We start from the raw sequence: 902,498 nt of genomic DNA on the forward strand, positions 1-902,498 counted from the left end.
ATATGCATGCTGCAGCGACGAAGCGCAGCAGTCGCCGGGAGTAGCCACTTCGACACGGAGGTACTACCTTTAGTTACATGATCCAAACTTATGCTGCGCTTTTAACAAAGCTTATGGAAGAGGAAAAAAGGCGACTCGACGAGGACGACATTAAGCATGGCGTCACAATCGGTAAAATGTACGAGGGTCACTTCAAGAAAGTAGTCCTCAAGCGAGCACTACCTGAGGGGGTCAATCTAAATATCACGGGCGGCTTCATTTCTATCCCTGGCCCCAAGGGGTTGAAATACTCGAGACAGATCGACTGCATGCTGGTGCGTACTACCGAGAGAGAGATCCCATACACGGATGACTACGTCTGCGATATTGAAAACGTAGTCGCTGTCTTTGAAATCAAAAAAACTCTTCACGGTAAAGACCTTAAAAGTGCTTTTGAACACTCGAAGTCGATTCGCGACCTTGAACTCGAGCACCTTCAATCCCGAAAAACCTACCCTATGATGGCTTTGGATACGGAAAGAGTCCTAAGCGCCCTGGCTCACACCATTAATATAAGATTCGACACCATCGAAACGGCGGAAGAAATTCTTGATGGAACAGAGCTTGAAATTCTCCACAACCTCCTCCTGGAATCATGGGGCATCCTGAGGGTAGTTTTCGGCTATAACGGTTACGAATCCGAGCAGAGCTTTCGTGAGAAACTCGCTGAACAAATTAGCGACGTGGTCGTCGCTGGCCAAGCGTCCAACGGATCTGGAACCAACTTGTATAGTCCTGGATCATTCCCTCAACTCATCGTGAGTGGCCGGTACTCATTGTGTAAGATGAACGGTTTGCCCTACATGGCGGAGGAGATTGATGAATGCTGGCCATTCTATGCCTCAACGAACTTCAATCCGCTAAATATTCTACTCGAGTATCTGTGGATGCGTCTAGCTCGCGAATTTGACATCAACTACACGGAGGAGCCCGAACCCGCGAAGGAATCTAACGAGATCCCCGAACCGACACAGGACCCCGAACCCGTCGAGGCCATGCGCGTGTTCCTGCTCGCATGGGTTGAGCGCAAGGTTGGAACCAAGGTTTCGTGGGGCTTTGAGCATGTGCCCTGGACAACGGCGCCAAAACCCACCGTGCAAACGAAGTGACTTTGCGCCTTAAGAAAGGGCCAGGCGCAAAAGGTAAATGTGGACGGAGTTGATGTTTTGACGTCTTCCCTACAAATGGAAGACCCGATTATCAACGACCTCCGTCAGAGTTCCCCGCTGGCCGATTTTCGAGTACGTTTTTTTACGGGAAGGTCGTATCCGCAAGACGGTATGCCTCTCGCATTCGATGGGCTGCAACACACGAGGACGAGACACCATCTCTCCCGGCCGTCACAGCTTAGCCGATGTCTTGGTTGGATCCGCTGCACGAGATAGGTGACTCTGCGCGACACCACCCAAGTAGACCGAAGCTTCGACAACCGAAGCCGATACACATTTCATATGCACTGTTATCGGCATCTGAGTGGTGCAAGCGTGAAGAGAATCATCAGGACCTGGTCCCGGCGGAACCGATTCCTGCAGACCCCCAGCGATGACGGGCCCTGGACGCGCCTGAGTTTGCAGGGTCATCAACCTGTGGGCGGGCGGATCCGAGGAGCGCGGCGCTCACAGCCGTGCACCTGTGGGTGAACGTCCAGACCTCCGAGACGCAGCAGGAGCTATGACACGCTAACTATTACGAGGTGCCAAAGGCCCGTAGTACCCCGCGATCCAACCTGGAAACCGACGCTCGACCAAAACCGCGCGGGGTCGAATTACCAGAGGGTTCTATTTCCTGTCGACCTGAGTCCAGGAGTTTCCGCCGTGATCGCCAGACAGACCAACTGAAGCCCGAACAGAGCGCCGTCGGCGTGCCGCGGTACTCTCCCGCACCACGAGCCGCGTCGGCACGAGGTCCAGCCCCGGTTCCGTCGAGTTCTCCCGCATCTGCTTCAGCACCTTGTCCACGCAGCGCCGGCCCACCTCGGCGAAATCCTGGTGCACGGTGGTCAGGGGCGGGCTGAAGGAGGTGCTGTCCGGGATGTCGTCGAAGCCCACGATCGAGACGTCCTCCGGTACCCGGATGCCCTTCTCGTGGAAGGCTCGCAGCACTCCCAGCGCCATCTGGTCGTTCGCCACGAACACCGCGGTGCAGTCGGACGCGGCCAAGGTCAGGCCCGCGAGGTAGCCCGAGTCCGCCGACCAGTCCCCCCGCAGCAACGCAGGTTCAGCGCACCCCCGGGATGAGAGCACCGACCGCCACGCGTTCACGCGCCGCTCCGACGCGAAGGACGCCGATGGCCCGGCCACGTGCCACACCGTCGAGTGCCCCAGGTCCAGCAGGTGCTCCACGGCCTTCCGGGCGCCGTCGGCCTGGTCCGTGTCGATCACGCTGAAGCCGTCACTGGCATCGGAGTCCACCACCACGGCGTGGACGCCCGGCGGCAGGGACACCGTGGCGGCGTCGAGCAGGTGGACCTCCATGATCACGATGATGCCGTCGACCGCCAGCTCGTTCAGCCGCGAGAACGCACCCCGCACGCCGGCCTGCGTGGGCGCGGCCACGGGGATCAGCGTGATGGCGTAGTCCTCCTCCGCGGCCCGGGCCGCGATGGCCTCGAGCGTGCGGACATTCCCGGTGGTCGAGAGCGTGAACAGGATGACGCCGATGGTCCGGAAGCTTCCCCGCTTCAGGGCCCGCGCCGCACTGTTGGGCCGGTAGCCGAGCTCGTTCATGGCCGCGATGACCTGCTGCCGCGTCGCGTCGATGACCCCCGCGCTGCCGTTGGATACCCGCGACACGGTCTGCGCCGAGACACCGGCCAGCCGGGCGACGTCGGACATGGACACACGCCGGTCATCCCGGATGGAGTGTTGACGCGGCGTGGTGGACATGTGACCATCGTAACAACAATGTTTGCGTAAACATCGAGAAGAGCGCACGCTGGTGTTTACGTAAACATCGATCGAGGACAAGGACGAACATGACGACGGCGTCACCCCCACCCGCCGCGCTCGGCACGCAGCCGAAGCCCGCGAAACGAGCGCAGAAGCGCGGCCAGAAGAGCTCCTGGTCCGGCTGGCTGTTCATCGGCCCGTTCATGGCGGTCTTCGCGCTCGTGTTCCTCGCACCCATCGCCTACTCGATCTACCTGAGCTTCTTCCGCAACCAGCTGGTGGGCGGCAACGGCTTCGTGGGCCTCGCCAACTACGCCCAGGTGCTGCAGGACTCCCAGTTCTGGTCCTCGCTCATCCGGGTGGTCCTGTTCCTTGCGGTGCAGGTCCCGGTGATGCTCCTGATCGCCATGCTGGTGGCCCTGGCCCTGGACAGCGGCCGCCTCTATGGCAAATCCTTCTTCCGCATCTCGATCTTCCTGCCCTACGCGGTCCCCGCCGTCGTCGCCAGCCTCATGTGGGGCTTCATGTACGGCACGCGGTTCGGCCTGGTGGGCAACATCAACGAGGCGCTCGGCACCAACATCCCCAACCCGCTGAACCCGGACCTGATCCTCGCCTCGATCGGCAACATCGTCACGTGGGAGTTCATCGGCTACAACATGCTGATCTTCTACTCGGCGCTCAGCGTCATCCCGAAGTCCCTCTACGAGGCCGCGGAGATCGACGGCGCCAGCCAGTTCCGCCTCGTCACCGCCATCAAGCTGCCCGCCATCCGCGGTGCCATGGTGGTGGCCGCCATCTTCTCGGTGATCGGCAGCTTCCAGCTCTTCAACGAGCCCGCGATCCTGCAGAGCCTCGCGCCGAACTCCATCTCCACGTACTTCACCCCCAACCTGTACGCCTACTCGCTGAGCTTCTCCGGCCAGCAGTACAACTACTCCGCCACCGTGGCGATCGTCATGGGCATCATCACCATGGTCATCGCCTACGCCGTGCAGCTGCGCGGCATGCGGAAGGAGGGCTGACCATGAGCGTCGCCGTCGAACCCACCCGCCCCCGCAGCGACAAGCTGACCACCAGGCCCGGCTACGTGCGCATGAAGAGCTCGCGCCGCAGCGTGGACACTCCGAGGCGCAGCGTCCTGCTGACCGTCCTCACCGGGATCGTCCTCGTCTACAGCCTCGTCCCGCTCGTCTGGCTCGTCATCAACTCCTCGAAGACGCAGGAGAGCCTTTTCAGCTCCTTCGGCCTCTGGTTCAGCGGGGACTTCGCCCTGTTCAGCAACATCGGCGACACCGTCACGTACGACGACGGCATCTTCGGCCGCTGGTTCCTCAACACCGTGCTGTACGTGGTGGCGGGCGCCGGCGGAGCCACCTTCCTCGCCGTCCTCGGCGGGTACGCCCTCGCGAAGTTCACGTTCCCCGGCAAGAAGGCCGTGTTCGCCGTCGTCCTCGGCGCGGTGGCCGTCCCCGGCACCGCCCTGGCGGTCCCCACCTTCCTGATGTTCAGCCAGATGGGCCTGACGAACACGCCGTGGGCGGTGATCATCCCCTCGCTGATCTCCCCGTTCGGGCTGTACCTGATGTGGACGTTCGCCTCCGAGGCCATCCCCACCGAGCTGCTGGAATCGGCGCGCATGGACGGCGCCGGCGAGTTTCGCACGTTCTTCCAGATCTCCCTGCCGCTGCTGGGCCCGGGCATCGTCACGGTGCTGCTGTTCACCATGGTGGCCACCTGGAACAACTACTTCCTGCCGCTGATCATGCTCAAGGACCCGGACTGGTACCCGCTGACCCTGGGCCTGAACGCCTGGAACAACCAGGCGTCCACCGCCGGCGGCGAGGCGATCTTCAACCTCGTGATCACCGGCTCCCTCCTCACCATCATTCCGCTGATCGCGGCGTTCCTGCTGCTGCAGCGCTTCTGGCAGTCCGGCCTGAGCGCCGGCGCGGTCAAAGAGTAGAACCCCTCCCGAACACCCCCTTCCGAAAACGATGAAGTGAAAAGGAACCCCATGAAGAGCAGAATCTCCCCGGCCGTGCTCCGCGGCTCGGCCCTGGCCCTCGCGGCCGCCCTGACCCTCTCCGCCTGCGGTGGCGGCGGCGGCAACGACGCCGGTGGCGCAGCACCCGAAGAGGTCAGCGCGGACGACGTCCAGGCAGCCCTCGAGACCGGTGGCGACCTCACCGTCTGGGCCTGGGAGCCCACCCTCGAGAAGGTCGTGGAGGACTTCGAGGCGGAGTACCCGAACGTCAACATCGACCTCGTGAACGCCGGCACCGGCAACGACCAGTACACGGCGCTGCAGAACGCGATCGCCGCCGGCTCGGGCGTGCCCGACGTCGCGCAGGTCGAGTACTACGCACTCCCCCAGTTCGCCCTGGCCGAGTCCGTGAAGGACCTCACCGGCTACGGCGCCGGCGATCTCCAGGACACCTTCAGCCCCGGCCCGTGGAGCTCCGTCCAGGCCAACGAGGGCATCTACGGCCTGCCCATGGATTCCGGGCCCATGGCCCTCTTCTACAACACGGACGTGTTCGAGAAGTACGGCGTCGAGGTCCCCACCACGTGGGAGGAGTACGTCGAGGCCGCCCGCACGCTGCACGAGGCGGACCCCAACGTGTACATCGCCAATGACACGGGAGACGCCGGCTTCGCCACCAGCCTCATCTGGCAGGCCGGCGGCCAGCCCTACCAGGTGGACGGCACGGACGTCACCGTCAACTTCTCCGACGAGGGCTCCACCAAGTTCGCGGAGACCTGGCAGCAGCTCCTCGACGAGGACCTCCTGGCCCCCATCAGCTCCTGGAGCGACGAGTGGTACCAGGGCCTCGGCAACGGCACCATCGCCACCCTCTCCACCGGCGCCTGGATGCCCGGCAACTTCACCTCCGGCATCCCCCAGGCCGCAGGCCAGTGGCGAGCCGCGCCGCTCCCCCAGTGGGAAGAGGGCCAGACCGCGAGCGCGGAGAACGGCGGCTCCTCGCTGACCATCCCCGCGGCCAGTGAGCAGGGCGCCCTCGCGTACGCCTTCCTCGACTACGCCAACGTGGGCGACGGCGTCCAGACCCGGATCGACGGCGGCGCCTTCCCGGCGACGTCCGCGCAGCTCCAGTCCGAGGAGTTCCTCAACACCGAGTTCGAGTACTTCGGCGGCCAGAAGGCCAACGAGATCTTCGCCGAATCCGCGCAGAACGTCCCCGAGGGCTGGTCCTACCTGCCCTTCCAGGTCTACGCGAACAGCATCTTCAACGACACCGCCGGACAGGCGTACGTCTCGGACACACCGCTGTCCGAGGGCCTGAAGAACTGGCAGGACGCCAGCGTCAAGTACGGCAACGAGCAGGGCTTCACCGTCTCGGAGTAGTCCCCGCCCCATCGGACCCGGGCCGGGCGGGAGCTCGCGCGCACCCGCCCGGTCCGTTCCACCCCTGTTCCATCCCCGCTGGACCCACCGTCGTCGTCCCCCGCCCCTCCGTCAGGGGATGGGCACGACGACGGCGGGAGCACCACCCGCGCGCCACACGTCTCGAGAAACACCCAAGGAGCTTCACCGTGTCGACACCCACCACCCACCGCTGGCTGCGCTGGCCGTCCGAGCCTGCCCGCCCCCGCATGGCGTACGGCGCCGACTACAACCCGGAGCAGTGGCCGCGCGAGACATGGGATGAGGACGTCCGCCTCATGCGCGAGGCCGGCGTCAACGTGGTGTCGCTGGCGATCTTCTCCTGGGCCCGACTCCAGCCCGAGCGCGACGAATGGAACTTCGCCTGGCTGGACGAGGTCATCGACCTCCTGCACGCGAACGGGATCGCCGTCGACCTCGCCACCGCGACCGCCTCCCCGCCGCCGTGGCTCGCCACCGAGCACCCCGAGATCCTCCCGGTCACGGTCGACGGCAGCACCCTCTGGCCCGGCGCACGCCAGCACTGGCGCCCCACCAGCCCCGTGTTCCGCGAGCACGCCCTGAAGCTCGTCACGGCGATGGCCGAGCGCTACGGCGACCACCCCGCCGTCTGCGCGTGGCACGTCTCCAACGAGCTCGGCTGCCACAACATCTACGACTACTCCGACGACGCCGCCGGCGCCTTCCGCACCTGGCTCACCGACCGCTACGGCAGCATCGACGCCCTCAATGACGCCTGGGGCACCGACTTCTGGTCCCAGCGCTACACGCGGTTCGAGCAGGTCCTGCCCCCGCGCCAGGCCGCCTCGCACCCGAACCCCACGCAGCAGCTCGACTTCAAGCGCTTCTCCTCCGACGCCCTCAAGCAGTACCTGCGCGCCGAACGCGACATCCTGAACCGCATCACCCCCGACATCCCCGTCACCACCAACTTCATGGTCATGGGCGAGACCAAGGGCATGGACTACGCCGACTGGGCCGCCGAGGTGGACTTCGTCGCGAACGACCACTACTTCGTGCCCGGCCCCCAGGCCGTGGACGAGCTCTCCTTCTCCGCGAACCTCACCGGCAACTTCGCCGGCGGGAAGCCCTGGTTCCTCATGGAGCACTCCACCAGCGCGGTGAACTGGCAGCCCGTCAACACCCCGAAGAAGTCCGGTGCCCTCCGCCGCGATTCGCTCACCCACGTGGCCCACGGCGCGGACGCCGTCTGCTACTTCCAGTGGCGGCAGTCCAAGGCCGGCGCCGAGAAGTTCCACTCCGCGATGGTCCCCCACGCCGGCGAGGACAGCCCCATCTTCCGCGACGTCGTCGCCCTCGGCCGCGAACTCGGCGCACTGTCCGGCGTCGTCGGCTCCCGCCGCAGCCAGGCGCCCGCGGCCATCCTCTTCGACTGGGACTCCTGGTGGGCCTCCGAGCAGGACTCCCACCCCTCCGATCGCCTGCGCTACCGGCAGGAGGCCCTGGACTGGTACTCGGCGTTCCTCGCCCTCGGCATCCGCGCCGACGTCATCCCCGCCGCGACGGACCTCACCGGCTACGGGCTCGTCGTCGCCCCCGTCCTCCACGTGGTCCCGGCCGCCTTGAAGACGCGCCTCGAGGACTACGTGGCCGGCGGCGGGCACCTCGTCGCGAGCTACTTCAGCGGCATCACCGACGAGAACGACCACATCTGGCTCGGCGGCTACCCCGGAGCCCTCGCGGACCTGCTCGGCATCCGTATCGACGAGTTCGGCCCCCTGCTCGACGGCGAGTCCGTCGCCCTGGACAACGGCACCACCGCGACCCTGTGGGCGGACCGCGTACTCCCCCGCTTCGACGGCGTCCAGGTCCTCTCCCGCTACACGACCGGCGACCACGCGGGAGACGCCGCCGTGACGCGGCGCGCCTCCGGCCGGGGCAGCGCGGCGTACGTCGGCGCACGCCTCGGCGCCGAGGGCCTCGAAACCGTCCTCGCGGACCTCGCGGCCCGCGCCGGCGTGACCAGCGAGCTCCCCGCGGAACTCCGCGGCGCCGTCGAGCAGGTCATCCGCACCGGCGACGACGCCGACCACGTCTTCCTCATCAACCGCACCGACGCACCCGTGGACATCACGGGCGTCGACGGCGACACCCTCACCGGCGAGGAGTCCAAGCTGGCTCCCCGCTCCGTCGCCGTCCTCACGAGGAAGGCCCGCACCACCGTCTCGTAAGACCTGCACCACCCCTCGCTGGAAGGAACCACGTTCAATGACGAATCGATCCAGGCGCGCCGCCACACGAGCGGCCGCGACAGGGGTTGCCGCCGTCCTGGCGGCAGCCTCCCTCATGGGAGGTGCGGCGCAGGCCGCACCTCCGGCCCCACCCGCACCGCCCGCGGCACCCGAGGGCGCACTGACCCTCACCCCGGACCCCTCCTACCAGGGGGAGGAGTTCGAGGGCTGGGGGACCAGCCTCGTCTGGTTCGCCAACGCCACCGGCGACTACCCGGACGAGATCCGGAACCGCCTCGCCGACCTGGTCTTCGGGCCCGACGGCCTGAACCTGAACATCGCCCGCTACAACATCGGCGGTGGCAACGCCCCGGACGTGAAGGACTACCTGCGGCCCGGCGGCGCCGTCGAGGGCTGGTGGAACGCCCCCGAGGGCACCACGCGCGAGGACACCGCCTGGTGGTCCCCCGAGGACCCCGCGGACTGGAACCTCGAGGCGGACGCCACGCAGCGCTGGTGGATCGACCGCATCAAGCAGGACATCACCCACTGGGAGACGTTCAGCAACTCGCCGCCGTGGTTCCAGACCGTCAGCGGCTACACGTCCGGCGGGTTCAACTCCACCGCCGACCAGCTGAAGCCCGGGAGCATCTCCGACTTCAACGCCTACCTGGTGCGCGTCACCGAGGAGCTGGAGAAGGCCCACGGCATCGAGGTGGACACCCTCGACCCGTTCAACGAGCCGAACACCAACTACTGGAGCACGCAGCTCGACGCCACCGGCGAACCGACCGGCGGCCGCCAGGAGGGCGCCCACATGGGCCCGCAGCTGCAGCAGCAGGTCCTCCGCGACCTCGCCGCCCAGCTGCAGGACGCCGACACGGACGCCACCATCTCCGCGATGGACGAGACCAACCCCGGCACCTTCGCCACGAACTGGAACTCCTACCCCGAGGACGTCCGCGCCCTCGTGGACCAGCTGAACGTGCACACCTACGGCACCGGGCAGCGCACCACCGTCCGGGACATCGCGAAGGCCGAGGACAAGCCCCTGTGGATGAGCGAGGTCGAGGGCTCCTGGGGTGACGGCCAGAGCTTCACCAGCATGGAGCCGGGCCTCGGCATGGCCAAGCGCATCACCGACGACCTCCGCGAGCTGGAGCCCAGCGCCTGGGTGTTCTGGCAGCCCGTCGAGGACTACGACAACATGGCACCCGGCGGCGAGTCCGCCGCCGGCGCCAACTGGGGCAGCATCCAGATGCCCTTCGACTGCACCGACGTGGACACCCTCGAGACGTGCCCCATCTACACGAACACCAAGTTCAACACCGTGCGGAACTACACGCACTTCATCCAGCCCGGGGACCGCCTGGTGCAGGTGGACGACGAGGACACCACCGCCGCGATCACCGACTCCGGTGCCGCCGTCGTGCACATCAACGAGGACGCCGAGGACAAGCCCGTGGTCCTGGACTTCTCGAAGTTCGGTTCCGTCGCCAGGGGTGCCACGGTGACCCCCGTGGTCAGCGATGCGGACGGCGCCCTCGTCGAGGGTGAGCCGGTCGCGATCGAGGGCGGCAGCGCCCTCGTCACCGCACCGGCCGAGTCCGTCACCACCTTCGTGGTCGACGGCGTCTCGGGCATCGCCGGGGACGCGGCCACCCTCCAGGACGGCCACGTGTACCGGCTGCAGGGCGTGCAGAGCGGCAAGTCCATCGAGACCGCCGGCGGCACCGCCGTCATCAGCGCCACCGACCCCGCCGACGCGCAGCAGCTGTTCCGCTTCACCAGCCTCGGCGAGGACAACACGAACCGCGAGCGCTATGCGATCACCACGCTCGACGGCGCCGCGCAGCTCGCCGACGAGGGCGGCGCCGCCGTCGTCGCTCCCGCCGGTGGCAACCCCCGGGCCGAGTGGATCGCCTCCACGACCGGGGACGGCACCTACACGTTCGTCAACGCCGAGACCGACCTCCTGCTCGAGGTCGGTGGCGGATCGACGGCCGAGGGCGCGGCGGTCACGCTGTACCTCGCGAACTCGGGCGCGAACCAGCGCTGGACACTGGTCGACGAGACCGTGCTCGGCGTCGAACCGGCCACCGCCTTCACCGTCCCCGGCACCGCACCCGTGCTGCCGGAGACCGTGACGCCGGTGTACCGCGACGGCGCCCGCGGGGCCATCCCCGTCGAGTGGAAGATCCCGAACGGGAACCGCTGGAAGAAGGCCGGGACCGTCAAGGTCAAGGGCACCGCGACGGACGTCACCGGCGCGCAGTTCCCCGCCGAACTGACCGTCACGGTCGACACCCTCGTCTCCACGCAGCCGGCACGCGCCAAGGCCGTCGTCGGAGCCGTTCCCGTCCTGCCTCCGACCGTCACGGCCGTGGGCAGCCTCGGCGGCACCGTGGACCGCGACGTCACCTGGGACACCGCCGTCAGCTACCCCGCCCCCGGCGTGTACGAGCTCGCCGGCCGGGCGGACGACGGCGCGGGCGGCACGCTCCCGGCGACCGTCCGCATCCAGGTCACCGAAGGCACGCTCGACAACGTGGCCGACGACGGCGGCACCACCGCCACGGCCACGTTCACCGAGCCGGGCTACGGCACGGCCGGGCTGTTCAACGGCGATCTCCGCGACAAGGCCTGGTCCAACTGGAAGTCCAGCGCGAAGAACACCTCGGACACCCTGACGGTCACCCTGCCGTCGGCCCGGCCGCTGGGCGGCGTCGTGGTGAACTTCTTCCGCGACGGCACCACGGACAGCTACGCGCAGACCCTCCAGCTGCAGGTGCAGGGCGCCGACGGCGTCTGGACCTCGGCCGGCGCGCCGGTGGCCGTCCCCACGGGCGCTCCGGCTCCCGCGGTGACCCTGCCGCTCACCGGAGTGACGGCGCAGTCCGTGCGGGTGGTCATGACGGCCCGCCCGAACACGCACATGGTGGTCAGCGAGATCCAGGTGCTCGGGGCCGTTCCGGCGGTGTCCTCGGACGCCACGCTCTCCTCGATCAGCGTCGGCGCTACGCCGATCGTCGGCTTCGACCCGGCGGTCACCACCTACGCGGTGCCGGTCAAGGGCAAGCTGCCCGCCGTGTCCGCCGCAGCGGCTGATCCCTACGCCACGGTCTCCGTGACGCAGCCGAAGGGCAGTGACCGGACTGCCGTCATCACGGTGACGAGCGAGGACGGCACGGCGACGGGCACCTACCGGGTGACGCTGACCCGCTAGGCACCCTCCCTCCACCCGACCGACGGGGCGTCCGCACGAGCGGGCGCCCCGTCGTCGTCCCGAGGATCTCGCAGCAGTCTCAGGGTGCCGACGGGCCGAGGGACCCGCGGTGATCCTGACGCTGTCCGGGTGGTGGTGCTCCGCTGTGCTGACACGCGCGGCCCCCCGGGTCTGCCGCAGGAATTCGGTCCGGCATTATCCGATCAAGGGGAGACCGCCTGATTGCCTACCATTGACGGGACGAAAAGGACACGGTTCCCAATCGTTATCGAACGGGCCGCGATGTCCTCCCTGGGTATGACTCCGTGGACGATTCCAGGCAATAGCATCCTCACTATTGCCCTATGGAGGAAGAGGACCCGTGCGACTGTCATCCCGCGTCATCACTGCCCTGACCACGACGATGTGTGCTTCGGCCCTGCTCGCGGGTTGCGCGTCGCCGGAGGAAGCTCCCGCCGCCGAAAAGGAATCCCCGCTGTCCGCTTTCTTCGCCTCCGCCTATGGCGGGGACCTGAGCCAGGAGGAGCAGGAGAAGAAATTCGCGGAGGACGAGCGAGAGCGTGAGGAACTCGTGGCGCAATGCATGTCGGAGGAAGGATTCGAATATTCACCGAATGTGCAGTCCGCCTCGATGTCCATGCCGGTGAGCGGTGATGAATGGGATCCGGATTCCCGCGAATGGGTGGCTCAGTACGGGTACGGGATGATCAACTACCCCGGGCGCGACGACATGGAGTCCGGCGGGGAGGGCGAATACGTCGACGCCAATGCCGACTACGTCGCGAGCCTCTCGGAGTCGGAGCAGCAGGCGTTCAACGAGGCCCTGCACGGGCCGATGCCGGATCCGGAGGACATGCCCGCCGAGGGTGAGCCGATGGAGTGGGACTGGACCACGGCCGGCTGCTACGGGTGGGCGGAGAACGAGCGGGGTACCGCAGTGGACCCGATGTCCACGGACGAGCACAAGCCCCTCATGGACGCGATGAACACGTTCTACGAGACGATGATGACTTCGCCCGAACTCACCGAGATCGACGCGGCGTGGTCCTCCTGCATGGCGGACGCGGGCCACCCCGGGTTCTCCGCGCAGATGGACGCCCAGACCAGCATCAACGAGGACATGAACAAGCTCTACGAGAGCACCGGTGAGATCGGCACGACGGATGACACGGCGATGACGGGTGGGATGGGCATGCCGAACCAGGCGGAGATGGACGCCCTCGGCGAGAAGGAGATCGAGCTCGCCCTCGCGGACCTCGACTGCCGGGAGGAGACCGACTACCGGCAGAAGCAGCAGGAAGTGCAGTTCGCCCAGGAGCAGCAGTTCGTGGACGACCACAAGACCGAACTCGAGGCCTTCCGCGCCGATCTCGAGCAGGGAAGCTGAGTGGCACGGTTCCGGCGAGCCCGAACCGCGGAAGCCACGGCGGAGACCCGGAGCCTCGACGAAATCCTGACTCCTGCCCCTGACGGGGAGGACGGCCCGCGCGGCGCATCCGGGGCCGGCCTAATCGCCGTCTTCCGCCGCAACCGCACCCTCTGGATCGTGGCCGTCGCCGCCGTCCTCAGCCTGGTCGCCGGGCTGCTGCTCGGCCGGTTCCTCGTCTCCCCCGCCGACGCCGCGTCGACGGCGGAGCCGCCGGCACCCGGCCTCGTGACCGTCCCCGTCGAGTTCGGGCGCCTCAGCAACGACGTGACCATCCGGGGCGAGGTGGCGTACGCCGATCCGGTGGAGGTCCGCGTCGACACGTCGTCCATCTCGGGTGCGGCGGTCGTCACGGGTCAGGTACCGGAGGAGGGGGCGGAACTGAAGGCGCTCTCGATCGCCCTCGAGGTGGCCGGACGTCCGGTGATCGTCCTGCCCGGTGAGCTCCCGGCGTACCGGACCCTGCAGATCGGGGTGTCCGGTCCCGACGTCGTGCAGTTCAAGACCGCGCTCCGGACGATCGGCATCGACGCCGGCGATCCTGCGGACCCGGTCTTCGGCGTCGAGGCGGCCAACGCCGTCGCGACCCTCTACACGGACGCCGGCTACAGCGCCCCCGCCTCGGAGGAGGGCAGCGAGGAGAGCCTCCGGGCCGCCCAGGAGGCCGTCCGTTCCGCGGAGCAGGGTCTCGTCACGGCCCAGAACGACCTCGCGGCCACGCCGGTCGGGGCCACTGCCGTCGAGATCCTCGAAGCCGACAACGCCGTGGCGCCCCTCGTCGACTTCCTGTCGGAGGCGGCCCTCAACCGCGATCGCGTGCACGTCGAGGTGGAGTGGCTAACTGCGACGGCAGCAGGTCGGGTCCGACCGCACCGACGCACCGCAGCGGGCCGCCGTCGACGCAGCGACCGCGCAGCTGATCGCGGCGCAGGAGGAATTGGCGCGCGCCGACGTGGCCGCCCTGCCCGCGCTGCCCGCGGGCGAGGTGCTCTACCTCACCGAACTGCCGCGCCGCGTCGATGCCGTGGCCGCACAGCGCGGCAGCGTCCTCGACGGCCCGGCGATGACCGTCTCGGGTGCGACCGTCGGCCTGTCCGGGTCCGCCGCCGAGGGCGACGCCCGGCTCCTGAAGGTCGAGGACACGGCGTCCTTCGAGCTGCCGGACGGCACGCCCCATCCGGCCACCATCACGGCGGTGACGCCGGGCGAGGGCGATTCCCAGCGGTGGACCATCGAGCTGACGCCCGATCCGCTCAGCCCGGAACAGATCAGGGAATTGCAGGGCTCGAACGTCCGGGTCTCCATCGCGGTCGGCGCCACCGACGGCGAGGTCCTCTCGGTCCCGTACGCCGCGCTGACGGCCGGCCCCGGCGGCGAGACGCGGGTGGAGGTCACCGAGGGCGACCCGCGGGCGGGTGAGGAGACGACGACGCGCCTGGTGGTGGTCCGCAGCGGACTGGCGACGCCGGGCGCCGTGGAGGTCACGCCCCTCGAGGGCGAACTGGAGCAGGGCGATCTCGTGGTGGTGGGGCGATGAGCACGCCGCTCGTCGAGCTGCGGGACGTCACCCGGTCCTTTCCGGGCCCGCCGGAGGTGCAGGCCCTGAAGGGCATCAACCTGACCGTGCACGACGGCGACTACGTCTCGATCGTCGGTCCCAGCGGGTCCGGCAAGTCCACCATGCTGAACATCCTGGGCCTGCTCGACCGGCCCAGCGTCGGCGAGTACCGGCTGGCCGGCCACCTCACGGGCGCCCTCGACGAGGACACGCGCGCCGCTGTCCGGGCCCAGCGCATCGGGTTCGTGTTCCAGGCCTTCCACCTCATGCCACGGCGCTCGGTGCTGGAGAACGTCATGATGCCCATGCTGTACAGCGGGACCCCGCGGGACGAACGGGAGGACCGGGCGAGGCAGGCCCTCGAACGCGTGGGGCTCGGGCACCGCCTCGCGTTCCTGCCCGGCACGCTCTCCGGCGGTGAACGCCAGCGCGTGGCCGTGGCCCGCGCCGTCGTCACCAGGCCCAGCCTGCTCCTCGCGGACGAGCCCACCGGAAACCTCGACGGGGGGACGTCCACCGACGTCATGGAACTCTTCGAGGAGCTCGTCTCCGACGGCCTGGCGCTCGTCATCATCACCCACGACGCCGCGGTGGCCCGCCGCGCACCCCGCAGTGTCGGCATCGCCGACGGACGGGTGACGAGCGCCCCGTGACACGACACCTCGCCCCCGACCTCCCGCCCGCCGCGCCGGACGACGCCACAGATGACACGACAGATGGCACGACCGATGACACGACGGATGACATGACCGATGGCACGACCGACGAGTCCACCGACGGCCTGCCGGACCTGCTCCATCCCGTGCCCGCCGCGGACCGATTCGGCGTCACCGATCTCCTCATCGAAGCGACGTCGGATCTCGGGACCCGCCCCGGCCGCCTCCTGATGACCCTCGCGGGGACCGTCCTCGGCATCGGCGCCCTCGTCGCCACGATCGGCTTCGCCCAGACGACGGCGGGGCAGCTCAGCAAGCAGTTCGACGCCTTCGCCGCCACGCAGATCGTCGCCTCACCCGCCCAGGCGCAGACCGCCGACGGCGAGAGCGTGGACACCAGCTCGCTGCCCTGGGACGCGGTGCAGCGCATGGAGCGCCTCGCCGGGATCGAGCAGGCCGCGCTCATCAGCGAGGTGAGCCTGCCCGAGGGCACCGTCACGGCGGTTCCCGTCAACGATCCCTCGGCCCCCGGGACAGTGCCACCGCGGATCTTCGCGGCGTCCGCAGGCCTCGTCGACGCGCTGGAGGGCACCGTCCGCTACGGCCGCCTGTTCGACGACGGCCACGACCAGCGCCAGGACCGGGTGGCAGTCCTCGGCGAGCGGCTCGCCGGACGCCTCGGCATCACCCGCGTGGACTCCCAACCCTCCATCTTCGTCAACGGCATCCCCTACGCGGTGGTCGGCGTCTTCGGCGACGTGCAGCAACGCGCCGAACTCCTCGACAGCGTGGTCATCCCGACCGGCGCGGCCCGGAAGGACTTCGGCCTGACCGCCCCCGGCGAGGTGCAGGCCAGGATCGTCATCGGCGCAGGCCCGCAGGTCGCGGAGCAGGCGGCCCTCGCCCTCTCCCCCGATGCTCCCGAGGCCGTCACCGTCGCAGCGCCGCAGGGACGCTCGGATCTCGCCAAGTCCGTCCAGGCGGACGTGAACCTCATCTTCGTCGTCCTGTCCGTCGTCGTGCTGCTCGCCGGCGGAGTGGGGATCGCGAACGTCACCATGCTCTCGGTGATGGAACGTACGGGCGAGATCGGCCTGCGACGTGCCATCGGGGCGACGCGGCGGCAGATCGCCGCGCAGTTCGTCACGGAGTCCGTGATCATCGGTCTGCTCGGCGGGCTGCTCGGTGCCACCACAGGGGTGTTCGCCGTGATCGCCATCTCGGCGGCCCAGCAGTGGACGCCCGTGACGCATCCGCTGGTCGCCGTCGGCGGTGCCCTCCTCGGCGCGATCGTCGGTCTCGCGGCAGGGAGCCTGCCCGCCCGGAAGGCGACGCGCATCGAGCCCGTCGTGGCCCTCCGCGGCACGTGAGGCCGCGCTCCCTTCGCCGGACGGCCTCCGCCGCCTAGGGTGGCCGTATGGACCTGACCGGACAGTTCGAGGCGGAGCGGCCGCGCCTCGTGCGGATCGCCGCCGGCGTGCTCGACGACCGCGCGGAGGGCGAGGACATGGTGCAGCAGGCCTGGCTCCGCCTGCACGGCACCACGGCCGTCATCGGGAACCTGCCGGCCTGGCTCACGGTCGTCACCACGCGCCTGTGCCTCGACCGGCTCCGCGCCCGGGTCCCCGAACCGGTCGAGCCCGGGGTCGACGTCGGGCCCTCCTCCCCCGATCCCGCGGACGGCGTGGTCCGGGCGGCGGCGGTCGGGGTCGCGCTGCGGATCGTCCTCGACCGGCTCACGCCGACCGAGCGGGTCGCCTTCGTCCTGCACGACACCTTCGGCGTGGAGTTCCGCACCGTGGCGGCCGTCCTCGATGTGTCCGCCGATGCCGCACGGAAACTCGCGTCACGCGCCCGCTCGAAGGTCGCGGTGGCCGTACCGGCGGAAGCGCCCGCCGACTGGGAGGTGGTCGATGCCTTCCTCGAGGCCTCCCGCGGCGGCAGCTTCGCACGCCTGCTGCACCTGCTGGCGCCCGACGCCGTCGTCCGCGCCGATACCGCCGCGATCGCGGCGGGGACTCCGGAGCTGCTCTCCGGACGCGAGGCCGTCGCCTCGATGTTCGACGGCGCCGCGAAAGCCGCCCTGCCCGTCGTCGTCGACGGCCGTCCCGGCGCCGCCTGGTACCACCGGGGCGAGGCCCGCGTGCTCTTCGACTTCACCGTGGCCGACGGCCTGGTGCACGCCATCACCTTCCGGGCGGAGCCGCAGGTCCTCGCCTCCCTCGTGCGTCGGACGGGTGCGGAGAAGAAATGACGCGGCCGGTGTCACATCCGGCTGCTCGCCGTCGTCGTACAGGTAGGGCGCCGCTCCGGGTCGCCCGCATCCACAGGAGGAACACGCCATGAAGACCATGACCTGCAAGCAGCTCGGCGGCCCCTGCGATCTCGCCCTCACGGGTGACTCCGCGGACATCATCATCCAGGCCCAGGACCAGCACCTGAAGGACGCCGTCACCGCCGGTGACACCGCGCACCAGCCGGCGCGCGCCGCCATGAAGGGCCGCTGGAAGAACCCGATCAAGGGGCTTGGCTGGTACAACGGCACCAAGAAGACGTTCGCGGCGCTCCCGGAGGACTGAAGGGGGCGCCTTCGGGGTCCGCGCCTTCGGGGTCCGCACCTTCGGGGGCCGCACCTTCGAGGGTCAGGTACCCGAGAGCACGATCAGCACGGCGAGGCCGTTGTTCACGGCGTGCAGGAGGATCGGCGCCCAGAGGTTCCCGTGGAACCGTCGCAGAAGGGCCAGCGCGACGCCGAGCGCGAAGAGATAGGCGAACCCGACCACCACGAGGTGCACGGCGGCGAAGAGGGCGGCGGACAGCAGTACGGCGAGCGCGGGGCGGAAGCGGCGGCCGAACCCGTCGAGGAACGCGCCGCGGAAGAGGACCTCCTCCCAGAGCGGCGTGAGGACCGCGACGACGAGCACCACGAACAGGACGACCGGGACGGGGAGTCCGGCCAGGTCCGCCAGCGGATCGTTGGTCGTGGGGGCTGCGCCGATGTCGAACCCCGTCAGACCGAGGACGGCGAGGAACACGCCCTGCAGCACGAGGGCGCCCGAGATGGCCGCGGGGATCTGCCAGAGGAGGTGGGCCATCCGTGGGCCCGGGCGGCGGAAGCCCAGCTGGGCCGCCGTGAGGTGGTTGCGGCGGACGAGATGGACGGACAGCGCTGCGAGCGCCGCCGCGGTGACGGTTCCCAGCAGCACGGGCACGAGGAGTTCCAGCGTGAAGTCGACGAGGCCTGTCAGCCCGAGGACCAGGATGACCCCGCACGCCGCCGCCACGTACAGCACCACGAACATCAGGGCCCAGCCCGCCTGCCGCAGTGTCACCACCGGTCCGGCGGCATCGGCGCCATACCCGCGATGGGTCTGGCGGACCTGGGCTGCCGGGCCGACGCCGCCCGGGAACGGGCTCACGGCGTGCTGCCCTCGGTCGCCCCACGGGACGCATCGCCGTCGGGCACCTCGGCGGTACATCCCCTCGCCACCGCGCCGGCCCCCGCGGCGAGGAGGACCCAGCCGGCGGCGATCACCGTGCGGTATGCCGGGGACGTGCCCAGCCAGTCGAGCAGCAGCGACCGCCCGCCGAAGACCAGTGCCGCCGCCACGAAGCATCCTCCCGCGACGACGAACCAGACGTACTTCTTCCCGGACATCATGGACCCCCCAGCATGGTGAGCTCCCAGCCTACGGGGCGCGGCGGGATCGACCGACACCGACGGAGCCGCGGGCTGCCGCCGTCGTGATGATTCCGCCGGTGCCGCCGATCAGGGTGGTTCTGGCAACCCCCACCACAGAAAAGCAAGGGTGGTTGTGAGGTCGACTTCTCGGGACGAGTGTGGGAATCGAGTGGCATTCTGCCGCTCCCTGAGGAGGTCCCATGTTCTTCCACGTCCAGCAGCTCATCAACGAGATCATCCCCGACGAGCCGGATCCCGCCGCAGCCAACGCCCTGCAGGAGGGCCTCGGCGGACAGTTCGGCGAGATGCGCACCATGATGCAGTACCTGTTCCAGAGCATGAACTTCCGCGGCGCGGCCGCCAAGCCCTACCGTGACCTGATCCAGGGCATCGGCACGGAGGAGATCAGCCATGTCGAACTGATCGGCACGACCATCTCCCGGCTCCTCGACGGCTCACCCCGCTACCAGGGCACGCTCGACGACCCGCTGGACACCCCCGGCGCCGGTGGCGCGATCCCGCTGAACCTCGCCCTGTCCCAGGGCAACATCCACCACTACCTCGTGGGAGCTCAGGGTGCCATGCCGGTGGACTCGGCCGGTAATCCCTGGAGCGGAAGCTACGTCTACAACTCGGGCAACCTGCCGCTGGACCTCCTGTACAACCTGATGCTCGAGGCGACCGGCCGGCTCCAGAAGTGCCGGATGTACGAGATGACGGACAACAAGACCGCCCGCTCCACCATCGCCTACCTGATCGTCCGCGACCAGGCACACGAGAACGGCTACGCCAAGGCCCTCGAGACGCTCGGCGTGAAGTGGCAAGCGCTGCTGCCCATCCCCAAGACCAACGCCGAGCAGTTCCCGGAGGTCAAGAAGCTCCTCGACCTCGGGCTGCAGAGCAAGCAGTACACCTTCGACCTCAAGGGGCAGTCGGAGGCCGGGAAGATCTACCAGGGGCTGTCCCCGTCGAACGACGGCACCCAGCTGGACGCCAGCGAGCAGGCCCCGCAGGGTGTGCCGTCGGAGATCGCGCCCGAGCGCCTGGAGGAGTTCGCCCCCGGGCTGGACCCCGCGCTGCTCGAGCTCATCCAGGCGACGGCGGACCTGGAGATGGCGGACATCGATGCGATGTTCGGACCGGTCGAGAAGTAGTCCTGCCCGAACGACGGAAGGGGCGCCCGCTGCTGCGGGCGCCCCTTCTGCGTCTACCCCGTCCAGCCGTGCCGCTACGTCGGCCCGGCCGGAGCGGGTCAGCTGTTCTCGGTGCGCACCGGGCTGTCGGTCTCCTCGAGGGGTGAGCCCTCCTCGGCCTCGTCGGCCAGTTCCTTATGTCCCTCCAGGGACTCGGACAGCTGCTGGTCGGCGCTCGGATCGTGCTGGGGCTTCTCGTCGTGAGTACTCATGGGACGTCCTTCCGGTGGGATGGTGCCTGGTCGGTCCGACGCGGCAGCGGTGCTCGTCCGACGTCGTCCCGTCAGCCTACGCCTATCATCAGCAGGCTTGGTATCCCCCGCAGGCGGCGCGACGGCGGCGCCCCCGCCCCGCATCCGGCGGGTCAGCGCTCCGTGGTCGTGTGGTGCCGGCCGAGCGGGAGCATGAGCGGCTTGTTCGACATAGGATCCACGACCACGCGGCTGTCCAGCCCGAACACCGCCCGGATGGTGTCCTCGGTCAGCACCTCGGCCGGGGTGCCGAGCGCATGGACCCGTCCGTCGGTGAGGGCGATGAGGTGGTCCGCGTAGCGCGCGGCGAGATTCAGGTCGTGGAGCACGATCACGATGGTGGTCCCGCGGGACCGGTTGAGGTCCGTGAGGAGATCGAGCACCTCGAGTTGGTGGCTGACGTCGAGGAACGTGGTGGGTTCGTCCAGCAGCAGGATGTCCGTCTGCTGCGCCAGGGCCATCGCGATCCACACGCGCTGCCGCTGCCCGCCGGAGAGCTCGTCCACCGGCCGGTCCGCGAGCGCAGCCGTCTCGGTGGCGGTGAGGGCGTCCGCCACGGCCTGGTCGTCGGCCGGCGTCCACCGGGAGAACAGGCCCTGGTGCGGATGCCGCCCGCGGCCCACGAGGTCCGCGACCGTGATGCCCTCGGGTGCGGTGGGCGATTGCGGCAGGAGCCCCAGTGTCCGTGCCAGCTCCTTGGCCGGTGTCTGGTGCACCGCCCGCCCATCGAGGACCACCTGCCCGCCGCGGGGTGCGAGGAGCCGGGACATGGCGCGGAGCAGGGTGGACTTCCCGCAGGCGTTGGCCCCGACGATCACCGAGATGCCACCCATGGGCACCTGCAGATCGAGGCCCTCCACGACGGTCCGGTCCCCGTATCCGACCGTCAGGTCCAGGGCGTTCAGCGTATGGGCAGTGGTCACAGCGAGCCTCCCGAGCGGTTGGTCCGCACGATCAGATAGACGAGGTAGGGCGCGCCCAGCACACCGGTGATGACGCCGACCGGGTAGCGGACGTCGAAGGCGTACTGGCCGAGGAAGTCGGCCGTCACCACCAGCAGGCTGCCCACCAGGGCGGAGGGGATGAGCAGCGACGCGCCGGGGCCGACGATCCGCGCGGCGATGGGCCCCGAGAGGAAGGCGACGAACGCGATCGGCCCGGCAGCCGCCGTCGCGAACGCGATGAGGCCGACGGCGGCGATGATCACGATGATGCGCGTGCGCTCGACGCGGACCCCGAGGGCCGCCGCGGCGTCGTCGCCCAGCTGGGACGTGGACAGGTTCCGGGACTGGGTCAGGAGGACGGGCGCGAGCACCGCGAGGGCGATGGCCACGGGCACCACCTCGGACCAGCGGGCCCCGTTCAGGCTGCCGGTCAGCCAGCGCGAGGCCTCCTGCAGGTCCCACTGCGCGGCCTTGCTCAGGACGTACGCCGTGAGGCTGTCCAGCATGGCGGCGATCCCGATGCCGATCAGGATCAGGCGCGTCCCGACGACGCCGCCCTTGAAGGACAGCCCGTAGACCAGGAGGGCGATCCCGAGACCGGCGATGATCGCGAAGATCGAGACCTGCGTGGCGCCGAGTCCGAGCGTGATGATGGCGAAGGCCGCCGCGGCGCTCGCACCCGCGCTGATCCCGATGATGTCCGGGCTCGCGAGCGGGTTCCGCAGCATGGTCTGGAACGTCACGCCGCCGATCCCGAAGCAGAGGCCCGCGATGACCGCGAGGGTGGCGCGCGGGAGCCGGAGGCGCCCCACGGTGAAGCTCGCGCCGTCGATGTCCTGCCCCAGGACCACCCCGAGGACCTCGCGGGGGGAGTAGGTGGTCTGCCCGACACACAGGGAGACGATGAAGGCGACGACGATCAGGGCGGCGAGGACACCGACCACGAGGCGTCGCCGAGCCGTGCGGCGCCGTCGCCCCTGCGCGATCTCACCGGCGGTGATGCCGACGCGCGGTGGTGCCTGCAGCGCTGTCACAGTTCACGCACCTTCTGCCGTCGGACGATGTAGATGAAGAAGGGGGCACCCACGAGCGCGGTGATGATGCCGACGTCGATCTCCTCGGGGCGCGCCACGATCCGCCCGAGGACGTCGGTGGACGTGAGGAGGATGGCCCCGAGGACGGCGGAGAGGGGCAGCAGCCAGCGGTGGTCCACGCCGATCAGCAGGCGGCAGGCGTGCGGGACCACGAGGCCCACGAAGCCGATGGGCCCGGTCACGGCGGTCACCGCCCCACACAGGAGGACGGCGCCGAAGGCGGCGAGCCCCCGCGCCACGGCCACGCGTTCGCCGAGCCCGGCCGCCAGCTCGTCGCCGAGGGCCAGGGAGTTGAGCGAGCGGGCGGAGAGGAGGCTGAGGAGGAGGCCGACGGCGAGGAACGGGAGCACCTGGGAGATGCTCGAGAAGGTGCCTCCGCCCACACCACCGATCAGCCAGGACCGCACGCTACCCGAGATGTCACCGCGCGGGAGCACGACGGCGCTGATGAGCGAGGTCAGCGCGGCAGAGGTGGCGGCACCGGCCAGCGCGAGCTTCAGGGGCGTCGCTCCGCCGCGACCGAGCGAGCCCACCACGTAGACGAACACGGCGGTGACGGAGGCGCCGGCGATGGCCACCCAGATGTAGCCCGTCGCCGAGCTCAGGCCGACGGTCGCGATCGCGGTGACGACGGCGAGGGAGGCTCCGGTGTTGACCCCGAGGATCCCGGGGTCGGCGAGCGGGTTGCGGGTGACGCCCTGCATGACCGCCCCGGAGAGGCCGAGTGCCGCACCGGCGAGCACCGCGAGCAGGGTCCGCGGGATCCGCTTGGCCACCGCCGCCTCGTTGAAGCCGTCCGTCGATCCGCCCAGGGCCGCGATCACGTCGGCGAGCGACACGTCGCGTGAGCCGATGCCCACGGACGCGAAGGCCACCGCCCCCAGCACGGCGAGGGCGATGACGAGCCAGAACGGCCGGAGCCGTCGCAGTCCCCGCGCGGTGGCGGGCGCTGCGACGGCCGGCGGGGCGGACGGGGGCACTAGGCGTTGTCTGCGGCGTCCGAGAGGAGCGTGAGGTAGTCCTCGAGCACCCACGAGATGGACAGCGGCGTGGGGTTGGCCGCGGTGCCCACGGGCGTGGTGCCGGGAAGGTTCACGACAGCTTTGTTGGCGACCGCGGGGATCTGCGAGAGCAGCGGATCGGCCTCGAGCGTGGAGACCAGTTCGTCGTCGCCGTACGTGACGATGATGTCGACGTCGTCCAGCACGTCGGCCTGCTCGGTGCTGATGGTCCCGGAGAAGAGGTCGGTCTCCGCGGATGCGGTGGCGACGCTCGCCGGTGTGGCGAGGCCGAGGTCCTCGAAGAACATGGCCCGGGTGTCGTGCGTGGTGTAGTAGCTGACCTCGCTGAGGTCCGTGGGGTCCACGTGCGTCATGAACATGGTCTTCTTGCCGGCGATGCCGGGGAATTCCGCGGTGGCGTCGCTGATCTGCTGGTCGAGGTCCGCGATCAGCTCCTTGCCCTCCTCGGCCATGCCCATGCCGGCGCTGTTGAGCTCGATCATCTCGCGCCACGGGGTGCCCCAGGCGGTCTCGGGGAAGGCGACGACGGGGGCGATCTCGCTGAGGGTGTCGTAGTCCTCCTGCGTAAGGCCCGAGTACGCCGCGAGGATGACGTCCGGCGCGGTATCCGCGACGGCCTCGAAGTCGATGCCGTCGGTCTCGTCGAACAGCACGGGCGTCTCGCCGCCCAGCTCATCGAGCTTCTCGGTCACCCAGGGGAGGACGCCGTCGCCGTCGTCGTCACCGAAGGTGGCGGCCGCCATGCCGACGGGGACGACGCCGAGCGCGAGGGGCACCTCCTGGTTGGCCCAGGCCACGGTCGCCACGCGCTCCGGCTTCTCCTCGATGGTGGTGGTCCCGAAGCCGTGCTCGATGGTGATGGGCTCGAAGCCGGCGCTGGAGGGTGCCTCGGCGGCGGACTCGGCGGCCGGCGTGGAGCAGGCAGCGAGCGCGACGGTCATGGCTGCGGCGGCAGCGAGGGCGAGGAGTTTCGGGGCGCGGAGCATGGGGGCCTTCCAGGGGTGACGACAATGACGGGTACCGGCGTGCTACCGGTCGGATCGACCCTCGGAGCATCAGGTAAGGATTACCTTAGCAGGGATTAGCGCACGCGAGTGTGACGTTATTCCGACGCCGCATTCGGCCGTACCGCCCGGCCCGCCGACAGCCATGCGGACACTCCCTGACCGCGAGGACGTGCGCCCGGTGCAGTCGGGGAGCACAATCCGGGCATGACTCTGCGCTGGTACTCCACCGTCATCGAATCCACCGATCACCGTGCGCTGGCGCGCTGGTGGGCCGAGGCACTCGGGTGGGAGGTCATGTTCGACACCGACGAGGAAGCTGTCCTCGTACCGCCCTGGGCTCGCGATCTCGGCTCGAAGCTGGCCTTCGAGCAGGTGCCGCCCGGACTCGTGTTCGTGCCCGTGGAGCACGCCAAGGAGGGGAAGAACCGCCTGCACCTCGATTTCGCGCCACACACGAGCCAGGATCGGGACGCCGAGATCGAGCGCCTCGTGCGCCTCGGGGCGACGCGCACCGACGTGGGCCAGGGCCCGGACGTCAGCTGGGAAGTCCTCGCCGACCCGGACGGCAACGAGTTCTGTGTGCTGTCCTCGCGGGAGTACTGATCCCCGGCCCGAGTCCGATCCGGCGGGAGGCGCGACCCGCCGGACATGACGAAGGACCGCCGGACGGCAGCTCCGACGGTCCTTCATCGCATCCTTCGGGTGGAGCCGCTCGGCCCCGCCCGTCCTCCGTCAGAGTTCGATGCGCTCCGTCTCGATGACTTCCTTACGGACCTGGCCGCCCACCGTCTCGTCGTGGGTGTGCGCCTCACGGCTGACACGCACCCGCTCGATGGGCACCACGTCCATCTCGACGCGGGGCTTCTCCTCGTACAGGACCAGTTCGACGACGTCCCCGCTGAAGGCCGTCTCCACCGCCGAGTACAGGCGCTCGCGCTCGGCCTTGCTGAAGGTGCCCGAGCCGTCGTCGTAGAGGGGCTTGCCGTCGCTGACCGGGACGCGCTCGACGACGAGCTCCTCGCGCCGGATCTGGACGGTCATGGTGACGTCCTCGGTGACCACGCGCTTGACCAGGCGCACCCGTTCCGTCTCCCGGAGTTCGGTGCCGACCCTCAGCTGCTCCTCGGAGCGCGTCATGGCCAGATCGCCGTCGTCGTCCGTCCCACCCGGGCCGGCACCGCGTCGCAGTCCCTGGTCGCGGCGCGGCTGCTCGGCACGCCCCGCGAAGGCGTCGGAGCGTGAGGACCGGTTGCCGCCGGTGGCGGGAGTCTCGTCGAGCGTCTCGTCCTTCGGCGCCATCAGGCCGTAGTAGCGCAGCAGGTGCTGCTCCTCCTCCGGGCTGAGGTGCCCGTCCTGGGACATCTTCGGTGACGAATGGACGGTGCCGTGCGGGTACGGCAGGCGGACGTCGTTCCCGTCGAGGACCGCATCGCGCAGCGGTGCGAAGGACTCCGGCTCGCCCGACGCGTGGGTGGTGATCGTGACCCAGCTGGGTTCGCCGGTGGCATCGTCGACGTAGAGGTGCCCCATCGGCCCGAGGACCGCCCCGTCCTCGCTCAGCACGTTGCCGCCGGCGTTCATCGAGTCCTTCATCTGGTCGAGCGTGATCATGGTGGCCCTTTCGACGTGGATCGTTCCTCCTCACCGTAGGGGCCGATCGACCTGATAGCAAGCATGCTTAGTACCGAACGTGGTTGCCGTCGGCACCGAAGCTCGGCGATCCGCTGATCCAGCCCTCCTCGCCTCCGCACGCGGCGCATCCACCACTCCGCCGCGCACCGGACGGAGCGCTACGGACGGGTGGTCATCCTGGCGCTCGGTGCATCGCTCGTCGCGATCGCTGTCGGTGCGGCCCAGGAACCGGTCAGCGTCCCGATCCTCCTCGGCGCGGTCGTCGGCGTCGCACTCTCGGTGTGTTTGTGGTGGCTGCACTTCGACGACACGTCCATCGCCGTCGAACACCGCGTGCGGCTTTCTGGCACCGGGTCGGTGACGGCGCGATCAGCCGGTGCGATCAGCCGGTGAAGGCCCTGATGACCAGGAAGACCACGGGCAGGTAGAGGACGCCCGCCACGGTCTGCAGGGTGATGATCGAGGCCATGAGCCGGGAATCACCGCCGAGCGCCCTCGCCATGACGTAGGCCGAGGACGCGGTGGGCAGGGAGAGGAAGAGGATCACCGTTGCCGCCGGTTCGCCGGTGAGGCCCACCAGCAGGCAACCCGCGAGACCGAGTCCGGGCATCACCACGAACTTGACGGCGGTCGCGAGGCCCACGGCGCCGAGGTTGCGTCCCATGCTGCGCAGTTCCAGGGCAGCCCCGACGCACAGCAGGCCGAGCGGCAGGGACGCGGCACCGAGCGTCCGCGCCAGGCCCTCGACGCCCGGGGGCAGCCCGATCCCCGTGACATTCAGGCCGATGCCGATCACGCAGCCGAGGATCAGCGGGTTCGTGGCGATGCTGCGAACCGTCCCGCCGACCGTGAGCCGCTCCGCCCCGTACCGCGCGAAGCCGAGCGTGCAGACGACGTTGACGAGCGGCACGAGGATGGTGTTCGCGATCGCGGCGAGCGCCACGCCGTCGGGCCCGAACAGGGCGAGGGCGATGGAGAGGCCGAGGTAGTTGTTGAAGCGGATGCTCCCCTGCAGCACGGAGGTGAACGCGGGCCCGTCCAGGTCCAGCCACCGCTGCGCCACGACGAGTCCCAGGGCTGTCAGGACCACCGGGCCGGCGAGTACCGGTGCCATGAGGGCGATCGGCAACCCGCCGAGGTCCGCGGTCGCCGTGCCGTTGATGAACAGAGCGGGAAGCAGGACGAAATAGCACAGCCGCTCCGCGGGGGGCCAGAACGACGGCGCGAGGAACGCCCGTGCACGGATGCCGTAGCCGAGCGCGATCAGCCCGATCACCGGGCCGAGCGCCACGATGGTCTGCAGGATCACCGGGCGGCACCCCTGCCGGGGGTCAGGATCGGCGCGATCACCAGCCCCGGGCCTGCAGCCACTCGCTCGCCAGCCGGCTCCACTGGCCGGCGGCACCCTGCCCGTTCGCGAGGCCCAGACCGTGCTCACCCTCCTCGAAGACATGCAGGGCGTGCGGGACCCGGTGTGCGGCGAGCGCCTGCGCGAGCCGGTATGCGTGCTCGACCGGGACGGCCTCATCCGCCGCCGTGTGCCAGATGAAGAACGGCGGCGCCTCGGCGGTGACGAGACGGTCCAGGGAGGTCGAGGCGCGGAGCGCGTTCCCGGCGTCGGGCCCGAGGAGTTCGTCCTGCGAACCGCGATGTGTCGCAAGTTCCATGGACACGACCGGGTAGCCGAGCACCGCGGCGTCCACGCGCTCGGCCGGCTCGCCGGAGGGGGCCAAGGCTGCCTGCCCAGCAAGGTGTCCGCCGGCGGAGAAGCCCAGGAGGGCCACCCGGGCAGCGCCGGCCGCACGGACGCGCCGGACCTCGGAGCGGACGGCGTCGAGCGGTCCTGGGTGCCGGGTCTGCACGGGGTAGTCGAAGACGCTCGCGGACAGGCCGAACGAGCGCAGGCGCTCCGCGACCACCTCCGCCTCGTTGTCGGACAGCATGGTGTAGCCGCCGCCGGGCAGCACGATCACGTGGGAGGAATCCATCCCATCACCGTACTGGGCGGTCGCCCGCGTCACGATCGCGCGACGGTTCGACACGGCCCTGTCCCCGCACACCGACGGGTGGAGGATCTGGACCGTGGGAGATACCGGCAGCGACGGCGGGAGACGCGGCACGCGGGTGCACCTCGGCCTCGGCGCGGCCGTCGTGGCGGCGCTGCTGTGCAGTGCAGCCTGCGGGAATGGCCCGGGCGGCTTCCTCCGGCAGCCCGCCTGCCTGCCCCCGCCGTACGTCGTCGCCCCCGATCAGATACGTGCCGGCGGGACGGTGGGGATCGAAGCGGACTGCGATCCGAGGTACGGCGGTGCGGCGCAGGTCGAGGTGTTCGTCACCACGATCGACGGCGGGCGCATCCTCCGGGAGCTCGCACCCATGACCGACGCGGGCGGTTTCTCCACCGAGGTCGTGGTGCCCCCGGGGACGCCACCCGGGGAGTACCTCGTGTCCGCGTACCCGTACGGCATCGACTGGTGCGACGACACCGGGGTCAACAACCGCCTGTCCCGCGGTGCGGGGGACGGCCTGGTCCGGGTGTCCTGCGCCGCGGCGGGCCTGCCGCTCGTCGTCCTGCCCTGACCTGCAGCGGCGCCCGGCCGGACCTGTGGACGAAGAAAGCCCCCGGCCATCGGGCCAGGGGCTTTGCGTACGTCCGGAGGGGTGTCAGCCTTCGCACTCGGTGCAGTACTTCTCGCCGTTCTTCTCACGGGCGAGCTGGCTGCGGTGGTGCACCAGGAAGCAGGACATGCAGGTGAATTCGTCCTCCTGCTGCGGGATGACCTGGATGAGGAGTTCCTCGTGGGAGAGGTCGGCCCCGGGGAGGTCGATGCCTTCAGCGGTCTCGCCGTCCTCGACGTCGATCAGTGCGGTCTGCGTGGTCGCACTCCGCTGTGCCTGGATCGCTTCGAGGGACTCGTTGGCCGGCTGGTCTTCCGGGCGAACGCGTGGCTCGTCGTAGTCGGTTGCCATGGGGGTAGATCTCCTTCTATGGGCGGGAATGACGCCCAGATGCCACTCTCAACCTCGGGGGAGGTGGAAGTATTCCATATACCGGGAGCAATATACCTGCTGGCGCTGAGGTTTTTCTCCACCCGTCACCAGCGCATCGAACCGCACTTCATTGTGACGCGATGGCTCCGGCGTGATAGGTGTCGCCAGGCCCCCGCTCCGTGTCCAGCATCACGTTCGCCCGGTCCGTCGCGGCGGGGCGGAGGGACCCCGCGACCATCCCCGCGCCGTCGTCGTAGGGTGTATCCGAGACCCGCCGAACGCTGAAGGAGCTTCCCATGGCACTGGCACTCGACCTCAGCCGCAGGACCGCCCTGGTCACCGGATCGACGCAGGGCATCGGGCTGGCCATCGCCCTGAGACTCGCTTCCGCCGGTGCCCGCGTGGGCGTCAACGGCCGCAGCAACCGCAGCGTCGCCCGCGCCATGGAAACCATCCACGGGGACGTACCCGATGCCGACCTCATTGCCGTCCCCGCCGACGTCACCACGGACGACGGCGTCGCGAAGGCCCTCGGCGTCCTGCCCGCCGTCGACGTCCTGGTCAACAACCTCGGCATCTTCGGCGCACAGCCGGCCCTGGAGATCGACGACGACGAGTGGCGCCGCTACTTCGAGGTCAACGTGCTCACCGCGATCCGCCTCACGCGCGCCTACCTCCCGGGGATGATCGGTGCGGGCTGGGGCCGCGTGCAGTACATCGCGAGTGACTCCGCCGTCGCCATCCCGGCCGAGATGATCCACTACGGCGTCTCCAAGACCGCGCTGCTCGCTGTCTCCCGCGGCTTCGCGAAGGAGGCCGCGGGGACGGGCGTGACCGTGAACTCGATCATCGCCGGGCCCACCCACACCGGCGGCGTCGAGGACTTCGTCTACCAGCTGGTGGACAAGGACCTTCCGTGGGAGGACGCCCAGAAGCAGTTCATGAAGGACCACCGGCCGCAGTCCCTGCTGCAGCGCCTGATCGAACCCGAGGAGATCGCGAACATGGTCGCCTACCTCGCGTCGCCGCTCGCCTCGGCGACCACAGGGGCGGCGGTGCGGGTGGACGGCGGATACGTGGACTCCATCCTCCCGTGACGCGCAGCGCGGTCCTGACGCCGCACGGCGCCCTGGAGCCCGGCCCCATGGCCGCGATCCTCGCCAACCACGCCGTCCCGGAATGCGAGGTGACGGACCGGGACGGCCGGCGGCACACCCGGCTGCTCACGACGCCGGGCGGCCCGCGCCGGGTGACCGTCACCGTCCGGCCGGGCGACGTCGAACTCACCGCCGACACGGACGACGACGGCGAGTTCGCGCACCTCGTCACGACGACCCGCGCCTGGCTGGACCTCGACACGGACACGGAGGCGATCGCCCGCGCGTTCGACGCCGACCCACTCCTCGGCCCCCTGGTCCGCGAGCGCCCGGGTCTGCGCGCCGTCGGCTACCCCGAGCCGTTCGAGGCCGCGATCATGACGGTGCTCGGCCAGCAGGTGTCGGTGGCGGCCGGCGGGACGTTCGGTGGCAGGCTGGCCGCCGCCTACGGGACGCCGTCGCCGTCGGGCCTCACCGTGTTCCCCACGCCGGAAGCGATCGCGGCGGCGCCGCCCGAGGAGCTGCGTGCCGCCGTCGGGGTGACCCGCAGCCGGGCGGCCACGGTGCAGAACGTGGCGCGCGCCGTCGTCGGCGGGTTGTCCCTCGATCCCCTGGCAGAGCCTGTGCGCCTGAGGCGGGAACTCCTGGCCATCCCGGGCATCGGCCCGTGGTCGGCGGACTACCTCTCCGTCCGTGTGCTCCGCGACGCCGACGCCTTCACCCCGGGGGACCTGGTGGCACGCCGAGCCATGGGCAACCCGAGCATCCGGGACGCCGAGCGGAGATCCGAGGCATGGCGGCCCTACCGCGCCTACGCGCTGTTCCACCTCTGGACGTCCGCGACCTATCGCGGCGGCTGACCCGTCCTAGGCGGACGGGGCGGGCGTCCTGCGGACGCTCCGCAGGGCGATCTCCAGCTCGAAGCGGATCTTCGGGTCCCGAAGGTCGTCGCCGAAGAGTTCCCGCAGCTGCAGCACGCGGTACCCGACGGTCTGCCCGTGGATCCCCAGCTCCTCGGCGATCGGCGACCGCTGGCCCCAGTGCCGGAGCCACGCCAGGAGGGTGTCCTCGAGCTTCTGCCGCTGGTTCTCCGGCAGCTCCGCGAGCGGTGCGAGTCGACGGCGCGAGAGTTCACCGACCGCCGACGGTTCCGCCGCGAGCACCACCTCGGTCAGGTGCTCGTCCGCCCACACGGGCGGCTCGTCGTCGCCCTCGCGGGGCGGGAGCATGGACGCGGCGAGGATGGCCAGACGCAGGGACTCCGCGACCTGGTGCAGCTCCCCTGCGGGGCCGACGGCCGCGCTCCGTCCGGTCAGCGTCCGGTGGAGCTCAGCGCGGGACACCGCACCGCGCTCGGGCACCAGGGCGACGGCGTCGGAATCGCGCTCGATGACGATCGCCCCGGGCGCGAGCCGCTGCCGGAGTCCCTGGGCTCGGTCCAGCGGGAGGGTGACGACGACGACCTGCGCCGGCACGGTCCAGTCCGCCAGCTGCGCGGCCTGCCGCAGCGCCGTCTCGTCGGCCTTGCCGAGGAGCAGCAGCTCCAGGAGTTCGGCGCGCCGCCGGTCCACGGCGCCGGCCCGTTCCGACTGCTCGAACGCGTAGGCCTCCGCACTCACGGCCGAGAGCTCGTCGATGTACGCCATGATCGACTCCCCGAGATCCACAACCACAGCCGAGCCGAGTCCCGCGTCCATCGAGCGGCGGGACATCTCCCGGAACGTCACCCGCGCCCCCATCCTGTAGGCGCCGAGCAACGAATCCATGCTGCGCCCCTGACGGAATTCGCCGCGGCCCAGTCCCGCCACCAACTGGCGGCTCTGGTCGGAGAGGGCGGGCAGCCTCGTGCCCGGCAAGTCGAGAAACCGCTCCAGGGCGGCAGCCACTCCCATCCGCAGTCCGCGGCCGAAGCTCCCCTCGATGGGCCGGGCATAGGCGGGGACCAGCTGGGGGACCGCCTCGATGATGGCTTCCACCAAGTCCGCGTTGAGCGGCCGCAGCAGGTCGCTCACATCGGGCGGGAGAGCCAGCCACGGCGGTTCCGGTGGAGCGACGGCTACCTCGTCGGAACCCATATGGACGACCCCCATCTATTTCTCCGTGACAGTTCTTCTCCCCCAACTGTATGCCCGGGATGAAGATCTTTAGCGGCAGAGGCTATATCGTTAGGACAATGATCCGGTTCACGAAGCTGGCGCGTGCAGCATCCGCGCTGACCACCCCGCTCGCACCGGAAGACTTCCTCGCGCTGTTCAACCCGGTGTACTCCTCACGCCAGCTGCGCGGCGTCGTCACCCGTGTGGTCCACGAGACCGAGGACTCGGCCACCATCTACTTCCGCGCCGGCCACGGCTGGCATGCCCACAAGGCCGGCCAGTGGGCCCGCATCGGCGTGGAGCTCAACGGGGTACGCCAGTGGCGCTCCTACTCCCTCAGCAACGCCGCCGGCCATGATCCCGCCATCACCGTGAAGGACGCCGGATCCGTCTCGCACGTCCTGGTCCGCGACACCAAGCCCGGCGACGTCCTGTTCCTCGCACCTCCGCAGGGCGACTTCGTGCTCCCCGAGCACCCGCGGTCGCTGCTCATGCTCACCGCGGGCAGTGGCATCACCCCGGTGATGTCGATGATCCGCACGCTGATCCCGCGCCGCCCCGACGCCGACGTGGTCCTCATCAACTCCAACAGCACCCCCGAGAAGAGCCTGTTCCGGGAGGAACTGGACGAGCTCGCCGACCAGTTCTCCAACCTGACGGTCCGGCACTGGTTCACGAGTGCCCGCGGCCGCCTCGAGTTCACCGCGAAGACCATCGCCGACCTGTGCCCCGACTGGCGCGGCCGCGCGGCCTACGCCTGTGGCCCGGAAGGCTTCCTGAACGACGCCGAGGACCTGTGGCAGCGCGAGGCGGCGCTGGAGACGGCGCGCACCGTCCCGAACGTCGCCGCGGGCGCATCCGGCGGCGCCACGCTGACCATCGAGCGGTTCAGCACGGACCTGACGGCCGGCGCCGGGCACGACGGCGGCCTCGTCACCTTCGAGCAGTCGGACCGCGAGGTCCAGGCCGACGGCGACACCCCCCTGCTGGACATCGGCGAGGACGCCGGAGTCCTGATGCCGAGCGGCTGCCGCATGGGTATCTGCCACAGCTGCCTCATCCCGCTCCGCTCCGGCCAGGTCCGTGACCTGCGGACCGGTGAACTGCACAACGAGCCCGGCCAGCTCATCCAGACCTGTGTCTCGGCAGCCGCCGGGCCCGTGAACCTCGACCTGTAGATCCCCCCACCAGAGGAGTCCCCCATGACCACCACGCTGACCCGCCCCGGCGCCCTCGCGGCGTCGGGCCACCCCCTGGTCCGTCCCGATGCAGCCAAGCACCTGACGGACGAGCAGGTCGAGGAACTGGGCCGCGAGCTCGACGCCGTCCGCGACGAGATCCTCGCCAAGCGCGGCGCCACCGACGCCGCGTACATCCGCCGCATCATCCGGATCCAGCGCTCACTGGAGTTCGCCGGACGCGGCACCCTGCTGTTCAGCAAGTACAAGCCCGCCTGGTTCGCCGGGACCGCGATGCTGAGCGTCGCGAAGATCCTGGAGAACATGGAGATCGGGCACAACGTGCTGCACGGCCAGTGGGACTGGATGCGGGATCCCGACATCCACTCCACCACCTGGGAGTGGGACTTCGTGACGCCGGCGCGCTCCTGGCAGCACACCCACAACGATCTCCACCACCGCTGGACCAACGTCATCGGCAAGGACCGGGACATCGGATACAACCTGCTGCGCATGGACCCCGACCAGCCGTGGCGCCCCTTCAACCTGGGCAACCCACTGTACAACGCGATCCTCGCGCCGGTCTTCGAGTGGGGTATCGCCCTGTACGACCTCGAGATCCCGGAGTACAAGGAGGGCCTGAAGACCAAGGAGGCCATGAACCGCGACCTCAAGGCCGTGGGGGTCAAGGTGCTCAAGCAGTTCTCCAAGGACTATGCCGCGACGCCCGCCGTCGCGATGCTCACCGGCTCCGGCAAGCAGGCCCTCTACGGGACGCTGGCAGCCAACGCCATCCGCAACTTCTGGGCGCACGCCATCATCTTCTGCGGCCACTTCCCCGATGGGACGGACACGTTCACGGAGGAGGAGGTGGACGGAGAGACGCGCGGCGACTGGTACGTCCGCCAGATGATCGGCTCGGCCAACATCTCCGGCTCCAAGTTCATGCACCTGATGTCAGGAAACCTGTCCCACCAGATCGAGCACCACTGCTTCCCCGACCTGCCCTCCAACCGGTACGCCGAGGTCGCCGTGAAGGTCCGCGAGATCTGCATGCGCTACAAGCTGCCCTACACCACGGGCCCCCTGCCCAAGCAGGTCGGCTCCACCTGGGCCAAGATCTTCAAGCTGGCCCTGCCCCCGCGCAAGCAGAAGGCCGCCACGGCCTAGCCCGCGCGGCGGTTCCCCCGCTCCACCTCGTCGAAACGACAGAAATGACCGCCGAAGAGCCTCTCCGGCGGTCATTTCTGTCCTCTCGGGCGCCTTGTCGGAGGAACGGCCCGGCTCAGACCGGAGCGTCCTCCGCGAGCAGCGCATCGACCTGTCCGAGCGCCTCGCGCACGCCCTCCTCCATGCCCATCGCAGCCATCTGCTCGAGCTGCTCCAGCGACTGGAAGGCCGTCGTCATCGTCATGCGCGTGCGTCCGCCGAGATCCTCGAGCGTGACGGTCGCCGTCGTCTCCCCCATGTCCGGCACGGGATCACCGTTCTCGTCCGCGAAGCCGTCCACGAAGGTCAGCAGGCGGTGGGGCTCGACGGCGGTGATCCGCCACCAGCCTCGCGCCTTCTCGCCGTCGGGCCCGGTCATGAAGTAGGCGGCGCGCCCGCCCTCCTCGAACTCGTACGTCTCGAAGGTCGCCGGCCAGGTGGGCGGTCCCCACCAGCGCTGCAGCTGGGTCCGGTCCGCCCAGATCCGCCACACGCGTTCAGTGCCGGCGTCGAACTCCGCGACGAGCCGGAAGTGGAGAGCGTCGGTGTCCTTCTCGGTGCTGATGACTGCCATGATGCTGCCTTCCTAGTCCTGATCCGATGCATCCTCGGCGAGGAGGTCGCCGATCCTGTCGATCCGCTGCCGCCAGATGTGCTCGTACTCGTCGAGGAGGCGGCGGGCCCGCTGCACTGCGTCCACCCGTCCCCGCACGATCTGCTCCCGTCCGCGCTTTTCCTTCGTGACGAGCGAAGCCCGCTCCAGGACGGCCACGTGTTTCTGCACTGCGGCGAAACTCATGGCGTACTGCTCCGCCAGGCCGGAGACCGTGTACTCGGCGACCAGGACGCGGGACACGATGTCCCTCCGGGTCGCGTCGGCGAGCGCCTGGAACAGGCGGTCCACCTCGTCCTCACCCACCTGAACTACAACCATACGGTTGTACGTTACGCGGGGTGCGGACGACGGTCAAGGGTGACAGCCGGCCCTGGTCCAGCCACCCCGCCGAACGGACAAACATGACGCGTCACAGGGCCTCCGGGCGGTCTTTTGTGTCCTCTCGGCGTCCGCGCGGATACCCACCAGGACGTGACACCCGTTATGGCACGCGTCCGGGGAGCCTGCCAGACTGGCCCCATGACCCGCGGAATATATGTGAGCGCCATGACCAACGGCTCCGGCAAGTCCCTGATCTCCCTGGGCCTCGCCGACATGCTGCACCGCCACGCCGACCGCGTGGGCTTCTTCCGGCCCATCGTCGAGGGCAGCGACCCCTCGGCGGATCCGATGGTGCGCCTCATGCAGCGCGCCTTCGACCTCCCCGAGAGCCGTGCCCGGGGCGGCCTGACCCGCGCCGAGGCACGGGCACTCCTGGTCACGGGCGATCGCGCCGAGATCGACGCACGGTGCGTCGCCATCTACAGCGAGATCGCCGCGGAGTGCGACGTCGTCATCGTCGAGGGCACCGATCTCTCCGGCAACGACGCCGCCGTCGAGTTCGACCTCAACGCCCGCCTCGCGAACAACCTCGGTGCCATGGTGCTCGCCGTCGTGAGCGCGAAGGACATGTCCGTGGAGGAGGCGGCGGACACGGTCGACGTCGCGCGCCGCGAACTCGATGCCGCGAAGGTGTCCCTCCTGGCCATGATGGTCAACCGGGCGGCGGACGACGCCGTCACCGCCATCAGCGAGCAGGTGCGGCCTGGGCGGTCCGGGCGGCCCGTCTACGTCATCCCTGAACTGACCGAGATCTCCCAGCCCACGGTGTCCGAGGTGTCGGCAGAGCTCGGTGCGCGGCAGATCGCCGGCAACTCGAACCTGGAGCGCGACGTCACGAGCGTGCGTGTCGCCGCCATGAATGTCGGCAACTTCCTGCACCTGCTGACGGACGGCGCGCTGGTGATCGTGCCCGGCGACCGCGCGGACGTGCTCGTGGCGACCCTGGCGTCGTCGTTCTCGCCCGAGTTCCCGGTGCCGTCGGGCATGTTCCTCACCGGCGGCCTCGCCCCGGATCCCAACATCCTCGCCCTTCTCGCGCAGGCGCCGTTCCCCGTCTTCGCGCTCGACGACGACACCTACACCGCGGCGCGGCGGGTCAGCGAGGTGCGCGGGGAGATCGCCAGCGGACTGCGGCGGAAGGCCGCCGCTGCGCTCGGCGCCTGGTCACGGCAGGTCGACGAGAATGAGCTGCTCGAGCGCCTCGAACTGCCGCGGCCCGTGAGCATGACCCCGCTGCGCTTCCTGCACGAGCTGATCCAGCGTGCGCGGGCCGAGCGGAAGCACATCGTGCTGCCCGAGGGCGAGGACGTCCGCGTGCTGAAGGCGGCGGAGATCCTGCGCCGCCGGGACGTCTGCGATCTGACGGTCCTCGGGCCGGAGGCTCGCATCCGCGAGCTCGCATCCGGCCAGGGTATCGACCTCACGGGCATCACGCTGATCGACCCCGCCTCCTCGGACCTCCTGGAGGAGTTCGCCGCCGAGTACGCCCGCCTCCGCGCCCACAAGAACGTCTCGCTCGACCAGGCCCGTGAAAGGATGCTCGAAGGCGCATACTTCGGGACCATGATGGTGCAGCTCGGGAAGCTCGACGGCATGGTGTCCGGGGCGGCGCATACGACGGCGAACACCATCCGCCCCGCGCTCGAGTTCGTGAAGACGAAGGACGGCGTGAAGATCGTGTCCTCGGTGTTCCTCATGCTCCTGCAGGACCGCGTGCTCGTCTACGGCGACTGCGCCGTGAACCCGGATCCGAACGACGAGCAGCTCGCGGACATCGCCGTGGCCTCGGCGGAGACCGCCGAGCAGTTCGGCGTGCAGCCGCGGGTCGCCATGCTGTCCTACTCCACGGGGGAGTCGGGGTCCGGCGGCGCGGTGGACGAGGTCCGGCGCGCCACCGAGCTGGTGCGGAAGCTCCGCCCGGACCTCGCCGTGGAGGGCCCCATCCAGTACGACGCGGCAGTCGACGCCTCGGTCGCGGCCTCCAAGCTGCCCGGATCGTCCGTTGCGGGCCAGGCGACGGTGTTCATCTTCCCCGACCTCAACACCGGCAACAACACCTATAAGGCCGTGCAGCAGTCGGCCGGCGCGGTCGCCGTCGGACCCGTCCTCCAGGGCCTCCGGAAGCCTGTCAACGACCTCTCACGCGGCTGCACCGTGGAGGACATCGTCAATACGGTGGCCATCACCGCCGTCCAGGCGCAGCAGCCCACCTCCTAGCCGTTCCCATCGATCCCGCTCCAGGACAGGACCCCATGATCATCCTCGTCATCAACTCCGGCTCCTCCTCGCTCAAATACCAGGTGCGCGAGGGCGACGACGTCCTGGCGGAAGGCCTGGTCGAGCGCATCGGCGAGGCGGAGGTCCCCGACCACGCCGCCGCCCTCGACCGTGTGGACCGCGAGGTGGCGGAGGCACTCGGCGAGCGCACGATCGACGCCGTCGGGCACCGCGTGGTGCACGGCGGCGAGCGGTTCAGCGAGCCGGTCCTGATCGACAACGAGATCACCCGCGCGATCGAGCGCCTCAACCCGCTCGCCCCCCTGCACAATCCCGCGGCCGTCACGGGGATCCGGGCCATCACCGAGAAGTGGCCGGACCTGCCGCAGGTGGCCGTGTTCGACACCGCTTTCCACCGCACCCTGCCCGAGCACGCCTGGCGGTACGCCGTGCCGGACGAGCTGTACCGAAAGCACGGCATCCGCCGCTACGGGTTCCACGGCACCTCGCACGCCTACGTGGCGCGTGGTGCGGCCGAGCTCCTCGGGACGGACGCGTTCACGGGAGTCATCGCGCATCTCGGCAACGGCGCCTCGGTCACGGCCGTGCGTGACGGCGAGAGCATCGACACCTCCATGGGCTTCACGCCCCTCGAAGGGCTCGTGATGGGGACGCGGTCCGGGGACATCGACCCGTCCATCCTGCTGTTCCTGCTGCGCGAGGGATACAGCGAGAAGGACCTCGACACGCTGCTCAACCGGAACAGCGGATTGAAGGGCCTCACCGGTACGAACGACATGCGCTCCGTCGCGGAATCCGCGGACTCCGGCGACGAGCGCGCGAAGCTCGCGGTCGAGGTGGCGTCCTACCGGCTGGCGAAGTACGTGGGCGGTTACCACGTCGCCGTCGGCGGTGCCGACGCCCTCGTGTTCACCGCGGGCATCGGGGAGAACGCGGCCGACTTCCGCGCCGCCGTCGTCGCCAAACTCGGGGCCCTCGGCCTCGAGCTCGACGAGAGCCTCAACTCCGAGCGCAGCAAGCAGGCGCGCGTGATCAGCACGCCGTCGTCCGCGTTCCCCGTCCTGGTGGTGCCCACGGACGAGGAGGCGGCCATCGCACAGGCCACGGCCGCCGTCGTCGCCGGGTCCTGACCGCAGGGCCCACCCTTCCGACGCGGCGTCGCCTCCGTAGCCGGGTCCTGAGCCCACCCTTCCGACGCGGCGCCGCCTCCCCGGCCGCGTTCTGACCGCAGGCCCACCCTTCCGAGGCGGAGTCACCTCCCCGTCGTCGTCGGTGCACCCGAGGCACGCACCCGAGGCAGGCTGCTGCAGCAGCGCTCCGGCAGACTGAGGCCATGACGATCATCCACATGGCCCTCCTGTTCGTCCTCGCCGCGGGCGCCGAGATCGGCGGGGCCTGGCTCATCTGGCAGGCGGTCCGGGAGGGCAGGCCGTGGTGGTGGGCCGGGCTCGGCATCATGGCGCTCGGCGCCTACGGCTTCGTCGCGACCCTCCAGCCCGACCCGAACTTCGGGCGGATCCTCGCGGCGTACGGCGGTGTCTTCGTGGCAGGATCGCTGGCGTGGGGCATGCTCATCGACGGCTTCCGCCCCGACCGCTGGGACATCCTGGGGTCGGCGGTCTGCCTGGTCGGCGTCGCGCTGATCATGGTCGGTCCACGCTCGACGAGCTGACCCTGCACGGCGGTCCGCCCTGCGCCGGCGGACGTGCAGATGCTCCCACTGACCGAACCGGATCAGTGGGCACAAGCGCTCGTTCCCACTGACCGGGCGCGGTCAGTGGGCAGAACGCCCCGGACAGGGCGCGCGCCCCCACTGGGTGCTCACCCCGCGCCGAGCAGCCTCGCCACACCGGCCGCCACCGCCCCGAGAGCCACGACCACCAGGAACGGCGCCCGCAGCCACAGGGCGACGGCGGCCACCAGCAGCGCGACCACCCGCGCGTCGACGGCGAGCTCCTGGCCGGACGCGAAGGTGTTCACGGCCGTCAGCGCCGCGAGCAGCCCGATCGTCAGCGATCCGGCCACCCGGAGCATTCTCGGATTGTCGAGCAGCTTCGCCGGGACCAGGAACCCGAGGAACTTCGTGGCGATGGAGATGGCGCACGCCAGCAGGATCCAGGCCCAGAGGCTCATGCGTCCGTCCGTCCGCCGGGCGGCTGTGACGCCCCGGTCTGCCGAGCGATGCCGGACCGCCGTAGGACCCCGAACTGCCGTGGGACGCCGGGCTGCTGTGTCGTCCCGACCTGCCGACGGCCCCGGGTCTGCCGAGCGACGCCGGATTCCCCGGTCTCCCGAACGATTCGGGGCCCTTCGGCGCTTTCGGACCGCCCGGCGTCGGGCTCCCCGGCAACACCATCGGGGTACGGATCGACGTCGGGCTCCAGGCCTTCCGTCGCCGGGCCCAACCCCGAGAGCCCGAGCACGGCGGCGACCACCGCGGCGATGAGGATCGGGACACCGGGCGGCACGAGCGGCACCGCGATCAGGGTGACCACGGCGCAGACGACGGCGATCGCCGCGGGCTCCCGCGCGCGGATCCGCGGCCAGAGCAGGCCGAGGAAGGCGGCCACGGCGGCTCCGTCGAGCCCCCACCGGGCCGGATCGCCGAGGGCGTTGCCGGCGAGCGCCCCGACGAGCGTGAAGAGGTTCCACAGGACGAAGACGCCGATCCCCGCGGCCCAGAACCCGCGGCGCTGCTCCTGCGGATCCGTCTGGCCCGTCGCCGTCGCCACGGATTCGTCGATCGTGAGGTGCGCCATCGGCAGCTTCCGCCAGCGGGGAGGCCTGAGCAGGACATTGACCTGCATCCCGTACACGCCGTTCCTGATGCCGAGCAGGGCGGCTGCGGACATCGCCGAGAGCCCGCTGCCACCGCCCGCGACGACACCGATGAATGCGAACTGCGATCCGCCGCTGAACAGCAGCAGGCTCAGGGCCATGATCTGCAGGAGGTCGAGTCCCGCGGCGACGGACAGGGCACCGAAGGACAAGCCGTAGAGGCCGGTGGCGATGGCCACGGAGAGGGCGATCCTAACCGCCGGTGACTGGAAAAGCTGCACCTGATAAGGCTAGGCGAGCCGCCGCCCCGGCTTCCCATTCGGGTCCACATGGTGAAGAGTGGGAAACGAAGCATACTTACTACCCGGAGGAGTGCGACATGAAAGCCGTGACATGGCAGGGCAAGCGCAACATCAGCGTGGAGAACGTGCCCGATCCCACGATCCAGGAACCGACCGACGCGATCGTCCGGATCACCTCGACAGCGATCTGCGGCTCCGATCTGCACCTCTACGAGGTCCTCGGCCCGTACATGCACAAGGGAGACATCCTGGGGCACGAGCCCATGGGGATCGTCGTGGAAGTCGGCGCGGACGTGACCAACCTGAAGGTCGGCGACCGCGTCGTCATCCCCTTCAACATCTCCTGTGGCTACTGCTTCATGTGCACCCGAGGCCTGCAGTCCCAGTGCGAGACCACCCAGGTGCACGAGCAGGGATCCGGCGCTGCCCTTTTTGGGTTCTCCGAGCTGTACGGCTCCGTCCCCGGAGGACAGGCGGAGTTCCTGCGGGTGCCGTTCGCCGACTACGGACCGGTGAAAGTCGGGCACGACCTGCCGGACGAGCGCTACCTCTACCTCTCGGACATCCTCCCCACCGCCTGGCAGGGCGTGCAGTATGCGGACGTCCCGAAGGACGGAGTGCTCACCGTGTACGGCCTGGGCCCCGTCGGCCAGTTCGCCGCCCGCATCGGCAAGTATCTCGGACACCGCGTCATCGCGGTCGAGCCCATCGCCGAACGACGCGAGATGGCCACGCGCCACGGCATCGAGACCATCGACTTCACGAAGGACACCGCCGAGGAGCTCCGCAGCATGACGAACGGCCGCGGCCCCGACGCGATCGTTGACGCCGTCGGCATGGAGGCACACGGCTCGCCGGTCGGTGCGTTCGCGCAGAATGCCGTGGGGATCCTGCCGGACAGGCTGGCGCAGAAGGTCATGGAGACCGGTGGCAGCGATCGCGTCTCGGTCCTGCACTCGGCCATCGACGCCGTCCGCCGGGGCGGCACGCTGTCCCTCAGTGGCGTCTACGGCGGGTCCGCGACCCCCATGCCGCTGCTGACCATGTTCGACAAGCAGGTCCAGTTCCGCATGGGCCAGTGCAACGTGCGGCGCTGGACGGACCAGCTCCTGCCGATCGTGGAGGAAGCATCGGATCCGCTGGGCGTCACCGATCTCATGACGCACGAGGTCTCGATCGACGAAGCGCCCGCCGCCTACAAGAATTTCCAGAAGAAGACGGACGGCACCATCAAGGTGGTGCTCAAGCCCCAGGGCGTCACGGTCTGACGCCACGGCGTCGGACCAGCGCACGACGACGCCGGCCCGGATCGCACCGGGCCGGCGAACATCGGGCCAGAGCCACACCGAGCCGGCGCACGTCAGGCCGGAATCGCGCAGGGCCAAGGACGGCCCGAGGGACCCGGATCACCCGCGCGGCGAGAGCCGGAGATCAGTCGGTCTCCGGCTCTTCGCGCGCGAGCGACTCGTGCGGATTCGTCTCGCCGCGAGCCATCTGCAGCGCGTCGGCCGCACGCACGAGGGCCAGGTGGGAGAAGGCCTGCGGGTAGTTGCCCGCCATCCGGCCGTTCTCGGCGTCGTACTCCTCCGAGAGCAGGCCCAGCTCGTTCGAGTAACCCACCAGCTGGTCCATGAGGCGTGTGGCGTCATCCAACCGGCCGCTGTGCGCGTACTGCTCGACGAGCCAGAACGAGCAGGCGAGGAACGGGTGCTCCCCCGGCTCGAGACCGTCGTCGGACTCGCCCGTGCGGTACCGCAGCAGGAGCCCGTGGGGATCCAGGAGGTGCTGTTCGATCCGCTCGACCGTGCCCAGCATCATCGGGTCGTCGTAGTCGAGGAACCCCACCTGAGGGAGCTGCAGGAGGGAGGCGTCCACCTCGCCGCCGTCGTAGACCTGCGTGAAGGAGTTCAGCCCGTGGTCGAAGCCGCGCTCGAGGATCTCGGTGCGCAGCCCGTCCCGCAGGCCGATCCAGTGGTCGAGTGGCCCGCTGAGCCCGTGGTCCCGGACCGCGCGGACGGCGCAGTCGAAGGCCGCCCACATCATGACCCGCGAGTGGGTGAAGTGCTGCAGCTCTCCGCGCATCTCCCAGATCCCGTGATCGCGATCGTCCAGGTGGTTCTCCGCGAAGGTGAGCAGCGCACGCTGCAGGGGCCACGAGAAGCTGTCCTCGGTGACGCCGTGACCGCGCAGCTTCTCGAGCGCCACCATCACCTCGCCGACGACGTCGGCCTGGTACTGGCCCACGGCTCCGTTGCCCACCCGCACGGGCGTCGATCCGGCGTAGCCGGGCAGGTGCCCCAGCTCGCGTTCGGGCAGCCTGCGCTCACCGGCGAGCCCGTACATGATCTGGAGGTCCTCGGGATCACCCGCGACCGCCCGCAGCAGCCAGTTGCGCCACTCGAGGGCCTCGTCGGCGAACCCGTGCGTCATCATGGCCTCGAGCGTCAGCGCCGCGTCACGCAGCCAGCAGAAGCGGTAGTCCCAGTTGCGCGCGCCGCCGAACTGCTCCGGCAGCGAGGTGGTGGGAGCGGCGACGATCCCGCCGGTGTCCTCGTGCGTGAGCGCCCGCAGCACCAGCAGCGAACGCCGCACGGCGTCGGTGTAGCGTCCGTCGTCGACGCAGCTGGCGGCCCAGGCGCGCCAGTAGGTGATGGTGGTGTCCAGCGCGTCGTCGATGTCCAGAGCCGACGGCGTCTCCCGGTGGGACGGGTACCAGACGAGCTCGAGGTCGACGACGGCACCCGTGGCCACCGGGAACGTCCCCTCATGGCGGTGGTCGGCCGCCCTGAGGCGCGGTCCGCGGAGCAGGAGGGCATCGGGCCCGGCGATGGCCAGCAGGACCGGGACGCCGTCCTCGATCCCCTGGCTGACCCATGGCAGGATCTCCCCGTAGCCGAAGCGGATCTGCACCTCCTGCCGCATGGTGACGGTGCCCACGAGCCCCTGGATGCGCCGCACCACATTGGCCCGCCGATCCGTGACCGGCATGAACTCGGTCACCAGCACCTCACCCTCGTCGGTCTTCCAGTGGGTCTGCAGGACGAAGGTCGAATGGATATAGGTGCGGCTGACGACGGTGGCGGTGGGCGACTCCGGCGCGAGGAGCCAGCGCCCGTGATCGGGCGTACCGAGCATGGCGGCGAACACCGATTCGGAGTCGAAGCGCGGCATGCAGAGCCAGTCCACGCTGCCGTCACGGGAGATCAGCGCACCCGTGTGCAGGTCGGAGACGAGCGCGTAGTCCTTGATCGGTGATTGCATCCTCCCACTCAACCACAGGCGTGCAGCCGGGCCGAGGGGTCAGGGCGTCGCGCTCTCCAGTGCGAGCCGTATCCGCGCCGGCACGTCGGTGGTCAGCTCCTGCACGCCGAGGCCGGCGAGGTACAAGGCGTCCTCCTCGGTGTTGACGGTCCACACCCGGACCCTCGTGCCTTCGTCGATCCACCGACGAACCCGCTCGGGGTGGGCCCGGACATACTGGACGCCCGGGCCCGCCATGCCGACCTCCTGCCGGTCGATCAGCTCCTCGCCCTCCTTCAGCGCCCTCCGCATCACGTTGATGAGCGCGCCCTCGGCGACCGAACCGAACCGCAGGGCGTCCCGCACCTCCTGCGGCTCCACATCGGCGACCAGCTGGCACAGCAGGTGGTGCGGCGCAGTCTCGGCGAGTTGATGCATCGAATCCGGGTTGAAGCTCATGAAGCTCACCTCGAGGAGGCCCAGGGTGGACAATTCCGGGTCCCAGCCCTCGTCCATGAGGAACGCGATCAGGGACTCCTCGAGCCGCAGGCCGAACGGGCTCGGATGCTTCAATTCGATCGCCAGCTTCAGGGGCCGCCCCGTCGAGCGCAGGAGAGCCAGCAGGTCGGCGAGGCTGAGCACCTGGTCCCCGATCTCGCCGAAGCCGGCGGGGAGGTCCACGCCCTTCCAGGACGAGGCGTCCAGCGCCCTCAGCTCCGCCAGCGTGTGGTCCGCGACGTCGCCGGTGCCGTTCGTGGTCCGCTCCAACGTGGTGTCGTGGAAGCACACGAGCTGACCGTCGCGGGTCAGGTGCACGTCGCACTCGACGCCGTCGGCTCCGTCCTCGAGGGCCTGCAGGTACGCCGCCCGGGTGTGCTCCGCGTAGGTGCCGCTGCTGCCACGGTGGGCGAAGATGACGGGAGTCACGGGGCAACCTCTCGGTGTGGTCGGGGGTCCGGCTCCCACCGTACGTGACCGCTTCGCCGGTTGCCCATCGCCACCGCCCACCGAGGAGAGCCGGACCGCGTCGATAGACTCGGGAGGGTGAATGACCTGATGACCTCCTCGGACGCGGAGCGGGCGGCCGCCCTCCGCCGCATGAAGACCGTGGCGACCGGACTGCTGGCCGTCATGGCCGTCATCTTCGTGGTGGCCTTCGCGCTCCAGGACTCCTACCCCTGGCTGCAGTACGTCCGCGCGGCTGCCGAAGGCGGCATGGTGGGCGCCCTGGCCGACTGGTTCGCGGTGACTGCGCTGTTCAAGCATCCGATGGGCCTGAGGATCCCCCACACGGCGATCATCCCCCGGAAGAAGGACCAGATCGGCGAATCACTGGGCCAGTTCGTGGAGGAGAACTTCCTCTCCGAGGACGTGGTGCGCGCCAAGCTCGACTCCGCCCGCATCGCCCAGAAGGCGGGCGCGTGGCTGGAGAAGCCGGAGAGTGCCGACCGTGTGGCGGTGGAGGGCGCGGCGCTGATCCGCGGCATGTTCACGGTACTGAACGACGACGTCGTCCAGGGTGTCATCGAGTCCATGGTCCGGAAGCACCTGCTCGATCCGCCGTGGGGACCACCCGTGGGCAGCATCGCGGAGAGGATCTTCGCCGAGGGCCACCACCACCAGCTCGTGGACCTGCTGGTGGACCGCGCTGCGGACTGGGTAGACGCGAACTATTCGGTGGTCACGAGGGTTGTCGCGCAGCGGTCCCCCACCTGGGTCCCACGCCTCGTCGACGGGGTGGTCGGCGACCGCGTCCACGCGGAACTCTCCAAGTTCATCCGCGCGGTGCAGGACGACCCACAGCACGACGTCCGCATCTCCATCGACACGTACCTGCGTGATCTGGCCCAGGATCTGCAGCACAAGCCCGAGACCATCGCGAAGGCGGAGGAGATCAAGGGCCAGCTCCTCGACGATCCTCACGTCCGCGACCTGACGGCCCGCACGTGGTCCACCATCAAGAACGCCCTGCTCGATGCCGTCAACGACCCCGAGAGCGAACTGACGACGAAGTTCACGGCGGCCGTGCGGGACTTCGGCTCACGCCTGGCGAACGACGCCGACCTCGCGGCCAAGGTGAACCGCTGGATCGCCGACGCCGCGTCCTACGCGGTCCGCACCTACCGCAGTGAGATCGCTGGGGTCATCTCGGAGACCGTGGGCCGCTGGGACGCCGAGGAGACCTCCCGCAAGATCGAACTGCAGGTCGGCAAGGACCTGCAGTTCATCCGCATCAACGGCACGGTGGTCGGTTCGCTGGCGGGACTGTTGATCTTCACCCTCGCCCACGCGATCTTCGGTTAGGCCCGTTTCGTCGGCCCGCCCGTCAGGCCTGCTTCTTCCCGGCATCCTGCCGAGTCAGCTCGAGCACGTCGGCGAGTTCTCCGGGGATGGTCTGGGGCAGGGGCCCGAACGCCTCACGCGTGGTCTTGATGACCCCCTTGCCCATCAGGTGGTTGCCCGTTCCGCCGATCACCGCGCCCGCACCGAACGGCAGGGCGCGACCGAGCATGAAGCCACCCTGCTTCGCCAGGAACTTCTTGAGGAAGCGCCGCTGGATCGACCGCGTCACGGTCCTGACCATCGAGGCCGGGGCGGCCTTGTTGACGAGCTGGCCCCAGTACTGCGGAGCGCCCTGGCCCGCCGAAGCACCCAGGATGGAGCGGATCAGCGCCGTGCCCTCCTCCCCCATGAGGATCGCCATGACCATCGCGCGTGAACGCTCGGGGTCCTCGGTGCTGACGCCGTGCAGTTCCGCGATGGACTCCGCGAAGAGCGCCGTCGCCTCGAGGAACCCGACGGTCGCCGCGGCGGAGAGTCCGAGGGAGGCCAGCGTCCCGACCGCCGGCACCGCTGCTGTGGCGCCGACGGCCGCTCCCGCCACCGTCGTCGCGCGCAGGTAGTCACGCTCGAGCAGCCGGGCGAGCTCCGCCGGCGAAGCCTCGGGGTGGCGCTTCCTCAGCCGCTCGAGGTTGGACAGGACGAACGGGCGCTGGACGTCGAGGGCGCGCTCCACGGCGCGAAGGATGGCCGGCTTCGGGTTGCCGTCCTTGTCGAACAGCGTTCCGTTGGCGGCCTTGACTGCCGGGTTCTCCTTGGTGCGGCCAAACATGGTGGTCCCTCCGATGGTTCGTGTGCCCCTGGTTCGAGTGTAGGTGCGGCATCGCCCTGCCCGCCCGGGGTTCTGGCTGCGGCGCAGGAGCGGATCCGGATGCCCGCTTGTAACAGCGAAGGGCGCCACCGGTCCGGTGACGCCCTTCGTCAGCTGTTCCCCCACGGTTCAGCCGGTGGTGCAGATCAGACGCGCGAGCCCTTGCGACCGGTGATGAGGCCGTAGATGAAGAGCACGATCAGCGCGCCGAGGACGGCGAAGAGGATCGACGGCAGGGAGAACGTGCTGCCCATGTTGATGCCGAGGATGCTGCCGCCGATGAACCCGCCGAGGAAGGCTCCGACGACACCCAGGATCATGGTGACGATGATGCCCCCGCCCTGCTTGCCGGGCATGATCAGCTTGGCGAGGGCGCCGGCGAGAAGGCCGAGGATAAGGAATGCGATGAAACTCATGTGGTGCTCCTTGAGTGATGAGGCATCCTGTCCGGGGACGGGATGCTGTCGAGTTATACGGTGCATCGAAGTGCAACTGGCTGCAACTGTACTTCATCAGCATGCTTAGGGTGCAATCGTAGCACCACGCTAATCCTGCTTAGCAAGAGGCCGGGGGGAACATTCTCCGAATCGATACGGGGCGGGCCGCTGCGGCGCGGTGCCACCAGCCACCCCGGTTTTCCGGCGATCCACCCGTATGATGAGCGCAGGCGGGCCGCCCCCGGGAGTAAGCGGCACAGTCAGTGAAACCGCTGGGGAATTCTCTCGAATCTGCCATTAGCGCCACACCGGAGGAGTTTTTTCATGCGAATCGGTTCGTCAATCTTTCTTATTGCACTCGGTGCAATTCTTGCTTTCGCCGTGCAGGTCCAGGTCAGCTTCGTGGACCTGGCACTCGTCGGCTACATCCTGATGGCGGTGGGCGTGATCGGTCTCATCGCCTCCCTCGTCCTGGCGGCCCCCCGCCGTCAGGCACGTGTCTCCGAGTCCCGCTCGGTCGTGGATCCGAACACGGGCGAGACCATCACGCGCAGGGAGTCCCGCGACACCGGCCTCTGATCCGGGAGCACGCACTCACGAGGAGCAACGGAAGGCCGGGACATCGTCCCGGCCTTCCGTTTTCTGCGTTTACCCCCGAGTGAGGACAAAAAGTGCTTGACGTCACAGGAAATCCGGGTCTAGAGTCACTCAAACAAAGATAAAGCCACACGGTCGGGGTTGCCCGACCCACGACGACGGGGTCCTCATGTTCGCGGAAGAGCGGTACCGGCAGATCAGCACCATGGTCCTCGCCGATGGCCGCGTCACGGTGTCCGCGCTCTCCTCCCGCTTCGGGATCACCAAGGAGACCGTGCGGCGGGACCTCGCCCTGCTCGAGAACGACGGCGTCCTGCGCCGAGTACACGGCGGGGCGATCGCGGGCAGCGGTGCCACCACCAACGAGCCGAGCCTCAGCAGCCGGTCCGCCCAGCGCTCCCCCGAGAAGAAGCGCATCGCCGGGGCCGCCCTCACCCTCGCACCGCTCGCCGGTGCCGTCGTCGTCGACGCCGGCAGTACCACCGGCGCCCTGGCCGAGCTCCTCGTCACCGAGGCGCGGACGGGCCTGGCGGTCATCACGCACTCCGTCCCCGTCGCCGCCATGATCTCGGGCGCGGGGCTGAGCGTCGAGCTGGTGGGAGGGCGCGTCCGTGCCCTCACCAGCGCGGCCGTCGGCAGCAGCACGGTGGCGCACTTCGAACGCCTGCGGGCGGACGTCGCGTTCATCGGGACGAACGGCCTCGCCGCCGGCTTCGGACTGAGCACGCCGGACGTCGACGAGGCCGCCGTCAAGACCGCCATCCTCCGTTCCGCCCGGCGTGTGGTGCTGCTGGCGGATTCGTCGAAGTTCGACGAGGAGACCCTGATCAGTTTCGCCACCCTGGAGGACATCGATGTACTCATCACCGACCGCGCGCCCCGGGGCGCCCTCGCCGAGGCCCTCGCCGCTGCCGATGTGGAGGTGACGGTCGCGTGATCCTCACCCTCACCGCGAACCCCAGTATCGACCGCACCGTCGAGCTCACGGAGCCCCTGGCGCGCGGCGCCGTGCAGCGGGCCGCCCGCGTGGTCCAGGAAGCCGGCGGCAAGGGCGTGAACGTCAGCCGGGCCCTCGCGATGTCCGGGACGCGGACCCTCGCGGTCCTGCCCGGGGACGACGACGACCCTGTGCTCGCCGGCCTGACCGCCGTCGGGGTCCCGTTCCGTAACCTGCCCGTCGGAGCGGGCCTGCGCACCAATACCGCGATCACCGAGCCGGACGGCACGACGACGAAGATCAACGAGCCCGGCCCCGAACTCTCGTCCGGGCTGATCGACCGTCTCGTCGCCGTCGTCGTCGAGGAGAGCGACGGCGCCGACTGGCTCGTCCTGGCCGGGTCCCTGCCGCCGGGCGTCCCCGCGACCTTCTACACGACGGTGACCGCAGCGGTCCGCGGGGCCTACGGGCTGTCCGCTCCCCTCATCGCCATCGACTCCTCCGGCGAGCCGCTCATCGAGGCGGCGGCCGGGGTCCCGGCACCCGATCTGCTGAAGCCGAATGCCGAGGAGCTCAGCGAGCTCACCGGCATCGGCACGGGTGACCAGCTCGAGCACGATCACGAACTGGCCGCGAAGGCCTGCGCGGTGCTCATCACCGCGGGGGTGGGTGCGGTTCTGGCGACCCTTGGTTCCAAGGGCGCCCTGCTCGTGACGAACGCGGGGGCCTGGCACGCCGTACACCCGCCGGTTACGGCGCGTTCCACGGTCGGCGCGGGAGATTCCGCACTGGCCGGTTACCTGCTGGCGCACAGCGCAGGCGAACTCCCCGAGAACTGCCTGCGCCAGGCTGTCGCTCACGGATCGGCGGCTGCCGCCCTTCCTGGTTCCACCGTCCCATCGCTCGACCTGACGACGCCCGGCGCCGTCACCGTCACCCCCCTCAAGGTCACCCTTCCCGTGATCGAACCAAGCGCTACCGGGTCCATCGACGGACCCACAGCACAGGAGGAATTCTGATGTCCGAACTCATCACCCCGGAGCTCGTCTCCCTGGACGAGGACCTGGGGGCCGAGCGTCGCTCGGTGATCCGGTACCTCGCGGAGCAGGTCGCCGCGCAGGGGCGCTCCACGGAGGTCGACGCCCTGTACGCCGACGCCCTCGCCCGGGAGGAGAAGACCTCCACCGGTGTCCCCGGCGGCATCGCCATCCCGCACTGCCGCTCGAAGGCCGTCTCGGAGGCGACGCTGGCCATGGCCCGCCTGTCCCCGGCCGTCGACTTCGGCGCCAAGGACGGCCCCGCCGACCTCGTGTTCTTCATCGCGGCTCCGGACGGCGCGGACCAGGAGCACCTGAAGCTCCTCTCGAAGCTCGCCCGATCCCTGATCAGGAAGGACTTCACCGCCTCGCTGCGGGCCGCGCAGACCCCGGCGGATGTCGTCGCGCTGGTCAACGGCGCGCTCGGGATCGGTGAGCCGGCCACGACCGGCGACGGCGCCCATGCGGCCGGCACCGCCCGCGGCGACCGCTCGAGCGAGGCAGCCGCGACCCTCGGAACGTCGCCGGCGGGCACCGACACCACGGGTCCCGCCGTCGAGCACGGACGGTCCACGGACACGAAGGTCCGGCGCCTCGTCGCGGTCACCGCGTGCCCCACGGGGATCGCCCACACCTACATGGCTGCGGACTCGCTCGTCGCCGCCGCCAAGGAGCGCGGGATCGACCTCCAGGTCGAGACGCAGGGCTCCTCGGGAGCGACTCCGCTGGACCCTGCGGTGATCGCGGCGGCCGACGCCGTGATCTTCGCCGTCGACGTCGACGTCCGCGACAAGCAGCGCTTCGCCGGCCTCCCCGTGATCAGCGCCCCCGTGAAGCGAGGGATCGACGAGCCCGGCGAGATGGTCGAGGAAGCCCTCGCGGCCGCCTCGAACCCGAACGCCCGCAGGGTCGCCGGAACCGCCGGCGGCGAGCAGACCGACGACGACGGCGGCCGGGACGGCATCGGCAGCACGCTGAAGCGCGCCCTGCTCACGGGTGTCAGCTACATGATCCCGTTCGTGGCGGGCGGTGGCCTGCTGATTGCGCTCGGCTTCCTGCTGGGTGGGTACCTCATCACCGACACCGCGGACACGATCGTGCTGGAGAACACCTTCGGCAACCTGCCCGAGGGCGGCCTGGCGACGTACCTCGGCGCGGTCGCCTTCAAGATCGGCCAGCTCTCCCTCGGGTTCCTCGTCCCGGCACTCGCCGGCTACATCGCCTACGCCCTGGCGGACCGGCCCGGCATCGCGCCCGGCTTCGTCGCAGGCGCCGTCGCAGGCTTCATGGGAGCGGGCTTCCTCGGCGGGATCGTCGGTGGCCTGCTCGCCGGGTACGTCGCTTTGATGATCGGGCGCCTCGCGGTGCCGCGCTGGCTGCGGAGCCTCATGCCGGTCGTCATCATCCCGCTGCTGGCATCCATCGTGGCCTCCGGCCTCATGTTCCTCGTGCTCGGCGGGCCCATCGCGGCCATCACCGACGGCCTCAACAACTGGCTCTCCGGCCTCACCGGCACGGCCGCCGTCGGCCTGGGCCTCATCCTGGGCCTCATGATGGCCGTCGATCTCGGTGGACCGGTCAACAAGGTGGCCTACTCCTTCGCCGTCGCCGGCCTGGGCGCCGGGTCCATCGACAACCAGGCACCCTGGCAGATCATGGCTGCCGTCATGGCTGCCGGCATGGTTCCCCCGCTGGCCATGGCCCTGGCCACGGTGATCGACCGCCGCCGGTTCACGGTCGCCGAACGCGAGAACGGGAAGGCTGCCTGGCTCCTGGGCGCCGCCTTCATCTCCGAGGGGGCCATCCCGTTCGCCGCCGCCGATCCGCTCCGCGTCATCCCCGCCTCGCTGCTCGGTTCCGCCGTCACCGGAGCGATCGTCATGGGGACGGGCGTCACATCCCAGGCACCGCACGGTGGGATCTTCGTCTTCTTCGCCATCGGGAACGTCGCCATGTTCGTGGTCGCGATCATCGTCGGGACCATCATCTCCGCCCTTGCGGTGATCGGCCTCAAGCGCTACGCCACCAGCAAGAAGGACGCCCCGGTCGCCGAGCCGGTTGCAGCCTGACCGCTGGTCCGGTTGGCTGTACCTGAACCCACCTACACAGAGGAGCACAACATGGCAGAACGCAAGGCAACAGTGGCGAGCCGGGTCGGCCTGCACGCCCGACCCGCGTCCATCTTCGCGGAGGCCGCAGGCGAGCTTCCCCTCGAGGTCACCATCGCCATGGACGGCGAGCCCGCGGAGGAGGCGATGGACGCCTCGAGCATCCTCTCGCTCATGAGCCTCGGTGCGTCGCACGGCGACGTGATCGTCCTCCGCGCCGAGGGCGACGGCGCCGAGGACGCACTCGAGAGCCTCGCCAGGATCATCGAGACGGACCACGACGCCGAGTAGCACCCCACACGTAAGGGCACCATCCGCCGCTGATACCTGGCGGATGGTGCCCTTCGCTGTGCCCCAGCACGGGTGGTCGGGTAGGTGGGTCCACCCGTTCTCATGGACTCACCCACCCGCCTCGCAACGATCCGCTGACCCCCCACGGACAGCGGCAGTTACATAATCATTATTTTTACACACGATCATGAAAACGTGAATGCACCGAGGACACGATTGCGTCACGCTTCGCGCGGCGCCTAGGCGAGCTTGTTCGCTCGACGGCGGGTCCGTCCGTTCACGATGTGGCTGGCCCAGATCAGGCACAGCCCGACGACGGTCAGGAGGATGGCCGAGAACGGCAGGATGATGTCCCAGACCGACAGGTCGAGTGGTGTGAGGCGGAGGGCGACGAAGACGACGACGAGGGAGAAACCGCAGGCGAGGAAGCCACAGGCCACGCGATGGATCGTCCTCGCGTGACGGTCGAGCGCCGAGGTCGCGGCCGGCACGACCAGGCACGCGGCCACATATCCGGGATACAGCCGACCCACGGCCGCATACTGCTGCACCGAGTCCTGGTTCTCGAAAGCGTGCAGGCCCGTGGAGCTGCCGGCCAGCTCGCTCGCCACGAAGAAGTAGAGCGTGGCAAGGACGGTCAGCGCGAGGATCGCCAGGCCGAACCGCCCGACGACGAGCCTTCGGGCAAGGGGCGAGTCGAAGGCTGCCGCCATCCGCAGAGCGAGCAGCAGGAAGACCGCATACAGGGCCAGGCGGAGGAGAAGGTTCGCGAGGTTGATCCCGCCGAGCAGGCCGTCCACTGCGCCGTAGATCGGGGCGATGGAGAGCCCGACGCACACAGAGAGCAGCACGAGCGCGCTGAAGATCACCCGCCCTGCTCCTCTCCTCGCGGCGGGAACACGCACGGCAGCCCCGACGATGCACAGTCCGAGCACGATCCATTGAAGTGTCACGACTGTCATCCGAGGTTCTCCCACAGGGCGCGGTCCTTGCCGTCGTCGAGCTCGGCCCTGCGGATCTGCTTGCCGAGCACGTCGAGGCGGTCACGGGCGAGGAACACGAGGTCGAGATCGGGCATGGCGCAGAGGGCTCTCGCCCTGCCGTCCGGGGGCCAGCCGCCCTCCTCCTGCGTCAGGAGGCCCGTGACCACCAGGCCGCTGGTCAGCGAGACCCCGGAGATCCGGGCGGCTTCGAGCGCGATCTCGGGCGCCAGACGCCCCGCCGTGAGCTGCGCGGACAGATTCTGCCGGGCCACTCCCGTGCGGGCGGCCAGCTGTTGCCGTAGATCCCCCGGGTCGATGGCCTCGATCCAGGCACGGACGGAATTCCTGTGCGGGAAGGGGGCGAGGTTCAGCTGCAGGTCGCTCCCCGCGCATTCCTGGTCCTCGCTGCGCGCGACCAGCAGCCGGAGGATGTCGATGTGCGAGACCTGGCTCACGAGTTCGGCGTCCGTCGGGGTGCGGACCCCGGCCGGGACGTCGGTGAACCCCTCGAAGACGGCCAGCGAGTCGACGGGCGGAAGCCCGTAGCCCCGGGCGATCGAGACGATGGTGGGGACGGAGACCTTGCCCCGCACGAGCTGCTGCGCGAGGGTGGAACGCTTTATCCCGGCCACCCTGCACACGTCCGAGACGGTGTCCTGCGGTGCGATACGGGAACGCCACAGCTGGAATGCCTTGGCTGTGACGGCCATCATCACCTTTCGATTGGACTTTGCGCTCTCCTGTCGAAGTATACTGAGATCGCTGGCTCCGATTTCTGCGATTCCCCCATACGCAGAACTCGGAGCCAGCTCCACTTTAACTCAGCGGGAGCCACCCGGCAGCGTGCCCGGAGAGGGCCTCACCAGCGGACTTTCTTCTCCTTCTTGCCCTGCTTGCTGCTCTCGTTGGCGGCCTTCTGGTGGCCCGCACCCGTTGCCGCGGTGGGGTTGGCGCCGTGGTTCTTCCGAGCGAGCGCGAGCTTGGCCCGCGGATCGTCCTGGACGCTGCGACGCTGGGCGCCTCCGGCCTCGGCGGGCGGTGAATCCTCCGCTTCCGGCGGCGGGACGGCGGCGGAAGCGGCCGCGGACGCGTCGTTCTGGGGCGTGGTGGTCATGGTGTTCCTTTCTGGGGTGGCGCCACGAGATGCGTCGGAACACGTCATCGCCACCGCAGGGAGTACCCGCGGGAACGCTGGGAGTCGGACGGATTTCAGGGGCGCCTGTGGAGGGGTGTCATCGACACATGACGCGGATCGCGGCCGGAGCCGGATCGCCTACTGAAAAAGAATCGTCCTCATGCCTCCGACGGTACACCCCGCCCGCGCGGCGGGACAAGGCCTAGCGCAGCCTGCCACCGCTGAGCGTGACATCGACGAAGACCAGCCGATGATCACTCGTCGGGAAGGGGAAGATCCCCGTCAGCTCCGCACCGGGACTGCCTGCCCGGGGCCAGAACACCCCTGCGGCAGCCACCTTGAGCGTGCGCGACGGCAGCACGTAGTCGGCCCTGATGTTGCCGGCATCCCTGTCCTCGAAGTCCGCCGTGTCGAACCGCGGATCACTCCTGTGCTTGGCGTTGGCACCGCCCTGCAGGGCGGACGCCTCGACAGCTCCGTTCGACGACGGCAGCGGATCCTGGACGAGCTTGTTGCCCAGCAACTGGCCGATCGACCCTGCCCGTGAATCCCCGTCCAGGGGATCGCTGTTCTGATCACCCATGACGACGAACCGCTCGCCTCGGTTCAGGCCGCCGGTACCGCCGTCGTCGTCGTAGATGTAGGACGCGCCGGGACCGCCGGTCACGTAGTCGGACCAGAAGCGGATCTCGTCGCTGTTGCGCCTGCCGTTCCGATCCTCCTGCCCGTCGAACACCGGTGGCGTCGGATGGCTGGCGAGGACGTGCACGGTCCTGCCGCCGACCTCGACGGGGACGTCCCAGTGCGACTTGCTGGACAGCGGGAGCGCTGCCAGTTCATCCGTCGAGTACCAGTCGTCGGCCGCCTCCGTTGCCGGGTTGTCGGGCAGCAACGCTCCGGGCATGTCCTTCCACAGGAAGTCCTGGAAGGTCCTGACGGCCTCGGTGCGGATGGGATACCTCGAGTACACCACCATGCCGTACTGGCCCTCGAAGGCGCCGAAGCCCAGTGCGTCGTCGGCGCCTCCGACGCGCCCGTCGTTGTTGAGGTCGAACCCGCTGGGCACGCCGGTGTTCGAGGGCGCCGTGTACACGTAGGGGTAGTCGATCGGGGCCTTGCCGTTCTGGCCGACCCGGAGATAGTTCTGACTGAAGAGATCAGCGGCGCGGCCGCCCGCGACGTAGTCGAATTCGTTCAGGAGCACGACGTCCGGCCGGTTGATCTGGATGACCTCCGCGATCGCCCTCGCCTGCGTATTGGCCGGGGTACTCAGATCGCGGACGAGGTCGCCCGGCGCCGCTCGGTTCAGGCTGGCGTTGTAGGTCGCGAACCGCACATCCTGTTTCCCGGCGCGGGTCCCGGCGATCACGGACCGTGAATCGTCGTACGCGACGGCGGAACCGGCGGGAGCTCCGACGACGACGAGCGCGGCGGCGAGCACGGCTGCCGAGCATGCGGTCGGGATACGCACAGGTCCCTCCTCAGGTCATGGAGCGGCGCCGCTGAAGGCGTGCGCCACCGTCGTCGAACGCTCCGGTAGATCGAGCCTAACCGGGTCCGGGGGGCCGCAACGGGCCGGCGGATAACGATTCAAACTCATCCACGTCGGAAGGATGCCCCGACGAGGGCAGCCGTCTGGAGATCACCCGGAGGGTGCCCGTGGCACGATCCGCCCTCCACTCGCCCGGTGGTTCCCGGCCACGTCGCGATCCCCGGCCTTCCCCGTCAAGCCCCGGTTCCGCCACCGGGTGCCTCCGCACGCGGGCGGTTCCATGGCAAGCTGGGCCGGATTCATCTCGTGGTGCCGTGGGCACCGGAAGGAGCGGCTCCCGTGCCACTGTGGCTGCAGGCATTCGGGTGGGGTGCGATCGCAGGAGGGGCGCTGGTCCTCGGAGCGGCGATCGCGTGGAGGTGGACCGTGCCACCCCGGATCGTCTCCTTCGTGATGGCGTTCGGGGCGGGAGTGCTCATCTCCGCCCTCGCCTTCGAACTCGTCGGAGAGGCCCAGAAGGCGGGCGGGCTCGTGCCGACGGCTGGAGGCTTCCTCGTCGGAGCCGTGACCTATGTGGGAGCCAACGCGATCCTCGCCCGCAAGGGGGCGCAGCACCGCAAGCGGTCGGGCGGGCAGCAGCCGTCGGAGTCCGACGCCGCCGGGAGCGGCAACGCCATTGCACTCGGCGCCCTGCTCGACGGCATCCCGGAGTCGGTGGTCCTGGGGCTCGGCCTCGTGGCGGGAGGCACGGTGAATCCGGCGGTCCTCGTCGCGATCTTCATCTCCAACGTGCCCGAAGGACTCTCGAGCACCGCCGGCATGAAGAACGCGGGCCGCAGCAGCCGCTACGTGTTCGCGCTGTGGGGCGGCATCGCCCTCGCCTCGGGACTGGCGGCCCTCATCGGGTACTCGTTGCTGGCGGATGCCTCCGGCGTCACCGTCGCGTTCATCACGGCGATCGCCGCCGGCGCCATCCTCGCGATGGTCGCGGACACCATGATTCCCGAGGCCTTCGAGCGCCAGCACATGTTCACGGGACTGATCGCCGCCCTCGGTTTCCTCGCGGCGTTCGTGGTGCACACGGTCTCCGCATGAGCAGCACCTCGCACCGACGACGAAGGACCCCGGAACTGGTCCGGGGTCCTTCCCTCACGCGGTAGGCCCTGTGGGGCTCGAACCCACGACCCACGGATTAAAAGTCCGTTGCTCTAGCCAACTGAGCTAAGGGCCCGCCCATCACCACCCCGGGGACCCGCAGGTCCGCCGTGCGGCGATGACCCGCCCACTTTATCGCAATCACCCACGCCCCGAGGACGGGTCCGAGGCCCTGCCGACCGGCCGCGACGACCGCAGGAGTATCCTCGTTCCATGGACGGCGACTACACGAACAAGAGCCCGCGGCCGCACAAGCCGAAGCCTTTCGCCCCGGCCGATTTCGAGGTCTTCGCGGGGGGCGTCGATCCGTCGCGGGTCTCCGAGGCCGCCCACATGGCGGCCCACGCCCTGGTGCACCACGGGCGGGACACGGACGATCCCGACGTGACCCGCCGCCTCGTCGAACTCGCCGACCGGCAGGGCCTTGAGGCCATCGCCGAGATGTGGGCCGAGAGTCCTGCGAGATCCCTGCCAGGGGCCCTGTGGCGGCTCTATGCCCTGCGTGCCGCGACCCAGCAGAACCCCGAGCGGATCGCCGCCTACTTCGCCTCCGGCAAGGAGATCGCCCAGGTCTCGAAGGTCGTGGCGGGCGTGGCCGAACCGCCCGGCGCCGCAGAGATGACCACCATGGCGGACACCATCCTCTCGGGCGCCTTCGACGGGGACTTCGACGTCGCCCTCGAACGGTTCGCCGCGTTCTGCCGCGTCGTCGCCCTCGGCCAGGCCAACCACGCGGACGACCGGGAGGTGGCCAGCGGGTCCCACGCCTCGAAGCTCACGCGCAATTCCCACCAGCTGATCAAGACCGCTGAGGACCTCGAGCACGCCGCCGCCTCCTGGCGGCGCGGCGACCTCGACTGAGCGGCCCGTCACAGGCGATGTTGACAGCCGCTCCGGGGAGGGCAAGACTTAACCCGGCGTCGGACCGTGGAACCCCCGGGCTTCAACACTCAGCCGCTTCGAGCGGCCTTCCGCCGAGAGGCGCTCCCGGTTCGACGCCACTACTCTGCCCAGAGGCATGCGCGTCGGTGGCAGCACCGCCGACGCCCGCCCACCCTCCGAGGAAGACTCCGTGAAACTACGCCTCTTCCCGCAGGAGAACGCCGGGCTCGAGCTCCTCGCCCGCATGGCGAACCAGCTGGTGCTCGGCGTCGGCACCATGTCCGCCATCCTCGGAGCGTCCGTCCAGGAGTACGACCGCCTGTCCGAGGAGCTGCACCAGCACGAGTCGGCCTCGACGGACCTCCACTTCGCGCTCCTCACCTCCATGCGGACGTCCTTCATCAACCCGCTGCCCCGTGAGGACCTCTACGTGCTCTCGCGCCTGCTCAACGAGGCCATCGAGAAGCTCGACGGAGCGGGTGAGCTGATCGCGCTGTACAAGCTGAGCAAGGTGAGCCAGCGGGCGGCCGACCAGCTGGAGGTCATCAACCGGCAGGCCGAGCTCACCGCCGTCGCGATGCAGCGCCTCACCTCGATGGAGGACCTCGAGGAGTACTGGATCGAGATCCTGCGCCTCGCACGGCGGGCAGAGCGCACGCACCGCAGCTGGTGCGCCGAGCTCCTCGACGACCACAAGCCGCTCGTCTACGCACGCCACCGGGACGTGGCGAACCAGCTGGTCGAGGTCACCAAGGACATCCGTCGGGTCGCCACGCAGGTGGGCAGCATCCTCGTCAAGGAATCGTAGGTGGAGGCCCTCCTCCTCGGAGCGGTGATCGTCACCGCGGGCGGCTTCGCCTTCCTCAACGGTTTCCACGACGTCTCGAACTCGGTGGCGACGGCGGTGCGGACGAGGGCGCTGACACCCACCGTCGCCGTCCTCCTCGCGGCACTCTTCAACCTGGTGGGTGCGTTGCTCAGCACCTCCCTCGCCCTGTTCTTCACCGACGCCGGGATCGGCCTGCCCGAGGGCTCCACCGGCCTCGGGATCCTGATGGCGGCCCTTCTCGCGGCCTGCCTGTGGGGCATCCTCACCTGGTACCGCGGCAAGCCGTCGTCGTCCACCCATGCCCTGCTCGGCGGCGTCATCGGCGCGGGTGGTGCGTCGCAGCTGACCAGCGGGCCGGCGATGAGCGGCGCCGGGGAGACACTGCTCCTCCAGATCGTCCTGCCCCTCCTCCTGTCACCCGTCATCGCCTACCTCCTGGCCTACCTGGCCGTGTTCCCGGCCACCTGGCTGCTTCGGCACGGCTCGCCCGCGCGGGTGAACCGCGGGAACCGGATGGCGCAGTCCGTGCTGGCGGGAACCTTCGCGCTCGGGCACGGGCTGCAGGACGGCCAGCGGACGATGGCGGTGATCCTCCTCGCACTGGTGGGTTCCGGCTACGCCACGGGCACGGACATCCCCGTATGGGTGCAGGTGTTCGCCGCGGTCCTGCTGACGGCCGGATCGCTGTTCGGCGGCTGGCGCATCACGCACACCCTCGGGAACCGCCTGGTGCACATGGATCCCCTGCGGGGCATGACGGCCCAGGGCGTCAGCTCCGCCATGCTATTCATCGGCGCCATCTCGCTGCACCTCCCCCTCTCCAGCACCCACACCATGACCTCGGCGATCGTGGGGGCGGGGGCGAACCAGCGCTTCGCGTCCGTGCAGCGTCCGCGCGTGATCCGCATCCTGCTCGTCTGGCTCGCGACGGCACCGGCCACGGCGCTGGTGGGTGCGGTCTTCTTCCTGGCGCTCAGCCCGCTCCTGTAGGACCCCTGCCGGACGAGCGACGGCGGCCCCGCCCTGGGAGCCGCCGTCGTGCGTGGACCGCCGTCGACCTATCCGAAGCGACCGGAGACGTAGTCCTCCGTGGCCTTGATGGTCGGCTTGTTGAAGATCGTCGTCGTGTCGTCGTACTCGATGAGCTTGCCCGGCTTGCCGGTACCGGCGATGTTGAAGAAGGCGGTCTTGTCCGAGACACGGGCCGCCTGCTGCATGTTGTGCGTCACGATCACCACGGTGTAGTCGGCCTTGAGCTCGTTGATGAGATCCTCGATGGCCAGGGTGGAGATGGGATCCAGCGCCGAGCACGGCTCGTCCATCAGGATCACCTGCGGTGACACGGCGATGGCCCGGGCGATGCAGAGGCGCTGCTGCTGGCCGCCGGAGAGCCCTGACCCCGGGCGTCCGAGGCGGTCCTTGACCTCGTTCCAGAGGTTGGCGCCCTGCAGCGACTTCTCCACGAGGTCGTCCGCATCGGATTTGCTGATGCGCTTGTTGTTGAGCTTCACCCCGGCCAGCACGTTGTCACGGATGGACATGGTGGGGAACGGGTTGGGGCGCTGGAAGACCATCCCGATCTGCCCGCGCACGGTCACGGGGTCGACGGCGGAGTCGTAAAGGTTGTCGCCGTCGAGCAGCACCTCGCCCTCGACGCGGGCGCCGGGGATGACCTCGTGCATGCGGTTCAGGGTGCGCAGGAACGTCGACTTGCCGCAGCCCGACGGTCCGATGAAGGCCGTGACGGAGCGGGCTTCGATGTTGATGTTGACGTCCTCCACGGCAAGGAACTTGCTGTAGTAGACATTGAGGTCCTTGACGTCGATTCGCTTGGACATGGCTTCCTTATCGGTCGGTACCGCGAGTGCTCAACGGCTGGTCTTGGGGGCGAAGATCTGGGCGACGAAGCGGGCCACGAGGTTCAGCAGCATCACCATGAGGATGAGCAGGAGCGCAGCCGCCCAGGCGCGCTGGGTACTCGGGTCGGGCGACGTCGGGGACGTCGGGGTGAGGATCTGGTAGTAGATGAAGGTGGGCAGCGTGCTCATCCAGCCGCTGAACACGTTCCAGTTGATGGAGCTCGCGAATCCGGCCGTCACGAGGATGGGCGCCGTCTCGCCGATCACGCGGGCGATGGAGAGCGTGACGCCGGACGCGATGCCCGAGATCGCCGTCGGGATGACCACCTTCGTGATGGTGCGCCACTTCCGCACCCCCAGCGCGTAGGCCGCTTCGCGGAGCTCGTTCGGCACGATCTTCAGCATCTCCTCGGTGGAGCGCACGACCACCGGGATCATCAGCACCGAGAGCGCGACGGCGGCGACGAAACCGGTCCGGGTCCCGGGGCCGAAGAGCAGGGTGAAGAGCGCTGCCGCGAACAGTCCGGCCACGATCGAGGGGATACCCGTCATGACGTCCACGAAGAACGTGATCGCCTTCGTGAGGTTCTTGCCGGCCCCGTACTCGACCAGGTAGACGGCGGTGAGGAGGCCGATCGGCACGGAGATCAGGGTGGCCCAGAGGGTGATCTGCAGGGTTCCGAGCACCGCGTGGTATGCACCGCCGAGAACGGGGGTCCCGCCCTCGACCGCCTGGTTGTCCACGGCCCCCGTGACCCCGTTCATCGAGGTGAAGAGGAAGTTGTAGCTCAGGCCCGGGACACCCCGCTCCAGGACCGTCCAGAGGACGGAGACGAGAGGGATCAGCGCGATGAGGAAGGCGCCGTACACGAGGAACGTGACGAGCTTGTCCTTCGCCTTCCGCTCACCCTCGGCGACGGCCGTGACGATGGTCGCCGCGAGGACGAACACGATCGCCGTGATGATGGCCCACCCCACGACGCTGAAACCGACGAGGGAGGAGATCGCTGCACCCAGGATCAGGGATGCGGCCACGACCACCCAGATGGCATAGGACGGGAGGCGTCCTCGGGTGAGCTGGGACTGGCGACGCTGGAGCGTCTGGTTCGCTGCCATTAGTTAGCTCCCGAGAATTCTTTGTGCCGGGTGATGATGAAGCGGGCGATCATGTTCACGATCAGTGTGATGACGAAGAGGACGAGTCCGGCAGCGATCAGCTCGTTGAGTCGGAGGCCGAAGGCTTCAGGGAAGTTCAGGGCGATCTCCGCCGCGATCGTCTGGTTGCCCGTCTTGATGAGGCTCGCGCCGAGGGCGCCCGGGGAGAGCACCAGCGCGACAGCCATCGTCTCGCCGAGCGCCCGGCCCAGACCCAGCATCGTCGCGCTGATGATGCCCGGACGGGCGAACGGCAGCACGGCCATCCGCACCATCTCCCAGCGGGTCGCGCCCATCGCGAGGGCTGCTTCCTCGTGGAGGTTGGGGGTCTGCAGGAAGATCTCCCGGCTCAGCGAGGTGATGATCGGGATGACCATCACCGCGAGCACCACGCCGGCGGTGAACATGGTCTTGCCGGTCTGGCTGGCCGGACCGGCGAAGAGGGGGATCCAGCCCAGGTTCTCGGCGAGCCAGGCATAGCCCTTCGCGAGCTGCGGGGCCAGGATGATGTACCCCCACGCACCGTAGATGACGGACGGGATCGCTGCGAGCAGGTCGATGACGTACCCGAAGGCCCGAGCAAGGCGGCGTGGCGCGTAGTGGGAGATGAAGAGGGCGACGGCGATACCGACCGGTGTCGCGATGATCAGGGCGATCGCGGCCGCGACGATGGTGCCGATGACGATCGGCAGGATGTAGGCCGCGAATCCCTCACCTCCCGTGACCTCGGCGGGATCCGCGGAGAGGATCGGCGCGGCCTGCACCATCAGGAAGACGGCGACACTGAACAGGACTGCCAGGATCAGCACGCCCGCGGCGAGCGAGATGCCGGAGAAGATCTTGTCGCCGGCACGGCCTCGATCTGTCGATGCCTTCAGCGAATTGAGTGACACGTTCTTGCCTTCCAGGCGGTCTGTTCAGGTGTGGAGCCGGTTTCCGGCGCCGGGCAAGGGGGAAGGGCACTGCGGATCCCGGCCGTAAACGGCGGATGGTCCCGTCCGGTCTCCATTAGACCAGACGGGACCGAGGGGGCCTCCGCTAGGAAGCGACCTTGATGGAGTCGATCGCCATCTGGGCCTTCTCACTCAGTGTGGCCGAGAGGGGGGCGTTCCCGGCCGAGGCCTCGGCCTCGGCCTGCCCGTCCTCGCTGATGACGTAGGAGCCGAAGGCCTTCACGAGGTCGACGGTCTCCTGGCTGTCGTAGGTGGTGCAGTAGACGTGGTAGCTGACGAGGACGACGGGGTACGCACCGGATTCGGTGGTGTCGCGCTCCAACTCGAGCGACATGTCCAGCTCGGGCCGGCCCTCGACCGGCGTGGCGACCTCGACGGCCTTCGCGGCCGCGTCCGAGCTGATCTCGGTGTACTCCTCGCCGACCTTGACCTTGGCCTTGCCCAGGTCGCCGACCGCTGAGGCATCGGCATAGGTGATGGCGCCGTCGGTCGAGGTGACCGTCTGGACGACACCGGAGGTTCCCTTGGCATTCTCGGACTGCAGGTCGGCGGGCCAGGCGCCGTCCACCTCGTACGTCCACACCTCGGGTGCGGCAGCCGACAGGTAGTCGACGAAGTTCTCGGTGGTGCCCGACTCGTCCGAGCGGTGCACGACTGTGATGGGGGTGTCGGGCAGCTCGACCCCCTCGTTCTGGTCGGCGATCGCCGGATCGTTCCAGGTGGTGATCGCCTTCGTGAAGATCTTGGCGATGGTGGGGGCGTCCAGGTTCAGCTCGGTGACGTCACCGAGGTTGAAGGCGATCGCGATCGGGGAGATGTACGCGGGGATGTTGAGCGCACCATCGGGACCACAGACCTCCACGGCCTGGGTCATCTCGTCGTCCTTGAGGTAGGCATCCGAACCGGCGAACTGCGCTCCCCCGCTGAGGAAGGCCTTGCGTCCGGCCCCTGATCCGTCCGGCGAGTACTGGACCATGGCGTCCTGGTTCATGGCCTCGAAGCCGGCCTTCCAGGCCTCCATCGCCGAGTTCTGCGAGGAGGCGCCGATCCCGGTGAGGGTTCCTGACACGGCGACGCCGGTGGCGGACGGGGCGGCCCCCTCGGCTGCGGGGGTGTCACCGGTGGCGTTGTCGGAACCGCATGCGGTCAGCGCCAGCGCGGCCACGGAGATTACTGCCGCAGCGCGGCCAAAGCGAAGAGCCTTCACTAGATCTTTACCCCTTCCAGGGATGTGTTCATCGGTGCGCGAGTGGCACTCGGTCGACCTGTACGTGTTCTCGTACCGTCCGAAGCTAGGCTCTGCAGGTGAAGAGACTGGCCGAGCGACCTTAACGGAAGGTGAACAGCGCCGGTCCATTGGCCGGTAGGGCCGATCCGCCCCGGTGCATGGGGCGGAGGTCTCCTGCGGCCCGACCTCCTACACTGGGCCTATGCCGCCGCGCCAGGGAATCACCAGGGCCCTCGCCTTCCTGCGCAAGCGCTCGCGGACCGGCTTCAGGCGCAGCTCGAACTCGATCGTCACCGCCCTGCAGATGACGGTGTGCGCGGTGGGCGCCTACGCCTTCGCCGAGGAGGTCCTCGGCCACAACGGGCCGCTGTTCGCGGCGACCTCGTCGATGATCTCGCTGGGCTTCTCGCGGGACCCCCGGATCCGGCGGGTGCTCGAAGTGGCGATCGGCTGCACGCTCGGCATCTCGGTGGGTGACCTGCTGCTCACGTTCTTCGGCAACGGCATCTGGCAGGCCGCCGTCGTCCTCTTCATCTCGATCCTGCTGGCGCGGTTCCTCGACAGCGGCACCATCTTCACCACGCAGCTCGGACTGCAGTCCCTCCTGGTCGTACTGCTCCCGGCGCCGGAGGGTGGCCCGTTCACGCGCAGCGTGGACGCCGTCGTCGGGGGCCTGTTCGCGCTCGTGGTGACCATGCTCCTGCCGCGCGACCCGCGGGGGGAGCCGAAGACGAACGTCCGGGGCCTGCTCGAGGAGCTGTCCGGCGTCCTGCGCGAGAGCGCCACGGCGCTGCGGCAGAGCGACTCCACCCTCGCCTGGCACGCACTCGTGCGCGCACGGAACTGCCAGTCGCAGCTCGACGGCCTCACCGGGAGCGTGCGGGCAGCGCAGGAGGTCGCGCGGATCTCACCCGCCTACCGGCGCCACCGGGACGAGCTCGGCTCGCTGCGGAGCTCGGTCGGGTCGATCGACCTCGCGATCCGCAATAGTCGGGTCTTCGCCCGCCGCCTCACCTCGGCCATCAACCACGCGGCTCTCACCGACGACGCGATCGAGAGCCTGGGCCAGGCACTGGCGGACACGGCCGACGCCGTCGACGTCCTCAGCCGGTCCCTCTCGGCACGCGACTCCGCAGAACGCCGCCTCAACCAGCGCCAGGCCCGCGACGAACTCGCCGCCGTCGCGACGGATCTGCACCCGGAGACGCTCGGCATCCAGCGGCTCGAGGGCGAGGGACTGGTCCTGCTCCTGCGGCCCCTCGTCGTCGACCTGCTCGAGGCGACCGGGCTCTCGCACGAGGATGCCGCGGACTACCTGCCTCGCCTCTGACCACGTCCGGCCACGGACGACCCTCGGTGTCGGTGACCGCAGGTAGCCTCGTTCCATGGCCACCAAGACCTCCACCGCCGCGCGTACGGGCCGCGGCAACACCCCGAACTTCCGCTGTGCTGAGTGCGGCTGGACCACGGCGAAGTGGGTGGGCCGCTGCGGCGAGTGCCAGGCCTGGGGCACCGTCGAGGAGACCGGGCAGGTGGTCGCGCGCACGACGGCGGCGGCCGCTGTGACCACGCCTGCCCGCCGCATCGCGGACGTCGACGCCACGCTCTCCGGATTCCAGCCGACGAAGATCGACGAGCTGGACCGTGTGCTCGGCGGCGGCCTCGTCCCCGGCGCGGTGATCCTGCTCGCCGGGGAGCCGGGCGTGGGGAAGTCCACCCTCCTGCTCGACGTCGCCGCTCGGGTGGCCCGCCTCGGCAAGGACGTCCTCTACGTCACCGGGGAGGAGTCCGCCGCCCAGGTCAAGCTCCGCGCCGATCGCATCGACGCCGTCGCGGACTCCCTCTATCTCAGCGCCGAGACTGACCTCGGCCAGGCACTCGGCCAGGTGGAGAAGCTCGATCCCGCGCTGCTCGTCGTCGACTCCGTGCAGACCCTCAGCAGTGCGGCCGTGGACGGCAGCGCGGGCGGCGTGACCCAGGTCCGCGAGGTGGCCGCCTCCCTCATCGGCGCCGCCAAGTCCCGCGGGATGACGACCCTGCTGGTCGGCCACGTCACGAAGGACGGGTCGATCGCCGGCCCCCGCCTGCTGGAGCACCTCGTCGATGTCGTCTGCCAGTTCGAGGGCGAACGCCACTCCCGCCTGCGCCTCCTGCGCGCGGTGAAGAACAGGTACGGCCCCACGGACGAGGTGGGGTGCTTCGACCTGACCGACGGGGGCATCGAGGGGCTCGCCGATCCCAGTGGACTGTTCGTCTCGCGGACGAAGGACCCGGTGTCCGGCACCTGCATCACCGTGACCCTCGAGGGACGGCGCCCGCTGCTGGCGGAGGTGCAGGCGCTGCTCGCCGAATCCCCCAACTCCCAGCCGCGGCGCGCCACGAGCGGCCTCGACAGCTCACGCGTCGCGATGCTGCTCGCCGTCCTCCAGAGCCGCGCCTCGGTGAGCCTGCACAAGGACGACAGCTACGTGGCGACGGTGGGCGGTGTACGCCTGACCGAGCCGGCCACGGATCTCGCGGTAGCCCTCGCCATCGCCTCCGCGAAGACGGATCACCCCCTCCCGGCGCGGCTCATCGCCTTCGGTGAGGTGGGACTCGCGGGCGAGGTCCGTCCCGTCCCCGGCATCGGGCGGCGGATCCAGGAAGCGGAGCGCCTCGGCTTCACCCACGCCATCGTGCCCGCCTCGCCGGGAGGCACCGGTCCGGTGCCGAAGGGATTCTCGGTCCGTGAGGTCTCCACGCTTGCGGATGCGCTCGCCCTGCTGTTCTGAGGCCGGCGGCCCAGCGGCCGGCACAGCAGTGTTACCGATCTGCGACGGCAGGCCGTACCGCGGGTTTCGCGCGCGCCAGTAGTATTACTCTCGGCTGCGCGGGCACACCCGCGGGCCCTGCCCGCCGTCGGAGGTTCGACGGCCTATCCCGTCCGCGCCGGGCTATCGACAGCGCGGCGGCGAAAGGATAGGCCCATGGTTCGCAGTCCGGAGGACTCGCTGAAAGCCACCCTCGCCAGAGTAGCCCCCGGGACGCATCTCCGCGACGGTCTTGAGCGAATCCTGCGGGGGCGGACAGGAGCACTGATCGTCCTCGGTTTCGACCGCACGGTGGATTCGATCTGCTCGGGCGGATTCGACATCGGTATCGAGTTCTCGCCCACCCGCCTGCGGGAACTCGCGAAGATGGACGGGGCGATCGTGTGCGACAAGGACGCAAGCCGCATCCTCCGGGCCGCGGTCCAGCTCGTCCCGGACCACACCATCGAGACGCAGGAGTCCGGCACACGCCACCGCACGGCGGAGCGGGTGGCGAAGCAGACCGGGCTGCCCGTCATCAGCGTGAGCCAGTCGATGCAGATCATCGCCCTCTACATCGACGGCCTCCGCCATGTCCTCGAGGGCTCCGAGCCGGTGCTCGCCCGCGCGAACCAGGCCCTGGCCACGCTCGAGCGGTACCGTGCACGCCTCGACCAGGTGACCAACTCGCTCTCGGCCCTGGAGATCGAGGCCATGGTCACGGTGCGCGACGTCGCGGTCACCCTCCAGCGCCAGGAGATGGTCCGGAGGATCTCGGAGGAGATCTCGCAGTACGTCCTGGAACTCGGCGTCGACGGCCGGCTGCTCTCGTTGCAGGTCGAGGAGCTGACCACGGGGCTGGGACCGGGCAGCGAGATGGTGCTGCGCGACTACATGGACCTCGGCAACAGCACTGCGCCGCTCGACGAGCGCGTGGCGACCCTCCAGGGATTCAGCTCGACGGACCTGATCGACCTCGGGACGATCGCGAGCGTGCTCGGCTTCAACCCGTCGGTCGACTCGCTCGAAGCGGTGATCCAGCCGAAGGGCTATCGGCTGCTCTCGGGCATCAAGGCGGTCCCGCCGGCAGTCGCCAACCGCCTCGTGGACCATTTCGACGGTCTGCAGAATCTCATGGCCGCGAACATCGAGGATCTCATGGCGGTCGACGGCATCGGCGAGCAGCGTGCACGGACCGTGCGCGAGGGACTCTCCCGCATCGCCGAGACGAGTCTCCTCGACCGGTTCATGTAGGAGATCGCGCCACCCACCAGCCCTCCCGGCTGATCGTCCGCCGCGCGGACGGGCGGTGGGACGACAGCCCTACTGCAGGGTGAACTCCACGGACTGACTGCTCCTGGCGCCGAGCCGCGTGATCAGGGTGTAGTCGCCCGCACCCGGCTCCTCGTCCACGACGGTGCACCCAGGGACCGTCCGGTTCCTCGCCCACTCGAAGGTCGCCCGCTCCTCGCCGCCCGGCGCGATGGTGCGCTCGAGATCCTGGGAGCCCTGCTGGCAGTCCGTGGTCGAGAAGATCCGCTCGCCACCGGAGGTGATCTCGAAGGCCATCTGCGACGTTCCGACGTTGACGGTGCACGGTTCCTCCCCCTCGTTGCGCACCACCAGAGCGAGGACGGGACTCTCGCCGGAGCCGTAGGATTCCCGGTCCGTCTCAGCAGACACCACGACCCGCGCGGCGTCACACGCGTCCGACGGCGTCGGTTCCGGAGACGCGGCGGTCGGGTCTGCCGAGGGAGTGGCGGTCGGCGTCGCGGTCGGCCCTGCTGTGGGTGGGGCGGAGGGAGCCGCAGCGCTGGGCGCGGGAGTCGCCGCCCCGGGCGTCATGGCTGCGGCGGTCGGCGCCTCCGGGCTCGTCGATGCTCCTGCGGCCGCATCGTCCGTGCGTCCCAGCGTCCCGGCAAGTGCCATGCCGCCGATCGCGAGCACGGCGACCACGAGGACGGCCAGGATCAGGAAGGCCAGCCGCCGCCGCCGGTACACGGCCGGGCTCGCCCGACGACCGCCCCGCCGCGCACTGCCCTGATCGTCCGTATGTGCCATCCGTCAAGGCTAGGGAGGCGGGCGCCGATTCCAGGGGGCACCACGCCGGTGGATAGAGTATCCACGACGATGACCTCGAGGAGCACCACGATGAATCCGGGCAGCGGAAGCGCCGCGGCACCCCCCACCGCTGCCGGCGATGCACAGAGCACGCCCCCGAGCCTCGGCGCGCTCCACGCGCGGGTCACCGAGTGGTTCTCGGACGAGGCCCGCGACCTGCCCTGGCGCGATCCCGCCTGCACCCCCTGGGGCATCTTCGTGAGCGAGATCATGCTGCAGCAGACGCCCGTGGTCCGCGTCCTCCCGGTGTGGCACGACTGGCTCCAGCGGTGGCCTGCCCCTGCCGACCTGGCAGCCGAACCATCCGGCGCGGCCGTGCGCCACTGGGGCCGGCTCGGCTACCCGCGCCGCGCGATACGGCTGCATGCAGCCGCGTCCGCCATGGTCGCCGATCACGACGGCAGGGTCCCGACGACGCACGACGAACTACTGGCTCTTCCCGGGGTCGGCGCCTACACCGCCGCCGCCGTGGCGGCTTTCGCCTTCGGACGGCGCGAGACGGTGGTGGACACGAACATCCGGCGCGTCCACGCCCGCCTCGTCGGTGGAAAGGCCCTCCCGGCCCCCGCACTCACAGCAGCAGAGATGAAGCGGGCGGTGGCCCTCATGCCCGGGGACGCGCGATCGTCGGTCGCGTGGAATGCGGCCGTCATGGAACTGGGGGCGGTCGTCTGCACGGCGCGGGCTCCGCGCTGTGTCGCGTGCCCCGTCCTGGACGCCTGCGCCTGGGTGGCGGCAGGACGCCCGGCACCGGACTACGTCCCGAAAGGACAGGCCTGGGCGGGAACCGACCGCCAGGTCCGCGGTGCGATCGTCGCCGTCCTCCGGCACGCCGAGGGCGACGTGCCGCGCTCGGTTCTCCTGGACGCGCCGGTGGACCTGCTGCGGGGAGGCTCGTCGACCGTGGCGCCGACGCCCGGTCCCCTGGCCGCGCTGTACGGCCTGCAAGCTCCGTCGGAGCAGCTCGAGCGCGCCCTCACCGGCCTCCTCGCCGACGGGCTGGTGGAGGAGTCCGGGGGGCTCGTCCGCCTGCCCGGATGACCCGCCGATCGGGCGCGCGAGGCGGCCGGACACCGCACCACCGGCTGCACCGGTAACGACCGGTCTCCTGGACCAGCCCGGACACACCACCGGCAGCCCGGTACCGACCGGTCTCCGCGCTACCTCCGATCAGGACGGTTCGCCGAAGCCGGACTCCACCGCCTGCGCCACGAAGTCGACGGCGGCCTGCGCGTCCGGCCCCGAGGCCTCGACGTCGACCGTCCGTCCCTGGCCGAGCCCGAGGCTCATGAGCAGCATGACGGACGTGCCGTCGACGCCGTTCACCGTCACCTCCGCGTCGAGCTCGAGCAAACCGGTGGCGAGTGTTGCAGCCGGCCGGGCGTGCAGTCCCATCTGGTTCGGCAGGACGAAGGACCCGGTGGCCACCGGGCCCGCCGCGGACCCGGCGGCTCCCGGCCCCTCCGGCCGGGCTTCCTCCCGGCCCGGCGCCGCTGCAGCGTGCGAGACGAAGGGTTCGAGCTCCTCGGGTCGGATGGAGACGACGGCGTTCTCGGCCGCCCGCAGCACCTCGTCGAGGGACGAGCCACCCTGCGCCTGGACCGCGGCGGCGACGGCACCCTCCACGAGGGCCGCCTCCGCCAGCCGCACCCCGTCACGGGCTTCAGGCTCCAGGAACTCGAGCACCATCTCTGCGGTCATCACCGCGGAACCCAGGTCCGTCAGGATCACGACCCCGTCACCGCCCGAGGCCTTGTCGATCCCCTCCTGCACACGCTCGAAGCTCGTGCCGATCCGGGACCGTCCTTCGCCGTCGTCCGCTCCCCCGGCGGCGACGAGGACGACGTCGGGAGCCATCTGCGCCGCGAGTTCGACGACGCCCTCGGCGATCTTCCGGCTGTGCGAGACGATGACCAGCCCGACGCTCATGCGACCTCTCCACCGGCGGCCTCGGCGGCGGCCTGCAGGATGAGGGCCGTCGAGACCGCCCCCGGATCCTGGTGGCCCGCGCTCCGCTCGCCGAGGTAGCTGGCCCTGCCCTTCCGGGCGATCAGCGGTTCCGTGGCCACGGCGCCGGCGTGCGCGGCGTTGGCCGCGGCGGCGAGCACCTCGGGGGCCGTGGCTCCGGCCTGCGCCGCCGTCTCCGCCGCCTCGGACGCCGGCGTCCACGCATCGACCATGGTCTTGTCCCCCACCTCCGCCTTCCCGCGCGCGACGATGCCGTCCCGAGCGGCCGCGATCATCCCGGCCACTCCTGCCGGATCGACGGTGCCGGTGTCACCCAGCGACGTCGCCGCGCGGAGGAACGCCGTCCCGTACAACGGGCCGGCCGCTCCTCCGACGGTGGACATGAGCGTCATCGCCACGAGCTTGAGGACGGCGGCGGGTGTCTCCGGTGCGTCGCCGTCGAGCTTGAGCAGCACGGCGCCGAACCCCCGGTCGAGGTTCTCGCCGTGGTCGGCATCACCGATGGCGCGGTCGAGGTCGATCAGGAGGGCTCGGTTCTCGGCGACGACCTGCGCCGTGCCGCGCATCCATCGGACGGCCCAGGCGGCGTCGAGTGGTCCGGTGGCGTCGGCCACGCTCATGCTCCCCAGCGCAGCGCGGCAGTATGCACCGGTGCGTCCCACAGGTCGAGCATCTCGTCGTCGGCGCGGAGGATCGTGAGGGAGGCGCCCTGCATCTCGAGGGCCGTGATGTAGTTGCCCACCAGCGAACGGTCGATGCTCACGCCCAGGTCCCCGAGGAGTTGCGCCACCTTGCGGAACACGATGTACAGCTCGCTCGCGGGTGTCCCGCCCATCCCGTTGACCATGATGATGGTGCGGTCGCCGGAGGTCAGGGACAGATCCGCGACGATGGGGTCGAGCAGACGCTGCGTGATGCCGTCCGCGTCCTCCATGGCGATGCGGTGCCGGCCCGGCTCGCCGTGGATGCCGATGCCGATCTCGATCTCGTCCTCTGCGAGCTCGAAGCTGGGCACGCCCGCATGCGGTACGGTGCAGGCCGCGAGGGCCACGCCCATGGAGCGCACGCCGTCGATCACGCGCTGCGCGATCGACGTCACGGCGTCGAGGTCGTCGCCCCGCTCCGCCGCTGCTCCTGCGATGCGCTCCACGAGGACGGTACCGCCCACGCCGCGGCGCCCGGCCGTGTAGAGCGAGTCCTCGACGGCGACGTCGTCGTTCACGAGGACCGAGCGGACGGAGATGCCGTCCGCCTCCGCCATCTCGGCCGCGGTCTCGAAGTTGAGGACGTCCCCGGTGTAGTTCTTGACGATGTGCAGCACCCCGGCGCCGCCGTCGACGGCCGCGGTGGCGGGGATGATTTGGTCGGGGGTCGGCGAGGTGAAGACCGCCCCCGGCACCGCGGCATCGAGCATCCCGCGGCCCACGAACCCTGCATGCAGCGGCTCGTGTCCGCTTCCACCACCGGAGACGAGGCCGACCTTCCCCTGGACGGGCGCATCCTTGCGGGTGATGAACAGCGGCTCCGGATGGACGGTCACGAGGTCGGCGTGGGCGATACCGAATCCCTCGACCGACTCATTGACCACGGCTCTGGGGTCATTGATGAGCTTCTTCACGACGGCGGCTCCTAGCCTGCGAACGGACGGATGACAGCCTGCAGCCCGCCTCACGTGGACCACCCCGGCCATGGGTGACACGTTACCGCCCGTTCCCCGGCCTGCCTATAGCCCGGCCGCTCCGTGCGATCGACGCCCGACGCCGGAGGGAGGGGCCCTGGATCAGGCCCCTCCCTCCGGTTCTCAGGCCACCCGATGAAGGATGAGCCCCGGTTCGATCAGTCGCGCTTGAACGCGTCCTTGACGTTCTCGCCGGCGTCCTTCAGGCTCGAACTCGCCTGGTCCTTGTGGCCCTCGGCTTCAGTGTCCTTGTCGCCGGTCGCCTTGCCGAGACCTTCCTTGAGCTTGCCGCCCAAGTCCTGGCCCTTGTTCCCGATCTTGTCATCCAGTCCCATGATGCGGACCTCCTTCAGTCGGTGTGCAGCCACCGGTTCCGGTGGCGTCCCGGCATCCCCCTGAGGGAATGCTAAGTAGTCTTACCTTATCGTCGTGGCGCCGCTGATGCCAGCCCCGGCGGTGAAGCAGGTCAGAGCTGCCTGATCATGCGGGTGTTCCCGAGCGTGTTCGGCTTCACCCGGGCGAGATCGAGGAACTCGGCGACCCCCTCGTCGTGCGAGCGGAGCAGCTCGGAGTAGATCCGCGGATCGACGGCCGACTGGTCCGCCATCACCTCGAAGCCGTGCCGGCGGAAGAAGTCGACCTCGAAGGTCAGGCAGAAGACGCGGCTGACCCCGAACCCTCGTGCCTCCTCCAGCAACTCCTCGACGAGGGCATGCCCCACACCACGTCCGCGGGCGGCGGGGGCCGTCGCCAGGGTACGCACCTCCGCGAGGTCCTCCCACATGATGTGCAGCGCGCCGCAGCCCAGCACCTCGCCGTCGTCGGACTCGGCGATGCGGAACTCGGGGAGGCCCTCGTAGTAGGCCACGGTCTCCTTCGCCATGAGGATGCGCTCCTCGGCGAGTGGCTCGACGAGGGCCTTGATGGCGGGGACGTCCGATGTGCGGGCGCGGCGGAGGCTGAAGGTCGGGCTCATCCTGCCCACTCTAGCGATCGCCCACGACTGCGGCCCGCCTACAGGCCGAGTTCGCGGGGCAGTTCCCGCTCCTCCCCGAGGACGTTCGACGCCAGGAACGCCTCCACCACCGAGTACCAGATCTTCGCGTGCTGCGGCTTCAGGATCCAGTGGTTCTCGTCCGGGAAGTAGAGGAACCGGTGGGGCGTGACGCCGTGCCCGTCCGCAGGGAGCTTCGAGGCGGACAGGAGGTCGTACCAGAGGCGCAGTCCCTCGCCGATCGGCACGCGGTAGTCCTTGTCCCCGTGGATGACCAGCATGGGTGTGTCGATGTTCCCGACGTGCGCGTGGGGGGAGTTCTCGAGCATCGCCTCCGGGGTCATCTCACGCGCCCAGTAGTACGCTGCATCCGTGGTGCCGCCGAACTGGTCCAGCGCCCAGAGACTCGCGTGCGTGACGATCGCCGCGAAGCGGTCCGTGTGGCCCGCGACCCAGTTCGCCATGTACCCGCCGAAGCTCCCGCCCATCGCTGCGACGCGCGTCCCGTCGATGTCGTCGCGGGCCACGAGGTCGTCCGTTGCGGCCATCAGGTCGGTGTAGGGAGCTGCGCCCCAGGAACCCCAGCCGCGGTCGACCATGTGCTGGCCGTACCCGGTGGAGAGCGCGGGATCCGGCAGTAGGACCGCGTAGCCGCGGGCTGCCATGACCCAGGGGGACCAGCGCCAGGTCCAGGCGTTCCACGAGCCGATCGGGCCGCCGTGGATCCACAAAAGCGCCGGCACGGGGGCATCCGCGGACGCCCCTTCCGGGAGCACGAGCCAGGACTTCACGGCCTGCCCGTCCTCACCGACCGACTCCACCCGCTCGAGCGTGCCGGGCAGCTCCGGACGTTCGGCAGGGTTCTGCAAGCGGTCGGTGGCCCCCGTGGCGAGGTCGATGCGCACCACTTCTGCCGGGAAGAGGTAGGAACTGCGGACGGCGTAGGCCGTCCCGCCGTCCGGGGAGACCTGGACGTCGGAGTAGGCAGCAGTGTCCTCCGTCACCCGCCGCACCGCACCGGTCGCCACGTCGACGACGACGACGGGTGCCCCGCCGTCGTCGTCCGCCGTGGCCACGAGCGACGAGCCGTCCGGCAGCCAGGCCTCCGGCGACGGCCAGCGGTCCCAGTCCGCCGCCAGCTGCCGGGGCTCTCCCCCGTCGAGCGGGAGCAGCAGGAGGCTCGACTGCGGCGCCAGCTCGGCCGTGGTCCGGCGGTCACGTGTGACGGCGAGATATCTGCCGTCGGGGCTGACCGGGCCGGGAGTGTAGTCGTTCTCCCGATCGTCGAGCAGGACGCTGAGTTCCCTGGTGGCGAGGTCCACGCGCACGATGACCGAGCGCTGCGAGCCGAGCTCCTCGGGCACGGTCAGCGAACTGAACAGCACGCGTCCGTCCGGGCTGAGCACGGCATGGGCGTTCCGCAGCCCGCCCCGCGCGGAGGGAAGGATGTCGTCGAGGGTCGGTCGCCCGTCGCCGTCGACATCGGTCACCTCGAGGTACCGCGGCTCGTCGGGGCCGAGGTCCGCGTCCCAGTAACGCACCGGGTAGCCCGCGTGCAGGATGGCTGCGACGCCGGAGTCCTTCCGCGCCTTCCGCCGCTCGGCGTCGTCCTCCTCGCCGGTCGAACCGGCGAGCGCGTCGGCCGTCACGACGACGACGTCGGCCTCGGCGGCGGTCAGCACGCCGGACACCCCACCCTCACGCGTCACGAGGAGCGATGCCTCGCCTCCGGTCGCGGGCAGCCGCCAGAGCGACGGACGCTTGTCGCCGTCGGCATCCTCGGGATCGGGGCGGGCGGAGGTGAAGAGGAGGTCGCCGCCGGCGAGGAACGCCGCACCGGACTCCCCGGCGGAACTGCGGGTCAGCCGACGCGCGGGCTGCGCGCCCGAGGGGTCGATCTCCCAGAGCGCGCTCTGGTAGGCGGTCTTCTTCGGATCGAGGGTGGCGACGGACGTGACGAGTCGCGTGCCCTCCCTGTTGAGCACGAGTCCGCTGAGGCGCGGAAGGGCGACGAAATCGTCGAGGGAGGAGAAGGGCGTGGTCATGCCTCATCTCTACCACCGGTGTGTGCGCCGTCACAGGGAGTTCACTCAGGGATGAATTCCGTTGCCGCGGGCACCGATCGACTCGGCAGGAAACGACGGAGCCCGCCCCGGTGATCCGGGACGGGCTCCGTCGTCGTGCTGGCAGGGACCTCGCCTACTCCGGGACGCTCGCCTCGAGCGCAGCCGGTGAGTCCTCGATCTCCTTGGGTGCACCGTGGGGGGTGAAGGTGAAGATCGCGTCCACACCCTCGCCCTCGACGTCGACGGCCACGCGCTCGCCCGACTTGATCTCCCCGAAGAGGATCTTCTCGGACAGCTGGTCCTCGATCTCGCGCTGGATGGTGCGGCGCAGCGGCCTGGCACCCATCGCGGGATCGTAACCGCGGGTCGCGAGGAGCACCTTCGCCGCAGGCGTGAGCTCGATCGTCATGCCCTTGTCGGCCATGCGGCCACTCAGGCGCTCGAGGAACAGGTCCACGATCTCGACGATCTCGTCCTGCGTGAGCTGCGGGAACACCACGGTGTCGTCGACACGGTTGAGGAACTCGGGCCGGAAGTGCTGCTTGAGCTCCTCCTGCACCTTAGCCTTCATCCGGTTGTAGCTCGTCGTGGTGTCGGAGCCGGACTGGAAGCCCGTCATGACGCCCTTCGAGATGTCCCGGGTCCCGAGGTTGGTGGTCATGATGATCACCGTGTTCTTGAAATCCACCATGCGGCCCTGGCTGTCGGTCAGGCGACCGTCCTCCAGGATCTGGAGGAGCGAGTTGAAGAGGTCGGCGTGGGCCTTCTCCACCTCGTCGAAGAGCACCACGGAGAACGGCTTGCGGCGGACCTTCTCGGTCAGCTGGCCGCCCTCCTCGTAGCCCACGTACCCGGGAGGGGCACCGAAGAGCCGCGAGACGGTGTGCTTCTCCGAGTACTCGGACATGTCCAGGGTGATGAGGGCGTCCTCCTCACCGAACAGGAACTCGGCAAGAGCCTTGGCCAGCTCCGTCTTACCGACACCCGTGGGGCCGGCGAAGATGAAGGAGCCGCCCGGACGCTTCGGGTCCTTGAGGCCGGCGCGCGTGCGGCGGATGGCCTGGGAGATGGCCTTGATGGCCTCGTTCTGCCCGATGACCCGCTTGTGCAGCTCGGCCTCCATGTTGAGCAGTCGCGAGGATTCGGCCTCGGTCAGCTTGAACACGGGGATTCCCGTGGAGTTGGCCAGCACCTCGGCGATGAGCTCCTCGTCCACCTCGGCGATGTCGTCCAGTCCGCCGGACTTCCAGCGGCGCTCCTTATCGCTCCGCTCGTCATGGAGCTTCTGCTCCTTGTCGCGCAGTGCGGCGGCACCCTCGAAGTCCTGGGAGTCGATGGCCGACTCCTTCTCGCGCTTGACGTCCGCGATGCGCTCGTCGATCTCCTTGAGCTCCGGCGGGGCCGTCATCCGACGGATGCGCAGCCGCGCGCCCGCCTCGTCGATGAGGTCGATCGCCTTGTCCGGCAGGAACCGGTCGGAGATGTAGCGCTCGGCGAGCGTCGCAGCACTCGTCAGGGCACCGTCGGTGATCGAGACGCGGTGGTGCGCCTCGTAGCGGTCCCGCAGGCCCTTGAGGATCTCGATCGCGTGGGCCACGGAGGGCTCGGCGACCTGGATCGGCTGGAAGCGGCGCTCCAGCGCTGCATCCTTTTCGATGTGCTTGCGATACTCGTCCAGCGTGGTGGCGCCGATCGTCTGGAGTTCGCCACGCGCGAGCATGGGCTTCAGGATCGACGCGGCATCGATGGCACCCTCGGCGGCACCCGCGCCGACGAGCGTGTGGATCTCGTCGATGAACAGGATGATGTCGCCGCGCGTGCGGATCTCCTTGAGGACCTTCTTCAGTCGCTCCTCGAAGTCACCGCGGTAGCGTGAGCCGGCGACCAGGGACCCGAGGTCCAGGGTGTACAGCTGCTTGTCCTTGATGGTCTCCGGGACGTCCCCGCGCACGATCGCCTGAGCGAGACCCTCGACGACGGCGGTCTTGCCGACGCCGGGCTCGCCGATGAGCACCGGGTTGTTCTTGGTGCGGCGGGAGAGGACCTGCATGACGCGTTCCATCTCCTGCTCGCGCCCGATCACGGGATCGAGCTTGGACTCCCGAGCAGCCTGGGTCAGGTTGCGCCCGAACTGGTCCAGCACCACCGAACCGGCCGGGGTGCCCTCCTGCTGGGGGCCGCCGGCAGCTGCCGGCTCCTTGCCCTGGTAGCCCGAGAGCAGCTGGATGACCTGCTGGCGGACGCGGTTGAGATCGGCCCCGAGCTTGACGAGGACCTGCGCGGCGACGCCCTCACCCTCGCGGATGAGACCGAGCAGGATGTGCTCGGTGCCGATGTAGTTGTGGCCGAGCTGAAGGGCCTCCCGGAGGGAGAGCTCCAGCACCTTCTTGGCCCGGGGGGTGAAGGGGATGTGACCGGACGGGGCCTGCTGGCCCTGGCCGATGATCTCCTGCACCTGTTCCCGTACGGCACCGAGGGAGATGCTGAGTGACTCGAGGGCCTTGGCGGCAACACCCTCACCCTCGTGGATCAGGCCAAGCAGGATGTGCTCGGTGCCGATGTAATTGTGGTTGAGCATGCGGGCCTCTTCTTGGGCCAGCACAACAACTCGACGGGCACGATCTGTAAATCTCTCGAACATCAGACACACTCCTAGCTAACGCGTATTTCGATGCTACGGGTACGGGGTGTGCTTTGGGCGCGTGTTCGCCACAGGCGAGATAAGCCGGGAGGGGCTTCCGCTCCGGCGCCCGGAGGGGATGGTCAGCGCTGAGCTGCGCGGTACGCCTCCACGATCTCGCTGTTCACGCGACCGCGGGAGGAGACGTTGTACCCGTTCTCCTTGGCCCACTCGCGGATCTGCGCGGCTTCCTGGTTGCGCGAGGCGGACGGAGCGCTTGCGGAACCCGACCGCTGCTTCGTCTGGTTGCTGCGGCGGGCGGCCCCGACGTAGGCGGCGAGGGCCTCGCGGAGTTCGGACGCGTGCGCCTCGGAGAGGTCGATCTCGTACTGGACGCCATCGAGACCGAAGCGCACCGTCTCGTCGGCTTCTCCGCCGTCGATGTCGTCGATGAGGATGATCTTTACCTTCTGCGCCACAATGTCTCCTAATGGTTACTCGATAGAGATGCCCCCGAGAAAGAGTATGGGCTACTCATCTATTCAGGTCAAAGAAAGAGATTACGCGTGGGGGTCGATTTCCTGGTCGTCATTCTTTTTCTCCCGTGATTCCGCGACCCGGGCGTCCTCGGCGTCCTGCATTTCCTCCGCGATTTCCTCCGCGCGGGCCATGGCCTCACGCTCGGAGCGGTCGACATTGAATATGGCCTTGATCACGAAGTAGAAAAGAACTGCCAAGCAGACTGACGGTAGGAGGACGGCGATATATTCCACGGCTACTGACCGGCCTCGGGCTTGAGAATGGGGAACAGGATCGACTCGCGAATTCCGACGTCGGTGAAAAGCATGACGAGGCGGTCGATACCGAGACCGATACCTCCCATGGGCGGTGCACCGTACTCCAGTGCGCGCAGGAAGTCCTCGTCGAGCTGCATGGCCTCGTCGTCGCCCGCGGCGGCCTGGCGCGACTGCTCGGTCAGGCGCCGGCGCTGGACGACCGGGTCGATGAGCTCGGAGAAGGCCGTACCCCGCTCCATCCCGCCGATGATGAGGTCCCACGCCTCGATGAGCCGGGAGTCCTCGCGGTGCGGGCGCGCCAGGGGCTGCGCCGAGGGCGGGTAGTCGTAGACGAAGGTGGGCTGGATCAGGGTCGGCTCCACGATCTCGGAGAACAGCTCCAGCACCACCTTCTCGGCGCCCCAGGCAGGATCGAGCGACACCTCGTGACGCTCGGCGACGGACCGCAGCTCCTCGATCCCCGTGTCGGGGGTGACGTCCTGGCCCACCGCGGCGGACAGGCCCGGGTAGACGCCGAGCCATGCCCACTCGCCGTCGAGCTCCACCGTCCCCTTCGACGTCTCGAGGGTCCGGGAGCCCAGCAGGTCGGCGCACGCGAGGATCATCTCCTTCATGCGGTCCGCCATGACGAACTGGTCGGCGTAGGCCTCGTAGCACTCGAGCATCGTGAACTCAGGGCTGTGCGTGGAGTCGACCCCCTCGTTGCGGAAGATCCGGCCGATCTCGTAGACGCGGTCGATCCCGCCCACCACGGCGCGCTTGAGGTACAGCTCGAGGGCGATCCGCAGCGTCATCTTCTGGTCGAAGGCATTGAGATGCGTCTCGAAGGGCCGGGCGGTCGCCCCTCCGTGGACGAGCTGCAGGATCGGCGTCTCCACCTCGACGTAGTCGTGGGCATGGAGGGTGTCGCGAAGGGTCCGGGTGATGGCCGCGCGGGTGCGCACCATGCTGCGCGCTTCCTCACGCACCATGAGGTCGACGTACCGCTGGCGGACGCGCGTCTCCTCGTTGAGTCCTGCGTGCAGGGTGGGGAGCGGGCGCAGCGCCTTGGACGCCATGGTCCAGGCCTTCGCCATGACCGAGAGCTCACCACGCCGGGAGCTGATGACCTCGCCGTGCACCTGCACGTGGTCGCCCAGGTCCACGAGGGACTTCCACCGGGCGAGGCTGTCCTCGCCGATCTCGGCGAGGCTCAGCATGAGCTGGAGCCTCGTGCCGTTGCCCTCCTGCAGGGTCGCGAAGCACAGCTTGCCGGAGTTCCTGATGAAGACCACGCGCCCGACGACGGCGACCTCCTGCCCGCTGGACTCGCCCGTCTCGAGATCCGCGAACCGCTCGCGGATCTCGGTCAGCGAATGCGTCCGCTCGGGCTTGACGGGGTAGGGCTCCATCCCGGCGTCGAGCAGCGCGGCCCGCTTCTGCAGGCGGAAGCGCATCTGCTCGTTGAGGTCGTCGGCGGGAGCGGTGTCGTCGTGGGTCACGGAAGACAAGTTTACGGCTCCGTGCCGGGGCACGGGCGCCGGGGACGGACGGTGTGGGTCAGCCCACAGCGGGCAGGAGCATGTTGTCGATGAGGCGGACGGCACCGACGCGGGCGGCGACGACGACGAGCACGGGCGCAGTGGTCGGGGCGCCCTCCGCGACGGGGGCGAACGACGCCGGATCGATGGCCTCGAGGTAGTCCAGGTCCACCCAGGGCTCCGCGGACACCGCGGCGCGCGCGGCGTCGAGGTCCGGCGCGCGCCCGCTCCGGACGTCCTCGGCGAGGCCGTGCAGGACCCTCGACAGCACGAGCGCGGCCCGCCGTTCCTCTGCATCGAGGAACCTGTTGCGGCTCGAGAGGGCGAGGCCGTCGTCGTCGCGCACGATCGCGACGCCCTCGATGGCGACCGGGATGTTCAGGTCGAGCACCATGCGGCGGATGATCGCCAGCTGCTGCGCGTCCTTCTCGCCGAAGTACGCGCGGTACTCCGCCGCGGTTCCCGGCAGGCCGAGGTTCAGGAGCTTGGACACGACGGTGAGCATGCCGTCGAAATGGCCGGGACGGGAGGCACCCTCGAGGACCTCCCCCATGCGTCCGGCACTGAGCCGTACCAGCGGTTCGCCGCCCGGGTACATGTCCGCGACCGAGGGGGCGAAGACGATATCGACGCCGACCCCGCCGAGGAGGCGGAGGTCGTCGTCCAGGGTGCGGGGATACCGCTCGAGATCGGCGGGGTCGCCGAACTGCAGGGGGTTCACGAACACGGAGGCGACCACGACGTCGTTCGCCTCCCGCGCGGCGCGCGCGAGGGACGCGTGTCCGGCGTGCAGCCCGCCCATCGTGGGCACGAGGCCGAGCGACGGCCGTGTCCCCGCCGGGCGCTGCGCGCGCACCTGCTCCAGGAGGCCGGCCGTGGCGGCTTGGAGGTCTGCGGGAGTAGAGACGAGGAGCGGCGCGGTGTCGGAGCCGGCAGAGCTGTCGACGGTCATGGAGGGTCCTTCCGGGGGTGGGAGCGCGGGCGGTGCGGCAGGCTGCGTCGGCGTTGCGCTGGGTTCTGGTCGAACTGATCGGATCCGTCGGGTCCGGCAGATCCGTCGGATCCGGGTCGGCGTCGGATCAGGTGGGGGCGATCGGACGGGGGCGCAGCGGGATCGGTGCCGTCAGGTCAGCCCGGTCAATCGCCGGTGTCCGATCCCGGGCCCGGAGGATCGCCCGTCCCGGGGTCGTCGGCGAGGGCGGCGAGGATCGATTCCCCCTGCGCCGGGGTCAGGACGCCGCGTTCGAGGGCACGCAGTGCCGTGGCGCGGGCCATACCGAGGTAGGCCTGGCGCGTGTCCGGGGCGTCGTGCGCCTCGAGGGCCGCCCGGTGGATCCGGACAGTGCCCGCGTCACCGCGCGCCACCGGACCGGTGAGCGCGCCCTCGCCCGCGGAGAGGGCGTTCTCGAGCGAGGCCTTCATGAGCGGACCGAGCATGCGGTCGGGGTGCTGCACCCCGAGGTCGGCCAGGAGCTGTGCGGACTGGGCGGCGATGGTGACGAGGTGGTTCGAGGCATGCGCGAGGGCCGCGTGGTACAGCGCCCGTGATTCCTCCTCGATGACCACCGGCTCAGCCCCCATCTCGACGACGAGCGCCTGGGCGATGGGAAGGACGGCCGACGGCGCCGTGATGCCGAACGTGGTGTCCGGCAGGCGCCCGAGGTCGAGGCTGAGCCCGGTGAAGGTCATGGCCGGGTGGAGGGCGAGCGGGATGGCCCCGGCGGCACGTGCCGGGGCAAGCACCGCGGTGCCGTACCGGCCGGAGGTGTGCACCACCAGCTGCCCCGCCTGCCACACGCCGAGCTGCGCGAGGCCCTCGACCAGCGTGGCCAGGGCGTCGTCGGGCACGGCCAAGAGCACCAGTTCCGCACGCTCGATGATGTCCGGCACCTCCAGCACGGGCACGCCCGGCAGCAGGTTCTCGGCGCGTTCCCGGCTGGCCTCGGACACGGCGGACACCCCGACGACGGCGTGACCGGCCGAGCGCAGTGCAGCACCGAGGACGGCACCCACCTTGCCGGCGCCGACGATGCCGACCCCGAGCCTGCCCGGGCGGCGGGACGCATCAGCGCCGGCCATCGGGCGCCTCCTCAAGCGACGGGGACGCCTGCGGGGCCGCCGGTTCGTACCGGGGAACCTCGGGCATGACGGCGGCCTGCTCCGGCGCAGCGGGCCGGTCGACCGCGCCATCGGTGGCTCCGGACGGGCCCACCGGCCCACCCGGTGATCCACCGGACGTCGACGGGCCACCGTCCACCACCGCGGACCGCGTCGCTGCGTCATCCACCGGCCGATCCCCGTCGGCGTCGTGGACGCCGACGGGCTGTCCGGGCAGAGGGACGGCTGCGGTCCGCCCGGAGTCCCCCGGTGCCGCGTCCGGGACGCCCGGCCCGGTCGTCGCACGGACCTCGACGTGGTGGTCCGGCCCGTCGACGGTCTGCGCCACGGGCAGGCTGACGGGCTTCATCCACTGCTCCGGACCGCTGCGGCGTCGTGCCTCGGCGGCCCGCACCGACTGACCGTGGAACAGGTCCCAGGCCGCATCGGCGTCGGCGAGGAGGACGCGTGGGCTGACAGGACCCGGTGTCGTCTGGAACTGCAGGTTCGCCACCCGGACGCGGCGGTCCACGGGCCCCTGGTCGATCGACAGCGACTGGGTCCGCTCGTGCGGCACCACGACGAGCTGGCGCCACAGCACACCGGAGCGCAGCAGCAGCGCCGTGCCGGTCACGGTGAACCCGTTGCGCCGCCACGCGAGCGGGGCCAGCCATCGCGCCCGGCGCGGCGTCGTGACGTACCCCTCCCCGCCGTCGCGCCCGGTCATGCCGGCACCGAACACCTCGACGGGCCGCGGGGTGCCGGGATCCGGGAGGACCAGGGCGAGGATCTGCAGGACCTCGTCGCGCGTGCCGACGGGCAGGAGGGTGGCCCGGGCCTGGCCTTCGTTGGACGCCGACGCCCCGTAGCCCGCGACATTCACCGTGACGCGGTACCAGCCCTTCAGTCGCCAGAGCGGGGACTGCACGATCCCGAGGGCCTGCACGCGACCGGGGGGAACCGTCTGGGAGCGCGTGTCGAGCAGGCCGTAGCGCATGCGGATGCCGTCCGGTGACGTGGCGGCACGGAAGTTGTAGCCGGTGCTCAGGGCGGACCAGTACGCACCCACCACGCCGATCAGCAGCGGGATGAAGGAGGTGGCGATGAAGGGCGTGTCCAGGGTGATGCCGAGGGTGATGATGACCGCCGCCGCCACCACGAGCGCGACCGTGGTGCCGGAGAGCAGCGCGGCTCCGACGACGCGGCCGGGAGGGATCACCACCACCTCCCGCTCGGGGGCCTCGGGGACCTCCTCCGGGTGGTCGGGGTCCGGCTCCACACCCGCTGCCCGGGCGAGGATCGTGGCGCGGAGCTTCTTCGCGTCGTCGAGCTTGAGGAAGGCGAGCCGGACGGCCGATTCCCCCGCGTCCGCCACCTCGAACTTCAGTTCGGCCAGCCCGAAGATCCTGGCGAGGAACGGCTGCACGATGTCGATGGCCTGGACCCGGTCCAGCCGCGCCTGCCGCTGTTGCCGGAAGACGACACCGGAGTGCACCCGGACGTGCTCGGCGGTCACCTGGTAGCGGGTGAAGTACCAGGACACGAGGAAGACGGCCGCGATGACGACGACGACGCCGAGCACCACACCGCCCGCGAGCAGCAGGCCGACCCCCTCGGGCAGCGGACCCCGACCCCTCGAGTCGGCATCGAAGAGGCCCTCGAACCAGTCCCTGCCCGCGAAGTAGAGGATGGCCACGAGCGCGATCCAGCCGCGCACGAGCGGGGAGATGACATGGACGCGGCGCCACTCGTCCGCCGACTGCGGTGCGACGGCCTCTCCGTCGGTCACAGTCCGGCCAGCCTGGCTTCTCCCCGCGCGGACAGCTGCTCGCGCAGCCGGGCGCCCTCCCCGGTCGGCAGACCGGGGATGAAGGCGTTCGTCGCGGGGGACGCCGTGTGGAGCTTCAGCGTGCAGATGCCGAAGGCACGCTCGATCGGACCGACGGCGACGTCGACGTACTGCATGCGGCCGTAGGGAACCACCATGGTGCGCTGGAAGAACACGCCCTGGCGGACCAGGAGGTCGTCGTCGCGCTCCGCGTACCCGATGGCCCGCACCTGGCGGGGCAGGAGGATCCCGCGCCAGACGGCGCTGACCAGCACCACGGCCGGGAGGCCCCAGGCGAGCCACACGGGCGGGAAGGAGTCCCAGACACCGGTCAGGCGCAGCACGAGCGGCACGGACGCGAGCAGGATCCACACGAGAGACCCGATGAGCCAGCCGAGCAGGCGGACCCTGAGGTACTTCGGGGACACCCTCGTCCACTCGAGACCGGACGGATCGATCGGTTCCCTACGCATATTCCCCCTCGGTGTGGCCCGGAGCCCCGGTGCCGTCGTCGTCCGGCGGCAGCCTGCAGAAGTTCTCGACGACCAGTCCCACCATAATCATGACGGTCCCGCCCGCCATCAGCGCCACAGACCCCCAGACCGGCAGGCTGGTGGAGCGGACGGACGCCAGGGCCACCTGGTCCACGAGGATGCCCGCGTGCCAGCCGAGGTTGAGGGCCCCCGCATAGGCGCAGGCCTGCGCGAGCACCAGGGTACGCAGGGCGAGAAGGGGGTCGAGGGGACGGTCCCGCCTGCCGTTCCGCCAACGGAGCACGCGGCGCCCGAAGACCAGGGTGATGGCGATGATCGCCGCCGTGGTGACGAGGGACGTCAGCGGCAGGGCCGGCGTCCCGTACCCGTTGCGGGTGGCGAACCAGTTGACCAGCCAGCCGGCAAGCCCGGCCACCAGGCCCACGAGGGCCAGCCACCGGAACCGAAGGGTGCTCACAACGTCCTAGACTCCCTCGAAGGGCACCAGGCCCGCAAGGTCCTCCGCCTCCGCGGCCAGCTCGGCGACCGGCCGGCCGGCCAGCCGGGCCCCGGCATCCATCCACGCCCACGGCTGCAGCACGAAGGCACGCGACGCCGCCCGCGGATGCGGGATGGTCAGTGCCTCGTCGTCGGAGACCAGCGAGCCGTAGGTGATGATGTCGATGTCCAGGGTGCGGGGACCCCACCGGACGAGGCGCTTGCGGTGGTACTTCTCCTCCACCGCCTGGCAGTGCGCGAGGAGCTCGTACGGGTCACGATCCGTCTCGACCTCGATCACCATGTTGAGGTAGTCCGGCTGCTCCGGTCCGCCCACCGGCTTCGTGCGCACCACGGGTGAGACGGCGTGCAGCCGGACGTTGTCCGGTTCGACGAGGTCCGCGACGGCACGCACCAGGGTGTCGCTGCTCGCGCCGAGGTTGCTGCCGAGCGCGAGCACGGAGCGCACGGTACCGCTCACGGCCGGCTCCTGCGCAGCGTGACCGCCACGTCGCCGAAGGGCACCTCGATGGGCGCTTTCGGCTTGTGCACCGTCACGTCGACGGCGGCCACCGGGAAGGCGGCGAGGACCGCCGAGGCGATGGTCTCGGCCAGCGCCTCGATCAGGTCGAACGGCTCACCGCCGATGATCCCGTGCACCAGGCCGGCGAGCTCGCCGTAGTGGGCGGTCCGCGCCAGTTCGTCGCTCGTCCCGGCCGGCTGCAGGTCGAGGTGAAGGACGATGTCGACCACGAACGGCTGGCCCTCGCGGCGCTCGTGGTCGAAGACGCCGTGGTAGCCGTTCGCGGAGATGCCGCGCAGCACCACCGAGTCGAGGGCACCGGAGGGGGAACCTGCCAGCCCGGGGACGTGGCCGGAGGTGGCCCTCAGGGACTGCCCGGGTGACACTCCCCCGGCGTCGGCGACCGCGTACCGGGACGCGCCGTCGGACGTGGCGCCGTGGACCTCACTCACGGGCGCGGACCGATGGCGGCTGCGACCTTCACGGCGTCGAGCGTGGTGACGGGATCGTGGACACGGACTCCCCAGGCGCCCGACGAGGCGGCCAGGGTGGCGACGGCGAGCGAGGCGTGGTCACGCTCGCCCGGCGTCGCGGCCTTGCCCGCCGAGGTGAGCAGGGTACCGAGGAACCGCTTGCGCGAGGCCCCGACCAGGACGCGGTGGCCCAGTGAGGTGAAGGCATCGAGATGGCGCAGGAGCAGCCAGTTGTGTTCGTCCGTCTTCGCGAAGCCGAGACCGGGATCGAGGATGATGCGCTCGGCGGCCACGCCCGCCGCCACGAACCGGTCACGGAGCTCGGCGAGTTCCCCGGTGACCTCCGCGACGACGTCGTGGTACTCGGCGAGTGAGGTCATGGTGGTCGCCGATCCGCGCCTGTGGGTCAGGATGTACGGCACGCCCCGCTCGGCCACGAGGGCCGGCATGGCCGGATCGAACTCGACGCCCGAGATGTCGTTGACGATCGACGCGCCCGCCTCGAGGGCCTGGCGGGCCGTCTCGGCGTGCATGGTGTCGATGCTCACCAGGGCACCGGCCTTGACGAGCGCCCGGACGACGGGCAGCACCCGCTGCAGTTCCTCCTCGACCGGCACGGCCCGGGCCCCGGGACGCGTCGACTCACCTCCGACGTCGATGATGTCCGCCCCGCCGTAGTGCATGCGGAGGCCGTGGCCGATGGCGTCGTCGGTGCCTGCGAACCTGCCGCCGTCGCTGAACGAGTCCGGCGTGACGTTGAGGATACCCATGACCACCGCGCGGTCCGTGGGCAGGTCACCGAAGGTCCTGGCGGAACGGACCGGTCGGATGACGGGCAGCGGCGAGGTCGCCGGCCCTGTTCCGGGCGCTGCGGCGAGTGAATCCATGAAAGCGGGGCTCCTACCTTCCGAGAATGAGGCTCATGGCCTCGGCGCGCGTTGCCGTCTCGCGGATCTGGCCGCGCACGGCGGACGTGACGGTCTTGGCTCCGGGCTTCCGGACCCCGCGCATCGACATGCACATGTGCTCGCACTCGATGACGACGATCGCGCCTTTGGGCTTCAGGTGTTCCATCATCGCATCCACGATCTGCGTGGTCAGCCGCTCCTGCACCTGGGGACGCCGGGCGTACACCTCCACGAGGCGGGCGAGCTTGCTCAGGCCGGTCACGCGTCCGTCAGCGGAGGGGATGTAACCGATGTGCGCCGTGCCATGGAACGGCACGAGGTGGTGCTCGCACGTCGAGTAGAAGGGGATGTCCTTCACCAGCACGAGCTCCTGGTGGTTGATGTCGAAGGAGGTGGAGAGGACTTCGGCCGCATCCTGGTGGAGTCCCGCGAACATCTCGGCGTACGCCTTCGCGACCCGCTTCGGGGTCTCCAGCAGGCCGTCCCGGTCTGGATCCTCGCCGATGGCGGCCAGGATCTCGCGGACGGCCCTGGCGATCCGCTCCTGGTCCACGGGCGACCCGGTGGCCATCAGCGCGGCGTCCACCACTTCGTCGTCGAAATCTGTCATCGGGTCGTCTCCCCTTCTTCGGGCACTGCCCACCGGCCCCATGACCGCTGGTCTGTCGCTACAGGACTACGCGTCCCGCCTGTCGCCGGGGCCGTCGCCCGTCTCGGGCGACGGGAGGTCGGATCCGGCGACGTCGAACCCGCTGGGGATGTCGGCGTCGGCGATCTGGTCCTGGGGGGCGACGGATTCCGGCGCGGGCTGACCGCTCTCCAGCGCTTCCGCGCGCTCCTTCTTCGAGACGACCGGCGGCAGGGAGTGCACGGGCCGGGTCTGCTTGGACAGCCACACCTCGCGCAGGCCGCGCTTCCGGACCGAGGTGAAGACCTCGGCGATCTCGGCCTGATTGAGGGTCTCGCGCTCGAGCAGCTCAAGGGCGAGCTGATCGAGGACGTCGCGGTTCTCCGTGAGGATCTGGTACGCCTCGTCGTGCGCGTTGTCGATGAGACGGCGCACCTCCTCGTCCACGACGAGCGCGATCTGGTCCGAGTAGTCGCGGTCGCTGCCCATGTCGCGTCCCAGGAACGGTTCGCCCGCACCCTGGCCGAGCTTCACGGCGCCGATGCGCTCACTCATGCCGTACTGGGTCACCATCTTGCGGGCCGTGCCGGTGGCCTTCTCGATGTCGTTCGACGCACCCGTCGAGGGATCGTGGAAGACGATCTCCTCGGCCACGCGACCACCCATGGCATAGGCCAGCTGGTCGAGCAGCTCGTTCCTCGTCACCGAGTACTTGTCATCGCTCGGCATGACCATCGTGTAGCCCAGGGCACGGCCGCGCGGGAGGATGGTCACCTTCGTCACCGGATCCGTGTTGCGCAGCGCGGCAGCCACGAGTGCGTGCCCGCCCTCGTGGTAGGCGGTGATCTTCCGCTCGAGCTCCTTCATCACGCGGCTGCGCTTCTGGGGCCCCGCGATGACGCGGTCGATCGCCTCGTCGAGGGCGCGATCGTCGATGAGCTGCGCGTTGGAACGCGCCGTGAGCAGCGCGGCCTCGTTGAGGACGTTCGCGAGGTCGGCACCGGTGAAGCCCGGCGTCTTCTTCGCCACGCCCTTGAGGTCGACGCCGCCTGCCATCGGCTTGCCCTTCGAATGGACCGACAGGATGTGCTCGCGGCCCTTCATGTCCGGGGCCTCGACGCCGATCTGGCGGTCGAACCGGCCCGGGCGCAGGAGCGCGGGGTCCAGGACGTCCGGGCGGTTGGTGGCGGCGATCAGGATCACGTTCGTGGTGGCGTCGAAGCCGTCCATCTCGACCAGGAGCTGGTTGAGCGTCTGCTCGCGCTCGTCGTTGCCACCGCCGACACCCGCACCGCGATGACGGCCGACGGCGTCGATCTCGTCGACGAAGATGATGGCGGGCGAGTTGTTCTTGGCCTGCTCGAAGAGATCGCGGACGCGGGACGCGCCCACGCCGACGAACATCTCCACGAAGTCCGAGCCGGAGATCGAGTAGAAGGGGACGCCGGCCTCACCGGCGACCGCCCGGGCCAGGAGGGTCTTGCCCGTCCCGGGAGGCCCGTAGAGGAGCACGCCCTTCGGGATCTTGGCGCCGAGGGCCTGGAACTTCGCGGGTTCCTGCAGGAACTCCTTGATCTCCAGCAGTTCCTCGACAGCCTCGTCCGCGCCGGCGACGTCGTTGAACGTCACCTGCGGCATGTCCTTGGAGATGAGCTTCGCCTTGGACTTGCCGAACTGCATCACCTTGGATCCCCCGCCCTGCATACGACTGAGGAGGAACCAGAAGATGACGCCGAGGATCAGGATGGGGAAGATCAGGCCGGCGAGGCTGAGGAGCCAGTTGCTCTCGGCGGGCTGGTCGGTGAAGCCGTCCGCGCTGGAATCGTTGATGGCCTCGACCACGCTCTCGGCCCGCGCCGTGCTGTAGAAGAACTGGACGTTCTCGCCCTTGTCCTCGTACGGCTCACTGAGCGTGAGGTCGACCCGCTGCTCGCCGTCGTAGATCTTGGCCTGCTCGACGGTCTGGCCGCGGAGCAGTTCCAGGCCCACGTTGGTGTCCACGCGGTTGGCACCCGTGCCGAACAGGGACGGAAGCACCAGCAGGAGCGCCACGACCGCCAGGACGATCCAGAAGATGGGCCCCTTGAAGATGTTCTTGAATTTCATTCGTCTCAGGGCAGCAAGCCCTGTCCCTCCTGCTGATGCACGTCAGAATGTACGGGCGCACTGCCGAGTGGGTGCGCTTTAAGCACCTCAACATATACACCGTCCAAGATTCTCCACGCGCGGATCGTGCCGATAGTTCCCTCTCGGCGTACCGGTCACGGGCCCTCCGGTGAAGGCCTATTCGTAGACGTGGGGCGCCAGGGTCCCGATGAAATCGAGGTTGCGGTACTTCTCCGCGAAGTCCAGTCCGTAGCCCACCACGAATTCGTTGGGGATGTCGTAGCCGACGTATTTCACGTCGATCTCGACCTTCGCGGCGGCCGGCTTGCGCAGCAGCGTGCAGATCTCGACGGACGCCGGCCCGCGGGACAGCAGGTTGGCCTTCAGCCAGGAGAGGGTCAGGCCGGAGTCGATGATGTCCTCGGCGATCAGGACGTGCTTGCCCATGAGGTCCGTCTCGAGGTCCTTGAGGATGCGGACCACGCCGGAGGACTGGGTACCGGACCCGTAGGAGGAGACGGCCATCCAGTCCATGGTGATGTGCGAGTGCAGTGCGCGGGCCAGATCCGCCATGACCATCACCGCACCCTTGAGGACGCCCACGAGGAGGATGTCCCGTCCCGCGTAGTCCGCATCGATCTGCTGCGCCAGTTCGTTGATCCGCTGCTGGATCTCCTCCTTGGTGTAGAGGACGTGCTTGAGATCTGACTGGACGTCGTTGGAATCCACCGGTTACTCCTGGGTTGGACGGCGCGACTGCTGCACACCGGGGCCGTTGTTGCTGCCATTGCTGCTGAGGACAAGATTGCCATAGCTTGCATCCCCGCGAAGAACCGCCCGCCCGCGGACCTGCCGGTGGACGCTCACCTTCCCGCCCAGCTGCACCGGACCGGCGGACCCCCTGCGGTCGAGGAGCGACTCGGCGGCGCGGAGTCGCTCGGAGCTGGGCTGGAACGCCCCGAGGTCGAGTGCCGCAAGGGCGAGCACGCGCTGCCGCAGCGCCGCGGGCAGGGCCCTGAGAGCGTCCTCCGGGAGGAGGATCTCGCCGTCGTCGCCCTCGGTCCTCAGCCCGGCGTAGGCCTCCGAACTGAGCTGCTCCAGCAGGTCGGCGTCCTGACCGAGGATCCTGGCGGTCCGGGCGAGAGCCTGCGCGATCCCGGGCCCCAGCTGGTCCTCGAGGAACGGCAGGACCTCCCGCCGCACCCGGGACCGGGCGAAGGCCCGGTCCTCGTTGGTGGGGTCATGCCAGGGCTCCAGCCCGTAGAAGGCGCAGATGGCCTCGGTATCGGCCCGGCGCAGTTCGAGGAACGGCCGCAGGTAGAGTCCCCGCCGACCGGGCATGCCGGCGAGCGACCGGGTGCCCGAGCCGCGCGCGAGGCCGAGCATGACCTGTTCGGCCTGGTCGTCGAGCGTATGGCCGAGCAGGACGGCGGCGGCTCCGTGCGCTGCCGCGGCGTCGTCCAACGCCGAGTAGCGGGCGGTGCGGGCCGCGGCTTCGGGGCCCATGCCCGTCCGGTCCACCGCGACGGTCCGCACCTCCACGGGGTCCAGCCCGAGTCCTCGGGCGGCCTCGGCGGCTCGGGCAGCGACGTCGGCGCTCCCGGGCTGCAGCCCGTGGTCGACGACGACTGCGCCGACACGGCACCGTCCGGTGTACGCCGCATGCGCCGCCACTGCCGCGAGAGCGAGGGAATCGGGACCGCCGCTGCACGCGACGAGGACGAGGGGCAGGGTCGGTGACCCCGTCGGAGCCTCGACCGCGATCCCCTCGAGGCCGGCCGCCAGCAGGTTGCGGGCGGTACCGACCGCCGGCAGGAGGCGCGGGCGCCTAGCCATGGCGGCGCAGGCTCATCCTGTCGATCCACTCGTCCGGTGCGTGGATCTCGCGCTCGGTGGGGAGATGGTCGGCCGCTTCCCACACGGCGTTGAAGCCGTCCATCCCCGTCTGGCCGACCACCCTCCGCACGAACTTCGAGCCGTCGCTGTACTGGCGCATCTTCGCGTCCAGGCCCATGAGCTGGCGGATGACCTTCTCGAGGGGGCCCCGGGACTTCCCGCGGGCATTGAACCGGCGGCGGATGGTCTTCACGGACGGGACGATCCGGCCGTCCACCCCGTCCATCACCACGTTCGCGTGTCCCTCGAGCAGGCTCATGACGGCGGTGAGGTGGGACAGGCGCGCCTTGTCGTCCGGGTCCTGCAGGATCGACAGCACACCGACGTCCTGCGTCGGCACACCGACGTCCTGCGTCGGTGTGCCCGCGGTGCCGCCGGCGATCCTCGACCGCGTGCCGGCGAGGTTCTTCACCGCCGCACCGAGCCGTTCCGACAGGGAGTCCGCCTTGTCCATCAGCCCGGACGTGAGCTCGCCGATGTGTCCGGTCATGTGGTCCTTGAGCCACGGGGCTGCCGCGAACTGCACGCGGTGCGTCTGCTCGTGGAGGCACACCCACAGGCGGAAGTCCGACGGGTCCACATTCAGTTCCCGCTCCACGGCGATGATGTTCGGGGCCACGAGCATGAGCCGGCCGCCCTGGCCGTTCCGCGAGGGGACGAAGGGATCGTACTGCCCGAGCACCTTGCTCGAGAGGAAGGCGAGGATGGCACCGAGCTGCGCACCGGTGACGCTCCCACCGAGGGTCAGCGAGGCGGACTTCAGCAGATCCGGACGTGTGGCAGCGAGCTGGTCGAGCGCCGGGTCCATCAGGGTGCGGAAGCTCTGCGCATTGGCCTTGGCCCAGGACGCCCGATCGACGATCAGCAGCTCCGAGTCACGGAGGTCACGCGCGGCGTCGAGCCGCGAGATGGCGTGGACATGGCTGACCGATGCATCCGCGAGCTCTCGCATGTTCTGGACGGCCCGGGCGATGTCGGCGGGATCCATGGTGGGGCCCGCAGGGGTCAGGGAGGCTGCGGTCGACGCCGCGATATCCCAGTTGACCAGCTGCGGGCGGGGCGTTGCGGACTCGTTCCTGGGCATGGGCCTATTCGATCACACCCTGCTGACGGCGAGCCGAGGCACTCGTGGAGCAGGCGTGGGTTCGTCTGTCGGCGAACGGGTCAGCGGCATCCGCAGGCAGCCAGCAGCGCGGCCGCGTGGTCGGCCGAGGACCTCGCCTCGACCGTGTTGCCGTCCAGCCCGGTTGCGAGGAAGGAGAACACCAGGAGCCGCCCATCGACGGTCACCACGTGCCCGGAGAGCGCCGTGACCGCGTTCAGCGTGCCCGTCTTCGCGCGCACGGTCCCGGCGCCGGGCCGTGCATCAGGATCCTCCGGGGTGAACCGCGGGGCCAGCGTGCCGGTCAGCCCGGCGATGGGCAGCGATGCGGCCACGGCGGCGATCCCGGGATCGGCCGACGTGGTGGTGGCGCGGACGAGTGCGGCCACCTGCGCCGGCGAGACGGCGTTCCGGGCGGAAAGTCCTGCCGCATCACCGAAGGCGAGGCCTTCCCCGGCCACGCCCGCACGCGTCGCAGCCGCGGCGAGGGCCTCGGTCGCGCCGCCGAAGGAGGCGGGACGTCCGCTCTCCCGTGCCGCGATCCGGGCGAGTGCCTCGGCGAGGTAGTTGTCCGAGACCTCCAGCATGCGGGCCACCTGCGCCGCGCGCGGAGCCGATTCCACGGCCGCCAGCGCGACGGCGTCCTCCGGGCTGGTCCGCCGCTGCACGTCGGGCTGGACGGTGATGCTCCGGTCCGCGGCGGCGGCGACGAGCGCCGTGGTGAAGACGTTCGCTGCGTCGAGTCCGGCATCCTGCGAGCGCGGGCCCCCGGTGCGCCCCTCCTCGAGCCAGGACGAATTGACGGCCAGCGCGTGCACGGGAGCGACCTCACCGGCCTCGATGTCACCCTGCGCCCAGGTGGGATTCACGCTGGCACCGGCGAAGAGGCTGTCATCGAGGAACACGGTGTACGGCCCCGATCCAGCGGGCAGCGCCGCGGCCGTCTCTGCGGCGAGTGTGCCGAGCCCGGCGTGCCCGACGACGGCGTCGGGTACCGAGGGCCCCGACGCGAGGAGGACATCGCCGCCGCCGTGGAGGAACAGCGCTCCGCCGGCCGACGGCGAGGACAGCACCGAGGTCTGCAGCCGTGCATCCGGGCGTCCGAAGGTCAGGGCGGCGACCGCCGTGAACAGCTTGACGGTGGACGCCGGCGGCTGCGGGCGGTCGGCGTCCCTCGCGTAGAGCACGGTGCCGTCCGTCGAGTCCACCACCGTGCCGGCGAACGAGCCCGGCCCCGACAGGGCCAGCGCGGCGTCGAGCGCGGGTCCCAGTGCGGCGGGATCCGGGGACGGCGCGGCGGGTGAGAGCGGGGTGACGACGTCGGGCACGGCGGCGGAGGTGGGCGGGACCTGCAGCGCGGGGGTGACGGGCGGGTCCGCGGGTGGCGGCGGATCGACCGCGGCGAGGACGGCGGGAGCGACGTGCGAGGCGACGGGGACCGCGATCGCCGCCATGACCAGGAGCAGGAGCAGTCCGGTCAGCAGGCGGAAGGATCGCGTCATGGTGTCCTTTCGCAGGCTGCGCGGCACGCGCCGTGGCGGTGCGTCACGGCGGAAAAATGCCTCGGTAGCGGTGAGCGACCGATATGTTAGGGCTGACGATCAACAGTAGACCGGCCGGCAGCCGCTCCCCGTGAGGGCGCGGCAGCGGCCGGCAGTCACCATCGACCCAGCACAGGAGTTGCCATGAAGCTCGACGTCACCATCGAGATCCCGAAGGGCTCGCGCGTCAAGTACGAGATCGACCACGAGACGCACCGCCTGCGCCTGGACCGCGTGCTGTTCACGGCCATGCAGTACCCCACGCACTACGGCTACTTCGAGAACACCCTGGGCGAGGACGGCGATCCGCTCGACGCCCTGGTGATGCTGCAGGACTTCGACCTGATCCCGGGTGTCCTCGTCGAGTCGCGCCCCATCGGCGTGTTCAACATGGTCGACGACGGCGGCGGGGACGCGAAGGTCCTCTGCGTCCCGGTGGACCCGCGGTTCGACGACATCAAGGAGCTGTCCGACGTCTCGGACTTCCTGCTCGACGAGATCAAGCACTTCTTCACCAAGTACAAGGACCTGGAGCCCGGCAAGTGGGTCGAGGCCGCCGATTGGGCCGGCCGGGAGGCGGCCGAGGCCGAGATCGAGGCATCCCTGCGGCGCTTCCAGGAGGCCGGCGACGCGAGCGCCCAGGACGAGCCGCAGGGCCGCGCCGTCGATGTCGAAGCGAAGAACGCGACCGAGACGCCTGAGGGACGCTAGGCCCCTGCCCCACCCTCCGGGCCCGTGCCCCGTACCGACGAAGCCCCCGCCAGCGCATCCCGCCGGCGGGGGCTTCTTCTATTCCCGCACCGGCATACAACCGCGTTCGGTTGTCCGCGCACCTGAGCCGCCATACTGGTGCCATGCACTACGTCCTCACGATCAACCAGCGCGACTCGCGGGATGTCGGCGACATGGTGGGCGACCTCCTGCGGGCCCTGCGCCACCTGCCCACGCTCGTCCCCTTCCAGCGCTCCGTCGGGGACGAGGTGCAGGGTGTCGTCGAGGACGCGACGACGGCGGTCGACGCGGCGCTCCGGGCCCTCCGCTACCGGCGGTGGCACGTCGGCCTCGGGGTCGGCGGCCTCGCGCCTCCGCTGCCCGAGCGCATCGTCGACGGTCAGGGCTACGGGCTGGTGTACGCGCGACGCGCGGTCAACCGGGCGATGAAGACCGGCGAGCGGATCCCCCTGGCCGTGGAGGGACCCGACGCCGGGATCGCCGCGGAGGCCGAGGCCGTGCTGCGCCTCCTCGGGCAGATCGTCCACACGCGCACCGACGCGGAATGGGCAGTCCTCGATCTCCTGACACCCGGAGCCCGTGGACAGCAGAAGTACGTCGCGCAGGAGCTCGGCATCACCGCGCAGGCCGTCAGCCGCGCCGTGGTCCGTTCGCACTGGATGGAGGAGTGGGCCACCCGGCCCGCCGCCGCGCGCCTGCTCGACCTCGTGTACGGTCCTGCATCCCTGCCCGAGGCGAGTCTGGCCTACTGAAGCCCTCGGGCTCTATTCCCCGGTCCGCCGCCCCGACCGGCGACGGCGGCCGCCGGCCCTGGGCAGCGCACGGTTCGGCGACGACGGGCCGGCAGGCACAGGACCGTCGAGCGGCCGTCGTCCCCCCGTGCGTCCACGACAGGTCAGACGAGCGAGCGGAGGACCTTCGCGGCGCCGTCGTCGTACACGCTGCCCGTCACCTCGGAGGCGGCCGACCTCACTTCGTCGGGTGCCTGGCCCATCGCGACGCCGCGCCCCGCCCACTGCAGCATCTCGATGTCGTTCCGGCCGTCGCCGACGGCGACCGTCATGGCGGGATCCGTGCCGAGGCGGCGGCGCAGCACCTCGAGCGCGGTGGCTTTCGTGACGCCCGAGGCGGCGATGTCCAGCCAGGCGGTCCAGCCGACCGAGTAGGTGACGCCATGGAGGCCGATGGATGCGACGGCGGCCCCGAACTCCTCGGCCGAGCTGTCCGTGCTGAAGACCACCACGCGGACCGCCCGGCTCCCGAGCATCTCCTCGAAGCCCACGCTCTCGGCCTCGGAGCCGAAGCTCGCGTCCTGGAAGCTCTCGGTGGAGAGGAACCGTCCGCGGTCGTCCTCCAGCGCATACTTCGCGGAGGGCAGCCGTTCCCGCAGTGCCGTGAGCGCGGGCCTCGGGTCGAAGGTCACGCGGTCGAGGACCTCGAAGCCCTGGTCCAGGGTCGCGTCGACCCTCAGGGTCACGCCTCCGTTGGAACAGACGGCGTAGCCACGCGTGATCCCCAGGAGCCGGATGACCGGCAGGGTAGCCCCGAGGGACCTGCCGGTGGCGATGATGACCTCGTGCCCGGCGTCGATGACGGCCCGGGTGGCGTCCCGCACCTCCTCCGTCATGGCTCCCTCGTGGTCCACGAGGGTGCCGTCGACGTCCAGGGCGATCAGGTGGTGTGTGCGGTTCTCCTGCCGGTCATCGATGCCGGCACCGGTCAAAGTGCTCATGCTTCAGTGAACCAGACCGCACCGACACCGGGGTAGGAGAATCCTCACAGGACCGGGAGGGTTTCCAAACCGTTCATGTAGGGACGCAGCGCCGCCGGGACCGTGACCGAGCCGTCGGGGTTCTGGTGGTGCTCGAGGATGGCGACGATCCAGCGCGTCGTCGCGAGCGTGCCGTTGAGGGTCGCGACGGCGCGGGTCCCCTTCTGGCCCTCCCCCTCCGGGCGCTCCCGGATGTTCAGGCGGCGGGCCTGGAAGGTGGTGCAGTTCGAGGTGGAGGTCAGTTCCCGGTAGTCGCCCTGCGTGGGGACCCACGCCTCGCAGTCGAACTTGCGGGCGGCGGACATGCCGAGGTCACCCGCAGCGGTGTCGATGACGCGGTAGGGCAGTTCCACCTTGGCGAGCATCTGCTCCTCCCAGGCCAGCATCCGCTCGTGCTCCGCCGCGGCTTCCTCGACGGTCGTGTACGTGAACATCTCCACCTTGTTGAACTGGTGCACGCGGATGATCCCGCGGGTGTCCTTGCCGTGCGAGCCGGCCTCGCGCCGGTAGCAGGAGGACCAACCGGCGTACCGGACGGGCCCCGCACCGAGATCGATGATCTCGTCGGAGTGATACCCGGCGAGCGCCACCTCCGAGGTCCCGACGAGGTAGAGGTCGTCCTCCTCCAGCCGGTAGATCTCGGCGTCGTGCGCTATGTCGAAGCCCGTCCCCTGCATGGTCTCGGGACGGACGAGCGTGGGCGTGATCATCGGCGTGAACCCGGCGTCCATGGCCTGGTCCAGGGCCATGCGCAGCAGCGCGATCTCGAGCCGGGCACCGACACCCTTCAGGAAGTAGAAGCGTGACCCGGAGACCTTGGCGCCGCGCTCCATGTCGATGGCACCGATCAGCTCGCCGATCTCGAGGTGGTCCCGGGGCTCGAACCCGTCGGCCGCGAAATCCCTCGGGGTGCCGACCGTCCTGAGCACCACGTAGTCGTCCTCGCCGCCCTCGGGGACGCCGTCCTGCACGAGGTTCGGCAGCTTCCGCAGCAGCGCCTCCTGCTCGGCCTTGGCTTCCTCGGAGGTCGCGGAGGCGGCCTTCACGGCCGTGGCGAGCTGCTTGACCTCCGCGAGGAGGGCCTGCTTCTCCTCACCCTTGGCCTGGGCGACGCGCTTGCCGAAGGCGTTCTGCTCGGCGCGGAGCGTCTCGTAGGCGGTGACCGACTCACGGCGCCGCGCATCCGCCGCGAGGACCGCGTCGACCAGCGACTCGTCCGCCCTGCGTGCGCGCTGCGATGCTCGGAACTGCTCGGGATTCAGGCGGAGGTCGTTGACGTCGATCACAGCGTCAAGACTACCCAAACCCCCGCCGGCCACGGATCGCCCGGCCTCGCCGCTATTGTGGATGACCATGCGCCGCAAACTCCTCGCCGGGACCGCCGCGGCTTCCGCCGCCGTCGCCTCCGTGCAGACCTACTGGTCCGTGCGTCGGCTGCAGCAGACCCGGACCCCCACGGCCTCGGTGCACGAGCCGGTGCCAGCGCCCGTGGGTCCGCAGCGCGTGGCCCTCGTCCTCAACCCGACCAAGCTGCAGGCCGGGGTGACCCGCGAACTCGTGGAACAGGCCTGCTCCGATGCGGGCTGGGAGCGGCCGCTGATCCTCGAGACCACCGTCGAGGACCCGGGCACGGGGCAGGCGCAGCGGGCCCTCGACGCGGGCGCCGACCTCGTCATCGCCGCGGGCGGCGACGGCACCGTGCGCGCCGTCGCACAGGCCCTCGCCCACCGGCCCGCGGCGCTGGGGCTGCTGCCCCTCGGTACCGGCAACCTGCTGGTGCGGAACCTCGGGCTGCCGTACCACGACATCGCCGGGTGCCTGCGGATCGCGCTGCACGGCTACGAGCGGCGCATCGACGCCGCACGGATCATCCTGCGCAACGACCGCACGCACACGAGTTCCGAGCACCCGTTCCTCGTCATGGGCGGGGTGGGATTCGACGCCAGCGTGGTGGCGGACGCGAAGCAGGACCTGAAGGACAAGCTGGGCTGGCTCGCCTACAGCGAGGCGGGCGTACGCCACCTCCCCGGGCGCCGCCGTCGGATCTCCATCAGCCTCGACGGCCAGCCGCCGCAGAGCCGCAAGGTGCGCAGCCTGCTCGTGGCGAACTGCGGGAAGCTGCCGGCGGGCGTGGACTTCGTGCCGGATGCCATGATCGACGACGGCTACCTCGACGTGGTGGTCCTCAGCCCGCGCAGCCTGATCGGCTGGACGCTGATGGCCGCGAAGATCCTGCTGCGACACCGCGGGGCGACGCCGGTGATCAGCTACTACCGCGCCCGTGAGGTGACCGTGTGGTCCGCGGAACCGATCGCGACCCAGCTGGACGGCGATGCCTCCGGCTCGACGACGTCGGTGACGGCACGGGTGGACCCGGACGCGCTGATGGTCCGGGTGCCTGCTCCGGCTCCCGGACCATCGGGGTCCTCCGTGCTGCCGCTCACCGACTTCCAGAAAGGGTGGCGGCGGCTGCTGCGCCGCTCCTAGCGCTCGCGGTCCGTGTACTCGCCCTGGCCCTCGGGCGCGTCGACGAGGGGCTTGTCCTTGTCGGTGTACTCGCCCTCCTCCGCGGCGTCCTGGGACGACGTGTATCCGCCGGAGGCTCCTGCCGGCTCGGTGCTCGTGTAGTGGCCCTCCTGCTCGGCGGCCGCGACGGCCTCCGAGGGATCGCGGTCGGCGCGATCGGCCTGCTCGTTGATCAGGGCCTGCTCCTCGGCGAAGCGCAGGTCGTTACCCTGGTCCCCGATGTCACCCTGCCAGTTGGGATCCGACGTCGAGCCGTCACCCTCGTTGGGGTTCACGATGTGTCCACCATGGGCGTTCTCGGTCATGATGCTGCCTTTCGTCGAAGGATGCGCTCCTCGTTGGGCGCCCGGTGCCAGCGTACTGACCGACGGGATGGTTTGAAACGGGCGCTGGTGCGCTCAGTCGCGCAGCAGCTCCTGCACGGCCTTCTCCGAGGCCGAGTAGGTACCGATGGGGATGACCTCACCGCTCATGAAGCGGTCCACGAGCCGCGGGTCCACGTAGGAGGTGCGGGCAACCGTCGGCGTGTTGCCGAGGTGCTCCGCCACGGCCTTCATGGTGGCGCTCACCGCCTTCTGGCGGGCCGTCCTGGTGGTCGCCCCGAGGTCCTCCTTCGCGAGTGCCATCGCGGCGACGACCGTGGCCTGCCAGGTCCGGAAGTCCTTCGCGGTGAAGGGGCCGCCCGTGACCTGGCGGAGGAACTCGTTGAGCTGGGAGCCGTCCACGTGGTGCCACACGCCGTTCTCCGACTGGTAGGCCAGGACCGTGTCGGCCTCCTCACGCTCCACCATGGGCCGCAGCGCCTCGGCCAGGTCCTCGTCCTCGAGGCGCGTGTCCCAGTGCTGGCCGCTCTTGCCGGGGAAGTCGAAGACGATCAGGCCGCCGTCGATGGTGCAGTGCTCGACCAGCAGCGTGGTCACCCCGAAGGATCCGTTGGTCTCCGCGTACTGCGCGGATCCGATCCTGAGCGCACCGGAGTCGACGATCCGCAGGGCTGCGGCAAAGGCCCGCTCCCGGCTGACGCCGTCGCTCCGCAGGTGCTGCGTGATGGCGCGACGGGCGCTCGGCAGCTTCGCGCCGAAATCGAGTGCGCGGTCGAACTTCTCGCGGTCCTTCTGCTCCCGCCAGGCCGGGTGGTACATGTACTGGCGCCGTCCGGCATCGTCCGTGCCGATCGCCTGGACGTGCCCGTTCGGGTACGGCGCGATCCACACGTCCTTCCAGGCCGGCGGGATCACGAGCTCCTTGATCCGCTCGAGCTCGGCGCGGTTCTGCAGCAGCTCGCCGCTGGGCGCACGGTAGCTGAAACCCTTGCCGTGCCGGCGGCGGGAGATACCGGGCCTGCGCGTGTTGCTGCGGCGCAATCGAGCCATCAGGAGAACCAGCCTTCGAGTGGGGGACCGTCGATGGTAAGCCTACTGTGTAATGGGCCGCAGGAACGCGCCTACCTCGGTCGGCCCCCGAGGATCCCCCCGAGCCAGTGGTCCGCCGACGCGAAGGCGTCATCCGAGGTGTGGCGCTCGACGGCGGGGGTCCGGTGATCGGCCCGCGCGTAGGACCCGAGGAAGCGGAGGCCCGGGCTGATCCGGTGCAGGCCCTTGAGCGCGTCCGCCACCCGCGCGTCCTCCACATGGCCGTCCGCGTCCACGCTGAAGAAGTAATCGCCGAGGAACTGCCCGGTGGGCCGCGATTCGATCCGGCTGAGATTGACCCCGCGCGCGGCGAACTGGTCGAGGATCTGCATCAGCGCCCCGGGGTGGTCCTCGGGAAGCGGTATCACCAGCGTGGTCTTGTCCGCCCCGGTCCGGGGCGGGAGCGCGTCCGGTCGGCCGACGAGCACGAACCGCGTGACGGCGTCGGCCACGTCCCCGATGTCCTCCGCGAGCACGGCCAGCCCGAGCCGCTGGGCCACGAGGGGCGAACAGATGGCACCGTCATAGGAGTCGTCACCGTCGACGAGCCCGTAGGCGGCAGCGGCGGTCGACGACGACGGGAAGTATTCCGCATCGGCGATGGTGGCGTCCACCCAGGCACGGCACTGCGCCCAGGCGTGCCCGTGGGTCGCGATCCGCCGGACGGCCCCGAGTGCGGTTCCGGCCCGCGCGGCGAGCACGAAGGTGATGGGCACGAGTTCCTCACGCAGGATCCGCAGGGGATCGCCGACCGCGATGGCGTCCAGCGTCGCGCTGACACCTCCCTCGACCGAGTTCTCGATGGGCACCATCGCGGCGTCCACCGCCTTCGACCGGACGGCGTCGAGCGCCGCCGCAACGGTGGACGCCGGTACGCGGCGTGAATCTCCGGCTCCCGGCACCTGCAGGAGTGCGGCCTCGGTGAATGTACCCTCAGGCCCCAGGTAGGTGTACGAGGACGGCTGCGTCACAGGACCGCGGGCTCGCTGCCCGTCTCGGAGACCATCGGCTTGCCGGCGTCGGCCCAGGCACCCATGCCGCCGCTCACGTTGATCGCCGTGTAGCCGTTGCCCTCGAGCCACTCCGCAGCGCGCTGCGAGCGCCCGCCGGCACGGCAGATGACATGCAGGCCCTCGTCGGGATCCAGCTCGCCGAACCGCGCGGGCAGCTGATCGAGCGGGATGTGGACGGCGCCGTCCACGTGGCCCGCCTCCCACTCATAGTCCTCACGGACATCGAGGATGCGCGCGTCGCTGGGCACTGCCGTCACCGGTACGTTCTGGAGATCGCTCATGCGCCTACCTTTCCACGCACCGGCAGGGGACGCCATTGCTACGGACCCCTGCGGGCCGGCTCCTATAGTGGGAGGATCCCCGCCTTCCCTGGAGTGCCCATGAGCGAACTGCACGACCTGCCCGCCCTCACGCTCCGTGACGCGCTCGCCCGCGGCGCCGTCAGTGCCCGGGAGGTGACCGAGCATTTCCTCCGGCGCATCGACGCCCTGAATCCGGACCTCGGCTCGTTCGTCACGGTCACGCACGACGACGCGCTGCGCGCCGCCGACCACGCCGACCGGCTGCACGCCTCGGGCGTCGCTCTCGGGCCGCTGCACGGCGTGCCGATCGCCCACAAGGACCTCACCGACGTCGCCGGTGTCCGGACCACGCTGGGCACGGCCGCCCTCGATCACGCCGTCGCCGAGAAGGATGCGCCGCTGGCGTCCGTCCTCCGGCGGGCCGGCGCCATCAGCCTCGGCAAGACGCAGGTCCCGGAATTCGGTCTGAGCTGCTACAGCGAGAACCGCATCGCCCCGCCGGCCCGCAATCCCCTGGACCCCCGGCTCAGCCCCGCAGGATCGAGCGGCGGGAGTGCGGCCGCCGTCGCTGCGCGCATGGTCCCCTTCGCGCCCGGGACCGACGGCGGCGGTTCCGTCCGCATCCCCGCGGCGGCCACCGGTCTCGTCGGGCTCAAGCCGAACCGTGGCCGGGTGCCCTCGGGATCGGCGCAGGCGGACCTCGGACAGCTGGTGGTCGCCGGTCCCCTCGCCCATACGGCCGCGGATGCCGGGCTGCTCCTCGATGTCCTGGTCCAGGAACCGAACTACCGGCCCACCAGCGCCGCCTCCCGCTATCCCGGCTCCTTCCTCGACGCGGCGCTGCGGGCGGAAGGGCGCTTCAGGATCGGCGTCAGCACCGCCTCCCCCTTCGCCGGAGCCGGCGACGTCCTGGGCGACCTCGGGCTGGACAGTGCCGCGACCGACGCGCTCCACGCCGGTATCGGGATGCTGCAGCGGGCCGGACACGAAGTCGTCGAGACCGCCCTGACCTACGACCGCCGCTACCACGACGCCTTCCAGCTGGTGTGGACCGCGGGACTGGCCACCGCCCCCCTCCCCGCGGACCGCGAGGACCGGCTGACGGACATCACCCGCGTGCTCCGCCGCCGCGCGCTGGGCCGCAGCGCCGCGGACCTGGCGGCCGCCGTCGACGTGCTGCGGCAGTTCGAGCACGAGACGATCCGCCAGTACTCCGACCACGACATGATCCTGACTCCCGCCGTGGCGATGACACCGCGCCCGATCGGGTGGTACACCGACGCCGACGGCGACACCGACTACCTCCGCCAGTGCCGCTACTCCCCCTACACCTCCATGGTGAACGTCTGCGGCCTGCCTGCCGTGACGGTCCCCACGCTCCGCCTGCCGGACGGCCTGTCCATGAGCGTGCAGCTCATCGGGCGGCCCGGTGAGGAGGCGCAGCTGCTCGCCGCAACGGCACAGATCGAGGCCGTGCGGTATGCCGATGGTGATTTCCCAGCTCTCATGGCCAGTGGCACCATGGAGTAGATGAGCACTTCCCAGCGCACCGCCCGCACCGGCGGGTCGACCTTCCTCGGACACCCGCGCATGCTGGCGAACCTGTTCAGCGTGGAGCTGTGGGAGCGGTTCTCCTTCTACGGCATGCAGGCGCTGCTGCTCTACTACATGACCTACACGCTCGCCGAGGGCGGCCTCGGCTTCGACGAGGTGACCGCTGCAGGACTCGTCGGGGCCTACGGCGGCGGGGTCTACCTCTCCACCATCCTGGGCGCCTGGCTCGCCGACCGCGTCTTCGGCTCCGAGCGCGTGCTCTTCGTCTCGGCGATCATCATCATGGGCGGGCACATCGCCCTCGCGCTGCTCCCCGGTGTCGTGGGCCTCGTCGTCGGGCTGGTCCTGGTGGGCGTGGGCTCGGGCGGCCTGAAGGCGAACGCGTCGTCACTCGTCGGCACGCTGTACGCGCCCGGCGACGACCGCCGCGACGCGGGCTTCTCCATCTTCTACATGGGCATCAACATCGGTGCCCTCGTGGGACCGCTGCTCACCAATCTGGCGTGGGACGCCTACGGGTTCCATGTGGGCTTCGGCCTTGCGGCGGTCGGCATGGCCGCGGGCCTCGTGCAGTACGCGCTCGCCCGGAAGAACCTGCCGGCCACCGCGCACGAGGTCGAGAATCCCCTCCCGCGTGCCGAGTACCGCCGCTGGATCATCATCGCCGCCGCCGTCCTCGTGCTCCTGGGCGTGGTCGTGAGCACAGGCCTCCTGAACGCGGAGAACCTCGCCGACGTGATGGCCTTCGCCGCCATCGTCGCGACCGTCGCCTATTTCGCGGTGATCCTGCTCAGCCGCAAGGTCACCGCCGTGGAGCGGCGCCGCGTCTACTCCTTCATGCCGCTCTTCGTCGCGAGCGCTGCCTTCTGGTCGCTGTTCCAGCAGCAGTTCACCGTCGTCGCCCTGTACTCCGAGAGCCGCCTGGACCGGGATCTCTTCGGCTGGGAGATGCCGCCGGGCATGGTGCAGTCGATCAACCCCGTCTTCATCATCGTCTTCGCCGGTGTGTTCGCGGCCCTGTGGACGCGCCTCGGGAGCCGCCAGCCGTCGTCGCCCGTGAAGTTCTCCTTCGGACTCATGGTGATGGGCCTGGCGTTCCTCGCCTTCATCCCCTTCGCGGGTGGTGGACCGAACAGCACGCCGCTGCTCGGGCTCGCCGCGATCCTCCTGCTGTTCACCTGGGCGGAGCTGTTCATCTCCCCGATCGGTCTGTCCGTGACCACCAAGCTCGCGCCCGAGGCGTTCCGCACGCAGATGCTGGCCCTCTTCTTCCTGTCCATCTCCCTCGGGACCACGGTGTCCGGCATCCTCGCCGGGTTCTACTCCGAGGAGACCGAGGTGCCCTACTTCGCCTTCAGCGGCATCACGGCGATCGTGCTCGGCGGCGCCCTCCTCGCAGGAGCACCCGCCATCCGGAAGGCCATGAGCGGCGTCCGCTAGGCTCCGGCGGGCCCTGTTGCGCGGCCGCCCCTGATCCCACAGACTTCTACCCACCGGTAACATCCGTACCGGGAGCACCGGAACGGACACCGTACGTGCGGCGTGCGGCCGGCCCGGCAGTCGTCGAAGGATCAAAGGAGATCGCGTGTCGAACCTCGCCAACAATCTTGTCGCCACCGCAACGAGGAGCCCCGCGGCGGTGGCCATCAAGCTCGACGACGTCGAAGTCACCTTCGGAGCCCTCGAAGTACTCAGCCAGAAGGTCGCGACCCTCCTCGCCGGCCATGGTGTCCGGCGCGGTGACCGCGTCGTCCTGATCATGCCGAACATCCCTCAGATGGCCTTCGTCTACTACGGCATCCTGCGCGTCGGGGCCGTCGTCGTGCCGCTGAACCCGCTGCTCAAGGGACGCGAGGTCGCCTACCACCTGACGGACTCGGGGGCCCGGCTGGTCTTCGCCTGGGAGGGCATCATCGCGGAGGCGCAGTCCGGGGCGGAGGCATCGGGAACGGAGCGCGGCGACGAGGTCACGGTGGTCACCGTGGTCACCGTGGACAGCGGCGCCTTCATGCAGAGCGTCTCCGCGGCCGAGCCAACCCCCGGCGTCGTCGACCTCGACGGCGAGGACACCGCCGTCGTCCTCTACACCTCGGGGACCACGGGACGGCCGAAGGGCGCGACGCTCTCGCACACCAACCTCTCGCGGAACACCGAGATCTCCCGCGACCTGATGGGCACGGCCGAGGGCGAGGTGCTGTTCGGCGGCCTGCCGTTCTTCCACATCTTCGGCCAGACCTGCGCCCTGAACGCCGCCGTGCTGACCGGCGCGACGGTCACGCTGCTGCCGCGCTTCGAACCCGGCAAGGCGCTGGAGATCATCGCCCGGGACCGCGTCACCATCTTCGAGGGCGTGCCCACCATGTACATCGCGATGCTGCGGCATCCGGCGGTCCAGGACACCGACCTCTCCTCCGTGCGGGTCGCCGTCTCCGGCGGCTCGGCCCTGCCCGTCGAGGTGCTGCACGAGTTCGAGCGCGTGTTCAAGGCCGATCTCCTCGAGGGGTACGGGCTGTCCGAGACGTCGCCGATCGTCAGCTTCAACCGCGTGGGTGCGTTGCGCAAGCCCGGCTCCATCGGCACCCCGGTCGAGGGTGTGGACGTACGCATCATCGATCCCGACGGCGCCGAGCTGCCGCAGGGCGAGGTGGGCGAGATCGCCGTGCGCGGCCACTGCGTCATGAAGGGCTACTGGAAGAATCCGGACGCGACCTCCGCGGCCATCCCCGACGGCTGGTTCCGCACCGGAGACCTCGCCCGCGTCGACGAGGACGGCCTGCTGTTCATCGTCGACCGCAAGAAGGACGTGATCCTCCGCGGCGGGTACAACGTCTATCCGCGCGAGATCGAGGAAGTGCTCTACGAGCACCCCGCCGTCGCCGAGGCCGCCGTGATCGGCGTGCCCGACCCGCTGCACGGCGAGGAGATCGTCGCCGTGATCGGCCTCAAGGCCGGGTACGCCCCGGCCGACGACGCCGCGAAGGAGACCCTCGCCGCGGAGATCGTCGAGTTCACGAGGGAGCGCGTCGCGGCCTACAAGTACCCGCGCCGGGTGGTGCTCGTGGACGCCCTGCCGAAGGGCCCCACCGGCAAGATCCTGAAGCGGGAGATCTCGGTCTAGCTCCGCGCCGCGGCGGTCCGCGCCGCACCGAACACGCCGTACACGTGCGCGGCGGCCCCCTCCATGAGTGCCCCGGCGTCCTGCATCAGCTCCTCGAGCCGCACCGGACCCGTCGCCAGGGAGAAGGCCGCCGCCAGCCCGGCGTCCTGGACCTCCGCGGGCGTGAGCTGAACCCGTCCCGCGATCGCGACGACGGCGCAGCCGGACGGGGCGTTCGCGACGACGGCCTGGACCACCTTGCCGCCGAGGGACTGCGCATCGAAGGAACCCTCCCCGGTCAGCACGAGGTCGGCGTCGGCGAGAGCGGCCCCGAGGCCGACGGCGTCCGCGACCAGCGCGGACCCCGGGACGATCTCCGCGCCGAGCAGCGCCACGAGCACGGCGGGCAGTCCCCCGGCCGCCCCGGCGCCGGGCAGCTCCAGCACGTCGACGCCCGTCAGATCGCGCAGGATGCGTGCAAGGTGCGCCAGGCCGTGGTCGAGCACGGCGACGTCGTCCGGCGACGCGCCCTTCTGCGGACCGAAGACCGCTGCGGCACCGCGGGGCCCGCACAGGGGGTTGTCGACGTCGACGGCGATGCGCCACCGTGCAGCGCGGGCCCGCGGATGGAGTCCGTCCAGCTCGATCGAGGCGAGGGTCGCCAGTGCGCCGCCGCCGGGCGGGAGCGGGTCGCCGTCCGCGTCGAGGAAACGTGCGCCGAGGGCGGAGAGGAGTCCCGTGCCGCCGTCGGTGGTCGCGGAGCCGCCGATGCACAGCAGGATCTCCTCCGCCCCGTCGCAGAGTAGTGCCGCCGCGATCTCGCCCACCCCGAAGCTCGTGGCCGTCAGGGCATCCAGCGGCAGGTCCGCGACCAGGGGCAGGCCGTTGGCCTCGGCGGCCTCGAGGACACCGCGCACCGCATCATCCGCTGCGTCGTCCGCGGCACCGGCAGCGCCATCCGCGGCAGTGGAGCCGCTTCCCCCGGTGGTGATGCCGTACCGGGCGGCGCGGGCCCGGCCGGCGGCGTCATGGCAGGCGACCGTCCGGGGCTCGACGCCCCAGGCCGCGAGCAGCGCGTCCAGTGTCCCCTCCCCACCGTCGGCGAGGGGGGCGAGGACGACGTCGGGCGCCGGGTGTCCGAGACGGGCCGCGGCGGAGGTGACGCCCCGCGACATGGCGAGGGCAGCCTCCGCTGCGGGGAGGCTGCCCTTGAGGGAGTCGGGAGCGAGGACGATCCTGAGCGGGCGGGGCTGCGCGGGCGTGATCACCCGTCCACCCTAACCGCGGGCCCTGCGACGCGTCGGACCATGTCGGCCGCCGTCCGGCGCGGTCACACGGCTCCGGGCGTCGCCGCCCCCATCGGCGTCAGCCGGTGGGACCGCTGCCGTTGTCCGCCTCGAAGTCCGGGGCCACCTCGTCCTCCGTGCCTGGTCCGCCGTAACCACCGGCGAGCTGCTCGTCGAGGTTGCCGGCCTTCTCGGCGCCCTGCTCCTCGGGATCGCCGGTGGGGGTGTCGCTGGGACCGTCGCTCATGGTGCTTCCTTCCGTTCGCGTCTCCACCCTGGCCGGGTGCTGATCCTCAGCTTACTGACGATCAGCGACACCGGGTGTAATCGGCCGCGTTCTTTGACATGCTGGGGCCATGGCTAACCGAGCGGGCACAGTGGCCCTCCCCTCCGACCTCGTCGACGTGACCAAACTGCTCGACGCGTACTTCGACGTCGAACCCGATCTCGGGGACCCCGCGCAGCGCGTGGCCTTCGGGACCTCCGGGCACCGCGGGTCCTCCCTCAAGTCCTCCTTCAACGAGGGGCACATCGCGGCGATCACGCAGGCGATCGTCGAGTACCGCGCGGGGCAGGGGATCACCGGGCCCCTGTTCATGGGCAAGGACACCCATGCGCTGTCCGAGCCCGCGCAGAACACGGCCCTCGAGGTCCTCGCGGCCAACCACGTGGCCGTCCTCGTCGACGCCCGCGGCGCCTACACCCCCACCCCGGCCGTCTCGCACGCCATCCTCAGGTACAACGCGACGCGCACGGAGCAGGCCGACGGGATCGTCATCACCCCCTCGCACAATCCCCCGGCCGACGGCGGTTTCAAGTACAACCCACCGCACGGAGGCCCCGCCGACTCCGATGCCACCACGTGGATCGCGAACCGCGCCAACGACCTCCTCGAGGGCGGCCTCCGCGATGTGCGGCGCATGCCCATCGCCCAGGCGCGGACCGCCGAGGGCATCAGCACCTACGACTTCCTGCAGCACTACGTCGACGACCTCCCCTCGGTCCTGGATCTCGACGCCATCCGCTCCGCGAACGTGCACATCGGCGCCGATCCCATGGGCGGCGCCGCCGTGGACTACTGGGGCGCGATCGGCGAGCGCCACAACCTGAACCTCACCGTGGTCAACCCGACGGTCGACCCCCAGTGGGCGTTCATGACGCTCGACTGGGACGAGAAGATCCGGATGGACTGCTCCTCCCCGTACGCCATGGCCTCGCTCATCAAGCAGGCGGACACGTTCGACATCGCGACGGGGAACGACGCCGATGCCGACCGCCACGGCATCGTCACCCCCGACGCCGGACTCATGAACCCCAACCACTACCTCGCCGTCGCCATCCAGTACCTGTACGCGAACCGGCCCAACTGGCGTCCCGACGCCGTGATCGGCAAGACCCTCGTCTCGTCCTCGATCATCGACCGTGTCGCCGCCGATCTCGGCCGCGTGCTGCAGGAGGTCCCGGTGGGCTTCAAGTGGTTCGTCCCCGGCCTGCTCAGCGGAGAACTGGCGTTCGGCGGCGAGGAGTCCGCCGGAGCGTCCTTCCTGCGCCTCGACGGGTCACCGTGGAGCACGGACAAGGACGGCATCCTGCTGGCGCTGCTCGCCTCGGAGATCACTGCCGTGACGGGGAAGACGCCGTCACAGCACTACGGCGCGCTGACCGAACGCTTCGGCGCGCCGGTCTACGCGCGCATCGACGCCGCAGCGACGCGCGAGCAGAAGGCCGCCCTCGGCAAGCTCTCGCCGTCGGACGTCACTGCGACGACCCTCGCGGGCGAGGAGATCACCGCCCGCCTGACGGAGGCGCCCGGCAACGGTGCCCCCGTGGGCGGCCTGAAGGTGACCACGGAGAACGCCTGGTTCGCGGCCCGCCCGTCCGGGACGGAGGACGTCTACAAGATCTACGCCGAGTCCTTCCGCGGCGAGGAGCACCTCAAGCAGGTCCAGGCCGAGGCGAAGGCCCTCGTGGACGGCGTCATCAGCTGACCCGGCGGGCCCTGCGCCGGCCCTAGAGGAGCCGGCGCAGCAGGGCCCGCTTGACCGGCCCGAAGGGTGGGTAGGCGAGGCGCAGGGTGTCCAGTCCCGACGGCTTCGAGAACACGGGCTGCAGGTGGCTGAAGGTCACGAAGGACTGCCGGCCGTGGTAGCTGCCCGTGCCGCTGGCTCCGACGCCACCGAAGGGCAGGCCGGGGACCGCGAGCTGGATGGTGCAGACATTGTGCCCCAGCCCGCCTGCCTGGACCTGCTGGGTGAACGCCGCCAGGTGATCGTCGCGATCGCTGAAGAGGTAGGCGGCCAGCGGGTGGGGTCGTGCACCGATGAAGCGGATCGCGGCCTGGAGGTCCTCCACCTCGAGGATGGGCAGCAGCGGGCCGAAGATCTCCTCCTGCATGAGCGGTGACGCCGGATCAACGTCCCGCAGCACCGTGGGCTCGATGTACCGATCGGCGCGGTCGTGGCGGCCGCCGGAGACGACCCTCCCGCCGTCGAGGAGCCCGACGATCCTGTCGAAGTGGTGCTCGTTGATGATGCGGCCGTAGTCCCCCGACATCCGCGGATCCTTGCCGTAGAAGTCCCGGATCGCATCGCCCAGGGCGTCGGCCAGGGCCGGGGCCGCGGCCGGCGTGGTCAGGATGTAGTCGGGAGCCACGCACGTCTGCGCCGCATTCATGAATTTGCCGTAGGCGATACGCCTCGCCGCAGCGCGCAGGTCGCCGCCGACGACGACGGCCGGGGACTTCCCGCCGAGCTCGAGCGTGACGGGCGTGAGGTGTTCCGCAGCGGCCTTCATCACGATCTTCCCCACCCGCTCGCCCCCCGTGTAGAACACGTGGTCGAAGGGCTGCGCGAGGAGATCGGTACTGGCCTCCACCCCGCCCTCCACCACGGACACCGCTTCGGCATCGAGGTACAGCGGCACGAGGCGGGAGAGCACGGCGGAGGTCGCGGTGGCCAGTTCACTGGGTTTCAGCACCGCCGTGTTGCCCGCCGCGAGCGCACCGACCAGGGGGGCCAGGACCAGCTGCAGCGGATAGTTCCACGGCCCGATGATCAGCACGACCCCGAGCGGGCGCGCCTGCGTCCACGCGCGCCCGGGGCGCAGGCCGCCCGGCACGGGGATCTTCTCCGGCGCCATCCACCGGTCGAGGTGCTTGAGGGCGAAGTCCAGTTCGGCCCGCACGACGGCGATCTCCGAGAGGAACGCCTCCGTGCGGCTCTTGCCGAGGTCCGCCTCGAGGGCGGCCGTGAAGTCCTCCTCGCGGTCGACGAGAAGGCGGCGGAGGGCCTCGAGCTGCCCGCGCCGCCAGGTCGCGGGCCGTGTGGCACCGGTGTCGAAGTACCGGCGTCGGCCGTCGAGGAGTGCAGTGGCGTTCATGGCGTGTCCTTCGTCTCGGAGGCGGGGCCGTCCTGGCGCCCGGTGAAGTGGTCCATGGAGCTGTAGATCCTGAGGACGCGGCCCGCGACGACGTCCCAGACGGGTTGCGGCAGCACAGCGCGGAGCGTGCCCGCGAGCTGCACGGTCCAGGGCAGCTGGACCCGGGCGCGTCCGCCGAGCATGCCGTTCCAGGCCCGGTCCACCACGTACTCCGGCTCCATGAGCGGGGTCATGAACGGGCCTCGGGCACCCTCGAACATGCCGGTCCTGATGTAGCTGGGAATCAGGGTGGTGACGGCGATGGGATGACGCGCGGCCCGCAGCTCGAGGCGCAGTGAATCGCTCCAGCCGATCACGGCCCACTTGGACGCCGCGTAGACGCTCATCCGCGGGACGGACAGGGTGCCGGACGCCGATGCAACGTTCAGGATCCTGCCTGCACGTCCCTGCCCGATCATCGCCGGCAGGAAGGCCCGTGCGACGTGCATGGGACCGGCGGCGTTGACGCGCAGGGTCAGGTCGATGTCCGCGAGGTGGTCGTGCTCCCAGAAGTACGCGCCGCGCACGATCCCGGCGTTGTTGACCAGGACGTCGGGGACACCGACGTCGTTCAGGACCGCGGCGGCAGCTGCCCGGATCGACTCCACGGATCCGACGTCCACCATGTAGCTGTGGACGGTGGCGCCGTGCGGGGCGAGGTGCGCCACCACGTCCTCGAGCGCCCGTGCATCGATGTCCCACAGCACGACGGCGCCCGCCCCGTCCCGCGCGGCCCGCTCGGCGTACAGCCTGCCCATGCCCATGCCTGCACCCGTGACCAGCACGGTGCGTCCGCGGACCGTGAATGCCATGTCTGCCCCTTTGCTCGCTGACAAGCAACGTAACACCCCCGTCACGCGCTGCCGATAGGATTTGCCGGAACCCCCGACCCACCCGGAAGGCACCCCCATGAGCACACGAGGTATCGGTTGGACCCTGCACGGGGACGGCAGGAACGTCACCCCCGGCGGCTTCGTCGCTCCCGACGAGCGCCTCTCCTGGCCCCGGACCGTCGGCATCGGCGCGCAGCACGTGGTCGCGATGTTCGGCGCGACGTTCCTGGTGCCGCTGATTACGGGTTTCCCGCCGTCCACCACCCTGCTGTTCTCGGGCATCGGCACCCTCCTGTTCCTCGTCATCACCGCGAACCGCATACCGAGCTACCTCGGCTCGAGCTTCGCGTTCATCGCGCCCATCGCCGCGGCGCAGTCGCAGCACGGGCCCGCCGGGGCGCTGGGCGGGATCATCATGGCCGGTGCCGCACTGGCGATCATCGGGTTCATCGTGCACACTGCGGGGGCGCGCTGGATCCAGGTGGCCATGCCGCCGATCGTCACGGGCGCCATCGTGGCCCTGATCGGATTGAACCTTGCGCCGACGGCGAAGGCCAGCTTCGAGCAGGCGCCCGTCACGGCGCTCGTCACCGTGATCGCCATCCTCCTCGTGACGGTCCTCTTCAAAGGCATCCTGGGGCGGCTCTCCATCCTGGTCGGCGTCCTCGCCGGGTACGCCGTCGCCCTCCTCCGGGGTGAGGTGGACCTCGCGGCGATCAACGACGCCGCGTGGGTCGGTCTCCCCGACTTCGCGGCGCCCGAGTTCCACCTGTCCGTCGTCGGACTGTTCATCCCCGTGGTGCTCGTGCTCGTCGCGGAGAACATCGGTCACGTGAAGTCCGTGGCCGCCATGACGGACCGGGACCTCGACCCGATGACCGGCCGGGCCCTCATGGCGGACGGCCTCGCCACGATGATCGCCGGAGCAGGTGGCGGCTCCGGCACCACCACGTACGCCGAGAACATCGGCGTGATGGCGGCATCACGCGTCTACTCGACGGCGGCCTACTGGGTGGCGGGGGTCGTCGCGATCCTCCTCAGCCTGTTCCCCAAGTTCGGGGCGCTCATCGCCACCGTGCCGCCCGGAGTCCTCGGCGGCGCCGGTGTGGTGCTGTACGGGATGATCGGCATCCTCGGGGTCCGCATCTGGGTGCAGAACCGCGTGGACTTCTCCAATCCGATCAACCTCTCCACGGCGGGGGTCGCCCTCGTGATCGGGATCGCCGACTTCACCTGGGTCATGGGGGACCTCACCTTCGCGGGCATCGCCCTGGGAACCGCTGCGGCGCTCGTCATCTTCCACGGCATGACGGCGGTCGCCCGGGTGCGCGGCAGCGAGCACGTCGCCGGGCCGGAGGAGCTCGAATCGCGCGACCACGGCAGCAGGCCCTCCAAGCTCGGCTGAACCCGCACCGGATGGCAGAATCACAGGCATGAACAATCCGCGTGCCGTCTGGGCCTCGCCGGAATGGCGGCAGCAGGCGGACCAGTGGATCGACCTCGTCCTCGGGTCCTTCGGCGTCACGCGCCTCGGGCCCACGGAGCAGCCGCGCATCCGGTTCTGGTCCACCCAGCTGACCGTACCCACCGACCACGGCAGGCTGTGGTTCAAGGAGAACAACCTCGGCCAGTTCGCGGAGGCCTCCATCATGTCGCTCCTCGGCGAACTGGCCCCGGACCACGTGGCGGCGCCCCTCGCCATCGAACCGTCACGCGGTTGGCTGTTGACGGCCGACCACGGGGCCACGCTGGACAGCGTCGGGTCCGACGACGCGTCCGTGTGGGCACGGATCACCGGTGACTTCGCGGGCCTCCAGCAGGCTGTCGCCCCGCACGGGGAGCGGCTGTCCCAGGCGGGCCTCGTCGTCATGAACCCGGACGTCGCCTCGAACTTCGTGGAGAACCAGCTCCTCCTCCACACCGGCCTGCCGCCCGAGCACCCCCTGTACCTCGGACCGGAGGAGGCCGACGACGTCGTGCGCCGGCTGCCCGCCATCGAGGAGGCGGTCGAGGTACTGCGCGGCGTCGGCGTCCCGCTCTCCCTCGACCACAACGACCTGCACGCGAGGAACTGCTTCCTGCCCGGATCCAGTACCGACCCCCTGCGGTTCTTCGACTTCGCGGACGCCTACTGGGCGCATCCCTTCAGTGCCCTGCTGGTCCCCGTCACGCAGATGCGGGAGCAGTGGAGCACGACGGCGGACGACCCCCGGATCCTCGCCGTCATCGATGCGTACCTCGACCACTGGACGTCCTACGCCCCCCTGTCCGAGCTGCGCACCGCCGTCGAACCCGCGCTCAGACTGGGCCGCGTGCATCGCTACGGTTCCTGGCTCCGCCTGCTCGTGTACGCCGACGACGACTCGATGCGCGCCTATGCCCCCGCCGCGCTCCATTACCTGCGGACGCTGACGGACCCGGTCCTCACGACCTGATCAGCGGACAGGAGGAGGGGGCCGCTCCCTCCCGTCCTCGGCATAGGATCCTTGACTGCCAGCACCAGCTCGTGGCACTGTTCTACAACGATGTAGACAACGATGTAAACGGGCCGCGGACCGTCGGGCCCGTCCTCTCCCCGTCGAAAGGACCACGTGATGATGGCGTCACGTCCCGCACTCTGGTCGCGCCCCGCCAGTATCGTCGCCGTTCTGGCGCTCGCCCTGGCCGGCGCCGCGATGCCCGCCTCCGCAGGCCCCGAAGATCCTCCCGCCCCCGCCTCGCTCACCCGGCAGTCGGCCGCGGGCAGCCTCGATGACCTCGTGGGCGGCAAGTCCGTGGTCGGTGAGACCTCCCCCATCCACGACCCCGCCCTGATCATCGACGAGGACGGCACCTGGTACGTCTACTCCACCGGCCTGCTGGCCCGCGAGAACGGCGGCACCATCCAGATGTGGTCCTCGAAGGATGAGGGCACCACCTGGGAGTACCGCGGCACGGTGTGGGACGAGATCCCGGCCTGGATCGACGAGCGCTACGCAGGCGGTGTGCTCCCGGAGAACCTGTGGGCTCCGGAGATCTACGAGAACGACGGCACCTTCTACCTGTACTACTCGGCGTCACAGTTCGGCGGGAACAACTCCCTCACCGCCCTGGCGACGAACACCACCCTCGACCCAGAGGACCCGGACTACGAGTGGGTGGATCAGGGCCTCGTGGTCGATTCGCCGGTGGAGGGACTCGATCCCGCCAACCCGGACAAGACCTTCAACGCCATCGACGCGGGGATCGTCGAGGACGCCGACGGCAAGCCCTTCATGTCCATCGGCTCCTTCTGGTACGGCATCTTCCTGGTCCCGCTCGAGTGGCCGAGCGGCAAGCCCGTGGAGGACTGGCAGTCGCAGACGGTCAACCTCGCGGATCGCTTCATCCCCGGCAACCCGATCGAAGCGCCGTACATCACGCACCGCGACGGCTACTACTACCTCTTCACCTCCTTCGACTTCTGCTGCCGTGGGGCCGACTCCACCTACAAGATCGCCGTGGGCCGCTCGGAGTCCATCACGGGGCCCTACCTGGACAGGGAGGGCCGGGACATGGCCGGCGGGGGTGGCACCATCCTGATGGAATCGCACGGCGCCATGAACGGACTCGGCGGCCAGTCCGTGTTCGAGGACTACCTCGCCTTCCACTACTACGACCGGAACAACGCGGCGGCACCCTACATCCCGACGCTCGGGCTGCAGAAGATGGGCTGGGAGGACGGCTGGCCCACGGTGGATCAGACCGTCGAGGTGCCGGAGCTCGCGTCCCTGCCGGTCGACGTCACCGTGCGCGACGGCCACAAGGCCCGGCTCACGGCGAGCGCCGTGGGCACGCCCGAACCGGTGGCCGTCTGGGAGAGCTCCGACGACGACGGCGTGACGTGGCAGCCGGCGGACGTCACGCAGAGCGCGGAACGCGACGACGACGGCACCTTCACCTCGACGGCCGAGGTGAAGAAGGCGCGCACCGCCGACGACGGACGCCTGTTCCGGGCGACCTTCTCGAACGCCCATGGAACGGCCACCACCGAGCCCGTGGAACTGAGCGTCGACGCAAAGCCCGGCAAGGGCCGAACCTAGACTCCTGCGGCGCCCGCGCGACGGGCGCCGCAGGCACCAGGCTCGGTGCATCGACGGTGGGCGCGATACCCCGCTGATGCACCGATACCGAGGGAGCCCGGTTGCGGGAGTGGCCGCGACCGGGCTCCCGCATGTCGCCCCCTTACCTCCCGGAGGGTCAGCGCGTCCTGCGCTCCCGCACCCGCCGGACGTGCGCTGCGACGGAAGGTGCAGCAGCCACGGTGGCTCTCGGGTCGGGCTGCTACGGGAGCCCGGCGTCGGGCGCTGTCGCGGCCTGCGGCCACGAGGAGCGGGCATCCAGGCAGGCGGCGAGGACGTCGGCGGCATCGGACACCAGCCCGTCGACGCCGAGGTCCAGCAGCCGGTCCATGTCCTCCCGACCGTTGATCGTCCAGACATGCACCTGCAGGCCGGCGGCGTGGCACGCCGCGACGAACCGGCGGGTCACCACGCGGATGCCCCGGTAGGTCTCCGGGACCTGGAGCGCCTGCACCCCGGCACGGCGCGCGACCATCCCGACGAGCCCGACCGGCGCCAGCAGCTTCACCAGCACATTCACGAGCATGCCCGCGGAGGACGCCGTCGGCCTGGCGAGGAGCCGCAGCACACGCCGGCGGCGGCGGTCGGAGAAGGACGCCACGAGGATGCGGTCGTGCGCGTCCAGGCGATCGACGAGCTCGGCGAGGGGGCGGATGCAGTCGTCGCTCTTGACGTCGATGTTCAGGCGGAGCTGCGGCCAGCGCGCGAGGACCTCCTCGAGCGCGGGGATGCCCCCGTGTCCCTGGACCTGGAGCTGCCGGAGCTCCTCGGCCGTGCGGTCCGCGATCGGCCCGTGGGCGCCGGTCACCCGGTCCAGGTGCTCGTCGTGGAAGACCATGACCACGCCGTCCCGCGACGCCCGGACGTCGATCTCGAGGTGGGCGAATCCCAGGGCGACGGACCGCTCGAAGGCAGCGAGCGTGTTCTCGCCGCCGTCGGGCGCGAAGCCGCGGTGCGAGAGGGCGATCGGCCGGGGCCGTCCGGAGGGTCCGGGCGGAGTGTCGAGGTAGGGGTAACGGCGGGTCTCAGGCCGTCCGGAGTGCCGCAAGCCTCTCCTCCAGCACCTGGGCCACGCCGTCCTCGTCGAACGGTGGTGCCACCAGGTTGGCCGCCGCCAGCGCATCCGGGTGCCCGGAGGCCATGGCATAGCCGGACCCTGCCCAGTCGAGCATCTGGATGTCGTTGGGCATGTCCCCGAACGCGACGACGTCCGCCGCGTCGATGCCGCGCTCGGCCGCGTACCGGGCGAGCGTGACGGACTTGTTGATCTCGGGTACGGCCATCTCGAGCAGGGCGACGGTGGGCGCGGAGTGCGTCGTCGAGACCAGGTGGGCGACGGCCGGCCGGACTGCGGCGAGGAAGGCGTCCGGTGAGATGTCCTTCTCGCGGGCCAGGAACTTCACGATCTGCTCGCCCGGCAGCGACTCCTCGAAGGGCTGGGCGGTGATACCGCCGAGGAGCTCCGAGGTGGCCTCGTCCGCGAAGCCCGTCTCCACCTTGAAGCCGGCGACGGTCTCCGCGGCGAAGGTCGCGGCGGGGAAGAGCCCGCGGATGATGTCCCGCGCGGCGTAGATGTCCTCCGGGTCCAGCAGGGTCGCCTCGAGGACGCACTCGCCCTCGAGATCGTAGGTGAGCGCGCCGTTCGAGCAGATCACGGTCCCCGTGTGACCGAGCTGGTCCTTGAGGGGCTGCAGCCACCGGGGCGGCCGCCCCGTCACGAAGACGACGTCGACGCCGGACTCCGCGCAGGCCCGGAACGCCCGGATGGTGCGTTCGCTCATTCTGCCGTCGTTCCCCACGACGGTACCGTCCATATCGCTCGCCACGAGGCGCATCGGTGACTCCTTCGGTTCTGCTCCCACCCTACCGGCGCGGAAGGGGCCCATCCCCGGCCGTTCGACGCGGGTGGCGCCCGACGGGCGGGACGGCCGCTCCCGGCGTCGTCCCCGCTCCTCGGGAAGGACGGCTGCTACTGCTCGAACGTGCCGACCAGCCGGGCACGACCGATGGCGTGCGAGAACAGGGTGAAGCCGAGGTACGCCGGCGTCGCGTCGGCGGCGATCTCGAGCGTCTCGACGTCCACCGCGTGCACCACCACGTGGTAGTGGTGCGGACCGTGCCCGGCAGGAGGTGCGGCACCCACGAAGCCGGCGAACCCGCCGTCGTTCCGCAACTGCACGGCGCCCTCGGGCAGCAGGCCGGACCCGTCCGTGCCGGCACCGGCCGGGAGGAAGGTAGTGCTCAGGGGCAGGTTGGCCACTGCCCAGTGCCAGAAACCGCTGGCGGTCGGGGCGTCGGGATCGTAGACGGTGACGGCGAAGCTCTTCGTGCCGTCGGGGAAGCCGCTCCAGCTGAGCTGCGGGGACCGGTCCTCGCCGCCTGCGCCCATCATGCCGGATGCCTGCGCCGCGTCGAGGGGCGCGTCGTGCGTGATGTCCTCGCTCGTGAGCTCGAACTCGGGGATCTGCGGAAGGTCTGCGTACGGGTCGCGGGTCATCGCTGTGCTCCTCTGGTGATCGGTCGGGTAGGGGCCGCCTCCGGCTCAGGGCTGCGCCATCTCGTGCCGCGACGGCGGGTTGGCGCCCGCTCGCGACACGGTGATCGCAGCGGCCCGCGCCGCGTACTGCAGCATGCCGGTGAGCTGCCCGAGGTTCATTCGTCGCAGCTCGTCCCGGCGATGGGCGCCGTCGAGCTCGAGGTCCACGAGCGCCCCGAGCAGCGCCGCCATGAAGGAATCCCCCGCGCCCACGCTGTCCACCACGCTCGTCGACGGCGCCGGCACCGAGACCTCGCCGGCGCGGCACACGCCCCACGGTCCCTTCGAGCCCCGGGTCACGACGACGACGGCGGCGCCGGTCTCCAGCCAGGCCCGGGCCGATGCCTCGGGCGTCCGGCCGGGATAGAGCCAGGCGAGGTCCTCGTCGGACGCCTTCACGACGTCGGCGAGCGCCACGAAGGTCTCGGCCTGCTCGCGCGCGACGACGGCGTCGCGGATGATGGTCGGCCTGCAGTTGGGGTCGTAGGTGACCGTGACCAGCGGGTGCGCCGCGGTGACCAGTGCCAGGACGTCCGTGGCCCCGGGCGCGAGCATCGTGGCGATGGAGCCGGTGTGCAGCAGGCTCGTCCCGTCGAGCAGGCTGTCCTTCCGGTCCGCGAGTCCCGGCAGGTCCCAGATGAGCTGGAAGTCGTAGGATGCACCGCCCGCCGGATCGAGCCGGGCGGTGGCGACGCTGGTGGGGTGGGCATCCGGGCCGACAGGGAAGGGCACCGAGTTGTCGCGGAGGTGCTGCTGGATCATCCGCCCGTACTCGTCGTCGCCGAATCGCCCCACGAACTGGGCGGGGTGACCGAGCCGGGCGAGGCCCACGGCCACGTTCATCGGACTGCCGCCGACGTGCGCGCGCATGGAGGCGGTGTCGCTGACGACTTCGTCGATGAGGGTTTCCCCGATCACGGTGAGCACGGGTTCAACGTACCAGCCACGGCATGCCCACTGCCCGGAGTTCCTGAATCACCCGTGGAACCTCCCGGACCCGGCCCCTGATCCTTGGCACCCTGGAACATCGCCGTGGTCACGGGGATGAGGCCGGTGATCGGCGCACCGCTGCCCTTCATCGCCTACGGCGGCTCCTCGATGGGGCTAGTCCGTCCTGGCCCGCAGGACCCGCTGGGTCGCCGGGACCGGCTTCCCGCGGAACCGCCGCACGCTGTAGGCGATGAGCGCGAGGGCGATCACGGAGGACACGACGAGGCTGATGCCCGTCCCCGATCCACCGAACAGCCACCACTTGTCCTCGAAGAACCACCATCCCGGGACGGGGACCTGAAGGATCCACACGATGCCGAGGCTCATGATCACGAGGGCACTGGCGCAGCTGGCCGCGATGCGGGGGATGGTCTTCACGCCCAGCGCTGCGGCGTGGAACGCGTTGGCCTTCAGCGGCTTCAGGTAGCGGCGAGCCCAGTGGTACTGCTGCGACAGGACGGCGAGGCCCGCGGCGAGGAGCAGCAGACCCGGCCCGGGCAGGACGAGCGCGGCGATCCCGAGTACCACGAGGGTCCAGCCGACCACCTCGATCACGGTGCGGCGGACCCAGCCCGGGACCCGCTCTTTCGCTGCCATGGACACAGGATGACACAGGTAGCTGGGCACTGACGACGGACAGCAGGCTGCCTAACCGGCACCACCCCCGCCAGGCGAACAGCACGGGAACAATCGGCGAGATACATGCGTTTGCATGGACATACCGGCGCATGTCGACCGGCCCGAACCTAGGAGGACAGTGTGACTGCTCGAACCGAAGGCCTTCACCACGTCACCGCGATCGCCGGTGACCCGCAGAAGAACATCGACTTCTACATCAGGGGGCTGGGGCTGCGGCTGGTCAAGAAGACCGTCAACTTCGACGATCCCGGCACCTACCACCTCTACTACGGCGACGAGTCCGGCAGGCCCGGTTCGCTCCTCACGTTCTTCCCCTGGCAGGGGATCCGCAGCGGACGCGTGGGCAGCGGGCAGTCGACCACCACGGCGTTCTCCGTGCCGCAGGGCACACTCGGCTGGTGGCAGGAGCACTTCAAGGCCATCGACGTCGAGTCGACCATCTCGCGGGCCTCGTCCGAGGAGGAGCGCCTCTCCCTGCGTGACCCGGACGGCCTCCAGATCGACCTCGTCGCCTCCTCCCTCGCGGATCCGCGCGATCCCTGGGACTCGAAGTCCGTCCCGGCCGAGTACGCCGTGCGCGGCCAGCACTCGTCGGTCCTGACCGTGCAGGACCCGACGGGCACGCTCGAGACGCTCACGCATGACCTCGGGATGAGGATCCTGTCCGAGAAGGACGGCCGCTACCGCCTCAGCACCCACGACGGCGAACCCGGGACCGTCGTCGACGTCGTCACCGATACCCGCGGCGAGCGCGGCCTCGTGGCCGGCGGCACCGTCCACCACATCGCCTTCCGTGTTCCCGACCAGGCGACGCAGGAGATGTGGCGCCAGGAGCTGGCCGAGCGCGGCTACGGCGTGACGGCCATCCTCGACCGCCAGTACTTCACCTCGATCTACTTCCGCGAACCCGGGGGGACGCTGCTGGAGATCGCCACCGACACACCGGGGTTCGACATCGACGAACCGCTACTGGAACTGGGACGCTCCCTCAAGCTCCCGCCGTGGCTCGAGCCCAACCGCGAGGCCATCTCGCACGCCGTCGCGAAGATCGACGTGCCCGGCGAGAACAACCCCGCCGTCCAGGCCTTCTTCAAGTAGGGGGATCCATGACCACGACCCACGCCTGGCCGCACCTGTTCCACGAGGGAGCGGCAGACACCCCGGTGCTGCTGCTCCTGCACGGAACGGGCGGCACGGAACACGATCTCCTGCCCCTCGCCGAGCGCCTCGCGCCCGGCGCGGGATACCTCGCCCCGCGCGGACCCGTCCGGGAACACGGCATGAACCGGTGGTTCCGCCGCTTCGGCGAAGGGGTCTTCGACGTCGACGACGTCGTGCTGCGCGCCGGCGAGCTCGCAGCGTTCATCGGCTGGGCCCGCGAGCACTACGCGCTCGGGGACCGCCGGCTCATCGCCGTCGGCTTCTCGAACGGCGCGAACATCGCGCTCGCCACGGCCCTGCTCCACCCGGGAATGGTGGCCGACGCCGTCGCGTTCTCAGGGATGTACCCGCTGGAGGGACGCAGCATCGACACGGACCTGTCCGGGTCGTCGATCGCCCTCTTCAACGGCTCGGCAGACGCCATGGCGCCCCTGGACAGTGCGGTCCGCGTGGGATCGATCCTCGAGAGCCGCGGCGCCGAAGTACGCCGGAACGTCCGCGAAGGCGGGCACGGCATCCACCCCACCGAGGTCGACGGCGCAGCCGCCTGGATCACCTCGCTCACCCGGAAGGTCACCCATGACTGAAGCACCCAGCGCCCTGTCCGCCAAGGCCACGGCACTCGCCAGCCTGCACTCCGCCCCCGAGATCCTGCAGGTGGTCAACGTGTGGGACGTGATCAGCGCGAAGACCATCGCGGACATCCCGGGAACCACGGCCCTGGCGACGGCCAGCCACTCCATCGCGGCCTCGCTCGGCTACGAGGACGGCGAGAACATCCCCGTGGAGGAGATGATCGCCGCCGTCGGCCGGATCGCCGCCGCCACCGACCTGCCGGTCTCGGCGGACCTGGAATCGGGGTACGGCGATCCCGGGGACACCGTCCGCCGGGCGATCGCCGTCGGGATCGTGGGCGCGAACATCGAGGACCAGATGCGTCCCCTCGCCGACGCCGTCGCGCAGATGGAAGCCGTCATCGCAGCCGGCCGCGCCGAGGGCATCGACTTCGTGCTGAACGCCCGCACCGATGCCTTCGTGAAGGCCGGCGACCGCGACCCCGCCGAGGTCCTGGCCGACGCGGTCGAGCGCGGCAAGGCCTACCTCGCGGTCGGTGCCACGAACGTCTTCGTGCCCGGGCTCCTGGACGAGCACGCCGTGACGACGCTCGTGGAGGCCTTCGGACCCCAGCGGCTCAGCGTCATCAACGTGCCGGGCAGCCTCGCGCCGTCACGCCTGCAGGAGCTCGGTGTCGCCCGGATCTCCTACGGTCCGTGGACGCAGCGCGTCGCGCTGACCGCCCTCGCGAACTCCGCGCGCGAGCTGCTCGCCGACGGTCAGCTGCCCGAGGGCACGCTGCCGCTCAACTAGGGCGCAGGTCCCACAGGACCCCGGTCCGCCTCCACCGGCGGGCCGGGGTCCTTCCGTCCCTCAGGTCCGCGGCAGCTGCGCGACGACGGCGTCCCACGCCTTCGAGCCCGGCGTGATGATCGCGAAGTGATCCCCCGGCACCATGACGAGGTCCGCGGTGCCGCCCGCCGCCGTCGCCGCCCGGACATAGGCCTCCGACTGACTGGACGGTACCGTGGTGTCCTTCCTGCCGTGGACGGCGACCACGGGCACGGGAAGCGGGACCGCCGACATCGGATCGGCGAGGCGGTAGCGCTCCGTGTCTTCCGGCTGGCCGAGCAGGTTCTCGACGGCGCCGTCGCTGAGCCCGAGGTCCCGGGCTGCGGCGAGGTCGAGCACCCCGGCCTGGCTGACGACGGCGGTGAGCGAGACCGTCGGTGTCCCCGCGCCGGGCGCACCCGCGGGAAGTCCCGCACGCCCGGCCGCCCACACCGCGAGGTGGCCGCCGGCGGAGTGGCCGAGGGCCGTCGTGGAGCCCAGGTCCAGGCCGTGCTCCGAAGCGGCGACCGCGAGATGGTCGATCCCCGCCGCGACGTCGTCGAACGTCTCCGGCCAGCCACCGCCGTTGCCCGCGCGGCGGTACTCCAGGTTCCAGCAGGCGTAGCCGCGGGTCACCAGGTCCTGGGCCAGCGGCTCGCCCAGCTCGGCGCCGTAGGTGGAACGCCAGTATCCTCCGTGGATGATGACGATCACCCCGGTCACCGTGGCACCGTCAGCCGGGAGATAGAGGTCGGCGAACTGGCTCGGATCACTCCCGTACGCGAAGCGCTGCGCAGTGACCGGTGGGATCTTCGGCCCGTTCCTGATGCCGCAGGCGGCGAGGACGCCCGCGGCGGCGGCCGCGAGGAGGGCGAGGACGGAGCGACGCCCCACAGGATCAACCGGATGCACAGGCGACAGCGTAACGGTCGGCCGGGTTGGCTACGATGAAGGCTCTCCTCGGAAAGGCATGGTGCATGGGCGCATGGGATGATCTCGACGAGCGGCTGCGGCCCGGGGTCGAGGCGCATACGCGCGAGTTCGAACGCGTGCGGCCAGCCCTGGACCGGGTCACCACCGCCATGCGGGACAGCATCGCGGCCATCTTCGAGGGCACCGACCTCAAGCCGCTGTTCGTCACGGCGCGCACCAAGACGGTCGAGTCCTTCCGCGACAAGGCCTCGCGCACCCTGCCCTCCACCGAGGTCGGCGCACCGCCGACCCTGGTGTTCCCGGATCCGATGCGCAACCTCACGGACCTCGTGGGCGTGCGGATCATCACCACGCTCCCGCACGAGGTGGACCTCGCCGCGAACCTGCTCAAGCGCCAGCGCAACGAGTTCGACTGCCGCGGTGACCGGGAGAAGGACATCGGCTCCATCGAGTCCGGCACCTACGGGTACTCGAGCCGCCACCTCATCATGCGCACCATCCACAATGACGTGGTGCGGGCCTTCCAGCAGGCCGTGGACCCCGAGACGAAGGCCGCCGGCAGCTACCTCTTCGAGGTGCAGGTCCGCACGGTCCTGGCCCACGCCTGGTCCGAGATCGAGCACGACATCCGCTTCAAGGCCTCCAACCCGAAGGCGTGGAGCCCCTACTTCGACCGGCAGTTCACCGGCACGGCGGCCATGCTCGAGACCGTCGAGTCCGCGTTCGCGGAACTGCACGAGCGCTACGAGACGGTGACCGGGTTCTGGGACGAGGACGGTGAGGGCAGCGCACCCCTGACCCCGAACCGGATCCGCGACATCTGGCAGACCCTGCTCCCCCACGTGGACCGGAAATCGGACGACAACTGGGGGTGGGCGGCAGAACTCCTGGCCGCGCACGGGCTGCGCACCACGCTGGAACTCGTCGCGCTGCTGCAGGCGGACACCATCACGACGGTGCGGAAAGCCCTCGACCACCGCTACTCCCCGGGCCCGGACCGCCTCCTGGACGACATGCTCCTGTGGCACTACGGCGAGCGCCACATCGAGCTCACCGCGGAGCCGAAGGATGCCGAGAGCACCTCCCGCCGCGACAGCCTGCAGCGCAGGCACCGCCAGATGGAGATCTACCGGGCCCAGCACCCGGGCGGTTAGGACCCTGCCGTCGCAGGGGGTCGGATGACGGTCAGCCGCCCCCTGCCCTGTACTTCCCGGCCCGCCGGCCCAGCCGGTCCTCCGTGGGCAGGCCCCTGACCCGCGCGAGCTCGTACTCGATCGCCCTGGCCATCCGCTCGCAGAACGCCCGGCCCTCCTCGGCCGCGTCCGGCCGCTCGTCCACCACGTGATCGACGACGCCCCGCTCCACGAGGACCGCGACCTTCACGCCCTGCGCCTCCGCCATCTCGGGAGCACGGTCCACCGTGCGGTGGACGATGGCGCTGGCCCCCTCGGGCGGCAGCGGCGAGAGCCAGGCGTGCTGGGCGGCGATGGTGCTGTCCGCGGGCAGCAGCGCGAGCGCCCCGCCACCGGCTCCCTGGCCGAGGAGCACCGAGACCGAGGGTGAGGCGAGGCCGATGAGGTCGTGGAGGGACCGCGCGATCTCCCCGGCGAGTCCGCCCTCCTCCGCCTCCCTCGAGAGATCGGCGCCGGCGGTGTCGATGACCGTGAGCAGGGGCAGCCCGAGTTCCTCGGCGAGCTTCATGCCGCGGCGCGCTTCCCGGAGCGACGCCGGACCCATGGCCGACTCGCCCTCCCGGCGCGGCCGCTGGTGCCCGAGGACGATGCAGGGCTGCTCGCCGAAGCGTGCCAGCGCCAGCAGCAGGCCCGGATCCTTCTCGCCCTGACCCGTGCCGTTGAGCGGGAGGACGTCCCGCGCTCCGTAGGCGAGCAGGCGGCGGAGATCCGGGCGCCGCCGGTTCCGCGAGATGAGGATGGACTCCCAGGCGGACTGCGCACCGGGGCGGACGGACGCCGTCGACGGCACGGCGGGAACCGCCGACGAGTCCGCGAGCAGCACGGTCAGGGCCGAATCCACGATGCCCGCGAGTTGTCCGGGCGGCACGACGGCGTCGATCAGTCCCTTGTCGAACAGGTTCTCCGCGGTCTGCACGTCCGGCGGGAACGGGGCGCCGTACAGTGCCTCGTACACGCGCGGTCCGAGGAAGCCGAGGAGCGCCCCGGGCTCGGCGACGGTGACGTGACCGAGCGATCCCCAGGACGCCATCACGCCGCCCGTCGTCGGATGCCGGAGGTAGACGAGGTAGGGCAGGCCCGCCTGGCGGTGGGCACGGACCGCACCGGTGATGTCCACCATCGAGAGGAACGCAGGGGTCCCCTCCTGCATGCGCGTCCCGCCCGAAGCGGGACCCGCGAGCAGCGGCAGGCCCTCCGCCGTCGCCCGCTGCACGGCAGCCGTGATGCGGTGTGCGGCCGCGCTCCCGATCGACCCGGCGAGGAAGGTGAACTCGGAGACGATGACGGCGACGCGCCGGCCGTGGATCAGCCCCTCCCCCGTGAGGACCGACTCGTCCGCGCCGCTCTTCTCGCGCGCCCGCCGCAGCTCCTCCGCGTAGCCCGCTCCCGCTCCCGGTGGGGGTCCCGTCACCGGCGCGTCCCAGGAGGTGAAGGATCCGGCGTCGAGCACCGCATCGATCAGTTCCCGCGCCGTGAGATGCGGTCGTCGGGTCTTTGCGCTCACGCCCGTGCGTCCTCCGCGACGGGGCGTGCGAGCCAGGCGCGGATCGCCTCGCCGTCGCCGTCGAGCAGTGGCGGTGCCGCGTGCTCCGTGAGCGTGGTCTCGACCGGTCCGTCGAAGAACCGCAGTGGCGCCCCGGGCAGGTCGATGTCCCCGAGCACGGGGTGCTGCACGGTGGTGAGGAGGCCCTGCGAGTGGACCTGCTCCCACGCGTACACCTCGTCGAGCGTGCGGACCTTCCCTGCGGGGATCCCCGCCGCGTTCAGCTTCTCGAGCAGCGGCTCCGCCTCGTAGGCGGAGAAGGCGTCCTCGATGACGCCGATCAGGAGGTCCCGGTGGCCCACGCGGTCCGCATTCGTCGCGAAGTCCGGCCTGGTGGCGTCGATGCCGAAGGCCGTGGTGAACGCCGCCCACAGCTTCTCGCTCCCCACGCTGATCTGCACCTTGCCGCCGCGGCAGCTGAAGAGTCCGTAGGGGGCGATCGACGGATGATGGTTGCCCTGTGCCTGCGGGACCTCGCCGGCCACGGTGGTCCGCGTGCCCTGGAAGGCGTGGACGCCGATGATCGAGGCGAGCAGTGACGTGCGCACCACCTGGCCACGGCCCGTCCGCTCGCGTTCGAGGAGGGCGGCGACCGCCCCGTACGCCCCGTACATGCCGGAGAGCAGGTCGGCGATGGGCACGCCGACCCGCTGCGGGTTCTCCGGGTCCGCCCCCGTGAGGGACATGAGCCCGGCCTCGCCCTGGACGATCTGGTCGTAGCCGCTGCGCTTCGCCTCCGGCCCGTCATGACCGAATCCGGTGATCGAGAGGATCACGAGGCCCGGGTTGAGCTCGAGCATCGCGTCCGTCGAGAACCCCAGACGGTCGAGCACTCCCGTCCGGAAGTTCTCGATCACCACATCGGCGCGCCGCAGCAGTTCCGTCAGGACCCCGCGTCCGTCGTCGCTCTTGAGGTCCAGCGCGATGGACTCCTTGTTGCGGTTGCAGGACAGGAAGTAGGTGGACTGGCGGTCGTCCTCGGGACCGACGAAGGGCGGACCCCAGCCCCGGGTGTCGTCGCCGGTTCCCGGCGTCTCGACCTTGATGACGCGTGCCCCGAGGTCGCCGAGCATCATGCCCGCGTGCGGTCCGGCGAGGGCCCGGCTGAGATCGACGACGAGGCGGCCGGCCAGCGGCCCGCCCCGTCCGGCGGCGTCGTGGGTGGTTGGGTCGGCGCTCATGGGAACCTCCGGGTCGGGGACGGGACGTGGACGGCGATGATCAGAGCCAGCCGGGCACCACGAGGACGAGCCAGGCGATGATCGGTCCGGCGACGACGACGATCGCGCCGTACCCGAGGATCTGCTTGTAGAAGCGGTCCTTGTCCGTCCCCTCCGGTGCGTTGGCCAGGACCAGCGCGCCGTTGGTGGAGAACGGCGAGACGTCGACGATCGTGGAGGACACCGCGAGGGCGCAGACGACGCCGACCGCACTCACGGCACCGGTCTCGAGGAATGGGATGGCCAGCGGGATCAGGGCGGCGAGGATCGCGGTCGACGACGCGAAGGCGGAGACCACGGCCCCGATGTAGCAGATGAGGAGTGCGGCGAGCAGCGGCGCTCCGAGGCCCGCGACACCGTCGGACACGTACTCGATCGTCCCGGCCTCGGTCAGGACGCCGACGAAGGTGAGCATCCCGCAGATGAGCAGCACGGTGGACCAGGCGATCTTGTTGACCGCTCCGCTCTGGGCCTTCGGCGAGATGAGGGCGAGGACCACGGCGATCGTGATGGCCACGAAGCCGACGTCGACCTTGAATCCGAGGGCGATCACGGCGAGGGCGATCAGGCCGAGGATGGTCATCGGCTGGGAGATGCGGTCCTCGCGCGACTTGGTGGCGACGACGCCGTCGCCCGCGGGATCACGAGGGCCGTACGTGCCGCTGCCCGTGCCCTTGTAGGCGACGTCCGCCCGGCGCATCCCGGGGCTCGCGCTGAAACGGGCCTCGGCGGCCTCCTCGACGAACTGGCCCATACGGGAGGTCAGGAGGCTGCGGCCGCCGAGGACGATGAACAGGACCACGGCGATCAGGAGGTTGAAGATGAAGCTGGAGAGGAAGACGGCCAGCGGGCTGGACTCGAATCCGGACTCGCCGACGATGTCGTTGACGATCACGCCGTATACCGCGATGGGCGAGAATCCGCCGGCCTGCGCGCCGTGCACGACCATCATGCCCATGAGCAGCGGGGAGATCTTGTGGCGGGCGGCGAAGCCCAGCGCCACGGGGGCCATGATGGCGACGGCGGCCGGGCCGAGCGCCCCCACCGCCGTGATCACGGCGGTGATGAGGAACATGACCCAGGGGATGAGCGCCACGCGGTTGCGGACCAGTTTGACGGCGGCGTTGACGAGCAGGTCGATGGTGCCGTTGTTCTGCGCGATCGCGAACAGGTAGGTGACCCCGACCAGGGTGAGGAACAGGCCGCCGGGGAACTCGGCGATGATGTCGTCGGTCTCCATGCCGAGGACGACGGCTCCCAGCAGGAAGGCTCCGACGAAGGCGAGGGCCCCCATGTTGATCGGGAGCAGGGTGGCTATCAGGAACATCGCCGCGAGGATGATGATCGATAGGAGCGGAGCGGACATCGTGATCCTCCAGCGTGCGACGGACGGGCGGGGTGTGACCTGTGGCACAGGATCACTGGCCTAGCCTGTAGGAGAGTGGGTGTCCCTGTCAATCACTGGCCGGTAGCATGAGCGCACCACTACCCCGGGGAGAGTCAGAATGAGCGACGCCGCCAGCCCGCAACCACTGGGGCGCCTGGCACGGCCGCGGCTGTACGAGCAACTCGTCGAACAGCTCCTGGGCTACATCGAATCGGCCAGACTCCAGCCCGGGGACCTGCTGCCGGCGGAACGGGACCTGGCCGAGCGGCTCGGCGTCTCCCGCGCCACCCTCGCGCAGGCGCTCGTGGCGCTCGAGGTGCTCGGCGTGATCGACGTCCAGCACGGCACCGGGGCGGTCCTGCGGCATCGTGCGAGCGTGGCCAGCGTCATCAAGGGCCTCCGGGAGCACCGGAGCAGGCTCCCCGACATCGTCGAGGCGCGCAGCACCCTCGAGGTGAAGCTCGCGGCCCTCGCCGCGGAACGGCGCACGGAGACGGACCTCGCCGCGATCGACGCCGCCCTGGCGGCCATGCAGGCGGAGATCGACGACGGCGACCGCGGCGCGCACGGGGACGAGCTCTTCCACCAGGCCGTCACGGCCGCGGCGCACTCCCCGGTCATGGCGCAACTCATGGCGTTCATCGGGGAGATGGTCCTGGAGACCCGCCTCGAGTCCCTCGCACAGCCGGGCCGGCCCGAGCAGTCGCTCGCCTCGCACCGGGGTATCGCCGATGCCATCCGGGCGCAGGACGCAGCCGCCGCAGCCGCGGCGATGCAGCGGCACATCGAGCTCGTCTCGGATGTCGCGCTGTTGAAATAGCGGAGACCTCGGGCTGGAAGCGGCCGCGGTCCGCACCGATGCCTCCAGCCGACATCCTGCCCCGGCGGATCGGTGGGCCGCTCGGGCCGGCGGACGCCGCTCGCTCGGGGCGATCGATGCCGACCCGCTCGCGACGGCGGCCGGCCCCCGGAAGGGGACCGGCCGCCGTCGTCCGTGCGGAGGGACGATCAGGCCTCGGAGACCTGCGCCGCGAGATTCGCGAGCGTACCCTCGAGGGCGTCCTGCGACACCGCGGGGAAGCCGATGGTCTTCAGCAGCTCCTTGTCGGTGACCGCGGACCAGTCGTAGGTGACCGAGACGTCCGTCGACCCGGGGCCGGTCGCCTCGAAGCGCCAGACCCACTCCCATCCCGGGGGCTCCTCACCCGCCGGCGCCGTCTTCCAGGCGAGGAGCTTGTTCTCGTCGTAGCCGATCACGTGGTTGTCCGTCTGGTAGTCGCCCCCCATCTTGTCCCACGTCTGGTTCATGGTGAACACCTGCCCGGAGCCGGTGATGCGGTCGGACTTGCTGTCCGACTGCACCATGCCGGACCCGTCGAGGGCCGCGTGATGCGCGGGGTCGGACAGGAAATGGAAGATGGTGCCGGCGGGTGCGTCGATGGTCCGGGTTGCGGAAATGCTCGTGTCGGTCATTCAGCGTGCTCCTTATCGTTGTGGGCGACGGGTTTTACTTCGCGTCGTCCGGCGAAGATTCGTCGAGCGTCCAGCCGGTGATGGACTCCAGGTCCTTCCCGGCGTCGCGCGTGTACTGCCAGGCACGCTGCCGCTGGTCCTGCAGGTCTTGGCGGAACCGCGCTTCGGTCGCTCCGAGGGTCGGCACGCGGTCGATCACGTCCATGGCCAGCTGGAACCGGTCGATCTGGTTCAGCATCGCCATGTCGAACGGCGTCGTCGTCGTGCCTTCCTCCTTATAGCCCCGAACGTGCAGGTTCGGGTGGTTGTTCCGCCGGTACGTGAGCCGGTGGATGAGCCAGGGATAGCCGTGGTAGGCGAAGATGACCGGTTTCGACGTGGTGAACAGGGTGTCGAACTCGCGTGCGGACAGGCCGTGCGGGTGCTCGGTGGAGTCCTGCAGGCGCATGAGGTCGACGACGTTGACCACGCGGATCTTCAGCCCGGGTATCCCTGCCGTCAGCAGGCCTGCCGCGGCGATCACCTCGAGGGTCGGGACGTCCCCGGCACAGCCGAGCACGACGTCGGGCTCCACCCCGGACTCCTCCGAGCCCGCGAAGTCCAGCACGCCGATGCCCCGCGTCACGTGCAGGCGCGCCTCCTCCGGCCCGAACCAGGTCGGCGTGGGCTGTTTTCCCGTCACGATCACGTTGATGGTGTCCCGGGCCTGCAGGCAGTGATCCGTGACCGCGAGCATGGTGTTCGCGTCCGGTGGCAGGTAGACGCGGATGACATCCGCCTTCTTGTTCACCACGTGGTCGATGAAACCCGGATCCTGGTGGGAGAACCCGTTGTGGTCCTGCTGCCAGACATGGCTCGAGAGCATGTACGTGAAGGACGCGATGGGCTGCCGCCAGGGGAGCTTCCTGTGGATCTCCAGCCATTTCGCGTACTGGTTGAACATCGAGTCGACGATGTGCACGAAGGCCTCGTAGCAGCTGAAGACGCCGTGCCGCCCGGTGAGGAGGTATCCCTCCAGCCAGCCCTGGCAGAGGTGCTCGCTGAGGACCTCCATGACACGACCGGAGCGGGCCAGATGCTCGTCGACGTCCTCGATCCGCGGCTGCCACACCTTGTCCGTCACCTCGTAGACCGCCGACAACCGGTTCGATGCCGTCTCGTCCGGCCCGAACAGGCGGAAGTTGTGCGGATTGCGCTCGATGATGTCGCGGAGGTAACCCCCCGCCGTGATCATGGGGCTCACCTTCTCGGAACCGGGGTGCGCGACCTCCACGGCGTGCTCCGCGTAGGCGGGCAGCACGAGGTCGCGGAGCAGGCGTCCACCGTTCGCGTAGGGTGTCGCGCTCATCCGCAGGTCACCGTCGGGAGCCAGGCGGGCGATCTCGGGCCGGAGCCCGCCCTCGTCCGTGAACAGGGATCCCGGATCGTAGGACCGCAGCCATTCCTCGAGCTGGTGCAGATGCTCCTCGTTGTCGTGGATCTCCGACAGGGGCACCTGGTGCGCCCGCCACGTCCCCTCGACGGGCTTGCCGTCCACCTCCGCCGGGCCGGTCCAGCCCTTCGGCGAACGCAGCACGATCATGGGCCAGCGCGCCGCCCCGGCGCCGCCTCCCGCGGGCGAGGTCCGTGCCCGCGCCTGGATGTCGTGGATCTCGTCGATGCACGTGTCGAGGACCGCCGCGAAGTCGCGGTGGGCCGCCTCGGTGGCCCGCGGATCAGAGACCGTGACGAAGTGCGGGTCGTACCCGTAGCCGTACATCAGCTGCCGCAGCTGCTCCTCCGGCATGCGGGCCAGGACCGTGGGGTTGGCGATCTTGTACCCGTTGAGGTGCAGGATCGGCAGGACGGCCCCGTCGACGGCCGGGTCCACGAAGCTGGTCGAGTGCCAGCTCGTCGCGAGGGGTCCCGTCTCGGCCTCGCCGTCGCCCACCACCGCCGCCGCGATCAGCGAGGGGTTGTCGAACACGGCCCCGTAGGCGTGTGCCAGGCTGTACCCGAGTTCGCCGCCCTCGTGGATGGAGCCGGGGGTCTCGGGCGCCGCGTGCGAGGGGATGCCGCCGGGATAGCTGAACTGCTTGAAGAGCGCGTTCAGGCCCGCGCCGTCGCTGCCGATGTTGCTGTAGATCTCGGAGTAGGTCCCCTCGAGCCACGCGTTCGCGACATTGGCGGGTCCGCCGTGGCCCGGGCCGGTGACGAACAGCATCTCCTGCCGCCGCTCCGCGATGACCCGGTTGAGGTGCGCGTAGACGAAGTTCAGTCCGGGGGTGGTGCCCCAGTGGCCCAGCAGTCGCGCCTTGACGTCCTCACCCACGAGCGGGCGCGTGAGCAGGGCGTTGTCCCGGAGGTAGATCTGACCCACCGAGACGTAGTTGGCGGCCCGCCACCAGGCGTCCAGTCCGTCGATATCAAGATGTGCCATGTATGCCTCCCTGGTTGTCCATGTCCTGGCCGTTCATGTCCCGGTCCCTCACAGTTCGACGACGACGTCGGACGGCGTCTTGTCCGGTCGCCAGCCACGCCACACGGGGTGCCGCAGGCGCCCCGTGCCCGTGTGCTCGCTGTACTGCACCTCGCCGACCAGCGACGGCCGGACCCAGTGGGCGTCGGACGCATCCGCACCGGGGACGTCACCCAGCGGTGCGGTCTTCCGCGCGAGCTTCTTCAGGCGTGCACCGACCTCCGCGAGGTCCCGCTCGGTCAGGCCGGAACCGACCCGGCCGACATAGCGCAGGTCCACGCCGTCGGGCACGGCGACGAGGAGCGAGCCGACCTTCGACGCGCGATTGCCCTTGCCCGGCCGCCAGCCCACCACGACGACCTCCTGCGTGTGCAGGTGCTTGATCTTGACCCACGACGACGATCGTGCCCCGGGCTGGTAGTCGCTCGTGAGGCGCTTGGCCATGATGCCCTCGAGGCCGAGCCGGCGGCTCGCCCCGACCGCCTCCTCGAGGGTGGCGTCGATCGCGGGCGGCACCTGCACGTGGCCGTCGTCCGCCGCGTCGACGGCCTTCTCGAGTAGTTCGCGCCGCTGGCAGTACTGCAGTCCGGTGAGGTCGTTGCCGTCGAGCCGGAGCAGGTCGAAGAGCATGAACCGCACGGGGGTCCGGGTGCGCACCGCGTCGATCTCGGCCCGGCGCGTGAGCTTCATGCGCGTCTGCAGCAACCCGAAATCGGGCCTGCCCCTGGCGTCCAGCACGACGATCTCGCCGTCGAGCACCGCATCCCCGGCGCTCAGGAGCTCCGGGAGGTCAGCGAGTTCCGGGTAGGTGGCCGTCGTGTCGATGCCGTTGCGGCTCGTGAGCGTGACGGTCCCGCCGCTGACCGTGGCGATGCACCGGACGCCGTCCCACTTCATCTCGTACGCCCACTGGTCCGGCTCGGGGATCGAGTGCTCCGACCCGAGGGTGGCGAGCATCGGCCGGACCAGGGCGGACCCGGTGGCCCCGGTGGACCCGGCGGACCCCGCAGGCTTCGCGGGACCGCCGGCATCGCCACTGCCCGCCGGTCCGCGCTCCGCGGCTGCATGGACGTCCTCGGGCTGCTCCTTCATGAGGTGCATGAGCCAGGTGCTCTTGCCGTTCGCCCCGCCGCCGGTGTTGATCAGGGCGTACCGGCGGATGGCGGTGCCTCCGCGCGCCAGGCCGCCGTCCGGCCTGCCGTACAGGGTGCAGATGACCTCCTTGCCGTCGCGCCATTTCTCCAGGTCATAGGTGCCCGCATCCCAGATGGTGACTTCTCCGCCACCGTATTCCCCCTTCGGAATAGTCCCCTCGAAGGAGCCGTAGTCCAGCGGATGGTCCTCCGTCTGGACGGCGAGGTGGTTCCTGCTGGGCGTCAGGGGCGGTCCCTTCGGGACGGCCCAGGAGACCAGGACGCCGTCGCGCTCGAGCCGGACGTCGTAGTGCAGGCGCCGCGCATGGTGCTCCTGGATGACGAAGCTGTTCCCGCCCGCCGGCGCAACGGTGTCCGGCACGGGCTCGGGCGTCTTCGTGGCGTCCCGCATGGCGCGGTAGGTGGACAGGCGGTCGGACGGCGGCGCGGCGGCACCACCGCCGGGCGCCGGCAGTGCGGTGGTGGCCGGGGCGAGGACATCGCCCAGCCGCGTGACGCGCTCCATGACCTCGCGGTAGTCCAGCTGGTCCAGGCCCGCTCCCTCGATCTCGTCCCAGGTGCGGGGTGCTGCGACCGTCGGCTCGAACCGTCCCCGCAGGGAGTAGGGGCTCACGGTGGTCTTGTTCGCGTTGTTCTGGCTCCAGTCCACGAGGACCTTGCCCGCGCGCAGCGCCTTCTTCATGTCGCTGACCGCGAGGTCCGGATGGTCGGCCTCCAGTGCACGCGCCAGTTCGTGGGCGACGGCGGACACCTGCTCGGAGGTCTGCCGTCCGTCGAGCGCACTGTAGAGGTGGATGCCCTTGGAGCCGCTCGTGACCGGGAAGGGCTCGAGCCCCATGTCCTGCAGGATGGTGCGGGCCATGAGCGCCACCTCGGCGCACTCGGCGAGTCCGGCACCGGGGCCGGGGTCGAGGTCCAGGACCAGGCGGTCGGCGTTGCCCTTCCCGCCGTCGGGCCCGAAACGCCACTGCGGGACATGGATCTCGATCGCCGCGATCTGTCCCAGCCAGGTCAGCGTCGCGAGGTCGTCCACCATCGGATAGACGTTGACGTGATCCTTGTGCTGGATGGCGTTCCGCGGCACCCAGGCGGGCGCGTTGTCGTCGATGTTCTTCTGGAAGAAGACCTGGCCGGGTTCCTCGGGAGTGCCCACACCGTGCACCCAGCGCTTGCGGGTGACCGGTCGATGGCCGGCGTGATGGATGACCTGCGGGGCGACCGCCGCGTAGTACGCGAGGACGTCCGCCTTCGTGGTGCCCGTTGCCGGGTAGAGCACCTTGTCGAGGTTGGAGAGCCGGAGGGTGCGCCCTTCCACGGTGACGGTCTGCTGCCGTGCGGAGCGTGGAGGAGCCATTCACCCAGTCTTGACCGGATGCCCGTGGTATTCCACTACCAATCAGCAGCACGGGGCAGGCAGGACCCCGCACGCCTGTCCGTCACGCGAACTGCTCGCGGTACCGCTCCACGTAGACGTCCCACAGCGCCGGGTTCTGTCCGAGGTTGCGCTTGTTCAGGAAATCGTCGAGCCCGGCGATGGTCAGGTGCCAGCCGGCGGCCATGGTCGCGGCATGGCGGGGGCTGCCCGGAGTCAGCAGGAGCACGAGCTGCGCCCCGTTGTCGCCGGTGCGGGCGAGCTCCCAGCGCAGCGTGTCCCGCTCCCACGTGTAGGCGAGGACGGAGGGCCGTTCGGCTTCCAGCACCGTCCCGCGCAGCGGCTTCTGGTCCGCGTACCGGAAGAGGATCTCCTCGTCCTTCTTCGGCTCGAACTCCATCTCGCAGGGGAACCAGTACTTCAACTTGCCCTCGTCCGTCAGGTGCTTCCACAGGACGGTCGGCGGGAACGCGAACTGGAACTCCAGCCGCAGCACCGTCCCGCCGTCGTCCGTGGTGGTCTTGCTGACGATGGGCTCTACGGTCTCGGTCACCCCACAAGTCTAGAGGGGGGCGGGCCGCACGGTCTGGTCCGGTAAGCCTGCTTGGTGTTCACTTGGACCATGAGAGCCATCTGGAAGGGTGCGGTCGCGTTCGGCCTCGTCAACGTGCCGGTGAAGGTGTACAGCGCCACCGAGGACCACGACATCTCCCTGCACCAGGTGCATGACAAGGACGGCGGGCGGATCCGCTACCAGCGGCGCTGCGAGGTCTGCGGCGAGGTGGTCGACTTCAAGCACATCGACAAGGCGTACGACGACGGCGAGCACACCGTCGTGCTGACCGACGAGGACCTCGCGTCCCTGCCGGTGGAGCGCAGCCGTGAGATCGAGGTCGTGGAGTTCGTACCGAGCGACCAGGTCGATCCGATCATGCTGGACCGCGCCTACTACCTCGAGCCCGACAGCACCTCCACCAAGGCCTACGTCCTGCTGCGCCGCACCCTCCAGGAGACGGACCGGACGGCGATCGTGCAGTTCTCGCTCCGGCAGAAGAGCCGCCTCGCGGCCCTGCGCGTGCGCGGCGACGTCCTGATGCTGCAGACCCTGCTGTGGGACGACGAGGTGCGTGAGGCGTCCTTCCCGGCCCTCGAGGAGAAGGTCCGCATCTCGGCCAAGGAGAAGGAGATGTCCGCAGCACTCGTCGACTCCTTCTCCACCGACTTCGATCCGGAGAACTTCACCGACGACTACCAGGTCCAGTTGCGCACCCTGATCGACGCGAAGATCGAGAAGGGTGACACCCTCGACACCGAGGAGACCTTCGGCAGGAGCGAGGAGGAGGACGACGGCGACAACGTCCTCGACCTCATGGAAGCCCTCCGCCGCAGCGTCGAGAAGAACCGCGAGAAGAAGGCCGACGCCAAGAAGGCGTCCGCCACGAGGAAGAAGGGCGCGTGATGGGATTCTTCACCGACAGCCTCGGACGCCAGACCATCGCCCAGAAGCCGAACGCGCCGATCCTCGGCTGGGCCCTGCTGGGAGCGGCGTCGTTCATGGCACTCGAGGAGCAGAACCGCGAGCGCCTGCGCACGGCGAGCGCCGTCTGCCTCGCGGTGTGGGCGGTCCTCGAGGTCGTGTCCGGGCAGAGTGGCTTCCGTCGCAGCGCAGGTGCCCTGACGCTGTCCTGGCTGTGGCGGAAGCCCTGAGGCCGCTCAGGGACTGCTAGCGCCCCTCGTAGACATCCGGCACGCCGTCCTGATCGGCGTCGATCCTGTCCTGCTCCTCGATCTCGCGGTATCTGGCGTTCCGTCGTCGCAGCAGGACGGCCGCCGTGAGCGCCGCGACGAGGGATCCGGCCAGGATGGCGACCTTCGCGTGGTCGTCCTCCGGCGTGCCCTGCCCGAACCCCAGTTCGCTGATGAGCAGCGAGACGGTGAAGCCGACGCCCGCGAGGAGCGCGACGCCGATGATGTCCACCCACGCCAGGTCCGGGTCGAGGCTGGCCTTCGTGGTCTTCGTGACGGCGACGGTGGCGAGCAGGATGCCCACCGGCTTGCCGATCACCAGGGCCACCATGATGCCGACGGCGATGGGATCCGTGATCGCGCTGACCAGACCCTCCATGCCCCCGATGGCCACTCCTGCACTGAAGAACGCGAAGACCGGCACGGCGAACCCCGCTGACAGGGGCCGGATGCGGTGCTCGAGGGTGTCCGCGAGACCGTCCGGTGCGACGTCGTGCGCCTGGAGCGGCCCGTCGTCGTCGTGCCCGGCCAGCGGGCGCACCTCGACGGCGTCCCCGCCGTGCGCTCCGGCCGTGCCGACCCCGGCCCCCTTCGGCAGGACGGGGATGGCGAACCCGAGGAGCACACCGGCCACGGTGGCGTGCACGCCGGACTCGTGCACGAGCGCCCACACCACGAAGCCGAGGGGCAGGAGGATGAGCCAGGGCGCCCAGGCCCTGCGCTGGAAGAACGTCGGAAAGCGCTGCGCGAGGAAGGCGTAGAGGGCCAGCGGGACGATGGCGATGAGCAACGGAGGAGCCTGGATGTCCTCCGAGTAGAAGAACGCGATGATGCTGATCGCCATGAGGTCGTCCACGACGGCGAGCGTGAGGAGGAAGATCCGCAGCGAGCTCGGCAGGAACGAGCCGACGACGGCGAGCACCGCGACGGCGAACGCGATGTCCGTCGCGGTGGGGATGGCCCAGCCGCGCAGGGCTTCGGGGCCGGCGGTGGCGGTGATGGCCACGTAGACGAGTGCGGGGACGATGACGCCGCCCGCGGCGGCCGCGACCGGGACGATCGCGCGGTCGAACTTCCGGAGGTCGCCGGCGACGAACTCGCGCTTCAGTTCGAGCCCTGCCAGGAAGAAGAAGATCGCGAGCAGGCCGTCCGCCGCCCAGGTGCCGACGCTGAGCCGGAGGTGCCAGGGTTCGTAGCCGAAGCTGTAGTCGCGCACCGAGAAGTAGGTGTCCGCGGCAGGCGAATTGGCGAGGATCAGTGCCAGGACGGTGGCCAGGAGCAGGAGTGCCCCGCCGACCGTCTCCTTGCGCAGGATCGTCGAGATGCGCAGGTGTTCCGGGTAGCTGCTGCGGGAGAAGACGTGGCTGCCGGGCGGCGCCGGATGCTGCGGGGAAGCTGGCTGGTCGTTCACCGGGGGTCCTTCGATCGGGCACGCTCCTGGGAGCGCCGACCAGACTTCCCGGCTCACCAGAGCTACCAGCCTATCGGGTTGTTCGTCCGACCGCCCACCCGGTCACCGCCGGAGGCCGGATGCCCGGGGCCCCGATGCCGCGCCTCAGAGGAGCGCGCTGAAGAGTTCCGCCTTGCGCGTGGGCCCCGCCACGATGATCTCGTCGTCGTCGTACAGGGTGGTCTGCGCCGTCGTGTGGTCCCACGCCCCGCCCTTGCGCTTCACGGCGACGACCGTGATGCCGTACTTCGCCCGCAGTCCCGTGGTCCCGAGCTCACGGTCCCAGTACTCCCGCGGCGGACGGGTCTTGACCATCGCGAAGTTGTCCTCGAACTCCACGTAGTCGAGCATCGTGCCGCGCACCAGGTGTGCAACGCGCTTCCCCATGTCGTGCTCGGGCCGGATGACCCGCTCCACCCCGAGCTGCGAGAGGATCTGCGCGTGCGGTTCGCTGATGGCCTTCGCCCACAGGGTGGGGCGGTCGAAGCGCAGGAGGATCGACGTCGTCAGGATGCTCGCCTCGAGGTCGCTGCCGATCCCGACGACCACGCGGTCGAACTCCGGCAGGGAGAGCTGGCGCAACGCCTCCTCCTTGGTGGTGTCCGCCCGCACCACGTGCGTCAGGAGACCGTTGAAGGACTGCACCACGTCCTCGTCGACGTCGATTCCGAGGACCTCGGTGCCGGCTGCCTCGAGCTCGAGCGCCAGTGCACCCCCGAAGCGACCGAGCCCGATCACGGCGACGGATTCTGCCGCGGCGATCGCCTCGATGGGCCGGGAGGAGAAGATGCGTTGCCTAGCCAATGAGCGGCCTTTCCTTGGGGTATTCGAAGTAGAGCGGCTTGGAGCGGAGCGCGAGCGCCGACGCGAGGGTGACCGGCCCGAGGCGGCCGGCGAACATCACGAGGATCAGCACCACCTGCCCGGCCGGCGGGATGGCCGCGGTGATGCCGGTCGACAGGCCCACCGTCGCGAAGGCCGAGACGACCTCGAAGAGGACCCTGTCCAACCCGAAATCGGTGGTGAGCATGAGGAACATGGTTGCGGTGATGACCAGCCCGACGGCGAGCAGGACGATCGAGATGGCCTGGCGGTGGGTGGACCGTGGCAGGCGCTTGCCGAACACGTTGACGGCCGTCCCCCCGCTGATCTCGGTGTAGAGGATGAAGAACAGCACGCCGAAGGTGGTGATCTTCAGGCCACCGGCCGTACCCGCCGGTCCTCCGCCGATGAACATCAGCACGTCCATCGCGAGCAGCGTGACCGGGTTCAGCTGCGCGAAGTCCACGCTGTTGAAGCCCGCGGTGCGCGTCATGGTGGACTGGAAGAAGCCTGCGAGGAGACGTTCCTCGGGTCGGAGGGCGCCGAGGGTATCCGGATTCGACCACTCGACGGCGGTGATGAAGACGGTGCCGACCACCAGCAGGATCACCGTGCCGCCCAGGACGAGCTTGGTGGTGGTGTGCCACCTCCGCGGGTACCTGATGTGACGGCGCAGCTCGAAGAGCACCGGGAACCCGAGTCCGCCGATGATGACGGCAGCGCAGACGGGCAGGCAGATCCAGGGGTCCCCGGCATAGCCGACGAGGTTGTCGCTGAAGAGGGCGAACCCGGCGTTGTTGAAGGCCGAGACCGAGTGGAAGACCCCCAGCCACGCCGCCTCGGCCGGGCCGTATCCGTAGCGGAGCGCGAACCGCACGGCGAGCACCACGGCGGTGACGAACTCGACCAGCAGGGTGATGCGCAGGACGCCGAGGAGCACGTTCCGGACGTCGCCGAAGCCGACGCTCCGGGTCTCCGCAGCCGCAGACACCCGGGACCGGAGACCCATGCGGCGGGCCAGGAGGACGCCGAGGAGCGAGGCGAAGGACATGATGCCGAAACCGCCCAGCTGGATGAGGGCGAGGATGATGACGTGTCCGGCGCCGGTCCAGTACACGGGCGTGTCCACGACGATCAGGCCGGTCACGCACACCGCCGACGTCGCGGTGAACAGGGCCTCGAGGAACGTGGCACCGCCGGCGCCCCCCTTCGACGTAGGCAGCATCAGCAGCAGGGTGCCGACGAGGACGGCGCCGGCGAACCCGAGCACGATCACCTGGGCCGGATGACGGGGGGCGAGCTGCGCGGCCCGGGCAGCGGCACCCCGAAGGAAGGGGCGGGCACCCGAGGCGACCACTGCGGCGGCGTCCCTGAGGATCTCTCTGCTCGACCTCACGGGATACTCGGGCCTTCCGGGTTCATGGGACTGCCGCGGACGTTCCGCACCAGTCGCCCAGTCAACCCGACGCGGGTCCCTCCGGCCCGCCTCTTTACGCGTTCTTGATACCGCCTACTCGAGCGGGAAGTTCTCCCGGCGCAGCAGGGTGGCGAGGTGTTGGGCGTTGCGCACCACGCCCGCCGTCGTGATGGCGACGGCATCGGGCACCTGTGCGAGGTCCTTGAAGTCGACGGCCTGCATCGCCTCGCCCACCCAGTACGTCGAACCCTGCGACGGGAGCGAGAACCCGATGTCGTTGAGGCCCTGCATCATGTCGGCGATCGTCTTGTGGGCGCCGTCCTCGTTGCCCACGACCGCGACGACGGCCACCTTCCCGGCCATGACGGGCCGGCCCTCCTCGTCCGTCTCGGCGATGTCCGCATCGAGCCGCTCCATGACGCGCTGCGCGAGGCTGGAGGGGTGCCCCACCCAGATGGGCGTGGACAGCACGAGGATGTCCGCGGCGAGGATCTTCTCCCGCAGCACCGGCCACTCGTCGCCGTCGCCCATGTCCTTCAGGACTCCCGGCGCCACGTGGTGGTCGACCACCCTGGCGCTCGAGGTCCCGATGCCGCGGGCCGCGAACTGGTCCAGGATGTGCTGGGCCATGAGGTCGGAGCTCGACGGCTCGGGAGACGGGGTGAGGCTGCAGACGAGGGCGAATGCGGTGAGGTCGCTCATGGTTCTCCTTCGAAGGATGCGGACCGGGTCCGAGCCGCTGCGTCGGCCACGGGCGGGGAGGCCGGTGTCAGGTGCGGAGGGCCGACAGCAGATCGGCGAGCTGCGTCACCTCGTGATCCGGGGGCACCATGGCGGAGGGGTAGGGCGCGGCATCGCGGTTCAGCCAGGCGGTCCGGAGGCCGGCGCGCGAGGCGCCGTCGATGTCCCAGGGGTGCGCGGCGACGAGGACGACCTCGTCCGCGCGCCGTCCCAGGGCGGCGAGGGCATGGGTGTAGGCCCCCGCGGCAGGCTTCCAGCCCGGCCCGTCCTCGACGGACAGGACCGCCGAGAAGGCGTCCCGGACACCGGCGCGCCCGAGCAGGTTCGACGCCGTCGCCGCCGCACCGTTGGTCAGGGTGGCGAGCTCGAGACCGGCCTCCTCGAGACCGCGGATGCCCTCGACGACGTCGGGGTGGACGGGCAGCTGCTGCATCGCGGTCAGGATGTGGGCCACGGCGTCGTCGACGTCCCGGTTGAGCACCTGATCCGCGAGCACCACCCGCAGGGCGCCCTCCGCGACAGCACGGAAGGCGGGGTTCTCCCCCGCCGCCGTGAGCGCGAACCCGTCACGGAGGACGGTGGCGAACCACAGCCCCGCCAGCTGCGGCGGCGCTCCGATCTCCTCGACGTGCTGGGTCATCCGGCCCATGTCGGAGAGGGTCCCGTTGACGTCGAACAGCACGAGGGGCAGGGCCATTACTGGCGGTACCCCTCCACCTGGCTGACGGGCCGGGCATCGGCGTCGGCGGGGTTCTCCCCGGCGTCGGCCTTGGCGCGCCGCTGCCGGAGGAGGTCCCAGCACTGGTCCAGGTCCTCCTCGACCTTCTTCAGCCGCGTCGCGTGGTCCTGGTGCGCTGCGCCGTCACCGGCGTCCTGGGGCTGGTCGCGGAGCTCGTGCTCCTCCTGCACGAGTGCCTGGATGCGCTGGAGGATGTCCTGGTCGTCCATGGTGAAGTCCTTTCGTGGTCGGAGCGCCGGCACGGCCGGCCTTTTGTTCAGGCTACTGACGGCCCGGAACGATGACCAGCATCCGCCGGGCCGCCGCGGCCGGGCCGGGCGGAATTTGGCGCCACGCCGCGATGCCCTAAGCTGTTGGAGAACCAATTGCCTGTGTAGCTCAGTCTGGTAGAGCATCCGCTTCACACGCGGAAGGCCCGGGGATCGAGGCCCCGCGCAGGCACGAGGACATCCAGCAGAAGGCCCGTACCGATCCGTCGGTGCGGGTCTTCCGCGTATCCACCCCCGTTCGTCCCCGGCGAACACCTCGCTGTCCCCACCCCAGGACCCCCGGGCAACCGTTCCGGGTGTCCTGCCGCGCCCCGGAGATTCTCCTTGCGGGCTCTCCGCAGCCGTGCGGAGGATGGAGCATGAACTTCACACCCAGCTCAGCAATCGTCACCGGCTCCGACTCGGGGATCGGCCGCGCCACCGCCGTCGCCCTCGCGACGGCGGGATGCAACGTCGGCGTCACCTGGCACTCCGACCAGGAAGGCGCCGAGGAGACCGCGCGGCTCGTCCGGGCGCAGGGCGTCACGGCCGCCGTCGCGCAGCTGGACACCACCGATGCACCTGCCTGCGGGGACGTCGTCGACCAGCTGGCGCGAGAGCTCGGCGGCCTCGACGTCTTCGTCAATAATGCCGGCGTCAACGGCGGCACCCTGTTCATGGAGACCGACTGGGACACCTGGCGCGGCACCCTCGGCGCGAACCTGGACGGAGCCTTCGTCTGCATCCAGCGGGCCGCCCGGCACATGATCGACGGCGGGCGGGGCGGGCGCATCATCGCCGTCACGAGCGTGCACCAGGAGCAGCCCCGCGTCGGATCAGCCGCGTACGACGCCTCCAAGCACGGCCTCGGTGGCCTCATCCGGACCATCGCCCTCGAACTCGCCGACCGCGGCATCACCGCCAACGCCGTGCTGCCGGGCGAGATCAACACCCCCATGAACGATTCCGAGGACCAGGACCCCCGCACCATGGATCGCCCGGGTATCCCGCTCGGCCGGCCCGGAGCGCCCGAGGAGATCGCCGACGTCGTCGCCTTCCTCGCATCGGGCGCCTCCAGCTACGTCAACGGCGCCTCGTTCGTCGTGGACGGCGGGATGCTCCTCATGGGACCGCAGGCCGGTTCACACCTCACCAGCGGGGAGTGGCGCACGCTCTGACCACGCAGGGGCAGGTGGAGGAAGAACTTTCAGGGTGCGTTCATGCCGCGTTCAGCGGCCCTGGCTACCGTGGGGATCCCGCCACCCGAAAGGCCACGCCATGGACACCTCGCCCATCCCCGCCACCGAGCCCGAGGCCCAGGACTGGTCCGGCTTCAGGCGAGGTGAACGCATCACCCTGCACCACCCGGCGGGCACCCAGCTCCGCGGCGTCCTGGACATGCGGACCGACGACGCCTCCATCGTCTGGATCCACCTCAATGACGGCGCCGGAAGACGACTCGTTCACCGGGCCGACGGCTACCGGCTGCACCGGGGCTGACGCCCCGGAAGGGCCGCGGTCGACCTCCCCGTCCATCTGCCGTCCACCTGCCGTCCACCTTGGGGCAACCTTCCCGCCACCTGTAACGTAGCTCCGGTGAGAAGCCGCGCCATGTCCCTGCCCATCGCCGCCGTCGCCGTCGCCGTCGTCGTCGGATCGGCCGCCTGCGGTTCCGACTACCCGCTGGGTGCGGAGCAGGAGGCAGCGGCGCAGCGTGGGGATGCGAGCCTGCAGGGCGCCGTGACCGCCTCCGGGTCCTCCGCGCAGGGACCGGCGATGGACGCCTGGCGCTCGGGCTTCGCCACGCTCTACCCGAAGGCACAGGTGCAGTACTCCCCGGACGGCTCGGGTGCGGGCCGCGGTGCACTGCTCGCGGGGGCCGTCGGCTTCGCCGGCTCCGACGCCTACCTGAGCGACGAGGAGCTCGCGGACTCCGTGGAGGCGTGCGGTCCGGAAGGAGCCTTCAACATCCCCGCCTACGTCTCCCCGATCAGCATCGGCTTCAACCTGCCCGGCATCACCCAGCTGGACCTCGACGCCGACACGGTGGCACGGATCTTCCGGGGGGAGATCACCACCTGGGACGATCCGGCGATCGCCGCGCAGAACGACGTCGCCCTTCCGTCCCTGCCGATCTCCGCCGTCAGCAGGTCCGACGACTCCGGGACCACCGAGAACTTCACGGACTACCTGCACGCCGTGGTGCCCGGGATCTGGACCGACGAGCCGGACGGCGCCTGGCCCTCGGGACTCGAAAACGAGAACGCCAAGGGCAACGCCGGCGTGGTCAGCACCGTCGCCGGGACCGTCGGTGCAGTGACCTACGCCGACGACTCCTCCGTCGGTGCTCCGCTCGGCCGAGTGGCGCTGAAGGTCGGCGACGACTACGTCCCCGTGAGTGCGGAAGGCGCGGCCGCCGCCGTCGACCTCGCCGCACGCGTCCCGGGCCGGGCCGACCACGATGTCGCCCTCGACCTCGACCGCACCACCACCGCCGCGGGTGTCTACCCGCTCGTCCTGGTCTCGTACCACGTGTACTGCAGCCGCTATGAGAACCAGGCCACCGCCGATGTCGTGCGCGCCTTCGGGACGTACGCCGTCAGTCCGGAGGGCCAGGCCGAGGCCGCCGAGGCCGCGAAGAGCTCCCCGCTCTCGGCCGAGCTGTCGCGGCAGGCCACCGAGGCCATCGCCACGATCGAGGTCGGGGAGATCCCCTAGCCGCACGAAAGGGCGGACCCCCGGGGGGATCCGCCCTTTCGCCGTGCAGCACCGCAGTTCCTGCGGCCGTCCTCCCGGATCAGCCGACGCGCGGGCCGCCCGAATCCGGGTCGTTCGTGGACGTGTCCGGCAGCGTGCTGTTCGCCGGGATCGCGTCCGTGGTCCCGCCGGTGGGCGGAGCCTCGACGTCCCCGCGCCATGCGCCGGTCTCGCCGCCGCTCTTCTCGATGAACTCCTTGAAGCGCTTGAGATCACCCTTCACCTGCGCGGTGTCGGCGTTGACCACCGCACCGATCTTCTCGGTGAAGGTCTCCGGGTGCCAGTCGATCTGCACCATGAGGCGTGTGGTGTTCTCGTCGAGGCGGTGGAAGGTCACCACACCCGCATGGGACTCGCCGTCGGTGCTCTTCCACGCCACGCGCTCGTCCGGGTGCTGCTCGGTGATCTCCGCGTCGAACTCGCGCTTGACGCCGCCGATGCTCGTCACCCAGTGGGTGTGGGTGTCCGAGGTCTGCGTGATGGAATCGACGCCCCCCATGAACTGCGGGAAGCTCTCGAACTGCGTCCACTGGTTGTAGGCCGTGCTGACCGGTACTGCTACGTCGATAGATTCCTGCACTGAAGCCAAAGCGTTCCTCCTTCGTAGACTCCGGGGGCCGTGCATAACCCGTTTCCGGGTACAGCGCACGGCCGAACCGTAAGTTCCCTTAGCGTAGGCAGATCGGTTGGATTTGGCCAACGCGCGGGGCTAGTGTGAAAGGAGTCCACCCGGCAGGAATCGGCACGTCCGATGCGCCTGCGGGAGGCGGATATTTCTCTAGCACTGGAGGATTCATGAAGGCTTCACCCACCCTCACAGACAACATGCAGGCTGTCCTGGTCGACCTCATCGAGCTCCACCTGCAGGGCAAGCAGGCCCACTGGAACGTGGTCGGCAAGAACTTCCGCGACCTCCACCTGCAGCTGGACGAGATCATCGACGACGCCCGCGCCTTCGCCGACGAGATGGCGGAGCGCATGCGTGCGCTGCACGCCGTTCCCGACGGACGCAGCGTCGCCGTCGCCGAGGGTACCAAGATCGATCCCTTCCCGGCCGGCCTCGTCTCCACGAAGGACACCGTGGGTCTCGTGGTGCGCATGCTGAACGCCTCCGTGAAGACGATGCGCGACGTGCACGACCAGATCGACGAGGAGGATCCCACCACCGCGGACCTGCTGCACGGCTTCATCGCCAAGCTCGAGCAGTATGCGTGGATGGTCGACGCCGAGAACATGGAACCCACCGCCGAGGTCGTCACGCCGGTCGGTACGGATCACGCCACGGTCTGACCCGCAGGACCCGGTCCCGTCAGGAGGGGAGGCACCCATCGGTGCCTCCCCTCCCCTGTCGGGGCGCGGGGGCCTGCCTCTTGTACTATGTAGGCTGACTAATGGTCTAGCAGAAGGCCGATCACACATGCCCTGGGGCTGTGTCTCGGTTCCAGAGGACGTCCGGACGCCCTCGACGGGTGCGATGCACATGCCGCCCGGTGGCTGGACGAAACGGGATCAGAATCCATGGCCGACCAGGTCGCCGGGCAGAACCTCACCGATCACCTCCGGGACCTCCTCCTCGTCAGCGACGACGTCGAGGAGTTCCTGAGCGAGTTCACGCGGTTCGCGGCATCCCGACTGTTCGAAGGAGCCGCCGAGACCCCGTGCGGCATCACGCTGCTGCGCAACAAGCATGCCGGCACCGTCGCGAGCAGCAACGCGCAGGCCCGGGAACTCGACGAACTCCAGGCCTCGTTCAGTGAAGGGCCCTGCCTCACGGCCTGCGACGAGCAGCGGACCGTCCTGGTCGCCGATACCAGCACCGACGAACGGTGGAGCGACTATCTCGCGCAGGCCGCAGGGCGGGGCGTCGGTTCGATCCTGGCCGTGCCCTTCACCCTCCGATCCGGTGCTCGTGCCGCGCTGAACGTGTACGCGGCGGACCGGGGCGGCTTCGCAGCCGAGGACGTCGCGACGGCCGAGGCCTTCGTCGCCCAGACCTCGAAGGCGCTGACACTCGCGGTGCGGCTCGCGCAGCACGCCGATTCCGTGTCCGACCTGAAGTCCGCGATGAAGTCCCGCACGGCGATCGACATCGCGATCGGCATCATCATGGCCCAGAACCGGTGCAGCCAGGCGGAGGCCTTCGCCATCCTGACGACGGTGTCCAGCAGCCGCAACCAGAAGGTCCGGGACATCGCCGCCTCGGTGGTCGCCTCGATCGGGCAGGTGGAACCGGAGACCCACTTCGACCCTTGAGTGTCCGCCGTCCGAGGCCCGTCCGGCGTCCTTTTGTCCGGACCTCGTGCCCGCATCGGCCTCGATCGGAATCGACCCCGATCGACGCCCTACTCGATGGCGCTGCGCACTTCGGCCAGGAGCGACGCCATTCCCGTCTCAGCCGCGGTCGGATGACCGCTGCTGATCGCCTCGGCCACCTGCTCGTGGGTCCGGAGGGCATGTTCCTTAGGATGGTGCGGCATGAGTCCCTGATGCGTCCGGCCGGAGAGCACCTCCGCGATCACCCCCTGGAGGGCGAGGAACATCTCGTTGCCACTGGATTCCAGGATGAGCGTGTGGAACTCGATGTCCACGGCCAGGAACTCCTCGAGGTCGCCGTTCTCGCCGAGGCGGCGCAGGTCGCGTCCGAGGTCCAGGAGTCGCAGCCGCTGGTCGGACGAAGCATGCTCTGCCGCGAGCGCTGCCGCCACGGGTTCGACGGCGCGGCGAAGATGCGTCAGCGAGCGGAACTGGCCGGCGCGGCCCGGCCCGTTCAGGCGCCACCGGATCACCCTGGCGTCGTAGACGTTCCAGCTCGCCGGAGCCTGGACCACGAGTCCGAGCCGTCGCTTCGGCACGATCAGGTGCATCGATTCCAGGACCCGCATGCAGTCGCGCACGACGGTGCGGGAGACGCCGAACCGCTGCTGGAGACCCTCGATGGTCAGTCGGGCGCCCTCGGCCAGCACGCCGTCGGTGATGTCCTGTCCGAGCGCGTCGATGATGTGGGTGGTGAGGACGGTCGCCGCACCCGCGTTCCTCCCGGCCGGAACCGGCTGCGCCGTCATGGTCCTCCTCGATGTGCTCCGGCGGCTCCGCCGGTCGTCCCACTCTAGAGCGCACGACGGAACAAAAGTAGTACCTTTGCTCGCCCAAAGGTGTTACCTTTGCTGTGCACCACGCGGAGCCGTGACCTGCCGCACACGGCTCGCCAGGGTTCGCCGCGGCGGAGCCGCACAGCACCGCACCGCACCGCACCGCACCGCACCGCACCGCACCGCACCGCATCGCATCGCATCGCATCGACGAGGGAGTCAGTATGGACGCGCACCCACACCACGTGGTCGTGATGGGGATCTCCGGATCCGGCAAGACGACCATCGCCACCCGGATGGCCGAACAGCTCGGCTGGGTCTTCGCCGAGGCGGATGATTTCCACCCACCAGCGAACATCACGAAGATGACGTCGGGCATCGCGCTCACCGACGAGGACCGCTGGCCGTGGCTCGAGTCGATGCGGGCATGGCTGACGGAGCAGGCACACGCGGGGCTGAGCACCGTCGTGACCTGTTCGGCCCTCCGACGGTCCTACCGTGACGTCCTCACCGGGGCGGACGGCGACGTCCGCTTCGTGCACCTCCTCGGCGACACCGACCTGATCCTGGATCGGATGAAGACGCGGAGCGGCCATTTCATGCCCGAGTCGCTCCTGCCCTCGCAGATCAGCACCCTCGAGCCCTTGGAGCCCGACGAGCAGGGCGTGCGCATCGAGAACACCGGCACGCCCGCCGAGGTCGTCGCCGAGGTCATCACCCGGCTCGACCTGCACAGCACCTAGTCCCCCACCCACCCCGTTCAACGGAGAACCACCATGCCCATCGAAGGCTGGACCCAGAGCCTCACCGCCGGTCCACTCCTCCTGATCGCCGCAGCCGCGATCGTCGTCCTGCTGTTCCTGATCATCAAGCTCCGGATCCACGCGTTCGTCTCGCTGATCATCATCAGCCTCGTGACGGCCTTCGCGACCGGGATCCCCACCTCGCAGATCGTCACCGTCCTCGTGGGGAGCTTCGGCTCGACCCTGGGCGCCGTCGCGCTCCTCGTGGGACTCGGCGCCATGCTCGGCCGCCTCGTCGAGACCAGTGGCGGGGCGAAGGTCCTCGCGGACTACCTGATCCGCGTCTTCGGCGAGAATCGTGCGCCCTTCGCGCTCGGCGTCGCCTCCCTGATCTTCGGCTTCCCCATCTTCTTCGACGCCGGGCTCGTGGTCATGCTGCCCATCGTCTTCTCCGTCGCACGCCGGCTCGGCGGGGGTGTCCTGCGGTACGGCCTGCCCGCAGCGGGTGCCTTCTCCGTGATGCACATCTTCGTGCCGCCGCACCCGGGACCGGTCGCGGCGTCCGAGTTCTTCGGAGCGAACGTGGGCATCGTGATCATGGTGGGCCTCGTCGCGGCCATCCCGACCTGGTACGTCACCTCCTACCTCTACGGGATCTGGGCCGGGAAGAAGTACGTGCTCCCCGTGCCCGAGCTCCTCGGCACCGCGGACGAGCACGCCGAGGCGAACCCCCCGAAGTTCGGCACCGTCGTGGGGATCCTCCTGCTCCCACTCGTCCTGATCTTCCTCAACACGGGACTCAATACGGCGGCCCGCTCCGGCGCCTTCGACGAGAGCCTCACCGACCAGGCCTGGTTCCAGGTCCTCCGTACCATCGGGGAGACCCCCGTGGCCCTGCTCATCTCGCTGCTGGTCGCCTCCTACGTCCTCGGGCGCAGGCGCGGGATCGACAAGACGGTGCTCGAGAGCACGCTCGAGGCCGCACTCGGTCCCGTCTGCTCCGTCATCCTCATCACCGGGGCCGGCGGCATGTTCGGTGGAGTACTCCGGACGAGCGGTATCGGTGACGCCCTCGCCGACGTCCTCGGGGACCTCGGCATCCCGTTGATCGTCGCCGGGTTCCTCATCGCCGCCATCCTCCGCATCGCCCAGGGCTCCGCGACCGTGGCCCTGACCACGGCGGCAGGACTGATCTCGCCCGCGATCCTCGCCGGCGACTACAACGCGCTGCAACTCGCAGCCCTCGTGGTCGCCGTGGCCGGCGGGTCGGTCGTGGCGAGCCACGTCAACGACTCCGGTTTCTGGCTCGTGGGCCGATTCCTCAACATGGACGTCAAGACCACCCTGAAGACCTGGACGGTGATGGAGACGACCATCGGCGTCATGGGCTTCGCCATCGCTGCAGCGGTCTTCTCCCTCGCCTCCCTCGGCTGACGCGCGAACGACGTCGACAGGGGCCCGTCCGCGACCTGCGGCGGGCCCCTGTCACGTCGTCGTGCCGTCCGCGTAGCAGGTGATACCGCGGATCGGGGGACGGATCGACGCCTTGTGCGCGTGGACGGACGGATGCCACCGTCGATGACGGGTCATCAGGACCCGTACGGTCTGGGCGGGAGCGATCCCGACGGCGGACCGGTGGCCGATGCGTGACGAGCGGACGAGGAGTGGATGACCCATGGATGCACCGGGGGCAGGAGCCGCGATGCAGCGGTTCGAGGACAGGGTGGTCATCGTGACCGGGGCCGGATCCGGCATCGGCGAGGCGACGGCACGGCGGTTCGTCGCCGAGGGCGCCCGGGTGGTGCTCACCGATTCGGTCGCCGAGAAGATCGACGCCGTCGTGGCCTCGCTGCCCGAGGGCCGGGCGGTGTCACTTCCCGCGGACTCCTCGGACTACGACCAGGTCGCGGCCATGGTGCAGGCCACCGTGGATCGCTTCGGACAGCTCGACGTCCTCGTCAACAACGCAGGGACCATCACGCAGGGCACGGTGCAGGACACGAGCGTCGAGGACTGGGACCGCGTGCTCGGTACCGACCTCTCCGGCGTGTTCTACGGGACGAAGGCGGCCCTGGCCCACCTGCTCGACAGCAGGGGCTGCATCGTGAACGTCTCCTCCGTGTCCGGACTCGCCGCCGACTGGCGCATGAGCGCCTACAACGCCGCCAAGGGAGGCGTCAGCAATTTCACGCGCGCCGTGGCCCTCGACCACGGGCGCGACGGCGTCCGCGTCAATGCCGTGGCCCCCGGCTTCGTCTGGACGGAGCTCACCAGCGAGGACGGCGAGCCGCACGAGCTCGACGACGAATTCGCCCGACGCATCGCCCTCGGGCGCGGAGGGCTCCCTGACGAGGTGGCAGCAGCCATCACCTTCCTCGCGAGTGACGACGCCCGGTTCATCACCGGCGTCGTCCTCCCGGTGGACGGCGGCACCATGGCCAGCAACGGACAGCCCGCGCAGGCCTGACCGGGAGCGGGGCGGACCCGCCTGCTAGCGGCGCTTCCCCCGGGAGCCCGATGGCCGGGACTGCTTGTTCTGCGGTGTCCTGCCGCCCCTCTGCACGGACCCGCCCTTCCGCGCCGTTCCCCCTCCGGTGGTCTTCGAGGCGGTGCCGGCGTTCTTCGCCGACTTCTCAGCGGCCTTCTTGGACGCCGACTTCTTCGGCGCCTCCCGCTGGGATGGCTGGCGGGAACTGCGGGCCGTCCTGCCGCGGACGATCCCGATGAACTCCTCGACATCGTCGGACTCGTCCTCCACACGCCACGCGATCCCGATCGTGGTGGTCGCGACGCCCTCCACCGGGCGGTGCACGGCGTCCTTCCGCGCGTGGAGGCGGGCGAGGGACATCGGGAGGATCACGACGCCGGCGCCCGAGGCCGCGACCTCCACCGCCGTCCTCGGACCGCCGCACTCCGCGACGTCGAGCAGGGTCTCCCCGTCGAGCTCCCCGGCGGGGATGTCCTCGTAGAGGGACAGCTCGTTCTCCCGGGACATCACGGCAACGGGCTGTTCCTCGTACAGGGGGATCAGGTGGATCCCCTCCCTGTCCACGGGCAGGCGGACGAACACGACGTCGTCGGCCCCCTCCAGCAGTGCCACCAGGGCGTCGGCGTCGTGCTGATGCAGGTCAAGGGGGACGGCCGGGTGCCGCTCACGCCAGCGGGCCACCCACTTGCCCGGCGTGACGCCCGGCACGAAGCCCACGGAGAGGTTTCGGGGCTGATCGGTGGACACCTGATCACAGTAGCGCGTGGCGGGAGCGGCCGATCATGGCTGCCTGCCGCACGACCGTTAAGCTGGATCCATGACTCCCGCGAAGACGCCCCAGACCCTGAAGCCCGCCACCGCGGCCAAGAAACTGGGAATCTACCTGCCCGCCGCGCCCCAGGACTTCCATGAGACCGAGCTGACGCGCGCGGAGTTCAACGAGCTCCAGCAGACACCCCCTGAATGGCTGGCCGAACTGCGCCGCACCGGGCCGCATCCGCGCCCCGTCGTCGCCCAGAAGCTCGGCATCTCGATCGGGGGACTCGCCCGGGGCGGCATCACCGACCCCCTGACGAGCGAGGAGATCACCACCCTGCTGCTGGAGCCGCCGGCCTGGCTGGTCTCGGAGCGGTCCACGCAGGCGGCGGTGCGTGCGGAGGCGGCACGGGTCAAGGAGCGCGACGCCGCGCGCACGGCCTCCGACGCCTGACCCTCCTGCGGGGAGCACCGCGGCCCCTGCCTGACCCGGGCGTGTCCCAGGAGTGAGGATCGAACGCCGCCCGGCTGCCCTGCCTGCATGGCTGCCGGCCATCGGGTGCAGGTCGGCTGACGCCCATTGACTCCTGCTCGCCCGTTCATCTGCGTGCCCTCGTACCTGCCCGGTCGCCTGTCCGCCTGGCCTCGTGCCGCTTGCCTGCCTGCCCTTCGTACCTGCCCGCGTGCCGCTTGCCTGTCTACGTGCCCGGGCGCCTGTCCGCCTGACCTCGTACCGCTTGCCTGTCTGCGTGCCCGACCGCTTGCCCTCTGCCTCCGGAAGCGGAAGCCCCATGAGCGCGTCCTGCTCGTCCTGCTGTCCTGCGGCTCCGGACGGTCGCCATGGCCTTCCCGGGTGCCGCCGACGCAGGATCGTCAGAGGCCCTTCCTACCATCGAGTTCTCCGCCGAACCGCTGCGGACCTCCCTGCCGAGGAGGCCCGACCCGTTCCCGAGGAGAGTCGCGCCTACCATAGGAGAGGCACATTCCCATGGAGGCGCGCCGATTGACTTAATCGAACACGTATTCGAATATTAACGGGTGACGCCTCCACCTGCCGGCCATGCCCTCGAATGGGATGAGCCCTCACCCGACCTCGGGGGACCGTCACGTCCGGAACCCACCGGCCGTCAGGGTGGGTCCGCGGCCGAGATCGCCCTCGGGCTCCAGTCCCGCATCAACAGCATGCAGGCCGTCACGCTCGATTCCCGGCGGCTGCCCACGGTTCCTGCCCTCGCCCGGATCCTGCCGGGCGGAGGTCTCCAGTCCGGCGGCTCCTACGCCGTCCGCAACTCCACCTCCCTCGCCATGGCCCTGCTCGCCGGCCCGTCCGCGACGGGCGCCTGGTGCAGCGTCATCGGCCTGCCTGACTTCAGCGTCGAGGCGGCCCAGGGCTTCGGCATCAACCTCGAACGCCTCATCCTGGTGCCGGACCCGGGATCACAGTGGCTCACCGTCACGGCTGCCCTCGTCGACGTCGTCTCGATCGTCCTGACCAGGGCGCCGGAACACCTCGCCCCCACCGAATGGGCCAGGCTGAAGGCACGGCTCCGCCAGCGAGGCGCAGCACTGATCACCCTGGGGTCCTGGAAGCAGAGCGATTCGACACTCGGCGTGGCGGAGAGTGCCTGGGAGGGCCTGGGCTCGGGGACGGGACACCTGAGGTCGCGGCGCATGAAGATCACCGCGACACAGCCCTCGGGCCGGCTGCGCCACGCCTATGTGGGGCTGGCCGACCTGCAGGGCACTCCGACGGGCGGATCCGCGCCCTCGGCCGCGTACACACCGGGAGCACCGGGAGCACCGGACTCCGGCACTCACACCCTCTTCGAACCCCAGCTGGTGAGGTCCTCGTGACATCGGCCCTCCCAGCCCTGCCCGCCGGTTCGGCCCACGCCACCCGGACCCTGATGTTCTGGTGCCCCGACTGGCCTATCACCGCGGCCCTGCGTGAACACGCCCTGCCCGCCGAGACGCCCCTCGCCCTCGTGGACCGTGGTGAGGTGTTCGCATGTTCCCCTGCCGCGCGGCAGGACGGCGTGAAACGGGGACTGCGCATCAGGGAGGCCCAGGCCCGCAGCACGAACCTCGTCCCCCTGCCCTACGACCCCTCGCTCGATGAACGCACCTTCGAACCCGTGACCACGGCGGTGGAAACGATCATGCCCGGCGTCCAGGTCGTCCGCCCGGGACTCTGCGCCGTCAGGGCCAAGGGCCCGTCGCGGTACTACGGCAGCGAGTCCGAGGCTGCACGCGTGGTCTTCCGGACCCTCGCCGCCATGGGACTCACCGACGTGCGGATCGGGATCGCCGATGGGCCGTTCGCTGCCGAACAGGCGGCCAAGGCCACCGATCAGCTGGACGACGACGTCGAGCAGCTCCTCGTCATTCCAGCGGGCCGCTCGGCCTGGTTCCTCGGCAGCTACCCGCTGGAGATCCTCGAACAGCCCAAGCTCACCGTGCTGCTCAAACGCCTCGGCATCCGTTCGCTCGGTGACTTCGCGGCCCTCAGGGCCTCCGACGTCCGCAACCGCTTCGGCATCGAGGGAGCCCTCGCGCACCGCCAGGCCAGTGGGCTCGACCACCGCAGTGTCGTGGCCCGCACACCACCTCCCCACCTGGACACCGTCGCTGATTTCGAGCCGCCCCTCGCCCGGATCGACCAGCTCGCCTTCGCCTTCCGGTCACGGGCGGGCGAGTTCGTCGACACTCTCCGCGAGGCCGGGCTCGTCTGCACCGCGCTGCACGTCTCGCTGCACACCGAATCCGGTGAGGCTTCCGAGCGCCGCTGGCAGCACCCGCGCTGGTTCGATGCCGACGACGTCGTGGACCGCGTGCGCTGGCAGCTCCAGGGGACCAATGCCTCCGACCACGGCCTCACCTCCGGCATCACCCGCGTGCAGGTCGTCCCCGAGATCGTGGAGAACCTCAGCGACCACGCCGACGGGCTCTGGGGTACGGGCCCGGACGAGGGGATCCATCACGGCCTGGCCCGGGTGCAGAGCATGCTGGGCCATGGTGCCGTGCTCACCGCGATCGTCGCCGGCGGGCGTCTCCTGGCCGACCGCCGGGTCTTCGTCCCCTGGGGGGATGCACCCGCCGGTCAGCAGCAGGCGGCCGCAGTCCCCCTGAAGGATCGGAATCAGCCCTGGCCCGGCCGTCTTCCAGGGCCCGCCCCCGCCACCGTGCACGCCGAGCCGGTTCCCGCGGTCGTCGTCGACTCCCGCGGCAACACCGTGGACGTAGACGCCCGCGGACTCCTGAGCGCCGACCCCGCCTTCTTCAGCACAGGTCCGGACGGCGGCCGGCACGCGGTGCACTCCTGGGCCGGACCGTGGCCCATCAACGAACGCTGGTGGGACCGGAAAGGCCGGGTGCTCGACCGGTTCCAGTTGGTCGACCAGTCAGGATCTGCCTGGCTGCTGCTCCTCGAGGACCATGCCTGGTGGGTCGAGGCCGGCTACGACTGACGGCCCGCCCTGCCTCGGACACCAGCGGGAGCATGGCGGGGCACCACAACGAAGAACACCACGCAGCACGCACAGCACGCACAGCCGGGACAGGGGGACGCCATGGGCTGGAACAACCCACCCATCCCGTGGTCGGACTTCGAGCGGAACCTGTCCGACACGCGTCCGGGAGCTCCACCCCTCGGGGCCGACGGCGGTGACAGCCCCGCCTGGTCCCGCAAACGCCAGCCCTACACCGCACCGGTGGAGGCCTCCGCTCCCGAGGGTCCCGTGGTGCCTTACGCGGAACTGCACGTCCACTCCAACTTCAGCTTCCTCGACGGTGCGTCCAGCCCGGAACACCTCGCGGAGGAGGCGCAGCGGCTCGGCCTGTCCGGCATGGCGCTGACCGACCACGACGGCCTGTACGGCGCTGTCCACTTCGCCGAGGCCGCCGAGAAGTATCCCGGGTTCTCCACCATGTACGGGACGGAACTCTCCCTCGAACTGTCCAGGCCGCAGAACGGGGAGGCCGATCCCGAAGGACGCCACCTGCTGGTCCTGGCCCGGGGATCCGCGGGCTACCACCGCCTGTCCACGGCCATCACGGAGGCACAACTCGCCACCGATGCGGAGAAGGGCAAGCCCCGCTACGACCTGGAGAGCCTTGCGGGCCATGCCGCCGGCCAATGGATGATCCTCACGGGGTGCAGGAAGGGGACCGTGCGTTCAGCCCTCGTCGCGGCGGGGGAATCCGCAGCAGAAGCGGAGCTCCGGCTGCTCGTGGACCTGTTCGGGAAGGAGTCCGTCGCCGTGGAACTGACCGATCAGGGCAATCCGCTGGACACGGCCCACAATGACGTGCTGGCCTCGATGGCCGCCCGGCTGTCACTGCCCACCGTGGCCACCAACAACGTGCACTACGCCACGCCGAAGCAGCACCGTCTTGCCTCGGCCCTCGCCGCGGTCCGCGCACGGCGGAGCCTGGACCAGATGGACGGCTGGCTTCCCGCAGCAGGGGCCGCCCACCTGCGCAGCGGGGTCGAGATGGCGCGCCGCTTCAGGGCCTATCCCGGCGCGGTGGAGCGCACCGTGGAGATCGCCGCCGATCTCTCCTTCACGCTCCGCAGCGTGAAACCCGGTCTGCCGAACATCGACCTGCCGGAGGGCCATACCCAGATGAGCTACCTGCGCGAGCTCGTCTGGCAGGGGGCGGACAAGCTCTACGGGAACCGTGCGGATGTCCGGGAACGGATCGAGCGCGAGCTCGAGGTGATCGAGGACAAGAACTTCCCCGGGTACTTCCTGATCGTCCACGACCTCGTGCACTACGCGCGTCGCAACGGGATCCTCTGCCAGGGACGGGGGTCGGCCGCCAATTCGGCGGTCTGCTACCTGCTCGAGATCACGGCTGTCGATTCCATCAAGTACCAGCTCCCGTTCGAACGGTTCCTCTCCAGCATGCGGGACGAGGAACCGGACATCGACGTCGACTTCGATTCGGACCGCCGCGAGGAGGTCATCCAGTACGTCTACCGGAAGTACGGACGGTTCAACGCCGCACAGGTGGCCAACGTCATCACCTACCGTCCCAAGTTCGCGGTCCGCGACATGGCCAAGGCCCTGGGGCACAGCCCGGGCCAGCAGGACGCATGGTCCAAGCAGATCGAGCGTTGGGGCGGGCTCGTTTCGAGCGACGACCACGACATCCCGGAGTCGGTGGTGGGCCTGGCCCAGGAGGTCCTCAGATTCCCGCGCCACATGGGCATCCACTCGGGCGGGATGGTCCTGACCGATCGACCGGTGGGAGAAGTATGCCCTATCGAGCATGGGCGCATGGAGGGCCGGACCGTCCTGCAGTGGGACAAGGACGACTGCGCCTGGATGGGACTCGTGAAGTTCGACCTGCTGGGCCTCGGGATCCTCGCTGCGATCCAGTACAACTTCGACCTCGTGGAGCAGCACTTCGGTGAGACGTGGGAGCTGCACACCATCCCCAAGGAGGAGCAGGGCGTGTACGACATGCTGTGCTTCGCGGATTCCGTCGGGGTGTTCCAGGTGGAGAGCCGCGCCCAGATGGGGATGCTCCCGCGCCTGCTGCCACGCCAGTTCTACGACCTCGTGATCGAGGTGGCACTCGTACGGCCCGGACCCATTCAGGGCGGTGCCGTGCACCCCTACATCAAGCGGAAGATGGGCGAGGAGGAGGTCCGGTACATCCATCCCGACCTCAAGCCCGTGCTCGAACGGACGCTCGGGGTGCCCCTCTTCCAGGAGCAACTCATGCAGATGGCCATGGTGGTGGGTGGCTGCTCCGGAGCGGACGCCGATCTCCTGCGCCGGGCCATGGGGTCCAAGCGCGGCGAGGAGCGGATCGATTCCCTGAAGGCCAAGCTGTACGAGGGCATGGAGTCCAACGGCATCACCGGCCCCGTCGCCGATGCCATCTACAACAAGATCCACGCCTTCGCGAACTTCGGCTTCGCGGAGAGCCACTCGATCAGCTTCGCCCTGCTGGTCTACGTCAGCGCCTGGCTCCGGCTCCACTACCCGGGGGCTTTCCTCGCAGCGCTCCTGCGTGCACAGCCCATGGGGTTCTACTCACCCCAGACCCTCGTGGCGGATGCGCGGAGGCACGGTGCCGTCGTCCTGCGCCCGGACATCCTGCACTCGGGCGTCCACGCCGACCTCGAGCCGCTGGAAGGGTACGAGCCGCCGGAGGACCCCCGGGAGCGGACCACCGGCATGGACTGCTGCACGGAGGACGAGCAGCCCCCGGTCGGGTACTTCGACCGTGACACGCCCTTCGACTCGACCCCGCACCGCCGTGACGGCAACTACGCGGTCCGCCTGGGGCTCGCGAGCGTGGAGACGCTCGGGCTGAAGCTGGCAGAGAAGATCGTCGCCGAACGGGAGCTCAACGGGCCCTACGAGGACATGCCGGATCTCGCGCGGCGGACCGGGGCGGATGCGGGCCAGCTCGAGGCCCTTGCTGCCTCGGGCGCCTTCGATTCGATGGGTCTGACCCGCCGGGAGGCGCTCTGGAACGCCGGACCCGCCTCCACGGAACGTGAGGGCCAGATCAAGGGGACGGCGGTCTACATCCAGCCCCCGCTGATGCCCGAGCTCTCGGACATCGACAAGGTCGGGTCGGATCTCTGGTCCACGGGCATCACTCCTGACGACCACCCCGTACGCCATGCCAGGGAACGGCTGAAGCGCCGGGGTGCCCTGACCGCCGTCGAACTGAAGACCTCCGAGTCGGGACGGCGGGTCGAGGTGGCGGGTGTCGTCACGCACCGGCAGCGCCCCGCGACGGCGAGCGGCATCACCTTCATGAATCTCGAGGACGAGACCGGCCTGGTCAACGTCATCTGCTCGGTCGGTGTCTGGCAGCGGCACCGCAGGGTGGCCCGTGAGGCGAGCAGCGTGATCGTGCGCGGCGTGCTCGAGCGGTCCTCGGAGGGGATCGTCAACATCGTGGCGGACCGCATCGAGGTGCTGCAGCTGAAGGCGACCACGAAGTCCCGCGACTTCCGCTGACCGGTGCAGGTCGGCGGAAGCCGCGGGGCAGGACCGCTACTCGGTGTCGCGCGTGGTCTGCTCGGCGAGCGTGTCCCAGAACGAGGTGTCCGCCGTATCGATCGAGCCGTCAGCGATGGCCCGCGCCGTGGCATCGAGCGTGGTCACCGTCTGCTTGATGAGGTAGCCGTTGCTCTTCTGCCCGAGGACCGCGGACTCGTTCGTGTTGTCGGACATGCCGCGCATCTCGAACAGCAGCGTCGAGATGCCGTACTCGACGGCGATGCCGTTGCGGCTGATCGTCTCGGCCGAACCGCCCACGTAGCGGCCGAGGTGGCCCCAGCCCGTCGAATCCACGGCATCGAACACGACGGCGCCCAGACGCTTCGACCCCTCGACCACGTCGGGATCGGCATTCGGCGTCGTGGGGAAGAGGATCGACCCCGAGACCAGCTCGCCGTCGCGCTCGCTCTGCGTGCCCTGGTGGTGCAGGTCGATCATGTAGTCGATGCCGTAGACGCCCAGCACGTTCTCGTGCAGCGCCTGCGTCTCCGGCTGGATCTTCGCCACGTGGTCGCGGTTGAGGTCCGTCCCGGTCGCGTTGGCGCGGGTCAGGGTCCTGCCACCGTCGGCGATGTACCCGTCGAGGGGGAAGTCGACGTCTCCCATCGCCCCGTCCGGGTTGAGCATCGGGACGACGAGGATGTTGACGCCGTCGAGCACGCCCTTCGTCTTGCCGGTCCCGAGGTGCTTGATGTATTCGAGCGCCCCCTCCGTGGTCAGCTGCTCGTTCCCGTGCTGCTGGGTCAGGTAGAGGATGGTGGGATTGTCCGGGTCGGAGATGTACTTCGCGAGATAGAGATCGCGTCCCTTGACCGACTGCCCGATCACCTTCAGCTCCATGGCCGGCTGGCGTGCATCCTGTTTCTTCAGTTCCGCGACCATCTCGTCGTACGTGCGCAGGATCGACGTGTTGATCGTCTCGTTGCCACCGTAGTTCGGGCCTTCACCGACGGCTACCGCCGGAGCGGCGGCAGCTCCGGACGCAAGCAACGCTGCGAGCGACAGGGCGGCGACTGTTCTGGATGTCTTCATGATCGAGCTCCTCCTGAGTGGGTGCGATGCACTCAGTGAACAACCGACCGTTGCTTGTGTCAATCAACTTGGCGCCGACTTCGGCCACTGGCCCGAACGCAGGAAGGGCCCCCGCTGAGCGGAGGCCCTTCCCGATGTACCACTTCACTGTGCGCGAGGGGGGATTTGAACCCCCACACCCTTTCGGATACTGGCACCTGAAGCCAGCGCGTCTGCCGTTCCGCCACTCGCGCAATTCGAGATTCCAACTCCGTGCGCCAGGCGCAGGTGTTTGAACAGCAGAGACAAGCATAGCCGAGCGCCACCGCAATCACCTAAACCGCACGGAGCAGGGAGCACGACGGCGACACCGGGCCCGAGCGCGCGCCGGGCGATCGTTAGGACAAAGTGATCCGGGCACCGCCACCCTGGAGCCCATTCCCGGAGGCTCCCAGTAGTATCGGAGGGAACATGCCCGGCTGGACACTGCCGTCAGAAGGACCGGGTGAAGCCCCCAGCAGACCGCTGGCAGGGCCGAGGCCACAGGGCGGCACAGGGGAGGAGGCGGACGATGGGCATTCTGGACAACGTGGAGCGCGGGCTCGAAAAGCTGGTCCGCGGTGCCTTCGCCACGGGTTCCAAGTCCCAGGTCCAGCCCCTCGAGATCGCGAGTGCGCTCCGCAAGGAACTGGACACCCGCTCCCTCGTTCTCGCGCAGGGCCGAACACTGGCTCCCAACGTCTTCACCGCGCGCCTCTCCGACTCCGACTTCGAACGAGCACAGCAGTGGGGCTCGGCCCTGGCCGAGGAACTGTGCGACGTCGTGATCGCGCACGTCAACGGTCAGCAGTACACGCTGCAGGGTCCGGTCCGCGTCTCGTTCGAGCACGACCAGGATCTGAAGGCAGGCGTCTTCGAGATCGATTCCTCCATCGAGAAGGAGGCGGCTGCGCGGCGGCCGGTCGCCCCGTCCGCTCCGGCCGCGCCGCGGCGCCAGCCCACCCGCTACCAGGCCGTCCTCGACGTCGACGGCCGGCGCTACTCCCTCAACTCCCCGTCGGTCGTGCTCGGACGTTCGTCAGAGGCGGACATCCTCGTCGACGACACCGGTGTGTCCCGGCGCCACCTCGAGATCCGCAGCCAGGGAGGCCGCACCTACGCCGTCGACCTCGGATCCACGAACGGGAGCTACGTCAACGGCCAGCGCGTCGACGGCCAGGCCGAACTGACGGATGGCTCCATGATCACCATGGGGCGGTCGCGTCTGACCTTCCGGCTCGTCCAGGCACAGAGCGAGGGCGGCCAGCGATGAGCGAAGCCGGCGAGCTCACCGTCACGCTCCTGCGCTTCGGGTTCCTCATCCTCCTCTGGATCCTGGTCCTCAGTACGGTCGGCGCCCTGCGGCGGGATCTCGTGGTGGGCCGACGCAACAAGGTCGGTACGCCCACCGCCCGGGAGATCCGCAAGAACCCGGAGCTCGTCGAGGAACCTCCACCCGCGCGGGCCGCCGCCCATCGACTGGTCGTCACCGAGGGACCGCTCACGGGAACCACCCTCGACCTCGCCGCAAGCCCCATCCTGCTCGGTCGGGCGCAGGAGGCGACGCTCGTCCTCGAGGACGACTACGCATCCGGCCGCCATGCACGACTGTTCCCGCAGGGCAGCCGCTGGTTCATCGAAGACCTCGGATCCACCAACGGGACGTACCTCGGCGGTGCCCAGCTCACGCGTGCGCTGCCCGTCGAACCGGGCGTCCCCATCCGGATCGGCAAGACGGTCATCGAATTGAGGCCGTAGGAGTGCGGCTTGCCCTGAGGTTCGCTGCCCGCTCCGACGTGGGCATGGTGCGGGCGAAGAACGATGATTCGGCCTACGCGGGCCGCTACCTCGCCGTCGTCGCCGACGGCATGGGCGGGCATGCAGGTGGCAACGTCGCGTCCGCGTCCACCGTCCTGGATCTCGTCCACCTCGATCACGGCAGCCACGACGGCGACGCCGGGACGCACCTCGCGGACGAGATCCAGACCGCGAACTCGCTGCTCTCCGAACTCGTGGCGACCAATCCACAGCTGGCCGGCATGGGCACCACGGTGACGGCCGTCCTCCTCGAGGACCGCACGCTGAACCTGGCGCACATCGGTGACTCCCGCGCCTACCGCCTGAAGAACGGCGTCTTCGAGCAGATCACCACGGACCATACCTTCGTCCAGCGGCTGATCGACGAGGGCCGCCTCAGGCCCGAGGAAGCCGATGTCCATCCGCACAAGAACGTGCTGATGCGGGTCCTCGGTGACGTCGATGCGAGCCCGGAACTGGACCTCCACTCGTTCGACGCCGAGCCCGGCGAGCGGTGGCTGCTCTGCTCGGACGGGCTGAACGCCGTCCTCTCGGATCGCGTCGTCGAGCAGGTGATGCGGGAGACCACCGACCTCCGCGACTGCGTCGACACGCTGGTCGAACTCACCCTCGCGGGTGGCTCCCCGGACAACATCACCATTGCCGTCATCGAGGTGGCAGAGGCGGACGGCGACGTCGCGCCGCCCACCTCCATCCCGCCCGCACGCCAGGCAGCGGGCGAGCGGGACGGCTCCTCCGCTGCTGCCTCGCGCGCGATCGACGCGCAGGGAGACCTGCCGGGAACGGCCATCCGGGCCGACGTCATCCGCCAGGACCTCCTCACGAGGCCGCACGTCCTCGTCGGGTCAGCGGCCCTGGCGACCGAGACCGGCCAGATCCCGATCGTGACGCAGCGGTCCACCGAACGCCGGGCCGCGATGATGCTGACCCACGGTGCCGGAGGTGCCGCCGTGGAGGAGGACGAGGACGAGCAGCCGGTACGGAAGCGGCGCTGGCTCGTCCCGGCCTTCCTGTCCCTGATGACCCTGATCCTCGTCGCGGTCCTCGGCCTCGGCTACACCTGGACGCAGACGCGGTACTACGTCGCCGAGGCGGACAACCGCGTGGCCATCTTCACCGGCGTCCCCCAGCGGATCGGTCCCATCAGCCTCAGCACGCTCTACGAGACGACGGACATCCCGGTCTCGAACCTCCCCGAGTACCAGCGGTCCCAGGTCGCCAACACCCTTCCGGCCGCGGGCCTCGAGGAGGCCCAGCGGATCATCGGCGATCTCCGCGGAGAACTTCGCGCCGTGTCCTGCGATCCCGCCGGCACAGGTACGGCATCGCCCTCGACCCCGGCCCCCTCCCCGTCGGGATCGGCGCCCGTCCCCTCCCCGTCGGGATCGGCAGCCACGACGCCGTCCGAACCTGCTGGTCCGCGGCCCACGGCGACGGCCTCGCCGTCCTCCGGGCCGCGTTCCCAGGGTGCGTCGCCGGTTCCCTCCGCCACCGCAACCGCGGGCGGCAGCGCGGGCGCGTCCCCGAGTACGTCCCCGAGCACTGCCGCGACCCCTTCCCCCGGCGCCTCCGCGGGCGCGGCTCCGGCCCCCGTCGACTGCGGAGGTGCAGCCAATGAGTGATGTCCTGACCGTCCCGAGGTCCCGGCGGACCGTCGAGCTCTTCCTGCTGCTCCTGGCCCTCGCGGTCGCCGTCGGCGCGAACTACCTCGCGGGTATCGGGCGCGAGGAACCGCTCGGTGACTATTTCTGGTCGCAGGCCATCACGCTGGGCGTCATGAGCCTGTTCATCCACCTGATCCTGCGAGTCAAGGCGAAGTATGCCGATCCGGTGATCCTTCCCATCGTCGTCGCCCTCAACGGGGTGGGCCTGGCGATGATCCATCGCCTCGATCTCTCGGCCGCGCAGGTGAACCCCGACTTCGTCCAGGTTGCACCGCAGCAGGTGCTCTGGACCGCCGTGGCGATGGGCTCGGCAGCGATCCTGCTGATCGTCCTGCGCGACCACAGGATCCTGCGCAGGTTCACCTACATCTCCCTGATCGTCAGTGCCATCCTGCTGCTGCTGCCGCTGACCCCGCTCGGCCTCGAGATCAACGGTGCGCGGATCTGGATCTCCGTCGGATTTGGGACGTTCCAGCCGGGTGAGATCGCGAAGATCACCCTCGCCATCTTCTTCGCCGGGTACCTCTCGACCAATCGTGATCTGATCCTGCTGGCCGGCAAGAAGATCGGGCCCCTCCAGCTGCCCCGCTTCCGCGACCTGGCCCCCATGGCGGCCGCCTGGCTCGTGAGCATCGGCGTGCTGATCTTCCAGCGCGACCTCGGTTCCTCGATCCTCTTCTTCGGACTCTTCATGGTGATGATCTACGTCGCCACGAGCCGCGTCAGCTGGGTACTCATCGGCCTGGCGATGATCGGCGTCGGAGTCTTCGTCGCCCTCGAACTCTTCAGCCATGTGGCCCTCCGCTTCGACTCCTGGATCAACGCCTTCGCACCCGAGGTCTACGACCGGGCTCCCGGCGGCAGCGCCCAGGTGGTGCAGGGCTTGTTCGGCCTCGCGAACGGCGGACTGATCGGCACCGGACTGGGGGCAGGACGCCCGGACCTGGTGACATATGCCAACAGCGACATGATCATCGCGGCTCTCGGCGAGGAGCTCGGGCTGATCGGCGTGGTCGCGATCGTCATGCTCTACGTGGTGCTCGTCTCACGTGGCATCCGCGCCGCCCTCGGCACCAAGGACGGATTCGGCAAACTGCTTGCCTGCGGCCTGTCCTTCACGATCGCCCTGCAGTGCTTCGTCGTGATCGGCGGCATCACGCGACTGATCCCCCTCACCGGGCTCACGACGCCCTTCATGTCCGCGGGTGGTTCCTCGCTGCTGGCGAACTGGCTGATCGTGGCGCTGATCCTGCTCATCTCCGAGACAGCACGCCGGCCCGCACCCAGCGCTCCGATGAAGGACTCGTTCCCCGAGGCGCTCGGTGTCAGCGGCAAGCCCAAGAAGTCGGCGAAGGAGACCACCCGATGAACCAGGCCATCCGCAGTGCATGGGTCGTGGCGATCGGCATGTTCGCCCTCGTGCTCGGGTCCCTGACCTTCGTGCAGTTCTTCCAGGCCGAGGATCTGACGGAAAATCCGTGGAACAGCCGCCAGCTCTACCAGGAGTTCGGCCGCCAGCGCGGCGCCCTCCTGGTGGACGGTCGGGCGATCGCGGAGTCCGTCCCGTCCAACGACCAGTTCAATTATCAGCGCGTGTACAACGAACCGGATCTGTACGCACACCTCACGGGCTACTACTCGCTCTCGCTCGGGTCGTCGCAGCTCGAACTGGCGGAGACCGAGATCCTCTCCGGGACGGACAACTCCCTCTTCTACGACCGCGTGGTGCGCCTGTTCTCCGGTGTGGATGCCCAGGGCGCGAACGTGGAGCTGACGATCGACCCCGAGCTCCAGCGGCTCGCCTTCGATCTCATCCCCGAGGGCCAACGTGGGTCGATCGTGGTCCTCGAACCGTCGACCGGCAACATCCTCGCCATGGCCTCCAAGCCGACGTACGACCCGAACCTGCTCGCCGGTCACGACACGGGCGTCATCGCGGAGAACGCCGCGGCACTGTCCGAACAGCCCGGACTGTCCTTCTACACCAATCCTGCAACGCAGTCCCTCGTGTCTCCCGGTTCGGTGTTCAAGCTGATCGACGCCGCAGCTGCCCTGGAATCGGGCCGCTACGACGCGGAGTCCCAGATCCCGAATCCGCCCGCCCTCGAGTTCCCGGGCATCGAGTACTCCCTGCCGAACTTCGTCGCTGGTGGTTGTGCGAGCAGGCCGACGGCGGACCTGGAGTTCGCACTCGAGCAGTCCTGCAACACGGCGTTCGCGCAGATCGCCCTGGATCTCGGCGAGGAGGCCATCCAGGAACAGGCTGCTCGGTTCGGCTTCGGCGAGACGTTCGCCATCCCGACCGACGTGGTGGCGAGCAGCTTCCCGTCGGACCTCTCCGAACCGGAACTCGCGCAGTCCGCCGTCGGACAGTTCGACACGCGTGTGACGCCCCTGCAGATGGCCATGGTCGCGGCAGCCATCGCGAACGACGGCCAACTCATGAAGCCGCAGCTCGTGAAGTCCATCCGCGCGGCGGACCTCGAGCTCATCGAGTCCCCGCAACCGGAGCTCATGCAGCAGTCGGTCAGCCAGGAGACGGCGGACCAGCTCACCGACTGGATGGTCAACGTCGTGGACAACGGCACCGCGACCGGGGCCCAGGTCCCCGGTGTCGCCGTCGCCGGCAAGACAGGAACGGCAGAGTTCTCCGACGTCGGGGACAACGCATGGTTCACAGGCTTCGCTCCCGCGGACGATCCGCAGGTGGCCATATCGATCGTGATGGAGAACGTGGACATCCCCACTGGTCAGCAATTGACCTCACCCAGTGCCAAGAGACTCATAGAGGCGGTGTTGAACAGATGAGGCCCACCACAGGAATCACCCTGGGCGGCAGGTTCGAGCTGACCGATCGCATCGCCATCGGCGGCATGGGCGAGGTCTGGAAGGCGCGCGACCAGATCCTCGGCCGCGTCGTCGCCATCAAGATCCTCAAGGAGGAGTACTCCGGGGATCCCGCCTTCCTCAACCGCTTCCGCGCCGAAGCACGCCATACGGCGCTGCTGAACCACGAGGGGATCGCGAACGTCTTCGACTACGGCGAGGAGGGCGGGTCGGCCTACCTCGTCATGGAGCTCGTCCCCGGGCAGCCACTGTCCGCGGTCATCGAGAAGGAGCAGGTGCTCTCACCGGACCGGACACTCTCCATCGTGGGGCAGACCGCCCTGGCCCTCGCCGTCGCCCACCGCCAGGGCCTCGTCCACCGCGATGTGAAGCCCGGGAACATCCTCGTCATGCCCGACGGCCGGGTGAAGATCACCGACTTCGGCATCGCCCGCCTGGCGGACCAGGTCCCTCTGACCGCGACCGGCCAGGTCATGGGCACGGCGCAGTACCTCGCTCCCGAGCAGGCCACGGGACAGCCGGCCACGGGGTCGTCCGACATCTACGCGCTCGGCGTCATCGGCTACGAGCTGCTGGCCGGGCGCCGGCCGTTCTCCGGCGAGTCGCAGATCGCGATCGCCCTCGCGCAGGTCAACGACGCCCCGCCGCCCCTGCCCGAATCGATCCCGCGGCCCGTACGTGCCCTGATCGGTTCGATGCTCGCCAAGGATCCCGCCGACCGGCCGCGTGATGCCGAATCGCTGGCGCGCGCCGTGGACGCCATCCGGTCCGGTGACGTCCGGGCCGCCGAGACGGCCGTACCCGGCATGCTCGCCTTCGCGGCCGGCACGGACACCCCGACCGCCGCGGTACCGCGGCAGGACACCCGGGCGACGACGGCGGTCCCGCCGCCCACGACCTCGGCCCTGCCCACCGTCGCCGCCCCCGCCGCTGCCGGCACAGCCGCAGCGCTCGCGGCGTCGAAGGACTGGTCGGAGGAGGACCCGGACGTCGTCGACCCCGTCCCGGCCTACCGCGAGGAGGAGAACCGGCGCAGCCCCTGGCTGATCCCGCTCATCGTCCTGCTGCTGCTCGCCCTTGCAGCGATCGCGTTCCTCGTCCTGCAGCCCATCCTGGCCGGGGACGATGCCGAGAACGTCCCCGCCGAGACCACCAGTACGTCGGCGAGCGCCACGCCCGCGCGGACGCCGAGCAGGTCCCCGTCGGCGACACCGAGCACCACCTCTGCGTCCCCTTCTCCCAGTACGGCCGAGGCCGACGAAGCGGTGACCATCTCGCCGAGCGAGTTCCTCGGACGATCCCAGCAGGACGCCACACAGCGCCTCATCGCTCTCGGATTCGGCGTCAATGTCGAGGAGGAATTCGCCGACCAGGACCCCGGTACCGTCATCGCCATCAACCCCAGTGGTCTCCAGCGACCCGGGACGGACATCACCCTGACCGTCTCCCGAGGTCCTGAGCCGGTCGAACAGGTGACTGTCCCCGGTGGCCTGCAGGGTCGTCCTTCCGCGGAGGTCGAGAGCATCCTCGTCGAGCTCGGGCTGAGGCCCGTCAACGTCGGCAGCGAGGAATCGCAGCAGCCGGCGGGTACCGTGCTCCGCCTGGATCCGGGCGCGGGAGCCGCCCTCGATCCGGGTACGCAGGTCGACTACGTGGTCTCGGACGGCCCCCCGGCCGCGCCGGAACCCGCTCCGACGACACCGGCGCCGGCCACCTCGACGCCGGCTCCGACGGAGACGGCGGCCTCGGGATCATGACCTGTTCCGCGGACCGTCGCCGGGAGGACGGCGGCTCATGACCGATCACCGGATCCTGAACGGGCGCTACGAGGTGCTCGAGCTGATCGGCCGCGGCGGCATGGCCGACGTCCACCTCGGCCGCGACCTGCGGCTCGGGCGGTCCGTCGCGATCAAGGTGCTCCGCAAGGACCTCGCGCGGGATCCGCTGTTCCAGTCGCGGTTCCGTCGGGAGGCGCAGGCGGTCGCCGGGTTGAACAACCCGAGCATCGTCGGGGTGTACGACACCGGCGAGGAGGAGATCCCGGACCGACCGCAGCACGAGGTCCGAGTGCCGTTCATCGTCATGGAGTACGTGCAGGGCCGGACCCTCCGTGACCATGTGAAGGCCGGCGACCTCACGCCCGAGGACAGCATCACGTATCTCGCCGGTGTGCTCGGCGCACTGCAGTACAGCCATAGGGCCGGCATCGTGCATCGCGACATCAAGCCGGCCAACGTCATGATCACGCCCGATGGCGACGTGAAGGTCATGGACTTCGGGATCGCCCGTGCGATGGCTGATTCCCAGGCCACCATGACGCAGACCCAGGCGGTCCTCGGGACCGCCCAGTACCTCTCACCCGAACAGGCTCGCGGGGAGATCGTCGACACGCGGAGCGACCTGTACTCGGCGGGGTGCCTGCTCTTCGAGATGCTCACGGGACGGCCACCGTTCGTCGGTGACAGTCCGGTCTCCGTGGCGTACCAGCACGTCCGTGAGGAGGCACCCGCGGCGAGCAGTTTCAACCCCGCTCTCACGCCTGCCCTCGACTCCGTCCTGGCGAAGGCACTGCAGAAGAACCGGGAGGACCGGTTCCAGGATGCCGCCGCCTTCCGCAGGGCCTTGCTGGATGCCGGCCGGGGGATCGTCCTCGCGGCGACCGGCACCCTGCGGACCGAAGCCCTCGACGTCACCCGACGAACGGCGACCGCCGCCGGTCCCGGCGCAGCGTCGCTCGCGGGCGCATCGGCGGCCACCCCCGACCCGCGGACCCGGACCCTGCACCGCATTCCCGCCGAGCGCGGCCTTCCCGACCGCACCGCGACCGTGGAGGACTCCGAGGACGATCACTTCGACGTCCTGGACCGGGGGAACGACCCCGACCGCCACGGGGACCGCCGACGTCGGTCCTCCCGGGCCGCGTGGTTCACCGTATTCTTCGTCGCCGTGCTGCTGGTGCTCGCCGGCGGTTACGCCCTGCTCACCACGATCTCGGAGAATCGCACAGAACCGACTGCCACCACCGTCGTCGTGCCCGATCTCGTCGGGATGACGGAGGAGGACGCGACGGACGCCATCGTCGATGCCGGGCTGGTGCCCTCCTCGGACGAGCAGTACAACGCCACGGTGGAGGCCGGCACCGTGATCTCGTCCGATCCGTCCGGGGGCGCCTCCGTGGATCCGGAGTCACGCGTGAACATCACGGTCTCCCAGGGACCCGCGAACATCGCGGTACCCGACTCGCTCGCCGGACTGACCGAAGCCTCCGCCCGTGACCAGCTCGAGGAGCTCGGCCTGCGGGGTGGCACTGTGACGGAGGAGACGAGCGCGGAGGTCGCGCAGGGCCGGGTCCTCACCACAAGTCCGCAGGCCGGACAGATGGTACCGGCAGGTAGTGCCGTGGACCTGGTGCTCTCCAACGGCAAGGTGGTGGTGCCGCTCCTCACCGACCTGACCGTGCAGCAGGCGGAGGCCCTTCTGGCGGATCCGGCTGTCCAGCTGCCGTTCACCGTCCGTGAGGCCGAGAACAGCGTGGTGGCGCCGGGCATCGTCACGGAGCAGTCCGCCGAGGCCCGGTCGCAGGTGGACCAGGGGACGGAGATCATCCTGACCGTCGCCACGGCGCCCCCCGCCCCGACGGCGGAACCGACGGAACCGACGGAACCGCGTCCCACTCCGACGGATCAGCCCAGCGGGCAACCCACGGAGGGGCCGGACGACGGCGGATCCGAGACCCGCCCCACGGAGGACGGCACCTAGACCGCTGCGCCCCTAACGGGCGATGAGTGGACTGAGCCCTGCGGCCCGGGTGGCCGCGCCCTCGAGACCGAGGGACTCCAGCCAGGTTCCCAGCATCTGGTAGCCCCCCTCCGTGAGGACGGACTCGGGGTGGAACTGCACACCCGTCAGGGGCGCTGTCCGGTGCTCGAGGCCCATGATGATGCCGCTGGCGGTCCGGGCCGTAACGGCGAGGTCCGCCGGGACGTCGTCACTGACGGCGGCGAGGGAGTGGTACCTCGTAGCCGTGACCGGCGACGGCAGGCCGCGGAACACGCTCGTACCGTCGTGCTCGACCAGCGACGTCTTCCCGTGCATGAGCTCGGGCGCATGGGTGACCCGGCCTCCGTACGCCTCCGCGAGTGCCTGATGGCCCAGGCAGACGCCGAGCATCGGCTTCGCCTGCTCGCCGCACCAGCGGATGAGGTCAACGCAGACGCCCGCCTCGGACGGCGTGCCGGGGCCCGGCGAGATGAGCACGCCATCACGTGAGACCGCCATGTCCTCGGCTTCCGCCAGGGTGACGTCGTCGTTCCTGACCACGGTGGTCTCGGCGCCCAGTTCCTGCAGGTAGCCGACCAGCGTGTAGACGAAGCTGTCGTAGTTGTCGACGACGAGGATGCGGGTGGTGTCAGCCATGAGTTACGGGGAACCAATCGTTGAATCCGTGAGCGGGTTGAACTGCGAGAACCAGGGGAAGACGAAGACCATGAGTGCGGCGACAGCCGCCACCACGAGGATCACCGACAGCAGGATGCGCATCCACAGCGGGCCGGGGAGTGCCCGGAAGATCAGTCCGTACATGAGCCCTATCCACGTCCTGCGGTGCGGGTGACCTGCTCCGCGATCTCGGGCGGGGGACCTGCCTCCGTCGGACGCCAGGACTCCATCACCGAGTAGGCAATGATACGCTCCTGCGCCCCGAAACGCGGATTGCAGCTGGTCAGCGTGAGGATCCGGTCCACCGGCTCGGCGCCCGGCTCCGTCGGTACGGGGGCGATCACGTCGACCTGGTCCGGGAGGACGATCTCGGTGTTGCGGAACACGTAGGTGTAGTACCCGGCACGGGTCTGCAGGTAGATGCGGTCCCCGGGGACGAGGGTGTGGATCTGGTCGAGCACCTGACCGTGCGTCTGACGATGCCCGGCAAGGGCGATGTTACCCACCTGGCCGGGAGCGGCGGTTCCCGGGTAGTGGCCCAATCCCAGGTTGTCGAGCACATCCGTCCCCACGCCCGCGGTGATGGGGCGTGAATAGTCCTCCCCGAAGCGGGGGATGTAGGCCACGCCGAACGTCCCCGTGAGGGCGTCCGGTTCGAGCACGGCGGGCTCCCCGAAGTCCTCACCGGTCGGAGGCACGGAGCCGGTCGACGGGGCAGGTCCGCTCGATGCCGGCGGGACCGGGACCTCCGAGAAGAACTCCTCGAGCGCCTGGTCCTGTTTGATGTCCGCGTCGATGTTCGTCCACCACACCTCCCAGGCGACGAACAGCAGCAGCACCAGCCCGGCCGTGATGAGCAGCTCACCGACGATCTGAACGACCAGCTGCACGGGCGAACGACGACGGCGCACGGATCCGCGATCGGTACGGGCCACGGGAGCGGCGTCGAGCGTAGACCTGGCCACTGCCGCTCCTGCCGCTCGGGATGCACTGATCGGCCACGGTTCTTGGCTAGAATCGTCGGAGAACCGGGCCGCCGGGTGTCGCTTCTCCCTCAGGGTATCCTGCGGGGCCCGGCACCTTCGGGCGGCCAGCGAGACCATCGGTGCAGCTGATCCGCGGCTGCGCCCCGTCGAGGAGAAGCCGTGCCCGAGTCGAAGCCCCGCAAGAGAGCCAGCACCACGGCGCCTGCCGCGAAGTCCTCGCAGCCCAAGCCGAATCCGGCCTGGTACAAGTACGTCATGTTCGGCCTGATGATCGTCGGCCTGCTCTGGATCATCACGTTCTACATCTCCGAGTCCACCCTGCCCGTGGAGGCCTGGGGTTCGTTGAACATCCTGGTCGGGTTCGGCATCGCGATCATCGGGTTCCTGATGACCACCAGGTGGCGCTGATACCCAGGAGGAGCAATGGCCCGCGATCATCGGGCAGAGCAGCATCGCCGCGGACCCGGGTTCGCGGCGATGCTGCGTCAGGGGGCGATCGCGATCGCCGCTGTTCCCTGGCCCTCCCCCGTCGACGAGGGGCAGATCCTGTCTGCTCCACCCACAGCTGACCTGCCGTCCGAGATCTCCGGCGGCTGTACACACGGTGTGCATGACGTTATCCACAGGTGTGCACAGAATTGTTGATGATTCATGGAAGAGCCCGGAAATCCGGGCCACGCTTATCCACAGCTGTGGAATTACATGTGTGTAAGTTATCCCCGCTGTGGACAAGTCCTGTGGACAACGAGGAAGGGCCGATGCTGCAGCATCGGCCCTTCCTCGTCCTGCTGTCCTCACACGGGAAGAAGCGTGACCCCTACAAAGGTCAGGACGCCCAGGAGTACCACGACACCCGCCAGGCCTGCCCATTGGAGCCCCGCCTGCCGGGCGCCCTTCGGGGCATAGGCGATGACAGCGGCACAGGCAGCGCCCGTGAGGAGCCCGCCCAGGTGTGCCTGCCAGGCGATGCCGGGCACCACGAAACCCAGGACGCCGTTGAGGGCGACCAGGACGACGATCTGGCGTACGTCACCGCCGCGCTTGCGCTGGACGATGAACAGGGCCCCGAAGAGACCGAAGACGGCCCCGGAGGCCCCGACCACCGACTGCTGGACATTGCTGAGCAGCAGGACCCCGACGGAACCGCCGACGGCCGAGACGAGGTAGAGCGCAAGGAACCTCGCCCGCCCCATCGATGGCTCGAGCACCTTCCCGAGGATGTACAGCGCGTACATGTTGAAGGCGATGTGCAGGAGGGAGGACGGCGAGTGGAGGAATGCCGTGGTCACCATGCGCCAGGGTTCCGCGGGAATGATCCCGCCGGCCCCCGCGGTGTAGATCGGCGCGTAGGAGAAGACCCGGGTGACGCCAGGAACGACGAGCTGGAAGAGGAAGACCACCAGGCAGACACCGATCAGGGTATAGGTCACGATGGGTGAGCCCCCGCGCGCGATGCCTCCGAAAGCATTCCTGCGGACAGGAGCATTGGCTGCCTGTTCGCGGATGCAGTCGACGCACTGGAAGCCTACGGGTGCAGGCCTCTGGCAATCGGCGCACGCCGGTCGTCCGCACCGCTGGCACCGCACGTAGCTGATGCGATCAGGATGGCGGGGACACACCGGCGCCTGCTGGCTGCCGGCGTCGGGCGCGGGGACTCCGTAGGACATCCGGTTAGAGCTGTTCCACGGTGATGCTCTCGATGACGACGTCGTCGAGGGGCTTGTCCCTCATGTCGGTCGGGATCGAGTTCAGCTTGTCGACGACCTTGCGGGATTCCTCGTCCGTGACGTCACCGAAGATGGTGTGCTTGCCCTGGAGCCAGGTGGTGGGGACCGAGGTGATGAAGAACTGGGATCCGTTGGTTCCACGACCGCCCTGCAGGCCGGCATTGGCCATGGCCAGCTTGTACGGCTCGGTGAAGGAGAGGTCGGGGTTGATCTCGTCGTCGAACTTGTAGCCCGGCCCACCGATCCCCTGGCCGAGGGGATCCCCACCCTGGATCATGAAGTCCTTGATGATGCGGTGGAAGATGGTGCCGCTGTACAGGGGCGAGTTCGACTCCTCACCCGTCTGGGGGTGGGTCCAGGCGATCTCGCCCGTGGCGAGACCGACGAAGTTCTTCACCGTCTTCGGAGCATGGTTGCCGAAGAGGTTCACCTCGATGTCGCCCTGGTTGGTGTGGATGGTCGCTTTTGCGGTCGGAATTGCAGTCATCTCGTCATTCTTCCACGCGGGTACTGACAATAAGCTGGGGGAGACGCATTCCGCGCACAGTGAAACGCGCGGTCAAACCGGCCCGTGCCGAGCCCGTGGATGGCATCCGCCGCGCCACGCAACGTAGGCTGAGGAAAACGAGTAACCATCCCCTGGAGGTTTTTGTGAAGAAGAACGAACGCGTCACCCACGAGCTCGAGGAGAATGTCGCTGCGGGAGTAGCGGCCGCCCGCGACTGGGCCACTCCCCACGTCGCCCACGCCTACGACTGGGCGAAGCCCCGCTGGGAGAAGGGTGTGGAGACCGCTGGTCCCGCTCTTCAGGACACCTACCGTAAGGCCGCGGAGGGGATCTCGGGCGGCATCGCCGTGGTGACCCCGAAGATCCAGGACGGACTCGACAAGGTCGGACCACGCATCACGCAGGTCATCGACGACACCACGCCGAAGATTCAGGGAACGCTGGACAAGGCAGCCCCTGCACTCACCTCGGCGAAGGAGAAGGTCGTCGACGGCTACCTGCCGGCCCTCTCCCACCGTCTCGGTGAGGCTGCGGATACAGCCTCCCGGTCCCTCGCGGCCGCTTCCGTGCCCCCCGTCGTGGAAAAGGCCGTCACCAAGGTGACCGGCGACAAGAAGGCGGTGAAGAAGGCCCAGAAGCGACTCGCGGCCGCCACTCTCCAGGCATCGAAGGAGCTCAGGAAGAACCAGTCCCGCAGGTCGGGTAAGGGCTGGCTCATCTTCGGCATCCTCGCAGCCGCCGTCGTGGCCGGAGTAGCCGCGTGGCGCGCGTCCAAGCCGGTCGAGGATCCATGGAAGACACCTGCTCCGATCAAGGCAACTCCCGCTCCCGTCTCCAGCCAGAAGTCGCAGGAGGCCAAGGAGGTCGTCGCGACCATCAAGGAAGCCGCTGACCGTGCCGCGAGCTCGGACGCGACGGCGAAGGCGACGACCGGCACGGCAGCAGCCGCCGAGAAGGTCGCCGACAAGGCGAAGGACGTCACCGAGTCTGCCAAGCATGCGGCGAAGTCGACGGATGAGCCCAAGGCCTGATCCAGACCCCACCACGCAGAAGCCCCCGGTCAGACCCGGGGGCTTTTTCGTGCCCTTCCGTTACATTCCTTCTTGGACATAAATAGGTCGGACACTAATCACCGCCGAGTGCGGGAGGCTGCGTCTCGATGGTCGATCCGGAGACCGGACGACGCCCCCGGCGTCGTTGCTGACCTCTGATGACCACCGCCAACCCCACGAGGATCAGGACGAGCCCGCCATACGTCCCTGCGGGTAGTTTCTCGTCCAGGAATACAGCGGCGAGGAAGGCGGCACCGGGAATCTCGAGCAGGATGATCATGGAGACGACCAGGGGACTCATCACGGCCAGCAAGTGGTTGAAGACCGAGTGACCCATGATCTGCGCCATGAGGGTCACCCCCAGGATTCCCGCCCACGCACCTGGACTGAACCCTGTGACCGGCTGCGCCGTGACTGCGCACAGGACCAGGAGGATCACGGCGCAGGCACCGTAGCAGAGGCTGGTGTAGGTTCCCGTGGACATGGTCTTCCGGGCTGCTGCGCCGGCCATCTGGTAGACGGCTGCGAGTGCTCCTCCTGCCAGCGCCAGGAGGTCACCCAGCAGGGCGTCCCGAGACAGGGAGAGATCGAAGCCGGTGATGATCACGACGCCGAGGAATGCGACGCCCAGCCCGGCGACGACGGCGCCCTGCGGCCGGGAGCCGAGCAGGGCGTTGAACAGGGCTATCCACGCGACCTGCAGGCACACGAGGGCGGTGGCGGCCGCTACCGAGGTGAGCTTGAGGGCGGAGATGAAGCAGACGAAGTGGAGAGCGAGGGCGACAGCTGCGATCGTGAGCCGACGCACGTCGGGACCCCGCAGTGCGGCGAACTCCGCCCGCTTCGAGACGGCAGCAGGGCCACCCATGAGGACCGCGCCGATCAGGTTCCGCCAGAACGCGATGGCGAGGACGGGCGCCGCCGTAGCGGCCATGATCGGGCCGGATGCGGACACACCGATCACGCCCAGGATCGAGAGGAAGATGATCACCCGGCAACACTATGGCACCGGACGTGCTCCGATGACCGCATGCTCCGTCGCTCCTGACCCCTCCACGCAGAAAGTCCCGGTCATGGACCGGGACTTTCCTTCGGTGGAGGCACGGGGACTCGAACCCCGAACCCCCTGCTTGCAAAGCAGGTGCGCTACCAATTGCGCCATGCCCCCGAATCGGAGTGTGGACCTCTACGGTCGCGCCCTCCGGCGGTTCTACATCACATCGTCCGTCGCGTTGCTCCAGACACTCTTGCTCTTCTCCGAATCCTGCCAGCGCTTGTACACGAGAAGACCGGCTGCAGCTGCTGCTGCGATCAGCACCTTCTTCACGACAATCTCCTTGCAGTTCCCTGCGAGTGGTGGATCCGTGGGCGTACCAGGACTTGAACCTGGGACCTCTTCGTTATCAGCGAAGCGCTCTAACCGCCTGAGCTATACGCCCCGATACCTCTTCGGGCCGAGATACGACTTTACAGTAGTGTCTCGGCATTCTTCAAATCGCACCCGGGGGTCCGAAGAGGCCGGTACTTCAGTCGTCGGTCAGGGTCACACCGATGCCACCGACCAGCGTCGAGGAGATGTTGTAGAGCACGGCCGAGAGCATGGCGAGTGCCGTCAGGAGCACCACGTTCACCACCGCGATGATGGTCGCGAAGGACAGCACCTGGGGTAGCGAAGCGAACTGCCGCAGATCGAACCCACCGCTCTCCGAGCCGGCGATCTCACGCAGCAACTCGTTCACGCCGTCGAAGATCCCGGTCAGGTCGAGGACGGTCCAGATCACGAAGGACGCCACGACGGTGACGATACCGAGCGCGACCGAGAGCAGGAAGGACATCTTGAGGACGGACCAGGGATCCACCTTGCTGACGAGGAGCCGAGCCTTGCGGGCCTTGGCCTTCGGGGCCGGCCTGACCAACCCGGGACGCTGCGGCGGCCTGCTCTGCTGGCTGCCTGCGGAGGCTGGACGCTGTGTCGGACGCGCCGGGGCGTTCACCCGTGGCGGCGCCCCGGACGTGCGGACTTGTCCGCTCGACGAGCGCGGGTTGGTGTTGGCCGAGCTCACTCGCTACCTCCGTGTTCGGGCGACTCAGCGTCAGGCTCAGCCGTTTCCTCTGTCGACAACCGTACTTCATCGGCTGTGAACTGCGCAGGTTCCTCCTGGGGCGTCACCGTATCGATCACGTCGACATCGGGACTCGCCTCGGACGGATAGTCGACCAACCCTTCCTCCACCGCGACGCTCCGCTCACTGTTCCTCGCGACGGCGATGATGCGGTCGGTCTTGTCCGGCTTCGCAAAGATGACCCCCATGGTGTCGCGGCCCTTCGCGGGAACACCCGCCACGGCCGAACGCACCACCTTGCCGCCACCCATGACCACGAGGACCTCGTCCTCCTCCTGGACGACGAGGGCACCGACGAGGTCACCGCGCTCCTCGGCCAGCTTGGCGACCTTGATCCCGAGGCCTCCGCGGCCCTGCACGCGGTAGTCCTCGACCTTCGTCCGCTTGGCGAATCCTCCCTCGGTCACGATGAACACGAAGGAGTCGTCGCTCACGACGTTGGCTGCGAGCAGGTCGTCGTCATCGCGGAACTTCATGCCGGTCACTCCGGAGGTGGCACGTCCCATGGGCCGCAGGGCGTCGTCGTCCGCCGTGAACCGCAGCGACTGACCCTTGCGGGAAACCAGCATGATGTCATCGTCCCCGGAGACGAGCTGCGCCGAGACGAGTTCGTCGTTGTCCCGGAGGTTGATGGCGATCACGCCGGCCGTCCGGTTGGTGTCGTAGTCCTCGAGCCGCGTCTTCTTGACGAGTCCGCGCTTGGTGGCCAGCACCAGGTAGGGCGACTGCTGGTAGTCCCGGAGGTCCAGCACCTGCGCGATCGTCTCGTCGGGCTGGAAGGCCAGGAGGTTCGCCACGTGCTGACCCTTGGCATCCCGCGCGGCCTCGACCAGTTCGTACGCCTTGGCGCGGTAGACGCGGCCGAGGTTGGTGAAGAACAGGAGCCAGTGGTGCGTCGTGGTGACGAAGAAGTGCTCGACGACGTCGTCACCTCGCAGCTGGGCTCCCCTGATCCCCTTGCCGCCGCGCGCCTGCTGACGGTAGTTGTCGCTGCGCGTGCGCTTGACGTATCCACCGCGGGTGATGGTGACGACCATCTCCTCCTCGGGGATCAGGTCCTCCATGCTCATGTCACCGTCATAGCCCATGAGGATCTCCGTGCGGCGGTCGTCACCGAACTTGGCGACGATCTCCGACAGCTCGGTGCTGACGATCCCGCGCTGGACGTCCTCGGAGGCGAGGATCCGGTTGAACTCGGTGATCATCTGTTCGAGTTCCGCATGGCGGTCCTGGATCTTCTGCCGTTCCAGGGCCGCGAGGCGGCGGAGCTGCATGTTCAGGATCGCCGTGGCCTGGAGCTCGTCGATCGAGAGCAGACCCATGAGTCCGTCCCTGGCCTCCTCGGTGGTCGACGACGCACGGATCAAGGCGATGACCTCGTCCAGCGCATCGAGTGCCTTGAGCAGCCCGCGGAGGATGTGCGCCTCCTCCTCGGCCTTGCGCAGCCTGTACCGCGTGCGACGGACGATGACCTCGAGCTGGTGCGTCACCCAGTGCCGGATGAAGGCGTCGAGGCTCAGCGTGCGCGGCACATCATCGACGATGGCCAGCATGTTGGCGCTGAAGTTGTCCTGCAGCTGCGTGTGCTTGTAGAGGTTGTTCAGGACCACCTTCGCCACGGCGTCGCGCTTGAGCACGATCACGAGGCGCTGCCCCGTACGGCCCGACGTCTCGTCCCGCAGGTCCGCGATCCCGCTGACCTTGCCGTCCTTGACCAGCTCGGCGATCTTGATGGCGAGATTGTCCGGGTTGGCCTGGTAGGGAAGTTCCGTGACGACGAGGCAGGTGCGGTTCTGGATCTCCTCGACATTGACGACGGCGCGCATCGTGATGGAGCCGCGGCCGGTCCGGTAGGCGTCCTCGATGCCCTTGTGACCGAGGATCTGCGCACCGGTCGGGAAATCGGGGCCCTTGATCCGGGCGATCAGCGCTTCGAGCAGTTCCTCCTTCGATGCCTCGGGGTTCTCCAGATACCACTGCACGCCATCCGCGACCTCGCGCAGGTTGTGCGGCGGGATGTTGGTGGCCATGCCGACGGCGATCCCCGAAGACCCGTTGACGAGCAGGTTCGGGAACCGTGACGGGAGGATCGTCGGTTCCTGGTTCTTGCCGTCGTAGTTGTCCTGGAAGTCGACGGTCTCCTCGTCGATGTCGCGGACCATCTCCATGGCGAGCGGCGCCATCTTCGTCTCGGTGTACCGCGGCGCGGCGGCGCCGTCGTTGCCCGGCGAACCGAAGTTGCCCTGCCCGAGCGCCAACGGATACCGCATGGTCCAGTCCTGGATGAGCCGGACGAGGGCGTCGTAGATCGCGGAGTCGCCATGGGGGTGGTACTGCCCCATGACCTCACCGACCACGCGGGCACACTTGTTGAACGAACGGTCCGGCCGGTAGCCACCGTCGAACATCGCGTAGAGCACGCGACGGTGGACGGGCTTGAGTCCGTCCCGGACGTCGGGCAGGGCCCGGCCGACGATGACGGCCATGGCGTAGTCCAGGTAGGACCGCTGCATCTCCGTCTGCAGGTCGACCTGCTCCACGCGGTCCGTCAGGACCTCACCCTCGATGGGCTCGTCCGGTCCGTTGCCGGTGATGTCGTCACTCATGAATCAGTTCCGTTCGTCATGTTTTACCCGCAGTACTGGCGAATCCGAGCGAGGGTGGCCCGGCGTTCCGTGGAGGCGCTGTGATCTTCGCGAGGAACGAGCGAAGGTCGTTGCGCCGGCAGAACGCCGGTGCGACCCGTCAGATATCGAGGAAACGCACGTCCTTGGCGTTCTGCTGGATGAAGTTGCGTCGCGATTCGACGTCCTCGCCCATGAGCACCGAGAACACCTGGTCGGCTGCGGCGGCGTCGTCCATGGTCACCTGCAGCAGCGTCCGGTGATCAGGATCCATGGTGGTGTCCCACAGTTCTGTGTAGTCCATCTCGCCGAGACCCTTGTACCGCTGGATCCCGTTGTCCTTCGGGAGACGCTGGTTCCGCGCCAGGCCCATCTTGATGACCTCGTCGCGCTCCCGGTCGCTGAAGACGTAGTCGTGCTTCGCGTTGGACCATTTGATCCGGTACAGGGGCGGCTGCGCGAGGTAGACGAACCCGTTCTCGATCAGCGGGCGCATGTAGCGGAAGAGCAGGGTGAGGAGCAGGGTGGTGATGTGCTGCCCGTCGACATCGGCATCGGCCATGAGCACGATCTTGTGGTATCTGGCCTTCGCGACATCGAAGTCCTCACCGATACCGGCGCCGAACGCGGTGATCATCGCCTGGACCTCACTGTTGCCGAGCGCCCTGTCGAGGCGCGCACGCTCGACGTTGAGGATCTTCCCGCGCAACGGCAGGATGGCCTGGGTCTCGGGATTGCGCCCCCGGACCGCGGAACCGCCTGCCGAGTCACCCTCCACGATGTAGATCTCGGACCGCGACGGGTCCTTGGACTGGCAGTCCTTGAGCTTGCCCGGCATACCGCCGGACTCGAGGAGCCCCTTCCGCCGTGTGGACTCCCGTGCCTTCCGGGCAGCGAGCCGTGCCTGGGAAGCCTGGATCGACTTGCGGATGACGTCACGGGCCGGGCCGGGGTTGCGCTCCAGCCAGTCCCCGAGCTGATCCGTGACCACGCGCTGGACGAACCCCTTCACCTCGGAGTTCCCGAGCTTGGTCTTGGTCTGGCCCTCGAACTGGGGCTCGGAGAGCTTGACGGAGATGACAGCCGTCAGGCCCTCGCGGATGTCGTCACCCGTGAGGTTGTCGTCCTTCTCCTTGATGATGTTCTTCTCGCGCGCGTACCGGTTGATCAGGGTGGTCATGGCAGCACGGAAGCCCTCTTCGTGCGTCCCGCCCTCGTGCGTGTTGATCGTGTTGGCGTACGTGTGGACGCTCTCGGAATACGCCGAGGTCCACTGGAGAGCGATCTCCACGGACATGGTGCGGTCAGCGGTCTCCGTGTCGAACGCGATCACATCGGGATGGACCACCTCGACGCGCTTCGACGAGTTCAGGTGCTGCACGTAGTCGAGCAGGCCGTTCTCGTACAGGTACTGGACCTCGCGGTGCTTCGGCGTGGCGTCCTCGCCGGTCTCGGCGGTGACCTCGTCCTCGACCTCGTCGGCGTGCTCGTCCGTGAGGGTGATACGGAGGCCCTTGTTGAGGAAGGCCATCTGCTGGAAGCGCGCCCGGAGGGTTTCGAAGTCGAACTCGGTCGTCTCGAAGATCGAAGCATCCGGGTAGAACGTCTGCGTGGTCCCCGTCTCGTTCGTCTCCTCGCCCTTGCGCAGCTCGCCGACGGGCTTCCCACCGTCCGCGAAGGTCTGGCGCCAGACGTGTCCCTGGCGCCGAACCTCGGTCTCGACGCGCTTCGACAGCGCATTGACCACGGAGATGCCGACGCCGTGCAGACCACCGGAGACGGCGTAGCCGCCGCCGCCGAACTTCCCGCCGGCGTGCAGGATGGTCATGACGACCTCGACGGTCGGACGACCCTCCGTAGGGTGCATGTCCACGGGGATCCCGCGGCCGTTGTCCACGACCTTCACGCCGCCGTCGGCCTGCAGGGTGACCTCGATGTGGTCGCAGTACCCGGCCAGTGCCTCATCGACGGAGTTGTCCACCACTTCGTACACGAGGTGGTGGAGCCCCCGCGGACCCGTCGAGCCGATGTACATCCCAGGCCGCTTCCGCACGGCTTCCAGGCCCTCGAGGACCGTGATCTCGCTCGCGCCGTACGCGTGCTCCGTCGCTGCCTCCAGGATCGGGGACTCACCCTCGCCGATCACCACATCACTTGCGTTCAACTCGTTCTCGTGTGCCACAGGCGCAAACGGCTCCTCAACTGGGTGGACAACAACAATCTCACCCCATTCTACCCTGAGGAGGGCTACAATCGCGCACGAACAGGCCCTCATCGGCCACTGAACGGGCGTCAGAGCGAACAGCGGGTCGTCCCGTGAGGACCGATACCGGTGAGGCACCCCCGATTGCCCTACAGCCCGCTCAGAGGACGCAGAACTCGCCGCGTGTCATCCGTAGGTGTCGCGCGGGCCGCGGCCCTTCACGGTCCGCCCGCCCTTGCGCCAGCTGGGCGCTGCCGGCCCGACGACGGAGAGGCGCGTGACGACCCCGGGCCCCAGCTCCGCCTCGAACCGCTGCAGGACCTGCGGCGTGATGAGGCGCAACTGTGTGGCCCAGGCCGTCGAATCGCATCTCACGAGGACCGTGTCCGCGTCGAAACTCTCCGGCACGCAGTGGGCCGCGATGTCCGCACCGACGATCTCGTCCCAGCGTGAGAGGACCGATCCGACGGCGACCGGAGACCTCCACCCCCGCTCGGCGAGCATGCGGGAGAAGACGTTCCCCAGTCCCTCCGGATCACGCCCTCCGTAGACCGGGTCCGGGGACCAGCGCCTCCGGGCCGTCTTCGCCGGTTTCCGTGTGGAGGCCTCGCGAGGAGTACCACGCGAAGCGGAGGCGTTCCGCAGGCGATTGAGCAGTGCCTGGGGGGCATCCTGTTCAGGGAATCCAACGCCCGGACCGACATCGGCCGAAGCGCCGCGATCACCGAGAGACATACCTGTATCGGAATATGCCGACGGCAATATGTTCTCGGGATCGTCAGCGGGCTCCGGGTCACGCACGGCGGGCGTCCCCTGCATCGATCCCGCCGGACACGACGCGGATCTGTCGACCGACCAGTGCATCGGGGATGTCGTCGCCCACGGCGGCGGTCACCAGCACCTGTTCGGCGGGCGCCACGATCGATGCGAGCCTGTGGCGCCGCTCGGCGTCCAGCTCCGCGAAGACGTCGTCGAGGATCAGGACGGGACCACCCCCGGGTGTCCGGTCCTCCTGCAACAACAGGTAGTAGGAGGCAAGCCTCAGGGCGAGTGCCATGGACCAGGTCTCGCCATGGGAGGCGTATCCCTTCGCGGGCACGGCTCCGAGCACCAAACCGAGATCATCGCGATGCGGTCCCACGAGGGAGAGTCCGCGCTCCAGTTCCTTCTTCCGGTGCCGCAGCAGGGTATCCACGAACAGCTGGGTCAGTGCGGGGGCGTCCAGCCCCCGCAGGGTGTTCTCCGTCCCGTCACCGGGTACGGCGATCGGGACGTCGTCGTCGGCGCCGGAGTCGCCCATCGGCGAGACGGAGACGCTCGAGGCATAGGCGAGCTCCGCGGTCTTCGATCCGTCCGTCAACTCCGCATAGGCCCGCTGGACGAGCGGTCGGAGTTGCCCGACGAGCACCAGCCGAGCGGACAGCAGGCGTGCCCCCGCCTCGGCGAGGTGCTGGTCCCAGACGTCGAGGGTCGACTCGTGGGCGGCCGAGAACCGCCCGGCGGTCCGGCCCGATTTCAGGAGGGCGTTCCGCTGTTTCAGGACACGCTCGTAATCGGCGCGGAGGGCCGACTGATGGGGAAGCAGGGAGACCATGACGTCGTCGAGATACCGTCGTCGGCCGGAAGGGTCTCCCTTCACCAGTGCGAGGTCCTCCGGTGCGAAGAGCACGGTCTTCAGGATCCCGGCGGCATCACGTGCCCTTACCGGGTTGGAACGGTTGATCCGGGCACGGTTCGCGGTCTCGGCATTGATCTCCACCTCGACGGTGGTCCGCTGGTCCCCACGGACCAGCCGTCCGCGGATGATCGCCCTGTCCTCGCCGAAGGAGATCAGGGGCCGGTCGGTACTGACCCGATGGGAGGAGAGCGAGGCCAGATACCCTACGGCCTCGACGATGTTGGTCTTGCCGACACCGTTCGGTCCCACGAAGACCGTCGTCCCGGGGCCTATCTCCGCGTCGAGCTGGGGGTAGCTGCGGAACCCGGTGAGCGAGAGGTGCTCAACGTACACCGGGCACCACTCACTCCGCTGTCGGCTGGGCGGGCTTCACGGCGTGGCCGCCGAACTGGTTGCGGAGTGCTGCGACCATTTTCATGGCCGGTGCATCGTCCTGTCGTGAGGCGAAGCGGGCGAACAGGGCGGCCGTGATGGCGGGTGCGGGGACGGAGTTGGCGATGGCTTCCTCGACCGTCCAGCGGCCCTCGCCCGAATCCTCGACGTAGCCGGCGATCCTGGACAGTCCCGGGTCCTCCTGCAGCGCCTTGACGAGGAGGTCCAGGAGCCAGGACCGTACGACGGTCCCTTTCTGCCATGCGGCGAAGGTGCCGTGGACGTCCTTGACGATGTCCTTGGCCTCGAGCAGCTCGTAGCCCTCGGCGTACGACTGCATGAGTCCGTACTCGATCCCGTTGTGGACCATCTTGGCGTAGTGACCGGCACCGACGTCCCCCACGTGGACGAAGCTCTCGGAACGCTCACCCTCGGGACGCAGCGCATCAAAGATCGGCATGGCGAGCTCGATGTCCTCCTGGGTGCCGCCGGCCATGAGTCCGTAGCCGTTCTCCAGGCCCCACACCCCGCCGGATACGCCGCAGTCCAGGAACCTGACGCCTTTCTGCGCGAGCAGGGTCGCGTGGATCTGATCGTCCGTGAATTTCGAGTTGCCGCCGTCGATCACCAGGTCGCCCGGGCTCAGGAGTTCGGAGAGGTCCTTCACCACCGCGTCGGTGATCTGCCCCGCGGGAACCATCACCCAGATGATCCGCGGGATGGGGAGCGCCGCGACGAGCTCTTCGAGGCTCGGCACGTCGGTGCGGTCCGGACTCCGGTCGAATCCGGTGACCTCGATGCCTTTCTCCCGCAACCGACCTCTCATGTTGAAACCCATTTTTCCGAGTCCGATGAGGCCGATATGCATGAGATTCTCCTTCTGACGGTGAGTTCGGCCGAGGGTGGGGCCGATCGCTGTGCCTGGGGGCGGCCTACTGGTTGGGAAGCCGCACGGGCATCAGCAGGTACCTGTAGTCTTCCCTGTCCTCACCCGTGACGTCATCCTGGGCGGACATGACCGCAGGCTTCGGAGGTGAGGTAAAGGAGAAACGCACATACGGGCTGCTGAAGGCACCCAGACCCTCACTCAGGTAATGCGGGTTGAAGGCGACGGTGATGTCATCGCCGTCCAACGTCGCTTCGATGGCCTCGGATGCCTGTGCGTCCTCGCCGGTGCCGGCGTCGAGCGTGACCTGACCATCGGTGAACGCGAGACGGACCGGGGTGTTCCGCTCGGCGACGAGGGAGACACGACGTACAGCCTCGACCAGCGTGCTGGTCTGGACCGTCGCGTGGATCGGGGTCTTCTCCGGGAAGAGCGAACGGATCTTCGGGTAGTCGCCATCCACGAGCAGCGAGGTGGTCCGTCGACCGCCTGATTCGAAGCCGATCAGTTCCGAGTCCGCAGAGAAGGCGATGTTGAGGTCTCCGGCCCCACCGAGTGTCTTCGCTACTTCGTTGAGTGTCTTCGCCTTGACGAGCGCGCTGGTCGAGATTCCGGGAGTGGTCGGTCTCCAGGACACTTCACGGAGCGCCAGGCGGTATCTGTCCGTTGCGAGCAGGGTGATGAGATCGTCCTCGATCTCCATGCGGACGCCGGTCAGGATGGGCAGGGTGTCATCACGGCTGGCGGCGATGATCACCTGGGAGACGGCCTGGGCGAACGCGTCGCCGTCGACGACACCACTGACGTCGGGGAGTTTCGGTAGCTCCGGGTACTCACCCTCCGGCATGGTGGCGAGGTTGAAGCGGCTGTTCCTACAGGTGAGGGTGACTTTGGAGCCGTCGGTGGCGACCTCCACGGGAGCGGACGGAAGGCTACGGCAGATGTCGGCGAGGAGTCGGCCTGAGACGAGGATCGTGCCTTCTTCCATGACATCGGCCGCGATCTCGAGACGCGCGGAGATCTCGTAGTCGAAGCTCGCAAGACTGAGTGTTCCTGCCTCGGCCTTGATCAGCAGTCCTGCGAGAACGGGCACCGGCGGCCGTGGAGACAGCGAGCGTGCGGTCCAGGAGACAGCCTCTGCCAGTACATCCCGCTCAACTCTGAATTTCACGGAGCAGTGCCGCCTTTCAAAAAAACAGCCACCGGCGGAGCCGGCGGGTGATGGGTCCAACGTCGTCCACGGAGGTGCCCGGGCACGGGGAACTACAACCCTACTGGGTGAAAGCTTAGCCGGACATCGGGTCCGCGAAGCGGGGTGGAGGTCCAGGGGATCGGTGCGGAGCGGGACGTGGAATGTTATCTGAAGAACTTTTGAAGTTTAAGGTTCGTAGTGTTAATAACTGCTGTGGATTCTGTGGATAACCCACTGCGGCCGCGGGGTTGCACCGAAGTGACCTGTGGACAAGGTGTGGGTCGGCGGAACGGCCGGCAGGAGTCCCCTGTGGGCAAGATCCTTGTGATTCCGGCGATCCACAGGGCGAGGGGGGTTTGTCCTCAGGATGACCGTGCTGAGGGAGGGGTTTATCCACAGCTGTGTCCACACCTGTTAATTACCGACGGGATGCGGCCGAACTCGTCCGCGGTGCTCAGGCTTCGCGTTGTTTGTGCTTGATCCGGTTGGTCAGTTCCGTCACCTGATTGAAGATCGCACGGCGTTCGGCCATGAGTTCACGGATCTTCCGGTCCGCATGGATGACCGTGGTGTGGTCACGACCGCCGAGTTCGGCACCGATCTTCGGAAGCGACATGTCCGTCAACTCCCGACACAGGTACATCGCGATCTGCCGCGCCGTGACGAGGGTGCGCGTCCGCGACTTGCTGCACAGTTCCTCCAGGCTGATCTGGAAGTAATCAGCCGTCTGCGCCATGATCACCGTCGACGTGATCTCCCGGGCGCCGTCGTCGGAGATGAGGTCCTTGAGGACGATCTCCGCCAGGTTGACGTCGACCTGCTGCCGGTTCAGGCTGGCGAACGCCGTCACCCGGATCAGGGCCCCCTCGAGTTCCCGGATGTTCGTGGCGATCTTCGAGGCGATGTACTCGAGGACGTCGTCGGGTGCGCTCAGGCTGTCGCTGATCGCCTTCTTCCGCAGGATCGCGATCCTGGTCTCCAGCTCGGGTGGCTGGATGTCGGTCAGCAGGCCCCATTCGAAGCGGGACCGCATGCGCTCCTCGAACCCGATCAGCTGCTTGGGCGGCAGGTCCGACGTGATGACGACCTGCTTGTTGTGGTTGTGCAGCGCGTTGAAGGTGTGGAAGAACTCCTCCATCGTCCGGTCCTTGCCGGAGAGGAACTGGATGTCGTCGATGAGGAGGATGTCCACGTTGCGATAGGTCTGCTTGAAGCTCGACCCCTCGTCGTCCCGGATCGAGTTGATGAAGTCGTTGGTGAACTCCTCCGAATTCACGTACCTGACCCTGATCCCCGTGTACAGGTGGCGGGCGTAGTGCCCGATGGCATGCAGGAGGTGTGTCTTCCCGAGGCCCGAGTCGCCATAGATGAACAGGGGGTTATAGGCCTTTGCCGGTGCTTCGGCGACGGCCACGGCGGCAGCGTGGGCGAAGCGGTTGGAGGATCCGATGACGAAGGTGTCGAAAATGTATTTCGGGTTCAGCCGGCCGAACTCGTGCGAGTTGCTCGGTGGCGTCGGTGACGGCTTCGTCTCGCCCTTGGGTTCCGGGGAGGATTCCTCCGGTTCGGGATCCGGTTCCTCCTCCCTGACGGGGGTCAATTCCGGATCGATGACGAAGGCGCACTGGATGTCCTCACGGAAGACGTCGTGCAGGGCCTCGTCGAGCGCACTCTTCAACTGCGTCTGCAGGACTTCACGGGTGAGTTCGTTCGGAACAGCGATGAGCATGGTGGTGCCGATGAGCCCCTGGGCCTGGGCGAGCACCATGAAGCCCCGCTGCCGGGGAGTGACACGATCGTCCTGCTCGAGGGTCCGGATGACTTTGCGCCAGGAACTCCCGACGTCGTTTACCTCATCTGTACCCACGGAAAACCCCTCTTGGCTCTGCAGTCCACCCTCGAAAAGGTCCGTCATCCACAGACTTGTACACAAGGCGTGGATAAACGGACCATGGCAAGACTAGAGGATGGAAAGTACAGAAGATAGCGGACCTGCGGGGCCTGGACGGGGGCGCGGAGACCTTCACGGGAGCCTCGGGAGTGGCCGTGTACTGTTGGTCGGGTACCGGTTGTCCACAGGTTGTAGAGAAGTATGGTCCACAGCCGACCGACCGCGAGTTTGACGCCCCTGAGCCGCGTCCCCTAACGTGATGTAGTCCAACATGTCTGCATTTCGCATGCCATCACAGATGTTCCCGGGTACGAAGTGGCCTCGGGATGTGACAGCTCTCCCGCGAATGTCGGATGTACACCTTCATCGCGTCAGTCTGTTCTTCCCCCTTGTTGCAATGGGCCGGACGCATCTCAAGATCGTTCTGGAGTAACTACAGTGAGCAAGCGGACCTTTCAGCCGAATAACCGCCGTCGTGCCAAGAAGCACGGTTTCCGTCTTCGCATGCGCACCCGCGCAGGCCGCGCCATCCTGTCGGCGCGCCGCGGCAAGGGCCGTACCGAACTCTCGGCCTAAGCGGTTCCCTCCCCGCCATGCAGCCCTCGGGTGATCGCGCCGGCGCAGGCTCTCCTCTCCCCTCCGTGGATTGGTCCGACCTGTGCTCCCGGTGATCCATCGGGTGCGAGCAGCGGCGGATTTCGCACGTACCGTACGTTCCGGTGTCCGTTCAGGGCGCCGGAACGTCGTGCTATACGGGGCCATGACGTCGTCGGATGCCCCCTCCCGGGTCGGTTTCATCGTCGGCAAGAACGTGGGGAACGCCGTCGCGCGGAATCTCGTTAAGCGAAGGCTGCGCCATGTCATGGCGGAGTGGATCCGGACACACCCGCAGGGTTTCGACGTCGTCGTCCGCGCACTTCCCGCATCGGCCGGCGCCGAGTGGCAGGACGTGCACCGGGACGTGACGGGAGGGCTCGCAGCGGTGGTTCGGAAGCTGGAGCGGTCGCAGGTCCCGGAGAAGGAAGGCAGAGTATCGTGAAGAAGGTCGCCGTCGCTGTGCTGGCCTTCCTCATCGGTCTGCCGCGTCTCGCTGCGATCTGGCTCCTGATCGCGTACCGGAAGGTCGTCTCTCCGCTGTACGGCCAGGTGTGCCGTTTCTACCCGAGCTGCTCCGCCTATGCGCTGGAGGCGGTCACGGTCCACGGCTTCCTGAGGGGAACGTGGCTCGCCGCACGGCGGGTGGTCCGCTGCCACCCATGGAACGACGGCGGCGTGGATCACGTACCCGAGGGTTCCAGGATCTTTCCGGACGGGAAGGTCCCTTCGATTGTTGTGTTGAACCACCCGGTCATCCCGGCCGATGACGAAAGCCGCCCGGCGGCTCGAGGAGCAAACTGATTATGGGTTTTTTTGAGACGATCCTGGCGCCGTTCAGGTGGCTCGTGTCGTGGATCATGTTCATGTTCCACGAGGGCTTCTCGTTCCTCGGGATGGACCCGGCATCCGGGTGGACCTGGGTGCTTTCCATCGTCGGACTCGTCGTCGTCATCCGTGCCGCCCTGATCCCGGTCTTCGTCAAGCAGATCAAGGCGCAGCGCGGGATGCAGGCCCTGCAGCCGGATCTCCGCAAGCTGCAGCAGAAGTACAAGGGCAAGACCGACCAGCTCTCGCGCCAGGCCATGACGCAGGAGCAGATGGCGCTCTACAAGAGGCACGGGACGAACCCGTTCGCTGCCTGCCTGCCGATCCTCATCCAGATGCCGTTCTTCTTCGCGCTCTTCACGGTCCTCAACGGGATCTCCCGCGCGAGCGAGGAGGGCATCGAGATCGGCGCCCTCTCGCCGGAGTCCGTCCGCCAGTTCGACGATGCCACCATCTTCGGGGCTCCCCTCTCGTCCACCTTCCTCGGCAGCTTCGGAGCCGACGGGAACATCAGCGTGATCATCCTCTCCGTCATCATGATCATCGCGATGACGGCCTCGCAGTTCATCACGCAGAAGCAGATCATGGCGAAGAACATGTCCGAGGAGGCCATGCAGAGCCCCTTCATGCGTCAGCAGAAGATCATGCTCTACATCCTCCCGCTGGTCTTCGGCATCGGCGGGATCAACTTCCCGATCGGTGTCCTCGTGTACTGGACCACCACCAACGTGTGGACCATGGCGCAGCAGTTCTACGTGATCCGGAGGATGCCGACGCCGGGATCGCCCGCTGCGAAGGCACTGGCCGATCGCCGCGCCAAGAAGGGTCTGCCCATGGTCCCGCTCCTCGGCGAGCGGAAGGCCGAGCCTGCCATCGAGGCGGTTCCCGAGGCCCGGGTGCAGCGCGTCCAGCCCCAGCGCAAGAAGAGGAAGAAGCGATGAGCGTAGACAACGAAGAGCAGGCTCCCGAGCTCGACCCGAACGGGACGGACCAGAGCGGTCCCGGAGAGGCGGACGGCCTGGAGGTCGACGCCCCTGAGGCGGATGCTGCCGAGGAGACCGACGGTCCGGCGGGATCGAGGTCGTCGAGACTCGATGAGGAGGGCGATGTAGCAGCGGACTATCTCGAGGAACTCCTCGACATCGCCGATATCGACGGGGACATCGACATCGAGGTGAGGAGTGGCCGCACCTACATCTCCATCGTGTCCGAGGGCTCCGCCGACACCGGGCTCGGGGCCCTCGTCGGTGCTGACGGAGAGGTTCTCGAGGCGCTGCAGGAGCTCACCCGACTCAGCGTGCTGACCGCGACCGACGCCCGGTCGCGACTGGTTTTGGACGTCGACGGCTACCGAGACAGGCGTGGGCGGGAGCTGACGGCTGTGGCGCAGGAAGCCGTCGACCGGGTGAAGGAGAGCGGCGAGGATGTCGCCCTTGCTCCGATGTCCGCCTACGAACGGAAGATCGTGCACGACGTCGTCGCTGATCTCGGCTTCGTCAGTGAGTCCGAGGGCGAAGGTCAGGCGCGACACATCGTCGTGTCGCCGAGCGATGACTGACAGCCCGGATCAGGCGCCGGGAGCGATTCCTGAGCCGAGCCGGCACGAGCTCGCTGCCGCCGAGAGCATCTTCGGGGGCCGGATCGAGACCGCCCGCGCCTTCGTCGCCCATCTTGCGTCGTCGGGTATCGAACGGGGTCTCCTGGGGCCACGGGAGGTTCCCCGACTGTGGGGACGCCATGTCCTCAACTGTGCGGTGGTCGCCGATCTGATGGCGGTGGATACGACGGTCGTGGACGTCGGCAGTGGTGCCGGTCTTCCCGGTCTCGCGATCGCCATCGCCAGACCGGATCTCGAGTTGCACCTGGTGGAACCCCTGGAGCGGCGGGTCATCTGGTTGAACGAGGTCGTCCGCGATCTCGGCCTCGACAACGTGACGGTGCACCGTGCGAGGGCAGAGCAGCTGGTCGGTGATGTCGCCGGTGACTACGTGACGGCCCGCGCGGTGTCCGCCCTCACGACGCTGGCAGGATGGACCATCCCCCTGGCTCGTCCCGGCGCAGAGGTACTCGCGATCAAAGGGCGAGGGGCGTCGGACGAGATCGAGAAAGCGAAGAAGGTCATCCGCACATTGGGCGGCGGAACGCCGGAGATCATCGTGATCGGCGATGCAGTGCTGGAGGAACCCACAACGGTGGTGCGGATCCCCGTGCTGATCCGCTGATCCTGATTCCCCTGCCCGCGTTGGCTCCTTGCCGTTCCGGTCGGATGGCGGCTGAGTCCCGCAGCGTTCCGGCTACCCTTGTAGATAACGACGTCTGGCATGTGAGAGTGAGCAACCGAGTGACCATCAAGGACGCCCCCGTGAAGAAGGTCGAGGGCCATCGCGCCCTCGGCAACCCTCCCTCGGTCGGCTTGCGTGAAATACAACCGGGAAAGTTTGCAGATCCAGCAAATACAGGTGTAGTTCCACGTGAAACCCTGTCAGCGCGTGGCAAGACAGCCAATGCGGTCGACACGTCGACGAAGAAGACGGCCAGGGGCGGAAGCGTGATGGAGACGATGGACGACTCCTCGCCTCTCGGCCGGGAGCTGGCGAACGAGGCGAAGCGTCGGGAGAAGCTGCTGGGCAAGGAACTTCCCAAGCCGCGGAGTACCCGCATCATGACCATCAGCAACCAGAAGGGTGGGGTCGGCAAGACGACGACGACGGTCAACATCGCCGCCGCGCTGGCCACCGCGGGGTTGCAGGTTCTCGTGATCGACATCGACCCTCAGGGCAACGCCTCCACTGCACTCAACATCGACCACCACGCTGAAGTGGATTCCATCTACGACGTTCTCATCGACGACGTCCCGCTCGGTGACGTGGTGGCGCCCTGCCCCGATGTTCCCAACCTCATCTGTGCGCCGGCGACGATCCACCTTGCTGGGGCCGAGATCGAACTGGTGTCCCTGGTTGCGAGGGAGCAACGCCTCCGCCGTGCCATCGACCTCTACGCGAAGGAACGGGAGGAGAAGGGTCAGCCGCGGCTGGATTTCGTGTTCATCGACTGTCCCCCCAGTCTCGGCCTCCTCACCGTCAATGCCTTCGTCGCGGCGAAGGAGGTGCTCATCCCCATCCAGTGCGAGTACTACGCGCTCGAAGGGCTGAGCCAGCTCCTGAAGAACATCGAGATGATCCAGAAGCACCTCAACGCGGATCTCGCCGTCTCGACCATCCTCCTGACCATGTACGACGGGAGAACGAACCTCGCGGCCCAGGTGGCGGCTGAGGTGAGGGAGCATTTCCCCGAGCAGGTGCTGAAGGCTGTGGTACCCCGCTCGGTGCGGATCTCCGAAGCCCCCAGCTACCAGCAGACCGTCATGACCTACGATCCGTCCTCGAGTGGGGCGCTGTCCTATCAGGAAGCTGCCGCGGAAATAGCCTCGCGTTCATAGGAGTTGTGGGTCCGGGTGATCCGAACCCCTGAACAGTACTGGTGGGCATGGGTCCACACCCGGAAGGAATGACATGGTTGAGAAACGGCGCGGATTGGGTCGAGGACTGGGTGCTCTGATTCCGAGTGCACCCGCTGAGGAGGAGCCAGAGGTTCTGCCTGCAGTGGAGCCGGTCGGCGCGTCCCGTGACGTCCCTCAGACGGACAGCAGTGATCGCAAGCAGGGTAGCCGGCCTGTCGATCTGTTCTTCGAACGCGTGACCGAGGAAGACGTGGCAGAGCAGCCACGTTCGTATTCCTCCGCGCTGCGCAGCGGGATCAACAAGAATGTCCAAGATGCGCAAACGAAGCGCGTTGGTAAGACGTCCCGTAAAGCTGCGTCCGGTGAAGCGAAGAGGTCATCTACGTCAGAGGCGGGAGACAACGCCGCATCGGCCGCGGCCCCCGGGCAATCAATGTCAACGCCGGCTGAGCCCCGGGAACAGGGCGATGTCTCGGAGCGGGATGCCCCCGATGAAACGGACACGACGATATCCCAGGTCACGGGACATGCGCACGACGACCAGCGGTCGGCGCAGGCGGCCACACCAAGCGCTGGCCGGGAAGAGGGATCGGTTCCCGGCGGTCGCGCCGAAGCTGCCACCCCTGTTCCACGTGAAACGACCGGTAGCGGTCGGTCCGCCGTTTCCGTCAGCGCCGATGTCGTGGCTGGGGCTGATGCGGGTGCGGGTCTGGTCGAGGTACCCGGCGCGACCTTCGCGGACCTGCCGCTGGACGCGATCCACCCGAACCGCAAGCAGCCCCGCGTCGAGTTCAACGAGGACGAGCTCTCGGAACTGGTTCACTCGATCCGCGAAATCGGCGTTCTGCAACCGATCGTCGTCAGGCCGTCGCAGGAGCCAGGAGAACCCCGGTACGAACTGGTGATGGGTGAGCGTCGGTGGCGAGCTTCGCGTGAAGCCGGTATGGAGACGATCCCCGCCATCATCCGTGTCACTCTCGACGACGACCTCCTGCGGGATGCTCTTCTGGAGAACCTTCACCGGAGCGCGTTGAATCCACTGGAAGAGGCAGCGGCGTACCAGCAGCTTCTCGATGATTTCGGGTGCTCGCATGACGAACTCGCAGGACGTCTGGGACGGTCCCGTCCTCAGATCTCCAACACACTGCGGCTGATGAAGCTCCCCCCGCTCGTGCAACGTCGGGTGGCCGCCGGAGTTCTTTCAGCAGGCCACGCCCGTGCACTGCTCGGCCTTGCAGATCCTGCCGATATGGAGAAGCTGGCTCAGAGAATCGTAGCCGAAGGGTTGTCTGTTCGGTCCACCGAGGAGATCGTTGCCCTCAGTGGCGGTTTGAGGCGCGCTTCGAAGCCTTTCATGCCGAAGGATGGCGCTCGTCACGAACGGCTCGACTACTTGGCAACCTCCCTCGCTGATCGGTTGGACACCAGTGTGAAGATCACGTTGGGCGCCAAGAAGGGCCGCGTCAGCATCGAGTTCGCGAGTGTAGATGACCTGAACAGGATTATCGGTGTTCTAGCCCCGGCTCCTGAGTAGGAATGGTCGCCCGCCCTGAGTCGCGAGTTCGATGATCTGCGCGGCGCAATCATGGGCGCTCGAGGTACTCGATAGCGGTGCGTGGTGTTTCACGTGAAACGCCGTCGCCGGAGGACCGTTACCGATCATCGGGGGGGCGGATCTTTGGGTGGGCGGTGGTTCTTTCGCTGGAGAATCCGCACCGGGCTTCAGCCCGTGCGTTGTGGATTCGTTCTCCTTGATACGGCGTGTGCAGGAGTGAGCTGACCAGGTGCTGCTCGGCATCCGCCGTTGTCTGGGCTCCTCACAAGCTGCTTGCACCGTGGCGGCAGCTGAGATTCCGCGCAGTATGAAGTAGAAGAACAGTGATGAGGAGGAAGAGGCTCCAGACCTCGTGCTCCCGGTCGGCAAACGGCTCGCCCCGCTGTTCAGGCTCTGGTACAGCGTGATTGTCGCCACAAAACTGGTCACCTGTACAGCCGAAGACACGCATTATGCAGGTCTGCCAGGTACTACCCGACGGAGTTGGCCGGGTGTTTTCCTCGTTTCACGTGGAACATAAGGAGCTTTGTCGTGCGATCGTGGGAATGCTCCTTCTAACGACCGGGCTTTTCCAGCCCTATCAGACCGAAGGTCTCATATACCTTTCGTCACCAAGAGGATTTCGTGCTGACAGCCCTGGTCAGGGAGCGTCAGGGTCGTGTGGGGTGCCGCTCAGAAGGCCACCACGGCGGGCTGAGGCAGGGACCATCTCCGTCTGTCGGCCATACACTGCGCCATGCCTGCGGCGGAAGAGCCCGCTGGAAGGGCTCACGGTCGACCCCCGCTGGCATCTTGAAGACCTGGAGGGCAGCCGAGCCCCATATGGCGCGATCGTCCTGCTATGAGGCCACATCACTGCTGTGTTTCACGTGAAACGAGGAGCATGAGTAGTCACAACGAGCTCATTTGGCTCCGAGTCAGCTCACTATCGGGTCTTCGGGGCGGTCGCCTCCCCTGAACGAATACCATTCTCTCTGGTCCTTGTTGCGAGATCGATGCTGAAGTGCATCAGGCCCGGGAGCAACACGTGTCCTATCGATCCCTCTCACCGATCTGTGGTCAGCGATCCGCATACCGTCGGATGCTGGCGCAGTCGGGCAGCTCCGGCCGCCGAAGCCCGATCCAGGTCCGATTCTGAGGCCTATTCTTCACCTAAGCTGGCGCCGGCGCTTCGGAAGCTGCGCTCCAGCCATTTCAGGATGACACAGTCGATTGAAGTGGGCCAAAGGTCCGCAGCTCTTCGTCCTCTGTGAGCGGATCAACGGCCCGGAGTCGGCTTGATCAGGATGGGTGCTTTTGCGCGGGAGGCGCGACCGCGGCAGCTGCGTCCTCAGTGGTCTCACACGTGACACGGAGGCGCTTCTGCTGACGTCCTTGGGGACTTCGGCTCCTCGAATTGTCTCCTATGGACTCCCGGTTTCACGTGAAACGACGGCCGAAAGCCGAGAGTCGAACTGTCGACGAACAGCGCCGGTAGAACTCATCGGACTGATGGTGTGGCCACACACCGTTGCAGCGGGCTTGGTGAGTGGTGCAGCAGTCGTTCTTCAGCGCTAATTCAGCAGACTACGCTCACTCTCCCTCAATCGATCCGCCGAGCGGTCGGTCGCGCCGCAGTGCGATCCGTGCGAAGGATGCCAATGATGGGGCACGGTGCGCATGGATGGCACGTGCAAACCCGAGAGTTCGAGCGTTCGTGGATCCGGGAGTCCGGGAGTCCCCGAGTTGGCGAGTTGGCGAAACGGAGCGTCAGCGAGATGGCGAGAGGGTGACAGGTCGAGAGTCTGAGACGGCGATAGGGTGACAGCGCGGGAGAACCAGGGGGTGAGATAGCGAGCCGGCGAGAGGGTGACGGGGCGAGAAAACGAGGGGGCGAGAAGCCGAGATGGTCAGACCGCGACACCGTGAGATCGAGAAACCGAGGTTCGCAGGGCTTCGCTGCCGGTCAACCGGTCGAGAGCGGCACCGCTTCGGCGGAGGACGGCGCCTCGTGGTCAACAAGACCACGGGAGCTGTCGTCAGGGAAGACACGACGCAGATCGGCTGCCCTCGGGCGTTTCTGTTCCACGTGAAACGTACACGCTGATCGGTGGTTCCGAGCTAGATTCGACTGCGCGGAGTCGCGGTATGCAGTGGTGGGAGTAGTCCGGATTTCTTGTGGAGCTGTGCGACGCTACCAGTGCACTTCCCTGTAGTGAGAGTGCGGTCGGGGACGAGAACGTCCTGTCTACAGCTGGAATAGCGTGGACTCTCCCCTGTGAAGGCCGTCCTCATACCCGGGTAAAAACATAAAGAGTTGTCAAGTGCCCAACTACCTCCTCATGTTCTCTTCCCGAGTGACTGTCCTATGCGTTCCACGTGAAACATTGACAGCTGTGTTCAGTTCGAGGCGATCAGGAGGTGGGAAAGAAGTGCGATGTCCGGCCCTTACGTTGTGAAGCCTGCCAGGGCAGAAGAATCTTGAAGCATTACCGCCGACGAACCTCTGTCCAGGTCGTGACAGGGACCCGTATCGACGTGGCTCAGCGATCGCCGTAGTGGGCCCATGAGGCTGCAATCGGCGTAGGGCACTGTCGTGTGCGAGACAGTGATACCGCCCGTTGCTCCCGGGTTGGCATCGGGTCATGAGCCGAGTTCCTCCGTATGCAGGTCTTCAACGTGCTGGAAGTTTCGAGCGGGAGGATCAGGCACGCTCCGATCAGACAGTCCGACGAAGGATCATGGCCGGGGTATTACGAGGGTGAAACGGACTATGAAACGCTGCGCTGGGCGAGTCGAAAGTCGCCACGAGTCGGCATGGATGCCTAGCCCTCCTGATCGCCACCCCTCCCCGATTTCCCCACTCCTCGCGTGCTCGGGGACGGTTTCCAGTCACCACGTGCGGCGTTGCGTGATCGACGTGGACGATCGAGGGTCGGGGCAGGTGACGGCGTACCAGGGCGGTCCTGCTAGATGAGGGTGGACGGTATGTCTCGAGAGCCATCCGTGACGCCTCTTGTGTCCCGCAGCATGAAAAAGGGACCCGCCTGTCGGCGGGTCCCTCGGTACTCCAGGCGATCAGTTGATGAAGGCCGCGAACTCCTGCTCGAGGACCTGCTTCGGCTTGGCGCCGATGGAAGTCGCCGCGACCTCGCCCCCCTTGAAGACGTACACGGCGGGGATCGAGGTGATTCCGTACTTCGCAGCGATGGCGGGGTTGTCGTCGACATTCACCTTGACGACATCGATCTTCTCAGCGTGCTCGGCGGCGATGTCGTCGAGGATGGGCGACAGCATGCGGCAGGGGCCGCACCATTCTGCCCAGAAATCCACGATGACGGGCTTGCTCGCCTGCAGGACGTCGGCGTCGAATGACGCGTCAGTCACATCCTTTGCGTTGCTCATTGCATTACTCCTTGTGATTGATCGATCAGAGGGAAGCGTTCTCGGACACGGCTTCTGCGGGCGGCGTGGGTACGCGCGCCGCTGTCTGGGATGCGCTCACGGTGTCTGCCAGATAGTGCTCGACGTCGAGAGCGGCCACGCATCCGCTGCCGGATGCGGTGATTGCCTGGCGATACGTCGGGTCGATGACATCGCCGGCGGCGAAGACGCCGGGGACCGAGGTCTTCGACGTCCGGCCCTGGACCGCGATGGTGCCCTCGACCGTCAACTCGAGCTGGTCTTTCACCAGATCGACACGAGGATCGTTACCAATAGCAACGAAGACACCGGTCACGTCGATATCGCTCGTCGTACCATCGACGACGTTCGCCAGTTTCAGTCCGGTGACCTTGTCGGATCCATGGATGCCGACGACCTCGGAGTTCCACAGGAAGGAGATCTTCTCGTGGGCGAAGGCGCGGTCCTGCATGATCTTCGACGCGCGGAGGGTGTCGCGGCGGTGGACCACCGTCACGGACCGCGCGAACTTGGTGAGGAAGAGCGCCTCCTCCATGGCTGAATCACCGCCGCCGACGACGGCGATGTCCTGGTCACGGAAGAAGAAGCCGTCGCATGTGGCACACCAGCTGACACCGTGACCGGACAGGCGCTTCTCGTCGTCCAGGCCGATCTCGCGGTATTCGGATCCGGTGGAGATGATCACCGAGCGGGCCAGGAACTCCTCGCCGGTGGCGATGGTGAGCTTCTTGACGTCTCCGGAGAGTTCGGCCTTCACGACGTCCTCGTAGAGGATCTCGGTGCCGAATCGGCGGGCCTGCTTCTCGAACTGCTCCATGAGGTCCGGGCCCATGACACCCTCCGGGAACCCGGGGAAGTTCTCCACATCGGTGGTGTTCATCAGTTCACCGCCGGCCTTGACGGAGCTGGCGATCATCACGGGCTTCAGGTTCGCACGCGCCGTGTAGACGGCCGCCGTGTATCCGGACGGTCCTGACCCGACGATGATGACGTCGTGGATCTTCTGCTCGCCTTCGGTGCTGTGGGCGGTGGGCGTGTCCAACTGGACCTCGGTTTGGGTTGTCACGTTCTCGAAAGACCTTTCTGTCTTCTCCATCGCTGATATGGCCGGTCCGGTCACATCTGCGGACACTTCCCTCAACGGAACCACACATACGCTTATTCCGTCGACGACGCCGGCCGATGCTCGACGTCGGTTCCCTGTCGGGAGCGGTTGGTTCGGTGCTCGCCGCGGTCAGCTGACCCGGATCTCGGCGATCCTGAGGCCGAACGGATACTGGGCCTGGATGTTCGACAGGCGCGGCAGCTGGGTGAAGTTCACGATGACGAATTGTCCGGTGGGTGGTCCGTCTGCTCCGGAGGGGATGGGCAGCGATACGGTAGGGGACGTGAATCCGCCCTGGGCGATCTGCTCCGCTCCCTCGAGCGTCGGCTGATCATTGACGAGCACGGAGAAACTCCCGCCCGCTCCGTTGAGCTGCTCGATGGTCACCTGGGAGATGGTCGACTCCTCCTCGAGCTGGACGACCAGTGCCAGATTGGTCGCCAGTCCGCCGAAGCTGTCACTCGCGTACACCTGATTGCCCCAGAAGGTCGCCGGGTTGCCGTCGATGATCGACGGCAGGGTGACATCATTGGCCGCGTCGAGTCCCGGGTTGTCGGGCACCACACGGGTGATGCCGGTGATGACGGGAGTGACGGGAGCTTGGGTGGGTTCGGCGGTGGCAGTCTCTGCCGGGGCCGGCGCTGTGGCGTCCTCCGTAGCGGGAGCGGCGCTGGAGCGCTCCGTCGCGGGGTCGGCGACGGGGTCGCCGTTGAAGATGGATCCGAGCTGCGTCGCCGCGAGGACCACCGCCACGACGAGGACCACGGTCAGCACGACGCCCACGAGGACCCGGGTGAACCTGCGGCCGTTGCTGTCCTCGTCGTCGTACTCGTCCCGACCGGTGTCGTCGTACCCGTCGCTCCCGTCGCTGTCATCACTGGCATCCCTGTCGCCCGAGAGCGGGAAGAGGGAAGCCGCGCGGGCTGATGACGACGGCGACGAGGAGGCCGCGGCCGTTCCGGCTGCCAGGCCTGCCGCTCCCGCTCCGGCACCTGCTCCTCCGACGCCCGATGGGTGGTCTGCGTCCTCGGAGCACCGGTGCGGCTCGTCGACGGAGGATCCTCCCGGGCGGCGGTTCGGCGGCGGCGGAACGCGGTGGGAGGACGGTCGGTGGTCGGGTGCCGGCTCCGCGTCGACGGGCGGAAGGTCCGAGGTGTCGTCCTGCCGGGATTCCTCCGCGCCGTGGCGTCCGAAGCGTTCGCGGAGACCCGAGAGACGTGGTTTTCGCTGGTGCCGGGAGTCGTGATCGTCCTCGTGGTCGTCGTCGTAGGACTCGGGTTCGGTGGATCGCGGGCCACCGAAGATCTCCGAGCCGAGGGTGTCCGTGAAAAACGGCTCCACGAAGGGCTGGTCCTCCCGCGGGGGATCCTGCTGGACGATCAGGTCCAGCATGTCCGCTGCCGGGGTGCGGTTGGTAACGAGGTAGGTGCCGGCGTCCGTGATGCCGAGATCGAGGACCTGGATGGCACTGTTCCTGTCCCCGGTGGCCAGGTCGCGAGCGCTGGCCGCCACCTGCGAGGCGTTGCCGGAGGAGGCGACGAGAATACTGACGGGCCGGTTGAGGACCTGATCGACGCCGTCGAGCACGAGATCCTTCTCAGCAGATGCCAGGACGTAGGCGGTCACCTTGTACCGGCCGCCCAGCACTGAACCGACGTCTACTGCTTCTGGCACGTGTTCCTCCCGCGAGCATGGCTGATTTTTACCCATGCTACCGGTCACCCCGGCGTTTTCCGGGCGGCTGGGTCAGGCGCCGCTCCGGCGGAAACGCGCGAGGAGAGGGCCTGCGAATTCGTCGAGTTCGCGGACCCGGAGCAGTTTCAGCATGCCCAGGTACACCACTCCCATCAGCACACCGCCGATCGCGAGCACCAGCAGGGCGTTCAGCTTCGACTGCCAGAGGAAGCCGTCGGCGTCGTAGCCGCCGAACGCCCAGCACAGCGCCGTACCGGCGACTGCGGCGACGATCCCGGCGACGGCCAGGCGGACATGGACGTCGAAGACGTGCCCGGCACCGTAGCGGCCGATGGACCGCGTGAGGAAGGTATGACTCACGGCGACCGCGATGACGTTGCCCAGCGAGTAGGCGACGGCCAGCATGGGGACGATCAGCCGGGGGTCGAACATGCCGGCGACGAGGGCCAGCACCACCCCGACGACAGAGAGGACGAGCTGGATCTTCAGGGGAGTCTTCACGTCCTCGCCGGCGTAGAAGACCCGGGTGAGGAAGAAATTGGCGCTGAGGAACGGTGCCCCGATCGCAAGGATCGCGATGATGACACCGTTCAGGGCGGCGCTCTCGGCGGACTCGCTGAAGAGGACGCCGAGGGGTCCCGCGAAGGCCAGCAGTGCGGCCGACCCGAACACCGTCGCGACGCCGATGATCCGCAGCCCCTGGGACAGGGTCGCGCGGACCGCGGGGAGGTTGCCGTCCGCGTGTGCGGAGGACAGCTGGTTGAACATGACCGTGGCCAGGGACAGGGCGATGACCGCGTGCGGCAGCTGGTACACCATGGAGCCGAACTCGAGGTTGGTCAGACCGGCGATCTCGACGGGTGGATCCTGCGCGAGCAGGGCAGGGCGGGCATCGGTGGCGATCGTGGCGACGCGCTGGTTGACGAGGTAGAGGCCGTTGCCGATCAGCATCGTGACGATCGTGACGGAAGCGAGCCTGCCGGTGCGGCCGAGCCCCGTTCCGCGCAGGCCGAACTTCGGACGCAGCCCGAGACCGAGCCGCTTGAGGGGGATGAACAGCACGAGGGCCTGGATGACGATACCGAGGGTGGTGCCGCCGGCGAGCAGCAGGGTCTGCGTCGACGTCCAGGTGTCGGGACTGTGCCGCTCTGCCTGCTCGCTCCCCATCAGGAGGATGAAGACCACCAGGAAGGCGATCGACACGATGTTGTTGACCACCGGCGCCCACATGTACGGACCGAAGGATCCGTTCGCGTTGAGGATCTGCCCCGTCACCGCGTACATGCCGTAGAAGAAGATCTGCGGCAGGCACCAGAACGCGAAGGTGGTGGCGAGGGCGAGCTTCTCACCCGTGAAGCTCGTGGTGACCCCGACGATGACGGGGGCCGCGAGGGTCGCGACGACGGCGAGGACCAGGAGCGCCATGGCCGCGAGGGTCAGGAGCCGGCTGACGTAGTCCGCGCCGCGGTCTGGTTGGCGGCTGGCCCTGATGATCTGCGGGACCAGGACGGCGTTGAACACGCCGCCGGCGAGCATGAGGTAGAGGAAGTTCGGGAGGTTGTTGGCCGAGGTGAACAGGTCCGAGACCTGGCCCGAGGCGCCGATGGCCGTCGCGAGCAGTGCCACCCGGACGAGACCGAGGATCCGGGAGACGAGCGTCCCGGCGGCCATGATGGCGCTCGACCGGGCGGTCGAGCCGCTGCGGGGGGCGGACGGATCGTCGCGGACAGGCTCTCCGGCGTCCTGGAGGGGGATCGAGGCGGTATTCGTGTCAGACATCGCTTCCCATCGTCTCACCCCAGGGCACGACGACGGCGCGGCGGGTCGCCAGGGAGCGGCAGTATGGCCGCGGCCGACTCAGAGGTGTTCGGGAAGGACTTCGCGGGCGAGGTCGGCGATGCGGCGCTCGTTGGGGAAGGACAGCCGGCGGCCCAGCTCCTGCAGCGGTACCCAGGCGACGTCGACGGCCTCGTGGTCCGGATCGTTCTCGATCGTCAGGTACCCGCCGGTCGCGATGAGGAGGTAGTGGTGCACGGTCTTGTGCACACGGTGGCCGCTGACGGTGAACCAGTAGTCGATGCTCCCGAGCGCCGAGACGATCCTGCCCTCGATGCCGGTCTCCTCGGCGATCTCGCGGACCGCCGCTTCCTCGTTGTTCTCCACACCTTCCGGGTGGCCCTTCGGCAGGCACCATTCGAGCCGTCCACCGCGGTTGAGCCGGGCGATGATGGCGACGTCGAGGGTCTCCCTGGAGGCGTCGATGACGATCCCGCCGGCCGAGACCTCCTCCACCGTGGGGAGCTGGTGCTGCACGGCAGGCATACCCGTGGTTCCCATTGACACTGTCAACGGGGTGCGCTTCGGAGCACTCGGAACGGGCCGGTCCATACCGACCACTCTAACGATCTTTAAGCGGAGGCGATGACGGCGCAGCCCGGTGCGGAGCCGCCGGCGAGCCCGGGCCGCAGCTGTCGCGGACCCGCCCACGGTGTGGGAAACCGCGCCCCATCTGGCACCCTTAAGGGACTATGGCGCACCTGCTGGACACCTCGACACTCACCGCACCGCTTCCTCCCGTTGTCCTCGAGATCGGCGAGCTCTTCGACGCTGCGGGTCACGAACTCTCCCTCGTGGGCGGGCCCGTGCGGGACCTCTTCCTCGGCCGCGTGTCACCGGACCTCGACTTCACCACGGACGCCGACCCCGACCGCACCATCGCCCTCATCAGGCGTTGGGCGGACGCCTACTGGGAGATCGGCCGCGCCTTCGGCACCATCGGTCTCCGCAAGGACGGCTTCCAGATCGAGATCACCACCTATCGCGCCGAGGCCTATGATCCGGCGTCGCGCAATCCCACCGTCGCCTTCGGCACGAGCCTGGACGAGGACCTCGTGCGGCGTGACTTCACGATCAACGCGATGGCCCTCCGCCTGCCGTCCCTGGAGCTCGTGGACCTCTTCGGCGGCGTCCGTGATCTCCATGCCGGGATCCTCCGGACACCCGGCGCGCCCTCGTCGTCGTTCTCCGACGACCCGCTGCGCATGATGCGCGCCGCGCGTTTCGTGTCTCAGCTGGGCGTCACCGTTGCACCCGACGTGGCCGAGGCGATGACCGCCATGGCGGAGCGCATCTCCATCATCTCGGCGGAGCGGGTCCGCGACGAGCTGGTGAAGCTGATCCGGGGGGCGGCACCGGACGAGGGGATCGACGTCATGGTGGGCACCGGCCTGGCGGACCATGTCCTCCCGGAGGTCTCGGCCCTGCGCCTCGAGACGGACGAGCACCACCGCCACAAGGACGTGTACCAGCACTCCCTCACGGTGCTGCGGCAGGCCTGCGAGCTGGAGACGGACGACGACGGACCGGTTCCCGCACCCGACGTCGTCCTGCGCCTCGCCGCGCTCCTGCACGACATCGGCAAGCCCGCCACCCGCAAGTTCGAGCCGGGCGGTGCGGTCAGCTTCCGTCATCACGACGCCGTGGGAGCGAAGCTGACGGGCAAGAGGCTCCGCGCGCTGCGGTTCGACAACGACACCATCAAGGCCGTGTCCCGGCTGGTCGAGCTGCACATGCGGTTCTACGGCTACGGAGAGGCCGGCTGGAGCGATTCCGCGGTGCGGCGCTACGTGAGCGACGCCGGCCCCCTGCTGGAGCGCCTCCACCGCCTGACGCGCTCCGACGTCACGACACGGAACCGGCGGAAGGCCGAGCGCCTGGCCTTCGCCTACGACGACCTCGAGACCCGGATCGCCGCGCTGGCCGAGCAGGAGGAGCTGGACGCCATCCGCCCCGACCTCGACGGCGGGCAGATCATGGATCTGCTCGGTATCCGGCCCGGACCCGTGGTGGGCCGCGCCTACCGGTTCCTGCTCGAGGAACGCATGGAGCACGGCCCCCACGACCCGGCCGCCGCCGAGACCAAGCTCCGCCGGTGGTGGAGCGAACAGCCCGAATCCCAGGAGAGCACACCATGAAGCCCATGACAGGCGCAGCAGCACCGGATCTCACCCCAGCTGGGACGCCCCTGCCGAAGCTGTGGCTCCTCCGGCACGGCGAGACGGAATGGTCCCGGGACGGCCGCTACACCGGCCTGACGGATCTCCCGCTCACCGAGCACGGTGAGGAGCAGGCCCTGGCCGCGCGTGGACATCTCGAGGGAGTCGACTTCGACCTCGTGGTCACGTCACCGCTCCAGCGCGCCACCCGCACGGCGGAGCTCGCCGGCTTCCCCGATGCCGAGATCCTTCCGTTCGCCCATGAGTGGGACTACGGCGACAACGAGGGCCGTAACAGCGCGACGGTCCGCGAGGAGAATCCGGGCTACCTGATCTGGGACGACGGCGTGCCGAACGGCGAGACGCTCGACCAGGTGTCCGAGCGCGCTGACCGCGTGATCGCCAGGATCCAGGCCGGTTGCGGTACTCCCGCCGACCGTGAGCCCGGAGCGAAGCCGATCGAGAACGCCCTGCTCGTGGCCCATGGGCACTTCCTGCGGATCGTCGCTGCACGGTGGCTGCAATTCGGAGCGATCGAGGGACGCCGCCTCGTCCTCGGCACCGCCGCCGTCTGCGCGCTCGGCTGGGACAAGCGCACGCCGGCGATCGTGCACTGGAACCTCTGACCCGCTGAACCTCCGCCTCCACCACCGCCACGGATCGGGAGGCGCTCGCCTCTGCCACCGCCGTCAGATCGACGGGTCGCCGACGCCGCCGCCACGGATCGGGAGCCGTCGCCGTCGTGCACCGACGGGTGCTCAGCCCGCCGGGGTGCGCCGCACGAACCGGCGCAGCACCGCCTCCACCGGGCCGGTACCGAACCGCGCCAGGATGAGGTGGCTCGCGCCCAGCTGGAGTGCGTAGAGCCCGACGACGACCGCCGGCACCGCCGGAACGGGGATCCGGTCCGCCAGGCCGAAACCGTAGCCCGTGAAGACGAGGCACAGCATCACCGACTGCCCGAGGTAGTTGCTCAGCGACATGCGGCCCGCATCGGCCATCGCCCTGCCGAGCGCACGCCCCGGCCGGCTGCGGAGCAGGAGGAGGAAGGCAGCCGCGTATCCGATCGTCACCAGCGGCGAGGCCGCGACCGACAGGCCCGTGGCGAGCAGCGACAGCCCCTCGCCGCCCTGCCGGCCCAGATGGGCCTGCAGGGCAGAGACGGCCAGGCCCGGCGGCAGAGCCACCACGGCCACGCGCACGAGGACGCGGCGCGACGGTGGGTGCGGACGCAGGACGCCCCGCTCCGCGAGGGCGGCTCCCGCATGGAATGCGGCGAGGGCGAGGGGCCCCTGGAACAGGACGACGGACGGCAGGAGTGCACCGTACATGCCGGCGTTGGCGACGAAGGCCTCGCCGGGCGTGTCCGACGCGGTCCCCGGTCCGATGACGGCCGCCCCGCTTCCCGCAGGTCCGGCGGCCAGGACGAGGAGTGCCGATCCGATGATGAGCAGCGAGACCCCCGCGGTGATGGCGGCGGCAGTTCCCCACCTCGCTCTCGTCGTCATGGTGCGGGTGGCGAGCAGGAGCGTCCCCGCAAGCGCGTAGGTCACCAGGATGTCCCCGTAGAACAGGGTCAGACCGTGCAGGAACCCGAGGACGCCCAGGGCGGCGAGTCTCCGGCCGACCACCCGGACGGTGTGTGGCGCTGTCGAGTCCCGCTGCACCACGAAGCCGTAGCCGAAGAGCAGCGAGAACAGCAGGTAGAACTTGCCCTCGACGAACGTCGCGACGAGGAACCGCACCGCCTGGTCCGGGACCGGGACCTCCGCCGGACCGCCCCGCGGGCCGGACGGGTCCGCGAAGAACCAGACGTTCACCATCAGGATCCCGAGGAGTGCCAGCCCGCGGAGCGCGTCGATCTCCGGGACGCGGACCGACGTCGTCATACGGTCTGACACACAATTCCGCCCTTTCCAGAATTCCTACAACTAATTCCGCTGACGGGCTATGCCGGAGCGTGATTCATACGGTAGCTTTGCAGATGTGCCATTGGGGCTTCCCAACTCGATAGTCGAGTGTCGCCCCGACCGCCCGGACCCACGTGCAATCGAAGAAATGGAGGTGGAGATTGTGAATACCATGCTCGGCAGGACCTACACGCCGCGAACCGATCCCGCCTTCGTTGTCCGTTCGCACTAGGAAGCCCGCGTACCGGCAGTAGCCGGCCGACTCCCGCCTCGACCCGCACCCGTGCGCGGCTTCCTCGTATCTTCTTCCTGAATTCCCTTTGTCGCGGCTTTTTCTGCCCGAATTCATTCCTCGAAAGTCTGTCATGCCCAATTCACGGCCCGTCCCTGCCCAATTCGACGAACAATCAGCTTCCGGACCGCTCGAGTCGGCGGCCGCGGAGGCACGCGCCCTCGCACCTCCACCACGGCAGCCTGCTCCCGCCCGGGGTGACTTCATCATGAGTGGATCACTCACGCCGCTCGTCGATGTTGCCCGGGATCCGCTCCCGGAGGACCTGCCCGGCGGACCAGCCCAGCCCATGCCCGGGTTCCACCGTCGCCAGGAGGTGCAGCGCCTGCTCGCGAGGTGGCGGAACGGTCTCACGCTCTGGGGGCGCATCCTGGGCAGCCAGTCCCGCGGTCCCTGGGACGATTCGCTGCGCTTCGAACAGCCGAGCCACATGCTCTACATCAAATGACGTCCGTCCGCGGGGATGGCCGGGTTCAGCGGTCACCGCAGCGATCCTGTCCGGTCCACCCCGTCACGGGGCGGGCGTCGGACGCCCTCACCACGAGCGAGGCCCGCGCTTTCCGGCGCGGGCTTCCGCAGTGGTCTGGCGCAACGGTCGCGCTGCCGTCCGGCCCCGGAATTCGGCGCGCGAACAGGGCGTTATAGGGTCTGAGGGTCACTCGACCGGCTCCTCCCTCACCGCCGGTCGGAAGGGAGGAAGCGTGTCCGCCGTCCGGCGCGTAGCCATGCTCTCCCTGCACACCTCCCCGCTCGAGCAACCCGGCAGGGGCGATGCCGGCGGGATGAACGTCTACGTCAGGAGTACGGCGCGGGAACTCGCGCGGGTGGGGATCGACGTGGAGATCTTCACGCGGGAAGCCGGCGAGGGACGGCCCAGCCGTGAGGTGCTCGGCGACGGCGTCGTGGTCCACCACCTCGAGGCAGGGCCCCGTCGCCGCATCCCGAAGGAGGCGCTGCCCGGCCTGACCGACACGTTCGCCGGCGCCATCACGGACGTCGCCGACCTCCTGGCCGACGGTCACTTCGACGTCCTCCATTCGCACTACTGGGTGTCCGGGGTGGTCGGCCTGACCCTGAGCCGTGAGATGCGCCTTCCGCTGGTGCACTCCATGCACACCATGGCCAAGGTGAAGGATCTCCGCATGAAGGCGCTCGGAGCGCCCGAGCCCGCGGCCAGGACCGCGGGTGAACAGGACATCGTGGACGGCGCCGCCCGCCTGATCGCCAACACCAGCACGGAGGCGGCAGAGCTCGTCTCGCTCTACGGGGCCTCACCGGACAGGATCGACGTCGTCGCTCCCGGCGTCGACCTCTCGACGTTCCATCCCGGGGACCGCACCGCCGCCCGTGCGGCACTGGCCTTTCCTCCGGAGCAGTTCCACGTGGTGTTCGCGGGCCGGATCCAGAAGCTCAAGGGCCCCCAGGTGCTCGTGGCCGCCGCCGCCGAACTCCGCCGCCGCCGTCCGGACATCCGACTGGTGGTGAGCATCCTCGGGTCCGGCAGTGGATCGGAGGCGCTCGCCCTCCAGCCGCTCATCGACGACGCCGGCCTGACCGAGGACATCCGCCTCTACCCTCCGGTCACCGCCGCACACCTCGCGCAGTGGTTCCGCGCGGCGGACGCCGTCGTCATGCCGTCCTTCAGCGAGTCCTTCGGTCTCGTGGCGCTCGAGGCCCAGGCCTGCGGTACGCCCGTCATCGCGGCGAACGTCGGCGGGCTCCCGCAGGCGATCAGCGACGGCCGGAGCGGCCTCCTCGTGGACGGACACTCGGCTCATGGGTGGGCGGATGCCCTGGAACGCCTGCACGACGACGACGGCCTGCGGGAGCGGCTCGGCCGCGGTGCTGCCACCCACGCGCTGGCTTTCGGGTGGCAGCGCACCGCCCTGCTGACCGCACAGAGCTATCGCACCGCCGTCGATCGGTTCCCTGCCGCCACCACACGCTGAACCCGGCAGTCCCACCCTGTACCGGCAGCCCATCCGTCCGGGCCCGCCGACCTAGGATGGGAAGCGTGAATCCCGCCGAGCTCGCCGCCTACCTCGACTCCGTCCGCATCACCGGTGACGTGGCCACACCCCGGCAGGACAACCTGCGGCACATGCGCCTGTTCCTCGAGGGCAACGAGAACCTCGAGTTCGGCGTCGCCCTCACCCGGGAGTGGAACTACGACGAGGTCTTCGACCTCATGCACCAGCGCGTGGGCACGAGCGCGGACCGCAACCTCGTCGAGGGACAGGACACCATCGACGGCTTGCTGTGCGTGGCGGCGCTCGACCGCTTCGCCGATCGGCTGGGTGCAGCCGCCCACCGGAAGGAACGTATCCTCTTCGCCACCGGTCACCCGGCCGGCCTGCTGCCCGTCCACGCGGCCTTCGCGCACGCCGCCGCGGCCGTCGGCGCCACCGTGGTGCGGGTACCCGAGGGCAGGCGCTTCCGGGCCGGTGACATCCGGCAGATCTTCGGCGTGCTCGTCTGGCACCAGCACGGCGGCCTCATGCACACCCACCTGCCGGAGCCGATGCGGCTCAGCCTCGAGACGCTGGCCCTGGATCCCGCAGGCCTGCCCGACCTCGTGGTTGCCGACCACGGCTGGGCCGGACAGGCGGCGAGTGCGGGGCTGCCGACGATCGGCTTCGCCGACTGCAACGACCCCGGGCTCTTCGTCTCGGAGGCGCAGGGCCAGCTCGAGGTGGCCGTGCCGCTCGACGACAACGTCTGCCCCGGCCTCTACGATCCACTGATCACCTACGTCCTGGAACGCGCAGGGCTCCCGGCGGCCTGACGCAGGAGCCGCTGATAGGTTGGCTGCATGAGCGATCTTGAGATTGCCCGCGCCGCTGCGGTCAAGCCCATCGAGGACATAGCCGATGCCGCGGGGATCCCCCGGGAGGCACTCGAGTTCCACGGACGGTTCAAGGCCAAGATCGACCCGCGCCTCCTGCCCGGCGACGGCCGGGCGCCGGGCAGGGTGGTACTCGTCAGCGCGATGAGCCCGACGCCGGCCGGCGAGGGGAAGTCCACCTGCACGGTGGGGCTGGCCGATTCCCTCGCACGGGCAGGGCAGCGCGTCATGATCGCGCTGCGTGAGCCGTCCCTGGGTCCGGTGCTCGGCATGAAGGGCGGTGCGACCGGCGGGGGCTACTCGCAGGTGCTGCCGATGGACGAGATCAACCTCCACTTCACCGGTGACTTCCATGCCATCACCTCGGCGAACAACGCGCTCGCGGCGCTGATCGACAACCACATCCACCAGGGCAACGAACTCGGCATCGACCCTCGCCGGATCACCTTCAAGCGCGTCCTCGACGTCAATGACCGCGCGCTCCGCGAGGTCGTCGTCGGCCTCGGCGGCCCGGCGCAGGGCACCCCGCGGCAGGACGGATTCGACATCACCGTGGCGTCGGAGATCATGGCGGTCTTCTGCCTCGCACGGGACCTCGACGACCTGAAGGCACGCCTGGCCGCGATCACGTTCGGGTACACGTTCGATCGCGCGCCGCTCACCGTCGGGGACCTGGGGGTCGAAGGAGCACTGGCGCTGCTGCTCAGGGACGCGATCAAGCCGAACCTCGTGCAGACCATCGCGGGGACGCCGGCCCTCGTCCACGGCGGACCCTTCGCCAACATCGCCCACGGCTGCAACTCGGTGATCGCCACCCGGACGGCTCGCAGCCTCGCGGACATCGTCGTCACGGAAGCCGGGTTCGGTGCCGATCTCGGTGCCGAGAAGTTCATGGACATCAAGGCGCGCGTCGCCGACGTGGCGCCGGACGCCGTCGTCGTCGTCGCGACCATCCGGGCGCTCAAGATGCACGGCGGGGTCCCGGCATCGGACCTCGCCACTCCCGACGTCGACGCCCTGTGCGAGGGCACCGCCAACCTGCTCCGCCATGTGCGCAACGTCGAGAAGTTCGGTGTGGCTCCGGTGGTGGCCATCAACAGGTTCGGGACCGACACGGACGAGGAACTCGACTGGCTCATGGAGTGGTGCGCGGGCGAGGGGATCGACGCGGCGGTGGCCGACGTCTGGGGTCAGGGCGGTGGTGGTCCGGGAGGCGACGACCTCGCGGCGACGGTGCTCGCGGCGCTCGAACGCCCCGTGACGTTCTCCCATCTGTACGACCTCGACCTTCCGGTCGAGGACAAGATCAGGACGATCGTCCAGGAGATCTACGGGGCAGACGGCGTGGATTTCTCCGTTCCCGCCCTGCGGCGCCTGAAGGAGATCGAGGCGAACGGCTGGTCGGGGCTTCCCGTCTGCATGGCCAAGACGCAGTACTCGTTCTCCGACGACGCCACCCTGCTCGGGGCGCCGAAGGGATTCACCGTGCACGTCCGGGACCTCATCCCGAAGACGGGTGCAGGATTCATCGTGGCGCTCACGGGTTCCGTGATGACGATGCCCGGGCTGCCCAGGGAGCCCGCGGCGCTCCGGATGGACGTCGACGCCGACGGGAACGCGGTCGGGTTGTTCTGAGGACCGCCGGCCAACCGGTGCCGGCCACGCTCCTGAACCGCGGAGCGGCGCGGACTCCCGCCATCACGCGGATGCACCACGGACGGGGCCGGCACACCGGAGGCCGGGACGACGTCGCCGTCCCGGCCTCCGGTGTGCTGCTGGTCCTGGCGGTTTCCGGCCGGGCCTAGCGGTCGATGTCGCCGCGGATGAAGGCCTCGACCTTCTCGTGGGCGATGTCGTCGGCGTACTGCTCCGGCGGCGACTTCATGAAGTAGCTCGAGGCGGAGAGGATGGGGCCGCCGATACCGCGGTCCAGGGCGATCTTCGCCGCGCGGATCGCGTCGATGATCACGCCGGCCGAGTTCGGGGAATCCCAGACCTCGAGCTTGTACTCGAGCGATACCGGGGCGTCGCCGAAGTTGCGTCCCTCGAGGCGCACGAAGGCCCACTTGCGGTCGTCGAGCCAGGCCACGTAGTCCGACGGACCGATGTGCACGTCGTTGGCGCGCAGTTCGGCCTTGACGTTGGAGGTCACGGCCTGGGTCTTGGAGATCTTCTTCGACTCGAGGCGGTCCCGCTCCAGCATGTTCTTGAAGTCCATGTTGCCGCCGACGTTCAGCTGGTAGGTGCGGTCCAGCGTCACGCCGCGGTCCTCGAAGAGCTTCGCCATCACGCGGTGGGTGATGGTGGCGCCGATCTGGCTCTTGATGTCGTCGCCCACGATCGGGACGCCCGCCGCAGTGAACTTGTCCGCCCACTCCTTGGTGCCGGCGATGAAGACGGGGAGGGCGTTGACGAAGGCGACGCCGGCGTCGATCGCGCACTGGGCGTAGTACTTCGCCGCGTGCTCGGAGCCGACCGGCAGGTAGCAGACCAGGACGTCGGCCTTCGAGGCCTTCAGCTGGGCGACGATGTCCACGGGCTCCTCGTCGGACTCGACGATCGTCTCGCGGTAGTACTTGCCGAGGCCGTCCAGGGTGTGACCGCGCTGGACGATCACGCCGGTGGGCGGCACGTCCGCGATCTTGATGGTGTTGTTCTCGCTCGCTCCGATGGCCTCGGCGAGGTCGTGGCCCACCTTCTTGCCGTCGACGTCGAACGCCGCCACGAACTGCACGTCCCCCACGTGGTACTTGCCGAACTCGACATGCATGAGGCCGGGGATGGCCCCCGACGCATCCGCGTCCCGGTAGTAGTGCACTCCCTGCACCAGCGACGCGGCACAGTTGCCGACTCCAATGATTGCCACGCGAATGGGGTTCTGTCCCACAGTTCTCCTCGAAAGCCCGTTGAATATGCCCCGGCCGTCATCACCCTGGGCGCGGTCGGCAGGAAATGCCAGTCTACGTTCAGTTCATAACGCCGATGTATGCCGTGCCATTCCTCGCCATCCGGCGGTCGTGCTGTAGCGCCTCCTGGCGGACCGTGGATCCTGCCCGTCGAGGGGCGCCACCGGTCGTCGCCACGGGACGGCTAGGCTCGACGCATGAGCTCCGGGACAGGCAGGCGAGGGCCATATCGCATCAGTGTCCCGAGCAGGTCCGACCACCTCCTGATACCGCTGACCGAAGGAGCCGGCGGTCCGCTCGGGCGCCACGCCGACCCGGGACGCGTGGCTCCGCGGTGGTTCACCGTCCCCCGCGTGCTGATCCTCCTGACAGTCTGCTCCGCCGTCCTGGCGGTCGTCGTGAAGAATCCCTGCCGGGTGGCCGGCTGGTCCTCCCCCGAGTACTTCTACCGCGCCTGCTATTCGGACTGGACGGAGCTGTACCGGAGCCGGGGACTCGGCGAGGGCGTGCTGCCGTTCGTCACACCCGGAGCGCTCTTCGAATACCCCGTGCTCCTCGGCCTGCTGGCCTCGGGGACCGCCGTCCTGGTCGACGCCCTCGCGACCGGCACCGACCTCACTGCGAAGACCCTGCTGTACTTCGACGTGAACATGGTCCTGCTGGCAGCCGTGTGGATCCTGACCGTCCTGGCGACCCTCCGCCTGGCGTCCCGCCGACCCTGGGATGCGGCCATCGTCGCCGTCGCCCCCGTCATCATCCTTTCCGGCAGCATCAACTGGGACCTGTGGGCCGTGGTGCTCGCGACGGCGGGGATGCTCGCCTTCGCCCGTGAGCGCCCGCTCCTCGCGGGCACTCTCTGGGGGCTGGGCGCAGCGGTCAAGCTCTACCCCGTCCTGATCCTCGGGGCGGTCCTCGTCCTCTCCATCCGCTCCGGGCGGTACCGGCCGTTCCTCCTGGCGGCCGCGGCCACGACGCTCGCGTGGCTCGTGGTCAATGTCCCGTTCCTCCTGCGGGACCGCGCGGCGTGGGCCTACTTCCTCACCTTCTCGGAGGACCGCGACGCAGGATTCTCCTCGGGGTGGTACGTGTACAACGCACTGGCCCGGGAGTCGGGAGCGCCCACCCTCACACCCGCCGCCATCAACATCGCGGCCGTGGTCCTCTTCGCCCTGGCCTGCCTGGGCGTCGCCGTCCTCACGCTGCGCGCAGCCCGCCGCCCGCGCCTCGCACAGCTGGCCCTCCTCATCGTCGGGGCATTCGTCCTGTGCAACAAGGTCTACTCGCCCCAGTACGCTCTGTGGCTCGTACCCCTCCTGGCGCTGGCCGTCCCCCGGTGGCGGGTGGTGCTCGTGTGGCAGCTCGTCGAGGTGCTGCACTGGTGGGCCGTGTGGCTGTACCTCGGCGGCATGACCAGTGGAGGCGCGGCGGAACACAATCTGGGGCTGGGTGCGTACGCCTGTGCGGTGATCGCCCATATTCTTGCTACGGCATACGTTCTCCTGGTCGTCGTCCGGGAGGTGGCCAGGCCCTCCGAGGACGTGGTCCGGCGGATCGGCATCGATGATCCGCAGGGCGGGCCGTTCGATCACGCCGAGGACCGCTTCACACTGCACCACGGGTGGCGCCGGCGGACGACGGGGCCGGGATGATCCGGTCGAGGGCCCGGACGCCGTGCCGTCCGCTCTGCTCCGATAGGCTGGCCGGACCGCGCGGACACCTCCCGGCATCGGCGCGACGGGGTGTCGACCGGCCGGCCGGCCGGCGGACACCCCTGACGAGACGACTCCCATCGGAAGACCATCAGTGACTGCACCATCCCTGACCGCTCGCCCCCTCGACCGGGCTGCGTTCGACGCGATCGCCGCCGCTCATCCGGACGTGCCGATCCCGCTCGAGCAGACTCCGGACTGGGTGGAATTCGAGCGCGCGCTCGGACGCGCGGCACTCGGTATCTGGGCCTACGAGGACCCAGCGGGCGCTCTCGTGGCGCTCGCGGGCTATGTGCACGTGGTGCGGCGCTCCCGGGAGTCCGTCGTCTCCGTCAACGGCCCTGTCTGGTTCGCTGACAGGACCCCTGCCGCCGAGAAGCTCCTGATGGAGACGGTGCGGGAGCAGTTCCGCGATCATCCGGGGATCGATCCGCTGTACGTCCGGATGCAGGTGGCGACCCTGCAGTCCCCGGCGACCGGTCCGATCGAACACGGCTGGTACGAACGGGAGATCGTCGTCGACCTGACGCCGTCCGAAGCCGACCTCCTCCGCAGCTTCCGCCCCAACGCGCGGAACAGTATCCGCCGGGCGCAGCGGAACGGCGTGTCCGTCCGTCATATTCCTCGTGAGGAATGGAAGACCGTCTTCGCACGGGAACTGTTCCCGATCATGCAGGAGACCGCGGAACGCGACGGATTCCAGTCCTTCGACTCGTCCTACTACGAGACACTGCTCTCCGTCCTCGGCGACCACCTGCGGCTGATGGTGGCCTACCGGGACGATGCCGCCCTCAGTTGGCTGATCACCACCGAGTACCGCGGCTACGCCGTCTACTACTTCGCCGGCAGCACCCACGCGGCCCGCACCACCTTCGCGCCCTACCTGCTCCTGTGGGAAGCCTTCCGGACGCTTAAGGCGGGGGGCAACACCGCCTGCGGCCTCACCGGGATCGAGAGCGAGAACTTCCCGTCGCTGGCGAACGTCACCACCTTCAAGCGCAACTTCTCCAAGAACGTCGTCGTCGTGCCCACCACCTACGACATCCCGCTGCGGCCAGGACGCTACGCTGCCGTCTCCGTGCTGCTGCGCGGCCGACGGGCGGCACCGGCTGTCGCCCGTCGGGTGGCGGCGCGGGTGTCCGGACGGGTGCGGACCCGGCGCAGCGGAGCGACCACCGAGAGCACATGAGCCCGGCGGACCGGCCGGGCGGCGCCAGGAGAGGAAGTCCCCATGGTTGATGTCGAGATCGTCGGCGCAGGTCCCAACGGGCTGGCAGCCGCCGTCGTCATGGCCCGCGCCGGACTGTCAGTCCGGGTGCACGAGGCCGCCGCGACCATCGGCGGCGGCTCCCGATCGCTCGACCTGATGGAACGGGACCACCTCCACGACGTCTGCTCCGCCGTGCACCCGATGGCGCTCGCGTCGCCGTTCTTCCGGGCCTTCGAACTCAGCCGCCGCATCGGCTTCGCCATCCCCGACGTGTCCTTCGCCCATCCGCTCGACGGCGGCCGGGCCGGGGTGGCGCACCGCAGCATGGAGCGCACGGTTGCCGGGCTGGGTGTCGACGGCGAAGCCTACCGGCGCCTCGTGCAGCCGCTCAGCGATCGCGAGCAGGCGATCCTCGCCTTCACCCTCAACCATGTGGTGCGGATCCCGAAGAAGCCGGGGGCAGCCCTTCGGTTCGCCCTCTCGGTCCTCGACCAGGGCCTGCCCACCTGGAACCGCCGTTTCCGGACGGACGAGGCGAAGGCGCTGGTGACCGGGGTGATGGCCCATCCCGTCGGCACGCTCCCGTCCCTGACCGGGGCCGGAGCGGGTCTGGTGCTGAACCTCCTGGCGCACACGGTCGGCTGGCCGATCCCCGTCGGTGGGTCCCAGGCCATCGCTGACGCCCTGGCCCTCGACGTGACGCGCCACGGCGGGGAGCTGGTCACGGGAAGCAGGATCGGCACCCTCGCCGAGGTGTCCGGGGCCCGGGCGGTCCTGCTCGACGTCGCCCCCACGACGTTCCAGGCGATGGCCCGCGGCCGCCTGACCGGTCCCTACCGGAGGGCCCTCGAGGCGTTCACCTACGGGAACGCAGCCTGCAAGGTGGACTTCATCCTGTCCGGACCCGTGCCGTGGACGCATCCGGACCTGCGACGGGCCGGGACCGCCCATCTCGGTGGCACGCGCGAGGAGATCGTCGCGGGGGAGAAGCAGGTCAACCAGGGCGTGCACCCGGACAGTCCCTACGTGCTCCTCTCCCAGCCGTCGTCCTTCGACCCGACCCGCGCGCCCGGGGGCCGGCACACCCTGTGGACGTACTGCCATGTCCCGCACGGCTCCACCCGTGACATGGCCGAGGCCGTCACCGCGCAGATCGAACGTTTCGCGCCCGGATTCCGGGACGTCATCGTCCGCACCCACACGACGACGGCGAGCGATCTCGAGGCCTACAACGCGAACTACGTGGGAGGCGACTTCAGCAGCGGAGCGGTGAACCTGCGGCAGATCGTGGCCCGTCCGGTGCCCTCCATCCGACCCTGGGCCACGCCGCTGAAGGGTGTCTACCTGTGCTCCCAATCCACGCCGCCCGGTCCCGGCGTCCACGGGATGGCCGGTTTCAACGCCGCGAAACTCGCGCTCCGGCGCGAATTCGGCCTTCCGGTGCCGGACCTCGGTCTCTGACCCGCTCCACCCCTGACGTGACGACCGGTCGGTTCGTGTCACGGCCCGGCGGCCTTCGCCGATGCCGAGGCGCGCCGCTCGCGACCCGCAGTTCGTCGGGTACCGTGCGGCCGGGCCGAGGGGTGAGGTGGGCCCGCCCCGGCCCCTTTGTTAGGTTATGCTTGCCTTGCCCTGCTGACGGGCCCTTCCCGGCAAGAAAGCCAGCCCATGTTCGCGAATTACCTGATCGGCCTGCGCGAGGGCCTCGAGGCCGCCCTCGTGGTGGTGATCCTCGTCGCCTACCTCGTCAAGATCGGGCGCAGGGACTTGCTGCCCGGCATCTGGCTCGGGGTCTCGCTCGCCGCGGCGCTGTCCCTCGGATTCGGTGCGCTCCTGACCTACGGCACGTACGGCCTGACCTTCGAGGCGCAGGAGGCCATCGGGGGTTCCCTCTCGATCGTCGCCGTCGGCCTCGTCACGTGGATGGTCTTCTGGATGGCGAGGACGGCCAGGAACCTGCGCGGTGAACTGCACGGCCAGGTGGACCGCCACCTCGCAGGTGGCGGCAGGGGCCTCGTCGTCGTCGCGTTCCTCGCCGTCGGGCGGGAGGGGCTCGAGACCGCGCTCTTCATCTGGTCGGCCGTCCAGGCGACCGGCCAGACCACCCAGCCCATCCTCGGCGCCGCGCTGGGACTGGCCTCCGCCGTCGTCCTGGGGTGGATGTTCTACCGCGGCATGCTCCGCATCAACCTGTCGAAGTTCTTCACCTGGACGGGCGGCATGCTCATCGTCGTGGCCGCCGGAGTCCTGTCCTACGGCATCCACGACCTCCAGGAAGCCGGCATGCTGCCCGGCCTGTACTCCCTCATGTTCGACGTCAGCGCCGCGGTCCCGCCGTCGAGCTGGTACGGGACGCTGCTCAAGGGCACCGTCAACTTCTCACCCGCGACCACCTGGCTCGAGGGGATCGCCTGGCTGCTCTACGTCATCCCCACCATGACCCTCTTCATCCGGCAGAGCATGCGCAGGTCCGCCGCGCCCGCCGCCGTCCGGCACCCACTTCCCCAAGGAGTCCAGTGACCACCGCCCGCCTCTCCCTGCCGGCTGCCCTCGCAGCGGGCTGCGGCATCCTCCTCGCGACCGCCTGCACGCCCAACGCGTCCGCCGAGTCACCCGACGGTGCATCCGACGGCCTGACGGTCACGAGTACCACTGACGAGTGCGCCGTCTCGGCGTCGACGGCGGAGAGCGGTCCGCTCACCTTCGCCATCACCAACGCCGGGGACCAGGTGACGGAGTTCTACCTGCTCGCCGAGGACGGCCTGCGCATCGTGTCGGAGGTCGAGAACATCGGACCGGGCATCAGCCGCGACCTCGTGGTCAACGCACAGCCGGGCTCCTACTACACGGTCTGCAAGCCGGGAATGGTGGGCGACGGCGTGGGCCGGGCCGGATTCACGGTCACGGACTCGGGCACGGCGGTCGAGCCCTCCGGTGACGAGCAGGCGCAGATCGACGCCGCGGTCACCAACTACAGGGCGTACGTGAAGGACCAGGTGGACCAGCTCCTCACCGGTACCGATGACTTCGCCGCCGCGTACACGGCGGGTGACGACGACGAGGCGCGGCGCCTCTACCCGACCACCCGCATGCACTTCGAGCGGGTGGAGCCGGTCGCCGAGAGCTTCGGCGACCTCGATCCCCGGCTGGACAACCGCGAGGCGGATCTCGCCGAGGGCGAGGAGTGGACCGGATGGCACCGCATCGAGAAGGACCTCTGGCCGCCCGCCGATGCCGGGTACACGCCGCTCACGCAGACCGAGCGCGAGGCCGTCGCTGCCCAGCTCGTCGCGGACACGACGACGCTGCACGCCGGTATCCAGGACATCGATCTCTCGCTGGACCAGCTGGCCAACGGGGCGATCGCCCTCATGGACGAGGTGGCCAACGGGAAGGTCACCGGTGAGGAGGAGATCTGGTCGGGCACCGACCTGTGGGACTTCCAGGGCAATGTCGAGGGTGCGCGCGTGCTCGTCGACGGACTGCGCGACCTCCTGGAGGCCAAGGACCCGGATCTCGTGACCACCCTCGATGCCGACTTCGACGCCCTGGCCGCGGAGCTGGCTGAGCACCGCACGAGCGCGCCCGACGCCGCACAGCGCGACATCGCCTACGCCTCCTACGGAGAGCTCTCCCCGGACGACGTGAAGGCGCTGTCCGATCGCGTCAACGCGCTCAGCGAACCGCTCTCGCGCATCACCGCGACCCTGCTGGGATAGCGGCCATGGCACGCACCTTCCGCATCTCCCGCCGTCGGGCGCTGTCGCTCGCCGGCGTGACCGCGGCCGCCGGCGTGGGCGCGGGCGTGGCCGCCGGACGGGCGACCCCCGAGGCGACGGCGAGCCCCCCCGACCCCGATGTCCTGTCCTACCCCTTCCACGGGGAGCACCAGGCCGGGATCACCACGCCTGCGCAGGACCGGCTCCATTTCGCGGCGTTCGACGTCGACGACATCTCCCGCGAGGAGCTGATCGGACTGCTCGAGGACTGGACCTCGGCCGCTGCGCGGATGAGCCAGGGCGGGAGCGCGGGTGACTTCGCGCCGGACGCCGGTCCGTACGAGGCGCCGCCGGAGGACACGGGCGAGGCGATGGACCTCGGCCCCACCGGTCTGACCATCACGTTCGGCTTCGGCCCCACGCTGTTCACGACGGCGGACGGCACCGACCGCTTCGGGATCGCCGACCGCCGTCCACGGGTGCTCACCGAGCTGCCGACCTTCGCCGGGGACATGCTGCAGGAGCGCATCAGCGGCGGCGATCTCTGCATCCAGGCCTGCGCGGACGATCCGCAGGTGGCCGTGCACGCCGTCCGCAACCTCTCCCGCATCGCCTTCGGCCGCGCCTCCCTGCGGTACTCCCAGCTCGGCTTCGGCCGCACGTCCAGCACGAGCACTGCACAGGTGACCCCCCGCAATCTCTTCGGATTCAAGGACGGCACCGCCAATGTGAAGGCGGAGGACCCGGCAGCCGTCGACGAGCACGTCTGGGTGGCGGAGGGGGACGACCAGGCCTGGATGGCCGGTGGCTCCTACCTCGTCTCCCGCAAGGTCCGCATGAACGTGGAGCCGTGGGACCGGACGCGCCTGTCCGAGCAGGAGCGCTCCATCGGGCGGACCAAGGGGTCGGGTGCACCCCTGTCCGGCGGTGACGAGTTCACGGCGCCGGACTTCACCATGCCGGGAAGCGGCGGCCAGCCGATCATCGCCGAGCACTCGCACGTGCGCCTCGCCCACCCGGACAGCAATGGCGGCGCCCGCATGCTCCGGCGGGGCTACAACTACGTGGACGGGAACGACGACCTCGGTCGCCTCGACGCCGGCCTGTTCTTCATCTGCTTCCAGCGCGATCCCGAGCGGTCGTTCATCCCGGTGCAGACGAGCCTCGCGGGATCGGACATCCTCAACGAGTACATCCGCCACATCGGCTCGGGGATCTTCGCGGTTCCGGGTGGAGCCGCCGAGGGCAGCTATGTGGGGGCGCGGCTCTTCGAGGCCTGAGCGCCCCGTCGGGTATCCCGACGGCCGGCACCGTCGGCCGACATCGTCGTCGTGCAGCCGGTTGGGCGCGTCACCGGGCGGAGCCGATGATCCTCCGGGCGGCGTCGACCGCAGCGGCCCGGTGGGCTGCCAGGGGTGTCCGGCGCGCGTTCGCGTGCGCCGCCAGCGGAGCCTGCACCCATGCCTGTGCGACGCCGAAAAGTAGGGGCAGGAGTTCCTCCACCGCCCAGGACGCGTCGATGTGGCCCAGCTCCTGCGCCTGCCGCAGCGCCTGCAGTTTGACGTCGGGATCGCTGCCGCCCGGGAGGTCGTAGTCCACGCCCTCGAGCCGGGCCCACGTGAGCATACGGAGAATGTCCGGCTGGTCGTGCGCGTGGTCGAACACTGCGCCGACGAAGGCCGGCACGTCCCGGGGGTCGAGCACGACGGCGTGGTGGAACATCGCCGCGTTGGTGTCGAGGACGGCCTGGAACAGCGCCGCCTTGTCGGTGAAGTGCGCGTAGAGGCGCTCCTTGCTGGCACTCGCCGACTTCGCGATCCGGTCGATCCTCGCTCCCGCCAGACCGTAGGCGGCGAACTCCCCCCGGGCGGCCAGGAGGATGCGGGACCGTACGTCCGTCGTCGAGTGCATCCTTCGAGTATAACCAAACGAACCAGTTCGTTTGACTTGCTCCGGAACTGTCCCTACCCTCGAGACGACACCACTTCTGAGGAGCTCCATGACCACCCCACCCTCGGGCCCCACGGCCCAGGCAGCACCGGACGTCGATCCCGTCCGAGCGCCGGCCAATCGCTGGCTCGTGCTCGCGATCGTCGCCCTGGCCCAGCTCACCGTCGTCCTCGACGGCACGATCGTCAACATCGCCCTGCCCCAGGCCCAGCTCGAACTCGGGATGTCGGACGGTGACCGCAGCTGGGTGGTCACGCTCTACGCCCTCACCTTCGGCGCACTCCTGCTTCTCGGCGGCCGGATCGCCGACTTCTGGGGGAGGAAGCGCTCGTTCCTCGTCGGCATGGGCGGCTTCGCCCTCGCCTCGGCCCTCGGCGGGATCGCCACCTCGGGTGAGACGCTCCTCCTGGCGCGTGGCCTCCAGGGTGCCTTCGCCGCGCTGCTGGCCCCGGCTGCGCTCGCCATCCTCTCCGTGACCTTCCCCGGCGGGCGTGATCGCGTGCGGGCCTTCGCGGTGTACGGGACGATCGCCGGCGGCGGTGCCGCGGTCGGACTCCTGCTCGGCGGGGTCCTGACCGAGTACTTCAGCTGGCACTGGTGCCTGCTCGTGAACGTCCCCATCGCCGTCGTCGCCATCGCGGTCGGCATCCCGGTGCTCCGTGAGAGCCGGGCCGAGGGCAGCACCCGCTACGACGTGCCGGGCGCCGTGCTCGTGAGCCTCGGGCTCGCCTCCGTGGTCTACGGCTTCTCGCGTGCCGAGGCCGGCTGGGTCCGCCTGGACACCCTCGGCTTCCTCGCCCTCGGCGTGGTCCTGCTGGCGCTGTTCCTCCTCGTGGAAGCGCGCTCGGCCCACCCGCTGCTCCCGCTGCGCATCATCACGGACAGCGCACGTGCGGGAGCGTACCTCTCCTCCATCGCCGTGGGTGCGGCCCTGCTGGGCGCCCTGCTCTACCTCACGCTCTACTTCCAGATCGTGCTCGGGATGAGTCCCCTGGTGTCCGGACTGGCCTCACTGCCGATGACGGCGGCCATCATCGTCTGCGCGGGCGTGGTGTCACGGCTCCTGCCGAAGGTGGGCCCCCGGATCCTCATGACCGTCGGCCCGCTGATCGCTGCCGCCGGGCTGCTGCTGCTCAGCCGCATCACCGTGGGCGGCTCCTACGCGCTCGAGGTGTTGCCCGCGCAGCTCCTCCTGGGCATCGGGCTCGCCTTCATCTTCGTGCCGCTGCAGAACGTGGCCCTGCTCGGGATCGCTCCGAGGGACTCCGGCGTGGCCAGTGCAGCCGTCACGGCGACGCAGCAGATCGGTGGCTCGATCGGCACCGCCGTGTTCACCGCCCTGTACACGGTGGGTGCGGGCGCCGGTACGGCCGAAGGCGCCGCGGGCGGACTGCAGTCCCTCGTGGACGGGTACTCTGTGGTCTTCCTGGCCGCGGCCGTGGCGCTCGCGCTGGCCTCGCCCGTCTCGTGGTTCATGATCAGGGTCGCGAGGAACGAGTTCTCCACCTCGAGCGAGCCCGCCCACCTCGGGTAGGGCGGCGGGCCGGGGTCAGGCGCTCGCCGGATGCGCCTGGCCGTCGGCGGCACTCTGGAGCCAGGCCACCGCCAGGTGCCGCGAGGTGAAGAACTTCGTGGGACACGGCGGTGAGTTCACGCCCAGGAAGAAGTTGGCGAGCATGCGGTCCACCGGCGAGGAGTCGAGCAGGGCGATGCGCGACGCCGAGCAGGGGATCGCGAAGACCGCGCGCACCGCGCGTCACCGTCCTCGTCGTCTCCATGTCGACGAGCATCGGGTGGCCCTCGGCTCCGACCAGGGCGTTGACCGCGGCCATCGCGAAGCCGGCGTCCTCGGTGGTGATGGTGCAGTCACGGTCCCACTCGAGATGGAGGATGCCGTTCGGGAGCAGCTCGAGGGTCGCCTTGTCCCCGTCGATGCGTTCTGCGGGCATGGCCCACCTCCTGGTGATGCCGCTGACGCTCCCGGGCCGAGCGGCCCCGGGTACCCCCGTGAGACCAAGGATCAGCGGGACCCCAGCATAGCGAGATAACCCGGGATGCTGGTCGTCGTCGTGCCGCTCATCGGGATTGCCTCGATGAGTGCGGGGCCATCCGCCAGTACCGTCGAGATGCTGTCCTGCAGCGCTGCCCGCCGCTCGGCCGGCCCGAAGTGCCCGGGCACGGGGATGCTGCCGATGGCCCGCCGGAGCGGGGCCGGGATGCTGCCGATGGCCCGCCGGAGCGGGGCCGGGATGCTGCCGATGGCCCGCCGGAGCGGGGCCGGGATGCTGCCCGGCCTCGCCCCGAGGCTCTGCATGTAGGACAGGGGAGTGCCCCGGTAGTCGGTCTCGGTCAGCAGGACACGTCCGCGTGCTCCGACGACGTCGCGGAGGTTCCGGCCCAGCTGTTCGCGCTGCTTCGGCCGCAGGACGTGGAACACGCCGCGGACGAACACGTGGGAGTCGCCGAACTCGGCCTGCAGGAGGCGGCCCGCGCCGGGCACGGTGAGGTCGAGGGTCCGGTAGTCGACGCCCCGCACGCCCTCCGATTCCTCCCCGGCCCGCTGCACGGCACTCGCCGAGACATCGACGCCGAGCACCTGCGGGAAGCGCCGGGACAGCCAGCGCGACCACCGGCCGTTGCCCCAGCCGACGTCGATCACGGGCATCGACCGGTCCATGAACTCGTCCATGACAGCGGCGTACTGCTCCGCCTCCGGCCCGATCTCCGCGTCCCAGAGGACCTCGCCCGCGGGGCCCGTGGTGCGGACCCTGCTCCAGTAGCCCTCCCAGGCCACGGCGGCATTCCGGGGCGTCCGCACCGCGAGGCGCGCGACCTCGGGCACCATTCTGAGCTGGTCGACGAGTCTGAGCATAGGAAGAGGGTACCGATGCCGGGCCTTCCCGCCGTCGGAGCCAAGTATTGTCGCAGGAAAGGACTCCCTGCGCCGCCTGGCGGGAGCTCGCGGGCGATCCGACCTATGCTGTGGACTCAGGATCACTGCGAGAACGGGGACTGCATGCGGAGCGACGGTGCCCGCGCGGCCGGGAGGGGCCGCCTTGGGAGTCCTACGCACCCACGAGTGCTGATGTCCGTGACGGTCCTCCTTCTCATCGCCTACACGGTAGGCCTCCTGGTCGGCGACCCCGGTACCTTCGACCCCCTGATGGACGGGTGGCTGTGCATCGCCACTGAGCTGGCGGCCGTGGCTCTCTGCATCAGCGCCTCCGTGCGGTCGAGGTTCGCCGAGCCGCAGGTGCTGCTCGGAACCGGCGCGATCGTCACCTACAGCGCGGGTGACGCGTACTACGCGGCCTCGCTCGACGGCGCAGCGGCCCTGACCTATGCGTCCGTGGCCGACGTGGCCTACCTCGCCTTCTACCCCCTGATGCTCGGTGCCCTCGGCGTGGTGATGGTCCGGAAGATCAAGGGACTGGCGTGGCCGCTGCTGCTGGACAGCATCGTCGGTGCCCTCGGCGCGGCGTCGCTCATGGCCCTGATCCTCGCACCCGTGCTGAGCCCCGGGACCAACGGGGGGACGCCCTTCGAAGTGATCGTCGCCGTCGTGTACCCGCTTCTCGACCTCCTCCTCATCACGGCCGTCGGGGGCGTCCTCGCCTCCCGCGGGCTGGACATCGGACCACGCTGGCCGCTGCTGGTCGCCGGACTGACCATCTTCTCCGCCGCGGACGTCGCGTATGCGCTCGGCATGGAGGACTATGCCGTCGGCTCGATCATCGACGTCGGCTGGGTCGCGGGGATCGTGGCGATCGCCGCCTGGGTGGACGGCGCAGCGGACCCGGCCCGGGTGGCCCAGCGCACCACGCACGGAGTCCCGGAGCTCGCGGCTCCCGTCGTGTCGACGGCGACGGCACTCGCGGTCCTCGTGGTGGGCAGCCAGCTCAGCATCCCCGTGCTGGCCGTGGTGTTCGCGGCCTCCACCCTGGCGCTCGCCGCGGTGCCGCTGGCGTTCCGCAACCGCATGCTCGTCACCCTCGCGCGCACCGACGAGCTGACGGGCCTGCCCAACCGCCGGGCCCTGATCGCCGACGTCCCCGTCCGGCTGCTGGCCGGGCGGACCGATGCACTCTTCCTCCTGGACCTCGACCGCTTCAAGCACGTCAACGATGCCCTGGGGCACGACGTCGGCGACGCCCTCCTCGTGCAGGTGGGCAAGCGCTTCGCCGCCCAGCTGCAGCCCGGGGACATGCTGGCGAGGCTGGGCGGGGACGAGTTCGCCGTCTTCCTCGAGGGCGTCACGGAGGAGGAGGCCGTCGCGACGGCGCAGCGCCTCGCGGCGGAACTCGCCGATCCGGTGGAGCTCGGCGCGGCGTCCCTGCAGGTGAGTGCCAGCGTGGGGATCGCGCTGACCCCCGACCACGGTACCGATATGAGCCTGCTCATGCGCAAGGCGGACATCGCCATGTTCCGCGCGAAGTCGGAGCACAGCGGACACCATGTGTATGACGCCTCGGACGACGACGACGGCGCCCTGCGGCTGCGGACCGTCCAGGAACTGCGGGTGGCCCTCGCCGAGGACCAGTTCGAGCTGCACTACCAGCCGAAGGTGCGTCTCTCCGACGGTGAGGTCACGGGCGTGGAGGCCCTGGTGCGCTGGAACCATCCGACGCGCGGGATGCTCCTCCCCGTCGCCTTCCTGCCGCTCGCGGAGGAGGCGGGCCTGATGCCGGCGCTGTCGACCATCGTGCTGCAGCGGGCCGTCCGCCGGATGGCGCGGTGGCGTGCCGAGGGGCTGGACATCTCGGTGGCGGTGAACATGTCGGGATCCTGCATCCTCGCGTGCCTCCCGCACCAGATCACCCGCCTGCTCGAGGCCCACGGGGTACCGTCGTCGTGCATCATGCTGGAGATCACCGAGGACGTCCTGATGTCCTCGCCCACCGGCACCTCGGCCATCCTGGCCGAACTCCGGTCCGCCGGCGTCCAGATCGCCATCGACGACTTCGGGACCGGATACAGTTCCCTGGCCTACCTCCGTGACCTGCCCGTCGACGAGCTGAAACTGGACCGGTCCTTCGTCACGGCGATGAAGGACGACCCGCGGGCGGTCGGGCTCGTCGGGTCGATCATCGACCTGGCCCACAGCCTGGGACTCCGGGTGGTCGCCGAGGGCGTGGAGGACGAGCGGTCGCGGGACAAACTGCGGGCGCGGGACTGCGACTTCGCGCAGGGTTTCCTGATCGCCGAGCCGTTGCCCGCCGGTACGGTCTCACCGTGGCTGTCGGATCGCCGGGTCGGAGCGGGGAGGGCCTGATGGCCGCTTGGCGACGCGTGGTGGGCGGATCAGCCAGAATTTCACCGGAACGGCCCCGATGCACTCGGTGGTCGTCCGAAGATCTGGCAGTGTGTGAGTCATGACATCCGACCCCGATGCGCGCCTCGCTCTCATCATCGAAGACGACGCCGATGTGCGGCAACTGCTCGTCATGACGCTGGGCATGAACGGCTTCACCACCATCGAGGCGGAGAACGGACGCCAGGGCGTGGCACTGGTCAGGGAACGGCAGCCCGATCTCGTGACGCTCGACCTGAACCTCCCGGACATCGACGGCGTGGAGGTGTGCCGGCAGATCAGGCCGCTGACCGACGCCTACGTCATCATGATCACCGCGCGCCAGGACGAGATCGACCGCCTCATCGGACTCGAGATCGGGGCCGACGACTTCGTCGTCAAGCCCTTCAGTCCGCGGGAGGTGGGCGCCCGGGTGAACGCGATGTTCCGGCGACCGAGGAACACCGTCCGCAGCGTGGTCCAGCCGCTGATGGGCGCTGCGGCGGCGCCGGTGGCCCAGTCGGCGCCCACCGTGCAGGCCTCCGAAGCCGTGCCGGTGGCGCCCGTGGCGGACGAGGACATCGAGGGCCTGCTGCGGCACGGTCCCCTCAGCATCGACACCGAGGGCCGGATCGCCATGCTGGACGGTACCGAGTTGCCCCTGACACGCATCGAGTTCGACCTCCTGGCCACGCTCGTCTCGGGTCCGCGGCGAGTATGGCAACGCGAGACGCTGCTCTCCCGTATCTGGGGGGATGGCTGGGTCAACGACCAGCACCTCGTCGAGGTGCACATCCGGAACCTGCGCAAGAAGCTCGGCGAGGACACGAAGGCACCGCGGTTCATCCGTACGGTGCGCGGGGTCGGGTACCGCATGATGCCGCCGGCCACTGCCTGACGCGCCGACCGGCTGACCACCGTTTGCCTGACGGGCCGACTGGCCGGCTCATCGACCGGCTGACGCCCGTGCACGCCGCCGAGTGCTCAGTGGGGGTGGACGTCCTGGTGGCGGATGGCGTCCAGTGCGGTCGAGACGTCCGCGCCGTGCTGCCGGAGCCTCGCGACGAGGGCCCGATGTGTGATGGGCCGACCGATCAGCTCCAGTGCGGCCGAGGACTCCTCCTCCAGCCGGCGCGCGCCCACCATGGAGGCACTGACGGTGAGGCTGAGGAGCGCGACGACGGCGGCGTCGGCATCCCTGGCCGTGAGCGCGGCTTCGACGGCCCCGATCCGCTGCGGGAGCATCTCGACGAACGTCCCGGCGAAGAGCAGGGCGCCGGCGTGGCTGGACAGTTCCACGCCGAGGTTGTCGAGGATCCCGCGATCGAGCACCGGATGGTCGGTACGAGGGGAGCTCCCGGGGACATGCCCCGATCCTCCGACCGACCCGGCGGGCGTGGCGGAGCCCGGGGCAGGCTCGGAGGCGTCGTCGTCGTCCTCCTCCCGGCGTGACCAGATCATGAGGAGCAGCGCCCCGACCAGCACGGCCGGGACACCGTAGACGAGGATGTGGCTGACGGCCGGGGTCCGGAGGGCCCGAATCACGTTGCCCACCTCGGGGATGACCGCTGCGGCCTGGTACACGTTCTCACCCTCGAGGGTTGCGAGCCACGGATCCACGGCATCGTTCGCGTCGCCCTGGGTGCGCACGGCCGTGGTCCCATCCGCGCCGCGGACGACCTCGGTGACCCGGTGGGTCTCGACCCGGTGGTCCTCGACGGGGATGTGGTAGCTGATCACGTCTCCCACCTCGATCCCGCCGACGGGCTGGAGGGTGGTGACGACCACGTCGCCCGGCATGATGCCGGGGGCCATGCTGCCCGTGAGCATCGTGGCGGTCTGGTAGCCGAGGAAGCGGGGGCCGATGGCGAAGAAGAGGACCGCGATGACCGCGACGATCATGAGCAGCGTGCCGAGGAGGCTTGCGAGACGCGCTACGACGGAGCGGCGCGGGTCCGCTCGGACGGGTGGTGCACCGGAGTCGCCGGACCGGACGCTTGCGACGGGAGCGGGCGACGTCCGTACTGCGGCGCGAGGACCCGATGAGAAGGACGGGAAATCGATGGTGGTCACGCCTGCTCCTTGGTGCTGCCGCTGGTCTCCGGGTCCGCTGATCGGTCCGGGGTGAAGCTACCCGCCGGTTCCGGTGGACGGACCGGAGCCGGCGGGAAGAACGCGGAGCGGTGTGCTCCTGACAACAACTCTCGTGGACCCCGATCAAAGAGGGCGTGGCCGAAGGGCGAAAGAAAACCGAAGAAAGGGCGAAGCGGTTCCCGCTCAGTCGGTTCCGGCCGCAGGGCGCGTGCCGAGCAGCAGATTGGCGCCCCACCCGATCCCGGTGAGGAGTACCACGGCGGCGGCCACGGTGGCGAAGTGGACGGGGGTGTGGAGGATGCCGAGGCTCACGATCAGCGTGGTGGCTCCTGCCGGCGGATGGGGCAGGGCGATCCGCGTCAGGACGAAGGTGGTCACGGCCACCGAGAGGGCGCGTGCGGCCAGGTGGGCTCCGGTGAGTCCGCCGACCGGGGCGGCCTGCAGGCCGTCCACGCCGAACCCGTAGAAGCAGGCGACGCCGGCGGCGAGCCCGACTCCGTGGCCGACGAGCGTGTTGACGGGCCGCGAGGCCGGCTGGTCGGGCGACTCGAAGAAGAGCATGACCGTGGGACCGAGGCTCGGGAAGAGCCAGGGCAGATGGGTCACCAGCCCCACGAGCCCGACCGCGCCGACGGTCAGGAGGCTCAGTCCGCCCGCGTACAGCCCGCCCGCGTACAGCCCGCCGCCCAACCGGCCGCGCGCCGACCGGAGGCGCTCGACGAGCGGGATCCGTCCGGTCATGACGCGACCAGCAGGACCTGCGGTGCCGCCTGTTTCATGCGCGTCTGCAGCCATCGGCTCTGCAGGTCCGCGTCCGGCGCGCAGCGGACCACGATGTCGAGGAGCTCGCGGTCACGGCTGCCTGCCGCGGCCTGACCCACCATGGTCCACATGACATCGAGGTGATGGACGAGCACGGAGAGGTCCTGCAGGTCGAGGAGCAGGCCGAGGGCGCCGGTCCGGACCTCCTCGACGCCGTCGGCCGTGACCCGGTGCTCCTCCTCGCCCTCCACCTCGGATCCGAAGCGCACGATGACAGGCTCGAGGGCCTCGACGTGCCGGTCGCACTGCCCGGCGAGGGTCCCGAGGATGACGTGGAAGTCGGGTTCGTCACCGTGGCCGTCCGCGACGACGCGGAAGGACCGGGCGAGGATGCGCTCGGCCTCGTGGAGGAGTCCGAGGTAGACGGGGAGCTTCATGGCCGCTCCTCGCTCGAAGCGACCCGGGGTGGTGCCGTGTCGGGGAACCTCTCGGTGGCCTCGCCCTCCGGGCCTCCGACCGTCGCCGGCACCGTTCCGGGCCCCCCGCCCGAACCGGTGGTACGGCCCGCGGCACGGTGGCCCGCCCGGGCGGGCCTCGAGGCCGCCGTGGTCGGGGCGGGGGACGGGCCCGCGCCGTCGCGGACCTTCTCGATGCGCACCGCGGCGTTCTTGAACACCGGTTGCTTGGACACCGGGTCCCACTCCGTCATCGTGAGTTCGTTGGCCGCGTGGTGCGCCGACGCGGAGCCCTCTGATCCGCCGTCGTCCCAGTAGCCGTAGTGGAACGGGGCGAACACCGTGCCCTCCCGCAGGTCACCGACCCGCACCGGTACCTCGAGATGTCCCCGACGTGAGAGGACCGCCACCATGTCGCCCTCCACGATGCCCAGCTGCTCCGCGTCCGCGGGCGACACCTCGACCCAGGCGCCCGGCGCGGCGCGGTTCAGGGCGCGGCTGCGCCCGGTCTTGGTCCGTGTGTGGAACTGGTAGACCGTCCGCCCCGTGGTGTAGCGCAGCGGGTACTCCTCGCTCGGTTCCTCGTGCGGTGGCCGGTAGTCCTCGCTCTTCAGCCACGCCTTGCCGGGCTGCACGGTGGCCCGGTAGAGGACCGGGCCCGTCGCGGCGCCGGTGAGGAGGTCGTGGCCGTAGGACTCGCAGTAGTCCGGATCCGTGGGGAAGACGCCATCCCCGTAGAGGCGCACGGTGCCGTCCGGATTCTCGTCGTTGCAGGGCCACGGGATCCCGCTTCCGCCGCGCAGCCGCTCGTAGCTGATGCCCGTGTAGTCGCAGGGACGCCCGCGGGTGCATTCCTGCCAGGCGCGGAAGCCGTCCTCGGGTCCGGTCCAGTCCAGCAGGGGCGCTCCGCTCCGGGTGCGGAAGTCCATGCGCCGCGAGTAGTCGAGGAAGACATCGAGATCGCTCCTCGCCTCGCCCGGCGGCTCCACCGCCTTATCGGACAGGTGCACCGTGTGGTTGACGTTGGTGAAGGTCCCGGTCTTCTCACCCCAGGCGGCGCAGGGCAGGACGACGTCGGCGTACCGGGCCGCCTCCGTCAGGTACAGGTCCTGGACCACGAGGAACAGGCCCTCCGTGTCGAGGATGCGCCGGATCCGTTCGAGTTGCGGCATCGAGACCGCCGGGTTCGTGGCCGAGATCCACAGGAACTCGATGGACCCGAGCTCCACGTAGCGGAAGATCTGCATGACGTGGGTGGGCGGCGCCCAGTGCGGGATGGTGTCCGGATCGACATCCCACAGGTCGGCGAGCTCCTGCACGTGCTGCGGATTCTCCCAGTTCCGGAATCCTGGCAGATCGCCGTCGGCCCCGCACTCGCGGTTGTTCTGCGCCGTCGGCTGACCGTTCATCTGCAGGATGCCGCTGCCCTCCTTGCCGAGCATGCCGCGGAGCAGGTGCAGGTTGTTCACCTGGCAGGACGACGCCGTCGCCTGCGCGGACTGGTAGAACCCCTGCAGCACCGTGGAGAGGATCCGCTCGCTCGTGCCGAAGATCTCCGCCGCCCGGCGGACGTCGTCGGCGCCGACGCCGCACGTCTCGGCGACCGCCTCGGGCGTCCATCGCTCCACGGTGGCCCGGAGCCGGTCGACGTCCAGCGTGTGCGCCGCGATGTAGGCGTCGTCGATCCAGCCGTTCACGAAGAGTTCCCGGATCAGCCCGTTCATGAGGGCGAGGTTGGTGCCGGGCCGGACGGCGAGGTGCACCTCCGCCGCGCGGGCCACCGGCGTCTCGCGCGGGTCCACGCAGACGAGGCGTGGCGGATTGGGTCCGGCGAGGCGGTCGAGGACCCGCATCCACAGCACGGTCTGCGTCTCGGCCATGTTGTGGCCGAAGAGGAACATGGCGTCGCACTCGTCGATGTCCACGTAGCTGCCCGGCTGGCCGTCCGAGCCGAAGCTCTCCTTCATGGCGGTGGCCGCCGTGGCCGTGCACAGGCGGGTGTTCCCGTCCATGTGCGGTGTTCCCACGCCGGCCTTGCCGATGATGCCGAGGGCGTAGTACTCCTCGAGGAACAGCTGGCCGGTCGTGTAGAAGCCGTGGCTCAGCGGGCCCTTGGTGTGGAGCAGGTGACGGCTCCGCTCCACGATCCGGTTCATCGCGGTGTCCCAGTCGGTCTCGACGAGTTCGCCGTCGACGCGGATGAGGGGGCGGGTCAGTCGATCCCCGGTGTCCACGCCCTGCCAGCTGCCGAACAGGCCCTTCGGGCCGAGCCGTCCGTGGTTGACGATGTCCGCCTGCCGTCCGCGGATCCCGACCATGCGCCCGTCCTTGACGGCGATGTCGCAGCCACAGCCGTTGCTGCACAGGACGCAGGCGGACTGCACCCAGCGGTCGACGTCGCCCTCGGCGACCCCGGGTGCCAGCGTCTGGTCCACGCGGACCGGCCAGCGCTCACCCCGGGCGTACGGCGTCCTCGTCCCCCAGATATCAGCGATGCGATCGACCATGGCGGGACCTCCGGTGGGTGGGTGCTGGCGTACGGCGCCACGCTACCCACTCACCGGATCCCTGGGCGGGAAAAATTTCCGCCGTCAGGCCCTTGCTAGGCGAGCATCTCCCGGACCATCGGGATGACCTTCGTCCCGTAGAGCTCGATGCTGTGCATGAGCTTCTCGTGGGGCAGGGGCCCGGCGCTGTACTTGAGGTCGAAGCGGTCGATGCCGAGAGCCTGCGCCGTCGCGGCGATCTTCCGCGCCACGGTCTCCGGGGAGCCGACGTACAGCGATCCGACGTCCGCTTCCTGGTCGAACTCGGCCCGGGTGGTCGGACCCCAGCCGCGCTCGCGCCCGATGCGGTCGCGCATGATCCGGTTGTCCGGCCACAGCTCCTCGCGGGCCTGCTCGTCCGAGTCCGCGATGTACCCGGGGGAGTGCACGCCGATGGGCAGGGTGGGCTGCCCGAGCTGCGTCAGCGCCCGATGGTACAGGTCGACATAGGGGGCGAACCGGGCGGGTTCCCCGCCGATGATCGCGAGCATGAGCGGCATGCCGTAGCGCGCGGCCCGTACGACGGACTCGGGACTCCCACCGACACCGATCCACGTCTTCAGCCGGCCGCCCTCGGTCTTGGGATAGACCTCGTGGTCCTCGAGTCCCGGACGGGTGCTCCCGGACCAGGTCACGGGCCCTTCCTTGATGAGCTCGGAGAACAGGTCCAGCTTCTCCTCGAACAGGCGCTCGTAGTCGGAGAGCTCGTAGCCGAAGAGGGGGAACGACTCCGTAAAGGATCCGCGCCCGAGGATGACCTCGGCGCGACCGTTCGAGGCGGCGTCGAGCGTGGCGAAACGCTGGTACACACGGACGGGATCGTCGGAGCTGAGGACGGTGACGGCGGAGCCGAGCCGGATGCGCTGCGTCTGCCCGGCGATGGCCGCGAGCACCGTCTCGGGGGCGGAGACCGCGAAGTCGTCGCGGTGGTGTTCCCCGACGCCGAAGAAGTCGATCCCGACCTGGTCCGCGAGGACGGCCTCGGCGATGACGTTCCGGATCACCTGGGGGTAGGGGACGGGGGTGCCGTCCTCGCCGCGCGTGACGTCCCCGAAGGTGTCGAGTCCGAGTTCCAGTTCGCGTGCCATGGTGTCGCTCCTGTGCTTGCCGTCCGGCCCGCCCTGGACCTGCTGGTAGAACCGGCGCCCTCGGCCCGTTATTCCATGCATACGTATGTACCTGCCCCAAGGCTTCCTGAGAGATCACGGCATCACTCTGTCCACCGTCGTGTCCCCCCGTGCCCGCAGGACGGGCTCGTCGGCCCTCGTCCCGGGCCTGGTGCCACCGATGCGGAGGTGGAGGGTCGGGAGGGGCCATCACTGTAGTACATGCTTCTGTGTACTATGGGGACCATGGAGACGCTGACCCCCCAGTCCGTGCTGGCCCGGTTCGGGTATGCCCTCTCTGATCCCGTGCGCGCCCAGGTGCTGTTGGCGCTGCGGGCAGCACCGTCGTACCCGGGTGATCTGGCCGCGATGGCCGGGGTGAGCAAGCAGCGGTTGTCGAACCATCTCAGCTGCCTGCGGGGGTGCGGGCTCGTCGTCGCCGTCCCCGAGGGGCGCCGCGTCCGGTACGAGCTGGCCGACCAGAAGCTCGGCGACGCACTGACGGCCCTCCTGCACGTGGTCGCGGTCAGTGACCCCGACTGCCGCTGCACCCCCGAGGGGCAACACGTCGAAGGGAAGGCCTGCTGCTGATGAGCACCCACACGTCACCGGGCGCGCACCGGCCGGGGCCGGCTGCTCCGACCGCGGAGCGTCGCGCGGTCCTCTCCCGGCGGATCCGTCTGTTCGTCGCCACGACCATCACCTACAACGTGATCGAGGCGGTCATCGCGATCAGCGCCGGGACGATCGCGTCCTCGAGCGCGCTGATCGGCTTCGGGCTGGACTCGATCGTCGAGGTCCTCTCCGCGGCCGCTGTGGCCTGGCAGTTCGCCGGCCGCGACCCGGAGGCCCGGGAGAAGACCGCGCTGCGCCTGATCGCGTTCTCCTTCTTCGGCCTCGCCGCGTTCGTGAGCTTCGATGCGATCCGCAGCCTGCTCGGCGGGGCGGAGGCCGAGCACTCCCTCGTAGGGATCGCCCTCGCCGCGGTCAGTCTCGCCGTGATGCCCTTCCTGTCCTGGGCGCAGCGCCGCGCCGGCCGCGAACTCGGGTCCCGCTCGGCCGTCGCGGATTCCAAGCAGACCCTGCTGTGCACCTATCTGTCCGGCGTCCTGCTGGTCGGCCTGCTGCTCAACAGCACCCTCGGGTGGTCCTGGGCCGACCCGATCGCTGCCCTGGTCATCGCCGCCGTCGCCATCAAGGAAGGCCGTGAGGCCTGGAAGGGCGACTCCTGCTGCGCCCCGACCGTCGGAAACCTCGACGCCCACGACAGCGTTGATGCCATGGGGGGCACCTCCCCCGATGCCGCGGGTGTCCCGGAGAACTCCGGCTCGGCGGCGGGCGCGTCCTGCGCCTGCTGCGCGCGCGGATAGAAGACCGGCCGAACACCCGCTCCACCCGCTTCACCCGGTCCCGGCGGGACCGAGCACGACGACGCACCCAGCCGACGAGGAGACTTCCCTGTGCCGACCCAAGCGCCACCGACCAGCACGAAGACCGGCCTGAGCCTGCAGAACCGCATAGTGATCGGACTGCTCGCCGCCGCGGCGCTCGTCGTGGCTCTGGTGGTCATCCTCGGCAACCTCGGCGACGAGCCCTCCCGGACCGCCGACGCCACCGGTGCCGATGCCCAGGTGGTGCGCGCGGACAGTCACCGGCTGTCCCAGGCCACGGACGAGAAGGCCGTGCTGGTCGAGTTCCTCGATTTCGAGTGCGAATCCTGCCTCGCCGCGTACCCGCTCGTCGAAGACCTCTCCGAGGAGTACAGGGAGAACCTGACGGTCGTGTCCCGGTACTTCCCGCTGCCCGGTCACCCGAACTCCGAGACCGCAGCCGTCGCCGTCGAAGCCGCTGCGCAGCAGGGCAGGTTCAAGGAGATGCACGCCCGGATGTACGAGACGCAGACCGAATGGTCACACACCGACCAGGACAGGTCGCCCGTCTTCAGGGGCTACGCCGAGGAGCTCGGCCTCGACCTGGCCGCCTACGACGCCGCCGTGGCGGATCCCGCGACCATGGAGCGCATCACCCGGGACAAGAACGACGGACTGGCGCTCGACGTCCAGGGGACCCCCACCTTCTTCCTGGAGGGCCGGAAGATCCAGCCCGCCAGCGAGGAGGAGTTCCGCCGGCTCATCGACACCGCCATCGGCCGGTAGGGGCCCGCGATGCGACCACACTCCCAGGTGCACTCCACGAAGCGGACGACATCGGGGGCGGATCCTGAGATCGGCGTCCCGGCCTTCGCGCGTCCCCGCGCCTTCGGGCTGCTCCTGCTGGCGACGGGCATCACCGGCTGGATCGCGGCCGGCATCCTGATCCTCGAGAAGCTCGAGCTCTACCGGGACCCGGACCACGTCACCAGCTGCGACATCAATCCATGGGTGTCCTGCGGCCAGGTCATGGAGACCTGGCAGTCTGAGCTCTTCGGCTTCCCCAACCCCTTCATCGGCCTCGTCGGCTTCAGCATCATCATCACCACCGGCATGGCACTGCTCGCCGGCGCCCGGCTGGCCCGCTGGTACTGGATCGGCCTGCAGGTGGGTGTCACCCTCGGGGCCGTCTTCGCGGTGTGGCTGTGGAGCCAGGCCCTGTTCGACATCTACATCCTGTGCCTCTACTGCATGATCGTCTGGGCGGCGATGATCCCCCTGGTCATCCTCACCACCCTCAGGAACCTGGCCCAGGGGGTCATCCCTGCGCCCGCCGGCCTCACCCGTTGGCTCACGGACTGGGTCGGGCCGATCATCGCCCTGACCTACATCGCCGTCGCCGCCTCCGTGTTCTTCCGCTTCCTCCACGTCTTCACCTGACGGGCCTCCCGGCTACCCGGCGGCCCGACGCTCCAGCCTGACCGATCCCGTCCCGGCGTCCACGGGGGCCGAGGTGTGCTCGTGCACGATCCGCCACCGGTCGGCCGAACGCCGGAGTACCCAGGTCAGGCGATTGTCCATCCCGCGCCCCTCCGCGCCGTCCGACTCCGTCTCGCGGTAGGAGATGTTCGCGACGATCGTCGCGAGGTCCTCGACCACGACCGAGCGCACGTCGTCGAACACCACGCCGACGTTCTCCTCGCCGATCGAGCCGAACCACTGCCCGATCGCGACGCGCCATGCGGCCTTCCCCTCGTAGGACCACTCGGACCAGAGATCGAAGACCCGCACGTCGTCGTCGTACAGGGACAGCAGTGCCTCCGCGTCCTTCTGCAGGACGGCCGATGCGTACTGCTCGAACAGGTCTCCGGGGATGTCGCGGTGCGTCATGATGCTCCTTGGGTCTGGCGGTCCGCGTCCCGGACCACAGCCTGTAGACGCGGCGCCGGTCCGGGATTCATCGGTGTGTCCCGATGGTGACGGACGCGGCGCGGACGGGCAAGGGCCGTGGCCACACCGGCGAGCAGGACGACGGCCCCGAGCACCTCGACGGCTGACGGCACCTCGGCGAGCACGAGCCAGGCCGCTCCCATCCCGACCACCGGGACCAGCAGCGTGAAGGGCACCACGGACGCGGGCTCGTAGACGGCGAGGAGATGGTTCCAGATGCCGTATCCGACCAGTGAGGCGAGGGCCGCGGTGTAGAGGGCGCTCGCGATGGTCACGGGCTGCAGATGCACGAGCGCGTCGCCGACGGCGGCCGGCCCGTCGACCACGAGCGAGAGGCCCAGCAGCGGCAGGGGGACCACGGCGCCGGACCAGACGACGAGGCCCAGTCCCGACGCGGCGCGGGCTCTGCGGGCGATCACGTTCCCCACGGCCCACGACAGTGCGGCGGCGAGGACGACGACGAGCGGCAGCAGCGGGGCCACCGCGCTCCGGCCGACGGCGACGACGAGCAGCCCGAGGGCGCCCAGGGCCAGCCCGGCGAGCTGGATCGGTCGCGGACGGTCACCGAGGAAGAGCGCCGCGAGGAGGACGGTCAGCAGGACCTGCGCCTGGAGGACGAGCGAGGCGAGCCCGGCCGGCATGCCGAGGGAGATCGCGAGGTAGAGCAGGCCGAACTGGCCGGCGCTCATGAAGAGCCCGACCCCGATGATCGCCGTCCAGCTGATGTCGGGCTTCCGGATGAAGAAGATCCACGGCAGCACCACCAGGGCGAAGCGCAGGGCGACGAACAGCAGGGGTGGGACCTCCGCTCCGTCGGCCGGGTGCAGCCCCAGATCGATGGCGACGAAGTTGAGGCCCCACAGCACGGCCACGAGCAGGGCGAGAAGACAGTGGCGACGGGTCATGGTGTCAGTCAACCGCGACGGAGCGTGAAGGACCAGCGCACAGAAGTGCGCTTGATCGTGTACGTTTCCTTCATGATTGATCCTTCGGCCCTGCAGGCCCTCGCTGCCGTCCGACAGACGGGCTCCGTCATCGGGGCAGCGACGGCTCTCGACTTCAGCCCGTCGGCGATCTCCCAACAGATCAAGAAGCTCGAGCGGCAGACCGGCGTGCCCCTGCTCGAGCGGCACGGCCGCGGCGTCCTCCTCACCGAGCGGGGCAACGTGCTCGCGGACTACGGCCGGCGCATGCTCGCGGACCTCGAGGCGCTGCAGTCCTCCCTCCTGTCGGAGCCCGGTGAACCCCGGGGGCGCCTGCAGCTCGTGGCCTTCTCGACGGCGTGCCGCGGGCTGGTCGGTCCGGTGCTGGGGCGGATCGCCACGGAGGGGACGGACCTGGACCTGAGGGTGAGCTCGGACGATCCCCGCGAGGCCGTGGCGCGGGTCGCGGAGGGGAAGGCCGATCTCGGGATCGTCCACAACTGGAACTCGGTGCCCCTGGGCGTGCCGGAGAACCTCGAGCTGGAGTGGCTGTGCGAGGACGTGGCCGATCTCCTGGTCCGCGACGACCACGCGCTCGCGGGCCGCGTCTCGGTGGAACCCGCGGATTTCGTGGACCAGACCTGGGTCAGCACCCCGCACGGAGCCATCTGCAACGAGGCCCTCCTGAAGCTCCATGCGGACCTCGGGCGCCTGCCGGACATCCGCCTGTACGACGACGACTTCGCGACGCACATCGCGCTCGTCGAGCAGGGCGTCGCCGTGGCGCTCGTGCCGCGCCTGGGACGGCCCGTGCTGCCGGAGCGGGTCGTCGTCGTGCCCGTGGTGCGGCCTACGCCGGCGCGCCAGGTCGGCGTGGTGCATCGGCGCACCATGGCGGAGAGCCCCGGTATCCGCCACGTCGTCGCGCTGCTGCGGGAGGCCGCCGCGCAGACGCACGGCGAGCCCGGCTGACCCCGAGCCGAGGGACACCGCACCATTGCACCCAGGGGACCGGCGCGCGGCTACCGTTCCCGGGCCTGAGCGGCCTGAGCGGCCTCCGCGGCGCGATCCGCCCGCGCGATGCTCGCCGGGTCCGCGAGGTCGACGCCGGCCCTCGCCGCAGCGGCCCGCGCCGACCGGCTCTTCAGGTCCGGCAGGACGAACTCCTCGGGCCGGATGCGCCGGTCCGTCGCGGAGTACGCTGCCTGCTGCTCCGTGAGGGCAGGGGCGGCGGCCTCGGCGGACTGCAGCGTCTCCTGTGTGACGGCGACGCGGGCGCCCGTGAGCGCAGCACCCATGAGGGGAACGTACCCGGACGCGTGGCCCGTCCGGTTCGGATGGTAGGAGTCGGAGATCGGGCTGGAGAGCCCGTTCAGCCACTCGACGTCGTCGCACACGGCATGACCGGTGAACGCCGGTGCCGGGTCGCGGAAGGCGAAGCCCGCGGTGGCGGCCGCGGCCGCCGTCGTCCGGTTGAGGAGGTCCGCCGTGGCGTTCAGCCGCGACTCCTCGGCGGGTGAGAACCATGTGGCGGCGTTGCAGTCCTCGCCGTTGAAGATGCGCGGGTACCCGGCGATGGTCACGGCCGCCCGGGGTGCCCGCGCGCGGATCTGCCCGTACAGGGAAGCGAGGCTTCCCGGTAGCTGATCGGTGATGATCGCCTGGGCCCTGTCGACGGCCGCGGTGCAGTTGCTCATCCACGCCGGCTTGGCGCACTCGGTCAGGACGGAGACGAAGGCCGCATCATTGCCGCCGACGCTCAGTGAGACGTAGGCGGTGGTCGGCGTCAGCGCGCCCAGCTGCGTCGCGGCGACGTCGGGGATGGTGGCCCCGGAGCACGCCCGGAGATTCAGCGCGTACCCCCTGGCGCTCGCGATGAGCGACGGATAGGCGTACACGGAGCGCTGGCAGGCCGTCCCGTCCGCCAGGTAGGCGCGCGTGCCGGTGCCCGAGGAGTAGGAGTCCCCGGGCGCCACGTAGGAGGCCCCTGCCGCGGAGGCGGGAGGCGCCGGGAGGACGACGGCGGCCAGCAGGGCGAGCGCGGCGAGGGCCGGGCGGAAGCGGGGGATCGTCATCGATACTCCAGGTCGGGCAGTGGTGAGCAGTCATCCGGACCCACGCTAAGCCTGCATCGCGCCGATCGGACGGTTCTGCAGGAGCATTCATGGCACACCCTTCCGGCATGGGAGGGGACACGGTACTGTTCGGCCCGTCGACGTCGGGCTTTGCCTCCCTTCCGCCCTGCGCGGTAGGCTGTGGGACGGCTCACACGCCGCCCGAACACCCAACTGAATACGCCATCGATCTGCAGCGGGAGAGTCCTCCCGTCCACCACACCGGCAGGCGCCGTAGGAGCAACTCCTCCCCAGGAATCTCTCAGGCCAATGCACCGCTGCGGCTAGGCAACTCTGGAAAGCAGCCCCGACATCCACTCGGCGCTCACCGACGGTGCAAGCAGGCAACGCGTCCTGCGGAAACTCTCAGGTCCCCTACAGAGCGGGGAGGAACCCGACCAGGCCTGCGCCCGCGCACCTCCCCGACGTACGGAGTTCCCATGAACGCCTCGCTGAACCCGACACCCGCCGCCCAGCCCGCAGCGACCTTCGCCGACCGCCACATCGGCCCCCGGTCCGCCGACGCCGGACAGATGCTGGAGGTCCTCGGCTACCCGAGCCTGGAGAAGCTGGTCGACATGGCCGTTCCCGCCAGCATCCGGCTGGACCGGGCGCTGAACCTGCCCGCGGCCCTCAGCGAGACCGAGGTCCTGGCACAGCTCCGCCGCATCGCCGGCCGGAACCGGACCGCCGTCCAGATGATCGGCCAGGGGTACTACGACACCGTCACCCCGCCCGTCATCCGCCGGAACGTCCTGGAATCGCCCGCCTGGTACACCGCCTACACGCCCTACCAGCCGGAGATCTCCCAGGGCCGCCTCGAGGCGCTGCTGAACTTCCAGACCATGGTGCAGGACCTCACGGCCCTCGACATCGCCAACGCCTCCCTGCTGGACGAGGCCTCCGCCGTGGCCGAGGCCGTCCTCCTCATGCGCCGCTCCGGCAAGAACAAGGGCCGCACGGTCGTCGACGCCGACGTCCTCCCGCAGACCGTCGCGGTGGTCCGCGGCCGCGCCGAGGCCCTCGGCTTCGACGTCGAGGTCACCGACCTCTCGGCGGGACTGCCCGACGGCGACATCAACGGCGTCGTCCTCCAGCAACCCGGTGCCTCGGGAGCGCTACGGGACCACGCCGGCGTCATCGCCGCCGCGAAGGAGCGCGGGGCCCTCGTGACGGTCGCCGCGGACCTCCTGTCCCTCACGCTCATCACCGCCCCGGGCGAGCAGGGCGCGGACATCGCCGTCGGCTCCGCCCAGCGCTTCGGTGTCCCGCTCTTCTTCGGCGGGCCGCACGCCGCGTACATGGCCGTCCGCAAGGGCCTCGAGCGCATGCTGCCCGGCCGCCTCGTCGGTGTCTCGAAGGACGCCGACGGCGCCCCCGCCTACCGCCTGGCCCTCCAGACCCGCGAGCAGCACATCCGCCGCGAGAAGGCCACGAGCAACATCTGCACCGCGCAGGCCCTCCTCGCCATCGTCGCGTCCATGTACGCGGTCTACCACGGCCCCGAGGGCCTGACGGCGATCGCACGCACCACCCACCAGCGGACCGTCGAGCTCGCTGCGGCCCTCGAGGGGTCGGCCGCCGCCGTCGTGCACGGCGCCTTCTTCGACACCCTGCTCGTGCGCGTACCCGGGAAGGCAGCCGAGTACGCCGACGCCGCCGAGGCCGCCGGCTACAACCTCCGCCGCATCGATGCCGACCACCTCGGCATCTCCTGCGACGAGACGACGACGCCGGAGCACGTCGCGGCCGTCGCCGCAGTCTTCGGCGCCACCGTCGACGCCGCTGCGGACCGGGGGGAACGCATCCCGTCGGAGCTGCACCGGACGTCCTCCTTCATGACGCACCCTGTCTTCTCGCGGCACCGCTCGGAGACCGCGATGCTGCGCTACCTGCGGAAGCTCTCCGACAAGGACCTCGCCCTGGACCGCACCATGATCCCGCTGGGCTCGTGCACCATGAAGCTCAACGCGACGGTGGAGATGGAGTCCATCTCCTGGCCCGAGTTCGCGTCCATCCACCCCTACGCGCCCGAGAGCCAGACCGAGGGCTGGCGTGAGCTCATCACGGACCTCGAGGAGCGCCTCGCCGAGATCACCGGCTACGACCGCGTGTCCCTGCAGCCCAACGCAGGATCGCAGGGCGAACTCGCCGGTCTCCTCGCGATCCGCGGCTACCATCGCTCGCGCGGCGACGACAACCGCACCATCTGCCTCATCCCGTCCTCCGCGCACGGAACCAACGCGGCATCCGCGGTCCTCGCCGGGATGAAGGTGGTCGTCGTGGGCACGGCGGCCAACGGCAACATCGACCACGACGACCTGCTCGCGAAGATCGAGCAGCACGCCGGGAACCTCTCGGCCATCATGATCACCTACCCCTCCACGCACGGCGTGTTCGAGGAGGACGTGCGCTGGGTGTGCGAGAAGGTGCACGAGGCCGGTGGCCAGGTGTACATCGACGGCGCCAACCTGAACGCCCTGGTCGGACTCGCGCAGCCCGGCGAGTTCGGCGGCGACGTCTCCCACCTGAACCTGCACAAGACCTTCTGCATCCCCCACGGCGGCGGTGGGCCCGGCGTCGGCCCCGTGGCCGTGGCCGCGCACCTTGCGCCGTTCCTGCCCGGGGACGCGAACCGCGACGTCACGACGGACGACGCCCCCGGCAGCGAGGGCGGCACCCCCGTCTCCGGCTCGATGTACGGCTCGGCCGGCGTCCTGCCCATCTCCTGGGCCTACGTGGCCCTGATGGGCTCCGAGGGCCTGACGAGCGCGACGGCGCATGCGCTCCTCGCCGCCAACTACGTGGCCGCCCGCCTGACCGAGCACTTCCCCGTGCTGTACACGGGCGTGCAGGGCCTCGTGGCGCACGAGTGCATCCTGGACCTCCGCCCGCTGACCGCGACGACCGGCGTGACGGCCGAGGACGTGGCCAAGCGCCTCATCGACTACGGGTTCCACGCCCCCACGCTGTCCTTCCCCGTGGCGGGCACCCTCATGGTGGAGCCGACCGAGTCCGAGGACCTCGCGGAGCTGGACCGCTTCGTGGACGCCATGATCGCGATCAAGGGCGAGATCGACCGCGTGGCCTCCGGCGAGTTCAGCATCGAGGAGAGCCCGCTGCGGCAGGCGCCCCACACCGCCCAGCTGCTCATCGGTGACGGCTGGACGCAGGCCTACCCCCGCGAGCTCGCCGCATACCCGCTCCGGGCGCTGCGCCACGACAAGTACTTCCCTCCCGTGCGCAGGATCGACGGCGCCCACGGCGACCGCAACCTGGTCTGCTCCTGCCCGCCCATCGAAGCCTTCGAAGACTAGGAACCCGAACCTCCATGAGCGAGCAGAGCAAGCACACCGCCCTCTACACCCAGCACGAGGCCCACGGGGCGTCCTTCACCGACTTCGGCGGATGGCAGATGCCCCTGAAGTACCGCAGCGAACTCGAGGAGCACCACACCGTCCGGAAGGCCGCCGGTCTCTTCGACCTGTCCCACATGGGGGAGGTCCTCGTCACCGGGCCGCAGGCCGCGGAGTTCCTCAATTACGCGCTGGTCAGCAACCTGGCGGTGATGGCGGTCGGCAAGGCGAAGTACTCGCTCATCTGCACCGCGGAGGGTGGCGTGATCGACGATCTGATCACCTACCGGCTCGCCGAGGACTCCTTCCTCGTGGTGCCCAACGCCTCCAACGCACCCGTGGTCGCCGAGGCCCTGCGGATCCGTGCGAACAGCTTCGACGTTGCCGTGGAGGACCAGTCGGAGGCGACCTCGCTCATCGCGGTCCAGGGACCGACGGCCGAGGCGGTGCTGCTCGATCTCGCCCGTCCCGAGGACGGTGCCCTGATCCGCGAGCTGAAGTACTACGCGTCGGTCGAGCTGGAACTCGCCGGGCTGCCCGTCCTGCTGGCGCGCACCGGCTACACGGGCGAGGACGGTTTCGAGATCTTCATCGGCAGCAACGTCGCCGTGCGGCTCTGGGACGCCGCACTCCGGGTGGGTGACGCCCACGGGCTCCTGCCCTGCGGGCTCGCCGCCCGTGACTCACTGCGGCTCGAGGCGGGTATGCCCCTCTACGGGCACGAGCTCGGCCTGGACACCAACCCCTTCGAAGCGGGGCTCGGACCCGTGGTGAGCACCAAGAAGGCCGACGACTTCGTGGGCCGTGCGGTGCTGGAGCCGCTGAAGGCCGTGGAGCCGGCACGCCGCCTGGTGGGCCTCCGGGCGGTCGGCCGCCGGTCCGCGCGGGCGGGGTACGACGTCGTCGTCGACGGTGTGCCGGTCGGTACTGTCACGTCCGGCCTGCCGAGTCCCACTCTCGGCTATCCCGTCGCGCTCGCCTATGTCGACGCGGCCCACGCGGCCATCGGCACCGAGGTGCAGGTCGACCTGCGCGGACGTCCGGAACCGTTCACCGTCATCCCGACCCCGTTCTACAAGCGGGAGAAGCCGGCCGGACCAGCGCAGTGACGATCAGCGCCTTCGACCTCTTCAAGATCGGGATCGGACCCTCCAGCTCCCACACGGGCGGACCGATGACCGCCGCCTACCTCTTCACCGACCTGCTCCGCACCAGGGGGCTCCTCGCGGATGTGCACCGGGTGCAGGTGGACCTGTTCGGCTCGCTGGGCGTCACCGGCCACGGCCACGGAACCGTCAAGGCCGTGCTCCTCGGCCTCGAGGGTGACCAGCCGCACCTCGTCGACCCGACATCGGCCGACGCCCGCGTGGCCTACATCGGTGAGTGCAGGTCCCTGCATCTGGCCGGGGAGCGGCGCATCTCCTTCGATCCGGAGACCGACGTGCTACTGCACCGGCGGCAGCGGCTCGATTACCACACCAATGGCATGCGCTTCTCGGCATACAACGCGGCCGGTGATCGTATGCAGACGAGGGAATACTTTTCGGTGGGCGGCGGCTTCGTGCTCGACGAGGACCAGATCGGCTCGGAGACCGCCGTGCTGAAGCCCGTTCCCGTCTCGCATCCGTTCGATACCGCGGACCAGCTCCTCGGCGTCTGCGGTGCCACCGGGTGGTCCTTCTCCGACGTCGTCCTCGCCAACGAGCTCTTCTGGCGCTCGGAGGAGGACGTCCGCTCCGGGCTGCTGGAGATCTGGTCCGTCATGCAGGACACCATCCGTCGGGGGACCACCACGGGCGGCATCCTCCCCGGCGGTCTGAGCGTGCGGCGACGGGCTGAGCGGCAGCGCCAGCTGCTCGAGAAGGCGGACGATCCGAACGACCGCCTCGGGACGATGGAGTGGGTGACGCTGTTCGCCCTCGCCGTGAACGAGGAGAACGCCGCGGGCGGCCGTGTGGTCACCGCCCCGACCAACGGTGCGGCAGGCATCATCCCCGCCGTCCTCAAGTACTACGTGGACTTCGTGCCGGGAGCGGACGACGACGGCGTGGTCCGGTTCCTGCTCGCGGCCACGGCGATCGGCTCCCTGTTCAAGAAGAACGCGTCCATCTCCGGCGCCGAGGTCGGGTGCCAGGGCGAGGTCGGCTCTGCCTGCGCCATGGCGGCGGGTGCCCTCGCCGAAGTGCTGGGCGGCACGCCCGAGCAGGTGGAGAACGCCGCGGAGATCGGGATCGAGCACAACCTCGGGCTCACCTGCGATCCGGTGGGCGGTCTCGTGCAGATCCCGTGCATCGAGCGGAACGCCGTCGGGGCGATGAAGGCCATCACCGCTGCCCGCATGGCGGTGCGCGGCGACGGGCAGCACCACGTCTCGCTGGACGTCGCGATCAAGACCATGCGGGACACCGGCGCGGACATGATGGACAAGTACAAGGAGACCGCGCGCGGCGGCCTGGCCCTGAACGTCGTGGAATGCTGAGGACGGTCGGCACGCTGTGACGGTCCTGCCCGACCTGCCCGTCCGCGTCGAGGTGATCCCCGGGGAGAACCTGGTGGAGAAGCTCCGCGCGTACCTTCCCGCTCCCGCGACCGTCACTGTCACCTGCCTGCCCCAGCACGGTCCGCGGGCAGCAGTGGACCTGGCGGTCGGGCTCGCCGCTGCCGGGTACACGGCCGTCCCGCACCTGGCCGCGCGGTCGGTGGCGGATCGGACGGAGCTCGGCGATCACGTGGGCCGGTGCCTCGACGCCGGGATCACGGACGTGTTCGTCATCGGCGGCGACGCGCCGGTGGCCGCAGGCCCCTACGTCTGGAGCGGCGCCCTCATGGAGGAGGTCGCGGGGCTCTCGGGCGGTGCCCTGCGCATGGGGATCGCCGTCTACCCCGAAGGGCACCCGGCGACGGCGGAGGACGCCCTCCTGACCACGCTGCGGTCCAAGCAGGATCTCGCTTCCTGGTGCGTCACGCAGCTCTGCTTCGACCCGGACACGGTGCGGACCTTCCCCGCCAAGCTCCGCGCGGAAGGCATCACGCTGCCCGTGTGGGCCGGCATCCCCGGTCCCGTGCGCATGAGCCGCCTGCTGCGCCTCGCGGGATCGATCGGCGTCGGGCAGTCGCTGGGCTTCCTCAAACGCTCGGCCGGCGGCTCGAACTCCGGCTCGGTGCTGCGGCAGCTGGTCACCTCGGCCTCCTACGATCCGGCGCCGCTGGTGGAGGACCTCGACGGCGCCGGCTATGCGGGACTGCACCTCTACAGCTTCAACGACCTCGCGGAACTGGCCGACTCGGGTCTCGTGGGACCCGTCGCACCGGGTTCCTGAAGGCGACCACCCCGCCGAACAGCTCGATGCCGTCGGCACGGAGGCGACGCGCAAGAGGTGCCCCTCGGGTCCGCCCTCTGCCCGCTCCGGGTGGCGGGTCCGCCGTCGTGCGGGCTGGAGGGCGCGCGTTCGACACAGCGAGGAGACGAGGCATCAGGGACGGCGACCGTCCTGCCGGCGGATCCGGGCAGCGTCAGCCGGCGGCGGTCGCGCTCCCTGCAAACCCGGACGACAGGTCCTGGAGCCCTGTCACCCGCAGGAGGTCCAGCTTCGCCTCGTCCTCGCTGCCGGGCACCGCGGTGTAGACGACGATCCGCAGGTCCCCGCCCGGTACCGTCAGCACATCACAGTCCACGGTGATGGGTCCCACGGACGTGCGGGTCACGGTCTTGCGGCTGGCGCGGTGCTCGGCCACCCGGGCCTCCGCCCACCGCCGCTCGAACTCGGGCGACGTGGCCCGCAGCCGGGACACGAGGCGCTGCAGCCCCCGGTCCTGCGGATATCGGCCCATGGCGGCGCGCAGGTCGGCCGTGAGGTCGGCGGAGAACTCCTCCTCGTGCTGCTCGTCGAACTCGACGCCGTCGTGGCCCGTGGTGAAGTACCGCCACACCAGGTTGCGCTCCATCCCGACGAGCCGGGAGGGATCGCCGGCGAGCGCCGCCCAGAGCGGATTCCACAGGAGGATGTCGTGCGTCGCCGTGAACACCGCCATGGGCACGTCGCCCAGCCGGTCGATGATGCGGTGGACCCCGGGCGTGATGTGGTGCGGTACGACGGCGGGTGACGGTGGTGCCGCGCCGGCGGAACGGTACAGGTGGTCACGCTCGCCGGAGTCGAGGCGCAACGCGATGGCCAGCGCGTTCAGGAGCTGGGGGGACGGATGGGTGGCGCGCCCCTGCTCCAGCCGCACCACGTAATCCACGCTCACGTTCGCCAGGGCGGCGAGCTCCTCCCGCCGCAGCCCCGGGCTGCGACGGCCGGACCCCCCGGGCAGTCCGACCTCGGCCGGGGTCAGCCGGTTGCGCCACGAGCGGAGGACACTGGCGAATTCACTCATGCACCCATCCTCCCGTGCCACGGCGCGGAGAGGGTGGTACTGCCGGTCCTACCGTCGAGCGGTACCTTTGCCACCGGCCGGTGCCGGGAGAGCCTTGAGGACATGACAACCACACTGATCACCGGGGCCAACAGAAGCCTCGGACTCGAGACCGCCCGCCGCCTCGTCGAGGCCGGCCACACCGTCTACGCCGGGATGCGGGACACCGCGACCGGTGCGGCGGCCCGCGCCATCGGCGCCCATCCTGTCCAGCTCGACGTCGACGACCAGCAGAGCGTCGATGCCGCCATCGCGTCCCTGCCCCGCCTCGACGTGCTGGTGAACAATGCCGGGGTGCTCGGGACCTCCTTCGGGGTCGACGACCTCTCCGCGGAAGCCCTTCGCGCGGTGCTGGACACCAACGTGGTGGGACTCGTCCGCGTGACCCAGGCCGCCCTGCCGCTGCTCCGTGCGTCGGACGCCCCCGTCATCGTCAACGTGGCCTCGGGCGTGGGCTGGCCGCGCCTGCTCAGTACCGAGGGCACCGATGAATCCGGCGTCCTCGCCATCCCCTACGCGGCGTCGAAGGCCGCGGTGATCGCCCTGACCGTGCAGTACGCGAAGAACCTGCCCGGCTTCCGCGTCAACGTGAGCGATCCCGGCTACACGGACACCGACTTCAACCACCACAGCGGCCACCAGACCGTGACGGAGGGTACGGACGCCACGGTGATGCTCGCAAGCCTCGAGGCCTCGGGCCCGACGGGGCAGTTCCACGACCGGCGCGGGCGCATCGACTACTGACCGCAGGCAACCGCCCTTCGCGGTGGGCGGCCAGTCCGGACGGCCCGGGATGACCGCTCGCCGCGGGCGGCCCTCAGTCGGCGCGCGCCTCCCCGGCGACGTCGAGGATCCAGGTCACGCCGAAGGAATCCGTCACCATCCCGAAGCCGGGGCTCCAGGCCGACGCCGCGAGGTCCTCGACGATCGTCCCCCCGGCCGACAGCCCCTCCCAGTAGCGCCGGACCTCCTCCAGCGAGTCCCCTCGCACCGAGACGAAGAAGGGCTGCTCCGTGAGGGTCATGCCGTTCGAGCGGGTGGTCGAGCCGGCCGTCGTCGCCGAGGCCCCCGACGCCCCTGGGACGTCATAGGCCATCAGGCGGAAGCCGCCGGGTGCCTGTACCTGCCCGAACACCACGCGTCCGGCATCGGGTGCATCGGCGGGCATCCCGAGGTCACCGTAGGTGGTGATGGTGCTCTCGCCACCGAAGACCGAGAGGTAGAACTCCAGGGCCTCGCGGGCCGTGCCATGGAGATTGAGGTGGGTGGTGACGGTGATGCTCATCGAGGAACTCCCTGTGTCGAGGATGCCGGGCCTTTCCCCGTGACACCACCGTCGCAGCAGTGCAGGACGGTTTCGGTCCTGCACTCGGCCTACCATCGGAGCATGGCCACGACCAGTTCCCGCCTCCTCACCCTCCTCTCCCTGCTCCAGACCCGGCGGGACTGGCCCGGAGCGCTCCTCGCCGAACGGACCGGCGTCAGCCACCGCACGGTGCGGCGGGACGTCGACCGGCTGAGGGAGCTCGGCTACAGCATCAGGGCGACCATGGGGCCGGACGGCGGGTACAGGCTCGACGCCGGCAGCACCCTTCCGCCCCTGCTGTTCGACGACGACCAGGCCCTGGCGCTCGCCGTGGCACTCCGGAGTGCGGTGTCATCGCAGCCGGGCGTCGGCGAGGCCGCACTGCGGGCCCTCGCCACCGTCCGGCAGGTCCTGCCTGCACGCCTGCGCCCGCGGCTCGACGCCCTCGAGTTCACCGCGCTGCCGCCCAGCGGCAGGGACGTCCCCGATCCTCCGACTCCGCAGGTGCTCCTCGCACTCTCCGCCGCGGTCCGTGCGCAGCAGGTCCTCCGCTTCGACTATGCAGGTGCCGCCTCGGCGGCTCCGCAGGGGAGCGACGGCCCGCGCCGGGTCGAACCGCACCACCTCGTGACGCACGGCGGACGCTGGTATCTGGTCGCCTGGGACCTCGAGCGCGAGGACTGGCGCATCTTCAGGGCGGACCGGACCACACCGAAGCTGCCGACCGGGCCCCGATTCACACCGAGAGAGCTGCCGGACGGGGGAGTCGCCGGGTTCGTGTCCCGACGCTTCACGGGGGCGGCGGACGGTGGCGGCTGGCCGTGCGTCGGTACGGTGGTCCTCGGTCGGCCGGCCGGGGAGGTGCTGCCCTTCGCGGGAGACGGCGTCGTCGAGGACCTGGGGCCGGCATCCTGCCGCCTGCGCGCTGGTTCGTGGTCCTGGGTGGCGCTCGCAGCGTCCCTCAACCGCTTCGACACGGACGTGCGGGTGGTCGGGCCACCCGAGCTCGTCGCGGCCTTCCGGGTGCTCGCGGACCGGAACCGGGCGACGTCTGCCTGAGCCGTCCGCCGTCCCGCCACCGTCCACCATCGCTGGGCGGCCACCGTCCTGTCGGCGTCGTGTCCATCCGCTCGCTGGGCGGCCGCGTCCTGCCGGACCGGCCCTGCCGCTGTTCCGTCGGACCGTAGTGCGCGTCCTGTCCGGCCGGCCCTGTCGCTGTTCCCGTCGCTGGTCCCGTCGGGCTGGAGGGTGCCTAGTCCGAGAAGTGGGTCTCGGCGGGCGAGCTGGAGATACCGCTGACCATCCGCTCCGCGATGTCCCGCACCTTCACGTTCTGTGCGTTCGAGGCCCGCTTGAGCATGTCGTAGGCCTCGCTCTGCGTGCAGCGGTTCTGCCCCATGATGATGCCGATCGCGATGTCGATGGTGGTCCTCGACTCCATGGCGGCCTTCAGGTCCGACGACGTGTTGGCGTGCTTCGAGACCCGGAGCACCATCTGCAGCGCCTTGGCTGCCTGGGCCGCGAAACCCTCGGCGAGCTCCTGCGTCGTGCTGGTGAAGGTGCTGGGGGCCGCCGCGTAGAAGTTCAGCGCCGCTCCGCTGTCGGCACCGAGGACCAGGGGCACGCCCATCATGGAGTAGTACTCGCGGTTCGCCACCGCTTCGAAGTAGTCCGGCCACCGGCCGTCGGTGCGGACGTCGTCGACCACCACGGTGCTGCCGGAGCTGATCGCGTGCAGGCAGGGACCATCTCCGAAGCCGTACTGGATCTCGTCGAGCACCCTCGCCTCGTCGCTGCTGCACGCGACGGTGGTGGCGAGTCTCCGGTGCTGGTACGTGACCCCGCACTGCACTTCCACCGTTCCGCCGAGGATCCGCGAGGAGAGGCCTGCGAGGTCCTCGAGGAACTGGTCGACGCTCTCATTGCCGAGCATGAGGTCCTGCAATTCGGAGGCGGCTGCTGCCGCCGTCCCGTGCTGATCGTCGTTCACCGGGTCAGTTTACGATAGATCGCTAGTCTGTCTAGCTATCTCGGAGGCCTCCGCGGGCCACGTCGACGAACCCGCGGCCCGCGGTCACGTGGAAGCGGCCCTGCTCCCGCATGAGCGACGGCAGAACGGCCGCCCCGAGGGGCGGCCGTTCTCCGTTCTCTTGAGAAATCTGCGGGACCCGCGGGTCAGACGACGGCTGCTGCCGGCTTCTGCCGCTGCGGGGCGAGTTCACCAATGATGCCACGAAGGAGGCTGCGGAGCTCGAAGGATTCCAGGCCCTCCCCGACCATCAGGGTGCGTTCGATGTCCTCGGCCTTCGCCAGGGCATCGATGCCCTCAGGAGTGATGGTGATGCGCTGGCTGCGGCGATCGATGCTGTCGCGGATGCGGGAGATGAAGCCCTGCCGCTCGAGCTTCTCGATGGTCTTGCCGATCGTCTGGGCCTGCACGTGGACGGCGAGGGCGAGCTTGGCCCCCGTCATGGTGCCCTGGCGGGACAGGACGCCGAGGGTCGTGTAGCCCGCATGGGTGATCCCGATGTCGAGCAGCCTCTCGTTCCACGCGTGGTCGACGAGACGTGCTGCCGTGGTGAGCAGGCGGCTGGTTGACCACTCTTCCAGTTCAGACATGCGATGTTCCTCCAGAAGCTTTGGAACACCCGGCCGGTACTGCTGACCAGCGCCGGCCGGGTGTCGTGTCGTTGCAGGCGGTCGGTGAAGCAGGACGGGACCAACTGCAATACGTCTACTATGCGCTTCGATCTTCAAGTTTTCCCCTCGTGCCGCCCGAAGCTTCCGGCAAGATCGGCTCGGCCACTGGCAGTCGACGGCGCGCGAACGCCACGATCTCCGCGGCCACCCGGTCCGCCGCGGAGTGCTGGACCACATGCGGCTCCCCGGCGATCTCGACGCAGAAGCCGTCCTGCGCACGGTCCGCGAGTTCGTGGCACCACCGCCGTCGGGCTACCGGGTCGCGGCTCCCCCTCAGGACCAGCACGGGGCATTCCAGCCGCTCCACGGCGCGCTCCAGCGGGTATTCGAGCATCGGTCCGAGCTGGCGCACGTACCAGCGCAGGCCCGTCCTCAGGTAGTCGGCGAAGACCATCAGGTTGGCGCCCGCGCTCTCCCGAAGGGTGTCACGGCCGAGTGACGCCGCCTGCTGCAGGACGGTACGTCGGCGCCGGTCGACGACCGGCCCCATGAGGACGACGCCCCGCACGGACGTGGGTGCACGCAGGCCGGCGGCTGTGACGAACTGCACGCCCATCGAGTGCCCCACCAGGATGCAGGGCGGGATGCCGAGCAGGTCCAGCGCCTCGACGATCAGGGCCGCATGGTCCTCGATGCCGAGCCGGGTACGGGGTCGCGGGTCCCGGCCGTAGCCGGGCAGGTCGACCGCGTGCACGTCGGCGTCCGAAGCGAGTTCCGCGCGCAGGCGGTCCAGGTAGCGGTGTGTCATGCCGAGCCCGTGCACCAGGACATAGGGGGATCGGGACCGGGCCGGACCGGCGGGGCCCGGCGTCGTCCGCACGGTGATCGTGTATCCGCGGATCTGCACCGTACGGAGAAGGGTCGAGGGCATCCGAAGATTCTATGGCGGCACGGCCGCCGTCACTGCACCGCGCCTGGCAAATAGCCGGCCGGATCGCCGGTCCCGTCCTCCGCGGAGCCGATCTGTGGAATTCTTGGATCATGTCCGTTCTCCCGTCGCAGCGTAGCGCGCTCATCGTCGAGGACGATCCGGACATCCGGGAGCTGCTGGCGGTCACGCTGCGGATGAACGGTTTTACCGTCATCGAGGCCGCGTCCGGGCACGCTGGCCTGGCGGCGCTGAAGGAACACCGGCCCGATCTCATCACCCTCGACCTCAACCTGCCGGACCTCGACGGCGTCGAGGTGTGCCGCCAGTGTCGCGCCGTGAGTGATGCCTACATCGTGATGGTGACCGCGCGGCAGGACGAGATCGATCGACTGATCGGCCTCGAGACCGGCGCGGACGACTTCATCGGGAAACCCTTCAGCCCCCGGGAGCTCTCGGCGCGCGTCTCCGCGATGTTCCGACGTCCCCGGACGGGTCCGTCCGCCGTGACCGGGACGGCGCCACCGGCACAGGAACCGGACGGCAACGAGATGCTCCGCCACAACGACCTGCTGATGGACGTGGAAGGCCGCGTGGTCACGCTCGACGGCCAGGAGCTCGCCCTGACACGCATCGAGTTCGACCTCCTCGAGACCCTCATGACCGGCGCCCAGCGTGTGTGGACCAGGGAGGCGCTCCTCAACCGGGTGTGGGGGGACGGCTGGAGCCAGGACCACCACCTCGTCGAGGTGCACATCCGCAACCTGCGGAAGAAGCTCGGCGAGGACATGAGCAACCCCCGCTTCATCCGCACGGTGCGGGGCGTCGGCTACCGGATGATGCCGAGCGAACCCCAGCGCTGACGGGTCCGGTCCCGGTCCGGCCGTCCTGCCGCCCCGTCCATGGGTGGAACACTGGAAGGGTGGCTCACCTCGACATCTCCGGTATCGACTACTTCCTCTCCGACGGCAGGCAGCTGCTCAACGGCGTGGCCTTCAAGGTCGGCGACGGACACAAGACCGCCCTGATCGGCCCCAACGGCACCGGAAAGACCACCCTCCTGCGCATCGTCGCCGGCGACCTCATCCCGGACGAGGGCTCCGTGAGCCGCTCCGGGTCCATGGGCATCATGCGGCAGTTCGTCGGGCAGGTGCGCGACGACACCACGGTCCGCGACCTCCTCGTCTCGGCCGCGCCGCCTGTCCTCGCGGCGGCGGCGCAGCGGATCGACGACGCCGAGCTCGCCATGATGGAGGCCGAGGACGAACCCACGCAGATGGCGTACGCCCAGGCGATCGCCGACTGGGGGGACGCCGGCGGCTACGAGCTCGAGACGACGTGGGACGAGGTCACGATGGCGGCCCTCGGGGTGCCGTTCGATCGTGCACAGTACCGGGCGGCGTCGTCCCTCTCCGGCGGGGAGCAGAAGCGGCTCGTGCTCGAGGCCCTGTTCTCCGGCCCGGACGACCTGCTGCTCCTCGACGAGCCGGACAACTATCTCGACGTGCCCGGCAAGCGCTGGCTCGAGGCGAAGCTCCGCGACTCGAAGAAGTCGGTGCTGTTCGTCAGCCACGACCGCGAACTGCTCGCCAACGCGGCCACGCGGATTGTCACGCTGGAACCCGGGGCGCTCGGCGCGTCCTCCTGGACACACGGAGGCGGCTTCGAGACCTACCTGAAGGCACGCGAGGACCGGAACGCGCGGTTCGAGGAGCTGCGCAAGCGTTGGGACGAGGAGCACGTCAAGCTCAAGGAACTCGTCAACATGTACAAGAACAAGGCGGCGTTCCGCTCCGACATGGCCAACCGCTACCACGCAGCGCAGACCCGGCTCGCGAAGTTCCTCGAGGCCGGGCCGCCCGAGGCCATCCCGCTCGAGCAGAACGTCTCCATGCGCCTGGCCGGTGGTCGTACGGCGAAGCGCGCCGTCGTCGCGCAGAAGCTCGAACTGACGGGCCTCATGAAGCCGTTCAGCACCGAGGTCTGGTTCGGCGACCGTGTGGGCGTCCTCGGCTCCAACGGTTCCGGGAAGTCGCATTTCCTCCGCCTGCTGGCCGGTGGCGGCTCGGATCCGGACAAGGAGCACCTGCCGGTGTCCGACGTCGATATCAGGGCCGTGCCGCACGAGGGCTCGGTGAAGCTCGGGGCGCGGATCCGACCGGGTTTCTTCGCGCAGACGCACTCGCGCCCCGACCTCCTCGGCCGGACACTGGTGGACATCCTCCATCGCGGCGACGAGCACCGTTCGGGGCTCGGACGGGAGGCGGCCTCGGCCGTCCTCGACCGCTACGGACTGGCTCCGCAGGCCGAGCAGCCCTACGACTCCCTGTCCGGCGGACAGCAGGCCCGCCTGCAGATCCTGCTGCTCGAACTCTCCGGGGCCACCCTGCTGCTGCTCGACGAGCCCACCGACAACCTGGACCTGCACTCGGCCGAGGCACTGGAGCGTGCCATCGATTCCTTCGAGGGCACGGTGATGGCCGTGACGCACGACCGCTGGTTCGCGCGGAGCTTCGACCGCTTCCTCGTCTTCGGTTCCGACGGCAAGGTCTACGAGACCAAGGAGCCGGTGTGGGACGAGAGCCGGGTGGTCCGGGCCCGGTGAGGCCCCGGTTTCCACAGGCACGCCCCCTGCCATGAGCCGGCACCGGGTCATCCGGTCCCACCCGTCCACACGCTCTCCACAGGGTTATCCACATTCGGTGGATAACCCTGTGCGAATCCGCCGGACGCCGGGCTTTCCGATGGCTTTCCGGGCCCGGCGGCGCTCCCTTGTACAGTGAACGACGGCGCCGAAGGGCGTCGCAGCGGACACGGGGGCGAGCGACGATGGACACGGGGACGACGACGCCTGCACCCGACGCTTCCACCCCGGGTACCGCGGTGGAGGTACCCACCCGCGCCCGGCGCCTGCGTCCTGCCCTGATCGCGGGGGCGGCCCTCCTGCTCGTGGTCGTCGCCGCGGTGACCGGCGTCGCCCTCGTCAACCACACCGTCCTCGGGCCCGCCCGGGCCGTCGAGGCCTACCTGGATGCGCTCGTCGCGGGTGACGCCGAGAGATCCCGCACCCTGATCGGTGACGGTGACGGTGACGGTGACGGTGACGGTGACGGTGACGGTGACGGTGACGGTGACGGTGACGGTGCCTCGGCGATCCTCCTGTCCGACGCCGTCTACCGCTCGGCCGAGGACCGGCTGACGGGGTACGAGGTACAGGACGTCACGGTGCTCGGGGACACGGCGACGGTGGCGGTGGACCTGATGCAGGACGGCGCCGCGACGCGGTACGCCTTCGAGCTGACGCGCACCGGAAGGACAGCCCTCGTGCTCGACCAGTGGAGGCTCGACGGGCCGGAACCCCTCCGGGACATCCGCGTCCTGGTGGACGAGAGGCTCGGACTGCTCACCGTCAACGGCGTCGACCTGGCGCTTCCCCCCGGCGGCGCTGCTCGATACCCCGGTCTGCGGTCGGTGATGCTGCCGGCCCTGCCCGGCCGCTATGTCGTCTCGCCGCCCGCGCCCTCCGCCTATCTGTCCTACGGCAGCGAGCAGCAGGTCGTGGTTCCGGTGGATCCTCGGTTCGCGCCCGGCGGGGTGCTGCTCGAGCCGGCTCCAACACCCGCCGCGGAGGCGGAGGCGGCGGACCGGGTCGAAGCGCTCCTGAACGCCTGCATCGCGAGTTCGGACGCCGCTCCCGCAGGATGCCCCAACCGGTCCTTCCTGTTCGGCGACCCCGAGGACGTCCGGGTTCCGCGCTGGACCCTCGACCGTGCGCCGACCTACTCCCTCGAGAAGGGCTACGACCCCGGGGTGTACCGGCTGACGGGCCACGACGCGCAGGCCACGTTCTCGTACGAGCGCAACATCGAGTTCGACCGCGGGGAACCGGCACGATGGACCCGCGAGGAGGATCCGCAGCCGCTGCTGATCACCGCCACCGTGACGGTATCCGCCGATGGGCTCGACGTGGACCTCGATCCGGACGCCGGGACCGGCGGCTGACGGATCCTCCGGCCTCCGTCACGCCGCCTGTGTCCCGTTTGTTGCTCGTGATCGTCCCGCCTACGGTTGATCAGGTGAAGCCCGCCGTCCGATCCGCCATGTTCGCCACCTACGCCATCTTCGGGCTGAACGGACTCGTCTTCGCGAGCTGGGCCGCCCGTATCCCCGCAGCCTCCACCACCCTCGGCCTCGCCTCGGGCCAGATGGGTGCCCTGCTGCTCGTGGGCGCCGTCGGCTCCGTCCTGTCCCTGCCGCTCGCGGGGATCATCGCTGCACGCTTCGGTACCGCCAACACCGTCCGCATCGGGGGAACCGCCGCCGCGCTGGCCGCCGGCGCCGTCGCGCTGGGTCTGTTCATCGTGTCCGTCCCGGTGGTCGCCGTCGGCCTGTTCCTGTTCGGGTGCGGGATCGCCCTGTGGGACGTGGGGCAGAACATCGAGGGGGCCGCCGTCGAACGCCTCGTGGGCCGTACCATCATGCCGCGCTTCCACGCGGCGTTCAGCGGTGGCGCCTTCGTCGGAGCGCTCGTCGGCGCGGGCCTCTCCGCGCTCCAGGTGACACTGTCCGCCCATCTCGTGGCGGTCGCGGTCCTCAGCCTTACGGTCTCCCTGTGGACGCCTCGCTCCTTCCTGCCGGAGGAGGCACCGGACGCCTCGGCCACGGCGCCCGACGGCGGACGTCCGCGCGGTTTCGGGGCGTGGGGGGAACCCCGCACCCTGCTCATCGGCCTCGTGGTCCTCGGCGCCGCCCTCACCGAGGGCGCGGCGAACGACTGGGTCGCCAAGGCCAGCGTCGACGGCCTCGGCACGTCGGAGAGCACCGGAGCCATCATGTTCGCGGTCTTCGTCGCGGCCATGACGGCGCTGAGGTTCGTGGGCGGTCCCCTGATCGACCGTTTCGGGCGGGTGCGTGTCCTCCAGGCGAGCCTCGGCTCCTCCCTCGCCGGGCTCGCACTGTTCGTCCTCGCACCGAACGTCCCCCTCGCCGCGGCCGGCGCGATCCTGTGGGGTGCGGGCGCCGCGCTGGGGTTCCCGATGGGCATGTCCGCTGCCGCCGACGAGCCGGAGCGTGCCGCTGCGCGCGTGTCCGTCGTCTCGACGATCGGGTACACGGCCTTCCTCGCCGGACCGCCGCTCATCGGATTCCTCGGAGACGTCGTCGGGATCCGGAACGCCCTGCTGGCGGTGGGCGTGGCGGTCCTCGCATCCTTCCTCGTCGCCCCTGCGGCGCGGGAGCGCGGCACCGACGTCGGAGATCCCGAGGACGAGGATGCATTGCGGACAGCTTCTGACCAGCACCCCTAGGAACAGTGCGGGCATCGCCCTACCCTTCATGCATGGCAATCATCGAGGCAGAAGGTCTGAAGAAGACCTATTCGTCGAAGAGCGGGCCCGTCCATGCTCTCGACGGTATGAATCTCTCCGTCCCCCAGGGGACGGTCAAGGCCCTGCTGGGCCCCAATGGTGCAGGTAAGACCACCGTCGTCAAGATCCTGACCACCCTCATCCAGCCGACGGCGGGGACAGCGCACATCGACGGCATCGACGTCCTGCGCGAGCCGAAGGCCGCACGGCGCATCATCGGCGTCTCCGGCCAGTACTCCGCGGTCGACGAGAACCTCACCGGTTTCGAGAACCTCGAGATGGTGGGGCGGCTCTACCACCTCGGCGCACGTGAATCGAAGCGCAGGGCACAGGAGCTGATCGAGCAGTTCGAGCTCACCGAGGCGGGCAACCGGCCGGTCAAGGGGTTCTCCGGTGGCATGCGTCGCAGGATCGACCTGGCCGGTGCGCTCGTCATCAACCCGAAGATCCTGTTCCTGGACGAGCCCACCACCGGGCTCGATCCCCGGAGTCGCCTCTCCCTGTGGGGGATCATCAAGGACCTCGTGCGCGACGGCACCACGCTGCTGCTCACCACGCAGTACCTCGAGGAAGCGGACCAGCTCTCGGACGACATCGCCGTGATCGACGGCGGAAAGGCGATCGCGGAGGGCACGGCGGACCAGCTGAAGGCGCAGATCGGCGGCCACCGCGCCGTGGTCTCCCTGGTCCACTCCTCCGACGCCGCCTCCGCCCGTGAGATCCTCGGGCGGCACGGTGACGGCGAGCCGCTCGTCGGGGACGACGGACGGAGCATCGAGGTGGCCGTGAGCGACGGCCCGCGGGCGCTGCAGTACATCCTGTCGGACCTCGGCGAGAGCGGTATCGAACTGCACGACGCCGGCATGCGGCGGCCCAGCCTCGACGACGTCTTCCTGACGCTGACCGGTCGGCGCGCCGAGGCCTCGGACACCAAGGACGCATCGACCCAGAAGGAGGCGGCAGCATGAGTGTCCTGGCACCCGAGGGCCGGCAGCCCGAGCACCAGCAGGCTTCACCCTCCGGTTCCGGCGTGGAACCGCCCTCGGAACTCGCCATGTGGTTCTCCGACGGCTGGACGGTCACGAAGCGCAATCTCACCAAGCTCAAGCGGTCCCCGGACATGCTGGTCTTCGCGATCCTGCAGCCCATCATGTTCGTGCTGCTGTTCAGCCAGATCTACGGCGGGTCCATCGAGGTGGAGGGCAGCGACTACACGCAGTACCTCATGGCCGGCATCTTCGCGCAGACGGTGATCTTCGGCTCCACGTTCTCCGGATCGGCGATGGCGCAGGACCTCAAGGACGGCATCATCGACCGTTTCCGCACGCTGCCGATGAGCTCGTCGGCGGTGCTGATCGGCCGCACGAACAGCGACCTCGTGCTCAACGCGCTCTCGGTGATCATCATGATGGGCACGGGCCTGCTGGTCGGCTGGCGGGTGAACACCTCGCTGAGCAGTGCACTGGCCGGGATCGGGCTCCTCCTCCTGTTCTCCTATGCCTTCAGCTGGGTGATGGCGCTGCTCGGCATGTCGGTGAAATCGCCGGAGGTCATCAACAACGCGTCCTTCATGATCCTGTTCCCGCTGACCTTCATCTCGAACGCGTTCGTCCTGTCCTCCACCCTGCCCGGTCCCCTGGAAGCCTTCGCCAACTGGAATCCCGTCTCCGCGCTCGTCCAGGCGGTGCGCGAGCTGTTCGGGAACACGGGGACGGTGCCGGTGCCGGATGCGTGGCCCATGCAGAACGCCGTGGTCACGGTCATGGTCGGGATCGTCCTGATGCTCGTGATCTTCGTCCCCCTGTGCATCCGGAAGTTCGCCTCGATCAGCTCGCGCTGACACGTCGCCGTCGTCCGAAAGGGGTACGGCGCACTCCTCGGTGATCATCCCTGGGGCCGGTGATTCGTCACCGGCCCCAGGCCTACTGTTGGTTGTACCGGGCCCGCGTCTGCGGCTCCCGTGTCGTCACCAGTCGAAGGAAGAACCATGATCGAGGCACAGGCCCTGTCGAAGCGGTACGGAGCGAAGGCTGCCGTGGATTCCGTCTCCTTCACCGTGCATCCGGGAAAGGTCACGGGCTTCCTCGGCCCCAACGGTGCCGGCAAGTCCACCACCATGCGCATGATCATGGGCCTGGACAACCCCAGCGGTGGCCGGGTGACGGTGAACGGCCGGCCCTATGCCCAGCACAGGGCGCCGCTGCGCGAGGTCGGCGCCCTCCTCGACGCGAAAGCCGTCCACACCAAGCGTTCCGCGTACAACCACCTCCGGGCGATGGCGGCCACCCATGGCATCCCCGACAGCAGGGTCAGGGAGGTCATCGAGCTCACCGGGCTCGGATCCGTCGCCAAGAAGCGTGTGGGCGGGTTCTCCCTGGGCATGGGGCAGCGCCTCGGTATCGCGGCTGCGCTCCTCGGCGATCCGCACACGGTGATCCTCGACGAGCCCGTCAACGGCCTCGACCCCGAGGGCGTGCAGTGGGTCCGCCACCTGGCGAACGGCCTGGCGTCGGAGGGCCGCACGGTCTTCCTCTCCTCGCACCTGATGTCGGAGATGGCGCTGACAGCGGACCACCTGATCGTGATCGGGCGGGGCCGCATCATCGCGGACGCCCCGATCCAGTCGATCATCGACGGGCAGGGCAAGGCCCGGGTCCGTGTCCGGGTCGATCGCCCGCAGGACCTCCTCGGCAGCCTCGCCGGCGAAGGAGTGACCTCGCAGGTCCTCGAACCGGAGCTGGTCGAGATCACCGGCGTCGAGCCCCGCCGCATCGCGGAGGTCGCGCTCCGGGAACGCGTCCTCGTCTACGAACTGACGCCCCTGCAGGTGTCCCTCGAGGACGCGTACATGCAACTGACCCAGACCGAGGTCGAATACCAGTCACACGACCTGCCCCTCACGCCGGCGACGCCGGACATGCAGCAGGTCCCCGCGCACATGGAAGGCCGCTGATCATGGCAACATCGACCCCACAGGCTCCCGCCCGGCAGCGGCCGCGCCAGGAACAGCTCCCCGGCGTCACCTTCGGCCGTGTCCTCAAGTCCGAGTGGATCAAGGTCACCACGGTGCCCTCGACGGTGATCCTGATCGTGACGACGATCGTCGTCATGGTGGGCATCGCAGCACTCCTCGCCTGGCAGACGACCTTCCTGTTCGACGCCCAGAGCAACCCCGACATGGCTGCGCAGATGCAGGCGCAGGGGGCGCCGGATGCCGCGGAGATCTCCCGTGACATCCCCGGGTCGGGACTGATCTTCGGTCAGCTGCTCATGGCATCGTTGGCGGTCGTGCTGATCGCCTCCGAATGGGGGACCGGCATGATCCGGTCCACCATGGTGGCCGTGCCCAACCGCACGTCCGCCCTGCTCGCCAAGCAGCTGATCATGGCTGCGGTCTCGTTCCTGGTGGGTGCAGGTTCCGCCCTGATCGGGTACGTCGTCGCGCAGCCCATCCTGGACACCGCAGAACTCGGCTTCAGCCTCGACGCCGACGGTGCGCTGCTGCACATCATCAACACAGGGTCTGTCCTCGCGCTCGTATCGGTCTTCGCCATGTCCGTCGGCACACTGATCCGCAACACCGCGGGCGGTGTGGTCACGTCGATCGGCGTGCTGCTCGTCCTGCCCATCCTCGTCGCCATCTTCGGTGGCGGGACCGAGTGGGTGGCTGACGCGGCACGGTTCCTCCCCAGCTCGGGTGGCGAGCAGATGGTCGCCACGACCATCCAGGACGGCGATCTGAACCAGTGGCAGGGCTCCCTGGTCCTCGGCGGCTGGGCGCTCGTCCTCCTGGCGGCGTCCCTCCTGGTGACCAAGAAGCGGGACATCTAGGACGATGACCGTCCCACCTCATGACGCCCGGTCATGAGCACTAGCCCCTCGGTGAGGGAGACCGCGGAACGAACGGCCGCGGTCTCCTTCACCGAGCTCAATGCCCGCCGGCTGGGTCCCGTCCGGCGGTTCTTCCGCAGGCATCCGCGGGCCATGGACGCCGTCGTGGTCCTGGTGTTCGTGGCGATCACCCTGCCCAGTGCGCTCTTCCTGATCGTCGACCAGGCGTCATGGCTCGGGATGCCCGGGCTGGTCCTCGCCGCGACGGCGCTCGCCTTCCGGCGGGACCGACCCCTGGTCGTCCTCGCCTTCGTCTCCGTGCTCGACGTCCCCATCGGCATCCTGACCATGGGTGAGGGCAGCAGCGGTATCGCCGCGATGTTCGCGCTCTACACCGTCGCTGTCGCCCACCCGCTCCGTACCACCCTCGTCGCCGCGGTCTCGGCGACGATCCTCTCGGTCGGCTCGCTCTTCCTCATCCCCGCCGAGGCGTTCGCCGAAGCGCCGGGCGCGGTCTGGGTCATCAGCGGTTTCGTGGTGATCTTCCTCGGGATTGCCGTCGGGGTCGGCGTCACCGTCCGACGTGACCGCGAGCACGAGAGCGAGCTGCGCGAATGGGCTGCCCGCAACGCGGAGCTCGCCTCGGCGGGGGAGCGGAACAGGATCGCGCGGGAGATGCACGACGTCGTCGCCCACTCCCTGACCGTCATGGTGGCGCTCTCCGACGGAGCAGCCGTCGTCATGAAACGGGATCCGGACCGTGCCACGGCCGTGCTCAAGGAGCTGTCCGGCACGGGCCGGACGGCCATCGCCGACATGCGCCGCGTCCTCGGGGTCCTCCGGGCCGAAGCCGCGAGCGAATCCCTGCAGCCGCTGCCGGCGTCGAGTTCGCTCGCCCACCTGCTCGACGGCTTCCGGGCGGCCGGGCTGCCGCTGCGGGTGACCGCGAGCGGTCCGAGACTGCCGGACGACCCTGCCTTCCAGCTCACGGTCTACCGGATCCTGCAGGAATCCCTGACCAACGTCCTGCGGTACGGCAAGGGCGTTACGCTGGTGGACATCTCGATCGCCCGGACGGGCCACCTGGTGTCACTGCGGGTCGCCGACGACGGCCGGGGCGCGATGGACCCCGCAGTGTCGCTCGGCTCCGGCCAGGGCATCGCGGGCATGCGTGAGCGGGCAGCCATCTACGGCGGATCGGTCGACGTCGGTGCGAGATCCTCGGGCGGCTGGGTCGTCGAGGTGCAACTGACGGTTCCCGACGCCGACGGCGGTCCGGGGCATCAACGGGGGAAAGAGAAGGATGACGACGCAGCACAGTACGGAGGGCACGCCCATCAGGGTTCTGCTCGCTGACGACCAGCCACTCCTGCGCATGGGCTTCAGGCTCATCCTCGAGGGGGAGCCGGATCTCGAGATCGTGGGTGAGGCCTCCACGGGTGGTGAGGCCGTCCGGATGACCACGGAACTCACCCCCGATGTCGTGCTGATGGATGTGCGGATGCCCCTCGGGGACGGCATCGAGGCGACCCGGCAGATCACGGCCTCGGGCTCGGGCGCGCGCATCATCATCCTGACGACGTTCGACCTCGACGAGTACGCGTTCGCCGGCCTGCAGGCCGGTGCTTCGGCGTTCCTGCTGAAGGACGTGGCGCCGGAGGAACTCGTGCACGCCGTGCGGGTGGTCGCGAGCGGTGACGCCGTCGTCGCCCCCCGCGTCACGCAGCGCCTCCTCGAGACCTATGTGCGGTCCCTGCCGCCCGCACACCCCACGAGGACGCCGGACCGGCGCCTGACCGAACTGACGCCACGCGAGCGTGAAGTGCTGGAGGCGATCGCGGAAGGGCTCTCCAACGCGGAACTCGCGGGCCGGTTCTTCCTCTCGGAGGCCACCATCAAGACGCACGTGCGGAGGATCCTCACGAAGCTCGATCTGCGGGACCGCGTGCAGGCCGTGGTGTACGCCTACGAGAACGGGATCGTGGTGCCCGGACCGGCCTGACCTCCACCGCTCGGATCAGGGGCAGGTGAGGACGCGCTCGAGGTTCTGACCGGTCCAGGTGCCGACGTTCGCGCGGACGCGCAACGTGTAGGTGCCCACGGTCGTGGACGTGCGGGTGATGGTCGTGGACCGCGGGCTCGCCGGCACCGCATTGGTGGTGACCTGGCCGGTCGGGGCGGTCAGGGTGACGGTGTAGCCCGTGGCGCGGTCCACGGCACCGAAGTCGGTGAGGGTGACCGTCATGGAGAGCTTCGTCGAGGTGCAGCTGAAGGTTCCGGTGACGCCGGCGGGGGCCGGGATCGCGTAGGTGCCCACACTCAGGTCGGCGCGTGCCGCGTCCGAGAAGGCAGCCTGCGCGATCGTGGGTACCCAGGTGAGGATGACGACGGCGACGACCAGCTGCACGAGCAGGCGGATCCGGCGCACGGCGGTCCGGGTGGTGCTCATGGTGGTCCTTCCTCTGCGTCATGGGTGATGTGCCGCGTCGGCGTCCGTCGGTGCGTGATCCGCCGAGCGGCCGCGGGCCGCTCGGCGGGAGTACGGGGATCCCGGCGTCCTGGCGTGGGGACCAGGGCGCCGGGACGAAGGGTCAGCGGCTGGTTGCCGCGCGCTGGGTGGCGGTGAAGGCGAAGTTGACGGTGCTCGTGAGGCCCTGGAACGTGTTGTCCGCAGCGGTGGGCAGGGTGGCCGTGACGCGCAGGTTGTCGGCCTTGGTGCTGACGATCGACTGCAGGTTCGAGAGGACGACGTCGGTGCCGATGATCTGGCGGGTCGCCAGGACGGAGGTGACGGTACCGGCGCAGGTGTACGTGTAGGCGGGGGCGGTACCGGCCTCGGTCCAGGGGACGCTGCAGGCGTCGACGGCCACCTGGAGGCCGTTGACGGCGTCGGTGGTGAGCTTGGTCGCGGTGCCCACCGCCGTGGTGCTGAGCGTGACTCCGCCGAAGTTCTGGTTGCCGGCGTTGGTGAGGGTCGCGGCGCGCTGGATGGTGTCCCCAGGGACGACGCCGGTGGCGGCGACGGTCAGGCGGTTCGCGGCGGTGCCCGCTGCTCCGAGCTGGACGTCGACGGTGCCGGCGGTGACGGTCTCGCTCGCGGAGGTCGTCGAGGTGAAGGAACCATAGGTACCGAGGCCGGCCACCGACGCTGCCACGCCGAGCAGTGCGACGGAGGCGAGGACCTTGCCGGACGTGGACTTCATGCTGATGCGGGCGGAGCGAGCGGTGCGTGCCATGGTGAGACCTTTTTCCTTGAGTGTGTCGGGTGTGGGTGTCTCCGGTCCCCCCAGTGGGTCCCGGTTCCTCTGGTGGAAACTCTGATCGAGCAGGCTGAAGTGTGCCGTGTGGTCAGGGCGAACCTCGGGCGAAGGAAAACCGAAGCCGGTCGCAAAACCGAACACCAGGTCAAGGCAGGCTGAAGCGCGCGCCTCCACGGCATCTGGTTGAATCGGGGGATGAGCCCTGCACCCGCACACATCTCCGATCTCGGCGCCTACGTGTCCGCTTCGCCGTCGAGCTTCCACGCGGTCTTCGAGGCCGGCAGGCGGCTCGCGGCGGCAGGATTCCGGCGCCTCGAGGAGCAGGACGCCTGGGAGGGCGGGGCGGGCAGCTACTTCGTCCTCCGTGACGGAGCGCTCATCGCCTGGACGGTCCCGACGACGGCGGGACCCACGACGGGCTTCCACATCCTCGGAGCGCACACCGATTCGCCGTCGTTCAAGCTGAAGCCGAAGCCCACCACGGGGAAGTACGGGTGGCTGCAGGCCGGCGTCGAGGTGTACGGCGGTCCGCTCCTGAACTCCTGGCTCGACCGGGAGCTGGCGCTCGCAGGCCGGCTGACCCTGCATGACGGCACCGAGCACCTGGTGGCGACGGGGCCGCTGCTGCGCTTCCCGCAACTCGCGATCCACCTGGACCGCGCCGTCAATGATGGTCTGGCGCTCGACAAGCAGCGCCACATGAACCCGGTCTGGGGGCTCGGCGACCCCGCGGACGCCGATCTGCTGGGCCTGCTCGCCGCCCGGGCCGAGGTCGACCCGCGGGACGTCGGCGGGTTCGACGTCGTCGCCGCGGATACGCAGGAGCCCCGTGTGTTCGGCGCCCAGGACGAGTTCTTCGCGTCCGGACGGCTCGACAACCTGTCCTCCGTGCACGCCGGACTCACCGCCATCATCGATGCGGCCGGGCGCCCCCTGGCGGACGGTCCCATCGCGGTGCTCGCCGCGTTCGACCACGAGGAGGTGGGCAGCGGTTCCCGCTCAGGCGCCAGTGGTCCCTTCCTCGAGGACATGCTCCTGCGCATCTCGCTGGGCCTGGGTGCCGGCGCGGAGGAACGGCTGCGCGCGCTGGCGTCGTCGTTCTGCGTGTCCGCGGATGCCGGCCACGCCGTGCACCCGAACTACGCCGAACGGCATGATCCCGCCAACCTGCCAGTCCTGAACGGCGGCCCGCTGCTCAAGATCAACGCGAACCAGCGCTACACCACCGACGCTCCCGGAGCCGCGTTCTGGGCCGCCCTGTGCCGGGACAGCGGCGTGCCGTACCAGGAGTTCGTCTCGAACAACGTCATGCCGTGCGGCTCGACGATCGGTCCCCTGACGGCGACGAGGCTCGGCATCAGGACGGTCGACGTCGGGACCCCGCTGCTGTCCATGCATTCGGCGCGCGAACTGTGCGGCGTGGCTGACCCCGGCCACCTCGCGACGGCGACCACCGCCTTCTTCCGTGGCGGACGCTAGCGGTTGTCCACAGGAGTTCGTCGCTCTGCATTCGTCCGGTATTATTGATCCGTCTGTGCCACAGCCAGGCGGCGGTACATATCGTCGACGGCGGCCGGACCAACGCTAAAGAACCTCCTGTTGCGGAAAGACCGCGACCGTTCAGCCCAGAGGAGGTGGGTTCACACATGCGTGCATATGAATTGATGGTCATCATCGACCCCGACGTCGAGGAACGCTCCATCGACCCGACACTCGAGAAGTTCCTCAATGTCGTCCGCAACGGCGGCGGCACTGTGGACAAGGTGGACATCTGGGGACGTCGGCGCCTCGCCTACGAGATCCAGAAGAAGACCGAGGGCATCTACGCCGTCGTCAACTTCACCGCGACTCCGGCCGTGGCTGCCGAACTCGACCGCCAGCTGAGCCTCAACGAGACGATCATGCGTACCAAGATCATCCGTCCCGAGGAGCAGAAGGTCTCCGCCGAGTAGTTTCGGCGTATTCCTCACCCATCCATCCCGCTCCGGCGGGTAGTGACTCAAGGAGGCACCATGGCAGGCGAGACAGTCATCACGGTGATCGGCAACCTCACGAACGACCCCGAGCTGCGGTTCACGCCGTCGGGTTCGGCGGTTGCCAACTTCACCATCGCGTCCACTCCGCGTACGTTCGACCGCCAGTCCAACGACTGGAAGGACGGCGAAACGCTGTTCCTCCGCGCGTCGGTCTGGCGCGAGGCTGCGGAGAACGTCGCCGAGACCCTGACCAAGGGCACCCGCGTGGTCGCCCAGGGCCGACTCAAGTCACGTTCGTACGACACCAAAGAGGGCGAGAAGCGCACCGTCATGGAGCTCGAGGTGGACGAGATCGGTCCATCCCTGCGCTATGCCTCCGCGAAAGTCTCCCGGACCCAGCGCTCAGGCGGCGGGAACGGTGGCGGCGGTGGTTTCGGCGGCAACTCAGGCGGGGGCAACTCCGGGTCGAACCCGCAAGCGGGCTCGGGCTGGGGCGGCGGCCAGCAGGCCCAGCAGCCCGCGGATGATCCGTGGGGCGCACCCGCCGGCGGCAACAACTCCCAGGGTTGGGGCAACGGCGCCGACTCCGAGCCGCCCTTCTAGGCTCTCCAGGCAGGGATCCGGTCCCGGGTCCCTGCCGAAGTCACGATCCGTGACTCGCACCTCCCATCCCGCAGAATCGTTCTGCGGGCTCCATCAGAAAAAGGAGCACCACGATGGCTAAGGCTGAACTCCGTAAGCCCAAACCAAAGTCCAACCCCCTGAAGGCCGCTGACGTCACCGTCATCGACTACAAGGACGTAGCCCTGCTGCGTAAGTTCATTTCCGATCGCGGAAAGATCCGTGCCCGTCGCGTCACCGGTGTCACGGTGCAGGAGCAGCGCAAGATCGCTCAGGCCATCAAGAACGCCCGCGAAGTCGCCCTCCTGCCGTACTCCGGCGCCGGCCGCGGCTAGGAAAGGGACACATCATGTCGAAGCTCATTCTCACCCAGGAAGTCACCGGTCTCGGTGCAGCAGGCGATGTCGTCGAGGTGAAGAACGGTTACGCACGTAACTACCTTCTGCCCCGCGGTTTCGCCTTGATGTGGAGCAAGGGTGGCGAGAAGCAGGTCGAGTCCATCAAGGCTGCCCGCTCCGCCCGCGAGCACGCATCGCTCGAGGACGCCCAGCGCCAGGCCGCCGCGCTGTCGGCGAAGCCCGTCACCCTGACCGTCAAGGCGGGTGGCTCCGGCCGCCTGTTCGGCACGGTCAAGGCGGACGACGTCGCCAAGGCCGTCGAGGCCGCTGGTCTCGGCAAGATCGACAAGCGCAAGGTCGAACTGCCCGCCCACATCAAGTCGGTCGGGTCCTACCAGGCCAACGTCCGTCTCCACGAGGACGTCGCAGCAGTCATCGACCTGGACGTCGTCGCAAGCTAGTCGTCCTGTTCGTCCGGGAAGCCTCCGCCGTCGGCGGGGGCTTCCCGTGCTTAAGGGCGGGTGCAGCGAGGGGTGCGAGGTCGGCAAGGATTCTGCCGGGTGCTCGTCGCCCCGGTTCGTCAGCAACGCTCCGCCATCGGCGGGAGTGGGTCCTCGTCGGCGCCATCGGGCCATCCCCGGAAGCTGCATGCCGACCGCCGCGGCCGGATCCTCGCGCTGTCGAACGTACTCCCCTCGTGATCCCTCCGGCACACTGCGCCCTCCACTATGCCTCGATCGGCATACTCCCACGTGCGGGTCGGCGCGGCGCGCATCACGCTTCGGCAATGCGGCACGGGACGGCGTGCAAGGACCGCTAGGGGGCCTAGCGAACTACTTCCGGTGATGTTGTCAACAGCGGCCCTGTGGATGAATGCGGGCAGAAAATTCTTTTCGTACACAGGGCGGGGACAACGTTTCCGCAGGTCAAAGGGCTCTCAAGCCGGAATCCCGTTCTTTGTCCACAGGGTTCTCCCCATCCTGTGCACAAGACACGCCGTGTAATCCACAGGTTATTCACACTTACCCACACCCCCTGTTGGTGGAGCGCTTTGTGCCTTGCGAGGCGACGGCTACGGTAGCGGGAGATTCCCACTAGTGAGGGTGTCGGGTGATAGGTATGTCCTGTCGGACCCGGCCCGGGTGTCCGGTCGACGTCGTGACGTCGGCCGCTTCGACAGTAGGAGAAAGGCCCTTCAGTGTCCCTGGCACATGCAGATTCATCATCGGACACACGGTCACCGGAATTCTCCCGCACGCCGCCCCAGGACCTCGTCGCCGAGCAGTCCGTCCTCGGCGGCATGATGCTGTCGAAGGACGCCATCGCGGACTGCGTGGAAGTGCTCCGGGGCATCGACTTCTACCGCCCGGCCCACGAGAGCATCTACGAGGCGATCATCGACCTCTACGGACGCGGTGAGCCGGCCGACGCCGTCACCGTGTCGGATGAGCTCACCAAACGGGGTGAGATCTCCCGCATCGGTGGTCCCGCCTACCTGCACACGCTGATCCAGTCCGTCCCCACGGCCGCGAATGCCGGGTTCTATGCCGAGATCGTGCGCGAGAGGGCGGTCCTGCGCCGCCTGGTCGACGCCGGCACGAAGATCGTGCAGCTCGGCTACTCCAACGATGGCGAGGTGGACGACCTCGTCAACGCCGCGCAGGCGGAGGTGTACGCCGTGGCCGAGCGGCGGACGGCCGAGGACTATGTCGCGCTGAAGGACATCATCGAGGGGACCGTCGACGAGATCGAGTCCGCGGGACACAAGGGCGAGGGGATGACGGGCGTCCCCACCGGCTTCTACGAGCTCGACGAGCTCACGCAGGGCCTCCACGGTGGACAGATGATCGTCGTGGCCGCACGGCCGGCCATGGGCAAGTCGACCTTCGCGCTGGATTGGGCTCGGTCGGCGGCGATCAAGCACAACATGACCACGGTCTTCTTCTCGCTCGAGATGGGGCGCAACGAGATCGCCATGCGACTGCTCTCCGCCGAGGCGACGATCGGCCTGCAGGACCTGCGCAAGGGGACCATCAAGGACGAGCAGTGGGGGAAGATCGCGACGACCATGGGACGCATGAACGATGCGCCCCTCTTCATAGACGACAGCCCGAACATGTCGCTGATGGAGATCCGGGCCAAGTGCCGGCGCCTGAAGCAGCGCCACGACCTCAAGCTCGTGGTCCTCGACTACCTGCAGCTCATGTCCTCCGGCAAGCGTGTCGAATCCCGCCAGCAGGAGGTGTCGGAGTTCTCACGGGCACTGAAGCTGCTGGCCAAGGAGCTCAACGTGCCGGTGGTCGCTCTGTCACAGCTGAATCGTGGCTCGGAGCAGCGGACGGACAAGAGGCCCCAGGTCTCCGATCTCCGTGAGTCGGGGTCGATCGAGCAGGACGCGGACATGGTCATCCTCCTGCATAGGGACGATGTCTACGACAAGGAGTCCGCACGGGCGGGAGAGGCTGACGTGATCGTGGCGAAGCACCGCAACGGTCCGACGAAGACCTTGGTCGTGGGTTTCCAGGGCCACTATTCGCGCTTCAACAACATGGCGGCGGACGGCGGCGGCTACTAGTCCTTCTTCGGCCCGAGTTCGTTGATGACGGTCGCCAGGCGATCACGCAGATCCTGCGATGCCAGGCCGTCCTCGGCCATCAGCTCGTGTTCGATGTTCTTGGCACGCTCGAGGGCCTTCTGGCCGGCGGAGGTGATGGTGATTCGCTGGCTGCGGCGGTCCGCGGTGTTCCGGAGCCTCGTCACGAGTCCCCGCTTCTCGAGGCGGTCCAGGGTGCGGCCGACCGTCTGGGCCTGCACGTGCACCAGCTGGGCGAGGCGCACACCGGTGAGGGTCCCTTCGCGCTCGAGGACGCCGAGGGTCGTCAACCCGGCGTGGGTGATGCCGATGCTCAGGAGCTTCTCGTTCCATGAGTGCTCGACGATGCGGGCCGCGGTCGTTAGCAGGCGGCTGGTCGACCAATCGTTCAACTCCGGCACGATAGCGTGTCCTTCCCCTCGGTCCTACGCGGTGGATTCGCTGTTCCCTACTACTTACTCTAGACAACTTCGCCCGAAATAGACAGCAGGCTTAGCATCAGTTCTGCACAGCGGGCAGAAATCACCCGACGCCCCTGGGGCGCTACGGCTGGTCAACCAGAACGAGCAGAGGGCCCGGGGCACGGCCCCGGGCCCTCTGCTCAGTCGGTGATGCTGTTTATCGGTTGTCGCCGCGACGGGTGTCGTCCGCGCCGTCGACCTCGATCTCTTCCTTGCGGACCTCGCCGCTGACCGTCTCGTTGGACGTGACCGTCTCCTTGTCGAGGCGCACGCGCTCCACGGGAACGGCTTCCTTCTCCACGACGGGACGCTCGGCGTGGAGGGTCACTTCGTGCTCCTCCTCGCTGATGGCGGGGCCGTCGTAGGCGTCGCCACGGTTGGCGTCCGTGATGGGCTCGCGCTCCACCCGGACCTCCTCGTGGCTGACCGGAACGGTCTGCGTGACATTCTCGGTCACCACGTACTTGCGCAGGCGAGCGCGGCCGGCTTCGCGCTGCTCGGTGCCGACGTGCAGCTGCTCCTCGGAGCGCGTCATCGCATCATCGGTCGTGGGGCCCGAGGTGTCGTGGCCGACCGTGCCGTGCGTGTTGCCCGCGTCGCGGTCCGACGTACCGAAGCCGCTGTCGTGTGAGGTGTCCGTATCGGTGAGGCCCGACGTGCGGCCCGAGGTGGTGTCGATATCGACATCGCGGTCACTGTGACCCGTGGTGCCCGTCGTTCCGCTCGTCGTACCCGTGGCGTTGGGCGTATCGGTGTAGCCGCCCGTTCCGCCGCCGATCTCATAGTGGCGGTACAGGCGGTCCTCCTCCTCGGGGCTGAGGTTGCCGTCGGACTCCACGCGGGGGGCGTCCTTCACCTGGTGCTTGGAGTAGGGAACGCGCACGTCGTGGCCCTCGACATCCGCACCCTGAAGGGGGACGAAGGACTCCGACGTCCCGAAGAGGCCCGTCTTCGCCGTGACCCAGCTGGGCTCGCCGGTCTGGTCGTCGAGGTAGACCTGACCGATCGAGCCGATCTTCTCCCCATCGGATCCGAGGACGTTGCCGCCGTTGCCGAGCAGGGTATCGATGTGGTCCTGAGTAATCATGTCCTTCTCCTTCTGAGTCATCTCACTGGTTCGGGATTCGGCTTCGCCTTGACCGGAGTCCACGGCTAACCACCGACCCCTAGAGTAAGCACACTTAGTACCTGATGGGAAGCCTGCTTAGCGTTTTTCCCGAAATGCCTCGACGGGCTGAGCGCCCGAGGTTCGGGCAATCCCGCCTCGAGCTGCTCCCTGTCCGTATGATGGCCGTAGGTCCAGCCACCGGCCTGACATCCTCCGACCCGGCGCCCGCAGGCGTCCGTGTCGCCGGAGACGATTCCACGCAAGCGGTGGGGGATCGTCTCCGGCGTCGCCCGACGGGTTCCCGACCGGTCGCCTGCTGCACGCCAGGGTCTTCGAGCCCCGGAAGGGTTCCCATGCACGCTGCACGCCCCGCTGCCATCCACGACGTCATGATCGCCGCGGCAGATCTCGAGAACGCCGAATTCACACGGGACGCCCTGGCCCTCGTCTGCGGCGACGCGATCCGTCAGGCCCTCGCCACCGGCCTGACCCACCACGAGCTCGCGGAAGCCGCCGGCCTCTCCGAGGTGGACGTGCGCCGCCTCGCGGAGCAGCCGACGCTCCCGGTCGCGCCGCCGGCGGGGGTGGCCTACCTCGCGGGCTATCCGCTCCCCGACCTAGCCGCGGCCCGGAGCCCGTCCCTCCTGCCCGAGGAGCCCTTGGCTGATGCGACAGCCTCTGTCCCGCCCGCTCCCCGTGACCAGCGGAAGGAGCCGGATGCCGCCCGGTGAACGAGCGGTGGACGCCATGCCAGGTCGCGCGGCACTGCTGATCATCGACATGCAGAACGCCTTCTTCGAGGACGAGGTCCTCCAGCGCTCGCGCTCCTCCCTGGTGACCGCCTGCAACGAGCTCATCGCCGCCGCCGCCCGAGGCGGTTCGATCGTCCTCGTGGCGCGCACGGAGCACGAGACGGACCGCTCGACCTGGACGCTGTCGATGCTCGATGATGAGCAGGGCTTCATCTTCCGCGGGACGGCGCAGGCCGAGCCGGTGACGGGGCTGCACGTGGAGGGGCTGGAATCGGTCACCAAGACCCGCGACAGTGCTTTCTTCGGCACCGACCTCGCAGGGCGCCTACGCCTCCTCGGAGTGCAGGACCTCGTGCTCGCGGGCGTCTCGACGCACAACTGCGTGGCGCACACGGGGGCTGACGCCTTCGCCGCCGACTTCCGGGTCACGTACGTGATCGACGCGATCGGCAGTACGAATGAGCGGTATGCGGAAGCCATGCTGGAAATCCTGTCCGACGAATACCGCCAGCCGATCGTGGACCTCGCCACCGCCGTGGACCTGTTGGGTTGAGTCGGTTCCTGTGTGGACCACGGGACCGATCAGCAGGCCGATCACCGGTCGTCGTTCGACGATAGGGGTGACGAAGGGGGCGGACACGAAGGAGGCCGCCGGATGTGTCCGGTGGCCTCCTTCACTGTTCAGGGTCCGATCAGTGCTGCTGGACGTTCGACTTCGCGTCCTGCGCGCTGCCCTTGACGTCACTGGCAGCCTGCTGGCCCTCGCCCTTGACCTCGCCGACGGCGTGCTGTCCCTCGTCCTTCACGGTCTGCACGGAGTCCGCCGCAGACTCCTTCACGGACTGCATGGCGTCCTGGGCAGGTTCCCTGACCTCGGAGGCGACCTGCTTGGCGGCGTCCGTGACCTTCTCCTTGAGGGGGGCAGCCTGCTCCTTGAGCTGCGAGGCGGCGTGCTGCTCCTTCTCGCTGGCAGGAATGAGGCTCGCGACGAGGAGGCCCGCGCCGAAGGCGATCAGCCCGGCGGCGAGCGGGTTACCGGCGGCCTTGTTGCTCAGCTGGTGCGGGGCGCCCTGGGCGGCCTGGCCCGCGCTGTGCAGCTTGTCCTTCGCGGTACCGGTGGTGGACTGCGCATGACCCATGCCATCCCCTGCCCGGTCCTTGGCGTGTCCGGCCTTGTCGGCGACCGCGCCCTTCACGTCATCGGCCTTGCCGAGCACTGAATCCTTGACGTCCTCGGCCTTGCCCATGACGGTCTCCTTCACATTGCTGAAACTGTGCTTGACCTTCTCGGTCTGGCGGTGCGCGATATTCGCGGGATTCACCTTGTCGGCCACGGCGTCGACGTCGGTGCCGAGCTCCTGACGCGTGCGTTCGATGTCGGCGCGGATCTCATCTGGTGTCTGGCTCATCGTGTCTGCTCACCTGGTTTCAGTGTCTGCGGAATCTCTTTGACGGTCTCCGCTGTTTGCGGGAGGCCCTTGACCTGCTTCATTTCCTTCTTGCCCATGACGGCGAGGACTGCGGCGAGGATGCCCCAGAGGACGGCCACGATCAGGGCGGCCCACCCCAGGGGCATGAGGGCCCCGAGGCCCCACATCAGGGCGATGGAGAGGAAGAGGAGAACGAAGTGTCCGCCGAGGGCGGCGCCGGCGAACATGCCGGCTCCCTTCCCTGCGTTCTTGGCCGACTCTGTGGCCTCGGCCTTCGCCAGGGCCACTTCCTGGCGCATGAGCTTGGAGAGGTCCTTCGTCACCTCCCCGAGGAGCTCGCCGACGGACGCGTTGGCCGAGCGCTGCTCGGCCTCCGTCGGCAGGGGTGCGGCAGCCTGGTGGGCGCCGCCCGTGTATGCCTCACTCATCAGCGCAGGCCCCCGTCATTCGCGCGGGTGCCGACCGGGGGGGTGCCCGGCGGGATGGTGGGGTAGTCGTCGGTGGGGTCGACGAAGGCGGGATTGGATCCGGCGACGTGCTGCCCGTGGGTCGCCTCGTCGAAGCCACCCGTGGCGGGCGTACCGCTGTAGAGGTCGGAGTCCGCCTCGGTGTACCCGGTGTACCCGGTGTACCCGGTGTACCCGGCGGTCGTGGTGCCGCTGGTGCCCGTGGGTGCGGAGCCCTGCGGCCCGGAGGTGCTGCTGTCGGCGGAGCCCGGGTTGCCGGTCAGGCCCCGGGTCAGGCGCCCGACGACGAGGCCGGTGCCTGCGGCGATGGCCAGGAACGTTCCCGGGTTCCGACGCGCGAAGCTCTTGACGTCCTCGAGGAGCTCGGATGCATCGCGGCCTTCGAGCCAGCCGGCGACGGAGTCCGTTCGCTGCGAGGCCTGCTGGACGAGGTTGGACACCATGTGGTTGTCCGACTTGTCGGCCATCGACTTCAGCTCGTCGGAGATTCCGCGGATCCCTTCGGTGATTTTCTGCTGCTGCGAGCCTGCCTGGCTCTTGACCTCGGAGGTCACGGTGCCGAGGAGGTTCTTGGCCTGGGTGCCGGCCTCCGCAGCGACGCTCTTGGCCTCGGACGCGGCGGTCCCGGCGACGTTCTTCGCCTCGGACGTCGCCGTGCCGGCGACATTCTTCGCTGCTTCCTTGCCGTCCTGGCCGACCTGCTTGGCCTGGTCCTTGGCGGTGGAGGCCTTGCTGTCGGTGTGGCCGTCGGTGCCGAGCTGGTGCGTGCCCAGGTCGGCGGTGGACGACTCGTTGCCGGTCGTGGAGGGAACCAGGGGATCCTGCGGCCAATTCTGCGTAGTCATGGTCATTCCTAACGTTGATCTTGCCGTTCGAAGCGGACGCTCCACCGTGTTCTCGATGTGCTGGCCCGGCATCTCGTGCTGGACGTATCACTGAAGCTAAGCATGCTTACGTTTGTGATTGCAAGCCCTTTCGCCACTTCCCGCAACCCCAAAATAAGTAGCCTTAGCATCTTCCGAAAATCTTATGGTCGCCGTTAGCGTCGAATCAAGAGGACCTCCTCCGGCCGCTTCCAGAAGGAGCGGAACCCCTGGGGAGGCCCCGAGGTGGGGAGGTATTCACCCGTGTTCTTCCACAAGCAAGAACTTCAGTACAAGTCGACGCCCGACAAGCCGGACGCCATCTACGCCCGGAAGCTGCAGGAGGTGCTCGGCGGCCAGTACGGCGAGATCACCGTGGCCCTCCAGTACAGCTTCCAGGCCTGGAACGCACACATCCCCGGCAAGTACCGGGACCTGCTCTTCGGGATCGGTGCAGAGGAGATGGGTCACGTCGAGATGCTCGCGACCATGATCGCGCAACTGCTCGAGAAGGCTCCGCTCGGCATCACGGAGGACGCTGTCCAGGCCGATCCGGCCATCGCCGCAGTGATCGGGGGGACCGACCTGCAGCACGCGATCGTTGCGGGCGCGGGCGCACGACCCGTCGACAGCATGGGGAACCCCTGGCAGGGCAGCTATGTCACGGCGAGCGGTAATCTGCTGGCAGATTTCACGGCCAACGCCAACGCCGAGATGCAGGGCCGCCTCCAGGTCGCCCGGCTCTACCACATGACCGACGATCACGGGATCCGGGACATGCTGTCCTTCCTGCTGGCCCGCGACACCATGCACCAGAACCAGTGGACCGCAGCCGCGCGTGAGCTGCAGGAAGCCAAGCTGGAGGAGCTTCCCGTGCCGAGCAACTTCCCCCTCAAGAAGGAAGCGCGCGAGGTGTCCTACCAGTACCTCAACTTCTCGGACGGCAAGTCGGCCTCGGAGGGCAGTTGGGCGTCCGGTCCCTCACCCGATGGCAAGGGCGAGTTCACCTACCACGAAGGCCCGACGACCAGTGCTCCCATGCCGCCGGCCACCCACCCGGACTCCCGGTTCTACGGGACCACCGAGATCCCGAACACCGTCGAGAAGATGGCGGGAACAGTGCAGGACAAACTGAACCGCGAGTAGGCGCTGGGCCCGCCCACCGAGTTCATCGACCAGAAGGAGATTCTCATGACAAACACGAACAACCGCACGGTGGAGGGTGGGCGGACCACCCTGCAGCGTGCCGCGCAGGCGGTAGGCGTCGTCTTCCTGCTCGTCGGCATCCTGGGGTTCATCCCCGGCATCACGTCGGACTACGACACCATGATGTTCGCCGGCCACCAGTCGGAGGCCATGCTCCTCGGGATCTTCCAGGTCTCGATCCTCCACAACATCGTGCACCTGCTGTTCGGTGTGGCAGGCCTCGCCATGGCCAGGACGGTCTCCGGTGCGCGGTCGTACCTGCTCGGTGGCGGGATCATCTACGCGATCCTGTGGATCTACGGACTGGTCATCGGACAGGAGTCGGCCGCGAACTTCGTCCCGCTGAACTCGGCGGACAACTGGCTGCACCTCCTCCTCGCGGTCGGCATGATCGGCCTCGCCCTGGCGCTCGGCCGCCGCGCCCGCACCACCACCCCGCGCCGGGCCTGATCGGTCTCCGGGCCGCTGTGCCTCGCCGGCAGGATGCCGGCACGACGACGCCGGGTCGGCGGTCCCCCTCGGGGGACACCGGCCCGGCGTCGTCATGTCCTGGTAGGAGCTTTCCTGCGCGCGTCCTCCTGTCCGGTGGAAGCGACGGACCCGGAAGGCGGGCGTCCCGTCCGAGGAGAACGCCACGGAATACGTCGACGAGCACGTCGCGGCCGACGCCGTCCACGAGCAGATCGCGGGCCGGGACATGGCAGGCGGCCTGGTCGAGGAAGACCCCCGCCTCCTGCCGGACGTGCTGTTCGGCGCGGCTGCGGGGCTGGCCATCGACACACTGATGACGAGGTACATCATGGACGCCTGGGAGGGTGGCCGCTCCTCGCTGCGCCGCTCGGAAGCGATGACCTCGTGAGTCCGGAGGTGGTTCCCGGACCCGATGGGCGGGGCGAGGCCGAGGGGCCCGAACGCTCACTGAACTCCGGCGCCGCGTCACCGGTCTCCGTTGTCGCCTGCCCCGACGGGCCGCTCCTGATCGGGGGGGGCGGACTGGTGGGAGCGGACGGCAAGGAGTTGCCCCGCACGCGCCGGACGGTCGCCCTCTGCCGGTGTGGTGCTTCGGTGCTGAAACCCTACTGCGACGGGTCGCACAAGCTGACAGGTTTCCGTTCGGAGCCGTGACCGTGCGATCCCCCGTCCAGACAGGATATGCGTCGCCTTCTGCCGCGGGGCTGAAATCGCGATGCGGGTCCCGCTGCGCGCGGTCGGTAGGCTCGATGCACATCATCGATCGAGGAAGAAGGCGATACCCATCCGTCGTCGATCCATCCGGGGGAGTACCGCCCTGATCGTCGGGTTGCTGCTCGCCCTGACAGGCTGCACCGCGTCACGGCCCCCGTCCGCCGCGGAAACCTCGGCATGGTCCGCCCAGCCGGAGTCGGCCGTGGTCCTCGCGGATCGCGGCGCGGACGTCAGGGAGGTGCTGGCCGGACCGCCTGCCGACGCGTCCCTCGCGACGAGCCGCTCCCTCTTCGAGCGGTCCCCCGTCGCGGTGGTGGTCGCGGCCGCCGGCGACGCGACGGCACCTGCGCTCGGCGTGGCGGCGACCGCCGCTGTGGGCCTCGGCGTGCCCCTCCTGACCGTCGATCCGCAGGTGCCGGTACCCGGGCCCGTGATCGAGGAGCTGGACCGCCTCGGCGTCGGGACGATCATCGCCTACGGTGATCCCACGGCCGACTGGGCGGGCCTCGGCGCGGACCGGGAGCTCCTCACCGGTCCGGTGTCGGCGCACGGGTTCTCTTCCGGTTTGGGTCTCCGGGCTTCCGAGGAGACGGTGCCGGCAGCGGATCTGGTGGCCGCCATCGGTTCCCTCGATCCGGCCCGGCTCACGCTCGTGACCGTCGACGGGCAACCGGACCCCGTGAGCGGTAGTACGCCGGCCCCGTCGACCGCACCGGAGGGCGGAGCCGGACTCGAGGGGATCGCGACCACGGACGCACTGCCGCCGATCACGGCTCCGGAGGGACGTACGGACGCCCTCGTCCTGGTCACCGAGGCCTCGCCCGCCGCAGCTGTCGCCACGGCGCGGGCGGCACAGGCGGACGTGGCGATCCTCGCAGACGGAGACCCGAGGTCGACGCCGGCGGGCGTCTCGGCCGTGCACGCGCACGCGGACGGGCCCGTCTACGGAATCGGCGCCGACTTCGGTGGCGCAGCGGACTTCGCAGCCCACGTCGAGGTCGCGGCCACGGGCGTGGAACTCCCCGGCGGTGGGCAGACCGTGTTCCCCGGCCGGCGCATGGTGGCCCTGTACGGGCATCCGAGCGGTCCCTACCTGGGGGCACTCGGGGAACAGGGCATCGACGCGACGATGGACCGCGTGAAGCAGCTCGCCGCGCAGTACCAGCCGTTCAGCGACGAGCCGGTGATCCCCGCGCTGGACCTGATCGCCACGGTGGCCAGTGGCGAGCCCGGGCCCGACGGTGACTACTCCGGTGAGACACCGGTCGAGGTCCTGCTGCCCTGGGTGGATGCCGCGGAGAAGGCGGGAGTGTACGTGGTGCTCGACTTCCAGTCGGGCCGCACCGATTTCCTCTCCCAGGTGACGCGGTACGAGGAGCTGCTGGCGCGCCCGACCGTCGGGCTGGCCCTCGATCCCGAGTGGCGGCTCGCGCCGGGTCAGCGGCCGCTCGAGCAGATCGGGACCGTCGGTGCCGGCGAGATCAATGCCTCGTCCCGGTGGCTGGCGGACCTGACGCGGGACAGGGCCCTCCCACAGAAACTGTTCATGGTGCACCAGTTCAGGCTGGACATGATCAGCGACCGCGACACGCTGGACACCTCACGCAGCGAGCTCGCCGTCACCCTGCACGCGGACGGGCACGGGACACCGGGGGAGAAGCTGGAGACCTGGGCGGTCCTGCAGGACGCCATGCCCGCAGGGGTGTGGCCGTCCTGGAAGAACTTCTACGACGAGGACCGGCCGATGCTGACCCCCGAGCAGACCTACTCGCTCGTCGCTCCCCGGCCCTGGCTGGTGACCTATCAGTAGCGGACGGGAACACGTGGATTGTTGAACAATTCACGTGGCTGATGCATGCTGGGAGGAACACTGAGATGGAGGTCACACATGACGATCGACCTGAACAGCGACGTCGGCGAGTCCTTCGGCGCCTGGACGTTCGGTGACGACGCGCGGATCATCGAGTCCGTATCGAGCGTGAACGTCGCCTGCGGCTTCCACGCGGGGGACCCCACCGGCATCCGGGCCACCTGCGCCGCCGCGGCTGCCGCCGGCGTCAGTGTCGGCGCCCACCCCGCATATCGCGATCTCGCGGGCTTCGGCCGTCGTTTCATCGACGTCGAGCCCGCCGAACTGACGAACGACGTCGTCTACCAGATCGGTGCGCTCCAGGCGCTCGCCCGGGCCGCCGGAACCACGGTGCGGTACGTCAAGCCGCACGGTGCCCTGTACAACACGATCGCGGTGCACGAGCGGCAGGCCCGGGCGGTGGTCCAGGCCGTCCGGGAGGTCGACGCAACCCTTCCGGTGCTCGTGCTGCCGAACACCGTCATCGAGTCGGAGGCCCGCAGCGCAGGCCTGCGCACGGTGGTCGAGGCATTCGCGGACCGGGCCTACACGCCCGACGGCGCCCTGGTCTCCCGGCGTGAACCCGGCGCCGTGCTGCACAGCGAGACCGACGTCGTCGAGCACGTCCTGCGGATGGCGACGGAGGGCGAGGTGCTGGCCGTCGACGGCTCGCGGATCCGCATCGAGGCCGAGAGCATCTGCGTCCACGGGGACACACCCGGCGCCGTCGCCATGGCTGCGGCGGTTCGCCGGGCCCTCACCGCCGCGGGTGTGGGGATCGGTGCCTTCGCCTGAGCGGCCCGGCCCGGCGGGTAGGACCGGGATGACACTCCGAGCCGTCGGGGACCGCGGACTGCTCGTCGAACTGCCGGGCCTGCCAGAGGTGCTCAGCATCCAGTCCCAGCTGCAGGCCAGGCCGGCCGACGGACAGGTGGACGTCGTCGCGGCGGCCTGCACCGTGCTCGTGACCGTGCGCGACGCGGTGCACCTCGAGGCGCTCGCGGAGCGCCTGCGCAGCACCGATCCGACGCTTCCCGTGGAGGTCGAGGACACGCTCGTCACCATCGAGGTGCAGTACGACGGCGAGGACCTCGCGGAGGTGGCGCGGCGGACAGGTCTCAGCGAGGACGCCGTCGTCACCGCCCATTCCTCCCGTCCCTGGACCGCCTCCTTCGGCGGGTTCGCGCCGGGCTTCGCCTACCTCACTGGCGGTGATCCCCGCCTCGAGGTGCCACGGCGCGACTCACCCCGCACCGCCGTACCCGCCGGGTCCGTGGCCCTCGCTGGAGCCTTCTCGGCGGTGTATCCGCGGGAGTCGCCCGGCGGATGGCAGCTGATCGGGCACACCGACGCCGTCCTGTGGGACACGCACCGCGAGCAGCCGGCGCTCATCCGACCCGGGAACCGCGTCCGGTTCGTCCCGGTACGGCACCGCGTCCAGGTCGGCGCGCCGGAGGAAGCGGCCGGACCCGCGGAGCCGGCCGAACGCGGCGCACCCGGGGTCGAGGCCACCGGCGGGGAAGCGCCCGTACGCCCGGCAGAACGCGGTGCGGCGCCCGCGATGGAGCCGCCGCACCTCATGGTGGTGCACCCCGGCCTCTCCAGCACGCTGCAGGATCTCGGCCGGCCCGGGCTCATGTCCCTCGGGGTCGCGGAGGCGGGCGCGCTGGACCGGTCCGCTGCCCGCCAGGCCAACCGACTCGTGGGCAACGCAGCGGGTTCAGCGGTCATCGAGAGCCTCAACGGCGGGCTCGCCCTGGAGGCCGGGACGGACCAGGTGCTCGCCGTGACGGGTGCCGACGTCGGCCTGACCATCGCGATGCCCGACGGCCGCGAGCGGGAACCGCTCGTCTGCGCGCCGTTCCTCCTGCGCGCCGGCGAGGTGCTGCGGCAGTCGGCCCCGGCGACGGGCCTCCGGTGCTACACGGCAGTGCGCGGCGGGTTCGCTGCGGGGGAGGTCCTCGGCAGTCGCTCCACCGATTCGATGTCCGGGCTGGGGCCCCGACCGCTCGTCACGGGCACGCCGCTCACCGTGGCACTGCAGGCGCCCGCGTCCCCGGTCGGCGAGCCCGAATCCCTCCGGCGCGCCGCCTCGCCGGAGGTCCTCCGCATCCGGACGGGCCCCCGGGACGACTGGTTCGGTGCCGAGGGTCTCGAGCGCCTCTGCTCCTCCGACTGGACGGTCAGCGCCCAGTCGAACCGGATCGGGCTCCGCCTCGACGGGCCCGCCCTGCAACGCACCCGGGAGGGGGAGCTGCCGAGCGAGGGCACGGTGGGCGGCGCCCTCCAGGTGCCGCCGTCGGGCCTCCCGGTGCTGTTCCTCGCCGACCATCCGGTGACCGGCGGGTACCCTGTCATCGCCGTCGTGGTCTCCGCCGACCTGGACCGTGCGGCCCAGCTGCCGCCCGGCTCCACCGTGCGATTCCTCGTCGCAGACCCCTGATCGGACCGGATACCGGGCGGGCGGGCCCGGTTAGGGTGGGATCATGACGTTCGACGACGCCCTGGCGGCCATGCGCCGGCTCTCCAGCGGAGCGCGCCACGCCCATACGGGGCAGTGGGTCGCGGGTGCGCTGAGGACCCGCATCGCCGAGGGTGACCTGCCGCCCGGGACGAAGCTCCTCGAGGAGGCGCTCGGGTCCGCGCTCGGGGTCTCGCGGAACACGTTGCGGGAGGCCTTCGGCATCCTCGCCGCGGAGAACATCGTCACGCGGGTCCCCAACCGGGGGGTCTTCGTCGCCCGCCCCACGGCCGAGGACATCGCGGAGATCTATCGCGTCCGCCGGTACCTGGAGCCAGCGGCGCTGCGCTGGGGCGGTGCCGGCTCAAGGGTGGCGACGGCCGAGCTCGACGCCGTCATCGCCCGGGCTCGCTCAGCGCGGGACGCAGGCGACGTCGCCGCCATGGCCGGTGCCAACCAGGAGTTCCACAAGGCGGTGGTGGCGCGGGCGGGCAGTGCGCGGTTCGACGCCATCATGTCCGAGGTACTGGCCGAGATGCGCCTGGTGTTCCACGGCATGGGTGACGATCCTGCGTTCCACGCGCCCTATGTGGAGGCCAACGGGGACATCGCAGCACTGCTGCGGGCGGACCGGGCGGACGAGGCAGCGGAGGGCATGCGCGCCTATCTGGACCAGGCGGAGTCCCAACTCCTCGCGGCGGTGCGCCGGAGCTGACGGGTCCTTCGGCGCTGCGCTCAGCCCGAACGGCGGGGGGACCCCGGGCCCCGGACTGACAGAGGTCGTTGCCGGACGCCCACGCGCGGATGCTCGACGTCCCGTCGGTGGGCCTCGTCGTCATATCGGGACGGGCCGCGTGGCCGTGGGATTCCCGGCACAGGGATGTTCGCGGCCGGAAACGCGGTTGAAACCGCCGTTCCGTAGCGTGAGGGAGAACACCCCGTTCACAGGAGGCTGCCGTGCAGACGCTGAGGGTTCGACAGGTCCCCTGGACCAACCCCGTGGGTAGGGGGCTGCGGGAAGCGCTCCGTGCTGAGTCCGGGAGCGGGCACGTGCACCCCGTCCCTGTCGCGCCCGACGACGGCTCGGACATTGCGGTGTTCCTCATCGCGTACGAGCTGGCGTCGGGACAGCCCGTCGGGTGCGGTGGACTCCGCCTGATCGGCGCCGCTGCCGAGGTCACCGACGTCTATGTCGTGCCCTACGCCCGGTGGTCGGGGATCGCGCGCGCCATCACGGAGGAGCTGACCTCCTGGGCGCGCGTGCACGGCATCGCCTCCGTCGGGCCGGACGGGGCACTGGCCGGACTCGATGCCCTGCGGCTCTGACCGCGATGCGTCAGGGGACGAGATAGTCGCTGTCGCGCGCGTCGGTGACCAGCATGTGGCCGGGTGCGTGGCCGATGGCCAGGCCCGGCCGGGACTCCATCACCGCGGCCTGGGGCGTGACGCCGCAGGCCCAGAACACCGGGACGGTGCCGCGGGGCAGGTCCACGGGATCGCCGAAATCGGGTGAGCCGAGGTCGGCGATACCGAGGGCTGCCGGGTCTCCCACGTGGACGGGAGCGCCGTGCACGGCCGGGTAGCGCGAGGTGATCCGGACGGCGTCGGCGATCCGGTCCGGGCTGACCGGCCGCATGGAGACGACGAGCGGTCCGGCGAGACTCCCGGCCGGCCAGCACCGGCGATCGGTCCGGAACATGGGCACGTTCACGCCCTGGTCGATGTGCGCGATCGGGATGCCGCCGGCCTGCAGGGCCGACTCGAAGGTGAAGCTGCACCCGATGATGAAGGTCACGAGGTCTTCCTGCCAGACCTCCAGCAGGTCGGTGGGCCGTTCCACGGGGACTCCGTCGCGGTAGACCACGTACCGCGCGGCATCGGTGCGGATGTCGCCGTCGGGCAGGAGGCGCCCGGTGACCTGTCCAGCGTCGAGGACGTCGAGGACGGGGCAGGCCTTCGGGTTGCGCTGCGCGAAGAGCAGGACGTCGTAGGCGAGGTCCGCGGGGACGATCAGCAGGTTGGCCTGCGTGTAGCCGTCCGCCCAGCCCGCGCTGGGCGCCACCGTGCCGCCGCGGAACAGGGCGCGCGCCTCGCCGGCGGTGAGCCGCGACGCATCGGAGGGGGCCGGTACCCCTGCGACGGTCATGCCCACAGCTTCGCGAGACCGCTGAGCGACTGGTAGCCGAGGAAGAGGGTCAGGATCCAGGCGAGGACCCCGACCACCAGGAGCCACCTCGGGTACACGTACCCGGCGAGGAGGTCCCTGCGGCGCCAGGCCACCCACAGGATCACGGCGAAGCCGACGGGCAGGATCAGCCCGTTCACGGCGCCCGCGGCGATGAGCAGCGTCGTCGGCGCCTGTCCCACGAGCAGGTAGATCACGGCGGAGACGGCGATGAAGACGCAGGTGTAGAGGTTCCGGCGGCGGGGCGCGGTGGCGGAGGAGGTGATGAAGGAGATCGACGTGTAGGCCGCTCCGATGACGGACGTGATGGAAGCGGCCCACAGGATGATGCCGAACAGCCGGAGTCCCACCTCGCCCGCCGCGATCTGGAACGCCTCCGCGGCCTGGTTCTGGCCGGCGAGCTCCGCACCGCCCGCGACGACGCCGAGGATGGCCAGGAACAGGAGTACGCGGATGACGCCCGTCACGATGATGCCGAGCACGGAGCTCTGGGTGATCTGGCGGACGTTCGCCGGCCCGACGACGCCGGAGTCGAGCATGCGGTGTGCTCCCGCATATGTGATGTAGCCGCCGATCGTCCCGCCGATCAGGGTGGTGATCACGAGGAAGTCGATCTGGTCCGGGATGACGGCGTTCCTGATCGCGAGCCCCACGGGTGGCTGCGACACGACGGCCACGTACCCGGTCAGCAGGATCATCAGGGCACCGAGGACGACGACGATCCGGTCCAGTGCCGCGCCTGCGCGCTTGATGAGGAACACCGCGATGGCGATCACCGCGCTGACCACTCCGCCGATCTTCGCATCCACCCCGAGCATCGCGTTCAGGCCGAGCCCGGCGCCGGCGGTGTTGCCGATGTTGAACACCATGCCGCCGAGGAAGATCAGGGCCGCGAGGAACCAGCCCACGCCCGGCAGCACCAGGTTCCCGAGCTCCTGGGCCCGGCGACCCGTCACGCCGATGACGCGCCACACGTTCAGCTGCACGGCGATGTCCACCAGGATGGAGACGAGGATCGCGAAGGCGAAGGCGGCCCCGAGAGCCACGGTGAACGTGCTGGTCTGCGTGATGAAGCCGGGCCCCACCGCGCTGGTGGCCATGAGGAACATGGCTCCCAGCAGTGCGCCCCGTTCGGGGCGCACTGCCACCGGTGTCCTTTTCTTCGCTGCCCTGTCGGCCATGGGGTTCCCGTCATCGGTTCAGCAGGCGGCGTGACGGGCGTCACGCCTCGAACGGGAGTCTACAGATTGTTCAACAATCCGCGCAAGGGTTACGGACGGGGTGCTCCGAGGTCCACCGGATCCTCGTCCGTCAGATAGGCGAATTCGGAATGGGCCGCGATGTCGATGCCACGGATCTCGTCCTCCTGCTCGATCCGGAGCCCGATGGTCCGCTGCAGGACCTGCGCGATCACCCAGGTGACCACGAAGGAGTAGGCGAGGACGGCCACGGTCGCGAGGGACTGGATCCCCAGCAGCTCGAAGCCCCCTCCGTAGAAGAGCCCCGCCACGCCGTTCGGCGCGTCCTCGGTGGCGAACAACCCGATGAGCAGGGTGCCGAGGATGCCACCGACCAGGTGCACCGCCACGACGTCGAGCGAGTCGTCGAAGCCGAGGCGGAACTTGAGCTCCACGGCGAGCGAGCAGACGGCACCGGCGATGGCGCCGATGGCGAGGGCGCCCATGGGACTCACCGCACCGCAGGCGGGGGTGATCGCCACCAGGGCGGCGATCAGGCCCGACGCCGCACCGAGGCTGGTGGCGGCACCGTTCCGGATCCGCTCCACGAGGGCCCAGGCCAGAAGGCCGGCGGAGGCCGCCACGGCCGTGTTGAGGAACACCACCGAGGCGGACTGGCCGGCGGAGAGCGCCGATCCGGCGTTGAAGCCGAACCAGCCGATCCACAGCAGGCCTGCGCCGACGAGGACCAGGGGACGGCTGTGGGGCTTGGCATGGTCGACCGTCGGCCAGCCGTGGCTGCGGCCGAGCACGAGCGACAGGGCCAGGGCCGCGATCCCGGCGTTCATGTGAACGGCGAGGCCTCCGGCGAAGTCGATCGCCCCGAGGTCGTTCGCGATCCAGCCGCCCACCACGGAGCCGTCCTCCGAACTGAAGGCGAAGACCCAGTGCGCGATCGGGAAGTAGACGAGGGTGGCCCAGACCCCCGCGAAAATCATCCAGGCACCGAACTTCATGCGCCCGGCCGCGGCCCCGGCCACCAGTGCCGTGGTGACGCAGGCGAAGAACAGCTGGAAGGCGGCGAAGAGGATCGGCGGGATGGAGGCCGCGGGGTCCTCCGCGAGCAGCTGGCCCATGCCGGCGTACTCGGCGACGTCACCGATCAGGCCGAGCCCGCCCACCGAGTCGCCGAACGCCATCGAGTAGCCGAAGAGCGCCCACAGCACCGCCACGAGGCTCGCCCCGCCGAAGCACATCATCATCATGTTCAGGATGCGCCGGGAACCGACCATCCCTCCGTAGAACAGGGCCAGGGCCGGGATCATCAGACAGACGAGCGCAGAACTGGCGAGAATCCAAGCGACGTTTCCAGAATCCATGGGAGTCCATTTCCGTGACAGCGCTCCTGCGTGCCGGAGGGGACAGGGCCGGTTCCCGCACAGGGGGTGGGGTACGAAACCGGGAGGGCACGCCGCGCTGAGCCATGGTAGACAGCGCCACGTTTCCGCCCCCGGCGGCCGCCGTTAACTCTGTGTTACGCCGCGCCCGGTCCCTAGCCGCCGGCCACGGACTGGATGATCATGACGGTCACCCCGGGAGGCACGGGCGTCGCGAGGCCGTCGAGGCGGCGCACGTCCTCACCATCCACGTAGATGTTGACGTACCGCCGCAGCGCCCCCGTCTCCTCGCGGATCCGCTGCTCGAGCAGGGGGCGCCCTTCGCCGAGCCGGTCCAGCAGGGCCGCGACGTCGCCGTCCTCGGGCACGGTCAGACCGACCTCGGTGCGTCCCTCCACGTACGGTCGCAGCAGCGTGGGGATCAGGACGGTGACGTCACCGGCTGCGGCCCCTGGCAGGGTCTCCATCGGGTGCACCCGCTCAGGCGGGGACGACGGCGGCCCGGACCGAGAGGACGTCCGGCAGGTGGCTGGCCACTTCCCGGAACGTGCGGCCCTCGTCGGCGCTCGCGTAGACGCTCCCGCCACGCGTCCCGAAATACACGCCCGCCACGGCATCGTCGTCCACGCAGGCGGCGTCGCGCAGCACCGCGTTGTACTCGCCGCGCGGCAGTCCGGCGTCGGACGCCTGCCACGTTGCGCCGCCGTCGTCCGTCCGGTGCACGGCGAGGTGCCCGTCGGGCGGGATGCGCTCGCCGTCGGCCTTGAGCGGGATCACCCAGGCCGTGCCGCTGCGGTGCGGGTGCGAGAGCATCACGAAACCGAAGTCCGCCGGCAGGCCGTCAGCGATGGACTGCCAGGAGTCGCCCCGGTCCGTCGTCGCGTAGACGCCGTGGTGGTTCTGGGCGAAGAGGCGGTCGGGGTCGACGGCGTCGCGTGCCAGTTTGTGGACGCACTGACCGAACTCCGGATCCGGGTCCGGCATGAAGTAGGCGCTGATGCCCTTGTTCCTCGGCCGCCAGGAGGCTCCGCCGTCGTCGGAGCGGTACACGCCTCCGGTGCTCATGGCGACATGGAGGGTCTCGTCCGTCGGGCTCGGCAGGACGGTGTGCGCCGCCGCGCCGCCGAAGCCCGCGCCCCACTCGCTGCGATGAGGGTGGTCCCAGAGACCCCGGTTCAGCTCGAAGGTCTCGCCGTGGTCCGTGGACTTCCACACCGAGATGGGCTGGCAGCCCGCCCAGACCACACCGGGGCGGTTCTCGGCGTCGGGCTGGATCTGCCAGACACGTTCGAGGGCGGCCCCGTCCTCGGGCGCGAAGCGGATGCTCCCCTCCTGCGGCTCGGTCCAGGTGGTCCCCAGATCGTCCGAGTGCGCGATGCAGGGGCCGAAGTGCCAGGACATGCGTCCTGCGAACAGACGCGTCGTGCCGCCCCTGGTGTCGATGCCGACGCTCGGGATCTCCTCCATCAGGAAGAGGGGGTCGGAGAGCGTCCAGGTCTCACGATCCGTGCTCGTCGCGAGCCACAACCCCTTCTTCGTCCCGATGGCGAGAAGAACGGTCTTCCGTGCTGCTGACATGGCTGCCCCCGTTGGCGTCCTGGCGGCTGTCGGGCCGTCTCCTGGTGCGGATCACTTGGGACGATGCCACCCGCCACTCGTTTTGTACAGGGCCGACTACCCGCTTCTGTCCGGAATGGCGACAGGGCCCGCTGCGTCGTGCCAGAGTGGGTTCATCCGGACGCTGGGGCGCGGACCTATCCACCCCTGGAGGCACCGCGTGAGTCAGATCGTCCTCGGAAGTCCAGCACCGCTGCGATCCTGCCCGGCTGCCTCGACCGTCTTCCCGGCCCTGCCCGCTCCGCCCTGCCGGTTCTGCTCCGGTTCGTTCTGCGTGCGGGTCGAACCGCGTCTCCTCTCCCTCTGGTGGGCGACCGGCTCCGTGCTCGGCCTCGCGGACCTGGCCGGCGCCGCCGAGGTCATCCGCGACGTGTCCGACGGCTACCGCCTCCCGCTCGTGGTGCACCTGCAGGGCATGGTCGGCATCGCCGCGGCGGCACGGACCCTCATCCTCGAGAGTTCCCTCTCCTCGCGCATCGCCTACGTCGGCACCGGGCCCGTGGACCAGGTCATCGCGGCGTTCCTCGACCAGGGGCTGTCCGAGACGCGGTACTTCGAATGCCCGCGGGCGGCGCAGGAATGGGCACTGGGCGGGCGGGACGGCTAGCCGAACATCGGCGTGAGGAAGCGGCGCTCGTAGCGGCGGATGCAGCCGCTGTCCCGCGCGAGGCGGTACGCCTCGATGCACTCCTGATCCGTCCGGGACTCCCTGCGGTAGCGCTCGTAGTCCGCGAGCGAGGGGAAGGTGAAGAGTGCGTAGGCGATGTCGCTGTCGCCCTCGCCCGGCAGGAAGTACCCGTGATGGTTGCCGCCGAGCTTCCCCACGAGCCGGATCCAGCGCCGCCCGTACTCCTCGAAGTCGGCGATCCTGTCCGGATCGATCTCATAGCGCAGGTGCACGGTGATCATCCGCCTACCTGCTCTCGTCCGCGGTTCCGGCACGATCCGCGTCCGCCGGGACGGCGGCCCGCCGTTCGTCGATGACCGGTGGGAGCCCGAAGGCGTCGAACAGTTCGGGGTACAGGAAGTTGTGGTGCCCGATGATCCGGCCCCCGGCGGTCTCGATGACCTGGATGGCCCAGGGCTTCCAGAGGCCCGGCTCCACGAGGTGGTAGTTGGCGAAGCCGCCGGCACCGTTGACGCCGAGCGGGAGGAGGCGGCCGCCCTCGCAGACGCTGCCTTTGCCGACGAACCAGGCGATGACGTCGTCCGGACCGCTGAGCCACAGGTCGAACGGCGGCATCGACAGCACGACGTCGTCGCGCAGCAGTGAGACGAGCAGGTCCATGTCGTAGGACTCGAAGGCGCGCAGGTACTTGGCGAGGAGGTCCCTGTGCGCGGGGTCCTCGAGCGGCATGCTGGTGCTCTGCTCGTGCCCGGCCATGGTCTTGCGCGCCCGCTGCAGCGCGCTGTTGATCGACGCCGTAGTCGCATCGAGCAGGTCGGCCACCTCAGCGGCGGACCAGCGGAGCACCTCGCAGAGGATCAGGGCACTGCGCTGCAGGGGTGGCAGGTGCTGCAGGGCGGCGATGAAGGCGAGCCTGATCGTGTCACGTGCCTCGGCGACGACGGCGGGGTCCCCCGATGTGTCGATCACCCGATCGTCCCGGATGGGCTGCACGAAGGTCCCCTCGGTGAGGGGAGCGCCCAGCACGGCGTCCGCCGTCCGCGTGGAGGGGCCCAGGTCCATCGGCCGCGCGCGTCGCTGGGGACTGCGCAGCATGTCGACGCAGACGTTGTGCGCTATGCGGAACAGCCACGTCCGCAGGGAGGACTGGCCGGCGAAGGTGTCCCTGCGGGACCACGCCTTGATCATCGTCTCCTGCACGGCGTCCTCGGCCTCCGAGGCTGCCCCGAGCATGCGGTAGCAGTAGCCGGTGAGCTCCCGGCGTGAGGCCTCCAGGAGGTGGTCGAAGGAGGCGTCGGGCCGGACGGGGCCGGACGTGGCGTCCGGATGCGACGCGGCGGTGGCGGGCTGCATGCCTCGAGCGTAGCGAGGGCGGGGGACCTTCGGGGGAAACAGGGCCGGAAAAGTGGGCGAGGGTCGATGATTCCGGGCCCTCGGTGACGTCTACTGGGGGACAACAGCATTCGACACAGACCGGAGCACCCCATGCGCAGACTCACAGCAGGCCTCTTCTCCTCGGTGGACGGGGTGGTGGAGGACCCCCATCTCTGGCAGCTCGACAGTTTCGACGACGAACTCGGAGCCGGGATGGGAGCCATGATCAGCAGGGTGGACACCGTGCTCCTCGGCCGCCGCGGGTACGAGGAGTGGGCGCAGTACTGGCCCGCGGCGGAAGCCGCGGACCCCTTCGGCGCCTTCATCAATCCCGTCGAGAAGTTCGTCGCGTCCCGCTCCCTGTCCGGTCTGCTCGGCTGGACGAATGCGTCCCTCATGGACCGGCCGCTCGAGGACTTCGTCCGCGCGCTGAAGCAGACGGAGGGCGGGGACATCGCCGTGTGCGCCAGCATCTCCCTGGTCCGCCGGCTCATGTTCGCCGGGCTGCTCGACTCCCTGACCCTGATGATCCACCCGGTGGTGGCGGGCGCGGGCCGCCACCTGTTCGAGGCGGCGGACCCCGTCACGAGACTGGAGCTGCAGGAGGTCACGACGACGAGCCGTGGCAACGTCCTCGCGTCCTACGGTCTTCGTGCCGGATCGGTCGGGGAGTAGATATGTCCTTTCAGGCATATCTCGATGCGATCGAGTCGAAGACAGGGCTCACCCCACGCGAGCTCGTGGCGCAGGCGAAGGAACGGGGGTTCGACGGGCCGGGCGTGAAGGCGGGCGAGATCGTCGCCTGGCTCAAGGAGGACCACGAGCTCGGGCGCGGTCACGCCATGGCCCTCGTCCAGGTGATCAGGAACGGCGCCACGATCAGCGATACGCATGTCGGTACCGGCGGGGTGCACCGTGACGCCTCCACCGAGCTGTGGCTCGACGGGGCGGCGACGCGGCCCACTCCGTGACGGACGGTCATGGGCCGCACCTAGACTGCTGCCCATGACCGTCCTCATCGATCCTCCGTCTTGGCCGGCGCACGGCACGGTCTTCTCCCACCTGGTGTCGACGTCGTCCCTGCGGGAGCTGCACGCCTTCGCCGAGGCCGCGGGCATACCGCGCCGCGCCTTCGATGAGGACCACTACGACGTGCCGGTGCGGCGGTACCGCGAGCTGGTCGAGCGCGGAGCGGAGGAGGTCGGTGGCGCCGAGTTGGTGCGCGCCCTGATCGCGAGCGGTCTGCGGATCCCTGCCCGACGGCGGGGCCCGAAGCTCCGCGCGGCTCTAGGTTCCCGCTGGTCCTCGGTGCTCCCGTCCGATCCTGACCTGGGCGCGGAACTCCTCGACCGCTGGGGGGAGCAGCACCGGCGCTATCACACCCGGACGCACCTCCTCGCCGTCCTGGAGGCTCTCGACCTCCTGCTGGAGGGCACCGATGACGCCCTGCGCCGACCGGTGGTCCTCGCGGCCTGGTTCCACGACGCCGTGTACGAGGCAGTGGCGGGCGGCGACGAGCGGGCATCGGCGGACCTCGCCGTCGAACGCCTGACCGGGCGGCTCCCGCCGGCCGAGGTGCGCGAGGTGGAGCGGCTCGTGCTCCTGACGGCGGGCCACGATCCGGCGGAGGACGACCGCGCCGGACACCTGCTGTGCGATGCGGACCTGGCGGTCCTGGGCGGCTCCGAGGCGGAGTACGCGCGGTACACCGCGGCGGTCCGCGAGGAGTACGCCCATGTCACCGATGCGGCCTTCATGGAGGGGCGCCGGGCGGTGCTGACGCGGCTGATCGCCCTCGATCCGCTGTTCCGCACGACGGCGGGCCGGGAACGCTGGGGTGAGCGCGCTCTCGACAACCTGCGACGCGAACTCCGGACGCCCGGCTGACCGCGAGCGGGCGGGCGGCGGAGCGTGGAGCAGCGGTCGACCGCGCGTTCTCCTAGAGTGGAGGCATGCCCCGATCACCCGAGACCTCGTCCGACTCCGACAGACCCGGCACCCGGCAGGTGCCGGGTCAACCCGCCGACCTGAGTCAGCGATGAACGGGGAGCTGATCCTCAACATCGCGCTGGTCATCGTCTTCGTCCTGATCGGCGGGGTGTTCGCCGCCACGGAGATGGCCCTGGTGACCCTGCGCGACAGCCAGGTGAACGCCATCGCCCAGCGCGGCAGGCGGGGCGAGAAGGTCGCCGCGCTCGCGCGCAACCCGAACACGTTCCTGTCCGCTGTGCAGATCGGTGTGACCGTGGCCGGCTTCGCCTCCGCAGCCTACGGAGCATCGTCGATCGCCCCGTCCGTCGCTCCGCTGCTGGTCACCTTCGGGCTGGGGGAGCAGGCCGCGCTGACGCTCGCCACGATCCTGCTCACGCTGGTGGTCGCCTACCTGTCGCTTGTCCTCGGTGAGCTGGCGCCCAAACGGCTCGCGATTCAGCGCAACGCGCAGTTCGCCTACGCCGTTGCGCCCGTTCTCAACAACTTCGCCCGGGTGATGCGGCCCGTGATCTGGCTGCTGTCCGTGTCCACCAATGCGGTGGTGCGCCTCCTCGGCGGGGACCCGACCCGCACGAGCGAGAGCATGACGGAAGAGGAACTCCGCGACATCGTCACGAGCCATGAGGGACTGCCCGAGGACGAACGCCGTATCCTCGACGACGTCCTGTCCCTCCGCGACCGGCAGATCAGCGAGGTCATGCGACCGCGCCCCGAGGTCGTCGCCATCACCGGCGCGGAATCCGTCGGCGATGCGGTGGCGCAGATCGCGGGCCTGCCGTTCTCCCGGTACCCCGTCGTGGACCAGTCGATCGACGACATCACGGCGTTCGTTCATGTGCGCGATCTCTACGAGGCCGCGGCGCTGGATCCGGGCACACCGGTCACGGAGGTCATCCGCTCCATCCCCTACCTCCCGGCGACGGCCCGCGTCCTGCCGACGCTGACCATGCTGCGCGCCCGCAACACGCACATCGCCGTGGTCATCGACGAGTACGGCGGCACGGACGGCATCGTCACCCTCGAGGACCTCGTGGAGGAGGTCGTCGGCGAGATCTTCGACGAGTACGACACCGATGCCGCGCCGGCGAAGATGGCGGAAGGCGGAGGGGTGGTCGATGGCCGGCTCAACCTGCAGGACTTCGAGGAGGCCACCGGCATCGAGCTTCCCCGCGGCACCTGGGACACCGTCGCCGGGTTCGTCCTCGAACGCCTGGGCCGGCTCGCCCGCCAGGGTGACGTCGTCGAGGTGGAGGGCGCGACCCTCCAGGTCACGGGGATGGATCGTCGACGCATCGCCGAGATCCTCGTCATCCCCGCGGACGAACCCTCCGATGAGGACCCTGCGGCCTGATCACGCCCCGCGGACAGCTCGGGACCGGCCGCGGACCCGTGCGGGCCTGTCGGCGAGGCGAGGGGTCATGACGTCGTGAGGACGGTCTTCAGCCAGCCTTCCTCGCGGCGGTCGAAGGTCAGGTAGGCGTCGACGACGTCCGAGATCGGCTCGTGCTGGGTGATGAACCGGGTGGGGTCGAACACGCCGGAGGCCACGAGGTCCAGAAGGGGTGGCGTGACCGAGCGATGGTCGCAGTTGCCCATCCGGACGGTCAGGTTCTTATTCATGGCCTGTCCGATCGGGTAGGACATCATCTGCGGGCTGTACACGCCGATGATGCCGATCCGGCCGTACTTCCGCACCGTCTCGACGCTCCACCGGGATACCTGGGAGGGCGCGTTCCCCGGGACCCAGTTCTCGCCCTGCACGTTGGTCGAGGGGGCCACCTGCGCGACCTCACGCGCGAACTCGCCGGCCTGCTGTTCGCCGTCGGCGGCCGCCGGTCCGGAGGAAGGGCGCTGCGCGTCGACGCCGACGGCGTCGATCACGGCGTCCACCCCGATACCGAGGGTCGCGTCCATCAGGGCCTGCACCGGGTCCTCGCGGTTGAAGTCGACGACGTCGGCATTCTGGTCGAGGGCCTGTACGAGGCGGGTCTCGACGCCGTCGATCGCGAAGACGCGCGAGGCTCCCTGGCGGAAGGCGGAGGCGATCGCGAACTGCCCGACGACGCCCGCTCCGTACACGGCGACGGTGTCACCGCGCCGGACCCCGGCAAGTTCCGCTCCGAACCAGGCGGTGGGGAAGATGTCCGACAGCAGGATCGCCTGCTCGTCGCTGACTGTGTCGGGGAGCGCGGTCAGCGTGTTGGAGGCGTAGGGGATGCGGGCGTACTCGGCCTGCAGTCCGTTCACAGGACCGGTGGTCTGCGGGCCACCGAAGAAGCAGGTCCCGGCCTGGGGGCCGTTGGGATTGGCGGTGTCGCACTGCGCGGTGTGCCCGGCGCGGCACTGCCAGCACACGCCACAGGACATGGTCGAGGACACGACGACGCGGTCACCGGGGGCGAAGCGGCGCACGGCGGCACCGACCGCCGTGACCTCGCCGACCGCCTCGTGGCCGAGGATGGTGCCTTCCTTCATGCCGGACATGGTGCCCCGGATGAAGTGGAGATCGGTCCCGCAGATCGCGCTGCGCGTGATGCGCACGATCGCGTCGTTCGGGTCGAGGATGGCGGGATCGTCGACGGTGTCGAGGCGGATGTCACCTTCACCGTGCCAGACGAGAGCTTTCATGGTCCGTACTCCTTCTGCCGAACTGCGGGGGCGTGGCCGTCGATGGCCCTCACGCTAGGGACGGGCTGCGAGGTTCCACAAGCGCTGTCCCCGCAGTCGGGTCACCTTGACAGCCTCCGGAGTCGCGGGGGCTCGATCACCGATCCCGCCACGGGCCCGCATGGGGGTCAGCCGCGCGTCGGCTGGTAACGGGGCCGGTCGAAGGGATCGAGATCGACGGTGAGGCTCATGGTGTGGGGAACAGGGTCGGCGCACAGCAGGTCGTGCATCACGGCCAGCCACTGGAACGCGGCCGCCCTGTCCTCGAAGTACTCGGCAGGGTAGGCGGCGTGCGCGTACCCGGCGGCCGTCATGCGGTCCACGGGCGTGCTGCCGAGCATCGACGCGGCCAGGACGTGCCGTGCGGAAGCAAGGACGCGGCGGGCCCCGGGGAGGATCTCGACGACGTCGTTTAGGTCGACGAACACCACGTACGGTCGGTGGTCGGTGAGCTCGAATCCCCGGCGCAGCATCATGAGCGCATCGACCTCCGTCACGGAGACCGGTTCCCGGGCGCGGACGGTCACCGCGCACCGCTCCAACCGGCTGATCTCGTACGTGGTCTCGAAGGTGTAGGCGGGTCTCATGCATCTCCGGCAGCAGTGATGGGCGGGACGCCGTGGCGCGGACCCGGCGCGAACGCCGTGAGACCAGCCGAACCGAGGCACGTCTCCACAGGATAGGCCGTTCGGCCCACCAGCGCACAGCGCCGTGCGGCCGGGGGACGTCGGCCGTAGGACCCGGTGCCGGGCGCGCGGTCGTGGGCGCCGTGCGGGTTCTCGGGGCGGTCCTCCGGGTGGACCACGGTGGGTTCGCCGCCCCCCAGACGGCGCAGGGCGGAGGGGCGGAGGGACCGCGGTGCGCGCGGTGCCGCCGGACGCGTGGTCACGGTTCGGCGCTGATGCGGGGCGGGCCATGGCCGGGAGGGTGCGGGCCGTCGATCATGGGTGCATGACACGGTTGGTGCACGTCGGAATCCTGGTCCTCGCAGCGGTGCTGCTCAGCGGGTGTGGGACGGATGGCAGCGCCGGTGCAGTCGTCGGTGGTCCGGCCACGTCGCCGGGCGCCACCGCCGGTCCACCGGATACCGCCGACCCCGCGACGCCCCCGGTCCCCGCACCCGGAGACTTCGCACCTCCGCCCGCCGAAGGGCCCGTGGCCGGCCAGGGCACCGTCCTCCAGATCGGGGACGCGCCGCCGCAGCTCTGCCTCGCTGGTGTCGCCGAGTCCTACCCGCCGCAGTGCTCGGGTCCCGAAGTGGCGGGCTGGGACTGGGGGCTCGCGCAGCAGGCCGAGAGGGCGTCGGGCGTGACCTGGGGCGCCTACGCGGTCACGGGGACGTGGGACGGGAGTGCCTTCACCCGCACGGGGATCCCCGTCCCGCTCTCGCTCTACGATGCCCTGCCGTTCGAGGATCCCCTCGCCGGACGCCAGGGCACCACCGACCAGCAGGAGCTCGACCGCATCCTCACCGAGGTCTACGCCGGCCACGAGGGCTACGCCGTGACCGCCGGCGTGGACCGCGGCTTCGTCAGCCTCACGGTGGTGTACGACGACGGCTCCTTCCAGACGCGGATGGACGCCGAGTACGGGCCCGACGTCGTCGTCGTGCAGTCGGCGCTCCGGCCCGCCACCTGAGCACGTTCGTCGCTCGTGGCGGGGACTCGGCTCCATCGGGGAGTCCCACCGGGCGGTCCACGGTGCCCTCGGAAGCACGCCGGCGGACCCGATTCCCGCGCCTCGGGCCGATGGATGACAGTCCAGTGGTCGTCGCAGCGCTGCATGCAGCATCCGGGCCCGAGCGCCAGTGCTGAATCGAGCGCTCCGTCCGGCGCTCTCGGGTGCCAGAATGATGGCAGTGCGACGGCCCGGTACCCGGGTGGCCGCCCGTGGTCACGAAGCCGGCTGCGGGAGGTGCGCGCTCGGCTGCCCGATGGCGGCGGCCCCATCCGGCTTCCGCAGAGGATCGCCGGAGGACACCGCCGCATGCAAGGACACCACACGCGTCTCGCTATGCAGCACGCGGGCCTCTCCCTCGCGACGGTCTGGGAGCATTTCCTCAACATGGGCGGATGCATCGACCATCTCGAGGTGGACGGCTATCTCCACGGCGTGATCACCCTGCCCGCCGACGACGGCGACTGCGTAACCCAGGCCGTCAACGAATTGCTCGACGACCAGGCGCGTGTGGGCCTGCTGTCCTGCTGCCGCGCCCCGTACAGCCGGGCGGGAGCGAGCGGACCAGCCGGACCGCGCACGCTGTTCCGGGCCTGCCCGGCCGCCGGACCGCATCCGGCCGCGGACGGGATGGCGGAGGCCGCGCCCACCGGGGCTGCAGCGCGTCGAGCGCCACGGCCATCTTCGCTGCAACCCGTCCGTCGAGCCGTGCGCCGGGAACGGTGACCGGGTACCTGTCCCGCAGGGACTGACCTCGCTCGGAGACCAGGACCGTCTGTCCTGCCTCGCCGACGAGTCGCGGCCGCGCCCTGATGGAGAAGTGGGCCGCGAGGCGTGACTCGTCCCCGTGGGGGAGGCACGGCTCACTCGTTCGGACGAGTCTCCAGAACCGAACGCATCTTCCGGAGGCCGTCCCGGATGCGTGTCTTCGCCGTCGGGACGGGGATGCCGAGGCGTACAGCGACCTCAGCGTAGGTGAGGTGCGAGAAGTAGGCCAGGGTGATGGCCTCGCGCTGCACTGCGGACAGGACGGCCATCCCGGCGTGCACGCGCGACGCCTCGTCCCGCCCGACGACGGCCTCCGACACCTCGTCGAAGGCGCTCGACTGGTTCCGGCGTCCCCACTTCTCGTCCCGCGCGCCCCGGGAGACCTCCGAGCGCAGGCGGTCGATCGCGCGGCGGTGCGTCAGGGTCTTCAGCCACGTCAGCGGGTGGCCGAGCTCGGGCCGGTAGCGATCGCCCTGCTCCCAGACGAGCAGGAAGACCTCCTGCGTGACCTCCGCGCTGATGTCCGGGTCGAGGAGGATCCGGCGGGCCTGCCCGAAGACCCGGCGCGAGCACGCGGTGTACAGGTCGCGGAAAGCCGCCTCGTCCTTCGATCCGGCGGACGTCAGCAACTCCACGAGGTCGGGCCCGGGTGGGTCCTGCCCGTCGTCGTCGGATGGGGCGGGATGGACCCGGGGAGCGGCGGTCGCGGGGGGAGGGGAGGCGACCGCCTGGGGGAAGGAGGCGATGGTGGAGCTTTCTGGCTGAGACCGGGGCAGAACCATCCCCACCGCGGGTGCGGGAATCGTCGGGGCGGCGTGCCACCAGCGGCAGTCCGGCCCTCCTGAGGACACAGGGCGCGGCCCTGTGTCCTGAATCTAACCCGTACCACCCCTCCGGTCCAGCCTCCCGCGGCATCGCCGGTCCGGACGGCGGACGGATGCGCAGGGGATTGCGGCCCTGGGGTCTAATGGATGGAGCCCGAGGGGTCTCCCGATCGTGCGGGAACCACGGGAACGACGACGACAGGACGGCAGGGCGGATGACCGACGGACGGCCCCAGCGGGCGCTCATGATCGCCGCCGTCGGCAGTGCGGGCCTGGCTCCGGAGGATGTGTGGCGGACGGGTCTGCTGCTCGGAGGGACCCTGTCCCTGCCGGACGTCAGGGAGTACCTCCGCCAGCGCCTCGATCTCCGGGCCCCCGAGAGTGACGTCCTCGCCGCAGCCGTGAACATCCTGCTGCGCGGGGCAGGGATGGAAGTGGCGATACCTCCCATGGCCGAGGACGCACCGGAGGGACCGGGCGGCATCGGCGACCTCGGTGCGGATGCGGCCTTCCTGCTCACCGACGAGGAGCAGGAGCAGGAGCGGCTGGAGGCGGTCCGCCGGACGAGCCTGCTGGACACGGAGCCGGAGGAACGCTTCGACGCCATCACCCGGAGGGCGCAGGAGCGCTTCAGGAGCAGTTCGGTGATCGTGACGCTCCTCGACGAGCACCGGCAGTTCCTGAAGTCCGCGATCGGGCCCGTCGAGCAGAACATGCCCCGGACACGGTCCTTCTGCGACACCACCATCCGCGAGTCCGTCCCCGTGATCGTGGAGGACGCCTTCGACGATCCCCGCTTCCGGTGGAACCCCCTCGTGCTCGGCGATCCCTTCATCAGGTTCTACGCGGGGCACCCGCTCAGGAGTCCCGACGGATGGGCGGTCGGGACCCTCTGCGTGATCGACCAGGAGCCACGCATCTTCGATGCCGAAGACGAGGCGGACTTCCACGCCATGGCCCTCGAGGTGCAGGCCCAGCTGAACGCGTGACACCGGGCGTGCCGGAGCCTCGGCCGCCCCGCGTGCTACCCGTCCCTGCCCTGGCTCCGCCCCGTCTCCGTCCCCTCAGCGCGCCTCCGGATGCGCTCGCGGTACTCCGGGCTGGACACGGCATGGTGAACTAGTAAGTGGGCTTACTGGTTGGTCAAGGAGCGGCTGACACAGCAAACCCCCTGATGGTGCCCGCGCCCGGCTACGGCTGCTCGGGCACCATCTTGCTGTGCGCAGCACTGGGAGCGGACCCCGACCTGCCGTACTCACGGCGCACGCGGGGTGCCTGGCCGATGGCGACGAGGGCTCCGACGTCGTCGTCCCTCCGCGTCCACGCGCGCAAACCCCCGGCCGCGAGGAGGTCGAGACAGGCCGCTTCCTGGTCCTCGCCGATCTCCACGAGCAGATGGCCCCCGGGCGCCAGCCACTCCCGGGCCTCCTGCACCACGCGCCGCTGGACCTCCAGGCCGTCGGCGCCGCCGTCGAGGGTGGCCCGCGGCTCGTGGAGCCTGGCTTCCGGCGGCAGGTTCCCCACCTGGGCGCTCGGCACGTACGGGGTGTTGCAGAGCAGGGTGTCGACGGTGCCGCGGAGCGCAGCGGGCAGCGGCGCGAAGAGATCGCCCTCGTAGCAGCGGGCGCCGTGTCGGCTGAGGTTCCGGTGCGCGAGCGCGACGGCGGCGCCGGAGATGTCGGTCGCGTGGAGGCGGAGACCCGGGACCAGGTGTGCGAGGCCCGCAGCGAGCGCTCCGCACCCGCAGCAGAGATCCAGCACCGTGGCACCCGGCGCCGTAACGTCGGCCGCGGCCGTGACCAGGAGGGCGGACCGCTGCCGCGGCACGAAGACACCTGGTCCGACGAGGAGTCGGAGTCCGCAGAAGTCCACCCAGCCGAGGATGTGCTCGAGCGGCAGGCCCACCACCCGCTGCTCCAGCATCTCCAGCAGGCGTTCGTCGCCGGCCCCGCTCGCCGCGAGGAGTCGCGCCTCGTCCTCGGCGAAGACGCATCCGGCGGCGCGCAGTCGTGCGGTCATCGAGGCCTCGGTGGGCCGGGCGGAGTCGACGGGGTGCTGACGGTGCGGCATGGGACGGCCCTTCGGCGGGGGAGGCCTGGCACCACGAGGATAGCGGTGATCAGGTGTCGGTGGATCCGTGCGCCATGGCCACCGGCTTCGATTCCACGCTCCCCCGCTCCCGGAGATAGACCGAGGCGCCGATCATCAGCGCGATCACCATGAATTCGCTCTGCCAGTTCTGGAAGGACTCGAACCAGAACCGGGACGTGCCCAGGTACTCCAGGACCGTGGCACCCGGGAGGCCGTGAGCCGCCTGCTCCTCGCTGTAGGCTGCACTGCCACCCACCGCATGCAGGAGGAAGGACGCGGCGAAGAGGACGAAGAACATGATCGACAGCGAATGTTCGTACAGTCGCAGGATCACGCCCCCGCGGCGCACCGGCCACGGAGCGTCGCTGGTGCCGGACGCGTCGCGGGGATCGTCGTCCTGCGGTTCGTGCCGGCCGGGCAGCTTCGATTCCGAGGATCCCCGCTGGAACAGGTACGCCGTCAGCACCACGTACATGCCCATCTGGAGGAACTCGGATTCCCAGTTCTCGAACGTCGCCTCGACGAACTCGCCGGTTCCGAGGAAGCCGAGGACACCCACCGTCGTTCCCCCGTGGGCTTGCTGGTCCGCGTTGTAGCTCAATGCTCCGCTCAGCACCATGCCGGCGAAGGAGATGACGAAGAGGGCCCCGTTCACGAGCAGCAAGCCGTGGTCCCGGATCCAGTGCCTCATGTGCCTCCACCTTCCTGTATCGATCCGGATCGATCCGGCCGGATGTCCCCTCCTACGCTAGGAACCGGCGGCGGGAGCCCGCAACGGTGACGAAGCACGCGCAACGGGTTGCGCGTCGGCGGCGTCCATGTCCAGCGGGCCGCGGCGGCGGGCACGCGGCTCCGGGATAGCCTGAGGGGATGCAACGCGTGGCGGTGATCTCGGACCTGCACGGCAACGCCACCGCCTTCGAGGCGGTCCTGGCGGATCTCCGACGCCGGGGGGTCTCCACGATCCTCAACCTGGGCGACGTCGCCGGCAAGGGCCCACGCGGGTCGGAGTGCGTCCGGCTCAGCCGCCTGCACTGCGCCGTGACGGTGCGCGGCAACTGGGACGACTTCCTGCCGAACGAGACGCCCGAGCGGCGCGACGATGCCGGCTGGTGGTGGCACAGCGAGCTCAGCCCGGAGGACCGCGAGTGGCTGCGGTCCCTCCCGCTCTCGCACGACATCACCCTCAGCGGCCGCCGCATCCGGCTGTTCCATGCGTCCGCGAGGAGCGTGTACCACCGGGTGCACGCGCAGCACACGGACGAGGAGTTCGCGGGCATGTTCGCGGCGACGGAGCTCACGGGTGACGGGCCGCTGCCCGACGTCGTCTGTTACGGAGACATCCACGACGCCTTCATCTCCACCCATCGCAGCAGGACGCTCGTCAACGTGGGCAGTGTGGGTAACCCGCTCGACGAGACGCAGGCGTCCTACGTGATCCTCGAGGGTGAGCCCGACGGCGACCGCTCGGCCCCGTTCGGCATCCAGTTCGTGCGGGTCGCGTTCGACATCGACGCGGAGATCGCCCTCGCCACCGCGCTGGGGATGCCCGCGCTCGAGGCATACGCGATCGAATTGCGGACGGCGATCTACCGCGGACACCACGAGGCGGCGGGCCTGCTCGGGCAGGACGACGGCCAAGCGTCGGTCAGGAGCCGGCTGCTTGACCCCTGACCGACACCCCATGCCCGTGCAAGCACATCGATGTATTCATCGTCGGTCCGCGGACAGGTCCGGGCCGTCGTTGCGTGTCCTCAGTGTGCGCGCGGCTGCTCAAGGTGCGCAGTGACGCCGGTCAAGATCCGCTCAGCTTGACAGGACGACGTGGCAGGACGACACCGCGGGTCGGTAGGTCACGGCGTGGTGAGGCCGAAGGGACGGCCTGCGGCCGGTGGTCCCCTAGACCCGCTCCGCGAACCGCGGAGATTCTCCCATCGAACGAGCGTGGCCGCCCGGACGATCACCGTCGGCGGACGTCTCCACCCGGCGGCAGAATTGGGTAATATCTCCTAGGTCGTTTAGCAGCAGGCGGCTCCTCACCTTCTCCTTGCCCAGCATCTCGCGTGGTCGGCCAGGGGCGGATGCAAAGGTTCATCTGTTGTCCGAACATCCTTTTGACAAGGGCCCGGCTGTCTCGGGCCTCCTCCAGGACCTCGTCCTCGACAGCGACGACGTCGAGGAGTTCCTGACGAAGCTGGTCACCATCGCCGGGCACAGCCTGTCGCACGAGGATGACGAGGTGCTGTGCGGCGTGACGCTGCTGAGGGCCCGCACGAAGACGACCGTCGCGAGCAACAGTCCCGAAGCGCAGAAGATGGACGAGGTGCAGTACGAGTTCAACGACGGCCCATGCCTGAGGGCCGCCCGCCTGGGAGTCGCCCACTATGTCAGCGACTTCGATGCGGAGGAGCGTTTCCACGAGTACAGCCGGGCGATCGCGGGACACGGCATCAAGTCCGCGCTGGGTGTGCCCATCCGCCTCGAAGGCGACGCGACGGCTGCACTCAACTTCTATTCACCCCTCGTGGACGCGTTCAGCCCCGAGGCGGTCGAGGCGGCGGAGGGATTCGCCGCGGAGGTCTCGGCCTCGCTCCGCCTCGCCGTCCGGATCGCGAAGCTCACGGAGTCGAGTGCCGACATGCGGGCTGCGATGGAGAGCCGCACCACGATCGACCTCGCGGTCGGGGTGATCATGGGGCAGAACCGGTGCTCCCAGGATGCAGCCATGGCCATCCTCAAGACGGCCTCCAGCACCCGCAACGTGAAGCTGCGGGAGGTCGCCGCGTCTGTGCTGCAGTCGCTGGGCCAGGGTCCGGCCAGCACGCACTTCGAGTAGCAACACCTCCGGCGATCATGGAGCACTCGAACCAGCACGGCCGGCACCGGCACCTGGCAGAGGGGATGCGGCGGTCCGGGTTGTCCGTCACCCAGGCCTGGATCGGCTACTTCGCGCAGGGCGGCACCCTGTCGGAGGCCCGGGTGGCTGCCTATCTCGAGGGGCTCGGCGGTCTGCCCGCGGTCGATTCCGATCTCCTCGCTGAGGTCGTGCAGGAAGCGGCGGGGGAGAGGATGCCGGCTGGGGGCGCGGTCGTCGTCAGTCGTCCGGGCGGGAGCCCGCACGATCCGCAGGAGGGCCTGCGGCCGCTGGGCGCCGCAGGGGCAGCGCTGCTCGACGAGGCGTCCGCCGAGCGCGAGCGCCTGCATTCCCTCGATCAGTTGAACCTCCTGGACACGCCCCCGGAGGAGCGGTTCGACAGGATCACCCGGCGGGCGGCCGAGCGATTCCGATGCGAACTGGCGACGCTCGCCCTGATCGCCGAGCACCGGCAGTTCATCAAGTCCGCCGTGGGCGACGCCGACCAGGATCTCGAGCGGACGCAGGCTTTCTGCAACGAGACCATCCGCGCGGCGAGTCCCCTCGTCCTGACGGACACGCTGCAGGACGAACGCTTCCGCGGGCACACCTTCGTGTCCGGTGCACCGTACATCCGCTTCTACGCCGGGTGTCCGCTGCGCGGGCCGGGCGGATGGCTGGTCGGGTCGCTCTGCGTGATGTCCACCTCGCCACGCGCGTTCAGCGACGAGGACCTCGAGGACCTCGAGGAACTGGCGCAGGACATGCAGCGGGAGGTGTACCCGGGCTGGAAGGCCTGGCGCCTGCTCTGACCGGCGGACCCAGCGCTTCTGTGTCCGCGTGTGACGCATCCGGGAGAGTCGGTCGGGCGCCACACCTATCCTCTGAGCTACGGCCCGCCCGGGCCGGCAGCACATCGAGTGACACGTCGAGGAGTACGCCATGGCGCAGACCAGCATCGAGTCCGAGGTAGCCCGCTTCAACGAGGGCTTCGAGGCGCAGATCGGCCCGGACCTGGCGGGCACCTTCGCGCAGGAGCAGGCCGACCTCCGTTCGGTGGGCACCCCGAGCGGGGTCGTACGGGCGGGCGACGCACTGCCCGAGGCCGCGCTGCTCACCGCCCACGGCGACGCGGTCCGGCTGTCCACGGTGCTGGGTGGAGGTCCCGCGGTCCTCGTGTTCTACCGTGGCGCGTGGTGCCCCTACTGCAACATCACGCTGCGGACCTACCAGCGCGAGCTCCTGCCGCACCTCGCCGGGCAGGGGATCGCGCTCGTCGCCATCAGCCCGCAGCACCCCGAGCGGAGCGGTGCGACGGCCGAGGGCGCCGAGCTGGGCTTCGACGTCCTGTCCGATCCTTCGAACACGCTCGCGGGAGCGCTCGGCATCGTCACCCAACCGAGCACGGCTGCACGGCGTGCGCATACGCAGCTGGGTTTCGAGGTGTCGGACAGCAATGCGGACGGCACGGCGGCAATCCCCTTCCCGACGGTCCTCGTCGTCGACGCCGGCGGGACGGTCCGCTTCGTCGACGTCCAGACGGACTACACACGGCGCACGGAGGTCCCGGCGATCCTGGCGGCCGTCGCGCACCTCTGAGCCTCAGCGCCTCCCCGGTGCGAGGGCCGTCATGCGGCGGGAGGCCTGTGCGCGCCGGGCGCGGGACGGGTGGTGAACCGCTTGCGGTACGCGGTCGGCGTGGTGCCGAGCGACCCCGCGAAGTTCTGCCGGAGCGTGACCGCGTTGCCGAAGCCGCAGTCGGACGCGATGCGGTCGATGGGCAGGTCCGTCGTCTCGAGCAGCCGCCGGGCCGCGTCGAGACGCCGGGAGCGCACCCAGGCCGACGGCGTCGTCCCGGTCGTCGCGCGGAAGGCGCGGACGAACGTCCTGCGGCTCAGGTGTGCCTGCGCGGCGAGCCTGTCGATCCCCAGCGGCTCGCCGAGGCGCCCGAGCGCCCATTCCAGCAGGTGTGCGATGCGGTCGTCACCGGAACCCTCGGGCACCGGGTGCTCGATGTACTGGGCCTGCCCGCCGTCCCGGTGCGGGGCGACGACGAGGCTGCGTGCCACCCGGTTCGCCGCATCCGCGCCCAGCCGCGCGCGCACCACATGGAGGCAGGCATCGAGCCCGGAGGCCGTTCCCGCACTGGTCAGGACGTCTCCGTGGTCGATGTACAGCACGGACTGGTCGATCGGGATGTCGGGATGCCGCGCCGCGAGGGTGTCGAAGGCCTGCCAGTGCGTCACCGCCTTCCTCCCGGCGAGCAGCCCCGCGTCCGCGACGGCGATCGCGCCGAGGCACAGGCCGAGGACGGTCACCCTCCGCGCGTGCGCGTCACGAAGTGCACCGAGGAGGGCGTCACCGAGTTCCCGCCCGTCGTCGAACCATGAGGGGATCACCAGGATGTCTGCCGAGGAGGCAGCGTCGGGTCCCTCGACCCCCGTGAGCCGGTAGCCCTCCGCCGTACGGACCGAGCCGGGGCGCTCGCCGAAGAGCACCGTCGTCCAGTCCGCGAGGTCCTGGCGTCGCACCTCGTCGAAGACCATCTGCGGGACGGCGAGATGAAACAGGGTCGCGTCATCGAACGCGTAGACCGCGATACGCATCGGACACCTTTCGTTGGCCCGAATCCATCGTATACCGGCCTTCGGGCCACTGGTGGGTCGGCACGGGGATCGGGAGGATGGACGTGATGCCGCATCGAGCGGTCCCCTACCTCCCAGGAGCAGCCACATCATGAACACCCCTCGCCGTGTCCTCGTCCTCGTCGACGTCCAGCAGCAGTACTTCGACGGACTCCTGGAGATCCAGTTCCCGCCCCACGGGCAGTCGCTGGGCCGGATCACGGCCGCCATCGACGCCGCGACCGCCGCGGGCCTCCCGATCGCTGCCTTCCAGCACTCGTCCGGTGAGGGCGCGCCCGTCTTCGCGCCCGGCACCCCGGAGTTCGAGCTCCACCCGGAGATCGAGAGCCGACGTACCGACGCCTGGAAGCTCATCACGAAGCAGTACGGCTCCGTCTACGCGGGTACAGACCTCGCCGCATGGCTGCGGGAGCGCGACGTCGACACGATCACGCTCGTGGGCTACATGACCAACAACTGCATCCTCGCCTCGGCCGTGGAGGCGGAGGCCATCGGGTTCTCCACGGAGGTCCTCTCCGACGCCACCGGCGCCATCAACCTCGCCAACAGTGCCGGCTTCGCCGATGCCAGGACGGTCCACACCACGCTGATGGCCCTGCTGAACTCGAACTGGGCCGCCGTCGCGGAGACGGATCAGTGGATCGCGGCCCTCGAGGCGGGCGAGGCCCTGGAGGGCAGCGACCTCGGAAGTTCGGCGGCGACGGGGTCCGAGCGCGCCGTCACGGTCTGACGGCGGCCCCGGACGCCGTCGGCGGAGGAGTCCCGGTCCCGTCGTCGGTCGCGCGCGGCAGGCCTTGCGTCAGCGGGCGGCCGTAGACCCGGCGGTCAGCGGTCGGCGGCGGGCCGGTCCTCGAGTCCGACATCGACGGTCCGGGTCTGGGACCCTCGACGGAGCTCGACCGAGACGGTCTGCCCCGGGTCACGCTGCCGCAGTGCCGCGAGCAGGTCTTCCGGGGCCGCGAGATCCTCGTCCTCGATGCGCGTGATGATGTCACCGGGCCGGATCCCGGCGTCGTCGGCGGGTCCGCCCTCGGACACCGAGAGGACGGCGACGCCCGCCGTGTCCTGGAGGTTCAGCTGCTCCGCGATCTGCGGCGTGATGGCGCCGGGCGCCAGCCCCATGAACGCGTGCTCGGCGGTACCGTCCTCCCGCAGTTCCTCCGCCACCTCCACCGCCGTGGGGGCCGGGATGGCGAACCCGAGCGCGACGGCTCCCTGCGCGGGCGGGATGTAGGCCTCGCTGATGCCGATGATCTCCCCGCGGCCATTGACCACCGCGCCGCCGGAGTTGCCCGGGCTGATGGCGGCGTCGGTCTGGATGAGGTCCACGAGCGATTGGCTCGATGCCGCCGAGCCCGGGATCTCCCGGTGCAGGCCGGAGATGATGCCGGACGTCGCGGTGTTCTCGAACCCGAGCGGGGAACCCAGGACGACGGCGAGTTCGCCGATGCGCGGCAGCCCGGACTGGAAGGTGGCTGCCGGGAGGTCGGTCCGGTCCGCGCGGACCAGTGCGAGGTCGGAGACGGCGTCGGATGCCTCGACGGTGCCGGAGACGCGCTGGCCGTCGGCGAAGGCCACCTCGACGTCCTCGTTGCCGCGGATGACGTGCTCGTTCGTGAGGATCAGGCCGTCCTCCGTGTAGATGACCCCGCTGCCCAGACCCTCCTCGGTGAAGATGGTGACCACCGACGGCTCGACGGCCTCGACGATCTCGGGAATGCTCATGGTCGCGTCCGCGTCCTGCGCGGAGCCCGTCCCGCCGCCGGACGACCCGGGAGGGGCGGTGGCGGACGCCGAACCCTCCTGCGCCTGGGCGGGAGCGCTCGCCGTGGGCACGGAGACCCCGGTGGCGGTGCACCCCGGCACGGCGAGCAGCAGGGCGAGAGCGACCGTGGTCGCCCGGAGGGGACGGCGGGTGGTGGACGTCATGGGCGGGCGCTCCTCGTGGCCAGGCGGATCGTCGGTGTCACCGGCGGACTCGCCGGCACGCTTTCCCTTCGACGATACGATCGGGCCCGGCCGCGCAACAAGCGGCGACGCGGAGGGTCACGGATGTGGACAGACGTGGACAGGCGGCGGAGGACAGGGCGTGGCGCCGGGCCGATCGGAGGAGAAGGGCGCATCATCGTCGGAGGATCCAGCGGGCCGCGCTCAGGTCCACCGACTCGACGATGGAGATCCGATGCCGCACTTCGCCGTTCTCATCTACGCCGACGAATCCCTCCATGCCCTGGATGCTGCCGACGCCGAGCTGGCGGAGAACGACCGGCACGCAGGCGACCTGCAGGATTCGGGGTCGCTGACCCTGGCCTATGCGCTCACGCCCCGGGCGGCGGCCGTCTCCATCCGCCGGGACGGCACCACCGAGGGACCGTTCCTGCAGGCCGATCAGTTCGTCGCGGGCTTCTACGTGCTCGACGCCCCCGACCTCGACGCCGCGGTGGCGCTCGCCCGCCTCAATCCCGCCGTCCGCACGGCCACCGGAGGTGTCGAGGTCCGGCCTGTGCACAGCGGCGGCGTCACCGGCGACTCCGCGTAGCCGGAACGTCCCGGTCTCTTCGTCGCGACCTGCCCGGTGAGAGAGCCCCGGTCCTCAGCCCCGGTCCTCAGGCCCGTCCGTCGGGGTCGCGGCGGCGTAGCGGATTCTCCCGCCAGGACGCCTCCTCCGACGGGTCCGGCCCGTAGCCGGGGCGCAGGAGTGGCTCGTCCGGATCGTCCTCCGGGTTCACCTTACGGGCGCCGCCGACGCGGTGGGTGAGCCAGTAACCCCAGCCGATGCACGCGGCGGCGGCGAGGATGATGAGGAGGCCGATCGCCAGGAGAAGAGGTGCCTCGGCGGGTATCGGGGTGTCCGTGGACTCGGCCCGTGCGAAGTCGGAGACGGCCTGCGGGACGAAGAGGGTACTGACGAACAGCAGGACGAGTCCTGCCAGGTACTGCTTGATGCCGAGCTTCATGACTCCCCTGGGCGTCGTCGCGACCGGGACGGACCCGTCACGGTTCCTTCCCAGCTTAGGCCGTGCCGCCCACACGCCTACGCTGGTCGGGTGCACGAGACCCTGCCCAGCAACCGCCGGCTCAGCCGCAGTATCCTCCGCCTCGCGGTACCCGCCCTCGGGGCCCTCATCGCGGAGCCGCTGTTCCTGCTCGCCGACTCGGCGATCGTCGGCCACCTCGGCGTGGACGAGCTCGCCGGCGTCGGGCTCGCCTCCACCGTGCTGCAGACCGCCGTCGGGCTGATGGTGTTCCTCGCCTACTCGACCACGCCCGCCGTCGCCCGCCTCCTCGGCGCCGGTCGGCTGCCCGAGGCGCTGGCAGCGGGGCGAGACGGCGTGGGGCTCGCGGTGCTCCTCGGTGTGGTGCTGTCCGCAGCCGGCTGGGCCACGGCGCCGCAGCTCGCGTCCCTGCTGGGCGCCGAGGGTGCCGTCCACGTCTTCGCCGTCGACTACCTCCGCTGGTCCATGCCGGGCCTCACCGCCATGCTCGTGGTGCTCGCCGCGACCGGCGTGCTGCGCGGGCTGCAGGACACGCGGACCCCGCTCGTGGTGGCCGGCGCGGGGTTCGGCGCCAACATCGTGCTCAACTACCTGCTGGTGTACGGCGCCGGGATGTCGGTGGCGGGTTCGGCGCTCGGGACGAGCCTGGCCCAGTGGGGCATGGCCGCGGTGTACCTGGTGATGATCGTCCGGTCCACGCGGCGGGAGCAGGTGACGCTCCGCCCCACGCTGCGCGGCATCCGTGGAACCGCGAGCGTGGGCTCCTGGCTCATGCTCCGCACGCTCTCTTTGCGCGCGGCCATCCTGGCCACGGTCTTCGTCGCGACCGCGCAGGGTCCGTTGAGTCTCGCGTCCCACCAGCTGGTCATGACGGTCTTCACGTTCCTGGCCTTCGCCCTCGACGCCCTGGCCATCGCCGCACAGGCGCTGATCGGCAAGGAACTCGGATCCGGGAATGCACCCCTCGCCCGTGCCCTGACGCGGCGCATGCTCGTCTGGGGCGTGGGCTTCGGCGTCGTCACCGGTGCGCTGCTCGCCGCCGTCGCGCCTTTCGTCGGCTGGATCTTCACCACCGATCCCGCCGTGCAGGCCGCCTTCGCGGCCGGGCTCTGGGTCCTCGCCGCGTCGCAGCCCGTCTGCGGCTTCGTGTTCGTGCTCGACGGCGTCCTCATCGGTGCGGGGGATGCCCGCTACCTCGCGCTCGCGGGCGTCGTGAACCTCGTGGTTTACGTGCCGCTGCTGGTCCTCGTGGCCCGGGCCGACCTCACCGGTGGAACCGGGATCGTCTGGTTGTGGCTCGCCTTCGGCGTCGGCTACATGCTGGCGCGGGCCGCGACCCTCGGCTGGCGCGTACGGGACGACCGCTGGATGGTCACGGGTGCCACACGCGGCGGGACCGCGTAGCGCTCAGGAGGCCAGGGGCTCCCGAGCCCGATCGCCTCGGGGCGCCACCGTGCAGGGACCGGCCGCACTGATCTCCGCCCACACGGCGTCGAGGGACAGCCCGACGACGACGGCGACGGCTGCGATCGTGGGGAAGGCCGGCGTCGCGACGCGGCCCGATTCGATCTTCCGGAGCGTCTCCGGCGAGACGCCCGCGTCGTGGGCTGTCTCCAGCACGGACCGCTCCCCGCGGGCAGCACGCAGGAGGGCGCCGAGGCGCTGGCCGCGTTCGACGTCGGCGGGCGTGAGTGGCAATCTGACCATGCCCCCGATGATAGCCCGGGATAGTATTACCGGGATAGTTATTGGAAGCAGTCGGAAGGCACCCCATGATCGAGATCCTGACACCCGCCGAACTGGACCGGGCGCGCGTGACGGGCAGGCTCGTCGCCGACATCCTGCAGTCGCTGCGGCAGCGCGCCGTGGTCGGGACGAACCTGTTGCAGATCGACCGGTGGGCGCAGGAGATGATCGTGGCCGCCGGCGCCCAGTCCTGCTACGTCGACTACGCCCCGTCCTTCGGGCGGGGACCGTTCGGCCACTACATCTGCACCGCGGTGAACGACGCCGTGCTGCACGGACTGCCGCACGACTACGCGCTGGCGGACGGTGATCTGCTGACGCTGGACCTCGCCGTCCTCAAGGGCGGGATCGCAGCGGACTCGGCCATCAGCTTCACCGTCGGGCAGGCGCCGTCCCCGAAGGATGCCGAGATGATCGCGACGACCGAGCGTGCCCTCCGCGCGGGCATCGCCGCGGCGCGTCCCGGCGCCCGCATCGGGGACCTCTCACACGCCATCGGGTCGGTCCTGAGCGCTGCCGGCTATCCGATCAACACCGATTTCGGCGGGCACGGCATCGGCTCCACGATGCACCAGGATCCGCACATCACGAACACGGGGCGCCCGGGACGCGGCTACACGCTGCGGCCGGGCCTGCTGCTCGCCCTGGAACCATGGATCATGGCGGACACCGCGACGCTCGTGACCGATCCGGACGGCTGGACCCTCCGCAGTGCAACGGGTAGCCGGACGGCGCACAGTGAGCATACGATCGCGATCACGGAGACCGGCGCGGAGATCCTGACGTTGCCCACCTCCGCGGCACAGTAGGCCCGGCCGGGGGTGCGCCACCCGGGCGGGCGAGAGCGTGGAGGGAAGGAACCGATGACGGTCGACGAGGTACTCGCCGAACTCGCCGCACTCGAGGATCCGCGCATGCGTGCGGTCAACGAGAGGCACGGCGACGACCACGGGGTGAACCTCGGCGCGCTCCGGGCACTGGCCAGACGGTTGAAGACCCAGCAGGACCTGGCGCCCAGCCTGTGGGCGGCGGACGACACCGCCGCGCAACTCCTCGCCCTGCTGATCTGCCGGCCGAGGGACTTCGGGGCTGAGGACCTGGACGCGATGCTACGGGAGGCGCGCTCGCCCAAGGTGCACGACTGGCTCGTGAACTACGTGGTGAAGAAGGGCCGTCACGCGGAGGAGCTGAGGGTCCGTTGGCTGGCGGACGCGGACCCGGTGGTGGCCTCGGCGGGCTGGGCGCTCACGTCGGACCGTGTGGCTAAAGACCCCGAGGGGCTGATCCTGGACGCGTTGCTCGACACCGTCGAGGCGGAGATGAAGACGGCGCCGGAGCGACTGCAGTGGGCCATGAACCACACCCTGGCCTTCATCGGCATCGAGGACGCCGACCGTCGGGCTCGTGCACTGGACATCGGCGAGCGGTTGGAGGTCCTCAAGGACTACCCGACGCCGCCGAACTGCACGTCCCCGTTCGCGCCCGTGTGGATCCGGGAGATGGTGGGACGCAGGGAGTCCTGACGTCAGGACTCGAGCAACCGGCCCCGTTCTGCAGCGTGGGCTGCGGAACGGGGCCGGGAGTTCACTCCTCAGGTGCCCTCGAAGGCGAGGGCACGCCCTGCTAGTCGTTCGTCGTCAGTGAGCGACGAGCCCAGACACCGGCTGCGGCCAGAAGGCCGAAGCCCGCCGCGAGCATTCCGCCGAGCGGCAACCCGCTGTCAGGAGTGCTTTCCACCGTGGCGGTCTGCACATTCATGCCGCGGTTGCTGCCGGTGTTGGCCGCGCCCTTGCCTCCGCCGGTACCGCCGGTCACGACGCCGCCGGTCCCTCCTCCACTGACACCATCAACGATGATGCCCACATTGCCGTCGCCGTCGATGTCGATGTCGATGATGACGGTCGTATCTCCGGAGCAGGCGATGACCGCTGCGTCGAAGAGATCCTCGATGGCTTCGAAGTCCGTGGTGATGGCGTCGGCGTCGATGCGGATCTCGTTCGCGGCGGCGATCGCCAGCTCCAGCCGGACGTTCGCAGCGATGATCGCTTCGAGGTTCGCTGCTGCTGCCAGCGCAGCCCGTGCTTCCTCGACGCCGTCCTCGGCGGCGGCGAGCGCAGCGAGGGCTGCGTCGACGTCGGCCTGCGCTGCGTCGACGTCGACCTGGCCCTCGGCTGCTGCTGTGACGGCTGCGGCGAGGGTTGCCCGAAGGGCATCGAGGTCGATGCCTGCCTCGAGCTCCGCCTGATCGGCGAGAGCCGCGTCGATGTCCTCCTGCAGCGCGTCGAGGTCGATCGTGGCTTCCGCGTCCGCCTGTGCCTCGAGCGCCGCGTTGAGGACGTCCTCCAACCTCTCGAGCTCGAGCTCGGCCGCGTCCCGGGCATCGGTGGCGGCATCGAGGATGACGCCGAGGCTGACGGCGAGCGCCTCGTTCGTCGACGCCGCCCCTTCGGCCTCGTCCAGTGTGAGTTGCAGCCCCACGATGATCGCCGCGCCGGCCGCCTGGTCGGCCTCGGCGTCGGCGAGGAGGACCCGCAGTTCGGCGATGATGGCAGCATTTGCCGTCGCGTCCGATTCGGCGTCCGCGAGGGCATCCTCCAGGTCGGCGAGGACGAGCAGACCGGCGGCCTGGTTGCTTTCGGCCTGCTCGAGGAGGACGCCGAGGTCGAGGATCACCTGGGCGTTGGCGGCCGCGGCGGTCTGGGCTTCCACCAGGGCTGCCTCGGCGTCGATGACTGCTTGCTGCCCCTCGGCAAGGGCGCCGATCGCCAGGTTCAGGTCGACCTGCAGGGAAGCAGCGAGTGCTTCTCCCGCATTGTCGGCGTTGACCGCAACCGTCAGTGCAGCCTGAAGGCCGGCGAGGGCAGTCTGGGCTGCTGCCAGCTCGACAGTGAGAGCCGCCAGATTGGCTTCCGCGGCAACGACTGCCGGCGACGGAATCGACGCCGCGGCGAGATTCGCCTGCGCGGTGACCAGGAGCCCCTGCGCCGTGGCGTTGTTCGTGTTCGCGACCTGCAATGCTGCAGACGCTGCTGCGATGGCGGTTGCATCCTGGGGGTCGGTGGCGATCGCTGCCGCAAGGTTCGCCTGCGCGGTGACGACGATCGCCTGCGTAGCGGCGGCGTTCGTCGCTGCAGTATTCACTTCCGCCTGGGCGGCGGCGATGATGCCGGCCTGCACCGCGACGGCATCGTCACGGACCGTCGTGGCGAGACTGACGTCCGCCTGCAGATCAACGACGGCGGCGCCACCTGCGTTGAAGGTGACAGCTGCTGTATCGACTGCCGTCTGCAGGGCCGGCAAGGCCTCCACGGCGACGCCCAGGGAAAGGGTCAGGGCGTCGATGTCGCCCTGCAGGACAGGGAGGGCTGCGTTCGCATCGGCGAGGTCATCGGCAGCCGTGTCGACGGCGGCCTCGAGGTCGAGCTGCGCTGCGACGGCGGACGCGACGTTCGCTTCGGCAGCATCTGCGGCTGCGTCCAGTTCGAGCTGCGCTGCGGCCGCAAGAGCGAGGTCGCCCTCGGCGTCCGTCACAGCGGCCTCGAGAGCGGTCTGAACCGTCAGTGCTCCGTTCAGTTCCAGTTCCGCTGCGTCCGCGGCCTCATTGAGCGGAATCTGCGCTTCGAGGGCCAGGTCCAGCTCGTCCTGTGCTGCATCGACGGCCAGGTCGAGGCCGACCTGAGCAGCCACGGCTGCGTCGAGGGCGTCCTGGGCTTCGTCGACGTCGGCGTTCAGATCGACCAGCACGAGGATCGCGGCATCCACGGCATCCTGCGCGGCGTCGACGTCGGCCTGCAGCTGCACGAGGAGTGCCTCTGCGTCCGCAAGGGCCTGGGTTGCGGCGTCCACCTCTGCCTGGGCGTCGGCCAGGGCCTGGAGCGCGACATCCAGTTCGAGCTGGGCGTCGACAACGGCCTGGTCCAGGGGCTCCTGCGTTGCCTCGGCTTCGTCGAGGACGATCTGGGCGGCCTCGACATCTGCTTGTGCGTCGGCCAGCACGATCAGGGCCGCGTCCAGTGCCTCCTGGGCAGCTTCCGTGTCTCCGGGTACGGCTGCGACAAGGGCGTCGCGCTCGGCCAGCGCGACGAGGACGGCCTCGAGGGCTGCTCCCAGTTCTATCGACAGATCGTCATCTGCGGCGGCGTTGTCCAGTGCCGCGCGGAACAGGTCCTGGGCCGCGAGGCACTCTGCGGAGTTCGGTGCGGCCGAAGCCGGGGCGGCGGTGAAGAAAAGACCGCCGGCTACGAGAGCGGCGGTCGAGCCAGCGGCAAGAAGTCGGGTGTTCTGAGACATTGCGATGTTTCCCCTTTAGACGTGCATTCCTGAGTGAAGCGAGCGTGTAGAACACCGGTGAACCTGAGAATTTCCTGAGACCGCGTCCTACCTCTCATGGCACACCACGCGCTCCATGAAGCACCATGGCCGGTCGACCAGACTTTTCTGGCTCGAAGGCCAAGAAGGGACCAAGTATTTGGTGGCACATAGCCAAGTAGTCAGACAGACTAGACGCGTGGCCAGCGGCGGCCATTTGGGGGTGGGTGGGGATTATGCGTGCGTCGGTCCGGTCTCAGCGGCGAGTAGGGGTTCATCTGGCGTCGAGGGACGTCCTGACCATTGCAGGTCTGAGGCAATTGCTGAAGCCCTGCTCGTTCATCAGCGTCACCGGAGTCAGTGAGGACGAGCAGGTCACGCTGTCTGCCCTCGACGCCGAGCAGCCGGACATCCTCCTGCTCAACGCCGGCAGCGAATCGGAGGTGCAGTCGATCGTGCCGGCCGCTCGAGGGCGCCATGAATCGCTGAAGATCGTCGTGCTCGCGGACGAACGGCTTGCCGACACACTCCACCTGACGGTGCGACCGCGACTCGAGGGCGTCCTGATCCGGGGCGGTGACTATCTGCAGGACATCGGACCCATCCTTCGGGTCGTTCGTCATGGTGGACATGTCACGTCGTGCGGCGTCGAGGTAGCACGGACCGATGGCCATCCTGCGATCAGCGCGGACGTGCTCACCCGGCTTGGCGCCCTGTCGATCAGGGAGTCCGTCATCCTCCGGGAACTCGCGCGTGGGCGCACGAATTCGGACATTGCACAGCACCTTCATGTCAGTGTTGCCACGGTCAAAGCCGATCTCAACCGGATCATGAAGACCATGAAGGCCTTCAGCCGCGTCGATCTGGCGGTGCTCGCCGTGCAGAGCGGATTGATCGACGTCTGATTCCGGGCCGGGAGCCACGTCGCCTTCGGTGGAGGTGAGGTGTCGAGGCATCACCTGTCGGGCGATACAGCGCCGATCACAGGGTGGTGAGCGACGGATCGCGTTCACGCCGGGGATGGGCGATCGTGGAAGGTCACCCTTGAAGCATGCGGATCCCGCCTCGACAGGGCTCCGACACCGGCGGTGAGGGGCGCCGCCGGCAGGACTAAACTGGACTGGCCGGAGACCGCCCGGCCACCGTTCTCCTCCCGAGAGGCCCCTGATGGCTGCTGCACCGACCGCCTCCGGTCTCGGCCCCGACACAGCTGCGCCGACCGCGTGGAAGCCGTTCCTCGCGCGCGCCGTGGTCGGCGCCGTGTTCGGGCTCGTCACCATCTTCTGGCGCGAGCCGTCCACACTCGTCATGGCCATTGCCGGAGGCCTCTACCTCCTGCTCGGCGGCGCCGTATACCTGTGGACGCACCGCCAGGCGCACTGGGGCTCAACGTCCCTCCTGACGGACATCGGCGGGGGGCTGCTGCTGGGCGCCGGGATCGCGAGCATCGCGTTCGTCGATGATCGCACCTTCGCCTTCGCCGGGGCGGTCGCCCTCGTGGTCGCAGGGCTCGCGGAACTGATCCGCGGTCTCGGCCTCGGAAGCCATGCCGCAGCCCGGGACCTCGTGATCGTCGGCATCGTGTCCGTCGCCACCGGTGCCCTCCTGCCGTTCGTCGAGCGACTGGGCGCCCATGCCCTCCTCGGCGTGACCGGGGGAGGGGCGCTGCTCTCCGCCGTCGTCCTCGCGATCGCGGCCCTCAGCTACCGGCACGATTCAGCGCTGAGCGCACCGGGCACTTCGGGCGCCCACGGCGGAGCGGACCCCGTAAACTAGAAGCTCTACGGCTCGTAGAAGACAACGCATCACCGGAAGGAGTGCCCGTGGCCAAGCGCCGACCGGGGAAACCCACGCAGGGGCGGTTCCGCCACGGCATCAAGGCTCCGCTCGTGTTCTCCGCCGTGCTGGCCGTGGTGGCCGGGACGGCGACGTCGATCTTCGCTACCGGCGGCGGGACCAGGGTGCTGCGGGTGGATCTCGGTTTCACCGCGGCCGGTATCGCGTTCATCGCCTCGCTGGTCATCTGCGCCATGCTCATGATGGCCGAGACGCCGAACGCCGAGCACCTCAGCAAGGGCTCGGGCGTCAACCGTTCCTCCGCGAAGCCGGACCCGAAGCCGGGCGCGGCCCGTCCCGCCACCGCCCCGGAGCCGGACGGCGAACCCCGGTACGGCGAACGGCTCCCCCGACAGGACACCTAGCTCCGGCCAGTGCCGGCACCGCCCCTTGACGGCGCTGCTAACCTCCCCCCATGGGGGATGACACAGCGCGGTTCGTCACGGACTTCGGCACCATGGTGCGCCTGGTCCAGGAGGCCCAGCCGCAGTCGGCGCGCGGGAGGGAACTGCTGGACACGCTGACGGCCCATCTCGGCACGGACGCCGGTGGCGTGGCCGTGGTCCTCGAGGACGTCAGTGCGCACCGGTTCGTGGATGCGGACATCGTCCTCACCGGCCTCGTGGGCGGGGACGCGCGCCTCGTGGGCATCGGGGGCGGGGACCAGCGCAACCACATGTCGCTCAGCGACATGCTCCAGCAGTCCCAGATGTACCCGAACTTCCCCCTCGCCCAGCCGGACTACGCGAACCTCCCGATCGGCCCGGACGAGCAGCGCCAGACCGTGGCCTTCGGACTCCGGCTCTTCGAGCGTGGGGGCGTCGCCGTCGCCCTCCTCCAGCGCAGGGCGGAGCCGCGCTTCGGCCGCCAGACGGCCACGCTCGAGGTGCTCTGCGCGGAGCCGGGTGTGACGGCCGCGCTCCTCGCGGAGTTCCGCCGGCGCATGCAGACCGAGAGCGTCCTGAAGGGCCAGGTCCTCTCGCTCGCAGGGGACGACTTCGGCCAGCAGACCGCCGGCGTCACCTTCCACCACCGGCCCCGGATCACCGCAGCGGACGTCATCCTGCCCGAAGGCCTGCTGGCCAGGGTCACGGAACATGCGCTGGGCATCGCCGCCCATCGGGAGGCGCTCGTGGCCGCGGGCCAGCATCTCAAGCGGGGGATCCTGCTCTACGGACCGCCCGGGACGGGCAAGACCCACACGGTCCGCTTCCTGCTCGGCGCGAGCGAGGGGACGACGGCGATCCTCCTGTCCGGTGGCACGCTCGCCCACGTGGGCGAGGCCGCGAGGATGGCGCGCGCGCTGCAGCCTTCGATCGTGGTGCTCGAGGACTGCGACCTCATCGCCGAGGACCGCAGTTTCGGCCACGGGCCGCAGCCCCTGCTCTTCGAGGTCCTCGATGCCATGGACGGGCTCGACGCCGACGCCGACGTCACCTTCGTCCTCACCACCAACCGTGTGGACATGCTCGAGCGGGCGCTCGCCCAGCGGCCGGGCCGCGTGGACCTCGCGGTCGAGGTACCCCTGCCTGCCGAGACCGAACGGGCGGCGCTGCTGCGCCTGTACGCGGCCGGACTGCCGCTGACGGGGGCGGGGATCGGGGTGGCAGCCGGCCGGACCGAGGGTACGACGGCGTCCTTCACCCGCGAGCTCGTCCGCAGGACTGTCCTCGCGGCTGCCCTGCAGGGAGGTCCCGTCACGGACGGGCACCTCCTCGCCGCGGTCGAGGAACTCATGTCGGACGGAGCCGCCCTGACGAGGAGCCTGCTCGGCAGCGGCGGGCCCGGCGGGGAGGGTGACCCCGGACCCGGAGGATCGTATCCCGATCCATCGTTCCCCGCGGCACCGTTCCCCGCGGGACCGGGTCATCTCAGGTCTGCCGGCAGCTACACGCCGATGCCGGCCACGACCGGGCAGGTCTTCACGGGCCGGCCGGGGTTCGCCGACGGCGGGTACTCCGAGGACGGCTTCCCGGGTGAGGGCGTCGACGCCGTGGTGCCGCCGTCGGAATCGAGGGAGGACGCGCCGCCTGACGCGGGGCCGCGCACGACCGGCTGACCCGCTCCCGCACGCGGTCGACGGTGCTCGGGCTCATGCCTCGGGCGGGGACGGGCCACCGCCCGTCTCCGCCCGAGGCAGGACGCCCAGGAAGGACGTCGTCGATCATGGAACCGCTGGGCGGGCTCAGCGACCGGTCCTGCGCTTGCTGTACACGTCGAACGCCACCGCGAGCAGGAGGACGAGGCCCTTGATGACCTGCTGCCAGGCTGCGTCCACCGAGAGGATCGACAGTCCCTGGTTGAGGACGCCCATCACCAGGCCACCGATCACGGCACCGATCACCGTCCCGACTCCACCCTGGACAGCGGCGCCGCCGATGAAGACCGCCGCGATCGCGTCGAGCTCGAAGCTGCCGCCCGCGGAGGCGACGGCGCTGCCTGCGCGGGCGGTGCTGACCACCCCGGCGAGACCGGCGAGGAAACCCATGTTCACGAAGATGAAGAAGTTGACCCACTTCGTCTTCACGCCGGACATCATGGCCGCGTAGAGGTTCCCTCCCATGGCATAGACGTGTCGTCCGAACACCGTGCGCGAGAGCAGGAACGAATAGAGGAGGACGAGCGTGGCCAGGATGATGAGGATGATCGGTGTGCCCCGGTTGTACGCCAGCAGGTAGCAGAGGTACATGATGGCGACCACGGCGATGGCGGTCTTCAGGACGAAGGACAGCGTCCGCTCCCGGGGGAGGTTGAGGCGGCGGAGGTCAGCGCGGCCCTTGAGCTGCTGGACGACCAGGGCGAGCGAGGCGAGGGCCCCGATGCCGAGGGTGATGAGATCCGGACTGCCGGTGGACGGGAGCGTGCCGGAGCCGATGGAGTTGAAGGCCCGGGGCAGGCCGCTGATGGTGCCGCCCGTGAGGAGCACGAGGGCGACGCCGCGGAACACGAGCATGCCGGCGAGCGTCACGATGAAGGCGGGTATCCCCACGAAGGCGACCCAGAACCCCTGCCACGCACCGATGAGTGCTCCGACGAGCAGTGACAGGGCGACCGCCGCGCCCCAGGGCAGGCCCCAGCTGTTCATCGAGAGCGCTGCCACTGCACCGACGGTCGCCACGATCGACCCTACGGACAGGTCGATATGGCCGGCGATGATGACGATCACCATCCCGATCGCGAGGATGAGCACGTAGGCGTTCTGCTGGATGAGGTTGCTGACGTTCCCGGGGTACAGGAGACGGCCACCGGTGAGGACCTGGAACAGCACGATGATGACGGCGAGCGCGGCGAGGATGCCGTACTGGCGCATGTCGACCCGTCGCCGTTTCTTCCTCACCGGATCCGGGCGCGGTGGGACGGGAGCAGTGGCCTGCTCGGGAGTGGCGGTGGTCATGAGGCCTGTGCTCCTTCGTTCCTGGCGGCGGTCATGTAGCGCATGAGCTCCTCCTGGGTGGCATGGGCGCGATCCAGCTCGCCGGTGAGCTTGCCTTCCGCGATGGTGTAGATGCGGTCCGAGAGGCCGATCAGCTCGGGCAGCTCACTGGAGATGACGATGACCGCCTTCCCCTGGGCCGCCATCTCGTTGATGATCCCGTAGATCTCGTACTTGGCGCCGACGTCGATCCCGCGCGTGGGCTCATCCAGGATGAGAACGTCCGGTCCTGAATAGATCCACTTGCTGAGCACGACCTTCTGCTGGTTCCCGCCTGACAGGTTCCCGACGACGGAGGAGACGCTCGGCGTCTTGATGTTCATCTGCTTGCGGTACTCGTCCGCGACGGCGTACTCCCTGTTCCGGTCGATGATCCCCAGCCGGGCGAGCTTGCCGAGGGCTGCCGCCGAGACGTTGACCGTGATGCTGCCAATCAGGTTCAGGCCGTAGCGCTTGCGGTCCTCCGTGACATAGGCGATCCCGTTCCGGATCGCCTCCCCCACGGTCCGTGTCTGGATCTCCCTGCCGTCCTTGTAGACCCGTCCGGAGATGCCGGTCCCGTAGGACCGGCCGAAGATGCTCATGGCCAGTTCCGTGCGACCCGCACCCATCAGGCCTGCGAAACCGACGATCTCGCCGGCCCGGACGTGGAAGGACGCCCGGTCCACGACGACGCGTTCCACGTCGATGGGGTGATGCACCGACCAGTCCTCGACCCGGAACTTCTCCTCGCCGATCTCCGGTGTCCTCGGGGGGAACTGGTGGTCGAGGGGGCGCCCCACCATCGCCCGGATGATCCGGGTTTCGATGTCATCGCTGTCCTTCACCGGGAAGGACTCGATCGTCTGTCCGTCACGGATGACGGTGACGGTGTCGGCGATCGCCCGGATCTCCTTGAGCTTGTGGGAGATGATGATCGAGGTGATGCCCTGGTTCCGCAGCTGGTCGATGAGGCCCAGCAGGTGGGCGGAGTCGTCGTCGTTGAGCGCCGCCGTCGGCTCGTCCAGGATGAGGATCCGCACTTCCTTCGACAGGGCCTTCGCGATCTCCACGAGCTGCTGCTTGCCCACGCCCAGTTCGAGCACCCTCGTGGCGGCGTTCTCCTGCAGGCCCACGCGTGCGAGCAGCTCGGTGGCCTGCAGGTTCGTCCTGTTCCAGTCGATCACCCCGCCCCGCTGGACCTCGTTGCCGAGGAAGATGTTCTCCGCGATCGACAGGTACGGACTGAGCGCCAGCTCCTGATGGATGATGACGACGCCGTCACGCTCGCTGTCGTTGATGGAGCCGTACGCCACCGGCTCGCCGTCGATCGTGATCGTGCCATCGAAGCTGCCGTGCGCGTACACGCCGCTGAGCACCTTCATCAGGGTGGATTTCCCGGCGCCGTTCTCACCGCAGATGGCATGCACCTCGCCGCGCTCCACGCTCACCGAGACGCCGTCGAGGGCCCGGATGCCGTTGAACTCCTTCACGATGCCGTTCATCTCGAGGATGACGTTGCTCATGCTGTTCTCGCTTCGCTGTAGGGCAGCACGGGGCGCGGCTCGTCGCCGCGCCCCGTGCTGCCACCCGGTGGTCAGAGACCGATGTCTGCTGCCTTCACGAAGCCGGACTCCACGAGCGTCGGTTCGACGTCGTCCTTCGCCACGACCACGGGATCGAGGAGGTAGGAGGGGACCACCTTGGTGCCGTTGTCGTACGTCTCGGTGTCGTTGACCTCGACCTCCTCGCCGGCGACGATCGCCTGGATCATCGACTCGACCTGGCCGCCGAGCTCGCGGGTGTCCTTCCACACGGTCATCGACTGCTGGTCGGCCAGGATCGCCTTGACGTTGGCGACGTCGGCGTCCTGCCCCGTGATGAGCGGCCAGTCCGTACCCGGCTTGTAGCCGGCGGCGTCCAGGGACGCCTCGATGCCGAGCGCCAGGCTGTCGTTGGGCGAGAGCACGACGTCGACCTTGTCACCGCCGGTATAGAACGACTGCAGGCGGTTGTCCATCTCGGCCTGGGCGTCGTCGGAGCCCCAGCCGAGGATGCCGATGGCCTTCCAGCCGTCATTGTCCGCCGGCGACTTCCCGGAGGGGACGACCAACTGGCCGGACTCGACGTAAGGCAGGAGGACGTCCCAGGCGCCGGCGAAGAAGAAGGCCGCGTTGTTGTCGTCCGGGCTGCCGGCGAAGGGCTCGAGGTTGAAGGGGCCCTTGCCGTCGGCCAGGCCGAGCTGCTCCTCGATGAACTGGCCCTGGAGCTGGCCCACCTTGTAGTTGTCGAACGTGGCGTAGTAGTCCACGGCCTCGGTGCCGTTGATCAGTCGGTCGTAGGCGATGACCTTGACGTCCTGGGACGCAGCGTCCTCGAGGGCGGGTCCGAGGGTCTGTCCGTCGATGGCCGCGACGACGAGGATCTTCGCCCCGCCGGCCACCTGGTTCTGGATCTGGCTGATCTGCTGGTCCGTCTTGTTGTCCGCGTACTGGAGATCCACGGTGCAGTCCGCGGCCTCGAGCTTCTCCTTGAGTCCCTCACCGTCGTTGATCCAGCGCTCGAGGCTGCGGGTGGGCATGGAGATACCGACATTGCAGGTGGCGGCGGAATCGCCGTCGGCGGCCGGCGTGGATCCGGCGGGCGCGCAGGCCGACAGGCCTGCTGCTACGCCGACGGCCAGCAGGGCGGCGGAAACTTTCTTGATCGTGGTCATGGTCGAGCCTTCGAAAGGGATCCGGGCGTCGGCGGACCGGGTGCGGCCTTGACGGCGGCAGGCGGTCCGCTGTCCGGGCGGATCGAGCTGGTACAACGCTGTAGCGCCCCGTCGATGGGATGTCGACAATATGTAGGCGAAGACAACATATCCAGTGATGCGCGTTACATCAAGGCCGATGGCGATCGTTATGCAACTGAGATGGGGCCGGGGCTCAGGCGGAGCGCGCCCGCCGGGCCCGGTACGCCTTCACGTGGGTGCGGTTCGCGCAGTTGCCGGTGTCGCAGAACCGCTTCGAACGGTTGCGGCTGAGATCGAGCACCACGCCGTCGCAGTCCTCCGCCGCGCAGGATCGCAGGCGGTCGAGTTCGTGTCCGCGGATGACGTCGGCGAGGGCCATGGCCGCCTCGGTCGCCATGCGCTCCTCCAGCGGGGCTTCCGGTGCGGTGGCGTGCAGGTGCCAGTCCCACTCGTCGTGCCGCACGAGCTGGGGGAGCGCTTTCGCACGGCGGAGGATCGCGTTCACCAGGGCGACGGCGTCGTCCTCCTCCGCGAACCAGATCACCTCCAACTCGGCGCGCAGGGTCCGCACCGAGGCGAGTTCGGCATCGGTATGGGTGCGCGAGCCGGTGAACCGCTGCTCCGCCAGGAACCGGTCGAGGCCCTCGAGGGTGGCGAGGGGATCCGCGTCATCCTTCCCGGTGTTGATGAGCGCGGCGGCCGAGGAGAGCGCCACCTCCGTGTCATAGGTGAAAGACATGTTGACTCCTGACAGCGTGCACCTCTAATGTCACGACCATAACCACTTGTCAGTCCTGACACCAATCATCGACCCGAAGGGAGCGGACGTGACCCTGCGACCCGCCGCCGGCCTCTGGATAGCCCTCGTCTCGGCTGCGACGTTCGGCGTCTCCGGGCCCTTCGCCAAGTCCCTCCTCGAGATCGGCTGGAGCCCCGGCGCTGCGGTCGGCCTCCGCATCGGCGGGGCCGCCGTCGTGCTCCTCGTCCCGGCACTGATCGCCTTGCACGGCCGCTGGTCGACGGTGCGCGGCAACGCCCTCACCATCGCGATCTACGGCGCGACGGCGATCGCCCTCTGCCAGCTCTTCTACTTCAACGCCGTGCAGCGCATGTCCGTCGGGGTGTCGCTGCTCCTGGAGTACCTCGCGCCCGTGCTCCTCGTCGGGTTCCTCTGGCTGACCTCGCGGAAGGCGCCTCGGCCACTCACTATCATCGGGTCCGTCACGGCGATCCTGGGACTGCTCCTCGTGCTGGACCTCGCCGGGGACACGCGCCTCGATCCGGTCGGGATCCTCTTCGGGCTCGCGGCCGCCGTCTGCCTCGTGGTGTTCTTCCTGATGTCGGCCCGGGTGGACGAGTCCCTGCCGCCGATCGTCATGGCCGGGGGCGGGATGGTCGTCGCCTCCGGCGTGATCCTGGTGCTCGGGCTGACGAACATCATGCCCTTCCGGTTCGTCTTCTCCGATGTCCAGCTGGCCGGGCAGACCTACAGCTGGCTGGTCCCGGTGGCGGTCCTCGTGCTCGTCGCGACGGTCGCGGCCTATGTGACGGGCATCCTCGCCGCGCGGCGCCTCGGGTCGAAGGTGGCGAGCTTCGTGGCCCTGACCGAGGTGATGTTCGCCGTCGTCGCGGCATGGCTCATCCTCGGTGAGCTCCCCGCTGCCGTGCAGCTGCTCGGCGGACTGCTGATCGTCGTTGGTGTCGTGTGCGTGCGCCTCGACGAACTCCGGTCCGCAGCCGTGGACGAGACAGTCGACGGGACAGTGGACGAGACGAGCGGCCGACCCGGCGTTCCCAACCCGGTGGAGTCACTGCCGCGCGTCTGACGGATGCAAAGCGACCCGGCCGCCTGCCGGTATGGTCCCCGTCCGTGACGAGCCGGCAGATGCTGCGCCCTGCACAAGAGCCGATACCCCACGCCTGCCCGCCCCCGCTCGGGGCCTGCCGCCCGGAGCAGCCACCGGGAGGCCGCGCCGCGGGCTACCGCCCGAAGCGGCGGAGCCTGAGCGAGTTGAGGACCACGAGGACGGAACTGGCAGCCATCGCGCCCCCGGCGAGCATGGGATTCAGCAGGCCGAACGCCGCCACGGGGATGCCGACCGCGTTGTAGAAGAACGCCCAGAAGAGGTTCCCCTTGATGGTGCCGAGCGTGCGCCGTGAGAGTTCGATGGCCTGAGCCACCTGCTCGAGGCTGTTCCCCATCACCGTGAGGTCGGCGGCTTCGATGGCCACGTCGGTGCCGGAGCCCATCGCGATACCCAGGTCGGCCTGCGCCAGGGCCGCGGCGTCGTTCACGCCGTCACCGGCCATCGCGACCGTGGCCCCTGCCGCCTGAAGATCCCGAACCACGTCCACTTTGCCCTCCGGCGTGACGCCGGCGTGGACGTCGGCGGCGTCGATTCCCACGGCCGCTGCGACCTGGAGCGCGACGGCGCGGTTGTCACCCGTCAGCAGGACCGGGCGCAGCCCGAGGTCACGCAGCCGCCGGATCGCGGCAGCGGAGCCGTCCTTCACCGTGTCGGACAGGGCGATGAATCCGGCCACGGCGTCGTCGACGGCGACCCACACCGCCGTCGTGCCCGTCCCTTCAGCCGCGGCGAACGCTGCGAGGTGGTCGGCGGTCGGGCGGATGCCGTTGCGCTCCAGCCACGAGGCGCGCCCGGCGGTGACGGTCACGCCGTCGACCGTCCCGCGCACGCCGCCACCGGGTGCGCTCGCGAAGGCCGTGGCCTCGGGGAGCCGGCTTGCCCGGGCTGCGTGCCGGGCTATCGCCTGGGCGATCGGATGCTCGCTCTGCGCCTCGACCGCTCCGGCGAGCCCGAGCAGGGCGGCCGCGGGCAGGTCCGCCAGCACGACGACGTCGTCCACGGCCATGGTTCCCGTGGTGACGGTACCGGTCTTGTCGAGCACGATGGTGTCCACGGTGCGGGTGTCCTCGAGGACCTGGGGGCCGCGGATGAGGATACCGAGCTGGGCGCCGCGCCCCGTGCCGGTGAGGAGCGCCGTCGGGGTCGCGAGTCCGAGGGCGCACGGGCAGGCGATGACGAGCACGGTCACGGACGCGGTGAAGGCCGCATCCAGGTCCCCGGTGAGCACGAGCCACAGAACGAAGGTGAGGACGGCGATCACGAGCACCACGGGCACGAAGACGGCGCTGATGCGGTCCGCGAGGCGGGCGATCCGCGCCTTGCCGCTCTGCGCCTGACTGACCAGGCGGCCCATGTGGGACAGCACCGTGTCCGAGCCGACGCGCGTGGCGCGGACCACGAGCCTGCCGGACGTGTTGATCGTCGCGCCCGTGACCGCATCACCGGGAGCCACCTCCACCGGGATGCTCTCGCCCGTCAGGAGTGCGGTGTCCACGGCACCGTGGCCCTCGGCCACCACGCCGTCGGTCGCGATCTTCTCGCCCGGGCGGACCACGAACTCGTCCCCGGGAATCAGCGCGTGGACGGGAAGCGTGACCTCGGTGCGCTCGCCGTCCACCGTGCGGAGCACGTGTGCTTCCTTGGCGCCGAGGCTCAGCAGTGACTTCAGGGCGTTCCCGGCCCGCTGCTTGGCGGACGCCTCGAGGAAGCGGCCGAGCAGCAGGAAGGTCACGACGACGGCGGCCACCTCGAAGTAGAGCGAGTGTTCCGTCATGTCCATACCGGCCATGCCGGCGTGCTGCGTCAGCGTCGGGTCGGCGAGGAGCTGCCAGGCGGAGAAGAGGAATGCGGCGGTGACGCCGATGGACACGAGCGTGTCCATCGTGGAGGCGAAGTGGCGCGCGTTCACGGCGGCCGCACGGTGGAACGGCCACGCCGACCACGTCACGACGGGCAGGGAGAGGGCGAACACCACCCAGCCCCAGTTCGCGAACTGCAGTGCGGGCACCATCGAGATCAGCAGGACGGGCACGGAGAGCACGGCCGCGAGGGTCAGGCGGGCGCCCAGCAGCGACGGCGTGTGGTCGTGGTCGTGACCGCCCTCGCCGTCGTGCTCGGGCCGCACCACGTGGGCGCCGTACCCGGTGGCGACCACCGTGTCGATCAGGTCCTGGTCGCTGACGCTCGGGGGGACCCGGACGACGGCGGATTCGAGCGGCAGGTTGACGCTCGCCTCGACGCCGTCGAGCTTGCCCAGCTTGCGCTCGACGCGGCCCACGCAGGAGGCGCAGGTCATGCCCTGGATGGAGAGTTCGACGACGCGCTGTTCCCCGGCGATGCCCGCCCCTCCCGATCCCGGGTTCCGGAGCGGGGCCTGCTGCGCGGCCATCTCAGGCCTCCGACGGCACCACGGTGTAGCCGGCTTCGGCGACGGCGGCGTCGATCGAGTCGGCACCGAGTGGTGCTGAGGAGGAGATGGTGGCGGTGGACGTACCGCCGTTGACGAGGTCCACGTCGACGGTCTCGACGCCGGGGAGCCCCCCGAGTTCGCTCTTCACGGCACTGACGCAGTGGCCGCAGGTCATCCCGGTGATGCCGATGGTGGTCGTTGTCATGGTGTTCTCCTTGAGTCGGGTGGGGTGCCGGGTTCTTCCGGCGGGTGGGGTGTCAGCGGAGGAGACGGCCGATGGCGGCCGTCGCTTCCTGGACCTTGTCCTGGACGGCGGTGTCGTCACCGGAGGACTGCGCCTCCTGTGCCGCGCCGACGACACAGTGCGAGATGTGTTCCTCGAGCAGGCCCATGGAGACCGCATGCAGCGCCTTGTTGACCGCGGCGACCTGCGTCAGGATGTCGATGCAGTACTTGTCCTCGTCGACCATCCGAGCGATACCGCGCACCTGGCCCTCGATCCGGCGCAGGCGTTTGAGGTAGGCCTCCTTGTCGGCGGTGTAGCCGTGGGGTGCGGTGTTCTCAGCACGGGTCTCCGTGGTCATCGTGGTCCTCGCATGCTCTCGACTATACCCTCGGGGGGTATAACCGGACCAGTGGCGATTTCATTCCGCTGCTTCGACGGCCGTTCTGCGGCAACGTCCAGCAGCATGCCGTACGGTGGTCAACCGGCACCCCACCGATCCAAGGACACCATGAACATCTCGCTGTCGGGCTGGCAGAAACGCGTTCTCCTCGCCCTGTCCGCGCTCGCCGTCGTCGCGCTCTTCGCCCTCGCCTTCTCGGCAGGTCGCCTGTCCGCCGCGCCCACCCATCCGGGCACCACCAGTGCCGATGCCGGTTTCGCCCGCGACATGCAGGTCCATCACCACCAGGCGGTCGAGATGTCCATGATCGTCCGGGACGAGATGGACGACGAGACGCTGCGGGCGGTCGCCTACGACATCGCCACCACGCAGCAGCAGCAGGCGGGCCAGATGTACGCGTGGCTGGAGGAGTGGGGCCTGTCGCAGAGCAGCACCCAACCCCGGATGGAGTGGATGGCCGGCGCCTCCGGCGATCACGGCGGGATGCAGATGGGGCAGTCGGACGGGTCCGGCTCGATGCTCGAAGCGGACGGCCGGATGCCCGGCATGGCGACCGAGCAGCAACTCGACGAGCTGAGGTCCGCTTCCGGGGACGACGCCGCGCGGCTCTACCTGCAGCTCATGATCACCCACCACGTCGCAGGCGTCGACATGGCGAAGGCAGGGGCAGAGCTGGGGACCACCGACCAGGTCCGCGACCTCGCATCGAAGATCCAGTCGGGGCAGCAGTCGGAGATCACGCTGATGGAGTCCCTGCTCGACAAGCTCTGACCGAACCGTCGACCCGACCCGCGCGCCCGCCGGTTCGGGGACTGGCAGCACCCGCCGGTACATTGGGTTCCGGCGCCACCCGATCCGCGGCCGTTGCCGCAGACCCCCAGCACTGAAGGACGACCGTTGAACAAGAAGCGATCACAGGAGAACCAGGACCGCCAGGCGCGCCTGGCCGCCATCCAGGCCGAGCAGCGGGCCGGTGAGCGCAAGCGCAACGCCCTCATCTTCGGCGGGATCGGTGCCGTGATCCTGGCCGTCATCATCGCCGTGACCCTGGTGATCGTGAACCAGGTCCAGGTCAACCAGGAGCGCGAGGCGGCGGCGTCCCAGCCCATCGAAGGCATCCAGGAGTACCCGGACGTGACCTTCAACCACGTCGAGGGTGAGGTCGAGTACGACCAGGCCCCACCCGTCGGTGGGGACCACAATCCCATCTGGACGAACTGCGGTGTGTACACCGAGCCCGTGCCGAACGTGAACTCCGTCCACTCGATGGAGCACGGCGCTGTCTGGATCACGTACGACCCGGAGATCGGGCAGGCCGAGATCGACAAGCTCACGGAGCTCGTGGGGACCCGGTCCTACGTGCTGCTCAGCCCGTACCCCGACCTGGACACCCCGATCGCGGCCAGCGCCTGGGGCCTCCAGCTCAAGGTCGACTCCGCGGACGATGCCCGTCTCGCCACCTTCCTCGACAAGTACATCCAGGGTGAGCAGACCCGCGAGCCCGGCGCCGCCTGCTCGGGGGGCCTCACGCCGGCGGGTCGCGCCTCCTAGTCGGACCGGTCCCGGGTCCGTCCGCAGTGGGCGCGCCGTCGTCGTACCGCGCACGTGCCCGCCCCGTCCAGGGCGGGCGCGCCGTCGGCGTCGTACAGCGTGCCCACGTGTCCGGGGCGGAAATCCCAGCCTTCCGTCGGAGCGACCCGGCCCGGTAGCGTGACCTCAGCGGACCGCGCGGACGTGGCCCGAAGGTGAGGGAAGGCGCTGTGATGACTGACGACAGGATCCTTGGTGAGGTCAGCCTGCCGCGGATGCTGCAGGACATGGTGCTCGAGAGCCCCGACATCCACCAGTTCCTCGATGGCCTGGCCGGGCTCGCCGCCGACAGGCTCTCCTCCGAGGGTACCGAGATGCTGTGTGGGATCACTTTGCTGAGGCCTCGGTCCAAGGGCACGGTGGCGAGCAGCAGCGAGCAGGCCCGGCTGATGGACGAGATCCAGTACCAGTTCGACGACGGCCCTTGCATCCGCGCCGCCCGGGAGGGTCAGGTCTACGTGGTCACGGACTTCCGCGAGGAATCACGCTTCGGCGAGTACCCGAAGGCGGTCGCCGGACACGGGTTGAGATCCGCCCTCGGTGTGCCGATCCCCCTCGACGGCTTCGCGGCGGCCGGCCTCAACCTGTACTCCCCGCAGCCCGGAGCCTTCGATGACGCGATGATCACCGCGGTGAGCGATCTGGCGCGGGAGGCATCGCAGTCGCTGCGCCTGGCCGTGCGCGTGGCCCACCTCTCCGACACCGGGAAGCAGCTCCGGGACGCCATGAGCTCCCGGACCACCATCGACGTGGCGGCCGGCGTCATCATGGGCCAGAACCGCTGCAGCCACGACACCGCGATGACCATCCTCAAGGCGGCCTCGAGCGGGCGCAATGTGAAACTGGCGGAGATCGCGGCCGCCGTGGTCGCATCGATCGGCCAGCAACTCCCCGAGACACACTTCGACGCCTGAGGGCGGGCGAACCCGCCGCTCGGGAGGTCGACCGGGCGTGGGCGTCGTGCGCTGCATCGGCTGGGTGGAATCCGAGCCGTGAGGGTCAGGCGTTCGTGTCGCGGAGCCATGCCTCGACGGAGCGCGGATGACGCCCGAGGAGTGTCTGCGCACTGCGGCTCGCGTCGATGACGTCATCCTGCTGGGTGGACCGCGCACGGTACGAGTCGATGACGGGGGTCATGGCGTCGCCCCCGAAGATCGGGATCAGTGAGTCGCCGAAGGCCTCCGGCGTCTGTGACTCGAAACGGACGGGGTGTGCCAGGTAGGCGGCGAAGCCCGCGGCGAGGTCATCACCGAGAAGCCCGGGACGTGCCCCGACGGCTATGGTGCCGGTGATGTCCACCCGGTCGAACAGCTGCGCGGCGACGTCGGCGACGTCGAGATGCGAGCTCCAGGAGACGCGATAATCGGCCCGGATCGGATAGGGCAGGACGCCGTGCTCACGGGCGGCGGCGATCACCGGTGGCAGCAGCAGGTTCTCGAGGTAGAGGCGCGGGGCGATGATCGCGGTCGACACGCCGGTATCGAGCAGGCCGCGCATCAGGACACCGTGCGGGCTGTCCTCGCCCTCCCCGAGGTCGTACCCGCTGGTGGAGAAGACGACACGGGCCGGCCGGGCTTCGTCCACGGCGGCGATGATCGTCCGGGCCAGTTCGAGCTGCTGCCCGGGCGAGCCGAGGGGCAGGTGGACGAAGACCCCGTCGACGCCGGTGTACGCGTCGGCGAGTGCTGCGGCATTGGAGAGGTCGATGGCGACGGCGGGGCCCTGCTGGTAGGTCTGGGGGTTGCGGACGGCGGCGGTCACGGAGTGGCCTGCCTGAAGGAGTGCGGTAGCGACGGGAGCGCCCTGGGCGCCGGTCGCTCCGTGGATGATGAAGGTCATGCGCCCATTAGTGCATATGATGCATTGGTTACGTCAACTGCACTGGAAGGAGACCATCCATGTCGTTCACGCCGGAGGTGTGGCCCGAGTGCGGGATAGCCCGGTTCCTGACACTGCTTGATGGCCCATGGGCAACTCTCGTCGTGCGGGAACTCTTGAACGGACCGTTGCGCTTCACGGATCTGAAGAACGCGTTACCGGGTATCAGTGCGCACACGCTGACCAACCGGCTGCGCCGGTTCGAGACGTACGGGATCGTCACCCGCACGGTCTACCCCGAGATCCCACCACGGGTCGAGTACGAGCTCACCCCGATCGGCTACGACCTGCGGGCAGTCCTCGAAGCGATGAATGCGTGGGCCGGCTCCGTCCCCGACGTCCGGACGGACGACGCCGTCGTCCTGCCGTCGTCCTGCACGACCCCTGCCCTGTCCTAGCCGATCGCACCCCCGCCCCCCGCCCCCGCCTCGGGGCGGGGGCGGGGAGCGTCGGGTGACCGATCCCGTGGAGGCGCCGGCCGGCCTGCGGAGGCACCGATACCCGGGCGACGACCCGTCAGGGGTGTTCCGGTGGTGCTGGGGGAGCTCCCGTGTGCAGCTGGTGAAGATGGTCGTTGTAGGCGCGGAGGGCGGCGTCACCGTTCCTGTCCGCGGCGCGGTCCTCGCGGAGTGCGCGGCGTTGGTCGTCCTTCCTCCACGCGACGGCGACCGCCAGTGCGAGGAGCAGCGTGGGCAGCTCGCCGACACCCCAGGCAATGGCTCCTCCTCGTTGCTGGTCGGCGAGGAGCGCTTCCTGATTCGTCAGTTGCAGATCCGCCCACCACCCGGGTGCGAGGATCTCCGTGCCGTTGAGCAGGGACAGCCCGAAGAAGGCATGGAACGCCATGGTGGCCAGCAGGATGATGAGGCGGAACGGGAACGGTGCACGCGCCGGGCCGGGGTCTGTCCCGATGAGTACCCAGGCGAAGAGGTATCCGGTGAGGATGAAGTGGATGCACATCAGCACGTGCCCGAGGTGGGTGGACAGGGACAACTCGAAGGCCGGCGAATAGTAGAACCCGATGAGGCTCCCGATGAACAGCAAGCCTGCCACGGGAGGTCTGGTGAGGAAGTGGCTGTAGCGGGAGGTGAAGATCCACAGCGTCCATTCACGCAGGCCCCTGCTGCCGTCCGTGCGTGCAGGGGTGGCACGGAGCAGGAGGAGGATCGGCGCACCGATGACGAGGAGGATCGGCGCATACATCATGAGGCCCATGTGCTGGATCATGTGCCCGGAGAAGCTCGTCTTCCCGTACACGGCCGGGCCGCCGCTGGTGAGCCAGATGAGGAGGGCGCATCCCGCGAGGAACGCGGCGGTCCGAGGCAGCGACCACAGATCTCCCCTGCGGCGCAGGATGATCACGGCACGGATGTAGGCGATGGCGGCCGCGACGATGAAGAGGTTGACCACCCAGTCCGGGTGCCAGGCTCCGAGGAAATGGGGAATGGTCAGCGGCTCGGGCCAGAGATAGCCCAGGAGGGACCGCCGCAGGTCGACGTCGGCGATCGATCCCTGGGGTACAGGTGGGGGACTGGCGGCGAGGCCCACGGAGATCCCGATGGTCAGGATCATCAGCGCGGCCTCGGATGCCCCGAACAGAGTCAGGGCGCGGCGATCCTCCGGGTTCTCGTCGAGGCGGGGGAGGATGCGACGGCGCTGGTACCAGCCGGCGAGTCCGAGTACCCCCAGGGCCAGGATCTTGACGACGATCAGCTGCCCGTAAGGTGTGGTGAGGTTCTCCCAGGGGCCGATGCGCAAGCGGGCGTTGATGATCCCTGAGTACGCGACCGCGGTGAAGGAAAGGAGGGCCAGGGTCGAGTACCGGCGCAGGACCCGACCTGTGTCCGTGCCGAGCCGGAAGCCGAGCAGCAGGATCGCGGCCAGACCGCCCACCCACACGCAGACCCCGACCAGGTGCAGGGCGAGGGAGTTGACCGCGTTGCCGTGATCGTCGGAGCCCGCCGCGTGTCCGGCCCACGCCAGCGGGAGAACCCCCATCATGGCTACGGCCAGCATGATGCCGGCCCCGGTGCTCGAGCGCACCATGGGCAGGAACGTCACGAGCAGGAAGACGGCCAGCAGGGCGACCAGGAGGATCTCGCCGAGATCGAGTTCGGTGATGAAGAACATGAAGAGCGGGAAGAATTCCTCGGTGTTGATCGGTTGGCCTGCCGTGTCCGCCGCGATGAACACCAGGGATGCGACCGACGAGACGAACCAGACACCTGAGGAGAGCCACGCCCAGTTCAGGGCCTTCCACTGGGCGAACCCGATGATGGCCCTGTTCGCTTCGGCGCCGGGCAGGGCGACCGAGCACAGCAGGAGCAAGCCGATGGTGAACGCTGCGCTGAAGTCCTGGAGCACGCGGGCCAGGGGGCGGGCGTGGACGACGAAATCACCGGGATCGAGGATCGTCGTCCGATAGGTGGTCAGGGCTTCCGTGACGTACATGGCCAGGATCGTCGCCCCCAGTCCCAGGGGAACCGCGATACCCAGGACGACCTGCAGGACCGCCCGTTCCGGTGCTGGGCGCCGGCCCTTCGTCCCGGTCCCCCCTGCGGTCACGACGACGGTCCGCTCGACCTGCACCTGTCCTTTAGCCGGCTCCGCCTGCTCTGCCGCGGGCCCTTGTTCCTGCTGCTGGGATCCCGGCTCAGTCATTGCGGGCCGCGATGGCGGTGGTGACTGCTGATTCGAAGTCGGCGGGGGAGGCCAGTTCCTTGCCGTCCACGTACACCGTGGGGGTGCCGGTGATCCCATCGGCTGATGCGCTCTTGCTGACGAAGCTCACCCACGGACGGAAGGTGTCCTCCTCCAGGCAGGCTGTGATGTCCTCGGCCCCCGTATCCTCCGCGTGGGAGGCGAGGTCGCTGTTGTCCAGTTCTCCGTTCGGGAAGTTCGCGAACAGGGCTGCCAGGAACGGCAGGTACGCCTGGGGAGAGGTTTCGGCTGTGCAGGAGAGCGCGTTGGCTGCCCTGGAGGAGTAGGCGGTGGTCGAATTCCGGTCGAGGAAGGCGACGGTGCGGTACTCCATGGTGATGTCGCCGTTCTGCAGCCACGACCGGATCTGCTCCGCGTAGGCGCTCTCGAAGTCCGCGCAGTGCACGCAGTTGACGTCGACCCAGGCGATGACGGGGACCGGTCCCTGTCCTCCGGGGTCCGTGACCCCGCCCGGCGTGATGGTCGCCGCGCTGGTCCCGTCAGGCAGGGCGACGGTCTCGGCGTCGACGTCGCGGTCCTCCCCGGGTATGAGCTGGGTGGGAGACGTGAGGGTGATGCCCCCGTACTGATTGCCGTAGGCCGGTGCGGGACCGGCGGTCGGGATGCCCGCCCGGCTCGTGGCGACGATGACGACGGCGACGACTGCCAGAAGGGCTGCGAGGCCTCCGACGATGCCCCAGCGCAGGAGCAGGCGGGAGCGTTTCGCCCCCCGTTCGTGGTCGAGGCGTACGCGCTGAGCGGTCTGCCGTGCCGATGATGATGCTGCTGATGAACGATTCATGGTGGTCCTTGGTGACGGGGTCGGCGCGGGTGGGCCCGGCGCTGACCATCAGGCGATGAAGAGGGGTGCCCCGGATGAGGCTGCCGTTCCGGCCGCCGGGAAGGGTGACGAGAACCGGGGAGCCACGGGGCGTGGTCCACTCGGGCAGCGGCTCGAGCTCATCGGGGTGTTGTCGGACGGGAACCGGCCATCGACGTCGATCCGGGACAGGACCCGCGGTGCACGATGAACGGGCCGTCGGCCAGGTCGTCGAGTGGTTGCGTCAGCGTGGCGCCGGTAAGGCCTGGTTCTCCTGCACGTCGGTGCACCGATGACTGGTCCACGACTTTGGCTGCTGTACCGACGTCCACGAAGTCTGCGCTGAAGACCGGTTCGATGGTTTGCGGAGCGCCGCCCAGGATGCCCCCGCCCACTCGGTACGTGGGAGAGGAGGACGTTCCGATCGAGGCCCAGGGGCATCGATCGGCCGCGTGGTCAGGGGACGGCGATCCCGAGCAGGGGAGGGCCCCTCAGCCGGCGACGCGTGTCGCAGTGCAGGAGGTCGTAGAGAAAGGGCGAGCCGTCACCGAACGCCATCAGGCGCCGGGCGTCGGCGATGGGAACGCGGCGGGCGACGACCATGATCGCGTCGATGGTCGCGCAGAGGATGGCGAGCAACGCCCACCACAGGTGATCTGCATGGCGGATCAGAGCGACGCCGACGACGCCCGCGAGGAGGTGCGAGAGCAGCATCAGGGCGCTCATCCCGCTCGCCTCCGGGGTGTGCGCCAGACCCGGCGAAGCCATGAGTGTGCTTGCGCCGTGCAGATGATGCGGCGCAGCGACGGCGCCATCCGGATTCCCGCCGGATGTGGCGAACATGCCGAAGAGCCCGTGGAAGACCAGCTGGCTGGCTGCTACCCCCAAGACGACGCGCGGGAGGGTCAACCGGCGTCCGGCGAGGATCACACAGACGAGCCCCCCTGCCACGAGGGACACCACGACGGCGACCAGGGGAACGGTGCCTCCGGCGGCGGCATGGGAGGCGGCAGCGAGGAAGGTGGCCATGGCAGCACTGAGCCAACCCCGCACGAGACGCGAGGTAGGTGTCATGTTCTGATGGCCGTTCATCGGTCCTCCTCCTGCGATCATCGTAACCTTCTCTACAAGTCGTAGAAACTGGCGTGTCGGCCGGCCTGTTCTCCTTCTCAGGGAGCTTCGTCCTCCGCGAGGGTCGCCGACGGCGGTCGGATGCACGGTTGCACCTCGGTCGCGACGGGGGGCCACTCATGCCAGAAGCCCCGACCCGGTCCCAGGTCGAGGCTTCTGGCGTTCTTCCATCCACTGAGGCCTGCCTTTGGGCTCGCCGAGTACAGGTGGGGTGAAGGACCTCTCGTCCCGAGGTGTCTAGCCCAGCCCGAGGTGGACGAAGACGAACCAGACGAGGACGGGAACGATGGCGATCATGGCGATGGCCCAGAGGAGTAGTGCTCGGAAGAAGAGCCGCTCGTCCTTGGGTTGGGCGCTTGCCATGAGGAGTGCCCCGCTGGTCGACATGGGGCTGACATCCACGACCGACGAGCTGATGGCGATCGCCGTGACGACGCCGATGGGTGTCAGGAGAGGGTCTATGGCGATGGGGGTCACGATGGGGCTGATGACTCCGAGTGTGCCGGTGGTGGAGGCGAAGGCGGAGACGATGGCAACGACGTAGCTCGTGATGAGTGCTGCAGCCGAGCTGTTGCCGAGGCTGGCGATCCCGGACTGGAGTTCCTCGAGGGCGCCCATCTCCTCCAGCATCCCGACGTAGGTGACGATGCCGGTGACGAGGACGATCGCGGACCAGGGCATGTTCTCGACCGCTGGTTTCTGTACTCCTGGGTCGATGCAGATCAAGGCCAGGGCCACGATGAGCGAGGCTACGCCGACGTCGAGGCCCGCGACAGTGGTGAGGACCAGGAGTGCGACGATCCCGAGCAGGGTCAGGACGCGCATAGGGGTGACGGCGACCTTGATCGGCCCGGTGGCGACAGGTTCTTCCGGCACGGCCAGCGCTGTATCACGTCGTACTCGTGTACCAGCGGACTCGAACTCGGTGTCGGCGCCCACTGATGGGCCACCCGACCCGGCCGAGTCCGCTGCTGCTGCGTCGACGTCGGTGCGGAGGGTTTCGTGGTCGTTCTTCCTCAGCTCGCGGCGTCGCATGATTGCTTGCACAAGGATGTAGGCAAGAGCGGCGAGTACGGCGTTGAAGACGAAGCAGTAGAGGTAGAGCTTGAGGGAATCAGCGGAGGCGCCGGCATCGTCGAGCATCACGTTCGCCAGAACACCGAAGGGATTCACGGGTGAGAAAGCGCCGGCATTGGCGCCCTGAACGACGACGAGCCCCATGGCGAGGGTGCTGATACCGAAGCGCGTGCCGAGGGCGAGAGCCACGGGGGCCACGATGGCGATGGCTGCCGGCGTGAAGGCTCCTGCCGACGCGAGGAGGGCGGTCAGAAGGAACATCAGAATCGGCACGAGAACTCTACGATCGCCGGCGAGGCGTTCAGCCCAATACGCCAGCAGATCGATGGTGCCGTTGATCCGAACGATGGCGAAGAGCAGGGTCGCCCCTACCAGGATGAAGAACAGTCCGGAGGGGAATTGAGCGATGACGTCGGCGATGGGTAGCCCGGCGAGGAGGGTTCCGACCCCGAATGCGGCAACGGTCGCGATGAGGCCCGCATTGATCCGTGTGAAGGACCCGACGGCGAAGGCGACGATGAGGACTGCGAAAGCGATGAGGGACATCGACATGGGAACGCCTAGACCGTCGAAGAGGCAATGATGAGGCTTCCCGCGAGCAGGCGGCCAGCGCCGGCGATGGCCGGTTCATGTCCCAGAGCCTTGAGGATCTCGTACGTGGTCGCCGTCGCTGCGGTGATCACCGGCAAACCGAGCTCGTCCTCGACAGCCTGGACGGCGGGAAGGGAGGGCATCTGGACACAGGCGGACAGGACGATCGCGTCGGCGCCCTCGCGCTTGAGCTGACGCGCGATGTCAGGCAGGTTCTCGGGGTCGAGAGCGCCTACGGCGAGGTTGTCGTCGACCTCGAGGCTCGTAGCGTCGAGGACGGTGATCCCCGAGCCCTGGATGTAGTCGACGACCATCCCGGTGAGGGGCTTCATGTAGGGCGTGATCATGGCAACCTTCGTGGCGCCGATCTCCTGCAGAGTCCGAACGAGGGCGCCGGCACTGCTGGTCACCGGAGCCGGGTGGCCGTTTCCCGCCGCTGCATCGCCGATCACCCGCTCGGATTCCAGGTGCGCCTCGGGACCCTGCGCCATGACTGCCACCAGACAGGCGTAGGCGATGACGTCGACGTCGGCGTCCGACACCGCTTCGGCGCACCCAGCAGCCTTACCGACCATGGCGAGCAGTTCTTCGCGGTTGACGTTCTTCATCCCGGCCCGAGCCGAATGGAAGGTGTACCTGTGGCCCGTGGCCTCCGATTGACGACGGAACAGTTCTGGGAGTTCCGTCTCCATCGTGGTGTTCGAACTCGGCACGATCAGGCCTACGCGGGATGACCCCGGACGCTTCGGCTCGGTTTCGGTCTCCGCTGTGACGTGCGAAATGCTCATGATCTACTCCACCTCGTTGTGATGTGTGCAACCCACGATGTGGGCGTACAACCCATACTGTGGGTCTCAACATGCTGTGTCAACCATCACGCATCAGCCGGACGGAAGGGCGCGCTCCGGCGGAAGGTACAGTTAGGCGCGCCGATTCAGCAGATCCAAAGGAGTGTGGTGGTGATTCAGAAACCGCAGGGAGCGTCGCCGCTTCTCGTCCTCGGCAAGGTCACGACCATCCTTGACTGTTTCTCGATCGAGCGACCCGAACCGACACTCCAGGAGATCATTCGAGCGACGAGACTTCCTTCGAGTACGTGCCAGCGTCTGGTGCAGAGCATGGTGCATGAGGGTTTCCTCGACCGTGAAGGAGACCGCTACCGCATCGGCATCGGCCTCGTGCGCTGGGCGACGCCGGGTACGGTCGGTCTGGACATCGTGCGCTTGATCAAGCCGGTTCTCCAGGAACTCCGTGATCAGACCGGGGAAACTGCTTCCCTGTACATCCGCGACGGCGCGTACCGAACGATCGTTGCAGTGGCCGAGACGAGGCACGTCGTGATGCGGCCCTTTATGGTCGGTATGGTGATGCCCCTCCACGCGGGGGCTCCGGGAAAGATCTTTCTTGCCTACGATGACGAAGCGTGGGACGAGCTGGGTGACGGGAGCGCCCATCAACTGGAACGCTTCACTGCATCCACTCCTGAAAGCCTCGACCGGCTGAGGGCGCAGGCCGACGAGGGCCGCGCTCAGGGCTATTTTGCTGCTTTCGGCGAACGCCACGAAGACGTCGGGTCGATCAGCGCTCCCGTGTTCGACCACTCCGGACGCTTGGTAGCAGCGCTCGGTCTCGGTTTCCCGACACAACGGATCGGCGATGAGGATGTCCCCCGCCTGGGACCCGTTGTGGCTCAGGCTGCGGCGAGCGCGAGCAGTCGACTCGGACACTCCCCTCCTGCAACCTGACACCGACCAGTCAGAGGAGCCAGTGCTCCGTGACAGCGCACTCGGAAATGCGCTGGGTGCCACTGGTCCGGACCCTACGACACCGTGGGCCGACGGCGCCGCTGCTGCTTCCGGCCGGGTGGACCAGGCGACCCGGGGGGCTCTCGATCAAGGTCACCTCTCGGAGCTGCCCATCCAGCAGGGGTCATCGGCCGATAGATCGCCGCACGCTGGCGCCGACATCATCGGGAAGCTGCTGGCTCCTTCGTGAAGCACGAACTCCGCATCATGTGGTGTCGCTGGGCCGGGGACGGCTCGAGCGCGGGCGAGCGGCTGTCGTGGTGGACCGTCCTGCCGGCAGGGGTCTCAGGATGACGATGAGCAGGGTCGCGATCACGCCCAGGGGGAGGGAGATCACGAACCAGGCCGGGCGGGAGCGGTTGTTGCGTCCGGCCAGGTAGGCGTTCAGTGCGGCCCAGACGATGGTCGAGATGACATGGATGGTCCAGTAGTTGTCCATGCGCCCTTCCTTTCCGAGCCGTTCTACGGAGCAGTGTGGCGGCTTGGGCCGGGAGTAGTTGTGCGGATGACCCTGGCGCGATGCACGACCAGGGCACACATCAGTGTCGATGATCGCTCTGGACGTTGTCGATGAACGGCAAGGTCGACGTGCAGGGCTTGTGCCCGGTCGGGAAGGCTGGGCAGCATCGGTGAGATCGGGGGCAGGACATCAGCGGCCGGCGCGAGGAGTGGTCGAGCCAACGTGGGGACCGTGGTCTGGTTCATGATCGCCGGCGTCTGGCTGTGGGCGGCGATCGCCGGTGACGGAATCGCCGGGCGCTGTTCTTCCTCACCATCAGTGCCGTCTGCTTGCGCCTGGCAGCAGCTGCACGGTGCGACGCGATGACCCTCGACCGGATCCGGGGAGCGCGCCACGACGAGAACCGCCCGCACTAGCATCTCCCTCGCGGATCACCCCGGGTCGAATGAAGGTGGTGGTCGATCGCTTCGAGATCCGCGACAGCTGCACACAGAAGGACCTGACGGGTCCCGGGAGAAGTGCGGACGGATGTCTGTCGGGATACCGGTGCAGCCGCTCCCAAGATCGTCAGGAGGTTGTCCACGAGAGTATCCCGGACGAGTTCGAGATCGGCCTGCGAGGTCATGGTCGTGTTTCCTTCGAACGTCAATCGCTGTCGACCGTCAGATCCGGCGGTGGGGACGGCCGGGGCACTGGGGGGTCGACCGCCGTCGCCTCCGGCGTCCCGGACGCTGAGGGCGGAAGCCGGCTTGCCGTCGGTGGTCAGTCCGGGAGATAGGGCCGGTAGGGGTCCAGCGTTCCGTCGACGACGGGCACCAGCAGGTCCACGGATCCGTCGGCAGTGGTTGCCATCAGCGTCGTCCGGGCGCCTGGCGCATCACCGGAGGTCCGGAGCAGCGTCTCCGTCGTGTCGAGCGCGATACTTCCCTGCCCAGCGACGGTGAGACGTGTTTCCTCGTCATCGTCGCTGATCGTCAACTCGATCGGCCGGCTGGTGGTGTTCTCGAAGGTTCCGAGGATCCTCGCAGGCGCGCCCTCGGCGTCGGTCACGAGAAGGACGCTGCGCAGGTCGAGCGCTCCGATGCTCTTGTCGTCTCCGACAGCGGTGGAGTTCCAGTTGTCCTCGCCCCCGGTCGCACAGGACGAGACAGTGATGGCGATTGCCATGCCACCTGCCAGTACGAGGGCTCGGGGAGACCGAGCATGCCGTCGTACGCTGCGGCTTCGTCGTCGGCGTTGCTGTTGTCGTCGCTCGTGCGCGGGAAGTCGCATGGTCCAGTCCTCTGCGGTGTCGGTGATCGGGCAATCCCTTCGACCGTAGGCCGCATCGTCGAGTGGTGACACCGCCTGGACAGCACTGCAACCAACCCTTCACCACTTTCCGGGCGAACACTCAGCCGGCGAGGAGCAGCTGCCCAGTTCCGTTCAGCGGGACTCGCGGTCGTCGACCTCGTCGGCGTAGGCGGACCTGGTCTTCGGTGGTTCGGACCGACCGCCGGCGTGGCGGAGGGTGCCCCAGCTCAGTCTTCGGCGGTGCTACCGCCATCGAGCGGCTCGGACGAAGGGTCGTGGAAGCGCGTCCTGGTGAGAGCGGGACGCGGCCGGATCACGCCCTTCAGGAGCGCAGCAGTCGCGAGGCTCGCTCTGTTGCGGACCTTCCACTCACGCATCACGCGGCCGAGATGCCATTTCACCGCCTGCGTACTGTAGTCCGTTTTCTGTGCGATCTCCTCGTTCGATCGGCCCTGGGCAGCCAGGAGCACCATGTCGAGATCCGGTTGTTCGAGCTGACCAGGAACCGGTATCACAGCAAGGACCTCATCAGCTCCGATAGCGACCGGACTGCTCCGAGCCGCAGGCACGCTCACTCTCTTCGGAGCGCTCTCGGGGCTGTTCCCGTCACGACAGCTCCCGGTGTCCGATGGTCGTTCCACACCCTTGGCCCAGCTCGCGGCCCAGCATGCTGCCAATTCCGTCGCCACGAGGGACGCTCGCCCCAGAAGGGTAGCCATCCGAGCGGCCGGGATCAGCGAATGACGGCTCTGGAGGAAGGCGGTGAACACGCGCAGTGCAGGAATCCCGCCGTGGAGAACGGTGCGGAGCGGGACGTCGGCCGTCAGCATGGTCCTCGCCGATTGCCGGACTGCCTCGACGCTGGTGGAAGCCAGCGGGTCTCCCGTGTCGAGACATCGAAGCACATCCGGCAGGATCGCGGGAACGATCTCCCGATACCGCTCGGACAGCCATACGCCCTCCGCTGTCGCGGCGAAGACGTCGGTGCGGGTGAGGGCCTCGACGAGTTCCTCACAGTGATCACTGAGCTGATCCATCGCGTTGCTGCCTACCTCTACGTAGCTGGTGCCCCATCCCGAGTCTAGGGTCACCGATGCACGATTAGCCGAACGTCCAACGATTCACCGCCGGCCTTCACTCCGACCGCGGATCGGAGCAGGGTGGAACCACTGCCGACGAAGGCAGCCACGAAGAATCGGCCAAGGGGAGTTGTAGATCATGACCACTCGAATGACGAAGATCGGCGCACGAACCGGCATCATCGCCACCGCCGCAGCACTGAGCCTGGCGACGATCGCCCCGGCGTCCCCCGCATCAGCTGAGGAACCGCCCACCATCCAGCAGCTCCAGGAAGACTGCGACGGCTCAGGCTGGAATCATGGTGGGACCGGATGGACGATGTTCCTCGACGGGTGCACCTTCGAGGAGGAGAGCAGCAACACCTACAAGGACTGGAAAGCCGTGGGTGAGACCGTCACGAACTGCACTTCCGACCGCGGCGTGATCGATCAGGCTCTGACCGGCAGTGAATCGTGGTCCTCCGGGGGGTCGATCGGTGGATCTGCCAGTGCGGTCAAGAGTTTCTTCACCGGCGGTCTGTCCGGCGAATACAACTGGAACCACACGATCACGGAGACCAATGCCTCGACGATCCACGTCGAACCCGGCCGTAAGGCGACATTGACCGCGGGCGCCGAGATCCACGAGAAGAAGGGCCGCATCCGCGTCAACTATTCCTCACAGCTCGCCGGCCACTACGTCTGGTACATCAATGACGTCACCATCAGCACACCCACCGGCTACACCGAGACGGGTCAGGAGAACAAGGGCTGCGACGAAACCCTGCTCAATGGTCGATAGACCCCTGCACCCGCCACATCGCAAGCACCGGATGAAGGAGGACAACCATGTTCAGAAGATCCTCAGCAATCATCGTGGCCCTCGGCATCGGAGTCGGAACGGTTGGAGCAGTCGCTGCAGCACCACCGGCAGAGGCTGCGGGCATCGGACACTGCACCTCACTCGGGCTTCATGACGAGGCCTGGGGAGCGCCGAACAAGTACGTCACGGGCAGTTGCACTCCACCAAATCCCGGACCTGGGGCTCAGCTCAAGCTCATCGTCGACTGTCATATCGGCGACTCACGGAACGTCTACGTCACCCTCAACAGCGGCATGTCCTTCACAGCAGCCCACGGGTGCTTCGGCGGCGCCAGCAGCGTGACCTACAGCCCCACCTGACCCGGCCGCGCCGGAGTCACACTCCACGGCTCGCCTCACCGACGAAGGGATCACCATGGCCACCGGAAAGAGAATCGCCGCAACCGCTGGAGCTGCTGCTCTCGCCGCAACAGCACTCCTAGGATCAGCCCCGGCCGCGCAGGCCGGCGTCGGAGGATGCTCCTCCCTCGCCGCTGACGGCCAGTTCATCGTCGGGTCCTGCACTGCCGACAACCCGGGTCCCGGCGCCACGATCACTGTCGTCTACTCCTGCTTCGGCCTCCGCCCCGGATCGCAACTCGAACGCGAGATCACCGTCGGCTACGGCGCATCCTTCAAGGAGAAGACGGGATGCATCACCTGGGTCACCGACGTGCACCGAGTGCACCGCTGAGGACCTGCACGGACAGAAAGGAAGGCGGTGCCGTCCGTGCCTCCAGGGACGGGCGTCACCGGCCTTCGCACGTTGTCCTCGGCGTGTCACGGCGACGTCCGCACAGACCACCGCACGCTCACACACCGCCCGGCGTCCGGAACAGATCAGGTACCCACGGTGAGCCCGGCCGAGGATGGCTTGGTCGAGGCCCTCTCGACAAGGTGCGTCGGCAGGATCATGGCCGCTGGGTCATCCCCTCGGATCACACCCAGCAGGATTCTCACCATCTCGTGGCTGATTCTGAGGAACGGCTGTCGCATCGTCGTCAACTGCGGCTCAGTCGACGCTGCCACCGGCGAGTCGTCGAAACCCGCTACCGCGACGTCCTCGGGAACTCGCTTGCCAGCAGCTCGCAGGACATCGAGCGCACCCGCGGCCATCAGGTCATTTGCGGCGAACACGGCGTCGAGGTCCGGTGCCTGATCGAGGAGTTGCCGCATGGCCCGGCGCCCGCTGTCTCTGCTGTAGTCACCCGCCGCCGTAAGATTCTCGTCGAAGTCCGAGCCCATCTGCTCGCGGTAGCCGCGTAGTCTGCCGACCCCTCCGGAGGTGTCCATCGGGCCGGTGATCGTCGCGATGCCTGTGCGCCCGAGGCCACGGAGATAGGCGACCATGTCGCGGGCACCGGTCGCGTCGTCGGCGGCCACGTAGCCGATCTTGCCCTCGAATCCGAGCGGGATGCCGCACGCAATCATCGGTACGCCTGACCGGTGGATCTCACCCACGATCGACTGACCGCGCGCGTGGGAGGACACCAGGAGCACTCCGTCGACGTGGCCGGCGGTGATGAAGTCGCGAGCCCGTCGTTGTTCGTCCTTGGTGCCCGCCATGATGAGGACGAGGGAGACATCGTGTTCACCGAGGGCTTCGGACGCACCACGCATGAGTATCGAGAAGTTGGGGTCCTCGAACAACCGTTCCTGGGTTTCGCTCAGAAGGAATGCCACGGTGTTGGCTTTGCTGGTGGCGAGGCTGCGGGCGTGCGGGTTGATCCGGTACCCGGTCTTCTTGATGGCGATCTCGACGGCTGTGAGTGCGTCCGGGCTGACCCAGTGACCACCATTGAGAACCCGTGACACCGTTCCACGGGAGACTCCCGCAGCTTTCGCGACGTCGTCGATGGTGGGCCTCTTCGAGCCCCGGATGCTGGTCACCGACATAGCGTATCCCTGAAGCTTCCTAGGCCTTGACGGCGCCGGCTGCGAGGTCGACGCGCCAGAAACGCTGCAGCAGGAGGAACATCAGAATCAGCGGCAGGACGGACAGCAGCGCCCCCGTCACCACGAGTGTGTACAGCGCGGGCGCCGATGCCCCCTGGTTCAGGAGCCCGTTCAGGCCCACCGTGATGGGGAACAGCTTGTCGTCGCCGAGCATGATGTACGGGAGCATGAAGTTGTTCCAGATGGCGACGAACTGGAACAGGAAGATGGTCACGAGACCGGGGAGCATCATCGGCATCGCGATGCGCGTGAAGATCCCCATTTCGCTGGACCCGTCGGTCCGTGCGGCCTCGATGACATCCGTGGGCACAGCCGCAGCCGCGTAGATGCGGGCCAGATAGATGCCGTACGGGCTGATGATCTGGGGAAGGAAGACTGCCCAGTACGTGTTGGTCAGTCCGAGCTGCGCCATGAGGAAGTACTGGGGGATCGCGAGGATGACGCCGGGTACCAAGACCCCCATCAGCAGGATGTTGAACACTGCTCCCTTGCCCGGGAAGGCGAATTTGGCGAGGACGTAGCCGGACAGGGCGGAGACGAACGTCGATGCGATCGCGCCCGCACCGGCATAGAGCGCCGTATTCGCCATCCACCGCCAGAAGAGTCCGTCGCGGTAGCTACTCAGTTCGGTGATGTTCGTGAGCAGATGGGTGCTGGGCGCGAAGGTGAACGTGGAGAAGAGCTCCGAACCGTTCTTGGTGGAGGCCATGACGACCCACAGCACCGGCAGGAGGCAGTAGAGCGCTCCGAGGAGCAGCAGCACCGTCGCGACGGGACTGGCTTTCTCGTGGCCGTGGACACTGTCGCGGCGTGGTCGCAGTGAGGGGGTGAGTGTGGACGGTGCAGCCATGTCAGTCTTCCTGTCCGAAGGCGCGCTTTTGGACCACGCGGAGGAATACGAAGGAGATGAGGAGGGTAGCTGCGGCTATGACGATCGAGCTTGCCGCCGCGGAGTAGATGTCGTCCCGGGTGAATGCGTCCCGGTACACCTTCATCAACGGTGTCCAGCTGGTGGAGAGGGTGTTCGTCAGCGGTCGGAGCGTCGTGGGCTCGGCGAAGACCTGGAGGGTCGCAACGATGGAGAACAGGCCCGTCATGATCAGCGAGGGCATCACGATGGGAATCTTGATCCGGAGTGCGATCTGCATCTCCGAGGCGCCGTCGAGCCGTGCCGCCTCGTAGATGTCGTTCGGCACGGCCTTGAGGGAGGTGTAGATGACAATCATGTTGAAGCCCACGCCTCCCCAGAGGGCGATGTTGGCGATGCCGAACATGATGAGCCCGGAGGAGAGAATCTGCGGCATGTCGAATCCGAGCCGCTCCGTCACGTAGTAGAACGGGCTGACCGAGGGCAGGTACAGGAAGCCCCACAGCAGGGAACTGATGACCGCGGGGACGGCATAGGGCAGGAAGATCGATACGCGGGTGAAGGTGGTGGCTCTGGACCGGCGTGAGTCGAGAAGCAGGGCGAACAGCAGCGCCAGTCCCAGCATGCTCGGGATCAGGATGACGCCGTAGGTAAGTACTCGGCCGACGCTGGCACCGAATTCTGGGTCGCTCAGCGCTGCAGCGTAGTTGTCGAAGCCGGCGAATACCTGCTTGCGCGCGCCCGAGCCGAGACCGAGGCCCGAGACTTCGATGCGCTGGAAGCTCAGGTACAGCGTGTAGAAGATGGGGGCTGCCATGAACACCGCGAACAGGAGGATGCCAGGAGCAAGCATCAGGTACGGTGTCAGCACGCGCGATCGAAAGCGGTTCGAGCGACGGCGCTCGGGTACCGCCGCCACGGTCTTGGCCGGGTTTCCGGGCCGGAGTGGATCACCTGTGACCGTGTTCCCTGCGGAGCCGGCACCGGTGGATCCTGTTGTTGCTGGTTGAGCACTCACGATGTTCCCCTTCGAACGGTGGTGCCGCCGCCTGCGGTGGGGCGGACGGCGGCACCGGTGGTACGGGTGCTTCTACTTGACGTTGAAACCGTTGTCCTCGAGGTCGGTCACGGTGATCTCCTGCATCGCCTTGAGGGCGTCGACGAAGGCGGCCTCCGTCTTCGCATCGGCGGCCTTGGCGAATTCGTCGTTGTAGGCGCTGAAGGCAACGTTGACGTTCGGTCCGTAGGTGAACGGGTTGACCGTCTGGGCCACGTCGGCTGCGACGTCGTAGAAGTCGGGCTGATTGCTGAAGAAATCCGGAGCCGTAGTGAGCGCCGACTCGGCTTCCTCCGTAGCGGCGGGGTAGACGTTGGAGACGTCGGCGAGAGCCTGGACTGCCTCGGGGTCGGTGTTCAGCCATGTCGCGAATTCCGTTGCCGCTTCGGCGTGCTCACTCTGCGAGGTGACTGCCGTGGAGGATCCGCCCCAGTTGCCGGTGGCTTCCTCGCCTTCCCACTGCGGCATCGGTGCGACCTTCCACAGTCCGGCGGTGTCTGCTGCGTTGCCGGAGAGGACTCCGGGAGCCCAGATCGCACTGAGCCAGCCGACCTGGCTGCCGTCGTTGAGACCTGCGTTCCACTCCGGTGTGTACATCGGCTTGTTGTCGATAGCACCCTCCTCGACGAGTCCGCCCCAGTAGGAGGCGACCTTCTCGGTGGCTTCGCTGTCGATGTCGACGCCCCAGGAGTCGCCGTCGATGCTCCACCAGGAGGTGCCGGCCTGCTGGGCCATACCCGCGAACCAGCCGGCATCGTTCGCCGAGAACGTGCCGAGGTAGCGCTTGGGGTCCGAGGCATGGACTGCGCGGGCGACGTCAGCGTATTCCTCCCAGGTGGTAGGAACCTCCAGTCCGAGTTCCTTGAAGATGTCCTCGCGGTAGTAGAACATCATGGGCCCGGAGTCCTGCGGTACGGCGTAGAGCGCGTCACCGCCGAGGGTCACCGAATCCCAGACGCCCTCGGGGAACTTCTCCTGCAGGCCGCCCGCACCCTCGGAGATGTCGGCAAGAGCATCCGAGGCCACGAGGGTGGGGATCTTCTGGTATTCCGCCTGAATGAGATCCGGGGCGCCGCTGCCGGCATTGATCGCGGTGAGGAGCTTGGTGATCGCCGGGTCACCACCGTCCTGCTTGCTGACGGTGACCTTGATCTCCGGGTTCTCCTCGTTCCAGAGATCGACGACTTTCTCGATGTTCGGGGCCCAGGCCCAGAAGCTGAGTTCCACGGGCCCGTCGGCAGCGGGTTGGTCCGCGGCCGGGCTCGAGCATCCTGCTGTCAGCAGGGCAGTTGCAGCGACGGTGGCCATAGCACCGACGCGAAGAAATGAACGCATTTCGTCCTCCTTGTCGAAAGCAATCCAGTACGCCTGATGACAGATGGGGCGCCAGACTGTGAGCGGTTCCAGTAGCGCACAGGGTCTGGGAGCGTGTCAAGAACTGAACTGCTGCACTATCGCAATGTGAGAAAGCCGTGCTAGAACTGGGAGCGCACACAGTCGAAGGGGATTTTTCATGTCGCTTGACCAGTCCGAGGCCACCGGCGCCGCTGTCACCACCACAGCCGTACCGGCCACCAGCACGGCTCCCGCCACCCGGTCCTGGCCCGGCGGCACGCAGAAGCTTCGGTACGGCGGTGACTACAACCCGGAGCAGTGGCCGCGTGACACATGGCTCGAGGACATCGCGCTGATGCAGCAGACCGGTATCAACCTGGTCAGCATCGGCATCTTCTCCTGGGCCCTGCTGGAACCGCGCGACGGCGAATTCGACTTCACCTTCCTCGACGACATCATGGACCTGCTCGCCTCGGCAGGCATCGACGTCGACCTCGGTACCCCGACCGCGGCCCCGCCCGCCTGGTTCTGGAAGAAGTACCCGCAGGCGCGCCCCGTGACCCGAGAAGGGGTGCAGCTCGGCCACGGGTCGAGGGGCATGGCCTCACCCAGCTCCCCCGACTACCGCCGCCACGCGGCACGTATCACCGGCGAATTGGCCCGACGGTACGCCGGCCACCCGGCGCTGCGCCTGTGGCACGTGCACAACGAGTACGGGGCACCCATCAGCGAGTGCTACTCCGACGCATCCGTCGTGGCCTTCCGTGAATGGCTCGGACACCGCTACGGCTCGCTGGATGCGGTGAATGACGCATGGGGCACCACCTTCTGGGGCCAACGGTACGGCTCCTGGGAGGAGATCGACGCGCCCCGGCTGAGCGCAACCGTAGTCAACCCGGCCCAGCGCCTGGACTTCAAGCGCTTCACCTCCGACTCCCTGCTGGAGTGCTACGTGCTCGAGCGTGACACGATCCGGGAGTACACCCCGGACCTGCCCGTCACGACGAACTTCATGGCCACCAGTTGCCCCTCGCTGGACTACTGGTCCTGGGCACGGGAGGTCGATGTCGTCGCCAATGACCACTACCTCACCGCCGAACGGACGGACAATCACGTACTTCTCGCGCTGGATGCGGATTTCACGCGCTCACTGGCCGGAGGGAAGCCCTGGATGCTCATGGAGCACTCCACGTCAGCGGTGAACTGGCAGCCACGTAACATCGCCAAGCGGCCAGGGGAGATGACGCGCAACAGCCTCGGTCACGTCGCCCGTGGCGCCGATGCCGTCATGTTCTTCCAGTTCCGGGCGTCGCGCTCCGGTGCCGAGAAGTTCCACTCGGCGATGGTCCCGCATCAGGGCACCGACTCCAGGATCTTCCGGGAGGTGACCGAGCTCGGGCACCTCCTCGGCCGTTCAAGTGCCGTCCGTGGCTCCACGGTCGATGCACGAGTGGCGATCCTGTGGGACCAGCAGTCCTTCTGGGCGCAGGACCTCGAGTGGCGCCCCTCCGAGGATCTGGATCACCGCGAACGCATCGAGGCCTGGTATACCGCGCTGTGGCAGCGCAACGTGACGGTCGACTTCGCCCACCCCGAGCAGGACCTCGGGCACTACGACCTCGTGCTCGCTCCGGCCCTCTACGCGGTTTCTGCCGCCGCCCGCGAGAACCTCGAAGCCTACGTCGCCGAGGGCGGCAACTTCGTCGTCTCGTTCTTCTCGGGCATCGTCGATGACCACGACGCCGTACCCGCAGGTGGGCATCCAGGCCAACTACGGGCCGTACTCGGCCTGACGGTCGCCGAATGGCTGCCCCTGCGTCGCCACGAGACCGTGACCCTCGACGACGGCTCGAGCGCGGACATCTGGGCAGAGGACATCGAGCTGCACGGCGCCCGAACCCGCACCAGCTACACCTCGGGGCCCGCGGAAGGTCAAGCCGCCATCACCGTGAACACCTTCGGCAAGGGCACCGCCTGGTACGTCTCTACCCGCCCCACGTCCGGCACCCTCGACGCACTGCTCGGTGAGGCCCTCGCTGCAACCGGTATCCCCGACGGACCATCGACGCCCGGGGTCGAGACGGTCACCCGCACAGGCGACGGAGTCACGTTCACCTTCGTGCTCAACCACACCGACGTCGACGCCCCACTGCCTGTCGGCGGCAGTGATCTCGTCAGCGGCAGGACCGTCAGCGCGGGGGAACTCCTCGCGGCGGGCGCGTGCGCCGTCATCGAGAAGCAGGAGAAGTAACCGCACCACCAGCGCTCCCCTCTTCAGGGGAACCACGTCAAGGAGGACGCATGAGTCAGCACACCCGTCAGCACACCCGTCAGCGCACGTCGAAGCACATCGGCCGGCAGTCGACCGCGGTCGTCGCCGCAACACTGCTCGCAGGCCTCGCCCTGCCCGCCGCCGCGGCCACAGCCGCCCGCCGGGCCGGTCGCCGGCAATGGAAGCATCACCAACTTCGGGTTCGAGGCCGGGCTGAGTGGCTGGAAGACCACGGGCAACCCCGCCTCCACCACCATCGAGCGGGACGCCGAGGGTGCACACCTCGTCCAGCGGTTGTCCGGAGACGGCGCCGTCACCGCCCGCCAGAAGACCGGCACCCTCGCTGAGGGCTGGTGGACGGTCTCAGCGCGGGTGAAGTCCGAGGGTACCGTGAAGGCCTCGCGGATCGGTTTGCGGAACTGCGGGACCGACGGCGAGACAGTCATCCCATCCACCGCCCAGGACGGTGCCTGGCTCACCATCGCCGCGGACGCCTACGTCACCAAGGGCTCGTGCGAGGTGATCATCGAAACGCGGGGCGCTGCCGGGGACTGGGTGGTCGTGGACGACGTCACCGTGACGCCGGGGTCCGTGTCCCGGACCGTCCGTGGCGCCGACCTGTCGAACCTGGTCAAGAACGAGGACAACGGCGCCCTGTACTACGACGCCGCAGGCCAGCCTGTGGATGCCGTCCAGGCGTTCGCCGACTCCGGGGCAACCATGGTCCGGCTCAAGGTCTGGGTGGACCCCGCTGACGGGTACAACACCACCGAGAAGGTCGTGGCAACCGCCCGGCGCGCGAAGGCCGCCGGAATGGACGTGCTCGTGGACTTCCACTACAGCGACCGGTGGACCGACCCGGGTGCCCAGGGCATGCCGGCAGCATGGTCCGGTCTCACTCCGGAGGCCGTGGCAGATGCGGTGTACCAGCACACGCACGAGGTACTGACCGCGCTGAAGGACGCCGGCGTGACAGCGGACGCCGTCCAGGTCGGCAATGAAATCAACCCGGGCATGCTCTGGCCGCTCGGCCAGACCTGGGATGTCATCCCCGGCGATGGCGTCGAGGGGGCACAGTGGGACAATCTCGCGCTGTTCCTCTCAGCCGGCTCCCGCGCCGTGAAGGACGTCAGTGCCGACACCGACGTCATCCTGCACCTGACCAACATCAACAACGGCATCGGCGGCCTCACGTGGTGGTTCGACGAGATCACCGCCCGCGGAGTGCAGTTCGACACCATCGGCCTGTCCTACTACGGCTACTGGCACGGTTCCATGGCTGACCTTCAGAACGCGATCACGACGCTGTCCGCCCGATACGACCGCGACGTCCTCGTCGTGGAGAACTCCTACCCCTTCACCCTTGCCGATCATCCCGTCGATCCCTGGGAGAACGTGATAGATCTCGAATCCGAACTGGTTCCGGGATATCCGGCGACCCCCGAAGGACAAGCAGCGAACTTTCGCGCGGTGCAGGACGTCGTCGCCTCGGCACCCGGTGGTCGCGGTATCGGGGTGGTCAGCTGGGAACCGGCCTGGACGGCCGTTGAAGGCAACGGCTGGGACCCCGCCGACCCGGCAAGCGGGAATGCCTGGGAGAACCAGGCGATGTTCGACTTCCGGGGTCACGCGCTTCCTGCCCTCGCCGAATACGCAGCCGACCCGCAGCCCCGCCGTACTAGGTAGCCACCAAGCGGCCGGTTCCGGTGCCCCCACTCGCTCAGGGGGGGGGGGCACCGGAGCCCTGCTGAGTCCACACCCCGCGGGCTGCGCGAACGGGCGCTGACGCAGTGGTGAATGACGCCGAGGGCCTGTTCCGGAAGGCCGCCGTCGGTCCGGCCGACCTTCCGCCCGGACCTTCGATCACCCCGCGCAGCTACAGGTCGGCGGACGCGCCGATCGGCTCGAGGACGACATCAGGGTAGTCCTTCGTGAAGTGGCCCACCTTCCACTTGTCCCCGAACACGGCGACCTTCTCGCCGTCGGACCGGGACAGGATCTCGCCGCCGCGGAAGGTCTCGGGGACGCCCTGGCTCTCGGGGGTCACGCGCATGGCGAGGGTGTAGGAAAGGTTGTCGAGCGAGGTGGGGGCGTTGAACTCGGTACCGAGGCGCTGGGCAGCGACCTCGAACTGCAGCGCCCCGACAGCGGCGAGCACCGGTGCCTGGTCACCGCGGAGGTCGGAGCGCAGCACCTGGACCACGCCCTCGTGCTCGAGCTGCTCGATCCCGCGACGGAACTGCTTGTACCGCCCCGGATCCTTGGCGCGCGCCACGGCGAACAGCTCGGGGGAGAAGCGGGGGATGTCCGGGAACTGCACGGGCTCCTCGGCGAAGAGGCTGTCACCGACGCGGAGGCTCGTCGCATTCACCAGCCCGACGACGTCGCCTGGCCAGGCCGTGTCCACGACCTCGCGGCTGCGGCCGAGGACGCGGTGCGCGTACTTGGTGGCGAAGGGTTTGCCGGTGCGCTGGTTGGTGATGACCATGCCGCGCTCGAAGGTGCCCGAGCAGATGCGCAGGTAGGCGATGTGGTCGCGGTGGGCGCTGTCCTGGCCGGCCTGCACCTTGAAGACGAAGCCGGACATCGGTGCGTCGATGGGGCGCGGCTCGTCGTCGCGGGAGGGGCGGGGCGTCGGGGAGGGCGCGACGTCCACGAGGATGTCGAGCAGCTGCGACACCCCGAAGTTCTTGGCCGCCGCGGCGAAGAGGACAGGCGTCTGGCGGGCCGCCTCGAACTCCTCGCGGTCGAACGAGCCGTTGGAGGACTCGACGAGTCCGGATTCCTCCCGCGCTTCGAGCCAGGGTCCGGCGTCACGCGGATCGAGGGCGTCGATGTCGATGTCCGTCTCCTCGGCCGCCTGCGCACCGGCCTCGACCGCCTCGAGGGCGATGGCCCGCTCGGCGCGGAGATCCAGCAGTCCCTGGAAGTGGCCCGCGATGCCGGCCGGCCACGTGAGCGGCACGGGTGTCATCCCGGTGCGCTCGCCGACGTCGTCGATCAGGCCCAGGGCGTCCAGGCCCGGCCGGTCCCACTTGTTGATGACCGTGATGATCGGGATGTTCCGTGCCTTGCAGACAGCCAGCAGCTTCACGGTCTGCGGCTCGAAGCCCTTCGCGGCGTCGATCAGCATGACGGCGGAGTCCACGGCGGCGAGGACCCGGTAGGTGTCCTCCGAGAAGTCCGCGTGCCCAGGGGTGTCCACCACGTTGAGGATGGTGTCGCGGTAGGTCAGCTGGAGGGCGGCGGAGCTGATGGAGATCCCGCGCTCCTGTTCGATGCCCATCCAGTCGGACACCGTGGCATGGCGGCTGGACTTCCCGTGCGTCACGCCGGCGTCCTGGATGGCGCGGGCCAGCAGGGCGAGGGCCTCGGTCAGCGTCGACTTGCCGGCGTCGGGGTGCGAGATGACGGCGAAGGTACGACGGCGTCCGGCCTCACGGCGGACGGCATCGGCGTCGAGGACGGGGGATTCGGTAAGCAGGGCCACGCTTCCATTGTCCCCGATCGCGCGGTGCGGCCCGTCGGGGTGCTGCCGGTGTTCGCTGTGCGCGTGGGTACCGGGGACTACCCTTGGAGGCAGATCATGGCGTGCGGCTACCGAGAGGACGTGATCGCATGACCGATCAGGTATCGGAACGACGTCCGGCCAGGGGGTCGGTCCATGCCAATCTGCTCGCGCAGTACGGACTCGGCGTGGCCCTCGGCGAGGTATTGCCGGTCGGGTCCATGCCCCAGCCCGCCGCACCTTCGGGCGCACCCGCCGCCCTTCAGAACCTCGTGTCTCTCGCGGTCCAGCTCTGCAATGCCCAGTACGGCGCGATCAATATCATCACGGAGGACGAGTTCCACCAGATCGCCGCCCTCGGCCTCGAGCCGCTCATGTGCGCACGGGAGGACTCGCTGTGCGGGCAGGTGTTCAGGTACGGGCACACCGTGGTCGTCGCGGACTGCACCGAGGATGCCCGCTTCCGCGCCAACCCCTTCGTCGACGGACGCTTCGGGGCCGTGCGTTTCTATGCGACGACGCCGCTGCTCACCACGGAGGGTGTCCCGCTGGGAACGCTCTGCATCTTCGACGAACATCCGGGCGAACTCACGGAGCAGCAGGCCGCAGGACTCGAGACGCTCGCGGCCCAGGTGGTCGACGTCCTCGACCTGCAGCTCCGGACGCGCCAGCTCGACGCCACCGTCTCGGAACTCCGCCGCAGCAACGAGCTGCTGGGCGAGTTCGCCGGGCGCATCAGCCATGACCTGCGCGGCCCGCTGACCAACGTCGTGGGGCTGGCCGAGCTCGCCGAGGACGAGCCGGCACTGCAGGAGGGGACCGCCGGCACCTACTTCAAGCGCATCGGCGCGAGCGCGCTCCGCATGTCCGCGATGGTGGAGAACCTCCTCGGCTACTCCCGGGTGGGGGGCGCCACGCGGAGGGACCCCGTGTCCCTCGCCGAGGTCGTGTCCGCGGCCGTCGACGACCTCGGGCACCATGTCGACGGCGTGCGCGTCACCGTGGACGACTTCACCGGCCATGCGGACCGCCAGCAGCTCCGGGTGCTGATCCAGAACCTGGTGGCGAATGCCGTCGCGTACGCGCGGCCCGGATTGCCGCCGAGCGTGCACATCACCGGCTCCGGCAGCCCCGCGTTCTGGCGTCTCGACGTCGCCGACAACGGGAAGGGCATCCCGGAGGAGGACTACGACCGCGTGCTCGAGCCCCTCGTCCGGCTGGAGCGCGAGGGTGATCCGGCGGGTACGGGGATCGGCCTGGCGACCTGCGTGCGGATCGCGCAGGCCCACGACGGACACCTGGCGTTCGACCGGACGCCCGGCGGCGGGCTCACGGTGCGGGTCTGGTTCGGCTCCGGGCCGGGCTGAGCAGCCCGGTCAGCCTGCGGCGTCGACCTGCAGGTGCTTCGCCAGGACATCGCGCACGGATGTCCAGTCCTGCTGCCCGTAGCGGTGGTTCGCCACATGCTGCAGTTCCGCCTCGCCGCTGAACATGCTGACGAAGTACTGCATGCCCTGCCACGCCGGGAAGGTCGCCTCCTCGTCCCTGGACAGGCGGCGACCGATCCGTGCGGCACCGGAGAGCATCGCCGTGGTGCCGGCCCACTGCGTGCCGAACGGCGTGCCGGTGAGCTCGCCCATCATCCGGGCGATGCTGCGCGCCGTGACCCGGTCCCCCGCGACCTCGACGACGCGGGGTGCGGCGTCGTCGAGCGCCACGTGCGCAACGGTGCGGGCGACGTCGTCCTTGGTCGTGAAATCGAGCACCTGGTCCGGCGAGGACCAGTAGAGCACCTTCTTCCGCGCGAAGAGGATCATCGGCGCCTGGCCGGTGAGCATGTCCGCGAAGGCACCGTTCAGCACAGCGGTGGCGCGCACCGGTGCGGCGTCCAGGTCGGCGGCGAACTCGCGGCGCAGTTCGAAGTTCCGGTTGGTGCCCGGGCTGACGCGACGGTAGTCGGCCGAGTAGTCGGACGGGATGAAGCGTGGGACTCCGGCCTCGACGGCCGCGGCGAGCAGCGCCCGCTGGGCATCGAGGATCACGGCCCGTGCGCCGCTCACCGCGGAGACGACGACATCGGCACCCGAGAGCGCGGCGACCAGGGCCGCGTGGTCCGCGTAGGCGGCCACCCTGATCTCGACGCGGTCCTGCTCGCCGTACAGGGACTGTGCGGTGCCGCTGCCCGGGCGGGTCAGCACGTGGACGACGGCGTCGGGCCGGGCGGTGAGCAGTTCGCGGACGATCCGGCGGCCGAGGTCGCCGGTGGCGCCGGCGACGAGGAGGGTGGTCATGGTGAGGTGCTCTTCTCTGTGGGGGCGGTTGCTCGGGCACCGGCGGGACGCCCGCGGGCCGAGAGGTGGGGTGCGGCGGCGGGTTGGCCTGCGCCTGGGACGGGCCCGAGGCAGGACTCGACGGCACCGGCATCGAGGGCGACGCGGGCCAGGAGGCGGCGCAGCTGCGTCTGTTCCTCGCTGCCGAGGGCTCGCAGGAGGGTTCCCTCCACGGCGCGGAGCGCAGCTCGGGCCGAGGTGAGGACCGCCCGGCCCTGATCCGTGGGGAGGACCCGGCGGATGCGGCGGTCCCGCGGGTCGGGTCGGCGCTCGACCAGCGACGCCTCCTCCAGCGCGTCGATGACATAGGTCATCGCGGTCTTGTCGATGCCGAGGCGCTGCGCGAGGACGAGCTGCGAGGCCGGGTCCTCGGTGGTGATGGCCACGAGGACCTGGTACCCGCGCGGCCCGCCGGGCACGTCGGCGACCGCACCCGTGGCGATGCGCGAGAAGCCCTGCGACATCGCCTGCACCGACCAGCCCAGCTCGGTCTCGATGCCCCCCGCATCCCAGTCGATGTCGCCGCCGCGCGGCGGGGCGGAGGGCTCGGGAGGCGAATCAGGGAAGGGTGAAGCGGTCATACCGTCAATCGTAGCAATGAAAGATGATCTTCACGCGAGACGATCTGTGGATAGGATGATCTGACACCCGCCGGTCGGAGACCCGACCACCATCAGAAGGACCTCATGCCCGACGCACAGCCCTCCTCGACGACGGAACACCCGACCGCAGCCCTCAGGCGCGATGACCATCCCGCCGTCACGCCGTTCATCCTCGACATCCCGGAGGCGGACCTCGACGATCTCCGGCGGCGCATCCTGGCCACGCGCTGGCCGGACCGCGAGACGGTGCCGGACACGACGCAGGGGCCACGGCTGGAGAAGCTCCAGGCCCTGGCGGACCACTGGGCATCCGCCTACGACTGGCGCCGGACCGAGGGGGAGCTCAATGCCTGGGGCCAGTTCACCACCAGCATCGACGGCCTCGACATCCACTTCGTGCACGTCCGCTCCGGCATCCCCGGCGCCCGCGCCCTTCTGCTGACCCACGGCTGGCCCGGGTCCGTCCTGGAGTTCCGGCACGCCGTCGGGCCCCTGACGGATCCCGAAGCCCATGGCGGCGACGCAGCGGACGCCTTCGACGTCATCATCCCGAGCCTGCCCGGCTTCGGCTTCTCGGGCCGGCCCACCGGAGCCGGCTGGGACGCACGGCGAACGGCAAGGGCCTGGGCCGTGCTGATGGAGCGGCTCGGCTACGCCCGCTGGTTCGCGCAGGGCGGTGACCTCGGGGCGTCCGTCACGACCGAACTCGCCGCTCTGGAGCAGTCCGAGGGCATCGGCCTGGCCGGCATCCACCTGAACATGGCGCTCTTCATGCCGTCCGAGGAGGAGATGCGGGCGGCGTCGGAAGAGGAGCAGGCGATGTTGCAGGAGGGCGGGTACTACTGGCAGACCCTCTCCGCCTACTCGCAGCAGATGGCTACACGGCCCCAGACGATCGGCTATCCGCTCGCCGACTCGCCCGTCGGCCTGGCGGCCTGGATCTATGCGATGTTCCAGGACGTGGGCGGTGCGCACGGACGGCACGGGGATGCGGAGGCGATCTTCACCCTCGACGAGATGCTCGACGACATCATGCTCTACTGGCTCCCGAACACCGCGGCGTCGGCAGCGCGCTTCTACTGGGAGTCCGGCAGGAACGGCTGGGCGACTCCTGGGACGCTCGAGGACCCGCTGACCCTGCCCGTGGGACTGAGCATCATGCCGGGCGAGTACGTCCGCCGGTCCCGGCGCTGGGCCGAGCGGCGGTACACGAACCTCGTGCACTTCTCCGAGGTGGCGGACGGCGGCCACTTCGCCGTGCTCGAGCAGCCGGAGCTGCTCGTCGACGACATCCGCGCGACGTTCCGTTCGCTGCGCTGATCGACCGGTGCCGCCGGGCTGCGATGCTGCGGCGCCGGGCGCCCCGGGAGGAAGTGCCGGACCCGGTGACGCGCGGCGCGCGGGCTGTGGCGCGGCCGTGGCGGGATCTCCCACCGGTCACGGCGCGGAAGGCCTGATCGGCGCTCCGCCCCGCGACCGGAGGGTGCCGCCGGGTCGGGCGTCCGTGGTCTGGCCGCGAGCCCCGCGACGGGGGCCGGCCGCGCAGAGCGGTGGTCCGCTCAGTCGGCCGCGAGCCCCGCGACGGGTGACAGCCGCGCAGAGCGGTGGTCCGCTCAGTCGGCCGCGAGCCCCGCGACGGGTGACAGCCGCGCAGCGCGGCGGGCCGGCAGCACCGAGGCCAGGAGCCCGGCCGCGACGGCGACGGCCAGGACCGCGCCGATCTGTCCGATCGGCACCGCGGGAGCGACCGCCGTGATGCCGCCGAGGGCCGACTGCGTGCCCAACCACCCGTACAGGATGCCGAGGCCGGATCCCAGCAGCGCGGCGACGCCCGCGATGAGGACGGCCTCGACCGCGAGCATGCCGCGCAGCTGCCCGCGCGTTAGCCCGAGTGCGCGCAGCAGCGAGTTCTCGCGGCGCCGCTCCAGGACGGACAGGGACAGCGTGTTGGCGACGCCGATGAGCGCGATCAGCACGGCGACGGCCAGCAGGGCCGTCACGATCAGCAGCATGACGTCGATGATCTGGTTGTACGCCAGGCGCTCGATCACCGCCCCGGACACGTTGTACTCCGAGACCCCCGTCGCGGTCACGATCTCCGACTGCAGGTCGGCCGCGGCCGTACCGTCGAGCCCGTCGACGAGCCTGAGCCAGAACGTGGCGCCGATGTACTCGGCGAGAGTCCCGTCCCGCAGGGCCTCCGGTGGCGCGGACGCCGGGTCGAGGCTCGGCCCGAGGAGCGTGGCGAGGGCGTCCGGTGGGGTCCCTCCAAGCTGCTCGGCCGTCGCCGTCGTGATGAGCGGGAGGAAGAACGCGGCATCCGTCGACGTGACCGGCAGCGTCGCGGGGCCGTTCCCGCCGTCGAGCGTGACCTCGTCCTGCTCCCAGGACTGCGGAGCGAGCACCTCGCCGTCCATCAGCTCCAGGCCATCGGCGCGCAGCACGCCCGCCACGTCGGCCGGATCGGCGGAGTAGACGAGCAGTTCGCCGTCCTCGGCGCTGGTGAGCATGACGGGAGTGACCTCGACGGCATCGAGCACGCCGTCGACCGCGAGAAGGGTCCGTGCGTCGACGGTGATCCGCCCGGCTTCCGCAGGGGTCGCCGTCGCGCTTCCCGGCCCGGTGACCTGGAGGTCCACGGCATAGTTCGCCTCGAGTTCGCGGTCGAAGGACGTGCGTGCCGTCTGGGCGCCGACCATCATCATCGTCACGAGCGTGACGCCGACCATCAGTGCCGCGGAGGACGCCGTGGTCCGCGCGGGGTTGCGCACGGCGTTGACCGAGGCGAGAGACCCCGGGACCCCGAGTGGACGGGCGAGGCGGCCGATCGCCGCGACGCTCGCCGGGACGAAGAACGGCGCGAGGAGGATGACGCCGAGGAAGGAGAGGGCGCCACCGACGAGTGCCGGCACGAGGGCCACGGCCACTGCGCCGAAGGCGAGGAGCGCGCCGCCGAGGAGCAGTGCCACGAGACCGAGGGCGAGCCGGGTCCGGCCGCTCCTGCTGCCGGCCGCCGGCGGTTCGGCGGGACGCAGTGCGGCGAGGGGGGCCACCCTCGTCGCGGCCCGGGCGGGGACGAGCGCGGCGAGGACCGTCATCAGGACTCCGACGCCGATGCCGATGACGACGGCGGAGGGCGGTACCGCCAGCACCGCGAAGGATCCGAAGGAGGTCCGCCCAGCGAGGCCGACGAGGGCGGCCATGACCCCGACGGCCAGCAGCACGCCGAGCACGGACGCCACCAGGCCCACGACGGCTGCCTCGACCAGCACCGAGGTGCGTACCTGCCGCCGTTCGGCCCCGATGCAGCGCAGGAGGGCCAGCTCCCGTGTGCGCTGGGCGACGAGGACGGAGAAGGTGTTCGAGATGACGAGGGCCGCGACGATCACGGCCACCGCCGCGAAGGCGAGGAGGATGCCGGTGAGGATGTCTCCTCCGCTCGAGAGCTCGGCGACGTCCGCCGTCGTCTGTTCGAGGGCCGTGCGGACCGTGAACGTCCCCGGGTCCGATCCCGCGGGCCCCTCGTCCGCGGCGGCCGCGGCCTCGTCCAGCACGGACAGGGCCGCAGCCGTCACCGCCTGCTCGTCCGCGCCGGGCAGGAGGGCGAGCTGCACGTTGCGGACGGACGCGGTTCCGCCGTTGCTCCCGCGCACCACCTCCGGTGAGGCGAGGACCTGGACGACGCCGGACAGGCTGGGATCGGGGCTCGGGGCGTAGAGGCCCGTGACCCTGAGCGGCCCGGCCGCCGGCGACCCCTGCGCGTCGGGGACACCGTCGAGCGCCACGGTGTCCCCCGGGGTGATGCCGAGCCGCTCGGCGGAGACCGCGTCGAGCAGGACCTCCTCCGGAGCCTGAGGAGAGGACCCGCTGGAGACCGTCGAGTTCTCGAGGGCCGCCGGAGCGGTCGTGGTGAGCGCGGCCAGCGACGTCTGGGCGCCCGTGGCCAGCTGGGCGTAGGTGCGTTCCTGGCCGTACGCCGCCTCGACGCCGTCGAGTCCGGCGAGGGGCGCCACGGCATCGGCGGGGACGGGGGTGCCGTCCAGCCCCGTGACCACGAGGTCCGCCCTGGCGTAGGAGGCGCCGATGCTCTCCCGGAGGCTGGCGTTGGTAGTCGCGTTCACCATGAGGGTCGCGGAGAGGAAGGCGACGCCGAGCACCACGGCGAGGCCGACGGCCACGAAGCGGCGCGCGTGCATGCGGACCTGCGCGAGGGCTACCTGCAGCACGTCAGGCACCCAGCTTCGCGAGTGCGCCGAGAATGGCGTCCGGGGTCGACTGCTGCAGTTCGCCCACGAGCGCGCCGTCCTTCATGAGGACCACGCGATCGGCGTAGGACGCCGCCATGGGGTCGTGCGTGACCATGATGATGCTCTGTCCCATCTCGCGGCAGCTGCGCCGGAGCAGGGACAGGACCTCGGCGCCGGTCGCGGAATCGAGGTTCCCGGTCGGTTCGTCGCCGAAGATCACGTCGGGCCGCGTGAGCAGCGCGCGGGCGACGGCGACGCGCTGCTGCTGGCCGCCGGACAGTTCGTGGGGGCGGTGGGACAGGCGGTCGGTGAGGCCGAGCGTCGAGGCGATCTGCTGTAGCCAGGTGGAGTCGACGCGACCGCCGGCGAGGGCCACCGGCAGGGTGATGTTCTGTTCCGCGGTGAGCGTGGGGACGAGGTTGAAGGCCTGGAAGACGAACCCGACGCGGTCCCGGCGCAGGCGCGTGAGATCGGCGTCGGGAAGGTCCGTGATGTCCGTCCCGCCGATCCACAGCCGCCCGGCGTCCACCGAGTCCAGGCCGGCGAGGCAGTGCATGAGCGTCGACTTCCCCGAGCCGGACGGGCCCATGATCGCGGTGAAGCGCCCCCGCTCGAAGTCGAGGGAGACATCGCGGAGCGCGTGCACCGCCGTCTCGCCGCGGCCGTAGCTCTTGGACACGCCGCGTGCGGCGACGGCGCTGCCGCTCGGGACGTTGACGGTGTCGGGGGCGCCGACGGCGCCGGGCGGATTCACAGGAGTATTCGTGGACGTGGTCATCCTCCTACGCTAGGGAGCTTCCGGGCCGCGCGAATCAGCACAGGGGCCGGGGTTCGCCGGCCGCGGCTCATACTGCGGGATGAGGCACGGCCGCCCCACGACTGCCCGGCTCGGCAGTGCGCGGTCCCCCTGCTACGGTGGCGCCGCCGAGCCGAGTGCCCCGCTCAGTGCTCCGTCGTCGTCCGCCCTGTCGCTACCGGTGCGCCGCCACGCAGGCTCCAGGCCGCGAGGACCGATGCGCCGATCATCAGCAGGGCTGCGATCCCCGAGGTGACCGTCACCCCGCTGTCGAAGGCGTGGAACGCCGAGTCACGCAGCAGCGACGCGTTGCCCGTGCCGAGCTGCGACGCGACCTCGACGGCGCCACCGAGCGTCTCGGTCGCCGAGTCCGCCTGGGCCGAGGTGAGGCCCGCGGGCAGCAGCAGGTTCCGTTGGTAGGAAGCGAGCAGGATGCTGCCGAGCACGGCAGTCCCGAGCACCGAGCCGACCTCGTACGCGGTCTCCGACACGGCCGACGCCGCCCCCGCCTTCGCCGCAGGGACGGTCGAGAGAATGAGGTCGTTCGAGACGGTCTCGGAGGCGCCCACGCCGATGCCGAGGACCACGAAGGCGATCATGAGGAAGCCGGCAGAACCGCCTTCGCCGAGCAGGGCCAGCATGGCGTAGGCGAGCGCGGAGAACAGGAGGGAGACCGAGACGACGACGTGCGGCGGCAGGCGCCGAGCCACGGGTACGACGGCGAGGCCCGCGACGATGGTCACGAGAAGCCCCGGCAGCAGGACGAGGCCGGCGTCGAGCGGGGTGTACCCGAGCACGAGCTGCAGGTGCTGCGAGACGAAGAACAGGAACCCGACGAGCGAGAAGATCGCCAGGAGGTTGACCAGCACCGCGCCGGAGAACGCACGGATGGTGAACAGCCTCACGTCCAGCATCGGATCCCGTCGCTGGAGCTGGCGCACCACGAACGCGGTGCCGGCTGCGATCCCGACGAACGCCGCCGTGACGGATACCAGCAACGGACCGCCCTTGGCGAGGTTCTTGATGGCGTAGACCACGGGGAGCATGGTGGCGATCGAGAGCACGATCCCGGCGTAGTCCACGCGTCCCGGGTTCGCATCCCTCGATTCGGGCACGACGGCGGGCGTCAGGGCGAGCATCAGCAGCAGGACGGGCACGGCGAGCAGGAAGACGGAGCCCCACCAGAAATGCTCGAGGAGCAGTCCGCCCAGCAGCGGTCCGAGGGCCGCCCCGGCGGAGAAGCCCGCAGCCCACACCGCGATGGCGATGCGCCGCTGGTTGCGGTCGGTGAAGATGTTGCGGATCAGCGACAGCGTGGAGGGCATGAGCATCGCGCCGAAGACACCGAGCCCCACACGGGAGGCCAGCAGGAACTCCGCCGTGGGTGCGAAGGCTGCTGCCACCGAGAACAGGGCGAAGCCCGCGGCTCCGATCATCAGGAGCCGGCGACGGCCGAAGCGGTCGCCGAAACTGCCCATCGCCACGAGGAGTCCCGCCAGGACCAGCGGATAGCTGTCGACGATCCACAGCAGCATCGTCCCGCTGGTCGCGAAGTGACGCGAGATCTCGGGCAGGGCGAAGCTCAGGACGGTGTTGTCGACGGAGACCAGCAGCACCGGCAGCATCAGCACGGCCAGGGCGAACCAGGCGCGACGGTCGGCGGTGGGGGCCAGGGAAGGGGAAGGGGTGTGAACGGCACGCGGGTTCACCCCGGTCGGACGTGCGGAGGAGGACGGAGTGGTGGTCATCGGTCCAAGCTATACCGTCCAGCCGGTACAGTACAACAAACGTGACGGGTACCATGAGGGAGTGTCCAGTTCCCGCGAGCGCATCCTCGACAGCTTCGAGGACGCGCTGATCCGCGACGGTGAGAGGGCTGCCACCATGGAGGCCGTAGCCGCCGCTGCGGAGGTGTCGAAGGGCGGACTCCTCTATCACTTCCCGTCGAAGGAAGCGCTCGTCGAGGGCCTCGCGCACCGACTCCGGGCTCTCGCCGATCGTGACCGCGACGCCATGACCGCAGCCCCGGACGGCGCCGCGCGGTACTACGTGCGAACCTCCGTGTTCGAGGACAGCGCCTTGGATCGTGCCCTCGTCTCCATGGCCCGACTGGCCCAGCAGGGCCACCCGACGGCCAAGGTGTCCCTCGCCGAGATCCAGGAGCGGTGGCTCGACGCCCTCGAGGCCCAGCTCGGCGACCGCACCACGGCCCGGGCGGTCAAACTGCTCGGCGACGGCCTCTACTACGACGCGGCGTTCTTCGCGTCGGCAGGATCAGGTCGCACGAGCGAGCGGGAGATCCGGGATCTCCTCGACGTCGTCGACCTCATCGTGTCGAGGCGCAGCGCGGGCGCAGCCACGGGCTGACGCCTCGCCCGTGACTCCGGCTACTGTCCGCAGCCGCGGTGCCTCACTACAGTTGGCCCTGCATGCACGTCCCGGGCAGGTCCCGCAGGCCGCGCCCGCACATGATCCGCCGGCAGGTCCGGCGGACGCCCTCCACCGGCACGTCCAGCAGGCACATCACGCACGCACACCGAGCACAAGGGGACGCATCACATGATCAAGGGATTCCGGGATTTCATCCTGCGGGGCAACGTCATCGAGCTGGCGATCGCCGTGGTGATCGGGAGCGCCTTCACCGCCCTGGTCGGGGCGTTCACGGCGAACATCATCAACCCGGTCATCGCCTCGGCGGGCGGGGTCGACGCCGCCGGCTGGGGCTTCCCGATCCGACCGGGCAACGACGCCACCTTCGTGGACGTCGGCGCCGTCGTCACCGCGATCATCACGTTCCTGATCACCGCGGCCGTCGTCTACTTCCTCTTCGTGGTGCCGATGAACCGTGCGAACGCCCGGTTGCGCTCCCTCTCGGCCCCGCAGGAACCGGAGGAGGAGCCCACTCCCGTGGACATCGCTCTCCTGACCGAGATGCGGGACCTCCTCAAGGAGATGTCGGCGAGGGACGCGCGGCCATGAGTGGCGACACGGAGGGGGGTGCCGCCCGCGGAAGCGTGCCGCTGCGGGCAACCGTCCGGATCGGCGTCGTCGCGGTGGTCGTGCTGGCCGTCGTCTCGACCTTCCTCGACACGGCGTCCAGGACGACGATCAACCCGTTCAACTTCTTCGGCTTCTTCACGATGCAGAGCAACATCATGGCGGCGGTGATCCTCCTGCTGGCCGCAGTCCTGCAGCTGCGGATGACTCCGGGTCCGGAGTGGCTCGTCCCCGTCCGGGCGGCCATCACCACGTACATGTTCGTCGTGGGTGTGGTGTACAACCTGTTGCTCGCGGGCCTGGCCGGCGGCGTGGAACTCGCCTGGGCCAACTGGGTGCTGCACGTGGCGTTCCCGATCTACGCGGTACTCGACTGGTTGTGCACCACCGATCGCCGGCCGCTCTCCTATCGGGTCATCCGGCTGATCCTCGTGTATCCGCTCGTCTGGGCCGTCGTGGTGCTGATCCGTGGGGCCACGGACGGATGGGTGCCCTACCCGTTCCTCGATCCGGCCACGGGGTACGCCTCCGTGCTGCTGTATGTCGTGGCGATCGCCCTGACGTTCGCGGCGTTCGGCGCCCTCGTCATCCTCGTCAGCCGGAGCCTTCCACCCCTCGGCTCGCTGCTCGACGGTCGGGCCGGAAGGGCGGCCGGCAAGCCCTGAGTGTCGTATCCCCGGCTCAGCGCCGGGTGGTCGCCAGGTCCGAGGTGGACGGTCCCTCGAGCAGTGTGCCGTCCGCGGTGAAGCGCGAGCCGTGCAGCGGGCAGTCCCAGGATCGTTCGGCGTCGTTCCAGGACAGGATCCCTTTCAGATGCGGGCAGACGGCCGAGACGCGGTGCTGCACGCCGTCGACGGTGCAGATGCCGATCGGTCGCGCGCCCTCGCGGATCACCCTTCCCTCTCCCTCGCCCGGGGTGGAGGTGCCGCTCTTCGCGAGGCCGGACAGCCATCCGGTGACCAGTTCCAGACCGACCACGGCGTTCGCCTGCGCGGTCTGGAGGGCATCCGCCGGGCTGACCTTCGTCCGGTAGAGCGTCGCCGCCCAGGGCATGTTGCCGCCCAGGATCTCCCCGGCGAGGGCGAGGGAGGCGGCGACCGCGTTGGTCATGCCCCACTTGTTGTAGCCCGTCGCGGCATAGATGTGTCCGCCGCCCGCCGGGACCCTCCCGACATACGGGACGGATGCCGAGGGCGTGTAGTCCTGCGCCGACCAGGCGTACGCGCGCCTGGCCGTGGGGAAGTACTCCTTGGCCCAGCGCGTGAGACCGTCCACCTTGGCTTGGGTGTTCGAACTGTGGCCCACCTTGTGGCCGTTCCCGCCGACGATCAGATATTTCGTCCCGTCCACCAGGGCGGTCCGCAGCGACCGGGTCGGGGAGTCGGCGCTCAGGTACATGTCCTCGGGGACGTCGTCCTCGACCGTCAGCGCAACACAGTAGGAACGCATGGGCTGCAGGACGGCGAAGTACCCGCCGCGGTCCAGGATGGGGATCCCGGTGGCCAGCACCACGTTCGACGCCGTGACCGGGCCCGCGCTCGTGGACAGTTCCACGTCCGGCGAGTCGCTCTTCACGACCCCCCGGACCCGGACGCCCTCCACCAGTACGCCGCCGTGCCGCCTGAACTCGGCGGCCAGGCCGGCGAGGACCTCCAGGGGGTGGAACTGCGCCTGGTCCTTGAGCCGGAGGGTCTTCCGCACGGGGAAGGGGAGGGTGGCGGAGTTGCCGAGCCCGGTCGCGAGGCCGGCGGTCGTGCACGCCTCGTGTTCGGCGACGAGTCTCCGTGCTCCGGTGTCCGTAGTGGCGTAGTCGACGGCGTCGCGGGTCTCGTAGGCGATGCCGTGCTCGTCGCAGAACCGCAGGAGCCAGCTCTGGCCCTCGCGGTTACCGGTGACGTAGGCGCGCGCCAGCTCGGCGTCGTGGTGCTGCAGGATGGTCGACATGCTGGTGCCCTGCAGCAGCGAGAGCTTGGCCGTGGTGTTGCCCGTGGTGACTGCCCCGGTGGTCCGTGCCTCGAGGACGGCGACGCGATGCCCTGCGCGGGCCAGCAGCAGCGCCGTCGTGAGGCCGGTGAGGCCCGCGCCCACCACCACCGCATCGAACGCGCTTCCCTCCTGCAGCGCATCCGACGGGATGGGCGGCGCGGTGTCGAGCCAGAGCGATCTCATGGGCTTCCCTTCGGGAGTCGGCCGGTGCCTCCACCGAACCACTCAGCATGCTTACAGTCAAGCATCGGAAAGCCTGTCGGAGGAGGGCACTAGCATGGCGTCCCATGACCGCCCGCACCAGGAAGGCAGGCCCTGTGCACGTCCGTCTCGTCCTCCCCCACCAGCTCTTCGAGGAACACCTCGATGCACCCGAGGGCACCCTCTTCGTGTTCCTCGAGGATGACCTCCTGTTCCGCAGCCTCCGGTTCCACCAGCAGAAACTCGTCCTGCACCGCGCGGGGATGACCATCTTCGCGCGGCGCGCGGAAGCCGCCGGGTACGAGGTGCACTATGTGGACACCTCGGCGGACACCCCGAGCCAGGAGCGTCTCGCCGCCGCCCTGGCCGGGTGCGGAGCGACCGTCGTGACCTACTACGACGTCGTCGACGACTGGCTCGACCGGCGGCTGACGCAGACGCTCGCCGACGCCGGCGTCGAGGTCCACGTGCTCGAGACGCCGCAGTTCATCACCGACCGCGAGGTCCTCGGCACCTATTTCTCCTCGCACACCTGGCGGATGCAGACGTTCTACGAGTGGCAGCGCAAGCGGCTCGGCATCATGGTGGGCCCCGACGGGTCCCCGGAGGGCGGGCGGTGGAGTTACGACACGGAGAACCGCAAGAAGCTGCCGAAGAAGATCGAACTGCCGGACCTGCCGGAATTCGACCGCCCGCCGGAGGTCCGGGACGCCATCGCCTGGGTCGCCGCAGAGTTCCCCGACAATCCCGGGAACGCGGAGTCCTTCAACTGGCCCGTGACCCATCGGCAGGCCTTCGACGCCCTCGAGTCCTTCCTCGCGGAGCGGTTCGAGCTGTTCGGTCCGTACGAGGACTCGATCGCCGTCGGGCAGACCTACCTGTTCCACTCCGCCCTGAGTTCCAGCATGAACACCGGACTCCTCAACCCCGTGGAGGTCGTGGACCTCGCGCTCGATTTCGCCGGGCGCCACGGCACGCCCATCGCGAGCGTGGAGGGTTTCGTCCGGCAGGTCATCGGCTGGCGGGAGTACATCCGGGCCTCCTACGTGCTGCGGGGCAGGGAGATGCGCACCGGGAACACCCTCGGGTTCACCGCGGATCTGGACGAGCGCTGGTGGACCGGTGACACCGGGCTCGAACCGGTCGACTCCGTCATCACGCGCATCCTCGACACGGCCTACGCGCACCACATCGAGCGCCTCATGATCCTCGGCAACGCGGCGCTGCTGATGCGCGCCAAGCCCGACGCCGTCTACGAGTGGTTCATGGAGATGTTCATCGATGCGTACGACTGGGTGATGGTGCCCAACGTCTACGCCATGAGCCAGTACGCTGCCGGCACCATGATCACCACGAAGCCCTACGTCAGCGGCAGCAACTACATCCGGAAGATGAGCGACTTCGGCGAGGGCCCCTGGCGGTTCAGCTGGGATGCCCTGTACTGGGAGTTCGTGGCCGACCATCGGGAGCTCTTCGCCCGCAACCCGCGCTCGCGGATGAGCGTGAACCTGCTGGACAAGATGGACACCGAACGGCGCGTGTCCCTGCGCGGCGAGGCCGCCCGCTGGATCCCCGGCAGAGGATCGGGACCGACCGCGGAGGACGGCGTCGGCGGGGCGGGGAACGACGCCGGGACGCAGCCGGCCCGGACCCCCACGAAGGCGCGCGCACCCCTCGAGGCGGAACCGTCGTCCGGGGAGCGGTCCGCTGTCGAGCGTCGGATGGCGCAGGCGACGTCGATGACGGAGGCCACGCTGCCCGGCCTATAGTCTTCGAGCATGGAACAGAGAATTCTCGGAAGAACCGGCCGTCCCGTCTCCGTCATCGGCCTCGGCACCTGGCAGCTCGGCGCGGACTGGGGCGAGGTGGAGGACAAGGACGCCGTCGCGGTGCTCGATGCCGCGGTCGAGGCCGGCGTGACCTTCTTCGACACGGCGGACGTCTACGGCGACGGCAGGAGCGAGTCGACGATCGGCGGCTTCCTCAGGGACAACCCGGACCTCGACATCCTCGTCGGCACCAAGATGGGCCGCCGGGTGGACCAGACGCCGGAGAACTACACGCTCTCGAACTTCCGCCAGTGGATCGACCGGTCGAGGACCAACCTCGGCGTCGATGCCCTCGATCTCGTGCAACTGCACTGCCCGCCCACCGCCGTCTACAGTTCCGATGAGGTCTACGACGCGCTGGACACCCTCGTGGCCGACGGCGTCATCAGGAACTACGGCGTGAGCGTCGAGCGGGCCGACGAGGCCCTGGCCGCCATCGCCCGGGGGAACACCGCGAGCGTGCAGATCATCCTCAACGCCTTCCGGCTGAAGCCCCTCGACGAGGTGCTGCACGCGGCGAAGGCGGCCGGGGTCGGCATCATCGCCCGCGTGCCGCTCGCCTCGGGTCTGCTGTCCGGGAAGTACACGAAGGACACCGCCTTCGCCGAGAACGACCACCGCAACTACAACCGGAACGGCGCCGCCTTCGACGTCGGGGAGACCTTCTCGGGCGTCGACTACGAGACCGGCCTGCAGGCCGCCCGCGAGTTCGCGGAGCTGGTCCCGGAGGGCGTCACGACGGCGCAGGCCGCGCTCGCGTGGATCATCGCGCAGGACGGCGTCAGCACGGTCATCCCGGGCGCCCGCACCCCGGAGCAGGCGCGCGCCAACGCGGCGGCCGCCGGGTCCGCCGGTGTCGCCGCCGGCATGGACGACGCCGTCGCTGCCATCTACGACCGCCATTTCAGGGCCACGGTCCACCCGAAGTGGTAGCCGCCGGACCAGGATCCGCCGGCCCCTGCGCGGGCGGGTTCCGGTCGGCCTGACCCTCCGCTAGGGTGGGGAGCACCAGGTCAGACGGAGTTAGAGGACGTCTGTCATTGTTGGATCACCGACGAAGGAATCGACATGACTGAAAACACCTCAAGCGCTGGCACCGGCGAGTCCCACACCATCCGCGACTGGACGGATCTCGCGGAGGAGATGTGGTCCTACCTGACCGGACGGGGCGCAGCCATCAACTACACCCTCCAGGACATGACCATCGAGGTCCCGCGGGACATCGGCCCCGATGCCCCGCGTGCGACCTGGAAGTTCAACGGCACCCTGCGGATCACCACGAGTGACAGCGCCGCCAGCGGTTCCGACCCCCACGCGAGCTGATCCGCCGGACCACGATGGCCTCGACACTCAGGCTCGACATTGACATCGATTTCTCGCTGGGCGAGCCCGCGGTCGACGGCAAGCCGGAAGCGCGCCTCTCCGGCACCGTGAAGGCCGCCGGGAGCACCGTGAACGTCTTCGTGGACGACCCGGCCTCCTTTCGCGGCAACAACCTGCCGGGGCTCGGTCAGGTGCGTTCCATCGCGAAGGAACTCGCGGATCGCGGCCTCGCCATCTCGGTCAGCGGGCCAAAGGGCCTGCTGGTGAGTCTCGGCGCGGTGCAGTCCTCGATGGCGCAGCGCCTCATCACGCGCTCGCCGCACATCCGCCTCGGTTCGCCCGGTACGCTCGCTCCGCTGCTCGGCATCGGCCGGCGTGCCCTGGAGAAGGGTGACACGCCGTCGATCCTCCCTCCGGGCACGCCGTTCCCCCTCGTGCCGACCGTGAACCGGAGGATCAAGCGGACCATCACGACGACGCACTACCTGCACGGGAGCGGGCGTCCACGGCTCATCTTCGTGCAGAACTCCGAGACGTGGGACGGGCAGGTGCCGCGGGAGGTCGAACTCCTCGGTGACCGCACCACGATCGGCAGCGGCGAGGACGCGACGCTCCGCCTCACGGGCCTCGACGAGCTGCACGCGGAGGTCATCCACACCGAGGACGACGAGTACGTCCTGGTGCCGCACGGAGTCATCACGGGGAGCGTCAACGGCAAGGAGCAGTCCATCCTCCGAACGGGTGCCCGCATCCAGCTCGGGGAGTGGGCGCTCGCGTTCTTCCGCGAGGAGTACGCCGACCACGGAAGGCCCTTCGGCGGACGCAACGGTGGCGAGCTCTCGTATCAGCGTCCGCAGCGCAACCCGCGCACGGGTGCCACCGAGGTGGACGGCTCGGCCGGGGTCGGCGACTTCCGCCGGCCGCGCTGACCCGGCGTGCGCCGAACCACCGGCGCGTGTCGGGTCGGGGAGTTCGGCGATGACGTCGGGCAGGGGGGCCGGGCAGGAATGAGCCCGGCCGTGACGGGACCGGCGGGAGGGGGTGCGCGGCATGGCCGATAGCATCGAACTCCTGCTGGACCCGCCCTCCGACCTCCGCGTCCTCGAGGATTGGGCCGCGCTCGAGGACGCGGGCCTGCCGAACCAGTCTCGGCACCAGTCCTTCAGCAATGCCCCGCACATCACGCTCGCCGCGGCCGCGCGCATCGACGACCGGTACGACGCCGACCTCGCCGCCGCGTCCGGCGGCCCCGCCCCCGACCTGGTGACCGCCGGTTTCCTGGTGTTCCCCACGCGCCGGAAGTTCGTCCTGGCGCGGCAGATCGTCGCGGGCACGGCACTGACCGGCCTGCACCGACGCATCTGGTGCGCGCTCGACGGCGTCCAGGAGACCGTGCCGACCACCGTCAGCGGAGCCTGGACGCCCCACATCACGCTCGGTCACGGCCTGACCGCCGAGCAGCTGGGCACAGCGCTCGAGCTGCTCAGGGACAGCCCTCCGGTCCGGCTTGCAGCCGGGATCGTGCGGCGGTGGGATGCCAAGGAGAAGTGCCTGATCCTGCTCGGCGGCGGAGGAGCTCCTCAGGCGTCAGGGTGACTCGGCGCGCAGTGAGGCGGGCCGGACGAGAACCCCCTGGGGCTCCCGGATCCACCACAGGCCCGTCTCCCGCTTCTCGCGTCGGCTGGCGAAACGGTAGAGGCAGGTCTGCGCCCGCACGTACCGCGGACGGGCGCCGTCGAACGGGTCCTCCGCGAGGAGTCCCAGGGTCTGCGGATCGGCCTGCAGGAGCTTGACCAGGAACGGCGTGAACCATCCGCGCTCGGACCCGAGCGCGAGGAACCACATCATCCAGTCCAGGCGCAGGTGGTACGGCGCGAACTGCCGTGGCCTGCGCGCCGGGTCGCCAGGTTTGCCCTTGAACCCGTACTCCCGCCAGTGCGCGTCCGGACCGGCGTCGTCGAGCGTGCCCTCCACGACCACCTCGTAGCGCACCTTCGTGACGCTGCCGAACGCCCCGTACGCGTTGCCGAGGTGCCACCTGTTGAAGCTGGCATTCATCAACTGGTGCCGGGCGAAGAGGTTCACGAGGGCCGGGCGGCTCAGGTAGGCGAGCACGAGCACGGCGAGCACGACGACGATCGTGAACCACAGCGGGGTCGGCTGGTAGGAGCCGCCGGGATCGACGGCGGAGACCACCGCGGCGTAGAACGAGTCGGGTACGGCCGCGAAGGCCAGGATGATGGTGAGTGTGTTGAGCCAGGCGAAGTTGCCCGAGACCACGAGCCAGCCCTGCGTCAGGATCATCGCCAGGGCGGCGATCCCCGCGAGGGGCTGGGGAGCGAACAGCAGCCACGGCACCGCGAGCTGCGTGACGTGGTTGCCGGCCACCTCGACGCGGTGCAGGGGCTTCGGCAGGAGGTGGAAGAACCGGCTGGCCGGGTTCGGCATCGGCTGCGTCTCGTGGTGGTAGTCCAGGGCGGTGAGGTCACGCCATGAGCGGTCGCCGCGCATCTTGATCATGCCCGCGCCGAACTCGAGACGGAAGACGAGCCAGCGGATCATGATCAGGACGAGGAACGGCGGTGCCACCTCGTCCGACCCGAGGAACGCGACGATGAACCCGGCCTCCAGCAACAGGCTCTCCCACCCGAACCCGTAGAACACCTGCCCCACGTTCACGATCGACGTGTAGAGCCCCCAGAGCACCAGGAAGGCGACGAGGGGCAGCCAGGGCGGGCCTGCCTGCGGCAGCCCGAGGACCAGGAGCGCCGAGAGGACGATGCCGGTCCAGGCCACGGCACGGAGCCGGCGGTCGGTGTATCCGCGGCGGAAGACCGTGGGACCCGTGCGGTCGCCCGCCCGTCGGAGGTACTCGGGCACGGGCAGCAGCCCCCGCTCCCCGAGGAGGGCGGGGAACTGGTTCAGGGCCGAGGCGAAGGCGATCAGGTAGACCGCCGCCACCCCGCGCTGCACGATCTGCCGGCCCACCTCGTAGTCCTCCGCGGTAAGGACCCCGGTCATCCACTCCATGCCGTCAAGGGTCCGGTCCGCCCGACGCCGGGGTCAACAGGACATCGGCGCTCCGAGCAGCGGGCGTGTCTGCTAGCGCGGCGTCACGGGGTAGGCGGCGCCCGACCCCCTGCGGGGGATCTCGACGAGGGCCTGCACGGGCGCGTGGTCGCTGGCCCAGCGGCCGTCGAGGGTGGAGGTGTTGACGGCGGCCTGCCGCACGAGGACGTCCGGCGTCGTGAGGATCCAGTCGATGCGGCGCCCGCCGTCGACCGGCCGTTCATAGCGCGGGAAGGTGCCGAGGTCCGGCGTGAGGTGTTCGTCCGCGCGGACCCAGGCGTCGCCGAGCACGCCCGAGTCCAGGAAGCTCCGATAGGCGGACGAGGTGCCGGCGTCGGAGTTGAAGTCACCCATGACGATGGTGGGCAGCCGGGGGCGGAAGAACGTGACGAGGTCGAGCACGGCGGCGGCGCTCCGGATCCGCGCGAGATCCGACTCGTGGTCGAAGTGCGTGTTGACGAGCAGGATCTCGCGGTCGGTCGAGGTGTCCCGGAAGCGGCCCCACGTGGCGATCCGCGGCACGCCGTTGCCCCACGTCGAGGAGCCGATCAGCTTCGGGGTGTCGGAGAGCCAGAACTGGTCCCACTCGATGAGCTGCAGGCGGCGCGCGTCGTAGAAGATCGCGGAGTACTCACCCCGGCTCCCACCGTCACGCCCGGCCCCGATCATGCGGTACCGCGGGGGGAGAGCGGCCTCGACGACCACGAGCTGGTGGTGGAGTGCCTCCTGTACGCCGAGGACCGTGGGCACCTCGCGCCGCAGCACGTCCTGCAGCGGCGGGATGCGGTCCGGCCAGTAGTCGATGTCCCCGGGCCGGGCGGCAGGACGGTCGTAGCGGATGTTGAAGGTCATGACGTGCAGGGAGCTCCTGCCGGCCCTGATGAGCGGCGGGGCAGGTGGTGTTCGTGGCATGGAGCCTTTCCGGTGCGGCACGGGGATCGTGACTGCTGCCCGGCGGAGCGCCGGTACGCGGTCAGCCGAGATGGTCCACGAGCCGAGCCGCGATACCGGTGTAGCCGGCGGGCGTCAGCGCGAGCAGCCTCTGCTCGGCCTCCGCACTCAGCCCGAGCCCGCTCGCGAACTCGCGCATCCGGGCCGCGTCAACCCGCCGGCCGCGGGTCAGGTCCTTGAGGCGTTCATAGGGGTCGTCCAGTCCCGGCACGCCCGCGATCGCCTCGGCTCGCATGACCATCTGCACCGCCTCGCCGAGCACCTCCCAATTGCCGTCGAGGTCTGCTGCCAGCACGTCCTCCGCGACATCGAGCCTCGCGAGCCCCTTGGCCACGTTGGAGACGGCGAGGAGGGAGTGGCCGAGGGCGACACCGATGTTGCGCTGGCTGGAGGAATCGGTGAGGTCGCGTTGCCAGCGGGAGGTGACGAGCGTCGAGGACAGCACGTCCAGCAGGCCGGAGGAGATCTCCAGGTTCGCCTCGGCGTTCTCGAAGCGGATCGGGTTCACCTTGTGCGGCATCGTCGAGGACCCGGTGGCGCCGGCCACCGGGACCTGCGCGAAATAGCCGATGGAGATGTAGCTCCACACGTCCGTGCAGAAGTTGTGGAGGATCCGGTTGAAGCGGGCCACGTCGGAGTAGAGCTCGGCCTGCCAGTCATGGGATTCGATCTGCGTGGTCAGCGGGTTCCAGGTCAGGCCGAGGCCCTCGACGAAGGTCCGGGCCACGCCCTCCCAGTCGGCGTCCGGGACGGAGGCGTAGTGGGCCGCATAGGTTCCGGTGGCGCCGTTGATCTTGCCGAGGAACCCCGTGGCCGTGATGCGGTCCAGCTGGCGCGTCAGGCGGTGGGCGACGACGGCCATCTCCTTGCCGAGCGTGGTCGGTGTCGCCGGCTGGCCGTGGGTCCGGGAGAGCATCGGGGTCTCGCGGGACGAGCGTGCCAGATTGGCGATCGAGGCGACGAGTGAGCGCGCTGCCGGCAGCCAGACCTCGGTGACGGCGCCCTTGATCCCGAGCGCGTAGGAGAGGTTGTTGATGTCCTCGGAGGTGCAGCCGAAGTGGACGAGCGGTTTCAGGTGTCCGATGCCGATCCCGTCCAGGCGCCGTCCGATGAAGTACTCCACCGCCTTGACGTCGTGCACCGTGACGGCTTCGATCTCCGCGAGCTCCGCGACCGAGGCGGCGTCGAACGAGGTGACCACGGCGCGGAGCCGTTCCTCCTGGTCCGCGGTGAGTGGCTCGGTACCGGGCAGGACGGAGTGACGCGTGAGGTGGATGAGCCACTCCACCTCGACGTGCACGCGATCGCGGTTGAGGGCCGCCTCCGACAGGAAGTCGACGAGGGGCGCCACGGCGTCACGGTACCGGCCGTCGAGGGGGCCGAGGGTCAGCGACGTTCCCTCCCCTCGGGACAGAGCAGCGAATTCAACCCGGGAGAGTGCGGAGTCAGCCATGGCTCCATCCTTCCATGGAGCGGGGCCGGCTCCTCACGGCCTGTCCACATACCCGGCCGCCCTCCGGTGGCCTGTCTGCCGGGCTCCTAGCGTGGACGTACAGGGCGGGAGAGGGGGACGAATCATGGACAGTGGCGGGGAGGGCGGCACGCGCGGTCCGGGGAGCGGCGCGGGCGACGACGCGCTGGCGATCCAGGCAGCCCTGACCCGTCATGCGGAGAGCCTGACCGATGTGCGGCGCCACGCGCTGTCCGTCTCCCTCCTCTCCTGGGACTCGCCCGCGGGCGGCGCCTTCCGCACGTACCTGGTAGAGCGGTGCAGCGAGCTCTCGGGCACCATCGAGCTGCTCCACTCCGCAGCCCGTCTCCTGGGCGAGTACGGCCGCCTCCTCCGCGCGGCGGAGGAGCTGCAGCGCGGGGCAGGGCTGTGACGCGGCTGCTCGGGCCCGCGGATCCCGGCGACGGCTCGCTGCTGATCCGCGGAGGTGTGGGCGGGATCCGCTTCCAGTGGGAGGAACTGGACCACGCCGCGAGCGTCCTGTCCCTGCTCGCATCGGACACCGCCGCGGTCGCCACGGCGCTCGCCCAGCTCGATGCGGAGGTCGCCGAGCTGCCGTGGCGTCAGGTGCAGCTCCTGCCGCCGGGCGTGGGCGCCGGAGCGATCTACGAGGAGGCACGCGGGCAGGTCGGCGCCTCCCTGTACTCGACCATGGGGGGCGCGGCGTCCCTCGCCGGGACGGCCGGGAGGTTGAGATCTGCCGTGGACGCCTATGCCTGGGCGGATGATGCGGCCCGTGCAGCGACCGAGTCGGCGCGCCGCGCATCGGTGGTGACGGCGCGGGCCCTCGCCCGTGAGGCCATCCATCGCGGCGCGCTGGACGTCGGGCCCATCGACCTGCTGGAGGCACCCGGCGGGGTCTCCGGGACGGCCTCGGACATCGTCGCCTTCGACGGGTCGATCGAGGGCGTCGTCGCCCGGATCTCCGCCGTGGAGGCGGAGGGGCCCGGCGTGTTCGAGGTGCTGCGGCTGGGTACGCAGATGCAGCCGGTCCATCTGGTGGTGCTGCCCGGAACGCAGTCCGGGCTGGTCGGCGACGCGCGCGGCAGCAATCCCTTCGACGCCGGGGGCGTCGCCGAGGCGCTCGCGGTGGACAGCCGCCACACGGAGGCCGCAGTGCGCGAAGCGCTGCGTCGGGCGGGGGCGCAGGCGGGGGACGCACTCATCCTGGCGGGGTACAGCCAGGGCGGGATCCATGCCGTCAACCTCGCGCGCGAGGCCGGTCTCGGTGCGTCGTACGACGTCCAGCTGGTCGTGACGGTCGGCTCGCCCACGGGCTGGCACACGACGGCCGACACCGAGTACCTGCACCTCGAGCATGCGGTGGACCCGGTCCCCCTCCTCGACGCGATCCCCAACCCCGATGATCCCCACCGGACCACCGTCACCCTGACCCACCAGGTACCGCCGCTGGGACGGGAGGCGGACGGGTCCGTCGAACCCTGGGGGCTGGGTCCGGCGCACAAGCTCGGGAACTACGCAGCTGGGGCACGCCTGGTCGACGCCAGCACGGCACCGTCGCTGGGTCCCGCCACGTCACTCCTCGCTTCGGCCGCTACGCGCGGCTCGGCCCGACGGTCCTCCTTCACCGCGGTCCGGAGACCGGATCCGTTGCCGGCGGCGCAGACGGCGGCGGGAGGGCGTGCCGCGGACGGCGGGTCTAGGCTATGGCCATGACTTCGATCGACGACTCCCCGGCACCGTCCACCTCCGGGCGGGACACCGCGGGCAGCACGAACCAGGGCCTGCGCCCACGCGGCGTCTTCGGGAAGCTCCCGCGATATGCCGCGGGCAAGCCGCCCGTGGTGGTGGAGGGCCTGGAGAGCTTCAAGCTGTCCTCGAACGAGAACCCCCTTCCGCCCCTCCCGGCCGTGCTGGAGGCGATCGCCTCCGAGACCTCGGTCAACCGGTACCCCGACCCGATGACCACGGCCCTCCGGACCGAGCTCGCGGGTTACCTCGGCGTCCCTGCGACCGACATCGTCACCGGGGCCGGCAGCCTCGGCGCGCTGAACCAGATCCTGGCGACCTTCGCGGGCCAGAACGATTTCGACGCCCCCGACGAGGTCGTGTACGCGTGGCGTTCCTTCGAGGCCTATCCCATCAGCGTCGGGCTCGCCGGCGCCGCGGGAGTGCAGGTGCCGGTCCGCCCGGACGGCACCCACGATCTGGACGCGATGGCGGCCGCGATCACCGACCGTACCCGCGTGGTCATGCTCTGCACGCCCAACAACCCGACCGGGCCGGTGCTCACCCGAGACGACGTCATCGGCTTCCTCGAGAAGGTACCCGCCCACATCGTCGTCGTCATCGACGAGGCGTACCAGGAGTTCGTCCGGAGGTCCGATGCCGTCGACGGCATCGAGCTCTATCGCGAGTACGAGAACGTGATCGTGCTCCGGACCTTCTCCAAGGCGCACGGGCTGGCCGGGCTGCGCGTCGGATACTCCGTGTCCCAGCCGGCCCTGACCGACCACCTCCGCGTCAGCGCCGTTCCCTTCGCGGTCTCCCAGATCGCCGAACACGCGGCCGTGACGTCCCTGCGCCACATCGACGAGGTCGAGGTGCGCGTGCAGAGCATCGTCGACGAGCGCATCCGGGTGGTCGCGGGCCTTCGGGACCTGGGGTGGACCATCCCGGAGGCCGAGGGGAACTTCGTCTGGCTCGCTCTGGGCGAGCACACCCAGGACTTCGCCGTCCGGGCCGGCGAGCATGCCCTGTCCGTCCGTGCCTTCGGGTCCGAGGGGGTTCGGGTCTCGATCGGCGAGGAGGCCGCGAACACCCGTTTCCTCGCGCTGTGCAGAGACTTCCCGCACCGTCCAGCGGAAGGCTGACGCCGTCTTAAATAGGCCCGTCGGCCCGCGCTGACTAGTCTTGGTCAGGATGTCACCGGAAGATATGTTCTCCGGTGTATGACTGATGGCATACATTCCCCACATGGAATGTGCAGGTCGGATGAGGAGCTAGGGATGAACGGCGGTCGATTGCCGACAGCGGAGTTCGAGGTCGAGGAGGTCGAGCGCGCGGCGCGCACGGCGGAACTCGGGCAGGACCGTCAGGCCGAGCCGGACATGCTCCGGATCCTCGATCCGGAGGGCCGGCTGGCCGACGGGATGACGGCCGGGATCGCCGGTGAGCTCGTCGACTTCGCCCCCTACCTCTCGACGTCGGACGCACCGCACCTGCTCTCGCTCTACCGGGACATGTACCTGGTCCGCCGCTTCGACCAGGAGTCCACCGCCCTGCAGCGGCAGGGGCAGCTGGCCCTCTGGGTCCCCCTCACCGGTCAGGAGGCCGCCCAGATCGGGTCGGGCCGCGCCATGGAGGCCCAGGACTACGCCTTCCCGACCTATCGCGAGCACGGCGTCGCGCTGACCCGCGGCGTCGAGCTGTCCGAGATCCTGCGTCTCTTCCGCGGCGTGACCAACGGCGGCTGGGATCCCCGGGAGCGGAACTTCCACCTCTACACGCTGGTGCTCGCCGCGCAGTCCCTGCACGCCGTGGGCTACGCGATGGGGATCCAGCGGGACCAGCTCGCCGATCCTTCCCTGCCGCAGGCGGCATCCGTCGCCTACTTCGGCGACGGAGCCAGCTCCGAGGGCGACATCCACGAGTCCATGGTGTTCGCGGCGTCCTTCGATGCACCCGTCGTGTTCTTCTGCCAGAACAACCAGTGGGCCATCTCCGTGCCCTCGACGGTGCAGACGCGCGTGCCGCTGGCGAAGCGGGCCGAGGGGTACGGTTTCCCGGGCGTCCGCGTGGACGGCAACGACGTCCTCGCGGTCGAGGCCGTCACCCGCTGGGCCCTCGAGCACGCGCGGACCGGCAGGGGGCCGGTACTGATCGAGGCGTACACCTACCGCATGAGTGCGCACACCACCGCGGATGACCCGACCAAGTACCGGCTGTCCGGTGACGAGCAGGAGTGGCGGACCCGGGACCCGTTGGCCCGCCTCGAGACCTATCTGCGCTCGGCCGGACTCGCCGACGACGCCTTCTTCGAGGGGCTGGCGGACGAGGCCCGGGTCATGGCCTCGGACCTCCGGGCGGCCGTGCTGTCGATGACCGCGCCGGATCTGGAGAGCCGCTTCGCGGCCGTGTACGCCGAGCCGCACCCACTCGTGCAGGAGGAACTGCGGTTCTTCCAGCAGTACGAGTCCGGTTTCGCCGACGAAGGGAAGCACGCCTGATGGCGACCATGACCATCGCCAGGGCGATCAACGAGGGGCTTCGCGCGTCCCTCGCGAACGATCCGAAGACCCTGCTCATGGGGGAGGACATCGGTGAGCTCGGAGGCGTGTACCGGGTCACGGACGGACTGAAGAAGGACTTCGGCGCGATGCGCGTGGTCGACTCCCCGCTCGCCGAGTCAGGGATCATCGGCACCGCGATCGGCCTCGCCCTCCGCGGCTACCGGCCCATCTGCGAGATCCAGTTCGACGGTTTCGTGTTCCCGGGGTTCAACCAGATCACCACCCAGCTCGCCAAGCTGCGCACCCGCAGCGACGGGATGCTGAGTGCCCCCGTGGTCATCCGCATCCCTTACGGCGGTGGCATCGGCAGCGTGGAGCACCATTCGGAGTCGCCGGAGGCGCTGTTCGCCCACACTGCCGGCCTGCGGATCATCACGCCCTCGAATCCCCAGGACGCCTACTGGATGATCCAGCAGGCCGTCAGCTGCGAGGACCCGGTGATCGTCTTCGAGCCCAAACGGCGGTACTGGCTCAAGGGCGAGGTGGACACGGGGGCACCCGTCGGTGATCCGTTCACCGCGCACGTCCTGCGCCGTGGCACCGATGCGACGGTGGTCGCCTACGGTCCGCTGGTGCCCGTGGCGCTGGCGGCGGCCGCCGCTGCCGAGGAGGACGGGCGGAGCGTCGAGGTCATCGACCTCAGGTCCATCTCGCCGATCGATTTCGACACCGTCACCGAGTCCGTGACCCGCACCGGGCGGCTGATCGTTGCGCACGAGGCCCCGACCTTCGGCGGGATCGGCGGCGAGATCGCCGCGCGCATCTCCGAGCGTGCGTTCCTGTCCCTCGAGGCGCCCGTCATCCGTGTGGGCGGGTTCCACATGCCCTATCCGGTCGCCCGTGTGGAGGAGCAGTACCTGCCCGACATCGACCGCATCCTCGAGGCACTCGACCGTGCCTTCGCATACTGAAGGACCACCATGACGCTGAAGACGTTCAACCTGCCCGACGTCGGTGAAGGCCTCACCGAGGCGGAGATCGTGCAGTGGAGGGTGGCGCCGGGCGCAGCCGTGTCCGTCAACGACATCATCTGCGAGATCGAGACCGCGAAGTCCCTCGTCGAGCTCTCCTCGCCCTACGAGGGCACGGTCTCCGAGTTGCTGGTGCCGGAGGGCGAGACGATCGAGGTCGGGACGCCGATCATCTCCGTGGAGGACGGCACCGGACCGTCCGGCAGAGGCAGCAGTGGCGGCAGTGGCGGCTCCGCCGTGACTGCGCCGACGTCCGGGGCGGCGCCTCGGCCCGACGGTTCGGACGGCCGCGACGCGCAGGTACCTACAGACGAGCCCGCCGGGAGCGAGGCACGCCCGGCCACCTCGACCGAGGGCCAGGTCCCCGTGCCGGAGATGCCGGGAGAACTGGCAGGCCCGCAGGCAGGAGCCCTTCGCGGCGATGGCTCCGCAACGGTCACCGGAGGTCACTCCGCTGCCGGCGGTGAGGCCGCGTCCGGCGCAGGCCCCGCAGCAACGCGAGGGGACACGGCACCAGGATCGGGTTCCGCGGATCCGGTGCCCGGCCCCCTCGTCGGGACGGGCCCGAAGGCCGACGCCGTCAAACGCCGCCCCCGTAAGTCACCGTCCGGCCCGGCCCGGGCCGTGTCCGCCGCATCGGCGGCCGGCCATCCGGGCAGGAGCGATGACCGGGCGGCGGGAAGCTCCCAGCAGCCCGCCGACGGGCAGTCCACCGTGACGGTCGCGCCCGCACCGCCGGCCTCAGCCGGCCCGGGGGCGACAGATCGACAGCAGGCGCCCAGCGCGACGCCGGTGCCGTCCGGCAGCGGCAGCGCGCAGGGCCGGGTGAACCCGCTCAACCAGCTCATCAATCGCGTCCTGGCGAAGCCACCGGTCCGGAAGGCGGCGCGGGACCTCGGCATCAACCTCGCCGACGTCCCGGCCACCGGATCCGCCGGCGAGGTCACGAAGCAGGACCTCATGAGCTACCAGTCGCAGCGTGACGCGGAGCAGGACGGCGCCGACTCCTTCTGGTCGGAGCGCAAGCTCCTCGGGGGCGACCGCATCGAGCGCATCCCGGTCAAGGGCGTCCGCAAGGCCACCGCGAGGGCGATGGTCCAGAGCGCCTTCACCGCGCCGCACGTCAGCATCTTCGTGGACGTCGACGCATCGCGCACCATGGAGTTCGTGAAGCGGCTCAAGGCCAGCCGGGACTTCGAGGGCATCAAGGTCTCGCCCCTGCTGATCCTCGCGAAGGCGGTCATCTGGGCTGCTGCACGGAACCCCTCCGTCAACGCGACCTGGTCCGATGACGAGATCCTCGTCAAGCACTTCATGAACCTCGGGATCGCCGCCGCCACGCCACGGGGCCTCATGGTGCCGAACATCAAGGATGCGCAGGATCTCTCCCTGAAGGAACTCGCACTGGCCCTCAACGAGCTGGCGACGACGGCGCGGGCGGGCAGGACGCAGCCTGCCCAGATGCAGGGCGGCACGCTGACCGTCACGAACATCGGCGCCCTCGGCATCGACACGGGAACGCCCATCATCAATCCGGGGGAAGTGGCGATCGTGGCCTTCGGCACCATCAAGCAGAAACCCTGGGTGCTCGACGGCGAGGTGATCCCCCGGTGGATCACGACCCTCGGGGGGTCCTTCGACCACCGCGTGGTGGACGGGGATCTCAGTGCCCGCTTCATGGCGGACGTCGCCTCGATCCTCGAGGAACCTGCGCTGCTCCTCGACTAGGGTTGGCGCATGAACCAGGAGTTGCCGGGGCAGGATCCCGGCCGTCGACCGCGCGCCCGGTACCCGTTGAGCAGGCTGCTGCTGGTCGTGGTCGTCGGCTTCATCGCCTCGAGCCTCCTGCAACTCGCCTTTCCGGGGCTGGACACGATCGCCCGCCTGTCCATCCTGGTGATCGTCGCCGCGCTGATCTCGATCACGGTGACGTTCCGCCAGCAGAGGCGCCCACCGCGCTGACCTCTAGGGCGCCCGGAGACCGGTGATGGCACCGCGGAGGATCGGCGCGAGACGCCGGACGCCCTCGACGATGTCCTCGGGGGACACGGCGCTGAACGCCAGGCGCAGCTTGTTCGACGGCTCGTCCGACGGCGTGAAGGCGGCACCCGGGATGAAGACGACGCCGGCGTCGATGGCGGTGTAGAGCAGGGGATAGGTGTCGATCCCCTCGGGCAGGGTGACCCAGACGAAGAAGCCGCCGTCGGGCGTGGTCCAGTGCACGCCGTCCGGCAGCTCGGCGGCGAGGGCGCCGAGCATGGCCTCGCACCGTTCGCGGTAGAGGCCGCGCATGGACTGCAGGTGGCCGCGCCAGTCGTACTCCGTGAGATAGGCGGTGACGAGCATCTGCGTGAGCGGCGACGGACAGAGCACCACCGCCTCGCAGGCCAGGTAGAACCGGCGGTAGAGGTGCCTGGGCACCAGCGCCCAGCCCAGGCGCACACCGGGCGCGAAGATCTTGGAGAACGAGCCGAGGTAGATGACGTCCTCGGGGTTGGCCGCGCGCAGGGGTTCGAGGGGCTCGCCGTCGAAGCGGAGCATGCCGTAGGGGTTGTCCTCGAGGACCAGGATCGTGTGCGCGCGGCAGATGTCGACGACGCGCTGGCGGCGGTCGGCGGCCAGGGTGATGCCGCTCGGGTTGTTGAAGCTGGGGATCGTGTAGAGCAGCTTGATGGTCCGCCCCTCCGCCTCGAGCTCGCCGATGATGCGCTCGAGTTCGTCCGGGATCAGTCCGTCCTCGTCCATCGGGACGGTGACGACGTCCACCTCGTAGGCCTCGAAGGTGTTGAGGGCGCCGACGTACGTGGGGTCCTCGCAGAGGATCACGTCTCCGGGATCGCAGAAGACCTTGGCTGCGACGTCCTGGGCAGATTGCGATCCGGTGGTGATGACGATGTCGTCGGCACTGGCGCCCACGATCCCCTCGGCGGCCATGACGTCGCAGACGAGAGAGCGCAGTTCCGCCATGCCCTGCCCGCCGCCGTACTGCAGCGCCTCCAGGCCGTGCTCGGCGATGATCTTCTGGGCCGTACGGCCGAGGTCCTCGAGGGGGAGGGACCTCAGGTAGGGGCTGCCGCCGGCCAGGGAGACGAGGCCGGGGCGGATCGAGATGTCGAAGACGTCGCGGACGGCCGACTGCTTGATGTTCGCCGCGCGCACGGAGAAGAGCGGATCGTGCCGTGCTGCGGAGTCGACGGCGCGTTCGAGGGCTGCTTCCGTCTCGGCGGGCAGGAGGTCGGCGGAGGCTTCGCTGGAGGACGTCACGCCCAGAGTCTAGGCGCGTGTTGACCATCAGGCAACAGGTGTTGACCAGCGGAACGTAGGCTGTCAGATCCAGCCGGCGTCGCGGGCCTTCAGGGCGGCCTGGAAACGGCTGTCCGCGCGCAGGGTCTCGAGCATCCAGGCGATGTGCCGCCTGCACGTCCGGACGTTGATGTCCAGCCGCCGTGCGATCGACTCGTCGGAGAGTCCGCTGGCGAGTCCCTGGATGATCGAGCGCTGCAGGCTGCTGAGCGGGGACTCCACCTCCTCGGGTGCCAGGAACGCCTGGCTGATCTCCCAGGCGATCTCGAACAGCTGCGTGAAGATGTTGATGAGGCTGTGGTCCCGGATCACCAGCGCCGCCTTGTCGTCGCGCGTCAGCTGACGGCCCACCAGCGCCAGCTTCTCGTCGAAGATCAGCATGCGCAGCGGGATGAACGGGAGGACTCCGAACTCGCCCCCGCCGGCGGCGATGGCCTCGACGGCCTTCCGTGTCGGGACGTGGTCCCTCGTGCTCGTGTCGTACAGGGTGCGGCGGCGTACGCCCTTCTCCAGGAGTTCGAGGTCCTTCCGCACGCTCTCCTCGTGGACGTCCGCCGTCGAGCCCTGTCCCGGCTGCGCGATGTAGACCTTCTCCGTGACATCCCGGCCGTAGTCGATGAGCACGCGGTGGATGAGGTGCGGGTCCTCGAGTGTCTCCACCGAGGTGCTCGCGAGGACGTGCTTGCGCGCATCGAGGAAGGTGGGGAGGAGGCTCGAGAGTTCGCGCCGCTGGCTGCTGATGCGTGCCTTCAGGTCCTGCAGGGTGCGCTCGTCGGCGTCGACCAGATCGGCGAGGGCGACATCGGGGGACACCGCGACGAGGCCGTCGTCGCTGCCAGCCTGAGGGCTGAGCAGCCGGCGCCGGGACAGCTCGCCGATGGCCTCGTCGATCCGGCGCAGTGTCAGGCCCAGCTGCTCCGACACCTCGGCACGGGTCCAGCCGGGATGACCCACCGCATAGCGATAGACCTCCAGCGCCGTGGCATCCAGCATGAACCCTCCCTGTCGTCCCCGGTCATGAGCATTCAGCACGGTGCGAAAAACATGACATGTCCAGTTAATGACACATCTGTCGGGCTGGCAATCCACCGGCCCCGTCCGAGCCGCGGATCCGCGTCGTTCCGCGGATCCGCCGTCCCCGCGATCCCTGTGAGCACGCCTGGGCGTGGTGTCCGCATCCGCTCGGCGTCCGGTTGGCGTCATGTCCGCAAACGGCCACCCGTACTGCTGGACACTACCCTCTGCGCACCGACATTCTGATGGAGCCGGTTCACCGGGGTCCTGACCGGGATGCCGATGGATACGGGCACTGCGCATCCGCAGTGCGGACCAGTTCGACCTCCCGGGGAACGGGCAAGGAAGGATCGCCATGAAGAAGGTACTCGGCGCAACTGCAGGCCTGATGATCCTGGTCGGAGCCGTTGTGCCGGCAGGTCAGACCATCAGCGCGGCAAGCTGGGACTGGCCCAAGGCCTCGGTCTCGGCCAGCAGCTGGGACTGGCCCAAGTAGGAACACGGCGGCGCCGGACTAGAGCCCGGGCGCCGCTCCCATAGCCCGCCCCAGCGGGGGTGATCACAGACCCTGAAGGAGAGAGCCATGAGTCAGCTGACAGCCGTGCGAACCGCCTCACGGACGGTCGTCAGCACTCAGTGGTGGCATCTCTCCCTCTCGACGGGTGGCTTCGATGTAGCGGACGGCATCATCGAAGAGCTGGTCACCCCGCTGGTGGCGCAGGCGCATGCGCTCGGCGCCAAACGCTGGTACTTCACGCGGTGCGAGGACGCATCCACCGGAGTGGTCAGCCAGATCAGGCTCAGCATCCACGCGCACCCCCGGGTCCTCGAGAGGCTCCGCACCTTCCAGCGGGCGCTCCAGGCCCGCAGTGCGCAGGCCCTGCCGCTGCTGGCGGTCCGGCAGCACTACACGGCTCCCGCGAGCAACACCTACTACTCGGGCGGCCAGGAGATGGCCGACCCCCAGCTCGAGGCGAACCTCGTGAAGTACGGCGGTGTGGAGGGACTCCACCTGGCCGAGGAGGTCTTCGAACTCAGCTCCGAGCTGGCGATCTGGGGCAACCAGCGGTTCCCCCGCATGCAGGGCCGTTCGGCGCTCGGCGCCCTGGTCCTGTTCGACGCCGCCCAGAGCATGATGCGAGGGCCGCGCTCGGCCGGCTGGCAGGATCGCCGCCGCCTGACCTGGGACTTCTACTGGGACAGCCACCTGCGGACCTGCACCGCCGACGTCGGGCCGCGCGCTCCGGCAGTCCGCGACGCCATGGCGACGCAGGTCTCCTCGAAGGCGACCGGCTTCCATGCCCTGATGGCGGCGACGGCATCCGAGTCCGCGGTGCACAACTGGCGACGGCGCTGGTACCGGGCGCTCGACACCTACCTCTACCGCGCCGACAAGGTGCGGGTCAGCCGCAGCGCCCAGCACCTCACGGTCTACCAGGCGCACATGACGCTCAACCGCCTCGGATTCGTCCCCCGCGAGGAGGCCGCCCTCGGTCTCTACGCGCGGAGCTGGAAGCCGCAGGTGGACCTCATTGCACCGCGACAGCCCTGACGGTCACGGCCGCCCAGGACCCATCGAGCGAAGGACTGCACCATGAATGCCAGGAACACCATCGTGCTCGCCATGGACCAGGACGATCTCTCCGAGGCGCTCGGCTGCTCCTCCGAGGCGGTCCAGTCCATGCAGAACGACGGCGTGCTCGAATCGCAGGGTCAGCTGTGGGAGATCGGACCTGCGCGGGACTACCTCAGGGACGCGGCCTGGGCGGACAGCCTCTGGCACTGACACCCGGTCACCGGAACGCTCCGGTGCACGCACGACGACGCCGGCGCATCCCTGCGCCGGCGTCGTCGTGTTCCGATCCGGGTATGCCCGGCCGAGGGTAGGAGCCTCAGGCTGCGACGGGTGACGCAGCTCCCGCCAGGGCCGAGAGGACGTCCGACACCTGGCCGGCGACCTCGGCGTCGTCCTTCGGGTGGACCTCTGCGAAGCGGGTGATCGATCCGCCGATGGACAGCTTGGTGTCGTCCACGACCGACGCTCCGGCGACGCCGAGGGCGCGGCGGGCCTCGTCGTGGGCCCAGACTCCGCCGTACTGGCCGAAGGCGGACCCGATGACGGCGGCCGGCTTGCTCGAGATGGCGCCGGCGCCGTAGGGGCGGGACAGCCAGTCGATCGCGTTCTTCAGGACGGCGGGCATGGTGCCGTTGTACTCGGGCGAGACGAGGAGGAGGGCATCCGCGTCGGCGGCCGCGGCGCGGAGGTCGTCGGCCGACTTCGGGCGGTCGGCGTCGTTGTCGATGTCCTCGTTGTAGAACGGGACTTCACTCAGGCGATCGAACGTCACCACGGTCACGGCGTCGGGCGCGTGCTCCTTCGCGGCCTCTGCGAGCTGGCGGTTGATGGAGCCTTCGCGGAGGCTGCCGACGAGTGTCAGGATCGTGGTGGTCATGAAATCTCCGTTGCTAGTGACCTCGCGGCCGGGGCTGGTGCGGACGTATCGAACCGCGTCTGCTCAGGGTCAAGCGGACCACGGTCCGTTTTATTCCGGGTCTATGCTTGCCCCATGCAGGGGGAGGGCTTGCTCCGGGTCACCGGCGACGACGGAGAACGCATGGATGCGGCGCGGAACCGCCGGCTCCTGCTCGACGCCGCGGCCGAGATCGTGGCGACCTGCGGTGCGGAACGGCTGACCACCGATGCGGTGGCGCGCAGGGCGGGGGTGGGCAAGGGAACCGTCTTCCGCCGGTTCGGAAGCCGGGCGGGTCTCATGCACGCACTCGCCGACGAGGCCGGACGGGAATTCCAGCAGGCCTTCATGAGCGGTCCGCCGCCGCTCGGCCCGGGCGCCCCGCCGCTGGAGCGGCTCATCGCCTTCGGAGAGGCGAGCATCGCCAGGATGCGCCTGGACGGACAGATCCTCCGGGCCACGGAACAGCAGGGCGGACCCGATCTCGAGCACCCGACGCAGCGGTTGGTCCGCCTGCACCTCGCGATGCTGCTGCGGGGGATCGGGGTATCCGATCCCGAGGTGGGCGCCTACCACCTGGCCGCCGTCCTCAACGCCGGTCTGCTGCTCCACCTGCAGGACGATCGGGGGATGTCCGGAGAGCGGCTGACCGCCTCGTGGGCCGCCCTCGTCACTGCTCTCGCCGCCTGACGGCGCGCCGCCGGCTCCGCCGCTCAGGGCCCCGGTAGGCGGTCCGATGTCGGTCCGGGGTGATCGCCGACCCCTTGTACACTGTGGAAAAAGCGCCGGCAGCCTGCCGGCGGGCGAGTCGAGGTTGGAGTCGGTATGGAGGAGCTACCCGAGGCGCAGGCCGATGCCCGGGCGACATCCGCCGGCGACGACCCGTCCTCGCGCATCCTCCACATGGTCGCCGACGAGGTGGAGGTCCTGCCGCCCGCGGAGGCCGCCGCGCGACTCCAGGACCTGCTCGTCGACCATCCGGACGTCCGGTCCTTCCTCCAGGAGCTCGCGGACTTCACGGCCGAGACGCTGGGGACGCAGGGGGACACCTACTGCGGGATCACCCTGCAGCGGTCTCCGAGCGAGCAGCTCACCGTCGCGAGCAGTGGCGAGAAGGCCCGTGCGATGGACGAGGTGCAGTACGACCACAACGACGGCCCGTGCCTGCACGCCCTCCGCGTCCACGACGAGGTCTTCATCGCCGATGTCGTCTCCGAGGACCGCTGGCCGGACTTCATGCGGCACATCGCCCGCAACGACGTCGGCGCCATGTTCTGCCTCCCCCTGGACCTCGAGGGGTCCGCCCGCGCGGCCCTGAACCTGTACGCAGAGGACAGCTCGGTCTTCAGCGACGAGTACCGCCGGGTGGCACGGGCCTTCACCGTCCAGGCGTCGCAGGCACTCAAGCTTGCGGTGAGGGTGGCGCAGCACACGGCGACCGCGGAGGACCTGCACGCAGTCCTCCAGACCCGTACCGAGATCGATCTCGCCGTCGGCATCATCATGGGGCAGGACAACTGCTCGCAGAAGGACGCGTTCGACAAGCTCCGCCGGGCGTCGAACTCCCGCAACGTCAAGCTGCGCGTCCTGGCGGCGGGGATGGTCGCCGGCCTCAACGGCTCCGTGCCCCGCGCGCACTTCGACCCGTCCTGATCCTTCCGCGCGCCCGTGTCAGCATCTCCCGACCGTCCGATCAGCACGGTCCTGGTCGGCTTCGGCCACGGCGGCCGCGTCTTCCACGCCCCGCTGCTCCGGCATGACCCGCGCTTCGATGTCGCCGCCGTGGTCACGCGCAGCGAGGCCCGGCAGGACGCGGCACGGACGGAACATCCGGATGCCGTCGTCGTCGGCACCCTCGGCGACGCACTCCGCGCGGTGCCGGCCCTCGAACTCGCGGTGATCACGACGCCCAACGCGACGCACGGTCCGCTGGCCACCGCGGCCCTGGCGGCCGGCCTGCACGTGGTGGTCGACAAGCCGCTCGTCGTCGACGCCGAGGAGGGCGAACGGCTGCGCCACGCCGCCCTGCAGGCCGGCCGGCTCCTCGTCCCCTTCCACAACCGCCGCTGGGACGGTGACGTCCTGGCCGTGCGGGCAGCGGTGGACGCCGGCAGGCTCGGGTCCGTGCGGAGCGTCGAGTCCGCTATCGAGTCCTGGAAGCCGACCGTCGGCAAGGCCTGGAAGCGCGAGGCGGCGCCCGCTGCGGGCGGCGGCGTCCTCCACGACCTCGGGACCCACCTGATCGACCAGGCGCTGGTGCTCTTCGGCCCGGGGGAGGCCGTCTTCGCGCAGCTGCACCGGAACCGGGAGGACACCTCCGCGGAGGACACGGCGTTCGTCGTCATCGAGCACGCGTCGGGCGTGACGAGCCATGTGCGCGCCGGCACGCTCGAGCCGCTGGCCCGCCCACGGTTCCGCGTGACCGGCAGCGCCGGTTCGCTCGTCATCACCGGGACGGACCCGCAGGAGGCGCTGCTGGACCGGGGTGTCCCTCCGGCCGGAGTCGCCGCAGCCGCTGCCGGCCTGCCGGGCGCGAGCCGCGGTGTGCTCGGCGCGGGCGGGACCGCGGAGCCCTTCCCCGTGGGGCCGGGCGACTACCCGGCGTTCTACGCCGGCCTCGCCGCGGCGATCGACGGGGAGGGACCCCCTCCCGTATCGGTGGAGGAGGCCCTCGCCGTCGTCCGGCTCATCGAGCGGGTCCACGCGGCGTTCCCCGTCCGGCGCGGCCCGCGCTGAGCGCGCGGCCGGAGGACAGGGGTCACCCGACCAGCGCGGCCCAGTCCTCGGCGAGCTCGAGGCCGTGCGCCGCCGACACGGAGTGGTGTGCCACCCGGCCCGCGGCGACGTTGAGTCCGCGGGCCAGCGCCGGATCGGCGGCGAAGGCTCCCTGCACGCCCTTGTCCGCGAGGGCGACGGCGTAGCGGAGGGTCACATTCGTCAGCGCGTAGGTCGAGGTGTTCGGGACGGCGCCGGGCATGTTGCCCACGCAGTAGAAGAGGGACCCGTGGACCCGGAAGGTCGGATCCTCGTGGGTGGTGACGCGCGAATCCTCGAAGCACCCGCCCTGGTCCACGGCGATGTCGACGAGGACGCTGCCGGGCTTCATCCGCGCGACGAGGGCATTCGTGACGAGCTTCGGGGCGCGCGCGCCCGGGATGAGGACGGAGCCGATCACGAGGTCCGCCTCGAGGACGGAGGTCTCGATCTCCAGCGAGTTGGAGGCGACGGTCTTGACGCGGCCCGCGTAGAGCGCGTCGATCTCGCGCAGCCGGGCGATGTCGATGTCGAGGATGGTGACCTCCGCACCCGTCCCGACCGCCATCGCCGTCGCATTGGTCCCCGCGACGCCCGCGCCGAGAACCACCACCTTGGCGGGGCGCACTCCCGCCACCCCGCCGAGCAGCAGGCCCGGGCCGCCGGCGGGCGCCGTCATCACCTGCGCGCCGACCTGGACGGACAGGCGGCCGGCGACCTCGGACATGGGAGCGAGGAGGGGGAGCGAGCGGCCGTCCTGCACCGTCTCGTAGGCGATGGCGGTGACGCCGGCGTCGAGCAGGGCACGGGTCAGCTCCGGCTCGGCAGCCAGGTGGAGGTACGTGAACAGGATGAGCCCTTCGCGGAAGCGGTGGTACTCCGCCGCGACCGGTTCCTTCACCTTCATGACCATGTCCGCGCGGGCCCACACGTCGTCGGCCTCGTCCACGAGTTCGGCTCCCGCCGCCTCGTACTCTGCATCGGTGATGCTGGATCCGGTCCCGGCACCGCGCTCGACCAGGACGGTGTGTCCGTGGGCGCGGAACTCATGGACGCCGGACGCGGTGATCGCCACCCGGAACTCGTTGTTCTTCACTTCTTTGGGGACGCCGATGATCATGGGATTCTCCAGGCTGCGATCGGGGCGGACGGGGTGACTCCACGATAGGCCCGTGCCGGGCGGCCCGATCGGGGGTCCCGGATCAACGTCACCGTGGAGCATCGCCGGCCGGCCCGCCCGGAGGGGCGGAACGGCGCCCCGCCGCGGAACCGTGGCTCTGTGACGCGCACCACTAGCACGGCGACGTCGATGCCGCCATCGACAGATGTCGAGTCCGGGCGCGGCAGATGTCGCCCGCGACGACCGGTCGCCCTACTGTTGGTCTGTGCAGAACCAGGCCATCGAGGACGTCGTCGAGTCCATCGCGCAGCGCCTCGGACGCGGGCTCTCGCTCGAGGATCCCGACGGCGTGCTCCTCGCCTACAGCAGCCACCAGACCTCGGCCGACCGCGTCCGCGTCAACTTCCTCCTCAGCAAGCGGGTCCCCGCCGACGTCAGCGAGTGGCAGCAGCGGCACGGCATCACCCAGGCCGTGCGCGCCGTCGCCGTTCCGGCGAACGAGGATCTCGGGATGCTCGGACGTGTCTGCGTCCCCCTCCTCGTCCGGGGCTTCCGGGTCGGCTACCTGTGGGTGCAGCAGCAGTCGAGCGATGACCCCGCCGCCGGGATCCTGGCCGCGCTCCCGGCCGTCCGGCCGACCATCGACCGGCTGGCCGAACTGCTCCTCGAGACCGACACGGCATCCTCCGAGCGCCGGACCCGGCGTGAAGGGACGTTCCTGGCGGCCTGCCGCGGCGTCGCCACCGCCGTCGAGGAGCTGCGGGGCTGGCGGGAGCTCGGTGGCCACGGCCCCTGGCGCATCGCCATGGTGTACGAGGTCCCCCATCCGACCGCACCGAGGGAGGGGGGCGACCCGAACGAGGCTGCGCTGCTGCAGCGCACCCTCGCGCTGCAGGCGACGGTCGGCGTCGCACCCGTCCTGTTCAGCGCCGGGTCCTCGGACGTCTCGGTCCTCCTGTGCGCCGCGGACGTGGGCCGCACGGCGCTGGCGCAGGTGCTGGACAGGTACACCCGCGAGGTGGAGAAGCGCGCAGGCCGGTCGGCCGGCCGCTTCATCCTCGGGTTGAGCGAGACCGCGGCCGATCCACGGGACCTGATGGAGGCCATGCTGCAGGCGCAGCATGCCGTCCAGGCCGCCGCAGTGGATCCGCAGCTCGGCGAGACCTGCGCCTATGCGGACATCGGGGCTTACCAGTTCCTCGGCGCCGCCGGCTGGCAGGCTCCCGCGCAGGGCAGCGTCCACTTCGCGGAGCTGAGCGAGGCCGACCGTGTGGAGGAACTCCTTCCGGTCCTCGAACTGCTCTACGACAAGAACGGGTCGGTGCAGGACGTCGCGGCCCAGCTCCATCTCCACCGCAGCAGTGTCTACAACAGGCTGGCGCGCATTCGTTCCATCATCGGCGTCGATCCGCTGGCGGGGCTGGTGCGCCTCGAACTGCACCTGGCCCTCAAGGCCCAGCGCTGGCGGTCACGGCCCCGTTTCGAGCGCGACTGACCGCGTCCCACCGTGCTGAGCCGGGCCGTCAGCCGGACCCGGCCGCGTCCGCCCCGTGCGGTGCCCCGGCCGGATCCCTGCGCTCGAGCTGGCCACGGAGCCACTCCTCGACGTCCGCCCTGCGGAGGCGCCGGTGCGAGCCCCGGTACTCGACCGGGAGGGTTCCCGCATCCGTGAGCTTCCGGAGGTAGCTGTGCGAGATCCCGGCGAGCTCCGCCGCCTGCGACGTGGTGAGCAACTCGGCGACGGACGTCACCTGCACGGCATCGCCGTCGGACAGGCGGGCGAGGAGGTCGACGACGGCGGCCTGGGCCTCCGCGGGAAGGCGGTGCGCCGTGCCGTCCACGAAGACGGTGACGTCGCGGCTGGAGTCGAGGGCCCGGCGGAGCGGACCCGCCAGTTCCGGCGGGAGGGCTGGTGACGATCTCGGGGCCCTGGAAGTCATGGAGCCCATTGTGCCAGCCGGCGTCGCGGCATCCGGACCCCGCCCCGGCGCCGAGAAATCCCTGCTTCCGCACGGCGGAGCGGGAGTCTATATTCTAGGTATAAGTACCCTTACTACTTGTTTCCAGTGCCGGAGGCAAGACGAAAAAGGTGAATCTCATGACAACCATCGATCACGGGCGGAGCCTGCGCACCAGCGGCCCCACCTCTCATCTCCTCGACACGGGCGAATCACCCTCCTGCCCCCGGTGCCACACCGACGACTACCTGATCTTCGAGGAGTTCGTCCCGGCTCGGCAGGCCGACCACTCCACGGACCTGCTTCCGGCGAGTGCCAGCTACAGCTGCTCAGAGTGCGGTACTTTCAACGCCCATACGGTGCCGACGTCGTGGCGCCCGCCCCAGTGGTTCTGGTACAGCTGACGCTTCCGCAGTGCACGGCTGTCCGGTCGGGCTGACCGGCCCGAGCGGAGACCCACGGCTCCTGTCCACTATCTGCGCGCCGTGGCCGACACGCCTTATTTGACCCTGCCGCTGCGTCAACTCCTACCGTTGTACCCACCGGTGCCCCTGAGCGCCGGAGGTACGAGGAAGGAGCGGCATGGACTACCCCATCACGGTCGTCGCGCGGCTGGCGGGCACCACCAGCAGGACGCTGCGCCACTACGGCGTGGTGGGCCTGCTCGAGGCGACACGCATCGGGGCGAACGGGTACCGGTACTACGACTCCGCTGCCCTGCTGCGGCTCCAGCGCATCCTGCTGCTGCGCACCCTGGGGCTGTCCCTGCCGGCGATCCGCGCCATCGTCGACGACGAACCGGGCGGCAGCCCGGCATCGGCCCTGCGCGCACACCTCGATCATCTCCGCAGCGAGCAGCGCCGGCTCGACCAGCAGATCAACGCGGTCCTCACCACGGTGGAGGCCCTCGAACGAGGAGAAGAACCGATGCCCGAGACCATGTTCGACGGATTCGACCACACCCGCCACGAACGGGAGGTGACGGAGCGATGGGGCGAGGACGCCTACGCGCAGGGCGACTCCTGGTGGCGGGGCAGGAGCGAGGAGGAACGGCGCGCCTTCCAGGACGAGGTGGCGGACCTCAACGCCGCCTGGACGGCCGCCGCGTCGACGGGGGTGTCGGCCGGCAGCGCGGAGGCCGGCCGGCTGGCCGGCCTGCACATCGCCTGGCTCTCGACCGTGCCGGGCGTCCCCCGCGATGACGAGGGCCGGTTGTCCTCCGACTATCTCCTCGGGCTCGGCGAGATGTACGTCGCCGACCCGCGCTTCGCCGCGAACTACGGCGGACCGGGCGGCGCCGAGTTCGTCCGGGCGTCGCTGGAGGCATGGCTGGCACGCCGGCCCTGAGACCGGCCCGCACGGTCCGCACCCGCCCGGCCGGATCGCCCGATCGGCCCGTGCGGTCCGTGCCCGGCCGGCCCTGCACGGCCTGCATTCTCTGTGGATCCAGGGGTGGCTACTAGGGTCCGACGGCCCGGTCCCGTCCCGTGCGCTTGGCACGGTAGAGGTTGAGGTCCGCTTCCCGGAGGAGGGCGGACGACGTCGTGCCCGGTACGCACCCCGCGAAGCCGAGGCTCGCGGTGAGGTGGAGCCCGCGGTGGATGTGGGGCCATCGTAGATGGCGGACAGCGGACAGGACGGCGTCCGCCACATCCTGCGGGTCCGCGTGCTGCTTGAGGACCAGCAGGAACTCCTCGCCGCCGATGCGCGCGACGTCCCGGACGCCGTGGCATTCCTGCAGGCACTCGGCGACCGACACGAGGACGTCGTCCCCGGCAGCGTGGCCGAAGCGGTCGTTGACCTGTTTGAAGTGGTCGAGGTCCACGATGGCCAGGGACCCGGTCCAGGCGCCGCCGGTCTGCCATGACCGCACGACGTCGGACAGGGAGTCCTCGACCCAGCGCCGGTTGCGCACCTTGGTGAGGGGATCGACGGCGACGGCGGCTTCTGCCTGTTCCGCCCTGACGATCGCCTCGGTGAGGTTCTGGGCCGCGAACAGGTGGTCCACCTGGGAGCGCCGGGCCTCGAGCCAGCGGGTCCGGGAGGCGCTGTGGAACGCGCGGTGGAGTTCGTAGGCGAGTGTGAAGTCACCCTGGGTCGCCGCGACGGCGGCGCGTTCCTCGAGGACGGACGCCGCGATCTCCTCGAGCTCGTGCAGGGTCGTGAGGGCCTCTGCCTCGTCGAGGGCGCGGACAGCGAGGTCCAGCTCGCCGAGCCCGTGGTGGATCTGCGCGAGGAGGAGCCTCCGGCTCGCGCGGAGCTCAGGCTGCGATCCCGGGGTGACGTCCATGCCGTACCGCTCGAGCACCACCGACGCGTCCTCCGGCCGGCCGGCCGCGAGGTGCCCGCGGATGAGGACATCGCTGAACTCGCTCTCGAGGTGCGGTGCGGCGGCGACCACCTCGTCGAGGATCTCGGTCCACAGGGATGCCTCCTCCGGCAGCGCCTCGTCCATGGCGGCGTGGAACGCGTTGGAGGCGAGCTGGGCCTTCAGCTCGTGGTCGGCCAGCCGCTCCGCGAGCACCAGGGCTCGCCGGGTCACGTCGAAGCCGTGCTGCGGCAGGCCCGCGGCGAACAGGCCGACCGCCTGCCGGGTGAGCAGCTTCGCGCGGAGGCGTGGCAGCTCGGTTCCGTCGAGCAGCGTCACGGCGATCGTGGCGTGCTCCGCGCCGGCGCCCGAGAGGCCCGCCATGAGGTCCGTCATCGCGAGGAGGGCATGACAGCGGCTGGCGAGCCGGGTGTCGCCCTGCTCGGTCGCCCAGCCGAGGATGCGCGCACCGCGAGCCCGGGCGTCGCGCGCGCCCTCGGTCCGGGTCAGGGCGTCGAGTGCGGTGACCTCGGCCCACAGGGCGACGTCGGTGCGGCCGAACTCCTCCGCGGCCGCCTTGATCACGGCCGCGTCGATCATCGCCTGCGGCAGGTCGGTGCTGATCTCCACCGCCTCCAGCCCCACGATGAGGTCCCGCTCCTGCGCGAGGCGCAGCGAGCCGCTCTCCGTCACGACGTCCTCATTCAGCATGTGCACTCCCAGTGGTCGAGACAGCGCTGTCCGACGTACTGCTGGGGTGAGACCGGGGTGTGCGCTGGCGTGCCGATGCAACCGGCACCACCAGTGTGCCGCCTCGGAGCGACAGCCTCAAGGGGGTGCCGCTCCTCCTATGCTGGAGGGGAGACGTCCGGAGCGTCCCCGCCGACCGGCGGAAGGGACGGCTGGGGCAGATGCGGGAGGGCACGGTGGCGACGACGGACAGCAGCGCGGGCCTGCGGGGCCGTGCGAGCCGCGCGGCCGACGCCGTCGAGCACGTCTCCGACACGCGTGTCCTCGACGTGGCGGCGCGGCTCGGATTCGGAGCGCTCGCGGTCGTGCACATCCTGATCGGCCTGATCGCCCTGCGGATCGCCTTCGGGGGGAACGGGGAGGCCGAACCGACGGGTGCGCTGGAGGAGGTCGCGGAAGGGCCCGCAGGGACGGCGCTGATGTGGATCTGTGCCGTCGGCTGCGCGGGCCTGGCGCTCTGGCAGTTCAGCGAAGCAACCCTCCGCGCACGCCACCTCCCGCGGAAGCAGCGCATCGGCAAGCTCATCTCGTCCGGGTCGCTCGTCATCATCTACGGGTCGATGGCGGCGACCTTCGCGCGGTTCGCCCTCGGCGACGGGCCGGACTCCTCCGAGTCCACGGTCGACTTCACCAGGGCCCTGCTGGCCTCGGCGTTCGGTGTGCTGCTCGTGTTCCTGACCGCGGGCATCATCCTCGGCATCGGCGTCCACTTCGTGGTGAAGGGGGTGCGCAGGAACTTCCGCCCGGAACTCAGGTCCTTCGAGGACACGGCCCACGGCCGCATCATCGAGGTGGTCGGGGTTGTGGGGCACGTCGCCAAGGGCCTCGCGCTCCTCCTGGTGGGCGGCCTGTTCGTGATCGCCGGCCTGGTCCGCGATGCCCAGGAGTCGACGGGGCTGGACGGCAGCCTCAAGGCCCTGCAGCACCACCCGCTCGGTACGTACGTCCTGACCGCCGTCGCCCTGGGCCTCATCTGCTACGGCGCGTTCGCCGTGATCCGCTCCGTCTTCGGGCGCATGTGACGGGCGTGGTGCGGCAATGGTGAGGTCGGCAGGGCCGGCACACGAGCCCAGGTCCTGCCGCTCCTGCGGACGCCGCATCGAGTGGCGGAAGAAGTGGGAGCGGAACTGGGAGGACGTCGCGTACTGCAGCGACGCGTGCCGGTCCCGTAAGGTCCGCGCCATCGACACGGCGCTGGAGGAGTGGCTGCTCGGGCGGCTCGGCGCCGGAGCACGCGGCTCGGGGGTCGACCCGGCCGACGCCGCAGCGGCCCTCGGCGGACATGGTGTGTCGCTGCACGAGCCGGCACGGAACGCCGCCCGCAGGCTCGCCGCCCGCGGACTCGCGGAGATGGTGCAGCGCGGCGTCGTCGTCGATCCCTCGACGGCGAAGGGCCCCGTCACACTGCGCCGACCCCGCTGATCGCGCCGCACTGCGGGCAGGTGTCCCGCCATCGTCGGCGCTCCACGCCAAGACCTGCCGTCGCCCGGACCATCCATCGTCCGGACCGGCCGCACAGACGTCGTCAGGGCGTTCGCCCGCGGACGTCAGGCCTGCTGGGGCACGGTCGTCCGTGCCCCGCTGCGTGCAGGCTCGTACCGGACCGTGTCCGCCGCGGCGTACGCCGCTCGCCGGATGCTCCCGAGACCGGGGCCGCTCTCCAGGATGCCGGCCGCCCGCGCCTGGACCAGGATGTTCCCGAGGGCTGTCGCCTCCACGGGACCGGCGAGGACCGGCAGGCCCGTGCGGTCCGCCGTCAGTTGGCAGAGGAGGGCGTTCTGCGATCCGCCGCCGACCACGTGGATGACGTCGATGGTGTGTCCCGAGAGGCGTGCCGCGTCCCGGAGGGTGCGCGCGTAGGCGTCGGCGAGGCTGTCCATGATGCACCGCACCACCGACTCCCGGGTCGGGAGATCGCCGGCCGCACGGCGGATGCGGCCGGGCATCCCGTCCGGCGCGAGGAAATCCGTGGACTCGGCGTCGATCATGGGCCCGCCCGCCGGGAGCGTCGCGGCAGCCGAGAGCAGGGTCGGCAGATCGGGGGACGGCCCTTCGACGGCCCACTCCCGCAGGCACTCCTGGAGGAGCCACAGCCCGCCCGTGTTGCGGAGGTAGCGGATGGTCCCGTCCACACCCCGCTCGTTGGTGAAGTTCGCGGCGCGGCTCGCGGCCGTGAGGATCGGCGCGTCGAGTTCGACGCCCACGAGCGACCAGGTGCCGGAGGAGATGTAGGCGAAGCCCGGCCCGGTGGCAGGGACGGCGGCGACCGCGGAGGCGGTGTCATGGGAGCCGACGGCGACGACGGCCGTCTCCTCGGGCAGTCCGGTGGCGAGAGCGACCTCGGGCAGCAGTTGCCCGATGACGGCTCCGGGTTCCACGAGCGGGGGGAACAGGTCACCGGGGAGACCGAGCTCGTCGAGGAGATCCTCGGCCCAGGTACCCGTCCGCGCATCGAGCAGGCCCGTGGTGGACGCGTTGGTCGCCTCGGTGCGGCGCTCGCCGGTGAGCCGGTAGGCGAGCAGGTCCGGGATCAGGAGGGCCTGCACGCCGTCGAGCGACCGCTCGGCGGCGAGCTGGTAGACCGTGGTGAAGGGCAGGAACTGCAGCCCGGTCCGGTCGTAGAGGGTCTCCGGTGGAAGCGTGCGGTGGACGACGTCGACGGTCGCCCGGGTCCGCGTGTCGCGGTAGCTGAAGGGCAGGTGCCGCAGGATCCCGCCGTCGTCGACCAAGCCGTAGTCCACGGCCCAGGTGTCGATGCCGATGCCGGCGATCCGCAGACCCGACTCCGCTGCGGCGGAGGCCGCCAGGCGCAGCCCCACCACCACCTCGGCGAAGAGGGCATCGATGTCCCACCGCAGCGCGCCGCCGAGGAACTGCGCGCCGTTGGGGAAGCGGTGGACCGTCGTGAGGCGGGGGCTGCCCCCGGAGACGCTGCCGAGGATCACGCGGCCGGAGGAGGCCCCGATGTCGACCGCAGCGAACACGGGTGCTGGAGGGGCGCCCATGTCAGCGCAGGAAGGCGGCGGCGACGCCCGCGTCCACGGGGATGTGCAACCCGGTGGTGTGCGAGAGCTCGTCGGAGGTCAGGACGGCGACGGCGTTCGCGACGTTCTCGGGCAGCACCTCGCGCTTGAGAAGGGTGCGCTGGGCGTAGTACTCGCCGAGCTTCTCCTCGTCCACGCCGTACACCGCGGCGCGCTTGGCGCCCCAGCCGCCGGCGAAGATCCCGGAGCCACGGACCACCCCGTCGGGGTTGATGCCGTTGACGCGCACGCCGTACTCGCCGAGTTCGGCGGCGAGGAGGCGTACCTGGTGCGCCTGGTCTGCCTTCGTGGCGCTGTAGGCGATGTTGTTGGGGCCCGCGAACACGGAGTTCTTGGAGGAGATGTAGATGATGTCCCCGCCCATGTCCTGCTCGATCAGCACCTTCGCGGCCGCCTGCGACATGAGGAACGAGCCCTTCGCCATGACGTCGTGCTGCAGGTCCCAGTCCTTCTCGGTGGTCTCCAGGAGCGGCTTGGAGATGGAGAGCCCGGCGTTGTTGACCACGAGGTCCAGCCCGCCGAAGGCCAGCACGGCGGCCTGCACGGCACGGAGCACCTGGGCGGGGTCGGTGACGTCGGCCTGGACGCCGATGGCGACGTCCGGCCCACCGAGATCCTGGGCGACACTGCTCGCGCTGTCGATGTTCAGGTCCGCGATGACCACGCACGCGCCCTCGGCCGCCAGACGGGTGGCGATGGCCCTGCCGATGCCCGACGCCGCTCCCGTCACCAGGGCGATGCGCCCGGCGTGGGACTTCGGCTTCGGCATCCGCGCGAGCTTGGCCTCCTCGAGCGACCAGTACTCGATCCGGAACTTCTCGCTCTCCTCGATGGGCGCGTAGGTGGAGACGGCCTCGGCACCACGCATCACGTTGATGGCGTTGAGGTAGAACTCCCCTGCGACGCGGGCGGTCTGCTTGTTGGCGCCGAAGGAGAACATGCCGACGCCGGGGACGAGCACGATCGCCGGATCGGCCCCGCGCATGGGGGGTGAGTCCGGCGTCGCGTGCCGGTCGTAGTACGCGGCGTAGTCGGTCCGGTACTCGGTGTGCAGTTCACGCAGGCGCAGCAGGCAGCTCTCGACGTCGGCGTCGGCCGGGAGGTCGAGGACGAGCGGCTTGACCTTGGTGCGCAGGAAGTGGTCGGGGCAACTGGTGCCGAGTGCGCCGAGGCGCGGGTGCCCGCTGGAGGCGAGGAATTCCAGCACCCGCGGATCATCCGTGAAGTGGCCGACCTGCGCCCTGTCGGTGGAGGCGAGGCCGCGGATGGTCGGGGCGAGGGCGGCGGCCCTGGCCCGGCGCTCGTCCTCCGGCAGCGGGCCGTAACCCTCCAGGGCAGGCCCGAAGGGCTCGGGGGTCCCGTGCTCGGCGATGTACCGCTCGGCGGTCTCGATGATCCACAGGGAGTTCGCCTCGGCCTCGGCGGAGGTGTCTCCCCAGGCCGTGATGCCGTGGCCCCCGAGGATGGTGCCGATCGCCTCGGGGTGGGCGTCCTTGATGGCGGCGATGTCGAGCCCGAGCTGGAAGCCGGGACGGCGCCAGGGGACCCAGAGGACCTTCGGTCCGAAGATCGCGGTGGTCAGGGCCTCGCCGTCCGCCGACGTCGCGATCGCGATCCCCGCATCGGGGTGCAGGTGGTCCACGTGCGCCGCATCCACGAGGCCGTGCATGGCGGTGTCGATGGACGGCGCCGCACCGCCCTTGCCGTGGAGGGTGTAGTCGAAGGCCGCCACCATCTCGTCCTCGCGCTCGACGCCGGGATAGACCCCCTGCAGCGCGCGCATCCGATCGAGGCGGAGGACGGCGAGGCCGGCCGCCTTCAGCGTCCCCAGGTCACCGCCGGAGCCCTTGACCCAGAGCAGCTCGACGTCCTCGCCCGTCACGGGGTCGGTGCCCACACCTTTCGCCGAGGTGTTGCCGCCGGCGTAGTTCGTGGTGCGCTTGTCCGAGCCCAGGCGGTTGGAGCGCTCGATGAGCTCCTGCACGGTCCGATTGACCGTCGGGTTCGTGGTGGCGTCGGTCGCGGGCCCTGTCGTCGTCGTCACTGTCATGCTCCCCATCCGGCCTGCTGGCCGCCCTGTCGCTCGCTGTTGATCCGGTCCTGGTAGCCGCTGGCGCGGTAGGCCTCCATCGGATCGGCCGGAAGGCCCTTCGACGCACGCCACTGCGCGAGTCCGGGCCGGACGTCGGTGTAGAAGGCATCCATCAGGATGGCGTTGGCACCCAGCACGTCGCCGGATTCCTGCGCGGCGGTCAGCGCGGCGCGGTCGATCAGCAGGGCCCGCGCCGTCATCTCCTGCACGTTGAGCACGGAGCGGATCTGGCCGGGGATCTTCTCCTCCAGGTTGTGGCACTGGTCGAGCATGAGGGCGATCCCGCTCTCGGGCGAGAGGCCGCCGCCGCGGACCACCTCGGCCATGATGCGGAACAGCTGGAACGGGTCCGCGGCTCCCACGATCAGGTCGTCGTCCGCATAGAAGCGCGAGTTGAAGTCGAAGGAGCCGAGCTTCCCGAGCCGGATGAGCTGGGCGACGATGAACTCGATGTTGGTCCCGGGAGCGTGGTGGCCGGTATCGAGGCAGACGAGGGCCTTCTCTCCGAGCTGCAGGCAGTGGGCGTAGGAGGTGCCCCAGTCGGGGACGTCCGTGTGGTAGAACGCCGGCTCGAAGAACTTGTACTCGAGGACCAGGCGCTGGTCCTCGCCGAGCCGGTCGTAGACCTTCCGCAGCGAGTCCTGCAGCCAGTCCTGCCGGGAGCGCATGTCGGCCTGGCCGGGGTAGTTGGAGCCGTCCGCGAGCCAGATCTTCAGGTCGCGGGAGCCGGTGACGTCCATGACCTCGATGCACTCGTACATGTGGTCGATCGCCTTGTTCCGCACCGCCGCGTCGCTGTGCGTGAGGCTGCCGAACTTGTAGTCGTCGTCCTGGAAGGTGTTGCTGTTGATGGTGCCGATGCGCATGCCGTGATCGGCCGCGTAGGAGGCGAGGACGCCGTAGTCGTCCACCCTGTCCCAGGGGATGTGCAGGGCGACGCTGGGCGCCAGGCCCGTGAGCCGGTGGACCGTGCCCGCGTCGGCGATCTTCTCCTGCACCGTGCGCGGCGTCCCGGGGGTCGCGAAGACCCTGAAACGCGTCCCTGAGTTTCCGTAGGCCCAGGACGGGACCTCGATCGCGAGCTGGTCCAGCTCCGCGGTGATGTCGTCGATGACAGTCATGTACTCTCTCCAGCGTGTGGCGGCCGGCTGCTCCATCACAGACCGGACAGCGATTTCTCGGGGATCTTCCACGCCCGGGGACGGCTCGGGAGGAGAAGCAGAAGTGCCGTGCCGTTGAATCGTTTCATTAGCACGTTTCAAAGCTATCCTTGCTGCAGACCGAGTGTCAACAGTCCCGCCGGCCGACCGTCCCGCGGGGTCCGAGCGCCGAGGAACCCGAGGTATCGATGGAGAGCCGACCCGTCAGCATCAAGGACGTCGCCGACCGCGCGGGGGTGGCCGTGGGGACGGTGTCCAACGTGCTGAATCATCCCGCACGGGTCTCGTCCGCCACGCGCGAGCGCGTCCAGGCCGCGATCGACCACCTCGGTTTCGTGCGCAACGACGCCGCCCGGCAACTCCGTGCGGGCCAGAGCCGCACCATCGGGTTGATCGTGCTCGACGTCGGCAACCCGTTCTTCTCCTCGCTCGCGCGTGCCGCGGAGGACTGCGCCGCGGAGAACGGGAGCACGGTGGTGCTGGGGGACAGTGGGCAGGACACCGAGCGCGAGGCCCGCTACATCGACGTCTTCGAGCAGCAGCGCGTGCAGGGCATGCTCATCTCGCCCGTGGGGGACGTCGGACCGCGCGTCGAGGCCCTCCGGAAACGCGGCATGCCCGTGGTGCTGGTGGACCGCGTCGATGCGCAGCGACGCTGCAGCTCGGTGTCGGTGGACGACGTCGCAGGCGGCTACATGGCCGTGCGCCACCTCCTCGAAGCGGGGCGCCGCCGCATCGTGTTCGTGGGGACGAAGGCCTCCTTCCGACAGGTGGACGATCGCCTGGCCGGCGCCCGCCAGGCAGTGGGCGAGCAGGAGGGCGCGGTCCTCGAGGTCGTGGAGGCGGACGCCATGACGGTCCTCGCCGGGCGGGACGTGGGCGGCGTGATCGCCCGTCGGCCGGCGGGCCGTCTGCCGGACGGGATCTTCTGCGCCAACGACCTCCTGGCCATCGGGGTCATGCAGGCCGTGCTCCTGATCCGTGGCCTCCGCATCCCCGAGGACCTGGCACTGATCGGGTACGACGACATCGACTTCTCCGCCTCCGCCGTCGTGCCCCTCTCGAGCGTCCGCAAGCCGACCGAACTCATGGGGCGCACGGCGGTGGAGCTCCTCCTCGAGGAGATCGAGGGCCCGTCCTCGCGGCGCCGACAGGTGATCTTCGATCCCGAACTGGTGGAGCGCGGCAGCACGACGGCGGCGGTTCGGGCCGCGGGCTGAGCGTCCGGCGGCGGTTTGCGGGCCCGAGCCGAAGCTCGATCCGGGGCTGTTGACGGTGATCTGGGTCACGCCTACTATTCGAGGTGGACCGTTGCTCTGAAACGATTCATTCTTCCTCGAGGAGTTGCATTGACGCACTTTGATGGTCGTGGCAGTGACGCCGCGGACCGGGCCGCACCAGCCGGCGGCCGACGGGAGAGCGTGCTGACCCTGCGGGGGGCACTCAAGACCTTCGGGCCGGTCGTCGCCCTCGCCGACGGCACCATCGACCTCGCACCGGGTGAGATCCACGCCCTCGTCGGCGAGAACGGCGCCGGCAAGTCCACGCTCGTCAAGATCCTCGCCGGCGTGCACCAGCCGGACGCAGGGGAGTTCACCGTCGCCGGGCAGGAGGTCAGCTTCCGGACCGTCGCCGACAGCAAGGCGGCCGGCATCTCGGTCATCTATCAGGAGCCCACCCTCTTCCCGGACCTCACGGTGGCGGAGAACATCTTCATCGGCCGCCAGCCCAAGGGCCGCTTCGGACTCATCAGTCGCGGTGAGATGCGCCGCCAGGCCAGGGAGCTCTTCGGGCAGCTGGGTGTCCCCATCGATCCGGACCGTGTGGCGGAGGGTCTCTCGATCGCCGACCAGCAGATCATCGAGATCGCCAAAGCGATCTCCCTGGACGCGCGCATCCTCGTCATGGACGAGCCGACGGCCGCACTCAGCGGTATCGAGGTGGAGCGCCTCTTCGCCGTCGCCCGACGCCTCCGCGACGCCGGCAGTGGCATCCTGTTCATCTCCCACCGGTTCGACGAGGTCTTCGGCCTCTGCGACCGCATCACGGTCATGCGGGACGGCGCCTACATCGCCACGCACGAGACCGGCGCGACGACGGTCGAGGCGGTGGTCCGCGAGATGGTGGGCCGCGACATCGACGCCCTGTTCCCCAAGACCGAGACGGAAGCGGGGGACGTCGTCCTGCGGGTGAGCGGCCTGACGCGGCCCGGGGTGTTCCACGACATCGACTTCGAGGTGCGTGCCGGCGAGATCGTGGCGCTGTCCGGACTGGTCGGTGCAGGCCGCACGGAGGTGGCTCGTGCGGTCTTCGGCATCGACCGCTACGAGTCCGGCAGCGTGGAGATGCTCGGCCGGACGCTCCGGGGCAAGGACCCAAGGGCGGCGATCGACGCCGGGATCGGCTTCGTGCCGGAGGACCGGCGCAAGCAGGGCCTGGTCATGGAGCTCTCGGTCGAACGCAACGCCGCCCTGACGCTCCGGCACTCGCTCGCCCGCTTCGGGCTGATCAGCGGGAAGGCGGAACGCGAGGCCGCCGCGACCTGGGGGAAGCGCCTCCAGGTCAAGTCCGGTTCACCCGAGCACGCCGTCTCGACACTGTCCGGCGGGAACCAGCAGAAGGTGGTCCTCGCCAAATGGCTCGCCACGGACCCGAAGCTGCTGATCATCGACGAGCCGACCCGCGGGATCGACGTGGGGACCAAGAGCGAGGTGCACCGCCTCATCTCCGAACTCGCGGGCAGGGGCATCGCGATCCTCATGATCTCCTCGGAACTGCCCGAGGTGCTCGGCATGGCCGACCGCGTGCTGGTCATGCGGGAAGGCAGGATCACCGGCCGGCTGGACCGCTCCGAGGCCACCTCCGAAACCGTCATGCACGCCGCGACCGCAGCCCTGGAGTCCTCCCGATGAGCCTCGACAGCAGACACGCGGCGCCCGCGCAGCCGGCCGCGCACCCGACGTCCTCCCCCCTCGGCTCGTTCCTCAGGCTCCGCGAGCTGCCCGTCATCCTGGCGCTCGTGCTCCTCGTCGCCGTCACGGCGGCCATCAACCCGCTGTTCCTCAGCGAGCAGGGGGTCAAGGACCTGCTGCTCAACGCGACGATCCTCATGATCCTCGCGGTCGGCCAGACCCTCGTCATCATCACCCGGAACATCGACCTGTCGGTCGGGTCCATCCTCGGCCTGGTCGCCTTCGGGACGGGCAGCGTCTTCGTGGCCGCGCCCGGCCTGCCGATCATCCTGGTCTTCCTCATCGGGATCGCCTTCGGGGCGGTCCTGGGAGCGGTGAACGGACTCCTGATCACCATCGCGAAGGTGCCGGCCCTGGTGATCACGCTCGGGACCCTCTACATCTTCCGAGGCATCAACAACGCCTGGGCCGGGGGCACCCAGTACTTCGCCGGCGATCGGCCCGAGGCCTTCGGCAACCTGTCCGTCGACACCGTTCTCGGGTTCCCCGTGATCACGCTGATCGCCGTCGTCGTGGTCGCGATCGTGGCGGTCTACATGCTCGGCACACGGCCCGGCCGTGACCTGTACGCCATCGGCTCGGAACCGGAGGCCGCGAAGCTCTTCGGCATCCCCGTGACCCGCCGCGTCCTGCTGGCCTTCGTGGTCAACGGCGCGCTGGCCGGACTGGCCGGCGTCCTCTACGCGAGCCGCTTCAACTCCGTGGGCGCGACGACGGGATCCGGACTCGAGCTCGACGTCGTCGCCGCGGCGGTGGTCGGAGGGGTGGCGATCTTCGGTGGCAGCGGCACGGTCGTCGGTGCGGCGATCGGTGCACTGCTCCTGACCACGATCACCAGCGCCCTGACCGCCCTCCGCGTCGACAAGTTCTGGCAGCAGGCGATCGTCGGCATCCTCATCCTCGCCGCCGTCGTGATCGACCGCATCGCCGGAGTGCGTGCCGCCCGCAAGCTCAGGATCGCCGAGGCCCGCAATGTCTGACCGCCTCGCCGGCCGGCCCGGCCCGCAGGCGGCAGCCGTCCCGGGCGGCGTGGGGGCGCAGGCCCCGGCGGAGGACGGGCTCCGGGACGCAGGGCAGGACACAGGGCAGCACACAGGGCAGCACACAGGGCAGCACACAGGGCAAGACTCAGCGGAAGGCAGGCGCATGGCCGCCCCAGACACCAGGACGTCCGAGCCGGTCGCTGCGGGCGGTGCCGTGCAGCACACGGCCGGCACCGCGAAGGTCCTCGCCGTCCCCAAGGGCCGGACGGGCGCCGCACGGCTGCTGCTCGGCCGTGACGCGGTGATGATCTACGTGCTCCTCGTCGTCGTGATCTACGCGTGCCTCGTCATCCCCCGGTTCGCCTCGCCCGTGACCGTCGGGTTCCTCCTCCTGGACGTGATCCCCACGCTGCTGATCGCGCTGCCGATGACGCTGGTCATTATCTCCGGGGAGATCGATCTCTCGGTGGCGAGCATCGCGGGGCTGACCAGTGCGCTGATGGGTGTCCTGTGGCAGGCGGGCGTACCGATCGCCCTGGTCCTGGTGATCTGCCTCCTCGCCGGTCTCGCTGCCGGGGCCTTCAACGGGGTGCTGATCGCCTACCTGGGATTGCCCTCCCTCGCCGTGACCATCGGTACGCTCGCCCTGTTCCGCGGGCTCGCGCTCGTGGTGATCGGCGACAACGCGGTGGCGAACTTCCCTCCCGCGCTCACGGCGTTCTTCACCTCGAAGATCGGCGGTACGGGCATCCCCACGGTCATGATCGGCGTCGTCCTGCTGATCCTCGCCTTCGCCGTCGTCCTGCACTTCACGCCGTTCGGCCGCGGGCTCTTCGCCCTCGGCTACAGCAAGGAGGCCGCGACCTTCGTCGGTATCGACGTGGCCCGCTCGAAGTTCCTGCTGTACCTCGCGACCGGGACGGTGTCCGCCCTGGCGGGCATCTACTGGACGCTGCGCTACTCGAGTGCCCGCAGCGACAACGCCAGCGGCCTGGAGCTGGCGGTCATCGCGGCGGTGCTGCTCGGCGGCGTGTCCATCTTCGGCGGCAAGGGCTCCATCCCGGGGGTCCTCGCCGGGGTTCTGCTGATCGGCACCATCAACTACGCACTGAAACTGGATCGCGTCTCCGAGGTGGTCCTCATCATCGTGACCGGTTCCCTCCTCATCCTCTCGGTCGTGGCCCCCACCATCACCGACGCCCTCCGGCGGGCCCGCCATGCGCGGCGTGTCCGCTCCGCACCACTTTCCTAGGCCGTCCCCCTAGGTTCGCACCCGGCGACTGGTCCCCAGCGCCCATCGAAAGGAAGAAACAATGAGGTTCATCCATTCAGGAACCACCCGACGCCGGGCGGCTTTCGCTGCCCTGGCGACGAGCACCGCGCTGGTCCTCAGCGCCTGCGGCGGTGGAGCAGCGTCCGAGGGCGGCGGTTCCGAGGGCGGCAGCGGGTCCGACGGCGAGCAGACCGTCACCTTCATCCCCAAGCAGCTCAACAACCCCTACACCGACGTGGTGCTCGGGGGCGGGGAGGACGGCGCATCGGAGGCCGGGTTCGCCTCCTCGGAGGTCGTGGGGCCGCTGGATGCCAGCGCGTCCAGCCAGGTCTCCTTCATCAACGCGGAGACGCAGCGCGGCACCAACGTGATCGTGATCGCCGCGAACGACCCCGACGCCGTCGGCCCCGCCCTCGAGGAGGCCCGCACCGCCGGAGCCAAGATCGTGGCGTTCGACTCCGACACCAACCCCGACTACCGCGACGTCTTCGTCAGCCAGGTCGACGCGAAGGACGTGGCACTCATCCAGCTCGAGCTCATCTCCGAGCAGATCGGCGGCGAGGGCGAGATCGCCATCCTCTCGGCCACGGCGAACGCCACCAACCAGAACGAGTGGATCAAGTACATGGAGGAGGAGTTGGCCGCCAACCCCGACTACGCGGGTATCGAGCTCGTGGCGAAGGTCTACGGCGACGACGACGACACGAAGTCCTTCCAGGAGGCGCAGGGCCTGCTGCAGGCATACCCGGACCTCAAGGGCATCATCTCGCCCACCACGGTCGGGATCGCCGCCACCGGCCGCTACCTCTCCACGTCGGAGTACAAGGGCAAGGTCGCGCTGACAGGGCTGGGGCTGCCGAACGAGATGCGCCCCTTCGTCAAGGACGGCACCGTGACGGAGTTCGCGCTCTGGGATCCGGCACAGCTCGGCTACGTCGCCGCCTTCGCGGGCAAGGCACTGGCCGACGGCGACATCACCGGCGAGCCCGGCGACACCTTCGAGGCCGGCGAGCTCGGCGAGCGTGAGATCGGCGAGGGCGGGATCGTCCTGGTCGGCCCGCCCACGCAGTTCAACGCGGAGAACATCGACGACTACGACTTCTAGCCGCACGAGCGGGGCGGGGCGCCCACCACGGCGTCCCGCCCTTCCGCACCCCTTCCTTCCGCACCCCTTCGTCGTTCCGCACCCCCTGTCCTTCCGCACCCCCTGTCCTTCCGCGCCCCCGCCCGCCGTTCCGCTTCCCGTCGAGGAGCCACCATGACCACCGATTCCACGGGTGCGCCCTCCGCATCGCCCGCCCTGTCAGGACTGCTCGAACCGGTCCGACGCCGGCCGACCCGCCTGGGCCTGGTGTCCGGAGGGCTCGGCGCCTACTGGCCCCAATTCCCGGACCTGCTCCCGCAGCTCAGGGAGTCGGCGCGGTACGTGACGGAGCGCTTCACCGCCCTCGATGCCGAGGTCACCGACGTCGGCTTCGTGTCCGATCCCCGTGAGGCCGCCGTGGCGGCCGAAGAGCTGCGCCGCGCGGACTGCGACCTGATCGTCATCTTCCTCACCACCTACCTGACGTCCTCGATGGTGCTGCCGATCGCCCAGCGCGCGAAGACGCCCGTCCTGGTGATCGACCTGCAGCCCACCGAGGCCATGGACCACGCGAACGTCGACACGGGGACATGGCTCGCGTACTGCGGCCAGTGCCCCGTGCCGGAGGTGGCGAACGTGTTCAAGCGTGCCGGTATCCCCTTCCGTTCCGTGTCCGGCTACCTCACGCAGGAGTCCGCCTGGGCGCGGATCGACCAGTGGGTCCACGCCGCCGGGGTCCGCGGCCGGCTGCGCCACGCCCGCCACGGACTCATGGGCCACGTCTATCCGGGCATGCTCGATGTCTCGACGGACCTGACCTCGGTGTCGACGACCTTCGGCTCCCACGTGGAGGTCCTCGAGTTCGACGACCTCCGTGAGCTCGTCGCCGAGGTGACCGACGAGCAGGTGCGTGAGCGCCTGGCGCTGGCGCGCAGCCTCTTCACCGTCGACGAGTCCGTGGACGACGGTGATTTCGCCTGGGGCGCGCAGGTGTCGGTGGGACTCGATCGGCTGGTCGCCGAGTTCGACCTCGATTCGCTCGCCTACTACCACCGGGGCCTCGCCGGCGAGCAGCACGAGCGGCTCGGAGCGGGGATGATCCTCGGGGCTTCGATCCTCACGGCCCGTGGCGTCCCCATGGCGGGCGAGTACGAACTGCGGACCTCGATCGCGATGCTCGCCGCCCAGGCCATGGGCGCGGGCGGATCCTTCACGGAGATCCAGGCCCTCAACTTCTTCGACGGCGTGGTGGAGATGGGCCATGACGGGCCGGCCCATCTCGCCGTCAGCGCCGCGGACCCGCTCCTGCGCGGGCTCGGCGTCTTCCACGGCAAGCGCGGGTGGGGCGTCTCGGTCGAGTTCGACGTGCGCCACGGGCCGGTCACCACCTTCGGGATCGGCCAGGATCCGGACGGCTCCTACGTCTTCGTCACGTCCGAGGGCACCGTGGTACCCGGGCCTCTCCTGGCGATCGGCAATACGACGTCGCGCGTGGACTTCGGCGGTGACCCCGGACTGTGGGTCGACGCGTGGAGCCAGACCGGCATCGGCCACCACTGGGCACTGTGCGTGGGGCACCGTGCGGCCGATGTGAAGGCGGCCGCGTCCCTCCTCGGTGTCGAGCACCGCCACGTCACCCTCTGACAGCCCACCCCCAGATCGACCACAGACCGACCACGGACCGACCACAGATCATCGAGACATCAAGGAGAACCCATGGAACGAGTCTGCTTCCAGTTGCAGATCCGCCCCGAGAGCATCCCCGAGTACCGGGAGCGGCATGCAGCCATCTGGCCGGAGATGGCGCGGGCGCTGAAGGACACGGGGTGGGACAACTACTCCCTGTTCCTGCGGCCGGACGGGATGCTGATCGGCTACATGGAGTGCGAGGACTTCGCCGCGTCCCAGGCCGCCATGGCTGCCACGGAGGTCAACGGGCGGTGGCAGGCGGAGATGGCGCCGTTCTTCGTCGCGCTGGAGGGGCGCCCGGACGAGGGGTTCCTGCGCCTCGAGGAAGTCTTCCACCTCGAGGACCAGCTGTAGGGCAGTGGCGGGGTTGTCCCGGCCCGGAGCCGGACGTCCAGCACGGCCTCGCGTCTCACGGTCCATCGAGGCCGGTCCTGCCGGGACCGTCGCGTTTGCCGCCAGGCACTGATCCGTTCCGTCCGCAGGGACAGGGAGTGCCGATTCAGGGGTCGACGGAGATCCGGGGGATCGAGGCCGTGACCAGGGAGCCGTCGGCACGCCTGCTCCCCTCGATGTCGCTCGTGGTCGGCGTCCCGGTGAGGCGTGGGCCCTGGTCCTCGAGCGCCACGGTGACCGGACCGGACGCCGTCACCGTCACCGACCGGCCGTGGACCCAGACGGAAGCGGTGTCACCGGTCTCGACCGTGAACGTGATGGCCTGCTGCGTCACCTCGACGCGCAGTCGCGTCCCCCGCAGGGTGACCCGGAAGGTCACGCGCGTCCACGCGACCGGCAGCCTCGGCTCGAAGGTGATGCGGCCCCCGTGGTCGCGCATGCCCCCGAAGCCGTACACCAGGGCGCTCCACACGCCGCCGGTCGAGGCCACGTGGATGCCGTCGGACGTGTTCCGGTGCAGGTCGGCGAGGTCCACGAAGAGCGAGGACATGAAGTACCTCAGCGCGAGGTCGTGGTAGCCGACCTCGGCGGCGATGATCGACTGCACCACGGCGGAGAGCGTGGAGTCCCCTGTGGTGAGCGCCTCGTAGTACTCGAAGTCGGATCGCTTCTGCTGCATCGTGAACTCGTGTCCCTGCAGGAGCAGCGCGAGGACGACGTCGGCCTGCTTGAGGACCTGGAAGCGGTAGATCACCAGAGGGTGGTAGTGGAGCAGGAGGGGGCGCTTGTCCGGGGGAGTGTTCTCGAGGTCCCAGAGCTCCTTCTCGAGGAACGCGGCGTCCTGGGGGTGGATGCCGGCGCGTTCGTCGAACGGGATGTGCATGCTCTCGGCGGCATGTGTCCATTCCCAGAGTTCGTCCTCCTGGAGGTCCAGCCGCGCGACCATCCGGGCGTGCGCGGCGGGGTCCACGTCGGCGAGTGATTCGACGGCGCGCACCGCGGAGCGGAGGTTGGCCCGCGCCATGACGTTCGTGTAGAGGTTGTCGTTGACCACCGTCGTGTACTCGTCGGGTCCGGTGACGCCGTGGATGTGGAAGTTGTCATCCCCGTTGCTCCGCCAGAACCCGAGATCGGCCCACATCCTCGCTGTCTCGACGAGGACGTCGACGGCGCCGCGGTGGAGGAAGTCGTCGTCGCCCGTCGCCGCCACGTACTGCATCATGGCGTGGGAGATGTCGGCGTCGATGTGGTACTGCGCGGTGCTCGCTGCGTAGTAGGCGGAGGACTCCTGGCCGTTGATGGTGCGCCAGGGGAAGAGGGCGCCGCGCTGGTTCAGTTCGCCGGCGCGCGCACGGGCGGAGTCGAGCATCGACTGCCGGAAGCGCAGTGCGTTCCGCGCGACGGTGGGCGCGGTGTAGCTCAGGAACGGCAGGACGTACACCTCGGTGTCCCAGAAGTAGTGTCCGCCGTAGCCGGAGCCCGAGACGCCCTTCGCCGCGATACCGCCGCCGTCGGTCCTGGCGGTGGATTGCGCGAGCTGGAAGATGTTCCAGCGGACCGCCTGCTGAACGGTGGGCTGGCCCTCGATCTCGACGTCGGAGCGGGTCCAGAAGTCGGCGAGCCAGTCCTTCTGCTTGCCGAAATGCTCCTCCACCGTCGTCTCGCGGGCGCGGTCGAGGGTGCGCCCGCAGCGGTCGGCGAGCTCTCGGGCGGGCACGCTGCGGGACGTGTGGTAGCTGATGGTCTTCAGGAGGCGGACGGGATGGCCGGGCCTCGCGCGGACGCGGTAGACGTGCTTCGCGAGGTCGTCCTCGATGTGCGAGCTCTGGTCCCATTCGTTGTCCGTGAGCAGTTCGTGCTCCATGGCGCAGGCGATGGTCATGCGCGAGTTGGTGGTGCTGTAGCCGAGCAGGTAGCGCGGGCCGTCGGAGCGCTTCAGCCGCGGCTGCAGCACGCGGTCGCGGAACGATTCCGCCTTACGGGGGTCGAAGGACTCCCCGTCGACCGGGGCGCTGACATAGTACTCGTCCAGGCCGTCCTGCCGGTTGAGGATCTGGCTGGAGATGAGGATGGAGGCGTCGGCGTCGAGCATCTCCACCTCGTAGTCGATGAGGGCGAGGTGCCGGTCGGTGAAGGAGACCAGGCGGCGCGAGCGGATGAGGACACGCTTGCCCGACGGCGTCCGCCACTCGATCTCGCGGGTGAGGACGCCGTCGAGGAAGGAGAGACGCCTGGTGTGCCGGAGGATGTCGGCGCGCGTGAGGACGAAGGGCTCATCGTCGACGTACAGCCGGATGATCTTGGCATCCGGCACGTTGACGATCGTCTGGCCCACGCGGGCGAATCCGAAGGCCTCCTCGGCGTGCTGGATGGGCCAGGTCTCGTGGAATCCGTTGATGAAGGTGCCGGCGTCGTAGCCGTCCCTCCCCTCATCGAGGTTGCCGCGCATCCCGAGATAGCCGTTGCCGACGGTGAAGAGGGTCTCGTTGCGGCCCGCATGGGCGCCGTCGAACTCGGTCTCGACGAGGGCCCACTCGTCCACCGGGAAGTGGTTGCGGTCCACGGGGTCTGCTGGGGGGAAGATCATGGGGTTCCTGTACTGGGTGAGCGGAAGCGGGCAGGCAGCGGCGGCGTCAGCCGGCGGCGAGGAAGGGGATCAGTTCGGCGAGATCGTCCACGACGACGTCCGCCCCGTCGCCCAGGAGCGTCGCAGCACCCACGCCGCGATCGACGCCGATCACGAGCCCGAAATCACCGGCACGACCGGCGGCCACCCCGGAGGGGGCGTCCTCGACGACGGCGCAGGCCGAGGCCGGAAGGCCGAGCAGTTCCGCCGCGTGGAGATACGTGTCGGGGGCCGGCTTGCCCGCGATGCCGAGATCCGCCGCCAGCAGGCCGTCGACCACGGTGCCGAAACGTGCGGTGAGGCCGGCAGCCGCGAGCACCGCGGTGCCGTTCCGTGAACTGGTGACGACGGCCGTCCGGAGGCCGGCCGTCCGCGCGGCGTCGAGCAGTGCGAGGGAGCCGGGGTAGGCCGCGACGCCCTGTTCCTCGAGGGTCTCGTTGAAGGTCCGGTTCTTCCGGTTGCCGAGGCCGCACACCGTGTCCAGCGTCGGCGCGTCCTCGGGTGAACCCTCGGGCAGGGTGATGCCGCGGGAGGCGAGCAGGGCCCTGACGCCGTCGTACCGCGGGCGTCCGTCGATGTGCGTGAAGTAGTCCTCGTCCGTGTAGGGGCGGTCGATTCCCCGGCCCGCAAGGTATTCGGAGAAGAGGCGGGCCCAGGCACGCATGTGCACCTCGGCGGTCGGGGTCAGTACGCCGTCGAGGTCGAAGAGGAGGGCCTGCAGGGAGGCCAGCCGGGCCATGGCGGGGGAAGGGTGCACGGAGTGGCTTTCGGGAGGGTCGGTACACCATCCCGCCTGCGCGGAGTCGATGGTGTCGGGCGGAGTCGGCGACGACCCTCGGTGGTGCTTCGGGTACGTCGTCGGGTGCGAGGACACGCGACTTTCCGCCCATGTAAAGCGCAACCCTGCGCCGCCATCCTACCCCGGGAGGTGGAGGGTGCGCAGGATGACGGGGCGCCCACCGGTCGTCCGCTGCCGGCACGGTCCCCCGTGCCGGCAGCGGACGGTCCTGCCCGGTCAGGGGGTGACGACCAGCTTGCCGACGGTGTGACCTCCTGCTGCCTGCCGGTGCGCGTCGGCGATGTCGACGAGGGCGTAGCGTCGTTCCACCCGGAGGGCGAACCCGGGAAGGGCTACCGCCTCGGCGAAGCCGTCCTCGGGCCTCGTGGTGCGCGTGGCGCCGGTGGACACCCGGGCGCCGTGGCCCGGCGCCGAGAAGTCGGCGATCGAGATGACGTCGGTCGGGTGCGGGACGAGGCCGACGAGTTCGGGGATCACCCCGGCGCCGGAGAGGTCGAACGCCCCGTCGACGCCGTGCGGCGCCACCTCGGCCACGCGGTCCACGAGTCCGGCGCCGTAGGCGAGGGGGATGGCACCGAGGCCTGCCAGATACCCGTGGCGGGGTGCACTCGCGGTACCGATGACGGTCAGTCCACGCGCGACGGCGAACTGGACGACCGCCGAGCCCACCCCTCCGGAAGCGCCACTGACGAGGAGGGTCCCCTCCCGCAGGCCCAACTCCGTGAGCAGGCGTCCGGCTGTCTCGGTCGCGACTCCCCAGCCGCCGGCCTCGACCGGGTCGACGCCCCGGGGCACGGTGGCCCACGCGGTCAGGATCGCCTGTTCGGCCATGGTGGCTCGGCCGGTGCCGAAGACGACGTCGCCGACGGCCACGCCGGCGACGCCGGGTCCGAGCGCGGTCACGGTGCCGGCGGCGTCGACCCCGGTGCCGAGCGGGAACGCGGCCGGTCGTCCCTGGGGCATGGAACCTGCCCGGATCTTCGTGTCGAGTTGGTTGACTCCTGCGCCGGCGACCCGGACGAGGATCTCACCGGGTCCCGGAACCGGGACATCGACGTCGGCGATCCGGAGGACCTCCGGCCCGCCGAAGGACGTGAACTGCACTGCTCGCATGATGTGCTCCTGCTGGATGGGGCGACGGGGTGGGGCGTCGGGGTGGGTCTGGTCAGGGTGCAGCGGGGGCGTGACCTGCATCGAGCCAGGCACCGAGCGTCCGGAGGCCGGGATGGAGCTGCCGCACCTGGTCGAGATCCGCCTGGTAGGCGGGGGTCTCCGCGAACCACCGGAACATCGCCTGCAGATCGTCCTGTCCGTCCATCACGCCCAGGGGCAGCGCCTCGTACCGGGCGGGAAGCCCGGCCCTTCCACCGTGGATCGAGGCGATCTGCCCGCCGGTGAGCTCGTCCCCGGCGATCTCGATGGTGGCGGGGAGCGACGCCTGGTCGAGCAGTGCCTGCGCCGCGATGATCCCGACATCGCGGACCGCGATCAGCTGCAGGGGTACATCCGCGGGGATGGGAAGCCGCAGGACGAGGGTGCCGTCCTCGACGGTCGGTGCCATGAATGTGAAGTTCTCCATGAAGAAGACGGGGCGCACGATGGTGGTGTTCAGGCCGAGGCTCGTCAGGTGTTCCTCGACGAGGTACTTGGAGTCGAAGTGGGGCACCCCCGACGACCGGTCTGCGCCGCCGACGGAGTTGAAGACCACGTGCGGAACTCCGGCGGCTGCTGCGGCGTCGGCCAGGGCGATTCCCTGCAGCGTCTCGCCGGCGGTGTCGCCGTCCTGCATGCCGCCCGGGGGGATGGTCATGAACCAGAACGCGTCGACCCCCTCCAGAGCCGCCACCAGGGACGAGGGCTCCTCGACGTCGATCCGGACGAGCTCCGCACCCCGCTCCGCGAGTGCCGCGGCCTTGGCGGAGGCCGTCGAGCGGACCAGCGCCCGGACACGGACCCCGGCCTCGAGCAAAGCGTCGGCGACAGCCCCGCCCTGGCTTCCCGTGGCGGCGAAAACGGCGATGGTCCTGATTCGTTCCTCAGTCATGATTGACTCCTTCATAGTGGGTACCAGACCTAGCATTAGCCGGCTAACTATTATTCCCGAGGAGCAGCATGACGCGTTCGACCAGCACCTCCGTGGACGGCGGCGGTCTCGAGGACGCCTCCATCAGCTCCCTGATACCGACGGTGTCGAAGGCGCATCGGAACCTCGCGGGTTCCCTCCTCGCGGAGGTCGGGCTCGCGGCCGGCCAGCAGTTCGTCCTCATGCTGCTGTGGAAGGCGTCACCCACCTCGCAGGCGGACCTCACGAAGCAGCTGATGATCGAACCGCCCACCGCGGCGAAGATGCTGGCTCGGTTGGAGAAGGCCGGGTTCATCGAGCGCCGGCGCTCGGCAGCGGACGGACGGGTGGTGCTGGTGTCGCTCACCGAGTCCGGTCGCGCCCTGGAGGCGCCGGTCACCTCGATCTGGACGAGGCTGGAGGAGCAGACGACGAGTGACCTGACCCCGGCCGAGCAGGCGCAGCTCCGACATCTCCTCTCCCGGGTCACGCGCTCCCTGACAGCCGATGGTGATCCGGGGCCCCCGGAAGCAGCTGCACGGCAGGCAGCGCGTTGAGGTCGTCCGTCCCGGCCTCCGGGCCGGGACGGACGACGCTGCGGCCCTCAGGCCAGGTGACTCGTCTGGTCGGCGATCGGAACGGAGCCCGCAACCGCGACATCGCCGGTGTGGGAGGTCGTGACCGTCTCGACGAGGACGACGTGCACTTCCTCCTCGGCGACGGGATTGTGCCGGACGCCGCGCGGTACGACGTAGAACTGCCCGGGTGCCAGTTCCACGGTCGCTTGTCCGTCGATCTCGATCCGCAGGTGCCCCGAGACCACGAGGAACATCTCGTCCTCGTGCTCGTGGGCGTGCCAGACGAGTTCCCCGAGGAGCTTGGCCACCTTGATGTACTGATCATTCACCTGCCCCACGACGCGCGGGGTCCAGTGCCTGGTCACCTGTCGGAGTTCGGCGGCGATGTCTGTTCCGGAGAAGTCGGTCATGGCACCAGTGTCCACCAGGGTGCGGATGACGGACGGTGAACCGTGGATGATGCCGCGGGCGATGATCGATGCCCGTCGCACCGAAGCTGCCCGATCGGGGCTTCGGCCTGCCCCAGGGCGGGTGCTGTCCGGGCACGAGATGCCCGCTCCAGGAAGTGCCCGGACATACACCGAGGTCGACGACGTGATCCTCGTATCAGCAATGGAGAGGTTGCCCCGGCGAGGTGCAGGACATCATTCGTCCATCAGAGAGGACGCGGTGCGTAGACGTCGGCGAGCCGATCCATCAGGGCATCCATCCGGGGGTCGACTATTCGGCGTCCCGGGTCCGCGTCATGCCAGGCGATCATCTCTCGAGCGCCCTGGCTGAACGGAATCCTGGCCGCGAATCCGGGGACGAACGAGCGGATTTTCGAGTTGTCGAAAATCATCGTGTGCGATTTGTCGCCCAGTAGACCTGCGCCCCACTCAGGGTCGGCTTCGGCAATGGATTCCGAGGCCACGTGGACCAGGACGGGGTCGGGGACGCCGGCAGCTTCCGCGATCTGGGCATAGATCTGGTTCCACGAAGGGGCCTCCTGGCTGGTGATGTGCACAGCTTCACCGATCGCGTAGGTATTTCCGAGCAGACCGACGAAGCCCCTCGCAAAATCGCGGCTGTGGGTGATCGTCCACAAGGAGGTTCCGTCTCCGGGCACGATGACGGGCCGCCCGGCGCGCATGCGGTCGACAACGGTCCATCCTCCGTCGAACGGGACCAGTGTCTCATCGTAGGTATGAGAGGGTCGCACCATCGTGACGGGAAATCCTTCCGCGCGATAAGCTGCGGTGAGCAGGTCCTCACAGGCAATCTTGTTGCGCGAATACTCCCAGAAGGGATTCCTCAAAGGAGTCGATTCCAGTACGGGCATGTGCGTCGGCGGTGTCTGATAGGCAGAGGCCGAGCTGATGAAGACGTACTGTCGGGTACGTCCGGCGAAGATCTCGATGTCCTGCTTCACCTGCTCGGGAGTGAAATTGACCCAGCTGACCACACAGTCGAAGATGTGACCGGCTGTGGCATCGAGGACCGCCTGCTTGTCCCGGGAGTCGGCGATCACCGTGGTGACGCCCTCGGGAACCGGACGCAGGGTGTTCCTTCCTCGGTTGAGGAGATAGACGTCCATCCCTGCGTCGACTGCCTGTCTCGTGCAGGAGGTGCTGATCACTCCACTCCCGCCGATGAACAATACTTTCAAGCCCTGCATGGTTGTCTCCTGATAATTCATGGAACCCGCCTGTTGTACGGTCCCTGACGATACGCCGCTGAGGGACCGGAATGAGTAAGAGCTGAGCTGCGGTCGACGGAGGCACAGGCTGTCCTGTGCCTCCGTCGACCTCGTTGTTCCCGTCACCATCGACGAAGGGTTCGCTGTCGGGTCATTGAGACGATCCGCTGTCGATCTCGGGTCGTATCAACCCCGTCTCGTCAGCCCGCAATCGGCGCGGCCGTACTGTCACGGACGACGAGCCGCGTTGCGAGGTCCATCCGCGGGATGGTTCTGAGGGTGCTTTCACTCATGCGGATCACGAGCCGCGCGGCTTCCTCAGCCATCGCAGTCAGAGGCTGATGCACGGTCGTGAGCGCAGGGCTGGACCACTGAGCAAGCTGGAGATCGTCGTACCCGACGATCGACAGATCAACGGGCACACGCAGGCCGAGGGTCCTCGCAGCCTCGATGACGCCGAGCGCCTGGAGGTCGCTCCCCGCAAAGATGGCTGTGGGGCGGTCGGGCATCGTCAGGAGTTCACGAGCGATACTGCGGCCACCATCGACCCGGAAGTTACCGAATCGCACGAAGCGGTCATCTATCTCGATGCCGGCGGTGTTCATGGCGGACCGGTATCCGTCGAGGCGGGCAAAGGAGCACATCATGTCGTCGCGACCGGTGATCGCGGCGATCCGGGTGTGGCCCAGTTCGATGAGATGGCGGGTGGCGACGAGGCCGCCGGACCAGTTCGCCGACCCGATCGCGGGGACGTCCGAGGCCGGATCTCCGGCCGGATCGATGATCACGAACGGGATGGCACGCGATTGGAGAGTTGCCTTGGCTTCAGCTGCGAGATCGGCGAAGACGAGCACCACCCCGACGGGGCGCCTGCGGAGCACCCCGGTGAGCCAGGCCGGCGACGGGGAGTGGCGGTCGCCCGACTCCGTGAGGACGACGCTCAAATCGTTGGTACGAGCGACATTTTCGACTCCTCGAATGATCTCCATGGCCCACGCCGTTTCGAGTTCGGGAAAGACGAGCTCGATCAAGGTGTCCCTGTTGGGCAAGCCGGGGCGTCGTTGGTACCCGTGCTTACCGAGAAGATCCTCGACTTTCGTCCTCGTCCGCGCGGACACGTCCGAACGGCCGTTGAGGACCTTGGAGACCGTGGAGAGCGAAACACCGGCCTCCGCAGCCAATTCGTTGAGCTTGACCTTGCGGCCTGAGTCGATCATCGGGATCCAATCCAACCTCTTGCGGCAAACACTTGCGTCACACCCAGCCATCACTGTTACGCTCACCACACACTAGGTGTCTTCGACGAAAATGTCGAAACTTTCGAGAGGTGTTCAAAGATGAACAAGCACAACATGAGGAAGCTGCTGACCGTCGGGGCGGTATCAGCTCTCGCCCTCGGCGGGCTATCGGCGTGTGGATCCGGCGATGGAGCAGCGGAAGACGGTGGCGATGTCACCATGACCTTCTGGCACAACTCGACCACCGGCGCCGGCAAGGCGTACTGGGAGGAAACCGCCGCAGCATTCGAGGAGGCGAACCCGGGTGTCACGATCGAGATCCAGTCGATCCAGAACGAAGAGATGGACGGGAAGCTCCAGACGGCGCTGAACTCCGGCGATGCACCCGACATCTTCATGGCGCGCGGCGGCGGCAAGCTCGCAGATGTCGTCGCGGCCGGGCAGGCCATGGACATCACGGACTCCATCGACGACGCCACCAAAGCCGCTGTGCCCGAGAGCGTGCTGAACGCCTTCGCGGTCGACGGCAAGATCTACGGCATGCCGACAGCCCTGCTGCCCGGTGGCATCTACTACAGCCAGGACCTCCTCACCGAAGCGGGCGTCGAAGGAACACCGACCACCATCGACGAGCTCGGTTCAGCCGTCGACGGTCTCAAGGGCGCGGGCATCGATCCCATCGCGGTCGGCGCGAAGGATGCCTGGCCTGCTGCTCACTGGTACTACTTCTTCGCCGTTCGAGCCTGCTCGCAGGACGCCATCAACACAGCCGCCGACACCATGGAGTTCGATGACCCGTGCTGGCTGGAGGCCGGTGACAACCTGCAGGCATTTGTCGACACGGAGCCGTTCAACAACGGATTCCTCACCACCTCGGCGCAGCAGGGCGCGGGCAGCTCTGCCGGACTCCTCGCCAACAAGAAGGCAGCCATGGAGCTCATGGGAGCGTGGAACCCCGGTGTCATCGCTTCGCTGACTCCTGACGAGAAGCCTCTGCCGGACCTGGGGTGGTTCCCGTTCCCGGAGGTCGACGGCGGCGACGGTGAGCCTGGCGCCATGATGGGCGGTGTCGACGGATTCACCTGCTCCGCGCAGGCACCCCAGGAAGAGTGCACCGCTTTCCTGAACTTCTTCATGCAGCAGGAGCAGCAGGAAGGCTACGCAGCGGCGTTCCAGACGATCCCCGCCAACCAGGACGCCCAGGCGGCTGTCACTGATCCGGCGCTCCAGTCGATCCTCGAGGCGTACAACGAAGCACCGTACGTCACCGTGTGGCTCGACACCCTCTTCGGACAGAACGTCGGAAATGCGCTGAACACGGGCGCCGTCGACATGTTCGCCGGTCAGGGCACCGCCGAGGACATCGTCTCCGGTATGAGCGACGCAGCGGCCAAGGGCTAGCAGCGGATCATGAGTGAACCTGCAGGGGGCGCTCCGTCGATGACGGACCAGCGACCGCCGCGGGACACGGTTGAGGCAGGGGATGGCGCTCATGCGGCGTCCCCTGCCGCACCGCGACCCAGGCGGCGTGCGGCGGATTGGCGCAAGCGCCTCGAGATCATCCTTCTGGCCGGGCCGGCGATCGTCGTCTTCGTCAGCTTCGTCATCTTCCCGGTCGTCCTCGCCGGCTACTACGGTTTCTTCCGCTGGAAGGGCTTCGGGCCGGCCACCGACTTCGTCGGTTTCGAGAACTACCTGATCATTCTCCAGGACAGCGCGTTCCACGATGTGCTGCGCCATAACGGGTTCATCCTGGTACTCTCTTTGGTCATCCAGGGCCCCATTGCGATCGTCCTCGCGCTCTTGCTGAACCAGAAGATCCGCGGCCGCTCGATCATCCGCGTACTCATCTTCGTCCCGTACATCATCTCCGAGGTCATCGTCGGCATCGGCTGGGGTCTCATGTTGCAGACGTCCGGTTCGGTCAACGGGGTGCTCGAGAGCATCGGGTTGGGTGCTTTCCAGAAGGACTGGCTCTCCGATCCGAGTATCGCCATCTGGTCACTGATGGTGATCATCTCGTGGAAGTACATCGGCTTCGCGGTCATCCTCTTCCTCGCCGGATTGCAGAGCATCCCGGACGAGCTCTTCGAGGCAGCCGCGATCGACGGGGCCAGCTACTGGCAGATCCAGCGCACCATCACGCTGCCGCTCCTCGGGCCGACGCTGAGGATCTGGGCATTCCTGTCCATCATCGGCTCGCTCCAGTTGTTCGACCTGGTCTTCATCATCTGGGGCCAGTACGTCGCCTCCACTGCTGGGACCTCGACCATGGCCACCTACATGGTCGCCAACGGACGCACGTCCGGCAACTTCGGCTACGGCAGTGCTGTCGCCGTCGTCATGTTCCTGATCTCCCTCGTCATCGCACTGATCTACCAGCGGTTCGTCCTTTCACGCGACACTGCCGGTGCCCTCACAGAAGGAAAGAAGTGATGGCTGTTCTCGAAGCTCCACCACGCCTGCACAAGAAGCGTCCGCCGAGTGACCGCCAGGAGTGGGGGAGCCCGGCGACCTATTTCATCGCCTTCGTCTTCATCGCACTCTGTCTCGGACCTGTCGTCTACATCATCCTCGGTGGGTTCCGTGACAACTCGCAGATCACCAATTCGCCCGCCGGGTTCCCGGATCCGTGGAATTTCGACAACTATGCGGAGGTGCTCGCGAGCCGGACCTTCTGGCAGCAGGTCGGCAACTCGGCGATTGCCGGGCTCGCTACGACCATCGGTGTGGTGGTGCTCGGCCTGATGGCGAGCTTCGTCCTCGCGCGGTACAGGTTCGCCGGCCGCGGGGCCATGTACTCACTGTTCGCTGCCGGGCTCATGTTCCCGATGACCGTGGCGATCACGCCGCTCTACATCCTCGTCAGGGAACTGGGCCTGATGAACAGCCTCGCCGGCGTGATACTCCCGCAGATCGCCTTCGGCTTGCCGGTGACGATCATCATCCTGGTGCCGTTCCTCAAGGCCATCCCCGATGAGATCGAAGAGGCGGCGTCGATCGACGGGACCAGCCGGCTGGGCTTCTTCTTCCGGATGGTCGTTCCCCTGTCGTTGCCGGGCGTGGTGACGACGGGCATCCTTGCGTTCGTAGCGAGCTGGAACAGCTATCTCCTGCCGCTGTTCATCCTCGGTGACCAGGCGACGTACACCCTGCCGCTCGGCGTCCAGGCGTTCGCGTCGCAGTATTCGGTGGACACGGCGAAGGTTCTCGCCTTCACCTCCCTGTCCATGATTCCGGCACTCATATTCTTCACGCTGTTCGAGCGTCGCATCGTCGGCGGACTTACCGGCGCCGTCAAAGGTTAGGACCCCCTTGAGCACCACGACATCCACGACGACCATGCCGGCATGGCACGACGTGACCGCATCTGCTTCCGACCGCGCCGAAGCACTCCTGACCGAGCTCACGCTCGAGGAGAAGATCGCCCAGTTGTTCGGCGTCTGGGTCGGAGCGTCCACCGAGGGCGGAGACGTTGCACCCCATCAGAACGACATGGACGACGTCATCGACCTCGATGCCCTCCTGCCGAACGGGCTCGGCCAGTTGACTCGGCCATTCGGCTCGGCTCCGGTCGACCCGGCACTCGGAGCGCTGTCCCTCCTCCGCAGCCAGCGTCGGATCGCAGCATCCAACCGGTTCGGCATCCCGGCTGTCGCGCACGAAGAATGCCTCGCCGGCTTCGCCACCTGGGGGGCGACCGCCTATCCGGTGCCCCTCGCCTGGGGGGCCTCGTTCAACCCGGGGCTCATCGAGCGGATGTCGCGCCGCATCGGTTCCGACATGCGCTCGGTCGGCATCCACCAGGGCCTCGCCCCGGTGCTCGACGTCGTGCGGGATGCCCGTTGGGGTCGCGTGGAGGAGACGATCGGGGAGGACCCGTACCTCATCGGCACCATGGGAACGGCGTACGTCCGTGGCCTGGAGTCCGCAGGGATCGTCGCAACGCTCAAGCACTTCGTCGGATACTCGGCGTCGAAGGCCGGCCGCAACCTCGCGCCGGTGTCGGTCGGGCCGCGTGAACTCGCCGATGTCCTGCTCGTCCCGTTCGAGATGGTCATGAGGGAGGGCAAGCCGCGTTCGGTCATGCACTCCTATACCGACATGGACGGTGTGCCATCGGCGGCGGACGAGTCGCTGCTCACCGGAGTCCTGCGCGACGCCTGGGGTTTCGACGGCACGGTCGTGGCCGACTACTTCGGGATCGCCTTCCTGAAAATGCTGCACGGCGTCGCAGGGTCGTGGGGCGAGGCCGCCGCTCTCGCGCTCACTGCGGGCGTTGACGTCGAACTGCCGACCGTGAAGACCTTCGGCGCACCGCTGGCTGAAGCGGTCCGGTCGGGCGAGCTGCCCGAGTCGGTCGTCGATCGCGCGCTCCGGCGCGTGCTGCGCCAGAAGGTCGAACTGGGGCTGCTCGATCCGGACTGGGATGCGACCCCCGAAGCGTTGCGGGACGTCGACGTGGACGACGCGGAAGGCATCCGCGGCACCATCGACCTCGACAACGCCGGCAATCGGGAGATCGCCCGCGAGATCGCCGAGCAATCCATCGTGCTGGTGAGCAATGACGGGACCCTTCCGCTCGCCGCTCCCCGCCGGATCGCCGTCGTCGGGCCGACGACCGACGACCCCTTCGCCGTGCTCGGCTGCTACTCGTTCCCCGCGCATGTCGGCGTGCAGCATCCCGACACGCCCCTCGGCATCGAACTGCCGACACTGTTGGCCAGCCTCCGCATCGAGTTTCCCGACGCTGACATCGAGTACGTGCCAGGCACGACGATCGACGGAGGAGAGACCGCCGGGATCGCAGCAGCCGTGGAGGCTGCAACGCGGGCCGACGTCGTCGTCGTCGCCCTCGGTGACCGGGCCGGGCTTTTCGGCCGCGGTACGAGCGGTGAGGGGTGCGATGTCGAGTCGCTCCGTCTCCCCGGAGCCCAGCAGGACCTTCTCGACGCCGTGCTGGCGACATCGACTCCTGCAGTCGTCACGCTGCTCGCCGGACGACCGTACGCGCTCGGATCCGCTGTCACGGGCGCCGGTGCGATCGTGCAGGCGTTCTTCGCAGGAGAAGAAGGAACCGGAGCACTCGCCGGCATCCTCTCCGGCCGGGTCAATCCGAGCGGACGCCTGCCCGTCAGCATCCCGGCCTCGGAGGGAACGCAACCGTCCACCTATCTGGCCGCTCCCCTTGCGCGCTCCAACGACGTGTCCAGCATCGACCCGACCGCAGCCTTCGCGTTCGGGCACGGGATGGGCTACACGACCTTCGACTGGAGTGCCGGCCAGCACGGACCGAACACGGTCGGAGTCGACGGCACGGCGACCCTCGGCCTCCGTCTCAGCAATACCGGGGACCGCTCCGGGACGGAGACAGTCCAGGTCTACGTCCACGACCCGGTCGCGTCAGTGGTGCGCCCGGTGCAGCGTCTCGTCGGATTCCAGCGCGTCGACCTGGACCCGGGCGAATCCGTCGAACTCTCGGTACACGTCCCCGCAGATGTCACCAGCTTCACCGGCAGGAACGGCCAGCGGGTCGTCGAACCGGGGGAGATCGTCCTTGCTCTCGGGGCATCGAGCACCGATCTGCGGATCACGCACTCGGTGCAGCTCGCCGGTGAAGCCCGCGTCGTCGGCTTCGACCGGGCCTTCCACCCGAGCTTCACCGAGATTGCACGCAGCGCCTCATGAGTGTCGATCACCGCCGGGGAACCATGCAGATCAGGGTGCTGGACGCCGTCGGCGACCCTGTGCGCAACGCACATGTCACCGTGGAACAGCAGAGTCACGAGTTCGCCTTCGGCAACATCGGTTTCGACTTCATCCCGCTGGCCAATGGTGAGACCGCGCAGGACACCGCGGCGGAGCCCGTTCCCGGCGGGGCGCAGCTCGACGGCCTGCCGGAGCTCGGGACGATGTGGCTGGACCTCTTCAACACGGCGACCCTTCCGTTCTACTGGCGGGGATTCGAGCCGACCCGCGGCAGGCCCGACACTCAAAGACTGCTGCGGGCCGCCTCGTGGTTCGCTGGGCACGGCGTGACGGTGAAGGGGCACCCGCTGACCTGGCACACACTCGCGCCCGAGTGGCTCACCGGTCTACCGGTCGCGGAGATCGAGCGGTTGCAACGCGAGAGGATCCGACGCGAGGTCACCAACTTCTCAGGGGTGATCGACACGTGGGACGCCATCAACGAGGTCGTGATCATGCCCGTCTTCACCGCAGAGGACAACGGCATCACCCGGCTCGCGCAGAGCATCGGCCGCGTGCCCATGATTCAGCTCGCGTTCGAGGAAGCTCGCGCCGCCAACCCGTCGGCAACTCTCGTCCTGAATGACTTCGACCTGTCGACGGACTACGAAGCCCTGATCGAGGGCGTGCTCGAAGCAGGGATCGCCGTAGACGCGATCGGCCTGCAGACGCACATGCATCAGGGGTACTGGGGAGAAGAGACCATGCTCGCGATGGTCGACCGGTTCGCCCGCTTCGGGCTGCCCCTCCATCTGACGGAGACCACGTTGCTGTCGGGGGACCTCATGCCACCGGAGATCGTCGACCTCAACGACTATCAGATCCCCTCCTGGCCATCGACACCCGATGGAGAGGCCAGGCAAGCCGATGAGATCGTCCGCCACTATCGTTCGCTCGTGGGTCACCCAGCGGTGCACGCCATCACGTACTGGGGGTTCACCGACGACGGAGCATGGCTCGGCGCACCGGGCGGAATGGTCCGGGCCGACGGCACGCCGAAACCCTCGTTCCATGCACTGCGGTCGCTGATCAAGGACGAATGGTGGCTGCCTCGAACATCGATGCGCACGAATCATGACGGACAGGTGTCGATCGCAGGGTTCTTCGGTGATTACGTGATCACGCGCGACGGGCGGAGCGCCCCCGTCTCGCTCTCCCGGGGGCGTGAGACGGACGCGATCCGATTGTGCTGACTCCGATCGTCGCGCCAACCGGACCGCAACCACCTGCACCCGGCAACTCGTCACACGGCCCGGAACGCGGCCGACCTCGTCATTCCTCGGACCGGTGGTGGGTCCGGGCGATCCTCACACCGCCCCTACGTCCTGCGAGGTGTTGTGCATGAAGGCGATGACGGCGATGGAGGAACGCCTCGCTCAGGATGAGCGATGCCGAGCAGTTCCTTGCTCCACACCAGGGCCAAGGCCCCGGGCATGGCGCCGCTCGGGGGGCCCGGGCTCTGAGGGAAGAGTTTCCTCAGACGTAATGATGGACAGGATCATGTTGTGACCGATGCCCGTATCAGTATTGAACGTTCAGCGATCGTTGCACCCCTGAACCGCAGGATCTTCGGGTCGTTCGTCGAGCACCTCGGCCGGTGTGTGTACGGCGGGATTCACGAGCCTGATCATCCCACCGCCAATGAGGACGGGTTCCGGCTCGACGTGGTCGAGCTCGTCAAGGAGCTCGGATCGACCACCATCCGATACCCGGGTGGCAACTTCGTGTCGGGTTATCGCTGGGAAGACGGTGTGGGACCACGCGATCAACGCCCGGTACGCCGCGACCTTGCCTGGCATGCTCTGGAGTCGAACCACGTAGGAATCGACGAGTTCGCTCGCTGGTGCAAACTCACCGGCTCGGAGTTGATGATGGCGGTGAATCTCGGGACTCGTGGGATCGACAGTGCCCTTGACCTCCTGGAGTACGCCAACCATCCAGCAGGAACGGCACTGAGCGACCAACGCATCGCCAACGGCGCTGTGGAGCCCTACGACATACGCATGTGGTGTCTGGGAAACGAGATGGACGGACCGTGGCAGACCGGATACATGAGCGCCGACGCTTACGGCCAGATCGCTGCCCGGACCGCACAGGCCATGAAAGCGGCGGACAAGACCCTGGAACTCGTGGCCTGTGGATCCTCCGGGTCCTCGATGCAAACCTTTGGCGACTGGGAGCGCATCGTGCTCGAACACGCCTATGAACATGTGGACTACATCTCCTGTCACGCGTACTACCAGGAGCGCGGTGGTGACCTCGATTCCTACCTCGCCTCGTCCTTGGACATGGAGTACTTCATCCGAGCCGTCGTCGCCGCCGCTGACCACGTCAAACACAAGGTGCGCAGCGACAAGACCATCAACCTGTCCTTCGACGAGTGGAATATCTGGTACCTCGACGAGCATCAAGCGTCCGGACAGGTCGATGACCAGTGGACCTATGCGCCCCGCCAGCTCGAGGACGTGTACTCCGTCGCTGACGCCGTCGTGCTCGGCAACCTCCTGATCACCCTGCTCAAGAACCACGACAGAGTCACCTCTGCATCGCTGGCACAACTCGTCAACGTCATCGCGCCGATCAGGACCGAGCCAGGTGGTGCTGCATGGCGTCAGAGTACGTTCTTCCCTTTCTCGGTCACGGCACGCCTGGCCCGAGGCCAGATCCTTCGCCCGATCATCGAGGTGGCCACCTACGAGACTTCCGTCTACGGCCCTGCCCCTCTCGTCGACGCCGTTGCAACAATCGATGGGGAGGCCGGCTCGTCTGCAGTGTTCCTCGTGAACCGCAGTCGAACCGAATCGATCGACGTCTCGATCGACGTCTCCGATCTGGGAGCCACCACGATCACCGAGGCACTCACCCTGCACGATGACGACGTCTACGCGAAGAACACGTTCGAGGACCAGAACCGGGTCGGCCTCACACCACTCGGGAGCGTCGCTCTCAGCGAAGGGACGCTCACCCTGATCCTTCCGCCTGTGTCCTGGTCAGCCATCAGCCTCAGGTAGCTCTCCGGTCCTGGCGCTCACCACGTCAGGGATGCCGTGTGACAAAGGCCTGAGTCCCGGATTCGAGGCTGGATGCACCGGCACACATATTCGTACGAAGGATCTACCCCTCATGACTCACGTCAGTGCCGACCGACCCGCGCAAGGGTATCTGCCCCGAGAGGAGGCCTGCATGGTCACCACCGTCACGATACGACTCGACGATGAACTGCGAGATCGAATTGCAGAAGCAGCGCGGCTGCACGATGTGACGCTCAGTCGTTACATTCGGGACCGACTCGCCGAGAATATGCAGTTCGAAGTACGAGAGGGCGCAGTGCGTGAGGGGTCGGACCTGGACGTCGACAACCCTGATCTATCACCCTTCGAGCGCAGGATGCTCGTTCAGGCGCACCGGTTGATTCTGGCAGCGAAGGGAGACCTCGGAGAGGCCTACTACAACAAGGACGATGAGGTCCAAGCGATCCAGATTCTGGAGAGCGGATTCGTCGGGGACTATCCGGCGGAGTTCGCCGGGATAGTCACTCCGATGTCTCACCCGGAATGTGAGCTCGTCTGGGACATCTTCGACATGTTCCGGGTCATCGGAGCCAGTGCCAGAGCCCTCGACGGGGGGTGGCAGCACCTCGGGGTGGACGAGCGCTACGGCACGTTCCGTGGTTTCGACGGAAACCATCCACTCGAGAGTCGCATGCTCGGCTACGCCAGATACCTCGTGAAGCACGACCGATGGACCGAACAAGCTGCTGTGGTCCTGGCGGAGGGCGGCGTCTCGCCTACCGAGATGCTGCCGACCTACAGATCCATGCTGCGGGCCTTCAAACCTCTCTGGAGCCAGGTAGTGAGAGACGGCACGCGCTGGCACTTGTCAGAAGAGCAGATCAGGCAGGTCCTGGAGACCGTACCGGATGAGCGGGGTTGATGGATGGATGGCGACATCGCGGACGTGAGCATCCCGAGCGCGGATCCGGAGGAGCGGCCGGGGTGATTCCTTCGTCTCGGTCAGGGCCTTCCACGTTTGCCACCGTCGATCTGCTGATGACCGACCAGTGAAAGCTTCTGACTGCTACCTGTGATGCGGATAGCTGCAGGTGGGCCGTTTCCCGTCGTCGAAGATCTTGCTGTGATCGGGAAACCGGGCAGCTCGTTCGCTGCCTATGGTGAGGGCGAAATTCTTGCTCGATTCTCTTGATGAAAGGAACTACCAGCCTCATGATGTCCACAGACAAGCCCGCCCTGCGGGTCGGTATGGTCGGCTATGCCTTCATGGGAGGGATGCACTCCCATGCCTGGCGCACCGCGCCCCGCTTTTTCGATCTGCCTCTTCACCCCGAGCTCGCCGTCCTCGCAGGTCGGGACGGACGTGCCGTGAAGGCCGCGGCCGGGAAGATGGGATGGGCGGACACCGAGGTGGATTGGCGGGCCCTGGTGGATCGTGATGACGTCGACCTGATCGATATCTGCACCCCCGGGGATACGCATGCGGAGATCGCGATCGCGGCGTTGGAAGCCGGCAAGCACGTGCTCTGCGAGAAGCCGCTGGCGAACTCGGTCGAGGAGGCGGAGCGCATGGCGGCGGCAGCGCAGGCCGCCGCGGCGAAGGGTGTCTTCGCGATGTGCGGGTTCTCCTATCGCCGCACTCCGGCTCTCGCCCTCGCCCGGCGGCTCGTCGGGCAGGGGAGGATCGGGACCATCCGGCACATCCGCGCCCAGTACCTCCAGGACTGGCTGTCGGATGAGACTGCGCCGATGACCTGGCGCCTGGACAGGAGCAGGTCTGGTTCGGGCGCGCTGGGGGACATCGGAGCGCACAGCATCGACGCCGCGCAGTACGTCTCAGGCCTGCGAGTCACGGGGGTCTCCGGTCTCCTCAACACGTTCGTGAACGAGCGCCCCCTCGGCGGGACCCTCGTGGGCCTGGGCGGTCAGGGCGCCAGTGACGGGGACACCGGAACAGTCACGGTCGACGACGCCGCCGTCTTCAGCGCACGCTTCGACTCAGGGGCTATCGGGGTGTTCGAGGCCACGCGCTTCGCGCTCGGCAGGAAGAACTCGATGAGGCTCGAAGTCAACGGCAGCCTCGGTTCGCTCGCCTTCGACTTCGAGAACATGAACTCACTGGAGTTCTACGACGGCACTCAGCCCGCCGAGACCTCGGGCTTCAGCACCATCAATGTCACCGAACCCGTGCACCCCTACACCGGGAACTGGTGGCCGGCCGGGCATGGCCTCGGCTACGAGCACGGGTTCACGCACCAGGTCGTGGACCTGGTGCAGGCGATCGCCGACGGCGTGGTGCCTTCGCCGTCCTTCGACGAGGCCCTTGGGGTCCAGAAGGTCCTGCACGCCATCGAGCGAAGCGCAGCGAACGACTCGGGGTGGCAGCATGTCTGAGGCTGCCCCGGCCGGTATCGGACCGCGCCCCGTCACCCTCCTGTGGAACCCGATCTTCCGCATGCTCAACTCGATCGGCTACGAAGGCCACACCAGCATCGAGTGGGAGGACGCCGGGATGGACCGGCTCATCGGCGCACCACGAGCGTTGGCGCTCGTCCGAGAGCCGGCACGCCCGGCCCCGTCTGCTGCCGCTTTCCCGGTGCGGAACGCGAGCACCCCTGACGTATCCGAGCACGCCTCCACGAAAGAAGGATCATGACCATGAAGAAAGCACTCGTCGTCCGCGGGGGGTGGGACGGTCACCAGCCCGTTGAGGCTACGGACCGTTTCATCCCGTTCCTCCGCGAGAACGGGTACACCGTCCGGGTCGAGGGATCGCCGAAGATCTACGCGGATGCGGATTACCTGTCGACCGTGGACCTGATCCTCCAGTGCACCACGATGAACACCATCGAGAAGGACGAGTTCATCGGGCTGCGGGCCGCCATCGAAGCGGGGACCGGGCTCGCGGGATGGCACGGCGGCATCGCCGATTCCTACCGCAACGAGTCGGACTACCTCCATCTCATCGGGGGGCAGTTCGCGTGCCATCCGGGCAAGCATCCGGACGAGAGGATCGGCGAGCAGTCCGACAACTACGTGCCCTATCGGGTCACCGTGCTGCCGGCTGCGGCGGACCATCCGATCATGCAGGGGATCGGGGACTTCGACCTCGTCACGGAGCAGTACTGGGTCCTGGCGGACGACTACATCGACGTGCTCGCGACCACGACCCAGGCGGTCCGTGACTGGGACCCGTGGAACCGTCCCGTGACGTCTCCGGCCGTCTGGACCCGGCAGTGGGGCGAGGGACGCATCTTCGTCTCGACGCCCGGTCACCGCGTCGAGATCCTCGATGATCCGAACGTCCGAACCATCATCGAAAGGGGTTTGCTGTGGGCGAGCCGTTGAACGTCGGAATCATCGGCTGCGGAGCGATCGTGGCCCAGTACCTGAAGACCCTGCCGTCGCTGGAATCGGTGAATCTGAGGGCGGTGGCGGATCTTGACTTCAGCCGCGCGGAAGCCGTCGCCGCATCGCAGGAGGGCGTGCGGGCGCTGACGGTGGACGAGCTCCTGGCCGACCCCGGGATCGACACGGTCCTGAACCTCACGATCCCTGCCGCCCACGCAGAAGTGGCTTCCCGGGCCATCGCTGCCGGCAAGAACGTCTACGGCGAAAAGCCCCTCGCTGCGAGCACGGATGAAGCACGGGAGGTGCTCGCCCTGGCCACCGAAGCCGGAGTGCGCATCGGGTGTGCGCCCGACACCGTGCTCGGGACAGGCATACAGACAGCCCGCGATGCCATCGACAGCGGCATGATCGGCCGCCCGATCTCGGCCTCGGCCACGATGATGGCACCGGGCCACGAACGGTGGCACCCCAACCCCGACTTCTACTACGTCCCCGGTGGCGGTCCCCTGCTGGACATGGGCCCGTACTACGTCACCGCGCTCGTCACCCTGCTGGGGCCGGTCACGTCCGTCATCGGTGCGGCCAGCCACACGCGGAAGGAGCGGACCATCGAATCCGGTCCGCGCGCGGGGCAGACCGTACCCGTCTCCATCGACACGCACGTTACCGGCGTCCTCGTCCACGAGTCCGGAGCTCTGTCCACCTTGGTCATGAGTTTCGATGCGGTACGAACACGGGCTTCCAATATCGAGATTCACGGGGAGCTGGCCAGCCTCACCGTTCCTGATCCGAATTATTTCGACGGCGAGGTGTCCATCTGCAACCTCGGGAACGGGGATCAGGACGGGTGGACGGTGCTTCCCGTCAGCGCGGGATACACCGGTGCGGGCAGGGGGTACGGGCTCGCCGACATGGCATCAACGCCGAACGGCGAGCAGCACAGGGCGAACGGCAACCTCGCCTACCACGTACTCGACGTCATGGAATCGCTGCTGACTTCTACCTCCAGCGGGAGGGCCGAGACGATACGGAGCACGGTGGTCAGACCCCCCCTGGTGCCGCTGACCTTCCTGTGAGGGACGGTTGCCCCTGGGTCGACGACGGGAGAGGCTGTCTCCTGGAATCTCTCTGACCGCAGTTCCGCAGAACGTCCTCCGCCTCGGGCAGCACCGAATCTGCTCACTGACTCGAGGTTTCCTCGGAAGGCCACTGATTGCCCTGCGTCCCATCCGGTCCGCGATAGCTGGATGGGTGCTCGACCGGTCGTGCGAAGCACACGCCGGTCGAGGAGAAGGGCCTGGTTGCAGTGAGTGGCTGCAACCAGGCTCCTCTCACCGCGACTCGTGACGTGTGTCATCTCGATGGGCCGGGGCGACCCACGTGCCAGTGCAGGCTGGTCAACTCGTCGGACCGTGAACGCCTCGGCCCGGCCATCGATCGAGCCGCGAGGGCGGAGCGGTCGCGAGGACCGCGACCGCGTGGGCGGGACCCCCGCCTGCCTCCGGTGCCCGCCCCGACATATGATCTGACCATGCCGAACACCTGCTCCGACCGGGGCGTCCACGCCCAGCCGTCCGTCCCCGCGGGGGGTGGGTCCCTGTGAGCGGCGGCCTCGTCGCGCTGCTCGACGACGTCGCGGCCCTCGCTCGCATCGCCGCCGCCTCGGTGGACGACGTCGCCGCCGGTGCCGGACGGGCCAGCATGAAGGCCGCGGGCGTGGTGATCGACGACGCCGCCGTGACGCCGCAGTACGTCTCCGGCGCCGATCCCTCCCGCGAACTGCCGATGATCAAGCGGATCTTCTGGGGTTCGCTCCGCAACAAGCTGCTGATCATCCTGCCGGCACTGCTGCTGATCAGCGCCTTCATCCCCGGGGTCATCCCGTTCGTCCTGATGCTCGGCGGGACCTACCTCTGCTACGAGGGCGCCGAGAAGGTGTGGCACAAGCTCCGGGGCCACCACGAGGCCAAGGACACCCCCGCCGTCGACCGCGGACCGGAAGCCGAGGCGAAGATCACCAAGGGGGCCATCACCACCGACTTCATCCTCTCCTGCGAGATCATGGTCATCTCGCTCAACGAGGTGGCAGCCGAGTCCATCTGGGCCAAGGGGATCATCCTGGTCGTCGTCGCCCTCATCATCACGGTCGCCGTCTACGGGGCGGTCGCGCTGATCGTCAAGATGGACGACATCGGGCTGCATCTGACGACGAAGGATTCACCCGCCTCGAAGCGCCTCGGTGCGCTCCTCGTCAGGGGGATGCCCGCCGTGCTCGCCGGGATCACCCTCGTCGGAACCATCGCCATGCTGTGGGTCGGCGGGCACATCATGCTGCAGGGCGCCTACGACCTCGGGTGGCACCTGCCCTACGACCTCGTGCACACCGTGGAGGAGCCGTTCGTCGGCATCCCCGTCGTCGGCGGCTTACTCGCCTGGCTCGTGAACACGCTGTGCTCCGCGATCGTCGGTGCCATCTGGGGCTCCGTGGTCATGGCCGTGGTGCACCCACTCCTGAAGGTCCTGCCCTTCGGCCGGAAGGGGGACCACCAGGAGGGTGACCTCCGCGCGGCCGTCGCGGGTCACCGCCCGAAGGGGCACGACGGCGCCTGACCGGCCCGCCGGGCCCGGCCGTCGCGGGGCATGACCCGAGGAGCGAGGGCCGGCACGCCCGGAGGTCAGTAGCTCGTGGTTGGTCCGGTCTTGTCCGCAGACCGGACGAAGGCCGCGGCCAGATCCTCCGATCCCCGGGCGAGCAGGGCGACGTCGGCCCCGACGAGGATGAAGCGCGCCCCCGCGTCGAGGTAGTGGTGCGCGGTCGCCGGGCTGAAGGCGTTGACGCCGGCAGGGACATCCGCGCGTCCTGCCGCAGCGAGGCAGTGCTCGACGGCGGCACGGACCTCGGGGTGTTCCTGCTGACCGAGCAGCCCCATCGAGGCGGCGAGATCGGACGGTCCCACGAAGATCGCATCCACGCCGTCCACCGCGAGGATGTCCTCCACCGCGTCGACGGCGGCGGCGGACTCGATCTGGACGGTCACGCTGACCGTGGCGGACGCGGTGGCAAGGTAGTCCGGCACCCTGTTCCAGCGCGCGGCGCGTGCCAGCGCGGATCCGACGCCCCGCACGCCCTCGGGCGGATACCGGGTGGCCGCGACGGCGGCCTCGGCGTCCGCCACGGAGTGCACCATGGGGATCAGCAGGTTCTGCACGCCGAGGTCGAGGTACTGCTTGATCAGCACGGGATCGTTCACGGGCGGTCGCACGAGCACCTGCACGGGATAGCCGTGGACGGCCTGCAGCTGGGCGAGGATCGATTCGAGCCCGTTCGGGCTGTGCTCGGCGTCGACCAGCAGCCAGTCGAGGCCGGAGCCGGCGCAGATCTCCGCGACCAGCGGGCTGCCGGAGCAGACCCACATCCCGGCGAGCGGACGCTCCGAGGTGGCGAGGGCGTAGGGGAAGGTGGGGCTCAGTGGAAGTGGCACGTCACGGCTCCCAAAGGTCCGTAGTCGGCGTGGATCGTGTCGCCCCTGTCCACCGCGACCGGGCGCGTGAAGGACCCGGCGAGGATGATGTCCCCGGCCTTCAGCCCGTCGCCGTGGGCGGCGATCTTGTTCGCGAGCCAGTGCACGCCGGCAGCGGGATGGTCCAGGACCCCGGCCGCGACACCGGTCTCCTCCACCACCTGGTTCCGGTACAGGAGGGCGGCGACCCATCGGAGGTCGACGGCGTCGGGCCGCACCGGCCGGCCGCCGACCACCATGGCGCCCATCGCCGCGTTGTCGGAGATGGTGTCCACGATCGTGCGGCCCGCCATCTCGATGCGCGAGTCGAGGATCTCCAGGGCGGGCACCACGTAGTCGGTGGCGTTCAGCACGTCGAAGAGGGTGCAGCCGGGCCCGGTGAGATCGTCCTTCAGGACGAACGCGAGCTCCACCTCGACGCGCGGCCCGGTGTAGCGCTCCCACTCGACCGAGCAGCCCGTCTCGAGGACCATGTCGTCGAAGATGGAGCCGTAGTCGGGTTCGGTGATGCCGGTGGCGGCCTGCATGGCGCGCGAGGTCAGGCCGATCTTGCGCCCCACCAGCGTGCGTCCGGCTGCCTCGTTCCGCTGCCGCCACAGGCGCTGGACGGCGTAGGAGTCCTCGACCGTCATGTCCGGGTAGCGCGCGGTCAGGAGGGGGACCGGGGTCCGCGTGCGGCCCGCTTCGAGGAGTTCGTCCGCGATGGCCCGGATCGTCGTCGTGTCCAGCATGGCTACAGCTGCGCCCCGAGCTTGAAGCCCTTCTCGGTGCCCGCGTCGCGGGTGTAGGAGAAGCCGTCGGCGCCGACGGTCACCGCCATCTCGCTCCTGTCCTCGCGGGCCGCGACGGGCTGCGGGTTGCCGTCGAGGTCGAGCACCAGGGACGCCTCGGTGTACCAGGACGGCACGACGGCGTTGCCCCACCAGTCGCGGCGCTGGTTGTCGTGCACGTCCCAGGTGACGGTCGGGTTGTCCGGATCACCCGTGTAGTAGTCCTGCGTGTAGATCTCGATGCGGTGGTCGTCCGGGTCGAGGATGTACAGGTAGAAGGCGTTCGAGACGCCGTGGCGCCCGGGGCCGCGCTCGATGCGGTCGGAGATGCGGAGGGCGCCCATCTTGTCGCAGATCTGGATGATGTTGTGCTTCTCGTGCGTGGCGAAGGCGACGTGGTGCATGCGTGGTCCGTCGCCTCCGGTCAGCGCCGTGTCATGGACCGTCTGCTTGCGGTGCATCCATACCGCGTAGGTGACGCCGTCGGCGTCCTGGATGTCCTCCGAGACGCGGAAGCCGAGGTCCTCGAGGTACGCCCTGCCGCGGGGGACGTCGGGGGTGACCTGGTTGAAGTGGTCCAGCCGGACCAGTTCACCCGCGGAGTACAGGTCGTAGCGCTGCGTCAGCCGTTCCACGTGCTCCACCTCGTAGAAGAACTCGTAGGGGAAGCCGAGGGGGTCCTCGACCCGGACCGAGTCGCCGATGCCCTTCGTGAAGCCGCCGGCACGACGCTCGGTGCGGCAGCCCAGCTCGCGGTAGTACGCCTCCGCGGCATCCACCTCCTCGGGGGACCTCACCCGGTAGGCGAAGGCGGCCACGGCTGCGACCGGTCCCTTGCGGAGCACGAGGTTGTGGTGGATGAACTCCTCGAGCGAGCGCAGGTAGATGGCCTCGTCGTCCTCCTCGGTGACGTGGAGGCCGAGCACGTCGACGTAGAAGGCGCGCGAACGGGCCAGGTCGGTGACCACGATCTCCATGTAGGCGCAGCGCACGATGTCCGGGGCGGGCAGGGCGGGGGTGGGGACGAAATCAGTCATGGTCTTCTCTTCTTCGAGGGAGGGTGGTCGGGAGGGCGGGTCAGCCCTCGTTGGCGGCGGAGGCCGCGATGCTGCCGAACTTCGGTGTGTGGACCGGGCCGAGGGTGATGTGGACGGCCTGCTGATCCGTGTAGAAATCGATGGAGCGGTAACCGCCCTCATGGCCGAGGCCGGAGGATTTCACGCCACCGAAGGGGGTGCGCAGGTCGCGGACGTTGTGGCTGTTGAGCCACACCATGCCCGCCTCGACGTTCTGCGAGAAGGTGTGGGCGCGCGCCAGGTCCCGCGTCCAGACGTAGGCGGCGAGCCCGTACCGGGTGTTGTTCGCGAGCTCGAGCGCCTCGGCGTCGGTGTCGAACGGCGTGATGGCGACGACGGGACCGAAGATCTCCTCCTGGAAGATCCGCGCGTCGGGCGAGACGTCGGCGAACACCGTGGGGGCGATGTAGTTGCCCTCCGGGAGGTGGTCCGGGCGTCCGCCACCGGCGAGGAGGCGGCCTTCGGTCTTCCCGAGCTCCACGTAGGAAGCCACCTTGTCGAAGTGCACCGGGTGGACGAGGGCGCCGACCTCGGTCTTCGGGTCGTGGGGATCACCGACGACGATGGCCTTCGCCCGCGCGGCGTACGCCTCGCAGAACGCGTCGTACACCGGGCGTTCGACGAGGATGCGCGAGCCCGCCGTGCAGCGTTCGCCGTTGAGGGAGAACACGCCGAAGAGCGCGGAGTCGATGGCGGCGTCGAGATCGGCGTCCGCGAAGACGATGCAGGGGGACTTGCCGCCGAGCTCCATGGAGAGGCCCTTGAGGTTCTCGGCGGCGTTCCGGAAGATGGTCTGCCCGGTGGTGGTCTCGCCCGTGAAGGAGATGAGCGGGACGCCGGGGTGCTTCACCAGCGCGTCCCCCGCTTCCTCGCCGAGGCCGTTCACGAGGTTGAAGACCCCCGCCGGCAGGCCCGCGTCCTCGAAGATCCGCGCCCAGAGGGACGCGGAGAGGGGCGTGAACTCTGCGGGCTTGAGGACCACGGTGTTGCCCGTGGCCAGGGCGGGAGCGAGCTTCCACGACTCCAGCATGAAGGGCGTGTTCCAGGGCGTGATGAGCCCGGCGACGCCGATGGGCTTCCGGTTCACGTAGTTGATCTGCGATCCGGGCACCTTCATGGCGTCGTCGAACTGGGCCACGATGAGATCGGCGAAGAAGCGGAAGTTCTCGGCGGCGCGCAGCGCCTGGCCCTTGGCCTGGGTGATCGGCAGGCCCGTGTCGAAGGTCTCGAGCTCGGCGAGCCGTGACTCCTGGGCCTCCACGGCGTCCGCGATGCGGTTGAGGACGCGGGCGCGCTCGCGCGGCTTCATGCGGGGCCAGGGGCCGTGCAGGAACGCCTCCCGCGCAGCGGCGACAGCGGCGTCCACGTCCTCCGCCTGGCCGGCCGCGGCCGTGGCGTAGGCCCGGTTCGAGACCGGATCCAGCACCTCGAAGGTCTTCCCGCCGATGGAGTCGACGGTCCGTCCACCGATGTAGTGCTGCAGGTGGGTGGGCAGGTCCTCGGGCACGAAGTGCCGGGAGCCGGCGGCAGGGGTGTCTGCAGGGGGCGTCATGGTGCGGGTCCTAACTGTTGTCCGCGCCGGTCCGGGCGAGGTAGGCGTCGAGGGTGGCACTGCGGTGGAGGCGGGCGGCGCGTTCGATCACGTCTGCGCCGGCCCCGGAGCCGATGAGGTCAAGGAGGGCGTCGTGCTCCGTGACGGACTCGCTCGCGCGGCCGGGCACGAAGCGGAAGGTCGAGGAGCGCATGGAGGCGAGGCGGGTCCAGCCCCGGTGCACCAGGTCCAGCAGGTGCGGATTGGGGCAGTGCTCGAACAGGACGCTGTGGAAGTCCTGGTTCAGCCGGGTGAACCTGACGGGGTCGAAGTCCTGCAGGCAGGCCCGCATCTCGCTGTTGACGGCCCGTGCGCGATCAAGGCCCGCGGGACCGATCAGCGGTGCGGACAGCGCCGTGGCGGCGCCCTCCACGATGCTCAGCGTCTGCATCGTGTAGAGGTATTCGGTGGGATCGATCCCGGCGACGGTGGCGCCGATGTTGCGCTGGAACGTCACGAGCCCCTCGGCCTCGAGGCGGCGGATGGCTTCCCGGACGGGCACCACGCTCACCCCGAGGTCGTGGGCGAGGCGCGCCAGCACCAGCCGGTGTCCGGGGGAGTACGTGCCGTCCGAGATGCGGGCCTTGACCGCGGAGTACGCCTGCTCGGACTTGCTCGCCATGAGCGCCGGTTCAGTCATGCGGGGCCCCGGCGTCCTGCTGCTCGTAGCGCGCCCGCCAGGCGGCGTTCATCGGGTAGAGGCCGTCCACGCCGTGGCCCTCGCGCACCATGGCCGCGATGAACTCCTCCTCCCGCTCCTGCGCGAGGGCGTCGTCGACCACCTCCTCCGCGAGGGACGGCGGGATGACGAGGATGCCGTCGGAGTCGGCGACGATGATGTCGCCGGGCTGCACCGTGGTGCCACCGCAGGCGATGGTCACGTCGGTGTCCCAGGGGATGTGGCGCCGCCCGAGGACAGCAGGGTGGGGGTTGGCGTAGTAGGTGGGGATGTCGAGGGCCGCTACGGTCGCGAAGTCCCGGACGCCGCCGTCGGTGATGATGGCCGCGGCTCCACGGACCTGTGCGCGGAGGGCGAGGATGTCGCCGATGGTTCCGGTTCCCTTCTCCCCGCGCGCCTCCATGACGAGGATCTCGCCCGCGCCGACCGAGTCGACGGCCCGCTTCTGCGCGTTGAATCCGCCGCCATGGGCGGCGAACAGGTCCTCGCGGTTGGGGACGTAGCGCAGGGTGCGGGCGAGGCCGACGACGCGACGGTCCGGGCGGGTGGCCTGCAGCCCGTCGATGCTCACGTTGTCCAGGCCGCGCCTGCGCAGCTGGGAGGACAGGGTGGCGGTGGCGACACGCTCGAGCTTCGTCCGCAGTGCTGCGGGGAGTGCGCTGGCTGCGGGAGCGAGGCCGGCGGCTTCCGCGGAACCGTAGGCCTCCTCGCGCTGGACGTCGTCGGCCTTCGGCTGCGCGCCGTAGGCGGCGAGCGGCGTGGTTCCCGCGGTGATGTGGGTGGTCAGGCGCCCGGTCGCCGCCGTCCCGTCGACGGTGGAGACCTCGACCTCGACGACGTCGCCCGGCACGGCGACGGAGGCACCGGCGGGAGTGCCGGTGAGGATGATGTCACCCCTCTCGAGCGTCAGCAGCTGGGAGAGATCGGCGATGAGCCGGGCGAAGGGGAAGAGCAGGTCCGCGGTGGTGTCGTCCTGCACCACGGTGCCGTTGTGCCAGGTCCTGATGCGCAGTGCCGCCGGGTCCACGTCGCCCGCCCGAAGCAGGCCGGGCCCCACCGGGGTGAAGCCGTCGCCACCCTTGGACCGGAGGTTCGAGCCCTTGTCCGCGTAGCGCAGGTCGTACACGCCCAGGTCGTTGCCCGCCGTCACCCACTCCACATGGCTCCACGCGTCGGCAGGGCCGACGCGGCGCGCCGCGGTCCCGATCACGAGGGCGATCTCGCCCTCGAACGCGAGCAGCTCGCACCCGGCGGGGCGTTCCACCCCGGCGCCCGTCATGGCCAGGGAGGAGGAGGGCTTGAGGAAGTAGGAGGGCTGCTCCGGCGTGCGGCCGCGCTGGGCGGCCCGGCTGGGGTAGTTGATGTGCACGGCGATCACCTTGCCGGCTGCGCGCATCAGGTCCTCGGATACCAGGTCCATGCCCTACTCCCTCGTCGACGATCGGATATGAAATCGTATACGAACGTTAGGGCTGTGACCGGGGGCACGTCAAGCCCGGATCGACGGGCCGGCGCTCAGGTCGTCGACATGCCCTTGACGTCCGCCAGGGTCGCGACCAGCAGGTCCTGGAACTCCGCGTCGCGGAATCGACGCCACGATCACGGGGGTGATTGTGCGCGCTGTCACACAGGGCTACCATCGCTGGACGAAAGAAGAACATGCCGTTCGATTATCGAACAGAGTCGTCACGATGAAGTGAGGAACCCTTGCAATTCCATCATCACGGGTACGTCTCCGGCGATCCCCGCGTGCACCCTGCGGCAGGTGCCGGCATCGATCGTCCCGAGGATCTGCCGGACGAGGTCGACGTCCTCATCATCGGAACCGGTCCCGCGGGCATGATCACGGCGGCGCAGCTCTCCCAGTTCCCCGGGATCACCACGCGCATCGTCGAGCGCCGTCCGGCTCGGCTCGCCATCGGCCAGGCGGACGGCATCCAGGCCCGTAGCGTGGAGACCTTCCAGGCGTTCGGGTTCGCGCAGCGCATCACGGACGAGGCCTACCGGATCGTGGAGATGGCCTTCTGGAAGCCCGACCCCGAGGACTCCACGCGCATCATCCGCACGGCCCGTCCCGAGGACGATCCGGCCGGTATCAGCGAATTCCCCCATCTGATCGTGAACCAGGCGCGTGTGCTCGACTACTTCGCCGAGTTCATGAGGAACGCGCCCACCCGCCTGGAGCCGGACTACGGTTTCGAGTTCGTGGGCCTCGACGTCGACGACGATCGGGAGTACCCGGTGGAGGTCACCCTCCTCCGAACGGCCGGTGCGGGCGAGGGCTCCACCCGCAGGGTACGGGCCAAGTACGTGGTGGGGTCCGACGGCGCCCGCAGCAGGGTCCGCGCAGCGATCGGCTGCACCCTCGCCGGGGACAGGGCGAACCATGCGTGGGGTGTCATGGACGCCGTCGCCGTCACCGACTTCCCCGACATCCGCCGCAAGTGCGCCATCCAGTCCGGCGAGGGTGGCAGCATCCTGCTGATCCCGCGCGAGGGAGGCCACCTCTTCCGGATGTACGTGGATCTCGGCGAGACCGGACCGGAGGACGACGGCGCCGTCCGTCGCACGACGATCGACCAGATCATCGGCAAGGCCAATGCCATCCTGAGCCCCTACACGCTCGATGTCCGGGACGTGCCCTGGCACAGCGTCTACGAAGTGGGTCATCGCCTCACCGACAGGTTCGACGATGTCCTCCCGGAGGACCGCGGGAGGCGCACTCCGCGGGTCTTCATCACCGGAGATGCCTGCCACACCCACAGCGCCAAGGCCGGCCAGGGCATGAACGTCTCGATGCAGGACGGGTTCAACATCGGCTGGAAGCTGGGCCACGTGCTGGAGGGCCGGAGTCCCGAGGAGCTGCTCGCGACCTACTCCGCCGAGCGCCAGGTCGTCGCGCAGAACCTCATCGACTTCGACAAGCAATGGTCCACCCTCATGGCGAAGCGGCCCGAGGACTTCGCGAGCCCATCGGAACTGGAGGACTTCTACGTCCGCACCGCCGAGTTCCCGGCGGGCTTCATGACGCAGTACCAGCCGTCCCTGCTCGTCGCCGGGGACCAGCACCAGGGCCTCGCCGAGGGCTTCCCGATCGGCAAGCGCTTCAAGTCCGCCCCGGTGGTCCGCGTCTGCGACGGCGTCCCGACCCACCTCGGCCATCACGCCACGGCGGACGGCCGGTGGCGCATCTACGTCTTCGCCGACCCTGCCGAGGCCGGTGCCGCGTCAGGCGTGTCCGCCCTCGCGGACTGGCTCGGTTCCGCGGCAGATTCCCCGCTCGCCGCAACACCCGAAGGCCTCGACGGTGATGCCTGGTTCGATGTGAAGGTCGTCTACCAGCAGGCCCACACGCAGGTGGACATCGGCCGGGTCCCGGTGATGTTCAAGCCCTCCGTCGGGCCGTTCGGCCTGACCGACTACGAGAAGGTGTACGCCACCGACCCCGGTGCCGACATCTTCGAGGAGCGCGGGCTGCACCGGGGCGGCGTCGTCGTGGTCGTCCGCCCGGACCAGTACGTGGCGAACGTCCTGCCCCTGGCCGATACCGGCGGGCTCGCCGCGTTCTTCGCCCCGCTGCTGGCGGCCGCCCCGAGGGTGCAGCGCGGCCGGGCGTTCGCCTGACATGAGCACCGCGGACACCGCGCGGGCGGCCACCTCCGCCCCCGCCTCGCAGACCCTCTCCCGCGGCATCCGCGCGCTGGAGATCCTGGCCGACGCGCCGGACGGCAGGACCACCGCACAGGTCTCCGCGGAGCTGGGGGTGCACCGTTCCATCGCCTACCGGATCCTCCGCACGCTGGAGGAGCATTCCCTCGTCATCCGGGACGCGGGCGGGCGGTTCCTGGCCGGTCCCGGTCTCGCGAACCTCGCCCGGGGGGTGGCGCCGCGGCTGCAGACGGCCGCGCTGCCGGAGCTCACCACCCTGGCGGCGGACCTGCGGATGACGGCGTTCGTCGCCGTGTGGGACCGCAGCCACTGCGTCACGCTGGTCGCCGTCGAACCGCCCCACGGGGAGGGGACGATCGTGCAGCGGCCCGGCTCGCGCCATCGGTTCGACGCCGGTGCGCCGGGCATCGCCATCCAGTCGGCCCTGACCGAGGCGGAGTGGGACCACCTCGCCCCCGGTCAGCCGTACCGCGAGGAGTCGCGCGCGGCGGCGGTCACGGGGTTCGCGGTGAGCCATGACGAAGTCATCCCCGGGGTCAGTTCCATCGCTGCCCCCATCCTGGTCCGGGGGCAGTTGCCCGCCGCGATCGCCGTCGTCTACGTCCGTAGCGACTCGTCCGTCGAGGATCTCGGAGCGCGGGTGGCACAGGCTGCCCGTGCCGTCGGGGCGCTCCTCTGATCCGGGGTCCCACCGCATCCGCGTAACGCGCGTCACAGTCACGTCACTCAGAACCCAGCATTACCGAATGAACGATCGTTCGGTAATGTGTGGGGCACCGACCACCGGCCGAGCTCCCGCTCCCGGGCCGGCGCCGCACGAACACCCGCACCACACACCGGAAGACGAAGGAGTTTTTCATGGCACTGGCACCAGAGCGGCCGCAGTCGGGCACCGACGCCCGCATGAGCTCGCAGGACCGCAGGGTCCTCGCCGGCACGATGGTCGGCACCACGATCGAGTGGTACGACTTCTTCATCTTCGCGCAGGCCGCGGGCATCGTCTTCGCGACCCTCTACTTCGGCCCGCTCGAAGGCGAGAGCCCCGGACTCGCGCAGCTCGTCGCCTGGGCCACCATCGGCATCAGCTTCTTCTTCCGTCCGCTCGGTGCTGTCGTCGCCGGTCGGCTCGGGGACAAGATCGGCCGCAAGGCGATGCTGGTGTTCACCCTCGTCATGATGGGCGGTGCCACCGCCCTCATCGGGTTGCTGCCCACGTACGCGCAGATCGGCATCTGGGCTCCGATCCTGCTGATGCTCCTGCGCATCCTGCAGGGCTTCTCGGCCGGTGGCGAATGGGGTGGCGCGGCCCTCATGGCGGTGGAGCACGCACCCGTGCACAAGCGTGGCTTCTGGGGCGCGTACCCGCAGATCGGCGTTCCCGTCGGGATGATCCTGGCGACCTTCGTGCTGTTCATGCTCCGTACCTCCCTGTCCCCCGAGGACTTCCTCGCGTGGGGCTGGCGCATCCCGTTCCTGCTGTCCGTTGTCCTGATCGTGGTGGGGTACTTCATCCGGTCCGCCGTCGCCGAGAGCCCCGTCTTCAAGCGCATGATCGAACGCAAGCGCGAGACGGCGACACCCCTGCGGAATCTGCTGCAGACCAACAAGAAGCAGGTCGTCCTCGCCGCGGTGATCTTCATCGGCAACAACGCCGCCGGCTACCTCGTCATCGCGTTCCTGTCCTCCTACGCCCAGCGCGTCCTCGGGATGCCCGCCGCGCCGGTCCTCCTCGCGACGCTCCTGGCAGCCTTCGGCTGGCTCATCTTCACCCTGTACGGCGGCATCCTGTCCGACCGCATCGGACGCGTCCGCACCTTCCAGATCGGCTACGGGCTCATCTTCGTCTGGATGATCCCGCTGTTCCTGCTCATCGACACCCGCAACATCTGGGCCTACGGGATCGGCATCTTCGTCCTCACCATCGGCCTCGGCCTGTCCTACGGGCCCATGTCCGCGATGTACGCCGAGATGTTCCCCGCCAACGTCCGGTACTCGGGCATCGGGATCGGCTACGCCCTCGGGGCGATCCTCGGTGGGGCGTTCGCGCCGCTGATCGCGGAAGCGCTCCTGCGGGAGACCCAGTGGTCGGGTTCCATCAGCCTGTACATCATGGCGCTCTGCATCATCTCCTTCGTCGGCGTGACGCTCGTGAAGGAGACGAAGGGCGCCCCGCTCGAGGCCGGCGAGGAACAGATCGCCGACCGCGCCGCCGACCGCGGCTAGCCGGCCGTCCCCGACAGGCCGGCGCCCGCGTCCACCACCACCACACTGCTGAGGAGCACCATGCACACCACCACCCTGCAGGCCTCGGCGGCCGACCCCTCGACGCTCGACGTCGAGGAGACATGGACGCGCGACCAGGTGGAGTCGGTGCAGCTCGAGCGGCTGCAGTGGACCCTGCGTCACGCCTACGAGAACGTCCCGCTCTACCGGCGCAAGTTCGACGACGCCGGAGTGCATCCCGACGACCTGCGGTCCCTCGCCGATCTGGCCCTGTTCCCCTTCACCACGAAGGAGGACCTCCGGAGCGTCTATCCGTTCGGCATGTTCGCCGTTCCGCAGGCACAGGTGGCGCGGGTGCATGCGTCATCGGGCACGACGGGGCAGCCCACCGTCGTCGGCTACACCGCCGGTGACCTGGACCGGTGGGCATCCCTGGTGGCGCGGTCGCTCCGGGCCTCGGGCGTGAAGGCCGGCTGGAAGGTGCACAACGCGTACGGCTACGGACTGTTCACCGGGGGGCTCGGCGCCCACGCGGGTGCCGAGCGCCTCGGCTGCACGGTCATCCCGATCTCCGGCGGGCAGACCGAACGCCAGGTGCAGCTCATCAGGGACTTCGAGCCGGACGCCATCCTGGCGACTCCCACCTATCTGCTGACCATCCTCGACGCCATGGCGGCGGCCGGGACGGATCCGCGGTCGACCTCCCTGAAGACCGCCGTGCTCGGGGCGGAACCCTGGACCGAGGGCATGCGCCAGGAACTCGAGGGCCGCATGGGCTTCGACGCGTGCGACATCTACGGGTTGTCCGAGGTCATGGGCCCGGGGGTGGCGGGGGAGTGCGTGGAGTCCAAGGACGGCTCGCACGTCTGGGAGGACCACTTCCGGCCGGAGATCATCGATCCCTTCACGGAGAAGGTGCTCGACGACGGCTCGTCCGGCGAGCTCGTGTTCACCTCGCTCACCAAGGAGGCCCTGCCGATCATCCGCTACCGGACGCACGACCTCACGCGGCTGCTGCCGGGTACGGCCCGCCCGGGGATGCGGCGGATGGAGCGCATCACGGGCCGGAGCGACGACATGGTGATCGTGCGCGGGGTCAATCTGTTCCCCACGCAGGTCGAGGAACTCGCCCTTGCCATCCCGGCGCTCAGCCCGCACTTCCAGCTGGAACTCACCCGGCCCGAGGGCCAGCGGATGGACCAGCTCACCATCAACATCGAGGTGCGCGAGGGCGTCTCGGCGAGCGACGGCGCCGCCGCCGCACAGGAACTGCAGCACCGCATCAAGACCCACATCGGTTCCACGTGTTCGGTCCGGATCGTCGAGCAGGGCTCGCTGGTCCGCTCGAGCGGCAAACTTCGGCGCATCTACGACCTGCGTCCGCGAGGCTGACTGGCGGTCCGGCGGGCCTCACCTCGAGCTGCCGATCGGGCAGCTCAGGGCGATCGGCGGAAGGGTGCCGGTCGGCTGCAGGTCGACCCGCCGGACGTCGCAGGTGCCGCAGCGCACATAGTGCACCCGTCCCTCCGACGTCGGGTGCACCGACTCGGTCGCCCAGGCGTGCTCGTGGTGCAGGTGCACCGGGTCGGGGCGGGTGGTGTCCTGGCGCGGGGTGGGTCTCATGTCCTCAGGGTGGTGTAATGCCCTTATGCATCTCAACCCTTACGGTGAATACGCGGTCCTCCTCGCGGCATCACTCGCGGACGACTGGCCGTCGGATCGGGCGGGCATCATCTCCAGGACGCGCGAGTTCGGCATGACCATGGCCTTCCCCTCCGCACGCGACGACCACCCGTCGGTGCGCGGCGTGATCGACGAGTGGCTGGCCGTCGTCGATGCCGATTCGGACGATACCCGGGCTGCGCTGCTGAACCACGTGATGGCCGCAGTGGCCGCATATCCGCGCCTGACCGACCACGACGGCGAGGGCTGGCACCTGCACTACCGGGACGAGGGCCAGGCCCTGCCGAGCGTGCTGCGGGCCGTGATCGGGGTCGGTACATCGCTGCACCTCGTCACCCGGGGCATGCACCGGCTGGGTCGCTGCGCGGGGGACCCGTGCTCGCGCGTCGTCGTCGACACGACGCGGAACGGCCGGCAACGGTACTGCTCCGTCCGGTGCGCCAACCGGGCAGCAGTGCGTCGGCACCGGAACCGCGTCCCGGGTCGATGACCGCCGGAGCCCGGACCCCGCCCTGACGTGGTCCTGGCCGGAGCGGTGACCACCCTGGCCCTGGTGCCCCCACTCGTCCGCCCGCTCCCTCCGAGGGCCGGGTGGGAGTCCTGCCGTCGGGCGTCGAGGGGCCTCAGTCGAGGCAGAACTCGTTGCCCTCCACGTCCTGCATGACGAGGCACGCCTCGTCCTCGTCGTCCGCCGGCAGGAGGTGCAGCCGGCGCGCGCCCAGCGGAACCAGCCGGGCTGCCTCGGCCTCCAGTGCGGCGACACGTTCGTCGCCGCGCAGCCCTGTCCCGACGCGCACGTCCAGATGCATCCGGTTCTTCACCGACTTCGGCTCGGGTACCCGCTGGAAGAAGAGGCGGGGTCCGATCCCGTCCGGGTCCTGGCAGGCCGACATCGAGCCCCGTCGATCCTCGGGCAGGGAGGCATCGAAGGCCTCCCAGGAAACGAAGCCCGGCGGCACGGGCGGGTCCACATACCCGAGGGCGGCCTTCCAGAACGCCGAGACGGCGCGCGGATCGGCGCAGTCGAAGGTCACCTGTACCTGCTTCACGTCAGCCATCGCACCAGCGTAGGAGCGCGGTGGAGGTGTGTCGACAGGGGTGGGTGGCCCGGCCGGCATCGCGTGCCGCACCGGCACCGCATCGTGGCCCTGGCCGTCACCCTCCGCTACTGCGGAGGTCGAAGGCCCCGTTCGCGCATCCGCGCGATCGACCGGATCGCGTCATCGACGAAGCGCTCGGTCAGGGCGGTGTAGCGGTCGATGTCGGAAGCAGACCAGTCCTCGAGCACTTCACCGATCATCCTGTCGCCGAGGGCGTAGACGCCGCGGGCGGCCTTCACGCCTGCCGGCGTCAGGGTGATCAGGGTGGCTCGGCGATCATCCAGGTCCGTCGACCGCTGGACCAGGCCGTCGGCCTCGAGGCGACCGACGATCTTGCTCACGTACGACGCCCCGACGCCGAGTTCGTCCGCGAGGGCCGTGGGACGCAGGGAGCCCCATGCCAACAGGAGTCGAAGGGTCTGATGGGAGGGTTGATCCAGGGACTCGCCGCTCTTCGCGAGGATCTGGCCCTGCACGGCCGGGGAGTCCCACAGGAGGATCAGCGCGCTGAGGTTGGCAAGCGAGCAGCGCAGGCTGTCCGGGCCCGATCCCGGTCGCCACCTCCCGACGGCATGAACCGTCGGTCCGAACCCCGCGGGCGCGTCTCGCGCCCGCCCCACGAGAAGAGAGCATCACCATGGCTGAGATCACCCTGCCCACCACCGTCGGCGACTTCGTCGCTGCGACGAACGCCCACGATGCCGACGCGCTCTTCGCCGTCTTCGCCGCCGGCGCGACCGTCACGGACGACGGGACCACCTACGACACCGAACCCGCACTGCGCGAGTGGATCAGGGTGCACCAGGTCGATCCGAAGATCGTCATCACCCCGATCTCCTGGCAGGGGACGCGCCTCGTTGCGTCGGTCGACGGTGAGTTCCCCGGCGGCCCCCTCAGGTTCGCCTTCACCTTCACCGAGCAGGACGGCGCCCTCACCGGGCTGTCGATCGAGCCCGCATGATCGACCTGCCGCGCAGGCGTCGACGGATCCAGCCACCCCCAGCCGGAACAGGAGGCCCGCTCAGCGCTACTTCGCGCCGGTCGCGACGGCGACGATCTCCTGCATGTACGGAGCCACGACCTGCTGGGAGATCTTGCAGTCGAGCAGCAGCACGCCGTCGTCGTCGGAGCCGAGCCAGCCCGCCACGCCGTCGAGATCCTGGAGGGTCCTGATCGTCCGGCCCGTGGCGCCGAGGGCGGTGGCCAGGGCGGCGAAGTCCACCTCGTCGATCATCATGGGGCCGGAGTGGATGCCGCGCACTGCGTACTGGTGGATCTCCGCGCCGTAGGCGGCGTCGTTGAACACGACGATCACCGCGCGCCGGGCGGTCCGGATGAACGAGTCGAGGTCGGCGAGGGCCATCAGGCCGCCGCCGTCACCCGTGCAGAGCACGAGGGTGGACGCAGGCAGGGCACGCGCGGCACCGACGGCGCTCGGGAAGCCGAGACCGATGGTCTGGTAGGCCGTCCCGACCATGATCAGCCGGTCGGGCGCCGGGACGCGCAGGTAGCCGGGCGCCCAGCCGATGAAGTGGCCGCCGTCCTGGACGATCGTGCGGTCCGCCGGCAGCATTCCGTCGAGCGCGCGGCACAGGCTGCGCGGATCGAGCCGCCCGTCGGCGGCGAGGGCGTCACCGTCCTCGCGGGCGTCGTGGGCCAGCAGGGCGCGGGCTGCGGCGACGTCGCTCCAGCGCGCAGCGGCGTGTCCCGCCGCAGGCGTCCCGATCAGCACGTCCGTCAGCGCCTCCGCGATCGCGCGGGCATCGCCGCGCAGATGGTCCGTGACGACGGCCGAGGTGGGGGCGTCGGCGACGTCCACCTGGATCACGCGGGCGGAGCCGCCGAACGCGTGCCCGAAGCGGGTGGTGAACTGGTTGAGCCGTGCACCGAGGACGAGCACGACATCGGCCTCGGCGATCAGCTGCGCCGAGGGTTCCGAGGCCCATCCGCCGGCGATTCCCAGTGCCGCCGGATGGTCGCCGAAGAAGCCGGCGCCGAGGCCGGACGTGGCCATGAGGGCCCCGAGGTGCTCGGCGAGCTTCGTCGCTGCGCCCTGCGCCCCACTGATCCAGGCTCCGCGGCCGGCGAGGACGAGCGGCCGCTCCGCTGCGGCCAGGACCGCAGCCACACGTTCGAGGTCACCCTCGGCGGGCAACCGCGGCACCTCCGGCCCGACGGGGACGGGCTGGTCCTCGTCCGCGGCCTCGACGCCGGCGAGGTCGTAGGGGATGGCCAGCACCACGGGCGTCCGGTGGCGCAGCGCGTGCCCGACCGCCGCCGTCGTCTCCGTCAGCACGTGGTCCGCGGACACCGTGAAGGTCGTGGCACCGAGCCCCGCCGCGATCCGCACCTGGTCGACGTCCCAGGGACGCCGGCCGCTGGTGGGGGCATCACCGACCACCAGCACGAGGGGGATGTCCGCCTGCACCGCTTCGGCCAAGGGTGTCAGCGCATTCGTGAAGCCGGCGCCGTAGGTGGTGGTGGCGATGGCCAACCGGCCGGCGGCGCGGAAATACGCGTCCGCGGCGGCGACCGCGCCCGCTTCGTGCCGGACGGCGGTGTAGTGGAAGGCGCCGGGTGCCGCCATGACGGCGTCGAGGAAGTGGGCATTGCCGTTGCCCATGACACCGAAGACCTCGGAGGCAGCGGGCTGGAGGGCGGACACGATGCGGGCGGAGACGGTGGCCATCGGACATCTCTCAAGACGAACGTCCGGGCGGTGGCGAGGTGCACACGGTCACCCGGGACGTTGGTGGGTGGGATCCGTATGTGCCTCGGGCCGACAGCCCTTATTGCCTCTTTTTCAGGCACGACGCGCGGTGGGCGTCCGACGTCGCCACTATAGCCGACCCCGTGCACCCGTTGGTCGCCCCCTGTCCGGACCCGTGCGCCTTTTGGTCGTAGTGTTCACGGACCGCGGTGCGTCTCCGGTGGATAATGCGCAGCACTCCTCAGTACTGTTTGACCATGGCCACCTACCTCAGAAACAGCCGCGCCGCCGCGCTTCCCGCCAAGCTCTCCCGATCGTGGCTGCTGGCGTCCGCTGCTTCCGAGGACAACTTCATCCCGGCGCTGACGTCGGAGGCGGACTCCGTGGTGTTCGACATGGAGGACGCCGTCCCCACCGCGGGCAAGGCCGAGGCACGCGATCGCGTGGTCGAGGCCCTGTCCACCGGGATGACCGCCTGGGTGAGGGTCAACGGCATCGAGACCGACTACTGGGCGGACGACCTCGCGGCCCTGTCCAGGGCACCGGGCCTCCGCGGCGTCATGCTGGCCATGACGGAGAAGCCCGAGCAGGTCACGCACACGGCCATGCGGCTGCAGGCGGGGACCCCGGTCCTGGCCCTGGTCGAATCCGCGCTCGGCATCGAGAACGCGACGGCGATCGCGAGTGCCCCCGGCACCTTCCGCCTCGCGTTCGGCGTCGGCGACTTCCGCCGCGACACCGGGGCGTCCGACGACCCGATGGCGCTGGCCTACGCACGGTCCAAGCTCGTGGTGGCGTCCCGCGTGGGGCGGCTGCCCGGTCCGATCGACGGGCCGACCGTCGGTGCCCTCGGCGACGACCTGCTGGAGGCATGCAAGGTGACCGCTTCCATGGGGATGACCGGCAAGCTCTGCCTCCTGACGGATGCGACCGACACCATCAACCGGGGCCTGTCCCCGAGCGAGTCCGAGATCAGCTGGGCCTCCGAGCTGCTGCGTGAGCACGCGGCCGGAGCGGTGGTGGGCGATGGCTCCTACCTGCCGCGGCTGGCACGCGCCCAGAAGATCTCCTCGCTGGCGGACTCCTACGGCCTGTGGAACGCCTGACCGTCAGCGTGCGAGTGCGTGTTTTTCCGACCCGCTGATCCGCGAGGTGCCGCCACAGTTGGTGCACACCTGCAGCCGCGTCCGCTTCAGCGTGAGGAGCGGCACGAAGAACACCGACAGCCTGGTCTTCCGCTGGACCACCTGCTGCGGGGCGAACTGCCCGCAGTAACGGCAGGACGCCGATCGGGTGAACCGTAGCTGCTCGCGCGTGGTGAGGCCGAAGAGGAAGAACATCCCTCCACCGTAGCGAGTCCGTCCCGCCGGTGAGCATCCACCGGGGGGATGAACGGTCCGCGTCCCGTCACCTCGGGGCTCCGCGGTCCCAGCCCGAGATCGTATCTCCCCGTGGGCACCTCGCCGATGACCACATCGTCGATCGGTTCGACCTCCGCGGTCATCGTGCCCCCGAAGTACAGCTGCGAGACGGCGATCCCGGATCCCACGAGGCTGTGCTGCCGGAAGGTCATGCTCGTACCGGTGAACGCGGTCCTGAAGCCGAAGACGTTCTCGATCGCCTCCATGGCCTCGTCGCGTTCGGAGGTCTCGACGTCGACCCGGAGCACACTCATCCTCCAACAGTGCCCCTGTCCCCGTGCCTCCGTCCACCTCCCGCGCCGATCGTGCATCCGGCCGGGCTGGGGCGGGTGAGGGCGGAGCTGCTCACTGTCGGGGTGTCAGGGGCGGCGGAAGCGGTTGACCATGGGGCAGTCGAAGGGGTCGCGGGCGGCGAGGCCTACCCGGTTGAGGTAGGAGACGACGGCGCCGTAGGAGGCCGCGACGCCTACTTCGGTGTAGGGGACGCGGAGGCGTTCGCAGTGTTCGCGGACGATCACGGCCGCTCGGCGCAGGTGTGGGCGTGGCATGTCCGGGAAGAGGTGGTGTTCGATCTGGAAGTTGAGGCCGCCGTAGGCGTTGTTCACGAAGGACCCGCCGCGGATGTTGCGGGAGGTCAGGACCTGCTTCTGGAAGAAGTCGAGCGTGCTGTCCTTGGGGACCACGGGCATGCCTTTGTGGTTCGGGGCGAAGCTCGCTCCCATGTAGACGCCGAAGACGGCCAGTTGGACGCCGAGGAACGCGAAGGCCATTCCGACGGGCAGGAACCAGAAGAGGATGCCGAGGTACGCCCCGAAGCGGGCGCCGAGGAGTGCGAGTTCGACCCAGCGGCCCTTGATGGTGCGGCGGGCGAAGAGGGTGCTGATGGAGCGGGCGTGGAGGTTGATGCCCTCCATGGTGAGCAGCGGGAAGAAGAGGTAGCCCTGCCGGCGGGTGATCCACGCCTGGAGGCCTGTGGCCTTGGCGGCGTCCTCCTCGAGGAACGAGATGGTGTCGACCTCGATGTCGGGGTCCTTGCCCTTGGTGTTGGGGTCGTTGTGGTGGCGGGTGTGCTTGTCCATCCACCAGGCGTAGCTGATACCGACGACGCCGGCGGCGAGGATGCGGCCCGACCAGTCGTTGGCGCCGCGGGTCCTGAAGATTTGGCGGTGGGATGCCTCGTGGGCGAGGAAGGCCATCTGCGTCAGGACGACGCCGAGCACCGCGGCGATGAGCAGCTGGAACCAGGTGTCACCCAGGAGCGCGAACCCCGTCCACGCCGCGCCCATGGCCAGGGCCAGGAGGGCGAACACCGCGACGTAGAAGCGGCGTCGGCGGTTCAGCAGGCCTTCCTTCCGTACCTGCTTGAGCAGGACCGAGTAGGAGGCGACGACATCGTTCGGCTTCGAGATACGGACGGTGCGCGGTGCGGCGGCAATGCTCAATGGGATTCCCTGGGGCCGGTGGAAGGCTTCCCAGCCCGGGGTGGGGTGCTAACCCGCAGATTCACTCACTGTATGTCAGGAGCCTGAGGAGTGGCTGAGCGTATGTCACGGGCAGGTCACGGTGTTGCTTTCTCGGCGTCGTAGTGCCCGGGCCAGTCCTGCACCGGGATGCGCGTGATCTCCCGGACCGTCCCGGCCGTGCCCCACTCGTCCTTCCCGAGACGGGAGAGGGGCTTCAACGCCTGGACCGAGGGCAGGTCGCCGTCGAGCATGTGCTCCGACACGACCGCGTGCAGCACCTCACCGAAGACGAGCGTGCAGTCACCCATGTCCTGGATCAGGTGCAGCCGGCACTCAAGGGCCACCGGGGATTCGAGGACGCGGGGTGGGCCCACGGTCGCACTCGGCTCACGGGTGAGCCCCGCCGCATCGAATTCGCTGACATCCGGGGGGAAGTTCGTCCCGGTCGCGTTGACGGCCTCGAAGAGACCCTCCGGTGTGAAGGCGACCACGAACTCGCCGGTCGCCTCGATGTTGCGGACCGAGTCCTTGCGGCCCACGGAGGTGAACTGCACGATCGGCGGGTTGACCGAGGCGATGGTGAAGAACGAGTGGGGTGCGAGGTTGTCCACCCCGTCCGCAGAGGTCGAGGAGATCCACGCGATGGGCCTCGGCACCACGACGGAGGTCAGGAATCTGTAGAAGGCACGGCTGGAGTCCGGGTCGGGGATCACGTCTTTGCGCATGCCGGAAGCCTAGCCCGGCGTGCCGGGTACCCCGGGCGGATCGACCGGTCGCCGCCTGGTCAGGTGTTCGGGGTCGGTGTGCGCGCCGCTGGTGCAGCCTCCGGAGCTCTCAGGGTGTCGTGCTCCCGGACGGGGCGTGGGTCCCCTCGGCGTCGGCCGCCACCGTTCCGTCCGCACCGGCGGCTGCACCCTCCCGGTAGGACGCGGAGATCCGGCGGTACACGGGTGTGAGGAAGGCGAGGAGCGCCGCGAGGATGATGACGATCCCGGCCACGAGGAACACCAGGGCGATCCCGCGGGACGTCCCGTTGCCCAGGAGGGGGGCGAGCTGCGCCGCACCACCGTCCGAGCGGGCGTAGGGGATGATCCAGAACTGCGCGAGCGGGGCGATGAGGAACGCGGTGACCGGAGCTGCTGCGGATTCGAACGCCATGGCGAACCCGAAGACCCGGCCCTGCCGTTCGAGGGGCACCACCCGCTGGATGACCGTCTGCTCGGCCGCCTCGATGAACGGCACCAGCACGAGGTAGAGCCAGATCCCGAGGACATACAGCCAGGCCCATTCACGGATGGTGAACAGGGCGCCGATGACGCCCATGAGGACGACGGCGACGAGCATGGTGCGCAGGGGGTTCCGCCCCAGTCCGAACTTCGCGATCAGGGCTCCGCCCACGATGAACCCGGAGGCTCCAACGGCGAAGAACGTGCCCCAGAGCTCCACGGAGAACAGCTCGAGCCCGTACGGATCCATCAGCGCCATGTAGACGCCCCCGACGAAGTTGTTGAACGTGGAGAACAGGATCAGGGCGAAGAGGCCCGTGATGGCGAGGACCGCCGCGTAGGATCCGCGGAGGTCGAAGGCGCCGTGGGCGTCGGTGGCGGCGGCACGCACCTCCTCCGGCATGCGCAGGGTGAGCAGGTGCGCGAAGGCCAGGGCGGTGAGTGCGAGTGCGACGACGATGGTCCAACCCATGCCGAGCAATCCCACGGACAGTCCGGACAGCACCGAGGTGATGATGAACATCAGGCCCTGGACCATGCCGACGAGCCCGTTCGCGTTGGCCCTCCGGTCCGGCTCGATGAGGATGGTCACCGTTGTCGACAGCGCGATGTTGCGCATGTTCTCGACGACGGCGCCGATCAGCACGATCAGGGTGAAGACCCAGAACCACGGCCGTGCCAGGTCGAGGAGGATCGGTTCGGGCGTGACCAGGAACATGGCCCCGGCGAGGGCGAACATCCCGAGCGTGAAGGCGCCGGCGAAGCGCATCACGGACACTTTGCGGTAGCGGTCCACGAAGGTGCCGAAGCTGATGCTCGAGAGCGCCACCAGGAGCATGTAGGCCCCGCCGATCACCCCGGTGGCGATCACGTTGCGTGTCTCCAGATAGGCCCAGAAGGTCAAGGCGAACCAGAGGTAGCTCGTGGTGATGTTGGCGATGCCGGTGTTGACCAGGATGCCGGTGAAGGTCCGTGAGCGTTCGGCCGGGGACCGCACGGAGAGGTCGACTCCTCCGGGTGCGTCTGTGCCGGCCCCCGAAGGAGCCGGGGGCTGCTCGGTCATGGCGCCCAGTGTACGTCCGGCGTGACGGGCCCAGAAGGGGCCGGCCTGCACGCGACGGAGCATGCGGTCGGTCGTTGTCCGCATCCCGCCGAGGACCCTCCGGCTAGACTGGCCGCACTATGGATCTCATGCGCAGGCTCCGCACCCCGATCATCTGGCTCGTCATCGCAGCCCTGGTGCTGAGCATCGGCGCGGGCCTCTTCTCCGTCGTCTTCTGACCGCAGCCCTCCCGTAGCAACTCCCACGGTCGAGGTCCACCCGCCCCCCACCCCGCCGGCCGGGTTGTCCGCCGCCACCCTGTGGCCCTAATGTGATAAGCAGGCTTAGCTTCCGGCGGCCAGTCCATCCCGCGCCCGCTGCGCGGGACACGCATTCTGTACAGGGAGAACACACATGACCTCCGACAGCACGACAGGATCGACCGACCAGTACACCTTCCAGAACCCCGTCACGCGGTTCGAGAGCATCTCGCCGCCCGCGGAGCACACGGCTGAGCCGGGCCTCGAGTCGGACCTCGAGATCAAGGCCGACCGCGGGGAGACCTCCTACCGCGGCACCGGACGACTCGTGGGCCGCAAGGCGCTCATCACCGGCTCCGACTCCGGTATCGGTGCGGCCGTCGCCATCGCCTACGCGCGCGAGGGGGCCGACGTCGCCCTGTCCTACCTGCCCGAGGAGGAGGAGGACGCCCAGGTGGTCAAGGGCATCATCGAGGCCGAGGGCCGCACCGCCGTCTGCATCCCCGGCGACCTGAAGGACCCCGCATACTGCACCTCGCTGGTGCAGCAGGCCGTCGACGGACTGGGTGGCCTCGACATCCTCGTGAACAACGCGGGCAAGCAGGTAGCCGTGGAGTCCCTCGAGGAGCTGAGCGACGAGCAGCTCGACCACACGTACAAGACGAACATCTACTCGTTCTTCCGCGTCACACGGGAAGCGCTCAAGCACCTGAAGCCCGGATCGGCGATCATCAACTCGACCTCCATCCAGGCCTACGAGCCCTCACCGACACTCGTGGACTACGCGAGCACGAAGGCCGCGATCAACAACTTCACGAAGGGGCTCGCGCAGCAGCTGGCGCCGAAGGGCATCCGCGTCAACGCCGTCGCCCCGGGTCCCATCTGGACACCGCTGCAGCCCTCGGGCGGCCAGCCCGCGGAGGCGTTGCCCGAGTTCGGGAAGTCGACCCCGCTGGGCCGCGCGGGCCAGCCGACCGAACTGGCTCCGGCCTACGTGTTCCTGGCTTCCTCCGAGGCGAGCTACGTCCTCGGTGAGACCCTGAACGTCAACGGTGGGATGCCCTCGCCCTGAGTTCCGCGGCGCCGCACGGAACAGCCCCGGACTCCAGAGGGTCCGGGGCTGTTCCGTGCTCTGCCGGAGGCCGGTGGCGGTTGCCCGCGTCCTCGACGCTCCTACGCCGCGTCCTCCAGTGCATCGAAGTCGGCGCGGTCGATCTTCCGGTGGTAGCGCATCCCTGCAAGGCCGCCGAGGATCGCACCCACCAGTGCGATGGCCGCGACGACGAGCAGGCCGATCAGGCCCGGACCCGTCAGGTCCTGCGCAGAGGGGACGCCGAGTCCCTGGAAGCGCTCGGTCACGTTGGCCTGGTTGCCGATGATGAAGCCGACCACGGCGAGGACGATCGCGATGATGACGGCCCACAGCCAGACGGCGAGGCCCTGCTTGACTCCGCTGAAGCGGGCCATCCGCCCCGCCACGTATCCTCCGGCGTAGTAGGAGACCAGGAGGATGACGCCGAGCACCACGGCGGCCGTGATGCCCGTGCTCTGGGCTTCGGTGGACCCGCTCGCGAGATCCGACGTCGAGAGGTTCGCGCCGTAGCCGAACGCGCCGGCGATCGCCCCCACGAGGGCGGAGAGCAGCACGAACATGCCCGTCGCCGTGAGCCACCCGAAGAAGGCGGAGCCGAACTTCATGCCGCCGAAGTGCTCCTTCTCGCGCTGGTGGACCAGTTTGCGGTCCTCGAGGCTCGGCAGCCCGGACCCGGACCCCGCAACGGCGCCGGCGGTGGCGGTGCGCGGGAAGTGGCGGTCCTTCCCGCGGTCCTCGTCGTGCGCCTTGGACGCGGTGACGGGTGCCACCTGCGGATGGACCTGCGTCGGCGGCTGGGCGTCCCGCGAGGACGCCGGTTCCCGCGATGCCGCGACCGGCGTCGGGCGGGTGTGCTCGCGGGTGGACGTGTCCTTCGACGACCGGTCCTCCGGGGACGGGTCGGAGTACATGCCCGGCACGTAGTCGCCGCTCGTGTCCTCCTCGGCGGAGTAGCCACCGGGCACGTAGTCGCCGGTGCCGCCGTCGTTGCCGGAGCGGGTGGCTCCGCTCGCCCGGTCGCTGCCGGTCCCGCTACGTGATCCAGCGCCGGCCCCACTGCCGGTGTCGGTCCGCCCGGCGCTGCTCGCCCCCGCACCGGACCTGCCGGTGTCCATCAGCTCGGTGGGGGACTCGACGTGCCGGGGGCCGTCGTCGTCCGCGGCCCGGCGCTCGCCGTCGGTGTTCCCTGTTCCTGGTGTACTCACTGGTCCTCCTGATCTCAGGGCCCTCGGGCTCGCTAAGTTGGCTTAGTATCCGTCACAGTATTCCACGCGACGCCGCGCAGGAGCCGTTCCGCGGCGTCGCGTCGCGCAGCCGGATGCGAGACTTGAACCATGGATCTCCAGGTGTTCATGACGGTCGTGTGCGGCGCGCTCATCGCGGTGGGTGTCGCGGGAGTGGTGGTGCCGGTCCTGCCGGGGAGCGTCCTCATCATCGTCTCGCTGCTGGCCTGGGCGCTGACGGTGGCGAGTACCGAGGGCTGGGTGGTCTTCGCGATCGGCACCGTCCTGGCCGGAGCCGGTCTCGCAGCCGGGATCGTGCTCACCGGCAGGACCCTCAAGCAGCGGAAGATCCCGGGCAGGTCCGTGACCATCGGCGTCCTGCTGGGCATCGTGGGCATGTTCGTCATCCCCGTCGTGGGCCTGTTCGTCGGCTTCGCCGTCGGACTCTTCGCCAGCGAGTACGCGCGGCAGCGTGACTCCCGCGCCGCCCTGACCTCGAGCCTGCACGCCCTGAAGGCCACGGGCCTCGGCATCCTCGCCGAACTGGCCCTCGCCTGCCTGGCCGGCACCACGTGGGTCATCGGGGTCTGGGTCTACTTCGCCACCGCCTGAGACCGGTCCGCACCCGGCCGCTCCGCGGTGCATCCGTGCCGCACCGGCCCTCGGCTCGCCGGCGCGGCCCTGACCGCGGCGCTCGCGGTCAGGACTTCCCCGAGATGGCCAGCGCGGCGACGATCAGCGCCAGGTGGCTGAGCCCCTGCGGCACGTTGCCCATGAAGGACAGGTCATCGGGATCGATCATCTCGGCCATGATCCCGACGTCGTTGGCGAGCGGGAGGAGCTCCTCCATCAGATCCACCGCTTCGTCGCGCCGGCCGACGGCGACGAGCGCCGACACCATCCAGTACGCGCAGGCGACGAACGTGGCCTCCTCGTCCTGCATGCCGCTGTACCGGTAGAGGAGGGGGCCCGCCCCGAGCTCGGCGCGCAGGGCGTCGATGGTGGAGGACATGCGCGACCCCGTGTCGAAGCCGCTCATGGCGTGCAGGAGGATCGAGGCATCGAGGTCGGTGGAACCCGGGTACCAGACGTAGCTCTGCCGCTCCTCGGACCAGCCGTGCTCCTGCACCCAGTCCCGGATGCGGTCCCGCTCGGCCTCCCACCGCTCCACCGGTCCCTGCAACTGCCCGTGCTCGACGAGGAGGACCGCGCAGCGCAGGGCGTTCCAGCATCCGAGCTTCGAGGTGACGTAGTGCCGTTCCTCGGGCAGCTCCCACATCCCTGCGTCCCGGCGCTGCCAGATGTCGCAGGTCAGATCCGCGAGGTCCGCGAGCTGCCGCATGGTCGCGGGGTCGAGCACGTGACCCGCCTGCACGTACTGCCAGACGACGTCGAAGACGTCGCCGAAGACACCGAGCTGCAACTGGCCCGCGGCGGGGTTGCCGTCCACGACCGGTCCGATGTGCCGCCAGCCGGTGAGGTCCGGGCGTTCCGTCCCCTCCGGGACCTCACCGTTCAGGCGCGTGAACACCTCGAGGTCGGATCCCTGGGAGCGGAGGTTCTTGAGCATCCAGGACACCGCGGCGTGGACCTCCTCGCGGAGTCCCGCGCGCGTGAGCGCATGGAGCGTGTAGGCCGTGTCCCGCACCCAGGCGTAGCGGTAGTCCCAGTTCTTTCCGCCGGCGGCACTCTCCGGGAGCGAGGTGGTCGCCGCCGCGGCGATCGATCCGGACGGGCTGTGCAGCAGCAGCTTCAGCGTGAGGGCGCTGCGCAGCACCGCGTGGCGGTAGTCGCCGTCGTACGCGAAGCTGTCGGACCACGCCTGCCAGTTGCGGATGGTGCGGTCCACGCCGTCGTCGATGGTCTGCGGGTCCGGGAGGGGCAACGGCTCACCGTGCGTGGACACGACGGCGACGAGGTGGCGCGATCCCACCGAGGTGGTGAAAGCGCCGTCGATCGACCGGGCGGAGGCAGTCTTCACGCCGTGGTCGATGCCGCGAATGCCCAGTGCGACGGCATCGACGCGGAGGATGGGGCCCCCGGGACCGCTGTCCACCCACGGCGAGGCCGTGCCGAAGCAGGTCCCCGGCGCCACGGACCAGGCCATCTCCACGGAGCCGGTGAGGCCGTCGACGCGGCGGGCGAGTTCTCCCCAGGGGAGACGACCCGCCACGCCGGTGTTCAGCGAGTCCGTGACGCGGACGGTCCCGGTGTCCGTGGTGTACGTGGTCTCCAGGACATTCGACCCGTCGGCGTACCGGCGCTCCACCGAGAATCCGCCCCTGGGGGCGAGGGCCATGAAGCCCTCGTCGGCGTCGAGCAGTCGGGCGAAGGACGGCGTCGAATCGAGGTCCGGTGTGGGGTACCAGTCGATGGAGCCGTCCAGCGCCACGAGGGCGACGGTGCGGCCGTCCCCGATGGCCGCGTAGGAGCGGATATCGGCGAAACCGTCCGCGTCACGGAATGCGATGGCCGTTCCTCCCTGCCGTTGTTCGTGCCTGCCGGCTGACGGGCTACTTTCCCTTGAAGCGCGTCTTGTCGGCGCGCGGGGCCTGCCCGTTGGTGCGCTTGGCCAGGACGCGGGAGGCGATGACGGGCACCAGGGCCCACAGGATCTTCTTCAGCATGATGATGTCCTCTGCTCGGGAGCCGGCGGCGGTGATCGCCGGACTGTTTCATCAGTCTACGTACTGTTCCCCTGCGGTCCGTCCCTCGGTGACGAAGTCCCGCAGCGCGTGCAGCTGTGCCTGTCGTGCCACCGGGTTGAGGTACATCATGTGGCCGGCCTCGTGGTAGTGGTGCGTGAAGCGAGCACGGGCGGCGTCGTCGAGGTTCATGTGGGCCCAGACGTACTCGGCGGCGAAGTGCGGCGTCGCACCGTCGTGGTAGCCGTAGTCCACGTGCACGCGCAGCGCGGGATTGTGCACGAGCAGGCGCTCGAGAACACCCGAGACGTCCACCGGGGCGCCCTCGAACGTGCGGTAGCTCCACGGCTGCACCCGGGCGGTGAGGATCTCGTACGGGAGATCGTTCTCGTAGCCCAGTTCGGCGCGCACGTAGTGGTTCATGGCCGCCGAGTACGGGCCCGTGATCGCACGGATGCTCGGGTCCTCGAAGGAGTCGGACGCCTGGAGGTTGGCCGGACGGGCGGCGAACCGTCCGTCGATACGACCGACGGCGAGTCCTTCCGAGCGCAGGATCTCCGCCGCGAACTCGTGGTACGCCCAGCGGAAGTTCGAGCGGCGGATGAATCCGGCGTCGAGCGTCGTGATGGCCTGCAGCCGCGTCACCGTCTCCTCGTACTCCTCGGGCGTGAGCCGGCTGCCCTGCGTGAGGGCGAAACCGAAGTCCCGGGCCGCGTACTCCTCCGCCTCGCGGACGACGTCGGCGAGCTCACGGTCGCCGTGGCGGCCGTGGTAGTGCGCGATCGCGGCGTACGTGGGCAGATGCAGGGCGTAGGGGAGGTCACTGCCGGGGAAGAAGCGCAGGGTCGACATGTTCAGCACCGTCGAGATGAGGCCCAGGCCGTTGACGGCCATGCCGTACGCGTCGAAGAGCCGGCCGGCGACGGCGACGGCGCGCAACGTCCCGTAGGACTCCCCGACGAGGTACTTCGGCGACAGCCAGCGGTTGTTGCGCGTGGTCCAGAGACGGATCACCTCGGCCACCAGGTCGCGGTCCTGGATGAAGGCGTGGAACTCGTCGGCCTCCTCGCCCTCGACGACCCGCGAGAACCCGGTGTTCACCGGATCGATCATCACGAGGTCGCTGGATTCGAGCAGGCTGTCCGGGTTGTCGACGAGCCCGAAGGGGGCCGGCGTCATGGACCCGACGTCGCCGGAGTCCACCAGGCGCGGGCCGAGGAGGCCCAGGTGGAGCCAGACGGAGGCCGACCCGGGCCCGCCGTTGAAGGCGAAGGTGACCGGGCGCCCGGGTTCGGCGTCCTGCTTGGTGTACGCGGCGACGAAGATCTCGGCCTTCGGCTTGAAGCCGTCGGCCTTCCCGTTCTTCGTCTCCTCGCGCCGCAGCACCAGGCGGCCCGTGGTCGTGGTGTACCTCAGGCCGGACGGTGCCGTGTGCTCCCGGACGGCGAAGTCGTCCGAGACGTCCTTCGTGTCCGCGACGCCCGCGCCCTTCCGCGCATCGGTCGCCGTCGTTCCTGGTGTGTCCTGCGTCTCGTCAGCCATGGCAGAAGACTACCGGTAGTTCCCAGAGGCAACAGCTCAAGTGTCGGCCGGAGTCGCCTCGCGCCGCGCGGCAGGTCCGGTGGCCCCGCCCTGCTCCGGTGAGGAGGATGCGGATCCCTCCGTCGCGGGTGCTCCGACGGCCCCTGCGTCGCGCTCCCAGACCCGGTTCTGCTGGGGCTTGGAGAAGAAGAGTGCGGCCGCGAAGCCGATGAGCACGACGACGGCGGGGAGATAGAGGGACTGGCCCATGGACAGGGCATAGCCCGCCTTCGCCTCGTCGGGAAGGGCGCCGCCGGGGGTCGCGGTCATTCCTCCACCGCCCATGTTCGCCATGAGCCGTGACTGCATGATCGCTGCGATGGCGGCGCTGCCGAGGACCGCACCCATCTGGCGGGTGGTGTTGTAGACCCCCGACCCGGCACCGGCCAGTGACGGAGCCAGGTTGCGGGTGGCGGTGAGCGACACGGGAGCCCAGATGCCCGCACTCGAGAGGCCGAGCAGGGAGATGGGCAGGAGCAGCTGCCAGAGGGCGACGTCCGGAGTGAGGATCGAGCCGAGCCAGAAGAGGGCGGCGGACATCCCCGCGAATCCGGCCACGGCCATGAACTTCGGGTTGTTGCGCTGCACGAACTTCCCGACGAACGGAGCGAGGACACCCGAGATCACGGCCATCGGCGTGAGCAGGAGGGCGGCCTGCGTGGGCGAGAGGCCGCGGACGGTCTGCGCATAGAGCATGAGCGGCAGGGTCATGGTGGTGATGGAAAAACCCATCGCGGTGATCGAGGTGTTGGCCAGCGAGAAGTTGCGGTCGCCGAAGAGGCGGAGCGGCACGAGGGGTTCACCACGGTTGATGCGCTGCCAGACCACGAAGGCGACGAGCAGCACGATTCCCGTGATGATGAGCGACCACACCGACAGGGGGCCGGCGATGGTGCCCCAGTCGTAGCTCTCCCCCTCCTGGATGCCGAACACCAGGCAGAAGAGGCCCGCCGCGCTGAGGAAGACCCCGAGCATGTCGAAGCGGTGCGAGGTGGTGGGGAGTGTGGGTACGAGACGTGAGGCGAGGATGAACCCGACGACACCGACCGGCACGTTGATGAAGAAGATCCATTCCCAGCCCGCGGAGTCGACCAGGACGCCGCCGAGGACGGGGCCGACGAGCGTGGCGATGCCGGCGACCGAACCCCACAGGCCCATGGCAGCGCCGCGGCGCTCGGGCGGGAAGATCCGCGTGATCACGGACATCGTCTGCGGCGTCATGAGCGCGGCCCCGAGGCCCTGCAGCACGCGGGCGATGATCAGTGCCTCGACGGTGCCGGACAGGCCGCACCAGGCGCTGGAGAGCGTGAAGACGACAAGCCCCACGAGGTAGATGCGCTTCGGTCCGAAGCGGTCCCCGAGCCTGCCGGTCACGAGGAGCGGCACGGCGTACGCCAGCAGGTAGGCACTGGTCACCCAGATGACGCTGTCGATACCCGCGTCCAGCCCGGCCATGATGGCCGGCGTCGCCACGGAGACGATCGTCGAGTCGACGAGGATCATGAAGAACCCGATGACGAGCGACCACAGGGCGGGCCACGGCCGGACGTCGTCGTTCTGGGGCTGGGCAGGGGCTTCCTGCCGGGAATTGCTGGACATGGGGAGAAGACTACTCCCGGCCGCTGACACCCCGGTGCGCACCGGGGCGGCGGACGGCGCTTTGGGATCAAGCCGCCCTTCTGGGTACAGTATGGGTGTTCGGCAGAGGTGTCCGGGGCTTTAGCTCAGTTGGTAGAGCGTTTCGTTCGCAATGAAAAGGTCGGGGGTTCGATTCCCCCAAGCTCCACAGTTCCCGTCCACGGACGAAGCGAGGCCCCTGGTCACCAGGGGCCTCGCTTCGTCCGTGGTGCAGCGGTGTGGTCAGGTCACCGGGGCTGGTACTGGCCCGGCTGGTAGGAACCGGCCACGCCGTACCCCTGCTGGGGCGCCTGTCCGAGCGGGTAGCGCGCTGCGTCGGGGCCGAGGTAGCGGGCGCCGCCGTAGGACAGGACGAAGTACATGATCAGGCTGAAGAAGAAGATGAGCACTGCTGTCCCGGCGCCCTTGCCGAACACCTTGGCGAGGTTGATGGCGAGCAGGACGAGCAGGACGATGTTCGCGACCGGGATGAAGGACAGGATCACGAGCCACGGGGACAGGCCCGAGATCTTCAGGAGCACGATGATGTTGTAGAGGGGGACGAAGGCGGCCCACGCGGGCTGTCCGGCCTTCTTGAAGATCCCCATGAGCGCGAAGCCGGTGATGGCGAGAGCGATCACGGCGCCGAGGAGGCCACCGACGGCAGCGCCGGCGGCCGCTGCGGGGTTGGTCGTGGTGGTCGTGGAGGTCATCGCCGGGAGCATGCCTGCGGCAAGGGCGGAAGTCAGTGTCATATCGCGAACAGTACCGTCGTTTTAATGAATTCGGGACGAACTGTGGATGGCCGTTCCGTGGCGCGCCGCGGCAGAGGTTCGGACCTCACTCCTCGGCGGACCTGCGGGTCCAGGGCCGCGCGGCCACGATGCGGGCCAGGGGCGCGAGCCAGGACATCACGACGAGCAGTGTGAAGGTGCTGCTGAGGGAGGAGCCGAGGCTCGTCGACGGCAGCAGCTGGTGCACCCCGACGAGGATCACCGCCACGAGCATGAGCTTCTTCACGCCGTTCAGGACGTGGAGCGGAACGGGCCGGGGCCAGGGCGTGAAATCGACCGGGTCCTGGGTCTCCCGGGCATCCTGCGGGCTCATCGCGACCCCCTTCCTCTGCATCTTGGCTGCATCGTGTGCACTCATTATCCCCACGGAGGCCCGGCAGGGCACGCTGCCGGGCGGTCGACGACGGGGAGCCGTCAGCCGAGGACCGCCCAACCGCGTGCAGGCACGAGCACTCCGGCGCCGTCGACGGCCGCTTCCCCTGCGAGGACGCCCGCGGCGCCGCCCACGTCGACCCGTGCGGGCCCGTGCGAGAGATTGAGGGCCACCACCAGTTCCTCGGGCCCCTCGGCCGTGACGCGGTAGGCCAGCACCTCGTTGGAGAGCTGCAGCACCTGCGTCGTCGCCCGGTGCAGCCACGCGTGCCGGCGACGCAGGCCGATGAGCTGCTGATGGACGGCGAACACGCCTTGGCCGACCGATGAGAGGTCCGCGGGTGCGGGCGGGAACAACGGCCTGACGTCGTCGTCGCCGCCGGCCCTGTCCTCCTTCACGCCGCGATACCCCTGCTCGTCGCCGTAGTAGACGGAAGGGGTCCCGCCGAGCGTCATGAGGAGGACGACGGCGTGCGCCACGAGGGCCGGATCGGTGAGCCTGCTGGCGATGCGCGTGACGTCGTGGTTGCCGACGAACGTGAGCGGCACATAGGACGCCAGCAGGGTATTGTGCCGTTCGAGCGCCGCGGACAGTTCGAAGAAGTTGGCGTCGTTGAGCGAGCTCCAGATGGCCTTCCACAGTTCGTACTGGGTCGCGGCGTCGAGACCGCCCGCGCCGACCTCGGCCGCGTAGTCGCCGTGGATGTACTCGCCGACCAGGTAGGCGTCGGGATGGGCGGACCGGACCCGGGCCGTGACGTCGGCCCAGAACGGCGCCGGGACGGCATAGGCGGCATCGAGTCGCCAGCCGTCCGCTCCGCGGTCCAGCCAGTACCCCATGACCTCGACCACGAGATCAGCGACGGCGGGCTCGCGGTGATCGAGGGCGACGAGGTGGTGGTGGCCCTCGAAGTCTCGATAGCCGGGTTCTGTCCCCGGGCCTGCGCCGTCGGGCCAGTCCAGGACGAACCAGCGGGCACTTCCCGCTCCCGGTCCTTCGGCGAGGACCTCCTGGAACGGCTGGAAGGACCGGCCCACGTGGTTGAACACCCCGTCCAGCAGGATCCTCAGCCCGCGCCGGTGGGCCTCGGCGACCAGGGTGTCGAAGTCATCGAGTGTGCCGAGGCGGGCGTCGATCCGGAAGTAGTCGGTGGTGTCGTAGCCGTGCGTCTCGGAGGCGAACACCGGTCCGAGGGCCAGCCCCGACGCGCCCAGCTCCACCGCGTAGTCCAACCACGGAAGCAGGTCCAGGAGCCGATGCTCCGCGGCGGGCCGGTCGGTGGCGGTCTTCTCCGCCCCGACGAAGCCGAGGGGGTACACCTGCCACCAGATGACGTGCTCTACCCAGGGGGCGCTCTTCACGGGCAACGGCCTTCCAGCTGGTGGTCGCCGACCGAGGGTCGGCGTACCGCTCCGACGGACCGGCCCGATCAGCCTACGTGGCCGAGAAGGTGTCCGCCGGATGCGAGTTGGTGGACGTCGGCGGGCTGCAGGTGGGCGGCCTCGGCGATGTCGACGATCGCAGCTCCGCCGTCAGCGGCCACGAGCACTGCCGTCTCGAGCTCGTCGGTGATCTGGTCCAGGTGCCACCGGACGTCCTCGAGATCGGCGGCTGCGGCTGCGACCCGGCGGAGTGCCGGGGAGAGGGGGAGGGCGAGATCCTTCGGCTCCTCGTGGGAGAGCTGGAAGCCGCAGGCGCAGGCCCAGACGAGTTCGACGTCGAACCCTCCGGCCGGCTGCTCGATCATGCCGTAGGAGGTGCCGCGCCAGGAGGTCTCGCGCAGGGTCATCGGCCCGCCACAGTGGAGGGGCGCTCCGACGGCGGTGTCACCGGCACCCAGGGAGCCACGGATGGTTTCACTGATGGTCTGCGTCATTGCCCGCCCTCTCGCTCAGGAATACGAACCGTACTGTCAACTAGTTCGGCTAACTAGTTATATGCCGACTGACAGACATCTGTCCACCCGGATCGTCGAGAGCCTCAGTCGTCGAGGATCCGCCTGCGCGTCTCCCGATGCTCGTGCTCGCTGATCACACCGCGACGATGAAGGTCGTCGATCTCGCGGAGGCGGTCCTCCTTCGTCCGAAAGTGGTGCGCGGCGTCCGGGCGGGATCCGGGGGTGCGCCCTGTGCCCGCTGTCCACTGTGCGGTCCAGGCCCCCTCCGGGCCGCCGAGCCCAGGAGGATCACCCCGGCGATCACCGCCACCACCAGCAGGAATCCGAGGATCACGATGATGTGCCATCCCTCGAGGCGCACGGCTCAGCCCTGCTCGGCAGCGGCGAGGGTGGAGTCGACGAGGCCCTGCAGTTCTTCCTGCGTACCCTCGGGAAGCGTGTCCTTGGCGGTGCGGACGGCCGTCACGGCGAGGTCACCGCGGGTGCCGACGATGGTCATGGTCTGCTGCGTCGCCCCGTCCGGGGTGGTCTGTACCGCCAGCGTCCCGGCCGTGCGGTCGGCGTCCGTCGTGGCCTCCACCGCCTCGACGGTCTGGTCGATCGACACTCCCGAGGCCTCGACGCTCATCGAGGAGCAGGATTCGAGCGCTTCCGCGGTCTCGGCGGCCTCCTCCTCGCCGGCGGAGGCGATCTCGGCCGCGGAGGCCGCCGAGAGGATGGTCTGTACGGCGTCTCCGTCCGCGCTGGAGACGCCCGTCGCGACGCCTGCGCCCTCGGGCGCCTCCAGGCTGTTCGACACGAAGACCGCGCACTCCTCGGGGCTGACCGTCACGCCGGCCAGGAACTGGCGCGCCTGCTCCATGCTCTGCTCGATCTGGGCCGTGGGGAGCATCTGCAGGGTACTGCCGTCCGCCTGCGTGACCGATGCGAGGATGGCCGAGAGGTCGTCCGACGAGTAGGTCCCGCTCCCTTCCGCCGCATCTGGAGACGCGCCGTCGGACGTGCCGTCGGATGCGCTCCCGGACGCGTCGGTGGAGACTCCCGTGGACGGCTCCGCCGACGAGGCGGATGCCGGCGCGGATGCAGGCGCCTCGCCCGCATCCGTCGATGTCGAGCAGGCCGTCAGGACGACCAGGGCGGCAAGGGACAGTCCCGTGATCGGGGCGAAGCGTGGCATGCGTGATCCTCCGGTGGTTCGCCGGGCCCTCGGCCCGCTCCGGCAAGGCTACACAACGCGCCCGGACGCAGGGCCGCTGGAGGAGGCTCCTGCGCGTCGGCGTCCCGCACGTCCGGTCCGCCGGTACACCTGCAGGCAGAAGACGACGAGCAGCAGTACGTGCACGGCGTCACCGCCGTAGTACATGAGCTGCGCGGCCGCCGCTGTCCCGTCCGGCATCCCGGCAGTACCGGACAGTGAGTACAGATGCTTCGCGATCATCCCGTGCGCTGCGATGGAGACGAGGATCGCTCCTGCACGCAGCGTGACGGACGCCCGGTGGGGCTGGGGATCCACCCCGACGACGGCGTAGGCGAAGAGTGCCCCAGAGGCCACGAAGTGGACGTGGAGGGCCGGGCCGGCCACGGGGTCATGCAGCAGGGCGAGGGCCGAACCGTCCCGGTACAGCAGGGCCATCGGCGTGATCGAGAGCACCAGTGCGGTGACCGGATGGGTGAGGATGCGGATCGGCGGACTGCCGGCCAGGCCTGCGAGCCGCCGCCCGGCATGGACCGGGACGGCTCGAAGGACCAGGGTCATGGGCGCACCGAGGACGAGCAGGAGCGGCGCGAGCATCCCCAGCACGAGGTGGACCGCCATGTGGGCCGTGAAGCTGTTCCCGGCAGCCGACGCGACAGGACCCACGGACACCACGAGGCCGAGCAGGGCGCCCGAGAGCCACGAGGCCGTGCGCGCCGCCGGCCAGGAGGTGCGGCCGCGCAGCACCGCGGCGCGGTCGGCGACGAGATAGCCCGCAGCCAGTCCCGACCAGGCGAGGACGACGGCGGTCCGCACCGCGAAGGTGACGGCATCACCGTCGCCGGCCGCCATCCCGCCACCACCTGTAGGGTGCTGCATGGCGTCGCCCAGCACGGCGTCGCCCAGCACAGCGGAGAACCTCACCCCCGCCGGCGCTCCGCCCGGCCGACGGCGAGCAGCACGAGGACCCCGGCGACCAGGAAGGTCAGCGCCGCGCCGTTCCACGCGAGGTCGTAGGGCAGGAGGTCCACGCCGTACCGGACCTCGTGCAGGCCGAGCAGCTTGTGCTGCACCAGGCCGTCGAACAGCTGGAAGGCGCCGACGCCGACCAGGATCCCGCCCGCCCAGCGTCGGGCGTCCAGTGCACCCCGTCTCCTCAGGTCCGCGAACAGGAAGAGCGAGGCGACCGTGGCGAACCAGCTGAACGCGTGGAACAGGCCGTCGGACACGAGGCCCGCCGCCTGGGTGGAGCGGTCGTAGAAGTGGTGCCAGTGGAGGAGCTGGTGGAACACGGCCTCATCGAGGAAGGCGATGATGCCGCAGCCGAACAGGATGCCCACCAGGACGTTCCGCCGACGCAGGTCGGGCGCGCGGGCACCACTTCCCGGCGGGGCGGGAGGGCGCGTGGTCGAAGCGATGGTGTTCCCCGTCGTCGAAGGGTGCGGTCGTTGTCAGCGTGCCAGTGCCGCGCGGGGAGCGTCCAGCACTTTCGGGTCCGCGCCGCCCTGAACCCGGAAGACTCCCGCCGTGCTCCGACGGCCATGGTCCGGCGCGGATGGCGATGCGCCGGACTGCAGTGGGCCTGTGGAGAAGAACCCGTGCGTTCGGCGAGTACTTGAAGGCAGGACGGAAGCTGGTCCGCCAGGAGGACGCGGAGCTGCGCCCCTGCGTCCGTCGGCTCAGCCCGCGTCGAGCCGGCCCCGGAGGATCGAATCGCCCGAGTGTGCCGGATCGCCGTCGTCGGGCTCGCTCGAGATGTCGACGACGGGCAGCGACGAGAGGTCCACGTCGTCCGGCACCCGGAACGCGCCGTCCACCCCTTCCATGGCGCCGAGGCTGACCATAGTGCTCGCGTCCGGGGCGAGGAGCCACACCTCGCGGTGCCCGCGGGACGCGGTGGCGGCCGAGTGGACCACGAGCATGCGCCCACCATCGGACATGAGGTCAACGCGGGCACTCCCGGCATCGGCGTAGGATCCCATCGCCGTGAGTCCGGCCGTGGCCATGGTGCGGGGAGCCGCGGTGTCCCCCCGCGCGTCGCCGGCCTCCGGTGACGGACCAGGGGCCTCGGCGACGGCGGTCCACAGGAGGGCGGCGGCCGCAGCCGCCGTCAGGGCGCCGACGACTGAGCGACGACGGCCGCTCATCCTGCGGGACCTGCCGGGCCGAGCGGGATGGCTGGTGCGGGCGGGTTCATGCGGCGACATGGCGCCGACCTCGGCGTGCGCCCCGCCGGGCGTGCCCAGGGGGTCGGGCCGGAGATCCTCGCCCAGCTCCAGCTGCCGATGGATCGCCTCCCAGACCGACGGTGGTGGGAGGTCCGTGGCCGGAGCGCCGGCCGCGTCCATCCAGAGGAGGCGCTTGCGGACGCGGGCCATCGCCTCGGTGCACGCGGGGCAGGACTGGACGTGCTCGCGCCGGCCGTCACCGACGTCCTCCCCGAGGGCGATGAGGGTCATCGTGGCACGGTCAATATGGCCCACGATCCCCCTCCTGTCCTTCTGCGGTCGAGGAGCGGGGCGGGAACACCCCGATCCGGTCGGTCCTGCGGACCTCCGCAGTGCCGGTGTCGCCCCGGAGGCGGCCCGGGAACCGGTCGAAGGAGCAGTAGCTCACAGATGATTCGTCCGGTAGGGGCCGGAGGATGGTCGCGGGGCATGACGGGAATCACGCGGATCCCGGGATCGCCCGCGGGACCAGTGTTCGCCCGTCAGTCAGGAGGCCTTCTCGCCGTACCACCAGTGGGCGTCCTGCACCGGGCGGGCGGCCCGGGTGAGAGGCACCACGACGCCGGTCCGCTGCGGATGCGTGAGGACCATGCGGAGCACCGTGAGGAGGGCGGCGGGCAGCGAGACGAGGACGGCGACGGCGATCGCGTACATCGCGAGGGCCGCGTGCAGCGGCGAATGGTAGAGACCCTCCATCAGCGCTGCGCTGCCGAGCCACAGCCACAACCAGAACAGGCCGATCACGTAGAGCAGCGATCGCGCGCGCCTGTAACGCAACGGATAATGCATCCGCCTACGCTCCATATTCGTCTCCCCAGACTTATGTACCGGGACCCGCCCCAGGCAGGTCCACAGATGAATGATAGACCTCGATTCAGTCTTTGCCGACGTCCGGTACGAGAATGAGACGTGACGAAAACCGGGGGCTCCGACGAGAGCCCGGACATCAGGGTCCAGAGGGTCCAGGGCGACGGCGTCTGGGCCCGGGTGAGCTCGGCGGGCGAGCCGGGCGAGAGGCCCTTCGTGTTGGTCTCCGGCATCGGCGTCTCCTCGCACTACTTCGAGCAGCTCGCCCCGCACCTGATGCAGTTCGGGCCGGTCTACGCGCTGGACCTTCCCGGCTTCGGTGGTGTGCCGCACGCTCGGCACGCACTGTCCATCAGTGAGTTCGCGGACCTCGTCGGGACGGCCATCGACGAGCTCGGCCTGGAGGACCCGGTGGTGGTGGGGCACTCCATGGGGACGCAGATCTGCGCCGATCTGGCGGCCAGGCGGCCGGGCCTGTCCACCCTCGTGCTCATCAGCCCGGTAATCGACGCATCGAGGAGATCCACTCCGGCGCAGGCGGTGCGGTTCCTCCGGGCTGCCCTCCACGAGCCCTCCCGCGTGAAGCTGCTCGCAGTCGTCGCCTACCTCACCTGTGGTTTCGGCTGGTTCTTCAAGATCCTGCCGCGCATGATGTCCTACCCGATCGAGCGGACCGCAGCCCGCGTGGGGGCATCGACACTGATCATCCGCGGCGAGCACGACGCCGTGTGCCCGCGTTCTTGGGTCACGCGCCTCAGCGAGGCGTTCCCCAGGGTGGCGTCGGTCGTGGAGATCGAGGGCGCGGCGCACTCCGTCATGCACGCGCACGCGCAGGAGGTGGCCGATCTCTGCGTCCGCCATGCCGCCGGGAAGCTCGGCGAGCCCTCGGTCGGTGAGACGGCAGGTACCGACAACGCGGCATCGAGGCGCCACCGGGATCAGCTGCAGGAGCGGAGTTCGGCCGACGGCATCACGGTGGTCCCGGAGCTGCCGGACCAGGAGGTCTCCCTCGACCCCGTCGACGCGGTCCGGGCGATCGCCGACGAGGTGCAGGGTGTGGCCGTCGAGCTGAAGGGCAACCGGACCGACGACGACCACCTCGTGGAGCAGGGCAGGGAGCAGCAGGCCGAGGCCAGGTCGAGGGGCCGCGGCTGAGGCCGACCCTCGGCGGACTAGCGGGTCAGGGCCGCGTCCGGGAGATCGGCCTCCGTGGTCGCGTCGCCCAGGAGCCGGACGTGGTCGGGGTTGAGGTCCTCGATCCTGTCGACGCCGAGCAACTGCATGGTGCGGGCCGTCTGGGTGCCCAGGATCTCGATGGTGCGGTCGACGCCCTTGCGGCCCCCTGCCATGAGGCCGTAGAGGTAGGCGCGGCCGATCAGGGTGAAGTCGGCACCGAGGGCCACGGCGGCGACGATGTCGCCGCCGCTCATGATGCCGGTGTCGAGAATGATGTCCGTCTTGCCCTTGAGTTCGGCGGCGACTCGGGGCAGCAGGTGCAGGGGGATCGGGGCGCGGTCGAGCTGCCGTCCGCCGTGGTTGGAGAGGATGATGCCGTCCGCGCCGTGGTCCACGGCCTTCTTCGCGTCGTCGAGCGTCTGGATGCCCTTGACCACGAGGTTCCCCTTCCAGACGCTGCGCAGCCAGTCGAGGTCCTCGAACGTGAGGGTGGGGTCGAACATCGAGTTGATGAGGTCCGCGACGGTGCCCGAGTAGCGGGAGAGCGAGGCGAAGGACAGGGGTTCGTGCGTCAGGAAGTTGAACCACCAGGCGGGGCGGTAGGAGGCGTCGAGGACGGTCTTCAGTGTCAGGGCCGGAGGGATGGTCATGCCGTTGCGGACGTCGCGGAGGCGGGCCCCGGCGACGGCCGTGTCCACGGTGACCATGAGGGTGTCGTTGCCGGCCGCTGCCGCGCGCGCGATCAGTTCCATGGAGCGGTCACGATCCGTCCACAGGTACAGCTGGAACCAGTTGCGCCCGTTCGGCGCGGCCGCGGCGACGTCCTCGATCGAGGCGGTCCCCATGGTCGAGAGCGTGTAGGGGATGCCCGCTGCCTCGGCGGCCCGGGACCCGGCGTACTCACCCTCCGACTGCATCATGCGTGTGAAACCGGTCGGTGCGATGCCGAAGGGGAGGGCCGAGGTGCCGCCGAGGATCGGCGTGGCCGTGCTCACCGTCCGGACGTCCCGAAGGATGCCCGGCCGGAACTCGAGATCGAGGAAGGCGTCCCGGGCGCGGCCGAGGGAGATCTCCGCCTCGGCGGCGCCGTCGGTGTAGTCGAAGGGTGCGGTGGGTGTGCGGCGCTTGGCCATGTCGCGGAGGTCCCAGATGGTGTTGGCCTGCTTCAGACGCGCTGCGGACCCGAATTCCGGCTTCTTGAACTGGATGAGGGGAGCGAGGTCGGCGACCTTCGGCACGCGGCGCCGGAGGGCCGGCGGGACAGCGGTGCGGGCGGAGGGATTCATGGAGGGTGTCACGGGGGGTGCCTTTGCTCGAGGGAGGGATCGCGGCGGTGTGCCGGGCGGCTGAGGTCTGACCACAGATCCTACGGCGTGTGGTCCGACCACACAAGATAGGCTGGCCCCATGCGTACCCATCAGGTCGTCTCGGCATGGCTCGAGCAGGAACTCGCGGCCGGCAGGCTCGCCATCGGTTCTCGGCTGCCGGGCGAGCGCAGCATGGCGGAGCAGCTCGGCATCAGCAGGGCGTCGGTGCGCGAGGGTACCCGCGTGCTGGAGGCACTCGGCGTCGTACGGGCCGGCGTGGGATCCGGCCCGCAGGCCGGGACGATCATCACGGGCAACCCGGCGGTCGCCCTCGACTCCGCGCTCCGGCTCCACGTCGCCAGCGCGCACCTGCCGGTCAAGGACATCGTGGAGACACGCCTCCTCCTCGAGGCGTGGGCCGCGGAGCATGCGTGGCGCGGCTCGCCGGCGCTCGAGCGGGCCGCGCGGCTCCTGGACGAGATGGACGAGCCGGACGGGGACGACGCCGGGCCGGGGTCCTTCCTGGAGCGCGACGCACTGTTCCATGTGGCACTGGCCGAAGCGGCCGGAAATGTGCTCGTCGGGGCCATGATGGGTTCCCTGCGTGGATCGATCGCAGCCTACACGCAGCGCCTCACCGCCGACCTCCCGGACTGGGGGTCTACCTCCGACCGGCTGAGGCACGAGCACCGGGCGATCCTGGCGGCGATCGTCGCGGGCGAGGGACGCAGGGCTGCCGGCCTGGTGCGGGATCACATCGAGCGGTTCTACCGGGAATCCGGTGTCCACGACCAGCATCCCGAGGGTTGACAGCCTGCTGACCTTCCCACAATGAGGAAGCTCACCTAGACTGCTCCTACTGGTCGAGCAGAAGGCCGTGGACCCACCGGACGTGGAGCTGACCATGGAACGCTTGCCGCAGACACTCGACCATCCCACCGCTCAGGAGAAGGCTTCCACGCCGTCGCGGGAACTCCCGCTGCACACCGTCGAAGCTCCGCCGGCGACTCCCGGATCCGCGTTCCCCGAGGACCTCGCGACAGTCACGACACGGGAGCTGCGGCTCCTCTGCAACCGCACCTTCCAGCACCTTGACACGGATCACCCGGCACTCGAGGCGAGGGAGCAGTACGACGCCCTCATCGGGGAGCTCGAGCGCCGTGAACGCCAGGCTGCGCAGCGTGGGTCGGCGGACTCCGCCCGGGAGACGTTCCGGGACAACGCCCTGTTCTCGCGCTTCGAGCTGTTCCGCAACGGCGTCATGGCCGGCTACGTGCAGTACGACATGCGCGGTGGACATGTGCTCCTGCTCCACTCGGTGATCGACCCGCGGTTCCAGCGGATCGGTGTCGAGTCGGTCCTGATGCAGGCCGTCCTGCTCAACGCGCACCGCAGGCGCCTCGCCGTCAGGCCCTACTGCCCCGAGGCGCAGGACTTCCTGGCCGCCCACCCCCGGTTCCTCTCGCTCATCCCCGCCCGGCAGCGCCGCCGCTTCACCCTGCTGATGGCGTCGCGTGCCGAAGCGGCACCGCGGGACGACGCATGAGGTCGGTCGACGTCCTGGTCGAGGCCTTCGGCCGCCTGCCCGACCTGGTGCACGCGGCTGTCGAGGGCCTCGACGCCGAACAGCTGTCCGTCCGCCCGGGGGGATCCGGCAACTCCGTCGCCTGGCTCGTCTGGCACCTCGCCCGCGTGGAAGACAGTCACCTCGCCGAGGCTTTCGGGCATGACGACGTCTGGCTCTCGGACGGGTTCGCCGATCGGTGGGACCTCGCGATCGACCGCTCGGACACCGGGTTCGGACACACCTTCGAACAGGTGGACGCCGTCCGGGTCCGTTCTGGCCGGCAACTGCTCGACTACTTCGACGCCGTGCACCGCGTGACCGAACGCCTGGTGGGCGGGCTGGTCGAGGCGGACCTCGAGCGGGTGGTGGACGAGGACTGGGATCCACCGGTGACGCTCCTGGTCAGGCTCGTCAGCGTGGTCGACGACGCCGTCCAGCACGCCGGCCAGGCCGCGTACGCGCGCGGCATCATCCTCTCAACGGGCTGACCCGGTTCAGGAGAGACCCGTCTCGCGCAGGGTGATGTTGAGCCGGCCCTCGAACCCGATGCCCGCAGGAGCCGTGCCCGGGAGGGTGCGGACCACCCCGTGGTACGCGAAGCGCGAGGGACCGCCGAAGACGAAGAGGTCCCCCGAGGCCAGCTCCACGTCCTGCCATGGCCGGTTGCGGTTCTCGGTGTTGCCGAACCGGAAGACGCACGAGGTCCCCAGGCTGAGCGAGACGACGGGTGCGTCGGTCCGCTCCTCACGGTCCTGGTGCATGCCCATCCTCGCGGCGTCGTCGTAGTAGTTGACGAGTGCGGCGTCGGGCTCGTACCGCGCGGCCTCGTCCGCGCCGTAGGCGGCGGCCACGGCATCACGGCCGAGCGTGCGCAGCACCTCCGGGAAGGGAGCGACGGCGGCACCTCCGACGTCGTCGGCCGTGTGGCTGTACCGGTAGGGCAGCCAGTGCCAGCCGAGGCTGACGCTTCGCACGGACATGACGCCGCCGTTCGGCATGCGTGGGGAGCGCATCGGCACCGGTCCCCCCGCCCATGCACGGCACAGGGTCACGAATTCGCGCTGCCGGGCGGGATCGAGCCAGTCCGGCACCAGGACTGCCCCGGGAGTGAGCTCGCGGCGCGGCCGGGGGATCAGGGCGTCGGGCAGATGGGTCACCCTTCCATTGTCCGCCGACCGGAGGGTCGACGTCCCGTCCGCACATTGCCGCGCACGCACACCGCGGGGACGGGCCAGCCGTCGCATGGACGCCCGACCTGCGGGAAGGCTACGGGATTCGTTGACCTTTTCTTCGGTCTCAGTGCCGGGCTGGGTCGAGGGTGGCAGGGAAGACTCGAGACCGAAGCGCGGAGCCCGGCTGGGCGGCGGCGCACTACCCATGCCAGGGACGTCGGACGACGGACCCGTGGTGCCGGTCTCGAAAGGAACACCCACATGACCATGACGCGCAGTGCACCCCGGAACAACGCGGAGCCCGAGCCGGACGACGCGCAGCCGGCGCCCTATGCGACGAAGGGCAGGCTCGACCGCATCGTCGGCCTCGTGATCGTCGGGCTCGTCACCCTGGCCGCGGCGCTGCTGTGGCTGGCCGTCGCCGCGAACGGACCGGACACCTCCATCTCCGAGTCGCACGACGCCGTGGTGGGCATCTGGAGCGTCCTCTACAACTCGGACGCCCCCGAGATGAACGTCATCCTCTCCGCGATCGCCCTCGCCCTCCTCGCGGGAGCCGGCCTGGCCCTGGTGGAACGGCGCATCGCGACGAAGGCGCGCCGCTCCATGAACCCGGGACACCAGCCCCTCGCGCCCAAGGTCGTCATGTCGGCCAACCGTGGTGCCTTCTCCGGCGAGGTGACGGTGACGGTGCTCATCCCCGCACACAACGAGGAGGCCTCGCTCCCACAGACCATCGCCTCGCTCAAGAGCCAGTCGCACCGTCCGGAGCGCATCATCGTCGTCGCCGACAACTGCACGGACGCGACCGTGCGCCTGGCCCGCGAGGCCGGCGTCGAGGTGATCGAATCCGTCGACAACTCGCACAAGAAGGCCGGCGCCCTCAACCAGGCGCTGAAGACGGTCCTGCCGCAGCAGGGGGACAACGACGTCGTCATGATCATGGACGCCGACACGCAGCTCGACGACGGCTTCCTCGCCAACGCCCTGGTGCGCTTCGTCGACGATCGCGCGCTCATGGCGGTCGGCGGGCTCTTCTACGGTGAGGACGGCCACGGGTTGATCGGCCAGTTCCAGCGCAACGAGTACATCCGCTACTCGCGCCAGATGCGCCGTCGCCGCGGGCGCGTGTTCGTGCTGACGGGGACGGCGTCGCTGTTCCGCCCGTTGGCGCTCCGCACCATCGCCGCGAGCCGGGGCAGGACCCTCCCGGGCACGCCCGGGGATGTGTACGACACCGCCGCACTGACCGAGGACAACGAGCTCACCATCGCCATCAAGTCACTCGGTGGCCTCATGATCTCCCCGCAGGACTGCACGGTCGTCACCGAACTGATGCCCTCCTGGCGCACCCTGTGGAACCAGCGGCTGCGCTGGCAGCGGGGGGCGCTCGAGAACATCGGCGCCTACGGGGTGACGGCCCCGACCATGCGCTACTGGGCCCAGCAGCTCGGCATCGGGTACGGCGTGATCGCGCTCACCGCCTACCTGGCCCTCATCCTCATCACCGTCGTGTCCCTCGAGACCTGGATCTGGTTCCCCTTCTGGCTGGGCCTCGGCCTGCTGTTCACCCTCGAACGGATCATCACGGTGTGGAAGGGCGGCTGGAAGGCGCGGCTGCTGGCGGCCACACTCTTCCCCGAGCTGTTCTTCGACATGTTCCTCAACCTCGTCTACGTCAAGGGGGTCGTCGACCTCTCCTTCGGCCGCAAGGCCAGCTGGACGCACCTCACCCACGCCGCCCCGGCGCCCGCACTCGAATCCCAGGAGGCCTAGGCCATGTTCAGTACCTCAGTAGGTCCGATCGTCCCCACCGGCATCCTCCTCCCGGAGACCGTGCTGCACTCCGGCCTCTTCGCCGTCCTCGCCGCGTTCGTGGCGATCAACACGGTCATCTACGCCTCGCTGGCGCTGGCGAACGTGCTGCCGAAGATCTACCCCTCGGACTGGGTGACGAACCGCAACCGCCGCACCGAGACCAGGAGCATCTACCCCGAGACCCGGGACTGATCCGCCGCACCCTGTGAGCAGTCGTCCGGTCAGTCGTCCGGTCGGTCGGCCGGTCAGTCGTGCGGTCGGTCGTCCGGGCACTTCTCGCCGGCTTCGACCGGCGCGGCGAGGACGTTGCCCCCGACCGGTGCCGGGCACGTGCCGAAGGGGGTGAAAGCGCTCGGATAGTTGATGGTCCGGTTGAAGTCGAGCACCACCGTCCCGTCCGGGCGCGGCCGGCGCGTGACCACCTTGCGCCAGGGTGCCGTGGAGACGCCGTTGGTCCGGTCGTGAAAGGTGATGGCGAGGGACCCTGCCTCCTCCTGGGAGGCGCGGAGTCGGAACTCGCCGTCCTCGCCGGGGAGCCGGAACACCACCTCGCCGACGGAGCGGTGCGTTCCGGGGACGTCCGGATGGGCCGTCGGGATCGTCTCCTCCCGGGGCGCAGCGAACGCTTCGAAGCGCCCCTCGACCACGAGGTCCGGCCGGTAACCGAAGACGGGGACGCCCGTGAAGTGCGCCAGGGCGGGTGCCTCGACGTCCCGGGTCCGGACGGCGTAGCGCCCGGCACGGCGTGCGAGCTCCACGACCACGCGGCGCCCGTCCGGGCCGCCGAAGGCCACCCAGCTGAGGGACTCCTCGTCGTCGAGCGTCGCCATGATGGTGCCGGTGACGAGCCGGCCGCTCGTCAGGTCCGTCAGGCCGTCCGCGCCCTCGGCGGTGACAGCGGCGTGGGTCGTGGCACCCGACCAGTCGCCGGGTACGCCCTCGAGGACGCCGGGTGAGTCCGCCAGCCACTGGAAGGACGTGAGCGTCAGCCAGCCGTGCGGCTCGGCGAGGGCGGCGTCCCGGGCCGTCCGGAAGTCCGACCAGCGTTGCTCTGCCGTCCGGGTCGTGGTGCTCATCCTGGCCTCCTGGTGCGTCTGATCCTGCACCGCCTAGAACCTGCGGCGCGCGGCCGGCATTCCCGCCGACGCTGCCGGCCGGCGGCCTCCACTGCGCGCCGAGGACCCGGCGCCGCACCCGGACCCGTCACCTCGCGGAGAAGCCGCCCGGGCCGGGCTGGAGGTCCGCCTCCGACGGATCAGGTGCTGTAGCCGGCCGATGCGCCGATTCCGGCGAGGACGACGACGAAGAACACGATGACACCGACGATGGCCAGCACGTTGAGGATGGTCACGATCCAGCCGAGGATCTTGCCGGCGGTCGCGGGGACTCCCAGGCGCTCGGCCTTGGACGCCTGCCAGATGGCGAGCGGCCCGAGGACGAAGCCGGCCATGAAGAAACCCACGATCCCGAGGATGAGGGACAGCTGGGCGGCGCTCGCACCCTCCACCGCTTGGGGGGACGGCTGGTAGTAGCCGGGCTGGTAGCCGCCGGCGGCGAACGACGGCTGGTAGGGCTGCTGGTAGGGCGGGACGGACGGGTAGGGCTCGGTGCCCTGCCGCTGGTCGCCGCGGCCGGCGTCGTCGTACGGATTCTCGTGGTGTCCTGCCCGGGGGCGCTCACCGGGATAGGGGACGTGGGACATGGCGCTTCTCCTGATCGAACGGCGGGACGCGGAACAGCGGGCCCTGGGTAGACCATCATCGCGTGCGGAGCGCCGCTCCGCACGCGCAGCCGGGAACCGGGTCAGGCGTCGACCGCCCCCCGCGCACGGAGGCGGGAGTGGCGGTACCCGTAGGCGAAGTACACACCGAAGCCGAGGACCAGCCACGCGGCGAAGAACAGCCAGGTGACGGTGGCGAGGTTGAACATGAGGTACAGGCACAGGGCGGCCGAGGCGATCGGGATGACCGAACCGAAGGGGACCCGGAAGGCGGGGGTCAGATCGGGACGCTTCCGGCGCAGCACGATGATGCCGAGGCTCACCGTGATGAAGGCGGACAGGGTGCCGATGTTGATCATCTCGGCCAGCACCTCCACCTGCGTGAAACCGGCGAGGAGGGCGACGACGATGCCGCACAGGATCTGCGTCCGGGCGGGGGTCGCGTGCTTGTCCGACGTCCGGCTGAGGCCCCGGGGCAGCAGCCCGTCGCGACTGAGGGCGAAGATGACGCGGGCCAGGCCCATGAGCAGCACCATGATCACGGTGGTCAGGCCGATGAGGCTGCCGAGGGAGATGACACCCGCGGCCCAGTCCGCTCCCACGAGCTGGAAGGCGGTGGCGAGCGAGGGCGCTCCGGAGGCGCCGAGCTCCGTGTAGGGCACCATGCCCGTGACCACGAGGGTGACGAGGATGTAGAGGACGCTGACGACGGCGAGACCGGCGAAGATACCGCGGGGGAGCGTGCGGCTCGGGTTCTTGACCTCCTCCGCGGAGGTGGCGACGACATCGAACCCGATGAAGGCGAAGAAGACCAGGGCCGCGCCGGAGATGATGCCGGTGAAGCCGAAGGCCGCCGGCGAGGCGCCGCTGAGGAAGGAGAGGAAGGGCTGATCCGCCCAGCCCGTGCCGCCCTCGGCGGCGGGCTCGGACGCGGGAACGAAGGGCGTGTAGTTCTCGGGGCTCACGTAGAAGAAACCGACCACGATCACGAACAGGACGATACCGATCTTGATGACGGTGAAGACGCTGTTGACGCGGGCGGAGAGCTTGGTCCCGTAGATCAGCACGGCGGTGAAGATCGCGACGATCAGCAGCGGTCCCCAAGTGAGATTCAGGCCCAGCAGGCTGATGTCGGAGGGGATGTCCAGGTCCAGCACGCTGAAGAGGTCCGAGAGGTAGACGCCCCAGAACTTCGCGATGACGGCAGCTGCCATGAGCAGTTCGAGGATGAGGTTCCAGCCGATGATCCAGGCCAGCAGCTCGCCCATGGTCGCGTACGTGAAGACGTAGGCGCTTCCCGCGACCGGCAGCGCCGTCGCGAACTCGGCGTAGCACATGATCGCCAGCGCACAGGTGATCGCTGCGAGGACGAAGGAGATGGTGACGGCGGGGCCGGCGTTAAACGCTGCGGCCTGTGCCCCGACCGAGAAGATCCCGGCGCCCACGGCGACGGCCACGCCCATGATCATCAGATCCCAGGTGGTCAGCGAGCGTTTCAGGCCGTGGCCCTTCTCATCGGAGTCCTTGATCGACTGCTCGATCGACTTCGTCCGGAACAGGTCCATGGGTGCTGGTCCTTCGCAGGGTAGGGCGTGGAGGAGGAACCGGCCGCAGGGCGGAGGTCCCCGTCGAGGATAGGAGGATCGGCCCGTCCGCCGCACATCGTGACATGCGGCGGACGGGGACGACGGCGGGCCGGACCCTAGGAGTCGCGCCGGAGGAGGGCGTGGCGGGGGCTGTCCGGATTCATCAGCGAGTTGCGGCGGCCATAGAAGAAGTACACGGCCAGGCCGATCACCAGCCAGACACCGAAGCGCACCCACGTCTCCCAGTGCAGCTGGAGCATGAGGAAGAGCGACGCCAGGACACCGAACGCCGGGACGATCGGCATGAGGGGCAGCTTGAAGGTGCGGGGCACCTCGGGCCGCGTGCGGCGCAGAACGATCACGGCGACGCACACGACCACGAAGGCGGCGAGGATGCCGATGTTGGTGAGGTCCGCGACGGCCCGGATGGGGAAGACGCCGGCGAGCAGCGCCGAGGCGATGCCGGCGATCCAGGTCACGCGCTGCGGGGTCCCGTTGCGGTCCGTCGTCGAGAACCAGGCCGGCAGCAAGCCGTCACGGCTCATGGAGAACCAGACGCGGGTGACGCCGAGCAGGAAGGTCAGCATGACGGTGAGGATCGAGAGCACGGCGAAGGCGGAGATGATCGTCGCGACGACGGGCAGGCCCACGGATTGGAAGGCGGAGGCGAACCCGGCCGTGGGGCTGATGTCCTCGTAGTTCTGCATGCCGGTGAGCACCAGGGTCGCGAGGACGTACAGCACCATCGCGATCAGCAGTGACAGGAGGATGGCCTTGGGCATGTGCTTCTTGCCGTCGGTCGCCTCCTCGGCAGCCGTGCTCATGGCGTCGTAGCCGAAGACGGCGAAGAAGACGGTGGCTGCGCCGGTGAACACGGCGCCGAAGCCCGAGGGCAGGAACGGGGAGTAGTTCTCGGCGTCCACGTAGAAGAACCCGAGTCCCACGATCCCGAGGATGAGGAGGATCTTCAGGCCCACGGCGACGAGCTCGAACCGGCCGAACGTCTTGGTGCCGCGACTGAGGATGAACGTGATGAGCAGGCAGACCGCGATCGCGGGGAGGTTGATCAGACCGCCCTCGATGGTGTCGGGCGTGCCCTGCATCCAGGTGGGGACGGTGATGCCGATGCCGGACATGAACTCCGTGAAGTAGCCGGAGATGCCGATCGCGACGACCGCCACGATCGCGATGTACTCGAGGAGGAGGTCCCAGCCGATGAACCAGCCGATGATCTCACCGAGGGCCACGTAGCCGTACGTGTAGGCGGAGCCCGCCCGGGGGATCATCCCGGCGAACTCGGCGTAGGACAGCGCGGCGGCGGCGCTCGCCAGGCCGGCGACCAGGAAGGAGATGAGGACGGCCGGCCCGACGGCGGTGCCGTCCTCGCCCCCGTTGGCGACGAGTCCGGCGAGGGTGAAGATCCCGACGCCGATGATGCCGCCGACGCCGATCGCCGTCAGCTGCCACAGCCCCAGGCTCTTGAAGAGGCCGGTACGGCCGGTCTCGTCCTCGACGTTGTCGATGGGTTTCCGCCGCAGTACCGACTGCGATCCCCGTGCGCCTGCATGCTCCGACATCATCGTCCGTTCGTAGGTGGGTGGTGCTTCGTGCACCCAGCAAGTATGGGGCGGTCGGTGCGTCGGGGGAAGTCAGGAGAATCGACGATGATCCGTCGGTTCTCCTTACCTGTTGATCGCGGCGCGGCGCAGGCCGTCGAGCAGGATCTCCAGGTAACGGTCGAAGCCCGTCGGCAGGCTGCCGTTCGATCCGCTGTCGGACGCCTCGCGCTCCTCCGGGGCGTCCATCGGCCCTGGCGCACCGGTCCGCGTCGGCGCGTCGGCCTGCTCGCGCGTCAGGGAACCGAGCATGCGGATCAGGACCAGGAGATCCGCTCCGGTCAGGTCGGGGCGGGCCGCGCCGTCGTTCCGCATCCGACGCGCGAGCTCGTCCGCGGTGGGGGAGAGCCGCTCGCGCAGCAGTGCGACTCCGGCGGAGACGAATCCGTGGTCGTCGAGCAGGTCGCGCAGGCTCCGGTCGTCGATCTGCATGCGGGCCACCGAACCCACGAAGGCCGGCACCGCCGCCCAGGGGTCCTCGAGGGCGAGGGCTTCCGTCGCGGCGCGGTCGACGTCCGCCCTGCGCTCCTCGAGGAGCGCCTCGATCAGCGTGCGGCGGTCCGGGAAGCGCCGGTACACGGTGCCGACACCGACGCCGGCTTCCCGGGCGATGTCCTCGAAGCTGCACTCTGTGCCGTGCTCGGCGAACATGCGTCGGGCGGCGCGGAGGACCACCTCGCGGTTCCGGCGGGCATCGCGCCGGAGTGGCCGTACGACGGCGTCCGCCCCGGACGCCGTCGCCCGGCCCGCAGGGGGACCTGACCGTGCACCGGTCTCAGGCGGCGTCACGGAGTGCCGCACGGTGCAGCCGGAAGGTCAGGAAGAGCCGGTGGGCGGTGATCACGACCGCGAGCCAGGCGATCCCGAGCGTCCACGCGACGAGCACGTCCGTCAGCCAGTGGTGGCCGAGGAACACGCGGCTGAGGCCCATGGTGACCGCGAAGAGGACGGCGAGCGTGACGGTCAGGGCCCGGGTGCGCTTGCGGTGCTGCCGGAGCACGAGGAGGTAGGCGACGATCCCGGCGATCACGAGCGCGTTGAGCGAGTGCCCGCTGGGGAACGAGGGCGAGGACTCGTAGGGCGGGACGGCGAGATCCATGGGCGGGCGGAGGCGCCCGATGGCGTCCTTGCCCGCGACGGTCATCAGCAGCGAGCCGAAGGCGGCGGCCGGGATCAGGATCACGGGAGTCCATGAGCGGCGGCTGACAGCGAGCAGCACCATCACGGCGAGGGCGAGGATCGGCATGCCGACGGGGCCACCGATGTCGGTGTATCCCGTGATGAAGGCGTCGAGCCGGTCCTGGCGGAGCGAGACGGCGAGGTCCAGGGCGGGCCCGTCGAGTGCCGCGACGCCGTCCGACTCGACGACCGACTCGTACACCTCCGCCGACGCCGCCGTCAGCAGCGCCGCGATCCCGCCGCCGACGGCGATGAGCAGGAGCAGCGCCGCGTGCGGGCCCAGCCTGGATGCGAGGGGACGGATGCACCGCACGAGGAGACGGCCGACGGGGGTGGACCATCGGGTGAGGTCGCGGGGGCCGACGTACTGGTCCTGATGGGCTGGCATCCCCTGACTCTATGCGCCCTGCCCTGCAGGGGCACCGGGCTGCGGGAACTGCGGCCGCGGTGTGTGCATCCGGCGCCCGTCCTGCTAGGGCACCCTCCACCGGCCGTCGGCGCGGCACCGGAACGTCTCGGCCCGGGTCTAGGCTGGCGGCATGAGCGATCCAGGTCCCATCCGCGATATCGTCCGTGGCGTTCCCGTGTTCCCCGACGAGATGCCGCCCTTCGACCCGGCCTCGGCGCCCGCCTCGCCGCTCGACCTCTTCCTGGACTGGCTGCGCACGGCGGTGGCGGACGATGTCGCAGCGCCCCACGCGGTCCATCTCGCCACCGTCGACGCCGACGGCGCGCCGGACGCCCGCGTGGTGATCCTCAAGGACCTGACGGAGGACGGATTCCAGGTCGCCTCGAGTAGGGACAGCCCCAAGGGCCGCCAGCTCACGGCCACCCCGAAGGCTGCCCTCACGTTCTTCTGGCCCGCGGCAGGCCGCCAGGTGCGGATCCGGGGCGGAGTGTCCACGGGCACCACGGAGGAGAACGACGCGGACTTCCAGCGCCGCCATCCGGTGGCCCGTGCGCTGGTGCTGGCCGGCAGCCAGAGCTCGCCCCTGCAGGACAGGGCAGGGCTGGACGCCGCCGTCGAGAGCCAGGTGGAGCGCATCGAGGCGACCGAAGGACTCGCGTCCACCACCTGGACGGTGTTCACGGTGGCACCTGACGCCGTCGAGTTCTGGCAGGCCGACCAGGAGCGCCGCCATACCCGCCTGCTCTACACCCGTTTCGGGGAGGGCTGGCGGCGCGAGTTGCTCTGGCCGTAGCGCCTAGTGTGCGGCTGACGGTCCTGTGGTGGAGGTCCGCGTCGTCGCAGGGGCACTGCCCGCACGCAGCCGGTGGACGAACTCGAGCTTGGCGATGACCGCCGGCGGCAGCACGAACGGGTAGAGATCGTTCGCGCCCATGCTGCGGTTCACCTGGTTGAGGGCCACCGACAGCGGGATCCAGGTCTCGCGCACCACCTCGCCGAAATCGGCCGTCGTGTCCGGTCCGGGTCCGCCCGCCACGCCGTACTGCAGGGCTGTATCGACGGTGTCACAGATGTGCAGGTAGTGGGCGAAGGTCTCGGCGAAGTCCTCGTACGGGTGCATGGTCGCGTACTGCGAGATGTGGTTCTTCTCCCAGCCCTCCGGCGGGCCCTGGTCGTAGTGCCGCTTCAACGCATCCTGGTAGCTGTCGCGGTCGTCGCCGAAGATGTCGCGCGCACGCTCGGTCATCTCGGGGTCCGAGAATACGAGGGTCCCCTCGACGTAGTGACCGGTCTCGTGCCGGAAGTGCCCGAGCATGGTGCGGTACGGCTCGTCCAGCTTCGCGCGCATCTTCTCCCGGTGGGAATCGACCGTCTCTGCGAGGTCGATGGTGATGAGACCGTTCTGGTGGCCGATCACCACCTTCTCCTCGACACTGGAGAGGAGGTCGAAGGCCAGTCCCCGCTCCGGGTTGCTGATCCTGTCCTCGATCGGCAGGCCGAGGGTGTCGAGTTCGTAGATGAGGTGCCGCTTTGACCGCTCCGCGTCCAGGAACTGCGCCAGCCCGGTGGTGTCGTGGTCGTCCGGGCGGGTGCGCGTGAGGGTGCAGCTGAAGCACTCGTCCCCTTCCTCGCGCACCAGCCAGGTGCAGCCGGACAGCGTCAGGTTGACGCACCGCACGAGGGACTGGCCCGCGCGATCGACATATCGGCCGTCGTCGTCGAGGGCGGTGATGCTCCGTTCGCCGCGGTGGAAGCCGAGCTGCGTGCCGCAGGCGAGGCAGCGGGAGTTCTCGAAGAACAGGGGGGAGGCGCACACGGCGCAGGTGAAGCGTTGCATGGGGTCCTGGGGGGAGGGGGGCGGAAGAACGGTCAGCCGAAGAAGACGAGCCGGATCAGGGCGGCAGTGCCGATGACGAGGATGGTGGCGCGCAGGGCGAGCGGGGAGAGCCGCCGTCCCACCCTCGCTCCGAGGAGGCCGCCGAGCGTGGCGCCGACGGCGATGATGAGGACGACGGCCCAGTCGATCGAATCCCAGGCGAACAGCATGAAGGTGATGGCGGCGACCGCGTTGACCGCCGTCGTGAGCACGTTCTTGATCGCGTTGATGCGCTGCAGGCTCTCGATGGTCACCATGCTCATCAGGCCGACGATCAGGATGCCCTGCGCCGCTCCGAAGTAGCCGCCGTAGACGCCCAGGACGGCGATGCCGGCGAGCAGGAGCAGCGAACGACGCCGGGAGGGGCGGGTGTCCGGCGCGGCCTCGCCGGCCTTCGCCGCCGCGGCCCGCTGCACGCGTGGTGCCAGGGCGACCATGGCGAGTCCGGCGATGATGAGGATCGGGACGATCGCCTGGAAGGCCTCGGGCGGAAGGACCAGCAACAGGAGGGCGCCGCCCAGTCCGCCCAGCACGGACAGCGGGAGCAACCGCAGGAGCAACCCCCTGTTGGCGCTGATCTCGCGTCGGTACCCCCAGGACCCCGACAGGCCTCCCCCCACGAGCCCGATGTTGTTCGAGATGTTCGCGACGATCGGCGGGTAGCCGAAGAGCAGGAGGGTGGGGAAGGTCACCAGGGTGCCCGAACCGACCACGACGTTGATCATGCCCGCCCAGAAACCGGCGACAAGGATCACGGCGATCTCGAGCACGCGCCCACCATCCTCCCGGCATCGGTCCGTGGGTTCCGGTCGGGCCCGGCGTCGGCCGCGGTGCGCCGGTCAGGGCGCTCGGGCTGCCGGGCAGGGAAGCACCTCGACAAGGATATGCCGAGGTGGCGGGCCGCCGTGACGCCCGTGTGCCTCGGGCATCCTCGCGGTCGGGGCTCCCGAGGATGCAGGTGGACTGGTTCCCGTCCGAGAGGGTCGCCGTGCTCCGTGCCGTCCACCGTGGCCGGTGACGCCGATCAGTGGCCGAACTCGTCCGAATCGACGATCTCCGCCTCCTGGCTCTCCAGGAGGTAGAGGCTCGCCACTTCCTCGCCCGAGAGCTCGACGTCGAAGACGTCGAGGTTCTGCGCGAGGCGCTCGGGATGCGAGGACTTCGGGATGGCGACGAGGCCCTGCTGCACGTGCCAGCGCAGCACCACCTGGGCGGGAGTCATTCCATGGGCCTCCGCGATGGCCCGGACCGCCGGCTCGTCGAGCAGTCCGCTGCCCTGCCCGAGCGGGCTCCAGGACTCCGTCACGATGCCGTGCTCGTCGTGGAAGGCGCGGTCCACGATCCGCGGACGCTGCGGGTCGAGCTGGATCTGGTTGACGTCGGGCACGATCCCGGCATCGATGACGTCCTGCAGGTGTGACGGCTTGTAGTTGGAGGTGCCGATCGCCCGGACCAGGCCCTCGTCCATGAGTGCGGCGATGCCCTGGACGGCCTCGACGTGGCGGCCCTGCCCAGGGTTCGGCCAGTGCACGAGCAGGAGGTCCACGTAATCGACGCCGAGCAGGTCCGCGCTCGTCTCGAAGGCCCGACGGACGCCGTCGACGCTGTGGTGCTCGCGGTTGAATTTCGTCGTGATGAACAGCTCCTCGCGGGGGACCCCCGAGCGGCGGACACCCTCACCCACGCCCTTCTCGTTGCGATAGTTCTCGGCGGTGTCGATCAGCCGGTATCCCGCGCTGATCGCCCGCTCGACGGTCGTGGCCGCCTCGTCGTCGTTCAGGGGCCACGTGCCGAGGCCGAGGAGGGGCAGGCGTGCGCCGCTGCGCAGCTGGACGGTGGGAGCGAGTGCCATGGGATCTCCTGATCGGGGGTGGGGGGCAGGTCAACCCTGTCCCGGGGGCGAGCACGCCGTCAACCGTGCCGCGGCAGTATCTCCATGATGGAGATATCATGGGTGCATCGATGGCGCGCAGCGCCGGAAAGGGGCCCCATGCCCTCGCGCATCCCCGCCGTCTGCACCGCCGTCGCCCTGATCCTGACCCCGGCGTGGCTCATCGCCACGAATCCTGCCGTCCCGCGGTCGCATCCGCTCCTGCCGTCACTCCTGGCCGTCGCCCTGCTCTCGGGACTCCTCGTCGCGGCGCTGCTGCTCCGGTCCCGGCGGCGGGACGTGCGGGTCGGTCGGCGCAGGGCGGTTCTCCAGGGCCTCGCGGCCCTCCTGGTGATCGGCGTGATGGCGGCCCTGGCATGGCTCGCACCGTTCCCGTTCCGCGATGATGCCGGACGGCTCGGGGAAGGGGTGGCGCTGGTGGACGTGGGCCTCGTGGAGGACGCGACGTCGATCACCCTCGTGCCGACCGGGGACGCACCGGAGGTCGTGACGCGTGGTCTGGTGTTCTACCCGGGGGCACGGGTCGAGGCCCTCGCCTACGTCCCGCTGCTCGCGGAGGTGGCGAGGGAGGGGACGCTCGTCGTCGTGCTCAAGGAACCACTCGGTATCTCGCTGGTCGATTCCGCACAGGCGGGTCCGGTGATGGAGGCGCACCCCGAGGTGGTGACCTGGGCCGTGGGTGGACACTCGCTCGGAGGCGTCTCGGCCTCGATCTTCGCAGCCGGCGACGCGGATGTCAGTGGCCTGCTGCTGTGGGCCTCCTACCCCCTCGACGATCTCTCGGGGAGCGGCCTCGAGGTGCTGTCCGTCAGCGGGTCCGAGGACGGCCTGACCACGCGTGCCGACATCACCGCGTCGCGGGAACTGCTGCCCGCCGGCGCCCGCTTCACCGAGGTTCCCGGGGGTGTCCACGCCTTCTTCGGCGACTACGGGCAGCAACCCGGCGACGGCGCCGCGACGGCCGGGAGGGACACCGTGCAGTCGGACATCATCGAGGCGACGGAAGCGTTCATGGGTTCGTTGTGAGGGTCTGCCGTGACCGGACGCACCCCACCCCTTGCGCTGCGCCCCGGGATCCTCGACCGGGACCGGGACCGGGGATCAGGCGATCATCCTCCGCGTGGCGACACCCGACCCGAGGACCGGCGACACCCGGCGGGTACTGCACGTCTCGCTGTAGGTCGCGCCCGGGGATCGGACGGCGAGGCCTGCCGCGGTCAGGTCGTCGAGCAGTTCGTTGACGGCCTGCGCAAGACAGTCCCGCTCCTCGCGGGGCAGCGGGGCGAGGCCGTGGAGGTAGGCGTCGATCTCGATGCGGTCGAAGGAGCCACCGGAGTTCACGTAGTGCCGGTGGACCTCGTCCAGCGTCAGCAGTGACGTCGTCATGGCCGAGTGGGCGGTCTCGAACTGCACGGGGGGCTCCTTCGGCCATGACTGCACGGGTGCGGCGGGACCCGTCTGCTCCGGTCACCGTAGCGCCCCGCGCTTCAAGCCCTCCCCTGTGAGACCTCAAGATTGGTTCAAGGGCGACCGGCCGGCCCCGGCGGCGCGGTCGAAAGTAGTAAGGGTACTTAATTTCACATCGGGAAAGAATCGGCCTATAGTCTCAGCAGGGCCTAGCAGCGGGCCATCGAACCACCATCGTGGAGCTGACCATGGAAACTTCCCCGTTCGTCGAATACCGTCCGCAGTCGATGCAGCCAACCGAGCAGGATCAGTTCGGGTGGGGTGCGGCACCGGCGATCACGACCGTCCCGCCCGCCCGGGCCGATGACGCGGACTTCCCGGACGACCTGACCGTCGTGTCGACCCGCCAGCTGCGGGTTCTCTGCAACCAGACGTACCGCCTCCTGGACCGGGACTTCCCTCCGATGGACGCCCTGCACCAGTACGAGGTGCTGGTCGAGGAGATCGAGCGGCGAGAGGTCCAGGCCGAGTCACGCGCAGAGCCCGCGCGCACCCGCAGCGGGTTCCGCGACAACTCCCTGTTCTCCCGCTTCGAGCTCTTCAGCGACGGCACCATGGTGGGTCACGTGAAGTACGAAATGAAGGGGTCGCACGCGGTGCTCATCCAGGCCGTCGTCGATCCGCGTTTCGACGCCGTGGACGTGGAGCCCGCACTCATCCGGCAGGTGTTCCTGAGCGCTCACCGGCGACGCATCGCCGTCGTGCCCTATTGCCCCCGAGTGCGCGAGTTCCTCGTGGAGTTCCCCCAGTACAGGCTGCTCCTTCCGGCCGATCAGCGCCGGCGGCTCGAAGCGTCGCTGCGCTCCCGTGGCGAGGACTAGGGCAGGCAGGACGACGCGGGGACCACGTACAGGTTGCGTTTCCGGAGGAGGCTGCGCAGGTGCGGCCGGAGCAGTCATCGCTCCGCCACCGGCCCGACGGCGCCGAAGGGCGCCGAGACGGGGCGATCCTGTCGACCATGGTCGTCGAGCCGTCCTCCGACGGGAGCTCGTGCACGTGCCGGAAGGCTCGCGATGGCGGGCCCGCTGCGGGATCGTGGCTCAGACGCGGACGAGCATCTTTCCCGTGTTGGCGCCGCTCATCATGGCGAGGAACGCCTCGGCGGCGTTCTCGATGCCGTCCACCACCGTCTCGTCGAAGACCACACTGCCGTCCGCCAGCCAGCCCGTCATCTTCTCCGCGAACTCCGGCTGCAGGTCCTGGTGCCGGCCGACGATGAAGCCCTCGAGCTTCAGTGAGCGCGTCACGAGGTTGGCCATGTTGTCCGGCCCCGGCGAGCGCTCGGTGCTGTTGTACTGGGAGATGGCGCCGCACAGGGCCGCGCGGCCGCCGGTCGTGAGGCGATCGAGTGCCGCCTCGAGGTGGTCCCCGCCGACGTTGTCGAAGTAGACGTCGATGCCGTCGGGCGTGAGCGGGAGCAGCTGCTCCCGCACCGGGGCGTCCTTGTAGTTGAAGGCGTCGTCGTAGCCGTACCTGTCCGTGAGCAGCGCGACCTTCTCCGCCGACCCCGCCGAGCCGATGACGCGGGAGGCGCCGAGCTTGCGGGCCACCTGCCCGGCGATGGATCCGACGGCGCCTGCGGCACCCGAGATGAACACGACGTCGCCTTCCCTCAGCCCTGCGACGCGCTTGAGTCCGGCGTAGGCCGTGAGTCCCGTCATGCCGGCCGCACCCAGGAACACGGAGAGGGGCAGGCCGGTCTCGGGCAGCGGCGAGAACTGCGTGGCCGGAGCCTGGGCGACATCCCGCCAGCCGAGCCCGTGAAGCACGCCGGTCCCGACCGGAAGGGTGTCGGACCTCGACTCGACGACACGTCCCACGGCTCCGCCGCTCATCGTCTCGCCGAGGCCGAACGGCGGGACGTAGGACTTCGCATCGTTCATGCGGCCACGCATATAGGGGTCGACGGAGACGAAGTCGTTCCGGACGCGCACCTCCCCGGGAGCCAGGTCGGGAAGTTCGACCGATGCGGTCGAGAAGTTCTCCGGGCCGGGAGTGCCGACGGGGCGGGAGGCGAGCTGGATCTGGGTGCTGACGGTCATGACTGGTCCTTCGGATCGGCGATGTCTCTACCTGCTTGAACAGTTATCCGGAGGATTTATTCCACTTAGAGGGCGCGAGCCAGCCGGGCCCGGAGCTCTCCTGCCGCCGGCTTCGCCTCCAGTGCCGATCCTGCCGTGCGGCCCCACAGCCACAGGAGCATCCCCTCGGCGTCGGCCCTGACCGCTTCCTGCCCGTCGGCCGCGGCATCCCGATCCACCACGGCCCGCGCGGGGGCGAGGTGCACGTCCCAGGAGTGCCCGCCTGACTCGAGCCGCACCGTCGAGCCGGACGCCGTCGGGTCGGGACGGCCACGCCCCAGCATCACGGTGAGTACCTCGTCGATCCCGTCCATCGCCAGGTCCACGTCCATGGGCGTGGTGTCGGCTCCTGCGGCCTCCTCGAGGTCGAAGCGGTGGATGGCCGTCTCGTGCGTCAGGCGCCGGATCCAGAACCCCACGGTCTGGTCCTCCGCTACCCATGTCTCGGCTCGATCGCCGGCCTCGTGTCCGTCGAACTGTTCGACGAGCCGGTCGTAGCAGTGGGCGAGCAGGGCTGCCGGAGGGAGGCTGCCCACGCTCACCGGAGGCCAGCCGTGACTCGGCCGTTCACCCGTCCGGATGGTCTCGGCCTTGTGCAGGAAGACGATCGCGGTATGCCTCGCGAGGTCCTCGCCGGTCCAGCCCGGGCATGCCGGGACCGGCCGATCCAGGGTGGTGTGGACGAGGTCGGCGAGCATGCGGTACTCGCGGTCCAGCAGCTCCCGATACCGGCCGAAGGACAGGGCATGGGGAGAAGGGGGCGTCATCAACCGAGTCTAGGCTCGCCGCCGGAGCAGGGCTATGTTACCGACGAGTAATATGACCGGCATGCACCTGATCCTCCGCACGCTTCTGCTGCTGGTGATGTCCCGCCGGCGATCGCCCCTCGGGATCTGGCAGCCCGGCACCATCGGGCTCCGGGTCCTTCCCACGGACATCGACATCGCGATGCACATGAACAACGGCATGTACTTCTCCGTGTTCGATCTGGGGAGGTTCGACCTCATGGTGCGCAGCGGGGTCTGGCGCCGGATGCGCCGGCGCGGCTGGACTCCTGTCGCGGCGGGCGAGACCATCAGTTTCCGCAAGTCGCTGCAGCTGGGCCAGCGGTACACGATCGAGACGAGGATCATCGGCCTGGACGAGCGCGCCATCTACTTCGAGCAGCGCGCGGTGGCCGACGGCGAGATCTACGCGCGGGCCGTCATCGCCACGCGCCTCGTCTCGCCGGCCGGACCGGTGCCGAACGAGGAGATCATCGCGGCGTTCGGTGCGCCGCCGGTGGAGCTCGTGCTGCCGGAGTGGATCCATGCCTGGCGCCTCAGCAACGCCCTGCCGAGCACCCGGAAGCCCGCACCGCACGCGTGGTGACAGGACGGCGTCGTGCCCCGGCCAGCCCTACGATCCGGTGCGGGCCCCGGTGCGCCCGCGCACGAGCTTCTGGACCGCGTACAGGGCAAGGCCCACCGCGAGGAGGACGGCGGTGCGGAGCCAGATCTCCCCGGTCTGCTGCGTGAGGAGCAGGACGCAGGACGCGATGGCCAGGTACGGGAAGATCGCCGGGATGCGGAAGTGCTGGTGCTCCACCCGGTCCTTCCGGAGCACGATCACGGCGATGTTCGTGCTGAGGAAGACGAAGAGCAGCAGGAGGACGACGGTCGAGGCGAGGGACTCGAGTCCGCCGGTGAGGCTCAGGGCCATGGCGACGAGGGTCGTGGCCACGATGGCGACCCAGGGTGTGCGGCGACGGGGGAGGACCCGGCTGAAGACGGAGGGGAAGAGGCCCTGCTCCGCCATCCCGTACGTGAGGCGGCTGGACATGATCATGGTCAGCAGCGCGCCGTTCGCGACGGCGATCAGGGCCACGAGGCTGAACAGCCAGGTCGGGATGCCCGCGCCGGTCGCGGCGACGACGTCGAGCAGGGGTGAACTCGATCCGGCGAGCTCCTCCGGGGCGAGTGCTGCCGAGGAGGCGAGTCCGATCAGGAGATAGACGACACCGGCCGTGAGCAGGGCGCCGAAGATGGCCTTCGGATAGACGCGGCTGACGTCCCGCACCTCCTCGGCGACGTTCGCGGACACCTCGAACCCCACGAAGGAGTAGTAGGCGATCAGCGACGCCGCGAGGACGGCGGACGCCGCGCTGACTCCGGGCGGGAAGTCGTTGACCCGCGAGAGGTCGCCGTTGCCTCCGGCGAGGAAGATGCCGACCACGACGATGACCAGGACGAGCCCGGAGACCTCGATCACGGTCATCACGACGTTGCTGCGGACCGATTCCTTGATGCCGCGCATGTTCAGCAGTGCCAGCAGGACGAGGAACACGAGGGCCGCGGGAACGGCGGGCACGTCGATGAAGGTGGTGAGGTACCCACCGGCGAAGGCCTGCGCCAGGCCCGCCGCGCTGGTCACGCCGGCCGCCAGCATGCAGAACCCCACCAGGAACGAGATGAACGGCTTCCTGAAGGCACGCTCGGCGAAGACCGCGGCCCCGCCCGCCTTCGGATACTTCGTCACCAGTTCCGCATAGGAGCCGGCGGTCAGCAGGGCGAGCGCGAGCGCCACCATGAGGGGCATCCAGATGGCACCGCCCACTTCCGCGGAGATCACCCCCACCAGCGCGTACACCCCGGCGCCGAGGACGTCGCCGAGGATGAACAGGTACAGCAGGGGGCCCGAGATACCGCGCTTGAGCCGGGTGTCGGTGGTCTGTTCCGTGATGGCCATGAGCGCCAGTGTAGGAGAAGTGCTAAGGGTGCTGGGTATCTTTCGGTGGAGGGCGCCGCTCGGCGCGCCAGACCTACCGCCGGTCGTCGCGCATTCGCCAGTTCGGTGTGACGCACAGCATAATTGCCTTCATCAACGATGGCCGGGGGGCGGCCACTCATTCTGACAGAGAGGTTATCGATGAGTTGGCTCGACCGCGACCACACCATCGCGCCACCGGGATTCAACCGATGGCTCATTCCACCGGCGGCTCTCGCCGTCCACCTGTGCATCGGCCAGGCCTATGCGACGAGCGTCTACAAGACCGCTCTGGTCAACCACTTCGACGCGACCCTGACGCAGATCGGCATCATCTTCTCGATCGCGATCGTGATGCTCGGCCTGTCCGCCGCCGTCCTCGGTACCTGGGTGGACCGCAACGGCCCCCGCAAGGCCATGTTCACCTCGGCGCTGTTCTGGACCTCCGGCTTCCTCGTCGGAGCGCTCGGCATCTTCACGAACCAGTTGTGGCTCGTCTACCTCGGCTACGGCGTGATCGGGGGCATCGGCCTCGGCATCGGGTACATCTCACCGGTCTCCACCCTGATCAAGTGGTTCCCCGACCGGCCGGGACTCGCCACCGGCATGGCCATCATGGGCTTCGGCGGCGGCGCGCTCATCGCGAGCCCGCTCTCCACTCAGCTGCTGCGCATGTACGACCCGAACTCCGGTGCCGAGGGCTGGGTCGCCAGCGGTGACGCCGTCGGCAAGCTCTTCCTGACCCTCGCCGTCGTCTACCTCGTCTACATGATGTTCGGAGCCTTCACCATCAAGGTGCCGGCGGACGGCTGGAAGCCCGACGGCTTCGACCCCTCCCAGCTCAAGTCCAAGCCACTCGTCACCACGGACAACGTCTCCGCGGCCAACGCCATCAAGACGCGCCAGTTCTGGCTCGTCTGGATCGTGCTGTTCTGCAACGTGACGGCCGGTATCGGCATCCTCGAGCAGGCGTCGCCGATGATCCAGGACTTCTTCCGCGCGGCGGACGGCACGACGGCGGTCACCGTCGCCGTCGCCGGCGGATTCGTGGGCCTGCTCTCGATCGGCAACATGGGTGGCCGCTTCGTGTGGTCGTCGACGTCCGACATCATCGGCCGCAAGCGCATCTACATGGTGTACCTCGGCGTGGGCGCCGTCCTCTACCTGGTGCTGGCGCTCGCGGGCAGCTCGACCACGCTCCTCTTCGTGGCCCTCGCCTTCGTCATCATCTCCTTCTACGGCGGCGGGTTCGCCACGGTCCCGGCCTACCTCCGCGACCTGTTCGGCACCTATCAGGTCGGCGCCATCCACGGCCGCCTGCTGACGGCATGGTCCGCCGCGGGCATCGCCGGACCGCTGATCGTCAACGCGTTCCTCGATGCTCAGGGCACGCCGGGTGAGCTCACCGCCGGCGCCTACCAGCCGGCGCTGCTCACCATGGTGGGGCTGCTGATCATCGGCTTCATCGCCAACCTGCTCATCAAGCCCGTCGACCCCCGCTTCCACGAACCGGTCAAGGGTTCACAGCGCGAATCTGTAAGGGAGGCCTGACATGACCGGAGCACGCATCGCCGTCGTCTGGGCGCTCGTCGGACTGCCGCTCGCCTACGGGATCTTTCAGACCCTGACGCGCGTCGCCGCCCTCTTCGGCGGCTGACGCCGACCACGCGGACGCCCGCCCTGAACGCCGACGGCAGTGCCGTCGGCGTTCATCGGCGGGCGTTCCGGCGTGCGCACGACGACGGTGGCCCCCGCACTGCACCGCCCTGCTCGCCGAGCAAGGCACCCGGAAGGAACCATGCGAAGCACCAGCAGCGCCCAGTCCGATGCCCTCGACCGCGGGGAGCTCCCGCAGCTCGACCGGGTGCGCGACGACGTCTGGGCCCTCGCCCAGCCCATGCCCGGCGGGCACCTCGCGTACTCCTTCACCTACCTGCTGACCGCGGGCGACGGCGGTATCCACGTCGTCGATCCCGGGTGGGACTCCGACGGGAACTGGGAGCGCCTGCTCGCCGCGCTCGCCGTCGTCGCGCCCGGTTCGACCGGCGCCGGAGCGGTCTCGGGCATCACGGGTACCCACCTCCACCCCGACCACGTGGGTCTGGCGGCGCGGCTGCGGCGAGCGTCCGGCGCCCCGCTGGGGATGCACAAGGACGAGCGGGCGGCCCTGGAGCAGCACAGCACGCGGCTGCTGGACCTCGACGCGGCCCTCGGACGGCTCGGGGGATGGGGTGTGCCCGAGGAGCGGCGGACCGAGCTGGCGCAGTACGTGGACCGGTCTCCGGAGGGCCTCGTCCTCGCCGTCGACCACGAGCTGCACGGCGGCGACCGGCTGCCCGTCGCGGGATTCGGCCTCGTCGTGATGCCCACCCCCGGTCACACGGCCGGGCACGTCTGCCTGCGTGACGACGCCCGCCGGCTGGTGTTCACGGGCGACCACGTGCTGCCGACGGTGTTCCCCGGGCTGGGGCTCGGCGGGCCGACGGCGACGAACCCGCTGGCCGACTACGTCGCGTCCGTCGGGGCGCTGGCGCCGTGGAGCGACTACGAGGCGCTGCCGGGCCACGGTTTCCGCTTCACCGGGCTCGGGGAGCGGGCGGCGGCGTGCGCCGGGCACCAGCTGGCCCGGGCTCGGCAGGTCGCCGCGATCCTCGGTGAGGAGGGGCCGGAGCCCACGGTGTGGGAGCTCGCGTCGCGCCTCGCCTGGACCGCCGGCTGGGACGGGCTGCACGGCTTCCAGCTCCTCTCGGCCCTCAACCAGACGGAGATGCACCGCGGTTTCGTCCGTGGCGGCGGCCTGATCGGTACGTGAGACGTCGGACACAGTCGGACTTATCCGGCGAAACCCGTCCTGCTTGCTCCGGGCATCTATACGATGCGTCCATGGAGACAGCGATGGGGCACGACGACGTGGAGTTCGAACGTGCCATCGAGGTGCTCGAGGAGCAGACCAGCGTGCTGTGGAGGCGGGAGCGCACCACCTCCCATGCCCTGGCGAAGAACGTGCACCCGGCGATGGAGCCCGCAGCCTACGGAATCCTGACGCTCCTGCAGCGCGAGGGGTCCCTGCGTGCCACGGACATAGCCCAGAGCATCGGCGTCGGGAAGCCCTCGGTGAGCCGCCAGCTCGGGGCCCTCGAAGGGCTGGGCCTCGTGACCCGCCGCCTCGACCCGCTGGACGCCCGCTCGCAGCGGGTCCTCCTGACGCCACTCGGCGAGCAGCAGCTCGCGGCCGCCCAGAGCGGACGCCGCACGGCGTTCACCGCCCTCATGCGGAGCTGGGATCCGGAGGACGTGGAGGTCCTGGGCTCGCTCATCGCCCGCCTCAACCTGACCTACACGAAGGACACCTGGTAGGGGTCAGCCCTCGGTCCACCCCTCACCCTCGCGGAAGGAGCCGGTCCGCCGGCCGCTCCCGGCCTCCAGCGAGTCGTCCGGGTCTTCGAAGAGCTCGCCGGACTCCGCCCTGCTGTGCGCGAGCAGCTGCTCGGCCTCCGCCCGGGCGTCCGCGAGGGAATCCGCCGAGATGCGGCTCCGCGCCGGCAGCGCGTCGAGGTGGATGACACGCTCTCCGGTGCCGCCGTCGGGGGTCGGACCATCCACGGGCACCTCCGCGCCGTCGTGTTCGGCAGGGACGAGGTATTCGAGGAAGTACGCCATGCTCCACGGTCGCACCCGGAGCCGCGGGCTGCTCGACCGGGGTGGCGTGCACGAGCAGCTTGCCCTGGGTCACCCGGCCTGTTATCCGGCAGAGGCCCCGCGCCGGGCGTCCCTCCCGTCACATCCCGTCCGGGACGCCGGGAACATGCGAAGCCTGCTGATCCACGCCTAGATTGGGAGCATGGCCGACACGACACTGCACGAAGACTCCGAACCCACGACCCCGACGCCGCTCGAGCAGCTGGCCGAGGCCCACAGGGTCGGCACCACCTTCAAGGGCTGGGACGGCGGATCAGCGCAGGTGTCCGAGGCGACCCTGAAGACCGTGCTGGGGGCCCTCGGCGTGGCTGCCTCGTCGGAGACCGAGATCAGCCGGTCCCTGGCGGAGGTGGACGCCGGCCCGTGGCGTTCCGTGCTGCCCGCCGTCGTCGTCGTACGCAGCAGTGACACCGATCCGCTGCACCTCCACGTGCCCGCCGGGTCCGATGTCGAGTTCTGGGCCGTCGACGAGGACGGCGTCCACTACACGGGGACCGTGGGCGAGGCCACGGTCACGCGCGCCGTCGACGGGCAGGACCTCGAACGGCGCGAGGGCACCCTCCCGCACGCGCTGCCGCTCGGCTGGCACACCGTGCACGCGAGGGTCGACGGCGTCGAGTCCTCCTGCACGCTCGTGGTGACGCCGGACCGGCTGAGCACGACGGCGTCCCTGCTGGACCGCCGCACCTGGGGGATCATGGCGCAGCTCTACTCCGTCCGGTCCGCGGATTCGTGGGGCATCGGAGACCTCGCGGACCTGGCCGGGATAGCCCGCGCGGCAGCGGAGCACGGCGGCGGCTTCGTGCTGGTGAACCCCCTGCACGCGGCCGAGCCGAAGCCCCCCGTCGAGCCGTCGCCCTACCTGCCGACCACCCGGCGCTACTTCCACCCCCTCTACCTCCGGATCGAGGACATCCCGGAGTACGCGAGGCTCGACGACGCCGCCCGCCGGCGCATCGAGGTACTCGCGGCGGGATTCGACGCGGTCAACCGCACCGCGGACCTGCTGGACCGCGACACGACCTATACGGCGAAGCTTGAAGCGCTCGAGCTCGTGTACGCCGTGGAGCGCCCCGAACAGCGCCAGCACGACTTCGATGCCTACCGCGCGCACCAGGGCCAGGGGCTGGCCGACTTCGCGCTGTGGTCCGCCCTCGCGGAGTCGCTGGAGCCCGGAGCGCAGGAATGGGACGACGTCGGACGGCCCGGGTCGGCGGGCGCGGTAGCGTTCGCCGAGCAGCACGCGGATCGCATCGGCTTCCACGCCTGGCTGCAGTGGCTCCTCGACGAGCAGCTGCAGGAGGCGCAGCTCGAGGCGACCGGGGCGGGCATGTCGATCGGCGTGGTGCACGATCTCGCCGTCGGCGTCCACCCGAGCGGGGCCGACGCGTGGGCGTTGCAGGACGTGCTGGCGGCGGGCATCAGCGTGGGTGCCCCGCCGGACATGTTCAACCAGCACGGGCAGGACTGGAGCCAGCCGCCGTGGCACCCCGAGCGCCTCGCCGAAGCCGGGTACGCACCCTTCCGCGACATGCTCCGGAACATCCTGCGGCACGCCGGGGGGATCCGCGTGGACCACATCCTGGGACTCTTCAGGCTGTGGTGGATCCCGCAGGGCCAGGCGCCGGGCGAGGGGGCGTACGTGTACTACGACCACCGGGCGCTGATCGGCATCCTCGCCCTGGAGGCGGAGCGGGCCGGGGCGATCGTGGTCGGCGAGGACCTCGGGGTCTTCGAACCGGGGGTCCAGGAATACCTCGCCGAGCGGGGGATCCTGGGGACCTCGATCCTCTGGTTCGAGCAGGACGACGACGGTCCGCTTCCGCCGGAGTCCTACCGGGAGGGGTGCCTCACCACGGTGACCGTGCACGATCTCCCGCCGACCGCGGGCTACCTCGCGGGCGAGCACGTCAAGCTCCGAGACCGGCTGGGCCTGCTCAGCCGTCCCGTCGAGGAGGAGCAGGCCGAGGACCGCGCGGTGCAGGAGAAGTTCCTCTCCCTGCTGCGATCGCGCGGTCTGCTGGCTGCCGGGGACGTGTCGGTGCAGCAGACCGTCGAGGCACTGCACGCCCTCATCGCGGAGACGCCCTCCGTCCTGCTGGGCGTTGCCCTCGCGGATGCCGTGGGGGAGCAGCGCACCCAGAACCAGCCCGGGACCAATGACGAGTATCCGAACTGGCGCATCCCGCTGGCCGATGCGGAGGGGCGGGCGGTGCTGGTCGAAGACCTTGCCGGCAGCGAGCGGTTCGCGTCGCTGGTGCGCGCCCTCGGTCCCGCCGGTCCGAGCGAGTCGCCTGGCTGACCCGGCGGACGGCGTCGCGTGGCTGACCCGGCGGACGGCAACGAGTATTTCGTCCTGCCCGGTGGGTGCAGGCGTGATCGGATGAAGGCATGGACAGGCAGGATGCGAACGACGCCGTGATCGTCGGCGGCGGAGTGGCGGGCCTGAGTGCGGCGCTCGTCCTCGGGCGGGCACGACGCCGGGTGGCGGTGATCGACGATGGCTCGCCGCGCAATGCGCCGGCCCGGGCGGCCTTCGGGTTCACCACCAGGGACGGCATCCGTCCCGGCGACCTCGTGGATCTCGCCCGGCAGGACCTCGACCCCTACGGGGTCGCGTTCATCGACGGCAGGGCCGAGGATGCCCAGGCGGACGGGGCGGACTGGATCATCCGGACGGCGGACGGCGCCTCGGTGCGCGGCAGGCACGTCGTCGTCGCCACGGGGCTCCGCGACGAGCTGCCCGGGATCGGCGGGGCGCGGGAGGCCTGGGGGTGCGGCCTGCTGCAGTGCCCGTACTGCCATGGCTGGGAGGTCCGCGACCAGGCGCTGGGAGTGCTCGGGTCCTCCTCCGAATCCGTGCAGCAGGCCCTGCTCGTCCGCCAGTGGTCGGAGGACGTCACCTTCTTCCCGCACGTGCTCGGCGCGTTGTCCGACGATGACGAGCGCCGCCTCCGGTGCCGCGGTATCCGGATCGTCGGAGGGACCGTGCGCGGGCTCGTGCTGCAGGGCGGCGACGACGGCGGACCCCGGGCCGTCCGGGGCGTCGCGCTCGACGGCGGTGCGACCGTCCCGTGCTCCGCGGTCTTCTGCGAACCAGGGTCGGACGCCTTCCTGCCGCTGCTCGAGGCGCTCGGATGCGCCATGCGGGACGACGGCTGCGTGACCACGGACGGGGTCGGACGGACTTCGGTCGAGCGGGTCTGGGCAGTGGGGAACGCCGCCGACCCGGCTGCGCAGCTGCTGCCGGCAGCGGGCGACGCCTATCGCGTCGCGGTGGCCATCAATGCCGTCATGGTGCGGGACGAGGCCGAGGCGTCCCTCGCGTCGGAGGAAGCCGTCCGCGGATAGGGCCCCGGCATGGGGCAGGGCCCCGGCTCGACGCCGGGGCCCTGTTCGCCGCCGAGGCCGAGTCAGCTCCTGCCGAGGTCGGGACGGGTGGACTCGTCCTGCTCCTGGAAGGGGGTGTCCTCGACGGTGCGCGGATCACCGCCGCTCGGGCCCGTGGTGCCGCCGGCGCTGCCGGATCCACCACCCATGGCGCTCGCGGTGGGCGGGAGGTCCAGGGGAAGGTCCCCACTCGCGCCGACGTCCTTGCCCGGATCCTGCGGTGCCTCCGCACCGTCAGGACCTCCCGACCCGTCCTTCTTCAGGACTCCCTTGAGGGTGTCCTGGACCTTCGGCGTCGTGCTCTTCAGGGTGGCCGTCGTGGAGCTGACGGTGTCCTGGACCTTCGGACTGTTCCAGAGCTGCTGCGCCTTGCCCTTGATCTGCTCGTAGCTCTCCCGCCCGGCCCGCGTCCCGAGGACGTATCCGGCAGCCATTCCCGCTGCGAAAACGAGTTTGTTCTTCACGCTGTTCTCCTGTCGTCGGTCTGCAGTGCAATCGAATCTAGACCACGGCACCGGTGCGCCGCGAGCAGAGTTTCGCCGGCAGCGGTGCTGTAGACGGCCGGGGTTCCGATGGCGGGGGCCATGCGTGAGAATGGTGTGGAAAGCGCTATCCAACCGAAGGGTCACCAGTGCACTCGGAGCTCGACGTCATCCGTCCCACCACCGATGTGCCGTCGGCGTCCCGGCATCGGGCCTTACCCGTCCTGGCGGCACTCGCCATGCTGCAGGTGATCTGGCCGCTCACCATGGATCTCTACCTGCCCTCCTTCCCGGCGATCCGCCGCGACTTCGGCGTGGACGAGGCGGCGGTCCAGCTCACGCTCACCGGCGCCTTCATCGGGATGGGCGTCGGTCAGCTCACGTCCGGGCCGGTGTCCGATGCGATCGGGCGAGCCCGCCCCCTCGCCGTGATGACGGTGCTCTACTGCGTCGCCACGGCATCCTGCGCCCTGGCGCCCAGCCTGGGCTGGCTCATCGCGAGCAGGGCGGTCCAGGGCATGGGCTCCGCGGCGTGCGCCGTCATCGCCCTCGCGATCGTCCGCGACCTCTACAGTGGCAGCCGGCTCCTCGTGTTCCTGGCCCGTCTGTCCATCGTCTCGGGGGTGTTCGTCGTGGCGTCGCCGGCGCTCGGCGCGCAGCTGCTCGGCGTCGTGGGGTGGCGCGGCCTGTTCTGGGCCCTGTTGGCCTACGGGGTGGTCCTGCTCTGCGTGGCCGGTGGGATCCTCCTCCGCAACGAGACCCATACCGAGGAGCGCCGGCGCCTGCGGGAGGGCACGAGGCTGCGGGACGACTACGCTGCGCTGGCCACCGACGGGCGTTTCCGGTCCGTCGCGGTGGCCGGGGGGTTGCTCTTCGCCGCGATGATGGCCTTCATGGCCGGCAGCGCCTTCCTGGTGCAGGAGGTGTTCGGCCTGAGCCCCACGGAGTATGCACTCGTCTTCGCCGCTCAGGGGGCGCTCCTGGTGGTCGGCGCGCAGGTGGGCGCGCTGATCGCGCGCCGGGCCTCGCCCCTGATCACGGTGCGCGTCGGAGCGATCGCCCTGGTGCTGGCGGCCTCAATCCTCGTCCTGAGCGTGGTGCTGCTGCCGGGCCTCGGACTCTGGGGCCTGGTGGGACCGGTCATGGGTTTCACTGCCGCGTTCGGCCTGATCAGTCCGGCCCTGCAGGCCACCGCGCTGGAGCGCCACGGGTCGCGTGCAGGGACGGCAGCCTCCCTGCTCGGCGCCGCGAACATGGTGGGCGCTGCCGTGATCGCTCCGCTGACCGGTGCCTTCGGGCTGACGTCGCCGGTGCCGACGGCGGTCGTGATGCTCTGCTGCGCCGGAGTGGCCTGCCTGGTCCTGATGGTCTCGGGGCGGTCGTCGCGCCCATGGTCGGAGGCAGTCCCGGCGTCCTGAGTAAACCGGTACCTCAGGACACCGGCCCGGTCAGGAGGAGCGGCGGGCCGGCTCGACGACGTCGGGCAGGACGGGCGAGGACTCGGGGCGCCGGTCGCGCCGGTCCAGTTCCTCGGTCAGTTCCTCGTGGCGGATCTCGGTCTCGAGGGAGGGTTCGCCGTCGTGCGCGTACTCGTAGTCGAGTTCGCGGTGGATCTTGCTGTTCAGCACCTCGACCGTGGGGAGATCGAGCGCGGTGAGGTCTTCCGGGAAGTCCTCGGCGGGCGAGAGTCTTGTGCTCATGGGGGCCTGTTCGGTGGTTCGGAGCGGACACGGGCGACCGGGCCCGCTTCTGGACCACGCATGCCGGGAAGCCCGGCAAAGGTCGATGATATCGGTCGCCCGGCGAGAACGGAAGCCATCCGGCGGGGGATCGACGACGTGTGGACGGGAGCGAGCGGGGAGTCCGCCCGGCGTTCTCGACGCGGACGACGACGCGGACGATGACATGGACGATGACGTGGACGACGACGCGGACGACCGGACGGCGGCCGGGACGCACGCCTGTCGGTGGCGGGCGGTACCGTAGCCCGGATCCATCCGCTCCCACCGCGCACAGCCCCGACGAGCAACGGCAGGGAGGCCCCATGCCCGAGGGAGACAGCGTCTTCCGGCTCGCCGCGAGGCTGCGCAGGTCCCTCGACGGCCGCACGCTCGAGCGCGGCGACCTGCGCGTACCGGCGCATGCCACCGACGCGCTGGACGGCATGCGGCTGATGGAGCACGCCACCCACGGCAAGCACCTGCTGACCCGCTTCGACGGCGGCGTGACGCTCCACACCCACCTGCGCATGCAGGGCTCGTGGACGGTGACGGCGCCGGGCAGGTCGCTTCCCCGCGCGCTCCTGCCCGACGCCCGCGTCATCCTGACGGTGAGGGACGGGCCGACGGCCTACGGCCTGGCCCTGCCCGTCGTCGGCCTCGTGGCCACGCGCGCTGAACACGACGTCGTCGGGCATCTCGGGCCGGACCCGCTCCGTCCGGACTGGTCGGTCGAGGAGGCGGTGCGGAGGTTGCGACGCGACCCGGGCGAGCGGGTGGCGGCAGCCCTGCTCGACCAGCGCAACGTGGCGGGCTTCGGCAACCTGTGGGCCAACGAGCTCTGCTTCCTGCGCGGCGTGCACCCCGACACGGTGATGGCCGACGTCGACGTCCCGGCCCTCGTGGCGTTGGGCGCACGGTGCCTGCGCTTCTCGGCGACCCAGCCCGGCGCCCACCAGGTCACCACCGGCAGGACGCGGAAGGGGGAGCAACACTGGGTCGCGGGACGAGCCGGGAAGCCGTGCCTGCGCTGCGGCACCACCATCCGTGTGCGGGCGGAGGTGCCCGGTGATCCGGGCCGTCGCCGGACCTGGTGGTGCCCGCGGTGTCAGCCCCTTCGCTGACGCGCGATGTGGGGGCCCGCGCCGTGAAGGAGGAGAGGACCTCAGCGCCTCGCGTCCAGGGCGGCAGCAAAGGCGTCGACCGACGCCGTGGAGCTGTCGATCCGCCAGTCCGCCTCCTTGGCGATGTGGAACCAGACCAGGCCGACCACGTCCGGCTGGGCAGAGAGGTATCCGAAGAGGTCCGTGATCCAGCGGGCCTTGGAGCCGCCGAGTTCGGAGGAGGACGTCTCGGCGATCACGATGGGCGTACCGGGTGCGAGGCGCCGCAGCTGCGCGAGGCCGTCCCCGAACAGCGCCGCAGGATCCTGCCAGCCGCTCCAGGACTGCGACGTACCCCAGTTGTAGCCGTCGAGGGCGACGACGTCGGCATAGCCCTGCCCCGGGTACAGGCCGTCCAGCGGGGTGGAGCCCCAGTAGGGCACGTTCGGGTTCCAGACCCAGCTGACATTCGTGGCTCCGGTGGACCGGACGACGTCGTGCACGTGGCGGTAGGCGGCCACGTAGTCTCCCGCACCGTTCCCGTTGACGCCCTCGGACCACGGGTACCAGTCGCCGTTCATCTCGTGCCCGAACCGCAGGTAGACGGGCCGGCCCCACTGACCGAGGGCGCTGCCCCACTCACGCAGGTAGGCGTCGAAGTCGCCCGCGGCGATGCGGTCGAGCGAGTAGGCGGGCTGCTCCGTGCCGCCGCCCCAGGTCCACGGCTCCCATGTCAGCAGCGTCTCGGCACCCCGCGCCCTGACGGCCTCCAGCTCCGCGATGGGCGCGGGCTGGTTGAAGTCCTTGTAGGAGAGGACGATCGACGGAGCCTCGCCCGCCAGGGCTGCCACCTCGTCGAGCTCGCCCCCTGCGGCGGGACCGCCACCGGTGCCGACGCCGAAGCGGATGCCCTTGGAGGAGTCGGTCCCGGGCGCCGCCGCGAGGACCGTGTACCCGGTGGAGGCAGCGGCGCTGCCGACCGCTGCGCTGATGGTCACCGTCCCCGAACCGCCGGGCACGATCGACACCTGGAGGGTGCCGGTCGACGTCGTCGTGACCGCGACGCGGCTGGTGCCCGCGACGACGGTCCCCTTCGTGCGCTTGGGGAAGCCAGCACCCGTCACGGTGACGCCTGCGCCGGCTGTCCCGGCGGAGCTGCTCAGCGTGATCGTCGCCGCGGCGCCGGCCGGAGGAGGCGTGAGACCCACCATCAGCACGGCCACCGCAGTGAGGAGCAGCAGGATCCGGGCGGCGGCGGGGAGCGTGCCGGGCGGGAGGGGCTGGGCGGGGACGATGATCATGCGGGGTACCTCGCTGGTTCGGTAGCCCGGCTGACCGCGTGGGTCCCGTGGCTTTGCGTCCCCGGCTCGCACCGGGTTTGCCTTTGTCGCCCGGCGGCCACCCGCCGGTCGTCCGTCCTCGTGGACTGCTTCCATTCTCCCGCGCCCTACACGCCCCGGGGTGCGATTACCCCGAATTCTGCCGAAGGATTGGTGCAGGTCCGGCGCAGCGACTCCTCCGGTGCCCAGCACCTGCACCGCGCGGGGAAGCCCGGCACTGCTGTGCTTTTGGTGTGTCCTGGCCCACAATGGTCCTGTCGCGGTTGGAGGCACCCGCGACGGGTTGTGCTGGAGGGAACCATGAAGCAGATACCGGCGTTCGCGCGCACCATTGCGTCTCAGGTGGACGGCTACAGGCCGGAATTCGAGGCACGGGTGGGGCCGGAACTCGCCGCGGTCTTCGCCCGCGAGCAGGAGGACCTCCGCCGCGCGGGACTGCCGGAGGGTATCGCCCGCGTCGGTGACCGGCTCCCGGATGCGGTCCTGCACGACGCCGCCGGCCGGATCGTGAGCCTGTCCACGGTGCTCGATGCCGCCGCCGCGATCATCGTCTTCTACCGCGGGTCCTGGTGTCCGTACTGCAGTATCGCGCTCAAGACCTACCAGCGGGAGCTCCGCCCCGTGGTCGAGGCCTTCGGGACCAGGCTGATCGCGGTCAGCCCGCAGGCGCCGGATGTGGCCGCGCGGGGAGGGCGACAGGCCGGACTGCACTTCGAGCTGTACTCCGACGAGGGCAATGCGCTCGCGGCGCACCTCGGCATCGTGACGACTCCCAGCCCGGAGTCGCTGCGGGCCCGGGAGGCCCTCGGCATCGACGTGGCGGGGAGCAACATGGACAGCACTGCCGCCATCCCGTTCCCCACGGTGGTCGTGGCCGATGCGACCGGCACCATCCGGCTGATCGACGTGCGGGTGGACTACACCACGCGGACGGAGACCTACGAGATCATCGACGCCCTCGTGGCGCTGTAGGTCCCCGCCGGCGGCCCGTCCTACCGAGGCTGCCACCAGGGCCGATGCCGGTGCCTCTCCGGCCGGTCGGTCGGGCCGGGTCGAGCGAGGGTCCGCCCGGTCAGGCGAAGGAGACGGAGCGGAGGGACCGGGGTGACATGCGGTCCTGCAGGACGAGGGTCGCCGCGCCGAGTGCCGCGGCGTCGTTGCCGTTGACCGACAGGCGCACCTCGACCGGATGGATGGCGCGCGCCATCGCCCGCCGGGAGAGCAGCCCGCTGATGATGTCCACATAGAAGGCGCCGGCCGTCGAGAACGCGCTCCCGGCGAGGACGATGAGCTGGAGATCGAGGAGGTTGACCATGGAGATCACGGCACTCGCCACGTACTCGGCAGAGTTCCGGATGAGCTGCAGGGCCACGGCGTCCCCGTCCGCCGCGGCGGTGCCGAGTGCGGCGAAGTCCTCGGAGATGACGCCTGTCAGGGGGATGCCCAGCTCGCCGCGCGCTGCCGCTTCTGCAGCCTGTGCGACGACGACGCGCGGACTCGCGTACAGCTCCAGGCACCCGATGTTGCCGCAGGGGCAGGGCAGTCCGCGGGCGTCGACGGTGACGTGGCCGATCTCGCCGACGTTCGAGCTGACGCCCTGGTAGATGGTGCCGTCCATGACGATGCCCGAGCCGATACCGGAGCCCATGTAGACCGAGGCGTAGTTGGCATAGCCCTCGGTGGCTCCGAGCCAGTACTCGCCGATGGCGGCGGCGGTGGCATCGTTGTCGAATTCGCAGTGGAAGCCGGTGGTGGAGGTGAGGGCGCGCCGGATGGGGAAGTCGCTCCACGTCTCGAGCGAGGGCGCGTTCCGGACCGTGCCCGCTGCCCGGTCGAGCGGCCCCGGTGTGGCGATGCCCATGCCGACGATGCTCGTCCGGTCGACACCGGACTCGAGGATGAGGGCGTCGATGTCGCGGGTCATCCTGCTGACCACGGTCAGGGGCGAGGTTCCGCCCGGGCCGTCCACGCGTCGCCGCCCCACCACGTGGCCCCGCAGGTCCGAGATGATGTACGTGATGTAGTCCTGGCCGATGTGCAGTCCGACCGCCAGGCGCGACGCCGGATTGAGTTCCAGGAACATGCGTGGCTTGCCGCCTGTCGACTCGCCGCGGCCGGATTCGACGATGATGTCCTCGGTGAGGAGGGTGCGCACCAGGGTCGAGATGGTGGCCTGGGTCAGCCCGGTCTTCTCGGCGAGTTCGACCCGGCTGATGGGCCCGCTGGAGCGGATCAGGTCGATGATCTTGCCCCGGGAAGACTCGCGGCGGCGGGTCTTTTCGATCACGGTCAATGGTAGCTCAGCGGCCAAGGAAGTTGAAGGAGCAACCTTTTGCGGGCCGGCCCCTGGAGGCATCGTCACGCTGCCCCCACGGTCCTCGACCAGGCTGCGGCGATCTCTCGGTGTCCGCTCTCGGTGGGGTGCACGCCGTCAGCGGCGAGGGCAGGGGCGCCGAGTGTCCGGGCCAACCGGTGGAGGATCGCGTCGATGGGTACGAGGACTGCGCCGAACTCCTCGGCGAGCAGGTGTACGACCTCGATCCGCGGATCGAGGTCGTCCCGCCACCGCTCCTGGTCCTCGGTGACGGGAAGTACGAAGGGTTCCAGGAGGACGATCCGCGTGGTCGAGGGAAGAGCCGAGAGCAGGAGCCGGTACCGCTCGGCGAAGGCGCCGTGATCCGAGCGCTCGCCGGTGTCCTGCAGGCGCCAGGTGTCGTTGATGCCGATCAGCACCGAGACGTGGTCCGGGTGCCGTGCGACGACGTCGACCTCCCATCGGTCGCCGAGGTCGGCGAGGCGGTCGCCGCCGACGCCCGCGTTGGCGACCCGGACACCCCGTGGGACGAGCGTCGACGCCAGCTCGCGGACGTAGCCGGAACCGAGCCCCGCCGGGTCCTCGCGCCGGCCGCAGTCGGTCACGCTGTCCCCGGCGAAGACCAGGGACCCATGGACGTCCATCGGCACTCCTTTCATTGCTCACTATCTTTAGTGCCCTAAGTTAGACCATCCGGTCAACTTCCCGGACACGGGACCCGCGACTCCGCGCCTGCAGGCCGCGATGGAAGGATGGGAGGGACACGAATGACGCCTCACGAGGATGACCAGCGACCATGCACCTGACCCTAGATCCGGTCCCCTTCGACGCCCCCGAAGCGCACGCGCTCCGCACTGCCCAGCAGGCGGAGCTGCACGTCAGGTACGGAAGCGAGGATCACGAACCAGGCGAGCAGCCGACGGCCGCCAACGTGCCCTTCTTCCTCGTCGCCCGGACCGAGGACGGAAGGGCCGTGGGGTGCGGCGGGCTGCGACCGCTCGCAGGCGGCGGCCTGGAGGTGAAGCGGATGTACGTCCTGCCGGAGCTTCGCGGCAATGGCGTCGCGACGGCGATACTGCGGCGGATCGAGGACGAGGCACGGGCCCGGGGCGTCGCGGAACTGCTGCTGGAGACCGGGATGGGGCAGCCCGATGCGATGCGCTTCTACGAGCGCGAGGGGTACCACCGCATCCCGGCCTTCGGCGCCTACGTCGGTGAGGACCACTCCGTCTGCTACGCGAGGGTACTGGGTGCTCCTGCCGCGACGTCGGGGTCAGCCGTCGGCCCCGCAGCTGCCGGCGCGGGAGCCGCCGGCGCTCAACCCGGCGTCGAACCCGGCGCGGGAGCCGCCGGCGCTCAACCCGGCGTCGAACCCGGCGCGGGAGCCGCCGGCGCTGAATGCGTCCTGCCGAACCGGTGAACGGGACCTAGGACGTGATGTCACCCGTCACGGCGCCCAGCGAGTCCAGCAGCGCGTCGGCGTCGGTGAAGAGCAGGTAATCCGCGGATCCCGATCCCATGCCGATCCGTCGACCCCTGATGCGCTCGTCCGCGTAGACCGGCAGGACCGTCGAACTGCCCAGCGGCGTGATGGTGCCCGGGGCGTAGCCCGTGACCTCGAAGGCGGCGTCCGGGCGAACGAGGGAAGCCTTGTTGACGGACAGCAGGGCGCGGAGCTTGGCCCAGTCCAGGCGCCGGGTCCCGGGGATCAGCACGAAGACCGTGATGCCCCCGCTGATCTTCGCCACCATCGTCTTCACGCCGTCGTCCTCGGACAGGCCCTGTGCGGCGGCCACCTCGTCGAACGTGCCGTCCTCGTGCCGTGCCACGAGGACGATGTCGAGGCCCCGGGCCTCCGCGTCACGCTCGGCGGGGGAGGGGTGGGTGCCGTCGGTGTCCATGGTGCCCATCGTAGGGCCGCGCGGCCTCGCTGCGGCCGGGCGTGATGGTGCTTCCCTGCGATGACGACGGCAGGGTGGCGGGCGGCGCCGACCAGGCCGGTGGGGGCGAGGGTCCTGGCGGACCGGGATCCGGTGCAGGACGACGGCTGCGCTTCATGGAGGAGTGTGGCGGCTCTGCTGGGGCAGCACGGAGGGGCCACGCTTCGGGACGCACGTCGGACACTTACTTGACTTAGATAATAAAGTCGCCTAAGAAAGTACCCAACGGTTTACCTCGGGTGGTCGAACCGGCCGGCGGCACCGTAGCCGCCCACGATTGAAAGGTACGAAGATGTCCTCATCACTTTCGGGAACCAGGCGCCTGGGTCTGGCAGCAGCCACGATGCTCAGCGTCGCAACCCTCGCCCTCAGCGGCTGTGCGGGCGGCGGGGGAGCATCGAATGACGCCGGCGGCTCGGAGAACACCTCCGTCACCGTCTTCAACGGCGCGACCGGGACCATCTCCGAGAACTTCAACCCGTTCTCCTCCACGGCGCTCCAGCCGACCCTCGGCGTGATCTTCGAGCCGCTCTTCTGGTACAACGCGGCATCCGACGAGCCGCCCACCCCGCTCCTCGCGGAATCGTTCGAATGGAACGAGGACGGCACGCAGCTCACCATCACGACGCGCGAGGGCGTCCAGTGGTCCGACGGCGAACCCTTCACCGCGAACGACGTCGCCTTCACCTTCAACCTCGTCAACGAGACGCCGGAGCTCAACACCACGGGCCTGGCCGCCACGGCGGAAGCCACCGATGACACGACGGTCGTCCTGACGTTCACCGAGAACTCCTTCATGCAGGAGCCCAGCGTGCTCGGCAACCGCGGGATCGTCCCCGAGCACATCTGGAAGGATGTCGCGGATCCGATCACCGAGATCAACTCCGACCCCGTCGGCACCGGACCGTTCAAGGTCAAGGACTTCACGGCGCAGAGCTACCTCCTGGAAAAGAACGATCTCTACTGGGAGGAGGGCAAGCCCGCCATCAACGAGGTGCGCTACATCTCGCTCGACACCGCGGACGCCGCGACGGGCGCGCTGCTCGCCGGGGAGGTGGACTGGATGAGCTCCTTCCTGCCGGGCCTCGAGCAGATCCTCGCGGACAACGAGAACCTGTCCTACGTCAACACCCCCGCGCTGACCGCCTCCATCTTCACCTGCTCCAACGAGGCCCTGGGCTGTGAGGGACCGCAGACGGACCCCGCCGTGCGCCAGGCCATCTATCAGGGCATCGACCGCGAGCAGCTGAACGCCCTCGCCGGCGGAGGCTTCGCCGGTACGGCATCCCCCACCCTGGTGCTCCCCGAGCGGGATGCCGACTGGATCGCCGATCCTGCCAACACCGAGACGCCGGCCAACGCCGATGTCGAGGGAGCCAGGAAGGTGCTCGAGGACGCCGGATGGGTCGAGGGCTCGGACGGCATCCGCGAGAAGGACGGCGAGCGGCTCTCCCTCGGCATCCAGACGGTCACCGGCTACAGCGACTTCATCTCGCTGAACGACGCCATGTCGCAGCAACTGCGCGACGTGGGGATCGAGCTGAACCCGACGTCCATCACCTACAACGAGTGGGTCAACAACCTCAACATCGGCGAGTACCAGCTCACGCTGGAGTCGATCGGCCTGCAGCCCTCCAACAATCCGTACTACTCCTACGAGAAGTGGTACAACTCGGCGAACACGACGCCGGTGGGTGAGTCGGCGCTGAACAACAACACCTCCCGCTACAGCAACCCGACGGTCGACGAGGCGCTCGCCGTCGCGCGCTCCACCAACGACGAGGCGGTGCAGAAGGAGCAGTACGGGATCATCCAGGAGGAGATCGTCCGGGACATGCCGTACATCCCCATCTACGTGAACTCGCTGCTCACCGAGTTCAACACCGAGCGCGCCACCGGCTGGCCCACCAACGAGGACCCCTACGCCCTCGCCGCCACCTGGAAGGCCTGGGACAACGGGATCGTCCTGAAGAACATCACCCCCGCCCAGTAGGCTCCCCTCCGCACCACGGGCAGGACGGCGCGTCCCACCGACGCGCCGTCCCGCCCCCGGGCGCGGACCTCGACCCGTCGTGGAAAGTCGATCGCCATGAAATACATCCTGCAGAAGCTCGGGTTCTACCTCGTCGCCTTCTGGGCCGCACTGACGGTCAACTTCTTCCTCCCGCGGCTCCTTCCGGGAAATCCGGTGGACATCATGCTCGCGAAGCTCGCGCAGCGCGGACCGGTCACTCCCGAAGCGCGCGAGGCCGTCGAACTCCTCCTCGGCACCAACACCCAGGCGCCGCTGATCGTGCAGTACTGGCAGTACCTCGGCAAGCTCTTCACCCTCGACCTCGGGACGTCGGTGGCCTTCTTCCCGGCGTCCGTCACGGACATCATCGCGCAGACGCTGCCCTGGACCATCGGGCTCATCGGCGTCGCCACGGTCATCTCGTTCGTCCTCGGGGTGGGCCTCGGGATGCTTGCCGGGTGGAAGCGCGGCTCGTGGCTCGACAACCTGATCCCCGTGACCACCATGCTGCAGTCGGTGCCCTACTTCTGGCTCGCGCTGATCCTCCTGTTCGTGCTCGGCGGCATGTGGGACCTGTTCCCGCTGAACGGCGGCTACAACGTCTACGAGGTCAGCCCCGGCTGGAACTGGGCCTTCATCAGCAGTGTCGTCTACTACGGGACGCTGCCCGCCCTGACCATCGTGATCTCCTCGGTGGGTGGCTGGATGCTCGGCATGCGCAACATGATGGTCTCCACCCTCTCCGACGACTACATCCTGACGGCCGAGGCCAAGGGCCTGCGTCCCCTGAGGATCATGACCACCTACGCGGCACGCAACGCCGTGCTGCCGTCGGTCGCGGGATTCGCGATCTCGCTCGGCTTCGTGGTGGCCGGGTCGATCGTCACCGAGGCCGTCTTCTCCTACCCCGGCATCGGCTCCGCCCTGCTGAACGCCGTCGGCAGCAACGACTACTCGCTCATGCAGGGCCTGTTCCTGGTCATCACGCTGTCCGTCCTCGGCGCGAACCTGCTCGTGGACCTCCTCTACTCGTTCATCGATCCCCGCACCCGGGCCCGAAGCTAGGATCCGCCATGACCGCCACCACGCAGGACCCGGGGATCGCCGCCACCAGCGCGCGCTCCACCCGGTCGAGACGATCAATGCCACCGATGACGCCGAAGCTGGCCATCGGGCTCCTCATCGCCGGCAGCATCATCCTCTTCGGGATCATCGCACCCTTCTTCGTGGGTGATCCCTCGGAGGTCGACAACGTGGGCCTCGCCGGCCCCGCCGACGGCTTCATCCTCGGCACCACCCAGACCGGGCAGGACGTCTTCGCGCAGCTCGCGTACGCGACGCGCGGATCGCTCACCGTCGGCTTGATCGTCGGCATCCTGACCCTCTTCCTGTCCGCGTTCTTCGGGATCATCGGCGCCTACTTCGGGGGCTGGCTCGACGAGTCCTTCTCCCTGTTCACCAATGTCATGCTCGTGATCCCGGGGCTCCCGCTGGTCATCATCATCTCCAGCTACGTCCCGGAGAAGAGCATCCTCCTGGTCTCCGTGGTCCTCGCCATCACCGGCTGGGCCGGGTCGGCGCGCGTGCTGCGCGGCTTCACCCTGAGCGTGCGGAACCGCGACTACGTCGCCGCGGCCCGGGTGTCGGGCGAGAAGCCCTGGCGCATCCTCGGCGTCGAGATCCTCCCCAACCTGATCCCGCTCCTCGCCTCGCAGGTGGTGTTCGCCGTCATCTTCGCCATCCTGGGCGAGGCCGGACTGTCCTTCCTCGGCCTCGGCGCCGCGGACTCCTTCACCTGGGGCACCATGCTGTACTTCGCGCAGAACGGCCTCGCGCTGAGGCTGGGCGCCTGGTGGTGGTTCGTCCCGCCGGGACTGCTGATCGCCCTCTTCGGCGCGGCCCTCGCCCTCATCAACTTCTCGATCGACGAGATCATCAATCCGAAGCTGCGCTCGCAGACACGGGCCACCCGGCGCGGCTGGAAGCTATCGAAGGCAGAACTGCGCGCCGCCACCAAGGAGGACGTCCTGTGAGCAGCACCGACCAGGGAGCCCATTCCGTCAGCATCACCGACGTCGGCGCACGCGGATCCGCGGACGAGGCGCGGCCCGGACGCGAGCGCCGCACCGAGCGGGCCGCCGAGGCCCGCGAGCACCCGGTCCTGACCATCGAGGACTTCAGCGTCGAGTACAAGGGCGACCGCGTGGTCCGAGCGGTGAAGAACGTGACGCTCTCGCTCGGCCGGGGCGAGATCCTCGGTCTCGCGGGGGAGAGCGGCTGCGGGAAGTCCACGCTCGCCTACGGCATCAACCGCCTCCTGAAGCCCCCCGCCGTCATCACCGGCGGCACCGCCCATTTCCATTCGCGCGAGGGCTACGTGATCGACCTCAATGAACTCAGCGGGGAGGAGCTGCGGGCCTTCCGCTGGGACAAGATCGCGATGGTCTTCCAGGGGGCCATGAACTCGCTCAACCCCGTGATCACGGTCCAGCGGCAGATGGAGGACATCTTCTCCACGCACCGCCCCGACCTGTCCAGGAAGGAGCGCCGGACCCGGTGCGGCGACCTCCTGGAACGCGTCGGGGTGGATCGGGCCCGCCTGCGCTCCTACCCGCACGAGCTCTCCGGCGGCATGCGCCAGCGCGTCATGATCGCCATGGCCATGGCGCTGGACCCGCAGGTCATGATCATGGACGAGCCGACCACCGCCCTCGACGTCGTGGTCCAGCGCGAGATCCTGCGCGAGATCACGCGCCTGCGCGCCGATCTCGGCTTCGCCGTCATCTTCATCACGCACGACCTCCCGCTCCTGCTGGAGATCAGTGACCGCATCGCGGTCATGCGCGAGGGCGAGATCGTGGAACTCGGGGACGCCGTCGAGCTCTACACGAACCCGCAGCACGACTACACCAAGAAGCTGCTCGCCTCCTTCCCCAGCCTGACCGGCGAACGCGGCGACTTCATCCGCGGAGGAACGCGGCACCAGGACGGAGGACAGGCATGAGCGCACTCGAGGTCAGGGATCTGGTCAAGGAGTACCGGCTGCGGAACGGGCTGAGGTCCACCACCCTGAAGGCCGTGAACAATGTCAGCTTCTCGATCGACAGCGGCCGCACCGTGGCCCTCGTGGGACAGAGCGGCAGCGGCAAGTCCACGCTCGCCAAGCTGCTCATGCAGCTCGAACGGCCCACCTCCGGCAGCATCCTGCTCGACGGCGAGCCCGTGAGCAGGCGGGGTGCAGGGCTCCGGCAGTACCGCAGCGACGTGCAGATGGTGTTCCAGGACCCGTTCGCCTCGCTGAATCCCTACCACACCATCGCCCACCACATCGGCCGGCCCTTGATCCTGCACGGCAAGGCGACGGGCCGCGACGAGGTCATGGCCGGTGTCATGTCGCTGCTCGAGAGGGTACGGCTGGACCCCGACATGGCCCAGCGCAAGCCGCACGAGCTCTCCGGCGGCCAGCGCCAGCGCATCGCGATCGCCCGCGCCCTCGCGCCCGAGCCGAAGATCCTCGTCGCCGACGAGCCGGTGTCCATGCTCGATGTCTCGATCCGCCTCGGAGTGCTCAACCTCCTGGCCGACCTGCAGCGCGAGGAGAACCTCGGCGTCTTCTACATCACGCACGACCTCGCCACCGCACGCCACTTCTCGGACGACATCCTCGTGATGTTCAAGGGCGAGATCGTGGAGCGCGGCCCGGCCGACGACGTCATCCTCAACCCCCAGCACGAGTACACGCAGCTCCTCGCGGAGGCCGCGCCCAACCCGGAGAAGCGCCTCAGCGCCTGACCCCGGTCCCCGAACCACAGGCGGCGCAAGCCGCCGCAGACCTACTGGAGTACGCGCATGAACACCTTCACCCCCGCACCGCAGGCCCTCGACCTCGGCGGCAGCTGGAACCTCACCTGGACCGCCGGACCGGTGGATGCGCCGTCGTACGCGACGTCCGGCGCGCCCATCCGGGCCTCCGTGCCCGGCCAGGTGCACACGGACCTCATGGCCGCGGGCCTGCTCGACGACCCCGATGTGGGGCTTCGCGAGGCGGACCAGATGTGGATCGGGCACTCGCAGTGGACGTACGCCCGCCACTTCGCATGGGACGGCACGATCGCGGGGGAGCGGATCGAGCTCGTGGCCGAAGGGCTGGACACCTTCGCCACGGTCACGCTGAACGGCCACGAGGTGGCCATGACGGCGGACCAGCACATCGGGTACCGCTGGGACGTGGCGCACCTGCTCCTTCCTGGCGAGAACCTGCTCGAGATCCGCTTCGGGTCAGCCTGGGACGCCGCGCACGAGTGCGAGGTCCAGGTCGGTGAGCTGCCCCGGCCGTACGACGAGCCGTACCCCTTCGTCCGCAAGAGTGCCTGCAACTTCGGGTGGGACTGGGGACCGCACTACGTCACCGCCGGCATCTGGCAGCCCATCCGCCTCGAGGCATGGTCCGGCGTGCGGATCGATTCGATCCGCCCCGATGTCACGCTCGACGGCGGTTCGGCCCGCGTCGGCATCACCGTGGGCCTCGACCGGCAGGGGACGACGTCGGACGTGTCCGTCACGGCCGTCCTGACCGCGCCCGACGGCTCGGAGGTGGCCCGCAGCAGCGTGGCGGCCGGGGCCGACCGGGCGGTGCTCGCGCTCGAGGTCGCCGATCCCGCGCTGTGGTGGCCGACGGGCCTCGGGGACCAGCCCCTCTACGGCCTGTCCGTGACGGCCGGGACCGAGGGCCACGTGCTCGCGGAGGGCACGCGCCGTATCGGCCTGCGCACCGTCGTTGTCGAGGAGGAGCCGGACGCCGTCGGCACCACCTGGGCCCTCGTGGTGAACGGCAGGCGCGTCCGCGTGCGCGGCTACAACTGGATCCCGGACGATCCCTTCATCGCCGAGGTGACGGAGGAGCGGCTCGGCCGGCGCCTGGACCAGGCCGTGGACGGCGGAGCCAACCTCCTGCGCATCTGGGGCGGCGGATACTTCTCCACCGAGGAGTTCATGGCCGGCTGCGACGAGCGCGGCCTGATGGTGTGGCACGACTTCCTCTTCGCCTGCGCCGCCTACGACGAGTCCGACGCCATGATCGAGGCCGTCACCACCGAGGCCGAGCAGGCCGTGGCCCGCCTGTCCGCGCACCCGAGCCTCGTCATCTGGTGCGGCGGCAACGAGTGCGTCTGGGGCATGTACGACTGGGGCTGGCCCGAGATCCTGCAGGGCCGCCCGTACGGCGCCGCCTTCTACACCGAGGTCCTCCCGGGCGTCATCGGGCGTCTCGATCCCTCGCGCCCCTACGTCCCCAACAGCCCGTGGGCGGGGTCGATGGAGAAGCACCCCAACAGCCGTGACGAGGGACCCGTCCACATCTGGGAGGTGTGGAACACCGTCGACTTCGTGCACTACCGCGACGTCGATCCGCCCTTCGTCTCCGAGATGGGCTGGTGTGCGCCCCCGGCCTGGTCCACCCTGCGCCGTGTCGTGACGGAGGGGGACCTCGTGCCCGACAACCCGCAGGTGGCGCACCACATGCGTGCCGCGGACGGCATGGAGAAACTCGCCCGCGGCCTCGAACCCTACTTCGGTGCCCCCGAGGCTGCGGAGGACTGGCACTACCTGACCCAGATGGTGCAGGCACGCTCGCAGGCGGTCGGCGCCGAATGGCTGCGGACCCGCGAACGGTGCGCCGGTGTGGTCATCTGGCAGCTCAACGACTGTTGGCCCGTGCTCAGCTGGTCGGCGGTGGACGGTGACGGCATCGAGAAGCCCGTCTGGTACGCGCTCCGCCGGTCCTTCGCCGAACGGATGCTCGCGATCGTCCCCGTCACCGCGGGCGGAACCGACGACCCCACCGGTCCGGACGGACTCGAGATCGTCCTCGTCAACGACGGGCTCGACGCGGCGTCGGCCGACGTCGTCGTCCGCCGCCTGACGCTCGACGGCGCCGAGGTGGGACGGGCGGAGCTCACCCTCACGGCAGCTCCGGATGGGACGGCGCGCACGGCGCTCCCCGCCGCACTCACCGAGGCGAGCGACCGCGAATTCCTCGTGGCGGACGCCGACGGGCTGCGCTCCACCTGGTTCTTCGTCCCCGATGCGGCGCTCGCGCCGTCCGGACCGAGCTTCACGGCGCGCGCCTCGGCCGATGGCGGGTTCCTCCGCATCACCGTCGAGGCGGGGTCACTGCTACGGGACCTGTGCGTCTTCGCGGACCGCCTCGCCGACCTGCTGGACGTCCCGGCGCCGGATCTCACCGTCGACGACATGATGGTCACCCTCCTGCCCGGCGAGACCGTGACCTTCACCGTCAGCCGGCGGGACGGCGCACCCCTCAGCGTGCCCGCAGACCTGTCGGTGGCGGAGCGGTCACCGGTGATCCGCTGCATCGGTGACAGCGCTGCCCTCGCGGGCACGCCACGGCCGGACGCCGCGGAAGGGACCGTGGCGTCATGATCGCCGGTATCGAGACGGGTGGCACCAAGGTCATCTGTGCCGTCGCGGATCCCCGGGACCCCGAGAGCCCGGTCGACCAGGCGCGCATCGACACCACCTCACCCGCGGAGACCCTCGCGGCGGTCCGCGCCTTCCTCGCTCCGTACGCCGTCGACGGGCGGTTCGACGCCGTCGGGCTGGCCTCTTTCGGGCCGGTCGAGGTCGACGCCGCGTCCCCCCGCTACGGCCGGATCACCTCCACACCCAAGCCGGGCTGGCGCGACACCGACCTCATCGCCGGTCTCGGCCTCGTGGACGGGACGCCCGTCCGCCTCGTCACGGACGTCACAGGGGCTGCGCTCGGTGAGCACCGGTTCGGTGCGGGCCGGGGCGTCGCGGACCTCGCCTACGTGACGGTGGGAACGGGGATCGGTGCCGGCATCGTGGTGAACGGGGCGCCCTTCACGCTCCGCAGCCACCCGGAACTGGGACACCTGGTCATCCGACGGCACCCGGAGGACTCCTTCCCGGGCGTGTGCCCCTTCCACGGGGACTGCCTGGAGGGACTCGCCTCGGGTCCCTCCGTCGCTGCCCGGTGGGGACGCCCGGGCCACGAGCTCGGATCGCTGCGCCACCGCGCGGTGGAGTTCTCGGCCTACTACGTGGCCCAGCTGCTGGCCACGATCACCTATGCGGCGGCGCCGCAGCGGATCGTCGTCGGGGGCGGGGTGCTGAAGACGCCGGGGCTGCTCGACGCCGTACGGGAGCAACTGGCCCTGCTGGTGGGCGGCGCGCTCGCCGATCACCCGCTGACCGACACCCGCAGCGGCTACGTGGTCAGGCCCGCCCTCGGGGACGAGTCCGGGGTGCGTGGCGCGCTGTCCCTCGCCGGTGAGGCGTTGCCGCTGGGCGCGGCCCTCGCGACGGCGGGCTGAGCCGAGGCGGAACTCCGGCCGCTCCAGCCAAGGGATCGACCGATCGCACGGTCGCATCGTCGGGGGCCGGGTCGGCTATTCCTCGGGCTCGTAGCCGATGAGCCAGTGCAGGCCGTGGCGGTCGGTCACCTGGCCGTCCGTGGCTCCCCACGGCTTCCTCGCCAGGGGATCGGTCACGGAACCGCCGTCGGCGAGGGCGTCGAACCACCTGTGCAGGACCGCGGGTCCGGCAGTGCGGAGGAGCGACAGCAGGACGCCCTCGAGCCGGACGGTGGTCCCGCCGTCGGGAGCGTCCGATCCGCCTAGGGCGACCACGCCGTCGAGCACCCCGTGCGCCACGGCGTCCGGCGGTCCGTCGGTCCTGCCGAACTCCTCGTACGTGTGCAGGGTCAGATCACCCCCGAAGGTGTCCCGGTAGAAGCCGAGGGCCTCACGTGCCGTGCCCGGGAAGCTGAGGTAGACGAGGGGTGCAGCCATGGGATGTGCTCCTGACGCTCGATCATGGTCGGTGCGGTGCGGTGCGGTGCGGTGCGCTGGTGCGTCCTGCGGGTTCCTGCCGGGTCCGCTTCCTGATGGACGGCTCGGGCGGTGGGAAATCATCGGTGGCCGGCTGCACCTCCGGGTGCGGGCCGGTGGCGGCCGCGGTCAGCTCCCGGTGCTGGACCTGGCCACGAGGTCGCTCGCCGGCATCGCACGCGTCTGCAGCGTGCCCGCGTCGAGGAGCGAGAGCAGGAGCTCCGCCGCCACCCGCCCCTGCATGACCGGGTTCCTGGACAGGGCGGTGACCGACGGAGAGGCGAGCTGGCAGTGCAGTGAGTCGTCCCAGCTCACGATCGCCACGTCCTCGGGGCACCGCAGGCCCAGCTCGCGGAGTGCCAGGAGCGCGCCCATGGACATGAGGTCGTTGCCGAGGATCACGGCGGTGACGCCGTCCTCCGCGGTGTCGCCGAGGAGGGACACGACGGCGTCGTGACCGGCGGCGAGGGCGTAGTTCCCCTCGCGTGTGACCACGGCCATGCCGTGCGCGGCAGCACTGCGCCGGACGCAGGCGATGCGCTGCTCCTCGTGCAGGAACCGGTGGGGGCCCGAGACGTGCGCGATCCGCCGGTGGCCGCGGAGGTGGAGGTGGTCGACGATCGTCGCGGAATCCACGGCGTGGTCCGTCGTCGTGCCCGAGAACAGGGCCGGCCCGTGCCGCTCCGGGGCGCCGTGCAGGACGAACGGGAGGCCCAGCCGGTCGAGCAGCGCGGGCCGCGGATCCTCGTGCAGGTGGTCGAACATGAGGACGCCGTCGACCTTGCGTTCACCCGCCCACCGCTCGTACGTGGCCCGTTCCTGCGCCGGGTCCGTGCCGACCATGCGCAGCATCAGTGCCATGTCGCCCTCGGCGAGGGCCGTCTCGATGCCCGCGAGCAGGCCCATGTAGTAGGGCTCGGTGCCGATGAGGTCCGGATCCGCCGAGAGGACCATCCCCACCGCACCCGACCGGGAACGGGAGAGCGCGCGGGCCGACGAGCTGGGGTACCACTCGAGCTCCTCGGCGAGGTCCAGCACGCGGCGCCGCGTCACCTCGCTGACCCCTGGCTGGCCGTTGAGCGCGTAGGACACCGATGCCTTCGAGATGCCCAGCCTCTTCGCCAGGCCGGCGATGGTTTCCTTGGCCATGGCTTCCACAATAGCGTCAGGTTTTCCTTGACCGGCCCCGTCCTATCCCCTAGGTTCGTGTCATACCTGAACCGGTTCAGTAGTCCTACTTTCTCAGCGAGGAGAATCCCCGTGACGTACTCACTCCAGCTCTACACACTGCGGACAGCCATGGGGGAGGACCTGCCGGGCACCATCAAGCGCGTCGCGGATCTCGGCTACACCGCCGTCGAGCCCTACAACTTCGTCGCCACGGCGGAGCAGCTCGCCGAAGCGCTCTCGTCGAACGGGCTGAGCGCACCCTCAGGCCATGCGCCCCTGCTGCGCGCCGACCAGGACGAGATCTTCGAGGCCGCCCGCACGCTCGGCATCGGCACGGTGATCGACCCCCACGTGGAGCGCTCGCACTGGACCACCGAGGAGGACATCAAGGCGACGGCGGAGGCACTCAACGCGGCAGCGAAGAAGGGCGCCGAGTACGGCATCCGGGTCGGGTACCACAACCACGAGTTCGAACTCGAGGAACGCATCGACGGCACCTCGGCCCTCGAGGTGCTCACCCGGTACCTCGACCCCGAGGTCGTCCTCGAGGTGGACACCTACTGGGCCGCGGTCGGCGGCGAGGACCCCGCAGAACTGCTGCGCCGCCTGGGTGGCCGCGTGCGCTTCGTCCACATCAAGGACGGTCCGCTCACCAAGAACGACAAGGAGCAGGTGGCGGTCGGCCACGGCTCCATGCGCGTCTGGGACGTGCTCGACGCCGTCCCCGGCCTCGAGGCCGCCGTCGTGGAACTCGACGATTTCGACGGGGACGTCTTCACCGCCGTCGCCGACAGCCTGACCTATCTCGACGAGGGGAAGAAATGAGCGCGGACACCCCCGGTACCGCTGCAGCGGGCCACCGCACCGGCCCGGTCGGCGTCGCCGTCATCGGCGCCGGCGTCATCAGCAAGGAGTACCTGACCAACCTCACGAGCTTCCCGGACGTGACGGTGCACATCGTCGCCGACATGTTCGAGGAGGTTGCCGCAGCCCGCGCCGCCGAGTTCGGAGTGCCCGCCTCGGGCGGCGTGCAGGACGCGCTCAACCACCCCGACGTCGAGATCGTGGTGAACCTGACCATCCCCGCCGCGCACGTCGAGGTGGCCACCGCCGCGGTCGCGGCCGGCAAGCACGTGTGGAGCGAGAAGCCCTTCTCGCTGGACCGCGAGAGCGGCATCGGGCTCCTGAAGACCGCCGACGCCGCGGGCCTGCGGCTGGGCTGCGCCCCGGACACCTTCCTCGGCGCCGGCCTGCAGACCGCCTTGCGCCTCGTCGCCCGCGGTGACATCGGGGTACCCCTGACGGCCCTCACCCTCATGCAGTCCCCGGGCCCCGAGTCCTGGCACCCGAACCCCGCCTTCCTCTTCCAGGAGGGTGCAGGGCCGCTGTTCGACATCGGTCCGTACTACCTGACCACGCTGGTGCAGACCTTCGGAGCCATCACCAAGGTGGCCGGGTTCGGCTCCACCTCGCGGTCGACCCGGACCATCGGTTCCGGTCCGAAGGCCGGCGAGGTCTTCGACGTCACCGTGCCCTCGCACGTCAGCGCCATCGCCCAGTTCGCGAACGGCGAGTCCTCGCAGAGCATCTTCAGCTTCGACTCGCCGCTCAAGCGTGCGGGCTTCGTGGAGGTCACGGGCACAGACGGCACCCTCGCGTTCCCCGACCCGAACAACTTCACCGGTGACCTCACCCTGACCCGCCGCGGCTCCGACGAGGCCGAGGTGATCCCCGCCGTGGGCGCGACGTCCACGCGCGGCAGCGGGGTGCTCGAGATGGCGCGGGCCATCCGCGAGGGGCGTCCGCACCGCGCACAGGGCGAGATGGCCTACCACGTGCTCGATGCGATGGTCTCCATCTCCGAGAGCGTGGCCACCGGCGAGTTCGTCACGCTCTCCAGCACGGCGACCGCAGCCGAACCACTGCCGGAGGACTGGGACCCGTACGCCGCGACCCTCTCCTGATCCCGGGGCGGCGCCGCGGATGAGCCGCGGTGCCGCTTCGGCCAGGACCGACGGCGCCCGCCCGCCCCCGGTGGCCCGACGGAGCCACCTGACGAAGACCGCGGACGCGCGAGCCGCCCGCAGCCGCCCTGCTCTCCACCAGATCGAGAACGGACTGTCCGATGACGTACCTGCCCGCCGACGACCGCTACGACTCCATGCCCTACCGCCGTGTTGGACGGAGCGGCTTGCAGCTGCCCGCCGTCTCCCTCGGCCTGTGGCACAACTTCGGGGACGACAAGCCCTTCGAGGTGCAGCGTGACATCCTCCGCCGGGCCTTCGACCTCGGCGTCACCCACTTCGACCTCGCCAACAACTACGGACCGCCGGCCGGTAGTGCCGAGGCGAATTTCGGCCGGCACCTGAAGGACGACTTCCGGCCCTTCCGAAACGAACTCGTGATCTCGACGAAGGCCGGCTACGGCATGTGGCCTGGCCCGTACGGTGAGTGGGGCTCGCGGAAGTATCTCCTCTCAAGTCTCGACCAGTCGCTCGGGCGCATGGGCCTCGAGTACGTCGACATCTTCTACAGCCACCGCCCGGATCCCGACACCCCGCTCGAGGAGACGATGGGCGCCCTCGACACCGCGGTCCGCTCCGGCCGCGCGCTCTACGCGGGGATCTCCTCCTACTCGCCCGAGCGCACCCTGCAGGCGGCGGCCATCCTGCGGGACCTCGGGACGCCGCTGCTCATCCACCAGCCCTCCTACTCCATGCTCAACCGCTGGACGGAGGACGGCACGCCCAACCTGTACGAGGCCCTCGAGCAGGTGGGCGCCGGGTCCATCGCCTTCTCGCCGCTGGCGCAGGGCCTCCTGACCAGCAAGTACCTCGACGGCATCCCCGAGGACTCACGCGCCGCGGCGAACAAGTCCCTGGACGCCGGGCAGCTCAGCGCGGAGAACCTGCGGCGGATCAGGGGCCTGGACGCGATCGCGACGGGCCGCGGCCAGAGCCTCGCGCAGATGGCCATCGCCTGGGTGCTCCGCGACAGGTCCGAGGGTACGCCGGTCACCTCTGCGCTGATCGGTGCGTCGAGCGTCGGACAGCTCGAGGACAGCCTCGCCGCCGTGCGGAACCTGGCGTTCACGGCCGATGAGCTGGACGCGATCGACGAATTCGCCGTCGAGTCCGACATCAACCTCTGGGCCAGCGCCCTCGAGGCCTAGCGCGGCGACGATGACGATGCCGCTGAGGAACGTTCCGAGGGCAGTGCGATCCCGTGCTGCACAGACCAGGGCGACGCGCGGGAGGACCACCGTGGAACGGCAGAGCGGCAGCAGGAGCGACGACCACGGGCTCCGGCCGGAGACCCCGCGGTGGCGCCGGCTGCTCCCGGGGCAGCGTGCCCGCCTCATGGTCTTCGACGTCGTCACCCGCTCCTCGACCTGCGTCTTCGAGACCGACGACTTCGTCATCGAGGCGCCGAACTGGACGCCGGACGGCGCCTGGCTCGTCTTCAACTGCGACGGCCTGCTCTACCGCACCCCGCCGGAGGAGGACGGGCAGCCGCGCGTGATCTTCACGGGAGCGGTGACGGACGCCAACAACGACCACGTGGTGTCCGCCGACGGACGGTACCTCTATCTCTCCTCCCAGGACGGGCATCTCTACGAGGTGCCCCTCGGCGGCGGTGAGGCGCGGCGCGTGACGCGGCCCGACGACGGCCTGGAGGCCCGCTACCTGCACGGCATCTCGCCCGACGGGACCACCCTGGCGCACATCGGCTGCAGGCGCCGCGACGGCGTCCAGGCCTTCGACATCTTCACCGCGGACGTCAGGGACGGCTCCACCCGCCGGCTCACGGACTCCGACCGGCCGCACGACGGCGCCGAGTACAGCCCGGACGGCGCGTGGCTGTATTTCAACTCCGAGCGCGCCTCCGATCGAGCGGGCCACTCGCAGCTGTTCAGGATGCGCACGGACGGCAGCGGCGTGGAACAGCTGACGTCGGACGACCGCGTGAACTGGTTTCCTCATCCGGCCCCCGACGGCAGCCGCCTGGTGTACCTGAGCTACCCACCCGGCGTGCTGGGCCACCCCGCCGACGAGCCGGTGGTGCTGCGCGTGGCGGAGCCCGACGGGCGGAACGCGTGGGACGCCGTCGAACTGATCGGGGGCCAGGGGTCGCTCAACGTCAACAGCTGGGCCCCGGACGGGCGGCGCTTCGCGTACGTCGAGTACCCGACGGCGCCGGCGGCGGGCTGAGGCATTCGGGTAGGACCCGGGTGGGCGGCCAGGGTGCGGATGCCGGGGCGGGGCCCGCTCCAGGAAGGCCGGCCGCGGACTGGCGTAGGCTGGAAGTCAGCGGACACGTTCGCGCCACCTCTGGCGCCGTTCGCGAGGAGGCGGAATTTGGTACAGCGCATGGCAGACCCCACGTACAGGGACCAGCAGTGGGAACAACGCTACGATCCACAGATCGAGGACGTGAACCGGCTGTGTGACACCCTGGCCGAGTCCAAGCCGGGATCGGCGGTGCCCTACATCGATCCGATCCATGACGTCGACGGGTGCAAGATCGTCAGTCTCTTCTCCAACCCCGGGGCCTCCCTGCCCTCGGGGTTCGTCTCCTTCGAGAACGACGACCCCAGCTCCATCCGGATGGCCGGGATCTACGAGGCCGTGGGACTGCGTCCCGACGCCTTCATGCCCTGGAACGCCCACCCGTGGTACCTGCCCGAGGGCAAGGAGCGGGCGCTGACGATGGACCAGATCTCCGACGGCGTGAAGCCGTTGCTCACCTTCCTGCAGCAGGTGCCCCGTGCCTCCGCCCTGGTGGCGCACGGTGCTGACGCGCACAAGGCTGCGCGGCGCCTGATGAAGCTCGAGAACCGCGCGATCGCCAAGCGCGGGTTCAAGATCTACGAAGTGCGGTCCCCGGGGGAGCGTGCCTTCAAGGGCACCCCGGCGAACCAGGAGCTGTGGCTCAAGGACATCCAGTCGGCCTACACAGACGCGATGGGCAGGGCCGGCATCCGGGCCCGCCAGTCCATCCAGTAGTCCCCGTCGTCCTACCCGCGACGCCGATCGTCCCGCGTGGGGCGGTCGGCGTCGTCGTTCCGTGGGCGAGAGCAGTCCGGGCCGATCAGTGCCGGACGAGGAGTCCTGGCCGATCAGTGCCGGACGAGGGCTCAGGCGGGGCCGTTGACCGCGCGCACGCGGGGCTCGGCAGGTGCTGCCTCGACCTCGGAGCGGTTGAGGGACAACCCACGCAGCGTGGCAGCGACGTCCTCCAGGGATTGCTGCACCCACGCGAAGGCGTCGTCGTCCGTCACCTGGTCCTCCGGGTCCTGCGTGCAGGACCGGTGAGCGAGCGCGAGCCGCGCCACAGCACTTTCCAGGGATTCGAGGAGCGCTTCCGTCTCGACGGCGATCTGCGCCGCCAGCGCGCCGACGTCCTGCGCATCACGTCCGCCGGGCACCATGAGGAGCGTGGTTCGGGGGAGCCCCGAGGCGTCCGTGGACGTGAAGGCTGGAGGGCGCTGTGCGCTCATGGAACTGAGACCTCGTTCGAGTCAAAAAGGGCGCCCTGCATATCCCCACGGGCGGAAAGACGGTGACCATCGCAAGTCTGCCACCGGTGGGGTGCGTCCCCTAGGGATTCCGACGCAGGAAATCCGCAAGTTACCGCCCGGTTCATCGAGATGTCATCAGGGCGAGGGATGCATCGCAGGCGTGCACGCTCGCTCCGGGCATCCGTATCCCTGGAGCCCTCACGCCGGATGGTTGTCCCCGGACCTAGTGCTCGCGGCCCTGCTCCTCGCGCTTCGGAGTCAGGTAGGTGGAGCCGTCCGCGTTCCGCACCACGGTCCACTGCTGCAGTTCCTCCTGCCGCCGGCGCTGCGCCTCGTCGTCGAGATACACGATCGGCCCCGCGGTGGAGCCCCGCTGGGCCGGCCCGAAGAACATGCGCAGCTTGCCGGTTGCAGCCATGAACCGTGCTGACAAGGGTTCCTTGGTGCTCATGATCGGGGCCTCTCGTGGGTCATCGATGCGTCCGGGTGGAGGTTCGTGCGGGCCTGGCCGGCGGGGGGGCTCGGCAGTTCGGTCCCCGTGGCCCTGATGATCGCGTGCATCGCCTCGTTGAGTGCGTCCACCTGGTCCCGGGTGAGCCCGAGGCGCTTCATCATGGTGCCGGGGACGTCGACCGCGCGGGACCGCAGGTCCCGTCCGGCAGTCGTCAGCTCGACGGCGAGTGCCCGCTCGTTTCCCGGGACGCGCGTCCGGGTGAGGAGTCCGAGGGCCTCCAGCCGCTTGAGCATCGGGGAGAGGGTCGCCGATTCCATGGCGAGCGCCCGGCCGATGTTCCTGACCGTGCGGGGGCTCTCCTCCCAGAGCGAGAGCATCACCAGATACTGGGGGTGGGTGAGGCCGAGGTCGTCGAGGACCGGACGATAGGCGCCGACCACGCTCCTGGAAGCGACCGACAGGGCGAAGCAGAGTTGTCGTTCGAGCAACAGGTCGTCATCCATCCGCGTCGTCATCCTCCTCCTGTATTTCGTACCCTAATAATTAGTGTACTACTGATGAGTTCCAGGATGCCCACGGAGTCCTCGTCCTGGTCCTCATTCCGGCAGCGAGCCCGGGAAGCGCCAGAGCCAGTCTCCGACCCGCCCCCAGGGCTGGCCGATGCCGGCTGACGCGGAGGGGAGGCCGGGAGGGGGCTCCGGTCGGTAGGGGGCTCTTGGCAGCGGAGGTTCCTCATCGATGAGTTCGTTGAGTGCCCGAGTGAGGAGGTTGCACTCTGTCACCGGCAGGGGCATGAGACCGCCGAGGTACGCCTCGAGCTCGAACAGGTCGGCGTGACCGCCGGTCTCGACGTAGCGGCGCCCGACGTCCGCGAGCACGAAAGCCGCGGCGGTCATCGCCGCCTCGATCAGGCAGCGCTGCCGCTCCTCTTCTGCTGCATAGTCCGACATGATCGTCCCGTTCTGGAACCCCGTCCCCACCACCATTCTTCCGAGAACCGCAGACGCGTCGCGGACGAACACCGGTGCCTGAATCATCGACATGAGGACCACCTGCCGTTACAAGCCGGACCCGGCAGATCACACCCGGCAGTCGTCCCTCGGTGCGAGCTGGTCCGGTCGACGCGGGATCAGGGGCCGATGATGGCACCATGGATCCGCGACACGGCTCCTCGGGTTCCACCGCGTATCGCGGTGACGAGGGAAGCGGCAGCAGGAGCGGGACAGCCGGCCCGCAGGATCTGTCCCGGACGATTCGGTGTCCGCTGTGATGGTGACTCGTCCTAAGGTGGAGGATCAGTCCGCCCGGGATGCCGATGTCCGGGCGAAGAACGTTCGCCGAGTACGGAGCTTCGTCACTCATGATCAGTAGCTGCAGGCAGCAGTGGACAGCGGTCCAAGCCCTTCAGGCCGGGGGGCTCGATCCTTCCGATGCCTGGGTGTCGTATGTCGGCTTCGGTGGGGAGGCCGACGAGGTCGACGTGTCCGGCTACCTTTCCGGGCTGATAGGCCTGCCCCGTGCCGATCGCGATCTCCTCTCGTACGCCATCAACGAGATGCTCGCGGAGAAGGGACTCGTCATCACCGGCGCCCAGTACAGCCAGGACGGCGCAACCGGGAAGACCTGGGTCGCGGATGGCCTGTACCGGCTGCTCGTCGCCTCCAACGAGGTCAGCACCGGCCATCCATTCCGCCCACGGTCCGGGCGCCCTGCAGAGGGTGACGCGGGACGGCCGGAGGATCGGGCCGGGTTCCTGGCCCACGAGGCCAGACGATGCGATGCCCTGTCCCGGAGCGGGCTCCTCGATTCCGGCGCGGAGGAGCGCTTCGACAGGATCACCGCGAAGGCCCGCCGGCGTTTCGGAACGTCCTCGGCGTCCATCGCACTGATCACCGATGACCGGCAGGTCATCAAATCCGTGGTGGGACCGATCGGGCAGGACCTGCCCCGCGACGTCGCTCTCTGTTCCCGCACCGTCGAAGCGGACCGCACCCTGGTCATCACCGATGCTCGCAGCGACCCCGACTACAGCGACCACCCCCTCGTCGCCGGGAGTCCCGGGATCCGGTTCTACGCGGGACACCCCCTGACCAGTGCCGACGGGTGGCGCATCGGCTCCCTCTGCGTCATCGACGATCGGCCGCGGGCCTTCACACCAGCCGACGCACGCGACCTGCGGCTCCTCGCAGCCCAGGTGCAGCTCGAGATGTGGACCGGAGAACCACCGGGGTAGACGCGTTCCATCATCCGTGCGGTGGGCCCCTTCCCCGGGCAACCGGACACCGGTTCCGACCCCGTTCCGGGTGGACTGCGCCTCACTCCGCCGGGTCAGCGGGGAAGGGCCGCGATCCACTCGGAGAAGTCGGTGAGCTCGGTGCCGGTGACGACGGCGGCGGGGCCTGCGTCCATCGGATCGCTGAGGAGGGCCAGGGATTCGGCCGGCAGGTCCTTCGTGGACTCCCAGACGATCGACGTGGGCGATCCCGAGTCCGGCCAGCACAGGAAGACGAGAGGATCAGCGGTGGTGGACTCCACGATGCCGACACGGTGATGGAGCAGGTCCGCGAGTTCGCTCGTGAACATGGGCGCTGACACGTCTCCCGCAGTGAGGAGGACGCCTGATTCCAGGGTTCCCTTGCGTCCGCGGGGGAGCGGGTACGACTCAGCCCGTAGGCTGGCGCCCTGCCAGGGTGCGACGTCGCCTGGCACCGCGGGAGCCGTGGTCTGCTGCCGGGGGGTGCTCTGCTGCAGGAAAGCGACCAGGTCGGTGTAGCCGATGCTGATCCTGGTCGCCGTGAAGAGCATCCTGCCGCCCACGTCCCTGACGTCGACCCCGCCGAGGGCGTTGGGCGCCGGACGGACCGAACCGATGTCGGTCAGGGCGACGACCCGCGTCGCTCGGAACCACGGGCGGACCGTCAGGTGGTCGTCGAACGCCTCGACCCTGAACCGGTGGATGCCCATGGCGAGAACCACGAAGACCGCCCCGGCCACCGTGATCCCGGCCGCACCGACCAGGGGACCCGGACCCTCCAACTCCTCGGTCCTGGCGACCGAGACGATCGTGAAGAATCCCCCGACAACCAGGAGGACGATGCCGAGCACCCGGAACAGGGCAGCCTGCCAGCGCCGATTCCTCACGACGAACAGCGCCCCCGTGTCTGCATCCGTGCGAGCCGTTCCGCGACCGCTCCGGTCACCCCGGCGGACGGCCCCGCCGACGATCACGGGGATCACGCTCGACAGCAGGACCGTGACGACCACGGGAATCATGATGGGAGACATCCACCGAATGTAGCCCGTACCGCACGTGCAGTGTCCTCGCCGCACAGAACACCGCAGCACGGGACAGCCCACACGCCCACTCCGGCAGGCGACGGCAGTGCTGTCGCAGGAGACAGTACCGGCAGTCAGGCCGAGCGTGAGGTGTTCCGCCGTGGTGCGTCACTCCGAGCACCGCGGCTGGCCGACGCCACGCGCGCGTGGCCGTCCGCCCTGGTATCGGCCGGATACCCAGGTGCGGCGCCGACCCGGGAAAAGGGCTGCAGGTGCTGAGGATCGGGGCGTCGAAGATGACGCCTGCGGTGCAGGAGCGGGCTGATCACCGCCACGCCTGCGTAGAGGGCGATCGCGAGCACCGTGATGGTCGCTCCCGGGGAGAGCGCATGGAAATACGTGATGGAGAGGCCGACGACGCAGACGGTTCCGCCCAGCACCATGGCCAGTCCCATGGTGGCGCGGAAGGAGGGTGCGATGAGCTGCGCCACGGCGACCGGCACGATCATCAGTGCCGACACCAGCAGTACGCCGACCACACGCATGGAGATCGCCACGGTCAGCGCGGCGGTGACGGCGACCAGGATGTTCAGGGCCCGCACCGGCAGCCCGCTGGCGCGGGCGAACTCCTCGTCGTAGCAGAGGGCGAACAGTGCCGGCCGCAGGCCGAGGCCGACGCCGAGGATGAGGACGGCCAGTCCGGCGCTGAGCCACACGTCGAGGGAGTCGACGGTGGAGATGGATCCGAAGAGGTACCCGGTGAGATTCGCCGCTGTTCCGCCCGCGAGCCCGATGAGGAGCACGCCGCCGGCTATACCACCGTAGAACAGCATCGCCAGGGCGACATCGGCGCTGGTGCGGCCGCGTTCGCGGACGAACTCGATGAGGAGCGCCCCGATGATGGCGGCGGCGACCGCACCGGGCACGGCCAGGGCGTCGGCGGATGCGGTGCCGGCGGCAGCGCCGGCGAGCCATCCCATCGCGACACCTGTCAGGGCGACATGGCCGATGCCGTCGCCGAGCAGTGCAAGGCGGCGTTGGACGAGGTACGTGCCGATGACCGGAGCGCTGACACCGACGAGGCCGGCGATGAGCAGGGCCCGCTGCATCAGCTCACTGGACAGCATGGACAGCAGGGTGTCGAGGAAGGTCATGATGATCCTCCCCCGCCGGTCGTGAGGTCGAGCGCGTGATGGTCCGGGTGGGGTGCGCGGCCCGTCCCTCGGACTTGCGCGTCCTCCCAGGCGTCGGAGGGCAGTGTGCTCCGGGCCCTCGACGGAGGGCCCTCGATGCCTGCGGCGTCGTCGTGCCTCACCCGGCCGTGGTCGAGGACGACGGTGCGGTGGATCAGCGGGGCGAGGGCGCCGGGATCGTGCAGCACGACCAGGATGGTGGTTCCCCGCGCCTGGAGACCGCGCAGTGTGACCGCGAGTGCCGCCTGCGAGTCCTGGTCGATGCCGGACAGCGGCTCGTCGATGATCAGCAGGTCCGGCCGGCGGATCAGGGCGCGGGCGATCAGCGCGCGCTGCTGCTGTCCGCCGGAGAAGAGGTGCACGTTGTCGCGGGCGCGTTCGCGCAGACCGACCTGCCCGAGGGCGTCCTGCGCGCGCTCGCGAGCGTGCGGCCCGGGAGTCAGGCGCCGATGGTCCAGCAGGCCGGCGGCGACGACTTCCTCGGCGGTGACGCTCATGCCCGGCTGGGCGTTCACGCGCTGCGGGACGTACCCCACGCGTGACCAGGGCACGGTGCGGCGCATCGCGAGGTCCGCGCCGTACACGGCGATCCGCCCGCGGGTGGCCGGCACCAGTCCCAGAAGGGCCCTGACCAGGGTCGTCTTCCCCGAGCCGTTCGCCCCGAGCAGGGCGAGGGTCTGGCCGTCCGCGACCTCCAGGTCGATGCCCTCGAGGACGGAGTGCGCGCCGAGCTGCACGTGGAGTCCGTCGATCTGCACCGCAGGATGCCGGCCGGCACGGTCACGCACAGCCGAGGGCTTCCCGCAGGGCGCTGAGGTTGCCGCGCATCACGTCGAGGTAGTCGCCGCTGGTGTCCGCGTGCGATTCGATCGGATCGAGCAGCGCCGTCGTCACGCCGAGGTCCGCGGCCAGCGTCTCGGCGACCTTCGGGTTGACGAGCGATTCCGTGAAGATAGTCGTGACGTCCTGGCCCTCGATGACGCGGCGGATCTTCGCGATCCGGGCCGGCGCCGGTTCGGCTTCGGGGTCGATGCCCGAGACCCCGGTCTGCTCGAGACCGTAGCGGTCCGTCAGGTAGCCGTACGCCTCATGGGAGACGACGATTGTGCGGCGCTCGCACGTGGCGAGACCCGTGGTGAAGTCCTCGTCGAGGGTGGACAGCTCCTGGTTGAGCTGGTCGGCGTTCGCCGCATACTCGGCGGCGTTCTGCGGGTCCAGTTCGCCGAGACGTTCGGCGACCACGTCCGTGACGTCGCCGAGGCGTTCCGGGTCGAGCCAGAAATGGGGGTCCCCCGCGCCGTCGTCCTCGGCGATGCCGCCGCCGGCGGTCGAGAGCTGAGCGGCATCCGCCACGTCGATGGCATGCTCCGGTGCGGTCTGCTCGACCGCTTCGTCCACAGCGGCCTGGAAGCCGGAGGCGTAGACCACCGCGGAGGCGTCGGCCAGCTCGGCGACCTTCGCCGGTGAGAGTTCGAGGTTGTGGGGCTCTGCGCCGGGCGGGGTGATGGTGCCGATCTCGACGGTGTCCCCGCCCACGCGCTCGACGACGAACTGGAGGGGGTAGAACGAGGTGAGCACCGTCATCGACGTACTGGTCGCGCCGGCGGGATCGGCGGGATCGGCGGGATCGGCGGGGTCGGCCGGCGGGGCGCAGGCGGACAGGGCGAGGGCTGCCATGACCGGCAGAACGAGGATTGGACGCGACAGGACGTTCACTGGGTTCCTTGAGGGGGTTCGGGGAGGGTCGGGGCCTGATCGATGACGGGCAGCCGCGACGACCCGATGGGCCGTCGCGACTGTTCGGTGCCGGTGGCCTCAGCCTTCGCCGTCGGCGTGGTCGTGTCCGTGGCTTCCCTCTCCGGTCACGACGGCGAGCTCCACCGGGGTCTCGGGAAGGTCGAAGCTGTCCAGCAGGGTTCCCTCGGCGACGTCGATGACATGCAGCTTCTTGGCGGACGGCTCCGTGACGTAGGCAAAACCGTCGGCTCCGACCTTGACGGTCGGGGCGGGGGACTGCCATTCCTCGGGCTCCTCCCAGGGTGCGACGACCTTCACTTCGTGGAGGACGGCGCCGCTCTCCTCGTCGAGGATGTTCAGTTCCCCGTCATAGGTCAGGACGAGGGCCTCACCGTCGGCGCCCCGGGCGAGTGAACGGAACCAGTACGCCGATCCGAGGTCGACGGTGGTCATGACGGAGGCGTGGGTGTCGATCAGCCCGACGCGGGTGGGGCGTTCCTGCTCCGCGTCAGGGTCCGTCTTGTAGTCGGCCAGGACGATCGGGGATTCGTGGCTGCCGAACTGGTTGCCGGAGCGCTGGTAGGGCTCGTCGACGGGGATCTTGTGGAACTCGCCGTCCCGATAGACCACCGGACCGTTCTCGCAGCCCAGGGAGACGACGTCGCCGCCCGCGGTCGGCATGGCAGCGGCTTCGCCGTGTACCCCCGGGCAGTCCGTCGTCTCTGCGAGGACCTCACCCTCGGGAGAGACGACCTGCACGGTGGAGCGGGAATCCGCTGTCCCCTGCGTCATCAGCAGATCACCCGACGTCAGGGGGACGGCCACCCCGTGGTGGGGGTCATCGGTGGAGAAGCCCTCGACCTCGTCCGGGTCGATCCGGCCGTCCTCGAATGCCGAGGTGTCCATGATGCTGATCGCTCCGCTGCCGTCGGCGAAGAGCGCGGTCTTCCCCTCGTGCGCAACGACGTGTCCGGCCTCGGCGGCCTCCACCGTGGAGCCCGTGAGCGCAGGGGCCTGCTCGTAGTAGTGGTCGTGGTCCCCGTGCCCCTCGACGATCAGGCCGCTGTCGAACACCCGAAATTCCTTACCGGCACTGACGAGGACGTGCCGTCCGTCGCCGGCCTCGTTGAGGCGCAGGAAGCCCTCGGACTCGGTGTTCGTCAGCACGTCACCGGTCTCGGTATCGACAGCCATGATGCCGCCGTCGTACGTCAGGACCGCCCGGGGTGCGAGACCGTCGACCTCCTGCCGATCCGTGGCATCGGCGCCAGGTGTGCCGGCTTCCGAGGGGCTGTCGGCGGTCGTGGCGGGACTCGCCGGGGCATCGGCCCCGGAGCCCGTCGAGGCCGGCGTGGAACACGAGGTGAGCACCAGGGCTGCGAGGACGGCGGTGGACAGGGGGAGGGTTCGACGATGTAGCGACATACCCCTAGGTTAGACGTAAATGAAGATCATTCTCAACGAGGGCGGGGAAAAGAGGAATTCGCCATGGAAGTGTCGGTGGCGGAATCTACCGTGGAGGCAGTCGACGCCGCGCGAAGGGATCCATGCTCCAGGCCGAGAAGCTCCTCCAGATCAGTCGCATCTATGTCGAACCTGCAGCAGCAGCGCTGCCGCGAGGCCAGGAGATCCTCGCACGCTGGCCGGAGGCCGACGTCGTCGAGGTCGCCAGTCACTGGCGCATCCCGGAGCTCAGCGGCGACGAGGCGAACGTACGCCGCTGGGTCCGCATCAAGACCGAGGCCCTGATCATCGGGGTGAAGAAGTCGCTCACGGCGAAGCCCAACGGCAGGTCCGCGGATTTCATCGCGCCCTCCACGGCCAACGGCTGTGCCATGGCCTGCGCCTATTGCTATGTCCCCCGGCACAAGGGGTACAGCAATCCCATCACGGTCTTCGCGAACATCGACCAGATCAGCGGCTACCTCGAGCGGCATGTGGCGCGCCAGGGGATGAAGCTGGAACCGAACCAGTGCGACGACCGGGCCTGGGTCTACGACATCGGGGAGAACAGCGACTGCTCCGTCGATGCCCTCGTCAGCGACAACGTGCAGGACCTCGTGTCGCTCTACCGGGAGCTGCCCACCGCCAAGCTCTCCTTCGCCACCAAGTACGTGAACCGCGATCTGCTCGGGTGGGATCCGCAGGGACGCACCAGGATCCGGTTCTCCCTCATGCCGGAGAAGCTCGCCCGGATGGTCGACGTGCGCACCACACCCGTGACCGAGCGCATCGCGGCCATCAACGACTTCGTGGAGGCGGGGTACGAGGTCCACGTCAACTTCTCACCGGTCATCATCACGCCCGGGTGGAAGGAGGACTGGCGGGAACTCTTCGCGCAGCTCGACGCAGCGCTGTCACCCGCCGCGAAGCAGCAGCTCGCGGCCGAGGTCATCTTCCTGACGCACAACCAGCAGCTGCACGAGGTCAATCTCGGTTGGCACCCCCAGGCGGAGGAGATCCTGTGGCGCCCGGACCTGCAGGAGACCAAGCAGTCCCAGAACGGCTTCGCGAACGTGCGCTACATCGCCTACGAGAAGCGTGGCTACCTGGATGCCTTCCTCGGCCTCGCCGCCGAAGCGCTGCCGTACTGCCGCATCCGTTATGCCTTCTGAAGCCACTGCTTCCGCCGCCCGGCGATCCTGCCGTCGCAGGGGCGCCGGGACGGGGGCGCAGGTGCTCCGTTGTAGATTGGCCGGGTGGTCTCAACCCTCGCGCGCGTGCTCACCGCACTGCTCCTCCTGTCCCTCTGCGCCTGCAACATCAACCCCACGGCCAGGCCGTGCCCGCCCATCGAGGGACGTGACCTCGCACCGGAGGTGGGCACCCTCATGGGCGTGAACCTCGAGTGGGGCAAGGAGACACTCGCCGAGTACGCCGGGAAGCTGGGGAGCCGGCCCGCCGTCGCCGTGTCCTTCGCCGACTTCCCCTTCGCCGCCGAGGATCGGGCCCTCATCGCCGCGGCGGCAGAACAGCTGCGTCAGGAGGGCGGCACACTCCTGCTGACCCTCGAGCCGCAGCAGGGTCTCGCGGCCGTGACGGCGGAGCGTGCCGACGAGCTCGCCGCGATGCTGGCGGGCTTCAACACCAGCGGTGTGCCGGTGATCGTGCGTTTCGCCCACGAGATGAACGGCTCGTGGTACCCGTGGGGGCAGCAGCCCGCCGAGTACATCGACGCGTTCCGCCGGGTGTCGGACGCCGTCCACGGCCGGGCTCCGGGCTCGGCGATGATGTGGGCTCCGAACTATGCCGGCGGCTACCCGTTCGCGGGCGGCGCCCACGAGGCGCGTCCCGGCACGGCCGGCTTCGCCGCTCTCGACACCACGGGCGACGGCGTGATCACGAGTGACGACGACCCCTACGCGCCCTACTATCCAGGCGACGACGCCGTCGACTGGGTGGGCATGTCCCTGTACCACTGGGGGAGCACCTACCCCTGGGGCGAGAGCGAGATGCCCGAGGAGGGCAAGTTCGTGGAGCAGCTCACCGGCGCCTACGACGGGAAGAACGGGGACGATTCGATGCTCCCCGACTTCTACGCCGACTACGGGGTGCGGCACGGCAAGCCCGTCGCCATCCCCGAGACCGCGGCCCCCGTCACGGACGGGATCGGCGACCTGCGGACCCTCAACATCAAGCGCGCCTGGTGGGAGCAGGTCTTCGACCCGGCGGTGCAGGAGCGGTTCCCGCACCTGAAGATGGTGAACTGGTTCGAATGGAACAAGGTGGAGCCCGAGGTGGGCTCCGCGGTGGACTGGACCGTCGTCGAGGACGCCGCGGTCCGTGCCGAATTCACCGCGGCGATGCCCGAGTGGTACCGCTTCGCGGAAGAGCCCGACGACTGCGGGGAGCAGATCTCATGACCGGTGGATCAAAGGACGACGCCGCGCGATCAGGCGGAGCGGCACAGCGCGGTGGCGGGCCGCAGGACGACTGGCAGCTCGCGCCCGCGCTGCCCCGGCCGGTCATCATGGACCAGTTCTGGGCGGACGCCGTATTCCTGCACTGGCGCGTCGCCGCGGCCGAGGTGGCGCGGTACATGCCGCCCGGCGTGGTGCCGGACGAGGTGGACGGCTCCTCGTGGGTGGGACTCATCGGTTTCCGGATGATCGGTGCGGGGCTGGGCCGGGGCCTGCCGGTCCCGTACGTCGGTTCGTTCACCGAGGTCAACGTCCGGCTCTACTCGCGCGGCCCGGACGGCACGCGCGGGGTGGTGTTCGTGACCCTCGACGCGTCGCGGCTGGCCGTGGTCCTCGCCGCCCGGGCCGGCGGCATCCCGTACGTCTGGTCGAGATGCTCGCCCGTCCGGCGCGGGAGCGGCGACGGGCGGGAGTACGGGTACGACGTCGCCCGCTTCCGACGGCAGGCCGAGTCCCGCTTCGCCGTCCGGCCGGACGTGGCACGGACGGCGGTGGACCGCCTGTCCCTCGAGCTGACGGCGCGCTTCGGCCTGCACAGCACCCTGGCCGGCCGCACGCTGTACATCCCCAACACGCACACGCCCTGGCCGCTCCACCCCGCGACGCTCACGGAGCTCGACGACGGATTGCTGGGAGCCGCGGGGATCCGCGTCCAGGGTCCGCCGGATTCGGTGCTCTTCTCGCCCGGCGTGCAGACGCAGTTCGGCAGGCCGCGCGTCGTGCCCGCCGCCTGACCTCACCCTCGGTCGCCGTCGATCTGATGCCTCCTCCTGCCCGGGTGGCCGTGGAAAGGGCAGCCGCCCAGGGCGTGGAGGACGAGGACGGTCATCGACCGGACGCGAACCTGCATGCGATCACGGCACCGCCCACGCCCGGATTCCCCGATGTTGTCCCGCGCCCGCAGGAGGAGGAAGGACGGCGACCGGACGCGGGTAGCCGGCGGGGGGAGGCGTCAGCCGCCCTCGAGCGTGACGCCCGACGGGCGGATGCTCAGCGTCTCGATGGTCGATTCGGGTGTGGCGTCGACGGCGAGCCGCACCGCTTTCGCGACCTGGCCGGGCTGGATCCAGGCCTCGGGACGGTAGTCCTTGCCCTCCCAGGCATGCAGCTCCTCCTGCATGTCCGTGGCGACGCGGCCGGGATGGATGGAACTCACCCGCACGCCGTGCGCCCGCTCCTCGTCGCGCAGCGCGTCGGTGAGGGCACGCAGCGCGAACTTCGTGCCGCTGTACACCGAGGAACCTGCGCCGGAGGAATAGCCCGACCCGCTGTTGATCGCGATCACCTGGCCGCGCGCGCTGCGCAGCGCCGGCAGGAGCGCGCGCGTCAGCGATGCCACCGCGAACACGTTCACCTCGAAGCTCTCGCGCCAGGCGTCGTCGGACAGGTCGGCGACGGAACCCATCCTGAGCACGCCCGCGGAGTGCACGAGGACGTCCAGCCGGGGGATGCCCGCCACGGCGGCGGCCACCTGACCGGCGTCGCGCAGCTCTGCCGCGAACGGTTCGGCGGACGGGAACGACGACGAGAGCTCGGCGAGCGCGGAGAGGTCGCGGCCGCCGAGCAGGAGGTGGTGCGTGGAGCCGAGCTCGTCGGCGATGGCGCGGCCGATGCCGCGGGAGGCGCCGGTGATGAGGGCGACGGGGTGGGGGGACATGCTGCCACCCTAGCAACGCCGGCAGGACACGCGGACTGCCGACCGGTGCAGAGCGCGGACGGCCAGTACGGGAACGCCCTTCCCTCCGAGGGAGGGGAGGGCGTTCCCGGGTGCCGCGTGTCGGCTGGTCAGAGGGCCGCGGAGAGCGCCTGGATCTCCTCGTCGGAGAGCTGGAGCTCGGCGGCCTTCGCCGAGTCGATGATGCTTTCCGGCCGCGAGGCGCCCGGGATGGGGATGACGGTCGGCGAGAGGGCCAGCTCCCAGGCCAGGCAGACCTGCTGGGGGCTTACCCCGTGCTTGTCCGCGGCCTCCTGGAACGGCGCGAAGGTCTCACCGAGCCCACCGGCCTTCTGGATGCCACCGAGGGGGCTCCACGGGAGGAAGGCGATCCCGTTCTCGCCGCAGTAGCGCAGCTCGTCCTCGCTGGAGCGGAAGGCGGGGGAGAACTGGTTCTGCACGGAGACGAGGCAGCCGTCGAGGATCTGGTTCGCCTTCCGGATCTGGTCCACCGTGGCATTGGAGATGCCGGCCATGCGGATCACGCCGTCGTCCAGCAGGTCCTTCAGGGCACCGATGGAATCCTCGTAGGGCACCTCGGTGTCCGGGCGGTGGAACTGGTAGAGGTCGATCGCGTCGCCGCCGAGCCTCGCCAGGGACGCCTTCGCGGCCTCCTTGAGGTAGTCCGGATGGCCGTTCTGCGTCCACGAGCCATCACCGGGCCGCAGGTGCCCGCCCTTAGTCGCGACCAGCACGTCCGTTGCGCCCGACCCGAAGCTCGAGAGCGCCTTCGCGATGAGGGACTCGTTGTGGCCCACCTCGTCCGCGTCGCGGTGGTAGGCATCCGCGGTGTCGATCAGGGTCACGCCGGCCTCGAGGGCGGCGTGGATGGTGCGGATGGAACGGTCCTCGTCGGGACGACCCTCGATGGACATGGGCATGCCGCCCAGGCCGACTGCGCTGACGCTGGTACCGCCGAGTGTGCGTTGCTGCATTGTCGTTCTCCTTTGGATAGACGTGCTGCCCTCATGGTAAGCACGCTTCAGGAGTTGGTGCCAATGACAACAAAGCCTCAGTCGACGGTGAAGATCCGCCGCACCACCCGGCCCTCGGCGAGGGCGTCGAGGCTCTCGTTGAGGTCGGCCAGGGGCCGGGTGTCGGTGTGCAGGAGTTCGACGGGGAGCTTCCCGCTCCGCCAGAGGTCGAGGTAGGCGGGGATGTCCCGCTCGGGCACGGCGTCCCCCATGTAGGAGCCGAGCAGCCGCCGGCCCATACCGGCGAACTGAAGGGCCTGGGTCGAGATCGCCTGATCGGGGTGGGGCAGTCCGACGGAGACGAGCGCACCGCCGCGGGCGAGCAGCTGGAGCCCCGACTCCAGCACGCGGGCGCTGCCCACGGCCTCGATGACGACGTCGGCCCCGCCGTCCGTCGCCTGCCGCACGAGGTCCGCGGCGTCCTCCGGACCACCAGTGTGGTGCGCGCCGCACCGGAGACCGAGCTCCTGCTTGGACGGCAGGGGATCGATCGCGATCACGGTGGTGCCCGCGATCTGCGCGGCGGCCATGACCGCCATCAGGCCCACGGCGCCCAGGCCGAAGACGACCACGGACTGTCCCGCTGCCACCTCCGCCGTGTTGAGGACGGCGCCGATGCCCGTGAGCGCCGCGCAGCCGAACATCGCGGCGATGTCGAACGGCACGTCGTCGTCGATCACCACCAGCGATTCCCGGGCCACGACGGCGTAGTCGGCGAAGGCGGAGACGCCGAGGTGGTGGTTGATGCGCTCTCCGTCGGCGGTGGCCAGGACGGCCGGACCGTGCAGCAGGTCACCACTGCCGTTGGCCTCGGCGCCGCGGTAGCAGAGCGCCGGCCGCCCGGCGGAACAGGCGCGGCAGGAGCCGCAGGCGGGTACGAAGACGAGGACCACGTGGTCCCCGGGCCGGACGTCGTCGACGCCGTCGCCCACGCTCTCCACGATGCCGGTCGCCTCGTGACCGAGGGCCATCGGCAGGGGGCGGACCCTGGACCCGTTGATCACCGAGAGGTCCGAGTGGCAGAGGCTGGCCCGGGCGATCCGCACGCGGACCTCACCCGCACGGGGTGCGGGCACGGGAACCAGGTCCAGTGCGAGGGGCTTGCTCCGTGCATACGGGGCAGGCAGTTCGGCGGTACGCAGTACCGCGGCGCGCATCATCGGGCTCATGGCATCCCCTCGTCATAAAGGTACGGACTGCGCCAGTCTAGGGGGAGGCCAGTACCGTTACGATCACGACCGGGGGCGGACCGTACCGGCTCGCCGCCGGCATCTTCTGAGGAGCCTGCATCATGGAAGTACCGTTCTACGTCTGGACCGCCACGGTGATCGGCATCGTGGGACTGCTGCTCTTCGACTTCTTCTTCCACGTCCGTAAGGCGCACACGCCGACCCTCCGCGAGTCCGCCATCTGGTCCTCCATCTATGTGGGGATCGCTCTGGTCTTCGGCATCGGCGTCCTCCTGTTCGGCGGACCGACCATGGGCACCGAGTACTTCGCCGGCTACGTCACGGAGAAGGCGCTCTCCGTGGACAATCTGTTCGTCTTCCTCATCATCATGTCCAGCTTCAAGGTGCCACGGGCGGACCAGCAGAAGGTGCTGCTCTTCGGCATCGTCTTCTCGCTGATCGCCCGGACCGGGTTCATCTTCCTCGGCGCCGCCCTCATCAACAGCTTCGCCTGGGTGTTCTACATCTTCGGGCTGATCCTGCTCATCACCGCCGGCAACCTGCTGAAGCCGGCCGGGCACGACGACGACGGCGACAGCCTGGTGATCCGGCTCGCCAAGCGCTTCCTCCCGGCGTCGGAGCACTACGACGGCGACAAGCTGTTCACCATGGAGAACGGCAAGCGCGTCCTCACGCCGATGCTCCTCGTGATGGTGGCCATCGGCGCGACCGACATCCTGTTCGCCCTCGACTCCATCCCAGCGATCTTCGGCCTCACCCAGAACACGTTCATCGTGTTCACGGCCACGGCCTTCTCCCTCATGGGGCTGCGGCAGCTGTTCTTCCTCATCGACGGGCTGCTCGACCGCCTCATCTACCTCTCCTACGGACTGGCCGTCATCCTCGGCTTCATCGGCGTGAAGCTCATCCTGCACGCGCTGCACGAGAACAACCTCCCCTTCATCAACAACGGCGAGCACGTGGAGGTCGTGGAGATCAGCACGGGCCTGTCGCTGAGCGTGATCCTCGGGGTCCTCGTCGTGACCGTGCTGGCCTCGGTGCTGAGCCCCAAGGGCCGGGCGAAGAACGCGATCTCCGGAGCCAAACGGCACGCTGCCGAGTACCTGGACCTCACCTACGAGACGGATATCAGCGAGCGCGAGAAGATCTACGCGCGGCTGTGCGCCGAGGAGCGGGACCTCAGGACCTTGCCCGAGAAGTTCAAGCGGCTCATCCGGAACGAGACCGAGTTCATGGAGATGATCCGGAAGGCGCACGCCGAGCACGACGCCGCGCTGGAGCGCGAACCGGGACGGTAGGGCTAGCGTCGCTCGCGCGAGATGATCCGGCCGATCACGCCGCTGTCGAGGATCTCGCCGAGCAGCTCGAGGGGCGCGCCGGGCGGCAGGGGGACGCCCGGGCGGCCCCTGAGGGGGCGGACGTCGAGGCCCGTCAGGAAGAGCGAGCCGAAGGTGTCGGGCGAGTGCGGACCCACGAGGTCGTCCACGGGGACGCGGAAGGGCCCTTCGTCGAGTCGGCCTGCGTCCTCGCCCTCCGTGCCCGGTCCGACGCCGGGCAGGATGCAGCCCGGCAGGGTGTCCTCGAACAGGCCGTCGTCGAGCATCGCATCATGGAGGACGACGTCGGCAACCGTGCGGTCCGTGACGGCTGTCCAGGAGTAGGGGGCGCGGCAGAGGGCCGCCTCGTCGGCGGGGCAGGCGTCGTCGATGAGTTCGTTGACGGCCTGCGACACGAGATCCGCGTCGTCGTCGTCGAGGGTGTACACGCCGTACAGGTAGGCGTCGAACTCGAAGTAGTCGGTCCAGCCGCCCATGTTGCAGTAGTGCATCCAGGTCTCGTAGGTCGAGAGCCCGGCGAACTCCATGGCCGTCAGGGTGTCGTCATTCTGCATCGTGGTCAGCTCCTCGTCGCGGCCCCCAGCTGAGCCTCGACCGATCCTCGCAACCGCACGTCAACTGAAGCGGTCGCTGACGCTCAGTTTTGGCGCAAGCTCGCGGCAGTACCTCAAGGCAGCCCGTCGAAACCCCCGCAAGACTCCGGAGGGGGACACATCCGCCGGCCCTGCCGCGTCGAATCATGCTCACCGGGGCCGTGGCGTGTGTCACTCCGGCCGACCGCGCGTCCACCGGGACGCCGACGAGAACGGGACCGAACGTGAAAGCAGTCACGCAGCAGTGGTTGACCCGGCAGGTGCTGGCGGACGTCGGCGCGGACCCCTTCGAGGCGTGGGTCGTGTACGTCGGTCTCGGTGGGTCCGCCGACGGCGTCGTGGTGGACGGGTACCTCAACGGCCTGCTGACCGCCCGGCCCGAGGACCGCGACCTCATCGCCCGCGCCGTCAACGTCCTCGCCGAGGAGACGCCCGGTACCGGGACCCGGGCGCCGTCGGGGAGGCAGCCGGCATGGGCTGACCGGGAGGAGCCCTTCGCCTCCTGGAGCACCTGCGGCATCTCGCCCGCGGACCTGATCGCACCCCTGGTCAGCGCGCGCCGCGCCGAACTCCTGCGCCTCGAATCGCTCGAGCGGACCGGTCTCCTCCGCTGCGTCGGCGAGGACCAGGTGGACGCCATCACGGCGGAGGCGGCGCGCCGCTTCCCCGGCTGCTCGTCCTCGCTGGCCCTGATCACCCGGGACCGGCAGGTCATCACCTCGATCTCCGGGACCATCGGGACGGACGGCCCGCGGGAGACGTCCTTCTGCCACCGCACGGTCGGGGATGCCCAGCCCTTCGTCGTCACCGATGCCGCCCTGGATCCGCGGGTCTCGTCGAACCCCCTCGTGACCGGAGGACCACGCATCCGCTTCTATGCCGGATACCCGGTGCTCGGCCCGGGGGGCTGGCGGATCGGGTCGCTGTGCGTGGTGTCGGACACACCGCGTGGCTTCTCTCCGGCGGATGCGCGGACGCTGGAGCTCCTCGCGGCCTCGGTGCAGGGACTGATCGGCGTCTAGCCGCCCCGCGGTCGCGCCACGCGTCGGGCGGACGGTGTCAGTGGGACAGCTTCAGCCCGACGACGCCGCCCACGATCATCAGGACGAACACGATCTTCAGGAGGGACGCGGGCTCGGCGCCCGTGGCCATGGCATAGACGACGGTCAGCGACGCCCCGATCCCCACCCAGACCGCGTAGGCGGTACCGATGGGCAGCGAGCGCATCGCGTAGGCCAGGCCCGCCATGCTCGCGACGATCGCGACGGCGAAGACGAGGCTCGGCACGAGTCTGCTGAAGCCCTCCGACCTGCCGAGGGCTGTTGCCCAGACGGCTTCGAGGATTCCGGAGATGATGAGGACGAGCCAGGCCATGATGAACTCCCACGCGCCGTCTTGTCGCACTCCGGGTACGGCGCCCTCGTCCGGGGGGCCGGTCGTCCCTGCCCCGGTCCCCATGGTGTCACGATCGTGTCGTGCGCGGCGAAGGCGCCGTCTCAGCCGACCGTGACCCTGCCCGCGTCGACCTGCCAGCGGCCGTCGAGCCGGACGTTCTCGAGCAGGCGCCGATCGTGCGTGACGAGCAGGAGGGCGCCGGTGTAGGACTCGAGGGCGTCCTCCAGCTGTTCGATCGCGGGGAGGTCGAGATGGTTGGTCGGTTCGTCGAGGACGAGGAGGTTCACGCCGCGGGCCTGCAGGAGCGCCAGCCCGGCACGGGTCCGTTCCCCCGGGGAGAGGGATCCGACGGCGGCGCGCACCTGGTCCGCCTTCAGGCCGAACTTCGCGAGCAGCGTCCGCACCTCGCCCTGCGTCATCTCCGGGACGAGCGCTTCGAAGGCCTCGCCGAGCGGCAGGGTCTCGTCGAGCTGCCCGCGGGCCTGGTCGATCTCCCCGATGGCGACGCTCGAGCCGAGGGCCGAGCCGCCGTCGTCCGGCTCCTGGTGGCCGAGGAGGAGGCGCAGGAGGGTGGACTTCCCGGCGCCGTTCGGCCCGGTGATCCCGATGCGCTCGCCGGCGTTCACCTGGAGTGACACCGGGCCGAGCGTGAAGGACCCCAGCGTCGCCGAGGCGTTGTTCAGGGTTGCCACGACCGAGCTGGAGCGCGCTGCGGACCCGATGGTGAACTGCAGCTGCCACTCCTTGCGCGGCTCCTCGACCTCCTCCATCCGGGCGATCCGCGACTCCATCTGCCGGACCTTCTGCGCCTGCTTCTCGGAGGACTCGACGCTCGCCTTCCGGCGGATCTTGTCATTGTCCGGGCTCTTCTTCATCGCGTTGCGGACTCCCTGCGAGCTCCATTCCCGCTGCGTCCGCGCACGTCCCACGAGGTCCTGTTTCTTGTCCGCGTACTCCTCGTAGGCCTCGCGGGCATGGCGCCGAGCGACGGCGCGTTCCTCGAGGAAGGCGTCGTACCCGCCGTCGTACACGGCCACCCTGTTCTGCGCCAGGTCCAGTTCGACGACGGTGGTCACGCAGCGGGCGAGGAACTCGCGGTCGTGGGACACGAGGACCACGCCGCCGCGCAGGTTCTGGATGAAGGACTCGAGGCGCTCGAGGCCCGCGAGGTCGAGGTCGTTGGTGGGCTCGTCGAGCAGCACGATGTCGAAGCGGCTCAGGAGCAGGGCCGCGAGGGCCACGCGGGCCAGTTGTCCGCCGGAGAGCGCCGTCGTGGGGGTGGCAGGGTCGATCGCTCCGGCGACATCGGCCAGCACGGACGGCATGCGGTCCTCGAGGTCCACGGCGCCGGAGGACATCCAGTGGTCGAGGGCGGCCGCATAGGCGTCGTCCGCTCCCCTGGCCCCGCTCCCGAGGGCGGCCGCGGCATCCTCCATGGCGAGGGTCGCCGCCGTCGTCCCCGTACGGCGGCCGATGTACCCGGCCACGGTCTCGCCGTCGAGCCGCTCGTGCTCCTGCGGGAGCCAGCCGACGAAGGCATCGGGAGGCGTGGTGCGGACCGTTCCGGCGATCGGGGTGTCGGCGCCGGCGAGCAGCCGCAGGAGGGTCGTCTTCCCGGCGCCATTGGCCCCCACCACGCCCACCACGTCCCCGGGCGCGACGGTGAGGTCGAGCTTCGAGAAGAGGGTGCGGTGGGCGTGGCCCCCGGACAGGTCCTTCGCCACGAGGGTTGCAGTCATGGTCCCAGTCTAGGAGGGGAACATGGCCGGGACCGGTCCTCCGACCCCATCCGGCGTAGTCTTCGGGCACCGCTCCGCGCCCGAAGACCGGGACGCAGGCCGGGCTGCGTCGGCACCGGCGACATCGCGGTGGGCGGAGCCACGATGCCTCGGGCGTCGTCCACGCGAGCTACCGGGTCCTGCGCTGATGTCGTCCACGGCCGTCAGGCGGTGACCCGCCAGATGCTGTAGTCATCGAGGTGGAGGATGGCCCGGTGCCCGGCCAGGGTGTCGCGGACCCACACCACGCCGAGCCCGGGTGCCGAGTCCTCGACGCAGCCGCGGTAGTGGACCTCGCCCCTCCGGCGCGCTTCGACCACGGTGCCCGCGGTCACCGAACCCAGGTCGAGGATCCGGGACGTAGCGGTTGCGGTGGCGGGGGTGGCGACGACGGACATCGGGTGCTCCTCAGGATTCGGGATGTGCGGTCCGCCGGCTCGTGCTGCGGCCGGCGACCCCTTCATGATTCGGGAGCGGTGTTGCCGGGATATTTCGGGCAGATTATGTTTCGGGACGCCGGCCCGGGATGTTACTCCGGAGGTCCCGCGGGGTCTGCACAGCAGGCTGATCGTTGCCTAAGCTACTCGAATGAGCCACCCCACCGACCCGGACCGGGCCTACCTCCGAGCCATCGACGAACGCACGCGGACCCTCCTCGCGGAGGCCACGCCGGACCCCTCGCCGTTCGACGGGGCGCCGGCCGCCCTGGCCGACGACGTCGAGCGCGGGGTCGAGGGCGTGGCAGGGCGCCTGCGGCACGTGGTCCAGCACCTGCACGCCCACCCCGAGACGGCGTTCAGGGAGCACGCCGGCGCGGCGCTGCTGCACCAGGAGCTCACCCGGCACGGCCTCGACGCCCGCCTCGGCGTGCACGGGGTCGAGACCTCGGTGCGGGCGGAGATCGGCAGCGCGGACCGGGGGCCCACCATCGCGGTCCTCGCCGAGTACGACGCCCTCCCGGAGATCGGCCACGCCTGCGGCCACAACGTGATCGCCGCGGCCGGACTCGGCGCGTTCCTCGCCCTGGCATCGGTGGCGGACCGGTTGCCCGGCCGCGTCGTGTTCCTCGGCACCCCGGCCGAGGAGGGACATTCCGGCAAGGAGGTCATGGCGCGCCACGGAGCCTTCGACGACGTCGACGCCGCGATCATGGTGCACCCCTACGGCTACGACCTCGCCGACCAGGTGTGGCTCGGACGCCGCCTGCTCACCATCACCTTCACGGGGGTGGAGGCCCACGCATCCGCGCAGCCCTTCATGGGGCGCAACGCGCTCGACGCCGCGAACCTCGCGTACCAGGGCATCGGCCTGCTGCGGCAGCAGCTGCCGCCGTCGGACCGGGTGCACACCAACCTCACCAAGGGCGGGCAGAGCCCGAACATCATCCCCGGCCGTGCGGTGCTGAAGCTCTACGCGCGGTCCCAGCAGCCGGCCACGCTGAGGGACCTCAGCGCGCGCCTCGAGGACGTGGCCCGCGGCGCCGCGCTGATGACCGGCACGGGCGTGGAGCTGCAGTGGGACGAGCATCCGCCGTCGCTCCCCATCCGCACCAACACCGCGCTGACCGGTCGCTGGGTGGCCGCCCAGCAGCGGCGGGGGCGGGCACCGCTCCCGCTCGGTGTCGTCTCGGAGACCCTTGCCGCTTCCACAGACTTCGGGAACGTGAGCTACCGCGTCCCGGGGATCCATCCCCTCATCCGCATCGCCGAACCGGCCACGGCGCTGCACACGCGCGCCTTCGCCGAGGCGGCCCGCAGCGCGGCGGCGGAGCAGGGGGCGCTGGACGGCGCCGTCGGGCTCGCCCTGACGGCCCTCGACTACCTGACCGATCCGCTGCTCCGTGCCGCGGTCCACGAGGAGTTCGAGAACCAGGGCGGCGCGATCGACGTGCCGTCCTACTTCGCCTGACCAGCACCGACCAGCAGCATCGCCCATCCGCAGCACCCACCGCCAAGGAGAACGCATGTCATCCACTGCAGCAGCCCGTCCCGGGCTGGGCGACCGCTTCCTGACCGGCGTCGAGCGGGTCGGCAACAAGCTGCCCGATCCGTTCATGCTGTTCCTCATCCTGTTCGCGATCACGGCCGTGGTCACCACGGGCATGGCCCTCGCGAACGTGACCGTCCAGGTGCCCGGCGCCGAGGAGGCCACGGTCATCAGGGGGCTCTTCACGGGCGAGGGACTGACCTGGCTGACGGAGAACATCGGGGCCAACTACCTGGGCTTCCCTCCGCTCGCCACGGTGCTGCCCATCCTGCTCGCCGTGGGCGTCGCGGAGAAGTCCGGGCTCCTCGGCGCGCTCATCCGGCGGGTCTTCGGGTCCGCTCCCCGCTGGGCGCTGCCCTACGCCGTCGGTTTCGTGGGCGTGGTGGGCTCGGTCATGTCCGACTCCGCCTTCGTTATCATCCCGCCCCTGGCCGCCCTCGTGTTCAAGGCTGCGGGGCGCCACCCGGTGGCGGGACTGCTCGGCGGCTTCGCGGCCGCGGGCGCGGGCTACTCCACCAACCTGCTGGTCACGAGCCTCGACGCACTGTTCGCCGGGATCACGACGGCCGTCACCGAGAACCTGCCGAACGCGGGCGCCCCGGTCACGCCGCTGTCCAACTACTACTTCAACATCGCCTCTTCGCTGGTGCTGATCCTCATCGCCGGGTTCATCATCGACAGGGTGCTCGAGCCGCGCCTGGCCCGGCAGGACGTCCCCGTGGACGAGGTCGTCGAGGACGGGGAGCCCGCCTCCGCGCCCGTGGCGCTCACGGCCGGGCTCGAGCCGGTCGAGGCACGCGCCCTGCGCTGGTCCGTGATCGTGGGCGCCGTCGTCGCGCTCGTGATCCTCGTGGCCGTGATCATCCCCGACTCGCCGTGGCGCAACGAGACCGGCGGGTTCCTGCCGCGCTCGCCGCTGCTCAGCTCGATCGTCTTCATCGTGTTCCTGCTCTTCACCATCCCGGGCCTGGTGTACGGACGCGTCGTCGGGACCATCACCACGGGCCGCGACGTCCCGCGGGTCATGGGCGAAGCCATCAAGGACATGGCGGGCTTCCTGGTGCTGGCGTTCATCCTCGGTCAGTTCATCGCCCTCTTCAACTGGTCCGGCATCGGGTCCTGGATCGCGGTCGCGGGCGCGACGGGCTTGGAGACCATCGGCCTGACGGGGTATCCGGCGGTCCTCGCGTTCATCCTGCTCGCCTCCGTCCTGAACCTGTTCATCATCTCGGGCTCGTCCATGTGGACCCTGATGGCCTCGGTGTTCGTGCCGCTGTTCGCGCTCCTCGGCTACGAGCCGGCCTTCATCCAGGGGGCGTTCCGCGTGGGTGACTCGGCCACGCAGGTCATCACGCCGCTGAACCCCTACATGATCGTGCTGCTCACCATGCTGCGGAAGTACGAGCCGAACGCCGGGCTCGGCACCTTGATGGCCAGGATGCTGCCCTTCGTGGTGCCGTTCTGGCTGGCCTGGGTGGCCATCCTCACCGTGTTCTTCTATCTCGACCTGCACATGGGCCCGGGGAACGACATCTTCATCGACTAGCCGGGGAGAGGCCGCCCTGGCCGGGCCCGGGTCCGGGTCCGGCCAGGGCGGAATAGGTGCCCGGGAGCACGGGTTATGCGGGGCGAGCCTGTCCCACGACGAAAGGACGATCCGTGACCACGGTCTACGCCCTGCACGAGAACCCCGAGTGGTTCCCGCCCTTCGCGCGCGCCTTCGAAGCCGAGGGGGTGGAGGTGGTCGAGTGGCTGCTCACGGACGGTGTGCTGGATCTGGACGCGGTCCCCCCGGAGGGCATCTTCTGGTCCCGGATCAGCGCTTCCGCACACACCCGCGACCACGGTCTGTCGAAGGACTACGCGCGCTCCGTGCTGTCGTGGCTGGAGGCGCACGGCCGCCGGACGGTCAACGGGCGCCGCGTCCTCGAGCTCGAGATGAGCAAGGTCGACCAGCTCACCGCGCTGAGGGCCGCCGGTATCGACACGCCGCGCACCGTGGCCGCCGTCGGTCGTGAGCGCATCGTGGAGGCGGCGCAGGGCTTCGACCCGCCGTTCATCGTCAAGCACAACCAGGGCGGGAAGGGTCTCGGGGTCCGGAAGTTCGAGTCCCATGACGAGCTCGCCGCCTACGTGGCGTCGGGCGAGTTCGAGGAGCCTGCCGATGGCATCACGCTCGTGCAGGAGTTCATCCAGGCCGCGGAGCCCTTCATCACCCGTGCGGAGATCGTCGGCGGCCGCTTCGTCTACGCCATCAAGGCCGACACGGCCCGCGGTGGCTTCCAGCTCTGCCCGGCAGACGCCTGCGCCCTCGACCCGGAGACCGGCAAGCCGATCATGCCGCCCGGGGCGACCATCGCCCCCGAGCCGGACCAGCAGCTCTTCAGTCTCCGCGAGGACTTCGACCATCCGGTGATCGCGCAGTTCGAGGAGTTCGCGCGGCGCAACCACCTGGAGGTGTGCGGCATCGAGTTCATCGAGACCGCCGACGGCCGGGTGCTGACCTACGACGTGAACACGAACACCAACTACAACGCAGCGGTCGAGGCGGTCGCTCCCGCCTCGGCTCCTCGCGAGCTGGTGCGGTACCTCAAGACCCTGGGCTGAGCAGTGGTCCCGCCGGTGGCGGCGTGGTTCCCGGTACCGCAGGTTCATCCGGCGGCCCACCGGCGTCGGTCTTCCGATCACCTGTGCTTCCTAGCGTGGGGAGTCACCGCATCCCACGAGGAAGCCGAAGGCCCATGCCGATCGCCCGTACCCTGCCCGTCCTGCTCGCCGCCACCGCCCTGGCCCTGCCCGCCGCACTCGCTACGCTGCCGGCGTCCGCCGCGCCCGCCCGCGACGACGTCGTCCTCGGGGACCCGCAGGCCGCCGCCCACGCGCACAACGACTACGAGCACGACCGTCCGCTGTACGACGCACTCGAGCACGGCTTCACCAGTGTCGAAGCCGATGTGCACCTCGTCGACGGGGAGCTGCTCGTGGCCCACGATGCCGAGGACGTGACCCCGGGTGTCACTCTGGAGAGCCTGTACCTCGACCCGCTGGACGAGCTCGTCCGCGGCAGGGCCGGCAGCGTCTACCCGGGGTGGGACGGCGAGTTCCAGCTCCTCGTGGACATCAAGGGCGACGCCGGGCAGACGTGGGCGGCCATCGAGGCGGAACTCGAGGAGCACCGCAGCATGCTCACGCGCTACGGCAACGGCACGGTCGAGCGGGGCGCGGTGAGTGTCGTCATCAGCGGTAACCGGCCGCTCGCGACCATGGCCGCGGACCGCCAGCGCCTCAGCTCCTACGACGGCCGGGCGACGGACCTCGGGGGTGCGCTCCCGTCGTCGCTCATGCCGCTGATCAGCAACAACTGGACCCAGCTGTTCACCTGGCGTGGGGTGGGCGAGATGCCCGTCGCCGAGCGTGCCGAGCTCGAGGCCTACGTCGCAGCAGCGCACCAGCAGGGTTCGCGCGTCCGCTTCTGGGCGACCCCCGACCTCCCCGGCGCCGCCCGCGACGCGATCTGGGCCGAGCTGGCCGACGCCGGCGTGGACCACATCACCACCGACGACCTCCCGGCTCTCGAGGCGTTCCTCGCCGCGCGCGGCTGACGCAGGGACCACCGACCCACGACGGCGCCCGCGCGGACCAGCGGAGGCGCCGTCGTCATGCCCGCGCGGGTTCCGGTGCCGGACGACTGTGGCGGACGACTGTGCCGGACGACTGTGCAGCCGTTCGTGCAGCCGTTCGTGCAGGCGCTTGTCCAGGCGGACCGAGGCACCGTCGGGGTCGCGGGCGAATGCGGCGGGAATGCCGTGCAGACCTCCGTGGTTCGCTCTGACCATGAAGGCAATCGTCTACACCTCCCCAGGCCCCTCGTCCGTCCTCTCCGTCGTGGAGCGTGAGATCGCCGAGCCGGGCCCCGGGGAGGTACGGGTCCGTGTGGTCACGTCGGGCGTCAACCCGACCGACTGGAAGGCTCGTGCCGGCGGGACCATCGCGTTCCCCGAGATGGTGCCGAACCAGGACGGCGCCGGTGTGGTCGACGCCGTGGGCGACGGCGCCGACGGGCACACGATCGGTGACCGCGTGTGGCTGTACCTGGCGGCTCACGGCCGACCGACCGGCACGGCCCAGGAGTTCTCCGTCGTGCCCGCCGAGCGTGCGGTCGTCCTGCCGGACGGCGTCGACCTCGGTCTCGCGGCGAGTCTGGGTGTACCCGCCATGACCGCGCACCGTGCGCTGACCGTCCACGAGCACGGCCCGTCCCGTCTCGCGCCCGGCGCACTCGAGGGGCGCGTGGTCCTCGTGCAGGGTGGCGCCGGGGCCGTGGGCCACGCGGCGATCCAGCTCGGCGTCTGGGCCGGGGCGACCGTCATCGCAACGGTCAGCAGCGACGCGAAGGCCGAGCTGGCCCGGGCCGCAGGGGCGCACCACGTGCTGCGCTACCCCGACGAGGCGCTCGCAGATCGCATCCGTGAGGTCGCGCCCGACGGCGTGGACCACGTCGTCGAGGTGTCCCCGGCGCAGAACGCGGCCCTCGACGTCGCGGTGATCGCCAACCACGGCAGCATCGCCTACTACGCGAACAACGGCGGGGACCACTTCTCCGCGCCGATCATCGAGAGCTTCGCGAAGAACGTCCGGTGGCAGGGTCTCCTGCTCTACACCGTGGGGCAGCATGCGCTCGACGCGGCGGCGGAGGACATCACCGCGGCCCTGCGGAGCGGTGCGCTGCCCGTCGGGGAGGATGCAGGGCTCCCCCTGACCTGGTTCCCGCTCGAGGAGACCGCCGCGGCCCACGACGCCGTGGAGGACGGGACCGTCGGCAAGGTCCTCGTCCGCGTGGCCGACGAAATCTCCTGAGACCCCAGGTGTCCGACGACTGCCCCTGCGGGTCCGCCGTGCCGTACGAGGAGTGCTGCGCACCGCTCCACCGGGGTGGTGCTGCCGGGACGGCGCTCGCCCTGATGCGGTCGAGGTACTCCGCGTTCGCCCTCGGGCTCGAGCAGTACCTGCTCGACTCCTGGCACGCGTCGACGCGGCCGCCCGGCATCGACCTCGACGGGGACACGGAATGGCGGCGCCTGCAGATCGTCGACACGACCCACGGCGGCCCGTCGGACGATGCGGGGTTCGTGGAGTACCGGGCGTCGTTCCGCAGCGGCGGGCAGCCGGGGCTGCTGGAGGAGCGCAGCAGGTTCATCCGGGTGGACGGGCGCTGGCTGTACGTCGACGGGGACGCGCAGTGGCGGTAGGGGATCGGACCAGGGAGTACGCCCGTCCTGTCCGACCCCTGGAGGTGCGAGATCGTCTCCACCGTCGATGATCTTCGAGTCGGCGTCTGACGAGGCGCGGCACCGCGTCCGCGCTCCATCGCCGGCACCGTGTCCGCGCTCCATCGCCGGCACCGTGTCCGGCAGGAGGGCCGGGAGCGGCTCGAACGATGGCCATGGCCTGCGTGAGCAGCCGACGGCGCCCCTGCTCTCCGCGGGGGCGCCGTCGTCGCTCTCCTGATGAACCGAACTGGTGCTACGGCGTGACGGGGATGGTGCCCGCGTAGTCCGTGCTGTAGCCCGTGACCGGAGCGTGCGGGATCTCCTCCCACACCTCAGGATCGGTCTGCTGCACCTCGCCGTTCGCCAGCCCGGTGAGCAGCGTGCGCATGGCGAGGATGTTCTGCTGGATGCTCTTGCCGCGGGCCTTCTGGCCGAGCGAGCCGTCACTGGTGTTGCCGGAAGTCTCGAAGAACACCACAGGGTTGGAGTGACCCTCGGCGTTCAGGCCCTGGTAGTCCAGGCCCAGCATCATCGCCGAGACGACGCCGCCCTTGATGTCGATCTCGAGGCTGCCGCCCACCTGGTACCGGTCCATGGTGATGTAGCCGGCGCCCTTCAGTTCCTCGTAGACGTAGCCGTGCATCTGGCGGGTGAGGATGTCGTACGCGCCGCCCTCGAGCGTCGGCAACGTGGGTCCACCCGGCGCGAGCGAGATCCCGAGGGAGAGCGTGACGTCGTCGCCCGTGCCGTACTGCTGCTTGAGGCCCTGGTGGTGGATGTCGATGCCGTAGTCCGGGTCCACCATGGTCCAGTACTCGTAGAAGGCCAGCGACTCGCGGGCCTGGAACTTGTCCGCCACCCAGTCCCGGTTGAGGTCGACGATGAGGTCCCGACCGTTCGCGTCCTTTCGCGGGGCATTCGCGGCGGTGTCCCAGAGGACGGTCTGCCGGATGTTCAGCTCACTTCCGTCCGGGTTGTACATCGGGATGAAATGGATGGTGAAGGCGTCGCGGATCTCCTCGTACTGCGGGGATCCGTTGGTCCCGAGGTCCTTCAGCAGGCTGAGGATGGCCTCGGCGCCGTACGGTTCGTTGCCGTGGATGCGACCCTGCACCCAGACGTCCCGAGGCCCGTCGCCCACGGTCGCCACGTACAGGTCCCTGCCCTGTTCGCTGGTGTTCACCGTGGTGCCCGCTTCGGCGAGGGTGAAGACGTCGACGCCGTAGCGGGAGGTCTTCTCGATCTTCTCGAGCTCCTTGATGGTGTCGGCGTAGGTGAGGATGCTCGCGGTGCTGGTGCTGCCCTCGGGGGAGGGGAAGTTCCCCTTCGCCTGTGCCGGCCCGGAGGTCAGCAGCGGCAGGCTGACGAGGGCGGCGAGACCCAGTGCCAGAGCGCGGCTCCTGGATGTCCTGGGCTTGCCTGATGCGGTGGTGTCGCTCCTGATCACGAAATTCCTCCATTGGCGCGTGAGTGGATGCCGGTCGGGAAACACCGCACGCACCCCCTGTGCGGTTGGTCCTCCCCAATGACTGGTGCGCCCTACGGTACCGTTCCGGAGCGACGGTGCACAGGGTGCTGAGTATGCTCGAAGGAACCCGGTGGTCGAGGGGCCGGTGCGGTCCCGCCCGTTCCCGCCGGAGCCGGCGTCGAAACGGAAGGAACCGGTCATGTCGCGTTTCACGAAGGACGGCAAGGTCAAGCCCGAGACCCTGCCCAGCACACTCCAGCGGTCCGGGGTCAAGGCCCAGGACACGTTCGCCGCCACCCTCGATGCGGCGGAGGACCAGTACGGGGACGGTGAGCGCGCCCGCCGAACGGCATTCGCCTCCCTCAAGCACGGGTTCGAGAAGGTCGGGGACCACTGGGAGCAGAAGGACTCGAAGGGGCCGTCCGACGACCAGGCGGCCGGCGGTGGCGCTGACGCGCGGCCGACCGCGGGGGGAGTGGATGCGAACTCCTCGAAGAAGCACCTCTACGACCTCGCGAAGAAACTCGACGTCCCCGGCCGGTCGAGCATGACCAAGGCCGAACTCGTCGAGGCCCTGCAGCGCGCCAACGACCGTGAGACGCGCAAGGCCCGCGAGAGGTAGCCGCAGCCTATTACGCAACGAAAGCATTTCGTAATAGAGAAGACCTGAGGTTAGCCTTACTTCTATCCCGTCCCCACGGCCTCCAGCGAGGCCATAGAAGCCAAGGAGCCTCATGGCCCCCTCACGCCTGCGCGGCCTGATCGCCGCTGCCGCCGTCGCCGCCCTCTCCCTCTCCGCCTGCTCCACCGGCCCCGCCGACGGCGGTTCCACGGCCACCGGTGCCAGCAGCGCCCCGGCCGACGCGGGAGCCTTCCCCGTCACCATCGAGCACGCCTTCGGTGAGACCACGCTGAGCGAGAAGCCCGAGCGTGTGGCGACGGTCTCGTGGGTGAACGCGGACGTGTCCCTCGCCCTCGGTGTCGTGCCCGTCGGGATGCCGGCCGACTCCTACGGCGGCAACGAGAACCAGTCGACGCCGTGGAAGGACACGAAGCTGGAGGAGCTCGGCGCCGCGATCGGCACCGAGAGCGCCCCGGTCCAGTACTCCGAGACGGACGGGATCGCCTTCGACGACATCGCTGCGACCGATCCCGACGTCATCCTCGCTGCGTACTCGGGCCTGTCGCAGGAGGATTACGACACCCTGAGCAAGATCGCCCCGGTCGTCGCGTATCCCGAGGTCGCCTACGGCACCGCATGGCAGGACTCGACGCGGATCATCGGCGATGCCCTGGGCCTGTCCGACGACGCGGAGCAGCTCGTCACCGAGACGGAGCAGGCCATCGCCGACGCCGCCGCCGACTACCCGCAGCTCGAGGGCAAGACCTTCATCTACGGCACGCTGGCTCCGGCGACCGCCGATGCCGTGAGTGTCTACACGGCCAACGACAACCGGCCCCGCTTCCTGACCGAGCTCGGCATGGTCCAGGCGGACGTCGTCACGGAGAACACGAAGGGGTCCGAGGAGTTCTTCATCCCCTGGTCCGCCGAGCGGGCCAACGAACTGGACTCCGACATCTTCGTCACGTGGGTCCCGGACGAGGCCACCAAGGACGCCATCGCCACTGATCCGCTGCTCGGCCAGATCCCCGCGGTGCAGAACGGCGCGCTCGTGGCCGACAGCGACAACACGCTGACGCTGTCCGTCTCCGCGGCGAACCCGCTCAGCCTCGTGTGGGCACTGGACCGCTTCCTGCCGATGCTCGGCGAAGCCGCGGACAAGGCCTGACGGACTGTCCTGATTGCCCTCCGGCCGCATCTGGGCTGGAATGGGAAGCGAACCGATCCTCGTCCTCGAAGGGAAGCCGATGTCTCAGGCAGAAATCAACAAGCTCCAGGCCGCAGTGGCCTGGGACAGCAAGGGCAAGAAACTCGGCGATGTGAACGACGTGCATCTCGAGAAGGAATCAGGCATCCCCGCCTGGATCACCGTGTCGCTGGGCCTGCTGAACTCCCGCAAGCACTTCGTGCCGCTCGCGAACTCGCGCTTCGAGGGTGCTGATCTCCACCTCGCCTGGACGAAGAGCGAGATCACCGACGCCCCGAAGTCCGCGAACAGCATCGAGCTCTCACCTGCCGAGGAGACTGCGCTGATCGACTACTACCGTCTCCGTGACGAGGCGTCCGCGTCCTAGCACGCTTCCCGCCCACGCAGAAGCCCCCGTCCGCTTGTCGGTGGACGGGGGCTTCTGCGTGCTCGACAGGAGTGCCGGCTAGAACATCTGGAAGATGCCGACGATGTTCCCGACGATGAACACGAGCACCAGGAGCACGACCAGCCCGATCACGCCGAGCCAGACCCCCTGAAGGCCTTTCGAGGGCGTCTCCTCATCCGCATGGCCCTGCTGCCAGGTGGTGCTCGCCTCGGCGGGTGGCGTCTCTCCCGGCGGGACGCCACCTCCCGGCTCGAGGCCGGTGATGTTGTTGTCCAGCGGATCGGGGTTCCCTGCGTTCGAGGGATCGGGGCGCTTCTCGCTCATGCTGTCCTCCACGTGGTTGGCAGTACGGTTTCCACCCACCCTACGCCCGAAACGCTAAGTGTGCTTATCGATGATCGCGGTCCGACCCATGGGCGGGTCGGGCCTCCGCACGGGTCGCTGGACGAGGCGCCCGCTCGGCTACTGGCCGACGCCGGCCGTGCTGCCTCCGGTCGGGTCGAACCGCTGGCCCGCGGCGGAGTGGGCTGCGGCGTCGGAGGCGTCCTGCTCGTCCTCGTCGGAGCCCCCTGCCGCTCGGCCCGTCTCGCCCGTCTCGCCCGTGCTGTGGGACGGAGCAGCCGCCAGGGACCCCTGCTCGCGCGGCGTCCAGGACATCGTGATGTTCACGCCCTCCTCGGTGTCCTCGACGAAGAGGTGGAGGTCCTCGCCGACCAAAGCCTCGTGGTGGACCGGATCGCCCGCCTCCCGGGCCATCTCCGTGAGCCGGCAGATCGCCACCGCCATGGCCCGTCCCCAGTCGTGGGGATGCTTGCTCGTCGATTCCGCGGTCGCCGCGAATTTCCTGTCGGTCGTCGCCATCGTCTTCCCTGCTGTCAGTGAGGAACTAAGTACCCTTGGCTTCCAGGTGAGGCAACTTTAGCAGTGCGTCATACGGGCCGGCACGTGATATCCCGTTAAGGATGACCGGGACGACGAGAGCACCGCAGGCCGCCGAAGAACGCAGCGCACGGACGGCCGTGACGCTGTTCCCGCTCCTGATCCTCGCCGGCGGACTGGTGGCAGTGCTCACGCCGGACACCTTCACGGGGCTCGGCCCCCTGGTGAATCCGCTACTCGGCGTCATCATGTTCGGTATGGGTCTGACGCTCAGGCCGGTCGACTTCGCCCTCATCGCCAGACGTCCCCTCCCCGTGGTGATCGGCGTCGTGGCCCAATTCGTCATCATGCCGTCGATCGGCTGGCTGGTGTCGATGGCTCTCGGGCTGCCGCCGGCGTTGGCCGCGGGTGTCATCCTCGTGGGCTGCTGCCCGGGCGGGACCGCCTCCAATGTCGTCTCCTACCTCGCCCGCGGCGATGTGGCGTTGTCGGTGGCCATGACCTCGGTCTCGACGATCCTCGCGCCGCTGCTCACCCCGCTGCTCACCCTCTGGCTCGCGGGCCGGTACATGCCCGTCGATGCAGCAGGAATCGGCCTCTCCATCCTCCAGATCGTCCTGGTACCGGTGATCGTCGGACTCGCCGTCCGCTTCTTCCTGCCCCGGGTCGTCGAGCGGCTTCTTCCCGCCCTGCCGTGGATCTCCGTGGCGGCCATCACCCTGGTGGTGATCGCCGTGGTGTCCGGCAGCGCGTCGATCATCTTCTCCGCCGGGCTCCTGGTCCTCGCGGCCGTCATCCTGCACAACGGGCTCGGCCTCGCGCTCGGCTACGGGGCCGCACGGCTGTTCGGGCTCCCCACGCCTGCGAGGAGGACCACGGCCATCGAGGTCGGGATGCAGAACTCCGGGCTCGCCGCAGGGCTCGCCCGGACCTACCTGACCCCGGAGGCTGCCCTGCCGGCGGCGATCTTCTCGATCTGGCACAACGTCTCCGGAGCCGCGCTGGCCGCCTACTGGCGTCGGCGTGACGCGCGCGCAGCCCTCGTCGCTGCCGATCCCGCCTGACGTCCGCCGCCCCCGTCGACCAGGAGGGCGTGGTCAGTCCGGGCTGCCGCCCACACTGACCAGCCGCCAACCGTCGCTGGCGGCGTCGAATGCGATGCCGAACTCCAGGACGGGCGAGGCCGGTCCGGTCTGGGCGGAGAAGTGCCATCCCGTCGTCGAAGCCGCTGCTGCGGCCACCGTCGCCGGCCGGCCGATCACCTGCCAGATCCCGCCGTGCCACCGCAGGGCCAGTGGCCGGCCCTGAGGGGTGAAGCGCACGGCTGCCGGCTCGTCGAGCCGCCTGTGCCCGTGGTGCACACCGATCACCTGTGCTGTCATCTGCTGTCCTCCGTTGGTGCGTCCGCTTTCCTGTGAATAATAGAACACGTCTTCTATTCCTCGGCAAGGAGTGACGCGCCCACGGGTCCTCGCCGGGGCTGTGTGATCACCGGTCGGCGGAAGTGGGGGTGGCACCGGCTAGTGTTCCTCACGCCACGGTCTAGCAGCAGGCTTCGGTTCCTGACCATCATCGGATTCCCCATGACAGAGCCCTCAACTGTTCCCGATGTCACCAGCACCACCGGTGGCACATCGCTCCACTCCGTCTCCGGTCTCACCCACACCGACACCATCCCGGCGCCCGACCGCGGGATCTCCACCGACGTGCCTCTCACCAAGCGGGAGCGCGAAGCACAGTGGATGGGCGCGGCCCTGGAGACACCCGACCTCTCCGCGGTGCCCCTGGCCGACCTCCGCATCCTGGCCAACAGGATGTTCCGCATGCTCGATTCCGACCATCCGCCACTGCAGGCGGGCGAACGCTACGCGGCGGCGGTGGAGGAGATCGAGGAGCGCTCGCGCAGGATCGCAGCCCGTGGCGAGGCAGGCGGGATCCGCGAGGTGTTCAAGGACTCGGGATTCAACTCCCGCTTCGAGCTCTACTTCGACGGCTCCCTCGCCGCCTACATCCGCTACTCGATGCTCGGCGGCCAGCTCACGCTGCGCGCACTGGTCGAGAAGCCCGGCTTCGAGGGCCGGGGCCTCGGGCCGGTACTCATGCGCCACGCGATGCTCAACGCGCACAAGCGTCGGCTGAGCGTCGTGGCGGGGTGCCCTTCCGCGCAGGCGTTCGTCGAGCAGAATCCGCAGTACCGGACCCTTGCCCGGATGCCGCGCTAGCGCTCACGGACTCGTCCGGGGAACCATCCCTCGCCGGCTGCAGACCGGCCGGCCGCTGACCATGGGGGTCCGCGAGACCGGAAGCCGTCAGCCGCGGAGTGCAGCCCGTGCGGCGTGGCCGATCACCGCGCTGTACGTCGGGTAGGCGAACTTCACGCGGGCGAGCGTCGCGAGATCGGTTCCACCTGCCATGGCGGAGGCGACGGCCGTGATGACCTCGACGGCGTTCTCGCCGACCGCGTGCGCGCCCAGGATCAGTTCGCGCCGACGATCGACCACCAGTTTCAGGAAGCCCTGCTCCCGGTCGTCGATAATGGGACGCTCCACCACGGCGTAGGGCACCGTCACGGCGTGGCACTCGGCATCACGCTCGCGGGCCTTGGCCTCCGTGAGGCCTACACCCGCGTAGTCCGGATCGGTGAAGCCGCCTTCGGGCAGGAGGTGGTGGGGTGTGGTCCGCGTGGCACCGAGGACGGCGTTCTCCGCGGCCGTCTCGCCCTCGAAGACCGCGGCCTGCACGAGCATGCTGCTGCCGTTCGCGTCGCCCGCGACGAAGATGTGGGGCACGTTGGACCGCAGGTAGCCATCCACCGGGACGAAGGAGCGCGCGGTCTGCACGCCCGCCGCCTCCAGTCCGAGTCCCGGCAGGTTGGCCGGCCAGCCGGCGGCCATGATGACGGCGTCGACGTCGCGTGACTGCTGTCCGCCGTCGCGCTTCCAGGTCAGGGTGAGGTGCGCGCCGTTCCGGCTGATGCTGTCGATACCGTCGATGCCCGTCTCCACCTGCACCCCTTTGCCGGTGAAGCTGGCGGTGACCGCCGCAGCGACGTGCTCGTCCTCCGTCATGAGGATGCGCGGAGTGAGGTCGAGCAGGAGGACGTCGGATCCCATGGCGTCGAAGATGGTGGTCATCTGCGCGCCGGTGTGGCCGCCGCCGATGATGGCCACCGAGCCGGGGAGGCTCTCCAGGTCCAGGACCTCGTGCGGCAGGACGGCGAGTTCGGCGCCCTCGATGGGCAGCCGGCGCCCGCTGCCGCCGATGCACAGGATGATCGAGGCCGCCGTGACCTCTCGGCCGTCGACGAGGACGGCGTGCTCGCCGGTGAGTTCGGCGTCGCCCTCGATGAGCTCGATGTTGAGGCGCTCCATCGTGGGGCCGTACCCCTTGGCCTCGAGGACCCGGGCGACCGTGGCCCGCACGCGCTGCACGGTCTTGTCCCAGTCCACCGAGGGTTCGTCCACGACGATCCCGTAGTCGTAGGCCGTCCGCACCTCGCGGAACAGGCGGGCGGTCTTCGCCAGGACGCGGGTGGGGACGCATCCCGAGTTCACGCACGTACCGCCGAGGGCGGACCGTTCGACGACGGCGGTGCGCGCCCCGAGTTCGGCGGCGCGGGTGGCAGCGGCCATACCGGCGGGTCCACCACCGATCACGAGGACATCGAACGTGTACTCCATGGAACAGCTCCTTCGGTCCGTGCACGGGTCGCTGCCCCCATCCTCCACCGGATTCCGGCCGGGTCACAACGCGCCGCCGGATCCCGCGGGGAGTGTCGCCCACGGGCGGCTGCCCCTAGGATCGAAGCCTAGGATCGACGAAGGACGTGCATGACGGGGGACGCTGGGGAGCAGTCTCGATTCACCCTGACCGACGAGGGCGCCGTGCTGCGCCTGGCCTGGGCCGCAGGGGTCACCATCGAGGCCGACGACGTCCATGCGACCATGGCCGCGGTGACGGCGGCCTCGCCACAGGGCAGGAGGCCGCTGCTGGTCCTGATCGGCCTCGTCGAGGCCATCACGCTGGAGGCACGGCACCTCCTGATCGAGGACACGTGCTCGCTGCGCACGGGCGTGGTCGGCGTGGACGAGGTGGGCAAGGTCCTCACGGCGTTCAACTACCGGTCCGTCACCCCCAGCAGGTACTTCACGAACGAGCCGGACGCGCTGGCCTGGCTGACCGGCCATGCCGACGTCGGCGAACCCACCAGCCGTCCGGCGGAGGAGCCGGAGCCCTACCTCGCCCGGCTCGACGAGGGCGTGATCGTGGTGGAGTGGGACCGCGGCACCAGCGTGAGGACGTCCACGGCGGAGTCTCTGGTCACGGCTGTCGCGGCGCTCGCGCCCGAGGGGTGCACACCGATGCTCGCGCTGAACAACAACATGGTCTCGCTGACGCCCGGCGCCCTGGAGGTGTTCGCCCACCGGCTCGGCGTGGCAGCGCTCGCGATCGTCGGCGTCGAAGGAGACCGTGTGATCGCCGCCTACTACAAGCAGCTGCACAATCCGCCGTATCCCACGCGTTTCTTCCCGACGGCCGCAGAGGCGCGTGCGTGGTTGGCCCGCGGAGCGAGCCCTGCGCGGGGGGATTGACCACGATCCGTGCCGGTCGGGGACCGTGCCGGCCCGATCTCCTACCCGGGTCCTGTCCGTGCAGGTACCAGCAGGGCCTCCCACACCGGTCCGATCCCGCCTACCGTGGAGGGGTGAGCACCCAGAGCGACATCCAGGACTTCCTGACGTCGAGGCGCGCTCGCATCACACCGGGCCAGGCCGGCCTGGCCGCGTTCGGTACCAACCGCCGTGTGCCCGGCCTCCGCCGCGAGGAGGTGGCGATGCTCGCCGGCGTCAGCGTCGACTACTACGTCCGCCTCGAGCGCGGCAACCTGTCCGGAGTGTCCGACGGCGTCCTCGAGTCCCTCTGTGCCGCACTGCAGCTCGACGACACGGAACGTACCCACCTCTACCATCTCGCCCGTTCCGGCACCACGGAGGTGCGCGCACGCCGGCAGCCGGCGTCGCGCCGGGTCCGCCCGAGCGTGCAGCGGTTGCTGGACACGATGGTGGGCGCTCCGGCGGTGGTGCAGAACGGCAGGCTGGACCTCCTCGCCGCGAATCACCTGGGCCGCGCGCTCTACGCGCCGCTGTCCGACGGCGCCCGGGGCCCCGCCAACTACGCCCGCGCCACCTTCCTCGACCCGCGGTCCAGGGACTTCCTCGGCAACTGGGAGCGGGCGGCCGACGACTGCGTCGCCCTGCTCCGGCTCGAAGCCGGACGCAACCCGCAGGACCGCGAACTGACGACCCTGATCGGCGAGCTGGCCACGCGCAGCGACACCTTCCGCGTACGCTGGGCCGCGCACAACGTCCATCTCCACACCACGGGGTCGAAGACCTTCCGGCACCCGGTGGTGGGTGAGCTCACCCTCACCTTCGAGGGCCTGCAGCTCGCCGCGGACCCGCACCTCACCCTCTTCGCCTACACGGCCGAACCCGGCTCTCCGTCGTCGGACGCCCTGGCGCTCCTCGCCAGCTGGAGCGCGCACGAGCGTCCCGGCACCGTCCCGGTCGGTGACAGCTCCGGCGGCCCGGCGGAGGTGCTGCCCGGCGACGGCGCACGCACCGACGGGTCGCGGTCCGTGCCTGGCGCCGTCCGGCTTCCTCCGGGCCGTTCCGTCGAGGACGACGGCTAGACCGAGCGGTTCCCTTCCCGTGTCCCGGGTCGGGCAGCCCGCACCCCCGAGATCCACGGCAGGCGGTCCCGCCTGCCGTTCCGACATCCTCCAGGAGGAACCCATGACCACAGTCCACGCCTACGCAGCGCCGTCCGCCACGGATCCGCTCGTCCCCACCACCATCGAACGCCGCGAGGTCGGCGCACGCGACGTCCTCATCAAGATCGCCTACGCCGGGATCTGCCACTCGGACATCCATACCGTGCGGGGGGAGTGGGGGCCGCAGCAGTACCCGTTGACCGTCGGCCACGAGATCGTCGGTGTGGTCGAGGAGGTCGGCTCCGAGGTCACGCGCCACCAGGTCGGCGACCGCGTCGGTGTCGGCTGCATGGTGAACTCCTGCGGCGAGTGCGCCAATTGCGCCGAGGGTGAGGAGCAGTACTGCCTCAAGGGAAACGTCGGCACCTACGGCGCGAAGGACCGCGACGGCACCATCACGCAGGGCGGCTACTCCACGCACGTCGTGGTCGTCGAGAACTTCGTCCTCTCGGTCCCCGAGAGCATCCCCTACGAGGCTGCGGCTCCGCTCCTGTGCGCCGGCATCACCACCTACTCGCCGCTGAACCACTGGAACGCCGGTCCCGGCAAGAAGGTTGCCGTCGTCGGACTCGGTGGCCTCGGCCACATGGCCGTGAAGATCGCCCACGCCATGGGCGCCGAGGTGACCGTCCTGTCGCAGAGCCTCAGCAAGCAGGAGGACGGCAAGCGCTTCGGAGCCACCGACTACTTCGCGACGAGCGACCCGGAGACCTTCGAGAAGCTGGCCATGAGCTTCGACCTCATCATCAACACGGTGAGCGCGAAGATCGACCTCGACGCCTACCTCTCACTCCTGCGGCTCAACGGCACCATGGTCAACGTCGGGGCTCCGGCTGATGCGCTGCCCCTGCACGTGTTCACGCTGTTCAACCAGCGTCGCTCCTTCGCCGGTTCCGGGATCGGCGGCATCCGCGAGACCCAGGAGATGCTGGACTTCTGCGCGGAGCACGGCATCGCCCCCGAGGTCGAGGTGATCTCGGCCGAGGCCATCAACGAGGCCTACGAGCGCGTCCTGTCCTCGGACGTCCGCTACCGCTTCGTCATCGACACGGCGACGCTGGGCCAGGCGGGCTAGGGACCCGGATCGGGGCAGGCGCCGGCCGCCCTGCCGGACAGCGCGAGCCATCGACCGATGGCTCGCGCTGTCCGCGTTCGGTCCGCTGTGGACGGCGCCGGTCCCCACCCGTCCCGGAGCTGTCCCCGAGCTGTCCCGGACCACCCTGCGGCCCCTCGCCGTACGCCGTGCGGCCCTCGCGCCGCAGAGGACCCCACGGCGGACACCGGCCGGGACGGCCAACCAGTAAGCTGAGGTCCACGGCGGCCCTGCTCAGAGGGCGGACGGCAATTCTTCGGACGGGTAGTGGGATGGGCGAGGGGCGGATGCACGGGGTCGCGGGACGGCTGGCAGCGCTGTCGCCGACGACCCTGCATCTCCTGTTCGGTCTGGTGCTGGCCGCAGCCGCAGCCTTCGGCCGCAGCACGAACCTCGAGTCCTCGGGCCTCGCCCTGGTCTGGCCCGCGGCCGGTATCGCGTTCCTGTGGAGCCTCTGGGGATCGCGGTCCAGGGTGGACCTCACCGTCTCCCTGGTCGCCGCCTTCCCGATCCTCGCCTCGGTCAATCTCCTCACAGGTCTCAGCCCGTCCCTCGGCTTCGCCGTGGCCCTCGGCAGCATCGCCCAGACGGCCGCCGCCGTGGTCCTGTTCCGCCGATTCATCCCCGGACTCGAGATCCGGACGGTGGGGGACTACCTCCGCCTCGGATCCATCGCGATCGCGGCCTGCTCCGTCGGCGCCCTCGCGATCGTCGTGGGCAGCGCGATCGACGGATCCGCCGATCCCCTGTCCGCTTTCGTCCCGTGGCTGGTCCGCCACGGCGTCTCGCTCACCGGGATCGGATCGCTCGGCGTCGTGATCGCCTCGAGCATCAGGGCCAGGGCTGCGGGCCAGACACCTCCCTCGCTCCCGTCCGCCCGCCGTGCCGAGTACGCGATGCTCGCCGTCGTCTCCGTGGTCCTCTACGTCGCGACCTTCGGGGCCGGTACGGCGCTGCCCATCGCCTACACCACCATCCCGGCGCACATGTGGGCCGGACTCCGCCTCCGTTCGGGCTGGGCGATGCTCCATGGCCTGGTCAGCGGTGCCTTCCTCGTCTTCTTCACCCTCGAGCGCCGGGGGCCCTTCCAGGACCTGGACCCCGGCATCGCCGCGTACGTCGCGCAGTCCTTCATGTTCATCGCCTTCTCCCTCTCCGCCGTGCTGGCACTGAGCATGGATGAGCGGCGCCGCCTCATCTCCCGTCTCTACCGGGCCAACGCCGAGGCGAAGGCCGCCGCCGATCTGCGCGACCTCGTGATCGGCCGGATGAACGACGGCGTCCTGGTGGCCGGCGCGGACAAGCGCCTGATCTTCCAGAACGCGACGAGCGAGCGGTGGCTCGGCGGCGGAACCGCGCGTCCGGGCGAGGTGTGGCGGCGCGACTACACGGTCACGACGCCGGACGGGCAGCAGCTCCACGACGACGCCAACCCGCTGACCCTGGCACTCCAGGGCGTCGTGACCGAGCGGATGGACCTCGACCTCACGCACTGCTCGGGTGAGGTCATGCACCTGTCCGTCGACGCGATGCCGCTGCCGGGCGAGGGCGGCGCCGTCGTCGTGCTGCGCAACGTCACGCACGAGCGCCTGTACGAGCGGGATCTGGGGCGGTTCGCGTCCGTGGTGGCGCACGATCTCCTCACGCCGCTGACCGTGTTCGACGGCTGGCTGGAACTCCTCGAGGATCCGGACCTTCCCGCGGACGAACGCCGGGCCAGCATCGAGCGGCTGCAGCAGGCGAGCCTGCGCATGCGGACGCTCATCCGGAACCTGCTCGCCTACAGCCTCGCGAAGGAGGAGCGGCTCACCGCCTCACGGATCGACGTGGGCCGGATGGTGGAGGGGATCATCGACCTCCGGACGGCGCTGCCGGGCACACAGCTCCCCGAGGTGTCCTTCCACGTCGACGCACCGCACGCGGTCTACGCCGACGAGCGGCTGTTCCTCCAGCTCATGGAGAACCTGGTGGGCAACGCGATGAAGTACGGCCGGACCGACGGGACGGGCGAGGTGACGGTGACCACGACGTCCGAAGCGACGTCCGGCCGCACCCTCGTGCGCGTGCGGGACAACGGCATCGGTGTCCCGGACGCCGACCTCGACCGCGTGTTCGAGGAGTTCCACCGGTCCGAGAACGGGCTCAGCCAGGCGTCGGGGACGGGGCTGGGGCTCGCGATCTGCCGACGTATCGCGGAGAGCCACGGCGGATCGATCGTCGTCCGGAACGTCGAGGAGGGCGGCGCGGAGTTCACCGTCAGCCTGCCGGGTACGGCCGCGCAGCTACCCGAGGGCATCCCCTTCGTCGAGGCGGAGGGCTCGCCGCGGGTCTCCGCTTCCTGACCGGACCAGGGGCCCGGAGGCTCCTGCCCGGAGTCGCCCCGCGCCGGGACCTCAGGCCGCGGACCGCGGGTACAGCTTGGGGGACGCACCGCGGCCCCACCCTCCCCGCAGCCCGGCCAGCACCTCAGCCATGGCCTCGCGAGAGGAGCGCCGCGCTTCCCAGCCGAGCACGGAGCGTGCCCGCGAGGTGTCCATGACGGGGCACTGGGAGGCCATGTCGATCCACCCCGGGTCGGTGCGCTGGACACCCAGCCCCCACGACGCCCCGACGATCCACCGGAGCACCCGTACGGGGAACCCGGTCACGCGGCGTGCGCCGAGGAGGTCGGCGACCCGCTCCGGCGTCAACTCGGGCTCCGCTGCGATGTTGAAGGCACCTGACGCCCGCCGGGCCACGACGCGCCAGTAGGCGTCGGCGACGTCGTCGGCATGGACCGCCTGGAACACGAAGGCCCGGGGAATCGGCAGGAGGGGGAGGGGGATCCGGCCGAGGACGATCTTCGGCACGAGCGGACCGAGGAAGTAGCGGCCGATCTCGCTGCCCGCCGCCCCCTGGAAGATGAGCCCCGGCCGCAGCCGGGCCACAGGGATCTCCGGGTACTCCGCCTCGAAGGAATCGAGCAGCCGTTCCTGCTCGGCCTTGTAGCGGCTGTAGTGGGACGTCCCGATACCATCCGTGGGCCATGACTCGTCCCTGCGGGTCTCCTTGTCCGACGGCGAATACGCCCCGACGGAGGACGCGCACACCACGTGCCGGACTCCTGCGGCGCCCGCCGCGGCCAGTACGTTCGCCGTGCCGGTGACGTTGGTGCGGTGCATGAACGCCTCGTCGCGGTTGGGCTGGATGGCCCAGGCCAGATGCACGACGGCGTCGACCCCGTCGAGCGCCCGCGTCAGGGCCTCCCGGCCCTCGTCCGTGCCGATGTCGATGGCGTGCCAGTCGATGCCGTCGTACGGTGCCCCGCCGGTATCGGGGATGGTCCGGGCAACGGCCGTGAGCGAGATGCCGCCCGTGTCCTCGGCGGTGTCGTACCCTGAACGCTGAATGGCCTCGCGGTCCCGGGCGGCGCCCTGCAGCCGGGTGAGCAGGGCCGTGCCGACGTTTCCGGTGGCGCCGATGACTGCTATGCGCATGGGTGGCTCCTGTGCCTCGAGGTGTCACGGGCGCGGGGTGCGCCCCTGGGGACTGGACTACTAAGTAAGCTTATGGTGCAGTTGAAGCAGACGTACAGCCGTAAGCACGCCCCGCTCCGATTCCGGGGCCGAGACCTGGAGGATTCCGTGAGCAGCAACAGCAGGGTGAGCAGCGCGTCGCGCAGTGACGCGGCCGAGAAGGCGCGGACCGCGCCGGATCCCAACGATCCCCGCAAGCCGGACGATCCGAAGGACGTCAGGAAGCCGGCGTGGAAGTACGTGTTCAAGCGGTCCCTGAACGAGTTCGGCAAGGACCAGTGCACCGATCTGGCAGCGGCGCTCACCTACTACGCCGTCCTCGCCATCTTCCCCGGCATCCTGGCGCTCCTGTCCCTCCTCGGTCTGTTCGGGCAGGCCCAGAGCACCACGAACCAGGTGCTGGAGATCGTCGGTCAGTTCGCGCCCCGCGATACGCTCGAGACGATCCGGCCGACGATCGAGGGCCTCGCCTCCAACCAGGCCGCCGGTCTCACGTTCGTCATCGGACTCGCGGGTGCCATCTGGTCGGCATCGGGCTACGTCAATGCCTTCTCCCGCGCCATGAACCGGGTCTACGAGGTCGAGGAAGGTCGCGGGTTCCTCAAACTGCGCCCGCAGATGCTCCTCGTGACGATCGTCGTCCTCGTCCTGATCGTGATCATGGGCCTCATGCTCGTCCTGTCCGGTCCCGTGGCGGAGGCCGTCGGCAACACGATCGGTCTCGGCAGTACCGCCGTGACCATCTGGAATATCGCCAAATGGCCCGTCATGGTGCTCTTCGCGGTGCTCATGATCGCGGTGCTGTACTACGGGTCCCCGAACATCAAGCAGCCCAAGTTCCGCTGGATGAGCCTCGGCGGCCTGATCGCCCTGCTGGTGCTCGCCATCACCACCGCGGCGTTCTCCCTCTACGTGGCGAACTTCGGCAGCTATGACAAGACCTACGGCGCCATCGCCGGGGTCATCGTGCTGCTGCTGTGGATCTGGCTGGCCAACCTGTCCCTGCTGTTCGGTGTCGAGTTCGATGCCGAGATGGAGCGCGGACGCCAGTTGCAGGGCGGTATCGAGGCCGAGGAGACCATCCAGCTTCCCCCGCGGGATTCCAAGGCTGCGGAGAAGAAGCAGGAGAAGCACCTCAAGCTCGTCCGTGAGGGACGCGAACTGCGTGAGAAGTACGGACGGGATCACAGCAGGCAGTAGCGGCTCCCGCCCCGCTTCGGCATCCGTTCCACCAGGAGGCCCGGTCGTCACCGCGACCGGGCCTCCTGTCCGTCAGCACACCTAGACTGGCGGCATGACCGACACGCAGCAGTCCGAGCAGCAGTCCGAGCAGCAGTCCGAGCACAGCACCAAGGGGTCCTACGTCACCGGTGGCAAGGAGTTCACGCGGGACACGCAGTACATCGAGACGAGGATCACGAGGGACGGCGCCGACGGCTACCCCGTCGAAGCGGGTCGCTACCGCCTCATCGCCGCACGGGCCTGCCCCTGGGCCAACCGCACGATCATCGTCCGCCGTCTCCTCGGACTGGAGGACGCGATCTCCCTCGGCACCCCGGGACCCACCCATGACAGCAGGTCCTGGACCTTCGACCTGGACCCGGACGGCAAGGATCCCGTCCTCGGCATCGAGCGCCTGCAGGAAGCATTCTTCAAGCGGGACCCCGACTACTCGCGCGGCATCACCGTGCCGGCCGTCGTGGACACGACCACCGGCGCCGTGGTCACCAACAACTTCCCGCAGATCACCCTCGACTTCTCCGGCGAGTGGAAGGACTTCCACCGTGAGGGCGCTCCCGACCTCTACCCGGAAGCACTCCGGGAAGAGATCGACACGGTCAACAAGCGGGTCTTCACGGAGGTGAACAACGGCGTCTACCGATGTGGGTTCGCCGGGTCGCAGGAGGCCTACGACGCCGCCTACGACCGCCTCTTCACCGCACTGGACTGGCTGGAGGAACGTCTCACGAACCAGCGCTTCCTCGTCGGGGACACCATCACGGAGGCCGACGTCCGTCTGTTCACCACCCTCGTGCGGTTCGATCCGGTCTACCACGGCCACTTCAAGTGCAACCGGAACAAGCTGACGGAGATGCCGGCCCTCTGGGGCTATGCCCGCGACCTCTTCCAGACGCCCGGCTTCGGCGACACGATCGACTTCGAGCAGATCAAGCAGCACTACTACATCGTCCACGAGGACATCAACCCCACGGGGATCGTGCCGAAGGGCCCCGACCTCGACGGGTGGACCACGCCGCACGGGCGCGAATCCCTCGGTGGCAGGCCCTTCGGGGACGGCACCCCGCCGGCTGCGGTGTAGCTCGCGGAGGGGTTGCGGACAAGGTGCCCCCGCAGCCCCTCGCGCCCCGGATTAGGGAACAAACTCGTTTCTTAATTGTCCGGAGCCTAGGCTAGCCTTACTTCAGACCGATCGTCCGTCCGAGGGAGGCACCATGGCAGTCCAGGCCTCCGCCGTGCGCCCCGCTCCCTCCACCGGCCCCCGGCCGGCCACGGCCCTCCGCCGTCGGTCCTCGACGCCGCGGAACCTCGTCCGGATGGGTGTCGCGGCGCTCGTTCTGCTCGCCGTCAGCATCGCCTCGCTCACCATCGGGGCGCGATCGGTCGGCATCGGCACCATGATCGACGCCGTCACGGCCTTCGATCCCTCGAACGGCGAGCACGCCGTCGTCCTCTCCCGCGTCCCGCGCACCATCGTCGGGCTCCTCGTCGGAGCAGCGCTCGCCACGGCGGGCGCGGCGCTGCAGGGCGTCGCCCGCAATCCGCTGGCCGACCCGGGCATCCTCGGGATCAATGCCGGGGCCTCGCTCGCCGTCGTCATCGGGATCTACGTGTTCGGGCTCAGCAGCGCCTCCGGCTACATCTGGTTCGCCTTCGCCGGGGCGGGTGCGGCGGCCCTCACCGTCTACGCCGTGGCCAGTCTCGGCCGTGAGGGCGCGACGCCGGTCAAGCTCGCCCTCGCCGGCGCGGCCCTCGCAGCCGGCCTCGGCAGCCTCACCAATGCCGTCCTCGTGTCCAGCCAGGAGACCCTCGACGCCTTCCGCTTCTGGCAGGTGGGCACCCTCTCTGGCAGGGGGTGGGACGTCATCGGCGCGGTCACGCCCTTCCTCCTCGGCGGGCTCGTGCTGACCCTCGCCACGGGCAAGGCGCTCAACAGCCTGGCGCTCGGCGACGACGTGGCCCGCGGCCTCGGCCAGAACGTCGGCCTCGCGCGCGGGATCACGGCGCTCGGCGTCGTCATCCTCTGCGGCGCGGCGACGGCGGCAGCCGGGCCCATCGCCTTCGTGGGGCTCGTCATCCCGCACATGGTGCGGCTCGTGGCGGGCCCCGACTACCGCTGGATCCTCCCCTTCTCCGCCCTGCTCGGGCCGGTTCTGCTGCTCGGCGCGGACATCATCGGACGCGTGATCCTCCCGCCGGGCGAGGTCCAGGTGGGCATCATGACCGCCGTCGTCGGCGCACCCGTCTTCGTCTGGCTCGTGCGGCGCCGCCGGATGGCCCAGCTGTGAGCGCCCTCCAGCAGGCTCCCGCGCCCGCCGGGCAGGGTCCCGCCGGGGTCCGCAGCTCCTCGCCGGTTGGCGCCCGGGTGCAGCGCCGGCGGAGCACGGCCCGCCGCGTGGCAGCGGCAGCGTTCGCCGTCACCGTCCTGTTCGCCGTGAACGTGCTGCTCGGGACCTACACCGTGACCATCCCCGACTTCCTCCGCATCCTCGGCGGGGCGGACATCCCCGGAGCCAGCTTCATCGTGCTGGAGAACAAGCTTCCCCGCGCGGTCATCGGCCTCCTCATCGGCGTCGCGTTCGGCGTCTCGGGCGCCGTGTTCCAGACCATGCTGCGGAATCCGCTCGCAAGCCCCGACATCATCGGGATCAGCTACGGTGCGAGCGCCTCGGCCGTGGCGGCGATCGTCCTCTTCGGTGCTGCAGGTGCCGCGGTCTCGCTCTCGGCGCTGGTCGGGGCGATGGTGGTGGCCGCGGCGATCTACCTCATCTCCCGACGTGGCGGCGTGGCGGGGTACCGGCTCATCCTGGTGGGCATCGGGTTCGCCGCCGTCATGCACGCGCTCGTCAGTTTCCTCATCACCCGCACGGATCTCCGTACCGCCTCCGAGGCCGTGCTCTGGCTCAACGGATCGCTGAACTCGAGCACCTGGGACCGCGTCGCGGTGCTCGTCGCCTCCCTCCTGGTCCTGCTGCCGGCCGCAGTCGTCCTGTCGCGCAGCCTGCAGGGTCTCGAACTGGGCGACGACGCCGCGGCGGGCCTCGGTGTCCGCGTCGAGGCATCGAGGCTCGGACTGATGTCCACCGCCGTCGCCCTCGCCGCGGTCGCGACCGCGGCTGCCGGCCCGGTGGCGTCCATCGCGTTCCTATCCGGCCCGATCGCGCGCCGGCTGCTCGGCAACCGACCATCGCTCGCGATGGCGGGACTCGTGGGCGCGGTGATCGTCCTCGCCGCGGACTTCGTCGCGGCGAACCTGATCGACGGCACCTCGCTTCCCGTCGGTGTCGTCACCGGCGTGCTGGGAGCGCCGTTCCTGCTGTGGCTGCTCGCCACGGCCAACCGCAGAGGCCAGGGAGGCTGAGATGATCCTTCGCCACGAACCGGCGGCGCATCCGCCGCGCACCACCTCCGCGGCTCCCGGTACCGCGCCGGACACGCTGTCCGCCGAGGCGCTCACGCTCGCGTACGACGAGCGCACCGTCGTCGACAAGCTCTCGCTGGAGCTGCCCGCGGGCAAGGTCACGGTCATCGTCGGGGCCAACGCCTGCGGGAAGTCCACCCTGCTCCGGGGCCTCGCCCGGCTGCTCAAGCCCGTCACGGGCAGTGTCATCCTCAACGGCACGGACATCCACGCCCGGTCCACCAAGGCCGTGGCCCGCGTCCTCGGTCTGCTCCCGCAGACACCGGTGGCACCGGACGGCATCAGCGTCGCCGACCTGGTGGGGCGCGGCCGCTACCCGCACCAGGGCTGGTTCCGCCAGTGGACCCCCGAGGACGACGACGCGGTCACCGCCGCGCTCGAGGCCACCGACACGCTGGCCCTCGCGGACCGGAACGTCGACGAGTTGAGCGGCGGCCAGCGCCAGCGGGTCTGGATCGCGATGGCGCTCGCGCAGCAGACCGGTATCCTGCTGCTCGACGAGCCCACCACCTTCCTCGACGTGACGCACCAGGTCGAGGTCCTGGATCTCATCACCGACCTCAACCGCCGATCAGGCACCACCGTGGTGATGGTGCTGCACGACCTCAACCTCGCAGCCCGGTATGCGGACCACCTCGTGGCCATGCGCGACGGCCGGATCGTGGCGCAGGGGCCGCCGTCGGACGTCGTGACCGAGCAGACGGTCTCCGGGGTGTTCAACCTCGAATGCCGCGTCATCGAGGACCCGGTGTCCCACACCCCGATGGTCGTCCCCATCGGCCGGCACCACGGGGCGGCGCCGGCCCTCCACCTTCCGTCCTCCCCGGGCGGCCGCGAGCCGTCACGGGGGTACCGACCCAATCCGCAGGACACCGTTCCTGCACGAGTGGAGGCAGCATCATGACCGACGTGACCGAGCGGACCGCGAGGCGGACCGCTTCCGACACCGAACCGATGGTCCTGGCCTTCGACGTCGTCGTCACCGCCGTGCAGGACCTGACGGCGTCCTTCCGCCGGATCACCTTCGGCGGTGCGTGCCTGACCTCCTTCGGGGTCGCGGGGGACACCCTCGACCTCCGCATCAAGATCGTCATCCCGTCCGAGGGCCGCGACTGCCCGGACATCGCCGGCATGATGGCCGGTGGGTCGGCGTCGAGCTGGTACCAGACCTGGCTCGGCCTGGACGCCGGGGAGCGGGGTTCCATGCGGACCTACACCGTGCGCGCAGCACGCTGCGGCGGCGAGCGGCCGGAGATCGACGTCGACTTCGTCCTGCACCTCGACGCCGACGGGCGTGGCGGGCCCGCCGCCGAATGGGCGGCCGCGGCACAGCCGGGCGACCGCGTCTGCGTCATCGGCCCGAATTCGTCCGCGGCGCAGTGCGCGACGGCGGGGGCCTACGGTGGGATCGAGTGGAGTCCGGGCCTCGCGCAGCACGTCCTGCTGGCGGGGGACGAAACCGCCGTCCCGGCGATCAGCGCGATCCTCGAGTCGCTGCCGGAGGACATCACCGGCCACGCCTTCCTCGAGGTCCCCGACGCGCGGGACATCCAGGACATCCGCACCCGCTCCTCGGTCTCCATCACCTGGCTCACCCGTGACGGGTCGTCCCACGGCGAAGCGCTCGATGCAGCGGTCCGTGACGCCGTCAGGGTCCCCGGCTGGGTCTCGCTCTCCGGATCGGGTGCAGTGAGCGGTGGCAGCGAGCCCGAGGAGGTGGACATCGATCGGACGATCCTGTGGGAGACACCGCAGCTCCTGGAAGCGGCCATCGTGAAGTCGACGGTCAATCCCGAGAGGTTCCCCGGCACGCAGCCGTTCTATGCCTGGATCGCCGGCGAGGCTGCTGTCGTCCGTGGCCTGCGCCGCTACCTCGTGCGGGACGTCGGCGTGGACCGGAAGCAGGTCGCGTTCATGGGCTACTGGCGCAAGGGTCGCGCGGAGCTGTCCTGACCCGGATCGGAGCCTCCGACCGCAGGTTTCGCCGGGCTTTTCCGCAGGAATCCGGAGCCGAACCGGAGTATCACAGATGATCCACAGGCGGGGTAACGGAATTGTAACTTCGCCCGTGGTGCCCTAGGGTTTGAGCAGCCACAGCAGCTTTCTCCCCCAGGTCCGCACGCCCGACCCTGTCAGCGGACCGCTGAACACCCTGTGACAGGGGCGGAGGAGCCACGGACCGGCGGCAGATGCCGCACCATCCGTGTCCCCCTCGCGGTCCAGTCGGCGCACGCCCTCCGCGGCTTTTCGCGGTGCTGCCGTGCCGACGAGCCGGATCGAGTCCTGCTCCGATCCGCCAACCGACGTCGCGGGCGTCCTGAAAGAGGTCAGTCGTTGAGCCAGACGGTCATGCCCGGTCGCCGCCGTGCGTCCGAGGGGCGCGCGCACCAGCAGGACACCCATCGGCGTCGCGCCGACCAGCACCCCGCCGATCCTTCCCAGACCGCCCGACGGATGACCCCCGTCCTCCCCACCCCTGCGGCCCGGGCGTCCGAGGTGCCCGCCCCCGCGCGGATCCCCGCTCAGACGTCCGAACGTCCTCCCACGACCCTCCCGTCCCGTCGGGCCCTCCGCGCGGCCCGGTCCGCGGACACGGCCGCGCCGCCGATCCTGCCCTCCCGTCGATACCTGCGTGAGGCCGCATCGGCCCCGGCGGGCGGACGTGCCACGGCGCCGCGGACCGCCGGAGGGCACCGCGCGGGCGGCCGCACCACGCGGCTGGAGCGGCTGCGGGGCAACGCGGCCACGGCCGGGATCGTCCTTGCCTCGGCAGGCCTGGTGATGGGTGCTGTCGCGCCGGCCGCCCAGGGCACCGCCCCCCAGGTCGCCACGGACGCCCCTGCGATCCCGGCGCCCCGGGTCTCCCCGGCCGTCACCGCTCCCGCCGATGCGGCGGTGACCTTCGGCCTCGTCGCAGCAGGTCCGGCAGCGGACGGCATCGCTCCGAGCATCGTCACGGCGCGCGCCCTCTCGGCGTCGCTCACACCGGCAGCGAAGGAGCGCAAGGCCTTCAGCGTTCCCGTGGACAACCCTGTCGTCGCCTCGACCTTCGGCTACCGCATCAACCCGCTGGGCGGATCGGGCGAGGAACTCCACACCGGCCAGGACTATGCGAGCGCCTGCGGGGCGGCCGTCAAGGCCGCCGACGCCGGCACGGTCGTGGACTCCGGCTGGCACGCGTACGGCGGCGGGCAGCGCATCGTGATCGACCACGGCGACGGCCTCAGCACCACCTACAACCACCTGAGCGTCCTCGACGTTGCCGCGGGCGCACGGGTGCAACGCGGCGACCTCCTCGGCGCCGTGGGCAGCACCGGGAATTCGACCGGTTGCCACCTGCACTTCGAGGTCATGGTCGACGACGAGAAGGTCGACCCCCAGCCCTGGCTCTGATGCCGGAGCCCGTCCGGAGCCCGGAGCCGGCCCCAAAGCCCGGAGCCCGCCCGGAGCCCGGAGCCGAGGCGCGATGCGGCCCGGAACGGGCTAGGGAAGCGGTTCGCTGACGACCGCAGGGTCCTTGTACCCCAGGGGCATCCGGAGCCTGAGCGAATCGGGCTTCACCTCGAAGGCCATGTGCGTGGCCTGGCCGAGGGGATCGCCGTCGAGCTGCACTTCGAGGGGTTCGCGCAGGGTCACCTCCGCGGTACGGCACTGGAAGTACTCGAGGGAGGGGTCCTTGCCCTTGCCCCGGGCGAAGAGTTTGCCCGCCACCGCGAGCCAGCCGAGCGCGCCCTTCGGTGCCACGGTCATGAGGTCCATGAGTCCGTCGTCGATCTTCGCGCCGGGGAAGATCTCGAGTCCGCCCATGATCTTCCCGCAGTTCCCGCCCATGACGCTGCGCAGCCTGCGCTCGAAGGGCTTGCCGCCGTCCACCGAGAGGGTGGTGCGCGTGGGCTTGCCCGGCAGGTTCCGCAGACCGGCATCGACGTAGGCGAGCCAGCCCACCTTGTCCTTCAGGTCGTCCCGGGTGTCGGACATGATCGCGGCGTCGTACCCGATCCCCGCCATGACGAGGAACACGTGTGCGTCCTGCGCCCGGTCGACGGTCACGTGCACGACGTCGATGGTCCGCTCGGTCCCGCGGAACGCGGCCTCGACGGCGGCATCGGGATTATCGACGGCGATGTCCAGGTTCCGGGCCAGGAGGTTGCCGGTGCCGAGCGGGACCAGTGCCATCATGGTCCCCGTCTCCGCGAGCTCCTCCGCGACGCAGCGTACGGTGCCGTCGCCGCCGGCGGCGATCACCAGGTCAACACCGGCGTCGAGCGCCTCGCGTGCCTGGCCGTGGCCCGGATCGTCCGCCGTGGTCTCGATCACGAGCGGCTCGTCCCAGCCGTCCTCCTCGGCGATACGCCGGACGGCGCCCACGACGTCGACGTCGGTGGCCTTGATCGGGTTGATGATCAGGGCCGCGCGCCGGCGGAAGGAGCTGCCGGCAGGCGTGGCGTCCGTACGAGCCTCGGGTGGTGCTTCGGTCGGCATGGTGTCCTTCGGCAGGGTGTCAACGGATGGCTCCGTCGAGCTTATCGCGGGGCACCCCGACGTCGAAGGTAATCTTTGGTCGTGACCAACACCTCGCGCTACGTGGCCCTCGGAGACTCCTTCACGGAAGGCGTGGGTGACTGGGACCCCGAATCGCCCAACGGCGTCCGCGGCTGGGCGGACCGCGTCGCCGAGCAGCTGGTCCTGGCGGACCCGTCCTGGGAGTACGCCAACCTCGCCATCCGCGGCAAGAAGATGCGGCAGATCCTCGACGAGCAGATCGACGCGGCACTGGCCCTCGAGCCGACGCTCGTCACGGTGTACGCCGGCGCCAACGACATCCTCCGCCCGCGCATCGACATCGACCTTTTGATGTCGCGGTACGACGACGGCATCGCCCGCCTGCGCGCCTCGGGAGCCGACGTCGTGCTCTTCACGGGCTTCGACGCCTCCGGATCCGCCGTGTTCGGCAGGACCCGCGGACGCACCGCCGTCTACAACGAGTGGGTGCGGGAGATCGCGGACGGGCGTGGTGCGACCATCGTGGACTACTGGCGGCTACGGGAGTTCCAGGACTGGGGCTACTGGGACGTGGATCGCATGCACATGTCGGCTGCGGGCCACACCCTCATGGCGGTGCGGGTGCTCGAGGCCATGAAGGCCTCCCACCGGATCGACCTCCCGGAGCTCGAGGCCCGGCCCGCACTCAAGCGCGCGGAGCAGCTCCGAGCGGACGCCCAGTGGGCCAGGGAGTACCTGAGCCCGTGGGTGGGGCGCCGGCTCCGTGGGGTGTCCTCGGGGGACGACCTGCAGCCCAAGTACCCGGTGCCAGGGCATCCGCTCCGGGCCTCCGTGACCGCTTGAGGGCCTCCTGCGCCGGGCACCGTCGCCGCTGGGAGCCGGTTCCCGCGGTGTCGCACCGCGCGGGACCGATGGCCTGCCGTCCGCCCAAAGGACCACGCGGGCACCGCCCCCGCAACCCGGACGGGGCGGTCGCGGAGCCCGGTGGACACCGCCGGCCATGTGCCAGAATGAGCGCATGGCGGCGCATTGGCTCACACCGGACGAGCGGCGGGCGTGGCTGGCATTGTACGCGCTGACGTCGCTCCTGCCGTCGACGCTCGACGCACACCTCTTCCGGGAAGCGCGCATCACCCTGTTCGACTACCACGTCCTCGCCATGCTCTCCGAGTCCGACAGCACCAGCCTCCCCATGAGCGACCTCGCGGCGCGATCGACGGCGTCGCTCTCGCGGCTCAGCCACGTGGTCAAGAAGCTCGAGTCCCGCGGCTGGGTCGCCCGGGTGCCGTCGTCCTCCGACGGCCGGGTGACGACGGCGTCGCTGACCCCGGACGGCCTCCGGATGCTGGAGGACCTCGCCGTCTCCCACGTCGCCCAGGTGCGGAGCACCGTGTTCGACGCCCTCGACGCGCAGGACGTCGCCGATCTCGAGCGGGTGGGCCGGAAGATCCTCCGGCGCCTGGACGGAACGCACTGGATCCTGGCGGAGATCGGGCCGGGCACGGATGGGGTCGAGCCGGATGCTCCCGCGGTGGAGGTCCGGGGCCACCACGCGGTACCCGACGCAGCCGCTGCGGCGTCGCTCCACCAGCAGGTTCACAGCAGCGGTCACTAGGCTGGCGGAGGCCGTTCACGGCCCTGACGAGGACAGGACGGCAGATGGAACAGCATGGACAGTACCGGCACCAACCCCGGATCCTCGCGATCGTGCTGGCCGGGGGTGCGGGCGGCCGGCTGGGTGTGCTGACGGACCACCGGGCCAAGCCCGCCATGCCGCTCGGAGGGAGCTTCCGGCTCATCGACATCCCGCTGTCAAACCTTCACCACAGCGGGATCTCCGACGTGTGGATCATGGAGCAGTACCAGCCGAAGACCATCAACGACCACCTCCGGAACGGCAGGCCCTGGGACCTCGACCGGACGAGGGGCGGCCTGCTCGTCCTGCCCCCGTTCAGCGGACGCGAGGGGGAGGGGTTCGCCGAGGGGAACGCGGACGGGCTGCTCCGCCAGTCCGCCTTCATCCGGGACTTCGCGCCGGACCTCGTCCTCGTCCTCAGCTCCGACCACCTGTACCGCCTCGACTACCGCGACGTCGTCGACACCCACCTGCGCGCGGGAGCGGCGCTCACCATGGTCACGGTCGACTTCGACGGCGACGCCTCACCGCACGGCGTCGTGACGGTCGACGACGACGGCCGCGTCACCGGGTTCGCGTACAAGCCGGAGGAACCGCAGTCGCGGATCGTCGCCGCGGAGGTCTTCCTTTACTCGGCGGAGGCACTGCTCGAGGCGCTGGACCGACTCGACGGACAGCAGGAGAACCTCGGCGACTACGGGCACCACCTCGTTCCCCACCTGGTCGAGCAGCACGCCGTCGTCGAGCACCGACTCGAGGGCTACTGGCGAGACCTGGGCACGCCGGCCAACTACCTCCGCGCGCATCTCGACCTCCTCGCCGGCAGGGGACCGGACCTCGCCGATCCCGCCTGGCCCATCCTCACCGAGCCGCCCCACGTGGCACCGGCTTTCGTCGGTGAGGGCGCCGTGATCGCAGGGTCGCTGATCACTCCCGGCGCCCGGGTCCACGGGACCGTCCGGAGGAGCGTGATCGGTGCCGGGGCGGTCATCGAGCCCGGAGCCGTCGTCGAGGACTCGGTGGTGCTCAACCGGGTGCGGATCGGGACCGGGGTGTCGGTGCGCTGGGCGATCGTCGACTCGGACGCCGTCGTGTCCGCGGACCGCATCGGCGGCGGCCCGGACGAGCCCGTGGTCGTCGGGCGGGACGGCGAGCCGGGCGACTGACCCGTTTTGGTCAGGCCAGAACCTGTCGGTAGTATGGTAAGGCGTTTGGCTGTGGTGGAGGCCGCCCTGTTCCCAGGACAGGTCGGAATGCGCCCGGCTACCCGTGACTACTAGAATTCAGGGCTGGACCGGCCGCAAGGCCGCCCCGCCTGATCTTCACCGTCTTCCCCGCGGCGAGGCACTCTGGCAGGTTCTCACCCTGCCGGGTACACCTCCGGAAAGCTGCAGTAATAACGGTGTCATTACTGGTGGCGGGACGCTCGACAAGTGATTCCGTCACGTTCATCTAATCTGGAGGAGAGTTATGGCAGCCCACTGCCAAGTGACCGGAGCCGAGCCCGGCTTTGGACACAGCATTTCGCACTCGCACCGCCGCAACAAGCGTCGGTTCGACCCCAACATTCAGAAGAAGCGCTACTACGTGCCTTCCCTTCGCCGTAACGTCACGCTGCAGGTCTCGGCCCGCGGCATCAAGACGATCGACGTGCGCGGTATCGATGCGGTCGTCGCATCGATCCTCGCGAGGGGAGTGAAGCTCTAGTGGCGAAGGACAAGGACGTACGTCCGATCATCAAGCTGAAGTCGACCGCCGGCACGGGCTACACGTACGTGACGCGGAAGAACCGTCGTAACGATCCGGACCGCATGGTCCTCATGAAGTACGACCCCAAGATCCGCAAGCACGTCGAATTCCGAGAGGAGCGCTAAACATGGCCAAGAAGTCAAAGATTGCTCGCAACGAGCAGCGCAAGGTCATCGTCGAGCGCTACGCGGCCAAGCGCCTCGAGCTCAAGAAGACCCTCGTCGACGAGAACGCCACGGATGAAGCACGCGAAGCGGCACGCCTCGGCCTGCAGAAGCTCCCCCGCAACGCTTCGCCGGTGCGCCTGCGCAACCGCGACCAGATCGACGGGCGCCCCCGCGGAACGCTCCAGAAGTTCGGCATCTCGCGTGTCCGCTTCCGCGACATGGCCCACCGGGGCGAGCTGCCCGGTGTGACCAAGTCCAGCTGGTAGCAGTTCCCGGGACCCTGCGTCCCAGCAGCACCACCCGCCGCCTCCGGCGGTGACACCACGGAAGCCGGCAACCCCAGGGTTGCCGGCTTCTGTCGTGTCGGCCCCCGAGAAGCGGCGCGCTAGGCCTACGACGGCCGGAAAGAGCCCCGGAAATGCCGTGATTATGCCGAAAAGCCCCGGAAACACGCGGGGCGCGGCGCCCAAGCTGATAGGTTTTCGGACAGAGGCTTTTCGAATACCGCGAAAAGCTCGTTCCGAAGAGTGACGTCCAGGAGGACCTGAAGTGGCTAAAAACCGTAGTGAACTTGTTGCCGAGGTAGCAGCGAAGGCCGACACGAGCCAGGCCGCCGTCAACGGCGTCCTTGACGCCCTGTTCGACGTCTTCGCCGAGTCCGTCGCCAAGGACGAGAAGATCACCATCCCGGGTTGGCTCGCCGTCGAGCGCACCAGCCGCGCAGCGCGCACCGGCCGTAACCCCCAGACCGGCGAGACCATCCAGATCGCCGCGGGCCACAGCGTCAAGCTGACCGCAGGCTCGAAGCTGAAGGCTTCCGCCAAGTAGTCCGCGTCACCCGCTGACTGAACGACCGAGGGGCCGCTGCCATGACGGCAGCGGCCCCTCGTCGTCGGCACCCGTCCGCCCTCGGCGGCATCCCGCGGAAGATTCGCCCTATTTCTACTCCGGGTAGAGAATGGTGTATGTGTCGACAACTGCGAAGCAACCGCGCGAGACCCTCGCCGCAGCCTCCCCGGAGCGCGCTATCGGAACGGGCTGGCTGGTCCTCGCCGGCGTCGTCGTGCTCGTCTCGCTCGTGGTCGCGCTGTTCTACTCCGGTGCCGCCGCCGCCCGGCAACTCGGTGATCCGGGAGCGCTGACCCGCTGGGGCCTGCCCGTCGCCAAGGTCCTCAACAACACCGCCGCCGCGGCGACCATCGGTGCCCTCGTCTTCGCGGTGATCATGCTCCCGCGCAAGGTCGGGACGTCCGGGCGGAGGCCCAAGGACACCGCGGCCGAGCACCCGGCCTTCACCCGCGTCCTCATGCTGGCCGCCGTGTCCGCGGTCCTCTGGACCATCGGGGCGCTCGGCGTCATGGTGTTCACCTACTCCGACGCCGCCGGCCTGCCCCTGAGCACCGACCCGGCGTACACCCAGGGCCTCGCCGCGTTCCTGACGGACTTCTCCACCGGGCGCGCGTGGCTCGTGACCTCGATCGTCTCGGCGGTCCTCGCCACGCTCCTGTTCGGTGTCCGTTCGCAGACCGGTCTCGCCCTCACCCTGGTGCTCGCCCTGCTCAACCTGCTGCCCATGGCCCTGATCGGGCACTCGGCGAGCGGCGACGACCACAACGCCGCGGTCAACTCGATCGCCCTCCACCTCGTGGGTGTCTGCCTGTGGGTGGGCGGGATCATCTCCCTCGCCGTGGTGAGCGGCAAGCTCGGCGACCAGGCCCTCCCGGTCCTCAAGCGTTTCTCGGCCCTCGCCGGCTTCGCGTTCATCCTGGTCGTGGCCTCGGGCGTGGTGAACGCCAGCCTCCGCATCACCGACCTCGCGCAGCTCAGCTCCGAATGGGGCCTGCTCGTCACCTTCAAGACCATCGCCACGCTGCTGCTCGGCGGCATCGGCTGGATGCACCGGCAGTGGATCATCCCGCAGCTCGGCGCGTCGGGCGGCACCGCGCAGTCGCGGCTCTCCGCGCGCCGGGTCCTGTGGCAGCTCATCGCCGTCGAGCTCGTCATCATGGGTGCGGTCTCCGGCGTGGCGGGGGCACTCGGGCGCACGGCGCCGCCCCGTTCCGAGGTGCTGCCCACCGAGGCCGGCCCCGCCCGCATCCTGACCGGGTACGACCTCCCGCCGGAGCCGACCCTGAGCCGCTGGCTCACCGAGTGGCGGCCGGACTGGCTGTGGATCACCGTGGCCTTGACCTTCGGCGTCGCCTACGTGCTCGGGATGGTCAAGCTGCACCGCCGCGGGGACTCGTGGTCCGTGGCCAAGCTCATCAGCTGCCTCCTCGGCCTCGCCCTCCTGACCTACTTCACCTCGGGCGCGCCCGCCGTCTACGGGATGGTGCTGTTCAGCGCGCACATGGTGGACCACATGGCGCTCACCATGGTGGTGCCGCTCTTCCTGGTCCTCGGCGCACCCGTGACCCTGGCCCTGAAGGCCCTGACCGCGCGCCGCGACGGCTCGCGCGGGCTGCGGGAATGGATCCTGGTGATCGTGCACTCGTGGCCGTCACGGATCATCACGCACCCGCTGTTCGCTGCCGGCAACTTCGTCGCGTCGATCATCATCTTCTACTACTCGCCCCTCTTCGGGTTCGCCCTGCGCGAGCACGTCGGACACGAGCTGATGATCACGCACTTCCTCATCACCGGCTACATCTTCGTGCTGTCGATGATCGGTTCGGATCCCGTGCCGTTCCGCGCGCCCTACCCGATGCGCATCCTGCTCCTCTTCGCGACCATGGCCTTCCATGCCTTCTTCGGCGTCACCCTGATGGGCTCGACCTCGCTGCTCGAGGCCTCCTGGTTCGGCAACATGGGACGCGACTGGGGCGCATCGGCCCTGGCGGACCAGCAGGTGGGCGGAGCGGTCACCTGGGGCGTCGGCGAGATCCCGACGCTCCTGCTCGCCATCGGCGTCGCCGTCGTGTGGTCGCGCTCCGACGCGCGGGAGACCAAACGCAAGGATCGTGCCGCGGACCGGAATAACGACGCCGACCTGACGGCTTACAACAGCATGTTCGCCGACCTCGCCGCACGCGATGCCGGGAACCGCCGCCCCGCCCAGCAGCCGACCGCGCGCGCCACAGCCGGAGACACCGCAGGAGACAACGAATGACCGAGACCACCGTCCGCACCGGCTACCGGGTGCGCGGCTCCGCGCTGACCGGCCGCAACTGGCTGAACACCGGCGGCAGGCAGCTGCAGCTCGAGGACCTGCGCGGCAAGATCGTGATCCTCGACTTCTGGACCTTCTGCTGCATCAACTGCCTCCACGTCCTCGACGAGCTGCGGCCCCTCGAGGAGCAGTACTCGGACGTCCTCGTGACGGTCGGCGTGCACTCGCCGAAGTTCGAGCACGAGGCCGATCCGGTGGCCCTCGCCGCCGCCGTCGAGCGCTACGACATCCACCACCCCGTCCTCGACGACCCGGAGCTCACCACTTGGCAGGCCTACACGGCCCGGGCCTGGCCCACTCTCGTGGTCATCGACCCCGAGGGCTACATCGTGGCGCACCTCTCCGGGGAGGGGCACGCCGCCGGGCTCACATCGCTCGTGGAGGAACTCGTCGCCGAGCACGAGGCGAAGGGCACGCTGCACCGCGGCGACGGCCCGTACGTGCCGGCGGAGAGCACCGCGGGTGACCTCAAGTTCCCGGGCAAGCTCCTCGCGCTGCCGGCCACCGGCACCTTCCTCGTCGGCGACACCGGCCACCACCGCCTCGTCGAACTCGAGGCGGATCTCGTCACGGTGCGCCGCACCATCGGTTCGGGCAGCAAGGGTTTCCACGATGGCAGCGCCTCCGACGCCCAGTTCAACGAGCCCCAGGGCCTCGCGCTCCTGCCAACCGCGCTCGCGGCGGAGGTCGGGTACGACGTCGTCGTCGCCGACTCCGTGAACCACCGCCTGCGCGGTGTCACCCTGGCCACGGGCGAGGTGCGCACCCTCGTGGGGAACGGCACGCAGCGCCTGCTCGATGCCGGTAACCACACCAAGACGGGCCGGCAGGAGAACGCACACGAGGTCGGCGCGGAGAGCGAGACGCCGCGCCTCACCGAGACCCAGCTCGGCACGGATGCCCTGAAGGTCTCGCTGTCCTCGCCGTGGGACGTGCTGTACTCGTCGGTGCTGGACCGCGTGGTCGTCGCGATGGCGGGGACGCACCAGATCTTCGCCTACGATCCCCGCAGCAACGCCGTCGAGGTCCTGGCCGGCACGGGACTCGAGGGCCTGCTCGACGGCGATGCCTCCGCGGCGTGGTTCGCGCAGTCCTCCGGGCTCGCCGAGGACGCCAACGGCACCATCTGGATCGCGGACTCCGAGACGTCCGCCGTCCGGCAGCTGTCCTTCGTCGAGGTCAACGGCCGCCGGCGCGTCCAGGTCCAGACCGCGATAGGGACGGGACTGTTCGACTTCGGCTTCCGCGACGGCGATGCCGACCAGGCGCGCCTCCAGCACCCGCTCGGCGTCACCGCCCTGCCCGACGGGTCCGTCGCGATCGCCGACACCTACAACGGCGCGGTCCGCAGGTACGATCCGGTGACCCGCCAGGTCTCCACGCTGCTCCGTGGGCTGTCCGAGCCCTCCGATGTGCTGGTCGACCTCACGCCCGTCGCCGAGGGCGGCGACCCGCTGCTCATCGTCGTGGAGACGAACCGGCACCAACTCGTCCGCGTACCGTTACCCAAGGAGGCGCTCGCCGTCGACGAGGGCGCGTCGCAGACCCAGCGTCCGACGTCGCCCATGTCCGCCGGACCCGTGGCGCTGACGGTGCGCTTCACGGCGCCGAAGGGCCAGAAGCTCGACGACCGCTGGGGTGACCCGACGCAGCTGAAGATCAGCGCCTCGCCCGAGTCCCTGCTGGTCTCGGGCGGCGGAACGTCCACCGGACTGACGCGGGAGCTCGTGCTGGCCGCGGATGCCGGGGAGGGCGTACTGCACATCACGGCGCGGGCGGCGTCCTGCGACGGCGAGCCGGGCGGGGAGATCCCCGACCATGCGGCGTGCCACCTGTACCAGCAGGACTGGGGCATCCCGGTGACGGTCACGGCCGACGGCGACACCGAGCTGACCCTCGACCTCCGCGGACTCGACTGACCCCAGCGCTCCTCAGCCGGACCAAGGGCACCTGCTACGGCGGGTGCCCTTCGTGCAAGCCTGGGTGCTAGGTGCTAGGTGCTAGGTGCTAGGTGCTAGGTGCTGGGTGCTGGGCAACAATTGGGCGGCTGGCACCCAGTGGTGCGTCCAGGCCGGGGCGCGAATCTGTCCGCCCAGCCGTCCGCGTGCCCGGCTTCGGGGGCGTTGCGACCTCCTTCGTCCCACTGACCGCCGTCAGTCAGTGGGAATATGCGCTCATTCCCACTGACCGGGTCCGGTGAGTGGGACGAAGCGCACCCTGCAGGGGTGGTACACGACGCTACTGGCTCCGCGGTTCCCCTCTCGGAAGCGGCAGCCCCTGCGATTCCGGATGCAGACGTCATCGTTCTCTTGCAGGTGATCCGCCCCGCGATCCTGGGCGCAGGCTTCATCCTTCACGTGCACTGCTTCCCCGGCCATCCCGGACGGGGTGAGCCTTCCCTCCCACTGACTGCCGTCGGTCGGTGGGAATATGCGCACATTCCCACGAGCCGGGTCCGATGAGTGGGATGGAGCTCTGTGAGCTCGACGGAATATCGACCGCGCAGCGTGACTTGTCGCAGGGGAAGGGCAGACGCGCCCGCCTGGGTTGTCGCAATCAAGGAGGGGCGCTTGCCCGCACAGGACAACGTCCGCGTATGACAGCCCGCACTGGACAACGTCCGCGCAGGACAGCCCGAACAGGACAGCCCGAACAGGACAGACCGAACAGGACAGACCGAACAGGACAGACCGAACAGGACAGTCCGCACTGGACAACGTCCGCGCATGACAGCCCGCATGGGACAGCCAGAACAGGACGCCCCGCACCGGACAAGGGCTGCACGGGACGATGCCGCACAGGATGAAGCCGCGCCGCTGGACGGCGCAGGAGGAGAGCACGCATGACCATCGACACCGGAACGAACCAGCACGACGGACAGCGCACCGCACTCGTGGTGGGAGCCACGGGTATCGCGGGCTCCGCGCTCGTCGAGAAGCTCGCCGGGGACGGCTGGCCGGTCCTGGCCCTCTCCCGCAGGCCCGGCCAGGAGCGCGACGGCGTCCGCTGGCTGTCGGCGGACCTCACCTCGGCCGATTCCCTCGTCGAGGTGCTCGCGCCGGAGAGTCCCACACACGTCTTCTTCACCGCCTGGTCCCGACGCGACACGGAGGAGGAGAACATCCGCGTCAACGCGGGCATGCTGCGCGACCTGCTCACCGCACTGCACGGCAAGGAGGTGGCCCACGTGGCCCTCATGACCGGCATGAAGCACTATCTCGGGCCGTTCGAGTCGTACGGCTCCGGTGACATGGCGGACACACCGTTCCACGAGGAGGAGCCCCGCCTGCCCTCGCCCAACTTCTACTACGCGCAGGAGGACGAGCTGTTCGCTGCCGCCGCCGAGCAGGGTTTCACGTGGAGCGTGCACCGGGCGCACACCGTCCTCGGCTACGCCGTCGGCAACGCGATGAACATGGCGCTCACGCTCGCCACCCAGGCCACCCTGTGCAGGGAGGCGGGTGAGCCGTTCGTCTTCCCCGGGTCGGCGCAGCAGTGGAACGGCCTGGCGAACGTGACGGATGCGAGCCTGCTCGCCGAGCACATGGTGTGGGCCTCCACCACCCCCGCGGGCGCCGACGAGGCCTACAACATCGTCAACGGAGACGTCTTCCGGTGGCGGTGGATGTGGCCCAGGCTGGCCGGCTACTTCGGCGTGGAGTGGGAGGGCTTCACGGACGCGCCGCGTCCGCTCGAAGAGGCCATGAGCGGGACGGAGGGTCAGTGGTCGGCGTTGGCCGAGCGGCACGGCCTCGCCGAGACCTCGCTGGACCGGTTGGCCTCCTGGTGGCACACGGACGGCGATCTCGGCATCGAGATCGAGGTGATCGTGGACATGGGCAAGAGCCGTGACGCCGGCTTCACGGGCTACCGCAGGACGCTCGACGTCTTCACATCGCTGTTCGACCGCTACCGCGCCGAGAACCTGATCCCCTGACCGGAGGCAGTTCGTGCGTGGCTAGTACCTCACCACGGGCGTGACGGTGATGGCGTCCTCGGTGACGTTCAGGTCCGCCGTGAAGTCGAACGGCATGGCCTCGGAGACGTCGCTCACCTCACCGGAGAAGAAGTCCCGCAGCCGGGTGTCGATCCGTGCCCTCCCGCTGAGGGGGGCGAGCAGCCAGCTCCCCCCGCTCGGGGTGATCGACGCCCGGGGGTACTCCTCGATGGTCCAGGTGATGTCACCGGCGAGCCGCTTGTCGGTGGGAAAGGCGAACGGGCAGTTGCCGGGCTGGAAGACCGTCTGCTCCGCGCAGCCGTCGAGGAAGGCGTGCACCTGCTTCTCCACCGCACGTACCAGCTCGGGCGTCGGCTCCAGCGCGAGGGCGAGGGGTTGCGGGGCCTCGACGCCCGTCACGGTCGTCCGGCTTTCGGGAGCGGCGAAGTAGCGGCCCTGGTAGCGGGCGCTCACGGCACCCGGGTAGAACGTGGCCAGTGCGGCGCGGCCGCCCGGCAGGCCGACGTCGACCCCGTTCACCGCTGCCTCCACGCTGTTGAGGGCGGAGACCTCCACTGTCGGCAGGACGGTCGGCTCGAACTCCCAGACGGCGAAGAATCCCCATTCGGTGCCGGTCTGCCGGAGCGGGAACACGCTCGTCGTCTCGGCGCCGTCGAGCGTGTAGGTCACGGGTACCTCGACGCGGTCGCTGCCGCTTCCGCGTGCATCCCCCACCTCGATGTCCGTGAGGCCGGCTGTCGCTCGGCGCAGGGCGTCCCCGTCGAGCAGTGTCGGATCGGATCCCTCCGGTACCGAGGCGTGGAGGAGGCCGAGGGCCTCGCCGCCGTCGCCGTCGCGCAACGCGTCGAGGTACAGGCCCACCTGGTGTTCGGGGCCGAAGAGCCTGCTGTTCAGGACCGCGACGGTCGTGACGAAGGCGGCACCGACGAGCATGAGACCCAGCAGCCAGGCTGCGAGCACCTTCACGACCGGGGTTGTCTGCACCTCTCCACGGTACCGGGTGCGGTGAATCAGGCGGGCAGGAAGCCGAGCAGGGTGCCGGTCACCGCGCACGCGAGCCCGACGACGGCGATCACCCGGGTGCCTCGGTAGGGTTCGCCGAGCGACCAGTGGGTGGGCTGTCGGACGTGGTAGTGGATGGTGACGTCCTCACCGGGCGGCGGTGCCGCGGGCATGGGCGCCTTCCGCCCGCGACCCGGGGAGCCACTGGACCAGAGCGCCTCGACGATGCGGTACCGGTGGTCGTGCCAGCGGAGGTAGGGATGCCCCTCGTACGTGAAGGTGATCGCCTGGGTCCTGGTCCAGGATCCGTAGACCAGCCGGATCACGAGGGCCGCGGCGAGCAGCCCCAGTCCCAGCGCCACCAGGCTGGAACTGACGATCTCCACCACGATCATGGGCGCGCGCCCTGCACTGCGGGGATCCGGGACGCCGGCCTCAGTACCATTTCCGCTTGCGGTGCTTGGTGCCGAAGAGCCCGCGCGCGAGTTCCTTGCCGATCACTCCTGCGGCCTTCAGGGCGAGGTCCGCCATCTCGTTCCGGTCCGGCCCGTTGCTGCCGGAGGACCGTCCGGCGTCGTACCCGCCCGCACGGCTTCTGCTGTTGCCGCCGCGGTCCGTCCGCTCACGACCGGCACCCTGCGCACCCTCGCCCGCGTACCCGCCGCCGTATCCACCCGCGTAGCCACCACCCGCGTAGCCGCCGCCTGCGCTGCCGCGCGCCCCGCGTCCGTCCTCGCGCGGCGAAGCGTCGTCGACGGGCCGGCGGTCCCGGTCCCGGTCGCGGGCGGGCCGGGACGGCATGCCGAGGATCTCCTCCTCGATGCGCCGCGCTTCCGCGTCCCGGTCCTCGCGGGCCGTGTCCCGCGTCGCGTCGGCGGCATCGCCCCGCGCGTTCTGCTGCTCGGATGCTCCAGGCTCACCCGGTTCTCCCGTGGTCGGTTCCGGCAAGGACGTCCCGACCCCCGAGGAGGGGGCACCGGATGCGCCGTCCGCGCCACGGCCGGCGGGATCGGGCAGACCGCGGAGCTTCTCGTACGCGGAGTGGCTGTCGACGGACCGGCTGTAGCGGACGAGCAGCGGAGAGGCGGCGACGACGGCGGCCACCGTTCCCTCGGGTGCCCGGCCCATGACGGACTCGGGGGAGCGGAGCCGCGTCCACGCGACGGGAGTCGGGGCGCCCCGCTCGTTCATCACCGTCACGACGGCCTCGCCGATGCCGGCGGACGTGAGGACCTCTTCGAGATCGTACGGGCTGGTGGGGAAGGTCGAGACCGTTGCGCGGAGCGCCTTCGCGTCGTCAGGTGTGAAGGCCCGCAGCGCATGCTGCACCCGGTTGGCCAGTTGTCCGAGGACCTCCGCGGGCACGTCCTTCGGCGTCTGCGTCACGAAGAAGATGCCGATCCCCTTGGACCTGATGAGCCGGACCGTGGCCTGGATCGACTCGCGGAACGCCTTCGACGAGCCCGTGAACAGCAGGTGCGCCTCGTCGAGGAAGAACACGAGGCGTGGCTTGTCGAGATCGCCGACCTCGGGCAGCTCGGCGAACATGTCGGCGAGCAGCCACATCAGGAACGTGGAGAACAGGCGCGGCTTCTGCTGCACCGTCACAAGCTCCAGGGACGTGATGATGCCCCGCCCGTCGGTGTCCGTCCGCAGGAGGTCGGCGGTGTCGAACTCGGGTTCGCCGAAGAACGCGTCCATGCCTTGCGCCTCGAGCGTCACGAGTTCGCGGAGGATGACGCCGGCCGTCGCCTTCGAGAGGCCGCCGAGAGCCTCGAGCGCTTCCTTGCCCTCGTCCGAGGTGAGGAAACTGATCACGGCCCGGAGGTCCGCCAGGTTGTAGAGCTCCAGTCCGTTCTTGTCCGCGTAGTGGAACACGAGCTGCAGGCTGGACTCCTGCGTCTCGTTGAGGTCCATGACGCGGCTGAGCAGCAGCGGGCCGAAGGAGGAGATCGTGGCACGGACGGGAATGCCGCCACCGTCACCACCCAGGGAGAGGAATTCGACGGGGAAGCCCGTGGGCGTCCAGTCCTGCCCCACCCCGGCGGTCCGCTTCATCAGCCGCTCCGTGGCCGTTCCCGGAGTGGTCAGTCCGGTGAGGTCGCCCTTGATGTCGGACAGGAAGACGGGCACGCCCTGCGCCGAGAGCTGTTCCGCCATGACCTGCAGTGTGACCGTCTTGCCGGTGCCCGTGGCACCGGCGATCAACCCGTGTCGGTTCATCATGGCCAGCGGCAGGCGTACCTGCGCTCCGGCGTCGAGCACGCCGTCCACGAGGGCAGCGCCCAGGTGGAGGGTGGGCCCCTCGAAGACGTATCCGGCAGTGATGGCGGCGGACTGGGCGGCGCCGTCGTGTTCGACCATAGGGTCAGACTACACAGCAGGACCGGCACCCCTGCGGGTGCCGGTCCTGCTCACGGATGCTCGGGTGCGCGCCACCGCGCAGCCGGTCAGCCTGCGGAGTGCCTGCCCCCGGCGGCCGTGGCGCCGCCGGACCGGCCGGTACCGGCGTCGACGGGCGAGCCGCCCGCCTGCCCGGAGGGCCCACTGCCGAAGCCACCACCGTGACCCTGGCCGTCTCCCGACTGCTGCGCGTTCGCGAGCTCCTCCGCACGCTCCTCCGAGGCCTCACGGGTGAGCTCGGCGCCCGCTTCGGCGTCGCGCGTCAGGTTCTCGCCCGTCTCGGCGTCGAACAGGTGGAGCTTACGGGTGTCGAGCCAGATCTCGGCCTCACGGCCTCCACGGATGCGGCTGGCGGCATCGAGCGTGACGACCACCTGCGGGCGCAGTTCGTCGGCGTCCATGTCCCGGGCGAGGCTGTTGAGCAGCTCCCGCATCTCGGGCGCCGGATCGAAGTTGATGTACCCGTACTGCTCGTTGCCGAGCCACTCCGTGTGCGTCAGGGTCGCGGTGAACGTGGAACCGTTGGACATCTTGTGGTCCTCGACGAGCTTCGCGTCCTCGAAGAACTCGGGACGCACGCCGACGAGCACCACCTTCTTGCCGGCTGCCTTCGCCGCCTTGTCCTCGGGGATCTGCAGGTCACCGATGGCGGTCTTCAGGGTGGTGCCCTCGAGCGTGGCCGGCAGGAAGTTCATCGACGGCGAGCCGATGAAACCCGCGACGAACAGGTTCACGGGCTGTTCGTAGAGCTCGCGGGGCGAGGCGATCTGCTGCAGTTCGCCCTTCTTGAGGACGGCCACGCGGTCGCCGAGGGTCATGGCCTCCGTCTGGTCGTGCGTCACGTAGACCGAGGTCACCCCGAGCCGGCGCTGCATCTGCGAGATCTCCGAACGCATCTGGCCCCGGAGCTTTGCGTCCAGGTTGGAGAGTGGCTCGTCGAACAGGAACGCGTCCGCCTGCCGGACGATCGCGCGGCCCATCGCGACACGTTGCCGCTGCCCGCCCGAGAGATTCGCCGGCTTGCGCTGCAGGTGGTCGGTGAGCTCGAGTGTCGCGGCCGCCTCCGTGACCAGCTTGTCCACCTGGTCCTCGGAGTGCTTGCCCTTGGCGAGGCGCAGCGGGAAGGCGATGTTCTCGTACACGGTGAGGTGCGGGTACAGCGCGTAGTTCTGGAACACCATCGCCAGGTTGCGGTCGCGCGGCGCCTTGTCGTTGACGCGCTGCCCGTCGATCAGGAGGTCGCCGTCGGTGATGTCCTCGAGGCCCACGATCATGCGCAGCAGCGTCGACTTCCCGCAGCCCGACGGACCCACGAGGATGATGAACTCCCCGTCGGCGATGTCGATGCTCACGTCGTTGACGGCAGGGAACCCGTCGCCGTACTTCTTGACCAGGTGGTTGAGGGTGATTGAAGCCATGGTGCGAATCCTTTACTGAAACCGGGGGCGTTAGCCCTTGACGGCGCCGGAGGTCAGGCCTGAGACGATCTGGCGTTGGAAGAGCAGGACCAGGAGGACGATCGGGATGGTGACGATGATCGCCGCCGCCGAGATGGCCCCCGTCGGTGCCTCGAACTGGGAGGCTCCGGTGAAGAACGCGAGTGCCGCCGGGACCGGCCGCGCCGCCTCCGTCGACGTCAGCGAGATCCCGTACACGAAGTCGTTCCAGGCGATGAAGAAGGCGATGATCGCCGTCGTGAACACGCCGGGTGCGGCCAGCGGGACGATGGCCTTGCGGAACGCCTGCCACGTCGTCGCGCCGTCCACCTGCGCCGCCTGCTCCAGCTCCCAAGGGATCTGCCGGAAGAACGCGGCGAGGGTCCAGATGGAGATGGGGAGCGTGAGTGACAGGTACGGGATGATGAGCCCGAGCCAGGTGTCGTAGAGGCCGATGGTCCGCCACAGGTTGAAGAGCGGCGTGACGATCGAGATGACCGGGAAGATCGAGACCGCCAGCGCGGTGGTCAGGACCAGCTTCTTGCCGGGGAAGTCCAGCCGGGCGATCGCGTAGGCGCAGAGGGTGGCGAGGACGACGGCGATGAACGTCGCGATCAGAGAGATGCCGATCGAGTTGCGGAGCGCCGAGAGGAACAGACCCTGGGCGTCGCCGACCAGGATCTGCTCGTAGTTGCTCGTGGTCGCGGCGCCCGACGACGGGAGGAACTTCCCGCTCGTCAGGTCACTGGGGCTCTTGAAGGACGTCGCCAGGATCGAGAGCACCGGGAAGAGTGCGTAGATCAGGACGAGGACGGTCACGATGGCCCAGAGGACCTTGTTCTTCGTGCTGGAGTTCGTCATCACTTTCCTCCCTGGGATCCGGCGAGATCCACCTTGAAGAGCTTGATCGCCACGAAGCAGATCAGCAGGACGCACAGGAAGAGGAGCACGGAGACCGCCGAACCGAGGCCGATCTCGAGCCGGCTGATGGATTGCCGGTAGGCGAGCAGGGAGAGCACTTCCGTGCCGTACGCGCCGTTGGTCATGATGAACACGTTGTCGAAGATCCGGAAGGCATCCAGCGCCCGGAAGAGCACGGCGACCATGATCGCGGCCTTCATGTTCGGGACGATGACCTTGCGCATCTGCTCCCACCATGTCGCACCGTCGACCTTCGCTGCCTCCGTGAGTTCGTCGGGGACCTGGGCGAGCCCCGCCAGCAGGAGCAGTGAGATGAACGGCGTGGTCTTCCAGATCTCCGAGGCCATGATGACGAACAGCGCGGTGCCGCCCTGGGCGAACCAGTTCAGGTTCTCGTCGATCCCGGGGAGCCAGGCGAACCAGGAATTGATGTAGCCGGAGTTGATGTCGAAGGCATAGAACCAGGCGAAGGCCGAGACGACGGTGATGATGCCGTAGGGAACGAGGATCGCCGTGCGCAGGAGCCCGCGGACCGATTTCAGCGCCTTGTGCATCACGAGGGCGAGCGCGAAGCCGAGGACCAGTTCGACGAGGACCGTCACCACCGTGATGAACACCGTGGTCCACAGGCCCGACCACCAGACGGGGTCGGACAGGATGACCGCGTAGTTGCCGAGGCCGATGAACTCGCGTTCACCGGGCGCCGTGAGCCGGAACTTGAAGAGACTCTCATAGATGGCCTGCAGGATCGGGTAGAGCGTCACCAGCAGCATGATGATGAACGCGGGACCGGCGAGGATCCAGCCGAGCCGCCGTTCCGCGCGGACGCGGTCGCTGTACTGCTTCGGCGCCTTCCTGGTCTTCGTGCCCGTGTCGTCCCGGCTGAGCCGCGGGCCGGGTTCGGTCGACGACGCCGTCGTCGTCTTGGCGGGAATGGCGGAGGTCACAGGAGTTGCTCCCCTCTGAGGACCGATGTGATGAAGTTGCTCGACGTCTCCGGGGTGTTCTCCGGATCGACGGCGGACGGCGGTGCCCAGGTCTGCTGGATGCCGGTGGAGACCTCGTTGTAGAACGGGGTCTGGGGACGGGGGGCTGCGACCTGGAGGGAGTCCCTGATGGTCTCGGCCATCGGGAAGCTCTCCTCGATGCGGGGGTCCTCGTACGCCTCCGTGTTGGACGGCGGGTTGCCGTTGGTCACGAAGTACTCGGACTGGTTCTCGACCGAGACGATGCACTGGACGGCTTCGTAGGCGAGCTCCGGGTTGTCGCTCTCCGCGCCGACGCCGAGATTGATGCCACCGAGCGGGGGAGCGGCCTCCTGGTCCTCGGACATCCGGGGGAAGACGCCCCACCCGATGTCGTCCAGGACCGCCTGGTCCAGCGTCCCCGCCTCGACGGCCGCCGTGGTGGCCGGCCAGACGAAGGGGTAGTTGACCATGAAGGAACCGGAGTCGCCCTGGAAGGCGATGAGGGAACCGTTCTCGTCCTGGGTGGGCAGGCCTGCCCCGCCCAGTCCGTCCTTGCCGATGGTGGAGATGACGTCTGCCGCCGCCTTGCCCGCATCGGAGTCGAGCCCGAGCTCGATGGTGTCCGCGGTGGCTTCGGGATCCACGATGATGGACCCGCCCGCGGACTCGACGAGCGCGTTGACCCAGACCGTCATGGATTCCGCCTGGGCGCCCTGCACACCGAGCGACTTGTCCTGCGTCCGGGCCGCCTCCATGATCTGGTCCCAGGTGACCGGCTTGCTCATGTCGAGGCCCGCGGCCTCGGCCACGGACTTCCGGTACCACATGATCTGGGTGTTGGCCCAGAACGGGACGGTGACGAGCTCGTCCTTCCAGGTGGCGCCGGCGAGGGCGCCCTCGACCACGTTCTCGGTGGTGCTCTGGGCGACGTCGTCCGGCACGGGGGCGAGGAAGCCCGGTTCGGCCAGTTCGGGGATGAAGGGGGGATCGAGACTCATGATGTCGAGCGAGCTGTCACCGGCGGCGAGGCGTCGTGCGAGCTGCTCGCGCTGGGAGGCGGCGTCACTCGGGAGGAGCGAGGTCTCGATGGTGTAGCGGCCGCCGGATTCTTCGCTGCACTTCTGCGCGATGGCGGCCTGCCCGCCGGCGTCCGGGTTGATGTACCAGGTGAGCGCGTTGTCCGACTGCGCGGGCCCGCATCCGCTCATCACGAGCGTACCCATCACCATGCCCGCCACGACGGTCGCTGTGCGACGGCTGTTCACGGCACTGCGTGTTCTTCGACTTATCGGCATTCGTACCGAGCCTCCACATCCTCGTAGACAACCCGGCTGACGGTTCACGCGAATCGACAGCCTAAGCAAGCTTGCTTTTTGACCCTAAGCCCTGCCGACACAAATCGCTAGGCGGGGGATCGATGATCGTGCAACGGCTGGGGATGCCGGTGAGGCGGGATGCGCGTGCAGCGTCACCGGGAAGGCGGACGGAGGTGGTGCGCAGTCCTCAGGCGGGCTGTGCCGAGTTGTCGAGGGCGAAGGGGGGACGCTCCATGCCCGCGGTCACGGCTTCCGCGGGATCGGTGCCGAGGTCGACGATGGCGTTGTCCGCATCCACGTGCACCACGGTGGGCAGGAAGGAGCGCGCTTCCTCGGTGGTCATCTGCGCGTAGGTGATGAGGATGACGAGATCCCCGCGATGGACGAGGTGGGCGGCTGCACCGTTGATGCCCAGGACTCCGGAGCCGCGCTCGCCGGCGATGGTGTAGGTCTCCAATCGCGCACCGTTGGTGATGTCGACGATCGACACCAGTTCGCCGGGCAGGATGTCCGCGGCTTCCAGGAGATCGAGGTCCACGGTGACCGAGCCCACGTAGTGCAGGTCCGCGTGGGTGACGGTGGCGCGGTGGATCTTGGACTTGAACATGGTGCGATTCACCGCTCAAGGATACTGCCGATGCCGGGCCCGGGACGGGGCGGGAAGGGTGTCCTTGCGCACACGGTGCACGTCGACGGAAGGCGTCCGTGAAGGACGAGAGCGGGCGACGGGAATCGAACCCGCGTATCGAGCTTGGGAAGCTAGCGCTCTACCATTGAGCTACGCCCGCACGGCAGTTGAAACCGCTCCATCACCTTACAACAGTCTCAGGGCGGGCCGTGACCGGCGCCGTCCGTCCCCTCCGCCCGTGCCCGCTCGATGAGTTCGCGCCAGGATTCGTCGATGCGCCCCTCGCCGATGGTGACCTCGGTGTAGCCGATGGAGATGCGGTAGGTGAAGCGGTCCCGCTGCTGGCCCGGCCCGCGCTCGGAGGGGTGCGGCATCGGCGCTGCTGCGTCGACGGAGTCCGCCCCCGACGCGGCCTGCGCGCAGTCGACCAGCGGCCCGGCCCCGTCCGCGGATCCGCTGTCCGCGCGTCCGTGGTCCGTCGCCGTACCGGCCTCCGCCTCGGCCAGGGGGAGCCAGCGTTGCTCCGCCTCCGTGCGGCTCACCTCGAGACTCCAGGTGCGCGTGAGGCCGCCGAATCCGCCGGAGCGCGTGATCTCGATCCTCACCGCAGGACGCCGACCCGGGTCCAGGCGTCCGCGACGGCCCCGGCTCCGCGGCTGTCCGGGCCGAAGCGTCGGCCCGCGGCGTCCTGCGTGGCCTGCGCGAAGGTGGGGAAATCACAGTCCGGGGGGATGGTGCCGCTGAGTACGGCGTCGTACCAGATGCGCCCCACGCCCGTCCACGCCTCGCCGCCCAGCGCCGTGGCGGCGAGGTAGAACGCGTGGTTGGGGATGCCGGAGTTGATGTGCACTCCTCCGTTGTCCGACGTCGTCTCGACATAGTCCCCCATGGTGGCCGGCTGCGGGTCCTTGCCGAGGACGTCGTCGTCGTAGGCGGTGCCCGGTGCCTTCAGTGAGCGCAGCGCCTCGCCGCGCACCGAGGGGGTGAAGATGCCCGCCCCGACGAGCCAGGTCGCCGATGCGGCGTCCTGCCCGAGATCGCGCTGTTCCACGAGCACGCCGAAGACGTCGGAGAGTGATTCGTTGAGGGCGCCCGACTGGCCCTGGTACTCGAGGTTGGTGGAGTACTGGGTGAAGCCGTGCGTCAGTTCGTGGCTGATGACCGTGAGCGACGCCGTGAAGCGGCCGAAGATCTCGCCGTCGCCGTCACCGAAGACCATGCGTTCGCCGTCCCAGAACGCGTTGTCGTAGTTCGAGCCGTAGTGCACGGTGGCATCGAGGCGCTTCCCTGCTCCGTCGATCGAGGACCGCCCGTACTCCTCGCTGAACAGGCGGTAGGTGGACCCGAGCCCGTCGTAGGCCTCGTCCGCGGCGACATCACCGGTGGGGGGTGCTCCCTCCGCGCGGACGACCTCGCCCGGGAGCTCCTCCCGACCGCCGGCGTCGTGGATGCGTCGGGTGAGGCTACCGGCGATCGCCGACCCGCGACGCACCGGGGCGCGCAGGGCCTCGGACCGCTCGCGGAGGACCGGGTCCAGTTCCAGGAGGGCGTGCCGCGCGGCGGTGGACGCCCCGGAGAGGCGGGGGTCCTGCAGGGCGGCGAGCCGGGTGAGCAGGTGTGGCGGGACGATGCCGCAGTGGATTCTCTGCATGGGGGCCTCCTCGGATTGGTCCCACCGTAGACCCGTGGTCCGACATTCGGGCCCGCCCGGTGGCCCGTAGTCTTTCCGGATGAGCGTGCAGCGGAATACCCGTGACCTGGAGCAGGGGATCGAACGGGACTTCTCGGACAAGATGAGCTACGGCTCCTACCTGGAACTCGGGAAGCTGCTCGACGCGCAGCACCCCGTGAGCTCGCCCGAGCACCACGACGAGATGCTGTTCATCATCCAGCACCAGACCTCCGAGCTGTGGCTGAAGCTGGTGCTGCACGAACTGCGGGCCGTGCGGCTGCACCTGCAGGCGGACGATCTCCGGGCGGCCATGAAGGGGATCGCCCGCATCAAGCACATCCAGCGCTCGCTGACGGAGCAGTGGTCCGTGCTGGCGACGCTGACGCCCTCCGAGTACGCCGAGTTCCGCGGGGATCTCGGTGCGTCGAGTGGTTTCCAGTCCTACCAGTACCGCGCCGTCGAGTTCCTCCTCGGCAACAAGAACGCCGCCATGGTCGATGTGTTCGACGCCGATCCTGCAGCGCAGGCCCTGCTGACGGAACTCCTGGGTCAGAGCAGCATCTACGACGAGTTCATCGCCCTGCTGGCCGGGCGCGGGTATCCGGTCCCGGATGCTCTCCTGCATCGCGACGTCCGTCTGGCCCACGAGTTCAGCCCGGACCTCGTCGCCGTGTACAAGCTGGTGTACGAGGACGCCGCCGCGCACTGGGACATCTACGAGGCGTGCGAGGAGCTGGTGGACCTCGAGGACAACTTCCAGCTGTGGCGCTTCCGCCATCTGAAGACCGTGGCCCGGACCATCGGCTTCAAGACGGGTACGGGAGGATCCTCCGGCGTCGGCTTCCTCCAGCGTGCCCTGGAGCTCACGTTCTTCCCGGAGCTCTTCGCCGTGCGCACCGAGATCGGTCGCTGACGCCGCTGTCGGAGCCGTCGTCACCGCCCCGTCGACGCCCCGTCGCCGACGCACCGGGCACCCGTGGTGCGGCTGGTAGTTTTGGACGGTGCTGATCTCAGACCGCGACATCCGAGCAGAAATCGCCGCCCACCGGATCGTCCTCGAACCGCACGATCCGCTCATGGTGCAGCCCTCCAGCGTCGACGTGCGCATCGACCGCTACTTCCGGCTCTTCGACAACCACAAGTACGCGCACATCGATCCGGCGGAGGACCAGCCGGACCTCACGCGCCTCGTCGAGGTGGCTCCTGACGAGCCGTTCATCCTGCACCCCGGCGAGTTCGTGCTCGGGTCGACCTACGAGACCGTGACCCTGCCGGACGACATCGCGGCCCGGCTCGAGGGCAAGTCGTCGCTCGGTCGCCTGGGGCTCCTGACCCACTCCACCGCCGGCTTCATCGATCCCGGGTTCTCCGGCCACGTGACCCTCGAACTGTCCAACATGGCGACGCTGCCGATCAAGCTGTGGCCGGGCTCCAAGATCGGGCAGCTGTGCTTCTTCAAGCTGACCTCGCCCGCCGAGCACCCCTACGGCTCGGGTGAGTACGGCAACCGCTACCAGGGGCAGCGGGGCCCGACGGCGTCGCGCAGCCACCTGAACTTCCACCGCACCGACATCTAGGGCGGCCCGTCCCGGCCGCACCGGGACCGCGGCTACGCCTCGGGCACGACGGCGCGCGTCACCTGCGCGGGCGGCTTGACCGGGAGGAGCACGAGGAGTCCGGCGAGCAGGACCACGAGGATCCCGATCACGCCGTAGAGCTGGGACCCGAAAAGTCCGATGCAGAGGGCGAACAGGGTCGGTGCGAGGAAGCTCACGGCCCTGCCGGTGGTCGCATAGAGGCCGAACAGCTCACCCTCGTCCCCGACAGGGGCGAGCCGCGCGAGATAGGCACGCGACGAGGCCTGCGCCGGGCCCACGAAGAGCGTCAGCAGCAGTCCGAAGACCCAGAACGTGGTGTCGGAGGTCCACTGCATGCCGAAGAAGGAATACGTCTCGGTGCCGAGCAGGAGGATCGCCGAGCCGGCGACCAGCAGTCCCACCAGCGCTCCGATGATGACGCGCTTGGGTCCGATGCGGTCGTCCAGGAAGCCGCCGACCACCGCTCCGATCGCGGCGATCACGTTCGCCGCGATGGCGAAGACGATCACCATGCTCGGCGAGAAGTCGAATGCGCCGGCCGCGAGGATGCCGCCGAAGGTGAAGACGGCCGCGAGCCCGTCGCGGAAGATGGCGCTCGCGAGCAGGAAGTAGATGGTGTGGGGACTCTCGCGGTAGATGGTCCGCACCCTGCGGACGAGCAGCCCGTAGGAGGCGAGGTAGCCGAGCTGCGCGGCCCTGGCCCGCCGTGGCACCTCCGGCACGGCGAACATCACGGGCAGCGCGAAGGCCGCGAACCACAGGGCGGAGAACACCGCCACGAGCCTGATGTTCAGCCCGTTCTCACTCGAGGCCCCGGCCCAGTCGACGACCGGCTGGATGAACACCACGAGCACCACGACGAGGGCCACGATCCCGCCGACGTACCCCATGGCCCAGCCGAACCCGCTCACGCGGCCCACGGTGGCGGGCGTGGAGATCTGCGTCAGCATCGCGTTGTAGTTGACGCCGGCGAACTCGAAGAAGATGTTGGCGGCGGCGATCAGCGCCACTCCGAGGATCAGCATGCCGGGGCTCGGGAGGACGAAGAAGCAGAGCGCCGTCAGGACGGCGACGATCAGGCTGTTCACGCCGAGCCACAGCTTGCGGCGGCCACCGGAGTCGGACCGCTGCCCGGTGACCGGGGCGAGCAGGGCGATCAGCAGGCCGGCGCCGGCAAGACCCCAGCCGAGGACCTGCGATGCGCGCTCCTCCCCGCCGAACGCCTCGGACGTGAGGTAGACGGTGAAGACGAAGGTCGTCATGACGGCGTTGAAGGCCGCGGACCCCCAGTCCCACGATGCCCAGGCGAGGACCGGCCTGCTGAAGATGCGACCGGTGCCTACGGACGGCTGGGGTTCGGGGGTGTCGGCAGGCTGAGGGGCCTGCTGGTAGGTGCTCATGAGCTGAATGCTAGCGCCGCATGACCTGTATCACAGGAGCGCCGCAGCAGGGGATGCCTCCGGGACAGTGGAAGCTTTGACCAATTCCAGTCGATAGACTGGGGGAGCCCGACCGACCGCCACCGGAAGATCGAGACCCCATGCTCACCGTGCTGATTGTGATGTTCGCCGGTGCGCTCGTGGCGCCCGCGCTCTTCGCCCGATTCGGCAGGTCCGCGTTCTTCGTCCTCGCCGCTGCTCCTGCGGGCGGCTTCGTCTGGCTCCTCGTGCAGCTGCCCGCCGTGCTGGGCTCCGACCAGGTGGCCCTCGACGGCGGGAGCGGCGCGCCGCCCTCGGTCACGGTGCCCTGGATCCCCAGCCTCCAGCTCGAGCTGGCCTTCCGGCTGGACGCGCTGGCGGCCGTGCTCTGCATCCTCATTCTCGGCGTGGGCGCCCTCGTGCTGTTCTACTGTGCGCGCTACTTCAAGAGCGACGATCCCGACGTCGGGGCCTTCGGTGCCCAGCTGCTCGCGTTCGCCGCGTCGATGTTCGGGCTGGTCCTGGCCGACGACCTGATCCTCATGTTCATCTTCTGGGAACTGACGACGATCCTCTCCTACCTGCTGATCGGCTACTCCCGGCACAGGCTCTCAGCGCGCCGGTCCGCACTGCAGGCGCTCATCATCACCACCTTCGGCGGACTGGCGATGCTCGTGGGCCTCGTCATGATCGGCCAGACGGCAGGGACCTACCGCATCTCGGAGATCCTCGCCTCGTCGGCGGACCTGGTGACGCGCGGGACCATCATCGACGTCGCCGTCGCGCTGGTCCTGGTCGGGGCCATCACGAAGTCGGCACTCGTCCCGTTCCACTTCTGGCTGCCGGGAGCCATGGCCGCGCCCACGCCGGTCAGCGCCTACCTGCACGCGGCCGCGATGGTCAAGGCCGGGGTCTTCCTCGTCGCCCGCTTCGCCCCGGGCTTCGGCGAGACGGCCTTCTGGTACCCGGTCATCCTCGTGCTCGGGATGACCACCATGCTCCTCGGCGGGTGGCGGGCGCTCCGCCAGCACGACCTCAAGCTCGTGCTGGCCTACGGCACGGTGAGCCAGCTGGGCTTCCTCGTCATGGTCGTGGGGCTCGGCGGGCAGGACGGAGCCCTCGCGGGCCTCGGGCTGGTCCTCGCCCACGGCTTCTTCAAGGCGACCCTGTTCCTGGTGGTCGGCATCATCGACCACCAGTCCGGGACGCGTGACCTCCGGGTGCTGTCCGGCGTCGGGGCCACCTCACCGGCCCTGTTCGCCGTCGCGCTGGTCGCTGCCGGATCGATGGCCGGCGTGCCGCCGCTGCTCGGGTTCGTCGCCAAGGAATCTGTCTTCGAGGCCTTCGTGCACCGGGCCGGGGACGGCGTGGTCGGCACCCTCCTGCTGGGAGGGATCGTCCTCGGGTCCGTCCTCACCTTCGCCTACAGCGCCCGCTTCGTCTGGGGTGCCTTCGCCCTCAAGCACGGGGTACCGCGGACCGACTTCAAGCGCGTGCGCACCTCCTTCCTCCTGGCGCCCGCCGTCCTCGCGGTGGCCTCCGTGCTGTTCGGTGTGTGGCCGCTCCCGCTCGACGCCGTGATCCAGCCCTACGCCTCGCTCTTCCCCGTCGAGGGTGACACGGCGCACCTGGCGCTGTGGCACGGATTCAACCTCCCCCTCCTGCTCTCGGTGGTCACCATCGCTGCCGGTACCGCCCTGTACCTCCTGCGCGGTCCCTTCGAGCGACTGCAGGGGCGCCTGCCGTCCGCCCGTGACGCCGAGGTGGTGTACCGCTCCACCATCGGCGTGCTCGACGACGTCGCGGTGGGCGTGACCGGGCGGACGCAGCGAGGCTCCCTCGCCTTCTATCTCTTCGTCATCCTCACCACGGCCGTCGTCACGCCGCTCACGGCCCTGATCGTCTTCGACGCGCCGATGCCGGCAGACTTCCGCATCGCGGATTCGCCGGCCCAGGTCGCGGCGGCGGCCGCGATCCTGGTCGGCATCGTGGCCGCGCTCCGTGCCACCAAGCGCTTCATGGCGGTACTCATGGTGGGCATCACGGGCTACGGCATGGCGATCATCTATGCCCTCCACGGAGCTCCTGACCTGGCCCTGACGCAGATGCTCGTCGAGACGATCGTGCTGGTCGCCTTCGTCCTGGCACTGCGCTCGCTGCCGGCCCGCCTGTGGAACCGCGCGGAGAGCAGGCACCGCCTGCTGCGGGCGGGCCTCGGGATCGCCTTCGGCGGCATCATGGCGGTGATCGCGATGTCGGCAATGGCCTCCCGGAACTCCGCTCCCATCTCGATCGCCTACCCGGGCATGGCCTACGACGAGGGCGGCGGCGCGAATGCCGTCAACGTGCTCCTGGTCGACATCCGGGCATGGGACACGCTCGGCGAGATCACCGTGCTCGCCATCGCGGCGACCGGTATCGCGAGCCTCATCTTCGTCCGCGGGCGGGGGGACAAGCGGCGCCGGGCCGACGGCGTCGAGGACGGCTCGGTGGACCGCGGGCAGGAACCGCTCGACGCCGGTGGGCGGGCCGGTGCCGCGCGTGCCCTGGCGATGAGGTTCGCGGACGTCAGCCGCGATCCGTGGCTCGTCGCCGGTCGTACCCTGGCCCCGGAGCGCCGCTCCATCATCTTCGAGGTCATCACGCGGCTGCTCTTCCACACGATCATCGTGCTCTCCGTCTACCTGCTGGTCGCCGGTCACAACCTGCCCGGCGGCGGCTTCGCCGGAGGCCTCACCGCGGGCCTCGCCCTGGCCATCCGATACCTGGCGGGCGGACGGTTCGAACTGGCGGAGGCCAGCCCGGTGAGCGCCGGAACCCTCCTCGGCGCCGGACTCGCGATCGTGACCCTGACGGCGATCGCGCCCCTGTTCCTCGGCGGGGCCGTCCTGGAGAGCTACATCCTCGAGTTCTGGCTGCCCGTCTTCGGCGACGTGAAGTTCGTGACGTCCACCATCTTCGACATCGGCGTCTACATCATCGTCGTCGGCCTGGTCCTCGACGTCCTGCGGAGCCTCGGATCGGAGATCGACGAACGCGCGGAATCGGACGACCCTGTCGCCGAGGACACCGGGGCCGACGCCCTCGTCCCACCCGCCACCGAGGCAGAGGGAGTACGGCCATGACGGTCAACATCACGCTGATCGTCCTCATGGCGGCCTTCTTCGCCGCGGGCATCTACCTCCTGCTCGAGCGCAGCCTCACCCGGGTGCTCCTCGGCCTGATCCTGCTCGGCAACGGCGCGAACATCCTGATCCTGGCGACGAGCGGCCCGAGCGGGAGATCCCCGCTGTACACCGCGGGGACTCCCGCGGAGGAGTACACCGACAGCCTGCCGCAGGCCCTGATCCTGACGGCGATCGTGATCACCTTCGCCGTCACGGCGTTCATGCTCGGCATCATCTACCGGTCCTGGGTGCTGGGCCGCGTGGACGACGTGCAGGACGATCCCGAGGACCGCAGGGTCGCCGACCAGGACAGCTACGACTACGAGGACGACGCCGACATCATCGCCGACACCACCGAGTTCAGTGAGGCGGAGGATCCGTCCGCCGCTGCCGCCGCCGATCGCGCGGGCAGAACGGAAGGACCCCGATGATCGCCGCGGACCTCGCCCCGCTCGCCGTCGTCCTGCCCTTCCTCGGGGCCGCGGTGACCTTCATCCTGATCCGCCACGCCCGGGCGCAGCGGGCGGTGAGCATCTCGACGCTCAGTGTGACGCTCCTGATCGAGGTGGTGATGCTCATCTCTGCCCCGTCCGCCGGCACGCACGCCGTGAAGCTCGGCGGCTGGGAGCCACCCTTCGGGATCGTGCTCGTCGTCGACCAGTTCTCGGCGCTGATGCTCGTGGTGTCCTCCGCCGTCAGCCTCTCGGTGCTGATCTATGCCGCCGGCCAGGGGATGGCGGACGGCGACGAGGACGGGCCGGTCTCGATCTTCCACCCCACCTACCTGATCCTGGTGGCAGGGGTGTCCAACGCTTTCCTGACCGGGGACCTCTTCAACCTGTACGTCGGATTCGAGATCCTCCTCACCGCGAGCTACGTCCTCATGACGCTCGGCGGGACCGCCCCGCGCATCCGTGCGGGCGTGACCTACGTCGTCGTGAGCGTGGTGTCGTCCATGCTGTTCCTCATCGCGATCGCGATGATCTACGGAGCCACGGGGACCATCAACATGGCGGATCTCGCCGTGAAGCTGGAGTCGGTGGACCCGGCGACACAACTGGTCCTCCATCTCATGCTGCTCGTGGCCTTCGGCATCAAGGCCGCGGTCTTCCCGCTCTCCTTCTGGCTCCCCGACTCCTACCCCACCGCACCGGCTCCCGTGACCGCGGTGTTCGCGGGTCTGCTGACGAAGGTGGGCGTGTACGCGATGGTGCGCGTGGAGACGCTGCTCTTCCCGGGTGACCGCATCAACTCCCTCCTCATGGTGGTCGCCCTGCTGACCATGGTGGTGGGCATCCTCGGCGCCCTGGCGCAGTCGGACATCAAGAGGCTGCTCTCCTTCACCCTCGTCAGCCATATCGGCTACATGGTGTTCGGGCTCGCGATCTCCACGCGGATCGGCCTCGGCGCGGCCGTCTACTACGTGGCCCACCACATCATCGTGCAGACCAGCCTCTTCCTCGTGACGGGGCTGATCGAGCGCCGTGGTGGGACGGCGAACGTGGACCGGCTCGGCGGGCTCGCGAAGCTGTCGCCGCTGCTCGGGCTCCTGTTCTTCCTGCCGGCCATGAACCTCGCCGGGATCCCGCCGTTCTCCGGTTTCCTCGGCAAGCTCGGCCTGATCCAGGCGGGCGTGGAACTCGGCACACCCCTCGCCTACGTGCTGGTGGCCGGGGGAGTGGCGACCAGCCTGCTCACACTGCTCGTGATGGCCCGCGTATGGAACCGTGCGTTCTGGCGCAGCCCGGCCGATGCCGAGGACCCTGATCCCATCCTCCTCGCGAGCAAGGCCGACGGCTCGAGCGTCGGGACCTCCCGCCACGTGACCGGCGAGGACACCGGTCGGTTCGCCGGCAAGGACCCCGTGCGGCTGCTGCCGGCGAGCATGACCGGCCCCACGATCGGCCTCGTCGCCCTGGGGCTCGCGCTGACCGTCCTCGCGGGGCCGCTGTTCACCCTGAGCGACGGCGCCGCGCAGGAGATGCTCGACCGCACGCCGTACATCGAGGCCGTCCTCGGAGCGGGGGCCGACCGATGAGCCGGCAGCGGATCCCCCTGATCACGGAGCTTCCCCTCGTCATCTGGCTGGTCCTGGTGTGGGGCGCACTCTGGCAGGACTTCGGCGTCGGGAACCTGGTGTTCGGGGCGATCATCGCCTATGGCGTCGTCAACTTCTTCTATCTTCCTCCGGTGGAGCTGACAGGGCGGTTCAACGTGTTCTGGCTGGTGCCGTTCATCGGGAGGTTCCTCGTCCAGCTCGTCACCGCCAGCGTGCAGGTGTTCTGGCTCGGCCTCACGCGGGGACCGGAGCTCCGGAACGCCGTGGTGGCGGTCGAACTGCGGAGCTCCTCCGACTTCCTCGTGACCGCCACCGGGCACGCCCTCTCGCTGATCCCGGGCTCGCTCGTGCTGGAGGTCGACCGCTCGACGTCGACGCTCTACCTGCACTGCCTCAACGTCCTGACGGACGAGGACGCCCAGGACATCCGCGAGGAGGTCCGCGCGACCGAGGCGTGGCTCATCCGCATCATGGGGACCCGGACGGACCTCGATGCACTGCTGGCGGAGGAGCGGGCATGAACGCCGTGATCTATGTCGTAGGGGGAATACTCGCGCTGGCCGCGGGTCTGGCCCTCTACCGTGCGGTCCTGGGACCGTCGATCCTGGACCGCGTCCTCGCGCTCGACGTCGTCCTCGCCGTCATCGGCGCGGCCCTCGTGCTGAACATGGTGGTGAACAGGCACCTCGACAACCTGATCCTGCTGGTCACGATCTCTCTGATCGGCTTCATCGGATCGGTCACGGTCGCCCGTTTCGTCACGGACAGGAAGTAGCCCATGGTCCAGGACGTCGTCGTCTCCGTCCTCCTCATCGGCGGTGCCCTCATGTCGCTCGCGGCCGGCGTGGGGCTCGTCCGCTTCCCCGACCTGCTCTCGCGCATGCACGCTGCCACGAAGCCGCAGGTGCTGGGACTGCTGCTCTTCCTGCTCGCCCTCGCGGTGGAGAACGGCAGCTGGCTGCTGGTGCCGATCCTCGTGCTCTGCTGGGTCTTCCAGCTCCTCACCAGCCCCGTCTCTGCGCACATGGTGGGACGGGCCGGATACCGCACACGGCACCTGCGGCGGGACCTGCTGACCCTCGACGAGCTCGACGACGTCGTCACGCGGGCCGCGGCGGCGCCCGGCCACGAGCAGGAGCGTCCCGGATCTCCCGCCGGGGATGCCGAGGCCGGTGCACCGGGCGACGCTGCGACCACGGGGGAGGACACCGGGACGGGCGGTCCCGGTGCCGGTTCTCCCCGACGCGGTGCGCCGGGCGGCGCGACCACCCGGGGCGAGTCCGGCAGATCCTCCTGATCCGCCGCCCTGGCCAGGGAGCACCGACGGGTGACCGGGCAGCGGGGGGTATGGCGGCCGGGGACGGTAAGGTAACTGCTGATCGGGGGGATCGGAACGATGGGGTGGCGATGGGACGGAGCGAGGGCATGAACGGGCAGCGGCGGGAGGCCGTCGTGATCGAGGACGACGCCGACATCCGCCAGCTGCTCGTGATCGTGCTGTCCTCCCGCGGGTTCTCGGTCCACGAGGCCATCACCGGGGCAGAGGGCCGGCGCCTCGTGGAGGAGACGGACCCCCAGCTGATCACGCTCGACCTCAACCTGCCCGACATGGACGGGCTGACCCTGTGTCCCGTCCTGCGTGCCCTGTCCCACGCGCACATCCTGACCATCTCCGCGCGCCCGCCCCAGCTCACCGCCGAACAGTGCCTCGCCGCCGGCTCCGACCACTTCATGGGCAAGCCGTTCAGCCCACGCGTCCTCGGTGCGTATCTCGACGAGGTCCTACCCCGCGAGGGTGCCGCCTGACCCGGGACCGGGCCGACGACTTCCAGGACCGGCACGACGCACGGTAGCGTGTCCGTCAGGTCAACAACGGTTCTGCGGGGGCGCATGCCGGTGAAGAAGAACGTCCCCGCGCCGTCCCATCCTTCTCCTGCCTGGCTCAGCCCTACTGGTCTCAGTCCGCCCAGCGCTACCCAGGAGTCATCGGCATGACCGTGCAGGGTCCCTACCCGTCGTATCCCATCGACAGCGCCGTCCTCGAGCGATTCGTCGCGGAGACGTCGCCGGAAGCAGTCACGTCCTTCGTGGCGTCCTTCGTCGAGCTCGCTCCGGAGCGTCTGCGGCGCATCAGGCGTGCGTGCACCGCACGGCAGACCGAGCAGGCCGTCATCGCGCTGCTGAGCCTCCGGTCGAGCGCCGCCATGATCGGTGCCGACCGCCTCGTCGAGGCCACGTCGGTGCTCCTGCGTGGACTGCGCACCGTGCCGCGCCCGTGGGCCATGATCGACGACGCCGTGGACCACCAGCTGGGCGCCGCCGTCGACGAGGTGCTGCCGGCCCTGACGGGCCGCGCGGGGTGGACCGCATGACCCGCCCGCGCGCCGCCATCTCCCGCGCCATGGCAGTGTCCGTGTCGCGCGGCTCAGCCGAGGCCGGTGGATCGTCCGCTGACGAGGGGTGGTCGACCAGCCGCCTCCTCACGACGGCGGCGCGCCTGTGGGAGCAGGACGTCAACGAGCGGCTGCAGGGAGCGGGCCTCACCACTGCGGGGCTCGTGGCGCTGCAGGCCCTCCAGGCCGTCGAGCCCGCAACCCAGGCGTCGCTCGCCCGCATCCTGCATCTGCAGCCCCAGACCCTGCGCCGCACGCTGGCGTCGCTGGAAGGCCGGGGCTTCCTGACACGTGGGGCGTCCGCGCGCGCCGGCAGGGCGCTGACCGTCCGACTGACCGATGCGGGGCGGGAGACGCTGCACTGGGCCGCCGAGACGCTACCGGTCGCCCACCGGTCCTTCGGCGCGGAGCCGGGACTGCGGACCAGCCTGGTGGTCCTGCTCGAGGGGTTGGGCGTGCAGCACGCTCCCGGGGCCCCGTAGACCGACGGCGCCACGCATCAGGACCTCGCTGTCGGACGGCTGTCACGGAGCAGGTCCACCGGCAGGCCCGGGGTGGCCGGTCCGGTCTGCGCCTTCAGTGGAGGTGTCGTCGCCAGTCGGTGGGGACACGACCGGCGGGCCCCGGCGCGGGCTGATCCAGAGGCCTGCTCGTGGGCTCCGCGAGCGCCGGACCGTCGACGAACTGCTGCGCACGGTAGTCCCAGAACCAGTCCTCGCCCGGCTCGAAGGACATGGCCACGGCATGACCGGTCCCGGCGGCGTGGGCCGAGGCGTGCTGGGCGGGCGAGCTGTCGCAGCAGCCGACGTGCCCGCAGCCCGCACACCTCCTCAGGTGCACCCACCACCCGCCGGTGTCCTCGCACTCCGCGCACCCGGTGCCCGAGGGGCGTGCCCCGGTGTCGATGGTCGTCATGATCGTCGTCCTTCCACGAGCAGATGGGGGGCCAGATCCTGCAGCGCCGCGCGGAAGACCCGCACGGCGTCCGCGGGCGGAGCGGCCGAGGCGACGAAGCCGTCCGGCCGCACGAGGTAGAGGGTGCCGGCACGCAGCCCGGTGGCACCACCGGAGGTGAACGCGTGGAGCGCCAGACCGAGCTCCTCCGCGACGACGGCGGCCTCGGGAGCATCGGCTCCTGCGCCGTACGCGTGCACCTGCCAGGACGCAGCCCGCAGCGCGTCGAAGTTCCCGCCCGTCCACGGCAGGCGGCGGCCGACGACGGCGTGCCGTCCCCGCTGCCCCTCCCGAGCGCCGGGCATGCAGTACCGGATGCGGACCTGGCCGAGATAGCCCGCGAGCCGCCGCCCGAGGGGCAGGTGCGGCAGGACGGCGACGGCCGGCGGCAGCACGACCCGCGGCAGGTACCGGCGCACCAGCAGGGCGGGGCGCGAGCGTGAGGTGATGCCGCGGAAGACGGCATCCGTGGTGCGCAGCAGCCGCAGGGCGACCGGCCGGCGCTCGGCCTCGTAGCGGTCGAGGATGCGCTCGGGGGCGGCTCGGAGGATCACGTCGGCGAGCGTGAACGCGAGATTGTGCGCGTCCTGCAGCCCGGTGTTCATGCCCTGTGCGCCGACGGGCGAGTGGACGTGGGCGGCATCTCCGGCGAGGAACACGGGCCCCGTCCGGAACCGCGCTGCGATGCGGTGGTGGACCCGGTAGGTGGAGAACCAGCGGGACCACTCGTAGGTGACACCGAAGGACGCTGCGAGGCGGCTCCGCGCGACGTCCTCCGTGACGGCGGGGGCGTCGTCGTCGGAGGCGATCCCGATGAGGCGCTGCCCGCCCCGGCCCTCGCCGTCGGGCCGCATGGGGAAGGCGAGGAGGAACTCGGTGGCGCCCTGCCGGATGTTGACGGAGGCGGGAGCCAGCCCCTCCACTCCCACGGCGTCCACGAGGTAGAAGGTCCGGCGGCTGGTGGTCCCCTCGAAGGGGATGCCGAGGAGTGCCCGCACCGTCGACGATGCACCGTCGCACCCCACCGCGTACCGCGCGCGGAGCGTCCAGGGGCCCGCCGGAGCGTCCCCGCGCGCGACGACACCGCCGTCGGCGAGGTCCAGGGCCACGAGGCGGTGCCGCCAGCGGACGGACCCGCCGAGCGCCAGGAGGTTCTCCGCGAGGATCCGCTCGTTGGCGCTCTGCTCGAGCACATACATGCCGGGGTAGGGGGTGATCCCGCGACCGAGGGTGGTGAGCGGGATGGGCGCGAAGGCCGTCCGGCCGAATCCCTGCCGCATCGATACTGCGCGCACGGCCTGGTCCAGGACGCGCTCGACGACGCCGAGCTGGTCGTAGATCTCCATGGAGCGCGAGTGCACCCCGAGCGCCCGTGACTCCTCCGTCGGCCCGTCCTTCGCGTCGATGACGGCGACCAGGACGCCCAGCCTCACGAGCCAGTTGGCAAGCATCAGGCCGGTCGGCCCGGCACCGACCACCAGGACGTCGACGTCCTCCCCCCGGTCCTCGTGCCCGGTCATGGCTGCCGGATCGCCTCAGCGTCCCAGGACGGTGCAGACGCAGGCGCGGTTGCCGTCGGTGTCCGCCAGGACCGTGAACGACGGCGCCCGCCCGTCGTCGACGACCGTCCCACCGGCGGCGACGGCACCGGCGATCCGCGCCTCTGCGACGTCGTGCGGCAACCACACGTCGAGGTGGAAGCGCTGGCGCGGGATGTCGTGGGCATCGGTGTGCTGGAACCACAGGAGCGGGACGCGTCCGGTCGGGTCGGTGACGTCGTCGCCGTCCAGCGCATCCGCATCACCCGTCAGCAGAGCGGCCCAGAACGGGCCGATCCCCGCGACGTCCGCCGTGTCGAGGGCGAGCTCGACGACGGCGGGAGCAGCGGGATCGGCCAGGAGACCGCGACCGCCGGCGAGGTCGCTGATGCGGCGCGCGAGGTCGACGTCGCGTTCCGTCACGCCCGCGGCGTCGTGGCTCATGAGCAACACGTCCACGTGGGGATAGCTCAGCGTGACGTCGGGATGGTGGTCCGCCTCCTCCGCGAGATCGCCGATGGCCGAGACGAGTGCCACCCCGGTGGCGAAGTCGTGCGTCAGGAAGCGGGCGTGCAGGGCCTCGGCGAGTTTTCGCCAGTCGTCCAGCCCGGCATCGAGGATCTGTTGCGTGCTGAGGATGCTCATGCCGCCAGTATCGTCCGGCACGGCCCCTGGGGAAAGGGCGGGCTCCCTGTCCATGGAGACGATGCTGCCGCCCCGGCCCGGGCGGGACCCACCGCTCTGGTGCCATACTGCGGGGATGTCCCAGAACCGGATCCCCGGTCGCCGCCTCCGCGTCCCGCGCCTCGACCCCGCGCTGAAAAGCCGCATGCGAGCGGCGGCCGTCAACCCGCAACTCCTCCTCGCGGCGAAAGCGGCGCTCGCCGCCGCCCTCGCGTGGACCCTGGCCCTGGCCATCCCCGGGACGCCGTCGGAGTACCCCTACTACGCGCCGCTCGGCGCCCTCCTGGCCATGTACCCCACGGTCTCGGGTACCCTCAAGCTCGGCCTGCAGACCGTGGTGGGCCTGACCCTCGGGATCGTCCTCGCCTACGTCGCGGTCTGGGCGGGGGACCCGAACTGGATCACCATCGGGTTCGTGGTCGGGGCCGGGGTGCTGCTGGGCGGATTCCTCAGGAGGACGGCCGGCGGCGGTTCGGGAATCGCCTCGGCCGGGCTCTTCGTCCTCGTGATCGGGAACGAGGACCTCGGGTACTCCCTGGGCTACCTCGTGCAGACCGTGGTCGGCGTGGGGGTGGGGCTGGCCGTCAGCGCCCTGATTTTCCCGCCGCTCCACCTCAACGACGCCGTCGGCCAGATGAGTCTGCTCCGACGGACCGCGGCCCGGGACCTGCAGCAGATGGGCCAGGCGCTGGAGGAGGACTGGGCGGAGGACGACGCACGGTGGGCGGAGGTGCGGGACGGCCTCTCGGCCTCGGCCCGCGACGCCCGCAGCGCACTCCAGTACGCGGACGAGAGCCGCAAGGGCAACGTGCGCCGACGCTTCCACCCCCGTGACGTCCGGGAGGACTACCGGCACGTCGAGGTCCTCGAAGTGGTTGCCTCGCACACCCTGAACATCACCAACCTCCTGCAGGACGCCCTGCACGGGACATCCCGCGAACGGCCCCTGCCGGTGGCGGTCCGGCCGGCCCTGCAGTCCGCCTTCACGGCCGTCGGGGACGTGCTGGACCTCTGGACGGTGGAGGAGGACGATGCCGCGATGCTCGCCGCGGCGGAACGCGCGCTCCGCGACCTGGAAGCGGCGGCGTACGGGACGTCCTCGAGGGAGGTGCCGTTCGGCGCAGCCGCGGCGATCGGCATGAGCCTCCACCGCATCCTCCAGGCCGTCAGGCCCGACCTGCGACAGGCGGACGGCGAGTAGCGGGACAGGCGCCCGGACACCGCCCTGCGCGAGGACAGGACGGGCCCCTGGGGAGCCCGTCCTGTCCTCCTGCTCCGCGGTGGTACCCGGAGCGCCCGTGGCTCAGGTCAGGTCGCGCGTCTTCGCGAACCTCTCGATCGCCTGCTGCGTGGAACGGTTGGTGAGCACCTGGATGGTGGTGCTGACCGCTCCGGAGACGATTGCGAAGACCAGGGCCGAGCGCAGCGTATTCTCCAGTCCGTCCTTGCTCTTCGGGGGCGCCTCGCCCGTGATCTTCTCCCACAGGAAGTCGACGAGCTTGGTGCCGACGAAGCCCGCACCCACACTCATTCCCACTCCGAGCAGCTTGAACACGACGTTCATGGTTTCTCCTTCTCGTCCGGTGGTCCTGTACCTACCCTAGCCGCGCGACGAGGCGCTCGGCAGGGACGGGTCCGCCCTGGCCGCGGGACGGCCGCCGTGGTTCGTCCAGGCCGGTCGACCTGCCCGGGTGCACGCCCCTGCGGTGTAGGATCGGAACGCTCAACCATCACACGACAGGGGAGCGCAGACCCGCAGCACGCTGCCGGGTCGGGCGCTGAGAGTGCGGACCGCCGCAGACCCTCGAACCTGATCCGGCTAGTACCGGCGAAGGGAGTCGAGTTCTCGGAGTGCACGGACACCGCCCCGGCGATACCGGCACTCCCCCCTCCTGTACCTCAGGAGGATCCACCATGGCATCACCCACCGCCCTCAGGGGCGTCTCCCGGCACACCAACCAGTGGCGCGTCGTCGACATCGTCGTGGCCTCGGTCATCGCGGTCGCCGTCGGCGTCCTGTTCTTCGCGTGGTCCGCCGGCTATTCGGGCATCAGTCTGCTCACCGCCGGTTTCCCGCCGCTCGGCGGGCTGTACTCCGGGGGCTGGCTGATCGCCGGCGTCCTCGGCGGCCTGATCATCCGCAAACCCGGGGCGGCGATCTACTGCGAGGTCCTCGCAGCCGCCGTGTCCGCCCTCATCGGCACGCAGTTCGGGATGGCCGTTCTGGTCTCCGGCGCCATCCAGGGTCTCGGCGCGGAACTCGTGTTCCTGCTGTTCCTCTACCGGAGATGGAACCTCCCCGTGGCACTGCTGGCCGGACTCGGTGCCGGACTGGCGCTCGGGATCAGCGAGAACATCCTGTACAACGCGCTGTGGACCATCGAGTTCAAGCTCCTCTACGTGCTGTTCGCGGCCATCTCCGGCGTCGTCATCGCCGGGCTGCTGTCCTGGCTCGCCACCCGGGGCCTGGCGCGGACGGGCGTGCTGTCCTCGTTCGCCGCCGGCCGCACGGCGGACGTGTGACACCACTCGGCGGGCCCCTCCCGCGCGCCGTGCAGGTCAGCGCGCGGGGGTGGGGCTGGCGTCATGCCGGGCGCAGGGCGTTCGCCGCCCGGCACCTCGACCTCGAGCTGACGCCCGGAGAGCGGGTGCTGCTGCTCGGTGCCTCCGGCGCGGGGAAGTCCACGGTGCTCCACGCGCTGGCCGGCGTGCTCGGCAGCAATGACGAGGGTGAGCAGGAGGGGGACCTCCTGCTCGACGGCGTCCCGCCCGCCGCGGCGCGGGGACGCGCGGGTCTGGTGCTGCAGGACCCGGAGTCCCAGGTGGTCCTCGCCCGCGTCGGCGACGAGGTGGCCTTCGCGGCCGAGAACCTCGCCATGCCGCGGGACGAGATCTGGCGACGCGTGCACCGGGCGCTCGACGACGTCGGCCTCGACCTCCCGCTCGACCACCCCACCACCGCTCTGTCCGGCGGGCAGAAGCAGCGCCTCGCACTCGCCTCCGTCCTCGCGATGGAGCCCGGACTGCTGCTGCTCGACGAACCCACGGCCAACCTCGACCCGGACGGCGTCCTCGAGGTCCGGGACGCCGTGATCCGGGTCCTCGATCGCACCCGGGCCACGCTCGTCGTCGTCGAGCACAGGGTCGCGGTGTGGGCCGATGTCGTCGACCGCCTGATCGTGCTGGATGCCGACGGCGGTGTCCTCGCCGACGGCGCACCCGGACAGGTCCTCGTGCAGGAGGCGACCCGCAGCCGTCTCGAACAGGCGGGTGTGTGGGTGCCCGGTCGACGGCCCGCCGTCGGCGGCGCCGTGCCGACGTCCGCCGGAGGGGAGGTGCTCCTCGCAGCCACCGGGCTCGACGTCGCGCGCACGAAGCGCGGTCCGGTCGCCGTCGCCGGGCTCGACCTCACCGTCCGTGCCGGCCAGGCCCTCGGCATCACGGGCCCCAACGGTGCCGGGAAGTCGACGGCGGCCCTGACCCTCGGCGGTCTGCTGCGCCCCCGGGCCGGCTCGGTCCGGGCCGTCCCGGCCCTCACGGGCACGGCCGGTGACGACCCCTTCCGGTGGCGGTCCACCGAGCTCGTCCAGCGCATCGGGACGGTGTTCCAGGAACCCGAGCACCAGTTCCTCACCGCGAGCGTGGGGGAGGAGCTCGCCGTCGGCCCGGCCAGGGTGGGCGGCGCGCAGGCTCCTGGACGCATCGCTGAACTCGCCGAGCGCCTCCGCCTCACGCACCTCCTGCAGGCCAACCCCTTCACGCTCTCCGGTGGCGAGAAGCGCCGCCTGTCCGTGGCGACGATGCTCGCCACCGCGCCGCGGATCCTGATCCTCGACGAGCCGACCTTCGGACAGGACGCCCTGACCTGGGCCGAGCTCGTCACCCTGCTCCGCGAACTGGTCGACGACGGTGTGGCCGTGCTCTCCGTCACCCACGACGCCGAGTTCATCGACGCACTGGGCGGAGCGACCCTGCACGTCTCCGGCGGTGCGGGGACCCTGGTGCACCGATGAGCACCGACTACCTGACACCGGTCCTGACCGGGAAGACGCTCCTGCGGGCCAACCCGGTGTCCAAGCTGTTCGCTGCCACCGTCATCACGCTCGCCCTGATGGCGAGCATCGACTGGGTCAGCGCGGCTGTGGTCCTCACCTGCGAACTGGTGCTCATGCCCCTGCTCGGCATCAGCGTCCTGGCACTGGCACGCCGGATCTGGCCGCTGCTGGTCGCCGCCCTGATCGGCGCCTACGGCACGGCACTGCTGGCCGACAAGACCGGTGGGGTGGTGCTCGACGTGGGGCCGTTCCTGTTCACCGAGGACTCCGTCGCGTCGGGGATCGCCGTCGGACTCCGCGGGCTCGCGCTCGCGCTGCCGGGGATCTTCGTCCTGCTCACCACCGACCCCACCGACCTCGCCGACGCCCTCGCGCAGAAGCTGCACCTGCCGCACCGCTTCGTGCTCGGCGGGCTCGCGTCGCTGCGGCTCGCGGGTCTGCTGGTGGAGCAGTGGGAGACGCTCGGGCTGGCCCGCCACGCGCGCGGTGTGGGATCGGGCGGGTCCGTCGGCGCGCGCACCCGCAACCTCCTCGGGCAGTCCTTCGGGCTGATCGTGCAGGCGATCCGGCGCGCCACCCGCCTCGCGACGGCCATGGAGGCCCGCGGCTTCGGTGGCGGGACACGCACCTGGGCCCGGGAGAGCTCGTTCTCGGCGCTCGACGCCGTCGTCGCGGCCGTCGGGCTCCTCATCGCGGCCGGTGCGGTCACCGCGGCCGTCCTCGCGGGGACCTGGAACTTCATCCTGTCCTGACGCCGTCGGGAGGAACGCGCCGGGATGACGGCCGGGGCAGACGCCACAGGGGGCCCGCCGTGGCGGGCCCCCTGTGGGCGCATCGTCCGTGCCGGCGGTCCGGCTAGAGGACGTCCGAGAGGAACGATCGCAGGCGGGCCGTCCGCGGGTCGTCGAAGATCGCCGCCGGCGGACCGGACTCGACGACGACGCCGGCGTCCATGAACGTCACCGTGTCGGAGACGTTCCGGGAGAACCCCATCTCGTGCGTGACCACGACCATGGTCATGCCCGCCGACGCGAGATCCGCCATGAGGGCCAGCACCCCCTTGACCAGCTCGGGGTCGAGGGCCGAGGTCGCCTCGTCGAAGAACATCACCTCGGGATCCATCGCCAGGGCACGGGCGATCGCCACGCGCTGCTGCTGCCCGCCGGACAGGTTGCCCGGCCGGGCATCGGCCTTGTGCTTCAGGCCCACGAGGTCCAGCTGGGCGAGGCCCTTCCGGCGCGCCTCGTCCGCCGACATCCCGCGCAGCTTGCGCAGGGCCAGCGTGACGTTCTCCAGCACCGTCTTGTGCGGGAACAGGTTGAACTGCTGGAACACCATCCCGATGCGGCGGCGCAGCTCGTCCGGGTTGTCCTTCAGGACGGAGCGCCCGTCCAGGAGGATGTCCCCCTGGTCCGGCTCGATGAGGCGGTTCAGGACGCGCAGCAGCGTGGACTTGCCGGACCCCGACGGGCCGATCACGGACGCCGTGGTGCCCCGCTCCACGTGCAGGTCGATACCGCGCAGCACGTGGTTCGAGCCGAAGGAGAGGTGCAGGCCCCGTCCGGTCAGCGTGCCCGACTCGATGGCCTTCATGCCCGTGCTCCTTCGCTCATGGTGGTGAGGTCCTCCAGCTCGGGCTTCTGCTTCCGCCCGACGCGCAGCCGGTGGTCGATGAAGTTCACCAGGTGCGTGAGCGGGATGGTCAGGCACAGGTACAGGACTCCGGCCGCGATGAGCGGCGACAGGTTGCCCGTGTTGCTCGCGGCATCGTTGCCCACCCGGAAGAGCTCCCGTTCACTGGCGACGAGGCCGATGAAGTAGATGAGCGAGGACTCCTTGATGAGCGCGATGAACTGGTTCACCAGGGCGGGCAGCACGCGTCTGACGCCCTGGGGGATGACCACGAGCCGCATGGACGAGCCGTAGCTGAAGCCCAGCGCCCGGGTGGCCTCGAGCTGGCCCTTCTCCACGCTCTGGATGCCCGAGCGGAAGATCTCGCCGATGTACGCCGACGCGATCAGCGAGAGCGCGAGGATGCCCAGCGGATAGGGGCTCGTGCTGCCCGTGAGCTGCCGGAGGATCGGACCGAGTCCCAGGCCGATGAGCAGGATGATCACGACGGCGGGGAGGCCGCGGAAGATGTCCGTGTAGATGCGGGCGATCCACCGGAGCACGCGGTTGCGGGAGATCCCCATGATGGCGAGGAGCATGCCGACGATCGTGCCGATGACGCCCGAGGCCAGCGCGAGCAGGAGGGTGTTGGGCAGTCCGACGGTCAGGAGGTCCGGCAGGACGGCAGCCATCGCCTCCCAGTCGAAGAACGTCTTACCGAGTTGTTCGAAGGCATCCATGCAGGACCGGCTACTTCACGACCGCGGCTTTGCTGCCGGGCTTCCAGTCGGAGGGGAGCTCGCGGTCCGGGTACCACTCCTGGGTGAGCTCGGTCCACGTGCCGTCGGCGATCACGGCGTCGAGGCCCGCGTTGAGCGCGTCGATCAGCGCCTTGTTGTCGCTGTTGACGGCGTACGCGGTGAAGTTCTCCGTGTTGATGATGGTCTCGGCGATCGTCGTGCCGTCACCCTCCTTCACCTGGCCGGTGGCCTGCTGGGAGGGGGCGACCCAGGCGTCGACCTGACCGTTCTTCACGTTCGCGTAGACGGTGTTGTAGTCGGGGAAGCGGACCGGCTCGAGACCCAGGGTGTTGGAGACGTAGTCGTCCTGCACCGTACCCTGGACCACGCCGATGCGGGTGCTCTCCGAGAGGGAGTCGAAGCCCGTGACGGAGGAGCCGTCCTTCGTGACGACGGCCATGTAGCCGAAGTCGTAGCCGTTGGTGAAGCCGACGTTCTCGCGGCGGGCCGCCGTCGTCGAGATCGAGGAGGATCCGACGTCGAACTGCTTGTTCTGGACCTGCGCGAGGAGGGCGGAGAAGTCGGTGGACGCGAATTCGACCTCGAGGTCGAGCTTCTCGCCGATGGCACGCAACAGTTCGTTGTCGTAGCCGGTGAACACACCGTCCTCGAGGAAGATGTTCGGCGGTGCGTCCGAGAGCGTACCGACGCGCAGGGTGCCGTCGGTGATGAGGCCGAGCCCGGACGTGTCGATCTCGTCGATCGGCGTGGTGTCCTCGGTGGTGTACTGGTCGAGCGACTGCTGGTCGCTGCCGGCCAGCGCGTCGGTGCTCTCGGTGGGCTCGCTCGAGGAGCTGCCGCAGGAGACGGTGAGAGCGAGCAGGGGGACGGTGAGGGCCGCGAGGAGCTTGCGGGAGATTGTCATGGGGGTCCTTCGTCGAAGATGCGCCCGCTGGCGGGCGCGGAGGATGGAGTGTCGGGGACGCCGCGGGGCGGCAGGAGGAAGGGCTGCTTGCTGCTGGGTGACACGCTCGCTGTTCTGGGCTGTGCGCGCAGATGCGGAACGGGGGACCCGGGAATTTCCGGTGCTGGACCGCACGACGCCGTACTTGCCATCCGGGGGACTTATCCCGGCGGCCGAATCTTCACCTGGAGCACCCCACTACGGGAGAGGGTTGCTGTCCAGCCGGCCAGGGCCGTGGGCTGGAACTCTTGATTTCAGGAAAACGCTAGGCCAGCAGGGAGGGCCGGGTCAAAACGCCGGCCGGTGAAAAGCCACGATCGACGTCGCATTCGGCCCTTTCGGGCCCGATTGTGGCGAGGATTACACGAATCGGTCGACGAGCTCGGCCAATTCGGCCGTCAGGGCCGTCGACGTCCGGAGGTCCTGGCCGTCGAGGGAGAGGACGGGCGCGAGGAGCCGGATGCTCGAGATGAGCCACACGGCGTCGGCCTCGAGCAGGTGGTGCGGCTCGAGCGGTCCGTAGCCCAGCTCCCAGCCCTGCTCCTTCGCCGCGGCGAAGAGCGCGCTCTGTGACGTGCCGGCCAGGATGCCGCTCTCGAGCTGCGGGGTGAGCAGGGTCTTCCGCCCGTCGCGGTCGTAGGCGAGCAGCACCGTGGACGTGGGGCCCTCGAGGACCTTGCCGTCGGAGGACGTGAAGATGACGTCGTCGGCACCGTGCGCCCTGGCATAGCGCACGGCCGCCATGTTGACGGCATAGGAGAGCGTCTTGGCCCCCATGAGCAGCCAGGGCGCGCGCTGGGCGACGGTGCTGTCGTACCCGCGCTCGAGGAACAGCACCCGGAGCCCTGTCGCCCGCTGCGCCAGTGTCGACGCCGGGACGGGGGACACCTGCACCCAGGCGGTCGCGCTGCCCGCACCCTCGACGCCGCGCGTCGCGATCAGCTTCACGACGGCGTGCGTGCGGTCGGGCTCGGCCGCCGCGAACTCGCGGAGACCCGTGCGGATCGCGCGGCTCCAGGCGCCGGCCCCGGGCACGGTCAGGTCCAGTGCGGCGGCCGACGCCGCCAACCGATCGAGATGGGCCTGTTCCTTGCGCGGTGTCCCGCCGACGGCCAGCATCGACTCGAAGATGCCGTCCCCCCGGGTGGCGCCGAGATCGGTGGCCATGAGCTGGGGACGGGAGGCGTCGGCCACGGTGCCGTCGTCGTGGGCCGGGTCGAGGAACACCAGAACAGTCATGCCTGACAGCGTAGGCGACGAGGGCGTCCGGCCGGCCGTCAGGACGAGCGCCGACCCATCCTGAACAGGAGGCCGTCCCGCACCATCGGCCACTCGTGGGCGAGGATCGAGTAGACGACGGTGTCGCGCAGCTCGCCGTTCCGCGCACGGGTGTGGCTCCTGAGGACGCCGTCCTGCTTCGCGCCGAGGCGGGTGATGGCCTCACGGGACTGGCGGTTCAGCCAGTGGGTGCGGAACTCGACGGCGGGACACCCGAACACCTCGAAGGCGTGGCGCAGCAGGAGGTACTTGGACTCGGTGTTGGTGCCCGTGCGGTGCGCCGAGGCGGCGTTCCAGGTGGAGCCGATCTCGACGCGGGGCGTGTCCCGATCGATGTTCATGTAGGTGGTCATCCCGATGATCCGGCCCGGCCCGTCCGTTTCGACGGTCCGCGCGGTGAACGGGATCATGGATCCGGAGTCTTGCAGGGTGAGGCGTCGCTCGATCTCCTGCCTCATGTCCTCGGGTTCGGGGACCGAGGTGTACCACAGCTCCCAGAGGCGTCCGTCCCGGGCGGCGTCGACCAGTCCGTCATGGTGGTCCGGAGCGAGGGGTTCGAGGATGACCCCGTTGCCGCGGAGGACGGTCGGCTGGAGGGCGTTCATGCATCGACCCTAGTCCCTGGCCGGCGGCACGGACCGGCGCCGGCCCGATCCGCAGCGGTCAGTGGGACCCGGGCTGCAGTGCGTCGACGGCGTCCAGGACCGCGAGCGAGGGGAGGTCCGCCATGGCGGCGACGACAGCCAGGGGCTCCCCGCTGCTGACGGCCGACGCCGCGGCCACCTGCAGCTCCGTCAGGGACAGGGCACCGGTGTCGGGGTGCAGGCCCTCGATGGTGGTGTGGGAGCGGCTGGAGCGTGCCGCAGCGACGACCCGTTCAAGGTGGCCCGAACTCATGATGTCTCCCTCGCGTCGTTGCCTTTCAGTCTCACCCTCGGCCATGAAGCTGGGAAGTTGCGCACCGCGGGCTGGAAGCGCTTGCGATCGGCGCCTCGATCAGGGCGCCTGTGCCGGAGGGTCGTCGAGATCGCCCCCTGGAAGCCTTCTTGACTCCCGGAGGGCGGAACCCCACGTCCGCGCACGCGCTTCGATGTAGTCAACGTCAGGACGCGGACAGGTCCAGGTCTTCGGTTGCGTCCTTCCACTCTGGCCGGGCAACCCGGTGCTCCTGCTCGCGTGCAGGTCTTTTTCCCCTCAAGGAGCCTCGCTGGGGACGGCGCATCCCCCGCTCGTCGACCCGTCGGCGACGGCCGGCTCGTCCGTGAGCGCGGTGATGAGCCGTTCCAGCCGGACGAGTCCCGCGAAGCGACCGGCGTCGTCGGTGGCCATGGCCGGGCCGAAGCGCGACGGCTCGTCGCGGGTGATACAGCGGGCGAGGGCCTCGCGGATGGGTGTGTGGATGTTCACGCACATCCCCGGCGGCACCGCCCCGGCCACGGTGTCCTCCCGGGTGAGGACGGACACCGGGCGTCCGGCGGCAAGGAGGACCACCTCCGTGAGCAGGGGCTGGGTGGCGAAGGCCGCCCCGCTTCCGTGAGGTCCCGCACCGTGAGGGCGGTCTCGGTGATCGCCCGGATGGCGGGAGCGCGGCCGGTGCCGGAGCGTGTCGCGAGGTGCCGCGCCATGCCCTCGTCGAGACCGACCCAGGGCAGGGCAGGGCGGCCGAGCAGATAGCCCTGCATGAGCGGGACGCCGAGGGACGCCAGCACGTCTAGTTCCTCCACCTGCTCCACGCCCTCGGCGATGATCCAGGCGTCGATCCTGTCGGCGAAGGATCCCAGCATGTCGACGAGGGCACGGCGCGCCTCGTCGTGGTGGATGTTGCTGATGAAGTCCCGGTCGATCTTGATGAAGGAGGGGCGGAGGGCGAGGAGGTGCTGCAGCCCCGCGTACCCGGAGCCGGCGTCGTCCACCGCGATCAGTGCGCCGCGTTCCTTCAGGAGGTCGAGGTCCGGCTCCAGTGCGGCGTAGGACTCGATGGCGGAGTGTTCCGTGAGCTCGACGATCAGCCCGGCGAGGTTCCCGCTCTCCTCCCAGACGGAGCGGATCGCAGGCGAGGAGAGGAGGTCCGGCGAGACATTGACCGTGAGGAAGGTGTTCCGGGGGAGTCCGGACCGGTGCGCGAGGGCGACCCGCAGTGCTGCTGCTTCGAGATCTGCGGCGCGTCCGAGTTCGCGGGCCTTGGTGAACCACGCCGCGGGGTTCTTCTCGCCGTACCCGGGGAAGCGCAGCAGTGCCTCGAAGCCGGCGATCGTGGCGCGCGTCGTGTCCACGATCGGCTGGTACATCGACACGATGCCCTCACCCCGGCATGCCGACTCGAGGTCCCTGCTCCACTGGTCCTCCAGCAGGAGGACCGTCCCGATGTCATGCATGGGCCACCACCGCCCCGGAGCTGTCGACGTGCCCGGGATCAGGCGGTCGTCGTCCGCGCACGCACGGCGGCGACGACGGCGGGCGGCAGGTCCGTGAGCCCGTGGACCGCCGCAGCGTGGTCGCGGACGCCGGCCAGCAGCTCGTCCTCGGACTCGACCGTCCAGCGGGCGTCGCAGCCCGGAACCACGTCACCACACGCGAACGACTTCATTTCGGAAGAATCCCCCATCTGCGCCACGGCCCGTCCCAGGGTGACTCGCCCCGGAGCTGCGTCGCCGGTATCGGCGATCGGCCTAGAAGATCATCGTAGGGATACGGGTCACGGGGCACCAGACCTTTCTTCCCGTGCCCTGTCGACGTCGGCCGGGCTCAGCCCGTCGGTGCGTCGTGTTCCGGGAAGCGGGCCCCGAGCGCGGAGAGCACTCCGCGCGCCTTCGTCCGGATCTCGTCCCACTCGTCGTCCGGGACGGAGTCCGCGGTGATCGCTCCGCCCACGCCGAGGGTCAGCCGGGTGCCGCCGTCGTCCGGTCCGTCCTGCAGCACGAGGGTGCGGATGACCACGGCGAGGTCGGTGGCCCCGGTGAGGCTGAAGTACCCGGCGGCCCCCGAGTAGGGCCCGCGCGGCTCGCGCTCGAGCGCGTCGAGGACGGCCATGGTGCTGATCTTCGGGGCGCCGGTCATGGACCCGGCCGGGAAGGCCGAGGCGACGACGCCGGCGCGGGGGCTGCCCGGGCGCAGGCGCGCGTCGATGGTGCTGACCATCTGGTGGACCGTGGCGTAGGTCTCGATCGCGCACAGCCGGCTGACGGTCACGGAGCCGGGGACGGCGTGGTGGGAGAGGTCGTTGCGCAGGAGGTCCACGATCATGATGTTCTCCGCGCGGTCCTTGGGCGAGGTCCGCAGGTCCTCCAGCAGGGCCGCGTCCTCGGCGGCGTCCGTGGAGCGGCCCCGCGTCCCCTTGATCGGTTCGGCACGCATGGCGCCGTCGGCGGTCACGCGGAGGAAGCGTTCGGGGGAGGAACTCGCGACCGCGAAGCCGGGGAAGCGGAGGAAGTGGGCGAAGGGCGCGGGGCTCACGGCGCGCAGGCGGAGGTAGGCCGCCAGGGCGTCGACACGCGGCACCTCGGCGGACAGCGACGTCGTGAGGCACACCTCGTAGGTGGTGCCCTCCGTGATCTCCGCCTGCGCCCGGTGGATCTTCGCAAGGTACTCGGCGCGCGTGTCACGGAGGGTGAAGGCGGGCACGGGCAACGGCCTCCCGGTGCCGGGAGGTGCGGCGGAGGCGACGGCACGCCGTGCCCGCGCCAACCACGCCTCCCGCTCGGGATCGGGCCGTCCGTCGGAGAGCGTGAGGAGGTGCACGGCTCGGTCCGCATGATCGATCACGACGGCGCGCCCGGCGAAGACGAGCGCCGCATCCGGGAGGGCCTCGCCGGCGGGCGGACCGGAGGAACCCCCGGTCTCCCGCTTGAGCTCGTAGCCGAGGTACCCGAGCCAGCCGAGCCCGAAGTCGCAGGCGAGACCCTCGGGCGAGCGGACCGCCCGCCGGCCCCAGGCGTCGTCGAGCCAGCGGAAGAACGGCTCCCGCACGCGCGCCGTCACGGCGCCCGCGCTGATCTCCGTGACCCCGTCCCGGTGGAAGGCCTGCTGCCCGAAGGCACCGCCGTCGTCGGCCAGGATGCTGAAGCGGTTGCGCCCGCCCGGGGCCACGCCGTCCCCACCCGCACCTGCCGCATCCGAGCTGTCGAGCCACACCGCTGCGGCGGACTCCGCGTAGAGCGCCGAGAACAGCGCCGCAGGGTCGGGCCCGGCACCCCGAGCGGCGTCGATGCGCTCGGCGGCGAGGACCAGTCCGCGCCGCACGGCACGCTCCGGTGCGAGCAGCCCGGCACAGGCGGGCAGGGCGGTGAGGGCCAGGCGCACCGCCGGTGGCGTGGGTTCGCCGGTGTGCCCCCGCACGACGACGTCGGCCGCTCCGCTCGGATCGTCGACGGCGAGCCAGGCGGACTCCTGGTCGGCCCAGCGGTCCCAGAAGGGGGAGTAGGTCTCGCCGTCGCGGGCGATCGCCGAGCGGTGCCGCACCGCGGCGTCGGCCTCGACCCAGATCACGACGTCGAGATGCGCGCGTGCCGCCGCCGTCGCCGCCCCCACGCCCTCGAGCAGGACGATCTCCGCGGCGGCCGTCGTGCGCTCCGGCCCGTCCCGGCCGGCCGTCCAGTCCCAGGCGTTCCAGCGGGCGGTGCTGCCCGAGCGCAGCGGCACAAGGACGTGCTCCACGTAGCGTGCCACGCCGTCGTCGAGACCGTCCCAGCCCGGATAGATGTCCTCGAGGTGGAACACGGACACGGTGTGGTGCTCGCGGAGGAGGGCGGCGAGCTCGACGGCGAGGGTCGTCTTGCCCGCACCGGACCGGCCGTCGACGGCGATGAGGAGCGGGGTGTCGGCGGGCACGGCTCAGGCCAGCGCGAGCAGCGCGCCGACGCCCACGAAGAGCGAGCCGAAGGTCCGGTTGAGGATGGTCTGGCCGCGGTCGCCGCGCGTGAAGCGGCGGAACGAGCGGGCGGTCCCGGCGTAGAAGAACCACATGACGAGGACGTCGATCACCACGACGGTCGCTGCCAGCACGCCGTACTGACGCAGGAGGGGCTCGTCCGGCCGGATGAACTGGGGGATCAGCGCGAGGAAGAACACGACGGCCTTGGGGTTGAGCAGGTTCACCCACACCCCGCGGCGGAACATCGTGAGCCGTCCCTCGGCACCGCGGAGGGCGTGGAGAGCACCGTGGTCGGGCTTCTGCAGGAACTTCCTCACGCCGAGGTACACGAGGTAGGCCGCGCCCGTGTAGCGGATGAGGTCGAAGGCGAGGGGCGAGTTCGCCACCAGGATCCCGACCCCGGCGGCCGCGATCCCGATGTGCACCAGCAGGGCGGCCTGCTGGCCCAGGATGCCCCAGATGGAGCGCCGGAACCCGACCGTGAGGGCGTTGCTCATCGTGTTCACCGCACCTGCTCCGGGCACGAAGCTGATGAGGGTTCCGGCGCCGAGCAGCGCCAGCCAGAGCGAGGGGTTCACCCGTTCATGGTAAGCGTCCGGGATCAGGCGTCCGGCCCGCCGGCGTCGAGCTCCTGCCGCACGAAGCGGACCACGCCGTCGACGGCGCCGTCGACCATGCCCCAGGTGGCCTCGAAATCGCTGGAGTCGCCGTACCAGGGGTCGTAGATGCCGAGCTCCTCGAGGTCGGTGTCCGTGGTCGACGGGTCGAATTCGCGCAGCAGGTGGATCCGGTCCCGGGACGCGTCGTCGGGCGCTTCGGAGCGCAGCTCGCGGTAGTGGTCGAGGTCGAGCGCCAGGATGAGATCCCGCTCGCGGTACCACGCGCTCTCGAAGCGCCGCGCTCGGTGGAGGTGGCTCTCGATGCCCAGCTCCGTCAGCTTCGCTGCCGCGCGCTCGTCGATGGGTCGCCCGGACTCCCAGTCCGTGGTGCCCGCGGAGTCCACCAGGACGTCGTCCGCCATGCCCGCCCGGGCGAACGCGTGGGCCAGCATGAGTTCGGCCATGGGGGAGCGGCAGATGTTGCCGGTGCAGACGGTGACGATGCGGTACATGCGGACAGCCTAGCGGCGCCCGGCGCCGTGGCTAGGACCGGCGGGCCCCCGAGCGGACGCGCTGGAGCAGGAGCACGACGGCGGACACGTGCTGCCCCGTCTCAGCCCCGGGCAAGGATCTCGACGCTCGGCATGAGGAAGACGCCGCCGTCGCGCCGTGCCCACCGGCGCCAACCCTCGGCCAGCCGCCGGAGGGTCTGCTGCTCGGCGAGCCCGCGCTCCAGCGCCTGCGTCGCGAAGGCGGAGTGCAGTACCCGGTCCGCCCAGGAGTCCGCGAGGAACCGGCGGTCCGCTTCGGCGGAGTAGGTCCAGTTCGACGACGACACCTCGATCTCCGCGAAGCCTGCCGCCGCGGCCCAGCCGGGGAGTCGCCGCCCTGCGTCGGGCTCGCCCCGGTTCCCGCGGGCCAGGTGCCCGTAGAGCCCGCGCCACTCGTCGAGCTCGTCGACGGCCGGGAACCAGGTCATCGCCCCGAAGTCGGCCTCGCGGACCGCGACGAGCCCGCCGGGCCGCACCACACGTCGCATCTCGCGGAGCGCAGCGACGGGATCGGCCAGGTGCTGGAGGACCTGATGGGCGTGGACGACGTCGAAGGACTCGTCGGCGGCATCGAGGTCGTAGACGTTGCCCTCGCGGAACGTCAGGTTCAGGAGGTCGGCGTGGGCCTCGGAGGCCTCCGCGATGACGTCCGCCGAGCTGTCGATACCCACCACCGCGCCGGGGACCACGAGATCGGCGAATCCGGCGGTGATGCTGCCGGGGCCGCAGCCGATGTCGAGCAGGTCCATCCCGCTCTCGAGGAGCGGCTCGAGGTACGCGGCCGATGTCGCGACCGTTCGGGCGGCATGCGCCGCGGTGACGCTGGGGTGGTGGCCGTGGGAGTAGACCTCGTCGCTCATGAGGGGAGCGTAGCGCGGGCCGGCCCTCAGTCAGCGGCTGTGTCGTCCCGCGCCTCGATCGTCGCGGCGACCGTCGCGTCCGTCACCTGCTGCATCATGTCGCGCAGCAGTGTGAGTTCCTCCTCGGAGTACCGGTCGAGGACGCCGGTGATGTGACGTCCGAGGGGGGCGAAGAGCAGGGCGCCGGTGGTGCGCGCCTTCTCCGTCAGCTCGAGGTGGACCTGGCGCCGGTCGACGTCGCTGCGCCGTCTCGTCACGTGTCCTGCGGAGTCGAGCCGGTCCACGAGCGCCGTGGTGGCGGGCGAGCTGAGGTTGAGTTCCTCCCGGAGAAGGCCCGGCGTGACGGTGAGCCCGGCCCGCGCGGCACCCATCATGATGCTCAGGGCGTGCAGGTCCGTGCGGTAGAGGCTGTCGCGGTTGCTCGCGACGTCCACGTAGCGGTCGGTCTCCACGGTGAACTGGCGCATGAGTGCCATGAGGTCGTCCCGAGCCGCCATCGTTCCTCGCCTTCTTTCCTTCCAGCCTAGGCTGGTTCCCATTATCTCCATCATAGATATACTTTGCTGCAGAGATACCTTGAGGAAGGCGTGGAAGTTCATGAGAAGTACGTGGTTGAGGGTCCTGCTGCCCGTCGTCGTCGTCCTGATCTGGCTGGCGGGGGCCGCGGTGGGCGGGCCGACGTTCGGTCGGCTCGAGGAGGTGTCGAGCAACGACCAGGCGTCATTCCTGCCGGCGAGCGCCGAGTCCACGGAGGCCGGGGAACTGCAGCAGCAGTTCAGTGACTCGGAGGCCATCCCGGCGGTCATCGTGGCGGAGTCGGGTACGGAGATCGCGCAGGAGGAACTCGGGCCCTACGCGGACCTCGGCGCCACGCTCGGTGCCGTCGAGGGACTGGAGCCGCCGGCGGAGGGCGCCCCCGCCGTCGCCGGTCCCATCCCCTCGGAGGACGGCTTCGCGGTCCAGTACATCGCCTTCGTCTCGCCGGATGCCGAGCTCGCCGAGGTGGTCACGGAACTGCGGCAGGTCCTCGCCGATGACCTGCCCGACGGCGTCACGGGCTACGTCACGGGGCCCGCCGGCTTCACCAACGACCTCGTGGAGGCCTTCGGCGGTATCGACGGGATCCTGCTCGGGGTGGCGCTCGGCGCGGTCTTCGTCATCCTGCTCGCCGTCTACCGTTCCGTGGTCCTGCCGTTCCTCGTCCTGCTGACCTCCGTCTTCGCCCTCGCCACGTCCATCCTGCTGGTCTTCGCGTTCGCGAAGCTCGACTGGATCCAGCTGAGCGGACAGAGCCAGGGCATCCTGTCCATCCTCGTGATCGGCGCCGCCACCGACTACGCGCTGCTGCTCGTCGCGCGGTTCCGGGAAGCACTCGCGGAGAACGAGACCAGGTGGGACGCGATGCGCGTGGCCTACCGCGGCTCGGTCGAACCCATCCTGGCCTCGGGCGCCACGGTGATCCTGGGCCTGCTCTGCCTGCTCTTCTCGGACCTCAACTCGAACAGGAGCCTCGGGCCGATCGCGGCCATCGGGATCGTCTTCTCCCTCGCTGCCGCGCTGACGCTCCTGCCTGCGCTCCTGCTGCTGTTCGGGCGCGCCGCGTTCTGGCCACTGCGGCCGCGCTACGATCCCCGGCTCGCGGTCGCCGTCGCACCCCACCACGGCAGGCACGCCGCACCCACCGCTGCGGGTGCCGAGACCGGCCTCGAGCGGCTGAAAGGCATCTGGAAGCGTGTGGCGCTGCAGGTGGCACGCCGTCCTCGCGTCCTCTGGATCGCGTCGCTGCTCATCCTCGTCGCGGGAGCCCTCGGGCTCACCCAGCTGCAGGCCAGCGGTGTATCGCAGTCCGCACTGATCCTGGCGCCCTCCAACGCCGTGGACGGCCAGGAGGCGCTCGGCCGTCACTTCGATGCGGGCTCCGGCAGCCCCGTCTACGTCGTGGCACCGGAGGGGGATCAGGACGCTGCGCTCGACACCGTGAGTGCCCAGGAGGGCATCGCCGACGCGAGCCTCACGGCCGATCCGAGCGGTGCCGCGGTCGTCGAGGACGGCCGGGTGCTCATCAGCGGCACGCTCGAGTACCAGGCGGACTCGGACCGGGCGGAGGACGTGGTGCGGGACCTGCGGACCGCGCTCGACGACGCCAGCCCGGATGCGCTCGTCGGCGGCGTGACCGCGGTGGCCATCGACACGAACGACACCGCGCTGGCCGACCTCGTGAAGATCATCCCGATCGTCCTGCTCGTCATCCTCGTGGTCCTCGTCATCCTGCTGCGCTCGGTGCTGGCGCCCGTGCTGCTCGTGGCCAGTGTGGCGCTCTCCAATGCGACGGCGCTCGGCGTCTCCGCACTCGTGTTCAACAACGTGTTCGGCTTCGAGGGCGCGGACGCCTCGGTGCCGCTCTTCGCCTTCGTGTTCCTCGTGGCGCTCGGCGTGGACTACAACATCTTCCTGATGACCCGCGTCAGGGAGGAGTCGCTGCGCATCGGGACACGGCCGGGGATCCTCCGCGGCCTCGGGGTCACGGGCGGCGTCATCACGTCGGCGGGCGTCGTCCTCGCGGCGACCTTCGCGGCACTGGGGGTCATCCCGATCCTGTTCCTCGCGCAGATCGCCTTCGTCGTGGCGTTTGGCGTCCTGCTGGACACCGTGCTGGTGCGCTCGCTGCTCATCCCGGCCCTCGCCTACGACATCGGGCCGGCGATCTGGTGGCCGTCCAAGCTCGGGAAGACCCCCTCGCCGCGCTAGCGGTCCCCGCCCGTGGAGGGGCCGTCCGGATGAGCTCCGACGGTCCTTCCGCGTCGCCGGGTGCACCTGCCCTGCGGCCCTGCGCCCACCGCCCCGGGCCTTCCGCAAGCTTTGCGCAAGAACCGGATGGTTCCGCATCCTCGCAACCCGCTGTCGCTACCCTTGGACTGTGCCCATCCATTCGACTCCGTCAGGTCCTGGTCAGCACCAGGACAGCGGGACGGCACCCCCCAGGAGTGAAGCCGTCCCGGCTACGGGCGCGCCGGGCAAGGCTGCTCCGCTGCTGGTGCCGGCGGTCCTGGAGGACATGAGGAGCGATTTCGACGATCCCGCCGTCGTCAACCGGTTCGCCCACGACTTCTGCTCGACGCTCGGGGGGAAGATCGACCGGCTGGACGTCCGGTTGCGGGGCGGCGATGCCATGGGCGCAGCGGACGCGGTGCTCAGCGTCACGACGTCGTCGGCCATGGTGGGGGCCGTGCGCCTGACGCAGGCCGCGCTCCGGATGCAGCGCCTGATCGCGGCGGACGACCTCGACGAGGCCTTGCACTCCCTCGCACTCCTCCGGGCGTGCGCGGCGGACACCGTGGCGGCGCTCGGCCGGTCCTACCCGGTCGGGAGCGCGGACGCTGCGCCCTAGACCGGCTTGGTGCGGTGCCGACCCGCGGGGACGCTGTCCGGTCCCACGCGGGGGAGCCGACGGCTACCGGGAGGTCGAGCTCCTCGGCATGATCCTGAAGCCGACGCCGCGCACCGTGGTGATGAGATCCGGGTCCCCCGAGGTCCGGGCCAGTTTCTGCCGCAGGTTCGCGATGTGCACCTCGATGGCGCGCTCGTCCGTGCGGCTGACGAAGTTGTAGCCCCGGTACTCCCTGCCGCGCGATACGCGCACCAGCTCTTCCTTGGTGCGCACCGCACCGTTGCTGCGGAGCAGTTCGTGGAGGAGGTTGAACTCGGTCTTGGTGAGCGGGAGTTCGACGCCTGAGCAGGTCGCGGTGCGGGCCTCGCCGTCCAGCACCAGGTTGCCGTTGCGGAGGAGGTCCGCCGCATCGGGCGGGGGCCCGGTGGTGGCCGCCGGGGCAGGCGCGGTGCCACCGGACGGTCCGGGGGTGACGGTCGCGGGGGGAGCCACCGGCTGGCCGATGCGGGGCCGGCGCAGCATCGCGTCGATCCGCGCCCTCAGTTCCCGCGGGCGGAAGGGCTTGAGGACGTAGTCGTCCGCGCCGGCCTGCAGAGCGGTCAGCACGTCCATCTCGTCCGTGCGGCCACTCAGGACGATCACGTAGCAGTCCGACGTCGTACGGATGCGGCGCAGCACCTCGTAGCCGTCGATATCGGGGAGGCCGATGTCGAGCGTCACGACCGCCGGATGTTCCTGCCGCACGGCATCCACCCCCTCGCGGCCCGTCGCGGCACCGCTTGCCGCGAAGCCGCCCTGCTCGAGGACGGCGCACAGCAGGTTGCGGATGTCGAGGTCGTCCTCGATCACGACCGCTGCGCGGCGGTCACCGGCAGCGACGCTATTCATGGGCTGCGACCTTCGGCTCGGTCGCCAGCAGCGCCGCTTCGGACGGATGCTCCGCCTGCCGGGCGGACGGGAGTTCGGAAGTGACGGCGGGTGTCCGTGCCATGGTGCGAGACCTGTTCTCTTCGGCGGCCCGGCTGACCGCGTGGGTCCCGTGGCTTTGCGTCCCCGGCTCGCACCGGGTTTGCCTTTGTCGACGGGCGGCTGCCCGCTCCATGATTTTAGCAACCCGCACCGACGCCGTGGGATCGCTCCCTCCATCACACTCCGTCACTGCTCCGTCCGCCCCGTCCCGGGCTGCCGGAGCAGCGCAGCGCCGCGTCGGACGGCCGACCCGACGGCCGTGAGCGCGGTCGAGCCGTGGCGCCACTGCTGCCAGTGCAGAGGGACGTCCAGGTGCCCGTCGTCGTCGAACGGGAGGAGGTCCCCGCGATCCCTGTGCAGCTCCAGCTCCGACACCAGGCCCCAGCCCATGCCGAGGCGGATGGCCTCCGCGAACTCCTCGGCTGCGGGGACGTGGTGCCGTGGTGCGTCCGCGGCACTCCGGGTGCGTGGGCGGAGATAGGCGTCCTGCAGGTCGTCCTTCCGGTCGAAGACGATGAGGGGGGCTTTCCCCAGTGCCTCCGGCGTCGCGCCGTCCGGGAACCAGGCCCTGCGGAAGCTGCGCGTGCTCACCGGGAGGTAGCGCATGATGCCGAGCGGGTGGGAGGAGCAGCCCTGGACCGGCGCCGCGACCGACGTGATCGCCGCCGCGGCCGCGCCGCTGCGCAGGAAGTCGAGCGAGTGGTCCTGGTCCTCCCGGAGCATCTCGATCTGGAGCGTCTCCGCGATCGGGGCGAGGGCCGGCAGCACCCAGGTGTGGAGGGAATCGCCGTTGACCACGATCGTGATGCGCTGCCGGCTCCGCTGGTCCTCCGCGGCGAGCTCGTCCGAGAGGTCGGCGGTGAGCAGTTCGAGCTGCCGCGCGAATCGCACGATCGCCTGTCCGGCGTCGGTGGCCCGGAGCGGCCGGGCCCGTGTGATGACGGGGCGTCCGACGGCGACCTCCAGGGCACGGATCCGCTGGCTCACCGCCGACGGGGTGATGGAGAGCGTGGCGGCAGCAGCCTCGAAGCTGCCTCCGCCCACGATCGCGGCGAGCGCCTGCGCCTGTGCAGGGTCGACATGTGTCATGAGCACTTCTTACCATGCTGAAGAAGCTTTAGCTGGTCTTACCCGCTCCGCACTCCTAGGTTGATCAGGTGATCACCACCGCCGCCACCGGCTTCGCTGCCGGCCTGACCCTCATCGTCGCCATCGGGTCGCAGAACGCCTTCGTGCTGCGCCAGGGCCTCCGACGCTCCCACGTGGTCCTCGTCGTTGCGGTCTGTGCCCTGTCGGATCTCCTGTTGATCGGGCTCGGCGTCGGCGGCCTCGGCGCCCTGATCGAGGGGGCGCCGGTGCTGCTGGAGGTGATTCGCTGGGCGGGCGCGGCCTTCCTCACTGGCTATGCCGTCCTTGCCGCACGCAGGGCAGTCCGGGGCGGGACCCTCGACACTGCCGGGGGTGCCGCGACGACGTCCTGGCGCGCCGCGCTCGGCACCTGCCTCGCCCTGACCTGGCTCAATCCCCATGTGTACCTCGACACCGTGTTGCTGCTCGGCTCCCTGGCGGGGACGCACGGCCCCACCGGCAGGTGGTGGTTCGCGGCCGGCGCGGGCCTGGGCAGCATCGTCTGGTTCACCGCCCTCGGCGCGGGAGCACGCTTCCTCGCCCCGCTGTTCGCGCGCCCGGTGGCGTGGCGCGTCCTCGACGCGCTGATCGCCGTCGTCATGCTGGTCCTCGCCGTGCTCCTCGTGGTCCGGTAGGACGGCGGACGGTCAGGCAGGCCGTCGTCGCGGTACGCGACGCGCCTGGGTCCGCCGGTCCCACAGCCACAGCACGACGACGACGGCGGCACCGACCACGAACACGGCGAGGGGAGCCGCCCACGCCTCGGGATCCGGGGCGAGGAGGGCCGCCCCGTCCTGCCACGGCCACAGGGCACGCGCGGAGCCCAGGATCAGGCCGGTGGCTATGAGCAGGGTTGCGCGCCTCCTCGCCCGCAGGAGATAGGCCAGGCCACGCACCACTGTCGCGAGCCCGAGGACCGCACCGCCGGCGAAGAGTGCGAGGTAGCCGAGGTCGCGGGTACTCGCGGCCTCGAGGGTCGGCTCGTACAGGCCGATCGTGAGCAGGATGAAGGAGCCCGAGAGACCGGGCAGCACCAGTGCACAGACCGCGGCGGCACCACTGAGGACGAGCACCCACCCCTGCGGCTCGCCCACCTGCAGGGTCGGCAGCCCCAGTCCCAGGAAGACGCCGACAGCGACGACCACCACCACGAACACGGCCAGAGCCCACTGTGCCGGCCGAGGCGGGAGCAGCCGCGTGACCATGGACAGCGGGACCAGCAGGCTCGCGAGCACCATGCCGAGGAAGAGGGCACGGGCGATCACGGGTTGCGTGTCGACGAAGGCGTGCAGCGGTCCGGCCAGCGTGAAGAGCGCCACAGCCATGCCGACGACCAGGGGCAGCACGAGCCGCCATTCGACGGCGCGGAGATGCGTGCGCGACGCCGCCCGGCCGTTCCCGCCGAGGAGCGCGGTCACGGCGTGGACGGCATGGTCGGCCGAGGCGATGAGGCGGTCGTAGATACCGAGGACGAGGGCCATGGTGCCTCCCGAGACCCCCGGCACCAGCTCCACCAGGCCGATCAGGGCGCCCTGCAGGAAGCTGGGCAGGGCGCGCAGCGAGGGGTTCGGAGGTACAGGGCCGCTGGGTGTCGGGTGCAAAGCCATTCTCCTCACCGTACGGCGGCGGCATCCGCCGATCCACCTGGGACCGGGTGCGGCGACCGCGTGTGAGGCACCACGCATCGGCGTCCCGCGTCCCACGGAACACCCAGACGCTGCTGCTACCGTGTCAGCTTCCCCTGCTCCCCCCGGCTCGCCTCGTGCTGCCCGGACCCGAAGGAACCCGTGTGACGCACCTGCCCGACCAGCCCCAGCCGGCGGACCGACCCGTCCGACGCCCCGATCCCGGCGAGGGGCTCCTCGTGCCGGGCAGGGCCGAGCACCAGGACGAGAGCCGGCCCGAGCACCGCGCCGGTCACCGCTCCGGCCGTGGCCTCGACGACGTGGACGGTGGGCGGCCCCGGTGGCAGCGTCCCGTGGCGGTGGCCGTGATCGCTCTCGTCACGGCCGTCGTCGTGTTCGGCGGGTACTGGGCGGTACGACTCGCGACCAACGTCGACAGTCTCGACCTCAGCGCCAACGGGACGTCGGGGTCCGGGGTGGACGACCGCACCGACCGGCTGCAGATCCTGGTCCTGGGTTCGGACACCCGGAGCGGATCGAATGCGGCCTACGGCGCCGAGGACGATTCCTCGGGCTACGGGCAGGCGGACGTCATGATGCTGCTCGACATCTCCGCGGACAACCAGCACGTCAACGTCCTCAGCTTCCCGCGCGACCTCCTCGTGGACATCCCCGCCTGCACGGACGGGCAGGGCGGCGGCTCGTTCGACGGCAGGTCCGGCGAGATGATCAACAGCGCCATGCGGGACGCCGGTCCGGGGTGTGCGGTGGACACCGTCAACGAGGTCACGGGGCTCGAGGTGGACCACTTCATGCTGGCTGATTTCGCCGCGGTCACCGAGCTCTCCGACGCCGTCGGGGGAGTGGACGTCTGTGTCACCCAAGCGATCGACGAGCCGAAGTCCGGCCTGAAGCTGCCGGCCGGGACCTCGAGCGTCCAGGGCGAGCAGGCCCTGGCATTCCTGCGGGCCCGCGCGGCGTTCGGTGACGGCGGTGACCTCGGCCGGATCCAGGCGCAGCAGGCCTTCCTCGGTTCGCTCACCCGGAAGATCAAGGATGAGGGGACTCTCGGGAACCCGCAGCGACTGCTCGGGATCGCCGACGCCCTGACCAGCAACCTCACCGTGGACAGGGGACTGGCCACCGTTCCCGCCATGGTCACCATCGGGAACCGGTTGAAGGACATCGACCCGGCGAAGGTCGCGTTCATCGCCGTCCCGACGGTGCCCGCAGCCGATCCGAACCGCCTGGTGCTGGACGAACCCCTCGCGTCCGAACTCTTCGCCGCACTCCGGTCCAGTGCCGATCTGACGACGCCCGCGGCGGACGTTCCCGCGGAAGGTGTTCCCGCTGAAGGTGTTCCCGCGGAGGGTGATCCCGCGGCCGGGAGCACCGACCCGACCGCGAGTCCCGACACCGGTCCGCAGCCCGAAGCCTCCTCGGTCCCCGTGGTCGTCGCGGACGGGACGGGCGGCGCAGGCGTCGTCGCGTCACTCGTCCCGGCGCTGACGGGGGCCGGCTACGCCGGGGCCGGGAGCATGCCCGCCCCCGCGACGCCCCTTACCGGCATCTACTACGGCGAGGGCCTCGAGGAGGAGGCACGGGCCATCGCCGCCCTGCTCGGGCTGCCGGCGTCGATCGCCGCTCCAGATCCCTCGGTCTACGGTGTGCAGGTGTATGTCGGCGCGGACGCCGCAGGTGGGCTCGACCAGATCGCCGGTCCCGACGTCTCGGGTGCCATCAACCAGACCGCCGATGAGGTGTCCTGCCAGGACACCAACCCGTTCGGCTGACCCCGGGACGGCGGGGCGTCGCAGGCGTCTTCCCGCCCGCCGTCGTCCGTCATGATCCGGTCAGAGCACGACGACGATGATCCGGTCAGAGCACGACGACGTCGGACACCGCGACCACGGCGCCCCCACCGTCGCGGATCTGGAGCTGGGACACGTCCTCGCGCAGCACCGCGGCGTTCATCCTGCAGGTGACCGTGCGGTCCGCCCCGAGGAAGGTGCCGGAGAGGTACTCCTCGCCGTCCTCACCCACCAGCACCACCTCGAACTCCTCCCCGACGGCGAGCCCGTCCAGTTCGAGCACCGTCTCCGTGCCCCAGGTGTGTGCCACGAGGGCGGCGTCGACGGTGGTTCCTGCAGGCTGCTCCGAGAAGGCGACGTCCTCCATTGCGCCGAGCGTCCCGGGCGGGCCGTCCGGGGGAGCCTGCAGGGCTCCCGTCAGGGCCTGTCCCCCGAGCGCACCGGCCACCACGAGCCCGGCCGCGGCGAGCGAGAACTGCAACCGACGCGGGCGGGTCCCGGACGTGGGCCTCCTGCTGCCGGTGCGCCGGGAGCGGGACGGAGCGGTGTCCACGGCGGGATCGACGGGATCCGCATCCGTGGCCAGGGAGACGCGCTCGGCGAGGCCGGGCGGTAACGGCGCTTCCTCCCACGCCAGGTCCGCGCGGCCCAGCCGCCGCGTGAGGTCCCTGAGCTCCTGCAGCTCTTCCGCCAGGGTCGGGTCCGCGGCGCAGGCGAGGTCGAAGTCGCGCTGCTCGTCGCCGTGGAGATCACCGGTGAGGGCAGCCGCGAGCAGTGCCTCCCGGCGTGCATGCTGATCGCTCATTGCTCCTCCTCCTCGCGCAGTGCTTCCCTCAGCGCTCTCAGTCCGTAGAACATCCGTGTGCGCAGCGTCGCCGCGGGGACGCCCGTGTGCCTCTCGAGCTGGAGGTAGGTCATCCCCTGCAGCTGGACCGCGACGATCACCTCGCGGTGTTCCCTGCTCAACCGCGCCAGCCCGCCGTACAGCACGATCCGGTCATCGGCCGGTCCCGTCTCCGAGACCACGGTGGCGGACGCCTGCAGGTGGTCGTCGGTGACCGGAGTGGGCCGTCTCTGCCGGGCACGCAGCTGGTCGATCACCACGTTCCGGGCTATCGCGAACAGCCAGGTCCGCTCCGACCCGCGGTCGGGCCGGTAGCTGGCCCGTGCCCGCCAGGCCCGGACGAAGGTCTCCTGCACGCATTCCTCGGCCATGCCGCCGTCGCGCGTGCTGTTGTACGCGAAGGCGTAGAGGCCACGGCCGTGCTCGTCGAAGGCCTCCCGCACGTCGAACGTGCCGGCGTCGTCCCTGATTGAAACCGCCCTCCGAGCCGTCGTCCCGAGCATCGTGTCCGCCTGTCCGCAGGTGTGGGTGCGAAGGGGATACAGCCGGGGGTGGTGAAACGTTCACCGGTTCGTCCGCGACGTCCGACCACTCCGCGACGACGGCGGTCCGTCCGCGGCGATGAACGCCCGGACGCAAGCGCGAGTATACCTTCGCAGGCGCACCGACCCGCGGCGCGCACATCGGAAGGGACACCATGCAGAGGACCACGAAGAGAAGGATCGCCGGGCTGTCGGGCATCGTCGGGACAGCGGCGCTCGTGACGGTGATGGGCGCTGCGCCCGCGTCCGCGGAGACGGCCGTCGACCGGCCGGACTCCTTCACCAGTGCCTACACGGTCGCGGCGCTCCCGGGCAACGTGATCGGCCCGGACGGCGCACCCGCCCCGGGTGAGCCCGGTGCCACCGGCACGTTCAACTTCATGATCAACTCGGACCTCGAGATCATCTGCTACGACATCACGCTCGACGGCGTCACGCCGCCGTTCCAGAGCATGGCGAAGACCTCGACCCACATCCACCAGACCGCGGCGGGGAAGAACGGCCCGCCCCGCATCGCCTTCCCGAATCCTGGGGGCGAGGGGACCCTGACGGGTTCGGGCTGCCTCCAGGGCCCCTTCACCACGGGACTGACGGGTGACGACGGCGTGGACACGGGCGAGGGCTTCTCCCTCAAGCAGCTCGAGGCCGACCCCGCCGGCTTCTCGGCCGACACGCACACGTCCGGCTTCGTGCCGGGTGCTGTCCGGGGCCAGCTGACGGCCCTGCCGATGGGCGGTGTGGACACGGGCGTCGCGTCGGCGCCGGCCTCCTCGCCGGAGTCGACCGCGCCCCTGGCCCTCGGCGCGCTGGCGCTGGTGGGAGCAGGCATCGGCGGTGCGGTGCTGGTCCGCCGTCGCGCCGGCGTCGCGTAGGGAGGACGAGGAGGGAGGACGAGGAGGGAGCCGGTCCCGACCTCCGTCGGGTCCGGCTCCCGCCGTCGTCGGCGGTGCAGGGGCGCGGGAAGGTCCGCCGCGTCGCTGACGCGCGGGACCGCGCCCCGGCGTCACTCCGCGTTGGCGCGCGCTTCGATCCAGTCGGTCGCCGCATCCGAGAGGAAGACGCCGTCGGGGCCGCGCTCACCTATCCACCAGGGGGCGGCGGCGATCAGGCCGCCCACGCGGCTGATGTCCGCGGCCACCTCGGGGGAGAGCGCCTCGCCGTTGTGATCGCCCAGCCACTGCCGCGTCTCCGGCAGGACGGCTGCCCACCACTCGTCGAGTTCCATGACCGCAGTATGCCCCGGCACCGCGGGCTGCGGCTAGGGGAGCGGGCCGCGCCGCGGATGTCCGGCGAGCACGGAAGCGGACCAGGGCCGGGGCTGCCGGACGGAACGACGGGAAGAGGACTCCCGGCGCCGGACCGTGCGCCGTCCTGCAGGGAGCCGGACCGTGCGCAGCCCTGCAGGGGAGAGCGTCGACGGTGCAGTCGACGGTGCAGTCGACGGTGCATAGGCTGGGTCCGGGAAGCCGAGCCCCGCGTCATGCACGGCCCGTCCCGCCTCCTGATCCCCGGCCTCCGATCCGCGACCCCTGATCCCGACCTCCAGAGCAGAAGTGAGTACCCCGATGAGCTTCAAGGCAGCCACGCCCTCGGTCCTGTTCGTGTGCGTCAAGAACGGGGGCAAGTCACAGATGGCGGCCGGCCTCATGGACAGGGTGGCCGGGGGTGCCGTCGCCAGCGCCTCCGCCGGGTCGAAGCCCGGGTCTGCCGTCAACGGCCTCTCCGCGGAGGTCCTGGCCGAGCTGGGGATCGACATCAGCCGGAACATGCCCCGGCGGATCACCCGCGAGGACCAGGAGCGGGCGGACCTCGTCGTCGTCCTGGGTGCCGAGGCGCAGGTCGACGAGGTCGACGGCACGCTCTACGAGCGATGGGAGACGGACGAGCCCGGTGAACGCGGTATCGAGGGGATCGAGCGCATGCGCCTGGTCCGGGACGACATCCTCGAACGCGTCACCGCCCTGCACGCCGCCCTCACCCGCCGGTAGTGCGCCGGCGGACCAGCCCGTCCGGCATCCGCCGGCCTGCCGGGGTGCACGTCCATCCGCGTGTCTTCTCCGTGGTGTCGGAGCCCCCCACACACACGCGATCTCTCCCCGGCGGACCTGATGGAGCCGACCGCCCGAGGAGGAGTTGAGTCGACCCGACTCAAGGTGATTTGGTGCCTCGAGCCCTCGGGCCTATAGTTGAGTGCAGAACGCTCAATCTACGCGCCCGGCGGATGAGCGCCTCGCAAATCCCGGGCAGTCGAAAGGAAATTGCATGTCACGTGCAGTAGGTATTGACCTCGGAACCACCAACTCGGTCGTCTCGGTTCTCGAAGGCGGCGAGCCCACCGTCATCGCGAACGCCGAGGGCGCCCGCACCACGCCGTCGATCGTCGCATTCTCCAAGTCCGGCGAGGTGCTGGTCGGCGAGATCGCCAAGCGCCAGGCCGTCAACAACATCGACCGCACCATCGCGTCGGTCAAGCGCCACATGGGTACCGACTGGAACGTCGACATCGACGGCAAGAAGTACACCGCGCAGGAGATCTCCGCACGCACGCTGCAGAAGCTGAAGACCGACGCCGAGAGCTACCTCGGCGAGAAGGTCACGGACGCCGTCATCACCGTGCCCGCCTACTTCAACGACGCCGAGCGCCAGGCCACCAAGGAGGCCGGCGAGATCGCGGGCCTGAAGGTCCTGCGCATCGTCAACGAGCCCACCGCGGCCGCTCTCGCCTACGGGCTCGACAAGGGCAAGGAGGACGAGCTCATCCTCGTCTTCGACCTCGGCGGCGGAACGTTCGACGTCTCGCTCCTCGAGGTGGGCAAGGACGAGGACGCCTTCTCCACGATCCAGGTCCGCTCCACCGCCGGTGACAACCGGCTCGGCGGCGACGACTGGGACCAGCGCGTGGTCGACTACCTGCTGTCGCAGGCCAAGGCCAAGGGTGCGGACCTGTCCAAGGACAAGATCGCCCTGCAGCGTCTGAAGGAGGCTGCGGAGCAGGCCAAGAAGGAACTCTCCTCGGCCACCTCCACCAACATCTCGCTGCAGTACCTCTCCGTCACGGCGGACGGTCCCGTCCACCTGGACGAGCACCTCTCGCGCGCCAAGTTCCAGGACCTGACCAAGGACCTGCTGGACCGCACCAAGAAGCCGTTCAACGACGTCATCGCCGAGGCCGGGATCAAGGTCGCCGACATCGACCACATCGTCCTGGTCGGCGGATCCACGCGTATGCCCGCGGTCGGTGAGCTCGTCAAGGAGCTCGCAGGCGGCAAGGAGCCCAACAAGGGCGTCAACCCGGACGAGGTCGTGGCCGTCGGTGCCGCACTGCAGGCCGGCGTCCTCAAGGGCGAGCGCAAGGACGTCCTGCTCATCGACGTCACCCCGCTGTCCCTCGGCATCGAGACCAAGGGCGGCATGATGACCAAGCTCATCGAGCGCAACACGGCCATCCCGACCAAGCGCAGCGAGACCTTCACGACGGCGGACGACAACCAGCCGTCCGTGGCCATCCAGGTCTTCCAGGGCGAGCGCGAGTTCACCCGTGACAACAAGCCGCTGGGCACGTTCGAGCTGACCGGCATCGCGCCGGCCCCCCGCGGGGTGCCGCAGGTCGAGGTCACCTTCGACATCGACGCCAACGGCATCGTCCACGTGTCCGCGAAGGACAAGGGCACGGGTACCGAGCAGTCGATGACCATCACCGGTGGTTCCTCGCTCTCCAAGGAGGACATCGAGCGCATGGTCCGCGAGGCCGAGGAGCACGCGGCCGAGGACAAGAAGCGCCGCGAGGCGGCCGACGTCCGCAACGGCGCCGAGCAGCTCGCCTACTCGGTGGACAAGCTGATCGCCGACAACGCGGACAAGCTGCCCGAGGAGGTCAGGACCGAGGTCCAGGCCGACGTCGACGCCCTCAAGAAGGCGCTCGAGTCGCAGGACAACGACGACGAGGTGAAGTCGGCCTTCGAGAAGCTGCAGGCATCCCAGTCCAAGCTCGGCGAAGCGATCTACGCTTCGGCCCAGCAGGACGCGGGGCAGGCCGGTGGCGCACCCGCCGACGACCAGCCGACGGCCGAGGGCTCCGACGAGGACATCGTCGACGCCGAGGTCGTGGACGACGACAACGAGAAGAAGTAGTCATGCCGCACCACGGAAATGAAGAAGAGCACCAGTCGGAGCCGGTGAGCTTCCGTGACAACCGGAAGATCGACCCGGAAACGGGCGAAGTCCGTGGGCAGCAGAACGACGCCGGCGCCCCGGCCGCGGAGGATCCCGCGGCCGGGGAGCAGGCAGCGCCCTCGGGCGACGCCTCCGAGGGGGACGCCCTGGCCCAGGCCGAGGCCATCCTCAATGAGGCGGGCGCGGAGGGCGAGAGCAATCCGGCCGTGGACGTCGTCGCGGACCTGCGGAACGACCTCCTCCGGCTCCAGGCGGAATACGTCAACTACCGGCGCCGCGTCGAGCGTGACCGGGACGTCGCCCGTGACCAGGCGGTCATCGGCGTGCTCAACTCGCTGATGCCCGTCCTCGACGACATCGACGCCGCACGCCAGCACGGCGACCTCGCCGGGGGGCCGTTCGCGGCCATCGCCGGCAAGCTCGAGAACGTCCTCAAGGCGTACGAGCTCACCCGGATCGACGAGGTCGGCGTCGCCTTCGACCCGAACGTCCACGAGGCGCTCATGCAGCAGCCGAGTGCCGACGTGCAGGCCGACAGCGTCAGCCAGATCCTCCGCGCGGGCTACCGTAAGGGCGAGCGCGTCCTCCGGGCCGCCCAGGTCATCGTGGCGGTTCCGGAGTAACTGGAACACCGGGTGGGGCAGTCTTCCCGGGCCGACGAGATTCCTGAGCTCGCAGAGCTCGCTCCGGAAGATCAAGGGCCCCGCAGAAGACAGCCCCACCCGTCTTTCCCGACCTGACCGGTCGGGAGGAAACGGCCGGGCGCTCGGGGTACGCCCGGACCCGTCCGGCCCCCACATCTTCAGCAGTACCTACGGAAGGAGACGCCCAGTGGCCAGTCAGGATTGGGTCGACAAGGATTTCTACAAGATCCTGGGTGTCTCCAAAGATGCGTCCGACGCCGATATCAAGAAGGCGTACCGCAAGCTCGCCCGCAAGCACCACCCCGACCAGAACCAGGGTGACGCCGGGTCCGAGCGCATGTTCAAGGACGTGTCCGAGGCCTACTCGGTCCTGTCCGACGCCGAGCAGCGCCAGCAGTACGACGCCATCCGCGCCATGGGCGGTGGTGCCCGATTCTCCGCCGGTGGTCCGGGTGGGGGCGCGGGAGCCGGTGCCGGGTTCGAGGACATCTTCGGCAACCTCTTCGGCCAGGGCGCAGGGCCGCGCCAGCGCACGGGGTTCTCGAACAGCACCCTCCCCCCGGAGTTCGCCGATCTCTTCGGCGGCGGCGGGATGGGCGGCAGCAGCTTCCCCGGCGGCTTCCAGCAGTCCCGCCCGCAGAAGGGCGCGGACCGGACGGCCAGCACCTCCATCTCCTTCGCCGGTGCCATCAACGGCACCACGATCGGCCTGCGTGAGCCGTCGGGCGAGCAGATCGACGTACGGATCCCCGCCGGCATCCGCGACGGACAGAAGGTCCGGGTCAAGGGCAAGGGCCAGCCCGGCCAGGCAGGTCCGGGCGACCTCATGGTCGCGGTGTCCGTCAAGGAGCACCCGCTGTTCAAGCGCGACGGCGACACCATCCGCCTGACCGTGCCCGTCACGTTCCCCGAGGCCGCCCTCGGAGCGCAGATCGAGGTCCCGACCCTCACGGGTGAGCTCGTGAAGATGCGTATCCCCGCAGGGACGCCGTCGGGCCGTACCCTCCGCCTCAAGGGCCGCGGTGTGAAGACGTCGAAGACCACGGGAGACCTGCTGGTGACCGTCGAGGTGGTGGTGCCGCAGAACCTGTCCAAGGAGGCGGAAGCCGCCGTCGAGGCGTTCAGGGACGCGACGAAGGACGCCGATCCCCGGGACGGCCTGGCCGCGAAGGCGCGCCTGTAACAGTACATTTGAGCGAACGCCGGGAGGACCGGCACGGAAGGAGGCCACCGATGGACTACACGATGCCCGTGTACGTCATCTCCGTGGCCGCGGAGCTCGCCGACATGCACCCGCAGACGCTGCGGCAGTACGACCGGCTGGGACTCGTCACGCCCAGCCGTGCCCCGGGACGGGCGCGGCGCTATTCCCAGAAGGACGTCGGGACCCTGCGGGAGATCCAGCGGCTCTCCCAGGAGGGCGTGTCCCTCGAGGGCATCCGCCGCATCCTCGACCTCGAGAACCAGGTCGCGGCGCTCCGGTCCCGCGTGGGCGAGCTGACCGCGGAACTCGCGCAGCGGCGCGTGCAGGCCGAGTCGGGGCGCGTCTTCGCCGCCGGTCTCGCGGGCGACGTCGTCACCCTCGCGCGCGGGCAGCGCCCCCGCCCGCGGAGCCAGGCCGTCGTGGTGTGGCGACCGGAGGCCGTCCGGCCTCCTCTGGGGCAGCTGCCCCTGCGCGCCGCGAACTAGGGCGCGGTCCTGACCGCCGGTCCTGCTCCGGTGGAGCCACGGACCACGAGGTCCGCCTGGAAGAGGATGTCCGAGCGGGAGGTGCGGTCGCCGGCGAGTTCGGTGACGAGGGCGTGGACGGCGGCCTCCGCCATCGCGGTGATGTTCTGCCGGAGCGTGGTCAGGGGCGGGTCGGTGAAGGCCATGAGCGGTGAGTCGTCGAAGCCGACCACCGAGATGTCCTCGGGGACCCGTAGCCCGCGCGTCTGCGCCGCACGCATCGCGCCGAGTGCCATGACGTCGGAGGCGCAGACGATGCCGGTGTGGCCGCTGTCGATCAGCTCGTCGGCGGCACTCTGGCCTCCCTCGATGGTGAACATGCTCGTCGCGATGTGCGGATCGGCATCGTCCTCGCCGAGGAACTGGAGGAGCCCGGCACGGAAGCCCTCGAGCTTCCGGCGGCTCGGGATGAACCGGTCCGAGCCCGTCGCGAATCCCACGCGCTGGTGCCCCTGCGCCACGAGGTGGCGGACAGCGGTCCGGATCGCGGTGGCGTCGTCGTTCGAGACGGACGGCGCGTCGATCTCGGGGCGGGCGCCGTTGACCAGCACGAACGGCACGCGGCCGCGCAGCCGGCGGTAGCGCTCCACGCTCGCCCGACCGTCCGAGTGCGCGGCGCAGACGAAGATGATGCCGCTGACGCCCTGGTCCAGCATCAGGGCCACGTACTCGTCCTCCGTGATGCCCCCGCCGGGCAGTGTGCAGAGGGCGGGGATGTAGTCGTTCGGTGCCAGCAGGGCGGCGATCGCCCCCGCGAAGGCCGGGAAGATGGGATTGACGAGATCGGGCACCACGACGCCGATCTGCCCCTTCGACCGGCCGGCCGTCCGCGCCGGGCGCTCGTAGCCCAGGCTGTCCATGGCCGCGAGCACCGCCTGCCGGGTCTCCTGCGAGGCGCCGCCCTTGCCGTTCAGCACCCGTGACACGGTGGGCACGCTGACGCCGGCCGTCCGGGCGACGTCGTCCAGGCGGGGGCGGTCGGTCCGGGTCTCGGAAGTCATGAGGTCAATCTAGCGCAGGCGGCCTCCAGGCGTAGAAAGTTTTCGTGAAAGTTGCTTGACGACGGGTCATGCCCCTCCCTAGGGTCGGGAGAACCACTCCTGGACAGTCCGGCTGCGCAGCGACGCGCGGTCGGGGAAGGACCACCATGACACTCCTCGACACCACGGCCCGGCCGGCGCGGGGGCCGGCTGCCCCACGCGCGTCCCGGCTCGCCGCCGTCGTCCTCTCCCTGCCCCTCCTCGCCACCCTGACGCCCGCGCCGGCGCTCGCGGACCACACGGCCGTGCCGGGCACGGTGGCCCTCGTCGGTTCGCTGCAATCGGAACTCGGCTGCCCCGGCGACTGGCAGCCCGAGTGCGCAGCGACAAGACTTGCCCCCGAGCCCGGATCACCGGACACCTGGACGGCGACCTTCGACGTCCCCGCGGGCTCCTACGAGTACAAGGTGGCGCTGAACGATGCATGGGGCGAGAACTACGGTGCGGACGGGGCGGCGGGTGGTGCGAACCTGGCCCTCGAGGCTCCCGGGGGCCCCGTCACCTTCACCTACGACCACCGCACGCACGTGATCTCCAGCGACGTCCCCGCGGCCCCGACGGCGACCACGGCCGGGCACTGGCTCACCCCCGAAACGCTCGCCTGGGACGTGGATCTCCCCGACGGCACGCGGTACCGCCTGTACTCGTCGCCCGACGGCGGCCTGGCGGTCGAGGACGGCGCCGTCGTCGGGGGCGCCTCCCTCGATCTCTCCGTGAGCGGATCGCAGCTCGCCCCCGCACTCGCGGCGAGATACCCGCACCTCTCCTCCCTCACCACCCTCACGCTCGGGAAGAAGGACGTGCGGAAGGCAGGTGAGCTCCTCAGGGGCCAGCTGCTGCTCGCGGCCCTCGCACCGGACGGGTCCGTCCTCGCCGCCACCGGGGTGCAGGTGCCGGGGGTGCTGGACAGCCTCTACGCCGGTGCGGCACGGCAGGAGCTCGGCCTGAGCTGGAAGGGCCGGAAGCCCCAGCTCGACCTGTGGGCTCCGACCGCCCGCAGCGTCTCGGTCCAGGTCTTCCGGGACGGGACGGGCGGCAGCCCGATCACCACCCGCGCGTTGCGCGCGGGCAAGGACGGCGTGTGGAGCGTCAAGGGCGAGAAGGACTGGAAGGGCGCGTACTACGTGTACGACGTCGAGGTCTTCGTCCCCGAGACCGGCGCCGTCGAGCACAACATCGTCACCGACCCCTACAGCGTGGGCCTGTCGACGAACTCCGAGCGGTCCCTGATCGTGGATCTCGAGGACCCGGCACTCATGCCGCAGTCGTGGTCACGCCTCGCCAAGCCGGCCGTCCAGAAGCCCGAGGAGCTGTCCGTCTACGAACTGCACGTGCGCGACTTCTCGATCACCGACACCACGGTGCCCGAGGCCGAGCGTGGCACCTACGCGGCCTTCGGGCGCTCCGGCAGCGACGGCATGACGCGGCTCTCGGACCTCGCGTCCAGTGGCCTGAACGCCGTGCACCTGCTCCCGGTGAACGACATCGGCACCATCGAGGAGGACCGCGCACTCCAGGCGGAGCCCGGCTGCGATCTCGACTCCTTCGCGCCCGACGGCACGGAACAGCAGGAGTGCGTCACGGCCGTGGCCGGCCAGGACGGCTTCAACTGGGGGTACGATCCCCTGCACTACACGACGCCCGAGGGCTCCTACTCGACCGATCCGTCGGACGGGACCCGCATCGCCGAGTTCCGCACCATGGTCTCCTCGCTGAACACCGCCGGGCTCCGCGTGATCCAGGACGTCGTCTACAACCACACCGCCGGCGCGGGCCAGTCCTCGACCAACAACCTCGACCGGATCGTGCCCGGCTACTACCACCGGCTGAACCCCGCGTCGGGCGCCGTCGAGACCTCGACCTGCTGCCCCAACACCGCCACCGAGCACACCATGATGGGCAAGCTGATGGTGGACTCCATCGTCACCCTCGCCAGGACGTACAAGCTCGACGGCTTCCGCTTCGACCTCATGGGACACCACTCCAAGCAGAACATCCTCGACGTCCGGGCGGCCCTCGACGGGCTGACGCTCGAGCGCGACGGCGTCGACGGGAAGTCCGTCTACCTGTACGGCGAGGGCTGGAACTTCGGTGAGGTGGCCGACAACGCCCGGTTCGAGCAGGCGACGCAAACGACCATGGCCGGCACGGGCATCGGAACGTTCAACGACCGCCTGCGCGACGCCGTGCGCGGCGGCGGTCCGTTCGACGGCGACCCCCGGATCCAGGGCTTCGCCTCCGGCCTGCTCACCGACCCCAACGGCGTCGAGGGGAACGGCACGGAGGAGGAGCAGCGGGCCCGCCTGCTGCTGTCCCAGGACCAGATCCGCGTGGGACTGACCGGCAACCTCAGGGACTACCGGTTCACGGACCGCCTCGGCAACGAGGTGACCGGCGCCGGAGTGGACTACAACGGCTCACCCGCCGGGTACACCGCGGACCCGCAGGAGGCGATCACCTACGTCGAGGCGCACGACAACGAGACGCTCTTCGACGCACTGGCCTTCAAGCTGCCCACGGACACCGCAATGGCGGACCGGATCCGGATGCAGACCCTGGCGCTCTCGACGACGGCGTTCGGCCAGGGGATCTCCTTCTGGCACGCGGGCGGCGAAGCGCTCCGCAGCAAGTCGCTGGACCGCAACAGCTACGATTCCGGCGACTGGTTCAACGTCCTCGACCACACGGGCACCGACAACGGCTTCGGCAGGGGCCTCCCGCCCCGGGCGGACAACGAGGACAAGTACGCCTTCATGCAGCCGCTGCTCGCCGATCCCGCCCTCAAGCCGACCGCGGCGGACATCGAGGCGGCCCGGCTGCAGGCGCAGGAACTGCTCGCCATCCGGCAGGGCAGCCCGCTGTTCAGCCTCGGCACGGCGGACCTCGTGCAGCAGAAGCTGTCCTTCCCGGGCAGCGGTACCGACCAGGCGCCCGGCGTGATCGTCATGCACCTCGACGACACCGTCGGCCCGGACGTCGATCCCGGGCGGAAGGGCATCGTCGTCGTCTTCAACGCGTCCGACGACGCCACGGTGCAGCGGGTCCCTGCCGCAGCCGGAGCCGGCTTCGCCCTGCACACCGTCCAGGCGGAGGGGAGCGACGACGTCGTCCGCGGGGCGACGGCCGCCGCCGACGGCACGTTCACGGTCCCGGCACGGACGGTCGCGGTCTTCGAAGCCCGCTGACCCTGCCCGGGTAGGCCCGGCTCCCGCACGGGGACCGGGCCTTCGTCGTCCGGTGGCGGCCGCGCCTCAGGGCTTCGGGACGGACGTGCTGGAGCGGATGATCAGGGCGGTCCGCGCGGCATGGTTCGTCGGCCGGTGCGCGTCCGGTTCCTGCAGGATCTGCAGGAGCCGCCCGACGGCCCGCCGGCCCTGCTCCTGGGGGAACTGCGCGACCGTCGTCAGGCCGAGGGCCTCACCCAGCTCGTGCCCGTCGATCCCGATCACCGAGACGTCCTCGGGGACGCGCAGTCCCAGTTCGCGCGCGGCGAGGACGGCGCCGATGGCCATCTCGTCGGAGGCGCAGAACACCGCGGTGGGGGTGTCCCGCGGATACCCGAGCAGCTGCTTGGCCTGGGCGTAGCCGCCCTGGATGGTGAAGTCGCCGTCGATCCGCCAGGAGTCCAGGATGTCCAGCCCCGCGGCGGCCATGGCCGACTCGTAGCCGTGCCGACGGGTGCCGGAGATGCGGAAGTCGTTCTCGAAGGCGTCCGAGCCGCCGATGTGGGCGATCCTGCGGTGCCCGAGCGTGATCAGGTGCTCGGTGGCCAGTTCCGCGATCTCGTGGTCGTTGACGCTGTAGGTCTCGGCTCCGGGCAGCGGGCCGCCGATGCCCACGACCGGCTTCCCGACCGCCAGGAGCTGGCCCAGTTCGTCACGGCTCAGCTCGAGCGAGACGGGGATGACGCCGTCGCACCGCTGCCGCAGCAGGAACTCCGACAGGACGCGGTCCCGGGACCCGGCGTCCTCGTTCAGGTTGTACAGCGTGAGGTCGTACCCCGCCTCGAGGAGGGATGCGGCCACGCTGTCGAGGATCTGGGAGTAGTACCAGCGGGCCACGGACGGGACGACGACGCCGATGTTGCGGTGCCGTCCCGAGGCGAGGGACGACGCCGTCGAACTGACCACGAAGTCGAGTTCCTTCGCGGCCTGCAGCACGCGGGCCCGGGCCCGCTCGGACACGCGCCCGTTCCCGCTGAGGGCACGGGAGACGGTGGCCGTGGAGACGCCGGCGAGTTCGGCGACATCCTTGATCCCGGCCATGGTCCCCCTGGGTCTGCGCTCCCGGCCGGTAGGGCCGGCACGGGACGATGTGAAGGGCGCGCCGGTCGGCGGGCCCCGCCCGATCATCCCGGATCGGGCGCGGATCCGCTATCCGGCGGTGCTGAGGATCCAGACGCAGGCGTCCGGGACCAGCAGGCCGTCCTCCACCGCGCCGGCCGTGCTGGCCGCGATGACCGTGCCGGGAGGCAGGGGAGCGGCGAACTCACCCATGTTGAGGATCACGAGCACCTCGCCGTTGAGGAAGGCGACGACGTCGCTCTGCTCGAACGGCCGGGACCAGCTCAGTGATCCCGCACCGAGGCGCAGATCCCGCCTCAGCTGCAGGGCCGTGCGGTAGAGGGACAGGGTGGAATCCGGGTCCGCAGCCTGGACGTCGCGGGCGAACCCGGCCCAGCCCTCGGGCTGGGGGAGCCATGGTGCTGCGGTCGAGTCCGCCCCGCCGAACCCTGAGGACGGCTGGTCCGCGCGCCACGGCAGCGGTACGCGGCACCCGTCACGGCCGATCCGCTCGCCCCCGGTCCGGGCGAAGGTCGGATCCTGGCGGGCGTCGTCGGGCATGGAGGTGTGGTCGGGGAGACCGAGCTCCTCGCCCTGGTAGAGATAGATGCCGCCGGGCAGGGCGAACATGGCGAGCGACGCCGCCCTGGCGCGGGCGAGGCCGGTGTGGAGATCAGGCTGGGGGTCGCTGTGCCCGATCCCGTCACCACCGCGGGGCGTGCCGTCGGTGAGGCCGAAGCGGCTGGTGTGCCGGACGACGTCGTGGTTGCTGAGCACCCAGGTGGTGGGCGCCGCCACGGCGTCGAAGGCCGTGAGCGAGGAAGAGATGACGTCGCGCAGGGCGTGGGCGTTCCACGGGTGGTGCAGGTAGGCGAAGTTGAACGCCTGGTGCATCTCGTCCGCGCGGACCCAGTCGGTCAGCCGGGGCAGGGGATCGATCGAGGCCTCGGCGCAGAGGATGCGTTCGCCGTCGTACTCGGCGAGGATCGCCCGCCACCGGCGGTAGATCGCGTGCACCTCGTCCTGGCCGAACATCGGTGCCTCCCAGCCGGGGAAGCCGTCGGTGGAGCCGCCGTCGGCGCGTCCGCCCCAGTCGGGCAGCCCCTCGGCCTTGATGAGGGCGTGCGCCACGTCCACGCGGAAGCCGCCGACGCCGCGGTCCAGCCAGAAACGCAGGACACGCTCGAACTCCGCGCGCACGGCCGGGTTGTCCCAGTCGAAGTCGGGCTGCGAGGAGTCGAAGAGGTGCAGGTACCACTGGCCGGGGGCGCCGTCCGCAGCGACGGTCCGGGTCCACGCGGGCCCGCCGAAGTGGGACTGCCAGTTGTTCGGCGGGATGCTGCCGTCCTCGCCGCGGCCGTCGCGGAAGATGAACATCGCGCGCTCGGGGGAGCCGGCGGGTGCGGCGAGGGCGGCCTGGAAGAGGGTGTGGTCGCTGGAGCAGTGGTTGGGGACGAGGTCCACGATCACGCGGATCCCGAGGGCATCCGCCCGCCCGACGAGGGCGTCGAAGTCGCCCAGCGTGCCGAATCGCGGGTCGACGTCGCAGTAGTCGGCCACGTCGTAGCCGCCGTCGCGCTGGGGCGAGGTGTAGAACGGCGAGAGCCAGACGGCATCGATGCTCAGCTCCGCCAGGCGCGCGAGTTCGTCCGTGATCCCGGGCAGGTCGCCCGTGCCGTCACCGTTGGAGTCACGGAAGGACCGCGGATAGACCTGGTAGATCACGGAGGAACGCCACCACTGGTCCTCCTCGTGCGGTGCGTGCAGCGGAGTGTGGAAGGCGGCGGGCGAGGTCAGGGACTCGCCGAGCAGGGGGGCGATCTCGGGCATGCGGACCATCCTAAGCCCACACCGGGCATGTTCTGGAAGCGTTTCCAACCATCAGTGGGCTGACTTTGTTGGTTTGTCAGCGATATTGCGTTGATCTTGCGTGGACTAGGCAGAAATCTTGCAAGCGTTTACAGTTGTGACTCGGGTCACCGCAGCTCCGTCCCCGGAGCGGTCGTGGCATCGACGTCTCCCGGCTCCAGGACTCCCCGTCCGCCGCCGGGGGACTGACCGAAGACGCTCATGAAAGGTTCACCAATGAAGGTGCGATCCACCCAGCCGACGCGTCGGCACGCTTTGATCACCGGCGTGATGTCGGTTGCAGTCCTGGCCCTCACGGCCTGCGGAGGGGGAGCTTCCGAGTCCTCGTCCACCACCACCACCACCACCACCTCCGCAGCGGCCGCCGACCTCGCCGAGGGTGGATCGACGACCCTCACCATGTGGGTGGACGCCGAGCGCGCCCCGGCCCTCGAGGAGATCACCAAGTCCTTCAAGGAGGACACCGGCATCGAGGTCAAGCTCGCGGTCAAGGACTTTGCCGCAGTGCGCGACGACTTCATCACGCAGGTGCCGACGGGCAAGGGCCCGGACCTGATCGTCGGCCCCCACGACTGGCTGGGCACGTTCGTCCAGAACGGGGTCGTGGCGCCCGTCGAACTCGGCGACAAGGCCGCCGAGTTCCAGGAGTCCGCCGTCCAGGCCATGACCTATGACGGCAGCGTCTACGGCGTCCCCTACGCCCTCGAGAACATCGCACTGCTCCGCAACACGGACCTCGTACCCGAGCCTGCGGACACCTTCGACGAGGTCATCGCCAACGGCGAGGCCGCCGTCGCCGACGGATCCGCCGTCTACCCGTTCCTCGTGGGCATGGACCCCAAGCAGGGAGACCCGTACCACCTGTACCCGCTGCAGACGTCCCTGGGCGTACCGGTCTTCGGCCAGAACGAGGACGGCAGCTACAACGCCGACGAACTGCTGCTCGGCGAGCCCGGCGGTGTCGAGTTCGCGAAGAAGCTCGTGGAATGGGGAGACACCGGATCGAAGATCATCAACTCCAACATCACGGGTGACATCGCCAAGGAGAAGTTCAACGCGGGGGAGTCGCCCTACTTCCTCACCGGTCCCTGGAACGTCCCCGACGCGCAGGCCGCCGGCCTGAACCTCGCCGTGGACAAGCTCCCCACGGTCGGTGACGAGGATGCCCAGCCGTTCATCGGCGTCAACGGCTTCTTCATCTCCTCGCAGAGCGTCAACGCGCTCGCCGCGAACGAGTTCGCCGTGAACTACCTCAGCACCGAGGCCGCACAGGACGCCATGTACGACGTCGGCGGACGCCCCCCGGCGCTGAAGGCCAGCTTCGACAAGGCCGCCTCGGATCCGATCGTCGCAGCCTTCGGCGAGATCGGCGCCAACGGCGTCCCCATGCCGGCACTGCCCGAGATGCAGGCCGTCTGGGCCGACTGGGGAGCCACCGAGCTCGCCCTGATCAAGGGCAGCGGCGACCCCGAGGGCGCCTGGACCACCATGGTCGGCAACATCGAGGCGAAGATCGCCGGACAGTAGGACCCCGCGGCGCCCGTCGTCCAGACGGCGGGCGCCGTCCCGGCTGCTCCGGAAGCAGGCCGGCCACCGCCGGTCGAGCGATTCCCGGCGGTGGCCATCCACCCAGTAGCGTCGCCGATCAACGAAAGCTCCCCCCATGCCCACACTGGCCCCTCCCGGCCCGGCCGCAACGCGCCCGCCGAAGAAGACCGCCCTCCGCGCCGACTCGACCCTCGGCCTGCTCGTGAAGATCGTGCTGCTCGGGCTCGTGGACGCATTCGCCGTCTACGTCATGATCACCCTCTTCCTGCAGGAGAAATGGCTGGTCCTCGTGTTCGCCGCCGTCGTGACGGTGCTGATCAACTGGGTCTACCTGCGCCGGGGCGGCCTGCCCGCCAAGTACCTGGCGCCCGGCATCTTCTTCCTGGTGATCTTCCAGGTCTTCGTCATGATCTACAGCGGCTACGTGGCCTTCACCAACTACGGCGACGGGCACAACAGCACCAAGGCCGACGCCGTGAACGCCATCCAGCTCTCGGCACAGCAGCGCGTCCCCGACTCGCCCGCGTACCGGGTCACGATCCTCGAGCGCGACGGCGTCTTCCACCTCCTGGCCACCGAGCCCGACGGCACGGTCTCGGTCGGCACCACGGGTGAGCCGCTGGAGGAGGCCGAGGACGCCGTCACGGACGGCACCGGCAAGGGCACGGAACTCGAGGGCTACCGCGCCCTGCAGTTCGGCGAGGTCCTCGCGAACCAGGCGGACATCCTCGCGATCACGGTCCCATTCTCCGACGACCCCGAGGACGGCAGCCTGAAGACCGGCGACGGCTCCAACGCCTACGTGTACCGCCCGTCGCTGAGCTACGACGAGGACACCAGCACCTTCACGGACCTCGAGACCGGCGCCACCTACTCCGATCGCGGCGAGGGCTCGTTCCAGTCCGAGGACGGCGAGCAGCTCAGTACCGGATGGAAGATCAATGTCGGCCTCGACAACTTCACGAAGGCGTTCTCGGACCAGAACATCCGGGGGCCGCTCCTCCAGGTGGTCCTCTGGACCTTCACCTTCGCGATCGTCTCGGTGCTCTCGACCTTCGCGCTCGGGCTCTTCCTCGCCAACGCCTTCAACCTGCCGGACCTCCGCGGGAAGCGGATCTACCGGATCCTGATGATCCTGCCGTACGCCTTCCCGGCGTTCCTGGCCGGCCTCGTCTGGTCCGGTCTGCTCAACCCGGAGTTCGGGTTCGTCAACAACACCTTCTTCGGCGGCGCGGACATCCCCTGGCTGACCGACCCGGTCCTCGCGAAGGTCAGCGTGCTCGTGGTCAACCTGTGGCTCGGGTTCCCCTACATGTTCCTGGTGTGCACGGGAGCGCTGCAGTCGCTGCCCGAGGAGGTCAACGAGGCCGCCCGCATGGACGGTGCCTCCGCCTGGCGTACCTTCACCGCCATCAAGCTGCCGCTGCTGCTCGTCTCCGTGGCGCCCCTGCTGATCGCGAGCTTCGCGTTCAACTTCAACAACTTCAACGTCATCTACATGCTGACGGACGGCGGGCCCCGCTTCGACAACACGACGGCGAACATCGGCCACACCGACATCCTCATCACCATGGTCTACGAGATCGCCTTCGGGACAGGTGTGGGCCGCGACTACGGCCTCGCCAGTGCCCTGTCCATCATCATCTTCATCATCGTCGCCGTGATCTCCGCCATCAGTTTCCGGCAGACCAAGGCTCTGGAGGACATCAACGGATGACCACGTTCATCGATCCGCAGGCAGTAGCACCGGCACCCACCCCGTCCGGGGGGTCCGGTTCCGTCCCCGCACAGCGCAAGCGTTCCTTCGGCCAGTGGTTCCGGCACAAGGGCTGGCGGCACGTGGTCGGCGTCGTCACGACGGTCTTCGCCGTGTTCCCCCTCCTGTACGTCCTCTCCGCCGCCCTGAACTCGAACGGCACCATGGCCGGGTCCAACGCCCTGTTCACCGCGTTCGACGGTGGCAACTTCGAGGCCCTGTTCAGCGATCCCACGCGTCCCTTCGGCCGCTGGTTCATGAACACCATGGTGATCGGCGTGGTGACGAGCGCGGCCACCGTGTTCCTCGGGGCGCTGGCCGCCTACGCGTTCAGCCGCATGCGCTTCACGGGGCGCCGCGTCAGCCTGCTGTCGCTGCTGATCCTCCAGATGTTCCCCCAGCTGCTCGCCGTCGTCGCGATCTTCCTGCTCCTCAATGCGATCACCGACGTCGTGCCCTGGCTGGGCCTCGGCAGCCAGCTCGGCCTGATCATGGTCTACCTCGGCGGAGCGCTCGGCGTGAACACGTACCTCATGTACGGGTTCTTCAACACCGTGCCGAAGTCGCTCGACGAGGCCGCGCGGATCGACGGCGCGAGCCACGTGCAGGTGTTCTTCACGATCATCCTGCCGCTCGTCACGCCGATCCTCGCCGTCGTCGGGCTGCTGGCGTTCATCGGGCTGAGCAGCGAGTTCGTCATCGCCAGCGTGGTGCTCACGGACCCGGAGTCGCAGACCCTCGCCGTGGGCCTCTACTCCTACGTGGCGCAGCAGCGCTCCGAGAACTGGGGCGTCTTCGCCGCCGGCGCCGTGCTGGCAGCGGTCCCGGTGATGGCCCTGTTCCTGTTCCTGCAGAAGTACATCACCAACGGTCTCGTGGCCGGTTCCGTCAAGGGCTGACACGTGCAGGAGTCCTTCCTGGCCCCGCACCACGACGGGTCGCCGCTCTACGTCCCGCAGCAGTCACCGTCGCTGGGGGAGGAGCTCGTGATCCGCATCCGGGTCCCCGCCCTCTGGGGGCGCCCCGGACGCGTGTTCGTCCGGTCCCTGCGCGACGGCGAAGCGCACTACGACGAGGCCCGGGGGCCGTCCGCAGGGAACGGCGACGCCGCGTGGTCGTGGTGGGAAGCGCGCGTCACCGCCGTGAACCCGACGCTGCGGTACCGCTTCCTCCTCGAGCTGCCGGGCGGGGACGGGCCGGTCCACCGCTGGCTCGGCGCCGTCGGGATCTCGACCACGGACCCGGCCGACCGGGACGACTTCCGGATCGACTGCCGTCCGGCGCCGCCGGGCTGGGTGCAGGATGCCGTGGTCTACCAGGTGTTCCCGGACCGGTTCGGCCGGTCCGCGGACGGTCCGCCCCACGACGCGGTGCCGCGGGACCTGCCGGAGTGGGCGGTCGGGTGCGCCTGGCACGAGCCGGTCCAGCCGCACGGCGGGCTCACGCCCCGTCAGGTCTACGGGGGGACGCTCGACGGCGTCCGCGAGCGGCTCGATCACCTCGCCGACCTCGGCGCGAGCGTCCTCTACCTCACCCCGTTCTTCCCCGCCCGTTCCAACCACCGCTACGACGCGACGACCTTCGACGTCGTCGACCCCCTCCTCGGCGGCGACGAGGCGCTCGTCCGCCTGGTCGGGGCGGCGCACGAGCGCGGTATCGCCGTCATCGGGGACCTGACCGTGAACCACACGGGCGATGGCCACGACTGGTTCCTGCAGGCACTCGCCGATCCCGCGAGCGCGGAGGCGGACTTCTACTACGTCAGCGACGACGGCACGGAGTACGCGAGCTGGTTCGGCGTCCCGAGCCTGCCGAAGCTCGACTGGTCCTCGGCCGAGCTGCGGCGCCGGTTCGTCGAGGGCCCGGATTCCGTGGTGGCGCGGTGGCTGCTCCCGCCGTTCGGCCTCGACGGGTGGCGCATCGACGTGGCCAACATGACCGGCCGCCACGGGGCCGAGGACCACAGCCGGGAGGTCGCCGCGCTCATCCGGGGCACCATGGACGCCGTGCGGCCGGGCCTGATGCTGATCGCGGAATCCACGGGTGATGCCACGGAGGACCTCGCGGGCCGTGCATGGGACGGCGGCATGACCTACTCCCACTTCACGCGGCCGCTCTGGCAATGGCTGAGCCGGGGGGCGGGCGTGACGGCGGACCTCAACTTCTTCGGCACACCGGTGCGGGGTGTCCCCCGGATCGAGGGCCGGGACCTGGTGTCCACGCACACCGCCCTCGCCTCGGGCTTCTCCTGGCGGGTCCGGACCCAGACCCTGACCGCGCTGAACACGCACGACACCGCGCGGGCCGCGTCCGTCATGATCGAGGGCGGACCGGCCGTCGGGCTGGTGCTCGCCTGCTTCCTCCCCGGGCTGCCCACCCTGTTCGCCGGCGACGAGTTCGGCCTGTCCGGAGTCAACGGCGAGGACTCCCGGACGCCCCTGCCCTGGGGGGCGGCCGACGGTGCCTCCGGGAGCCTGAGCGCCCACCTCCGGTCCCTCACCGCGCTCCGCGAGGCTTCCCCCGCCCTGCGGCAGGGGTCGGTGCGATGGCTCGCTGCGGACGCGGACGCCGTCGTCCTCCTCCGCGAGCACGAGGAGGAGTGCGTGCTCCTGGTCGCGGCGCGGGCCGACTACGACGGCGTCCGGGTCCCGTCCGGGCTCCTGCCGGGGAGCTGGGCCGATGCGGAACCGATCGGCCTGCGCCTGCCCGGCGGCGGAGTCGTCGCAGGCACCGACGGCCTCGTGTTCTCCGGGCAGGGTCCGGGGGCGCAGGCGTGGCGCCTCCCCGGCACCGGCCCCGGCGGTCGGGACCGCTGAACGCCGTCGTGCCCGTCCGGACCGGGTGCGGTCCTGGGGTCAGCGATGTGCGGAGAGCGGGCGTGCAGGGTGCGCGGCGAGCGCCCGGTGCGCCCTCAGGAAGCCGTCGGCCACGTCCCAGGCGGCGATGATCACGACGGCGGCGACCACGATGCCGCCCGCCGTCCACCCGCCTCCCGCTGCGACCGCCGGATCCCACCCCACGGCGTCGGTGAAGGCCGGATTGAGCACCCTGCCGCCGGCCCACAGCAGGAGGGCAGGCACGGCGAACGCGAGCCCCAGCACGAGGTTGACCACTGCGGACCACCAGGACCAGCCGCGTCGATAGACCCGGAGGGCGAAGAGGGCTTCGGCGGCGATCAGGCCGAGGAACCACGGGATCCAGAAGGACCACAGTGCCGGGTCAAGCAGCGGGACGGCTCCGCCGGCCTCGTCCCGGACCACCGAGCGGAGCTGCTGCCAGACGATCGCGCCGGCGAACAGGCCGAGGAACACCAGGGAGGCGATGAACTCGGGCAGGCGTGCGCTCCGGTCGTGGTCGGGCAGGTCGGGCAGGCGGTCGACGGTCCACTCCATGGTGCCGTCGGTGGTCCCGCTGCGTTCCAGGACGACGAACAGCAGGGTGGTCCAGAAACCGATGTGGACCGTGGCGGTGATCGCCGTGGACACCGCGCTGCCGATCGCACCGCCGATGCTCCCGGTGGTGAGCAGCCGGACGACCAGGACGGCCACCGTCGCGAGGGGGACGACGATGAGCAGGACGGTCCTGAGGAGCCTGAGCCAGTCGAGGTAGTAGCGGGGTCCGATCAGCGTGAGTGGTCGGTCGACGTAGTCCGCGGCGAGCCGTTCCGGATCCCCCAGCTCGGAGAGTGCGTCCCGTTCGGCGGCTGCGGGATCGTGGCGGGTGGCGGTCCGCGCCTCGACGGCGCCCTCGATCAGGTCCCTGATGTCGAGTTCGAGATCCGGCCGTTCGGATTCGGGAACGGTGCGGACAGCGGCCCAGATGTAGCGGTCGGTCAGGCTGGTCATGGTTCTTCCCCTTCGGAGAGGCGATGCAGTGATGCGGTCAGCCGATCCCAGTCGTCGGTGAGGAGTGCGGCGAGGTCGTCGCCCGCCGGGCTCGTCCGGTAGAACTTCCTGGGACGGGACTCGGCGGTGTTCCACTCGCTGACCAGCAGCCCTTGCTTCTCGAGGCGGCGGAGGAGTGGGTAGAGCGTGTTCGCGTCGACCTGGATGCCCAGGACGTCGAGTGACTCGAGGAGCGAATAGCCGTAGTCGGGCGTTCGCAGCCGGGTGAGGCAGGCCAGGACGACGGTTCCCCGCCGCAGTTCCTGCAGGTGCCCCGCAGTGAGGTCGTCGTCTCTGCTCATGCCTGGAATAATACTGTGTGACGCACAGTATTGGAAGAGGCACGATGAAGTGCGGGAGCCGGAAGCGTTGGGGGCCCACCCCTGCCCCGTCCTCGGGTCCGGGTGGAATTTGTCGGAGGACGAGGGCAGACTGGAGGAATGGCAGCCACTCCGGATCAGCACCATGCTTGAGGTTCTCGTCGAGACCCTGGCGGTCGGTGCCGGGGTGCTCGCGACCATCGGAGCGGGAACGGGCATCGCCGGCTGGCTCGTGGTGCGGAAGGTCAGGCGCTCGCGCGTCATCGAGCGCACCCGGGACCGCGGCATGCTCGCGGCCCGCGCGTACGCCCCGGACCGACTCACGCGTGAACCCGCACGGCTCATCGGCGAACTCAAGCGGTCTTCGCGCGCCACCCACCTCGCGCTGCAGGAAGCCTCCGAACAGGGGCGGCCGGTCGGGGACCTGCCGCGGGCCGCAGCGGAGATCGACCGGGCAGCGGCGTCCATCGAGAACATGCTGCGCACCGCGGACCGGGAGCCCAACCGGCAGCTCAAGGAGGAGTTGACCACCGATCTCGCCGCCCAGGCCAAGGCCCTCGACGAGCTCTCGGCGGAACTGCGCCGCAGCCTGCTGAAGACCTCGCGGTCCATCGACACCCGCCAGCTCGATCAGGCCACCACCCGTCTCCGGGGAGAGATCTCGGCCATGGGGACCTGGCGGGACACCTACGGGAACCGCCCGGACTGGTGATCGGTTCAGTCTGGGAGGGACGACACCACTTCAGCGACCACCGGGGGTCCACGTGACGATCAGACGGCGTATCACGCGCATCGTGAAGGCCAACCGCAGTGCCGCCGTGGAGGCGAAGCAGGACCCGCGCGTCGAGGCGCAGAACGCGCAGGCGGCGCAGCGCACCCTGCTCGACCAGGCGCGGAGGGGCGCTGCCGACGTCGCCGCCCACCACCACCGGGTGGGGCTGGCCGCGAACGAGGCGGCGGCCTACCTCAACCGGGTGGAAGCCGCCGTGGCTGCGGCGGTCCGGCGTGGGGACGACGACGCCGCCCGTGCCGCCATCCGGGAGTCCATGACGGCGCGGCGACGCCTCGACACCCTCACCGCCCAGCTCCGCGAGGCCGAGCAGCAGGCCCGGCGGCTCCACGAGGACGTGCAGCGGCTGGAACACCGCGTCCGGCAGAACGCGATGGAGTACGACGCGATGGTCGCGCGGCGTGCGGCGGCACAGGCCGCCATCGGCGTCCACGAGGCCCTCGCATCCTCCTCCCGTGAGGCCGCCTCGATCGAGGCGGCCCGCCGCAGCGCCGAGCTCGAGGTCCGCCGCTTCGAGGCGCAGGCCCGGGCGCGCGAGGAGCTGTCCTGGTCCGACCCGTCGTCGCCCCGGCTCCAGCAGGCGTTCGAGGAGCTGGAGGCGGAGGCGTCCGTGCAGCAGCAGCTCGACGAGCTGAAACGTCGGGACCACCGGGGCGGTCCGCCGGCGCAGTACTGAGCGCGCTGCGCCCTCCCGCGACCTGTGCCGGAGGGGATCGAAGGGCCGGACGGCCCGGTATCCGCTGCCCCGGGGACGGTCGGAGCCCGTTGCTACAGTGAGCCCATGACTGAACTCAGCGGTACCCACGTCCTGGTCGTCGGCGCCACCGGTGTGCTCGGCGCGGAGCTGGCACGCCAGCTTGCCGCCCAGGGCGCGCAGCTCACCCTCTCGGGCCGGTCGGAGGAGAAGCTCGCGGTCCTCGCCGGCGACCTGGGGGAGGCCGTCGTCGGGCAGGTGGCCGCCGATCTCGGCAAGCCCACGGGGCCGGCCGACATCGCCGCTGCGGTGTACGGGCGGGAACTCCACGGCGTGGTGTTCGCCTCCGGCGTCGTCGCCTTCGGTCCTGCTGTGGAGGTGGACGACGACACCCTCGACGAACTGATGCTCGTGAACCTGCTCGGCTACATGCGGCTGATGCGCGAGGTGGCGCCGAGGCTCGGCAAGGACTCCTTCATCGCCCAGATCAGTGCTGTCGTCGCCGAGAGTCCCACCGCGGGGATGGCCGCCTATTCCGCGACGAAGGCCGGCCTCAGTGCCTACGGGAAGGCGCTGACCCTCGAGCTGCGTCGACAGGGCGTACGCGTGCTCGACGCCAGGCCACCCCACACGGAGACCGGTCTCGCCACGAGGCCGATCGCCGGCGAGGCGCCGAAACTGCCGCAGGGCAAGGATCCCCGATCGGTCGCCGGGCGCATCATCACGGCCATCGTCGAGGGTGAGCGCGACCTGCCGTCGTCGGCCTTCTGACCCGCCCTGTCCGTGGCGCCGGCGCTGTCGGCGTCACGGTTCGGACCACCCCGGACGGCCGTTCGCCGTGGCCTGTCCCACGCTCGCGGACGTGCCCTGCGCGGGCGGTCCCCCCGACTCCCGCGCCCCGGCGGCGGCCTACGTCCGGAGGATCAGCACCGAGGTGGCCGCGGTGCAGACCAGGCCGAACAGTGCTGCCACCGCGCACCACGCGGTGTCCGCATCCCGTCCGTCGGGGCGCGAACGGTCAGGTGCCCGCTGTGCTGCGGCGGCCGGTGAGGGTCCCGACGGACTGGACGAGGGACCAGCCCAGCAGCACGAGCCCCGACCCGACCCCCGAGACGACGCCGACGAGGACGGCGTCGCGCGTCGAGAAGGCCAGCACCAGCCCGATCACGCCGAGGGCTGTCATCGCCGTCGCGATCGCGACCAGCTGACGCCGGCCCTCCGGCCACAGCCGCGCCAGCGGGAAGAAGTGCACGCCCACCACCAGGGCGATCCAGCCCAGCGCTGCGGCGGGTTCCACCTGCCGGAGCACGGCGAGGCCACCGAAGAGCGCGAGGGCCTCGATCAGGACCACGAACCAGTAGAACCGGGTGAATCCGGCGGGTCGGGCGCGCCCGGCCCGCCGGAGGTCCTGGGCGGTCCGCAGGAACCCGAGGACCACGACGACGAACGCGGCCACGGCGGCGGCCCTCAGGGTGGTGGCGAGGACGACCGGCAGCCCGGTGGCGTTCACGAGGACGAACACCAGGCCGAACGATGCCCCGATGAGGTGGCCGACGAAGGTGGGGGAGCGGTAGGTCATGTGAAGTCCTGTACTTTCTTCCAGCCGGGATCGACGGCATGCCGGGCTGTGACGGATCGGCGGTCGCGCACGGCCATATCGAGGGCATCGCGCCCGTTCTGGTCCTCGGAGTCGGAGTAGAAGTGCAGGGTGCTGGCCCCCCTGGAGGTCTCCACCGCGACCAGCATCCCGCGGATGCCGAGGGACCTGACCAGCGTGTCCTCGAGTTCGTCGAGCCCGGCCACCGCTCCGGGCGCCGGGAGCCCCTGCTCGTCGGCGTCGAACGCCGCGCGGACGGTGGTGTGCAGGTCGAAGCGAGGATGGTCGATCCACCGCAGGGGGCGGAGGACCCGCACGGTCACCGGTGCGCCGCTCCCGTGCCGGCCCTGCAGGACGAGCCAACCGGGCTCGGGCAGGGTCCGGGCGAGATCCCGCACGCGTCCGGGCACCTCGGCGGCGGGGATGCTGTCGACGACGTCGTGCACGATGCAGTCCACGCGTCGCACCCAGCGCTCGACGTCGTCCTCGCCCAGCAGCCACTCGAGGAGCAGGACGCACAGTCCGTGCTCGTCGTCCCACTGGCCGGTGAACCCGGGGTGGTGGACCGACAGGATGAAGCCGTCGCCGGCCCGGGTCACCGCCGCGTGGACGCGCGTGCGGCGCAGGTCGAAGGTCCTGCCGCGATAGGTGATGGTGGAGTCGAGCATGTCCGGCTTCGCGCTCCGGGCGGGGACGAACTCCCAGCGCCTGCCGGCCGGTGGCGATGCGCGGTACCAGCGCTCGGCCACGGGGCGGAGCGCCGCGTCACCGCCGCTCGAGACGCAGAGCGTGTGCTCCGCGTCCGTGCCCGTCCTGGTCTCCCACTCGAGTCCCCTGGCCATCGCCCGGACGCGACGCGTCATGACGTCCACGTAGGCGTCGAAGTCGCCGGCCCGGGTCGCGGTGGTCAGCAGTTCCTCGCCGTCGTTCGCCCACCAGTCCCAGAAGGCGCTGATCGCGTCCCCGCCGGCCCTCCGGCGGCTGAAAATACCCATGTCCCTGCGTCCCCTGGTCGGCGTCCGGGATCGTCCGGCTGCTCCAGCGAATCTACCCGTGTCCGGCGGGTGGCGGGGAGCCGGGCACGGCGTGTTGACCAGCGCGGCCGGTGCCCCGTGTCACCTGAGCGGATGTGCGCCGGGAGCTCCCCGCAGCGCGACGACGGCGAGGAGTCCCGCGGCCAGGCACAGGGCAGCGGCGAACCCGGCGACGCCCGGCCAGCCGTACGACCCGAAGAAGAGACCGCCGACCCAGCCGAGGACGCTCGAACCGGCGTAGTAGCCGGCGTTGTAGAGACCCGCGGCCTGGGCGCGGCCCGCGGTGGCGAGCAGCGGCGTCCACCCGGACGCGACGGAATGTGCGGCGAAGAACCCTCCCGTGAAGACCACGAGCCCGACGACCACGAGCGGGAGCAGGTCCGAGAGCGTCACGGCCAGCCCGACGAGCATCACGGGGAGCGCCGAGAGGAGGACGGGGAAGCGTCCGACACGGACACTGATGCCTCCCGCGAGACGGGACGTCGCGGTGCCGGAGAGGTACGCGAGGAACAGCAGGCTGACCAGCGAGGCGGGGAGCAGGAAGGGCGGAGCCTCCAGCCGGAACGCCAGGTAGTTGTAGACCGCCACGAACCCGCCCATCAGGAGGAACCCCTGCGCGTAGACCGCCAGCAGGCGGGACGACCGGAGATTCACGAGGACGCGCGCGGCCAGGGACGGTCCCCGACCCCGCAGGACGGGGACGAAACCCCGCGCACGGGGCGCGAGGAGCACGAAGGCCACCGCGGCAGCGCCGGCCATGGCGCTGACCGCGAGCACCCCCGCCCGCCAGCCGAGAAGATCCCCCACCGGCCCGGCGACCAGCCGGCCCGCGAGTCCGCCGAGCGTGGTTCCCGCGATGTACGTTCCCGCAGCGACGGCGGCATGCATCCGCTGCACCTCCTCGAAGAGGTAGGCGAGCGCCGTCGCAGGCACCCCGCCCAGCATGACCCCCTCGAGGAACCGGAGGACGATCAGCGCCTCGAAGGTCGGCGCCAGCGCGGCCAGGAGACCGAGGACGACGGCGCCACCGATGGCCCACGCCATGGTCCTGCGGCGCCCGGCCCGGTCGGCGACGGCCGACCACGGGATGACGGCGCCGGCGAGGCCGAGGGTCGCCGCCGACACGGTCAGTGCGGCGCCGGCTGCCGACACCCCGAACTCCGCGGCGACGCCGGTGAGCACGGCCTGCAGCGAGTAGAGCTGGGCGAAGGTCGCCAGACCGGCGAACAGCAGGGCCAGGAGGATCCGCCGGTAGGCGGGGGAGTCCCTGGCGTGGCCCGCCCAGGCCCCATCCGTCACGCGCGACGGTAGGCGAGGTCGAAGACCATCCGTCCGGCCGCGATCGCCTTGTTCTCGAAGCTGGTCAGGGTGCGGCCCTCGAAGCGCGGGGCCCAGCCGCCACGCTCGTCCGTGCCCTCGTTGACGCCGGTGTTCCCGGTGCTCACCGGGTCCCTGCCCGCCCGGACGGGAGCACCGCCCACCACTGCCTCCACGCCGCTCGCCCACACCTGCGTGAGCGGGCTCTCCGGGCCCGTGCGCTCGCCGGCGTGCAGGTTCACGAAGTCCCCGCTCGCCTCCAGGACCTCGCGCATCTGGACGGCGTAGCTGGACCAGTCCGTGGCGAGCCGGAAGACGCCGCCCGGTTCGATGACGCGCGCGGCACGCTCCACGTAGTCCTCCTTCACCAGCCGGCGTTTGTGGTGGCGGGCCTTGTGCCACGGGTCGGGGAAGAAGGTCCACAGTTCCGCGACGGACGACGCCGGGATCATGCCGGTGAAGGCCTCCGCGGCGTTCACCTGCGCGGTCCGCACGTTGGTGAGGCCTCTCTGGCTGATGCGCAGCATGGTCTGGGCGAGCCCGGGACGGTACACCTCGAGGGCGAGGTAGTCGCGATCCGGATCGAGTTCCGCTGCATGCGTGATGGCCTCGCCGAGGCCGGACCCCACCTCGACGACCAGGGGAGCCGAGCGCCCGAAGGCGGCGGCGACGTCGAGCACGAAACCCGGTGCCACCGAGGTGTCGGCGTTCTCGATCCGCGGGACGTCGATGAGGAACGCCGCTGCGAGATCGTCCCATGCCTCGCGGCGCCTGCCCTGCAGGCGGGACCCCCGGCGGACGAAGGACACGGGTTGGGTGCGGTGCGGCTGGTCGGGGTTCTGTTCTCGAGGCTCCATCGCCCCCAAGGCTACCGGCTGCACCTCATACGGCCGGGGTCGGACGCCTCCCGTCCGAGGCCAGCCGGGAGATGGCGAGCTGGGCGTAGAGCGCGGCGCCGTCGGCCAGGATGCCGTCGTCGAACACCGCGTACGGCGAGTGGTTGAAGGGCGAGCCGGACGGGTCGGCGCCCGGCGCGACGGCCGAGAGGAAGAGGAAGGAACCGGGTACCGCCTCGAGGATGCGGGAGAAGTCCTCCGAACCGCTCATGGGTTGCGGCATGGTGAGGTACCGGTGGGCGCCGAACAGGGCGCCCACCTGCGCCTCGGCGTGTGCCGTCTCGTCATGGTTCGTGACCGTCACCGGGTATTCGTGGAGGTACTCGATGTCCGCCTCGAGGCCGTGCGCGGCCGCGATGTGCCGGACGAGTCGCGGAGCGGCCTCGGTCATGCGATCACGGTTCGCCGCCGAGTAGGTCCGGACCGTCGCCTCGATCCGCGCCGTCTCCGGGATGATGTTCCGCTGCGTCCCGGCACGCAGCACGCCGACGGACAGCACCACGGGGTCGAACATGTCGAACTGCCGCGTGATCATGACCTGCAGCTGCGTGACGATCTCCGCCGCCACGGTCACCGGGTCCTTCGCCGAATGGGGCGAGGATCCGTGGCCGCCCGCCCCGCGGACGGTGACCAGGAGCCCGTCCGATGCCGACATCAGTGGGCCGCTGCGGCTCGCGAGCACCCCCGTGGGGAGCAGGGAGGACACCACGTGGATGCCGTAGGCGGCGTCGGGCTTCCTGCCGGCTGCGTCGAGGACGCCTTCGCGGATCATGACGCCGGCGCCGTCGTGCCCCTCCTCGCCCGGCTGGAACATGAGCACGACGTCGCCCGGGAGCTCGCTTCGCCGCTCGGCGAGCAGGGTCGCGGCGCCGGCGAGCATCGCGGTGTGCAGGTCGTGGCCGCAGGCGTGCATGGCGCCGTCGACCTCCGAGCTGAAGGGCACGCCCGTGGCCTCCTGCACCGGGAGCGCGTCCATGTCGCCGCGGAGGAGGACCACGGGTGCAGCACCCGCGGCCGCCCGGCCGGCTCCGCCGCGGAGGACGGCGGTGACCGACGTCGTATCCGTCCCGAGGGTGATCTCGTAGGGGAGTCCGTCGAGCGCCTGCAGGACCTTCTCCTGCGTCCGCGGGAGGTCGAGCCCCAGCTCGGGTTCGCGGTGGAGCCGGTGCCGGAGATCGGCGATGTCACCGGAGAGTGCCCGCGCGTCCTCGAGCAGGGTGTCTGGGGACAGGGTCATGGGTTCCTCCTGGCAGGGGCTGCGGCACTGGTGCTCCCACCCTCGCAGATGAGCGCACCGCTGGCGAGACGCCGGCTGCGCGGCTCACCGCGTCGGTGCACCGCCGGGGTATCGCGCCCCCGACGGCACACCGGTCCGGGCTCTCCCGCATCCGGTCGCGGGCACCTGTCAGGTGACCGGGACTTTTCGGGAGAAGAGTTTCTGCAGCAGGATGAAGGCCAGCAGCAGGGCGCCGATCACGATGCGTGTCCACCAGGAGCTGAGGGTGCCCTCGTAGGAGATGAACGTCTGCACGATGCCGAGGATGAGGACGCCGGCGAGGGAGCCGAGCACGTACCCGTAGCCGCCGGTGAGGAGCGTCCCGCCGACCACGACCGCCGCGATCGCGTCCAGTTCGAGCCCCGTGGCCGCGAGACTGTATCCGGAGAGGCTGTAGAAGGAGAAGAGGACGCCGGCGACCGCCGAACACAGCCCGCTGATCCCGTAGACGAGCACCTTCGTGCGGGGTACGGCCAGTCCCATCAGGAGGGCGGAGGATTCTCCGCCGCCGATGGCGTAGACGGTGCGTCCGAACCGGGTCTGGTGCAGGACGTAGAAGGCGAGGGTGACCACGAGGAGTGCGATCACGACGCCGGGGGAGATGAACATCCGTCCGCCGAGGGGGATGCGGGCCTGGGCCATGGCCGTGAAGAAGGGATCGGTGACGGTGATCGAATCGACGCTGATCACGTAGCAGAGACCGCGGGCGAGGAAGAGCCCGGCCAGGGTCACGATGAAGGGCTGGATCTCGAAGACCTGGATGACGAGGCCCATGAGGAGTCCGAAGGTTGCCCCGGTCAGGAGGACCAGCGCGATGACGGCGATCGGGTTCCAGCCCGCCTGCAGGAGGGCTGCGGCGATCATCATGGAGAGGGCGACGACGGACCCGACGGAGAGGTCTATTCCTCCGGTGAGGATCACGAAGGTCATGCCCACGGCGAGGACGATGAGGAACGTGTTGTCGACGAGGAGGTTGAGGAAGACCTGACCGGACAGGAAGCCGGGATACATGACCGCGCCGGCGGCGAACATCGCCAGGAACAGGCCTACGGTCGCCAGGGTGGGGGCGTAGCGCGCCTTGCCTTGGAGCAGGCTGATGCGGGTCCGGTTCAGGGGTGCGGGGGTCCGGGTGACGACGGACATCAGATGGCCACCTTGACGTCGGAGGTCGCGGTGACGGGTCGTCTGCGTTGCTTGAGCAGGGTCCGGGCCCGGCTCGATTGCAGCAGGCACACGATGATCACGACCAGGGCCTTGAACACCAGGGTGACCTCCGGGGGGATGCCGAGCGTGTAGACGGTGGTGGTCAGCGTCTGGATGATGAGTGCTCCGATCAGGGTGCCGACGAGGCTGTACCGACCGCCGGCCAGCGAGGTCCCACCGATCACGACGGCGAGGATGGCGTCCATCTCGATGTAGAGGCCGGCATTGTTGGCGTCCGCGGCCGTCACGTTGGAACTGATCATGAGGCCGGCGATGGCGGCGCACAGTCCGCTGAACACGTAGACCGCCATCGTGATGGTGCGCGCGTTCAGGCCGGCGAGGCGGCTGGCCACCGGATTGATCCCGACGGCCTCGATGAGGGTTCCGAGGGCGGTGCGCCGGGTCAGGAGCCCGGCGGCGAGGAAGGCCGCTGCGGCGATGAGGATGGAGATGGGCAGGCCGAGGACGAAGCCCGCCCCGATCGACTGGTAGGAATCGTTGGACACGGAGATGATCTGCCCGTCGGTGACGAGTTGTGCCAGACCCCGCCCGGCCGTCATCAGGACGAGGGTCGCGATGATGGGCTGGATGCCGACGACGGACACGAGGAACCCGTTCCACAGGCCGAGGACCAGCCCTGCCACCACTGCCAGGGCCACCGCGACCGCTGCGGTCCGCAGCGAGGAGGGGTCCGGGGACGTGTAGATGTAGGTGCAGGAGACGGCGCCCGCGATGGCGGCGACAGCCCCTACCGAGAGATCGATCCCGCGGGACGCGATGACGAGGGTCATCCCGAGGGCGATGAGGATGGTCGGTGCTCCGTTGCGGAGGATGTCGATCAGGCTGCCGTACAGGTGGCCGTCCTGAAGGCGGACGGACAGGAAATCGGCGCGGAACACCTGATTCAGGAGGAGCAGCAGGACCAGGGCGAGGACCGGCCAGGTCAGGCGGTGCTTCAGCAGCGCGTTCATGCGGCTGATCCGGCGATGATCGTCATGACGTCTTCCATGGTGACTCCGTCGTTGGGTAGGTCGGCAACCATGCGTCGGTCCTTGAGGACGGCGATGTGGTCGCTCAGGCGCAGCACTTCCTCGAGTTCCGCGGAGATGAAGATGATCGACATGCCGTCCCCGGCGAGGGTGCTGATGAGTTTCTGGATCTGCGTCTTGGCGCCGATGTCGATCCCGCGGGTCGGTTCGTCGAGGATGAGGAGCTTCGGGTTCGTGATCAGCCAGCGTGCCAGGAGGACCTTCTGCTGGTTCCCGCCGCTCAGGTTGCGGATCAGTGCGTCCTTGTCGGCGGGTCGGATGTCCAGCGCGCCGATGAACTTCTCGGTCAGCTGATCCTGCTGATGGGCCGGGATCCTCCTCAGCCACCCCTGGCTGGCCTGCATCGCCAGGACGAGATTGTCCCGGACCGAGAGGTCGCCGATCAGCCCCTCCTCCTTGCGGTTCTCGGAGGAGAACGCGATGCCGTGGTCGATGGCGGACCGGGGTGATCTCAGGGTCTGGGCGGTTCCCCTGATGGTGAGCTGTCCCTGGTCCGCGCGATCCGCGCCGAAGAGGAGTCGGGCGGTCTCCGTCCGGCCCGATCCCAAGAGACCGGCCAGGCCGAGGATCTGTCCCTCGTACAGGGCGATGTCGACGTTGCCGACGGACCCCTTCCGGCCCAGCTTCTCCGCCAGGAGGAGCGGCACGGCGTCGGTCCTGTCCGGCCGCGTACGGACGTCCGATCGGTCGAGCTCCGTCAGGGCGTCGAGTTCCTTGCCCATCATCTTCGAGATGAGCGACATGCGGGGGAGCTCCCTCGTCATGAACTCACCGACGAGCCGGCCGTTGCGCAGCACCGTCATGCGGTCCGAGATCTCGTACACCTGTTCGAGGAAGTGCGAGACGAAGAGGATGGCGACGCCGTGGTCCCGCAGGGAGCGGATGACCGCGAAGAGCTGCTGCACCTCCTCCGTGTCGAGGCTGGAGGTCGGCTCGTCGAGGATCAGCACCTTCGCATCCACCTGGACCGAGCGGGCGATCGCGACCAGTTGCTGGATGGCGATGGAGTGCGAGGAGAGCACGGATCCGGGATCGAGGTGGCCGAGATTCAGCCGCTCGAGGACGGCCCTGGCCCTGCGGCGCACCTCCTTCCAGTGGATACCTCCCCTGCGGCGCGGTTCCCTGCCGAGGAGGATGTTCTCCTCGATCGAGAGATTCGGGCAGAGATTGACCTCCTGGTACACCGTGCTGATGCGCGCGTCCTGTGCTTCGGCCGGGCCGGCGAATCGATGCTGCTCCCCGAGGACGGTGATGGTCCCGCTGTCGATCGCGTACACGCCGGTCAGGGCCTTGATCAGCGTCGATTTGCCGGCACCGTTCTCTCCCATGAGCGCGTGGACCTCGCCCTGGAACAGTCGGAGATCGACGCCGTCCAGGGCCTTGACCCCCGGGAACTCGATGGAGATGCCGCGCAGGTCCACGACGGGGACGATCTCGTTCATTCAGCTGTCTTTCCCTTGCGGGATGCGGTGGGCGAGGCCCACCGCATCCCTGGTGTCATCGACGTGTGGGTCCACGTCGTGGTGTCGGAGGCGGTCGGTTCAGTACTCCCGGCTGGCGAGGACTTCCTTCGCCTGTTCCGGTGTGAAGGCCGACTCCTCGGTCACGACCCGCTCGGGCACCTCCTCGCCTGCCACGACCTTCGCGGCGAGGTCCATCAGCTGCTCACCGAGCAGCGGGTTGCACTCGACGATGTAGTTGATCTTCCCGTCGGCCAGTGCGGTCATGCCGTCCTTGACGGCGTCGACGGTGATGATCTTGATGTCCTTTCCGGGTACTTTCCCGGCAGCCTCGATGGCCTCGATCGCGCCGAGCCCCATGTCGTCGTTGTGGGCGTAGACGACGTCGATGTCGGGGGTGTTCTTGAGGAACGCCTCCATGACCTGCTTGCCTCCGCTGCGGGTGAAGTCGCCGGTCTGGGACTGCACGATGGTGAGGTCCGGATCCGCCGCGATCGCAGCCTCGAAACCTTCCTTGCGGTCGATGGCGGGCGCCGCACCCGTGGTGCCCTGCAGCTCGACGATGTTGATGGGGCCGTCGGTCGACGCCGAGTCCTCCACGAGCCAGTCGCCGGCCTTCTTGCCCTCCTCGACGAAGTCCGAGCCGAGGAACGTCTTGTAGAGCGATGTGTCCGAGGAGTCGACTGCGCGATCGGTGAGGATGACGGGGATGCCGGCGTCCTTCGCTTCCTTGAGCACCGTGTCCCAGCCCGATTCGACGACGGGGGAGAAGGCGATGACATCCACCTGCTGCTGGATGTAGGAGCGGATCGCCTTGATCTGGTTCTCCTGCTTCTGCTGGGCATCGGAGAACTTGAGGTCGACGCCGGCCTTCTCGGCGGCGTCCTGCACGGATTTCGTATTGGCGGACCGCCACCCGCTCTCGGCTCCCACCTGTGCGAATCCCATGGTGATGCCGTCACCCGATCCGCCGCCGGCTCCGATGCCGGCGTCGGTGCCGCCGCCGCAGGCGGTGAGGGCGAGGGTCGTCGCTGCGACGACCGTGACGAAAGTCTTCTTGAGCACTGCTGCCTCCTGGATCTGGGGACCACAGCAAGGGCATCTGCACCTTCATTGCTGCGCGGGGCTTCGTGCCCTGCGGTCGATTGTGAACGCTAACAATTTGACGGTCAAGTGATTTGTGTCACGTTTCGGACTCGTGCCGTCACGGCTCGCCCCTCCATCGATGTAGACCCCTCCAGCCTGTAGGGTCGGGTCAGAAATCGTGGGGGCGGACGGAGGAAGGAGGTCCCGTGGCAGCGGCGACGACACCGCGGAGCCCCAGCCTGACCGATGTCGCCTCCCTCGCGGGTGTCTCCCACCAGACCGTGTCGCGGGTGGTCAACCGGAGGCCGAACGTCAGCGACGCCACCCGGCGGAAGGTCCATGCGGCCATCCTCGAGCTCGACTACCGGCCCAACGCTGCCGCCCGGTCACTCGCGACGGGCAGGACCCACTCGATCGGGGTCCTCGCGGGCGAACTCTCGCAGTACGGACCCTCGAGCGTCCTGATGGGGGTCCAGGACGCCGCGCGTCGTGCAGGCTATTTCCTGACCGTGGTCACCCTGAAGGACTACTCCGCGCCGACGGTGGACGAGGCGCTGAGTGATCTGCTCGATCACGGCGTGGAGGGCGTCATCGCGCTCACGCCGCACGTCTCTGCGCTGGAGGTGCTGGCCACGATGCAGTCGGGCATCCCGATGCTGACCGTCGGGGGAGGCGGTCATCGTGGCGGGGACGTGGCCCTGGACCAGGAGAGTGCGGCTGCGAGTGCGGTCGAGCATCTCGTTGCGCTCGGACACCGGCGGATCGCGCACCTGGCCGGGCCCGCCGACTGGGTGGATGCGCAGCGGAGGCTCGCAGGCTGGCGGTCGGCGCTCGCGCGCCACGGGCTGGCTGAGGGGCCGCTGCTCCACGGTGACTGGAGTGCACGATCGGGCTACGATGCGGGCCTCGGCGTGGAGCTCGGACGACTTCCCACGGCGTTCTTCGTCGGCAACGACCAGATGGCGCTGGGACTGTTGAAGGCCCTCAGGCAGCGCGGCTGTGAGGTGCCGCGCCAGGTGAGCGTGATCGGCTTCGACGACGTTCCCGAGGCCGAGTACTACGAGCCGTCCCTCACCACGCTCCGGCAGGAGTTCCACGATCTCGGTCGCCGCTGCATCGACGAGCTGCTCGGTGTGCAGGCGCTCGGTGCAGGAGGATCGCTCCAGCCCCGGCTGATCGTCCGGTCGAGTACAGGGCCGGTCCGAGCAGGCGACGACGGCGGTGGCCCGGAGCGGGTCCCCATGCAGGGGTGAGCCGGGAGTGCTGATAAACTGGACCTACTTGCCTGCGCACGGCGTACCATCAGCCAGTTCAGCGCGCAGCCTGCGTCGATAGAACGCATTCTTTTGTCCCGCACACAGCTCCCGGAATCGTGAGCGCGGTGGACACTGTCTGACTTTTCTTCGGCGAACCCCTGCGCCAACCGGCGCCGGGGAAGATGAGAAGAAAGTTCGTGTACTTCACATGACTACTTTTGCTGCCCTCGGTGTGCCCAAAGCGCTGGTCGAGAACCTCGCCGCGCAGGGGATCACCGAACCATTCCCCATCCAGGTCAAGTCCCTCCCGGACTCCCTCGCCGGGCGCGACGTCCTCGGACGCGGCCGCACCGGCTCGGGCAAGACCCTGGCCTTCGCCCTCCCCATGGTCTCCCGCCTCGCCGAGCAGGAAGCGGCGTACCGCCGCAAGCCGGGACGGCCGCTGGCCCTCGTCCTCGCTCCCACGCGTGAGCTCGCCACCCAGATCAACGCCACCGTCGAGCCGCTCGCGAAGCAGCTCGGCCTCAACACCACCGTCATCTACGGCGGGGTGTCCCAGCAGCGCCAGGAGAAGGCCCTGCGCGCGGGCGTCGACATCGTCATCGCCTGCCCGGGCCGCCTCGAGGACCTGATGCGCCAGCGGCTCATCTCGCTCGAGTCCGTGGAGATCACCATCCTCGACGAGGCGGACCACATGGCCGACCTCGGCTTCCTGCCCGTCGTGAAGAAGCTCCTCGACACCACGCCGAAGGACGGCCAGCGCCTGCTCTTCTCGGCCACGCTCGACAACGGCGTGGACAAGGTGGTCAACCGGTACATGACCAACCCCGTCACCCACTCGGTGGACGACCCGCAGGCCGCGGTCACCACCATGGAGCACCACGTGCTCATGGTCGGCGACCAGACCCAGAAGAAGCAGCTCATCGTGCAGCTCGCCTCGGGTACCGGGCGCCGCTTGCTGTTCATGCGCACCAAGCACCATGCCCGCAAGCTCGCGAAGACCCTGACCGACGCCGGCATCCCGGCCGTCGACCTCCACGGCAACCTGTCGCAGAACGCCCGCGACCGCAACCTCGCGGAGTTCTCCACGGGCGACGTCCGCGTGCTCGTCGCGACCGACGTCGCTGCGCGCGGCGTCCACGTCGACGACGTCGAGCTCGTCGTGCACGTGGACCCGCCCACCGAGCACAAGGCGTACCTGCACCGCTCGGGCAGGACGGCCCGGGCAGGGTCCTCGGGAACGGTGGTCACGATCACCCTGCCCGAGCAGAAGTCCGAGGTCCACAAGCTCATGAAGGCTGCCGGGGTGGATGTCGCGTTCGAGACCGTGCGGGCGACCTCGCCGCTCGTGCTGACCCTCACGGGCGACATCGCCGAGAAGATCGATCCGCGGACGCGTGCGGCCCTCCTCGCCCAGCGCGAGACGGTGCGCGGCGAAGGCACCTCGACCGGCGCGAACGCCGAGCGGAAGCGCGCGCGTCGCGGGTCCGCGTCGCCGTCGGCCGGTGGACGCGGTGGTCGCGGTGGGCGCGGACGCGTCTCCGCCGAGCCGCAGTCGGCCCAGGGCAACCGGGCCGAGCGCCGTAAGGACCAGCCCCAGGCGCCGCGCTTCGGCTCCGATGCCGGTGCAGGGGCCAAGGCCGGGGGCTCGCGCCGCCGTTCTGAGGAGCCCCGCACGGCATCGGAGACGTCGACGCGCAGCCGGCGTCCCGCCTCCGGGCAGCGCGTGGGCGACGCCGTCCGCTGGTCCAGCACGTCCGCGCCCGCCGCGGGCGGCCAGCGCAGCCACGCGCCGTCCTCCGCCCCGCGCGCCGAGGGTGCCCGCCGTCCGGCCGGCTCCCGCCGGGCCAGCGCGCCGGCATCGAACGACCGCCGTACCCGCTAGCACCGGCCGCGCGAGGAGGGACCGTACCCACCGGGTACGGTCCCTCCTGCGTTCCGGGTGAGTGCGCGGCGTACCGTGTGCGGAACAATGGTGGGATGAACGCACTCCTGAACGTCATCTGGCTCCTGTTCGGCGGCATCTGGCTCGCGCTCGGCTACTTCTTCGCGGGGATCGTCTGCTGCCTCCTGATCGTGACCATCCCGTTCGGCATCGCCTCGTTCAGGATCGGCGTCTACGCCCTGTGGCCCTTCGGGCAGACCGTCGTCCACCGGGGCGGCAGGGTCACGGCCGTATCGAGCATCGGCAACGTGATCTGGCTGCTGGTCGCCGGGATCTGGATCGCCATCGGTCATGTGCTCACCGCCATCCCGATGTTCGTCAGCATCATCGGCATCCCCTTGGGGATCGCCAACCTGAAGCTGATCCCGGTGTCCCTCGCACCGCTCGGCAAGGTCATCGTCCCCTCGTCGGGAACCTATCTGCCGACCTACCGCTGATCCTGCGGCGGCGCGACGCCGGACCGATCGACGTGTCGGGTGCGGCCTGACGCGTGCCCTGCGGGACGTGGTCCGCGACGACCGTGCCGTCCATCACCTGCGACGGTCGTGACGTGCGGGTGCTCGTCGAACGACGAAGGGGCCGCTGCGCCGATGGCTGCAGCGGCCCCTGGCCCTGTCCTACTCCGCTCCGCTGACCGCCGAGGATCCGCCGGAGCCGTGCTGGCCGGGCTTGTCGGCGTTCTTGAGGAGATCGCCGAGCAGGCCGATGATGTCCAGCCCGGTGGTGTCCTTGACCATCTGGGTGGTCTGCTGGACGCCGCTCGTGACGTTCTTGCTGAGCTGGCTCGCGCCGTCGGTGGAGACGACGGTCATGGTGTCGATGGCGGACATCGGCGCCGCGATCTCTCGCGCCATCGACGGCAGGACCTCGAGGACCTTCGACAGGATGGCTGCCTGGTTGAACTGCTTGTAGGCCTCGGCCTGGGCCGCGATACCGGCTGCTTCCGCCTTGCCGCGTGCCTCCGTGGACTGCGCCTCGGCAGCACCGCGTGACGCGATGACCGCCGCCTCCGCGCGGCCCTTCGCCTCGTTGATGGCGGCCTCCGCGTTACCGCGGGCGGTGTTCGCGGCGGCGTCCGCCTCTGCCGCCACGCGGTCACCTTCGGCGCTGAGCTTCCGCTTGGCGAGGTCGACGCGTGCTTCGATCTCGGTGGCCTCCGAGGCGCGGCGGCGCTCCTCGAGCTTCGCATCGGCCTGCTGGATGAGCCGGTACTTGTCGGCGTCCGCCGGCTTGCGGACCTCGGTGTCGAGCTCGCGCTCGCGCAGTTCCGCACGCCGCAGGGCGACCTGCTGCTCGCGGATGATGACCTGTTCGTTCTGCTCGGCCTGGGCCAGGGGGCCGGCGGCGTCCGCACGTGCCTGGCGGGCATCGGCGGCTTCCTTCAGTTCGGCCCGACGGATGGTCAGCTGCTGCTGCGCCAGGGCGACCTGCTCGTCGGAGATGGCGCGGGCCTGCTCCGATTCCTGCACCGAGCGGGCTTCGGCGATCTTCGCGTTGCGCTCCGCGGATGCGGCCTCGGGGCGCCCGAGGTTCTTCAGGTAGCCGGAGTCGTCGTCGACGGACTGGATCTGGAAGGTGTCGATCTCCAGGCCCTGGTTGTGCATGGAGTGCTCCGCCTCCTCCTTCACGCTCTTGGCGAAGGTGGCGCGGTCGCGGATGATCGACTCGACGGTCAGGGTTCCCACGATCGACCGCAGCGAGCCCGAGAGCGTCTCCTGGGTGTAGTGGTCGATGGCGTCCTGCTGGTTGAGGAAGCGCTGTGCGGCCTTGCGGACCGCGTCGGCGTCCCCGCCGACCTTGACCTGGGCCACGCCGGTGAGGTGCAGCTTGATCCCGTTGAGCGAGATGCCCTCGATGCGGAGGGACACCTGGCGCGACGCGAGCGAGAGCGGGTACGCGCGCTGCGCGAAGGGGTTGATGAACACGCGGCCGAAGACGACGCGCTGGCTGTCGACGTCGGGCTGGCCCTTGTTGTCCTTGGACGAGATGATCAGCGCCTGGTCGGGACTGGCGATATGGAGAGCCATTTTCGCGAGGATCGCCACGACGATGAGGACGATGACGAGGACGATGGCGCCGATGACGAACGGTATGAAGGAGAAATCCACTGCGACCCTTTCAACGGTCAACTGCTGGAATTGCGGAAGGCGGGACACGACACCGCCGGGAACCTCAACCTATGCGATGCATGATGCTTCTCTGACCCCCAAGCCGTGAAAGTGGATAAACCGTTACCTGCCCGGGATCAGGACCCCGCGCCGGCCAGGAACGCCTGCATGAGCGGTCCGCCCGAGGTGGATCCGAGCTCGCCCTCCTCGACGAAGACGGCCACGGCGAGGTCGCCCTGGATCGCGACGACCCACGCGTGCGTCCGCGGCGGGGTCTCGCTGCCGAATTCGGCGGTACCCGTCTTGGCCAGGACCGGCTCCCCGGGGACGTCCTGAAGCAGTTGAGCGCCGCCCTGCTCCACGACGGCCGCCATGAGCGTCTTCAGGGTCGCCGATTCGGCGGCGGTGAAGGCGGAGGGCGCGGCCTCTTCGTCGGCGGAGGACGACGGCGGGGTGGCTGAAGGGTCGGACGACGGGGTACCCGACGCCCCGTCCGTCGGCGACACCGCGGCATCGGTCGGGGCGTCGGAGGCGGCCGCATCCGCCGACCCGGGATCGAGCTCCGTCGATTCGCCCTCCGAGAGCAGCGTGGGCGTCACGCGAACCCCGGCGCCGACGGACGCCGCCATGGTGGCGAGCGTCAACGGGGAGACGAGGACCTCGCCCTGGCCGATCATGGCAGCGGCGTGAGCGGTCCCCTCGGCCTCGGTGGGCACGGATCCGAAGAACGCCGGCGTGCCGATGGACGCCTCGACGCCGATCCCGAGGTCCGATGCCGCACGCGCGAGCTCCGCCTGCGTGATCTCGTCCCGCGCCGCGATGAAGCCGGTGTTGCAGGACTGCGCGAAGGTCTCGAGCAGCGGGATGGTCCCGATGAACTGCGCGGGGAACGTCCCCGCGTTGTTGAACCGGCGGCCGTCCACGGTCACCTCCTCGGAGCACTCCGTGGGTGACTCGGGCGTGAAGCCCTGCCGGAGCAGCGCGAGGCTCGTGGCGACCTTGAAGGTGGATCCCGGCGGGTACTGGCCGAGCAGCGCCGTCTGCAGGCCCTCGCTGCCCGGTCCGTTCGCTGCGGCGAGGATCTCGCCCGTGCTGGGCCGGACGGCGACGATCGACGACGCCGAGGGTTCGTCGGCGAGGACGTCCTCCCCGAGGCTCTGGAGGCGCGGATCGAGGGTCGTGGCAAGATCCTCCCCGTCGACGGCGGGCTTCTCGAAGAGCCGCTGCGAGGGGGTGCCGGGTGTCTCCGCAGGAACGGCGTCCACCGTGAGGCCCGGCGTGCCGGCGAGCTGCTCGTTGTGCTGCAGCTGCAGTCCGCCGAGGCCGGTGATGTCGCCTGCCCGGACGGCGCCGTCGGACTGCTCGACGAGCTCCTCCGTGGCCTCGCCGACGCTGCCGAGCAGTTCCCTGGCGAAGGTGCGGGTGGGTGCGAGTTCGAGGGTGTCCGCCTGGCGCAGCGCCCCCGGGACGGCGTCGATCTGCGCGTCGGTGACGGTGCGCGTGGCGTCGTCCCGCAGGACGAGGGCGACGACGAAGGCCTCCGCTCCCGCCTCCGCCACCTGCTGCTCGTAGGTCGCGGGATCGAGCTCCAGCAGGGTGGCGAGGGCCCGGGCCGAGGCCGCCTGCTCCGCCTCCGGTACCTGCAGCTTGTCGATGCCGACGCGGATCACGGGTCGCTGCGTCACGATGACCTCGCCGCCGGCCCCGGTGATGTCGCCGCGGTCACCGGGCACGCTCGTCAGGGTGAGCTTCTCGCCGGGCAGCAGGTCCGGGACGAAGACCCGCGGCTCCCACGCGGCCTGCCACACGTCCTCGACGCGCGTGAGGTCCGCCGTCGTGCTGTAGGTCCAGTCCTCGTCGCTCTCGTCGAGGTCCCACGCGTAGTCGAGGGTCGCCGTCGCGGTGTCCTCGCCCGTATCCTCGACGCCGGAGACGGAGACCTGCGGTGCTCCCGGGGCGAATCCCTCGGTGATCGCAGCAAGCTGGCCCGTGATCTCGGCGGGCTGCGCGGAGGCGAAGGCGGACTGTGCGACGTCCAGCTGCGCGAGGCCGTCGGCGAGGGTGCGTGCCGCGTCCTCGGCCGTGGGGCGGTCGTCGGTGCAGGCTGCCAGCGTGAGGGCGAGGACTGCGGTCGTCAGGACGGCCGTGGCGCGGTGAAGTTTCCCCATGGGGCCCATTATGTCGGAGAAGCGCGGATGTGCCGTCCCGGACCTGCCGTACCGTCCTCGCGGCGGAGTGGTGGTCGACGCGCCACGGGGGAGCGCCGGGGTCAGCGGACGAAGGCCTCCGGTGCGCTACCTGCGGACGGGATCGGCACCGCGTCGCCACGCAGCGCGAGGACGAGGGCCACCGCCGCGGGGACGACGACGAGCGCAGCGGCCAGCGCGAGGGTCACGGCGTCGGGCGCGACGACGGACTGGCCCCGCTGCGCCTGGACGAACAGCGTGACCATCAGTCCGAGATAGGCCGCCGCGGAGACGGCGACGATGTGGCGTTGCCGACGCACCGTCAGCTGCAGTACGCCGCGACCGACCAGCCACGCGAGGACGAGGGCGACGAGGGGGACGGCCTGCAGGGCGTGGAGGCCGATGAAATGGGCGACGCGGCTGTCACCGAACTCGGTCGACCAGCCCAGCAGGGGCAGGCCCGGACCTCCGTCGGTGGCACCGACGGTGTGGCCTCCCGTCACGGGCCCCGTCCCGGTCTGTCCGGGCCGGGGGCCGGTCATGACATATCCGCTCAGAGCGCCGACGGTCATGAGGAGGACGGCCAGCTGGACCGCGAGCCCGAGTCCGCCGTCGAGCCGCCGCCGCGCGAGGACGACGCCGACGATGATGACGCCGATGGAGAAGATGCCGATGCCTGCACCCATGGCGGCCCAGAGGGCGCCGTCCAGCGGTGTCGCGGTGTTGAAGTGGGAGGCCCTGCCGCGTGCGGCCTGGACCACGAGGATGGCCAGCTCGGCGATCAGGGCCCAGCCGAGCACCTCGAGCGCCGCGCGGGTGGGCCGGCCGCGCTCGATCCGCCCGAAGGTCCAGAGCATCACGGGCGCGAAGGCGACGAAGGACAGGGCGAACTTGAGCGGCTTGTTCCAGGCGGGGACGCCGGCAACCAGCGTGGGATCGGCCACGGCGAGCACCGCGGACACGGGCAGGACGACGACGGCGCAGGCGAGCAGGACCACCAGGGCCGGGCTGACCCGCCATCCGGCCCGCAGCAGGGCGGTCGACCTCACGGCGTCACCGGCTCCGGCAGGGCCGCGGTGCGGGTGTCGGTGCTCCGCAGCAGGTGGTGTTCCCGCCACGCCAGGAAGAGGGGGAAGGTGAACGCGATGGCGACGACGAAGCTCAGGGGGACGAGGAGCCAGACGGCCCGTGACATACCGAGCCGTCTGCCCTCGAGCACCATGAACATGCACGCGACGAACGCGACGACGATGACGTCGACGGCGGCCGACGAGGACGCGGCGCTCGCGAACCAGCCCGCCACGTAGTCCTCACCCGCCGCCATGGAGCGGAGGTTGAAGAACCAGGTGCCCGCGCCGCCGATGACGGCGAGGACCAGGTAGGGGGTGCGCATCGAGTCTCCTCAGGTCGGGTGAACACTGTTCACACAGAGTAGGGTGAACAGTGTTCACCGCACAACCCCCAGAGATGAGGTTCCTCCTGTGGCGACCACGCCCCTGACCCTGGATGCCCTGGTGGCGACGAGCCGTGCCCTGCTGGTGGAAGGAGGGCCCGATGCGATCGTCGTCCGGGAGGTGGCGCGCCGCCTCGGCGTCACCGCACCCGCGCTGTACCGGTACGTCAGGGGGCGCGACGACCTGCTGACCCTGCTGATCACCGCGTGCACCGACGAGGCCACCGCGGCGTGCCTGGACGCACTCGCGGCCTGCCGACCGGACGACGTCGAGGGCCGGATCCGCGCCGCGACACTGGCCTTCCGCGCGTGGGCGCTGCAGCACCGGCCCGAGTTCGGCCTCGTCTACGGCACTCCACTGATGCACTACGCCGCGCCCGAGGGTGGCCCCACGGTGGATGCGGGGCAGCGCTTCGGCGGTCTGTTCGGGTCGCTCTTCGTCGAGGCGCTGGCGGCGGGCCGGCTCCGCACGGTCGACGACGGCGTCCTGTCTCCGGGCGTGCGCGCCTCGCTCGCCGCGACCGCTGCCCGACTCGACCTGCCCATGCGTCCCGGGGAGGTCCGTCCCTTCATCGTCGGCTGGCACCGGATGCTCGGGATCGTCTCGGTCGAGGTGGCGGGCCATCTGCGCTGGGTGTTCGGCGAGGACGCCTCGGCCTTCGCCGAGGAACAGATCGAGGAACTCCTCGCCGATCTCCTGGTGCCCGGCGCCACCTGACGGGGAGGCTCGGGTCCCGTTCACCCACGGCGAAGCGTGCGGCGCAACCCCTGCCGGCCGAAGTTGAGTCGAGTACACTCAATGCAGTCCGGGGAACTGTACGACCAGGGGAGGAACCGCGCGTGGACACCAATTTCACCACCAAGAGCCGTGAGGTGCTGTCGGCGGCAGCCATGAACGCCTCCACGGCGGGCAACGCCCAGATCGACGCACCGCACTTCCTCAAGGCGCTCATGGACCAGCGCGACGGCATCGCCGTCGCGCTCCTGAAGGCCGCCGGCGCAGACCCGGACACCATCAGCGTGCAGGCGAGTTCCGCCATCAAGGCCCTGCCGTCGTCGTCCGGCTCCTCCGTCGCGCAGCCGCAGTTCTCCCGCGGCGCGCTGAATGTCGTCAGCGCAGCCCAGCAGGAGGCCGAGACACTCGGGGACCAGTTCGTCTCGACCGAGCACCTCCTCCTCGCCCTCGCCGCCGACGGCGGGGCCGCGGGGTCGATCCTCCGCGGTCTCGGACTCACCCGCGAAGCGCTCGCCTCGGCCCTGCCCGGCGTGCGGGGTGACCGCCGCGTCACCACCCCCGACCCGGAGAACACCTTCCAGGCTCTCGAGAAGTTCGGCGTGGACCTCACGGAGGTGGCCCGGAGCGGCAGGCTGGATCCCGTGATCGGGCGGGACGCCGAGATCCGCCGCGTGGTCCAGGTCCTCAGCCGGCGCACCAAGAACAATCCGGTGCTCATCGGCGAGCCCGGTGTCGGCAAGACCGCCGTCGTCGAGGGCCTCGCCCAGCGCATGGTCGCCGGTGACGTCCCGGAGTCGCTGCGTGGGAAGACCCTCATCAGCCTCGATCTCGGGTCGATGATCGCGGGTGCCAAGTACCGTGGCGAGTTCGAGGAGCGGCTGAAGGCCGTGCTCGACGAGATCCGCTCGTCCGGCGGCCAGGTGGTCACGTTCATCGACGAGCTCCATACCGTCGTCGGTGCCGGTGCGTCCGAGGGCTCCATGGACGCCGGCAACATGCTCAAGCCCATGCTGGCGCGCGGGGAACTGCGCCTCATCGGCGCGACGACGCTCGACGAGTACCGCGAGAACGTCGAGAAGGACCCGGCGCTGGAACGCCGGTTCCAGCAGGTGTACGTCGGCGAGCCGTCCGTGCCCGACACCATCGGGATCCTGCGCGGCCTGAAGCAGCGGTACGAGGCGCACCACAAGGTCTCCATCGCCGACTCCGCCCTGGTCGCGGCGGCCACCCTGTCCCAGCGCTACATCCCGGGCCGGCAGCTCCCCGACAAGGCGATCGACCTCGTCGACGAGGCGGCTTCACGCCTCCGCATGGAGATCGACTCCGCACCCGTGGAGATCGACGAGCTGCGTCGGTCCCTGGAGCGCATGCACATGGAGGAGATGGCCCTCTCCCGGGAGAAGGACGAGGCATCCGCCGAACGGCTCCAGGCGCTGCGCGCCGAGATGGCCGACCGCCAGGAGGAACTGGACGGACTCAATGCGCGGTGGGAGGCCGAGAAGGCAGGTCTCAACCGCGTGGGTGACCTCAAGGCCTCGCTCGACGACCTGCGCTCGCACGCCGACCGTGCCCAGCGGGAAGGCGACCTCGAGACGGCGTCGCGCATCCTGTACGGCGAGATCCCCCGGGTGGAGCGCGAGCTGCGGGAGGCCCAGGCGGCGGAGGAGCAGACGGCGAACACTCCCGATCTCATGGTCGCCGAGGAGGTCTCGGCGAACGACATCGCCGAGGTGATCTCCGCGTGGACGGGAATCCCCGCCGGTCGCATGCTGCAGGGCGAGACCGAGAAGCTGCTCGCCATGGAGGAGGTCATCGGTGCCCGCCTGATCGGGCAGCGGACGGCTGTCGCAGCGGTCTCCGACGCCGTGCGGCGGGCCCGCGCCGGCGTGTCCGATCCGAACCGGCCCACAGGATCCTTCCTCTTCCTCGGTCCGACCGGCGTCGGCAAGACGGAACTTGCCAAGGCGCTCGCGGACTTCCTGTTCGACGACGAGCGGGCCATGATCCGGATCGACATGTCCGAGTACTCGGAGAAGCACTCCGTCGCGCGGCTGGTCGGCGCACCGCCGGGGTACGTGGGCTACGAGGAGGGCGGCCAGCTCACCGAGGCGGTCCGCCGCCGGCCCTACAGCGTGGTGCTGCTCGACGAGGTGGAGAAGGCCCACCCCGAGGTCTTCGACCTGCTCCTGCAGGTGCTTGATGACGGTCGCCTCACCGATAGTCAGGGCCGCACGGTGGACTTCCGGAACGTGATCCTCGTGCTGACCTCGAACCTGGGGTCGCAGTTCCTCGTGGATCCGTCCCTCGACGATGCCGCGAAGCGGTCGGGCGTGATGGCCTCCGTCAATGCCGCCTTCCGGCCCGAGTTCCTCAACAGGCTCGACGACGTCGTGATCTTCGATCCGCTGGGCCTCGATGAGCTCTCGCGGATCGTCGACCTGCAGGTCCGCGCGCTGGGTGACAGGCTGCGCGACCGTCGGCTCGAGCTCGAGGTCAGTGCCGCCGCGGGAGAATGGCTCGCCCTCACCGGGTTCGATCCGGCGTACGGAGCCCGACCGCTGCGCCGGCTCGTGCAGCGCGAGATCGGCGACCGGCTGGCGCGGGGCATCCTGGCGGGTGAGATCGTCGACGGCGACACCGTCGTCGTGGACCGCCCCGGGGCGGACGCCCTGGACCCGGATGGAGCCGAGGGCCTGGTGGTGCGTGCCGCCCGCTGACCAGGGCGGAACCGGCCGAGCACGCAGGAGGGGAGGGACCGCAGGGTCCCTCCCCTCCTGCGTGCCGGACCTAGGGGGCCAGGAGGCTCTGCTCGATCGCGTCGCCGTTCTCCACGACGGCGAAGCAGTCGACGCGCCGGTCGCCGTCCGCCCACGTCTCGGCAGTGGGGGTCGCCCGCAGCAGGGTGACCTGCAGATCGGTCGTGACGACGTCCGGATCGATGTCCTCCGACGCCGAGGCGCACGCAGCCTCCGCGCGGAGGCCGAGCTGGTCCCGCCCGGGGAAGTCGGCGTCCTCCGGGTACTCCTCGGTGGCCACGAGCTGTGCGTTGTGGGGCTCGGTGCACTGGACCAGCACAGCCTCCTCGGTGATCACGGTGAAGTCCGCGAGGCACTCACCCGCCGCGATCGACGACGGGTCCACACGGTCCTCGTCCTCGGACCCGCCGAAGAGGGCCACCAGTACCCACACCAGGAGGCCGAGGAGGACCACTGCGCCGACGACGAGCAGGAGGAGGGGACGGCCGCCGCGACGTGAGCGTGTACGGTCGCGCTTCGGGTGACCGTCCGTCCCGCCGTCCGGCGTCGTGGGGATCCAGGCCGTCGCGCCCGGAACGGACCGGCCGCAGTCCGCTTCTCCCGAGGGCAGCCCGGCGGTGACTCCTGCGGCTCCCGCGTCTCCTGCGGCGGCTGCCGTGCTCACGGACGCAGGATCGGTGCCCGGATAGACGCCGGGATCGCCGAGGCCGACCTCGCCGCCGCGTGGGGCGAAGGCGTAGGGTCCGCCGACGGGATCCGTGTCCAGGGCCGCTTCCGTGCCCTGAGGATCGACCGCCGGCGAGCCTGGAGGCAGTGCTCCCGCGTCGGTGCCTGCGTCGCCGCCCTTTTCGACGTCTTGATCGGTGCCTTGATCGGTGCCTTGATCGGTCCCTTGATCGGTGCCCGGATCGGTGCCTTGATCGACGTCTTGATCGACGTCTTGATCGACGTCTCGATCGCTGCCCGGATCGGTGCCCGGTCGGTCCGTCACCGCACCGTCGTGTCCCGCGCCGGCCGAGGCCTCCGGCTCGTGGCCGGGACGCCCCGGTACCTGCTCCTCGTCACTCATGGTGGGTCGCTGTCCCCTCGTCGTTCCTTGGCTCGTCGTCGGGGCCCTCCGGCATCGATGTCGACTCTAGCGACAAACCCGCCGCCGTCACGGTCCTCGTCCTCCGCGGGACGCCCGCGGGCTCGTTCGGGGCAGGCCGGGGCATCGTGTCCGCGCCTCGACCGCTCGGCATGGGGGTGCCCTCGAAAGCATGTAACCTATACTTACGACAAATTGACCGAATACTCCGGGGCCTCGCTGCAGCCTTGGGCCTCGCGCCCCAGTGACCACCTCCGGATCGACGCAAAAAGGGGGTCACGCCATGGGGCGCGGCCGTCAAAAGGCAAAAGCTACCAAGCAGGCACGGGACATGAAGTACTTCAGCCCGTCCACTGATTATTCGGCACTGCAGCGAGAGCTCACAGGCCCGGGTAGTCGTGCTTCCACCCGACGTACCGAACCCATCGAGCCGGTCGAGCCTGACTACTCGGAATATGCGGACAAGTACGCCGACGAGGTCGACGACGACGGTGAGGGGAGCGGCACGCGCCGCACCGGCTGACCCGGCTCCGGCATCCACCGGTGAACCGCACACGGCGCATCAGCCCTGACGGGCGATGCGCCGTTCTGTGTGCCCGGAAGTCGACGAAGGTGGCCTCGCGCTCCGGACTCCACGCCGCGTCCGCGCACGAACGGCCGCCCGGCACTGCCGCCGGGCAGACCGGGCGTCCTCGTCAGGCGGGTGAGGCGAGCAGGGGCTGGAAGGCCAGTTCGGCCGCCCCGACGAGGAGCAGCTCCGGCCCCAGTGCCGCGCGGCGGACGTCGACCCGTCCGGCCAGCGATGCCTCGTTCACCGCGTCCTCGAGGCGAGCGCCGGCGAAACCGACGAGTGAACCCAGGAAACCGCCGAGCACGATCAGCTCGGGGTCGAAGATGTTGACGAAGTCGACGAGGGCGACGGCGAGCAGCCCCACCTGCCGTTCCGCTTCGGCGAGGACCGCCTTGCCGGGGTCTCCGGACAGCAGGCGTTCCAGGGCCTCGATGCCTCCCCCGTCTGCTCCTGCAGCCTCCAGCAGGCGTTCCAGCCGCACCTCGGCGTCGAGGCAGCCGGACCGGCCGCAGTGGCAGGGCGATCCGCCCGGGCTGACGAGGGTGTGCCCCAGTTCGCCGCCGTACCCGCGGCTGCCGACCAGTTGCGCGCCGCCGGTCACGATCCCGCCGCCGATGCCACTCGCGCTCCCATTGAGGTAGACGGCATCCGCAACACCGAGGGCGGCGCCGAAGATGCTCTCGGCCAGCGATCCGAGCGAGGCATCGTTCGCCGCCACGGCCGGCAGCGCCAGTGCCGAGCCGAAGGGTCCGGTGAGGTCGGTGTCCCGCCAGCCGAGGTGCGGCGCCACGAGGACGCGGCCGGTCCCGGCATTGACCAGCCCGGGCAGGGCGATCCCTACCCCGAGCACGCGGTCGAGACCTGTGAGGACGGGTTCGAGATCGGCCACGATCTCCCCGGTGAGGCGGACGGTGTCGTCGAGGGTGGGCAGGGTGTCGGTCTCCCGCCGGACGCGAGCGTGCACCCGGCCGCCGAGCCCGACGACGCCGACCGTCAGGGCGTCGATGTCCGGATTGACGGCGAGGACGGCGATACCGGGGTTGGCCTCGACGATCGGGCTGGGCCGTCCCACGCGGCCGCCGGTGGGCTCCGTCTCGCGGACCAGGTTCTTCCCGGTCAGGGCGAGGACGAGGGCGCCGACGGTCGATCGGTTGAACCCCGTGCGCCGGGTCAGCTCCGAGCGGGAGAGGGGGCCGTGGCGGTGGACCATCGTCAGGATCTGGGACAGGTTCTGCGCGCGGAGACCCTCGGTACCGTTCAGTGTGCCGGGTGACGACCGCACGTCCTGGCCTCCTTCGCTCCGCAGGAGGCCTCCGCCCACCTGATCAGGCCCCATCGTATCCAGACCCTCGACGGAGCCCCTGCCCGGGTGGCGGTCAGGCGCGCTGCTGGGCGGCCGTCGTCGCCCGTGCCGACCCCTCGGACGGGGCCGCGGTGCTCTGGCGGACCACCAGGCTGGTCGCGAGGTCGAGCCTCAGGTTGTGGGGCCGCTCGCCGTCCCGCAGCCGGAGGACCATCCGCGTGGCCTCCTCCGCCATCTGGATGAGCGGCTGGTGGACGGTGGTCAGGGCCGGGCTGGACCACTGCGCCAGCTGCAGGTCGTCGTACCCGACGATCGAGAGCTCGTCCGGCACGCGGAGGCCGATCTGACGGGCGGCGTCGAGCACGCCGAGCGCCTGCAGGTCGCTGCCCGCGAAGATGGCGGTGGGCGGGTGCGGCCTGCGGAGCAGGGTGAACGCGTGGTCGCGTCCGCCGTCCACGTGGAAGTTGCCGTACCGGATGAAGCCTGGTTCGATCGGCAGGCCGGCCATGCCCATCGCGGACCGGTAGCCGTCGATGCGTGCGAGGGAGCACATCATGTCCTCGGGGCCGCTGATGGTGGCGATCCTCGTGTGGCCCAGATCGATCAGGTGGCGCGTGGCCATCATGCCGCCCGACCAGTTCGCCGACCCGACGGACGGGACGTCGGGGGAGGGGTCGCCCGCGGGATCGATGATGACGAACGGGATGGAGCGGGCTGCCAGCTTGGCCCGATAGTCCTGCGGCAGGTCGGAGAAGACGAGCACGACGCCGGCGGGACGGCGGGCCATCACGCCCTCGATCCACTCCGGGCCGGGGGCGTGCCGCGTCCCTGATTCGGTCAGGACCACGCTCATCCCGTGTTCGCGCGCCACGTTCTCCACCCCGCGGATCAGCTCCAGCGCCCAGGCGCTCTCGAGCTCGTGGAAGACGAGTTCCACCAGGGCGGACTGACTGGCGGACACGAGGCGGCGCCGGTACCCATGCTCCTCGAGGAGCTCCTCAACTTTCGATCGGGTTTTCGAGGAGACGTCGGACCGGCCGTTCAGCACCTTGGAGATGGTGGAGAGGGAGACGCCCGCCGCAGTTGCCAGCTGGGCGAGGGTGACGCGCGGTTCTTCCGCCGGGATCGACATGCGGGACAGCTTACCTCGGCGCCTGAGCGCGATGCAGGCGCCGCCAGGTGCGGAATATGCCCCGCTGCGGAGAGGATCTCGTGCTGAGGCGTGACCGGCGGAAGCTCTCGGCACCACCTGGCTATCGACGCAGATGTCAAAACTTTCGGACGGCGTTCACCCAGGAACTTCCGACCCTGGCTGTCCCGCAGCGCCGGCGGACGCCGCGGTGGGCTGTCCGGCGCGCCGGTGAACAGGCGGCGAATCCCGGCATCCGCGGTGGCGCCCGGTTCCGCCCCGTGGTTGTCTGGCTTCATGACCTCCCATGACGACACCCCGCTGCCGGACGAAGCCCGTCTCCGCGAAAGGGCGGACGCCCTGACACAGCCGGGGCGCTCCTGGGACTCCGACGAGCAGGGCTGGATCCGCGAGAACCTCCGCGAGGCAATCGACCACCTCGTGAGCGAGGGCTACACGGTCCGCGGTGGCCAGGGCCAGGATCCCGAGCTGATCGACCCCGGCGGGTCGGCCGTGGAGACCTGGCGTGAGGACTACCCCTACGACGAGCGCGTCACGCGACAGGCCTACGAGCTGGAGAAGTACCGGTTGCAGATCGAGCTGCTCAAGTTCCAGTACTGGGGGCAGGACCACGACCTGCGGCACGTGATCGTCTTCGAAGGCAGGGATGCCGCGGGCAAGGGCGGCACCATCAAACGGTTCTCCGAGCACCTCAATCCGCGTGCTGCACGGTCCGTGGCGCTGGGCAAGCCGTCGGACCGGGAACAGGGCCAGTGGTACTTCCAGCGCTACGTCCAGCATCTGCCGACCACCGGGGAGATCGTGATGTTCGACCGCTCCTGGTACAACCGGGCGAATGTGGAGCGGGTCATGGGGTTCTGCACGGACGACGAGTACGAGACCTTCATGCAGCAGGTACCCGGATACGAGAAGATGCTGGTGGATTCCGGGATCCATCTCACGAAGTTCTGGTTCTCCGTCACGCGTCGCGAGCAGCGGACCCGCTTCGCCATCCGCCAGATCGACCCCGTGCGCCGGTGGAAGCTGTCCCCCATGGATCTCGCGTCCCTCGATCGCTGGGACGACTACACGGCAGCGAAAGAGGCGATGTTCCTGCGGACGGACACCGATCATGCGCCCTGGATCACGGTGCGGTCGAACGACAAGAAGCGTGCGCGGCTCAATGCCATGCGCTACTTCCTGAACCAGTTCGACTACGAGGACAAGGACCCGGACGTGGTGTACGGAGCGGATCCGCTGATCGTCCAGCGCGGCCGCGACGCCGTGGGTGACTAGCGCCCGTGCGGCTGATCCTGATCCGGCACGGCCAGACCCCCAGCAATGTGGTCGGAGCGCTGGACACGGCGTTCCCCGGAGCGCCACTCACGGCCCTCGGCGAAGCGCAGGCCGCGGCTCTTCCAGCGGCCCTGGCCCATGAGCCGATCGCCGGCATCCATGCCTCGCCCCTGCTGCGGACGCAGCTCACCGCGGCACCCCTCGGCGCTGCGCGGTCCCTGTCGGTGCAGGTGGTGCCCGGGCTCGAGGAGATCACGGCGGGCGCCCTGGAGATGCGCGCCGACGCGGTGGCCCGCCAGGAGTACGCTGCCTGCCTCGTCGGCTGGATGCACGGTGACCTCGACCGCAGCCTCCCCGGTGGGGTCGACGGGCACGGCTTCCTCCAACGGTTCGATGCCGCAATAGGGCGCCTCGCCGGGTCATACCGGGACCAGAACACCGTCGCCGTCGTCGCCCACGGTGCAGCGATCCGCGTCTACACGGCCCTCCGCACCGGGATGCACGGCGACCGGGCCGCGCAGCTCGACATCCGGAACACGGGCGCCGCAGTCCTCGACGGGTCGCCGACCGCCGGCTGGCACCTGGAACGGTGGCACCCCGAACCGCTCGGCGGCCTGCGGCTGGCGGACCACTCGGCCACCGACGCGACGGGCGAGAGTGCGGAGCACGTCGCCGAGGAGTCCGGGTCCCGGAGGAGGGCCGGAGGTGCGGCGAGCGTCGCGGGAGACGGCACTGTAGGCCTGCCGATGGACCTTCGCAAGCGGCACTGACGGCCGGATCGCGGCTGCGCTTCAGCCGACGCCCTCCCGCGGTCGACGATCGGCGCGCAGGGACGCGTCGGCCAATCGGTTCGGAGCGTCGTGCAGCTCGAAGGTGCACAGCGGGCAACTTAAGTCGCTTGCGCTGACCCTCGCCACTGCGTCACGGTAGTAAGCAGACTGATCATCCGGATCCGGAGCAGAAGCCGGCCGGGCTGGTCATCCCTACTCACCAAGGAGCGCGAGCATCATGTCAGCAGCAGAGAACACATCGGGTGCGAGCACCCCGAAGAGCCGGCGGAACGACGTCGTCGCGGCGGAGAAGGAGCAGTTCGGCGGCATCAAGTTCGGGTCGGCGTTCTTCGGGTGGCTGACGGCGATCGGCCTGACCGTCATCCTCAGCGCGTTGGCGACGGCGATCGGCGTCGGCATCGGGGCCTCCACCTCCAGCAGCGCGAACGAGGCGGCCGACCAGGCCCAGCAGAACGCCCAGACCATCGGGATCGTGAGCGGGATCGTCCTCGCCGTGATCCTGTTCATCGCCTACTACTGCGGCGGGTACGTGGCCGGCCGGATGGCCCGGTTCGACGGTGCCAAGCAGGGCCTCGCCGTCTGGCTGTGGGGCATCATCGTCGCGATCGTCCTCGCGATCCTCGCCGCGGTCGCCGGCGACCAGTTCAACGTGCTCTCGAACCTCAATGGTGCGCCCAGCATCCGGTTCGACCGGGACATGCTGACCGCCAGCGGCCTCATCGCCTTGGCCATCGCCCTCCTCGTCCCGCTCGTCGCGGCGATCCTCGGTGGCAAGGCGGGCATGCACTTCCACCGCAAGGTCGACCAGGTCGGTATCGACCACCAGACCCACCGGTAGGCCGCGCGGGCCCTCAGGAGCAGAAAGGCACCCCCGGTCGGGGGTGCCTGTCCGCTGTGCGCGGGATGTCAGAACGAGAGCGACGCCAGGGCCGACCGGTACTGCTCGCGGATCACCGGCCGGTGGTCCGATGCACGGTCCTCGAGGGTGGCGACCGGCCAGGCCGGCCGGGCGCCGGCGAGGACCCACGCCGCCTGGACCGCCGCGCCCCGCGCCACGTACTCCCCGGGCGCCGGGATGCGGACGGGCAGGTCGAAGACCTGTGCGGCCACGTCCTGGACCGCCCCGTTCTGGGCGGCGCCGCCGATCAGCAGGAGGTGCCGGGGGACGACGCCGGCTGCGCGGACGGCGTCCAGTGCGTCCGCCAGGCCGCAGAGCATGCCCTCGATGGCGGCACGGGCCATGTTCCCCCGGGTGGCCGAGGCGATGCTCAGGTTGTGGAAGCTCGCCTTGGCCGTCGGCAGGTTGGGCGTACGCTCACCCTCGAAGTAGGGGACGAGGACGACGCCCCCTGCCCCCGGCCCGGCGCTCCGGGCAAGCTCCGCGAAGCCATCGTGATCGACCCCCAGGACGTCCGCGACGGACGAGAGCACCCGCGCGGCGTTGAGCGTCGCCACCAGGGGCAGGAACAGCCCGCTGGCATCGGCGAAACCGGCCACCGTCCCGGAGGTGTCCGCGACGGCGTCCGCGGCGACGGCGAAGACCGTCCCGCTGGTGCCGAGGGACACGACGACGTCCCCCTCCTCCGCCCCGAGCCCCAGGGCAGCGCCGGCGTTGTCACCGGCGCCGGGTCCGAGGACGATGCGCTGGTCGGCTGACGCGAGGTAGGCAGCGTGCACCGTCCCCGCTGGAGCGGCGGGCCCCAGCACGCGCGGAAGCACGACGGTGTCCGGGTCCCCGGCGTCCCCGGCCTGCGCCTCGCGGGCCGGACGGCCCAGCATCTGCCCGAAGAGCGCGATGTCGTACGCCCCGGTGGTCGGATTCCAGTACGCGGTGCCACTCGCGTCCGAACGGTCGGTCACGAGCTCGTCGAGCACCGGTCCGAGCGGCGACCCACCGTCGGGTCCGAAGCCGCGCAGCCGCCAGGTCAGCCAGTCGTGCGGCAGGGCCACGGCGGCGATGCCCGGGACGACGTCGGGTTCGGCGTCACGGACCCACCGCACCTTCGTGCCGGTGAAGGACGCCACGGGCGCGGACCCGGTGCGGGCCACCAGGTCCGCGAGGCCGAGTTCGCCGATCAGATCCTCGGCAGCGCCCGCGGACCGGGTGTCGTTCCACAGGAGCGCGTCCCGCAGGACCCTGCCGTCGTGGCCCAGCAGCACCATCCCGTGCTGCTGGCCGGCGATCGCCAGGCCGTCGACGTCGGAGCCGAGGCCGTCCGCCTCCTCCAGTGCGGCGAGCAGTGCCTGCCACCACGCTTCCGGGTCGACCTCCGTGCCCTCCGGGTGGAGGGCACGTCCGGTGCGGACCTCGGCGCCGGTCGCGGTGTCGACGACGACGACCTTGCAGCTCTGCGTCGAGGAGTCGACGCCGGTGACGAGGGCCATGGATCAGCGGGCCCCGAGGAGGTGCTCGATGAAGAGCTGCTGCAGCTTCACGAAGCCGAAGCCCTTGCCGTTGAAGTAGGCGTCGGCGTCGAAGTCCTCGTAGGCGGAGCGGTCGGCGCGCAGGGCCTCGTAGCCCTCCCCGCTGTTCAGCGTGGGTTCGTTGATCTCGGAGACACGCGAGGCGGACAGTGCGGCCTGCACCTCGGGATCCGCACGGAAGGCCGCGGCGCGTTCCTTGAGCAGGAGGTAGGTCTGCATGTTCGCGGCAGCCGAGTCCCAGACGCCGTCCATGTCCTCCGTGCGGCTCGGCTTGTAGTCGAAGTGGCGGGGGCCGTCGTAGGCAGGGCCGCCGTCGGGCCCGCCGTTCTCGAGCAGATCCACGAGCGAGAAGGCGTTCTGCAGGTCGCCGTGGCCGAACACCAGGTCCTGGTCGAACTTGATGCTCCGCTGGCCGTTGAGGTCGATGTGGAACAGCTTGCCCTGGTAGAGCGCCTGCGCGATCCCGTGCGTGAAGTTCAGGCCGGCCATCTGCTCGTGGCCCGTCTCGGGGTTGATGCCGACGAGCTCGGGGCGCTCGAGGGTCTCGATGAAGGCCATCGCGTGTCCGAGCGTGGGCAGCAGGATGTCGCCGCGCGGCTCGTTGGGCTTCGGCTCGATCGCGAAGCGGATGTCGTAGCCCTTGTCGGTGACGTAGTCGCCGAGCAGGTTGACGGCCTCGCGGTAGCGCTCGAGGGCGCCGCGGATGTCCTTGGCGGCGTCGTACTCGCTGCCCTCGCGTCCACCCCACATCACGAAGGTCTTCGCGCCGAGCTCCGCGGCGAGGTCGATGTTGTCGAGGACCTTGCGCAGGGCGAAGCGGCGGACGCCGCGGTCGTTGCTGGTGAAGCCGCCGTCCTTGAAGACGGGGTGGCTGAAGAGGTTCGTGGTGACCATCGGGACGATCAGGCCCGTGGAGTCGAGGGCGCCCTTCAGGCGGTCGATCTGGTTCCGGCGCTCGTCGGCCGTCGAACCGAAGGGGAAGAGGTCGTCGTCGTGGAAGGTGATGCCGTACGCGCCGAGGTCGCTGAGGCGGTTGACGGCCTCGACGGCGTCGAGGGGCGGGCGGGTCGCGGATCCGAACTGGTCCTGGGCTTCCCAGCCCACCGTCCAGAGTCCGAAGGAGAATTTGTCGTCGCGGGTGGGCTCGATCGCCATTGAGTGCTCCAGAGGGTGTGTGACGAATATGTTGTCGTTACAAACATATTAGCTTTTCGCCGGGAGTCAAGCAGCAATCCGACGTCAGGTCCCGGGCGCCTGGACGCTGGCGCGCTGGACGAGCCGGGTGGACAGCTCAATGCGGGGGCTCTCCACCGCGTCGCCGCGGATCAACCGGACCAGCGTCCGGGCGGCCAGCGTGCCCATGTCGGAGAGGGGCTGGCGGATGGTCGTCAGGGGAGGGGAGGCCCAGCCGGCTTCGGGCAGGTCGTCGAAGCCCACCACGCTGAGGTCGTCGGGGATGCGCAGTCCCTGCTGCCGCGCGGCCTCGTACACGCCGAGCGCCATCTGGTCGCTCGCCGCGAAGATGGCGCTCGGACGGTCCGGCAGCGCGAGGAGCGCGGTGCCGGCCCTGAAGCCGGAGGCGTAGTCGAAGTCGCCGTCCTGGACGAGGTCCGGGTCCACGGCGATGCCGGCCGCCTCGAGACCGGCGCGGTATCCGTCCAGGCGTGCCCGGCTGCACCAGATCCCCGGGCGCCCCGCCACGAAGCCGATGCGGCGATGATTCTGCTGGATCAGGTATTCCGTGGCGTTCACGGCGCCGGTCCAGTTCGTCGCGCCGATGGTCGGCACCTCCAGGTCGGGCACCCCGGCGGGATCGATCACCACGATCGGAAGGTGAAGCCGCTGCAACTCGGCGTGGAGGAAGGAGTCGAGGTCGGTCGTGACCAGGATGGCTCCGTCGCTGGGCCGGGCGCCCAGCGTGTCGAGCCACTTGCGGGTCGAGTCCGCGCTGCCGCGGCGGTGGATCGCCGAGACGACGACGGAGAGTCCCTCGCTGTTGAGCGCTTCTTCCACCCCGCGGATGATCTCCACCGCCCACGGGCTGTCCAGATCGTTGAAGACGAGGTCGACCAGCCCGGACGGCGCGGCGACGACGGCACCACGGCGTCGGTAGCCGGACTCACGCAGCAACGCCTCGACGCGTTCGCGGGTGCCGGAGGCGACGTCGGACCTGCCGTTGAGGACGCGGGAGACCGTCGGTACCGAGACGCCTGCAGCGGCTGCGATGGCAGAGATGGTCACCGCGGGTTGGGCATTGTCCTGCACATCGTCCTCCCTGGGAACACCGAAGAGGCATCGGCGCACCCCCGTAGCCATCTTCGACAGCACCCTTGACGTTCCGGGTGCGATGTTCCTAACCTACAGCAACGGTCTTTCCGGAAACTTCCGGAAAATTCTGATCACAGTATCGGTAGCCGCACCTCAGGTACCTCAAAGGAGAGCTCATGCAGGTCCGTTCATCCATCGCCGCAGCAGTCCTCGCGTCGACCATGATCCTTCCCCTGGCACTGCCCGCCCACGCCGCATCCCAGCCCTCACGGTCCCCAGGGATCGAGAAGGGAATGGAGAAGCGGATCGGGAAAGGAGACGACAAGAAGGACACCCTGCGCTGGGTCGCGCCGAAGGACCTCAGGATCGGCACCGCCGTGGCGGGCGGCGGACACCACGAGACGCAGCCCTATCCCGACCCGTTCACCTTCGACCAGGAGTACCGCGGACGCCTCGCCGCCGAGTTCAACTCCGTCTCCCCGGAGAACCAGCTCAAGTGGGAGTTCGTCCACCCGGAACAGGGCACCTACCGGTTCGCCGAGATGGACGCCATCGTGCAGTTCGCCCAGGCCAACAAGCAGGTGGTCCGCGGGCACACCCTCTTCTGGCACAGCCAGAACCCGGAGTGGCTCGAGGAGGGGAACTTCACGAAGGAGGAGCTGCGGGCCATCCTGAAGGACCACATCCAGACCGTGGTCGGGCGCTATGCGGGCAGGATCCAGCAGTGGGACGTCGCCAACGAGATCTTCAACGACAACGGGACCCTGCGCACCACCGACAACATCTGGATCCGCGAGCTGGGTCCGGAGATCATCGCCGACGCGTTCCGCTGGGCGCACGAGGCGGATCCGAAGGCCAGGCTCTTCTTCAACGACTACGGCGTCGAGGGCGTCAACGCGAAGAGCAACGCCTACCTCGAGCTGATCCCGCGCCTGCAGGCCGAGGGCGTACCGGTGGATGGATTCGCCATCCAGGGGCACCTGAGCACGCGCTACGGCTTCCCGGGAGACCTGCAGGCGAATCTGCAGCGTTTCGACGACCTGGGACTGGAGACCGCGATCACGGAGATCGACGTCCGCATGGACGTCGCGGCCGGCACCGAGCCGACCGCCGCGCAGCTCGCCACCCAGGCGGGCTACTACCAGCGGGCCCTCGAGGCCTGCGTGTCGGTCGAGGAATGCAACTCCTTCACCATCTGGGGCTTCACGGACAAGTACTCCTGGGTCCCCGTCTTCTTCACCGGTGAGGGCGAAGCCACCGTCATGGAGGACGACTTCACCCGCAAGCCCGCCTACTACGTACTGCAGGACACGCTCGAGCAGGCGTCCCCGGGACGCGGCAACCGCTAGTCGAGCACTGCGGGGCGGGCGCGGAGGGGGACCGCGCCCGCCCCGCACAGGTATCACCCGCAGCACCCGTGCGTGACCATCGCACCCCCACCGCCGCGTTCCGCGGCTGCTGTCCGGTTCCCGCGGGGGCCGGACGCACGACGAAGGAGAACCATGACACAACGACGTCTGATCGCAGGCGCCACGGCCTTCGGGCTGATGGCCGGGGCCGGAGCCCTCACGCTCCCGGCCGCGCAGGCCGCCGACCCCGATGAGCCCACCGTGATCCTCAGTGAGGACTTCGAGGACGGCGATCCCGGCCCCCTCGTGCAGAACGGTGCCGCCACCCTGTCCGTCGTCGAGGACGGCGGCGACAAGGCCCTCCTCGTGACCGGGCGTGCCAACGACTACGACGGCATCAAGACGCCTGCGAACCTGCTGCAGGCGGGCGGCACCTACACGTTCTCCGCGCAGCTGAAGCTGGCGTCCGCACCGGGCACGACGGCCTCGGCCCGCTTCGTCGTCGAACCCGCGTACAGCTGGGTCGGCAACACCACCGTCTCGGCCGACGCCTGGACCACGGTCTCCGGCACCTTCACCGCACCCGCCGGCGCCGATCCCGCCACGCTGCGGGCCTACCTCGGCACCGCGGACCTCGGCGCGCCCTACGACTACCTGGTGGACGACGTCGTGATCACCGGCACGGCGGCATCCGCCGACGGCGGCACCTGGCAGCCGACCCCTGACCCCGCCTTCGTCCCGGGCGGTGCGGGCAACCCCACGAGCACACCCGTCGCCGCTGCGCGCGGCACCGGGAACGCCGTCGCCCTCACCTTCGACGACGGTCCCAATCCGGGGGAGACCGACGCCGTGCTCGATCTCCTCCGGGACAGCGGCATCACCGCGACCTTCTGCATCATCGGCCAGAACGTGCAGGCCGAGGGCGGCGCCGACCTGCTGCGCCGGATCGTCGCCGAGGGGCACACGCTCTGCAACCACGGGACGTCCTATGCGGACATGGGATCGTGGACCCAGGGCCAGGTGGAGACGGACCTCAAGGAGAACCTCCGCATCATCCGCGCCGCCGTCGGCGATCCGGCCCAGCCGGTGCCCTACTTCAGGGCGCCGAACGGGAGCTGGGGTGCCACCGGCGAGGTGGCTGCCGCGCTCGGCATGCAGCCGCTCGGGCTCGGCAACGTCATCTTCGACTGGGACGGCAACGATCTCGGCGAGGAGACCCTGACGGCGAACCTCCGCGCAGCCTTCACACCCGGCGCGGTGGTGCTCGCCCACGACGGCGGCGGAGACCGGTCGAACACCGTTGACGCCGTGGCGACGGTCGTGGCCGAGAAACTGGCCGAGGGCTGGACCTTCACGCTCCCGCAGGGTGGGGCAGCGGCTGCCACGGCGGGGATCACCTCCGGGTTCGAGACCGGCACGGACGGCTGGACCGCCCGGGGCGACGGCGTCTCGGTCACCACCGCGACCGATGCCCGCACCGGGACCGGCAGCCTGCTGGTCACCGGCCGCACGCAGCCCTGGCACGGTGCGGCGCTCGATGTCACGGCGGGCCTTCCCGTCGGCGTCGCCGTCGAGGTGTCGGTGTGGGCGAGGCTCGCGCCCGGGCAGCAGCCGGCCTCCCTCAAGGTCTCGGTGCAGCGCGACAACGGCGGCGGCAGTGCCTACGACGGCGTCGCCGGCGCGGGCGCGTCCGTCACGGCCGACGGCTGGACGGAGCTGAAGGGCACGTACACGCTCGGCGCTGCGGCCGACACGGCGCAGGTCTATGTCGAGGGCCCCGTCGGGGTCGACTTCCTGCTCGACGACTTCAGCCTGGCACCGTTCGCCGAGACGCCGATCCAGGCGGACGTGCCGGCGCTGAAGGACGTGCTCGGCAGCCAGGGGATCGAGCACGTCGGCGTGGCGATCGACGCGCGCGAGACGGTGGGTGCCGCAGCCGACCTGCTCCGCAAGCACTACAACGCCTTCACCCCCGAGAACGCCGGGAAGCCGGAGAGCGTGCAGCCGGTGGAGGGGCGGTTCACCTTCACCCAGCTGGACCAGCTGCTCGATTTCGCGGACGAGAACGGCGTCGAAGTGTACGGGCACGTCCTCGCCTGGCACTCCCAGACCCCGGCCTGGTTCTTCAGGGACGGTGACCGCGACCTCACGAACAGCCCGGCGGACCAGGCGCTGCTGAAGGCGCGCATGGAGGCCCACATCAAGGGGATCGCGGACCACATCGATGCGCGGTATCCCGACGGTGACAGTCCCATCTGGGCCTGGGACGTGGTGAACGAGGTCATCGCGGACGGCGACACGGCCAACCCCCACGACATGCGGGACAGCCGCTGGTTCCAGGTCCTCGGCGAGGGCTTCGTCGACGAGGCCTTCCGCCTCGCCGACCGGTACTTCCCCGACGCGGAGCTGTTCATCAACGACTACAACACGGAGATGCCGGAGAAGCGTGCCGACTACCTCGACCTCATCGGGGCACTGCAGGCACGGTCCGTCCCGATCGACGGCGTGGGGCACCAGGCCCATGTCGATGTCGCCCGGCCCGTGCAGTGGCTGGAGGACTCCATCGAGGCCGTCGAGGCACTCGATCCCACCCTCCTGCAGGCGATCACCGAGCTGGACGTCAACGCTTCCACCGAGAACCAGGGAGCCGACGTCAGCGGTGCTCCAGTGGATCCGTACAGCCCCGCCTTCCGGGACGACGCCGATGCTGCTGCGGAGGTCGGCTACTACTACCGGGACCTGTTCGCGATGCTCACGGACCACGCCGACTCGGTGGAGTCCGTGACGTTCTGGGGCATCAGCAACGCGCGCACCTGGCTGCGGACGTGGCCGATGGCACGCCCCTGGGAGCAGCCCCTTCCGTTCGACGACGACCTGCAGGTCACACCGGCCTACTGGGGCATCGTCGATCCGTCACGGCTGCCGGCCCGCCCGGCCGACGTCCTGCCCCCGCGCATCGCGGACTCCCCGGACGTCACGGCGGTGTCCAACGGCGCCAGCGGGGCGAAGGTGACCTACGCCCTGCCGTCCGCCATCGACACGCTCGACGGCGTGGTGCCCCTCGACTGCGCAGCGGCGTCGGGATCCCGCTTCCGCATCGGCACCACGACGGTCGCGTGCACGGCGACGGACGAGGCGGGGAACACCCGGACCAGCTCCTTCGACGTCGTCGTGACGCGCAAGGTGCCCGGGAAGCCCTGAGCCTGCCCGCCCCCGGCACGACGAAGCCCCCGTCCTCCTCGAAGAGGGCGGGGGCTTCGTCGTGAGCCGTGGCCGGCTTTCCGCAGGGTGCGCTTCCTCCCACCGGCGGAGGCCGGTGGGAGGAAGCCTCTCCGCCCAGCGACCGGAGCCGGTCGGTGGGCGGAACGGCGAGGCGGACCGGCCCCGTCGTCGGTGGGCGGAACGGCGAGCCGGACCGCCTGTACCCAGGGATCGGAGCTGGTTGGTGGGTGAAACGGCGAGGCGGAACGCCCTCGCTCGGATGCGCCGTTCCGCAGCGGATCGAGCCACGGACCGGCAGGTGCGTCAGGCGTAGGCGCCGAGCAGCCGCACCGATCCGCCGTCGACGCCCTTGGCTCCCTGCACGTAGTCGGGGCCGTCGGTACTCCCGCTGCCCGCGACCTGCACGCTGCCCATGACCCAGGAGGGCACGCCGGCTGCGCCGAGCTGGGCCAGCGCGGCATCGGCTCCGTCGGCGCCGACGATCGCGACCATCCCGACGCCGAGGTTGAGCGTGCGCTCGAGGTCGGGCAGGGGCACGGAGCCGAGCTGCGAGACCAGCGTGAAGACGGCGGGAAGCTCCCAGGTGGAGCGGTCCACCGTGGCTTCGAGCCCCCGGGGCAGCACGCGCGCGAGGTTCGCGGCGAGGCCGCCCCCGGTGACGTGGCTGAACCCGTGCACCTGCGCGTCGTCGTTGCGGGCGAGCGCGAGGCAGTCGGCGGCGTAGATTCGTGTGGGCTCCAGCAGTTCCTCACCGAGGGTGCGGCCGAGCTCGGAGACCTGGCGGTCGAGCGCCCAGCCGGCCTGGTTGATGACCCGGCGGACCAGGGAGTAGCCATTGGAGTGGAGGCCCGAGGACGCCATGCCGATGACGACGTCGCCCGCCCGCACACGCTCCGGGCCCAGGACGCGGTCGGCCTCGACGACTCCGGTCGCCGCACCGGCGACGTCGTACTCGTGCTCACCGAGCAGGCCCGGATGCTCGGCCGTCTCGCCGCCCACCAGCGCGGTGCCGGCGAGGGAGCAGCCGGCCGCGATGCCGCGGACGATATCGGCGATCCGCTCCGGGACCACCTTGCCGCAGGCGATGTAGTCGGTCATGAACAGCGGCTCGGCACCCACCACCACGATGTCGTCCACGACCATGCCCACGAGATCGAACCCGATGGTGTCGTGGATGTCCATGGCCTGCGCGATCGCGACCTTGGTGCCCACGCCGTCCGTCGACGTCGCGAGCAGCGGCCGCGTGTAGGTGAGGAGCCGGGACACGTCGAAGAGCCCGGCGAAGCCGCCCACCCCGCCGATGACCTGCTCGCCGTGCGTGGCCCGCACCGCGTCCTTCATGAGCTCGACGGCGCGGTCACCCGCCTCGACGTCCACTCCGGCACTGGCGTACGTGATGGGGAGGCTCATACCCGTTCCTTCTTGTCTTCGGCGGTCAGGACGGCTTCGAACTCGGCGTCGGGCCCGGGATCGCAGCCGGTGGCGCCGGACTTGTCGGCGGGGTCCAGGCGCTCCAGGAGGTTCTTGCCGAGGCGGTCGCCGTCGGGCAGTTCGATGGGGTAGACCCCCGTGAAGCAGGCGGTGCAGAGGCGCTCCCGGGGCTGCTGCGTGGCGTCGATCATGCCGTCCTCGGAGATGTACGCGAGGCTGTCGGCGCCGATCGAGGCGCTGATCTCGTCGATCGCCGCGCCGTTGGCGATCAGTTCCGCGCGCGAGGCGAAGTCGATGCCGTAGAAGCACGGCCAGCGCACGGGCGGCGAGGAGATCTTGACGTGGACCTCCGCGGCACCGGCCTCGCGGAGCATGCGGACGACGGCGCGCTGGGTGTTGCCGCGGACGATCGAGTCGTCGACGACGATGATGCGCTTGCCGCGGATGACGGACTCGAGGGCGTTGAGCTTCAGCCGGATGCCGAGCTGGCGCAGCGTCTGGCTGGGCTGGATGAAGGTGCGGCCCACGTAGGCGTTCTTCACGAAACCGTGGGCGAAGGGGATGCCGGACTCCTCGGCGAAGCCGACCGCGGCGGGGGTCCCGGACTCGGGGACGGGGATCACGATGTCTCCCGGGGCGGAGTTCTCGCGCGCCAGCTGCCGGCCCATCTCGACGCGGGACTCGTAGACCGACCGGCCCGCGATCGCGGCGTCGGGCCGCGCGAGGTAGACGTACTCGAAGACGCACCCCGCGGCGGTCGGGGTGGCGAAGCGGCTGCTGCGCACGCCGTCCTCGTCGATGGCGATGAACTCGCCGGGCTCGATCTCGCGGATGTAGCTGGCGCCGACGGTGGCGAGCGCCGCCTGCTCGGAGGCGACCACCCAGCCGCGCTCGAGCCGGCCGAGGACGAGGGGCCGGACGCCGTGGGCATCGCGCGCCGCGTACAGCGTGCCCTCGTCCATGAAGACGAAGCAGAACGCGCCGCGGATGCTCGGCAGGAGCTCCATGGCGGTCTCCTCGAGGGAGCGGCCGTCGTTCCCGCCGAGCAGCGCGGTCACCAGCGCCGTGTCGGTGGTGTTGCCCTGCGCCAGCTCGCCCGCGCGGGGCTTGCCATGACGGTCCAGCACCATCTGGTACAGCTCCGCGGAATTGGTGAGGTTGCCGTTGTGGGCGAGGGCCACGGTGCCGGCGGCGGTGGCGCCCAGGGTGGGCTGGGCATTGGCCCAGTGGGAGGATCCGGTGGTGGAGTACCGGCAGTGCCCGACGGCGATGTGCCCGGTCAGGGTGTTCAGGGTGGACTCGTCGAAGACCTGGGACACCAGGCCCATGTCCTTGTAGACGTTGATCCGGCGGCCGTCGCTGGTCGCGATGCCCGCCGATTCCTGGCCCCGGTGCTGCAGCGCGTACAGACCGTAGTAGGTGAGTTTGGCGACCTCCTCACCGGGCGCCCAGACGCCGAAGACGCCGCAGGCATCCTGGGGTCCTTTTTCGCCGGGGAGAAGATCGTGGGAGAGTTGTCCGTCGCCGCGCACCATGGGCCCATTCTCTCACGGCACGCAATGGCGCCCGCGCGGTGGGAAGGGGGCGTACGGCCTCAGGCGCCGTCGTCGTAGGTGCGCTGGGCGCGTGCCCGTTCCGCCCGCTTGACGCTGCGGCGATCGACGACCAGCACCAGGAGTGCCGCCAGGAGCACCCCCGGCAGGGCGAAGGCGATGGTGAAGAAGCCGAGGATCGATTCGCGCGTCAGCGTGGGATCGACCGGTCCCGTGTAGGCGACGACGAGGGCCGCCAGGAATCCGAGGATCGCCCCGACCGCCATGAAGGGCACGAACTTCGGCGCCCTGCGGACGGTCACCTCACGATAGGCGGGGGAACCGGGTGATGCGGGCGAGTCGGCCGATCCGGGCGAGGCCGTGGTACCGGATGCCCCATCGGGCTGCACGACCGGCGTCGCCTCGCGGTCGGCAGGGCTCGGCTGCCCGTCCGCCGGCACGGCACCGCGGGTCTCGGGCTGCTCTGGGGTGCCGTGCGGCGAGGGGTGCTCGGAGGTCATGCGTCAAGGCTAGCGGGCGTCAGCGCTGCCGCTCGACGAGCTGGTAGCCGGCCTCGTCGAAGACCGTCGTGTAGTCGGTGCCGGGATAGTGCTGCTCCGCGTGGGCCTCGGCGTCGGCCGGCCGGACGGGACCCCAGCTCCAGTCCTCGGCGTCGACGATCAGGTAGTCCGGTGCCGGGTTGGTGTTGCCGAGCCAGTACACCCGGGTGTCCGGGACGAGGTAGGCCATGAGGACCACGCCGGACTCGACCGTCGCGCCGCGGGGGATGAGGTCCATCATGCGGTGCGCCGGGTCCCAGCGCTCCGACTGCCGATAGGTGGCCGGTTCGGCGAGCACGGCGAACTTCTGCGTGGGCAGCAGGACCAGGGCGGCCGCGACGGCGCTGGGGACACCGATGAGCGCGATCGCCCGGACCCATCCGCGCCTGCTCCTGCGCAGCGTGTGCACGGCGTCGACGAGTGCCAGGAACAGGACCGGCATGAGGACGGCGCTGTAGTGCCACTCCGGCCCCCAGTAGCCCTCCTGGCCCGAGGCGAACCTCCACAGCAGGGTGGGGAGCAGGACCAGGCTCAGCGGGGACCGCAGGACCACGAAGCCACCGGCGAGGAGGAGCAGCAGGAGCGTCTCGTGCTTGGGCGCGCCGGACACGAGGTCGATGACGGCGCCGGCGGGATCGGCGATCATCCCGCCGACGTCGATCCGGTCCGAGTAGTCGTACTGGCCCGTCGCGTTCAGTGCGGGCAGGATCAGGCGAACCGAGATGATCAGCCACAGCGCACCCCAGACCGAGAGCCAGAGCCCTGCCGCCGTCCGCAATCGCCACGCGATGACGAGGCCCAGTGCGATCACCGTCAGGCCGAGATCCTCCTTCACGAAGACCAGGGCGCCGCCCCAGAGGACGGCCGGCAGCACGCGTCGCCGCAGCAGCGCCTCGAGGCTGAGGGCGAGGAGCGGCACCGCGACGGCGATCTCGTGGAACTGGGCGGCGACGGCCGACTGCAGGCCCCAGGACAGCGCATAGGCGACGCCCACGGCCATGCCTGCGAGGGGGGAGACGAGGCGCATGCCGGCCCGGGTGACCACGGCGACGGACAGCCCGAACAGGAGGTTCTGCACCATCAGCAGGGTGAGGCCCGACGGCGCCAGGGCGTAGGCCGGCGCGAGGAGCACGAGCAGGGGGTGGAAGTGATCGCCGAGGAGGTTGAACCCCTCGCCCTTGATCGGCACGATCGGGGCGTCGAGGCCCGCGTACGCCTTCGCGAGCTGCGTGAAGATCCCGAGATCCCACGACGGCGCGTCGAGCAGGTTCCACTGGGTGACGGAGAAGACGCTGTAGAGGACGGCGGCGGCCAGGCCGACGAGCCAGGCTCCGGGGGGCTGGCGGCGCACGGCGGAGACGGCGGCGGTCCGGACGCGGCGGAGCCGGTCCCGGGGGCCGCCCGCTGCCGGTGCGTTCCGTCTGGCGATCGCGCCGGTCGGCGTGGCGTGTCCTGCGGTGGACGCCGTCGTGCGCCGGTCCTGCGTGTCGGGGCCCGGGCCCCCGCCCTGCACCGGGACGTTCATGCCCGGCGCCCGAAGAGCGGCAGCCACGCGCTCAGGTCCGCGCGCTGCCCCGACGCCGCGACCTTCCCGGCGGCGACGGCCTCGGGCCAGGTGACCGTCCCGCCCACGAGGGCCAGCCAGGTGGTGGCGTCGGTCTCGACGACGTTGGGCGGGGTCCCCCGCGTGTGGCGGGGGCCGGCGACGCACTGTGTCACGCCGAACGGCGGCACGCGCACCTCGACGCTGTTGCCGGGCGCCAGCTCGGCGAGCTCCTCGAGCGTGAAGCGCACCGCCGTGGCGAGCTCCGGCCTGCCGCCGGTCCCCGCCGCAACGGAGGCGAGGGCGTCCCGTCCGTCCTCGCCCGTGATGCGTCGCCGTGCCATGGTCCGGGAGCCCTAGTCGAGGAGAGCCATGACCGGGGCCGCAAGGCGCAGGCTGCCGACGGGCCGCCCTCCACCGAAGACCGGCGGGACGACCTTCTCGAGCACCGCGCCGACCTTCTCGGCGTCGATGGCTCCCGAGGCGGCGAAGAGCGTGAGGCCCACCAGGGTTGCGGCGCGGTTGTTCCCGTCCAGGACCTTCAGGGCCAGCGATGCGCCTGTTCGCGCTCCGAGGACGAGGACTCCCTCGGCGCCGCTCTTGGCGACGACTCCGAGGTCCTCCATGACCACGGAGTTCTCCATGCCCTCGCCGTGGACCGCCCAGGGGTAGTCGAGCATGGCTGTCGCGATCGTCGCGGCGCGGGCATCGGCGTGCTTGTCCGACGGTGCCCGGGACACCTTCCCGATCCCGCGGGCGAGCCCGGTCAGCGAGACCGCGGCCACGGGAGCGCCGCAGCCGTCCACGCCCCAGGCCGCGACGGACTCCCCGGTGTACTCCTCGATGACCGAGGCCACGGAGCGCTGGAGCGGGTGGGACGGCTCGAGGTAGGTGGAGGTGTCCCAGCCGTTCTCGGTGCAGGCCCACAGGAAGGCCGCGTGCTTGCCCGAGCAGTTGAACGCGATGCGCTGCTTGCCTTTCCCCGCACGGACGAGGTCGTTGCGGGCCTGCTCGTCCTGCGGCCAGTCCTCGGGGCACTGCAGGTGCTCCTCGGTCACCCCGGCGGCGTCGAGCATGGTGCGCACCACGTCCATGTGCTCGTTGCTCGCGACATGGCTCGCGGCGGCGAGGGCCACCTGCGGGCCACGCAGCGGGACGCCCGCCTTCATGCTCGCGAGGGCCTGGAACGGCTTGAGCGTCGACCGCGGGAAGATCGGACTGGTGATGTCCCCGAGTTCCGTCACCACGGAGCCGTCCGCAGCGAGGACGACGGCGGCACCCACGTGGCGGGATTCGATGAAGCCGTTGCGTTCGAGGACGGCGAAGTCCACGGCGTCAGCCGTAGTGAAGGTGGAGGGCATGATCCCAGTATTCCCTATCGCTCCGGCCGGTCGGCCGAGTCCGGCGGGGCGAACTGCGCCCACCGGAGGGAACGGTTCATCCGGTGGGCGCAGATCGTGTGGAGCGACGTGCTCCTGGCTCATGGGTGCCGGGTGGCCTAGGTGACGGTGAACTGGACCGACTGCCATCCGGACGCGCCGTTCGGTACCGTGTCCGCCCGTTCTTCGGTCTGCAGGCCGTCCACCGCGTCCGTGGCACGCGCCTTGACGGTGTGCAGCCCCGATTCGAGCGTGAGTTCGTGCGACCACTGCCGCCAGGTGTCCACCGACGCCTCGGCAGCGAGGGTGACTTCCTCCCAGGCGCCGTTGTCGACGGACACCTCGACCTTCGTGATCCCCCGCTGCTGGGACCAGGCGACACCACCGATCATGACGGTGCCGGCCTCGAAGGAGGCGAAGGACTGCGGGACCTCAACGCGCGCCATGGTCTTGATGGGTCCCATCTCGGACCAGCCGCGGTCGGTCCAGTAGGCCGTCCGGTCCGCGAAGCGCGTGACCTCGAGGTCGACGACCCACTTGGTCGCCGAGACGTAGCCGTAGAGGCCGGGGACCACCATGCGGACGGGGAAGCCGTGTTCCACGGGCAGGGGCTCGCCGTTCATGGCGACGGCCAGCATGGCGTCGCGGTCGTCCTGGAGCACGGGCAGGGGAGTGGAGGCACTGAAGCCGTCGGAACTGGTGGAGAGCACCATGTCCGCGCCGTCGAGCGGCCTGGCCCGGGCGAGGACCTCACGGAGCGGGTAGCCGAGCCACTTCGCGTTGCCGGCGAGATAGCCGCCCACAGGATTCGACACGCAGGTGAGGGTGACATGGCGCTCGATCAGGTCGGCGTCGAGGAGGTCCTGGAACGTGAGCTCGAACTCCTCCTCCACCATGCCGTGCACGCGGAGCACCCAGTCGTCGGTGGTCAGCTGGGGCACGCTCAACGCGGTGTCGATCCGGTAGAAGTCGCCGTTCGGGGTGACGAAGGGTGTCACGCCCTCCACGGGTGACTGGACACCGGCCGGAAGTGCGGGTGCGGCGCTCGCGGGTGCGGGGAACTGCAGCCCGTCCCGAACGGCGGCGATGTTGTTGCGTGCGCCGGAGAGCAGCCGTCCGCCGCCGGCCGCCGCAGCGGCGATCACCGCGGTGATGCCGGCTGCGGCGAAGAAGCCGCGGCGCGACGTGCTGCCGGCCGTGCCACCGGCCGTGGGCCGTGCCGCGGTCGCGACGGAACCCCGGGCGCCGTCGTGCTCGGACGAGACCTCGCGGGCCTCCGTCACGGTGACGCCATCGCCCCGCGAGGAGCCCCGGGTGTCGGTCCCGGCCACGTCGGCCCTGCCCGTCGGGGTGGCGGGAGCAGCGGCGTGGCGGAGCCGGGCGATCAGCCAGCGGAGCGCCAGCAGGCCCGCGGCCGTGCCGACCAGCGTGGGGACGGCATCCGGGAGCGAGGCTCCGGCCCGGGTGAGGACGCACGCGATGATGATCGCGCCCATGAGGGCCACGCCGGCGACCCCGAGGGCCCACCTGCGGAAGGCGAGGATACCGAGCACCGCCGCCAGCACCGTGATGGTGACGCCCATGCCGACCAGCAGCGCCAGCTTGTCGTTGGTGCCGAAGGTCTCGATCGCGAAATCCTTCATCCACGGCGGCGTGAAGTCGATGAAGGTGGACCCCATCGCGATGACGGGAGTGGCGCTGGCCCGGAAGAAGGCTCCGACGAGCTCGGCGACACCGAGCACCACGCCGGCCGCGATGATGCCGGCAAGCGCGGCGAGGAGGGAGAGGCCGCGGCGGGGCTTGGTGGAGTTGCTCATGTGAAGTATTCGGAGAGGGCGCTGGACAGTATGGGTAGGCGGGCCTCCCGTAACAGGGGCGACCCAGTGGGTGGGCCCGGACGCCTCCAGTACGCTGTCCTACTGTGAAGGTTCTAGTGCTGGGCCCCGGCGGCCGCGAACATGCCATCGTCCGGGCCTTGCTGGCCGATCCGTTCGTCCGCGAGGTGCATGCGGCTCCCGGCAACGCGGGGATCGCGGCGGACGTGCCCACGCACGACGTCGATGCCGGCTCGCCGGGAGTCGTCGTCGACCTGGCCCGCTCGCTCGGGTCGGACCTCGTGGTGATCGGGCCGGAGGCGCCGCTGGCGGCCGGGGTGGCCGATGCACTGCTCGACGCCGGCATCCCCGTCTTCGGGCCCACGAGGGCCGCGGCACAGCTCGAGGCGTCGAAGGCCTTCGCGAAGCAGGTCATGGCCGCTGCCGGCGTCCCCACCGCCATGGCTCGAGTCGCCGCGACCGACGAGGAGGCCGGCGAGGCGCTCTGCACGTTCGGTGCCCCCTACGTGGTGAAGGACGACGGCCTCGCCGCCGGCAAGGGGGTCGTGGTCACCGACGACCTCGACGAGGCCCGCGCCCACGCGTCCGAGTGCTTCCGTGCAGGCGGCACCGTGGTCATCGAGGAGTACCTCGACGGCCCCGAGGTGTCCCTGTTCGTCCTCTCCGACGGCCGGACCGTCGTCCCGCTCGCTCCGGCGCAGGACTTCAAACGCATCAACGACGGCGACCAGGGCCCGAACACGGGTGGCATGGGTGCCTACTCGCCCCTGGAATGGGTGCCGGCCGGTCTCGTCGACGAGGTCCTGACGCGCGTGGCGCAGCCGGTCATCGACGAGATGGCGCACCGCGGCACGCCCTTCGCGGGTGTCCTCTACGTGGGGCTGGCCCTGACCTCGCGCGGCATGCGCGTGATCGAGTTCAACGCGCGGTTCGGTGACCCCGAGACACAGGCCGTCCTCGCCCGGCTCACCACGCCGCTCGGCGGGGTGCTGCTCGCCGCGGCGAAGGGGACCCTCGACCAGATCGACCCCCTGAACTGGTCGCCGAAGACCGCTGTCGCCGTGGTCCTCGCGTCGGAGAACTACCCGGACACCCCGGTGACCGGTCGCCGCGTCCGCGGGCTGCGGAAGGCCGCGAAGGTCGACGGCGCCCACGTGCTCCACGCCGGCACGGCGGAGCGGGACGGCAAGGTGGTGAGCTCCGGGGGCCGTGTACTCGCCGTCGTCGGACTCGGGGACTCCCTCGAGGACGCGCGCTCCACCGCCTACGAAGGACTCGCACTGATCGATCTCGAGGGCGGGCAGTACCGGACGGACATCGCGCTGAAGGCGGCGCGCGCCGAGGTGTCCGTCACCGGACCGGCGGCGGCGACCGCATGAGCACCTTCGCCCCCGCGCACCCCGAGCTCCCGGGCTGGAGGCACGTCTACTCGGGCAAGGTCCGGGACCTGTACGAGCCCGAGGACGGGCGCGACGACGTCGTCCTGGTGGTCGCGAGCGACCGCATCAGCGCGTACGACCACGTGCTCGCCACGGAGATCCCCGACAAGGGCCGCGTGCTGACGCAGCTGAGCCTCTGGTGGTTCGAGCGGCTCGCGGGGATCCCGAACCATGTCATCGCGTCCGACGCCGCCGGGGGAGTGCCCGCCGCGGTCGAGGGGCGGGCCATGATCTGCCGGAAGCTCGCCATGTACCCCATCGAGTGCATCGCGCGCGGCTACCTCACCGGCAGCGGCCTGCTGGAGTACCGGGCGTCCGGGACGGTGTGCTCGCTGCCGCTGCCCGACGGCCTCGTGGACGGCTCGCGCCTGGAACCCGCGCTCTTCACACCGTCGGCGAAGGCCGAGGTGGGGGAGCACGACGAGAACATCACGTACGACGCCGTCGTCATGACCGTGGGTGACGACGCCGCGGCCGAGCTCCGGACCCTGACGCTCGGGATCTACACGCGGGCCGAGACGATCGCACGGGAGCGGGGGATCATCCTCGCGGACACGAAGGTGGAGTTCGGCCTGGACCCGGCCACCGGCGCCATCACCCTCGGCGACGAGGTCCTGACCCCCGATTCCTCGCGCTTCTGGGACGCTGCCCTGTACGCGCCCGGGCAGGCGCAGCCCTCGTTCGACAAGCAGTTCGTCCGCGACTGGCTGACGTCCGACGACGCCGCCTGGGACCGCTCCGGTGAGCCGCCCGCACTGCCCGCGGACGTCGTCGAGCGCACACGCGCCCGCTACATCGAGGCGTACGAGCGCCTGACGGGCCGCACGTTCGCCTGAGGCTCCTGACGGCGTCGGGCTCCGCGCCGGCTCTCCCCGGGCGACGCGCGCCGTCGTTCACGCTTCTTCCGGCTCCGTGCTGCCCAGGACGGCGTGCCGGTCAACGACACGCCCTCCACCCGCCGAGAGGTGTGGACGAGCGTCCGATCGTTGATGGGTCCGGGATGGTTCCCGGGGACGATGGCCGTGACCCGAGCGTTATGGGTGAGGACCGGCCACAGTTCCAGGACTGCGCCGGCGCCGGCGGCCGTCCCGGCCGTGGTACACGATGATGGCCGTCCACCGGACGGCCAGGACCCAGTCGACACAGCGCGGTGCGGTGCACCCCATGGTCCGCCCGCGCAGAACCATCGAGGAGCACCGTGAACACCGATTCCCCCTCCACCCGTTCCCGCCGCCACGGCCTGGCCCGCGCCGCCGTCGCCGTCGTCGCGACCGGCGGCCTGCTGCTGCCCGCTGCCGGTGCCGTCGCCGCGCAGCCCGCGGCCCCACCTGCGAACGCCGCCTCGTCCCAGCAGCAGGGCGCCTTCATCCCGCTGCCCGGTGCGTCCGGTGCGGAAGGGATCGCCGCAGGCAAGGGCTCGACGTTCTACGCGGGCGACCTCGGCGACGGCGACATCTACCGCGGCGACGTCCGGAAGGGGACGGCGGACCTCTTCATCGACGCCCCCGAGGGCAGGGTCGCCGTGGGGCTGAAAGCCGACGTGCGGAACGACCTGCTCTTCGTCTCGGGTGGGCCGACCGGCCAGGCCTACGTGTACGACACCCGCACCGGAGCGCCCGTCGCGGACGTCCAGCTGGCCACGGGCGACGCCTTCATCAACGACGTCACCCTCACGAAGGACGGCGCCTGGTTCACGAACTCACGCAGCGCCGAACTCTACTTCCTCCCCGTCGGACCGAAGGGCGCCCTGGGCGAGGTCGAGACCATCACGCTCACGGGACCCGCCGCGCTCGTGACGCCCGGCTTCAACCTGAACGGCATCACGTCGGTCGACGGCGGTGACACCCTGATCGTGGCGCACTCCGCCAACCAGGCCCTCTACACCGTGGATCCCGCGACGGGCGCGAGCGCTGCCATCACGACGGTCGCCCTGCCGGCCGTGGACGGCATCCTCGCCCAGGGCGACACCGTCTACGCCGTGCAGAACCGGCTCAACCAGGTCAGCCGGATCAGCCTGTCGGAGGACCGATCGAGCGGCGAGGTGGAGGATGTCATCACGAGTCCGCTCTTCGACGTGCCGACCACCGTGGCACTGTTCGGCAACACGCTGGCCCTCGCCAACGCGAAGTTCGGCGCCGTGGATCCCGACGGGTACGAGGTCGTGACGACCTCCGCGCGCTGATCCGACCCTCGACGCAGAAGGCCCGCCGGGTGACCGGCGGGCCTTCTGCAGATGTTCCTGTGGTCGGGGTGACAGGATTTGAACCTGCGACCTCGTCGTCCCGAACGACGCGCGCTACCAAGCTGCGCCACACCCCGGTGCCACCGGCGGGAGGGAGGACCTCCGGAACGGCAACTGTCCAAGGATAGCCGAGGATCAGCGGCGAGGAAAACCGGGCCCGGCGGCGCCTGCCCGCTCAGACCAGCGAGTCCTTCCACGCGGCGTGCAGGGTGGCGAAGCGCCCCGTGCCGCCGATGAGGTCCGCCGGCGTGCCGTCCTCGACGACCCGCCCGTCGTGCACCACGAGGACGCGGTCGGCGATCGCGACGGTGGAGAGGCGGTGCGCGATGATCAGTGCGGTCCGGTTGCCGAGGAGTTTCTGCAGGCCCTCCTGCACCAGGCGTTCGCTCGGGATGTCGAGTGAGGACGTCGCCTCGTCGAGGATGAGGACCGCCGGGTCGGCGAGGAAGGCGCGGGCGAAGCTGATCAGCTGCCGCTGCCCGGCGGAGACGCGGCCGCCGCGCTTGTTCACATCGGTGTCGAAGCCCTCGGGCAGCTCGAGGATGAACTGTTCGGCTCCGACGGCGCGGGCAGCCGCGATGATCTCCTCGCGCCCGGCCTCGGGCTTGCCGACGGCGATGTTGTCGGCCACCGTACCGCTGAAGAGGAAGGCCTCCTGCGTGACCATGACGACCGCGCGCCGGAGGTCCGCCGGCGCCAGCTCCCGGAGGTCGACGCCGTCGAGGGTCAGCCGGCCCGCCGAGACGTCGTAGAAGCGCGCGATCAGCTTGGCGAGGGTGGATTTCCCGGCACCCGTCTGGCCGACGAGTGCGACCGTCTGCCCGGCCCTGATGGAGAGGTCCAGCGTGGGCAGCACCACAGGGCCGTTGCCGTAGCGGAACTGGACGCCGTGGAAGTCGATGTCCCCCCGCGGGTCCGGCAGCGACACCGGGTTCTTCGGCGGACGGACGGTCGGCACTTCCTCGAGCAGCCCGGACACCTTCTCGAGGGCCGCGGCGGCGGACTGGAACGAGTTGTAGAACATGGCCATCTGGTCCACGGGCTGGAAGAACCGCTTGCTGTAGAGGAGGAGGGCCAGGAGCGCGCCGACCTCGAGCGAGCCGCCGAGCACGCGGAACCCACCGGACACCAGGACGACGGCGACCGTCACGTTGCCGATCAGCACGAGGCCGGGCTGGAAGACGCCGTTGAGGTTGATGGAACGCACGGTGACGGTGCGGTAGTCCTCCGCGAGGTCGTCGTAGCGCTCGGCGTTGACCGTCTCGCGGCGGAAGGCCTTCACGGCGCGGATGCCGGTCATGGTCTCGATGAAGTGCACGATCAGCTTCGCCGACACCACCCGGGACTCCCGGTACGCGATCTGGGAGTGCTTCTGGTACCAGCGGGCCAGGAGGAACATCGGGACCGCGGCCGCGAGGATCAGGAACCCGGTGCGCCAGTCGAGGGCGAAGATGGTGGCTGCGGTGAACAGCATGAAGATGGCACCCGAGGCCAGGGAGCTGATCCCCGAGTCGAGCAGTTCCCGCAGCGCCTCGAGGTCGGAGGTCTGGCGGGAGATGATGCGGCCCGACGTGTACTTCTCGTGGAACTCCAGGCTCAGTCGCTGCGTGTGCCGGAAGACCCGCACCCGGAGATCCAGGAGCATCGACTGGCTGAGCTGCGCGGTGGCCCGGACGTACCCGGCCGTCAGGACGGCGGCGAGGACGGCGGCCAGGAGGTAGGTGCCACCCGCCACCCAGAGCATGAGCGGATCGCCGTCGATCAGGGCCGGCAGGGCCCGGTCGATGCCGAACGCGATGATCGCCGGGCCGGCCACGCGCGCGGCCTGCGAGACGACGACGAGCAGGACGGTCCAGACGAACTGCCGCCGGTTCGGCCGGATGAGCGAGCCGAGCAGGCGGAAGGAGCGGGAGCGCACCGCCTTGCTCTGCGCGCGGTCGAGGAGGACGTCGTCCTCGTTGAGGACGCCGGCGGACGTGGAGCCCGGCTCCGCCGATGTCTCCTGTGCCTTCGGTGTCCGCCGGGGCCCGCGGTCCTTCGGAGCGCCGCCGGGCGTCGTCGTGGTGCGGCTCATGCCAGCGCCTCCTCGTCGTCGGGCACGGTCTGTCCGGTGACCGCGGTGCGTCCGAGCTGCGCGATCTCCTCGTCGTCCAGGCTGGCGATCACGTAGCGGTAGTGGTCGCTGCGCGCGAGCAGTTCCGAGTGCGTCCCGACGTCAGCGATCCGCCCGTCCCGCATGAGCGCGACGCGATCGGCGAGTGCCACCGTGGAGGGCCGGTGCGCGACGATGAGCGTGGTCGTGGAGCGGAGCATCGCGCGGAGGCCCTCCTCCACGCGTTCCTCCGTGGCGACGTCGAGGGCCGACAGCGGATCGTCGAGCACCAGGACCGTCGGCCGGGCCGCGATGGCCCGGGCGAGGGCGATGCGCTGGCGCTGGCCGCCGGAGAGGCTCAGCCCCTCCTCGCCGATGAGCGTGTCGACCCCGTCCGGCAGGTCGTGGGCGAACTGCGCCTGGGCCACGTCGAGGGCTTCCGCGAGGATGCGGTCCGCCTCTGCGCCGGTCGCGTCCGAGCCCATGAGGACGTTGTCCCGCACCGAGGTGGAGAACAGGGTGGTGTCCTCGAAGGCGACGGCGACCAGGGTGCGCAGCTCCGTGAGGGTGAGGCTCCGCAGGTCGACGCCGTCGATGGTGATGGATCCGCCGGTCACGTCGTAGAGGCGGGGGACGAGCTGCAGCAGCGTGCTCTTGCCGCACCCGGTCACGCCGACCAGCGCCATGGTCTCGCCCGCGCGCAGGCGCAGGTCGATGCCGTCGAGTACGTCCCCGGCGTCGTCCTGCGCGTCGGGGTAGCGGAAGTGCACGGCCTCGAAGACGATCTCCCCCTCCGGGGTGTCGAGGTGGACCGGCTGCTCAGGGTCGGCGATGGTGTTCTGCGACTCCATGACCTCGTAGTGGCGGTCGATCGCGGTCTTGGCCGTGAAGGTCATGGCGAGCAGGGGGCCGATGAACTCCACCGGACCGGCGACGGCCGCAGCCGTGGCGAAGAAGGCCACGAGGGCACCGATGGTCACCTCGCCGTTGGCTGCCAGGGTCACCCCGGCGACGAGCGAGGCCCCGAGCGCGAGTTCCGGGAGAAGGGTGACGATCATGGAGAAGGTGGCGAGCGAGCGGGCCTTGTGGATCTCGGTCCGCCGGAGTTCCTCGGCCTGCTCCTCGAAGTCCTCGAGGGCTTCACGGCTCCTGCCGAACGCCTTGAGGACCCGGATGCCGTGGACGGACTCCTCGACGGTCGTGGCGAGGTCGCCGGCCTGGTCCTGGCTCTTCCGTGACACGCGGCTGTAGGAGGCGCGGAAGCGGTAGCCGTAGATCATGAGGGGGATCGCCGCGGCGACGAAGATCAGGGCGAGGACCCAACTGGTGAAGAACATGATCACCACGCCCATCACCACCGTCAGCGACGTCACGACGAGCATGATCAGCCCGAACGCCATCCAGCGGCGCATGAGGTTGAGATCGCTCATCGCGCGGGAGAGGAGCTGGCCGCTGCCCCAGCGGTCGTGGAACTCGATCGTCAGGTTCTGGAGATGCCGGTAGAAGGACGTGCGCATGTTCGTCTCCACCGTCGTCGCCGGGGTGATGACGAACTGGCGGCGCAGGGCCACGAACGTGGCCTCGAGGACACCGAGGAGCAGGACGACGCCGGAGGCCACCCAGACGGTGCGCGCCGAGCCACCCTCGGCGAGGGCGTCATTGATGAGGACGCGCAGCACCTGGGGGATGGCCAGCGCCATCATGCTCGCACCGAGGGCGCAGAGCAGGCCGAGGACGAGGCGGGGGATGATGGGTCTCACGTGCGGGTACAGCCGTCCGAGCGATTCCCACAGGGTGTTCTGGTTCTTCATGGCCATCTCTTCGGTGATCGATGGTTGTTGGTGTCCCTCAGCAACAATCCTAGGGCAAGCCCGCTGTGACGCCGATCAGGTTCGTGAAGCGCGAAGAACCGGGAAATACCCGCTAGCGGGAACTCCTCGGGGTAAGGGTCAGCAGGACCGCCTCGGGGCGGCAGGCGAAGCGGATCGGAGCGAAGCGCGACGTGCCGATGCCTGCCGAGACATTCAGCGGCACCGTGCGGCCCTCGTGGTCCCACTCCGTGAGGCCCCGGGCCCGCCACGTCGGCAGGTCGCAGTTGCTGACGAGTGCACCGTAGCCGGGCACGCGGACCTGCCCGCCGTGGGTGTGGCCGGCGAGCATGAGGTCCGCGCCACCCGCCGTGAAGTAGTCGAGTACCCGCTGGTACGGCGCGTGCGCCACGGCGACGCGGATGTGCGGGGCCTCGGCGGACGTGCTGCTGCCCGACGGGTAGGGCACGTAGCGGTCACGGTCGAGGTGCGGGTCGTCGACGCCGGTGAAGTCGATGCGCATGTTGCCGAAGCCGATGGACTGCGACCTGTTGGTGAGGTCCACCCAGCCCGCCGCCCCGAACGCACTGAACATGTCGGCCCACGGCAGGTCCTGCGGCGCGGACTCCTTCGGGGCGATCGAGGGACCCGCGAAGTACCGTAGGGGATTCTTGACCACCGGCGCGTAGTAGTCGTTGGACCCGGGGACGAAGACGCCCGGTACACCCAGCAGCGGCTCGAGGGCCTCCAGCAGGGGCCCGACGGCTTTCCGGTGGCTCAGGTTGTCACCGGTGTTGACCACGAGGTCGGGGTTGAGGCGTGCCAGGCCGTGCAGCCAGTCCGCCTTGGATTTCTGTCCCGGCACCATGTGGATGTCCGAGAGGTGCAGGACCCGCAGGGGGGCTGCACCCGGAGGCAGGATCGGCACCGTCTCCTCCCGGACCCCGTACAGGGTCCGTTCGACCGCCGAGGCGTAGGCGAGGGTTGCGGCCGCGGCGGTCAGGGTGAGGCCCGCCGCCCAGCCGAGCGGTGCCCCGCTCCGGGATGTCTGAGTCGATGTCACGCTAGCCGTTTCCTCCGTTACCGGCACCGTTACCGTTGCCGTTGTTGCCGCCGTTGTCGGCCGCTCCTCCAGTGGTACCACCGGTGGTACCGCCGGTGCCAGTTCCGCCGGTGTTGGTGCCGGGGGCCCCGGGTCCTCCCGGGCGGACCGGGGAGGTGGGCGTGGTGCCCCGCTGGGGACCGTTGATCATCGACGACGGCGGCGCGGTGAACGGCTTCCCGACGTAGAGTCCGGGGATCTGCTGCATGAAACGCGCCCAGGACGGGGCGGCGATCAGGGACCCGTCGATCTCGGGGTACACCTGGCCGCCGATCTGCAGGCCGCCGAGCGAGGCTTCCTCACCCTCGCCCTGCCAGTTACCGACCCAGGTCGCGGTGACCATGTCCGAGTTGTAGCCCATGAACCACGTCTGCGAACGGGCGTCGTTGGTGCCCGTCTTGCCGGCCATCGGGATGCCGCCGTACTGGAGCGTTGACCCGGAGCCGATCCGCATGACTTCCTGCGTCGCGTAATTGACTCCCCGGGCGACGTCGGCTTCGATCTTCCGCTCGCACGTCACGGGCGGCACCGGATAGCTGGTGCCGTCCACGGCGGTGACCTCCGTCAGCGCCCGCGCTGTACAGACCGTTCCCTCGTTGGCGAATCCGCTGAAAGCCGTGGCCATCGACATCGGGGCGGCCGAGACGGCGCCACCGATCAGCGCCGGCGGGTTGATGCCGGGAGGAGTCGGCGCGCCTTCGCTGCTGTTCGCGTTGTGCACCCCGAGATCGAAGGCGATGTCCCTGATGCGGCACAGGTCCAGCTGCCTGGCGGTCTCCATGGTGATCGTGTTGAGGGACTGGGCGAGGCCGTACAGCACGGTGTACGTGCCGTAGTTCTCGTCGCCGTAGTTCTGCGGCTCGTAGCCCTCGCCGTCGGGCGTGTTGATGACGTAGTTCCCGCCCGGCTCGCAGCTCGCGCGCCAGCGGTCACCCTCGGGGTAGACGCGCTTGCGTCCGTCGATCTGCTGGTTCAGGCTCTTGCCTGCCTCCACCCAGGCCGCCACGGTGAAGGGCTTGTAGGTCGAGCCGGGCTGGAACCCGCCGCCGCCGCCGAGGCTCTTCGCGGGGTCTCCGCCGTCGAACTGGTCGACGTTGAAGTTCAGGACCGTGTTGCCCTGGGCCAGCTCGGGGTTGTACCGGGTGTTCTGCGCCATGGACAGGATGTTGCCCGTCTTCGGGTCGAGGCTGAGCATCGTGTGGCCGACCTTGCCGTCGGTCGTGTCGGGGTTCGCGGTCTCGTTGACAGCGGTCTGTGCCGCGCCCTGCACGCGCGAATCCAGCGTCGTCTTGATGGTGAGGCCCGATCGGTACAGGACCTTCCGGCGATCCTCCGTCGTCTCGCCGTAGGCGGGATCGTTCAGGATCAGGTGGGTGACGTAGTCGCAGAAGTACGGTGCCTGCGCGGCACCGACGCACCCGCTGAGGGTCGGGGTGATGGCCAGTCCGAGGTCCGTGGCGATGGCCGCGTCGTGCTCCTCCTGCGTGATCTTCCCGCGCGTCAGCATGGCGCCGATCACGATGTTGCGGCGCTGCAGCGCGCCCTCCGGATTGAGCTCCGGGCTGTAGATCGTGGGGCCGTTGACCACACCGGCCAGCAGCGCGCTCTGCTGGATGTTGAGATCCTTCGCATCCACGTTGAAGAAGTACTTCGACGCGGCCTGCACGCCGTAGCTCGTGCCGTTGAACTGGACGATGTTGAGGTAGCCCTCGAGGATCTCGTCCTTGGAGAGCTCCTTCTCGACGGCGATGGCGAGCTTCATCTCGCGCAGCTTGTCACCGACGGACTTGCTGCCGTTGAAGACGGCCGTGCCGTCGTTCTGGCGCGCCGTGTCGTTCAGCACGTTGGTGACGAACTGCTGCGTCAGGGTGGAGGCACCGCGCGTCGTGTCACTGGTGAGGTTGCTGGCGATCGCGCCGAGGATGCCCTCCATGTCCACGCCGCCGTGGTCGTAGAACCGGTAGTCCTCGATCGCGATCAGCGCATCCTTCATGGACGGCGAGATCTGGTCGAGGGTGACGGGCTGCCGGTTCTCCTCGTACAGCGTGGCGATGAGGGACCCGTCGGAGGCCACGATGGTCGTCGGCTGGGCGAGGGCCTCCCGCTCGAGCTCCGCGGGCAGCTCCTCGAAGAACTGGATCGAGGCGGAGGCTCCTGTACCGGCGGCGGCGGCCACGGGGACGAGGAGACCTGCGGCGAGCACGCCGGCCAGCCCGCTGATTCCGAGGAAGGCGACGATCTTGCCGAGAGTGGTAGCCGTGTCGAAGAGGGGTGATTTGCGCGCAGCCATTATTCCAGTTTACAAGCACCCGCTACGCTTTCCCCATGAAGAAATGGGAGTACTCCACGATTCCGCTCATCATCCACGCGACGAAGCAGATCCTCGATCAGTGGGGCGATGATGGGTGGGAGCTCGTGCAGGTGGTTCCCGGGCCGGACGGCAAGGGTCTGGTCGCCTACCTGAAGCGGGAGAAGAACTAGCAGTGGCAGCTCCCGAACCCGTGATTTCCGCGGTCGAGGCGCGTCTCGCGGAGCGCGGCATCACGCTTCCCGGCGTCGTCCCGCCGCTGGCCGCGTACGTTCCCGCCGTCGTGAGCGGCAACCACGTCTACACCTCCGGGCAGCTGCCCATGATTGACGGCAAACTCCCAGCTTCGGGGAAGGTCGGGGCGGCCGACGGCGGGGTCGACGCCGAGACCGCAACAGCCCTCGCGGCGACCTGTGCCGTGAACGCCCTCGCCGCGATCAAGAGCCAGATCGGGGACCTCGACCGCATCACGCGGATCGTGAAGGTGGTGGGCTTCGTGGCCTCCGATCCCTCCTTCACCGGACAGCCCGGTGTCGTCAACGGCGCGTCGGAGCTCCTCGGTTCCGTCCTCGGCGATGCGGGCGTGCACGCACGCTCGGCCGTCGGAGTGTCCGTCCTCCCCCTCGACTCGCCCGTCGAGGTCGAGGTCATCGCGGAGTTCATCTAGGCCGTGGACCGTCTCAGCACCAGGCTCTTCCCTGTTCACCCGGACCAGCGCACCGCGGCACTGAGTTGGATCGAGCACGGCCAGCGCACGCCGCTCAAGGCCCGGCCGGCGTCGTCCGTGGTCCTGCTGCGTGACAGCGCGATCGGCACCGAGACCTACCTGTCCTACCGGCGCGGCCAGTCACCGCTCGGGGTGATCGGGTTCCCCGGCGGGAGCATCGAGGAGTCCGACGACGACGACCTGCCCTGGTACGGCCCGACACCGGCCATGTGGGCGAAGACCCTCGGGCTCGACGACCACCGGGCAGCGCGACGGCACGTCCTCTGCGCGATCCGGGAGCTCTTCGAGGAGACGGGTGTCCTGCTGGCGGGACCCGATGCCTCCTCGCTCGTCGAGGGCACACAGGCCAAGGAGTGGATGAAGGCGCGCGAGGCCATCAACGAGGGCGAGTGCCGCTTCGCGGACATCCTCAGCCGCCGCGGGCTCGGTGTCCGCACCGACCTCATCAAGCCGCTCTCGCACTGGCTCACACCCGACTTCGCGCACCGGCGGTTCGACACCCACTACTTCGCGGCGGCGCAGCCCGTGAACCAGGAGCCGAGCATCCTCGACAGCAAGGGTGTGTGGGGGCAGTGGCGGTGGGCGGCGCAGGAGATCGCCGACCGCGACACCACCCGGCTCGGCGACGAGGTCGGACAGCCGAACACCGTGGGGCACGTCCTCAGCGAGCTGGCGGTCCCGGCGGTCGAGATCATCCTCGAGAAGATCGGGTCAAGCCGGGGCTGCATCGCCTACCTGTCCCACAAGCGACCGGTCAAGGTGTACTACCCGGAGCTCGCAGAGCAGGACGGCGACCTGATGCTCAAGGTCGAGTGCCCGAAACTCACCGAGGGCGGTTCGGTGCAGCGCGGCCGCTGATCCGTCCGCACCCGACGGAGGCACCCGCCATCACATGACGAAGGCACCCGCCGTCCGGCGGGTGCCTTCGTCCTTCCCGGGCGGCACCCGGGGCCGCACGGATCAGCGGCTGCGCTGCCGCAGGCGCTGGATGTCGAGGATGACGACGGCGCGGGCCTCGAGGCGCAGCCAGCCGCGCTGCACGAACTCGGCGAGCGCCTTGTTGACCGTCTCGCGGGACGCTCCCACGAGCTGCGCCAGTTCCTCCTGCGTCAGTTCGTGCGCCACGAGGACGCCGTCCGTCGCGGGACGGCCGAAGCGGTCCGCGAGATCGAGCAGGGCCTTCGCCACGCGACCCGGGACATCGGAGAACACGAGGTCCGCGAGGGATTCGTTCGTGCGACGCAGGCGGCGCGCGAGCGCCTGGAGGAGCTGCGCCGAGACCTCGGGACGCGTCTCCAGCAGCGTGCGCAGGTTCTCGTTCTTGAGCCCGGCGAGGCGTGTCTCCGACACGGCGGTCGCCGTCGCGGTCCGCGGGCTCGGGTCGAACAGCGCCATCTCGCCGAACAGCTCACCCGGACCGAGGATCGCGAGGAGATTCTCGCGGCCGTCCTGGGCCGTGCGGCCGAGCTTGATCTTGCCGGAGACGATGAAGTACAGCTGATCGCCCTGGTCGCCCTCGCGGAAGACCGAGGAACCACGCGGGAGGTCCACCTCGATGAGCTCGTCCGTCAGGGCGGCGAAGACATCGTCTCCCAGTGAGGCGAAGAGGGGCGCCCGGCGCAGTACTTCGATGTCCATGAATTCTCCTGATGCGTCTGTGGTGCGTCGTTCCGCGGCGGTACCCGCTGCCTTCTCCTGACCATCTTGCCGTACGGGAGCAGATGTGACGACTGATACACGCCCCGGGCAGCGCAATCCGCGTCGTCAGGGCGCAGGCGCCCCGGTCCTCCCACGCTCCTCCCATGCTTCGCCGCTAGAATCGCTCGCAGTGCCGGGAGGCCGCCCATGCTCCCGCCGTCCATAGCCAGGGGAGAATGTTCGTGCCGGAAGTCAATCTCGCGGGATTCACCCTCCTCGACCTCGTCCTGGTCGTGGTGCTGCTGGGCTACCTCGTCACGGGGATCCGCAACGGCTTCCTCGTGACGCTCGGCGGGATCGTCGGATTCGTGGCGGGCGCCGTCGCGGCGTTCTTCGCGATCCCCCTCGTGAGTGCCTGGGTTCCGGACAACCCCTGGCGGCTCATCGCCGTCATCGCGACCGTGATCGTCCTCATCATCATCGGCCAGGCCGTCGGCTCGGCGCTCGGCGCCTCGATCCGCAAGTGGTCGGACGTCCCGCCGCTGCGCGTCGTGGACCGCATCCTCGGCGGTGTGGTGAACGTCGTCGTCGCGGCGCTGGTCCTGTCGATGCTCGCCTTCGGCGTGGGGACCCTCGGCGTACCGTTCCTGTCCCAGCAGCTGGCGTCCTCCCAGGTCATCCGGGCGATCGACAGCGCGACACCCGGTCCCGTCCGCACCTGGACGGCGCAGCTCCGCACCATCGCGGTCGACGACGGCATCCCCACCCTCCTCGAGGGCGTCGGCCCGGCCACGCCGGCGGCCGTGCCCGACGCCTCGGTGGATACCCCCCAACTGGCGGCTGCTGCCGCGTCGGTCGTCCGGATCACGGGCACCGCGTTCCAGTGCGGCCAGAACCAGACCGGGTCCGGCTTCGTCGTCGCGCCCGATCGCGTGATCACCAATGCACACGTCGTCGCCGGTGTCGATCAACCGGTGGTGGAGGTACCCGGTGGCGGGGCCCTGCCCGGCAGGGTGGTCCAGCTGGACACGGCCCGGGACATCGCCGTGATCGCCGTGGACGGGCTGCAGGCCGCACCGCTCCCACTCGGCGACGAAGTGGCCGACGGGACGACCGTGGCCTTCGCCGGCTACCCGGCGGGCGGTCCGTACCGGATCCAGCCGGCCAGCGTGCAGAGCCTCTCGCCGGTGCTCGTGAACAACATCTACGGCGCCGATCCCCAGCCGCTGCAGGTCTACAGCCTCGCCGCGAACGTGCAGCAGGGGAATTCGGGTGGCCCGCTGCTGGACATGGACGGCCGGGTCGCAGGGGTGGTCTTCGCGAAGTCGACGGCGGATGCGCCGGTGGGCTACGCGCTGTCCCTCGACGAGCTCCGCCCGATCGCCGAGGGTGCGCCGGGTCTTCAGGACGCCGTCTCCGCCGGTCAGTGCACGCGCGGCTAGGCGCCTACGGGAGCCACTCGATCGACTGGCCGTGGGGCCCGGTGCGTGCCACCGTCCGCCCGTTGTGCTGCAGCACGAACCACCCGTCCAGTTCCCCCGGCGCGCGCCCCATCGCCCCGTCCACCCCTGCCAGCGTCCCGTGGCCCTCGTGCGAGAGCCAGTGCACCGGGCGGTCGCGGGCCTCGGCGAGTCGCAGCATGGTCCCGCGGAACCGGTTCCTGCCCTCCGCGTCGACATAGGCGAGCACGGCGCTGTGGAACACGACGACGACGGCGTCCGGGGGTGCCCGGTCCACGAGCGGCTCGATCTCCTCGGTGAGGTCCCCCCGGACGAGCAGGGGCGGCTCCGACCGGACCACGCCGAGGGCGGCGCGGAGCCGATCGAGCCGGAAGATGTGCTCGGGCCAGACGAGCGCCTCCAGCCAGCGGGCGTCGTCGCCGTCGTGGGCGTCCAGCGGGTTGAGGTCGATACCCGCCCGCCACACCACATGGGGCAGGCGCTGCGGGAACGGGACCGGACCCGCCGTGGAGCAGTCGAGGGCGGGGACGGAGGACCCGCCCACCGGATCGAGGGCCGGTCCGGGGGAATAGCGGTAGGCGTAGCGGTCCGGGTAGAGGCATGCACCCGCTGACGCGCCGACCTCGATCAGGGCCAGGGGCCTGCCCTCCACGGCACTGATTGCGGCGAGGGAGGGCAGCAGGACGGCGCACCTCCCCGCCTCGTTGGTCTGCGTGGTGCGCGTCAGCATCACCTGCCGGATCATGGGCCACCGGGCGACGACGAAGGACCGGAAGGTGGCGAAGCCGTCCAGGGGGACCCCGACGAAGCGCGCTGCGCCGAGGAACAGGACAGGCTGGCGGCGGGCCGGAGGGAGCGTGTCGAGCAGCGCGAGCAGTTCCGCGTCATCGCTGATGCCGATGCACCAGTCGTCGTACAGCGGTGAGTAGCCGCGTGCCTCGAGTTCCGCGAAGCGCCGGTAGCGGGCGGACGTCGTCGTTCCTGTCTCCATGGCGTTCCCTTCGGTTTCAGCCACGTTTCGGGGCCGTGACAGGCGCCTGCGCGGCGGCCCGTGATGCCAAATCGTAACCACCGACGCCCAGGAAATACCGTTCGTGGACCTCCCGGAAGTTAGGCTCGTCACACGGATCAGCGCGTTCGCCGCTGTGGTCCCCATGGATACCGGTAGATCCGGTAGGAATCACTCGTTCACCAGGGAGCAACACATGTCCAACCGAGGCACATCCGTGCGCGGCACCGGTTTCGCAAGAAAACGCGCCGTGCTCACTGCAGGATTCTCCGTCGCAGCACTCCTCCTCACCGGCTGCGTGCAGAGCGAGCGCGAGGAGAACACCGGCGCCGAGGGCGAGTCCGCCATCGACTCCACCTTCGTCTTCGCCGCATCGTCCGATCCGAAGTCCCTCGATCCGGCTTTCGCGAGCGACGGCGAGTCCTTCCGCGTCAGCCGCCAGATCTTCGAGGGCCTCGTGGGCGTCGAACCAGGCACCGCCGATCCCGCGCCGCTGCTCGCCGAGTCCTGGGAGACCGCCGAGGACGGACTGTCCACCGTCTTCCAGCTCAAGGAGGGCGTGACCTTCCACGACGGAACGCCGTTCGACGCCGAAGCCGTCTGCTTCAACTTCGACCGCTGGTACAACTGGACCGGCATCCAGCAGGCCGAGACCACCTCCTACTACTACGGATCGCTGTTCCGCGGCTTCGCCGACAGCCCCGAGAACGCGGTCTACGAATCCTGCGAGGCCAATGGCGACAACGAGGTCACCATCAATCTGGCCAAGCCGTTCGCCGGATTCATCGCCGCGCTGTCCCTCCCCGCGTTCGCCATGCAGAGCCCGACGGCGCTCGAGGAGTTCGCGGCCGACGAGATCGGCGGCACGGCCGAGGCCCCGTCGCTGAGCGAGTACGCCCTGGGCCACCCGGTGGGTACGGGTCCCTTCAAGTTCGACTCGTGGGATGTCGGGCAGCAGCTCGAGATCTCGATCTACGACGACTACTGGGGTGACAAGGGCCAGATCACCAACACGATCTTCCGGATCATCGACGACCCGCAGGCACGCCGCCAGGCGCTCGAGGCCGGGGACATCGACGGCTACGACCTCGTGGCGCCCGCGGACACGCAGTCGCTGAAGGACGCCGGCTACAACATCACGCCGCGCGATCCCTTCACCATCCTCTACCTGGGCATGAACCAGGCGATCCCCGAGCTCGCCGACCCGCAGGTCCGCGAGGCCATCGCGCACGCCATCGACAAGGAGGCGCTGGTCGCCCAGACGCTGCCCGAAGGTACCGAGGTGGCGACGCAGTTCATCCCGGAGGTCGTCGACGGCTACAACCCGGACGTCACCACCTACGAGTACGACCCCGAGCGCGCGAAGGAGCTGCTGGCCGAGGCGGGCTACCCCGACGGCTTCGAGGTCACCTTCAACTACCCGACGAACGTGTCCCGTCCGTACATGCCCACCCCCGAGCAGGTCTTCACCAACCTGCAGGCCCAGCTCAGCGAGGTCGGCATCACGGTCAAGCCCGCTCCCGCCGCCTGGTCGCCCGACTACCTGAACCAGGTCCAGGGCACCCCGGACCACGGCCTGCACCTGCTCGGCTGGACCGGCGACTACAACGACACCGACAACTTCATCGGCGTCTTCTTCGGGCAGGAGAAGCTGGAGTTCGGCTTCGACAACCCCGAGCTGTTCGCGGCCCTCGACGAGGCCCGCGGTGTCAGCGACCGCGAGCAGCAGACGGAGCTCTACAAGGACATCAACGAGCAGATCGCCGAGTACAACCCGGCCATCCCGCTCGCGCACCCCGCTCCGTCGCTGGCCTTCGCTCCCCGCGTCACCTCCTACCCGGCGAGCCCCGTCAATGACGAGGTCTTCACCGAGATCGAGCTGAGCGAGTAGCAGCAGTACCCGTGTGGAGCCGGTCCTTGGTCGGGGCCGGCTCCATCGCGCTGTAGGCCCCCTGTCCGGCTCGCGCCGGTCGACCCGGAAGGATCCCTCGAGTGTTACGCGTCATCGGTAAACGGATAGCCCTGCTCATCCCCACCCTGTTCGGACTGTCCATCCTGCTGTTCCTGTGGGTGCGCAGCCTCCCCGGTGGTCCCGCCACCGCCCTGCTGGGCGAGAAGGCGACCCCCGAGGCGATCGCCCGGGTCAACGAGCTCTACGGCTTCGACCGGCCGCTGCTCACGCAGTACCTGACCTACGTCGGACGCCTGCTGCAGGGCGATTTCGGCGTCTCCATCAACACCGGCCGTCCGGTACTCGAGGAATTCGCCACGCGTTTCCCCGCCACGCTCGAACTGACCGTCGTCGCCCTGATCTTCGCGATCGGCGTCGGAGTGCCCCTCGGCTACTTCGCCGCGCGGTACTACGGCCGGTTCCTCGACCACAGTTCGGTGGTGCTCAGCCTGATCGGCATCACGGTGCCGGTCTTCTTCCTCGCCTTCATCCTGAAGTACATCTTCGCCATCCAGTGGGGCATCCTGCCCCCGGACGGCCGGCAGGACGCACGCATCGATGCGACCCACTACACGCAGTTCTACGTCCTGGACGGCATCCTGACCGGGGAGTACGACGCCGCGTGGGACGCCTTCCTGCACCTGATCCTGCCGGGGCTGGCCCTCGGTACCATCCCGCTCGCCATCATCGTGCGCATCACGCGGGCCTCGGTGCTCGAGGTGCAGAACGCCGACTACGTCCGCACCGCCCGCGCCAAGGGCCTCATGGAGCGCACCATCCGCGGCAGCTTCATCCTGCGGAACGCCATGCTGCCCGTGGTCACGACCATCGGCCTCCAGCTGGGCCTGCTCATCTCGGGGGCGGTCCTCACCGAGACGGTCTTCGCCTTCAACGGCATCGGGCGGTTCCTGCGGGACGCGATCTTCGGCCTGGACTACCCGGTGCTGCAGGGCTTCATCATCTTCATCGCGATCCTCTACGCCCTGATCAACCTGATCGTCGACCTGTCCTACTCCGTCATCGACCCGAGGGTGCGTGTGCAATGAGTACCATCCTGCCTCCCGCCGCCGGCGGTTCAGCAGCCCCGAACGACCCCGCCATCGACACCGGCCGGGGAACCGGCCTGTGGAAGGACGCCTTCCTCCGCCTGCGCCGCAATCCGCAGGCGATCGTGGGCGCCGTCATCATCGGTCTGTTCCTGCTCGTGGCCATCCTCGCGCCGCTCCTCGCCCCCTACGGCGGCGACGAACTGCCGGGCCGCACGTCCATCACCCCGACCACCATCCCCGGGCCGGGCGAGATCGACGGCTTCCCGCTCGGCCTCGACCGCTTCGGCGGTGACGTGCTGAGCAAGCTCATCTGGGGTGCGCAGGCCTCGCTGCTCATCGGCGTCGTCTCCACGGCGCTGGGGCTCGCGGGCGGCATGCTGCTCGGCGTCCTGGCGGGCGGCCTCGGCGGCTGGGTGGACAACGTGATCATGCGCTTCGTCGATATCCTGCTGTCCGTGCCGAACCTGCTCCTCGCCGTCAGCATCGCCGCGGTGCTGGGCCAGAGCTCGTACGCGATCATGATCGCCATCGGTGTCTCGCAGATCCCGATCTTCGCGCGGCTCCTGCGCTCCTCCATGCTGTCGCAGCGCGGCGCGGACTACATCCTCGCGGCGCAGACCCTGGGGCTCAGCCGGCGCACCATCACGATGAGCCACCTCCTGCCGAACAGCATGGGCCCGGTCATCGTGCAGGCGACGCTGACGCTCGCGACAGCCGTCATCGACGCGGCCGCACTGTCCTTCCTCGGTCTCGGCGGTGGGCTACCGCAGGCCGCCGAGTGGGGGCGCATGCTCACCTACGCGCAGGCCGAACTCGCCGTGGCACCGCAGCTCGCCTTCCTGCCCGGCGCCTGCATCGCGATCACGGCGCTCGGCTTCACGCTGCTGGGCGAGTCGCTCCGGGAGGCGCTGGACCCGAAGACGCGGCGCAAGTAGCCGCCGCGTCCCACCCGTGCACGACGACGGCCACCACCTACCCCGGTGGTGGCCGTCGTCGTATCCGCATGCGGGCCAGGCCGACGCAGAGGCGGAGGCAGGTGTGGGGGCCGGGCCGTCCTACCGGGCGTGCTTCTCCAGCCGGTGCGGGTCGATCAGCAGGCCCTCGTCCCAGTGCCCCGTCTCGGCTGCGGCCCGGTAGGTCGCGCGCAGGAACGCGAGCAGCGTGGCATCCGGATCGCTGGACGTCCGGACCGCCTTGTAGGGCAGGAGGAACTGGCGGAACTCCTCGCTGTAGAACGCCCCCTCGACGCCGGGCGAGGCGTCCCGGTAGCCCTCCGGCTCCGGGTACGCGTAGGAGTAGAAGGCGCCCTCCTCGCCGCCACCGGCCCAGAAGCCGCAGCTCGAGAGTTCGTGCGAGTACCCCTCATCCATCACCCAGTCCGCGCAGTTCGGGGCACCGCCGGGATGCGTGGGTGCCGGGCGGCCGGAGAAGCGCGTGCAGGCCAGGTCCATGGCGCCCCAGAAGTAGTGCACGGGGCTGACCTTCCCGAGGAACTCGGCCCGGAAGCGGGTGATGACGCGCTCGGCCTGGATCAACTGCTGCCAGTAGGCGGTGACGGCGGCGGCGTCGTAGGAGGCATTCGTGTGGTCCTCGGGGAAGGGGACCGTGGATTCCACCTCGGTGGGGACGGGCCGGATGGGTGCCTCGACCCCCAGGTCCGCCAGCGCCGTCATGACCCGCTCGTGGAACCGGGCGACCGACTGCGGCTCGAGGGGCACCCTGCGTTCCTCGCCGAGGCTGGTGCGGATCAGCAGGCGGTGGGCGACGACGTCGAACTCGAGGTCGAAGACGCCGGTGCCGTAGGGGATGGAGGAGGTGCCGAGGCCCCGCGGGGTCACGTAGAACGGCACCTGCCACCAGTGGTTCACCAGCGGCGCGTGCGCCATGCGGATCTTGCCGACCACCTGCATCCACATGTGGAGCGTCGCCTGCGTGTCCTTCCAGTCGGCCACGCGCAGCGCGGGCCACCCCTCGGACCATCGCTGTGCGGGGATCACGGTGCGTGTGGTCCCCTCCCTGCCGTCGCGCTCTCCCATGCCGCCCCGTCCGTTGAAGTGATCGTCGTCGTGCAGCCAATCTATTCACTGGCGGCCGTCCGGTACAGGCTCGGGACCACGGGGGCGCGGAACCACCCGGACACCTCCGGCCGGTGCGCGCGGTGATCGCGGGTCCTCCGGTCCCCTGCGTGTCGCGGCGGTCGGTACCGCGCGGAACGGCGCGCACTGCTTGCTAGGGTGGCAGCGACGGATCCCGGCCGAGGCGGGCCACGTACGCGGTACGCGGTCCTCTCCGGGGATACCCCGGGGCACGCAGACCGACCAGCACAGAGCGCCTCGGGCACCTGACTGCGCTCCGCGCAGCTCAGCGCCCGAACAGGACGACAGGTCGGCCGGGGTCCGTCACGCCGCGCGATCACCGCGGGCGGGTCAGGGGGAGGCCATGGTGCAGGACGACCGATCGCACGACCACGTCCTGCCCGACCTGGCGCAGGCCGCGGGACGGTCACCCACCCGGCCGGCGGCCGGGTCCCTGGTGCTCGCCCGCACTCCCGCGCCGGGCGTCGCCGCCCTCGCCCGGCTGCTGGCCCACGCCTTCCTCGACGCGCCCGACTGGCGGCGCGAGGACCTCGTCGATGCGGGAGCATACGTTCTCGGGGCACGACGGCGGTGGCTCGGACCGCTCGTGCGGTCGGTCCTGACGGGTTATCCCCGGAGACCGGCGGGCGCCCCGCGGGAGCTGTCCCGCTGGATCGCCGCGCAACCGGCACTGACCGACGCGGTCGGGACGGCCGCCGCGAACAGCAGACCCATCGCGCCGTCGCACGTCCTCCCCGCGGCCGCAGCCGCCGAAGCGACCACCACCATCCCGACCGCCCCCGCCCCGACGGCCACGACGGTTGTGGCGGCCCCCACGGTCCCGACAGCCGGGGGACCCGGGGCGCACGAGTCCCGGGAGTCGTGCGACCTCACCTGGCTGGCGCGTGAGTTGCGGCTGACGCCCGGCGACCTCGACTGGTTCGCCGACACCCGGCAGTGGAACCGCCGCGCGGTCCCGGTCCTGCAGCACTACCGGTATTCCTGGCGGCAGCGCCCGGGCCGGGTGCCGCGCCTGCTCGAGGTGCCTGGACCCCGCCTGCGCGTCGTCCAACGCCGCCTGCTCGACCGCATCCTCGCTCCGCTTCCACTGCATCCGGCGGCGCACGGCTTCGTCCGCGGGCGCAGTGCGCTCACGGGCGCTGCGCTCCACACCGGGGCCGACGTCGTCATCTCCCTCGATCTCACCGCCTTCTTCGCGCACGTCGTACCCGGGCGGATCTTCGGGGCCCTGCGACAGGCGGGCTATCCCGAGGCGACCGCCCATGTGCTGACGGGACTCACCACGCATTCCGTACCCGACGCCGTCCTCCGGTCCATGCCGGACGGCGGCGGGCCGGACGAGCGCTTCGCCCTGCGCCGGGCACTGCGGACAGCGCACCTGCCGCAGGGCGCCCCGTCATCGCCCGCCCTCGCGAACCTCGCGGTGCGGCGCCTCGATGCTCGGCTCACCGGCTACGCCGAAGCAGCGGGCGGGGTCTACACGCGGTATGCCGACGACCTCGCGTTCAGCGGCTCCGCGGACCTCGCGCGTCGGGCGGATGCCTTCGTCCGGGGAGTGGGACGCATCGTCACCGCCGAGGGCCTCGCGGTCAACGCCCGGAAGACGCGGGTGCGCGGCAGCAGCGTCCGCCAGTCGGTGACGGGGATCGTGGTCAATGCGCACCCCAATGTCGCACGGACGGAGTACGACACCCTGAAGGCGATCCTGCACAACTGCGCGCTCCACGGTCCGGAGTCCCAGCGCCGCGGCCGGGCCGAGTTCAGCGACCACCTCGCGGGGCGCATCGCGTGGGTGTCCGCCCTGAACGCGTCACGCGGCGAGAAGCTGCGCGACGCGTTCGAGCGGATCAGCTGGTGAGCCGGACTAGGACGCGAGGTCCTCGTCGATGTTGAGCTCGTTGCCGGGGATCGACGCCAGGAGCTTCCGTGTGTAGGGGTGGCGGGGGTTCTGGAAGACCTCCTCGGAGCTCGCCGCCTCGACGAGCTCGCCGTCCTTCATGACACAGACGTAGTCGGAGATGAGGCGTACCACCGCGAGGTCGTGCGAGATGAAGAGGTAGCTCAGGCCGAGCTCCGACTGCAGGTCGCCGAGGAGCTTGAGGATCTGGGCCTGCACCAGGACGTCGAGGGCTGACACCGGCTCGTCGCACACGATCAGCTCGGGCTGCAGGGCCAGGGCACGGGCGATCGCGACGCGCTGGCGCTGCCCGCCCGAGAGTTCCGCCGGGTAGCGCCGCAGGGCGTTCTGGGGGAGCGAGACCTGGTCCATCAGCTCGCGGACGCGTGCTGCGCGTTCCTTCCTGGATCCGCGCTTGTAGGCACTCAGCGGCTCCTCGACGATCCGCTCGATGGTGAACATCGGGTTCAGCGAGGAGTACGGGTCCTGGAAGATGGGCTGCACACGCTGTCGGAAGTCGTTCAGCTGCGCTTTGTCGAGGGTCGCGACATCCATGCCGTCGAACGTCATGGTGCCCGACGTCGGTTCGATCAGCTTGAGCAGCATGCGCGCCGTCGTCGTCTTGCCCGAGCCTGACTCGCCGACGATCGCCACGGTCTGTCCGCGGGGGACGTCCAGGGTGACGTTCTTCGCCGCATAGAAGTCGTCCTTGCTGCCGCGCCGCTTGTAGATCTTCGTGAGGTCGCGGATCTCCACGATGTTCGCGGGAGGGGTGTGCGCCGAGCCGTCCTCGACCGGTGCCGGGGCGGTCGGGCGATCGGCCGACGACGTCGCCGCATGGGCGCCCGTGCTGCCGGCCTCGGCGGCGGGGGCGGACGACGCCTGTTCGCCGCTGGGAGCTGCACCCTGTCCGGCGTCGTGCCCTGTCCCGTGCCCTGTCCCGTGCGCTGTCTCGTGCCCGGTTTCGTGTTCCGCCTCGTGCTCCGCGAAGACCGCCTCGGCGAGCTTGAGGCGTGATGCGGCATCGGCCGTGAAGGCTCCCGGCCGCAGGCGGACCGCGGCGACGCTGGGCGCCGCGCGCACCAGGGACTGCGTGTAGGGGTGCTGGGGATCGTTGAGCAGCTGGTCGGCGGGACCTGTCTCGACGACGCGGCCGCGATGCATGACCACGAGTTGCGACGCACGCTCGGCGGCGAGGCCGAGGTCGTGGGTGATCAGGAGCACGGACGTGCCCAGCTGCTCCGTCATCGTCTCGATCTGGTCGAGGATGGTGCGCTGCACCGTGACATCGAGCGCCGAGGTCGGCTCGTCCGCGATGAGCAGGCGCGGCTGGCAGGCGAGGCCGATGGCGATCAGCGCGCGCTGGCGCATGCCGCCGGAGAATTCGTGCGGGTACTGCTTGGCGCGCTCGCCGGCGTCGGGCAGGCCGGCCGCGGAGAGGACGTCGATGACGCGCTGCTTGACGTTCTTCTTCGTCGCCATACCGTGCACCAGGAGCGTCTCGGCGACCTGCGTGCCGATCTTCGTCACCGGGTTCAGATTGGACATCGGGTCCTGCGGCACGAGGCCGATCGCGCGTCCGCGGATGGAGCGCATCTTCGCCTCGGGCAGCTGCACGAGGTCCTGTCCCTCGAACATGATGCTGCCGGAGGTGACACGGCCGTTGCCGGGCAGCAGGCCGATGCAGGCCATCGCCGTCGTCGACTTGCCGGAGCCGGACTCACCGACGATGGCCAGCGCACTGCCGCGCTTCAGGCTGAAACTGGCGTTCTCGACCGCCTGGACCTCGCCGTGCGTGGTCCGGAAACTGACTGCGAGGTCCCGAACCTCCAGCAGGGGTGCGTCGAGATCCTCGGGCCGGTCGGTCGCGGCGGGGGTGATGTCCGTCATAGCACCATCGTGCCCTATCGACGGGCGTGTTCCCGTCCGGTCGGGGCCGCTCGCCACAACTTTTCGGGAACGATGGACGGACTGGTGCGGTGCGCCTGCTACGCCTCGGACGCCCGGTGCCCGGTCAGGCGGCGGGCGAGGTGATCGACGGCGAGCCGGTACCCGTCGATGCCCGCCCCTACGATCACGGCGTCGGCCACGCCCGAGATGTACGAGTGGTGCCGGAAGTCCTCGCGCCGGTGCACGTTGCTGATGTGCACCTCGACGACCGGCAGCCCGACGGCGGAGAGCGCGTCCCGCAGCGCGATCGAGGTGTGGGTGAACGCACCGGCATTGATGACGATGCCGTCCGCGGTGCCTCGCGCCGCGTGGATCGCGTCGATGAGTTCGCCCTCGTGGTTGGACTGCATCGCCGTCGTCGTGCAGCCCGCTGCCTGCGCGGCCTCCTCGGCCAGGCGCACGACGTCGTCGAGCGTGGCCGTGCCGTACACGGACGGCTCCCGGGTGCCGAGCAGGTTCAGGTTGGGGCCGTTGATCACGAGGATGCCGGGCGTGTGGTGCGTCATGCCTCCACTATGCCGCACGGCTCCCGGCCGGCACCGGATCGGCGAGCCGCGCGCGCAGGCGGACGGCACCGATCGCACCGGCCACCGTCACCAGGCTCATGGCGGCGAGGACGACGCCGGGGTGCCACCAGGCGCCGTCGGTCGCGATGCCGAAGCGCTGCGTGATCGAGGGTGCGAATCCGGCGACGATCGCGGCGATGCTGTAGGCGAAGGACAGCGCGGTGAACGCCGTCGCCGGCTTGAAGATGTCCGCCATGAGTCCACCGAGGGCGGCCCAGCTCGCCGTCGGCAGGATGCCGCCGAGGATGATGGCGGCGATGTACATCGGTTCGGTGGCGATGCTGATGACCCAGTACAGCGGGAAGGCGATCAACGCCGTTCCGAGGGCCCCGCCGGCGACGACCTTCGCGGACCCGATGCGCATGGCGAGGTAGCCGAACGCCGGGATGGTGCCGAGCTGGAGGATGGACCCGACGAGGGCGGCGTTGAGCACCGTGGCCTGGGAGAGGCCGAGCGTCTCGGTGCCGTAGGCCTGGGTGTAGGTGACCATGAGGAAGTAGGAGCCGATCCCGAGCACCGCGGAGGCGATCGCGACGACGATCGCGACCGGCTGGGACTTCAGGACCTCGAGGAAGGGGATGCGGGGCAGCCGGTGTCCCTCGCTCGCCTGCTTGAAGACCGGGGTCTCGTCGATGGCGAGGCGCAGGTAGATCGCGACGGCGAGGAACGGGAAGGCGAGGAGGAACGGGATGCGCCAGCCCCAGGTGGTCATGACCTCGGGTGCGACGACGGCGAGGACCAGGAAGATGACCGAGATCAGCATGGTGCCGACCGGCGACCCGAGCTGCGGGATCGACGCGTAGAGCGCCCGCTTCCGGGGTTCGGCGTGCTCGGTCGCGATGAGGATGGAGCCGCCCCACTCGCCGCCCAGGGAGAGTCCCTGCAGGAAGCGGAGCGCGGTCAGGATGATGGGCGCCCAGATCCCGATGGCGTTGTAGTCGGGCAGCAGACCCACGGTCCCCGTGGCGAGACCCATCAGCGTGATGGTCCAGATCAGGGTCCGCTTGCGGCCGATCCGGTCACCGAGGTGGCCGAAGAGGATGGCTCCGAGGGGGCGGGCGACGAACCCCATCGCGAAGACCAGGAACGCCGAGAGGGTGCCGGTCAGCGGATCCTGCTCGGTGAAGAAGACGACATTGAACACGAGTGCGGCTGCGGTGCCGAACACGTAGAAGTCGTAGGACTCGAGTGCTGTTCCGACGAACGAGGCGCCGGCGACGCGGCGGGCCATGCGCGGATTCGATACGGGAGGCTGCTGAAGGGTAGTGGACACGCTGAAATTGTCCTCTCGGCAGTGCCGTGGGGCCACGTTTCAGGACGAACATCACACTGCCGCGGCCCAGGGAGCCTACGCGGGCAGGGACCGTCGAACCTGCGCCCCGATGATCGCCCGCCCCGCCGCCACGAGCGCCCCGGTCACGGCGGCGGGGTCCTCCATGAATCCGTGCACCATGGCGCCGTCCCGCAGCATGATGAGTTGGTCCGCGACGAGGTCCGGCTCGTCCGCACCGAGGTCGCGCAGGAGGCCTGCGACGACGCCGTGCAGCCAGGAGCGGTACCGGGCGACGGCGGCCCGCACCGGGTTGCCGGCCGCGGGGTACTCGGCTGCGGCGTTGATGAAGGTGCAGCCCCGGAAGCCCGGACGGCAGGCAGCGCTGCCGTTGGCTTCGGCGACGTGCAGCAGGACCGTGCAGGCGTCGAGCCCGGCCGCACGCTCCTTCGCCACGGCCTGCTGCAGCAGGCCGAGCTGCTGATCGAGGTAGGCGACCACGAGGTGGTCCTTGGAGGGGAAGTGGCGGTAGAAGGTCACCTTGGTGGTACCGGCGTCGGCGATGACGCGATCGGCGCTGACCGAGCGGATGCTCGTGGCGTCGAACAGTGCGGTGGCCGAGGCGAGGATGCGCTCGCGGACGGGCGGCTGGGCGGTCATCGTGCTCCATTCGGGGTTCGAGGCTTCTCCGGCGACGATTTTGTGGACGTAGAGTTACTAGTTAGTCTACAAGGGATGGGCGTCACCCTGGCACCCGGGACGAAAGGATCGACACCATGAGTGCTCTCTACACGGCAGTGGCCACGGCAACGGGCGACGGGCGCAACGGCGAGGCCCGGACCGACGACGGGCAGCTCGCCGTCGACCTGGCCGTCCCGAAGGAGATGGGCGGAGCCGGTGGCGCGACCAACCCCGAGCAGCTCTTCGCCGTCGGGTACGCCGCCTGCTTCCACAGCGCCCTGAAGCTCGTCGCGGGCCGCAGCAAGGCGAAGATCAGCGACACCGCCGTCACGGCCGAGGTCAGCATCAACCCGACGGACGGCGGCGGGTTCCAGCTCGCCGTCGCACTGCACGCCGAGATCGGCGGCGTGGACCAGGAGACGGCAGACTCCCTCGTCGAGCAGGCCCACCAGGTCTGCCCCTACTCGAATGCCACGCGCGGCAACATCGACGTCACGGTGGACGCCACGATCGGCTGATCTGCCCCGATGGACGCAGAAGGCCCCCGCCCGAGGGCGGGGGCCCTCTGCCTGCGCTGCTACTTCCGCAGGGACACGGCGATCTGCTGCATGATCGTCGGGTCCGACAGGGTGGTGGCGTCACCGACCTCGCGACCCTCCGCCACGTCCTTGAGCAGGCGGCGCATGATCTTCCCGCTGCGGGTCTTCGGCAGTTCCGGCACCACCAGGATGTTCCTCGGCTTGGCGATGGGCCCGATCTCCTTGCCCACATGGTTCCGCAGGGTGGTGACGATGTCGTCGTCGTCCTTCGCCGAGCCCCGCAGGATCACGAAGGCGACCACCGCCTCACCCGTAGTCTCGTCGCTCGCGCCGACGACGGCCGCCTCCGCCACCGACGGGTGGCTCACCAGCGCCGATTCGATCTCCGTGGTGGAGAGCCGGTGGCCCGAGATGTTCATGACGTCGTCCACGCGACCGAGGAGCCAGATGTCGCCGTCGGCATCCTTCTTCGCGCCGTCCCCCGCGAAGTACATGGCGTCGAAGCGGGACCAGTAGGTGTCCTTGAAGCGCTGTGGATCGCCCCAGATACCCCGCAGCATCGAGGGCCACGGATCGCGGATGACGAGGTAGCCGCCGGAGCCGTCGGGTACCGAGGCGCCGAGCTCGTCGACTACGTCGATCGCGATGCCGGGGACGGCGACCTGCGCCGAGCCCGGTTTCGTCGCCGTGACACCGGGCATCGGCGCGATCATGTGAGCGCCCGTCTCCGTCTGCCACCAGGTGTCGACGATCGGAGCCTTGCCACCGCCGATGACCTCGCGGTACCACATCCAGGCCTCGGGGTTGATGGGTTCGCCGACGGAACCGAGGACGCGGATGGAGGACAGATCGTACTTCTGGGGGATGTCGCGCCCCCACTTCATGAAGGTGCGGATGGCCGTCGGGGCCGTGTAGAGGATGGTGACGCCGTACTTCTCGACGAGTTCCCACCACCGGCCCTGGTGCGGGGTGTCCGGTGTCCCCTCGTACATCAGCTGCGTCGCGCCGTTGACGAGGGGCGCGTAGGCGACGTAGCTGTGGCCCGTCACCCAGCCGATGTCCGCGGTGCACCAGAAGACATCGGTCTCGGGGCGGAGGTCGAACGTGTTCCGGTGCGTGAAGGCGGTCTGCGCGAGGTAGCCACCGGTCGTGTGGAGGATGCCCTTCGGCTTCCCTGTGGTGCCGGAGGTGTAGAGGATGAACAGCGGGTGCTCGGCGTCGTGGGCCACCGCGGCGTGCTCGTCGGACGCCCCCTCCACGACGTCGTGCCACCAGACGTCGCGCCCCTCGGTCCATTCGACGGGTTCGTTGTTGCGGCGGACCACGACGACGTTCGTGACGGTGTGCCCCTCCTTCTCGAGCGCACCGTCGACCGCGGGCTTGAGGGCACTGGGCTTGCCCCGGCGGTAGGTGCCGTCGGAGGTGACCACGAGTTTCGCCTCGGCATCGTCGATGCGGCTGCGGAGGGCGTCCGCGGAGAACCCGCCGAACACCACGGAATGGACCGCGCCGATGCGCGCGCAGGCGAGCATGGTGACCACGGCCTCCGGGATCATGGGGAGGTACACCGCAACACGGTCGCCCTTCTCGACGCCGAGCGATTCGAAGGCATTGGCAGCCTTCTTCACGTCCCGTGTGAGCTCCGCATAGGTGATGGTCCGGGTGTCTCCGGGCTCGCCCTCGAAGTGGATGGCCACGCGATCGCCGAGCCCGGCCTCGACATGGCGGTCCAGCGCGTTGTAGGCCGCATTGATGGTCCCGCCCACGAACCACTTGGCGAACGGGGCATCGGTCCAATCGAGCGTCTGCGTGAAGTCCGTGTCCCAGGACAGGAGTGCACGGGCCTGGGCCGCCCAGAACTCCGTGCCCTGCTCGCGCGCCTCGTCGTAGAGGGACGGCTGGGCGACGGCGTTCGCGGCGAACTCCGCGCTGGGCGGGAAACGGCGCTCCTCGTGCAGCAGGTTCTCGAAGGCGTCGCCCTGGCGATCGGCGCTCATGTTCTACCCCTTTATGACGTGTCCGGTACAGATTCGATGGAGGAGCCCGGCCGGGGCCGCGAGGAATCGCAGCACGGCGACGTGCTCCACCGAAACACTATCGAGTTCTCCGCTCGCCGTGTGCCCGCGGTCACACGGCCTAGCCGAGATGCGGCGATTGTGCGGTGAGTGGCCAGGACGCTTCGCGCCTCGTCGGTGGAGTTGCCACGGGCCGGTGGCTAGGGTGGACGAAGGTAATCAGCGCCGGTGGTCGGGGGCCGCCGGTGACCAGGGCTACGAACGGGAGAAGACCATGACCGAATCATCCGAGGGGCAGCGCGCCGCCGGTGCGGACACCGGAGGGCCGGCACCCTCGTCCTCGGGGCACGGCTCAAATCCGGGAGTGTCGTTCTCCCCGGTCGGCCCCAGTACAGCGCTCGTCGGTCCCTTCACGCTCCGCGAAACGGTCTTCGGCGGGGGCGTGGCCCTGGTCTTCATCGGTACGCTGCTGCCGTTCATCGACGGCATGGTGCGCTCTGCCACGTTCTGGAACACCGAGCCGCTGTTCTTCATCGGCATCGGCATCCTGATGCCCGTGATCGCGCTGGCACTGCTGGCCGGTCGTCGGCTCGGATCGCACGGGCTCTGGGTGGGATCGCTCTCCGTCGACCAGTTCGCGTCCGTGAGCGCCGTGCTGGCCGCCGCCTTCTTCTTCCTGGAGACCGTCACCGACTTCCGGGCCGGGTCCCTGCTGGCGCTGATCGGAGCCCTCGGCATGCTGGCGGCGACCGTCGTCGGCCCCTTCCTACCCGTGGTGAGGAACGACTTCGAGGACCGGCCGGAGGTTGCGGCCCATCGCATGGCACGTCCCATGACGGCCGCCGGCCCCCGCCCACCCAGGCCGGAGAACGTAGAGAAGGCAGAGAAGGCAGAGAAGCCTGGAAAGGTGCTGAAGGCCGAGAAGTCGGTAGCCTCCGTGACGACCGGACCGGCCACGGGTGACGCCGGCAGCTCGGCAGCTCCCGGCCGGTCGGGTGCCACCGATCGCGGACGAGCGGGGGATGACATCAATCCGGCTGCGGCTGCCGTCCGGCAGAACGGTGCAGGCCTCTACGGCGCGGGTGGCGCGGGTGTGGTGGGAGCAGGAGCCGCAGCGTCGGGCCAGTCCGGGCTGGAGCGGTCCGCCGCGCAGGCATCCGATCGGGATGCGTCGGCCGAGTCGGGCGCGCACTCCGTCGGTGAGGATGCCGATGAGCGGACGGATGGCCGCTCCGACCGCTCGCCGGAGTCCCGGACGGGCGCCGCGGATCAGACTCGCGCGCACGACGTCGTGCGGGACGAGTCGACGAAGACCTACGGGGCGGCCGACGCAGCACCGGAGGAACGCGCGCGGCAGGAGCCGATCACCGCCACCCGGTCCGCGGATGAGGAACCGGTCGTCGAAGCCTTCTGGTTCGCCGTCGGATCCCCCCGTCCCGTCGTGGACGAACAGTCGGGACGCGAGATTTTCACCCTGCAACCCGGTGACTGGGAAGTGGGCATCGAGGACCGGGGGCACGAATTCCTCGTCCAGGACAAGCGCACGGGCGCCGTCGGTATCCTGCGCGATCTCCGCAACATCGAGCGCGCCCCCCGCGACTGACGCACCGACCGCCACGGCGAGCACGTGGACAGAGACGCACCGCTGGAAGGAAGCCCTATCGTGGCAGGCAGGAAAGTGAAGCTCGAGGAGGGGGCTCCGGTCACCCTCAAGCGCCGTGCTCGGAAGATCAACCGGATCCTCGGTGAGACGTATCCGTACGCGGTCGCCGAACTCGACTTCAGGAACGCTTTCGAACTCCTCGTCGCGACCGTCCTGTCGGCGCAGACCACCGACGTCCGGGTGAACCTGACCACGCCGGCCCTGTTCGAGCGGTATCCGGACGCCAGGACCCTGTCCGAGGCGGACGAGATGGAGCTGCAGGAGATCATTCGCCCCACCGGGTTCTACCGCGCGAAGGCGAACAGCCTCCTGTCCCTGTCCCGCCGCCTCGTCGACGACTACGACGGCGAGGTCCCGCCCTCGCTGGAGGATCTCGTGACGCTGCCCGGAGTGGGCCGCAAGACGGCCAATGTGGTGCTCGGCAACGCGTTCGGCGTTCCGGGCATCACGGTCGACACGCACTTCGGGCGTCTGGCCCGTCGCTTCCGGTGGACGGCATCGGACGATCCGGTGAAGGTCGAGATGGAGGTGGGCGTGCTGTTCGACCGCAAGGACTGGACCATGCTGTCCCACCACGTCGTCTTCCACGGCAGGCGGATCTGCCACGCCAAGAAGCCCGCCTGCGGTGTCTGCCCCGTCGCAGCCCTGTGCCCGTCCTACGGAGAGGGCGAGACGGACCCCGTCAAGGCAGCGAAACTCCTCAAGTACGAGCTCGCACCGGGACGCGAGGACCTCCTGGACCTCATGCGAGCGGGACGCACCCGGGCAGAGCTCCGCGAGGCAGGGCACGGACTGGGTGGCTGAATCATCGACGCCCAGGGGAAGGGGCGCAGCCTCACGGTCGACCGACCGTTGTCGGCCACGACGCTGCGCCCTGTCGGTCGGCCGGCGATGAGCGTCCGCGACGACGTGTCCGTCTGGGTCCGCTCGATGCAGGGCACCGACGCGGCGCTCGTGCGGCCCGACGGCTGGCAGTTCGCCAGGCTCGATCCGGCACGAACCCGTCGTGCGGCCGTCCTGGTCCTGTTCGGCGTGCGACAGGATCGCAGCCCAGCGCCGGCTCCGGGCGACCTCACCCATGACGACCTCGATCTCCTGTTCGTGGTCCGCGCAGGCTCGCTGTCCCATCATCCCGGGCAGGTGGCGTTTCCCGGTGGGACCATCGATCCCGGTGACGTCGACGAGGGCGGCGCAGCGCTCCGTGAGGCGCGGGAGGAGACCGGCCTCGATCCCGAGGGAGTCGCGCTCCTCGGCCCGCTTCCGGAGGTCGGCCTCCCGGTCAGCAACTTCATGGTCACTCCCGTTCTCGCCTGGTGGGAGCGGCAGTCGCCGACCCACGCCGTGGACACTGCGGAATCCGAACTCGTCTTCCGGTGCCCCGTGAGTACCCTGCTCGACCCGGACCGCAGACGGACGGCGTTCCTGGAACGCGACGGCTTCGTCAGCCGTACCCCGGCCTTCGTCACGCCCCACGCCGTGATCTGGGGATTCACGGCGATGCTTCTGGACGCGATCTTCGACGGATTGGGGTGGACCCGCGCGTGGGACCGCTCGCTGGAGATCCCCGCACCGCTGTGAGCCGGCCCGGGTTCTCCCCGAGCGGCACTGTCGAGGGTCTCGCCGGCAGGTAGCGTTCGCCCACGTGCGCCGGCAGGCCCACGAGCCCCTCGACGGTGTCGAGGCGTTCCTTCGTCCTGACCGCAGCGCTCGCGGCCGGGAGCAGCTGTGTCCCGACGCCCTTCGCCCGGACCAGTTCGAGCACGCGTTCCGGAGTGTTCCCCTGGGGCAGGACCGATCGCAGGACCGTCCGGCGGGTGGCGACCGGCAGGAGGCCGAGAGTGAGTGAAGCGGGATTGGAGAGGGCCAGGGAGACCGCCTTCGAATCAACGAACCTGACGGCGGCGGCTCCGACGGGGTGTACGAACCGCACTGCCGGCGCGAGCACCGAGAGTCGGGGGGAGGAGGCGGCATGCCAGGCCGTCACGGACAGGGTCCGTCGCGTCGGACCGACGAGCGAGGACAGGGCGGCCGGCGTTCGTGAGAGCGCATGCAGCCCGGTCGTGAGCCGACCCGCTCCCGGGAGACGTGCCGCGACCGCACCGACGGAGCGGGCCGCCGTGGTGAGCCGTGCCACGACGGCCTGCACCCGGATCACCATCTGCGCAGCCCGAGCCGCTCCGACGAGGGACGTGATCGCCGCCGATCCGCCGAGCGTCACGAAGCTCAGGGCGATGCCGACCCCCGCGAGAGCCGCGCATTCCAGCAGGAAGGAGTGCGTCTCGTCGATGAGTTCTTCGTGTGCGAGGGTGATGGCCTCTGCGAGCGAGCTGCAGGCGCCGGCGATGTCCCGCGCTGCCACCGCGATCTGCCGGCCGGTGTCCTGGATTGCAGCGTTCCTCGTGCGGAACTGCGTCAGGTCCGCCGAGGCGAGCCCTTGCACGGCGTCGCCGGCGACGGCCGCAGAACCGTCCATCCCTCCCTCGATCTGCGCGGCGAGCTCCCTCCATGCGGTGCTCGCGGATCGGAGCGCTTCAGGGTCTCCGGCCGGCCAGAGGACGCCCGCGATCCCCGCGACGATGTCCCAGCCAGGCGGAGGACAGCCCCTATTGCCGTCAGCGGCGGAGGGAAACACCCATGCCGGCCCGTCCGGACGGAACGCGGGCAGGAACGGGGTCATGAGGGCAGAGACACCCATCGACGCGATGTGCTCGGCCTGGAGGTACTTCCCAGCTGCGATGGCGAGAGCGCGCGAGGTGTCCGAGCAGGCGAGTTCGAGCTCGCGGCAGGCATCGGCCGCTTCGGCGGCGGCCGGATCGTACGAGGCAGCCCAGTCGGACCCCAGGGCGTCCCAGCCCGCCATTCCACCGCTCCGTTCGAGGATCCCGCCCAGAACACCGACCGCATCGGAGATCCTGCTGCCCGCCGCCTCGACGAATGCGGACGCCTCCTCCATCCGGTCCGTGTCGATCCTCAGCGCGTGCATCCAACTCACCCTCCCCTGTGTCCGTGCCACCGTACGGGCCGGACGATCTCCTCGGCCGGAAGGGCGGGGCGATGTGGACAACCCGGCGCGGGAGCTACTTGGCGTCCGCGTAGGAGCTGACGATCGCCGTCGTGATCGCGAAGTCGATGGGGATGTCACCGAAGATGAGTCGCGTCGCGGCTCGCGCAGCGTCCTCGAGCACGGCCTGCGCCTCCTCGGCGCGAGCGACGGGGACGTGGAGCATCACCTCGTCGTGGAGGAAGAAGGCGATGCGGCTGCGTGGCTCAGGAAAAGCCGCCGTCGCGATGCGCCGCCGCACCTCCGCCAACCAGCACAGGGCCCATTCGGCAGCGGAGGCCTGCACCACGAAATTACGGGTGAACCGTCCGCGGGCCCGCGCCGCGCTGTCGGCGCGACGCTGTTCCTCCGCCGTCGTCGTCCGCTGCCGCGCGAACCATTCCTCCGACGCGGGAGGGCACCCGCGGCCCAGGTAGCTCGAGACGCCCCCACCCGTCTCGCCGGCCCGCGCCGCGGCCTCGACGACACCGATCGCGCGCGGGTAGGCGCGTGTCAGCTGGGGCATGAGTCTGCCGGACTCGCCGCTCGTGGCCCCGTACATGGCCCCGAGCATGGCCAGCTTCGCCTTCGACCGGTCACCTCCGAAGCCCTGGTCGGCGATGCCCTGGTACAGGTCGCGGCCGCGTGCCGCAGCCGCCAACGCGGAATCACGACCGAGGGCCGCCAGGACCCGGGGTTCGAGCTGCGCGGCATCGGCGACGACGAAGCACTGACCGTCGTCCGGCCGGACGGCGTCACGTACCTGGCGAGGGATCTGCAGCGCCCCACCCCCGCGGGACGCCCACCGACCGGACACCACTCCACCGACGACGTACTCGGGGCGGAAGCGTCCGTCGCGCACCCACGTGTCGAGCCAGATCCACCCGTTCGCCGTGAGGAGACGGGACAGCTTCTTGTACGCCAGGAGCGGTCCGATGGCCGGGTGATGATGCTGCTCCAGCTCCCAGGAGCGGGTTGTCCTCACCTCGATTCCCGCGCGATGCAGCGCCCTCAGCATGTCCTGCGGGGAGTCGGGATTCAGCGCAGGGCTGGCGAGGGCAGTCCGCAGTGCGTCGGCCAGCCGCTCGAGTTCCACCGGCCGCACTCCTTCCCGAGGTCTCGGTCCGAGGGTCCGTTCGAGAAGGTCCTCATGAACGTCCCGCCGCCACGGCAGGCCGGAGTGCTCCATCTCCGCAGCGATCAGTCCGCCCGCGGACTCGGCGGCGATCAGGAGGGAGAGCCTGGTGTGGTCCGTGGTTCCTGCGCTCGCAGCGAGCTGGTTCCGGAACTCTTCGACGACCTCGTCGAGGCGAGGGCCCGTGGGCTCCTGGGGTTGGTCGAACAGCGAATGCTGGTTGGCGGCCACCGGTGGCGGCAGGAGGGTGCGAGGCGGCTCCGTCCCGTCACCGCTCGGCCCGTTCGCCCTCAGCGCGTCGAGGTAGGGTGACGCGCCGGAAGAAGGCGAGTTCGTCAGGATCGTGCGGGTCAGGGCCAGATCCCAACAGCGGTCGACATCCGAACCTGCGCGCAGCAGATCCGGGTACCACTGCCGCGTACTGCTCCAGACCCACCTCGGCCGGCCCGACTCCTCGGTCGCCACGACCGACGGTAGCTCCCGGCGGGAGACCGTTCGGGCCCCGCCGACAAGGGCCCCGCCGACGTCGAGACGCTGCAGCTGGACGTCACCGGGATCAGCGCGCCCGGACGGCGGCGCCACGGCGATGTACATGCCCATATTGTCGGCCGTCCCGGTGTCATTCCTGCAATCCGCAGCCTTTCCGCCTGCTTGTCCACATAGCCGTACCACCGCCCCGCCGCCACCTCATGGAGATCGAGGCTTGGGTCATGACTCAGCAGGGGTGGAAGGTCGATACCGCGCAATGCGGGGTCGTCCTCGCGGGTGGATCGCAGTTCATCAGGGATCAGGTCGCCCGGGCCTGCGCTGCCGCCGGTATCGCTCCGGTCCTCGTGAACGGTCTCGCCGAGGCGCTTCACCTCGACCCCGAGGTACTGCTGGTGGGTGTGGACGCACCCCTCGACCAACTCTCGGCGACGCGTGACGTGATCGTGGTTGCCGCGGCGGACGAGGAGGCCCGTGTGTGGGGGAAGGCGGCCCATCTCGCATCGTCCCGGGTGGTCATCGTGCCGCAGGGCGGCGGGTGGCTGGCCGAACACCTCGGACGTCGCCTCCATCCGGCGACCGGTGGGTCCGTGATCGGATTCACCGGCTCCTCGGGTGGTTGCGGTGTCAGCTCCTTCGCCTTCTGGTGCGCGCGGGCGCTGTCCCGCGAAGGGCACAGGACGCTGCTGGTGGACGGACACCCCGCCGGCGGGGGACTGGAGGTGAGCATCGGCTGGGAGGAACATCCGGGCGTCCGGTGGGAGGACCTGGACGGTATCCGGGGAACGCTCAACGCGGATCAGCTCTCCTCCGCCCTGCCGACGGTCAAGGACCTGTCGGTCCTGTCCCACAGGGCGCCGTCGGGAGACCGGGCCAGAGGGGGACTGCCGGCCACGGCCGAAGCGGGTGGGATCGTCCTTGATGCCGCCCGTGCCGGATTCGACCTCACCCTCGTCGACCTTCCCTCCGGGCACGCCGGCGGCGGCCCGCTGGTGCAGCTGTGCGATGCCCTCGTCCTCCTCGTGCCGTCCCGTCCGCGCGGCATCACGGCGGCCGGTGCCGCCCTCCGCTCCCATGCGGCACTTCCGGTCACCGTCGTGCTGCGAGGCCCCGTCACCGATGGGCTCGATGCATGGTGCGTCGCGGAGATGCTGGGGGTGCCGGGTCCGCTCCCGCTCCTCCCGTCCGTCCGCGGCGCGTCCGCTGCCGAGGTGAGCGGCCGCCAGGCCGACCTCCGTCTGCCGCGGAAGGCGCGGAGAACCGTCGATACGATCTGCCGGGTCCTCAGGGGGCCGGCATGACGCACGGGAGATCGGCGGCGGGCCGGACGCGCCGCGAGATCCGGCTTTCGTCGGAGCAGCCCGGTCGCCGCAGCACGGATGCGTCGGGGGTCCTCCGCCCGGAGCATGGGCACCGCGATGCTGCCCTCGTGGACTCCGTCAGACGGGCGGTGCTGGCCGGCGAGGTGGCCGCGACGGATGCTTCCTTCGCGGGCGCGATCGGGTCCACCGGCAGGTTGCTCGGGTCGGAGGGCGTCCTGACCGCTCTCGATCTCGTCCGGGCCGAGCTCGAGGGTCTCGGACCGCTGGAGCAGTTGGTCGCCGATCCCACGGTCACCGACATCCTCGTGAACGGGCCCGAGGACGTATGGGTCGACGGTCCCGACGGATTACAGCGGATCGGGCGGATCTTCACCGCGGACGCGGAGGTGCGGACGCTGGCCGTCCGGTTGGTCGCGGCCGGGGGGCGGCGTCTTGATGACGGGTGTCCGGCCGTCGACGTCCAGCTCGACGGGTTCCGTGTTCATGCGGTGCTTCCGCCGATCTCGACCGCAGGTACGCTCCTGTCCATCCGGATCCGCAGGCGGCGTGTCTTCACGTTGGAGGAGCTGGTGGCGTCCGGGGCCGTGGCGCCGGTGATGGCGCAGGCCCTGACCCTGATGATGCAGGCGCGGCTGAATTTCCTGATCAGCGGCGCCACGGGTACGGGGAAGACCACCTTGCTCTCCACCTTGCTCGGGCTCGCGTCGCCGCAGGAGAGGTTGGTGCTGGTCGAGGACGCGGCGGAACTCGATCCCGCTCATCCGCACACGGTGGGTCTGCAGGCACGGCACGGGAACCTCGAGGGGGCCGGCGTCCTCGACCTCACCGAACTGGTTCGCCAGGCCCTGAGGATGCGGCCGGACCGCCTGGTCGTCGGGGAGTGCCGTGGCGCCGAGGTCAGGGAGCTCCTGGCCGCGATGAACACGGGTCACGACGGAGGTGGCGGGACCATCCATGCGAATTCAGCGGAGGCCGTACCCGCACGGCTCAGTGCGCTCGCCGCACTGGCGGGTCTGACACCCGAGGCACTCGACCGCCAGGCGGCCAGCGCACTCGACGTCGTGGTGCACGTCGCCCGAGACGGCCGTGGGCGGCACGTCGGGAGCCTGAACCTCCTCCGACTCGAGCGGGCTGCCGGGCTGGTCGTCGACCCCGTCCTCGTCGACGCCGGGCGGGGTTGCTTCCGGTCCGGCGGGTGGGTCGATTTCGCGCGGCGTGTTGGCTGGACCGGTCCTGTGCCGGAGCTCGCGGTCGAAGCCCGGTGTCCGGCCCGCACGGCCCGCACGGCCCGCACGGCCCGCACGGTCCCATGACCGGGGCAGCAGTGGCCCTGTTGCTCGTGCTCGCCGTCCTCGTACTCGCGGATCCGGGCAGGCCCGTCCGTCACGAAGGCGCAGTGGCTTCCGCCGGTCGGAGGGCCGTGGGACGTCCGCCCGGGGTCCTCCGGCTCCGATGGCGATTCGGGCGCATGCCGGGGTCGGAGTCGGTGGAGGAGCTACCCCTGTTCGTCCGCCAGATGGCCGGCCTGCTCAGGGCGGGGAGACCTCCCTCCGTGCTGTGGATCGATCTGGAGGGTGTGTATGCGAAGGAGGGCACCGGGTTCGCCGCCCGGGCGAGGCCAGTGATCTCGGCGGCACGGCGGGCGTCCGCCTTGGGCCTGAGTGTCCCGGAAACCCTGAGCGACGCCCTCGGTGTCGCACCGCAGGACACCACGGGGGGCTTCCTGACCGAGGCGGTCGGTCGTCTCTGGGGAGATCTTGCGGCGTGCCTGGCCGTGGCGGAGAGGAGCGGTGCCCCGCTGGCCACGATCCTGGACCACTACGCCGACCAGTTGGAGGCCGAGTTCGCGGGGCGGGCCGCGAGGGAGAGGGCTCTTGCCGGACCGCGCGCCACGGTCGTCCTCCTGACCTGGCTGCCCGTCGTCGGACTGTTGCTCGGCTTCGCGCTGGGCGTCGATCCGGTGCAGGTGCTGTCCACCGACCCATGGGGGCGGTCAGCTCTCTGCACGGGCGTGCTGCTCATGGTCGTCGCGCGGTGGTGGTCGGGGCGCCTCGTCCGACGAGCGGAATCGACCTCCTGATGGAGGGTGTGCTGACGGCGCTGCTGCTCGCTGCAGGGACGATCCTCCTCTCTCTGCACCCACCTCGGACCAGGCGCGCACCGGTGCCGTCGCGACGCTCCCGCGAGCGGCGGGGTGTGGACGACGCGCCCCTGCTCCTCGACCTGGTGGCGGCGATGCTCGACGCGGGGTCCTCGGTCGAGAACGCCCTGGCTGCGGTTGCCTCGGTGGCGGACGTCGACGTCGGTACCCCACTGAGCCGGGTTCATCAGGCGCGACGTCTCGGAGCCGCCTGGGACGACGCTTGGGAGATGGCGGTGACGACGAGGACGGAGCCGGTCGGCCGGCCACGCGTTCCCCTGCGTGGAGGGGAGCAGCGCGCCGCAGGGACCGTTGGTGCCGTGCGTCGCGGACTCCAGTTCGCGGTCACGACCGGCGCCCCGTCAGCCGAACTGCTGCGGGCACACGCCCTGCAGATCCGGCGTCGCCGCATCAGCGCAGGAGAGCGGAAGGCAGCGGCGCTCGGGGTGCACCTCGTCCTGCCGCTGGGACTCTGCTCCCTGCCGGCGTTCATCTGCCTCGGCGTCGTTCCCGTGGTCCTCGGTCTCCTGCCGGCGCTCTAGGCGGGTCCATCGGCGTGCTCCGTCGGTTCCGCTCATGCCGTGCCCGCTCCATCCGGTCCGGCGACCGCCGGCGGGCCCTGCCAGGTCAGGGTCGTCGACCCCGGTCTGGCCGAGTCCGGCTCGGACGTCAGCCCCCTCCTGGCCGTGACMGTTCGGTCCGGTGTCCGCCCGCTGGCCGTGACCGTTCGGTCCGGTGTCCGCCCGCTGGCCGTGACCGTTCGGTCCGGTGTCCGCCCGCTGGCCGGTCGGGCCGTGCCCTGTGGATCCGCCGCAGCAACCCGCGGGCCGACGCGGCGATCGGGCCGGAGCAGGACCTGCTGCGTCATCCGCGACCGGTTATCCACTTAGCGCCTCCGTCCGACCGGGTCATCAGTCGAGCTGGCGAGAGTTGTTCCTGCGACGACCGTCGCGCACCGAGCGTGGGGAAGCCCACGACGAGAAGGAGATGTCATGGTGAACGAACTGCCCACGAGTCGCCCGGAGACTCACCAGAGGACGCTGCACGCCGGGGAGGGACTGCAGGATGATGATCCCGTTCACCCGTCGGGTCCGGTCGCAGGACGCGATCCGCGGGAGGCCGAGCCCTTGGCATCTGCCCACTGCGGGGATGGGTCGAGGATGTTCGTCGTACCGCGCCTCCCTGTCATCCCGCCCTCCGGCCTCGTTGACCGCGATGGACGGGGGCACAGCCACGCGCCGGACGGAGGGACTGTGCTGCACGGAGGGGCCGATGACGCCGGCCGCAACCGGGCTGCCCGGCGTGCTCTCGCGCGGCGCCGCCGCTCCAACGAGCGGATCCTCCGTGACCGCGGGGCCGGCCCGATCGATCGCGAGGCCGGTATGGCGACGGCGGAGTACGCCATCGCGACCCTCGCGGCGGTGGGTTTCGCCGCGCTGCTCGTCGCGGTCCTCTCCAGCGGAGAGATCAAGGGGCTGCTCATGTCCCTCATCACGTCGGCCCTGAACTTCGGCTGATGCGCAGGGATCAGGGCGGATCCGACGGCGGTCACGTCGGGGCGCGGGCTGCTGCCGATGTCGACTCCGCTCGCGGCCCGGCGCGGGTCCTGCAGTCCTTCGACTCCACGAGGGCGCAGGGCCGCGAGTGCTTCGACCGCGGGTCGGTCACCGCCGAGGTCGCCGTCTTGCTGCCCGCCCTGGTCCTCCTCGCAGGTCTGCTGCTCGGCATCGGCCACGTCGGCGTGCTGCAACTGCGCATCGACGAGGCGGCGCGCGCCGGAGCGCGGGAGGCGGTTCGCGGCGAGAGCAGCGACTCCGTGCAGCAGACCGTGCGGAGGCTCGCGGGCGATGGCGCCGTCGCTTCCATCGAATCAAGCGGCGGCTGGACGACGGTACACGTCCGGGCCGAGGTCGTGGGGCCGCTCGTCGACCTGATGGACATCGACCTCATCGCGTCGGCATCCGGTCGGGAGGAGACGAATGGCTAGGTCGACCGGCCCGGGAGCCGGCCCAGATCGGCTCGACCATGAGACGGGCGCCGGGACGGTGCTGATGGCGGGACTGGCGCTACTGGCACTCCTTCTCATCGGATCGGCCGGACTGCTTCTGCAGGCGGCCTCGGCCGCATCGAAAGCGGCGACGGCGGCGGACCTGTCTGCACTGGCCGCGGCGGACACGGCACGCGGGCTCGCGGTCGGTGAGCCCTGCACGGTAGCGGCCGAGGTGGCTGCCAGGCACGGAGCGACGGTGCAGGACTGCACAGTGGAGGCGACCGGCGAGGGAACTGTCACCGTTCGCGTGCGGATCGACCTCGCCGGTGTCCTGCCCGATGCGGTCGGAGCGGCACGCGCGGGCCCGCCACCGTGAGGACGTTCATCCGCCCAGGAGGAGGACCCGCGAGGCGGCGGCCGGTCGTCCTGCTGCATGCGACGGTGTCCGCGGAGCCGGCGCGTCACGGGCGCAGCCGGTCCGCTCCTCGGCGCGTGCGCGGGTCAGTGGTTTCCGCCGGCGGGGATGGACCTGCCCGTACCTGCCGTCCGGCCCTCGGAGACAGCGGCGGGTGCAGGCCCCGCCTGCTGCAGGATGAGGGACAGCACGGCCACTGCGCCGCCCTTGCTGAGCGGATTGTTGCGGTTGCCGCACTTCGGCGACTGCACGCAGGACGGGCAGCCGGACGCGCACTCGCAGGCCTCGATCGCATCGCGTGTGGCGGACAGCCATGTCCGGGCGGCCTCGAAACCGCGCTCGGCGAACCCCGCCCCGCCGGGATGGCCGTCGTACACGAAGATGGTCGGCTGCCCGGTGTCCGCATGCAGTGCTGTGGACACCCCGCCGATGTCCCAGCGGTCGCTCGAGGCCACCAACGGCAGCAGGCCGATCGCTGCGTGCTCGGCCGCATGGAGAGCGCCGGGCAGCTCCTCCGCGGAGATGCCCTCGGCCTCGAGGAGCTGGGGGCTGATCTCGAACCAGACGCCCTTGGTGAAAAGGTCCCGCGCACCGAGTTCGAGGGGTTCCTCACCCAGGATCTCGTTCGAGGAGAACGCCTTGCGCTGGAAGGAGACCACCTGCGTGGTCACCTTCACGTCGCCGAAGTTGGCGAGCACCCCTCCCCACAACACGCTGATGTCACGTCCGATCACCTCGATCTGCGTGACGTCGCGTGCCTGCGTGTAGTAGTCGGGGTGGGCCCTCGACACCACGGCGCAGTGGTCCTCCTCGTTGAGTTCCTGCACCACGTAGGTCCGTCCCTGGTGGACGTAGACCGCGCCGGGATGAGCCTGGTAGTGGCTCTGCGGGGAATCCATCGTCCCGAGCAGCGCGCCGGACTCCTCCTCCACGATGTTGATGGGTCCGCCGCCGTCGGCCCGCAGATTGACCATCGCCGCCGCGCTCTGGGGATGCGTCCAGAACCACCCGGCTGGACGGCGGCGCAGGAAGCCCTGCTCGCACAGCGTGCTGAGGAGTTCACCGGTGGTGGGACCGAAGAGGTCGAGGTCCTCGTCCGTCAGGGGAAGCTCCGCGGCGGCGGCGCAGAGGTGCGGGCCGAGGACGTACGGGTTCGAGGGATCGAACACCGTGGCTTCGACGGCGAGGTCGAACACGGCCTCCGGGTGATGGACCAGGTAGGTGTCCAGGGGATCATCGCTCGCGACGAAGGCGGCGATGGCATCCTGACCCGATCGTCCGGCCCTGCCGATCTGCTGCATCAGCGAGGCGCGGGTACCGGGCCACCCCGCGACGAGCACCGCATCCAGGCCGGAGATGTCGATGCCGAGCTCCAGCGCGGACGTGCTGGCCACGCCGAGGAGCTCGCCGCTGCGGAGGGCGGATTCGAGGGCACGCCGCTCCTCCGGCAGGTAGCCCGAGCGGTACGCGGCGATGCGGTGGGGCAGGCTGGGGTCCACGTCCTCGAGCATGCGGCGCGATGTCTGGGCGATGCTCTCCGCTCCCCGTCTGGACTTGATGAAGGCGATGGTCCTCACCCGGGCGGCGACGAGATTGGCCAGCAGGTCGGAGGTCTCCGCGATGACGGTCCTCCGGGTGGCCGCTCCGTTCTCGCCCCTGGCGCCGGTGAGTTGCGGCTCCCAGAAGGCGACCGTCGTCGAGCCGTGCGGGGAACTGTCCCGGTCGACGGCGCGTACGGGTGCCCCGATCAGCCTGCCGAAGGACGCCGCGGGCTCGGCCGAGGTGGCCGACGCCCCGATGAACACGGGATGCGCCCCGTAGCTCGCGCAGATCCGCCGCAGTCTCCGCAGCAGATTGGCGACGTGGGAGCCGAAGACACCGCGGTAGCTGTGCGCCTCGTCGATGATCACGTACTTCAGCCGCCGGAAGAACCTCGCCCACCAGGTGTGGTTCGGGAGGATCCCGTAGTGGAGCATGTCGGGGTTCGCGAGGACCAGGTTCGCATGGTCGCGGATCCAGCGGCGCGCCCCCGACTCGGTATCGCCGTCGTAGGTCTCGGCGCGCACGGTCGGCAGCTTGAGAGCGTTGATGGCGGACAGCTGGTCCGCGGCCAGCGCCTTCGTCGGGGCCAGGTACAGCGCCACCGAGCCGTTGGGCGCGAGCGTGGCGCGGTTCGCCAGTTCGCTGCGGTGGATCTCGTCGAGCACCGGCAACTGGTAGCACAGGGATTTCCCGGAGGCCGTCCCGGTCGCGATGATGGTGTGCTCCCCACCGTGGGCCGACGTCGCCCCCTCGACCTGGTGCCGCCAGGGCTCACGGACGCCGCGAGCCCCGAAGGCCTCGACGACGTCGGTGTGGGCCCAGTCAGGCCACGGAGCATACTCCGCCTCGCGCGCCGGGATCTCCCGCACATGGAGGAGTTGCTCGGGGTCGGTTCCACCCCCGAGCAGGGGGATCAGGGGGTTCGGCGGCGCCACCCGGCAATTCTCCCATCGGGGCGGGCGCAGCGACGGGTCGGAGGGGGTTTATCCTCTGACGACGAACACGTCCGCCAGGTGCTGCCACCCGAGGAACTCGTACAGGGCGCGGCCGTCCGCGGACGCCATGAGGAGCCCGGTCCTGACATCGTCCTCGAGGACCCCGGCGGTCAGGGCCCGCATCACGTAGCTGCCGAGTCCGCGGCGCCGGAAGTCCTCCTCGGTGACGATGCGGTCGTACACCGCGTAGTCATCGATCACCGAGACCGACCCTCGCGCGGCGACGGCGTCGCCGGACCGAACGGTCACGCGCCGGCAGGCGCCCTCGCTGTCCCGTTCGAGCGTGAATTCGTCGCCCGGCGGTCGCGGGTCCTCGACGTCCTGTCCGTGCATGTCCGCGCTCATCAGCGACTGCTGCCGATCGGTCACCCGCAGTCCGGCGGATTCCGCCTCGTCGATCAACTCCCGCATCCGGTTCGTGACGACCGTGAGGATGCGCCGCGGGTCATCCTTCGTCTCGGCCGCGAGCTCCCTGAAGCGTTCAGCGGTGGGCTCGAAGAGGAAGTGCTCCGTCTGGTCCTGCTGGTCGGTCAGGAGCACGGAGGTGCTGCGCGCGTCCCGGTGCGCGTCGTACCCGCGGCACGCGGACCATCCGGCGATCCAGGTCTGGAGGAGTTCTTCGTCTGCATGTACGCCCATGTGCTGAACCATAGTTCTCGGCGGCGGCTAATCACAGGGACGGGCGCGAGGGTGACCGTTTTGAGACGCAAAGTAGGCTTTAAGTCGTGTCGATGAACCGTATTGCCCTGTATTACGCCTTTGCGCCGCTCCCCGATCCCGACGCCATCAGACTCTGGCAGCGCGCACTCTGCGAGAAGTGGGGGCTGCGGGGCCGGATCCTGATCTCGAAGGACGGCATCAACGGCACCGTCGGTGGGGACATCGCCGCGGTCAAACAGTACGTGAAGACCACCCGCGAGTATCCCGCGTTCAAGGGCATGGACATCAAGTGGTCCGACGGCGGCGCAGCGGACTTCCCCCGGCTCAGCGTGAAGGTCAGGGACGAGATCGTCTCCTTCGGGGCGCCGGGCGAGCTCCGCGTGGACCGCGACGGGGTGGTGGGAGGCGGCGCGCACCTCGCACCCGAGGAGCTCCATGCCCTGGTCGACGCCAAGAAGGCGGCGGGGGAGGATGTCGTGTTCTTCGACGGGCGCAACGCCCTCGAGGCGCAGATCGGCCGGTTCAGGAACGCGATCGTCCCCGACGTGCGGACGACCCACGACTTCGTCCGCGAGCTCGACTCCGGCAAGTACGACGACCTCAAGGACAAGCCGGTGGTCACCTACTGCACGGGTGGCATCCGCTGCGAGGTCCTGTCCAGCCTCATGATCAATCGCGGCTTCCAGGAGGTGTACCAGCTCGACGGCGGGATCGTCCGCTACGGCGAGAAGTACCGCGACGGGGGACTCTGGGAGGGTTCGCTGTACCTGTTCGACAAGCGCATGCACCTCGAATTCAGTGACGACGCCGTCACCCTCGGCAGGTGTGTGCGGTGTGCTGCGCCCACCAGCACCTTCCAGAACTGCTCCAATCAGGAGTGCCGGAACCTCACCCTGTACTGCGCAGGCTGCGCCGCGGACGCCGTCACCCTGCGCTGCCCGCAGGGCTGCGAGGCCGACGAGTCCGAAGCGACGGCAGCGGGTGCCGCCTGATGCGCGGGCGTGAGGATGCGGTCAGGTCGAGCGACGCCGACGACGTCGAGGCTGCCTCGGCTCGGGCGGGCAGCGCGTGGCCGGAGTTCGACGCCGATGTCGCGACTGCGCCGTCGAGCCAGGACCCCGCACTGCTCGTCGCGCTCGCTGCCGACCTCGAGGCGCTCGACTACACGGTCGACGGCGTCGGAGCCCTGCTGGGCCCGGCCGCCTACGCGGCCCTCGCCCGGGGACAGCTGGCTCCGGCACTCCTGCAGGCCAGGAGGCTGCTGGGGAGTCCGGCGCGCGAACCCCTGATCCTGACGTCATCGCAGCGCGTCGACGGCGGCGAGCATCCCCGCTCCGAGCCGGTGAGAGCCGTCCCTGTGCTGCTGTGGCTCCTCGGGGACGCCGTGGACGGCACCGCGATCGATGCCGCCTTCCCCCGGACAGGACGAGCGGGGCTCCTCCGGCTCCGGCTGGTCGAGGAGGGGCAGCCGGTCGAGGAGGGCGGGTCCGCCGGCACCGGCGGTTCCGCCGAGTCATGGGCGGACCCTGCAGCCGACACGGGGACGTCGCCCGGGCCCGGCATGGCGCAGGGCATCCGGGCCGCCGTGGAACTGCGTCCCTACGGCTCCGACGTGGGCGGGGACCTGTGGGTCGCGAGCGACCTCGGCTCCGAGCAGCATCCCGGGCCTCTCCGCCACGACCACGTCCTCGGGATCGGCGGGGCGTCGCTGACCCTGGCACAGACCGTGATGCGGACGCCGGTGGGCCGCGCTCTCGATCTCGGGACGGGTTGCGGCATCCAGGCCTTCCATCTGCTGTCCCATGCCCGGCACGTCACCGCCACGGACATCTCGGACCGGGCGCTCGCGTTCGCCCGCTTCAACCTCCTGCTGAACGGGCCCGTGCTCGGGGTCGATTCGGAGCAGCCGGGGGACCGGATCACCCTCCGGCTCGGGAGCCTCCTCGAGCCCGTGGCGGGCGAGCACTTCGATCTCGTGGTCTCGAACCCGCCCTTCGTCATCACGCCGCGCACCGGTCCGCAGGAGGAGTCCTACACCTACCGCGACGGCGGCCTGGCAGGGGACGCCATCGTGGAGACGCTGGTCCGCGAGCTTCCCGGGGTGCTCGCGCCGGGCGGCGCCGCCCAGCTGCTCGGCAACTGGGAGATCACGGAGGGAACCCCGTGGGACCGGCGGATCCGTTCCTTCGTCCCGGCCGGCGTCGATGCCTGGGTGATCCAGCGCGAGCAGCTCACCCCGGTGCAGTACGCCGAGACCTGGCTGCGCGACGCCGCGGAGAACCGGGACCGGGCGGCGTACCTCGGCAGTTTCGCCGCGTACCTCGCGGACTTCTCCTCGCGGAACGTCGAGGCCGTCGGATTCGGTTCCGTCTGGCTGAGACGCCCTGCCGGGGAGGACGCACTCGTCCGGGTCGTGCTCGAGGAGATCACGCACGAGATCGAGCAGCCCATCGGCCCGCACCTGGCCGCCGCCGTCGGACGCGCGGACTGGCTCTCCGCGCGGACCGAGCAGTCGGCGTCGGGCCTCGGCATCGCGGACGAGTTCCTCCTCGTGGCCGATGACGTCACCGAGGAACGGCACCAGCGCCCGGGCGCAGAGCACCCCGGCGTCATCCTGCTGCGCCAGGGGGCGGGTCTCCGGCGGACGTCGCTCCTCAGCACGGAACTCGCGGGCTTCGCCTCGGCGTGCGACGGCGACCTCACGGCGGGGCAGATCGCGGGGGCTCTCGCGATGCTCCTCGAGCGGCCGGATCCCGCGTTCAGCACCGGGCTGCTGGTCGATGTCGAGCAGCTGATCCGGGAGGGGTTCCTGATTCCGGGGGCCTGAAACCAGCCGTTACCCTTGTGCAGGTACGCATGACGCATACTGTGTGGTGAGGCCCAGCAGGGGGTTCCGGACCGTGAACCCGCGAACCTGCCGAGGTATCGCACCCGTATATATAGGAGAGAAGTGCCGACCAAGGCCACGGACAAGAAGCACGGCAAGAAGCTCGTCATCGTCGAGTCCCCGAGCAAGATCAAGAGCATCTCGGGGTATCTCGGTGAGGGTTTTCAGGTCGCGGCGTCCATGGGGCACATCCGTGATCTCCCCCAGCCGTCGGACCTGCCGGCGGAGCTCAAGAAGTCCTCGGTGGGTAAGTTCGCCGTCGATCTCGACAAGGATTTCGAGCCGTACTACGTCGTCTCCCCGGAGAAGCGGAAGACCGTCGCCGAGCTGAAGGCGGCCCTGAAGGACGCCGACGAGCTCTATCTCGCCACCGACGCCGACCGCGAGGGCGAGGCCATCGCGTGGCACCTGCTGCAGGTCCTGAAGCCGAAGGTCCCCGTGTACCGCCTGACCTTCGGCGAAATCACCAAGGAGGCCGTCACCCGCGCGCTCGGTGAACTGCGCGAGGTCGACATCCCGATGGTGGACGCCCAGGAGACGCGGCGCATCCTCGACCGGCTCTACGGCTATGAGATCTCGCCCGTCCTGTGGCGCAAGGTGGCCCGCGGGCTCTCGGCCGGACGCGTGCAGTCCGTCGCCACACGCCTCGTCGTTGAGCGCGAACGGGAGCGCATGGCGTTCCGCGCCGCGTCCTACTGGGACCTGACCGGCACGTTCACGCCCGAGGACTCCTCGAAGGGCAGCGCATTCCCCGCGAAGCTGGTCGCCGTCGACGGCAGCCGGATCGCCTCCGGCAAGGACTTCACCGACCGTGGCGAGCTCAAGTCATCGGCCGTGGCACGCCTCGACGAGGACTCCGCACGGTCGCTGGTGGCCGGCCTCGAGTCGGCGACGTTCGCGATCCGCTCGGTGGAGACCAAGCCCTACACGCGGCGTCCCGCCGCCCCGTTCACGACGTCGACCCTGCAGCAGGAAGCCGCGCGCAAGCTGCGCTTCAGCTCGAAGGTGACCATGCAGGTGGCGCAGCGCCTGTACGAGAACGGCTACATCACCTACATGCGTACGGATTCGTCCTCGCTCTCGGACCAGGCCATCAATGCGGCGCGCCGGCAGGCCTCGGAGCTGTACGGACCCGAGTACGTGCCCGAGGCACGGCGCGTCTACAAGGGCAAGGCCAAGAATGCACAGGAGGCACACGAGGCGATCCGCCCCGCCGGTGACTCCTTCCGCACGCCCGCCCAGGTGGCGCAGTCCCTGCGCGGCGACGAGTTCCGCCTCTACGAGCTGATCTGGAAGCGCACCGTCGCCTCGCAGATGGCCGATGCCAAGGGGTCGACGGCGTCGCTGCGCCTCGGCGCGACGAGCGCGGACGGCAGGGACGCAGAATTCGCGGCGTCCGGCACCGTCATCACCTTCCGCGGCTTCATGGCCGCCTACGAGGAGGGGCGCGACGCCGACCGCGCCGAGGACGGCGCCGACGACGACGCGCAGGGGACCCGCCTGCCGAACGTCGCCAAGGGTGACGCGCTCGGGGCGAAGGCCATCGAGGCCGTAGGCCACGAGACGTCCCCGCCCCCGCGCTACACCGAGGCCTCCCTGGTGAAGGCCCTCGACGAGCGCGGTATCGGCCGCCCGTCCACCTACGCGGCGACCATGTCCACCATCATGGACCGCGGCTACGTCCGGACACGCGGCCAGGCGCTGGTACCGAGCTGGATCGCGTTCTCCGTGGTGCGCCTGCTCGAGGAGCACTTCAACGACTACGTGGACTACGACTTCACAGCGGAGCTCGAGGAGGACCTTGACCGCATCTCGCGCGGCGAGGCCGGCCGCGTCGAATGGCTGAACCGCTTCTACTACGGCGATCGCAAGGAGACGGGCCTCCACACGATCGTCAACGACCTCGGCGAGATCGACGCACGGCGCATCAACTCGGTGGAGATCGCGGACGGCATCACGCTGCGCGTCGGCAAGTTCGGCCCCTACCTCGAGAAGCCGCTCCCCGCGGACGCGCCCGAGGGGACGGAGCCGCAGCGTGCCAACGTGCCCGAGGACCTCGCTCCGGACGAGCTGACGGCGGAGAAGGCCATCGAACTGATGGAGGCTCCGACGTCGCAGGAGCGGGAGCTCGGGAAGGATCCCGAGACGGGGCGTACCATCGTGGCTCGCGACGGGCGTTACGGACCCTACGTGATCGAGCTGATCCCGGAGGTGACGGCCGAGGAACTCGCGAGCCAGCCCGTGGAGTACTACAAGAACGGCAAGCCCAAGCCGCCCAAGAAGCCAGCGAAGGTCAAGCCGCGCACGGGATCGCTGTTCAAGTCCATGTCCGTGGACACCGTGACGCTCGAGGACGCCCTCAAGCTCATGAACCTGCCGCGCGTGCTCGGCACGGACGAGGAGGGCAAGGAGCTCACCGTGCAGAACGGCCGCTTCGGGCCGTACCTGAAGAAGGGCAGCGATTCCCGGTCGATCGGTTCGGAGGAGGAGATCTTCACGATCACCCTCGAGCAGGCGCTGGAGATCTACAAGCAGCCCAAGCAGCGTGGCGGCCGCACGGTCACCCCGCCGCTCGCGGAGTTCGGTGACGACCCGGTGAGCGAGAAGCCGATCGTCGTGAAGGACGGGCGCTTCGGTCCGTACGTGACCGACGGCGTCACCAACATCACCGTGCCGGGATCGATGGCCATCGAGGAGCTCACGCGCGAGCAGGCGATCGACATGCTCGCCGAGAAGCGCGCCAAGGGTCCGGCGCCGAAGAAGACGACCCGGCGGGCACCCGCCAAACGCAAGGTCGGGGCGGGCAAGTAGCCGCGGCACTGCGGACACGGACAATGGTGGGGGCTGAGCTGGGAGCGCGGGAACAATGCGGCTAGGTGTGCTGGACATAGGGTCGAACACGGTCCATCTTCTCCTCGTGGACGCCCACCCGGGCGGCAGGCCCGTCCCGTTCGCGTCCCACAAGAAGCCCCTGCAGCTCGTCGCCTACCTCGACGAGCGCGGGAGCATCTCCCATGAGGGCCAGGACGAGCTCGTGGGGTTCGTGCAGGAGGCACGCGCCTTCGCGGACCGGCACGACGCCGAGGACTTCCTCGCGTTCTGCACCTCCGCCATCCGGGAGGCCGGCAACGGCCGCGAGGTGCTGGCGCGGGTCCGCGCGGAGACCGGCGTCGACCTCCAGGAACTCTCCGGTGACCAGGAGGCTGCGGTCACCTTCCAGGCCGTGCGCCGCTGGTACGGCTGGGGTGCGGAGTCGATCCTCAACCTGGACATCGGTGGAGGGTCCTTCGAACTGGCGATGGGCACGGACGAGCTGCCCGAGGTCGCGCTGTCCGTCCCGCTGGGCGCGGGCAGGCTGACCCGCGACTGGCTGCAGGGTGATCCTCCGTCGGCCAAGAGCGTCAAGGAGCTGCGCCGCTACATCAGGTCCACCCTCCGCGAGGCCGTGCCGCAGTTCGCCCATCTCGGACGGCCGCACCTGGTCGCGGGGACCTCGAAGACCTTCCGGTCCCTCGCGCGGATTGCCGGCGCTGCGCCGTCGGCTGCTGGTCCTTTCGTCCGCCGCGAACTGCGCCGGGAGGACCTCACCCTCTGGACCAAGCGGCTCGCCGCCATGAGCGCGAAGGATCGGACCAACCTCGACGGCGTCTCGGAGCTCCGCGCGCCCCAGGTGCTCGCCGGCGCGCTCGTCGCCGAGTGCGCCCTGGAACTGTTCGAGGTGCCCTCCATGGACATCTGCCCCTGGGCGCTGCGTGAAGGGCTGCTCCTGCGACGGTTCGACGCCAAGATGTTCGAGGCCGAGGAGCCGCTGCCCGGTGCGGGCGTGGGCCACGCCCAGCTCGACTCGACGCGGCGCGTCCCGCTGTCCCGGGGGGCCTGACGTGGCCTTCACGCCGGATGCACGTCCCGCCATCCCCGTGGCACTCTCCAGCGCCTCGGTCTACCCGCTCGCGGTGCATGACGCCTTCGCCCTGGCGCAGGATCTCGGGTACGACGGCGTCGAGGTCATGGTGACGAACAACTCGGTGAGCCAGGACCCGGACCAGCTGGGGGTCCTCAGCGAGCGCTACGAGATGCCCATCCTGGCGATCCACGCGCCGACGCTCCTGCTCACGCAGCAGGTGTGGGGCAAGGCCTGGACGAAGATCGAGCTCTCCGCGGCCATGGCCGCGGAAGTGGGCGCGAAGACCGTGGTCACGCATCCGCCGTTCCGCTGGCAGACGGGGTATGCGGAGGGGTTCCCCGAGGGTATCCGGCGGGTGGCGGCGGAGTACGGTGTGGCGATCGCGGTCGAGAACATGTATCCCTGGAAGGTCCGTGGCCGCGAGGCGAAGGCCTACCTGCCGCACTGGAATCCCGTGCCGGAGCCCTACGACCGCATCACCTGGGACTTCTCCCACGCTGCGATCGCCGGGATGGACTCGTACGAGGAGATCCGGGGGCTGGGGGACCGGCTCGCCCACGTGCACCTGACGGACGGGACACCGAACGGCAAGGACGAGCACCTGCTGCCGGGCCAGGGTCAGCAGCGGTGCGCCGAAGCGCTGGAACATCTCGCCGCCGGTGCCTGGAACGGCGTGGTGGCGGTCGAGGTCAGTACGCGACGCGCCCGAGGTGCGGGCGAACGGGAGGAATGGCTCGCCGAGACCCTCCGGTTCGCTCGCGAGCATCTCGTCAGCTGACGCTGCACGACCCTTTCGCCGACCGACGTACTGCCCGTTCGTGGTGAGGACGAGGGGAGGATGGCGACGATGCGACCGGGCACCTGCGGGTTAAAAGGAATGGCGCCGGTGGACTGTCCAGATGTTGGGGGAATCATCTGTTGCCACCGACGCCGGACCGGATCAGGAATTCCGGTCCTCATCACTCGCACCCTTATGAGGTACCAGTAACACTAGGACCCGTCCTTGTGCTGCAATGGCAAGGACGCTGGGAGTAGGCTGTGAGCCCCTCGTGGCAGGATGACTGCATGACTGCCGACACCTCACAGCGCATCGCCTTCCTCGGCTGCGGATCCATGAACGAGTCCATCCTGGCCGGCCTCCTGGCTGCCGGCACCGACCCCGCAGGCGTCACCGCCACGGTCCGCCGATCGGCGCGGGCGGAGGAGCTCCGCGTACAGCACGGCGTCACGGTCCTCGCCACGGGTGACGACGACGGCGCCAATGCCGCCGCGGCGCGCGGGGCCGACGTCGTCATCCTGGGCGTGAAGCCCGTGGGAATCGTCCCGCTCGCCCGCGAGATCGCCGCGGTGCTGAAGCCGACCGCCGTCGTCGTCAGTGTCGCTGCCGCGGTGTCGCTCGCCATGATCGAGGCCGCCCTGTCCGAGGGCCAGGCCGTGGTCCGCTCGATGCCGAACACGCCGTCGAGGCTCGGCAGGGGCGTGCTCTCGATCTCCGCGGGGTCTGCGGCGACGCCGGAGCACCTGGGCAGGGTTCGGGAGCTCCTGGCCGCTGCCGGCACCGTGGTGGAGATCCCGGAGTCCCAGGTGGACGCCCTCTCGGCCGTCAGCGGTTCCGGCCCGGCCTACGCCTTCTACCTCGCCGAGGCCATGGCGGCGGCGGGAGTCGAGCTCGGACTCGACGCGGACCTGTCGGCGCTGATCGCCCGGGAGACCGTGGCCGGGGCGGGGTTCATGCTGGCCGAGGAGGACGCCGACGCCGCAGCGCTGCGGCGCGGCGTCACGAGCCCCAACGGCACCACGCAGAGTGCCATCGAGACGTTCGAGGCGATGGGGCTGCCGTCGATCATCGCGAGCGGGGCGCGGGCGGCGACGTCACGCGCCGCCGAGATCACGCGCGAACTGGCTGCTCCTGCGTCGTCCTGACCGGACGCAGGGACCAGACCGCCAGCAGGGCCACCGGCACGACGACGCCGAGGCCGGCGAAGACCGCCAGCGGCAGCGGCCCCTGGCCGGACACGGTGCCCGTGAGGGTCAGGGTGACGGCGATGGAGGAGAACATCATGACCGGCACGAGCACCGCGAGCAGGATCCGCGTCACGACGCGCGTCACTCCCGCCCGCGAACGTGCGAACACGAGACCCACCGGGAACAGCAGGGCGATCCACACCCAGTGGTGGAACCAGGAGATGGGCGAGATCGCCAGCATCACGACGGCGTTCGCGGTGATTGCGCGCAGCCGGTCGCCGTCGTCGTCGGCACGCCGGATGGCGCGGTAGCCGACCACGATCACGGCGAGCGACGCAAGGAGCCAGAGCGGGCGTTGGAGGCCGTCGGGAAGGCCGGACTGCATGACGACCGAGTTGAGCGACACGTTGTAGAGGTCCGCGGTGTCACCCACGCGGGAGGCGTCGAAGAGCGCCCCCAGCCAGAAGATCGCCGAGTCGCGGGGTGCCACCAGCCAGGCGACCGCGACCGTGGAGCCGAAGGAGGCGGCGAGCCAGGCGAGCGAGCGCCAGTCGCGGCGGGCCAGGAACACCAGGCCGAAGGCGAGCGGCGTCAGCTTGATCCCCGCGGCGATGCCGATCAGGACCCCCGAGGGAAGCCGCGTGGAGCGCAGCAGGTCGGCGAGGACCAGCACCATCAGGAGTGCGTTGACCTGCCCGAAACCGAGGCCCTCCCGCCACGGTCCGCTGATGCCGATCGTGAGTACCACCGCCGGAAGGGCCAGGGGCGGCCGACTCCAGGACACACCGGCGGAGCGCAGGTACCGTACGACGACGACCGACACCACCACGAGGCAGATGCAGGAGAGCCCGGTGACGAGTGCCAGGGCGAATGCCTCGGGGACGAGTGCCACGGGGATGAGCAGGAGCGCCGCGAAGGGCGGGTAGGTGAAGGGCAGCCCGCGCGTGTCCGTCTGGACCAGCGCGTCGTCGTACAGCTCCTTGTCCCCCGCGCGGCCCAGCAGGGCGAGCGCACCCTCCCGGTACACCGTGAGGTCCAGGCCATGGATCTGCGCGGCGAGGACGACGACGGCGAGCACCAGGGCGCAGGCGGCAGCCTTGAGCGCGGCCACCCTGCCGGACGCCGCCGGCGCCGCCGGGGTCTGGAGTGCCGGCACCCTACGGCCGGCCGGCGAAGCGCTCGAGCAGGTCAACGTGCCCCGAGACGATCAGCATGTCCCGGCCCGAGACCTTCGTGTCCGGGCGGGCGTAGGTGAAGTCCTCGCCCGGCGACTTCACCCCGACCACGGTGACGCCGTACTTGGAGCGCACCGCCGATTCCGCGAGCGTGAAGCCCTGGGTCTCCTTCGGCGGATACATCTTCACGATCGCGAAGCCGTCGTCGAACTCGATGAAGTCCAGCATCCGTCCGCCCACGAGGTGCGCTGCGCGTTGCCCGGCGTCGGCCTCGGGGTAGATGACATGGTTCGCGCCGATACGCTTCAGGATCTTGCCGTGCGAGGGGGTGATCGCCTTGACCCACAGGTGATCGATTCCGAGGTCCACGAGGTTCGCGGCGATGAGCACGCTCGACTCGATCGACGTGCCCACCCCGACGACGGCCGCGGAGAACTCCTGGGCGCCGAGCTGGCGCAGCGAATCGATGTTCGTGGCATCCGCCTCCACGACGTGCGTGAGGATGCTCGCGAACTTCTGCACGAGCTGCGGATCCCGCTCGATGGCGAGGACCTCGCGCCCCTGGCGGACCAGTTGCTCGGCGGTCGCCGCGCCGAACCGGCCGAGGCCGATCACGAGGACGGGGGCGTTGTGGGCGGGTCTCTCAGCCAATGATCGGCCTCTCGTCGGGGTAGCGGTAGAGCGTGCTGCGTTGCCTCAGCGCCAGGGCTGAGGCGAGCGTGATGGTTCCCATGCGCCCGGCGAACATCAGGGCGGACAGGACGTACTTGCCGGCGGGCGGGAGTTCGGCACTGAGGTTCGTGCTGAGGCCGCAGGTCGCGAACGCGGAGATGACCTCGAACACCACCTTGTCCAGGGGCTCGTCCGTCATGCTGAGGATCAATGCACTGCCGATCAGCACCAGGGTGGCGCCCATGAAGATCACGGAGATGGCCACCCGCATGGCGCCCGAGGGGATGGTGCGGCCCCACGCCCTCACGTCGCTGTCCCCGCGGGCCTCTGCGACGATCGCGAGGAACATGACGGCGATGGTGGTCACCTTGATACCGCCCGCGGTCGAGGCCGAGCCGCCACCGGCGAACATGAGGGCATCGGTGAGGAGCATCGTGGTGGACGTCATGTCGTTCTGGTCCACGAGGTTGAAGCCGCCGGACCGCGTCATCACCGAGGCGAACAGGGCGTGGATCGTCTTGTCGGCGACGCTCAGGTCCGAGATGGTGCGTTCGTTCTCCCACTCGAGGAAGCCCCAGGCGAAGGTGCCCGCGACGAGCAGGATCAGGGAGACGGAGACGGTCAGCTTCGCGTGCAGCGTCCACTTGCGGAAACGGTGCCGCACCTGGACGAGCACCATCACCACAGGGAAGCCGAGACTGCCGAGGAACACGCCGACCATCAGGGGCGTGAGGATCCAGAGGTCGGTCTCGTACGGCACCAGCCCGTCACTGTGCGGGGTGAAGCCGGCGTTGTTGAAGGCGGAGATGGAGTAGAAGACGCCGTGCCAGACCGCCTGCCACCACGGCTCGCCGAGGATCACGAACCGGGGGATCAGCACGATGGCGAGGACGATCTCGATCAGCACGGAGGTGGTGATGACGATCCGCAGCAGGGTGCCGATCTCGCCGAGCCGGCTGGCGTTGTTGAGCGCCTCCTGGGCCAGGAGCTTCCCGCGCACCCCGAGCCGCTTGCTCACGATCAGCGCGAGGAGCGACGCGAGGGTCAGGGTGCCGAGGCCGCCGATGAAGATGCCGAGGAGGATCACCAGCTGCCCGAAGAAGGACCAGTGGGTGGCGGTCGAGACGACGGTGAGGCCGGTGACGCAGACGGCGGACACCGCGGTGAAGAACGCGTCGTGCAGTGCCGTGACCTCTCCGGTCGCCGAGGACATCGGCAGGCTCAGCAGCGCGGTGAACAGGAGGATGACCGCTGTGAAGATGAAGAGCGCCAGTCGGGCGGGGGAGCTGTTCGCGAAGGAGTCGACGAAGTCGCGGACCGAGGCCAGCAGCCTGACGTACCCGCGTCGATCGTCCTTCAGCCACCGTGGCTGTTGACTTACCATTGACGTCCGCTCTGCCCCGTGTGCCGGTCCTTCCGCCGAAGCGGCTGCCCCTCATTCTCCCCTGCAGTAGTAAAGCATCTCACTCCGGACCGTCGTGGGGAGATCAGGCATCGCGTACCCTTGCAGGGATGTCTACGCACACCGGTCCGGCGGTACCCCTGCAGGTCGCCTGGGACGAGGCGATGCTGGCCTACGACTTCGGCCTGCAGCACCCCATGAACCCTGAGCGGCTGCACCTGACGGCCCGGCTCCTGGGTGACTCCGGGCTGCTCGACCTCGACGGCGTCCGCGTGGTCGCCCCCTCCGTCGCCTCCGACGAGGACCTCGCGACGGTCCACAGCGACGACTACATCCGTGCCGTCCGCGACCTGAGTGGCAATCCCGACCGATCGGACCCGGCTCACGGGATCGGCACCGAGGACAACCCCGCGTTCAGCGGCATGCACGAGGCCAGCGCACGGCTCGCCGGCGGGTCCCTGGATGCTGCCGACGCACTCATGAGCGGTCGCGCCGTCCGTGCCGTCAACTTCGGTGGCGGGATGCACCATGCGGCACGGTCCCGGGCCAGCGGCTTCTGCATCTACAACGACGCCGCCGCCTCCATCCGGCGACTGCTCGACCGCGGAGCGCAGCGCGTCCTCTACATCGACGTCGACGCCCACCACGGGGACGGCACCGAGAGCATCTTCTGGGACGATCCCCGGGTCCTGACGATCTCCCTCCATGAGACCGGGATGAGCCTGTTCCCGGGTACGGGATTTGCGAACGAGATCGGCGGGCCGGGCGCGGAGGGGTCCGCAGTGAACGTCGCACTGCCGACGACGGCCGGAGACGCCGCTCTCCTGCGGGCCTTCCACGCGGTGGTCCCACAGCTTGCCGGGGCCTTCGCTCCGGACGTGGTCGTCAGCCAGCACGGCTGCGATTCCCACCGCGAGGATCCCCTGACGAACCTGAGGGTCAGCGTCGACGCCCAGCACATCCTCATGCTGGCGGTCAGGGACCTGGCGGACCGGCTCTGCGGGGGTCGCTGGATCGCGACCGGCGGGGGCGGGTACGCGCTCGCCAGCGTGGTACCGCGGTCATGGACGCTCCTCGTCGCGGTCGCTGCGGGGGCTCCGATGGGCCCGGCGACACCCGTCCCTGCGGCGTGGCGGGACTACGTGCTCGAACGGCACGGCGTCGATGCGCCACGCCTCATGGGTGACGGCGCCGATACGTGGTGGCGCTCCTGGGAGATCGGCTACGACCCCGACGACGAGCTGGACCGCACCGTCATGGCGACGCGCAAGGCCGTCTTCCCCCTCCACGGGCTGGACCCCTGGTTCGACTGACCATCGCGCGGCAGGATGCCGCCCGACGTATATATCGCTAGGGTGGGCGAATGGGTATCGATGATGTTTTCGCTGTCATCGCCGAGAGCACGCGCAGGCAGATCCTCGAGCATCTGCGCGACGGCGACAAAGCGGTGGGGGAGCTCGTGATCGAGCTGCACGTGAGCCAGCCGACCGTCTCGAAGCATCTCAAGGTTCTCCGGGAGGCGGGACTGGTCTCCATGCGGGCCCAGGGGCAGAAGCGGTTCTACTCGCTCGACACCGCTCCACTGGGCCTCGTGAGGGAGTGGCTCGACGGCGTGGAGCCACGACCGCTCGCCGAGGCGCAGGCGCCGACGGTGGAGGACCTCGTCGAGACGCTCGGCACGCAGCCGGGGCAGGGCCGGGCCGGCGAGGGCCGGGTGCAGGACGCCGTGCTGGCCGCCGCGGTCCTCGCCGGACCGGATCCCCTCGCCGAGGCGGACGGTTCGAGGGCACAGCTCGGCCGGACCATGGGGCGTGCGGCGGAGCGGGCTGCCGATCTCCTGTCGCAGCTCCGGCGGCGTCGCGATCCGTCCTCGTAGCACCGGCCGGTCGCGCCGCCCTTCGAGGCCGGAGAACGGCCGGTTCGAGGAGGCGGGTACAGGCTCCGGGGCGCCCTTTCACTTTGGTCACATCAGCCACTACAGTGATCCCCTAGGCGGATAATCCTTATGCTTCAAGGCGACACGCCGATCAGTCGCTCAGGGGTGTCTTTCTCGATGCCGGTCTCAGGGTGAGTTACGGACCTCCATGCAAAGGAATAGTGGTGAGATGGCAGACGGGATTAACTTCTCGGATGTGCAGTTCTTGACGGTCGCGGAGGTCGCCGACCTCATGCGAGTGTCGAAGATGACCGTGTACCGGCTCGTGCACGCCGGGGACCTGCCCGCCGTGCAGTTCGGTCGCTCGTACCGCGTTCCGGAGTCGGCCGTCCAGGAATTCCTCCAGCGGGCGCAGGTGGACGGCCAGTCCGAGAGCGCCTGAGCCGCCGTCGCCGGGCCGGGCCGTCCTGACCCTCCACCAAACGGATGTACCCTGTTAAGGAGCGTTTTCGGCGGCCACAGGTCCGTCCGAGTCAGTGCATCACCCGGGCGATTGCCACCAGGTACACGCCTTTCGTCAGCCCCGGTACCGACTCCTGGCACGTCGCCGGAGAGCGGGACCGGCACCACAACAGTCTGTGAGGACTCTATGGGTTCAGTAATCAAGAAGCGCCGCAAGCGTATGGCCAAGAAGAAGCACCGCAAGCTGCTGCGCAAGACGCGCCACCAGCGCCGCAACAAGAAGTAGACAGCCCGGCCCAGCGCCGAGGTCTGCCGAACGGCCCGGAATCCCGCCCTCGTGGTGTGGGTGCCGGGCCGTCGTCGTACCCGGGGGCGATCAGGACCGACCACCGGAGCCCGGAGACTGCAGGCCGGCCCCAGGAGACGGGGCGGGATCGCCGGCCACCACCCACCGGAGACCGGAGCCCGGGCGGTGCCCACCCCGCAGGGACGGCGACCTGTGAGCCGCCGCGCGTCAGCGGTTCCGGAAGCGGGAGAAGCTCCGCCAGAGGCCGTAGACCGATCCCGCAATCGTCGCCGCCCGCAGCCCGAGCGTCGCGGCGCGGCGTCCGCTCCGGAAGTCGTAGACGGGCCAGTTGTTCGCGCGGGCGTGACGGCGCAGCCTGCCGTCCGGGTTGATGGCCACGGGATGGCCGACGGCGGTCAGCAGCGGGATGTCGTTGTAGGAGTCGCTGTATCCCCAGCAGCGCGAGAGATCGAGGTTCTCCCGTGCCGCGAGGTCGAGGACGGCGACGGCTTTCGCGGGTCCGTGGAGGAACTCGCCCACCAGCTTCCCCGTGTACAGGCCGTCGGCCACTTCGCCGACGGTCCCGAGGGCGCCGGTCAGGCCCAGTCTGCTCGAGATGACCGCTGCCACTTCGACCGGAGTCCCCGTGACGAGCCAGACCTGGCGGTTCGAGGACAGGTGGTGTTCGGTGAGGGCGCGCGCGCCGGGCCAGATCTTGGAGGCGATCATCTCGTCGTACACCTCCTCGCCGAGCGCGAGGATGTCCTCGTGGGCGATGCCGATGGCGAAGGCGAGGGCGGCGTCCCGCACCGAGTTGACGTCCGTCATGGTCTCGCCGCGCATGATGAAGCGGAGCTGCTTCCATGCGAGGCCGGCGGCGAAGCGCAGGGTGAACGCCTTGCGCTGGTACATCTTCCGGCCGACGTGGAAGAGGCTCGCACCGCGCATCAGCGTGTTGTCCACGTCGAAGAAGGCGGCCTCGCCCTGGACGGTCGCCGGAGGCCTTGGCATGGGCTGCGTGCCCCGAGCGGCGTCCGGCATGCTCCGAGTGTAGTTCGTCGTCCCGCTGCCCCTGCCGTCACCCGGCAGTACGGTGGAGTGATGGAAGCATCGGCGGAGATCCCCGCGACCGGCGTCGTCCTTCTGACCCGTCCGGCATGCCATCTCTGCGAGGAGGCCCGGCTCGTCGTGGCCCGCGTCGTGCAGGAGCTGGGGCTCGAGTGGCAGGAGGTCTCCGTCACGGAGGCTCCCACGGCAGGAGCCCGCTTCGCGGAGGAACTGCCGGTGCTGTTCATCGACGGGGTGCAGCGCGATTTCTGGTCCATCGACGAGGCGAGGCTGCGGAGACTGCTCTCCGGCGGGTGAGGCGGCGACGAACCGCCCCCGCCGAGCTCCTCCGGAGCTCCGACGAGCCACGGCCGGGCTGTCCGGGGAGTGTCGGCCGACGGTGGGCTTGGTGGCCCTGCGCGCTCGGCATAAAGTGGTGATACGTCCGCCCCGCCGTCGAGGGTCCAGGATCCGCCGTCCTCCGCCGGGATGCGGCGGCGCTAGCAACGGAGCCGCACACTGTGACACCACCGGACATGCCAGGCCTCCACCCCGTGGGTGATCCGGTGCGCCATATCCCTCCCGCCTCGGTGGCGCGCCTCACCATCTACCTGAGGGCGCTCAACAGCCTGCTCGGCGAGGGGATCGAGCGCGTCTCCTCGGAGGAGCTCGCGGACGCCGCGGGGGTCAACTCGCCGATGCTCCGCAAGGACCTGTCCTACCTCGGCTCCTACGGCACGCGCGGCGTCGGCTACGACGTGCAGTATCTCAACCGCCAGATCTCCATCGCCCTTGGGTTGACGCTCGACTGGCGGGTGGCCATCATCGGCGCCGGCAACCTCGGCCGGGCGCTGGCCGGTTACTCGGGCTTCGTCTCGCGCGGCTTCGAGATCGTGGCGCTGTTCGACGCCGATCAGCTCGTCGTCGGATCGGAGGTCGGCTATCTCCGGGTCAGTGCCGTGGACGACCTCGAGACGGTCCTGGAGCGGACCCGCACCAACATGGCCGTGCTCTCCGTGCCCGGGCCGGTCGCCCAGGAACTGTGCGACCGGTTGGTCGCGGCGGGCATCTCCAGCATCCTGAGCTTCGCCCCGGTGGTGCTGCAGGTCCCTCCGCACGTGCAGCTGCGCAAGGTCGACATGTCCACCGAGCTGCAGATCCTCGCCTACCACGCACAGAGGGCGCAGGAGCCGGACCTCGGTCCGATCTCCCGCGCCCAGTAGCCGGCGGTCGAGCGGGGTCAGTACCCCAGCCGCTGCGGCGCGAAGTAGGGGCGCGCGGGCTTCAGGTAGGTCATGACGACGCCGGCCACGCCGAGCAGCATGACGAGGAGGCCGAGCGCCGTCGAGATCACGGGCGTCTCGGGGACGACGGTCCCGCTGGCCTCCGCGGCCTGGTTGATGATCGGCAGGAGCAGGAGCGACCCGACGGTGGACACCACGTTCAGCGCTGCCAGGACGGTCGCGGTGATGCGGGCCCAGTTCTGGCCCCGGCGGATGAACAGCGCCAGGACCACGTAGACGGCCGCGAACACCACGGCGAAGACCAGCCTGATCCCGACCCCGAACGAGCCGCCGGCCATCTCGGGAATGTCGATCAGCAGCGCCGAGGTGATCGAGGAGACGAGGTAGGCGACCCCGGCGGCCAGGATGAGGTAGTACGCCCGCACGACCTCCCTCGGAGCAGGGCCCTTCCCGGGTGCGTCCGAGCCGCCCGCGCTGTTGCCGGAGGTCGGGTAGGCGTAGCTCGAGTGTTGGGCAGGCTGGTAGCCGCTGGGCCCCGAGCTGTTCTGCTGCCCGTACTGCTGCCCGGCGGGGCGGCCGTCCTGGCTCTCGCCTCCGGGCGGGTTCCAGCCCTGCGCGTTGTTCCCCGGGCCCTGGTCGTTGTGTGGCGTACTCATCGCGGCGTCCTCCGTGTGCAGTGCGTGGCTGTCCTGGATCCGCAGGATCGGCGCCGGTGCCCCCATGGACGTCCCCGCCGCCGGTGCGGTCTTCCGTCAGCCTAGTAGTTCCCCCGCGAGGGTGACAGGCAGACGGCGTCCGATCCGGGCGCGGACGGCGGGCTCCTCACCCGGGCTCGCCCCGTGCGCGACGTCCACCGCGGGAAGCGCGTGGGACGCCGACGGCCGGCGTCGTCGGGGGACGACGCCGGCCGTCGGGCGGTGCGGCGGGGGAGGAGGGTCGGGTCAGACCGTCGCGGCGACGGGAGCGACGAACTCCGCTTCGATGCTGATGGTCACCTTGTCACCGACGAGGACGCCGCCGGCTTCGAGCGCGGCGTTCCAGGTCAGGCCGAAGTCCTTGCGGGAGATGGTCGTGGACGCCGAGACGCCGGCGCGGGTGGTGCCGAAGGGATCGACGGCGACGCCGTTGAAGTCGGCCTCGAGGGTCACGGACTTGGTAATGCCGCGGATGGTGAGGTCACCGGTGATCGTGTAGCTCTCGCCCGAGCCGGCGTGCGACGTCGAGACGAAGGTCATCTCCGGGAACTGCTCGACGTCGAAGAAGTCGGCGCTCTTGACGTGGCCGTCGCGGTTCTCGTCGCCCGAGCTGAAGGAGGCGGTCTTGATGGTGACGGTGATGGCGGAGTCCTCGAGCGAGGAGCCGACGGCGAGGGAGGCGTCGACATCCTTGAAGGATCCTCGGACCTTGCTGATGCCGGCGTGGCGGACGCTGAAGCCGACCTCGCTGTGTGCGGGGTCGAAGGACCAGGTGCCGGAGGTGAGGCCTGTGGGAACGGTCATGATGATCTCCTGGAGAAGAGGGATGGCGAATGCTTACGAGATGGAAAAGCATGCGTATGCATGGTTTATTCCACATATCGCTCAAATCTTCAACCAAGTGGTTCCGGGAGCACCGTGCGCCTCCTCGTCGGCGATTGGCCGTGACACGGTGGCATGCGGGAAACTGGGGGAATGCAGAGATCAACCGTCCACCTGGTGCGCCATGGTGAGGTCCACAATCCGGAGGGCGTCCTCTACGGCAGGCTCCCCGAGTTCCACCTCTCCGAGCTGGGGCGGCGCATGGCGTCCCAGATGGCCGGTCACTTCGCGCAGCGACGGGACGAGGGCGCGAACATCGTCCTGCTGGTGGCCTCTCCCCTGACCCGTGCGCAGGAGACGGCGCAGCCCGTCGCGGAGGCACTCGATCTCGAGATCTCCACCGACGAGCGCATCATCGAGGCGGACAACCGCTTCGAGGGGATGTCGAGGATCAAGAGCCGCCTCCGCCAGCCCCGGTACTGGCCGCTGCTCGTCAACCCGTTCCGTCCGTCCTGGGGCGAGCCATACAGCGAGCAGGCGGAGCGGGTCATGAGGGGCGTGCAGGACGCGCGGCGCCGCGCCGTCGAGCTGGGCGGTGCGTCCGAGGCCCCGGCCGAGGCCATCCTGGTGAGCCATCAGCTCCCTATCTGGGTCACCCGACTCGCGGCCGAGCACCGTCGTCTCTGGCACGATCCGCGCCAGCGCGAGTGCACGCTGACCTCGGTGACCTCGATCGACTTCGAGGGTGACGTCATCCGGCGGGTCCGGTACGCCGAACCCTGCGCGGACCTCCTGCCCGGTGCGGCGAATGTCCCCGGGGCGTAATAGAATTACTACACGTCGTAGAAATCAACGGAAGAAGCCGTGACCACACTCGTCCGCTCCACCAGGCGTCGCCTGCTGCTCAGGCTGGGCATGGTGCTGGCCTTCACCGTGCCGGTCTCCCTCGTGGTGACCTCGTGCGCCGCGGACGATCCCTTGGCCCAGCAGGCCGATGCGGGAGACGGCAAGAACTACATCGCCGGTGACGGCTCCGTCACGGAGTACGACCCGACGGATCGGGGCGAACCCGTCGCCATCGACGGCACCCTCTTCGACGGGACGGCGGTCTCCAGTTCCGACTGGACCGGCCAGGTCGCCGTCCTCAACTTCTGGTACGCCTCGTGCGCGCCCTGTCGCGAGGAGGCGCCCGACCTCGTCTCGCTGCACGACGAATACGCGCCGCAGGGCGCCGTCTTCCACGGGGTCAACATCCGCGACGAGCAGGCCACGGCCGAGGCTTTCGAGCGCAGTTTCGCCATCCCGTACGAGAGCTTCGACGACAAGGACGGCGGCGTCCTGCTGGACATGACGCAGTACGTCCCCCCGCAGGCCGTGCCGACCACCATCGTGCTCGACAAGGAGGGGCGCGTGTCCGCACGCATCCTCGGCCTCGCGGACCGCAGTACGTTGAAGGCGCTGATCACCGATGCGCTCGCGGAGTAGCGCCGTGCGCGCAGCGCGCCGATGATCACCTCGATGGTCCTGCCCGCGGCCGGTCACCTCTCCACCTCCGTTCCCCTCGTCGCGGGGAACGCCTTCGCCGACGCCGTGCTCAGCGGGTCCATGCTCCTCGCCCTGCCGGTCGCCCTGCTGGCAGGGCTCGTCTCCTTCGCCTCACCCTGTGTCCTCCCGCTCGTCCCCGGCTACCTCGGCTACGTCACGGGGCTCACCGGGGTGGACCTCGAGAAGCAGCGGCGCGGCCGGATGGTCGCCGGGATCGGGCTGTTCGTGCTGGGCTTCTCCGTCGTGTTCATGGCCTACGGGGCGCTCTTCGGCCAGCTCGGGGCGTTCCTGCGCGTCTCCCAGGGGTGGCTCATCCAGGTGTTCGGCGTCGTCGTGATCCTCCTCGGCGTCGTCTTCATGGGCGGGTTGTCCTGGTTCCAGCGCGAGAGCCGCGTGCACGCGAAGGTGCCCGCCGGCCTGCTGGGAGCCCCGCTGCTCGGCGTGACGTTCGGGCTCGGGTGGGCGCCCTGCATCGGCCCCACGCTCGGGGCGGTCCAGCTCCTGGCCATCTCGGGCAATGACGCGACGGCGCTCAAGGGTGCCCTGCTGACCTTCGTCTACTGCCTCGGACTCGGGCTCCCGTTCCTCCTGATCGCACTCGGCGTTCGGCGCGGCATGGGCGCACTCGCGTTCTTCCGCAGGCACCGCCTCCTGCTGCAGCGCACCGGGGGTGGCATGCTCGTCCTCGTCGGCGTGCTGATGGTCACGGGTCTGTGGAACACCTGGATCACCCGGTTGCAGGACCTGGTGATCGGGAACGTGGTGCTGCCGATATGACGACCCCACGCGCCGGTAACAGCCACGAGGACGAAGCACGGACGGGAAGGGCACTGTGAAGCAGGACATCTCGGAGGACACGGGGAGCACGGCCGGCAGCCGCCGGTCCGACGTCGTCCTGCCCTCCCTCGGCTTCCTCGGCACCCTGCGGTGGGCCTGGACGCAGCTGACCAGCATGCGCACCGCGCTGTTCCTCCTCCTGTTCCTCGCCGTCGCGGCGGTGCCCGGTTCGCTCTTCCCGCAGCGCCCCGCGAATCCCGCGGTCGTCACGCAGTACATCCAGAACAACCCGGACACCGGCCCGGTGCTGGACTGGTTCCAGCTCTTCGACGTCTACTCGTCCGTCTGGTTCTCCGCGATCTACCTGCTGCTCTTCATCTCGCTCATCGGTTGCGTGGTCCCCCGGGCACGGGCGCACTTCAGGGCTGTGCGCTCCACGCCCCCGCGGACACCCAGACGGCTCTCGCGACTGCCCGTCTACGGCACGCTCGAGGTCCCCGCCCATCGGGTACGCGCGGCAGGGCTCACGCCGTCGTCCGCTGCCGAGGAGGCCGCAGCCCTGCTGAAGAAGCGCGGTTACCGGGTGGACGTGCGCGACGCCGGCACGGACCGTCCCTCGGTGGGCGCGGAACGCGGACTCGCGAAGGAGTTCGGCAACCTCGTCTTCCACACCTCGCTGATCGGCGTGCTCGTCTCCGTGGCGGTCGGAGGGCTGTTCGGCTACAACGGCCAGAAGGTGATCGTCGAGGGCGACAGCTTCGTCAACACCCTGATCGGGTACGACAGCTTCAACCCCGGATCGAATTTCTCCGACGACCGGCTCGATCCCTTCTCGATCCGCCTCGACTCCTTCGACGTGCGCTTCGACCGCGAGCAGACCAGCCACTACGGCCAGCCCCTGGATTTCACGGCGAACATCACCACGCAGGAGGGGCCGGGCGCCGACGAGGAGCCGCAGGTCCTCAAGGTCAATGCGCCGGTGACCATCGGCGGCACCAACGTCTACCTGGTGGGCAACGGGTATGCGCCGGTCGTGACGGTGCGCGACGGCGAGGGCAACATCGCCTCCGAGGGGCCTGTCGTCTCGGTACCGTCCGACGGTCTCTACACCTCGCTGATCGTCATCAAGGCGCCCGACGCGAAGCCGGACCAGCTCGGCTTCGTCGGATTCTTCCTCCCCACCGCCTTCGTCGACGAAGAGGGCGTCTCCTTCTCGAGGGATCCTGATCCCTTCAACCCGCAGCTGAACCTCAACTCCTACTACGGGGACCTGGGGCTCGACGACGGCACCCCCGAGAACGTCTACGTCCTCGACACCGAGAACCTGACCGAGCTCAACAGCCGCACGAACGACGACGGCGGGATCGTGCTCGGGGTCGGCCAGACCTACGACCTGCCCGAGGGCAAGGGCTCGGTCACCTTCGACGGGCTGAAGCGCTACGTGGCGCTGGACATCCACCACGACCCGGGGGAGGTCGGAGCACTCGTCTTCTCGACGCTCGCGCTGGTGGGCCTGACGGCGTCCCTGTTCATCGGCAGGCGCAGGCTCTGGGTCCGCACGGGCGAGCACCCCGACGGGCGCATCATGCTCGAGTACGGCCTGCTCGCCCGCGGCGAGGACCACCGCCTGCCGGCCGAAGGCACGGCCGTCGAGAAGCTGCTGGCCGACCGCTGGCTGGCACCCGAGGGTGCCGCGGAGGAAGATACATTGCAGGAGGCCGGGACATCGGCAGCCGGCACGGGGAATTCGCACCACACGACGAAGGACAACTGATGCCACAACCAGTCAACGCCGAGCTCGGGCAGATCAGCGAGCTCCTCATGCTGCTGGCCTCCATCGCCTATGTGGTGGCCCTGATCTTCTTCGTGCTGGACCTCGTCCGGTCCAGCACGACCATCGGCACGATCGAGTCCCGGCTCGCGAGCCAGCAGGGTGCGCCCGAGCGTGCACTCGCCGGCGTCGGGGCACGGGGCGGGGCGGTGGCAGCGGGGTCCACGCCGCCGGCCCGCGCGACCGCGGACGACTCCATGGACTACGGCGCCGGCCCACGGCGGGGGACGGCGAGAATCGCGGTGTCGCTGACGATTTTGGCGGCCGTGATCCACGGAGCCGCCGTCGTGAGCCGTGGTGTCGCCGCGAACCGCGTGCCCTGGGGCAACATGTACGAGTTCTGCACCACGGGTGCCTTCCTCGTCGCGGCCATCTTCCTCATCACCCTCACCCGCAAGGACCTCCGCTTCGTGGGCTCCTTCGTGGTGGGCCTCGTCGTGATCATGCTGTGCGCGGCAACGGTCGGGTTCCCCACGCCCGTCGCCCGCCTGATCCCGGCCCTGCAGAGCTACTGGCTGATCGTGCACGTCTCCATCGCCGTCGCCTCCTCGGCCCTGTTCACCATCACCTTCGCGATGTCCGTGCTGCAGCTCCTGCAGACCAGCCGGGAGGCGAAGCTGCTCGCGGGCAAGGTCGACACCGCGAAGTTCCTCCGCCTGGTGCCCTCGGCCCTCAGCCTCGAGAACCTGTCCTACCGCCTGAACGCCATCGCGTTCGTCGGCTGGACCTTCACCCTCATGGCTGGCGCCATCTGGGCGGAGCAGGCCTGGGGCCGTTACTGGGGCTGGGACACCAAGGAGGTCTGGACCTTCGTGATCTGGACCGTCTACGCCGGGTACCTGCACGCTCGCGCCACCAGGGGCTGGACGGGTACGCGCGCCGCCTGGCTCTCGATCGTCGGGTACCTCTGCATCGTCTTCAACTTCACGATCGTGAACATCTACTTCTCGGGCCTGCACAGCTACTCCGGCGTCTAGGAGCAGCCGGGCCCACGACGAAGCCCCGCGGTCCCGACCGCGGGGCTTCGTCGTGTCCGGGATGCGTGGGTGGGTGGGTGGGTGGGTGGGTGGGTGGCGTGTAGCGATCCCTGAGGTGTTGCCCGTGGTGTGCCCACGCACTGTGGGCCGGAGCTCCTGCGTGGGCGCCTGAGTACCTTCCTGCTGCGTGCTCGGCACCCCGGGAACTGCAGGTGCGGATCTGCCCGCCCGAGGCCTCCGCACCTGGGAGGGTTCGACCATTCCACGTCATCCTGCTGGACAGTGGGAGGGACGCAGCGCACAGGGTGCCGGCCACCGGGAGTCCGCGACGGCCGATGAACACCTTCGAGAGGTCCGCGACGGCCGATGAACGCCCTCGTCAGGCCCGGACACCGAAGGTCCTCGGAAGGCCCGCTAGGGGCGGTGGACTCCCGCGGGGCCGGATCCGGCGTCGTCGTTCCCCTCGCCGTCGGCCTTGCCGTCCTCGGCAGGGCCCCGGGCATCCCGCTCGCGCGCTTTCGCGTCGAGATCCTTCTGCTCCTGCTCGCGCCGTCGACGTTCCTGCTCGCGCGCCTGCTGCCGCCGCTGTGCCTCGAGGTTCTGGAGGAAGGCGGGATCGTCATCGGGCGCGGTGGGTTTGCGCGGTGCGGGCCGGCGCGGACCGGATGGGCCGTCGTTGCGCGGGCGCCCCAGGAGGAACCACATGCCGGCTCCGATGAGCGGCAGGACGAGGATCGTGATGAACCACGCGGTCTTGGAGATGCTGCGTACCTCGTGTTTGCGACTCATCACGCAATCGATGAGCGCGTAGATGATGACGGCGACCCCGAGGATCGCGGCGAACAGCAGGAGGCGAGGCATGCGCCAATTGTAGGCGAGTAAACTTGGAGCGTGGCCTTCCTCAAATTCAGCGCCCTGCGCCTCCTGCTGATCGTCGTGTTCTATGTGGCCTGCGTGCTGCTGGGCCTCGGACTGTTCTTCTCCGCCGTGGTCGCCGCGATCCTCGCCTGGTGCCTGACCTACCTCTTCGCCCGCGACCTCCGGGACGCCGCGGCAGCGACGCTCCAGCGTCGGTTCACGCCGGGGGCACCACCTGTGCGCACCGCCGTCGAGCTCGACGACGCGGCCGCGGAGGACGCACTGGACCCCAATATGCCGGTCAACTCCGACCGCAAGCCCCGCGCCTAGCAGGACGCGCGCAGGAAGACCCCGCCAGGACTGCAGGAGCTAGGCGAGGGCCGTGGTGATGACGATTCCGGCGCCGAACAGGATGCTGAAGGCGAGGTTGATCAGGCCCGTCTGCTTCAGGACCGGGATCAGACTCTTGCGCTTCTTCCCCTTGAGCATCAACCAGCTGGGCATGAGGCAGGCCGGGATGAGCAGGAGCACCAGCAGCACCCACGGGTAGTCGTAGCTGAGCAACAAGGGCAGCAGGACGGCGGCCGCCAGCATCATGACATAGCTGATGCGGGCGGCGGTGTCGCCCAGCCGCACCGCCAGGGTCCGTTTGCCCACCATGCTGTCCGTGGGGATGTCGCGGACGTTGTTGGCCATCAGGAGTGCCGTGGCGATCAGCCCGGTGCAGACGGCGCCGATCCATGCCGGTGCGGAGAGCTGGTCGGCCTGGGTGTACGTGGTGCCGAGGGTGGCGACGAGCCCGAAGAACACGAAGACGAAGACGTCACCGAGCCCCAGGTAGCCGTAGGGGTTCCTGCCGCCGGTGTAACCCCACGCCGCCGCGATGCAGCCCACACCGACCAGCAGGAGTATCCAGGCCTGGGACAGGACGATCAGGGCGAGGCCCGCCAGCATCGCGACGCCGAACGCCGTGAAGGCCGCCCGCTTCACCTGCCGCGGCTCTGCTGCGCCGGAGCCGGTGAGACGGAGGGGACCCACGCGCTCGTCGTCGGTCCCGCGGATGCCGTCCGAGTAGTCGTTGGCATAGTTCACGCCGACCTGCAGCAGCACGGAGACGATCGCGGCCAGCACGGCGTTGACGGGCTTGAACTCGCCGAGCCCGAAGGCCGCCGCACTGCCGATGATCACCGGGGCGAACGCCATCGGCAGGGTTCGGGGGCGGGCTCCTTCGAGCCACTGAGCGGCAGTCGCCACGGGGAGGTCCTTCTGGTCGGTGCGGATGTCGGGGGAGCCCTCTGCCCGGAGGGTCAGGCGCGTTCGAGGAGGCTGTGGATGGTGCGGCGGTCCGGCTTACCGCCCGGCAGCAGGGGGAAGGCGTCCAGGGTCACGATGGCCTTCGGCACGGCGTGTGCTCCCAGTTCGACGTGGACCGCCTGTCGGATGACGTCGGCGTCCACGTCGCCCACGATCGCCGCCGCCACGGCCGAGCCCCACTCCTCGCTGCGGACGCCGAGCACCATGGCCTGTTCGACGCCCGGAAGCGCCTCGATCACATCGGTGACCTTCGCGGCGGAGACCTTCAGGGCGCCGGTGATGATGACGTCGTCGAGCCTGCCGTGCACCGTCACCGAGCCGTCGAGGGCCACGTCCCCGGCGTCGTCGGTCGCGAACCACCGCTGGCCTGCGTTGAAGACGAACCGCTCCTCGGTGAGCTCGGGCGCGCCCAGGTACCCTTCGGCGAGGACCGTTCCACCGATGCGCAGGCGTCCGTCGACGGAACGGAGGTCGACGCCGTCGAGCGGGACGCCGTCGTACACGCACCCGCCGCAGGTCTCGCTCATACCGTAGGTCTCGACGATCCGCAGGTCGTGGCTCCGCGCAAGGGAGCGCAGGGCGGAACCGGCGGGTGCACCGCCGAGGAGGATCCGGTCGAAGCGCCGCAGGACCCGCAGGGTCTCCGGGGAGGGATCGGTGAGCAGGCGGTGGAGCTGCGTGGGCACCAGCGAGGTGAAGCGGACCTTGTCCGTCAGTTCGGCCGCCCCCGCGGTGAAGGCTGCCGGGGTGAAGCCCGCCGAGGTGTCCATGACCCACGGCTGCGTCCCGGCGAAGAGCGACCGGACCAGCACCTGGAAGCCGGCCACGTAGTGCACCGGCAGGGTGAGGAGCCACTGTCCCTCGCCCTTCAGGGCGAACGCCGTCCCCATGGCCGAGGCGGCGAGGGCGTCGACGCTCAGCATCGTCTGCTTGGGTGTGCCGGTGGACCCAGAGGTGCTGATCACGGCGGCGATCTCGTCGTTGGGCAGCGTGCCCCGGAACTCCTGGCCGGGGAGCACGTGGGGGGCGACGGCGGGACCCTCACCGGCGAGTGCCGCGGCGAGGGATGGGAGCAGCTCCAGGGGATCGGAACCGTCCGGGGTGTGGACGGGAAGAAGTTCCACGCCGCTCCTAGAAGTAGTAGGGGAACGAGGACCAGTCGGGAGCGCGTTTCTCGAGGAACGCCTCCTTGCCCTCCACGGCCTCGTCGGTCATGTAGGCGAGGCGCGTCGCCTCGCCCGCGAAGACCTGCTGCCCGGCGAGGCCGTCGTCCGCCAGATTGAAGGCGAACTTCAGCATACGGAGGGCCTGCGGGCTCTGCCGGGCGATGTCCGCCGCGTATCCGAGCGCCACCACCTCCAGCTCCGCATGGTCGACGGCCTCGTTGACGGCCCCCATCTCCACCATCTCCGCCGCCGAGTACTCACGCGCGAGGAAGAAGATCTCCCGCGCCTTCTTCTGCCCGATCTGGCGCGCGAGGAGCGCGGACCCGTATCCGGCGTCGAAACTGCCCACGGTCGCGTCGGTCTGCTTGAACTTCCCGTGCTGCGCCGAGGCGATCGTCAGGTCCGCGACGACGTGCAGGCTGTGCCCCCCACCGGCTGCCCAGCCGTTGACGACGGCGATCACGACCTTCGGCATGGTGCGGATCAGGCGCTGAACCTCCAGGATGTGGAGCCGTCCGGCGCGTGCCGGGTCGATCGTCTCCCTCGTCTCGCCCTCCGCATAGCGGTAGCCGTCCCGGCCGCGGATCCGCTGGTCGCCGCCGGAGCAGAAGGCATGGCCCCCGTCGCGAGGGCTCGGCCCGTTGCCGGTCAGCAGGACCGTGGCGACCTCGGGGGTCATGCGGGCGTGGTCGAGCGCGCGGTACAACTCGTCGACGGTGCCCGGGCGGAAGGCGTTACGGACCTCGGGGCGGTCGAACGCGATGCGCACCGTAGGGAGGTCGCGCACCACGTCGCCGTCGTGGTCGCGCTCCACCTGGCGGTGGTAGGTCAGGTCCGTGAAGTCCTCGAATCCTGCGACGACGCGCCAACGAGCGGGGTCGAAGGTGTCGGATACCGAGGCGGGGAGCTCTGAAGTCACCCGTCGAGTCTAGCCGCGCGGGAGGCAGGCCCTGCCGAGCTTCCTGCGCGATGCAGGCCGCGGCGTGCCGGGGCGAAGGCCCCGGCTGCCACGGTTCCGGTCACGGCGCAGGCGGGGGACCCGCGGTACCGCCGGCGGAGGCGACGACGGCGGCTGCCACGTCCCTCAGCTTCAGGTTGCGGACGCTGGAGGCGCGCTCGAGGAAGGTCAGCGCCTCCTTCTGCGAGCAGTGGTTCTGCGCCATCAGGATCCCGACGGCGGTGTTGATCGTCGACCGCGAACGCAGGGCGGCATCGAGATCGTCCCGCTCGGAGGCGAGCACGGCGAGGCGGACGGCGAGCCGGAGTGCATTCGAGGTCTCGCGGACGAACTCGTGCGCGACGCCGATCGACGTGGCAGCGAAGGCGTCAGGGGACGAGCTGTAGAAGTTCAGGCCCGCGTCCGCCTCGTCGGCGAGGTGGAACGGCGTGCCGAGGATGGAACGTACTCCCTGTCCGCTCGCCGTCGGCAGGTAGTCGGGCCACCGGTCGTCCTGCAGCGTGTCCGGGACGTACACCTTCTCGAGCGAGCGGGCTGCAGTGATGCACGGCCCCTCGGCCACCCGGTTCTGCTCGTCGTCCAGTCGCCGCGCGTCCTCGCTGCTCCAGGCGACGGTCATGGGGCGGCGCCGGCGCAGCAGGGAGACGGCGCACATCACCTGGTGGTCCGGCGTCGTGAGGTGGCGCGCGGCCCGGGTGGCGATCTCCTGCAGGAAATCGTGGATGTCCCCCGTCCCGGTCACGAAGTCCAGGAGATCGCTGTCCACCGATTGCTCGACGGCGCTGCTGTCATCGGTCCCGTTCGGCGTCATCGGATCACCGTAGTCGGCGCCGACGGCCGATGCAGGAGTCTTCTCCGTCGACGATGGGCCGTGCGCCGCCCGCCGGACTGTGCTTGCTAGGCTTCGGCGCATGGACGCCGCACCGGTCTCGAGCCCGCTCCACCCAGTCCCGCCCGTCCGCTCCGGCGCATCCTTGCCGCCCGCCGAGGGCGGAGCATCGTCCGGCTCGCACTCTCCGGCCGCCGGAGCCACGCCGCCGGGCCCCCTCTGGGACGGAGCGGTGAACGCGCGTGACGTCGGAGCGGTCGTGTCCGCTGTGCAGCCGGGGCGCCTCTACCGGATGGGCCGGCAGGAGTGGGTCACGGAGGCGGGGTGGGAGCAGGCCTGGGATCACGGCGTCCGCACCGTGATCGACCTGCGCAACCCGTTCGAGCTGGGACGACGTTCCCCTGATCCGCGCGTCCAGCCGGACGTCCTCGCCCGGTTCCTGGTCCTCAACCTGCCGACCGAGGACCAGGCGGACGCCGACTTCATGGCGTTGACCGGCCCGTACCTGAACACCCCCGAGCACTACCGCGAGAACCTGGACCGCTGGCCGGAGAAGTTCGGGGCCATCGCCCGGGCGTTCATCACCGCACCACCCGGGGGAGTCGTCATCCACTGCGCCGCCGGCAGGGACCGGACGGGCATGGTGGTGGCGCTGCTGCTGGCGGCGTCCGGCATCCCGCATCCGGAAATCGGCGCCGACTACGCGAGAGCCGTGACGGCGATCAATGACCGCTACCGGGGCCAGGAGGTGCCGCACGAGACGCCGCGCTCCGACGAGGAACTGACCGAGTGGCTCACCGTCGCGCAGGGGCACCTCCGAACGCTGCTGTCCTCGCTCGACGCCGCCCGCTACCTCCTCGACGCCGGACTCACGGAGGCCGAGCTCGACCTGCTGCGCGCGCGGCTCACCGGTCCGCGAGCACCCGCGCACCGCTAGCGACGCCGACCGGGCGGGCGGCGCCAGGGCCGGGAGCCGGCCCCGCAGGACCACCGGGCATCCGACGACCGCGGAGCCGCTCGTCCCCGACGGGAGATCCCTGCCCGCCAGGACCGGGTGCTGCTGGACCTGCCCAGCGGCAAGGGGTGATCAGCGCTGCAGCTGGGCGAGGTTGACCGAGCTGCGAACGGCGGGGAAGTACCCCGACTTGTACCCCTCCGCCGTCGGGTGCAGATTGTCCACCGCACCGGCGCGGAAGGTGATCCACGGCGACGGGGAGCCGAGGCCGTGACCGTCGAACTTCTGCACGAGGTCCACGAAGGTGTACCCGTGCGCCTCGGCCTGGTTCCGGATGACCGCATTGAGCGCATCCGTCCCGGCGTTGAAGGCCGTCTGCGAGGCGACCGGGATGACCGGGACGCCGAACTCGGGCGAGAACAGGTGGGGGTACCCGGTGACGGCGACCGTCGCGTTCGGCGCGGCCGCATCGAGGGAATCGAAGAGCGTGTCCAGGTTCCGGTCGAGCACCGGCAGCGCTGTCGCGTTCTTGCCGGCGATCACCTGGGCGCAGACGGCCGTCGACTGCGTGGCGCACACACCGGCGATCTCGCCGAATCCGACGTCGTTCCCGCCTGCCGAGAGGGTGACGAGGTCCGTGGCGGGGGAGAGCGCGCCTGCAGCCGCCACCCGGGCCACCTGCTCGGGGAGATCGAGGGCGCCACCCGGCTCCGTGGCGGCCTTGGCTCCTGCGCAGGTGGCGTCGGCGACGAGCTGCACCTGCTTCTTGCCGTCCAGGATGCCGGGCAGGCCCAAGGGTGACTGGCCGCACGCGTTCACGTAGGAGCCGGCACCGAAACCGGAGGCGTAGGAGTCACCGAGCGAGACATAGGAGAGCGGCTGCTTGGGCGCTGCTTCCGCGGGGGCGGCACCACCGGCCAGGAGGGCGGAGGCTGCGGTCGCGAGGACGGCGAACCTGAGGGAGTGCTGACAGAGGACACGCGCGGCGGGAGTCATGGCCTAACGGTACTCGCGGATCAGCGCTTGTCGAGGAGGAGGTTCGTGATCCTCAGGGTGCACAGCCGCCCGCCTGCCGCATCGGTGATCAGGACCTCGTGGGTGGTGAGGGTCCGGCCCAGGTGGATCGGGGTCGCGGTGATGGTGATGACGCCCTCGCGCGCACTCCTGTGATGGGTCGCGGACACGTCGACACCGACGGCCGTCCGGCCGAGGGTGGAGGCATGGATGACCGCGGCCCAGGAGCCGACCGCCTCCCCGACGGCCAGGGAAGCACCGCCGTGCAGCAGTCCGAAGGACTGACGGTTGCCCTCGACAGGCATCGTGGCGACCACGCGTTCCACGGACTGCTCGAGGATCCGCACGCCCATCTTCTCGTCGAGCTCGCCTAGGGTGATGGTCCAGGGTGCGGGGGATTCGTGGGTCACGGCTGCGGTCTCCGGGGCGGTGGAACGGGGTCGGTCGACGGCAACTCTAGCCCTTCCCCGGGGGAGTCCTCGGGTTCCCGATTGCGTCCTTCCGGTAACGATCCCATCACGAAGACCATCATGTCCCGCCCCTGACCTGCGACGATGCTGCGCTCTCGAAGTCTTCCGAACACCGTGGAAGCGCTCCCACTTGACAGTGCCATACGTCACAGTCAGGATGATCGGACAGCGTGAGAGCGCTCCCACCGCTCCTGATCAGCGTGGCGGGAACCGACGTCTCGGGCTGCCGAATCCACTCGCTCCGGCGGCGGGTTCCGGGTGCTCCCGGTTCTCGTCGCCGCCACCCCCGTCCTGGTCCCGGTTCGTCATCCATCGCGGTGAGAGAACCCGTCCGGCCGCCAGGAAAGCCAACCCACAACAAACCCCTCGACAGCCCTGCGCCCGCAGGTGTCGAAGCTGACAAAGGAGTCACCCGTGCACAGCAGAGCACGCATCACAGCACTTTCCGCCGCGGCGGCATGCCTCGCCCTGGCCCTCACCGCCTGCGGATCCGGCGGAGCCGAGAACGCAGGAACCGACGGCGAGACCGGCACCGAGGACGTCACCCTCTCGGTCGGCACCTTCAACGAGTTCGGCTACGAGGAGCTCTTCACCGAGTACGAGGAACTCAACCCGAACGTCACGATCGAGCACAAGAAGGCCGCGACCTCCAACGAGGCCCGCGACAACCTCACCACGAGGCTCGCCGCCGGCTCGGGCCTGTCCGACATCGAGGGCATCGAGGTCGACTGGCTGCCCGAACTGCTCGAATACCCCGACCAGTTCGCCGACCTCAGCGATCCCGCTGTCGAGGGCCGCTGGCTGGACTGGAAGACGGCGGCCGCGACCACCGAGGACGGCCAGCTCATCGGCTACGGCACCGACGCCGGCCCCCAGGGCGTGTGCTACCGCGCGGACCTCTTCGAGAAGGCCGGCCTGCCGAGCGACCGCGAGTCCGTCGCGGACATGCTCGACGGCTCCTGGCAGGACTACTTCGACGCCGGGAAGGAATTCGTCGCCGCAAGTGACGGCGTCGCCTGGTTCGACTCCGCCGGAGCCACCTACCAGGGCATGATCAACCAGGTCCAGAACGCCTACGAGGACAACGAGGGCGCGGTCATCGCGACCGACAACTCCGAGGTCAAGGACATCTACGAGCAGGTCCTCCAGGCCTCCGTCACCGACGGACTCTCGGCCCACCTCACGCAGTGGGAGGACGACTGGGTGGCGAGCTTCCAGTCCGACGCCTTCGCCACCAAGCTCTGCCCGGGCTGGATGCTCGGTGTCATCGAGGGCAACGCCGAAGGCGTCGAGGGCTGGGACATCGCTGATGTCTTCCCCGGTGGCGGCGGCAACTGGGGCGGCTCGTACCTGACTATCCCGACGCAGGGTGCCAACCAGGCCGAGGCGAAGAAGCTCGCCGAGTGGCTCACGGCTCCCGAGCAGCAGGTCAAGGCCTTCGAGTCGAAGGGGACGTTTCCCAGCCAGGTCGAGGCGCTCGAGAGTGACGCGCTGCTGGGCCAGACCAACGCCTTCTTCAACGACGCGCCGACCGGCGAGATCCTCGCGAACCGCGCCACCGCCGTCGAGGTCACGCCGTTCAAGGGCCCGAAGTACTTCGCCATCAACGACGCGATGCAGCAGGCCCTGACCCGCGTGGACGTCGACGAGACCGACGATCCCGACTCCTCCTGGGAGAAGTTCGTCACCGCTGTGGGCGCTCTGTAGCCGATGGCCGTCACGGACCGGGTCCACACCCCACCCCCTACGAGACAGCGGGCTCCACGCGACAAGAGCGTGAAGCGGCTGGCCTTCTCCCAGAAGGTATCGAAGTGGGACGTCAAGCTGTCCCCGTATCTCTACATCTCACCGTTCTTCCTGCTCTTCGCCGTCACGGGGCTCTTCCCGCTGCTCTACACGGCATGGGTCTCGCTGCACTCCTGGAACCTCATCGGAGGCCAGGGCGAGTTCACCGGGCTGGAGAACTACGAGTTCGTGCTCGCGCAGCCGTTCTTCTGGAACGCGGTAGGCAATACGTTCAGCATCTTCCTCCTCTCGTCGGTCCCGCAGGTCGTCATCGCCATCGCCATCGCCGCGGTGCTGGATGCGAACCTCAGGGCCCGGACGTTCTGGCGGATGGGCGTCCTGGTTCCCTTCGTGGTGGCCCCTGTGGCCGTGGGGCTGATCTTCAACAACCTCTTCGCCGACCAGGCAGGCCTGGTCAACGAGATGTTGGTGGGGGTGGGCCTGGACCCGGTCCGTTGGCACTCCGACTCGCTGGCGAGCCATGCGGCCATCGCCACCATGGTCAACTTCCGCTGGACGGGCTACAACGCCCTGATCTTCCTCGCGGCCATGCAGGCCATCCCGAGGGACGTCTACGAGGCCGCGACCATCGACGGTGCGGGCCGGCTCCGCCAGTTCTTCTCGGTCACCGTGCCGATGCTTCGCCCCACCATCATCTTCGTGGTCATCACCGCCACCATCGGTGGACTCCAGATCTTCGACGAGGCCCGGGTGTTCGACCAGGCCGGCCTCGGCGGGGCGGACCGCCAGTGGCAGACGCTCACCATGTACATCTGGGAGCTCGGCTGGGGCCAGCGCAACTTCGGCAGGGCATCCGCCGTCGCCTGGCTGCTGTTCCTGATCATCGTCATCATCGCGATGGCGAACTTCCTCATCACTCGCCGCATCGCCAACCAGGGAGGCCGACAGTGAGCTCCGTCCCCATGATCGAGCAGACCGCGGGCAAGGGCGCTGCCCGGGCCGCCCGGCGTGGCCTGGGCGCCCGGCGCCGCGGAGGGGCCGGCGGGACCATGCGACGCCCCGGCGTCCTGACCTACGGCTTTCTCGGCGCGGTGATCCTCGGATCCGTGTTCCCGCTCTGGTGGTCCTTCCTCGTGGGCAGCCACGACAGCTCGGTGATCAGCAAGGGCGTCCCGTTGACTCCGGGCGGCAACTTCCTCGCCAATGCCGCCACCGTGCTGGACAGCATCCCGTTCTGGAAGGCCCTGAGCAACAGCATCATCGTCTCGACCGTCACGGCCGCCTCGGTGGTGCTGTTCTCCACGCTTGCCGGGTTCGCGTTCGCCAAACTCCGTTTCCGCGGCAGCAAGGTGCTGCTCGTGTTCGTCATCGCCACCATGGCGGTGCCGACACAGCTCGGCGTGGTCCCGCTGTTCATCGTGATGGCGAAACTCGGGTGGACCGGCTCCCTCTGGGCCGTGATCGTGCCGGGCGTCGTCACGGCTTTCGGCGTCTTCTGGATGACGCAGTACCTGCGCGACGCCCTGCCCGACGAACTCATCGAGGCCGTGCGGATCGACGGCGCGTCGATGATCCAGGCGTTCTGGTACGTTGGGCTGCCGGCAGCACGGCCCGCGGCCGCGATGCTCGCACTCTTCACCTTCGTCGCGACGTGGACCAACTTCTTCTGGCCGTTCATCGTGCTGGATCCCTCCAACCCCACCCTCCCGGTGGCCCTGCAGCTGCTCCAGGCCGCGCACTTCGTCGACTACTCGATCGTGCTCGCCGGGGCCGTGCTGTCCACCATCCCGCTGCTGCTCCTCTTCGCCGTCGCGGGACGCCAACTCGTTTCAGGAATCATGCAAGGAGCAGTCAAAGGATGAGCAGCACCGACATCACCTTCCCCGAGGGTTTCCTCTGGGGTGCGGCCACCGCGGCCTACCAGATCGAGGGCGCAGCCCGGGAGGGCGGCAGGGGACCGTCCATCTGGGACACCTTCAGCCGGGTGCCGGGGGCGGTGGCGGATGCACACAACGGCGACGTCGCGTGCGACCACTACCACCGGTCCGCCTCGGACGTCACCCTCATGAAGAGCCTCAACCTGCAGGCGTACCGTTTCTCGACGTCGTGGTCGCGCTGCATGCCCGACGGCGTCACCCCGAACGCGGAGGGTATCGCGTTCTACTCGGCACTCGTGGACCAGCTCCTCGAAGCGGGCATCAAGCCGTGGCTCACCCTCTACCACTGGGACCTTCCGCAGGCCCTCGAGGACGAGGGCGGCTGGACCAACCGCGAGACGGCCTACCGGTTCGCCGAGTACGCGGCGGTCATGCACGAGGCGCTCGGGGACCGCGTCCGCGTGTGGACCACGCTCAACGAGCCGTGGTGCGCGGCTTTCCTCGGCTACGCCGCGGGCATCCACGCCCCCGGCCGCCAGGAGCCGACGGCGGCGCTCGCCGCCGCGCACCACCTCCTGCTCGGGCACGGACTCGCCACGCAGGAGCTGCGCCGGCGTGACGCCGAGGCGACCCTCGGCATCACGCTGAACCTCACCGTCCCCGACCCGCTCGATCCCGAGAGCGAGGCGGACCGCGATGCGGCCCGCCGGATCGACGGGCAGTTCAACCGCATCTTCCTCGATCCGGTCCTCCGGGGCGCCTATCCAGAGGACGTCCTCGCGGACGTCGCGCACCTCGGGATGACGGAGCACATCCGTGAGGGCGACCTGGAGATCATCGGCACGCCGATCGACGTCCTCGGGGTGAACTACTACCACGGCGAGGCCGTCACCATGACACCGGCCGGGGAGTCCCTCCCCCAGGAGGGCCATGCGCCGCTCGAACGCCCGATCTCCTCGCCCTACGTCGCGGCATACGGCGTGCGTTCGGTGCCGCGCGGCCTGCCTGTCACCGCGATGGACTGGGAGGTGCAGCCGGAGGGACTCCGCCGGCTGCTCAACCGCCTGCAGGACGAGTACACGGGGCCCGCGGGGATCCCCGTGTACGTCACCGAGAACGGGGCGGCCTACGACGACGTCCCGGACGAGGGTGGCTTCGTGGACGACCAGGACCGCCTCTCCTTCTTCGACCAGCACGTCCGGGCCATGAAGGACGCGATCGATGACGGGGTGGACCTCCGGGGCTACCTGGCCTGGTCCCTCCTGGACAACTTCGAATGGGCGTGGGGCTACCACCAGCGCTTCGGGCTGGTCCGGGTGGACTACGCGACGCAGGAGCGTATCCCGAAGGCCAGTGCCCTCTGGTACGCGCGCCTCGCCGCGACCAACGCGCTGAGCGCCGACGCCTCGGCCGCGGACGCGGGAAAGCCGGGTGTCGTATTGTCGAGGTGATGAACGCCTCCCCGCCCCGGTCACTGCGCCAGGTGCCAGGCCGCCCGAGCCCCACGCTCGAGGACCTGGCCCTGGCCGCCGGGGTGTCGCGCTCCACGGCCTCGCGCGCGATCAACGGAGGGGACCGCGTCAGCCCCGAGGCACAGGCAGCCGTGGACCGCGCCGTGGTGTCCCTCGGCTACATCCCGAACAGGGCTGCCCGCAGCCTGGTGACGCGGCGCACCTCCTCGATCGCGCTGGTCATCCCCGAACCCGACGTCCGGGTCATGATGGACCCCTTCTTCGCCGTCGTCATCACCGGGATCACGGAGGCGCTCCGCGAGACCGACGTCCAGCTCGTGCTGCTGATGTCGAGGACCGACGACGACTCCGCGCGCACCCTGCGCTACCTGCGCGGAGGCCACGTGGACGGCGCGATCGTCGTCTCCCACCACAAGGCCGATTCCTGGGCGAGATCGCTCTCCGAGACCGGCCTGCCCACCATCTTCATCGGCCGCCCCTGGGACACGGCGTTCGACGTCACGTATGTGGACACCGACAACGAGGGCGGCGGGCGCATCGCCGCGCGGCACCTGAGCGGTATCGGTCGCCGCCGGCTCGCGACCGTCGCCGGACCCGCGGACATGACGGCCGCCGTCGACCGCCTCCGCGGCTGGCAGGCGGGCCTCCGCGAGGCGGGCCTGCCCGAGGGTCCGGTGGTCCACGCCGACTTCACGACCGACGGGGCCGCCGCTGCCGCCCGGCGGCTGCTGGCCGAGCACCCGGACATCGACGGCATCTTCGCCGCGTCCGACCTCATGGCGCTCGGCGTCATGGAGGCCATCCAGGCGGCGGGCAGGAGCGTGCCGGGGGACATCGCCCTCATGGGCTACGACAACCACGCCGTGGCGGAGACGGCCGCCACGCCCCTCACGACCATCACGCAGCCCATGGTCGAGATGGCCGTGAAGGCGGGCACCATGCTCCTCGAGGAGATCGAGGCTCCGGGCTCGCACCCGGAGCCCGTCATCTACTCCACGGAGCTCGTGGAACGCGCCAGCACATCCGTGGCGCCGACGGCCTCGGCGGCGAAGGCGTAGTCCCACGCGATGTCGCGCCAGCGGGAGTAGCGTCCGCTGGCGCCGCCGTGGCCACCGTCCATCTCGGTCTTCAGGACGATCGGCTCCGTGCCCGTCGTCGTCTCCCTGAGCTGCGCCACCCACTTGGCCGGCTCGACGTACAGGACCCGGGTGTCGTTGTAGCTCGTGACGGCCGCGATCCGCGGGTAGGCCACGGGCCGGACGTTCTCGTAGGGCGTGTACTCCTTCATGTACCGGTACACCTCGGGGTCCGTGATCGGGTTGCCCCACTCCTCCCACTCGAGCGCGGAGAGCGGGAGCTCCGGGTCGAGGATGGTGGTCAGGGCGTCGACGAACGGGACCTGCGCCACGATCGCCCGGTACTTCTCGGGCGCCAGATTCGCGACGGCACCCATGAGCAGTCCGCCCGCCGAACCACCGATCGCGGCGATGCGCGCAGGGTCCACCCAGCCCGAGGAGCCGATGTAGGTGGTGGCATCGACGAAGTCCGTGAACGTGTTCTTCTTCGCGAGCTTCTTGCCCTGCTCGTACCAGGTCCGGCCCATCTCGCCGCCCCCACGGATGTGCGCGGTCACGTAGACGATGCCGCGGTCGAGGAGCGAGAGCCGCGCGATCGAGAAGGCGGGGTCCATGCTGACCTCGTAGCTGCCGTAGGCATAGACGACGGCGGGATGCGTGCCGTCCTGCGCGAGGTCGGCGCGGCGGACCACCGACAGCGGGATCAGGGTGCCGTCCGCGGCCGGAGCCCACTGCCGCTCGGCGACGTACTCCGCCGCGTCGTACCCGCCACGGACCTCGGTCTCCTTGCGCAACTCCAGTGAACCGGCCGCGAGGACGTAGTCGTAGACGCGTGGCGGAGTGAGGTAGGACGTGTAGGAGAGCCGGATGACGGGGGATTCGAACTCGGCGTTCGCGAGGTTGCAGGTGAACAGCTCCTCGTCGAAGTCGGGTTCCGTCGGCAGCTCCTGGTCGCTCGACCCGAGACCTGCCAGCGGCAGGACCTGGACGCGCTCGATGGTGTCCTTGCGGACCGAGAGGACGAGGTGGGTCTGCGTGACGGTCAACCCGTTCACGCGGACGGCGTCGTCGTGCGGGAGGACCGTCGTCCACTCCTGGTCCGCGAGCGGACGGGCGAACTCGGTGGCCCGGACGAGGCTGACCATCGAGTTCTTCGCGTCGCGGTCGTGGGTGAGCAGGTAGTGCGCGGTGCCGTCGACGACGACGGGCTCGGCGTCGTACAGGATCCGCTCGTCGCGGGAGATCAGCGTGGTGAGGCCGGTGTCGGGCCGGGCGAGGTCCAGGACACGGTACTCGCTGTACTCGGAGCAGCCGATGCTGATGAGGAGCTGCGTCCGGTCCGCCGAGACCTCGAAGCCCGTCCACATGGCGACGTCGTCCTCCTGGTAGACGACGTCGTCATCCGTCACCGGGGTGCCGAGGGTGTGCGAGCGCACCTGGTTCGGGCGCCACGAGTCATCGACGACGGTGTAGTAGACGCGGGATCCGTCGGGGGAGAAGGCGAGGCCGTAGAAGACGTTCGGCACCTCGTCGGGGAGGAGCTCGCCGGTCGTCAGGTCCTTGATGCGGAGCGTGAAGCGCTCGTCGCCGGCGTTGTCCTCGCAGTACGCGAGCAGCGTCCCGTCCTCGGTCACGGACAGGCCGCCGAGGGAGAAGAAGGGCTTGCCCTCGGCGAGCTCGTTCCCGTCGAGCATGATCTGCTCTCCGGGCACGGGGCGCCCTGGCACCACCTCCGGCGGCGTCCAGTCACGGCCCACATCACCCGTGTCCGCCGCGGCGACGCGGCACTGGATGCCGTACTGCTTGCCCTCCTCTGTGCGCGAGTAGTACCACCAGCCCTTCTTGCGGGCGGGCACCGACAGATCGGTCTCCTGGGTGCGGTCCTTGATCTCCGCGAAGATGGCCTCGCGCAGCGGCTCCTGGTGCCGGGCGACGGCTTCGGTGTAGGCGTTCTCGCGCTCGAGGTACTCGATCAGCTCCGGGCTCTCCTTGTCGCGCATCCACTCGTAGTGGTCGACGAAGGTGTCGCCGTGGTGCGTGCGGTCGGAGGGGACCTTCCTGGCGGCGGGCGGGACGGGGACTTCAAGCGCGGTGGCGTCAGCGGTCATGGCTCCCATCTTGCCACTGCCCGCACGGCGGGGGTCGACCCGCCGGGCCGGGTCTCCCGGCTCGGGTTGCCGCCGGTTGACCGTGCAGGGCGGGCATGTAAGGGTGGAGCAGGCCTTTACAGAACGAGCGTTCAGTAATTAGTTCCGAGCGACGGGGCCGGACCTGTGACGACGAGGGAGACGACCATGGCCGAGGCATTCCTGGTAGGGGGAGTCCGCACCCCTGTGGGCCGTTACGGCGGGGCACTGTCCAGCGTCCGCCCCGACGATCTCGCGGCGCTCGTCCTCTCCTCGGTGGTCCAGCGTGCCGGCCTCGATCCGGCCGCCGTCGACGAGGTGATCCTCGGCAACGCGAACGGCGCCGGCGAGGAGAACCGCAACGTCGCGCGCCTCGCGTCCCTGCTCGCAGGGTTCCCGGACACCGTCCCCGGCATCACCGTCAACCGCCTGTGCGCATCCGGCCTCTCCGCCATCATCATGGCCTCCCACATGATCAAGGCGGGTGCCGCGGACATCGTGATCGCGGGCGGCGTCGAGTCCATGAGCCGCGCGCCCTGGGTCATGGAGAAGCCGGACAAGGCTTTCGCCAAGCCGGGCGCCGTCGTCGACACCTCCATCGGCTGGCGCTTCACCAATCCGCTGCTCGCCGCACGGGAGAAGACCACCTATTCGATGCCCGAGACGGCCGAGGAGCTCGCCTCGCTGGACGGCATCACGCGCGACGACGCCGACGCCTTCGCGCTCCGGTCCCACGAGCGGGCGCTGGCCGCGATGGAGGCGGGGCGCTTCGACGACGAGATCGTGTCCGTGCAGGTCAACCGGGGCCGCACGTCCTTCGCCGTGGACACCGACGAGGGACCGCGCGCCGAGACGACCCTGGAGGTCCTCGGGAAGCTCCGCCCCGTCGTCCGGCCGGGCGGGATCATCACGGCCGGGAATTCCAGCTCGCTGAACGACGGCGCGTCCGCCGTGATCGTCGCCTCGGAGGCGGCCCTGCAGCGCTACGGGCTGACGCCGCGGGCCCGGATCCTCGACGGCGCCTCCGCCGGTGTGCCCCCGGAGATCATGGGGATCGGCCCCGTCCCCGCCACGCAGAAGGTCCTGGACCGGACCGGAGCGGGCATCGCCGATCTCGGCGCCGTCGAACTCAACGAGGCCTTCGCCACGCAGTCCCTCGCATGCATCCGCCGCCTCGGCCTCGACGAGGAGATCGTGAACCGGGACGGCGGGGCGATCGCCCTCGGCCACCCGCTCGGCTCCTCGGGCTCCCGCATCGCGATCACCCTGCTGGGGCGCATGGAGCGGGAACTCGGCGGGGAGGCGCGCCGGCTCGGGCTCGCAACCATGTGCGTGGGCGTCGGCCAGGGCACCGCGATGCTGCTCGAGGGCGTCTGATGCCCGCCGCGCTGCAGCTCACCGAAGACGAGGGCTCGAACGCCCTGGTCGTCGAACTCCACCGGCCCGAGGTCCGCAACGCCATCGACCGGCAGATGGTCGATGAGCTGCATGCCGTCTGCGCGGACCTCGAGCGCGCTCCGCGCACGCTGATCCTGATCGGGTCCGGCGGCGTGTTCGCCTCGGGCGCCGACATCGCCGAGCTGAGGGAACGGCGGCGCGACGACGCTCTCGCCGGCATCAACTCGACCCTGTTCGCCCGCATCGCGGCCCTGCCGATGCCCGTCATCGCCGCCCTCGACGGCTATGCGCTCGGCGGCGGTGCGGAACTGGCCTTCGCCGCCGATCTCCGCATCGGCACACCGCGCCTGAAGATCGGGAACCCCGAGACGGGCCTCGGCATCCTGCCCGCAGCCGGAGCCACCTGGCGCCTGAAGGAGCTCGTGGGGGAGCCGCTCGCGAAGGAGATCCTCCTCGCAGGGCGCATCCTCTCCGCGGAGGAGGCCCTCGACGCACGCCTCATCTCCTCGATCCACGAGCCGGACGAACTCCTGCCAGCAGCCCACGGACTCGCGGACCGGATCGCCCGCCAGGATCCCCTCGCCGTCCGGATCACCAAGAGCGTCTTCCACGCCCCCCGGGAGTCGCATCCCGTGATCGATCACTTGGCGCAGGCCATCCTCTTCGAATCCGAGGCCAAGTTCGAGCGCATGCAGCAGTTCCTCGACCGGAAGAAGGGTTCCTGATGACCTCGCTCGACGTCCGCTCGGTCGCCGGTGTCCCCACCTGGGTCGGCGTGCTCGGCGGCGGCCGCATGGGCGCGGGGATCGCGCACGCCTTCTGCCTCGCGGGCGCGCGCGTCGTCGTCGTCGAGCGTGACGACGCCGCAGCCGCGGCCGGGCTCGACCGCGTGACACAGGCCCTCGGGCGCAGCGTCGACCGCGGGACGACCCCGGAGGACCTCGGAACCCTGTCCGCCCGCGTTTCGGTCTCCACGGACTACGCCGCCTTCACGGACTGCGGGCTCGTCGTCGAGGCGGTTCCCGAGGACCTGGACCTCAAGCGGCACGCACTGCGGGCCGTCGAGGACGTGCTCGACGGCGGCGCCTGGCTCGCCACCAACACGTCGTCGCTCTCGGTCGATGCGCTGGCCGGCGCCCTGCGGCGGCCGGAGCGGTTCTGCGGCCTCCACTTCTTCAACCCCGTCCCCGCCTCCGCGCTGATCGAGGTGGTCGTGGGCAGCCAGACCTCCCCGGAGCTCGAGGCCGCCACGCGGACCTGGGTGACCGCGCTCGGCAAGGTGCCCGTCGTCGTGCGGGACACCCCCGGTTTCGCCAGTTCGCGTCTCGGCGTCGCGATCGCCCTGGAGGCCATGCGCATGCTCGAGGAGGGCGTCGCGTCGGCGGAGGACATCGACGCCGCGATGGTCCTCGGGTACCGGCATCCGATCGGGCCGCTGCGCACCACGGACCTCGTGGGCCTCGACGTCCGCCTCGGCATCGCCGAATACCTCGAGTCCACACTCGGCCCCCGTTTCACCCCGCCGGCCATCCTGCGCGACAAGGTCGCCGCGGGGCACCTCGGACGCAAGAGCGGCCGCGGCTTCTTCGACTGGGAGGATGCGCCGTCGTCCTCCGACTCCCCTCCTCCCTCGGCACAACCAGCGAAAGGTGAGCGGCCATGACCACCGCCCCGGAACGAGTACAGATCGACGTCGTCCCCAGCTTCATCGAGGATGCCTGGTGGACGCCCGACCGCACCGCCGCGGACGACGACGGCACCGTGGTGCGCGACGCCAGCACGGGCGAGGAGCTCGCCGTCGTCAGCACGGCCGGGATCGACACCGCCGCGGCGATCGGGTTCGCGCGGGCCACGGGGCAGGCCGAACTCGGTCGCCTCACCTTCCACGAGCGCGCACTGAAGCTCAAGGAGCTCGCCCAGTACCTCAATGCCCACCGCGAACCGCTGTACGAGCTGTCCGCGAAGACCGGCGCCACGAGGATCGACTCGATGGTGGACATCGACGGCGGCATCGGCGTGCTCTTCACGTTCGGCTCGAAGGGCCGCCGCGAGCTGCCGAACTCGCACGTGATCGTCGACGGCCCGCCCGAGGTGCTCTCGAAGGACGGCTCCTTCCTCGGGACGCACATCCACACGCGGATCCCGGGCGTCGCCGTGCAGATCAACGCCTTCAACTTCCCGGTGTGGGGCATGCTCGAGAAGCTCGCCCCCGCGTTCCTCGCCGGCGTCCCGACCATCGTGAAGCCCGCCACGCCCACCGGGTTCCTGACCGCCGCCGTCGTGAAGCTCATCATCGGCTCGGCGATCCTGCCGACGGGCGCGCTGCAGCTGATCTCCGGTCCCGCCCGCGACATCCTCGACCACCTCGACTACCGCGACCTCGTCTCCTTCACCGGTTCGGCCTCGACGGCCAATCACCTCAAGTCGCACGCATCCATCGCGCGCGGCGGCGTCCGCTTCACGTGCGAGACGGACTCCCTCAATGCGGCCATCCTCGGACCCGACGCCGTCCCCGGCACCCCCGAGTTCGACGCCTTCGTGAAGTCGCTCGTCACGGAGATCACGGTCAAGGCCGGCCAGAAGTGCACGAGCATCCGGCGGTCCATCGTGCCGGACGCGCTGGTCGAGGACGTCGTCCGGGCTGCCGGCGATCGGATCCGGGAGCGTGTGACCCTCGGGGACCCACGCGCCGAGGGCGTCACGATGGGTGCACTCGCCTCCCTCGCCCAGCTCGAGGGGGTGCAGGAATCCGTGCGCGAACTGATCGCGGGCGGCGCGTCCCTGGCGTTCGGGTCGCTGGACGCGCCCGACGTCGTGCTCGCCGACAACACCTCCGGCAAGGCGCCGGGCGGGGCGTTCATGGAACCGGTGCTGCTCACCTGGCAGGACGTCGAAGCCGGGGCCCTCCACTCGGTCGAGGCCTTCGGCCCCGTCGCGTCGGTGATCGGGTACGACGACGTCCAGCACGCCGTCCGCCTCGCGGCCCTCGGATCCGGCTCGCTCGTCGCCACGGTCTGCACCAACGACCCCGCTGTGGCGCAGGAGCTGGTCCTCGGCATCGCGGCGCACCACGGCCGCGTGCTCATCCTGAACCGCGAGGACGCCCGCTCCTCGACCGGGCACGGCTCGCCCGTTCCGCACCTGGTGCACGGTGGACCCGGCCGGGCCGGCGGCGGCGAGGAGCTCGGCGGGATGCGCTCGGTGCTGCACCACATGCAGCGCACCGCGGTCCAGGGCTCCCCGAACATGCTCACGAGCATCACGGGCGAGTGGCACACCGGAGCTGACCGCCGCTTCGACGACGTCCACCCGTTCCGCAAGGACCTCGCGACGCTGCGGATCGGCGACAGCGTCCGGTCCGAACTGCGGCAGGTGACGCTGGCGGACATCACCGCGTTCGCGGAGACGACGGGCGACACGTTCTACGCGCACACCAACGAGGAGGCCGCGGCCGCCAACCCGTTCTTCCCCGGCATCGTGGCGCACGGCTACCTGCTGCTCTCCTGGGGCGCCGGCCTGTTCGTCGATCCCGAGCCCGGGCCCGTCCTCGCCAACTACGGCCTGGAGAACCTGCGCTTCATCACGCCGGTCGCCGCAGGTGATTCCATCCGGGTCACGCTGACGGCCAAGCGCATCACCCCGCGGGAGACCGACGAGTACGGCGAGGTGGCCTGGGACGCCGTCCTGCACAACCAGGACGACGAGATCGTGGCGACCTACGACGTCCTGACCCTCGTGCAGAAGTAGCCGGAGTTGCTGGTCCCGGTTCCGGGGTGCCGTTCCGCCCATTCCGAGCTCGTCGGTCGGCGTTCCTCCCATTGACCGACGCCGGTCAGTGGGAGGAGGCGCCTCTGCCCACCGACCGGACGCGGTCATCGGGCAGAGTGCACCTCAAGCGTCGCCCTGACGAGCCGGAGGAAGGTGTCCGGATCGTTCTGCAGCAGGGGCCAGGTGACGCGCGGCACGGGCATGCCCCGTGCAGTCAGCAGATTCCCCCGGCGACGGTCCTCCTCGAAGGCAGGCCGGTCACTGTGGTACTCGCGCCCGTCGGCCTCGATCCCCAGGACTCCATCGACAACGAGGTCGAGACGACCGACGCGGACACCTGCACCTGCGATGCGACGTGGAACCCGGCCTCGAGCAGGCGATACCTCGCAACCGTCTCGAGGATCGCCTCGGCCTGCGGATCGATCAGCGCCACGATCCGGCGCAGGGTGCCGGACCTGTGCCCGACGACGTGCTCCCGCAGGTCATCGAGCGTGACGGAACCCCGGACGACTGCTGATTCGACGATGGACAGGGCATCGAGTTCCGGCAGGCACCGCATCACCTGCAGGCACACGACGAGGTCCGTCACGGGGCGTGCCGACCGATGGACGCGCAAGCCGGCAGTGTCGATCGGCCGCCCGTGGTCCGTGGCGACATGCATCAGCCCGGGTCGTCGGAGGATCCAGAGCCCGCGGTGCTGCGCCGCACTGACGGAGGCGAGTTCGGTGCCCAGCTGGAGCGCGGCCACGACCACGGGATCATGGTCCGGAAGCGCATAGATGCCGCGGGCAACCCGGAGGACCTGACCCCGCTCGCACGCCTTCGCGATGGCGGCCCTCCCCGTGCCGGCTGCCACGAGCTCCGGCAGCCGGGCCACCCCACCCAGCGGAAAGCAGGTGAACGACAGTCATGGGACCACTGTGACGGTCCGTCGGGATCCAGGGTGCCGTGTTGTCCCTCTGTGGACGACGCCATGGCCCCGTTGCGGTGACGCGCCAGCCCATTCGCCGGCTTCCGTCGGTGGGAAGGAGCGTCTATTCCCACTGACCGGCAACGGTCGGTGGGAGGAGCGGGCGGTTCGGTACGGGCATCGGCGCCGCGGGGCGCAGTCGGTATAGAGCAGTCGGCATAGATGGGGAGGGACGCTGGTGGGTGGGAGGCCCACCGACGCCGGGGAGCAGCCCGGTCAGCGCCGGTGCAGGCCGTCGAAGACCATGAGGATGATGTCGTCGGCCAGCTTGTCCGCGGTGAGCGGTCCTCCGGGTCGGTACCACTCCACGATCGAGTTGATGGTCCCGAAGATGAGGCGCGTCGTGGTCCGCGGGTCGATGTCGTCGCGGATGGAGCCCTCGTGGCGGGCGGCGTCGACGAGCGCGGCGATCTCACGGTCGAATCTCCGGCGCCGGTCGAGGGCTTCCCGCTCCACCTCCGTGTTGCCGCGGAGCCGCAGCAGGAGCGTGACGAAGGGGAGGCGCTCCGTCAGGACGGCGATGGTGCCACGGAGCACGAATTCCAGGCGGGCGTCCGCGGCGCCGGTGCCCGCGCGGCTGTCCTCGAGCACGGCCTCCAGCCCGCCGAGCGCGTGGTCGAGCGCGAGCCGGAGGAGGTCGCCCTTCGACGGCACGTGGTGGTAGATCGCCGACTTGCTGATGCCGAGTTCCTCGGCGAGCATGCCCATGGAGGTCGCCTCGTAGCCGTGGCGGTTGAAGGCCGTGACGGCGACGGCGAGGACCGACTGCTGGTCGTACCCGGGACGTCCCCGGCGGGCAGTGGGGAGCGGAGCGGCTCCGGCAGCAGTCATAGGGTCATTTTTGCACGACCGTTCGGTCGGGAGAGCGGGCGGGACGGCGGGCCACGGCGTCACAATCGAACACAATCCTTAGTTTGCCTAGAGAGTAGTAGCCTTACTGTCGATACCACCGCACCACCCGTGAAAGGGCGCTCACCGTGCCGACCACCTCCTGGGACCTCCGTCTCCACGCCCTGACCGCCTTCATGGACGCCGAAGGCCGCGAGCCCTCGACCCGATCCGCCATTGCCGGGGAGCACCGGCTGGCCCTGTGGCTCGACGAGCAGCGGAAGTCGGTGCGCGCCGGACGGATGGGGCCCGCCCGCCGGGAGATCCTGCAGCAGGCGGGATTGCTCACGGCGGACGAGATCGGCAGTCCCCGCACCGGCACGGCGTGGCTCAGGGTGGCCAGTGTGGCCGAATTCGTCGAGGAGGAGGGCCGGTTGCCGTCCTTCGTGGCGCCGGCGACGGCGGGCGAGAAACGCCTTGCGGACTGGATCCACGTGCAGCTCTCCGGCCGAGCGGCCGAAACGGAGCCACTGCGTGCACTGCGCGCCATCCTCGACGCGGTGGCCGTCGACGGGCTCGCGCACACCGTCTGAGCGCGAGCCTCCCCTTACGCCGCCTCCTGACGGGTGATAGGTTCGGCGCACGTGCAGCGCCGCAACGGACCCGGACGTCCCCGGGCCGCCAGGGCGGCATTCTGCGAGGAAGCCGATGGACAGTGTGGTGGCGGCGAGCGGCCGAGCGACAGTCTCCCTGATCGCGCCCGGCCTGCAGCGCCTCTCCTGGAGTCCGGGGACGCACATCGATCACGACGACGCGCTCTCGGTGCTCGCCGCGAGCAGGATCATGTCCTCCGGCGGGCCCTACGCCATCCTGGTCGACATGACGACGACGGTCGACGTCCGCTCCGATGCGCGGGCGGCCTTCAACGGGGAGTCGCTCGTGGTCGCGGCCGCCCTGCTGGGCGACGGGCCGATGGACGAGGTGCTGGCTGCAGGAGCGTGCAGGGCGGTGCATCCCACCCGGTACTTCACGTCCGTCTCCCTGGCGCTCGCCTGGCTGGACGAACGTCTCGCTGACCGGCAGATCCCGTCCGGCGACCCGTCGTTCCGTTGACTGCTCAACGCCCTGCTCCCTATACTGAACGAACGGTCGGTAAATACGCCGCATACGTCCAGACGAGCGAGGTAGCACGATGACGACGACAGCGATTGATCCGCGGAGCCGCGAGGACCACGACGCGGCCGGTGAGCGCCGATTCGACGAGCTGATCGCCCAGGACTCACGCATCGAGCCCCGTGACTGGATGCCGGCCGACTACCGCAAGTCGCTGACGCGCCAGATCTCCCAACATGCGCACTCCGAGATCATCGGCATGCAGCCCGAGGCCAACTGGATCACGCGCGCGCCGTCCCTCAAGCGCAAGGCCGTCCTCATGGCCAAGGTGCAGGATGAAGCCGGCCACGGGCTCTATCTCTATTCCGCGGCCGAGACCCTCGGAACGCCCCGTGACCAGATGACCGAGGACCTGATCGCCGGCAAGGCGCGCTACTCGAGCATCTTCAACTACCCCGTCCTCACCTGGGCCGACATCGGTGCGATCGGCTGGCTCGTCGACGGTGCGGCCATCTGCAACCAGGTGCCCCTGTGCCGTGCGTCCTACGGCCCGTACGGCCGGGCGATGGTGCGCATCTGCAAGGAGGAGTCCTTCCACCAGCGCCAGGGCTTCGAGATCCTGCTCGAACTCGCCAACGGCACCGAGGCGCAGAAGCAGATGGCGCAGGACGCCGTGAACCGCTGGTACGCGCCGTCCCTGATGATGTTCGGTCCGCCGGACGAGGACTCGCCCAACTCGCAGAAGTCCATGGAGTGGAACATCAAGCGCTTCTCGAACGACGAGCTGCGGTCGCGCTTCGTCGGCATGATGGTCGAGCAGATCAAGGTTCTCGGGCTCGACCTGCCCGACCAGGACGTGCGCTTCGACGAGGAGACCGGCCGCTGGCAGCACGGGCCCCTGGACTGGAACGAGTTCAAGGAGGTCCTCGCGGGCCGTGGACCCTGCAACGCCCAGCGCATGGAGCGGCGCCGCGAAGCCCACGAGGACGGCGCCTGGGTGCGCGAGGCCGCTGCGGCCTACGCCGAGAAGCAGGTCCTCAAGACCGCGCAGGCGGCGTAGGTGACGGGCGGGTCGACCACGGGCGACGACGGCGCGAAGGCACCGTCGTCGGGTCCGCGGGAACCGCGTGCGGCCTGGCCGCTCTGGGAGGTGTTCGTGCGGTCGTCGCGCGGGCTCTCCCACGTCCACGCCGGGTCGCTCCACGCGCCCGACGCCGAAATGGCCGTGCGGAACGCGCGTGACCTCTACACGCGGCGCAACGAGGGCGTGAGCCTGTGGGTGGTCCCGGCGACGGCGATCATCACCAGCGATCCCGACGCGAAGGACCAGTTCTTCGAATCCCCCCAGGGCAAGGACTACCGGCACGCGACGTACTACACCAAGAGCGAGGGAGTGAAGCACCTGTGAGCGAGGCCAACGCCAGCGCGACCCGCATCACCCCGGGCAACGCCCTGCGGCCGGAGGACATCGCGCTGCTCGAGGCGAAGCCCTCGGACGCCGTCGGGCAGTACGCGCTGTGGCTGGGCGACGACGCCCTGATCCTCGCGCAGCGGCTCGGCTGGTGGATCTCCCGCGCGCCCGAACTCGAGGAGGACGTGGCGCTCGCCAACATCGCGCTCGATCAGATCGGCCACGCCCGGTCCTTCCTCACCTATGCGGGACGGGCGTGGGACAAGACCGAGGACGATCTCGCCTACTTCCGCCGGGAGCCCGAGTTCCGCTCGGTCCATCTCGTCGAGCAGCCCAACGGGGACTTCGCCCGCACCATCGCGCGGCAGTTCGTCGTCGCCCTCTACCAGTGGGAGCTCTACTCGCGGCTGGTGGATTCCAGCGATCCCACCCTCGCCGCGATCGCCGCGAAGGCGGTCAAGGAGGTGGACTACCACCGGGACCACAGCATCCAGTGGATCCTGCGCCTCGGTCAGGGCACCGAGGAGTCGCGCCGCAGGATGATCGCCGGTCTCAAGCTGACCTGGCCGTACGTCGAGGAACTCTTCACCGATCATCCACTCGTCGACGAGCTCGGTGATGCCGGTGTCCGCCCGAGCAGTCTCCGTGCGCCGTTCGACGCGGCGGTGCAGGCGGTCCTCGCCGAGGCCGATCTGGACGTGCCGCAGGTGCCCGGATCCGTGGGCGGCGGGCGCCTCGGACGGCACAGCGAACATCTCGGCTACATCCTCGCCGAACTCCAGGTGCTCGCGAGGGAGTACCCCGGAGCGTCGTGGTGACCGTCACCGATCTGCGGCCCTCGTCCGCCGTGGACGCCGCGGCGTGGGACATCGCCGCGACGGTCTGCGACCCCGAGATCCCGGTCCTCACGATCGAGGACCTCGGGATCCTCCGCGACGCCCACGTCGCGGAGACCGGGCAGGTCCTCGTGACCATCACGCCGACGTACTCGGGCTGCCCCGCCATGGACGCCATCCGCGACGACGTCACCGCGGCCCTCAGGGGAGCGGGGTACGACGACGTCGCCGTGCGCCTGGTCCTCTCGCCCGCCTGGACCACGGACTGGATGAGCGACGACGGCAAGGCGAAACTGGCGGACTACGGCATCGCTCCGCCCACGGGGAAGGCCGCCGCCGGTCCGGTCCGGATCGGGCTCAGCGTCAAGTGTCCGCAGTGCTCGTCGCTCAACACCCGCGAGATGACGCGCTTCGGCTCGACCTCCTGCAAGGCCCTGTACGTCTGCAACGACTGCCGGGAACCCTTCGACTACTTCAAGGTGCACTGATGGCCGTCGTCCTCGCCCCCTCCACCCAGCGACGGAGCGCCTTCAACACGCTCACGGTCCGCGAGGTGCGCCGCCTCACCGAGGACGCGGTCGAGGTCACCCTCGACGTTCCCGCCGAGCTCCAGGAGAAGTACGACTACCTTCCCGGCCAGTACGTGGCGCTCCGGGCGACGCTCGACGTCGACGGGGAGCCCAAGGAGGTCCGGCGCAGCTATTCGATCTGTGCCGATCCCCGCCCCGGTGAGCTCCGCGTGGCCGTCAAGCGGGACCTCGGCGGAGTGTTCTCGACGTGGGCCAACGAGTCGCTCGCGGCGGGGGACACCCTCGACGTCATGAGTCCGCTGGGACAGTTCACCCCGCGTACGACGCCGGGCGACCAGGCTGTCGCTCTCGTCGCCGTCGCGGCGGGATCAGGCATCACGCCGGTGATCTCCATCGCACGGTCGATGCTCGCCGGCAGCCCCAATGCCCGCTTCGACCTCATCTACGCGAACCGGGCGGCGATGGACGTGATGTTCCTCGAGGAACTCGCCGACCTCAAGGACCGCTACCCCGCGCGGTTCGCGCTGCACCATGTCCTGTCCCGGGAGCAGCGCATCTCGCCGCTGCTGTCCGGCCGGATCGACGCCGAGAAGTTGGAGAAGCTCCTCGGGACGGTCCTGGCCGCCGAGCGGGTGGACGAGTGGTTCCTCTGCGGGCCCTTCGAGCTGGTGCAGCTCTGCCGGGATGCGCTCGCGGAGCGAGGCGTCCCCGCTGAGAAGATCCGCTTCGAGCTGTTCACGACGGGCGAGCCCACACGTCCCGAGGGGAGCATCGGCCGACCGGTCGCGCCCGCGGAGAGCGGCGAGAACTACACCATCTCCTTCAACCTCGACGGCCTCCGGGGATCCGTGCAGAGTCCCACCCACGCGCGGGAGTCCATCCTGAACGCCGCCCTGCGGGTGCGGCCCGACGTCCCCTTCGCATGCGCCGGTGGGGTCTGCGGCACGTGCCGCGCGAAGGTGGTCGAGGGCACCGTGGAGATGACCGAGAACTACGCGCTGGAGCCCGACGAGGTGGCGAAGGGCTTCGTGCTGACCTGCCAGGCCCATCCCACCAGCGACACCGTCACCGTCGACTACGACGCCTAGGAGCAGCGATGACCGCACCACAGGACACCACATCGACGAGCATGGTCCGGCTGACGATCGCCGACGGCATCGCCGACGTGGTGCTGGACGCGCCCTACCGGCTCAACGCCGTCGACGCCCAGGCACTCGAGGACCTGGCCGCCGCGTACGACGACGCCGCAGCCGGTGTGCGGGAAGGCACGGTCCGAGCCCTCGTGCTGCGCGGGGAGGGACGCGCCTTCTGTGCGGGCCGCAACCTCGGGGCCATCACCTTCGAGGACGACGACGCGTACGAGTTCCTCGATGCCACCCTGACGCCCCTGCTCCGGAAGATGGCCGACTTCCCGGCTCCGACGTTCGCCGCCGCACAGGGTGCGTGCCTCGGCGTCGGGCTCGGCCTGCTCATCGCGACCGACGTCGTCTACGTCGCCGAGGACGCCAAGATCGGCTCGCCCTTCGCCAATCTCGGGCTGATGCTCGACTCCGGCGGGCACTGGCTGTTCATGGAACGGCTCGGCTCGCACCGGGCCCTCGACCTGATGTACACCGGCGACCTCATGACCGGCGCGGAGGCCGTGGCCGGTGGCCTCTTCAGCCGTGCAGTGCCTGCGGCGGACCTCCTGGACCTCACGAGGGCGAAGGCCGCCCGGGCCGCCCGCGGTCCGCTGCAGTCGCTCGTCGCCTCGAAACAGCTCATCGGGCGGATCCGCGACGACCGCCTGGGCCTGTGGGACGCCATCCGCGGCGAGAACGACGCGCAGGCCGTGCTCGGCAGCACGGAGGACTACCGCGAGGGTCTCGCGGCCTTCCGGGAGAAGCGGGCTCCGCGCTTCGGCAGTTGACCGGTTCCCTGTCGCGGGCGCTACCGCCGGTGATGTCGCGCACTGATCGCGCACCCATCCGCGCTACCCGGTAAATACTCGCTGCGACGGCGGCTGTGACCCGACTGGTCGAGCGCTTCGAGGTGGGGGGCTCCTAGGGAGTCGGCAGGATGTAGAGCCGCGCCATCGCCTCGGAGAAGAAGGCCGGGTCAGCGTCGAGGACGGCCTGCGGACAGGTCATGACGGCGGTGACCACCCCCTCACTCGCCGGCATGGCGCGGGTCGCGATGTAGCGCACCCCGGTGTCGCCCTCGAGGGTGAGGCCCGGGAGCGTCGTCGTCGAGAGGTCAACGGTGGGTCCGCCGGCGAAGTTGATGCTGAGGGGGACGGCGCCGGCCTGGTCCTCGATCGTTCCGCCTTCGAGGTCCGCGAAGAATTCGAGCAGGTAGACCATGTAGCTCGAGGTGGCAGGAGCGTCGCTCAGGAGGTCGTCGTCACCGTCGAGCGGCGGCATGTACGCCTGCTCCAGCAGGAGGTCGCAGCCGTTCGGACTGCTGAAGGTGGAGATTCCGTCGGCCGGGAGGCCGTCCATGGTCCACGTCTCCACCGGCTGCGCCCAGGACGGCGGAGCGGTGAAGAGGGCGGAGCTTTCGAGCGGTTGCTGCTCGGGCGCGTCGATCGTTCCGGCGGCGGGGTCGGGGCCGGTGATCTCCGGGACGGGGCCACCCGGGACGTCCGTCGACGGCGGAGCGGCGAACCCCGTCTCGGAGGCCGTCGTGGGGGTGAACGTCGCGGCGAGACCGAGGACTGCGAGGACCACCACCACGCCGACCAGGCCGACCACGAGTGTCCCGGCCCCGATGAGGACCCAGCCCCACACCGGCAGGCCCCTCCTGCGCGGAGGTGGTCCGCCGGGCCCGGACGCGTACCCGCTGAAGGCGCCCTGCGGAACCTGGCCTGGTCCCGTTAATTGCGGCGGGGAGGGCCGGCTCCCAACGAGCCGCTCGACGTCGCCGGGTCCGGGTGTCGCCCACAGATTCTCCGTGCGGGGGGCGTTCGCCCGCGGCAGATCATCGAAGGACGCACCGTGGCCCGGATCATTGCCGAAGGGGCCCTGAGGAGTCGGGCCGGCCCCGAGCGGACCCGGGGGAGTCGGAGGAACGCCGGACCCGCCTGCGCCGTGGAGGCGCCCTCCGTCGTCCTGCCCCTGACCGCCGGTGCTCCCTGAATCCGTCATTCTCTCCCCCATGTGGAACGCCGCGAACCCGGCCCCGCGGGTCTGCTTCGGTCATTATGCAGGGGCGCGGGAGCGAACACCATGGGTAGCCCCGCCGAGGTAGCGGGGGCGCCGTGACGAGGGTCGTCAGGAGCAGGAGCAGGAGCAGGAGCAGGAGCAGGAGCAGGAGCAGGCGTGGCAAGCTGGCGTCATCCCATCGCCCACAGGAGGAGCCACCATGGCCGGTATCGCCAATCCGCTGGAGGAGTTGTCCCTCGAGGACCTCCGGCGCCGCACGAGCGTGAAGTGGCGGACCTACCCGGAGGACGTCCTTCCCCTGTGGGTCGCCGAGATGGACGTCCGACTGGCCGAACCGATCGCCGCAGCCCTCATGCAGGCCATCGAGCGCGGCGACACCGGTTACCCCTCCGGTCGGGGACTCGCCGAGGCCTACGCGGGGTTCGCCGGGCGGCGTTGGGGCTGGGCCGGTGTCGATCCGGCGAACACCGCCCTCGCGCCCGACGTCATGCTCGGCATCGTCGAGGTGATCCGGCTCCTGACGTCGCCCGGTGACACCGTCGTCGTCAGCGCACCCGTCTACCCGCCGTTCTACGCGTTCGTGGAGCATGACCAGCGCCTGATCAGGCACGCCCCCTGCACCGACGCGGGCCGGCTCGACCTCGAAGCCCTCGACCGCGTGTTCGGTGAGGTCCGGGCAGCAGGCAGGCCCGCCGTCTACCTCATGAGCAACCCCCACAACCCGACGGGCACGGTCCACTCCCGCGCCGAGCTGGAGCAGCTGGCAGCCCTGACGCGCCGCCACGGCGTCCGCGTGGTCTCGGACGAGATCCACAGCCCGCTCGTCCTGGCGGGTGCCGCCTTCACGCCCTATCTGAGCGTCGCCGGCGCGGAGGAGGGCTTCGCCGTGGTGGCCGCGTCGAAGGCGTGGAACCTCGCCGGCCTGAAGACGGGGCTGATCGTCGCAGGTCCCGGGGCGGCGGCCGACCTCCGGCGCCTGCCCGAGGAAGTGGGACACGGCGCCAGCCACCTGGGCGTCATCGCCCACACCACCGCTTTCGACGAGGGGGAGCCCTGGCTGGACGCACTGCTCGCAGGACTGGCGGACAACAGGACGCTGCTGCGCGGGCTCGTCGGGGAGCGGCTCCCGCAGATCGGCCTGCGTCCGCCCGAAGGGACCTACCTCGCCTGGTTGGACTGCCGCCCGCTGGGCCTTCATGACCCTGCCGCGGACGGTGCCCCGGGCATCGTGACCGACCTGGCCGGTCCGGCACGGTTCTTCCTCGACCACGCCCGGGTCGCCCTGAGTTCGGGCCATGTCTTCGGCGCCGGCGGGGGAGGTCATGTCCGGTTCAACTTCGCGACGTCGCGCGCCGTCGTCACCGAAGCGGTGGACCGGATGGCGCGGGCGCTGGACGTTCGCGAGACGTCCCGGCCGGGCGGCTAGGAGCCGGGTGTGCAGCATCGGGTGACCCGGGACGCGGCAGGCCCTACAGTGGGTCCACGCCACCAGCACCCAGGAGCTGCCATGTCCCTCGTCCGCGTGCACAACTTCTCCATCTCCCTCGACGGGTTCGGCACCGGGGAGGGCCAGACGCTCGAGGCCCCGTTCGGGCATGCGGGCTCGCGGCTCGTCGAATGGGCGTTCGAGACCCGCACCTTCCGCGCGATGGGCCTGCACGGGGAGTCGGCGGGTTCCTCCGGCGTCGACGAGGCCTTCGCGAGCGCCTGGAAACCCGGTATCGGCGCGGAGATCATGGGCCGCAACAAGTTCGGACCCCACCGCGGCCCCTGGGAGGACCACGAGTGGAAGGGGTGGTGGGGCGGGAATCCCGTCTTCCACACGCCCGTCGTCGTCCTCACGCACCATCCGCGGCCCGTGCTCGAGATGGAGGGTGGGACGACGTTCCACTTCGTCGATGCGGAGCCGGCGGCCGCGCTCGCGCAGGCACGCGGGCTGGCCGGAGGCCTCGACGTGCGGATCGGCGGCGGCGTCACCACGGTCCGCGCGTTCCTCGAGGCCGACCTCATCGACCACCTGCACATCGTCCTCGTACCGATCCTCCTCGGGCGGGGCGAACGCCTCTGGGATTCTCTCGAAGGACTCGAGCAGCGCTTCGCCATCGAAGCCACGCCGTCCCCCTCCGGCGTGGTCCATCTGATCCTTACCCGCAGGGCGCGGTGACCGCCCGTCCTCGCCGGTCGCGGTGACCGCCGTGACCGCCCGTCCTCCGACGGGAACGGCTGTACGGCGGCGGATGCCCTCAGCGCGTGTCCAGGTCCTCGAAGACCAGGAACGTCTGGGTGTCGAGCACTCCGGGCATGGACTGCAGCTGGTCGAAGATCACGCGCCGCAGGCCCACGTTGTCCTCGGCCCGCACCAGGAGGATGACGTCGAAGTCCCCGCCCACCAGGGCGATGTGGTGGATCTCCGGGACGTCGCGGAGTTTGTCCCTGAGCTCGCGCCAGGAGTGCTGCCGGACCTTCAGGGTGACGTAGGCGGAGGAGCGGAGGCCTGCCTTCGCGGGATCGATGATGGCCGTGAACCGGGTGAGGACGCCGTCCTCGGTGAGTTTCGCGATCCTCGAGTAGGCGTGTGCACGGGAGATGTGCACCCGCTCGGCGACCGACGTGACGGACTGCCGTCCGTCCCGCGTCAGTTCGGCGAGGATCCTCCGGTCGACGTCGTCGAGCTTTCCGTCCGCCACCTGTCCACGCTCCTTCGCGTAATGCAGCTCACACTGACAATTCGTCCAAACAATACTCCTCCTCGGCTTCGAAGATCCAGACTTCTGCTGCTCTCTGGATACAAAAGAGAACCGATGGCCATACTGGAGCGACACAGCATCCAGCGCCGGGGCTCCCGGCACGCGGGATCGACGCGCCGCTGCAGCGGCCGGTGACGGAGGCGGACATGAGTACGGCAACGAACAAGGGCAGGGGCATGATGGGCGTGCCCGCGGAGGACGGGACGACGTCGGCGGCAGACCGCGCGCTCCTCCCATCGGCCCGCCCGGTGCAACTGATCGACCCCGAGGGGCGGCACACGCACGACGACCGCTACCCCCTCCCCGACGGTGAGCGCCTGCTCGGGGTCTACGGCCGGCTCGTGACGGGCCGCCGGATCAACGACCAGGCGAATGCACTCGTGCGCCAGGGCCGCATGGCGGTCTATCCGTCCTCGCACGGACAGGAGGCGTGCCAGGTGGCCGCCGCCGTCGTGCTGGACGAGGAGGACTGGCTGTTCCCCACCTATCGCGACACGGTCGCGGTCATTACGCGCGGCGTCGATCCGCTCGAGGTCCTGACGCTCCTGCGCGGCGACTGGCACGGCGGCTACGACCCCTACGAGCACCGCGTCGCCACGCAGGCCACCCCGCTCGCAACCCAGCTGCTGCATGCCGTCGGTGTGGCGCACGCCGCGAAGCTGCGCGGTGAGCCGACCGTGGTCCTCGCCATGTGCGGTGACGGTGCGACCAGCGAGGGGGACTTCCACGAGGCCCTGAACTTCGCCGCCGTGTTCCACGTCCCCGTGGTCTTCTTCATCCAGAACAACGAGTTCGCCATCTCGGTGCCGCTCTCGAGCCAGACCGTGGCGCCGTCGCTGGCGCACAAGGCCATCGGCTACGGCATGCCGGGCGAGCGGGTGGACGGGAACGACCTCGCTGCCCTCCTCTCCGTCCTCGGCTCCGCCGTGGACCGCGCGCGTGACGGCGGGGGCCCCTCGCTCATCGAGGCACACACCTACCGCATGCAGGCGCACACCAACGCCGACGACGCCACCCGCTACCGCTCGGCCGACGACGTCGAGCAGTGGGTGCCGCGCGATCCCCTCCTGCGGATGCGCACCTACCTGCGGGGCCTGAACCTGCTGACCGATGACGGGGAGCGCACGCTCTCCGACGAGGCGGAGCGCATCGCGGCCGCCATCCGCCAGGGACTCAACACGGAGGTCGACGTGAATCCGGCAGAGCTCTTCGAGTACGTGTACACCGAGAAGACGTCGCAGTTGCGCGAGCAGGCGGAGCAGCTGCGCGAGGAACTGGCGCGCGGCGCCGACCCCGCTGCGGACGACGCCGGCGACGCACCCGGCGCCGGCGACCAGGCGAAGGGGGACCGGCCATGACGCAGACCACGGAGGCGCCCGCCCGCGCAACCCAGGACCGGCAGGCCGGCGTCGTGCCACCCGCGCCGCGATCCACCTCGACGTTCGCGAAGGCCCTCAACGCAGCCCTCGCGGACGCCATGGAGGCCGATTCCGCCGTGCTCATGTTCGGCGAGGACGTCGGGAGGCTCGGCGGGGTCTTCCGCATCACCGACGGACTCACCGCCCGGTTCGGCGAGGAGCGGTGCTTCGACACCCCGCTCGCCGAGGCCGGCATCATGGGCATGGCCGTGGGCATGGCGATGAACGGCATGAAGCCCGTGGTCGAGATGCAGTTCGACGCCTTCGCCTACCCGGCCTTCGAGCAGGTGGTGAGCCATGTCGCGAAGATGCCGAACAGGACCCGCGGCAAGGTGCGCCTGCCGATCGTCATCCGGATTCCCTACGCCGGCGGGATCGGCGGCGTGGAGCACCACTGCGACTCCTCCGAGGCCTACTACGCGCACACGCCGGGCCTCACCGTGCTGGCTCCCGCCACGGTGCGCGACGCCTACTTCATGCTGCGCGAGGCCATCGCCTCCCCGGACCCCGTCGTCTTCCTCGAGCCGAAGAAGCTGTACTGGTCGAAGGAGGAGGTGGACCTCGCGGAGCTCCGCCGCACGTACGACGACGGTCAGGCGCCCCGGCGGATCGGCCGCGCCGTCGTCGCCCGCGCGGGGACCGACGCCACGCTCATCACCTACGGGCCGTCCGTGCCCACGGCGCTCGCCGCTGCGGTTGCCGCCGCCGAGGAGGGGCGCTCGATCGAGGTCATCGACCTGCGCTCCATCGTGCCCTTCGACGACGAGACCGTCTGCGAGAGCGTCCGGCGCACCGGCCGCGCCGTCGTGGTGGCCGAGGCCCCAGGATTCGCGTCGGTGGCGTCGGAGATCGTGGCCCGCGTGCAGGAGCGCTGTTTCCACTCGCTGGCGGCGCCCGTGCTCCGCGTCACCGGCTTCGACATCCCCTACCCCTCACCCAAGCTGGAGCATTTCTACCTGCCGAGCGTGGACCGCATCCTGGACGCCGTCGACCAGCTGCAGTGGGAGGACTGACATGAGCACGCCGACCGTTGCCGAGAAGCTCCTCGTCTTCATGCTCCCCGACCTGGGCGAGGGCCTCACGGAGGCCGAGCTGGTGTCCTGGCTCGTCGCGGAGGGGGACACCGTCGTCGTCGACCAGGCGATCGCCGAGGTCGAGACCGCCAAGTCCGTGGTCGAGGTGCCGTCGCCCTTCGCGGGAACGGTCGCCGTCCTCCACGGGCGGCCGGGCGAGGTGCTCGACGTCGGCGCCCCCTTCCTGTCCGTGCGGCCCGAGGGGGCTCTCGTATCAGGATCCGGCGCAGCTACCCCTGATGCCGCGGTCACCTCCGATGCCGCGGCGATCGACGGCGCCGCCGAGGAGCTTCGAGAGGATTCCGGTGTCCCGGCGTCCGCGACTCGCCCCGACGAGCGGTCGCCGGTCGTGAGCGAGGGGTCCGGGAACGTCCTCATCGGGTACGGCACCCCGGGTGGGCTGACCGGCGGCCGGACGCGACCGCGGAAGGGTGCGGTCCCGACAGGCACGCGGCCGGCGCTCGAAGGTGCTGTTGATTCGACGAGCAGCCCGGCGATCGCATCCGCGCACCTTCCCGGGCAGGCTCCGGCCCAGGGTCCTGCCCGCACTCCGGCCGGGACGCCGGCCCACACGCCGACCGACCCGGGTGCGGCCCCCGAGCGGCGCGCACCCCTGTGCGTCTCGCCGCTCGTGCGCAAGCTCGCCCGCGACCACGGCGTCAGGCTCGACGACGTCCGCGGGTCGGGGGAGAAGGGCCTGATCCTCCGGCGCGACATCGATGCCGCCATCGCCGCGCACGTCAGCCCCTCCGACCTGACCGATGGTCCCGACACGCCGGCGCCCCCCGCGGAGGCATCGGTGTCCCGTGACTCACGGTCCGGCCTAGCCGTCCTCGAGCGGACACCACTGCGCGGCGTGCGCCGGACGATCGCGGACGCCATGTCGCGGAGCCGGCGGGAGATCCCCGAGGCGACCGTGTGGGTGGATGTCGACGTCACGGCCCTCGTGGAACTCCGCGACGGGATCAAACGGCGCACGCCCGACGCCGTCCCCGGCATCCTCGCCTTCGTGGCGCGCTTCGTGGTCGCGGGCCTGGCACGCTATCCCGCGCTGAACAGCAGGATCACCACGGGCGAGGACGGCACGCAGGAGCTCGTGCGCGTGGACGGCGTGAACCTCGGCATCGCAGCACAGACCGACCGAGGTCTCGTGGTGCCGAGCGTCCGACGCGCCGACACCCTGTCGGCGCGTGAACTCGACACCGAGATCCGGCGCTTGGCTGCCCTGGCGCGCACCGGGAAGGCGACACCGTCCGACCTGTCCTCCGGTACCTTCACGCTGAACAACTACGGCGTCTTCGGAGTGGATGGCAGCGCCGCGATCATCAACTACCCGGAATCGGCGATCCTCGGCATGGGGCGCATCCTGGACCGCCCCTGGGTGGTCGACGGTGAGCTCGCCGTGCGGAAGGTGACCGAGCTGACGCTCGCGTTCGACCACCGGGTGTGCGACGGCGGGACGGCCGGTGGGTTCCTCCGCTTCGTCGCCGACGCGATGGAGAACCCGGGCGGGATGCTGGCCGACCTCTGACCGGCCGCGGCGAACGCTGTCCGGTCAGCCCTCGCCGGGGTCTCCCAGCAGACCGCGCTGGGCGAGGTCGGCCTCCGAAGCTGCCTCCGGGGGCAGCGGATCCGTGGCATCGGGGACGTCGTCCGGGACATAGTCCTTCAGGCCCAGTGCCACTTCCTCGCGTTCGGTGGCGAGCGCCAGGGCGTCGTCGTCCACGTGGTCGTCGGACTTGCCGTGGGTCCGGGGCGAGGGCCGCGGCAGGGCGTCGTTGTCGGGGTTGAGATCGTCCAGCGTCGGGAACTCTTCGTCGATGTCAGCCATCGCTCGAGCCTAGGAAGGCGTGCAGTCGGTCGCGACGTGCGGATCGTGCCGGTCGATACCTTCCGCTCGACGGCGGCGCGACCTATGATCCGCCGCCGACCGTCCCGGGCAACACCCGGCCCTGTGCACGACGCACCCGGTGAACGGGTGCCCAGGCCGTCCGTCCTGCGCGAGCAGGAACGGCTCGACGCCGTGACGGACGTGGTGCTCGTCGTCCCCGTGTACTGGTGGTCCATGCCGGCGATCCCCACGGGGTGGATCGACCGGGTCTTCATCGGCGGGTGTGCCTCCGACGACGACGGCCCGCATCTCGGCTACCCCGCTCGCCGCGCGCGGGGTGCTCCGAGGCCCGGGGAGGTGCGCACGGGGGCGTGGGGGACCGTAGGGTGGGACCGGTGATCGAATCGACCGAAAGCATCCCGTCCGGCACGCCGACCAGCCGGCCCGGCTTCGTCCGGGTCCTCGGCGCCACCGAGAACAATCTGCGCGGAGTCGACGTTGACTGCCCCCGCGACGCCGTCGTCGCCTTCACGGGTGTCTCGGGCTCGGGCAAGTCCTCCCTCGCGTTCGGGACCATCTACGCCGAGGCCCAGCGCCGCTACCTGGAGTCCGTGGCCCCGTACGCGCGGCGGCTCATCCAGCAGGGCCACACCCCGCACGTCGCCTCGATCACCGGGCTGCCTCCCGCCGTCGCCCTCCAGCAGCGGCGCGGCACCCCGAGCGCCCGCTCGACCGTCGGCACGCTGACCACGCTGTCGAACTCCCTGCGGATGCTCTACTCCCGGGCCGGCACGTACCCGGCGGACGCCGCCGGACGGCTCGAGTCCGACGCCTTCTCACCGAACACCGCGGCCGGAGCCTGCCCGCGCTGCCATGGGCTCGGAATAGCCCGCGACGTCACGGAGCAGTCCCTCGTTCCCGATCCGACGCTCAGCATCCGCGACGGCGCCATCGCCGCGTGGCCGGGAGCCTGGCAGGGCAAGAACCTGCGCGACGTCGTGAGCGAACTGGGCCATGACATCGACGTCCCGTGGCGCGAGCTGCCGGAGGAGGCGAGGACGTGGCTCCTGTTCACCGAGGAGCAGCCCGTGGTCGAGGTGACCCCGCAGCGGGACCGCGTGGCCAAGCCCTACAAGGGGCGCTTCTGGAGCGCGAAGAGCTACGTGCTGCACACCCTGCACGATTCCAAGAGCCAGCAGATGCGCGAGCGCGTCCTGCCCTTCATGGAATCCGGGCCGTGCGGGGTCTGCGGCGGGAGCGGGCTGCGGCCGGAGGCGCTCGCGGTGACGTTCGCCGGCCTCTCGATCGCCGAGGCCAACGCCCTGCCGCTGGCGGAGCTGGCGGCGCACCTCGAACCGGCGGCGACCCTCGACCACCCGTCCGCAGCCCACCGGTCGTGGACCTCGGGGGAGGGGACGGAGGTGTCGGTGACCATCAGCAGGGACCTCGTGCAGCGGCTCGGCACACTCGTGGACCTCGGGCTCGGCTACCTCAGCCTCGGCCGCGCCACGCCCACGCTCTCACCCGGGGAGATGCAGCGGCTCCGGATCGCCACCCAGCTCCGCTCCGGCCTGTTCGGCGTGGTCTACGTCCTCGACGAGCCCTCGGCGGGCCTTCATCCGGCCGACGTCGAGCCGCTCCTGGCCGTCCTCGAGGAGCTCAAGGACGCCGGCAACTCGGTGTTCGTCGTCGAGCACAACATGGACGTGGTGCGCCACGCGGACTGGATCGTCGACGTGGGCCCGGGTGCGGGCGAGGGCGGCGGCACCGTCCTCTACAGCGGCCCGGTCGACGGCCTCGCCGCCATCCCGGCATCGGTGACGGCACCGTTCCTCGCCGGAAGCGGCTCCGCGGACGCCGGTCCTCCCGCACCGCGTGCGCCCGCGGGCTGGCTGCGCCTGACCGGCATCCACCGCCACAACCTCGCGGGACTCGACGCCGAGATCCCGGTCGGCGTGCTGACGGCGGTCACCGGGGTGTCCGGTTCCGGGAAGTCGACCCTGGTCAGTACGGTCCTGGCCGAGGCCGTCGGGGCGCACGTGCGCAACGACACCCCGGAGGAGATCGACGACGACGACGACGCCGACGGTCAGGCCGGCGCGGCAGAGCCGCCGGCTGCGGGCATCAGCGGCCTCGAGGCCGTCGACCGGCTCGTCAGCGTCAACCAGAAGCCGATCGGGCGGACGCCGCGATCCAACCTCGCCACCTACACGGGGCTCTTCGACGCCGTGCGGAAGGCCTTTGCCGCGACGGACGAGGCCCGGGCCCGGGGCTTCGGAGCGGGTCGCTTCTCCTTCAACGTGCAGGGCGGCCGCTGCGAGACGTGCCAGGGCGAAGGTTTCGTGTCCGTCGAGCTGCTCTTCCTGCCCGGGAGCTACGGGCCGTGCCCCACCTGCCACGGCGCGCGCTACAACGAGGAGACGCTCGCGGTCACGCTGGACGGCCGCAGCATCGCCGACGTGCTCGCCCTGACGGTCGACGACGCCGCCGGTTTCCTCGCGAACGTCCCCGCCGCAGCGCGCTCCCTCGCCACGCTCCGCGAGGTGGGCCTGGGCTACCTCCGCCTCGGCCAGCCGGCCACAGAGTTGTCCGGGGGCGAGGCCCAGCGGATCAAGCTCGCCACGGAACTGCAGCGCGCCCGCCGCGGGCACACCCTGTACCTGCTCGACGAGCCGACCACGGGCCTGCACCCGGCCGACGTCGTCCTGCTCCTCACCCAGCTGCGCACACTCGTGGACGCGGGGAACACCGTCGTGGTCGTGGAGCACACCATGTCCGTGGTGGCCGCGGCCGACTGGGTGATCGACCTCGGGCCCGGCGGCGGGTCGGCGGGCGGGTCGATCGTCGCGGCGGGGACGCCTGCTGACGTCGCGCGCCTCGACGCGGGGACGAGCGCCACGGCGCCCTATCTCGCACTCCACCTGTCTGGTCATCGGTCGGCGCCCGCGCAACGGGTGTGACGCGCCGGGCCCGCGCCGCGGCGACGTCGTGCGGCGGGCCGAGTGCTTCGGCCGGTGCCGGTGCGCGGGCTAGACCAGCGCGGGGGCGAAGTCGTCGCGCGCGGACCTGCTGCCATCCAGGGAGGCCCACGCCCCGGCGAGGATTCCCACGGCCCGTCGGGTGTCCTCAGCCGGATAGCTGAAGGGGACGCGGAGGAAGCGCTCGAACACGCCGCCCATGCCGAAGCGGGGACCCGCTCCGAGCAGCAGGCCGCGGTCGCGCGCGGCGAGGGCGAGCTCCGAGCTGACCGGGGCGCCGAGATTGACCCAGGTGCACAGGCCGCCCGAGACGCGCGGTACGTCCCAGCCCGGCAGCTGTGCGGCGAGGAGCCGGCCGAGCTCCCGCTGTCCGTCGTCGAGCTGCTGCGCCCGGAACCGGAGCAGCGCGTCGTAGTCCCCGAGCATCTCGAGGGCGATCAGCTGCTCGAGGATCGGCGTCCCGAGGTCCTGCGCGTACCGTGACTGCACGAGCCGCCGGATCACCTCGCGCTCGGCCCTGATCCAGCCGATACGCAGCCCGCCCCAGACGGTCTTGCCCATGGAGCCGATCAGCACGGCGGGACCGAACGCCGCGAGGGGCGGCTCGGCGTCGCCCTCGATCCGCAGCTCGGCCATCGTCTCGTCCGCCACGACCACCGTGCCAGCCCGCGCCGCGGCGGACATGAGGCGCTCGCGCTGACCGGGCGGCATCACGGCCCCGGTGGGGTTGTGGAAGTCCGGCATCACGTAGGCGAGGGCGGGCCGTGCCCGGTCGAAGGCCTGCTCCAGGCCGTCGTCGTCCCAGCCGTCCCCCGCGCCGACGGAGACGGGGACGAGCCGCCGGCCGGCCGCGCGGAGCGCCTCGTACGCGTGCGGATAGCTCGGGGCCTCGACCAGGACGGTGTCGCTGCGTGTCAGCCAGGTCCGCGCGAGGAGCGAGATGGCGTGCTGCGCGCCGAGGGTCACCATGAGCTGCCCGGGCTCGGTCGGTACGCCGCGGGCGGTGTACCGGTCCGCGAGGGCCTGCCGCAGCCGGGGGAGGCCGAGCAGGTCGTAGCCGTCACCGTTGAGGTAGGCGGGCAGCTCGGCGGCGGCACGCGCGGCTGCTTCGCCGACCTGCGGGGCGGCGGGCAGCGCCGCCTTGCTGAGGTCGAACACGACGCCGGAGCCCCCGTCGTCGTGCACCGGGGCGCCGCGTCCCGGCATCGACACCACGGATCCCGAGCCGCGCATGCTCTGCACGTACCCGGCCGAGCGCAGGCGCGCGTAGGCGGCGGCGACGAGCGTGCGGCTGACCGCGAGCTGCACCGCGAGTTCCCGCTCGGCCGGTAGCCGTGACCCGAGGGGGATCCGGCCGTCGAGGGTGAGCAGGCGGATGCGGTCGCCCAGTGCAGCGTAGGCGGGCCCGGCGGTCCGCCAGGAGCCGAGTTCCGCGGCGAGGCGCCGCGCGGTGAGGACCATCATGGAGCCACCATCCCATGATTGGCATCTTGTTGTCAGTCCAATGACAGGTTCTACTGAAGGCATGACCTTCCTCGGTGTCCGGCGCGGACTGCAACTGCTGCTCGGACTCTTCCTCTACGGCCTGTCCCTCGCGATGATGATCCGGGCGACCCTCGGCGTCTCGCCGTGGGACGTCCTCGGGCAGGGCGGGTCCCTCCGGACCGGCATCCCCTTCGGTTTCATGACCAACATCATCGGCCTGATCGTCCTGCTCCTCTGGATCCCGCTGCGGCAGCGCCCGGGCATCGGCACCGTCCTCAACGTCGCGCTCGTGGGGCCGAGCGCGGAGATCGGCCTGGCACTGCTCACCGAGCCCACCCAGCTGTGGGCGCGGATCCTGCTGTTCACCGGCGGGCTGGTGCTCCTCGCCGTCGCCAGCGGCCTCTACATCGGTGCCCGCCTGGGCCCCGGACCCCGCGACGGACTGATGACGGGCATCCACGCGCGCAGCGGCCTGCCCATCTGGCTGGTCCGCACCGGCATCGAGGGCACGGTGCTGGTGCTGGGCTGGCTGCTCGGCGGGACCGTGGGGCTGGGCACCGTCGCCTTCGCGCTCCTCATCGGGCCCCTGATCAACCTCGCGCTGCCGGTCTTCCGGGTGCCGGAGCGCCCACGGTCCGCCCCGGACACCACCCCGGACACCACCCCGGACACCGCCCCGGACACCGCCCCGGACACCGCCCCGGAAACCGCCCCGGACACCGCCCCGGACACCGCCCCGGACACCGCCCCGGACACCGCGACTGCCGGGACCTGACGCCGCAGATCCCCGCTCCGACGCCCGGTGGGGTTGCCGGATGGGCTCCTCGCGCCACGAGGTCCCGGCCTGCTCCCCGGCGGGCGGACCCGGCAGACCTAGACTGGGAGTCCTGCCGCGACCGAGAGGACCCCATGACCGCCGACGTCCCCAGTGCCGAGACCCGCAGCCCCTGGCGCGAGCTCGCGCCGGGCATCTACCAGCTCCCGACTCCCGGCTTCCGGATGAACGTGGGCCTCGTCGTCGGGCGCGAGCGCGCCCTGGTGGTCGACGCCGGTGCGGGTCCCGTCGGGGCCGCCGAGGTGTACGGGCAGGTCCGGGGCATCACCGATCTGCCCCTGATCGTGGTCAACACGCACGCGCACGCGGATCACTTCTTCGGCAACGCCTATTTCGCCGCACAGGGTGTGGAGGACTTCTGGGCCACCGCGAGGTGCAGCACCGCGCAGGGTGAGACCGGCGAGGACCAGCGGACGCTGGTCGCCGTCGTCGAACCGGCCATGGGCGCGGGCGATGGCGACCACACGCAGATCCTCCCGGCCAACCGGCTCGTGGAGGGCACGCCCGTGGACCTCGACCTGGGGGAGGTGTCGGTGACCCTCTTCCACCTTGGCCGCGGCCACACGGACCACGACCTGCTCGTCGGCGCCGGGAACGTCCTCTTCACGGGTGACCTCGTGGAGGAGGGTGCGGATCCGGCGTTCGAGGACTCCTTCCCCGTGGACTGGGTGCGGACGCTCGGGAAGATGGTGGCGCTGGAGGACCTCTACGACGTGTTCGTCCCCGGTCACGGAGCCCCCGTCGGCGTCGCGGAGGTCACCACGCAGATGAACAAGATGCGCAGCGCCATCCGCGTGACCCGGCTCGCCATGGACGAGGCCTCCGTGGACATGACGAAAGCCATCCCGATCCTCCCGTACGGCCCCGAGCAGTCGCGCGCCCTGCTGATCCGCCTGCGCACGCTGGCCCACTGGACGTGGCTGACACGCAAGCACTGACCCGGCCGGGTGGCCCGAGGACCTAGGCGGTCGCGCCGAAGACGGTCCGGTCCAGGAAGGCGTTGCGGAATTTGCCCTCGGGATCCATGCGTGCGGCCAGGGCGCGGAAGTCGTCGAAGCGCGGATAGAGCGGGGCCAGCCGGGCGGCATCAGCAGTGAACAGCTTGCCCCAGTGCGGACGCATGGCGAACGGCGCCAGGGCGGCCTCGATCTCCGGCAGCAGCGCCTCGACCTCGGGCTGGGCGGGCTTCCAGGTGAAGTGGAGGCCGATGCCGGCCCGCTGGTAGTTGTTGCTGAGCCAGAGCCCGTCCGCGGCCATCGAGCGGATCTCCGAGACCTGCAGCAGCGGCGTGATGCGTGGCGCGAGGGCGCGTACGGCCTCGATGGCCGCGACGGCGTGTTGGCGGCCCACGAGATACTCGGTCTGCAGTTCCTCGCCGTTGCTGGGGGTGAAGGCGAGGCGGAAGTGGGCCAGGCGGTCCGACCACGGTCCTGCGACGCCGAGCTGCTGCGTGCAGTGGTCCGCGGCCACACCCGGCACCGGATGCAGGGCGGCCTCTGCCGGCCTGCCGCCGAAGAAGTCCGTGGGGACGGCGGTCCCGCTGTCGACGCGGCTCTTCAGCCAGGCCTGACCGATGGTGCCGCCGGTCCAGTCCGTGAAGAGGCTGACGCTGTAGGCGGCGGAGGTGGCGGCGTCGTAGTCGGCGAGCACGGCGTCCCACGGGACGTCCGTGAAGACGTCCTGACGGACCTCGAAGGTCGGCTCGATGCGCAGCGTCACGCGGTGCACCACCCCGAGGGCGCCGAGGCCCACCACTATGCCGTCGAAATCGTCGTCGCCCTGCGTGACGGTGAGGACGTCACCGGAGGCCGTGACGATCTCCAGGCCCACGACGGCGGTTGCGAGGTTACCGTTGCGGTCCCCCGATCCGTGGGTGGCTGTCGCGATGGCACCACCGATGGAGATGTGGGGGAGGGAGGCGAGGTTGTGCAGCGCGTAGCCGCCGCGCTGCAGGTGCTCGGCGAGGACGCCGTACCGTACGCCCGCGCCGACCGTGACCGTGAGGGCCTCCGGATCGACCGAGACGGCAGGGTCCATGACGTCCAGCGACACGAGGGTGCCCGGGCTGTCCGCGATGTCGTTGAAGGAGTGGCGGGAGCCGAGGGCGCTGACGCGGGTGCCTCCCTCGACGGCCCGTTGCAGCTCCGTGAGCGTGGTGGGGTGCTCGATCGCCTCGGCGGCATACGTATGGTTGCCCGCCCAGTTGAGCCGGTCCCGTGCCTGTTCCTCGATCATGGTGTCCTTGTCTGGCAGGGTCGCGCCGGCGGGAAAGGAGCCGCGGGACACAAGCGGTAGGGTGCCCGGCAATCCTACAACGTTGTAGACTCGCGGGACGCGTGACGTACAGGGCATCACCGGCGGATCGAGGGAGCGCTATGGCGGCCACACTGAAGGACGTCGCCCTGGCGGCCGGCGTCTCGATCAAGACCGTCTCGAACGTCATCAACGACTACCAGCACATCCGGGCCGACACCAAGCAGCGGGTCATGGAGGCCATCGACGAGCTCGGGTACAGTCCCAACCTCTCGGCACGCAGCCTCCGGTCGGGCAGGACCGGCGTGATCGGCCTCGCCGTCCCCGAACTGTCCCTCAGCTACTTCGCCGAACTGGCCGATGCCGTCATCACGGCAGCCGAGCGGCGGGGGCTCAAGGTCCTCATCGAGCAGACCGGCGGCGGTGACCGGGCACGCGAGCTGGAGATCCTGCGGAGCCCACGGCTGCAGATGACCGACGGCCTGCTCTTCAGTCCGCTCGGCATGTCGAACGAGGACGCCCACTACCTCGACGTCAACTTCCCGCTCGTCCTGCTCGGTGAACGGATCTTCGGCGGCCCCACCGACCACGTGACCATGAGCAACGTGGAATCGGCGCGGGCCGCGACAGCACACCTCATCTCGAAGGGGCGGCGGCGCATCGCCGTCGTCGGCGGTCACCGGGGGGAGGTGATCGGCTCGGCCGGTCTCCGCCTGCGCGGCTACCAGCAGGCACTCGAGGAGGCGGGGATCCCCTTCGATCCCGCCCTCGTCGGCCACACCACCTTCTGGCACCGTGCCAATGGGGCGACGTCCATGCGCGAGCTCCTCGAATCGGGGGTGGAGTTCGACGCGATGTTCGGCATGAACGACACCCTGGCGCTCGGTGCCATGCGGGTTCTGCAGGAGGCGGGGCGGCGGATACCCGACGATGTCGCCGTCATCGGGTTCGACGACCTCGACGAGGGGCGGTACTCCCTGCCGACCCTCTCCACCATCGACCCGGGCAGGGTCGAGATCGCGGACACCGCGGTCCGGGTGCTGCAGGAGCGGATCTCCCGGCGCGACGGTGATACGCCTCCCCGCGAATTCGAAGCCCGCTACCAGGTGATCGAGCGCGAGTCCTCCGCGCTGCCCGGCTGAGCTGCCCGCGTCGCGGGCCGCGGTTCCGACGCCGGGGGAGATTCCTTGCAGCACCTGCTTGACAGTGACCCGCCTCACTCTGCATGCTTCTTCTACATCGTTTACCTACAACGATGTAAACGACGGAACCGAGACCTGCTCCATACCTCTCCACCGGAGGTCGGCGCGCAGGAGGACGGGACCCGGATCAAGGAAGATTCGAGCGGGCACGCCATCCGGGTGCCCCGGTGATCCTCCTCCCTGCAGCACCTGGACCGGCCGCCCACGGGCTGGCCACGGTGGAACGCCACCGCGAGAGGAAGCACACGATATGAAAGCCACGTTCCTGGCATCGGTCGGCATCGCCGCCGCCACCGCCGTAGCACTGACCGGCTGCTCCGGAGGGGAATCCGGCGGCGGAGGAGGGGGCTCCGAAGCGGCCTCCTGCACCAACACCGTCGTCAACGCCGAGGCTCCCCAGGTGACCGTCTGGGCCTGGTACCCCGGTTTCGACCAGGTGGTCGACACCTTCAACAACGCCAATGACGACGTCCAGATCTGCTGGACGAACGCAGGTCAGGGCAATGACGAGTACACGAAGTTCTCGACGTCGATCGAGTCCGGGTCCGGTGCCCCTGACGTCATCCAGCTCGAGTCCGAGGTCCTCTCCAGCTTCACCATCCGCGACGCCCTCGTGGACCTGACCGAGTTCGGCGCGAACGACGTCGAGGGGGACTACGCCGAGGGTGCCTGGGAGGACGCATCGAGCGGCGACGCCGTGTACGCGATCCCGGTCGACGGCGGACCCATGGGCATGCTCTACCGCCAGGACATCTTCGACGCCGCGGGCATCGAGGTGCCGACCACCTGGGAGGAGTTCGAGGCGGCCGCGCAGACCCTGAAGGACTCGGGCGACGGCGCGGTCATGGCCGACTTCCCGACCAACGGCCGCGCGTTCAACCAGGCGCTCTTCGCCCAGGCCGGGTCCGTCCCGTTCGAGTACGACTCCGCGAACCCGCAGGAGATCGGCATCACTGTGAACGACGACGGCGCCAAGAAGGTGCTCGAGTACTGGGAGGGACTCGTCAAGGACGGTCTCGTGGCCACCGATGACGCCTTCACCGCCGACTACAACACCAAGCTGGTCGACGGTTCCTACGCCGTGTATCTCGCGGCGGCCTGGGGGCCCGGATACCTGCAGGGTCTCTCGGACGCCGACCCGACCGCGGTCTGGCGTGCAGCGCCGCTTCCGCAGTGGGACGCTGCGAACCCGGTGCAGGTCAACTGGGGCGGCTCGACCTTCGCGGTGACCGAGCAGGCCTCCGACAAGGAGCTCGCCGCGAAGGTGGCCATGGGCATCTTCGGGAACGAGGAAGGCATGAACCTCGGCGTCGACGCGGGCGCCCTGTTCCCCTCCTACGCGCCGGTCCTGGAATCCGACGAGTTCGCCACCAAGGAGTACGAGTTCTTCGGCGGGCAGCAGATCAATAAGGACGTGTTCCTCGACGCCGCTGCCGGCTACGAGGGCGCCACGTTCAGCCCCTTCCAGAACTACGCCTACGACCAGCTGACGGTGCAGATCTACGCGATGGTCCAGGGCGAGAAGGACGCGAGCCAGGCACTCGACGACCTGCAGGCCTCGCTCGAGCAGTACGCCACCGAGCAGGGCTTCACGCTCACGTAGCCTGCCGGCAGGGTGCCCGCTCCAGGACGGGCACCCTGCGTCCCGGTCCCTGCGGAGACCTCCACCCCACATCCGTTCCGATCCCCGAGGAAAGACCACCATGGCCACGACCACCGCGCCGACGTCGTCACACCGCGCCGAGGCACACCAGCAGGTCAAGCACCGACCGGACAGGAACTACCGGCGCCGCCAACGCTGGGGATGGCTGTTCGTCGCACCCTTCGCCCTGATCTTCCTGACCTTCCTGGTCCTACCGCTCGTCTTCGCCTTCCGGATGAGCCTGTTCACGAGCACGCTCGCCACCGGCGACAGATTCGTGGGATTCGCGAACTACGCCAAGGCCTTCACCGATCCGCTCTTCCTCGACGGACTGCTCACGGTCGCGAAGTTCGGGCTCATCATGATCCCGGCGCAGATGATCGTGGCGCTGATCGCCGCGCTCGTCCTCGACAACCTGGCCACCTGGGCGTCGAAGTTCTCCCGGCTGATGATCTTCATCCCCTATGCCGTGCCAGTGGTCATCGGCGCGCTCATGTGGGGCTTCCTCTACAGCCCGCGCTTCGGTCCCGCGAGTACGGTCTTCGCCCTGTTCGGGGCCGAGGCGCCGAACTTCCTCGCGCAGGACAGCATCTTCGGCAGCCTCGTGAACATCGTCACCTGGCAGTGGGCCGGCTACTACATGATCATCATCTACGCGGCACTGCGGGGCATCGACCCCGGCATCTACGAGGCGGCCGTGCTCGACGGCGCCTCGGACCGGCAGATCGCCACGCGCATCAAGGTGCCGATGATCTCCTCGTCGCTCGTGATGGTGGTGATCTTCGCGCTGATCGGGACCCTCCAGTTCTTCACCGAACCACAGGTGCTGCGGGGGGTGGCGCAGGGTGCCATCCCCACGGACTACACACCGAACATGTACGCGTTCTCGCTGGCCTTCTCCTACAGCCAGTTCAACTACGCCTCGGCCATCTCCTTCGCCCTCGGCATCGTGGTCTTCGTGTTCTCCTTCTTTTTCCTCTTCCTGACCCGCAAGCAGAGCGGACTGAAATAAGCCATGGCACTCGTCACCGACACGCTCGATCCGAAGCAGCAGGGCGGCAGGGGCCGGAGCACGGCGTCGCGCACCAGGGCCCGCAGCGGCGGACCTCGCATCGGCTCGCACATCTTCCTGCTCATCCTCGTCATCTACTTCATCACCCCCATCTGGTGGCTGACCGTCGCGAGCACCAAGGACACCGCCGGCCTCTTCAGCGGCTCGGGCGGACCACTGTGGTTCGACGACGAGTTCCACTTCGTCGACAACGTGCAGGGCCTGTTCGACCGCCAGAACGGCATCTACTGGCGGTGGCTCGGCAACTCGTTCCTGTATGCGATCTCCGGTGGTGTGGGAGCGACGGTCCTCGCGGTCCTCGCCGGCTACGGCTTCGCCAAGTACAGGTTCCGCGGCCGGGGCGCCTTCTTCGGCGTCCTCCTGGGCGCGGTCATGGTCCCGCTGACGGCGCTCGTCATCCCGACGTTCGTCCTGCTCAGCGAAGTGGGCCTCGTCAACACCATCTGGGCCGTCATCCTCCCGTCGCTCCTCAGCCCCTTCGGCGTCTACCTCATGCGGGTCTTCGCCCAGGAGGCGGTGCCGGACGAACTGCTCGATGCCGCACGGATCGACGGGGCGGGGGAACTCCGGACGTTCTTCACCATCGCGCTGCCGCTGCTCCGCCCGGCCATCGTCACGGTGCTCCTGCTCTCCGTCGTCGGCACCTGGAACAACTTCTTCCTGCCGCTCGCGGTCCTCAGCGACCCGCTGCTGCTCCCCGTCACGGTGGGACTCAACGGCTGGACCGCCCTCTCCAACGCCGGCAGCGGCGGCGAGGCGCTGTGGAACCTCATCACCACGGGTGCCTTCATCTCGATCATCCCGCTGATCATCGCCTTCCTGTCCCTCCAGAAGTACTGGCAGGGCGGACTGTCCCTGGGCTCGCTCAAGTAGCCCGGGCACCCGCCCCCACCGACCCATGACACCGCGCAGAAAGTAGTTCGATGCAGAACGCACGCCTCACCCTCGACCCCCACTTCACGGTCGGGCCGATCAACCGCAACATCTTCGGCGGTTTCGTCGAACACCTCGGCCGCCACGTGTACGACGGCATCTACGAGCCCGGCCACGCCACGGCCGACGACGAAGGCTTCCGCCAGGACGTCGTCGAACTGGTCAGGGAGATGGGTGTCTCGACCATCCGCTACCCGGGCGGCAACTTCGTCTCCGGTTTCCGCTGGGAGGACAGCGTGGGCCCGCGCGAGGAGCGCCCCACGCGCCTCGATCTCGCGTGGCACTCCACGGAGACGAACCAGGTCGGCATGCACGAGTTCGCCTCCTGGCTGCGGAAGGTGGGCAGCGACCTCATGCTCGCGGTGAACCTCGGGACGCGCGGCACGCTCGAGGCCCTCGAACTGCTCGAATACGCGAACCTGCCCAAGGGCACGGCACTCGCCGACCAGCGCATGGCCGACGGGCGGCCCGACCCGTTCGACGTGAAGATCTGGTGCCTCGGCAACGAGATGGACGGTCCCTGGCAGCTCGGGCACCGCTCCGCGGAGGACTACGGCAAGCTCGCCTCCCGCACCGCCAAGGCCATGCGCCAGCTCGATCCGTCGATCCAGCTCGTGGCCTGCGGATCCTCCAGCGCCCACATGCCGACCTTCGGCGAGTGGGAGCGCGTGGTCCTCTCGCACACGTACGACGACGTCGACTACATCTCCTGCCACGCCTACTACGAGGAGAAGAACGGCGACCTCGCCTCGTTCCTCGCCTCCGCCGTGGACATGGACCACTTCATCGAATCGGTGGTCGCCACCGCCGACCACGTGAAGGCCGTCCGCGGCAGCTCGAAGACCATCAACATCTCCTTCGACGAGTGGAACGTCTGGTACATCAGCCGCTTCGAGAACGTCGACAAGATCCAGGGCCTCGACAACTGGCCGGTCGCCCCGCGCCTGCTGGAGGACTGCTACTCGGTGGCGGACGCCGTCGTGTTCGGCAACCTGATGATCTCGCTGCTCAAGCACGCGGACCGCGTGACGTCGGCGTCGCTGGCGCAGCTCGTGAACGTGATCGCGCCGATCATGACGGAGCCGGACGGCCCGGCGTGGCGCCAGACGACCTTCTACCCGTTCGCCATCACCTCACGCCGGGCGCAGGGCTCCGTCCTCGAACTGAAGCTGGACGCCGGCACGTACGAGAGCGCCGAGTACGGCGTCGTCCCGCTCGTGGACGCCGTGGCGACGCACGACGACGCCGCAGGTACCGCCGCCGTCTTCCTGGTCAACCGCTCACAGACCGAGGAGATCATCGTGACGATCGACATCGCGGCCCTCGAGGGCTTCACCGGCGTCAGCGCCGAGTCGCTGTACGATACGGACGTGTATGCCAAGAACACTCTCGAGGAGCCCGAGCGCGTGACCATGAAGCCCAACACCACGGCGACGCTCGACGGCGGCGCCGTCACCGTCACGCTGCCACCCGTGTCATGGACGGCCGTAGCCCTCGCATGAACCACCCCGAATACAGGATCGAGGGCGACGGCTATGCGGCCGTCGTCCTCGGTCTCGGTGCCGCCGTCCGTGAACTGACGTTCGAGGGCCGCCCCCTCGTGGTCGGCTTCGGCCCCGACGAGGACATGCCCAACTTCCGCGGCGCCTTCGTGGCTCCCTGGCCCAACCGGATCGCCGACGGGCGCTACACGTTCGACGGCGTCGATCACGAACTGCCGATCAACGAGCCCGAGCGGGGCACGGCCCTCCACGGACTCGTCTTCGACATCCCCTGGACGCTCGTGGAGCACACGGCCTCCAGCGTGACGCTCGGCTGCACCATCGAGCCGAGCGAGGCGTACCCCTTCACCGTCGCGCTGCACGCGCGCTTCGGCATCGGCCCGGACGGCTTCCGGACCGAGGTCACAGCGCTGAACACGGGATCCGGCCGGGCTCCCTACGGGGTCTGCCCCCACCCGTACCTGGTCGCGGGCACCTCCGCGCTCGACGACTGGGTGCTCGAACTCCCCGCCGCGACGGTGCTGACCGTGACTCCCGACCGTCTCCTGCCCGTCGGCAGGGAGGACGTGGACGGGACGCCCTTCGACTTCCGTTCGGCGCACGCCCTCGGGAACGTGCAGATCGACCACGCGTTCACCGGGATCCAGCGTGACGCCGCGGGGCTCGCGACCGTGCGCCTCATGGACCCTGCCGATGGGACGGGGGCGGCGATGACGTGGGACGGGAGCTGCCCCTGGGTCCAGATCCACACCGCGGACCTCCCGAAGAAGCCCGAGAGCACGCGCCTCGGTCTCGCCGTCGAACCCATGACCTGTCCGCCGGAGGCGTTCAACTCCGGGGAGGACCTCGTGGTGCTCGAGCCCGGGCAGACGCACCGGACGGGTTGGACGATCAGCGCGCTCTAGCCGGCGGCGCCGGGCGGATCCCTACGGAGTGCGTGAGACCGCGAGCCGGCGGTCGCTCCCGGATGCGGCGCTTCCGCCGTCGACGAGCGCGAGCAGGTCGTCGAGCACATCGGGCAGGGACCGCGATGCGTCGACGGCCGTGAACGAGGCGAACTCGGGCAGGGCACGGTACCCGGCCTCCAGTGCCGCCAGGTCCGCCGGGTCCTCCTCGTCGGTGGCGCGGAGCCTCACGCGGTCGACGGCCACGCCGACCGGGACGTCGACGAAGGCGACGACGTCCGCGGCGGGGAGCAGGCCGAGGAGCCAGGGCACCATCACGCCGCGCGGCAGGCCCCGGGCCGCGCGGAGCGCCAGTTGGCATTCGAGGCCCCGGTCCAGTACGGCGACGCCGTCGTAGGTCCGCATCCGCATCTCGTTGCGCAGGACGTTGACCACCCGGGCGACCGTCTCGAGTGCGTCGAGGACTCGCGGACCCGGTACGTGTCCGAGCCGGGCCCACCAGCCGGCCATCGTCCGGCGGCCGGCCGGGTTCCTGAAGACGGCGGCGTCCTGCCCCCGGCGCACGAGGGCCCGCTCCAGCTCGTGCGCTGCCGTGCTCTTGCCGGAGCCGTCGATACCGATGAGGAGGATGCGCAGCGACGTGCCTTTCACGAGAGGGGACACACCTCCAACGGGAGGTTCCCGCGCGGTGTTCCCCGTCCTGCGGTCCGACCGGCGGATGCACAGCAACTTCACAGCGCCGGGATGGCTCGACGGCAGGGCCGGCATCCGTGGCCGTCGTGTCGCCGGGGGAGGCCTTCGCCGGCAGGACACGGCCTGGCCCTGCTCCGTCCGCCCGGTGAGCCGGGTCGAGGGCTACTGGCCGAGGACGCGCGGGCGCTCCTCGAGCGAGCGCAGCAGGTCGAGTTCTTCCCGGCGCGTCAGACCTGATCGCCGGTGGCGCGTCAGTCCCCGCGCGCGCTCGTCGTCGAGCGTGTCCTCGAGGGTCCGCCGAAGGTCCCGCAAGGTTCCTCCCGCGGCCCTGAAGGCGGCGTTGCTGCGCCGGCTGAAGCCGGAGAAGTCCTCGGGCAGCCAGAGCGGGAGCGATCGCGGGCCCGCCCAGTGGGTCACGCCCTGTTCCAGCAGCCAGTCCGACGGCGCCTCGACGACCGCACCGGTATGTCCCGCGACCGAGCGCGCCTGGCCCAGCATGTCGCCGAAGGAGGTCTCCTCGCCCACCGCGTTGATCGATCCCGTGGTCCCCGCACGGCCGGCGTCGACGGTCCACGCCGCGAGGTCCCGGACATCGACGACCTGGACGAAGCGGCCGGCGAGGGTGGGTGCCAGCACGGCGCCGTCGCCCGCCAGGGCGAAGCGCGATATCCAGTAGCCGAAACGGTCGCTGCCGTCGCCGGGACCGGCGATCAGCCCCGCGCGGACGGTGAGCAGCCGTTCTCCGAGGACCCTGCGCGATTCCTGCTCGCACATGACCTTCGCCGTGGCGTAGTCCGTGGGATCAGCCCCGACCCCGACGTCGACGAGGGCGGCAGCTTCGTCCGCCCCGGGCTGCGTGTTCGAGGCGTACACCGAGCACGAGGACACCAGCGTCCAGTGGGCGGCGCGCTCGGCCAGGGCGGCCAGGGCGCCGGAGACGTGCTGCACGTCCCACGAGATCTCGACGACCTCGTCCCAGTCCTCGGAGGCGACGGCCTGGTAGGCGGCGGGATCCGCGCGGTCGGCTGCAATGAGGACGGCTCCTGCCGGTGGCGGCCCCGCCGTGCCGCGCGCCAGGCAGGTCACCTCGTCCCCCTCGTCGAGGGACCGCGCCGCGAGTTCCCTGCCGAGCCAGGCCGTGCCACCGAGGATCAGCACGCGTCTCATGACGCCCCGACCCACCGCACCGTGCGCCTCACGGCTTTGCGCTCGAGGGCGCCGTCACGGGGTCGACCGGCCGGAGCGCGGCACCGCAGCGTCCGCGAGGACCCGTGCCCTGCCGGCGATCGGCGCGTCCGGAGCAGCTGCCCTCCACCCCGCGTCCGGGCCGTGGTCCTCGCTCGCCGCCCGCGCCAGGCGCGCGGCGAGCGTCCTGGCCTCGCACAGCCGCTCCGGCGGGCATGCGGGGACCGTTGGCAGGGCGAACTGCGGACCGGGCGCAGGGTCGGCGCGCATCGCGGCGGGGACGCCGGTGGAGAAACAGGAGCGCGCCAGGACCATCCCGCCCGCGGCGAGAAGGAGGAACGGGTAGCCCCGGATGCCCGCGAAGAGCGCGAGGATCCCGAGGGAGGTGCTGAGCAGGCCGAGTGGTACGAGGAGTCTAGAAGCCATCACGCGTCCGTCGTCGTTGACTGAGGGTGGTGGCACCGATGGTACCCGCTGTTCCGCCTGGCGGCGCTGCCGGCGCCGCGTGTCCCGGAGGACCGGCCCGAGGGGGCGGGCCGATCAGGCCGGTTCGGGCGACCGTGCCAGGGGTGCACACCGGGCGCAGCCCTGCCGACGTGCGGGACTGCGCCCGTTCCCTGTTCCGAGCCGGACCCTCCGCAGTGTCATTCCTTCACGGCGCCGGCCGAGGCGTTCATGATGCGCTTCTGGAACACGAAGAACACGATGGCCACCGGAACGGTCATGAGGGCCGCAGCCGCGAGCTTCAGCGGGTACTGCGTACCCTGGCTCAGCTGCCCCGAGGAGAGCTGGGCCACGCCCTTGGTCAGCGTGGTGAGCCCCGGGTCCTGCGTGGAGACGATGAAGTGGTTGAGCTCGTTCCAGGACCCCTGGAAGGACAGGATGACGATCGTCATCACCGCCGGCCGCGCCATGGGCAGAACCACGGACCAGAAAGTGCGGAACGTCCCGGCGCCGTCGATCCGCGCCTGCTCCTCGACGCTCACGGGGATGGATTCGAAGAAGTTCTTCATGATGAACACGCCGGCGGCGTCCGCGAGCAGTGGCAGGATCATCCCGGGATAGGAGTCGTAGATGCCGAGCTGGTTGATCACGAGGAACTTGGGGATCAGCAGGACCACACCCGGTACCGCCATCACCGCGATGAGCAGCGCGAACACCAGCCCGCGGCCCCGGAAGGGGATGCGCGCGAGCGCATAGCCGGCGAGGGAGTTGAAGAACACGCGGCCCGCGGTGACGAACAGGGTGACGATGAACGAGTTCCCCGCCCAGGTCGGGAAGTCGGACGCCGCGAAGAGCTGCGTGTAGGCCGCGGAGGTCCAGTTCTGCGGTACGAGTCCCAGCGGGTTCTGGGCGGCCTCGGGTTCGGTCTTGAACGAGCTCGAGACCTGCACGAGGAACGGCAGGATGTAGATGAGCGCCAGCACGGCGAGCAGGGCGTAGAGGAACAGCGCCCGGCGGCCCGTCCCGGCGGACCTGCCGCGCTTCCGCCCGGGCGAGGGCGACGACGGCGGGGTGGGCGTGGCCGGTCGGGTGGCGAGCTGGCTCATCGCCGTACCTCCCCGACGGGCTCGGCGGGGCTGGACGCGGTCCGCGCCCCCGTGGAGGACACGGTCACCGGCACCATGCGGCGCCGCCGGGGCACGTCGCGCTCCCGGAGCGCGAACCGCTGCAGCAGAGTGAGGACCACGATGATGGCGAAGAGGATGAAAGCGATCGCCGCTCCCTCACCCCAGCGCTGGTTGTTGAAGGCCGAGCTGAAGGAGAGGTAGGCGGGCGTGAGCGTCGTCTTCGCCGGGCCGCCCTGAGTACCGGTGTAGATCTGGTCGAACACCTGCCAGGATCCGATCAGGCCGAGGGTCAGCACGGTGAACAGGGTGGGCCGGAGCATCGGCAGGGTGACCAGCCAGAACCGCTGCCAGCCGTTGGCACCATCCACCATCGCGGCTTCCTGCACCTCACCACTGATGTTCTGCAGGGCCGCGATGAACAGGAGCATGAACGTCCCCGAGGTCGTGAAGATCGCCATGAGGATGAAGGCGCTCATGGCCACGGACGGCCCGGCGAGCCATTCCCAGCCGGAGATGCCGAGGAACCCGGGCTCCTGCAGCGCTCCCGGAGCCGTGCCGACGCCCACGGCCGCGAGGACCACGTGGATCACGCCGCGCGGGTCCTGGAACCAGTTGGGCCCGGTGACCGACACGAAGGAGAGGATGCGGTTCACCACGCCCGTCGAGCTGAAGAGGAACAGCCAGAGCACCGTGATGGCTACGGAGCTGGTGACCGACGGGAAGTAGAAGGCGGTGCGGAAGAAGCCTCGGCCGCGCAGGACCTGCCGGTTGACGAGGACCGCGAGGAAGATGCTGAGAGCGGTCTGCAGGGGTACCACGAGCAGGACGTAGTAGAGGTTGTTGCGGATGGAGGTCCCGAAGTCACGGGAGGTGAGGCCCTCGCCGTCGAGGATGGCTGCGTAGTTCTCGGTCCCGACGAAGCCGACCGACCCCGACAGGGGACTGCCCCTGCCGGTCCAGTCGGAGACGCTGACCCAGGCCGCCATGAGGACGGGGACCACGAGGAAGAGCCCGAGGATCACGACGACGGGCGAGATGAACAGCCAGCCCGTCAGTCCCTGTCGTCCCCGAGGGGTGCGGCGTCGGGTGGTGCCGGCGGTTCCTCGGGGGATGGTCGATGATGCCACCGGCGTGCTCCTTCGCAGCGATGTTGCAGGGGTCGTCCTGGGAGTCCGTCACCCTCGGGGCGACGGCTGCGGCCCGGCCGTGCAGGCCGGGTCGGTGTGGACCGCGGCAGCGACCGGCTTGCGGTCCGGTCGCTGCCGCGGGGACTGTGGGCCGGTCTACCGGGCGTCGGCGAGGACGGCTTCGAGGTCCGGCTGGATGCCGTCGAGGAGTTGCTGCGGGTCGGCCGTGCGGAGGCTCTCCAGCTGCGCGTTCAGTTCGGCGATGACGTCCACGGCCCCGGGCTGAGCCGGCACGTTCTGCGCGTAGTCGCCACCGGCGATGAAGGGCGCGAGATCCGGGTACTCGGTCGACCATTGGTCCGCGGCGGACTGGATGGACGGCATGACGCCGAAGGCCTGGGCGAAGGCGAGCTGGCTGTCCGCGGAGGTCAGTTGCTCGACCAGCTCACGGGCGCCGGCGATGTTCTCGCTGTCGGCCGCGATGCCCCAGCAGTTGGTGAACTGCAGGGTTCCCTTCCCGGCGGGGCCCTCGGGCAGCTCGGCGATCGAGTACTCGACGTCGGGGTAGTCCGCGCTCATGGCGCCGGCGATCCAATTGCCCTCGATGACCATGGCGGCCTGGCCCTTGCCGAAGGCCTCGCCGCCCCATCCCGCGCCGAGGTCCGAGGAGTAGGCGGCTACGCCATCGTCCAGGAGTTGCTGCACGTAGGTGAGCGCCTCGACGTTCTCCGTGCTGTTCGCCGTCGCCTCGCCGTCGGTGACGAGTCCACCGCCCGCCGCGGCGGCGAAGGCGCCGACGCGCTGGAACTCGGGGCTGAAGGCGAGCCCGGTGGTGCCGTCCTTCGTGAGGGTCGCGGCGGTGTCGGCCAGCTCGTCCCAGGTGGTGGGGATGTCCTCGTCGGTCAGCCCCGCGGCGGACCACAGCTGGTCATTGATCACGAGTCCGAGGGTGGAGAAGTCCTTGGGTGCGCAGTACAGCGTGTCCTCGTAGGTGAAGGCCTCGCGGAGGGCGGGGTAGAAGTCGTCCTTCGCCGCGAGGTCCTCGGCGTAGGGCTCCAGGGACCCGTTCGCCGCGTACCCGGCGAAGGCATCGGCGGAGACGTAGAAGACGTCGGCAGGATCACCGGAGGCGAAGCCCTGGCTGAGCTGCTGGGGGAGATCCGAGGCCACGTTCACGGTCGCCTCGATGCCGGATTCACCGGACCAGTCGGAGACCGCGCTGGTGACGGCGTCGGTCTCGGCCGTGCCGGAGGAGCCGATCAGGACGGTCAGGGGAGCATCGGTGGGCTCGGTCTGGTCGCCGGATCCTTCGCCGGCATCGGAGAATCCCGATCCTCCGCTGCAGGCGGAGAGGGTGAGCGCTCCCGCGGCCACGAGGGCCGCGGCGGCGAGGCGCCGGGGGGTGCGATGGTTGCCAGTCGTCATTGTCTGTGTCCTTCGTGGGAGGTGGTGCTGTCAGGAGCTGCCGACGGTGGAGATGTCACCGCCGAGCGGGTAGGACGTTCGTCGTGCCAGCGTCGCCGGCAGTAGCAGGTGCTTGTCCGGCGCGGGCGCGCCGGCGCCCGCCGCTGTTGTTTCCGCAAGCTGGTGGGTGAGGACGGCGATCGCGTGGCGGGCCGCGTCCTCGATGGGCTGCGCCACGCTGGACAGGCCGACGGCTGCGGCGACGGGTGTGTCGTCGAAGCCCGTCACGGCTGCCGGGCGGTCGGGGAAGGCCTCGCGCAGCTGGGCGGCAGCACCGAGGGCGAGCGAGTCGCTCGCGCAGACGATCGCCGTCGCCCCCGCGGCGATGAGGTGCCGCGTCGCGACGGCCCCGGTCTGGATGCCGTCGTCGATCGAGGCGGTGAGTTCGAGGATGCGCGCCGTCCCGACACCGGCCGCGGCGAGCGTGCGCTGCCATCCCGCCCGACGGTCGTCGCCCGCCCCGGAACCGCTCGGCCAGCCGAGGAAGCCGACGGAGGTGTGGCCCTCGGCGAGGAAGAGCGCGGTGGCTTCGGCCGTGCCGGCGCCACCGTCGACGTCGACCCATGCGTGGCGGCTGAGGAACGGATCCTCCGTCTCGCTCCAGGGGCGGCCGAACGCGGCGAAGGGGATGTCGCGGTCCATGAGCCAGGCCGTGCGGCGATCCCCGTGGTGCGTACCGGTGATGACGAACCCGTCGATGTCGGCGACCTGCAGGAGTTCCTCGTACTGGCCGATCTCGTCGGCGTCGGAGTCCGCGCTGAAGAGTGTGAGGCGGTAGCCCTCGCGCTGCGCGGTCTCGGTGAGGGAGTGCAGGAAGCGGTCCAGGATGGAGCCGTTGATGCCGTCGTGCACGGGCATGAGCCGCAGCCCGAGGTTCATGGACCGCCGCGTGCGGAGTTGCCGGGCGGCAGCGCTCGGCCGGTAACCGCTCGCGGCGATCGCAGCCTCGACGCGTTCCCGGGTGGCCGGCTTGACGCGGTGCGGGGCATTGATGACGTTGGAGATGGTCTGGCGGGAGACCCCGAGGGAATCTGCCAGGGTCACGAGCGTGGTCTTCGCCATGCCGTCCTGCCTCCCCTCCGTCGTCGGAGCACCGGGTGTGATGCGACGTTTACAAGAGTATGAACGTTCAAATACGCTGTCAATGGTTGATGTGAACGATCAAAAACCGGCATCCTCGCTAGGGTGGACAACCGGACCGACCCCGAGGAGATCCGATGGCGCACCTCCAGCCGTTCCTGCACGACCTCACCGGCGTGTTCAGCGCCCCGGTGCAGGCGTGGTCCGATCCGCACGGGCAGATCAGGCGCGACGGCGCGCAGGGGATCTTCTGCGGGGACGATCGCGTCATCAGCAGCACCCTCCTCACCGTTGGCGGGACCGAGCCCGACTGGGTGAGCACGCAGGTGGTGTCCGGTCAGGAGATCCGCTTCCTCTCGTTGGTCCGGGTGGAGGGCGCGGGAGCCGATCCGCTCGTCCAGCTGACGAGGACCAGGACCGCGACGGCGCAGGGGGTCGGTGAGCGCCTCCGGCTGGACTCGGCGCTCGACGCCCCGCTGCCCGTGGAGCTCGCCTGCACGCTCCTTGCGGACAGCACGCCCATGGAGAAGGTGAAGTCCGGCCAGGAGGCGGGCGCACCCCTGGCACTGGAGGCGCTCCGCTGGACCTGGCGCACCGGGGACACCGTGGCGCACCTGGATGCAGGCACGGCGGACGTCACCTTCGAGGACGGCGCCGTCACGCTCACCTGGCGGCTCACCGTCGCGGCCGGCGGTTCGGCGGATGCCGGGTTCACCCTGCACCTGCACGATGCTGGGGCTCCGATGGTCGCTCCCGCTGGGCGGCTCCTGCAGGTTCCGCAGGTCCGGCACACCCGGGACCGCCGCATCGGGCATCTCCTCACCCGCTCCGTCTCCGACCTCAACGGCCTGCGGATGGCTGCTGCGGACAACCCCTCCGCCACCTTCCTCGCGGCGGGCGCTCCCTGGTTCTTCACGATGTTCGGCCGCGACTCCCTCATCGCGGCCCGCATGCTGCTGCCGCTCTCCACCGACCTCGCGGGGACGACCCTCCGGGCACTCGCCGCGCGACAGGGCGCCGTGAGCGATCCCTCGTCGGCGGAGCAGCCCGGCAAGATCCTCCACGAGGTGCGCCGCGGCACGCTGCAGTTCGAGGAGGGGGGCACGGGCATCGTCCTGCCACCGGTGTACTACGGCACCATCGACGCGACCCCACTGTGGATCATCCTGCTGCACGATGCCTGGCGCGCAGGACTCGGCGACGACGTCGTCCTGCCGCTCCTCGACCCGCTGGAGCTCGCGCTCGCCTGGCTCCGGGACTTCGGCGACTCCGACGGTGACGGCTTCCTGGAGTACCTGGACACGAGCGGCCACGGCCTCGCCAACCAGGGCTGGAAGGATTCCGGGGACTCCATCCGCTGGCATGACGGTTCCCTGGCCGACGGGCCGATCGCCCTCAGCGAGGTGCAGGGTTACGCCTACGAGGCGGCGATGGGTGGCGCCGCGCTGCTTGAGGCATTCGGCCGGCCCGGCGCGACGGCCTGGCGCAGCTACGCCGCCTCGCTTGCGGCGCGCTTCCGCCAGCAGTTCTGGTGCTCCGACGGGGCGGGTTCCTACCCCGCCATCGCCCTCGATGCGCAGAAGCGAGCGGTCGACGGCGTCACCAGCAACATGGGCCACCTCCTCGGCACGGGCATCCTGACGGGGGAGGAGGAGGCCGACGTGGTCGCACGCCTCCTCGGCCCGGCCATGTTCTCCGGCTACGGGATCCGCACGGTCTCGACGACGAACGGCGGCTACTGGCCCACGCGCTACCACGCGGGGTCCGTGTGGAGCCATGACACCGGCATCATCATCGGCGGCATGCTGCGGGCGGGGTTCGTGGAGGCGGCCGCCGAGCTGGCGAACGGTCTGCTGGACGCGGCCGAGGGCTTCGACTGGCGGCTGCCGGAGCTGTTCTCCGGCCACGCTGCGGCCGACGTCGAGCGCCCGGTGCCGTACCCGGCGTCGTGCCGTCCGCAGGCCTGGGCCGCCGCTTCCGCCGTGCCGATCGCGCAGGCCCTCGGCGCGCTCTGACGGGCCGTTACCGGCGTCCGGAGCCGGGCCCGATCAGGCGAGGATGCGCTGGTACAGGAGGTGGTCCTGCCATCGCCCCGCGATCCGGAGGTAGGACGGCGCCGATCCGATCAGGGTGAAGTCGGCCCGGTCGAGGAGTGCCGGGGACGCGGTGTTGTGCGGCAGCACCGATGCCTGCACGCGGTGCAGTCCGAGGTCGTCGCGGGCCACGGTGAGGACCTCCCGGAATGCCGCCGACGCGACGCCCCGTCCCTGCAGCGCGGCGTCCACCCAGTAGCCCACATGGGCGCTGAGGAAGGGGCCGCGGACGATCCCGGAGAGGGTGACTGTTCCGACGATCCGGCCCTCCGCCTCGAGGACCCAGGGCGCGTCCGTCCCTGACGCGAGGCCGGCGAGGCGGGCGGCCACCGCACCGGCCTGACCGTCGGCGGTGAAGAAGCCCTCCTCCCGCAGCGGTTCCCACGGCGCCAGGTGCGCGCGGTTCCGGCGATACGCGGCGGCGAGCTCAGCCGCGTCCGTGGACACGAGAAGGCGCAGGGTCGTCCCCGAGGGCAGGGTGGTGGACACCCGCGCCATCGTAGCCGAGCGACGGCCGGACCCGCCCGTCCCGCCGTCGGAACGGTCGCCGCCGGAGAGGGGGGGACAGTGCGGAGCGCCTGGGCCATCGACGGCGACATCGCACCCTGCCCCCATGCCGGTGGGAGATCGGCCGCACCGTCATCACCGACAACCGGTCGGGTGGTTGGCGCAGCATCACGAAGCGTGCAAGCCTAGGCGAATGAGCGCTCTCCAGGACATCGACACCCCTTCCGGGACCGTCTCCGCCTACGTCGTCCGGCCGGAGGGACCGGTCCGGGGCGGGCTCGTGCTCGTGCACGAGGTGTGGGGGCTCGTCGGCCACACGCGTGATGTCGCCGACCGCTTCGCGCGTGAGGGCTACGTCGTGGTCGCGCCCGATCTCCTCGCCGACCAGGGCATCACCGAGGAGAAGACCCTGGGCCTGGGGGAGGCGCTGGCCGGGCCCGACGACGAGGCGCGGAACGAGGTGCAGCCGACGCTGCGTGCGCTCCTCGCGCCCCTGGGCAGTCCCGAGTTCGGCGCCCTCACGACCGAGCGCGTGCGGGCCTGCTTCTCCCACCTGTTCGACGACGCCGACGTGGCCGGGCGCGTGGGCGTCATCGGCTTCTGCTTCGGGGGGACGTACAGCTTCTCCCTCGCCGTGCACGAGCCACGCCTCCTCGCGAGCGTGCCGTTCTACGGACACGCCACGTTCACCGCGGAAGAGCTCGGGCGCATCGAGGCGCCCGTCCTCGCGTTCTACGGGCAGGACGACGACGGACTCCTCCAGGAGCTGCCGGCCCTCGAGGCGGCGATGCAGCACGCCGGGGTCGATTTCACCGCCGTCGTCTACCCGGCGGCCGGGCACGCCTTCTTCAACGACTCCAACCGCTTCGCCTACCGGGCTGCTCCGGCCGAGGACGCCTGGCAGCGCACGCTGGAGTTCCTCGCGCGGCACGTTGCCTGATCGCGGCGACGCACCGGGCGCTGCCCGGCCTCCCGCCGGGCGGCGCCCGGTCCACCTCCGTCTGCGGTACCTGGGGCTGGTCCTCATGGGCGGCACGGCCGGCACGCTCGCCCGGTTCGGCCTGGCCGAGGTGCTCCCGGCTCCGGGTGGCCTGCCGCTCGGTATCCTCCTGATCAACGTCACCGGCGCGTTCGCCCTCGGAGTGCTGCTCGAGGCGCTCGCGCGCCGAGGGCCCGACGTGGGACGGCGCCGGGCGCTGAGGCTCGTGCTCGGCACCGGGTTCCTGGGTGGGTTCACGACCTACAGCGCGCTCGCCGTCGACACGGCACTCCTGGTGTCCGACGGGCGCCTCCTCGCAGGACTCGGCTACCTGGCGGTGTCGGTCCTCGTGGGACTGGTGGCGACGGCGGCCGGCATCGCCGTCGGGCACAGCGGGCGCACGACCGGTGAACAGCACCATCTCGGGTCCGGGCGATGAGCGCGGCCGTCGTGCTGGCCGTCGGTCTCGCGGGCGGACTGGGGTCCGTGGCCCGCTACGTGCTCGACGGGACGATCCGCTCGCGCGTGCACGGGGCGGCCCCGGTCGGCACCATGACCGTCAACATCTCCGGCTCCCTGCTCCTTGGCCTGCTCGTCGGGATCGCCCTGGCGGCGGCCCTCCCGCCGGAGTGGACGCTCATCGCCGGGACCGGATTCCTCGGCGGCTACACCACCTTCAGCACGGCGAGCAATGAGACCGTCCGGCTGGTGCAGGCTGGTCGGATCCGCGCTGCCGTCCTCTCCGGACTCGGCACGGCGGTGATGGCGCTGGCCGCAGCCGGCCTCGGGCTGTGGGCGGGATTCCTCCTGGCCGGCTAGACCCCGGTATCCCTGCCCTCCAGCCATGTCCGCGCCCGCTGACATGCCGCGTCCTCCGGATTGCTCCCGGCAGGGCGGGCGCACCCTCCTTCGTCGAGGAGCCGGGACCCCTTGACTCCTCCGCTGGACGCGGGACCATCGAGACAGCGCACCCTGAGAGTGGTGCCTGACGAGGAGGTAAGCGTGGACCAGGACCTGCAGCCCGATCTTCCTGCGGCGCCGGCCGTGGAGGCCGACGATCTCGCCACCCGTGTGCCGTGGCCTGCTGCGGCCGGCACGGCCATCGCCTGCGCCCCGCTCCCCGCCCTGGTCCTGGAGGAGGGCCCTCCCGACTACACGGATGCCTCGGTGCTGCGGGCGGGTGACTCCCTGCACGCCTTCGTGACGTCCAGCCACGGTGATCCGCAGGGTGGCTTGCCCGCGTCCTTCGGGGCCTCGGATTCGTTCGGGGCGGGCGCCGACGCGGGTGACGCCGGCGGCGAGTAGGCGGGGAAGCTGTGAGCCGCGGGTCCACTCCGTCCAGGGCCGCGGTCCCCTCGTCCTCACGCCCTCGTGCCGCCTCGTCGTCGCGCTCCGTCGCCATGATCCCGTGGTGGTCTGCCGTCGCGAGGACATCGACCGCGCCCGATGCCGGCTCTCGGACTAGGGTGGAACGGTGCCCAGGGAAACTTTCGACCTCCGATCGATCGCCGTCGGGTCGTACGGGCCGTCGCTGCTCTACGGGGTCGCGACAGGCGCCATCCTGCCCGTCATCGCCCTGACGGCGCGGGACCTCGGAGCAGACGTGGCGACAGCGGCCCTCGTCATCACGCTGTCCGGGATCGGGTCCCTCGTCACGAATGTCCCGGCCACCCTGATCGCCACCCGTTTCGGGGAGCGGAAGGCGCTCGTGGGAGCAGCGCTGTGGTGCGCGGCCGCGATGTTCCTGGCGCTCGCTGCACCGACCCTGCCGGTCTTCGCCGCCGCGGTGTTCATGGTCGGCATGGCCGGTGCTGTGTTCGGCCTCGCCCGGCAGAGCTACCTCACCGAGGCCGTCCCGGCTCATTTCCGAGCACGCGCGCTCTCGACCCTGGGCGGCGTGACGCGCATCGGCGTGTTCATCGGCCCCTTCGCCGCGGCCCTCGCCATGGCCGTGTACGGCCTGGACGGCGCCTACTGGGTCGGCGGGGTCGCGAGCATCGCAGCCGCGGCCCTCAGCTGGCGCGTCCCCGAGCTCGGAGCTCCCGGCCGCCTGGCCCTCACCGCGCAGTCGCCCGTCGGGGCGGCGCTGGCGCCTCCGCCCGCGCCGACCGTGCGGTCCGTCATGCGCAGCCACTCCCGGATCTTCGTCACGGTCGGTGTCGGTGTCCTCCTGATCGCCGCGGTGCGGGCGACGCGTCAGGCCGTCCTCCCGCTCTGGGCGGAGAGCATCGGGCTGGACGCCTCGTCGACGGCGCTCATCTACGGTCTCTCGGGCGCCATCGACATGCTGATCTTCTACCCGTCCGGCAAGATCATGGACGTCAAGGGCCGCCGCTGGATCGCCGTGCCCTGCATGCTCATCATGGGCACGTCCCTGACGCTGCTGCCGTTCACCGCGGACGCGGTCGGCCTGCTGCTGGTGGCGCTGCTCATCGGGTTCGGCAACGGCATCGGTTCGGGCATCGTGATGACGCTCGGCGCCGATTTCTCGCCGTCGCCCGGCCGTCCGCAGTTCCTCGGCATCTGGCGGTTGTTCACGGATGTGGGGAACATGTCCGGACCCGCACTCCTGTCCCTGGTCACGGCGCTGGCGACCCTGTCCGCGGGCATCTGGGCGACGGCCGCCCTCGGCTTCCTCGGTGCTGCCGTGCTCTGGTACTGGATCCCGCGCGCTGCACCGGGCTCCGCGGCACCGGCGGTGCCGCGGGGCTGAGGCATGTGCCGTGCGGCCGATTACGCTCCGGCCGTTGCCGTGACCTGGCCCTCGTCAGCGCCGGGCGCGACGCCGGATCACCCGCGCCGCCAGAACGGCTCCTGCCGTCGCCATGACCCACGGACCGCCCACGATGAGGGGGTCGAGCCACTGGTGGTTGACGTCGGCGCGCCTCTTCCCGAGGCGCGACGCGATGCCGTGCAACCGTCCTTCCGCCAGGACCCCTGTCTCGGTCACCGGGTTGTCCGGACGGAGGGACACCAGGGATCGGAGGTGCGCCCCCCAGGCATCCACCCGGTCGGCCCCGATCAGGATGAGCCAGTGCGCCGCGCGCCCCTCGCTGTAGCGGTAGGCGTACCGGCGGATCCGGCCGGAGACGCCGTGCAGCGGTGCGCTGGTGCCGAAGACCGGCGTCAGCTGCCCGTGCTCGATCGAACGCTCCCGGCCCTCCCGGCCCGATTGCTGCTCCTCGGGGTAGTCCCAGTGCGCGCCCGTGCCCGCGGGGTCGTACACCTCGCGGGGGTAGGAGGGCCGGTCCTTCGGGTCGAGGTCCGCACCCCAGCCCGGGATGCGCGCACGGAGAGCCTCCGGGGAGGGGACGTCCTTCGGCTTGTTCGCGACGTAGGGGGTGGACGGCGTCGTCGACATGGTGTGCCTCCTAGCTGGGGTCCGCGATGACGAGGGTCTTGATGCAGTTGTCGAGCTTGGCCGAGAACAGGTGGTACCCCTCGGCGATGTCCTCCAGCGGGATCCGGTGGGTGACGATGTCGTTCGGCTTGAGGAAGCCGTTCTGGATATGGCTGAAGAGGCGCGGCCACTGCCGTTTCACCGGTGTCTGGTTCATGCGCAGCGTGAGGCCCTTGTTGAGCGCGTCCCCGAACTTCACGGCGCTGAAGATGGGCCCGTAGGCGCCGACGACGGACACCGTGCCGCCCTTGCGGGCAGCGTCGATCGCCCAGTTGAGCGCGATCGGCGAACCGCCCTGCAGTTTGAGCTTGGTCCCGGTGACCTGCTGGAGGAAGTTCCCGTCCGCCTCGGCCCCGACGGCGTCGATGACGACGTCGGCCCCGAGCCAGTCCGTGGTCCTCTTCATCTCGACCACGATGTCGTCGTACTCCGCGAAGTTGAAGGTCTCGGCGTGGGCGAAGGTGCGCGCCTTCTCGAGCCGGTACTCGAGGTGGTCGACGACGATCACGCGCCCCGCGCCCATCAGCCAGGCGGACTTCGCGGCGTAGAGGCCCACGGGTCCCGCACCGAAGACCACCACGGTGTCACCCTCGACGATGTCGCCGAGCTGCGCCCCGAAATAGCCCGTCGCGAGGGCGTCCGTGAGCAGCACGGCGTCCTCGCTGTCCATCCAGTCCGGGATGATGGCCGGTCCCACATCGGCGAAGGGAACGCGCACGAACTCGGCCTGCCCGCCGTCGTACCCGCCCGTGGTGTGCGAGTAGCCGTAGATGCCGCCGACCGCCGTCGCGTTCGGGTTGACGTTGTGGCAGTTCGAATACAGCCCACGGGCGCAGAAGTAGCAGGATCCGCAGTAGACGTTGAAGGGGACCATCACGCGGTCCCCGCGCTGCAGGTTCTGCACCGACGGGCCCACTTCCTCGACCACCCCGATGAACTCGTGGCCGAACGTGTGGCCGATCCGGGTGTCCGGCATGAGGCCGTGGTACAGGTGCAGGTCCGAACCGCAGATGGCCGCCGTCGTCACCCGGATGATGGCGTCGTTCGGGTGTTCGATCGTCGGCATGGGTTTCTCTTCGACGCGGATCGTGTAGGGACCGCGGTAGACCATGGCTCTCATCCGTCGCCTCTTTCGTCGCTCGTCCGGTCAGCGTGGCACCGGACGGTGCAGTGCTTCAACAAGGAGCAGGGGACGGAAAGCGCGTGCGGAGGACCGCGGAGTGTGTTAACGCCGGCGGTCGGTGGGCGGCGTGCGGCGCGCCTGGGCGGCGAACAGCCAGCCCGCGGCCCCTGAGAGGGTGAAGCCCACGCCGACGATCCACGTCAGCCCCCACCAGAAGAAGAGGGGGACGGTCGCGGTCCCCGGCACGGCGGCCGGGCCGGCTGCCTGGACGGACACGTACAGGACGGCGGACACGAGCATGCCGCCCGGGCCCAGGATCCAGCAGAGCACCAGCCAGCCGCGCGACGAGCCCCACCCGCTGCCGAATCCCTCCCACCGGTTCCAGTGATCGCCCGTGCGCATGATGATGAGGCCGCCGATGAGCGTCCAGGTGCCGACGACGAGAAGAGCCGCGACCACGTCCGCCGGACGGTGCCACAGGTTGATGAACGTGGCCACCCCGGCGAGGACGGAGTAGGCACCACCCGCAGCGGCGGCGAAGGGACGCCAGCGGGGGGTCATGATGATGAAGACGGCCGCTGCCGCCGATGCCGCCAGAGTTGTATGCCCGGAGGGTAATGAATTGAACGCGAGCGTGGCGACGCCCCGGTCCGGGCGGTCGAAGACGAGATTCTTCAGCACCTGGGTGGTCAGGTTCGAGGTGAGGACGACGGCGACGGCGACCACCGCCGCCCCGTACCGCTGCCGCCGCAGCACCACGAAGAGGATGGCCGCCGCGGCGAGGACCACGGAGATGGCGGGAAGCGTGTCGAGGAACCGCAGGAAGGGCAGTTGCGTGTCCGGCGCCGCCACCCCTGCCTCCTGCCAGGCCGACTCGTCCGCGAACTGCCCCGTCGTGGTCCGGACGAAGGCCCAGTAGGTCCAGCCGAGAGCCGCCGCGCAGGCGGCTGCGGCCAGCACGAAGACGAACGGCGAGCGCGCCGCCCGGGCCGTCGTCCTGGTCCGCTGCGTGGTCATCGGTCAATCGTTCCACATCGACCTCGGAGTTCCGTCACCGTCCTGTGACCTCGTCCTGAGGCGTGTCCGCCTGCCGTTCCGGGGCCGCGGGGGGCTGCCGTAGCCTGAGGGCGTGACGCCACCGACCGCACCCCTGCCCCTGCCGTCGCTCGGGGACCTGCTGTCCTCGGCCCGCGTGGTGTCCATCCCCATGCGGGTGAAGTTCCGCGGCGTCCTGCATCGCGAGGCACTCCTGCTCCGGGGCATCGCCGGCTGGGGGGAGTTCTGCCCCTTCCTCGAGTACGACGACGCCGAGTCCGCGCCGTGGCTGGCCTCCGCCGTCGAGGCGGCCTGGGCAGGGTTCCCTGCATCCGTCCGCGACTCCGTGCCGGTGAACGCGACCGTCCCCGCCGTCGGGCCGGAGGCGGTGGAGGGCGTCCTCGCCCGCTTCGGGCCGGTGGGCGCGGTCAAGGTCAAGGTGGCGGAGCGGGGACAGGACCTGCGCGACGACGTCGCCCGCGTGGCGGAGGTCCGCCGGCTCCTACCCGACGCCGGCATCAAGGTGGACGCGAACGGCGGCTGGGAGGTCGCGGAGGCGCTCATGGCACTCGATGCCCTGGCGCCGTCCGGGCTGCAGTACGTGGAGCAGCCGGTCGCCGACATCCCCGGCCTCCGGGCCGTCCGGCTGGAACTCCGGCGCCGCGGGTCCGGGATCCTCGTCGCGGCGGACGAGAGCGTCCGGCGGCAGGAGGATCCGCTGCTGGTCGCGCGCGAGGATGCGGCCGACGTCCTCGTGGTCAAGGCCGCACCGCTCGGGGGAGTGCGGCGGGCGCTCGACATCATCCGCCGGGCCGGGCTGCCGGCCGTGGTCAGTTCCGCCCTGGACACCTCGGTGGGGATCCGTTCCGGCGTCGCGCTCGCGGCAGCGCTGCCCGACCTGCCGTTCGCCTGCGGCCTGGCCACGGTCTCGCTCATGGAGGGCGACGTCACGGACGCCTCGCTGGTGCCCGAGGGCGGTCACCTGCCCGTGCGTGACGTCGACGTGCGTGAAGAACGACTGCTGCGGTTCGCAGCCGACGGAGACCGTCGGTCCTGGTGGCTGGAGCGGCTCGCCCGGACCCATGCGGTCCTCGCAGCGCGGGACTGGAGGTCCGCCGCGGGCGACGCGGAGTGACCACACGCGGGGAGGACGCGGTCGATGCGAGCGGTCTGGGGTGGACCGTCCAGCGTCGTCGTGGGAGGAACACCCTGTGGCGGCTTCGGCAGCCGAGGCCCGGCCCCGGACCGTGGTGCTCGACGCGGCGCTGCGGGATGCGGTGCTCCCCGAAGGCTGACGGGCAGGCCCTGTTCCGGCGTCGTTAACCCGGCGTTCACCGGCACGCACCACGGCTGTTCAGGTGGTCTCGGCAGGGTGAGGGGCGAACGCCGTTCATCTTCTTGAGAGGTACCACCCCCATGACTGACACCACGCGCCGCCTGCTGCCCATGCTCGGCCACACCAAGGGCAAGCGCAGTGCCGTGACCTGCGCCCTGAAGTGTGACAATGCGTGCTCCGACGCGGTCTGCAACACGTCGAGGAACACCTACTTCCGTGACATCGCCGGCAGCGAGTTCTCGCGCCGCAGCGCGCTCGGCGTGGGCGCTGCCGGAGCACTGACGCTCCTGGTCGGCACCCAGACCGGCGCCGGGTCCGCCGTCGCCGCCCCGGGGAGGCCCGGGAAACCGGCGGGCAAGCTGGCCTTCACCCCCATCGCACCCGTGGACGCCCTGGTGGATGACATGACCGTTCCCGAGGGCTACGGCTGGAAGCCGGTGATCCGCTGGGGAGATCCCCTGTTCGCCGGCTCGCCGAGGTTCGACGCCGCCAACCAGACCGCAGCAGCGCAGGCGCTGCAGTTCGGCTACAACTGCGACTACACGGACATCATCGAGATCGAGGGCAGCAAGGGCCGCCGTGCCGTGCTCTTCGCGAACCACGAGTACACGAACGAGAACATCATGGTCCCGCCGACCCTCGCCGCAGCCGAGGTGCGCGGGATCGGCAAGGCCGCACACGGCCTGTCCGTCGTCGAGCTCGAGCGCAAGAACGCCAACAAGCCCTGGTCCTACGTGCAGGGTGCGGCCCTCAACCGCCGCTACCTGACCACCACGCCGTACGAGGTGACTGGCCCGGCTGCAGGCTCGGACCTCCTCAGGACCAAGGACGATCCCGAGGGCCGGACGATCCTCGGCACGCTGGGCAACTGCGCCGGCGGCACCACGCCGTGGGGCACCATCCTCTCCGGCGAGGAGAACTTCAACGGCTACTTCGTCGCGCCCGGCACGAGCGCCGGCGACCGCCGATACGGCATCAGCAACCGTCCGACCGTCCGCGGCTGGGAGATCGACGAGCCGCGCTTCGACACCCGGAATGTCGGCTACGAGAACGAGACGAACCGCTTCGGCTACATCGTGGAGGTGGATCCCTTCGATCCCACGTCCACCCCGAAGAAGCACACGGCACTCGGCCGCTTCAAGCACGAGGGTGCGAACGTCACGGTGGCCTCCGACGGTCGGGTGGTCGCCTACATGGGCGACGACGAGCGCTTCGACTACCTCTACAAGTTCGTCTCCCGGAACCGGGTCACCCCGGGCACCAACCCTGCCGCGCGTCGCGCCAACATGACGCTGCTCAGCGAGGGCTCGCTGTACGTGGCGCGCTTCCAGGGCAACTCGGTCGCCGAGATCGACGGGACGGGCACGCTCCCCTCCGACGGCGCCTTCGACGGCGTCGGCGAGTGGTTGCCGCTCCTCATCGACAACACGTCCGTGGTGCCGGGCATGACGGCGGCCGACGTGGCCGTCTACACCCGACTGGCCGCGGACAAGGTGGGCCCCACGAAGATGGACCGCTGCGAGGACGTGGAGCCGAATCCCGTCTCCGGCAAGATCTACATCGCCTGCACCAACAACACCAACCGCGGCGTCGGCTCCACCGCGATCGCCGACGAGGCCAATCCCCGCACGCAGAACCGCGACGGCCACGTCGTGGAGATCACCGAGGCCGGCAACAACGCGACAGGCACGCGCTTCACGTGGAACCTCCTGCTCGTCTGCGGTGATCCTGCGCGCAACCCGTCCACCTACTTCGCGGGCTACCCGAAGGACAAGGTCTCGCCGATCTCCTGCCCCGACAACGTCGCCTTCGACTCCGAGGGCAACCTCTGGATCTCCACGGACGGCCAGCCCGGGACGGTGGGATTCAACGACGGCCTGTTCAAGGTCGGCCTGGTCGGCGCGGAGCGCGGCCGTGTGCAGCAGTTCCTCGCGGTCCCGCGCGACGCCGAGACCTGCGGGCCCGTCATCCGGGACCAGGAGGGCAGTGTGTTCGTGGCCGTGCAGCACCCGGGGGAGGACGGGACGTGGGCCGAGCAGGCATCGCTCTTCCCGGACTACGTGCCGCTCGGGGCCCTGCCCAGCAAGGGTGAGGCAGCCGTTCCCCGCCCCTCGGTGGTGCAGGTGTTCCGCGGCGCGGAGGCTCCGGCCGAGGACCACAGGGGACGTGGCCGCCGCTCGCCCGGCAAGGCCCGGCCGAAGTCCGGCATCAGCGAATCGCGCGGGACCAGCGACGGCAAGTAGCGCCGTCCCCGACCCGGACGGCCCACGCACCCCCTCCCCGTCGGGAGGGGGTGCGTTCGCGTCCGGGATGTGAGGATGGAGAGGTGACCGACTCAGAGATGTCCCCTCCAGCCCCCCTCGGTTCCGCCGTGACGGCGGCCCGGGCCGTGCGGGCCCTGGTGGCGGGCGGTGTGACCGACGTCGTTGTCGCCCCCGGATCCCGCAGCGCCCCGCTCGCCTACGCGCTCGCCGAGGCGGAGGCCGAGGGGCTCGTCCGGCTGCACGTGCGCATCGACGAGCGGACCGGAGGCTTCACGGCGCTCGGCCTGGCGCTCGGCGGACAGCGGCCGGCGGCCGTCGTGACGACGTCGGGCACGGCGGTGGGCGAGCTGCTTCCCGCCGTGATGGAGGCGAACCATGCCGCGGTGCCCCTCGTGGTCGTCTCCGCGGACCGGCCCGGCGAGCTCCGCGGGACCGGCGCGAACCAGACGACGGTGCAGCCCGGACTGTTCGGCGTCCACGTGCGCGCGGGCGTCGATGTGGGCGCGGGGGAGGATCCCACGAGCCTCATCGGCGACGTGCTGCGCGCCGCGCTCGGGCGGCCGGACGACGGTGCCGCGACCAGCCCGGCCGGTCCGGTGCACCTCAACCTCGCCTTCCGCGACCCCCTGGTGCCGGACGCGGACGACCTGGACGTCCTCCGATCTGCCCGGCTCGTGCAGGCGGAAGGGCGGACGGCCGCCGCGAACGGGTGGGATGGTGGGGGTGGGTCCGTCGTCGGATCGGCGTCACCGGCCGGCTCGGGAACGCCCGAGTCCGCCGCGCAGGTGTCGACGCGCTCTGTGGGCGCGTCCCGCTCCGACCTCTCCACGGACGGTCAGGGAACGACGGTCGTCGTCGCCGGACACGGTGCCGGCGAGGTGGCCGCGGGGTTCGCCGCCCACCTGGACCTGCCGCTACTGGCCGAGCCGTCGTCGAACGCGCGTTTCGGCAGCAGTGGCATCCCGGCCTACCGCCTGCTGCTCGAGCATCTCGGCCCGTCGATCACCCGCGTGGTCACGTTCGGGCGGCCCACGCTGTCCCGTCCGGTGACCGCGCTCCTCGCCCGGGCCGACGTCGAGCACGCGCTGTACCTGCCCGAGCCCGTGGCCTGGTTCGAGGAGGGGCGCCGGACCGAACGCATCATCGACGACCTGCCCGGCCTGATCGCCTTCGCGGGTCGCGGGGCGGAGGGCTGGCTCGGGCGCTGGCGCGAGGCAGGGGCAGCGGCCGATGCCGCCATCCGCTCGCTCCTGGTCGACGAGGAGCGGATGACGGGACTCGACGTGGCCGATGCAGTCTGGGAGCACACCGACGGCAACCTGGTGCTGGGGTCCTCCAACCCCATCCGGGACATGGATCTGATCGCCTCGACCGGCTGGCATCCGCTCGAGGTCTTCGCCAACCGCGGGCTGGCCGGGATCGACGGCACCCTCTCGACCGCGAGCGGCGTGGCGCTCGCGGCGGGCATCCCGACCCGCGTCCTCCTCGGTGACCTCACGTTCCTGCACGACGTCGGTGGCCTGCTCCTCGGCAGCGGCGAACCGCAGCCGGACCTGCACATCGTGGTCCTCAACGACGGCGGCGGCGGGATCTTCGGCCTGCTCGAGCACGGTGCCGAGGCGACGACGGCGCGGTACGGCGCCGCCGTCGAACGCCTGTTCGGAACCCCGCACACCGTGGACGTGGCCGCGCTCGCGGCCGCCTACGGACTCCGGTACGAGCGCGCCACGACGCTGGACGAGCTGGATACGGCGATGGAGCGGCCCATCTCGGGCCGCTCCATCCTCGAGGTGCGCACCGACCGCAGCACCCTCCGGGACCTCCACGCACGGATTCGCCGGGCGGTGGCGGACGTGACGGTCTCCTAGCTAGAGCACCTTCGAGAGGAAGAGCTTCGTCCGCTCGTGCTGCGGGTCCCCGAGGACGTCCTCGGGCCTGCCCTGCTCCACCACGACGCCGCCGTCCATGAACACCACGCGGTCCCCGACCTCACGGGCGAAGCCCATCTCGTGCGTCACGACCATCATCGTCATGCCCTCGCGGGCGAGCTGCTTCATGACCTCCAGCACGTCGCCGACGAGTTCGGGGTCCAGGGCGCTGGTCGGCTCGTCGAAGAGCATCATGTCCGGGTCCATCGACAGGGCCCGGGCGATGGCGACGCGCTGCTGCTGGCCGCCCGAGAGCTGGGCAGGGAAGGCATCCGCCTTCTCGGAGAGGCCCACCTTGGCGAGGTTGCGCCGGGCCACCTCGACGGCCTCGGCCCTGCCCCGCTTCTTGGCCCGCTGCTGCGCGAGGGTGAGGTTCTTCAGCACGCTGAGGTGCGGGAAGAGGTTGAACTGCTGGAACACCATGCCGATGCGCGTGCGGACGTCGTCGAGGTCCGTCTCGCGGTCCGTGATGTCGATGCCCTCCACCATGACGGTGCCGGAGGTGGGCTCCTCCAGCCGGTTGACGCAGCGCAGGAGGGTGGACTTCCCGGAGCCCGAGGGGCCGATCACGCAGACCACCTCGCCCTGGTCCACATGGAAGTCGATGCCCTTGAGCACCTCGTTCTCGCCGAAGTTCTTGCACAGTGCGCGGATCTCGATCGCTGGCACCGCCGTGGTGCCCGGAGCTGCATGCGCCACGGGGATCACCGGCCTCTCTTGTTGTGTCGTTCGAGCTTCGCGACCAGCTGCGTGAGCGGGAGCGTGATGACCAGGTAGAGCAGTGCTGCCACCACCAGGGGCGTCGCGTTCGCCGAGTTCGTCAGGGAGTCGCGGGCGAAGGTCGTGAGTTCACGGTCGCCGATCGCCATACCCGCGATGAAGAGCAGCGAGGTGTCCTTGATGAGGATCACGAGCTCGTTCGTCAGGGGAGGGGTGATGATGCGGAACGCCTGCGGGAGCACGACGGTGACCAGCGTCCACGTGGAACCCATGCCGAGGGACCGCGCGGCTTCGACCTGACCCTTGGGCACGGCCTCGATGCCTGCCCTGATGGTCTCGGCGATGTACGCCGCCGAGACTACGATCAGGCCGATCAGGCCGGCACCCACGCTGCCGCCCGGTGCCTGCCACTGGAACGCGATCGGCACCGCGAAGGCGAAACCGAAGATCACGAGCAGGGCGGGCAGCCCGCGGAAGAGTTCGATGTACCCGGTCGCGAGCCAGCGGTACGGCAGGACGGGGGAGAGCTTCATCAGCGCCAGGAGGAGCCCGAACAGCATGCCGCCCACGAAGGCGATCGCCGTGTAGACGATGGTGTTCTTCGCCGCGATGGTGAGGATCTCGGGGAAGGCCGACCGCGCCACGTCGATGTTGAAGAAGTAGGGCTGGATCCTCCCCCAGTCCGCGGACAGGAGGACGAAGAGGATGACTGCTGCGAAGATCGCGTAGAGGACGCCCTGCGTGAGGCGTCTGCGTGTAGAGCGTTTCACGCGGAGGAACTACCTTCCTTCGAAGGAGATGGGGCCCGGGCGGCGCCGTCGTCGACGCCGCACGGGCTGCGGTGGTTCTACTCCGAGAAGTAGGTGTCGTAGATGTCCTGGTACGTGCCGTTGTCGCGCAGCGCGGTCAGCTGCTCGTTGACGGCGGTCACGAGCTCCTCACTGCCTTCCTTGGCCATGATGAAACCGTACTGCTCGTCCGTGGGCAGTTCCTCGGCGATGGTGAAGGCGCCGTCCTCGGTGTGGCCGAGGTTGACCGGGAGGTCCTGGAGGAGCGCGTCGACGTTGCCGGCCTGGATCGCGGCGTACATCTCGGCATCGGAGGGGTACTGGACGAGCTCGGCCTCGGGGGCGTTCTGCTCCGCGTAGAGGGCGCCGGTGGTGCCCTGCTGGACGCCGACCTTCTTGCCGGCGAGGTCGTCGATGGAGGCGATGTCCGAGTCCTCGGGCACGAGGACGGACTGCAGGGAGTCGTAGTAGGGATCGGAGAAGGCGAGGTTCGCCTGGCGCTCCTCCGTGATGGTCACGGCGCTCGCGCCGATGTCGCACTGGCCGGCGCCGAGGACGGCCCCACTCTGGAGCCCGTCGAAGCCGACGTCCTGGACGGCGAGCTCGAGGCCCATCCCGGTGGCGATCTCCCGCATCAGGTCCATGTCGAACCCGGTGTACTCGCCATTCTCCTCGTACTCGAAGGGCGGGTAGGGGATGTCCGAGCAGACCGTCAGCGAGCCCTCGGAGACGAGGCTCAGACCGCCGGCCTCCCCGGAGGCGGTGCCGGAGCCGGCGTCGTCGGAGCCTCCACCGCAGGCGCTGAGCGCGAGGGTGCCGGCGGCCAGGGCGGCCAGCAGTGCGTAGTTCTTGGAAAGCATGGGTGCCTCACTTGTGCGGACGTGATGGATCGGAAAAAGGTCCTGCTGATTCTAGCGACGAAAGAGAGATGTGCGTCACAGGCTACAGGCATTGCCTATAGGTAACCAAGGGTCAGGACGGGGCGGTCAGGCCCAGCGCCTCGATCATCGGCCTGAACTTGCTCCAGGTCTCCGCCAGCTCTGCAGCGGGCTGTGACCCCTCGACGATCCCGCACCCGGCATAGAGGCGCACGCGCGTCGGGGTCTCGACCACCGCACCGCGCAGCGCGATCCCCCACTCGCCGTTGCCGCCGGCGTCGATCCAGCCGACGGGCCCCGCGTACGGACCCCGCTGCAGGTGCTCCAGCTCCCGGATGAGCGCTCCCGCGACCGTCGTCGGCGTGCCGCACACCGCAGCGGTCGGGTGGAGGGCCTGGACGAGGGCCAGCGACGTCGGGACCTGGCCGCTGTCGTCGACGGCGAGCTGCGCGGTGACGTCCGACGCGAGGTGCCAGACGTTGGGCAGCTGGAGCACGAAGGGCTCGCTGTGGGACGTCATGGAGCTCGTGAAGGGCTGCAGGGTCTCGGTGAGCGAGTCGATGGCGATCTGGTGTTCGTGGAGCTGCTTGTCCGAGCCGGCGAGCACCCTCGTGGGGTAGCCGGGGTCATCGACGGGCGCACCGGCACGGTCCAGTGTCCCGGCGAGCACGCGTGCCTGCGCGGTGTTGTTCTCCACCTTGATGAGCATCTCGGGCGTGGATCCGATCAGGCCGTCGACGGCATAGGTCCAGCAGTCCTCGTAGCGCACCGCCAGTTCCCGCAGGACCTGGGCCGTGGCGACGGGCGATGCGAGGTGGGCGACGACGTCGCGGGCCAGCACCACCTTGCTGAGCTCGCCGCCCTGCACGTGCTTGACGCCCTCCTCGACGGCGAGCTCGTACTGCTCCTCGCTGAGCACCCCGGGGCCGAGGTGGTCCGCGGGATCGGGGGAGCGGTCGGCGTCCGGTTCGACGAGATAGGCGGCCAGCGCCGCCTCGGCAGCCTCCGCGCTGAGCTCGGCGCCGGCGTCGTCCGTGATGTAGGTCAGCCAGGTCCGCCCCTGGCTGCAGCCGATGACCACCTCGGGGATGATCAGGCGGGACTCGTGGGACGACGTCTTGGAGAAGGCGAAGGACCCGAAGGCGATCAGGCCGGTTCCGGGTACGCCGAGATCATCCTGCACCTCGGCGCCGGCCAGCTCCCGGCGCCACCACTCCTGCGCCTGCGTGAAACGGTCCGGACCGGTGGTGGTGAAGCGGGCTGTCTCGCCGTAGGCCACGAGGCCGCCGCCGCGCCGGATCCAGGTGTGCGCGTCGTTGCGCACCACGTACTCGAGAAGGCCGGACTGCGGATCCATGTCGCTGCGTGCCACCGTGATGCTGCGGAGCCCGCGGGACTGTCCGGGCGCAGGCGTCAGCGCGGTGAGGGACGGAGTGCTCATGATGGTCCAAGCGTACTCCGGGGGCTCCGGCCCGTTTCCTGGCGGAAGGACGCCCAGCACCGTGAGGTTCGGCACGTCGCGGCGCACGCGCCCGCGTCCCGGCGGGCGCGGGCCCGCGGAGGGTACCGTGCCGGTCGGGCACCGCGGCAATGTTTGAGACACTGGAGGAGTGAATCGTGCATCGCTGGAGAAGCGCCCTGACGAAGTAGCAGCCATGTTCGACGACGTGGCGCCCAAGTACGACGTCGTGAACGACGTCCTGTCGATGGGACAGACGCGCCGATGGCGGCGGATCGTCGTCGACGCGGTCGGCGCCGAACCGGGCCAGCGGGTCCTGGACCTCGCGGCCGGCACGGGCACCTCGAGCGAGCCCTACGCGGATGCGGGCGTCGACGTCGTCGCCTGTGACTTCTCGCTCGGCATGCTGAAGGTGGGCAAGCGCCGCCGCCCCGACATCGACTTTGTCGCCGGAGACGCCACGAACCTCCCCTTCGCGGACAACTCCTTCGACGCCTCCACCATCTCCTTCGGGCTCCGCAACGTCAACGAGCCGAAGAAGGCGCTGGCGGAGATGCTGCGCGTCACGCGGCCCGGCGGACGCCTCGTCATCGCCGAGTTCTCCCAGCCGACCGTGGCCCTCTGGCGCACCACCTACACCGAGTACCTCATGCGGGCCCTCCCGGCGATCGCCCGGAAGGTCAGTTCCAATCCGGACGCGTACGTGTACCTGGCCGAGTCCATCCGGGCATGGCCCGACCAGGACGCCCTGGCCGCCTGGATCGGCGACAGCGGCTGGAAGGACGTCGAGTACCGGAACCTCAACGGCGGGATCGTCGCCGTGCACCGCGCCGTCAAGGCTCCTGCAGCCCCCGGCGAGGAGCCGCTCCTCCCGGGTCAGGTCCGGCTGACCCGACGCACGTCGGCGGCGGGCTAGATGTCCGTCCTGATCGTCGGCGCCGGTCCGGCCGGGTCCACCGCGGCCTACTACCTGGCGAGCGCGGGCATCGAGGTCACGGTCCTCGAGAAGACCTGGTTCCCCCGGGAGAAGGTGTGCGGCGACGGACTCACGCCGCGTGCCACGCGGGAGCTGCAGCTCCTCGGCCTCCCGCACGACGAGAGCGAGGGATGGCGGCGCAACAAGGGCCTCCGCCTGATCGCCGGCAAGCGCACCGTGGAGGTGCCCTGGCCGGAGCTGAGCGATTTCCCCGACTACGGCCTGGTCCGCACGCGCCTCGGCTTCGACGAGGCCCTGGCCGAGCACGCCCGTTCGGCCGGCGCGACGATCCTCGAGGGCCACTCCGTGTCCACGGCTCTCCGCGACGAGACCGGCCGCGTCACGGGCGTCACCGTGAACCTGCTCGACGCCGACGGCCGGAAGACCGGCGAGACTCAGGACTTCAAGGCCGACGTCGTCCTGGCGGCCGACGGCAACTCCACCCGCACCGCGGTGAGCCTCGGCATGCAGAAGCGCGACGACCGACCCCTCGGGGTCGCCGTGCGCACCTACTTCACGAGCCCGCGCACGAACGACGACTGGATGGAGGGCTGGCTCGAGCTGCCGGACGCCACCGGGAAGCCGCTGCCCGGCTACGGCTGGGTCTTCGGCGTCGGGGACGGCACCTCCAACGTCGGGCTCGGCATCCTCAACTCCTCCGCCGAGTTCGGGAAGCTGGACTACAAGCAGGTCCTGCGTGACTGGACCGGCGGCATGCCTGCCGAGTGGGGCTTCACGCCCGAGAACCAGGTCGGCGAGATCCGCGGTGCGGCCCTGCCCATGGGCTTCAACCGCACGCCGCACTACAGCCCCGGACTGCTGCTCCTCGGCGACGCCGGCGGCATGGTCTCGCCCTTCAACGGTGAGGGCATCTCCTACGCCATGGAGTCGGCACGCTACGCCGCCGAGTTCATCGAGCGGTCCCGGTCCGTCTCCTCGCCGATCGGCCGCGACCAGGTCATGTCGGCCTACGCCCCCTACGTCCGTGAGCAGTGGGGCAGCCACTTCACCCTGGGGCGGATCTTCGCCCAGCTCATCGGCAAGCCGGCCATCCTCTCCCTCGCCCTGCGCACGGGCATGCCCGTCCCGCTGCTCATGCGGTTCGTGGTCCGGATGCTCGCCAACCTGACCGACGCCGGAGGCCGCGGCTTCGAGGACCGCGTGATCCATCTGCTCGAGTCCCTCGTCCCGCCCACCACCAACCAGCCGTCCGTCATGGCCACCCTTGGTGCGCACGGCGCCGTCGCACGTGGTTAGTCTTAGACCGTGACACAATCCTTCAACTCCGGATGGGCCAGCGTGGGCCGGGGCAGCGCGCTGGACACGGCGGATATCCCGGACGACTCCGAGGCCCTGCGCCTGCCTCCCGGGTTCGCCCTCATCGCCGAGGACCCGGACCTGGGACCGTCGGTCTCGTCCTGCCTCGCCGAGGTGGAGAAGCAGCTCCGCGGAGCCATCGCCAACTCGGACCCCCTCGCCGACGCCACGAGCCGCCACCTCGTCGAGGCGGGCGGCAAGCGCATCCGGCCCCTGCTGACCATCCTCGCCTCGCACCTCGGCAACCCGACCCGCGCGAAGGTGGTCCAGGCCGCCGTCGTCGTCGAACTGACCCACCTCGCCACGCTCTACCACGACGACGTCATGGACTCCGCGCCGTACCGCCGCGGTGCGCCCACCGCGCACGAGGTCTGGGGCAACTCCGTCGCGATCCTGACGGGCGACCTCATCTTCGCCCGCGCCTCGATCCTCGTGTCCGAACTCGGCGGGGAGGCCCTCGGCATCCAGGCCCGCACCTTCGAGCGGCTCTGCCTCGGGCAGCTGCACGAGACCGTCGGTCCCCGCGACGGCCAGGACGACCTCGAGCACTACCTTTCCGTGATCGCGGACAAGACCGGTTCCCTCGTCGCCGCTTCCGGGCAGCTCGGCGCGCTCTTCGCGGACACCTCGCGCGAGGTCGTCGACGTCATGGTGTCCTACGGCGAGAAGGTGGGCGTCGCCTTCCAGCTCGCCGACGACGTCATCGACGTGACCGGCCTGAAGGTGAAGTCCGGCAAGGCTCCCGGGACCGATCTCAGAGAGGGTGTCCCCACCCTTCCGGTGATCCTCCTGCGCCGCGCCGCTGCTGCGGGAGACAGCTCGGCGGCCGACGTCCTCGCCCTCGTCGACGGCGACCTGACCTCCGACGAGGCGCTGGCTGAGGCCGTCGCCGCCGTCCGTTCGCACCCGCAGACGCAGGCCGCCTGGGCCGTGGCGCAGCGGTGGGCGGACGACGCCGTCGCCGCCCTCGAGCCGCTGCCGGACAGCGTGGTGAAGCAGGCGCTGGCCAGCTTCGCGCAGGCGGTCGTCAGCCGGGACGTCTAGCGGTCCTTCGCGTCGGCGTCGGCCCTGCGGCGTTCCGTCCGCCTCGGCCCCATTGTGCTCCGTGGGTTGCGCCCGGCCGCTCTGCTACGCCTCGTCTGCGTCAGGCGGGCGTTCGTTCACTCCTTCTACCGGAGGAGCGGTCCTGCAGCGGTGTGTCACCGTCCGACACGCGCGTGGGTCCACATGAACCGTGAACGAAGGCACAGAGGCACCCCGGCCGTGATCCATTCATCGGGGGGCTTCCGATGCGCGCTTGCGCACATAGCGCGGTCGACGGGATGAAGAAATGGGAGCAGGTCCTGTACTCGACGCATGAGACTTGTTCAGGTCCTGACGGCCCTCGGCGGCGTTGCCCCTGCCCGCAGGCTGCTTGAACGCGGGATCAGCCGGCGCGAGCTCTCCCGTGCGCTCGACGGCGGCGACGTCGTGCGTGTGCGCAGGGGGAGTTATCGCCACCCCGCAGGCGCCCGCAGATTTCATCGCGGCAGTCACCCTGCACGCGCGATTGACCTGCGTTTCCGCTGCCGATCGGGCCGCCCTCCGCCGGGACCGACGGCGGAACAACACCGCCATGCTCAGCGGCTACGCAGTCCTGCGCTTCTGCTACGAGGACGTGACGTACCACCAGTCAGAGTTGCTCGCGCAGGTGCTGTCAGCTGTTGGAGGCCGACCTGTTCGATGAGCGCTCGTTCGATCGCGCCCTACGAACTCGTGCGCAGCTACGGACGGCGTGTCGCGCCACGGCACGCCTTATCGGAGCCAGAAGGCGTGGACGACGGCACGGGCGGTCCGTGGACGAGGAGAGACGGGTGCACCAGGCGACGGCTCCGCTGGGGGTCTCGACACCGCAGCCGCCGGGGGCTTCCGGGGGCTACGCCGTCGGGAGGAAGGCCCTGAGCTCGTCGGCCTTCCGCGCCCGGACGGCGGGATCGACGATGGGCCGCTTCGGGGTGAAGTAGAAGCCGTCGTCGTGCCACCGCGGCAGTATGTGCTGGTGGTAGTGCCAGACGTGCTGGCTGCCGGCGGGCTCGTTGTGCTGCCGGGTCGAGACACCGTCCGGTTCCCAGGCCAGCTTGATCGCGACGGCGATGTCCCGGGTGAGCGTCATGATGCGGGCGGCGACGGCGTCGGGCAGTTCGTACAGCAGTTCGACGTGCTCACGGGGCGTGACGAGCACATGACCCGGGTTCGGCTCGAAGCCGTGCGAGGCGATGAATGCCAGCACGAGGTCGTCCGCGTAGATGACGTCCCCGGGCCGGCACAGGTTCTTCGGGTTGCCGAAGTCCCCGCGCGCCAGATCGCAGAACGGGCACCGGTAGCCTTCGGGGGCATGATGGACGAACTCCATCAGTTCTCCTCGTCCTCCTCGAAGACCCACTCGAAGAGATCCAGCACGTACTCGGTGAAGGTGCCCTCCTCGCTCTGCCACTCCCCGCGGGCATTGTTGCGCCGCCAGACGATCGGATCCGGGACGTCGAGCTGCTCAACCCTCATACCCCAGGTGTACTGCTCGTCCTCATCCTCGAGGAACAACAGGAAACCGTCCTCGATCTCGAGCTCGTCCGGGTCCCAGAAGAAGTGGAAGGCTTCCATGATGTCCTCGGTGGCACCCACGGCGCGGTAGAACTCGTGGAGCGCCAGAGGCAGCTCGAAGTCCTTGCCCTCGAGCATCTCGGCGAGCTCGTCCTCGGTCAGCCCGTCTTCCTCGGCCCACTCGTCCTCGAAGTACGAGGGCACCAGGGCGCGGAATTTGTCGGAAAACAGCTCAGTCACAGGTACTCCAGTAGTGGTGGCGGGGATGCGTCCATCCTAGCCGTCGGGCTGCACGCGCGGGCTACCTCCGTGCGCTCCAGGTGCGGGACGCGAGCGGGGCATGCCAGCCGTACCGCCAGGCGAGGACGCGCAGGGAGAACACGAGCGACGCCGCCAGCATGCCCGTGACGATCGTGAAGGTCCCGGTCAGGTAGAGGACGGTGACAACGACGGCGCCGAGCATCGCGGGCAGCGCGTAGATGTCACGCGGGTCGAAGAGCTGCGGGATCTCGTTGGCGACGACGTCACGCAGCAGGCCGCCGCCCACGGCGGTGGTGACGCCCAGCAGCACGGCGGAGACCGGGTTGAGCCCGACGTCGAGCGCCTTCACCGTGCCCGTGATGCAGAAGAGGGCGAGGCCTGCGGCGTCGAAGATCACCAGGACCCGCTTGACCCGCTCCACCCCGGAGAAGACGAAGTACACGAGGACGGTCGCGAGCAACGGGGGGACCAGGTAGGCGGGATTGTTGAAGGCCGCAGGGGGGACATCGATGATGAGGTCGCGCGCCACTCCTCCACCGAGGGAGGCCAGCGACGCCAGCAGAAGGGATCCCACGAGGTCGAAGCCCTTGCGCGCCGCCAGCAGGGACCCGGAGACGGCGAAGAAGAAGACGCCGAGCAGGTCTGCGGCGAGGGCGATGTGCGACGCGGTGTCCATCTGGTCGAGCGGCTCCTTCTCTCACGACGACCCACGGAGGGTGCGGACACCAGCGCGGGGCGTACCGCGTCGATCCGGCGAACGACAGGACGGGCTTCACCAGCATGACAGAGGCACCCCGGCCCCGCGCACCGCACTAGGCTGACCCCATGACGAGCGGATACGCAGCGGGCCCCGGGACGGTCGAGCCGAGCAGACGGGACGGCTCGTGGGCCATGCGGGCGGCCTCGCGCCTGATCGGCCTCCTGCCGACGAAGCGGAACCTGAACGGGACCGACTGGGTCAACTCCACGTACCCCGGGCGGACCTACCCGTCCATCGCGGCGATCCCCTGGACCTTCAAGCAGACGCACACCATCCAGGAGAAGCGGATCGACGGGGTCCGGACCATCACCGTGCGCCCCCTGCTCGGGGCGACGAGGTCGCACATCATCTATACGCATGGCGGCATATACATCAACGAGCTCGGCCGTCCGCACTGGTGGATCATCGCCGAACTGACGAAGCGGACGGGCGCCGCGGTCACCGTGCCGCTCTACCGGCTGGCTCCGGAGAGCACCTACCGGGAGGCCTTCCCGTATCTCGTCTCCGTGTACCGGGAGGTGCTGCGCACGGCCGACCCGGCCGACGTCACCCTGATGGGGGACTCAGCCGGCGGCGGGCTGGCGGTTGCGCAGCCCTGGGCGTTCCGCGACGCAGGGCTGCCTGCACCGGGGCGGATCGTCGCGTTCTCGCCGTGGCTGGACGTGACCGGGACCAACCCCGAGATCCCGAAGTACGACGCCGTGGACCCGATGCTGTCCGTGGCGGGCGGCGTGCAGGCCGGGTTGTGGTGGGCAGGGGGAGACGACCCGAGGTCACCCCTCGTCAGCCCCGCGTGCGCCCCTGACGAGATGCTGGCGACCGTCCCGCCGACCCGCATCTACCAGGGCACGCGTGATGTCTGCATGGCGGATGCGACGGTCTTCCGGGACCGCGCCGTCGCAGCGGGCGCGGACGTCACCATGACGGTGTACCCGGGCGGGTTCCACGTGTTCCCGGCCTTCCCCCGGCTGCCCGAGTCCAGGGAGGTGTACGCGGACATCGCCGCGTTCCTCGGCCGACCGGCACTTCCGTAGCTGCAGGCCCTTCGGGATCGGGCTGCTTGCGCGCTTCCGTCGCTGACGGACCCGGGGACCGAACGGCCCTGCCGCAGCCCAAGGGCTTCCCGTAGCCGCCCGGCTCTCCCGTTGCCGCCCGGCTCTCCCGGAGGAGCCGGACGCACCGGACGGAACCGGTGCGCGGTCGGCCGGATGCACTGTCGACGGCGCACCCGACCGGGTCGGGTCAGTCCTGGACGGAATCCCTGGAGAGGACCCACACGTTGGTGTCCCCCTGGCGTTCCACGGTCACTGTCGTGACCAGGGCGCGGATCATCGACAGACCGCGACCGGACTCGTCGTAGTCCTCCAGCAGGGCGTCCTCGCCGGGCAGCGAGGGCTCGGGCAGGTCGTCGAGGTCGGGCACCGGATCGTGCGGCGCGGCCCCGATCTCGCTGATCACCGCCGTCAGTCGCTCGGCGGACACCGTGAGCTCGACGCCGAGATGAAGGGTGGCGCCGGGTGAGGGGACACCGTGCTGCACCACGTTGCTGGCGGATTCGATCACGGCGGTGGTGAAGGCCATCTGGTCCAGCGCGGGCACGAAGGCGGCATCCAGCCACAGTTGGTCCAGCACGCCGTGCAGATCCTCGATCGCCTGCTCCGTGGCCGGTTCCTCGAGGACGCGTCGCGCCAGGTTGTCAGTCATTGGGGAACGCTTGCTCGGCCGTCGCGTGGGGCGTCAGCACTCGGTGCATGCTGGTGAGTTCGAGCACCATGTTGACCTGCGGCTGCACGGCGGCGATCCGCAGGTCCCCGCCGGACTGCCGCGCCAGCTTGAGGCAGCCGATCAGCGCTCCGAGCCCGGACGAGTCCATGAAGGTGGTCTCGGCGAGGTTCACCACGATGCGCCGGCCACCGGCGCTGACGACGCCGTCGATGACCTCGCGGAGCTTCGGCGCAGCGACCATGTTGAGCCGTCCGCTCGGTGTGACCTCGGTGTAGCGGCCCTTGTCCTGCGTGCTGAATTCCATCTGTACGTCCTTCCGGCGGTGCTGTCCGTGGTGGTCGATCGTGCGGGCGCCGGCTAGGCGGGCGAGCGCTGGAGGATGACGACGGTGACGTCGTCCGCCACCTCCGGGACGTCAGCCAAGGCGAGCAGGGTGGCGCAGGCCTCCTCCACTCCCGCGGAGGCGGTGACGACACCGGCGACGGCTTCCGTGAACTCCTCCACCGTCTCGTAGATGTCCAGCAGGCCGTCGCTCACGATCGCGAGAGCGTCCCCCGGCCCGAGCTGCACGGTCCCGGCCGCCCACGTCTGGTCGGGCCACGCGCCGACGGGTGGCCCCGCCGAGGGAAGCCGCTCGGCGCTGCCGTCCGCCATGACGTGGAGGGCCAGTCCATGGCCGGCGTCCACGTACCCGACGGACCCCGTCGCGGCATCGAGGCGCCCGTGGAACAGGGTGACGAAGGAACTGGTCTGCTCGAGGTCGGCCTCGGTGGCACGGGCCGCTGTCGCGAAGGCGGTCTCGAGGTTCGGTTGGGTGGCCACCGAGCGCATGATCGCGCGCACGGTCGCGGCGACGAGGGCGGCGCCCATCCCCTTACCCATGGCGTCCGCGACGGTGAGGTGCAGGCCGTCGGCCGTGCCGTACCAGTCGTAGAAGTCACCTCCGACGCTGCGGGACGGCCTGAAGCGTCCGGCGAGCTCGTAATGCGGGAGAGCCAGGCGGTCGCGGGGGAGCAGGTTCTGCTGCACCTCCGCGGCACGCTGGCGCTCGTCGGCGTGCGCCACGTCCGCTGCGGCCTGGCGGCTCTGCCGGCGGAACAGCGAATTGATCCGGGCCACGAGCTCGCGCGGGCTGAACGGCTTGCTGATGTAGTCGTCGGCGCCGGTCTCCAGGCCCGTCAGGCGCTCGATCTCATCGGTGCGGGCGGTGATCATGAGGATGTAGGCGTCGGAGAACTCGCGGACCTCCCGGCACACCTCGACACCGTCGCCGTCGGGAAGGTTGAGATCGAGGGTGATGAGATCGGCCCCGGCACGCGCCTTCTCCAGCCCCTCACGGGCGGTGGCGGCCTCGGTCACCGTGAAACCCTCGCGCTTCAGGATCTGGACGAGCAGGCCCCGGATGTCGACGTCGTCCTCGACAACCAGTGCACGGCGGGGCTCCGGGGAGACAGTCATGGACTTCATTAAACGCTACGGCGCGCGCTGCCCGGCACGCGCACCGAGCCTTCGCCGTGTTGCTCGGGTTGTTGCGCCGATCTTGATGTGATCTTGAGGACGGGGCCGCGCTCCGGCCCCGGAAATCGACGGTCCACCGCGCTACTCTGTGGAAGCCGACGCGCCTGTGCGCATCGGCACCGTCCTGCCGCGACGGGATGAAGCTGGATGACGCACGAGGGGAGGTGGCCACCGGATGGACAGGGTGCTCTCCTACCTGACGTTCAACACGCGACAGTTCCACGAGCTGACCATGCGCGCCCGGGTCGTGCTGAGCCAGCTGCCCCTCTCGCTCACCGTCATCCTGATCCTCGTCGGCGGGGCCTTGTTCCACCCTGATCTGTTCGCGAGCCGCACCTTCCTTATCGGCGTCGCCCTCCAGGCCGTCCTGCTGGCCCTCTGCTTCCTGGTGCCGTGGGACCGTCTGCCGCATGCGAGTTTCCTGATCATCCCGCTCCTGGATTTCATCCCGATCGGCCTCATGCGCTACGGCGCGGGAACAGTGATCACCGGTGTGGGGCTGCTCACCGTGTTCCCCGTCATCTGGCTGGCTGCCTCGGGACTCTACCCGCGCGCGGTGCTCACCGCCGGTTTCCTCGCGGCCCTCGGGATCGTCTGGGTCCCCGTGTTCGTGACGGACGCTGCGGTCACCTCGCAGTCCCTGACGCAGTCCGTCCTGCTCCCGTTCATCATGCTCGCGATCGGCGTCACCATCCGGGTGATGACCGCCAGCATGATGGCGCAGCAGGACGTCGTCGAGGAGAAGGACCGGGAACTGCAGCAGCTCCTCGAGGAGAGCGCCCGGCGCGAGCGCCTGCTCGACACCGTGGTCAACAGCGTGGACATCGGCCTCATCGCCGTCGACGAGCGCGGACGCCCGCTCCTGACCAACCGCAAGCTCGAGCAGTTCAGGGCCCTTGCGGGCACGGCTTCGGACACGGCGGAGGAGGACCTCCGCATCTTCCAGCAGGACGGCACGTCGCCGATGCCGGAGAACCGGCGCCCGACGCGCCGCGCCGCCGAGGGCCAGGTGTTCTCCGACTACCTCCTCTGGTGGGGCGAACTCCCGGACCAGCGCGTGCTGTCGACGTCGTCGCGCCTGATGACCAACCAGGACGGCACCCGCGAGGGTTCCGTGGTGACGTTCAACGACGTGACGGAACTCGTGCGTGCACTCAATGCCAAGGACGAGTTCGTGGCGACGGTGTCCCATGAGCTGCGGACGCCGCTGACCGCCATTCGCGGGTATCTCGAGTTGCTGACCGGCATACCGGACCTCGAGCCCGAGGTCGCCTCCGGCCTGGAGGTCGTGTCCCGCAACTCCGAGCGCCTGCACAAGCTCGTGGTGGACCTGCTGTCCACGGCGGAGGGCACACCGGAGATCAGGCCCGTACCCACCGACTTCACCTCCCTGGTGAGGGAGCGGGTCAGGGCGGCACAGGAGCGCAACGGCAATCCACTCGTGCGGTTCGAGGACCTCACCGGGCGTGACCTCGTGGCGCTCTGCGATGCACCGCGGATCGGCCAGGTCCTCGACAACCTGCTCTCGAACGCCGTCAAGTACTCCCCGGCGGGTGGTCGTGTGACGGTGACGGCGGCGGAGGTCGACGGCGCCGTGGAGTGCAGCGTGACCGACGAGGGCAGCGGTATGTCCGCCGAGGAACTACGCGGTGTGTTCTCGAAGTTCTTCCGGACCTCGGCAGCGCGCAATGCGGCCATCCCGGGCGTGGGTCTGGGCCTCGCCATCTCCAAGGCGATCGTCGAGCGGCATGGCGGGACGATCAGTTGCCGGAGTGTCGAGGGCCAGGGGTCCACGTTCACGTTCCGGCTGCCGCTCGCCCGTGCCGAGCAGGACCAGGAACTGCAGGCCCAGGAGTACTAGAGCGACGGCCGAGGGTACCGGCTACAGGTGTCGGACCGCGGGTCCCGGACAACGAGCCCGCCGCCGTGGCAGAGTCCGTGGGGCTCAGGCCGCAGGACCCAGATCGACCGTCACCGTGGTCCCGCCGCCGGGCGTCGCTGTGATGCTGATCGACCCCTCGTGCGCCCGCGCGATCCGGGCGCAGGTGGCGAGGCCGATGCCGCTGCCGGCCGGATCACCGTCGCGCTGGAGGCGGACGAGGGGCTCCAGGACGCGCGTCCGGTCCTCCGGGTCGATACCCTTCCCATGGTCGATGATCCGCAGGACCTGCGTCGCGCCGATGCCGGCGACCACCTCGACGCGCGGCGGACTGCCCGGCGTCGAGTACTTGATCGCATTGGACACGAGGTTCTGCAGCAGGGCGATGACCTGGGCGTGGTCGACGAACAGGTGGGCATCCTGCACGGTGACGAGCGCGTCGGAGGCGCTGCTCAGCGGGAGGACGTCCTGCAGGACCGCGTTCATCATGGTGGCCAGACGTACGGGCCGCCGGGTGATCGCCCCACCGATCCGCGAGAACTCCAGCACCTCCTCGACCGTGGTCAGCATGCGGCTCGCGCTACCCCGGATGATGCTGAAGTACCGTGCCGCCGGTCCCGCCGCCGGGACGTCCGTGTCCTGTTCACTCAGTTCCGTATAGCCGAGGATCGCCGTCAGCGGATTCTTCAGGTCATGGCTGACGCGGGCCGCGAAGCCGGCCAGGTCCTCGTTGCTGCGACGCACCACCTCGAGCGCTTCGAGGAGCTGCCTGGTCTTGTACTGCAGCTCCAGGACCTCCACGACCTGACGCGCGAGGATCTCGAGGCCTTCACGCTGCTCGGGCCCGAGCGCCAGCACGCGTGGGGAGAACACGCACAGCGAGCCGAGCGCGTAGCCGGACCCGGTCAGGAGCGGCACGGAGGCGTAGGAGCGGACCTCGGCGATGCCCCCGTTGACGAAAGGATTGTCGGCGAAGCGCGGGTCGAGGGAGGCATCCGGGACAGCCGTGATGGACCCGGACGTGAAGACCTTCGAGCACATGGAGTCGTCGCGCGAGCACACCGACGCCTCCACCCCGACCGCGGCGATCTGGTGCTGCTGGTCCGCCGTGATGATGTTGATGACGCCCATGTCCATCGCGCTGACGCGCACGGCCAGCTTCACGAGGTTGAGGAGTTCGGGCGGCGTCTCGTAGTCGACCTCCTGGACCGGAGCACCCCCTGCCTCGCCATAGGGCAGCCGGTAGTCCTGAAGGACCGCCCGCCTGGCAACTTCCCGCAGGTGTGGCTCGTCGGCCTGAAGCAGTGACATGGATACCCCCGAAGACTCCTGAGACCGGTGTACGTCGCTTCAAACTATCCCATGGGTGCGGGCCGGCCGAGCGGTGCGTGACAGGTCTTCGTGCAGACCGTCGCCGGGGATGGGTGGTCAGGGGGCTTGCTTCCCCTCCCTCAGCCCAGTGCCCTGACCCTGAGCGCCAGGTAGAGGTGGACGCGATCGGCCGTGACCGCGGGGTCGTACCCGGTCAGGGTGACCACCTGCTGGAGCCGGTAGCGGATCGTGTTGCGGTGCAGCGCGAGGCCGGCGGCGACGGCGGCCACTGAGCCGTCGAGGTCGAGGTACCGCTGGAGCGTCGTGACGAGACCGGCACCGTGTGCCTCGTCGAAGTCATCGAGGGGCCTGAGGGTCTCGGCGGCGAGGTCGGCGAGGGGCACATCGGCGCTGGACATCAGCAGCGACGTCAGGCTGAGGCGGTCGGCCCGGTTGACCGCCTGCCCGCGCTGGAGGGCTTCCCGCGCCTCGAAGTAGCTCCAGCGCAGACCCGTGGGCTGCGCGTACGCCCCACCGACGCCGATGCGGGCCGTCAGGCCGGCGCCGTGCAGGTACCGGCTGAGCTCCGCCGGGTCGAGCGGCGCGGGATCAGGGCTCGCCGGAGCGGGCAGGACGAGGACAAGGCGCTCGTCGACGAGCCCGGTGGAGAGGCGGTCCCAGCCGTAGGGCAGCGGCAGCGTCCTGAGGCTGCGCCGCTGCCCCGATGCGACGTCGACGATCAGCACCGCGTGCCGTGCGGTGGTGTCGATTCCGGAGCTGGCGAGCCGCGCCGCGGCCTCGGGCCCGGTGAGCGTCCCCCGCACCACGTCCTCCAGCAGCTGGCCGGTCGCGGTGCGGGCGCCGGTCCTGTTGCGGGCCTGGTTGGTGAGTTCCACGGAGATGAGGCTCTGCGCGTAGTCGACGACGGCGGCGTGCGCGTAGGGCTCCGCGATCGCAAGGGTGCAGCGGTCCTTCAGGCCGGTGGCGATGGGCACGCGATGCCACGTCGTCGGGACCGTGGGAGCCGGGTCGTGCGAACCGGCAGGTGCCGCATCGCCGTCCGCTGGTGAGGCTGCGCGGCCCGGAGCGGCGGCGCGTGGTGACGACGCCGGCGGGCGCGGCGCGCCGGACCGTCGGGCGTCCGCGATGCGCGTCCCGTACTGGAAGAGCGCGACGTCGGTGCCGAGCATGCGGGCCAGCTCACCGAGGAGTGCTGTGAGGCCGCCTGCTCCGAGGAGGGCGGACGCCAGCACGGCGTGGCCCTGGAGGAGTTCCTCGAGCCCTGCGTACTGTGCGGCCGAGAGGGCGTCCGCCACCTTCTTGCCGATCGCGATGAAGGGGACTTCGTAGGGGACGCTGAAGGCAGCGAGCCCGACGGCGTCCGCCTCGGCGAGCACTGCGGCCGGAATCCGCCGGTGCGTCAGGCCCACGCCGAAGCCGATCGCCAGGGCGCCGGCCTCGTGTGCCCGTCGCACGAAGGCCCGCTGTGCGGCACCCGTCTTCAGGCGGACACCGGTGGTGAGGACCACCTCGGCCCCGTTCAGGAACGGCCGGGGGTCCTCCAGTTCCGTCACCGCCACCCACTGGATCGGCTGTGCGGGTGGCGGGGCCGTCCCCTCGGCCACGAGGCCCAGTGCAGGGTCGGCGAGGAGATCGGGCAGCGTGATGGCCATGCCTCCAGCGTAGGCGACGGTTGTACCTGTGCACGGCAGACCACCGCTCAGGCTGTGCAACCACACGTGGCGTGGGTTACGCGCCGCCGGTACGGTTCTGCTGGAACGTGCACGTCGACCGGCACCGGTACGAGCGTGTAAAGACCCCGTGAAAGGCGCTGCAGCGTGGCCGAGACCCTTCAGAACTACATCGACGGACACTTCGTGGTGCCCGCCGGCGCTCGTGATCAGCTCCTCGACATCGTGAACCCGACCAACGGCGAGGTGGTGGCGCAGTCGCCCGTCTCCACGCCGGCCGACGTCGACGACGCGATGCAGGCCGCCCGTCGTGCCTTCACCACCTGGAAGCGGACCACCCCGAGCCAGCGCCAGCTGATGCTGCTGAAGCTCGCCGACGCCGTCGAGGCCGCGAGCGACGAGCTCGTCGAGGCGCAGCACCGCAACACCGGGCAGGTGCGCGAGATGATCGCCGCCGAGGAGGTAGCCGTGGGCGCCGACCAGCTGCGGTTCTTCGCGGGCGCCGCGCGCATCCTCGAGGGCAAGTCCGCCGGCGAGTACATGGAGGGCCACACCTCCTATGTGCGCCGCGAGCCCATCGGCGTCGTCGCGCAGGTGGCCCCCTGGAACTACCCCTTCCTCATGGCCATCTGGAAGATCGGTCCCGCGCTCGCGGCCGGCAACACGGTGGTGCTGAAGCCCAGCGACACGACGCCCGAGTCGACCCTCGTGCTGGCGCGCCTGACCCAGGGCATCCTGCCCGACGGCGTCCTGAACGTGGTGCTCGGGACCGGGGAGACCGGCGCGGCGATGATCGAACACCCCGTGCCCGGGCTGGTGTCCATCACCGGATCCGTCCGTGCGGGCATCGCCGTCGCCTCGAGCGCCGCGAAGGGTCTCAAGCGGGCCCACCTCGAGCTCGGCGGCAAGGCTCCCGCCGTCGTCTTTGCCGATGCGGACCTGAAGAAGACGGCGGAGGCCATCACCGAGTTCGCCTTCTTCAACGCCGGCCAGGACTGCACCGCGATCACCCGCGTGCTGGTGCAGGAGGAGGCACACGACGACCTCGTGGCCGCGATGGTCGAGCACACGGCGACCCTGCGCACGGGCAGCGCCGACGACTCCGAGAACTACTTCGGGCCGCTCAACAACATCAACCACTTCAACGCGGTCACCTCCGTCATCGAAGGGCTGCCGGCACACTGCAGCATCGCGACCGGCGGCAAGCGCGCGGGGGAGAAGGGCTACTTCTTCGAGCCCACCATCATCACCGGTGCGCGCCAGGACGACCCGGTTGTGCAGCAGGAGACCTTCGGTCCCATCCTCACCGTGCAGACCTTCGCCACCGAGGAGGAGGCCCTGGAGCTCGCCAACGGCGTGGACTACGCGCTCGCCTCCAGTGTGTGGACCACGGACCACGGCACCGCGATGCGTGTCTCCCGCGACCTCGACTTCGGGGCCGTGTGGATCAACACGCACATCATGCTCACGGCCGAGATGCCGCACGGCGGCTTCAAGAACTCCGGCTACGGCAAGGACCTCTCCATGTACGGCGTGGAGGACTACACCCGCATCAAGCACGTCATGAGCGTGCTGGACGCCTGATCGTCCCCGAGACAAAGGACCCTCCCCGATGACCATCTTCGCAACCACTCCCGGGATCACCGCCCCGAGCTTCAGGCTCGAGCAGAAGCGCCGCATCACCGGGGACTTCCCCGGTCCGCGGTCCACCGAGCTCGCGGCCCGCCGCGCGGCCGTCGTCGCCAAGGGCGTCGCCTCCGGCGTGCCCGTGTACGTGGCGGACGCCGACGGCGGGATCATCCACGACGTCGACGGCAACTCCTTCATCGATCTCGGCTCCGGCATCGCCGTGACGAGCGTCGGTGCGTCCGACCCGGCCGTGGTCGGTGCCGTCAAGGAGCAGGTGGAGCACTTCACGCACACCTGCTTCATGGTGACGCCCTACGAGGGCTACATCGCCGTCGCGGAGCAGCTGGCGGCCCTGACGCCCGGCGACTTCGAGAAGCGCACCGTCCTGTTCAACTCCGGAGCCGAGGCCGTGGAGAACGCCGTCAAGGTGGCACGCCTGGCCACCGGCCGCAACGCCGTCGTCGCCTTCGACCACGCGTACCACGGCCGAACCAATCTCACGATGGCCCTCACGGCGAAGTCGATGCCGTACAAGACCAACTTCGGCCCCTTCGCCCCCGAGATCTACCGCGTGCCGATGAGCTACCCCTTCCGGGAGGAGAACCCGTCGATCACGGGCCCCGAGGCGGCACAGCGGGCCATCACGATGATCGAAAAGCAGATCGGCGCGGACTCGGTCGCGGCGATCATCATCGAGCCCGTCCAGGGCGAGGGCGGGTTCATCGTCCCCGCCGACGGCTTCCTACCCGCCCTGGCGGACTGGGCGAAGGCCAACGGCGTCGTCTTCATCGCGGACGAGGTCCAGTCCGGTTTCTGCCGGACGGGCGAGTGGTTCGCCGTGAACCACGAGGGCGTGGTCCCGGACATCATCACGATGGCGAAGGGGATCGCCGGCGGCATGCCGCTGTCCGCCATCACCGGCCGCGCGGACCTGCTCGACGCCGTCCACGCCGGCGGACTCGGCGGGACCTACGGCGGTAATCCGGTGGCGTGCGCCGCTGCACTCGGCGCCATCGAGACGATGAAGGAGCAGGACCTCGCGGGCAGGGCCCGCCACATCGAGGCGCAGGTCACCGAGCGGTTAGCCGCACTGCAGGCGGATCTCGGGGACGGCAGTATCGTCGGGGAGCTGCGCGGACGCGGGGCCATGCTGGCCATCGAGTTCGTGGAGCCCGGCGGCGGTCGGACCCCCCATGCCGACGCGACGAAGGCCATCGCGGCACAGTGCCTGCGCGAGGGCGTCATCATCCTGACCTGCGGCACCTACGGCAACGTCATCCGCCTGCTGCCGCCGCTCGTCATCACCGACGAACTGCTGGCGGACGGCCTGGACGTGCTCGAGCACGCCATCAGGACCGTGAACGCCGGCTGACCTGCGGCGGCTCGGGCTGCGTACGTCGACGAGGGCCCCGCGGCATCGAGCTGCGGCGCCTTCGTTCGTCCCGGCTGTGCTCGCTCCGCCAGGAGTCCGCGGGGGCAGGTCGGCATCACACCGGATCACCAGGTCGCCGGGTCGCCGGGTCGCCAGGTCGTTAGGTGGTCAGGTCGCCGGATCGCCTGGTCATGCCGGGTCCTGCCGGGTCACCGGGCGCACCCGGAAGCGTGACCACCAGCTTCACCGCCGACACGCCCTCGCGCAGGGCGTCGAGTGCCGGCTGCAGATGATCCAGTCCCTCGCCCAGGATCCGCGGCGCCGGTGCGGGCGTGTACGTCCCGGCAGCAAGGGCCGCAGGCAGGAACTGCTCCCACAGCATGGGCCCCACGGCATTGTGGTGGAGCGAACTTCCCCAGACGAACGCGGCCCTCACGCCGTGCAGGCGGGCCCGCACTTGCAGGATCGCGGCGCGCGCCGCGAGCTGCAGCAAGATCCGGGCGCGGAGCAGATGTGCTCCGCGCGCCCTCGGCAGTGACTCCAGCGCCACCGACGGACTCGTGAGAGCCACGCGCCCGGTGCCGGTGAGGAGGGCCAGGGACACGCAGGCCTCGCCCGATCCGGTCCCGACGGCGAGGATCCCGGCGACGTGACGACCCTCGAGCGACGCGGCAAGATCCCGGACTGCGGATGCACTGGACCGATCGACGACGATGTCGGCACCGAGGTCCCGCAGTCGATCATGGTTGTGGAGCGACCCCGTGGTCGCGACGCGGTATCCGGCGGCTGCGGCGAGCTGGAGCGCGTTGCTGCCCACGCTGGTCGATCCGCCCCATACAACGACCCACGACGGATACGCCCGCGCCTCATCCGCCCGGGACTGCTCGACACCCGATGGATCGCCAGCCACGCGGGGACCGGTCGGTGGACGCAGACCCAGGTGGTCATCCTGGAAGAGAGCCGTGGCAGCGGTCGACACGGCCAGCGGCAGGACGACGGCGTCCTCGAAGGCGAGGGAGTCCGGCAGGGGTGCGGCCAGTGCGGCGTCGACCGCTGTGTAGAGCTGGAAGCCGCCCTCCGCCAGGTGATCCCGCCCCTTCTCCATGCCCAGCGCATAGGCCATGACGCGATCGCCGGCGACGAAGCGCGTGACTCCCGCTCCGACCTCGACCACCTCTCCCGCCACATCCTCTCCGAGGACGGCCGGGTAGGGGAGCCATCGGTACATCACATTGCCTGTCGTCTGCTTGATCAGATCGAGCGGGTTGACGGCGATGGCGCGGTTGCGCAGGATCAGCTGGCCCGGAAGGGCTGCGGGGAAGGGGACCGGCCGTACCTCCAGATCCCCGAAGGCCTCGGTGAGCAGTGCGGCTGCGTTGGTGTACATGAATCTCCCGGATCGAAGACCGTGATGACACGGCATGCCATCAGGGTACGACAAGATGGCATGCCGTGTCATCGAGTACGGTGGAGCGATGAGCAGATGGGCCCCCGATGCCGCACTCCGCCTGGAACGGGCGGCCGTCGAACTCTTCACGGTTCAGGGGTACGCCGCCACCTCCGTGCCGCAGATCGCCGCCCGCGCGGGGCTCACCACGCGAACCTTCTTCCGCCACTTCCCGGACAAGCGCGACGTCCTCTTCCTGCGCGAGCGGGAGCTCCCCGGCGTCGTCGCGGCGCTGGTGGCCGGTGCTCCTGCCTTCCTGTCCCCGCTGGGTCTCGTGATGCACGGCTTCGAGGCGATGGCGACGGGGCCCTTCGAGGGCTGGCGTGAGGACATCCGATCCCGGCGCGCCATCATCGGGTCCGACCAGGGCCTCCGCGAGCGGGAACTGCTCAAGAACGTCCTGCTCGGGGAGGTGATCAGCGAAGCACTCGAGCGGCACGGGGTGGACGGCGACGAGGCCCGCATGGTGGCGCGCTACGGCGTCACGGTGTTCGAGCTCGCCCTGACCGACTGGCTGCAGGCCGACGGTTCCGCCTTCGTGGACGTCCTGCACTCCACCGCATACCGGATGGGACGGCTCGTCCGTCCCGCGCGCCAGGGGGAGTAGGGCACCAGGACCGGGTGGGACGGCTCGTCCGTCCCGCGCGCCAGGACGAATAGCGCACCTGGACCGGGTGGCTCCTCCGGACGGGTGGAGCGTCAGGACGAGTAGGCCGCCAGCTGGGCGCGCAGGCCCGTGATCATGCTGTCGAGCCCGAGGTGGAAGGCGGCATCGGCCGCACTGTCCGCGTCCCCCGCCCCCGACGCGCTGTGGACCGCGGCGGTGAACACCGGGAAGCGATCGCCCAGCGACCCGGAGTCGAAGATGTCCCGGGGTGCGGCGACATCGAGCGCCGACCCGTAGATGAACGACTCGAGGGCCACGATCGTCGGCACGATCCGCTCCTCGGGCCACCCGCCGGCCAGGAAGCCGCGCGCCACTTCCTCGTACATCCCCAGCGTCCCGGCGGCGTCCGTCACCGGCATGACCGCGATGACCGGCACCAGGGGGGCGTGCCGCGCGAAGACCTCCCGGTAGGACCACGCCCACTGCCGCACGGCGTCGTCCCACGCCTCGCGCGAGAAGGCGCTGACATCCACCATGGTCATGACGTGGTCCTGCACCCACCCGAGGACCTCCTGCTTGGAGCCGGCGTGGTTGTACAGGGCGGAGGGGGCCACCCGCAGCCTCCGGGCGAGCCCCGACATGGTCAGGCCCTCGTAGCCCTCGGCGGCGATGAGGTCGAGGGCCGCTCCGGTGATGCGGTCCTTCGACAGCACGCTGCGGGGCGGCCGCCCGGCACGCCGGGGCTCGGGGGAGGGTGCTGTCATGGCTCCTGCCTTCGTGTTGCGTCCTGATTAACTCTAGGCCCGCTCCCTTCCCTCGCGGGCGACCTCTGGCTATAGTAGTGCGGAATAATGAATGCCGTTCATTTTGTGGCCCTCGTCATGCAGGGCCGGGAGGATCACATGCAGACCATCGAGCGCGACGTCGTCATCATCGGGGCAGGCCCGTCCGGCCTGACCGCAGCACGGGAACTGAAGAAGGCCGGCCACAGCGTCGCCGTCCTCGAAGCGAGGGACCGTGTGGGCGGCCGTACCCACACCGACGTCGTGGAGGGCGCGGTGCTGGAAGTGGGCGGCCAGTGGGTCTCCCCGGACCAGACCGCCCTGATCGGGCTCCTCGACGAACTCGGGATGTCGACGTTCCCCCGGTACCGGGCCGGCGACTCCGTCTACATCGGGCCCGACGGAGCACCCGTCCGCTACTCCGGGGAGCTGTTCCCCGTGGACGAGTACACGCGGGAGGAGATGCAGCGGCTGATCGACCTCCTCGACCGCCTCGTGGCGGAGGCCGGTCCGGAGGCGCCGTGGAACCATCCGGACGCGCGTGCACTGGACACCATCTCCTTCCACCACTGGCTCCGGCAGCAGTCCGACGACGAGGAGGCGTGCGACAACATCGGCCTCTTCATCGCCGGTGGCATGCTCACCAAACCAGCGCACTCCTTCTCGACCCTGCAGGCCATCCTCATGGCCGCGACCGCCGGCTCGTTCTCCAACCTGGTGGACGAGGACTTCATCCTCGACCGGCGGGTGGTGGGCGGCATGCAGTCCGTCTCGGAGCGGATGGCGGCGGACCTCGGGGAGGACGTGATCCTCTCGAGCCCCGTGCGTACCCTGCGCTGGAGCGGCATCGACGGGGTCGACGGCGTCACGGTGGTCTCGGACACGACGACGGTGCACGCGCGCTACGCCGTCGTCGCCGTCCCGCCCAACCTGTACTCGCGCATCAGCTACGAGCCCCCGCTGCCGCGCCGCCAGCACCAGATGCACCAGCACCAGTCGCTCGGCCTGGTCATCAAGGTGCACGCCGTCTACACCACTCCGTTCTGGCGCGAGGAGGGGCTCTCCGGCACCGGTTTCAGTGCCGGTTCGATCGTGCAGGAGGTGTACGACAACTCCAACCACGAGGACCCCCGGGGCACGCTCGTCGGCTTCATCTCCGACGAGAAGGCGGACGCGATGTTCGAGCTCCCCCCGCACGAGCGGCGCGAGCGCATCCTGTCCTCGATCGCCGGCTTCCTCGGACCGCAGGCGCTGCAGCCCGAGGTGTACTACGAGTCCGACTGGGCGTCCGAGGAATGGACGCGCGGAGCGTACGCCTCCAGCTACGACCTCGGCGGGCTCCACCGCTACGGCCGGGACCAGCGCACGCCCGTCGGCCCCATCCACTGGTCCTGCTCGGACATCGCGGCGGAGGGCTACCAGCACGTGGACGGTGCCATCCGCATGGGTCAGCGCACCGCGACCGCGATCCACCTCGAACTGTCCTCGGGACTGCAGTCCACCGGCACCGCCCAGGGGGCCTGACCATGCGTTACATCGTCGGCTACACCGCGGACGAGCGCGGGCACGACGCCGTCTGTCTCGCCGTCGCGCTCGCACGGCGGCAGGACGCAGACCTGGACCTCGTCCTCGTCACGCCTGAACATTCCGTCTACGCGGGGACGTACCCGCCGGACCAGGGCTTCGACACCCTGCTGTCAGAGCAGATGCGCGAGTGGATGGACCAGGGGCTGGCCCTCGTCCCCGACGACGTGACGGCCCGCGGCGTCGTCATCCGGGCCGAGTCCAACGCCGAAGGACTCATCCGTGCCGCCGAGGACACCGAGGCGTCGCTGATCGTGATCGGCGCGAGCTCCCGGGGCCTCGCCGCCCGGTTCAGCGTGGGCAACGTGGCGCGCGGCCTCCTGCACGCCGCGCCGGTCCCTGTCGCGCTCGCGCCGAGGGGATACCGCCGCACCGAGCCCGCGACACGCCTGACCTGCGCGGTCGGTCGGCGGGCGGGGGCCGACGACGTCATCTCCGTCGCGGTGTCCTCCGCGGAACGCCGTGGCCTTCCGCTCCGCCTCGTCTCCCTCGTGGCCCTCGACGCCGGGCAACCCGATGCCGGGGGAGCCGAGGACGAGGCGAACCGGCGGCTCGCGGAGGCCGCGTCGTCGCTCGCGGCCGGAGGCCGGGTGAGCGTCGAGACGGCGCACGGGTCCTCCATCGAGGAGGCCGTCGAGGCGATGGCCTGGGACGAGGGGGAGGTGCTGCTGGTCGGCTCGAGCCGCCTCGCGCAGCACATGCGCCTCTTCCTCGGATCCACGGCCAACAAGATCCTGCGTACGCTGACCATCCCCATGGTCGTCGTCCCGCGTACGTATGCAACGCCCGGCACCACCTCCGGCCCGGGCACCTTATCCACAGAGGCGGATGCATGAGTATCGACGAGACAACACAAAGGGGAACCGGGCTCAGCAGGAAGGGCCTCGACTCGGGCACGGTGGGCCTGCTGGGCGCCGTGGTCATCGGGGTGTCTTGCGTGGCACCCGCCTACACGCTCACGGCGGCACTCGGCCCCACCGTCGCCGAGGTCGGCGTGAACCTGCCGGCCATCTTCCTGGTCGGGTTCATCCCGATGCTGCTCGTGGCACTCGGCTACCGGGAGCTGAACAGCGCCATGCCGGACTCCGGCACCTCCTTCACGTGGGCCACCCGCGCCTTCGGTCCCTGGGTCGGCTGGATGGGAGGCTGGGGGTTGATCGCGGCCACCGTGATCGTGCTCTCCAACCTCGCGGCCGTCGCCGTGGACTTCTTTTACCTGATGCTCTCGCAGATCCTCGACGACCCCTCGATCGCCGCGCTGACCCTGGACCTCCCGGTGAACATCGCGACGACGCTCGTGTTCATCGCGCTCGCCTGCTACGTGTCCTACCGGGGCATGGAGGCCACCAAGACCGTCCAGTACGTCCTCGTCACGTTCCAGCTCGTCGTGCTCGCCTGGTTCGCGATCGCGGCCTTCGTCCACGTGGCCAACGGCACGGCGTTCGACGCGACGAGCATCAGCGCCGAGTGGTTCAACCCGTTCGCCGTCGGGTCCTTCTCGGCCTTCGCCGCCGGCGTCTCGCTCTCCATCTTCATCTACTGGGGCTGGGACGTGACGCTGACCATGAACGAGGAGACCACCAACCCGAAGAAGACGCCGGGCCGCGCGGGCGCCCTCACCGTCGTCGTGATCGTGGTCATCTACCTCACGGTCGCCATCGCCACCCTCTCCTTCGCGGGCGTGGGCGACGGCGAGCTGGGAGCCGGCAATCCCGACAACCAGGAGAGCATCTTCGCCACGCTGGCCGGGCCGGTGATGGGGCCGTTCGCCATCCTGATGTCCATGGCCGTCCTCAGCTCCTCGGCCGCCTCCCTGCAGTCCACCTTCGTCTCCCCGGCGCGCACGCTGCTCGCCATGGGCCACTACAAGGCCCTGCCGAAGGGCTTCGGACGCATCAGCCCCGCCCACAAGTCGCCGAGCTATGCCACCGTGGCTGCCGCCGTCGCCGCTGCGGGCTTCTACGTATTCACCCGGCTCGTGTCCGAGAACGCGCTGTGGGACACCATCACCGCCCTCGGCCTGATGATCTGCTTCTACTACGGCATCACGGCGCTGGCCTGCGTCTGGTACTTCCGGGCCCAGGCCTTCTCGAGCGCACGCAACGTGCTCTTCCGCTTCCTGGCCCCGCTGCTCGGCGGCGTGATCCTGCTCGTCATGTTCGTCAAGACGGCCGTGGACTCCATGGATCCCGCCTACGGCTCCGGGTCCGAGTTGTTCGGGGTCGGCATGGTGTTCATCCTCGGCATCGGCGTGATCCTCCTCGGTGCCGTCCTGATGCTCGTGTGGTCGCGGATCAACCCGGCGTTCTTCCGCCAGGAGGTGCTGGTCCAGGGCACGGCGGCACGGGAGGAGTAGCCGTGGCGGGCGTCCGTCGGGAGGCGCCCAGCCACCCGGCAGGCGCTGCGCTAGAGTGAACCGATCCGGTGCGGCGCCTGCCGTCCGCGCCGCCCCCGCACCGTACACACCGAGGAGACCCCGCCGTGCGCTACGTCGTTGGCTACACCGAGAATGACCGCGGGCAGGACGCCCTCGAACTGGCCACCTCGCTGGCCCTGACGCAGTCGGCGGGTATCGACCTCGTGACGGTGCTCGACTGGCCGCAGGACGGCAGTTCCGCTCCCGGGGGGCGCAGGGCACAGGAGGCGCTGGATCGTGCGAAGGACAGTGTGCCCGACGGCGTCGAGGTCACCACGCGCGTGCGCCTGGCGGATTCCTTCGCGCAGGGCCTCCTCGAGGCGGCGGCCGACGTCGACGCCGGATTGATCGTCATCGGCGCTTCCAGCAACGGACTCCTCCGCCGGTACACCGTGGGCAGCGTCGCGAACGCGGTGCTCCACAGTTCGAAGGTCCCCGTGGCGCTGGCCCCCCGCGGGTACCGGCACCGGGCCACCTTCACCCGCATGACGTGCGCGGTCGGCGACCGTCCGGGAGCGGAGGGCGCCATCGACGTCGCCGTCGAGTCGGCCGCGCGCCGGGGACTCCCGCTCCGGCTCGTCTCCCTCGTGGCGCTCGACGTGCAGGAGTCGTCCGATTCGGGTGAAGCCATTAACCAGGCGCACCAGCATGCCCACTCGGTCCTGGCACGCGCCGTCGGGCAGCTGCCGGACGGGCACGAGACGTCGATCATCGTGGCGCACGGCCGCACGATCGAGCAGGCCATCGACGGCATCGAGTGGGATTCGGGGGAGCTGGTCATCGTCGGTTCGAGCCGCCTCGCCCAGCATCGGCAGATCTTCCTCGGCGCGACGGCCAACAAGATGCTGCGTGCGCTGCCGGTGCCGATGGTCGTCGTGCCGCGCGATTGGGTGCGCACTCCGCGCTGACCTGACCACGCCCGTGCGGCAGGGCGCGGGCATCGGTACCGGCACGACCGGATCTGCCGCCCCGCCGGATCGAGGCAGACCGGCCACGGTGTGAGGGTGCACCATCCCGCCACGAGGTCGCCGTCAGTCGTGCCTGCCGGGCGGTGTGGAGGCCGCTGCGCTGCCGTGCTGTGCCGGAGCAGGACGGTCGGAGTGAGTCATCCGGGGTAATGCTGGCCCGGGGCATTCCGCTGCGCGCGGCCGCTGCCTAGGCTTCGGCCATGGATGGAGGCGTGGATCCCACGGTCCCGAGGTCGCGGGACTCCGTGCTCGACGGCGTCCAGGAGCGGGCGGCGACGATGTGCCGCAGCGAGCAGCTCGTCTGCCGGTCGCTGGCACGGGGGATCGATCCGGCGATGGAACCCGCGGCCTACAGCGTGCTCTCGGCGTCCAGGACCCTCGGCCCGTGCCGTGTCACCGATCTGGCCGCGGTGCTCGGCATGAGCCTGCCGGCCGTGAGCGGCCACGTCGCGGTGCTCGTGCGGCTCGGGCTCGTGGAGCGGAGTGCGCCGGTCGACGACGAACGGTCCCGCCCGGTCAGGCTGACCGCCGAGGGCGCTCGCCGCGTCGACGCCGCCCGTGGCGTGCGGCGCCGCACCTTCCGCCGACAGCTCGAGGAATGGGAACCGGCCGACGTCGTCGAGCTCGCAGGCCTGCTGTCCCGCTTCAACGACGCCTACCTCACGGCCGAGCTCCCCGTTCCGGTCACCGGCGCGTCGGTTGCCGACACCGGCTCGAGGGGTGGCCGCGATCGTCGTCGGCCTGGTGCCCCGCCCGAGGGATCCGGGTGAGGGCGGGCGGGCCGGAACGGGCGGCGTGTGGTGTCAGGACGCCGTGGCCGGTTCCGGCACCCTGGCGGGCCTGGGCTGCCGCCGCACGGTACGGAGCATGTCGATGGTCAGCAGGATGAGCCCCACCCAGACGAGGCTGAAACCGACCCACCGTTCGAAGGGCATCTCCTCGTGCAGCACCAGCAGTGCCAGCAGGAACTGCAGCACGGGCGCCAGGTACTGCAGGAGGCCGATGGTCGTGAGCGGAAGCCGACGCGCTGCTGCGCCGAAGAAGATCAGCGGTACCGCGGTGATCACACCGGAGGCCGCCATGATCCAGAAGTGGCCGGTACCCTCGGTGAGCAGTGTGGCCTCCCCCCTCGAGGCGAGCCACAGCATGACGCCGGCAGCGATGGGTGTGAGGACCAGGGTCTCGATGCTGAGGCTCGAGACCGCGTCCACGCGGGACCCCACGCGCTTCTTCATGAAGCCGTAGAGCCCGAAGGAGAAGGCGAGGGTGAGGGCGATCCAGGGCACCGAGCCGTACCCGATGGCCAGCACCACCACGGCCAGGACGCCCATGCCGATGGCGGTCCACTGCAGGGGCCTGAGCTTCTCCCGCAGCACGAAGACCCCCAGGAGCACCGACACGATGGGGTTGATGAAGTAGCCGAGCGAGGCTTCGATCGCCTGCCCGGAGGTGACGCCATAGGTGTAGACGAACCAGTTCACGGCGATCAGCAGGGCGGCGACCGCGAGCGTCCCCGAGATCTGCGGCGTGCGGAGCGCGGTGAGGACCGGGCGCCACGAGCGCAGCGCCGTGAGCAGGAGGGCGCAGAAGATCAGGGACCACAGGACGCGGTTGGCGACGATCTCGGTGGGACCGGCCGGCGCGAGGATCAGGAAGTAGAGCGGAAGGAGGCCCCACAGGCCGTACGCACCGATGCCGAAGAGGATGCCGACGGAGTTCTCGCTCCTCGGCTGACGACCGCTCACAGCACCTGTTCCGCTCACGAGGTCCGCAACGGGCTGCGCCGGGCCTTTATTCCCCTGCATCCGGGGCGTCCACCGCGGACCTGATGCCGGCCCGGGGAGATCCGCGCCACTCATGGACCCTCTCCCGGCCATGGCCATTTAGAATAGGGAACTGTGCGCTTATTCCGCACCACGGCATCCAGCAGGAGCTCCTCCATCGGGAAGAAGGCAATTCAGTGTCTACCTCAGCTGCGGCACGACCGCTGCGGGTCGCGATCATCGGCGCCGGTCCGGCCGGCGTCTACGCCGCCGACATCCTGACGAAGTCGAACGAGGTGCAGGGCGGCGACTTCGCCGTGAGCATCGACCTGTTCGACCAGTACCCCGCGCCGTACGGTCTGATCCGCTACGGGGTTGCCCCAGACCACCCGCGCATCAAGGGGATCGTCAATGCCCTGCACAAGGTGCTGGACCGCGGCGACATCCGCTTCCTCGGCAACATCAACTACGGCAGGGACCTCACCCTGTCCGACTTCCGCCGTTTCTACGACGCCGTCATCTTCGCCACCGGTGCCATCCGCGATGCGGACCTGACCATCCCCGGGGTCGACCTCGACGGCTCCTTCGGCGGTGCCGACTTCGTCTCCTGGTACGACGGACACCCCGATGTGAGCCGCGACTGGCCGCTCGAGGCGAAGGAGATCGCCGTCATCGGCAACGGCAACGTAGCCCTCGACGTCGCGCGGATCCTGTCGAAGCACGCCGACGACCTCCTCTCCACCGAGATCCCCGAGAACGTCTACCAGGGCCTGAAGGCATCGCCCGTCACCGACGTGCACGTGTTCGGCCGCCGCGGACCGGCGCAGGTGAAGTTCACGCCCCTGGAACTGCGCGAACTCTCGCACTCGCGTGACGTCGACATCGTCCTCTACCCCGAGGACTTCGACTTCGACGCCGGCTCCGAGCAGCAGATCGCCACCAACAACCAGACCAAGACGATGGTGAAGACACTCACCAATTGGCTGGTCGAGGACGAGCCGACCGGCGCGTCCCGGCGGCTGCACCTCCACTTCCTGCACTCCCCGGTCGAGATCCACGACTCCGTGGAGACGCCCGGCAAGGTCGCCGGCATGAGGTTCGAGCGCACCGAGCTGACCGGGGACGGCAACGTCCGCGGTACCGGCGAGATCATCGACTACCCGGTGCAGGCCGTCTACCGCGCCATCGGGTACTTCGGCTCCGAGCTGCCCGAGGTCGGCTTCGACGACAAGCGCGGCGTCATCCCCAACGAGGGCGGCCGCGTGATCGACGAGAGCGGCGCGCCGGTACCCGGCATCTACGCGACGGGGTGGATCAAGCGCGGGCCCGTGGGCCTGATCGGGCACACCAAGGGCGATGCCCTCGAGACGATCGGCTTCCTGCTCGAGGACCGGCTGAACCTGCCGCCCGCCGAGGACCCGTCGGAGGACGCCATCATCACGCTCCTCGAGGAGCGCGGCGTCCGCTACACCACGTGGGACGGCTGGCTGAAGCTCGATGCCCACGAGATGAAGCTCGGCTCCAACTTCGTCAACACGTCGGGCGCCGCGGAAGTGGTCAGGGAGCGCGTGAAGCTGGTGCCCCGCGAGGACATGGTGGCCATTTCCCGCGGTGAGTAGTCCCGCTACACTGTGAACTGTCCCACGCCCCACGGGGGACAGGTCACGAAGCGGAGTGTCGATGGTGCCGTCCCGTTCAACGCTCCCCACGGATCTCTCCTCCGAGATCCTGCAGCGGAGGGCCTTCGCCGCCCATGAGGCCCTGGGGCAGGGCGGTGGCCTCGACGGCAACCTGCGCTTCCTGGTCGAGGAGTCGTGGCTGCGGTCCCTCACCCACCTCCCGAACCCCTCGACCGCGCATGCACGCCTTTTCTGGTCGGAGGAGGACCTCGAGGTGTACCGGCAGGCGCACCCCCTCGCGGCGGTCATGCCGGTGATCGACCGCCTGCTCGTCCAGCCGAGCCTGGACGCCGGGATGCTCGTGGCGGTCGGCGACGAGAACGGCCGCCTCCTGTGGGTGGACGGTGACCGCGAGCTGCGCCGTCGGGCCGAGGGCATGCTGTTCATGGCCGGTGCGGACTGGTCGGAGGAGACAGTGGGGACCAGCGCGCCGGGAACCGCCCTCGCGCTCCGCCGCAGCGTGCAGATCGCCGGCGCCGAACACTTCAGCCCCCAGGTGCATCCGTGGAGCTGCACGGCCGTCCCGCTGCACGATCCCGATTCCGGTACCGTGCTCGGTGTCATCGACATCACCGGCACCTCCGAAGCCGTGGCCACGCACACGCTGGCCCTCGTGGAGGCTGCCGTCGCCGCCGCGGAGGCGCACCTGAGCATCCACCGGCTGCAGAGCCGGCTACCGGGCGCCCGACGGCGCCGGCCGGCTCCCACGGCAGGCGCCCTCTACCGCAACAGCCTGCAGATCCTCGGTACGGACCACGGCCTGGTGCACGCGGGCGGCGCCTCCCTGGAACTGAGTCTCCGCCACGCGGAACTGCTGACCCTCCTCGCGCTCCACCCCGAGGGGCTCACCGCGGACCAGCTGGCCGTGATGGCCTATCCGGAGGACGCCTCAGGGACTACCGTCCGGGCGGAGATGCTGAGGCTGCGCAAGGTCCTCGCTCAGCACGGCGGTGACATGGTGCCGCAGTCCCGCCCCTACAGGCTGCCCGCGGAACTGGTCGTCGACGCCGTGCAGGTGCTCAGCTACCTGCAGCGAGGCGCCCACCGCATGGCGCTCGGGATCTACCGGGGCCCTGTCCTGCCGCGGTCCCAGGCGCCTGCCGTCGTCCGCCTCCGGAACGAGGTGTCCACGCTCCTGCGTGACGCCGTGCTGACGGACGGATCGCCCGAGACGTTGCTGCAGTATCTCCTGCTGACGGAAGCCGAGGACGACGTCGATGCGTGGCGCCTGGCGTTGCGTGTCCTGCCTCGGCGGTCGCCCCGCCGAGCCGTCGTCGTGACCCACGTGGAGCGGCTCGAGGCCGAGTTGACGGGTACATCCACCGGAAGGCTCAAGTTCTCCTGAATTTTGTTAGCCAATCGCAACAAATCGTCGCGGTGGGCGCTGTGCGCGGGCTAACGTTGTGCATGGTGGCTGACGAGGTCCGGGGCGATCGCCCGATCGGGCCGCCGGACGCAGTATTTCTACAGGGGGACGTTCGTGACGCAGGCCGGTAAGCACCTGAGCAGGTCGAAGGTGCAGAGGCGCGCCAGTGGTTCATCGCGCACGAAGATGAACGCCAGCCTCGCGATGGTGGTCTGCTTCGTTGGCTTCCAGGGAATCGTGCCGCAGTCGTGGGAGGCCGCGTCCGCCGTCGGGCCGGACGACTCCCGCATGACGCTCTCCGCACTCATCGGCGACGACTCCCTGTCACCCACCGGCACGGTGGGCGAATCGCTGCTCACGCCGTTCGGAGCCGGCGACACGCTGGATCCCGTCACCTTCGCCCCCGAACCGGACGCCGTACCCGCCACGGCAGGAGCAGACGCGTCCGAGGCACTCTCGGTCCAGGCCGTAAAGCACCCGGCTGCCGGGAGTCTGTTCGCTCCGCTCGACGAGCTCACGCCCACGTCGTCCTTCGGCTTCCGGACCAGCCCGATCAGCGGCCAGCCCGGCGAGTTCCACACCGGCCAGGACTACTCGGCGCCCTGCGGCACTCCCGTCTTCGCGGCTGACGCGGGTACGGTCCGAGCCGTCGGCTGGCACCCGTGGGGTGGCGGTAACCGGGTCGAGGTCGATCACGGCAACGGCCTCATCACCACCTACAACCACCTCCAGGGCATCTCCGTGCTTGAAGGCGACACCGTCAACGGCGGTGATCCCATCGCCGAGCTCGGTACCACCGGATCCTCCACGGGCTGCCACCTGCACTTCGAGACCATCCTCGACGGCGAGCACGTCGACCCCCTGCGCTGGAGCTTCGTTCCCACCTCGCACGGCGAGCGCACGGGTGAGGTGAAGGACTACACCCCCGGCGACGTCGGTGCGTCCGACATCCCCGCCTGGGCCCAGTCCTCCACCCGGTCCGACCAGCAGCCGCCGGTCCTGGAGAGCGACATCCTGCCGGTCGCGTCAGGGCAGGATCTCGGCTCCGCACTGGTTGACGGGCTTGTGCCGGAAGCCGCGGCCGAGCCGCCGACGTCCGTCCCACCTGTCGCGAAGCCCGGGTCACCCGTCACATCGAAGCCGGCCCGACCTGCTGATTCGAAGCCGACCGCGTCTGCGACGCCGAAGCCGACCGCGTCTGCGACGCCGAGGCCGACCGCGTCTGCGACGCCGAGGCCGACCGCGTCTGCGACGCCGARGCCGACCGCGTCTGCGACGCCGAAGCCGACCGCGTCTGCGACGCCGAAGCCGACCGCGTCTGCGACGCCGAAGCCGACCGCGTCTGCGACGCCGWGCGCCGRCGCCGAGCCCGACCGCTACGCCGGTGCCTGCCCCGACGGAGCCGGTGACCCCGGCCCCGACGGAGCCGCCCGTCGTCGACCCGACCGAGCCGCCCTGCGCCACGGATCCCGTCGACGCCGAGCAGCGGACGGCAGATGCTCCGGCGGAACCCGTCGCCGCCGCACCGACCGCTGGTGCTTCGCCCGCCACGAATCCCGCCGGAACCGATCCCGGGGTGGAGCCGGCCAGCGAGGATCCCTGCGCCGATCCGGAGGCTCCCGTCGAGGGTGCTCCGGCCGATGACCCGGCGGCGAGGAAGCCGGGCGCACCTGCGGAGGAACCGGACGAGGGATCCACCACCGAGGGCTGATCCGGGGATGCAACGTTGATGCAACCATCGGGCTCCTACGCTGTGCAGCAGGGACGACGACGTCCTGCACACACGGAGTTCAAGGAGTTGGACAATGACTGTTTACGCCCAGCCTGGCCAGGATGGATCGAAGGTCAGTTTCAAGCCGCGCTACGAGAACTGGATCGGCGGTGAGTGGGCACCACCGATCAAGGGCCAGTACTTCGAGAACATCTCGCCCGTGACGGGCAAGGCCTTCTGCGAGGTGGCCCGCGGTACCTCCGAGGACATCGACCTCGCCCTCGATGCCGCCCACAAGGCAGCTCCCGCGTGGGGCAAGACCTCCGTCGCCGAGCGTGCGTCCGTCCTCAACCGCATCGCGGACCGGATGGAGGAGAACCTCGAGATGCTCGCGGTGGCCGAGACCTGGGACAACGGGAAGCCCGTCCGTGAGACTCTCGCGGCTGACATGCCGCTGGCCGTCGACCACTTCCGGTACTTCGCCAGCGCCATCCGCGCGCAGGAGGGCCACCTGTCCCAGCTCGACGAGGACATGACGGCCTACCACTACCACGAGCCGCTCGGTGTCGTCGGGCAGATCATCCCGTGGAACTTCCCCATCCTGATGGCCACCTGGAAGTTGGCGCCGGCCATCGCCGCAGGCAACGCCGTCGTCCTGAAGCCTGCCGAGCAGACGCCGACGTCGATCCTGGTCCTCATGGAGCTGATCAGCGACATCCTGCCGGCAGGCGTGGTGAACGTGGTCAACGGATTCGGGGTCGAGGCCGGCAAGCCGCTCGCCTCCAGCAAGCGCATCCGCAAGATCGCCTTCACGGGGGAGACGACCACGGGCCGCCTCATCAGCCAGTACGCGAGTCAGAACCTCATCCCGGTGACGCTGGAACTCGGAGGCAAGAGCCCCAACATCTTCTTCTCCGACGTCGCGGACAGCAATGACTCCTTCTACGACAAGGCCCTCGAGGGCTTCGCCCTGTTCGCGCTCAACCAGGGCGAGGTGTGCACCTGCCCGTCGCGCGCCCTCGTGCAGGGCTCCATCTACGACTCCTTCATGAGTGACGCGATCGCCCGTGTGGAGAAGATGGTGCAGGGCAACCCGCTGGACACGGACACGCAGGTGGGCGCCCAGGCCTCGAACGACCAGCTGGAGAAGATCCTCTCCTACATGGACATCGGCACGCAGGAGGGCGCGAAGGTCCTGATCGGCGGCGAGCGCAACATGCTCGACGGCGACCTCGCCGAGGGCTACTACGTGAAGCCCACCGTGTTCGAGGGGACGAACAACATGCGGGTGTTCCAGGAGGAGATCTTCGGGCCGGTCGTCTCGGTCACGCGGTTCAACGACTATGCCGAGGCGATGGAGATCGCCAACGACACCCTCTACGGGCTCGGCGCGGGTGTCTGGTCGAGGAACGGGAACGTGGCCTACCGGGCGGGCCGCGAGATCCAGGCTGGCCGGGTGTGGGTGAACAACTACCACGCGTATCCGGCGGGAGCCGCGTTCGGTGGGTACAAGTCCTCGGGCATCGGCCGCGAGAACCACGCCATGATGCTCGACCACTACCAGCAGACCAAGAACCTCCTGGTCAGCTACTCGGAATCCAAGCTCGGGTTCTTCTAGGAGGAGACGCCATGACCGTCGAGGCATCAGTGACCATCCCGGGTGACACCGTTTCCCGGGTGGCCCTGACGGACAGCGCCGTCGAGCTGCTGGACAAGCTCTGGCTCATCCACGGGCCGCTCATGTTCCACCAGTCTGGCGGGTGCTGCGACGGCTCGTCACCGATGTGCTACCCGGCAGGGGAGTTCATCACCGCGGAGGCCGACGTGCTCCTGGGGGTGCTGGACATCTCCGCGGGCCCGGCCGGCAGGGATGCCGCATCGGCCGAGGGCGACGGCGGGTCCCGCCTCATCGAGTTCTGGATGTCGCGGGAGCAGTTCGAGTACTGGCGCCACACCCACCTGACCGTCGACGTGGTGCCGGGTCGGGGCAGCGGGTTCTCGGTCGAGGCGCCGGAGGGAAAGAGGTTCCTCATCCGGTCCCGGCTGATGCAGTAGGGGACGGAGACAGGAGGACCCGGAGGGCCGAACCCTCCGGGTCCTCCTGCCGTCATGGCTCAGTCCGTGGGGTGGGCGTGCCCCTCGTGGCCCGGGTCCACGGCGAGCACGATCCCGAGGAGGTCCGTGAGTGCGTGGCCGAGCTTCGGGTCCACGAGCTCGTAGCGGGACCGACGGCCCTCGGGGACCGAGACGACCAACCCGCACCCCCGCAGGCACGAGAGGTGGTTGGAGAGACTCTGCCTGCTGACGCCGAGGGCGTCCGCGAGGTCGCTCGGGTACGCGGGGGAGTCCCGTAGTACCACCAGGATGCGGACGCGGGTTGGGTCCGAGAGGGCCGTGCCCACGCGTTCGAGCACGGACGTGGAGGTCAGGGTCAGCAGCATCAGTGGGACAGCTCCGTCTCGTGGGGGACATGCCCGGCGGGTTCGATCTGGAAGGTGCAGTGGTCGATGCCGACCTCGAAGTGCCGGCCCACGCATTCCTGCAGCTGGTCCAGCACCGCGTGGGCGGATCCGTCCCGGTAGCAGGCGTCGTCGACCACGATGTGCGCGGTCAGGACGGGCAGGCCGGTCGCGATCTGCGTGATGTGGAGATCGTGCACATCGCGGACCTGCGGCAGGCGGGCGATGTGGTCCCGCACCTCCGCCAGGTCGATCCCCGCCGGCGTCGATTCGAGCAGGACGTCGATGGTCTCGCGCAGGAGTCGGACCGTCCGGGGGATGATCAGCGCCCCGATGAGCATCGCGACCACGGCGTCGGCCCTCATCCAGCCGGTCAGGGTGATGACCACCGCCGCGACGATCACCGCGACGGACCCGAGGGCGTCGTTGAGGACCTCGAGGAAGGCTGCGCGCAGGTTGAAGTTCGCCGCACGGTGCCGGGAGAGGATCCCGAGGGCGGCGAGATTCCCCGCGAGCCCGACGACGCCGAACACGATCATCTGCGGTGCGGCGACGTCCTCCGGTGTGATGAGGCGCCGGACCCCTTCGACGAGGACATAGGCACCCACGGCGAGCAGGAAGGCCGCCTGCAGCAGGGCTGCGATCACCTCGGCGCGCCGGAAGCCCCAAGAACGCTGCGGGGTCGCGGGGCGCAGGGCCAGCGACGCCGCGCCGAGAGCCATCGCGAGGCCGGCGGCATCCGTCAGGACATGGACGGAGTCGAAGAGCAGCGCGAGGCTCCCGGTCCAGAGAGCGCCCGCGACCTGCAGGACGAAGACGGCGAGGGTGATACCGAGGGCGCCGGCCAGCGGGCCGCGGGGTGCCCTGGCCGGAGCGTGGTGGTGATGGGAGCCCATCCCCCGATAGTACAGCGACAGCTGAATCGCGGCGACCGATTGCGTGCGCTGGTACGGTGAGGGTCCGCGGCCGCCGGCCGGGTGGCTCGTCCACCCACAGCGAGGTGCCGATCATGGCAGGAGAACTCGATGGTTCCCGACGACGGCCCGGACGGACGTGGCGACGGCTGGACCCTGCCGCAGGACGACGTCGCCGGCAGGCTGAGCGAACTCGCACGTTCCCTCCAGCGGGAGGACTCCGAGGACGCCGTTCTCGAACGCCTGGTCCCCGGTTCCATCGACCTGGTCCCCGGGGCCGACGAAGCCTCGATCACCCTCGTCACCGGGCGGCGGCGCGTCGAGTCGCGGGCGCCGTCGGGCCGGCTCGCACAGGTCCTCGACGAACTGCAGGAGCGCACCGGGGAAGGTCCCTGCCTCAGCGCCGTCTACGACGAGCAGACGGTCAGGGTGCCGGATCTCCGGGACGAGGACCGCTGGCCCGAGTTCTCGGCGGAAGCCGCCCGGGCCGGCGCCGGGAGCATGCTCTCCTTCCAGCTCTTCGTGGAAGGGGACAACCTCGGCGCCCTCAACCTCGTCGGGCGGGCGCCGAACGCCTTCACCGAGGAGTCCGAGTACGTGGGGCTGCTCGTCGCGGCGCACGCTGCCGTCGCCTTCGCCGATGCCCAGAAACTGCACCAGTTCAAGGACGCCATCGCCACGCGTGACCTGATCGGCCAGGCGAAGGGCATCCTGATGGAGCGGTACGCCATCACCGCCGGGCAGGCGTTCATCATGCTGGTCCAGGTCTCGGCGGACACCAACGTCAAACTGCTCGCGGTGGCCGACGAACTCGCCCGCTCGGGGCGCCTGCCCCTCACGCGGGGCGGCCAGGGCTGAGGCGGACGATCGCCGCGCAGGACCCTCTCAGCGGTCGACGCCGGACATGTCCTCGTAGCGGTCGCCGACAGGCGCTGCGACGTCGTCGAGCGCGGCGAGGTGATCCGCCGTCAGGGCGAGGGCGTCGGCCGCGACGTTCTCCTCGAGGTAGTGCACCTGCTTGGTCCCGGGGATGGGGGCGATGTCGTCCCCCTGCGCGAGCAGCCAGGCGAGCGCCACCTGACCGGGCGTCGCGTCGATCTGGCGTGCGACCTCGTCCACCTGCTCCACGATGCGGATGTTGGCCTGCAGGTTCTCCCCGGCGAACCGGGGGTTGTTGCGCCGGAAGTCCTCGGCGTCGAGCTGGTCCACCGATCGGATGGTGCCGGTCAGGAATCCCCGACCCAGCGGCGAGTAGGGGACGAACCCGATGCCGAGTTCCCGCACGAGGGGCAGGATCTCGCGTTCCGGATCGCGGCTCCACAGCGAGTACTCGGTCTGCAGCGCGGTCACCCTGTGCACGGCGTTCGCCCGCCTGATCGTGTCCGGCGCGGCCTCCGAGAGTCCGATGTGCCGGATCTTGCCCTCGTGCACGAGATCGGCGAGGGCCCCCATGGTGTCCTCGACGGGGACCGAGGGGTCCATCCGGTGCTGGTAGTAGAGGTCGATGTAGTCCGTCTCCAGCCGCCGCAGCGAGCCCTCGACCGAGAGGCGCACGTTCTCCGGGCTGCCGTCGAGGCCCCGCGCGTCGTCGACGGTGTGCCGGATGGTCCCGAACTTCGTCGCGATGACGATCCCGTCACGCCTGCCACGGAACGCCCGGCCCAGCAGTTCCTCGTTCGCGTAGGGGCCGTACATCTCGGCGGTGTCGAAGAAGGTGACGCCGAGGTCCAGCGCGCGGTGCAGCGTCGTCGTCGCCCCGGCGTCGTCCATGCCGCTGCCGGTGTAGAACGCGGACATGCCCATGCAGCCGAGTCCGAGCCGGGAGACGCCGAGGCCGGCGCCGAGGGTGATGGTCTTCATGGGATTCGCCTTCATTGATGGGGAGGAGGGGAGGTGTCAGCACTCCGGGCCAGAGTACGCCTGGCGGCCCGACCATGGGCCGGGAGTTCCCCCGCCGAGCCCTGATTGCACGGTGTGCAATTATTCGCCTACGCTGGGACTGTGCTGAGAACGACGGATGATGCGGAGCCCATGGGCCGCCGCGAGCGGAACAAGATCGACACCCGGCGTGCCATCGCGGACGCCGCCTTCGACCTGGCTCGCTCCGTGGGCCCGGGTGCCTTCACCGCGGACCAGATCGCCGAACGCGCCGGTGTCTCCCGCCGTACCTTCTTCAACTACTTCCACAGCGCCGAGGATGCCCTCACCGTGCGCATGGACGGTTTCCTCGAACTGGCCCTCGGTGTCTTCGGGAGCATGCCGGCCGGCGAGCCCCTCTTCGAATCCATCATCCGGGCCTTCAGCGAGACCACGCGGATGGAGGGGCTGTCCCAGCACGGTGAGCTCTTCCGCATGGCCGACACCAATCCGGAACTCCTGCGGGCGCAGCTCCACTCCTGGGAACGTGCGGAGGTGCTGATCGCGGAAGCGCTCCGCCGCAGGCTCGGGTCCGTCACCGGCGACCTGTACCTGACCGCGCTCGTCGGATCGGTGCTCTCCTGCACCAAGGCGGCCGTGCGTGACTGGGCTGCCACCACCGCGGAGGATGCGGAGGACTCCGGCGAACAGCTCGAGGCCCGCATCCTCGCCGCGCTCTCCATGCTCCGCGACGGGTTCTCCGAACCCGTCGCCTCCGGTGCCCCGTCCACCGCTCGGGACACGCACGCTTCGCCCGGTCAGCCCGTCTGACCCTCCACCCGTCCGCATCACCGCTTCTTCCCCTGAGGACCCCCATGGCATTCCTGCTCTATCGGCTCGGCTCCTTCGCGTTCCGTCGGCGGTGGTGGGTCATCTCCGCGTGGCTCGCCATCATGCTCGCCGTGGGTGGCGCCGCCGTGGCGTTCTCGGGCACCCTGACGAACAACTTCACCATCCCCGGCACGGAGTCGCAGCGGATCTCCGACAGGCTCAGGGAGGAGCTGCCCGAGGCGGTGGGCGGCACCGGCACCGTGGTCTTCACGACCGACGACGGTGCACCCTTCTCCGCAGAACAGCGTGAGGGCGTGCAGTCGGCCCTCGCGGACACCGCCGACCTCGACGGTATCCGCGGCGTCGTCGATCCGTTCGATGTCGCCGACCAGGTGGCGGCCGGTGCCGAGGAGCTCGAGGCGGGACGCACCGAGCTCGAGGCGAGCGAGGAGCAGCTGACCGCAGGCGAGCAGCAGCTCGCGCAGGGCCAGGCGGACCTCGACGCACAGCGTGACCAGTTCGAGAAGGCCCGCGCGCAGCTGCCACGGCAGCAGGTGACCGCCACCGAGCAGCAGCTCACCCAGGGCCAGGACCAGCTGGATGCGAGCCGCACGGAACTCGAGGCGGGCCGCGAGCAGCTCGAGTCCGGCCGCACGGAACTCGATCTGGCGCAGCGGCAGCTCGACGCGTCTTCGGGCGTCGGCCTCCTCTCGGAGGACGGGTCCACGGGTGTCGCGAGCGTGCAGTTCGAGCAGCAGATCAACGGGGTCTCGCCGGAACTGCGGGAGGCCGTGCAGGCGGCAGCGGCGGAGGCGGAGGCGTCCGGTGTCACCGTCGACTACAGCAAGGAGATCGTCGAGGACGTCTCCGGGATCGTCGGCGCCACCGAGGCCGTGGGCCTGGCCGTCGCCGCCGTGGTCCTCGTCCTCATGCTCGGCACGCTCATCGCCGCCGGGCTGCCGCTGCTGATGGCGGTCATCGGCGTGGGTGTCGGCGTCGGCCTGACCTTCGCGCTGTCCGGCATCATCGAGATGAACAGCATCTCGCCCGTCCTCGCGCTCATGCTCGGGCTGGCGGTCGGTATCGACTACTCGCTGTTCATCGTCAACCGGCACAGGACGCAGCTCCTGCACGGCATGGAGCTGCAGGAGTCCATCGCCCGGGCCACGGGTACGGCGGGCAATGCCGTCCTCTTCGCCGGGATCACCGTGATCGTCGCGCTCGCCGCGCTCGCCGTCCCCGGTCTGCCCTTCCTGACCGTGATGGGCCTGTCCGCAGCCGGGACGGTCGCCGTGTCGGTCCTGGTGGCCCTCACCCTGACCCCGGCCCTGCTCGCCCTGATGGGGCGTCGTGTCGTGTCCAAGCGCCGTTGGGCCAAGGCCCGCGGACACAAGCACTCGGCGGCCACGCCGGTCGCGGCCGACGGCGGCACCTCCCTCGCCGACGAGCGTGCCGCCAGGGGCGCCGGCTGGGGCGGGCTGGTCACCCGGAAGCCGGTCCTGACGGTTCTCGCCGGCGTCCTGCTGCTCGGCGTCATCGCCATCCCCGCCGCCCAGTTGCGGGTCGGTCTGCCCGACGGCGGAACGGAACCCGCCGATTCCACGGCGTTCCAGGCCTACAGCACCATCGGCGAGAAGTTCGGCGCCGGCACCAACGGCCCGCTGATCGTCGTCGGCTCGCTACCCGAGACCGCCACCGAGGCGGAGCAGACGGCACTGCGCCTGGACGTCAACGACCTCCTGCTCGACGTGCCCGACGTCGCCGCCTCCGTCCCCGCGACGGTCAGCGAGGACGGCCGCACGGCGATCTTCCAGGTGATCCCGGAGGAGGGCCCCGCCAGCGAGACCACGGAGAACCTCGTCCGCGATCTCCGCGCCGAGACCAACCGTTTCGAGGAGGAGACGGGGGTCGCCATCGCCGTCACGGGGCAGACGGCGGCGAACATCGACGTCTCCGCGAAGCTCATGGAGGCGCTGCCGGTGTACCTCGGGATCGTCGTGGGTCTCTCGCTGATCCTGCTGCTGCTCGTCTTCCGCTCCATCCTCGTCCCGATCATCGCCACAGCGGGCTTCCTGCTCTCACTGCTCGCGAGCTTCGGGGCCACCGTGGCGATCTACCAGTGGGGCTGGCTCGGCGGCTTCTTCGGCGTCACGAACCCCGGGCCCATCCTCAGCTTCCTGCCCATCATCCTGATCGGCGTGCTCTTCGGTCTCGCGATGGACTACCAGATGTTCCTCGTGTCCGGCATGCGCGAGGCGTTCGTCCACGGCGACGATCCGAAGGCCGCAGTCCGCATCGGGTTCAGCCACGGCGCCCGCGTGGTCACCGCGGCGGCGATCATCATGGTGTCGGTGTTCGCCGGCTTCGTCTTCTCCCACCTGGCCATGGTCCGGCCGATCGGCTTCGGGCTGGCCTTCGGCGTGCTGCTGGACGCCTTCGTGGTCCGGATGACGCTGGTGCCGGCCGCCATGTACCTGCTCGGCAAGCACGCCTGGTGGCTTCCCGCCTGGCTGCAGCGCATCCTGCCCGACGTCGACGTGGAGGGCGCCAAGCTGCTCGGCGAAGAGCCGGAGCGGGCGAAGGAGTCCGTACCGGCGTGAGTCACGCGCACCTGCTGCCCGCGTCAGCGCAGCAGGTGCGCGAGGGCGAGGTGGTCGTTGCCCGTCGCCCGTCCGACCTCCTGTGCCCGCGCCAGCGGCACGAAGAAGCAGCGGAACAGCAGACCGGTGTCCGAGCCGGGGTCCGCCGCGTTTCCGGTGACGCGGTGCTCCCAGGACGATCGCCGCTCCGCCGTCTCCACCGCGAAGAAGACGGTGATCTGGTCCGGGACCGGCGGGGCGGGTGGTGTCGCGCAGACGCCGAGGGCCAGCAGGGGGCCACGCACCGTGAGCCCCGTCTCCTCGAGGACCTCCCGGCGGGCGGCCTCGTCGAGCGTCTCCCCGGGGTCGACGCCGCCACCGGGTACCTGCGTGCCCGCCTCCGGGTGGTCCACGTGGTCGAAGACCAGGACCTCGCGTCCGGCGCCCTCGCCGCGCAGCACGTAGGCGGCGGCTCGGACCCGCGTGGGCTTCAACGGATCGGCCACCGGTGGATCCTCCCCTCGTCGTCCTGCCACGCTACCCGCTGCCCTGGGGGACATGGTCCTGGGCGTGGACAGCCGCCGGGCGTACCTGCCGCCCACGGACCGGCCCGTGGCGTGAGCGACCGGGGCGCGGTGCGCGGAGGACGGGAATCCGCTGGACCGGCGCCGGATGAAGGAATCCTCATCCGTGGTTCATCGGGGTGCCACGGGAGTACGCGACAGTAGGTGATGGCGATGAAGCGCCTGCTGTGGATGATCGTCCGCATCGGGACCGTCGCCGGCACGCCCCGACCGCACCACCATCCAGGAGTCCCGATGTCCCTCATCCCCCGCGTGCTCGCTGCAGGAGGGCTGCTCGCCGTCCCGGCACTCCTCGCCGTGGGAAGCCAGGCCCTGAGCCGACCCGCGGAGGTGCCGCCGGTGGAACCGCGCACGGTGGTGGTCGATCTCGCCCGGACCACCGGGGCAGGTTCCGGGGTGGACGACGGCGCCGCCGTGACGCCGCCCGCGTCCGAACCACCTGCGGCCGCGCCGTCAGGACCGTCCACGCCTCCGCCGGCCCCGGCTCCGGACTCGTCCGCCGCACCTCAGCCGAGCCCGGCACCGGTCCCCCCGGTGCCAACACCGGTGCCCGCCCCCGTCGCTCCGCCGCAGCAGGAGACTCCCGGCCTGGTGGAACGGCAGGTGCTGGGCGACGACGACGGCGACGACGGAGCCGGCGACGGCGATGACGGCACGGAGGACGGGCTCGCCCCTGGGGAGATCGACGACGACGCAGCCACGACCGGGGAGGACTGATGGCCTCCCCGCCGGGTGGTCCCGGGTCTGCGGCCGCCCCGGTAAGGGACCCGTCCCCGGCCGGGCGGGTCGCCAAACCCCTCGGTGGGTCTCCGGTGTCCGCGCGGTGGCGGATCGTCGGATGGATCGTCCTCACCACGGCCCTGGCGCTGATCGCGCTGCTCGTCACCGTCCGGTCACTGCTGATCGCGGGCGTGGACAGGGATGCGAACGACGACGTGGTGCAGGAGATCCAGGAGTTCACCACCTTCGCCGGTGAGGCCGTGGATCCCCTGACCGCGCAGCCGTACATGTCCGTCAGCGAGCTGCTCGAGCGGTATCTCTCGCGTCAGAACGCGTCGGCCGGGGAGGTCATCCTCGGCGTCACCGGTGACGAGGTGCTGTACCTCGGATCGTCCGGACGCGGCAACAACGAGGCCTACCGGCTGTCCGCCGACACGGACCTACTGCAGGACCTCCGTGAGGATCCCTCGGCCTCCGGTGTCCGGGAGACGGCTGCCGGCCCCATGCGCTGGGGGAAGGTGGAGGTCGAGGCCGGTACCGAGGACGGGACGCTCATCACCGCCGCCTTCACCCGCGGCGGGTACGCACAGGTCCAGGAGACCGTCACCGTGATCTTCTTCGTCGCGCTCGGTGGACTGCTGTTCACCGCGGGGATCGCCTGGCTGGTCGCCGGCCAGATCCTGCGGCCGATCAGGGACGTGCGGCGCGTGGCCACCGAGATCACCGAATCCGATCTCACGGCGCGCGTGCCGGTGCAGGGCCGGGACGATGTCGCAGCCCTCGCCTCCACCTTCAACGACATGCTGGACCGGCTCGAGCACGCCTACGTGACGCAGCGGAACTTCATCGACGACGCCAGCCACGAGCTACGGACGCCGATCACCGTGATCCGCGGCCACCTCGAGCTCATCGACGATGATCCCCGGAGCCGTGCCGCCACCCTGGCGCTCGTCGACGGCGAGCTGTCCCGGATGGCGCGGATCGTGTCCGACCTCCTGCTGCTGGTGAAGGCCGAACGGCCCGACTTCGTCCAGAGGGCACCGGTGGACGTCGCCGTCCTGATGCTGGACCTCGAGGCGAAGATGCAGGCCCTCGGTGACCGGCGCTGGCTGCTCATGGAGGTCGCGGAGGGTACTGTCGCGCTCGACAGCCAACGGATCACCCAGGCAGTGCTCCAACTCGGGGCGAACGCCGTGCAGTACACCCCCGGGGATTCCGACGTCAGGATCGGTTCCGCCTATGAGGGCACCGGCCCTGACCGCCGGCTGCGGATCTGGGTCGCGGATGCCGGGCCTGGGGTCACCGAGGAGGAAGCTGCCGCGATCTTCGAACGCTTCGAGCACGGCTCTGCCAACTCCCTGCCTGCTGACAGACGCAGCGCCGGCCAGCGTGGGGGCGCCGGTCTCGGTCTCGCGATCGTCCGGGCGATCGCCGACGGCCACGACGGCTCAGCCTGGGTGCGCAGCGAACCCGGCAACGGCGCGACGTTCGGGCTGCTGCTTCCCGCACCGGAGAACACGACGGACCGGCCCGCGGTGGAACCGCCGTCCGGTGCGCCCGGCCCACCCGGGGTCCGGGCGGCCGGCGACGGCGCGCCGGGGCACCACGAGTCGACGCCCGTCACCGCTTCGCTCCCCGCCATCGGGAGCACGACACCGCAAGGAGCACCATGAGCCGCATCCTGGTCGCCGAGGACGATCCTCACGTCGCATCCTTCGTGCAGAAGGGACTGCAGGCGGCCGGCTACTCGACCGAGCACGCCGCCGACGGCGAGACCGCGCTCTTCCTGGCACGGGCGTCCGGCTTCGACCTCATCATCCTCGACATCGGCCTGCCACTGCTGGACGGGTTCGAGGTCCTCGCCCAGATCAGGGGTGAGGGGGTGTCGACACCGGTGATCGTCCTGACCGCCAGGGACAGTGCGCTGGACACGGTGGCCGGGCTGGAGGGCGGCGCGAACGACTACGTCACGAAACCGTTCCACGTCGCCGAGCTCATCGCCCGGATCCGGCTGCGCCTCGTCGACCACGCTCCCGCGACCGGTGGTGCCGTGATCGAGCACGGCGGGCTGTCCCTCGACCTCCACTCCCGGCGCGTGCGGATCGGCGACGAGATCGTCGAACTGACAGCGCGCGAATTCGCGATCCTCGAGGTCTTCCTGCGCCATCCGGACCGCGTCATCTCCCGCGAACAGCTGCTCAACCACGTCTGGGGCTACAACTTCGACCCCGGATCGAACGTGGTCGATGTCTACGTCCGGGCCCTCCGCGGCAAGATCGGTGCCGCGCGGATCGAGACGATCAGGGGAGCGGGGTACCGGCTGCCATGAGCATGATCGAACACGTCACCACGCCCCCGCCACGAGGATCGGGGACCTCCGGAGCTGCACCGTCGTCCACCACGACCGGTGGCTCCGTCCGCCGGACCGTCGTCCGGGCGGTGGCGGCCCTGGCCGGCCTCCTGATCGCAGCAGGCGTCATCCTGGCCGCCCAGCAACCCGGGACGGGACTCTCCCCGCAGGGGGCCGTCACGCTGATGGTCTTCATCCTCGCCGTGTGGTTCTGGATCTTCACCGCCATCGATGACACCTATATCGCACTGGGAGCGGCGACCGTCCTGGTCCTCACGGGCACGATGGACACCGCCTCGCTCTTCTCGACCCTGGGTGAGGAGACGATCTGGCTGCTCCTGGCCGCCTTCGTGATCGCGGCAGGGGTACGAGCCTCCGGCCTCGCCAACCGGGGCGCGGCCTTCATCATCGCGGGAGCGACCACGCCACGGCAGCTCGCCCACCTGGCCACCCTCGCCCTCGTGGTCACCACCTTCGCGGTCCCGTCGACCTCCGGCCGCGCCGCGCTGGCGCTGCCGGTCTTCCTCGCCCTGCGGCACGCCCTGGGGGAGCGGGAGGCCCTGATCAAGGCTCTGGCGATCCTCTTCCCCTCGGTGATCCTGCTCTCGGCCGTCGGATCGTTCCTCGGGGCCGGAGCGCACCTGATCACGAGCC

Annotated in this window: 847 protein-coding genes, 8 tRNA genes, 5 pseudogenes and 6 riboswitches (1 of these 866 running past the window's edge); of the genes and pseudogenes, 450 read left to right on the plus strand and 410 right to left on the minus strand. The window is 69.8% G+C overall.

Annotated features, from left to right (window positions below; genetic code table 11):
* The first annotated feature begins 77 nt into the window (after positions 1 to 77).
* Positions 78 to 1,148, plus strand: coding sequence for a DUF6602 domain-containing protein (locus ASF21_RS16660; RefSeq protein ID WP_157365696.1), 1,071 nt, complete (start codon positions 78 to 80; stop codon positions 1,146 to 1,148).
* 669 nt (positions 1,149 to 1,817) lie between these two features.
* Here the strand turns inward: ASF21_RS16660 and ASF21_RS01290 are convergent.
* A complete protein-coding gene (locus ASF21_RS01290) occupies positions 1,818 to 2,924 on the minus strand; it encodes a LacI family DNA-binding transcriptional regulator (RefSeq protein WP_055765731.1) in 1,107 nt (368 codons plus the stop codon).
* 89 nt (positions 2,925 to 3,013) lie between these two features.
* Between ASF21_RS01290 and ASF21_RS01295 the strand changes: the two genes are divergently transcribed.
* The 6 genes from ASF21_RS01295 (at position 3,014) to ASF21_RS01320 (ending at position 13,141) form a co-directional block, all read left to right on the plus strand.
* Complete coding sequence (locus tag ASF21_RS01295) at positions 3,014 to 3,952, plus strand: carbohydrate ABC transporter permease (RefSeq protein ID WP_055765734.1); 939 nt, start codon at positions 3,014 to 3,016, stop codon at positions 3,950 to 3,952.
* A gap of 71 nt (positions 3,953 to 4,023) precedes the next feature.
* Positions 4,024 to 4,893 carry a carbohydrate ABC transporter permease gene (locus ASF21_RS01300; protein WP_235498687.1) on the plus strand — a complete coding sequence of 290 codons (870 nt, stop codon included), beginning with the start codon at positions 4,024 to 4,026 and terminating at the stop codon, positions 4,891 to 4,893.
* Positions 4,894 to 4,944: 51 nt separating this feature from the next.
* Positions 4,945 to 6,297, plus strand: coding sequence for an ABC transporter substrate-binding protein (locus ASF21_RS01305; protein ID WP_055765736.1), 1,353 nt, complete (start codon positions 4,945 to 4,947; stop codon positions 6,295 to 6,297).
* A gap of 188 nt (positions 6,298 to 6,485) precedes the next feature.
* Positions 6,486 to 8,528 carry a beta-galactosidase gene (locus ASF21_RS01310; RefSeq protein WP_235498617.1) on the plus strand — a complete coding sequence of 681 codons (2,043 nt, stop codon included), beginning with the start codon at positions 6,486 to 6,488 and terminating at the stop codon, positions 8,526 to 8,528.
* Positions 8,529 to 8,565: 37 nt separating this feature from the next.
* Entirely contained in the window at positions 8,566 to 11,754 is a 3,189-nt protein-coding gene (locus tag ASF21_RS01315; RefSeq protein WP_082471151.1) for an RICIN domain-containing protein, read from the plus strand.
* Positions 11,755 to 12,115: 361 nt separating this feature from the next.
* Complete coding sequence (locus ASF21_RS01320) at positions 12,116 to 13,141, plus strand: hypothetical protein (protein ID WP_055765739.1); 1,026 nt, start codon at positions 12,116 to 12,118, stop codon at positions 13,139 to 13,141.
* A 120-nt stretch (positions 13,142 to 13,261) separates the two neighbouring features.
* Here ASF21_RS01320 and ASF21_RS17090 read toward each other — a convergent pair whose 3' ends face one another.
* Positions 13,262 to 14,002, minus strand: coding sequence for a hypothetical protein (locus tag ASF21_RS17090; protein WP_055765742.1), 741 nt, complete (start codon positions 14,000 to 14,002; stop codon positions 13,262 to 13,264).
* Positions 14,003 to 14,117: 115 nt separating this feature from the next.
* On the opposite strand from ASF21_RS17090, the gene ASF21_RS17095 reads away from it, so the two are divergent.
* From ASF21_RS17095 to ASF21_RS01350, 5 genes are all read left to right on the plus strand, one after another.
* Complete coding sequence (locus tag ASF21_RS17095; RefSeq protein WP_055765745.1) at positions 14,118 to 14,717, plus strand: hypothetical protein; 600 nt, start codon at positions 14,118 to 14,120, stop codon at positions 14,715 to 14,717.
* Positions 14,714 to 15,391, plus strand: a complete 678-nt coding sequence (locus ASF21_RS01335; RefSeq protein WP_055765748.1) for an ABC transporter ATP-binding protein — start codon at positions 14,714 to 14,716, stop codon at positions 15,389 to 15,391. The genes ASF21_RS17095 and ASF21_RS01335 overlap by 4 nt, the downstream gene beginning before the upstream one ends.
* A gap of 92 nt (positions 15,392 to 15,483) precedes the next feature.
* Positions 15,484 to 16,764, plus strand: a complete 1,281-nt coding sequence (locus ASF21_RS01340; protein ID WP_082471315.1) for an ABC transporter permease — start codon at positions 15,484 to 15,486, stop codon at positions 16,762 to 16,764.
* Positions 16,765 to 16,811: 47 nt separating this feature from the next.
* On the plus strand, positions 16,812 to 17,648 hold the full coding sequence (locus ASF21_RS01345) for a sigma factor (protein ID WP_055765751.1): 837 nt from the start codon (positions 16,812 to 16,814) through the stop codon (positions 17,646 to 17,648).
* A gap of 88 nt (positions 17,649 to 17,736) precedes the next feature.
* A complete protein-coding gene (locus tag ASF21_RS01350) occupies positions 17,737 to 17,973 on the plus strand; it encodes a hypothetical protein (RefSeq protein WP_055765754.1) in 237 nt (78 codons plus the stop codon).
* Positions 17,974 to 18,036: 63 nt separating this feature from the next.
* Here the strand turns inward: ASF21_RS01350 and ASF21_RS01355 are convergent, their stop codons facing one another.
* Together ASF21_RS01355 and ASF21_RS01360 are read right to left on the minus strand one after the other, a co-directional pair.
* The gene (locus ASF21_RS01355; protein WP_235498618.1) at positions 18,037 to 18,813 is read right to left on the minus strand and encodes a CPBP family intramembrane glutamic endopeptidase; all 777 of its coding nucleotides are present in this window, start codon (positions 18,811 to 18,813) and stop codon (positions 18,037 to 18,039) included.
* Positions 18,810 to 19,055, minus strand: coding sequence for a hypothetical protein (locus ASF21_RS01360; RefSeq protein ID WP_055765757.1), 246 nt, complete (start codon positions 19,053 to 19,055; stop codon positions 18,810 to 18,812). The genes ASF21_RS01355 and ASF21_RS01360 overlap by 4 nt, the downstream gene beginning before the upstream one ends.
* Before the next feature lie 221 nt (positions 19,056 to 19,276).
* On the opposite strand from ASF21_RS01360, the gene ASF21_RS01365 reads away from it, so the two are divergent.
* Entirely contained in the window at positions 19,277 to 20,230 is a 954-nt protein-coding gene (locus ASF21_RS01365) for a manganese catalase family protein (protein ID WP_055765761.1), read from the plus strand.
* Between the two features lie 98 nt (positions 20,231 to 20,328).
* On the opposite strand, the gene ASF21_RS16665 is transcribed toward ASF21_RS01365, so the two are convergent.
* From ASF21_RS16665 to ASF21_RS01385, 5 genes are all read right to left on the minus strand, one after another.
* Positions 20,329 to 20,481 (minus strand): hypothetical protein, encoded by a 153-nt coding sequence (locus tag ASF21_RS16665; protein WP_157365697.1) that lies wholly within the window; start codon positions 20,479 to 20,481, stop codon positions 20,329 to 20,331.
* Positions 20,482 to 20,633: 152 nt separating this feature from the next.
* Entirely contained in the window at positions 20,634 to 21,443 is an 810-nt protein-coding gene (locus ASF21_RS01370; protein WP_055765763.1) for an ABC transporter ATP-binding protein, read from the minus strand.
* The gene (locus tag ASF21_RS01375) at positions 21,440 to 22,498 is read right to left on the minus strand and encodes a FecCD family ABC transporter permease (protein WP_200914762.1); all 1,059 of its coding nucleotides are present in this window, start codon (positions 22,496 to 22,498) and stop codon (positions 21,440 to 21,442) included. The genes ASF21_RS01370 and ASF21_RS01375 overlap by 4 nt, the downstream gene beginning before the upstream one ends.
* On the minus strand, positions 22,495 to 23,538 hold the full coding sequence (locus ASF21_RS01380; RefSeq protein ID WP_055765766.1) for a FecCD family ABC transporter permease: 1,044 nt from the start codon (positions 23,536 to 23,538) through the stop codon (positions 22,495 to 22,497). The genes ASF21_RS01375 and ASF21_RS01380 overlap by 4 nt, the downstream gene beginning before the upstream one ends.
* Complete coding sequence (locus ASF21_RS01385; RefSeq protein WP_055765769.1) at positions 23,538 to 24,566, minus strand: iron-siderophore ABC transporter substrate-binding protein; 1,029 nt, start codon at positions 24,564 to 24,566, stop codon at positions 23,538 to 23,540. The genes ASF21_RS01380 and ASF21_RS01385 overlap by 1 nt, the downstream gene beginning before the upstream one ends.
* A gap of 225 nt (positions 24,567 to 24,791) precedes the next feature.
* On the opposite strand from ASF21_RS01385, the gene ASF21_RS01390 reads away from it, so the two are divergent.
* Positions 24,792 to 25,190: a VOC family protein gene (locus tag ASF21_RS01390; RefSeq protein WP_055765772.1), complete on the plus strand. Its 399-nt coding sequence runs from the start codon at positions 24,792 to 24,794 to the stop codon at positions 25,188 to 25,190.
* Between the two features lie 129 nt (positions 25,191 to 25,319).
* On the opposite strand, the gene ASF21_RS01395 is transcribed toward ASF21_RS01390, so the two are convergent.
* A complete protein-coding gene (locus ASF21_RS01395) occupies positions 25,320 to 26,198 on the minus strand; it encodes a YsnF/AvaK domain-containing protein (RefSeq protein ID WP_055765775.1) in 879 nt (292 codons plus the stop codon).
* Positions 26,199 to 26,339: 141 nt separating this feature from the next.
* Between ASF21_RS01395 and ASF21_RS01400 the strand changes: the two are divergent.
* A pseudogene (locus ASF21_RS01400) lies at positions 26,340 to 26,612 on the plus strand (low temperature requirement protein A); the annotation flags it as partial.
* Here ASF21_RS01400 and ASF21_RS01405 read toward each other — a convergent pair.
* Both ASF21_RS01405 and ASF21_RS01410 read right to left on the minus strand, forming a co-directional pair.
* Positions 26,602 to 27,528: an AEC family transporter gene (locus ASF21_RS01405; protein WP_055765781.1), complete on the minus strand. Its 927-nt coding sequence runs from the start codon at positions 27,526 to 27,528 to the stop codon at positions 26,602 to 26,604. The pseudogene ASF21_RS01400 and the gene ASF21_RS01405 sit on opposite strands and share 11 nt — an antisense overlap.
* 37 nt (positions 27,529 to 27,565) lie before the next feature.
* Positions 27,566 to 28,207 carry an alpha/beta hydrolase gene (locus tag ASF21_RS01410; protein WP_055768908.1) on the minus strand — a complete coding sequence of 214 codons (642 nt, stop codon included), beginning with the start codon at positions 28,205 to 28,207 and terminating at the stop codon, positions 27,566 to 27,568.
* Positions 28,208 to 28,301: 94 nt separating this feature from the next.
* On the opposite strand from ASF21_RS01410, the gene ASF21_RS17220 reads away from it, so the two are divergent.
* Positions 28,302 to 28,799: a hypothetical protein gene (locus ASF21_RS17220; protein WP_235498619.1), complete on the plus strand. Its 498-nt coding sequence runs from the start codon at positions 28,302 to 28,304 to the stop codon at positions 28,797 to 28,799.
* 84 nt (positions 28,800 to 28,883) lie between these two features.
* On the opposite strand, the gene ASF21_RS01420 is transcribed toward ASF21_RS17220, so the two are convergent.
* The gene (locus tag ASF21_RS01420) at positions 28,884 to 29,189 is read right to left on the minus strand and encodes a DUF4193 domain-containing protein (RefSeq protein ID WP_055765785.1); all 306 of its coding nucleotides are present in this window, start codon (positions 29,187 to 29,189) and stop codon (positions 28,884 to 28,886) included.
* 317 nt (positions 29,190 to 29,506) lie between these two features.
* On the opposite strand from ASF21_RS01420, the gene ASF21_RS01425 reads away from it, so the two are divergent.
* Positions 29,507 to 30,307, plus strand: a complete 801-nt coding sequence (locus ASF21_RS01425) for an SDR family NAD(P)-dependent oxidoreductase (protein ID WP_414826591.1) — start codon at positions 29,507 to 29,509, stop codon at positions 30,305 to 30,307.
* The gene (locus tag ASF21_RS01430; RefSeq protein WP_157365698.1) at positions 30,304 to 31,167 is read left to right on the plus strand and encodes a DNA-3-methyladenine glycosylase family protein; all 864 of its coding nucleotides are present in this window, start codon (positions 30,304 to 30,306) and stop codon (positions 31,165 to 31,167) included. The genes ASF21_RS01425 and ASF21_RS01430 overlap by 4 nt, the downstream gene beginning before the upstream one ends.
* Positions 31,168 to 31,173: 6 nt before the next feature.
* Here the strand turns inward: ASF21_RS01430 and ASF21_RS01435 are convergent, their stop codons facing one another.
* A complete protein-coding gene (locus ASF21_RS01435; protein WP_055765788.1) occupies positions 31,174 to 32,397 on the minus strand; it encodes a PucR family transcriptional regulator in 1,224 nt (407 codons plus the stop codon).
* 83 nt (positions 32,398 to 32,480) lie between these two features.
* Between ASF21_RS01435 and ASF21_RS01440 the strand changes: the two genes are divergently transcribed.
* Both ASF21_RS01440 and ASF21_RS01445 read left to right on the plus strand, forming a co-directional pair.
* Positions 32,481 to 33,581: a ferredoxin reductase gene (locus tag ASF21_RS01440; RefSeq protein WP_055765791.1), complete on the plus strand. Its 1,101-nt coding sequence runs from the start codon at positions 32,481 to 32,483 to the stop codon at positions 33,579 to 33,581.
* Positions 33,582 to 33,605: 24 nt separating this feature from the next.
* Positions 33,606 to 34,751 carry a fatty acid desaturase family protein gene (locus ASF21_RS01445; RefSeq protein WP_055765794.1) on the plus strand — a complete coding sequence of 382 codons (1,146 nt, stop codon included), beginning with the start codon at positions 33,606 to 33,608 and terminating at the stop codon, positions 34,749 to 34,751.
* 115 nt (positions 34,752 to 34,866) lie between these two features.
* Here the strand turns inward: ASF21_RS01445 and ASF21_RS01450 are convergent, their stop codons facing one another.
* Together ASF21_RS01450 and ASF21_RS01455 are read right to left on the minus strand one after the other, a co-directional pair.
* The gene (locus ASF21_RS01450; protein WP_055765797.1) at positions 34,867 to 35,364 is read right to left on the minus strand and encodes an SRPBCC family protein; all 498 of its coding nucleotides are present in this window, start codon (positions 35,362 to 35,364) and stop codon (positions 34,867 to 34,869) included.
* A gap of 12 nt (positions 35,365 to 35,376) precedes the next feature.
* The gene (locus ASF21_RS01455; protein ID WP_055765800.1) at positions 35,377 to 35,724 is read right to left on the minus strand and encodes an ArsR/SmtB family transcription factor; all 348 of its coding nucleotides are present in this window, start codon (positions 35,722 to 35,724) and stop codon (positions 35,377 to 35,379) included.
* Positions 35,725 to 35,925: 201 nt separating this feature from the next.
* Here ASF21_RS01455 and pta point away from each other — a divergent pair, with 201 nt between their 5' ends.
* From pta to ASF21_RS01470, 3 genes are all read left to right on the plus strand, one after another.
* Positions 35,926 to 38,004 carry a phosphate acetyltransferase gene (pta, locus tag ASF21_RS01460; RefSeq protein ID WP_055765803.1) on the plus strand — a complete coding sequence of 693 codons (2,079 nt, stop codon included), beginning with the start codon at positions 35,926 to 35,928 and terminating at the stop codon, positions 38,002 to 38,004.
* Positions 38,005 to 38,039: 35 nt separating this feature from the next.
* Positions 38,040 to 39,155 (plus strand): acetate/propionate family kinase, encoded by a 1,116-nt coding sequence (locus ASF21_RS01465; RefSeq protein ID WP_055765806.1) that lies wholly within the window; start codon positions 38,040 to 38,042, stop codon positions 39,153 to 39,155.
* Between the two features lie 203 nt (positions 39,156 to 39,358).
* Positions 39,359 to 39,697 (plus strand): YnfA family protein, encoded by a 339-nt coding sequence (locus tag ASF21_RS01470; protein WP_055765809.1) that lies wholly within the window; start codon positions 39,359 to 39,361, stop codon positions 39,695 to 39,697.
* A 149-nt stretch (positions 39,698 to 39,846) separates the two neighbouring features.
* On the opposite strand, the gene ASF21_RS01475 is transcribed toward ASF21_RS01470, so the two are convergent.
* Together ASF21_RS01475 and ASF21_RS01480 are read right to left on the minus strand one after the other, a co-directional pair.
* Positions 39,847 to 40,158, minus strand: coding sequence for an AzlD domain-containing protein (locus ASF21_RS01475; protein ID WP_055765813.1), 312 nt, complete (start codon positions 40,156 to 40,158; stop codon positions 39,847 to 39,849).
* A 194-nt stretch (positions 40,159 to 40,352) separates the two neighbouring features.
* A pseudogene (locus tag ASF21_RS01480) lies at positions 40,353 to 41,084 on the minus strand (AzlC family ABC transporter permease); the annotation flags it as partial.
* Positions 41,085 to 41,182: 98 nt separating this feature from the next.
* Here ASF21_RS01480 and ASF21_RS01485 point away from each other — a divergent pair.
* Positions 41,183 to 42,373: a zinc-dependent alcohol dehydrogenase gene (locus ASF21_RS01485; protein WP_055765816.1), complete on the plus strand. Its 1,191-nt coding sequence runs from the start codon at positions 41,183 to 41,185 to the stop codon at positions 42,371 to 42,373.
* A 163-nt stretch (positions 42,374 to 42,536) separates the two neighbouring features.
* Here the strand turns inward: ASF21_RS01485 and ASF21_RS01490 are convergent, their stop codons facing one another.
* Both ASF21_RS01490 and ASF21_RS01495 read right to left on the minus strand, forming a co-directional pair.
* On the minus strand, positions 42,537 to 44,384 hold the full coding sequence (locus ASF21_RS01490) for a glycoside hydrolase family 15 protein (RefSeq protein WP_268753676.1): 1,848 nt from the start codon (positions 44,382 to 44,384) through the stop codon (positions 42,537 to 42,539).
* Between the two features lie 21 nt (positions 44,385 to 44,405).
* The gene (locus tag ASF21_RS01495) at positions 44,406 to 45,272 is read right to left on the minus strand and encodes a glycerophosphodiester phosphodiesterase (RefSeq protein WP_055765822.1); all 867 of its coding nucleotides are present in this window, start codon (positions 45,270 to 45,272) and stop codon (positions 44,406 to 44,408) included.
* Positions 45,273 to 45,401: 129 nt separating this feature from the next.
* On the opposite strand from ASF21_RS01495, the gene ASF21_RS01500 reads away from it, so the two are divergent.
* Positions 45,402 to 46,649: a DUF445 domain-containing protein gene (locus ASF21_RS01500; RefSeq protein WP_055765825.1), complete on the plus strand. Its 1,248-nt coding sequence runs from the start codon at positions 45,402 to 45,404 to the stop codon at positions 46,647 to 46,649.
* Positions 46,650 to 46,671: 22 nt separating this feature from the next.
* Here ASF21_RS01500 and ASF21_RS01505 read toward each other — a convergent pair whose 3' ends face one another.
* Positions 46,672 to 47,457, minus strand: a complete 786-nt coding sequence (locus ASF21_RS01505; RefSeq protein ID WP_055765829.1) for a hypothetical protein — start codon at positions 47,455 to 47,457, stop codon at positions 46,672 to 46,674.
* A gap of 185 nt (positions 47,458 to 47,642) precedes the next feature.
* Positions 47,643 to 47,912 carry a GlsB/YeaQ/YmgE family stress response membrane protein gene (locus ASF21_RS01510; protein WP_055765832.1) on the minus strand — a complete coding sequence of 90 codons (270 nt, stop codon included), beginning with the start codon at positions 47,910 to 47,912 and terminating at the stop codon, positions 47,643 to 47,645.
* 345 nt (positions 47,913 to 48,257) lie between these two features.
* On the opposite strand from ASF21_RS01510, the gene ASF21_RS01515 reads away from it, so the two are divergent.
* From ASF21_RS01515 to ASF21_RS01535, 5 genes are all read left to right on the plus strand, one after another.
* Complete coding sequence (locus ASF21_RS01515; RefSeq protein WP_055765834.1) at positions 48,258 to 48,512, plus strand: DUF6458 family protein; 255 nt, start codon at positions 48,258 to 48,260, stop codon at positions 48,510 to 48,512.
* A 187-nt stretch (positions 48,513 to 48,699) separates the two neighbouring features.
* Positions 48,700 to 49,467: a DeoR/GlpR family DNA-binding transcription regulator gene (locus ASF21_RS01520; RefSeq protein WP_055765837.1), complete on the plus strand. Its 768-nt coding sequence runs from the start codon at positions 48,700 to 48,702 to the stop codon at positions 49,465 to 49,467.
* Positions 49,464 to 50,486 carry a 1-phosphofructokinase family hexose kinase gene (locus ASF21_RS01525; RefSeq protein WP_082471155.1) on the plus strand — a complete coding sequence of 341 codons (1,023 nt, stop codon included), beginning with the start codon at positions 49,464 to 49,466 and terminating at the stop codon, positions 50,484 to 50,486. The genes ASF21_RS01520 and ASF21_RS01525 overlap by 4 nt, the downstream gene beginning before the upstream one ends.
* Positions 50,486 to 52,573 (plus strand): fructose-specific PTS transporter subunit EIIC, encoded by a 2,088-nt coding sequence (locus ASF21_RS01530; RefSeq protein ID WP_055765840.1) that lies wholly within the window; start codon positions 50,486 to 50,488, stop codon positions 52,571 to 52,573. The genes ASF21_RS01525 and ASF21_RS01530 overlap by 1 nt, the downstream gene beginning before the upstream one ends.
* A 51-nt stretch (positions 52,574 to 52,624) precedes the next feature.
* The gene (locus tag ASF21_RS01535; RefSeq protein ID WP_055765843.1) at positions 52,625 to 52,903 is read left to right on the plus strand and encodes an HPr family phosphocarrier protein; all 279 of its coding nucleotides are present in this window, start codon (positions 52,625 to 52,627) and stop codon (positions 52,901 to 52,903) included.
* A 239-nt stretch (positions 52,904 to 53,142) separates the two neighbouring features.
* On the opposite strand, the gene ASF21_RS01540 is transcribed toward ASF21_RS01535, so the two are convergent.
* From ASF21_RS01540 to ASF21_RS01555, 4 genes are all read right to left on the minus strand, one after another.
* Entirely contained in the window at positions 53,143 to 53,856 is a 714-nt protein-coding gene (locus ASF21_RS01540; protein WP_157365699.1) for a hypothetical protein, read from the minus strand.
* A 5-nt stretch (positions 53,857 to 53,861) separates the two neighbouring features.
* Positions 53,862 to 54,599: a hypothetical protein gene (locus tag ASF21_RS01545; RefSeq protein WP_235498620.1), complete on the minus strand. Its 738-nt coding sequence runs from the start codon at positions 54,597 to 54,599 to the stop codon at positions 53,862 to 53,864.
* A gap of 146 nt (positions 54,600 to 54,745) precedes the next feature.
* The gene (locus tag ASF21_RS01550; RefSeq protein WP_055765849.1) at positions 54,746 to 55,000 is read right to left on the minus strand and encodes a hypothetical protein; all 255 of its coding nucleotides are present in this window, start codon (positions 54,998 to 55,000) and stop codon (positions 54,746 to 54,748) included.
* Positions 55,001 to 55,223: 223 nt separating this feature from the next.
* A complete protein-coding gene (locus ASF21_RS01555; RefSeq protein ID WP_055765852.1) occupies positions 55,224 to 56,492 on the minus strand; it encodes an endonuclease/exonuclease/phosphatase family protein in 1,269 nt (422 codons plus the stop codon).
* Positions 56,493 to 56,852: 360 nt separating this feature from the next.
* On the opposite strand from ASF21_RS01555, the gene ASF21_RS01560 reads away from it, so the two are divergent.
* The gene (locus ASF21_RS01560; protein ID WP_055765855.1) at positions 56,853 to 57,608 is read left to right on the plus strand and encodes a ZIP family metal transporter; all 756 of its coding nucleotides are present in this window, start codon (positions 56,853 to 56,855) and stop codon (positions 57,606 to 57,608) included.
* 62 nt (positions 57,609 to 57,670) lie between these two features.
* Here ASF21_RS01560 and ASF21_RS01565 read toward each other — a convergent pair.
* A tRNA-Lys gene (locus ASF21_RS01565) sits at positions 57,671 to 57,744 on the minus strand.
* A 137-nt stretch (positions 57,745 to 57,881) separates the two neighbouring features.
* Here ASF21_RS01565 and ASF21_RS01570 point away from each other — a divergent pair.
* The 3 genes from ASF21_RS01570 (at position 57,882) to ASF21_RS01580 (ending at position 60,369) form a co-directional block, all read left to right on the plus strand.
* Entirely contained in the window at positions 57,882 to 58,529 is a 648-nt protein-coding gene (locus ASF21_RS01570) for a hypothetical protein (protein WP_055765859.1), read from the plus strand.
* A 211-nt stretch (positions 58,530 to 58,740) separates the two neighbouring features.
* Positions 58,741 to 59,358: a DUF47 domain-containing protein gene (locus ASF21_RS01575; RefSeq protein WP_055768923.1), complete on the plus strand. Its 618-nt coding sequence runs from the start codon at positions 58,741 to 58,743 to the stop codon at positions 59,356 to 59,358.
* The gene (locus ASF21_RS01580; RefSeq protein ID WP_055765862.1) at positions 59,359 to 60,369 is read left to right on the plus strand and encodes an inorganic phosphate transporter; all 1,011 of its coding nucleotides are present in this window, start codon (positions 59,359 to 59,361) and stop codon (positions 60,367 to 60,369) included.
* Between the two features lie 68 nt (positions 60,370 to 60,437).
* On the opposite strand, the gene pstB is transcribed toward ASF21_RS01580, so the two are convergent.
* From pstB to ASF21_RS01600, 4 genes are all read right to left on the minus strand, one after another.
* On the minus strand, positions 60,438 to 61,217 hold the full coding sequence (gene pstB / locus ASF21_RS01585; protein ID WP_055765866.1) for a phosphate ABC transporter ATP-binding protein PstB: 780 nt from the start codon (positions 61,215 to 61,217) through the stop codon (positions 60,438 to 60,440).
* 30 nt (positions 61,218 to 61,247) lie between these two features.
* Positions 61,248 to 62,354: a phosphate ABC transporter permease PstA gene (gene pstA, locus ASF21_RS01590; RefSeq protein WP_055765870.1), complete on the minus strand. Its 1,107-nt coding sequence runs from the start codon at positions 62,352 to 62,354 to the stop codon at positions 61,248 to 61,250.
* Positions 62,354 to 63,286, minus strand: a complete 933-nt coding sequence (pstC, locus tag ASF21_RS01595; protein WP_055765873.1) for a phosphate ABC transporter permease subunit PstC — start codon at positions 63,284 to 63,286, stop codon at positions 62,354 to 62,356. The genes pstA and pstC overlap by 1 nt, the downstream gene beginning before the upstream one ends.
* Positions 63,287 to 63,431: 145 nt before the next feature.
* Positions 63,432 to 64,553, minus strand: a complete 1,122-nt coding sequence (locus tag ASF21_RS01600; RefSeq protein ID WP_055765876.1) for a phosphate ABC transporter substrate-binding protein PstS — start codon at positions 64,551 to 64,553, stop codon at positions 63,432 to 63,434.
* 223 nt (positions 64,554 to 64,776) lie between these two features.
* Between ASF21_RS01600 and ASF21_RS01605 the strand changes: the two genes are divergently transcribed.
* The 3 genes from ASF21_RS01605 (at position 64,777) to disA (ending at position 68,617) form a co-directional block, all read left to right on the plus strand.
* The gene (locus tag ASF21_RS01605; protein WP_055765879.1) at positions 64,777 to 65,904 is read left to right on the plus strand and encodes an FUSC family protein; all 1,128 of its coding nucleotides are present in this window, start codon (positions 64,777 to 64,779) and stop codon (positions 65,902 to 65,904) included.
* 55 nt (positions 65,905 to 65,959) lie between these two features.
* On the plus strand, positions 65,960 to 67,345 hold the full coding sequence (gene radA, locus ASF21_RS01610; RefSeq protein ID WP_055765882.1) for a DNA repair protein RadA: 1,386 nt from the start codon (positions 65,960 to 65,962) through the stop codon (positions 67,343 to 67,345).
* Positions 67,346 to 67,540: 195 nt separating this feature from the next.
* Positions 67,541 to 68,617: a DNA integrity scanning diadenylate cyclase DisA gene (disA, locus tag ASF21_RS01615; protein WP_055765885.1), complete on the plus strand. Its 1,077-nt coding sequence runs from the start codon at positions 67,541 to 67,543 to the stop codon at positions 68,615 to 68,617.
* Positions 68,618 to 68,686: 69 nt separating this feature from the next.
* On the opposite strand, the gene ASF21_RS01620 is transcribed toward disA, so the two are convergent.
* On the minus strand, positions 68,687 to 69,424 hold the full coding sequence (locus ASF21_RS01620; RefSeq protein ID WP_082471156.1) for a hypothetical protein: 738 nt from the start codon (positions 69,422 to 69,424) through the stop codon (positions 68,687 to 68,689).
* Positions 69,425 to 69,514: 90 nt separating this feature from the next.
* Here ASF21_RS01620 and ASF21_RS01625 point away from each other — a divergent pair, with 90 nt between their 5' ends.
* Positions 69,515 to 70,525: a Fe-S cluster assembly protein HesB gene (locus tag ASF21_RS01625; protein WP_055765891.1), complete on the plus strand. Its 1,011-nt coding sequence runs from the start codon at positions 69,515 to 69,517 to the stop codon at positions 70,523 to 70,525.
* 129 nt (positions 70,526 to 70,654) lie between these two features.
* Here ASF21_RS01625 and dhaM read toward each other — a convergent pair whose 3' ends face one another.
* The 24 genes from dhaM to dacB form a co-directional block, all read right to left on the minus strand.
* Positions 70,655 to 71,413, minus strand: a complete 759-nt coding sequence (gene dhaM, locus ASF21_RS01630; protein WP_055765894.1) for a dihydroxyacetone kinase phosphoryl donor subunit DhaM — start codon at positions 71,411 to 71,413, stop codon at positions 70,655 to 70,657.
* Positions 71,410 to 72,072: a dihydroxyacetone kinase subunit DhaL gene (gene dhaL / locus ASF21_RS01635; RefSeq protein WP_055765897.1), complete on the minus strand. Its 663-nt coding sequence runs from the start codon at positions 72,070 to 72,072 to the stop codon at positions 71,410 to 71,412. Before dhaL ends, dhaM begins: the two co-directional genes overlap by 4 nt.
* Positions 72,069 to 73,070, minus strand: coding sequence for a dihydroxyacetone kinase subunit DhaK (gene dhaK, locus ASF21_RS01640; protein ID WP_055765899.1), 1,002 nt, complete (start codon positions 73,068 to 73,070; stop codon positions 72,069 to 72,071). Before dhaK ends, dhaL begins: the two co-directional genes overlap by 4 nt.
* A 218-nt stretch (positions 73,071 to 73,288) precedes the next feature.
* A complete protein-coding gene (locus ASF21_RS16260; protein WP_082471157.1) occupies positions 73,289 to 73,465 on the minus strand; it encodes a CsbD family protein in 177 nt (58 codons plus the stop codon).
* A 131-nt stretch (positions 73,466 to 73,596) separates the two neighbouring features.
* Complete coding sequence (locus ASF21_RS01645) at positions 73,597 to 74,106, minus strand: amino-acid N-acetyltransferase (protein ID WP_055765902.1); 510 nt, start codon at positions 74,104 to 74,106, stop codon at positions 73,597 to 73,599.
* 38 nt (positions 74,107 to 74,144) lie between these two features.
* Complete coding sequence (locus ASF21_RS01650; protein WP_055765904.1) at positions 74,145 to 76,169, minus strand: S9 family peptidase; 2,025 nt, start codon at positions 76,167 to 76,169, stop codon at positions 74,145 to 74,147.
* Between the two features lie 154 nt (positions 76,170 to 76,323).
* Complete coding sequence (locus ASF21_RS01655) at positions 76,324 to 78,831, minus strand: ATP-dependent Clp protease ATP-binding subunit (RefSeq protein ID WP_055765906.1); 2,508 nt, start codon at positions 78,829 to 78,831, stop codon at positions 76,324 to 76,326.
* A gap of 122 nt (positions 78,832 to 78,953) precedes the next feature.
* Complete coding sequence (locus ASF21_RS01660) at positions 78,954 to 79,289, minus strand: histone-like nucleoid-structuring protein Lsr2 (protein ID WP_055765910.1); 336 nt, start codon at positions 79,287 to 79,289, stop codon at positions 78,954 to 78,956.
* Positions 79,290 to 79,370: 81 nt separating this feature from the next.
* Positions 79,371 to 79,583, minus strand: coding sequence for a hypothetical protein (locus ASF21_RS01665; protein ID WP_055765913.1), 213 nt, complete (start codon positions 79,581 to 79,583; stop codon positions 79,371 to 79,373).
* Between the two features lie 2 nt (positions 79,584 to 79,585).
* A complete protein-coding gene (gene lysS / locus ASF21_RS01670; protein ID WP_082471319.1) occupies positions 79,586 to 81,043 on the minus strand; it encodes a lysine--tRNA ligase in 1,458 nt (485 codons plus the stop codon).
* Positions 81,044 to 81,146: 103 nt separating this feature from the next.
* Positions 81,147 to 82,079 (minus strand): pantoate--beta-alanine ligase, encoded by a 933-nt coding sequence (gene panC, locus ASF21_RS01675; RefSeq protein WP_055765919.1) that lies wholly within the window; start codon positions 82,077 to 82,079, stop codon positions 81,147 to 81,149.
* Positions 82,080 to 82,264: 185 nt separating this feature from the next.
* Positions 82,265 to 83,206, minus strand: a complete 942-nt coding sequence (locus ASF21_RS01680; RefSeq protein WP_055765920.1) for a Rossmann-like and DUF2520 domain-containing protein — start codon at positions 83,204 to 83,206, stop codon at positions 82,265 to 82,267.
* The gene (locus ASF21_RS01685; RefSeq protein ID WP_055765923.1) at positions 83,193 to 85,013 is read right to left on the minus strand and encodes a PH domain-containing protein; all 1,821 of its coding nucleotides are present in this window, start codon (positions 85,011 to 85,013) and stop codon (positions 83,193 to 83,195) included. Before ASF21_RS01685 ends, ASF21_RS01680 begins: the two co-directional genes overlap by 14 nt.
* Entirely contained in the window at positions 85,010 to 85,525 is a 516-nt protein-coding gene (locus tag ASF21_RS01690; protein WP_055765925.1) for a PH domain-containing protein, read from the minus strand. The genes ASF21_RS01685 and ASF21_RS01690 overlap by 4 nt, the downstream gene beginning before the upstream one ends.
* On the minus strand, positions 85,518 to 86,003 hold the full coding sequence (locus ASF21_RS01695) for a DUF3180 domain-containing protein (RefSeq protein WP_055765929.1): 486 nt from the start codon (positions 86,001 to 86,003) through the stop codon (positions 85,518 to 85,520). Before ASF21_RS01695 ends, ASF21_RS01690 begins: the two co-directional genes overlap by 8 nt.
* A gap of 6 nt (positions 86,004 to 86,009) precedes the next feature.
* A complete protein-coding gene (gene folK, locus ASF21_RS01700; RefSeq protein ID WP_055765933.1) occupies positions 86,010 to 86,504 on the minus strand; it encodes a 2-amino-4-hydroxy-6-hydroxymethyldihydropteridine diphosphokinase in 495 nt (164 codons plus the stop codon).
* Positions 86,501 to 86,998, minus strand: coding sequence for a dihydroneopterin aldolase (gene folB / locus ASF21_RS01705; RefSeq protein ID WP_321166876.1), 498 nt, complete (start codon positions 86,996 to 86,998; stop codon positions 86,501 to 86,503). The genes folK and folB overlap by 4 nt, the downstream gene beginning before the upstream one ends.
* Positions 86,995 to 87,906 (minus strand): dihydropteroate synthase, encoded by a 912-nt coding sequence (gene folP / locus ASF21_RS01710; RefSeq protein ID WP_055765936.1) that lies wholly within the window; start codon positions 87,904 to 87,906, stop codon positions 86,995 to 86,997. Before folP ends, folB begins: the two co-directional genes overlap by 4 nt.
* Before the next feature lie 13 nt (positions 87,907 to 87,919).
* Positions 87,920 to 88,537 carry a GTP cyclohydrolase I FolE gene (gene folE, locus ASF21_RS01715; RefSeq protein WP_055765939.1) on the minus strand — a complete coding sequence of 206 codons (618 nt, stop codon included), beginning with the start codon at positions 88,535 to 88,537 and terminating at the stop codon, positions 87,920 to 87,922.
* Positions 88,538 to 88,603: 66 nt separating this feature from the next.
* Entirely contained in the window at positions 88,604 to 90,661 is a 2,058-nt protein-coding gene (gene ftsH / locus ASF21_RS01720) for an ATP-dependent zinc metalloprotease FtsH (RefSeq protein WP_055765943.1), read from the minus strand.
* 177 nt (positions 90,662 to 90,838) lie between these two features.
* Positions 90,839 to 91,390 (minus strand): hypoxanthine phosphoribosyltransferase, encoded by a 552-nt coding sequence (gene hpt / locus ASF21_RS01725; protein WP_055765946.1) that lies wholly within the window; start codon positions 91,388 to 91,390, stop codon positions 90,839 to 90,841.
* A 3-nt stretch (positions 91,391 to 91,393) separates the two neighbouring features.
* On the minus strand, positions 91,394 to 92,497 hold the full coding sequence (gene tilS / locus ASF21_RS01730; RefSeq protein WP_082471158.1) for a tRNA lysidine(34) synthetase TilS: 1,104 nt from the start codon (positions 92,495 to 92,497) through the stop codon (positions 91,394 to 91,396).
* A complete protein-coding gene (locus ASF21_RS01735) occupies positions 92,490 to 93,641 on the minus strand; it encodes a zinc-dependent metalloprotease (RefSeq protein WP_055765948.1) in 1,152 nt (383 codons plus the stop codon). The genes tilS and ASF21_RS01735 overlap by 8 nt, the downstream gene beginning before the upstream one ends.
* Positions 93,642 to 93,721: 80 nt before the next feature.
* A complete protein-coding gene (dacB, locus tag ASF21_RS01740) occupies positions 93,722 to 95,161 on the minus strand; it encodes a D-alanyl-D-alanine carboxypeptidase/D-alanyl-D-alanine-endopeptidase (RefSeq protein ID WP_055765951.1) in 1,440 nt (479 codons plus the stop codon).
* A gap of 183 nt (positions 95,162 to 95,344) precedes the next feature.
* Between dacB and ASF21_RS01745 the strand changes: the two genes are divergently transcribed.
* Both ASF21_RS01745 and ASF21_RS01750 read left to right on the plus strand, forming a co-directional pair.
* Positions 95,345 to 95,911, plus strand: a complete 567-nt coding sequence (locus ASF21_RS01745) for an inorganic diphosphatase (RefSeq protein WP_055765953.1) — start codon at positions 95,345 to 95,347, stop codon at positions 95,909 to 95,911.
* A gap of 143 nt (positions 95,912 to 96,054) precedes the next feature.
* Positions 96,055 to 96,684: a hypothetical protein gene (locus tag ASF21_RS01750; RefSeq protein WP_055765956.1), complete on the plus strand. Its 630-nt coding sequence runs from the start codon at positions 96,055 to 96,057 to the stop codon at positions 96,682 to 96,684.
* A gap of 143 nt (positions 96,685 to 96,827) precedes the next feature.
* Here the strand turns inward: ASF21_RS01750 and ASF21_RS01755 are convergent, their stop codons facing one another.
* Positions 96,828 to 97,664 (minus strand): HAD family hydrolase, encoded by an 837-nt coding sequence (locus ASF21_RS01755; protein ID WP_055765959.1) that lies wholly within the window; start codon positions 97,662 to 97,664, stop codon positions 96,828 to 96,830.
* Positions 97,665 to 97,708: 44 nt separating this feature from the next.
* Complete coding sequence (gene serS, locus ASF21_RS01760) at positions 97,709 to 98,989, minus strand: serine--tRNA ligase (protein WP_055765961.1); 1,281 nt, start codon at positions 98,987 to 98,989, stop codon at positions 97,709 to 97,711.
* Positions 98,990 to 99,056: 67 nt separating this feature from the next.
* Here serS and ASF21_RS01765 point away from each other — a divergent pair, with 67 nt between their 5' ends.
* Positions 99,057 to 100,190, plus strand: coding sequence for a diacylglycerol/lipid kinase family protein (locus tag ASF21_RS01765; RefSeq protein WP_055768932.1), 1,134 nt, complete (start codon positions 99,057 to 99,059; stop codon positions 100,188 to 100,190).
* Here the strand turns inward: ASF21_RS01765 and ASF21_RS01770 are convergent.
* The 4 genes from ASF21_RS01770 to ASF21_RS01785 form a co-directional block, all read right to left on the minus strand.
* On the minus strand, positions 100,187 to 100,534 hold the full coding sequence (locus tag ASF21_RS01770; RefSeq protein WP_055765965.1) for a hypothetical protein: 348 nt from the start codon (positions 100,532 to 100,534) through the stop codon (positions 100,187 to 100,189). The two genes, ASF21_RS01765 and ASF21_RS01770, sit on opposite strands and share 4 nt — an antisense overlap.
* 93 nt (positions 100,535 to 100,627) lie before the next feature.
* Positions 100,628 to 101,602, minus strand: coding sequence for a DNA topoisomerase IB (locus tag ASF21_RS01775; protein ID WP_055765967.1), 975 nt, complete (start codon positions 101,600 to 101,602; stop codon positions 100,628 to 100,630).
* 71 nt (positions 101,603 to 101,673) lie between these two features.
* Positions 101,674 to 102,612 (minus strand): prephenate dehydratase, encoded by a 939-nt coding sequence (pheA, locus tag ASF21_RS01780; protein WP_055765970.1) that lies wholly within the window; start codon positions 102,610 to 102,612, stop codon positions 101,674 to 101,676.
* Positions 102,609 to 102,935 carry a rhodanese-like domain-containing protein gene (locus ASF21_RS01785; RefSeq protein WP_055765974.1) on the minus strand — a complete coding sequence of 109 codons (327 nt, stop codon included), beginning with the start codon at positions 102,933 to 102,935 and terminating at the stop codon, positions 102,609 to 102,611. The genes pheA and ASF21_RS01785 overlap by 4 nt, the downstream gene beginning before the upstream one ends.
* A gap of 99 nt (positions 102,936 to 103,034) precedes the next feature.
* Between ASF21_RS01785 and ASF21_RS01790 the strand changes: the two genes are divergently transcribed.
* The 3 genes from ASF21_RS01790 to ASF21_RS01800 all read left to right on the plus strand — a co-directional run bounded on the left by ASF21_RS01790 (position 103,035) and on the right by ASF21_RS01800 (position 107,628).
* On the plus strand, positions 103,035 to 104,486 hold the full coding sequence (locus ASF21_RS01790; protein WP_055765977.1) for an amidase: 1,452 nt from the start codon (positions 103,035 to 103,037) through the stop codon (positions 104,484 to 104,486).
* Entirely contained in the window at positions 104,487 to 105,950 is a 1,464-nt protein-coding gene (locus tag ASF21_RS01795; RefSeq protein WP_055765981.1) for a peptide MFS transporter, read from the plus strand.
* A gap of 145 nt (positions 105,951 to 106,095) precedes the next feature.
* Positions 106,096 to 107,628: a long-chain-fatty-acid--CoA ligase gene (locus ASF21_RS01800; protein WP_055765984.1), complete on the plus strand. Its 1,533-nt coding sequence runs from the start codon at positions 106,096 to 106,098 to the stop codon at positions 107,626 to 107,628.
* Here the strand turns inward: ASF21_RS01800 and ASF21_RS01805 are convergent.
* Both ASF21_RS01805 and ASF21_RS16670 read right to left on the minus strand, forming a co-directional pair.
* Entirely contained in the window at positions 107,625 to 108,875 is a 1,251-nt protein-coding gene (locus ASF21_RS01805; protein ID WP_082471159.1) for a glycerate kinase, read from the minus strand. The genes ASF21_RS01800 and ASF21_RS01805 overlap by 4 nt on opposite strands.
* Before the next feature lie 97 nt (positions 108,876 to 108,972).
* A complete protein-coding gene (locus ASF21_RS16670; RefSeq protein ID WP_157365700.1) occupies positions 108,973 to 109,140 on the minus strand; it encodes a hypothetical protein in 168 nt (55 codons plus the stop codon).
* Between the two features lie 109 nt (positions 109,141 to 109,249).
* Here ASF21_RS16670 and pgm point away from each other — a divergent pair, with 109 nt between their 5' ends.
* The gene (gene pgm / locus ASF21_RS01810) at positions 109,250 to 110,881 is read left to right on the plus strand and encodes a phosphoglucomutase (alpha-D-glucose-1,6-bisphosphate-dependent) (protein ID WP_055765987.1); all 1,632 of its coding nucleotides are present in this window, start codon (positions 109,250 to 109,252) and stop codon (positions 110,879 to 110,881) included.
* A 22-nt stretch (positions 110,882 to 110,903) separates the two neighbouring features.
* Here the strand turns inward: pgm and ASF21_RS01815 are convergent, their stop codons facing one another.
* Entirely contained in the window at positions 110,904 to 112,271 is a 1,368-nt protein-coding gene (locus tag ASF21_RS01815; protein WP_055765990.1) for an aldehyde dehydrogenase family protein, read from the minus strand.
* Entirely contained in the window at positions 112,268 to 113,122 is an 855-nt protein-coding gene (locus ASF21_RS01820) for an SDR family NAD(P)-dependent oxidoreductase (protein ID WP_055765993.1), read from the minus strand. The genes ASF21_RS01815 and ASF21_RS01820 overlap by 4 nt, the downstream gene beginning before the upstream one ends.
* A gap of 97 nt (positions 113,123 to 113,219) precedes the next feature.
* Here ASF21_RS01820 and ASF21_RS01825 point away from each other — a divergent pair, with 97 nt between their 5' ends.
* From ASF21_RS01825 to ASF21_RS01830, 3 genes are all read left to right on the plus strand, one after another.
* Positions 113,220 to 114,548 (plus strand): uracil-xanthine permease family protein, encoded by a 1,329-nt coding sequence (locus tag ASF21_RS01825; protein ID WP_082471160.1) that lies wholly within the window; start codon positions 113,220 to 113,222, stop codon positions 114,546 to 114,548.
* Between the two features lie 28 nt (positions 114,549 to 114,576).
* Positions 114,577 to 115,578 carry a phosphotransferase gene (locus ASF21_RS16265; RefSeq protein ID WP_082471161.1) on the plus strand — a complete coding sequence of 334 codons (1,002 nt, stop codon included), beginning with the start codon at positions 114,577 to 114,579 and terminating at the stop codon, positions 115,576 to 115,578.
* A 159-nt stretch (positions 115,579 to 115,737) separates the two neighbouring features.
* On the plus strand, positions 115,738 to 117,204 hold the full coding sequence (locus ASF21_RS01830; RefSeq protein ID WP_235498621.1) for a glycoside hydrolase family 43 protein: 1,467 nt from the start codon (positions 115,738 to 115,740) through the stop codon (positions 117,202 to 117,204).
* A 241-nt stretch (positions 117,205 to 117,445) separates the two neighbouring features.
* Here ASF21_RS01830 and ASF21_RS01835 read toward each other — a convergent pair whose 3' ends face one another.
* The 5 genes from ASF21_RS01835 to ASF21_RS01855 all read right to left on the minus strand — a co-directional run bounded on the left by ASF21_RS01835 (position 117,446) and on the right by ASF21_RS01855 (position 121,366).
* Entirely contained in the window at positions 117,446 to 118,291 is an 846-nt protein-coding gene (locus ASF21_RS01835) for a glycerophosphodiester phosphodiesterase family protein (RefSeq protein WP_235498622.1), read from the minus strand.
* Positions 118,269 to 119,078, minus strand: coding sequence for an HAD family hydrolase (locus tag ASF21_RS01840; RefSeq protein ID WP_055765996.1), 810 nt, complete (start codon positions 119,076 to 119,078; stop codon positions 118,269 to 118,271). Before ASF21_RS01840 ends, ASF21_RS01835 begins: the two co-directional genes overlap by 23 nt.
* 134 nt (positions 119,079 to 119,212) lie before the next feature.
* Positions 119,213 to 119,740, minus strand: a complete 528-nt coding sequence (locus ASF21_RS01845; protein ID WP_055765999.1) for a YbhB/YbcL family Raf kinase inhibitor-like protein — start codon at positions 119,738 to 119,740, stop codon at positions 119,213 to 119,215.
* Positions 119,741 to 119,785: 45 nt separating this feature from the next.
* Positions 119,786 to 120,706, minus strand: a complete 921-nt coding sequence (locus tag ASF21_RS01850; RefSeq protein ID WP_055766002.1) for a carbohydrate kinase family protein — start codon at positions 120,704 to 120,706, stop codon at positions 119,786 to 119,788.
* A 177-nt stretch (positions 120,707 to 120,883) separates the two neighbouring features.
* Entirely contained in the window at positions 120,884 to 121,366 is a 483-nt protein-coding gene (locus ASF21_RS01855) for a PGPGW domain-containing protein (protein ID WP_055766007.1), read from the minus strand.
* A gap of 162 nt (positions 121,367 to 121,528) precedes the next feature.
* Here ASF21_RS01855 and ASF21_RS01860 point away from each other — a divergent pair, with 162 nt between their 5' ends.
* From ASF21_RS01860 to ASF21_RS01870, 3 genes are read left to right on the plus strand one after another with little or no spacing between them, the layout of a single operon-like run.
* Positions 121,529 to 122,506 carry a ring-cleaving dioxygenase gene (locus tag ASF21_RS01860; protein ID WP_055766010.1) on the plus strand — a complete coding sequence of 326 codons (978 nt, stop codon included), beginning with the start codon at positions 121,529 to 121,531 and terminating at the stop codon, positions 122,504 to 122,506.
* Between the two features lie 8 nt (positions 122,507 to 122,514).
* A complete protein-coding gene (locus ASF21_RS01865; RefSeq protein ID WP_055766013.1) occupies positions 122,515 to 123,156 on the plus strand; it encodes an alpha/beta hydrolase in 642 nt (213 codons plus the stop codon).
* Positions 123,149 to 123,937, plus strand: coding sequence for an isocitrate lyase/PEP mutase family protein (locus ASF21_RS01870; RefSeq protein WP_055766016.1), 789 nt, complete (start codon positions 123,149 to 123,151; stop codon positions 123,935 to 123,937). The genes ASF21_RS01865 and ASF21_RS01870 overlap by 8 nt, the downstream gene beginning before the upstream one ends.
* A gap of 60 nt (positions 123,938 to 123,997) precedes the next feature.
* Here the strand turns inward: ASF21_RS01870 and ASF21_RS01875 are convergent, their stop codons facing one another.
* Positions 123,998 to 124,783, minus strand: a complete 786-nt coding sequence (locus ASF21_RS01875; protein WP_414826611.1) for an alpha/beta hydrolase — start codon at positions 124,781 to 124,783, stop codon at positions 123,998 to 124,000.
* Between the two features lie 149 nt (positions 124,784 to 124,932).
* Between ASF21_RS01875 and ASF21_RS01880 the strand changes: the two genes are divergently transcribed.
* On the plus strand, positions 124,933 to 126,042 hold the full coding sequence (locus ASF21_RS01880) for a GTP pyrophosphokinase family protein (protein ID WP_055766018.1): 1,110 nt from the start codon (positions 124,933 to 124,935) through the stop codon (positions 126,040 to 126,042).
* A gap of 31 nt (positions 126,043 to 126,073) precedes the next feature.
* Here the strand turns inward: ASF21_RS01880 and ASF21_RS01885 are convergent, their stop codons facing one another.
* The 3 genes from ASF21_RS01885 to ASF21_RS01895 are packed head-to-tail and all read right to left on the minus strand — an operon-like array spanning position 126,074 to position 130,210.
* Complete coding sequence (locus ASF21_RS01885) at positions 126,074 to 127,585, minus strand: carboxyl transferase domain-containing protein (RefSeq protein ID WP_055766020.1); 1,512 nt, start codon at positions 127,583 to 127,585, stop codon at positions 126,074 to 126,076.
* The gene (locus ASF21_RS01890) at positions 127,582 to 128,805 is read right to left on the minus strand and encodes a CaiB/BaiF CoA transferase family protein (RefSeq protein ID WP_055766024.1); all 1,224 of its coding nucleotides are present in this window, start codon (positions 128,803 to 128,805) and stop codon (positions 127,582 to 127,584) included. The genes ASF21_RS01885 and ASF21_RS01890 overlap by 4 nt, the downstream gene beginning before the upstream one ends.
* Positions 128,806 to 128,845: 40 nt before the next feature.
* Positions 128,846 to 130,210 carry an SLC13 family permease gene (locus tag ASF21_RS01895; RefSeq protein WP_055766027.1) on the minus strand — a complete coding sequence of 455 codons (1,365 nt, stop codon included), beginning with the start codon at positions 130,208 to 130,210 and terminating at the stop codon, positions 128,846 to 128,848.
* Between the two features lie 139 nt (positions 130,211 to 130,349).
* On the opposite strand from ASF21_RS01895, the gene ASF21_RS01900 reads away from it, so the two are divergent.
* The gene (locus ASF21_RS01900) at positions 130,350 to 131,051 is read left to right on the plus strand and encodes a FadR/GntR family transcriptional regulator (RefSeq protein WP_055766030.1); all 702 of its coding nucleotides are present in this window, start codon (positions 130,350 to 130,352) and stop codon (positions 131,049 to 131,051) included.
* Between the two features lie 188 nt (positions 131,052 to 131,239).
* Here the strand turns inward: ASF21_RS01900 and ASF21_RS01905 are convergent, their stop codons facing one another.
* The 4 genes and pseudogenes from ASF21_RS01905 to ASF21_RS01920 form a co-directional block, all read right to left on the minus strand.
* The gene (locus ASF21_RS01905) at positions 131,240 to 131,704 is read right to left on the minus strand and encodes an SRPBCC family protein (RefSeq protein WP_055766033.1); all 465 of its coding nucleotides are present in this window, start codon (positions 131,702 to 131,704) and stop codon (positions 131,240 to 131,242) included.
* 34 nt (positions 131,705 to 131,738) lie between these two features.
* Positions 131,739 to 134,141: pseudogene (locus tag ASF21_RS01910) on the minus strand (phosphoketolase); the annotation flags it as partial.
* A gap of 30 nt (positions 134,142 to 134,171) precedes the next feature.
* Positions 134,172 to 136,670 carry an ATP-dependent DNA ligase gene (locus ASF21_RS01915; protein WP_055766039.1) on the minus strand — a complete coding sequence of 833 codons (2,499 nt, stop codon included), beginning with the start codon at positions 136,668 to 136,670 and terminating at the stop codon, positions 134,172 to 134,174.
* Positions 136,671 to 136,752: 82 nt separating this feature from the next.
* Positions 136,753 to 137,241, minus strand: coding sequence for an SRPBCC domain-containing protein (locus tag ASF21_RS01920; RefSeq protein WP_055766042.1), 489 nt, complete (start codon positions 137,239 to 137,241; stop codon positions 136,753 to 136,755).
* A gap of 69 nt (positions 137,242 to 137,310) precedes the next feature.
* Here ASF21_RS01920 and ASF21_RS01925 point away from each other — a divergent pair, with 69 nt between their 5' ends.
* Positions 137,311 to 138,147 carry a Ku protein gene (locus tag ASF21_RS01925; protein ID WP_055766044.1) on the plus strand — a complete coding sequence of 279 codons (837 nt, stop codon included), beginning with the start codon at positions 137,311 to 137,313 and terminating at the stop codon, positions 138,145 to 138,147.
* Positions 138,147 to 138,395: a hypothetical protein gene (locus ASF21_RS01930; protein ID WP_055766047.1), complete on the plus strand. Its 249-nt coding sequence runs from the start codon at positions 138,147 to 138,149 to the stop codon at positions 138,393 to 138,395. Before ASF21_RS01925 ends, ASF21_RS01930 begins: the two co-directional genes overlap by 1 nt.
* A 16-nt stretch (positions 138,396 to 138,411) precedes the next feature.
* Here ASF21_RS01930 and nhaA read toward each other — a convergent pair whose 3' ends face one another.
* From nhaA to ASF21_RS01960, 6 genes are all read right to left on the minus strand, one after another.
* Complete coding sequence (gene nhaA, locus ASF21_RS01935; RefSeq protein ID WP_055766050.1) at positions 138,412 to 139,845, minus strand: Na+/H+ antiporter NhaA; 1,434 nt, start codon at positions 139,843 to 139,845, stop codon at positions 138,412 to 138,414.
* Between the two features lie 144 nt (positions 139,846 to 139,989).
* Positions 139,990 to 140,688 (minus strand): potassium channel family protein, encoded by a 699-nt coding sequence (locus ASF21_RS01940; RefSeq protein ID WP_235498623.1) that lies wholly within the window; start codon positions 140,686 to 140,688, stop codon positions 139,990 to 139,992.
* Positions 140,681 to 142,063, minus strand: a complete 1,383-nt coding sequence (locus ASF21_RS01945; protein ID WP_055766054.1) for a TrkH family potassium uptake protein — start codon at positions 142,061 to 142,063, stop codon at positions 140,681 to 140,683. Before ASF21_RS01945 ends, ASF21_RS01940 begins: the two co-directional genes overlap by 8 nt.
* Positions 142,064 to 142,216: 153 nt before the next feature.
* Positions 142,217 to 142,825, minus strand: coding sequence for a flavodoxin family protein (locus ASF21_RS01950; protein WP_055766057.1), 609 nt, complete (start codon positions 142,823 to 142,825; stop codon positions 142,217 to 142,219).
* 67 nt (positions 142,826 to 142,892) lie between these two features.
* Positions 142,893 to 143,561, minus strand: a complete 669-nt coding sequence (locus tag ASF21_RS01955; RefSeq protein WP_055766059.1) for a haloacid dehalogenase type II — start codon at positions 143,559 to 143,561, stop codon at positions 142,893 to 142,895.
* A complete protein-coding gene (locus ASF21_RS01960) occupies positions 143,561 to 143,812 on the minus strand; it encodes a DUF2630 family protein (protein WP_055766063.1) in 252 nt (83 codons plus the stop codon). The genes ASF21_RS01955 and ASF21_RS01960 overlap by 1 nt, the downstream gene beginning before the upstream one ends.
* Before the next feature lie 158 nt (positions 143,813 to 143,970).
* On the opposite strand from ASF21_RS01960, the gene ASF21_RS01965 reads away from it, so the two are divergent.
* The 4 genes from ASF21_RS01965 to pstS all read left to right on the plus strand — a co-directional run bounded on the left by ASF21_RS01965 (position 143,971) and on the right by pstS (position 146,569).
* Positions 143,971 to 144,044, plus strand: a tRNA-Val gene (locus ASF21_RS01965).
* A gap of 187 nt (positions 144,045 to 144,231) precedes the next feature.
* Positions 144,232 to 145,029 (plus strand): SDR family oxidoreductase, encoded by a 798-nt coding sequence (locus ASF21_RS01970; protein ID WP_055766065.1) that lies wholly within the window; start codon positions 144,232 to 144,234, stop codon positions 145,027 to 145,029.
* Between the two features lie 100 nt (positions 145,030 to 145,129).
* The gene (locus ASF21_RS01975) at positions 145,130 to 145,351 is read left to right on the plus strand and encodes a hypothetical protein (protein WP_055766069.1); all 222 of its coding nucleotides are present in this window, start codon (positions 145,130 to 145,132) and stop codon (positions 145,349 to 145,351) included.
* A gap of 111 nt (positions 145,352 to 145,462) precedes the next feature.
* Entirely contained in the window at positions 145,463 to 146,569 is a 1,107-nt protein-coding gene (gene pstS, locus ASF21_RS01980; protein WP_055766073.1) for a phosphate ABC transporter substrate-binding protein PstS, read from the plus strand.
* 79 nt (positions 146,570 to 146,648) lie between these two features.
* On the opposite strand, the gene ASF21_RS01985 is transcribed toward pstS, so the two are convergent.
* Positions 146,649 to 147,188, minus strand: coding sequence for an SRPBCC family protein (locus ASF21_RS01985; RefSeq protein ID WP_321166889.1), 540 nt, complete (start codon positions 147,186 to 147,188; stop codon positions 146,649 to 146,651).
* Between the two features lie 215 nt (positions 147,189 to 147,403).
* Between ASF21_RS01985 and ASF21_RS01990 the strand changes: the two genes are divergently transcribed.
* Together ASF21_RS01990 and ASF21_RS01995 are read left to right on the plus strand one after the other, a co-directional pair.
* Entirely contained in the window at positions 147,404 to 147,898 is a 495-nt protein-coding gene (locus ASF21_RS01990; RefSeq protein ID WP_055766079.1) for a Dps family protein, read from the plus strand.
* Positions 147,899 to 148,126: 228 nt separating this feature from the next.
* A complete protein-coding gene (locus ASF21_RS01995) occupies positions 148,127 to 148,861 on the plus strand; it encodes a GAF and ANTAR domain-containing protein (protein WP_055766082.1) in 735 nt (244 codons plus the stop codon).
* 89 nt (positions 148,862 to 148,950) lie between these two features.
* Here the strand turns inward: ASF21_RS01995 and ASF21_RS02000 are convergent, their stop codons facing one another.
* Positions 148,951 to 149,670, minus strand: a complete 720-nt coding sequence (locus tag ASF21_RS02000) for a FadR/GntR family transcriptional regulator (RefSeq protein ID WP_055766085.1) — start codon at positions 149,668 to 149,670, stop codon at positions 148,951 to 148,953.
* Positions 149,671 to 149,921: 251 nt separating this feature from the next.
* On the opposite strand from ASF21_RS02000, the gene ASF21_RS02005 reads away from it, so the two are divergent.
* The 3 genes from ASF21_RS02005 to ASF21_RS02020 all read left to right on the plus strand — a co-directional run bounded on the left by ASF21_RS02005 (position 149,922) and on the right by ASF21_RS02020 (position 152,907).
* Complete coding sequence (locus tag ASF21_RS02005) at positions 149,922 to 150,440, plus strand: gluconokinase (RefSeq protein WP_055766088.1); 519 nt, start codon at positions 149,922 to 149,924, stop codon at positions 150,438 to 150,440.
* A gap of 33 nt (positions 150,441 to 150,473) precedes the next feature.
* Positions 150,474 to 151,874 (plus strand): GntP family permease, encoded by a 1,401-nt coding sequence (locus tag ASF21_RS02010; protein WP_055766091.1) that lies wholly within the window; start codon positions 150,474 to 150,476, stop codon positions 151,872 to 151,874.
* A gap of 241 nt (positions 151,875 to 152,115) precedes the next feature.
* Positions 152,116 to 152,907 (plus strand): SDR family NAD(P)-dependent oxidoreductase, encoded by a 792-nt coding sequence (locus ASF21_RS02020; protein WP_055766097.1) that lies wholly within the window; start codon positions 152,116 to 152,118, stop codon positions 152,905 to 152,907.
* Between the two features lie 24 nt (positions 152,908 to 152,931).
* On the opposite strand, the gene ASF21_RS02025 is transcribed toward ASF21_RS02020, so the two are convergent.
* The gene (locus tag ASF21_RS02025; protein ID WP_055766100.1) at positions 152,932 to 153,675 is read right to left on the minus strand and encodes a LysR family transcriptional regulator substrate-binding protein; all 744 of its coding nucleotides are present in this window, start codon (positions 153,673 to 153,675) and stop codon (positions 152,932 to 152,934) included.
* Positions 153,676 to 153,745: 70 nt separating this feature from the next.
* Between ASF21_RS02025 and ASF21_RS02030 the strand changes: the two genes are divergently transcribed.
* From ASF21_RS02030 to ASF21_RS02045, 4 genes are all read left to right on the plus strand, one after another.
* Entirely contained in the window at positions 153,746 to 154,138 is a 393-nt protein-coding gene (locus ASF21_RS02030) for a DUF5997 family protein (RefSeq protein WP_055766102.1), read from the plus strand.
* A gap of 584 nt (positions 154,139 to 154,722) precedes the next feature.
* Positions 154,723 to 155,538: a hypothetical protein gene (locus ASF21_RS02035; RefSeq protein WP_055766105.1), complete on the plus strand. Its 816-nt coding sequence runs from the start codon at positions 154,723 to 154,725 to the stop codon at positions 155,536 to 155,538.
* Positions 155,535 to 157,151, plus strand: a complete 1,617-nt coding sequence (locus ASF21_RS02040; protein WP_235498624.1) for a DNA polymerase Y family protein — start codon at positions 155,535 to 155,537, stop codon at positions 157,149 to 157,151. Before ASF21_RS02035 ends, ASF21_RS02040 begins: the two co-directional genes overlap by 4 nt.
* Before the next feature lie 102 nt (positions 157,152 to 157,253).
* Complete coding sequence (locus ASF21_RS02045; RefSeq protein WP_055766108.1) at positions 157,254 to 160,673, plus strand: error-prone DNA polymerase; 3,420 nt, start codon at positions 157,254 to 157,256, stop codon at positions 160,671 to 160,673.
* Between the two features lie 36 nt (positions 160,674 to 160,709).
* On the opposite strand, the gene ASF21_RS02050 is transcribed toward ASF21_RS02045, so the two are convergent.
* On the minus strand, positions 160,710 to 161,747 hold the full coding sequence (locus ASF21_RS02050; protein ID WP_055766110.1) for a M14 family zinc carboxypeptidase: 1,038 nt from the start codon (positions 161,745 to 161,747) through the stop codon (positions 160,710 to 160,712).
* 150 nt (positions 161,748 to 161,897) lie between these two features.
* Positions 161,898 to 161,980: transfer RNA gene (locus ASF21_RS02055), tRNA-Leu, on the minus strand.
* A 317-nt stretch (positions 161,981 to 162,297) separates the two neighbouring features.
* On the opposite strand from ASF21_RS02055, the gene ASF21_RS02060 reads away from it, so the two are divergent.
* The 7 genes from ASF21_RS02060 to pknB are packed head-to-tail and all read left to right on the plus strand — an operon-like array spanning position 162,298 to position 171,853.
* Positions 162,298 to 163,038 carry an FhaA domain-containing protein gene (locus tag ASF21_RS02060; RefSeq protein ID WP_055766113.1) on the plus strand — a complete coding sequence of 247 codons (741 nt, stop codon included), beginning with the start codon at positions 162,298 to 162,300 and terminating at the stop codon, positions 163,036 to 163,038.
* A complete protein-coding gene (locus ASF21_RS02065; RefSeq protein ID WP_055766116.1) occupies positions 163,035 to 163,523 on the plus strand; it encodes an FHA domain-containing protein in 489 nt (162 codons plus the stop codon). Before ASF21_RS02060 ends, ASF21_RS02065 begins: the two co-directional genes overlap by 4 nt.
* Positions 163,524 to 163,567: 44 nt before the next feature.
* Positions 163,568 to 165,205: a PP2C family protein-serine/threonine phosphatase gene (locus ASF21_RS02070; protein WP_082471321.1), complete on the plus strand. Its 1,638-nt coding sequence runs from the start codon at positions 163,568 to 163,570 to the stop codon at positions 165,203 to 165,205.
* A complete protein-coding gene (locus tag ASF21_RS02075) occupies positions 165,198 to 166,616 on the plus strand; it encodes an FtsW/RodA/SpoVE family cell cycle protein (protein WP_055766119.1) in 1,419 nt (472 codons plus the stop codon). The genes ASF21_RS02070 and ASF21_RS02075 overlap by 8 nt, the downstream gene beginning before the upstream one ends.
* Complete coding sequence (locus ASF21_RS02080) at positions 166,613 to 168,055, plus strand: peptidoglycan D,D-transpeptidase FtsI family protein (RefSeq protein ID WP_055766122.1); 1,443 nt, start codon at positions 166,613 to 166,615, stop codon at positions 168,053 to 168,055. The genes ASF21_RS02075 and ASF21_RS02080 overlap by 4 nt, the downstream gene beginning before the upstream one ends.
* A complete protein-coding gene (locus ASF21_RS02085) occupies positions 168,052 to 169,851 on the plus strand; it encodes a protein kinase domain-containing protein (protein WP_055766125.1) in 1,800 nt (599 codons plus the stop codon). Before ASF21_RS02080 ends, ASF21_RS02085 begins: the two co-directional genes overlap by 4 nt.
* Before the next feature lie 37 nt (positions 169,852 to 169,888).
* Complete coding sequence (gene pknB / locus ASF21_RS02090; RefSeq protein ID WP_055766128.1) at positions 169,889 to 171,853, plus strand: Stk1 family PASTA domain-containing Ser/Thr kinase; 1,965 nt, start codon at positions 169,889 to 169,891, stop codon at positions 171,851 to 171,853.
* A gap of 12 nt (positions 171,854 to 171,865) precedes the next feature.
* Here the strand turns inward: pknB and ASF21_RS02095 are convergent, their stop codons facing one another.
* The 3 genes from ASF21_RS02095 to ASF21_RS02100 are packed head-to-tail and all read right to left on the minus strand — an operon-like array spanning position 171,866 to position 173,496.
* Positions 171,866 to 172,510 (minus strand): anthranilate synthase component II, encoded by a 645-nt coding sequence (locus ASF21_RS02095; protein WP_055766131.1) that lies wholly within the window; start codon positions 172,508 to 172,510, stop codon positions 171,866 to 171,868.
* Positions 172,511 to 172,513: 3 nt separating this feature from the next.
* Complete coding sequence (locus ASF21_RS17100) at positions 172,514 to 172,675, minus strand: hypothetical protein (RefSeq protein ID WP_200914763.1); 162 nt, start codon at positions 172,673 to 172,675, stop codon at positions 172,514 to 172,516.
* Between the two features lie 5 nt (positions 172,676 to 172,680).
* On the minus strand, positions 172,681 to 173,496 hold the full coding sequence (locus tag ASF21_RS02100) for a class E sortase (protein ID WP_055766136.1): 816 nt from the start codon (positions 173,494 to 173,496) through the stop codon (positions 172,681 to 172,683).
* 180 nt (positions 173,497 to 173,676) lie between these two features.
* Here ASF21_RS02100 and ASF21_RS02105 point away from each other — a divergent pair, with 180 nt between their 5' ends.
* Entirely contained in the window at positions 173,677 to 173,925 is a 249-nt protein-coding gene (locus ASF21_RS02105; RefSeq protein WP_055766139.1) for a cell division protein CrgA, read from the plus strand.
* Positions 173,926 to 174,311: 386 nt separating this feature from the next.
* Here the strand turns inward: ASF21_RS02105 and ASF21_RS02110 are convergent, their stop codons facing one another.
* Both ASF21_RS02110 and ASF21_RS02115 read right to left on the minus strand, forming a co-directional pair.
* Positions 174,312 to 174,947, minus strand: coding sequence for a rhomboid family intramembrane serine protease (locus ASF21_RS02110; protein ID WP_055766142.1), 636 nt, complete (start codon positions 174,945 to 174,947; stop codon positions 174,312 to 174,314).
* Between the two features lie 241 nt (positions 174,948 to 175,188).
* Positions 175,189 to 175,731: a peptidylprolyl isomerase gene (locus tag ASF21_RS02115; RefSeq protein ID WP_055766145.1), complete on the minus strand. Its 543-nt coding sequence runs from the start codon at positions 175,729 to 175,731 to the stop codon at positions 175,189 to 175,191.
* Between the two features lie 164 nt (positions 175,732 to 175,895).
* Here ASF21_RS02115 and ASF21_RS02120 point away from each other — a divergent pair, with 164 nt between their 5' ends.
* Positions 175,896 to 176,783, plus strand: a complete 888-nt coding sequence (locus ASF21_RS02120) for a hypothetical protein (protein WP_055766148.1) — start codon at positions 175,896 to 175,898, stop codon at positions 176,781 to 176,783.
* 94 nt (positions 176,784 to 176,877) lie between these two features.
* Here the strand turns inward: ASF21_RS02120 and ASF21_RS02125 are convergent, their stop codons facing one another.
* The 12 genes from ASF21_RS02125 to dnaA all read right to left on the minus strand — a co-directional run bounded on the left by ASF21_RS02125 (position 176,878) and on the right by dnaA (position 189,749).
* On the minus strand, positions 176,878 to 177,795 hold the full coding sequence (locus ASF21_RS02125) for a DMT family transporter (protein ID WP_055766151.1): 918 nt from the start codon (positions 177,793 to 177,795) through the stop codon (positions 176,878 to 176,880).
* 104 nt (positions 177,796 to 177,899) lie between these two features.
* A tRNA-Ala gene (locus ASF21_RS02130) sits at positions 177,900 to 177,972 on the minus strand.
* A 42-nt stretch (positions 177,973 to 178,014) separates the two neighbouring features.
* Entirely contained in the window at positions 178,015 to 178,131 is a 117-nt protein-coding gene (locus ASF21_RS17225) for a DLW-39 family protein (protein ID WP_235498625.1), read from the minus strand.
* A gap of 38 nt (positions 178,132 to 178,169) precedes the next feature.
* Positions 178,170 to 178,243, minus strand: a tRNA-Ile gene (locus ASF21_RS02135).
* 87 nt (positions 178,244 to 178,330) lie between these two features.
* The gene (locus tag ASF21_RS02140) at positions 178,331 to 178,867 is read right to left on the minus strand and encodes a DUF3566 domain-containing protein (protein ID WP_055766154.1); all 537 of its coding nucleotides are present in this window, start codon (positions 178,865 to 178,867) and stop codon (positions 178,331 to 178,333) included.
* On the minus strand, positions 178,864 to 181,533 hold the full coding sequence (gene gyrA, locus ASF21_RS02145; protein WP_055766157.1) for a DNA gyrase subunit A: 2,670 nt from the start codon (positions 181,531 to 181,533) through the stop codon (positions 178,864 to 178,866). Before gyrA ends, ASF21_RS02140 begins: the two co-directional genes overlap by 4 nt.
* A 139-nt stretch (positions 181,534 to 181,672) precedes the next feature.
* A complete protein-coding gene (gene gyrB, locus ASF21_RS02150; RefSeq protein WP_414826612.1) occupies positions 181,673 to 183,700 on the minus strand; it encodes a DNA topoisomerase (ATP-hydrolyzing) subunit B in 2,028 nt (675 codons plus the stop codon).
* A gap of 240 nt (positions 183,701 to 183,940) precedes the next feature.
* Positions 183,941 to 184,489: a DUF721 domain-containing protein gene (locus ASF21_RS02155; RefSeq protein ID WP_055766164.1), complete on the minus strand. Its 549-nt coding sequence runs from the start codon at positions 184,487 to 184,489 to the stop codon at positions 183,941 to 183,943.
* A gap of 58 nt (positions 184,490 to 184,547) precedes the next feature.
* A complete protein-coding gene (gene recF, locus ASF21_RS02160) occupies positions 184,548 to 185,765 on the minus strand; it encodes a DNA replication/repair protein RecF (RefSeq protein ID WP_055766167.1) in 1,218 nt (405 codons plus the stop codon).
* 10 nt (positions 185,766 to 185,775) lie between these two features.
* Entirely contained in the window at positions 185,776 to 186,672 is an 897-nt protein-coding gene (gene gnd / locus ASF21_RS02165) for a phosphogluconate dehydrogenase (NAD(+)-dependent, decarboxylating) (protein ID WP_055766170.1), read from the minus strand.
* Between the two features lie 64 nt (positions 186,673 to 186,736).
* Positions 186,737 to 187,861: a DNA polymerase III subunit beta gene (gene dnaN / locus ASF21_RS02170; protein WP_055766173.1), complete on the minus strand. Its 1,125-nt coding sequence runs from the start codon at positions 187,859 to 187,861 to the stop codon at positions 186,737 to 186,739.
* 475 nt (positions 187,862 to 188,336) lie between these two features.
* The gene (gene dnaA, locus ASF21_RS02175; RefSeq protein WP_055766176.1) at positions 188,337 to 189,749 is read right to left on the minus strand and encodes a chromosomal replication initiator protein DnaA; all 1,413 of its coding nucleotides are present in this window, start codon (positions 189,747 to 189,749) and stop codon (positions 188,337 to 188,339) included.
* A gap of 462 nt (positions 189,750 to 190,211) precedes the next feature.
* Here dnaA and rpmH point away from each other — a divergent pair, with 462 nt between their 5' ends.
* The 8 genes from rpmH (at position 190,212) to ASF21_RS02210 (ending at position 196,189) form a co-directional block, all read left to right on the plus strand.
* On the plus strand, positions 190,212 to 190,349 hold the full coding sequence (gene rpmH, locus ASF21_RS16270) for a 50S ribosomal protein L34 (RefSeq protein ID WP_022892375.1): 138 nt from the start codon (positions 190,212 to 190,214) through the stop codon (positions 190,347 to 190,349).
* Positions 190,350 to 190,452: 103 nt separating this feature from the next.
* Entirely contained in the window at positions 190,453 to 190,812 is a 360-nt protein-coding gene (gene rnpA / locus ASF21_RS02180) for a ribonuclease P protein component (protein WP_235498626.1), read from the plus strand.
* Positions 190,809 to 191,171, plus strand: a complete 363-nt coding sequence (yidD, locus tag ASF21_RS02185) for a membrane protein insertion efficiency factor YidD (protein WP_414826592.1) — start codon at positions 190,809 to 190,811, stop codon at positions 191,169 to 191,171. Before rnpA ends, yidD begins: the two co-directional genes overlap by 4 nt.
* 2 nt (positions 191,172 to 191,173) lie before the next feature.
* The gene (gene yidC, locus ASF21_RS02190; protein ID WP_055766182.1) at positions 191,174 to 192,136 is read left to right on the plus strand and encodes a membrane protein insertase YidC; all 963 of its coding nucleotides are present in this window, start codon (positions 191,174 to 191,176) and stop codon (positions 192,134 to 192,136) included.
* Entirely contained in the window at positions 192,133 to 192,753 is a 621-nt protein-coding gene (locus tag ASF21_RS17230; protein ID WP_082471167.1) for a protein jag, read from the plus strand. Before yidC ends, ASF21_RS17230 begins: the two co-directional genes overlap by 4 nt.
* Complete coding sequence (gene rsmG, locus ASF21_RS02200; protein WP_157365701.1) at positions 192,746 to 193,417, plus strand: 16S rRNA (guanine(527)-N(7))-methyltransferase RsmG; 672 nt, start codon at positions 192,746 to 192,748, stop codon at positions 193,415 to 193,417. Before ASF21_RS17230 ends, rsmG begins: the two co-directional genes overlap by 8 nt.
* A gap of 257 nt (positions 193,418 to 193,674) precedes the next feature.
* Positions 193,675 to 194,634, plus strand: coding sequence for a ParA family protein (locus tag ASF21_RS02205; RefSeq protein WP_235498691.1), 960 nt, complete (start codon positions 193,675 to 193,677; stop codon positions 194,632 to 194,634).
* A gap of 73 nt (positions 194,635 to 194,707) precedes the next feature.
* Positions 194,708 to 196,189: a ParB/RepB/Spo0J family partition protein gene (locus tag ASF21_RS02210; RefSeq protein ID WP_055766185.1), complete on the plus strand. Its 1,482-nt coding sequence runs from the start codon at positions 194,708 to 194,710 to the stop codon at positions 196,187 to 196,189.
* 3,078 nt (positions 196,190 to 199,267) lie between these two features.
* On the opposite strand, the gene trxA is transcribed toward ASF21_RS02210, so the two are convergent.
* The 5 genes from trxA to ASF21_RS02235 form a co-directional block, all read right to left on the minus strand.
* Positions 199,268 to 199,594, minus strand: a complete 327-nt coding sequence (trxA, locus tag ASF21_RS02215; RefSeq protein ID WP_055766189.1) for a thioredoxin — start codon at positions 199,592 to 199,594, stop codon at positions 199,268 to 199,270.
* A gap of 25 nt (positions 199,595 to 199,619) precedes the next feature.
* Complete coding sequence (trxB, locus tag ASF21_RS02220; RefSeq protein ID WP_414826593.1) at positions 199,620 to 200,678, minus strand: thioredoxin-disulfide reductase; 1,059 nt, start codon at positions 200,676 to 200,678, stop codon at positions 199,620 to 199,622.
* Between the two features lie 168 nt (positions 200,679 to 200,846).
* Positions 200,847 to 202,391, minus strand: a complete 1,545-nt coding sequence (locus tag ASF21_RS02225; protein WP_157365702.1) for an ABC transporter substrate-binding protein — start codon at positions 202,389 to 202,391, stop codon at positions 200,847 to 200,849.
* A gap of 72 nt (positions 202,392 to 202,463) precedes the next feature.
* Complete coding sequence (murJ, locus tag ASF21_RS02230) at positions 202,464 to 204,191, minus strand: murein biosynthesis integral membrane protein MurJ (RefSeq protein ID WP_082471170.1); 1,728 nt, start codon at positions 204,189 to 204,191, stop codon at positions 202,464 to 202,466.
* 78 nt (positions 204,192 to 204,269) lie between these two features.
* On the minus strand, positions 204,270 to 204,749 hold the full coding sequence (locus ASF21_RS02235; RefSeq protein WP_055766198.1) for an NUDIX hydrolase: 480 nt from the start codon (positions 204,747 to 204,749) through the stop codon (positions 204,270 to 204,272).
* A 191-nt stretch (positions 204,750 to 204,940) separates the two neighbouring features.
* Here ASF21_RS02235 and ASF21_RS02240 point away from each other — a divergent pair, with 191 nt between their 5' ends.
* Together ASF21_RS02240 and ASF21_RS02245 are read left to right on the plus strand one after the other, a co-directional pair.
* The gene (locus ASF21_RS02240; protein WP_055766201.1) at positions 204,941 to 206,386 is read left to right on the plus strand and encodes a CCA tRNA nucleotidyltransferase; all 1,446 of its coding nucleotides are present in this window, start codon (positions 204,941 to 204,943) and stop codon (positions 206,384 to 206,386) included.
* Positions 206,383 to 207,033: a histidine phosphatase family protein gene (locus ASF21_RS02245; RefSeq protein WP_235498627.1), complete on the plus strand. Its 651-nt coding sequence runs from the start codon at positions 206,383 to 206,385 to the stop codon at positions 207,031 to 207,033. Before ASF21_RS02240 ends, ASF21_RS02245 begins: the two co-directional genes overlap by 4 nt.
* A gap of 132 nt (positions 207,034 to 207,165) precedes the next feature.
* On the opposite strand, the gene ASF21_RS02250 is transcribed toward ASF21_RS02245, so the two are convergent.
* Positions 207,166 to 208,296, minus strand: coding sequence for a DUF418 domain-containing protein (locus ASF21_RS02250; RefSeq protein WP_055766204.1), 1,131 nt, complete (start codon positions 208,294 to 208,296; stop codon positions 207,166 to 207,168).
* A 386-nt stretch (positions 208,297 to 208,682) separates the two neighbouring features.
* On the opposite strand from ASF21_RS02250, the gene ASF21_RS16675 reads away from it, so the two are divergent.
* From ASF21_RS16675 to ASF21_RS02270, 4 genes are all read left to right on the plus strand, one after another.
* The gene (locus ASF21_RS16675; RefSeq protein ID WP_157365703.1) at positions 208,683 to 209,057 is read left to right on the plus strand and encodes a hypothetical protein; all 375 of its coding nucleotides are present in this window, start codon (positions 208,683 to 208,685) and stop codon (positions 209,055 to 209,057) included.
* A gap of 253 nt (positions 209,058 to 209,310) precedes the next feature.
* The gene (mshA, locus tag ASF21_RS02260) at positions 209,311 to 210,558 is read left to right on the plus strand and encodes a D-inositol-3-phosphate glycosyltransferase (protein ID WP_055766210.1); all 1,248 of its coding nucleotides are present in this window, start codon (positions 209,311 to 209,313) and stop codon (positions 210,556 to 210,558) included.
* A 56-nt stretch (positions 210,559 to 210,614) separates the two neighbouring features.
* Complete coding sequence (locus ASF21_RS02265) at positions 210,615 to 211,394, plus strand: phosphatase (protein ID WP_055766214.1); 780 nt, start codon at positions 210,615 to 210,617, stop codon at positions 211,392 to 211,394.
* A 27-nt stretch (positions 211,395 to 211,421) separates the two neighbouring features.
* Positions 211,422 to 213,089: a formate--tetrahydrofolate ligase gene (locus ASF21_RS02270; protein ID WP_055766219.1), complete on the plus strand. Its 1,668-nt coding sequence runs from the start codon at positions 211,422 to 211,424 to the stop codon at positions 213,087 to 213,089.
* A gap of 166 nt (positions 213,090 to 213,255) precedes the next feature.
* Here ASF21_RS02270 and ASF21_RS02275 read toward each other — a convergent pair whose 3' ends face one another.
* On the minus strand, positions 213,256 to 214,341 hold the full coding sequence (locus ASF21_RS02275) for an inositol-3-phosphate synthase (protein WP_055766222.1): 1,086 nt from the start codon (positions 214,339 to 214,341) through the stop codon (positions 213,256 to 213,258).
* A gap of 216 nt (positions 214,342 to 214,557) precedes the next feature.
* Here ASF21_RS02275 and ASF21_RS02280 point away from each other — a divergent pair, with 216 nt between their 5' ends.
* From ASF21_RS02280 to efeB, 6 genes are all read left to right on the plus strand, one after another.
* Entirely contained in the window at positions 214,558 to 216,009 is a 1,452-nt protein-coding gene (locus ASF21_RS02280; RefSeq protein WP_055766225.1) for a glycosyltransferase family 87 protein, read from the plus strand.
* Positions 216,010 to 216,163: 154 nt separating this feature from the next.
* A complete protein-coding gene (locus tag ASF21_RS02285; RefSeq protein WP_055766229.1) occupies positions 216,164 to 217,258 on the plus strand; it encodes a lipid II:glycine glycyltransferase FemX in 1,095 nt (364 codons plus the stop codon).
* Between the two features lie 42 nt (positions 217,259 to 217,300).
* Entirely contained in the window at positions 217,301 to 218,740 is a 1,440-nt protein-coding gene (locus tag ASF21_RS02290; protein ID WP_055766231.1) for a phytoene desaturase family protein, read from the plus strand.
* Positions 218,741 to 218,947: 207 nt separating this feature from the next.
* Positions 218,948 to 219,799, plus strand: a complete 852-nt coding sequence (gene efeU / locus ASF21_RS02295) for an iron uptake transporter permease EfeU (protein ID WP_055766233.1) — start codon at positions 218,948 to 218,950, stop codon at positions 219,797 to 219,799.
* Entirely contained in the window at positions 219,796 to 220,998 is a 1,203-nt protein-coding gene (gene efeO / locus ASF21_RS02300) for an iron uptake system protein EfeO (protein ID WP_055766236.1), read from the plus strand. The genes efeU and efeO overlap by 4 nt, the downstream gene beginning before the upstream one ends.
* 5 nt (positions 220,999 to 221,003) lie before the next feature.
* Positions 221,004 to 222,278, plus strand: a complete 1,275-nt coding sequence (gene efeB, locus ASF21_RS02305; RefSeq protein ID WP_055766239.1) for an iron uptake transporter deferrochelatase/peroxidase subunit — start codon at positions 221,004 to 221,006, stop codon at positions 222,276 to 222,278.
* A gap of 70 nt (positions 222,279 to 222,348) precedes the next feature.
* Here efeB and ASF21_RS02310 read toward each other — a convergent pair whose 3' ends face one another.
* Positions 222,349 to 222,909, minus strand: coding sequence for a TetR family transcriptional regulator (locus ASF21_RS02310; protein WP_055766243.1), 561 nt, complete (start codon positions 222,907 to 222,909; stop codon positions 222,349 to 222,351).
* An 88-nt stretch (positions 222,910 to 222,997) separates the two neighbouring features.
* Between ASF21_RS02310 and ASF21_RS02315 the strand changes: the two genes are divergently transcribed.
* Positions 222,998 to 224,482 carry an MFS transporter gene (locus tag ASF21_RS02315; RefSeq protein WP_055766246.1) on the plus strand — a complete coding sequence of 495 codons (1,485 nt, stop codon included), beginning with the start codon at positions 222,998 to 223,000 and terminating at the stop codon, positions 224,480 to 224,482.
* 15 nt (positions 224,483 to 224,497) lie between these two features.
* On the opposite strand, the gene ASF21_RS17505 is transcribed toward ASF21_RS02315, so the two are convergent.
* Together ASF21_RS17505 and ASF21_RS02325 are read right to left on the minus strand one after the other, a co-directional pair.
* Entirely contained in the window at positions 224,498 to 224,698 is a 201-nt protein-coding gene (locus ASF21_RS17505; protein ID WP_414826594.1) for a hypothetical protein, read from the minus strand.
* Positions 224,699 to 224,968: 270 nt separating this feature from the next.
* Entirely contained in the window at positions 224,969 to 225,820 is an 852-nt protein-coding gene (locus tag ASF21_RS02325) for a class I SAM-dependent methyltransferase (RefSeq protein ID WP_055766249.1), read from the minus strand.
* A 213-nt stretch (positions 225,821 to 226,033) separates the two neighbouring features.
* Between ASF21_RS02325 and ASF21_RS02330 the strand changes: the two genes are divergently transcribed.
* Positions 226,034 to 228,220 (plus strand): putative bifunctional diguanylate cyclase/phosphodiesterase, encoded by a 2,187-nt coding sequence (locus ASF21_RS02330; RefSeq protein ID WP_055766252.1) that lies wholly within the window; start codon positions 226,034 to 226,036, stop codon positions 228,218 to 228,220.
* A gap of 100 nt (positions 228,221 to 228,320) precedes the next feature.
* Complete coding sequence (locus ASF21_RS02335) at positions 228,321 to 229,136, plus strand: response regulator transcription factor (protein ID WP_055766255.1); 816 nt, start codon at positions 228,321 to 228,323, stop codon at positions 229,134 to 229,136.
* A gap of 86 nt (positions 229,137 to 229,222) precedes the next feature.
* On the opposite strand, the gene ASF21_RS17105 is transcribed toward ASF21_RS02335, so the two are convergent.
* The 5 genes from ASF21_RS17105 to ASF21_RS02360 all read right to left on the minus strand — a co-directional run bounded on the left by ASF21_RS17105 (position 229,223) and on the right by ASF21_RS02360 (position 235,183).
* Positions 229,223 to 230,311, minus strand: coding sequence for a signal peptidase I (locus ASF21_RS17105; protein WP_235498628.1), 1,089 nt, complete (start codon positions 230,309 to 230,311; stop codon positions 229,223 to 229,225).
* A 204-nt stretch (positions 230,312 to 230,515) separates the two neighbouring features.
* The gene (locus ASF21_RS02345) at positions 230,516 to 231,073 is read right to left on the minus strand and encodes an HPP family protein (RefSeq protein ID WP_082471172.1); all 558 of its coding nucleotides are present in this window, start codon (positions 231,071 to 231,073) and stop codon (positions 230,516 to 230,518) included.
* Positions 231,070 to 231,531 carry a hypothetical protein gene (locus tag ASF21_RS02350; protein WP_055766258.1) on the minus strand — a complete coding sequence of 154 codons (462 nt, stop codon included), beginning with the start codon at positions 231,529 to 231,531 and terminating at the stop codon, positions 231,070 to 231,072. Before ASF21_RS02350 ends, ASF21_RS02345 begins: the two co-directional genes overlap by 4 nt.
* Entirely contained in the window at positions 231,528 to 234,056 is a 2,529-nt protein-coding gene (locus tag ASF21_RS02355) for a molybdopterin oxidoreductase family protein (protein ID WP_055766261.1), read from the minus strand. The genes ASF21_RS02350 and ASF21_RS02355 overlap by 4 nt, the downstream gene beginning before the upstream one ends.
* A 95-nt stretch (positions 234,057 to 234,151) precedes the next feature.
* On the minus strand, positions 234,152 to 235,183 hold the full coding sequence (locus tag ASF21_RS02360; RefSeq protein WP_055766264.1) for an LLM class flavin-dependent oxidoreductase: 1,032 nt from the start codon (positions 235,181 to 235,183) through the stop codon (positions 234,152 to 234,154).
* Positions 235,184 to 235,447: 264 nt separating this feature from the next.
* Between ASF21_RS02360 and ASF21_RS02365 the strand changes: the two genes are divergently transcribed.
* The 4 genes from ASF21_RS02365 (at position 235,448) to ASF21_RS02380 (ending at position 238,011) form a co-directional block, all read left to right on the plus strand.
* Positions 235,448 to 235,792 carry an ArsR/SmtB family transcription factor gene (locus ASF21_RS02365; RefSeq protein WP_055768972.1) on the plus strand — a complete coding sequence of 115 codons (345 nt, stop codon included), beginning with the start codon at positions 235,448 to 235,450 and terminating at the stop codon, positions 235,790 to 235,792.
* On the plus strand, positions 235,792 to 236,571 hold the full coding sequence (locus ASF21_RS02370) for a cation transporter (RefSeq protein ID WP_082471173.1): 780 nt from the start codon (positions 235,792 to 235,794) through the stop codon (positions 236,569 to 236,571). The genes ASF21_RS02365 and ASF21_RS02370 overlap by 1 nt, the downstream gene beginning before the upstream one ends.
* 90 nt (positions 236,572 to 236,661) lie before the next feature.
* A complete protein-coding gene (locus tag ASF21_RS02375) occupies positions 236,662 to 237,357 on the plus strand; it encodes a DsbA family protein (protein WP_235498629.1) in 696 nt (231 codons plus the stop codon).
* Positions 237,358 to 237,366: 9 nt separating this feature from the next.
* Positions 237,367 to 238,011, plus strand: a complete 645-nt coding sequence (locus ASF21_RS02380) for a vitamin K epoxide reductase family protein (RefSeq protein WP_055766269.1) — start codon at positions 237,367 to 237,369, stop codon at positions 238,009 to 238,011.
* A 12-nt stretch (positions 238,012 to 238,023) separates the two neighbouring features.
* Here ASF21_RS02380 and ASF21_RS02385 read toward each other — a convergent pair whose 3' ends face one another.
* Positions 238,024 to 238,461 (minus strand): YybH family protein, encoded by a 438-nt coding sequence (locus tag ASF21_RS02385; RefSeq protein ID WP_055766272.1) that lies wholly within the window; start codon positions 238,459 to 238,461, stop codon positions 238,024 to 238,026.
* Positions 238,458 to 239,426, minus strand: coding sequence for an EamA family transporter (locus ASF21_RS02390; RefSeq protein WP_055766275.1), 969 nt, complete (start codon positions 239,424 to 239,426; stop codon positions 238,458 to 238,460). The genes ASF21_RS02385 and ASF21_RS02390 overlap by 4 nt, the downstream gene beginning before the upstream one ends.
* 72 nt (positions 239,427 to 239,498) lie before the next feature.
* Here ASF21_RS02390 and ASF21_RS02395 point away from each other — a divergent pair, with 72 nt between their 5' ends.
* Entirely contained in the window at positions 239,499 to 240,416 is a 918-nt protein-coding gene (locus tag ASF21_RS02395) for a LysR family transcriptional regulator (RefSeq protein ID WP_055768977.1), read from the plus strand.
* A gap of 50 nt (positions 240,417 to 240,466) precedes the next feature.
* On the opposite strand, the gene ASF21_RS02400 is transcribed toward ASF21_RS02395, so the two are convergent.
* Positions 240,467 to 241,519: an SGNH/GDSL hydrolase family protein gene (locus ASF21_RS02400; protein ID WP_055766278.1), complete on the minus strand. Its 1,053-nt coding sequence runs from the start codon at positions 241,517 to 241,519 to the stop codon at positions 240,467 to 240,469.
* Positions 241,520 to 241,745: 226 nt separating this feature from the next.
* A riboswitch (glycine riboswitch) is annotated at positions 241,746 to 241,846 on the plus strand.
* Positions 241,847 to 241,998: 152 nt separating this feature from the next.
* Here ASF21_RS02400 and gcvP point away from each other — a divergent pair.
* The 4 genes from gcvP to ASF21_RS02420 are packed head-to-tail and all read left to right on the plus strand — an operon-like array spanning position 241,999 to position 248,234.
* Positions 241,999 to 244,875 carry an aminomethyl-transferring glycine dehydrogenase gene (gcvP, locus tag ASF21_RS02405; protein ID WP_055766281.1) on the plus strand — a complete coding sequence of 959 codons (2,877 nt, stop codon included), beginning with the start codon at positions 241,999 to 242,001 and terminating at the stop codon, positions 244,873 to 244,875.
* Between the two features lie 14 nt (positions 244,876 to 244,889).
* Complete coding sequence (gcvT, locus tag ASF21_RS02410; protein ID WP_055766283.1) at positions 244,890 to 246,023, plus strand: glycine cleavage system aminomethyltransferase GcvT; 1,134 nt, start codon at positions 244,890 to 244,892, stop codon at positions 246,021 to 246,023.
* Positions 246,020 to 247,393, plus strand: coding sequence for an L-serine ammonia-lyase (locus tag ASF21_RS02415; RefSeq protein WP_055766286.1), 1,374 nt, complete (start codon positions 246,020 to 246,022; stop codon positions 247,391 to 247,393). Before gcvT ends, ASF21_RS02415 begins: the two co-directional genes overlap by 4 nt.
* Positions 247,394 to 247,409: 16 nt before the next feature.
* Complete coding sequence (locus ASF21_RS02420; RefSeq protein WP_055766289.1) at positions 247,410 to 248,234, plus strand: methylenetetrahydrofolate reductase; 825 nt, start codon at positions 247,410 to 247,412, stop codon at positions 248,232 to 248,234.
* A gap of 193 nt (positions 248,235 to 248,427) precedes the next feature.
* On the opposite strand, the gene ASF21_RS02425 is transcribed toward ASF21_RS02420, so the two are convergent.
* On the minus strand, positions 248,428 to 249,291 hold the full coding sequence (locus ASF21_RS02425) for a helix-turn-helix domain-containing protein (RefSeq protein WP_055766292.1): 864 nt from the start codon (positions 249,289 to 249,291) through the stop codon (positions 248,428 to 248,430).
* A gap of 102 nt (positions 249,292 to 249,393) precedes the next feature.
* On the opposite strand from ASF21_RS02425, the gene ASF21_RS02430 reads away from it, so the two are divergent.
* Complete coding sequence (locus tag ASF21_RS02430; protein WP_055766295.1) at positions 249,394 to 250,074, plus strand: SDR family NAD(P)-dependent oxidoreductase; 681 nt, start codon at positions 249,394 to 249,396, stop codon at positions 250,072 to 250,074.
* Between the two features lie 73 nt (positions 250,075 to 250,147).
* Here ASF21_RS02430 and ASF21_RS02435 read toward each other — a convergent pair whose 3' ends face one another.
* Positions 250,148 to 250,615, minus strand: coding sequence for a VOC family protein (locus ASF21_RS02435; RefSeq protein ID WP_055766297.1), 468 nt, complete (start codon positions 250,613 to 250,615; stop codon positions 250,148 to 250,150).
* A gap of 102 nt (positions 250,616 to 250,717) precedes the next feature.
* Here ASF21_RS02435 and ASF21_RS02440 point away from each other — a divergent pair, with 102 nt between their 5' ends.
* Positions 250,718 to 251,695, plus strand: a complete 978-nt coding sequence (locus tag ASF21_RS02440; protein ID WP_055766300.1) for a helix-turn-helix transcriptional regulator — start codon at positions 250,718 to 250,720, stop codon at positions 251,693 to 251,695.
* A gap of 193 nt (positions 251,696 to 251,888) precedes the next feature.
* Here the strand turns inward: ASF21_RS02440 and ASF21_RS02445 are convergent, their stop codons facing one another.
* From ASF21_RS02445 to ASF21_RS02455, 3 genes are all read right to left on the minus strand, one after another.
* Positions 251,889 to 252,626: a GAF and ANTAR domain-containing protein gene (locus ASF21_RS02445; RefSeq protein WP_055766302.1), complete on the minus strand. Its 738-nt coding sequence runs from the start codon at positions 252,624 to 252,626 to the stop codon at positions 251,889 to 251,891.
* A gap of 185 nt (positions 252,627 to 252,811) precedes the next feature.
* Positions 252,812 to 253,255 (minus strand): MarR family winged helix-turn-helix transcriptional regulator, encoded by a 444-nt coding sequence (locus tag ASF21_RS02450; protein ID WP_055766305.1) that lies wholly within the window; start codon positions 253,253 to 253,255, stop codon positions 252,812 to 252,814.
* A gap of 118 nt (positions 253,256 to 253,373) precedes the next feature.
* Positions 253,374 to 254,207 (minus strand): alpha/beta fold hydrolase, encoded by an 834-nt coding sequence (locus tag ASF21_RS02455; protein ID WP_055766308.1) that lies wholly within the window; start codon positions 254,205 to 254,207, stop codon positions 253,374 to 253,376.
* Between the two features lie 110 nt (positions 254,208 to 254,317).
* Between ASF21_RS02455 and ASF21_RS02460 the strand changes: the two genes are divergently transcribed.
* The 10 genes from ASF21_RS02460 to ASF21_RS02505 all read left to right on the plus strand — a co-directional run bounded on the left by ASF21_RS02460 (position 254,318) and on the right by ASF21_RS02505 (position 265,403).
* Positions 254,318 to 255,067 carry a response regulator transcription factor gene (locus tag ASF21_RS02460; protein ID WP_055766311.1) on the plus strand — a complete coding sequence of 250 codons (750 nt, stop codon included), beginning with the start codon at positions 254,318 to 254,320 and terminating at the stop codon, positions 255,065 to 255,067.
* A 59-nt stretch (positions 255,068 to 255,126) separates the two neighbouring features.
* A complete protein-coding gene (locus ASF21_RS02465) occupies positions 255,127 to 256,809 on the plus strand; it encodes an ABC-F family ATP-binding cassette domain-containing protein (RefSeq protein WP_055766314.1) in 1,683 nt (560 codons plus the stop codon).
* A 224-nt stretch (positions 256,810 to 257,033) separates the two neighbouring features.
* Positions 257,034 to 258,206 carry a hypothetical protein gene (locus ASF21_RS16680; protein WP_055766317.1) on the plus strand — a complete coding sequence of 391 codons (1,173 nt, stop codon included), beginning with the start codon at positions 257,034 to 257,036 and terminating at the stop codon, positions 258,204 to 258,206.
* Positions 258,207 to 258,304: 98 nt separating this feature from the next.
* On the plus strand, positions 258,305 to 259,510 hold the full coding sequence (locus ASF21_RS02475; RefSeq protein ID WP_055768980.1) for an MFS transporter: 1,206 nt from the start codon (positions 258,305 to 258,307) through the stop codon (positions 259,508 to 259,510).
* Positions 259,511 to 259,542: 32 nt separating this feature from the next.
* Positions 259,543 to 260,538, plus strand: a complete 996-nt coding sequence (locus ASF21_RS02480) for an ATP-binding cassette domain-containing protein (RefSeq protein ID WP_055766320.1) — start codon at positions 259,543 to 259,545, stop codon at positions 260,536 to 260,538.
* A gap of 86 nt (positions 260,539 to 260,624) precedes the next feature.
* Complete coding sequence (locus tag ASF21_RS02485; RefSeq protein ID WP_055768982.1) at positions 260,625 to 261,410, plus strand: ABC transporter permease; 786 nt, start codon at positions 260,625 to 260,627, stop codon at positions 261,408 to 261,410.
* A gap of 147 nt (positions 261,411 to 261,557) precedes the next feature.
* Positions 261,558 to 262,523 (plus strand): ABC transporter ATP-binding protein, encoded by a 966-nt coding sequence (locus tag ASF21_RS02490; RefSeq protein WP_055766323.1) that lies wholly within the window; start codon positions 261,558 to 261,560, stop codon positions 262,521 to 262,523.
* 2 nt (positions 262,524 to 262,525) lie between these two features.
* Positions 262,526 to 263,401, plus strand: a complete 876-nt coding sequence (locus ASF21_RS02495) for an ABC transporter permease subunit (RefSeq protein WP_055766327.1) — start codon at positions 262,526 to 262,528, stop codon at positions 263,399 to 263,401.
* Between the two features lie 33 nt (positions 263,402 to 263,434).
* On the plus strand, positions 263,435 to 264,757 hold the full coding sequence (locus tag ASF21_RS02500; RefSeq protein ID WP_082471175.1) for a sensor histidine kinase: 1,323 nt from the start codon (positions 263,435 to 263,437) through the stop codon (positions 264,755 to 264,757).
* Positions 264,705 to 265,403, plus strand: a complete 699-nt coding sequence (locus tag ASF21_RS02505; RefSeq protein ID WP_055766330.1) for a response regulator — start codon at positions 264,705 to 264,707, stop codon at positions 265,401 to 265,403. Before ASF21_RS02500 ends, ASF21_RS02505 begins: the two co-directional genes overlap by 53 nt.
* Before the next feature lie 15 nt (positions 265,404 to 265,418).
* On the opposite strand, the gene ASF21_RS02510 is transcribed toward ASF21_RS02505, so the two are convergent.
* Together ASF21_RS02510 and ASF21_RS02515 are read right to left on the minus strand one after the other, a co-directional pair.
* On the minus strand, positions 265,419 to 265,850 hold the full coding sequence (locus ASF21_RS02510) for a hypothetical protein (protein WP_055766333.1): 432 nt from the start codon (positions 265,848 to 265,850) through the stop codon (positions 265,419 to 265,421).
* A 142-nt stretch (positions 265,851 to 265,992) separates the two neighbouring features.
* Entirely contained in the window at positions 265,993 to 266,637 is a 645-nt protein-coding gene (locus tag ASF21_RS02515; RefSeq protein WP_055766337.1) for a TasA family protein, read from the minus strand.
* 219 nt (positions 266,638 to 266,856) lie between these two features.
* Between ASF21_RS02515 and ASF21_RS02520 the strand changes: the two genes are divergently transcribed.
* From ASF21_RS02520 to dnaB, 6 genes are all read left to right on the plus strand, one after another.
* Positions 266,857 to 268,140 carry a M18 family aminopeptidase gene (locus ASF21_RS02520; RefSeq protein WP_055766340.1) on the plus strand — a complete coding sequence of 428 codons (1,284 nt, stop codon included), beginning with the start codon at positions 266,857 to 266,859 and terminating at the stop codon, positions 268,138 to 268,140.
* A 167-nt stretch (positions 268,141 to 268,307) separates the two neighbouring features.
* Positions 268,308 to 268,613, plus strand: coding sequence for a 30S ribosomal protein S6 (gene rpsF / locus ASF21_RS02525; RefSeq protein WP_055766343.1), 306 nt, complete (start codon positions 268,308 to 268,310; stop codon positions 268,611 to 268,613).
* Between the two features lie 60 nt (positions 268,614 to 268,673).
* Complete coding sequence (locus tag ASF21_RS02530; protein WP_055766346.1) at positions 268,674 to 269,240, plus strand: single-stranded DNA-binding protein; 567 nt, start codon at positions 268,674 to 268,676, stop codon at positions 269,238 to 269,240.
* Positions 269,241 to 269,353: 113 nt separating this feature from the next.
* Positions 269,354 to 269,593: a 30S ribosomal protein S18 gene (gene rpsR, locus ASF21_RS02535; protein ID WP_005273147.1), complete on the plus strand. Its 240-nt coding sequence runs from the start codon at positions 269,354 to 269,356 to the stop codon at positions 269,591 to 269,593.
* A gap of 14 nt (positions 269,594 to 269,607) precedes the next feature.
* The gene (rplI, locus tag ASF21_RS02540) at positions 269,608 to 270,057 is read left to right on the plus strand and encodes a 50S ribosomal protein L9 (protein ID WP_043442543.1); all 450 of its coding nucleotides are present in this window, start codon (positions 269,608 to 269,610) and stop codon (positions 270,055 to 270,057) included.
* Positions 270,058 to 270,794: 737 nt separating this feature from the next.
* Positions 270,795 to 272,171, plus strand: a complete 1,377-nt coding sequence (dnaB, locus tag ASF21_RS02545; RefSeq protein ID WP_055766349.1) for a replicative DNA helicase — start codon at positions 270,795 to 270,797, stop codon at positions 272,169 to 272,171.
* On the opposite strand, the gene ASF21_RS02550 is transcribed toward dnaB, so the two are convergent.
* Together ASF21_RS02550 and ASF21_RS02555 are read right to left on the minus strand one after the other, a co-directional pair.
* Positions 272,168 to 272,590: a MarR family winged helix-turn-helix transcriptional regulator gene (locus ASF21_RS02550; protein WP_152813471.1), complete on the minus strand. Its 423-nt coding sequence runs from the start codon at positions 272,588 to 272,590 to the stop codon at positions 272,168 to 272,170. The two genes, dnaB and ASF21_RS02550, sit on opposite strands and share 4 nt — an antisense overlap.
* A 217-nt stretch (positions 272,591 to 272,807) precedes the next feature.
* A complete protein-coding gene (locus tag ASF21_RS02555) occupies positions 272,808 to 273,737 on the minus strand; it encodes a DUF2382 domain-containing protein (RefSeq protein ID WP_055766351.1) in 930 nt (309 codons plus the stop codon).
* Between the two features lie 374 nt (positions 273,738 to 274,111).
* Here ASF21_RS02555 and ASF21_RS02560 point away from each other — a divergent pair, with 374 nt between their 5' ends.
* The gene (locus tag ASF21_RS02560; protein ID WP_055766354.1) at positions 274,112 to 274,489 is read left to right on the plus strand and encodes a hypothetical protein; all 378 of its coding nucleotides are present in this window, start codon (positions 274,112 to 274,114) and stop codon (positions 274,487 to 274,489) included.
* Positions 274,476 to 275,063, plus strand: coding sequence for a cysteine hydrolase family protein (locus ASF21_RS02565; RefSeq protein WP_235498630.1), 588 nt, complete (start codon positions 274,476 to 274,478; stop codon positions 275,061 to 275,063). The genes ASF21_RS02560 and ASF21_RS02565 overlap by 14 nt, the downstream gene beginning before the upstream one ends.
* A gap of 139 nt (positions 275,064 to 275,202) precedes the next feature.
* On the opposite strand, the gene ASF21_RS02570 is transcribed toward ASF21_RS02565, so the two are convergent.
* The 3 genes from ASF21_RS02570 to ASF21_RS02580 are packed head-to-tail and all read right to left on the minus strand — an operon-like array spanning position 275,203 to position 277,252.
* Positions 275,203 to 275,919: a DUF3618 domain-containing protein gene (locus ASF21_RS02570; protein ID WP_055766357.1), complete on the minus strand. Its 717-nt coding sequence runs from the start codon at positions 275,917 to 275,919 to the stop codon at positions 275,203 to 275,205.
* On the minus strand, positions 275,916 to 276,368 hold the full coding sequence (locus ASF21_RS02575; RefSeq protein WP_055766359.1) for a phage holin family protein: 453 nt from the start codon (positions 276,366 to 276,368) through the stop codon (positions 275,916 to 275,918). Before ASF21_RS02575 ends, ASF21_RS02570 begins: the two co-directional genes overlap by 4 nt.
* Positions 276,368 to 277,252, minus strand: a complete 885-nt coding sequence (locus ASF21_RS02580; RefSeq protein ID WP_055766362.1) for a hypothetical protein — start codon at positions 277,250 to 277,252, stop codon at positions 276,368 to 276,370. Before ASF21_RS02580 ends, ASF21_RS02575 begins: the two co-directional genes overlap by 1 nt.
* A gap of 282 nt (positions 277,253 to 277,534) precedes the next feature.
* Between ASF21_RS02580 and ASF21_RS02585 the strand changes: the two genes are divergently transcribed.
* The 9 genes and pseudogenes from ASF21_RS02585 (at position 277,535) to ASF21_RS02615 (ending at position 285,297) form a co-directional block, all read left to right on the plus strand.
* Positions 277,535 to 278,416: a manganese catalase family protein gene (locus ASF21_RS02585; RefSeq protein WP_055766365.1), complete on the plus strand. Its 882-nt coding sequence runs from the start codon at positions 277,535 to 277,537 to the stop codon at positions 278,414 to 278,416.
* 45 nt (positions 278,417 to 278,461) lie between these two features.
* Positions 278,462 to 278,926 (plus strand): DUF4383 domain-containing protein, encoded by a 465-nt coding sequence (locus ASF21_RS02590; RefSeq protein WP_055766368.1) that lies wholly within the window; start codon positions 278,462 to 278,464, stop codon positions 278,924 to 278,926.
* 169 nt (positions 278,927 to 279,095) lie between these two features.
* A pseudogene (locus ASF21_RS16280) lies at positions 279,096 to 279,335 on the plus strand (iron-containing redox enzyme family protein); the annotation flags it as partial.
* An 8-nt stretch (positions 279,336 to 279,343) separates the two neighbouring features.
* A complete protein-coding gene (locus tag ASF21_RS16285; protein ID WP_321166877.1) occupies positions 279,344 to 279,601 on the plus strand; it encodes a CDGSH iron-sulfur domain-containing protein in 258 nt (85 codons plus the stop codon).
* A gap of 262 nt (positions 279,602 to 279,863) precedes the next feature.
* Entirely contained in the window at positions 279,864 to 281,471 is a 1,608-nt protein-coding gene (locus ASF21_RS02595) for a hypothetical protein (RefSeq protein WP_055766371.1), read from the plus strand.
* 78 nt (positions 281,472 to 281,549) lie between these two features.
* Complete coding sequence (locus tag ASF21_RS02600) at positions 281,550 to 282,305, plus strand: LamB/YcsF family protein (RefSeq protein ID WP_055766373.1); 756 nt, start codon at positions 281,550 to 281,552, stop codon at positions 282,303 to 282,305.
* Positions 282,306 to 282,333: 28 nt separating this feature from the next.
* Complete coding sequence (locus ASF21_RS02605; protein WP_055766376.1) at positions 282,334 to 283,953, plus strand: 5-oxoprolinase/urea amidolyase family protein; 1,620 nt, start codon at positions 282,334 to 282,336, stop codon at positions 283,951 to 283,953.
* A gap of 43 nt (positions 283,954 to 283,996) precedes the next feature.
* Positions 283,997 to 284,686 carry a GntR family transcriptional regulator gene (locus ASF21_RS02610; protein WP_055766378.1) on the plus strand — a complete coding sequence of 230 codons (690 nt, stop codon included), beginning with the start codon at positions 283,997 to 283,999 and terminating at the stop codon, positions 284,684 to 284,686.
* A gap of 335 nt (positions 284,687 to 285,021) precedes the next feature.
* Positions 285,022 to 285,297, plus strand: a complete 276-nt coding sequence (locus ASF21_RS02615; protein ID WP_055766381.1) for a GNAT family N-acetyltransferase — start codon at positions 285,022 to 285,024, stop codon at positions 285,295 to 285,297.
* 10 nt (positions 285,298 to 285,307) lie between these two features.
* On the opposite strand, the gene ASF21_RS02620 is transcribed toward ASF21_RS02615, so the two are convergent.
* From ASF21_RS02620 to ASF21_RS02640, 5 genes are all read right to left on the minus strand, one after another.
* Positions 285,308 to 286,117 carry a putative hydro-lyase gene (locus ASF21_RS02620; protein ID WP_055768992.1) on the minus strand — a complete coding sequence of 270 codons (810 nt, stop codon included), beginning with the start codon at positions 286,115 to 286,117 and terminating at the stop codon, positions 285,308 to 285,310.
* Complete coding sequence (locus ASF21_RS02625) at positions 286,114 to 287,337, minus strand: NRAMP family divalent metal transporter (protein WP_055766384.1); 1,224 nt, start codon at positions 287,335 to 287,337, stop codon at positions 286,114 to 286,116. The genes ASF21_RS02620 and ASF21_RS02625 overlap by 4 nt, the downstream gene beginning before the upstream one ends.
* An 89-nt stretch (positions 287,338 to 287,426) precedes the next feature.
* Positions 287,427 to 288,713: an ammonium transporter gene (locus ASF21_RS02630; protein ID WP_055766387.1), complete on the minus strand. Its 1,287-nt coding sequence runs from the start codon at positions 288,711 to 288,713 to the stop codon at positions 287,427 to 287,429.
* Positions 288,714 to 288,886: 173 nt separating this feature from the next.
* Positions 288,887 to 289,198 carry a MoaD/ThiS family protein gene (locus ASF21_RS02635; RefSeq protein ID WP_055766390.1) on the minus strand — a complete coding sequence of 104 codons (312 nt, stop codon included), beginning with the start codon at positions 289,196 to 289,198 and terminating at the stop codon, positions 288,887 to 288,889.
* Positions 289,199 to 289,211: 13 nt separating this feature from the next.
* Entirely contained in the window at positions 289,212 to 290,309 is a 1,098-nt protein-coding gene (locus tag ASF21_RS02640) for a WD40/YVTN/BNR-like repeat-containing protein (protein WP_055766394.1), read from the minus strand.
* A gap of 199 nt (positions 290,310 to 290,508) precedes the next feature.
* On the opposite strand from ASF21_RS02640, the gene ASF21_RS02645 reads away from it, so the two are divergent.
* Entirely contained in the window at positions 290,509 to 290,955 is a 447-nt protein-coding gene (locus tag ASF21_RS02645) for a hypothetical protein (protein ID WP_055766396.1), read from the plus strand.
* Here ASF21_RS02645 and ASF21_RS02650 read toward each other — a convergent pair.
* Both ASF21_RS02650 and ASF21_RS02655 read right to left on the minus strand, forming a co-directional pair.
* Positions 290,952 to 291,257 (minus strand): NIPSNAP family protein, encoded by a 306-nt coding sequence (locus ASF21_RS02650; RefSeq protein WP_055766400.1) that lies wholly within the window; start codon positions 291,255 to 291,257, stop codon positions 290,952 to 290,954. The two genes, ASF21_RS02645 and ASF21_RS02650, sit on opposite strands and share 4 nt — an antisense overlap.
* Positions 291,258 to 291,261: 4 nt before the next feature.
* On the minus strand, positions 291,262 to 292,329 hold the full coding sequence (locus ASF21_RS02655; RefSeq protein ID WP_082471177.1) for a sigma-70 family RNA polymerase sigma factor: 1,068 nt from the start codon (positions 292,327 to 292,329) through the stop codon (positions 291,262 to 291,264).
* A gap of 132 nt (positions 292,330 to 292,461) precedes the next feature.
* Here ASF21_RS02655 and ASF21_RS02660 point away from each other — a divergent pair, with 132 nt between their 5' ends.
* The 4 genes from ASF21_RS02660 (at position 292,462) to ASF21_RS02675 (ending at position 295,693) form a co-directional block, all read left to right on the plus strand.
* Positions 292,462 to 293,025, plus strand: a complete 564-nt coding sequence (locus ASF21_RS02660; protein ID WP_055766403.1) for a dihydrofolate reductase family protein — start codon at positions 292,462 to 292,464, stop codon at positions 293,023 to 293,025.
* A 2-nt stretch (positions 293,026 to 293,027) separates the two neighbouring features.
* On the plus strand, positions 293,028 to 293,321 hold the full coding sequence (locus tag ASF21_RS02665) for a DUF4287 domain-containing protein (protein WP_055766405.1): 294 nt from the start codon (positions 293,028 to 293,030) through the stop codon (positions 293,319 to 293,321).
* A 34-nt stretch (positions 293,322 to 293,355) separates the two neighbouring features.
* Positions 293,356 to 294,237, plus strand: coding sequence for a DUF4031 domain-containing protein (locus ASF21_RS02670; RefSeq protein WP_055766409.1), 882 nt, complete (start codon positions 293,356 to 293,358; stop codon positions 294,235 to 294,237).
* A 151-nt stretch (positions 294,238 to 294,388) separates the two neighbouring features.
* Complete coding sequence (locus tag ASF21_RS02675) at positions 294,389 to 295,693, plus strand: hemolysin family protein (RefSeq protein WP_055766412.1); 1,305 nt, start codon at positions 294,389 to 294,391, stop codon at positions 295,691 to 295,693.
* Positions 295,694 to 295,758: 65 nt separating this feature from the next.
* Here ASF21_RS02675 and ASF21_RS02680 read toward each other — a convergent pair whose 3' ends face one another.
* Positions 295,759 to 296,970 carry an alcohol dehydrogenase catalytic domain-containing protein gene (locus ASF21_RS02680; protein ID WP_055766415.1) on the minus strand — a complete coding sequence of 404 codons (1,212 nt, stop codon included), beginning with the start codon at positions 296,968 to 296,970 and terminating at the stop codon, positions 295,759 to 295,761.
* 167 nt (positions 296,971 to 297,137) lie between these two features.
* Complete coding sequence (locus ASF21_RS02685) at positions 297,138 to 297,596, minus strand: hypothetical protein (protein ID WP_055766418.1); 459 nt, start codon at positions 297,594 to 297,596, stop codon at positions 297,138 to 297,140.
* Between the two features lie 364 nt (positions 297,597 to 297,960).
* Here ASF21_RS02685 and ASF21_RS02690 point away from each other — a divergent pair, with 364 nt between their 5' ends.
* A complete protein-coding gene (locus ASF21_RS02690) occupies positions 297,961 to 298,647 on the plus strand; it encodes a hypothetical protein (RefSeq protein WP_157365705.1) in 687 nt (228 codons plus the stop codon).
* A gap of 348 nt (positions 298,648 to 298,995) precedes the next feature.
* Positions 298,996 to 299,412 carry a hypothetical protein gene (locus tag ASF21_RS16685; protein ID WP_157365706.1) on the plus strand — a complete coding sequence of 139 codons (417 nt, stop codon included), beginning with the start codon at positions 298,996 to 298,998 and terminating at the stop codon, positions 299,410 to 299,412.
* A gap of 137 nt (positions 299,413 to 299,549) precedes the next feature.
* Here the strand turns inward: ASF21_RS16685 and ASF21_RS02700 are convergent, their stop codons facing one another.
* Complete coding sequence (locus ASF21_RS02700; RefSeq protein ID WP_082471180.1) at positions 299,550 to 300,236, minus strand: sigma-70 family RNA polymerase sigma factor; 687 nt, start codon at positions 300,234 to 300,236, stop codon at positions 299,550 to 299,552.
* A gap of 257 nt (positions 300,237 to 300,493) precedes the next feature.
* Here ASF21_RS02700 and ASF21_RS02705 point away from each other — a divergent pair, with 257 nt between their 5' ends.
* The gene (locus tag ASF21_RS02705) at positions 300,494 to 301,267 is read left to right on the plus strand and encodes a GAF domain-containing protein (RefSeq protein ID WP_055766431.1); all 774 of its coding nucleotides are present in this window, start codon (positions 300,494 to 300,496) and stop codon (positions 301,265 to 301,267) included.
* 202 nt (positions 301,268 to 301,469) lie between these two features.
* On the opposite strand, the gene ASF21_RS02710 is transcribed toward ASF21_RS02705, so the two are convergent.
* Together ASF21_RS02710 and ASF21_RS02715 are read right to left on the minus strand one after the other, a co-directional pair.
* Positions 301,470 to 302,348 carry a putative protein N(5)-glutamine methyltransferase gene (locus ASF21_RS02710; protein WP_082471181.1) on the minus strand — a complete coding sequence of 293 codons (879 nt, stop codon included), beginning with the start codon at positions 302,346 to 302,348 and terminating at the stop codon, positions 301,470 to 301,472.
* 49 nt (positions 302,349 to 302,397) lie between these two features.
* Complete coding sequence (locus ASF21_RS02715; protein WP_055766433.1) at positions 302,398 to 303,060, minus strand: DUF6766 family protein; 663 nt, start codon at positions 303,058 to 303,060, stop codon at positions 302,398 to 302,400.
* Positions 303,061 to 303,239: 179 nt separating this feature from the next.
* On the opposite strand from ASF21_RS02715, the gene ASF21_RS02720 reads away from it, so the two are divergent.
* The 4 genes from ASF21_RS02720 to ASF21_RS02735 all read left to right on the plus strand — a co-directional run bounded on the left by ASF21_RS02720 (position 303,240) and on the right by ASF21_RS02735 (position 306,822).
* Positions 303,240 to 304,043: a metallophosphoesterase family protein gene (locus ASF21_RS02720; RefSeq protein WP_055766436.1), complete on the plus strand. Its 804-nt coding sequence runs from the start codon at positions 303,240 to 303,242 to the stop codon at positions 304,041 to 304,043.
* Positions 304,044 to 304,467: 424 nt separating this feature from the next.
* A complete protein-coding gene (locus ASF21_RS02725; protein WP_055766440.1) occupies positions 304,468 to 305,205 on the plus strand; it encodes a GAF and ANTAR domain-containing protein in 738 nt (245 codons plus the stop codon).
* A 17-nt stretch (positions 305,206 to 305,222) separates the two neighbouring features.
* On the plus strand, positions 305,223 to 306,035 hold the full coding sequence (locus ASF21_RS02730) for a GAF domain-containing protein (protein ID WP_055766443.1): 813 nt from the start codon (positions 305,223 to 305,225) through the stop codon (positions 306,033 to 306,035).
* A 130-nt stretch (positions 306,036 to 306,165) separates the two neighbouring features.
* Positions 306,166 to 306,822 (plus strand): peroxiredoxin-like family protein, encoded by a 657-nt coding sequence (locus ASF21_RS02735; protein ID WP_055766446.1) that lies wholly within the window; start codon positions 306,166 to 306,168, stop codon positions 306,820 to 306,822.
* A gap of 29 nt (positions 306,823 to 306,851) precedes the next feature.
* Here the strand turns inward: ASF21_RS02735 and ASF21_RS02740 are convergent, their stop codons facing one another.
* Positions 306,852 to 307,829, minus strand: coding sequence for a GlxA family transcriptional regulator (locus ASF21_RS02740; protein WP_055766448.1), 978 nt, complete (start codon positions 307,827 to 307,829; stop codon positions 306,852 to 306,854).
* 130 nt (positions 307,830 to 307,959) lie between these two features.
* Here ASF21_RS02740 and ASF21_RS02745 point away from each other — a divergent pair, with 130 nt between their 5' ends.
* Positions 307,960 to 308,598: an isochorismatase family protein gene (locus tag ASF21_RS02745; RefSeq protein ID WP_055766451.1), complete on the plus strand. Its 639-nt coding sequence runs from the start codon at positions 307,960 to 307,962 to the stop codon at positions 308,596 to 308,598.
* 95 nt (positions 308,599 to 308,693) lie between these two features.
* Here the strand turns inward: ASF21_RS02745 and ASF21_RS02750 are convergent, their stop codons facing one another.
* A complete protein-coding gene (locus ASF21_RS02750; protein WP_055766455.1) occupies positions 308,694 to 309,797 on the minus strand; it encodes a S1C family serine protease in 1,104 nt (367 codons plus the stop codon).
* A gap of 253 nt (positions 309,798 to 310,050) precedes the next feature.
* On the opposite strand from ASF21_RS02750, the gene ASF21_RS02755 reads away from it, so the two are divergent.
* The gene (locus tag ASF21_RS02755) at positions 310,051 to 310,407 is read left to right on the plus strand and encodes a YciI family protein (protein ID WP_055766458.1); all 357 of its coding nucleotides are present in this window, start codon (positions 310,051 to 310,053) and stop codon (positions 310,405 to 310,407) included.
* 67 nt (positions 310,408 to 310,474) lie between these two features.
* On the opposite strand, the gene ASF21_RS02760 is transcribed toward ASF21_RS02755, so the two are convergent.
* Complete coding sequence (locus ASF21_RS02760; RefSeq protein WP_055766461.1) at positions 310,475 to 310,825, minus strand: hypothetical protein; 351 nt, start codon at positions 310,823 to 310,825, stop codon at positions 310,475 to 310,477.
* Positions 310,826 to 310,915: 90 nt separating this feature from the next.
* Between ASF21_RS02760 and ASF21_RS02765 the strand changes: the two genes are divergently transcribed.
* Complete coding sequence (locus ASF21_RS02765) at positions 310,916 to 312,268, plus strand: MATE family efflux transporter (protein WP_055766464.1); 1,353 nt, start codon at positions 310,916 to 310,918, stop codon at positions 312,266 to 312,268.
* 3 nt (positions 312,269 to 312,271) lie between these two features.
* Here ASF21_RS02765 and ASF21_RS02770 read toward each other — a convergent pair whose 3' ends face one another.
* Positions 312,272 to 312,571: a helix-turn-helix domain-containing protein gene (locus tag ASF21_RS02770; protein WP_055766466.1), complete on the minus strand. Its 300-nt coding sequence runs from the start codon at positions 312,569 to 312,571 to the stop codon at positions 312,272 to 312,274.
* A gap of 65 nt (positions 312,572 to 312,636) precedes the next feature.
* Between ASF21_RS02770 and map the strand changes: the two genes are divergently transcribed.
* Entirely contained in the window at positions 312,637 to 313,419 is a 783-nt protein-coding gene (gene map / locus ASF21_RS02775) for a type I methionyl aminopeptidase (protein WP_055766469.1), read from the plus strand.
* A gap of 54 nt (positions 313,420 to 313,473) precedes the next feature.
* A complete protein-coding gene (locus ASF21_RS02780; protein WP_055766472.1) occupies positions 313,474 to 314,133 on the plus strand; it encodes a DNA alkylation repair protein in 660 nt (219 codons plus the stop codon).
* A 100-nt stretch (positions 314,134 to 314,233) separates the two neighbouring features.
* Here the strand turns inward: ASF21_RS02780 and ASF21_RS02785 are convergent, their stop codons facing one another.
* Complete coding sequence (locus ASF21_RS02785) at positions 314,234 to 316,900, minus strand: hypothetical protein (protein WP_055766477.1); 2,667 nt, start codon at positions 316,898 to 316,900, stop codon at positions 314,234 to 314,236.
* A gap of 338 nt (positions 316,901 to 317,238) precedes the next feature.
* Here ASF21_RS02785 and ASF21_RS02790 point away from each other — a divergent pair, with 338 nt between their 5' ends.
* The 4 genes from ASF21_RS02790 (at position 317,239) to ASF21_RS02805 (ending at position 320,813) form a co-directional block, all read left to right on the plus strand.
* A complete protein-coding gene (locus ASF21_RS02790) occupies positions 317,239 to 317,823 on the plus strand; it encodes a helix-turn-helix transcriptional regulator (RefSeq protein ID WP_055766480.1) in 585 nt (194 codons plus the stop codon).
* A 262-nt stretch (positions 317,824 to 318,085) separates the two neighbouring features.
* On the plus strand, positions 318,086 to 318,694 hold the full coding sequence (locus ASF21_RS02795) for a hypothetical protein (RefSeq protein WP_055766483.1): 609 nt from the start codon (positions 318,086 to 318,088) through the stop codon (positions 318,692 to 318,694).
* 47 nt (positions 318,695 to 318,741) lie between these two features.
* Positions 318,742 to 319,119 (plus strand): hypothetical protein, encoded by a 378-nt coding sequence (locus ASF21_RS02800; protein WP_082471184.1) that lies wholly within the window; start codon positions 318,742 to 318,744, stop codon positions 319,117 to 319,119.
* A 50-nt stretch (positions 319,120 to 319,169) separates the two neighbouring features.
* Positions 319,170 to 320,813, plus strand: a complete 1,644-nt coding sequence (locus tag ASF21_RS02805; RefSeq protein ID WP_082471185.1) for an AAA family ATPase — start codon at positions 319,170 to 319,172, stop codon at positions 320,811 to 320,813.
* Positions 320,814 to 320,939: 126 nt separating this feature from the next.
* On the opposite strand, the gene mmsB is transcribed toward ASF21_RS02805, so the two are convergent.
* The 4 genes from mmsB to ASF21_RS02825 form a co-directional block, all read right to left on the minus strand.
* A complete protein-coding gene (mmsB, locus tag ASF21_RS02810; RefSeq protein WP_055766489.1) occupies positions 320,940 to 322,148 on the minus strand; it encodes a multiple monosaccharide ABC transporter permease in 1,209 nt (402 codons plus the stop codon).
* Positions 322,145 to 323,692: a multiple monosaccharide ABC transporter ATP-binding protein gene (mmsA, locus tag ASF21_RS02815; RefSeq protein WP_055766492.1), complete on the minus strand. Its 1,548-nt coding sequence runs from the start codon at positions 323,690 to 323,692 to the stop codon at positions 322,145 to 322,147. Before mmsA ends, mmsB begins: the two co-directional genes overlap by 4 nt.
* Positions 323,693 to 323,763: 71 nt before the next feature.
* Positions 323,764 to 324,882: a multiple monosaccharide ABC transporter substrate-binding protein gene (chvE, locus tag ASF21_RS02820; protein ID WP_055766495.1), complete on the minus strand. Its 1,119-nt coding sequence runs from the start codon at positions 324,880 to 324,882 to the stop codon at positions 323,764 to 323,766.
* 214 nt (positions 324,883 to 325,096) lie between these two features.
* Entirely contained in the window at positions 325,097 to 325,642 is a 546-nt protein-coding gene (locus tag ASF21_RS02825) for a CGNR zinc finger domain-containing protein (protein ID WP_055766498.1), read from the minus strand.
* A gap of 88 nt (positions 325,643 to 325,730) precedes the next feature.
* Here ASF21_RS02825 and ASF21_RS02830 point away from each other — a divergent pair, with 88 nt between their 5' ends.
* Positions 325,731 to 326,729: an EamA family transporter gene (locus ASF21_RS02830; RefSeq protein WP_082471186.1), complete on the plus strand. Its 999-nt coding sequence runs from the start codon at positions 325,731 to 325,733 to the stop codon at positions 326,727 to 326,729.
* A 154-nt stretch (positions 326,730 to 326,883) separates the two neighbouring features.
* On the opposite strand, the gene ASF21_RS02835 is transcribed toward ASF21_RS02830, so the two are convergent.
* From ASF21_RS02835 to ASF21_RS02845, 3 genes are read right to left on the minus strand one after another with little or no spacing between them, the layout of a single operon-like run.
* Positions 326,884 to 329,160, minus strand: coding sequence for a heavy metal translocating P-type ATPase (locus ASF21_RS02835; RefSeq protein WP_082471187.1), 2,277 nt, complete (start codon positions 329,158 to 329,160; stop codon positions 326,884 to 326,886).
* A gap of 1 nt (position 329,161) precedes the next feature.
* Positions 329,162 to 329,386, minus strand: a complete 225-nt coding sequence (locus ASF21_RS02840) for a heavy-metal-associated domain-containing protein (protein WP_055766500.1) — start codon at positions 329,384 to 329,386, stop codon at positions 329,162 to 329,164.
* 52 nt (positions 329,387 to 329,438) lie between these two features.
* A complete protein-coding gene (locus ASF21_RS02845; RefSeq protein WP_055766504.1) occupies positions 329,439 to 329,765 on the minus strand; it encodes a metal-sensitive transcriptional regulator in 327 nt (108 codons plus the stop codon).
* 150 nt (positions 329,766 to 329,915) lie between these two features.
* On the opposite strand from ASF21_RS02845, the gene ASF21_RS02850 reads away from it, so the two are divergent.
* From ASF21_RS02850 to ASF21_RS02860, 3 genes are all read left to right on the plus strand, one after another.
* On the plus strand, positions 329,916 to 330,578 hold the full coding sequence (locus ASF21_RS02850; RefSeq protein ID WP_055766507.1) for a DUF305 domain-containing protein: 663 nt from the start codon (positions 329,916 to 329,918) through the stop codon (positions 330,576 to 330,578).
* 126 nt (positions 330,579 to 330,704) lie between these two features.
* Positions 330,705 to 331,358: a DUF3105 domain-containing protein gene (locus tag ASF21_RS02855; RefSeq protein ID WP_055766510.1), complete on the plus strand. Its 654-nt coding sequence runs from the start codon at positions 330,705 to 330,707 to the stop codon at positions 331,356 to 331,358.
* Positions 331,359 to 331,570: 212 nt separating this feature from the next.
* Positions 331,571 to 332,311 (plus strand): GAF and ANTAR domain-containing protein, encoded by a 741-nt coding sequence (locus ASF21_RS02860; protein ID WP_055766513.1) that lies wholly within the window; start codon positions 331,571 to 331,573, stop codon positions 332,309 to 332,311.
* Between the two features lie 85 nt (positions 332,312 to 332,396).
* Here ASF21_RS02860 and ASF21_RS02865 read toward each other — a convergent pair whose 3' ends face one another.
* Entirely contained in the window at positions 332,397 to 333,236 is an 840-nt protein-coding gene (locus tag ASF21_RS02865) for an SDR family oxidoreductase (protein ID WP_055766516.1), read from the minus strand.
* 59 nt (positions 333,237 to 333,295) lie between these two features.
* Here ASF21_RS02865 and ASF21_RS02870 point away from each other — a divergent pair, with 59 nt between their 5' ends.
* A complete protein-coding gene (locus tag ASF21_RS02870) occupies positions 333,296 to 333,673 on the plus strand; it encodes a winged helix-turn-helix transcriptional regulator (protein ID WP_055766518.1) in 378 nt (125 codons plus the stop codon).
* A gap of 118 nt (positions 333,674 to 333,791) precedes the next feature.
* Here ASF21_RS02870 and ASF21_RS02875 read toward each other — a convergent pair whose 3' ends face one another.
* From ASF21_RS02875 to ASF21_RS02900, 5 genes are all read right to left on the minus strand, one after another.
* On the minus strand, positions 333,792 to 335,936 hold the full coding sequence (locus tag ASF21_RS02875) for a cytochrome c oxidase assembly protein (RefSeq protein WP_082471188.1): 2,145 nt from the start codon (positions 335,934 to 335,936) through the stop codon (positions 333,792 to 333,794).
* Positions 335,929 to 336,777 carry a DsbA family protein gene (locus ASF21_RS02880; protein ID WP_055766524.1) on the minus strand — a complete coding sequence of 283 codons (849 nt, stop codon included), beginning with the start codon at positions 336,775 to 336,777 and terminating at the stop codon, positions 335,929 to 335,931. Before ASF21_RS02880 ends, ASF21_RS02875 begins: the two co-directional genes overlap by 8 nt.
* Positions 336,778 to 337,251: 474 nt before the next feature.
* Entirely contained in the window at positions 337,252 to 337,887 is a 636-nt protein-coding gene (locus ASF21_RS02890; protein ID WP_055766531.1) for a hypothetical protein, read from the minus strand.
* A gap of 276 nt (positions 337,888 to 338,163) precedes the next feature.
* Positions 338,164 to 339,549, minus strand: a complete 1,386-nt coding sequence (locus ASF21_RS02895) for an SLC13 family permease (RefSeq protein ID WP_235498631.1) — start codon at positions 339,547 to 339,549, stop codon at positions 338,164 to 338,166.
* Between the two features lie 14 nt (positions 339,550 to 339,563).
* Entirely contained in the window at positions 339,564 to 340,307 is a 744-nt protein-coding gene (locus ASF21_RS02900; protein ID WP_414826613.1) for an Asp/Glu racemase, read from the minus strand.
* Between the two features lie 243 nt (positions 340,308 to 340,550).
* On the opposite strand from ASF21_RS02900, the gene ASF21_RS02905 reads away from it, so the two are divergent.
* Positions 340,551 to 341,339, plus strand: coding sequence for an IclR family transcriptional regulator (locus ASF21_RS02905; protein ID WP_162237502.1), 789 nt, complete (start codon positions 340,551 to 340,553; stop codon positions 341,337 to 341,339).
* A 265-nt stretch (positions 341,340 to 341,604) separates the two neighbouring features.
* On the opposite strand, the gene ASF21_RS02910 is transcribed toward ASF21_RS02905, so the two are convergent.
* The 3 genes from ASF21_RS02910 to ASF21_RS02920 all read right to left on the minus strand — a co-directional run bounded on the left by ASF21_RS02910 (position 341,605) and on the right by ASF21_RS02920 (position 344,189).
* The gene (locus tag ASF21_RS02910; protein WP_055766540.1) at positions 341,605 to 341,838 is read right to left on the minus strand and encodes a hypothetical protein; all 234 of its coding nucleotides are present in this window, start codon (positions 341,836 to 341,838) and stop codon (positions 341,605 to 341,607) included.
* Positions 341,839 to 342,621: 783 nt separating this feature from the next.
* Positions 342,622 to 343,026: a hypothetical protein gene (locus ASF21_RS02915; RefSeq protein ID WP_055766543.1), complete on the minus strand. Its 405-nt coding sequence runs from the start codon at positions 343,024 to 343,026 to the stop codon at positions 342,622 to 342,624.
* A 353-nt stretch (positions 343,027 to 343,379) separates the two neighbouring features.
* Entirely contained in the window at positions 343,380 to 344,189 is an 810-nt protein-coding gene (locus ASF21_RS02920; RefSeq protein ID WP_055766546.1) for a helix-turn-helix transcriptional regulator, read from the minus strand.
* Positions 344,190 to 344,370: 181 nt separating this feature from the next.
* Between ASF21_RS02920 and ASF21_RS02925 the strand changes: the two genes are divergently transcribed.
* The 3 genes from ASF21_RS02925 to ASF21_RS02930 are packed head-to-tail and all read left to right on the plus strand — an operon-like array spanning position 344,371 to position 345,765.
* Positions 344,371 to 345,012, plus strand: coding sequence for a hypothetical protein (locus ASF21_RS02925; RefSeq protein WP_157365707.1), 642 nt, complete (start codon positions 344,371 to 344,373; stop codon positions 345,010 to 345,012).
* A 47-nt stretch (positions 345,013 to 345,059) separates the two neighbouring features.
* Positions 345,060 to 345,392: a hypothetical protein gene (locus tag ASF21_RS16690; protein ID WP_157365708.1), complete on the plus strand. Its 333-nt coding sequence runs from the start codon at positions 345,060 to 345,062 to the stop codon at positions 345,390 to 345,392.
* Between the two features lie 55 nt (positions 345,393 to 345,447).
* On the plus strand, positions 345,448 to 345,765 hold the full coding sequence (locus tag ASF21_RS02930) for a hypothetical protein (RefSeq protein ID WP_055766552.1): 318 nt from the start codon (positions 345,448 to 345,450) through the stop codon (positions 345,763 to 345,765).
* Between the two features lie 146 nt (positions 345,766 to 345,911).
* On the opposite strand, the gene ASF21_RS02935 is transcribed toward ASF21_RS02930, so the two are convergent.
* The 4 genes from ASF21_RS02935 to ASF21_RS02950 all read right to left on the minus strand — a co-directional run bounded on the left by ASF21_RS02935 (position 345,912) and on the right by ASF21_RS02950 (position 350,287).
* Positions 345,912 to 346,967, minus strand: coding sequence for a LacI family DNA-binding transcriptional regulator (locus ASF21_RS02935; RefSeq protein ID WP_055766555.1), 1,056 nt, complete (start codon positions 346,965 to 346,967; stop codon positions 345,912 to 345,914).
* Between the two features lie 19 nt (positions 346,968 to 346,986).
* On the minus strand, positions 346,987 to 347,877 hold the full coding sequence (locus ASF21_RS02940) for a carbohydrate ABC transporter permease (RefSeq protein ID WP_082471190.1): 891 nt from the start codon (positions 347,875 to 347,877) through the stop codon (positions 346,987 to 346,989).
* Between the two features lies 1 nt (position 347,878).
* Entirely contained in the window at positions 347,879 to 348,748 is an 870-nt protein-coding gene (locus tag ASF21_RS02945; protein WP_055769007.1) for a carbohydrate ABC transporter permease, read from the minus strand.
* 237 nt (positions 348,749 to 348,985) lie between these two features.
* A complete protein-coding gene (locus tag ASF21_RS02950; RefSeq protein ID WP_055766558.1) occupies positions 348,986 to 350,287 on the minus strand; it encodes an ABC transporter substrate-binding protein in 1,302 nt (433 codons plus the stop codon).
* A gap of 178 nt (positions 350,288 to 350,465) precedes the next feature.
* Between ASF21_RS02950 and ASF21_RS02955 the strand changes: the two genes are divergently transcribed.
* Positions 350,466 to 352,538, plus strand: a complete 2,073-nt coding sequence (locus tag ASF21_RS02955) for a beta-galactosidase (protein WP_055766561.1) — start codon at positions 350,466 to 350,468, stop codon at positions 352,536 to 352,538.
* 315 nt (positions 352,539 to 352,853) lie between these two features.
* On the plus strand, positions 352,854 to 354,245 hold the full coding sequence (locus tag ASF21_RS02965) for an arabinogalactan endo-beta-1,4-galactanase (protein WP_055766568.1): 1,392 nt from the start codon (positions 352,854 to 352,856) through the stop codon (positions 354,243 to 354,245).
* 190 nt (positions 354,246 to 354,435) lie between these two features.
* On the opposite strand, the gene ASF21_RS02970 is transcribed toward ASF21_RS02965, so the two are convergent.
* A complete protein-coding gene (locus ASF21_RS02970) occupies positions 354,436 to 356,049 on the minus strand; it encodes a peptide chain release factor 3 (RefSeq protein ID WP_055766570.1) in 1,614 nt (537 codons plus the stop codon).
* Positions 356,050 to 356,177: 128 nt separating this feature from the next.
* On the opposite strand from ASF21_RS02970, the gene ASF21_RS02975 reads away from it, so the two are divergent.
* Complete coding sequence (locus ASF21_RS02975) at positions 356,178 to 357,434, plus strand: GAF domain-containing sensor histidine kinase (RefSeq protein ID WP_055766573.1); 1,257 nt, start codon at positions 356,178 to 356,180, stop codon at positions 357,432 to 357,434.
* Between the two features lie 9 nt (positions 357,435 to 357,443).
* On the opposite strand, the gene ASF21_RS02980 is transcribed toward ASF21_RS02975, so the two are convergent.
* Both ASF21_RS02980 and ASF21_RS02985 read right to left on the minus strand, forming a co-directional pair.
* On the minus strand, positions 357,444 to 358,358 hold the full coding sequence (locus ASF21_RS02980; protein ID WP_055766577.1) for an NmrA family NAD(P)-binding protein: 915 nt from the start codon (positions 358,356 to 358,358) through the stop codon (positions 357,444 to 357,446).
* A complete protein-coding gene (locus ASF21_RS02985) occupies positions 358,355 to 358,978 on the minus strand; it encodes a MarR family winged helix-turn-helix transcriptional regulator (RefSeq protein ID WP_055766580.1) in 624 nt (207 codons plus the stop codon). The genes ASF21_RS02980 and ASF21_RS02985 overlap by 4 nt, the downstream gene beginning before the upstream one ends.
* Positions 358,979 to 359,083: 105 nt before the next feature.
* Here ASF21_RS02985 and ASF21_RS02990 point away from each other — a divergent pair, with 105 nt between their 5' ends.
* Positions 359,084 to 360,319 carry an epoxide hydrolase family protein gene (locus ASF21_RS02990; protein ID WP_082471191.1) on the plus strand — a complete coding sequence of 412 codons (1,236 nt, stop codon included), beginning with the start codon at positions 359,084 to 359,086 and terminating at the stop codon, positions 360,317 to 360,319.
* 293 nt (positions 360,320 to 360,612) lie between these two features.
* Here the strand turns inward: ASF21_RS02990 and ASF21_RS02995 are convergent, their stop codons facing one another.
* The 3 genes from ASF21_RS02995 to ASF21_RS03005 all read right to left on the minus strand — a co-directional run bounded on the left by ASF21_RS02995 (position 360,613) and on the right by ASF21_RS03005 (position 365,790).
* The gene (locus ASF21_RS02995; RefSeq protein ID WP_055769012.1) at positions 360,613 to 363,225 is read right to left on the minus strand and encodes an ABC transporter permease; all 2,613 of its coding nucleotides are present in this window, start codon (positions 363,223 to 363,225) and stop codon (positions 360,613 to 360,615) included.
* Between the two features lies 1 nt (position 363,226).
* Positions 363,227 to 364,024, minus strand: coding sequence for an ABC transporter ATP-binding protein (locus tag ASF21_RS03000; RefSeq protein ID WP_055766583.1), 798 nt, complete (start codon positions 364,022 to 364,024; stop codon positions 363,227 to 363,229).
* 164 nt (positions 364,025 to 364,188) lie between these two features.
* The gene (locus ASF21_RS03005; RefSeq protein WP_082471192.1) at positions 364,189 to 365,790 is read right to left on the minus strand and encodes an MFS transporter; all 1,602 of its coding nucleotides are present in this window, start codon (positions 365,788 to 365,790) and stop codon (positions 364,189 to 364,191) included.
* Positions 365,791 to 365,851: 61 nt separating this feature from the next.
* Between ASF21_RS03005 and ASF21_RS03010 the strand changes: the two genes are divergently transcribed.
* The 3 genes from ASF21_RS03010 (at position 365,852) to ASF21_RS03020 (ending at position 367,704) form a co-directional block, all read left to right on the plus strand.
* Positions 365,852 to 366,409, plus strand: a complete 558-nt coding sequence (locus ASF21_RS03010; RefSeq protein WP_055766587.1) for a TetR family transcriptional regulator — start codon at positions 365,852 to 365,854, stop codon at positions 366,407 to 366,409.
* A gap of 192 nt (positions 366,410 to 366,601) precedes the next feature.
* Positions 366,602 to 367,021 carry a large conductance mechanosensitive channel protein MscL gene (gene mscL / locus ASF21_RS03015; RefSeq protein ID WP_055766590.1) on the plus strand — a complete coding sequence of 140 codons (420 nt, stop codon included), beginning with the start codon at positions 366,602 to 366,604 and terminating at the stop codon, positions 367,019 to 367,021.
* Positions 367,018 to 367,704: a Pr6Pr family membrane protein gene (locus ASF21_RS03020; protein WP_200914765.1), complete on the plus strand. Its 687-nt coding sequence runs from the start codon at positions 367,018 to 367,020 to the stop codon at positions 367,702 to 367,704. Before mscL ends, ASF21_RS03020 begins: the two co-directional genes overlap by 4 nt.
* A gap of 16 nt (positions 367,705 to 367,720) precedes the next feature.
* Here ASF21_RS03020 and ASF21_RS03025 read toward each other — a convergent pair whose 3' ends face one another.
* Positions 367,721 to 369,208 (minus strand): FAD-dependent oxidoreductase, encoded by a 1,488-nt coding sequence (locus ASF21_RS03025; RefSeq protein WP_055766592.1) that lies wholly within the window; start codon positions 369,206 to 369,208, stop codon positions 367,721 to 367,723.
* A 104-nt stretch (positions 369,209 to 369,312) separates the two neighbouring features.
* Between ASF21_RS03025 and ASF21_RS03030 the strand changes: the two genes are divergently transcribed.
* The 5 genes from ASF21_RS03030 (at position 369,313) to ASF21_RS03050 (ending at position 373,974) form a co-directional block, all read left to right on the plus strand.
* Entirely contained in the window at positions 369,313 to 370,995 is a 1,683-nt protein-coding gene (locus ASF21_RS03030) for a cryptochrome/photolyase family protein (protein WP_082471193.1), read from the plus strand.
* Positions 370,996 to 371,004: 9 nt separating this feature from the next.
* Positions 371,005 to 371,988 carry an aldo/keto reductase gene (locus ASF21_RS03035; protein ID WP_055766595.1) on the plus strand — a complete coding sequence of 328 codons (984 nt, stop codon included), beginning with the start codon at positions 371,005 to 371,007 and terminating at the stop codon, positions 371,986 to 371,988.
* Between the two features lie 135 nt (positions 371,989 to 372,123).
* The gene (locus ASF21_RS03040) at positions 372,124 to 372,378 is read left to right on the plus strand and encodes a hypothetical protein (RefSeq protein ID WP_200914766.1); all 255 of its coding nucleotides are present in this window, start codon (positions 372,124 to 372,126) and stop codon (positions 372,376 to 372,378) included.
* Between the two features lie 14 nt (positions 372,379 to 372,392).
* Positions 372,393 to 373,307, plus strand: a complete 915-nt coding sequence (locus ASF21_RS03045; protein ID WP_055766601.1) for an FHA domain-containing protein — start codon at positions 372,393 to 372,395, stop codon at positions 373,305 to 373,307.
* 121 nt (positions 373,308 to 373,428) lie between these two features.
* On the plus strand, positions 373,429 to 373,974 hold the full coding sequence (locus ASF21_RS03050; RefSeq protein ID WP_157365710.1) for a 2'-5' RNA ligase family protein: 546 nt from the start codon (positions 373,429 to 373,431) through the stop codon (positions 373,972 to 373,974).
* On the opposite strand, the gene ASF21_RS03055 is transcribed toward ASF21_RS03050, so the two are convergent.
* The 3 genes from ASF21_RS03055 to purB form a co-directional block, all read right to left on the minus strand.
* Entirely contained in the window at positions 373,966 to 375,408 is a 1,443-nt protein-coding gene (locus tag ASF21_RS03055) for a lipase maturation factor family protein (RefSeq protein ID WP_055766607.1), read from the minus strand. The genes ASF21_RS03050 and ASF21_RS03055 overlap by 9 nt on opposite strands.
* Positions 375,409 to 375,480: 72 nt before the next feature.
* On the minus strand, positions 375,481 to 376,359 hold the full coding sequence (locus ASF21_RS03060; protein ID WP_055766610.1) for an endonuclease/exonuclease/phosphatase family protein: 879 nt from the start codon (positions 376,357 to 376,359) through the stop codon (positions 375,481 to 375,483).
* 61 nt (positions 376,360 to 376,420) lie between these two features.
* Positions 376,421 to 377,851: an adenylosuccinate lyase gene (gene purB, locus ASF21_RS03065; RefSeq protein WP_082471194.1), complete on the minus strand. Its 1,431-nt coding sequence runs from the start codon at positions 377,849 to 377,851 to the stop codon at positions 376,421 to 376,423.
* Positions 377,852 to 377,975: 124 nt separating this feature from the next.
* On the opposite strand from purB, the gene ASF21_RS03070 reads away from it, so the two are divergent.
* From ASF21_RS03070 to ASF21_RS16700, 7 genes are all read left to right on the plus strand, one after another.
* On the plus strand, positions 377,976 to 378,281 hold the full coding sequence (locus ASF21_RS03070) for a hypothetical protein (RefSeq protein WP_055766613.1): 306 nt from the start codon (positions 377,976 to 377,978) through the stop codon (positions 378,279 to 378,281).
* Positions 378,278 to 379,585: a hypothetical protein gene (locus ASF21_RS03075; RefSeq protein ID WP_055766617.1), complete on the plus strand. Its 1,308-nt coding sequence runs from the start codon at positions 378,278 to 378,280 to the stop codon at positions 379,583 to 379,585. Before ASF21_RS03070 ends, ASF21_RS03075 begins: the two co-directional genes overlap by 4 nt.
* Positions 379,582 to 380,742 carry a histidinol-phosphate transaminase gene (locus ASF21_RS03080; RefSeq protein WP_082471326.1) on the plus strand — a complete coding sequence of 387 codons (1,161 nt, stop codon included), beginning with the start codon at positions 379,582 to 379,584 and terminating at the stop codon, positions 380,740 to 380,742. Before ASF21_RS03075 ends, ASF21_RS03080 begins: the two co-directional genes overlap by 4 nt.
* Before the next feature lie 135 nt (positions 380,743 to 380,877).
* Positions 380,878 to 382,098, plus strand: coding sequence for a pyruvate dehydrogenase (acetyl-transferring) E1 component subunit alpha (gene pdhA / locus ASF21_RS03085; RefSeq protein ID WP_055766620.1), 1,221 nt, complete (start codon positions 380,878 to 380,880; stop codon positions 382,096 to 382,098).
* Positions 382,098 to 383,072, plus strand: coding sequence for an alpha-ketoacid dehydrogenase subunit beta (locus tag ASF21_RS03090; RefSeq protein WP_055766623.1), 975 nt, complete (start codon positions 382,098 to 382,100; stop codon positions 383,070 to 383,072). The genes pdhA (ASF21_RS03085) and ASF21_RS03090 overlap by 1 nt, the downstream gene beginning before the upstream one ends.
* Before the next feature lie 9 nt (positions 383,073 to 383,081).
* Entirely contained in the window at positions 383,082 to 384,860 is a 1,779-nt protein-coding gene (locus ASF21_RS03095; protein WP_055766625.1) for a dihydrolipoamide acetyltransferase family protein, read from the plus strand.
* Positions 384,861 to 384,869: 9 nt separating this feature from the next.
* The gene (locus ASF21_RS16700) at positions 384,870 to 385,094 is read left to right on the plus strand and encodes a hypothetical protein (RefSeq protein WP_157365712.1); all 225 of its coding nucleotides are present in this window, start codon (positions 384,870 to 384,872) and stop codon (positions 385,092 to 385,094) included.
* Positions 385,095 to 385,097: 3 nt separating this feature from the next.
* On the opposite strand, the gene ASF21_RS03100 is transcribed toward ASF21_RS16700, so the two are convergent.
* Entirely contained in the window at positions 385,098 to 386,396 is a 1,299-nt protein-coding gene (locus ASF21_RS03100; RefSeq protein ID WP_055766628.1) for a PLP-dependent aminotransferase family protein, read from the minus strand.
* 63 nt (positions 386,397 to 386,459) lie between these two features.
* On the minus strand, positions 386,460 to 387,428 hold the full coding sequence (locus ASF21_RS03105; protein ID WP_055766631.1) for a helix-turn-helix transcriptional regulator: 969 nt from the start codon (positions 387,426 to 387,428) through the stop codon (positions 386,460 to 386,462).
* 376 nt (positions 387,429 to 387,804) lie between these two features.
* Here ASF21_RS03105 and ASF21_RS16705 point away from each other — a divergent pair, with 376 nt between their 5' ends.
* From ASF21_RS16705 to ASF21_RS03115, 3 genes are all read left to right on the plus strand, one after another.
* Positions 387,805 to 387,945 (plus strand): hypothetical protein, encoded by a 141-nt coding sequence (locus tag ASF21_RS16705; protein WP_157365713.1) that lies wholly within the window; start codon positions 387,805 to 387,807, stop codon positions 387,943 to 387,945.
* Positions 387,946 to 388,032: 87 nt separating this feature from the next.
* A complete protein-coding gene (locus tag ASF21_RS03110; protein WP_055766634.1) occupies positions 388,033 to 389,001 on the plus strand; it encodes a lantibiotic dehydratase C-terminal domain-containing protein in 969 nt (322 codons plus the stop codon).
* Between the two features lie 42 nt (positions 389,002 to 389,043).
* Positions 389,044 to 389,235 (plus strand): hypothetical protein, encoded by a 192-nt coding sequence (locus ASF21_RS03115; protein ID WP_055766637.1) that lies wholly within the window; start codon positions 389,044 to 389,046, stop codon positions 389,233 to 389,235.
* 106 nt (positions 389,236 to 389,341) lie between these two features.
* Here the strand turns inward: ASF21_RS03115 and ASF21_RS03120 are convergent, their stop codons facing one another.
* Complete coding sequence (locus ASF21_RS03120) at positions 389,342 to 389,902, minus strand: NAD(P)H-dependent oxidoreductase (protein WP_055766640.1); 561 nt, start codon at positions 389,900 to 389,902, stop codon at positions 389,342 to 389,344.
* A 114-nt stretch (positions 389,903 to 390,016) separates the two neighbouring features.
* Between ASF21_RS03120 and ASF21_RS03125 the strand changes: the two genes are divergently transcribed.
* The 3 genes from ASF21_RS03125 to ASF21_RS03135 all read left to right on the plus strand — a co-directional run bounded on the left by ASF21_RS03125 (position 390,017) and on the right by ASF21_RS03135 (position 392,656).
* Positions 390,017 to 390,610 carry a TetR/AcrR family transcriptional regulator gene (locus ASF21_RS03125; protein WP_055766642.1) on the plus strand — a complete coding sequence of 198 codons (594 nt, stop codon included), beginning with the start codon at positions 390,017 to 390,019 and terminating at the stop codon, positions 390,608 to 390,610.
* A gap of 135 nt (positions 390,611 to 390,745) precedes the next feature.
* On the plus strand, positions 390,746 to 391,573 hold the full coding sequence (locus ASF21_RS03130; RefSeq protein ID WP_055766645.1) for a GAF and ANTAR domain-containing protein: 828 nt from the start codon (positions 390,746 to 390,748) through the stop codon (positions 391,571 to 391,573).
* 15 nt (positions 391,574 to 391,588) lie between these two features.
* On the plus strand, positions 391,589 to 392,656 hold the full coding sequence (locus ASF21_RS03135) for a Gfo/Idh/MocA family oxidoreductase (RefSeq protein ID WP_055766650.1): 1,068 nt from the start codon (positions 391,589 to 391,591) through the stop codon (positions 392,654 to 392,656).
* Between the two features lie 22 nt (positions 392,657 to 392,678).
* Here ASF21_RS03135 and ald read toward each other — a convergent pair whose 3' ends face one another.
* A complete protein-coding gene (ald, locus tag ASF21_RS03140; RefSeq protein ID WP_055766655.1) occupies positions 392,679 to 393,794 on the minus strand; it encodes an alanine dehydrogenase in 1,116 nt (371 codons plus the stop codon).
* Between the two features lie 265 nt (positions 393,795 to 394,059).
* Between ald and ASF21_RS03145 the strand changes: the two genes are divergently transcribed.
* Entirely contained in the window at positions 394,060 to 395,289 is a 1,230-nt protein-coding gene (locus ASF21_RS03145; RefSeq protein WP_055766658.1) for a PucR family transcriptional regulator, read from the plus strand.
* Positions 395,290 to 395,317: 28 nt separating this feature from the next.
* Here the strand turns inward: ASF21_RS03145 and ASF21_RS03150 are convergent, their stop codons facing one another.
* Positions 395,318 to 395,734, minus strand: a complete 417-nt coding sequence (locus ASF21_RS03150) for a helix-turn-helix domain-containing protein (protein ID WP_055769023.1) — start codon at positions 395,732 to 395,734, stop codon at positions 395,318 to 395,320.
* Positions 395,735 to 395,892: 158 nt separating this feature from the next.
* Between ASF21_RS03150 and ASF21_RS03155 the strand changes: the two genes are divergently transcribed.
* Entirely contained in the window at positions 395,893 to 396,156 is a 264-nt protein-coding gene (locus ASF21_RS03155) for a hypothetical protein (RefSeq protein WP_055766661.1), read from the plus strand.
* Positions 396,157 to 396,334: 178 nt separating this feature from the next.
* A complete protein-coding gene (locus ASF21_RS03160) occupies positions 396,335 to 397,099 on the plus strand; it encodes a MerR family transcriptional regulator (RefSeq protein WP_055766663.1) in 765 nt (254 codons plus the stop codon).
* A gap of 112 nt (positions 397,100 to 397,211) precedes the next feature.
* On the opposite strand, the gene ASF21_RS03165 is transcribed toward ASF21_RS03160, so the two are convergent.
* Positions 397,212 to 398,771, minus strand: coding sequence for a sensor domain-containing diguanylate cyclase (locus ASF21_RS03165; protein WP_055766667.1), 1,560 nt, complete (start codon positions 398,769 to 398,771; stop codon positions 397,212 to 397,214).
* Between the two features lie 200 nt (positions 398,772 to 398,971).
* Between ASF21_RS03165 and ASF21_RS03170 the strand changes: the two genes are divergently transcribed.
* Positions 398,972 to 399,832 carry a DUF1206 domain-containing protein gene (locus ASF21_RS03170; protein WP_055766670.1) on the plus strand — a complete coding sequence of 287 codons (861 nt, stop codon included), beginning with the start codon at positions 398,972 to 398,974 and terminating at the stop codon, positions 399,830 to 399,832.
* A gap of 16 nt (positions 399,833 to 399,848) precedes the next feature.
* Positions 399,849 to 400,232: a DUF2256 and DUF3253 domain-containing protein gene (locus tag ASF21_RS03175; RefSeq protein ID WP_055766672.1), complete on the plus strand. Its 384-nt coding sequence runs from the start codon at positions 399,849 to 399,851 to the stop codon at positions 400,230 to 400,232.
* 125 nt (positions 400,233 to 400,357) lie between these two features.
* Here the strand turns inward: ASF21_RS03175 and ASF21_RS03180 are convergent, their stop codons facing one another.
* Genes ASF21_RS03180 through rhaI form a run of 3 tightly spaced genes read right to left on the minus strand, consistent with a single transcriptional unit; the run spans position 400,358 to position 405,067 of the window.
* Entirely contained in the window at positions 400,358 to 401,815 is a 1,458-nt protein-coding gene (locus ASF21_RS03180; RefSeq protein ID WP_055766675.1) for a rhamnulokinase, read from the minus strand.
* Between the two features lies 1 nt (position 401,816).
* Positions 401,817 to 403,904, minus strand: coding sequence for a bifunctional rhamnulose-1-phosphate aldolase/short-chain dehydrogenase (locus tag ASF21_RS03185; protein WP_055766678.1), 2,088 nt, complete (start codon positions 403,902 to 403,904; stop codon positions 401,817 to 401,819).
* Positions 403,901 to 405,067 carry an L-rhamnose isomerase gene (gene rhaI / locus ASF21_RS03190; RefSeq protein ID WP_055766679.1) on the minus strand — a complete coding sequence of 389 codons (1,167 nt, stop codon included), beginning with the start codon at positions 405,065 to 405,067 and terminating at the stop codon, positions 403,901 to 403,903. The genes ASF21_RS03185 and rhaI overlap by 4 nt, the downstream gene beginning before the upstream one ends.
* A gap of 227 nt (positions 405,068 to 405,294) precedes the next feature.
* Between rhaI and ASF21_RS03195 the strand changes: the two genes are divergently transcribed.
* The 7 genes from ASF21_RS03195 (at position 405,295) to ASF21_RS03225 (ending at position 413,461) form a co-directional block, all read left to right on the plus strand.
* Positions 405,295 to 406,326, plus strand: coding sequence for a LacI family DNA-binding transcriptional regulator (locus ASF21_RS03195; RefSeq protein WP_055766682.1), 1,032 nt, complete (start codon positions 405,295 to 405,297; stop codon positions 406,324 to 406,326).
* A 201-nt stretch (positions 406,327 to 406,527) separates the two neighbouring features.
* The gene (locus ASF21_RS03200; RefSeq protein ID WP_055766687.1) at positions 406,528 to 408,018 is read left to right on the plus strand and encodes a sugar ABC transporter ATP-binding protein; all 1,491 of its coding nucleotides are present in this window, start codon (positions 406,528 to 406,530) and stop codon (positions 408,016 to 408,018) included.
* On the plus strand, positions 408,015 to 409,058 hold the full coding sequence (locus tag ASF21_RS03205) for an ABC transporter permease (protein WP_055766690.1): 1,044 nt from the start codon (positions 408,015 to 408,017) through the stop codon (positions 409,056 to 409,058). The genes ASF21_RS03200 and ASF21_RS03205 overlap by 4 nt, the downstream gene beginning before the upstream one ends.
* 166 nt (positions 409,059 to 409,224) lie before the next feature.
* A complete protein-coding gene (locus ASF21_RS03210; protein ID WP_082471196.1) occupies positions 409,225 to 410,313 on the plus strand; it encodes an ABC transporter permease in 1,089 nt (362 codons plus the stop codon).
* A 61-nt stretch (positions 410,314 to 410,374) separates the two neighbouring features.
* Positions 410,375 to 411,439: a rhamnose ABC transporter substrate-binding protein gene (rhaS, locus tag ASF21_RS03215; RefSeq protein ID WP_055766693.1), complete on the plus strand. Its 1,065-nt coding sequence runs from the start codon at positions 410,375 to 410,377 to the stop codon at positions 411,437 to 411,439.
* A 153-nt stretch (positions 411,440 to 411,592) separates the two neighbouring features.
* Entirely contained in the window at positions 411,593 to 413,062 is a 1,470-nt protein-coding gene (locus tag ASF21_RS03220; RefSeq protein ID WP_055766696.1) for an L-fucose/L-arabinose isomerase family protein, read from the plus strand.
* A 72-nt stretch (positions 413,063 to 413,134) separates the two neighbouring features.
* Complete coding sequence (locus ASF21_RS03225; RefSeq protein WP_055766699.1) at positions 413,135 to 413,461, plus strand: L-rhamnose mutarotase; 327 nt, start codon at positions 413,135 to 413,137, stop codon at positions 413,459 to 413,461.
* Between the two features lie 145 nt (positions 413,462 to 413,606).
* Here the strand turns inward: ASF21_RS03225 and ASF21_RS03230 are convergent, their stop codons facing one another.
* The 4 genes from ASF21_RS03230 to ASF21_RS03245 all read right to left on the minus strand — a co-directional run bounded on the left by ASF21_RS03230 (position 413,607) and on the right by ASF21_RS03245 (position 418,969).
* A complete protein-coding gene (locus tag ASF21_RS03230; protein ID WP_055766702.1) occupies positions 413,607 to 416,087 on the minus strand; it encodes a glycoside hydrolase family 65 protein in 2,481 nt (826 codons plus the stop codon).
* A gap of 46 nt (positions 416,088 to 416,133) precedes the next feature.
* Positions 416,134 to 416,865: an HAD family hydrolase gene (locus tag ASF21_RS03235; protein WP_055766704.1), complete on the minus strand. Its 732-nt coding sequence runs from the start codon at positions 416,863 to 416,865 to the stop codon at positions 416,134 to 416,136.
* Positions 416,866 to 417,141: 276 nt separating this feature from the next.
* Positions 417,142 to 418,038 carry an NADP-dependent oxidoreductase gene (locus tag ASF21_RS03240; protein ID WP_055769029.1) on the minus strand — a complete coding sequence of 299 codons (897 nt, stop codon included), beginning with the start codon at positions 418,036 to 418,038 and terminating at the stop codon, positions 417,142 to 417,144.
* 52 nt (positions 418,039 to 418,090) lie between these two features.
* Positions 418,091 to 418,969 carry an NmrA/HSCARG family protein gene (locus tag ASF21_RS03245; protein ID WP_162237503.1) on the minus strand — a complete coding sequence of 293 codons (879 nt, stop codon included), beginning with the start codon at positions 418,967 to 418,969 and terminating at the stop codon, positions 418,091 to 418,093.
* A gap of 68 nt (positions 418,970 to 419,037) precedes the next feature.
* Between ASF21_RS03245 and ASF21_RS03250 the strand changes: the two genes are divergently transcribed.
* Positions 419,038 to 419,544, plus strand: a complete 507-nt coding sequence (locus tag ASF21_RS03250) for a MarR family winged helix-turn-helix transcriptional regulator (protein ID WP_055766709.1) — start codon at positions 419,038 to 419,040, stop codon at positions 419,542 to 419,544.
* A 47-nt stretch (positions 419,545 to 419,591) separates the two neighbouring features.
* On the opposite strand, the gene ASF21_RS03255 is transcribed toward ASF21_RS03250, so the two are convergent.
* The 3 genes from ASF21_RS03255 to ASF21_RS03265 all read right to left on the minus strand — a co-directional run bounded on the left by ASF21_RS03255 (position 419,592) and on the right by ASF21_RS03265 (position 422,529).
* Positions 419,592 to 419,975, minus strand: coding sequence for a cupin domain-containing protein (locus tag ASF21_RS03255; protein ID WP_055769032.1), 384 nt, complete (start codon positions 419,973 to 419,975; stop codon positions 419,592 to 419,594).
* A gap of 245 nt (positions 419,976 to 420,220) precedes the next feature.
* Positions 420,221 to 421,243 carry an NAD-dependent epimerase/dehydratase family protein gene (locus ASF21_RS03260; protein WP_235498633.1) on the minus strand — a complete coding sequence of 341 codons (1,023 nt, stop codon included), beginning with the start codon at positions 421,241 to 421,243 and terminating at the stop codon, positions 420,221 to 420,223.
* 200 nt (positions 421,244 to 421,443) lie between these two features.
* Positions 421,444 to 422,529, minus strand: a complete 1,086-nt coding sequence (locus tag ASF21_RS03265) for a LacI family DNA-binding transcriptional regulator (protein ID WP_235498634.1) — start codon at positions 422,527 to 422,529, stop codon at positions 421,444 to 421,446.
* Between the two features lie 51 nt (positions 422,530 to 422,580).
* On the opposite strand from ASF21_RS03265, the gene ASF21_RS03270 reads away from it, so the two are divergent.
* From ASF21_RS03270 to ASF21_RS03325, 12 genes and pseudogenes are all read left to right on the plus strand, one after another.
* Positions 422,581 to 423,882 carry an ABC transporter substrate-binding protein gene (locus ASF21_RS03270; RefSeq protein WP_082471197.1) on the plus strand — a complete coding sequence of 434 codons (1,302 nt, stop codon included), beginning with the start codon at positions 422,581 to 422,583 and terminating at the stop codon, positions 423,880 to 423,882.
* 9 nt (positions 423,883 to 423,891) lie between these two features.
* Entirely contained in the window at positions 423,892 to 424,917 is a 1,026-nt protein-coding gene (locus ASF21_RS03275) for a carbohydrate ABC transporter permease (protein ID WP_235498635.1), read from the plus strand.
* Complete coding sequence (locus ASF21_RS03280; protein ID WP_055766721.1) at positions 424,917 to 425,789, plus strand: carbohydrate ABC transporter permease; 873 nt, start codon at positions 424,917 to 424,919, stop codon at positions 425,787 to 425,789. The genes ASF21_RS03275 and ASF21_RS03280 overlap by 1 nt, the downstream gene beginning before the upstream one ends.
* Before the next feature lie 34 nt (positions 425,790 to 425,823).
* Positions 425,824 to 428,169: a beta-glucosidase family protein gene (locus tag ASF21_RS03285; protein WP_055769038.1), complete on the plus strand. Its 2,346-nt coding sequence runs from the start codon at positions 425,824 to 425,826 to the stop codon at positions 428,167 to 428,169.
* On the plus strand, positions 428,166 to 429,422 hold the full coding sequence (locus tag ASF21_RS03290; protein WP_055766724.1) for an endo-1,4-beta-xylanase: 1,257 nt from the start codon (positions 428,166 to 428,168) through the stop codon (positions 429,420 to 429,422). The genes ASF21_RS03285 and ASF21_RS03290 overlap by 4 nt, the downstream gene beginning before the upstream one ends.
* 312 nt (positions 429,423 to 429,734) lie before the next feature.
* Complete coding sequence (locus tag ASF21_RS03295; RefSeq protein ID WP_055766728.1) at positions 429,735 to 431,240, plus strand: alpha-N-arabinofuranosidase; 1,506 nt, start codon at positions 429,735 to 429,737, stop codon at positions 431,238 to 431,240.
* Positions 431,241 to 431,412: 172 nt separating this feature from the next.
* Positions 431,413 to 432,162 carry a YfbU family protein gene (locus ASF21_RS03300; RefSeq protein WP_162237504.1) on the plus strand — a complete coding sequence of 250 codons (750 nt, stop codon included), beginning with the start codon at positions 431,413 to 431,415 and terminating at the stop codon, positions 432,160 to 432,162.
* Positions 432,163 to 432,455: 293 nt separating this feature from the next.
* Entirely contained in the window at positions 432,456 to 433,634 is a 1,179-nt protein-coding gene (locus ASF21_RS03305; protein WP_055769040.1) for a Gfo/Idh/MocA family protein, read from the plus strand.
* 43 nt (positions 433,635 to 433,677) lie between these two features.
* Positions 433,678 to 433,896, plus strand: a pseudogene (locus ASF21_RS03310) (hypothetical protein); the annotation flags it as partial.
* Complete coding sequence (locus ASF21_RS03315; protein WP_055766735.1) at positions 433,893 to 434,588, plus strand: ThuA domain-containing protein; 696 nt, start codon at positions 433,893 to 433,895, stop codon at positions 434,586 to 434,588. The pseudogene ASF21_RS03310 and the gene ASF21_RS03315, both read left to right, overlap by 4 nt.
* Complete coding sequence (locus ASF21_RS03320) at positions 434,573 to 435,667, plus strand: Gfo/Idh/MocA family protein (protein WP_055766740.1); 1,095 nt, start codon at positions 434,573 to 434,575, stop codon at positions 435,665 to 435,667. Before ASF21_RS03315 ends, ASF21_RS03320 begins: the two co-directional genes overlap by 16 nt.
* 523 nt (positions 435,668 to 436,190) lie before the next feature.
* Positions 436,191 to 437,201, plus strand: coding sequence for a DUF808 domain-containing protein (locus tag ASF21_RS03325; RefSeq protein ID WP_055766743.1), 1,011 nt, complete (start codon positions 436,191 to 436,193; stop codon positions 437,199 to 437,201).
* A 65-nt stretch (positions 437,202 to 437,266) separates the two neighbouring features.
* Here the strand turns inward: ASF21_RS03325 and ASF21_RS03330 are convergent, their stop codons facing one another.
* Genes ASF21_RS03330 through ASF21_RS03355 form a run of 6 tightly spaced genes read right to left on the minus strand, consistent with a single transcriptional unit; the run spans position 437,267 to position 443,648 of the window.
* Entirely contained in the window at positions 437,267 to 438,007 is a 741-nt protein-coding gene (locus tag ASF21_RS03330) for an HpcH/HpaI aldolase family protein (protein ID WP_055769042.1), read from the minus strand.
* A gap of 50 nt (positions 438,008 to 438,057) precedes the next feature.
* A complete protein-coding gene (gene hpaH, locus ASF21_RS03335; RefSeq protein ID WP_055766747.1) occupies positions 438,058 to 438,843 on the minus strand; it encodes a 2-oxo-hept-4-ene-1,7-dioate hydratase in 786 nt (261 codons plus the stop codon).
* Positions 438,844 to 438,845: 2 nt separating this feature from the next.
* Positions 438,846 to 439,919: a 3,4-dihydroxyphenylacetate 2,3-dioxygenase gene (gene hpaD / locus ASF21_RS03340; protein ID WP_055766750.1), complete on the minus strand. Its 1,074-nt coding sequence runs from the start codon at positions 439,917 to 439,919 to the stop codon at positions 438,846 to 438,848.
* 40 nt (positions 439,920 to 439,959) lie between these two features.
* Positions 439,960 to 441,510 carry a 5-carboxymethyl-2-hydroxymuconate semialdehyde dehydrogenase gene (gene hpaE, locus ASF21_RS03345; RefSeq protein WP_055766753.1) on the minus strand — a complete coding sequence of 517 codons (1,551 nt, stop codon included), beginning with the start codon at positions 441,508 to 441,510 and terminating at the stop codon, positions 439,960 to 439,962.
* Positions 441,511 to 441,520: 10 nt separating this feature from the next.
* Positions 441,521 to 442,189 carry a GntR family transcriptional regulator gene (locus ASF21_RS03350; RefSeq protein ID WP_055766756.1) on the minus strand — a complete coding sequence of 223 codons (669 nt, stop codon included), beginning with the start codon at positions 442,187 to 442,189 and terminating at the stop codon, positions 441,521 to 441,523.
* Positions 442,182 to 443,648, minus strand: a complete 1,467-nt coding sequence (locus ASF21_RS03355) for a fumarylacetoacetate hydrolase family protein (protein WP_055766759.1) — start codon at positions 443,646 to 443,648, stop codon at positions 442,182 to 442,184. The genes ASF21_RS03350 and ASF21_RS03355 overlap by 8 nt, the downstream gene beginning before the upstream one ends.
* A 287-nt stretch (positions 443,649 to 443,935) precedes the next feature.
* Here ASF21_RS03355 and ASF21_RS03360 point away from each other — a divergent pair, with 287 nt between their 5' ends.
* The 4 genes from ASF21_RS03360 (at position 443,936) to paaK (ending at position 449,512) form a co-directional block, all read left to right on the plus strand.
* On the plus strand, positions 443,936 to 445,852 hold the full coding sequence (locus ASF21_RS03360; RefSeq protein WP_055766761.1) for an FAD-binding monooxygenase: 1,917 nt from the start codon (positions 443,936 to 443,938) through the stop codon (positions 445,850 to 445,852).
* Position 445,853: 1 nt separating this feature from the next.
* Positions 445,854 to 446,576: an IclR family transcriptional regulator gene (locus ASF21_RS03365; RefSeq protein ID WP_055766764.1), complete on the plus strand. Its 723-nt coding sequence runs from the start codon at positions 445,854 to 445,856 to the stop codon at positions 446,574 to 446,576.
* A 179-nt stretch (positions 446,577 to 446,755) separates the two neighbouring features.
* A complete protein-coding gene (locus ASF21_RS03370; RefSeq protein ID WP_082471199.1) occupies positions 446,756 to 448,120 on the plus strand; it encodes an MFS transporter in 1,365 nt (454 codons plus the stop codon).
* 60 nt (positions 448,121 to 448,180) lie between these two features.
* The gene (gene paaK / locus ASF21_RS03375) at positions 448,181 to 449,512 is read left to right on the plus strand and encodes a phenylacetate--CoA ligase PaaK (protein WP_157365715.1); all 1,332 of its coding nucleotides are present in this window, start codon (positions 448,181 to 448,183) and stop codon (positions 449,510 to 449,512) included.
* An 18-nt stretch (positions 449,513 to 449,530) separates the two neighbouring features.
* Here paaK and ASF21_RS03380 read toward each other — a convergent pair whose 3' ends face one another.
* Entirely contained in the window at positions 449,531 to 449,743 is a 213-nt protein-coding gene (locus ASF21_RS03380; protein WP_055766770.1) for a hypothetical protein, read from the minus strand.
* 25 nt (positions 449,744 to 449,768) lie between these two features.
* On the opposite strand from ASF21_RS03380, the gene ASF21_RS03385 reads away from it, so the two are divergent.
* Positions 449,769 to 450,293, plus strand: a complete 525-nt coding sequence (locus tag ASF21_RS03385; RefSeq protein WP_055766772.1) for a CGNR zinc finger domain-containing protein — start codon at positions 449,769 to 449,771, stop codon at positions 450,291 to 450,293.
* A 133-nt stretch (positions 450,294 to 450,426) separates the two neighbouring features.
* Here ASF21_RS03385 and ASF21_RS03390 read toward each other — a convergent pair whose 3' ends face one another.
* Together ASF21_RS03390 and ASF21_RS03395 are read right to left on the minus strand one after the other, a co-directional pair.
* Positions 450,427 to 450,861: a VOC family protein gene (locus ASF21_RS03390; RefSeq protein WP_055766777.1), complete on the minus strand. Its 435-nt coding sequence runs from the start codon at positions 450,859 to 450,861 to the stop codon at positions 450,427 to 450,429.
* Positions 450,862 to 450,968: 107 nt separating this feature from the next.
* Positions 450,969 to 451,379, minus strand: a complete 411-nt coding sequence (locus ASF21_RS03395; protein WP_162237505.1) for a MarR family winged helix-turn-helix transcriptional regulator — start codon at positions 451,377 to 451,379, stop codon at positions 450,969 to 450,971.
* Positions 451,380 to 451,540: 161 nt separating this feature from the next.
* Here ASF21_RS03395 and ASF21_RS03400 point away from each other — a divergent pair, with 161 nt between their 5' ends.
* The gene (locus ASF21_RS03400; RefSeq protein WP_055766783.1) at positions 451,541 to 451,864 is read left to right on the plus strand and encodes a nuclear transport factor 2 family protein; all 324 of its coding nucleotides are present in this window, start codon (positions 451,541 to 451,543) and stop codon (positions 451,862 to 451,864) included.
* A gap of 66 nt (positions 451,865 to 451,930) precedes the next feature.
* Here ASF21_RS03400 and ASF21_RS03405 read toward each other — a convergent pair whose 3' ends face one another.
* Positions 451,931 to 453,592: a thiamine pyrophosphate-binding protein gene (locus tag ASF21_RS03405; protein ID WP_055766786.1), complete on the minus strand. Its 1,662-nt coding sequence runs from the start codon at positions 453,590 to 453,592 to the stop codon at positions 451,931 to 451,933.
* A gap of 278 nt (positions 453,593 to 453,870) precedes the next feature.
* Between ASF21_RS03405 and ASF21_RS03410 the strand changes: the two genes are divergently transcribed.
* A complete protein-coding gene (locus ASF21_RS03410) occupies positions 453,871 to 454,719 on the plus strand; it encodes an HpcH/HpaI aldolase/citrate lyase family protein (RefSeq protein WP_055766789.1) in 849 nt (282 codons plus the stop codon).
* A gap of 3 nt (positions 454,720 to 454,722) precedes the next feature.
* On the opposite strand, the gene ASF21_RS03415 is transcribed toward ASF21_RS03410, so the two are convergent.
* A complete protein-coding gene (locus ASF21_RS03415) occupies positions 454,723 to 454,953 on the minus strand; it encodes a zinc-ribbon domain-containing protein (protein ID WP_055766792.1) in 231 nt (76 codons plus the stop codon).
* Positions 454,954 to 455,064: 111 nt separating this feature from the next.
* Here ASF21_RS03415 and ASF21_RS03420 point away from each other — a divergent pair, with 111 nt between their 5' ends.
* Positions 455,065 to 455,367, plus strand: a complete 303-nt coding sequence (locus tag ASF21_RS03420; RefSeq protein WP_157365716.1) for a hypothetical protein — start codon at positions 455,065 to 455,067, stop codon at positions 455,365 to 455,367.
* Positions 455,368 to 455,393: 26 nt separating this feature from the next.
* On the opposite strand, the gene ASF21_RS03425 is transcribed toward ASF21_RS03420, so the two are convergent.
* From ASF21_RS03425 to ASF21_RS03435, 3 genes are all read right to left on the minus strand, one after another.
* A complete protein-coding gene (locus tag ASF21_RS03425; protein WP_055766797.1) occupies positions 455,394 to 456,476 on the minus strand; it encodes a fatty acid desaturase family protein in 1,083 nt (360 codons plus the stop codon).
* Positions 456,477 to 456,592: 116 nt separating this feature from the next.
* Positions 456,593 to 457,222 carry a flavin reductase family protein gene (locus ASF21_RS03430; protein ID WP_055766801.1) on the minus strand — a complete coding sequence of 210 codons (630 nt, stop codon included), beginning with the start codon at positions 457,220 to 457,222 and terminating at the stop codon, positions 456,593 to 456,595.
* A gap of 109 nt (positions 457,223 to 457,331) precedes the next feature.
* Entirely contained in the window at positions 457,332 to 458,786 is a 1,455-nt protein-coding gene (locus ASF21_RS03435) for an MFS transporter (protein WP_055769048.1), read from the minus strand.
* Positions 458,787 to 459,179: 393 nt separating this feature from the next.
* Here ASF21_RS03435 and ASF21_RS03440 point away from each other — a divergent pair, with 393 nt between their 5' ends.
* Positions 459,180 to 460,097: an SDR family oxidoreductase gene (locus tag ASF21_RS03440; RefSeq protein ID WP_055766803.1), complete on the plus strand. Its 918-nt coding sequence runs from the start codon at positions 459,180 to 459,182 to the stop codon at positions 460,095 to 460,097.
* A 101-nt stretch (positions 460,098 to 460,198) separates the two neighbouring features.
* On the opposite strand, the gene ASF21_RS17235 is transcribed toward ASF21_RS03440, so the two are convergent.
* The gene (locus tag ASF21_RS17235) at positions 460,199 to 461,323 is read right to left on the minus strand and encodes a YrzE family protein (RefSeq protein WP_082471200.1); all 1,125 of its coding nucleotides are present in this window, start codon (positions 461,321 to 461,323) and stop codon (positions 460,199 to 460,201) included.
* 129 nt (positions 461,324 to 461,452) lie between these two features.
* Here ASF21_RS17235 and ASF21_RS03450 point away from each other — a divergent pair, with 129 nt between their 5' ends.
* Complete coding sequence (locus ASF21_RS03450; RefSeq protein ID WP_055766806.1) at positions 461,453 to 461,953, plus strand: DUF456 domain-containing protein; 501 nt, start codon at positions 461,453 to 461,455, stop codon at positions 461,951 to 461,953.
* A gap of 88 nt (positions 461,954 to 462,041) precedes the next feature.
* Here ASF21_RS03450 and ASF21_RS03455 read toward each other — a convergent pair whose 3' ends face one another.
* The 3 genes from ASF21_RS03455 to ASF21_RS03465 form a co-directional block, all read right to left on the minus strand.
* Positions 462,042 to 463,811, minus strand: coding sequence for a glycoside hydrolase family 15 protein (locus ASF21_RS03455; protein ID WP_055766809.1), 1,770 nt, complete (start codon positions 463,809 to 463,811; stop codon positions 462,042 to 462,044).
* A 208-nt stretch (positions 463,812 to 464,019) separates the two neighbouring features.
* On the minus strand, positions 464,020 to 465,528 hold the full coding sequence (locus ASF21_RS03460) for a S10 family peptidase (RefSeq protein ID WP_055766812.1): 1,509 nt from the start codon (positions 465,526 to 465,528) through the stop codon (positions 464,020 to 464,022).
* Between the two features lie 36 nt (positions 465,529 to 465,564).
* Positions 465,565 to 467,166: a DHA2 family efflux MFS transporter permease subunit gene (locus tag ASF21_RS03465; RefSeq protein ID WP_055766814.1), complete on the minus strand. Its 1,602-nt coding sequence runs from the start codon at positions 467,164 to 467,166 to the stop codon at positions 465,565 to 465,567.
* A 114-nt stretch (positions 467,167 to 467,280) separates the two neighbouring features.
* Here ASF21_RS03465 and ASF21_RS03470 point away from each other — a divergent pair.
* Positions 467,281 to 467,353: transfer RNA gene (locus ASF21_RS03470), tRNA-Ala, on the plus strand.
* Positions 467,354 to 467,432: 79 nt separating this feature from the next.
* Here the strand turns inward: ASF21_RS03470 and ASF21_RS03475 are convergent.
* The 10 genes from ASF21_RS03475 to ASF21_RS03520 form a co-directional block, all read right to left on the minus strand.
* The gene (locus tag ASF21_RS03475; RefSeq protein ID WP_200914768.1) at positions 467,433 to 467,939 is read right to left on the minus strand and encodes a DUF5684 domain-containing protein; all 507 of its coding nucleotides are present in this window, start codon (positions 467,937 to 467,939) and stop codon (positions 467,433 to 467,435) included.
* 85 nt (positions 467,940 to 468,024) lie between these two features.
* Entirely contained in the window at positions 468,025 to 468,291 is a 267-nt protein-coding gene (locus ASF21_RS03480) for a hypothetical protein (RefSeq protein WP_157365717.1), read from the minus strand.
* A gap of 101 nt (positions 468,292 to 468,392) precedes the next feature.
* Positions 468,393 to 469,712: an alpha-amylase family glycosyl hydrolase gene (locus ASF21_RS03485; protein ID WP_055766819.1), complete on the minus strand. Its 1,320-nt coding sequence runs from the start codon at positions 469,710 to 469,712 to the stop codon at positions 468,393 to 468,395.
* 68 nt (positions 469,713 to 469,780) lie between these two features.
* Positions 469,781 to 470,227: a hypothetical protein gene (locus ASF21_RS03490; protein WP_055766824.1), complete on the minus strand. Its 447-nt coding sequence runs from the start codon at positions 470,225 to 470,227 to the stop codon at positions 469,781 to 469,783.
* A 154-nt stretch (positions 470,228 to 470,381) separates the two neighbouring features.
* Positions 470,382 to 470,609: a hypothetical protein gene (locus ASF21_RS17015; RefSeq protein WP_055766828.1), complete on the minus strand. Its 228-nt coding sequence runs from the start codon at positions 470,607 to 470,609 to the stop codon at positions 470,382 to 470,384.
* Between the two features lie 3 nt (positions 470,610 to 470,612).
* Positions 470,613 to 471,425, minus strand: a complete 813-nt coding sequence (locus ASF21_RS03500; protein WP_055766831.1) for a hypothetical protein — start codon at positions 471,423 to 471,425, stop codon at positions 470,613 to 470,615.
* Positions 471,426 to 471,473: 48 nt separating this feature from the next.
* Positions 471,474 to 472,367 (minus strand): cytochrome c oxidase assembly protein, encoded by an 894-nt coding sequence (locus ASF21_RS03505; protein ID WP_055766834.1) that lies wholly within the window; start codon positions 472,365 to 472,367, stop codon positions 471,474 to 471,476.
* Positions 472,364 to 472,783 (minus strand): DUF2243 domain-containing protein, encoded by a 420-nt coding sequence (locus ASF21_RS03510; protein ID WP_321166879.1) that lies wholly within the window; start codon positions 472,781 to 472,783, stop codon positions 472,364 to 472,366. Before ASF21_RS03510 ends, ASF21_RS03505 begins: the two co-directional genes overlap by 4 nt.
* Before the next feature lie 339 nt (positions 472,784 to 473,122).
* A complete protein-coding gene (locus ASF21_RS03515) occupies positions 473,123 to 473,926 on the minus strand; it encodes an anti-sigma factor (RefSeq protein ID WP_157365718.1) in 804 nt (267 codons plus the stop codon).
* A 231-nt stretch (positions 473,927 to 474,157) separates the two neighbouring features.
* Complete coding sequence (locus tag ASF21_RS03520) at positions 474,158 to 474,460, minus strand: hypothetical protein (RefSeq protein WP_055766843.1); 303 nt, start codon at positions 474,458 to 474,460, stop codon at positions 474,158 to 474,160.
* 120 nt (positions 474,461 to 474,580) lie between these two features.
* On the opposite strand from ASF21_RS03520, the gene ASF21_RS03525 reads away from it, so the two are divergent.
* Positions 474,581 to 475,633 (plus strand): alpha/beta fold hydrolase, encoded by a 1,053-nt coding sequence (locus tag ASF21_RS03525; protein WP_157365720.1) that lies wholly within the window; start codon positions 474,581 to 474,583, stop codon positions 475,631 to 475,633.
* Positions 475,634 to 475,650: 17 nt separating this feature from the next.
* On the opposite strand, the gene ASF21_RS03530 is transcribed toward ASF21_RS03525, so the two are convergent.
* Positions 475,651 to 476,940, minus strand: a complete 1,290-nt coding sequence (locus ASF21_RS03530; protein ID WP_082471201.1) for an alpha-hydroxy acid oxidase — start codon at positions 476,938 to 476,940, stop codon at positions 475,651 to 475,653.
* 120 nt (positions 476,941 to 477,060) lie between these two features.
* Between ASF21_RS03530 and ASF21_RS03535 the strand changes: the two genes are divergently transcribed.
* The 3 genes from ASF21_RS03535 to ASF21_RS03545 all read left to right on the plus strand — a co-directional run bounded on the left by ASF21_RS03535 (position 477,061) and on the right by ASF21_RS03545 (position 479,016).
* On the plus strand, positions 477,061 to 477,771 hold the full coding sequence (locus ASF21_RS03535; RefSeq protein ID WP_055766849.1) for a FadR/GntR family transcriptional regulator: 711 nt from the start codon (positions 477,061 to 477,063) through the stop codon (positions 477,769 to 477,771).
* A 94-nt stretch (positions 477,772 to 477,865) separates the two neighbouring features.
* Positions 477,866 to 478,507, plus strand: coding sequence for a GNAT family N-acetyltransferase (locus tag ASF21_RS03540; RefSeq protein ID WP_157365721.1), 642 nt, complete (start codon positions 477,866 to 477,868; stop codon positions 478,505 to 478,507).
* Positions 478,504 to 479,016: a mycothiol transferase gene (locus ASF21_RS03545; protein WP_055766855.1), complete on the plus strand. Its 513-nt coding sequence runs from the start codon at positions 478,504 to 478,506 to the stop codon at positions 479,014 to 479,016. The genes ASF21_RS03540 and ASF21_RS03545 overlap by 4 nt, the downstream gene beginning before the upstream one ends.
* Before the next feature lie 6 nt (positions 479,017 to 479,022).
* On the opposite strand, the gene ASF21_RS03550 is transcribed toward ASF21_RS03545, so the two are convergent.
* On the minus strand, positions 479,023 to 479,685 hold the full coding sequence (locus tag ASF21_RS03550; protein ID WP_235498637.1) for an alpha-ketoglutarate-dependent dioxygenase AlkB family protein: 663 nt from the start codon (positions 479,683 to 479,685) through the stop codon (positions 479,023 to 479,025).
* 276 nt (positions 479,686 to 479,961) lie between these two features.
* On the opposite strand from ASF21_RS03550, the gene ASF21_RS03555 reads away from it, so the two are divergent.
* Together ASF21_RS03555 and ASF21_RS03560 are read left to right on the plus strand one after the other, a co-directional pair.
* Entirely contained in the window at positions 479,962 to 481,476 is a 1,515-nt protein-coding gene (locus ASF21_RS03555; RefSeq protein ID WP_235498638.1) for a glycosyltransferase, read from the plus strand.
* A 3-nt stretch (positions 481,477 to 481,479) separates the two neighbouring features.
* A complete protein-coding gene (locus ASF21_RS03560; RefSeq protein ID WP_152813129.1) occupies positions 481,480 to 481,710 on the plus strand; it encodes a hypothetical protein in 231 nt (76 codons plus the stop codon).
* 53 nt (positions 481,711 to 481,763) lie between these two features.
* On the opposite strand, the gene ASF21_RS03565 is transcribed toward ASF21_RS03560, so the two are convergent.
* From ASF21_RS03565 to ASF21_RS03590, 6 genes are all read right to left on the minus strand, one after another.
* Positions 481,764 to 482,594 (minus strand): DUF1684 domain-containing protein, encoded by an 831-nt coding sequence (locus tag ASF21_RS03565; protein ID WP_055766858.1) that lies wholly within the window; start codon positions 482,592 to 482,594, stop codon positions 481,764 to 481,766.
* Positions 482,595 to 482,773: 179 nt separating this feature from the next.
* On the minus strand, positions 482,774 to 483,220 hold the full coding sequence (locus tag ASF21_RS03570) for a DUF4190 domain-containing protein (RefSeq protein WP_055766860.1): 447 nt from the start codon (positions 483,218 to 483,220) through the stop codon (positions 482,774 to 482,776).
* A gap of 101 nt (positions 483,221 to 483,321) precedes the next feature.
* On the minus strand, positions 483,322 to 484,803 hold the full coding sequence (locus tag ASF21_RS03575) for an APC family permease (RefSeq protein WP_055766863.1): 1,482 nt from the start codon (positions 484,801 to 484,803) through the stop codon (positions 483,322 to 483,324).
* A gap of 137 nt (positions 484,804 to 484,940) precedes the next feature.
* Positions 484,941 to 486,401, minus strand: a complete 1,461-nt coding sequence (locus ASF21_RS03580) for an amino acid permease (protein WP_055769065.1) — start codon at positions 486,399 to 486,401, stop codon at positions 484,941 to 484,943.
* Between the two features lie 105 nt (positions 486,402 to 486,506).
* Positions 486,507 to 487,229, minus strand: coding sequence for a TetR/AcrR family transcriptional regulator (locus tag ASF21_RS03585; RefSeq protein WP_157365722.1), 723 nt, complete (start codon positions 487,227 to 487,229; stop codon positions 486,507 to 486,509).
* The gene (locus ASF21_RS03590; protein WP_055766870.1) at positions 487,216 to 488,007 is read right to left on the minus strand and encodes a phosphatase PAP2 family protein; all 792 of its coding nucleotides are present in this window, start codon (positions 488,005 to 488,007) and stop codon (positions 487,216 to 487,218) included. The genes ASF21_RS03585 and ASF21_RS03590 overlap by 14 nt, the downstream gene beginning before the upstream one ends.
* A gap of 151 nt (positions 488,008 to 488,158) precedes the next feature.
* Here ASF21_RS03590 and ASF21_RS03595 point away from each other — a divergent pair, with 151 nt between their 5' ends.
* Entirely contained in the window at positions 488,159 to 488,821 is a 663-nt protein-coding gene (locus tag ASF21_RS03595) for a pyridoxal 5'-phosphate synthase (protein WP_055766873.1), read from the plus strand.
* A 3-nt stretch (positions 488,822 to 488,824) separates the two neighbouring features.
* Here ASF21_RS03595 and ASF21_RS03600 read toward each other — a convergent pair whose 3' ends face one another.
* The 3 genes from ASF21_RS03600 to ASF21_RS03610 all read right to left on the minus strand — a co-directional run bounded on the left by ASF21_RS03600 (position 488,825) and on the right by ASF21_RS03610 (position 491,756).
* On the minus strand, positions 488,825 to 489,865 hold the full coding sequence (locus tag ASF21_RS03600; RefSeq protein WP_055766876.1) for a putative zinc-binding metallopeptidase: 1,041 nt from the start codon (positions 489,863 to 489,865) through the stop codon (positions 488,825 to 488,827).
* Between the two features lie 32 nt (positions 489,866 to 489,897).
* A complete protein-coding gene (locus ASF21_RS03605) occupies positions 489,898 to 490,674 on the minus strand; it encodes a sulfite exporter TauE/SafE family protein (RefSeq protein WP_235498639.1) in 777 nt (258 codons plus the stop codon).
* 254 nt (positions 490,675 to 490,928) lie between these two features.
* Positions 490,929 to 491,756 carry an aldo/keto reductase gene (locus tag ASF21_RS03610; RefSeq protein WP_055766879.1) on the minus strand — a complete coding sequence of 276 codons (828 nt, stop codon included), beginning with the start codon at positions 491,754 to 491,756 and terminating at the stop codon, positions 490,929 to 490,931.
* A gap of 138 nt (positions 491,757 to 491,894) precedes the next feature.
* Here ASF21_RS03610 and ASF21_RS03615 point away from each other — a divergent pair, with 138 nt between their 5' ends.
* Positions 491,895 to 492,821 carry an alpha/beta hydrolase gene (locus tag ASF21_RS03615; protein WP_082471203.1) on the plus strand — a complete coding sequence of 309 codons (927 nt, stop codon included), beginning with the start codon at positions 491,895 to 491,897 and terminating at the stop codon, positions 492,819 to 492,821.
* A gap of 75 nt (positions 492,822 to 492,896) precedes the next feature.
* Here the strand turns inward: ASF21_RS03615 and ASF21_RS03620 are convergent, their stop codons facing one another.
* Positions 492,897 to 493,208, minus strand: a complete 312-nt coding sequence (locus tag ASF21_RS03620) for a hypothetical protein (RefSeq protein ID WP_055766880.1) — start codon at positions 493,206 to 493,208, stop codon at positions 492,897 to 492,899.
* Between the two features lie 242 nt (positions 493,209 to 493,450).
* Between ASF21_RS03620 and ASF21_RS03625 the strand changes: the two genes are divergently transcribed.
* A complete protein-coding gene (locus tag ASF21_RS03625; protein ID WP_157365723.1) occupies positions 493,451 to 494,083 on the plus strand; it encodes a GNAT family N-acetyltransferase in 633 nt (210 codons plus the stop codon).
* Between the two features lie 219 nt (positions 494,084 to 494,302).
* Here ASF21_RS03625 and ASF21_RS03630 read toward each other — a convergent pair whose 3' ends face one another.
* Entirely contained in the window at positions 494,303 to 495,304 is a 1,002-nt protein-coding gene (locus ASF21_RS03630) for an NADP-dependent oxidoreductase (protein WP_055766886.1), read from the minus strand.
* Between the two features lie 65 nt (positions 495,305 to 495,369).
* Complete coding sequence (locus tag ASF21_RS03635) at positions 495,370 to 496,110, minus strand: maleylpyruvate isomerase family mycothiol-dependent enzyme (RefSeq protein ID WP_055766890.1); 741 nt, start codon at positions 496,108 to 496,110, stop codon at positions 495,370 to 495,372.
* Positions 496,111 to 496,171: 61 nt separating this feature from the next.
* Between ASF21_RS03635 and ASF21_RS03640 the strand changes: the two genes are divergently transcribed.
* The gene (locus ASF21_RS03640; protein ID WP_055769072.1) at positions 496,172 to 496,714 is read left to right on the plus strand and encodes an acyl-CoA thioesterase; all 543 of its coding nucleotides are present in this window, start codon (positions 496,172 to 496,174) and stop codon (positions 496,712 to 496,714) included.
* A gap of 27 nt (positions 496,715 to 496,741) precedes the next feature.
* Here ASF21_RS03640 and ASF21_RS03645 read toward each other — a convergent pair whose 3' ends face one another.
* A complete protein-coding gene (locus ASF21_RS03645; RefSeq protein WP_055766893.1) occupies positions 496,742 to 498,070 on the minus strand; it encodes an APC family permease in 1,329 nt (442 codons plus the stop codon).
* Positions 498,071 to 498,250: 180 nt separating this feature from the next.
* Between ASF21_RS03645 and ASF21_RS03650 the strand changes: the two genes are divergently transcribed.
* From ASF21_RS03650 to ASF21_RS03660, 4 genes are all read left to right on the plus strand, one after another.
* On the plus strand, positions 498,251 to 499,639 hold the full coding sequence (locus ASF21_RS03650; RefSeq protein ID WP_055766896.1) for an OFA family MFS transporter: 1,389 nt from the start codon (positions 498,251 to 498,253) through the stop codon (positions 499,637 to 499,639).
* A gap of 1 nt (position 499,640) precedes the next feature.
* Positions 499,641 to 499,745, plus strand: a complete 105-nt coding sequence (locus ASF21_RS17510) for an MFS transporter small subunit (protein ID WP_414826595.1) — start codon at positions 499,641 to 499,643, stop codon at positions 499,743 to 499,745.
* Positions 499,746 to 499,886: 141 nt separating this feature from the next.
* A complete protein-coding gene (locus tag ASF21_RS03655; protein ID WP_055766898.1) occupies positions 499,887 to 500,900 on the plus strand; it encodes an MBL fold metallo-hydrolase in 1,014 nt (337 codons plus the stop codon).
* A 71-nt stretch (positions 500,901 to 500,971) separates the two neighbouring features.
* On the plus strand, positions 500,972 to 501,445 hold the full coding sequence (locus ASF21_RS03660) for a MarR family winged helix-turn-helix transcriptional regulator (RefSeq protein WP_055766901.1): 474 nt from the start codon (positions 500,972 to 500,974) through the stop codon (positions 501,443 to 501,445).
* Positions 501,446 to 501,448: 3 nt separating this feature from the next.
* On the opposite strand, the gene ASF21_RS03665 is transcribed toward ASF21_RS03660, so the two are convergent.
* A complete protein-coding gene (locus ASF21_RS03665) occupies positions 501,449 to 501,748 on the minus strand; it encodes a hypothetical protein (protein ID WP_055766904.1) in 300 nt (99 codons plus the stop codon).
* A 181-nt stretch (positions 501,749 to 501,929) separates the two neighbouring features.
* Here ASF21_RS03665 and malQ point away from each other — a divergent pair, with 181 nt between their 5' ends.
* Together malQ and ASF21_RS03675 are read left to right on the plus strand one after the other, a co-directional pair.
* Positions 501,930 to 504,089 (plus strand): 4-alpha-glucanotransferase, encoded by a 2,160-nt coding sequence (gene malQ, locus ASF21_RS03670; protein WP_055766908.1) that lies wholly within the window; start codon positions 501,930 to 501,932, stop codon positions 504,087 to 504,089.
* Between the two features lie 89 nt (positions 504,090 to 504,178).
* Complete coding sequence (locus tag ASF21_RS03675) at positions 504,179 to 505,138, plus strand: NAD(P)/FAD-dependent oxidoreductase (RefSeq protein ID WP_055766911.1); 960 nt, start codon at positions 504,179 to 504,181, stop codon at positions 505,136 to 505,138.
* A 62-nt stretch (positions 505,139 to 505,200) separates the two neighbouring features.
* On the opposite strand, the gene ASF21_RS03680 is transcribed toward ASF21_RS03675, so the two are convergent.
* Positions 505,201 to 505,641 (minus strand): hypothetical protein, encoded by a 441-nt coding sequence (locus ASF21_RS03680; protein ID WP_055766913.1) that lies wholly within the window; start codon positions 505,639 to 505,641, stop codon positions 505,201 to 505,203.
* A 167-nt stretch (positions 505,642 to 505,808) separates the two neighbouring features.
* Between ASF21_RS03680 and ASF21_RS03685 the strand changes: the two genes are divergently transcribed.
* The gene (locus ASF21_RS03685) at positions 505,809 to 507,077 is read left to right on the plus strand and encodes a multidrug effflux MFS transporter (RefSeq protein WP_055766917.1); all 1,269 of its coding nucleotides are present in this window, start codon (positions 505,809 to 505,811) and stop codon (positions 507,075 to 507,077) included.
* 30 nt (positions 507,078 to 507,107) lie between these two features.
* On the opposite strand, the gene ASF21_RS03690 is transcribed toward ASF21_RS03685, so the two are convergent.
* Positions 507,108 to 507,359, minus strand: coding sequence for a hypothetical protein (locus ASF21_RS03690; protein WP_055766920.1), 252 nt, complete (start codon positions 507,357 to 507,359; stop codon positions 507,108 to 507,110).
* 344 nt (positions 507,360 to 507,703) lie between these two features.
* On the opposite strand from ASF21_RS03690, the gene ASF21_RS03695 reads away from it, so the two are divergent.
* Positions 507,704 to 508,501 (plus strand): DNA-formamidopyrimidine glycosylase family protein, encoded by a 798-nt coding sequence (locus tag ASF21_RS03695; RefSeq protein ID WP_055766922.1) that lies wholly within the window; start codon positions 507,704 to 507,706, stop codon positions 508,499 to 508,501.
* Positions 508,502 to 508,542: 41 nt separating this feature from the next.
* Here the strand turns inward: ASF21_RS03695 and ASF21_RS03700 are convergent, their stop codons facing one another.
* Positions 508,543 to 509,781, minus strand: a complete 1,239-nt coding sequence (locus tag ASF21_RS03700; RefSeq protein WP_235498640.1) for a glycoside hydrolase family 26 protein — start codon at positions 509,779 to 509,781, stop codon at positions 508,543 to 508,545.
* Positions 509,782 to 509,798: 17 nt separating this feature from the next.
* Positions 509,799 to 509,873, minus strand: a riboswitch (cyclic di-GMP riboswitch).
* Between the two features lie 247 nt (positions 509,874 to 510,120).
* Here ASF21_RS03700 and ASF21_RS03705 point away from each other — a divergent pair.
* Positions 510,121 to 510,792 (plus strand): peroxiredoxin-like family protein, encoded by a 672-nt coding sequence (locus ASF21_RS03705; protein ID WP_055766927.1) that lies wholly within the window; start codon positions 510,121 to 510,123, stop codon positions 510,790 to 510,792.
* Between the two features lie 100 nt (positions 510,793 to 510,892).
* On the opposite strand, the gene ASF21_RS03710 is transcribed toward ASF21_RS03705, so the two are convergent.
* Together ASF21_RS03710 and ASF21_RS03715 are read right to left on the minus strand one after the other, a co-directional pair.
* The gene (locus tag ASF21_RS03710) at positions 510,893 to 512,107 is read right to left on the minus strand and encodes an ROK family transcriptional regulator (protein ID WP_162237506.1); all 1,215 of its coding nucleotides are present in this window, start codon (positions 512,105 to 512,107) and stop codon (positions 510,893 to 510,895) included.
* Between the two features lie 71 nt (positions 512,108 to 512,178).
* Positions 512,179 to 512,778, minus strand: a complete 600-nt coding sequence (locus ASF21_RS03715) for an SGNH/GDSL hydrolase family protein (protein ID WP_157365725.1) — start codon at positions 512,776 to 512,778, stop codon at positions 512,179 to 512,181.
* Positions 512,779 to 512,930: 152 nt separating this feature from the next.
* Here ASF21_RS03715 and ASF21_RS03720 point away from each other — a divergent pair, with 152 nt between their 5' ends.
* The gene (locus tag ASF21_RS03720; protein WP_082471205.1) at positions 512,931 to 513,554 is read left to right on the plus strand and encodes a GNAT family N-acetyltransferase; all 624 of its coding nucleotides are present in this window, start codon (positions 512,931 to 512,933) and stop codon (positions 513,552 to 513,554) included.
* Between the two features lie 7 nt (positions 513,555 to 513,561).
* Here ASF21_RS03720 and ASF21_RS03725 read toward each other — a convergent pair whose 3' ends face one another.
* Positions 513,562 to 514,035, minus strand: coding sequence for an aminoacyl-tRNA deacylase (locus ASF21_RS03725; protein WP_055766935.1), 474 nt, complete (start codon positions 514,033 to 514,035; stop codon positions 513,562 to 513,564).
* A gap of 331 nt (positions 514,036 to 514,366) precedes the next feature.
* On the opposite strand from ASF21_RS03725, the gene ASF21_RS03730 reads away from it, so the two are divergent.
* From ASF21_RS03730 to ASF21_RS03760, 7 genes are all read left to right on the plus strand, one after another.
* Positions 514,367 to 516,067, plus strand: a complete 1,701-nt coding sequence (locus ASF21_RS03730; protein WP_055766937.1) for an ABC transporter substrate-binding protein — start codon at positions 514,367 to 514,369, stop codon at positions 516,065 to 516,067.
* Positions 516,068 to 516,163: 96 nt separating this feature from the next.
* Positions 516,164 to 517,153: an ABC transporter permease gene (locus ASF21_RS03735; RefSeq protein WP_055766942.1), complete on the plus strand. Its 990-nt coding sequence runs from the start codon at positions 516,164 to 516,166 to the stop codon at positions 517,151 to 517,153.
* Positions 517,154 to 517,161: 8 nt separating this feature from the next.
* Positions 517,162 to 518,121: an ABC transporter permease gene (locus tag ASF21_RS03740; protein WP_055766944.1), complete on the plus strand. Its 960-nt coding sequence runs from the start codon at positions 517,162 to 517,164 to the stop codon at positions 518,119 to 518,121.
* Between the two features lie 128 nt (positions 518,122 to 518,249).
* Positions 518,250 to 519,092 (plus strand): ABC transporter ATP-binding protein, encoded by an 843-nt coding sequence (locus ASF21_RS03745; protein ID WP_055769078.1) that lies wholly within the window; start codon positions 518,250 to 518,252, stop codon positions 519,090 to 519,092.
* A complete protein-coding gene (locus tag ASF21_RS03750; protein WP_055766947.1) occupies positions 519,089 to 519,880 on the plus strand; it encodes an ABC transporter ATP-binding protein in 792 nt (263 codons plus the stop codon). Before ASF21_RS03745 ends, ASF21_RS03750 begins: the two co-directional genes overlap by 4 nt.
* A gap of 57 nt (positions 519,881 to 519,937) precedes the next feature.
* Positions 519,938 to 522,529 (plus strand): glycoside hydrolase family 2 protein, encoded by a 2,592-nt coding sequence (locus ASF21_RS03755; protein WP_055766950.1) that lies wholly within the window; start codon positions 519,938 to 519,940, stop codon positions 522,527 to 522,529.
* Positions 522,526 to 523,443, plus strand: coding sequence for an ROK family protein (locus ASF21_RS03760; RefSeq protein ID WP_055766953.1), 918 nt, complete (start codon positions 522,526 to 522,528; stop codon positions 523,441 to 523,443). The genes ASF21_RS03755 and ASF21_RS03760 overlap by 4 nt, the downstream gene beginning before the upstream one ends.
* A gap of 75 nt (positions 523,444 to 523,518) precedes the next feature.
* On the opposite strand, the gene ASF21_RS03765 is transcribed toward ASF21_RS03760, so the two are convergent.
* Positions 523,519 to 523,920 carry a VOC family protein gene (locus ASF21_RS03765; protein ID WP_055766956.1) on the minus strand — a complete coding sequence of 134 codons (402 nt, stop codon included), beginning with the start codon at positions 523,918 to 523,920 and terminating at the stop codon, positions 523,519 to 523,521.
* A gap of 168 nt (positions 523,921 to 524,088) precedes the next feature.
* Entirely contained in the window at positions 524,089 to 525,108 is a 1,020-nt protein-coding gene (locus ASF21_RS03770) for a LacI family DNA-binding transcriptional regulator (protein ID WP_055766959.1), read from the minus strand.
* Positions 525,109 to 525,219: 111 nt separating this feature from the next.
* On the opposite strand from ASF21_RS03770, the gene ASF21_RS03775 reads away from it, so the two are divergent.
* From ASF21_RS03775 to ASF21_RS03795, 5 genes are all read left to right on the plus strand, one after another.
* Entirely contained in the window at positions 525,220 to 525,954 is a 735-nt protein-coding gene (locus ASF21_RS03775; RefSeq protein WP_055766963.1) for a sugar phosphate isomerase/epimerase family protein, read from the plus strand.
* The gene (locus ASF21_RS03780; protein ID WP_055766966.1) at positions 525,951 to 527,093 is read left to right on the plus strand and encodes a Gfo/Idh/MocA family protein; all 1,143 of its coding nucleotides are present in this window, start codon (positions 525,951 to 525,953) and stop codon (positions 527,091 to 527,093) included. The genes ASF21_RS03775 and ASF21_RS03780 overlap by 4 nt, the downstream gene beginning before the upstream one ends.
* A 161-nt stretch (positions 527,094 to 527,254) precedes the next feature.
* Positions 527,255 to 528,301 (plus strand): L-glyceraldehyde 3-phosphate reductase, encoded by a 1,047-nt coding sequence (gene mgrA, locus ASF21_RS03785; protein ID WP_055766969.1) that lies wholly within the window; start codon positions 527,255 to 527,257, stop codon positions 528,299 to 528,301.
* A 91-nt stretch (positions 528,302 to 528,392) separates the two neighbouring features.
* Positions 528,393 to 529,340 (plus strand): TolB family protein, encoded by a 948-nt coding sequence (locus ASF21_RS03790; protein ID WP_235498641.1) that lies wholly within the window; start codon positions 528,393 to 528,395, stop codon positions 529,338 to 529,340.
* A 159-nt stretch (positions 529,341 to 529,499) separates the two neighbouring features.
* On the plus strand, positions 529,500 to 530,135 hold the full coding sequence (locus tag ASF21_RS03795; RefSeq protein WP_055766972.1) for a uracil-DNA glycosylase: 636 nt from the start codon (positions 529,500 to 529,502) through the stop codon (positions 530,133 to 530,135).
* Between the two features lie 131 nt (positions 530,136 to 530,266).
* Here ASF21_RS03795 and ASF21_RS03800 read toward each other — a convergent pair whose 3' ends face one another.
* From ASF21_RS03800 to ASF21_RS03815, 4 genes are all read right to left on the minus strand, one after another.
* Complete coding sequence (locus tag ASF21_RS03800; protein ID WP_055766975.1) at positions 530,267 to 530,629, minus strand: hypothetical protein; 363 nt, start codon at positions 530,627 to 530,629, stop codon at positions 530,267 to 530,269.
* A 244-nt stretch (positions 530,630 to 530,873) separates the two neighbouring features.
* Complete coding sequence (locus ASF21_RS03805; RefSeq protein WP_157365727.1) at positions 530,874 to 531,101, minus strand: hypothetical protein; 228 nt, start codon at positions 531,099 to 531,101, stop codon at positions 530,874 to 530,876.
* Positions 531,098 to 531,607 (minus strand): MarR family winged helix-turn-helix transcriptional regulator, encoded by a 510-nt coding sequence (locus tag ASF21_RS03810; protein WP_414826596.1) that lies wholly within the window; start codon positions 531,605 to 531,607, stop codon positions 531,098 to 531,100. Before ASF21_RS03810 ends, ASF21_RS03805 begins: the two co-directional genes overlap by 4 nt.
* Positions 531,608 to 531,700: 93 nt before the next feature.
* The gene (locus ASF21_RS03815) at positions 531,701 to 532,147 is read right to left on the minus strand and encodes a hypothetical protein (protein ID WP_157365728.1); all 447 of its coding nucleotides are present in this window, start codon (positions 532,145 to 532,147) and stop codon (positions 531,701 to 531,703) included.
* Between the two features lie 395 nt (positions 532,148 to 532,542).
* Between ASF21_RS03815 and ASF21_RS03820 the strand changes: the two genes are divergently transcribed.
* Positions 532,543 to 533,337: a GAF domain-containing protein gene (locus ASF21_RS03820; protein ID WP_162237507.1), complete on the plus strand. Its 795-nt coding sequence runs from the start codon at positions 532,543 to 532,545 to the stop codon at positions 533,335 to 533,337.
* Positions 533,338 to 533,432: 95 nt separating this feature from the next.
* Here ASF21_RS03820 and ASF21_RS03825 read toward each other — a convergent pair whose 3' ends face one another.
* The 5 genes from ASF21_RS03825 to ASF21_RS03845 all read right to left on the minus strand — a co-directional run bounded on the left by ASF21_RS03825 (position 533,433) and on the right by ASF21_RS03845 (position 538,735).
* On the minus strand, positions 533,433 to 534,389 hold the full coding sequence (locus ASF21_RS03825; protein ID WP_055766990.1) for a hypothetical protein: 957 nt from the start codon (positions 534,387 to 534,389) through the stop codon (positions 533,433 to 533,435).
* A 125-nt stretch (positions 534,390 to 534,514) separates the two neighbouring features.
* Entirely contained in the window at positions 534,515 to 535,534 is a 1,020-nt protein-coding gene (locus ASF21_RS03830; protein WP_082471207.1) for a metal ABC transporter permease, read from the minus strand.
* Positions 535,531 to 536,331, minus strand: a complete 801-nt coding sequence (locus ASF21_RS03835; protein WP_235498643.1) for a metal ABC transporter ATP-binding protein — start codon at positions 536,329 to 536,331, stop codon at positions 535,531 to 535,533. Before ASF21_RS03835 ends, ASF21_RS03830 begins: the two co-directional genes overlap by 4 nt.
* Before the next feature lie 22 nt (positions 536,332 to 536,353).
* Positions 536,354 to 537,289, minus strand: a complete 936-nt coding sequence (locus ASF21_RS03840; RefSeq protein WP_235498644.1) for a metal ABC transporter substrate-binding protein — start codon at positions 537,287 to 537,289, stop codon at positions 536,354 to 536,356.
* A 99-nt stretch (positions 537,290 to 537,388) separates the two neighbouring features.
* A complete protein-coding gene (locus ASF21_RS03845; protein ID WP_055766996.1) occupies positions 537,389 to 538,735 on the minus strand; it encodes a hypothetical protein in 1,347 nt (448 codons plus the stop codon).
* 122 nt (positions 538,736 to 538,857) lie between these two features.
* On the opposite strand from ASF21_RS03845, the gene ASF21_RS03850 reads away from it, so the two are divergent.
* The 3 genes from ASF21_RS03850 to ASF21_RS03860 all read left to right on the plus strand — a co-directional run bounded on the left by ASF21_RS03850 (position 538,858) and on the right by ASF21_RS03860 (position 541,964).
* On the plus strand, positions 538,858 to 539,925 hold the full coding sequence (locus ASF21_RS03850; protein WP_055767000.1) for a spore photoproduct lyase family protein: 1,068 nt from the start codon (positions 538,858 to 538,860) through the stop codon (positions 539,923 to 539,925).
* 84 nt (positions 539,926 to 540,009) lie between these two features.
* Positions 540,010 to 541,173: a glycoside hydrolase family 26 protein gene (locus ASF21_RS03855; RefSeq protein ID WP_235498645.1), complete on the plus strand. Its 1,164-nt coding sequence runs from the start codon at positions 540,010 to 540,012 to the stop codon at positions 541,171 to 541,173.
* 107 nt (positions 541,174 to 541,280) lie between these two features.
* On the plus strand, positions 541,281 to 541,964 hold the full coding sequence (locus tag ASF21_RS03860) for a YqjF family protein (RefSeq protein WP_055769090.1): 684 nt from the start codon (positions 541,281 to 541,283) through the stop codon (positions 541,962 to 541,964).
* Positions 541,965 to 542,182: 218 nt separating this feature from the next.
* Here the strand turns inward: ASF21_RS03860 and ASF21_RS03865 are convergent, their stop codons facing one another.
* The 3 genes from ASF21_RS03865 to ASF21_RS03875 form a co-directional block, all read right to left on the minus strand.
* Positions 542,183 to 542,887, minus strand: a complete 705-nt coding sequence (locus ASF21_RS03865; RefSeq protein ID WP_055767003.1) for an SDR family oxidoreductase — start codon at positions 542,885 to 542,887, stop codon at positions 542,183 to 542,185.
* 128 nt (positions 542,888 to 543,015) lie between these two features.
* Positions 543,016 to 543,879: an aldo/keto reductase gene (locus tag ASF21_RS03870; protein ID WP_055767006.1), complete on the minus strand. Its 864-nt coding sequence runs from the start codon at positions 543,877 to 543,879 to the stop codon at positions 543,016 to 543,018.
* 77 nt (positions 543,880 to 543,956) lie between these two features.
* On the minus strand, positions 543,957 to 545,075 hold the full coding sequence (locus tag ASF21_RS03875) for a zinc-binding dehydrogenase (RefSeq protein ID WP_055769093.1): 1,119 nt from the start codon (positions 545,073 to 545,075) through the stop codon (positions 543,957 to 543,959).
* 134 nt (positions 545,076 to 545,209) lie between these two features.
* Between ASF21_RS03875 and ASF21_RS03880 the strand changes: the two genes are divergently transcribed.
* Positions 545,210 to 546,406, plus strand: a complete 1,197-nt coding sequence (locus ASF21_RS03880; RefSeq protein ID WP_055767010.1) for a TerC family protein — start codon at positions 545,210 to 545,212, stop codon at positions 546,404 to 546,406.
* A gap of 2 nt (positions 546,407 to 546,408) precedes the next feature.
* Here the strand turns inward: ASF21_RS03880 and ASF21_RS03885 are convergent, their stop codons facing one another.
* The gene (locus ASF21_RS03885; RefSeq protein ID WP_055767013.1) at positions 546,409 to 546,999 is read right to left on the minus strand and encodes a hypothetical protein; all 591 of its coding nucleotides are present in this window, start codon (positions 546,997 to 546,999) and stop codon (positions 546,409 to 546,411) included.
* Between the two features lie 263 nt (positions 547,000 to 547,262).
* Here ASF21_RS03885 and ASF21_RS03890 point away from each other — a divergent pair, with 263 nt between their 5' ends.
* Positions 547,263 to 548,060, plus strand: a complete 798-nt coding sequence (locus ASF21_RS03890) for a GAF domain-containing protein (protein WP_162237508.1) — start codon at positions 547,263 to 547,265, stop codon at positions 548,058 to 548,060.
* A 37-nt stretch (positions 548,061 to 548,097) separates the two neighbouring features.
* Here the strand turns inward: ASF21_RS03890 and ASF21_RS03895 are convergent, their stop codons facing one another.
* The 3 genes from ASF21_RS03895 to ASF21_RS03905 all read right to left on the minus strand — a co-directional run bounded on the left by ASF21_RS03895 (position 548,098) and on the right by ASF21_RS03905 (position 550,609).
* Positions 548,098 to 548,412 carry a DMT family transporter gene (locus ASF21_RS03895; protein WP_055769096.1) on the minus strand — a complete coding sequence of 105 codons (315 nt, stop codon included), beginning with the start codon at positions 548,410 to 548,412 and terminating at the stop codon, positions 548,098 to 548,100.
* An 11-nt stretch (positions 548,413 to 548,423) separates the two neighbouring features.
* Positions 548,424 to 548,484, minus strand: a riboswitch (guanidine-III (ykkC-III) riboswitch).
* Between the two features lie 50 nt (positions 548,485 to 548,534).
* Positions 548,535 to 550,172: an ABC-F family ATP-binding cassette domain-containing protein gene (locus tag ASF21_RS03900; RefSeq protein WP_055767019.1), complete on the minus strand. Its 1,638-nt coding sequence runs from the start codon at positions 550,170 to 550,172 to the stop codon at positions 548,535 to 548,537.
* Between the two features lie 203 nt (positions 550,173 to 550,375).
* Complete coding sequence (locus tag ASF21_RS03905) at positions 550,376 to 550,609, minus strand: hypothetical protein (protein ID WP_055767023.1); 234 nt, start codon at positions 550,607 to 550,609, stop codon at positions 550,376 to 550,378.
* Positions 550,610 to 550,799: 190 nt separating this feature from the next.
* Here ASF21_RS03905 and ASF21_RS03910 point away from each other — a divergent pair, with 190 nt between their 5' ends.
* From ASF21_RS03910 to ASF21_RS03935, 6 genes are all read left to right on the plus strand, one after another.
* Positions 550,800 to 552,119, plus strand: coding sequence for a M20 family metallopeptidase (locus ASF21_RS03910; RefSeq protein WP_055767027.1), 1,320 nt, complete (start codon positions 550,800 to 550,802; stop codon positions 552,117 to 552,119).
* A 55-nt stretch (positions 552,120 to 552,174) separates the two neighbouring features.
* The gene (locus tag ASF21_RS03915; RefSeq protein ID WP_055767029.1) at positions 552,175 to 553,743 is read left to right on the plus strand and encodes an AbgT family transporter; all 1,569 of its coding nucleotides are present in this window, start codon (positions 552,175 to 552,177) and stop codon (positions 553,741 to 553,743) included.
* Between the two features lie 113 nt (positions 553,744 to 553,856).
* Entirely contained in the window at positions 553,857 to 554,804 is a 948-nt protein-coding gene (locus ASF21_RS03920) for an ATP-grasp domain-containing protein (protein ID WP_055767032.1), read from the plus strand.
* Positions 554,805 to 554,938: 134 nt separating this feature from the next.
* Positions 554,939 to 555,799, plus strand: a complete 861-nt coding sequence (locus ASF21_RS03925) for a phosphatidylinositol-specific phospholipase C/glycerophosphodiester phosphodiesterase family protein (protein WP_055767035.1) — start codon at positions 554,939 to 554,941, stop codon at positions 555,797 to 555,799.
* A 232-nt stretch (positions 555,800 to 556,031) separates the two neighbouring features.
* Positions 556,032 to 557,054 (plus strand): NADPH:quinone reductase, encoded by a 1,023-nt coding sequence (locus tag ASF21_RS03930; protein ID WP_055767038.1) that lies wholly within the window; start codon positions 556,032 to 556,034, stop codon positions 557,052 to 557,054.
* An 8-nt stretch (positions 557,055 to 557,062) separates the two neighbouring features.
* On the plus strand, positions 557,063 to 557,446 hold the full coding sequence (locus ASF21_RS03935; RefSeq protein ID WP_055767041.1) for a YchJ family protein: 384 nt from the start codon (positions 557,063 to 557,065) through the stop codon (positions 557,444 to 557,446).
* A gap of 274 nt (positions 557,447 to 557,720) precedes the next feature.
* On the opposite strand, the gene ASF21_RS03940 is transcribed toward ASF21_RS03935, so the two are convergent.
* Entirely contained in the window at positions 557,721 to 558,914 is a 1,194-nt protein-coding gene (locus tag ASF21_RS03940) for a M14 family zinc carboxypeptidase (RefSeq protein WP_235498646.1), read from the minus strand.
* A gap of 220 nt (positions 558,915 to 559,134) precedes the next feature.
* Between ASF21_RS03940 and ASF21_RS03945 the strand changes: the two genes are divergently transcribed.
* The 3 genes from ASF21_RS03945 to ASF21_RS03955 all read left to right on the plus strand — a co-directional run bounded on the left by ASF21_RS03945 (position 559,135) and on the right by ASF21_RS03955 (position 561,131).
* Positions 559,135 to 559,557, plus strand: a complete 423-nt coding sequence (locus ASF21_RS03945) for a ChaB family protein (protein WP_055769102.1) — start codon at positions 559,135 to 559,137, stop codon at positions 559,555 to 559,557.
* Between the two features lie 112 nt (positions 559,558 to 559,669).
* A complete protein-coding gene (locus tag ASF21_RS03950) occupies positions 559,670 to 560,725 on the plus strand; it encodes an iron-siderophore ABC transporter substrate-binding protein (RefSeq protein ID WP_055767044.1) in 1,056 nt (351 codons plus the stop codon).
* Between the two features lie 79 nt (positions 560,726 to 560,804).
* Complete coding sequence (locus tag ASF21_RS03955; RefSeq protein WP_157365729.1) at positions 560,805 to 561,131, plus strand: PRC-barrel domain-containing protein; 327 nt, start codon at positions 560,805 to 560,807, stop codon at positions 561,129 to 561,131.
* A gap of 78 nt (positions 561,132 to 561,209) precedes the next feature.
* On the opposite strand, the gene ASF21_RS03960 is transcribed toward ASF21_RS03955, so the two are convergent.
* Positions 561,210 to 561,476 (minus strand): DUF6480 family protein, encoded by a 267-nt coding sequence (locus ASF21_RS03960; RefSeq protein WP_055769106.1) that lies wholly within the window; start codon positions 561,474 to 561,476, stop codon positions 561,210 to 561,212.
* A 138-nt stretch (positions 561,477 to 561,614) separates the two neighbouring features.
* Positions 561,615 to 562,013: a hypothetical protein gene (locus ASF21_RS03965; protein ID WP_055767049.1), complete on the minus strand. Its 399-nt coding sequence runs from the start codon at positions 562,011 to 562,013 to the stop codon at positions 561,615 to 561,617.
* A gap of 101 nt (positions 562,014 to 562,114) precedes the next feature.
* Between ASF21_RS03965 and ASF21_RS03970 the strand changes: the two genes are divergently transcribed.
* Complete coding sequence (locus ASF21_RS03970) at positions 562,115 to 563,095, plus strand: bile acid:sodium symporter family protein (protein WP_055767052.1); 981 nt, start codon at positions 562,115 to 562,117, stop codon at positions 563,093 to 563,095.
* A gap of 33 nt (positions 563,096 to 563,128) precedes the next feature.
* Here ASF21_RS03970 and ASF21_RS03975 read toward each other — a convergent pair whose 3' ends face one another.
* Complete coding sequence (locus ASF21_RS03975; RefSeq protein WP_055767056.1) at positions 563,129 to 563,413, minus strand: hypothetical protein; 285 nt, start codon at positions 563,411 to 563,413, stop codon at positions 563,129 to 563,131.
* 201 nt (positions 563,414 to 563,614) lie between these two features.
* On the opposite strand from ASF21_RS03975, the gene ASF21_RS03980 reads away from it, so the two are divergent.
* Positions 563,615 to 564,253: a GNAT family N-acetyltransferase gene (locus ASF21_RS03980; protein WP_055767060.1), complete on the plus strand. Its 639-nt coding sequence runs from the start codon at positions 563,615 to 563,617 to the stop codon at positions 564,251 to 564,253.
* A gap of 87 nt (positions 564,254 to 564,340) precedes the next feature.
* Here the strand turns inward: ASF21_RS03980 and ASF21_RS03985 are convergent, their stop codons facing one another.
* The gene (locus tag ASF21_RS03985) at positions 564,341 to 565,711 is read right to left on the minus strand and encodes a dihydrolipoyl dehydrogenase family protein (protein ID WP_055767063.1); all 1,371 of its coding nucleotides are present in this window, start codon (positions 565,709 to 565,711) and stop codon (positions 564,341 to 564,343) included.
* Positions 565,712 to 565,861: 150 nt separating this feature from the next.
* On the opposite strand from ASF21_RS03985, the gene ASF21_RS03990 reads away from it, so the two are divergent.
* The 4 genes from ASF21_RS03990 (at position 565,862) to ASF21_RS04005 (ending at position 571,239) form a co-directional block, all read left to right on the plus strand.
* Positions 565,862 to 566,623, plus strand: a complete 762-nt coding sequence (locus ASF21_RS03990; protein WP_055767066.1) for an STAS/SEC14 domain-containing protein — start codon at positions 565,862 to 565,864, stop codon at positions 566,621 to 566,623.
* A gap of 113 nt (positions 566,624 to 566,736) precedes the next feature.
* On the plus strand, positions 566,737 to 567,723 hold the full coding sequence (locus ASF21_RS03995; RefSeq protein ID WP_082471208.1) for a helix-turn-helix transcriptional regulator: 987 nt from the start codon (positions 566,737 to 566,739) through the stop codon (positions 567,721 to 567,723).
* Between the two features lie 103 nt (positions 567,724 to 567,826).
* Positions 567,827 to 568,879 carry an NAD(P)-dependent alcohol dehydrogenase gene (locus tag ASF21_RS04000; RefSeq protein WP_055767069.1) on the plus strand — a complete coding sequence of 351 codons (1,053 nt, stop codon included), beginning with the start codon at positions 567,827 to 567,829 and terminating at the stop codon, positions 568,877 to 568,879.
* Between the two features lie 290 nt (positions 568,880 to 569,169).
* Positions 569,170 to 571,239 (plus strand): ATP-binding protein, encoded by a 2,070-nt coding sequence (locus ASF21_RS04005; RefSeq protein WP_055767071.1) that lies wholly within the window; start codon positions 569,170 to 569,172, stop codon positions 571,237 to 571,239.
* 51 nt (positions 571,240 to 571,290) lie between these two features.
* Here the strand turns inward: ASF21_RS04005 and ASF21_RS04010 are convergent, their stop codons facing one another.
* Entirely contained in the window at positions 571,291 to 572,373 is a 1,083-nt protein-coding gene (locus ASF21_RS04010; RefSeq protein ID WP_055767074.1) for an NAD-dependent epimerase/dehydratase family protein, read from the minus strand.
* A 147-nt stretch (positions 572,374 to 572,520) separates the two neighbouring features.
* Between ASF21_RS04010 and ASF21_RS04015 the strand changes: the two genes are divergently transcribed.
* From ASF21_RS04015 to ASF21_RS04045, 7 genes are all read left to right on the plus strand, one after another.
* The gene (locus ASF21_RS04015) at positions 572,521 to 573,612 is read left to right on the plus strand and encodes a YihY/virulence factor BrkB family protein (protein ID WP_055769110.1); all 1,092 of its coding nucleotides are present in this window, start codon (positions 572,521 to 572,523) and stop codon (positions 573,610 to 573,612) included.
* A 94-nt stretch (positions 573,613 to 573,706) separates the two neighbouring features.
* The gene (locus ASF21_RS04020) at positions 573,707 to 574,732 is read left to right on the plus strand and encodes a glutathione S-transferase family protein (RefSeq protein ID WP_055767079.1); all 1,026 of its coding nucleotides are present in this window, start codon (positions 573,707 to 573,709) and stop codon (positions 574,730 to 574,732) included.
* Between the two features lie 133 nt (positions 574,733 to 574,865).
* Positions 574,866 to 575,939 (plus strand): FecCD family ABC transporter permease, encoded by a 1,074-nt coding sequence (locus ASF21_RS04025; protein ID WP_055767082.1) that lies wholly within the window; start codon positions 574,866 to 574,868, stop codon positions 575,937 to 575,939.
* Between the two features lie 77 nt (positions 575,940 to 576,016).
* Entirely contained in the window at positions 576,017 to 577,012 is a 996-nt protein-coding gene (locus ASF21_RS04030; RefSeq protein ID WP_055769113.1) for a FecCD family ABC transporter permease, read from the plus strand.
* A gap of 1 nt (position 577,013) precedes the next feature.
* Entirely contained in the window at positions 577,014 to 577,976 is a 963-nt protein-coding gene (locus ASF21_RS04035; RefSeq protein ID WP_082471210.1) for an ABC transporter ATP-binding protein, read from the plus strand.
* Positions 577,973 to 579,025 carry a siderophore-interacting protein gene (locus ASF21_RS04040; RefSeq protein WP_055767086.1) on the plus strand — a complete coding sequence of 351 codons (1,053 nt, stop codon included), beginning with the start codon at positions 577,973 to 577,975 and terminating at the stop codon, positions 579,023 to 579,025. Before ASF21_RS04035 ends, ASF21_RS04040 begins: the two co-directional genes overlap by 4 nt.
* Positions 579,026 to 579,406: 381 nt before the next feature.
* Entirely contained in the window at positions 579,407 to 580,465 is a 1,059-nt protein-coding gene (locus ASF21_RS04045) for a M23 family metallopeptidase (RefSeq protein WP_157365730.1), read from the plus strand.
* 90 nt (positions 580,466 to 580,555) lie between these two features.
* Here the strand turns inward: ASF21_RS04045 and ASF21_RS04050 are convergent, their stop codons facing one another.
* Positions 580,556 to 581,554 (minus strand): diacylglycerol/lipid kinase family protein, encoded by a 999-nt coding sequence (locus ASF21_RS04050; RefSeq protein WP_055767091.1) that lies wholly within the window; start codon positions 581,552 to 581,554, stop codon positions 580,556 to 580,558.
* An 81-nt stretch (positions 581,555 to 581,635) separates the two neighbouring features.
* Between ASF21_RS04050 and ASF21_RS04055 the strand changes: the two genes are divergently transcribed.
* From ASF21_RS04055 to ASF21_RS04100, 10 genes are all read left to right on the plus strand, one after another.
* Positions 581,636 to 582,418 (plus strand): SGNH/GDSL hydrolase family protein, encoded by a 783-nt coding sequence (locus tag ASF21_RS04055; RefSeq protein WP_055767094.1) that lies wholly within the window; start codon positions 581,636 to 581,638, stop codon positions 582,416 to 582,418.
* Positions 582,419 to 582,593: 175 nt separating this feature from the next.
* Complete coding sequence (locus ASF21_RS04060; RefSeq protein ID WP_082471211.1) at positions 582,594 to 583,190, plus strand: MarR family winged helix-turn-helix transcriptional regulator; 597 nt, start codon at positions 582,594 to 582,596, stop codon at positions 583,188 to 583,190.
* 44 nt (positions 583,191 to 583,234) lie between these two features.
* Positions 583,235 to 584,377 (plus strand): glucose-1-phosphate adenylyltransferase family protein, encoded by a 1,143-nt coding sequence (locus ASF21_RS04065; RefSeq protein ID WP_055767097.1) that lies wholly within the window; start codon positions 583,235 to 583,237, stop codon positions 584,375 to 584,377.
* A 304-nt stretch (positions 584,378 to 584,681) separates the two neighbouring features.
* Entirely contained in the window at positions 584,682 to 584,918 is a 237-nt protein-coding gene (gene rpmB, locus ASF21_RS04070; protein WP_043441573.1) for a 50S ribosomal protein L28, read from the plus strand.
* Positions 584,918 to 585,085: a 50S ribosomal protein L33 gene (rpmG, locus tag ASF21_RS04075; RefSeq protein ID WP_019481734.1), complete on the plus strand. Its 168-nt coding sequence runs from the start codon at positions 584,918 to 584,920 to the stop codon at positions 585,083 to 585,085. The genes rpmB and rpmG overlap by 1 nt, the downstream gene beginning before the upstream one ends.
* A 2-nt stretch (positions 585,086 to 585,087) precedes the next feature.
* On the plus strand, positions 585,088 to 585,393 hold the full coding sequence (rpsN, locus tag ASF21_RS04080) for a 30S ribosomal protein S14 (protein WP_026545363.1): 306 nt from the start codon (positions 585,088 to 585,090) through the stop codon (positions 585,391 to 585,393).
* Positions 585,394 to 585,676: 283 nt separating this feature from the next.
* Entirely contained in the window at positions 585,677 to 585,955 is a 279-nt protein-coding gene (locus ASF21_RS04085) for an HU family DNA-binding protein (RefSeq protein WP_055767099.1), read from the plus strand.
* Between the two features lie 130 nt (positions 585,956 to 586,085).
* Positions 586,086 to 588,236 carry a cytochrome c oxidase assembly protein gene (locus ASF21_RS04090; RefSeq protein WP_082471212.1) on the plus strand — a complete coding sequence of 717 codons (2,151 nt, stop codon included), beginning with the start codon at positions 586,086 to 586,088 and terminating at the stop codon, positions 588,234 to 588,236.
* Entirely contained in the window at positions 588,233 to 590,215 is a 1,983-nt protein-coding gene (locus ASF21_RS04095) for an NHL domain-containing thioredoxin family protein (protein ID WP_055767102.1), read from the plus strand. Before ASF21_RS04090 ends, ASF21_RS04095 begins: the two co-directional genes overlap by 4 nt.
* A 923-nt stretch (positions 590,216 to 591,138) precedes the next feature.
* Positions 591,139 to 592,233: an SDR family oxidoreductase gene (locus ASF21_RS04100; RefSeq protein WP_055767105.1), complete on the plus strand. Its 1,095-nt coding sequence runs from the start codon at positions 591,139 to 591,141 to the stop codon at positions 592,231 to 592,233.
* Between the two features lie 21 nt (positions 592,234 to 592,254).
* Here ASF21_RS04100 and ASF21_RS04105 read toward each other — a convergent pair whose 3' ends face one another.
* The 11 genes from ASF21_RS04105 to ASF21_RS04155 form a co-directional block, all read right to left on the minus strand.
* Entirely contained in the window at positions 592,255 to 593,238 is a 984-nt protein-coding gene (locus ASF21_RS04105; protein ID WP_235498647.1) for a hypothetical protein, read from the minus strand.
* Positions 593,239 to 593,264: 26 nt separating this feature from the next.
* A complete protein-coding gene (locus ASF21_RS04110; protein WP_055767107.1) occupies positions 593,265 to 593,651 on the minus strand; it encodes a hypothetical protein in 387 nt (128 codons plus the stop codon).
* A 40-nt stretch (positions 593,652 to 593,691) separates the two neighbouring features.
* Positions 593,692 to 595,620 carry a helicase HerA-like domain-containing protein gene (locus ASF21_RS04115; protein WP_055767111.1) on the minus strand — a complete coding sequence of 643 codons (1,929 nt, stop codon included), beginning with the start codon at positions 595,618 to 595,620 and terminating at the stop codon, positions 593,692 to 593,694.
* 86 nt (positions 595,621 to 595,706) lie between these two features.
* On the minus strand, positions 595,707 to 597,077 hold the full coding sequence (locus ASF21_RS04120; protein WP_055767113.1) for an ABC transporter ATP-binding protein: 1,371 nt from the start codon (positions 597,075 to 597,077) through the stop codon (positions 595,707 to 595,709).
* 30 nt (positions 597,078 to 597,107) lie between these two features.
* Positions 597,108 to 597,956, minus strand: coding sequence for a carbohydrate ABC transporter permease (locus ASF21_RS04125; protein WP_055767117.1), 849 nt, complete (start codon positions 597,954 to 597,956; stop codon positions 597,108 to 597,110).
* Complete coding sequence (locus ASF21_RS04130) at positions 597,956 to 598,963, minus strand: carbohydrate ABC transporter permease (protein ID WP_235498648.1); 1,008 nt, start codon at positions 598,961 to 598,963, stop codon at positions 597,956 to 597,958. The genes ASF21_RS04125 and ASF21_RS04130 overlap by 1 nt, the downstream gene beginning before the upstream one ends.
* The gene (locus ASF21_RS04135) at positions 598,960 to 600,279 is read right to left on the minus strand and encodes an extracellular solute-binding protein (protein WP_055767120.1); all 1,320 of its coding nucleotides are present in this window, start codon (positions 600,277 to 600,279) and stop codon (positions 598,960 to 598,962) included. The genes ASF21_RS04130 and ASF21_RS04135 overlap by 4 nt, the downstream gene beginning before the upstream one ends.
* 208 nt (positions 600,280 to 600,487) lie before the next feature.
* Entirely contained in the window at positions 600,488 to 600,919 is a 432-nt protein-coding gene (gene panD / locus ASF21_RS04140) for an aspartate 1-decarboxylase (RefSeq protein ID WP_200914769.1), read from the minus strand.
* 98 nt (positions 600,920 to 601,017) lie between these two features.
* Positions 601,018 to 601,088, minus strand: a tRNA-Gly gene (locus tag ASF21_RS04145).
* 37 nt (positions 601,089 to 601,125) lie between these two features.
* On the minus strand, positions 601,126 to 601,533 hold the full coding sequence (locus ASF21_RS04150) for a protealysin inhibitor emfourin (protein ID WP_055767126.1): 408 nt from the start codon (positions 601,531 to 601,533) through the stop codon (positions 601,126 to 601,128).
* Positions 601,530 to 602,579, minus strand: coding sequence for a M4 family metallopeptidase (locus tag ASF21_RS04155; RefSeq protein WP_055767129.1), 1,050 nt, complete (start codon positions 602,577 to 602,579; stop codon positions 601,530 to 601,532). The genes ASF21_RS04150 and ASF21_RS04155 overlap by 4 nt, the downstream gene beginning before the upstream one ends.
* Positions 602,580 to 602,658: 79 nt before the next feature.
* Here ASF21_RS04155 and ASF21_RS04160 point away from each other — a divergent pair, with 79 nt between their 5' ends.
* Complete coding sequence (locus tag ASF21_RS04160; protein ID WP_055767133.1) at positions 602,659 to 603,513, plus strand: tryptophan 2,3-dioxygenase; 855 nt, start codon at positions 602,659 to 602,661, stop codon at positions 603,511 to 603,513.
* A gap of 88 nt (positions 603,514 to 603,601) precedes the next feature.
* Positions 603,602 to 604,177 (plus strand): dCTP deaminase, encoded by a 576-nt coding sequence (gene dcd / locus ASF21_RS04165; RefSeq protein ID WP_055767136.1) that lies wholly within the window; start codon positions 603,602 to 603,604, stop codon positions 604,175 to 604,177.
* Between the two features lie 32 nt (positions 604,178 to 604,209).
* On the opposite strand, the gene ASF21_RS04170 is transcribed toward dcd, so the two are convergent.
* Entirely contained in the window at positions 604,210 to 605,598 is a 1,389-nt protein-coding gene (locus ASF21_RS04170) for an MFS transporter (RefSeq protein WP_055767139.1), read from the minus strand.
* A gap of 140 nt (positions 605,599 to 605,738) precedes the next feature.
* Here ASF21_RS04170 and ASF21_RS04175 point away from each other — a divergent pair, with 140 nt between their 5' ends.
* The 9 genes from ASF21_RS04175 (at position 605,739) to ASF21_RS04215 (ending at position 613,717) form a co-directional block, all read left to right on the plus strand.
* Positions 605,739 to 608,741 carry a Na+/H+ antiporter subunit A gene (locus tag ASF21_RS04175; RefSeq protein WP_055767142.1) on the plus strand — a complete coding sequence of 1,001 codons (3,003 nt, stop codon included), beginning with the start codon at positions 605,739 to 605,741 and terminating at the stop codon, positions 608,739 to 608,741.
* Positions 608,738 to 609,214 carry a Na(+)/H(+) antiporter subunit C gene (locus ASF21_RS04180; protein ID WP_055767145.1) on the plus strand — a complete coding sequence of 159 codons (477 nt, stop codon included), beginning with the start codon at positions 608,738 to 608,740 and terminating at the stop codon, positions 609,212 to 609,214. The genes ASF21_RS04175 and ASF21_RS04180 overlap by 4 nt, the downstream gene beginning before the upstream one ends.
* Positions 609,211 to 610,821: a Na+/H+ antiporter subunit D gene (locus ASF21_RS04185; RefSeq protein WP_055767148.1), complete on the plus strand. Its 1,611-nt coding sequence runs from the start codon at positions 609,211 to 609,213 to the stop codon at positions 610,819 to 610,821. Before ASF21_RS04180 ends, ASF21_RS04185 begins: the two co-directional genes overlap by 4 nt.
* Positions 610,818 to 611,363 (plus strand): Na+/H+ antiporter subunit E, encoded by a 546-nt coding sequence (locus tag ASF21_RS04190; protein ID WP_055767151.1) that lies wholly within the window; start codon positions 610,818 to 610,820, stop codon positions 611,361 to 611,363. Before ASF21_RS04185 ends, ASF21_RS04190 begins: the two co-directional genes overlap by 4 nt.
* Positions 611,360 to 611,617, plus strand: coding sequence for a monovalent cation/H+ antiporter complex subunit F (locus ASF21_RS04195; RefSeq protein ID WP_055767154.1), 258 nt, complete (start codon positions 611,360 to 611,362; stop codon positions 611,615 to 611,617). The genes ASF21_RS04190 and ASF21_RS04195 overlap by 4 nt, the downstream gene beginning before the upstream one ends.
* Positions 611,618 to 611,620: 3 nt before the next feature.
* The gene (gene mnhG, locus ASF21_RS04200; protein ID WP_082471213.1) at positions 611,621 to 612,139 is read left to right on the plus strand and encodes a monovalent cation/H(+) antiporter subunit G; all 519 of its coding nucleotides are present in this window, start codon (positions 611,621 to 611,623) and stop codon (positions 612,137 to 612,139) included.
* A 128-nt stretch (positions 612,140 to 612,267) separates the two neighbouring features.
* The gene (locus ASF21_RS04205; RefSeq protein ID WP_162237509.1) at positions 612,268 to 612,648 is read left to right on the plus strand and encodes a response regulator transcription factor; all 381 of its coding nucleotides are present in this window, start codon (positions 612,268 to 612,270) and stop codon (positions 612,646 to 612,648) included.
* Between the two features lie 185 nt (positions 612,649 to 612,833).
* On the plus strand, positions 612,834 to 613,214 hold the full coding sequence (locus ASF21_RS04210; protein WP_055767161.1) for an Hpt domain-containing protein: 381 nt from the start codon (positions 612,834 to 612,836) through the stop codon (positions 613,212 to 613,214).
* Positions 613,211 to 613,717, plus strand: a complete 507-nt coding sequence (locus ASF21_RS04215) for a MarR family winged helix-turn-helix transcriptional regulator (protein WP_055767164.1) — start codon at positions 613,211 to 613,213, stop codon at positions 613,715 to 613,717. Before ASF21_RS04210 ends, ASF21_RS04215 begins: the two co-directional genes overlap by 4 nt.
* A 94-nt stretch (positions 613,718 to 613,811) precedes the next feature.
* Here ASF21_RS04215 and ASF21_RS04220 read toward each other — a convergent pair whose 3' ends face one another.
* The 3 genes from ASF21_RS04220 to ASF21_RS04230 are packed head-to-tail and all read right to left on the minus strand — an operon-like array spanning position 613,812 to position 616,372.
* Complete coding sequence (locus ASF21_RS04220; protein WP_055767167.1) at positions 613,812 to 614,150, minus strand: UBP-type zinc finger domain-containing protein; 339 nt, start codon at positions 614,148 to 614,150, stop codon at positions 613,812 to 613,814.
* Positions 614,147 to 615,709, minus strand: coding sequence for an FAD-dependent monooxygenase (locus tag ASF21_RS04225; protein WP_055767170.1), 1,563 nt, complete (start codon positions 615,707 to 615,709; stop codon positions 614,147 to 614,149). Before ASF21_RS04225 ends, ASF21_RS04220 begins: the two co-directional genes overlap by 4 nt.
* A gap of 15 nt (positions 615,710 to 615,724) precedes the next feature.
* Positions 615,725 to 616,372: a 4a-hydroxytetrahydrobiopterin dehydratase gene (locus ASF21_RS04230; RefSeq protein WP_055767172.1), complete on the minus strand. Its 648-nt coding sequence runs from the start codon at positions 616,370 to 616,372 to the stop codon at positions 615,725 to 615,727.
* A gap of 115 nt (positions 616,373 to 616,487) precedes the next feature.
* Between ASF21_RS04230 and ASF21_RS04235 the strand changes: the two genes are divergently transcribed.
* A complete protein-coding gene (locus tag ASF21_RS04235) occupies positions 616,488 to 617,612 on the plus strand; it encodes an FUSC family protein (RefSeq protein WP_055767175.1) in 1,125 nt (374 codons plus the stop codon).
* A 102-nt stretch (positions 617,613 to 617,714) separates the two neighbouring features.
* On the opposite strand, the gene ASF21_RS04240 is transcribed toward ASF21_RS04235, so the two are convergent.
* Positions 617,715 to 617,975: a DUF4235 domain-containing protein gene (locus ASF21_RS04240; protein WP_055767179.1), complete on the minus strand. Its 261-nt coding sequence runs from the start codon at positions 617,973 to 617,975 to the stop codon at positions 617,715 to 617,717.
* 165 nt (positions 617,976 to 618,140) lie between these two features.
* Positions 618,141 to 618,265: riboswitch (TPP riboswitch) on the plus strand.
* Between the two features lie 60 nt (positions 618,266 to 618,325).
* On the opposite strand from ASF21_RS04240, the gene ASF21_RS04245 reads away from it, so the two are divergent.
* The 3 genes from ASF21_RS04245 to ASF21_RS04255 are packed head-to-tail and all read left to right on the plus strand — an operon-like array spanning position 618,326 to position 621,218.
* Positions 618,326 to 618,934 (plus strand): ECF transporter S component, encoded by a 609-nt coding sequence (locus ASF21_RS04245; RefSeq protein ID WP_055767182.1) that lies wholly within the window; start codon positions 618,326 to 618,328, stop codon positions 618,932 to 618,934.
* Complete coding sequence (locus tag ASF21_RS04250; protein ID WP_055767185.1) at positions 618,931 to 620,424, plus strand: ABC transporter ATP-binding protein; 1,494 nt, start codon at positions 618,931 to 618,933, stop codon at positions 620,422 to 620,424. The genes ASF21_RS04245 and ASF21_RS04250 overlap by 4 nt, the downstream gene beginning before the upstream one ends.
* A complete protein-coding gene (locus ASF21_RS04255) occupies positions 620,421 to 621,218 on the plus strand; it encodes an energy-coupling factor transporter transmembrane component T family protein (protein WP_055767188.1) in 798 nt (265 codons plus the stop codon). The genes ASF21_RS04250 and ASF21_RS04255 overlap by 4 nt, the downstream gene beginning before the upstream one ends.
* Positions 621,219 to 621,321: 103 nt before the next feature.
* Here the strand turns inward: ASF21_RS04255 and ASF21_RS04260 are convergent, their stop codons facing one another.
* The 14 genes from ASF21_RS04260 to ASF21_RS04320 all read right to left on the minus strand — a co-directional run bounded on the left by ASF21_RS04260 (position 621,322) and on the right by ASF21_RS04320 (position 632,436).
* Positions 621,322 to 622,059, minus strand: a complete 738-nt coding sequence (locus ASF21_RS04260; protein ID WP_055767191.1) for an amino acid ABC transporter ATP-binding protein — start codon at positions 622,057 to 622,059, stop codon at positions 621,322 to 621,324.
* The gene (locus ASF21_RS04265; RefSeq protein WP_055767195.1) at positions 622,056 to 622,817 is read right to left on the minus strand and encodes an amino acid ABC transporter permease; all 762 of its coding nucleotides are present in this window, start codon (positions 622,815 to 622,817) and stop codon (positions 622,056 to 622,058) included. The genes ASF21_RS04260 and ASF21_RS04265 overlap by 4 nt, the downstream gene beginning before the upstream one ends.
* A 10-nt stretch (positions 622,818 to 622,827) precedes the next feature.
* A complete protein-coding gene (locus ASF21_RS04270; RefSeq protein WP_055767198.1) occupies positions 622,828 to 623,742 on the minus strand; it encodes an ABC transporter substrate-binding protein in 915 nt (304 codons plus the stop codon).
* Between the two features lie 175 nt (positions 623,743 to 623,917).
* A riboswitch (SAM riboswitch) is annotated at positions 623,918 to 624,035 on the minus strand.
* Positions 624,036 to 624,141: 106 nt separating this feature from the next.
* Positions 624,142 to 625,020: an aminodeoxychorismate lyase gene (locus tag ASF21_RS04275; RefSeq protein ID WP_055767201.1), complete on the minus strand. Its 879-nt coding sequence runs from the start codon at positions 625,018 to 625,020 to the stop codon at positions 624,142 to 624,144.
* Positions 625,021 to 625,058: 38 nt separating this feature from the next.
* Entirely contained in the window at positions 625,059 to 625,664 is a 606-nt protein-coding gene (locus ASF21_RS04280) for a GNAT family N-acetyltransferase (protein ID WP_055767204.1), read from the minus strand.
* 58 nt (positions 625,665 to 625,722) lie between these two features.
* Entirely contained in the window at positions 625,723 to 625,956 is a 234-nt protein-coding gene (locus ASF21_RS04285; RefSeq protein WP_055767207.1) for a hypothetical protein, read from the minus strand.
* Between the two features lie 297 nt (positions 625,957 to 626,253).
* Positions 626,254 to 626,466, minus strand: coding sequence for a hypothetical protein (locus tag ASF21_RS04290; protein ID WP_157365732.1), 213 nt, complete (start codon positions 626,464 to 626,466; stop codon positions 626,254 to 626,256).
* The gene (locus tag ASF21_RS04295; protein WP_055767213.1) at positions 626,463 to 627,434 is read right to left on the minus strand and encodes an EAL domain-containing protein; all 972 of its coding nucleotides are present in this window, start codon (positions 627,432 to 627,434) and stop codon (positions 626,463 to 626,465) included. Before ASF21_RS04295 ends, ASF21_RS04290 begins: the two co-directional genes overlap by 4 nt.
* A gap of 38 nt (positions 627,435 to 627,472) precedes the next feature.
* Entirely contained in the window at positions 627,473 to 627,646 is a 174-nt protein-coding gene (locus ASF21_RS16310; RefSeq protein ID WP_082471216.1) for a DUF1059 domain-containing protein, read from the minus strand.
* Between the two features lie 158 nt (positions 627,647 to 627,804).
* A complete protein-coding gene (pabB, locus tag ASF21_RS04300; protein WP_055767217.1) occupies positions 627,805 to 629,886 on the minus strand; it encodes an aminodeoxychorismate synthase component I in 2,082 nt (693 codons plus the stop codon).
* A 3-nt stretch (positions 629,887 to 629,889) separates the two neighbouring features.
* Complete coding sequence (locus ASF21_RS04305; RefSeq protein WP_055767220.1) at positions 629,890 to 630,507, minus strand: LysE family transporter; 618 nt, start codon at positions 630,505 to 630,507, stop codon at positions 629,890 to 629,892.
* A 23-nt stretch (positions 630,508 to 630,530) separates the two neighbouring features.
* The gene (locus ASF21_RS04310) at positions 630,531 to 631,040 is read right to left on the minus strand and encodes a low molecular weight protein-tyrosine-phosphatase (RefSeq protein WP_055767223.1); all 510 of its coding nucleotides are present in this window, start codon (positions 631,038 to 631,040) and stop codon (positions 630,531 to 630,533) included.
* A gap of 101 nt (positions 631,041 to 631,141) precedes the next feature.
* Positions 631,142 to 631,939: a methyltransferase domain-containing protein gene (locus tag ASF21_RS04315; protein ID WP_055767226.1), complete on the minus strand. Its 798-nt coding sequence runs from the start codon at positions 631,937 to 631,939 to the stop codon at positions 631,142 to 631,144.
* A 26-nt stretch (positions 631,940 to 631,965) separates the two neighbouring features.
* A complete protein-coding gene (locus ASF21_RS04320) occupies positions 631,966 to 632,436 on the minus strand; it encodes a MarR family winged helix-turn-helix transcriptional regulator (RefSeq protein WP_055767230.1) in 471 nt (156 codons plus the stop codon).
* A gap of 100 nt (positions 632,437 to 632,536) precedes the next feature.
* Between ASF21_RS04320 and ASF21_RS04325 the strand changes: the two genes are divergently transcribed.
* Positions 632,537 to 634,687: an MMPL family transporter gene (locus tag ASF21_RS04325; RefSeq protein ID WP_055767233.1), complete on the plus strand. Its 2,151-nt coding sequence runs from the start codon at positions 632,537 to 632,539 to the stop codon at positions 634,685 to 634,687.
* Between the two features lie 307 nt (positions 634,688 to 634,994).
* Complete coding sequence (locus ASF21_RS04330) at positions 634,995 to 635,327, plus strand: hypothetical protein (protein WP_055767236.1); 333 nt, start codon at positions 634,995 to 634,997, stop codon at positions 635,325 to 635,327.
* Between the two features lie 63 nt (positions 635,328 to 635,390).
* On the opposite strand, the gene ASF21_RS04335 is transcribed toward ASF21_RS04330, so the two are convergent.
* Positions 635,391 to 636,215 (minus strand): response regulator transcription factor, encoded by an 825-nt coding sequence (locus ASF21_RS04335; protein ID WP_055767240.1) that lies wholly within the window; start codon positions 636,213 to 636,215, stop codon positions 635,391 to 635,393.
* A 121-nt stretch (positions 636,216 to 636,336) separates the two neighbouring features.
* Positions 636,337 to 636,411: riboswitch (cyclic di-GMP riboswitch) on the minus strand.
* A gap of 71 nt (positions 636,412 to 636,482) precedes the next feature.
* Positions 636,483 to 637,385, minus strand: coding sequence for a LysR family transcriptional regulator ArgP (locus ASF21_RS04340; RefSeq protein WP_055769126.1), 903 nt, complete (start codon positions 637,383 to 637,385; stop codon positions 636,483 to 636,485).
* 68 nt (positions 637,386 to 637,453) lie between these two features.
* Between ASF21_RS04340 and ASF21_RS04345 the strand changes: the two genes are divergently transcribed.
* Positions 637,454 to 638,059, plus strand: coding sequence for a LysE/ArgO family amino acid transporter (locus ASF21_RS04345; protein ID WP_055767243.1), 606 nt, complete (start codon positions 637,454 to 637,456; stop codon positions 638,057 to 638,059).
* Between the two features lie 12 nt (positions 638,060 to 638,071).
* Here the strand turns inward: ASF21_RS04345 and ASF21_RS04350 are convergent, their stop codons facing one another.
* On the minus strand, positions 638,072 to 639,031 hold the full coding sequence (locus ASF21_RS04350) for a DUF368 domain-containing protein (protein WP_162237510.1): 960 nt from the start codon (positions 639,029 to 639,031) through the stop codon (positions 638,072 to 638,074).
* Positions 639,032 to 639,213: 182 nt separating this feature from the next.
* Between ASF21_RS04350 and ASF21_RS04355 the strand changes: the two genes are divergently transcribed.
* Positions 639,214 to 640,842 carry an LCP family protein gene (locus tag ASF21_RS04355; protein ID WP_235498649.1) on the plus strand — a complete coding sequence of 543 codons (1,629 nt, stop codon included), beginning with the start codon at positions 639,214 to 639,216 and terminating at the stop codon, positions 640,840 to 640,842.
* Positions 640,843 to 640,927: 85 nt separating this feature from the next.
* Here the strand turns inward: ASF21_RS04355 and ASF21_RS04360 are convergent, their stop codons facing one another.
* Positions 640,928 to 641,665 (minus strand): hypothetical protein, encoded by a 738-nt coding sequence (locus tag ASF21_RS04360; protein ID WP_055767249.1) that lies wholly within the window; start codon positions 641,663 to 641,665, stop codon positions 640,928 to 640,930.
* Positions 641,662 to 642,207 carry a sigma-70 family RNA polymerase sigma factor gene (locus tag ASF21_RS04365; protein WP_055767251.1) on the minus strand — a complete coding sequence of 182 codons (546 nt, stop codon included), beginning with the start codon at positions 642,205 to 642,207 and terminating at the stop codon, positions 641,662 to 641,664. Before ASF21_RS04365 ends, ASF21_RS04360 begins: the two co-directional genes overlap by 4 nt.
* Positions 642,208 to 642,401: 194 nt before the next feature.
* On the opposite strand from ASF21_RS04365, the gene ASF21_RS04370 reads away from it, so the two are divergent.
* Entirely contained in the window at positions 642,402 to 643,118 is a 717-nt protein-coding gene (locus ASF21_RS04370; protein ID WP_055767254.1) for a CHRD domain-containing protein, read from the plus strand.
* Between the two features lie 131 nt (positions 643,119 to 643,249).
* Here ASF21_RS04370 and ASF21_RS04375 read toward each other — a convergent pair whose 3' ends face one another.
* The gene (locus ASF21_RS04375) at positions 643,250 to 643,471 is read right to left on the minus strand and encodes a hypothetical protein (RefSeq protein WP_055767258.1); all 222 of its coding nucleotides are present in this window, start codon (positions 643,469 to 643,471) and stop codon (positions 643,250 to 643,252) included.
* Positions 643,472 to 643,811: 340 nt separating this feature from the next.
* On the opposite strand from ASF21_RS04375, the gene ASF21_RS04380 reads away from it, so the two are divergent.
* The 5 genes from ASF21_RS04380 (at position 643,812) to ASF21_RS04400 (ending at position 648,752) form a co-directional block, all read left to right on the plus strand.
* On the plus strand, positions 643,812 to 644,234 hold the full coding sequence (locus ASF21_RS04380) for a low molecular weight phosphatase family protein (protein WP_055767262.1): 423 nt from the start codon (positions 643,812 to 643,814) through the stop codon (positions 644,232 to 644,234).
* A gap of 274 nt (positions 644,235 to 644,508) precedes the next feature.
* Positions 644,509 to 646,377, plus strand: a complete 1,869-nt coding sequence (dnaK, locus tag ASF21_RS04385) for a molecular chaperone DnaK (protein ID WP_055767265.1) — start codon at positions 644,509 to 644,511, stop codon at positions 646,375 to 646,377.
* A gap of 2 nt (positions 646,378 to 646,379) precedes the next feature.
* Positions 646,380 to 647,042: a nucleotide exchange factor GrpE gene (locus tag ASF21_RS04390; protein WP_055767268.1), complete on the plus strand. Its 663-nt coding sequence runs from the start codon at positions 646,380 to 646,382 to the stop codon at positions 647,040 to 647,042.
* Positions 647,043 to 647,250: 208 nt separating this feature from the next.
* Positions 647,251 to 648,246, plus strand: a complete 996-nt coding sequence (locus tag ASF21_RS04395; protein ID WP_055767271.1) for a DnaJ C-terminal domain-containing protein — start codon at positions 647,251 to 647,253, stop codon at positions 648,244 to 648,246.
* 50 nt (positions 648,247 to 648,296) lie between these two features.
* Positions 648,297 to 648,752, plus strand: a complete 456-nt coding sequence (locus ASF21_RS04400; protein ID WP_055767274.1) for a heat shock protein transcriptional repressor HspR — start codon at positions 648,297 to 648,299, stop codon at positions 648,750 to 648,752.
* On the opposite strand, the gene ASF21_RS04405 is transcribed toward ASF21_RS04400, so the two are convergent.
* A complete protein-coding gene (locus ASF21_RS04405; RefSeq protein ID WP_055767277.1) occupies positions 648,749 to 649,792 on the minus strand; it encodes a LacI family DNA-binding transcriptional regulator in 1,044 nt (347 codons plus the stop codon). The genes ASF21_RS04400 and ASF21_RS04405 overlap by 4 nt on opposite strands.
* 146 nt (positions 649,793 to 649,938) lie before the next feature.
* Here ASF21_RS04405 and pulA point away from each other — a divergent pair, with 146 nt between their 5' ends.
* Complete coding sequence (gene pulA / locus ASF21_RS04410; RefSeq protein ID WP_055767280.1) at positions 649,939 to 653,016, plus strand: pullulanase-type alpha-1,6-glucosidase; 3,078 nt, start codon at positions 649,939 to 649,941, stop codon at positions 653,014 to 653,016.
* Positions 653,017 to 653,082: 66 nt separating this feature from the next.
* On the opposite strand, the gene ASF21_RS04415 is transcribed toward pulA, so the two are convergent.
* Positions 653,083 to 654,096 (minus strand): LacI family DNA-binding transcriptional regulator, encoded by a 1,014-nt coding sequence (locus ASF21_RS04415; RefSeq protein WP_055767283.1) that lies wholly within the window; start codon positions 654,094 to 654,096, stop codon positions 653,083 to 653,085.
* A 108-nt stretch (positions 654,097 to 654,204) separates the two neighbouring features.
* Positions 654,205 to 655,944 (minus strand): glycoside hydrolase family 13 protein, encoded by a 1,740-nt coding sequence (locus ASF21_RS04420; protein ID WP_055767285.1) that lies wholly within the window; start codon positions 655,942 to 655,944, stop codon positions 654,205 to 654,207.
* A gap of 255 nt (positions 655,945 to 656,199) precedes the next feature.
* Between ASF21_RS04420 and ASF21_RS04425 the strand changes: the two genes are divergently transcribed.
* The 4 genes from ASF21_RS04425 (at position 656,200) to ASF21_RS04440 (ending at position 662,103) form a co-directional block, all read left to right on the plus strand.
* On the plus strand, positions 656,200 to 657,510 hold the full coding sequence (locus tag ASF21_RS04425; RefSeq protein ID WP_055767288.1) for a maltose ABC transporter substrate-binding protein: 1,311 nt from the start codon (positions 656,200 to 656,202) through the stop codon (positions 657,508 to 657,510).
* A 136-nt stretch (positions 657,511 to 657,646) separates the two neighbouring features.
* Positions 657,647 to 659,248: an ABC transporter permease subunit gene (locus ASF21_RS04430; RefSeq protein ID WP_055767291.1), complete on the plus strand. Its 1,602-nt coding sequence runs from the start codon at positions 657,647 to 657,649 to the stop codon at positions 659,246 to 659,248.
* Entirely contained in the window at positions 659,245 to 660,186 is a 942-nt protein-coding gene (locus tag ASF21_RS04435; protein ID WP_055767295.1) for a sugar ABC transporter permease, read from the plus strand. Before ASF21_RS04430 ends, ASF21_RS04435 begins: the two co-directional genes overlap by 4 nt.
* Positions 660,187 to 660,189: 3 nt before the next feature.
* A complete protein-coding gene (locus ASF21_RS04440) occupies positions 660,190 to 662,103 on the plus strand; it encodes an alpha-amylase family glycosyl hydrolase (protein WP_055767299.1) in 1,914 nt (637 codons plus the stop codon).
* Positions 662,104 to 662,142: 39 nt separating this feature from the next.
* On the opposite strand, the gene ASF21_RS04445 is transcribed toward ASF21_RS04440, so the two are convergent.
* Positions 662,143 to 663,132: a hypothetical protein gene (locus ASF21_RS04445; RefSeq protein ID WP_055767301.1), complete on the minus strand. Its 990-nt coding sequence runs from the start codon at positions 663,130 to 663,132 to the stop codon at positions 662,143 to 662,145.
* Positions 663,129 to 663,473 carry a PadR family transcriptional regulator gene (locus tag ASF21_RS04450; RefSeq protein ID WP_055767303.1) on the minus strand — a complete coding sequence of 115 codons (345 nt, stop codon included), beginning with the start codon at positions 663,471 to 663,473 and terminating at the stop codon, positions 663,129 to 663,131. Before ASF21_RS04450 ends, ASF21_RS04445 begins: the two co-directional genes overlap by 4 nt.
* A 163-nt stretch (positions 663,474 to 663,636) precedes the next feature.
* On the opposite strand from ASF21_RS04450, the gene ASF21_RS04455 reads away from it, so the two are divergent.
* From ASF21_RS04455 to ASF21_RS04465, 3 genes are all read left to right on the plus strand, one after another.
* Entirely contained in the window at positions 663,637 to 664,203 is a 567-nt protein-coding gene (locus tag ASF21_RS04455; RefSeq protein WP_157365733.1) for a hypothetical protein, read from the plus strand.
* Positions 664,204 to 664,255: 52 nt separating this feature from the next.
* A complete protein-coding gene (locus tag ASF21_RS04460) occupies positions 664,256 to 664,957 on the plus strand; it encodes a PspA/IM30 family protein (protein ID WP_055767310.1) in 702 nt (233 codons plus the stop codon).
* Positions 664,958 to 665,062: 105 nt separating this feature from the next.
* Entirely contained in the window at positions 665,063 to 665,746 is a 684-nt protein-coding gene (locus ASF21_RS04465) for an SDR family NAD(P)-dependent oxidoreductase (RefSeq protein ID WP_055767313.1), read from the plus strand.
* Positions 665,747 to 665,993: 247 nt separating this feature from the next.
* Here ASF21_RS04465 and ASF21_RS04470 read toward each other — a convergent pair whose 3' ends face one another.
* The 9 genes from ASF21_RS04470 to ASF21_RS04510 form a co-directional block, all read right to left on the minus strand.
* On the minus strand, positions 665,994 to 666,554 hold the full coding sequence (locus ASF21_RS04470; protein ID WP_055767316.1) for a hypothetical protein: 561 nt from the start codon (positions 666,552 to 666,554) through the stop codon (positions 665,994 to 665,996).
* Positions 666,551 to 667,567, minus strand: coding sequence for a DUF695 domain-containing protein (locus ASF21_RS04475; RefSeq protein ID WP_055767319.1), 1,017 nt, complete (start codon positions 667,565 to 667,567; stop codon positions 666,551 to 666,553). The genes ASF21_RS04470 and ASF21_RS04475 overlap by 4 nt, the downstream gene beginning before the upstream one ends.
* Positions 667,568 to 667,687: 120 nt before the next feature.
* Positions 667,688 to 668,905 (minus strand): MFS transporter, encoded by a 1,218-nt coding sequence (locus ASF21_RS04480; protein ID WP_055767322.1) that lies wholly within the window; start codon positions 668,903 to 668,905, stop codon positions 667,688 to 667,690.
* Entirely contained in the window at positions 668,902 to 669,780 is an 879-nt protein-coding gene (gene trmB / locus ASF21_RS04485) for a tRNA (guanosine(46)-N7)-methyltransferase TrmB (RefSeq protein WP_055767325.1), read from the minus strand. Before trmB ends, ASF21_RS04480 begins: the two co-directional genes overlap by 4 nt.
* 25 nt (positions 669,781 to 669,805) lie before the next feature.
* Entirely contained in the window at positions 669,806 to 671,056 is a 1,251-nt protein-coding gene (locus ASF21_RS04490; RefSeq protein ID WP_055767328.1) for a M20 metallopeptidase family protein, read from the minus strand.
* A gap of 168 nt (positions 671,057 to 671,224) precedes the next feature.
* Positions 671,225 to 672,238 carry a galactofuranose ABC transporter, permease protein YjfF gene (gene yjfF, locus ASF21_RS04495; protein ID WP_055767331.1) on the minus strand — a complete coding sequence of 338 codons (1,014 nt, stop codon included), beginning with the start codon at positions 672,236 to 672,238 and terminating at the stop codon, positions 671,225 to 671,227.
* A complete protein-coding gene (locus ASF21_RS04500; protein WP_055767336.1) occupies positions 672,238 to 673,269 on the minus strand; it encodes an ABC transporter permease in 1,032 nt (343 codons plus the stop codon). Before ASF21_RS04500 ends, yjfF begins: the two co-directional genes overlap by 1 nt.
* Positions 673,266 to 674,789 (minus strand): sugar ABC transporter ATP-binding protein, encoded by a 1,524-nt coding sequence (locus tag ASF21_RS04505; protein ID WP_055767339.1) that lies wholly within the window; start codon positions 674,787 to 674,789, stop codon positions 673,266 to 673,268. The genes ASF21_RS04500 and ASF21_RS04505 overlap by 4 nt, the downstream gene beginning before the upstream one ends.
* A gap of 99 nt (positions 674,790 to 674,888) precedes the next feature.
* Positions 674,889 to 675,872 (minus strand): ABC transporter substrate-binding protein, encoded by a 984-nt coding sequence (locus ASF21_RS04510; protein WP_055767342.1) that lies wholly within the window; start codon positions 675,870 to 675,872, stop codon positions 674,889 to 674,891.
* A 227-nt stretch (positions 675,873 to 676,099) separates the two neighbouring features.
* Between ASF21_RS04510 and ASF21_RS04515 the strand changes: the two genes are divergently transcribed.
* The 3 genes from ASF21_RS04515 (at position 676,100) to ASF21_RS04525 (ending at position 679,531) form a co-directional block, all read left to right on the plus strand.
* A complete protein-coding gene (locus tag ASF21_RS04515) occupies positions 676,100 to 677,146 on the plus strand; it encodes a LacI family DNA-binding transcriptional regulator (RefSeq protein ID WP_055767345.1) in 1,047 nt (348 codons plus the stop codon).
* Between the two features lie 211 nt (positions 677,147 to 677,357).
* Positions 677,358 to 679,034: a DEAD/DEAH box helicase gene (locus ASF21_RS04520; protein ID WP_055767348.1), complete on the plus strand. Its 1,677-nt coding sequence runs from the start codon at positions 677,358 to 677,360 to the stop codon at positions 679,032 to 679,034.
* Positions 679,035 to 679,129: 95 nt separating this feature from the next.
* On the plus strand, positions 679,130 to 679,531 hold the full coding sequence (locus ASF21_RS04525; protein WP_055767352.1) for a YccF domain-containing protein: 402 nt from the start codon (positions 679,130 to 679,132) through the stop codon (positions 679,529 to 679,531).
* A 180-nt stretch (positions 679,532 to 679,711) separates the two neighbouring features.
* Here the strand turns inward: ASF21_RS04525 and ASF21_RS04530 are convergent, their stop codons facing one another.
* From ASF21_RS04530 to ASF21_RS04545, 4 genes are all read right to left on the minus strand, one after another.
* A complete protein-coding gene (locus ASF21_RS04530; RefSeq protein WP_055767355.1) occupies positions 679,712 to 681,202 on the minus strand; it encodes a flotillin family protein in 1,491 nt (496 codons plus the stop codon).
* Positions 681,203 to 681,339: 137 nt separating this feature from the next.
* A complete protein-coding gene (locus tag ASF21_RS04535; protein WP_055767359.1) occupies positions 681,340 to 683,370 on the minus strand; it encodes a penicillin-binding transpeptidase domain-containing protein in 2,031 nt (676 codons plus the stop codon).
* A 101-nt stretch (positions 683,371 to 683,471) separates the two neighbouring features.
* Complete coding sequence (locus ASF21_RS04540; protein ID WP_055767363.1) at positions 683,472 to 684,437, minus strand: hypothetical protein; 966 nt, start codon at positions 684,435 to 684,437, stop codon at positions 683,472 to 683,474.
* Complete coding sequence (locus ASF21_RS04545; RefSeq protein ID WP_055767365.1) at positions 684,434 to 684,781, minus strand: DUF2834 domain-containing protein; 348 nt, start codon at positions 684,779 to 684,781, stop codon at positions 684,434 to 684,436. The genes ASF21_RS04540 and ASF21_RS04545 overlap by 4 nt, the downstream gene beginning before the upstream one ends.
* Before the next feature lie 88 nt (positions 684,782 to 684,869).
* Here ASF21_RS04545 and ASF21_RS04550 point away from each other — a divergent pair, with 88 nt between their 5' ends.
* Positions 684,870 to 685,559, plus strand: a complete 690-nt coding sequence (locus tag ASF21_RS04550; RefSeq protein ID WP_055767368.1) for a TetR/AcrR family transcriptional regulator — start codon at positions 684,870 to 684,872, stop codon at positions 685,557 to 685,559.
* Positions 685,560 to 685,681: 122 nt separating this feature from the next.
* Positions 685,682 to 688,294: an ATP-dependent chaperone ClpB gene (gene clpB / locus ASF21_RS04555; RefSeq protein ID WP_055767371.1), complete on the plus strand. Its 2,613-nt coding sequence runs from the start codon at positions 685,682 to 685,684 to the stop codon at positions 688,292 to 688,294.
* Positions 688,295 to 688,364: 70 nt separating this feature from the next.
* Here clpB and ASF21_RS04560 read toward each other — a convergent pair whose 3' ends face one another.
* Positions 688,365 to 689,402: a septum formation family protein gene (locus ASF21_RS04560; RefSeq protein ID WP_055767374.1), complete on the minus strand. Its 1,038-nt coding sequence runs from the start codon at positions 689,400 to 689,402 to the stop codon at positions 688,365 to 688,367.
* A gap of 301 nt (positions 689,403 to 689,703) precedes the next feature.
* Here ASF21_RS04560 and ASF21_RS04565 point away from each other — a divergent pair, with 301 nt between their 5' ends.
* The gene (locus ASF21_RS04565) at positions 689,704 to 689,943 is read left to right on the plus strand and encodes a DUF3073 domain-containing protein (protein WP_055767377.1); all 240 of its coding nucleotides are present in this window, start codon (positions 689,704 to 689,706) and stop codon (positions 689,941 to 689,943) included.
* A 172-nt stretch (positions 689,944 to 690,115) separates the two neighbouring features.
* Here ASF21_RS04565 and ASF21_RS04570 read toward each other — a convergent pair whose 3' ends face one another.
* The gene (locus ASF21_RS04570; RefSeq protein ID WP_235498651.1) at positions 690,116 to 691,273 is read right to left on the minus strand and encodes an ROK family protein; all 1,158 of its coding nucleotides are present in this window, start codon (positions 691,271 to 691,273) and stop codon (positions 690,116 to 690,118) included.
* A gap of 94 nt (positions 691,274 to 691,367) precedes the next feature.
* Positions 691,368 to 692,426 (minus strand): LacI family DNA-binding transcriptional regulator, encoded by a 1,059-nt coding sequence (locus tag ASF21_RS04575; protein ID WP_055767380.1) that lies wholly within the window; start codon positions 692,424 to 692,426, stop codon positions 691,368 to 691,370.
* Positions 692,427 to 692,720: 294 nt separating this feature from the next.
* Here ASF21_RS04575 and ppk2 point away from each other — a divergent pair, with 294 nt between their 5' ends.
* From ppk2 to ASF21_RS04590, 3 genes are all read left to right on the plus strand, one after another.
* The gene (ppk2, locus tag ASF21_RS04580; RefSeq protein ID WP_082471221.1) at positions 692,721 to 693,719 is read left to right on the plus strand and encodes a polyphosphate kinase 2; all 999 of its coding nucleotides are present in this window, start codon (positions 692,721 to 692,723) and stop codon (positions 693,717 to 693,719) included.
* A gap of 5 nt (positions 693,720 to 693,724) precedes the next feature.
* Complete coding sequence (locus ASF21_RS04585; protein WP_082471222.1) at positions 693,725 to 694,489, plus strand: histidine phosphatase family protein; 765 nt, start codon at positions 693,725 to 693,727, stop codon at positions 694,487 to 694,489.
* Between the two features lie 238 nt (positions 694,490 to 694,727).
* A complete protein-coding gene (locus ASF21_RS04590) occupies positions 694,728 to 695,348 on the plus strand; it encodes a hypothetical protein (RefSeq protein WP_055767382.1) in 621 nt (206 codons plus the stop codon).
* A gap of 68 nt (positions 695,349 to 695,416) precedes the next feature.
* On the opposite strand, the gene ASF21_RS04595 is transcribed toward ASF21_RS04590, so the two are convergent.
* The 3 genes from ASF21_RS04595 to ASF21_RS04605 form a co-directional block, all read right to left on the minus strand.
* The gene (locus ASF21_RS04595; RefSeq protein WP_055767385.1) at positions 695,417 to 696,895 is read right to left on the minus strand and encodes a xylulokinase; all 1,479 of its coding nucleotides are present in this window, start codon (positions 696,893 to 696,895) and stop codon (positions 695,417 to 695,419) included.
* Between the two features lie 3 nt (positions 696,896 to 696,898).
* The gene (xylA, locus tag ASF21_RS04600) at positions 696,899 to 698,089 is read right to left on the minus strand and encodes a xylose isomerase (RefSeq protein ID WP_055767388.1); all 1,191 of its coding nucleotides are present in this window, start codon (positions 698,087 to 698,089) and stop codon (positions 696,899 to 696,901) included.
* Between the two features lie 84 nt (positions 698,090 to 698,173).
* Positions 698,174 to 699,175, minus strand: a complete 1,002-nt coding sequence (locus ASF21_RS04605) for a LacI family DNA-binding transcriptional regulator (protein WP_235498652.1) — start codon at positions 699,173 to 699,175, stop codon at positions 698,174 to 698,176.
* A gap of 203 nt (positions 699,176 to 699,378) precedes the next feature.
* On the opposite strand from ASF21_RS04605, the gene ASF21_RS04610 reads away from it, so the two are divergent.
* Positions 699,379 to 700,551, plus strand: coding sequence for an endo-1,4-beta-xylanase (locus ASF21_RS04610; RefSeq protein ID WP_055767395.1), 1,173 nt, complete (start codon positions 699,379 to 699,381; stop codon positions 700,549 to 700,551).
* Positions 700,552 to 700,704: 153 nt separating this feature from the next.
* Complete coding sequence (locus ASF21_RS16315; protein ID WP_082471223.1) at positions 700,705 to 703,752, plus strand: endo-1,4-beta-xylanase; 3,048 nt, start codon at positions 700,705 to 700,707, stop codon at positions 703,750 to 703,752.
* A gap of 324 nt (positions 703,753 to 704,076) precedes the next feature.
* On the opposite strand, the gene purM is transcribed toward ASF21_RS16315, so the two are convergent.
* From purM to ASF21_RS04655, 7 genes are all read right to left on the minus strand, one after another.
* Positions 704,077 to 705,183: a phosphoribosylformylglycinamidine cyclo-ligase gene (gene purM, locus ASF21_RS04625; RefSeq protein WP_055767397.1), complete on the minus strand. Its 1,107-nt coding sequence runs from the start codon at positions 705,181 to 705,183 to the stop codon at positions 704,077 to 704,079.
* Positions 705,180 to 706,739: an amidophosphoribosyltransferase gene (purF, locus tag ASF21_RS04630; protein WP_055767400.1), complete on the minus strand. Its 1,560-nt coding sequence runs from the start codon at positions 706,737 to 706,739 to the stop codon at positions 705,180 to 705,182. The genes purM and purF overlap by 4 nt, the downstream gene beginning before the upstream one ends.
* A 59-nt stretch (positions 706,740 to 706,798) precedes the next feature.
* The gene (locus ASF21_RS17240) at positions 706,799 to 707,257 is read right to left on the minus strand and encodes a hypothetical protein (protein ID WP_235498653.1); all 459 of its coding nucleotides are present in this window, start codon (positions 707,255 to 707,257) and stop codon (positions 706,799 to 706,801) included.
* 19 nt (positions 707,258 to 707,276) lie between these two features.
* On the minus strand, positions 707,277 to 708,821 hold the full coding sequence (locus ASF21_RS04640; RefSeq protein WP_055767402.1) for a DUF2079 domain-containing protein: 1,545 nt from the start codon (positions 708,819 to 708,821) through the stop codon (positions 707,277 to 707,279).
* Entirely contained in the window at positions 708,818 to 709,183 is a 366-nt protein-coding gene (locus ASF21_RS04645) for a sterol carrier family protein (protein WP_055767404.1), read from the minus strand. The genes ASF21_RS04640 and ASF21_RS04645 overlap by 4 nt, the downstream gene beginning before the upstream one ends.
* Positions 709,184 to 709,195: 12 nt before the next feature.
* Positions 709,196 to 710,200 (minus strand): asparaginase, encoded by a 1,005-nt coding sequence (locus ASF21_RS04650; RefSeq protein WP_055767407.1) that lies wholly within the window; start codon positions 710,198 to 710,200, stop codon positions 709,196 to 709,198.
* Positions 710,201 to 710,337: 137 nt separating this feature from the next.
* Positions 710,338 to 712,035: a molybdopterin-dependent oxidoreductase gene (locus tag ASF21_RS04655; RefSeq protein ID WP_055767410.1), complete on the minus strand. Its 1,698-nt coding sequence runs from the start codon at positions 712,033 to 712,035 to the stop codon at positions 710,338 to 710,340.
* A gap of 104 nt (positions 712,036 to 712,139) precedes the next feature.
* Between ASF21_RS04655 and purD the strand changes: the two genes are divergently transcribed.
* From purD to ASF21_RS04670, 3 genes are all read left to right on the plus strand, one after another.
* Positions 712,140 to 713,432 (plus strand): phosphoribosylamine--glycine ligase, encoded by a 1,293-nt coding sequence (purD, locus tag ASF21_RS04660; protein ID WP_055767413.1) that lies wholly within the window; start codon positions 712,140 to 712,142, stop codon positions 713,430 to 713,432.
* Positions 713,429 to 714,328 carry a phosphoribosylaminoimidazolesuccinocarboxamide synthase gene (locus tag ASF21_RS04665; RefSeq protein WP_055767416.1) on the plus strand — a complete coding sequence of 300 codons (900 nt, stop codon included), beginning with the start codon at positions 713,429 to 713,431 and terminating at the stop codon, positions 714,326 to 714,328. Before purD ends, ASF21_RS04665 begins: the two co-directional genes overlap by 4 nt.
* Before the next feature lie 362 nt (positions 714,329 to 714,690).
* The gene (locus tag ASF21_RS04670; protein WP_157365735.1) at positions 714,691 to 715,674 is read left to right on the plus strand and encodes a hypothetical protein; all 984 of its coding nucleotides are present in this window, start codon (positions 714,691 to 714,693) and stop codon (positions 715,672 to 715,674) included.
* A gap of 60 nt (positions 715,675 to 715,734) precedes the next feature.
* Here the strand turns inward: ASF21_RS04670 and ASF21_RS04675 are convergent.
* From ASF21_RS04675 to ASF21_RS04695, 5 genes are all read right to left on the minus strand, one after another.
* Positions 715,735 to 715,811, minus strand: a tRNA-Pro gene (locus ASF21_RS04675).
* Between the two features lie 98 nt (positions 715,812 to 715,909).
* On the minus strand, positions 715,910 to 717,808 hold the full coding sequence (locus ASF21_RS04680; protein WP_055767419.1) for an ABC transporter ATP-binding protein: 1,899 nt from the start codon (positions 717,806 to 717,808) through the stop codon (positions 715,910 to 715,912).
* A complete protein-coding gene (locus tag ASF21_RS04685; protein ID WP_055769145.1) occupies positions 717,805 to 719,637 on the minus strand; it encodes an ABC transporter ATP-binding protein in 1,833 nt (610 codons plus the stop codon). The genes ASF21_RS04680 and ASF21_RS04685 overlap by 4 nt, the downstream gene beginning before the upstream one ends.
* A gap of 112 nt (positions 719,638 to 719,749) precedes the next feature.
* The gene (locus ASF21_RS04690) at positions 719,750 to 720,697 is read right to left on the minus strand and encodes a metallophosphoesterase (RefSeq protein WP_157365736.1); all 948 of its coding nucleotides are present in this window, start codon (positions 720,695 to 720,697) and stop codon (positions 719,750 to 719,752) included.
* A 1-nt stretch (position 720,698) separates the two neighbouring features.
* Positions 720,699 to 723,026, minus strand: coding sequence for a transglycosylase domain-containing protein (locus tag ASF21_RS04695; protein ID WP_055767422.1), 2,328 nt, complete (start codon positions 723,024 to 723,026; stop codon positions 720,699 to 720,701).
* A gap of 35 nt (positions 723,027 to 723,061) precedes the next feature.
* Between ASF21_RS04695 and ASF21_RS16715 the strand changes: the two genes are divergently transcribed.
* Genes ASF21_RS16715 through ASF21_RS04705 form a run of 3 tightly spaced genes read left to right on the plus strand, consistent with a single transcriptional unit; the run spans position 723,062 to position 724,629 of the window.
* Positions 723,062 to 723,217 carry a DUF4177 domain-containing protein gene (locus ASF21_RS16715; RefSeq protein WP_152812776.1) on the plus strand — a complete coding sequence of 52 codons (156 nt, stop codon included), beginning with the start codon at positions 723,062 to 723,064 and terminating at the stop codon, positions 723,215 to 723,217.
* Positions 723,218 to 723,219: 2 nt separating this feature from the next.
* The gene (locus tag ASF21_RS04700; RefSeq protein WP_055767425.1) at positions 723,220 to 723,711 is read left to right on the plus strand and encodes a RidA family protein; all 492 of its coding nucleotides are present in this window, start codon (positions 723,220 to 723,222) and stop codon (positions 723,709 to 723,711) included.
* Between the two features lie 3 nt (positions 723,712 to 723,714).
* Positions 723,715 to 724,629, plus strand: coding sequence for an NUDIX hydrolase (locus ASF21_RS04705; RefSeq protein WP_055767428.1), 915 nt, complete (start codon positions 723,715 to 723,717; stop codon positions 724,627 to 724,629).
* Positions 724,630 to 724,731: 102 nt separating this feature from the next.
* Here ASF21_RS04705 and ASF21_RS04710 read toward each other — a convergent pair whose 3' ends face one another.
* Positions 724,732 to 725,409 carry a Crp/Fnr family transcriptional regulator gene (locus tag ASF21_RS04710; RefSeq protein WP_055767432.1) on the minus strand — a complete coding sequence of 226 codons (678 nt, stop codon included), beginning with the start codon at positions 725,407 to 725,409 and terminating at the stop codon, positions 724,732 to 724,734.
* A gap of 236 nt (positions 725,410 to 725,645) precedes the next feature.
* Here ASF21_RS04710 and ASF21_RS04715 point away from each other — a divergent pair, with 236 nt between their 5' ends.
* Positions 725,646 to 726,851 carry a MarP family serine protease gene (locus ASF21_RS04715; RefSeq protein ID WP_055767435.1) on the plus strand — a complete coding sequence of 402 codons (1,206 nt, stop codon included), beginning with the start codon at positions 725,646 to 725,648 and terminating at the stop codon, positions 726,849 to 726,851.
* Positions 726,852 to 726,855: 4 nt separating this feature from the next.
* Here the strand turns inward: ASF21_RS04715 and ASF21_RS04720 are convergent, their stop codons facing one another.
* On the minus strand, positions 726,856 to 727,860 hold the full coding sequence (locus tag ASF21_RS04720; RefSeq protein WP_055767438.1) for a DUF2332 domain-containing protein: 1,005 nt from the start codon (positions 727,858 to 727,860) through the stop codon (positions 726,856 to 726,858).
* A 214-nt stretch (positions 727,861 to 728,074) separates the two neighbouring features.
* Here ASF21_RS04720 and ASF21_RS04725 point away from each other — a divergent pair, with 214 nt between their 5' ends.
* The 3 genes from ASF21_RS04725 (at position 728,075) to ASF21_RS04735 (ending at position 731,813) form a co-directional block, all read left to right on the plus strand.
* Entirely contained in the window at positions 728,075 to 729,769 is a 1,695-nt protein-coding gene (locus ASF21_RS04725; RefSeq protein WP_082471225.1) for an ABC transporter substrate-binding protein, read from the plus strand.
* 101 nt (positions 729,770 to 729,870) lie between these two features.
* The gene (locus ASF21_RS04730; RefSeq protein ID WP_055767444.1) at positions 729,871 to 730,875 is read left to right on the plus strand and encodes an ABC transporter permease; all 1,005 of its coding nucleotides are present in this window, start codon (positions 729,871 to 729,873) and stop codon (positions 730,873 to 730,875) included.
* On the plus strand, positions 730,872 to 731,813 hold the full coding sequence (locus tag ASF21_RS04735; protein ID WP_055767447.1) for an ABC transporter permease: 942 nt from the start codon (positions 730,872 to 730,874) through the stop codon (positions 731,811 to 731,813). Before ASF21_RS04730 ends, ASF21_RS04735 begins: the two co-directional genes overlap by 4 nt.
* A gap of 120 nt (positions 731,814 to 731,933) precedes the next feature.
* On the opposite strand, the gene ASF21_RS04740 is transcribed toward ASF21_RS04735, so the two are convergent.
* Complete coding sequence (locus ASF21_RS04740) at positions 731,934 to 732,914, minus strand: DUF5996 family protein (protein ID WP_235498654.1); 981 nt, start codon at positions 732,912 to 732,914, stop codon at positions 731,934 to 731,936.
* A gap of 403 nt (positions 732,915 to 733,317) precedes the next feature.
* On the opposite strand from ASF21_RS04740, the gene ASF21_RS16320 reads away from it, so the two are divergent.
* The gene (locus ASF21_RS16320; RefSeq protein ID WP_082471226.1) at positions 733,318 to 734,832 is read left to right on the plus strand and encodes a reverse transcriptase family protein; all 1,515 of its coding nucleotides are present in this window, start codon (positions 733,318 to 733,320) and stop codon (positions 734,830 to 734,832) included.
* A 6-nt stretch (positions 734,833 to 734,838) separates the two neighbouring features.
* On the opposite strand, the gene ASF21_RS04750 is transcribed toward ASF21_RS16320, so the two are convergent.
* The 4 genes from ASF21_RS04750 to ASF21_RS04765 all read right to left on the minus strand — a co-directional run bounded on the left by ASF21_RS04750 (position 734,839) and on the right by ASF21_RS04765 (position 739,317).
* A complete protein-coding gene (locus ASF21_RS04750; protein ID WP_055767449.1) occupies positions 734,839 to 736,761 on the minus strand; it encodes a dipeptide ABC transporter ATP-binding protein in 1,923 nt (640 codons plus the stop codon).
* A gap of 98 nt (positions 736,762 to 736,859) precedes the next feature.
* Positions 736,860 to 737,327 (minus strand): type II 3-dehydroquinate dehydratase, encoded by a 468-nt coding sequence (gene aroQ / locus ASF21_RS04755; RefSeq protein ID WP_055767451.1) that lies wholly within the window; start codon positions 737,325 to 737,327, stop codon positions 736,860 to 736,862.
* 7 nt (positions 737,328 to 737,334) lie between these two features.
* Positions 737,335 to 738,660: an MFS transporter gene (locus tag ASF21_RS04760; protein WP_235498655.1), complete on the minus strand. Its 1,326-nt coding sequence runs from the start codon at positions 738,658 to 738,660 to the stop codon at positions 737,335 to 737,337.
* Between the two features lie 75 nt (positions 738,661 to 738,735).
* A complete protein-coding gene (locus ASF21_RS04765; protein WP_055767457.1) occupies positions 738,736 to 739,317 on the minus strand; it encodes a TetR/AcrR family transcriptional regulator in 582 nt (193 codons plus the stop codon).
* 116 nt (positions 739,318 to 739,433) lie between these two features.
* Between ASF21_RS04765 and ASF21_RS04770 the strand changes: the two genes are divergently transcribed.
* Positions 739,434 to 739,856 carry an organic hydroperoxide resistance protein gene (locus ASF21_RS04770; RefSeq protein ID WP_055767462.1) on the plus strand — a complete coding sequence of 141 codons (423 nt, stop codon included), beginning with the start codon at positions 739,434 to 739,436 and terminating at the stop codon, positions 739,854 to 739,856.
* A gap of 59 nt (positions 739,857 to 739,915) precedes the next feature.
* Here the strand turns inward: ASF21_RS04770 and acs are convergent, their stop codons facing one another.
* Positions 739,916 to 741,874 (minus strand): acetate--CoA ligase, encoded by a 1,959-nt coding sequence (gene acs / locus ASF21_RS04775; RefSeq protein ID WP_055767465.1) that lies wholly within the window; start codon positions 741,872 to 741,874, stop codon positions 739,916 to 739,918.
* A gap of 292 nt (positions 741,875 to 742,166) precedes the next feature.
* Between acs and ASF21_RS04780 the strand changes: the two genes are divergently transcribed.
* The 3 genes from ASF21_RS04780 (at position 742,167) to ASF21_RS16325 (ending at position 745,133) form a co-directional block, all read left to right on the plus strand.
* Positions 742,167 to 743,495: a hypothetical protein gene (locus ASF21_RS04780; protein ID WP_157365737.1), complete on the plus strand. Its 1,329-nt coding sequence runs from the start codon at positions 742,167 to 742,169 to the stop codon at positions 743,493 to 743,495.
* Between the two features lie 60 nt (positions 743,496 to 743,555).
* Positions 743,556 to 744,359: an endonuclease III gene (nth, locus tag ASF21_RS04785; protein ID WP_235498656.1), complete on the plus strand. Its 804-nt coding sequence runs from the start codon at positions 743,556 to 743,558 to the stop codon at positions 744,357 to 744,359.
* Between the two features lie 87 nt (positions 744,360 to 744,446).
* Entirely contained in the window at positions 744,447 to 745,133 is a 687-nt protein-coding gene (locus ASF21_RS16325) for an NUDIX hydrolase (protein WP_082471227.1), read from the plus strand.
* Here the strand turns inward: ASF21_RS16325 and ASF21_RS16720 are convergent.
* Both ASF21_RS16720 and ASF21_RS04795 read right to left on the minus strand, forming a co-directional pair.
* Positions 745,045 to 746,547 (minus strand): hypothetical protein, encoded by a 1,503-nt coding sequence (locus ASF21_RS16720; RefSeq protein ID WP_157365738.1) that lies wholly within the window; start codon positions 746,545 to 746,547, stop codon positions 745,045 to 745,047. The two genes, ASF21_RS16325 and ASF21_RS16720, sit on opposite strands and share 89 nt — an antisense overlap.
* A gap of 85 nt (positions 746,548 to 746,632) precedes the next feature.
* Positions 746,633 to 748,324 carry a bifunctional 3'-5' exonuclease/DNA polymerase gene (locus ASF21_RS04795; RefSeq protein ID WP_055769156.1) on the minus strand — a complete coding sequence of 564 codons (1,692 nt, stop codon included), beginning with the start codon at positions 748,322 to 748,324 and terminating at the stop codon, positions 746,633 to 746,635.
* A gap of 116 nt (positions 748,325 to 748,440) precedes the next feature.
* Here ASF21_RS04795 and ssd point away from each other — a divergent pair, with 116 nt between their 5' ends.
* The 7 genes from ssd to ASF21_RS04830 all read left to right on the plus strand — a co-directional run bounded on the left by ssd (position 748,441) and on the right by ASF21_RS04830 (position 754,044).
* Positions 748,441 to 749,517 carry a septum site-determining protein Ssd gene (gene ssd, locus ASF21_RS04800; RefSeq protein ID WP_055767476.1) on the plus strand — a complete coding sequence of 359 codons (1,077 nt, stop codon included), beginning with the start codon at positions 748,441 to 748,443 and terminating at the stop codon, positions 749,515 to 749,517.
* Positions 749,514 to 750,851: a TadA family conjugal transfer-associated ATPase gene (locus tag ASF21_RS04805; protein WP_082471230.1), complete on the plus strand. Its 1,338-nt coding sequence runs from the start codon at positions 749,514 to 749,516 to the stop codon at positions 750,849 to 750,851. Before ssd ends, ASF21_RS04805 begins: the two co-directional genes overlap by 4 nt.
* Positions 750,848 to 751,618: a type II secretion system F family protein gene (locus ASF21_RS04810; protein ID WP_157365740.1), complete on the plus strand. Its 771-nt coding sequence runs from the start codon at positions 750,848 to 750,850 to the stop codon at positions 751,616 to 751,618. Before ASF21_RS04805 ends, ASF21_RS04810 begins: the two co-directional genes overlap by 4 nt.
* Before the next feature lie 83 nt (positions 751,619 to 751,701).
* A complete protein-coding gene (locus tag ASF21_RS04815) occupies positions 751,702 to 752,220 on the plus strand; it encodes a type II secretion system F family protein (protein ID WP_162237511.1) in 519 nt (172 codons plus the stop codon).
* A gap of 711 nt (positions 752,221 to 752,931) precedes the next feature.
* Entirely contained in the window at positions 752,932 to 753,195 is a 264-nt protein-coding gene (locus ASF21_RS04820) for a DUF4244 domain-containing protein (protein WP_055767484.1), read from the plus strand.
* Positions 753,195 to 753,665 (plus strand): TadE family type IV pilus minor pilin, encoded by a 471-nt coding sequence (locus ASF21_RS04825; protein ID WP_157365742.1) that lies wholly within the window; start codon positions 753,195 to 753,197, stop codon positions 753,663 to 753,665. The genes ASF21_RS04820 and ASF21_RS04825 overlap by 1 nt, the downstream gene beginning before the upstream one ends.
* Positions 753,658 to 754,044: an Rv3654c family TadE-like protein gene (locus ASF21_RS04830; RefSeq protein WP_082471231.1), complete on the plus strand. Its 387-nt coding sequence runs from the start codon at positions 753,658 to 753,660 to the stop codon at positions 754,042 to 754,044. The genes ASF21_RS04825 and ASF21_RS04830 overlap by 8 nt, the downstream gene beginning before the upstream one ends.
* A gap of 125 nt (positions 754,045 to 754,169) precedes the next feature.
* On the opposite strand, the gene ASF21_RS04835 is transcribed toward ASF21_RS04830, so the two are convergent.
* Together ASF21_RS04835 and ASF21_RS04840 are read right to left on the minus strand one after the other, a co-directional pair.
* Positions 754,170 to 756,560, minus strand: a complete 2,391-nt coding sequence (locus ASF21_RS04835) for a DEAD/DEAH box helicase (RefSeq protein WP_055767491.1) — start codon at positions 756,558 to 756,560, stop codon at positions 754,170 to 754,172.
* A gap of 48 nt (positions 756,561 to 756,608) precedes the next feature.
* Complete coding sequence (locus tag ASF21_RS04840; protein WP_055767494.1) at positions 756,609 to 757,259, minus strand: GNAT family N-acetyltransferase; 651 nt, start codon at positions 757,257 to 757,259, stop codon at positions 756,609 to 756,611.
* 86 nt (positions 757,260 to 757,345) lie between these two features.
* On the opposite strand from ASF21_RS04840, the gene ASF21_RS04845 reads away from it, so the two are divergent.
* The 6 genes from ASF21_RS04845 to proC all read left to right on the plus strand — a co-directional run bounded on the left by ASF21_RS04845 (position 757,346) and on the right by proC (position 765,994).
* Positions 757,346 to 758,272 (plus strand): rhodanese-related sulfurtransferase, encoded by a 927-nt coding sequence (locus tag ASF21_RS04845; RefSeq protein ID WP_055767497.1) that lies wholly within the window; start codon positions 757,346 to 757,348, stop codon positions 758,270 to 758,272.
* Positions 758,272 to 760,107 carry a methyltransferase gene (locus ASF21_RS04850; protein ID WP_082471232.1) on the plus strand — a complete coding sequence of 612 codons (1,836 nt, stop codon included), beginning with the start codon at positions 758,272 to 758,274 and terminating at the stop codon, positions 760,105 to 760,107. The genes ASF21_RS04845 and ASF21_RS04850 overlap by 1 nt, the downstream gene beginning before the upstream one ends.
* Positions 760,108 to 760,230: 123 nt before the next feature.
* Entirely contained in the window at positions 760,231 to 762,978 is a 2,748-nt protein-coding gene (gene topA, locus ASF21_RS04855; protein ID WP_055767500.1) for a type I DNA topoisomerase, read from the plus strand.
* Positions 762,979 to 763,033: 55 nt separating this feature from the next.
* Positions 763,034 to 764,047, plus strand: coding sequence for a Ppx/GppA phosphatase family protein (locus ASF21_RS04860; RefSeq protein WP_055767503.1), 1,014 nt, complete (start codon positions 763,034 to 763,036; stop codon positions 764,045 to 764,047).
* A gap of 1 nt (position 764,048) precedes the next feature.
* Positions 764,049 to 764,849, plus strand: a complete 801-nt coding sequence (locus tag ASF21_RS04865) for a sugar phosphate isomerase/epimerase family protein (protein WP_055767506.1) — start codon at positions 764,049 to 764,051, stop codon at positions 764,847 to 764,849.
* Between the two features lie 287 nt (positions 764,850 to 765,136).
* Entirely contained in the window at positions 765,137 to 765,994 is an 858-nt protein-coding gene (gene proC, locus ASF21_RS04870) for a pyrroline-5-carboxylate reductase (RefSeq protein ID WP_055767509.1), read from the plus strand.
* Here the strand turns inward: proC and ASF21_RS04875 are convergent.
* The 3 genes from ASF21_RS04875 to ASF21_RS04885 are packed head-to-tail and all read right to left on the minus strand — an operon-like array spanning position 765,960 to position 769,267.
* Entirely contained in the window at positions 765,960 to 767,192 is a 1,233-nt protein-coding gene (locus tag ASF21_RS04875; protein WP_055767511.1) for a glycosyltransferase 87 family protein, read from the minus strand. The genes proC and ASF21_RS04875 overlap by 35 nt on opposite strands.
* A gap of 1 nt (position 767,193) precedes the next feature.
* The gene (locus tag ASF21_RS04880) at positions 767,194 to 767,862 is read right to left on the minus strand and encodes a potassium channel family protein (protein ID WP_055767514.1); all 669 of its coding nucleotides are present in this window, start codon (positions 767,860 to 767,862) and stop codon (positions 767,194 to 767,196) included.
* Positions 767,855 to 769,267 carry a TrkH family potassium uptake protein gene (locus ASF21_RS04885; RefSeq protein WP_055767518.1) on the minus strand — a complete coding sequence of 471 codons (1,413 nt, stop codon included), beginning with the start codon at positions 769,265 to 769,267 and terminating at the stop codon, positions 767,855 to 767,857. Before ASF21_RS04885 ends, ASF21_RS04880 begins: the two co-directional genes overlap by 8 nt.
* 128 nt (positions 769,268 to 769,395) lie before the next feature.
* Here ASF21_RS04885 and ASF21_RS04890 point away from each other — a divergent pair, with 128 nt between their 5' ends.
* The 4 genes from ASF21_RS04890 to ASF21_RS16335 all read left to right on the plus strand — a co-directional run bounded on the left by ASF21_RS04890 (position 769,396) and on the right by ASF21_RS16335 (position 771,909).
* The gene (locus tag ASF21_RS04890) at positions 769,396 to 770,598 is read left to right on the plus strand and encodes an acetoin utilization protein AcuC (protein WP_055767522.1); all 1,203 of its coding nucleotides are present in this window, start codon (positions 769,396 to 769,398) and stop codon (positions 770,596 to 770,598) included.
* Between the two features lie 50 nt (positions 770,599 to 770,648).
* Positions 770,649 to 771,161 (plus strand): ArsR/SmtB family transcription factor, encoded by a 513-nt coding sequence (locus ASF21_RS04895; protein ID WP_055767526.1) that lies wholly within the window; start codon positions 770,649 to 770,651, stop codon positions 771,159 to 771,161.
* A 229-nt stretch (positions 771,162 to 771,390) separates the two neighbouring features.
* Positions 771,391 to 771,603, plus strand: coding sequence for a helix-turn-helix domain-containing protein (locus ASF21_RS04900; protein WP_055767529.1), 213 nt, complete (start codon positions 771,391 to 771,393; stop codon positions 771,601 to 771,603).
* A 207-nt stretch (positions 771,604 to 771,810) separates the two neighbouring features.
* Positions 771,811 to 771,909, plus strand: a complete 99-nt coding sequence (locus ASF21_RS16335; protein ID WP_003792170.1) for a 30S ribosomal protein bS22 — start codon at positions 771,811 to 771,813, stop codon at positions 771,907 to 771,909.
* Between the two features lie 228 nt (positions 771,910 to 772,137).
* On the opposite strand, the gene ASF21_RS04905 is transcribed toward ASF21_RS16335, so the two are convergent.
* The gene (locus tag ASF21_RS04905; protein ID WP_055767531.1) at positions 772,138 to 772,950 is read right to left on the minus strand and encodes an HAD family hydrolase; all 813 of its coding nucleotides are present in this window, start codon (positions 772,948 to 772,950) and stop codon (positions 772,138 to 772,140) included.
* Positions 772,951 to 773,010: 60 nt separating this feature from the next.
* Here ASF21_RS04905 and ASF21_RS04910 point away from each other — a divergent pair, with 60 nt between their 5' ends.
* On the plus strand, positions 773,011 to 773,274 hold the full coding sequence (locus ASF21_RS04910) for a glutaredoxin family protein (protein WP_200914770.1): 264 nt from the start codon (positions 773,011 to 773,013) through the stop codon (positions 773,272 to 773,274).
* A 218-nt stretch (positions 773,275 to 773,492) separates the two neighbouring features.
* The gene (locus ASF21_RS04915) at positions 773,493 to 774,179 is read left to right on the plus strand and encodes a redox-sensing transcriptional repressor Rex (RefSeq protein WP_055767534.1); all 687 of its coding nucleotides are present in this window, start codon (positions 773,493 to 773,495) and stop codon (positions 774,177 to 774,179) included.
* A gap of 17 nt (positions 774,180 to 774,196) precedes the next feature.
* On the opposite strand, the gene ASF21_RS04920 is transcribed toward ASF21_RS04915, so the two are convergent.
* Entirely contained in the window at positions 774,197 to 774,856 is a 660-nt protein-coding gene (locus ASF21_RS04920; protein ID WP_157365744.1) for a hypothetical protein, read from the minus strand.
* Between the two features lie 285 nt (positions 774,857 to 775,141).
* Positions 775,142 to 775,699 carry a YceI family protein gene (locus tag ASF21_RS04925; RefSeq protein WP_055767544.1) on the minus strand — a complete coding sequence of 186 codons (558 nt, stop codon included), beginning with the start codon at positions 775,697 to 775,699 and terminating at the stop codon, positions 775,142 to 775,144.
* 171 nt (positions 775,700 to 775,870) lie between these two features.
* On the opposite strand from ASF21_RS04925, the gene ASF21_RS04930 reads away from it, so the two are divergent.
* The 5 genes from ASF21_RS04930 to ccsB all read left to right on the plus strand — a co-directional run bounded on the left by ASF21_RS04930 (position 775,871) and on the right by ccsB (position 780,847).
* The gene (locus ASF21_RS04930) at positions 775,871 to 776,542 is read left to right on the plus strand and encodes a histidine phosphatase family protein (RefSeq protein WP_055767547.1); all 672 of its coding nucleotides are present in this window, start codon (positions 775,871 to 775,873) and stop codon (positions 776,540 to 776,542) included.
* Between the two features lie 90 nt (positions 776,543 to 776,632).
* The gene (locus tag ASF21_RS04935; protein WP_055769169.1) at positions 776,633 to 777,202 is read left to right on the plus strand and encodes a TlpA family protein disulfide reductase; all 570 of its coding nucleotides are present in this window, start codon (positions 776,633 to 776,635) and stop codon (positions 777,200 to 777,202) included.
* A 33-nt stretch (positions 777,203 to 777,235) separates the two neighbouring features.
* Positions 777,236 to 778,039 (plus strand): cytochrome c biogenesis CcdA family protein, encoded by an 804-nt coding sequence (locus tag ASF21_RS04940; protein ID WP_055769176.1) that lies wholly within the window; start codon positions 777,236 to 777,238, stop codon positions 778,037 to 778,039.
* Positions 778,040 to 778,094: 55 nt separating this feature from the next.
* On the plus strand, positions 778,095 to 779,813 hold the full coding sequence (locus tag ASF21_RS04945) for a cytochrome c biogenesis protein ResB (protein ID WP_055767550.1): 1,719 nt from the start codon (positions 778,095 to 778,097) through the stop codon (positions 779,811 to 779,813).
* Positions 779,813 to 780,847 carry a c-type cytochrome biogenesis protein CcsB gene (gene ccsB / locus ASF21_RS04950; RefSeq protein ID WP_055767552.1) on the plus strand — a complete coding sequence of 345 codons (1,035 nt, stop codon included), beginning with the start codon at positions 779,813 to 779,815 and terminating at the stop codon, positions 780,845 to 780,847. Before ASF21_RS04945 ends, ccsB begins: the two co-directional genes overlap by 1 nt.
* A 414-nt stretch (positions 780,848 to 781,261) precedes the next feature.
* Here the strand turns inward: ccsB and ASF21_RS04955 are convergent, their stop codons facing one another.
* Positions 781,262 to 781,708, minus strand: coding sequence for a PLD nuclease N-terminal domain-containing protein (locus ASF21_RS04955; protein ID WP_082471234.1), 447 nt, complete (start codon positions 781,706 to 781,708; stop codon positions 781,262 to 781,264).
* Positions 781,709 to 781,738: 30 nt separating this feature from the next.
* On the opposite strand from ASF21_RS04955, the gene ASF21_RS04960 reads away from it, so the two are divergent.
* Positions 781,739 to 782,035: a DUF4229 domain-containing protein gene (locus ASF21_RS04960; protein ID WP_055767555.1), complete on the plus strand. Its 297-nt coding sequence runs from the start codon at positions 781,739 to 781,741 to the stop codon at positions 782,033 to 782,035.
* 39 nt (positions 782,036 to 782,074) lie between these two features.
* On the opposite strand, the gene ASF21_RS04965 is transcribed toward ASF21_RS04960, so the two are convergent.
* From ASF21_RS04965 to ASF21_RS04980, 4 genes are all read right to left on the minus strand, one after another.
* Positions 782,075 to 782,959: a 1,4-dihydroxy-2-naphthoate polyprenyltransferase gene (locus ASF21_RS04965; protein WP_055767559.1), complete on the minus strand. Its 885-nt coding sequence runs from the start codon at positions 782,957 to 782,959 to the stop codon at positions 782,075 to 782,077.
* Between the two features lie 53 nt (positions 782,960 to 783,012).
* Entirely contained in the window at positions 783,013 to 784,143 is a 1,131-nt protein-coding gene (locus ASF21_RS04970; RefSeq protein ID WP_055767562.1) for an AMP-binding protein, read from the minus strand.
* Between the two features lie 7 nt (positions 784,144 to 784,150).
* Entirely contained in the window at positions 784,151 to 785,104 is a 954-nt protein-coding gene (locus ASF21_RS04975; RefSeq protein WP_055767565.1) for a 1,4-dihydroxy-2-naphthoyl-CoA synthase, read from the minus strand.
* 100 nt (positions 785,105 to 785,204) lie between these two features.
* On the minus strand, positions 785,205 to 785,954 hold the full coding sequence (locus ASF21_RS04980; RefSeq protein ID WP_055767567.1) for a GAF and ANTAR domain-containing protein: 750 nt from the start codon (positions 785,952 to 785,954) through the stop codon (positions 785,205 to 785,207).
* A 100-nt stretch (positions 785,955 to 786,054) separates the two neighbouring features.
* On the opposite strand from ASF21_RS04980, the gene ASF21_RS04985 reads away from it, so the two are divergent.
* A complete protein-coding gene (locus tag ASF21_RS04985; RefSeq protein ID WP_082471236.1) occupies positions 786,055 to 786,909 on the plus strand; it encodes a tyrosine-protein phosphatase in 855 nt (284 codons plus the stop codon).
* Positions 786,910 to 787,059: 150 nt separating this feature from the next.
* On the opposite strand, the gene ASF21_RS04990 is transcribed toward ASF21_RS04985, so the two are convergent.
* A complete protein-coding gene (locus ASF21_RS04990) occupies positions 787,060 to 787,923 on the minus strand; it encodes an SGNH/GDSL hydrolase family protein (RefSeq protein ID WP_055767572.1) in 864 nt (287 codons plus the stop codon).
* 20 nt (positions 787,924 to 787,943) lie between these two features.
* Entirely contained in the window at positions 787,944 to 788,294 is a 351-nt protein-coding gene (locus ASF21_RS04995; protein ID WP_235498697.1) for a PaaI family thioesterase, read from the minus strand.
* Positions 788,295 to 788,825: 531 nt separating this feature from the next.
* Between ASF21_RS04995 and ASF21_RS05000 the strand changes: the two genes are divergently transcribed.
* Genes ASF21_RS05000 through ASF21_RS05020 form a run of 5 tightly spaced genes read left to right on the plus strand, consistent with a single transcriptional unit; the run spans position 788,826 to position 794,564 of the window.
* Positions 788,826 to 790,118 carry an ABC transporter substrate-binding protein gene (locus ASF21_RS05000; protein ID WP_055767577.1) on the plus strand — a complete coding sequence of 431 codons (1,293 nt, stop codon included), beginning with the start codon at positions 788,826 to 788,828 and terminating at the stop codon, positions 790,116 to 790,118.
* Positions 790,119 to 790,121: 3 nt separating this feature from the next.
* Positions 790,122 to 791,108 (plus strand): carbohydrate ABC transporter permease, encoded by a 987-nt coding sequence (locus tag ASF21_RS05005; protein ID WP_055767580.1) that lies wholly within the window; start codon positions 790,122 to 790,124, stop codon positions 791,106 to 791,108.
* Between the two features lie 11 nt (positions 791,109 to 791,119).
* Positions 791,120 to 792,019 carry a carbohydrate ABC transporter permease gene (locus tag ASF21_RS05010; RefSeq protein WP_200914792.1) on the plus strand — a complete coding sequence of 300 codons (900 nt, stop codon included), beginning with the start codon at positions 791,120 to 791,122 and terminating at the stop codon, positions 792,017 to 792,019.
* Positions 792,016 to 793,485 carry a GH1 family beta-glucosidase gene (locus ASF21_RS05015; RefSeq protein ID WP_055767587.1) on the plus strand — a complete coding sequence of 490 codons (1,470 nt, stop codon included), beginning with the start codon at positions 792,016 to 792,018 and terminating at the stop codon, positions 793,483 to 793,485. The genes ASF21_RS05010 and ASF21_RS05015 overlap by 4 nt, the downstream gene beginning before the upstream one ends.
* Complete coding sequence (locus tag ASF21_RS05020; RefSeq protein ID WP_055767590.1) at positions 793,485 to 794,564, plus strand: LacI family DNA-binding transcriptional regulator; 1,080 nt, start codon at positions 793,485 to 793,487, stop codon at positions 794,562 to 794,564. Before ASF21_RS05015 ends, ASF21_RS05020 begins: the two co-directional genes overlap by 1 nt.
* Here the strand turns inward: ASF21_RS05020 and ASF21_RS05025 are convergent.
* Complete coding sequence (locus ASF21_RS05025) at positions 794,495 to 796,690, minus strand: S9 family peptidase (protein WP_055767593.1); 2,196 nt, start codon at positions 796,688 to 796,690, stop codon at positions 794,495 to 794,497. The genes ASF21_RS05020 and ASF21_RS05025 overlap by 70 nt on opposite strands.
* Positions 796,691 to 796,876: 186 nt before the next feature.
* Here ASF21_RS05025 and ASF21_RS05030 point away from each other — a divergent pair, with 186 nt between their 5' ends.
* The 4 genes from ASF21_RS05030 to paaZ are packed head-to-tail and all read left to right on the plus strand — an operon-like array spanning position 796,877 to position 801,853.
* The gene (locus ASF21_RS05030) at positions 796,877 to 798,085 is read left to right on the plus strand and encodes a thiolase family protein (RefSeq protein WP_055767596.1); all 1,209 of its coding nucleotides are present in this window, start codon (positions 796,877 to 796,879) and stop codon (positions 798,083 to 798,085) included.
* Positions 798,085 to 798,831 (plus strand): enoyl-CoA hydratase/isomerase family protein, encoded by a 747-nt coding sequence (locus ASF21_RS05035; RefSeq protein WP_055767599.1) that lies wholly within the window; start codon positions 798,085 to 798,087, stop codon positions 798,829 to 798,831. The genes ASF21_RS05030 and ASF21_RS05035 overlap by 1 nt, the downstream gene beginning before the upstream one ends.
* Positions 798,831 to 799,769 (plus strand): 3-hydroxyacyl-CoA dehydrogenase family protein, encoded by a 939-nt coding sequence (locus tag ASF21_RS05040; RefSeq protein WP_082471237.1) that lies wholly within the window; start codon positions 798,831 to 798,833, stop codon positions 799,767 to 799,769. The genes ASF21_RS05035 and ASF21_RS05040 overlap by 1 nt, the downstream gene beginning before the upstream one ends.
* Complete coding sequence (gene paaZ / locus ASF21_RS05045) at positions 799,766 to 801,853, plus strand: phenylacetic acid degradation bifunctional protein PaaZ (protein WP_055767603.1); 2,088 nt, start codon at positions 799,766 to 799,768, stop codon at positions 801,851 to 801,853. Before ASF21_RS05040 ends, paaZ begins: the two co-directional genes overlap by 4 nt.
* 235 nt (positions 801,854 to 802,088) lie before the next feature.
* Here paaZ and ASF21_RS05050 read toward each other — a convergent pair whose 3' ends face one another.
* Together ASF21_RS05050 and ASF21_RS05055 are read right to left on the minus strand one after the other, a co-directional pair.
* Positions 802,089 to 802,751: a type IV toxin-antitoxin system AbiEi family antitoxin domain-containing protein gene (locus ASF21_RS05050; protein ID WP_055767606.1), complete on the minus strand. Its 663-nt coding sequence runs from the start codon at positions 802,749 to 802,751 to the stop codon at positions 802,089 to 802,091.
* Between the two features lie 309 nt (positions 802,752 to 803,060).
* On the minus strand, positions 803,061 to 803,675 hold the full coding sequence (locus ASF21_RS05055; protein ID WP_055767609.1) for a TetR/AcrR family transcriptional regulator: 615 nt from the start codon (positions 803,673 to 803,675) through the stop codon (positions 803,061 to 803,063).
* A 146-nt stretch (positions 803,676 to 803,821) separates the two neighbouring features.
* Between ASF21_RS05055 and ASF21_RS05060 the strand changes: the two genes are divergently transcribed.
* From ASF21_RS05060 to ASF21_RS05095, 8 genes are all read left to right on the plus strand, one after another.
* Complete coding sequence (locus ASF21_RS05060; protein ID WP_055767612.1) at positions 803,822 to 804,265, plus strand: helicase associated domain-containing protein; 444 nt, start codon at positions 803,822 to 803,824, stop codon at positions 804,263 to 804,265.
* Between the two features lie 115 nt (positions 804,266 to 804,380).
* A complete protein-coding gene (locus tag ASF21_RS05065) occupies positions 804,381 to 804,785 on the plus strand; it encodes an STAS/SEC14 domain-containing protein (protein WP_055767615.1) in 405 nt (134 codons plus the stop codon).
* 79 nt (positions 804,786 to 804,864) lie between these two features.
* Positions 804,865 to 805,845, plus strand: a complete 981-nt coding sequence (paaA, locus tag ASF21_RS05070) for a 1,2-phenylacetyl-CoA epoxidase subunit PaaA (RefSeq protein WP_055767618.1) — start codon at positions 804,865 to 804,867, stop codon at positions 805,843 to 805,845.
* Positions 805,846 to 806,193 carry a 1,2-phenylacetyl-CoA epoxidase subunit PaaB gene (paaB, locus tag ASF21_RS05075; RefSeq protein WP_055767621.1) on the plus strand — a complete coding sequence of 116 codons (348 nt, stop codon included), beginning with the start codon at positions 805,846 to 805,848 and terminating at the stop codon, positions 806,191 to 806,193.
* Positions 806,190 to 807,014 carry a 1,2-phenylacetyl-CoA epoxidase subunit PaaC gene (gene paaC / locus ASF21_RS05080; protein WP_055767624.1) on the plus strand — a complete coding sequence of 275 codons (825 nt, stop codon included), beginning with the start codon at positions 806,190 to 806,192 and terminating at the stop codon, positions 807,012 to 807,014. The genes paaB and paaC overlap by 4 nt, the downstream gene beginning before the upstream one ends.
* Positions 807,011 to 807,520 (plus strand): 1,2-phenylacetyl-CoA epoxidase subunit PaaD, encoded by a 510-nt coding sequence (paaD, locus tag ASF21_RS05085; protein ID WP_414826597.1) that lies wholly within the window; start codon positions 807,011 to 807,013, stop codon positions 807,518 to 807,520. Before paaC ends, paaD begins: the two co-directional genes overlap by 4 nt.
* Positions 807,520 to 808,650, plus strand: coding sequence for a 1,2-phenylacetyl-CoA epoxidase subunit PaaE (gene paaE / locus ASF21_RS05090; RefSeq protein ID WP_055767629.1), 1,131 nt, complete (start codon positions 807,520 to 807,522; stop codon positions 808,648 to 808,650). Before paaD ends, paaE begins: the two co-directional genes overlap by 1 nt.
* Positions 808,651 to 808,691: 41 nt before the next feature.
* The gene (locus tag ASF21_RS05095; protein ID WP_055769179.1) at positions 808,692 to 809,471 is read left to right on the plus strand and encodes an enoyl-CoA hydratase/isomerase family protein; all 780 of its coding nucleotides are present in this window, start codon (positions 808,692 to 808,694) and stop codon (positions 809,469 to 809,471) included.
* 133 nt (positions 809,472 to 809,604) lie between these two features.
* On the opposite strand, the gene ASF21_RS05100 is transcribed toward ASF21_RS05095, so the two are convergent.
* Positions 809,605 to 810,330: a hypothetical protein gene (locus ASF21_RS05100; RefSeq protein ID WP_055767632.1), complete on the minus strand. Its 726-nt coding sequence runs from the start codon at positions 810,328 to 810,330 to the stop codon at positions 809,605 to 809,607.
* A gap of 574 nt (positions 810,331 to 810,904) precedes the next feature.
* Here ASF21_RS05100 and ASF21_RS05105 point away from each other — a divergent pair.
* Positions 810,905 to 812,131, plus strand: a complete 1,227-nt coding sequence (locus ASF21_RS05105; protein ID WP_055767635.1) for a MalY/PatB family protein — start codon at positions 810,905 to 810,907, stop codon at positions 812,129 to 812,131.
* A gap of 81 nt (positions 812,132 to 812,212) precedes the next feature.
* Positions 812,213 to 812,869 carry a dihydrofolate reductase family protein gene (locus ASF21_RS05110; RefSeq protein ID WP_055767638.1) on the plus strand — a complete coding sequence of 219 codons (657 nt, stop codon included), beginning with the start codon at positions 812,213 to 812,215 and terminating at the stop codon, positions 812,867 to 812,869.
* Between the two features lie 79 nt (positions 812,870 to 812,948).
* Here the strand turns inward: ASF21_RS05110 and ASF21_RS05115 are convergent, their stop codons facing one another.
* The gene (locus ASF21_RS05115; RefSeq protein ID WP_055767641.1) at positions 812,949 to 813,392 is read right to left on the minus strand and encodes an Lrp/AsnC family transcriptional regulator; all 444 of its coding nucleotides are present in this window, start codon (positions 813,390 to 813,392) and stop codon (positions 812,949 to 812,951) included.
* Positions 813,393 to 813,598: 206 nt separating this feature from the next.
* On the opposite strand from ASF21_RS05115, the gene pdhA (ASF21_RS05120) reads away from it, so the two are divergent.
* Genes pdhA (ASF21_RS05120) through ASF21_RS05130 form a run of 3 tightly spaced genes read left to right on the plus strand, consistent with a single transcriptional unit; the run spans position 813,599 to position 817,474 of the window.
* Complete coding sequence (gene pdhA, locus ASF21_RS05120; protein ID WP_082471239.1) at positions 813,599 to 814,810, plus strand: pyruvate dehydrogenase (acetyl-transferring) E1 component subunit alpha; 1,212 nt, start codon at positions 813,599 to 813,601, stop codon at positions 814,808 to 814,810.
* Positions 814,807 to 815,883 carry an alpha-ketoacid dehydrogenase subunit beta gene (locus ASF21_RS05125; RefSeq protein WP_082471240.1) on the plus strand — a complete coding sequence of 359 codons (1,077 nt, stop codon included), beginning with the start codon at positions 814,807 to 814,809 and terminating at the stop codon, positions 815,881 to 815,883. Before pdhA (ASF21_RS05120) ends, ASF21_RS05125 begins: the two co-directional genes overlap by 4 nt.
* Position 815,884: 1 nt before the next feature.
* Positions 815,885 to 817,474 (plus strand): 2-oxo acid dehydrogenase subunit E2, encoded by a 1,590-nt coding sequence (locus tag ASF21_RS05130; RefSeq protein ID WP_055767647.1) that lies wholly within the window; start codon positions 815,885 to 815,887, stop codon positions 817,472 to 817,474.
* A 24-nt stretch (positions 817,475 to 817,498) separates the two neighbouring features.
* Here the strand turns inward: ASF21_RS05130 and ASF21_RS05135 are convergent, their stop codons facing one another.
* Positions 817,499 to 817,774, minus strand: coding sequence for a hypothetical protein (locus ASF21_RS05135; protein WP_055767650.1), 276 nt, complete (start codon positions 817,772 to 817,774; stop codon positions 817,499 to 817,501).
* Between the two features lie 123 nt (positions 817,775 to 817,897).
* Between ASF21_RS05135 and ASF21_RS05140 the strand changes: the two genes are divergently transcribed.
* On the plus strand, positions 817,898 to 818,173 hold the full coding sequence (locus tag ASF21_RS05140; protein WP_055767653.1) for an NAD(P)H-dependent oxidoreductase: 276 nt from the start codon (positions 817,898 to 817,900) through the stop codon (positions 818,171 to 818,173).
* A complete protein-coding gene (locus ASF21_RS05145) occupies positions 818,170 to 820,734 on the plus strand; it encodes an ABC transporter (protein WP_414826598.1) in 2,565 nt (854 codons plus the stop codon). The genes ASF21_RS05140 and ASF21_RS05145 overlap by 4 nt, the downstream gene beginning before the upstream one ends.
* Before the next feature lie 69 nt (positions 820,735 to 820,803).
* On the opposite strand, the gene ASF21_RS05150 is transcribed toward ASF21_RS05145, so the two are convergent.
* Positions 820,804 to 822,216, minus strand: coding sequence for a PLP-dependent aminotransferase family protein (locus ASF21_RS05150; RefSeq protein ID WP_055767655.1), 1,413 nt, complete (start codon positions 822,214 to 822,216; stop codon positions 820,804 to 820,806).
* A gap of 61 nt (positions 822,217 to 822,277) precedes the next feature.
* On the opposite strand from ASF21_RS05150, the gene ASF21_RS05155 reads away from it, so the two are divergent.
* Positions 822,278 to 823,012: a YczE/YyaS/YitT family protein gene (locus tag ASF21_RS05155; RefSeq protein ID WP_200914771.1), complete on the plus strand. Its 735-nt coding sequence runs from the start codon at positions 822,278 to 822,280 to the stop codon at positions 823,010 to 823,012.
* Between the two features lie 134 nt (positions 823,013 to 823,146).
* Positions 823,147 to 824,010 carry an MBL fold metallo-hydrolase gene (locus tag ASF21_RS05160; RefSeq protein WP_055767658.1) on the plus strand — a complete coding sequence of 288 codons (864 nt, stop codon included), beginning with the start codon at positions 823,147 to 823,149 and terminating at the stop codon, positions 824,008 to 824,010.
* Between the two features lie 22 nt (positions 824,011 to 824,032).
* On the opposite strand, the gene ASF21_RS05165 is transcribed toward ASF21_RS05160, so the two are convergent.
* Positions 824,033 to 825,307, minus strand: coding sequence for an FAD-binding protein (locus ASF21_RS05165; protein ID WP_055767661.1), 1,275 nt, complete (start codon positions 825,305 to 825,307; stop codon positions 824,033 to 824,035).
* A gap of 140 nt (positions 825,308 to 825,447) precedes the next feature.
* Here ASF21_RS05165 and ASF21_RS05170 point away from each other — a divergent pair, with 140 nt between their 5' ends.
* The 6 genes from ASF21_RS05170 to ASF21_RS05195 all read left to right on the plus strand — a co-directional run bounded on the left by ASF21_RS05170 (position 825,448) and on the right by ASF21_RS05195 (position 832,581).
* Positions 825,448 to 826,467 (plus strand): LacI family DNA-binding transcriptional regulator, encoded by a 1,020-nt coding sequence (locus ASF21_RS05170; RefSeq protein WP_055767665.1) that lies wholly within the window; start codon positions 825,448 to 825,450, stop codon positions 826,465 to 826,467.
* Positions 826,468 to 826,777: 310 nt separating this feature from the next.
* Entirely contained in the window at positions 826,778 to 828,130 is a 1,353-nt protein-coding gene (locus ASF21_RS05175) for an ABC transporter substrate-binding protein (protein WP_055767668.1), read from the plus strand.
* Positions 828,131 to 828,230: 100 nt separating this feature from the next.
* Complete coding sequence (locus ASF21_RS05180; protein WP_055767669.1) at positions 828,231 to 829,181, plus strand: carbohydrate ABC transporter permease; 951 nt, start codon at positions 828,231 to 828,233, stop codon at positions 829,179 to 829,181.
* Positions 829,182 to 829,184: 3 nt separating this feature from the next.
* Positions 829,185 to 830,114 carry a carbohydrate ABC transporter permease gene (locus ASF21_RS05185; RefSeq protein ID WP_082471241.1) on the plus strand — a complete coding sequence of 310 codons (930 nt, stop codon included), beginning with the start codon at positions 829,185 to 829,187 and terminating at the stop codon, positions 830,112 to 830,114.
* Between the two features lie 50 nt (positions 830,115 to 830,164).
* On the plus strand, positions 830,165 to 831,676 hold the full coding sequence (locus ASF21_RS05190; protein ID WP_055767671.1) for an alpha-N-arabinofuranosidase: 1,512 nt from the start codon (positions 830,165 to 830,167) through the stop codon (positions 831,674 to 831,676).
* Positions 831,673 to 832,581 (plus strand): aldose 1-epimerase family protein, encoded by a 909-nt coding sequence (locus tag ASF21_RS05195; protein ID WP_055767674.1) that lies wholly within the window; start codon positions 831,673 to 831,675, stop codon positions 832,579 to 832,581. The genes ASF21_RS05190 and ASF21_RS05195 overlap by 4 nt, the downstream gene beginning before the upstream one ends.
* A 21-nt stretch (positions 832,582 to 832,602) precedes the next feature.
* Here the strand turns inward: ASF21_RS05195 and ASF21_RS05200 are convergent, their stop codons facing one another.
* The 7 genes from ASF21_RS05200 to ASF21_RS05230 form a co-directional block, all read right to left on the minus strand.
* Positions 832,603 to 833,244 carry a hypothetical protein gene (locus ASF21_RS05200; protein ID WP_082471242.1) on the minus strand — a complete coding sequence of 214 codons (642 nt, stop codon included), beginning with the start codon at positions 833,242 to 833,244 and terminating at the stop codon, positions 832,603 to 832,605.
* 192 nt (positions 833,245 to 833,436) lie between these two features.
* Positions 833,437 to 834,441, minus strand: a complete 1,005-nt coding sequence (locus ASF21_RS05205) for an NAD-dependent epimerase/dehydratase family protein (RefSeq protein WP_055767677.1) — start codon at positions 834,439 to 834,441, stop codon at positions 833,437 to 833,439.
* A 54-nt stretch (positions 834,442 to 834,495) separates the two neighbouring features.
* Positions 834,496 to 834,921: a hypothetical protein gene (locus ASF21_RS05210; protein ID WP_157365745.1), complete on the minus strand. Its 426-nt coding sequence runs from the start codon at positions 834,919 to 834,921 to the stop codon at positions 834,496 to 834,498.
* A 182-nt stretch (positions 834,922 to 835,103) separates the two neighbouring features.
* Positions 835,104 to 836,009, minus strand: coding sequence for a carbohydrate ABC transporter permease (locus ASF21_RS05215; protein WP_055767682.1), 906 nt, complete (start codon positions 836,007 to 836,009; stop codon positions 835,104 to 835,106).
* Positions 836,006 to 837,157, minus strand: a complete 1,152-nt coding sequence (locus ASF21_RS05220) for a carbohydrate ABC transporter permease (protein ID WP_414826599.1) — start codon at positions 837,155 to 837,157, stop codon at positions 836,006 to 836,008. Before ASF21_RS05220 ends, ASF21_RS05215 begins: the two co-directional genes overlap by 4 nt.
* A 156-nt stretch (positions 837,158 to 837,313) precedes the next feature.
* Entirely contained in the window at positions 837,314 to 838,582 is a 1,269-nt protein-coding gene (locus ASF21_RS05225; RefSeq protein WP_055767685.1) for an extracellular solute-binding protein, read from the minus strand.
* Positions 838,583 to 838,612: 30 nt separating this feature from the next.
* Entirely contained in the window at positions 838,613 to 839,683 is a 1,071-nt protein-coding gene (locus ASF21_RS05230; RefSeq protein WP_055767688.1) for a LacI family DNA-binding transcriptional regulator, read from the minus strand.
* A 155-nt stretch (positions 839,684 to 839,838) separates the two neighbouring features.
* Between ASF21_RS05230 and ASF21_RS05235 the strand changes: the two genes are divergently transcribed.
* Positions 839,839 to 841,716, plus strand: a complete 1,878-nt coding sequence (locus ASF21_RS05235) for a glycogen debranching N-terminal domain-containing protein (protein ID WP_055767691.1) — start codon at positions 839,839 to 839,841, stop codon at positions 841,714 to 841,716.
* A 33-nt stretch (positions 841,717 to 841,749) separates the two neighbouring features.
* On the opposite strand, the gene ASF21_RS05240 is transcribed toward ASF21_RS05235, so the two are convergent.
* Positions 841,750 to 842,292 carry a GNAT family N-acetyltransferase gene (locus ASF21_RS05240; RefSeq protein WP_055767694.1) on the minus strand — a complete coding sequence of 181 codons (543 nt, stop codon included), beginning with the start codon at positions 842,290 to 842,292 and terminating at the stop codon, positions 841,750 to 841,752.
* 202 nt (positions 842,293 to 842,494) lie between these two features.
* Here ASF21_RS05240 and ASF21_RS05245 point away from each other — a divergent pair, with 202 nt between their 5' ends.
* From ASF21_RS05245 to ASF21_RS05265, 5 genes are all read left to right on the plus strand, one after another.
* Positions 842,495 to 843,241: a dienelactone hydrolase family protein gene (locus ASF21_RS05245; RefSeq protein WP_055767697.1), complete on the plus strand. Its 747-nt coding sequence runs from the start codon at positions 842,495 to 842,497 to the stop codon at positions 843,239 to 843,241.
* On the plus strand, positions 843,234 to 843,719 hold the full coding sequence (locus ASF21_RS05250; RefSeq protein ID WP_321166880.1) for a CrcB family protein: 486 nt from the start codon (positions 843,234 to 843,236) through the stop codon (positions 843,717 to 843,719). The genes ASF21_RS05245 and ASF21_RS05250 overlap by 8 nt, the downstream gene beginning before the upstream one ends.
* Positions 843,716 to 844,099 carry a fluoride efflux transporter CrcB gene (crcB, locus tag ASF21_RS05255; protein ID WP_055767703.1) on the plus strand — a complete coding sequence of 128 codons (384 nt, stop codon included), beginning with the start codon at positions 843,716 to 843,718 and terminating at the stop codon, positions 844,097 to 844,099. Before ASF21_RS05250 ends, crcB begins: the two co-directional genes overlap by 4 nt.
* 183 nt (positions 844,100 to 844,282) lie before the next feature.
* Positions 844,283 to 844,585 carry a hypothetical protein gene (locus ASF21_RS05260; RefSeq protein ID WP_055767707.1) on the plus strand — a complete coding sequence of 101 codons (303 nt, stop codon included), beginning with the start codon at positions 844,283 to 844,285 and terminating at the stop codon, positions 844,583 to 844,585.
* 169 nt (positions 844,586 to 844,754) lie between these two features.
* A complete protein-coding gene (locus ASF21_RS05265) occupies positions 844,755 to 845,993 on the plus strand; it encodes an MFS transporter (RefSeq protein WP_055767710.1) in 1,239 nt (412 codons plus the stop codon).
* A gap of 54 nt (positions 845,994 to 846,047) precedes the next feature.
* Here the strand turns inward: ASF21_RS05265 and ASF21_RS05270 are convergent, their stop codons facing one another.
* The 3 genes from ASF21_RS05270 to ASF21_RS05280 all read right to left on the minus strand — a co-directional run bounded on the left by ASF21_RS05270 (position 846,048) and on the right by ASF21_RS05280 (position 848,820).
* Entirely contained in the window at positions 846,048 to 846,641 is a 594-nt protein-coding gene (locus ASF21_RS05270; protein ID WP_055767712.1) for a hypothetical protein, read from the minus strand.
* Between the two features lie 10 nt (positions 846,642 to 846,651).
* Complete coding sequence (locus tag ASF21_RS05275) at positions 846,652 to 847,800, minus strand: zinc-dependent alcohol dehydrogenase (protein ID WP_055767715.1); 1,149 nt, start codon at positions 847,798 to 847,800, stop codon at positions 846,652 to 846,654.
* A gap of 105 nt (positions 847,801 to 847,905) precedes the next feature.
* Positions 847,906 to 848,820 carry a phosphatase PAP2 family protein gene (locus ASF21_RS05280; RefSeq protein WP_055767720.1) on the minus strand — a complete coding sequence of 305 codons (915 nt, stop codon included), beginning with the start codon at positions 848,818 to 848,820 and terminating at the stop codon, positions 847,906 to 847,908.
* 112 nt (positions 848,821 to 848,932) lie between these two features.
* Between ASF21_RS05280 and ASF21_RS05285 the strand changes: the two genes are divergently transcribed.
* The 3 genes from ASF21_RS05285 (at position 848,933) to menD (ending at position 854,306) form a co-directional block, all read left to right on the plus strand.
* On the plus strand, positions 848,933 to 849,973 hold the full coding sequence (locus tag ASF21_RS05285) for an o-succinylbenzoate synthase (RefSeq protein ID WP_055767723.1): 1,041 nt from the start codon (positions 848,933 to 848,935) through the stop codon (positions 849,971 to 849,973).
* Between the two features lie 281 nt (positions 849,974 to 850,254).
* A complete protein-coding gene (locus tag ASF21_RS05290; RefSeq protein WP_082471244.1) occupies positions 850,255 to 852,417 on the plus strand; it encodes a PhoX family protein in 2,163 nt (720 codons plus the stop codon).
* 98 nt (positions 852,418 to 852,515) lie between these two features.
* Positions 852,516 to 854,306 (plus strand): 2-succinyl-5-enolpyruvyl-6-hydroxy-3-cyclohexene-1-carboxylic-acid synthase, encoded by a 1,791-nt coding sequence (gene menD / locus ASF21_RS05295; RefSeq protein ID WP_055769193.1) that lies wholly within the window; start codon positions 852,516 to 852,518, stop codon positions 854,304 to 854,306.
* Here the strand turns inward: menD and ASF21_RS05300 are convergent, their stop codons facing one another.
* The 4 genes from ASF21_RS05300 to ASF21_RS05315 all read right to left on the minus strand — a co-directional run bounded on the left by ASF21_RS05300 (position 854,307) and on the right by ASF21_RS05315 (position 858,193).
* Positions 854,307 to 855,071 (minus strand): amino acid ABC transporter ATP-binding protein, encoded by a 765-nt coding sequence (locus ASF21_RS05300; RefSeq protein WP_414826614.1) that lies wholly within the window; start codon positions 855,069 to 855,071, stop codon positions 854,307 to 854,309. It lies immediately after the preceding gene.
* A complete protein-coding gene (locus ASF21_RS05305) occupies positions 855,071 to 855,856 on the minus strand; it encodes an amino acid ABC transporter permease (protein ID WP_055767726.1) in 786 nt (261 codons plus the stop codon). The genes ASF21_RS05300 and ASF21_RS05305 overlap by 1 nt, the downstream gene beginning before the upstream one ends.
* Before the next feature lie 77 nt (positions 855,857 to 855,933).
* A complete protein-coding gene (locus tag ASF21_RS05310; protein ID WP_055767729.1) occupies positions 855,934 to 856,734 on the minus strand; it encodes a basic amino acid ABC transporter substrate-binding protein in 801 nt (266 codons plus the stop codon).
* Positions 856,735 to 856,846: 112 nt separating this feature from the next.
* Positions 856,847 to 858,193, minus strand: a complete 1,347-nt coding sequence (locus ASF21_RS05315) for an isochorismate synthase MenF (RefSeq protein ID WP_055769198.1) — start codon at positions 858,191 to 858,193, stop codon at positions 856,847 to 856,849.
* Between the two features lie 169 nt (positions 858,194 to 858,362).
* Between ASF21_RS05315 and ASF21_RS05320 the strand changes: the two genes are divergently transcribed.
* The 3 genes from ASF21_RS05320 to ASF21_RS05330 are packed head-to-tail and all read left to right on the plus strand — an operon-like array spanning position 858,363 to position 861,548.
* Complete coding sequence (locus ASF21_RS05320) at positions 858,363 to 859,127, plus strand: demethylmenaquinone methyltransferase (RefSeq protein ID WP_082471245.1); 765 nt, start codon at positions 858,363 to 858,365, stop codon at positions 859,125 to 859,127.
* Positions 859,128 to 860,444 carry a geranylgeranyl reductase family protein gene (locus ASF21_RS05325; protein WP_055767734.1) on the plus strand — a complete coding sequence of 439 codons (1,317 nt, stop codon included), beginning with the start codon at positions 859,128 to 859,130 and terminating at the stop codon, positions 860,442 to 860,444. It abuts the gene before it with no gap.
* A gap of 9 nt (positions 860,445 to 860,453) precedes the next feature.
* Positions 860,454 to 861,548: a polyprenyl synthetase family protein gene (locus ASF21_RS05330; RefSeq protein ID WP_082471246.1), complete on the plus strand. Its 1,095-nt coding sequence runs from the start codon at positions 860,454 to 860,456 to the stop codon at positions 861,546 to 861,548.
* A gap of 871 nt (positions 861,549 to 862,419) precedes the next feature.
* On the opposite strand, the gene ASF21_RS05335 is transcribed toward ASF21_RS05330, so the two are convergent.
* The 3 genes from ASF21_RS05335 to ASF21_RS05345 all read right to left on the minus strand — a co-directional run bounded on the left by ASF21_RS05335 (position 862,420) and on the right by ASF21_RS05345 (position 864,018).
* The gene (locus ASF21_RS05335; RefSeq protein ID WP_055767740.1) at positions 862,420 to 862,896 is read right to left on the minus strand and encodes an HIT family protein; all 477 of its coding nucleotides are present in this window, start codon (positions 862,894 to 862,896) and stop codon (positions 862,420 to 862,422) included.
* Positions 862,896 to 863,321 (minus strand): hypothetical protein, encoded by a 426-nt coding sequence (locus ASF21_RS05340; RefSeq protein ID WP_055767744.1) that lies wholly within the window; start codon positions 863,319 to 863,321, stop codon positions 862,896 to 862,898. Before ASF21_RS05340 ends, ASF21_RS05335 begins: the two co-directional genes overlap by 1 nt.
* Before the next feature lie 61 nt (positions 863,322 to 863,382).
* Positions 863,383 to 864,018, minus strand: coding sequence for a trimeric intracellular cation channel family protein (locus tag ASF21_RS05345; protein WP_055767746.1), 636 nt, complete (start codon positions 864,016 to 864,018; stop codon positions 863,383 to 863,385).
* A 149-nt stretch (positions 864,019 to 864,167) separates the two neighbouring features.
* On the opposite strand from ASF21_RS05345, the gene ASF21_RS05350 reads away from it, so the two are divergent.
* Positions 864,168 to 865,136 carry an alpha/beta hydrolase gene (locus ASF21_RS05350; RefSeq protein WP_082471247.1) on the plus strand — a complete coding sequence of 323 codons (969 nt, stop codon included), beginning with the start codon at positions 864,168 to 864,170 and terminating at the stop codon, positions 865,134 to 865,136.
* A gap of 208 nt (positions 865,137 to 865,344) precedes the next feature.
* On the opposite strand, the gene ASF21_RS05355 is transcribed toward ASF21_RS05350, so the two are convergent.
* Genes ASF21_RS05355 through ASF21_RS05365 form a run of 3 tightly spaced genes read right to left on the minus strand, consistent with a single transcriptional unit; the run spans position 865,345 to position 867,285 of the window.
* Positions 865,345 to 865,806 (minus strand): ATP-binding protein, encoded by a 462-nt coding sequence (locus ASF21_RS05355; protein WP_055767752.1) that lies wholly within the window; start codon positions 865,804 to 865,806, stop codon positions 865,345 to 865,347.
* Positions 865,799 to 866,131 carry an STAS domain-containing protein gene (locus tag ASF21_RS05360; RefSeq protein ID WP_055767755.1) on the minus strand — a complete coding sequence of 111 codons (333 nt, stop codon included), beginning with the start codon at positions 866,129 to 866,131 and terminating at the stop codon, positions 865,799 to 865,801. The genes ASF21_RS05355 and ASF21_RS05360 overlap by 8 nt, the downstream gene beginning before the upstream one ends.
* A gap of 53 nt (positions 866,132 to 866,184) precedes the next feature.
* A complete protein-coding gene (locus tag ASF21_RS05365; protein WP_055767758.1) occupies positions 866,185 to 867,285 on the minus strand; it encodes a PP2C family protein-serine/threonine phosphatase in 1,101 nt (366 codons plus the stop codon).
* Between the two features lie 235 nt (positions 867,286 to 867,520).
* Here ASF21_RS05365 and ASF21_RS05370 point away from each other — a divergent pair, with 235 nt between their 5' ends.
* A complete protein-coding gene (locus tag ASF21_RS05370) occupies positions 867,521 to 869,206 on the plus strand; it encodes a sensor histidine kinase (protein ID WP_055767759.1) in 1,686 nt (561 codons plus the stop codon).
* A gap of 84 nt (positions 869,207 to 869,290) precedes the next feature.
* On the opposite strand, the gene ASF21_RS05375 is transcribed toward ASF21_RS05370, so the two are convergent.
* Together ASF21_RS05375 and ASF21_RS05380 are read right to left on the minus strand one after the other, a co-directional pair.
* Entirely contained in the window at positions 869,291 to 870,535 is a 1,245-nt protein-coding gene (locus tag ASF21_RS05375; protein ID WP_055767763.1) for a sensor histidine kinase, read from the minus strand.
* Between the two features lie 140 nt (positions 870,536 to 870,675).
* A complete protein-coding gene (locus tag ASF21_RS05380; RefSeq protein ID WP_055767766.1) occupies positions 870,676 to 872,208 on the minus strand; it encodes a PucR family transcriptional regulator in 1,533 nt (510 codons plus the stop codon).
* Between the two features lie 165 nt (positions 872,209 to 872,373).
* Here ASF21_RS05380 and ASF21_RS05385 point away from each other — a divergent pair, with 165 nt between their 5' ends.
* Together ASF21_RS05385 and gabT are read left to right on the plus strand one after the other, a co-directional pair.
* On the plus strand, positions 872,374 to 873,810 hold the full coding sequence (locus ASF21_RS05385) for a gamma-aminobutyraldehyde dehydrogenase (protein ID WP_055767768.1): 1,437 nt from the start codon (positions 872,374 to 872,376) through the stop codon (positions 873,808 to 873,810).
* Positions 873,811 to 873,838: 28 nt separating this feature from the next.
* Entirely contained in the window at positions 873,839 to 875,227 is a 1,389-nt protein-coding gene (gene gabT / locus ASF21_RS05390) for a 4-aminobutyrate--2-oxoglutarate transaminase (protein WP_055767770.1), read from the plus strand.
* 160 nt (positions 875,228 to 875,387) lie between these two features.
* Here gabT and ASF21_RS05395 read toward each other — a convergent pair whose 3' ends face one another.
* Positions 875,388 to 876,614, minus strand: a complete 1,227-nt coding sequence (locus ASF21_RS05395; protein WP_055767773.1) for a zinc-binding alcohol dehydrogenase family protein — start codon at positions 876,612 to 876,614, stop codon at positions 875,388 to 875,390.
* An 88-nt stretch (positions 876,615 to 876,702) separates the two neighbouring features.
* Between ASF21_RS05395 and ASF21_RS05400 the strand changes: the two genes are divergently transcribed.
* Positions 876,703 to 877,281 (plus strand): TetR/AcrR family transcriptional regulator, encoded by a 579-nt coding sequence (locus ASF21_RS05400; RefSeq protein WP_162237512.1) that lies wholly within the window; start codon positions 876,703 to 876,705, stop codon positions 877,279 to 877,281.
* A gap of 92 nt (positions 877,282 to 877,373) precedes the next feature.
* On the opposite strand, the gene ASF21_RS05405 is transcribed toward ASF21_RS05400, so the two are convergent.
* Positions 877,374 to 878,045: a TetR/AcrR family transcriptional regulator gene (locus ASF21_RS05405; RefSeq protein ID WP_055767780.1), complete on the minus strand. Its 672-nt coding sequence runs from the start codon at positions 878,043 to 878,045 to the stop codon at positions 877,374 to 877,376.
* Between the two features lie 117 nt (positions 878,046 to 878,162).
* Between ASF21_RS05405 and ASF21_RS05410 the strand changes: the two genes are divergently transcribed.
* From ASF21_RS05410 to ASF21_RS05430, 5 genes are all read left to right on the plus strand, one after another.
* The gene (locus ASF21_RS05410; RefSeq protein WP_082471341.1) at positions 878,163 to 879,587 is read left to right on the plus strand and encodes a flavin monoamine oxidase family protein; all 1,425 of its coding nucleotides are present in this window, start codon (positions 878,163 to 878,165) and stop codon (positions 879,585 to 879,587) included.
* A gap of 2 nt (positions 879,588 to 879,589) precedes the next feature.
* Positions 879,590 to 880,483 (plus strand): universal stress protein, encoded by an 894-nt coding sequence (locus ASF21_RS05415; RefSeq protein ID WP_055767784.1) that lies wholly within the window; start codon positions 879,590 to 879,592, stop codon positions 880,481 to 880,483.
* Positions 880,480 to 882,003, plus strand: a complete 1,524-nt coding sequence (locus ASF21_RS05420; RefSeq protein WP_055767787.1) for an APC family permease — start codon at positions 880,480 to 880,482, stop codon at positions 882,001 to 882,003. The genes ASF21_RS05415 and ASF21_RS05420 overlap by 4 nt, the downstream gene beginning before the upstream one ends.
* Positions 882,004 to 882,128: 125 nt before the next feature.
* Positions 882,129 to 882,971 (plus strand): universal stress protein, encoded by an 843-nt coding sequence (locus ASF21_RS05425; RefSeq protein ID WP_055767791.1) that lies wholly within the window; start codon positions 882,129 to 882,131, stop codon positions 882,969 to 882,971.
* 272 nt (positions 882,972 to 883,243) lie between these two features.
* Positions 883,244 to 883,801, plus strand: a complete 558-nt coding sequence (locus tag ASF21_RS05430) for a MarR family winged helix-turn-helix transcriptional regulator (protein ID WP_055767794.1) — start codon at positions 883,244 to 883,246, stop codon at positions 883,799 to 883,801.
* Between the two features lie 33 nt (positions 883,802 to 883,834).
* Here ASF21_RS05430 and rarD read toward each other — a convergent pair whose 3' ends face one another.
* Complete coding sequence (rarD, locus tag ASF21_RS05435) at positions 883,835 to 884,836, minus strand: EamA family transporter RarD (RefSeq protein ID WP_082471249.1); 1,002 nt, start codon at positions 884,834 to 884,836, stop codon at positions 883,835 to 883,837.
* 155 nt (positions 884,837 to 884,991) lie between these two features.
* Here rarD and ASF21_RS05440 point away from each other — a divergent pair, with 155 nt between their 5' ends.
* From ASF21_RS05440 to ASF21_RS05465, 5 genes are all read left to right on the plus strand, one after another.
* A complete protein-coding gene (locus ASF21_RS05440) occupies positions 884,992 to 886,413 on the plus strand; it encodes an FAD-dependent oxidoreductase (protein ID WP_235498659.1) in 1,422 nt (473 codons plus the stop codon).
* 61 nt (positions 886,414 to 886,474) lie between these two features.
* Positions 886,475 to 887,818, plus strand: coding sequence for a helix-turn-helix domain-containing protein (locus ASF21_RS05445; protein ID WP_055769210.1), 1,344 nt, complete (start codon positions 886,475 to 886,477; stop codon positions 887,816 to 887,818).
* Positions 887,819 to 888,025: 207 nt separating this feature from the next.
* Positions 888,026 to 889,483 (plus strand): M23 family metallopeptidase, encoded by a 1,458-nt coding sequence (locus ASF21_RS05455; protein ID WP_082471251.1) that lies wholly within the window; start codon positions 888,026 to 888,028, stop codon positions 889,481 to 889,483.
* Positions 889,484 to 889,644: 161 nt separating this feature from the next.
* Positions 889,645 to 891,168 (plus strand): aldehyde dehydrogenase family protein, encoded by a 1,524-nt coding sequence (locus tag ASF21_RS05460; protein ID WP_055767803.1) that lies wholly within the window; start codon positions 889,645 to 889,647, stop codon positions 891,166 to 891,168.
* A gap of 11 nt (positions 891,169 to 891,179) precedes the next feature.
* A complete protein-coding gene (locus ASF21_RS05465; RefSeq protein ID WP_055767806.1) occupies positions 891,180 to 891,605 on the plus strand; it encodes a DUF779 domain-containing protein in 426 nt (141 codons plus the stop codon).
* A 59-nt stretch (positions 891,606 to 891,664) separates the two neighbouring features.
* Here the strand turns inward: ASF21_RS05465 and ASF21_RS05470 are convergent, their stop codons facing one another.
* Positions 891,665 to 891,991 carry an ArsR/SmtB family transcription factor gene (locus ASF21_RS05470; RefSeq protein WP_414826600.1) on the minus strand — a complete coding sequence of 109 codons (327 nt, stop codon included), beginning with the start codon at positions 891,989 to 891,991 and terminating at the stop codon, positions 891,665 to 891,667.
* Positions 891,991 to 892,905: a cation diffusion facilitator family transporter gene (locus ASF21_RS05475; RefSeq protein WP_055767809.1), complete on the minus strand. Its 915-nt coding sequence runs from the start codon at positions 892,903 to 892,905 to the stop codon at positions 891,991 to 891,993. The genes ASF21_RS05470 and ASF21_RS05475 overlap by 1 nt, the downstream gene beginning before the upstream one ends.
* Positions 892,906 to 893,034: 129 nt before the next feature.
* Between ASF21_RS05475 and ASF21_RS05480 the strand changes: the two genes are divergently transcribed.
* On the plus strand, positions 893,035 to 893,781 hold the full coding sequence (locus tag ASF21_RS05480) for a GAF and ANTAR domain-containing protein (RefSeq protein WP_055767812.1): 747 nt from the start codon (positions 893,035 to 893,037) through the stop codon (positions 893,779 to 893,781).
* A 27-nt stretch (positions 893,782 to 893,808) separates the two neighbouring features.
* Here the strand turns inward: ASF21_RS05480 and ASF21_RS05485 are convergent, their stop codons facing one another.
* Positions 893,809 to 894,783 (minus strand): aldo/keto reductase, encoded by a 975-nt coding sequence (locus tag ASF21_RS05485; RefSeq protein ID WP_055767815.1) that lies wholly within the window; start codon positions 894,781 to 894,783, stop codon positions 893,809 to 893,811.
* 141 nt (positions 894,784 to 894,924) lie between these two features.
* Between ASF21_RS05485 and ASF21_RS05490 the strand changes: the two genes are divergently transcribed.
* Both ASF21_RS05490 and ASF21_RS05495 read left to right on the plus strand, forming a co-directional pair.
* A complete protein-coding gene (locus tag ASF21_RS05490) occupies positions 894,925 to 895,611 on the plus strand; it encodes a TetR/AcrR family transcriptional regulator (protein WP_157365746.1) in 687 nt (228 codons plus the stop codon).
* Between the two features lie 44 nt (positions 895,612 to 895,655).
* On the plus strand, positions 895,656 to 898,211 hold the full coding sequence (locus ASF21_RS05495; RefSeq protein WP_055767820.1) for an MMPL family transporter: 2,556 nt from the start codon (positions 895,656 to 895,658) through the stop codon (positions 898,209 to 898,211).
* Between the two features lie 23 nt (positions 898,212 to 898,234).
* On the opposite strand, the gene ASF21_RS05500 is transcribed toward ASF21_RS05495, so the two are convergent.
* Positions 898,235 to 898,696, minus strand: a complete 462-nt coding sequence (locus ASF21_RS05500; RefSeq protein ID WP_235498660.1) for an NUDIX hydrolase — start codon at positions 898,694 to 898,696, stop codon at positions 898,235 to 898,237.
* Between the two features lie 231 nt (positions 898,697 to 898,927).
* On the opposite strand from ASF21_RS05500, the gene ASF21_RS05505 reads away from it, so the two are divergent.
* From ASF21_RS05505 to ASF21_RS05520, 4 genes are all read left to right on the plus strand, one after another.
* The gene (locus ASF21_RS05505) at positions 898,928 to 899,491 is read left to right on the plus strand and encodes a hypothetical protein (RefSeq protein WP_157365748.1); all 564 of its coding nucleotides are present in this window, start codon (positions 898,928 to 898,930) and stop codon (positions 899,489 to 899,491) included.
* 95 nt (positions 899,492 to 899,586) lie between these two features.
* On the plus strand, positions 899,587 to 901,167 hold the full coding sequence (locus tag ASF21_RS05510; RefSeq protein WP_235498661.1) for an ATP-binding protein: 1,581 nt from the start codon (positions 899,587 to 899,589) through the stop codon (positions 901,165 to 901,167).
* Positions 901,164 to 901,823 carry a response regulator transcription factor gene (locus tag ASF21_RS05515; protein ID WP_055767825.1) on the plus strand — a complete coding sequence of 220 codons (660 nt, stop codon included), beginning with the start codon at positions 901,164 to 901,166 and terminating at the stop codon, positions 901,821 to 901,823. Before ASF21_RS05510 ends, ASF21_RS05515 begins: the two co-directional genes overlap by 4 nt.
* Positions 901,820 to 902,498, plus strand: partial view of an SLC13 family permease gene (locus ASF21_RS05520; RefSeq protein ID WP_082471253.1) — the 5' portion only. Its footprint extends 851 nt past the window's final position; 679 of the gene's 1,530 nt are visible here — the first part of the coding sequence; it begins with the start codon at positions 901,820 to 901,822; the stop codon falls past the right edge of the window. Before ASF21_RS05515 ends, ASF21_RS05520 begins: the two co-directional genes overlap by 4 nt.

The organism is Arthrobacter sp. Leaf234 (genome assembly GCF_001422665.1).
Classification (GTDB): domain Bacteria; phylum Actinomycetota; class Actinomycetes; order Actinomycetales; family Micrococcaceae; genus Arthrobacter_D.

Excerpts from the sequence above, each read along its gene's own strand:
- ASF21_RS16660 (WP_157365696.1), top strand. The coding sequence starts at position 78 with ATGATCCAAACTTATGCTGCGCTTTTAACAAAGCTTATGGAAGAGGAA.
- ASF21_RS01290 (WP_055765731.1), bottom strand. The coding sequence starts at position 2,924 with ATGTCCACCACGCCGCGTCAACACTCCATCCGGGATGACCGGCGTGTG.
- ASF21_RS01295 (WP_055765734.1), top strand. The coding sequence starts at position 3,014 with ATGACGACGGCGTCACCCCCACCCGCCGCGCTCGGCACGCAGCCGAAG.
- ASF21_RS01300 (WP_235498687.1), top strand. The coding sequence starts at position 4,024 with ATGAAGAGCTCGCGCCGCAGCGTGGACACTCCGAGGCGCAGCGTCCTG.
- ASF21_RS01305 (WP_055765736.1), top strand. The coding sequence starts at position 4,945 with ATGAAGAGCAGAATCTCCCCGGCCGTGCTCCGCGGCTCGGCCCTGGCC.
- ASF21_RS01315 (WP_082471151.1), top strand. The coding sequence starts at position 8,566 with ATGACGAATCGATCCAGGCGCGCCGCCACACGAGCGGCCGCGACAGGG.
- ASF21_RS01335 (WP_055765748.1), top strand. The coding sequence starts at position 14,714 with ATGAGCACGCCGCTCGTCGAGCTGCGGGACGTCACCCGGTCCTTTCCG.
- ASF21_RS01340 (WP_082471315.1), top strand. The coding sequence starts at position 15,484 with ATGACCGATGGCACGACCGACGAGTCCACCGACGGCCTGCCGGACCTG.
- ASF21_RS01345 (WP_055765751.1), top strand. The coding sequence starts at position 16,812 with ATGGACCTGACCGGACAGTTCGAGGCGGAGCGGCCGCGCCTCGTGCGG.
- ASF21_RS01350 (WP_055765754.1), top strand. The coding sequence starts at position 17,737 with ATGAAGACCATGACCTGCAAGCAGCTCGGCGGCCCCTGCGATCTCGCC.
- ASF21_RS01360 (WP_055765757.1), bottom strand. The coding sequence starts at position 19,055 with ATGATGTCCGGGAAGAAGTACGTCTGGTTCGTCGTCGCGGGAGGATGC.
- ASF21_RS01365 (WP_055765761.1), top strand. The coding sequence starts at position 19,277 with ATGTTCTTCCACGTCCAGCAGCTCATCAACGAGATCATCCCCGACGAG.
- ASF21_RS16665 (WP_157365697.1), bottom strand. The coding sequence starts at position 20,481 with ATGAGTACTCACGACGAGAAGCCCCAGCACGATCCGAGCGCCGACCAG.
- ASF21_RS01385 (WP_055765769.1), bottom strand. The coding sequence starts at position 24,566 with ATGCTCCGCGCCCCGAAACTCCTCGCCCTCGCTGCCGCCGCAGCCATG.
- ASF21_RS01390 (WP_055765772.1), top strand. The coding sequence starts at position 24,792 with ATGACTCTGCGCTGGTACTCCACCGTCATCGAATCCACCGATCACCGT.
- ASF21_RS01395 (WP_055765775.1), bottom strand. The coding sequence starts at position 26,198 with ATGATCACGCTCGACCAGATGAAGGACTCGATGAACGCCGGCGGCAAC.
- ASF21_RS01410 (WP_055768908.1), bottom strand. The coding sequence starts at position 28,207 with ATGGATTCCTCCCACGTGATCGTGCTGCCCGGCGGCGGCTACACCATG.
- ASF21_RS01420 (WP_055765785.1), bottom strand. The coding sequence starts at position 29,189 with ATGGCAACCGACTACGACGAGCCACGCGTTCGCCCGGAAGACCAGCCG.
- ASF21_RS01425 (WP_414826591.1), top strand. The coding sequence starts at position 29,507 with ATGGCACTGGCACTCGACCTCAGCCGCAGGACCGCCCTGGTCACCGGA.
- ASF21_RS01435 (WP_055765788.1), bottom strand. The coding sequence starts at position 32,397 with ATGGGGGTCGTCCATATGGGTTCCGACGAGGTAGCCGTCGCTCCACCG.
- ASF21_RS01440 (WP_055765791.1), top strand. The coding sequence starts at position 32,481 with ATGATCCGGTTCACGAAGCTGGCGCGTGCAGCATCCGCGCTGACCACC.
- ASF21_RS01445 (WP_055765794.1), top strand. The coding sequence starts at position 33,606 with ATGACCACCACGCTGACCCGCCCCGGCGCCCTCGCGGCGTCGGGCCAC.
- ASF21_RS01450 (WP_055765797.1), bottom strand. The coding sequence starts at position 35,364 with ATGGCAGTCATCAGCACCGAGAAGGACACCGACGCTCTCCACTTCCGG.
- ASF21_RS01455 (WP_055765800.1), bottom strand. The coding sequence starts at position 35,724 with ATGGTTGTAGTTCAGGTGGGTGAGGACGAGGTGGACCGCCTGTTCCAG.
- pta (WP_055765803.1), top strand. The coding sequence starts at position 35,926 with ATGACCCGCGGAATATATGTGAGCGCCATGACCAACGGCTCCGGCAAG.
- ASF21_RS01465 (WP_055765806.1), top strand. The coding sequence starts at position 38,040 with ATGATCATCCTCGTCATCAACTCCGGCTCCTCCTCGCTCAAATACCAG.
- ASF21_RS01470 (WP_055765809.1), top strand. The coding sequence starts at position 39,359 with ATGACGATCATCCACATGGCCCTCCTGTTCGTCCTCGCCGCGGGCGCC.
- ASF21_RS01475 (WP_055765813.1), bottom strand. The coding sequence starts at position 40,158 with ATGAGCCTCTGGGCCTGGATCCTGCTGGCGTGCGCCATCTCCATCGCC.
- ASF21_RS01485 (WP_055765816.1), top strand. The coding sequence starts at position 41,183 with ATGAAAGCCGTGACATGGCAGGGCAAGCGCAACATCAGCGTGGAGAAC.
- ASF21_RS01500 (WP_055765825.1), top strand. The coding sequence starts at position 45,402 with ATGACCTCCTCGGACGCGGAGCGGGCGGCCGCCCTCCGCCGCATGAAG.
- ASF21_RS01505 (WP_055765829.1), bottom strand. The coding sequence starts at position 47,457 with ATGTTTGGCCGCACCAAGGAGAACCCGGCAGTCAAGGCCGCCAACGGA.
- ASF21_RS01510 (WP_055765832.1), bottom strand. The coding sequence starts at position 47,912 with ATGAGTTTCATCGCATTCCTTATCCTCGGCCTTCTCGCCGGCGCCCTC.
- ASF21_RS01515 (WP_055765834.1), top strand. The coding sequence starts at position 48,258 with ATGCGAATCGGTTCGTCAATCTTTCTTATTGCACTCGGTGCAATTCTT.
- ASF21_RS01520 (WP_055765837.1), top strand. The coding sequence starts at position 48,700 with ATGTTCGCGGAAGAGCGGTACCGGCAGATCAGCACCATGGTCCTCGCC.
- ASF21_RS01530 (WP_055765840.1), top strand. The coding sequence starts at position 50,486 with ATGTCCGAACTCATCACCCCGGAGCTCGTCTCCCTGGACGAGGACCTG.
- ASF21_RS01535 (WP_055765843.1), top strand. The coding sequence starts at position 52,625 with ATGGCAGAACGCAAGGCAACAGTGGCGAGCCGGGTCGGCCTGCACGCC.
- ASF21_RS01545 (WP_235498620.1), bottom strand. The coding sequence starts at position 54,599 with ATGATGGCCGTCACAGCCAAGGCATTCCAGCTGTGGCGTTCCCGTATC.
- ASF21_RS01550 (WP_055765849.1), bottom strand. The coding sequence starts at position 55,000 with ATGACCACCACGCCCCAGAACGACGCGTCCGCGGCCGCTTCCGCCGCC.
- ASF21_RS01570 (WP_055765859.1), top strand. The coding sequence starts at position 57,882 with ATGGACGGCGACTACACGAACAAGAGCCCGCGGCCGCACAAGCCGAAG.
- pstB (WP_055765866.1), bottom strand. The coding sequence starts at position 61,217 with ATGTCCAAGCGAATCGACGTCAAGGACCTCAATGTCTACTACAGCAAG.
- pstA (WP_055765870.1), bottom strand. The coding sequence starts at position 62,354 with ATGGCAGCGAACCAGACGCTCCAGCGTCGCCAGTCCCAGCTCACCCGA.
- ASF21_RS01605 (WP_055765879.1), top strand. The coding sequence starts at position 64,777 with ATGCCGCCGCGCCAGGGAATCACCAGGGCCCTCGCCTTCCTGCGCAAG.
- radA (WP_055765882.1), top strand. The coding sequence starts at position 65,960 with ATGGCCACCAAGACCTCCACCGCCGCGCGTACGGGCCGCGGCAACACC.
- disA (WP_055765885.1), top strand. The coding sequence starts at position 67,541 with ATGGTTCGCAGTCCGGAGGACTCGCTGAAAGCCACCCTCGCCAGAGTA.
- ASF21_RS01620 (WP_082471156.1), bottom strand. The coding sequence starts at position 69,424 with ATGGCACATACGGACGATCAGGGCAGTGCGCGGCGGGGCGGTCGTCGG.
- ASF21_RS01625 (WP_055765891.1), top strand. The coding sequence starts at position 69,515 with ATGAATCCGGGCAGCGGAAGCGCCGCGGCACCCCCCACCGCTGCCGGC.
- dhaM (WP_055765894.1), bottom strand. The coding sequence starts at position 71,413 with ATGAGCGTCGGGCTGGTCATCGTCTCGCACAGCCGGAAGATCGCCGAG.
- dhaL (WP_055765897.1), bottom strand. The coding sequence starts at position 72,072 with ATGAGCGTGGCCGACGCCACCGGACCACTCGACGCCGCCTGGGCCGTC.
- ASF21_RS16260 (WP_082471157.1), bottom strand. The coding sequence starts at position 73,465 with ATGGGACTGGATGACAAGATCGGGAACAAGGGCCAGGACTTGGGCGGC.
- ASF21_RS01645 (WP_055765902.1), bottom strand. The coding sequence starts at position 74,106 with ATGAGCCCGACCTTCAGCCTCCGCCGCGCCCGCACATCGGACGTCCCC.
- ASF21_RS01650 (WP_055765904.1), bottom strand. The coding sequence starts at position 76,169 with ATGACCACGCCCTTCTCCTCCCTCGACGATTTCGTCGCCCTTCCGCGC.
- ASF21_RS01655 (WP_055765906.1), bottom strand. The coding sequence starts at position 78,831 with ATGTTCGAGAGATTTACAGATCGTGCCCGTCGAGTTGTTGTGCTGGCC.
- lysS (WP_082471319.1), bottom strand. The coding sequence starts at position 81,043 with ATGCGCTTCCGCCTGCAGAAGCGGGCCGCGCTGCTCGACGCCGGGATG.
- panC (WP_055765919.1), bottom strand. The coding sequence starts at position 82,079 with ATGACCGTCGACAGCTCTGCCGGCTCCGACACCGCGCCGCTCCTCGTC.
- ASF21_RS01680 (WP_055765920.1), bottom strand. The coding sequence starts at position 83,206 with ATGGCCGGCGCTGATGCGTCCCGCCGCCCGGGCAGGCTCGGGGTCGGC.
- ASF21_RS01690 (WP_055765925.1), bottom strand. The coding sequence starts at position 85,525 with ATGCGTAGGGAACCGATCGATCCGTCCGGTCTCGAGTGGACGAGGGTG.
- folP (WP_055765936.1), bottom strand. The coding sequence starts at position 87,906 with ATGGATTCACTCGCCGCAGCGCCCGGAACAGGGCCGGCGACCTCGCCG.
- folE (WP_055765939.1), bottom strand. The coding sequence starts at position 88,537 with ATGACAGATTTCGACGACGAAGTGGTGGACGCCGCGCTGATGGCCACC.
- ftsH (WP_055765943.1), bottom strand. The coding sequence starts at position 90,661 with ATGAAATTCAAGAACATCTTCAAGGGGCCCATCTTCTGGATCGTCCTG.
- tilS (WP_082471158.1), bottom strand. The coding sequence starts at position 92,497 with ATGGCTAGGCGCCCGCGCCTCCTGCCGGCGGTCGGTACCGCCCGCAAC.
- ASF21_RS01735 (WP_055765948.1), bottom strand. The coding sequence starts at position 93,641 with ATGCCCAGGAACGAGTCCGCAACGCCCCGCCCGCAGCTGGTCAACTGG.
- dacB (WP_055765951.1), bottom strand. The coding sequence starts at position 95,161 with ATGACGCGATCCTTCCGCCTGCTGACCGGACTGCTCCTGCTCCTGGTC.
- ASF21_RS01745 (WP_055765953.1), top strand. The coding sequence starts at position 95,345 with ATGAAGCTCGACGTCACCATCGAGATCCCGAAGGGCTCGCGCGTCAAG.
- ASF21_RS01750 (WP_055765956.1), top strand. The coding sequence starts at position 96,055 with ATGCACTACGTCCTCACGATCAACCAGCGCGACTCGCGGGATGTCGGC.
- ASF21_RS01755 (WP_055765959.1), bottom strand. The coding sequence starts at position 97,664 with ATGAGCACTTTGACCGGTGCCGGCATCGATGACCGGCAGGAGAACCGC.
- ASF21_RS01765 (WP_055768932.1), top strand. The coding sequence starts at position 99,057 with ATGCGCCGCAAACTCCTCGCCGGGACCGCCGCGGCTTCCGCCGCCGTC.
- ASF21_RS01770 (WP_055765965.1), bottom strand. The coding sequence starts at position 100,534 with ATGACCGAGAACGCCCATGGTGGACACATCGTGAACCCCAACGAGGGT.
- ASF21_RS01775 (WP_055765967.1), bottom strand. The coding sequence starts at position 101,602 with ATGGCTCGATTGCGCCGCAGCAACACGCGCAGGCCCGGTATCTCCCGC.
- ASF21_RS01785 (WP_055765974.1), bottom strand. The coding sequence starts at position 102,935 with ATGAGCGATCTCCAGAACGTACCGGTGACGGCAGTGCCCAGCGACGCG.
- ASF21_RS01790 (WP_055765977.1), top strand. The coding sequence starts at position 103,035 with ATGAGCGAACTGCACGACCTGCCCGCCCTCACGCTCCGTGACGCGCTC.
- ASF21_RS01795 (WP_055765981.1), top strand. The coding sequence starts at position 104,487 with ATGAGCACTTCCCAGCGCACCGCCCGCACCGGCGGGTCGACCTTCCTC.
- ASF21_RS16670 (WP_157365700.1), bottom strand. The coding sequence starts at position 109,140 with ATGAGCGACGGTCCCAGCGACACCCCCACCGGCGATCCCGAGGAGCAG.
- pgm (WP_055765987.1), top strand. The coding sequence starts at position 109,250 with ATGGCTAACCGAGCGGGCACAGTGGCCCTCCCCTCCGACCTCGTCGAC.
- ASF21_RS01815 (WP_055765990.1), bottom strand. The coding sequence starts at position 112,271 with ATGAACGCCACTGCACTCCTCGACGGCCGACGCCGGTACTTCGACACC.
- ASF21_RS01820 (WP_055765993.1), bottom strand. The coding sequence starts at position 113,122 with ATGGCATTCACGGTCCGCGGACGCACCGTGCTGGTCACGGGTGCAGGC.
- ASF21_RS01825 (WP_082471160.1), top strand. The coding sequence starts at position 113,220 with ATGAGCACACGAGGTATCGGTTGGACCCTGCACGGGGACGGCAGGAAC.
- ASF21_RS16265 (WP_082471161.1), top strand. The coding sequence starts at position 114,577 with ATGAACAATCCGCGTGCCGTCTGGGCCTCGCCGGAATGGCGGCAGCAG.
- ASF21_RS01830 (WP_235498621.1), top strand. The coding sequence starts at position 115,738 with ATGATGGCGTCACGTCCCGCACTCTGGTCGCGCCCCGCCAGTATCGTC.
- ASF21_RS01840 (WP_055765996.1), bottom strand. The coding sequence starts at position 119,078 with ATGCGCCTCGTGGCGAGCGATATGGACGGTACCGTCGTGGGGAACGAC.
- ASF21_RS01845 (WP_055765999.1), bottom strand. The coding sequence starts at position 119,740 with ATGACCCGCGACCCGTACGCAGACCTTCCGCAGATCCCCGAGTTCGAG.
- ASF21_RS01855 (WP_055766007.1), bottom strand. The coding sequence starts at position 121,366 with ATGGCAGCGAAAGAGCGGGTCCCGGGCTGGGTCCGCCGCACCGTGATC.
- ASF21_RS01865 (WP_055766013.1), top strand. The coding sequence starts at position 122,515 with ATGACCACGACCCACGCCTGGCCGCACCTGTTCCACGAGGGAGCGGCA.
- ASF21_RS01870 (WP_055766016.1), top strand. The coding sequence starts at position 123,149 with ATGACTGAAGCACCCAGCGCCCTGTCCGCCAAGGCCACGGCACTCGCC.
- ASF21_RS01880 (WP_055766018.1), top strand. The coding sequence starts at position 124,933 with ATGGGCGCATGGGATGATCTCGACGAGCGGCTGCGGCCCGGGGTCGAG.
- ASF21_RS01890 (WP_055766024.1), bottom strand. The coding sequence starts at position 128,805 with ATGAGCGCCGACCCAACCACCCACGACGCCGCCGGACGGGGCGGGCCG.
- ASF21_RS01895 (WP_055766027.1), bottom strand. The coding sequence starts at position 130,210 with ATGTCCGCTCCGCTCCTATCGATCATCATCCTCGCGGCGATGTTCCTG.
- ASF21_RS01900 (WP_055766030.1), top strand. The coding sequence starts at position 130,350 with ATGAGCGACGCCGCCAGCCCGCAACCACTGGGGCGCCTGGCACGGCCG.
- ASF21_RS01905 (WP_055766033.1), bottom strand. The coding sequence starts at position 131,704 with ATGACCGACACGAGCATTTCCGCAACCCGGACCATCGACGCACCCGCC.
- ASF21_RS01915 (WP_055766039.1), bottom strand. The coding sequence starts at position 136,670 with ATGGCTCCTCCACGCTCCGCACGGCAGCAGACCGTCACCGTGGAAGGG.
- ASF21_RS01925 (WP_055766044.1), top strand. The coding sequence starts at position 137,311 with ATGAGAGCCATCTGGAAGGGTGCGGTCGCGTTCGGCCTCGTCAACGTG.
- ASF21_RS01930 (WP_055766047.1), top strand. The coding sequence starts at position 138,147 with ATGGGATTCTTCACCGACAGCCTCGGACGCCAGACCATCGCCCAGAAG.
- ASF21_RS01950 (WP_055766057.1), bottom strand. The coding sequence starts at position 142,825 with ATGAGCGACCTCACCGCATTCGCCCTCGTCTGCAGCCTCACCCCGTCT.
- ASF21_RS01955 (WP_055766059.1), bottom strand. The coding sequence starts at position 143,561 with ATGGCCCTGCCCCTCGTGCTGTTCGACGTCAACGGGACCCTCTCCGAC.
- ASF21_RS01960 (WP_055766063.1), bottom strand. The coding sequence starts at position 143,812 with ATGGACGACCAGGACATCCTCCAGCGCATCCAGGCACTCGTGCAGGAG.
- ASF21_RS01970 (WP_055766065.1), top strand. The coding sequence starts at position 144,232 with ATGAACTTCACACCCAGCTCAGCAATCGTCACCGGCTCCGACTCGGGG.
- ASF21_RS01975 (WP_055766069.1), top strand. The coding sequence starts at position 145,130 with ATGGACACCTCGCCCATCCCCGCCACCGAGCCCGAGGCCCAGGACTGG.
- pstS (WP_055766073.1), top strand. The coding sequence starts at position 145,463 with ATGTCCCTGCCCATCGCCGCCGTCGCCGTCGCCGTCGTCGTCGGATCG.
- ASF21_RS01990 (WP_055766079.1), top strand. The coding sequence starts at position 147,404 with ATGAAGGCTTCACCCACCCTCACAGACAACATGCAGGCTGTCCTGGTC.
- ASF21_RS01995 (WP_055766082.1), top strand. The coding sequence starts at position 148,127 with ATGGCCGACCAGGTCGCCGGGCAGAACCTCACCGATCACCTCCGGGAC.
- ASF21_RS02000 (WP_055766085.1), bottom strand. The coding sequence starts at position 149,670 with ATGACGGCGCAGCCGGTTCCGGCCGGGAGGAACGCGGGTGCGGCGACC.
- ASF21_RS02005 (WP_055766088.1), top strand. The coding sequence starts at position 149,922 with ATGGACGCGCACCCACACCACGTGGTCGTGATGGGGATCTCCGGATCC.
- ASF21_RS02010 (WP_055766091.1), top strand. The coding sequence starts at position 150,474 with ATGCCCATCGAAGGCTGGACCCAGAGCCTCACCGCCGGTCCACTCCTC.
- ASF21_RS02020 (WP_055766097.1), top strand. The coding sequence starts at position 152,116 with ATGGATGCACCGGGGGCAGGAGCCGCGATGCAGCGGTTCGAGGACAGG.
- ASF21_RS02030 (WP_055766102.1), top strand. The coding sequence starts at position 153,746 with ATGACTCCCGCGAAGACGCCCCAGACCCTGAAGCCCGCCACCGCGGCC.
- ASF21_RS02045 (WP_055766108.1), top strand. The coding sequence starts at position 157,254 with ATGGGCTGGAACAACCCACCCATCCCGTGGTCGGACTTCGAGCGGAAC.
- ASF21_RS02050 (WP_055766110.1), bottom strand. The coding sequence starts at position 161,747 with ATGAAGACATCCAGAACAGTCGCCGCCCTGTCGCTCGCAGCGTTGCTT.
- ASF21_RS02060 (WP_055766113.1), top strand. The coding sequence starts at position 162,298 with ATGGGCATTCTGGACAACGTGGAGCGCGGGCTCGAAAAGCTGGTCCGC.
- ASF21_RS02065 (WP_055766116.1), top strand. The coding sequence starts at position 163,035 with ATGAGCGAAGCCGGCGAGCTCACCGTCACGCTCCTGCGCTTCGGGTTC.
- ASF21_RS02070 (WP_082471321.1), top strand. The coding sequence starts at position 163,568 with ATGGTGCGGGCGAAGAACGATGATTCGGCCTACGCGGGCCGCTACCTC.
- ASF21_RS02075 (WP_055766119.1), top strand. The coding sequence starts at position 165,198 with ATGAGTGATGTCCTGACCGTCCCGAGGTCCCGGCGGACCGTCGAGCTC.
- ASF21_RS02080 (WP_055766122.1), top strand. The coding sequence starts at position 166,613 with ATGAACCAGGCCATCCGCAGTGCATGGGTCGTGGCGATCGGCATGTTC.
- ASF21_RS02085 (WP_055766125.1), top strand. The coding sequence starts at position 168,052 with ATGAGGCCCACCACAGGAATCACCCTGGGCGGCAGGTTCGAGCTGACC.
- pknB (WP_055766128.1), top strand. The coding sequence starts at position 169,889 with ATGACCGATCACCGGATCCTGAACGGGCGCTACGAGGTGCTCGAGCTG.
- ASF21_RS02095 (WP_055766131.1), bottom strand. The coding sequence starts at position 172,510 with ATGGCTGACACCACCCGCATCCTCGTCGTCGACAACTACGACAGCTTC.
- ASF21_RS17100 (WP_200914763.1), bottom strand. The coding sequence starts at position 172,675 with ATGTACGGACTGATCTTCCGGGCACTCCCCGGCCCGCTGTGGATGCGC.
- ASF21_RS02115 (WP_055766145.1), bottom strand. The coding sequence starts at position 175,731 with ATGACTGCAATTCCGACCGCAAAAGCGACCATCCACACCAACCAGGGC.
- gyrA (WP_055766157.1), bottom strand. The coding sequence starts at position 181,533 with ATGAGTGACGACATCACCGGCAACGGACCGGACGAGCCCATCGAGGGT.
- ASF21_RS02155 (WP_055766164.1), bottom strand. The coding sequence starts at position 184,489 with ATGTCTCTCGGTGATCGCGGCGCTTCGGCCGATGTCGGTCCGGGCGTT.
- gnd (WP_055766170.1), bottom strand. The coding sequence starts at position 186,672 with ATGCATATCGGCCTCATCGGACTCGGAAAAATGGGTTTCAACATGAGA.
- yidC (WP_055766182.1), top strand. The coding sequence starts at position 191,174 with ATGGGTTTTTTTGAGACGATCCTGGCGCCGTTCAGGTGGCTCGTGTCG.
- ASF21_RS17230 (WP_082471167.1), top strand. The coding sequence starts at position 192,133 with ATGAGCGTAGACAACGAAGAGCAGGCTCCCGAGCTCGACCCGAACGGG.
- rsmG (WP_157365701.1), top strand. The coding sequence starts at position 192,746 with ATGACTGACAGCCCGGATCAGGCGCCGGGAGCGATTCCTGAGCCGAGC.
- ASF21_RS02210 (WP_055766185.1), top strand. The coding sequence starts at position 194,708 with ATGGTTGAGAAACGGCGCGGATTGGGTCGAGGACTGGGTGCTCTGATT.
- trxA (WP_055766189.1), bottom strand. The coding sequence starts at position 199,594 with ATGAGCAACGCAAAGGATGTGACTGACGCGTCATTCGACGCCGACGTC.
- murJ (WP_082471170.1), bottom strand. The coding sequence starts at position 204,191 with ATGTCTGACACGAATACCGCCTCGATCCCCCTCCAGGACGCCGGAGAG.
- ASF21_RS02235 (WP_055766198.1), bottom strand. The coding sequence starts at position 204,749 with ATGGGAACCACGGGTATGCCTGCCGTGCAGCACCAGCTCCCCACGGTG.
- ASF21_RS02240 (WP_055766201.1), top strand. The coding sequence starts at position 204,941 with ATGGCGCACCTGCTGGACACCTCGACACTCACCGCACCGCTTCCTCCC.
- ASF21_RS02245 (WP_235498627.1), top strand. The coding sequence starts at position 206,383 with ATGAAGCCCATGACAGGCGCAGCAGCACCGGATCTCACCCCAGCTGGG.
- ASF21_RS02250 (WP_055766204.1), bottom strand. The coding sequence starts at position 208,296 with ATGACGACGTCGGTCCGCGTCCCGGAGATCGACGCGCTCCGCGGGCTG.
- ASF21_RS16675 (WP_157365703.1), top strand. The coding sequence starts at position 208,683 with ATGCCCAATTCACGGCCCGTCCCTGCCCAATTCGACGAACAATCAGCT.
- ASF21_RS02265 (WP_055766214.1), top strand. The coding sequence starts at position 210,615 with ATGGGAAGCGTGAATCCCGCCGAGCTCGCCGCCTACCTCGACTCCGTC.
- ASF21_RS02270 (WP_055766219.1), top strand. The coding sequence starts at position 211,422 with ATGAGCGATCTTGAGATTGCCCGCGCCGCTGCGGTCAAGCCCATCGAG.
- ASF21_RS02280 (WP_055766225.1), top strand. The coding sequence starts at position 214,558 with ATGAGCTCCGGGACAGGCAGGCGAGGGCCATATCGCATCAGTGTCCCG.
- ASF21_RS02290 (WP_055766231.1), top strand. The coding sequence starts at position 217,301 with ATGGTTGATGTCGAGATCGTCGGCGCAGGTCCCAACGGGCTGGCAGCC.
- efeU (WP_055766233.1), top strand. The coding sequence starts at position 218,948 with ATGTTCGCGAATTACCTGATCGGCCTGCGCGAGGGCCTCGAGGCCGCC.
- efeB (WP_055766239.1), top strand. The coding sequence starts at position 221,004 with ATGGCACGCACCTTCCGCATCTCCCGCCGTCGGGCGCTGTCGCTCGCC.
- ASF21_RS02310 (WP_055766243.1), bottom strand. The coding sequence starts at position 222,909 with ATGCACTCGACGACGGACGTACGGTCCCGCATCCTCCTGGCCGCCCGG.
- ASF21_RS02315 (WP_055766246.1), top strand. The coding sequence starts at position 222,998 with ATGACCACCCCACCCTCGGGCCCCACGGCCCAGGCAGCACCGGACGTC.
- ASF21_RS02325 (WP_055766249.1), bottom strand. The coding sequence starts at position 225,820 with ATGCTCAGACTCGTCGACCAGCTCAGAATGGTGCCCGAGGTCGCGCGC.
- ASF21_RS02330 (WP_055766252.1), top strand. The coding sequence starts at position 226,034 with ATGTCCGTGACGGTCCTCCTTCTCATCGCCTACACGGTAGGCCTCCTG.
- ASF21_RS02335 (WP_055766255.1), top strand. The coding sequence starts at position 228,321 with ATGACATCCGACCCCGATGCGCGCCTCGCTCTCATCATCGAAGACGAC.
- ASF21_RS02345 (WP_082471172.1), bottom strand. The coding sequence starts at position 231,073 with ATGACCGGACGGATCCCGCTCGTCGAGCGCCTCCGGTCGGCGCGCGGC.
- ASF21_RS02350 (WP_055766258.1), bottom strand. The coding sequence starts at position 231,531 with ATGAAGCTCCCCGTCTACCTCGGACTCCTCCACGAGGCCGAGCGCATC.
- ASF21_RS02355 (WP_055766261.1), bottom strand. The coding sequence starts at position 234,056 with ATGGTCGATCGCATCGCTGATATCTGGGGGACGAGGACGCCGTACGCC.
- ASF21_RS02360 (WP_055766264.1), bottom strand. The coding sequence starts at position 235,183 with ATGGCACGCGAACTGGAACTCGGACTCGACACCTTCGGGGACGTCACG.
- ASF21_RS02365 (WP_055768972.1), top strand. The coding sequence starts at position 235,448 with ATGGAGACGCTGACCCCCCAGTCCGTGCTGGCCCGGTTCGGGTATGCC.
- ASF21_RS02370 (WP_082471173.1), top strand. The coding sequence starts at position 235,792 with ATGAGCACCCACACGTCACCGGGCGCGCACCGGCCGGGGCCGGCTGCT.
- ASF21_RS02380 (WP_055766269.1), top strand. The coding sequence starts at position 237,367 with ATGCGACCACACTCCCAGGTGCACTCCACGAAGCGGACGACATCGGGG.
- ASF21_RS02385 (WP_055766272.1), bottom strand. The coding sequence starts at position 238,461 with ATGACGCACCGCGACATCCCCGGAGACCTGTTCGAGCAGTACGCATCG.
- ASF21_RS02390 (WP_055766275.1), bottom strand. The coding sequence starts at position 239,426 with ATGACCCGTCGCCACTGTCTTCTCGCCCTGCTCGTGGCCGTGCTGTGG.
- ASF21_RS02395 (WP_055768977.1), top strand. The coding sequence starts at position 239,499 with ATGATTGATCCTTCGGCCCTGCAGGCCCTCGCTGCCGTCCGACAGACG.
- ASF21_RS02400 (WP_055766278.1), bottom strand. The coding sequence starts at position 241,519 with ATGACGATCCCCCGCTTCCGCCCGGCCCTCGCCGCGCTCGCCCTGCTG.
- gcvP (WP_055766281.1), top strand. The coding sequence starts at position 241,999 with ATGAACGCCTCGCTGAACCCGACACCCGCCGCCCAGCCCGCAGCGACC.
- gcvT (WP_055766283.1), top strand. The coding sequence starts at position 244,890 with ATGAGCGAGCAGAGCAAGCACACCGCCCTCTACACCCAGCACGAGGCC.
- ASF21_RS02425 (WP_055766292.1), bottom strand. The coding sequence starts at position 249,291 with ATGAGTGAATTCGCCAGTGTCCTCCGCTCGTGGCGCAACCGGCTGACC.
- ASF21_RS02430 (WP_055766295.1), top strand. The coding sequence starts at position 249,394 with ATGACAACCACACTGATCACCGGGGCCAACAGAAGCCTCGGACTCGAG.
- ASF21_RS02435 (WP_055766297.1), bottom strand. The coding sequence starts at position 250,615 with ATGAGCATCACCGTCACCACCCACCTCAATCTCCATGGCACGGCCCGC.
- ASF21_RS02440 (WP_055766300.1), top strand. The coding sequence starts at position 250,718 with ATGGCCACGACCAGTTCCCGCCTCCTCACCCTCCTCTCCCTGCTCCAG.
- ASF21_RS02450 (WP_055766305.1), bottom strand. The coding sequence starts at position 253,255 with ATGTCTGAACTGGAAGAGTGGTCAACCAGCCGCCTGCTCACCACGGCA.
- ASF21_RS02455 (WP_055766308.1), bottom strand. The coding sequence starts at position 254,207 with ATGCCCTCGACCCTTCTCCGTACGGTGCAGATCCGCGGATACACGATC.
- ASF21_RS02460 (WP_055766311.1), top strand. The coding sequence starts at position 254,318 with ATGTCCGTTCTCCCGTCGCAGCGTAGCGCGCTCATCGTCGAGGACGAT.
- ASF21_RS16680 (WP_055766317.1), top strand. The coding sequence starts at position 257,034 with ATGGACACGGGGACGACGACGCCTGCACCCGACGCTTCCACCCCGGGT.
- ASF21_RS02475 (WP_055768980.1), top strand. The coding sequence starts at position 258,305 with ATGTTCGCCACCTACGCCATCTTCGGGCTGAACGGACTCGTCTTCGCG.
- ASF21_RS02480 (WP_055766320.1), top strand. The coding sequence starts at position 259,543 with ATGGCAATCATCGAGGCAGAAGGTCTGAAGAAGACCTATTCGTCGAAG.
- ASF21_RS02485 (WP_055768982.1), top strand. The coding sequence starts at position 260,625 with ATGTGGTTCTCCGACGGCTGGACGGTCACGAAGCGCAATCTCACCAAG.
- ASF21_RS02490 (WP_055766323.1), top strand. The coding sequence starts at position 261,558 with ATGATCGAGGCACAGGCCCTGTCGAAGCGGTACGGAGCGAAGGCTGCC.
- ASF21_RS02495 (WP_055766327.1), top strand. The coding sequence starts at position 262,526 with ATGGCAACATCGACCCCACAGGCTCCCGCCCGGCAGCGGCCGCGCCAG.
- ASF21_RS02500 (WP_082471175.1), top strand. The coding sequence starts at position 263,435 with ATGAGCACTAGCCCCTCGGTGAGGGAGACCGCGGAACGAACGGCCGCG.
- ASF21_RS02505 (WP_055766330.1), top strand. The coding sequence starts at position 264,705 with ATGACGACGCAGCACAGTACGGAGGGCACGCCCATCAGGGTTCTGCTC.
- ASF21_RS02510 (WP_055766333.1), bottom strand. The coding sequence starts at position 265,850 with ATGAGCACCACCCGGACCGCCGTGCGCCGGATCCGCCTGCTCGTGCAG.
- ASF21_RS02515 (WP_055766337.1), bottom strand. The coding sequence starts at position 266,637 with ATGGCACGCACCGCTCGCTCCGCCCGCATCAGCATGAAGTCCACGTCC.
- ASF21_RS02520 (WP_055766340.1), top strand. The coding sequence starts at position 266,857 with ATGAGCCCTGCACCCGCACACATCTCCGATCTCGGCGCCTACGTGTCC.
- rpsF (WP_055766343.1), top strand. The coding sequence starts at position 268,308 with ATGCGTGCATATGAATTGATGGTCATCATCGACCCCGACGTCGAGGAA.
- ASF21_RS02530 (WP_055766346.1), top strand. The coding sequence starts at position 268,674 with ATGGCAGGCGAGACAGTCATCACGGTGATCGGCAACCTCACGAACGAC.
- rpsR (WP_005273147.1), top strand. The coding sequence starts at position 269,354 with ATGGCTAAGGCTGAACTCCGTAAGCCCAAACCAAAGTCCAACCCCCTG.
- rplI (WP_043442543.1), top strand. The coding sequence starts at position 269,608 with ATGTCGAAGCTCATTCTCACCCAGGAAGTCACCGGTCTCGGTGCAGCA.
- ASF21_RS02555 (WP_055766351.1), bottom strand. The coding sequence starts at position 273,737 with ATGATTACTCAGGACCACATCGATACCCTGCTCGGCAACGGCGGCAAC.
- ASF21_RS02560 (WP_055766354.1), top strand. The coding sequence starts at position 274,112 with ATGCACGCTGCACGCCCCGCTGCCATCCACGACGTCATGATCGCCGCG.
- ASF21_RS02565 (WP_235498630.1), top strand. The coding sequence starts at position 274,476 with ATGCCGCCCGGTGAACGAGCGGTGGACGCCATGCCAGGTCGCGCGGCA.
- ASF21_RS02570 (WP_055766357.1), bottom strand. The coding sequence starts at position 275,919 with ATGAGCCAGACACCAGATGAGATCCGCGCCGACATCGAACGCACGCGT.
- ASF21_RS02575 (WP_055766359.1), bottom strand. The coding sequence starts at position 276,368 with ATGAGTGAGGCATACACGGGCGGCGCCCACCAGGCTGCCGCACCCCTG.
- ASF21_RS02580 (WP_055766362.1), bottom strand. The coding sequence starts at position 277,252 with ATGACTACGCAGAATTGGCCGCAGGATCCCCTGGTTCCCTCCACGACC.
- ASF21_RS02590 (WP_055766368.1), top strand. The coding sequence starts at position 278,462 with ATGACAAACACGAACAACCGCACGGTGGAGGGTGGGCGGACCACCCTG.
- ASF21_RS02600 (WP_055766373.1), top strand. The coding sequence starts at position 281,550 with ATGACGATCGACCTGAACAGCGACGTCGGCGAGTCCTTCGGCGCCTGG.
- ASF21_RS02605 (WP_055766376.1), top strand. The coding sequence starts at position 282,334 with ATGACACTCCGAGCCGTCGGGGACCGCGGACTGCTCGTCGAACTGCCG.
- ASF21_RS02610 (WP_055766378.1), top strand. The coding sequence starts at position 283,997 with ATGACGTTCGACGACGCCCTGGCGGCCATGCGCCGGCTCTCCAGCGGA.
- ASF21_RS02620 (WP_055768992.1), bottom strand. The coding sequence starts at position 286,117 with ATGACCGTCGCAGGGGTACCGGCCCCCTCCGATGCGTCGCGGCTCACC.
- ASF21_RS02625 (WP_055766384.1), bottom strand. The coding sequence starts at position 287,337 with ATGGCCGACAGGGCAGCGAAGAAAAGGACACCGGTGGCAGTGCGCCCC.
- ASF21_RS02630 (WP_055766387.1), bottom strand. The coding sequence starts at position 288,713 with ATGGATTCTGGAAACGTCGCTTGGATTCTCGCCAGTTCTGCGCTCGTC.
- ASF21_RS02635 (WP_055766390.1), bottom strand. The coding sequence starts at position 289,198 with ATGGAGACCCTGCCAGGGGCCGCAGCCGGTGACGTCACCGTCCTGATC.
- ASF21_RS02640 (WP_055766394.1), bottom strand. The coding sequence starts at position 290,309 with ATGTCAGCAGCACGGAAGACCGTTCTTCTCGCCATCGGGACGAAGAAG.
- ASF21_RS02650 (WP_055766400.1), bottom strand. The coding sequence starts at position 291,257 with ATGATCACCGTGCACCTGCGCTATGAGATCGATCCGGACAGGATCGCC.
- ASF21_RS02655 (WP_082471177.1), bottom strand. The coding sequence starts at position 292,329 with ATGCAGCCCGCCACCGCCGCGTCGCATCCGGACGCCACGTCCGGCCCC.
- ASF21_RS02660 (WP_055766403.1), top strand. The coding sequence starts at position 292,462 with ATGCGCAGACTCACAGCAGGCCTCTTCTCCTCGGTGGACGGGGTGGTG.
- ASF21_RS02665 (WP_055766405.1), top strand. The coding sequence starts at position 293,028 with ATGTCCTTTCAGGCATATCTCGATGCGATCGAGTCGAAGACAGGGCTC.
- ASF21_RS02670 (WP_055766409.1), top strand. The coding sequence starts at position 293,356 with ATGACCGTCCTCATCGATCCTCCGTCTTGGCCGGCGCACGGCACGGTC.
- ASF21_RS02675 (WP_055766412.1), top strand. The coding sequence starts at position 294,389 with ATGAACGGGGAGCTGATCCTCAACATCGCGCTGGTCATCGTCTTCGTC.
- ASF21_RS02680 (WP_055766415.1), bottom strand. The coding sequence starts at position 296,970 with ATGAAAGCTCTCGTCTGGCACGGTGAAGGTGACATCCGCCTCGACACC.
- ASF21_RS02685 (WP_055766418.1), bottom strand. The coding sequence starts at position 297,596 with ATGAGACCCGCCTACACCTTCGAGACCACGTACGAGATCAGCCGGTTG.
- ASF21_RS02690 (WP_157365705.1), top strand. The coding sequence starts at position 297,961 with ATGACACGGTTGGTGCACGTCGGAATCCTGGTCCTCGCAGCGGTGCTG.
- ASF21_RS16685 (WP_157365706.1), top strand. The coding sequence starts at position 298,996 with ATGCAAGGACACCACACGCGTCTCGCTATGCAGCACGCGGGCCTCTCC.
- ASF21_RS02700 (WP_082471180.1), bottom strand. The coding sequence starts at position 300,236 with ATGGTTCTGCCCCGGTCTCAGCCAGAAAGCTCCACCATCGCCTCCTTC.
- ASF21_RS02705 (WP_055766431.1), top strand. The coding sequence starts at position 300,494 with ATGACCGACGGACGGCCCCAGCGGGCGCTCATGATCGCCGCCGTCGGC.
- ASF21_RS02710 (WP_082471181.1), bottom strand. The coding sequence starts at position 302,348 with ATGCCGCACCGTCAGCACCCCGTCGACTCCGCCCGGCCCACCGAGGCC.
- ASF21_RS02715 (WP_055766433.1), bottom strand. The coding sequence starts at position 303,060 with ATGAGGCACTGGATCCGGGACCACGGCTTGCTGCTCGTGAACGGGGCC.
- ASF21_RS02720 (WP_055766436.1), top strand. The coding sequence starts at position 303,240 with ATGCAACGCGTGGCGGTGATCTCGGACCTGCACGGCAACGCCACCGCC.
- ASF21_RS02730 (WP_055766443.1), top strand. The coding sequence starts at position 305,223 with ATGGAGCACTCGAACCAGCACGGCCGGCACCGGCACCTGGCAGAGGGG.
- ASF21_RS02735 (WP_055766446.1), top strand. The coding sequence starts at position 306,166 with ATGGCGCAGACCAGCATCGAGTCCGAGGTAGCCCGCTTCAACGAGGGC.
- ASF21_RS02740 (WP_055766448.1), bottom strand. The coding sequence starts at position 307,829 with ATGCGTATCGCGGTCTACGCGTTCGATGACGCGACCCTGTTTCATCTC.
- ASF21_RS02745 (WP_055766451.1), top strand. The coding sequence starts at position 307,960 with ATGAACACCCCTCGCCGTGTCCTCGTCCTCGTCGACGTCCAGCAGCAG.
- ASF21_RS02750 (WP_055766455.1), bottom strand. The coding sequence starts at position 309,797 with ATGACGTCCACCACCCGCCGTCCCCTCCGGGCGACCACGGTCGCTCTC.
- ASF21_RS02755 (WP_055766458.1), top strand. The coding sequence starts at position 310,051 with ATGCCGCACTTCGCCGTTCTCATCTACGCCGACGAATCCCTCCATGCC.
- ASF21_RS02760 (WP_055766461.1), bottom strand. The coding sequence starts at position 310,825 with ATGAAGCTCGGCATCAAGCAGTACCTGGCAGGACTCGTCCTGCTGTTC.
- ASF21_RS02770 (WP_055766466.1), bottom strand. The coding sequence starts at position 312,571 with ATGGTCAGATTGCCACTCACGCCCGCCGACGTCGAACGCGGCCAGCGC.
- map (WP_055766469.1), top strand. The coding sequence starts at position 312,637 with ATGATCGAGATCCTGACACCCGCCGAACTGGACCGGGCGCGCGTGACG.
- ASF21_RS02780 (WP_055766472.1), top strand. The coding sequence starts at position 313,474 with ATGACGGTCGACGAGGTACTCGCCGAACTCGCCGCACTCGAGGATCCG.
- ASF21_RS02785 (WP_055766477.1), bottom strand. The coding sequence starts at position 316,900 with ATGTCTCAGAACACCCGACTTCTTGCCGCTGGCTCGACCGCCGCTCTC.
- ASF21_RS02795 (WP_055766483.1), top strand. The coding sequence starts at position 318,086 with ATGGCTGCTGCACCGACCGCCTCCGGTCTCGGCCCCGACACAGCTGCG.
- ASF21_RS02805 (WP_082471185.1), top strand. The coding sequence starts at position 319,170 with ATGGGGGATGACACAGCGCGGTTCGTCACGGACTTCGGCACCATGGTG.
- mmsB (WP_055766489.1), bottom strand. The coding sequence starts at position 322,148 with ATGACCACCGCCACTCCCGAGCAGGCCACTGCTCCCGTCCCACCGCGC.
- mmsA (WP_055766492.1), bottom strand. The coding sequence starts at position 323,692 with ATGAGCAACGTCATCCTCGAGATGAACGGCATCGTGAAGGAGTTCAAC.
- chvE (WP_055766495.1), bottom strand. The coding sequence starts at position 324,882 with ATGACCACGATCAAGAAAGTTTCCGCCGCCCTGCTGGCCGTCGGCGTA.
- ASF21_RS02825 (WP_055766498.1), bottom strand. The coding sequence starts at position 325,642 with ATGTCTTTCACCTATGACACGGAGGTGGCGCTCTCCTCGGCCGCCGCG.
- ASF21_RS02835 (WP_082471187.1), bottom strand. The coding sequence starts at position 329,160 with ATGGCCGCGCAGCAGGCCCCGCTCCGGAACCCGGGATCGGGAGGGGCG.
- ASF21_RS02840 (WP_055766500.1), bottom strand. The coding sequence starts at position 329,386 with ATGACAACGACCACCATCGGCATCACCGGGATGACCTGCGGCCACTGC.
- ASF21_RS02845 (WP_055766504.1), bottom strand. The coding sequence starts at position 329,765 with ATGACCACGGAGACCCGTGCTGAGAACACCGCACCCCACGGCTACACC.
- ASF21_RS02850 (WP_055766507.1), top strand. The coding sequence starts at position 329,916 with ATGAACATCTCGCTGTCGGGCTGGCAGAAACGCGTTCTCCTCGCCCTG.
- ASF21_RS02860 (WP_055766513.1), top strand. The coding sequence starts at position 331,571 with ATGACTGACGACAGGATCCTTGGTGAGGTCAGCCTGCCGCGGATGCTG.
- ASF21_RS02865 (WP_055766516.1), bottom strand. The coding sequence starts at position 333,236 with ATGACCTTCATCATCCACGGAGCGACCGGCGCCCAGGGCGCTCCCGTC.
- ASF21_RS02870 (WP_055766518.1), top strand. The coding sequence starts at position 333,296 with ATGTCGTTCACGCCGGAGGTGTGGCCCGAGTGCGGGATAGCCCGGTTC.
- ASF21_RS02875 (WP_082471188.1), bottom strand. The coding sequence starts at position 335,936 with ATGACTGAGCCGGGATCCCAGCAGCAGGAACAAGGGCCCGCGGCAGAG.
- ASF21_RS02880 (WP_055766524.1), bottom strand. The coding sequence starts at position 336,777 with ATGAATCGTTCATCAGCAGCATCATCATCGGCACGGCAGACCGCTCAG.
- ASF21_RS02890 (WP_055766531.1), bottom strand. The coding sequence starts at position 337,887 with ATGAACGGCCATCAGAACATGACACCTACCTCGCGTCTCGTGCGGGGT.
- ASF21_RS02895 (WP_235498631.1), bottom strand. The coding sequence starts at position 339,549 with ATGTCCCTCATCGCTTTCGCAGTCCTCATCGTCGCCTTCGCCGTCGGG.
- ASF21_RS02910 (WP_055766540.1), bottom strand. The coding sequence starts at position 341,838 with ATGGACAACTACTGGACCATCCATGTCATCTCGACCATCGTCTGGGCC.
- ASF21_RS02915 (WP_055766543.1), bottom strand. The coding sequence starts at position 343,026 with ATGGCAATCGCCATCACTGTCTCGTCCTGTGCGACCGGGGGCGAGGAC.
- ASF21_RS02920 (WP_055766546.1), bottom strand. The coding sequence starts at position 344,189 with ATGGATCAGCTCAGTGATCACTGTGAGGAACTCGTCGAGGCCCTCACC.
- ASF21_RS02925 (WP_157365707.1), top strand. The coding sequence starts at position 344,371 with ATGACCACTCGAATGACGAAGATCGGCGCACGAACCGGCATCATCGCC.
- ASF21_RS16690 (WP_157365708.1), top strand. The coding sequence starts at position 345,060 with ATGTTCAGAAGATCCTCAGCAATCATCGTGGCCCTCGGCATCGGAGTC.
- ASF21_RS02930 (WP_055766552.1), top strand. The coding sequence starts at position 345,448 with ATGGCCACCGGAAAGAGAATCGCCGCAACCGCTGGAGCTGCTGCTCTC.
- ASF21_RS02935 (WP_055766555.1), bottom strand. The coding sequence starts at position 346,967 with ATGTCGGTGACCAGCATCCGGGGCTCGAAGAGGCCCACCATCGACGAC.
- ASF21_RS02940 (WP_082471190.1), bottom strand. The coding sequence starts at position 347,877 with ATGGCTGCACCGTCCACACTCACCCCCTCACTGCGACCACGCCGCGAC.
- ASF21_RS02945 (WP_055769007.1), bottom strand. The coding sequence starts at position 348,748 with ATGCTTGCTCCTGGCATCCTCCTGTTCGCGGTGTTCATGGCAGCCCCC.
- ASF21_RS02950 (WP_055766558.1), bottom strand. The coding sequence starts at position 350,287 with ATGCGTTCATTTCTTCGCGTCGGTGCTATGGCCACCGTCGCTGCAACT.
- ASF21_RS02955 (WP_055766561.1), top strand. The coding sequence starts at position 350,466 with ATGTCGCTTGACCAGTCCGAGGCCACCGGCGCCGCTGTCACCACCACA.
- ASF21_RS02975 (WP_055766573.1), top strand. The coding sequence starts at position 356,178 with ATGACCGATCAGGTATCGGAACGACGTCCGGCCAGGGGGTCGGTCCAT.
- ASF21_RS02980 (WP_055766577.1), bottom strand. The coding sequence starts at position 358,358 with ATGACCACCCTCCTCGTCGCCGGCGCCACCGGCGACCTCGGCCGCCGG.
- ASF21_RS02985 (WP_055766580.1), bottom strand. The coding sequence starts at position 358,978 with ATGACCGCTTCACCCTTCCCTGATTCGCCTCCCGAGCCCTCCGCCCCG.
- ASF21_RS02990 (WP_082471191.1), top strand. The coding sequence starts at position 359,084 with ATGCCCGACGCACAGCCCTCCTCGACGACGGAACACCCGACCGCAGCC.
- ASF21_RS03000 (WP_055766583.1), bottom strand. The coding sequence starts at position 364,024 with ATGACCACGTCCACGAATACTCCTGTGAATCCGCCCGGCGCCGTCGGC.
- ASF21_RS03005 (WP_082471192.1), bottom strand. The coding sequence starts at position 365,790 with ATGACCACCACTCCGTCCTCCTCCGCACGTCCGACCGGGGTGAACCCG.
- mscL (WP_055766590.1), top strand. The coding sequence starts at position 366,602 with ATGATCAAGGGATTCCGGGATTTCATCCTGCGGGGCAACGTCATCGAG.
- ASF21_RS03020 (WP_200914765.1), top strand. The coding sequence starts at position 367,018 with ATGAGTGGCGACACGGAGGGGGGTGCCGCCCGCGGAAGCGTGCCGCTG.
- ASF21_RS03025 (WP_055766592.1), bottom strand. The coding sequence starts at position 369,208 with ATGAGATCGCTCTGGCTCGACACCGCGCCGCCCATCCCGTCGGATGCG.
- ASF21_RS03030 (WP_082471193.1), top strand. The coding sequence starts at position 369,313 with ATGACCGCCCGCACCAGGAAGGCAGGCCCTGTGCACGTCCGTCTCGTC.
- ASF21_RS03035 (WP_055766595.1), top strand. The coding sequence starts at position 371,005 with ATGGAACAGAGAATTCTCGGAAGAACCGGCCGTCCCGTCTCCGTCATC.
- ASF21_RS03040 (WP_200914766.1), top strand. The coding sequence starts at position 372,124 with ATGACTGAAAACACCTCAAGCGCTGGCACCGGCGAGTCCCACACCATC.
- ASF21_RS03045 (WP_055766601.1), top strand. The coding sequence starts at position 372,393 with ATGGCCTCGACACTCAGGCTCGACATTGACATCGATTTCTCGCTGGGC.
- ASF21_RS03050 (WP_157365710.1), top strand. The coding sequence starts at position 373,429 with ATGGCCGATAGCATCGAACTCCTGCTGGACCCGCCCTCCGACCTCCGC.
- ASF21_RS03055 (WP_055766607.1), bottom strand. The coding sequence starts at position 375,408 with ATGGAGTGGATGACCGGGGTCCTTACCGCGGAGGACTACGAGGTGGGC.
- ASF21_RS03060 (WP_055766610.1), bottom strand. The coding sequence starts at position 376,359 with ATGCCACGAACACCACCTGCCCCGCCGCTCATCAGGGCCGGCAGGAGC.
- purB (WP_082471194.1), bottom strand. The coding sequence starts at position 377,851 with ATGGCTGACTCCGCACTCTCCCGGGTTGAATTCGCTGCTCTGTCCCGA.
- ASF21_RS03070 (WP_055766613.1), top strand. The coding sequence starts at position 377,976 with ATGGACAGTGGCGGGGAGGGCGGCACGCGCGGTCCGGGGAGCGGCGCG.
- ASF21_RS03080 (WP_082471326.1), top strand. The coding sequence starts at position 379,582 with ATGACTTCGATCGACGACTCCCCGGCACCGTCCACCTCCGGGCGGGAC.
- pdhA (WP_055766620.1), top strand. The coding sequence starts at position 380,878 with ATGAACGGCGGTCGATTGCCGACAGCGGAGTTCGAGGTCGAGGAGGTC.
- ASF21_RS03090 (WP_055766623.1), top strand. The coding sequence starts at position 382,098 with ATGGCGACCATGACCATCGCCAGGGCGATCAACGAGGGGCTTCGCGCG.
- ASF21_RS03095 (WP_055766625.1), top strand. The coding sequence starts at position 383,082 with ATGACGCTGAAGACGTTCAACCTGCCCGACGTCGGTGAAGGCCTCACC.
- ASF21_RS16700 (WP_157365712.1), top strand. The coding sequence starts at position 384,870 with ATGAACCAGGAGTTGCCGGGGCAGGATCCCGGCCGTCGACCGCGCGCC.
- ASF21_RS03105 (WP_055766631.1), bottom strand. The coding sequence starts at position 387,428 with ATGCTGGATGCCACGGCGCTGGAGGTCTATCGCTATGCGGTGGGTCAT.
- ASF21_RS16705 (WP_157365713.1), top strand. The coding sequence starts at position 387,805 with ATGAAGAAGGTACTCGGCGCAACTGCAGGCCTGATGATCCTGGTCGGA.
- ASF21_RS03110 (WP_055766634.1), top strand. The coding sequence starts at position 388,033 with ATGAGTCAGCTGACAGCCGTGCGAACCGCCTCACGGACGGTCGTCAGC.
- ASF21_RS03115 (WP_055766637.1), top strand. The coding sequence starts at position 389,044 with ATGAATGCCAGGAACACCATCGTGCTCGCCATGGACCAGGACGATCTC.
- ASF21_RS03120 (WP_055766640.1), bottom strand. The coding sequence starts at position 389,902 with ATGACCACCACGATCCTGACACTCGTCGGCAGCCTCCGCGAAGGCTCC.
- ASF21_RS03125 (WP_055766642.1), top strand. The coding sequence starts at position 390,017 with ATGCAGGGGGAGGGCTTGCTCCGGGTCACCGGCGACGACGGAGAACGC.
- ASF21_RS03130 (WP_055766645.1), top strand. The coding sequence starts at position 390,746 with ATGGAGGAGCTACCCGAGGCGCAGGCCGATGCCCGGGCGACATCCGCC.
- ald (WP_055766655.1), bottom strand. The coding sequence starts at position 393,794 with ATGATCATCGGCGTCCCCAAAGAAGTGAAGAACAACGAGTTCCGGGTG.
- ASF21_RS03150 (WP_055769023.1), bottom strand. The coding sequence starts at position 395,734 with ATGACTTCCAGGGCCCCGAGATCGTCACCAGCCCTCCCGCCGGAACTG.
- ASF21_RS03155 (WP_055766661.1), top strand. The coding sequence starts at position 395,893 with ATGACAACCATCGATCACGGGCGGAGCCTGCGCACCAGCGGCCCCACC.
- ASF21_RS03160 (WP_055766663.1), top strand. The coding sequence starts at position 396,335 with ATGGACTACCCCATCACGGTCGTCGCGCGGCTGGCGGGCACCACCAGC.
- ASF21_RS03165 (WP_055766667.1), bottom strand. The coding sequence starts at position 398,771 with ATGCTGAATGAGGACGTCGTGACGGAGAGCGGCTCGCTGCGCCTCGCG.
- ASF21_RS03170 (WP_055766670.1), top strand. The coding sequence starts at position 398,972 with ATGCGGGAGGGCACGGTGGCGACGACGGACAGCAGCGCGGGCCTGCGG.
- ASF21_RS03175 (WP_055766672.1), top strand. The coding sequence starts at position 399,849 with ATGGTGAGGTCGGCAGGGCCGGCACACGAGCCCAGGTCCTGCCGCTCC.
- ASF21_RS03180 (WP_055766675.1), bottom strand. The coding sequence starts at position 401,815 with ATGGGCGCCCCTCCAGCACCCGTGTTCGCTGCGGTCGACATCGGGGCC.
- ASF21_RS03185 (WP_055766678.1), bottom strand. The coding sequence starts at position 403,904 with ATGACAGTGACGACGACGACAGGGCCCGCGACCGACGCCACCACGAAC.
- rhaI (WP_055766679.1), bottom strand. The coding sequence starts at position 405,067 with ATGACTGTCATCGACGACATCACCGCGGAGCTGGACCAGCTCGCGATC.
- ASF21_RS03195 (WP_055766682.1), top strand. The coding sequence starts at position 405,295 with ATGGAGAGCCGACCCGTCAGCATCAAGGACGTCGCCGACCGCGCGGGG.
- ASF21_RS03205 (WP_055766690.1), top strand. The coding sequence starts at position 408,015 with ATGAGCCTCGACAGCAGACACGCGGCGCCCGCGCAGCCGGCCGCGCAC.
- ASF21_RS03210 (WP_082471196.1), top strand. The coding sequence starts at position 409,225 with ATGGCCGCCCCAGACACCAGGACGTCCGAGCCGGTCGCTGCGGGCGGT.
- rhaS (WP_055766693.1), top strand. The coding sequence starts at position 410,375 with ATGAGGTTCATCCATTCAGGAACCACCCGACGCCGGGCGGCTTTCGCT.
- ASF21_RS03220 (WP_055766696.1), top strand. The coding sequence starts at position 411,593 with ATGACCACCGATTCCACGGGTGCGCCCTCCGCATCGCCCGCCCTGTCA.
- ASF21_RS03225 (WP_055766699.1), top strand. The coding sequence starts at position 413,135 with ATGGAACGAGTCTGCTTCCAGTTGCAGATCCGCCCCGAGAGCATCCCC.
- ASF21_RS03230 (WP_055766702.1), bottom strand. The coding sequence starts at position 416,087 with ATGATCTTCCCCCCAGCAGACCCCGTGGACCGCAACCACTTCCCGGTG.
- ASF21_RS03235 (WP_055766704.1), bottom strand. The coding sequence starts at position 416,865 with ATGGCCCGGCTGGCCTCCCTGCAGGCCCTCCTCTTCGACCTCGACGGC.
- ASF21_RS03240 (WP_055769029.1), bottom strand. The coding sequence starts at position 418,038 with ATGCGAGCAGTGCAGTTCACGTCCTTCGGCGGGCCGGAGGTCCTCCGG.
- ASF21_RS03245 (WP_162237503.1), bottom strand. The coding sequence starts at position 418,969 with ATGACTGAGGAACGAATCAGGACCATCGCCGTTTTCGCCGCCACGGGA.
- ASF21_RS03250 (WP_055766709.1), top strand. The coding sequence starts at position 419,038 with ATGACGCGTTCGACCAGCACCTCCGTGGACGGCGGCGGTCTCGAGGAC.
- ASF21_RS03255 (WP_055769032.1), bottom strand. The coding sequence starts at position 419,975 with ATGACCGACTTCTCCGGAACAGACATCGCCGCCGAACTCCGACAGGTG.
- ASF21_RS03260 (WP_235498633.1), bottom strand. The coding sequence starts at position 421,243 with ATGAATTATCAGGAGACAACCATGCAGGGCTTGAAAGTATTGTTCATC.
- ASF21_RS03270 (WP_082471197.1), top strand. The coding sequence starts at position 422,581 with ATGAACAAGCACAACATGAGGAAGCTGCTGACCGTCGGGGCGGTATCA.
- ASF21_RS03275 (WP_235498635.1), top strand. The coding sequence starts at position 423,892 with ATGAGTGAACCTGCAGGGGGCGCTCCGTCGATGACGGACCAGCGACCG.
- ASF21_RS03280 (WP_055766721.1), top strand. The coding sequence starts at position 424,917 with ATGGCTGTTCTCGAAGCTCCACCACGCCTGCACAAGAAGCGTCCGCCG.
- ASF21_RS03285 (WP_055769038.1), top strand. The coding sequence starts at position 425,824 with ATGCCGGCATGGCACGACGTGACCGCATCTGCTTCCGACCGCGCCGAA.
- ASF21_RS03290 (WP_055766724.1), top strand. The coding sequence starts at position 428,166 with ATGAGTGTCGATCACCGCCGGGGAACCATGCAGATCAGGGTGCTGGAC.
- ASF21_RS03300 (WP_162237504.1), top strand. The coding sequence starts at position 431,413 with ATGGTCACCACCGTCACGATACGACTCGACGATGAACTGCGAGATCGA.
- ASF21_RS03305 (WP_055769040.1), top strand. The coding sequence starts at position 432,456 with ATGTCCACAGACAAGCCCGCCCTGCGGGTCGGTATGGTCGGCTATGCC.
- ASF21_RS03315 (WP_055766735.1), top strand. The coding sequence starts at position 433,893 with ATGACCATGAAGAAAGCACTCGTCGTCCGCGGGGGGTGGGACGGTCAC.
- ASF21_RS03330 (WP_055769042.1), bottom strand. The coding sequence starts at position 438,007 with ATGTGGGTCTGCTCCGGCAGCCCGCTGGTCGCGGAGATCTGCGCCGGC.
- hpaH (WP_055766747.1), bottom strand. The coding sequence starts at position 438,843 with ATGCTGGACACGACGACGATCCGGGCCATCGCGGACGAACTCCTCGAA.
- hpaD (WP_055766750.1), bottom strand. The coding sequence starts at position 439,919 with ATGACTGATTTCGTCCCCACCCCCGCCCTGCCCGCCCCGGACATCGTG.
- hpaE (WP_055766753.1), bottom strand. The coding sequence starts at position 441,510 with ATGACGCCCCCTGCAGACACCCCTGCCGCCGGCTCCCGGCACTTCGTG.
- ASF21_RS03350 (WP_055766756.1), bottom strand. The coding sequence starts at position 442,189 with ATGACTGAACCGGCGCTCATGGCGAGCAAGTCCGAGCAGGCGTACTCC.
- ASF21_RS03355 (WP_055766759.1), bottom strand. The coding sequence starts at position 443,648 with ATGGACCTGGTATCCGAGGACCTGATGCGCGCAGCCGGCAAGGTGATC.
- ASF21_RS03365 (WP_055766764.1), top strand. The coding sequence starts at position 445,854 with ATGAGCACCGCGGACACCGCGCGGGCGGCCACCTCCGCCCCCGCCTCG.
- ASF21_RS03370 (WP_082471199.1), top strand. The coding sequence starts at position 446,756 with ATGGCACTGGCACCAGAGCGGCCGCAGTCGGGCACCGACGCCCGCATG.
- paaK (WP_157365715.1), top strand. The coding sequence starts at position 448,181 with ATGCACACCACCACCCTGCAGGCCTCGGCGGCCGACCCCTCGACGCTC.
- ASF21_RS03380 (WP_055766770.1), bottom strand. The coding sequence starts at position 449,743 with ATGAGACCCACCCCGCGCCAGGACACCACCCGCCCCGACCCGGTGCAC.
- ASF21_RS03385 (WP_055766772.1), top strand. The coding sequence starts at position 449,769 with ATGCATCTCAACCCTTACGGTGAATACGCGGTCCTCCTCGCGGCATCA.
- ASF21_RS03390 (WP_055766777.1), bottom strand. The coding sequence starts at position 450,861 with ATGGCTGACGTGAAGCAGGTACAGGTGACCTTCGACTGCGCCGATCCG.
- ASF21_RS03400 (WP_055766783.1), top strand. The coding sequence starts at position 451,541 with ATGGCTGAGATCACCCTGCCCACCACCGTCGGCGACTTCGTCGCTGCG.
- ASF21_RS03405 (WP_055766786.1), bottom strand. The coding sequence starts at position 453,592 with ATGGCCACCGTCTCCGCCCGCATCGTGTCCGCCCTCCAGCCCGCTGCC.
- ASF21_RS03410 (WP_055766789.1), top strand. The coding sequence starts at position 453,871 with ATGGCCACCTACCTCAGAAACAGCCGCGCCGCCGCGCTTCCCGCCAAG.
- ASF21_RS03415 (WP_055766792.1), bottom strand. The coding sequence starts at position 454,953 with ATGTTCTTCCTCTTCGGCCTCACCACGCGCGAGCAGCTACGGTTCACC.
- ASF21_RS03430 (WP_055766801.1), bottom strand. The coding sequence starts at position 457,222 with ATGCGCAAAGACGTGATCCCCGACCCGGACTCCAGCCGTGCCTTCTAC.
- ASF21_RS03435 (WP_055769048.1), bottom strand. The coding sequence starts at position 458,786 with ATGACCGAGCAGCCCCCGGCTCCTTCGGGGGCCGGCACAGACGCACCC.
- ASF21_RS03440 (WP_055766803.1), top strand. The coding sequence starts at position 459,180 with ATGACCTCCGACAGCACGACAGGATCGACCGACCAGTACACCTTCCAG.
- ASF21_RS03450 (WP_055766806.1), top strand. The coding sequence starts at position 461,453 with ATGGATCTCCAGGTGTTCATGACGGTCGTGTGCGGCGCGCTCATCGCG.
- ASF21_RS03460 (WP_055766812.1), bottom strand. The coding sequence starts at position 465,528 with ATGGCTGACGAGACGCAGGACACACCAGGAACGACGGCGACCGATGCG.
- ASF21_RS03465 (WP_055766814.1), bottom strand. The coding sequence starts at position 467,166 with ATGTCCAGCAATTCCCGGCAGGAAGCCCCTGCCCAGCCCCAGAACGAC.
- ASF21_RS03475 (WP_200914768.1), bottom strand. The coding sequence starts at position 467,939 with ATGACACTGACTTCCGCCCTTGCCGCAGGCATGCTCCCGGCGATGACC.
- ASF21_RS03480 (WP_157365717.1), bottom strand. The coding sequence starts at position 468,291 with ATGAGCCCGCAGGATGCCCGGGAGACCCAGGACCCGGTCGATTTCACG.
- ASF21_RS03490 (WP_055766824.1), bottom strand. The coding sequence starts at position 470,227 with ATGACGCAGACCATCAGTGAAACCATCCGTGGCTCCCTGGGTGCCGGT.
- ASF21_RS03500 (WP_055766831.1), bottom strand. The coding sequence starts at position 471,425 with ATGCCACGCTTCGCCCCGATCACGGGACTGTCCCTTGCCGCCCTGGTC.
- ASF21_RS03520 (WP_055766843.1), bottom strand. The coding sequence starts at position 474,460 with ATGCATTATCCGTTGCGTTACAGGCGCGCGCGATCGCTGCTCTACGTG.
- ASF21_RS03530 (WP_082471201.1), bottom strand. The coding sequence starts at position 476,940 with ATGAATCCCTCCGCCCGCACCGCTGTCCCGCCGGCCCTCCGGCGCCGC.
- ASF21_RS03535 (WP_055766849.1), top strand. The coding sequence starts at position 477,061 with ATGCGTACCCATCAGGTCGTCTCGGCATGGCTCGAGCAGGAACTCGCG.
- ASF21_RS03540 (WP_157365721.1), top strand. The coding sequence starts at position 477,866 with ATGGAACGCTTGCCGCAGACACTCGACCATCCCACCGCTCAGGAGAAG.
- ASF21_RS03545 (WP_055766855.1), top strand. The coding sequence starts at position 478,504 with ATGAGGTCGGTCGACGTCCTGGTCGAGGCCTTCGGCCGCCTGCCCGAC.
- ASF21_RS03555 (WP_235498638.1), top strand. The coding sequence starts at position 479,962 with ATGACCATGACGCGCAGTGCACCCCGGAACAACGCGGAGCCCGAGCCG.
- ASF21_RS03560 (WP_152813129.1), top strand. The coding sequence starts at position 481,480 with ATGTTCAGTACCTCAGTAGGTCCGATCGTCCCCACCGGCATCCTCCTC.
- ASF21_RS03565 (WP_055766858.1), bottom strand. The coding sequence starts at position 482,594 with ATGAGCACCACGACCCGGACGGCAGAGCAACGCTGGTCGGACTTCCGG.
- ASF21_RS03570 (WP_055766860.1), bottom strand. The coding sequence starts at position 483,220 with ATGTCCCACGTCCCCTATCCCGGTGAGCGCCCCCGGGCAGGACACCAC.
- ASF21_RS03575 (WP_055766863.1), bottom strand. The coding sequence starts at position 484,803 with ATGGACCTGTTCCGGACGAAGTCGATCGAGCAGTCGATCAAGGACTCC.
- ASF21_RS03580 (WP_055769065.1), bottom strand. The coding sequence starts at position 486,401 with ATGTCGGAGCATGCAGGCGCACGGGGATCGCAGTCGGTACTGCGGCGG.
- ASF21_RS03590 (WP_055766870.1), bottom strand. The coding sequence starts at position 488,007 with ATGCCAGCCCATCAGGACCAGTACGTCGGCCCCCGCGACCTCACCCGA.
- ASF21_RS03595 (WP_055766873.1), top strand. The coding sequence starts at position 488,159 with ATGAGCGATCCAGGTCCCATCCGCGATATCGTCCGTGGCGTTCCCGTG.
- ASF21_RS03600 (WP_055766876.1), bottom strand. The coding sequence starts at position 489,865 with ATGCAACGCTTCACCTGCGCCGTGTGCGCCTCCCCCCTGTTCTTCGAG.
- ASF21_RS03610 (WP_055766879.1), bottom strand. The coding sequence starts at position 491,756 with ATGGCACTCGCTCCCACCGTCCAGCTGCGCAGCGGCGCACGCCTGCCC.
- ASF21_RS03615 (WP_082471203.1), top strand. The coding sequence starts at position 491,895 with ATGCCCTCGCGCATCCCCGCCGTCTGCACCGCCGTCGCCCTGATCCTG.
- ASF21_RS03625 (WP_157365723.1), top strand. The coding sequence starts at position 493,451 with ATGGAAACTTCCCCGTTCGTCGAATACCGTCCGCAGTCGATGCAGCCA.
- ASF21_RS03630 (WP_055766886.1), bottom strand. The coding sequence starts at position 495,304 with ATGACCGTCAGCACCCAGATCCAGCTCGCCTCCCGCCCCGTCGGCACT.
- ASF21_RS03635 (WP_055766890.1), bottom strand. The coding sequence starts at position 496,110 with ATGACGCCCCCTTCTCCCCATGCCCTGTCCTTCGGCCGGTATCGGGAG.
- ASF21_RS03640 (WP_055769072.1), top strand. The coding sequence starts at position 496,172 with ATGCACCTGATCCTCCGCACGCTTCTGCTGCTGGTGATGTCCCGCCGG.
- ASF21_RS03645 (WP_055766893.1), bottom strand. The coding sequence starts at position 498,070 with ATGGCCATCACGGAACAGACCACCGACACCCGGCTCAAGCGCGGTATC.
- ASF21_RS03650 (WP_055766896.1), top strand. The coding sequence starts at position 498,251 with ATGAGTTGGCTCGACCGCGACCACACCATCGCGCCACCGGGATTCAAC.
- ASF21_RS17510 (WP_414826595.1), top strand. The coding sequence starts at position 499,641 with ATGACCGGAGCACGCATCGCCGTCGTCTGGGCGCTCGTCGGACTGCCG.
- ASF21_RS03655 (WP_055766898.1), top strand. The coding sequence starts at position 499,887 with ATGCGAAGCACCAGCAGCGCCCAGTCCGATGCCCTCGACCGCGGGGAG.
- ASF21_RS03660 (WP_055766901.1), top strand. The coding sequence starts at position 500,972 with ATGGAGACAGCGATGGGGCACGACGACGTGGAGTTCGAACGTGCCATC.
- ASF21_RS03665 (WP_055766904.1), bottom strand. The coding sequence starts at position 501,748 with ATGGCGTACTTCCTCGAATACCTCGTCCCTGCCGAACACGACGGCGCG.
- malQ (WP_055766908.1), top strand. The coding sequence starts at position 501,930 with ATGGCCGACACGACACTGCACGAAGACTCCGAACCCACGACCCCGACG.
- ASF21_RS03675 (WP_055766911.1), top strand. The coding sequence starts at position 504,179 with ATGGACAGGCAGGATGCGAACGACGCCGTGATCGTCGGCGGCGGAGTG.
- ASF21_RS03690 (WP_055766920.1), bottom strand. The coding sequence starts at position 507,359 with ATGAGCACAAGACTCTCGCCCGCCGAGGACTTCCCGGAAGACCTCACC.
- ASF21_RS03695 (WP_055766922.1), top strand. The coding sequence starts at position 507,704 with ATGCCCGAGGGAGACAGCGTCTTCCGGCTCGCCGCGAGGCTGCGCAGG.
- ASF21_RS03700 (WP_235498640.1), bottom strand. The coding sequence starts at position 509,781 with ATGATCATCGTCCCCGCCCAGCCCCTCCCGCCCGGCACGCTCCCCGCC.
- ASF21_RS03705 (WP_055766927.1), top strand. The coding sequence starts at position 510,121 with ATGAAGCAGATACCGGCGTTCGCGCGCACCATTGCGTCTCAGGTGGAC.
- ASF21_RS03715 (WP_157365725.1), bottom strand. The coding sequence starts at position 512,778 with ATGGACGTCCATGGGTCCCTGGTCTTCGCCGGGGACAGCGTGACCGAC.
- ASF21_RS03720 (WP_082471205.1), top strand. The coding sequence starts at position 512,931 with ATGCACCTGACCCTAGATCCGGTCCCCTTCGACGCCCCCGAAGCGCAC.
- ASF21_RS03725 (WP_055766935.1), bottom strand. The coding sequence starts at position 514,035 with ATGGACACCGACGGCACCCACCCCTCCCCCGCCGAGCGTGACGCGGAG.
- ASF21_RS03730 (WP_055766937.1), top strand. The coding sequence starts at position 514,367 with ATGTCCTCATCACTTTCGGGAACCAGGCGCCTGGGTCTGGCAGCAGCC.
- ASF21_RS03735 (WP_055766942.1), top strand. The coding sequence starts at position 516,164 with ATGAAATACATCCTGCAGAAGCTCGGGTTCTACCTCGTCGCCTTCTGG.
- ASF21_RS03740 (WP_055766944.1), top strand. The coding sequence starts at position 517,162 with ATGACCGCCACCACGCAGGACCCGGGGATCGCCGCCACCAGCGCGCGC.
- ASF21_RS03750 (WP_055766947.1), top strand. The coding sequence starts at position 519,089 with ATGAGCGCACTCGAGGTCAGGGATCTGGTCAAGGAGTACCGGCTGCGG.
- ASF21_RS03755 (WP_055766950.1), top strand. The coding sequence starts at position 519,938 with ATGAACACCTTCACCCCCGCACCGCAGGCCCTCGACCTCGGCGGCAGC.
- ASF21_RS03760 (WP_055766953.1), top strand. The coding sequence starts at position 522,526 with ATGATCGCCGGTATCGAGACGGGTGGCACCAAGGTCATCTGTGCCGTC.
- ASF21_RS03765 (WP_055766956.1), bottom strand. The coding sequence starts at position 523,920 with ATGGCTGCACCCCTCGTCTACCTCAGCTTCCCGGGCACGGCACGTGAG.
- ASF21_RS03770 (WP_055766959.1), bottom strand. The coding sequence starts at position 525,108 with ATGGCCAAGGAAACCATCGCCGGCCTGGCGAAGAGGCTGGGCATCTCG.
- ASF21_RS03780 (WP_055766966.1), top strand. The coding sequence starts at position 525,951 with ATGAGCGCGGACACCCCCGGTACCGCTGCAGCGGGCCACCGCACCGGC.
- mgrA (WP_055766969.1), top strand. The coding sequence starts at position 527,255 with ATGACGTACCTGCCCGCCGACGACCGCTACGACTCCATGCCCTACCGC.
- ASF21_RS03795 (WP_055766972.1), top strand. The coding sequence starts at position 529,500 with ATGGCAGACCCCACGTACAGGGACCAGCAGTGGGAACAACGCTACGAT.
- ASF21_RS03800 (WP_055766975.1), bottom strand. The coding sequence starts at position 530,629 with ATGAGCGCACAGCGCCCTCCAGCCTTCACGTCCACGGACGCCTCGGGG.
- ASF21_RS03805 (WP_157365727.1), bottom strand. The coding sequence starts at position 531,101 with ATGAGCACCAAGGAACCCTTGTCAGCACGGTTCATGGCTGCAACCGGC.
- ASF21_RS03810 (WP_414826596.1), bottom strand. The coding sequence starts at position 531,607 with ATGGATGACGACCTGTTGCTCGAACGACAACTCTGCTTCGCCCTGTCG.
- ASF21_RS03815 (WP_157365728.1), bottom strand. The coding sequence starts at position 532,147 with ATGTCGATGATTCAGGCACCGGTGTTCGTCCGCGACGCGTCTGCGGTT.
- ASF21_RS03825 (WP_055766990.1), bottom strand. The coding sequence starts at position 534,389 with ATGTCTCCCATCATGATTCCCGTGGTCGTCACGGTCCTGCTGTCGAGC.
- ASF21_RS03830 (WP_082471207.1), bottom strand. The coding sequence starts at position 535,534 with ATGACCTTCCTCGACACCCTGCTGTCCATGCTGTCCAGTGAGCTGATG.
- ASF21_RS03845 (WP_055766996.1), bottom strand. The coding sequence starts at position 538,735 with ATGTCGCTACATCGTCGAACCCTCCCCCTGTCCACCGCCGTCCTCGCA.
- ASF21_RS03850 (WP_055767000.1), top strand. The coding sequence starts at position 538,858 with ATGCTCCAGGCCGAGAAGCTCCTCCAGATCAGTCGCATCTATGTCGAA.
- ASF21_RS03860 (WP_055769090.1), top strand. The coding sequence starts at position 541,281 with ATGGACCAGTTCTGGGCGGACGCCGTATTCCTGCACTGGCGCGTCGCC.
- ASF21_RS03865 (WP_055767003.1), bottom strand. The coding sequence starts at position 542,887 with ATGTCCCCCCACCCCGTCGCCCTCATCACCGGCGCCTCCCGCGGCATC.
- ASF21_RS03870 (WP_055767006.1), bottom strand. The coding sequence starts at position 543,879 with ATGCAGCAACGCACACTCGGCGGTACCAGCGTCAGCGCAGTCGGCCTG.
- ASF21_RS03875 (WP_055769093.1), bottom strand. The coding sequence starts at position 545,075 with ATGCGCGCCGCGGTACTGCGTACCGCCGAACTGCCTGCCCCGTATGCA.
- ASF21_RS03880 (WP_055767010.1), top strand. The coding sequence starts at position 545,210 with ATGGAAGTACCGTTCTACGTCTGGACCGCCACGGTGATCGGCATCGTG.
- ASF21_RS03885 (WP_055767013.1), bottom strand. The coding sequence starts at position 546,999 with ATGCAGAATGACGACACCCTGACGGCCATGGAGTTCGCCGGGCTCTCG.
- ASF21_RS03895 (WP_055769096.1), bottom strand. The coding sequence starts at position 548,412 with ATGGCCTGGCTCGTCCTCATCATCTCCGGAATCCTCGAAGCCGTCTGG.
- ASF21_RS03900 (WP_055767019.1), bottom strand. The coding sequence starts at position 550,172 with ATGACTGCAACCCTCGTGGCGAAGGACCTGTCCGGGGGCCACGCCCAC.
- ASF21_RS03905 (WP_055767023.1), bottom strand. The coding sequence starts at position 550,609 with ATGTCCGTCGTCGCCACCCCCGCCACCGCAACCGCTACGTCCCGGATC.
- ASF21_RS03910 (WP_055767027.1), top strand. The coding sequence starts at position 550,800 with ATGAGCCACCCCACCGACCCGGACCGGGCCTACCTCCGAGCCATCGAC.
- ASF21_RS03915 (WP_055767029.1), top strand. The coding sequence starts at position 552,175 with ATGTCATCCACTGCAGCAGCCCGTCCCGGGCTGGGCGACCGCTTCCTG.
- ASF21_RS03925 (WP_055767035.1), top strand. The coding sequence starts at position 554,939 with ATGCCGATCGCCCGTACCCTGCCCGTCCTGCTCGCCGCCACCGCCCTG.
- ASF21_RS03930 (WP_055767038.1), top strand. The coding sequence starts at position 556,032 with ATGAAGGCAATCGTCTACACCTCCCCAGGCCCCTCGTCCGTCCTCTCC.
- ASF21_RS03945 (WP_055769102.1), top strand. The coding sequence starts at position 559,135 with ATGTCGCGTTTCACGAAGGACGGCAAGGTCAAGCCCGAGACCCTGCCC.
- ASF21_RS03950 (WP_055767044.1), top strand. The coding sequence starts at position 559,670 with ATGGCCCCCTCACGCCTGCGCGGCCTGATCGCCGCTGCCGCCGTCGCC.
- ASF21_RS03955 (WP_157365729.1), top strand. The coding sequence starts at position 560,805 with ATGTCTCAGGCAGAAATCAACAAGCTCCAGGCCGCAGTGGCCTGGGAC.
- ASF21_RS03960 (WP_055769106.1), bottom strand. The coding sequence starts at position 561,476 with ATGAGCGAGAAGCGCCCCGATCCCTCGAACGCAGGGAACCCCGATCCG.
- ASF21_RS03965 (WP_055767049.1), bottom strand. The coding sequence starts at position 562,013 with ATGGCGACGACCGACAGGAAATTCGCGGCGACCGCGGAATCGACGAGC.
- ASF21_RS03970 (WP_055767052.1), top strand. The coding sequence starts at position 562,115 with ATGACCGGGACGACGAGAGCACCGCAGGCCGCCGAAGAACGCAGCGCA.
- ASF21_RS03975 (WP_055767056.1), bottom strand. The coding sequence starts at position 563,413 with ATGACAGCACAGGTGATCGGTGTGCACCACGGGCACAGGCGGCTCGAC.
- ASF21_RS03980 (WP_055767060.1), top strand. The coding sequence starts at position 563,615 with ATGACAGAGCCCTCAACTGTTCCCGATGTCACCAGCACCACCGGTGGC.
- ASF21_RS03985 (WP_055767063.1), bottom strand. The coding sequence starts at position 565,711 with ATGGAGTACACGTTCGATGTCCTCGTGATCGGTGGTGGACCCGCCGGT.
- ASF21_RS03990 (WP_055767066.1), top strand. The coding sequence starts at position 565,862 with ATGACGGGGGACGCTGGGGAGCAGTCTCGATTCACCCTGACCGACGAG.
- ASF21_RS04000 (WP_055767069.1), top strand. The coding sequence starts at position 567,827 with ATGACCACAGTCCACGCCTACGCAGCGCCGTCCGCCACGGATCCGCTC.
- ASF21_RS04005 (WP_055767071.1), top strand. The coding sequence starts at position 569,170 with ATGGGCGAGGGGCGGATGCACGGGGTCGCGGGACGGCTGGCAGCGCTG.
- ASF21_RS04010 (WP_055767074.1), bottom strand. The coding sequence starts at position 572,373 with ATGCGCATAGCAGTCATCGGCGCCACCGGAAACGTCGGCACGGCCCTG.
- ASF21_RS04020 (WP_055767079.1), top strand. The coding sequence starts at position 573,707 with ATGACCGACACGCAGCAGTCCGAGCAGCAGTCCGAGCAGCAGTCCGAG.
- ASF21_RS04025 (WP_055767082.1), top strand. The coding sequence starts at position 574,866 with ATGGCAGTCCAGGCCTCCGCCGTGCGCCCCGCTCCCTCCACCGGCCCC.
- ASF21_RS04035 (WP_082471210.1), top strand. The coding sequence starts at position 577,014 with ATGATCCTTCGCCACGAACCGGCGGCGCATCCGCCGCGCACCACCTCC.
- ASF21_RS04040 (WP_055767086.1), top strand. The coding sequence starts at position 577,973 with ATGACCGACGTGACCGAGCGGACCGCGAGGCGGACCGCTTCCGACACC.
- ASF21_RS04050 (WP_055767091.1), bottom strand. The coding sequence starts at position 581,554 with ATGCCGACCGAAGCACCACCCGAGGCTCGTACGGACGCCACGCCTGCC.
- ASF21_RS04060 (WP_082471211.1), top strand. The coding sequence starts at position 582,594 with ATGGCGGCGCATTGGCTCACACCGGACGAGCGGCGGGCGTGGCTGGCA.
- ASF21_RS04065 (WP_055767097.1), top strand. The coding sequence starts at position 583,235 with ATGGAACAGCATGGACAGTACCGGCACCAACCCCGGATCCTCGCGATC.
- rpmB (WP_043441573.1), top strand. The coding sequence starts at position 584,682 with ATGGCAGCCCACTGCCAAGTGACCGGAGCCGAGCCCGGCTTTGGACAC.
- rpsN (WP_026545363.1), top strand. The coding sequence starts at position 585,088 with ATGGCCAAGAAGTCAAAGATTGCTCGCAACGAGCAGCGCAAGGTCATC.
- ASF21_RS04090 (WP_082471212.1), top strand. The coding sequence starts at position 586,086 with ATGGTGTATGTGTCGACAACTGCGAAGCAACCGCGCGAGACCCTCGCC.
- ASF21_RS04095 (WP_055767102.1), top strand. The coding sequence starts at position 588,233 with ATGACCGAGACCACCGTCCGCACCGGCTACCGGGTGCGCGGCTCCGCG.
- ASF21_RS04100 (WP_055767105.1), top strand. The coding sequence starts at position 591,139 with ATGACCATCGACACCGGAACGAACCAGCACGACGGACAGCGCACCGCA.
- ASF21_RS04110 (WP_055767107.1), bottom strand. The coding sequence starts at position 593,651 with ATGATCGTGGTGGAGATCGTCAGTTCCAGCCTGGTGGCGCTGGGACTG.
- ASF21_RS04115 (WP_055767111.1), bottom strand. The coding sequence starts at position 595,620 with ATGGTCGAACACGACGGCGCCGCCCAGTCCGCCGCCATCACTGCCGGA.
- ASF21_RS04120 (WP_055767113.1), bottom strand. The coding sequence starts at position 597,077 with ATGGCTTCAATCACCCTCAACCACCTGGTCAAGAAGTACGGCGACGGG.
- ASF21_RS04125 (WP_055767117.1), bottom strand. The coding sequence starts at position 597,956 with ATGACGAACTCCAGCACGAAGAACAAGGTCCTCTGGGCCATCGTGACC.
- ASF21_RS04135 (WP_055767120.1), bottom strand. The coding sequence starts at position 600,279 with ATGCCGATAAGTCGAAGAACACGCAGTGCCGTGAACAGCCGTCGCACA.
- ASF21_RS04155 (WP_055767129.1), bottom strand. The coding sequence starts at position 602,579 with ATGCAGAGAATCCACTGCGGCATCGTCCCGCCACACCTGCTCACCCGG.
- ASF21_RS04160 (WP_055767133.1), top strand. The coding sequence starts at position 602,659 with ATGAGCGTGCAGCGGAATACCCGTGACCTGGAGCAGGGGATCGAACGG.
- ASF21_RS04170 (WP_055767139.1), bottom strand. The coding sequence starts at position 605,598 with ATGAGCACCTACCAGCAGGCCCCTCAGCCTGCCGACACCCCCGAACCC.
- ASF21_RS04175 (WP_055767142.1), top strand. The coding sequence starts at position 605,739 with ATGCTCACCGTGCTGATTGTGATGTTCGCCGGTGCGCTCGTGGCGCCC.
- ASF21_RS04180 (WP_055767145.1), top strand. The coding sequence starts at position 608,738 with ATGACGGTCAACATCACGCTGATCGTCCTCATGGCGGCCTTCTTCGCC.
- ASF21_RS04185 (WP_055767148.1), top strand. The coding sequence starts at position 609,211 with ATGATCGCCGCGGACCTCGCCCCGCTCGCCGTCGTCCTGCCCTTCCTC.
- ASF21_RS04190 (WP_055767151.1), top strand. The coding sequence starts at position 610,818 with ATGAGCCGGCAGCGGATCCCCCTGATCACGGAGCTTCCCCTCGTCATC.
- ASF21_RS04195 (WP_055767154.1), top strand. The coding sequence starts at position 611,360 with ATGAACGCCGTGATCTATGTCGTAGGGGGAATACTCGCGCTGGCCGCG.
- mnhG (WP_082471213.1), top strand. The coding sequence starts at position 611,621 with ATGGTCCAGGACGTCGTCGTCTCCGTCCTCCTCATCGGCGGTGCCCTC.
- ASF21_RS04205 (WP_162237509.1), top strand. The coding sequence starts at position 612,268 with ATGAACGGGCAGCGGCGGGAGGCCGTCGTGATCGAGGACGACGCCGAC.
- ASF21_RS04210 (WP_055767161.1), top strand. The coding sequence starts at position 612,834 with ATGACCGTGCAGGGTCCCTACCCGTCGTATCCCATCGACAGCGCCGTC.
- ASF21_RS04215 (WP_055767164.1), top strand. The coding sequence starts at position 613,211 with ATGACCCGCCCGCGCGCCGCCATCTCCCGCGCCATGGCAGTGTCCGTG.
- ASF21_RS04220 (WP_055767167.1), bottom strand. The coding sequence starts at position 614,150 with ATGACGACCATCGACACCGGGGCACGCCCCTCGGGCACCGGGTGCGCG.
- ASF21_RS04225 (WP_055767170.1), bottom strand. The coding sequence starts at position 615,709 with ATGACCGGGCACGAGGACCGGGGGGAGGACGTCGACGTCCTGGTGGTC.
- ASF21_RS04230 (WP_055767172.1), bottom strand. The coding sequence starts at position 616,372 with ATGAGCATCCTCAGCACGCAACAGATCCTCGATGCCGGGCTGGACGAC.
- ASF21_RS04235 (WP_055767175.1), top strand. The coding sequence starts at position 616,488 with ATGTCCCAGAACCGGATCCCCGGTCGCCGCCTCCGCGTCCCGCGCCTC.
- ASF21_RS04240 (WP_055767179.1), bottom strand. The coding sequence starts at position 617,975 with ATGAACGTCGTGTTCAAGCTGCTCGGAGTGGGAATGAGTGTGGGTGCG.
- ASF21_RS04245 (WP_055767182.1), top strand. The coding sequence starts at position 618,326 with ATGGCATCACCCACCGCCCTCAGGGGCGTCTCCCGGCACACCAACCAG.
- ASF21_RS04255 (WP_055767188.1), top strand. The coding sequence starts at position 620,421 with ATGAGCACCGACTACCTGACACCGGTCCTGACCGGGAAGACGCTCCTG.
- ASF21_RS04260 (WP_055767191.1), bottom strand. The coding sequence starts at position 622,059 with ATGAAGGCCATCGAGTCGGGCACGCTGACCGGACGGGGCCTGCACCTC.
- ASF21_RS04265 (WP_055767195.1), bottom strand. The coding sequence starts at position 622,817 with ATGGATGCCTTCGAACAACTCGGTAAGACGTTCTTCGACTGGGAGGCG.
- ASF21_RS04270 (WP_055767198.1), bottom strand. The coding sequence starts at position 623,742 with ATGACAATCTCCCGCAAGCTCCTCGCGGCCCTCACCGTCCCCCTGCTC.
- ASF21_RS04275 (WP_055767201.1), bottom strand. The coding sequence starts at position 625,020 with ATGACTGTTCTGGTGTTCCTCGACCCGGCCCACGACGACGGCACCGTG.
- ASF21_RS04280 (WP_055767204.1), bottom strand. The coding sequence starts at position 625,664 with ATGAACGCCCTCCAGCCGACCGTCCTCCGCGGCAACGGGGTCATCCTC.
- ASF21_RS04285 (WP_055767207.1), bottom strand. The coding sequence starts at position 625,956 with ATGAGTTCGGGCCACCTTGAACGGGTCGTCGCTGCGGCACGCTCCAGC.
- ASF21_RS04295 (WP_055767213.1), bottom strand. The coding sequence starts at position 627,434 with ATGCATGACATCGGGACGGTCCTCCTGCTGGAGGACCAGTGGAGCAGG.
- ASF21_RS16310 (WP_082471216.1), bottom strand. The coding sequence starts at position 627,646 with ATGAAGTCGTTCGCGTGTGGTGACGTGGTTCCGGGCTGCGACGCCCGC.
- ASF21_RS04310 (WP_055767223.1), bottom strand. The coding sequence starts at position 631,040 with ATGTACCGCATCGTCACCGTCTGCACCGGCAACATCTGCCGCTCCCCC.
- ASF21_RS04315 (WP_055767226.1), bottom strand. The coding sequence starts at position 631,939 with ATGAGCGACGAGGTCTACTCCCACGGCCACCACCCCAGCGTCACCGCG.
- ASF21_RS04320 (WP_055767230.1), bottom strand. The coding sequence starts at position 632,436 with ATGGCGGCTCGGGACGACCTCATGGCACTCATGCGCCAGTTCACCGTG.
- ASF21_RS04325 (WP_055767233.1), top strand. The coding sequence starts at position 632,537 with ATGAGAAGTACGTGGTTGAGGGTCCTGCTGCCCGTCGTCGTCGTCCTG.
- ASF21_RS04330 (WP_055767236.1), top strand. The coding sequence starts at position 634,995 with ATGAGGAGCGATTTCGACGATCCCGCCGTCGTCAACCGGTTCGCCCAC.
- ASF21_RS04335 (WP_055767240.1), bottom strand. The coding sequence starts at position 636,215 with ATGAATAGCGTCGCTGCCGGTGACCGCCGCGCAGCGGTCGTGATCGAG.
- ASF21_RS04340 (WP_055769126.1), bottom strand. The coding sequence starts at position 637,385 with ATGACACATGTCGACCCTGCACAGGCGCAGGCGCTCGCCGCGATCGTG.
- ASF21_RS04350 (WP_162237510.1), bottom strand. The coding sequence starts at position 639,031 with ATGGCTTTGCACCCGACACCCAGCGGCCCTGTACCTCCGAACCCCTCG.
- ASF21_RS04360 (WP_055767249.1), bottom strand. The coding sequence starts at position 641,665 with ATGAGCGATCAGCATGCACGCCGGGAGGCACTGCTCGCGGCTGCCCTC.
- ASF21_RS04365 (WP_055767251.1), bottom strand. The coding sequence starts at position 642,207 with ATGCTCGGGACGACGGCTCGGAGGGCGGTTTCAATCAGGGACGACGCC.
- ASF21_RS04370 (WP_055767254.1), top strand. The coding sequence starts at position 642,402 with ATGCAGAGGACCACGAAGAGAAGGATCGCCGGGCTGTCGGGCATCGTC.
- ASF21_RS04375 (WP_055767258.1), bottom strand. The coding sequence starts at position 643,471 with ATGGAACTCGACGAGTGGTGGGCAGCCGTCCTGCCGGAGACGCGGCAG.
- ASF21_RS04380 (WP_055767262.1), top strand. The coding sequence starts at position 643,812 with ATGAGCTTCAAGGCAGCCACGCCCTCGGTCCTGTTCGTGTGCGTCAAG.
- dnaK (WP_055767265.1), top strand. The coding sequence starts at position 644,509 with ATGTCACGTGCAGTAGGTATTGACCTCGGAACCACCAACTCGGTCGTC.
- ASF21_RS04390 (WP_055767268.1), top strand. The coding sequence starts at position 646,380 with ATGCCGCACCACGGAAATGAAGAAGAGCACCAGTCGGAGCCGGTGAGC.
- ASF21_RS04400 (WP_055767274.1), top strand. The coding sequence starts at position 648,297 with ATGGACTACACGATGCCCGTGTACGTCATCTCCGTGGCCGCGGAGCTC.
- ASF21_RS04405 (WP_055767277.1), bottom strand. The coding sequence starts at position 649,792 with ATGACTTCCGAGACCCGGACCGACCGCCCCCGCCTGGACGACGTCGCC.
- pulA (WP_055767280.1), top strand. The coding sequence starts at position 649,939 with ATGACACTCCTCGACACCACGGCCCGGCCGGCGCGGGGGCCGGCTGCC.
- ASF21_RS04415 (WP_055767283.1), bottom strand. The coding sequence starts at position 654,096 with ATGGCCGGGATCAAGGATGTCGCCGAACTCGCCGGCGTCTCCACGGCC.
- ASF21_RS04420 (WP_055767285.1), bottom strand. The coding sequence starts at position 655,944 with ATGCCCGAGATCGCCCCCCTGCTCGGCGAGTCCCTGACCTCGCCCGCC.
- ASF21_RS04425 (WP_055767288.1), top strand. The coding sequence starts at position 656,200 with ATGAAGGTGCGATCCACCCAGCCGACGCGTCGGCACGCTTTGATCACC.
- ASF21_RS04430 (WP_055767291.1), top strand. The coding sequence starts at position 657,647 with ATGCCCACACTGGCCCCTCCCGGCCCGGCCGCAACGCGCCCGCCGAAG.
- ASF21_RS04435 (WP_055767295.1), top strand. The coding sequence starts at position 659,245 with ATGACCACGTTCATCGATCCGCAGGCAGTAGCACCGGCACCCACCCCG.
- ASF21_RS04445 (WP_055767301.1), bottom strand. The coding sequence starts at position 663,132 with ATGACCAGCCTGACCGACCGCTACATCTGGGCCGCTGTCCGCACCGTT.
- ASF21_RS04450 (WP_055767303.1), bottom strand. The coding sequence starts at position 663,473 with ATGAGCAGAGACGACGACCTCACTGCGGGGCACCTGCAGGAACTGCGG.
- ASF21_RS04455 (WP_157365733.1), top strand. The coding sequence starts at position 663,637 with ATGCTTGAGGTTCTCGTCGAGACCCTGGCGGTCGGTGCCGGGGTGCTC.
- ASF21_RS04465 (WP_055767313.1), top strand. The coding sequence starts at position 665,063 with ATGACTGAACTCAGCGGTACCCACGTCCTGGTCGTCGGCGCCACCGGT.
- ASF21_RS04470 (WP_055767316.1), bottom strand. The coding sequence starts at position 666,554 with ATGACCTACCGCTCCCCCACCTTCGTCGGCCACCTCATCGGGGCATCG.
- ASF21_RS04475 (WP_055767319.1), bottom strand. The coding sequence starts at position 667,567 with ATGGGTATTTTCAGCCGCCGGAGGGCCGGCGGGGACGCGATCAGCGCC.
- trmB (WP_055767325.1), bottom strand. The coding sequence starts at position 669,780 with ATGGAGCCTCGAGAACAGAACCCCGACCAGCCGCACCGCACCCAACCC.
- ASF21_RS04490 (WP_055767328.1), bottom strand. The coding sequence starts at position 671,056 with ATGACCCTGTCCCCAGACACCCTGCTCGAGGACGCGCGGGCACTCTCC.
- yjfF (WP_055767331.1), bottom strand. The coding sequence starts at position 672,238 with ATGTCCGTCGTCACCCGGACCCCCGCACCCCTGAACCGGACCCGCATC.
- ASF21_RS04500 (WP_055767336.1), bottom strand. The coding sequence starts at position 673,269 with ATGAACGCGCTGCTGAAGCACCGCCTGACCTGGCCGGTCCTCGCCCTG.
- ASF21_RS04505 (WP_055767339.1), bottom strand. The coding sequence starts at position 674,789 with ATGAACGAGATCGTCCCCGTCGTGGACCTGCGCGGCATCTCCATCGAG.
- ASF21_RS04520 (WP_055767348.1), top strand. The coding sequence starts at position 677,358 with ATGACTACTTTTGCTGCCCTCGGTGTGCCCAAAGCGCTGGTCGAGAAC.
- ASF21_RS04525 (WP_055767352.1), top strand. The coding sequence starts at position 679,130 with ATGAACGCACTCCTGAACGTCATCTGGCTCCTGTTCGGCGGCATCTGG.
- ASF21_RS04535 (WP_055767359.1), bottom strand. The coding sequence starts at position 683,370 with ATGGGGAAACTTCACCGCGCCACGGCCGTCCTGACGACCGCAGTCCTC.
- ASF21_RS04545 (WP_055767365.1), bottom strand. The coding sequence starts at position 684,781 with ATGCGCACCCCCTACCTGGTCCTCGCCGTCATCGGCGGCGCGGGCACC.
- ASF21_RS04560 (WP_055767374.1), bottom strand. The coding sequence starts at position 689,402 with ATGAGTGACGAGGAGCAGGTACCGGGGCGTCCCGGCCACGAGCCGGAG.
- ASF21_RS04565 (WP_055767377.1), top strand. The coding sequence starts at position 689,704 with ATGGGGCGCGGCCGTCAAAAGGCAAAAGCTACCAAGCAGGCACGGGAC.
- ASF21_RS04575 (WP_055767380.1), bottom strand. The coding sequence starts at position 692,426 with ATGTCGATCCCGGCGGAAGAACCGCGCGTCACCCTCGCCCAGCTGGCA.
- ppk2 (WP_082471221.1), top strand. The coding sequence starts at position 692,721 with ATGACCTCCCATGACGACACCCCGCTGCCGGACGAAGCCCGTCTCCGC.
- ASF21_RS04590 (WP_055767382.1), top strand. The coding sequence starts at position 694,728 with ATGTCAGCAGCAGAGAACACATCGGGTGCGAGCACCCCGAAGAGCCGG.
- ASF21_RS04595 (WP_055767385.1), bottom strand. The coding sequence starts at position 696,895 with ATGGCCCTCGTCACCGGCGTCGACTCCTCGACGCAGAGCTGCAAGGTC.
- xylA (WP_055767388.1), bottom strand. The coding sequence starts at position 698,089 with ATGGCGATCGAGCCCACCCGCGACGACAAATTCTCCTTCGGACTCTGG.
- ASF21_RS04610 (WP_055767395.1), top strand. The coding sequence starts at position 699,379 with ATGCAGGTCCGTTCATCCATCGCCGCAGCAGTCCTCGCGTCGACCATG.
- ASF21_RS16315 (WP_082471223.1), top strand. The coding sequence starts at position 700,705 with ATGACACAACGACGTCTGATCGCAGGCGCCACGGCCTTCGGGCTGATG.
- purM (WP_055767397.1), bottom strand. The coding sequence starts at position 705,183 with ATGAGCCTCCCCATCACGTACGCCAGTGCCGGAGTGGACGTCGAGGCG.
- purF (WP_055767400.1), bottom strand. The coding sequence starts at position 706,739 with ATGGTGCGCGGCGACGGACAACTCTCCCACGATCTTCTCCCCGGCGAA.
- ASF21_RS17240 (WP_235498653.1), bottom strand. The coding sequence starts at position 707,257 with ATGACCTCCGAGCACCCCTCGCCGCACGGCACCCCAGAGCAGCCCGAG.
- ASF21_RS04640 (WP_055767402.1), bottom strand. The coding sequence starts at position 708,821 with ATGAACGTCCCGGTGCAGGGCGGGGGCCCGGGCCCCGACACGCAGGAC.
- ASF21_RS04645 (WP_055767404.1), bottom strand. The coding sequence starts at position 709,183 with ATGGCACGGCGACGCATCACGGGCGAGGACGGACGGGACGCCCTCGCC.
- ASF21_RS04650 (WP_055767407.1), bottom strand. The coding sequence starts at position 710,200 with ATGCCCTCCACCTTCACTACGGCTGACGCCGTGGACTTCGCCGTCCTC.
- ASF21_RS04655 (WP_055767410.1), bottom strand. The coding sequence starts at position 712,035 with ATGAGCAACTCCACCAAGCCCCGCCGCGGCCTCTCCCTCCTCGCCGCG.
- ASF21_RS04665 (WP_055767416.1), top strand. The coding sequence starts at position 713,429 with ATGAGCACCTTCGCCCCCGCGCACCCCGAGCTCCCGGGCTGGAGGCAC.
- ASF21_RS04680 (WP_055767419.1), bottom strand. The coding sequence starts at position 717,808 with ATGAGCCGCACCACGACGACGCCCGGCGGCGCTCCGAAGGACCGCGGG.
- ASF21_RS04685 (WP_055769145.1), bottom strand. The coding sequence starts at position 719,637 with ATGAAGAACCAGAACACCCTGTGGGAATCGCTCGGACGGCTGTACCCG.
- ASF21_RS04695 (WP_055767422.1), bottom strand. The coding sequence starts at position 723,026 with ATGGCTGCGCGCAAATCACCCCTCTTCGACACGGCTACCACTCTCGGC.
- ASF21_RS16715 (WP_152812776.1), top strand. The coding sequence starts at position 723,062 with ATGAAGAAATGGGAGTACTCCACGATTCCGCTCATCATCCACGCGACG.
- ASF21_RS04710 (WP_055767432.1), bottom strand. The coding sequence starts at position 725,409 with ATGGACATCGAAGTACTGCGCCGGGCGCCCCTCTTCGCCTCACTGGGA.
- ASF21_RS04715 (WP_055767435.1), top strand. The coding sequence starts at position 725,646 with ATGTTCGTGCCGGAAGTCAATCTCGCGGGATTCACCCTCCTCGACCTC.
- ASF21_RS04720 (WP_055767438.1), bottom strand. The coding sequence starts at position 727,860 with ATGGAGACAGGAACGACGACGTCCGCCCGCTACCGGCGCTTCGCGGAA.
- ASF21_RS04725 (WP_082471225.1), top strand. The coding sequence starts at position 728,075 with ATGTCCAACCGAGGCACATCCGTGCGCGGCACCGGTTTCGCAAGAAAA.
- ASF21_RS04735 (WP_055767447.1), top strand. The coding sequence starts at position 730,872 with ATGAGTACCATCCTGCCTCCCGCCGCCGGCGGTTCAGCAGCCCCGAAC.
- ASF21_RS04740 (WP_235498654.1), bottom strand. The coding sequence starts at position 732,914 with ATGGGAGAGCGCGACGGCAGGGAGGGGACCACACGCACCGTGATCCCC.
- ASF21_RS16320 (WP_082471226.1), top strand. The coding sequence starts at position 733,318 with ATGGTGCAGGACGACCGATCGCACGACCACGTCCTGCCCGACCTGGCG.
- ASF21_RS04750 (WP_055767449.1), bottom strand. The coding sequence starts at position 736,761 with ATGACGGACATCACCCCCGCCGCGACCGACCGGCCCGAGGATCTCGAC.
- aroQ (WP_055767451.1), bottom strand. The coding sequence starts at position 737,327 with ATGACGCACCACACGCCCGGCATCCTCGTGATCAACGGCCCCAACCTG.
- ASF21_RS04765 (WP_055767457.1), bottom strand. The coding sequence starts at position 739,317 with ATGACCGCCCAGCCGCCCGTCCGCGAGCGCATCCTCGCCTCGGCCACC.
- ASF21_RS04770 (WP_055767462.1), top strand. The coding sequence starts at position 739,434 with ATGAGTGCTCTCTACACGGCAGTGGCCACGGCAACGGGCGACGGGCGC.
- acs (WP_055767465.1), bottom strand. The coding sequence starts at position 741,874 with ATGAGCGCCGATCGCCAGGGCGACGCCTTCGAGAACCTGCTGCACGAG.
- ASF21_RS04780 (WP_157365737.1), top strand. The coding sequence starts at position 742,167 with ATGACCGAATCATCCGAGGGGCAGCGCGCCGCCGGTGCGGACACCGGA.
- ASF21_RS16325 (WP_082471227.1), top strand. The coding sequence starts at position 744,447 with ATGAGCGTCCGCGACGACGTGTCCGTCTGGGTCCGCTCGATGCAGGGC.
- ASF21_RS04795 (WP_055769156.1), bottom strand. The coding sequence starts at position 748,324 with ATGTACATCGCCGTGGCGCCGCCGTCCGGGCGCGCTGATCCCGGTGAC.
- ssd (WP_055767476.1), top strand. The coding sequence starts at position 748,441 with ATGACTCAGCAGGGGTGGAAGGTCGATACCGCGCAATGCGGGGTCGTC.
- ASF21_RS04805 (WP_082471230.1), top strand. The coding sequence starts at position 749,514 with ATGACGCACGGGAGATCGGCGGCGGGCCGGACGCGCCGCGAGATCCGG.
- ASF21_RS04810 (WP_157365740.1), top strand. The coding sequence starts at position 750,848 with ATGACCGGGGCAGCAGTGGCCCTGTTGCTCGTGCTCGCCGTCCTCGTA.
- ASF21_RS04825 (WP_157365742.1), top strand. The coding sequence starts at position 753,195 with ATGCGCAGGGATCAGGGCGGATCCGACGGCGGTCACGTCGGGGCGCGG.
- ASF21_RS04830 (WP_082471231.1), top strand. The coding sequence starts at position 753,658 with ATGGCTAGGTCGACCGGCCCGGGAGCCGGCCCAGATCGGCTCGACCAT.
- ASF21_RS04840 (WP_055767494.1), bottom strand. The coding sequence starts at position 757,259 with ATGGGCGTACATGCAGACGAAGAACTCCTCCAGACCTGGATCGCCGGA.
- ASF21_RS04850 (WP_082471232.1), top strand. The coding sequence starts at position 758,272 with ATGCGCGGGCGTGAGGATGCGGTCAGGTCGAGCGACGCCGACGACGTC.
- ASF21_RS04860 (WP_055767503.1), top strand. The coding sequence starts at position 763,034 with ATGCGGCTAGGTGTGCTGGACATAGGGTCGAACACGGTCCATCTTCTC.
- proC (WP_055767509.1), top strand. The coding sequence starts at position 765,137 with ATGACTGCCGACACCTCACAGCGCATCGCCTTCCTCGGCTGCGGATCC.
- ASF21_RS04885 (WP_055767518.1), bottom strand. The coding sequence starts at position 769,267 with ATGGTAAGTCAACAGCCACGGTGGCTGAAGGACGATCGACGCGGGTAC.
- ASF21_RS04890 (WP_055767522.1), top strand. The coding sequence starts at position 769,396 with ATGTCTACGCACACCGGTCCGGCGGTACCCCTGCAGGTCGCCTGGGAC.
- ASF21_RS04895 (WP_055767526.1), top strand. The coding sequence starts at position 770,649 with ATGGGTATCGATGATGTTTTCGCTGTCATCGCCGAGAGCACGCGCAGG.
- ASF21_RS04900 (WP_055767529.1), top strand. The coding sequence starts at position 771,391 with ATGGCAGACGGGATTAACTTCTCGGATGTGCAGTTCTTGACGGTCGCG.
- ASF21_RS16335 (WP_003792170.1), top strand. The coding sequence starts at position 771,811 with ATGGGTTCAGTAATCAAGAAGCGCCGCAAGCGTATGGCCAAGAAGAAG.
- ASF21_RS04905 (WP_055767531.1), bottom strand. The coding sequence starts at position 772,950 with ATGCCGGACGCCGCTCGGGGCACGCAGCCCATGCCAAGGCCTCCGGCG.
- ASF21_RS04910 (WP_200914770.1), top strand. The coding sequence starts at position 773,011 with ATGGAAGCATCGGCGGAGATCCCCGCGACCGGCGTCGTCCTTCTGACC.
- ASF21_RS04915 (WP_055767534.1), top strand. The coding sequence starts at position 773,493 with ATGCCAGGCCTCCACCCCGTGGGTGATCCGGTGCGCCATATCCCTCCC.
- ASF21_RS04920 (WP_157365744.1), bottom strand. The coding sequence starts at position 774,856 with ATGAGTACGCCACACAACGACCAGGGCCCGGGGAACAACGCGCAGGGC.
- ASF21_RS04925 (WP_055767544.1), bottom strand. The coding sequence starts at position 775,699 with ATGACCGTTCCCACAGGCCTCACCTCCGGCACCTGGTCCTTCGACCCC.
- ASF21_RS04930 (WP_055767547.1), top strand. The coding sequence starts at position 775,871 with ATGCAGAGATCAACCGTCCACCTGGTGCGCCATGGTGAGGTCCACAAT.
- ASF21_RS04935 (WP_055769169.1), top strand. The coding sequence starts at position 776,633 with ATGGTGCTGGCCTTCACCGTGCCGGTCTCCCTCGTGGTGACCTCGTGC.
- ASF21_RS04940 (WP_055769176.1), top strand. The coding sequence starts at position 777,236 with ATGGTCCTGCCCGCGGCCGGTCACCTCTCCACCTCCGTTCCCCTCGTC.
- ccsB (WP_055767552.1), top strand. The coding sequence starts at position 779,813 with ATGCCACAACCAGTCAACGCCGAGCTCGGGCAGATCAGCGAGCTCCTC.
- ASF21_RS04955 (WP_082471234.1), bottom strand. The coding sequence starts at position 781,708 with ATGCCTCGCCTCCTGCTGTTCGCCGCGATCCTCGGGGTCGCCGTCATC.
- ASF21_RS04980 (WP_055767567.1), bottom strand. The coding sequence starts at position 785,954 with ATGACGCCGAACGGGACCGATGACAGCAGCGCCGTCGAGCAATCGGTG.
- ASF21_RS04985 (WP_082471236.1), top strand. The coding sequence starts at position 786,055 with ATGGACGCCGCACCGGTCTCGAGCCCGCTCCACCCAGTCCCGCCCGTC.
- ASF21_RS04990 (WP_055767572.1), bottom strand. The coding sequence starts at position 787,923 with ATGACTCCCGCCGCGCGTGTCCTCTGTCAGCACTCCCTCAGGTTCGCC.
- ASF21_RS04995 (WP_235498697.1), bottom strand. The coding sequence starts at position 788,294 with ATGGGCGTGCGGATCCTCGAGCAGTCCGTGGAACGCGTGGTCGCCACG.
- ASF21_RS05005 (WP_055767580.1), top strand. The coding sequence starts at position 790,122 with ATGGCCGTCACGGACCGGGTCCACACCCCACCCCCTACGAGACAGCGG.
- ASF21_RS05010 (WP_200914792.1), top strand. The coding sequence starts at position 791,120 with ATGATCGAGCAGACCGCGGGCAAGGGCGCTGCCCGGGCCGCCCGGCGT.
- ASF21_RS05015 (WP_055767587.1), top strand. The coding sequence starts at position 792,016 with ATGAGCAGCACCGACATCACCTTCCCCGAGGGTTTCCTCTGGGGTGCG.
- ASF21_RS05020 (WP_055767590.1), top strand. The coding sequence starts at position 793,485 with ATGAACGCCTCCCCGCCCCGGTCACTGCGCCAGGTGCCAGGCCGCCCG.
- ASF21_RS05025 (WP_055767593.1), bottom strand. The coding sequence starts at position 796,690 with ATGACCGCTGACGCCACCGCGCTTGAAGTCCCCGTCCCGCCCGCCGCC.
- ASF21_RS05030 (WP_055767596.1), top strand. The coding sequence starts at position 796,877 with ATGGCCGAGGCATTCCTGGTAGGGGGAGTCCGCACCCCTGTGGGCCGT.
- ASF21_RS05035 (WP_055767599.1), top strand. The coding sequence starts at position 798,085 with ATGCCCGCCGCGCTGCAGCTCACCGAAGACGAGGGCTCGAACGCCCTG.
- ASF21_RS05040 (WP_082471237.1), top strand. The coding sequence starts at position 798,831 with ATGACCTCGCTCGACGTCCGCTCGGTCGCCGGTGTCCCCACCTGGGTC.
- paaZ (WP_055767603.1), top strand. The coding sequence starts at position 799,766 with ATGACCACCGCCCCGGAACGAGTACAGATCGACGTCGTCCCCAGCTTC.
- ASF21_RS05055 (WP_055767609.1), bottom strand. The coding sequence starts at position 803,675 with ATGACTGCTGCCGGAGCCGCTCCGCTCCCCACTGCCCGCCGGGGACGT.
- ASF21_RS05065 (WP_055767615.1), top strand. The coding sequence starts at position 804,381 with ATGGACAGTGTGGTGGCGGCGAGCGGCCGAGCGACAGTCTCCCTGATC.
- paaA (WP_055767618.1), top strand. The coding sequence starts at position 804,865 with ATGACGACGACAGCGATTGATCCGCGGAGCCGCGAGGACCACGACGCG.
- paaE (WP_055767629.1), top strand. The coding sequence starts at position 807,520 with ATGGCCGTCGTCCTCGCCCCCTCCACCCAGCGACGGAGCGCCTTCAAC.
- ASF21_RS05095 (WP_055769179.1), top strand. The coding sequence starts at position 808,692 with ATGGTCCGGCTGACGATCGCCGACGGCATCGCCGACGTGGTGCTGGAC.
- ASF21_RS05105 (WP_055767635.1), top strand. The coding sequence starts at position 810,905 with ATGGCCGGTATCGCCAATCCGCTGGAGGAGTTGTCCCTCGAGGACCTC.
- ASF21_RS05110 (WP_055767638.1), top strand. The coding sequence starts at position 812,213 with ATGTCCCTCGTCCGCGTGCACAACTTCTCCATCTCCCTCGACGGGTTC.
- pdhA (WP_082471239.1), top strand. The coding sequence starts at position 813,599 with ATGAGTACGGCAACGAACAAGGGCAGGGGCATGATGGGCGTGCCCGCG.
- ASF21_RS05125 (WP_082471240.1), top strand. The coding sequence starts at position 814,807 with ATGACGCAGACCACGGAGGCGCCCGCCCGCGCAACCCAGGACCGGCAG.
- ASF21_RS05130 (WP_055767647.1), top strand. The coding sequence starts at position 815,885 with ATGAGCACGCCGACCGTTGCCGAGAAGCTCCTCGTCTTCATGCTCCCC.
- ASF21_RS05135 (WP_055767650.1), bottom strand. The coding sequence starts at position 817,774 with ATGGCTGACATCGACGAAGAGTTCCCGACGCTGGACGATCTCAACCCC.
- ASF21_RS05150 (WP_055767655.1), bottom strand. The coding sequence starts at position 822,216 with ATGATGGTCCTCACCGCGCGGCGCCTCGCCGCGGAACTCGGCTCCTGG.
- ASF21_RS05155 (WP_200914771.1), top strand. The coding sequence starts at position 822,278 with ATGACCTTCCTCGGTGTCCGGCGCGGACTGCAACTGCTGCTCGGACTC.
- ASF21_RS05160 (WP_055767658.1), top strand. The coding sequence starts at position 823,147 with ATGACCGCCGACGTCCCCAGTGCCGAGACCCGCAGCCCCTGGCGCGAG.
- ASF21_RS05165 (WP_055767661.1), bottom strand. The coding sequence starts at position 825,307 with ATGATCGAGGAACAGGCACGGGACCGGCTCAACTGGGCGGGCAACCAT.
- ASF21_RS05170 (WP_055767665.1), top strand. The coding sequence starts at position 825,448 with ATGGCGGCCACACTGAAGGACGTCGCCCTGGCGGCCGGCGTCTCGATC.
- ASF21_RS05175 (WP_055767668.1), top strand. The coding sequence starts at position 826,778 with ATGAAAGCCACGTTCCTGGCATCGGTCGGCATCGCCGCCGCCACCGCC.
- ASF21_RS05180 (WP_055767669.1), top strand. The coding sequence starts at position 828,231 with ATGGCCACGACCACCGCGCCGACGTCGTCACACCGCGCCGAGGCACAC.
- ASF21_RS05185 (WP_082471241.1), top strand. The coding sequence starts at position 829,185 with ATGGCACTCGTCACCGACACGCTCGATCCGAAGCAGCAGGGCGGCAGG.
- ASF21_RS05190 (WP_055767671.1), top strand. The coding sequence starts at position 830,165 with ATGCAGAACGCACGCCTCACCCTCGACCCCCACTTCACGGTCGGGCCG.
- ASF21_RS05195 (WP_055767674.1), top strand. The coding sequence starts at position 831,673 with ATGAACCACCCCGAATACAGGATCGAGGGCGACGGCTATGCGGCCGTC.
- ASF21_RS05205 (WP_055767677.1), bottom strand. The coding sequence starts at position 834,441 with ATGAGACGCGTGCTGATCCTCGGTGGCACGGCCTGGCTCGGCAGGGAA.
- ASF21_RS05215 (WP_055767682.1), bottom strand. The coding sequence starts at position 836,009 with ATGAGCCAGCTCGCCACCCGACCGGCCACGCCCACCCCGCCGTCGTCG.
- ASF21_RS05225 (WP_055767685.1), bottom strand. The coding sequence starts at position 838,582 with ATGACGACTGGCAACCATCGCACCCCCCGGCGCCTCGCCGCCGCGGCC.
- ASF21_RS05230 (WP_055767688.1), bottom strand. The coding sequence starts at position 839,683 with ATGGCGAAGACCACGCTCGTGACCCTGGCAGATTCCCTCGGGGTCTCC.
- ASF21_RS05235 (WP_055767691.1), top strand. The coding sequence starts at position 839,839 with ATGGCGCACCTCCAGCCGTTCCTGCACGACCTCACCGGCGTGTTCAGC.
- ASF21_RS05240 (WP_055767694.1), bottom strand. The coding sequence starts at position 842,292 with ATGGCGCGGGTGTCCACCACCCTGCCCTCGGGGACGACCCTGCGCCTT.
- ASF21_RS05245 (WP_055767697.1), top strand. The coding sequence starts at position 842,495 with ATGAGCGCTCTCCAGGACATCGACACCCCTTCCGGGACCGTCTCCGCC.
- crcB (WP_055767703.1), top strand. The coding sequence starts at position 843,716 with ATGAGCGCGGCCGTCGTGCTGGCCGTCGGTCTCGCGGGCGGACTGGGG.
- ASF21_RS05270 (WP_055767712.1), bottom strand. The coding sequence starts at position 846,641 with ATGTCGACGACGCCGTCCACCCCCTACGTCGCGAACAAGCCGAAGGAC.
- ASF21_RS05275 (WP_055767715.1), bottom strand. The coding sequence starts at position 847,800 with ATGAGAGCCATGGTCTACCGCGGTCCCTACACGATCCGCGTCGAAGAG.
- ASF21_RS05280 (WP_055767720.1), bottom strand. The coding sequence starts at position 848,820 with ATGACCACGCAGCGGACCAGGACGACGGCCCGGGCGGCGCGCTCGCCG.
- ASF21_RS05290 (WP_082471244.1), top strand. The coding sequence starts at position 850,255 with ATGACTGACACCACGCGCCGCCTGCTGCCCATGCTCGGCCACACCAAG.
- menD (WP_055769193.1), top strand. The coding sequence starts at position 852,516 with ATGTCCCCTCCAGCCCCCCTCGGTTCCGCCGTGACGGCGGCCCGGGCC.
- ASF21_RS05310 (WP_055767729.1), bottom strand. The coding sequence starts at position 856,734 with ATGCTTTCCAAGAACTACGCACTGCTGGCCGCCCTGGCCGCCGGCACC.
- ASF21_RS05315 (WP_055769198.1), bottom strand. The coding sequence starts at position 858,193 with ATGAGCACTCCGTCCCTCACCGCGCTGACGCCTGCGCCCGGACAGTCC.
- ASF21_RS05325 (WP_055767734.1), top strand. The coding sequence starts at position 859,128 with ATGTCCGTCCTGATCGTCGGCGCCGGTCCGGCCGGGTCCACCGCGGCC.
- ASF21_RS05335 (WP_055767740.1), bottom strand. The coding sequence starts at position 862,896 with ATGGAGTTCGTCCATCATGCCCCCGAAGGCTACCGGTGCCCGTTCTGC.
- ASF21_RS05345 (WP_055767746.1), bottom strand. The coding sequence starts at position 864,018 with ATGGACACCGCGTCGCACATCGCCCTCGCCGCAGACCTGCTCGGCGTC.
- ASF21_RS05350 (WP_082471247.1), top strand. The coding sequence starts at position 864,168 with ATGACGAGCGGATACGCAGCGGGCCCCGGGACGGTCGAGCCGAGCAGA.
- ASF21_RS05355 (WP_055767752.1), bottom strand. The coding sequence starts at position 865,806 with ATGACTGACAACCTGGCGCGACGCGTCCTCGAGGAACCGGCCACGGAG.
- ASF21_RS05360 (WP_055767755.1), bottom strand. The coding sequence starts at position 866,131 with ATGGAATTCAGCACGCAGGACAAGGGCCGCTACACCGAGGTCACACCG.
- ASF21_RS05365 (WP_055767758.1), bottom strand. The coding sequence starts at position 867,285 with ATGACTGTCTCCCCGGAGCCCCGCCGTGCACTGGTTGTCGAGGACGAC.
- ASF21_RS05370 (WP_055767759.1), top strand. The coding sequence starts at position 867,521 with ATGGACAGGGTGCTCTCCTACCTGACGTTCAACACGCGACAGTTCCAC.
- ASF21_RS05375 (WP_055767763.1), bottom strand. The coding sequence starts at position 870,535 with ATGTCACTGCTTCAGGCCGACGAGCCACACCTGCGGGAAGTTGCCAGG.
- ASF21_RS05380 (WP_055767766.1), bottom strand. The coding sequence starts at position 872,208 with ATGGCCATCACGCTGCCCGATCTCCTCGCCGACCCTGCACTGGGCCTC.
- gabT (WP_055767770.1), top strand. The coding sequence starts at position 873,839 with ATGACCATCTTCGCAACCACTCCCGGGATCACCGCCCCGAGCTTCAGG.
- ASF21_RS05395 (WP_055767773.1), bottom strand. The coding sequence starts at position 876,614 with ATGTACACCAACGCAGCCGCACTGCTCACCGAGGCCTTCGGGGATCTG.
- ASF21_RS05400 (WP_162237512.1), top strand. The coding sequence starts at position 876,703 with ATGAGCAGATGGGCCCCCGATGCCGCACTCCGCCTGGAACGGGCGGCC.
- ASF21_RS05405 (WP_055767780.1), bottom strand. The coding sequence starts at position 878,045 with ATGACAGCACCCTCCCCCGAGCCCCGGCGTGCCGGGCGGCCGCCCCGC.
- ASF21_RS05410 (WP_082471341.1), top strand. The coding sequence starts at position 878,163 with ATGCAGGGCCGGGAGGATCACATGCAGACCATCGAGCGCGACGTCGTC.
- ASF21_RS05415 (WP_055767784.1), top strand. The coding sequence starts at position 879,590 with ATGCGTTACATCGTCGGCTACACCGCGGACGAGCGCGGGCACGACGCC.
- ASF21_RS05420 (WP_055767787.1), top strand. The coding sequence starts at position 880,480 with ATGAGTATCGACGAGACAACACAAAGGGGAACCGGGCTCAGCAGGAAG.
- rarD (WP_082471249.1), bottom strand. The coding sequence starts at position 884,836 with ATGCAGGGGAATAAAGGCCCGGCGCAGCCCGTTGCGGACCTCGTGAGC.
- ASF21_RS05445 (WP_055769210.1), top strand. The coding sequence starts at position 886,475 with ATGGTGCCGTCCCGTTCAACGCTCCCCACGGATCTCTCCTCCGAGATC.
- ASF21_RS05460 (WP_055767803.1), top strand. The coding sequence starts at position 889,645 with ATGACTGTTTACGCCCAGCCTGGCCAGGATGGATCGAAGGTCAGTTTC.
- ASF21_RS05465 (WP_055767806.1), top strand. The coding sequence starts at position 891,180 with ATGACCGTCGAGGCATCAGTGACCATCCCGGGTGACACCGTTTCCCGG.
- ASF21_RS05470 (WP_414826600.1), bottom strand. The coding sequence starts at position 891,991 with ATGCTGCTGACCCTGACCTCCACGTCCGTGCTCGAACGCGTGGGCACG.
- ASF21_RS05475 (WP_055767809.1), bottom strand. The coding sequence starts at position 892,905 with ATGGGCTCCCATCACCACCACGCTCCGGCCAGGGCACCCCGCGGCCCG.
- ASF21_RS05480 (WP_055767812.1), top strand. The coding sequence starts at position 893,035 with ATGGTTCCCGACGACGGCCCGGACGGACGTGGCGACGGCTGGACCCTG.
- ASF21_RS05485 (WP_055767815.1), bottom strand. The coding sequence starts at position 894,783 with ATGAAGACCATCACCCTCGGCGCCGGCCTCGGCGTCTCCCGGCTCGGA.
- ASF21_RS05495 (WP_055767820.1), top strand. The coding sequence starts at position 895,656 with ATGGCATTCCTGCTCTATCGGCTCGGCTCCTTCGCGTTCCGTCGGCGG.
- ASF21_RS05505 (WP_157365748.1), top strand. The coding sequence starts at position 898,928 with ATGAAGCGCCTGCTGTGGATGATCGTCCGCATCGGGACCGTCGCCGGC.
- ASF21_RS05515 (WP_055767825.1), top strand. The coding sequence starts at position 901,164 with ATGAGCCGCATCCTGGTCGCCGAGGACGATCCTCACGTCGCATCCTTC.